At 70.8% G+C, this 922746-nt stretch carries 771 protein-coding genes, 9 tRNA genes, 3 rRNA genes, 5 pseudogenes and 4 riboswitches (2 of these 792 running past the window's edge); of the genes and pseudogenes, 333 read left to right on the plus strand and 455 right to left on the minus strand.

Going from position 1 to position 922746, the window contains the following annotated elements:
• Both ACN20J_RS08115 and ACN20J_RS08120 read right to left on the minus strand, forming a co-directional pair.
• Nucleotides 1–6877 carry the 5' portion of an SDR family NAD(P)-dependent oxidoreductase gene (locus tag ACN20J_RS08115; RefSeq protein ID WP_419665606.1) on the minus strand. Its footprint begins 4163 nt before the window's first position, so the window shows 6877 of its 11040 coding nt (coding positions 1–6877); the start codon lies at nt 6875–6877; its stop codon lies off the left edge, out of view.
• A 127-nt stretch (nt 6878–7004) separates the two neighbouring features.
• Nucleotides 7005–8162 carry a DegT/DnrJ/EryC1/StrS family aminotransferase gene (locus ACN20J_RS08120; protein ID WP_419665607.1) on the minus strand — a complete coding sequence of 386 codons (1158 nt, stop codon included), beginning with the start codon at nt 8160–8162 and terminating at the stop codon, nt 7005–7007.
• Between the two features lie 240 nt (nt 8163–8402).
• Here ACN20J_RS08120 and ACN20J_RS08125 point away from each other — a divergent pair, with 240 nt between their 5' ends.
• The 5 genes from ACN20J_RS08125 to ACN20J_RS08145 all read left to right on the plus strand — a co-directional run bounded on the left by ACN20J_RS08125 (nt 8403) and on the right by ACN20J_RS08145 (nt 16407).
• Entirely contained in the window at nt 8403–9881 is a 1479-nt protein-coding gene (locus ACN20J_RS08125) for an NDP-hexose 2,3-dehydratase family protein (protein ID WP_361999906.1), read from the plus strand.
• 10 nt (nt 9882–9891) lie between these two features.
• Nucleotides 9892–10878, plus strand: a complete 987-nt coding sequence (locus ACN20J_RS08130) for an aldo/keto reductase (protein WP_419668853.1) — start codon at nt 9892–9894, stop codon at nt 10876–10878.
• Entirely contained in the window at nt 10872–11849 is a 978-nt protein-coding gene (rfbB, locus tag ACN20J_RS08135; protein WP_419668854.1) for a dTDP-glucose 4,6-dehydratase, read from the plus strand. Before ACN20J_RS08130 ends, rfbB begins: the two co-directional genes overlap by 7 nt.
• 704 nt (nt 11850–12553) lie before the next feature.
• Nucleotides 12554–15331 carry an AAA family ATPase gene (locus ACN20J_RS08140; RefSeq protein WP_419665608.1) on the plus strand — a complete coding sequence of 926 codons (2778 nt, stop codon included), beginning with the start codon at nt 12554–12556 and terminating at the stop codon, nt 15329–15331.
• A gap of 173 nt (nt 15332–15504) precedes the next feature.
• Entirely contained in the window at nt 15505–16407 is a 903-nt protein-coding gene (locus ACN20J_RS08145; RefSeq protein WP_189845232.1) for a proline iminopeptidase-family hydrolase, read from the plus strand.
• 8 nt (nt 16408–16415) lie between these two features.
• Here ACN20J_RS08145 and ACN20J_RS08150 read toward each other — a convergent pair whose 3' ends face one another.
• A complete protein-coding gene (locus tag ACN20J_RS08150; RefSeq protein WP_055614058.1) occupies nt 16416–16664 on the minus strand; it encodes an acyl carrier protein in 249 nt (82 codons plus the stop codon).
• Between the two features lie 223 nt (nt 16665–16887).
• Here ACN20J_RS08150 and ACN20J_RS08155 point away from each other — a divergent pair, with 223 nt between their 5' ends.
• The 5 genes from ACN20J_RS08155 to ACN20J_RS08175 are packed head-to-tail and all read left to right on the plus strand — an operon-like array spanning nt 16888 to nt 24927.
• Nucleotides 16888–18438: an AMP-binding protein gene (locus tag ACN20J_RS08155; RefSeq protein WP_419665609.1), complete on the plus strand. Its 1551-nt coding sequence runs from the start codon at nt 16888–16890 to the stop codon at nt 18436–18438.
• A complete protein-coding gene (locus ACN20J_RS08160; RefSeq protein WP_419665610.1) occupies nt 18435–19766 on the plus strand; it encodes a type III PLP-dependent enzyme in 1332 nt (443 codons plus the stop codon). The genes ACN20J_RS08155 and ACN20J_RS08160 overlap by 4 nt, the downstream gene beginning before the upstream one ends.
• A complete protein-coding gene (locus ACN20J_RS08165) occupies nt 19760–20320 on the plus strand; it encodes a cobalamin B12-binding domain-containing protein (protein WP_419665611.1) in 561 nt (186 codons plus the stop codon). Before ACN20J_RS08160 ends, ACN20J_RS08165 begins: the two co-directional genes overlap by 7 nt.
• On the plus strand, nt 20317–21687 hold the full coding sequence (locus ACN20J_RS08170) for a methylaspartate mutase (protein ID WP_419665612.1): 1371 nt from the start codon (nt 20317–20319) through the stop codon (nt 21685–21687). Before ACN20J_RS08165 ends, ACN20J_RS08170 begins: the two co-directional genes overlap by 4 nt.
• Nucleotides 21688–21711: 24 nt before the next feature.
• Nucleotides 21712–24927 carry an AfsR/SARP family transcriptional regulator gene (locus ACN20J_RS08175; RefSeq protein WP_419665613.1) on the plus strand — a complete coding sequence of 1072 codons (3216 nt, stop codon included), beginning with the start codon at nt 21712–21714 and terminating at the stop codon, nt 24925–24927.
• Between the two features lie 216 nt (nt 24928–25143).
• On the opposite strand, the gene ACN20J_RS08180 is transcribed toward ACN20J_RS08175, so the two are convergent.
• From ACN20J_RS08180 to ACN20J_RS08190, 3 genes are all read right to left on the minus strand, one after another.
• Nucleotides 25144–26850, minus strand: a complete 1707-nt coding sequence (locus tag ACN20J_RS08180; protein ID WP_419665614.1) for an MFS transporter — start codon at nt 26848–26850, stop codon at nt 25144–25146.
• Between the two features lie 74 nt (nt 26851–26924).
• Nucleotides 26925–27800, minus strand: a complete 876-nt coding sequence (gene rfbA, locus ACN20J_RS08185; protein ID WP_055614064.1) for a glucose-1-phosphate thymidylyltransferase RfbA — start codon at nt 27798–27800, stop codon at nt 26925–26927.
• Nucleotides 27801–27880: 80 nt separating this feature from the next.
• Nucleotides 27881–29182: an activator-dependent family glycosyltransferase gene (locus ACN20J_RS08190; protein ID WP_189845240.1), complete on the minus strand. Its 1302-nt coding sequence runs from the start codon at nt 29180–29182 to the stop codon at nt 27881–27883.
• A gap of 186 nt (nt 29183–29368) precedes the next feature.
• On the opposite strand from ACN20J_RS08190, the gene ACN20J_RS08195 reads away from it, so the two are divergent.
• The 4 genes and pseudogenes from ACN20J_RS08195 to ACN20J_RS08210 form a co-directional block, all read left to right on the plus strand.
• Nucleotides 29369–30346, plus strand: a complete 978-nt coding sequence (locus tag ACN20J_RS08195; RefSeq protein ID WP_189845241.1) for an ACP S-malonyltransferase — start codon at nt 29369–29371, stop codon at nt 30344–30346.
• On the plus strand, nt 30343–31962 hold the full coding sequence (locus ACN20J_RS08200) for an AMP-binding protein (RefSeq protein WP_419665615.1): 1620 nt from the start codon (nt 30343–30345) through the stop codon (nt 31960–31962). Before ACN20J_RS08195 ends, ACN20J_RS08200 begins: the two co-directional genes overlap by 4 nt.
• A gap of 66 nt (nt 31963–32028) precedes the next feature.
• Nucleotides 32029–32787 (plus strand): thioesterase II family protein, encoded by a 759-nt coding sequence (locus tag ACN20J_RS08205; protein WP_419665616.1) that lies wholly within the window; start codon nt 32029–32031, stop codon nt 32785–32787.
• 170 nt (nt 32788–32957) lie between these two features.
• Nucleotides 32958–49331: pseudogene (locus ACN20J_RS08210) on the plus strand (SDR family NAD(P)-dependent oxidoreductase); the annotation flags it as partial.
• Nucleotides 49332–49517: 186 nt separating this feature from the next.
• Here ACN20J_RS08210 and ACN20J_RS08215 read toward each other — a convergent pair.
• Genes ACN20J_RS08215 through pqqA form a run of 6 tightly spaced genes read right to left on the minus strand, consistent with a single transcriptional unit; the run spans nt 49518 to nt 53962 of the window.
• Nucleotides 49518–50666: a PQQ-dependent sugar dehydrogenase gene (locus ACN20J_RS08215; RefSeq protein ID WP_419665617.1), complete on the minus strand. Its 1149-nt coding sequence runs from the start codon at nt 50664–50666 to the stop codon at nt 49518–49520.
• 40 nt (nt 50667–50706) lie between these two features.
• Nucleotides 50707–51837, minus strand: coding sequence for a pyrroloquinoline quinone biosynthesis protein PqqE (gene pqqE, locus ACN20J_RS08220; protein ID WP_419665618.1), 1131 nt, complete (start codon nt 51835–51837; stop codon nt 50707–50709).
• Nucleotides 51834–52202 (minus strand): pyrroloquinoline quinone biosynthesis peptide chaperone PqqD, encoded by a 369-nt coding sequence (pqqD, locus tag ACN20J_RS08225; RefSeq protein WP_419665619.1) that lies wholly within the window; start codon nt 52200–52202, stop codon nt 51834–51836. The genes pqqE and pqqD overlap by 4 nt, the downstream gene beginning before the upstream one ends.
• The gene (gene pqqC / locus ACN20J_RS08230) at nt 52199–52873 is read right to left on the minus strand and encodes a pyrroloquinoline-quinone synthase PqqC (RefSeq protein WP_419668855.1); all 675 of its coding nucleotides are present in this window, start codon (nt 52871–52873) and stop codon (nt 52199–52201) included. The genes pqqD and pqqC overlap by 4 nt, the downstream gene beginning before the upstream one ends.
• Nucleotides 52874–52929: 56 nt before the next feature.
• Nucleotides 52930–53820: a pyrroloquinoline quinone biosynthesis protein PqqB gene (gene pqqB / locus ACN20J_RS08235; protein WP_419665620.1), complete on the minus strand. Its 891-nt coding sequence runs from the start codon at nt 53818–53820 to the stop codon at nt 52930–52932.
• Nucleotides 53821–53830: 10 nt separating this feature from the next.
• Entirely contained in the window at nt 53831–53962 is a 132-nt protein-coding gene (gene pqqA / locus ACN20J_RS08240; RefSeq protein WP_190231757.1) for a pyrroloquinoline quinone precursor peptide PqqA, read from the minus strand.
• 300 nt (nt 53963–54262) lie between these two features.
• On the opposite strand from pqqA, the gene ACN20J_RS08245 reads away from it, so the two are divergent.
• The 3 genes from ACN20J_RS08245 to pgm all read left to right on the plus strand — a co-directional run bounded on the left by ACN20J_RS08245 (nt 54263) and on the right by pgm (nt 58441).
• Nucleotides 54263–55006, plus strand: a complete 744-nt coding sequence (locus tag ACN20J_RS08245; protein ID WP_419665621.1) for a class I SAM-dependent DNA methyltransferase — start codon at nt 54263–54265, stop codon at nt 55004–55006.
• A 229-nt stretch (nt 55007–55235) separates the two neighbouring features.
• Nucleotides 55236–56258: a DNA-directed RNA polymerase subunit alpha gene (locus ACN20J_RS08250; RefSeq protein WP_055614988.1), complete on the plus strand. Its 1023-nt coding sequence runs from the start codon at nt 55236–55238 to the stop codon at nt 56256–56258.
• A 545-nt stretch (nt 56259–56803) separates the two neighbouring features.
• A complete protein-coding gene (gene pgm, locus ACN20J_RS08255) occupies nt 56804–58441 on the plus strand; it encodes a phosphoglucomutase (alpha-D-glucose-1,6-bisphosphate-dependent) (protein WP_419665622.1) in 1638 nt (545 codons plus the stop codon).
• A 293-nt stretch (nt 58442–58734) separates the two neighbouring features.
• On the opposite strand, the gene ACN20J_RS08260 is transcribed toward pgm, so the two are convergent.
• The 3 genes from ACN20J_RS08260 to ACN20J_RS08270 all read right to left on the minus strand — a co-directional run bounded on the left by ACN20J_RS08260 (nt 58735) and on the right by ACN20J_RS08270 (nt 61825).
• Nucleotides 58735–60336: a flavin-containing monooxygenase gene (locus ACN20J_RS08260; protein WP_419665623.1), complete on the minus strand. Its 1602-nt coding sequence runs from the start codon at nt 60334–60336 to the stop codon at nt 58735–58737.
• Nucleotides 60333–60899: a cupin domain-containing protein gene (locus ACN20J_RS08265; RefSeq protein WP_259333980.1), complete on the minus strand. Its 567-nt coding sequence runs from the start codon at nt 60897–60899 to the stop codon at nt 60333–60335. Before ACN20J_RS08265 ends, ACN20J_RS08260 begins: the two co-directional genes overlap by 4 nt.
• A gap of 158 nt (nt 60900–61057) precedes the next feature.
• On the minus strand, nt 61058–61825 hold the full coding sequence (locus tag ACN20J_RS08270; RefSeq protein WP_189843733.1) for an IclR family transcriptional regulator: 768 nt from the start codon (nt 61823–61825) through the stop codon (nt 61058–61060).
• Nucleotides 61826–62015: 190 nt separating this feature from the next.
• Between ACN20J_RS08270 and ACN20J_RS08275 the strand changes: the two genes are divergently transcribed.
• Genes ACN20J_RS08275 through dmpG form a run of 7 tightly spaced genes read left to right on the plus strand, consistent with a single transcriptional unit; the run spans nt 62016 to nt 67915 of the window.
• Nucleotides 62016–62792, plus strand: coding sequence for an SDR family oxidoreductase (locus ACN20J_RS08275; protein ID WP_419668856.1), 777 nt, complete (start codon nt 62016–62018; stop codon nt 62790–62792).
• Nucleotides 62792–63295, plus strand: coding sequence for a cupin domain-containing protein (locus tag ACN20J_RS08280; protein WP_189843734.1), 504 nt, complete (start codon nt 62792–62794; stop codon nt 63293–63295). Before ACN20J_RS08275 ends, ACN20J_RS08280 begins: the two co-directional genes overlap by 1 nt.
• Entirely contained in the window at nt 63292–64170 is an 879-nt protein-coding gene (locus ACN20J_RS08285; protein ID WP_419665624.1) for an alpha/beta fold hydrolase, read from the plus strand. The genes ACN20J_RS08280 and ACN20J_RS08285 overlap by 4 nt, the downstream gene beginning before the upstream one ends.
• Nucleotides 64167–65102, plus strand: a complete 936-nt coding sequence (locus ACN20J_RS08290; RefSeq protein ID WP_361908455.1) for a 2,3-dihydroxyphenylpropionate 1,2-dioxygenase — start codon at nt 64167–64169, stop codon at nt 65100–65102. The genes ACN20J_RS08285 and ACN20J_RS08290 overlap by 4 nt, the downstream gene beginning before the upstream one ends.
• A 1-nt stretch (nt 65103) precedes the next feature.
• On the plus strand, nt 65104–65916 hold the full coding sequence (locus tag ACN20J_RS08295) for a 2-keto-4-pentenoate hydratase (protein WP_419665625.1): 813 nt from the start codon (nt 65104–65106) through the stop codon (nt 65914–65916).
• Complete coding sequence (locus tag ACN20J_RS08300; protein ID WP_419665626.1) at nt 65913–66863, plus strand: acetaldehyde dehydrogenase (acetylating); 951 nt, start codon at nt 65913–65915, stop codon at nt 66861–66863. The genes ACN20J_RS08295 and ACN20J_RS08300 overlap by 4 nt, the downstream gene beginning before the upstream one ends.
• Nucleotides 66860–67915, plus strand: a complete 1056-nt coding sequence (dmpG, locus tag ACN20J_RS08305; RefSeq protein ID WP_419665627.1) for a 4-hydroxy-2-oxovalerate aldolase — start codon at nt 66860–66862, stop codon at nt 67913–67915. Before ACN20J_RS08300 ends, dmpG begins: the two co-directional genes overlap by 4 nt.
• Nucleotides 67916–67993: 78 nt before the next feature.
• On the opposite strand, the gene ACN20J_RS08310 is transcribed toward dmpG, so the two are convergent.
• Nucleotides 67994–68416, minus strand: a complete 423-nt coding sequence (locus tag ACN20J_RS08310; RefSeq protein ID WP_189843740.1) for a secondary thiamine-phosphate synthase enzyme YjbQ — start codon at nt 68414–68416, stop codon at nt 67994–67996.
• 122 nt (nt 68417–68538) lie between these two features.
• Here ACN20J_RS08310 and ACN20J_RS08315 point away from each other — a divergent pair, with 122 nt between their 5' ends.
• The 6 genes from ACN20J_RS08315 to ACN20J_RS08340 all read left to right on the plus strand — a co-directional run bounded on the left by ACN20J_RS08315 (nt 68539) and on the right by ACN20J_RS08340 (nt 74077).
• Complete coding sequence (locus ACN20J_RS08315) at nt 68539–68622, plus strand: putative leader peptide (RefSeq protein WP_353963658.1); 84 nt, start codon at nt 68539–68541, stop codon at nt 68620–68622.
• Between the two features lie 182 nt (nt 68623–68804).
• Nucleotides 68805–69761 carry an ABC transporter permease gene (locus ACN20J_RS08320; protein ID WP_189843741.1) on the plus strand — a complete coding sequence of 319 codons (957 nt, stop codon included), beginning with the start codon at nt 68805–68807 and terminating at the stop codon, nt 69759–69761.
• The gene (locus ACN20J_RS08325; RefSeq protein ID WP_189843742.1) at nt 69734–70510 is read left to right on the plus strand and encodes an ABC transporter ATP-binding protein; all 777 of its coding nucleotides are present in this window, start codon (nt 69734–69736) and stop codon (nt 70508–70510) included. The genes ACN20J_RS08320 and ACN20J_RS08325 overlap by 28 nt, the downstream gene beginning before the upstream one ends.
• Before the next feature lie 66 nt (nt 70511–70576).
• The gene (locus ACN20J_RS08330) at nt 70577–71608 is read left to right on the plus strand and encodes an ABC transporter substrate-binding protein (protein ID WP_189843743.1); all 1032 of its coding nucleotides are present in this window, start codon (nt 70577–70579) and stop codon (nt 71606–71608) included.
• A gap of 4 nt (nt 71609–71612) precedes the next feature.
• On the plus strand, nt 71613–72764 hold the full coding sequence (locus tag ACN20J_RS08335) for an LLM class flavin-dependent oxidoreductase (RefSeq protein WP_419665628.1): 1152 nt from the start codon (nt 71613–71615) through the stop codon (nt 72762–72764).
• Nucleotides 72765–72952: 188 nt separating this feature from the next.
• Entirely contained in the window at nt 72953–74077 is a 1125-nt protein-coding gene (locus ACN20J_RS08340) for an NAD(P)-binding domain-containing protein (RefSeq protein WP_419665629.1), read from the plus strand.
• A 2-nt stretch (nt 74078–74079) separates the two neighbouring features.
• Here the strand turns inward: ACN20J_RS08340 and mltG (ACN20J_RS08345) are convergent, their stop codons facing one another.
• On the minus strand, nt 74080–74925 hold the full coding sequence (mltG, locus tag ACN20J_RS08345; RefSeq protein ID WP_189843745.1) for an endolytic transglycosylase MltG: 846 nt from the start codon (nt 74923–74925) through the stop codon (nt 74080–74082).
• A 43-nt stretch (nt 74926–74968) separates the two neighbouring features.
• Nucleotides 74969–76768 (minus strand): ABC transporter ATP-binding protein, encoded by a 1800-nt coding sequence (locus ACN20J_RS08350; RefSeq protein ID WP_419665630.1) that lies wholly within the window; start codon nt 76766–76768, stop codon nt 74969–74971.
• A gap of 95 nt (nt 76769–76863) precedes the next feature.
• On the opposite strand from ACN20J_RS08350, the gene ACN20J_RS08355 reads away from it, so the two are divergent.
• Nucleotides 76864–77328 carry a MarR family winged helix-turn-helix transcriptional regulator gene (locus tag ACN20J_RS08355; RefSeq protein WP_189843747.1) on the plus strand — a complete coding sequence of 155 codons (465 nt, stop codon included), beginning with the start codon at nt 76864–76866 and terminating at the stop codon, nt 77326–77328.
• A gap of 284 nt (nt 77329–77612) precedes the next feature.
• On the plus strand, nt 77613–79082 hold the full coding sequence (locus tag ACN20J_RS08360) for a Gfo/Idh/MocA family protein (RefSeq protein WP_362295359.1): 1470 nt from the start codon (nt 77613–77615) through the stop codon (nt 79080–79082).
• 116 nt (nt 79083–79198) lie between these two features.
• Here the strand turns inward: ACN20J_RS08360 and ACN20J_RS08365 are convergent, their stop codons facing one another.
• Entirely contained in the window at nt 79199–80623 is a 1425-nt protein-coding gene (locus ACN20J_RS08365; RefSeq protein ID WP_419665631.1) for a cation:dicarboxylate symporter family transporter, read from the minus strand.
• Between the two features lie 142 nt (nt 80624–80765).
• A complete protein-coding gene (locus tag ACN20J_RS08370) occupies nt 80766–82388 on the minus strand; it encodes a peptide-N4-asparagine amidase (RefSeq protein WP_419665632.1) in 1623 nt (540 codons plus the stop codon).
• A gap of 119 nt (nt 82389–82507) precedes the next feature.
• Here ACN20J_RS08370 and ACN20J_RS08375 point away from each other — a divergent pair, with 119 nt between their 5' ends.
• Nucleotides 82508–84004 (plus strand): glycosyltransferase family 39 protein, encoded by a 1497-nt coding sequence (locus ACN20J_RS08375; RefSeq protein WP_419665633.1) that lies wholly within the window; start codon nt 82508–82510, stop codon nt 84002–84004.
• A gap of 85 nt (nt 84005–84089) precedes the next feature.
• On the opposite strand, the gene ACN20J_RS08380 is transcribed toward ACN20J_RS08375, so the two are convergent.
• Nucleotides 84090–84818 (minus strand): hypothetical protein, encoded by a 729-nt coding sequence (locus tag ACN20J_RS08380; RefSeq protein ID WP_361908490.1) that lies wholly within the window; start codon nt 84816–84818, stop codon nt 84090–84092.
• 223 nt (nt 84819–85041) lie between these two features.
• Here ACN20J_RS08380 and ACN20J_RS08385 point away from each other — a divergent pair, with 223 nt between their 5' ends.
• The 4 genes from ACN20J_RS08385 to ACN20J_RS08400 all read left to right on the plus strand — a co-directional run bounded on the left by ACN20J_RS08385 (nt 85042) and on the right by ACN20J_RS08400 (nt 89801).
• Nucleotides 85042–86841: an ABC transporter transmembrane domain-containing protein gene (locus tag ACN20J_RS08385; protein WP_419665634.1), complete on the plus strand. Its 1800-nt coding sequence runs from the start codon at nt 85042–85044 to the stop codon at nt 86839–86841.
• A complete protein-coding gene (locus ACN20J_RS08390; protein ID WP_419665635.1) occupies nt 86838–88628 on the plus strand; it encodes an ABC transporter ATP-binding protein in 1791 nt (596 codons plus the stop codon). Before ACN20J_RS08385 ends, ACN20J_RS08390 begins: the two co-directional genes overlap by 4 nt.
• Before the next feature lie 356 nt (nt 88629–88984).
• Nucleotides 88985–89455, plus strand: coding sequence for a DUF5709 domain-containing protein (locus ACN20J_RS08395; RefSeq protein ID WP_055616649.1), 471 nt, complete (start codon nt 88985–88987; stop codon nt 89453–89455).
• Between the two features lie 64 nt (nt 89456–89519).
• Nucleotides 89520–89801 (plus strand): type B 50S ribosomal protein L31, encoded by a 282-nt coding sequence (locus ACN20J_RS08400; RefSeq protein WP_189843755.1) that lies wholly within the window; start codon nt 89520–89522, stop codon nt 89799–89801.
• Nucleotides 89802–89905: 104 nt separating this feature from the next.
• Here the strand turns inward: ACN20J_RS08400 and ACN20J_RS08405 are convergent, their stop codons facing one another.
• Nucleotides 89906–90700, minus strand: coding sequence for a metal-dependent hydrolase (locus ACN20J_RS08405; protein WP_190231646.1), 795 nt, complete (start codon nt 90698–90700; stop codon nt 89906–89908).
• A 145-nt stretch (nt 90701–90845) separates the two neighbouring features.
• Here ACN20J_RS08405 and ACN20J_RS08410 point away from each other — a divergent pair, with 145 nt between their 5' ends.
• Nucleotides 90846–93359: a DEAD/DEAH box helicase gene (locus tag ACN20J_RS08410; protein WP_189843757.1), complete on the plus strand. Its 2514-nt coding sequence runs from the start codon at nt 90846–90848 to the stop codon at nt 93357–93359.
• Nucleotides 93360–93378: 19 nt separating this feature from the next.
• Complete coding sequence (locus ACN20J_RS08415) at nt 93379–94251, plus strand: acyl-CoA thioesterase (RefSeq protein WP_055611772.1); 873 nt, start codon at nt 93379–93381, stop codon at nt 94249–94251.
• 11 nt (nt 94252–94262) lie between these two features.
• On the opposite strand, the gene ACN20J_RS08420 is transcribed toward ACN20J_RS08415, so the two are convergent.
• Together ACN20J_RS08420 and ACN20J_RS08425 are read right to left on the minus strand one after the other, a co-directional pair.
• A complete protein-coding gene (locus ACN20J_RS08420; protein ID WP_419665636.1) occupies nt 94263–95378 on the minus strand; it encodes a DUF6397 family protein in 1116 nt (371 codons plus the stop codon).
• A 124-nt stretch (nt 95379–95502) separates the two neighbouring features.
• Nucleotides 95503–95916 (minus strand): roadblock/LC7 domain-containing protein, encoded by a 414-nt coding sequence (locus ACN20J_RS08425; RefSeq protein ID WP_189843758.1) that lies wholly within the window; start codon nt 95914–95916, stop codon nt 95503–95505.
• Between the two features lie 96 nt (nt 95917–96012).
• Between ACN20J_RS08425 and ACN20J_RS08430 the strand changes: the two genes are divergently transcribed.
• On the plus strand, nt 96013–96441 hold the full coding sequence (locus ACN20J_RS08430) for a PPOX class F420-dependent oxidoreductase (protein ID WP_055611774.1): 429 nt from the start codon (nt 96013–96015) through the stop codon (nt 96439–96441).
• Nucleotides 96442–96499: 58 nt separating this feature from the next.
• Here ACN20J_RS08430 and ACN20J_RS08435 read toward each other — a convergent pair whose 3' ends face one another.
• The 5 genes from ACN20J_RS08435 to ACN20J_RS08455 form a co-directional block, all read right to left on the minus strand.
• Nucleotides 96500–97105 (minus strand): GTP-binding protein, encoded by a 606-nt coding sequence (locus ACN20J_RS08435; protein WP_189843759.1) that lies wholly within the window; start codon nt 97103–97105, stop codon nt 96500–96502.
• Nucleotides 97106–97300: 195 nt separating this feature from the next.
• Complete coding sequence (locus ACN20J_RS08440; protein ID WP_189843760.1) at nt 97301–97726, minus strand: DUF742 domain-containing protein; 426 nt, start codon at nt 97724–97726, stop codon at nt 97301–97303.
• A 6-nt stretch (nt 97727–97732) separates the two neighbouring features.
• Nucleotides 97733–98170 carry a roadblock/LC7 domain-containing protein gene (locus ACN20J_RS08445; RefSeq protein WP_189843761.1) on the minus strand — a complete coding sequence of 146 codons (438 nt, stop codon included), beginning with the start codon at nt 98168–98170 and terminating at the stop codon, nt 97733–97735.
• Nucleotides 98167–100734, minus strand: coding sequence for a sensor histidine kinase (locus ACN20J_RS08450; RefSeq protein ID WP_190231647.1), 2568 nt, complete (start codon nt 100732–100734; stop codon nt 98167–98169). The genes ACN20J_RS08445 and ACN20J_RS08450 overlap by 4 nt, the downstream gene beginning before the upstream one ends.
• Nucleotides 100735–100796: 62 nt before the next feature.
• Nucleotides 100797–101570 (minus strand): MHYT domain-containing protein, encoded by a 774-nt coding sequence (locus ACN20J_RS08455; RefSeq protein ID WP_189843763.1) that lies wholly within the window; start codon nt 101568–101570, stop codon nt 100797–100799.
• 179 nt (nt 101571–101749) lie between these two features.
• On the opposite strand from ACN20J_RS08455, the gene ACN20J_RS08460 reads away from it, so the two are divergent.
• Nucleotides 101750–102349 (plus strand): class I SAM-dependent methyltransferase, encoded by a 600-nt coding sequence (locus ACN20J_RS08460; protein WP_190231648.1) that lies wholly within the window; start codon nt 101750–101752, stop codon nt 102347–102349.
• 66 nt (nt 102350–102415) lie between these two features.
• On the opposite strand, the gene ACN20J_RS08465 is transcribed toward ACN20J_RS08460, so the two are convergent.
• Nucleotides 102416–103171 (minus strand): alpha/beta fold hydrolase, encoded by a 756-nt coding sequence (locus tag ACN20J_RS08465; protein WP_190231759.1) that lies wholly within the window; start codon nt 103169–103171, stop codon nt 102416–102418.
• A 99-nt stretch (nt 103172–103270) separates the two neighbouring features.
• Here ACN20J_RS08465 and ACN20J_RS08470 point away from each other — a divergent pair, with 99 nt between their 5' ends.
• The 3 genes from ACN20J_RS08470 (at nt 103271) to ACN20J_RS08480 (ending at nt 105291) form a co-directional block, all read left to right on the plus strand.
• On the plus strand, nt 103271–103804 hold the full coding sequence (locus ACN20J_RS08470) for a PadR family transcriptional regulator (protein WP_190231649.1): 534 nt from the start codon (nt 103271–103273) through the stop codon (nt 103802–103804).
• 108 nt (nt 103805–103912) lie between these two features.
• Entirely contained in the window at nt 103913–104230 is a 318-nt protein-coding gene (locus ACN20J_RS08475) for a hypothetical protein (protein WP_190231650.1), read from the plus strand.
• A 194-nt stretch (nt 104231–104424) separates the two neighbouring features.
• Nucleotides 104425–105291, plus strand: coding sequence for a hypothetical protein (locus ACN20J_RS08480; RefSeq protein ID WP_190231651.1), 867 nt, complete (start codon nt 104425–104427; stop codon nt 105289–105291).
• A 237-nt stretch (nt 105292–105528) separates the two neighbouring features.
• Here the strand turns inward: ACN20J_RS08480 and ACN20J_RS08485 are convergent, their stop codons facing one another.
• Together ACN20J_RS08485 and ACN20J_RS08490 are read right to left on the minus strand one after the other, a co-directional pair.
• Complete coding sequence (locus ACN20J_RS08485; protein WP_189843769.1) at nt 105529–105711, minus strand: hypothetical protein; 183 nt, start codon at nt 105709–105711, stop codon at nt 105529–105531.
• 105 nt (nt 105712–105816) lie between these two features.
• Nucleotides 105817–106860, minus strand: a complete 1044-nt coding sequence (locus ACN20J_RS08490) for an acyl-CoA desaturase (protein WP_190231652.1) — start codon at nt 106858–106860, stop codon at nt 105817–105819.
• Nucleotides 106861–107153: 293 nt separating this feature from the next.
• Between ACN20J_RS08490 and ACN20J_RS08495 the strand changes: the two genes are divergently transcribed.
• The 3 genes from ACN20J_RS08495 (at nt 107154) to ACN20J_RS08505 (ending at nt 112813) form a co-directional block, all read left to right on the plus strand.
• Nucleotides 107154–110009 (plus strand): DEAD/DEAH box helicase, encoded by a 2856-nt coding sequence (locus ACN20J_RS08495; RefSeq protein ID WP_419665637.1) that lies wholly within the window; start codon nt 107154–107156, stop codon nt 110007–110009.
• A complete protein-coding gene (locus ACN20J_RS08500; protein WP_419665638.1) occupies nt 110006–111277 on the plus strand; it encodes an SWF or SNF family helicase in 1272 nt (423 codons plus the stop codon). The genes ACN20J_RS08495 and ACN20J_RS08500 overlap by 4 nt, the downstream gene beginning before the upstream one ends.
• Nucleotides 111278–111472: 195 nt before the next feature.
• Entirely contained in the window at nt 111473–112813 is a 1341-nt protein-coding gene (locus ACN20J_RS08505; protein ID WP_361992126.1) for an esterase-like activity of phytase family protein, read from the plus strand.
• 46 nt (nt 112814–112859) lie between these two features.
• Here ACN20J_RS08505 and ACN20J_RS08510 read toward each other — a convergent pair whose 3' ends face one another.
• Together ACN20J_RS08510 and xylA are read right to left on the minus strand one after the other, a co-directional pair.
• Nucleotides 112860–113474 carry a hypothetical protein gene (locus tag ACN20J_RS08510; protein ID WP_419665639.1) on the minus strand — a complete coding sequence of 205 codons (615 nt, stop codon included), beginning with the start codon at nt 113472–113474 and terminating at the stop codon, nt 112860–112862.
• Nucleotides 113475–113917: 443 nt separating this feature from the next.
• Nucleotides 113918–115084 carry a xylose isomerase gene (gene xylA / locus ACN20J_RS08515; RefSeq protein ID WP_055611788.1) on the minus strand — a complete coding sequence of 389 codons (1167 nt, stop codon included), beginning with the start codon at nt 115082–115084 and terminating at the stop codon, nt 113918–113920.
• A gap of 189 nt (nt 115085–115273) precedes the next feature.
• Between xylA and xylB the strand changes: the two genes are divergently transcribed.
• The 10 genes from xylB to ACN20J_RS08565 all read left to right on the plus strand — a co-directional run bounded on the left by xylB (nt 115274) and on the right by ACN20J_RS08565 (nt 129617).
• Nucleotides 115274–116719 (plus strand): xylulokinase, encoded by a 1446-nt coding sequence (xylB, locus tag ACN20J_RS08520; RefSeq protein ID WP_362295401.1) that lies wholly within the window; start codon nt 115274–115276, stop codon nt 116717–116719.
• A gap of 144 nt (nt 116720–116863) precedes the next feature.
• Nucleotides 116864–118075 (plus strand): ROK family transcriptional regulator, encoded by a 1212-nt coding sequence (locus ACN20J_RS08525; RefSeq protein ID WP_360759398.1) that lies wholly within the window; start codon nt 116864–116866, stop codon nt 118073–118075.
• 449 nt (nt 118076–118524) lie between these two features.
• Entirely contained in the window at nt 118525–119538 is a 1014-nt protein-coding gene (locus ACN20J_RS08530; RefSeq protein ID WP_419665640.1) for an acetamidase/formamidase family protein, read from the plus strand.
• 46 nt (nt 119539–119584) lie between these two features.
• On the plus strand, nt 119585–120196 hold the full coding sequence (locus ACN20J_RS08535; RefSeq protein ID WP_269649418.1) for an N-acetylmuramoyl-L-alanine amidase: 612 nt from the start codon (nt 119585–119587) through the stop codon (nt 120194–120196).
• Between the two features lie 151 nt (nt 120197–120347).
• A complete protein-coding gene (locus ACN20J_RS08540; protein ID WP_419665641.1) occupies nt 120348–121661 on the plus strand; it encodes a GAF domain-containing protein in 1314 nt (437 codons plus the stop codon).
• A 348-nt stretch (nt 121662–122009) separates the two neighbouring features.
• The gene (locus ACN20J_RS08545; RefSeq protein WP_364184479.1) at nt 122010–123533 is read left to right on the plus strand and encodes an aldehyde dehydrogenase family protein; all 1524 of its coding nucleotides are present in this window, start codon (nt 122010–122012) and stop codon (nt 123531–123533) included.
• Between the two features lie 433 nt (nt 123534–123966).
• A complete protein-coding gene (locus ACN20J_RS08550) occupies nt 123967–125325 on the plus strand; it encodes a lectin (RefSeq protein ID WP_190231662.1) in 1359 nt (452 codons plus the stop codon).
• A 138-nt stretch (nt 125326–125463) separates the two neighbouring features.
• Entirely contained in the window at nt 125464–127620 is a 2157-nt protein-coding gene (locus ACN20J_RS08555) for an RICIN domain-containing protein (RefSeq protein ID WP_419668857.1), read from the plus strand.
• Nucleotides 127621–127702: 82 nt separating this feature from the next.
• Complete coding sequence (locus ACN20J_RS08560) at nt 127703–128818, plus strand: glycoside hydrolase family 19 protein (RefSeq protein WP_361992138.1); 1116 nt, start codon at nt 127703–127705, stop codon at nt 128816–128818.
• A 31-nt stretch (nt 128819–128849) separates the two neighbouring features.
• Nucleotides 128850–129617 carry an NPP1 family protein gene (locus ACN20J_RS08565; protein WP_419665642.1) on the plus strand — a complete coding sequence of 256 codons (768 nt, stop codon included), beginning with the start codon at nt 128850–128852 and terminating at the stop codon, nt 129615–129617.
• A gap of 129 nt (nt 129618–129746) precedes the next feature.
• Here the strand turns inward: ACN20J_RS08565 and ACN20J_RS08570 are convergent, their stop codons facing one another.
• The gene (locus tag ACN20J_RS08570; RefSeq protein WP_419665643.1) at nt 129747–130523 is read right to left on the minus strand and encodes an inositol monophosphatase family protein; all 777 of its coding nucleotides are present in this window, start codon (nt 130521–130523) and stop codon (nt 129747–129749) included.
• Nucleotides 130524–130582: 59 nt separating this feature from the next.
• Here ACN20J_RS08570 and ACN20J_RS08575 point away from each other — a divergent pair, with 59 nt between their 5' ends.
• The gene (locus ACN20J_RS08575; protein WP_190231667.1) at nt 130583–131482 is read left to right on the plus strand and encodes a LysR family transcriptional regulator; all 900 of its coding nucleotides are present in this window, start codon (nt 130583–130585) and stop codon (nt 131480–131482) included.
• 9 nt (nt 131483–131491) lie between these two features.
• Here the strand turns inward: ACN20J_RS08575 and ACN20J_RS08580 are convergent, their stop codons facing one another.
• The 3 genes from ACN20J_RS08580 to ACN20J_RS08590 all read right to left on the minus strand — a co-directional run bounded on the left by ACN20J_RS08580 (nt 131492) and on the right by ACN20J_RS08590 (nt 133955).
• The gene (locus ACN20J_RS08580) at nt 131492–132100 is read right to left on the minus strand and encodes an NAD(P)-dependent oxidoreductase (RefSeq protein WP_361908561.1); all 609 of its coding nucleotides are present in this window, start codon (nt 132098–132100) and stop codon (nt 131492–131494) included.
• 168 nt (nt 132101–132268) lie between these two features.
• A complete protein-coding gene (locus ACN20J_RS08585; RefSeq protein WP_419665644.1) occupies nt 132269–133171 on the minus strand; it encodes a phosphotransferase family protein in 903 nt (300 codons plus the stop codon).
• Between the two features lie 151 nt (nt 133172–133322).
• A complete protein-coding gene (locus ACN20J_RS08590; protein WP_361888977.1) occupies nt 133323–133955 on the minus strand; it encodes a maleylpyruvate isomerase family mycothiol-dependent enzyme in 633 nt (210 codons plus the stop codon).
• A gap of 302 nt (nt 133956–134257) precedes the next feature.
• On the opposite strand from ACN20J_RS08590, the gene ACN20J_RS08595 reads away from it, so the two are divergent.
• The 5 genes and pseudogenes from ACN20J_RS08595 to ACN20J_RS08615 all read left to right on the plus strand — a co-directional run bounded on the left by ACN20J_RS08595 (nt 134258) and on the right by ACN20J_RS08615 (nt 140038).
• Nucleotides 134258–135841 (plus strand): ABC transporter substrate-binding protein, encoded by a 1584-nt coding sequence (locus tag ACN20J_RS08595; protein WP_419665645.1) that lies wholly within the window; start codon nt 134258–134260, stop codon nt 135839–135841.
• A 3-nt stretch (nt 135842–135844) separates the two neighbouring features.
• A complete protein-coding gene (locus ACN20J_RS08600; protein WP_361888980.1) occupies nt 135845–136771 on the plus strand; it encodes an ABC transporter permease in 927 nt (308 codons plus the stop codon).
• 14 nt (nt 136772–136785) lie between these two features.
• A pseudogene (locus ACN20J_RS08605) lies at nt 136786–137694 on the plus strand (ABC transporter permease); the annotation flags it as partial.
• A gap of 354 nt (nt 137695–138048) precedes the next feature.
• The gene (locus ACN20J_RS08610) at nt 138049–139029 is read left to right on the plus strand and encodes an ABC transporter ATP-binding protein (RefSeq protein ID WP_419668858.1); all 981 of its coding nucleotides are present in this window, start codon (nt 138049–138051) and stop codon (nt 139027–139029) included.
• Entirely contained in the window at nt 139022–140038 is a 1017-nt protein-coding gene (locus tag ACN20J_RS08615; RefSeq protein WP_362295431.1) for an ABC transporter ATP-binding protein, read from the plus strand. Before ACN20J_RS08610 ends, ACN20J_RS08615 begins: the two co-directional genes overlap by 8 nt.
• A 98-nt stretch (nt 140039–140136) precedes the next feature.
• Here ACN20J_RS08615 and ACN20J_RS08620 read toward each other — a convergent pair whose 3' ends face one another.
• The gene (locus tag ACN20J_RS08620; protein ID WP_189843792.1) at nt 140137–140919 is read right to left on the minus strand and encodes a sugar isomerase domain-containing protein; all 783 of its coding nucleotides are present in this window, start codon (nt 140917–140919) and stop codon (nt 140137–140139) included.
• A gap of 305 nt (nt 140920–141224) precedes the next feature.
• Here ACN20J_RS08620 and ACN20J_RS08625 point away from each other — a divergent pair, with 305 nt between their 5' ends.
• The 6 genes from ACN20J_RS08625 to ACN20J_RS08650 all read left to right on the plus strand — a co-directional run bounded on the left by ACN20J_RS08625 (nt 141225) and on the right by ACN20J_RS08650 (nt 150751).
• A complete protein-coding gene (locus ACN20J_RS08625; RefSeq protein WP_361992367.1) occupies nt 141225–142109 on the plus strand; it encodes a MurR/RpiR family transcriptional regulator in 885 nt (294 codons plus the stop codon).
• 150 nt (nt 142110–142259) lie between these two features.
• On the plus strand, nt 142260–146576 hold the full coding sequence (locus ACN20J_RS08630) for an NEW3 domain-containing protein (protein ID WP_419665646.1): 4317 nt from the start codon (nt 142260–142262) through the stop codon (nt 146574–146576).
• Entirely contained in the window at nt 146573–147259 is a 687-nt protein-coding gene (locus tag ACN20J_RS08635) for a peptidyl-prolyl cis-trans isomerase (protein WP_419665647.1), read from the plus strand. The genes ACN20J_RS08630 and ACN20J_RS08635 overlap by 4 nt, the downstream gene beginning before the upstream one ends.
• A 194-nt stretch (nt 147260–147453) precedes the next feature.
• On the plus strand, nt 147454–148824 hold the full coding sequence (locus ACN20J_RS08640) for an extracellular solute-binding protein (protein WP_419665648.1): 1371 nt from the start codon (nt 147454–147456) through the stop codon (nt 148822–148824).
• Complete coding sequence (locus tag ACN20J_RS08645) at nt 148824–149846, plus strand: carbohydrate ABC transporter permease (RefSeq protein WP_189843915.1); 1023 nt, start codon at nt 148824–148826, stop codon at nt 149844–149846. Before ACN20J_RS08640 ends, ACN20J_RS08645 begins: the two co-directional genes overlap by 1 nt.
• Nucleotides 149843–150751, plus strand: coding sequence for a carbohydrate ABC transporter permease (locus ACN20J_RS08650; protein ID WP_419665649.1), 909 nt, complete (start codon nt 149843–149845; stop codon nt 150749–150751). The genes ACN20J_RS08645 and ACN20J_RS08650 overlap by 4 nt, the downstream gene beginning before the upstream one ends.
• 33 nt (nt 150752–150784) lie before the next feature.
• Here the strand turns inward: ACN20J_RS08650 and ACN20J_RS08655 are convergent, their stop codons facing one another.
• Entirely contained in the window at nt 150785–152989 is a 2205-nt protein-coding gene (locus tag ACN20J_RS08655; RefSeq protein WP_419668859.1) for a glycoside hydrolase family 3 N-terminal domain-containing protein, read from the minus strand.
• Nucleotides 152990–153251: 262 nt separating this feature from the next.
• Nucleotides 153252–154637, minus strand: a complete 1386-nt coding sequence (locus ACN20J_RS08660) for a BadF/BadG/BcrA/BcrD ATPase family protein (protein ID WP_419665650.1) — start codon at nt 154635–154637, stop codon at nt 153252–153254.
• An 8-nt stretch (nt 154638–154645) separates the two neighbouring features.
• Here ACN20J_RS08660 and ACN20J_RS08665 point away from each other — a divergent pair.
• A pseudogene (locus tag ACN20J_RS08665) lies at nt 154646–155966 on the plus strand (glycoside hydrolase 5 family protein).
• 45 nt (nt 155967–156011) lie between these two features.
• Here the strand turns inward: ACN20J_RS08665 and ACN20J_RS08670 are convergent.
• Nucleotides 156012–157529: a glycoside hydrolase family 3 N-terminal domain-containing protein gene (locus ACN20J_RS08670; RefSeq protein ID WP_419665651.1), complete on the minus strand. Its 1518-nt coding sequence runs from the start codon at nt 157527–157529 to the stop codon at nt 156012–156014.
• A 240-nt stretch (nt 157530–157769) separates the two neighbouring features.
• Between ACN20J_RS08670 and ACN20J_RS08675 the strand changes: the two genes are divergently transcribed.
• The gene (locus tag ACN20J_RS08675) at nt 157770–158126 is read left to right on the plus strand and encodes a DUF779 domain-containing protein (RefSeq protein WP_372505305.1); all 357 of its coding nucleotides are present in this window, start codon (nt 157770–157772) and stop codon (nt 158124–158126) included.
• 82 nt (nt 158127–158208) lie between these two features.
• Complete coding sequence (locus ACN20J_RS08680; protein ID WP_419665652.1) at nt 158209–159453, plus strand: phosphodiester glycosidase family protein; 1245 nt, start codon at nt 158209–158211, stop codon at nt 159451–159453.
• Between the two features lie 27 nt (nt 159454–159480).
• Here ACN20J_RS08680 and ACN20J_RS08685 read toward each other — a convergent pair whose 3' ends face one another.
• From ACN20J_RS08685 to ACN20J_RS08735, 11 genes are all read right to left on the minus strand, one after another.
• On the minus strand, nt 159481–159675 hold the full coding sequence (locus ACN20J_RS08685; protein WP_055611237.1) for a hypothetical protein: 195 nt from the start codon (nt 159673–159675) through the stop codon (nt 159481–159483).
• A gap of 181 nt (nt 159676–159856) precedes the next feature.
• Nucleotides 159857–160717, minus strand: a complete 861-nt coding sequence (locus ACN20J_RS08690; protein WP_364184524.1) for a phosphatidylinositol-specific phospholipase C/glycerophosphodiester phosphodiesterase family protein — start codon at nt 160715–160717, stop codon at nt 159857–159859.
• A gap of 134 nt (nt 160718–160851) precedes the next feature.
• Nucleotides 160852–161502: an ABC transporter ATP-binding protein gene (locus ACN20J_RS08695; RefSeq protein ID WP_419665653.1), complete on the minus strand. Its 651-nt coding sequence runs from the start codon at nt 161500–161502 to the stop codon at nt 160852–160854.
• 38 nt (nt 161503–161540) lie between these two features.
• On the minus strand, nt 161541–162449 hold the full coding sequence (locus ACN20J_RS08700) for an ABC transporter ATP-binding protein (protein WP_419668860.1): 909 nt from the start codon (nt 162447–162449) through the stop codon (nt 161541–161543).
• Between the two features lie 59 nt (nt 162450–162508).
• A complete protein-coding gene (locus ACN20J_RS08705) occupies nt 162509–163426 on the minus strand; it encodes an ABC transporter permease (RefSeq protein ID WP_361908596.1) in 918 nt (305 codons plus the stop codon).
• Nucleotides 163419–164384 carry an ABC transporter permease gene (locus ACN20J_RS08710; protein WP_189843918.1) on the minus strand — a complete coding sequence of 322 codons (966 nt, stop codon included), beginning with the start codon at nt 164382–164384 and terminating at the stop codon, nt 163419–163421. The genes ACN20J_RS08705 and ACN20J_RS08710 overlap by 8 nt, the downstream gene beginning before the upstream one ends.
• A gap of 20 nt (nt 164385–164404) precedes the next feature.
• Nucleotides 164405–165988: an ABC transporter substrate-binding protein gene (locus ACN20J_RS08715; RefSeq protein WP_419665654.1), complete on the minus strand. Its 1584-nt coding sequence runs from the start codon at nt 165986–165988 to the stop codon at nt 164405–164407.
• A 148-nt stretch (nt 165989–166136) separates the two neighbouring features.
• On the minus strand, nt 166137–167237 hold the full coding sequence (locus tag ACN20J_RS08720) for an acyl-CoA dehydrogenase family protein (RefSeq protein ID WP_419665655.1): 1101 nt from the start codon (nt 167235–167237) through the stop codon (nt 166137–166139).
• Nucleotides 167234–168436, minus strand: coding sequence for an acyl-CoA dehydrogenase family protein (locus ACN20J_RS08725; RefSeq protein WP_190231681.1), 1203 nt, complete (start codon nt 168434–168436; stop codon nt 167234–167236). Before ACN20J_RS08725 ends, ACN20J_RS08720 begins: the two co-directional genes overlap by 4 nt.
• Nucleotides 168433–169410 (minus strand): NADPH:quinone oxidoreductase family protein, encoded by a 978-nt coding sequence (locus tag ACN20J_RS08730; RefSeq protein WP_190231682.1) that lies wholly within the window; start codon nt 169408–169410, stop codon nt 168433–168435. The genes ACN20J_RS08725 and ACN20J_RS08730 overlap by 4 nt, the downstream gene beginning before the upstream one ends.
• A 93-nt stretch (nt 169411–169503) precedes the next feature.
• Nucleotides 169504–170169, minus strand: coding sequence for a helix-turn-helix domain-containing protein (locus ACN20J_RS08735; RefSeq protein ID WP_246575574.1), 666 nt, complete (start codon nt 170167–170169; stop codon nt 169504–169506).
• Nucleotides 170170–170246: 77 nt separating this feature from the next.
• Between ACN20J_RS08735 and ACN20J_RS08740 the strand changes: the two genes are divergently transcribed.
• From ACN20J_RS08740 to ACN20J_RS08760, 5 genes are all read left to right on the plus strand, one after another.
• A complete protein-coding gene (locus tag ACN20J_RS08740; protein ID WP_190231683.1) occupies nt 170247–171182 on the plus strand; it encodes an NAD(P)/FAD-dependent oxidoreductase in 936 nt (311 codons plus the stop codon).
• Between the two features lie 360 nt (nt 171183–171542).
• Nucleotides 171543–173090: an ATP-dependent DNA ligase gene (locus tag ACN20J_RS08745; protein ID WP_190231684.1), complete on the plus strand. Its 1548-nt coding sequence runs from the start codon at nt 171543–171545 to the stop codon at nt 173088–173090.
• On the plus strand, nt 173087–173557 hold the full coding sequence (locus tag ACN20J_RS08750) for an NUDIX domain-containing protein (RefSeq protein ID WP_189843920.1): 471 nt from the start codon (nt 173087–173089) through the stop codon (nt 173555–173557). Before ACN20J_RS08745 ends, ACN20J_RS08750 begins: the two co-directional genes overlap by 4 nt.
• A 214-nt stretch (nt 173558–173771) precedes the next feature.
• On the plus strand, nt 173772–175157 hold the full coding sequence (locus ACN20J_RS08755) for an NADP-dependent succinic semialdehyde dehydrogenase (protein WP_361992194.1): 1386 nt from the start codon (nt 173772–173774) through the stop codon (nt 175155–175157).
• A 25-nt stretch (nt 175158–175182) separates the two neighbouring features.
• The gene (locus tag ACN20J_RS08760) at nt 175183–175422 is read left to right on the plus strand and encodes a DUF6213 family protein (protein ID WP_361992197.1); all 240 of its coding nucleotides are present in this window, start codon (nt 175183–175185) and stop codon (nt 175420–175422) included.
• 89 nt (nt 175423–175511) lie between these two features.
• Here the strand turns inward: ACN20J_RS08760 and ACN20J_RS08765 are convergent, their stop codons facing one another.
• A complete protein-coding gene (locus ACN20J_RS08765; protein WP_361992200.1) occupies nt 175512–176204 on the minus strand; it encodes a transcriptional regulator in 693 nt (230 codons plus the stop codon).
• 178 nt (nt 176205–176382) lie between these two features.
• On the opposite strand from ACN20J_RS08765, the gene ACN20J_RS08770 reads away from it, so the two are divergent.
• Genes ACN20J_RS08770 through ACN20J_RS08780 form a run of 3 tightly spaced genes read left to right on the plus strand, consistent with a single transcriptional unit; the run spans nt 176383 to nt 179193 of the window.
• Nucleotides 176383–177447 (plus strand): type III polyketide synthase, encoded by a 1065-nt coding sequence (locus tag ACN20J_RS08770; protein WP_190231687.1) that lies wholly within the window; start codon nt 176383–176385, stop codon nt 177445–177447.
• Between the two features lie 7 nt (nt 177448–177454).
• A complete protein-coding gene (locus ACN20J_RS08775; protein ID WP_361908622.1) occupies nt 177455–178663 on the plus strand; it encodes a cytochrome P450 in 1209 nt (402 codons plus the stop codon).
• Nucleotides 178660–179193 (plus strand): cupin domain-containing protein, encoded by a 534-nt coding sequence (locus tag ACN20J_RS08780; RefSeq protein ID WP_189843812.1) that lies wholly within the window; start codon nt 178660–178662, stop codon nt 179191–179193. The genes ACN20J_RS08775 and ACN20J_RS08780 overlap by 4 nt, the downstream gene beginning before the upstream one ends.
• A gap of 31 nt (nt 179194–179224) precedes the next feature.
• Here ACN20J_RS08780 and ACN20J_RS08785 read toward each other — a convergent pair whose 3' ends face one another.
• Nucleotides 179225–180454 (minus strand): acyl-CoA dehydrogenase family protein, encoded by a 1230-nt coding sequence (locus ACN20J_RS08785; RefSeq protein ID WP_055617069.1) that lies wholly within the window; start codon nt 180452–180454, stop codon nt 179225–179227.
• Between the two features lie 169 nt (nt 180455–180623).
• Between ACN20J_RS08785 and ACN20J_RS08790 the strand changes: the two genes are divergently transcribed.
• Nucleotides 180624–181268: a TetR family transcriptional regulator gene (locus tag ACN20J_RS08790; protein ID WP_143642952.1), complete on the plus strand. Its 645-nt coding sequence runs from the start codon at nt 180624–180626 to the stop codon at nt 181266–181268.
• A 127-nt stretch (nt 181269–181395) separates the two neighbouring features.
• Here ACN20J_RS08790 and def read toward each other — a convergent pair whose 3' ends face one another.
• The gene (gene def / locus ACN20J_RS08795) at nt 181396–181935 is read right to left on the minus strand and encodes a peptide deformylase (protein WP_190231689.1); all 540 of its coding nucleotides are present in this window, start codon (nt 181933–181935) and stop codon (nt 181396–181398) included.
• Nucleotides 181936–182078: 143 nt separating this feature from the next.
• Here def and ACN20J_RS08800 point away from each other — a divergent pair, with 143 nt between their 5' ends.
• The 7 genes from ACN20J_RS08800 (at nt 182079) to ACN20J_RS08830 (ending at nt 190016) form a co-directional block, all read left to right on the plus strand.
• Complete coding sequence (locus ACN20J_RS08800) at nt 182079–183317, plus strand: MurT ligase domain-containing protein (protein WP_055617072.1); 1239 nt, start codon at nt 182079–182081, stop codon at nt 183315–183317.
• Nucleotides 183318–183336: 19 nt separating this feature from the next.
• Complete coding sequence (locus ACN20J_RS08805; protein ID WP_055617073.1) at nt 183337–184065, plus strand: type 1 glutamine amidotransferase; 729 nt, start codon at nt 183337–183339, stop codon at nt 184063–184065.
• Between the two features lie 165 nt (nt 184066–184230).
• Nucleotides 184231–185256 carry a 6-phosphofructokinase gene (locus ACN20J_RS08810; protein ID WP_055617074.1) on the plus strand — a complete coding sequence of 342 codons (1026 nt, stop codon included), beginning with the start codon at nt 184231–184233 and terminating at the stop codon, nt 185254–185256.
• A 102-nt stretch (nt 185257–185358) separates the two neighbouring features.
• The gene (locus ACN20J_RS08815; RefSeq protein WP_189843814.1) at nt 185359–186309 is read left to right on the plus strand and encodes a cytochrome c oxidase assembly protein; all 951 of its coding nucleotides are present in this window, start codon (nt 185359–185361) and stop codon (nt 186307–186309) included.
• 177 nt (nt 186310–186486) lie between these two features.
• Entirely contained in the window at nt 186487–187860 is a 1374-nt protein-coding gene (locus tag ACN20J_RS08820) for a DUF6777 domain-containing protein (protein WP_419665656.1), read from the plus strand.
• A gap of 31 nt (nt 187861–187891) precedes the next feature.
• A complete protein-coding gene (locus tag ACN20J_RS08825; protein ID WP_419665657.1) occupies nt 187892–189844 on the plus strand; it encodes a protein kinase domain-containing protein in 1953 nt (650 codons plus the stop codon).
• A 13-nt stretch (nt 189845–189857) separates the two neighbouring features.
• On the plus strand, nt 189858–190016 hold the full coding sequence (locus tag ACN20J_RS08830) for a hypothetical protein (RefSeq protein ID WP_107102596.1): 159 nt from the start codon (nt 189858–189860) through the stop codon (nt 190014–190016).
• A gap of 54 nt (nt 190017–190070) precedes the next feature.
• On the opposite strand, the gene ACN20J_RS08835 is transcribed toward ACN20J_RS08830, so the two are convergent.
• From ACN20J_RS08835 to ACN20J_RS08850, 4 genes are all read right to left on the minus strand, one after another.
• Complete coding sequence (locus ACN20J_RS08835; RefSeq protein ID WP_189843817.1) at nt 190071–191285, minus strand: sensor histidine kinase; 1215 nt, start codon at nt 191283–191285, stop codon at nt 190071–190073.
• Entirely contained in the window at nt 191282–193009 is a 1728-nt protein-coding gene (locus ACN20J_RS08840; protein WP_189843818.1) for a cation acetate symporter, read from the minus strand. The genes ACN20J_RS08835 and ACN20J_RS08840 overlap by 4 nt, the downstream gene beginning before the upstream one ends.
• Nucleotides 193010–193103: 94 nt before the next feature.
• Nucleotides 193104–193460, minus strand: a complete 357-nt coding sequence (locus ACN20J_RS08845) for a hypothetical protein (protein ID WP_055617080.1) — start codon at nt 193458–193460, stop codon at nt 193104–193106.
• A gap of 11 nt (nt 193461–193471) precedes the next feature.
• Complete coding sequence (locus ACN20J_RS08850) at nt 193472–194227, minus strand: LytR/AlgR family response regulator transcription factor (protein WP_055617081.1); 756 nt, start codon at nt 194225–194227, stop codon at nt 193472–193474.
• 77 nt (nt 194228–194304) lie between these two features.
• Here ACN20J_RS08850 and ACN20J_RS08855 point away from each other — a divergent pair, with 77 nt between their 5' ends.
• The 3 genes from ACN20J_RS08855 (at nt 194305) to rocD (ending at nt 197057) form a co-directional block, all read left to right on the plus strand.
• The gene (locus ACN20J_RS08855; RefSeq protein WP_055617082.1) at nt 194305–194793 is read left to right on the plus strand and encodes an Lrp/AsnC family transcriptional regulator; all 489 of its coding nucleotides are present in this window, start codon (nt 194305–194307) and stop codon (nt 194791–194793) included.
• A 213-nt stretch (nt 194794–195006) separates the two neighbouring features.
• Nucleotides 195007–195828 carry a dimethylargininase gene (ddaH, locus tag ACN20J_RS08860; protein ID WP_361908636.1) on the plus strand — a complete coding sequence of 274 codons (822 nt, stop codon included), beginning with the start codon at nt 195007–195009 and terminating at the stop codon, nt 195826–195828.
• Nucleotides 195825–197057 (plus strand): ornithine--oxo-acid transaminase, encoded by a 1233-nt coding sequence (gene rocD / locus ACN20J_RS08865; protein WP_246575576.1) that lies wholly within the window; start codon nt 195825–195827, stop codon nt 197055–197057. Before ddaH ends, rocD begins: the two co-directional genes overlap by 4 nt.
• A 151-nt stretch (nt 197058–197208) precedes the next feature.
• Here the strand turns inward: rocD and ACN20J_RS08870 are convergent, their stop codons facing one another.
• From ACN20J_RS08870 to ACN20J_RS08885, 4 genes are read right to left on the minus strand one after another with little or no spacing between them, the layout of a single operon-like run.
• A complete protein-coding gene (locus tag ACN20J_RS08870) occupies nt 197209–198516 on the minus strand; it encodes an NAD(P)/FAD-dependent oxidoreductase (protein WP_259333987.1) in 1308 nt (435 codons plus the stop codon).
• Nucleotides 198513–199307, minus strand: a complete 795-nt coding sequence (locus tag ACN20J_RS08875) for an amino acid ABC transporter ATP-binding protein (protein WP_189843820.1) — start codon at nt 199305–199307, stop codon at nt 198513–198515. Before ACN20J_RS08875 ends, ACN20J_RS08870 begins: the two co-directional genes overlap by 4 nt.
• On the minus strand, nt 199304–200071 hold the full coding sequence (locus tag ACN20J_RS08880; protein ID WP_189843821.1) for an amino acid ABC transporter permease: 768 nt from the start codon (nt 200069–200071) through the stop codon (nt 199304–199306). The genes ACN20J_RS08875 and ACN20J_RS08880 overlap by 4 nt, the downstream gene beginning before the upstream one ends.
• 14 nt (nt 200072–200085) lie before the next feature.
• Nucleotides 200086–200970, minus strand: coding sequence for a substrate-binding periplasmic protein (locus tag ACN20J_RS08885; protein ID WP_259333988.1), 885 nt, complete (start codon nt 200968–200970; stop codon nt 200086–200088).
• Between the two features lie 313 nt (nt 200971–201283).
• On the opposite strand from ACN20J_RS08885, the gene ACN20J_RS08890 reads away from it, so the two are divergent.
• The 3 genes from ACN20J_RS08890 to ACN20J_RS08900 all read left to right on the plus strand — a co-directional run bounded on the left by ACN20J_RS08890 (nt 201284) and on the right by ACN20J_RS08900 (nt 204540).
• On the plus strand, nt 201284–202492 hold the full coding sequence (locus tag ACN20J_RS08890) for a CdaR family transcriptional regulator (protein WP_189843823.1): 1209 nt from the start codon (nt 201284–201286) through the stop codon (nt 202490–202492).
• 155 nt (nt 202493–202647) lie between these two features.
• Nucleotides 202648–203379, plus strand: coding sequence for a lysophospholipid acyltransferase family protein (locus ACN20J_RS08895; RefSeq protein ID WP_189843824.1), 732 nt, complete (start codon nt 202648–202650; stop codon nt 203377–203379).
• Nucleotides 203380–203514: 135 nt separating this feature from the next.
• Nucleotides 203515–204540 carry an NAD-dependent epimerase/dehydratase family protein gene (locus tag ACN20J_RS08900; protein ID WP_246575579.1) on the plus strand — a complete coding sequence of 342 codons (1026 nt, stop codon included), beginning with the start codon at nt 203515–203517 and terminating at the stop codon, nt 204538–204540.
• A 61-nt stretch (nt 204541–204601) separates the two neighbouring features.
• Here the strand turns inward: ACN20J_RS08900 and ACN20J_RS08905 are convergent, their stop codons facing one another.
• The 8 genes from ACN20J_RS08905 to ACN20J_RS08940 all read right to left on the minus strand — a co-directional run bounded on the left by ACN20J_RS08905 (nt 204602) and on the right by ACN20J_RS08940 (nt 212033).
• On the minus strand, nt 204602–206188 hold the full coding sequence (locus tag ACN20J_RS08905; RefSeq protein WP_246575580.1) for an alpha/beta hydrolase: 1587 nt from the start codon (nt 206186–206188) through the stop codon (nt 204602–204604).
• Nucleotides 206189–206333: 145 nt separating this feature from the next.
• Complete coding sequence (locus tag ACN20J_RS08910; RefSeq protein ID WP_419665658.1) at nt 206334–207107, minus strand: urease accessory protein UreD; 774 nt, start codon at nt 207105–207107, stop codon at nt 206334–206336.
• A complete protein-coding gene (gene ureG / locus ACN20J_RS08915; protein WP_189843827.1) occupies nt 207104–207787 on the minus strand; it encodes an urease accessory protein UreG in 684 nt (227 codons plus the stop codon). Before ureG ends, ACN20J_RS08910 begins: the two co-directional genes overlap by 4 nt.
• Nucleotides 207788–208012: 225 nt before the next feature.
• Entirely contained in the window at nt 208013–208687 is a 675-nt protein-coding gene (locus tag ACN20J_RS08920) for an urease accessory protein UreF (protein WP_361992229.1), read from the minus strand.
• An 87-nt stretch (nt 208688–208774) separates the two neighbouring features.
• Nucleotides 208775–210496 (minus strand): urease subunit alpha, encoded by a 1722-nt coding sequence (locus ACN20J_RS08925; RefSeq protein ID WP_419665659.1) that lies wholly within the window; start codon nt 210494–210496, stop codon nt 208775–208777.
• Nucleotides 210489–210800 (minus strand): urease subunit beta, encoded by a 312-nt coding sequence (locus ACN20J_RS08930; RefSeq protein ID WP_143642976.1) that lies wholly within the window; start codon nt 210798–210800, stop codon nt 210489–210491. The genes ACN20J_RS08925 and ACN20J_RS08930 overlap by 8 nt, the downstream gene beginning before the upstream one ends.
• A 16-nt stretch (nt 210801–210816) precedes the next feature.
• Nucleotides 210817–211119: an urease subunit gamma gene (locus ACN20J_RS08935; protein ID WP_055614092.1), complete on the minus strand. Its 303-nt coding sequence runs from the start codon at nt 211117–211119 to the stop codon at nt 210817–210819.
• Nucleotides 211120–211400: 281 nt separating this feature from the next.
• A complete protein-coding gene (locus tag ACN20J_RS08940) occupies nt 211401–212033 on the minus strand; it encodes a TetR/AcrR family transcriptional regulator (RefSeq protein WP_189843831.1) in 633 nt (210 codons plus the stop codon).
• Between the two features lie 147 nt (nt 212034–212180).
• Between ACN20J_RS08940 and ACN20J_RS08945 the strand changes: the two genes are divergently transcribed.
• Complete coding sequence (locus ACN20J_RS08945) at nt 212181–213257, plus strand: ABC transporter permease (RefSeq protein WP_419665660.1); 1077 nt, start codon at nt 212181–212183, stop codon at nt 213255–213257.
• 206 nt (nt 213258–213463) lie between these two features.
• Here the strand turns inward: ACN20J_RS08945 and ACN20J_RS08950 are convergent, their stop codons facing one another.
• Nucleotides 213464–213754, minus strand: coding sequence for a type II toxin-antitoxin system Phd/YefM family antitoxin (locus ACN20J_RS08950; protein WP_189843832.1), 291 nt, complete (start codon nt 213752–213754; stop codon nt 213464–213466).
• Between the two features lie 69 nt (nt 213755–213823).
• Between ACN20J_RS08950 and ACN20J_RS08955 the strand changes: the two genes are divergently transcribed.
• The 4 genes from ACN20J_RS08955 to ACN20J_RS08970 all read left to right on the plus strand — a co-directional run bounded on the left by ACN20J_RS08955 (nt 213824) and on the right by ACN20J_RS08970 (nt 216379).
• Nucleotides 213824–214459 (plus strand): ATP-dependent Clp protease proteolytic subunit, encoded by a 636-nt coding sequence (locus ACN20J_RS08955; RefSeq protein WP_189843833.1) that lies wholly within the window; start codon nt 213824–213826, stop codon nt 214457–214459.
• An 8-nt stretch (nt 214460–214467) separates the two neighbouring features.
• Nucleotides 214468–214776 carry a hypothetical protein gene (locus ACN20J_RS08960; protein ID WP_189843834.1) on the plus strand — a complete coding sequence of 103 codons (309 nt, stop codon included), beginning with the start codon at nt 214468–214470 and terminating at the stop codon, nt 214774–214776.
• Nucleotides 214777–215114: 338 nt separating this feature from the next.
• A riboswitch (cyclic di-AMP (ydaO/yuaA leader) is annotated at nt 215115–215326 on the plus strand.
• Between the two features lie 3 nt (nt 215327–215329).
• On the plus strand, nt 215330–215803 hold the full coding sequence (locus ACN20J_RS08965) for a C40 family peptidase (protein WP_143643028.1): 474 nt from the start codon (nt 215330–215332) through the stop codon (nt 215801–215803).
• Nucleotides 215804–215893: 90 nt separating this feature from the next.
• Entirely contained in the window at nt 215894–216379 is a 486-nt protein-coding gene (locus tag ACN20J_RS08970) for a DUF6328 family protein (RefSeq protein ID WP_189843835.1), read from the plus strand.
• 91 nt (nt 216380–216470) lie between these two features.
• On the opposite strand, the gene ACN20J_RS08975 is transcribed toward ACN20J_RS08970, so the two are convergent.
• Nucleotides 216471–216914: an ATP-binding protein gene (locus ACN20J_RS08975; RefSeq protein ID WP_189843836.1), complete on the minus strand. Its 444-nt coding sequence runs from the start codon at nt 216912–216914 to the stop codon at nt 216471–216473.
• Between the two features lie 263 nt (nt 216915–217177).
• On the opposite strand from ACN20J_RS08975, the gene ACN20J_RS08980 reads away from it, so the two are divergent.
• A complete protein-coding gene (locus tag ACN20J_RS08980; RefSeq protein ID WP_189843837.1) occupies nt 217178–218035 on the plus strand; it encodes a helix-turn-helix domain-containing protein in 858 nt (285 codons plus the stop codon).
• A 9-nt stretch (nt 218036–218044) separates the two neighbouring features.
• A complete protein-coding gene (locus tag ACN20J_RS08985) occupies nt 218045–218269 on the plus strand; it encodes a DUF397 domain-containing protein (protein ID WP_189843838.1) in 225 nt (74 codons plus the stop codon).
• Here ACN20J_RS08985 and ACN20J_RS08990 read toward each other — a convergent pair.
• The gene (locus tag ACN20J_RS08990; RefSeq protein WP_189843839.1) at nt 218250–219386 is read right to left on the minus strand and encodes an 8-amino-7-oxononanoate synthase; all 1137 of its coding nucleotides are present in this window, start codon (nt 219384–219386) and stop codon (nt 218250–218252) included. The two genes, ACN20J_RS08985 and ACN20J_RS08990, sit on opposite strands and share 20 nt — an antisense overlap.
• Nucleotides 219387–219598: 212 nt before the next feature.
• Between ACN20J_RS08990 and bioB the strand changes: the two genes are divergently transcribed.
• Genes bioB through bioD form a run of 3 tightly spaced genes read left to right on the plus strand, consistent with a single transcriptional unit; the run spans nt 219599 to nt 222840 of the window.
• Nucleotides 219599–220840 carry a biotin synthase BioB gene (bioB, locus tag ACN20J_RS08995; RefSeq protein ID WP_189843840.1) on the plus strand — a complete coding sequence of 414 codons (1242 nt, stop codon included), beginning with the start codon at nt 219599–219601 and terminating at the stop codon, nt 220838–220840.
• Nucleotides 220833–222143, plus strand: a complete 1311-nt coding sequence (locus ACN20J_RS09000) for an adenosylmethionine--8-amino-7-oxononanoate transaminase (protein ID WP_189843841.1) — start codon at nt 220833–220835, stop codon at nt 222141–222143. The genes bioB and ACN20J_RS09000 overlap by 8 nt, the downstream gene beginning before the upstream one ends.
• 1 nt (nt 222144) lies before the next feature.
• Nucleotides 222145–222840: a dethiobiotin synthase gene (bioD, locus tag ACN20J_RS09005; RefSeq protein WP_189843842.1), complete on the plus strand. Its 696-nt coding sequence runs from the start codon at nt 222145–222147 to the stop codon at nt 222838–222840.
• A 19-nt stretch (nt 222841–222859) separates the two neighbouring features.
• Here bioD and ACN20J_RS09010 read toward each other — a convergent pair whose 3' ends face one another.
• On the minus strand, nt 222860–225076 hold the full coding sequence (locus ACN20J_RS09010) for a LuxR C-terminal-related transcriptional regulator (protein ID WP_419665661.1): 2217 nt from the start codon (nt 225074–225076) through the stop codon (nt 222860–222862).
• A 223-nt stretch (nt 225077–225299) separates the two neighbouring features.
• On the opposite strand from ACN20J_RS09010, the gene ACN20J_RS09015 reads away from it, so the two are divergent.
• Both ACN20J_RS09015 and ACN20J_RS09020 read left to right on the plus strand, forming a co-directional pair.
• Entirely contained in the window at nt 225300–225986 is a 687-nt protein-coding gene (locus ACN20J_RS09015; protein ID WP_189843844.1) for an esterase/lipase family protein, read from the plus strand.
• Between the two features lie 175 nt (nt 225987–226161).
• Nucleotides 226162–226863: a class I SAM-dependent methyltransferase gene (locus ACN20J_RS09020; RefSeq protein ID WP_361889119.1), complete on the plus strand. Its 702-nt coding sequence runs from the start codon at nt 226162–226164 to the stop codon at nt 226861–226863.
• Nucleotides 226864–226882: 19 nt separating this feature from the next.
• Here ACN20J_RS09020 and ACN20J_RS09025 read toward each other — a convergent pair whose 3' ends face one another.
• On the minus strand, nt 226883–227221 hold the full coding sequence (locus ACN20J_RS09025) for a fic family toxin-antitoxin system, toxin component (protein ID WP_189843925.1): 339 nt from the start codon (nt 227219–227221) through the stop codon (nt 226883–226885).
• A 49-nt stretch (nt 227222–227270) separates the two neighbouring features.
• Entirely contained in the window at nt 227271–227498 is a 228-nt protein-coding gene (locus tag ACN20J_RS09030; RefSeq protein WP_189843846.1) for an antitoxin, read from the minus strand.
• 197 nt (nt 227499–227695) lie between these two features.
• On the opposite strand from ACN20J_RS09030, the gene ACN20J_RS09035 reads away from it, so the two are divergent.
• From ACN20J_RS09035 to mug, 13 genes are all read left to right on the plus strand, one after another.
• The gene (locus tag ACN20J_RS09035; protein WP_361992261.1) at nt 227696–228562 is read left to right on the plus strand and encodes an ABC transporter ATP-binding protein; all 867 of its coding nucleotides are present in this window, start codon (nt 227696–227698) and stop codon (nt 228560–228562) included.
• A gap of 11 nt (nt 228563–228573) precedes the next feature.
• Entirely contained in the window at nt 228574–231141 is a 2568-nt protein-coding gene (locus tag ACN20J_RS09040) for an ABC transporter permease (RefSeq protein WP_419665662.1), read from the plus strand.
• 131 nt (nt 231142–231272) lie between these two features.
• Nucleotides 231273–232151, plus strand: coding sequence for an LLM class F420-dependent oxidoreductase (locus ACN20J_RS09045; protein WP_419665663.1), 879 nt, complete (start codon nt 231273–231275; stop codon nt 232149–232151).
• 187 nt (nt 232152–232338) lie between these two features.
• Nucleotides 232339–233220, plus strand: coding sequence for a DUF4132 domain-containing protein (locus ACN20J_RS09050; RefSeq protein ID WP_419665664.1), 882 nt, complete (start codon nt 232339–232341; stop codon nt 233218–233220).
• Between the two features lie 151 nt (nt 233221–233371).
• Complete coding sequence (locus ACN20J_RS09055; protein ID WP_419665665.1) at nt 233372–238441, plus strand: DNA-binding protein; 5070 nt, start codon at nt 233372–233374, stop codon at nt 238439–238441.
• Nucleotides 238442–238848: 407 nt separating this feature from the next.
• The gene (locus ACN20J_RS09060; RefSeq protein WP_419665666.1) at nt 238849–241002 is read left to right on the plus strand and encodes a hypothetical protein; all 2154 of its coding nucleotides are present in this window, start codon (nt 238849–238851) and stop codon (nt 241000–241002) included.
• 62 nt (nt 241003–241064) lie between these two features.
• Complete coding sequence (locus ACN20J_RS09065; protein ID WP_189843852.1) at nt 241065–241490, plus strand: GNAT family N-acetyltransferase; 426 nt, start codon at nt 241065–241067, stop codon at nt 241488–241490.
• 194 nt (nt 241491–241684) lie between these two features.
• A complete protein-coding gene (locus ACN20J_RS09070; RefSeq protein WP_189843853.1) occupies nt 241685–243043 on the plus strand; it encodes a hemolysin family protein in 1359 nt (452 codons plus the stop codon).
• Entirely contained in the window at nt 243040–244062 is a 1023-nt protein-coding gene (locus ACN20J_RS09075; RefSeq protein ID WP_189843854.1) for a hemolysin family protein, read from the plus strand. The genes ACN20J_RS09070 and ACN20J_RS09075 overlap by 4 nt, the downstream gene beginning before the upstream one ends.
• Nucleotides 244063–244158: 96 nt before the next feature.
• Nucleotides 244159–244941, plus strand: coding sequence for an SGNH/GDSL hydrolase family protein (locus tag ACN20J_RS09080; protein WP_189843855.1), 783 nt, complete (start codon nt 244159–244161; stop codon nt 244939–244941).
• Between the two features lie 160 nt (nt 244942–245101).
• Nucleotides 245102–245443, plus strand: coding sequence for a DUF4326 domain-containing protein (locus tag ACN20J_RS09085; protein ID WP_419665667.1), 342 nt, complete (start codon nt 245102–245104; stop codon nt 245441–245443).
• 178 nt (nt 245444–245621) lie between these two features.
• Nucleotides 245622–247061, plus strand: coding sequence for an adenylosuccinate lyase (purB, locus tag ACN20J_RS09090; RefSeq protein ID WP_190231719.1), 1440 nt, complete (start codon nt 245622–245624; stop codon nt 247059–247061).
• Nucleotides 247058–247603, plus strand: coding sequence for a G/U mismatch-specific DNA glycosylase (mug, locus tag ACN20J_RS09095; RefSeq protein ID WP_361908912.1), 546 nt, complete (start codon nt 247058–247060; stop codon nt 247601–247603). Before purB ends, mug begins: the two co-directional genes overlap by 4 nt.
• Before the next feature lie 4 nt (nt 247604–247607).
• Here the strand turns inward: mug and ACN20J_RS09100 are convergent, their stop codons facing one another.
• The 3 genes from ACN20J_RS09100 to ACN20J_RS09110 form a co-directional block, all read right to left on the minus strand.
• Nucleotides 247608–248054: a hypothetical protein gene (locus ACN20J_RS09100; protein WP_189843858.1), complete on the minus strand. Its 447-nt coding sequence runs from the start codon at nt 248052–248054 to the stop codon at nt 247608–247610.
• Nucleotides 248055–248118: 64 nt separating this feature from the next.
• A complete protein-coding gene (locus ACN20J_RS09105; RefSeq protein WP_419665668.1) occupies nt 248119–248844 on the minus strand; it encodes an ABC transporter permease subunit in 726 nt (241 codons plus the stop codon).
• Between the two features lie 2 nt (nt 248845–248846).
• The gene (locus ACN20J_RS09110) at nt 248847–249779 is read right to left on the minus strand and encodes an ATP-binding cassette domain-containing protein (protein WP_419665669.1); all 933 of its coding nucleotides are present in this window, start codon (nt 249777–249779) and stop codon (nt 248847–248849) included.
• Nucleotides 249780–249887: 108 nt separating this feature from the next.
• Between ACN20J_RS09110 and ACN20J_RS09115 the strand changes: the two genes are divergently transcribed.
• From ACN20J_RS09115 to ACN20J_RS09125, 3 genes are all read left to right on the plus strand, one after another.
• Nucleotides 249888–251042, plus strand: a complete 1155-nt coding sequence (locus ACN20J_RS09115; protein WP_419665670.1) for a sensor histidine kinase — start codon at nt 249888–249890, stop codon at nt 251040–251042.
• A gap of 14 nt (nt 251043–251056) precedes the next feature.
• Complete coding sequence (locus tag ACN20J_RS09120; RefSeq protein WP_190231723.1) at nt 251057–251719, plus strand: response regulator transcription factor; 663 nt, start codon at nt 251057–251059, stop codon at nt 251717–251719.
• Between the two features lie 102 nt (nt 251720–251821).
• A complete protein-coding gene (locus tag ACN20J_RS09125; RefSeq protein WP_189843863.1) occupies nt 251822–252979 on the plus strand; it encodes an ROK family transcriptional regulator in 1158 nt (385 codons plus the stop codon).
• 75 nt (nt 252980–253054) lie between these two features.
• Here the strand turns inward: ACN20J_RS09125 and ACN20J_RS09130 are convergent, their stop codons facing one another.
• A complete protein-coding gene (locus ACN20J_RS09130) occupies nt 253055–253816 on the minus strand; it encodes a GntR family transcriptional regulator (protein ID WP_419665671.1) in 762 nt (253 codons plus the stop codon).
• 243 nt (nt 253817–254059) lie between these two features.
• On the minus strand, nt 254060–254944 hold the full coding sequence (locus tag ACN20J_RS09135) for an RNA polymerase sigma-70 factor (protein ID WP_189843864.1): 885 nt from the start codon (nt 254942–254944) through the stop codon (nt 254060–254062).
• 213 nt (nt 254945–255157) lie between these two features.
• On the opposite strand from ACN20J_RS09135, the gene ACN20J_RS09140 reads away from it, so the two are divergent.
• Nucleotides 255158–255988: an alpha/beta fold hydrolase gene (locus ACN20J_RS09140; RefSeq protein WP_079052777.1), complete on the plus strand. Its 831-nt coding sequence runs from the start codon at nt 255158–255160 to the stop codon at nt 255986–255988.
• 96 nt (nt 255989–256084) lie between these two features.
• Here the strand turns inward: ACN20J_RS09140 and ACN20J_RS09145 are convergent.
• Nucleotides 256085–256930: pseudogene (locus tag ACN20J_RS09145) on the minus strand (EamA family transporter); the annotation flags it as partial.
• On the opposite strand from ACN20J_RS09145, the gene ACN20J_RS09150 reads away from it, so the two are divergent.
• The 5 genes from ACN20J_RS09150 to ACN20J_RS09170 all read left to right on the plus strand — a co-directional run bounded on the left by ACN20J_RS09150 (nt 256921) and on the right by ACN20J_RS09170 (nt 266057).
• On the plus strand, nt 256921–258366 hold the full coding sequence (locus ACN20J_RS09150; protein WP_419665672.1) for a PLP-dependent aminotransferase family protein: 1446 nt from the start codon (nt 256921–256923) through the stop codon (nt 258364–258366). The pseudogene ACN20J_RS09145 and the gene ACN20J_RS09150 overlap by 10 nt on opposite strands.
• Nucleotides 258367–258611: 245 nt before the next feature.
• A complete protein-coding gene (locus tag ACN20J_RS09155) occupies nt 258612–260192 on the plus strand; it encodes an alkaline phosphatase D family protein (protein WP_419665673.1) in 1581 nt (526 codons plus the stop codon).
• Between the two features lie 247 nt (nt 260193–260439).
• Complete coding sequence (locus ACN20J_RS09160) at nt 260440–261843, plus strand: SWIM zinc finger family protein (protein WP_419665674.1); 1404 nt, start codon at nt 260440–260442, stop codon at nt 261841–261843.
• Nucleotides 261840–264500 (plus strand): DUF6493 family protein, encoded by a 2661-nt coding sequence (locus ACN20J_RS09165; RefSeq protein ID WP_361908742.1) that lies wholly within the window; start codon nt 261840–261842, stop codon nt 264498–264500. Before ACN20J_RS09160 ends, ACN20J_RS09165 begins: the two co-directional genes overlap by 4 nt.
• A gap of 108 nt (nt 264501–264608) precedes the next feature.
• Complete coding sequence (locus ACN20J_RS09170; protein WP_259333992.1) at nt 264609–266057, plus strand: GNAT family N-acetyltransferase; 1449 nt, start codon at nt 264609–264611, stop codon at nt 266055–266057.
• 85 nt (nt 266058–266142) lie between these two features.
• Here ACN20J_RS09170 and ACN20J_RS09175 read toward each other — a convergent pair whose 3' ends face one another.
• A complete protein-coding gene (locus ACN20J_RS09175) occupies nt 266143–267411 on the minus strand; it encodes a trans-sulfuration enzyme family protein (RefSeq protein WP_419665675.1) in 1269 nt (422 codons plus the stop codon).
• 60 nt (nt 267412–267471) lie between these two features.
• Between ACN20J_RS09175 and ACN20J_RS09180 the strand changes: the two genes are divergently transcribed.
• The gene (locus tag ACN20J_RS09180; protein ID WP_190231730.1) at nt 267472–267978 is read left to right on the plus strand and encodes an Lrp/AsnC family transcriptional regulator; all 507 of its coding nucleotides are present in this window, start codon (nt 267472–267474) and stop codon (nt 267976–267978) included.
• 62 nt (nt 267979–268040) lie between these two features.
• Nucleotides 268041–269732 (plus strand): DUF885 domain-containing protein, encoded by a 1692-nt coding sequence (locus tag ACN20J_RS09185; RefSeq protein WP_419665676.1) that lies wholly within the window; start codon nt 268041–268043, stop codon nt 269730–269732.
• Nucleotides 269733–269825: 93 nt separating this feature from the next.
• On the opposite strand, the gene ACN20J_RS09190 is transcribed toward ACN20J_RS09185, so the two are convergent.
• From ACN20J_RS09190 to ACN20J_RS09200, 3 genes are all read right to left on the minus strand, one after another.
• Complete coding sequence (locus tag ACN20J_RS09190) at nt 269826–270674, minus strand: SDR family oxidoreductase (protein WP_190231732.1); 849 nt, start codon at nt 270672–270674, stop codon at nt 269826–269828.
• Between the two features lie 396 nt (nt 270675–271070).
• Nucleotides 271071–271586, minus strand: coding sequence for an immunity 21 family protein (locus ACN20J_RS09195; protein WP_419665677.1), 516 nt, complete (start codon nt 271584–271586; stop codon nt 271071–271073).
• 110 nt (nt 271587–271696) lie between these two features.
• Nucleotides 271697–272257, minus strand: a complete 561-nt coding sequence (locus tag ACN20J_RS09200) for a rhodanese-like domain-containing protein (RefSeq protein WP_419665678.1) — start codon at nt 272255–272257, stop codon at nt 271697–271699.
• 193 nt (nt 272258–272450) lie between these two features.
• Here ACN20J_RS09200 and ACN20J_RS09205 point away from each other — a divergent pair, with 193 nt between their 5' ends.
• Complete coding sequence (locus ACN20J_RS09205; RefSeq protein ID WP_143644218.1) at nt 272451–272897, plus strand: Lrp/AsnC family transcriptional regulator; 447 nt, start codon at nt 272451–272453, stop codon at nt 272895–272897.
• A 94-nt stretch (nt 272898–272991) separates the two neighbouring features.
• Here ACN20J_RS09205 and ACN20J_RS09210 read toward each other — a convergent pair whose 3' ends face one another.
• From ACN20J_RS09210 to ACN20J_RS09260, 11 genes are all read right to left on the minus strand, one after another.
• On the minus strand, nt 272992–275979 hold the full coding sequence (locus tag ACN20J_RS09210) for an AAA family ATPase (protein ID WP_419665679.1): 2988 nt from the start codon (nt 275977–275979) through the stop codon (nt 272992–272994).
• A gap of 106 nt (nt 275980–276085) precedes the next feature.
• Nucleotides 276086–277249, minus strand: coding sequence for an exonuclease SbcCD subunit D (locus ACN20J_RS09215; protein WP_190231734.1), 1164 nt, complete (start codon nt 277247–277249; stop codon nt 276086–276088).
• 176 nt (nt 277250–277425) lie between these two features.
• Entirely contained in the window at nt 277426–278391 is a 966-nt protein-coding gene (locus tag ACN20J_RS09220; RefSeq protein WP_419665680.1) for a GNAT family N-acetyltransferase, read from the minus strand.
• 110 nt (nt 278392–278501) lie between these two features.
• Nucleotides 278502–280439 carry an FHA domain-containing protein gene (locus ACN20J_RS09225; RefSeq protein WP_419665681.1) on the minus strand — a complete coding sequence of 646 codons (1938 nt, stop codon included), beginning with the start codon at nt 280437–280439 and terminating at the stop codon, nt 278502–278504.
• Between the two features lie 229 nt (nt 280440–280668).
• Complete coding sequence (locus ACN20J_RS09230; RefSeq protein WP_419665682.1) at nt 280669–282684, minus strand: protein kinase domain-containing protein; 2016 nt, start codon at nt 282682–282684, stop codon at nt 280669–280671.
• A gap of 194 nt (nt 282685–282878) precedes the next feature.
• Nucleotides 282879–283505: a YigZ family protein gene (locus ACN20J_RS09235; protein ID WP_190231737.1), complete on the minus strand. Its 627-nt coding sequence runs from the start codon at nt 283503–283505 to the stop codon at nt 282879–282881.
• A gap of 69 nt (nt 283506–283574) precedes the next feature.
• A complete protein-coding gene (locus ACN20J_RS09240) occupies nt 283575–284120 on the minus strand; it encodes a SixA phosphatase family protein (RefSeq protein WP_419665683.1) in 546 nt (181 codons plus the stop codon).
• Complete coding sequence (locus tag ACN20J_RS09245) at nt 284117–284896, minus strand: hypothetical protein (protein ID WP_419665684.1); 780 nt, start codon at nt 284894–284896, stop codon at nt 284117–284119. Before ACN20J_RS09245 ends, ACN20J_RS09240 begins: the two co-directional genes overlap by 4 nt.
• 108 nt (nt 284897–285004) lie before the next feature.
• Nucleotides 285005–285856, minus strand: coding sequence for an ABC transporter ATP-binding protein (locus ACN20J_RS09250; protein WP_419665685.1), 852 nt, complete (start codon nt 285854–285856; stop codon nt 285005–285007).
• The gene (locus ACN20J_RS09255) at nt 285856–286869 is read right to left on the minus strand and encodes a FecCD family ABC transporter permease (protein ID WP_246575588.1); all 1014 of its coding nucleotides are present in this window, start codon (nt 286867–286869) and stop codon (nt 285856–285858) included. Before ACN20J_RS09255 ends, ACN20J_RS09250 begins: the two co-directional genes overlap by 1 nt.
• A complete protein-coding gene (locus ACN20J_RS09260) occupies nt 286866–287900 on the minus strand; it encodes an ABC transporter substrate-binding protein (protein WP_419665686.1) in 1035 nt (344 codons plus the stop codon). The genes ACN20J_RS09255 and ACN20J_RS09260 overlap by 4 nt, the downstream gene beginning before the upstream one ends.
• Nucleotides 287901–287966: 66 nt before the next feature.
• A riboswitch (cobalamin riboswitch) is annotated at nt 287967–288154 on the minus strand.
• Nucleotides 288155–288386: 232 nt separating this feature from the next.
• On the opposite strand from ACN20J_RS09260, the gene ACN20J_RS09265 reads away from it, so the two are divergent.
• From ACN20J_RS09265 to ACN20J_RS09275, 3 genes are all read left to right on the plus strand, one after another.
• Complete coding sequence (locus tag ACN20J_RS09265; protein WP_419665687.1) at nt 288387–290252, plus strand: TIGR03767 family metallophosphoesterase; 1866 nt, start codon at nt 288387–288389, stop codon at nt 290250–290252.
• 148 nt (nt 290253–290400) lie between these two features.
• Nucleotides 290401–290808, plus strand: a complete 408-nt coding sequence (locus ACN20J_RS09270) for a CoA-binding protein (protein ID WP_189843885.1) — start codon at nt 290401–290403, stop codon at nt 290806–290808.
• Nucleotides 290809–291080: 272 nt separating this feature from the next.
• A complete protein-coding gene (locus ACN20J_RS09275) occupies nt 291081–292217 on the plus strand; it encodes a PQQ-dependent sugar dehydrogenase (protein WP_419665688.1) in 1137 nt (378 codons plus the stop codon).
• Between the two features lie 163 nt (nt 292218–292380).
• Here ACN20J_RS09275 and ACN20J_RS09280 read toward each other — a convergent pair whose 3' ends face one another.
• The 3 genes from ACN20J_RS09280 to ACN20J_RS09290 all read right to left on the minus strand — a co-directional run bounded on the left by ACN20J_RS09280 (nt 292381) and on the right by ACN20J_RS09290 (nt 294815).
• The gene (locus tag ACN20J_RS09280) at nt 292381–293262 is read right to left on the minus strand and encodes an MHYT domain-containing protein (RefSeq protein WP_189843887.1); all 882 of its coding nucleotides are present in this window, start codon (nt 293260–293262) and stop codon (nt 292381–292383) included.
• Nucleotides 293263–293469: 207 nt separating this feature from the next.
• Nucleotides 293470–294279, minus strand: coding sequence for a VOC family protein (locus tag ACN20J_RS09285; RefSeq protein WP_189843888.1), 810 nt, complete (start codon nt 294277–294279; stop codon nt 293470–293472).
• Between the two features lie 176 nt (nt 294280–294455).
• Nucleotides 294456–294815, minus strand: a complete 360-nt coding sequence (locus ACN20J_RS09290) for an ArsR/SmtB family transcription factor (protein WP_190231743.1) — start codon at nt 294813–294815, stop codon at nt 294456–294458.
• A gap of 98 nt (nt 294816–294913) precedes the next feature.
• Here ACN20J_RS09290 and ACN20J_RS09295 point away from each other — a divergent pair, with 98 nt between their 5' ends.
• The gene (locus tag ACN20J_RS09295) at nt 294914–296059 is read left to right on the plus strand and encodes a cation diffusion facilitator family transporter (RefSeq protein ID WP_361908799.1); all 1146 of its coding nucleotides are present in this window, start codon (nt 294914–294916) and stop codon (nt 296057–296059) included.
• Nucleotides 296060–296080: 21 nt separating this feature from the next.
• On the opposite strand, the gene ACN20J_RS09300 is transcribed toward ACN20J_RS09295, so the two are convergent.
• Nucleotides 296081–296638 carry a YbaK/EbsC family protein gene (locus ACN20J_RS09300; RefSeq protein ID WP_419665689.1) on the minus strand — a complete coding sequence of 186 codons (558 nt, stop codon included), beginning with the start codon at nt 296636–296638 and terminating at the stop codon, nt 296081–296083.
• A gap of 43 nt (nt 296639–296681) precedes the next feature.
• A complete protein-coding gene (locus ACN20J_RS09305; protein WP_189843892.1) occupies nt 296682–297254 on the minus strand; it encodes a helix-turn-helix domain-containing protein in 573 nt (190 codons plus the stop codon).
• 140 nt (nt 297255–297394) lie between these two features.
• On the opposite strand from ACN20J_RS09305, the gene ACN20J_RS09310 reads away from it, so the two are divergent.
• Nucleotides 297395–298246 carry an EamA family transporter gene (locus tag ACN20J_RS09310; protein ID WP_419665690.1) on the plus strand — a complete coding sequence of 284 codons (852 nt, stop codon included), beginning with the start codon at nt 297395–297397 and terminating at the stop codon, nt 298244–298246.
• A 59-nt stretch (nt 298247–298305) separates the two neighbouring features.
• Here ACN20J_RS09310 and ACN20J_RS09315 read toward each other — a convergent pair whose 3' ends face one another.
• Complete coding sequence (locus tag ACN20J_RS09315) at nt 298306–299124, minus strand: acyltransferase (protein WP_189843894.1); 819 nt, start codon at nt 299122–299124, stop codon at nt 298306–298308.
• An 86-nt stretch (nt 299125–299210) separates the two neighbouring features.
• On the opposite strand from ACN20J_RS09315, the gene ACN20J_RS09320 reads away from it, so the two are divergent.
• Entirely contained in the window at nt 299211–299741 is a 531-nt protein-coding gene (locus ACN20J_RS09320) for a gamma carbonic anhydrase family protein (RefSeq protein ID WP_189843895.1), read from the plus strand.
• A gap of 103 nt (nt 299742–299844) precedes the next feature.
• On the opposite strand, the gene ACN20J_RS09325 is transcribed toward ACN20J_RS09320, so the two are convergent.
• The 9 genes from ACN20J_RS09325 to iolC form a co-directional block, all read right to left on the minus strand.
• The gene (locus tag ACN20J_RS09325; RefSeq protein ID WP_419665691.1) at nt 299845–300501 is read right to left on the minus strand and encodes a DedA family protein; all 657 of its coding nucleotides are present in this window, start codon (nt 300499–300501) and stop codon (nt 299845–299847) included.
• A 113-nt stretch (nt 300502–300614) separates the two neighbouring features.
• The gene (locus ACN20J_RS09330) at nt 300615–303083 is read right to left on the minus strand and encodes a beta-glucosidase family protein (RefSeq protein ID WP_419665692.1); all 2469 of its coding nucleotides are present in this window, start codon (nt 303081–303083) and stop codon (nt 300615–300617) included.
• 194 nt (nt 303084–303277) lie between these two features.
• Nucleotides 303278–305746, minus strand: coding sequence for a SpoIIE family protein phosphatase (locus ACN20J_RS09335; RefSeq protein ID WP_189843898.1), 2469 nt, complete (start codon nt 305744–305746; stop codon nt 303278–303280).
• Nucleotides 305747–305864: 118 nt separating this feature from the next.
• Nucleotides 305865–306647, minus strand: a complete 783-nt coding sequence (locus tag ACN20J_RS09340) for a GntR family transcriptional regulator (protein WP_190231749.1) — start codon at nt 306645–306647, stop codon at nt 305865–305867.
• Nucleotides 306648–306770: 123 nt separating this feature from the next.
• Nucleotides 306771–308267, minus strand: coding sequence for a CoA-acylating methylmalonate-semialdehyde dehydrogenase (locus ACN20J_RS09345; protein ID WP_189843900.1), 1497 nt, complete (start codon nt 308265–308267; stop codon nt 306771–306773).
• A gap of 31 nt (nt 308268–308298) precedes the next feature.
• A complete protein-coding gene (iolD, locus tag ACN20J_RS09350; RefSeq protein WP_419665693.1) occupies nt 308299–310173 on the minus strand; it encodes a 3D-(3,5/4)-trihydroxycyclohexane-1,2-dione acylhydrolase (decyclizing) in 1875 nt (624 codons plus the stop codon).
• 7 nt (nt 310174–310180) lie between these two features.
• Nucleotides 310181–311071: a 5-deoxy-glucuronate isomerase gene (gene iolB, locus ACN20J_RS09355; RefSeq protein WP_190231751.1), complete on the minus strand. Its 891-nt coding sequence runs from the start codon at nt 311069–311071 to the stop codon at nt 310181–310183.
• Between the two features lie 19 nt (nt 311072–311090).
• A complete protein-coding gene (locus ACN20J_RS09360) occupies nt 311091–311969 on the minus strand; it encodes a Cgl0159 family (beta/alpha)8-fold protein (protein ID WP_055610801.1) in 879 nt (292 codons plus the stop codon).
• Nucleotides 311970–311999: 30 nt separating this feature from the next.
• Nucleotides 312000–312950 carry a 5-dehydro-2-deoxygluconokinase gene (gene iolC / locus ACN20J_RS09365; RefSeq protein ID WP_189843903.1) on the minus strand — a complete coding sequence of 317 codons (951 nt, stop codon included), beginning with the start codon at nt 312948–312950 and terminating at the stop codon, nt 312000–312002.
• Nucleotides 312951–313264: 314 nt separating this feature from the next.
• On the opposite strand from iolC, the gene ACN20J_RS09370 reads away from it, so the two are divergent.
• Genes ACN20J_RS09370 through ACN20J_RS09390 form a run of 5 tightly spaced genes read left to right on the plus strand, consistent with a single transcriptional unit; the run spans nt 313265 to nt 318237 of the window.
• Nucleotides 313265–314281 carry a sugar ABC transporter substrate-binding protein gene (locus ACN20J_RS09370; protein WP_190231752.1) on the plus strand — a complete coding sequence of 339 codons (1017 nt, stop codon included), beginning with the start codon at nt 313265–313267 and terminating at the stop codon, nt 314279–314281.
• A gap of 5 nt (nt 314282–314286) precedes the next feature.
• Entirely contained in the window at nt 314287–315360 is a 1074-nt protein-coding gene (locus ACN20J_RS09375) for an ABC transporter permease (RefSeq protein ID WP_257678024.1), read from the plus strand.
• A 5-nt stretch (nt 315361–315365) separates the two neighbouring features.
• Nucleotides 315366–316298: an ATP-binding cassette domain-containing protein gene (locus tag ACN20J_RS09380; protein ID WP_257678023.1), complete on the plus strand. Its 933-nt coding sequence runs from the start codon at nt 315366–315368 to the stop codon at nt 316296–316298.
• The gene (locus tag ACN20J_RS09385) at nt 316298–317200 is read left to right on the plus strand and encodes a sugar phosphate isomerase/epimerase family protein (protein WP_361999984.1); all 903 of its coding nucleotides are present in this window, start codon (nt 316298–316300) and stop codon (nt 317198–317200) included. The genes ACN20J_RS09380 and ACN20J_RS09385 overlap by 1 nt, the downstream gene beginning before the upstream one ends.
• A gap of 17 nt (nt 317201–317217) precedes the next feature.
• Nucleotides 317218–318237 carry a Gfo/Idh/MocA family protein gene (locus tag ACN20J_RS09390; RefSeq protein ID WP_190232606.1) on the plus strand — a complete coding sequence of 340 codons (1020 nt, stop codon included), beginning with the start codon at nt 317218–317220 and terminating at the stop codon, nt 318235–318237.
• A 107-nt stretch (nt 318238–318344) separates the two neighbouring features.
• Here ACN20J_RS09390 and ACN20J_RS09395 read toward each other — a convergent pair whose 3' ends face one another.
• A complete protein-coding gene (locus tag ACN20J_RS09395) occupies nt 318345–318782 on the minus strand; it encodes a DUF4442 domain-containing protein (RefSeq protein WP_190232611.1) in 438 nt (145 codons plus the stop codon).
• Nucleotides 318783–319026: 244 nt separating this feature from the next.
• Between ACN20J_RS09395 and ACN20J_RS09400 the strand changes: the two genes are divergently transcribed.
• The gene (locus ACN20J_RS09400) at nt 319027–320067 is read left to right on the plus strand and encodes a hypothetical protein (protein WP_361921460.1); all 1041 of its coding nucleotides are present in this window, start codon (nt 319027–319029) and stop codon (nt 320065–320067) included.
• A gap of 125 nt (nt 320068–320192) precedes the next feature.
• Here ACN20J_RS09400 and ACN20J_RS09405 read toward each other — a convergent pair whose 3' ends face one another.
• Genes ACN20J_RS09405 through ACN20J_RS09415 form a run of 3 tightly spaced genes read right to left on the minus strand, consistent with a single transcriptional unit; the run spans nt 320193 to nt 321747 of the window.
• Entirely contained in the window at nt 320193–320603 is a 411-nt protein-coding gene (locus ACN20J_RS09405; RefSeq protein ID WP_419665694.1) for an arsenate reductase ArsC, read from the minus strand.
• Between the two features lie 26 nt (nt 320604–320629).
• The gene (locus ACN20J_RS09410) at nt 320630–321373 is read right to left on the minus strand and encodes an aquaporin (RefSeq protein ID WP_419665695.1); all 744 of its coding nucleotides are present in this window, start codon (nt 321371–321373) and stop codon (nt 320630–320632) included.
• Nucleotides 321370–321747, minus strand: coding sequence for an ArsR/SmtB family transcription factor (locus ACN20J_RS09415; RefSeq protein WP_419665696.1), 378 nt, complete (start codon nt 321745–321747; stop codon nt 321370–321372). Before ACN20J_RS09415 ends, ACN20J_RS09410 begins: the two co-directional genes overlap by 4 nt.
• A 114-nt stretch (nt 321748–321861) precedes the next feature.
• On the opposite strand from ACN20J_RS09415, the gene arsM reads away from it, so the two are divergent.
• Nucleotides 321862–322755 (plus strand): arsenite methyltransferase, encoded by an 894-nt coding sequence (arsM, locus tag ACN20J_RS09420; RefSeq protein ID WP_419668861.1) that lies wholly within the window; start codon nt 321862–321864, stop codon nt 322753–322755.
• A 65-nt stretch (nt 322756–322820) separates the two neighbouring features.
• Here the strand turns inward: arsM and ACN20J_RS09425 are convergent, their stop codons facing one another.
• The 4 genes from ACN20J_RS09425 to ACN20J_RS09440 all read right to left on the minus strand — a co-directional run bounded on the left by ACN20J_RS09425 (nt 322821) and on the right by ACN20J_RS09440 (nt 326769).
• Nucleotides 322821–323666, minus strand: a complete 846-nt coding sequence (locus ACN20J_RS09425; RefSeq protein ID WP_419665697.1) for a spermidine synthase — start codon at nt 323664–323666, stop codon at nt 322821–322823.
• Nucleotides 323667–323780: 114 nt separating this feature from the next.
• Nucleotides 323781–324341 carry a DinB family protein gene (locus tag ACN20J_RS09430; protein ID WP_419665698.1) on the minus strand — a complete coding sequence of 187 codons (561 nt, stop codon included), beginning with the start codon at nt 324339–324341 and terminating at the stop codon, nt 323781–323783.
• Nucleotides 324342–324494: 153 nt separating this feature from the next.
• Nucleotides 324495–325667 (minus strand): elongation factor Tu, encoded by a 1173-nt coding sequence (gene tuf, locus ACN20J_RS09435; RefSeq protein WP_190232601.1) that lies wholly within the window; start codon nt 325665–325667, stop codon nt 324495–324497.
• A gap of 367 nt (nt 325668–326034) precedes the next feature.
• Nucleotides 326035–326769, minus strand: coding sequence for a DNA alkylation repair protein (locus ACN20J_RS09440; RefSeq protein WP_419665699.1), 735 nt, complete (start codon nt 326767–326769; stop codon nt 326035–326037).
• A gap of 49 nt (nt 326770–326818) precedes the next feature.
• On the opposite strand from ACN20J_RS09440, the gene ACN20J_RS09445 reads away from it, so the two are divergent.
• Entirely contained in the window at nt 326819–327604 is a 786-nt protein-coding gene (locus ACN20J_RS09445; RefSeq protein ID WP_189845258.1) for a TVP38/TMEM64 family protein, read from the plus strand.
• 312 nt (nt 327605–327916) lie between these two features.
• On the opposite strand, the gene ACN20J_RS09450 is transcribed toward ACN20J_RS09445, so the two are convergent.
• The gene (locus tag ACN20J_RS09450; protein WP_190232598.1) at nt 327917–329086 is read right to left on the minus strand and encodes a thiolase family protein; all 1170 of its coding nucleotides are present in this window, start codon (nt 329084–329086) and stop codon (nt 327917–327919) included.
• A gap of 105 nt (nt 329087–329191) precedes the next feature.
• On the opposite strand from ACN20J_RS09450, the gene ACN20J_RS09455 reads away from it, so the two are divergent.
• Complete coding sequence (locus ACN20J_RS09455; RefSeq protein ID WP_055617119.1) at nt 329192–329668, plus strand: winged helix-turn-helix transcriptional regulator; 477 nt, start codon at nt 329192–329194, stop codon at nt 329666–329668.
• Between the two features lie 146 nt (nt 329669–329814).
• Here ACN20J_RS09455 and ACN20J_RS09460 read toward each other — a convergent pair whose 3' ends face one another.
• From ACN20J_RS09460 to ACN20J_RS09470, 3 genes are read right to left on the minus strand one after another with little or no spacing between them, the layout of a single operon-like run.
• On the minus strand, nt 329815–330543 hold the full coding sequence (locus tag ACN20J_RS09460) for a cupin domain-containing protein (RefSeq protein ID WP_419665700.1): 729 nt from the start codon (nt 330541–330543) through the stop codon (nt 329815–329817).
• Nucleotides 330540–331475 (minus strand): PmoA family protein, encoded by a 936-nt coding sequence (locus tag ACN20J_RS09465; protein ID WP_190232596.1) that lies wholly within the window; start codon nt 331473–331475, stop codon nt 330540–330542. The genes ACN20J_RS09460 and ACN20J_RS09465 overlap by 4 nt, the downstream gene beginning before the upstream one ends.
• Nucleotides 331472–332725 carry a Gfo/Idh/MocA family protein gene (locus ACN20J_RS09470; protein WP_372505255.1) on the minus strand — a complete coding sequence of 418 codons (1254 nt, stop codon included), beginning with the start codon at nt 332723–332725 and terminating at the stop codon, nt 331472–331474. Before ACN20J_RS09470 ends, ACN20J_RS09465 begins: the two co-directional genes overlap by 4 nt.
• Nucleotides 332726–333020: 295 nt before the next feature.
• Here ACN20J_RS09470 and ACN20J_RS09475 point away from each other — a divergent pair, with 295 nt between their 5' ends.
• A complete protein-coding gene (locus tag ACN20J_RS09475; protein WP_189845263.1) occupies nt 333021–333896 on the plus strand; it encodes an undecaprenyl-diphosphate phosphatase in 876 nt (291 codons plus the stop codon).
• 147 nt (nt 333897–334043) lie between these two features.
• On the opposite strand, the gene ACN20J_RS09480 is transcribed toward ACN20J_RS09475, so the two are convergent.
• Both ACN20J_RS09480 and ACN20J_RS09485 read right to left on the minus strand, forming a co-directional pair.
• A tRNA-Asp gene (locus ACN20J_RS09480) sits at nt 334044–334120 on the minus strand.
• Between the two features lie 122 nt (nt 334121–334242).
• Nucleotides 334243–334803 (minus strand): carboxymuconolactone decarboxylase family protein, encoded by a 561-nt coding sequence (locus tag ACN20J_RS09485; protein ID WP_419665701.1) that lies wholly within the window; start codon nt 334801–334803, stop codon nt 334243–334245.
• Nucleotides 334804–334902: 99 nt separating this feature from the next.
• Between ACN20J_RS09485 and ACN20J_RS09490 the strand changes: the two genes are divergently transcribed.
• Both ACN20J_RS09490 and ACN20J_RS09495 read left to right on the plus strand, forming a co-directional pair.
• A complete protein-coding gene (locus tag ACN20J_RS09490; protein ID WP_419665702.1) occupies nt 334903–335238 on the plus strand; it encodes a winged helix-turn-helix transcriptional regulator in 336 nt (111 codons plus the stop codon).
• Nucleotides 335239–335365: 127 nt separating this feature from the next.
• Entirely contained in the window at nt 335366–335545 is a 180-nt protein-coding gene (locus ACN20J_RS09495) for a hypothetical protein (RefSeq protein ID WP_055617124.1), read from the plus strand.
• Between the two features lie 75 nt (nt 335546–335620).
• On the opposite strand, the gene ACN20J_RS09500 is transcribed toward ACN20J_RS09495, so the two are convergent.
• Complete coding sequence (locus ACN20J_RS09500) at nt 335621–336361, minus strand: SDR family NAD(P)-dependent oxidoreductase (protein ID WP_419668862.1); 741 nt, start codon at nt 336359–336361, stop codon at nt 335621–335623.
• 232 nt (nt 336362–336593) lie between these two features.
• Here ACN20J_RS09500 and ACN20J_RS09505 point away from each other — a divergent pair, with 232 nt between their 5' ends.
• Both ACN20J_RS09505 and lnt read left to right on the plus strand, forming a co-directional pair.
• A complete protein-coding gene (locus tag ACN20J_RS09505) occupies nt 336594–337079 on the plus strand; it encodes a nuclear transport factor 2 family protein (protein ID WP_189845265.1) in 486 nt (161 codons plus the stop codon).
• A gap of 119 nt (nt 337080–337198) precedes the next feature.
• The gene (gene lnt, locus ACN20J_RS09510) at nt 337199–338785 is read left to right on the plus strand and encodes an apolipoprotein N-acyltransferase (protein WP_419665703.1); all 1587 of its coding nucleotides are present in this window, start codon (nt 337199–337201) and stop codon (nt 338783–338785) included.
• Here lnt and ACN20J_RS09515 read toward each other — a convergent pair.
• On the minus strand, nt 338709–339614 hold the full coding sequence (locus tag ACN20J_RS09515; protein ID WP_419665704.1) for a Gfo/Idh/MocA family protein: 906 nt from the start codon (nt 339612–339614) through the stop codon (nt 338709–338711). The genes lnt and ACN20J_RS09515 overlap by 77 nt on opposite strands.
• 188 nt (nt 339615–339802) lie before the next feature.
• On the opposite strand from ACN20J_RS09515, the gene ACN20J_RS09520 reads away from it, so the two are divergent.
• Together ACN20J_RS09520 and ACN20J_RS09525 are read left to right on the plus strand one after the other, a co-directional pair.
• Complete coding sequence (locus tag ACN20J_RS09520; protein ID WP_190232590.1) at nt 339803–340315, plus strand: DinB family protein; 513 nt, start codon at nt 339803–339805, stop codon at nt 340313–340315.
• Nucleotides 340316–340449: 134 nt separating this feature from the next.
• Entirely contained in the window at nt 340450–340917 is a 468-nt protein-coding gene (locus tag ACN20J_RS09525) for a hypothetical protein (protein ID WP_419665705.1), read from the plus strand.
• A 92-nt stretch (nt 340918–341009) separates the two neighbouring features.
• On the opposite strand, the gene ACN20J_RS09530 is transcribed toward ACN20J_RS09525, so the two are convergent.
• The 7 genes from ACN20J_RS09530 to ACN20J_RS09560 all read right to left on the minus strand — a co-directional run bounded on the left by ACN20J_RS09530 (nt 341010) and on the right by ACN20J_RS09560 (nt 347328).
• Nucleotides 341010–341585: a hypothetical protein gene (locus tag ACN20J_RS09530; protein WP_419665706.1), complete on the minus strand. Its 576-nt coding sequence runs from the start codon at nt 341583–341585 to the stop codon at nt 341010–341012.
• A 271-nt stretch (nt 341586–341856) separates the two neighbouring features.
• On the minus strand, nt 341857–342540 hold the full coding sequence (locus tag ACN20J_RS09535; protein ID WP_361889313.1) for a uracil-DNA glycosylase: 684 nt from the start codon (nt 342538–342540) through the stop codon (nt 341857–341859).
• Between the two features lie 140 nt (nt 342541–342680).
• Nucleotides 342681–344261: an ABC transporter substrate-binding protein gene (locus ACN20J_RS09540; RefSeq protein WP_189845272.1), complete on the minus strand. Its 1581-nt coding sequence runs from the start codon at nt 344259–344261 to the stop codon at nt 342681–342683.
• 209 nt (nt 344262–344470) lie between these two features.
• Complete coding sequence (locus ACN20J_RS09545) at nt 344471–345226, minus strand: SDR family oxidoreductase (protein WP_419665707.1); 756 nt, start codon at nt 345224–345226, stop codon at nt 344471–344473.
• Nucleotides 345227–345243: 17 nt separating this feature from the next.
• Entirely contained in the window at nt 345244–346005 is a 762-nt protein-coding gene (gene fabG, locus ACN20J_RS09550) for a 3-oxoacyl-ACP reductase FabG (RefSeq protein WP_055618474.1), read from the minus strand.
• Between the two features lie 157 nt (nt 346006–346162).
• Nucleotides 346163–346564 carry a DUF3037 domain-containing protein gene (locus ACN20J_RS09555; protein WP_190232586.1) on the minus strand — a complete coding sequence of 134 codons (402 nt, stop codon included), beginning with the start codon at nt 346562–346564 and terminating at the stop codon, nt 346163–346165.
• Complete coding sequence (locus tag ACN20J_RS09560; protein ID WP_419665708.1) at nt 346561–347328, minus strand: HipA family kinase; 768 nt, start codon at nt 347326–347328, stop codon at nt 346561–346563. The genes ACN20J_RS09555 and ACN20J_RS09560 overlap by 4 nt, the downstream gene beginning before the upstream one ends.
• 51 nt (nt 347329–347379) lie before the next feature.
• Between ACN20J_RS09560 and ACN20J_RS09565 the strand changes: the two genes are divergently transcribed.
• Nucleotides 347380–349485, plus strand: coding sequence for a prolyl oligopeptidase family serine peptidase (locus tag ACN20J_RS09565; protein ID WP_419665709.1), 2106 nt, complete (start codon nt 347380–347382; stop codon nt 349483–349485).
• A gap of 99 nt (nt 349486–349584) precedes the next feature.
• Nucleotides 349585–350034, plus strand: a complete 450-nt coding sequence (locus ACN20J_RS09570) for a Rieske (2Fe-2S) protein (protein WP_190232583.1) — start codon at nt 349585–349587, stop codon at nt 350032–350034.
• Here the strand turns inward: ACN20J_RS09570 and ACN20J_RS09575 are convergent.
• Nucleotides 350021–350671, minus strand: coding sequence for a cysteine hydrolase (locus ACN20J_RS09575; RefSeq protein ID WP_189845278.1), 651 nt, complete (start codon nt 350669–350671; stop codon nt 350021–350023). The genes ACN20J_RS09570 and ACN20J_RS09575 overlap by 14 nt on opposite strands.
• Nucleotides 350672–350817: 146 nt before the next feature.
• On the opposite strand from ACN20J_RS09575, the gene ACN20J_RS09580 reads away from it, so the two are divergent.
• A complete protein-coding gene (locus ACN20J_RS09580) occupies nt 350818–351285 on the plus strand; it encodes a pyridoxamine 5'-phosphate oxidase family protein (RefSeq protein ID WP_190232582.1) in 468 nt (155 codons plus the stop codon).
• Nucleotides 351286–351413: 128 nt separating this feature from the next.
• Here ACN20J_RS09580 and ACN20J_RS09585 read toward each other — a convergent pair whose 3' ends face one another.
• Nucleotides 351414–352316, minus strand: a complete 903-nt coding sequence (locus tag ACN20J_RS09585) for a LysR family transcriptional regulator (protein ID WP_189845280.1) — start codon at nt 352314–352316, stop codon at nt 351414–351416.
• Nucleotides 352317–352391: 75 nt separating this feature from the next.
• Here ACN20J_RS09585 and ACN20J_RS09590 point away from each other — a divergent pair, with 75 nt between their 5' ends.
• Complete coding sequence (locus ACN20J_RS09590; protein ID WP_189845281.1) at nt 352392–353396, plus strand: DMT family transporter; 1005 nt, start codon at nt 352392–352394, stop codon at nt 353394–353396.
• A gap of 74 nt (nt 353397–353470) precedes the next feature.
• Here ACN20J_RS09590 and ACN20J_RS09595 read toward each other — a convergent pair whose 3' ends face one another.
• Nucleotides 353471–354802: an aminotransferase class I/II-fold pyridoxal phosphate-dependent enzyme gene (locus ACN20J_RS09595; protein ID WP_419665710.1), complete on the minus strand. Its 1332-nt coding sequence runs from the start codon at nt 354800–354802 to the stop codon at nt 353471–353473.
• A 90-nt stretch (nt 354803–354892) separates the two neighbouring features.
• On the opposite strand from ACN20J_RS09595, the gene ACN20J_RS09600 reads away from it, so the two are divergent.
• Entirely contained in the window at nt 354893–355570 is a 678-nt protein-coding gene (locus ACN20J_RS09600; RefSeq protein WP_362304648.1) for a pyridoxamine 5'-phosphate oxidase family protein, read from the plus strand.
• Nucleotides 355570–356214, plus strand: coding sequence for an FMN-binding negative transcriptional regulator (locus ACN20J_RS09605; protein ID WP_419665711.1), 645 nt, complete (start codon nt 355570–355572; stop codon nt 356212–356214). Before ACN20J_RS09600 ends, ACN20J_RS09605 begins: the two co-directional genes overlap by 1 nt.
• 132 nt (nt 356215–356346) lie before the next feature.
• Here the strand turns inward: ACN20J_RS09605 and ACN20J_RS09610 are convergent, their stop codons facing one another.
• The 3 genes from ACN20J_RS09610 to ACN20J_RS09620 form a co-directional block, all read right to left on the minus strand.
• Nucleotides 356347–357309 (minus strand): DMT family transporter, encoded by a 963-nt coding sequence (locus ACN20J_RS09610; RefSeq protein WP_189845285.1) that lies wholly within the window; start codon nt 357307–357309, stop codon nt 356347–356349.
• Between the two features lie 297 nt (nt 357310–357606).
• Nucleotides 357607–358617, minus strand: a complete 1011-nt coding sequence (locus ACN20J_RS09615; protein ID WP_189845286.1) for an EamA family transporter — start codon at nt 358615–358617, stop codon at nt 357607–357609.
• 90 nt (nt 358618–358707) lie between these two features.
• On the minus strand, nt 358708–359241 hold the full coding sequence (locus tag ACN20J_RS09620) for a Clp protease N-terminal domain-containing protein (protein WP_246575737.1): 534 nt from the start codon (nt 359239–359241) through the stop codon (nt 358708–358710).
• 196 nt (nt 359242–359437) lie between these two features.
• Between ACN20J_RS09620 and ACN20J_RS09625 the strand changes: the two genes are divergently transcribed.
• Both ACN20J_RS09625 and ACN20J_RS09630 read left to right on the plus strand, forming a co-directional pair.
• A complete protein-coding gene (locus ACN20J_RS09625) occupies nt 359438–359626 on the plus strand; it encodes a hypothetical protein (protein WP_189845307.1) in 189 nt (62 codons plus the stop codon).
• Between the two features lie 211 nt (nt 359627–359837).
• Nucleotides 359838–360266 carry an SRPBCC family protein gene (locus ACN20J_RS09630; RefSeq protein ID WP_189845288.1) on the plus strand — a complete coding sequence of 143 codons (429 nt, stop codon included), beginning with the start codon at nt 359838–359840 and terminating at the stop codon, nt 360264–360266.
• A gap of 123 nt (nt 360267–360389) precedes the next feature.
• Here ACN20J_RS09630 and ACN20J_RS09635 read toward each other — a convergent pair whose 3' ends face one another.
• Nucleotides 360390–361034, minus strand: a complete 645-nt coding sequence (locus ACN20J_RS09635) for a PadR family transcriptional regulator (RefSeq protein ID WP_189845289.1) — start codon at nt 361032–361034, stop codon at nt 360390–360392.
• A 242-nt stretch (nt 361035–361276) separates the two neighbouring features.
• Between ACN20J_RS09635 and ACN20J_RS09640 the strand changes: the two genes are divergently transcribed.
• Entirely contained in the window at nt 361277–362095 is an 819-nt protein-coding gene (locus ACN20J_RS09640) for a PhzF family phenazine biosynthesis protein (protein WP_419665712.1), read from the plus strand.
• Between the two features lie 80 nt (nt 362096–362175).
• Here the strand turns inward: ACN20J_RS09640 and ACN20J_RS09645 are convergent, their stop codons facing one another.
• Entirely contained in the window at nt 362176–362976 is an 801-nt protein-coding gene (locus ACN20J_RS09645; protein ID WP_190232576.1) for a CPBP family intramembrane glutamic endopeptidase, read from the minus strand.
• 196 nt (nt 362977–363172) lie between these two features.
• On the opposite strand from ACN20J_RS09645, the gene ACN20J_RS09650 reads away from it, so the two are divergent.
• Nucleotides 363173–364942: a substrate-binding and VWA domain-containing protein gene (locus tag ACN20J_RS09650; protein ID WP_419665713.1), complete on the plus strand. Its 1770-nt coding sequence runs from the start codon at nt 363173–363175 to the stop codon at nt 364940–364942.
• Nucleotides 364943–365005: 63 nt separating this feature from the next.
• Here ACN20J_RS09650 and ACN20J_RS09655 read toward each other — a convergent pair whose 3' ends face one another.
• Nucleotides 365006–366526: a glutamate--cysteine ligase gene (locus tag ACN20J_RS09655; RefSeq protein WP_190232574.1), complete on the minus strand. Its 1521-nt coding sequence runs from the start codon at nt 366524–366526 to the stop codon at nt 365006–365008.
• A gap of 567 nt (nt 366527–367093) precedes the next feature.
• Between ACN20J_RS09655 and ACN20J_RS09660 the strand changes: the two genes are divergently transcribed.
• Together ACN20J_RS09660 and ACN20J_RS09665 are read left to right on the plus strand one after the other, a co-directional pair.
• On the plus strand, nt 367094–367690 hold the full coding sequence (locus ACN20J_RS09660) for a hypothetical protein (RefSeq protein WP_419665714.1): 597 nt from the start codon (nt 367094–367096) through the stop codon (nt 367688–367690).
• A gap of 416 nt (nt 367691–368106) precedes the next feature.
• Nucleotides 368107–368310 (plus strand): DUF5999 family protein, encoded by a 204-nt coding sequence (locus ACN20J_RS09665; protein ID WP_055615784.1) that lies wholly within the window; start codon nt 368107–368109, stop codon nt 368308–368310.
• Nucleotides 368311–368413: 103 nt separating this feature from the next.
• On the opposite strand, the gene gcvP is transcribed toward ACN20J_RS09665, so the two are convergent.
• On the minus strand, nt 368414–371299 hold the full coding sequence (gcvP, locus tag ACN20J_RS09670; RefSeq protein ID WP_419665715.1) for an aminomethyl-transferring glycine dehydrogenase: 2886 nt from the start codon (nt 371297–371299) through the stop codon (nt 368414–368416).
• Between the two features lie 186 nt (nt 371300–371485).
• Nucleotides 371486–371581, minus strand: a riboswitch (glycine riboswitch).
• A gap of 104 nt (nt 371582–371685) precedes the next feature.
• Here gcvP and ACN20J_RS09675 point away from each other — a divergent pair.
• Nucleotides 371686–372060 carry a PRC-barrel domain-containing protein gene (locus tag ACN20J_RS09675; RefSeq protein ID WP_189845296.1) on the plus strand — a complete coding sequence of 125 codons (375 nt, stop codon included), beginning with the start codon at nt 371686–371688 and terminating at the stop codon, nt 372058–372060.
• A 393-nt stretch (nt 372061–372453) separates the two neighbouring features.
• Here ACN20J_RS09675 and ACN20J_RS09680 read toward each other — a convergent pair whose 3' ends face one another.
• The 13 genes from ACN20J_RS09680 to ACN20J_RS09740 all read right to left on the minus strand — a co-directional run bounded on the left by ACN20J_RS09680 (nt 372454) and on the right by ACN20J_RS09740 (nt 388036).
• Nucleotides 372454–373860: a DNA polymerase IV gene (locus ACN20J_RS09680; RefSeq protein ID WP_419665716.1), complete on the minus strand. Its 1407-nt coding sequence runs from the start codon at nt 373858–373860 to the stop codon at nt 372454–372456.
• 179 nt (nt 373861–374039) lie between these two features.
• Entirely contained in the window at nt 374040–374672 is a 633-nt protein-coding gene (locus tag ACN20J_RS09685; protein ID WP_079053640.1) for a MerR family transcriptional regulator, read from the minus strand.
• Between the two features lie 214 nt (nt 374673–374886).
• Complete coding sequence (locus tag ACN20J_RS09690; RefSeq protein WP_006123076.1) at nt 374887–375360, minus strand: bifunctional nuclease family protein; 474 nt, start codon at nt 375358–375360, stop codon at nt 374887–374889.
• An 86-nt stretch (nt 375361–375446) separates the two neighbouring features.
• On the minus strand, nt 375447–376181 hold the full coding sequence (locus tag ACN20J_RS09695; RefSeq protein ID WP_269653495.1) for a MerR family transcriptional regulator: 735 nt from the start codon (nt 376179–376181) through the stop codon (nt 375447–375449).
• A 42-nt stretch (nt 376182–376223) separates the two neighbouring features.
• Complete coding sequence (locus tag ACN20J_RS09700) at nt 376224–377156, minus strand: FHA domain-containing protein (protein WP_189845299.1); 933 nt, start codon at nt 377154–377156, stop codon at nt 376224–376226.
• 61 nt (nt 377157–377217) lie between these two features.
• Complete coding sequence (locus ACN20J_RS09705) at nt 377218–378162, minus strand: DUF881 domain-containing protein (protein WP_419665717.1); 945 nt, start codon at nt 378160–378162, stop codon at nt 377218–377220.
• Between the two features lie 5 nt (nt 378163–378167).
• Nucleotides 378168–378500: a small basic family protein gene (locus ACN20J_RS09710; RefSeq protein WP_003988855.1), complete on the minus strand. Its 333-nt coding sequence runs from the start codon at nt 378498–378500 to the stop codon at nt 378168–378170.
• A complete protein-coding gene (locus ACN20J_RS09715; RefSeq protein ID WP_189845301.1) occupies nt 378497–379399 on the minus strand; it encodes a DUF881 domain-containing protein in 903 nt (300 codons plus the stop codon). Before ACN20J_RS09715 ends, ACN20J_RS09710 begins: the two co-directional genes overlap by 4 nt.
• A 90-nt stretch (nt 379400–379489) precedes the next feature.
• Nucleotides 379490–381985: a mannose-1-phosphate guanyltransferase gene (locus ACN20J_RS09720; protein ID WP_055614786.1), complete on the minus strand. Its 2496-nt coding sequence runs from the start codon at nt 381983–381985 to the stop codon at nt 379490–379492.
• A gap of 116 nt (nt 381986–382101) precedes the next feature.
• The gene (locus ACN20J_RS09725; RefSeq protein ID WP_055614787.1) at nt 382102–382710 is read right to left on the minus strand and encodes a CDP-alcohol phosphatidyltransferase family protein; all 609 of its coding nucleotides are present in this window, start codon (nt 382708–382710) and stop codon (nt 382102–382104) included.
• A 153-nt stretch (nt 382711–382863) separates the two neighbouring features.
• Nucleotides 382864–382980, minus strand: a 5S ribosomal RNA gene (gene rrf, locus ACN20J_RS09730).
• A gap of 88 nt (nt 382981–383068) precedes the next feature.
• Nucleotides 383069–386192, minus strand: a 23S ribosomal RNA gene (locus ACN20J_RS09735).
• A gap of 316 nt (nt 386193–386508) precedes the next feature.
• Nucleotides 386509–388036 (minus strand): 16S ribosomal RNA (locus ACN20J_RS09740).
• The 16S, 23S and 5S rRNA genes sit together here, the layout of an rRNA operon.
• 592 nt (nt 388037–388628) lie before the next feature.
• On the opposite strand from ACN20J_RS09740, the gene ACN20J_RS09745 reads away from it, so the two are divergent.
• Both ACN20J_RS09745 and ptsP read left to right on the plus strand, forming a co-directional pair.
• Nucleotides 388629–389078 (plus strand): PTS sugar transporter subunit IIA, encoded by a 450-nt coding sequence (locus ACN20J_RS09745; RefSeq protein WP_189839779.1) that lies wholly within the window; start codon nt 388629–388631, stop codon nt 389076–389078.
• Between the two features lie 77 nt (nt 389079–389155).
• The gene (gene ptsP, locus ACN20J_RS09750) at nt 389156–390826 is read left to right on the plus strand and encodes a phosphoenolpyruvate--protein phosphotransferase (protein ID WP_189839780.1); all 1671 of its coding nucleotides are present in this window, start codon (nt 389156–389158) and stop codon (nt 390824–390826) included.
• A 64-nt stretch (nt 390827–390890) separates the two neighbouring features.
• Here ptsP and ACN20J_RS09755 read toward each other — a convergent pair whose 3' ends face one another.
• Nucleotides 390891–391787 (minus strand): hypothetical protein, encoded by an 897-nt coding sequence (locus ACN20J_RS09755; protein ID WP_419665718.1) that lies wholly within the window; start codon nt 391785–391787, stop codon nt 390891–390893.
• Nucleotides 391788–391903: 116 nt separating this feature from the next.
• A complete protein-coding gene (locus ACN20J_RS09760; protein WP_361909657.1) occupies nt 391904–393871 on the minus strand; it encodes an acetoacetate--CoA ligase in 1968 nt (655 codons plus the stop codon).
• Between the two features lie 213 nt (nt 393872–394084).
• Here ACN20J_RS09760 and ACN20J_RS09765 point away from each other — a divergent pair, with 213 nt between their 5' ends.
• Nucleotides 394085–396451 (plus strand): TIM-barrel domain-containing protein, encoded by a 2367-nt coding sequence (locus ACN20J_RS09765; protein WP_419665719.1) that lies wholly within the window; start codon nt 394085–394087, stop codon nt 396449–396451.
• An 83-nt stretch (nt 396452–396534) separates the two neighbouring features.
• Here ACN20J_RS09765 and ACN20J_RS09770 read toward each other — a convergent pair whose 3' ends face one another.
• Both ACN20J_RS09770 and ACN20J_RS09775 read right to left on the minus strand, forming a co-directional pair.
• Nucleotides 396535–397071: an NUDIX domain-containing protein gene (locus ACN20J_RS09770; protein ID WP_246575188.1), complete on the minus strand. Its 537-nt coding sequence runs from the start codon at nt 397069–397071 to the stop codon at nt 396535–396537.
• A 47-nt stretch (nt 397072–397118) separates the two neighbouring features.
• On the minus strand, nt 397119–397928 hold the full coding sequence (locus tag ACN20J_RS09775; RefSeq protein WP_362299457.1) for a M15 family metallopeptidase: 810 nt from the start codon (nt 397926–397928) through the stop codon (nt 397119–397121).
• Nucleotides 397929–398263: 335 nt separating this feature from the next.
• Between ACN20J_RS09775 and ACN20J_RS09780 the strand changes: the two genes are divergently transcribed.
• From ACN20J_RS09780 to glpK (ACN20J_RS09800), 5 genes are all read left to right on the plus strand, one after another.
• The gene (locus ACN20J_RS09780; RefSeq protein ID WP_189840202.1) at nt 398264–398689 is read left to right on the plus strand and encodes a Zn-ribbon domain-containing OB-fold protein; all 426 of its coding nucleotides are present in this window, start codon (nt 398264–398266) and stop codon (nt 398687–398689) included.
• Complete coding sequence (locus tag ACN20J_RS09785; protein ID WP_362299640.1) at nt 398686–399876, plus strand: lipid-transfer protein; 1191 nt, start codon at nt 398686–398688, stop codon at nt 399874–399876. The genes ACN20J_RS09780 and ACN20J_RS09785 overlap by 4 nt, the downstream gene beginning before the upstream one ends.
• Nucleotides 399877–399992: 116 nt before the next feature.
• Entirely contained in the window at nt 399993–401645 is a 1653-nt protein-coding gene (locus ACN20J_RS09790) for an EAL domain-containing protein (RefSeq protein ID WP_419665720.1), read from the plus strand.
• 740 nt (nt 401646–402385) lie between these two features.
• Entirely contained in the window at nt 402386–403111 is a 726-nt protein-coding gene (locus ACN20J_RS09795) for an MIP/aquaporin family protein (protein WP_189839788.1), read from the plus strand.
• Between the two features lie 35 nt (nt 403112–403146).
• Nucleotides 403147–404658 (plus strand): glycerol kinase GlpK, encoded by a 1512-nt coding sequence (gene glpK, locus ACN20J_RS09800; RefSeq protein ID WP_189839789.1) that lies wholly within the window; start codon nt 403147–403149, stop codon nt 404656–404658.
• A gap of 195 nt (nt 404659–404853) precedes the next feature.
• Here the strand turns inward: glpK (ACN20J_RS09800) and ACN20J_RS09805 are convergent, their stop codons facing one another.
• Together ACN20J_RS09805 and ACN20J_RS09810 are read right to left on the minus strand one after the other, a co-directional pair.
• Nucleotides 404854–405459 (minus strand): GTP-binding protein, encoded by a 606-nt coding sequence (locus tag ACN20J_RS09805; RefSeq protein WP_189839790.1) that lies wholly within the window; start codon nt 405457–405459, stop codon nt 404854–404856.
• Nucleotides 405440–409237, minus strand: coding sequence for a hydantoinase B/oxoprolinase family protein (locus ACN20J_RS09810; protein ID WP_419665721.1), 3798 nt, complete (start codon nt 409235–409237; stop codon nt 405440–405442). Before ACN20J_RS09810 ends, ACN20J_RS09805 begins: the two co-directional genes overlap by 20 nt.
• 239 nt (nt 409238–409476) lie before the next feature.
• Here ACN20J_RS09810 and ACN20J_RS09815 point away from each other — a divergent pair, with 239 nt between their 5' ends.
• The 4 genes from ACN20J_RS09815 (at nt 409477) to ACN20J_RS09830 (ending at nt 413077) form a co-directional block, all read left to right on the plus strand.
• The gene (locus tag ACN20J_RS09815; RefSeq protein ID WP_361891237.1) at nt 409477–410343 is read left to right on the plus strand and encodes an IclR family transcriptional regulator; all 867 of its coding nucleotides are present in this window, start codon (nt 409477–409479) and stop codon (nt 410341–410343) included.
• Nucleotides 410344–410587: 244 nt separating this feature from the next.
• Complete coding sequence (locus tag ACN20J_RS09820; protein ID WP_419665722.1) at nt 410588–411481, plus strand: 3-keto-5-aminohexanoate cleavage protein; 894 nt, start codon at nt 410588–410590, stop codon at nt 411479–411481.
• Between the two features lie 118 nt (nt 411482–411599).
• A complete protein-coding gene (locus ACN20J_RS09825; RefSeq protein ID WP_419665723.1) occupies nt 411600–412601 on the plus strand; it encodes a 3-hydroxyacyl-CoA dehydrogenase NAD-binding domain-containing protein in 1002 nt (333 codons plus the stop codon).
• Nucleotides 412598–413077 (plus strand): thioesterase family protein, encoded by a 480-nt coding sequence (locus tag ACN20J_RS09830; RefSeq protein WP_419665724.1) that lies wholly within the window; start codon nt 412598–412600, stop codon nt 413075–413077. Before ACN20J_RS09825 ends, ACN20J_RS09830 begins: the two co-directional genes overlap by 4 nt.
• Nucleotides 413078–413146: 69 nt before the next feature.
• Here the strand turns inward: ACN20J_RS09830 and ACN20J_RS09835 are convergent, their stop codons facing one another.
• Genes ACN20J_RS09835 through ACN20J_RS09845 form a run of 3 tightly spaced genes read right to left on the minus strand, consistent with a single transcriptional unit; the run spans nt 413147 to nt 416985 of the window.
• Complete coding sequence (locus ACN20J_RS09835; protein WP_055613361.1) at nt 413147–413542, minus strand: DUF742 domain-containing protein; 396 nt, start codon at nt 413540–413542, stop codon at nt 413147–413149.
• 9 nt (nt 413543–413551) lie between these two features.
• Nucleotides 413552–413992 (minus strand): roadblock/LC7 domain-containing protein, encoded by a 441-nt coding sequence (locus ACN20J_RS09840; protein WP_189839795.1) that lies wholly within the window; start codon nt 413990–413992, stop codon nt 413552–413554.
• The gene (locus ACN20J_RS09845) at nt 413989–416985 is read right to left on the minus strand and encodes a nitrate- and nitrite sensing domain-containing protein (RefSeq protein WP_419665725.1); all 2997 of its coding nucleotides are present in this window, start codon (nt 416983–416985) and stop codon (nt 413989–413991) included. Before ACN20J_RS09845 ends, ACN20J_RS09840 begins: the two co-directional genes overlap by 4 nt.
• Nucleotides 416986–417594: 609 nt before the next feature.
• Here ACN20J_RS09845 and ACN20J_RS09850 point away from each other — a divergent pair.
• On the plus strand, nt 417595–418140 hold the full coding sequence (locus tag ACN20J_RS09850; protein ID WP_259333542.1) for a hypothetical protein: 546 nt from the start codon (nt 417595–417597) through the stop codon (nt 418138–418140).
• Nucleotides 418141–418184: 44 nt separating this feature from the next.
• On the opposite strand, the gene ACN20J_RS09855 is transcribed toward ACN20J_RS09850, so the two are convergent.
• Nucleotides 418185–419369, minus strand: a complete 1185-nt coding sequence (locus ACN20J_RS09855; RefSeq protein WP_419665726.1) for an NAD(P)/FAD-dependent oxidoreductase — start codon at nt 419367–419369, stop codon at nt 418185–418187.
• Nucleotides 419366–419713 carry a bifunctional 3-phenylpropionate/cinnamic acid dioxygenase ferredoxin subunit gene (locus ACN20J_RS09860; protein ID WP_361996199.1) on the minus strand — a complete coding sequence of 116 codons (348 nt, stop codon included), beginning with the start codon at nt 419711–419713 and terminating at the stop codon, nt 419366–419368. The genes ACN20J_RS09855 and ACN20J_RS09860 overlap by 4 nt, the downstream gene beginning before the upstream one ends.
• Nucleotides 419714–419928: 215 nt before the next feature.
• On the opposite strand from ACN20J_RS09860, the gene ACN20J_RS09865 reads away from it, so the two are divergent.
• The 9 genes from ACN20J_RS09865 to ACN20J_RS09905 all read left to right on the plus strand — a co-directional run bounded on the left by ACN20J_RS09865 (nt 419929) and on the right by ACN20J_RS09905 (nt 432425).
• Entirely contained in the window at nt 419929–420747 is an 819-nt protein-coding gene (locus ACN20J_RS09865; RefSeq protein WP_079053076.1) for an IclR family transcriptional regulator, read from the plus strand.
• A gap of 237 nt (nt 420748–420984) precedes the next feature.
• Nucleotides 420985–422070, plus strand: a complete 1086-nt coding sequence (locus tag ACN20J_RS09870) for an S-(hydroxymethyl)mycothiol dehydrogenase (protein WP_190229234.1) — start codon at nt 420985–420987, stop codon at nt 422068–422070.
• Nucleotides 422067–422693 carry an MBL fold metallo-hydrolase gene (locus ACN20J_RS09875; RefSeq protein WP_419665727.1) on the plus strand — a complete coding sequence of 209 codons (627 nt, stop codon included), beginning with the start codon at nt 422067–422069 and terminating at the stop codon, nt 422691–422693. Before ACN20J_RS09870 ends, ACN20J_RS09875 begins: the two co-directional genes overlap by 4 nt.
• 96 nt (nt 422694–422789) lie before the next feature.
• Nucleotides 422790–425240, plus strand: a complete 2451-nt coding sequence (locus tag ACN20J_RS09880; RefSeq protein WP_419665728.1) for a GcvT family protein — start codon at nt 422790–422792, stop codon at nt 425238–425240.
• Nucleotides 425241–425262: 22 nt separating this feature from the next.
• The gene (gene solA, locus ACN20J_RS09885) at nt 425263–426417 is read left to right on the plus strand and encodes an N-methyl-L-tryptophan oxidase (protein WP_419665729.1); all 1155 of its coding nucleotides are present in this window, start codon (nt 425263–425265) and stop codon (nt 426415–426417) included.
• 11 nt (nt 426418–426428) lie between these two features.
• Nucleotides 426429–427592, plus strand: a complete 1164-nt coding sequence (locus ACN20J_RS09890; RefSeq protein WP_361996205.1) for an aromatic ring-hydroxylating oxygenase subunit alpha — start codon at nt 426429–426431, stop codon at nt 427590–427592.
• Nucleotides 427585–429051 carry an aldehyde dehydrogenase family protein gene (locus tag ACN20J_RS09895; RefSeq protein ID WP_055611055.1) on the plus strand — a complete coding sequence of 489 codons (1467 nt, stop codon included), beginning with the start codon at nt 427585–427587 and terminating at the stop codon, nt 429049–429051. Before ACN20J_RS09890 ends, ACN20J_RS09895 begins: the two co-directional genes overlap by 8 nt.
• A 190-nt stretch (nt 429052–429241) precedes the next feature.
• Nucleotides 429242–430819: an APC family permease gene (locus tag ACN20J_RS09900; RefSeq protein WP_055611056.1), complete on the plus strand. Its 1578-nt coding sequence runs from the start codon at nt 429242–429244 to the stop codon at nt 430817–430819.
• 52 nt (nt 430820–430871) lie between these two features.
• Nucleotides 430872–432425, plus strand: a complete 1554-nt coding sequence (locus ACN20J_RS09905; protein WP_055611057.1) for a GMC family oxidoreductase — start codon at nt 430872–430874, stop codon at nt 432423–432425.
• Between the two features lie 58 nt (nt 432426–432483).
• Here ACN20J_RS09905 and ACN20J_RS09910 read toward each other — a convergent pair whose 3' ends face one another.
• The 4 genes from ACN20J_RS09910 to ACN20J_RS09925 all read right to left on the minus strand — a co-directional run bounded on the left by ACN20J_RS09910 (nt 432484) and on the right by ACN20J_RS09925 (nt 440773).
• Nucleotides 432484–437256, minus strand: a complete 4773-nt coding sequence (locus ACN20J_RS09910; protein ID WP_419665730.1) for a hypothetical protein — start codon at nt 437254–437256, stop codon at nt 432484–432486.
• 120 nt (nt 437257–437376) lie between these two features.
• Nucleotides 437377–438261: a hypothetical protein gene (locus ACN20J_RS09915; protein ID WP_189839806.1), complete on the minus strand. Its 885-nt coding sequence runs from the start codon at nt 438259–438261 to the stop codon at nt 437377–437379.
• A gap of 178 nt (nt 438262–438439) precedes the next feature.
• Nucleotides 438440–439966, minus strand: coding sequence for a hypothetical protein (locus ACN20J_RS09920; protein ID WP_419665731.1), 1527 nt, complete (start codon nt 439964–439966; stop codon nt 438440–438442).
• 111 nt (nt 439967–440077) lie between these two features.
• A complete protein-coding gene (locus tag ACN20J_RS09925; RefSeq protein ID WP_266742149.1) occupies nt 440078–440773 on the minus strand; it encodes a GntR family transcriptional regulator in 696 nt (231 codons plus the stop codon).
• Nucleotides 440774–441024: 251 nt separating this feature from the next.
• Between ACN20J_RS09925 and ACN20J_RS09930 the strand changes: the two genes are divergently transcribed.
• The 5 genes from ACN20J_RS09930 to ACN20J_RS09950 are packed head-to-tail and all read left to right on the plus strand — an operon-like array spanning nt 441025 to nt 445420.
• Nucleotides 441025–442344, plus strand: coding sequence for an MFS transporter (locus ACN20J_RS09930; RefSeq protein ID WP_419665732.1), 1320 nt, complete (start codon nt 441025–441027; stop codon nt 442342–442344).
• Entirely contained in the window at nt 442341–443162 is an 822-nt protein-coding gene (locus tag ACN20J_RS09935; RefSeq protein ID WP_190229241.1) for a putative hydro-lyase, read from the plus strand. Before ACN20J_RS09930 ends, ACN20J_RS09935 begins: the two co-directional genes overlap by 4 nt.
• 19 nt (nt 443163–443181) lie before the next feature.
• Nucleotides 443182–443940: a LamB/YcsF family protein gene (locus ACN20J_RS09940; RefSeq protein WP_419665733.1), complete on the plus strand. Its 759-nt coding sequence runs from the start codon at nt 443182–443184 to the stop codon at nt 443938–443940.
• Entirely contained in the window at nt 443937–444551 is a 615-nt protein-coding gene (locus ACN20J_RS09945; protein ID WP_189839812.1) for a 5-oxoprolinase subunit B family protein, read from the plus strand. Before ACN20J_RS09940 ends, ACN20J_RS09945 begins: the two co-directional genes overlap by 4 nt.
• Nucleotides 444551–445420, plus strand: coding sequence for a biotin-dependent carboxyltransferase family protein (locus ACN20J_RS09950; RefSeq protein WP_419665734.1), 870 nt, complete (start codon nt 444551–444553; stop codon nt 445418–445420). The genes ACN20J_RS09945 and ACN20J_RS09950 overlap by 1 nt, the downstream gene beginning before the upstream one ends.
• Before the next feature lie 130 nt (nt 445421–445550).
• Here the strand turns inward: ACN20J_RS09950 and ACN20J_RS09955 are convergent, their stop codons facing one another.
• The 5 genes from ACN20J_RS09955 to ACN20J_RS09975 form a co-directional block, all read right to left on the minus strand.
• The gene (locus ACN20J_RS09955) at nt 445551–446408 is read right to left on the minus strand and encodes an SGNH/GDSL hydrolase family protein (RefSeq protein WP_190229244.1); all 858 of its coding nucleotides are present in this window, start codon (nt 446406–446408) and stop codon (nt 445551–445553) included.
• Nucleotides 446405–447598, minus strand: coding sequence for a glycosyltransferase (locus tag ACN20J_RS09960; protein WP_419665735.1), 1194 nt, complete (start codon nt 447596–447598; stop codon nt 446405–446407). The genes ACN20J_RS09955 and ACN20J_RS09960 overlap by 4 nt, the downstream gene beginning before the upstream one ends.
• The gene (locus ACN20J_RS09965; protein ID WP_361891297.1) at nt 447595–448719 is read right to left on the minus strand and encodes a glycosyltransferase family 4 protein; all 1125 of its coding nucleotides are present in this window, start codon (nt 448717–448719) and stop codon (nt 447595–447597) included. Before ACN20J_RS09965 ends, ACN20J_RS09960 begins: the two co-directional genes overlap by 4 nt.
• A gap of 222 nt (nt 448720–448941) precedes the next feature.
• Nucleotides 448942–450360, minus strand: a complete 1419-nt coding sequence (locus ACN20J_RS09970; protein ID WP_419665736.1) for a HEAT repeat domain-containing protein — start codon at nt 450358–450360, stop codon at nt 448942–448944.
• 301 nt (nt 450361–450661) lie between these two features.
• Nucleotides 450662–451054: an ankyrin repeat domain-containing protein gene (locus ACN20J_RS09975; protein WP_189839818.1), complete on the minus strand. Its 393-nt coding sequence runs from the start codon at nt 451052–451054 to the stop codon at nt 450662–450664.
• Nucleotides 451055–451382: 328 nt separating this feature from the next.
• Here ACN20J_RS09975 and ACN20J_RS09980 point away from each other — a divergent pair, with 328 nt between their 5' ends.
• Complete coding sequence (locus ACN20J_RS09980; protein WP_055611072.1) at nt 451383–451577, plus strand: hypothetical protein; 195 nt, start codon at nt 451383–451385, stop codon at nt 451575–451577.
• Nucleotides 451578–451614: 37 nt separating this feature from the next.
• On the plus strand, nt 451615–453237 hold the full coding sequence (locus tag ACN20J_RS09985; RefSeq protein ID WP_419665737.1) for a hypothetical protein: 1623 nt from the start codon (nt 451615–451617) through the stop codon (nt 453235–453237).
• 160 nt (nt 453238–453397) lie between these two features.
• On the opposite strand, the gene ACN20J_RS09990 is transcribed toward ACN20J_RS09985, so the two are convergent.
• A complete protein-coding gene (locus tag ACN20J_RS09990; protein WP_189839820.1) occupies nt 453398–454897 on the minus strand; it encodes a PLP-dependent aminotransferase family protein in 1500 nt (499 codons plus the stop codon).
• Between the two features lie 100 nt (nt 454898–454997).
• On the opposite strand from ACN20J_RS09990, the gene ACN20J_RS09995 reads away from it, so the two are divergent.
• The 4 genes from ACN20J_RS09995 (at nt 454998) to ACN20J_RS10010 (ending at nt 458528) form a co-directional block, all read left to right on the plus strand.
• The gene (locus tag ACN20J_RS09995; RefSeq protein WP_419665738.1) at nt 454998–455723 is read left to right on the plus strand and encodes a YczE/YyaS/YitT family protein; all 726 of its coding nucleotides are present in this window, start codon (nt 454998–455000) and stop codon (nt 455721–455723) included.
• Complete coding sequence (locus ACN20J_RS10000) at nt 455720–456487, plus strand: glycerophosphodiester phosphodiesterase (protein ID WP_419665739.1); 768 nt, start codon at nt 455720–455722, stop codon at nt 456485–456487. The genes ACN20J_RS09995 and ACN20J_RS10000 overlap by 4 nt, the downstream gene beginning before the upstream one ends.
• A gap of 61 nt (nt 456488–456548) precedes the next feature.
• Nucleotides 456549–457898 (plus strand): MFS transporter, encoded by a 1350-nt coding sequence (locus ACN20J_RS10005; protein WP_419665740.1) that lies wholly within the window; start codon nt 456549–456551, stop codon nt 457896–457898.
• 255 nt (nt 457899–458153) lie between these two features.
• Nucleotides 458154–458528, plus strand: a complete 375-nt coding sequence (locus ACN20J_RS10010; RefSeq protein ID WP_003977404.1) for an RNA polymerase-binding protein RbpA — start codon at nt 458154–458156, stop codon at nt 458526–458528.
• A 323-nt stretch (nt 458529–458851) separates the two neighbouring features.
• Here the strand turns inward: ACN20J_RS10010 and fxsA are convergent, their stop codons facing one another.
• The 4 genes from fxsA to ACN20J_RS10030 form a co-directional block, all read right to left on the minus strand.
• The gene (gene fxsA / locus ACN20J_RS10015; RefSeq protein ID WP_190229249.1) at nt 458852–459436 is read right to left on the minus strand and encodes an FxsA family membrane protein; all 585 of its coding nucleotides are present in this window, start codon (nt 459434–459436) and stop codon (nt 458852–458854) included.
• Nucleotides 459437–459579: 143 nt separating this feature from the next.
• On the minus strand, nt 459580–460347 hold the full coding sequence (locus ACN20J_RS10020) for a polyprenol monophosphomannose synthase (RefSeq protein ID WP_189839824.1): 768 nt from the start codon (nt 460345–460347) through the stop codon (nt 459580–459582).
• A gap of 502 nt (nt 460348–460849) precedes the next feature.
• Nucleotides 460850–462475, minus strand: coding sequence for an amidohydrolase (locus ACN20J_RS10025; RefSeq protein WP_419665741.1), 1626 nt, complete (start codon nt 462473–462475; stop codon nt 460850–460852).
• Nucleotides 462476–462550: 75 nt separating this feature from the next.
• Nucleotides 462551–462991 carry an Lrp/AsnC family transcriptional regulator gene (locus ACN20J_RS10030; protein WP_055615743.1) on the minus strand — a complete coding sequence of 147 codons (441 nt, stop codon included), beginning with the start codon at nt 462989–462991 and terminating at the stop codon, nt 462551–462553.
• Between the two features lie 264 nt (nt 462992–463255).
• Between ACN20J_RS10030 and ACN20J_RS10035 the strand changes: the two genes are divergently transcribed.
• Entirely contained in the window at nt 463256–463684 is a 429-nt protein-coding gene (locus ACN20J_RS10035; RefSeq protein WP_189839826.1) for a hypothetical protein, read from the plus strand.
• Between the two features lie 33 nt (nt 463685–463717).
• On the opposite strand, the gene ACN20J_RS10040 is transcribed toward ACN20J_RS10035, so the two are convergent.
• The 3 genes from ACN20J_RS10040 to ACN20J_RS10050 all read right to left on the minus strand — a co-directional run bounded on the left by ACN20J_RS10040 (nt 463718) and on the right by ACN20J_RS10050 (nt 467759).
• Nucleotides 463718–464812, minus strand: a complete 1095-nt coding sequence (locus ACN20J_RS10040; RefSeq protein ID WP_419665742.1) for a phosphotransferase family protein — start codon at nt 464810–464812, stop codon at nt 463718–463720.
• Between the two features lie 30 nt (nt 464813–464842).
• Nucleotides 464843–465967 carry a hypothetical protein gene (locus ACN20J_RS10045; protein WP_419665743.1) on the minus strand — a complete coding sequence of 375 codons (1125 nt, stop codon included), beginning with the start codon at nt 465965–465967 and terminating at the stop codon, nt 464843–464845.
• 559 nt (nt 465968–466526) lie between these two features.
• Nucleotides 466527–467759, minus strand: coding sequence for an acyl-CoA dehydrogenase family protein (locus ACN20J_RS10050; protein WP_419665744.1), 1233 nt, complete (start codon nt 467757–467759; stop codon nt 466527–466529).
• A gap of 322 nt (nt 467760–468081) precedes the next feature.
• Here ACN20J_RS10050 and ACN20J_RS10055 point away from each other — a divergent pair, with 322 nt between their 5' ends.
• Complete coding sequence (locus tag ACN20J_RS10055; protein ID WP_361891332.1) at nt 468082–469329, plus strand: glycoside hydrolase family 18 protein; 1248 nt, start codon at nt 468082–468084, stop codon at nt 469327–469329.
• Nucleotides 469330–469395: 66 nt separating this feature from the next.
• Here ACN20J_RS10055 and ACN20J_RS10060 read toward each other — a convergent pair whose 3' ends face one another.
• From ACN20J_RS10060 to ACN20J_RS10070, 3 genes are all read right to left on the minus strand, one after another.
• Nucleotides 469396–470055, minus strand: coding sequence for a TetR/AcrR family transcriptional regulator (locus ACN20J_RS10060; protein WP_189839831.1), 660 nt, complete (start codon nt 470053–470055; stop codon nt 469396–469398).
• An 87-nt stretch (nt 470056–470142) separates the two neighbouring features.
• Nucleotides 470143–470289 carry an SCO1431 family membrane protein gene (locus ACN20J_RS10065; RefSeq protein WP_189839832.1) on the minus strand — a complete coding sequence of 49 codons (147 nt, stop codon included), beginning with the start codon at nt 470287–470289 and terminating at the stop codon, nt 470143–470145.
• Between the two features lie 217 nt (nt 470290–470506).
• Nucleotides 470507–471889, minus strand: a complete 1383-nt coding sequence (locus ACN20J_RS10070; RefSeq protein ID WP_419665745.1) for a peptidase C39 family protein — start codon at nt 471887–471889, stop codon at nt 470507–470509.
• A 253-nt stretch (nt 471890–472142) separates the two neighbouring features.
• Here ACN20J_RS10070 and ACN20J_RS10075 point away from each other — a divergent pair, with 253 nt between their 5' ends.
• Together ACN20J_RS10075 and ACN20J_RS10080 are read left to right on the plus strand one after the other, a co-directional pair.
• Entirely contained in the window at nt 472143–472769 is a 627-nt protein-coding gene (locus ACN20J_RS10075; protein WP_419668863.1) for a uridine kinase family protein, read from the plus strand.
• Nucleotides 472770–473203: 434 nt separating this feature from the next.
• A complete protein-coding gene (locus tag ACN20J_RS10080; protein ID WP_189839834.1) occupies nt 473204–475072 on the plus strand; it encodes an AAA family ATPase in 1869 nt (622 codons plus the stop codon).
• Between the two features lie 162 nt (nt 475073–475234).
• Here ACN20J_RS10080 and ACN20J_RS10085 read toward each other — a convergent pair whose 3' ends face one another.
• The 10 genes from ACN20J_RS10085 to ACN20J_RS10130 form a co-directional block, all read right to left on the minus strand.
• Complete coding sequence (locus tag ACN20J_RS10085; RefSeq protein ID WP_189839835.1) at nt 475235–476344, minus strand: hemolysin family protein; 1110 nt, start codon at nt 476342–476344, stop codon at nt 475235–475237.
• Nucleotides 476341–477687, minus strand: a complete 1347-nt coding sequence (locus ACN20J_RS10090) for a hemolysin family protein (protein WP_190229257.1) — start codon at nt 477685–477687, stop codon at nt 476341–476343. The genes ACN20J_RS10085 and ACN20J_RS10090 overlap by 4 nt, the downstream gene beginning before the upstream one ends.
• Nucleotides 477688–477887: 200 nt before the next feature.
• The gene (locus ACN20J_RS10095) at nt 477888–478376 is read right to left on the minus strand and encodes a PH domain-containing protein (protein WP_189839837.1); all 489 of its coding nucleotides are present in this window, start codon (nt 478374–478376) and stop codon (nt 477888–477890) included.
• 12 nt (nt 478377–478388) lie between these two features.
• On the minus strand, nt 478389–479255 hold the full coding sequence (gene hisG / locus ACN20J_RS10100; RefSeq protein ID WP_419665746.1) for an ATP phosphoribosyltransferase: 867 nt from the start codon (nt 479253–479255) through the stop codon (nt 478389–478391).
• 101 nt (nt 479256–479356) lie between these two features.
• A complete protein-coding gene (locus ACN20J_RS10105; protein WP_015661856.1) occupies nt 479357–479629 on the minus strand; it encodes a phosphoribosyl-ATP diphosphatase in 273 nt (90 codons plus the stop codon).
• A gap of 34 nt (nt 479630–479663) precedes the next feature.
• Nucleotides 479664–480149, minus strand: coding sequence for a 6,7-dimethyl-8-ribityllumazine synthase (gene ribH / locus ACN20J_RS10110; protein WP_055615729.1), 486 nt, complete (start codon nt 480147–480149; stop codon nt 479664–479666).
• Between the two features lie 25 nt (nt 480150–480174).
• On the minus strand, nt 480175–481473 hold the full coding sequence (locus tag ACN20J_RS10115) for a bifunctional 3,4-dihydroxy-2-butanone-4-phosphate synthase/GTP cyclohydrolase II (RefSeq protein WP_189839839.1): 1299 nt from the start codon (nt 481471–481473) through the stop codon (nt 480175–480177).
• Nucleotides 481470–482114, minus strand: coding sequence for a nicotinamide mononucleotide transporter family protein (locus ACN20J_RS10120; RefSeq protein ID WP_189839840.1), 645 nt, complete (start codon nt 482112–482114; stop codon nt 481470–481472). The genes ACN20J_RS10115 and ACN20J_RS10120 overlap by 4 nt, the downstream gene beginning before the upstream one ends.
• The gene (locus ACN20J_RS10125) at nt 482111–482746 is read right to left on the minus strand and encodes a riboflavin synthase (protein ID WP_361891348.1); all 636 of its coding nucleotides are present in this window, start codon (nt 482744–482746) and stop codon (nt 482111–482113) included. Before ACN20J_RS10125 ends, ACN20J_RS10120 begins: the two co-directional genes overlap by 4 nt.
• Before the next feature lie 152 nt (nt 482747–482898).
• Nucleotides 482899–483029, minus strand: a riboswitch (FMN riboswitch).
• A 354-nt stretch (nt 483030–483383) separates the two neighbouring features.
• On the minus strand, nt 483384–484583 hold the full coding sequence (locus ACN20J_RS10130; protein WP_419665747.1) for an ROK family transcriptional regulator: 1200 nt from the start codon (nt 484581–484583) through the stop codon (nt 483384–483386).
• A 121-nt stretch (nt 484584–484704) separates the two neighbouring features.
• Between ACN20J_RS10130 and ACN20J_RS10135 the strand changes: the two genes are divergently transcribed.
• Both ACN20J_RS10135 and ACN20J_RS10140 read left to right on the plus strand, forming a co-directional pair.
• On the plus strand, nt 484705–485919 hold the full coding sequence (locus tag ACN20J_RS10135; protein WP_419665748.1) for an MFS transporter: 1215 nt from the start codon (nt 484705–484707) through the stop codon (nt 485917–485919).
• Nucleotides 485920–486031: 112 nt separating this feature from the next.
• Complete coding sequence (locus tag ACN20J_RS10140) at nt 486032–487462, plus strand: uracil-xanthine permease family protein (protein ID WP_190229263.1); 1431 nt, start codon at nt 486032–486034, stop codon at nt 487460–487462.
• Here the strand turns inward: ACN20J_RS10140 and ACN20J_RS10145 are convergent.
• Complete coding sequence (locus ACN20J_RS10145) at nt 487444–488565, minus strand: glycoside hydrolase family 6 protein (RefSeq protein ID WP_361996295.1); 1122 nt, start codon at nt 488563–488565, stop codon at nt 487444–487446. The two genes, ACN20J_RS10140 and ACN20J_RS10145, sit on opposite strands and share 19 nt — an antisense overlap.
• 173 nt (nt 488566–488738) lie before the next feature.
• On the opposite strand from ACN20J_RS10145, the gene ACN20J_RS10150 reads away from it, so the two are divergent.
• Nucleotides 488739–489458 (plus strand): DUF5995 family protein, encoded by a 720-nt coding sequence (locus tag ACN20J_RS10150; protein ID WP_419665749.1) that lies wholly within the window; start codon nt 488739–488741, stop codon nt 489456–489458.
• Nucleotides 489459–489542: 84 nt separating this feature from the next.
• On the opposite strand, the gene ACN20J_RS10155 is transcribed toward ACN20J_RS10150, so the two are convergent.
• Both ACN20J_RS10155 and ACN20J_RS10160 read right to left on the minus strand, forming a co-directional pair.
• Entirely contained in the window at nt 489543–491234 is a 1692-nt protein-coding gene (locus ACN20J_RS10155; protein ID WP_419665750.1) for a flavin monoamine oxidase family protein, read from the minus strand.
• An 81-nt stretch (nt 491235–491315) separates the two neighbouring features.
• Complete coding sequence (locus ACN20J_RS10160; protein WP_190229266.1) at nt 491316–492104, minus strand: carbon-nitrogen hydrolase family protein; 789 nt, start codon at nt 492102–492104, stop codon at nt 491316–491318.
• Between the two features lie 345 nt (nt 492105–492449).
• Between ACN20J_RS10160 and ACN20J_RS10165 the strand changes: the two genes are divergently transcribed.
• Nucleotides 492450–493061 (plus strand): Repetin, encoded by a 612-nt coding sequence (locus ACN20J_RS10165; protein WP_190229267.1) that lies wholly within the window; start codon nt 492450–492452, stop codon nt 493059–493061.
• Here the strand turns inward: ACN20J_RS10165 and ACN20J_RS10170 are convergent.
• From ACN20J_RS10170 to ACN20J_RS10195, 6 genes are all read right to left on the minus strand, one after another.
• Complete coding sequence (locus tag ACN20J_RS10170) at nt 493030–494355, minus strand: MFS transporter (RefSeq protein WP_419665751.1); 1326 nt, start codon at nt 494353–494355, stop codon at nt 493030–493032. The genes ACN20J_RS10165 and ACN20J_RS10170 overlap by 32 nt on opposite strands.
• 123 nt (nt 494356–494478) lie before the next feature.
• Complete coding sequence (locus tag ACN20J_RS10175) at nt 494479–496023, minus strand: HAD-IA family hydrolase (protein ID WP_419668864.1); 1545 nt, start codon at nt 496021–496023, stop codon at nt 494479–494481.
• 86 nt (nt 496024–496109) lie between these two features.
• Nucleotides 496110–497180, minus strand: coding sequence for an ABC transporter ATP-binding protein (locus ACN20J_RS10180; RefSeq protein ID WP_190229269.1), 1071 nt, complete (start codon nt 497178–497180; stop codon nt 496110–496112).
• Between the two features lie 3 nt (nt 497181–497183).
• Entirely contained in the window at nt 497184–498011 is an 828-nt protein-coding gene (locus ACN20J_RS10185) for an ABC transporter permease (RefSeq protein ID WP_189839851.1), read from the minus strand.
• Nucleotides 497996–498895 (minus strand): ABC transporter permease, encoded by a 900-nt coding sequence (locus tag ACN20J_RS10190; protein ID WP_190229270.1) that lies wholly within the window; start codon nt 498893–498895, stop codon nt 497996–497998. The genes ACN20J_RS10185 and ACN20J_RS10190 overlap by 16 nt, the downstream gene beginning before the upstream one ends.
• Nucleotides 498892–500037, minus strand: coding sequence for an ABC transporter substrate-binding protein (locus ACN20J_RS10195; protein WP_189839853.1), 1146 nt, complete (start codon nt 500035–500037; stop codon nt 498892–498894). The genes ACN20J_RS10190 and ACN20J_RS10195 overlap by 4 nt, the downstream gene beginning before the upstream one ends.
• A gap of 222 nt (nt 500038–500259) precedes the next feature.
• Here ACN20J_RS10195 and ACN20J_RS10200 point away from each other — a divergent pair, with 222 nt between their 5' ends.
• Nucleotides 500260–501009, plus strand: a complete 750-nt coding sequence (locus ACN20J_RS10200; RefSeq protein WP_190229271.1) for a GntR family transcriptional regulator — start codon at nt 500260–500262, stop codon at nt 501007–501009.
• A 341-nt stretch (nt 501010–501350) separates the two neighbouring features.
• On the opposite strand, the gene ACN20J_RS10205 is transcribed toward ACN20J_RS10200, so the two are convergent.
• The 9 genes from ACN20J_RS10205 to rpe form a co-directional block, all read right to left on the minus strand.
• Entirely contained in the window at nt 501351–501803 is a 453-nt protein-coding gene (locus ACN20J_RS10205; protein WP_055618648.1) for an Lrp/AsnC family transcriptional regulator, read from the minus strand.
• A gap of 10 nt (nt 501804–501813) precedes the next feature.
• Nucleotides 501814–503280: an amino acid permease gene (locus ACN20J_RS10210; RefSeq protein WP_189839855.1), complete on the minus strand. Its 1467-nt coding sequence runs from the start codon at nt 503278–503280 to the stop codon at nt 501814–501816.
• 761 nt (nt 503281–504041) lie between these two features.
• Nucleotides 504042–504437, minus strand: a complete 396-nt coding sequence (locus ACN20J_RS10215) for a hypothetical protein (protein ID WP_361909525.1) — start codon at nt 504435–504437, stop codon at nt 504042–504044.
• A 15-nt stretch (nt 504438–504452) separates the two neighbouring features.
• A complete protein-coding gene (locus tag ACN20J_RS10220) occupies nt 504453–504977 on the minus strand; it encodes a GNAT family N-acetyltransferase (RefSeq protein ID WP_419665752.1) in 525 nt (174 codons plus the stop codon).
• A gap of 114 nt (nt 504978–505091) precedes the next feature.
• Nucleotides 505092–506534, minus strand: coding sequence for a GuaB1 family IMP dehydrogenase-related protein (locus ACN20J_RS10225; RefSeq protein WP_189840209.1), 1443 nt, complete (start codon nt 506532–506534; stop codon nt 505092–505094).
• Between the two features lie 128 nt (nt 506535–506662).
• On the minus strand, nt 506663–506995 hold the full coding sequence (locus ACN20J_RS10230; RefSeq protein WP_189839858.1) for a barstar family protein: 333 nt from the start codon (nt 506993–506995) through the stop codon (nt 506663–506665).
• On the minus strand, nt 506992–507435 hold the full coding sequence (locus tag ACN20J_RS10235; protein ID WP_419665753.1) for a ribonuclease domain-containing protein: 444 nt from the start codon (nt 507433–507435) through the stop codon (nt 506992–506994). Before ACN20J_RS10235 ends, ACN20J_RS10230 begins: the two co-directional genes overlap by 4 nt.
• A gap of 67 nt (nt 507436–507502) precedes the next feature.
• Nucleotides 507503–508546, minus strand: coding sequence for a sugar-binding transcriptional regulator (locus ACN20J_RS10240; RefSeq protein WP_055618140.1), 1044 nt, complete (start codon nt 508544–508546; stop codon nt 507503–507505).
• Nucleotides 508547–508624: 78 nt separating this feature from the next.
• The gene (gene rpe, locus ACN20J_RS10245) at nt 508625–509311 is read right to left on the minus strand and encodes a ribulose-phosphate 3-epimerase (protein ID WP_055618141.1); all 687 of its coding nucleotides are present in this window, start codon (nt 509309–509311) and stop codon (nt 508625–508627) included.
• A gap of 173 nt (nt 509312–509484) precedes the next feature.
• On the opposite strand from rpe, the gene ACN20J_RS10250 reads away from it, so the two are divergent.
• The gene (locus ACN20J_RS10250; protein WP_419665754.1) at nt 509485–511707 is read left to right on the plus strand and encodes an MMPL family transporter; all 2223 of its coding nucleotides are present in this window, start codon (nt 509485–509487) and stop codon (nt 511705–511707) included.
• A gap of 36 nt (nt 511708–511743) precedes the next feature.
• Here the strand turns inward: ACN20J_RS10250 and ACN20J_RS10255 are convergent, their stop codons facing one another.
• Together ACN20J_RS10255 and fmt are read right to left on the minus strand one after the other, a co-directional pair.
• Nucleotides 511744–513174, minus strand: a complete 1431-nt coding sequence (locus ACN20J_RS10255; protein WP_190229276.1) for an RsmB/NOP family class I SAM-dependent RNA methyltransferase — start codon at nt 513172–513174, stop codon at nt 511744–511746.
• Nucleotides 513175–513545: 371 nt separating this feature from the next.
• Entirely contained in the window at nt 513546–514478 is a 933-nt protein-coding gene (fmt, locus tag ACN20J_RS10260) for a methionyl-tRNA formyltransferase (RefSeq protein WP_419665755.1), read from the minus strand.
• Between the two features lie 301 nt (nt 514479–514779).
• Here fmt and ACN20J_RS10265 point away from each other — a divergent pair, with 301 nt between their 5' ends.
• Entirely contained in the window at nt 514780–515328 is a 549-nt protein-coding gene (locus tag ACN20J_RS10265; RefSeq protein ID WP_055618799.1) for a hypothetical protein, read from the plus strand.
• 166 nt (nt 515329–515494) lie between these two features.
• On the opposite strand, the gene ACN20J_RS10270 is transcribed toward ACN20J_RS10265, so the two are convergent.
• Complete coding sequence (locus ACN20J_RS10270) at nt 515495–517672, minus strand: primosomal protein N' (RefSeq protein WP_419665756.1); 2178 nt, start codon at nt 517670–517672, stop codon at nt 515495–515497.
• Nucleotides 517673–517967: 295 nt separating this feature from the next.
• Between ACN20J_RS10270 and ACN20J_RS10275 the strand changes: the two genes are divergently transcribed.
• From ACN20J_RS10275 to ACN20J_RS10290, 4 genes are read left to right on the plus strand one after another with little or no spacing between them, the layout of a single operon-like run.
• Entirely contained in the window at nt 517968–519278 is a 1311-nt protein-coding gene (locus ACN20J_RS10275) for a helix-turn-helix domain-containing protein (RefSeq protein WP_361891410.1), read from the plus strand.
• Between the two features lie 41 nt (nt 519279–519319).
• Complete coding sequence (locus ACN20J_RS10280) at nt 519320–520039, plus strand: toll/interleukin-1 receptor domain-containing protein (RefSeq protein ID WP_361909483.1); 720 nt, start codon at nt 519320–519322, stop codon at nt 520037–520039.
• Nucleotides 520036–521937 carry a hypothetical protein gene (locus ACN20J_RS10285; protein ID WP_361909480.1) on the plus strand — a complete coding sequence of 634 codons (1902 nt, stop codon included), beginning with the start codon at nt 520036–520038 and terminating at the stop codon, nt 521935–521937. Before ACN20J_RS10280 ends, ACN20J_RS10285 begins: the two co-directional genes overlap by 4 nt.
• A complete protein-coding gene (locus tag ACN20J_RS10290) occupies nt 521934–523013 on the plus strand; it encodes a hypothetical protein (RefSeq protein WP_419665757.1) in 1080 nt (359 codons plus the stop codon). Before ACN20J_RS10285 ends, ACN20J_RS10290 begins: the two co-directional genes overlap by 4 nt.
• A gap of 58 nt (nt 523014–523071) precedes the next feature.
• Here the strand turns inward: ACN20J_RS10290 and metK are convergent, their stop codons facing one another.
• The 13 genes from metK to pyrR form a co-directional block, all read right to left on the minus strand.
• Nucleotides 523072–524280 (minus strand): methionine adenosyltransferase, encoded by a 1209-nt coding sequence (gene metK, locus ACN20J_RS10295; protein ID WP_143635364.1) that lies wholly within the window; start codon nt 524278–524280, stop codon nt 523072–523074.
• Nucleotides 524281–524517: 237 nt separating this feature from the next.
• The gene (gene coaBC, locus ACN20J_RS10300) at nt 524518–525720 is read right to left on the minus strand and encodes a bifunctional phosphopantothenoylcysteine decarboxylase/phosphopantothenate--cysteine ligase CoaBC (protein ID WP_189839865.1); all 1203 of its coding nucleotides are present in this window, start codon (nt 525718–525720) and stop codon (nt 524518–524520) included.
• 102 nt (nt 525721–525822) lie between these two features.
• Nucleotides 525823–526095, minus strand: coding sequence for a DNA-directed RNA polymerase subunit omega (rpoZ, locus tag ACN20J_RS10305; RefSeq protein WP_006382157.1), 273 nt, complete (start codon nt 526093–526095; stop codon nt 525823–525825).
• Nucleotides 526096–526133: 38 nt separating this feature from the next.
• A complete protein-coding gene (gene gmk / locus ACN20J_RS10310) occupies nt 526134–526727 on the minus strand; it encodes a guanylate kinase (protein ID WP_189839866.1) in 594 nt (197 codons plus the stop codon).
• 38 nt (nt 526728–526765) lie between these two features.
• Nucleotides 526766–527089, minus strand: coding sequence for an integration host factor (locus tag ACN20J_RS10315; RefSeq protein ID WP_005319887.1), 324 nt, complete (start codon nt 527087–527089; stop codon nt 526766–526768).
• Between the two features lie 256 nt (nt 527090–527345).
• Nucleotides 527346–528194 carry an orotidine-5'-phosphate decarboxylase gene (pyrF, locus tag ACN20J_RS10320; RefSeq protein WP_190229280.1) on the minus strand — a complete coding sequence of 283 codons (849 nt, stop codon included), beginning with the start codon at nt 528192–528194 and terminating at the stop codon, nt 527346–527348.
• Complete coding sequence (locus tag ACN20J_RS10325; protein ID WP_419668865.1) at nt 528191–529300, minus strand: quinone-dependent dihydroorotate dehydrogenase; 1110 nt, start codon at nt 529298–529300, stop codon at nt 528191–528193. Before ACN20J_RS10325 ends, pyrF begins: the two co-directional genes overlap by 4 nt.
• An 80-nt stretch (nt 529301–529380) precedes the next feature.
• Nucleotides 529381–532689, minus strand: coding sequence for a carbamoyl-phosphate synthase large subunit (gene carB / locus ACN20J_RS10330; protein ID WP_189839868.1), 3309 nt, complete (start codon nt 532687–532689; stop codon nt 529381–529383).
• Nucleotides 532682–533866, minus strand: a complete 1185-nt coding sequence (carA, locus tag ACN20J_RS10335) for a glutamine-hydrolyzing carbamoyl-phosphate synthase small subunit (RefSeq protein WP_190229281.1) — start codon at nt 533864–533866, stop codon at nt 532682–532684. The genes carB and carA overlap by 8 nt, the downstream gene beginning before the upstream one ends.
• On the minus strand, nt 533863–534465 hold the full coding sequence (locus tag ACN20J_RS10340; RefSeq protein WP_190229282.1) for a hypothetical protein: 603 nt from the start codon (nt 534463–534465) through the stop codon (nt 533863–533865). Before ACN20J_RS10340 ends, carA begins: the two co-directional genes overlap by 4 nt.
• Nucleotides 534462–535748, minus strand: coding sequence for a dihydroorotase (locus ACN20J_RS10345; RefSeq protein ID WP_419665758.1), 1287 nt, complete (start codon nt 535746–535748; stop codon nt 534462–534464). Before ACN20J_RS10345 ends, ACN20J_RS10340 begins: the two co-directional genes overlap by 4 nt.
• A gap of 5 nt (nt 535749–535753) precedes the next feature.
• Nucleotides 535754–536731 (minus strand): aspartate carbamoyltransferase catalytic subunit, encoded by a 978-nt coding sequence (locus ACN20J_RS10350; RefSeq protein WP_189839871.1) that lies wholly within the window; start codon nt 536729–536731, stop codon nt 535754–535756.
• 136 nt (nt 536732–536867) lie between these two features.
• A complete protein-coding gene (gene pyrR / locus ACN20J_RS10355) occupies nt 536868–537458 on the minus strand; it encodes a bifunctional pyr operon transcriptional regulator/uracil phosphoribosyltransferase PyrR (protein WP_055613846.1) in 591 nt (196 codons plus the stop codon).
• A 243-nt stretch (nt 537459–537701) separates the two neighbouring features.
• Here pyrR and bldD point away from each other — a divergent pair, with 243 nt between their 5' ends.
• A complete protein-coding gene (gene bldD / locus ACN20J_RS10360) occupies nt 537702–538202 on the plus strand; it encodes a transcriptional regulator BldD (protein WP_027751102.1) in 501 nt (166 codons plus the stop codon).
• A gap of 302 nt (nt 538203–538504) precedes the next feature.
• Here bldD and nusB read toward each other — a convergent pair whose 3' ends face one another.
• From nusB to ACN20J_RS10430, 14 genes are all read right to left on the minus strand, one after another.
• On the minus strand, nt 538505–538939 hold the full coding sequence (gene nusB, locus ACN20J_RS10365) for a transcription antitermination factor NusB (protein ID WP_055613845.1): 435 nt from the start codon (nt 538937–538939) through the stop codon (nt 538505–538507).
• Between the two features lie 2 nt (nt 538940–538941).
• Nucleotides 538942–539508 (minus strand): elongation factor P, encoded by a 567-nt coding sequence (efp, locus tag ACN20J_RS10370; protein WP_055613844.1) that lies wholly within the window; start codon nt 539506–539508, stop codon nt 538942–538944.
• Nucleotides 539509–539566: 58 nt separating this feature from the next.
• On the minus strand, nt 539567–540673 hold the full coding sequence (locus tag ACN20J_RS10375; RefSeq protein WP_419665759.1) for an aminopeptidase P family protein: 1107 nt from the start codon (nt 540671–540673) through the stop codon (nt 539567–539569).
• Nucleotides 540674–540841: 168 nt separating this feature from the next.
• Complete coding sequence (locus ACN20J_RS10380; RefSeq protein WP_189839874.1) at nt 540842–541762, minus strand: Pro-rich N-terminal domain-containing protein; 921 nt, start codon at nt 541760–541762, stop codon at nt 540842–540844.
• Between the two features lie 183 nt (nt 541763–541945).
• Entirely contained in the window at nt 541946–543037 is a 1092-nt protein-coding gene (aroB, locus tag ACN20J_RS10385) for a 3-dehydroquinate synthase (protein WP_190229283.1), read from the minus strand.
• Nucleotides 543034–543516, minus strand: coding sequence for a shikimate kinase (locus tag ACN20J_RS10390; protein WP_359856005.1), 483 nt, complete (start codon nt 543514–543516; stop codon nt 543034–543036). Before ACN20J_RS10390 ends, aroB begins: the two co-directional genes overlap by 4 nt.
• 29 nt (nt 543517–543545) lie before the next feature.
• The gene (aroC, locus tag ACN20J_RS10395) at nt 543546–544730 is read right to left on the minus strand and encodes a chorismate synthase (protein ID WP_189839876.1); all 1185 of its coding nucleotides are present in this window, start codon (nt 544728–544730) and stop codon (nt 543546–543548) included.
• Between the two features lie 169 nt (nt 544731–544899).
• A complete protein-coding gene (locus ACN20J_RS10400; RefSeq protein ID WP_419665760.1) occupies nt 544900–545169 on the minus strand; it encodes a hypothetical protein in 270 nt (89 codons plus the stop codon).
• Between the two features lie 69 nt (nt 545170–545238).
• Nucleotides 545239–546090, minus strand: a complete 852-nt coding sequence (locus ACN20J_RS10405) for a shikimate dehydrogenase (RefSeq protein WP_419665761.1) — start codon at nt 546088–546090, stop codon at nt 545239–545241.
• Nucleotides 546068–547927 (minus strand): endolytic transglycosylase MltG, encoded by a 1860-nt coding sequence (mltG, locus tag ACN20J_RS10410; protein ID WP_419665762.1) that lies wholly within the window; start codon nt 547925–547927, stop codon nt 546068–546070. Before mltG (ACN20J_RS10410) ends, ACN20J_RS10405 begins: the two co-directional genes overlap by 23 nt.
• A gap of 121 nt (nt 547928–548048) precedes the next feature.
• Entirely contained in the window at nt 548049–548513 is a 465-nt protein-coding gene (gene ruvX / locus ACN20J_RS10415; RefSeq protein WP_189840213.1) for a Holliday junction resolvase RuvX, read from the minus strand.
• Nucleotides 548514–548530: 17 nt separating this feature from the next.
• Nucleotides 548531–551203 (minus strand): alanine--tRNA ligase, encoded by a 2673-nt coding sequence (alaS, locus tag ACN20J_RS10420; protein WP_190229286.1) that lies wholly within the window; start codon nt 551201–551203, stop codon nt 548531–548533.
• A complete protein-coding gene (locus tag ACN20J_RS10425; RefSeq protein WP_055614426.1) occupies nt 551203–551553 on the minus strand; it encodes a DUF6167 family protein in 351 nt (116 codons plus the stop codon). Before ACN20J_RS10425 ends, alaS begins: the two co-directional genes overlap by 1 nt.
• 7 nt (nt 551554–551560) lie before the next feature.
• Entirely contained in the window at nt 551561–552028 is a 468-nt protein-coding gene (locus tag ACN20J_RS10430; protein ID WP_189839881.1) for a DUF948 domain-containing protein, read from the minus strand.
• Between the two features lie 135 nt (nt 552029–552163).
• Between ACN20J_RS10430 and ACN20J_RS10435 the strand changes: the two genes are divergently transcribed.
• Entirely contained in the window at nt 552164–554341 is a 2178-nt protein-coding gene (locus ACN20J_RS10435) for an ATP-binding protein (protein ID WP_419665763.1), read from the plus strand.
• Between the two features lie 33 nt (nt 554342–554374).
• Here the strand turns inward: ACN20J_RS10435 and rpsD are convergent, their stop codons facing one another.
• From rpsD to ACN20J_RS10460, 5 genes are all read right to left on the minus strand, one after another.
• Nucleotides 554375–554989: a 30S ribosomal protein S4 gene (gene rpsD, locus ACN20J_RS10440; RefSeq protein ID WP_055614429.1), complete on the minus strand. Its 615-nt coding sequence runs from the start codon at nt 554987–554989 to the stop codon at nt 554375–554377.
• A gap of 357 nt (nt 554990–555346) precedes the next feature.
• Nucleotides 555347–556699 (minus strand): replication-associated recombination protein A, encoded by a 1353-nt coding sequence (locus ACN20J_RS10445; protein WP_189839883.1) that lies wholly within the window; start codon nt 556697–556699, stop codon nt 555347–555349.
• 50 nt (nt 556700–556749) lie between these two features.
• Nucleotides 556750–557397 carry a vitamin K epoxide reductase family protein gene (locus tag ACN20J_RS10450; protein WP_190229288.1) on the minus strand — a complete coding sequence of 216 codons (648 nt, stop codon included), beginning with the start codon at nt 557395–557397 and terminating at the stop codon, nt 556750–556752.
• A gap of 409 nt (nt 557398–557806) precedes the next feature.
• The gene (gene hisS / locus ACN20J_RS10455) at nt 557807–559069 is read right to left on the minus strand and encodes a histidine--tRNA ligase (RefSeq protein ID WP_190229289.1); all 1263 of its coding nucleotides are present in this window, start codon (nt 559067–559069) and stop codon (nt 557807–557809) included.
• Nucleotides 559070–559080: 11 nt separating this feature from the next.
• Nucleotides 559081–559797 carry an MBL fold metallo-hydrolase gene (locus tag ACN20J_RS10460; RefSeq protein WP_055614432.1) on the minus strand — a complete coding sequence of 239 codons (717 nt, stop codon included), beginning with the start codon at nt 559795–559797 and terminating at the stop codon, nt 559081–559083.
• A gap of 169 nt (nt 559798–559966) precedes the next feature.
• On the opposite strand from ACN20J_RS10460, the gene ACN20J_RS10465 reads away from it, so the two are divergent.
• Both ACN20J_RS10465 and ACN20J_RS10470 read left to right on the plus strand, forming a co-directional pair.
• Complete coding sequence (locus tag ACN20J_RS10465) at nt 559967–560806, plus strand: peptidylprolyl isomerase (RefSeq protein WP_189839886.1); 840 nt, start codon at nt 559967–559969, stop codon at nt 560804–560806.
• A 135-nt stretch (nt 560807–560941) separates the two neighbouring features.
• Nucleotides 560942–562171 (plus strand): DUF349 domain-containing protein, encoded by a 1230-nt coding sequence (locus tag ACN20J_RS10470; RefSeq protein WP_189839887.1) that lies wholly within the window; start codon nt 560942–560944, stop codon nt 562169–562171.
• Nucleotides 562172–562239: 68 nt separating this feature from the next.
• Here ACN20J_RS10470 and ACN20J_RS10475 read toward each other — a convergent pair whose 3' ends face one another.
• The 16 genes from ACN20J_RS10475 to pgsA all read right to left on the minus strand — a co-directional run bounded on the left by ACN20J_RS10475 (nt 562240) and on the right by pgsA (nt 578487).
• A complete protein-coding gene (locus ACN20J_RS10475; RefSeq protein WP_189839888.1) occupies nt 562240–564765 on the minus strand; it encodes a RelA/SpoT family protein in 2526 nt (841 codons plus the stop codon).
• A 204-nt stretch (nt 564766–564969) separates the two neighbouring features.
• Entirely contained in the window at nt 564970–565509 is a 540-nt protein-coding gene (locus ACN20J_RS10480; protein WP_189839889.1) for an adenine phosphoribosyltransferase, read from the minus strand.
• Nucleotides 565506–566633 (minus strand): protein translocase subunit SecF, encoded by a 1128-nt coding sequence (gene secF, locus ACN20J_RS10485; RefSeq protein WP_189839890.1) that lies wholly within the window; start codon nt 566631–566633, stop codon nt 565506–565508. Before secF ends, ACN20J_RS10480 begins: the two co-directional genes overlap by 4 nt.
• Before the next feature lies 1 nt (nt 566634).
• Nucleotides 566635–568404: a protein translocase subunit SecD gene (gene secD / locus ACN20J_RS10490; protein WP_190229291.1), complete on the minus strand. Its 1770-nt coding sequence runs from the start codon at nt 568402–568404 to the stop codon at nt 566635–566637.
• Between the two features lie 141 nt (nt 568405–568545).
• Nucleotides 568546–569043, minus strand: coding sequence for a preprotein translocase subunit YajC (gene yajC, locus ACN20J_RS10495; protein WP_419665764.1), 498 nt, complete (start codon nt 569041–569043; stop codon nt 568546–568548).
• A gap of 164 nt (nt 569044–569207) precedes the next feature.
• Entirely contained in the window at nt 569208–570278 is a 1071-nt protein-coding gene (gene ruvB / locus ACN20J_RS10500) for a Holliday junction branch migration DNA helicase RuvB (protein ID WP_189839893.1), read from the minus strand.
• A gap of 174 nt (nt 570279–570452) precedes the next feature.
• On the minus strand, nt 570453–571061 hold the full coding sequence (gene ruvA, locus ACN20J_RS10505; RefSeq protein ID WP_361909436.1) for a Holliday junction branch migration protein RuvA: 609 nt from the start codon (nt 571059–571061) through the stop codon (nt 570453–570455).
• A complete protein-coding gene (gene ruvC, locus ACN20J_RS10510; protein WP_419665766.1) occupies nt 571058–571675 on the minus strand; it encodes a crossover junction endodeoxyribonuclease RuvC in 618 nt (205 codons plus the stop codon). The genes ruvA and ruvC overlap by 4 nt, the downstream gene beginning before the upstream one ends.
• A 135-nt stretch (nt 571676–571810) precedes the next feature.
• Nucleotides 571811–572563, minus strand: coding sequence for a YebC/PmpR family DNA-binding transcriptional regulator (locus ACN20J_RS10515; protein ID WP_189839896.1), 753 nt, complete (start codon nt 572561–572563; stop codon nt 571811–571813).
• A 51-nt stretch (nt 572564–572614) separates the two neighbouring features.
• Nucleotides 572615–573220, minus strand: coding sequence for a pyridoxal 5'-phosphate synthase glutaminase subunit PdxT (pdxT, locus tag ACN20J_RS10520; protein ID WP_419665767.1), 606 nt, complete (start codon nt 573218–573220; stop codon nt 572615–572617).
• A 6-nt stretch (nt 573221–573226) separates the two neighbouring features.
• The gene (gene pdxS, locus ACN20J_RS10525; protein ID WP_143635429.1) at nt 573227–574150 is read right to left on the minus strand and encodes a pyridoxal 5'-phosphate synthase lyase subunit PdxS; all 924 of its coding nucleotides are present in this window, start codon (nt 574148–574150) and stop codon (nt 573227–573229) included.
• A gap of 232 nt (nt 574151–574382) precedes the next feature.
• Nucleotides 574383–574928: a hypothetical protein gene (locus tag ACN20J_RS10530; protein WP_055614445.1), complete on the minus strand. Its 546-nt coding sequence runs from the start codon at nt 574926–574928 to the stop codon at nt 574383–574385.
• Between the two features lie 349 nt (nt 574929–575277).
• Nucleotides 575278–575622 (minus strand): hypothetical protein, encoded by a 345-nt coding sequence (locus ACN20J_RS10535; protein ID WP_419665768.1) that lies wholly within the window; start codon nt 575620–575622, stop codon nt 575278–575280.
• Between the two features lie 14 nt (nt 575623–575636).
• A complete protein-coding gene (locus ACN20J_RS10540) occupies nt 575637–576806 on the minus strand; it encodes a glycosyltransferase family 4 protein (protein ID WP_190229294.1) in 1170 nt (389 codons plus the stop codon).
• On the minus strand, nt 576803–577729 hold the full coding sequence (locus ACN20J_RS10545; protein WP_419665769.1) for a phosphatidylinositol mannoside acyltransferase: 927 nt from the start codon (nt 577727–577729) through the stop codon (nt 576803–576805). Before ACN20J_RS10545 ends, ACN20J_RS10540 begins: the two co-directional genes overlap by 4 nt.
• Nucleotides 577726–578487 (minus strand): phosphatidylinositol phosphate synthase, encoded by a 762-nt coding sequence (gene pgsA, locus ACN20J_RS10550; RefSeq protein ID WP_246575213.1) that lies wholly within the window; start codon nt 578485–578487, stop codon nt 577726–577728. Before pgsA ends, ACN20J_RS10545 begins: the two co-directional genes overlap by 4 nt.
• A 217-nt stretch (nt 578488–578704) precedes the next feature.
• Here pgsA and ACN20J_RS10555 point away from each other — a divergent pair, with 217 nt between their 5' ends.
• Together ACN20J_RS10555 and ACN20J_RS10560 are read left to right on the plus strand one after the other, a co-directional pair.
• Nucleotides 578705–580903, plus strand: coding sequence for an elongation factor G-like protein EF-G2 (locus ACN20J_RS10555; protein ID WP_190229296.1), 2199 nt, complete (start codon nt 578705–578707; stop codon nt 580901–580903).
• A gap of 169 nt (nt 580904–581072) precedes the next feature.
• Nucleotides 581073–582740, plus strand: a complete 1668-nt coding sequence (locus ACN20J_RS10560; RefSeq protein WP_419665770.1) for a hypothetical protein — start codon at nt 581073–581075, stop codon at nt 582738–582740.
• Between the two features lie 79 nt (nt 582741–582819).
• Here ACN20J_RS10560 and ACN20J_RS10565 read toward each other — a convergent pair whose 3' ends face one another.
• Nucleotides 582820–583380, minus strand: coding sequence for an HIT family protein (locus ACN20J_RS10565; protein WP_189839903.1), 561 nt, complete (start codon nt 583378–583380; stop codon nt 582820–582822).
• A 67-nt stretch (nt 583381–583447) separates the two neighbouring features.
• Here ACN20J_RS10565 and ACN20J_RS10570 point away from each other — a divergent pair, with 67 nt between their 5' ends.
• Nucleotides 583448–584161 carry a potassium channel family protein gene (locus tag ACN20J_RS10570; RefSeq protein WP_419665771.1) on the plus strand — a complete coding sequence of 238 codons (714 nt, stop codon included), beginning with the start codon at nt 583448–583450 and terminating at the stop codon, nt 584159–584161.
• A gap of 78 nt (nt 584162–584239) precedes the next feature.
• Here ACN20J_RS10570 and thrS read toward each other — a convergent pair whose 3' ends face one another.
• The 3 genes from thrS to ACN20J_RS10585 all read right to left on the minus strand — a co-directional run bounded on the left by thrS (nt 584240) and on the right by ACN20J_RS10585 (nt 588157).
• Complete coding sequence (gene thrS / locus ACN20J_RS10575; RefSeq protein ID WP_419665772.1) at nt 584240–586216, minus strand: threonine--tRNA ligase; 1977 nt, start codon at nt 586214–586216, stop codon at nt 584240–584242.
• Nucleotides 586217–586370: 154 nt separating this feature from the next.
• Nucleotides 586371–587594, minus strand: a complete 1224-nt coding sequence (locus ACN20J_RS10580; RefSeq protein ID WP_189839906.1) for a hypothetical protein — start codon at nt 587592–587594, stop codon at nt 586371–586373.
• Entirely contained in the window at nt 587591–588157 is a 567-nt protein-coding gene (locus tag ACN20J_RS10585) for a DUF4365 domain-containing protein (protein ID WP_143635449.1), read from the minus strand. Before ACN20J_RS10585 ends, ACN20J_RS10580 begins: the two co-directional genes overlap by 4 nt.
• A 168-nt stretch (nt 588158–588325) precedes the next feature.
• Between ACN20J_RS10585 and ACN20J_RS10590 the strand changes: the two genes are divergently transcribed.
• A complete protein-coding gene (locus ACN20J_RS10590; RefSeq protein WP_190229299.1) occupies nt 588326–589051 on the plus strand; it encodes a 3'-5' exonuclease in 726 nt (241 codons plus the stop codon).
• Between the two features lie 64 nt (nt 589052–589115).
• Here ACN20J_RS10590 and ACN20J_RS10595 read toward each other — a convergent pair.
• Nucleotides 589116–589187, minus strand: a tRNA-Val gene (locus ACN20J_RS10595).
• A gap of 49 nt (nt 589188–589236) precedes the next feature.
• Nucleotides 589237–589698 carry an SRPBCC family protein gene (locus ACN20J_RS10600; RefSeq protein WP_190229300.1) on the minus strand — a complete coding sequence of 154 codons (462 nt, stop codon included), beginning with the start codon at nt 589696–589698 and terminating at the stop codon, nt 589237–589239.
• Nucleotides 589699–589795: 97 nt separating this feature from the next.
• Here ACN20J_RS10600 and ACN20J_RS10605 point away from each other — a divergent pair, with 97 nt between their 5' ends.
• Nucleotides 589796–592306, plus strand: a complete 2511-nt coding sequence (locus tag ACN20J_RS10605) for an SCO7613 C-terminal domain-containing membrane protein (protein WP_419665773.1) — start codon at nt 589796–589798, stop codon at nt 592304–592306.
• 84 nt (nt 592307–592390) lie between these two features.
• On the opposite strand, the gene ACN20J_RS10610 is transcribed toward ACN20J_RS10605, so the two are convergent.
• From ACN20J_RS10610 to ACN20J_RS10640, 7 genes are all read right to left on the minus strand, one after another.
• On the minus strand, nt 592391–595138 hold the full coding sequence (locus ACN20J_RS10610) for a Tat pathway signal sequence domain protein (RefSeq protein WP_419665774.1): 2748 nt from the start codon (nt 595136–595138) through the stop codon (nt 592391–592393).
• Between the two features lie 118 nt (nt 595139–595256).
• The gene (locus ACN20J_RS10615; protein WP_419665775.1) at nt 595257–595865 is read right to left on the minus strand and encodes a hypothetical protein; all 609 of its coding nucleotides are present in this window, start codon (nt 595863–595865) and stop codon (nt 595257–595259) included.
• 7 nt (nt 595866–595872) lie between these two features.
• Nucleotides 595873–596781 carry a carbohydrate ABC transporter permease gene (locus tag ACN20J_RS10620; RefSeq protein ID WP_189839912.1) on the minus strand — a complete coding sequence of 303 codons (909 nt, stop codon included), beginning with the start codon at nt 596779–596781 and terminating at the stop codon, nt 595873–595875.
• Complete coding sequence (locus ACN20J_RS10625; RefSeq protein WP_189839913.1) at nt 596778–597749, minus strand: carbohydrate ABC transporter permease; 972 nt, start codon at nt 597747–597749, stop codon at nt 596778–596780. The genes ACN20J_RS10620 and ACN20J_RS10625 overlap by 4 nt, the downstream gene beginning before the upstream one ends.
• A complete protein-coding gene (locus ACN20J_RS10630) occupies nt 597749–599038 on the minus strand; it encodes an ABC transporter substrate-binding protein (RefSeq protein ID WP_189839914.1) in 1290 nt (429 codons plus the stop codon). Before ACN20J_RS10630 ends, ACN20J_RS10625 begins: the two co-directional genes overlap by 1 nt.
• Nucleotides 599039–600596: 1558 nt before the next feature.
• Nucleotides 600597–600668: transfer RNA gene (locus ACN20J_RS10635), tRNA-Val, on the minus strand.
• A gap of 69 nt (nt 600669–600737) precedes the next feature.
• Nucleotides 600738–601172, minus strand: coding sequence for a TIGR02611 family protein (locus tag ACN20J_RS10640; RefSeq protein WP_361909404.1), 435 nt, complete (start codon nt 601170–601172; stop codon nt 600738–600740).
• Between the two features lie 191 nt (nt 601173–601363).
• Here ACN20J_RS10640 and ACN20J_RS10645 point away from each other — a divergent pair, with 191 nt between their 5' ends.
• Together ACN20J_RS10645 and ACN20J_RS10650 are read left to right on the plus strand one after the other, a co-directional pair.
• The gene (locus ACN20J_RS10645; RefSeq protein WP_003959770.1) at nt 601364–601777 is read left to right on the plus strand and encodes an SsgA family sporulation/cell division regulator; all 414 of its coding nucleotides are present in this window, start codon (nt 601364–601366) and stop codon (nt 601775–601777) included.
• A 305-nt stretch (nt 601778–602082) separates the two neighbouring features.
• Complete coding sequence (locus ACN20J_RS10650; protein ID WP_189839915.1) at nt 602083–602640, plus strand: CGNR zinc finger domain-containing protein; 558 nt, start codon at nt 602083–602085, stop codon at nt 602638–602640.
• Nucleotides 602641–602681: 41 nt separating this feature from the next.
• Here ACN20J_RS10650 and ACN20J_RS10655 read toward each other — a convergent pair whose 3' ends face one another.
• Both ACN20J_RS10655 and ACN20J_RS10660 read right to left on the minus strand, forming a co-directional pair.
• Nucleotides 602682–602834, minus strand: a complete 153-nt coding sequence (locus tag ACN20J_RS10655; RefSeq protein ID WP_167459210.1) for a hypothetical protein — start codon at nt 602832–602834, stop codon at nt 602682–602684.
• 210 nt (nt 602835–603044) lie between these two features.
• Complete coding sequence (locus tag ACN20J_RS10660; RefSeq protein ID WP_189839916.1) at nt 603045–603494, minus strand: hypothetical protein; 450 nt, start codon at nt 603492–603494, stop codon at nt 603045–603047.
• Between the two features lie 225 nt (nt 603495–603719).
• Between ACN20J_RS10660 and ACN20J_RS10665 the strand changes: the two genes are divergently transcribed.
• Nucleotides 603720–604247 carry a DsbA family protein gene (locus tag ACN20J_RS10665; protein ID WP_189839917.1) on the plus strand — a complete coding sequence of 176 codons (528 nt, stop codon included), beginning with the start codon at nt 603720–603722 and terminating at the stop codon, nt 604245–604247.
• A 38-nt stretch (nt 604248–604285) separates the two neighbouring features.
• On the opposite strand, the gene ACN20J_RS10670 is transcribed toward ACN20J_RS10665, so the two are convergent.
• From ACN20J_RS10670 to ACN20J_RS10680, 3 genes are read right to left on the minus strand one after another with little or no spacing between them, the layout of a single operon-like run.
• Nucleotides 604286–605110, minus strand: a complete 825-nt coding sequence (locus tag ACN20J_RS10670) for a GNAT family N-acetyltransferase (protein WP_361909398.1) — start codon at nt 605108–605110, stop codon at nt 604286–604288.
• Nucleotides 605111–605168: 58 nt separating this feature from the next.
• Nucleotides 605169–605990, minus strand: coding sequence for an aminotransferase class IV (locus ACN20J_RS10675; protein ID WP_419665776.1), 822 nt, complete (start codon nt 605988–605990; stop codon nt 605169–605171).
• A complete protein-coding gene (locus ACN20J_RS10680; RefSeq protein ID WP_419665777.1) occupies nt 605987–607042 on the minus strand; it encodes a chorismate-binding protein in 1056 nt (351 codons plus the stop codon). Before ACN20J_RS10680 ends, ACN20J_RS10675 begins: the two co-directional genes overlap by 4 nt.
• Nucleotides 607043–607198: 156 nt before the next feature.
• Between ACN20J_RS10680 and ACN20J_RS10685 the strand changes: the two genes are divergently transcribed.
• The 5 genes from ACN20J_RS10685 (at nt 607199) to ACN20J_RS10705 (ending at nt 607690) form a co-directional block, all read left to right on the plus strand.
• Nucleotides 607199–607271, plus strand: a tRNA-Gly gene (locus ACN20J_RS10685).
• A 39-nt stretch (nt 607272–607310) separates the two neighbouring features.
• Nucleotides 607311–607384, plus strand: a tRNA-Cys gene (locus tag ACN20J_RS10690).
• Between the two features lies 1 nt (nt 607385).
• Nucleotides 607386–607457 (plus strand) — tRNA-Val (locus ACN20J_RS10695).
• A gap of 36 nt (nt 607458–607493) precedes the next feature.
• Nucleotides 607494–607565, plus strand: a tRNA-Val gene (locus ACN20J_RS10700).
• A 50-nt stretch (nt 607566–607615) separates the two neighbouring features.
• Nucleotides 607616–607690 (plus strand) — tRNA-Val (locus ACN20J_RS10705).
• A gap of 79 nt (nt 607691–607769) precedes the next feature.
• Here the strand turns inward: ACN20J_RS10705 and ACN20J_RS10710 are convergent.
• The 4 genes from ACN20J_RS10710 to ACN20J_RS10725 all read right to left on the minus strand — a co-directional run bounded on the left by ACN20J_RS10710 (nt 607770) and on the right by ACN20J_RS10725 (nt 610013).
• Nucleotides 607770–608093 (minus strand): zf-TFIIB domain-containing protein, encoded by a 324-nt coding sequence (locus ACN20J_RS10710; RefSeq protein WP_055618073.1) that lies wholly within the window; start codon nt 608091–608093, stop codon nt 607770–607772.
• A 74-nt stretch (nt 608094–608167) separates the two neighbouring features.
• A complete protein-coding gene (locus tag ACN20J_RS10715) occupies nt 608168–609127 on the minus strand; it encodes an aminoglycoside phosphotransferase family protein (protein WP_419665778.1) in 960 nt (319 codons plus the stop codon).
• 177 nt (nt 609128–609304) lie between these two features.
• Nucleotides 609305–609514, minus strand: a complete 210-nt coding sequence (locus ACN20J_RS10720; RefSeq protein ID WP_055618075.1) for a hypothetical protein — start codon at nt 609512–609514, stop codon at nt 609305–609307.
• 232 nt (nt 609515–609746) lie between these two features.
• Nucleotides 609747–610013 carry a hypothetical protein gene (locus ACN20J_RS10725; protein WP_055511046.1) on the minus strand — a complete coding sequence of 89 codons (267 nt, stop codon included), beginning with the start codon at nt 610011–610013 and terminating at the stop codon, nt 609747–609749.
• A 196-nt stretch (nt 610014–610209) separates the two neighbouring features.
• Between ACN20J_RS10725 and ACN20J_RS10730 the strand changes: the two genes are divergently transcribed.
• Entirely contained in the window at nt 610210–611481 is a 1272-nt protein-coding gene (locus ACN20J_RS10730; protein ID WP_419668866.1) for a serine/threonine-protein kinase, read from the plus strand.
• Nucleotides 611482–611587: 106 nt separating this feature from the next.
• Here ACN20J_RS10730 and ACN20J_RS10735 read toward each other — a convergent pair whose 3' ends face one another.
• The 10 genes from ACN20J_RS10735 to ACN20J_RS10780 form a co-directional block, all read right to left on the minus strand.
• Complete coding sequence (locus ACN20J_RS10735) at nt 611588–612406, minus strand: TrmH family RNA methyltransferase (RefSeq protein ID WP_055618248.1); 819 nt, start codon at nt 612404–612406, stop codon at nt 611588–611590.
• Between the two features lie 64 nt (nt 612407–612470).
• Nucleotides 612471–613715 (minus strand): uroporphyrinogen-III C-methyltransferase, encoded by a 1245-nt coding sequence (cobA, locus tag ACN20J_RS10740; RefSeq protein ID WP_190229308.1) that lies wholly within the window; start codon nt 613713–613715, stop codon nt 612471–612473.
• A gap of 245 nt (nt 613716–613960) precedes the next feature.
• Entirely contained in the window at nt 613961–617878 is a 3918-nt protein-coding gene (cobT, locus tag ACN20J_RS10745) for a nicotinate-nucleotide--dimethylbenzimidazole phosphoribosyltransferase (protein WP_419665779.1), read from the minus strand.
• Nucleotides 617879–618217: 339 nt separating this feature from the next.
• Nucleotides 618218–619429, minus strand: coding sequence for a precorrin-6y C5,15-methyltransferase (decarboxylating) subunit CbiE (gene cbiE, locus ACN20J_RS10750; RefSeq protein WP_189839925.1), 1212 nt, complete (start codon nt 619427–619429; stop codon nt 618218–618220).
• A gap of 175 nt (nt 619430–619604) precedes the next feature.
• Nucleotides 619605–620243, minus strand: a complete 639-nt coding sequence (locus ACN20J_RS10755) for a GNAT family N-acetyltransferase (protein WP_189839926.1) — start codon at nt 620241–620243, stop codon at nt 619605–619607.
• Nucleotides 620244–620375: 132 nt separating this feature from the next.
• Nucleotides 620376–621203, minus strand: coding sequence for a MetQ/NlpA family ABC transporter substrate-binding protein (locus tag ACN20J_RS10760; protein ID WP_361909380.1), 828 nt, complete (start codon nt 621201–621203; stop codon nt 620376–620378).
• 31 nt (nt 621204–621234) lie between these two features.
• Nucleotides 621235–622062 (minus strand): MetQ/NlpA family ABC transporter substrate-binding protein, encoded by an 828-nt coding sequence (locus ACN20J_RS10765; protein ID WP_189839928.1) that lies wholly within the window; start codon nt 622060–622062, stop codon nt 621235–621237.
• Nucleotides 622063–622151: 89 nt separating this feature from the next.
• Nucleotides 622152–622877, minus strand: a complete 726-nt coding sequence (locus tag ACN20J_RS10770; protein ID WP_189839929.1) for a methionine ABC transporter permease — start codon at nt 622875–622877, stop codon at nt 622152–622154.
• Complete coding sequence (locus tag ACN20J_RS10775) at nt 622874–623965, minus strand: methionine ABC transporter ATP-binding protein (RefSeq protein ID WP_419665780.1); 1092 nt, start codon at nt 623963–623965, stop codon at nt 622874–622876. Before ACN20J_RS10775 ends, ACN20J_RS10770 begins: the two co-directional genes overlap by 4 nt.
• Nucleotides 623966–624286: 321 nt before the next feature.
• Nucleotides 624287–624934, minus strand: a complete 648-nt coding sequence (locus ACN20J_RS10780; RefSeq protein WP_419665781.1) for an HAD family hydrolase — start codon at nt 624932–624934, stop codon at nt 624287–624289.
• Nucleotides 624935–625003: 69 nt separating this feature from the next.
• On the opposite strand from ACN20J_RS10780, the gene ACN20J_RS10785 reads away from it, so the two are divergent.
• Both ACN20J_RS10785 and ACN20J_RS10790 read left to right on the plus strand, forming a co-directional pair.
• Nucleotides 625004–625363 (plus strand): hypothetical protein, encoded by a 360-nt coding sequence (locus ACN20J_RS10785; RefSeq protein WP_419665782.1) that lies wholly within the window; start codon nt 625004–625006, stop codon nt 625361–625363.
• A 1-nt stretch (nt 625364) separates the two neighbouring features.
• The gene (locus tag ACN20J_RS10790; RefSeq protein ID WP_419665783.1) at nt 625365–625787 is read left to right on the plus strand and encodes a hypothetical protein; all 423 of its coding nucleotides are present in this window, start codon (nt 625365–625367) and stop codon (nt 625785–625787) included.
• A gap of 35 nt (nt 625788–625822) precedes the next feature.
• Here the strand turns inward: ACN20J_RS10790 and ACN20J_RS10795 are convergent, their stop codons facing one another.
• The 3 genes from ACN20J_RS10795 to ACN20J_RS10805 all read right to left on the minus strand — a co-directional run bounded on the left by ACN20J_RS10795 (nt 625823) and on the right by ACN20J_RS10805 (nt 628165).
• The gene (locus tag ACN20J_RS10795; RefSeq protein WP_189839934.1) at nt 625823–626326 is read right to left on the minus strand and encodes a GNAT family N-acetyltransferase; all 504 of its coding nucleotides are present in this window, start codon (nt 626324–626326) and stop codon (nt 625823–625825) included.
• Nucleotides 626327–626371: 45 nt separating this feature from the next.
• Nucleotides 626372–626878 (minus strand): RNA polymerase sigma factor, encoded by a 507-nt coding sequence (locus ACN20J_RS10800; RefSeq protein ID WP_364181898.1) that lies wholly within the window; start codon nt 626876–626878, stop codon nt 626372–626374.
• Nucleotides 626879–626995: 117 nt separating this feature from the next.
• Nucleotides 626996–628165 carry a glycerophosphodiester phosphodiesterase gene (locus ACN20J_RS10805; protein WP_361891552.1) on the minus strand — a complete coding sequence of 390 codons (1170 nt, stop codon included), beginning with the start codon at nt 628163–628165 and terminating at the stop codon, nt 626996–626998.
• A gap of 500 nt (nt 628166–628665) precedes the next feature.
• On the opposite strand from ACN20J_RS10805, the gene ACN20J_RS10810 reads away from it, so the two are divergent.
• Nucleotides 628666–629340 carry a lysophospholipid acyltransferase family protein gene (locus ACN20J_RS10810; protein ID WP_055616518.1) on the plus strand — a complete coding sequence of 225 codons (675 nt, stop codon included), beginning with the start codon at nt 628666–628668 and terminating at the stop codon, nt 629338–629340.
• 204 nt (nt 629341–629544) lie between these two features.
• Here the strand turns inward: ACN20J_RS10810 and ACN20J_RS10815 are convergent, their stop codons facing one another.
• From ACN20J_RS10815 to ACN20J_RS10870, 12 genes are all read right to left on the minus strand, one after another.
• Nucleotides 629545–630774, minus strand: coding sequence for a sensor histidine kinase (locus ACN20J_RS10815; protein WP_246575191.1), 1230 nt, complete (start codon nt 630772–630774; stop codon nt 629545–629547).
• A gap of 30 nt (nt 630775–630804) precedes the next feature.
• Nucleotides 630805–631473, minus strand: a complete 669-nt coding sequence (locus ACN20J_RS10820; RefSeq protein WP_055616520.1) for a response regulator transcription factor — start codon at nt 631471–631473, stop codon at nt 630805–630807.
• 54 nt (nt 631474–631527) lie between these two features.
• A complete protein-coding gene (locus tag ACN20J_RS10825; RefSeq protein WP_419665784.1) occupies nt 631528–632709 on the minus strand; it encodes a S1C family serine protease in 1182 nt (393 codons plus the stop codon).
• A 114-nt stretch (nt 632710–632823) separates the two neighbouring features.
• Nucleotides 632824–633774 carry a VWA domain-containing protein gene (locus ACN20J_RS10830; RefSeq protein ID WP_419665785.1) on the minus strand — a complete coding sequence of 317 codons (951 nt, stop codon included), beginning with the start codon at nt 633772–633774 and terminating at the stop codon, nt 632824–632826.
• A gap of 100 nt (nt 633775–633874) precedes the next feature.
• Nucleotides 633875–634798 carry a DUF58 domain-containing protein gene (locus ACN20J_RS10835; protein WP_419665786.1) on the minus strand — a complete coding sequence of 308 codons (924 nt, stop codon included), beginning with the start codon at nt 634796–634798 and terminating at the stop codon, nt 633875–633877.
• Nucleotides 634795–635865 (minus strand): AAA family ATPase, encoded by a 1071-nt coding sequence (locus tag ACN20J_RS10840; RefSeq protein WP_419665787.1) that lies wholly within the window; start codon nt 635863–635865, stop codon nt 634795–634797. Before ACN20J_RS10840 ends, ACN20J_RS10835 begins: the two co-directional genes overlap by 4 nt.
• Nucleotides 635862–636140 carry a hypothetical protein gene (locus ACN20J_RS10845; RefSeq protein ID WP_361909350.1) on the minus strand — a complete coding sequence of 93 codons (279 nt, stop codon included), beginning with the start codon at nt 636138–636140 and terminating at the stop codon, nt 635862–635864. The genes ACN20J_RS10840 and ACN20J_RS10845 overlap by 4 nt, the downstream gene beginning before the upstream one ends.
• A gap of 236 nt (nt 636141–636376) precedes the next feature.
• Complete coding sequence (locus ACN20J_RS10850; RefSeq protein WP_419665788.1) at nt 636377–637915, minus strand: MFS transporter; 1539 nt, start codon at nt 637913–637915, stop codon at nt 636377–636379.
• Nucleotides 637912–638463: a TetR/AcrR family transcriptional regulator gene (locus ACN20J_RS10855; protein WP_220450725.1), complete on the minus strand. Its 552-nt coding sequence runs from the start codon at nt 638461–638463 to the stop codon at nt 637912–637914. The genes ACN20J_RS10850 and ACN20J_RS10855 overlap by 4 nt, the downstream gene beginning before the upstream one ends.
• A gap of 139 nt (nt 638464–638602) precedes the next feature.
• Nucleotides 638603–639574 (minus strand): aldo/keto reductase, encoded by a 972-nt coding sequence (locus tag ACN20J_RS10860; RefSeq protein WP_419665789.1) that lies wholly within the window; start codon nt 639572–639574, stop codon nt 638603–638605.
• Nucleotides 639575–639769: 195 nt separating this feature from the next.
• Nucleotides 639770–641203, minus strand: coding sequence for an argininosuccinate lyase (gene argH, locus ACN20J_RS10865; RefSeq protein WP_189839944.1), 1434 nt, complete (start codon nt 641201–641203; stop codon nt 639770–639772).
• 110 nt (nt 641204–641313) lie between these two features.
• Nucleotides 641314–642507 carry an argininosuccinate synthase gene (locus ACN20J_RS10870; protein WP_055613865.1) on the minus strand — a complete coding sequence of 398 codons (1194 nt, stop codon included), beginning with the start codon at nt 642505–642507 and terminating at the stop codon, nt 641314–641316.
• A 189-nt stretch (nt 642508–642696) separates the two neighbouring features.
• Between ACN20J_RS10870 and ACN20J_RS10875 the strand changes: the two genes are divergently transcribed.
• The 6 genes from ACN20J_RS10875 (at nt 642697) to ACN20J_RS10900 (ending at nt 648306) form a co-directional block, all read left to right on the plus strand.
• The gene (locus ACN20J_RS10875) at nt 642697–643560 is read left to right on the plus strand and encodes a hypothetical protein (RefSeq protein WP_419665790.1); all 864 of its coding nucleotides are present in this window, start codon (nt 642697–642699) and stop codon (nt 643558–643560) included.
• Nucleotides 643561–643777: 217 nt separating this feature from the next.
• Complete coding sequence (locus tag ACN20J_RS10880) at nt 643778–644365, plus strand: pyridoxamine 5'-phosphate oxidase family protein (protein WP_189839946.1); 588 nt, start codon at nt 643778–643780, stop codon at nt 644363–644365.
• Nucleotides 644366–644367: 2 nt separating this feature from the next.
• Entirely contained in the window at nt 644368–645084 is a 717-nt protein-coding gene (locus ACN20J_RS10885) for a L,D-transpeptidase family protein (RefSeq protein WP_361989505.1), read from the plus strand.
• Between the two features lie 217 nt (nt 645085–645301).
• Nucleotides 645302–646630 carry a ferric reductase-like transmembrane domain-containing protein gene (locus ACN20J_RS10890; protein ID WP_189840219.1) on the plus strand — a complete coding sequence of 443 codons (1329 nt, stop codon included), beginning with the start codon at nt 645302–645304 and terminating at the stop codon, nt 646628–646630.
• A 19-nt stretch (nt 646631–646649) separates the two neighbouring features.
• Nucleotides 646650–647489, plus strand: a complete 840-nt coding sequence (locus tag ACN20J_RS10895) for an FMN-binding protein (protein ID WP_189839948.1) — start codon at nt 646650–646652, stop codon at nt 647487–647489.
• Between the two features lie 79 nt (nt 647490–647568).
• Entirely contained in the window at nt 647569–648306 is a 738-nt protein-coding gene (locus ACN20J_RS10900) for an FAD:protein FMN transferase (RefSeq protein WP_364182216.1), read from the plus strand.
• Nucleotides 648307–648502: 196 nt separating this feature from the next.
• Here ACN20J_RS10900 and ACN20J_RS10905 read toward each other — a convergent pair whose 3' ends face one another.
• Genes ACN20J_RS10905 through argC form a run of 5 tightly spaced genes read right to left on the minus strand, consistent with a single transcriptional unit; the run spans nt 648503 to nt 653382 of the window.
• The gene (locus tag ACN20J_RS10905; protein WP_055613870.1) at nt 648503–649039 is read right to left on the minus strand and encodes an arginine repressor; all 537 of its coding nucleotides are present in this window, start codon (nt 649037–649039) and stop codon (nt 648503–648505) included.
• A 17-nt stretch (nt 649040–649056) separates the two neighbouring features.
• A complete protein-coding gene (locus ACN20J_RS10910; protein ID WP_419665791.1) occupies nt 649057–650259 on the minus strand; it encodes an acetylornithine transaminase in 1203 nt (400 codons plus the stop codon).
• Nucleotides 650256–651209, minus strand: coding sequence for an acetylglutamate kinase (gene argB / locus ACN20J_RS10915; RefSeq protein ID WP_189839950.1), 954 nt, complete (start codon nt 651207–651209; stop codon nt 650256–650258). Before argB ends, ACN20J_RS10910 begins: the two co-directional genes overlap by 4 nt.
• The gene (gene argJ, locus ACN20J_RS10920) at nt 651206–652357 is read right to left on the minus strand and encodes a bifunctional glutamate N-acetyltransferase/amino-acid acetyltransferase ArgJ (RefSeq protein WP_362299098.1); all 1152 of its coding nucleotides are present in this window, start codon (nt 652355–652357) and stop codon (nt 651206–651208) included. The genes argB and argJ overlap by 4 nt, the downstream gene beginning before the upstream one ends.
• On the minus strand, nt 652354–653382 hold the full coding sequence (gene argC, locus ACN20J_RS10925; protein ID WP_419665792.1) for an N-acetyl-gamma-glutamyl-phosphate reductase: 1029 nt from the start codon (nt 653380–653382) through the stop codon (nt 652354–652356). The genes argJ and argC overlap by 4 nt, the downstream gene beginning before the upstream one ends.
• Nucleotides 653383–653510: 128 nt before the next feature.
• Between argC and ACN20J_RS10930 the strand changes: the two genes are divergently transcribed.
• Nucleotides 653511–654263 (plus strand): VOC family protein, encoded by a 753-nt coding sequence (locus ACN20J_RS10930; protein WP_419665794.1) that lies wholly within the window; start codon nt 653511–653513, stop codon nt 654261–654263.
• Nucleotides 654264–654331: 68 nt separating this feature from the next.
• Here the strand turns inward: ACN20J_RS10930 and ACN20J_RS10935 are convergent, their stop codons facing one another.
• A complete protein-coding gene (locus ACN20J_RS10935) occupies nt 654332–654919 on the minus strand; it encodes an ABATE domain-containing protein (RefSeq protein ID WP_361891600.1) in 588 nt (195 codons plus the stop codon).
• Nucleotides 654920–655008: 89 nt separating this feature from the next.
• On the opposite strand from ACN20J_RS10935, the gene ACN20J_RS10940 reads away from it, so the two are divergent.
• Complete coding sequence (locus tag ACN20J_RS10940) at nt 655009–656241, plus strand: cysteine desulfurase (protein ID WP_419665795.1); 1233 nt, start codon at nt 655009–655011, stop codon at nt 656239–656241.
• Between the two features lie 13 nt (nt 656242–656254).
• Here the strand turns inward: ACN20J_RS10940 and ACN20J_RS10945 are convergent, their stop codons facing one another.
• On the minus strand, nt 656255–658747 hold the full coding sequence (locus tag ACN20J_RS10945) for an alpha-L-arabinofuranosidase C-terminal domain-containing protein (protein ID WP_419665796.1): 2493 nt from the start codon (nt 658745–658747) through the stop codon (nt 656255–656257).
• A 156-nt stretch (nt 658748–658903) separates the two neighbouring features.
• Between ACN20J_RS10945 and ACN20J_RS10950 the strand changes: the two genes are divergently transcribed.
• Complete coding sequence (locus tag ACN20J_RS10950) at nt 658904–659374, plus strand: DUF6314 family protein (protein ID WP_190229320.1); 471 nt, start codon at nt 658904–658906, stop codon at nt 659372–659374.
• On the opposite strand, the gene ACN20J_RS10955 is transcribed toward ACN20J_RS10950, so the two are convergent.
• Together ACN20J_RS10955 and ACN20J_RS10960 are read right to left on the minus strand one after the other, a co-directional pair.
• Nucleotides 659371–659955: a histidine phosphatase family protein gene (locus ACN20J_RS10955; protein WP_190229321.1), complete on the minus strand. Its 585-nt coding sequence runs from the start codon at nt 659953–659955 to the stop codon at nt 659371–659373. The genes ACN20J_RS10950 and ACN20J_RS10955 overlap by 4 nt on opposite strands.
• Before the next feature lie 149 nt (nt 659956–660104).
• On the minus strand, nt 660105–661649 hold the full coding sequence (locus ACN20J_RS10960; protein WP_419665797.1) for a PLP-dependent aminotransferase family protein: 1545 nt from the start codon (nt 661647–661649) through the stop codon (nt 660105–660107).
• Here ACN20J_RS10960 and ACN20J_RS10965 point away from each other — a divergent pair.
• Entirely contained in the window at nt 661543–662490 is a 948-nt protein-coding gene (locus ACN20J_RS10965) for a DMT family transporter (protein WP_419665798.1), read from the plus strand. The genes ACN20J_RS10960 and ACN20J_RS10965 overlap by 107 nt on opposite strands.
• A gap of 93 nt (nt 662491–662583) precedes the next feature.
• Nucleotides 662584–662787, plus strand: a complete 204-nt coding sequence (locus ACN20J_RS10970; RefSeq protein WP_361891618.1) for a DUF1918 domain-containing protein — start codon at nt 662584–662586, stop codon at nt 662785–662787.
• Here ACN20J_RS10970 and ACN20J_RS10975 read toward each other — a convergent pair.
• Nucleotides 662784–664079 carry a glycoside hydrolase family 10 protein gene (locus tag ACN20J_RS10975; RefSeq protein ID WP_419665799.1) on the minus strand — a complete coding sequence of 432 codons (1296 nt, stop codon included), beginning with the start codon at nt 664077–664079 and terminating at the stop codon, nt 662784–662786. The two genes, ACN20J_RS10970 and ACN20J_RS10975, sit on opposite strands and share 4 nt — an antisense overlap.
• Before the next feature lie 171 nt (nt 664080–664250).
• Here ACN20J_RS10975 and ACN20J_RS10980 point away from each other — a divergent pair, with 171 nt between their 5' ends.
• Complete coding sequence (locus ACN20J_RS10980; protein ID WP_055613884.1) at nt 664251–665111, plus strand: 3-hydroxybutyryl-CoA dehydrogenase; 861 nt, start codon at nt 664251–664253, stop codon at nt 665109–665111.
• Between the two features lie 240 nt (nt 665112–665351).
• Nucleotides 665352–665609, plus strand: coding sequence for a hypothetical protein (locus tag ACN20J_RS10985; RefSeq protein WP_055613885.1), 258 nt, complete (start codon nt 665352–665354; stop codon nt 665607–665609).
• A 23-nt stretch (nt 665610–665632) separates the two neighbouring features.
• Here the strand turns inward: ACN20J_RS10985 and ACN20J_RS10990 are convergent, their stop codons facing one another.
• The 10 genes and pseudogenes from ACN20J_RS10990 to infC all read right to left on the minus strand — a co-directional run bounded on the left by ACN20J_RS10990 (nt 665633) and on the right by infC (nt 676998).
• A complete protein-coding gene (locus tag ACN20J_RS10990; protein WP_055613886.1) occupies nt 665633–666178 on the minus strand; it encodes an NUDIX hydrolase in 546 nt (181 codons plus the stop codon).
• Nucleotides 666179–666329: 151 nt separating this feature from the next.
• Nucleotides 666330–667670 (minus strand): hypothetical protein, encoded by a 1341-nt coding sequence (locus tag ACN20J_RS10995; protein ID WP_055613930.1) that lies wholly within the window; start codon nt 667668–667670, stop codon nt 666330–666332.
• 310 nt (nt 667671–667980) lie between these two features.
• Entirely contained in the window at nt 667981–669033 is a 1053-nt protein-coding gene (locus ACN20J_RS11000; protein WP_419665800.1) for a PP2C family protein-serine/threonine phosphatase, read from the minus strand.
• Between the two features lie 492 nt (nt 669034–669525).
• Nucleotides 669526–672027: a phenylalanine--tRNA ligase subunit beta gene (gene pheT / locus ACN20J_RS11005; RefSeq protein WP_189839963.1), complete on the minus strand. Its 2502-nt coding sequence runs from the start codon at nt 672025–672027 to the stop codon at nt 669526–669528.
• Nucleotides 672027–673157 carry a phenylalanine--tRNA ligase subunit alpha gene (gene pheS / locus ACN20J_RS11010; RefSeq protein ID WP_190229328.1) on the minus strand — a complete coding sequence of 377 codons (1131 nt, stop codon included), beginning with the start codon at nt 673155–673157 and terminating at the stop codon, nt 672027–672029. The genes pheT and pheS overlap by 1 nt, the downstream gene beginning before the upstream one ends.
• A 146-nt stretch (nt 673158–673303) precedes the next feature.
• Nucleotides 673304–674449 (minus strand): sensor histidine kinase, encoded by a 1146-nt coding sequence (locus ACN20J_RS11015; protein WP_190229329.1) that lies wholly within the window; start codon nt 674447–674449, stop codon nt 673304–673306.
• 79 nt (nt 674450–674528) lie between these two features.
• Nucleotides 674529–675371 carry a TrmH family RNA methyltransferase gene (locus ACN20J_RS11020; RefSeq protein ID WP_189839966.1) on the minus strand — a complete coding sequence of 281 codons (843 nt, stop codon included), beginning with the start codon at nt 675369–675371 and terminating at the stop codon, nt 674529–674531.
• A 114-nt stretch (nt 675372–675485) separates the two neighbouring features.
• Nucleotides 675486–675869: a 50S ribosomal protein L20 gene (rplT, locus tag ACN20J_RS11025; protein WP_007457565.1), complete on the minus strand. Its 384-nt coding sequence runs from the start codon at nt 675867–675869 to the stop codon at nt 675486–675488.
• Between the two features lie 95 nt (nt 675870–675964).
• Nucleotides 675965–676159 carry a 50S ribosomal protein L35 gene (rpmI, locus tag ACN20J_RS11030; protein WP_019065473.1) on the minus strand — a complete coding sequence of 65 codons (195 nt, stop codon included), beginning with the start codon at nt 676157–676159 and terminating at the stop codon, nt 675965–675967.
• Between the two features lie 130 nt (nt 676160–676289).
• A pseudogene (gene infC, locus ACN20J_RS11035) lies at nt 676290–676998 on the minus strand (translation initiation factor IF-3).
• 409 nt (nt 676999–677407) lie between these two features.
• Between infC and ACN20J_RS11040 the strand changes: the two are divergent.
• A complete protein-coding gene (locus ACN20J_RS11040; RefSeq protein WP_361891638.1) occupies nt 677408–677764 on the plus strand; it encodes a DUF1844 domain-containing protein in 357 nt (118 codons plus the stop codon).
• A 56-nt stretch (nt 677765–677820) separates the two neighbouring features.
• Here ACN20J_RS11040 and ACN20J_RS11045 read toward each other — a convergent pair whose 3' ends face one another.
• Nucleotides 677821–678552 carry an SseB family protein gene (locus ACN20J_RS11045; RefSeq protein ID WP_189839967.1) on the minus strand — a complete coding sequence of 244 codons (732 nt, stop codon included), beginning with the start codon at nt 678550–678552 and terminating at the stop codon, nt 677821–677823.
• A gap of 193 nt (nt 678553–678745) precedes the next feature.
• On the opposite strand from ACN20J_RS11045, the gene ACN20J_RS11050 reads away from it, so the two are divergent.
• Nucleotides 678746–679756: a hypothetical protein gene (locus tag ACN20J_RS11050; RefSeq protein ID WP_419665801.1), complete on the plus strand. Its 1011-nt coding sequence runs from the start codon at nt 678746–678748 to the stop codon at nt 679754–679756.
• A 48-nt stretch (nt 679757–679804) separates the two neighbouring features.
• Here the strand turns inward: ACN20J_RS11050 and mycP are convergent, their stop codons facing one another.
• Nucleotides 679805–680983 (minus strand): type VII secretion-associated serine protease mycosin, encoded by a 1179-nt coding sequence (mycP, locus tag ACN20J_RS11055; protein WP_361909301.1) that lies wholly within the window; start codon nt 680981–680983, stop codon nt 679805–679807.
• Complete coding sequence (locus tag ACN20J_RS11060) at nt 680980–682005, minus strand: hypothetical protein (RefSeq protein WP_419665802.1); 1026 nt, start codon at nt 682003–682005, stop codon at nt 680980–680982. Before ACN20J_RS11060 ends, mycP begins: the two co-directional genes overlap by 4 nt.
• On the opposite strand from ACN20J_RS11060, the gene ACN20J_RS11065 reads away from it, so the two are divergent.
• Both ACN20J_RS11065 and ACN20J_RS11070 read left to right on the plus strand, forming a co-directional pair.
• A complete protein-coding gene (locus ACN20J_RS11065; protein WP_419665803.1) occupies nt 682004–682807 on the plus strand; it encodes a hypothetical protein in 804 nt (267 codons plus the stop codon). The genes ACN20J_RS11060 and ACN20J_RS11065 overlap by 2 nt on opposite strands.
• Before the next feature lie 1139 nt (nt 682808–683946).
• Nucleotides 683947–685149 (plus strand): amino acid deaminase/aldolase, encoded by a 1203-nt coding sequence (locus ACN20J_RS11070; RefSeq protein ID WP_189839970.1) that lies wholly within the window; start codon nt 683947–683949, stop codon nt 685147–685149.
• Between the two features lie 40 nt (nt 685150–685189).
• On the opposite strand, the gene ACN20J_RS11075 is transcribed toward ACN20J_RS11070, so the two are convergent.
• The 4 genes from ACN20J_RS11075 to ACN20J_RS11090 all read right to left on the minus strand — a co-directional run bounded on the left by ACN20J_RS11075 (nt 685190) and on the right by ACN20J_RS11090 (nt 689766).
• Nucleotides 685190–686155: a DUF2510 domain-containing protein gene (locus tag ACN20J_RS11075; protein ID WP_189840224.1), complete on the minus strand. Its 966-nt coding sequence runs from the start codon at nt 686153–686155 to the stop codon at nt 685190–685192.
• A gap of 61 nt (nt 686156–686216) precedes the next feature.
• The gene (locus ACN20J_RS11080; RefSeq protein WP_419665804.1) at nt 686217–687008 is read right to left on the minus strand and encodes a 3-oxoacyl-ACP reductase; all 792 of its coding nucleotides are present in this window, start codon (nt 687006–687008) and stop codon (nt 686217–686219) included.
• Entirely contained in the window at nt 687005–688393 is a 1389-nt protein-coding gene (locus ACN20J_RS11085; protein WP_361909289.1) for an aldehyde dehydrogenase family protein, read from the minus strand. The genes ACN20J_RS11080 and ACN20J_RS11085 overlap by 4 nt, the downstream gene beginning before the upstream one ends.
• Nucleotides 688394–688401: 8 nt before the next feature.
• Nucleotides 688402–689766 (minus strand): glutamine synthetase family protein, encoded by a 1365-nt coding sequence (locus ACN20J_RS11090; protein WP_189839973.1) that lies wholly within the window; start codon nt 689764–689766, stop codon nt 688402–688404.
• Nucleotides 689767–689843: 77 nt separating this feature from the next.
• On the opposite strand from ACN20J_RS11090, the gene ACN20J_RS11095 reads away from it, so the two are divergent.
• Together ACN20J_RS11095 and ACN20J_RS11100 are read left to right on the plus strand one after the other, a co-directional pair.
• A complete protein-coding gene (locus ACN20J_RS11095; RefSeq protein WP_189839974.1) occupies nt 689844–690578 on the plus strand; it encodes a FadR/GntR family transcriptional regulator in 735 nt (244 codons plus the stop codon).
• 111 nt (nt 690579–690689) lie between these two features.
• Nucleotides 690690–691370 carry a gamma-glutamyl-gamma-aminobutyrate hydrolase family protein gene (locus ACN20J_RS11100; protein WP_419665805.1) on the plus strand — a complete coding sequence of 227 codons (681 nt, stop codon included), beginning with the start codon at nt 690690–690692 and terminating at the stop codon, nt 691368–691370.
• Here the strand turns inward: ACN20J_RS11100 and ACN20J_RS11105 are convergent.
• Nucleotides 691339–692325, minus strand: a complete 987-nt coding sequence (locus tag ACN20J_RS11105; RefSeq protein ID WP_419665806.1) for a phosphotransferase family protein — start codon at nt 692323–692325, stop codon at nt 691339–691341. The genes ACN20J_RS11100 and ACN20J_RS11105 overlap by 32 nt on opposite strands.
• 174 nt (nt 692326–692499) lie before the next feature.
• Complete coding sequence (locus ACN20J_RS11110; RefSeq protein WP_055613903.1) at nt 692500–693450, minus strand: LysR family transcriptional regulator; 951 nt, start codon at nt 693448–693450, stop codon at nt 692500–692502.
• A gap of 211 nt (nt 693451–693661) precedes the next feature.
• Here ACN20J_RS11110 and ACN20J_RS11115 point away from each other — a divergent pair, with 211 nt between their 5' ends.
• Nucleotides 693662–694723: a TDT family transporter gene (locus ACN20J_RS11115; RefSeq protein ID WP_419668867.1), complete on the plus strand. Its 1062-nt coding sequence runs from the start codon at nt 693662–693664 to the stop codon at nt 694721–694723.
• Here ACN20J_RS11115 and ACN20J_RS11120 read toward each other — a convergent pair.
• From ACN20J_RS11120 to ACN20J_RS11135, 4 genes are all read right to left on the minus strand, one after another.
• Nucleotides 694650–695369, minus strand: coding sequence for a helical backbone metal receptor (locus ACN20J_RS11120; protein ID WP_419665807.1), 720 nt, complete (start codon nt 695367–695369; stop codon nt 694650–694652). The two genes, ACN20J_RS11115 and ACN20J_RS11120, sit on opposite strands and share 74 nt — an antisense overlap.
• Nucleotides 695370–695442: 73 nt before the next feature.
• Nucleotides 695443–696009, minus strand: a complete 567-nt coding sequence (locus ACN20J_RS11125; RefSeq protein WP_055613934.1) for a helix-turn-helix domain-containing protein — start codon at nt 696007–696009, stop codon at nt 695443–695445.
• Between the two features lie 371 nt (nt 696010–696380).
• Nucleotides 696381–698996, minus strand: coding sequence for an ABC transporter permease/substrate binding protein (locus ACN20J_RS11130; RefSeq protein ID WP_362299056.1), 2616 nt, complete (start codon nt 698994–698996; stop codon nt 696381–696383).
• Nucleotides 698989–700077 (minus strand): quaternary amine ABC transporter ATP-binding protein, encoded by a 1089-nt coding sequence (locus ACN20J_RS11135; protein WP_189839980.1) that lies wholly within the window; start codon nt 700075–700077, stop codon nt 698989–698991. The genes ACN20J_RS11130 and ACN20J_RS11135 overlap by 8 nt, the downstream gene beginning before the upstream one ends.
• 278 nt (nt 700078–700355) lie before the next feature.
• Here ACN20J_RS11135 and ACN20J_RS11140 point away from each other — a divergent pair, with 278 nt between their 5' ends.
• Both ACN20J_RS11140 and ACN20J_RS11145 read left to right on the plus strand, forming a co-directional pair.
• Nucleotides 700356–701303, plus strand: coding sequence for a 5'-3' exonuclease (locus ACN20J_RS11140; RefSeq protein ID WP_361909683.1), 948 nt, complete (start codon nt 700356–700358; stop codon nt 701301–701303).
• 109 nt (nt 701304–701412) lie between these two features.
• Nucleotides 701413–702255 carry a siderophore-interacting protein gene (locus ACN20J_RS11145; protein ID WP_189839982.1) on the plus strand — a complete coding sequence of 281 codons (843 nt, stop codon included), beginning with the start codon at nt 701413–701415 and terminating at the stop codon, nt 702253–702255.
• 128 nt (nt 702256–702383) lie between these two features.
• On the opposite strand, the gene ACN20J_RS11150 is transcribed toward ACN20J_RS11145, so the two are convergent.
• The 3 genes from ACN20J_RS11150 to ACN20J_RS11160 all read right to left on the minus strand — a co-directional run bounded on the left by ACN20J_RS11150 (nt 702384) and on the right by ACN20J_RS11160 (nt 705041).
• Nucleotides 702384–703163 (minus strand): ABC transporter permease, encoded by a 780-nt coding sequence (locus tag ACN20J_RS11150; protein WP_419665808.1) that lies wholly within the window; start codon nt 703161–703163, stop codon nt 702384–702386.
• On the minus strand, nt 703160–704191 hold the full coding sequence (locus tag ACN20J_RS11155) for an ATP-binding cassette domain-containing protein (RefSeq protein WP_189839984.1): 1032 nt from the start codon (nt 704189–704191) through the stop codon (nt 703160–703162). Before ACN20J_RS11155 ends, ACN20J_RS11150 begins: the two co-directional genes overlap by 4 nt.
• Before the next feature lie 199 nt (nt 704192–704390).
• Complete coding sequence (locus tag ACN20J_RS11160; protein WP_419668868.1) at nt 704391–705041, minus strand: PadR family transcriptional regulator; 651 nt, start codon at nt 705039–705041, stop codon at nt 704391–704393.
• A 264-nt stretch (nt 705042–705305) separates the two neighbouring features.
• Here ACN20J_RS11160 and ACN20J_RS11165 point away from each other — a divergent pair, with 264 nt between their 5' ends.
• Nucleotides 705306–706868 carry an amino acid permease gene (locus tag ACN20J_RS11165; protein ID WP_190229344.1) on the plus strand — a complete coding sequence of 521 codons (1563 nt, stop codon included), beginning with the start codon at nt 705306–705308 and terminating at the stop codon, nt 706866–706868.
• Nucleotides 706869–706947: 79 nt separating this feature from the next.
• On the opposite strand, the gene ACN20J_RS11170 is transcribed toward ACN20J_RS11165, so the two are convergent.
• Both ACN20J_RS11170 and ACN20J_RS11175 read right to left on the minus strand, forming a co-directional pair.
• Nucleotides 706948–708291, minus strand: coding sequence for a cytochrome P450 (locus tag ACN20J_RS11170; protein ID WP_419665809.1), 1344 nt, complete (start codon nt 708289–708291; stop codon nt 706948–706950).
• 129 nt (nt 708292–708420) lie between these two features.
• Nucleotides 708421–709470 carry a terpene synthase family protein gene (locus tag ACN20J_RS11175; RefSeq protein ID WP_189839987.1) on the minus strand — a complete coding sequence of 350 codons (1050 nt, stop codon included), beginning with the start codon at nt 709468–709470 and terminating at the stop codon, nt 708421–708423.
• A gap of 540 nt (nt 709471–710010) precedes the next feature.
• On the opposite strand from ACN20J_RS11175, the gene ACN20J_RS11180 reads away from it, so the two are divergent.
• On the plus strand, nt 710011–710955 hold the full coding sequence (locus ACN20J_RS11180) for an RluA family pseudouridine synthase (RefSeq protein ID WP_190229346.1): 945 nt from the start codon (nt 710011–710013) through the stop codon (nt 710953–710955).
• An 18-nt stretch (nt 710956–710973) separates the two neighbouring features.
• Here the strand turns inward: ACN20J_RS11180 and ACN20J_RS11185 are convergent, their stop codons facing one another.
• From ACN20J_RS11185 to ACN20J_RS11210, 6 genes are all read right to left on the minus strand, one after another.
• A complete protein-coding gene (locus ACN20J_RS11185; protein WP_269653250.1) occupies nt 710974–712449 on the minus strand; it encodes a cytochrome P450 in 1476 nt (491 codons plus the stop codon).
• Between the two features lie 144 nt (nt 712450–712593).
• On the minus strand, nt 712594–713214 hold the full coding sequence (locus tag ACN20J_RS11190; protein ID WP_055613917.1) for a GTP-binding protein: 621 nt from the start codon (nt 713212–713214) through the stop codon (nt 712594–712596).
• Entirely contained in the window at nt 713195–713605 is a 411-nt protein-coding gene (locus ACN20J_RS11195) for a DUF742 domain-containing protein (protein WP_055613918.1), read from the minus strand. The genes ACN20J_RS11190 and ACN20J_RS11195 overlap by 20 nt, the downstream gene beginning before the upstream one ends.
• Nucleotides 713602–714009, minus strand: a complete 408-nt coding sequence (locus ACN20J_RS11200) for a roadblock/LC7 domain-containing protein (RefSeq protein WP_189839990.1) — start codon at nt 714007–714009, stop codon at nt 713602–713604. Before ACN20J_RS11200 ends, ACN20J_RS11195 begins: the two co-directional genes overlap by 4 nt.
• Nucleotides 714006–715643 carry an ATP-binding protein gene (locus ACN20J_RS11205; RefSeq protein WP_190229348.1) on the minus strand — a complete coding sequence of 546 codons (1638 nt, stop codon included), beginning with the start codon at nt 715641–715643 and terminating at the stop codon, nt 714006–714008. Before ACN20J_RS11205 ends, ACN20J_RS11200 begins: the two co-directional genes overlap by 4 nt.
• A 316-nt stretch (nt 715644–715959) precedes the next feature.
• The gene (locus ACN20J_RS11210; protein ID WP_190229349.1) at nt 715960–716583 is read right to left on the minus strand and encodes a TetR/AcrR family transcriptional regulator; all 624 of its coding nucleotides are present in this window, start codon (nt 716581–716583) and stop codon (nt 715960–715962) included.
• A 179-nt stretch (nt 716584–716762) separates the two neighbouring features.
• On the opposite strand from ACN20J_RS11210, the gene ACN20J_RS11215 reads away from it, so the two are divergent.
• The 6 genes from ACN20J_RS11215 (at nt 716763) to ACN20J_RS11240 (ending at nt 726937) form a co-directional block, all read left to right on the plus strand.
• Complete coding sequence (locus tag ACN20J_RS11215) at nt 716763–717587, plus strand: urea amidolyase associated protein UAAP1 (RefSeq protein ID WP_189839993.1); 825 nt, start codon at nt 716763–716765, stop codon at nt 717585–717587.
• Complete coding sequence (locus ACN20J_RS11220) at nt 717584–718198, plus strand: urea amidolyase associated protein UAAP2 (protein WP_189839994.1); 615 nt, start codon at nt 717584–717586, stop codon at nt 718196–718198. Before ACN20J_RS11215 ends, ACN20J_RS11220 begins: the two co-directional genes overlap by 4 nt.
• Nucleotides 718195–721809, plus strand: coding sequence for an urea carboxylase (gene uca, locus ACN20J_RS11225; protein WP_419665810.1), 3615 nt, complete (start codon nt 718195–718197; stop codon nt 721807–721809). Before ACN20J_RS11220 ends, uca begins: the two co-directional genes overlap by 4 nt.
• A 200-nt stretch (nt 721810–722009) precedes the next feature.
• Nucleotides 722010–723689, plus strand: a complete 1680-nt coding sequence (atzF, locus tag ACN20J_RS11230; protein ID WP_419665811.1) for an allophanate hydrolase — start codon at nt 722010–722012, stop codon at nt 723687–723689.
• Between the two features lie 234 nt (nt 723690–723923).
• Nucleotides 723924–726206 carry an MMPL family transporter gene (locus ACN20J_RS11235; protein WP_419665812.1) on the plus strand — a complete coding sequence of 761 codons (2283 nt, stop codon included), beginning with the start codon at nt 723924–723926 and terminating at the stop codon, nt 726204–726206.
• A gap of 122 nt (nt 726207–726328) precedes the next feature.
• Nucleotides 726329–726937: a response regulator transcription factor gene (locus ACN20J_RS11240; protein WP_246575195.1), complete on the plus strand. Its 609-nt coding sequence runs from the start codon at nt 726329–726331 to the stop codon at nt 726935–726937.
• Between the two features lie 217 nt (nt 726938–727154).
• Here the strand turns inward: ACN20J_RS11240 and ACN20J_RS11245 are convergent, their stop codons facing one another.
• On the minus strand, nt 727155–728318 hold the full coding sequence (locus ACN20J_RS11245) for a sensor histidine kinase (protein WP_259333548.1): 1164 nt from the start codon (nt 728316–728318) through the stop codon (nt 727155–727157).
• Between the two features lie 237 nt (nt 728319–728555).
• On the opposite strand from ACN20J_RS11245, the gene ACN20J_RS11250 reads away from it, so the two are divergent.
• A complete protein-coding gene (locus ACN20J_RS11250) occupies nt 728556–729437 on the plus strand; it encodes an AfsR/SARP family transcriptional regulator (RefSeq protein ID WP_189840227.1) in 882 nt (293 codons plus the stop codon).
• On the plus strand, nt 729434–730246 hold the full coding sequence (locus ACN20J_RS11255; RefSeq protein WP_419665813.1) for a thioesterase II family protein: 813 nt from the start codon (nt 729434–729436) through the stop codon (nt 730244–730246). The genes ACN20J_RS11250 and ACN20J_RS11255 overlap by 4 nt, the downstream gene beginning before the upstream one ends.
• On the opposite strand, the gene ACN20J_RS11260 is transcribed toward ACN20J_RS11255, so the two are convergent.
• Nucleotides 730228–730911: an MFS transporter gene (locus ACN20J_RS11260; RefSeq protein ID WP_419665814.1), complete on the minus strand. Its 684-nt coding sequence runs from the start codon at nt 730909–730911 to the stop codon at nt 730228–730230. The two genes, ACN20J_RS11255 and ACN20J_RS11260, sit on opposite strands and share 19 nt — an antisense overlap.
• Nucleotides 730898–732136, minus strand: coding sequence for an FAD-dependent oxidoreductase (locus ACN20J_RS11265; RefSeq protein WP_189840000.1), 1239 nt, complete (start codon nt 732134–732136; stop codon nt 730898–730900). Before ACN20J_RS11265 ends, ACN20J_RS11260 begins: the two co-directional genes overlap by 14 nt.
• Before the next feature lie 203 nt (nt 732137–732339).
• Here ACN20J_RS11265 and ACN20J_RS11270 point away from each other — a divergent pair, with 203 nt between their 5' ends.
• The 7 genes from ACN20J_RS11270 to ACN20J_RS11300 all read left to right on the plus strand — a co-directional run bounded on the left by ACN20J_RS11270 (nt 732340) and on the right by ACN20J_RS11300 (nt 743372).
• The gene (locus ACN20J_RS11270; RefSeq protein WP_419665815.1) at nt 732340–734241 is read left to right on the plus strand and encodes a fatty acyl-AMP ligase; all 1902 of its coding nucleotides are present in this window, start codon (nt 732340–732342) and stop codon (nt 734239–734241) included.
• Complete coding sequence (locus ACN20J_RS11275; protein WP_419665816.1) at nt 734238–735983, plus strand: acyl-CoA dehydrogenase family protein; 1746 nt, start codon at nt 734238–734240, stop codon at nt 735981–735983. The genes ACN20J_RS11270 and ACN20J_RS11275 overlap by 4 nt, the downstream gene beginning before the upstream one ends.
• Nucleotides 735984–737666 carry an acyl-CoA dehydrogenase family protein gene (locus tag ACN20J_RS11280; RefSeq protein WP_419665817.1) on the plus strand — a complete coding sequence of 561 codons (1683 nt, stop codon included), beginning with the start codon at nt 735984–735986 and terminating at the stop codon, nt 737664–737666.
• A 114-nt stretch (nt 737667–737780) separates the two neighbouring features.
• Nucleotides 737781–738047, plus strand: a complete 267-nt coding sequence (locus ACN20J_RS11285; protein ID WP_419665818.1) for an acyl carrier protein — start codon at nt 737781–737783, stop codon at nt 738045–738047.
• 5 nt (nt 738048–738052) lie between these two features.
• Nucleotides 738053–741187, plus strand: coding sequence for a type I polyketide synthase (locus tag ACN20J_RS11290; RefSeq protein ID WP_419665819.1), 3135 nt, complete (start codon nt 738053–738055; stop codon nt 741185–741187).
• Complete coding sequence (locus ACN20J_RS11295; protein WP_419665820.1) at nt 741184–742218, plus strand: 3-oxoacyl-ACP synthase III family protein; 1035 nt, start codon at nt 741184–741186, stop codon at nt 742216–742218. The genes ACN20J_RS11290 and ACN20J_RS11295 overlap by 4 nt, the downstream gene beginning before the upstream one ends.
• 23 nt (nt 742219–742241) lie before the next feature.
• Nucleotides 742242–743372, plus strand: coding sequence for an alpha/beta fold hydrolase (locus tag ACN20J_RS11300; RefSeq protein WP_419665821.1), 1131 nt, complete (start codon nt 742242–742244; stop codon nt 743370–743372).
• On the opposite strand, the gene ACN20J_RS11305 is transcribed toward ACN20J_RS11300, so the two are convergent.
• The 13 genes from ACN20J_RS11305 to ACN20J_RS11365 all read right to left on the minus strand — a co-directional run bounded on the left by ACN20J_RS11305 (nt 743281) and on the right by ACN20J_RS11365 (nt 757305).
• Complete coding sequence (locus ACN20J_RS11305) at nt 743281–744153, minus strand: AfsR/SARP family transcriptional regulator (protein ID WP_419665822.1); 873 nt, start codon at nt 744151–744153, stop codon at nt 743281–743283. The genes ACN20J_RS11300 and ACN20J_RS11305 overlap by 92 nt on opposite strands.
• A 639-nt stretch (nt 744154–744792) precedes the next feature.
• Nucleotides 744793–747654 carry a DEAD/DEAH box helicase gene (locus ACN20J_RS11310; protein ID WP_419665823.1) on the minus strand — a complete coding sequence of 954 codons (2862 nt, stop codon included), beginning with the start codon at nt 747652–747654 and terminating at the stop codon, nt 744793–744795.
• A gap of 70 nt (nt 747655–747724) precedes the next feature.
• Nucleotides 747725–748615 carry a diacylglycerol kinase gene (locus ACN20J_RS11315; protein ID WP_419665824.1) on the minus strand — a complete coding sequence of 297 codons (891 nt, stop codon included), beginning with the start codon at nt 748613–748615 and terminating at the stop codon, nt 747725–747727.
• Nucleotides 748616–748660: 45 nt separating this feature from the next.
• Nucleotides 748661–749617 (minus strand): twin-arginine translocase subunit TatC, encoded by a 957-nt coding sequence (gene tatC, locus ACN20J_RS11320; RefSeq protein ID WP_189840011.1) that lies wholly within the window; start codon nt 749615–749617, stop codon nt 748661–748663.
• A gap of 47 nt (nt 749618–749664) precedes the next feature.
• Nucleotides 749665–749952 (minus strand): Sec-independent protein translocase subunit TatA, encoded by a 288-nt coding sequence (tatA, locus tag ACN20J_RS11325; protein WP_055615501.1) that lies wholly within the window; start codon nt 749950–749952, stop codon nt 749665–749667.
• Between the two features lie 237 nt (nt 749953–750189).
• The gene (locus tag ACN20J_RS11330) at nt 750190–750384 is read right to left on the minus strand and encodes a hypothetical protein (RefSeq protein ID WP_055615502.1); all 195 of its coding nucleotides are present in this window, start codon (nt 750382–750384) and stop codon (nt 750190–750192) included.
• Between the two features lie 9 nt (nt 750385–750393).
• A complete protein-coding gene (locus tag ACN20J_RS11335; protein ID WP_189840012.1) occupies nt 750394–750681 on the minus strand; it encodes a hypothetical protein in 288 nt (95 codons plus the stop codon).
• Nucleotides 750682–750692: 11 nt separating this feature from the next.
• Complete coding sequence (locus tag ACN20J_RS11340) at nt 750693–751826, minus strand: helix-turn-helix transcriptional regulator (RefSeq protein WP_419665825.1); 1134 nt, start codon at nt 751824–751826, stop codon at nt 750693–750695.
• 16 nt (nt 751827–751842) lie between these two features.
• The gene (locus ACN20J_RS11345) at nt 751843–752796 is read right to left on the minus strand and encodes a helix-turn-helix transcriptional regulator (protein WP_419665826.1); all 954 of its coding nucleotides are present in this window, start codon (nt 752794–752796) and stop codon (nt 751843–751845) included.
• 276 nt (nt 752797–753072) lie between these two features.
• Complete coding sequence (locus ACN20J_RS11350; RefSeq protein ID WP_189840015.1) at nt 753073–753447, minus strand: FKBP-type peptidyl-prolyl cis-trans isomerase; 375 nt, start codon at nt 753445–753447, stop codon at nt 753073–753075.
• An 88-nt stretch (nt 753448–753535) separates the two neighbouring features.
• A complete protein-coding gene (locus tag ACN20J_RS11355; protein WP_189840016.1) occupies nt 753536–754543 on the minus strand; it encodes an FKBP-type peptidyl-prolyl cis-trans isomerase in 1008 nt (335 codons plus the stop codon).
• 131 nt (nt 754544–754674) lie between these two features.
• Nucleotides 754675–756036 (minus strand): Pup--protein ligase, encoded by a 1362-nt coding sequence (gene pafA, locus ACN20J_RS11360; RefSeq protein WP_143635636.1) that lies wholly within the window; start codon nt 756034–756036, stop codon nt 754675–754677.
• A gap of 9 nt (nt 756037–756045) precedes the next feature.
• The gene (locus ACN20J_RS11365) at nt 756046–757305 is read right to left on the minus strand and encodes an MFS transporter (protein WP_189840017.1); all 1260 of its coding nucleotides are present in this window, start codon (nt 757303–757305) and stop codon (nt 756046–756048) included.
• Nucleotides 757306–757443: 138 nt separating this feature from the next.
• Here ACN20J_RS11365 and ACN20J_RS11370 point away from each other — a divergent pair, with 138 nt between their 5' ends.
• Nucleotides 757444–758460, plus strand: a complete 1017-nt coding sequence (locus tag ACN20J_RS11370; RefSeq protein ID WP_189840018.1) for a LacI family DNA-binding transcriptional regulator — start codon at nt 757444–757446, stop codon at nt 758458–758460.
• A gap of 198 nt (nt 758461–758658) precedes the next feature.
• Here the strand turns inward: ACN20J_RS11370 and prcA are convergent, their stop codons facing one another.
• From prcA to arc, 5 genes are all read right to left on the minus strand, one after another.
• Nucleotides 758659–759405: a proteasome subunit alpha gene (gene prcA / locus ACN20J_RS11375; RefSeq protein ID WP_143635642.1), complete on the minus strand. Its 747-nt coding sequence runs from the start codon at nt 759403–759405 to the stop codon at nt 758659–758661.
• A gap of 57 nt (nt 759406–759462) precedes the next feature.
• Nucleotides 759463–760308: a proteasome subunit beta gene (gene prcB, locus ACN20J_RS11380; RefSeq protein WP_189840019.1), complete on the minus strand. Its 846-nt coding sequence runs from the start codon at nt 760306–760308 to the stop codon at nt 759463–759465.
• A 148-nt stretch (nt 760309–760456) separates the two neighbouring features.
• Nucleotides 760457–760672, minus strand: a complete 216-nt coding sequence (locus ACN20J_RS11385; RefSeq protein ID WP_030932625.1) for a ubiquitin-like protein Pup — start codon at nt 760670–760672, stop codon at nt 760457–760459.
• Nucleotides 760673–760837: 165 nt separating this feature from the next.
• Nucleotides 760838–762349: a depupylase/deamidase Dop gene (gene dop, locus ACN20J_RS11390; protein WP_361892120.1), complete on the minus strand. Its 1512-nt coding sequence runs from the start codon at nt 762347–762349 to the stop codon at nt 760838–760840.
• 234 nt (nt 762350–762583) lie between these two features.
• Nucleotides 762584–764350, minus strand: coding sequence for a proteasome ATPase (gene arc, locus ACN20J_RS11395; RefSeq protein WP_055618381.1), 1767 nt, complete (start codon nt 764348–764350; stop codon nt 762584–762586).
• Nucleotides 764351–764609: 259 nt separating this feature from the next.
• Between arc and ACN20J_RS11400 the strand changes: the two genes are divergently transcribed.
• Nucleotides 764610–764909 carry a ferredoxin gene (locus ACN20J_RS11400; RefSeq protein WP_055618382.1) on the plus strand — a complete coding sequence of 100 codons (300 nt, stop codon included), beginning with the start codon at nt 764610–764612 and terminating at the stop codon, nt 764907–764909.
• A gap of 54 nt (nt 764910–764963) precedes the next feature.
• On the opposite strand, the gene ACN20J_RS11405 is transcribed toward ACN20J_RS11400, so the two are convergent.
• From ACN20J_RS11405 to ACN20J_RS11415, 3 genes are all read right to left on the minus strand, one after another.
• Nucleotides 764964–765539, minus strand: coding sequence for a hypothetical protein (locus ACN20J_RS11405; RefSeq protein ID WP_055618383.1), 576 nt, complete (start codon nt 765537–765539; stop codon nt 764964–764966).
• A gap of 214 nt (nt 765540–765753) precedes the next feature.
• A complete protein-coding gene (locus ACN20J_RS11410) occupies nt 765754–766656 on the minus strand; it encodes a tRNA (adenine-N1)-methyltransferase (RefSeq protein ID WP_189840020.1) in 903 nt (300 codons plus the stop codon).
• A gap of 61 nt (nt 766657–766717) precedes the next feature.
• Nucleotides 766718–768421, minus strand: coding sequence for a site-2 protease family protein (locus ACN20J_RS11415; RefSeq protein WP_419665827.1), 1704 nt, complete (start codon nt 768419–768421; stop codon nt 766718–766720).
• Between the two features lie 145 nt (nt 768422–768566).
• On the opposite strand from ACN20J_RS11415, the gene ACN20J_RS11420 reads away from it, so the two are divergent.
• A complete protein-coding gene (locus tag ACN20J_RS11420; RefSeq protein WP_419665828.1) occupies nt 768567–769589 on the plus strand; it encodes a PD-(D/E)XK nuclease family protein in 1023 nt (340 codons plus the stop codon).
• Between the two features lie 14 nt (nt 769590–769603).
• Entirely contained in the window at nt 769604–770275 is a 672-nt protein-coding gene (locus ACN20J_RS11425) for a response regulator (RefSeq protein WP_055613352.1), read from the plus strand.
• 113 nt (nt 770276–770388) lie between these two features.
• On the opposite strand, the gene ACN20J_RS11430 is transcribed toward ACN20J_RS11425, so the two are convergent.
• From ACN20J_RS11430 to metH, 4 genes are all read right to left on the minus strand, one after another.
• Complete coding sequence (locus ACN20J_RS11430; protein WP_189840021.1) at nt 770389–771972, minus strand: ABC transporter substrate-binding protein; 1584 nt, start codon at nt 771970–771972, stop codon at nt 770389–770391.
• A 96-nt stretch (nt 771973–772068) separates the two neighbouring features.
• Nucleotides 772069–773673 (minus strand): ABC transporter substrate-binding protein, encoded by a 1605-nt coding sequence (locus ACN20J_RS11435; RefSeq protein ID WP_189840022.1) that lies wholly within the window; start codon nt 773671–773673, stop codon nt 772069–772071.
• Between the two features lie 430 nt (nt 773674–774103).
• Complete coding sequence (locus tag ACN20J_RS11440) at nt 774104–774805, minus strand: HAD family hydrolase (RefSeq protein WP_189840023.1); 702 nt, start codon at nt 774803–774805, stop codon at nt 774104–774106.
• 264 nt (nt 774806–775069) lie between these two features.
• Complete coding sequence (metH, locus tag ACN20J_RS11445) at nt 775070–778597, minus strand: methionine synthase (protein WP_419665829.1); 3528 nt, start codon at nt 778595–778597, stop codon at nt 775070–775072.
• A 330-nt stretch (nt 778598–778927) separates the two neighbouring features.
• Between metH and ACN20J_RS11450 the strand changes: the two genes are divergently transcribed.
• From ACN20J_RS11450 to ACN20J_RS11465, 4 genes are all read left to right on the plus strand, one after another.
• Nucleotides 778928–779692 (plus strand): IclR family transcriptional regulator, encoded by a 765-nt coding sequence (locus ACN20J_RS11450; RefSeq protein WP_189840025.1) that lies wholly within the window; start codon nt 778928–778930, stop codon nt 779690–779692.
• Nucleotides 779693–780090: 398 nt separating this feature from the next.
• On the plus strand, nt 780091–780879 hold the full coding sequence (locus ACN20J_RS11455; RefSeq protein ID WP_189840026.1) for an MIP/aquaporin family protein: 789 nt from the start codon (nt 780091–780093) through the stop codon (nt 780877–780879).
• 115 nt (nt 780880–780994) lie between these two features.
• A complete protein-coding gene (gene glpK / locus ACN20J_RS11460) occupies nt 780995–782563 on the plus strand; it encodes a glycerol kinase GlpK (RefSeq protein ID WP_190229368.1) in 1569 nt (522 codons plus the stop codon).
• A gap of 6 nt (nt 782564–782569) precedes the next feature.
• Nucleotides 782570–784195 carry a glycerol-3-phosphate dehydrogenase/oxidase gene (locus ACN20J_RS11465; protein ID WP_190229369.1) on the plus strand — a complete coding sequence of 542 codons (1626 nt, stop codon included), beginning with the start codon at nt 782570–782572 and terminating at the stop codon, nt 784193–784195.
• Nucleotides 784196–784274: 79 nt separating this feature from the next.
• On the opposite strand, the gene mtnK is transcribed toward ACN20J_RS11465, so the two are convergent.
• The 4 genes from mtnK to ACN20J_RS11485 are packed head-to-tail and all read right to left on the minus strand — an operon-like array spanning nt 784275 to nt 789177.
• Complete coding sequence (mtnK, locus tag ACN20J_RS11470; RefSeq protein ID WP_419665830.1) at nt 784275–785438, minus strand: S-methyl-5-thioribose kinase; 1164 nt, start codon at nt 785436–785438, stop codon at nt 784275–784277.
• An 11-nt stretch (nt 785439–785449) separates the two neighbouring features.
• Complete coding sequence (locus ACN20J_RS11475; RefSeq protein WP_361892091.1) at nt 785450–786496, minus strand: ABC transporter permease; 1047 nt, start codon at nt 786494–786496, stop codon at nt 785450–785452.
• Nucleotides 786497–786533: 37 nt separating this feature from the next.
• Nucleotides 786534–788093, minus strand: a complete 1560-nt coding sequence (locus ACN20J_RS11480; protein ID WP_419665831.1) for a sugar ABC transporter ATP-binding protein — start codon at nt 788091–788093, stop codon at nt 786534–786536.
• On the minus strand, nt 788080–789177 hold the full coding sequence (locus ACN20J_RS11485) for a substrate-binding domain-containing protein (RefSeq protein WP_189840032.1): 1098 nt from the start codon (nt 789175–789177) through the stop codon (nt 788080–788082). Before ACN20J_RS11485 ends, ACN20J_RS11480 begins: the two co-directional genes overlap by 14 nt.
• A 561-nt stretch (nt 789178–789738) precedes the next feature.
• On the opposite strand from ACN20J_RS11485, the gene ACN20J_RS11490 reads away from it, so the two are divergent.
• Genes ACN20J_RS11490 through mtnB form a run of 3 tightly spaced genes read left to right on the plus strand, consistent with a single transcriptional unit; the run spans nt 789739 to nt 791665 of the window.
• Complete coding sequence (locus ACN20J_RS11490; RefSeq protein WP_055613339.1) at nt 789739–790338, plus strand: 1,2-dihydroxy-3-keto-5-methylthiopentene dioxygenase; 600 nt, start codon at nt 789739–789741, stop codon at nt 790336–790338.
• A complete protein-coding gene (gene mtnC / locus ACN20J_RS11495; protein WP_419665832.1) occupies nt 790335–791060 on the plus strand; it encodes an acireductone synthase in 726 nt (241 codons plus the stop codon). Before ACN20J_RS11490 ends, mtnC begins: the two co-directional genes overlap by 4 nt.
• The gene (mtnB, locus tag ACN20J_RS11500) at nt 791057–791665 is read left to right on the plus strand and encodes a methylthioribulose 1-phosphate dehydratase (protein WP_362298963.1); all 609 of its coding nucleotides are present in this window, start codon (nt 791057–791059) and stop codon (nt 791663–791665) included. Before mtnC ends, mtnB begins: the two co-directional genes overlap by 4 nt.
• Before the next feature lie 134 nt (nt 791666–791799).
• On the opposite strand, the gene mtnA is transcribed toward mtnB, so the two are convergent.
• The gene (mtnA, locus tag ACN20J_RS11505; RefSeq protein ID WP_419665833.1) at nt 791800–792831 is read right to left on the minus strand and encodes an S-methyl-5-thioribose-1-phosphate isomerase; all 1032 of its coding nucleotides are present in this window, start codon (nt 792829–792831) and stop codon (nt 791800–791802) included.
• A gap of 345 nt (nt 792832–793176) precedes the next feature.
• Between mtnA and ACN20J_RS11510 the strand changes: the two genes are divergently transcribed.
• From ACN20J_RS11510 to ACN20J_RS11545, 8 genes are all read left to right on the plus strand, one after another.
• Complete coding sequence (locus ACN20J_RS11510) at nt 793177–794232, plus strand: BMP family ABC transporter substrate-binding protein (protein ID WP_190229375.1); 1056 nt, start codon at nt 793177–793179, stop codon at nt 794230–794232.
• Nucleotides 794213–795916, plus strand: coding sequence for an ABC transporter ATP-binding protein (locus ACN20J_RS11515; protein WP_419665834.1), 1704 nt, complete (start codon nt 794213–794215; stop codon nt 795914–795916). The genes ACN20J_RS11510 and ACN20J_RS11515 overlap by 20 nt, the downstream gene beginning before the upstream one ends.
• Nucleotide 795917: 1 nt before the next feature.
• On the plus strand, nt 795918–796988 hold the full coding sequence (locus ACN20J_RS11520; protein ID WP_419665835.1) for an ABC transporter permease: 1071 nt from the start codon (nt 795918–795920) through the stop codon (nt 796986–796988).
• Complete coding sequence (locus tag ACN20J_RS11525; protein ID WP_189840040.1) at nt 796988–797857, plus strand: ABC transporter permease; 870 nt, start codon at nt 796988–796990, stop codon at nt 797855–797857. The genes ACN20J_RS11520 and ACN20J_RS11525 overlap by 1 nt, the downstream gene beginning before the upstream one ends.
• Nucleotides 797854–798606, plus strand: a complete 753-nt coding sequence (locus ACN20J_RS11530) for a nucleoside phosphorylase (RefSeq protein ID WP_190229378.1) — start codon at nt 797854–797856, stop codon at nt 798604–798606. The genes ACN20J_RS11525 and ACN20J_RS11530 overlap by 4 nt, the downstream gene beginning before the upstream one ends.
• Entirely contained in the window at nt 798603–799937 is a 1335-nt protein-coding gene (locus ACN20J_RS11535; protein ID WP_419665836.1) for an amidohydrolase, read from the plus strand. The genes ACN20J_RS11530 and ACN20J_RS11535 overlap by 4 nt, the downstream gene beginning before the upstream one ends.
• Nucleotides 799938–800034: 97 nt before the next feature.
• Nucleotides 800035–800706, plus strand: coding sequence for a FadR/GntR family transcriptional regulator (locus ACN20J_RS11540; RefSeq protein ID WP_055613331.1), 672 nt, complete (start codon nt 800035–800037; stop codon nt 800704–800706).
• A gap of 288 nt (nt 800707–800994) precedes the next feature.
• Complete coding sequence (locus tag ACN20J_RS11545; protein WP_419665837.1) at nt 800995–802203, plus strand: PAC2 family protein; 1209 nt, start codon at nt 800995–800997, stop codon at nt 802201–802203.
• A gap of 129 nt (nt 802204–802332) precedes the next feature.
• On the opposite strand, the gene ACN20J_RS11550 is transcribed toward ACN20J_RS11545, so the two are convergent.
• Nucleotides 802333–803322, minus strand: coding sequence for an SMP-30/gluconolactonase/LRE family protein (locus tag ACN20J_RS11550; protein ID WP_419665838.1), 990 nt, complete (start codon nt 803320–803322; stop codon nt 802333–802335).
• A gap of 319 nt (nt 803323–803641) precedes the next feature.
• Between ACN20J_RS11550 and ACN20J_RS11555 the strand changes: the two genes are divergently transcribed.
• Complete coding sequence (locus ACN20J_RS11555) at nt 803642–805408, plus strand: S8 family peptidase (protein WP_361989709.1); 1767 nt, start codon at nt 803642–803644, stop codon at nt 805406–805408.
• Here ACN20J_RS11555 and ACN20J_RS11560 read toward each other — a convergent pair.
• Complete coding sequence (locus ACN20J_RS11560; RefSeq protein ID WP_362298936.1) at nt 805398–805841, minus strand: hypothetical protein; 444 nt, start codon at nt 805839–805841, stop codon at nt 805398–805400. The two genes, ACN20J_RS11555 and ACN20J_RS11560, sit on opposite strands and share 11 nt — an antisense overlap.
• Before the next feature lie 21 nt (nt 805842–805862).
• Between ACN20J_RS11560 and ACN20J_RS11565 the strand changes: the two genes are divergently transcribed.
• Complete coding sequence (locus ACN20J_RS11565; RefSeq protein ID WP_419665839.1) at nt 805863–806117, plus strand: hypothetical protein; 255 nt, start codon at nt 805863–805865, stop codon at nt 806115–806117.
• A gap of 112 nt (nt 806118–806229) precedes the next feature.
• Here ACN20J_RS11565 and mshC read toward each other — a convergent pair whose 3' ends face one another.
• The 4 genes from mshC to ACN20J_RS11585 all read right to left on the minus strand — a co-directional run bounded on the left by mshC (nt 806230) and on the right by ACN20J_RS11585 (nt 809719).
• Complete coding sequence (mshC, locus tag ACN20J_RS11570; RefSeq protein WP_361892046.1) at nt 806230–807459, minus strand: cysteine--1-D-myo-inosityl 2-amino-2-deoxy-alpha-D-glucopyranoside ligase; 1230 nt, start codon at nt 807457–807459, stop codon at nt 806230–806232.
• A 100-nt stretch (nt 807460–807559) separates the two neighbouring features.
• A complete protein-coding gene (locus ACN20J_RS11575) occupies nt 807560–808375 on the minus strand; it encodes an SCO1664 family protein (protein ID WP_190229384.1) in 816 nt (271 codons plus the stop codon).
• Entirely contained in the window at nt 808339–808929 is a 591-nt protein-coding gene (locus ACN20J_RS11580; protein WP_055613325.1) for a DUF3090 domain-containing protein, read from the minus strand. Before ACN20J_RS11580 ends, ACN20J_RS11575 begins: the two co-directional genes overlap by 37 nt.
• 103 nt (nt 808930–809032) lie before the next feature.
• Nucleotides 809033–809719, minus strand: a complete 687-nt coding sequence (locus ACN20J_RS11585) for a histidine phosphatase family protein (RefSeq protein ID WP_189840048.1) — start codon at nt 809717–809719, stop codon at nt 809033–809035.
• A 62-nt stretch (nt 809720–809781) separates the two neighbouring features.
• On the opposite strand from ACN20J_RS11585, the gene corA reads away from it, so the two are divergent.
• Entirely contained in the window at nt 809782–810780 is a 999-nt protein-coding gene (corA, locus tag ACN20J_RS11590) for a magnesium/cobalt transporter CorA (protein ID WP_189840049.1), read from the plus strand.
• A gap of 64 nt (nt 810781–810844) precedes the next feature.
• On the opposite strand, the gene ACN20J_RS11595 is transcribed toward corA, so the two are convergent.
• Together ACN20J_RS11595 and ACN20J_RS11600 are read right to left on the minus strand one after the other, a co-directional pair.
• Nucleotides 810845–811633: a ferritin-like domain-containing protein gene (locus ACN20J_RS11595; RefSeq protein WP_189840050.1), complete on the minus strand. Its 789-nt coding sequence runs from the start codon at nt 811631–811633 to the stop codon at nt 810845–810847.
• 245 nt (nt 811634–811878) lie between these two features.
• A complete protein-coding gene (locus tag ACN20J_RS11600; RefSeq protein ID WP_055613322.1) occupies nt 811879–812934 on the minus strand; it encodes an LLM class F420-dependent oxidoreductase in 1056 nt (351 codons plus the stop codon).
• 150 nt (nt 812935–813084) lie between these two features.
• On the opposite strand from ACN20J_RS11600, the gene ACN20J_RS11605 reads away from it, so the two are divergent.
• Together ACN20J_RS11605 and ACN20J_RS11610 are read left to right on the plus strand one after the other, a co-directional pair.
• A complete protein-coding gene (locus ACN20J_RS11605; protein ID WP_055613321.1) occupies nt 813085–814068 on the plus strand; it encodes an aldo/keto reductase in 984 nt (327 codons plus the stop codon).
• Nucleotides 814065–816581: a helix-hairpin-helix domain-containing protein gene (locus ACN20J_RS11610; protein WP_419665840.1), complete on the plus strand. Its 2517-nt coding sequence runs from the start codon at nt 814065–814067 to the stop codon at nt 816579–816581. Before ACN20J_RS11605 ends, ACN20J_RS11610 begins: the two co-directional genes overlap by 4 nt.
• Before the next feature lie 135 nt (nt 816582–816716).
• Here the strand turns inward: ACN20J_RS11610 and ACN20J_RS11615 are convergent, their stop codons facing one another.
• Entirely contained in the window at nt 816717–817421 is a 705-nt protein-coding gene (locus ACN20J_RS11615) for a hypothetical protein (RefSeq protein ID WP_055613319.1), read from the minus strand.
• A 47-nt stretch (nt 817422–817468) separates the two neighbouring features.
• Here ACN20J_RS11615 and ACN20J_RS11620 point away from each other — a divergent pair, with 47 nt between their 5' ends.
• Entirely contained in the window at nt 817469–817657 is a 189-nt protein-coding gene (locus tag ACN20J_RS11620; protein WP_033323315.1) for a DUF5703 family protein, read from the plus strand.
• A gap of 153 nt (nt 817658–817810) precedes the next feature.
• Here the strand turns inward: ACN20J_RS11620 and ACN20J_RS11625 are convergent, their stop codons facing one another.
• The 3 genes from ACN20J_RS11625 to ACN20J_RS11635 form a co-directional block, all read right to left on the minus strand.
• The gene (locus tag ACN20J_RS11625; RefSeq protein ID WP_419665841.1) at nt 817811–818632 is read right to left on the minus strand and encodes a chaplin; all 822 of its coding nucleotides are present in this window, start codon (nt 818630–818632) and stop codon (nt 817811–817813) included.
• 208 nt (nt 818633–818840) lie between these two features.
• Entirely contained in the window at nt 818841–819074 is a 234-nt protein-coding gene (gene chpH / locus ACN20J_RS11630) for a chaplin ChpH (protein ID WP_055613317.1), read from the minus strand.
• 181 nt (nt 819075–819255) lie between these two features.
• On the minus strand, nt 819256–820581 hold the full coding sequence (locus ACN20J_RS11635; RefSeq protein WP_189840052.1) for a M20/M25/M40 family metallo-hydrolase: 1326 nt from the start codon (nt 820579–820581) through the stop codon (nt 819256–819258).
• A 199-nt stretch (nt 820582–820780) separates the two neighbouring features.
• On the opposite strand from ACN20J_RS11635, the gene ACN20J_RS11640 reads away from it, so the two are divergent.
• From ACN20J_RS11640 to ACN20J_RS11665, 6 genes are all read left to right on the plus strand, one after another.
• Nucleotides 820781–820865 (plus strand) — tRNA-Leu (locus ACN20J_RS11640).
• A 307-nt stretch (nt 820866–821172) separates the two neighbouring features.
• A complete protein-coding gene (locus ACN20J_RS11645) occupies nt 821173–825048 on the plus strand; it encodes a Pls/PosA family non-ribosomal peptide synthetase (protein WP_419665842.1) in 3876 nt (1291 codons plus the stop codon).
• Nucleotides 825036–826499, plus strand: coding sequence for a M1 family metallopeptidase (locus ACN20J_RS11650; protein ID WP_419665843.1), 1464 nt, complete (start codon nt 825036–825038; stop codon nt 826497–826499). The genes ACN20J_RS11645 and ACN20J_RS11650 overlap by 13 nt, the downstream gene beginning before the upstream one ends.
• A gap of 110 nt (nt 826500–826609) precedes the next feature.
• A complete protein-coding gene (locus ACN20J_RS11655) occupies nt 826610–826933 on the plus strand; it encodes a trypco2 family protein (protein WP_189840055.1) in 324 nt (107 codons plus the stop codon).
• Between the two features lie 13 nt (nt 826934–826946).
• The gene (locus ACN20J_RS11660; protein WP_419665844.1) at nt 826947–830600 is read left to right on the plus strand and encodes an NACHT domain-containing protein; all 3654 of its coding nucleotides are present in this window, start codon (nt 826947–826949) and stop codon (nt 830598–830600) included.
• Nucleotides 830601–830746: 146 nt separating this feature from the next.
• Nucleotides 830747–832153, plus strand: coding sequence for a hypothetical protein (locus ACN20J_RS11665; protein ID WP_419665845.1), 1407 nt, complete (start codon nt 830747–830749; stop codon nt 832151–832153).
• Nucleotides 832154–832208: 55 nt separating this feature from the next.
• On the opposite strand, the gene ACN20J_RS11670 is transcribed toward ACN20J_RS11665, so the two are convergent.
• From ACN20J_RS11670 to ACN20J_RS11765, 20 genes are all read right to left on the minus strand, one after another.
• Nucleotides 832209–833105 (minus strand): peptidoglycan-binding protein, encoded by an 897-nt coding sequence (locus ACN20J_RS11670; RefSeq protein ID WP_189840058.1) that lies wholly within the window; start codon nt 833103–833105, stop codon nt 832209–832211.
• Nucleotides 833105–834694: a DUF6519 domain-containing protein gene (locus ACN20J_RS11675; RefSeq protein ID WP_419665846.1), complete on the minus strand. Its 1590-nt coding sequence runs from the start codon at nt 834692–834694 to the stop codon at nt 833105–833107. Before ACN20J_RS11675 ends, ACN20J_RS11670 begins: the two co-directional genes overlap by 1 nt.
• A 73-nt stretch (nt 834695–834767) precedes the next feature.
• Nucleotides 834768–836909, minus strand: a complete 2142-nt coding sequence (locus ACN20J_RS11680) for a hypothetical protein (protein WP_419668869.1) — start codon at nt 836907–836909, stop codon at nt 834768–834770.
• A gap of 83 nt (nt 836910–836992) precedes the next feature.
• The gene (locus ACN20J_RS11685) at nt 836993–840985 is read right to left on the minus strand and encodes a putative baseplate assembly protein (protein WP_419665847.1); all 3993 of its coding nucleotides are present in this window, start codon (nt 840983–840985) and stop codon (nt 836993–836995) included.
• On the minus strand, nt 840982–844164 hold the full coding sequence (locus ACN20J_RS11690; RefSeq protein WP_419665848.1) for a putative baseplate assembly protein: 3183 nt from the start codon (nt 844162–844164) through the stop codon (nt 840982–840984). The genes ACN20J_RS11685 and ACN20J_RS11690 overlap by 4 nt, the downstream gene beginning before the upstream one ends.
• Nucleotides 844161–844547, minus strand: coding sequence for a GPW/gp25 family protein (locus ACN20J_RS11695; protein ID WP_189840063.1), 387 nt, complete (start codon nt 844545–844547; stop codon nt 844161–844163). Before ACN20J_RS11695 ends, ACN20J_RS11690 begins: the two co-directional genes overlap by 4 nt.
• Nucleotides 844544–844897, minus strand: coding sequence for a hypothetical protein (locus ACN20J_RS11700; protein WP_189840064.1), 354 nt, complete (start codon nt 844895–844897; stop codon nt 844544–844546). The genes ACN20J_RS11695 and ACN20J_RS11700 overlap by 4 nt, the downstream gene beginning before the upstream one ends.
• Before the next feature lie 20 nt (nt 844898–844917).
• Nucleotides 844918–845454 carry a phage baseplate assembly protein V gene (locus tag ACN20J_RS11705; RefSeq protein WP_189840065.1) on the minus strand — a complete coding sequence of 179 codons (537 nt, stop codon included), beginning with the start codon at nt 845452–845454 and terminating at the stop codon, nt 844918–844920.
• Between the two features lie 54 nt (nt 845455–845508).
• Nucleotides 845509–846648: a hypothetical protein gene (locus ACN20J_RS11710; protein WP_189840066.1), complete on the minus strand. Its 1140-nt coding sequence runs from the start codon at nt 846646–846648 to the stop codon at nt 845509–845511.
• The gene (locus tag ACN20J_RS11715; RefSeq protein WP_419665849.1) at nt 846641–847021 is read right to left on the minus strand and encodes a hypothetical protein; all 381 of its coding nucleotides are present in this window, start codon (nt 847019–847021) and stop codon (nt 846641–846643) included. The genes ACN20J_RS11710 and ACN20J_RS11715 overlap by 8 nt, the downstream gene beginning before the upstream one ends.
• Nucleotides 847022–847032: 11 nt before the next feature.
• Nucleotides 847033–847734, minus strand: coding sequence for a hypothetical protein (locus ACN20J_RS11720; protein WP_189840068.1), 702 nt, complete (start codon nt 847732–847734; stop codon nt 847033–847035).
• Nucleotides 847731–848444 carry a hypothetical protein gene (locus tag ACN20J_RS11725; protein ID WP_419665850.1) on the minus strand — a complete coding sequence of 238 codons (714 nt, stop codon included), beginning with the start codon at nt 848442–848444 and terminating at the stop codon, nt 847731–847733. Before ACN20J_RS11725 ends, ACN20J_RS11720 begins: the two co-directional genes overlap by 4 nt.
• Before the next feature lie 42 nt (nt 848445–848486).
• Nucleotides 848487–855272: an eCIS core domain-containing protein gene (locus ACN20J_RS11730; RefSeq protein WP_419665851.1), complete on the minus strand. Its 6786-nt coding sequence runs from the start codon at nt 855270–855272 to the stop codon at nt 848487–848489.
• The gene (locus ACN20J_RS11735) at nt 855269–855577 is read right to left on the minus strand and encodes a hypothetical protein (RefSeq protein WP_190229401.1); all 309 of its coding nucleotides are present in this window, start codon (nt 855575–855577) and stop codon (nt 855269–855271) included. The genes ACN20J_RS11730 and ACN20J_RS11735 overlap by 4 nt, the downstream gene beginning before the upstream one ends.
• The gene (locus tag ACN20J_RS11740) at nt 855568–857604 is read right to left on the minus strand and encodes an ATP-binding protein (protein ID WP_419665852.1); all 2037 of its coding nucleotides are present in this window, start codon (nt 857602–857604) and stop codon (nt 855568–855570) included. Before ACN20J_RS11740 ends, ACN20J_RS11735 begins: the two co-directional genes overlap by 10 nt.
• A gap of 33 nt (nt 857605–857637) precedes the next feature.
• Nucleotides 857638–858675 carry a Pvc16 family protein gene (locus tag ACN20J_RS11745; RefSeq protein ID WP_419665853.1) on the minus strand — a complete coding sequence of 346 codons (1038 nt, stop codon included), beginning with the start codon at nt 858673–858675 and terminating at the stop codon, nt 857638–857640.
• An 82-nt stretch (nt 858676–858757) separates the two neighbouring features.
• Nucleotides 858758–859507, minus strand: a complete 750-nt coding sequence (locus ACN20J_RS11750; protein WP_419665854.1) for a hypothetical protein — start codon at nt 859505–859507, stop codon at nt 858758–858760.
• Between the two features lie 19 nt (nt 859508–859526).
• Nucleotides 859527–860255, minus strand: a complete 729-nt coding sequence (locus ACN20J_RS11755) for a hypothetical protein (RefSeq protein ID WP_419665855.1) — start codon at nt 860253–860255, stop codon at nt 859527–859529.
• 67 nt (nt 860256–860322) lie between these two features.
• Complete coding sequence (locus ACN20J_RS11760) at nt 860323–860847, minus strand: phage tail protein (protein WP_055614510.1); 525 nt, start codon at nt 860845–860847, stop codon at nt 860323–860325.
• Nucleotides 860848–860916: 69 nt separating this feature from the next.
• Entirely contained in the window at nt 860917–862782 is a 1866-nt protein-coding gene (locus ACN20J_RS11765; protein WP_419665856.1) for a phage tail sheath family protein, read from the minus strand.
• 374 nt (nt 862783–863156) lie between these two features.
• On the opposite strand from ACN20J_RS11765, the gene ACN20J_RS11770 reads away from it, so the two are divergent.
• Nucleotides 863157–863579, plus strand: a complete 423-nt coding sequence (locus ACN20J_RS11770) for a YchJ family protein (protein ID WP_361909070.1) — start codon at nt 863157–863159, stop codon at nt 863577–863579.
• A gap of 147 nt (nt 863580–863726) precedes the next feature.
• Here the strand turns inward: ACN20J_RS11770 and ACN20J_RS11775 are convergent, their stop codons facing one another.
• Entirely contained in the window at nt 863727–864434 is a 708-nt protein-coding gene (locus ACN20J_RS11775) for a FadR/GntR family transcriptional regulator (RefSeq protein ID WP_055614507.1), read from the minus strand.
• 184 nt (nt 864435–864618) lie between these two features.
• Between ACN20J_RS11775 and ACN20J_RS11780 the strand changes: the two genes are divergently transcribed.
• The 4 genes from ACN20J_RS11780 (at nt 864619) to ACN20J_RS11795 (ending at nt 868519) form a co-directional block, all read left to right on the plus strand.
• Nucleotides 864619–865128 (plus strand): gluconokinase, encoded by a 510-nt coding sequence (locus ACN20J_RS11780; RefSeq protein WP_189840078.1) that lies wholly within the window; start codon nt 864619–864621, stop codon nt 865126–865128.
• An 85-nt stretch (nt 865129–865213) separates the two neighbouring features.
• Nucleotides 865214–866611 carry a gluconate:H+ symporter gene (locus ACN20J_RS11785; protein ID WP_362309211.1) on the plus strand — a complete coding sequence of 466 codons (1398 nt, stop codon included), beginning with the start codon at nt 865214–865216 and terminating at the stop codon, nt 866609–866611.
• Between the two features lie 25 nt (nt 866612–866636).
• A complete protein-coding gene (locus tag ACN20J_RS11790) occupies nt 866637–867395 on the plus strand; it encodes an SDR family oxidoreductase (protein ID WP_190229408.1) in 759 nt (252 codons plus the stop codon).
• Nucleotides 867396–867481: 86 nt separating this feature from the next.
• Nucleotides 867482–868519 (plus strand): L-idonate 5-dehydrogenase, encoded by a 1038-nt coding sequence (locus ACN20J_RS11795; RefSeq protein WP_419665857.1) that lies wholly within the window; start codon nt 867482–867484, stop codon nt 868517–868519.
• 85 nt (nt 868520–868604) lie between these two features.
• Here the strand turns inward: ACN20J_RS11795 and ACN20J_RS11800 are convergent, their stop codons facing one another.
• From ACN20J_RS11800 to ACN20J_RS11820, 5 genes are all read right to left on the minus strand, one after another.
• A complete protein-coding gene (locus ACN20J_RS11800) occupies nt 868605–869270 on the minus strand; it encodes a cytochrome b/b6 domain-containing protein (RefSeq protein ID WP_189840082.1) in 666 nt (221 codons plus the stop codon).
• Complete coding sequence (locus ACN20J_RS11805; protein WP_189840083.1) at nt 869257–869976, minus strand: molybdopterin-dependent oxidoreductase; 720 nt, start codon at nt 869974–869976, stop codon at nt 869257–869259. The genes ACN20J_RS11800 and ACN20J_RS11805 overlap by 14 nt, the downstream gene beginning before the upstream one ends.
• Nucleotides 869977–870152: 176 nt before the next feature.
• Complete coding sequence (locus ACN20J_RS11810) at nt 870153–871718, minus strand: APC family permease (RefSeq protein WP_419665858.1); 1566 nt, start codon at nt 871716–871718, stop codon at nt 870153–870155.
• Nucleotides 871719–871781: 63 nt separating this feature from the next.
• Nucleotides 871782–872732, minus strand: coding sequence for a hypothetical protein (locus ACN20J_RS11815; RefSeq protein WP_189840085.1), 951 nt, complete (start codon nt 872730–872732; stop codon nt 871782–871784).
• Nucleotides 872733–872932: 200 nt separating this feature from the next.
• Nucleotides 872933–874588: an FAD-binding dehydrogenase gene (locus tag ACN20J_RS11820; RefSeq protein WP_361909064.1), complete on the minus strand. Its 1656-nt coding sequence runs from the start codon at nt 874586–874588 to the stop codon at nt 872933–872935.
• A 151-nt stretch (nt 874589–874739) separates the two neighbouring features.
• Here ACN20J_RS11820 and ACN20J_RS11825 point away from each other — a divergent pair, with 151 nt between their 5' ends.
• The 7 genes from ACN20J_RS11825 to ACN20J_RS11855 all read left to right on the plus strand — a co-directional run bounded on the left by ACN20J_RS11825 (nt 874740) and on the right by ACN20J_RS11855 (nt 879982).
• Nucleotides 874740–875627: a DMT family transporter gene (locus ACN20J_RS11825; protein WP_328846617.1), complete on the plus strand. Its 888-nt coding sequence runs from the start codon at nt 874740–874742 to the stop codon at nt 875625–875627.
• Entirely contained in the window at nt 875624–876139 is a 516-nt protein-coding gene (locus ACN20J_RS11830) for an NUDIX domain-containing protein (RefSeq protein WP_362001302.1), read from the plus strand. The genes ACN20J_RS11825 and ACN20J_RS11830 overlap by 4 nt, the downstream gene beginning before the upstream one ends.
• 278 nt (nt 876140–876417) lie before the next feature.
• Nucleotides 876418–876810, plus strand: coding sequence for a YidH family protein (locus ACN20J_RS11835; RefSeq protein WP_055616239.1), 393 nt, complete (start codon nt 876418–876420; stop codon nt 876808–876810).
• Nucleotides 876810–877139: a DUF202 domain-containing protein gene (locus tag ACN20J_RS11840; RefSeq protein WP_189840090.1), complete on the plus strand. Its 330-nt coding sequence runs from the start codon at nt 876810–876812 to the stop codon at nt 877137–877139. Before ACN20J_RS11835 ends, ACN20J_RS11840 begins: the two co-directional genes overlap by 1 nt.
• Before the next feature lie 137 nt (nt 877140–877276).
• A complete protein-coding gene (locus tag ACN20J_RS11845) occupies nt 877277–877573 on the plus strand; it encodes a hypothetical protein (RefSeq protein WP_189840091.1) in 297 nt (98 codons plus the stop codon).
• A gap of 165 nt (nt 877574–877738) precedes the next feature.
• Nucleotides 877739–878761, plus strand: coding sequence for a phosphotransferase family protein (locus ACN20J_RS11850; protein ID WP_419665859.1), 1023 nt, complete (start codon nt 877739–877741; stop codon nt 878759–878761).
• Between the two features lie 6 nt (nt 878762–878767).
• Nucleotides 878768–879982, plus strand: coding sequence for an acyl-CoA dehydrogenase family protein (locus tag ACN20J_RS11855; RefSeq protein WP_419665860.1), 1215 nt, complete (start codon nt 878768–878770; stop codon nt 879980–879982).
• 270 nt (nt 879983–880252) lie between these two features.
• On the opposite strand, the gene ACN20J_RS11860 is transcribed toward ACN20J_RS11855, so the two are convergent.
• From ACN20J_RS11860 to ACN20J_RS11870, 3 genes are all read right to left on the minus strand, one after another.
• Nucleotides 880253–880846, minus strand: coding sequence for a TetR/AcrR family transcriptional regulator (locus tag ACN20J_RS11860; protein WP_189840098.1), 594 nt, complete (start codon nt 880844–880846; stop codon nt 880253–880255).
• An 82-nt stretch (nt 880847–880928) separates the two neighbouring features.
• Nucleotides 880929–882596: a class I adenylate-forming enzyme family protein gene (locus ACN20J_RS11865; RefSeq protein WP_419665861.1), complete on the minus strand. Its 1668-nt coding sequence runs from the start codon at nt 882594–882596 to the stop codon at nt 880929–880931.
• Entirely contained in the window at nt 882593–883402 is an 810-nt protein-coding gene (locus tag ACN20J_RS11870; RefSeq protein WP_419665862.1) for an SDR family oxidoreductase, read from the minus strand. Before ACN20J_RS11870 ends, ACN20J_RS11865 begins: the two co-directional genes overlap by 4 nt.
• Nucleotides 883403–883568: 166 nt before the next feature.
• On the opposite strand from ACN20J_RS11870, the gene ACN20J_RS11875 reads away from it, so the two are divergent.
• Entirely contained in the window at nt 883569–884840 is a 1272-nt protein-coding gene (locus tag ACN20J_RS11875; protein ID WP_419665863.1) for an exo-beta-N-acetylmuramidase NamZ domain-containing protein, read from the plus strand.
• Nucleotides 884841–884959: 119 nt separating this feature from the next.
• Nucleotides 884960–886327, plus strand: coding sequence for a serine-threonine protein kinase (locus ACN20J_RS11880; protein ID WP_419665864.1), 1368 nt, complete (start codon nt 884960–884962; stop codon nt 886325–886327).
• A 24-nt stretch (nt 886328–886351) separates the two neighbouring features.
• Here ACN20J_RS11880 and ACN20J_RS11885 read toward each other — a convergent pair whose 3' ends face one another.
• Complete coding sequence (locus tag ACN20J_RS11885) at nt 886352–889153, minus strand: penicillin acylase family protein (protein WP_419665865.1); 2802 nt, start codon at nt 889151–889153, stop codon at nt 886352–886354.
• Nucleotides 889154–889479: 326 nt separating this feature from the next.
• On the opposite strand from ACN20J_RS11885, the gene ACN20J_RS11890 reads away from it, so the two are divergent.
• A complete protein-coding gene (locus ACN20J_RS11890) occupies nt 889480–890088 on the plus strand; it encodes a hypothetical protein (protein WP_189840104.1) in 609 nt (202 codons plus the stop codon).
• Nucleotides 890089–890133: 45 nt separating this feature from the next.
• Here ACN20J_RS11890 and ACN20J_RS11895 read toward each other — a convergent pair whose 3' ends face one another.
• Nucleotides 890134–890652 carry a hypothetical protein gene (locus ACN20J_RS11895; RefSeq protein WP_419665866.1) on the minus strand — a complete coding sequence of 173 codons (519 nt, stop codon included), beginning with the start codon at nt 890650–890652 and terminating at the stop codon, nt 890134–890136.
• A gap of 55 nt (nt 890653–890707) precedes the next feature.
• On the opposite strand from ACN20J_RS11895, the gene ACN20J_RS11900 reads away from it, so the two are divergent.
• Together ACN20J_RS11900 and ACN20J_RS11905 are read left to right on the plus strand one after the other, a co-directional pair.
• Nucleotides 890708–891436, plus strand: a complete 729-nt coding sequence (locus tag ACN20J_RS11900) for a 3-keto-5-aminohexanoate cleavage protein (protein WP_419665867.1) — start codon at nt 890708–890710, stop codon at nt 891434–891436.
• Between the two features lie 186 nt (nt 891437–891622).
• Nucleotides 891623–892690, plus strand: a complete 1068-nt coding sequence (locus tag ACN20J_RS11905) for an RNA ligase (ATP) (RefSeq protein ID WP_419665868.1) — start codon at nt 891623–891625, stop codon at nt 892688–892690.
• Between the two features lie 52 nt (nt 892691–892742).
• On the opposite strand, the gene soxR is transcribed toward ACN20J_RS11905, so the two are convergent.
• Nucleotides 892743–893252 carry a redox-sensitive transcriptional activator SoxR gene (soxR, locus tag ACN20J_RS11910; RefSeq protein WP_281402060.1) on the minus strand — a complete coding sequence of 170 codons (510 nt, stop codon included), beginning with the start codon at nt 893250–893252 and terminating at the stop codon, nt 892743–892745.
• Between the two features lie 168 nt (nt 893253–893420).
• On the opposite strand from soxR, the gene ACN20J_RS11915 reads away from it, so the two are divergent.
• Nucleotides 893421–893882, plus strand: coding sequence for a MaoC family dehydratase (locus ACN20J_RS11915; protein WP_190229420.1), 462 nt, complete (start codon nt 893421–893423; stop codon nt 893880–893882).
• Between the two features lie 91 nt (nt 893883–893973).
• Here ACN20J_RS11915 and ACN20J_RS11920 read toward each other — a convergent pair whose 3' ends face one another.
• The 3 genes from ACN20J_RS11920 to ACN20J_RS11930 form a co-directional block, all read right to left on the minus strand.
• The gene (locus ACN20J_RS11920) at nt 893974–894603 is read right to left on the minus strand and encodes a TetR/AcrR family transcriptional regulator (RefSeq protein WP_189840110.1); all 630 of its coding nucleotides are present in this window, start codon (nt 894601–894603) and stop codon (nt 893974–893976) included.
• Nucleotides 894604–894728: 125 nt separating this feature from the next.
• Entirely contained in the window at nt 894729–895016 is a 288-nt protein-coding gene (locus ACN20J_RS11925) for a YiaA/YiaB family inner membrane protein (protein ID WP_055612233.1), read from the minus strand.
• Between the two features lie 60 nt (nt 895017–895076).
• On the minus strand, nt 895077–896228 hold the full coding sequence (locus ACN20J_RS11930; RefSeq protein WP_189840111.1) for an acyl-CoA dehydrogenase family protein: 1152 nt from the start codon (nt 896226–896228) through the stop codon (nt 895077–895079).
• A gap of 103 nt (nt 896229–896331) precedes the next feature.
• Between ACN20J_RS11930 and ACN20J_RS11935 the strand changes: the two genes are divergently transcribed.
• From ACN20J_RS11935 to ACN20J_RS11945, 3 genes are all read left to right on the plus strand, one after another.
• Complete coding sequence (locus ACN20J_RS11935) at nt 896332–896970, plus strand: TetR/AcrR family transcriptional regulator (RefSeq protein WP_190229421.1); 639 nt, start codon at nt 896332–896334, stop codon at nt 896968–896970.
• Between the two features lie 140 nt (nt 896971–897110).
• Entirely contained in the window at nt 897111–897830 is a 720-nt protein-coding gene (locus ACN20J_RS11940) for an ArsR/SmtB family transcription factor (RefSeq protein WP_190229422.1), read from the plus strand.
• 101 nt (nt 897831–897931) lie between these two features.
• A complete protein-coding gene (locus tag ACN20J_RS11945; protein WP_189840233.1) occupies nt 897932–898915 on the plus strand; it encodes a DMT family transporter in 984 nt (327 codons plus the stop codon).
• A gap of 13 nt (nt 898916–898928) precedes the next feature.
• Here ACN20J_RS11945 and ACN20J_RS11950 read toward each other — a convergent pair whose 3' ends face one another.
• From ACN20J_RS11950 to ACN20J_RS11995, 10 genes are all read right to left on the minus strand, one after another.
• Entirely contained in the window at nt 898929–900308 is a 1380-nt protein-coding gene (locus ACN20J_RS11950; protein WP_419665869.1) for an MFS transporter, read from the minus strand.
• Between the two features lie 350 nt (nt 900309–900658).
• Nucleotides 900659–901744, minus strand: coding sequence for a Zn-dependent alcohol dehydrogenase (locus tag ACN20J_RS11955; RefSeq protein WP_419668870.1), 1086 nt, complete (start codon nt 901742–901744; stop codon nt 900659–900661).
• 38 nt (nt 901745–901782) lie between these two features.
• Nucleotides 901783–903171, minus strand: coding sequence for an aldehyde dehydrogenase family protein (locus tag ACN20J_RS11960; RefSeq protein ID WP_190229425.1), 1389 nt, complete (start codon nt 903169–903171; stop codon nt 901783–901785).
• Nucleotides 903172–903334: 163 nt separating this feature from the next.
• Nucleotides 903335–903823: a DUF3574 domain-containing protein gene (locus ACN20J_RS11965; RefSeq protein WP_190229426.1), complete on the minus strand. Its 489-nt coding sequence runs from the start codon at nt 903821–903823 to the stop codon at nt 903335–903337.
• A 20-nt stretch (nt 903824–903843) separates the two neighbouring features.
• Entirely contained in the window at nt 903844–905190 is a 1347-nt protein-coding gene (locus tag ACN20J_RS11970) for an ABC transporter ATP-binding protein (RefSeq protein ID WP_190229427.1), read from the minus strand.
• A 202-nt stretch (nt 905191–905392) separates the two neighbouring features.
• Nucleotides 905393–906628, minus strand: coding sequence for an MFS transporter (locus tag ACN20J_RS11975; protein WP_190229428.1), 1236 nt, complete (start codon nt 906626–906628; stop codon nt 905393–905395).
• Nucleotides 906629–906731: 103 nt separating this feature from the next.
• Complete coding sequence (locus ACN20J_RS11980; protein ID WP_189840120.1) at nt 906732–908183, minus strand: CitMHS family transporter; 1452 nt, start codon at nt 908181–908183, stop codon at nt 906732–906734.
• Between the two features lie 122 nt (nt 908184–908305).
• Nucleotides 908306–910561 carry a molybdopterin oxidoreductase family protein gene (locus ACN20J_RS11985; RefSeq protein ID WP_419665870.1) on the minus strand — a complete coding sequence of 752 codons (2256 nt, stop codon included), beginning with the start codon at nt 910559–910561 and terminating at the stop codon, nt 908306–908308.
• Between the two features lie 182 nt (nt 910562–910743).
• Nucleotides 910744–911364: a TetR/AcrR family transcriptional regulator gene (locus ACN20J_RS11990; RefSeq protein ID WP_055615542.1), complete on the minus strand. Its 621-nt coding sequence runs from the start codon at nt 911362–911364 to the stop codon at nt 910744–910746.
• A gap of 64 nt (nt 911365–911428) precedes the next feature.
• Nucleotides 911429–911998 (minus strand): hypothetical protein, encoded by a 570-nt coding sequence (locus ACN20J_RS11995; RefSeq protein ID WP_419665871.1) that lies wholly within the window; start codon nt 911996–911998, stop codon nt 911429–911431.
• 178 nt (nt 911999–912176) lie between these two features.
• Between ACN20J_RS11995 and hmgA the strand changes: the two genes are divergently transcribed.
• The 3 genes from hmgA to ACN20J_RS12010 all read left to right on the plus strand — a co-directional run bounded on the left by hmgA (nt 912177) and on the right by ACN20J_RS12010 (nt 915598).
• On the plus strand, nt 912177–913544 hold the full coding sequence (gene hmgA, locus ACN20J_RS12000; protein WP_419665872.1) for a homogentisate 1,2-dioxygenase: 1368 nt from the start codon (nt 912177–912179) through the stop codon (nt 913542–913544).
• A gap of 63 nt (nt 913545–913607) precedes the next feature.
• Nucleotides 913608–914357 carry a GntR family transcriptional regulator gene (locus ACN20J_RS12005; protein WP_055615539.1) on the plus strand — a complete coding sequence of 250 codons (750 nt, stop codon included), beginning with the start codon at nt 913608–913610 and terminating at the stop codon, nt 914355–914357.
• 41 nt (nt 914358–914398) lie between these two features.
• Nucleotides 914399–915598, plus strand: a complete 1200-nt coding sequence (locus ACN20J_RS12010) for a type ISP restriction/modification enzyme (protein ID WP_419668871.1) — start codon at nt 914399–914401, stop codon at nt 915596–915598.
• 248 nt (nt 915599–915846) lie between these two features.
• On the opposite strand, the gene ACN20J_RS12015 is transcribed toward ACN20J_RS12010, so the two are convergent.
• Nucleotides 915847–916560, minus strand: coding sequence for a TetR/AcrR family transcriptional regulator (locus ACN20J_RS12015; RefSeq protein ID WP_189840234.1), 714 nt, complete (start codon nt 916558–916560; stop codon nt 915847–915849).
• An 84-nt stretch (nt 916561–916644) separates the two neighbouring features.
• Here ACN20J_RS12015 and ACN20J_RS12020 point away from each other — a divergent pair, with 84 nt between their 5' ends.
• The 3 genes from ACN20J_RS12020 to ACN20J_RS12030 all read left to right on the plus strand — a co-directional run bounded on the left by ACN20J_RS12020 (nt 916645) and on the right by ACN20J_RS12030 (nt 919727).
• Nucleotides 916645–917649, plus strand: coding sequence for an ATP-binding cassette domain-containing protein (locus ACN20J_RS12020; RefSeq protein ID WP_419665873.1), 1005 nt, complete (start codon nt 916645–916647; stop codon nt 917647–917649).
• On the plus strand, nt 917646–918428 hold the full coding sequence (locus tag ACN20J_RS12025; protein WP_189840126.1) for an ABC transporter permease: 783 nt from the start codon (nt 917646–917648) through the stop codon (nt 918426–918428). The genes ACN20J_RS12020 and ACN20J_RS12025 overlap by 4 nt, the downstream gene beginning before the upstream one ends.
• A gap of 90 nt (nt 918429–918518) precedes the next feature.
• Complete coding sequence (locus tag ACN20J_RS12030; RefSeq protein ID WP_419665874.1) at nt 918519–919727, plus strand: CaiB/BaiF CoA transferase family protein; 1209 nt, start codon at nt 918519–918521, stop codon at nt 919725–919727.
• Nucleotides 919728–919780: 53 nt separating this feature from the next.
• On the opposite strand, the gene ACN20J_RS12035 is transcribed toward ACN20J_RS12030, so the two are convergent.
• The 3 genes from ACN20J_RS12035 to ACN20J_RS12045 all read right to left on the minus strand — a co-directional run bounded on the left by ACN20J_RS12035 (nt 919781) and on the right by ACN20J_RS12045 (nt 921505).
• A complete protein-coding gene (locus ACN20J_RS12035; protein ID WP_055616858.1) occupies nt 919781–920050 on the minus strand; it encodes a hypothetical protein in 270 nt (89 codons plus the stop codon).
• A gap of 115 nt (nt 920051–920165) precedes the next feature.
• Complete coding sequence (locus tag ACN20J_RS12040; RefSeq protein ID WP_419665875.1) at nt 920166–920966, minus strand: anti-sigma factor; 801 nt, start codon at nt 920964–920966, stop codon at nt 920166–920168.
• Nucleotides 920963–921505: a sigma-70 family RNA polymerase sigma factor gene (locus ACN20J_RS12045; protein WP_055616860.1), complete on the minus strand. Its 543-nt coding sequence runs from the start codon at nt 921503–921505 to the stop codon at nt 920963–920965. Before ACN20J_RS12045 ends, ACN20J_RS12040 begins: the two co-directional genes overlap by 4 nt.
• A gap of 260 nt (nt 921506–921765) precedes the next feature.
• Here ACN20J_RS12045 and ACN20J_RS12050 point away from each other — a divergent pair, with 260 nt between their 5' ends.
• A protein-coding gene (locus ACN20J_RS12050; protein ID WP_189840129.1) for a DUF4331 domain-containing protein crosses the window boundary here: on the plus strand, nt 921766–922746 show its 5' portion. The gene runs 561 nt beyond the window's last position; 981 of the gene's 1542 nt are visible here — the first part of the coding sequence; it begins with the start codon at nt 921766–921768; its stop codon lies off the right edge, out of view.

Genomic DNA, 922746 nt, shown 5'->3' on the forward strand with positions numbered 1-922746 from the left:
CCCGCCCGGCGGTGACATGAGCAGCCAACTGCGCAGACTGCGCCCGCAACGCCTCCCCCGTACGAGCCGACAACACCCACGGCACAACGGGAAGACGCACTGCAGGCTCCGCCGGGGTGTCCTGCGGTAGCTCCGGGGCCTCCTCCAGGATCAAGTGGGCGTTGGTGCCACTGATCCCGAACGACGAGACGCCCGCCCGGCGCAGCCGACCGTCCCGCTCCCACGGCCGTGGCTGGGTGAGCAGTTGAACCGCGCCTGTCGACCAGTCCACGTGTGGTGAAGGTTCGTCAACATGCAGCGTCCGGGGCAGCACACCGTTGCGCATCGCCATGACCATCTTGATCACACTCGCGACGCCGGAAGCCGCCTGCGTGTGCCCGATGTTCGACTTCAGCGAACCCAGCCACAACGGCCGGTCCCCCGACCGGTCCTGCCCGTACGTGGCCAGCAGCGCCTGCGCCTCGATCGGGTCTCCCAACGCCGTACCCGTACCGTGCGCCTCCACCGCATCCACATCCGCCGCAGAAAGCCCCGCACTCGCCAACGCCTGCCGAATCACCCGCTGCTGAGAAGGACCATTCGGAGCCGTCAGCCCATTGGACGCACCGTCCTGGTTGACCGCCGAACCCCGAATGACCGCCAGGACCTGGTGGCCATTGCGCTGTGCCTCGGACAACCGCTCAAGGACGAGCACTCCCACCCCCTCCGCCCAGCCGGTGCCGTCGGCCGAAGCCGAGAACGCCTTGCAGCGGCCGTCCGGGGCCAGGCCGCGCTGGCGGCTGAACTCCACGAAATTCAGGGGCGTGGACATCACCGTCACTCCGCCGGCCAGTGCGAGGCCGCATTCGCCGTTGCGCAGCGATTGAGCGGCGAGGTGCAGGCTCACCAGTGAGGACGAACACGCGGTGTCCACCGAGATGGCCGGACCCTCCAGGCCGAGCGTGTAGGCAACGCGGCCGGAGACGATGCTGCCCGCACTCGCCTCCGTGGGGTAGTCGTGGTACATCACCCCCGCGAACACCCCGGTGGGCGTGCCCTTCAGAGTGGCGGGCACGATCCGGGCGCGTTCCAGCGCCTCCCACGAGACCTCCAACAACAACCGCTGCTGCGGGTCCAGTTCACGCGCCTCCCGCGGCGAGATCCCGAAGAACTCCGGGTCGAAGCCCCCCGCGCCCTCCAGGAACCCGCCCTCACGCACGTAACTCGTCCCGGGACGTGCGGACTCCGGGTCGTAGAGCCGCCCCAGGTCCCAGCCCCGGTCGACCGGGAACTCGGTGATGGCGTCCACGCCGTCCGCCACCAGCCGCCACAGGTCCTCAACTCCCGTGACCCCGCCCGGATATCGGCAGGCCATGCCGACGATGGCGACGGGTTCGTCGGTTGCCGCGGGCAGCACCGGGACGGTCGGCCGAGTCCGGTCCTCGGCGCCCGGCACGTCGAACAGCGCCTCGGACAGCACTTCGGACATCAGGTGAACGGCGAGCGCCCGTGCGCTCGGCCGGTCGAAGACCACGGTGGCCGGCAGGTTGGCGCCGGTGACGCCGTTGAGTCGGTTGCGGAGTTCCAGCGCGGTCAACGAGTCGAAGCCCAACTCCTGGAAGGCCCGGTCGGGCTCGATCGCCTCGGGGGACGCGTGCCCGACCACCGCTGCCGTATGGGTGCGGACCAGCTCCAGGACCGTCCGCAACGCCTCGGACTCGGAGAGGCCTGCCAGTTGCTCGGCCAGTCCGCTGCCGGAGACAGTCGCGGTGGCGGGCCGCGCACTTGGCCTGGTCCGGGCGATGGGGCGCAACAAGGGCGGAAGTTCGGTGCCGGTGCCCCTGCCAGTCCCCGTGCCTGCGCCGCTTCGGGTCCCGGTACGTGCACGGGAGCGCAGAACGGCCGTGTCGAGGACCAGCGGGGCGAGCAGCGCATGGCCGGTGGTGAGGGCCTTGTCGAACAGGTCAATGCCCTGGTCGGCGCTGAGGGCGGGGAGTCCCAGGGAGCTGAGGCGATTGAGATCGGTCTCGGTCAGCTGGGCGGTCATTCCGACGGGCAGGTCCCAGGCGGCGTAGGCGAGGGAGGTGGCGGCCAGGCCGTTGGCGCGGCGGTGCTGAGCGAGGGCGTCGAGGAAGGTGTTCGCGGCGGCGTAGTCGCCCTGACCGGCCGCGAGGACCAGACCGCCGGAGGAGGAGAACAGTACGAAGGCGGACAGGTCCAAGTGGCGGGTGAGCCTGTGCAGATGCCAGGCCGCATCCACCTTGGGGTGCAGCACCCGTCGCATCGACTCGGGGGTGAGGCCGGAGATCAAGCCTCCTTCGGCGACCCCAGCGGCGTGCACCACCCCGGTCAACGGGTGCCCGCCGGGGATCTGGGCAAGCAGGCGGGCCAGGGCGTCCTGATCGGCGACATCGCAGGCGGCGACGGTGACATCAGCTCCGTACCCGGTCAGTTCCTCGGCCAGCTCGGCAGCGCCGGGGGCCTCGGTGCCCCGACGGCTGGTGAGCAGCAGGTGCCGTACGCCGTGACGGGTCACCAGGTGCCTGGCCACCAGGCTGCCGAGGCCGCCGGTGCCGCCCGTGATCAGCACGGTGCCCGTGGCGTTCCACGGGGACGCCGGTCGACCCGCTTCGACGGATTCGACGGGATCGGAGGATTCGACGGGATCAGCGGACTCGGCGGGCTCAGCGGGCTCGGTCCTGGTGAGCCTGGGCACCAGCAGGGTGCCGCCGCGCACTGCCATCTCTTCCTGGCCGCTGCCCAGGGCCTCCGCCAGCAGGCGGGGCTCGGGGCGGCCTCCGTCTTCCCGCGCGTCGATGTCGAGCAGGGCGAAGCGGCCGGGGTTCTCCTGCGCGCCCGCTCGTACCAGCCCCCACACCGGTACCTGAGCCAGGTTCGCGATGTCCTCGTCCGGGTCGACGCCCACGCCGCAACCGGTGACCACCACCAGCCGGGAGGCGGCCAGATGGTGGTCGGCGAGCCATGCCTGAAGCACCGGAAGCACCTGGTCGACAACCGTGAGAACGCTGGCGGGGACCGCTGTGTGCCCCGCGTCCGGGGAGAAGCGACGGGCGTCCAGCAGCACGTCGCTCGGTACGGTGGCGCCTGCCTCGATCGCCGCGACGAGTGAGGCGAGATCCGGGTGAACGGCGACCTCAGGCCGACCCGCCAGGCTGTCGTCACCGATGACGGCCCAGGAGTCGACGGGCGTCGCGGGACCGGGGGCAGGTGCCCAGTGGACGCGGTGCAGCGCCGCCCGCTCCCCCGTTCCGCCGCCTAGTTGGGCGGAGGTCACTTGCCGGGCGACGATCCCGGCGATCTCAGCCACCGGTCGGCCCTGGCCGTCGGCGACCGACACGGAACTCCCGCCCGGAGCGACACGGACGCGCAGCTCGGCGGCGCCCGAGGCATGCACGGTCACCCCGTTCCAGGCGAACGGGATCGCCGGGCCGTCCTGCTGTTCCTCACTCAGGATGCTTACGTGCAGGGCGGCGTCGAGCAGTGCGGGGTGGAGGCCGTAGGAGGCGGCGTCGCCCACGGCGTCTTCGGGCAGGGCGACCTCGGCGAAGAGTTCGCCGCCACGCTGCCAGGCCGCTCGCACGCCCTGGAAGAGCGGACCGTAGCCGAAGCCCCGCTCGGCGAGGCGTGGGTAGAAGTCCGACACGTCGGTCTGGACGGCACCCTCGGGGGGCCAGGCCCGTAGGTCGGTGATGGCGGTGTCGGCGGCGGGGACGGTCGGGGCGAGGACAGTCGGAGTCAGGACGCCAATGGCGTGCGGCGTCCATTCCTCCTCGGCGGGCGTGTGCTCGGACCGCGAGTGGATCGCTATCCTCCTGCGCCCCGAGGCGTCGGGGCCCTCCACGACGATCTGGAGTGCGACCCCGCCGCGCTCGGTCAGGACGAGCGGTGCCTGGATGGTCAGTTCGTCGATGGCCGGGGTACCGACCTGGTCTCCGGCGTGGATGGCCAGTTCGACGAATGCCGTGCCGGGGAGCAGGACGGTGCCGAGCACCTCGTGGTCGGCCAGCCAGGGGTGGGTGGCGAGAGACAGCCTGCCGGTCAGCAGCAGCCCGTCCGATCCGGGGAGCGTCACCATGGCGCCCAGCAGCGGGTGTTCGGCGGGCCCCTGGCCCACGCCGACGGGGTCACCGGACGGCGTGGACCCGTCGAGCCAGTAGCGCCTGCGTTGGAAGGGGTAGGTGGGCAGGTCGATGAGGTGCGCGGGCCGGCCTTCGAAAAGGGCGGGCCAGGTGACGGGTACGCCTCGGGTGTGCAAGTCGCCCAGGGCCCGCAGGAGATGGGCCGCCTCGGGCCGGTCTCGGCGCAGCCCGGGGACCGCGTCCCCGGCCTGATCGGCGTCTGCGGACAGGGTCGCAAGGGCGGTCAGGGTCGCGTCGGGGCCGATCTCCAGGAACGTACCAACTCCCGCCTCGCGCAACGCCTGCATGCCGTCACCGAACCGGACCGCCTCGCGTACGTGGCGCACCCAGTACTCGGGGGTGCACAGCTCCTTCGGGTCGGCGAAGGTGCCGGTGAGGTTGGACACCAGCGGGATAACCGGCGGGTGGAACGTGACCGACCGGGCTACTTCGGCGAAGGCGTCGAGCATCGGGTCCATCAAAGAGGAATGGAAGGCGTGCGAGACCCGCAACCGCCGCGTGCGCTCGAAGCGAGCCGCAGCCCGCATCACGGCACTCTCCTCGCCGGAGATCACGACAGCGTCGGGGCCGTTGACCGCCGCGATCGCCACCCGCTCCAGACCGAGATCCTGGTCCGCCAGAACGGCAGCCACCTCGCCCTCGGTGGCCCGCACCGCGACCATCGCCCCACCCGCAGGCAACGCACCCATCAACCGACCACGCGCCACCACCAACGCACACGCATCCGCCAACGAGAACACCCCGGCCAGATACGCAGCGGCCAGCTCACCGACCGAATGCCCAGCCACATAGTCCGGCCGCACACCCCACGACTCCAACAACCGCCCCAGCGCCACCTCCAACGCAAACAACGCCGGCTGCGCAAACTCCGTACCATCCAAACGGCCCTGGCCATCAGCCCCTTCAACGGGCCACATGACCTCCCGCAAAGGCAGACCCAGCTCCCCGATCACCTCATCCAGCACACGGGCAAACACCGGGAACGACTCGTACAACTCCCGCCCCATACCCAGCCGTTGACTGCCCTGACCAGAACAGACGAACGCCAGCCGACCACCAACCGGCACCCCACCCAGCCACTCACCCCGGGCCACCGCCTCCAGCCCACCCACCAGCTCAGCCATATCCGCACCGACCACCACCGCACGATGCTCCAACACAGCACGCGTCGCGGCCAGCGAATACCCAACATCCACCAGGTCCAGATCCCGCCCGGCGGTGACATGAGCAGCCAACTGCGCAGCCTGCGCCCGCAACGCCTCCCCCGTACGAGCCGACAACACCCACGGCACCACCGGCAAAGCCGGGCTGCCAGACCCCCCGGCCTCCTCAGAACCCTCCGTACTCTCCGTCTCCGGAGCCTCTTCCAGGATCAAGTGGGCATTGGTCCCACTGATCCCGAACGACGAGACCCCCGCCCGGCGCAGCCGGCCGTCCCGCTCCCACGGCCGTGCCCGGGTGAGCAGTTGAACCGCCCCCGTCGACCAGTCCACATGCGGCGACGGCTCATCCACGTGCAACGTCCGGGGCAGCACACCCCTACGCATCGCCATGACCATCTTGATCACACCGGCCACCCCGGCCGCCGCCTGGGTGTGACCGGTGTTGGACTTCAACGACCCCAGCCACAACGGCCGGCCCCCAGGCCTCTCCTGCCCATACGTGGCCAACAACGCCTGCGCCTCGATCGGATCCCCCAGGGACGTCCCCGTGCCATGCGCCTCGACAACGTCGATGTCGGCCGGGGTCAGGCCCGCGTCCGCGAGTGCCTGGCGGATCACCCGCTGCTGAGAAGGCCCGTTCGGGGCGGTGAAACCACTGCTCGCGCCGTCCTGGTTGACCGCCGAACCCCGGATGACGGCCAAGACCCGATGGCCGTTGCGCCGCGCCTCGGACAACCGCTCAAGGACGAGGACCCCCACTCCCTCCGCCCAGCTCGTACCGTCGGCAGAGGCGGAGAACGCCTTGCACCGGCCGTCCGGGGACAGGGCACGCTGGCGGCTGTACTCGACGAACATCCTGGGCGTGGACATCACCGTGACCCCGCCGGCCAGGGCGAGGGTGCACTCGCCCCGGCGCAGCGCCTGGGCGGCCAGGTGCAGGCTCACCAGCGAGGAGGAGCAGGCGGTGTCCACCGAGACCGCCGGTCCTTCCAGGCCGAAGAGGTAGGAGACCCGCCCGGAGACGATGCTCGCGACGCTGCCGGCGGCGAGGTACGCCTCGAGGTCTTCGGGGATGTCGGCCGCGGCGGAGCCGTAGTCGCAGTACATGACGCCGCCGAACACGCCTGTGCTGCTGCCGCGCAGTGTCGCCGGGTCGAGGCCGGTGTGTTCCAGTGCTTCCCAGCAGGTTTCCAGGAGGAGGCGTTGCTGGGGGTCCATGGCCTGGGCCTCGCGCGGTGAGATGCCGAAGAACTCGGCGTCGAAGTCTGTGACGCTGTCGAGGAATCCGGCCTCACGGACGTAGCTGTGTCCGGTGCTGTCGGGATCGGGGTCGTAGAGTCCCTCGATGTCCCAGCCGCGGTCGGCGGGGAAGGGGCCGATGCCGTCCTCGCCTGCGGCGACCAGTCGCCACAGGTCGTCCGGGGTGGTGATCCCGCCGGGGAGACGGCAGCTCATGCCGACGACGGCGATCGGCTCGTGTTCCCTTTCCTCTGTTTCGCGCAGACGCCGGCGGGCCTCGCGGAGATCCGCGGTGGTCCGCTTGAGGTAATCGAGAAGTTTCTCTTCGTTCGACATCCCTACACCCGCCTGCTCGATACGTCCGGGAATCCGGCGTCGCCCTTCGCCGACGCACGGGATTCACCGGCTCGGCCAGAATTCCCGCATTTCCTGCCGGACCAAGCTCGTTCGCATGGCGGCCATTTCACGTGATGGTTCTCGTCGATTCGACGGCCCATCGGATGATGTCGCAGACCCCGGAGATTTCTTCGGCGCCTATGACCGATCCGGTCGGGAGTGACAGGACCCGCTCGGAAAGCCCCTCGGTGTGCGGCAGCGGCAGCGGCGCGTGGATCCCGGGGTGGCTGCGGTAGGGCTCGTGCCGGTGGCATCCGGGGTGGAAGTAGCGGCGGGAGCGGACGTTGTGGTGCTCCAGGATTTCGTGGACGCGGTCCCGGTGGATGCCCGCAGCCGTCTCGTCGATCTCGATGACGACGTACTGGTGATTGGCGCGCTCCCCCGGTGCCTGCCGGCGGACGCTGACGCCGGGCAGTCCGTCGAGGCCCTGCTCGTACCTGCGGTGGTTGAGGGTGTTGTGCGCGATGAGGGCGTCGATGTTCTCCAGTGAGGTGAGGCCCATCGCCGCGCTGGCCTCGCCCATCTTGGCGTTGGTGCCGTGGGACTGGACGAGGCCGTCCTCTCCGATGCCGAAGTTGCGCATGGCCCGTGCGCGGGCGGCGATCCCGGGGTCGTCGGTGACCAGCGCGCCGCCCTCGAAGCTGTTGATGAACTTGGTGGCGTGGAAGCTGAACACCTCGACGGAGCCGAATCCGCCGAGTGGCCTGCCGTGGTAGGTGCTGCCGAGGCCGTGCGCGGTGTCGAACATCAGAGGCAGGCCGGCGCCGGCGGCGATGTCGGTCAGTTCTTCGACGGCGCAGGGCCGGCCGAAGACGTGCACGCCGAGGATGCCGCCGGTCGCCGGTCCGATCAGTTCCTTGACCAGGGCCGGGGACAGGTTGGCGGTCTCCTCGTCCACGTCGCAGAAGACCGGGGTGACGCCGATCCAGCTGAGCGCGTGCGGGGTGGCGACCCAGGTGAAGGCGGGGACGATGACCTCCGTCCCCGGCTCGATGCCACAGGCCCGCGCGGCCAGTTGGAGGGCGATGGTGCCGTTGCACGTGGCAACGCAGTGAGCGGTGCCGGCCAGGGCCGCCACCGTCTCCTCAAGCTCCATAACCAGCGGGCCGTTGCTGAGCCAGCGCCGGTCCAGGGCGGTATCGATTCTCTCCTGGAGGCGCTTGCGGTCGCCTATATTGGGGCGGCCGACATGCAGCGGCTCCGGGAATCGCGGTAGTTCGGACACGGGTCGAGCGTAAATAGGGGAACGCCGGACGGATAACCCCTAGGTCGAACGAGCCCACCCCTACCGTGCCGAGTTCACAAGGGGTCGCTCCCCTAGCGCGCCCTCCTCGCCCCCTATTCCGGACCCTGAATAGCGGCTGGGACAACCGACCTGCACCATTCCTCTTTCAACGCCGATCGGCAATTACTACGCTGGCCGCGGTCAGCCACAATTTCCCAGAGTGCCACAAAGGGGTCTCCCATGGCCGATCCATTTTCCGCGCCGCCGTCGCTGAAACCGCCCGACCAGCAGACCGCGGGCAGAATCGCCGCGCGGATCGCCGAGTCGACGCTGTCGGACGAGGGAGTGGTCACCAGCACGGAGGAGTTCCGGCAGTGGTTCGCCGAGCGGCGGCGCCGGGACACGGCGCTCGTGAGCAAGGCTCCGCTGTCCGAGCTGTCCGGCTGGCGGACCGAGCCGGACACCGGGAACCTGGTGCACGACACGGGGCGGTTCTTCACGGTGGAGGGCGTGGAGACGCAGGTGGTGTCCGACGGGCTGCCGCAGACCTGGAGCCAGCCGATGATCCACCAGCCGGAGATCGGGATTCTCGGTTTCCTCACCCGGGAGTTCGGCGGTGTCCTGCACTTCCTGATGCAGGCGAAGAACGAGCCGGGCAACCACAACGGTGTGCAGCTGTCGCCGTCCGTGCAGGCCACCCGGAGCAACTACACGCGGGTGCACCGGGGCAACGCGGTCCCGTACGTGGAGCATTTCCAGCAGGCCGAGCAGCACCGGGTACTGGCCGACGTGCTCCAGTCCGAGCAGGGTTCCTGGTTCTACCGCAAGCGCAACCGGAACGTGGTGGTGGAGCTGGAGGAGGACGTCGAGGTCGGGGAGAACTTCTGCTGGCTGACGCTGGGCCAGATCCATCGTCTGCTGGCCACCGACGACGTCATCAACATGGACTCCAGGACGGTGCTGGCCTGTCTGCCCTTCGTCGGTGCCAGCCTCGCGTCGGCCTTTCCGCTGGCCGACGATCTGCGTTCGGCGGTCACGCGGTCGTGCAGTGACGAGCAGGGCAGTCTGCACTCCACGGCGCGGATCCGCAGCTGGCTGACCGAGATGCGCGCCGAGACCGAGGTGCGCGCCCGTCGGGTGCCGCTGCGCAAGGTGGCCGACTGGCAGCGTTCGGAGTTCGACATCGCGCACGAGGACGGCCGGTTCTTCCGGGTCGTCGGGGTCGATGTGCGGGTCGGGAGCCGGGAGGTGAGGCAGTGGTCGCAGCCGATGATCGAGCCGTGCGGTCCCGGGGTGATCGCCTTCCTGGTCACCCAGTTGGACGGGGTGCTGCACGTGCTCGTCAACGCGCGGGTCCAGGGCGGGCTGGTGGACGGGATCGAGCTGGCGCCCACGGTGCAGTGCACACCGTCGAACTATCTGCCGGGGCCGCGTCCGGCGCAGCTGCGGTTCCTGGAGACGGTGCTCGGCGCGGGCCGGGACCGGATCCGGTTCGACAGCCTCCAGTCGGAGGAGGGCGGCCGTTTCTATCACGCGCGCAACCGCTATCTGATCGTGGAGCTGGATGCCGACCACCGTGTCGAGGACGACTCCTTCCGCTGGGTCGCCCTGCATCAGCTCGCCGAGTTCCTGCGGCACAGCCACTACGTCAACATCGAGGCCCGCAGCCTGATCGCCTGTCTGTACAGCTTGATCGGGTCGACCGAGGAGGTGCGGTGAGATGACCGCCATGCCGTACGTCCAGTTGGGCCGGACCGCGCTGCGGGTCTCCCGGCTCAGCCTGGGCACGCTCAACCTGGGAGTGCGCACCACCAAGGACGAGGCGTTCGCCCTGATGGACGACGCCCTGGACCGGGGTATCAACGTCTTCGACACGGCCGACCAGTACGGCTGGCAGGTGCACAAGGGGTTCACCGAGGAGCTGATCGGCGAGTGGCTCGCCCAGGGTGGTGAGCGGCGCGAGCGGGTGGTGCTCGGCACCAAGGTGTTCAACCCGATGACCGACCGGGTCAACGACCAGGGCCTGTCGGCCCGTCACATCATCGCCGCCTGCGAGGACTCGTTGCGGCGGCTGCGTACCGACTGGATCGATCTGTACCAGATGCACCATGTGGACCGGGCGGCCTCCTGGGAGGAGGTCTGGCAGGCCATGGAGGTGCTGGTGCAGCAGGGCAAGATCCGTTACGTCGGCTCGTCCAATTTCGCGGGCTGGCATCTGGCCGCGGCGCAGGAGGCGGCCCGCCGGCGGCACTTCCTGGGTGTGGTGTCCGAGCAGTGCGTCTACAACCTGGTGACGCGCCATGTGGAGTTGGAGGTGATTCCGGCCGCGCGGGCGTACGGGATCGGGGTGCTGGTCTGGTCGCCGCTGCACGGTGGGCTGTTGAGCGGCGCGCTGCGCAAACTGGAGGAGGGCAGCGCGGTCAAGACGGCGCAGGGCCGTGCCATGGTGGCGATGGAGACGTGGCGGGAGGAGATCACCCGCTACGAGAAGCTGTGCGAGCGGCAGGGCCTGGATCCGTCCGAGGTGGCGCTCGCCTGGCTGCTCGGCCGTCCCGGGGTGACCTCGGTGGTGGTCGGACCGCGCACCGCCGGGCAGTTGGACGGGGCGTGCCGGGCGCTGTCGCTCACCCTGGACGAGGAACTGCTGGGCGGTCTTGAGGAGTTGTTCCCGCCGGTCGGCAACGGCGGGCCCGCTCCGGAGGCATGGGCATGGTGAGCCGGGTGCTGGTCACCGGAGGGGCCGGGTTCATCGGCTCGCACTATGTGAGGACGCTGGTGGCCGGTGGCTATCCGGCATGGGCGGGGGCCGCCGTCACGGTGCTCGACAAGCTCACCTACTCGGGGAACATGGACAATCTGGCGCCGGCCGAGGGCGGGTTCAGCTTCGTGCACGGCGACATCTGCGACACCGAGCTCCTCGCCGAGGTGGTGCCGGGTCATGACGTGGTGATCAACTTCGCCGCGGAGACGCATGTGGACCGTTCCATCACCGCGTCGGGCAGGTTCGCGCAGACCAATGTGATGGGCACGCACCGGCTGGCGCTGGCCTGCCTGGACGCGGGCGTCGCGCAGTTCGTCCAGGTGTCCACGGACGAGGTCTACGGCAGCGTGGCGGAGGGCTCGTGGCGGGAGGATGCCCCCGTCTCGCCCAACTCCCCCTACGCGGCGGCCAAGGCGGGCGGCGATCTGCTGGCGCTGGCCTGTGCGCGCACTCATGGCCTTGATGTACGGGTCACCCGTTGCGGCAACAATTACGGCCCGTACCAGTTTCCCGAGAAGGTGATTCCGCTCTTTGTCACCAGTCTTCTGGAGCGGCGCAAAGTGCCGTTGTACGGGGACGGAATGAACACCCGGGACTGGATCCATGTGGACGACCACTGCCGAGGAATCCAACTGGTGGCGGAGCGCGGCGCGCCGGGCGAGGTCCATCACATCTCGGGGGACACGGAATTGACCAATCTCTCGCTCACCGAGCGGCTGTTGCGGGCCCTGGACCTGGGGCCGGAGATGATCGAGTGGGTTGCCGACCGCAAAGGCCACGACCGGCGTTACTCGCTGAACGGCGACAAGTTGCGGTCCCTGGGCTTCCGTCCCACGACGGGTTTCGACGAAGGGCTGGAGGCCACAATCCGCTGGTACATGGACAATCCGGGCTGGTGGAAGCCGCTGTTGGCGCATCCGCGGTAGCCGCCTGGCCGGATCAGGACCACACCGAACACCCCCTGCGGCACGCCTCCACCCTGTCCATCCCGGCCACCTTCTCGTCCCGTACGAAGGCCTGGCGCACCGGAATCTCGTCCGTACCGCACCGGATCGGAAGGTACCGCTTCTGTATCGCTTCAGGAATTGCGTGATCCATCCATTCAGGAATGACGTGCTCCGCGCAGGCAGGGAATGACATGTTCCGCCCCTTCGGGAATGACAATTGCTCATGAAGATCACTCGGCGCCCGAACGTGTTCCGGCCGGTCCGCCGCTAGATCGCGCGGCCGGGCCCGAGAATTAACCGACGAGTAACGTGCGGAGATCCCTGACGCCCTCGGCCCCCGGGGGGCGTGCTCCGGCGCGCGCGCAACTCCCGGCGGTGTCGCCCCACCGGTTTCCGACCTACTCAACTAGGGCTTGGAGTAGAGGGAATTAGGGGCGTAGGGTCTGGTACCGAGGACGCACGGACGGGGCGTGCGGCTGACTGGTGAGGCAACCGTGCGATGTGGTTGTGCCTGGCTCCGCTTGAGTCGTTGCCGACGCCGTAGCCGTCAGTGTCCTTTTGCAATCAGTCACAGAGTTCACTCGCACCACAGCGACGTCTTCACGTCGTGAGGAATTGACTCAGCAGACCGACCAGAATCGAGGCACTCCCGGGATCATCACAGAACGGGGGCAGGGGGACGCATGTTTCTGATCGAGCGTGCACGAGCGCTTTCACATCTACAGGATCTTCTTCAGGCTGCGCAGGACAACAGAGGCAGCATCGCAGTAATCACCGGACCGGTCGCCGTAGGAAAAACCGAACTGGCGCATTCCCTGGTTCAGACAGCGGAAAAAGAATTGGGAGTAGTGGTACTCAACGCCCAGGCACTCACGGCCGAAGGTCCCGATCAGGCGGGAATCTTCGAGCAGCTCGCCCAGGGACTGGAATCGACATACGGAGAGGCGGCCGACCCCGGTCCGCCCGACGTGAACGGATCGCCGGCGGAACGCAGTGACCGCCAGATCGCGGAGGACATCGTCCGCTTCTCCCGCAGCGCGCCGCTGCTGGTCGTGGTGGACGACCTGCATCACGGCGATCCCGAATCGCTGGCCGGTGTCCTCCATCTGGTCCGGCTCGCCCGGACCGCCCGGATCATGGTCGTGCTGGTGCTTCCGGACTGCTCGCGTCTGGACATCCCGCTCTTCCACGCCGAGTTACTGCGCGAGCCGCACTGCACCCGGTTCTCGCTCTCGCCGCTGTCCTCGGCCGGAGTGCTCGAAGTGGTGGCCCGGAGTCTGGACCCCGGCACCGCGGAGCGCACCGCCGAGGACTACCACCGCTTCAGCGGCGGCAATCCCCTGGTGCTGCGCGCGCTCATCGAGGAGTCGCGCGGCACCGAACCCGCAGCGGCGGAGGAGCATGGACGGGCGGACGAGGGCAGGGTGCGGGCCGGGCAGATCTCGGCGCTGGCCGTCCTGACCTCCCTGCACCGCAGCGGCCCGGAGGCGGTGGACGTGGCGCGCGGCATCGCGTTACTCGGCCCGGTGGCATCAGTGGAGATGCTGGCGCTGCTCCTCGGCTCCAGCACCGACCTCGTCGCCTACCGGATCAGGACGCTGCGGGATGCCGGGATCCTGCACGAGATGCGGTTCCGCCACCCGGGAGCCGCCGAAATGGTCCTGGGAGACCCCGAGTTCGGCCAGCTGCAGGCCACCCATTACCGGGTGGCCCTGTTGTTGGAGGCCGAGGGGTTCAGCCCGTCGCGGGTGGCCCGGCATCTCGTGGCTGCCGGGACCACCACCGGGGCGTGGACCACCTCGGTGCTGCGGGAGTCGGCACAGGAGGCGATCGGCCAGAACGACTGGGCCTTCGCCGCCGTGTGCCTGGAGCTGGCCATGCGCGGACCGCTCGACGAGGAGGACAAGGGCCTGGTCATCACCGAGCTGATCAGGGCCCAGTGGCGGCTGAACCCGGCCCGGGTCATCAAGTACCTGCCCCAGTGCTACGAGTTGCAGCGCAAGGGCATGATCCCGGACCGGGATCTCGTCTCCCTGACGGGGATCTTCCTGTGGCACGGCCGTGCCGAGGAGGCGGCGACCATGCTGGCCGACGCGGCCGGCCGGGCCACCGACCCGGCCGAGCGTGCGGAGCTCCACTGCTTCCTGAGCTGGGCGACGATCAGCTATCCGGAGCTGCGTGCGCGGATGGCCGAGGCCGACGGCTCGCTGTTCGACCGTCTCTCCGAGGCGGTCGACCCCGGCTCCCTGCGCCTGCAGGGGGCGTTGCACGCGGCCTTCGGCGCGCAGGGCCGCAGCGATGTCGGCACACTCACCGAGTCCGTGCTCAGTGAGCGGGTCACCCACAGCGAGGCGGTCGCGACCGTGCTCCAGGTGCTGGTCTACGCCGACGAGCTGGAACTGGCGGAGGAGTGGGACCGCCGGGTCATGGCGGACACGGCGGAGCCGGGGCCGAGCAGTTCACGCGGCGTCCACCACGCGATCCGCGCGGAGATCATGCGCCGCAGAGGGGATCTGACCGCGGCCGAATGGCACGCGGAGACGGCCCTGAAGCACATGGCGCCCCGGGCCTGGGGAGTGGCCCTGGGGCTGCCGCTGGCCGTGCTGGTGTCCGCCCACACGGCACGCGGCAATCTCGCCCAGGCGGACGAGTACCTGTCGTGGATCGTGCCCCAGGAGATGTCCCACACGCTCTACGGTGTGGCTCATCTGCACGCCCGGGGCCGCTACCGGCTGGCCGCCGGTCAGCACTGGGCCGCCCAGCAGGACTTCCTGTCCTGCGGGGAGCTGGTGACGCGCTGGAACATGGACGTGGCCTCGTTCGTCCCGTGGCGGCTGGGTGCGGCCGAGGCCGCGCTCGCACAGGGCGACCGGCCGGAGGCCAGGCGTCTGGTCGAGCAGCACCTGCGACAGCCCCACGGCAGCCTCCCGCAGAGCCGCGGCGCGGCCCTGCGGGTGTACGCGGGCGCCGTGGACGGCCATCGCAGGCTGACCGCGCTGACCGAGGCGGCCGAGCTGCTGTCCGAGGGGAGCAACTGGCACCAGCGGTTTCTGGTGCTGACCGACCTGAGCCTGGCCTACCAGGACCTCGGGGACTCCCAGCGGGCCCGCGCGACCGGCGAGCAGGCGTGGCGCAGCGCGATCCGCTGCGGGGCGGAGCGCCTGGCGCGCACGCTGCTGCCCCACTCCAGCACCGCCGCCCGTCCTGAGCCGACCGAGCTGCCCGCCTGGTCGGTGATCGCCTCGGCGCAGCTCAGCGAGGCGGAACTTCGGGTGGCGGAACTGGCCGCGGCCGGGGACACCAACCGGGAGGTCTCCCGGAAGCTGTTCATCACCATCAGCACGGTCGAGCAGCATCTCACCCGGGTCTACCGCAAGTTGCAGCTCTCCGGGCGGGCGGATCTGCAGCGCTACCTGGCCGGGGACAGCACGGTGGGTTCGGTGGCCGGCCACTCCGGCTGACGACCGTCGCGTCCACGGTTCCCTAGGGGGCAGACCGGCCGATTAGGGGTGGAAGCGGGTGGATGGCGTACGTAGCCTGCGTGCGTCACCCACCCGCATCCCACGGGTCGGTGTGCGTCGCCCACCCGCGCCCCGCGGGTCGGTCCGCTTCCGAGGAACTGAGGTGATCCCCCATGGCCGCGACCACCGGCACCCGAGGCAGGGTGCGGTTCGGGGAGTGGCAGACCTGGTACCGGGTGACCGGCGACCTGGGCTCCGGCCGACCGCCGCTCGTCGTCGCGCACGGGGGGCCGGGGAGCACACACGACTACCTGCTGGGGCTGGCCGCTCTCGCCGAGGAGGGCTGGCCGGTCGTCCACTACGACCAGCTGGGCAACGGCGGCTCCTCCCATCTGCCCGACCGCGGCGCGGACTTCTGGACGGTGTCGCTGTTCCTCGACGAACTGGACAATCTCCTGTCGGGTCTGGGCGTCGCGGACGACTACGCGCTGCTCGGCCATTCCTGGGGCGGAATGCTGGCCGCCCGGCACGCGGCGGGCCGGCCGCCGGGGCTGCGCGGGCTGGTCGTCGCGAGTTCCCCGGCGTCCTATCCGCTGTGGCTGCGGGAGATGAAGGTGCTGCGCGACCGGTTGCCGCCCGGGGTCAACGACACCCTGCTGCACCACGAGGCCGCGGACACCACCGAAAGCCACGCATACCTCAAGGCGATGCGCTGCTTCTACGACCGGCATGTGTGCCGACTGAAGCCCTGGCCGCGGGAATTCATGGCGTCGTTCTACGAGATCTACAACGACCCGACCGTCTACTTCACGATGAACGGGCCGACGGAGTTCCACGTCATCGGGACCCTGCGGGACTGGTCGGTCGTGGAATGCTGTCCGGACATCGCCGTTCCCACACTTCTGACCTCGGGCCGGCACGACGAGGCGACACCGGTCACGATGCAGCCGTTCGCGGACCTCATTCCCGACGTCCGCTGGGAGATCTTCGAGGAGTCCAGTCATGTACCGCACATCGAGGAGCCCGAGCGGTTCCGGACGGTATTGTCCGAATTCCTGAACGGGCTCCTCGCCTGATGCGCGGATCAGACCGCAGGCGCGCTCAGATCGCGCAGTACGGCCCAGAGCGTCGCCGGCGTCGCGAACGTCTCCAGGGTCAGCGCGTCGTCGGCCAGCCTGAGACCGTAGGCATTCTCCAGCGCGCTGAGCAATTCCACCGTTCCCAATGAGTCCAGGCCGAGATCGCGCAGTGTCGCGTCCTCGTCCAGGAGCTCTTCGGGACCGAGAAACGGCAGATACCTGCGCACGATTTCCTCGAACCGCTCATCCCACATGGTGACTCCGTAGAATCGCGAAATCCTCAAAATCCAACGGGTACATCACATCGGGAACGCGCAGGTCCGGGCAACCCTTAACGCCCCCAGAGGGAAATTCGGCCGCATAGGGGTGGCTAGGGGTCTTTCGGCAGGCCACCGCCTCCTTAGTGTGCGGCTTCGGAAAGCTCTCGACAGAACTCCCCCGGAAAACGGGGAGGTCGGCGCGAACGGGAGGGAGCACATGAAGGAACTCGCGGTTTCGGACGTCGCCCCGCGGAAGGCGGCGGCCGACGGCGGGCTGGTCCACGAGCTGCTGGAACAGGCCGTGTTGACGGCGGCGGACGCCCCCGCGGTGCGCGACTCCGGCGGGATGTGGACCTACCGGCGGCTGAGCGGGCTGAGCCAGGCGTTCGGAGCCTGGCTCGACGCCCGGGGCGTGGGCCACGGCGACCGGCTCGTGGTCCAGGCGCCCAGCCGCCGGGAACTGGTCGCGATGTTCTACGGCGCCGTCTCCCGCGGTGCCGTCCTCGTCCCGCTCAACCCGGGGATGAAGGCCTTCCACCTGGAGTCCGTGCTGGCCAACGCCGAGCCCGCCCTGGTGATCGGAGCCGGGCCGAACACCGGGCGGCTGCGGGAACTCGCGGCGGTCCCGGTGCATGACCAGGCCGAGTTGTGGCCGGAGGTGGAGGAACTGGCCAACGGCGTCCCGCCGGCACCGACCGCCGAGGTCCACCCGCAGGACATCGCCGTCCTCGTGTACACCTCGGGCAGCACCGCCGCACCCAAGGCCGTGGTCTGCCCGCACGCCCAGATGACCTTCGCCTCGCGGGCCATCGACGAGGTCCTCGCGTACCGGCCGGACGACGTGGTGTTCTGCCGGTTCCCGATCTCGTGGGACTACGGGCTCTACAAGGTGCTGCTGAGTTGCATCGGCCGCAGCGAACTGGTGCTGGCCGACGAGGAGTCCGACCTGTCCCTGCTGCGGCGGATGCGGGAGACGCGCGCCACGGTGGTGCCGATCGTCCCCTCGCTGGCGCAGATGATCGTCTCGCTCGCCCGGCGCGGTCCGGGCGCGCTGCCGCCGGTGCGGATGTTCACCAACACCGGGGCAGCCCTGCCGACTTCGACGATCCGGGCGCTGCGCGAACTGTTCCCCGGTGTCCGAGTGGTCCGCCAGTTCGGCCAGACCGAGTGCAAGCGCGTCTCGATCATGCCTCCCGAGGAGGACGAGGAACGGCCGGGCTCGGTCGGGCTGCCGCTGCCCGGCACGCGGGTGCTGATCCTGGACGCCGACGGGCAGCAGCTGCCGGCCGGGCAGACCGGCGAGATCGTGGCCACCGGCCCGCATGTGATGCCCGGCTACTGGCGGGTGCCCGAGCAGACGGCCCGCGCGTTCCGCAGCGACCCGGTGACCGGCCGGCCACGGCTGCACACCGGCGACTACGGGCGGCTGGACGACGACGGCTACCTGTACTTCGAGGGCCGGCGTGACGACATGTTCAAGCGCAAGGGCATCCGGATGAGCACGGTGGAGATCGAGGCCGCGGCCCTGGACGTACCGGGCGTGCGGGCGGCCGCCGCCCTTCCTCCCGCCGACGGCACCGATCTGGCGATCGTGGTGGAGGGCGAACCCGAGGTCGAACCACACCTGGTCCTGCGGGAGTTGGCCGCCCGTCTGGAGCCCGCGAAGGTGCCTGCGGTGTGCCGGGTGGTCGCCGAGCTTCCACTGACCACCCACGGCAAGAACGCCCGCCGGGAACTGACGGCGCTGCTTGAGGAGACCGGTCCGTGAACCGCTACGCGGAGCTCGCCGAACGCTTCGGAACCCCGCTGTACGTCTACGACCTCGACGAGGTGGAGGCCGCCAGGGCTCAGCTGTTCGATGCCCTGCCGGAGGGCAGCGGCGTGTACTACGCGCTCAAGGCCAACCCGCACCCCGACATCGCCCGTGCGCTGCGCGAGAGAGGCGGCGGCTCGGGCGGAGGCGGGGCTGCCTGCCGGGCGGAGATCTCCTCCGGCGGGGAGCTGGCCGCGGCCCTGGAGGCGGGCTTCGACCCGGCCGACTGCCTCTACACCGGGCCGGGCAAGACCACCGCCGAGCTGGAACACGCCCTGGCCGCCGGAGTGCGGATGTTCTCCACCGACTCGGTCACCGATGTTCAGCGGGTGGGCGCCGCCGCCGCGCGGCACGGCCTGGTCGCCGACTGCCTGCTGCGGGTCAACGGCGCGCTGGCCGGCGCCACCACCGGCATCCGGATGACCGGCCGGCCCTCGCAATTCGGCTTCGACGTCGAGCAGTTGCCCGAGGCAGTGCCCCGACTGCGCCGCACCGAGGGTGTCCGGCTGGCCGGGCTGCACTTCTTCCCGCTCAGCAACGCCGAGGACGAGGCCGGCCTGATCGGCGAGTTCCAGCACACGCTCGTCCAAGCCGCCAAGATCGAGCAGGAGTTGGACCTGCCCCTGGCCGTACTCGACCTGGGCGGCGGGTTCGCCGCGCCCTACGGGGTACCGGGCACCAGGAGCAGCTACCCGAAGCTGCGGTCCGAGCTCCAGTCGGTCCTGGACACCCATCTGCCGGGCTGGCGCGGCGGCACACCGGCCATCGCCTTCGAGTCGGGGCGGTACCTGGTGGCGTGCGCGGGCACCCTGCTGCTGGGCGTCACCAACGTCAAGAAGGGCCGGGACCGCACCTTCGTCGTCCTGGACGGCGGCATCAACGCCTTCGGCGGCATGTCCGGCCTGGGACGGCTGCTGCCCGCCGCCGTGGCGCTCGACGGTGACGGTGCCCCGCCCGTCACGACCGCCAGCCTGGTGGGGCCGCTGTGCACCCCGGGCGATGTGCTGGGCCGGGATGTGGACGTACCCCTGCTGCGGCCGGGCGACGTGGTCGCCGTGCCCAACGCCGGTGCCTACGGCGTCAGCGCGAGCCTCCTGGCGTTTCTGGGCAGACCAGCACCCACCGAAGTGGTGGTGCGTGGCCGCGAGATCGTCTCGGTGTCGCGGCTGGAGTACCGGCGCTCCCCGCTGCCGACGGACCCGACGGACGCGATGGGCCGGATGGACCGGATGGATTCACCCGACTCGCCCGACTCTCCTGAGCCGACGGAGTCGACGTGGTGAACGAACCGGCGAGGCTGCCCGCCCCGCGCGGCACGGTGATCATCAGCAGCGTCGCCTCCGACGCGCACACCTGGAACCTGGTGCTGCTCCAGCTGCTGCTGGAGGAGATGGGCTACCACGTGATCAACCTGGGCCCGTGCGTTCCCGACGCGCTGCTGGTCGAGGAGTGCGTCCTGCGCCGGCCCACCATGGTGGTCATCAGCAGCATCAACGGCCATGGCTACGCCGACGGCCTGCGTCTGGCGCCCCGACTGCGGGCCCGGCCGGAACTGGCCGCCACGCCCATCGTCATCGGCGGCAAGCTCGGCGTGGTCGAGGACGCCACCGAGCGCGACCGGCAGTCCGCGGTCCTGCTGGAGGCCGGTTTCGACGCCGTGTTCGCCGACGCGCACGCCACCGACCTGTGCCGCTACCTCCGCTCCGGGGATCCCGCTGGAGATCCCGCCGGGGAGCCCGTCGGCCAGTCCACAGGGACGTCCGTAGGGCCGTCCGCCGGGCCGTCCGCCGGACAGGCGGTGCCGCGGACGGTGGCCGGGGCACCGGGCCGGCCGTGAACAGCCGGCACCGCGTCCCCGCGCTCCGCGGCGTCGATTTCGGGGAGTTCGTCAGGCGGCGGGCCGCGGCCGGGACGCTGGTCGTTCAGCCCCGGATGGGCTTCGACGACCCGCGGAAGATGCGGGCCGGACTGTCCGCCACCAAGTCGGCCGCCGCGGCGACCGTGGGCACCGTGACCCTGGACAGCTACACCCGGCTGCGGGACGACACCGCGCTCGCCGACGCCCTGGCCAGGGGCCGCCGGCTGAACGGCTACCCGATCGTCGCCCACGATCCCGCGGTCACCGCGGCAATGCTGGCGGGGCTGTACGGCCCCGACTTCCCGGTCCAGGTCCGGCACGGCTCGGCGGTGCCGCAGGACATCTTCGAGGCACTGGTCGCGCTGCGCCTCAACGCCACCGAGGGCGGTCCGGTCTCGTACTGCCTGCCCTACGGGCGCACCCCGCTGACGGAGTCGGTGCGCAACTGGACCCAGTGCGTGCGGCGGTTCGCGGAACTGCGGGAGGAGGGCGCCGAGCCGCATCTGGAGACGTTCGGCGGCTGTCTGATGGGTCAACTGTGCCCGCCCGGCCTGCTGGTGGCGGTCTCCGTACTCGAAGCGCTGTTCTTCCAGCAGCACGGGGTACGCAGCGTCTCGCTCAGCTATGCCCAGCAGACCCACGCCGGGCAGGACCGGGAGGCGGTGGCCGCGCTGCGGCGCCTGTGCGGCGAGCTGCTCCCGGCCGGGAGCTGGCACGTGGTGGTCTACGCCTACATGGGGCTGTACCCGGTCACCGTCCAGGGCGCCTACCGGCTGCTGGGGGCGGCGGCCGAACTGGCGGTGCGTTCCGGGGCGGAACGGCTGATCGTCAAGACGGTCGCGGAGTCGCGGCAGATCCCGCCGATCGAGGAGAACGTGGCGGCACTGGAGTTCGCCGCCGCCACGGCGGCCCGTACCGTCCGCGACGGCCGGTCCGACGCCGAGGACAGCGAGACCTACCAGGAGGCGGCGGCACTGGTCCACGCGGTGCTCGGCCTGGGCCCCGACCTCGGTGGTGCGCTGGTCCGGGCGTTCGAGCGCGGCTATCTGGACGTCCCCTACTGCGTGCACCCCGACAACCGTGGGCGCACCCGCAGTCACCTCGACGGCGAAGGCAGGCTGCGCTGGGCCGACCCGGGAGCACTGCCGCTGGCACGGCACGGCCGGACCGGCGCGGCCCGCCGGGTCACTTCGGCCGAACTCCACGCCGATCTGCACTTTGTGCGCAGGGCCTTCGACGGCGCCGACGAGGAGCGAGTGGCCCTCACGGGCGGTTCGGCCGCCGTACCGGTTCAGGACGGTCTCCCCAACGGCTCCCCGGAGATCGCCCGGGCAGAGGGTTCCTGACGGTGTGTCGGTGATAATCGGAGTATGTGGCTGTGGGTCCTGGGCGAGTTGAGGGTGCTGCGCGACGACCTGAGCCCGGTCGAGATCCGCGGTCCCCGGGCCCGCTCACTTCTCGTCCTGCTGGCGCTGCACGCCGACCGGCCGGTCACGGTCGACACCCTGATCGACGGCCTGTACGGCAGCCGTCCTCCGGGAGACGCGCTCAACGCGCTGCACTCGCAGGTCTCCAGGCTGCGCCGCGAGTTGCGCAAGGCCGACCGCCGCGAGCTGGTCGAGTCCCATGCCGCCGGGTACCGGCTGGCGGCCGACCCGCAGGACATCGACGCGCACCGCTTCGAGCGGTTGAGCGCGCACGGCAGACGCGAGCTGGCCGCGGGTGACCCCGGCCGGGCCGCCGAACTGCTGCGCGAGGCACTGGCCCTGTGGTCCGGGCCGGCCCTCGCCGGACTGGACGGGGCTCCGTTCGCCCGCGCGCAGGCGGTGCGCCTGGACGAACTGCGGCTGGAGGCCCTGGAGGACCGGGCCGAGGCGGATCTCGCTCTGGGCAGACATCGTGAACTGGTCACCGGGTTACGGCAGTTGGTCGCGGACCATCCGCTGCGCGAGCGCCCGTACGGACAGTTGATGCGTGCGCTCCACGGCTGCGGCCGGCGTGCCGAGGCGCTGGCGGTCTTCCAGGAGCTGCGCCGTACGCTGGCCGAGGAGCTGGGCAACGATCCCTCCGACGAACTGTGCGCGGTGCAGCTGGCGGTGCTGCGGGGCGACGCCTCGCTGACCCCGGCGGCCCCGCCGGTCCCGGCCCCGGTCTCTGTTTCGGCCTCGGCCCCGGTCTCCACCGTCGGCATCCGCACCCCGCTGCCCGCGCAGCTGACCAGTTTCGTCGGACGCCGTGACGAACTGGAGCGGGTGGGCCGGCTGCTGGGGCCGCTGGAGCGCGGCGGGGGCGCCCGGCTGGTCACCGTGGTCGGTCCCGGGGGCGCGGGCAAGACCAGGCTGGCGATCGAGGCCGCGGGCCGGGAGGCGGGCGCCACCGCGTTCGTCGACCTGGGCGGCACCCGGGACAGCCCCGGGGTGCCGCAACTGGTGCTGAACGCGCTGGGCATGCGGGAGGGCGTGCTTGCCCCCGGCGGGCGTCAGGGGCAGCCGCCGGACGCCGTCGAGCGGCTCACCACCGCGCTGTCCGGCACGTCGGTGCTGCTGGTGCTGGACAACTGCGAGCACGTGATCGAGGAGGCCGCGGCGCTGGTGCACCGGCTGCTGAGTTCCTGCCCCCGGGTGCGGGTGCTCGCCACCAGCCGGGAGGCGCTGGGCATCACCGGCGAGATGCTGTGTCCGCTGCCGCCGCTCGCCCCGCCGCCGGAGGGGGTCACCGCGCGGCGGGCGACGGAGTATCCGGCGGTCCGTCTGTTCGCCGACCGGACGGCCGCGGTGCGCCCCGGCTTCCGGGTGGACGAGGAGAACGTGTCCGCCGTGGTACGGATCTGCCGCGCCCTGGACGGTCTGCCGCTGGCGATCGAGCTGGCGGCGGCCCGGGTTCGCGCGCTGCCGGTGGACGCCGTCGCGGCCCGCCTCGACGACCGGTTCCGGCTGCTGAGCCAGGGCAGCCGCACGGCCTCGCCGCGCCATCAGACGCTGCGCGCGGTGGTGGGCTGGAGCTGGGACCTGTTGGAGGCGGACGAACAGCGACTGGCCATGCGGCTGACGGTGTTCGCGGGCGCCTTCACCCTGGAGGCGGCGGGCAGCGTGTGCGGGCTGCCGGACGCCGAGGCGGTGGAGCTGCTCGCCGGGCTGGCCGACAAGTCGCTGATCGAGGGCAACGGCGGGCGTTACCGGATGCTCAGCACCGTACGGGCGTTCTGCGCGGAGCGGCTGGCCGAGGCGGGCGAGGAGGAGCGGCTGCTGCGCCGGCACGCGGAGTACTTCGCCGAGCTGGCGCGGACCGCCGAGCCCCACCTGCGCGGAGCGGGACAGCTGACGTGGCTGTCCCGGCTGGCCGAGGAGCACGCCGATCTCCAGGCCGCGCTGCACTGGGCGGTGCGTGGCGATCAGGAGTTGGCGCTGGCCATGATCGCCGCGCTGTCGTCGTACTGGTGGCTGCGCGGGCTGCGCACGGACGGCGCCTCGGCCTCCGTCGAGCTGCTGCGGGAGATCGGTACGGGACCGCCCGCCGGGCTGGAGGAGGAGTACGTCCTGTGCGTGCTGAACGCGGCGGCCGGAGGCGAGGCGGGCGGGGCGCTCCAGGCTCATCTGGCGCGTGCCGAGACGGTGATGGCCGAGCCGTTCTGGCCACCCCGGTATCCCTTTCTGACCGTGCTCTGGGTGATGGGCACGGGGCTGCCGCGACCGCTGGAGGTGTCCGGGCTCCTGGAGCACTCCGATCCCTGGTCGGGAGCGCTGGTCCGGCTGGGCCAGGGGCACATGGCGCTCTTCGGCGGCGAAGTGGCGGAGGCCGAGCGGCAGTTCGAGCGGTCACTGGGCGAGTTCCGGTCCCAGGGGGATCGCTGGGGAACGGTGCTCTGTCTGGCGGAGCTGGCCATGCTGGCGGGCTGGCGGGGCAGCCCGGAGCGCTCGCAGACGCTGTACGACGAGGCGCTGGAGCTGGCGGGGCTGTTGGGCGCGGTGGAGGACATCGCCGACCTGCTGTGCCGCAAGGGCGACGGGCTGGTGGCCGTTGGCGAGTTCGGCCGGGCGCGGGAGGCGTACGAGCGGGCGGCCGGGACCGCGCGGGAGAACGGGGCGCCGCAGCGTCCCGCGGCCGTCGAGTGGGGCCTGGGCGAGATCGCCCGGCTGGGCGGCGATCCGCGGGAGGCCCGGCTGCGGTACGAGGCGGCGCTGGGGGCGTGTGCCACCGGCTGGTTCGCGGTCGAGGAGCTGCGGGCCCGGGTGTTCGTGGCGCTGGGCCGGATCGCCGAGGCCGAGCGGGATCCGGCGCGGGCCGCCGAGTGGCACCGGCGGGCGCTGGACGTGACGATCGGTCACAACCTGGCCGGTGCCGCGGAGGCCGTGGAGGCGCTGGCCGGCGCCACGCTGCTGACCGGGGACGTGGCGCGGTCGGCGGTGCAGCTCGGTCTCGGCGCCGGTCTGCGGGGGATCTCCCGTGCTCACGACCCGGACGTGGCGCGTATCGCCCGGCAGGCGGCCGACCGGCTGGGCCCGGACGCCTACCGGGCCGCCTACGGGCGGGGCCGGACGATGGACCGGTCGGAGGCCCTGGCCTTCCTCGACCACGCCCCTGGGTGACCGCGGGGGCACCTGGAGGGCGCGGGTGGCGGAGAACACGGGTAAGCCGGCGCCGCCCCTTCCCGGTCAGAGGAAAGGAACTAGCGGCACCGGCTTGCCAGTTGGCCCGGTCGGCGGTTCATGGTCCAGCGCGGTCGTGGACCGTGTTTCCAGGCCGGTCGATAGCTCGTCTTCCCGGGCCGGTCGGTGGCTCGTGCTCCCGGCCCGACCGCTGGTTCACTTTCCTGGCGCGGTCATCGCCGGTGACCCGTCCGAGCCGTCCGCGGCATCCGGCTCGGCCTCGGTGGCCGCTCCGCCGGAGCCGTTCGCGACACCCGCGACACCCGCGACGCCCGCGCCGTCCTTGGCGGCCGGACCGCCCGAGCCGTCCGAGCCGGTCGGGTCAGCCGGGTCGCCGTCGGACGTCTCCGCGATCACCTTGGGCACGTTGCGCAGCGCGACCAGGGCGAACACCGCGACACAGGCGATCACCCCGGCGGCGACGAGCGCGGTGGCATGGAAGGCGTCGATGAACGACTGCCGTGCCGATTCCAGGACTTGGTCCGCCACGTCCGGTGGCAGCGAGGCGGAGGTCAGAACCGCGGTACTGATCGACTCCTCGACGGCCGGCACGGCATCCGCCGGCACTCCGGGCGGCAGGTCCAGCCCGCGGGCGTAGGCGGCGTTCAGCACGCTGCCGAGCACGGCGATGCCCAGCGCGCCGCCGACCTCCATGGACGTCTCCGAGATGGCGGCCCCGGATCCGGCCCGTTCCTTGGGCACGGTCGCGAGGACGGTGTCGCCGGTGACCGTGAACGCCATGCCGAAGCCCAGCCCGGCCGGCACCATGGCCAGTACGAACACCGGGTAGTTGAGCGTCAGACCGGCCATCGTGTAGCAGCTGATGCCGACCGCGGCCAGCCCCATCCCCAGGAAGACCACGCGGGCCCGTCCGATGGCGGTGATCAGGGGCGCCGCGAGCACCCCGCCGAGTGTCGCCCCGGCGGCGCCCGGCAGACCGGCCAGACCGGCCTTCAGCGGCGACCAGCCCAGCACCGACTGGAAGTACTGCGCGAAGATCAGCGACTGGGCGACCATCGCGAACATGGCGAACATGTTGGTGCTGATCGCCCCGGAGAAGGCGATCCGGCGGAAGAGCCGCACATCGATCAGCGGATGGCTGAGCCTGGTCTGCCGCTTCACGAAGACCGTCAGGGCGACCACGCCGACGAGCGCCGTCACGCCCACGCCGACCTGGGCCACCCCGTCCTTCGCCGCCTCCTTGATCGCGTACACCACAGCGATGAGACCACCCACCGACAGCACCACGCTCAGCGGGTCCAGCCGGCCCGGTGAGGGGTCGCGCGACTCGGGCAGGATCAGGAAACCGGCCACGCCGATCGCCAGCAGGATCGGCAGGTTGATCAGGAAGACCGAACCCCACCAGAAGGAGTCGAGCAGCAGCCCGCCGACGATGGGGCCGACCACGAACCCGGACGCCGACACACCGCTCCACACGCCGATCGCCGCGGTGCGCTGTTTGGGATCGGTGAAGACGTTGCGGATGATCGACAGCGTGGAGGGCATGATGGCCGCGCCGGCCACGCCGAGCAATGTGCGCGCCACGATGAGCAGTTCGGCGCTGGGCGCGTACGCCGACAGCACCGAGGCGACCGCGAACGCGCCGGTGCCGAGCAGCAGCAGCCGCTTGCGGCCGATACGGTCGCCGATCGAGCCCATGGTGATCAGCAGACCGGCCACGACGAAGCCGTAGATGTCGGCGATCCACAGGATCTGTGTGCCCGAGGGCCCCAGATCGGTGACCAGGGCGGGCACGGCCAGATGGAGCACGGTGAGGTCGACGGTCAGCAGGAGGACCGCCAGGCAGGCGATGGCCAGTGTGGCCGCCTTCTGGAAGCTCCCGACGGCAGGTGAGGATTCCATGGGACTGAGTCTCCCTAGTTGGTCTTACCGCCCACGCACCGGCCGCTTACCGCTCGCGCACCGTCCGTGCGGGGTCAGGACAGTTCTTCGGCGACTGCGCGCACGTACGCGCCGTATTCGGAGGAGGGCTGCCGGCTGCCGAGTTCGTGGCAGGCCGCCGCGTCGATGAAGCCCATCCGCAGCGCCACCTCCTCGACGCAGGCGATCCGGACGCCCTGCCGCTGCTCCAGCACATGTACGTACTGTCCTGCCGCCAGCAGTGAGCCCGGGGTGCCGGCGTCGAGCCAGGCGAAGCCCCGGCCCAGGTCGACCAGCCGGGCCTTGCCGCGCCGCAGGTAGTGCTGGTTGACGTCGGTGATCTCCAGTTCGCCGCGGGCCGAGGGCCGCAGGTTCTTGGCGATGTCGACAACCTCGTTGTCGTAGAAGTAGAGGCCGACGACGGCCCGGTTGGAACGCGGCCTGGCCGGCTTCTCCTCGATCGTGATCAGCCGGCCGTCCGCGTCGGTCTCGCCCACGCCGTACCGGTGCGGGTCGTCCACGGGGTAGCCGAAGAGCACACACCCGTCGATGTCGTCCGGGGAGTTCCGCTGGAGGGTCTCGTAGAAGTTGTGTCCGTGGAAGATGTTGTCGCCCAGTACCAGCGCGACCGGGTCGTCGCCGATGGCGTCGGCGGCCAGCACGAACGCCTCGGCCAGGCCGCCGGGCACCGGCTGCTCCACGTAGTCCAGCCACAGCCCCAGATCGGAGCCGTCGCCCAGCAGCCGCCTGATCTGCGGCAGGTCGGCGGGGGTGGAGATGACCGTGATCTCGCGGATCCCGGCCAGCATCAGCGCCGACAGCGGGTAGTAGATCATCGGCTTGTCGTTGACCGGCAGCAGTTGCTTGGACACCGCGACGGTCACCGGATGCAGCCGGGTCCCGTGACCGCCGGCCAGCAGGATGCCCTTCATGCGTTTCATGGGTCCGGCCGCGCCCGGCCGCGGGGGCGCCACGGGACGCCCCCCGGTGTCAGGTGTGACCGGCATGGTGGTCACTCCGCCACGGGGCGCCGGCCGCCGCGCTCGGCCGCCAGCCGCTCCAGTTCGGGCACGATGTCGTGCGGGGTGGGCAGGGCCAGCAGTTCCGTGCGCAGCCGGTCGGCGTTCTGCCGGAACCCGGGTTCGGCCAGCAGCCGGGTCAGCTTCTCCCGCAGTGTGTCGGCGGTGAACTCCGACGGGTCGATGACCAGTCCCGCGCCCTGCTGCTCCAGCGCCGCCGCGTTGCCCTTCTCGTCCCACAGCCAGCCGGGGACGACGATCTGCGGAACTCCGTGCCGCAGGGCGTTCTGCAGGGTGCCCATGCCACCGTGGTGGATGATCGCCGAGCAGGTCGGCAGCACCTCGTTGAGCGGCACGAAATCGACGATCCGGACGTTGTCCGGCAGCCCCGACCCGGCCAGTGACTCGGCGGCCTCGGCCCCGGCCGTCGCGATCAGCTCGACCTCCAGGTCGGCCGCGGCGGCGAGCAGGTCGGCGATCGGGAAGCCCTCCTTGTAGGCGCCCGGCAGCGACAGCCCCAGAGTGAGGACGACCCGGGGCAGCTTGGGCCGCTCGTGCACCCAGTCGGGCACCACGGCGGGCCCGTTGTACATGACCGGGCGGACGGGCATCCGGTCCAGGCCGGCCGGGACGCGCACCCACGACGGGAGCGGGTCGATGGTGCGCTGGCCGACGACCAGGTCCTCGCCGAAGACCCCGGCGCCCTCCGGGTCCAGGCCGAGCGAGCTCAGCCGCGCGGCCATCCAGCCCGCCATCGCGTCCATCCTGTCCTCCGGCTTCTGCTCCGCGCCACGCTCCAGGAACACCTCGCGCATCCGGGCCCAGTGGTCGGTGCCGAACAGCAGCCGCGCGTGGGCCGCCCCGCAGGCGCGGGCCACCACCGGGCCCACGTAGGTCATGGCGTCCCAGACCACCAGGTCGGGCTGCCACTCGCGGGCGAAGCGCGCCAGGTCCTCCAGCATGGTCTGGCTGCCGACACCTTCGGCGACGTAGGTGTACGCCCCGAACGTGTCCCGGACGTACTCCCAGGTCAGCTTCTCCGGGTCGGTCTCGGTGAGGTCGTAGCCGGTCCCGTAACCGGGCTCGCTGCTCTCCGCGGACTGCTGGGACCGCTGGAGCAGGGCCAGTTCCTCGCCCACCGGGACGGCGGTGAGCCCGGCACGCGTGATCGTCTCGGTGAGGTCGGGCTGACTGGCGACCCGCACCTCGTGCCCCGCGGCGCGCAGCGCCCAGGCGACCGGAACGGAATTGTAGAAGTGCGAGTCGAGGGCCAGGACTGTGAAAAGCACGCGCATGCGAATTCTCCCGTCGGACACGGAATGCCGAGTTGCGACGGTATGAGGGGTGCCCCGGGCGGCCAACCCCTAGGAGGATCCAGCGGCCCTTAACCCGCCCCCGACGTATGCCCGTTGGCGTTAGGGGTTCTCCCGCGCCGCTCCTTCCCTCATATTCGGGCGCAGCGCAACGGAGGGTGAGTGGATATGCAGGGTGATTCCCGTACGGGTGCCCGGTCGGGCTCAGCGGTGGTGTTCCCCGGTATGGGGGCGTCGTCCTTCGCGGACGTGGGCAGGTTCATGGTGGCCAATCCGTTCGCCCGCCGCCGGGCGGCGATCGCCGGGGAGGTCCTGGGCTACTCCCTGATCGACCGGTACCGCGACTCCGAGCACGACTACACCGAGGCGGCGCAGGTGGCGTTCCTGGCCAACTGCCTGGCGCTGGCCGAGTGGGCCGAGGCGGAGCTCGGCATGGCGCCGCAGCTGTGCGCGGGGCCGAGCTTCGGCGGCAAGACCGCCGCCGCGTACGCCGGCTGTCTGCCGTTCTCCGAGGCCGTGCTGATGACCGCCCGGCTCGCGCGCTGCCAGGAGGAGTACTTCGCCTCCGAGCACCGCGACGTGGTGACGCTCTCGTTCGTCCGCACCCCGCGCGCGGGGCTGGACGAGGTGCTGGGCGAGTTGGACGAGCGCAACGAGTGGCACGACATGGCCTGTTACATCGACGACGACTTCCACATGGTGTCGCTGCGCGAAGCGGCTCTGGAATGGTTCAAGGGCCGGATCCGTGCCCTCGGGGGCATGTCGCTGTACACGATGCGCCCGCCGCTGCACTCCGTCGCGTTCGGCGCGCTGCGCCGCAAGGCCGAGGACGAGGTGCTCGGCAGGCTGCCGTTCGCCGATCCCCGCCTGCCGGTGGTCTCGGACCACGACGGCACTCTGCTGCGCACCGGCGACGAGGTCAGGACGCTGCTGCTGGACGGCATCGTCCGGCCGCTCCGCTGGCCCACCGTGGTGGACACGCTCCTCGGCCGGGGGGTGGGCACGGTCCATGTCGCCGGTCCGGACAATCTGTTCGGGCGGGTCAGGCGCACCACCGCCCACTTCGAGGTCGTACGGGTCAATCCGCGGCTGGCGCTTCAGCCGCGGCGGCCGGCCGCGGTCCGGGCGGGAGGAGACGCACGATGACCGGGGCGACTTCCCAGGCCTTGCTCGGTGCCTACGGTGCTGCCCTGCACGCCCGTTTCCTGCGCGGTCTGGCCGTCGCCCCGCGCCGGGCGGCGGTGCGCGGCCCCGGCTGGTCGCTGAGCTACGAGGCGCTCCACGAGCGGGCTCTGACCTGGGCGGGTGCGCTGTTGAGGGCGGCGGGGCACCGGCCGGCCGCGATCGCCGTGCTGGCCGCCAAGGGCCCGCACGCCTATACCGGGGTGCTGGCGGCGCTGTACGCGGGCGCCGCCGTGGTGCCGCTGAGCACCGACTTCCCCGCCGCCCGGACCCGGCACATGCTGGAGGCGGCCGGGGTGTCCGCGGTGATCGCGGACGCCGCGGGCCGCGCCGCGCTCGCCGAGGCGCCCGGTCCCGCCCCGGGCATCCCGGTGCTGGCCCCCGACGAGGTGCCGGCCGGCTCGGTGCCGGTCGACGCGGCGTACGCACTGGACGAGCCGCTGCCTGCCGACGCCGGGGACACGGCCTATGTGCTGTTCACCTCCGGCTCCACCGGGCGCCCCAAAGGGGTGCGGATCTCGCACGGCAGCACGGACCACTACTTCCAAGTCCTCGACGCGCGCTACGACTTCGGCCCGGAGGACGTCTTCTCGCAGACGTTCGACCTGAACTTCGACTGCGCCATGTTCGACCTGTTCTGCGCGTGGGGCGCCGGCGCCACCGTTCAGCAGCTGCCGGCCGCCGCCTTCCGCGACGTACCGGCGTTCGCGGCCGAGGCGGGGCTGACCGTGTGGTTCTCCACCCCGAGCGCCATCTCGCTTGTCCGCCGCACGGCCGGTCTGGACGCCGGAGCCCTGCCCGGCCTGCGCTGGAGCATCTTCGCCGGTGAGGCGCTGAAGTGCGCCGACGCCGCCGACTGGCAGCGCGCCGCGCCCACTTCAACCGTGGAGAACCTGTACGGCCCGACCGAGCTGACGATCACGATATGCGGCTACGAGTGGTCGCCGGAGACCTCTCCGGGCCTGGCCGTGCACGGCATCGTCCCGATCGGCGCCGTACACAAGGGACATGACCATCTGCTGGTCGACGCGGACTGCGAGCCGGTGTCCGGCGAGGGCGAACTCATCATCACCGGCCCGCAGATGACGGCCGGTTATCTGGACCCGGCCGACCACCAGGGCCGGTTCGTCACGCACGACGGGCGCACCTGGTATCGCACCGGCGACCGTGTCCGCGAGGTCGCCGACGGGGTCCTGGCCTATGTGGACCGGCTGGACGCCCAGGTCCAGGTGCAGGGCTGGCGCGTGGAGCCGGCCGAGATCGACCAGGCGCTGTGCGCATGTCCGGGCGTCGAGGAGGCCGTCACCGTGGCCGTGCCCACGGCCGGCGGCGACCTGGAGCTGGTCGCCTTCTACACCGGCCGCCCGACGCCCGCGAGCCGGCTGGCACGGGGACTGCGCGGCGCCCTGCCCGATCGGCTGATTCCCCGCCGCTACACGCACCTGGCCGCGTTCCCCCTCAACGCCAACCGCAAGATCGACCGGGGCGCGCTGCGGGCCAGGGCCGCCGGGCCGCTCGGCCCGACGGAACCGGCCGACGTCCCCGCACGGGTGCCCCGGCCTGCGCCTAGGGGGCAGTAGGGGTGGGGGTGCCCGGCCGGTGCGGTGACCATGACGACGACCACAGGCCCGTCAGGAGGCGAACCCATGCCGGACACGGCACTTGAAGGCAGCACCACCTGGATCCGGCGGTTCCACCCGGCACCCGCTGCCGGGGCCCGGGTGGTGTGCTTTCCGCACGCGGGCGGCTCCGCGAGCTTCTACCGCCCGGTGTCGACGGCGCTGCGTCCCGGCATCGAGGTCCTCACCGTGCAGTACCCGGGGCGTCAGGACCGGCGCGCCGAGAAGCCGTTCACCGACCTGCGGACGCTGGCCGACCGGACCTTCGACGCGCTGGAGCCGTGGCTCGACACCCCGCTGGCGCTCTTCGGGCACAGCATGGGCGCCCTGATCGCGTACGAGATCGCCCTGCGGATGGAACGCGAGTCGCGCCCGCCGACCGTACTGATCGCCTCCGGGCGGCGCGCTCCTTCGCTGGGCGGCAGCGAGAACGTACACCGGCGCGACGACGCCGGGATCGTCGCCGAGATCAAACGGCTCAGCGGCACCGACGCGCGGCTGCTCGACGACCCGGAGATGCTGCGCGCCGTACTGCCCGCGGTACGCGCCGACTACCAGGCCGTGGAGACGTACACGGGCGACCCCGGGGCGGCTCTGTCCTGCCCGGTCGAGGTCTTCGCGGGCGACAACGACTCCCAGGTGACCGCCGAACAGGCACGCGCCTGGCACCGGCACGCGGCCGGGAGTTTCACCGTCCGGTGGTTCTCCGGCGGGCATTTCTATCTCACGGAACAACCGGCCGCGGTCATCGAACGCCTCGGCGAGACCGTCCGGTCGTACAGCTGAATCCGGCACATCGATTTCACCCGGAGGGATTTCCGAGTCCCTCCGGAAGATCCGTCGGTGCCACGAGCCCGCGAAATCCGTGGAAGCCGTGGAAGCCGTGATCCGTGGAATTCCTGGAATGGTGGAGTACGCGAATGAGCGAGACCCCAGAGTCCCAAGACGTCGTCGTCGGCGGGGCGGCGCTGCCCCGGCGGCTCGCGGGTCTGCCCGCCGGGGCGCGCCGGGCGCTGCTCCTCGACCTGGTGTGCGCGCAGACCGCCGCGGTGCTGGAGACGGTCCGCCAGGAGGCGCCGGGGACCGTGCGCGTGGACGCCGGACTGCCGTTCCAGGAGCAGGGATTCGACTCGCTGGCCGCCGTGGATCTGCACGCCCGGCTGGCCGACGCCACCGGGCTGGACCTTCCGGTGACCCTGGTCTTCGACCATCCGACGCCCGGTGCGCTGGCCCGCCGCCTGGAGGACCTGGCGCTCGGCGGTCCCTCGCCGGCCGAGGCCACCGAGCCGGTACGCGGCCCGGTGTCGTCCGACGATCCGATCGCGATCGTCGCCATGAGCTGCCGCTTCCCCGGCGGCGCGGACACCCCGGCCGAGCTGTGGCGGCTGATCGCCGAAGGCCGCCATGTGCTCTCGCCGCTGCCCACCGACCGCGGCTGGGACACCGAGGGGCTCTACGATCCCGATCCGGGCAAGCCGGGCACCAGCTATGTGCGGCACGCCGCCTTCCTGGAGGGGGCCGGGGAGTTCGACGCCGACTTCTTCGGCATCAGCCCGCGCGAGGCGACCGCCATGGACCCCCAGCAGCGGCTGGTCCTGGAGCTGTGCTGGGAGGCCCTGGAGCGGGCCGGTCTCGACCCGCACTCGCTGCGCGGCAGCCGGTCGGGCGTGTTCGTCGGCGCCGAGCCGCAGGAGTACGGGGTCCGCCTGCACGAGGCACCCGACGGGCTCGACGGCTATCTGCTGACCGGCACCGCGCCCAGCGTCGTCTCCGGCCGGGCCGCCTACGCGCTGGGTCTGGAGGGCCCGACGCTCACCGTGGACACGGCATGCTCCGGTTCGCTGGTGGCGATGCACCTGGCCTGCCAGTCGCTGCGGGCCGGCGAGTGCGAACTCGCCCTGGCCGGCGGGGTGGCGATCATCGGCAGCCCCGGAGTGTTCACCGCCTTCAGCCGCCAACGCGGCCTGGCCGCCGACGGCCGCTGCAAACCGTTCGCGGCGGCGGCCGACGGCACGGGCTGGGGCGAGGGCGGCGGCGTGGTACTGCTGGAACGGCTCTCCGACGCGCGGCGCAACGGCCACCAGGTGCTGGCCGTCATCCGGGGTTCCGCGGTCAACCAGGACGGTGCCTCCAACGGCCTGACCGCCCCCAACGGGCCCGCCCAACAGCGCGTGATCCGCCAGGCCCTGGCCACCGCGGGACTCACCGCGGCGGAGGTGGACGCGGTGGAGGCACACGGCACCGGCACCACCCTCGGCGATCCGATCGAGGCCCAGGCGCTGCTCGCCACCTACGGCCAGGGCCGCCCCGACGACCGGCCGTTGTGGCTCGGGTCCGTCAAGTCGAACATCGGCCACACCCAGGCCGCGGCCGGGATCGCCGGGGTCATCAAGATGCTGATGGCCATGCGGCACGGCACGCTGCCCCGGACGCTGCACGTCGACGCGCCGACCCCACATGTGGACTGGTCCGCCGGATCGGTGGAACTGCTCACCGAGGAACGGGCCTGGCAGGCCGACGACCGCCCGCGCCGGGCGGGCATCTCCTCGTTCGGCATCAGCGGGACCAACGCGCACGTCATCATCGAGCAGGCGGAGGACCTCGCGTCGCGACGGGAGCGGCAGGAGCAGCCGTCGACGTCCGCTCTTTCGGCGGTTGGGCGTGCGGCTGTTCCGGCGGTGGGGCCTGCGACTGTTCCTGCTGCGGTTCCTGCTCCCGTTCCTGCTGCGGTTCCGGCGGTGCCGCTGGTCGTCTCGGCCAGGAGCCGGGAGGCGTTGCGCGCGCAGGCCGCGCGTCTGCACGCCCATCTGTCCGGGCACGACACGGATCTGACGGCTGCCGGATACGAACTGGCCACCAGGGCCGCCATGGAACACCGCGCGGTGCTGCTGGCCGACGACCGCGACCACGTGCTGCGCGGCCTGTCCGCACTGTCCGACCTGTCTGATCTATCTGGCCTGGCCGATCCATCCGTCGGCGAGGGCGGCTCCCCCGGGCTGTTCATCGGCGCTCCGGGGGGCGGCCGGACGGCGTTCCTGTTCTCCGGCCAGGGCAGCCAATGGCCCGGCATGGGAAGGGAGTTGTACGCGGCGTTCCCCGTCTTCGCCGAGGCGCTGGACGAGGCCGCGGGGCACCTCGACCTTCAGCTCGACCGACCGCTGCACGAGGTGATGTGGCCCGCCGGAACCGACGACGCCTCGCTGCTGGACCAGACCGGCTACGCCCAGCCCGCGCTGTTCGCCTTCGAGGTCGCGCTCAGCCGGCTGCTCCGGTCATGGGGCGTGACACCGGACTTCGTGGCCGGGCACTCGGTCGGCGAGCTGGCCGCCGCTCACGTGGCGGGCGTACTGACGCTGGAGGACGCGGCCTTCCTCGTGGGTGCGCGGGCCCGGCTGATGCAGGCGTTGCCCGAGGGCGGCACCATGGCCGCGGTACGGGCTCCCGAGGAGCGCGTTCGTGCCCTGATCGGCGACCGGACGGACATCGCCGTGGCCGCTGTCAACGGCCCCGAGTCGGTGGTCGTCTCCGGCACGCGCGACGCGGTGGCCGCGATCACCGCACAGCTCGGCAGGGCGACCGCGCTCCGCGTCTCGCACGCCTTCCACTCCCCGTTGATGGAGCCGATGCTGGCCGAGTTCAGGCAGGCCGCCGAACTCCTCGACTACGCACCTCCGTTGATACCCGTGATCTCCAACCTGACGGGCGCCCCGGCCGACGCCGATCAGCTGTGCTCGCCGGAGTACTGGGTACGTCATGTCCGCGAGGCCGTCCGGTTCGGCGACGGGATGGCGGCGCTGCGGGACGCCGGGGCGGACACGTACGTGGAGGTGGGGCCGGGCGGCACACTGGCCGCGCTGGCCGAGCAGTATCTGACCGGCCCGGCGCTGTGCACGCCCACGCTGCACCGAGACCGATCCGAACCCGCCGAGCTGCTACGGACGCTGGCCCGGCTCCACACGCACGGCAGGACCGTCGACTGGCTGCCCGCTTTCGCCGACCGCCCGGCGGGGCGGGCCGAGTTGCCGACCTATGCCTTCCAGCGGCGGCACTACTGGCTCCAGGTTCCCACTCCCCCGGGCGACGCGGCCGGGTTCGGCCAGACACCCGCCGACCACCCGCTGCTGGGCGCGGCACTGCCGCTGCCCGGCTCCGACGGGCTGGTGCTCACGGGCCGGCTCTCGTCCACCACCCATCCGTGGCTGGCGGACCACGTCGTCCTCGGCACCGTCCTGCTGTCGGGCACCGCCTTCGTCGAACTGGCCGCGTACGCCGGGGAACGGACTCACTGCCCACGCATCGATGAGCTGGCCCTCCAGGCACCACTGGCCGTGCCCGAACGCGGCGGCATCGGCCTCCAGGTCGTGGTGAACGGCCCCGACGAAACGGGCCGCCGAACCGTGGAGATGTACTCCCGCCCGGCGGACGCCCCCGAGGACGTCTCCTGGACGTTGCACGCCACTGGCTTGCTTTCCCCTGACAGGGGCGCCGACAGCGGTCCCGACGCCAGGTCCGAGGACGGGGAGGGGGCTGGGGCTGGGGCTGGGGACGAGGCTGGGGGCGGTTATGCCGCCTGGCCGCCAGCAGACGCCATCCCTCTCGACGTCTCCTCCCTCTACAGCGACCTGGCCGCTCAGGGTTACGCGTATGGCCCGGCGTTCCAGGGCGTGCGGGCGGCGTGGCGGCACCAGGACAGTGTGCTGGCCGAGGTCGCCCTGGACCCGGAGGCGGCGGCCGAGGCCACCTCCTTCGGCCTGCACCCCGCCCTGCTCGACGCCGTGCTGCACAGCGCGGGCTTCCTCGGCGGCGACACCCTGCCCGCCGACGAACAGGCCACCATCCCCTTCGCCTGGTCGGGCGTACGCCTCCATGCACGCGGCGCGGCCACCGTGCGGGCGCGGATCAACGTGCCGGGCGGACAACAGGGCTCCGGCGCCCTGTCGTTGGAGATCACCGACCTGACGGGCGCCCCCGTCGCCTCGGTCGCCTCCCTGGTGTCCCGGCCGATCACCGCCGACCAGGTCCAGGCCGGTGGCCCTGCCGGCTCCGGCGGCCACCCGGTGTACGCCGTCAACTGGCAGTCGCTGGGAGCGTCCGAACCGCCGGCCGCCTCGTCCGCCCCGCCCGGCCGCTGGGCCGTGGTGCGCGACGCGGCCGAACTGCGCGCACTCACCGACGCGGAAGGCGCAACCACAGCGCCGAAGACGATCATCGCCGACTGCACCCCCGCCGAGGACGGCGAGATGCCGCACCGGCTGCGCGTGGCCACCTCGACCACTCTCGCGCTGCTCCAGACCTGGCTCACGGAGGAACGGCCGACCGCCTCCCGCCTGATCCTGTCGACCGCGGGTGCCGTCGCCCTCCCTCCCGGCACCACGGACGTAGACCCGGCGGCGGCTGCCGTGTGGGGCCTGGTTCGCTCCGCCCAGGCCGAACACCCGGGGCGTTTCCTGCTCGTGGACGACGCCCCCGGCGCACACACCCCACCGGAACGTCTGGCCGCCGCGGCTCTGGCAAGCGGCGAACCGGAGATCGCGGTCCGCGACAACGGCACCTGGATCCCGCGCGCCGAGCGTCTGCCGACCCCCGAGGCCGACACCACGTCCTCGTCCCCATCTCCATCTACATCCCTCTGGGACGCCGCGGGCACGGTGTTGATTACGGGTGGTACGGGTGGTCTGGGGGCGTTGGTTGCCCGGCATCTGGTGGCCGTTCACGGGGTGCGGCGTCTGTTGCTGGTGAGTCGTCGGGGTATGGCGGCTGCTGGTGCGGGTGAGTTGGTGGCGGAGCTGTCGGAGCTCGGTGCGGTGGTGCGGGTCGAGGCGTGTGATGTCGCTGACCGTGAGGCGCTGGCCGTGCAGTTGGCCGGTATTGATCCGGATCATCGGCTGACGGGTGTGGTGCACGCGGCCGGGGTTCTGGACGACGCCCTGCTGGCCGATCTGTCCCCGGACCGGCTGGAGACCGTGCTGCGGCCGAAGGCGGACGCGGCCTGGCATCTGCACGAACTGACCCGGGAGATGGGTCTGTCGACGTTCGTACTGTTTTCCTCTTCGGCCGGTCTGCTGGACGCCCCGGGCCAGGCCAACTACGCGGCGGCAAACACTTTCCTGGACGCTCTGGCCCAGCTCCGGCGGAGTCTGGGCCTTCCGGCGCAGTCCCATGTGTGGGGCCTGTGGACGGGCGACGAGGGCATGGGTGCCGGGCTCGGCGCCCTCGGCCTTCGGCGGATCGCGCGCCAGGGCCTGGCACCGCTGTCCCCCAGCGAGAACCTCGCCCTGTTCGACCGCGCGCTGGCCACCACCGACACGGCCGTCGCACTGACGCTGCGGATCGACCGGGCAGCGGTTCGCGCCCGCACCGACGGCGTTCCCCCACTGCTGCGAGGCCTGGTCCGCGCACCCCTGCGGACCGCTGCCACCACGACCGGAGCGCAGGGATCGACCACGGCCGGGCTGCCGTTCGCACGACGACTCGCCGAACTCACCGAACCCGAGCGCGACCGGTTCGTCCTCGACCTGGTCTGTGGTCGCATAGCCGCCGTCCTCGGCCACGACAGCGCCGGATCCATCGACCCGGACCGATCGTTCCAGGACCTCGGGTTCGACTCCCTGGCCGCCGTCGAACTACGCAACCTGCTCTCCACCGCGACCGGCCTGCAACTACCCGCCACCCTGGTCTTCGACCACCCCACCTCCCGCGCACTGGCCGCCCTCATCACGAACACGGCCCTCGGCACCGCGCCCACGCCGACCGCCACCTCGGTACGAGTGTCTGCTGCGGATGAGCCGGTGGCGATCGTGGGGATGGCGTGCCGGTATCCGGGTGGTGTGGGTAGTCCTGAGGAGTTGTGGCGGCTGGTGGCGGAGGGCGTTGACGGGCTCTCGCCGTTCCCGGCCGACCGGGGCTGGGATCTGGGACGGCTCTACGACCCGGGGTTGTCGCGGCCGGGGACGAGTTACGTGCGTGAGGGCGGGTTTCTGGAGGGTGCGGCGGGTTTTGATCCGGAGTTCTTCGGGATCTCGCCACGGGAGGCGCGTGAACTGGATCCGCAGCAGCGGTTGTTGCTGGAGGTTTCGTGGGAGGCGCTGGAACGGGCCCGGATCGTGCCGGAGTCGCTGAAGGGGACGCCGGCCGGGGTGTTTGCGGGGGTGATGTATCACGACTATCCGACGGGGGCGAGTGCGGGCAGTGTCGTGTCGGGGCGTGTCGCCTACACGCTGGGTCTGGAGGGTCCGGCTCTGACCGTGGATACGGCGTGTTCGTCGTCGTTGGTGAGTGTGCATTTGGCGGCTCAGGCGTTGCGCAACGGTGAGTGCACTCTGGCTCTGGCCGGTGGGGTGACGGTGATGTCGACCCCGGAGTCGTTTATCGAGTTCAGCCGTCAGCGGGGTCTTGCGCCTGACGGGCGGTGCAAGTCGTTCTCGGAGGATGCTGATGGCACGGGCTGGTCGGAGGGGGTGGGGGTCCTTGTCCTGGAGCGGCTCTCCGAGGCGCGGCGCAACGGTCACCGGGTGCTGGCGGTCGTTCGGGGTTCGGCGGTCAACCAGGACGGTGCGTCCAATGGGCTGACGGCTCCGAATGGTCCTTCTCAGCAGCGGGTGATCCGGCAGGCACTGGCCAGTGCGGGACTGACGGCGGCGGATGTGGATGCGGTGGAGGCGCACGGCACCGGCACGACCCTCGGTGACCCGATCGAGGCCCAGGCACTGATCGCCACGTATGGGCAGCACCGGTCCGGGGACCAGCCGTTGTGGCTGGGGTCGCTGAAGTCGAACATCGGGCATGCCCAGGCGGCGGCCGGGGTGGCCGGTGTGATCAAGATGGTCATGGCCATGCACCACGACCTACTGCCCCAGACCCTGCACGTCACCGAACCGTCCACACACGTCGACTGGACGGCCGGGGCAGTGGAACTGCTCACCCGGGCCCAGCCCTGGCAACCCAACGGCCACCCCCGCCGAGCGGGCGTCTCCTCGTTCGGCATCAGCGGCACCAACGCCCACCTCATCCTCGAAGAAGCCCCGAACCTCCCAAACGACACTCCGGCCGGACCCGCTCCGGCCCTTCCCGCCGTGCCATGGGTGCTGTCGGCCCGCACCCAGGAAGCGCTGCAGACGCAGGCGGCGCAGTTGGCCGCTCATGTCGCGGGGCGGGATCTGGACCTGGCCGACGTGGCCTACTCGCTGGCCGCCACGCGTGCCGCGCTGGAGCACCGTGCGGTGGTGGTTGGAGCGGATATGGCTGAGCTGGTGGGTGGGCTGGAGGCGGTGGCCCGGGGTGAGTGGCTGGGTGGGGTGCCGGTCGGTGGTCGGCTGGCGTTCATCTGCTCCGGCCAAGGCAGCCAACGCCTTGGTATGGGACGGGAGTTGTATGACGCCTTCCCGGTGTTTGCCAGTGCCTTGGATGAGGTGATCGGGGAACTGGACCTGCCGCTGCGGGAGGTGATGTGGCCCGCGGACGACTCTGCCGGACAAGGGCGTCTGGAGGGTACGGAGTTCGCGCAGCCTGCACTGTTCGCTCTGGAAGTGGCGCTGGGCCGACTGCTGGAGTCGTGGGGTGTTCGGCCCGATTACCTCGCGGGGCACTCCATCGGCGAACTGGCCGCAGCACACCTGGCCGGGGTGTTCTCCCTGCCGGATGCGTGTGCGTTGGTAGCAGCCCGGGCCCGGCTGATGGGTGCGCTGCCTGTCGGGGGTGCGATGGTCGCGGTGCGGGCCACCGAGGACGAGGTCGCGGCGGTTCTTGAGGGTCTGGAACGGGTGGCGATCGCGGCGGTCAACGGCCCCGAGGCGGTGGTCATCTCCGGCGAGGAAACCGCAGTAGTGCAGATCGCGGCCCACTTCGAGCACACCCGGCGCCTACGGGTCTCCCACGCCTTCCACTCGCCGTTGATGGACCCGATGCTGGCTGCCTTCCGCGAGGTCGCTGCTCAGGTCACCTTCCACCCGCCGGTGATTCCGCTGGTCTCCAACCTCACCGGCACCCTCGCCGACCCGAAGGAACTGTGCACACCCGAGTACTGGGTACGGCATGTACGCGAGGCGGTCCAGTTCGGTGATGGGATACGGACGTTGCGCGCCGAAGGCGTAACCACGTTCCTGGAGATCGGCCCCGACGCCACCCTCACCGCCCTGGCCGACCAGGACGGGGACGCCGTTCCCGCTCTGCGCCGGGACCGCCCCGAAGCCGCACATCTCCTGCGGGCCCTGGGCGACTTGCACACCCGAGGCATCCCCGTCACCTGGCCCACCCTCTTCAAAGACCAGCCCACCCACCCCATAGACCTGCCCACCTACCCCTTCCAGCACAAGCACTACTGGATGCACGCCACCCAGGACACGGTGGATGTGCAACAGGCGGGACTGGAGAGTGCCGAACACCCGTTGCTGGGCGCGGTGGTGGAGCTGCCCGGCTCGGGGGATGTCGTCCTGTCGGGCCGCCTGTCGGTCGAGCGACAGCCCTGGCTGGCCGACCACACCGTCATGGGCACCATCCTGTTCCCCGGCACCGGCTTCGTCGAACTGGCCATCCGAGCAGGCGACGAAGTGAACTGCCCGGTGTTGGACGAACTCACACTGCACGCCCCGCTCCCCCTGCCCGAACACGGCGGCGTGGCAGTGCAGGTGATGGCAGCCGCCCCTGATCAAGACGGCCACCGACACCTACGCATACACGCACGACCCGAGAACGCCGCACCCGACGAAGAATGGACCCTGCACGCCGAAGGCATCCTCACCCCCGACACCACCCCCACCAACACACCAACAGACATGGAGATTTGGCCGCCGGAGCGGGCGGTTGTGGTGTCGTTGGAGGGCTTCTACGAGCGGCTGGCCGGGCTGGGGCTTGCGTACGGTCCGGTGTTCCAGGGCGTGTCTGCGCTCTGGCAGCGCGGGGATGAGGTGTTCGCCGAGGTCGAACTCCCTGCCCAGGCCATCGAGCAGGTCACGGGCTTCGGGCTGCATCCGGCACTGTTCGACGCCGCCCTGCACGCCCTGGCGGGCACCGGCGAAGACGACGGTGACGATGGCGGGCAGGAGCCGGGCGTGCATCTGCCGTTCGCGTGGCAGGGCGTGCGGCTGCACGCCTCGGGAGCCACCGCACTGCGCGTCCACCTCCACCCCGCCGGACCAACTTCCACCGCCATCCACCTCGCCGACGTGCACGGAACCCCCGTCGCCACGGTGACCTCCCTCACCACCCGCCCCGCCCCAGCCACGAACCAGACCAGCCACACCGTTCGCCAGGCCCTCTTCCACCTCGACTGGACACCCATCCCAGCCCCAAGCGGCCATGACAGCGCGGCTGCGGGGCTGGAGGCTCTGCGCATCCACCAGGTCTCGGCCCAGGCGGGCGATGGCCCGGCTGCTCTACGGATGGCACTCTCGGACACTCTGCACGCCCTCCAGTCCCCGGGCACCGAACCAGAGGGCGGGTCCGGCTCCACGCCGCTGATCGTCCTCACCCAGCACGCAGTGTCCGTCACCGACACAGACCTGCCCGTGGACCTGGCCGCGGCAGCGGTATGGGGTCTGGTCCGCTCCGCCCAGGCCGAGACACCCGGCCACCATCTCCTCATCGACACCGACAACCACCCCGACTCCCAGACAGCACTGCCCTCTGCTGCCGCCTACGCCCTGGCCACCGGCGAACATCAACTCGCCCTCCGCGCGGGGCAGATCACCATCCCCCGCCTCACCCACACCCCGGCACATACAGCGGAAGATCCCACGCCGTGGAACACCACCGGCACCGTCCTCATCACCGGCGGCACCGGCGGTCTGGGAGCGTTGGTCGCCCGGCATCTGGTGTCCGGGCACGGAGTGCGGCAGCTGCTGCTCGTGAGTCGTCGGGGCATAGCGGCTCCCGGCGCAACCGAGCTGATGGCGGAACTGTCCGAACTCGGCGCCACCGTCCACGTCGAAGCGTGCGACGTCGCAGACCGTCACGCTCTGGCCGCCGTCCTCGCGGGCATCGCCCCAGAACATGCCCTCACTGGTGTGGTGCACACGGCCGGGGTTCTGGACGACGGGATGCTGCCGTCCCTGACCACCGACCGGCTGGACACCGTCCTCCAGCCGAAAGCCGACGCGGCCTGGCACCTGCACGAACTCACCCAGGACATGAACCTGACGGCCTTCATCCTGTTCTCCTCCATCGCCGGGATCTTCAGCGGTGCGGGCCAGGCCAACTACGCCGCAGCGAACGCGTTCTTGGATGCTCTGGCTCGGCACCGGCTGGGCCTGGGACTACCGGCACAGTCGCTCGCTTGGGGGCCCTGGGAGCAGGCGGAGGGGATGGCGGGCCGGCTGACCGGCCAGGACCGTGCCCGACTGGCCCGCTCCGGCATCCAGCCCCTCACCGACGAGGAGGGCTTGGCTCTGTTCGACACGGCTGTGGCTTGCGGGAAAGCCCTCGCAGTCCCGGTCCGCTTGAACCTGACCGCTCTGCATGCGGTGGATGGGGAGGTTCCGGCCGTCCTACAGGGGCTGGTCGGGCGGCAGGGCCGTCGCGCGAGCGTGCAGGCCGGGCAGGGCTCCTCGCTGGCGCGTCGGCTGCATGGCCTGGACGAGGACCAGCAACTGTCGCTCGTGGCAGATCTGGTGGGCGTTCAGGTGGCGGTGGTGCTGGGCTTCGGCCCGGAAACGGTGATCGAACCAGGCCGGGCATTCAACGAGATGGGCTTCGACTCCCTGACCGCGGTCGAATTCCGCAACGCCCTGGCCACCGCCACCGGCCTGCACCTGCCCGCCACCCTCGTCTTCGACTACCCCACCATCACCGCCCTCGCCCACCACCTCCTCACCCACCTCCACACCACCCCAGCCAGCAACAACAACACCGCAACCCCGGTACGGGCAGCCGACACGGACGAGCCGATGGCAATCGTCGGAATGGCATGCCGCTACCCGGGCGGAGTGAACAGCCCCGAGGACTTGTGGCAACTGGTCGCCGAGGGCACCGACGGGCTCTCGCCGTTCCCGGCCGACCGCGGATGGAACCTCGGGCGGCTCTATGACCCCGAGTCCGCACGGCCGGGGACGAGTTACGTGCGTGAGGGCGGATTCCTGGAGGGAGCGGCGGGCTTTGATCCGGAGTTCTTCGGGATCTCCCCACGCGAAGCACGCGAACTGGACCCACAGCAGCGGCTGCTGCTGGAAGTCTCCTGGGAGGCACTGGAACGCGCCCGGATCGTGCCCGCCACCCTCAAGGGCACCCCCACCGGAGTGTTCGCCGGCGTGATGTACCACGACTACCCCACCGGGGCGAGTGCGGGCAGCATCATCTCCGGCCGCATCGCCTACACCCTCGGCCTGCAAGGACCCGCCCTCACCGTCGACACCGCCTGCTCGTCCTCACTGGTGAGTCTGCATCTGGCGGCTCAGGCCCTGCGCAACGGCGACTGCGGCCTCGCCCTGGCCGGCGGCGTCACCGTCATGTCCACCCCGGACACCTTCATCGAATTCAGCCGCCAACGCGGCCTCGCACCCGACGGACGCTGCAAATCCTTCTCCGAGAACGCCGACGGCACCGGCTGGTCCGAAGGCGTCGGCATCCTCGTCCTGGAACGACTCTCCGACGCCCAACGCAACAACCACCAAGTCCTGGCCGTCATCCGGGGCTCAGCAGTCAACCAGGACGGCGCCTCCAACGGCCTCACCGCCCCCAACGGCCCCGCCCAACAACGCGTCATCCACCAAGCCCTCACCAACGCCGGCCTCACCCCAACCGACATCGACGCAGTCGAAGCACACGGCACCGGCACCACGTTGGGTGACCCGATCGAAGCCCAGGCACTCATCGCCACCTACGGACAGGACCGGCCCGAGGAGCGGCCGTTGTGGCTGGGGTCGCTGAAGTCGAACATCGGGCATGCCCAGGCGGCGGCCGGGGTGGCCGGTGTGATCAAGATGGTCATGGCCATGCACCACGACCTCCTGCCCCAAACCCTGCACGTCACCGAACCCTCCACACACGTCGACTGGACGACCGGAGCGGTAGAACTGCTCACCCAGGCCCAGCCCTGGCAGCCCAACGGACACCCCCGCCGAGCCGGTGTCTCCTCGTTCGGTATCAGCGGCACCAACGCCCACCTCATCCTGGAAGAAGCCCCTCAAGCCGAACATCCTGAGCAGAGTGGGCAGACCGCCCCGGCTCTCCCGGTGGTGCCGTGGGTGCTGTCGGCCCGTACCGAACCGGCGCTGCGGGCACAGGCCGCACAACTGGCCGCCCACATCACCGAGCACGGTCTCGCGCCTGCCGATGTCGCCCACTCACTGGCCACCACCCGCGCCGGACTGGAGCACCGGGCGGTAGTGGTCGGTGCGAAGACGACCGAGCTGTTGGACGGGCTCGCCCAGGTCACCAAGGGCGAAGCGGGGGCGAACGTGGTCACGGGCGTGGCCCGCCCGGGCAAGCTCGCGTTCATCTGCTCCGGCCAGGGCAGCCAACGCTCGGGCATGGGAAGGGAGTTGTACGACACCTTCCCGGTGTTCACCCGCGCCCTGGACGAGGTGACCGAAGAACTGGGCCTGCCCCTGCAGGAGATCATGTGGCCTGCGGAACAGACTGAAGGCCACGGCCGCCTGGACCGTACAGAGTTCGCACAACCGGCACTCTTCGCACTGGAAGTGGCGCTGGGCCGACTGCTGGAGTCATGGGGTGTACGGCCCGACTACCTCGCCGGACACTCCATCGGCGAACTGACCGCAGCACACCTGGCCGGCGTATTCTCCCTGCCCGACGCCTGTGCCCTGGTAGCAGCGCGCGCCCGATTGATGGGTGCACTGCCCACAGGCGGCGCGATGATCGCAGTACGGGCCACCGAACACGAAGTTACCGCCGTCCTGGCGGGCCTGGAACAGGTGGCGATCGCGGCGGTCAACGGCCCCGACGCCGTCGTCATCTCCGGCGAGGAAACCGCCGTACTCCAGGCCGCAGCCCACTTCCCGCACACCCGACGCCTACGCGTCTCCCACGCCTTCCACTCCCCACAGATGAACCCGATGCTCGCCGCCTTCCGCAAGGCCGCCGCCCAAGTCACCTTCCACCCACCAGTCATCCCCCTGATCTCCAACCTCACCGGCACCCTCGCCGACCCCAAAGACCTGTGCACACCCGACTACTGGGTACGCCACGTACGCGAAACCGTCCGCTTCAACGACGGCCTGCAAACCCTCCGCACCGAAGGCGTGACCACCTTCCTGGAAATCGGCCCCGACGCCACCCTCACCACCCTGGCCGATCACGACGGAGACGGAATCCCCACCCTGCGCCGGAACCACCCCGAACCCACCCACCTCATCCAAGCCCTTGCCCGCCTCCACACCCGGGGCATCCCCATCACCTGGCCCACCCTCTTCAAAGACCAGCCCACCCACCCCATCGACCTGCCGACCTACCCCTTCCAGCACAAGCACTACTGGATCGACGCCGTGACTCCCCCGGCCAGTGACGTGGCGGATCTCGGTCAGACCTCGGCAGGCCATCCCCTGCTGGGCGCGGCCATTGCCCTTCCCGGTGCCGGTGGGCTGGTCCTCACCGGTCGGCTGACGAGCGACTCTCCCGCCTGGCTGGAGGATCACCGCATCCTGGGGACGACCCTGCTGCCAGGCGCGGCGCTGGTGGACATGGCCCTGCACGCCGGTGGCCGGGTCGGCTGTCCGGTCGTCGAGGAGCTCATTCAGGAGGCGCCGCTGCCCGTACCCGAGCAGGGCACGCTGGCCCTTCAGGTGGTGGTGGGTGCGGTCGACACGACGGGCCGTCACAGCGTGGAGATCTTCTCTCGCGACACGGACGCCCCGGACACCGGCTCCGACGCGATCTGGACCCGGCATGCGACGGGTGTGCTCCGCCCGGCGACGGAGGCCACCGAGCCGCCACCAACTCACGAAGAGGCGTGGCCGCCGCCGGGCGCCTCCGTCGTGCCGATCGACACGCTCTACGAGGACCTGGCCGCCCAGGGGTACGGATACGGGCCGGTCTTCCAGGGCGTGCGTGCGGTATGGCAGCGCGAGGGCGAGGTCTACGGCGAGATCGCGCTGCCCGAGGGCGCCACGGACGTGGCGGCGTACGGGCTGCACCCGGCGCTGATGGACGCGGCGCTGCACTTCACTGACGTACTGCCTGCGGAGGAGGGCGAGGACAGGGACAGCACCCGCATACCGTTCGCCTGGAACGGGTTCACGCTGCATGCCCGAGGGGCGAGTTCGCTGCGCGTCCGGATCTGGACGACAGGTCCAGGCGTGGTGTCGCTGGACATGCGCGACGCTGCGACGGGCGCGCCGGTGGCGTCCGTCGAATCGCTCGCGATGCGGCCGGTGACATCGCGGCAACTGGACACCGGTCTGCGCTTTCTCCACCGGGTGCAGTGGGTGCCGTTGCCGACCGACGCGTCCCGGGCGGCGCCGTCCAAGTTCGCCGAGCTGGACGAAGTGCTCGCTGCGGAGCCGTCGTCCCCAGTGCCCGACGTGGTCACCCTGTGGCTGCGCCCGGATGCGATCGACAGGACCGACGGCAGCCGGATCAACCACTCCGTGCCGCAGCAAGCATTCCACACCACCACCACGGTGCTGGACGCGTTGCGCGGCTGGCTGGCCGACGAGCGCTTCGCGGCGTCCCGGCTGGTCGTGGTGACGCGGAACGCCGTCCATGCCGCCGAAGCCACCGCCGACACCGACGCCACCGCGGACACCGAAATCGACGCCGACTCCGCGCGGCTCGACGAACCGCTCGACCTCGGCCAGGCTCCGGCCTGGGGTGTGCTGCGGGCCGCTCAGGCGGAGAACCCCGGCCGGTTCATGGTGGTCGATGTGGACGGTTCCGCCGAGTCCGTCCGTGCGCTGCCGGCCGCGGTGGCCACGGGTGAGCCGGAGATCGCCCTGCGCCGGGGCCGTGCCCTGGTCCCCCGGCTGGGCCGGGTGAGGGCGGCCGATGACGGGTCGTCGTGGGACGGTTCGGGGACCGTGCTGGTGACCGGGGGCACGGGCATGCTGGGTGCGCTGGTGGCGCGGCATCTGCTGGTCGAGCACGGGGTACGGCATCTGCTGCTGACCAGCCGCCGGGGGCCGGACGCCCCCGACGCCGCCCGGTTGTCCGCGGAACTCACCGCGCTCGGCGCCACCGTGACGCTGGTCGCCTGCGACACCGCCGACCGGGACGCGATCGCCGGGCTGTTGGCCGACATCCCCGCCGAGCATCCGCTGACCGCCGTCGTGCACGCCGCCGGCGTCATGGACAACGGAGTGCTGGCCGACCAGACGCCGGAACGCGTGCGGCGGGTGCTGCGTTCAAAGGTGGACGGCGCGTGGCACCTGCACGAACTGACCCAGGACATGGACCTCTCGGCCTTCGTGCTGTTCTCCTCCGCAGGTGGCATGGTCCTGGCGGCCGGACAGGCCAACTACGCCGCGGCCAATGTCTTTCTCGACGCGCTGGCCCACCATCGCCGGGCCGGGCAGCTGCCCGCCACCTCGATGGCCTGGGGGTTGTGGGCGGGCACGGCGGCGGCCGGAGAGGCCGGCGGCGCGTCGATCGACGCCGGGCGCGTCGGGCGGCTCGGCGTGCTGGAGCTGGCGCCCGAGGAAGGGCTGGTCCTTTTCGACGCGGCCCTGGCCTGTGGGGAGACCCTCACGGTGCCGGTGCGGCTGGATCCGGCGGCGGTCTGGGCCCGCCCGGACGAGTTGCCGGCGCTGCTGCGCGGGCTGGCACCGGACCGTTCCGCGAAGGACGTCCGGCAGACTCCCGCGGCAGCTGCCGCCGTGGCAGCCGATCAGCCGTTGTCCGCGCGGCTGGTGGGGCTCTCCTGGGAGGAGGCCGGGCGGGTGCTGCTTGATCTGGTACGGACACATGTGGCGGAAGTACTGGGATTCGACGGCCCGGAGGCGGTCGTACCCGAGCGCGGCTTCCTCGACATGGGTGTGGACTCGCTGGCCGCGCTCGAACTGCGCAACCGGCTCTCCAGCGCCACCGGGGAGCATCTGTCCGCGACGCTCATCTACGACTACACGACCATCGTCTCCGTCACGGAGTTCCTGCGTACGGAACTGGTCGGGGAGGAATCGGCGGTGGGTGCGGACCGCGTACTCGACGAGGAGCTGACGCGCCTGGAGTCGGCGCTGCTCGCCGCGGAGCCCGGGGCGACGGACGCGGCCCGGATCGAAGACCGGCTGCGCGCTCTGGCCGCCAGGTGGGCCGAGACCCACCGGCGGGCGGGCACTGCGGCTCCGGCCTCAGGGCCGGGTTCCGCCTCGCAGGACGAGGCGCTGGAAGCGGCCACCGCCGACGAGCTGTTCGACATCCTGGACGAGGAGCTGAGGGACCACGGCTGAGGATTCGAGGCCCCGCCCGACCCGGCGCCCCGAGCGGACGGACCAAAACACCGTCGCCGCCCGGGGCCGGGCCACCTCCTACGCCGTACGGGCCATGCGGGCCGGACCGACCGGGCCGACCGGGCCGACCGGAGAAGCCATCACCTCTCCGAACCGAACCGAACCGACCCGAACGGACCCCTGCGGTCAGCCCAAAGTCACCCGCAGGACGCGGTCCGCGCCATCCGGCTCGCCTCCGTTGGCGTCGGCGTTGGTGGTCGCCAGCCACAGCTGTTCGCGGCCGGGCACCTTGACGACCGTACGGAGCCGGCCGTACGTGCCGATGTAGTACGCCGTCGCCGTGCCCACGTTCTCGGTGTCGCCGTCGATGGGGATGCGCCAGAGGCGCTCGCCGCGCAGGGCGGCCATGTAGACGACGTTGTCGGCGATGGCGATGGCGCTGGGCGAGGCCTCGCCGGTGGTCCAGGTCTTCTTCGGGTTGGTCATCCCGGCGGTCGAGCAGGTGCCCTCGCAGGTGGGCCAGCCGTAGTTGGCGCCGGGCTTGATCAGGTTCAGTTCGTCGAACCGGGTGTTGCCGAACTCGGCCTCCCACAGTCGCCCGTTGCGGTCGAAGGCGAGTCCCTGGGGATTGCGGTGGCCGAGGCTGTAGACGTGGTTCCCGAAGGGGTTGCCGGGGGCCGGCTGCCCGGAGGTCGTCATGCGCAGGATCTTGCCGTTGAGGGAGTTCCGGTCCTGGGCGAGGGCGGTGTTCTGGGCGTCGCCGGTCGTGGCGTACAGATAGCCGTCGGGGCCGAAGGCGAGCCGTCCGCCGTTGTGGTAGCGGGCCTTGCTGATGCCCTGGAGGATCACCGTGTAGCCGGTGAGCGAGGTGCCGTTGTACGTCATGCGGGCGATGCGGTTGCCTTCGGCGGCGGTGTGCATGAAGTACACGTAGTGGTTGGTGGCCCAGCCGGGGTCGACGGCCACGCCCATGAGTCCGCCCTCGCCGCCGGTGGTCTGGCTGTTGGGGACGGTCCCGACCTGGGTCTTGGCGCCGTCGGGGGTGACCTTCCAGACCCGGAAGTCGTCGCGCTCGGTGACCAGGGAGTGGGAGCCGTCGGGCAGCCAGCCGACGCCCCAGGGGACGGTCAGCCCGGTGGTGATGGGGGTGACGCCTGTCGGTACGCCGGCGACTGCCGCCGGGGCGGTGGTGCCCGCGGAGTCGGCGGCGTCGGCGGTGTCGGCCTGGGCCGTGCCGAGTCCGGGGACTCCCGTGAGCAACAGCCCGGTCAGGGACAGGGCCGCGCCCGCGGTCAGTGCTCTACGGGGCATGCGCTTGCTGCTGGTCGTTCGCATCGGTCCTCCAAGTGGGGGTTGGAAGGGATCTGGTGGTGCGTCACACCCGGCGAGGGGCCTGTGAGGCGCCTCGCGGGGGATGGGAACGGGGGACGGCCGGCGGGGCTGCCCGCGGTACGGGCGCGTCGACGAGCGTCCGTACCAGACCGTGGTCGGGGGACAGCTTGCACACTGGATCGGTGCGGGAGGCGTCGCCGGTGAGCGCGTACGCCTGGCAGCGGCAGCCGCCGAGGTCGGTTTCCCGCTCGGGGCAGGAGCGGCAGGGTGCGGCCATCCAGTCGGTGCCCCGGTAGCGCTGGAACGCGGGCGAATAGCGCCAACTCCACTCCAGGGAACGGCCTTTGACGTTCGGGGCGTCGAGCCCCGGCAGTGTGGCGGCGGCCGGGCAGGGAAGCACTGTGCCGTCGGGGGCCACGGTCAGCGAGACGGCACCCCAGCCGCCCATACATGGCTTGGCGATCCCGTCTATGTAGTCGGGCACCACCCACACCACGTCCACCCGACCGGCGAGTTGTTCCCGCCGGGCCTCGACGACGGCCCGCGCCCGCTCGATCTGCTCCCGGCCGGGCAGCAGCCGGTCCCGGTTGACCAACGCCCAGCCGTAGAACTGGGTGTTCGCCAGCTCGATCCGCTCGGCGCCCCAGTCCAGGGCCAGATCGAGGAGGGCGCCGATCGCGTCCAGGTTGTCCCGGTGGAGTACGACGTTCAGACCCAACGGCAGTCCCGCCTCCCGGACCAGGGCCGCGGCCCTTCGCTTGGCGGCGAAGGAGCGGGTCCCGGCGATCCGGTCGGAGGCGGCGGATTCGGCGTGCTGCACGGAGAGTTGGACACTGCGCAGCCCGCGGTCGATGAGGGCCGTCAGCCGCTCCCGGGTCAGGCCGACGCCACTGGTGACCAACTGGGTGTAGATGCCCGCCGCGTCGGCCGCCTCGACGATCTCGGGCAGGTCGCGCCTCAACAGCGGTTCACCACCCGAGAGGTGGGTGTGAACGACGCCCAACTCCCCTGCCTGGCGCATGACTTCGGCCCACTCGTCGGTACGGAGTTCCGCGGATCTCCGTACCAGTTCCAGGGGGTTGGAACAGTAGGCGCAGTGCAGCGGGCAACCGTGCGTGAGTTCCGCGAGCAACGCCCAGGGCGGGGCGATGGGCGCGGCGGAGGTCTCGGTCATCGGATCCAGCCCTCCTCGCGCATCCGCCCGAGAAACTCCGGAACCTCCGTGGCGACGGACGCGCCGGGAAAGCGCTCGGCCAACTCCGCGACGATCGCCGCGACTTCGCGTCGGCCGTCGCAGAGCCGCAGGATCGCGCCCGCGCCGCCCCGCAGCACGACCACCCGTTCCGGCATGAGCAACAGGTCGGTGCCGCGCACCCGATCGTGCCGGAGCATCACGGACCGGCTCAGCGCCGGAGTCCAGTGCCCGGCGTCCGCAACGGCACCTTCACTTGCCTCCGCGCCCGCCCTCGCCTCCACGCCCGCGTCCGTGGCCGAGGCGTGGTCGCCGGGGAACGCCTCCTTAAGAGGCAGGGGTTTCACGGCCCCTCCCCCGCCCCGTCCACGGCGTCGAGCAGCGACCACAGCACCTCGCACTTGAAGGCGAGTGCGGCGACGGCCCGTTCCTGTTCCTCGCGGGTGAGCGCCCACCGTTCGACCAGTGCGAGTGCCTCGGCGCTGTCCCGGCTGCCCTGCTCGACGCGGGTGCGGAAGTAGGCGAGCCCTTCGGCCTCGATCCACGGGTAGTGGTGCTCGAAGGCGGCGATGCGGGTGCGCATGATGCCGGGAGCGGACAACTCGGTGAGGGAGGCGGCGACGGCCTCCAGCGGGGACCTGAGCCGGCAGAAGTTGACGTATCCGTCGACGGCCAGCCGCACCCCGGGCAGTACGTCCTGGGCCGACCACAGCCGTTCCCGGTCGAGCCCGGCCGCCTCGCCGAGCCGCAGCCAGCGCTCGATGCCGCCTTCCCCCTCCCGTACGCCGTCGTGGTCGACGATCCTGCGCAGCCACATGCGGCGCAGTGCCGGGTCCTCGAACTTGGCGAGGATCAGGGCGTCCTTGACGGGGATGTGCCGCTGGTAGTGGAAGCGGTTGGCGATCCAGCGGCGCAGCTCGGCCGGGGTCAGGGTGCCCTCGTGCATGCGTACGTTGAAGGCGTGGCGGTCGTGGTAGCGGGTGGCGGCGATGTCGCGCAGCCGCTCTTCGAACTCCAGGCGGCTCCAGGGGTTCTGCCGGTCCTGGGCGGTCGTGTCCCGTACAGGTGTTGTCGTCACAGCTCGATGACCATTCCGTCGGCGGCGACCTCTAGTCCCCGGTCGGCCAGTTGTTTGTGCCGGTCGTCGTCCGGGTCGGTCAGGGGGTTGGTGTTGTTGAGATGCGTGTACAGGCAGCGGGCGCGCAGCCCTGCCAGTCGGTGCGCGGTGCCTGCGGGGCCGTCGATCGGCAGGTGCCCCATGCCGCTCGCGGTCCTGCTGGAGATGCCGGTGCGTACGGGCTCGTCCTCGTCCCAGAAGGTGCCGTCGACGATGACGCAGTCGGCAGCCTCGGCGGCCTCCTGCAACGCCTGGGGCCAGGCGGCGAGGGCGGGGCCGTAGACGAGGGTCTTCCCCGTGGAGGGTTCGCGGAGCACGAGGGCGACCACCCAGTGGGGGTCGTCGTCGCCCGTTCCGGCCGCGTACCGGGGGCGTTTGGCGGCGACGGGCACGGCGGCGGCCTCCAGTTCCGGGCCGAGTGGCAGGGGAGCCGTGCCCAACTCCCGCCAGAGCAGCTCCGTGTACGGTCCGAGCACGGCTCCGAGGCGCGCGCCTGCGAGCAGTGCCTCGCGTACCGGGGCGGTGGCGACCAGTTCCACGCCGTCCGCCTCGCGCAGCCGCGCGACGCCGAGGGTGTGGTCGAGTTCGGCGTCGGTGAGGACGACGCCCGCGACCGGCGTCTGCCGGGCGCCGGGTCCGGGGTGCAGCGCGGGGGTGTCCTCGATCTGGTCCCCGATGTCGGGGGTGGCGTTGACGATGTACCAGCGACCGGCGTCCGCTCGCACGGCGAGGGACGCGTGGCGGCGGCGCCGCTCCGGATGGGCGCGTGCCCCGGCACAGCCGGGACACGCGCAGTTCCACTGGGGCAGTCCGCCGCCCGCCGCGGTGCCGAGCACCTGCAGCAGCACGTCGGCGGGGTTACCGCGTGACCAGTCGGTACGCCGTCACTTCGAGCGCGGTGTCGACGACCTCGTACTCGGGTGACTGCCAGCCCGTCGCACCGGTGACGGTGGATCCCGACCGGTCCGGCGACTCCTGGGTCCTGCGGATCTCCTGGGGCTCCCGGATCTCCTGCATGTCTGTTCCTGCCTTCCTGCGTGGGGTTCAGGATCGAACAGATCATTACTGGTGTATCTGGACAGACTGGACACGGCGTTCATAAGAGTGCTTCGTGTTCAGTCCTCTGCTCAACAAGCATCACCATCTGACGGAACACGGTCAATCACTCGAACGGAACCGAATCACATCCGACTCGAATCACCGTCCGACTCGAATCAGATCCGGCCCGATCCCGCGCCGGACGGAAAATGCTTCGACACCGCCTCACCGGGCCCGGCAGAGTGACCGGTCGTGACGAGCAGTGAGCTGTGGACCCGTGCGACCGCCGACCGCTACGACACCGAGGAGAGCGAGACGTCCTCGGCCGCATTTCTGGAACCGACCCTCGCCTTCCTCGCCGACCTCGCGGGAGACGGCCGTGCGCTGGAATTCGCGATCGGAACGGGTCGGGTGGGTGTCCCGCTCCGGGAACGCGGCGTGCCGGTGGCGGGCATCGAGCTCTCCGAACACATGGCGGCGGTCCTGCGGCCCAAGATCGACGAGGAGACGCTCCCGGTCACCATCGGGGACATGGCCACGACCGTCGTACCCGGCGATTTCACGCTGGTCTACCTCGTCTACAACACGATCACGAACCTGCTCACGCAGGACGAGCAGGTCGAGTGCTTCCGCAACGCCGCACGTCACCTGGCGCCCGGCGGCCGATTCGTCATCGAGCTGGGCGTGCCGCCGCTGCGGTTCCTGCCGCCCGGGCAGGTGGCGGTGCCGTTCGACGTGTCCGAGCGGCATCTCGGCTTCGACACCTTCGACCTCGTCGAGCAGATCCTCGTCTCGCACCACTTCACCCGCGACGGCGACGACGACCGCTACCGCCGCGACGCTTCACGACACCGGTACGCATGGCCGGCGGAGCTCGACCTGATGGCCCGGCTCGCGGGGCTCGAACTGGAACGGCGTGTCGCGGACTGGTCCGGAGAGCCGTTCACCGAGAACTCCGCGAAGCACATCTCGGTGTGGCGCAAACCGTCACGGTAGATTCGAGTCCGCTCCCCGAAGGAGCTGCGCTTCCTGCCGAAACCAGCTGCCGTACGGGCTGTCCCGAGCCGAGTCCCTCTTGACGACAGGAGGAAGTCCGGAGGCCTCCTGGCCGGGTCGGAGACGGCGGTTCGGCCTCCGGTGAGACCGGAACACCCGGATCGCCCGTACCCTTCGAGGTGTCTACGGCGTCACATAGCGGGCGCCAAACTACTGGAGGCAACACCTCGTGCTCATTGCTCAGCGTCCGTCCCTGACCGAAGAGGTCGTCGACGAGTTCCGCTCCAGGTTCGTGATCGAGCCGCTGGAGCCGGGCTTCGGCTACACCCTCGGTAACTCGCTCCGCCGCACGCTCCTCTCGTCGATCCCCGGCGCTGCTGTCACCAGCCTCCGCATCGACGGTGTCCTGCACGAGTTCACCACCGTGCCGGGCGTCAAGGAGGACGTCACCGACCTGATCCTCAACATCAAGCAGCTCGTCGTCTCCTCGGAGCACGACGAGCCGGTCGTGATGTACCTGCGCAAGCAGGGCCCGGGTCTGGTCACCGCCGCCGACATCGCGCCCCCGGCCGGTGTCGAGGTCCACAACCCCGACCTCGTCCTCGCCACGCTCAACGGCAAGGGCAAGCTGGAGATGGAGCTGACCGTCGAGCGCGGTCGCGGCTACGTCTCCGCCGTGCAGAACAAGCAGGTCGGCCAGGAGATCGGGCGCATCCCGATCGACTCGATCTACTCGCCGGTCCTCAAGGTCACGTACAAGGTCGAGGCGACCCGTGTCGAGCAGCGCACCGACTTCGACAAGCTGATCGTCGACGTCGAGACCAAGCAGGCCATGCTTCCGCGTGACGCCATGGCGTCGGCGGGCAAGACCCTGGTCGAGCTGTTCGGTCTGGCCCGCGAGCTCAACATCGACGCCGAGGGCATCGACATGGGCCCGTCCCCGACGGACGCCGCGCTCGCCGCCGACCTGGTGCTGCCGATCGAGGAGCTCGACCTCACCGTCCGCTCCTACAACTGCCTCAAGCGCGAGGGCGTCCACTCCGTGGGCGAGCTCGTCGCCCGCTCCGAGGCCGACCTCCTGGACATCCGCAACTTCGGTGCGAAGTCCATCGACGAGGTCAAGGCGAAGCTCGCCGGGATGGGCCTGGGCCTCAAGGACAGCCCGCCCGGATTCGACCCGACCGCCGCCGCCGACGCCTTCGGCGCCGACGACGACGCGGACGCGGGTTTCGTGGAGACCGAGCAGTACTGAACCCTGCGCCACGACCGGACCACGGGGGATCCGGGAAACAGTGGAGCCGGTGAAGACTGAGACGGTGAACCGGAGGGCGTCCGCCGCGGCGGGCGCCCTCCGGCGGCTCAGTCGGGATGAGCCGGCCGGCACCTCACCCGCCTTGTCCGCGACGCCAACCTCCATGAGCGCCGCATCGGTTGTTCCGAGATGGACGAGTCCGGCCGAGTCGAGGACCGAGGGTCGAAGACCGAGGCGTAACCCTTTGGGGCACCCTCGAATGTAAGACCGACACCCTCCCGCCCCGCAGCATCTTTTACGTGACCCACAACCGTGAGGCGGCTCGCGGCCACATTCCTCCCCGTCCGCGGCGAGGACCGCGCTGCGGTGATCCGCGTCACGCCATGGCCGGACCAACTGTCCCCGGCTTGTCGCGGACCTTCGTCGTCGTACGCGTCGTACGCGTGCCACGTGCCACCACGGCCGCCCGGTGCGCGTCATGGTGGGCCGGGCAGGGGAGAATGGGGGCCGTACCCAATGGTCGACTCTTGCGGAGGAGCGGGCACATGCAGAACGCGCGAGCGGGGCAGGTCGCCGGGCCCGAGGACCTCATCGATGTGGCCCGCCTGGTCACGGCGTACTACGCGCTGCACCCGGACCCGAGCGATCCCGGGCAGCGGGTGGCGTTCGGCACCTCGGGGCACCGCGGCTCGTCCTTCGCGACGGCGTTCAACGAGGACCACATCGCGGCCACCAGCCAGGCCATCTGCGAGTACCGCGCCGCCCAGGGCACCGACGGCCCCCTCTTCCTCGGCGCCGACACCCATGCCCTGTCCGAGCCCGCGCGGATCACGGCACTTGAGGTGTTCGCCGCCAACGACGTGACCGTCCTCATCGACCAGGCCGACGGCTACACGCCCACCCCGGCCGTCTCGCACGCCATCCTCACCCACAACCGCGACCGCACGTCCGGCCTCGCCGACGGCGTGGTGGTCACCCCCTCGCACAACCCGCCCGCCGACGGCGGCTTCAAGTACAACCCGCCGAGCGGCGGCCCCGCCGGTTCGGAGGCGACCTCCTGGATCCAGGACCGCGCCAACGAGATCATCACCGGCGGCATGAAGGACGTACGGCGCATCCCCTACACCCGCGCCCTCGCCGCACCCGGCACCGGCCGGTACGACTTCCTCGGCACCTATGTCGCCGACCTGCCGAACGTGCTGGACCTGGACGCGATCCGGTCCGCCGGAGTGCGCATCGGCGCCGATCCGCTGGGCGGGGCCTCGGTCGCCTACTGGGGCCGGATCGCAGACGAGCACCGTCTCGACCTGACGGTGGTGAACCCGCTCGCCGACCCCACCTGGCGCTTCATGACGCTGGACTGGGACGGCAAGATCCGTATGGACTGCTCCTCGCCGTACGCCATGGCCTCGCTCATCGAGCAGCGCGACCGGTTCGACATCGCCACCGGCAACGACGCCGACGCCGACCGGCACGGCATCGTCACGCCGGACGGTCTGATGAACCCCAACCACTATCTGGCCGTGGCGATCTCGTACCTGTTCTCGCACCGGGAGCAGTGGCCCGCGGGCGCCGGGATCGGCAAGACCCTGGTGTCTTCGAGCATGATCGACCGGGTCGCGGCGGACGTCGGACGGCAGCTGGTCGAAGTCCCCGTCGGATTCAAGTGGTTCGTGGAGGGCCTGTCCGACGGCACGCTCGGCTTCGGTGGCGAGGAGTCGGCGGGCGCCTCCTTCCTGCGCCGCGACGGCTCGGTGTGGACCACCGACAAGGACGGCATCATCCTGGCCCTGCTCGCCTCCGAGATCACGGCGGTCACGGGCGAGACCCCGTCGCAGCACTACGCCAAGCTCACCGACCGCTTCGGAGCCCCCGCCTACGCGCGCGTCGACGCCCCGGCCTCACGCGAGGAGAAGGCGCTGCTCGCCAAGCTGTCCCCGCGCCAAGTCACCGCCGACACCCTCGCGGGCGAGCCGGTCACCACGGTTCTGACCGAGGCCCCCGGCAACGGAGCCGCCCTCGGCGGCATCAAGGTCGCCACCGCCAACGCCTGGTTCGCGGCCCGCCCTTCGGGCACCGAGGACGTCTACAAGATCTACGGTGAGTCCTTCCTCGGCCCGGACCACCTGCGCCAGGTCCAGGAGGAGGCCAGGTCCGTGGTGCTGGCGGCGCTGGGCACGTGACGCCGACCTGACGACCTGACGTCGACGAGGCTGTCGTGACGGCGCTCAGCCCTCGGCGCTGGTCGCGACCGGGGCCGGGGCCGGGGCCGCGTGAGTGGCGGGCGGGCGCCAGGCCCCGGCCGCCCGGGAGGCCCGCCGCCAACAGGCAACCGCCGCCTGGGACTCCGAACCCGGACAACTCCAGCTGTGGACCACCGCCAGGGCTCTGGCGGCCGGGGGCAGACGCGTAGGAACATCTGCCCTCCGCTTGGCGGGCCTGCCGATGGTGCTTGACGCGGCCTGGAGAAAGCCCGTCAGCGCAGGTCGCTGGGCACTTCCTCGTTTCCGTAGAAGCTGTCCACAGGTGTCCGGCCGGTGGACCCCGGCTCAGGTCGCGGCCCGCTCGGTGGCAGTCGCCGTAGCAGCGACGGGGTCATCCGCCGATAGGCCGCGGGATTGACCGCGCCCAGCCAGTGCGAGGCCCGTACCGTGGCGCCGATGTTGAGATCGAGGTCGCCGAGCACCTCGTCGACGTTGTGCATCGAGAACGGGATGATCTTGGTGCCCCGGCAGTGATGCGTGTCCGTGGCCTCGTCCATGAACGCCAGTTGCTCGACGACGGCCCGCCGCATGGCCTCGGGGTCGGGCAGCGCCACCGCCTCCGCGAGGTCGGCGGCGATCCAGAGGGCCGCCATCTCGGCGTTGAGCGGGCTGAAGAACGAGGAGTTGTAGCCGTTGAAGTAGAGCCCGGGAACACCGAGGGGCAGGATCTGCCGGTAGAGCATGAAGTTCCCGCGCTCGTCGAGGAGTTGGCGCCGGGTCTGCTCGGGCAGGAACGGCACGCCCTGGGTGAACCCGGTGGCGCAGAGCACCAGGTCGGCGCGGAGTGTGCTGCCGTCGCTCAGCTCGGCCGCGGGGCCGCCGTGCCCGCCGAGCAGCCGAGTGATGGTCCGGTCGCGGTGGACGGTGATGCTCCCGTCCGCGACGCCCTCGAAGAAGCCCTCGCTCGCCAGCCCGATGGCTCCGCGGACGATGTCCTCCATGTGGCCGGCCGGAACCAGGCCGAGCTTCGCGAGGCCGAACTGCCGTACCGAGACCGAGCCGATGGAGTTGATCATCCGGCGGCGCAGGCCGTTGCCCGGGCCGTGCAGGAACTTCTCGAAACCGCGCAGACGCAGGTAGCGGAAGAGTCCCTCGCCCAGCCGAGTGAGCAGCAGCAGCTTGAAGTTGAGGAAACCGGCGATCTTGCGCGGTACCTTCCACAGCAGCTGACGTGCGATCACATCGGTACCGGCGGCGACGCCGCTGATCGCCGCCGCGACGTCGCAGGCCGACTTGCCGTACCCGACGACGAGTACGTGCTTGTCGCGGGCCTCTTCGACGTCATGGAACTCGGTGGCCGCGCGCAGCCGCCCGCCCGCCGCGGTGAACTCCTCAAGGCCCGGGTAGGCCGGGACCAGGGGTTCGCAGAACACCCCGTTCGCGACGACGAGCCGGTCGAACTCCTCGACCGTGTCGAACTCTTCAGCCCTGTCGAGTTCCGCGACGGACTCCGCTCCCCCGGCGTCGCGGGTCGCCAGTGCCCAGCGGCCGTCGCCGACCGGGCGTGCCGCCGTCACCTCGGTGTTCAGGCGCAGGACGGATTCGAGGCCGAACTCGGCGGCGTACGCGGCGAGATAGGCCTGCACCTGGGCGCCGCTGGGCCATTCCGGATAGCTCTTGGGCATGGGGAAGTCCGAGAGCGAGTACTGCGCCTTCGGGCTCTGCGTCGTCACGCCCGGGTAGCGCCGGGTGCGGCTCCACACACCGCCGACGTCCGGGGACTTGTCGAATACCCGCACCTCGTGGCCCGCCTGGGTCAGCACCTTCGCGGTGGCGAGTCCGGCGAAGCCGGCGCCTACGATCGCGACCCTCATGCCTGGCCGACCTCGGGCGGCAGCTGCAACTCGATGCCGAAGTCGGCCATGATCTTCTTCATCAGCGAGATGTCCTTGGGGCCGGGCGGCATGTCCGCCAGCGCCTGGTAGTAGCGCTCGAGACCGGCGGGCGAGACCACGGAAATCACCCGCGACTCCTGCTCGTACGGGTTGCGGAAGGCGTGCACCACGTCCCGCGGCAGGAACAGGTAGTCGCCGTGTTCCAGGACGAAGTCCTCGCCGCCGAGGTGGACGTCGAGGCGCCCGGCCAGGCAGATGAAGGACTCGTCCTCGCGGGTGTGCAGGTGCGGGGGCGGCCCGTCGGTCTGCGGGGGGATCGTGTACTCGAACAGCGAGTACGCGTCGCGGGTCGACTCGCCGTCGGTCTTCTTCGTGATGCCGAGCCCGATCGCCGCGATCGCCTGTCCCTCGCGCGAGGGCAGCATGTAGCCGCCGCCTAGAGTCATCGTCGTCTCCTTGAGGTCGCCGCACCGGCCGTCCGTCGGTGTGCCGGCGCTCACAGCGTGCGGGCCGCCCGGCCCGACGGCAATCACGAGTCCCACTGTGCGGGACTCCATGTCCGGTCCGCGGTGGTCGATGACAGTCGGCGACGTCTCTGGTCCGCGGTGGTCGATGACAGTCGGCGACGCATCCGGTCCGCGGCGGTCGACGACAGTCGGCGACGTCTCTGGTCCCGGTGGTCAACGACAGGCGGCGACGGTCACCGGCGAGAGCAGTAGGCCCGGGACGCTGCCGCGGCGGCCAGGCGTACGGCGGGGCCGATCGTCTGCGGCCGGATGAGGCTGGAGGGGCCGGTGACGGACAGCGCGGCCACGACCTCGCCGAGCGGGCCGAAGACTGGGGCGGCCACACAGCTGACCCCGATGTTGCCTTCCTCGCGTTCGACCGCCCAGCCGCGCGGCGGGATCGCGGTCAGCTCGCGCACGATGGCCACCGGATCGGTCAGCGTGCGCGGTGTCCTGCGTTCGAGGCCGGCGGCCAGCACCGCGTCGATGGTCTCGGTGTCGCTGTAGGCGAGGATCGCGCGGCCCAGCGCCGAGCAGTGCGCCGGGATGATCCCGCCGACCTGGGAGAGCATCGGCATCGGCCGATGGCCGGTGATCTTCTCGACGACCAGGATCTGCGCGCCGTCGAGCACTCCGAGCTGCACGGTGACCTTGGTCGCGCTGTGCAGGTCCTGGAGGAAGGGCAGTACCGCCTCCCGCAGTTGGAGCCGGATCGGGGCCAGGCTCGCGATCTCGAACAGGCGGTTGCCGATCCGGTAGCGGTCCTTCGGCTTGTCGAGCCAGCCGAGCCGGATCATCCGGTCGGCGGTGCGGTGGGCGGTGGAACGCGGCAGACCGCTGCGGGCGACGAGGGCGGCGAGGGTCAGGTCGCGGTGGTTCGCGTCGAAGGCGCCGAGGATCGCCGCGGCGCGATCGAGGCCGCCCGCGGCCGGAGCGTCGCTGTCCCGCTCAGCGGGACTCAACGTTGGTTCCCGGGTTCATGCGGCCCACGATAGACCCGTCACGGCCGGTGCCCCGGTCCGGGAACCGCAGAGTCTGTGTCATATCCCCAGCCGGGCGCGCGCCGCCTGACACACCGGCTCTCAGCACCCGCGAACCCCGGCGCACTGAACCAGCGGTGCCCGAAAACTGCTCGAAAACCAGGAGGCTGCCATCAACGCTCGCAACGCCCTCGTCGGCGGGGGCAGCGCCGGAATCGGGTACGCCGTCGCCGAACAGCTCCTGCGGTCGGGCCACCGCGTCGTCATCACCGGGCGGCGGGCCGAGCGGTTGGAGTCCGCGGCGCTGCGGCTCGGCGGGGACACCGGCGGCATCGTCCACGCGCTGGTCAACGACGTGTCGGAGCCCAAGTCGGCCACGACGGCCCTCGACGAGGTGGAGAGCCGGTACGGCGCGCTCGACGTCCTCGTGCTCAATGCCGGCGGGCCTCCGCCCGGCCGCGTCCTGGAGGTCGAGGACGAACGCTGGCAGCAGGCCTTCGAGTTGCTGCTGCTCGGCCCGCTGCGCCTGGCGCGGCTCGCCCTGCCGCGCATGGCCGCGCAGGGCTTCGGCCGGGTCGTCTTCGTGACGTCCGCGGCGGTGCGCCAGCCCCAGTCCGATCTCGCGACGTCCGTGGTCCTGCGGTCCGCGCTCACCGCTGCCGCGAAGCTGCTCTCCCGGGAGTTCGCGGCCGAAGGGGTCACGGTCAACTGCGTGGCGCCCGGCGCCACGGCGACCGAGCGCCGCCGCGAGATCCTGGACGCCCGCGCCCGGATCACCGAGGTCGCGTACGAGGACGTCGACGCGGCGGACGCGGCGGGCATCCCGGCCGGCCGGGCCGGGCGCCCCGAGGAGATCGGGGCGGCCGTGACCTTCCTGGCCTCGGCTGCCGCGGGCTACATCAACGGGACCGTGCTCACGGTCGACGGCGGAAGGACGGAAACGATCTGATGGCCCAGTCAGGAGACGGATTCGCGCTGGCCGACTTCCTCGGCGCGCTCTCCGACACCGTACGGCCCGGCGCCGCGCGCCCGGTCGTCGTGCACGCGGCGGAGCTGGAGACGCTGCCGGCCGACCAGGTGCACAACCCCACCACGCTCTCGATCGCCGGGAAGCTGCCGACGGCCACCTTCGAGATCTTCCGGCAGACCATCCCGCCGGGGCTGAGCTCGGACATGCAGCGGCACCACCACGAGACGGTGCACTTCGTCATCAGCGGCGAGGGGTACAGCGAGGTCGAGGACGAGACCGAGTCCTGGTCGGCCGGCGACTTCGTCTACACCCCGCCGTGGACGTGGCACCGCCACTACAACGCCTCGGCCACCGAGCCGGTCGAGTTCCTGACCATCGAGAACTCCCGGCTGCTCGGCCTGCTGGGCGTCGGACGGCGGCAGAGCGCGGGCCTGGTCACCGTCGCCGAGGCCCGAGCCCGCTTCGGAGAGGACTCACGATGAGCGCACTGCCCGAACACATCAGTCTCTGGGGCGAGTTGGCCGACGTCGACCACGAACTCCTCCACATCGACGTGGGCGGCGTACGCACCCGGGTGCTGCGGGCCGGGTCGGGCCCCGACCTGATCCTGCTGCACGGCACGGGCGGGCACCTGGAGGCGTACGCCCGTGACATCGCGGGCCTTGCCGCGGACTTCCGCGTCACGGCGTACGACATGGTCGGCCACGGCTGGTCCGACCTGCCGGACAGGCCGTACACCATCGACGTCCTGTCCGACCATCTGCTCGGGCTGATGGACGCCCTGGGCATCGACTCGGCGCACCTGTCCGGCGAGTCGCTCGGCGGCTGGGTGACCGCCTGGACGGCCGCGCACCACCCGAACCGTGTCGAGCGGCTCGTTCTCAACACCCCCGGCAACATCGCCGACAAGCCGGAGGTGATGGTCCGGATGCGCGAGAGCACGCTGGCCGCCGTCCGGGATCCGAGCGACGAGACCGTACGCCGCCGGGTGGAGTTCCTGTTCCACCACAAGGAAATGGTGACCGACGAGCTGGTGAACCTCCGCCGCGCGGTCTACAGCCGTCCCGGATTCCTCCAGGCGATCACCAACACGCTCGTCCTCCAGGACCCCGAGGTGCGCAGGGATTTCGCCTGGCGCCCGGCCTGGGTCGGCCAGGTCACCGCGCCGACCCTGCTCCTGTGGACCGACCACGATCCCACCGGCGGGCTCGACGAGGCCGAACTGCTGCTGCGCTGGCTGCCCGACGCCCGGCTCCACGTGATCACGGACGCGGGCCACTGGCCGCAGTGGGAGAAGCCGGGCGAATTCCTGCGCGCCCACCGCGACTTCCTTGTCCTCGGCAAGGACCCGGTATGAGCGAGATCATCGGTCTGGTCGGCATCTCGCACTCGCCGTTCGCCACCATGACACCGCCGCGTGGACCCTCGGAACCCGGCGGCCGGTTCCTCGCCGACACCGCCCGGGTGGCCGAGGCGGTGGCCCGGCTGGCTCCCGACGCCGTCGTCGTCATCGGCCCCGACCACTTCCACGCGAACTTCTACGACCAGATGCCGCCGTTCGTCCTCGGCGTCGAACAGGCCGTGGGCTTCGGTGACTTCGACAGCCGCTCCGGGCCACTCCCGGTCGCCGCGCAGCTGGCCTGGTCGGTGCGCGACACGCTCGCGGAGGCCGGATTCGACCTGTCGCTCTCCTACTCCCTCACGGTCGACCACGGAGTGACGCAGGGCTACGAGATGGTCTGCGGCGGCCGTCCGGTCCCCCTCGTACCGCTGATCGTCAACACGGCCGCCCCGCCGCTGCCGAGCATGCCGCGCTGCGTGCAGCTCGGCAGGGCCCTCGGCGAGGCCCTCCGCGGCACCGACTTCCCTGGGCGCGTCCTCGTCGTCGCCAGCGGCGGGCTCTCCCACTGGCTTCCGTCCAACGACCCACGCGACCCCGCGGTGGCCGGTGAGCGACGGGACGCAGTCATCCACGGACGCGCGGATCTCCAGGCCTTCGCCGCGGCGCGCGAACCCCGGGTCCGGGCCATGGGCGGCGATCCGCACGCGCACGTCAACTCCACCTGGGACCGCTGGTTCCTCAAACAACTGGCCACCACGGACCTCACGCCGATCACCGCCCTGGGCGACGAAGGCCTCGAAGGGCAGGCCGGGAGCGGCGGGCACGAGATACGCACCTGGCTCATCGGACAGGCCGCCGTGGACAGGCCGTTCGTGTGGACGAGCTACGAGCCGGTCCCCCAGTGGATCACCGGTATGGGCATCGGCACGACCTTCGAGGTGAACTGACATGCCCGTACCCGCTTCCACGCTCGACACCGGCGCCGCCGAGGCGCTGAACCGGCTCGGCGAGGCCCGTACGACGCGACGCCCCTGCGCCCCCGTACGCGACCTACTGCCCCCGGGCGACCTGGACGCCGCGTACGCCGTCCAGTCCGCCTGGGCCGAGCGGCAGGTGGCGGCCGGGGCCAGGATCGTGGGCCGCAAGGTCGGGCTCACCAACCCGGCCGTGCAGAAGCAACTCGGCGTCGATCAGCCCGACTTCGGTGTCCTGCTGGACACGATGGCGTGCCCGGCCGACATACCCGTCGACATCGCGCGCACCCTGCAACCCAAGATCGAGGGCGAGATCGCCTTCGTACTGGGACACGACCTGACCGCTCCGGTGATCGGCCCCGTCGAGGTGGCCGACGCCACCGCGCACGTCGTCGCCGCTCTGGAGATCGTGGACAGCCGGATCGCCGCCTGGGACATCGGCATCGTGGACACGGTCGCGGACAACGCCTCCTCGGGCCTGTTCGTGCTGGGCGAGCAGCACGTCGGACTCGGTGAACTCGACCTGCCCGCCTGCCTCATGACGCTCCGGCGCGACGACGAGGTGGTCTCGACGGGCTCGGGAGCCGCCTGCCTCGGGGATCCGCTCGTCGCCGTCGCGTGGTTGGCCACGACCGCGCGGGACCACGGCCGGCCGCTGCGGGCCGGGGAGATCGTGCTGTCCGGCGCGCTGGGCCCCATGGTGCCGGTCGCACCGGGCGACGGTTTCCACCTGCGGATCAGCGGCCTCGGCGAGGTCCGTACGAGCTTCACCGGAGACGCCTCATGAACCACGGACCGGCTCTGAAGGCGGCCGTCATCGGCTCGGGGAACATCGGCACCGACCTGATGATCAAGATGCTGCGATCCGGCCGGGGCCTGGAGATCGCGGCGATGGTCGGCATCGACCCCGCCTCGGACGGCCTCGCGCGGGCCCGTGGACTCGGCGTGCCGACGACCGCGAAGGGCGTCGAGGGCCTGATCGCGCTGCCCGGCTTCGACGACATCCGGATCGTGTTCGACGCGACCTCGGCCGGGGCCCACGTGGCCAACGCCCGCGCGCTCGCCCCGTACCGCAAGCAGTTGATAGACCTCACTCCGGCGGCGCTCGGCCCCTTCGTGGTCCCCGCGGTCAACCTCGAGGAACACGTGGACGCGGACGACCTCAACATGGTCACCTGCGGCGGCCAGGCCACCATCCCCGTCGTGGCGGCCGTCGCGCGGACCGCGCCGGTGCGCTACGCCGAGATCGTCGCCTCGATCGCCTCCCGGTCGGCCGGCCCCGGCACCCGCGCCAACATCGACGAGTTCACGCGGACCACCGCGACCGCGATCGAGTCCGTCGGCGGCGCCGAGCGCGGCAAGGCGGTGATCGTACTCAACCCGGCGGAACCCGCCCTGATCATGCGCGACACGGTGTTCTGCCTGGTGGACGCCCCCGATCCACAGGTCCGCGAGCGGATCGCCGAGGCCGTCGAGCGTATGGTCGCGGACGTTTCCGCCTACGTCCCCGGCTACCGCCTCAAGCAGCCGGTGCAGATCACAACCACCATGAACGGCTCCGTGCGCACGCTCGTCGGCGAGCGTCCGGTCACCCACCAGGTCACCGTGCTGCTCGAAGTCGAGGGCGCCGGGGACTATCTGCCGGCCTACGCCGGGAACCTGGACATCATGACCTCGGCGGCCCTGCGCGTCGGCGAACTGATCGCGGCCCGAACCCCGCAGGAGACGCGATGAGCACCCGGCTGTTCCTCCAGGACGTCACCCTTCGCGACGGCATGCACGCCACCCGGCACCGTATCCACCCCGAGCAGGCCGCACGGATCGCCGCCGCGCTCGACGCGGCGGGCGTCGACGCCATCGAGGTCGCCCACGGCGACGGACTCGCCGGCACCAGCCTCAACTACGGGCCGGGCAGCCACACCGACGCGGAGTGGATCGAGGCGGTGGCGCAGAGCCTGACCACGGCCCGGCTGACCACCCTCCTGCTCCCGGGCATCGGCACCGTCGAGGACCTCAAGCAGGCGTACGGGCTCGGCGTGCGCTCGGTGCGGATCGCCACCCACTGCACCGAGGCCGACATCTCCGCTCAGCACATCGACACGGCGCGCGAACTCGGCATGGACGTCTCGGGGTTCCTGATGATGAGCCACATGGCGCTGCCCGCGGAACTGGCGCGCCAGGCCGCCCTGATGGAGTTCTACGGCGCGCACTGCGTGTACGTGACCGACTCCGGCGGCCATCTGACGATGAACGGGGTGCGCGAGCGGGTCCGCGCCTACCGCGACGTGCTCGATCCCGACACCGAGATCGGCATCCACGCCCACGAGAACCTCTCGCTGTCGGTCGCCAACTCGCTGACCGCGGTCGAGGAGGGCGCCACCCGCGTCGACGCCTCGCTGGCGGGACACGGCGCCGGGGCCGGCAACTGCCCCATCGAGGCGTTCGTCGCCGTCGCGGACCTCGAAGGCTGGGCGCACGGCTGCGACCTGCTCGCCCTCCAGGACGCCGCCGACGACGTGGTCCGCCCGCTCCAGGACCGGCCCGTACGCGTCGACCGCGAGACACTCACACTCGGCTGTGCCGGGGTCTACTCCAGCTTTCTGCGCCACGCCGAGACCGCGGCCGACAGGTACGGCGTGGATGTCCGCACCCTGCTCCTCGAAGCCGGCAGTCGAGGTCTGGTCGGCGGCCAGGAGGACATGCTCGTCGACATCGCACTGGGGATGACGACGGCTCCCCGCGACGGGGCCGGGGCGCGAGAACAAGGAAGTGGATCCAGGGTCTGAGTGGGGGCGGGGACCGGCGCGGTGGCTGACGCTCCGCTCCCAACTCTCAACGGGGCTCAGGACAGCCGTCCCCGCTCCTCAGCCGAGGAACGACAGCCGAACCTGCCGTTCGGGGTTGTCCCGATTCGTGTCGACCAGGCACACCGACTGCCACGTCCCCAGCTCCAGACGGCCCCCCAGTACCGGCAGCGTGGCGTGCGGGGGCACGATCGCCGGGAGGACGTGGTCGCGGCCGTGGCCGGGGCTGCCGTGGCGGTGCTGCCAGCGGTCGTCCGCGGGGAGGAGGGCGTGGAGGGCGGCGAGCAGGTCGTCGTCGCTGCCGGCACCCGTTTCGATCAGGGCAACGCCGGCTGTCGCGTGGGGCACGAAGACGTTGAGCAGGCCGTCGCGACCGCCCGCGACCTCGCGGAGGAAGGCCTCGCATTCACGGGTGAGGTCGACGACCCTCTCCCTGGATCCGGAGGCGATGTTCAGTACACGGCTGGTGAAGGCATCGGACATGGACCAATCCTCGCCGATCCCCCGCCCACCAGGACACCTCACTCGCCCGACCCGTGATACCCGAGGTCCACTCCGCGAGACGCCATTGACCGTACGCGGCCAGGCTGACTACTTTCAGCCGCATGTTGCGTTCAGTCATGCTCACCACGCGCGGTCACATCGACCTGCTGCGGGTGGCCTCCGCCGCGTGTCGCCGCGGACACTGACGCCCTTTCACCCGATTCACCTCTCCAGCGCCTCAGCGCAAGCACACCCCCGCCGTCCGCGCGCCCGTCTGATCTGAGCCGGACGCCGGGACGCTGACGCGCGCCCCGCCCCTCGCGCACCCCGTGCACCCCCGCATCTCTCCTGCGGGCGCCCTCCGTCGCTCTCCTGCCGTGGAGCCCTCATGAGCATCAGCCATGCCCCGCCGGACTCTCATGGACCCGACATTCCGGGAATATCAGAGCTCGCTGACCCCAAGTCCAGTGACCCCAAGTCCAGTGACGCCAGGTCCAGTGACCTCAAGTCCAGCGACACCACGTCCACCGACCACACCCTGCCCGAGCTCGAACCCATCGTCCCCGCCTCGACCCGTCGCACCCGAGTCCCCCGCTGGCTGCGCCGCACCTCCGGTCCCGTACTGCTGCTCGCCCTGTGGCAAGTCCTCAGCAGTACGGGTGTGTTGACGGCCGACGTCCTGGCCTCGCCCGGCACCATCGCGCGGGTGGCGAGCGATCTGGTCTCCGACGGGTCGCTGACGAACGCGATGGGTGTCTCGCTCCAGCGCGTCGCGGTGGGGCTCCTGCTCGGCACCGTCGTCGGCACCGGACTCGCCCTGGTCTCGGGCCTGTTCAGGATCGGCGAGGACCTCGTCGACGCGAGCGTCCAGATGCTGCGGACCGTGCCGTTCGTCGGCCTGATCCCGCTGTTCATCATCTGGTTCGGCATCGGCGAGGCCCCGAAGGTCGCGATCATCACGCTGGGCGTGTCCTTCCCGCTCTACCTCAACGTGTACGCGGGCATCCGCGGCGTCGACTCCCAGCTGATCGAGGCCGGCGAGTCCCTGGGCCTGTCCCGCTGGGGGCTCGTACGGCATGTCGTCCTGCCGGGCGCCCTCCCCGGTGCCATGACCGGTCTGCGCTACTCGCTCGGCATCGCCTGGCTGGCGCTCGTCTTCGCCGAGCAGATCAACGCGGACGCCGGTATCGGCTTTCTGATGGTCCAGGCGCGGGACTTCCTGCGTACCGACGTGATCGTGGTCTGCCTGATCGTCTACGCCTTCCTCGGCCTGCTCGCCGACTTCATCGTCCGCTCCCTCGAAAGGCTGCTGCTGCAATGGCGACCGACGTTCACCGGCCGGTGACCACCGAGAAGGTCACGACCGCCCCCGCCGCGCCCGCCCCCTCCTCGGTGGTACGCGTCGAAGGCCTGACCCGCTCCTTCGACGGCCGCGCCGTCATCAACAACCTCCAACTCGACGTCAGGCCGGGCGAGTTCGTGGCCCTCCTCGGTCGCAGCGGCTGCGGCAAGTCCACCCTCCTGCGCATCCTCGCCGGGCTCGACCGCGACATCGAGGGCACGGTCCTCGTGCCGCGCCGCAAGGCCGTCGCCTTCCAGGCACCCCGGCTGATGCCGTGGAAGAAGGTGTGGCGCAACGTCCTGCTCGGACTGCCCGGCAAGCCCGAACGAGCCGTCGCCGAGCAGGCGTTGACCGAGGTCGGCCTCACCGACCGCGCCGACGCCTGGCCCAAGACCCTCTCCGGCGGGGAGGCCCAACGTGCCTCACTGGCCCGCGCGTTGGTGCGCGAACCCGATCTGCTGCTGCTCGACGAGCCGTTCGGCGCGCTCGACGCGCTGACCCGGATCAAGGCGCAGCGGCTCGTCGGCGAGCTGTGGCAACGGCGGGGCTGCGCCGTGCTCCTGGTCACGCACGACGTCGAGGAGGCGGTGCTGCTGGCCGACCGCGTCCTCGTGATGGACGACGGCGTCATCGCGTACGAGACCGAGGTCGAGCTCGACCGTCCGCGGGACATCACCGACCCGCGTTTCGCCGAACTGCGCGCCGGGCTGCTGGAGCGGCTGGGCGTCGACACCGCCGCCGAAGCCGCCTGAACCTCCCCTACAAACAGCTCAGTTACGCCGCCACCCTCACCTGAACACCCACCGAACGGAATCATCATGCGACGACACCTCGTCCCCGCCGCCCTGCTCCTCCCCCTGGCCCTGCTGGCCGCGGCCTGCGGCGGGAACTCGTCGGCCAATACCTCGACGGGCGACGGAACCGACGGGAAGGGATCGCTCACCCTCAACGTCGGTGACCAGAAGGGCGGTTCGGAAGCGGTGCTGCGGGCCGCCGGAGAACTCAAGAACCTCAACTACAAGATCAAGTGGTCGACGTTCACATCCGGCCCGCCACTCCTGGAGGCGGTCAACGCCAAAGCCGTCGACATCGGCGGCGTCGGCAACACCCCGCCGGTCTTCGCCGCCGGGGCCGACTCCAAGATCACCGCCGTCGCGGCCTACCGGGGCAGGTCCAAGGGAGACGTGATCCTCGTTCCCAAGGGCTCGAAGCTGAAGAAGACCGAGGAGCTGAAGGGCAAGTCGGTCGCGGTGGCGCAGGGTTCGTCCGCGCACTACCAGCTGGTCGCCTCGCTCAAGGCGGCCGGGCTGACGCTGGGCGACGTCAAGGTGAAGTACCTCCAGCCCGCCGACGCCCTGGCCGCGTTCACCTCCGGCAAGGTCGACGCGTGGGCGGTCTGGGACCCGTACACCTCCCAGGTGCTGCAGGCCGAGCAGGGCACGGTCCTGACGGACGGCGACGACGTGGTCAACGGGCTCACCTTCCAGGTGGCGGCGCCCGGAGCGCTCAAGGACAAGAAGAAGGCCGCGGCGATCCGCGACTACCTGGACCGGCTGCGGCGGGCGCAGGACTGGGTCTATGAGCACCCCGAGGAGTGGGCCAAGGTCTGGGCGAAGGACACCGGGCTGCCCTACGAGGTGGCGCTGGCCTCGGTGAAGCGGACCAACGCGACCAGGGTCCCGGTGGCCATCGACAAGCCGCTCATCGCCTCCGAGCAGGAGATCGCGGACACGTTCACCGACCTGAAGCTCATCCCCCGCAAGGTCGACTTCGGCGACTTCGTGGACACCCGCTTCAACGGCGACCTGCCGCCGTCCACCACCACTCCCCGCCCCTCGAAGGAGTCGTGACGTCATGACCGTGCATCTGCACTGGTTCCTGCCGACGGGCGGCGACGGCCGCACCCTGGTGGACCGGCACGCATACGCGGCCAACCCCGTCGACCGCACCCGGCCGGTCAGCGGGGTGCGTGCGCCCGACATCGAGTATCTGGCCCAACTCGCCAAGGCCGCGGAGCAGTTGGGCTTCGAGGCGGTGCTCACGCCTACCGGTACGTGGTGCGAGGACGCCTGGCTGACGACCGTGGCGCTGGCCCAGCACACCGAGCGGCTGAAGTTCCTGGTGGCGTTCCGGCCGGGCGTCATCTCGCCGACGCTCGCCGCCCAGATGGCGGCCACGTACCAGCGCATCACCCGGGGCCGGCTGCTCCTGAACGTCGTCACCGGCGGCGACTCCACCGAGCAGCGCCGCTTCGGCGACCGACTCGGCCACGACCAGCGGTACGCGCGCACGGACGAGTTCCTGTCCGTCGTACGCGGGGTGTGGCGCGGGCAGCCGTACGACTTCGACGGGGCGCACTACCAGGTCGAGGGCGGGCTGACCGCGCTGCCGCCGGATCCGCTGCCGGAGATCTTCTTCGGCGGCTCCTCGGCAGCCGCGGGACCGGTCGCCGCGCGGCACGCGGATGTGTATCTGACCTGGGGAGAGCCGCCGGAGCAGGTCAAGGAGAAGATCGACTGGATCCGCTCGCTCGCCGAGCGCGAGGGGCGTACGGTCCGCTTCGGCATCCGGCTGCACACGATCTCGCGGGATTCGTCGGCCGAGGCGTGGCGGACGGCCGGCCGTCTGCTCGACGACCTCGATCCGGAGTCCATCGCCGCCGCGCAGGCGGCGCTCGGCCGCAGCGAGTCCGTCGGCCAGCAGCGCATGCTCGCACTGCACGGCGGCTCCTCCGACCAGTTGGAGATCTCCCCGAATCTGTGGGCGGGCGTGGGTCTCGTGCGCGGTGGCGCCGGTACGGCGCTCGTCGGCAGCCACGCCGAGGTCGCCGACCGGATCGAGGAGTACCACGCACTGGGCGTCGAGCACTTCGTGCTGTCCGGGTATCCGCATCTGGAGGAGGCGTACTGGTTCGGGGAGGGGGTGATTCCCGAGCTTGCCGTGCGGGGGCTGTTGTCGCGTGTTCCCGCCTCTGGGGCGCCGATTCTGGTCGCCAGTGGTCGCTGAGCGCTCCGTCGAGCGTTTAGCCGGGAGTGCCGGTCGCCAGGTGCGGGCCGTTCCTTGTCTGCGGGCCGACCGTGGCTGGTCGCGCAGCTTCCCGCGCCCTTTACGGGGCGTCCGCAGAGGCCGGGAAGATCCGTGCACGCGGCGGGGTTGGTAGAAGCGTGAACAATACCGGAGCGCAGGCGGGGACCGTGCGGGAAGTCGATGTCGTCGTGGTCGGCGCCGGGCAGGCCGGACTGTCCAGCGCCTATCACCTGCGGCGCACCGGCTTCGAGCCGGAGCGGGACTTCGTGGTCCTGGACCACGCTCCGCGGGCGGGCGGGGCGTGGCAGTTCCGGTGGCCGTCCCTCACGTACGGCAAGGTGCACGGAATGCACGCCCTGCCGGGCATGGAGCTGACGGACGCCGATCCGGCGCGGCCGTCCTCCGAGGTCATCGCGGAGTACTTCGACACCTACGAGCGCACCTTCGATCTGCGGGTGCGGCGGCCGGTCGACGTGAAGGCCGTGCGCGAGGGCGAGGGGGGCCGGCTGCTCGTCGAGACCTCCGACGGTACGTGGTCGACGCGCGCGCTGATCAACGCGACGGGCACCTGGGACCGGCCGTTCTGGCCGCGCTACCCGGGGCAGGACACCTTCCGGGGACGGCAGTTGCACACGGCCCAGTACCCGGGTCCCGAGGAGTTCGCCGGGCAGCGGGTCGTCGTGGTGGGCGGGGGCGCGTCCGGTACTCAGCATCTGCTGGAGATCGCGCCGTACGCGGCCGAGACCACCTGGGTGACGCGGCGACCGCCGGTGTTCCGCGAGGGTCCGTTCACCGAGGACGTGGGCCGGGAAGTGGTCGCACTGGTGGAGGAACGGGTCCGTCAGGGGCTGCCGCCGAAGAGTGTCGTGTCGGTGACCGGGCTGCCGCTCAACGACGCGATCCGGCAGGGCATCGAGGACGGCGTCCTGGACCGGCAGCCGATGTTCGACCGGATCACTCCCGACGGCTTGGAGTGGGACGACGGGCGGCGCGTGGCCGCCGACGTCATTCTCTGGGCGACCGGTTTCCGCGCCGCGATCGACCATCTGACGCCGCTGCGGCTGCGCGAGCCCGGCGGCGGCATCCGTGTCGAGGGGACCCGCGCGGTCGCCGATCCGCGGATCCATCTGGTCGGGTACGGGCCGTCGGCCAGCACGATCGGAGCCAACCGCGCCGGGCGCGCGGCGGTGCGGGACATCCGGCGGCTGCTGGCGGTCGCCCCGGACACCACCTCGACCGCCGCCCCGAATGTCACCTCGAACGCCACCTCGGAGGTCGTGCCGGTGGGGTGACGTCAGCCCGACTTCGCGGGCGCGCTCTTGTTGGTGCGGTTGAACTCCGCCACGTTCCTCCGGTGCTCCTCGTAGTCGGCGGTGAAGCGGGTGTCACCGGGCTTGACGGTGACGAAGTAGAGCCAGTCGCCCTGCGGCGGGGCGACCGCGGCGCGCATCGCCTCCTCGCCGGGGTTGGCGATGGGCGAGGGCGGCAGCCCCATCCGTACGTACGTGTTGTACGGGCTGTTGAGCCGCGTGTCGTTCTCGCTGGTGCGGAGGGTGTTGCGGTTCAGCGCGTAGTTGATCGTGGAGTCCATCTGCAGCGGCATGCCCCGGTCGAGCCGGTTGTAGATCACGCGGGCCACCCTGCCCATGTCCTTCTTGGTGGCCGCTTCGGCCTGGACCATGCTCGCCACGGTGACGGTCTGATAGACGTTCATCGCGTTCCGCTCGGCCCCGGCCGTGACCGTCCCACCGCCGAACCGCTTGTTCGCGGTGTCGACCATGTACGTCAGCAGGGACACCGGGGTCGACTTCTTGTCGATGGGATACGTGGCCGGGAACAGATACCCCTCGGGGTTGCCGCTCGCGTCGTTCGGAAGCTTGAGGTTCGCCTTCTCCAGGGACTTCTTCGTGGTGCCCCCGGGCAGGGCGAGGACCTTGTCCACGGCCTCGTAGACCTGGCCGGCGCGCCAGCCCTCCGGGATCACCAGGGCGAGCGGCTCCTTCTTCTCGTCCGTGCTCAGCAGCGGCACCGCCACGGCGGTGGCCGCCACGACGGCGCCGGTCACGATGAGGGCGGTCCGGCCCCGGCTCGTCAGTCGAATCGTTCTCCGTGGCCGACTGGGCGGCGTGTAGATCTGCATGCGGGCACGGTAACCCGCATATCGCCACAATCTCGACATATAGTCATCTTGTTGGCTCCAGTTGGGCGTCTCTGCGGACCAGTGCGGCGTAGCGGCCCTCGCGCTCCAACAGCTCCTCGTGCGTGCCCCGTTCCGCCGGTCGCCCAGCGTCGAGGACCACGATCTGGTCGGCGCCCCGAATGGTGGACAGCCTGTGCGCGATGGTGAGGGTGGTCCGGTTGGCCGACAGGGCGTCGATGGCCTCCTGAACGGCGCGCTCGGTGCGGGTGTCCAGGGCGCTGGTCGCCTCGTCGAGGATCAGGACCGGCGGGTCCCGCAGGATGGTGCGGGCGATGGCCAGGCGCTGCTTCTCGCCGCCGGAGAACCGGTGTCCGCGCTCCCCCACCACCGTGTCGTACCCGTCGGGCAGCGACGCGATGTGGTCGTGGATCTGCGCGGCCTTCGCGGCCTCGTACAGCTGCTCGTCGGTGGCGTCCGGCTTGGCGAACCGCAGGTTCTCGGCGACCGTGGCGTGGAAGAGGTACGTCTCCTGGGAGACGACGCCGATCCCTCGGGCGAGGGTGTCGAAGTCCAGGTCGCGCACGTCCACCCCGTCGAGCGTGACGCGGCCGCCCGTGACGTCGTACAGACGCGGCACCAGATAGCTGAGCGTGGACTTGCCCGCGCCGGTCGCGCCGACGACGGCGAGGCTGCCGCCTGCGGGGACGGTGATGTCGATGCCGTCGAGGATGGGGCCGCTCTTGTCGTCGTAGCGGAACTCCACGCCCTCGAAGCGCACCTCTCCCTTGACCTGGTCGAGGCGGATCGGGTCCTCGGGCTCGGTGATGTCGATGGGCAGGTCGAGGTACTCGAAGATGCGCTGGAACAGGGCGAGCGAGGTCTGGATCTGGACGCCGGTGGAGAGCAGGCTCACGGTCGGCCGGAAGAGGCCCTGCTGGAGCGAGACGAAGGCGACGAGCGTGCCGATGGAGATGGCGGGTCCGCCGAACTGGAGGGCTATGCCCGCGGTCCAGTAGATGACGGCCGGCATGGCGGCCATGACGATCCCAATGACGGCCATCCGCCAGCGGCCCGCCATGTTCGACCGGACCTCCAGGTCGACGAGGCCCTCGGACTCGTCGGCGAAGGAGCGGGTGAGCGAGTCCGAGCGGCCCATCGTGCGGCCGAGCAGGATGCCGCTGACGGAGAGCGACTCGGTGACGGTGGCGGCCATGGCGGCCATCTGCTTCTGGCGCTCGGTGGTGATCTTCTTGCGTTCGTTGCCGACGCGGCGGCTGATCCACACGAACACCGGCAGCAGGAGCAGCGAGACGACGGTCAGCCGCCAGTCCAGGGCGATCATCGCGACGATCGTGGCGATGACGCTGGTGAGGTTCGAGACGAGCGAGGTGGCGGTCGAGGTGACCGTGGCCTGCATGCCGCCGATGTCGTTCGCGATGCGGGACTGGACCTCGCCGGTGCGGGTCCTGGTGAAGAAGGCGAGCGACATGCGCTGCAGCCGGCCGTAGACGGCGGTGCGCAGGTCGTGCATGACGCGCTGGCCGACCGTCGTGGAGATGAGGGTCTGCAGGACTCCGAAGACACCACCGAGGACGGCACTGAGGATCATGCCGAGCGCGAGCAGGCTCAGCAGGCCTGTGCGGCCCTGCGGGATCGCGGTGTCGAGGATCTCTTTCAGCAGGAAGGGCGTGGCGACCGAGACCAGGGACGCGGCGCCCACGAGGAGGCCTACGACGGCCAGCCGGCCGCGGTAGGGACGGAAGAGCTTGAGAATGCGGCGCACCTGCCGGGGTTGTCCTTCCTCGACAGGTGGCGGTGTCCAGTTGATGTCGTCGCGGGGCATGGGCTCCTACGGAGGGTGAGAGAACGATGACTGACGGAGCATAGCTCATTGTTACCTATACTCACAATGAACGAGGTCCTGATATTGTTCCCGTCATGGACACCCCAGACGCCGACGGCCTGCTCGCCGAGCAGCTGCTGCGGTTGACCCGCCGTGTGCACCGCATCCAGAAGCGTCAGCTGGAGAAGCGCGGGCTCGGCATCACTCCGGCGCAGTCCCGGCTCCTGCGCACCCTCGCGCACTACGGCTCGCCGCCGCGCATGGCCGACCTGGCCGAGCGGCTGGAGGTGGTGCCCCGGGCCGTGACGACGCTGGTCGACGGCCTGGAGGCGAGCGGCAAGGTGCGTCGCGTACCGGACCCCACCAACCGCCGGGTGATCCGCATCGAGCTGACGGACGACGGCCGCGGGGCCCTGCGCGAGCTGCGCGCCGCGCGGCGGACCGCGGCGGAGGACATCCTGGCGCCGCTCTCGGACGACCAGCGCAAGGTCCTCGGGGGGCTGCTGGACACGTTGGTGGACGGAATGGGCGCGGTGGAGCCGCCCAGGCGCGACTGCTGAACGGGGTGGTGCCGGCGGGGGCGACCGGGAGGCGCGCCGACAGGAGTGAGGGGCCCGCTCCCGCTGCGGACCGCGGGTCGACGCATGCCCCGCTCCACCACCGGGCCGGGTTGGCGACGGCCCCGCGCCTCCCACTCGCACACGCACACGCACACGCACACGGAAGTCCAAAGACCCAGCCCCGGAAGTCCAACTCCCTGGCCACTTCGGCCCCTTGCGACCCGGTCGGCCCCCTAGGAGGGTGACAGCGCGCCGAACCCGCGCCCACCCACCGAGGAGGTCCGATGCACGACGAGCACGCGACACCGGAACCCGACGAGAACCCCGAGGGCTACTCCCGACGCTCGGTCCTGCGCACGGCCGGAGCCGCCGGAGCGGGTCTGGGGATCGGCGCGCTCGCGGGTGGGGGCACGGCTCACGCGGCCGAGCCCGGGACGGCGGCGGAGGCCGCACCCGGCGCTGCTCCCGGGGCCGCGGCGGAAGCCGAGCCCGCCGTTCCCGCCGCGAAGGGCAGAACCATGATCGGCGTGCCCTTCGAGGGGCGCGGCACGGTACGGGTGGGGATCATCGGGCTCGGCAACCGTGGCAACGGCATGATCGACCTGTTCCTCGCTCTCGACGGAGTCCGCGTCGTCGCGCTGTGCGACCCGGTCAAGGACAAGACCGCGAGCGCCGCGGCCAAGGTGGTGGCCGCGGGACAGCCCGCCCCGGCGACGTACACGAAGGGTGATCACGACTTCGTCGGACTGTGCGAGCGCGGCGACCTCGACTTCGTGTACGTGGCGACGCCCTGGGACTGGCACTTCGAGATGGCGAAGACGGCGATGCTCAGCGGCAAGCACGTCGGCGTGGAGTGTCCGATCGCGATGCGGCTCGACCAGCTCTGGGAACTGGTCGACCTCTCCGAGCGCACCCGCAGACACTGCATGCAGTTGGAGAACTGCTGCTACGGCAGGAACGAGATGCGGGTCCTGCGCATGGCGCACGCCGGGAAGTTCGGCCGGCTGCTGCACGGCGCCGGCGCCTACAACCACGATCTGCGCGGCCTGATGTTCGACCCGGACTACTACGAGGGCCCCTGGCGGCGGCTATGGCACACCCGGCTGCGCGGCGACCTCTACCCGAACCACGGCTTCGGGCCCGTCGCCAACTACATGGACGTCAACCGCGGTGACCGTGTCACGCACGTCTCCAGCTTCGGCACGCCCTCGCTCGGACTCGCCGAGTACCGGGCGGCGAACATGCCGCCGGGCGACCCGAGCTGGAAGGAGACGTACATCGAGAGCGACCGGACCATCAGCCTCGTACAGACCGCGAAGGGACGGGTGATCCGGCTCGAACACGATGTGTCGACGCCACATCCCTACTCGCGGATCAACAGTCTCGGCGGCACGAAGGGTGTCTTCGAGGACTACCCGGAGCGGATTTACATAGAGCCGGACCACACAGATGACGCCTGGGGCGACTTCGGGGCGTATGCCGACTGGGACCACTGGTTGTGGAAGGAGCACGCCAACCCGCCCGGCGGACACGGCGGGATGGACTACATCATGCTGTTCCGGCTGATGCAGTGCATGCGACTCGGGCTCGTCCCGGACTTCGACGTGTACGACGCCGCCACCTGGACCGCGCCGGTGCCGCTGAGCCATGCCTCGATCAAGGCGCACGGGGCACCGCAGGCGATCCCGGACTTCACGCGCGGGCTGTGGAAGAAGGAGCGGCCGGGGGTGGACTCGCAGAAGCCGCAGGGGTGACCGGGCGGGCGTGACCCCCGGTGCGGGTCCTCCTGGAGGCCTTCGAGAGTCTTGCGGGGCCTCCGGGATGGGAGGCGTGGGGCCCGGCGTCGAGCGGATGCGCCGGGCCCCGGCGCTCAACTCACTTCGCCCGCGGGCTCCTTGGTCAACGATGCCTTGGACCCCGCGAGTTCCTCCGCCGTGTCCGCAGGCTCCTCGCTCGCGGCCGCCTTCGGGTCACCGCCGGCGGGCGTCAGGTCCTCCTCCACGAACGCGATCTCGCCGTCGAGCATCTTCTTCGCCCGGTCCATGTCCAGCGCGCCCTCCCAGCGGGAGACGGCGAAGACGGCGACGCAGTTGCCGAGCAGGTTGGTGACGACGCGCATCGAGTCCATGATGCGGTCGACGCCGAGCAGCAGCGCGACGGCCCCTGCGGGGATGGCGCCGAGCGAGGAGGCGGTCGCCGACAGGGCGAGGAAGGCCGAACCGGGGATGCCGGCCATGCCCTTGCTGGTCAGCATGAGCACCAGGATCACGGTGACCTGCTGGCTCAGGCTGAGGTCGACACCCACGGCCTGCGCGATGAACAGGGTGCCGATGGAGAGGTAGATCGAGGCGCCGTCGAGGTTGAAGGAGTACCCCGTCGGCAGCACCAGACCCACCGCGTCGTCACGGGCGCCCGCCTGACGCAGCTTCTGCATCATGCGGGGCATGACCGTCTCGCTGGACGCCGTGCCGAGCGCGAGCAGCAACTCCGCGCGCGTGTAGCGGACGAACTTCCACAGGCTCAGCCCGGTGACCAGCTTCAACGCGACCGCGAGCAGCACGAGGAAGACCATCGCCACGGCGTAGCAGAGAACGATGAGCTTGCCGTACGTCTTCATGACCCCGAGGCCGTACTCGCCCACCAGGTGGACCATCGCGCCGAAGACGGCGAGCGGGGCGAGCTTCATGACGAAGCCGACGATCGCGAAGATGATCTCCTGGGCCTGCTCGATGGCGGGCAGGATCGCGGGCACCTTGGTGTGGCCGAGGTGGAGCAGCGCCGCGCCCGTGAGGCAGGCCAGCACCAGGACCTGCAGCAGCGAGTTCTCGGCGAAGGCGCCGACCGCGCTCTGCGGCAACGCGTTGAGGATGAACTCGGTGGTCGTCGGCAACGCGCCACCGGCGGTCTTGTCGTCGACCGCCGAGGCGTCGAGCTTCGACGGGTCGACGTTCATGCCCGACCCGGGGGCGAAGACGTTGGCGGCGATCAGGCCGATGAGCAGCGCGGCGGTGGAGGCGATCTCGAACCAGATCAGGGCCTTGAGCCCGATCCGGCCGAAGGCCTTCAGGTTGCCGGCCTTGGCGATGCCGACGACGACCACACAGAACACGAGCGGCGAGATCACCGTCTTGATGAGACGCACGAAACCGTCGCCGAGCGGCTGGAAGGTCGTGGCCGTGTCCGGCCACAACCTTCCGACGACGATTCCGAGCACGAGCGCGCAGGCGACCTGCGCGAACAGTGAGGTACGCAAGATGCGTGCGACGCGTCGCGGGGACGGTACAGACGGCGGCACGGGCACTCCTCCAGGGGGACTTCTGGGATGCGGAAAGCGGATTCCGCGGTGATCACTATCGGGGGAGTTTGCTACCGCCGGAGACCTCGATGTGACATGCGTGTAAATCATCGAGGGATGTGGCACGTCCCACACTGGACCTTCAGCAGGCCACGCGGTCCTCGGTGAGCGTCCCCTGCACGGTCACCAGCGTCCGGTCGTGACAACCGCCCGAGCCGTAGAGCCGGTAGCGCTCACTGGTCGTGCCGACCGCGTGCCGCTGGTCGCGCGGCACGTTCGCCGTATACGTGGCGTCACCCGCGTAGCTGTCGTCGAGCCGGGACCACGCCGTGCGCCGGCCGCCTCGCGTCTCCTCGACCGCGGCCCGGTCCCCCAGCGACAGCACCGTACGCAGCCGGTCGCCCGCGCCGAGCGTCGTGGTGCCGTCCATGGTGTAGGTGCGGTGGGTCCGGGTCGACTTGGCGGGCCCGCGTCCGTCCACGGTGACTATCTCGTCGTCGGTCCAGGTCCCCTTCAGCGCGTCGGTGTTCTCGCCGTCCGTCCAGCGGTGCACAGAGGTGTTGGCCAGCCTGCGGTCGATGCTGGTCCTCACGCGACCGTGCGAGGTGTCGACGTACCCGGCCACGGTCAGCCGGTGCCCGGCCGCGGTGTCGAGACGGTGCTCCGAACCCGGTGTGTACGTGGAGGAGTTGTCGAGGTCTCCCGCCCTGTGCGCGGTGAGCTTCCCGGTGACCTGCTTGCTCTTCGCGTCCTGCCAGACGAGGACGTTCACCGGGGTGCTCCAGCCGGCCTGCCCCTCGGGAACGCCCACTACGGAGACGTCGATCCGGTGCGGACGACCGTCGTTGAGGAGCCCGGCGAACGGTGTCAGGTCGTACTCGACGGGCTTGATGTCGAAGGCGCGCGGGCCCGGAATCACATACCAGAGGAAGGGGTTGGACCAGCCTCCGGTCCAGACGGTCGGGAACGGCGCCGCGATGCCCGCGAGCCGGCCGTCGACCTTGATCTGCACCTCGCGGTAGGGGCCGTCGTCGGCCTTGCAGGAGTACGGCGCGGCGTCGGGCACCGTCAGATACCAGTACTCCTCGCAGCCGCCGCCCGACCCTGTGGCGTATACCTCGGCGACGATGCGTTCACTGTTGCGGGGCGTGGTGAGGGCGCCGTCCTGGAGGGTGAGTACGCGGTCGGGGGCCTTCTTCGCGGCGGGCTCGCCCTCGTGGAGAGCCGCGGCCGGCTCGCCCGCGTAGAAGGTGAGCGTGACCTTGACGTCGATGATGCCCGTGTAGGTGTCGTCCACGACGTTCCCGATGAGCATCTCGACGTTCTGGTTCTGCCGGAACGTGTCGCTGTAGCGCGTGACGTCCTTCTCCACCGACCACTCGATACCCTCGGGCGAGGGCTGCGGAGTGGACGTACGGAAGACCTCCACTCCGCCGATGTGCAGATGGCCGAGCCGGTCGAACTGCCGCCCCTTGACCTTCCCTTCGAGGCGCAGGACGACCTTGCTCCAGCGGTCGCCGCAGCCGCGCGGGGGCGCGTATGTGCCCTTGTAGGGCGTGAAGTCCTTGAACTGGGCCTCGGCGACGGTGACGTCGCAGGACTTGGTGTCCGGTCGGGTGACCGGCGGCGCGGCGGTGACCGGGTCGTGCCAGTCGGTGCCGAACTCGGCGGGCGTGTCGGCCGATTGCGCGGGGGCCGCCCCGAGGAGGGTGCTCGCCACGAGGGTCACCCCGGCGAGCATGGACATGATGATCCGTCTTCTCATGGGCGGTGTTCTACGGGGAGTTGGCCCGGGCCGCAATGCGTCCTCGGGTCATGACGGGCCCCCTCGACCGGATCGGTCCCCGTCAGTACGGTGATGCGACCGGTTGGCGGGGGGACGCTATGGATCGGGAACGGGACGACGCGCCGCGCGAGTTACCGAGTTTCGCCCTTGGTCCGGTGGCGGGCCTGGCGGCCGTTCTCGCCACCGTACTGACCGCGCTGTCCGGCCGATACGGGTACCACCGCGACGAGTTGTACTTCCTCGCGGCGGGTGACCATCCGGCCTGGGGGTATGTCGACCAGCCGCCGCTGACGCCGTTCCTCGCGCGGGCTGCCACCGCGCTCTTCGGGGACTCGACCGTCGCATTGCGGGTCCCGGCGACGCTCGCCTTCGTGGCCGCCGTCCTCGTGGTCACCCTCGTGGCACGGGAGTTGGGCGGTGACCGCAGGACACAGGTGGTCGCGGCGGGGCTCGCGGGCGTGTCCGCACAGCCGTTGGCGGTCGGGCACCTGCTCTCGACCGCCGGCTTCGACCTGCTGGCGTGGCTGCTGATCTGCTGGCTGGTACTGCGCCTGCTGCGCACCGGTGACGGGCGCTGGTGGCTCGCGATCGGCCTGTGCGTCGGGGTCGGTCTGCTGAACAAGTACCTCGTGGCGCTGCTGGTCGTCGCACTGCTCGCGGGCGTGCTCGCCGTGGGTCCGCGGCGGGTGCTGCGCAGCCCGTGGCTGCTCGCCGGCGCGGCCGTGGCCCTCGCGGTGGCGGCGCCCAATCTGTGGTGGCAGGCGGATCACGACTGGCCTCAGCTGACGGTCGCGGAGGGGATCGGCACGGACGACGGGACCGAGAACCGGATCCTGTTCGTGCCCGAGCAACTCATCTATCTGTCCCCGCTGTTCGTGCCGGTGTGGGTCGCCGGCTGGCTGCGGCTCTGGCGCGATCCGGCCCTGCGGTGGGCTCGTCCGACAGCGGTCGCGTACCCCCTGTTGTGTGTGCTGGTCGTGGCGCTGGGCGGCAAGGGGTATTACGTCGTTCCGCTGCTGATCGTGCTGCTCGTGGCGGGCTGCGAGCCGGCTCTGGCCTGGACGCGGCGGCACGGCCGTACGTGGCCGGTGGTGGCCGTGCTCGTGACCGTCGCGGTCAACGCGATGGTCACCCTGCCCGTGCTGCCGCCGAGTTCGCTCGCCGTGCCGATGGCGCTCAACAAGGAGCAGGGCGAGCAGGTGGGCTGGCCCGCGCTCGCCGACGCGGCTGCGAAGGGCTGGTCCGCGATTCCCGCGAGCGAGCGGGCGCGTGCCGTGGTCTTCACGCAGAACTACGGCGAGGCGGGCGCCCTGGACCGCTACGGACCCGCGCGCGGGCTGCCTCGGCCCTACTCCGGCCATATGAGCTACGCCGACTGGGGCCCTCCGGCGGACTCGGCCGACGGACCGGTGCTCGTCGTCCGGCAGGAGGACGCGGACGGCATCGAGCGGTACTTCACCGACTGCCGTCGGGTCGCGCGCGTGGACAACGGCCACGGGGTGGAGAACGAGGAGCAGGGCGCGGCCGTGGTGTTGTGCTCGGGGACGACGCGGCCGTGGTCGCGGCTGTGGCCGTCTCTTCGCCACTACTACTGAGGGCGCGCGGATACTTCCCGAGCGCCCTCAGTAGTAAGGGCTCGCAGAGAGCTGCTGAGGGCGCGCGGTGGCCGGTGACGGGCGGTCAGGCGGCCTTGAGGTTCGCCTTGTCGCCCATCACCACGACCGGTTTCTGGTCCGGGTCGAGGGTGCGCAACAGGTACTCCATGCCGGACTTGGGCAGGCTCACGCAGGCCGACGTACCGCTGCCGTGGTCCATGTGCAGCCAGATGCTGCCGCCCTTGGACTGGCCCTGGGGACGGGTCGGGTCGTTCGGTGAGGTGCCCTTGACTCGGTTGTAGTCGATGGCGATGACGTAGTCGAAGTCGTTCCAGTGCGACTTGGCCCAGTAGTGCGGGGCCTGGAAGCCCGCCGACTCGGTGTACGGAAGCTTGGCACCGGGGTCGGTGAGGACGCCGCCCGCGTCGCTGAGCGTGAAGACCCCGACGGGGCTGCGCTTGTCGTTCTCGCGGTGGTTGGTCGTCCAGCCCTTCTTGCCGTTGTGGCCCTTCCAGCTGCGGGTCTTGTCCCAGGTGGAGCCGGACTTGGTGTAGAGGACGATCGTGGAGTCCGCCGAGTTCTCGCCCTCTCCGTAGACGGCGACGACCTGCCGGGAGTCCGAGGGGATCTGCTTCCGCAGCTTGTCCCCGACGTCCGGGATCGTCTTGAGGTCGACGGTGCGCGCCTGCCCGGACCCGGTCCCGCCGTCCGCCTGCCCGTCGCTCTTCTTCCCGCTCCCGCCGTCCGAACCGCCGCACGCCGCCAGGGACATCAGAAGAGCACCGGACACCACGGCCACGGCCGTCGTGCGCATCGCACCGCCTGTTCGCGTCGCACCGCCTATTCGCATCGGTCCATCGTCGCACCACGATCCGGACGATTGCGTCCGGCCCCACGGCTTCCGGTCGATATGCGGGCGGTCCGGGCCGAATCTTTGCCTCGCGGCGGAAAACCGTTTGCCTGCGGACACGCTGTGACGCGAACCTTTCACGGTTTGTTGCCTCCCCCACTCCGTTCAACGAGCCCCCTGGGACGTCATGCAGATTCAAGACCTTCCGTATCCCGACCCGGGTGTGCCCGACGCACGCTCGGGGCCCCGGTTCCTGGTGTGGCTCGGCCGGAATCAGCTCGGCGGACAGGCGAAGGCCCTGGCCTGGGGTCTGCTGCACTTCCTGTCCGTGTCCGGACTGCCCTTCTGTGTGGGCTTCGCCGTCCAGTCGGTCGTGGACCGCTCCGGTGCGCGGCTCGGCATGGCGGGCGGGCTGATCGCGCTGTGCGGGCTCGGCATCGCGCTGGGCGACACCATGCTCCACCGGGCCGCGGTCACCAACTGGATCACCGCTGCCGCGCGCGTCCAGCAGCTCCTGGCGCGCAGGACCGCTTTGCTGGGCTCCGCGCTGACGCGGCGCGTGGCGGCCGGTGAGATCGTCGCGGTCTCGACCGGTGACGTGGAGAAGATCGGCTGGTTCGTGGAGGCCGTGTCGCGGTTCACCGCTGCCGCGGTCACCATCGTGCTCGTCTGTGTCGCCCTGGTCGTCTACCAGCCGGCGCTCGGGGTCGTCGTCGCCGTGGGCGTGCCCGTCCTGGCGCTCGCGGTGCTGCCGCTGCTGCCCCGGGCGACCCGGCGTGCCGACTTCCAGCGCGAGAAGGCGGGACACGCCACCGAGCTCGCCTCGGACACCGTCGCGGGTCTGCGCGTGCTGCGTGGCATCGGCGGCGAGGAGCTGTTCCTCGACCGCTACCGGCGCGCCTCGCAGGAGGTCCGGCACGCGGCCGTGCGCAGCGCCCGTATGTGGGCGCTGATCTCCGCGATCCAGGTACTGCTGCCCGGACTGCTGCTGATCGTCGTCGTCTGGCACGGCGTGAACCTGGCCCGCGAGGGCCGGATCACCGTCGGCCAACTGGTCACCGTGTACAGCGCCGTCATGCTCCTCACCTATCCGCTCCGTCACTTCGAGGAGATCGCGATGGCCTACTCCTTCTCCCGGCCGTCCGCGAAACGCGCCGCCCGGGTGCTGTCGCTGGAGCGCGCGACGGACGGCGAGGGCTCGCGCGAGGCCGTCGTACCGGCCGGTGACCTGTACGACCCTGCGACCGGGCTGCTCGCGCCCAGCGGACGGCTCACCGCGGTGGTGTGCGGTGACCCGGACGCGGCGGGTGTGCTGGCCGAGCGCCTCGGCGGTCACGCGGCGGACTCCTCGGAGCTGCCGTCGGCGCTGGTCGGCGGCGTGCCGCTGGACGAGCTTCCGCTCGACTCCGCGCGCAGCGCCGTCCTCGTCCAGGACAAGGACCCGGTGCTGCTCTCCGGCACCCTGCGGGAACTGCTCGACGTGCCCGCCTCCGGGGACGTCAGCGCCGAGGAGGCACTGGCCGCCGCGCAGTGCGGCGATGTCCTGGACGCGCTCGCCCAGGGGTCGCTGGACGCCGCCGACCCGATGGACGCCCGGATCACCGAACGTGGCCGCTCCCTGTCGGGCGGCCAGCGCCAGCGTCTCGCGCTGGCCCGGTCGCTGATCACGGACCCGGAGGTGCTCGTCCTGGACGAGCCGACGTCCGCTGTCGACTCGCACACCGAGGCACGCATCGCCGACGGCGTCCGCTCCCTGCGCCAGGGCCGCACGACGGTGGTGTTCACCTCGTCGCCGCTGCTCCTGGACCACGCGGACCGGGTCGTACTCGTCCACGAAGGCGAGGTCGCGGCGGTCGGCGTGCACCGCGAGCTGCTGCACAGCGAGCCCCGGTACCGGGCCGTGGTGACCCGTGAGACCGACGAAGAGGCCGCTTCACACGAACTGGGCCGCCTGCGAGAACTGGAAGAAATCGAGGAGACCGCATGATCGGCGTGGCGCCACCGGCCTACGACCCGGCGGCCCCGACGACCGCAGAGACCCTGCCCGTCGGCGCCCCCGCGACCGTACGCGCCTACGTGGCCGAACTGTTCCAACGGCACCGCCGGGCCTTCCTGCTGCTCATCACCGTCAACACGGTCGCCGTCATCGCCTCGATGGTGGGCCCCTACCTGCTGGGCTCGCTCGTCCAGCGCGTCTCCGACGGCACGGCGGCGGCACGCGAGCTGCACATGGAGCGCACCGCCGCGCTGTTCGTCCTCGCCCTCGTCGTCCAGGCCGTGTTCGTACGCCAGGTACGGCTGCGGGGCGCGATGCTCGGCGAGCGGATGCTCGCCGACCTGCGCGAGGACTTCCTCGTACGGTCGGTGGGGCTGCCGCCGGGCGTTCTGGAGCGGGCCGGGACGGGCGATCTGCTGTCCCGGATCACCACGGACATCGACCGGCTGGCCAACGCCATGCGCGAGGCCGTGCCTCAGCTGGCCATCGGTGTGGTGTGGGTGGCGCTGCTGCTCGGCGGGCTCGCCGTGACCGCGCCGCCGCTCGCGCCCGCCGTGCTGGTCGCCGTCCCGATCCTGGTCGTCGGCTGCCGCTGGTACTTCAAGCGCGCTTCGTCCGGCTACCGCTCCGAGGCCGCCGGATACGCCGCCGTGGCCGCCGTGCTCTCGGAGACCGTGGACGCGGGCCGCACCATCGAGGCGCACCGCCTGAGCGAGCGGCGCATCGCACTGTCGGACCGGCGGGTCCAGGAGTGGACCGCCTGGGAGCGGTACACCCTGTGGCTGCGCTCGGTGCTCTTCCCGGTCATCAACCTCACCCACGTCACGGTCCTCGGCTCGGTCCTGATGATCGGCGGGTACTTCGTCCTCCAGGGCTGGATCGGGGTGGGCCAGCTGACGACGGGCGCCCTGATCGCGCAGATGCTCGTCGACCCGGTGGGCCTGATCCTGCGCTGGTACGACGAGCTCCAGGTGGCGCAGGTGTCGCTGGCCCGGCTGGTCGGCGTCCGCGACATCGAGCCGGACGCCGGTGACGCGTCGCTGACCCCCGACGGCCGGGACGTGCACGCCGACCAGGTTCACTTCGGCTACCGCGCGGGCGTCGACGTACTGCGCAAGGTCACCCTGGAGGTCGCACCGGGCACCCGGCTGGCCCTGGTCGGCCCGTCCGGCGCGGGCAAGTCCACCCTGGGCAGGCTGCTCGCCGGGATCTACGCACCCCGGACCGGCCGGATCACGCTTGGCGGCGCGGAACTGTCCCGGATGTCCGCCGAACGGGTCCGCTCCCATGTGGCCCTGGTCAACCAGGAACACCACGTGTTCGTGGGCGCCCTGCGCGACAACCTGCTCCTCGCCCGCACGGAGGCCGACGACGCCGAACTGTGGGCCGCCCTCGGCGCGGTCGACGCCGATGGCTGGGCGCGGGCGCTGGACGACGGTCTGGACACCGAGGTCGGCTCGGGCGGCCTTGCCCTCACCCCGGCGCAGGCGCAGCAGATCGCGCTGGCCCGGCTGGTGCTCGCCGATCCGCACACGCTGGTCCTGGACGAGGCCACCTCGCTCCTCGACCCGCGCGCGGCCCGGCATCTGGAGCGCTCCCTGGCACGCGTCCTGGACGGTCGCACGGTGGTCGCCATCGCCCACCGGCTGCACACCGCCCACGACGCGGACGTCATCGCGGTCGTCGAGAACGGCCGTATCAGCGAGCTGGGCAGCCATGATCAACTGGTCGCCGCGGACGGCGCGTACGCGGCACTGTGGCGGTCCTGGCACGGGTGAGCGGCACTGCCCCCGGCGTGAGCGGGTGCTGCCCCGGGCCGGCCTCTGTGCGGGTCGGCCGGGGCCTGCCGGGGTCAGCTCATGCGGGGGTCGGGGCCGCGCGGCGGCATGCTCCCAGCCCCGGCCCGCGCCCACCGCTGGTGAGTGGGCCGGAGTCCGTCGCCGGGCCCCGTGCCGTTGCGCGGTGTCGAAGAGGGGTGGAAGGGTGGATGTCGGCACCGGCTCGGGGAACGCCCGGGAACCGCCTGGTTCCGTGCGTTCCGTACGCCGTACAGGCGAGGCCTGGGCCGAGCGGCCCGCGCCCCCGCCACCGAACACGGTGACAGCAGGCCGGCCCGCACCACCTGGAGGTACCCGTGGACAGCGCCGACGGTTGGGGAGACGACGTCTACCAGCCCGACGGATCCGAGGTTCAGGACGACGCGGGGCTGCTCGACGCCGAGGACACCCTGGAATCCGACGGCGTGGACGATCCTCTGGACCGGGGCTGGTCACCACCGGAGCGACCCTGGGCGGTGGAGCGCAACGACGTGACCGCCGCCGAGCGGCATCGAGGCGAGACCCTGGACGAGCGCCTCCTGGAAGAGGTCCCGGAGATCGCGGAGCCGGACGGTGACGGCATCGGAGACTGCCCGGACTCGGACGGCGAACCCCTGGACAACGAGGTGGGAGACCTCCGCTCCGGCCGTCTCGTGGCGCCGAACGAAGGAGCGCACGAGGATGGGGAGAGCGGTCTGATCGCCACCGACGTGGGCATCGACGGCGCCGCGGCCTCGGCGGAAGAGGCCGCCATGCACATCGTCGACGAGGACTCCCCGTACGGCTGACGGGGCCGATCGCGTCGACTCCCCCGACCTGTCCGCGCACCCTCTCCCCAGGCAAGGAGCACTCATGCAGCAGGACAAGCAGCCCGACTACCACCCCGTGGTCTTCCGTGACCGCGCCGCCGGGTACGCCTTCCTCACCCGGTCCACCGCGACCAGCGACCGGACGATCGACTGGGACGACGGCGAGACGTACCCCGTCGTGGACGTGGAGATCTCCTCCGAGAGCCACCCCTTCTACACCGGCAAGGCCCGGACCGTGGACACGGAGGGCCGGATCGCCCAGTTCGAGAAGCGGTACGGCAAGGGGAGCCAGGACCAGGCGCCGGGCGGGGGCGACGCGGCCTGATCGTGCCTGGGGGCGAGTGTCGGGCTGTCGGGGATGGCCCTCGCCCAGCCGTCGCCGTCGCCGTCGCCGTCGAGGGACGGTGCTCGCCCAGCGGTCGCGGTCGTTCAGATGAAGTTGAGAGCGGCCGCGCAGCCCACTCCGCCGAGCACCATGAATGCCGGCATCAGGACCTTCAGCTCGACCCAGCTGCCCGCCCGGAACCGCATCGCCTTGGGCGGTCCGATCGGGTACCAGCGCTTGCGACCGACCGGGATCGGCCACAGGATCGGGCAGCCCGACACCGTCAACGCGTCCCCGATGTCGTGCACCAGCGCGCCGAGCAGGATCGGCAGTCCCAGCCACAGGTACTCCTGGCCCGGCGCCGTGAACAGCCAGTCGGCGCCGTTGCCGGGCTTGTCCAGTACTCCCGCGAGGATCCAGGCACTCGTGGCGGCCAGCAGCCACACCAGGATGTCGGCGCTGGAGCCGCGCGTCGCCCGCCAGAGCAGCCCCTCGATCGCGAGCACTATGTGCACGAAGAGGAGTGCCAGGACTCCCCAGCGGCCTCCCGTGATCGCGATGGCCGAGGCCCCGGCGCCGATCATCACCGCCCACAGCCAGGTGTGCGTCAGGGTGCGGTGCCCGCCGGAGCGACGCGGGTCGCCCGCCTTCTTCGTCCCCTTGTAGACGGCGTAGGAAAGCTTGTCGACGATCTCGCACAGCCCTCGCGAGACGGGTCCGAAAGCTCGCGAGATGGTCGCCGCCTTGTGGTCCAGATCCGGGGCGAGTGCCGCGCCCGCGCAGATCAGCGCGCCGACCAGGAGGACCGGCCAGGGCATCGTGTGTCCCGTGGCGGCCGCCGCGGCTCCGACGCCCAGCCAGGCCGCCGCTCCCGACAGTGAGTGTGCTGGTCCCATCATCGCCGTACCCCGCCCCATTCCACTTGTACTGACAGCCAGTTGCCCAGGCGCGCTGACGCTCCGTCGGCGCCACAGCGTAGCGTTCGTGATCTTCCGCCCCACAGCCGATTCCCCCCTGAAGGGCGTTCACAGGCAAGATGGGTGCGTGACCCTTATCGATCAGCTGCCGAAGACCGCAGATCCCGACGCCCTCTACGAAGCCTTCGAGTCGTGGGCCGGGGAACGCGGTCTCACGCTCTACCCCCACCAGGAGGAGGCGCTGATCGAGGTGGTTTCGGGTGCGAACGTGATCGTTTCGACGCCCACCGGTTCCGGCAAGAGCATGATCGCCGCGGGTGCGCACTTCGCGGCGCTCGCCCGGGACGAGGTCACCTTCTACACGGCTCCGATCAAGGCGCTCGTCTCGGAGAAGTTCTTCGAGCTCTGCAAGATGTTCGGCACCGAGAACGTCGGCATGCTGACGGGCGACGCGTCCGTGAACTCCGACGCGCCGGTCATCTGCTGCACCGCCGAGGTCCTGGCGTCCATCGCGCTGCGCGACGGCAAGCGGGCCGATGTCGGCCAGGTCGTGATGGACGAGTTCCACTTCTACGCCGAGGGGGACCGCGGCTGGGCGTGGCAGATCCCGATCCTCGAACTGCCGCAGGCGCAGTTCATCCTGATGTCGGCGACGCTCGGCGACGTCTCGATGTTCGAGGAGGACCTGACCCGGCGCACCGGCCGTCCCACCTCGGTCGTCCGCTCGGCGACCCGGCCCGTACCGCTCTCCTACGAGTACAAGCTGACGCCGCTCACGGAGACGCTCACCGAGCTTCTGGAGACCAAGCAGGCGCCCGTCTACATCGTGCACTTCACGCAGGCCCAGGCTGTGGAGCGGGCGCAGGCGCTGATGAGCATCAACATGTGCACGCGCGAGGAGAAGGACCAGATCGCCGAGCTGATCGGCAACTTCCGCTTCACCACCAAGTTCGGCCGCAATCTCTCCCGTTACGTACGGCACGGCATCGGTGTGCACCACGCCGGCATGCTGCCCAAGTACCGGCGCCTGGTGGAGAAGCTGGCGCAGGCCGGTCTGCTGAAGGTCATCTGCGGCACCGACACCCTCGGTGTCGGCGTCAACGTGCCCATCCGCACCGTGCTGTTCACGGCTCTGACGAAGTACGACGGCACCCGGGTGCGGACGCTGCGCGCGCGGGAGTTCCACCAGATCGCGGGCCGGGCCGGACGGGCGGGCTTCGACACGGCCGGCTTCGTCGTGGCGCAGGCCCCCGAGCATGTCGTGGAGAACGAGAAGGCCCTCGCCAAGGCGGGCGACGACCCGAAGAAGCGTCGCAAGGTGGTGCGCAAGAAGGCACCGGAAGGCTTCGTCGCCTGGACGGAGAACACGTTCGCGAAACTGATCTCGTCCGATCCGGAGCCGCTGACCTCGCGCTTCCGGGTCACGCACACGATGCTTCTGTCGGTGATCGCCCGGCCCGGCAACGCCTTCGCCGCGATGCGGCATCTGCTGGAGGACAATCACGAGCCGCGCAAGCAGCAACTGCGGCACATCCGGCGGGCGATCGCCATCTACCGCTCGCTCCTCGACGGCGGAGTGGTGGAGAAGCTCGACGAGCCGGACGCCGAGGGGCGCATCGTGCGGCTCACCGTCGACCTGCAGCAGGACTTCGCCCTCAACCAGCCGCTGTCGACCTTCGCGCTGGCCTCGTTCGAGCTCCTGGATCCCGAATCGCCTTCGTACGCCCTGGACATGGTGTCCGTCGTGGAGTCCACGCTGGACGATCCGCGGCAGATCCTCGCCGCCCAGCAGAACAAGGCCCGCGGCGAGGCCGTCGCGGCGATGAAGGCGGACGGCGTCGAGTACGAGGACCGCATGGAGCGGCTCCAGGACGTGTCGTACCCCAAGCCGCTGGAAGAGCTGCTCTTCCACGCGTACGACACCTACCGCAAGAGCCATCCGTGGGTGGGCGACCATCCTCTCTCCCCGAAGTCCGTCATCCGTGACATGTACGAACGGGCCATGTCCTTCACGGAGTTCGTGTCCTACTACGAGCTTGCCCGCACCGAGGGCATCGTCCTCCGCTACCTGGCAAGTGCCTACAAGGCCCTGGACCACACCGTCCCGGACGACCTGAAGTCGGACGATCTGGAGGACCTGATCGCCTGGCTCGGCGAGATGGTGCGTCAGGTCGACTCCAGCCTCCTCGACGAGTGGGAGCAGCTCGCCAACCCGGAGGTGATGACGGCCGAGGAGGCCCAGGAGAGGGCCGACCAGGTCAAACCGGTCACCGCCAACGCCCGTGCCTTCCGGGTCCTCGTCCGCAACGCCATGTTCCGCCGCGTCGAGCTCGCCGCCCTCGACCATGTCGGGGAACTCGGCGAGATGGACGGCGAGTCCGGCTGGGACGCGGACGCCTGGGGCGAGGCGATGGACAAGTACTGGGACGAGTACGACGACCTCGGTACGGGCCCCGACGCGCGCGGACCCAAGTTGCTCCTCATCGAGGAGCAGCCGGAGAACGGACTGTGGCGCGTTCGCCAGGCCTTCGCCGACCCGAACGGCGATCATGACTGGGGCATCAGCGCGGAGGTCGACCTCGCGGCCTCGGACGCCGAGGGCCGTGCCATCGTCAAGGTCACCGACGTCGGCCAGCTGTGAGCACAGGAGAACGCGACACATGACGAATCCAGCGGAGCGACTGGTAGATCTGCTCGACCTGGAGCAGATCGAGGTCAACATCTTCCGTGGCCGGAGCCCGGAGGAGTCCCTGCAGCGGGTCTTCGGCGGGCAGGTGGCGGGCCAGGCCCTGGTCGCCGCCGGCCGCACCACGGACGGCGAACGCCCCGTGCACTCGCTGCACGCGTACTTCCTGCGCCCGGGCCGGCCCGGCGTGCCGATCGTGTACCAGGTCGAGCGGGTCCGCGACGGCCGGTCGTTCACCACGCGCCGCGTCACCGCCGTGCAGCAGGGCCGCACGATCTTCAATCTGACCGCCTCCTTTCACAAGCCCGAGGAAGGGAGCTTCGAGCACCAGCTGCCGCCGGCCCGTGAGGTCCCGGATCCTGAGTCGCTCCCGACCGTCACTCAGGAGATCAAGGAGCATCTGGGCGCGCTCCCCGAGACGTTGGAACGCATGGCCAGGCGCCAGCCCTTCGACATCCGCTACGCGGACCGGCTGCGCTGGACCCCCGAGGAGATCGAGCACGCCGAACCGCGAAGCGCCGTGTGGATGCGTGCCGTCGGCCCTCTGGGCGACGACCCGCTGGTCCACACCTGCGCGCTCACCTACGCGAGCGACATGACGCTCCTGGACGCCGTCCGCATCCCGGTGGAACCGCTCTGGGGCCAGCGCGGTTTCGACATGGCGTCCCTGGACCACGCGATGTGGTTCCATCGGCCGTTCCGCGCCGACGAGTGGTTCCTGTACGACCAGGAGTCGCCGATCGCGACGGGTGGCCGAGGGCTGGCCCGGGGCCGGATCTACGACCTGGAGGGACGTCTGCTCGTCTCCGTCGTCCAGGAGGGACTGTTCCGCAAGCTCGAGGGCTGACGCCGAGGGGCTCAGGGGTTTCTGCGGCGCAGCCAGCCGAGGAGGCGTCGAGGGCGTTCCGGTTCGTCGACCGTCTGTCGTACCTCGGCCTGTTGCCGCACTCCTGTCGGCTGCCGTACGTCGGCCGACAGGAACGCTTCGGTCGGCTGCCGCGCGTCAGCGGACAGTCGCCGCTCCTCCATCAACCGCCGCCGCTCCTCGATCAGCTCTGATCGTTCCCGACTCACGACCGGAGTCGCGGGCTTCGGTGTCGGTCGCGGTGCCCGACGGTGTGCGCGCGCCTCCTGCAGCGTGTTGGCCAAGTCGGACCGGAGCCAGCTGATCTCGTCCGGGTCCTCCGCGGTCATGATCCGTGCGGCGACATGGGCGGCGGGCGAGTCGGGCGCGCCGTGCGTGGTCCGTTCCGGATCGAAGCGGTTCATGTAGGCGCGCTCGTACGGATCGGCGACGATCTCCGCGACCTGCGCGGGATCGAGCAGTGAGGCCACCGCCGCGGCCCGGGCCCAGGGATCCTCGGTCTGCCGCAGCAGGAAGCCCACGTGGCGTCCTCGCCAGTTCCGGGCCCTCAGGTCCAGGCCCGCGTCCAGTTGGTCGCGCAGCCCTTCTGGTGTACGCCCGTTCAACAGCGGAGCGTTCTCCTCGGCCTCAGCGAACTGCCGCAGTTCCTCTGCCAGATACAGCCAGACGACAGCCCTGTAGCGGTTCAAATAAAATTTTACGGGCACGACGAATCCCAGGCGTGCGAACCTCGTGAACCGGGCCGCCGTCACATCCATGAGAGCCGCGCCCTCCGACGTACCGACCGCCTCGACGCGTTTCTTCAACCCGTCCGGGAACCCGGCCTCGGACATCACCCGGTCGATCTCCGCGCGGGCCACGCGGCGGCCTCCGCCGCCTTCGTCCGGGACGGTTCGGATGCAACCGAGTCGTACGGCGAGGTCGAACTCGCCTCGTTTGAGGCCCAGCTCTCGTGCCGCGCGGCTCTGTGCGAGTGTCTGCCGGGCCGCCGTGGTGCTGGCCGGATTCACGCCGACGACGGTGGCGGTGGCAGTGGCAGCGGCGTTCACAAGAGCGGCAGCGGTGTTCGCACTGGGCGTTACGGACTGCGTGATGGTGTTGCCGGACATGGTGGTTCTCCCCCGTAGCAGCGGTCTGCGCTTGCGTGCGCTTGCTTCGAGAAAAACCGTAGCCGGTTCACCGCGACTCCCGCCGAGCCTGTGGATAACTCCGGCGGCAGAGCGTTTATGCAGCTCAGAGGTCGATCGAAGAGGTGTGTTCCGGCTGGCGGGCATCGACGTGAAGGTGTTCGCCGACGCGGTTGACGAGCAGCGTCATCTCGTACGCGACCTGGCCGATGTCGGCCTCGGCCGCGCTGAGCACGCACAGACAGCTGCCGGTGCCGGCCGCCGTGACGAAGAGCACGGCGTCGTCGAACTCGATCATCGTCTGGCGCACCCTGCCCGCGCCGAAGTGCCGGCCCGACCCCTTGGCGAGGCTGTGCAGGCCCGAGGAGACGGCGGCGAGATGCTCGGCGTCCTCCCGCCTGAGCCCCGTGCTCGCCCCGGTCACCAGGCCGTCGTTCGACAGCACCAGCGCGTGTCGTACGTGCTCCACACGCTGGGTGAGGTCGTCGAGCAGCCAGCCAAGTCCCTGGTTCTCAGCCATGATCCGTCTCCCCGTGGATATGCGGCTCCCCCTGGCCGGAGGATCTGATCAACCAGCCTTCCCCACCACCGCCGTCCGGGCAAGGAGGATAGGGGCATGGCACACAAGATGACCGATGAGGAATGGCGGGCCTTCGTCTCGAACGGCACCCGCACGGGCAAGCTGTCGACGGTCCGGGCCGACGGGAGCCCGCACGTGGCACCGATCTGGTTTCTGCTCGACGGGGACGACCTGGTCTTCAACACGGCGAAGACCACCGTCAAGGGACGGAATCTGGCCCGGGACGGCCGGGTCGCCGTGTGTGTGGACGACGACCGGCCGCCGTTCGCGTACGTCGTCCTGCAGGGGCGCGCCCGGATCTCGGAGGACCTCGACGAACTCCGGCTGTGGGCGGGGCGGATCGGAGCCCGCTACATGGGCGAGGAGCGGGCCGAGGAGTTCGGCGCCCGCAACGGTGTACCGGGCGAACTCCTCGTACGCGTGAGGATCGAGAAGGTCCTCGCGGAAGGCGGCATCGCGAACTGAGCGGGCCGCGCGGCGGGTGAGCGAGGGGCCCGCGTCGGCCCCACTGCAGCTCTTCGCGTCAACCGACCGAGTCGAGCAGCCGGGCGGTGTGCATCCGTCCGGCGTACTCGACGAGACGTATCAGTACCTCCTTCCCCGAGTCGCGGTCACGGGCGTCGCAGAGCACCACGGGCGTTCCCTTGTCGAGGTCCAGGGCGCGTGACACGTCGTGAGCGCCGTACGTCCGCGAGCCCGTGAAGCAGTTGACGGCCACCACGAAGGGGATGTGCCGGTGCTCGAAGTAGTCCACCGCGGGGAAGCAGTCCTCCAGGCGCCGGGTGTCGGCGAGGACGACGGCGCCGAGAGCACCTTGCGACAGTTCGTCCCACAGGAACCAGAATCGGTCCTGGCCCGGCGTGCCGAACAGGTAGAGCGACAGGCCCGACCTGATGGTGATGCGGCCGAAGTCCATGGCGACGGTGGTCGTGACCTTCTGGTCCACCCCGTCGGTGTCGTCCACCGACTGGCCCGCCTCGCTCAGCAGTTCCTCGGTGCGCAGCGGCCTGATCTCACTGACCGCGCCCACCAGGGTGGTCTTGCCCACGCCGAATCCGCCGGCGACGAGAATCTTCAACGCCAGAGCAGCTGTCTCACCGCTCGTGGCGTCGGAGTGTTCGGAGACCATCGATCACTTCTCTCGGGAGTGCCGACAATGGTCGACATCAGTACATGTGTGCGGATTCAGCAGCATGACAACTGCGGCTCCGCTTCGAGGCTTTTGACAGCAAACTGGCCGTTCTGGCGGTCCCTTGCCCGTTCGGTGTCGGGATGAGCGCGGAACGAGGTGCGGGAGCGTTCGGCAGAGGGTGTGATCCGTCATCTACAGGGCCCTCAGTCCTTCGATGACCTCGCGCAGGATGCGCTCGTCCGGCAGTTGTGCGGGCGGCACCGGGAGGCTGACCTTGACGCAGCCGAGTTCCAGGAGGTCGCCGAGGAGCACGCGCACCACGCCCACGGGCAGGTCGGCGTCCGCGGCCAGTTCGGCGACCGACTGGGTCTCGGTCCGGCAGAGTTCGATGAGGGCCCTGTGCTCCGGGCCGAGGCCGGTGTCGTCACGGACGTCCGGTGCCCCCGTGTCGAGCGAGACGAGCGCGATCAGGTCGAAACGCGCCCCGGTCGGCCCGGACTTGGTGCGTCCGCCCGTCATCGCGTAGGGGCGGACGAGCGGCCCGGCCTCGTTGTCGTACCACTGGCTGCCCGGCTGTTCAGGAGGGCCTGTCCGGTCCTCGGAAAGGTACGCCGGCATCGTCGGTCACCCGGCCGCGGGCGGGTGAGCGGCGGTGCGGGGCGCCGAGTAGAGGTGCTCCCCCACCCGTTTGACCAGGAGCGCCATCTCATAGGCGACCAGGCCGATGTCGGCCGTCACGGCGCTCAGGACGGCCAGGCAGGAGCCTTCTCCGGCAGCCGCCACGAACAGGAAGCCGTCGTCCATCTCCACCATGGTCTGGCGCACGCCACCGGCGCCGAAGTGACGGCCCGCCCCCTTGGCCAGGCTGTGGAAGCCGGAGGCGATCGCGGCGAGATGTTCCGCGTCCTCGCGCCTGAGGTCGTTGGAGGCACCGACCGCGAGCCCGTCGTTGGACAGCACGACGGCATGCCGTACTTCGGCGACGCGCAGCGCCAAGTCGTCCAGCAGCCAGTCGAGTTCGCCGGACCGCTGGGCGGTCCCCATGCCCGGTTCCTGGATCATGCGGGGTCTCCTTCACTGCTGTCGCTGCCCGCTACGGGGTCGGGGGTGACGCCGAGACCGGGTGCACGGCCGCCGCCGCGGGTCCATCCCGCGCGATAGGCCGCCATGCGGTCCCGTACCGCCTCGGGGGTGCGCTCGTCGTCCTTGCGAGGCGCGGCTTCCGCGGGCTCGTCGGGTCGTCCTTCGCGCAGTTGCGGGGCGAGGCTGGCTTGTCGTACGCGCCGTGGGAGTTCGTCGGATTCCACGGTGTCGTCCTCGGGTCGGTGCAGGCGCAGGGTGGTGACGCCGGGCGGCTTCTGGCTTTCGCGCTTGCCTTCGGAGGAGGCGTCCGCCTCCATCGGTATGGGCGGCACCAGGGCGGGCCGCTCGTTCGGTGTCTCCACGGAAAGCGCCTCCACGGAACGCCGCTCTACGGAGTCGCGTTTCGGGGCGGGACCGGGCACGCGCGCGTACGTGCGTTCCGCGGCCTTGTCCTGGTCCGCCCGGCGGCCAGCGGAACGTTCCTCCGCGGCGGCCTGCAGCAGCGCCGTGGGCAGCAGGACGACCGCGGTGGTGCCTCCGTAGGGCGAGGTCCGCAGGTGGACCTTGATGCCGTGGCGGGCCGCGAGCCTGCTGACCACGAAGAGGCCGAGCCGGTCGCTGTCGAAGAGGTCGAGGGCCTCGGACTGCTCGATGCGGCGGTTGGCCTCGGCGAGTGTCTCCTTGCCCATGCCGAGGCCCCGGTCCTCGACCTCCACGGCGTAGCCGTTGCCGACCGGCTCTCCGGTGACGCGCACCCGGGTGTGGGGCGGTGAGAACTGGGCGGCGTTCTCGACGATCTCGGCCAGCAGGTGGGTGAGGTCCGCCACCGCGGCTCCGACGACCGAGGTCTCCGGGAGCTGTCGTACCTCCACGCGCGCGTAGTCCTCGACTTCGGAGACGGCGGCACGGACCACGTTCGTCAGGGAGACCGGCAGGCGCCAGGCACGGCCGGGAGCGGCTCCGGAGAGGATGATCAGGCTCTCCGCGTGGCGTCGCATGCGGGTGGTGAGGTGGTCGAGCCGGAAGAGGTCACTCAGCTCGTTCGGGTCGTCGGAACGGCGCTCCATGGTGTCCAGCAGGCTCAGCTGTCGATGGACGAGAACCTGGCTGCGACGGGCGAGGTTGACGAAGACTCCGGAGATGCCGCTGGCCAGTTCGGCGCGCTCGACCGCGGCGTGCAGGGCGGCACGGTGCACGGTGGTCAGGGCTTCCGCGACCTGTCCCGCCTCGTCCTCCGCGGGTGGTCCCGGCGGGGCCTCTGCACGGACGTCGATCTCCTCCCCCGCGCGCAGTTTCCGCATGGCGTGCGGAAGTTTGCGCCGGGCGATCTCCAGGGCGGTGTTGCGCAGGCTCACCAGCTCGACGACGAGGCCGCGTCCGATGCGTACGGAGATGACGAGCGACGCGGCCACGGCGACGAGTCCCAGCAGAACAGCGGCACCGGCCGGGGCGAGCAGACCGCGCCGGAGCGGGTCGGCCCGGTCCGCGACATCACTGCCGGCGTCCGCCTCGATCGTTCGCATGTCGTCCTGCACGCGCGCGTGCGCCGTGTTCCAGGTCTCCTCGGGCGCGGCGCCGAGCGCCCTGCCGCCCGGACCGGCCGCGAGCACATCGTTCTCGACGGCGTGTACGCCGGCGTACGCGCTGCCCTCCACGAGGCCCTGCCAGGCAACTCGTTCGGAACCGCGCAGGTCGGCGACGGCCGACTCGGTGAGCAGCCTGCGGGTGTCGACCGCGCCGGTGAACATCCGGAGCCGCTGCCCGTCGAGGGTTCCGGCGAGCCGGGCGCTCACGAGTACCGCGTCCTCCTGCGCGAGGGCCTCGCCCGCCCGGGAGAATTCGAGCAGCACGCGCGCGTCGGAGCCGATCTCCGCGTCCTGGATGCCGGTGAGCGCGCCGCCCACCGAGAAGGCCGTCGTGATGGTCCTGGTGTACCGCTCGTGCGTCTCGTGCCAGCCGGCCCTCCGGTCGAGCACGGCGGTCCGCAGAGAGCGGAGCTGTTCGGCTCCGGTGACGAAGGTTTCGAGGCGTTCAGCCACTCCGGAGGGCAGTTCCTCGCTGTCGGCGACGGTGCTGTCGTCCCCGAGCCGGAGTTTCGCCACGGCCCGGTCGGTGCGTGCCGTCAGCTTCTTGAGGTCGCTCGCCCGGTCGGCGGCGGGTTTGGTCGCGTAGCCGACGGCCACCGTGCGTTCTTCCTGGAGTGCGGCGACGGCCGCGGCGACCGGCGCACGCACCTGGGAGTCCACGCGCTGCAACTGCCGCAGCCTGGAGACGTCCTGGGCGGTCGTGACGGTGGCGTACGCCCAGAGGGCGAGCAGGGAGACGACGGGCACCATCAGCAGGCAGACGATCTTCGCCCGCACGGTCCGGGGACGCAGGCTCCAGCCTCCCGCGCGCGTGGGTGCGTCACTGGGCGCCATGTCGGCAGATTCCTCCGGGCCTGAGCCTTCGTCGGCCGGCGGTCCGGCGTGCGCGCGGCGGCCCCGCACCGGGGTCGGCGCTGTCTGGGAGCCGTCTGTCGGGGTCCTACGGGGTGTACGCATGGCCTCCTCGCTCGGAGTGGTTCGGGGGACGCGCCCGCCGGGTCGCCGGCCGGGGCCCTCCGCTAGCGGGCGGCGCTCTCGACGGGCCGCTGGGCCGAGGCGGAGGCCTCGCGCTCCCCCGCCGTCGGGGAGAGCGCGACGAACGCCGATGTCAGGAAGAGATAGGACCCGAGGCCGACGGCGAGGGGGAAGATGAACTGCATCGCCGTGGCCCCGGGCAGGAGGTCGCCGGAGGGCGAGACCCGCACGCCGACCGCGATCATCCCGGTGTAGTGCATGCTGCTCACCGCCCCGCCCATGACGAGGGAGGCGACGGCGACTGCGATCGGCGACTTGATGTTCAGCGCCGCCCACAGGGCCGCGGTCGCCGCGACCACGGCGATCAGGACCGAGATGCCGACGAGTACCGGGTCGTAGGTGACGCCGCCGTGCAACCGCAGTGCGGCCATGCCCAGGTAGTGCATGCTCGCCACGCCGAGCCCGGTGGTGAGCCCGCCGAGCACCAGTGCGCGTCCGCGGTCGCGGCCGTATCCGACGGCGAACACGCCCGCGCCGACGACGACCATGGCGACGAGCAGGCTGAGGATGGTCAGTGGCACGTCGTAGCGGATGTCGGTGCCGCTGACGCTGAAGCCGAGCATCGCTACGAAGTGCATCGTCCAGATGCCCGTGCCGATGGCGGAGGCCGCGGTGAGCAGCCAGTTGCGGCGCGACCGCCCCGAGGCACCGAGCGCGCGGACCGTGCAGCGCAGTCCGAGAGCCGCGCCTATACAGGCCATCACGTACGACAGCACGGGGGTCAGCCAGCCGAAGGCGGCGTGGTCCAGGTGTCCCATGGCTCCGGGACGCTAGTCCCGCCCGGAGCGCACGAAGGGGGCGCGTTTCGAAAGGTGGTGGAATCTGGCGCAGCAGTACACCGGAACGATCGCGTCACGCTCGAACATGCGCACCGAGCCGTGGTCCGTGTCTGCGTTCGATCGCGTCACTCACCCGTCGGTGCGAGATCATGCGGTGCATGAGCGACGACCACACGCATGTCCAGGAGTTCTTCGGGGCCCGCGCGGCCGACTGGGACGCCCGGTTCCCCGACGACGGTCCGCTGTACGCGGCGGCCGTCACCGAGTTCGGGTTGCGGAAGGGTGACCGGGTGCTCGACGCGGGCTGCGGTACGGGTCGTGCCCTGCCGCCCCTCAGGGACGCCGTGGGGCCCTCCGGAGTGGTCCTCGGAGCGGACCTCACCCCGGCCATGCTGACGGCCGCGGTGCGGGCGGGCCGTGACCGGGTCGGACAGTTGCTGCTCGCCGACGTGGCGGGGCTGCCGCTGCGCTCGGAGTCGCTCGACGCCGTGTTCGCGGCCGGTCTCGTCGCCCACCTTCCGAACCCCTCGGAGAATCTGCGGGAGTTGGCGCGGGTCGTAAGGCCCGCCGGAACACTGGCGCTCTTCCACCCGATCGGCCGGGCGGCCCTCGCGGCGCGCCAGGGCCGGCGGATCACACCGGACGATCTACGGGCGGAGGCCAACCTCCGCCCGCTCCTGTCCGGCTCCGGCTGGCGTCTGACCTCCTACGTGGACGAGGACTCCCGGTTCCTCGCGCTGGCCGTACGCCTCCCCTGAGGCCGCGTATCGGGGCGTTCCTGAGACCTGGGGCGCGTCCGTCGGTCTCAGGCCGTTCCAGCGGCCTCAGGTCGTTCCAGCGATCTCGGCGGCGAAGGCGGCCGGGTCGTCGAACATGATGTTGTGCCCCGCGCCGGGAACCGTCACCACCCGCACTCCGGCGTCCTCCAGGCCTTCCCTGCCCTTGAGTTCGCCGCTGAGGGCGCCCTGGAGATAGACCCGGTCGATCGCCAGCCCTTCGAGTATGCGGCGCATCGTGGGGTTCGATCCGCGGAAGAGTCCGGTCGCGGTGCGGTGGAGGGCACGCGGGTCGGCTAGCCGCATGGTCGCCGCCCACTGCGGGCCGATCTTCTCCAGCACGCGCGCGTGGCCGCCGTTGACGTAGTCGTCCTCTTCGTAGGAGGCGATTCCGCTGCTGCCCGCGGCGACGGGAGGGCGGGGATCGAGGTTGGCCTCGGTGAGGACCAGTCGTGAGACGAGGTCGGGTCGCCGATGGGCGAGCACGATGGCGACGGAGCCGCCCATGCTGTGCGCGATCAGTTCCGCACCGGTGGCGCCCGCCTCGTCCAGCGCCGCCGCCAGCGCGTCCGCGTGGTCGTCCAGGGTGTAGCCGAAGTGCTCCGGCCGGTCGCTGATGCCGTGTCCGGGCAGGTCGACGAACAGGGAGCGCCGACCGGCCAGTTCGGGCCGCGCCGCGATGTGCGCGTGGTAAACGGTCGATGCGGCCCCCAGGCCGTGCACGTACACCCGCGCGGGATCGTCACCCGCCGTCTCCGTCCAGCGGACGCAGTTCCCCTTGCCGTCGAACTCGGCCTGCTTCATCGCCACTCCCCTGTTCCGTCGCATGCTCCTCCAGGAGAATACATCGGATCCGATGTATTGCGAGTTCGATGTACCACGAGAGTGAGGCATAATACGGGCATGCTGGAACTCGCCATCCTCGGTTTCCTGTACGACACCCCGCTGCACGGCTATGAGCTGCGCAAGCGCATCACCGCGCTCGCGGGCCATGTGCGGCCCGTGGCCGAGAGCACTCTGTATCCGGCGATCAAGAGACTGGAGACGGCCGGCCTGCTGGCTCGCGCGACGGAGCCGGGCACGGTGGCCGCCCCGCGTCACGTCCTGACACTCACCGAGGACGGCGGACGCGACCTGCGCCGCAGGCTGACGGAGCCCGTGCAGCGTGACATCACCGACGAGAACCGCTGGTTCACGGTGCTCGCCTTCCTCCGGCATCTCGACGACGCCCCGGCCCAGGCGGCCGTTCTACGGCGACGGCTCGCCTTCCTCGAGGAACCGGCGAGCTTCTTCTACGAAGGTGACCGACCGCTGCGGGCCGAGGAGTTGGACGACCCGTTCCGGCGCGGGATCCTCACCATCGCGCGCGCCACGAGCCGGGCCGAACTGGCATGGCTGCGGTCCATGATCGACTCGCTTGACCCGGGTGGACGGTGACCACCCCACAGCCCGGCCCCTCTTCTGAAGTCGAAGCTTCAACTCTACTTTGAGTAGCAGTACATGAGCGATCGGCTACGGCAACCGCACAGGGGGAAGGTGGCCCGCATGTCCGGCATATTGGCCAGACTCTGGAAGTTCGCTTCACGCCCGCGACCGATCGCGTCCCCGGAGCATCCGCCTCCGGCGAAGCGCCGTCCGGAGAAGCGCACCCACAACCTGTTCGAGGCCGCCGCGGCGTACGTGTCGGCGTGCGCCGAGGACGACCAGGACGGGATCGACGAGGCCGCGACCTGGGTGTCGCCGGAGGCGCTGTCGTTCGGGGTCAACGAGCTGGCCTGCCGGGCCGTGATCGCGATCGCGCGGGAGCGCGACGAGTCGCCCGCGACCGTGGCCCGGACGCTCCTCGGCCTGCCTGCCGTCTGAAGCCGGCCACCACCAGGTCGAGACCTCGGCGGACCCGAGCGGGGACAGGCGCGGGACGGGCGGGGCGGCGACCGGTGGTCGTTTCGCCCCCGTCCAGGGGGACAACCGCAGCTCCGTACGCATTCGGGACCCGTGACAAGCGCCGCAGGGGCGCATTAGGGTGCGCCGACGGACGTAGCGATGGGGAGGCAGGGATGGCCGGGACGGACGATGAGGCCGTCGCCGCCGGGGACGACGACGCACTGTATGTGCTGACGGCGGTGCTGTTGACGCCTGCGCAGTTCCCCAGCGTGCTGGGCGACGACTACCCGGAGGCATGCGCGGCTCTCGCGCTCACGCCGCTCGCCGACGGGTACGGCCTGGTGCTCGGCCAGGACGGGGACGGGTCGCGGTGGACGGTTGTCATCGACGACGTCTCGCTGGTGGCTGTCGCGATCGCGTCCTGGGACTGCGGCATGGAGTACGACCTGTCGCCGGACGAGCGCTCGATGGTCGCGGCGCTGCCCGGGTGGCCGCTCGCGGTGGCCGTGGCAGCGCCCGGTGTGCCCGCCCCGCACGATCCGCCGCCCGACATCGCGGACCAGGCGCCGCTGTCCCCGCCGGACACGTCCGCCTGGGGCGCGGCTCAGCGACGTCTGGGCGCCGACGAGATCGCCCTCCAGTGGGCAGCATGGCGTGAGCAGATCGACGACGAGGAGTTCGCCGGTCAGAACGGCGAGGCGCCGGCGGAGCAGGACGCACAGGGCGACGACTCCGGCAAGGGCGAAGAGGCCGACGACAGCGGGAGCGCACCTCTCAGCGGCGTCCAGCGCGTCCTCGCGGAGGCTCGCTCGTACGTGGACTCGCCACCTCCCCCCGGCCGAGTGCGGTCGTCCTTCGCCTCGGGTGACGCGCGGATGCTCCGGGCCGACGGGCCGGGCTGGTCGATGGTGGCCAGGACCGACGACATCGCCTTCGTGCTCCTCGACGAGAAGCCCGGAGAGGTTCTGCCGGTCGGCCGGGGGCCCGAACTGCCCGGGCTGCTGGAGGCGCTGGACAAGATCGCCGTACGTCCCAGCTGAGCCCGCTGGTCGGCCCGAGGCGGCAGGTGGCCGCTCCTGTGGTGCGTCCTGCCGGTCGCCGTCCGACACACTCAGGACGTGGGTACGGACGCACTCACGACGTGGGTACGGACGCAGTCACGACGCATGGACAGCGGGGCGCGCAGCCGCCCCCGGGCCGTACCGTCGGCAGGCCCGTGGGCGGCGGCATGGTCGACTCCTGCGCTCTGGAAGGGAATCGACCGGATCGGCCCCGCCTCAGCGGCCCAGCTCCTTGCGGGACACACGGCGCAACCTGCGCCGCTGCGAGGGGTCCAGCGTCAGATACGCTGCCGTCGGAACTCCCAGGACGATCAGGAGGGCAGCCCACCAGGGCAGCCAGATGAGCAGGAGAAGCCCGACCGCCACACCCCCTGCGGCGATCTTCGCGTTCTTCGACATGTGCGTAGCCTCCTTCGCGGCCACTGCCGCTCTCTGTCTTGAGAACGGGTCCGTGTTCCCAGCAGTTCCAGGCCGCGACCCTGATACAACCCTGAGTCGCGTCCCCTACTCGACCCTGAGCGGTTCCCCGACCTCGTACATGTGGCGCAGGGCCTGCCGATAGGAGTCCACGAGTCCCGTCTCCGCGTAAGGGATACCCAACTCTCGGCAGTGTGCGCGCACCAGGGGCCGGACGAGCTTCAGATGAGGGCGGGGCATGCTCGGGAACAGGTGGTGCTCGATCTGGTAGTTGAGGCCGCCCAGGAACCAGTCCGTCGCGGCACCTCCTCGGATGTTGCGCGACGTGAGCACCTGGCGACGCAGATGCCCCCATCCCTCGCCATCGGGGTCGGGCATCTCCATGCCCTTGTGGTTGGGCGCGAAGGCCAGGCCCAGGTGCAGCCCGAAGAGCGCCTGATGGAGCGCGGCGAAGGCGAGGGCCGTACCGAGGGGCATCGAGCCGAGCAGCAGTGTCACGTACCCAGCGACGTGCGCCACGAGCAGGAAGCCCTCGACGACGCGTTCCCGCGGAGGCTGTCGACGCAGGTCCTGGAAGCCGTGGATCTTCAGGGCGATGCCTTCGAGGAGGGTGAGCGGGAAGAAGAGCCAGGCCTGGTTGCGGGTGAGCCAGCGCCGGAAGCCGCTGCGGTCCACGGCCTGTCCGCTGGTGAAGACCAGGACGTCGGCCACGACGTCGGGATCCTTGTGGATGTGATTCGGGTTGGCGTGGTGGCGGTTGTGCTTGTCGTTCCACCAGCCGTAACTCATCCCGAGGAGCAGATTGCTGTGGACGAGCCCGATGAGACGGTTCGCCGAGCGGTTGCCCGCGATCTGGGAGTGCCCCGCGTCGTGGCCTATGAAGGCCGTGCGGGCGGACATCACGGCGAGCAGCGGGGCCAGGAGCAGCACCCACCAGGAGTGGCCGATCAGGACGACGCCCGCGACGATTCCGGCCAGGACCAGCGCGTTGCCGGCGATGGCCAGCGCGTACCAGCCCCGCCTGCGGTCGAGGAGACCCTGGCCCTTGACGGTGCGCAGGAGCGGTGTGAACTCGCTTCCGGCGGAGACCCTGGGAGGGCGTTCCACGACGGCTGAGACGTTTTCGGGCATGGCGGGACTCCGGTTCTGGAGGCTGGAGGAGCAGGCTGGAATGAGCGGGCTGCTGCGGACCGGCCGCAGGGAACGCCGACCTCAAGAAACGTACGGATCGGCGACCCTGGGCGACCATGGCGCCACCACCCGTGTCCGGGCGGGGGACAACCTCGGCCGCCCGGTGGACCTGGCAACACCCTCCGGAGAGAGTGGCCCGCGTCACACCGATCGATGGCCACCGAGAGTCACTCGTGCTGTATCCTCGGCGACCCTGACCCCAGGTAGTCAAATTTGAGGAACGCGTCATAGCTGTGCAGAGGATTCCTGCCGCAACTCCCTCCGAGATCTCAGAACTGGCCCGCTGCTGTGCCGTGTTCATGCCTGCCGATCCGGCCCGTACCGGCACCGTCGCCTTCTGGATGCCCGACGGTGAAGACCCTCCCGCGGTCGACTCCGGTGCTGTCGAGGAACTGACGGTCGCCCTGCCCGGCGAGGACGGTGTCGAGCTGGTGACCGTGCCGGCCGTCGTGCTCCCGGTGCGAGCGGCTCTGCCGGTGCTCACGCGCGCGCGTGCCGTCGCGCACGCCCACAGGGCGACCGCCTTCTGGGGTGCCGCGGCCGTGCTCGCGCTCCAACTCGCCGCACGGGGGCTGCTGCTGCCCGGTCTGAGCGCCGGCGACCACGACGCGTGGCGTGCCGGGCCCCTGGGGGCGGCTGACCTGGGAAGAATCCGCGAACTGGCCGCCGCCATGCCGCCGCACGCACACGCGGTGCCCGTCGACGAGGCGGAGCCGCTGCGGCTCCCCGATCCCGAGTGGCTGCTGCGTGCCTTCCTCGACGCGGTCGCCGACACACTGCCCCGCTCCCCCGCCGCGACACTCGCGGCGGGCGGCCCCGCCTTCGCCGCTCCCGAGCCGCAGCATGTGCCCCAGCAACGCGCGTGGGCCGCCGACGTGGCCGCGGGGCACGACGCCGGCGTACGGATCTCGCTGCGCGTCGAGGTGCCGGGCCTCGCGTCGGCCGTGTCGGACGAGACCCGGCTGCCGTTCCGTGCGGTGCCGCAGTTGCACAGCGTCAGCGATCCGGCCCTGCTGGCGGACGCGGCCGAGGTCTGGGGCGGCACGAACCCGGCCTTCGGTCCGCGCGCGCGGATGGACGCCCTGCTCGCGTTGCGTCGCGCCGCACGGGCCTGGGCCCCACTCACTCCGCTGCTGTCGGCGACCGTGCCCGACTCGATCGAACTCGCCGACGAGGAGGTCACTGAGCTCCTCGGCGAGGGCGCCCGATCGCTCGCGGCCGCCGGTGTGGAAGTGCACTGGCCCAAGGAGCTGGCCCACAAACTGACGGCCCGCGCGGTCATCGGTCCACCGGACGACGAGCGGGACCCCGACGGCCTGTCGTCGGACACGCCGTCGTTCCTGTCGGCCGACGCGCTACTGGCCTTCGACTGGCGGTTCGCCCTGGGCGACCAGCAACTGACGCGTCAGGAGCTGGACCGACTCGCCGAGGCGAACCGCCCCATGGTGCGGCTGCGTGACCAGTGGGTGCTCGTCGACCCCCAGGAGGTTCATCGAGCCCGCACCCAGCAGGATCACAAGCTGACGCCCATCGACGCGCTGAGCGCCGTCCTGACGGGCTCCACGGAGGTCGACGGCCAGAGGATCGACGTACGGCCCACGGGGTGGCTGACGACGCTGCGGGACCGCCTGTCGGACCCGGAGGGGCAGGAGCCCGTCGGGCAGCCCGCCGCGCTGGACGCGACCCTGCGCGACTACCAGCTGCGCGGGCTCAACTGGCTGGCCCGTATGACCTCGTTGGGTCTTGGCGGCTGTCTCGCGGACGACATGGGCCTGGGCAAGACGATCACGCTGATCGCGCTCCATCTGCACCGGCAGACCGACGAGTCCGCCGCAGGACCCACGCTCGTGGTCTGTCCGACGTCCCTGATGGGCAACTGGCAGCGCGAGATCGAGCGGTTCGCCCCGGGCACCCTTGTGCGCCGTTTCCACGGCGCGCGGCGGAGCCTCGAAGGGGTGGCCGACGGCGAGTTCGTACTCACCACGTACGGCACGATGCGGCTCGACGCGCCACGGCTGGCCGAGGCGTCCTGGGGCATGGTCGTCGCCGACGAGGCACAGCACGTGAAGAACCCGTACTCGGACACGGCCAAGCAGCTACGGACGATCGGGGCCCACGCGCGCGTGGCGCTCACCGGCACTCCGGTGGAGAACAACCTCTCCGAGTTGTGGGCGATTCTCGACTGGACGACACCGGGCCTGCTGGGCAGGCTCGGCACGTTCCGCAACCGGTACGCCAAGGCGGTCGAGGGCGGGCAGGATCCGGGGGCGGCGGACCGGCTCGCCCAGCTCGTGCGGCCGTTCCTGCTGCGCCGCCGAAAGTCCGACCCGGGCATCGCACCCGAGCTGCCGCCGAAGACCGAGACCGACCGTGCCGTGTCGCTCACCAAGGAGCAGGCGGGTCTGTACGAGGCGGTGGTCCGCGAGACCCTCGCCGAGATCTCGGGCGCCGACAACATGGCACGGCGCGGACTGATCGTGAAGCTGCTGACCGGGCTGAAGCAGATCTGCAACCACCCGGCGCAGTTCCTCAAGGAGGACAGGCCCAAGATCCCCGGGCGCTCCGGAAAGCTGGAACTGCTGGACGAGTTGCTCGACACGATCCTCTCCGAGGGAGCATGCGTTCTGGTCTTCACTCAGTACGTGCAGATGGCGCGCCTCATCGAACGGCACCTGAGTGCACGCGGCGTCGCCTCGCAGTTCCTGCACGGGGGGACTCCGGTGCCCGAGCGCGAGGCCATGGTGGAGCGCTTCCAGGACGGCGAAGTGCCCGTCTTCCTGTTGTCGTTGAAGGCGGCGGGCACGGGTCTGAACCTGACACGGGCGGAGCATGTCGTGCACTACGACCGCTGGTGGAACCCGGCCGTCGAGGCCCAGGCCACCGACCGGGCGTACCGCATCGGACAGACCCGGCCGGTGCAGGTGCACCGGCTGATCGCCGAGGGGACGATCGAGGACCGCATCGCGGACATGCTGGTGCGCAAGCGGGAGTTGGCGGACTCGGTGCTCGGGTCCGGCGAGTCGGCCCTCACCGAGCTGACCGACAGCGAACTGGCCGACCTGGTGGAACTGCGAGGAGGCACCCGATGAGTGACCCTTACGACAACACCCCGGAGCGCACCTTCGCCGCTCTGCCGCCCGCCCACGGGAGGGGCTTCGCGCTGACCTGGTGGGGGCAGGCCTGGCTGAAGGCCCTGGAGGACGCTGCGCTGGACAACCAGCAGGTGAAGACGGGCCGCAGGCTGGCCCGGGCGGGAGCCGTGGGAGCCGTGTCGGTCCGTCCGGGGCGCATCACAGCGGTGGTCCAGGACCCCGACCGCACCTCGCACCGCGCCGACGTCCTGTTGCAGGAGCTGTCGGAGGAACAGTGGGACCGCTTCCTGGGCATGGCCGTCGAGCGGGCCGGGCACATCGCGGCGCTGCTGGACCGCGAGATGCCGACGCATCTCGTCGAGGACGCGGCGGCCGCCGGTGTCGAACTCCTGCCGGGTCTGGGCGATCTGGAGGCGGAGTGCGACTGCGACGCGTGGGACCACTGCGGTCACACGGCGGCGCTGTGCTACCAGGTGGCGCGGCTGCTGGATCAGGACCCGTTCGTGCTGCTTCTCATGCGCGGTCGCGGTGAGCGCGAGCTGCTGGACGAGTTGCAGGTGCGCAGCGTCCCCCGGGCCGGGACCGAGGCGCCCGGGCAGGAGCGGGCGTACGAGGGCGTGGACGCCGCCGAGGCGTACGCGGACGGGGAGATCCTGCCCCCGCTGCCCGACGCGCCTCCCGTGCCCGCTGAGCCGGGGCTGCCGCCCTCGCTGGACACGGAGACCGATCCGGCGCCCGGGGTCGATCCGGCCGCGCTGGAGTTCCTGGCGACGCAGGCCGCCCGCGAGGCGCACCGACTGCTCACCGAGGCGCTCAGGGCGGGCCACGAACAACGCTCCATAGCGGCCGAGTTGACGCTCACGCAGGACGCGGTGCGGCTGGCCTCGGGGATTCCCGACACTTCGGTGGCCGGTCGGCTCGCGGAGGGGTCGGGCCGGGACCGCGAGGGGCTGGCCCTGGCCGTCCGCGCCTGGGAACACGGGGGCACGGCCGCGCTCGACGTGCTGGAGGCCGACCGGCCGGTGCAGGCGGAGACCCTCGCACGCGCGCGTGCCGCCCTGGAGTCGGCCTGGGAGGAGGACCAGCGGCCTGCCCTGCGTGCGTCCCGCAATCGCTGGACCGTGGCCGACGGTCGGACACAGTTGCGTCTGGGGGCGGACGGCCGTTGGTGGCCCTACCGCAAGGAACGGGGACGCTGGGCGCCCGCGGGTCCCGCGTCCCAGGATCCGGCGACCGCGCTCGCTCTGGCGGAGGGGCAGGAGTGACGCCTGTCTGACGGGCACGCAGGGCGCGCAGGAACATGCAGGGCACGCAAGGCACTTGGAGCGAGCAGAGCACCGGGACCGGCACCGCCCACCGGATGAGTGGTGGACGCCCGGTGTTCACTCTCCGGCCGTGCGGCGTTCGGGGAGGGGGCGAACTCTGGCCGCTGTCACCGAATTCGTGCCTCAGGAGGCCCCATGTCCCCGTACGCCGCAGGCCGGCGCAGCGTCCACCGTTCCGTAGCCGCGGGCGTGCCGCTCGCCCTGGTGGCCGCTCTCGCGGTGGCGGGTACCGCGGTCGGGGCGCCCTCCAAGGAGGCGCGTGTCACGGGTTCCGCGACGCTCGGCGACATTCCGCTCGGCACGTTCAGCAACGCGCTGCTGCCCGGCACTGTGGGCGACGACCGGGGCGTGGATCTCGGCGGCATCGGAAGCGACATCTATCCCGCGGGCCGCAAGGGCGAGTTCTGGACGGTCACCGACCGCGGCCCCAACGGCCAGATCAAGGTGGCCGGCGAGAAGCGCCGCACCTTCGCCGTGCCCGGCTTCGATCCGGCGATCGTAAAGATCCGGGTGTCCGGAAGCACCGTGAAGGTGCTGGACGCGATCCCGATCACCACCTCCTCGGGGAAGCCCGTCACGGGCCTGTCCAACCAGAAGGGGCGCGACGAGGCGCCGTACTCGTACGACGCGAAGACACCGCTCTCGTACAACCCGAACGGGCTGGACACCGAGGGGATCGTGCGGGCCGAGGACCGCAGTTTCTGGCTCGTGGACGAGTACGCGCCCTCGCTGATCCACGTCTCCGCGCGCGGGAAGATACTCACCCGGTACGTGCCCAAGGGGCTGGGCCTGACCGGTGCGGACTACCGGGTGGTCGAGGCGCTGCCCGCCGTCCTGCTGCACCGGAAGATCAACCGTGGCTTCGAAGGGCTGGCCCAACTTCCGGGCGGGGATCTGGTGATGGCCGTGCAGAGCCCGCTGTCCCTGCCGGACACGGATGCGGGCGAGGCGTCGCTGACGACACGCCTGCTGCGCTTCTCGACGAAGAAGCGGGCGGTCACCGCCGAGTACGCGTACCGGTTCGACCCGGTGAACGTGGTCGACCCGAGCGAGGACGACACCTCCGAGCTGAAGATCTCCTCCGTGGTGGCCGTCGGCCGCGACCGGCTGCTCGTCGAGGAACGCACCGACAAGGCCGCCCGGTTGCAGGTCGTGAAGCTGACCCGCGGTGCGGACATCCTCGGGGACAAGTGGGACGACGACACGACGTCGCCCTCCCTGGAGCAGCTCGACGACCCCGCGGCCTCCGGCGTTCCGGTGCTGCGCAAGCGTCTGGTCGTCGACCTCGGCGCGGTGAAGGGGGTGCCCGGGAAGATCGAGGGCGTCGCGCGCGTGGATCACGACACTCTCGCGCTCATCAACGACAACGACTTCGGGATGACGGACGGGCCGGAGGCTTTCGACGCCCAGGGACGGCTGGTGGACAGCGGCATCGAGACCACCGTGACATACGTACGGCTGCCGCGCGGGATCTGAATTCCCGCGCCCGCTCGGCGTTTTCACCCCTCCACGCGTGCGTGCCTCACGTCAGCGGTTTGGTGAGCTTGCGTTTTCCGGCACCGACGTCCGCGGCCAGGCTGCAGGCGACCTTGTCTATGCCGAGCTTGAACCCCGTGGGGTCGGGATACTGCACCAGAGTGCCCCGCACGGTGCCTGCGGGCTGCTTGGCCGCCTTGGTGTCCAGGGGTTTCGCGCAGAGTGCCGATGCCGCCTTCTTGAGGGCGGCATCGGTCGTGTAGGTGCCCTCCAGTTCGGCCACCTTCACGACCTCGGCGTCGTGTGCCGCGCGGCACGAACGCTTCGCGGCCTGGCCGGGTTTGGTGTCGTCGATGTTGAAGCAGTCACCGGTTTGCAGCATGTAGTACGGCACGTCGTCGCCCGCGAGGGACGGGAGCAGCGAGTCCAGGTCGGTCGGGACGCCGCTGGGCAGACCGGACGGCACCTCGGTGGGCAGGGAGGGCAGTTCGCTGGGCAGCTCCGAAGGGATGCTCAGCGAAGGCGTCGGCAGTCCCCCTGTGGTGGAGTCGCTCTCCGACGGCGACTTCTTGTCGGACGAACCGTCACCGCTGGTGGCCACCATGGCTACCGCGGAGCCGGCGCCGAGGGTCACGATCACGGCCAGCACGATGAACAGCACCCGGCGGCGCCGTCCAGGACCGCCCGGTCGCCCGGGAGGCGGCGACGGTGGTGGCGGTGGTGGCTGCCAGCCTCCTCCGCCGCCTTGCCACGGCGGACCGTTGCCTCCAGGAGGAGGGCCGTAGCCCGCCGGAGGAGGTCCGAAGCCTTCGGGCAGCGGGCCGAATCCACCGCCGCCCGGAGGAGGCGTGTTGTCCGGCGGCCGAGGAGGCTGGGGCGGTAAGGGCGGCGTGGCCATACCGTCAAGAGTCGCCTCGAACCGGTCACGATGCGACCCCTGCGCGGAACTTGATACGGACTCATCGCGTGGATCGCATGATTCCGGAGGATTCCGCGCAGGAGTTGCCGGGCCGTGCACCGACTGGTTACGACCGGTCGAAATCGGCCGTAATCAGTCGGGACCGAACGAAATCCGAACGGAAGCCGAACAGAAGCCGTACGGAATCAGCCGCGGACGCCCAGCAGGTGGTCCATGGCCAGCTGGTCCAGGTGCTCGAACGCCATCCCGCGCGCGGCGGCCGTCTCGGCGTCGAAGTCCTCGAAGGCCGCACGGTCCGCGAGCAGCGCCTGGAGACCGTCCGAGGCGGTGGGCTGCGCCAGTTCGTCCAGACGCGAGGCACGCAGGGCCTCCTGGACCTCGGGGTCGGCCCGGAAGGCGGCCGTCCGGTCGCGCAGGATCAGGTAGTTGCGCATGCAGCCGGCGGCCGACGCCCACACGCCGTCGTAGTCCTCGGTCCTCGGCGGCTTGAAGTCGAAGTGCCTCGGACCGGCGTAACCGGCCGTCTCCAGGAGGTCGACGAGCCAGAACGCGGACCGCAGATCGCCCGCTCCGAAGCGCAGGTCCTGGTCGTACTTGATGCCGGACTGGCCGTTGAGGTCGATGTGGAAGAGCTTGCCCGCCCACAGGGCCTGGGCGATGCCGTGCGGGAAGTTCAGCCCGGCCATCTGCTCGTGGCCCACCTCCGGGTTGACGCCGTACATCTCGGGCCGCTCCAGGCGCTCGATGAACGCCAGGGCGTGACCGACCGTCGGCAGGAGGATGTCGCCACGGGGCTCGTTCGGCTTCGGCTCGATCGCGAAGCGCAGGTCGTAGCCCTGGGAGGTCACGTACTCGCCGAGGAGGTCGAAGGCCTCCTTCATACGGTCGAGCGCCACCCGTACGTCCTTGGCAGCGCCGGACTCGGCCCCCTCACGGCCGCCCCAGGCAACGTAGATCTGCGCGCCCAGCTCCACGGCCAGGTCGATGTTGCGGATCGTCTTGCGCAGCGCGTACCGGCGTACGTCCCGGTCGTTGGCGGTGAAGGCACCGTCCTTGAAGACGGGGTGCGTGAAGAGGTTCGTGGTGGCCATCGGCACGGTCATACCGGTCGTGTCGAGAGCCTGCCGGAAGCGCTTGATGTGCGACTCGCGCTCGGTGTCCGAGGACCCGAAGGGGATCAGGTCGTCGTCGTGGAACGTCACTCCGTAGGCGCCGAGCTCCGCCAGGCGCTGCACCGACTCGACCGGGTCCAGGGCGGCCCGGGTGGCGTCACCGAACGGGTCCCTTCCCTGCCAGCCGACGGTCCACAAGCCGAAGGTGAACCTGTCCTCGGGGGTGGGCTGGTAGTTCATGCCGCGGCTCCTTGCTTGCTCCGACTATTTCGTCATGGCACTTAACAAATTAGTATGCGGAGGCATCTCTGGGAAGAGACAAGATGTCCTCGAACGGGGACGAGGAGTGGAATGCGCGCCGCGTGGGCCCGGATCCACTCCGAAAACACCAGGTCAGATCCCGCGGAGCCGCGGAAGAGGGAGAGCCCGATGTCAGCAGCCGAGGGTCCGCTCGTCGTCGGCGTGGACACGTCCACGCAGTCCACCAAGGCCCTGGTCGTGGACGCGGCCACCGGCGAGGTCGTGGCGAGCGGCCAGGCGCCGCACACCGTCTCCTCCGGAGCGGGTCGCGAGAGCGATCCGCGGCAGTGGTGGGACGCGCTGTGCGAGGCGCTGCACCAGTGCGGGGACGCGGCACGCGAGGCCGCGGCGGTGTCCGTGGGCGGCCAGCAGCACGGGCTCGTCACGCTCGACGCCCAGGGCGACCCGGTGCGTCCGGCCCTGCTGTGGAACGACGTGCGCTCGGCTCCGCAGGCCCGTCGTCTCGTGGAGGAGCTGGGCGGCCCGAAGGCCTGGGCCGAGCGCACCGGCAGTGTGCCGGGCCCGTCCTTCACGGTCACCAAGTGGGCGTGGCTCGCCGAGCACGAGCCCGACTCCGTCCGGGCGACCGCGGCCGTACGACTCCCTCACGACTACCTCACCGAGCGCCTCACGGGGCTGGGCACGACCGACCGCGGTGATGCCTCCGGTACGGGCTGGTGGGCGTCCGGTACGGAGGCGTACGACGAGGAGGTCCTCCGCCATGTGGGGCTCGACCCGGCCCTGCTGCCGCGGGTGGTCCGGCCCGGTGAGGTCGCTGGAACCGTGCGCGACAGCGGCGACCTGCCCTTCTCCAAGGGCACGCTGGTCGCGCCCGGCACCGGTGACAACGCCGCCGCGGCGCTCGGACTGGGGCTGCGTCCGGGTACTGCGGTGCTCAGCCTCGGCACGTCCGGCACCGTGTACGCGGTCTCCACGCGCCGCCCCGCCGACCCGACCGGAACCGTGGCGGGCTTCGCCGACGCGCGCGGCGACTGGCTGCCGCTGGCCTGCACCCTCAACTGCACGCTCGCCGTGGACCGCGTAGCCGCTCTGCTGGGCATCGACCGTGAAGCCGTCGAGCCCGGCACGAGCGTGACGCTGCTCCCCTACCTGGACGGCGAGCGCACTCCCGACCTGCCGCACGCCTCGGGGCTGCTGCACGGGCTGCGACACGACACGACGCGCGGACAGCTGCTCCAGGCCGCATACGACGGGGCGGTCCACTCGCTGCTCGGCGCGCTCGACCTGGTGCTCGACGAGGACGCGGACCGTTCGGCTCCGCTGCTGCTCATCGGCGGAGGCGCGCGGGGCACGGCCTGGCAGGAGACCGTACGACGGCTGTCCGGGCGGCCGGTCCAGGTGCCCGAAGCCAAGGAGCTGGTGGCGCTCGGTGCCGCCGCACAGGCCGCGGGCGTGCTGACCGGCGAGGATCCGGCGGCGGTGGCCCGGCGCTGGGACACGGCCCGCGGGCCGGTGCTGGACGCCGTGGAGCGCGACGAGGCGGCGCTGGCGCGGATCGCCGGGGTACTCTCCGACGCGGCCCCGCTACTGGAGCGGGAGGCTGAGCAGCGCTGATGCCCACGCCCGAGGAGGCGGGGCCGATCAGCACCGGCGGCCCCCTTCCCGGCGGCGTCGCACACACGGACAGATCGGCACGCACGGCCAGCACAGCCCTGAGGCGACCGGCCGGACGAGGACTGGACGAGGACTGACGGAGGCATGACCGCACCGCTGCACGAGGCCCATCCCAGCAGTCCCGGCCGTCGGCTGCCCGATACCCAACAGGGCATGCGGCGCCGCAACCTCTCCCGGGTGTTGCACACCGTGAACGCCGAGGGACCGCTGTCCCGTGCCGCCGTCGCGTCACGCATCGGACTCACTCGCGCGGCTGTCTCCACGCTCGTGGACGAGCTGATCCGCTCGGGGCTCCTTGAGGAGCTGGGTCCCGAGCGGCCCGGGCGGGTGGGGCGGCCCGGCTCGGCGCTCGCCCTCAGCGGGCGCGGTCCGGCGGGCATCGGTGCGGAGGTGGGCGTCGACCATCTCGCCGTGTGCGCGGTCGATCTGCGCGGTGAAGTACGAGCCCGGGCGGTGCGGCACGGCACCAACCGCGGCCGGTCGCCCGAACCGGTGCTGCGGGAACTGACCCGGCTCATACGGCAGGTCGTCGCCGAAGCGGCCAAGGAAGGCCTGCGGCCCGCGGGACTCGCCGTCGCCGTGCCCGGCCTGGTGGCGCGCGACGCCCGGACCGTGGTGCGCGCCCCCAACCTCGACTGGCACGACACGGACCTCGGCGCTCTGCTGCCGGACGAGGTCCCGCTGACCGTCGACAACGAGGCGAACTTCGGCGGGCTTGCCGAACTCTGGCTCAACGAGACCGCGCCGCGCGACTTCGTGCACGTCTCCGCCGAGATCGGCATCGGCGGGGCGGTGGTCGTGGACGGGCGGCTGCTGCGTGGAACGCATGGCTTCGCGGGCGAGTTGGGACATGTCCCGGTGCGTCCCGAGGGGCCTGCGTGTGCGTGCGGCGGGCGCGGCTGTCTGGAGCAGTACGCCGGCGAGGAGGCCGTCCTGCGCGCGGCCGGCCTGGAACCGGGCGAGGACCGCGTCGGCCTGCTGGCCGAACGTGCGGCACAGGGCGACAAGAACGTGCGCCGGGCCCTGCGTGACGCCGGGACCGCGCTGGGCATCGCGCTGACCGGCGCCGTCAATCTGCTCGACCCCGAAGCCGTCGTCCTGGGCGGGGCGCTGTCCGGGCTCGCGCCCTGGCTGCTGCCGTCGCTGGAGCGGGAGTTGGCCCGCAGGACTGCCGGTCCCGCCTGCGCGGTGTCCGTCTCCCGGCTCGGTCCCGAGGGCCCGCTGCTGGGTGCCGCGCACTCGGTCGTGCGGGCCGTGATGGACGATCCGGCGGCGGTGGGGGGCGGCGGGGCGTAGGGCGCTGCCGAAGACGTCCTGGATCTCCTTGGCTTCTTGGGACCCCTGGGCCCCCTGGACCCCTGGCCCCCTGGACGCCCCGGGCTCGGGCTCGGGCTCGGGAGGATGATCTCGGCCTGGTCTTCAGGCCCGTCACAGCGCTCTCTTCGCTGCGCTCTCCTCGTTGCGTCCCGGCGCCTCAATCACCCTTGTGGGTGGCGAAGTTATCCACAGTCACAGCGTTGTCCACGGGCCTGAGAGCGTTCTTCCTCCCCAACCGACGAGAGCCGTACCGTGATTCACGCGAGACGCCACCGTCGGACGAACCGGACGGAGGCGTGTCCGGGCTGGCGGCGCCGGTGTCGTACGTGGATTCGGTGGTCGCTGCCTGGATGATGGCCGCAGTGGTGGTGCTCGTGGTGCCGCTGCGACGTCGTCCGCCACCCTTCGGCAGAACGGAGCTGTGCACCATGAGCGACCCTCGAATCCTGACCGTACGCCCCGAACCCGGCGAGTACGCCTGGACGTTCGGCGGTGCGCCGCCGGTGGCGCGCATCGCGCCGGGCACGGTCCTCGACCTCTATACGGAGGACTGCTTCGCCGGGCGGGTGCGGTCGGAGAAGGACCTGGTGTCCGAGGTGTGCGAGTTCCCGTTCCTCAATCCGCAGACGGGGCCGTTCCATGTGGAGGGCGCGGAGCCGGGTGACACGGTCGCCGTGCACTTCGTGTCGATCGAGCCGGCGCGGGACTGGGCCGCGTCGACGACGGTGCCGCTGTTCGGGGCGCTCACGTCCACGCACACCACGGCCACGCTGCAGCCTCCCCTGCCGGAGACCGTGTGGATCTGGCAGCTCGACCGGGCGCGCCGCACCGCGCTGTTCAGCGCTCGCGACAGCGATATCCGGATCGAGCTGCCCATGGACCCGATGCACGGCACCGTCGGTGTGGCGCCCGCCAACCTGGAGGTGCGCTCGGCTCTCGTCCCGGACGCGCACGGCGGGAACATGGACACACCGGAGATGCGGGCCGGTGTCACCTGCTATCTCGGGGTGAACGTCGAAGGGGCTCTGCTGAGCCTCGGTGACGGGCACGCGCGGCAGGGTGAGGGCGAGACCTGTGGAGTCGCCGTCGAGTGTGCGATGAACACCGTGGTGATCGTCGAGTTGCTCAAGGGGGTCGCCACCCCGTGGCCCCGCATCGAGTCCGACACCCACATCATCTCGACCGGTTCGGCGCGCCCGTTGGAGGACGCGTTCCGGATATCGCAGCTCGACCTGGTGCAGTGGCTGGTGCGGGACTACGGGTTCAGCCAGCTGGATGCCTACCAGTTCGCGACCCAGACCGTCGAGTCACCGCTGGCCAATGTCTGCGACACCAACTACACGTGCGTCGCCAAGCTCCGCAAGGAATGGCTGCCCGAGCGGGAGACCTACCGGGGACTGCACGCCCAGCTACGCGAAACGGCCGCCGCGCTGGGACGTTGAATCGCCCTACCGCCACCGCCAACCCTCCACACCGAGAGGCTCTCCCATGGACCGAGCCAAGTTCCTGCCCACGTCACTTCCAAGCCGCCGGCGCCTGCTGCAGAGTGCGGCCCTCGCCACGCTCTCCACGGCGTTACTGCCCACCACCCGGGCGGGCGCGAAGCCTCAGGGGATCGACTACCCGCCGTCCGAGTGGTCGCCTGCGAGCACGTCCAACTACACGGTCGCCAACCGCCCGACGAGCCATCCGGTCGACTTCGTGATCATCCACGTGACGCAGGCGACCTACTCGGACACCTTGGCCATCTTCCAGAACCCGAAGAAGAAGGTGTCAGCGCACTACGTCGTCCGGTCGGCCGACGGTCACGTCGCACAGATGGTGCGCGAGCGAGACATCGCCTGGCACGCGGGCAACTGGGACTACAACACCCGCAGCATCGGCATCGAGCACGAGGGCTGGGTGGACAAGCCCGCGTACTTCACCAATGCAATGTACGAGGAGTCGGCGAAGCTCACCGCGGCGATCTGCACCAAGTACCGGATCCCCAAGGACCGTTCGCACATCCTCGCTCACTACGAGGTGCCGGGCAGCGACCACACCGATCCCGGCCCGCACTGGGACTGGACGCGCTACATCAGACTGGTCAACTTCGCCTGACCAGCGGTCCGTCGGAAGAAACTCGAAGGAAAGCCGAAACAGAGCCGAAGGGGGGTCGAAAAAGGGGAGCATCGGTAGCCACCACGGCTTGTGGTGGGGGCGGGACTCGGTGTGGCCGCGGTACTTGTCCGCATCCGCCACCGGAGTGACGATGTCCCCAGCCGCACAGCCTTCCGGGGAGGCCGATTTGACCGATCCATGGGTGGCCCTGGAACCGGGTGCCGACCCCGTCGAACGGGTGCGCGTTCTGCGCCGCGCCCACGAGACGTTCACGGAGGCGGGCACGGTCCCGCGGCCGGTACGGTCCGTGGTGGCCGATTCGTGGCGGCGTTCAGCACGGGCGGGGGTGGGGCCGGACGGCTCCGCGTGTGTGGAGCTCACCGACGGGGACCTCGGGTCGTATCGGGCGGAGCACCCACTGGCGCGGGTCATGCCACTGTTCCGTGAACTCATGGGGACATTCGCTGCGGACGGCGAACATCTCCTCGCGGTGTGCGACGCGCAGGGCAGGCTCCTGTGGGTCGAGGGCCATCCCCGGACACGGCAGAAGGCCGACGGGATGAACTTCGTGCCGGGTGCGCGGTGGGCGGAGTCGGCGGTGGGCACGAACGCTCCGGGTACGGCGGTCGCGCTGGACCGGCCGGTGCAGGTGTTCGCGGCGGAGCACTTCATCCGGCGCGTCCAGCCGTGGACGTGCGCGGCGGCTCCGGTGCACGATCCGCGTACCGGACGGCTGCTCGGAGCGGTGGACATCACCGGCGGGGACGGGCTGGCGCATCCGCACAGTCTGGGTTTCGTGCAGGCCGTGGCCCGTGCCGCGGAGTCCCAGCTGGCGCTGCTCACCCCCGCCCCGACCACGACCGACGTGCTCGAACTGACCGCTCTGGGCCGGGACGAGGCGCTGCTCGTCGCGGGCGGCAGCAAGGTGCGCCTGAGCCGCAGGCACAGCGAGATCCTGGTGCTGCTGTCCCGGCACCCCGAGGGGCTGACCGGCGACGAGTTGCTGTGCGCGCTGTACGAGGACGAGTCGGTGACGCCGGTGACGTTGCGCGCGGAGCTGGCCCGCCTGCGCCGCCTCCTCGGGGCGGGTGTGCTCGGTTCGCGGCCGTATCGGCTCACGGTTCCGGTCGAGTCCGACGTCGAGGTGGTGGAGCGCAAGCTCGGCGTCGGTGCGGTCACGGCGGCGGTGGCGGCGTATATCGGGCCCTTGCTGCCCGGTTCACAGGCTCCGGCGGTGGTGCGGCTGCGCCGTCGGCTCGCCGACGGACTGCGCGCGGCGCTCGTCTCCGGCCGCGACCCGGATCTGCTGGCGGACTGGGCGCACGCGCCGTGGGGCGAGGACGACCTCGACGCGTGGCGGGCGCTGGCGGCGATACGTCCGACGCCTCCGGTACGGGCACGCTTGGAGGAGTTGGAGGCCGAGCAGTCCGCGAACCGTGGTCGGACTCCGCGCGCTCCGCGCTGAGTCCGACCACGCCGACGGCCACGAGGCGCGCTCACGCCGACGGCAACAACGGGGCGCTCTCCGGCCTGGCCCCAACCTCATATCCACACGCCCACGCCCCACACCGACGCCCGCACCGCACCACGGACGCCGGACCCCGGGCCGGACCCCGCACCCCGCACCCCGCACCCCGCACCCCGCAAGCCTTGGCCCACGAGCCTCAATCCACAAACCGCAACACAACCCACGACGACCCACAACCCCGACGCCAGGCCGGCGGCGGCGCAACGTACCTGCAACCTCTCCGCACCTACCCTCGCGCCGAGAGCCGTCCAACGGCGGGCGGTCCTTCCACGGGAGGCAGAGCACATGACCCGTTACGCGGCGCCCGGCACCGAGGGCGCGATCGTCTCCTACCAGGCGCGGTACGACCACTTCATCGGCGGCGAGTACATGCCGCCGGCCCGCGGGCAGTACTTCGAGAACCCGAGTCCGGTGAACGGGCAGCCGTTCACGGAGATCGCGCGGGGCACGGCGGAGGACGTGGACCGCGCGCTCGACGCGGCGCACGCGGCCGCGCCCGCCTGGGGCCGTACGTCGGTGACCGCGCGCGCCGACATACTCCTCAAGGTCGCCGACCGGATGGAGGCGAACCTGGAGAAGCTCGCGGTCGCGGAGAGCTGGGAGAACGGCAAGCCGATCCGCGAGACGCTGGCCGCCGACATCCCTCTCGCCATCGACCACTTCCGCTACTTCGCGGGGGCGATCCGCGCCCAGGAGGGCTCGCTCGGCGAGGTCGACGACGACACCGTGGCGTACCACTTCCACGAGCCGCTGGGGGTCGTGGCGCAGATCATCCCGTGGAACTTCCCGATCCTGATGGCGGTGTGGAAGCTGGCCCCGGCACTCGCCGCGGGCAACGCGGTCGTCATCAAGCCCGCCGAGCAGACCCCGGCATCGATCCACTACTGGATGAGCCTGGTCTCGGATCTGCTGCCGCCGGGCGTGGTGAACATCGTCAACGGGTTCGGGGTCGAGGCGGGCAAGCCTCTGGCGTCCAGCGCGCGCGTGGCGAAGGTCGCCTTCACGGGCGAGACCACGACGGGGCGGCTGATCATGCAGTACGCCTCCGAGAACATCAAGCCGGTCACGCTCGAACTCGGCGGGAAGTCGCCGAACATCTTCTTCGACGACGTATGGGCGCGGGACGACGACTTCCGGGACAAGGCGCTCGAAGGCTTCACGATGTTCGCGCTGAACCAGGGCGAGGTGTGCACCTGCCCGTCCCGCGCGCTCGTCCAGCAGGGCCACTACAGCGAGTTCCTCGACGCGGCGGTCGCCCGTACCGAGCAGATCAAGCCCGGCCATCCGCTCGACACCGACACGATGATCGGCGCCCAGGCCTCCAACGACCAGCTGGAGAAGATCCTTTCCTACCTGGACATCGGCCAGCAGGAGGGCGCCAAGGTCCTGACGGGCGGTCACCGCATCGAGTACGACGGTGAGTTGGCGGGCGGCTACTACGTCCAGCCGACGATCTTCCAGGGCGACAACCGGATGCGGATCTTCCAGGAGGAGATCTTCGGGCCGGTCGTGTCGGTCACGTCGTTCGCGGACTTCGACGACGCCATCAAGATCGCCAACGACACGCTGTACGGGCTCGGGGCCGGCGTGTGGACACGGGACATCAACACGGCGTACCGCGCGGGCCGAGCGATTCAGGCGGGCCGGGTGTGGACCAACTGCTACCACGCGTATCCGGCGCACGCGGCGTTCGGCGGCTACAAGCAGTCCGGTATCGGCCGTGAGAACCACAAGATGATGCTGGAGCACTACCAGCAGACGAAGAACCTCCTCGTGTCCTATTCACCGAAGAAGCTGGGCTTCTTCTAGGAGCAGGCAGGAACAGAGAAAAGGGCGCCCGCCCAGGCCAAACGCCTGGCGGGTGCCCTTTGTGGCGCACAGCCGCACAGCGGGTCGGGAACGGCGGCGCAGCCGCGACGGCTGCCAGGAGCGCGAGTAGGCGACAGGTACCACCTGGGGCCGTGCGGCGAGGGTGGCCCGGTGGCTGTTCCGTGCGCACGCAGGGTCACTGGATTGCGGGAGCGCCAACGCGGGGCGAACGGCGGGCGTGCGAACCCCCGCGGGCGGACGAAGCCTGGCCGGAAGCCGTAACTCGCTTCCTTCACAGCTTACTTCATGTCTTGACGAAAGCGGTCCAGACCTTTAGGTTCACGCCTCAGCATCGCACCATGTGACACATCCAGCGTTCACAAGGTGAACGGTGCCCCGGTTGATCATCCCCCCACGAAGGGCCCCTGCGAGCATGCCCAGATCTCTCTCCACAGTTGTCTCCCTCGCCGTTCTCTCCCTCGCGACCGGCCTCCTCACCGCGTCCCCCGCGCAGGCGGCCACCGGCACCATCACCGGCCTCGCCGGTAAGTGCCTGGACGTCGCCGGGGCGAACTCCGCCGACGGCACGGCCGTCCAGCTCTACGACTGCAACGGCACCGCCGCCCAGCAGTGGACGGTCGGCAGCGACGGCACCGTCCGCGCCCTCGGCAAGTGCCTCGACGTCACGGGCGGTTCGACGGCCGACGGCGCCACGGTGCAGCTCTGGAGCTGTACCGGCTCCGCCAACCAGAAGTGGACCGCCACCGCCGCGAAAGACCTCGTGAACCCGCAGGCGAACAAGTGCCTGGACGTCACCGGCAACAACTCCGCCAACGGCACCCGCATACAGATCTGGAGCTGCGGAGGCGGCGCCAACCAGAAGTGGAACGCGCCCGCCCCCGGTGACGGCACCACCCCGTCCACGCCGATGGCCGTGGCCCCGTACCTCTACAACGGCTGGGGCAGCCCGCCGAACCCCACCACGGTCACCAACGCCACCGGCGTCAAGTACTTCACCCTCGCCTTCGTGCTCAGCAACGGCTACTGCAACCCCCAGTGGGACGGCGGCCGGGCGCTGACCGGCGGCGTCGACCAGCAGACGATCAACACCGTGCGGGCGAACGGCGGCGACGTCGTCCCGTCCTTCGGCGGCTGGAGCGGCAACAAGCTGGAGAGCTCCTGCTCCACCGCGAGCGAACTCGCCGCCGCGTACCAGAGGGTCATCAGCGCGTACGGGCTCAAGGCCATCGACATCGACCTCGAAGCCGACGCCTACAACAGCCCGACCGTGCAGCAGCGCACCGTGGACGCCCTGAAGACCGTGAAAGCCAACAACGCAGGTCTGAAGGTCTACGTCACCATCGGCACCGGCCAGAGCGGGCCCGACACCAGCCTGATCAACCGGGCCGCCGCCTCCGGTCTGACCGTGGACGCCTGGACGATCATGCCGTTCAACTTCGGCGGCGTGGGCCAGAACATGGGCAACCTCAGTACGCAGGCCGCCGAAGGCCTCAAGAACGCGCTGAGGAACGCCTACGGCTACAGCGACGACCAGGCCTACCGCCTCATGGGCATCTCGTCGATGAACGGCATCACCGACCAGAACGAGACCATCACGGTGAACGACTTCCGGACGATGCTCGCCTACGCCCAGCAACACCACCTGGCCCGGCTGACCTTCTGGTCCGTCAACCGCGACCGTCCGTGCACCGGCGGCCCCGCCGACAGCTGCTCCGGTGTGGGCCAGTCCGCCTGGGACTACACCCGCGTCCTCGCCGCGTACACCGGCTGACCCGGCCGCCGCGTACACCGGCTGATCCAGCCCAACCCCCAACCCCCCACCGTTCGCCGAAGTCTTCGGCAAGGAGAATCCGTGTTCACACACCTCCCGGGCGCGCTCAAGCGCCGCCGCAGATCCACTGCCGCCGCGCTGGTCACCGCGGCCGTCGCTTCCCTGCTCACCTCCGCACCCGCACCCGCGAGTGCGGCGGCGAGCGCCGCCGCCGCGCTGCCCACCGGCTTCGCCACCGTCATGAACGCCGCGAGCGGCAGATGTCTGGACGCCAGGTCCGCCGCCAGCGCCAACGGCACCGTCGTCCAGCAGTACGCGTGCAACAGCTCGACGGCCCAGCAGTGGAGCTTGACCGCGACCAGCGACGGCTACGTCCGTATCAACAACGGCAACAACACCGGCCAGGTCGTTGACGTCGCCGACACGTCCGTGGCCGACAACGCGCCCGTCCATCTGTGGGCCTACGGCGGCGGCACCAATCAGCAGTGGCTGCCGGTCGACGAGGGCGGCGGCGCCTACCACTTCGTGAACCGCAACAGCGGCAAGTGCCTGGACGACCCCGGCGCCTCGACCGCGGACAGCGTGCAGTTCGTGCAGTACACCTGCAACGGCAGTGCCGCCCAGCGCTTCCAGGTGGTCCCCGTGACCCAGTCCGGCACGAATCCGGACCTCGGCCCGAACGTCGCCGTCTTCGACCCGTCGATGTCGTCGTCGACGATCCAGACCAGGCTGAACTCGATCTTCCAGCAGCAGGAGACGAACCAGTTCGGCTCCCAGCGCCACGCCGTCCTGTTCAAGCCGGGCTCCTACAACGCCGACGTCAACGTCGGCTTCTACACCCAGGTCGCGGGTCTGGGTCTGACCCCGGACGCTGTCACGGTCAACGGCGCGGTGCATGCCGAGGCCGACTGGTTCCAGGGCAACGCGACGCAGAACTTCTGGCGCGGCGCCGAGAACCTGTCCGTCAACCCGACCGGCGGCACGGACCGTTGGGCGGTCTCGCAGGCGTCTTCGTACCGCCGGATGCACCTGCGCGGCAACGTCGCCCTCGACGACAACGGCTGGTCCAGCGGCGGTCTGCTCGCCGACACCAAGATCGACGGTCAGGTCAACTCCGGCAGCCAGCAGCAGTGGCTGACCCGCAACTCCCAGCTCGGCAGCTGGACCGGCTCCAACTGGAACATGGTCTTCGTCGGCAGCCAGGGCGTCCCGGCCACCAGCTTCCCCAGCCCGCCGTACACCACGGTCGCGCAGAGCCCGGTCAGCCGGGAGAAGCCGTCCCTGTACATCGACGGCAACGGCGCCTACCAGGTCTTCGTGCCGTCCGTACGGTCCAACTCCACCGGCACCAGCTGGGCGAACGGAACCCCGTCCGGCAGCTCGCTGTCTCTTGACACCTTCTACATCGTGAAGCCGGGTGCGACCGCCGCGGACATCAACGCGGCGCTGGCGGCGGGCAAGAACCTCCTGGTCACCCCGGGTGTCTACCACCTCAACCAGACGCTCCAGGTGAACCGCGCCAACACCGTCGTCCTCGGTCTGGGACTCGCCACGTTCATCCCGGACAACGGTGTCACCGCGATGAAGGTCGCCGACGTCGACGGCGTGAAGGTCGCGGGCGTCCTCTTCGACGCGGGCACCACCAACTCGCCCACGCTGATGGAGGTCGGCCCGACGGGCTCGTCCGCCGCGCACACCGCGAACCCGACGTCCCTGCACGACGTGTACTTCCGCGTCGGCGGCGCCGCCGTCGGCAAGGCGACCACCAGTCTGGTGATCAACAGCGACAACGTCATCGCCGACCACACCTGGATCTGGCGCGCCGACCACGGCAGCGGCGTCGGCTGGAACACCAACACCGCCGACACCGGCCTGATCGTCAACGGCGACAACGTCACCGCGTACGGCCTGTTCGTCGAGCACTACCAGAAGCACCAGACGATCTGGAACGGCAACGGCGGGCGGACGTACTTCTACCAGAACGAGATGCCGTACGACCCACCGAACCAGGCGGCCTGGATGAACGGCTCCACTCAGGGCTACGCCGCCTACAAGGTCGCCGACTCCGTCACCAGCCACCAGGTGTACGGCTTCGGCAGCTACTGCTACTTCAACGTGAACCCGGGCGTCGCAGCCGAGCGGGCCATCGAGACGCCGAACAACTCCAATGTGCGCTTCACCAGCATGGTGACCGTCTCGCTCGGCGGAGTGGGCACCATCCGGCACGTCGTCAACGGCACGGGCGGACCGTCCAACTCCACGACCAACGTGGCCAATCTGACCAGCTACCCCTAAGGCACACCAGCTCCGCCGACGGCCGTCCCCTCGCTCGGGGGACGGCCGTTCCACCCCCTACACCCAAGGAGCGTCCTCAACCATGCGCAGACCCCGTTTCCTCGGCCGCTTCGCGGTCCTCACCGCGCTGTTGGCGGTCCTCACCGCCCTGCTCACCGTGACGCCGGCCCAGGCCGCCAGCGGCTCGATCACCGGGCTCGCCGGCAAGTGCGTCGACGTCGCGGGCGCGAGCAGCGCCAACGGCACCGCCGTACAGCTCTACGACTGCAACGGGTCGGGCGCCCAGATCTGGTCCAACCCGGGTGACGGCACCCTGCGCGCGCTCGGCAAGTGTCTGGACATCGTCGACCGCAGCACCGCGGACGGCGCGGCGGTCCAGCTGTGGGACTGCTCCGGCGGCTCCAACCAGCAGTGGGTGGTCAGCGGCGCGAGGGACATCGTCAACCCGGCCGCGAACAAGTGCCTGGACGTCACCGGCAACAACAGCGCCAACGCCACCCGGCTGCAGATCTGGACCTGCTCGGGCGGCGCGAACCAGAAGTGGAACGCGCCCGCGAGCGGTGGCGGCGGCACCCCGTCCGGATTCGTCGTCACCGAGGGCCAGTTCAACCAGATGTTCCCGGGCCGGAATTCCTTCTACACGTACAGCGGCCTGACCGCCGCGCTGAGCGCCTACCCCGGATTCGCGAACACCGGCAGCGACACGGTGAAGAAGCAGGAGGCCGCCGCCTTCCTCGCCAACGTCAATCACGAGACCGGCGGGCTGGTCCACATCGTCGAGCAGAACACCGCCAACTACCCCCACTACTGCGACTGGGGCCAGCCGTACGGCTGCCCGGCCGGCCAGGCCGCCTACTACGGGCGCGGACCGATCCAGCTCAGCTGGAACTTCAACTACAAGGCCGCCGGCGACGCGCTCGGCATCGACCTCCTGGGCAACCCCTGGCTCGTGCAGAACGACGCCGCCGTGGCCTGGAAGACCGGCCTCTGGTACTGGAACACGCAGAACGGCCCCGGCACCATGACCCCGCACAACGCCATGGTCAACCAGGCCGGCTTCGGCCAGACGATCCGCTCCATCAACGGCTCCCTGGAGTGCGACGGCAAGAACCCGGCGCAGGTGCAGAGCCGCGTGGACGCCTACAACCGCTTCACCTCGATCCTCGGCGTCTCGCCGGGCAGCAACCTCTACTGCTGACGCCGGCCGCTCAGCTCAACCAGGAGTCCCCATGCGCAAGTTGAGATCCCTCACCAACGCCCTTCTCGGCACGCTCGGCGCGATGACGCTCGTCGTCGCGATCCCGGCGACCGCCCACGCCAACGTCCTGACCCTGCTGCCGCAGAACGCGAGCGGCCTGGAGCAGACCTACTCCCCCGCCTACGACTACGACGGTGACGGCTGCTACGCCACCGCCGCCATCGGCGCCGACGGCATCATCAACCCCGGCCTGAAGCTCGGCGGCGACGTCAACGGCAAGTGCCACGACCCCGCCCAGCTGAACAACGCCAACACCTACTCGCGCGAGAAGTGCAACAACGGCTGGTGCGCGGTGATGTACGCCAGCTACTTCGAGAAGGACCAGGTGACCCTCGGCCCGGCGGCCATCGGGCACACCCACGACTGGGAACACGTCATCGTGTGGATCAACAACAACGAGGTCAAGTACGTCTCGGCGTCCCAGCACAGCGGCTACCAGACGCTCGCACGGTCGGAGATCCGCTTCGACGGCACCCACCCGAAGATCGTGTATCACAAGGACGGAATCGGGAGCCACTGCTTCCGCTTCGCCAACGGCAACGACGAGCCGGCGGAGAACGCCACGGGCAACTGGTTCTACCCGCGGCTCGTCGGCTGGGACGGTTACCCGGCCGGTTACCGCGACAAGCTCAGCAGCGCCGACTTCGGCTCGGCCACCTTCAAGATCGACGACGGCGACTTCCAGTGGGCTCTCGACTACACGAGCCCGGCCGGAATCCCCTTCGACCCGTACGCCTGACACTCCGTCTCGGGGCGTCGTCCCTCCGAGGTCGGCAACGGTCCGCCGAAAGGCCCCCGCAGGCTCTTGCCTGCGGGGGCTCTCCTTTCGCGGGCGGGGTGGTCGGCTCCGGCCATCTCACCGCTTCCTTCAGGCGGTGAGGACTTCCAGTGCGGCGGCGTGCACACCCGGTGCGGCGGCGAGGAAGCTCCCGCCGGCCAGTTCCCACGGTTTGCCGTCGATGTCGGTCACGACGCCTCCGGCCTCCTGGACCAGCAGCACACCTGCCGCGTGGGACCGGACGTTGTCGAACTGCCAGTGCAGGTCCATCCGGCCCGCGGCGACCTGGGCGAGCTGGTGGGTCACCGGTACGGAGACCCGCACATAAAGGGCGGCGTTCGTCATCACGGTGAAGGCGGAGCCCATCCGCTCCGCGAGTTCGGGGTCGTGACCCGGCTGGGCCTGGCCGGTGCCGGCCAGTGCGCCGTCCAACGACGTCTTGACCGAAACCCGCAGCCGTGCGCCGTTGAGGAACGCCCCGCCGCCCTCGGTCGCGGTGAACATCTCGTCCAGGACCGGGAAGTAGACCACCGCCAGCACCGGGCGGCCGTCACGGACGAGGCTCACGCCGATGTTCCAGTCGGGCATGCCGTGCACGGCGTTGACGTTGCCGCCGACCGGGTCGATGAGCCACCACTCGCCCGAGGCCAGCGGTCCCGATCCGTGTTCGTCGTTGAGCCAGCCCGCGCTCGGCAGGGCCTCGGTCAACGCCGGTCGCAGCGTGTCGACGACGGCCGCGTCATTGGCCTGGAGGTCCGCGAGCAGTTCGGGGAGCCCGGGCGGACGGGACTCGGTGGAATAGCGCGTCATCATCCGGGCACCGGCGTGGCGGACGGCGGCGACGGCGGCAAGCAGTTCCTGGTTCATGGATGCCCCTGGAGTTGAGTTGATCGAAGTGAATCTATGACTTGTTAAGATTTACTTTCATGCAACTGGACTTGAATCTGCTGACCGTGCTGGACGCCCTGCTCGAAGAGGGCAGCGTGATGGGCGCAGCCGAGCGGCTGCACCTGTCCTCGCCCGCGGTCAGCCGCACCCTCGGCCGGCTTCGCGCCGTCACCGGGGACGACATCCTGGTGCGCACCGGCCACTCGATGGCCCCCACTCCGTACGCGGTGTCGGTGCGGGAGGACGTGCACCGACTGGTCAGGCAGGCCCACGAAGTGCTCTCGCCGGTCCGCGAGTTGGACCTGGCCGAGCTGAATCGCACCTTCACGATCCAGTGTCACGACGCGGTGGCCGCGTCACTGGTACCGGTACTGATCGGGAGGGTTCAACAGCGGGCTTCCGGGGTGCAGTTGCGGGTGCTGGCGGAGAACTCCGTCGACACCGACGACCTGCGGCACGGCCGCGTCGATCTGGAACTCGGTGGCGGCAGGCCCGGTCTGCCCGAGTTCCGGTCCGAGCCGCTCGGCGACGACCGGCTCGTCGTGGCGATGCGTGCGGACCACCCTTGTGCCGCCGGACTCGACCTGGCCTCCTACGCGGCGCAGCCGCATGTGGTGATCTCCCGGCGAGGCCGCCTCACCGCGTCGATCGACGACGTGCTGGCCGCCGAAGGTCTGCGGCGCCGGGTGGTCGCCGCGGTGGCGACGGTGTCCACCGCCCTGCAGATCGCCGCCCGCGGCGACGCGCTGGTCACCTGCACGGCGATCCTCGGCCGCCCCCTCATCGAGGCGTTCGGGCTCGTCGCCCGGCCGCTGCCGATCGAGTACCCGGCGGCGACGATCAACTGCAACTGGCACCAGCGTTACGACTCCGACCCCGCCCACGCCTGGCTCCGCGAGCAGGTCCGGGCGTCGGCCGAGGAGATCACCGCCTGCTGACCGCTGCGCCTACTCCGCCAATGGCAGGGCCACCGCACCGGGAAAACCAGGTGCCTCGGCTTCGTCGAGCATCGCCGCGGCGACGGTTTCCCGGCTGACCTTCGCACCGAGGTCGAAGGGAGGCGCCGCTTCCAGGCCGACCGTGCGCCGACGGGGGCTTTCCGGCCCGTCGGCGAGCATCCCGGCGTGGAAGACGGTGCCCCCGGCGGCGAGAACGGTGTTGTCGGCTTCGACCTTGTCCGCGAGCCGGTCGCCCAGCACCTTGGCGAGTACGCCCGCACCCTCCCCCGCCGCTTCGGCCGACTTGCCCGTGCCGTAGGCACCGAGCCAGATGACGCGCCGCGGTCCGGCGGCGACGACGGCCCGGGCGCCGGTCAGGAGAACCCCGGCCCGGTCCGTGCCGAGCGCGGAAAGGACCACGGAATCCCCGTCCACGACCGCGGCGATACCGGCCGCGTCGTTCACGTCGCCCGCCACCTTGCGCAGGTTCGGGGAGTCGGGCAGGGCGATCTTCTCGGGATCACGCGCGATGGCGGTCACGGTGTGACCACGTCGCAGCGCCTGTCGGGTGAGGGCAATTCCGGTCTGGCCGGAGGCCGCGAGGACAGTGAGGTTCATGCCGGGAACGTTAGGGAAGCCTCCACTTAACATCAAGTGCATACATCTGACTTGATGAGTTACCCAGACGCAATTGATCCGGCGGAGGGCAGAGCGCGCCGACCGGGAGCCAGTCCGTACTCGGGATGACCCGATCGCCGCCGCGCCGGCGCCCCGGACCGGCTTGGCTCAGCCCGGCGCGTCCATCAGGGCGGTGACGTAGGCATCCAGCCGCTTCTCCACGACTTGCGTCGTCAGTTCCGTCCTCCCTGCCTCCCGCCACGGCTGCGACACCAACTGCACTTCTTCTGAGAACGCCAGCCCGTCTCGCACCCGCCAGTACAGCCGCTCGCTCGCAGCCGCGGCCGGCACCCCGCCGGCCTCCTCGTACGCCTCAGCGAACCGCAGACCCCACGCCGGGCCCCAGGAGGTTGCCACCCAGTCGACGACGCCGGTGATCCGAGCGCCTTCCGGCCATGCGGGCGGCACGTCGGACAGCACATTGCCGGGGTGGAAGTCCCGGTGCAGGAACCGCCCTTCATATGGCGGCACGGACCCTCGGATCACGTCGATCGGCGCGGCCCATGCCGCCACGTCCGCGCCCTTCGGAGTCACGACGGTGTCTGCGGTCGCCAACGTCACGTACTCCCGGGGCCGCTCGGCGGGTCGCAACGCGTGGATCGCCACGAGTTGACGGGCCAGCAGAGGGACGCGCGTCTCCAGTCCCTCGTCGTCGAGGACGGTCCGGCCCGCCAGATGGGTCATGAGGAGCGACGGATACTCGCACTGCGCGGCGGTCGGATCGACCGCGACCAGTCCAGGAGTCGGCACGCCGGTCCCCGTGAGCAGGGTCAGCGCGCCGGCCTCCCCGTTCAGCCAGTCCTGGGCCTGCTCCACGTCGACGAAGGTCCGCAGCACCAGGTCGCGGGTGCCTCCGTCCCGCGTGCCGATGGTCAGCCGCCGTGTTTCGGCGGTGATGCCACCGTGCAGCGCCTCGGTTCCGATGATCCGTTCACCCGCCCCCAGGTGCCGGCCGACCCAAGCCAGGGTCAACGGTCGGACAGCCGCCGCCCCATCGTGGTCGGGCACCATGCCACCCCACCATCCGGACGGCGGCGCACGCAAAGGCCTTTCGTCGGAGTCGGCCGAGTCCACCCGCGACCGGACCCGGACACCATGGACGCACCCGGACGCCATGGACACACCCCCGCCCCGCCGCAAGCCTCCCCCGCCGCTACAACCGCTACAGCACTCTCCCGAGCCGTTCCGCGCCCGGCCCCGAGACGGCCGGCAGTCCCGCAGCTCGGCCCGTCGCCAGGAGGAGCAGGTCGCATACCGGGCCCCGGGCCTCGTCCTGGCCATCGCCCCTCGACCAGTTCGCGTCGGTGGCCACCAGCCGTACGCCCCGCAGACGCTTGCGGGCGCCGTAGAACGGGCTGGCCAGGACGTGCTCCAGGGCCGCGATCGTCTGCTCCTGAGGAGTGGGGCGCACGCGGCCCAGCGGTCGTGCGATGTCCTGGCCGTGGACCAGGACATCGACCAGCGGATCCAACGGCGCGGACAGGGGCGCGCGCCGGGTCGAGGCCGCCGTGTCGCGGAACTGCGCGATGAGTTCCGCGGGACCGAAGTCGGCCGCCCGCCGCCGCGCCGCGTCGAACTCCATCCGCTCCCAGTCGCCCCGCGCCCGGACCATCCCCTTGACCATTCCGAGCAGTGTGGTGCGCGTCGACAGGGTCAGGTGAGCCACCACGTCGTGGACGGTCCAGCCGGTGCAGAGCGATGGCGCTTCCCAGTCGGAGCCTTCCAGATCGTCGAGAAAGTCGGCGAGGCCGAGTCGTTCGGCCTTCGTCCAGGAAAGAACCCGTTCACGGTCCATGGCCGGCTCTCCTCACAGGGGATGCGGGTGATGTCGCCGGTATGACCGGATACCTCGGCCGAACTGATCGACCCTGCCATGTGACCTGGCGCACACATCCCCGACCTCACCCTCGCCCCCACCACCACACGCCCGTTCACACATGAAGACGCTAACAGTGCGCCACCCCATGGATGTTAAGGGCTTGCTGCACACCTCTTGACGCCTTCGACGCCACGGACTCAATAATGAGCGTCCACATATCTAAACCGCGTTTTTCCATGTGGACAAAGTTCGTGGTCGTAGAACAGCCCGGAGGAACAGTGACTGACCCAGGCTCAGTACGCACTCGTTCGACCACCCGCATCCGCCGGGGGCGAACGGCGGGCGCGCTCGCGTCCGTTGGCGTACTGCTCGCCGTCTCGGGATGCTCGGTGGCCGGCGGCGACCCCATCGGCGAGGGCCCCGGCACCCTGCGCGTCGTACTGCCCGAGGAGCCTCCGACGCTTGAGCCCTGCGATGCCTCGCTCACCGCGACGGGCCGGGTGACGCGCGCCAACATCACGGAGGCGCTCACCGAGCGCGACCCGTCCACCGGACGACTGGAACAGGCGCTGGCCACACAGTGGACGCGTAACTCACCCACTTCGTGGACCTTCACCCTGCGCGAGGGGGTCAAGTTCCATGACGACTCTCCGTTCACGGCCGAAGCCGCCGCGTTCTCCATCAAGCGCGCCACGGACTCGGACATCGACTGCAACGTCGACGGATACATCTTCACCGACAGCAAGATCACCGCAAAGGCGGTCGACGACACCACACTTGAGGTCACCACGGCCGAGCCGGACCCGATCCTCCCGCTGCGTCTATCCTTCGTCGAGATCGTGCCGACGAGCACGGATCCCGATTCCAGGGTGCGCGAACCGATAGGCACCGGCCCGTACCGGATCGACGAGTGGAGCCAGGGCCGCTTCCTCCGCCTGAAGCGCTTCTCCGGCTACTGGGGCGAGACCCCCGACTACGCGGCGGCCAAGTACGTCTGGCGCGCGGAGGGCAGCGTACGTGCGGCCATGGTCACCAACAACGAGGCGGATGTGGCGATCGGGCTCGCGCCCGAGGACGGAGCGGGCGACCGGGCGGTCGAGTTCACCACCAACGAGGTCTCGTACCTGCGGATGGACGCCACCAGGGCGCCCCTCGACGATGTCCGGATCCGACGGGCCATCAACTACGCCATCGACAGGGAAGGCCTGGTCACCGCGGTCTTCTCGGGGCGGCCGAGCGGCCAGCTCGTGTCGAAGGGTGTCACCGGATACAACCCACGCGTCAAGCCTTGGCCGTACGACCCGAAGCGCGCCAAGCGGCTGGTGGCCGAGGCCCGCGCCGACGGAGTGCCGACCGACACCACCATCACGATCATCGGCCGCACCGGTATCTACCCGAAGGCCGCCGAGGCGATGGAGGTCGTGCAGGACGGCCTGCTCAAGGCGGGCCTGAAGGTCAAGATCAAGATGCTGGACGTCAACGCCTGGCTGGAGTACCTGCTGCGGCCTTTCCCCAAGGGAATCGGCCCCACGCTCCTCCAGGCACAGCACGGCAACCAGGCGGGAGACGCCGCGTTCACGATGGGACAGATCTACGGCAGCAAAGGCGCCCAGAGCAGTTACGGCACCCCAGAACTGGACGCGCTGACGAAGCAGGCGCAGCTCTCGTCGGGCGGCAAGCGACAGAAGGCCTTCGCTGACGCGTTCGCCCATCAGCACGACGAGGTCGTACGGGACGCCGTGATGGCCAACATGACCGGCATCCTCGCCCTCTCCTCGCACGTCCGCTATCGGCCGGACTCGGCGACCAATGACGAGATGCGGCTCTCCGACATGCGCCGCGCGGACCGAGGAGGGAACTGACCGATGTTCACGATGCTGCGTCGCCGCGCGGTCTCCAGTGTCATTCCTCTGCTGGTCGTGGTCCTGGGAGTGTTCTTCCTGGCCCGGCTCACCGGAGACCCCGCCAATCTGTATCTTCCGCTCAGCGCGACCCCGGAGATGAGGGCCGAGTTCTCCGCCCGCAATGGCTTCGACCAGCCGCTGATCAACCAGTTCGGCGACTACCTGGTCCAGGTCGCCCATCTCGACTTCGGCGAGTCGCTGCGCACCGCCCAGTCGGCGAGCGGGTCGGTCCTGCGGGCCTTCCCCGCCACCCTCCAGCTGGCCGGATGGACGATGCTGCTCGCCATCGTGGGTGCCGTCGTGATCGGCAGCCTGGCGGCCTACCGGCCCAACTCGGCGACCGACCGGGTCGCGAGCTTCCTGTCCTCGACGGCGGCGAGCGTCCCCGACTTCTGGTTCGCCATCATGGGCGTGCTGGTCTTCGCGGTGACGCTGGGCTGGCTGCCCACTTCCGGCACGAGCGGCGCCGCGGCCTGGGTCCTGCCCGTGGCCACACTGCTCATCCGCCCGTTCGGTGTGCTGGTCCAGGTGGTGCGCGGCGCCATGGTCTCCGCGCTCTCCGCCCCGTACGTGAAAGTGGCGCGCAGCAAGGGTGCCAATGAAGTGCGGGTCGTCTTCGGGCACGCCCTGCGCAACGCGGCCGCACCCGCGCTCACCGTCGCGGGCGACCTCGCCGTCGGACTGGTCAACGGCGCCGTCGTCGTCGAGACCATCTTCGGCTGGCCCGGCATCGGCAAGCTCATGATCGACTCGGTTCTGCAACGCGACTTCGCGGTACTGCAGGCCGCCGTGCTGCTGACCGCCCTGGTGATCTTCGCGCTCAACATCCTCGTGGACATCTGCCACGCGGTCCTCGACCCGCGTGTCCGGCAGCGGGCGGCGGCGTGAGTCAAGGAAGTGACATGCTCCAGAAGAACAACGACCAGAGCGACGGTGCCGAGAACGGCGACGTCCCGAAGGACGCGGACGACGGCAGCGGCACGAGTCCCGGAACCGACCAGGTGGTGACGGCTCGGCGGAGGTGGCTCGCCCTGCTCCTCCAGGACCGGTTCGCCTGTGCGGCGGTCCTGATCCTGATCGGCGTCGCGCTGTGCGCCGTACTGGGTCCGCTGCTCATCGGGGACCTGGCGACACGTCAGAACCTGCGCGATCCCGGGCGGTCGCCCTTCAGTCTCGACCACGGCTGGGCCTTCTTCCTCGGCAGCGACTCCCTGGGCCGACCGGTCGCCGCGCGGCTGATAGCCGCGGCCGGGACCACCCTGTCCGTGGCCGTGCCCGCCGTCCTGTGTTCGCTCGTCGTCGGCTCGGTCTGGGGCATGTGGGCGGGCTACCACGGCGGTTGGCGCGAGAACGTGTCCCTGCGGATCGCCGACGTGATCCTCAGCTTCCCGTCGCTGCTGCTGGCCGTGGTCGTGCTGTACGTGTTCTCGCCGAGCGCCTCCGGGATCGTGCTGGTTCTCGCCGTCGCCCGGATCCCCGTGTACCTGCGCACCGCGCGGGCCGAGTCCGCGGAACTGCGCAGTCGCCTGTTCATGGACGCGGCCCGCACCTTCGGCACCAGCAACTGGGCGAGCATCCGGCGCCATGTCGCTCCCACGGTGCTGCCCACCCTGCTCACCGTCGCCGCGCTCGACTTCTGCTTCGTGATGCTGACCGAGTCGTCGCTGAGCTTCCTCGGCATCGGCATCCAGCCGCCGGACGTGAGCTGGGGCCTGATGGTGGCCCAGGGCCGTCAGGAGTTGCAGAGTTCGTGGTGGATCGCGGTCTTCCCCGGGCTCGCCATCGTCGTCACCACCGTGTCGGCGACCGTCCTCGCCGCCTGGGCCCGCCTGGCGACCGACCCGGGCCAACGGTGGCGGCACGGCCTGCGCCGCGGGGGCCGCGGTGGGCTCCGCCGGCCGACCGGGGGGAAGGGGGCCCGTCAGAGTTCGGCCGCCGAGACGGCCGCGGTCGTGGCGGGGGCGGAGCACGGCCCAGCCCCGTCGGGGCCGGAGATCGAGCACGCCCGGGCCGTACCCGAAGCCGCACCTCATCCCCCAGCCCTACCCGAGGCAGAAGCCGAGCCCGCCCCGGCAACGCCGGAATCCGCTCCCGCTCCCGCTCCCGCTCCCGCTCCCGCTCCCGCTCCCGCTCCCGGCGACCGTGCCTCAACCCGAGCCGGCACCCTGACCGTTGACACTCTGACCGTCGACGGCCTGTCGGTCGACATCCGTACCGCCACAGGGCCCGTCCCCGTCGTACGCGGCGTGAGTTTCGCCGTGCGTTCGGGCGAGACGCTGGCTCTGCTGGGCGAGTCCGGGTGCGGCAAGAGCATGACGGCGCACGCGGTCGCCGGGCTACTCGATCCGGCTGCCGAAGTCGTGGGCGGGCAGGCCCTGTTGGAGGGCGAGGACCTGCTCGCGCTCGGCGCACGGGCCAGGCGTCGACTCGCCGGACCTGGCCTCGCCATCGTGTTCCAGGACGCGCTCAGCGCGCTCAACCCCGTCCAGACGGTGGGGGCGCAGCTCGCGGAGCCGTTCCGTATCCACGAGCGGATGTCCCGGCGCGCGGCACGGGCGAAAGCGGTCGAGCTGATGGAACGCGTCGGTATCCCGGAGGCGCGCTCGCGTGCGGGCGCCTACCCGCACCAGTTCTCCGGAGGGATGCGCCAGCGGCTGCTGATCGCGATGGCTGTCGCGCTGCGGCCGAAGGTCCTGCTCGCCGACGAGCCCACCACGGCTCTCGACGTCACCGTGCAGGCCCAGGTCATGGACCTTCTGCTCGAACTGCGGAGCGAGCAGCGGATGGCCCTGGTGCTCATCACCCACGACCTCGGCCTGGTCGCCGAGCACGCGGACCGGGTCGCCGTCATGTACGCGGGTACGGTCGTGGAGACCGGCCCGGTCGCCGAGGTGTTCGGCAAGCCCAACCACCCTTACACGCGGGGCCTGTTGGAGTCGGTACCGGCCGAGCAGCACAAGGGCTCCCGGCTGAACTCCATCCCCGGCAGCCCGCCCGATCCCCGCTCCGTGCCCTCCGGCTGCGCCTTCCGTATGCGGTGTCCCATGGCCCGCGACCTGTGCGCCACACATCGTCCGGTGCTGGAGACGACCGGGGCCGACCGCGCCGCCGCCTGCCACTTCGGGAAGGAACTGGCCGATGCCTGAGCCCGGGACGACACTGCTTGAGGCCACCGGCCTGACGAAGAGCTTCACGGTTCCGCGTACCGCGAAGGGCAGCACCAGGCTGCGCGCGCTCGAAGGGGTCGATCTGCGTCTGGAGCGCGGGGAGACGCTCGGCCTGGTCGGCGAGTCCGGTTGCGGCAAGACCACGCTGGCCCGGGTGCTGCTGATGCTGGAGCGGCCCGACGTGGGCACCGTACGGTTCGACGGAGTGGACCCGTTCTCGTTGTCGGGGTCGAAGTTGCTCGCCTGGCGCCGCAAGGTGCAGATGGTCTTCCAGGACCCGTTCGGCTCGCTCAACCCCCGGCTGTGCGCGGCCGATCTGATCAGCGAGCCGTGGCTCACCCACCGCGATCTCGTGCCCGCCTCGAAGCGCGCGGCACGTGTGGCTGAGCTGCTGGAGATGGTCGGGCTGCGCGCGTCCGACGCACGTCGCCACCCGCAGGAGTTCTCCGGAGGACAACGCCAGCGGATCGGGATCGCCCGCGCCCTGGCGCTGGAGCCCGACGTCATCGTCTGCGACGAGCCCGTCTCCGCACTCGACCTGTCGGTGCAGGCGCAGGTACTCAACCTGCTGGGTGATCTGCGGGACGAGCTGGGGCTGTCGTACGTGTTCATCTCGCACGACCTCTCCGTGGTACGGCATGTCGCCGACCGGGTCGCGGTGATGTACCTCGGCAGGATCGTGGAGACGGGGCCGGCGGAGAAACTGTTCGAGCAGCCGCGGCACCCCTATACCGCAGCGCTCCTGTCGGCTGCCCCCTCCCTGGCAACCGGGGGCGGGACGAAAAGGGAGCGCATCCTGCTCACCGGCGAGATCCCCTCACCGGCCGACCCGCCGTCCGGCTGCCGTTTCAGAACCCGCTGCTGGCGTGCGGAGGACATCTGCGCCGAGACCTCCCCCGCACCGACGCCCGAGGCTGCCCACCACAGGGCGGCCTGCCACTTCCCCCTGGAGGAGGTGACCGCGACCAAGGCAGGCGCGCCCCTCTAGGAGCGCGGGACCGTATCGATATGCGGCTCCGCCGCGTGGGCGCGACCAGCCACGACGCACCCGAGGTGAATCACCACCGCCCAGCGGAGCGCAACCGATCAGCTCGCCGTCCGCCGGATCCGCCCCGCATACCGCGTCTCAAGGTCAAGGTTCCCCTCGAACCCCCCGGGCACGTTGGCCGAGACGTACACAGGCGGTCGCACCCCTGCCGCGAGCAGCAGTGAGGCCGCTTCGGCGACGGCCATCTGGACGAGCATCACGCCGGTCAGCGTGGACAGGGCGCAGACGGAGCCGCCGCCGGGGAGAGGGAGGAGGGCGTCCCCCCGTGGCGCGGCGTTGTCCAGGACGACGTCGGCGATGTCGGCGAGCTTCCGGCCACTGGGGTGGGAGGCGGGGACGGCCCGGGTGTGGCTCAGCGAGGTGATGGCCAGGACGCGGTGACCGCGCTCCTTGGCCCGCAGAGCCATCTCCACGATCACGCTGTTGACGCCCGAGTTGGAGATGATCACGAACAGGTCCTCGGGCCGCGGTTCGGCGAGATCGTAGATCCGCTCGGCGACGCCGGGCTTGCGCTCCAGGAGCGGGTCGTCGAGGACGCTCGGGGCGTCGCCGCCGTACAGGACGAGGTCGGCGATGCTCAGGCGGTTGGTGGGCACGAGCCCCCCGGCGCGTCCGGCGAGTTCCAGGACGAGAGCCTGGGAGTGCCCGGTGCCGAACGCCTGGATCACGCCGTCGGTCCGCACGCAGTGAGCGATCAGCTCGGCGGCGCGCCGCACTTCGCCCTCGGCGCCCTCGGCGGACTGGGCGGACGCGGCGATGCGGTTCAGGGCGTCCAGGCCTTCACGCGCAAACCCGCTGGCGTTCACAGAGTCGACGGTCACGCGGCACTCCCCACCGGTGGATGAAACCACCATCCCTTACGAGCTTACTTGAATGAATAAACCATAGGCCACGAGAGGCGGGCAACGCCCCCTCCACCGGCGCCGTCACCGCACCCCGGGCCCGACCCGGGCCAGAGCCGCATTCGGTCCTGAGATTCAATCTGCGAGATGGTGGGTGGCTGATACATTCTCAGCTGCACAGCAGCAGCCACCACTGAGCTGCACAGCAGGCATCACCGAGCTGCACAGCAAGCACGACCGAGGAGATCGGGTACCCCATGGAACGGACCGGCGCCGGCAACGGAATGCCCCCGACGGACGTCACCTCGCTGATCCGCACCGAGCTGCCCCGGCTGGCCGGCTCGCTCCGGAAGGTGGGCGAGCTGATCCTGGCGGATCCCGCGGCGGTCACCCACTCCTCCGCCGCCGAGCTGGGCCGCCGTACGGGCACGTCACAGGCCACGGTGACCCGCTTCTGCCGTGCCATCGGCCTCGACTCGTACCAGCACCTGCTGATCGAGTTGGCCCAGGAGCGCGGTCGCGGCGAGGTGTCCGACTGGGGCAGTGCGGAGATCGGCCCCGAGATCTCCCCGGACGACGGTCTCGAACGCGTCGTAGCCGTCGTCGGCAGCGCCGACCTGCGCGCGGTCCAGCAGACGATCGACCGGATGGACCTGGACGCGCTGGAGCGCGCGGCCCAGGCCGTCGCCCGTGCCCGCCGCATCGACGTCTACGGCGTCGGCGGCAGCGGCGCCGTCGCCCAGGAGACCGAGACCCGCCTCTTCCGCATCGGCTGCTCGGTGCGGGGCTGGAACGAGGTGCACGGGGCGGCCACCTCCGCCGCGCTGCTCACTCCGGCGGACGTCGCCATCGGCATCTCGCACTCCGGGGCGACCCGCGAGACCATCGAGCCCTTCGAGCTCGCCAAGGAGCGCGGCGCCACCACCGTGGCGCTCACCTCCGACCCGCGCTCACCGCTCGCCCGGGCCGCCGACATCCGGCTGATCTCCGCCACCTCGGAGACCAGCTTCCGCACCGGGAGCATCGGCGGGCGGCACTCCGTACTCGTCCTCATCGACTGCCTGTACGTCCGGGTCGCCCAGCTCTCCTACCAGCGCGCGAGCGCCTCACTGGCGCTGACCGACCACATCACCCCGCAGCACACGGTGAAGAACCGCCGGACCCGCTGACTCCGGCCGCCGATGACTGGCGACGACCGGCGATGCCCGGTGATGACCGAGGATGTATGGATGAACCACCGAGAAAACATGAAGATGGTTGTTTGAACCATCCCCTCGGTGCCACGATGGTGCTCCGCCGAGCATCCTCGTAGGAGCCCCATGCGCGTCACTTCTGTCGAGTCGACCGAGCTCTTCGTCGGAACCACCGAGCAGCCGCGCCAGATCGTGGCCGTCGAGCTGAGCCACACCCCCGGCCGGTCCGTCCGTCTCACCGTCGAGGGATCCGGTGTCGCCGGGGAGGCCCTCGTCACGGTGGCCGACGACGGCACCGCGCGCGCCGAGATACCCGTGCGCACCGGCCTCGCCCCGGGCGAGCGCCGCGACATCTCGGTGACCGCGACCGACGTGATCGCCACCGACCAGGCCCAAGTGGCCGTGCACCCCGCCGAGTTCACGGCGGCGGAGCCGGGCTGGACGATGTTCATGGTCAGCCACTTCCACTACGACCCCGTCTGGTGGAACACCCAGGGCGCGTACACCGAGACCTGGGACGTGGCCGACGACCCGGCGTCGACGGGGTTGCCCGCGCGCACCTTCGACTCCCGCGGCCAGTCCGGCATGAGTCTCGTACGGGCCCACTGCGATCTGGCGCGCCGCGATCCGGCGTACACCTTCGTGCTCGCGGAGGTCGACTACCTCAAGCCGTACTGGGACGCCTTCCCGGAGGAGCGCGCCTTCCTGCGGGAGCTGCTGCGGACCGGCCGGGTCGAGATCATGGGCGGCACCTACAACGAGCCCAACACCAACCTCACCGGCGCCGAGGCCACCATCCGCAACGCCGTCTACGGGGACGGCTTCCAGCGGGCCGTCATGGGCGCGTCGCCGGAGACGGCCTGGCAGTTGGACGCCTTCGGCCACGACCCGCAGTTCCCGGGGCTGATGGCCGACGCGGGACTGTCCTCCAGCTCGTGGGCGCGCGGCCCCTTCCACCAGTGGGGTCCCACGCTGTCTGTGTTCGGCGAGGAGCCCCGGGATCCGAACCGGATGCAGTTCCCCGCCGAGTTCTCCTGGATCGCCCCCTCGGGACGCGGGCTGCTGACGGCGTACATGGTCAACCACTACGGCGCGGGCTGGGCCATCGACAACGCGCCGACGCTGCCCGAGGCCCAGGCCGCCGCGCTCAAGCTCTTCAAGGGGCTCAAGCAGGTCGCGCTCACCCGCAATGTGCTGCTCCCGGTCGGCGGGGACTACGCGCCGCCGTGCCGCTGGGTCATGGACATCCACCGCGACTGGAACGCCCGTTATGTCTGGCCGCGCTTCGTCAGCGCCGTGCCGCGCGACTTCTTCGCCGCCGTACGGGCCGAGTTGGACGCCGAGGGGCGCACGGCGTCACCGCAGACCCGGGACATGAACCCCGTCTACACCGGCAAGGACGTCTCCTACATCGACACGAAACAGGCCCAGCGGTACGGGGAGACGCTGCTCGCGGACGCCGAGGCCTGGGCGACGCTCGCCTCGCTCGTCACCGGGCACCCCTATCCGGACGCGGCCCTCGACAAGGCCTGGCGGCAGCTGATCTACGGCGCCCATCACGACGCCATCACCGGTTCGGAGTCCGACCAGGTCTACATCGACCTGCTCACCGGGTGGCGGGAGTTGGCGGACCTCGCCGAGACCGTGCACGCCGACGCGACCGACGCCCTCGCCCGGCACGTGGCCCCGCTGCCGGGCGGCGGCCCCGACCTGGTGGTGTTCAACTCCGCGACCTGGCAACGGCAGGACGTACTGACCGTCGACGACCCCGGACTCGTACCGCTCGACGACACGGGTCTCCCGTTGCCCGCCGTGCGGGAGAACGGCGAGCTGCGCGTGATCGTGCCGGAGGTCCCCGGCATGGGGATCAAGGCGCTCCCGCTCGCTCGGGGCACCGTCCCCGAGTGGGTGCCGGGCGAAGGCACCACGATCCGCAACGAGTTCTACGAGCTGACCGTGGACCCGGGACGCGGCGGCGGGGTGAGCCGGCTGCGCGCGCTCGTCGAGGGCGGACGGGACCTGCTGCGCGCCGGTGACATCGGCAACGAGCTGGTCGTACAGGAGGAGTACCCGCGGCACCCCCGCTTCGGCGAGGGCCCCTGGCATCTCACTCCGACCGGCACCACGGCCGCCCGCAGCCGCGATGTGACCGCCACCGTCCGGGTCGAGCACTCCCCCGCCGGTTCCCGCATCACCGTCACCGCCGACCTCGGCCTCTTCCGCTACACACAGCGGCTGTGCCTGTGGAAGGGAGTCGCGCGTCTGGACGTGTCCACCACCATCGACGGGTACGACGGCGCCGACCGGCTGATCCGGGTCCGCTGGCCCTCCGACGTGCGGGGCGGACTGCCGGTGCACGAGGTGGCCGACGCCGTGATCGGGCGCGGGTTCGGCTTCGTGGAGGTCGACAGCGAGCGGTTCCCGTGGACGCTGGACAACCCCGCCAACACCTGGTTCGGCCTCGGCTCCACGGCCCGCGCCGAGATCCGCGACGACACGGGCGCGCTGCTCGGCCACCGTTCGATCGGCGTGGCCGAACTCGTCTACGCCTCCTGGGACGAGGCCGGTGAACTCGGCACCCCGCTCGCGGCGGCCCTGGTCCGCGCCGGCGTCACCGCGACCTCGACGATCGCCGACGGACCGCGCTACGGCGACCTGGAGATCGACTCCAACCTGCCCGACATCCGCATCGCCGTCGGCGGCCCCGAACGCAACGCGGTCGTCGCCGAAGCGCTCGGCTGGGACCCGGCCGCCGGACGCGAGCTGCGCCGCCAACTCACCGAGCGGGGCGTGGCGGCCGTCTGGGTCGCGCCACGCGCGAGCCTGCGCGAGGAGTGGGTCCCCGGAGCCGACCTCCGCGACCTCGAACGGCTGCCGCTGCTCGTCGTGGCGGGCGCCCGCCCGCAGGACGACGCCAAGGCGGTCGACGCGCTGGTGGCCGACCTGGACGACGCGGTCCTGCGGGCCACGGCGGCGGGCGGCGGCGAGGCCCTGCCGCCGGGCGACGCCTGGGACGGCCGCAGCTTCGCCGTCCTCAACCGCGGCACACCCGGCTGCGTGGTCACCTCGTCCGGGGACCTCTACATGTCGCTGATGCGCTCGTGCACGGGCTGGCCTTCGGGCATCTGGATCGACCCGCCCCGCCGAACCGCCCCCGACGGCTCGGCCTTCCAACTCCAGCGCTGGTCCCACACCTTCGAGTACGCCGTGGTGGGCGGCGAGGGCGACTGGCGGAAGCTGGGTCTGCCGCGCACGGGCCACGCGTACAACCACCCGCTCACGGCACGGCTGCGCGACGGAGCCGGATCGGACGCGACGGACGCATCGGAGGTGTCGGACCCATCGCCGCAGGCCCCCGTCCTGCCGAGGAAAGCGACCCTGCTGGCACTGGAACCGGAGGGCGAGGTCCTGCTCGACGCGCTCAAACCGGTCGGCTCTCCGCTGGCCCGCGCCAGCGTGGCCCCGGCGGACCCGGGCCGCGGAGTCGTCGTACGGATGCACGAGGTGTCCGGCCGCCCGGTCCAGGCCCGGGTGCGCGGCCCGCTGCCGTGGACGGCCGGAGCGCGCGCCGACGTTCTGGAGAACCCGGGGGCACCGCTGGCCCCTGACCAGGAAGGGGTTCTCGACATCGGCCTGACCGGGTTCGAGGTCGCGACGGTCCTGGCGACTCCCGAGGACGGACGGACACCGCACGGCCCCGGAGTCGCCGCGCACGAGCCCGCGCAACCCGTCCACACCCGGTACTGGCTGCACAACTCAGGCCCCGCCCCGCGCGGCAACATGCCCGTCGCGGTGTACGTCTCGCCGACCGCGCTCACCGTCTCCGGGCACCCCGTGACCGCGACGGTCCGAGTCAGTTCGGAGCTCACCGACGCCCCGGTCTCGGGCACGGTCGCCCTGCGCGTACCGCCCGGCTGGTCCGCCGAACCCGCCGAACTGCCGTACGCGCTGGGCCCCGGCGGATTCACCCTCGCCGAGGTCACCGTCACCCCCGCCCCGGACGCCGCACCCGGCCGCCACTGGCTCGCCGCCCTGCTTTCGTACGGCGGTCAGACGTACGAGGACGTCGTGGCGCTCGACGTGCCGGGCACCGTCCCGGAGGGCGAGCCGGACGGTCGCAAGGGTCCAACTCTCGTGTCCAGACTCGGAGTTGAGCGGATCCGGGTGCGCGCGGGCGAGCTCGGCCGAGTTCCGGTGACCGTCCGCAACACCACCCGCGGTCCGGTCGACGGCACCCTGTGGGCGGTGTCGTCGTGGGGCACCTGGTCGGGGGTGAGTCCGGGGTGCCAGGGCTTCACCGTGCCCGCCGGGGAGCGGCTGGAGTGCGCGATCGAGGTGGACGGCGGTGCGGTGCCCCCGGGTTCGTACTGGCTGATGGCGAAGATCGCCTGGCACGGCAGCGTCGCCTACACCGAGGCCGTACCGCTGGAGGTGCTGCCATGAGCGATCACGTACATGCGCGTTCGCATCCACCCGGCGGGCCCGCACACGTCCACCTGCCCGACGGCGTGGCCGCGCTCGTGGACGGCGACGCCCTCGCCGCGGCGCACGTGGACGCGCTGCTGAGGGTCGTACCGCCGCGCGATCCCGTGACCCGCCCCGACGCGTCGGCGCGTGCCGAACGGCAGCGGCGGCGCTGGGCGACCCAGGTGGTCGTCGTGGACGAACTGGCCCGCCGGGCCTGCGCCGAGCGCGGACTGAGGCCTCCCGATGAGGTCCGGCCGGCGCAAGTGCTCGCCGTGGCCGAGGAGGACGTCGCGGATCTCGGCAGCATCGTCGCCGCGGTGCTCGCCCACTCCCCGGCCGCGCGCGTCCTGCTCGCCGCGCTGGAGAGCGAACAGGACGTGCCGGAGTCGGCGGTACGGGACTACTACGACCGCAACCCGGACCGCTTCCTCACCCCGGACGCCCTGCGACGCGGGGTCGACCCCTTCGGCGGGACCGACACCTCGGACCACCTGCCGTACGAGGGCGTACACGAGGGTGTCGCCCACGAGTTGCGCCGGTCCGCCGGCCGGCGTGCCTTCTTCGCCTGGCTCGACCGGGCGCGCGCCGGGGTGGTGTACGCGGCCGGGCACGAGCATCCCGGCGATCCGTCGCACCCGGACCACGAGCACCGGCACTGACCGCACGACGGCCGCACGACGGCCGTCCACGGGCCGCGCGCCGACGGCGTACCGACCGCGCAGCGACCGCGTCCGGAACCTAAAAGCAACACAGGACCCATTGACCTCCGATGAATTCTGGTCCACCTTTTCATCAATCGGAGTCGAAGTTGGTGAATTGAACCAGCAGCAGACTGGGTCTCAGGAGGGCAGCAATGCGCGCAAGAAGACTGACCGGATCCCTGGCCTGGCTCGTCGTGGTGACGTTGACGGCCGCAGGCTGCGGCCTCTCCGGCGGCTCCGACGACGGTGGCGCCACCGCGGGCGGTTGCAAGGTCGACGAGGGAAACGTCGGGTCGGGCAAGCTCACCGGTGACGTCGAGGGGAAGATCACTTTCCAGACGACCAACCTGAAGAAGGACTTCGGGGGCTTCTTCAACGGGGTGATCAAGGACTTCGAGAAGGCCAACCCCGGCACCTCGGTCAAGTGGATCGACGATCCCGGCGACAGCACGTTCACTCAGCGCACCGTCGCCGACGCCCAGGGCTGCACGATGCCGGACGTGATCAACATCGACGCCCCCACCGCGACCGCCCTCACCAAGGCCGGCTACCTACTGAACGTGGGCGTCAAGGACCCGGACGCCGCGAAGCCCTTCGTCCCGGCGTTCTGGAAGTCCAGCACCTACAAGGACGCCTCGGGGAAGGCGGCGCACACCGTGCTGCCCTGGTACACCGGCGGCGTCCTCCTCACGTACAACACCGACATGCTCAAGAAGGCCGGGATCGACCCGGCGAAGCCGCCGAAGACGATGTTCGGGCTGTTCGCCGACTACGAGAAGATCGCCAAGTCGGCCAAGGGCAAGTACTTCGCGACGATGGCCAACCCGATCTGGCGGATCCCGGCCGACTGGGACCAGATGGACATCAGGACGCTGTCCGCCGACGGCAAGTCGGCCGTCTTCGCCGACGATCCGAGGACCACCCAGTGGGTGGCCTGGATGGCGAAGCTGTACAAGGAAGGCGCCATGCCGAAGGACTCGCTGTCCTCCAGCAACGACCCCTCCACGCCGTACAGCCAGGGCCAGGTCGCCTACGGTTCGACGAACCCGAGCTTCGTGCGCTTCGTGAAGCAGAACAGCCCGTCGGTGTACGCCAAGACCGGCGTCGGCCAGCAGCCCTTCGACGCGCTCGGCCACACCACGGCCGCCCCTCAGTACATCTCGGTCGCCGCGACCAGCAAGCACGCCCCCACGGCGCTCGCGTTCGCCAAGTTCCTCACCAACGCCGAGAACCAGACGGCTTGGTGCAAGGATCCGAACGTTGTGATCTTCCCGACGACCACGACCTCGCTGGACGACCCGTTCTTCCAGAACGCGACCGGCAGCGACCCCTTCTCCCAGGCCCGCAAGCTCGTCGCCGAGCAGCTCAAGACCACCACCGCCTACCAGACCAACGTCTCCCCGGCCGTGCAGAAGGCCATCGTGTCCCAGGTGCAGCTGGCCATGCAGGGCAAGAAGAGCCCCGAGCAGGCGGTGAAGGACGCCCAGGAGAAGGCGAACGAGCTGCTGAAGCAGGCAGGCTGATCGTGGCGACGCAGACCGCGAAGCCGGTGTCCGCGCCCGGTACGGAGCACACAGCCTCCGCGCCGGGCGCGGCCCCGTCCCGCATACGCCGACTCGGCCGGGCGGTGCTGCCCGGCCCCGCTCCCGGAGCCAACGGCGCGGCGCTGTACCGCCGTTGGTGGCTGCCATGGCTGTGGACCGCCCCCGCGATCGTCTGCGCGGTGGTCTTCGGCGTGTTCCCGTTCCTCAACACGCTCCTGCTGTCGTTCACCGACGCCAAGCCGCTCGGCGGCGCCGCGGGCTTCGTCGGGCTCGACAACTACACCCGGATGCTGGACGACTCGGACTTCTGGCTGGCGACCCGCAACAGCATCCTGTACGCGCTGATCGTGGTGCCTTTGATGGTGCTGCTGCCGCTGCTGCTGGCCGTCCTGGTGGAGAAGAACCTGCCCGGCATCGGCTTCTTCCGCTCCGCCTTCTACACCCCCGTCCTCGCCTCCAGCGTCGTCGTGGGGCTGAGCTGGCAGTGGCTGCTGGCCGACGACGGGCTGATCAACACCTGGCTGGAGAAGGCCCATCTGATCAGGGACGCCATCCCGTTCCTGTCCGACTCGTGGCTGATCCTGTTCTCCGCGATGGGCCTGACCCTGTGGAAGGGGCTCGGCTGGTACATGATCTTCTACCTGGCCGCGCTGGGGAACGTGCCCAAGGAACTGCACGAGGCGGCGTCCATGGACGGCGCCGGTGCGGTCCGCCGCTTCTGGCACATCACCGTGCCGGGTGTCCGTCAGGCCATGATGCTGGTCGGCACCCTCACCGGCATCGGCTCATTGCGCGTGTTCACCGAGCTCTACATGCTCGGCGGCCCCACCGGCGGCCCCGGTGGCGCGGACCGCACGCTGCCCTTCTACATCAAGGACGTCGGCCTCGACCCGATCACCGGCAACGCCGGTTACGGCTCGGCGGTCAGTGTGGCGCTGTTCCTGCTGACGCTGGGGCTGACCCTGCTGGCGCAGCGGCTCACGAGGGAGGACGAGTCATGACGACCGCGACAGCGACGGCAACCTCGACCGGGACCGAGACACCACGGCGCAGGAGATTGCTCCCACGCTGGCGGGACTACGGCCGCCCCCGCGAACTGGTCGTCCGCTACCTGCTGTTGCTCTTCGTGCTCGGCATCACCGTCGGGCCGTTGGTCTGGCAGCTCCTGGCCTCTCTGAAGAGCACCGGCGAGGACGTCTTCGGCGCGAACGCCTCACTGTTCCCGCACGAGCCGACCCTGCGGGCCTACCGGGCGGTCTTCGACCAGGTGCCGGTGGCCACGTACATCAGGAACAGCATGTTCGTGGTCGTCCTGTCGGTCGGCAGCCAGCTGCTGTTCTCCACCACGGCCGGCTACATGCTCTCCAAGCCCAACTGGAAGGGCCGCAAGGCGGTTTGGGTCGTACTGATCGCCTCGATGATGTTCCCCTTCGAGTCGATCATGGTGTCGCTGTTCCTGAGCATCCGCGATCTGGGCCTGGTCGACAACCTGGTGGGCGTGTGGCTGCCCGGGTTCGTCGGTGCCATCAACGTGCTGCTGATGCGTGCCGCGTTCATGGCGGTGCCACGCGAGATCGAGGACTCGGCGATGCTCGACGGCGCGGGCGAGTGGCAGCGCTTCCGGTATCTGTACCTGCCGTCCGCGTGGGGCGCGATCCTGGTGGTCACCATCAACACCTTCATCAGCGCCTGGGACGACTTCCTCTGGCCGTTGATCGTGCTGCGCTCGGAGGAACACATGACGCTGACGCTCGGTCTCTCGCGCCTGCAGAGCTCGTCGTTCGGCTACGACCAGCGGGTGGTGATGGCCGGTTCGGTGATCTCCGTCATCCCGGTACTGGTGCTGTTCGTGATCACCCAGCGGTGGTTCTACAAGGGGGTTTCGTCGGGGGCCGTGAAGCTCTGACGGGACGTCGGCCGTCGCTGTGGACCGTCGCCGTCAACCGTCGATCCGCAGCACGGCCGGTACGGCGTCCAGCGCGGCCCGTGCCGATTCCGCGACCCGGATCTCCATGGTGCCGGGCAGCACGCCCGTCTCCAAGTCGGCGCCGACCTGCGCGAGTTGGTCGGCGTCGAGGGGGATGGCGACTGTGCGGGTCTCTCCCGGAGTGAGTTCGACGTTCCTGAAGGCACGCAGTTCGAGCGTGCGCGGCCACACGGGTGTGACCAGGCGTCGGATGTAGAGCTGGACGACGGTGCGCCCGGCCCGTTCCCCCGTGTTGGTGACGTCGACCGTGACGGTGTGCCCGGACAGCAGCGACGGCCCGTAGGCGAAGCTCGTGTACGACAGTCCGTGCCCGAAGGAGTAGAGGGGCTCGGCGCTCTCGTCGACGTAGGCCCCGTACTCGGTGTCCTTGTGGTTGTAGTACACGGGGAGTTGGGCGGCCGAGCGCGGGACCGAGACGGGCAGGCGTCCGAGCGGCTCGGCGTGCCCGAGGAGCACCTCGGCGATCGCGTCGCCGCCCCACGGGCCCGGGTACCAGACGGTGAGCAGGGCTGCCGCGCGTTCCGCCGCCTCCAGGACGGCATGCGGGCGACCCTGCACCAGGACCACGACCGTCGGGGTACCGGTCGCCACGACGGCGTCCAGCAGGGCGTGTTGGGCCCTGCCGAGCCGCAGTCCCGCGAGGTCGACTCCCTCTCCGCTGGTCATCTCGGACACAGCGCCGAGGGCCGCGCCGTTGGCGGCGAAGTCGGTCTCGGGAGTACGGGCGCTGCTGCCGCCCAGCGCGAGCACGGCCAGGTCGGAGACGCCGGCCTGGGCGATGGCCTCGGGGATCCCCGACAGGTCGTCGCCGGTGAGGGCGCAGCCGCGGGCGTGGCGGATGTCCACTCCGGGCGGGGCGAGTCGCCGCAGTCCGTCGAGGAGACTGACGCCGGTGTCGGGGCGCTGCGGGGCCGTGTAGTCGCCGAGTTGGTGGGCGGTGGTGGCGGCGTGCGGGCCGAGGACCGCGATGCGGGACACCGTCGGGCGGACGGGCAGGACACCTCCGTCGTCGTGGAGGAGGGTGACCGCGCCTCGGGCCAGGGCGGTGCTCAGTTCCCGGCCTCGGTCCGGGGACGGAGCGGTCAACCGGTCTTCGGCACAAGGCCGTTCGAAGAGCCCGAGACGGAACTTGAGGCGCAGCACCCGGGCGACGGCTGCGTCGAGCACGTCCTCCGTGACGAGTCCGCGCTCGACGGCCTCTTCCAGGTGCGTGAATCCGTGGTCCCAGAGGCTCAGGTCGACACCCGCGTCGAGCGCGAGGGCGCCCGCCGAGACCGTGTCGCCGGTGATCCGGGCCAGCCGGTCGACGGCGAGCCCGTCGGCCATGACCAGCCCGTCGAAGGCCCAGCGCTCACGCAACAGCCCGGTGAGCAGGGCCCTGTTGCCCGCGCAGGGAAGCCCGTCGACCTCGTTGTACGCGGCCATGACGGCAGCGGCTCCCGCCCGGACTCCGGCCCGTGCGGCGGGGAGATGGATCTCGTGGAGTTCACGGGGGCCGAGCTCGGACTCCGCGGAGTTGCGGCCGCCCACGGTGGCGCCCTGTCCGGCGAAGTGCTTGAGCACCACGGCGGCCTTGTCCCCGGCGAACTGCCCATCCCCGCAACCGGATTGCCCCTGCATGCCACGCACGAGCGCCTCGGTGAGGCGGGCGGCCAGATACGGGTCCTCGCCGAAGCACTCCTCAGTACGGCCCCATCGGGGGTCGCGCGCGAGGTCCAGGGCCGAGACGAGGGCGACATGGCCGCCACGGGCCCGCAGTTCGGCCGCGGCATGGGCGGCGGCCTGCTCGTACAGCTCAGGGTCCCAGGTGGCTCCGACGGCGAGATTGACCGGCAGGACCGTGCCGTCCAGGGCCATGAGGCCGTGCGGGACCTCCTCGACGAGGAGCGCCGGGATGCCGAGGCGGCTGCTTTCCATGACGTGGCGCTGCACCAGGTCGGCGAGCGTGGCGCCGTCGGCCGCACCCGCGCCGGTGGAGTGGTCGACGCCCGACCAGGCGTCGGCGCGCAGGAGTCCGTACAGGGCACCGAGGCCTGCGAAGCGCTCGGTCTCGGCGTACAGCGCCTCGGTGAGTTCGAAGCCGTCCGGTGTACGGCGGTAGGCGTCCCAGCCGTACATCCGCTGGTTGAGCTGGCCGGCCTTCTCCCGCAGGGTCATCCGGCCGAGCAGGTCGGCGACCCGGTCGTCGACGGCGGCGTCCGGGTCCAGATAGAGGGGGCTCTGCGTGTCGTGGCCCCGGGAAACCTCGGGTGTCCGCTCGGGCCGGGCGGCCGAGTGTTCCGGAGTCGGCATGCGGCCGGTTCCTTCCGTGCGGTTCTCGCGTGGGGCTACGGGGACGTACGGGGCAGGTGGCCCGGGTTGAGGTCACTCGGGTTCAGGCGGCCCGGGTTCAGGTGGTTCGGGTTCCGAGAGGCCGAGGTCAGGTGGTCCGGGACGTGGGTGGCGGGCCGCCGTGTCCGAGCCGGGCCAGGGCCACGGCGCCGCGGCAGCCGTCCGCGACCCAGTCCAGCGTCAGGCCGAACGCCTTGAGGCGCTCGCTAAGAAGGGCTGTCAGGGGTCCTTCGGGGCCGAGCAGCCCGCCGGTGGCGACGATCCGCTCGCCCTGGTGGGGTGCCAGCGCGCGGACCGGTTCCAGCAGGTGGTCCGCCGCCTCGTCGAGGATCGCCCGCGCGACGGCGTCCTCGTGCCGGGCCGCCTCGGCGACCAGCGGGGCGAGCCGGGCGAGGTGGATCGGAGGCTCGGCCATGACTGCGGGCAGCAGATGCATGCGGTAGGCCGCGCGCAGGTCGGGCGACCACTCCGGCTCCGCGGGGAGGCGCCCGCGGGCGGGCCCGGATGCGCCGGAGGCGCTGACGGAGGCGGAGGCAGAGGCAGAGGCATCAGCGCTCACCGGGCCGACCGCGGGGTTCGGACCGTCGCCCCCACTACGCGGGCTCTCCACACCATCGCGGCTGCCCACACCATTCGGGCCACCCGCATCACTCGGACTTCCCCCACCATCCCGGCCTCCGGAACCACTCGGGCTCCCCACACCATCCCGGCCTCCGACACCGCCCAGGCCACCCTCACTACCCAGGTCACCCAGGTTCACCGGGCCTCCATACGGCCGCTCCTCGGCGTACGGCAGCGCCCCACTCGGCACCCCCAACGCCCGCCCGACCGCATCGGCCAGCGTCGTCGGGCCGCCCCGTCCGTCCGCCATGCGCAGCGCCGCCCGTACCGCGCTGCGGCCGATCCAGAAGCCGCCGCCGTCGTCCCCGAGCAGCCAGCCGTCACCGCCGACGGTCACCGCGCAACGGCGGTCCCTGATGCGCATCGCGACCGCGCCGGTGCCCGCCACCAGGGCAAGGCCGTCGGCGGGGGCGCCGGGTGCGGAGGCGAAGGCCGCCTCGATGTCGCTGCTGACGCCGACCGAATCCGCCGCGATGCCCAGGCGTCGCAGCGCTGCGGTGAGCGCGGCCAGGGCGTTGAGGCGGCCGGGCTCGTCCGGGGAGGTCTCCGCCGCGCCCGCGAAGCCGCCGGCCACGGCGCCGACCCGGGCACGGTCCGCCTCCGGAACCGCCCGCGCGACGGCCTCGGCCAGGTGGTCGGTGAGCAGCGGCACCGGGACGGTCAGGGCGTTGCCGGGTCCGGCGACGCCCTGACCGAGCACGCGGCCGTCCACGGCGGACGCCAGAACAGCGCGGGTTCGGGTACCGCCGGCGTCCAGGCCCACCACGAGATCCCGGTCCCGCACGAGATCCCGCGCCTGATCCCGCACCCGCTTCCGCACCAGATCCGAATCCTGGTTCAAATCATTGTTCATTGGCGACCATGGTGGTTGATACATTCGCCCAGAACAAGCCCCGGCCGCGCGTCGGCACAGGTTTCCGAGGAGGACCCCATCAGCACTCCCCCCGTATCCGGCACGCCCGCGCCCCGCTTCGGTGTGAACTACACGCCCCGCCGCGGCTGGTTCCACTCCTGGCACGACTTCGATCCCGCCCACGCCCGTGAGGACCTGGCCCAGATAGCCGGGCTCGGCCTGGACCACATCCGCGTCTTCCACCTCTGGCCGCTCCTGCAGCCCAACCGCACGCTGATCCGCGGCGCGGCCGTCGACCAGCTGGTGCAGCTCGTGGATCTGGCGGCCGAGGCCGGTCTCGACGTCCTCGTGGACGGAGTGCAGGGCCATCTGTCGAGCTTCGACTTCTATCCGGAGTGGACCCGCAGCTGGCACCACCGCAACGTGTTCACGGACCCCGAGGCCATCGAGGCCCAGGCGGAGCTGCTGCGCGTCCTCGGGCGCGCGCTCGCCGACCGGCCCAACCTCATCGGCCTCCAGCTCGGCAACGAGCTCAACAACCTGGTCGAGCACAACCCGGTGACCATCGCGGAGGTCGACCACTACCTCGACACACTCCTCGCCGCCGCCAGGGACGGTCTGGCCGCCGCCCCGCCGGGCCGTCTCGTCACGCACTCCGCGTACGACGCGGCCTGGTACGGCGACGACCACCCGTTCACACCGGAGGCCTCGGCCCGCAAGGGCGACCTGACCACCGTCCACCCTTGGGTGTTCTCGGGCGACTGCGCACGCCGTTACGGCCCCCTCTCGCCGCAGGTCCTGCACCTCGCCGAGTACGGCGTGGAACTCGCCAAGGCCTACGCCGAGGACGTGACGCGGCCGGTCTGGGCGCAGGAGACCGGTGCGCCCGAGCCGCACATCCCGGCGGCCGACGCACCCGAGTTCGCGCGCGCCACCGTGCTGAACGCCTCCGAGTGCTCGGGGCTGTGGGGCGTGACCTGGTGGTGCTCCCACGACGTGGACCGCTCCCTGGCCGACTACCCGGAGCTGGAGTACACCCTGGGCCTCTTCGACTCCTCCGGTCGCCCCAAGCCGATCGCCACCGCAATCGCCGACGCCGTCGCCGAGGTACGGGCCAAGCCCCGCCCCGCACAGCCGCGCGACCTGGCCCTGGTCCTGGACTGCACGCCCGCCACCAGGTCGGTGTCCGGTCCGGGCGGCGCGTACTTCGAGGCGTGGATGTGGCTGCGCAGCCAGGGCGTCCGCCCGACCGTGGTCCTGGCCTCACGCGCGGACGATGCCGACCACCTCGCGGCCCGCGGCATCACGGATCTCGTACGGAATCCGTGACCGAGCCGGGCACCGAGGCCGACGGCGGAGCCTGCCGACGAGCGGCTACTCGCCCGCCGGAGCCACCGCCGCAGCCTCCACCAGCGCCTCCGCCAGCGCCCGCAGGTTGGCCCGGCCCCGTCCGTACGAGCACAGGTCGTCCCCGTCCTCGGGGAGCCCGGTGGAGACCCGTACGGCGTCCGGTCGCCGGGCCAGCAGGGAGTCGCGGAGGCGGGCCTGCCAGGGGTGCAGCCCGGCGTCGTTCGTGGCGACGATCAGCGGGGAGCCCTCGGCCCATCGCAGGATTCCGGTGACGAGGGCCGCCGGGTCGGCCGGCTCCCCGGTGACCGCGGTTCCCGAGGCTGTGGGGTCGACGGCGCGCAGCTCGGTCAGCAGGTCCTCGCCGCCCCAGTTGAGCGCGGGATGCGGCGGCGGGAACAGGTCGACGACATGGGCGCCGGACACCGGGGGCCTGGCGGGCCCGCTGCGTACAGCCCGGCGGGCGGCCTCCGCTCCGGCGCCGGAGTCCCATGCGGCGACCGTGCCCGGGGCGGCCGGTGTCGCGTACCGCTCGGCGAGGCGGCGGACCCGCCCGGCGGCCTCCCAGACGCGCTCGTCGGGCAGCGCTCCGGTACGCAGCGCGCCCAGGACCGCGTCTCGGCAGGCCAGCGTGGTCTCCAGGTCCGGTACGGCGACGATGACCTGGTCGGCTCCCGCGGCGAGGGCGATCCGGGCCCCGGCGGCCTCTCCGTAACGGTCGGCGATCGCCTTCATCTCCAGCGCGTCGCTGACCAGCACCCCGTCGAAGCCGATCTCGTCGCGGAGCAGATCGCGCAGGATGCGGCGGCTCAGCGTGGCCGGGCGGTTCGGGTCGAGCGCCGGGAACACGACATGGGCGCTCATCAGCATCGGAACGCCCGCGGCGACGGCCGCGCGGAACGCTTCGAGGTCGGGGAGCAGTTCGTCGTACGGCCGCGGGTCGACGGCGGTGTCGTGGTGGCTGTCGGTCTCGGTGCCGCCGTGGCCGGGGAAGTGCTTGGCGCAGGAGGCGACACCGCGGGCCTCGGTGGCGGTGATCCACGCCCGCAGGTGGCGGCCGACGAGCTCGGGGTCGGCGCCGAAGGAGCGGGTGCGCACGATCGGGTTGTCCGGGTGGTGCTGGAGGTCGGCGACCGGCGCGTACGAGGCGGTGATGCCGAGGGCGGCGAGGTGTCCGGCGAGCGCGTCGGCGCAGCGGGCGGTCAGATCCGTGTCGTCGACGACGCCGAGCGCGAAGTTGCCGGGGACGTCGGGTGCGCCCGCGCCCACCAGGTGGCCGATGCCGCCGCCCTCGTTGTCGATGCCGACGATCAGGTCGGGGCGTATGGCACGCAGCTCGTCGGTGAGCCGGCGCACCTGCTCGGCGTCGCGCACGTTGCGGGTGAACAGGATGACCCCGCCGAGCCCCCGGTCGACGAGCCGTTTCAGGGTGGCGGGGACGCTCGCGGTCCCGTCGAACCCGGCGACGAGGCAGCGGTGGGCGGCCTCGTCCAGGTCGACGGGCAGACCCGGACCGTCGAACGCGGCGGGCAGGGGATGGATCACGTCGACTGTCCTCCGGTCGGATGACGGATCGGATGATGCGAACCACCAAAACATAACCCCAAGGTGAATCAATCAACCAGCCCCCTTGACGCAACGCATGCGCCGCACCACGGAGGGCAGCGGCCCGGAACGATCTCCTTACGCGGGCCTGACGCCGGTCCGTGGGGCTCGGTAGGGTCCGCGGCAGCGGTCAGGACCTGGTCCGGTACGCCTCGAAGCGATGAGGAGTGATGCACGGTGATCCCATCCGCCCCGCGCGTGGAGCTGACGCCCGCCGCCGCCGAGCTGCTGCGCCGACTGCGGGCCACCCACGGTCCGCTGATGTTCCATCAGTCCGGCGGCTGCTGCGACGGCAGCGCGCCCATGTGCTACCCGGAGGGCGAGTTCCGGACGGGCGACTCCGATGTACTCCTCGCCTCGCTGGCCGTCGAGGGCGTGGACGAGCCGGTGACGTTCTGGATGTCGCGGAGCCAGTACGAGGTGTGGAGTCACACCCGGCTGATCGTCGACGTGGTGGAGGGGAGGGGCAGCGGTTTCTCGCTGGAGGCACCCGAAGGGGTGCGTTTCCTGACCCGTTCGCGTCTCGTCGGCACGTAGTCGTCGTCAGGCCACCTGCTCTGTGGTGAACTCCCTTGTGTCCTGGGCCATTTGAGGAGACAGCGGAGAGAGCAGGGGCAGCGTGAGACGACGCACCGGACGACTCAGAACCGCACTGACGGTTGTAACGGCATGGAGCGCACTGGCCGGTGCCGCCCTCGCGGGGGCGGCACCGGCCAGTGGCGCGCCGGACGGCGGCCCACCGGGTTTCCACCGGCTCGCACCCGGCGTGCGCTACACCGAGTTCGACATTCCGGCCGCCAAGGGTGTGGCGCACGCACATGTCCTCAGCGTCGATCTCCGCAATCCCCGGGTGAGTGTCGACCTGCTCCACCCCGGCGCGGTGGCGGCGCGGGCCCCCGTGTCACGGCTGGCCGACGCCCAGGGCGCGGTGGCGGGCGTCAACGGCGACTTCTTCAACATCACCGAGACCCAGCATCCGGGGGTGGAGGCGACCGGTGCGTCCGTCGGTCCCGCGATCGCGGGCGGGCGCACGCTCAAGGCGGCGGTTCCGGACGGCCAGCGCTTCGGCCCCGCCCTGCCGCCCGGCACGAGCACCCGGGACGTACTCGGCGTCGGCACGGACCATCGGGCCCGCCTCGACAGCCTCGCCCTCGACGGTTCGGTCACCACCCCCGAGGCACGGCTGCCGCTCGGCGGACTCAACCAGTACGCGCTGCCGGTCGGCTCCGTCGGCGCGTTCACCTCGGACTGGGGCAGCCCCTCCCGCGTGCGGGCCACCTGCGGGACGGACACCGACCGGGCCGCGCCCTGCAGTACGGACACCCATGAGGTGACCGTGCAGGACGGCCTGGTCGTGTCATCGGCCGACACACCCGGCAACGGACCCATCGCTTCCGGCACCACTGTCCTGGTCGGCCGGGAGGCGGGCGCCCAGCAGCTGCGGAAGCTGTCCCTCGGCGAGCGGGTCACGGTGCGGCACCGGCTGGTGGCGGCCTCGTCGAGGATCCCGTACCGGTTCGTGATCGGCGGCTATCCGGTCCTGAGGGGCGGTCAACCGCTCGCGGGTCTGGACACCACGACCGCGGCGGTACGGACCGCCGCGGGCATCTCGGACGGCGGCAGCCGGCTCCTGCTGCTCGCGCTGGACGGGGCACCCGAGTTCCGCACGGGACTCACCATCGCGGAAGTCGCCGACACCATGCGGGAGTTGGGTTCCGTGGACGCCTTCAGCCTCGACGGCGGCGGCTCGACCACGCTGGCCGCCCGGGAGCCGGGCTCGACGACGGCGACCGTGCGCAACCATCCCAGTGGCGGGGCGGAGAGGCCGGTGCCCAACGGGATCGGCGTGTTCTCGCGGTCGTGATCCGCGCGCCCCACCCCCGCGGCGGGCTCACGGCCTGAGGCTGCTGACGACGTCGGCGGTCGCCGTGAGCCCGTTGTGGATGGTCGGCGCCATGCTCGTGCTCGCGAGATAGAAGCCGAGCAGCACACAGACCACGGCGTGCGAGAGCTTCAGCGCGCCGTTGCGGAGGAAGACCACCGCAAGGATCAAGAGCAACAGGACCACAGAGATGGAAATGGCCATCGTCAACCTCCTCCGCCACGTCCACACCGCGGCTTTCGGCCGCAAGTGTGGCGTAGCGGGGGGTTCGTCCGGGCTGCTGACGTGTCCGCCGAACGTGTGTTGACTGCGTGTGAAAGCGCTGGGCTGGGCCCGTCGGTCGGCGATCGCTGGGCTACGCCCGCTCGTGGACCTGCTTGTGGACCTACTTGTGGGCGTCCAGGAACGCTTCGAGGCCCGCGAGGTCGTCGGTGTTGAAGTAGTCGGCGTCGGCGGCGAGGAGTTCACTCCAGACCGCGTCACGGGCGGGGCCCGCCAGATCCGGGGTGGCCCAGAAGCGGACCTTCTGCCTTCGCGAGTGCGCCGCCGCGATGATGCCGCGCAGCTTCTGACGCTCCACCTCCGGGAACGTGCCGACGCCCTGCCAGGTGAAGTTGAGCGTCCAGTTGTCGCTGATCAGCGGGATGAACGAGGCGGGGGCCGGGGTAGGGGCCAGCAGGTCGAGGAGGCGGCCGTCGTAGAAGGCCCGCCGTACGGTCTGGGCCTCCATCGGGACGCGGGCCGCGCGGTCGCCGGAGATCACGGCGGTCACCGCGCCGGGGAAGACCCGCCCGTGGGCGTACGTCGTGAACAGGTGCCGGTAGCGCCGCAGTTGGCGGTCGAGCTCCAGGTACGTGGACGCGCCCTCGGTCTTGATGTCGATGAGCAGTTGGAGCGGCTTGCGCTGCCCCCGGTACACCGAGCCGCGGTTGGCCTTCACGCGGGCGGCGAGGGGGGCGAGGTAGAGGGATTCCAGCGTCCGGGTCGGGTCGAGTTCGACCGGGTCGTGGGCGACCAGCAGTTGCTTCCCCACGAGGAAGATGTCCGACTCGACGCTCCCGAAGCGGTGGTCGAGCGCGTCGAGGAGGGGACGGGTGTGGAGGTAGTCGTTGTGCGCGTGGGCGCGCCACAGCGGGCGCGGCCGGTGCCCGCCCTCGGTCGCCTGCGCGTACGCGGGCACGGCGACGCTGCCCGCCACCGCGGCGGCGAGGGTGGTGAGGGCTCTGCGACGGGTGGTGAGGGCCATGTCTGCCTCCCTGAGAGTGCCGTATGGGCCTCAGCGAGTATCGGCCCTCGCAGGCGTCAAGGAGCAGGGCCGTGCGGGGAGTTGGCCGGACTGCCGCTGTGCGTTCACTTCGACCGACCACCTCCGGCGGACGTTCACACCGAGGTCAACTCGGCCCACCCGACCGTCCGGTCGCACCACCGCTCCAGCAGCACCCGGTCGTGCCCGACGGCCAGCAGTCCGGCCCCGCTCTCCCGCCGGTAGGTCTCCACGACGCCGACCAGCGCGGCCGTGGTCGAGGCGTCGAGCATCGCCGTCATCTCGTCGCAGACGAGCCAGCGAGGCCGCAGGGCGAGCGCCCGCGCGAGACAGGCCCGCTGCAGCTGGCCGTCGCTGACCTCGTGCGGCCTGCGGGCCAGCAGGTCCGCTCCGAGCCCCACTGTTTCGGCCAACTCCCGTACGCCGTCCACCGTTTGCCCGGTGTCCCGGAGCGGCTCGGCGATCAGGTCCGCGAGCCGCAGCCGTGGGTCCGCCGACAGGCGTGGCTGCTGGAAGACGACCCCGAAGGCGGTGCGCTGGGCACGCGGCGCACGATGACGCCAGCCGCGGGCCGGCTCGCCGTCGATGACGACCTCGCCGGAGTCGGGCCGGTGCAGCAGCGCGGCGACCCGGGCCAGCGTGGACTTGCCGCAGCCGCTGGGCCCCTGGAGCCCCACGGCCTCCCCGGCACTCACGGTCAGCGAGACCTCGCGGACGACGGGGGCACGCCGGTCGTACCCGGCCGTGACGGACCGCAGCTCAAGCACGCGCCGCCACCTCCCGACAACGCATGCGCGTTTCCTGGTCACACACGTGCCACCTCCGCCTCATCCAGGTGACCCACGTGGTGGCAGGCCACGCCCGCCACGAACTCCGGCAGCACCCGGCACGCCTCGCTCGCCCGTCCGCACCTCGCCGCGAAGGCGCACCCCTCCGGGAGTGCGCCAAGTTCCGGCGGCATGCCTGGGATCGGGGTGAACTCCCGCTCGGGGAGGGCGTTCAGCAGACCGCGGGCGTACGGATGCCTCGGCCCGGGCGCGCCGAAGAACGCGGACGCGTCGGCGATCTCCACCACCCGCCCCGCGTACATCACGGCGACCCGGTCGGCGATCCGCTCGGCCGCCGCCAGGTCGTGGGTGATCAGCATCAGGGCGCGATGGTCCCCGGTGTGACGGCGGAGTTCGTCGACGGTACGTTCGACGAGGTCGCGGTCCAGCCCGGTGGTCGGCTCGTCGGCGAGCAGCAGGGGCGCGTCCCCGACGAGGGCGAGAGCGGTGGCGGCCCGTTGGGCGAGGCCGCCGGACAACTCGTGTGGGTAGCAGTCGAGATGGTCGAGGGGGAAGGCGGCCCGCTCCGCGGCGGCTATCGCGCCTTCCCTGGACGCCCCCGTCAACTCCCTTACAGCCTCGGCGAGTTGGGATCGTACGGTCCGCACCGGCGTGAGGTGCGCCGCGGGACTCTGCGGTACGAGTCCGACGCGCCGCCCGCGGACCTCTCGGGCGAGCACACGCTCGTCGGCGGCCAGCAGATCGAGCCCTTCGCCGCCGAGCAGCGCCGAACCCGCCACCGAGGCGTTGCCCGGCAGCAGGCCCAGCAGTGCGGAGGCGAGCACCGACTTGCCGCAGCCGCTCTCGCCGACGAGGGCCAGGCACTCCCCCGCCGCGAGGTCGAAGGAGACGTCCGTGACGGCCCGTACGTACGCCCGGTCGCGCATCCGGAAACGCACGGAGAGCCCCCGTACCGACAGGACGTTCGCGCCATCGGCTTCCGGTGTCACAGCATCAGCTCCGATCGGCTTCGCGGGTTGAGCCGTTCGCGCCAGGCGCCCGCGAGCCCCGCGATGGCCAGGGTGGCGGCGACGGCGCACAGCCCCGGGAAGAGGGTGGGCCACCAGTCCCCCGCGAGCAGCGAGCCGCGTGCGCTCTGCACCAGCGTGCCGAGGCTGGCCTGATGGGTGGGCAGCCCCAACCCGAGGAAGGACAGGGCGGATTCGTGCCAGACGGCGTGCGGCACCATCAACACGGCGGCGAGTCCGGCCTGGGGCAGTACACCGGGCAACAGGTGCCGTACCGCCACCCGGTAGCGCGAGGCGCCGCCCGAGATCGCGGCGTCGACGTACGGCCGGGAGCGCAGCGAGAGGATCTCCGCGCGGACGATCCGGGCCGTCGACAGCCAGTGGGTGAGCGCCACCGAGACGACGACCGGCCACACCCCGGGCCGGAACATGGCGACGATGAAGATGCCGAGGAGCAGGTGCGGCACGGACGCGAACACGTCCACCAGCCGCATCACCAGCCGGTCGACCCATCCCCCGAACGCGCCCGCGACCGCACCGACGGCCGTACCGACCACGGTGGACACCACGGCCGCCACCACGCCGACCAGCAGCGAGACCCGCAGCCCGTAGACACAGCGCAGCAGCAGGTCCCGGCCCACGTCGTCGGTCCCGAACGGGTGGGCCAGGGACGGCGGTTGGAGCTTGGCAGCCAGGTCCACGGCCTGCTGGTCGAGCTGGACGAGGGGCGGCACGAGCAGCACGGCCAGCACCATCACGGCCACGACGGCCGCCGATCCGCGCACCCGCCACACGCGCGTGGAACGCCGTACGACCGCACGCGTACGCCACACCTCAACCGTCGCACCGGCCTCGGACACCCCCACAGCGCCGGTCGTCCTGGTCGTCTCAGCCATCGAAGCCCACCCTCGGGTCCGCGAGCCCGTACAGCAGGTCCGCGAGGAGGTTTCCCACCAGCACGGCGATCGTGGCGAGCACGGTCAGCGCGGCCAGCAGCGGGAAGTCGACGGCGGTGGCGGCCTCGACGGTCGCCGCGGCGATGCCCGGCCAGCTGAAGACGGTCTCCACCAGCAGTGCGCCGGTGATGAGTTCGGGCACGCGCGAGCCGATGAGTGTGAGCACCGGCAGCATTCCGGAGCGCAGGGCGTGCCCCAACAGGACGGTGCGCTCGGCGAGTCCACGTGCGCGGGCGCCCCGGACGGGGTCCTCCTGGAGTGCGTCGCCGACCCCCTGTCTGACGTACAGCACGAACCAGGGCAGCTGCGAGAGGGCCAACACGCCTGCGGGCAGCACGAGATGGCGTACGACCTGGTCGGCCGTGACGACCGTGCTGCCGGTGTCCGTGAGGCCGCCCGCGGGCAGCACACCCAGTTTCAGGGCGAAGAACCACATCACGAGCAGGCCCAGCCAGAACGGCGGCGCGGCCTCCAGGGTGTACGCGAGCGAGGTGACGGCCCTGTCGGTCCAGCCGCCCGGTCGACGCGCGGCTAGGACGCCGAGCAGGCCGCCCAGGAGGACCGCGACGAGAAAGGCGGCGGAGGCCAGCAGTACGGACCAGCCGACGCGTTCGGCGATCACGTCGGCGACCGGCTGCCGCAGGGCGCTGGAGTCACCTAGGTCGCCCTGCACGGCGGACGTCAGCCAGTTCCACCACCGGGTGACGAGCGGCTCGTCGGCGCCGAGGTTGGCGCGCAATTGGTCGAGGGTGTCCTGCGAGGCGCTGAGTCCGGCAGTGCCCGCGTACGCCTTCACGGGGTCGAACGGCGAGGCCGCGGCGATCGCGAAGACCCCGAACGTGACGATCCCGAGGACGGGGACGGCGAACAGGGCCCGCCGTCCCGCCAGCCGTGCCATGGGACCCCACGGCGGACGGCTCACGGCCGCCAGTCCTCGACGTTCCACCAGGGGCCGGCCGCAAGACCGTGGTCGTGCGGTTCGACCTGCGTGGACAGGTCGCCGAAGCGGTCGTCGACCACATAGAGGTGGTCGATGTGGGTCAGGAAGGTGTAGCCGGGGTTCTTCACCAGCTCGCGCTGCACGGTGTCGTAGGCGGCCTTGCGCTGGGCCCGGTCGCCGCTCTCGCGGCCGGCCTTCAGGGCGCGGTCGACGGTGGCGTTGTCGTACCAGCCCATATTGTTGAAGCCGTCGCCCGCGAGGTCCGACCTGAGGAGCGGGTACTGGTCGAAGTCGGGGTCGGCAGGTGAGCCGCCGCCCGCGAGCACCGCGTCCTTGGGCATGCGCGGCTCGATGACCTCCCAAGTACCTGCCTGGACCTTGACCTCGACGCCGATCTTCTTGGCGTCGGAGGCGTACGCGAGGGCGTGGTCCTGGCGGAGCTTGTCGCCGGAGACGTACCAGAGCGGGAAGCTCGCGCGGACGCCGTCCTTCACGCGGATCCCGTCCTCGCCCGGCTTCCAGCCGGCCGCGTCGAGGACCTTCCGCGCCTTCCTCGGGTCGTACGTCCGCTCGGTGCCCTCGGTGAACCACTCGCTGTCCGTCGGGACGGGTCCGTACGCCACCTTGCCTGCGCCTTCGAGGATTCCGTCGACCATGGCCTGCCGGTCGACCGCGACGTCGAGGGCGCGACGCACGGCGGTGTTCCCGGTGACCTTGTTGCCGGTCGGCAGGGTGACCGTGCGGTAGTCGAAGCTCTTGGCCGCGTACGTCTTCTGGCCCGAGCCCCGGAAAGCCTTGGCGAGGTTCGGCGGGAGGATCGCGCCGTCGAGGTCGCCGGAGCGCAGCCGGGTGGCGCGTACGTCGTCGTCCTTGATGATCGCCATGGTGAAGCGCTCGATCTTCGGAGTGCCGCCCCAGTAACCGGAGTTGGCCTCCAGCACGAGCTGCTCGCCCTTGGACCACTTGGTCAGCTTGTAGGGGCCGGTACCGACGGGCTTGGTCCCGAACGAGCCCGTGTTGACGTCCTGGCCGCTGGCTATGTGCTCGGGCGCGATGGGCAGGACCGTGCGCTCCGCGAAGGGCGCGTAGGGGTACTTGAGCCGGAAGACGACCGTGTCGTCGCCCTTCGCCTCGACGCTCTCGATCGCGTCGAGCTCGCCCTTGGAGGCATTGTTGGTCTTCTCGTCGAGGATCGTCTCGTAGGTGAAGACGACGTCCTTCGCGGTGAACGGCTCGCCGTCGCTGAACTTCACGCCCTCGCGCAGCGCGTAGGTGTACGTGCGCCCGTCGTCGCTCACCTCGGGCAGCGCGGCGGCGAGCGCGGGCTTGAGTTTCAGGTCGGCGTCGTGGGTGAGCAGCCCGTCGAAGATCTTGGAGTTGCCGTCCTTGCCGAAGCCAAGGAGCGGGCTGAGGGTCTCCGGTTCGTAGGCGATACCGACGACGGCCGAGGTCGCCGCATCCCCGCTCGCCCCCTCACCGGGCGCCGAACACGCGGAGGCGACGGTCGCCAGAGCGGCGGCCGTCGCCAGGGTGCCCATGCCTCGTATCGATCGGGCCCTCATACCGCCCCCACCCCTAATGAACATCAACAGTTATTGCGAACAGTTCGCAATTATGCATGATGAGGGACGTGGGTAAAGCGAAGGCCCGCTCCTGTCCGGGGGGTCGGAGCGGGCCTTCGTGCCACAGGCGGGCGTGAATAACGCGAGATCAGGGGGCCTGGAGGTCCACCAGACCGGCCAGTGCCTCGCGGTGGGCGCCCGCGGTGCCGTACGCGATCGAGTCGGCCTTGGCGCGCTTCAGGTAGAGGTGGGCCGGGTGCTCCCACGTCATGCCGATCCCGCCGTGCAGCTGGACCGCCTCCTCGGCCGCGTGCACCGCGACGGGCGCGGCGTAGGCCTGGGCGACGGCGACCGCCACATCGGCGTCCGGGCTCCCGGTGGCCAGCGCGTCGGCCGCGTTGCGGGCCGCGGCACGCGTGCCCACGACCTCCTGCCACAGATGGGCGAGCCGGTGCTTGAGCGCCTGGAAGCCGCCGACCGGACGGTTGAACTGCTTGCGCTCCTTGAGATAGCGGACCGTCTCCGTCAAGCACCAGTCGGCGAGGCCGAGTTGCTCGGAGACGAGCAGCCCGGCTCCGGCGCGCAGGGCACGCCGTACCGCCGGCACGGCGTCCGGGGTGAGGAGGCGCGCCGGGGCCCCGTCGAGGGTGACGGTGGCGACCGGCCGGGTCAGGTCGAGGGAGACCTGCGGGGTGACCGTGACGCCGTCGGCACCGGCGTCCACGGCGTACAGACCTCCGTCCTCCGCCGGCACGAGCAGCACGTCCGCGGCGACGGCGTCGGCGATGCCGGTCAACTCCCCATGCAGGACGCCGCCTTCGTGCCGTACGGACTTGTAGGGCGCCCCGGGCCCGGCGGACAGCGCCACCGCGAGTGCGCCGATCGTGCGGCCGGACGCGAGGGCGGTGAGCAGTTCGGCGGCCTCGTCGGACCCGCATGCCAGCAGCGCCTCGGTCGCGACGACGGCACTCGTCAGATACGGGACGGGGGCGACCGCGCGGCCCAACTCCTCCACGACCACGGCGACTTCGCGATGCGTGGCACCCTGGCCGCCCTGCGCCTCGGGGACGAGGAGGCCCGCGAGACCCATGCCGTCCGAGAGGGCCTTCCACAACTCTGGGTCGTGCGGCCGGTCCGACTCCGTGCGGGCGATGACGCCCGGTGCGTCGCAGTGGTCCGTGAGGAGGTCGCGGACGGCGGCGCGCAGCGCCTCTTCCTCTTCCGAGTACAGCAGATCGGGGGCGCTCATCGGGCGAGGTCCTTCCAGGCGACGTCCTTGTCGGTGCGCGGCTCGGAGGGCAGGCCCAGCACGCGTTCGGCGACGATGTTCAGCAGGACCTCGCTGGTCCCGCCCTCGATGCTGTTGCCCTTGGAGCGGAGGTAGCGGTAGCCGGCGTCACGGCCGGTGAAGTCGACGAGTTCGGGGCGGCGCATCGTCCAGTCCTCGTACAACAGGCCCTCCTCACCGAGGAGTTCGACCTCCAGGCCGCTGATCTCCTGGTTGAGGCGGGCGAACGCGAGCTTCATGCCGGAGCCCTCGGGGCCCGGCTGGCCCGCGACGAGCTGCTGGCGCAGGCGCTCGCCGGTGAGCCGCGCGACCTCGGCCTCCACCCACAGCGTGAGCAGCCGCTGGTGCAGGTCGTGGGTGCGCAGGTCGGGGCGCTCGCGCCAGGTCTTGGAGACCGGGCCGATCATGCCGCCCTCGCGCGGGATGCGCATACCGCCGATGGAGACGCGCTCGTTCATGAGCGTGGTCTGCGCGACCCGCCAGCCGTCGCCGACCTCACCGAGGCGGTGCGCGTCGGGGATGCGGACGTCGGTGAGGAACACCTCGTTGAACTCGGCCTCACCGGTGATCTGGCGCAGCGGGCGCACTTCGACACCGGGGTCGGTCATGTCGCAGATGAAGTACGTGATGCCGCGGTGCTTGGGCGCGTCCGGGTCGGTACGGGCGATGAGGATGGCCCAGCGGGCGAGGTGGGCGCTGGACGTCCACACCTTCTGCCCGTTGACCACCCAGTCGTCGCCATCGCGGACGGCTCGCGTGCCCAGCGCCGCCAGGTCGGAGCCCGCGCCCGGCTCGCTGAACAGCTGGCACCAGACCTCCTCGCCGACCCAAAGGGGCCTGAGGAAGCGGCTCTTCTGCTCCTCGGTGCCGAAGCCGAGGATCGTCGGCGCGGCCATGCCGAGGCCGATGCCGATGCGCCGCGGGTCGTTGTCGGGCGCGCCCGCGGCCTCCAACTCGGCGTCCACGACGGCCTGGAGGGAACGCGGCGCACCGAGTCCGCCGAGACCCACGGGGTAGTGCACCCAGGCGAGACCCGCGTCGAACCGCGCCTTGAGGAAGTCGAGGCGGTCGGTGGTGGCCGGTGGGTGTGCGGCCAGCAACTCCTGTGTGCGGCGGCGCAGTTCGGCCGCGTCGGGTGTCGTGCTCGCGGCGGCGGTCATCCGGCTGCTCCGTCCTCAAGCGCGGGCACCACGGCGACACGGCCGGTGGTGACGCCGTCGGCGACCCGCTGCACCGCGGCGGCGGCCCCGCTCAGCGGTACGCGCTCGCTGACGAGCGGCTTGATCCCGCCCCGGGCGGCCAGCTCGGTCAGTTCCTCGTGGCAGCGCAGGACCAGCTTCGGGTCCTTGGTGTTGTAGAGGCCCCAGTGCAGGCCCAGGATCGAGTAGTTCTTCACCAGCGCATGGTTGAGGCCCGGGCTCGGGATGCTGCCGCTCGCGAAGCCCACGACCACGATGCGGCCTTCGAAGGCCACGACCTTGGTGGACTGCGTGTAGGCGTCGCCACCGACCGGGTCGTAGATCACGTCGGCGCCCCGGCCTCCGGTGGCCTCCTTCACGGCGGCGACGACGTCCTCGGCACGCCGGTCCACGACGACGTCACAGCCCAGCTCACGGGCGACGGCCGCCTTGTCGGCACCGCCCACGACGCCGATGACCTTGGCGCCCGCGGCCTTCCCGAGCTGCACGGCCGCGCTGCCGACCCCTCCGGCGGCAGCGTGGACGAGCAGCGTCTCCCCTGCCTCCAGACGAGCCCGCCGGTGCAGTCCGAACCAGCCCGTCTGGTAGCCGATGTGCAGCGCGGCGGCCTCCGCGTCGTCCAGCGCCTCGGGGGCCGGCAGCATGGCCGCGGCGTCCGCGACGGCGTACTCGGCGAAGCCGCCGTACGGGAGCGCCGGGTTGGCGATGACGCGCCGCCCGTCCTCGGTCTCGCCGCAGATCTCCACGCCCGGCGTGAACGGCAGGGGCGGCCTGACCTGGTACTGCCCGCGGCACATCAGGGCGTCCGGGAAGTTGATGTTCGCGGCGCGCACCTTGAGCAGGACCTGGCCGTCACCGGGCGTGGGCCGCTCCACGTCCTCAAGCCGCATCACCTCGCTCGGCTCGCCGATCTCGTGCACTTGCCATGCCTGCATGCGGTGCCTCCACGGGACTGCTTCGTCTGACCGGGGTCGATTGCATACTAAGCGGTCGCTTGCCGCCCTGGGAACACTCCACGTAGGCCGTTGTCAGTCGTCTTCGCCACGCTTCTTCGGGCGCGCCCGGACATGCATCCGCTCCCCCTGCCGCCCGAAGAGGCTGAGGAACTCCACCGGCCCCTCCCCCGTCGACCCGAACCAGTGCGGCACACGCGTGTCGAACTCGGCGGCCTCCCCCGGGCCGAGTACGACGTCGTGCTCGCCGAGCACCAGGCGCAGCCGTCCGGACAGCACGTACAGCCACTCATAACCCTCGTGCGTCCGCGGGTCCGGCTCCTGCTTCCGCCGCGGTTCGAGCACCTTGTATGCCTGAAGACCGCCGGGCTGGCGGGTGAGCGGCCAGTGCGTACGGCCGTGCATGACGATGGGCTTCGCCGCGCGGATGCGGGGGTCGCCCACCTCCGGAGCCCCGACGAGTTCGTCGAGGGGCACCTGGTGGGCGCGGGCGATGGGCAGCAGAAGCTCCAGGCTGGGTTTGCGCAGCCCGGACTCCAGACGGGACAGCGTGCTCACGGAGATTCCGGTGGCGGAGGACAGACCCGCGAGGGTGGCGCCCCGCTCCTTGCGGATGCGGCGCAGCCGCGGTCCGACCTCCGCGAGGACCCCGTCGGTGTCGGTATCGGTGTCTGCACCGGTGCCGGTACCGGTGTCCGTGCCGGTCCCCTCGTGCTTCTTGTGCTCGTCGCGCTCGCTCATCTCCTCATTGCAGTTTCGGCAAAGATGTTTGTCAATACGGCAGGAGGTGGGCGACCTTCTCAGTGGAGGTGGTCACCATGACCGAGAGGTACGAAGTGGTCGTCGTCGGAGGCGGCGCGGCCGGACTGTCCGCCGCGCTCGTCCTGGGACGCGCACGGCGGAGTGTGCTCGTGATCGACATGGGCGAGCCGCGCAACGCACCCGCCGCCCACATGCAGGGCTATCTGTCGCGGGACGGCATGTCGCCGATGGAGTTCCTCGCCGTGGGACGCGAGGAGATCGCGCGCTACGGCGTCGAACTCGTCCGGGACCGGGCGGTGGACGTGGCCAAGGACGCGGCCGGGGAGTTCGACGTGACGCTCGAAGGCGGGCGCGCGGTGCACGGGCGCAGGCTGGTCGTCGCCACCGGCCTCGCGGACGAGCTGCCGAAGGTTCCGGGGGTCGCCGAGCGCTTCGGGCGGGACGTGCTGCACTGCCCCTACTGCCACGGCTGGGAGGTACGGGACCAGGCCTTCGGCGTGCTCGCCACGACCCCGATGGGCGTCCACCAGGCGCTGATGGTCTCCCAGTGGTCGAAGGACGTGACCCTCTTCCTGCACACGGTCGCCGAGGACGAACTCGCGGACGAGGATCTGCGCAGGCTCGCCGCAGCGGGTGTCGACGTGGTGCCCGGTGAGGTCGCCGGACTGGTCGTCGACGACGACCGGCTCACCGGGATCCGGCTCGCGGACGGCACGACTCACGAGCGCTCGGTCCTGTTCGTGGCGCCCCGGGCCGTCCCGCGGACCGGCCTCCTGGAGCGGCTGGGCGCCGAGCTGCAGGAGACCCCGTTCGGCACGTACGCCGTCGTCGACGCGACGGGTCTGACCAGCGTGCCCGGCGTCTGGGCTGCGGGCAACGCCATCGGATTCGGCGAGCAGGTCGTGAACGCGGCGAGCGGCGGCTACCGGGCAGGAGCCACGATCAACGGCGAACTGCTCTTCACGGACCTCGACGCGGCCGTGGGGGCGTAGACCGGGGCAGATCCGCGGACGCGGGCCGGCCGAGCGCCGCGAGTGCCGTCCGACGGCGTGGCCGGCCGAAGGCGTGGGCCGGGCGCAGACGCGAGGCAGACGCAGACGAGGGCTGGGCGGGCGCGGGCTGGGCGGAGGCCGAGGAACCCGCCGGTGCCGGCCCGCGGGCCGAAGAAGCAGCCGATGCTGGGCGCGGACCCAAGAAGCAGCCGGGCCAGCGCGGGCCAACGACCCTGCCGTGCCGGTGTGGGCCAATGACCCTGCCGGTCCGGCCCGGGCCGAAGACCCATCCATGCCGGTGCGGGCCGAAGACCTCGCCGTGCAGGCGCGGATCGGGCGCCTCCGTTGCACCATGGCTGCATGCTGCTGCACCGGCTCGCCCGTGTGTCCCAGGAGGTCGCCGCCACCTCGGCGCGGTCCCGGAAGACGGCTCTGCTCGCGGAGCTGTTCCGGGACGCCGAGGCGGACGACGTGCCGATCGTCATCCCGTATCTGGCGGGCCGCCTTCCACAGGGGCGGCTCGGCATCGGCTGGAAGATCCTCGGCACACCGGTCCCACCCGCCGCGGAACCCACCCTGACCGTGCGGGAGGTGGACGCCCGCCTCACGGCCCTCGGCAAAGTCTCCGGCACCGGCTCCCAGGCGGAACGGGCGAGACTGGTCGGGGAGTTGATGGGTGCGTGCACCGAGCCCGAGCAGCGGTTCCTGCTCGGGCTGATCGGCGGTGAGGTCCGTCAGGGCGCCCTGGACGCCGTCGCCATGGAGGGCCTCGCCCAGGCGACGGGCGCGCCCTCCGCCGACGTACGCCGGGCGGTGATGCTGGCGGGTTCGCTGCAGACCGTGGCCGAGCGGCTGCTCGCCGACGGACCGGAGGCCCTGGCCGCGTTCCGGCTCACCGTCGGCCGCCCCGTCCAGCCGATGCTCGCGCACAGCGCCTCGTCGGTCACCGAGGCGATCGACAAGCTCGGCGCGTGCGCGGTGGAGGAGAAGCTGGACGGCATCCGCGTCCAGGTCCACCGCGACGGCGACGACGTACGCCTCTACACCCGCACGCTGGACGACATCACGGACCGACTGCCCGAACTCACTTCCGCTGCACGGGAGTTGAAGGGAGAGCACTTCATCCTCGACGGTGAGGTCATCGCGTTCGACGAGGGCGGGCGGCCTCAGTCGTTCCAGGACATCGCCGGCCGCGTGGGTTCCCGCGTGGACGTCGCCACGGCCGCCGAGGCCGTCCCCGTCTCCCCCGTCTTCTTCGACGCGCTCTCCGTGGACGGCCGCGACCTGCTCGACCTGCCGTTCGCGGAGCGCCACACCGAGCTGGCCCGTCTGGTCCCCGAGCCGATGCGCGTACGCCGGACCCTCGTGGCCGACCCGGAGGACGAGCGGGCGCGGGCGGCTGCCGAGCAATTCCTCGCAGACACGCTGAAGCGGGGCCACGAGGGCGTCGTGCTCAAGGGCCTCGACGCCCCCTACAGCGCGGGCCGCCGCGGTGCCTCCTGGCTGAAGGTCAAACCCGTACACACCCTGGACCTGGTCGTGCTGGCCGCCGAGTGGGGACACGGGCGGCGCACCGGCAAGCTCTCCAACCTGCATCTGGGCGCCCGCAATCCGGACGGCTCCTTCGCCATGCTGGGCAAGACGTTCAAGGGTCTGACGGACGTGATGCTGGCCTGGCAGACCGAGCGGCTCCAGGAACTCGCCGTCGAGGACAACGGCTGGGTCGTGACCGTCCGTCCCGAACTCGTCGTCGAGATCGCGTACGACGGTCTGCAGCGCTCCACGCGCTACCCGGCAGGCGTGACCCTCCGCTTCGCCCGGGTCGTGCGCTACCGCGAGGACAAGACCCCGGCACAGGCCGACACCGTGGAAACCCTGCTCGCCGCCCACCCGGAGGTCACCCCGTGACCGCCCCCGCGAAACGCAGCGCGGGCCTGCTCCTGTTCCGCCGCACCGACCACGGCGTCGAGGTGCTCCTGGGACACATGGGCGGCCCCTTCTTCGCCCGTCGCGACGCCGGCGCCTGGACCGTACCGAAGGGCGAGTACGAGCCCGACGAAACGGCCTGGGACGCGGCACGCCGAGAGTTCCAGGAGGAACTGGGGCTCCCGCCTCCCGACGGCGACCCCATCCCCCTCGGCGAGGTCACCCAGACGAACCGCAAGGTCGTCACGGTCTGGGCCATCGAGGCGGACCTGGACGTGACGACGATGGTCCCCGGCACCTTCACGATGGAATGGCCGCCGCGCTCGGGCCGCATCCAGGAGTTCCCGGAACTGGACAGAGCGGAATGGCTGACCCTGGACCGGGCGCGGGCCCTGCTGGTCAAGGCCCAGACGACGTTCCTGGACCGCCTCGCAGAGCAGACGGCCTGAGGGGAGGCGCCCCTTCTATTAGGGCCGCGGGGAACTGCCTTTCAGGGGCGCGGGGAACTGCGCGACCAGCCACGGCGGACCGCACCTCGGATACCGCCCCCGGGACGCCACACATGCCGGGCCCCCGCACGGGTACGCGGCCCCCGTCCGCGTTGCGCCCCGTCCCGCGGAGCGAGATTGTCGAAGTCACAGCCCGTACCAGGAGGTCAAAGCCATGCCCATCGCAACGGTGAATCCGGCGAACGGCGAAACGCTCAAGACCTATGACGCCCTGAGCGCCGAGGAGATCGAACACCGCCTCGCAACCGCGGAGGCGGCGTTCCACACCCACCGCACGACCTCATTCGCCGAGCGCGCACAGCTGCTGCACCGAGCCGCCGACCTCCTGGAAGGCGACGCGCAGGACATCGCCCGCGTGATGACGACGGAGATGGGCAAGCCGGTCAAACAGGCTCGCGCCGAGGCCGCCAAGTGCGCGAAGGCGATGCACTGGTACGCCGACCACGCCGAGAAGCTCCTCGCCGACGAGGAGGGCGACACGGCCGACGCGCAGGACTCCGGCGCCTCCCGCGTCCTCGTGCGCTACCGCCCGCTGGGCCCGGTCCTGGCGGTCATGCCGTGGAACTTCCCGCTCTGGCAGGTGATCCGCTTCGCCGCGCCCGCGCTGATGGCGGGCAACGTCGGTCTGCTCAAGCACGCCTCGAACGTCCCGCAGACCGCCCTCTACCTGGAGGACCTGTTCCGCCGGGCGGGCTACCCGGAGGGCTGTTTCCAGACACTGCTCATCGGCTCGGGCGCGGTCGAGGACATCCTGCGCGACCCGCGGGTCAAGGCGGCCACCCTGACCGGCAGCGAACCGGCGGGCCGCGCGGTCGCCTCCGTCGCCGGGGACGAGGTCAAGAAGACGGTCCTGGAGCTCGGCGGAAGCGACCCCTACGTGGTGATGCCGTCGGCGGACGTCGAACGGGCGGCGCAGGTCGCGGTGACGGCACGCGTGCAGAACAACGGACAGTCGTGCATCGCCGCCAAGCGGTTCATCGTGCACACGGACGTCTTCGACGCCTTCGCCGAGCGCTTCACCGCGGGCATGAAGGCCCTGACGGTGGGCGACCCCCTGGACGAGAACACGGACGTCGGCCCTCTCTCCACCGAACAGGGCCGCGGCGACCTGGAGGAGCTCGTCGACGACGCCGTCGAGAGCGGCGCGACCGTCCTGTGCGGCGGCGAGCGCCCCGAGGGGTCCGGCTGGTACTACCCGCCGACCGTCCTCGCCGACATCACCCCCGAGATGCGCATCCACCTGGAGGAGGCCTTCGGACCGGTGGCGACCCTCTACCGCGCCGCCGATCTCGACGAGGCCGTGGCGATCGCCAACGACACGCCGTTCGGGCTGAGTTCCAACGTCTGGACCCGCGACGAGGCCGAGATCGACCGTTTCGTACGCGATCTGGAGGCGGGCGGCGTGTACGTCAACGGGATGACGGCGTCCCACCCCGCGTTCCCGTTCGGCGGGGTGAAGAGGTCCGGCTACGGGCGTGAGCTGTCCGGACACGGAATCCGAGAGTTCTGCAACATCACCACCGTATGGCACGGAGCGTGAGCGTTCCGGAGCTACGATCCCCACTGTGAACCGCGAAGTGACCCTGCCTCTGATCGTCGACGACCGCGGTACCTTGCAGGTTTCCGCGGCCGACGTGAGCAAGCTCCTGCGAACGATGGGTGGTCGGTGGCTGCATCTGGTGGAGGCGGGGCAGGACGGCCTCGACGAGGACACCGTCGCCGCGCTCACGATCGAGCTCGCGAAGCTCGCCGACCGTATTGACGTGGCGTGCATCGCGCACAGCAGTGGGAGTGCGCCCGGCTAGGAGTCCGCAGGCCGTCTGATTGCTGCGGGTTCGTCGTGGCTGGTCGCGCCCACGCGGCGGAGCCGCACATCGATGCGGCCCCGCGCCCCTTACGGGGCGATCCGCTGGTCCAGTTCCCACAGTGCGTGCCAGAACTTCGTCTCGTAGGTCTGTAGCAGGCGGCCGTAATGGTGGACTTCGCTCTCGTTCAGCCCTCCGGCGTCGAGGCCTCCCTGCACAGCTGCCAGGGCCCTCTGCTCCAGCCCGGGTGCGGGCTCGGCGAAGAAGTCGAAGAAGCCGCAGGGGGCGTCGTCGAAGCCGTAGTGGCGGCGCAGGGAGTCGGCGATCGTGGCGCAATAGCCGCCCCAGGCCGCGAAGTTGGCGCTGAGGGCGAGGACCACCTCGGCCGGTGAGCCGTTGAGGGCCAGCCAGGCGACGTACGCGGGATAGGCCTGGCAGTCGGCGAGGGGCTCGTACGCCGCCTCCCGTGCCATGTCCACGCCGCAGGCCGCCGCGTAGGCACCGAGCCGGTCCTGGGCCAGCGCCTCGCCCTCCGCGAGCATGCCGAAGAAGGCCGCGCACTCGGGACCTGCGGTCGTCCCCGCCGCGGCCGACCGTTCGGCCAGGTGGAGGAACGCGCGGCGGTCCGCCGCGATGACATGGCGCTGTTCGAGGGCCAGTGCCGCGAGCGTGTCGCGGCGGGCCGCGCCCCGGGCGATCAGCGGGAGGAGCCGGTTGGCGTGGGGGTCGGGGGCGAGCTTTCCGGTGGTGCTCTCCAGCAGTTCCCTGGCCGTCCGCGTCATCGCGTACTCCTTCGGTTCGGCTGACTCGCTGACCCTGCGACCAGGGTGCCACGCCGGCCCCGGGTCCCCGATCTGGAGTAATCCGGCGCGATATCCAAGCCCCGGCGGGTGATCGTGGTGGGACCACCCTTCCGCCGAGGAGAGGGAGTTCCCGGCGGGCGAGAGAAGGCGCAGGCACATGGCGACTTTGTGCAGACCCGCGGTCTCCGTTCCGGAATACGTGATCACGATGGAGCAGACGCTGGAGCTGGCGCGCTCCCGTCACCCCGATCACCCCCAGCTGCCACTCGCGCTCCGGCTGATCGAGAACACCGGCGTACGCACCCGGCACATCGTGCGGCCCATCGAGGAAACCCTGAAGCACCCGGGCTTCGAGGAACGCAACAAGGCCTACGAGGCCGAGGCGAAGGCCCGTGTCCCGGCGGTCGTGCAGCGGGCACTCGACGACGCGGGGGTCCTGGCCGCCGACATCGACGTGATCATCTACGTCTCGTGCACGGGCTTCATGATGCCCTCGCTGACGGCCTGGCTGATCAACTCGATGGAGTTCTCCAGCGACACGCGCCAGCTGCCGATAGCGCAGCTCGGTTGTGCCGCCGGGGGCGCGGCGATCAACCGGGCGCACGACTTCTGCACGGCCTATCCCGAGGCCAACGCCCTCATCGTGGCCTGCGAGTTCTGCTCGCTGTGCTACCAGCCGACCGACCTGGGAGTCGGCTCGCTGCTGTGCAACGGCCTCTTCGGCGACGGCATAGCCGCGGCCGTCGTCCGCGGAAGCGGCGGCGAGGGCATCCGCCTGGAGCGCAACGGCTCGTACCTGATCCCCAAGACCGAGGACTGGATCATGTACGACGTCCGGGCCACCGGCTTCCACTTCCTGCTGGACAAGCGGGTGCCGACCACGATGGAACCGCTCGCCCCCGCTCTGCAGGACCTGGCGGGCCTGCACGGCTGGGACGCCTCCGACCTGGACTTCTACATCATCCACGCCGGCGGTCCGCGGATCCTCGACGACCTCAGCACGTTCCTCCAAGTGGCACCGGAGGCCTTCCGGTTCAGCCGGGCGACGCTCACCGAGTACGGGAACATCGCCAGCGCCGTCGTCCTGGACGCGCTGCGCCGGCTGTTCGAGGAGGGCGGCTCCCACCACCAGGCACGCGGACTGCTCGCCGGGTTCGGGCCGGGGATCACGGCCGAGATGGCACTGGGCCGCTGGCACCGTTCAGACGAAGAAACGGCATGACATGACCATGAGCGAAGAGACGACGGCGGCTCCCCCGGTACGGCACTGGCCGGCCCTGGACCTGACGGGGGTCGACTTCGACCCCGTCCTGTCCGAGCTGATGCGCGAGGGCCCCATCAACCGGATCCAGCTGCCCAACGGCGAGGGCTGGGCCTGGCTGGTCACGCGCTACGAGGACGTACGGCTGGTCACGAACGACCCGCGGTTCAGCCGCGCGGAGGTGATCGGCCGCGAAGTCACCCGGCTCGCACCGCACTTCATCCCGCAGCCGAGCGCGATGAACTTCGTCGACAAGCCCGACCACGGCCGTCTGCGAAGGGCGGTGAACACCGCGTTCACCACGCGCGGCATCGAGCGGCTGCGCGCCGGCGCCCAGCAGACGCTGGAGGGGATGGTGGACGAGATGCTGCGGGACGGACCGCCCGCCGACCTCATCGACCGTGTCCTGGCGCCGTTCCCGATCACCGTCATCTGCGAGCTCATGGGCGTCCCGGCCTCCGACCGGCACACGCTCCACACGTGGACGCAGGCGATCCTCTCCTCCTCCCAGGGAGCGAAGGTCAGCGAGCAGGCCAAGCGGGACATGGACGCGTACTTCGGAAAGCTGATCGCCGAGCGGCGCGGCGCGACCGGCGAGGACGTGACCTCGCTGCTGGGCGCGGCGGTGGGCCGGGGCGACATCACCGAGGAGGAGGCGATGGCGCTCGCGGGCCCGATCCAGATCGGCGGCGAGGCCGTCACCAACAACACGGGCCAGATGCTCTACGTCCTCCTCACCCGGCCCGCCCTCTTCGACCGGCTGCGCGACGAGCCGGAGCTGCGCCCGCAGGCGATCGACGAACTGCACCGGTACATCCCGCACCGCAACGCCGTCGGCCTGTCCCGCATCGCCACGGAGGACGTGGTGCTCAGGGGCGTACGGATCAGCAAGGGCGACCCGATCTACGTGTCGTACCTGGCCGCCAACCGCGACCCGGAGGTCTTCCCGGACCCCGACCGGATCGACTTCGAGCGCGGCTCCAACCCGCACCTGGCGTTCGGGAACGGCCCGCACTACTGCGTGGGCGGCATGCTGGCCCGCATGGAGCAGGAGCTGATCGTGAACACGCTCCTGGACCGGATCCCGACGCTGCGTCTGTCCGTCTCGGAGGACGAGGTGCCGTGGCGGCGCGGCGCGCTGATCCGCGGGCCCGAGGCCCTGCCCGTCACCTGGTGACCGCGCTCACGCCGCCGCCCGAAGGCCTGCTGGTCCCGCCCGGTCACGGTCGTACGGTCCGTACCCCGGCCCAGCACGTGACCTTCAAGGTCACCGGCACGCACTCCCGGACGGCGTCCAGCTTCGAGGTCGTCGTCCCGCCGGGCTTCGACGTGGGCGCGCACGTCCACTCGCGCAGCGAGGAGCTGTTCTACGTGCTCGAAGGTGAGCTGGACGTGCTCGCCTTCGAGCCCCTCGTCCGCACACCCGACAACTGGCAGCGCTGGCAGTCCGGTTCGGGCAACCAGGTCGTACGGGCGACACCGGGCACGGTGATCGTCGTACCGCCCGGTTGCCCGCACGCGTTCGCCAATCCCACGGGGAATCCGGCCAAAATGTTCTTCCAGGCGTCCCCGCCACCGGATCACGAGCGCTATTTCGACGAGCTGCTGAAGATCTTGGACGCGGGCGGCCCGCCGGACCACGAGGCGATCGAGGAGCTGCGTTCGAGGTACGACATCGAGCAACTCACGCCTTTGAAGCACCGGTGACCTGGGCGTGCCTTCCTCTTACCGAATCGTCTTACCGAATCGGCATCCCGGAGAGAGTCCGGGCGATCACCAAGCGCTGGATCTCACTCGTACCCTCGAAGATCGTGTAGATGGCCGCATCGCGGTGCATCCGCTCGACCGGGTACTCCCGGGTGTATCCGTTGCCGCCGAGGATCTGGATCGCCTGCCCGGTGACCTTCTTCGCCGTCTCGCTGGCGAAGAGCTTCGACATGGAGCCCTCGGCGGAGGTGAACTGCTTCCCGTTGACGGCCATCCAGGAGGCGCGCCACACGAGCAGCCGCGCCGCGTCGATGGACGTACGCATGTCGGCCAGCTGGAAGGCCACACCCTGGTTGTCGATGATCGGGCGGCCGAACTGCGAACGCGTCTTGGCGTAGTCGAGGGCGACCTCGTAGGCGGCCCGGGCGGTGCCGACCGCCATGGCACCAACGGCCGGGCGGGACGCCTCGAACGTGGCCATCGCGGCGTTCTTCAGCCGCTCGCCGCCGCCGGCCCTGGCCCGCTCACGAGCTCGGGCGAGGCGCTCGTCGAGCTTCTCCTTGCCACCGAGCAGGCACGAGCCGGGGACGCGTACGTCCTCCAGGACGACCTCGGCGGTGTGCGAGGCGCGGATGCCGTGCTTCTTGAACTTCTGGCCCTGCGAGAGGCCGGGCGTGTTCGGCGGGATGATGAAGGACGCGTGGCCCTTGGAGCCGAGCTCGGAGTCGATCACCGCGACCACGACATGGACGTTGGCGATGCCGCCGTTGGTCGCCCAGGTCTTCGTGCCGTTGAGCACCCACTCGTCCTTGGCCTCGTCGTACACGGCACGCGTACGCATCGAGGCGACGTCGGAACCGGCATCGGGCTCGGAGGAGCAGAAGGCGGCGACCTTGACATCGTTGGCATCACCGTACATCTGGGGGATCCAGGTGCCGATCTGCTCCTCGGTGCCGTTGGCGAGGACGCCGACGGCGGCGAGGCCGGTGCCGACTATGGAGAGGGCTATGCCCGCGTCGCCCCAGAACAGCTCCTCCATGGCCATGGGTATGCCGAGGCCGGTGGGGTCGAAGTACTGCTGGGCGTAGAAGTCCAGGGAGTAGATGCCGACCTTCGCGGCCTCCTGGATGACCGGCCAGGGAGTCTCTTCGCGCTCGTCCCATTCGGCGGCCGCGGGGCGGATGACGTCAGCGGCGAACCCGTGGATCCAGTCCCGGACCTCCCTCTGTTCGTCGTTGAGCTCCATGGTGAACTCGGCCATGTCCCCTCCAGCGCTGCATTCATGTGTTACTTGCGGTAACCGTAGCCTGTTACCGGCGGGTAGGAAAAGTCAACTCCCCGTTCCCGCTCGGCAGCCCGTTCGAGGCAGAATCCTGTGTGGGTGTTACGTTGCGCAGGCGTCACCGAATAAGCACGGGTGGGGAGAGCACATGGACACCACACAGCGGACCGATCAACAAAGGTCCGCCGACCGCCGACGGCGCGAGCTGTTGGAGGCCGCCGACCGGGTGGTGCTCCGGGACGGCCCGAGTGCGTCGATGAACGCCATCGCGGCGGAGGCGGGCATCACCAAGCCGATTCTGTACCGCCACTTCGGCGACAAGAGTGGACTGTACGCGGCCCTCGCCAAGCGGCACACGGACGCCCTCCTCGGAGCCCTGCGCGCGGCCCTGGACGCACCGGCCGAGCGCCGGGAACGTGTGGAGGCCACGCTCGACACGTACCTCGCGGCGATCGAGGCACGCCCGCAGGTGTACCGCTTCCTGATGCATCCGTCGGAGGGCGGCCCGCAGAGCGACCAGGGCTTCGACGCCGGGCAGCATTCCGCTCCCCTGCTGCGCCGCATGGGCGAGGAGCTCGCCGAGGTCATCGAGGAGCGCGTCGACCTCGGCCCGGACAGCCAGCAGCTGGCCCGCGTCTGGGGTCACGGCATCGTCGGCATGATGCACGCGGCGGGCGACTGGTGGCTCGGTGAACGCCCTTGCGCCCGTGCGGAGTTGGTCCGCGCGCTGGCCGACCTGTTGTGGGGTCGCCTGGCGGCGGCGGGCGACAAGCTGGGTGGCCCGGCCTTTTAGCGTTCCGCCGGATGTGCGGTTCGTTTGCTGCGGGGCGGTGGGGGCTGGTCGCGCAGTTCCCCGCGCCCCTAAAAGCAAAAGATTGCGCCGTTCCCCGCGCCCCTGAAGGGGCGCAGGGAGCCACCCCTCACCGACCCCAAGAGGCCCTACCCGCCTGCCACATCACCTTCCGGCGGCGCCACCCGCGGACCCGATCCACGTACAGCCCGCCGTCGAGGTGATCGCACTCGTGCTGAAGGCATCGGGCGAACCATCCTGTGCCGTGGATCCGCACGGGTTCACCGTCCATGGTGAACCCCTCCACCACGGCGTGGTCGTACCGCTCGGTGCCCGCCTCCAGCCCGGGCAGCGACAGGCACCCCTCGGGCCCCCGCAGCACCAGCCCGTCCGCCTCGACGAGCCGTGGATTCACCACGTGGCCCACATGCCGCCGCTCGTCGTCGTCGGGGCAGTCGTATACGAAGACCCGCAACGATTCTCCGACCTGGTTCGCGGCAAGACCGACGCCCTGCGCCGCATACATCGTCGAGAACATGTTCTCGACCAGCCGCGCCAGTTGAGGCCCGAACTCCGTGACTTCTTCACACCGTGTGTGCAACACGGGGTCGCCGAGCAAAGACAGAGGAAGAACGCGCCCTCGGGCGCCCGGGATCGAGCCGTGTCGCATGGCGGCAAGGGTACGGTCCTCAATGTCGCGCAGGTGCCGCGGTGGTGCCGCGATTCGGGCCGGTGAGTGGATCTCGATAGGCTGAGGGCCACACGTTGCCGGGAGCAGGGCGCGGCGCCGTACGCAAGGAGGATCGGGAACTGATGGCAGGCAACTCGGACCCGCTGTCGCCGCGGGCCAAGCTGGCCGTGACGGCGGGCAAGGCGGTCGCAGCGGCGTCACGCGCCGCGGGCCGTGGCAGCGGATCGGTGATCGGCGGCCGGGTGGCACTCAAACTCGACCCCGACCTCCTGGCCAGTCTGGCCCAGCACCTGGACGTCATCCTGGTGTCGGCCACCAACGGCAAGACCACCACGACGCGGCTGATCGCGGAGGCGCTGCGCGCGGCGGGCCCCGTCGTCTCGAACGCGCTGGGGGCGAACATGCCCGCCGGCATCACGTCCGCGCTGGCCGGCGGCTCGGAATCGCGGTACGCGGTCATCGAGGTGGACGAGAAGTACCTCTCCGGTGTGGCGCGGGACACGGATCCCAAGTGCATCGCCCTGCTCAACCTCTCCCGCGACCAGCTCGACCGCGCGGCCGAGACCCGCATGATGGCCGAGCACTGGCGTGAGGGCCTTGCGGGCTCGAAGGCCGTCGTCGTGGCCAACGCGGACGACCCGCTGGTCGTGTGGGCCGCGTCCTCCTCGCCGAACGTGGTGTGGGTGGCCGCCGGCCAGATGTGGAAGGACGACGCCTGGTCCTGCCCGTCCTGCGGCGGTGTGATGCAGCGCCCCGGCGACGACTGGTTCTGCGGCGACTGCGGTTTCCGCCGTCCCACGCCGAGTTGGGCGCTCTCCGGCGACCACGTCCTGGACCCGCACGGTTCGGCCTGGCCGATCCACCTCCAGCTGCCGGGCCGCGCCAACAAGGCGAACGCCGCGTCGTCGGCGGCCGTCGCCGCCGTCTTCGGCGTGCCTCCGCAGGTCGCCCTGGAACGCATGTACCAGGTGCAGGCGGTGGCCGGCCGCTATGACGTCGTCCAGTTCATGCAGCGCGACCTGCGCCTGCTGCTCGCCAAGAACCCGGCGGGCTGGCTGGAGACGTTCTCGCTGATCGACCCGCCGCCGACCCCGGTGATCCTTTCGGTGAACGCGCGCGGCGCCGACGGCACCGACACCTCCTGGCTGTGGGACGTCGACTACACGCAGCTGACCGGCCACCCGATCTTCGTGCTCGGCGACCGGAAGCTGGACCTGGCCGTCCGTCTCGAGGTGGCGGGCCAGCAGTTCCAGGTCTGCGAGAACCTCGACCAGGCCGTGCAGATGGCACCGCCCGGCCGCATCGAGGTCGTCGCGAACTACACCGCTTTCCAGGACCTGCGGCGTCGTGTCGGCAACTGAACCCCGGAGGACCAAGAGAATGAGTGACAACAGCCTGCGGCTGGTGTGGATCTACCCGGACCTGCTGAGCACGTACGGCGACCAGGGCAACGCCCTCGTCGTCGAGCGCCGGGCCCGGCAGCGCGGTCTGGACGTGGCCCGTCTCGACGTACGCAGTGACCAGCCGATCCCCACCTCCGGTGACATCTATCTCATCGGCGGCGGCGAGGACCGGCCGCAGCGGCTCGCGGCCGAGCGGCTGCGCCGCGACGGCGGTCTGCACCGCGCGGTCGGCAACGGCGCGATCGTCTTCTCGGTCTGCGCCGGCTACCAGATCCTCGGCCACGAGTTCATCAACGACCTCGGTCAGCGCGAGCCGGGTCTCGGTCTGCTCGACGTGCACTCCACGCGCGGCGAGGGCGAGCGGTGTGTCGGTGACGTGCTGGGCGACATCGACGCGCGGCTGGGTCTGCCTCCGCTCACCGGCTTCGAGAACCACCAGGGCATCACGCACCTCGGCCCCACGGCCCGCCCGTTCGCGAACGTGCGGCTCGGCAAGGGCAACGGCACGGGCGACGGCACGGAGGGCGCGTACAACGACACGGTCTTCGGCACGTACATGCACGGGCCCGTGCTCGCCCGCAACCCGCTGATCGCGGACCTGCTGCTGAAGCTGGCCCTCGACGTCAACGCGCTGCCGCCGATCGACGACCGCTGGTACGAGGCGCTGCGCTCGGAGCGCATCGCGGCTGCTCAGCAGCCCGCCTGACCTCACGGTCAGGGCCCGTCTGGCGGGGCGTCCGCTCACCTGTGCGGGGACGTCCAGCAGGCGGACGCACGATGCGGACCCGCCCCCTGCCGCCGGTAGGGTGGCGGCGTCCCGCCGGACAGCGTGGTCCGGTTCCCGGCCCACGTTGAGAAGGTATTTCGGGCTATGCGTATTGGTGTCCTCACGTCCGGCGGCGACTGCCCCGGCCTGAACGCCGTCATCCGGTCCGTCGTACACCGTGCCGTCGTCGACCACGGCGACGAGGTCATCGGCTTCCGCGACGGCTGGAAAGGCCTCCTGGAGTGCGACTACCTCAAGCTCGACCTCGACGCGGTGAGCGGCATTCTGGCTCGCGGCGGCACCATCCTCGGCTCCTCCCGCGTCCAGCCTGCGCATCTGCGTGACGGTGTGGAGCGGGCCAAGGGGCATGTCGAGGAGCTCGGGCTCGACGCGATCATCCCGATCGGCGGCGAGGGCACGCTCAAGGCGGCCCGACTCCTGTCGGACGGCGGCCTGCCGATCGTCGGTGTGCCGAAGACCATCGACAACGACATCGCGGTCACGGACGTCACCTTCGGCTTCGACACGGCCGTCGGTGTCGCGACCGAGGCCCTGGACCGGCTGAAGACCACCGCCGAGTCCCACCAGCGCGTCCTGATCGTCGAGGTCATGGGCCGCCACACCGGGTGGATCGCCCTGCACTCGGGCATGGCCGCGGGCGCGCACGCCATCGTCGTGCCCGAACGGCCCTTCGACATCGAGGAGTTGGCCGCGAAGGTCGGCGAGCGGTTCTCGGCCGGGAAGAGGTTCGCGATCGTCGTCGCGGCGGAGGGCGCGAAGCCCCGCGAGGGCACGATGACCTACGACGAGGGCCGCAAGGACGTCTACGGGCACGAGCGCTTCGCGGGCATCGCCCGGCAGCTCTCCATCGAGCTGGAGGAACGCCTCGGCAAGGAGGCCCGTCCGGTGATCCTCGGGCATGTCCAGCGCGGGGGGACGCCCACCGCTTACGACCGGGTGCTCGCGACCCGCTTCGGGTGGCATGCGGTGGAGGCCGTTCACCGGGGCGAGTTCGGAAAGATGACGGCTCTCCGCGGGACCGACATCGTGATGGTGTCTCTGGGTGAGGCCGTGGAGACGCTGAAGACGGTTCCGGACGAGCGGTACGCCGAGGCGGAGTGCGTTCTCTGACCACTGCCGAAAGAACCTGCCCCCGGCCGCAAGGCTCGCCGGGGGCAGTTCTAGTCTGGGTGCGGACAGACAGCGCAACTTGTACGAAACAGGAGCCGGCGGATGGATCACAGCGGGCACGGCACGATGATGGATCTGCCGCCGTTCACGCTGGGGCGGGGGCTCGCGTGGTCGCCGGACCCGTTCTTCCTCGTGGCCTGCCTCCTGGGGCTCGCGCTGTACGGGTGGGGTGTGGTGCGGCTGGTCCGGCGCGGTGACGCCTGGCCGGTCGGGCGGACGGTGTCGTTCGTCATCGGTGTCCTGAGCGTCATGCTCGTGCTGTGCACCGGCCTCAACGACTACGGCATGGTCATGTTCAGCGTGCACATGGTGCAGCACATGGTGATCAGCATGCTGTCGCCGATCCTCATCCTGCTCGGCGCGCCCATCACGCTCGCCCTGCGCGCACTGCCGACGGCCGGGCGCGACCGCAAGGGGCCGCGCGAGCTGCTCCTGATGTTCCTGCACAGCCGGTTCATGCGGATCGTCACGCATCCGGCGTTCACGATCCCGCTGTTCATCGCGAGCCTGTACGCCCTGTACTTCACGCCGATCTTCGACTTCCTGATGGACTCCAAGACCGGCCACATCGCGATGATGTGCCACTTCCTCGCCGTCGGCCTGGTGTTCTTCTGGCCGATCATGGGCGTCGATCCCGGTCCGCACCGGCCCGGCTATCTGATGCGGATGCTGGAGCTGTTCGCGGGCATGCCGTTCCACGCGTTCTTCGGCATCGCCCTGATGATGGCGTCCGAGCCGATGGTCCAGACGTACAAGAACCCACCCTCCTCGCTAGGCATCGACGCGCTCGCCGACCAGACCGCGGCCGGCGGTATCGCCTGGGCGTTCAGCGAGATCCCGTCCGTGCTGGTGCTCCTCGCGCTGCTCTTCCAGTGGCACCGCTCCGAGGAGCGGCAGGCACGGCGCTCGGACCGGGCCGCCGACCGTGACGGCGACAAGGAACTCGAGGCCTACAACGCCTATCTGGCCTCACTCAACGCACGCGGTCACTGAGCCCCTTTTCCCCTTTCGGTCACTCCGTACACACTGGGAATTCCCCTTGACTGAAAGGCTTTTCCATTCAGTAGCATGATGCGTGACGCCCTGCTTCCGCTCTGCAGGGTTACGGGGGATCCGCTGGGGGGAGCGGTCATGACAATTCACGCATGCTTGCTGAGGACCGGAAAAACCGTGGTCCGAAGGCTTGCGGTGCTACTCGCCGCTGCGGTGATCCTCAGCGGCTGCACGGAACAACGCCTGTTCGCGGTGAAGGCCGTCGCTGCCGGAGTACCGTCACTCGCACCTTTTTTCGAAGAGGACGGCTCGCTCGGCACCGACGAGACGAAGCTCCGGCCGGAGCAGGCGCACAGTGGCCTGCAGCAGGGCAACACCCCTGGTCTGTACGGGGGTACGCAGAAACCCAAGGTCTGTGACGTCGATCGTCTCAAGGATTTCCTCACCGATCCCAGGAACCGTCAAAAGGCCCGGGAATGGGCCCGCATCGTGGGCATTACGCCTGATCGGATCGAGGGGTACATCGACGACCTCACACCCGTTCTGCTGCGTCACGACACTCTCGTGAAGAACCACGACTACAAAAAGGGCAAGGCTGTCGCCTTCGACGCATTGCTGGAGGCCGGGATCGCGGTATTGGTGAACGACCAGGGACTTCCCGCCGTGAAGTGCTCGTGCGGAAATCCGTTGCAGTCCTTCGACAAGGATCCCGAGAAGATCTCGGTCAAGTTCGAAGACGGCAACAAAAAGTGGGAGGGCTACGAGAAGTCCGACGTGGTGACCGTCAAGCCCTCGCCGCAGCCGCTGGAGCAGATCGCACTGATCGACGTGGACGACCCGGACCAGGGCATCAACCGCCCCGTCGGCAGCTCGGGCGAGAACGACGAGCCGTTCGACGCGACGAAGCAGCACGCGGTGCCGCGCGTCACCGGAATGACCTTCGACCAGGCCAGCCAGCGGCTGTCCGAGCTCGGGCTGGCGGCGATGTCCTCCGACGGGCTCCCTTCGGGCGACGCGGCGGTGACGGGCTCCGATCCGGGGCCGGGCACCGAGTTGCGGTTCGGGGAGGCGGTGACCCTGAGCGTCGCGGACGACGGGGAGGAGCCGGGTACGCCTCCGAAGTCGGACCCGTCCAAGGAGCCGAGCACGGACGACCCGGCATCGGACGACCCGACCACCGTAGGACCGACCACGGACGATCCGACGACGGACGACCCGTCGACGAGCGACCCCACCACGGAGGACCCGGACACGGGCGATCCGGACACGGGCGATCCGTCGTCCAGCGAGCCCACCACCGATCGGCCCACGACTGGCGAACCCACCACGAGCGAACCCACGACGGCCGTCCCGACCACCCCCACCACGTCGAGCACGCCGCCCACAGTCGAGCCGACCTCCGCGGAGCCCACGTCCGCGGAGCCGACCTCCGCCGATCCGACGTCCGTCGAGCCCACGCGGAGCGAGCCGGTGACCAGTGAACCCGCGTCGAGCGAACCCGGCTCGTCCGGTGCGCTGCCCTCGGGCGAGTCCGCTGCCGGCCCGGCGTAAGCCCACCCAGCCGAACCCCGGGAGTGACCGGATGGCATCAGGATCACCGCAGTCGGGAGTCGGCCGGGTCATCGCCGGCCGGTACCTTCTGCTGAACCAGCTGGGCAGCGGCGGCATGGGACATGTCTGGCTCGCCCACGACCAGCGGCTGGCCTGCGAGGTCGCGCTCAAGGAGATCGTGTTCCGCAGCCCGGGCGAGGACGGCGACCGCTCGGCCAGGGTCGCCCGGGCCCGCGCCGAGGCCCGGCACGCCGCGGGGCTGCGCGGCCACCCGCACGTGGTGACCGTGCACGACGTCCTGGAGCACGAGGGGCTGCCCTGGATCGTCATGGAGTACGTGCCGGGCGCGCTCGACCTGCACGCCCTGGTCACCCAGCGGGGGCCGCTGGCCCCGGCCGAGTGCGCCCGCGTCGGACTCGCCGTGCTCGACGCGCTGACCGCCGGGCACGAGCGGGGCGTCATGCACCGGGACGTGAAGCCCGCCAACATCCTGCTGGCCCCGGACCGGGCCGGGTCGCCGTACGCCCGGGTGCTGCTCACCGACTACGGCATCTCCGTGCAGCCCGACGGCGGCGAGACGCGGTACACGCAGACCTCCGTGCTGGTGGGCACCGCCGGGTATCTGGCGCCCGAGCGGGCCCAGGGCGGGCCGCCCACCGCCGCGGCCGACCTGTTCTCGCTGGGCTGCACGCTCTACTACGCCGTCGAGGGCTACGGCCCCTTCGACCGCGACTCGGGACTCGCGGCGCTGACCGCCGTCGTACTGGAGGAGCCGCGTCCGACGCTGCGCGCGGGCGCGCTGGAGTCGCTCCTGGCGGCGATGCTCACCAAGAACCCCGTCCAGCGGATCACCGCGGAGGAGGCCGAGGGCGCGCTGTCCGCGATCCTGACACCGCAGTCGCATCCGCGGACCCAGTTCGACCCCGGCTCGGAGCCGCCCTGGGCGGGTGGGCCCACCCATACGGCCGCACCCCGTGCCCCCGAGCCACCCGGGCCCTCCCAGAGCCACGCGAACGGCTCACAGTGGTACGCGCCGTCCGCCGCCCAGGAGTCCTCGGCGGCGCCGGGCCAGGCGAACCCCGCCATCTGGCCGCCGCCGGGGCAGGGGCCCTCCCCTTGGCCGACCGGGCAGGGGTACGGGCCTCCCCCGGCCACCACCAGCCGGCGCCGCCCGCGCCACCGCGCCCTGAAGGCCGTACTGGCGACCGCGCTGGGGCTGGCCCTGGCGGGCGGCGGGACCTGGTACGCGATGGCTTACCTGCCGGAGAAGGGCGCGGGGAAGCCGTACGGCGAGGCCGTCGGTCTCACCACGCCGCTCCAGGACGGCGACTGCGTCGACGCCGAATGGCCCGGCACGCCCTTCTCGGGTGAGCCCGCCCTCAAGGTCGTGGACTGCGACGCCACGAACACCGAGGGGCAGGTCCTGGCGGTGTTCGAGACCGGCTCCGCCGAGGAGGCTCGCACCGGAGCAGCCGCCCAGTGCGAGCAGCGCACCGGGGAGACCCGTAAGAAGCTGGCGGACATCCGCGCCTTCGCCGCTGTCCCGACCGCCGACGGCTTCGATGCCGCCGACCGTCGCGTCGCCTGTCTGCTGCTGGACGCACGCGGCTTTCCCGTGTACGGCCCGCTCGGGGACAACCGCAAGCCGGGCAGCCTCTTCAAGGACACCGCGACCATGCAGAGGCGGGACTGCCTCGACCAGGTTTCCGGCAACCGCGCCAAGCTGGTCTCCTGCGACGGCCCCCATGAGCAGGAGGTGCTCGACTTCTTCCGCATGCCTCCGGGTACCAGCCTCGACGACGCACACGACAAAGCGCCCGAAACCTGCCAGAAGGAGATCCCGCCACAGGACTACGGCTACGACCCCAGCGTCTACGAGGCCGCCGCCTGGGTGGGTAACAGCGGGTGGAACTCGGGGACGCGTTTCGTAGTGTGCACTGCAATTCGCCAAGACCGGGGCACCATGGAGAAAGACGAACCATGAGGAGGGTGTTGCGATGCCCGGTTCTACTAAGACCATGGGAGTGCTCACCGTAGGCGGACTGGTGGTGGTCACGGCCTACACGGTGGCGCTCGGGAGCAGCGGCTGGCTGTGGTTCGGCTGGGTGGTGCTCGGTCTGATCACGCTGGCCATGGTGGTGTCGCGCCCCACCTGACGCATTCCGCAATCAGTCCCCCGGGCAGCTTCGGCGGTTCTTCGCCCGGGGGGCTCATTCGCGGGGCAGGCGCCCCGCCGAGTGCACGCCCGGCTGGTATTTCGGCAGCCGGGCGGTGATTTTCATGCCCGCGCCGAGTGCGGTCTCGATGACGAGGCCGTAGTCGTCGCCGTACACCTGCCGCAGCCGGTCGTCGACGTTCGACAGGCCGATGCCGCCCGAGGGGCTGACCTCGCCGGACAGGATGCGGCGCAGCCGGTCGGGGTCCATGCCGGGGCCGTCGTCCTCGATGACGACGAGTGCCTCGGCGCCCGCGTCCTGCGCGGTGATGCTGATGCGGCTCTTGTCGACCTTCCCGCCACCGCCTTCGAGGCCGTGCTTCACGGCGTTCTCGACGAGCGGCTGGAGGCAGAGGAAGGGCAGGGTCACCGGGAGCACCTCGGGGGCGATCTGCAGGGTGACCGAGAGCCGGTCGCCGAAGCGGGCCCTGACCAGCGCCAAGTAGTGGTCGATGGCGTGCAGTTCGTCGGCGAGCGTGGTGAAGTCGCCGTGCCTGCGGAACGAGTAGCGGGTGAAGTCGGCGAATTCCAGGAGGAGTTCACGGGCCCGCTCGGGGTCGGTGCGGACGAACGAGGCGATCACCGCGAGCGAGTTGAAGATGAAGTGCGGGGATATCTGGGCCCGCAGCGCCTTGATCTCGGCCTCGATCAGGCGCGTACGGGACTGGTCGAGGTCGGCGAGTTCCAGCTGGACCGAGACCCAGCGGGCGACCTCGCCGGTGGCCCGGACGAGCACGGCCGACTCGCGGGGCGCGCAGGCGACGAGCGCCCCGTGCACCCGGTCGTCGACGGTGAGCGGGGCGACGACGGCCCAGCGCAGCGGGCAGTACGGCTCGTCGCAGTCCAGGCGGAAGGCCTCGCCGCGGCCGGTCTCCAGCGGGCCGCCGAGCCGCTCCATGATCTGGTCCCGGTGGTGTTCGCCGACGCCCTCCCAGGCGAGGACCGTGTCCTGGTCGGTGAGGCAGAGCGCGTCGGTGCCGAGCAGGGTGCGCAGTCGTCGCGCCGATTTTCGGGCCGTCTCCCCGGTGAGCCCGGCCCGCAGCGGCGGGGCGGCGAGCGACGCGGTGTGCAGGGTCTCGAAGGTGGCGTGCTCGACGGGGGTGCCGAGGCCGCCGAGGGTCGACGGGCGGGAGGTGCGCCGGCCGAGCCAGAACCCGGCCGCCAGCAGCGGGAGTACGGCCACGCAGAGCCCGGCCAGGAAACCGCTCATGCCTTGACCTCCGCGCGTACCTGGCCGCCGGCCAGTTCCTCCGGCAGATGGAAGCGGGCGAGGATGGCGGCCGTTCCGACCGGCACCCGCCCGGGTGTCGCGAGGGAGACCAGCACCATGGTGAGGAAGCCCAGGGGCACCGACCAGAGTGCGGGCCAGGCGAGGAGCGCGTGCAGTGAGCCCGTGCCCGGGAAGCCCGCCATGGTGGCGGCGACCGCGAGCAGTGCCGAGCCGCCGCCGACGATCATCCCGGCCGCGGCGCCCGGCGGGGTGAGCCGGTGCCACCAGATGCCGAGGACGAGCAGCGGGCAGAAGGACGACGCGGAGACCGCGAAGGCGAGCCCCACCGCGTCCGCGACCGGCAGTCCGCCGACGATCGAGCTGGCCGCGAGCGGCACGATCATGGCGAGGACCGTGCCGAGCCGGAAGTGCCGTACGCCGCGCGAGGGCAGCACGTCCTGGGTGAGCACGCCCGCCACCGCCATGGTCAGCCCCGACGCCGTGGACAGGAACGCGGCGAAGGCCCCGCCCGCCACGAGCGCGCCCAGCAGGTCCCCGCCGAGTCCGCCGATCACCCGGTCGGGCAGCAGAAGTACGGCGGCGTCCGCGTCCCCGGTGAGGGTCAGCTCGGGCGCGTACAGGCGGCCCAGCGCTCCGTAGACGGGCGGCAGCAGGTAGAAGGCGCCGATCAGGCCGAGGACGGCGACGGTGGTGCGGCGGGCGGCGACGCCGTGCGGGCTGGTGTAGAAGCGGACGACGACGTGCGGCAGTCCCATGGTCCCGAGGAAGGTGGCGAGGATCAGTCCGTACGTGGCGTACAGCGGGCGTTCCTCGCGGCCGGCGGCGAGGGACGTCGACATGCCGCCGTTGCTGCCGCGGTCCGCGACGGGGACCGGGTCGCCCTTGGTGAAGGTGAGCCGGGTGCCCTGTTCGATGCGGTGGACGCCGGCCGGGAGCCGGACCCGTTCGTCCTCGTATCGCTCGCCGTCGACCGTGCCCGTCGCGGTGACGCTCAGCGGTTGGCCGAGCTTGAGGTCGAGTCCGGCGTCGATGCGGACGACGCGGTGCTCGCGGAACGTGGCCGGTTCGTCGAAGGGGCGGTCCGGGGCTCCGTCGCCCTGCCAGGCGAGGACGAGAAAGAGCGCGGGGACCAGCAGGGCGGTGAGCTTGAGCCAGTACTGGAAGGCCTGCACGAACGTGATGCTGCGCATGCCGCCCGCGGCGACCGTCGCGACCACCACGACGGCGACGATGATCCCGCCGAGCGGCTTGGGGGCGCCGGTCAGGACGTTCAACGTCAGCCCCGCGCCCTGGAGTTGGGGCAGGAGGTAGAGCCAGCCGACGCCTACGACGAAGGCTCCGGCCAGCCGCCTTACGGACTGCGAGGCGAGCCGGGCCTCGGCGAAGTCCGGGAGCGTGTAGGCGCCGGAGCGGCGGAGCGGGGCCGCGACGAAGAGCAGCAGGACGAGATAGCCGGCGGTGTAGCCGACCGGGTACCAGAGCATGTCGGGGCCCTGGACGAGGACGAGGCCCGCGATGCCGAGGAAGGAGGCGGCGGAGAGGTACTCGCCGCTGATCGCCGCCGCGTTCAGCCGGGGTCCGACCGTGCGCGAGGCCACGTAGAAGTCGGAGGTGGTGCGGGATATGCGCAGGCCGAAGGCGCCGACGAAGACGGTCGCGACGACCACGAGCGCGACCGCGGGGACGGCGTAGTTCTCGTTCACGGCTTGCTCTCGATCACAGGCTGTTCTCGCTCACGGGCTGTTCTCGCTCACGCGGTGCTCTCGTCCATTGGGCTCAGCGGGTCTCGTTCACGGGTCAGCGGTCCTCGACGAGGCGGACGAAGTCCTTCTCGTTGCGGTCGGCGCGGCGCACGTACCAGCGGGCGAGGAGCACCAGCGGCGGATAGACGCAGAAGCCGAGCACGATCCACTCCAGGCTCGAACTGTCTCCCATCGACGCGAACACCAGCGGCAGCGGGCCCACGAGGAGGACGAGCACGGCGAACACGGTGAGTGCGGCGCGCAGTTGGGAGCGCATCAGCGAGCGGACGTACGTGTGCCCGAGCGTGGTCTGCTCGTCGATCTCGGTGCGCGGCCGGGAGCGGCTCAGCGGGCGTGTACGGCGCGGCGGGCCGGTGACGACGACACGGCGGTCGGTGGGGTCCTGGGGCATCTCGGGCCTCCTCAGCTCGCGGTCCGGCGCATCAGCAGGTCGCGCAGCTCGCGGGCGTGACGGCGGCTGACCTGCAGTTCGACCGAGTCGACCAGGACGCTGACGGTACCCGCGTCCAGGCGGAGTTCGCTGATGTGGCCGAGGGCGACGAGATGGCGGCGGTGGATGCGGACGAAGCCGCGCGAGCGCCAGCGTTCCTCGAGGGTGGAGAGCGGGATGCGGACGAGGTGGCTGCCCTGGGCGGTGTGCAGCCGCGCGTAGTCCCCGTGGGCCTCGGCGTGGGTGATGTCCTCCACGGCGACGAAGCGGGTGACTCCCCCGAGCTCGACGGATATGTGGTCCGGGTCGGGTTCGTGCACGGGTATCAGCGGGGCCGCGTCCATCTGCTCGACGGCCCGGCGGACGGCCTCGGCCAGCCGCTCCCGGCGTACGGGCTTCAGGACGTAGTCCACGGCCTTGAGATCGAAGGCCTGCACGGCGAAGCCCTCGTGGGCGGTGACGAACACGACGAGCGGCGGTTTGGCGAACCCGGCGAGCAGCCGTGCCATGTCGAGACCGTCGAGGCCCGGCATGTGGATGTCGAGGAAGACGACGTCGATGCCCTCGTCGCCGTCGGGGCCGCTCTCCAGGGCGCGGTTGATCCGGCGCAGGGCGGCCGTGGCATCGCTCGCGCCCTCGACGCTGCTCACCCGTGGATCGGCGTCCAGCAGATAGAGCAGCTCTTCGAGGGAGGGCGGTTCGTCGTCGACGGCGAGGGCGCGCAGCATGAACCCGGAGTGTAGGAGTAATTCGCACGCCTGCACATGCGGCGGGCCAGGTCGTCGTCGCTGGATACAGTGCCCGCATGACACCCACGTCCGCCCCCTTCGACGATCTCGACCGCAAGATCGTCACGGCTCTGATGGCGAACGCCCGCACGAGCTTCGCCGAGATCGGCGCGGCGGTCGGTCTTTCCGCCACCGCGGTCAAGCGCCGGGTCGACCGGATGCGCGAGACCGGCGTGATCACCGGGTTCTCGGCGACGGTGGAGCCGGCCGCGCTGGGCTGGCGTACGGAGGCGTACGTGGAGGTGTACTGCGAGGGCGCCGCCCCGCCCCGGCGGCTCGCGGAGGTGATGCGCAACCATCCCGAGATCACCGCCGCCATGACGGTGACCGGCGGCGCGGACGCACTCCTGCACGTGCGGGCCAGGGACGTGGAGCACTTCGAGGAGGTGCTGGAGCGGATCCGGGTGGAGCCGTTCATCCGCAAGACGATCAGCTACATGGTGCTGTCGCATCTGCTGCCGGAGAGCCCGGAGGCGGGGGCGAGCCAGCCGGCTCCGGAGGCGTGAGCCGGCCCGACCCGGAAACGTGAGCCTTCTGCGGCCCGGACAGCGGGAGTGAGCCCCCTCCGGACCACCCACGCAGCAATCGTGCGTGGACCGGTCCGAACACGCAGCATCCCTGCGGTGACGCGCAATCCCCGATTCTTGTCGAGACCGGCCTCCGCTTCCTACCGTTGAGGTATCCCACCCAACACCGCAGGAAAGCGGAGGAACCCCTCTGTGCCCATGAGTCGTGTGCCGCGATCGAGGCGCTTTCTGGTCTGTGAACCCAGACACTTCGCCGTGCAGTACGCCATCAATCCCTGGATGCATGAGGACACACAGGTCGACGTGGATCTGGCCCGAGGACAGTGGGCGGAGCTGGTCCGCGCCTACCGCGCCCACGGCCACACCGTCGACAGCGTGGAACCGGTCGCCGGTCTGCCGGACATGGTCTTCGCCGCGAACTCGGCGCTGGTCGTGGCCGGCCGGGTCTTCGGCTCGCTCTTCCACGCGCCGCAGCGCCGCCCTGAGTCGACCGCGTACGAGACGTGGTTCAAGAACGCGGGCTTCGACGTCTACCGCCCCGAGACGGTGTGCGAGGGCGAGGGCGACCTGGTCTTCGCCGGCCGCTATCTGCTGGCCGGCACCGGATTCCGTACGGAACGGGCCGCCCACCACGAGGTGCAGGAGTTCTTCGGTGTCCCGACGGTCAGCCTCACGCTGGTGGACCCGCGCTTCTACCACCTGGACACGGCGCTGTTCGTGCTCGACGACGGACCCGAGGCGAACATCGCGTACTACCCGGAGGCCTTCTCCGCGGGCAGCCGTGAGGTGCTCCGGCTGCTGTTCCCGGACGCGGTGATCGCCACGCACGAGGACGCGATGGCGTTCGGGCTGAACTCCGTCTCGGACGGCCGCCACGTCTTCATCGCGCCGCGCGCCGAGGCGCTCGCGGGTGAGCTCGCCCGCCACGGCTATGTTCCCGTCCCCGTCGACCTGTCGGAGTTCCAGAAGGCAGGCGGGGGAATCAAGTGCTGCACCCAGGAGATCCGCTCATGACCGTCGCTCCCAGCCGCTCCCTGCGTTCGTCCGCCGAGCTGATCAGCGCCGAGGAGCCCGTCCTCGCGCACAACTACCACCCGCTGCCCGTGGTCGTCGCGCGCGCCGAGGGCGCCTGGGTCGAGGACGTCGAGGGCCGCCGCTACCTCGACATGCTGGCCGGCTACTCGGCCCTCAACTTCGGGCACCGCCACCCGGCGCTGATCGAGGCGGCACACCGGCAGCTCGACCAGCTGACGCTCACCTCACGCGCGTTCCACAACGACCGGCTGGCCCAATTCGCCGAGTCCCTGGCCGAGTTGACGGGCCTGGACATGGTGCTGCCGATGAACACGGGCGCCGAGGCCGTGGAAAGCGCCATCAAGGTGGCCCGCAAGTGGGCGTACGAGGTGAAGGGCGTCCCCGCCGACCGGGCGACCATCGTGGTGGCCGCCGACAACTTCCACGGCCGTACGACGACCATCGTCAGCTTCTCCACCGACGAGACGGCCCGCGCGGGCTTCGGCCCCTTCACGCCGGGCTTCCGCGTGGTCCCGTACAACGATCTCGCCGCGCTCGAAGCGGCGATCGACGAGACGACCGCGGCCGTCCTGATCGAGCCGATCCAGGGCGAGGCGGGGGTCGTCATCCCCGACGACGGCTATCTGCGCGGCATCCGCGAACTGACCCGGCGCACCGGATGCCTGTTCATCGCGGACGAGATCCAGTCCGGCCTCGGCCGTACGGGACGCACGCTCGCCGTCGAGCACGAGGACGTCGTCCCGGACATGCTCCTGCTCGGCAAGGCGCTCGGCGGCGGCATCGTGCCGGTATCGGCGGTGGTCGCGCGGCGCGATGTGCTCCAGGTACTGCGGCCGGGCGAGCACGGCTCGACGTTCGGCGGCAACCCGCTGTCCGCGGCGGTCGGCTCGGCCGTCGTGGAACTGCTGGAGACGGGCGAATACCAGCGCAGGGCCGCGGAGTTGGGGATCGTGCTGAGGGGCGGCCTGGACGCCCTCGTCGGCAAGGGCGTCCAGGGCTTCCGGGCCCGCGGCCTGTGGGCGGGCGTCGACATCGACCCCGCCATCGGCACCGGCCGCGACATCAGCGAACGCCTCATGCGCGAAGGGGTCCTGGTGAAGGACACCCATGGCTCGACCATCCGGCTCGCTCCCCCGCTGACGATCACGGGGGAGGAACTCCGGACGGCCCTGGGTTCCCTGGAAAAGGTACTGACGGAAGGGGCCTGACGGCTCGGGCGCCCCACCAGGGATTTTTTGGGGGGCGCCCATCACTCACCAGGCGGGGGCGCCCGCCTTCTCTTTTAGGGGCGCGGGGAACTGCGCGACCAGCCCCTACCGGCCCGCAGCCAACACCCCACCCCGTCCGAGGCACGCCGGCTCAGGACAGAAGCCGATCGAACCGGAACGGCGCAAGGGCTTCGGGCTTCCGCCCCGTACGGATGTACTCGGCGAGCCGGTGCCCCGTCACCGGCCCGAGCGTGACCCCGAGCATCCCGTGTCCGGTGGCCGCGAACGCGTTCTCGGACCCCGGCACACGGTCGATCACCGGAAGCCCGTCGGGCAGGAAGGGCCGCCCCCCGACCCAGGGATCCCGGATCAGGCTGACGAGGTCGTCCGGATCGTCGAACCAGCGCCCCAGATAGTGCCGACTGGCAAGCGCGACAGCCACGATGCGCCGCCAGTCGAGGCGGTTGTTGTTCCCGCTCAACTCCATCGTCCCGCCGATCCGCGTGGTGCCCCCGATGGGCGACGCGACGGCCTTGCGCTCGCCGAAGTACAGCGTGTGCCGGGGCGCCGGATCCAGGTCCACCGAGAAGCTGTAGCCCTTGCCCGCCTGGAGGGGCAGCGGACTCCCCAGGGCACGCAGCAGACCCGGTGATCGCATTCCGGCGGCAACCACGACGGCCGAGCAGGGAATCTCACCCTGGGCGGTGCGGAGCGCGGTGACCCGCCCGCCCGAGGACCGGAACCCGGTCGCCTCCGCGTTCTCGTGGACCTTCACGCCCAGGGCCGCCAACGCCTCCCCGAGCGCACGCGCGAACGCCTCGGGATCGACCACGCCCTCCCCCTCGACGAGATAGGCCGCCCGCACCCGGGACGACAGCGCGTCGTCCAGCAGCCGCGCCCCGGGACCCGTGGTCACGTCGTCGGGCATCGGATAGCGGCCGTCCGCCATCTCCCGCTGGACCGCGAGATGGTGCCGGGCCTCGGTCGCCGACAGGAAGGCGTGCACCATGCCGGGCCGGGTCAGCGTCGTGTCGACCCCCGCCTCGCGCAGGCCGTCGAAGAGGTCGAACGTGTCCTGGTTGAGCTCGGCGATCGCCGTGTAGCCGCGCCGGAAGGCGGCCGGTGTACTGCTGCGCCAGAACCGCCACAGCCACCGTACGAACGCCGGGTCCGGCAACGGCCGCAGATAGAGCGGCGAATCGGGCCGGCCCAACGAACGCAACGCGTAGCGCACAACCCCCGGGGCGGGCACCGGCGTCGAATGGCTGAGACAGACCCAGCCGGCGTTGCCCCGGGACACCCCGGAGCCGAGACCGCGCCGCTCGACGACCTCCACGGGGACACCGGCCACGGCCAGGTAGTACGCCGTGCACAGTCCGACGACGCCTCCTCCGACGACCACGACGGGGTGGTCGCCGACCGGACCCGTCGTACCGGCCGCGGTGGACGCAGCGGTCATGACGCGGTTCCGTACGAGGCGAGGAACTCCCGGGTACGGGCCTGGGCGGGGCTGTCGAGGACGTCCTCGGGCGTGCCCTCCTCCACGATCCGGCCGCCGTCGACGAAGACGACGTGGTCGGCCACCTCGCGGGCAAAGGGGAGTTCGTGGGTGACCAGCAGCATGGTCATCCCGTCCGCGGCGAGTTCGCGCATCACGCTCAGGACCTCCCGGGTGGCCTCCGGGTCCAGGGAGGACGTGGGTTCGTCGAAGAGGAGCACCTCGGGCTTGAGCGCGAGGGCGCGGGCGATTGCCACACGCTGCTGCTCGCCGCCGGAGAGCTGGTCGGGGTGGGCGAGGGCGCGGTGGGCGACCTTGACCCGGCGCAGCAGGGCGACGGCCCGTTCCAGCGCCTCCTGTTCGGGGATGCCCGCCTTGCGCTGGGCGAGGACGACGTTCTCGACGGCCGTGAGGTGCGGGAACAGGTGGAACCGCTGGAAGACCATGCCGACGGTGCGGCGCAGCCGGGCCAGGTCGCGGCAGACCGTACGACCGCCCTGGTGCACGACCTCTCCGGCGACCTCGACCGTGCCCTTGTCGGGCCGTTCGAGGAGGTTGACGCAGCGCATCAGCGTCGTCTTGCCGCCGCCGCTCTGGCCGATGACGCTCACGATGCGGCCCCGGCCGACCTCCAGGTGGACGTCGTCGAGCACGAGGCGGCCGTCGAAGGACTTGCTCAGCCCGTCGATCCGTACGACCGCTTCGGGGGTCACAGGTGCGGGGGTCTTGGTGGTGATGACGGGCTCGGTCATGCCGTCACCTCCTTCCGGTCGGCATCCACGACTAGGTCGCTCGCGAGCAGCGCGCGGGCCGCCCGCATCCGGCGCCGGCGCCATGGGGACAACGGGACGCCCGCCCGTACCTTCCGCTCCAGCAGCAGGAGGAGCTGGGAGAGCGGGTAGCAGAGGGCGAAGTAGATGGCCGAGATGACCAGGTAGACCTCCAGTGCCCGGAAGGTGGCCGAGGTGATGAGCCGTCCCTCGGACATCAGCTCGGCGGCGGAGACGGTGACGAGCAGCGAGGTGGACTTCAGCAGGTCGACCAGCATGGTGTTGGTGCCGGGCAGCGCCTGCCGCAGGGCCTGTGGCAGGACGATGTGGCTGAAGATGCCGGTCCTGCCGAGGCCGAGCGCCTCGCCCGCCTCCGTCTGCCCGGCGTGAACACCGCTGATCGCGGAGCGGAAGATCTCGGACAGGTAGGCGGCGTAGAAGACGACGAGGCTCAGACAGCCGGCCGTGAAGACGTCCAGCCGGAGCCCGGCGGAGGCCAGGCCGAAGTAGGTCAGGAAGATGATGGCCAGTAGCGGGACGTTCTTGAAGACCTCGGTGTAGACGGCGGCGACGGCCCGCGCGGGCCACGCCTTGCTCAGCCGCAGCAGTGCCACCGCGAGGCCGAGGGCGACCGCGCCGACGAAGCTCACCGCCGTGTAGGAGACCGTGCGCCAGAGTGCGTCGAGGAGGTCGGGCCGGTATTCGGACCACGGGACCTGGAAGAGGCCGGAGGCGATGTCGTTCATGGATGTTCCTCCCCTCACTGCGCGATGGACGGGGGCGTCCAGTCCTGGGGCCGGTCCACTCCCCGGCGCGCGGTGGCGACGTCGGCGGAGGGCTTGAGGAACTGCTCGGGGTCGCCGCCGTACTTCTTGACGAGCTTCTCCAGCTCGCCGTTCTCGTACATGGCGTCGATCTGCGCGGAGATGGCCTTCTCCAGCTTGGTGGCCTTCTTGGGCAGGTAGAAGCCGGTCTGGTACGGCTGGAAGTACTCGTACGCCGGCTTCGCCTTGACCTGTGCGGCAGTTGGCGGCGTCATGTACTGGGTGTCGATCTTCAGCTCCGGGCGTTCCTTCTGTGCCGCGATGATGATCAGCGGGTCGAGGAAGCCGACGTCCACGCGGCCCGCGCCGAGGTCGTCGAACACGCCGTTGGCGTCGGGGTAGGCGTGCAGCTCGGCACCGGGCACGGCCTGGATGGACTTGACCCAGACGTACCCCTCGACCGTCCCGAGCTGCAGGCCCTTCAGGTCGTCGACCGTCTTGTACGTCTTGCCGGACCGTACGGCCATCGCCGGGGGCGAGTAGTAGGGCGGGTCGGTGAACAGGCCCTGTTTCTGCCGGTCGGCGGACCAGGCAACGCCGCCGATGGTGATGTCCACGCGGCGGGACTGCACCCCGGCGAGCATGCCCGCGAAGTCCGTCACCTGGGGCTTGACCTCAAGGCCGAGCTTCTTCGCCGCGTAGGCGAGGATGTCGCCGTCCAGGCCGACGATCCTGCCGCCCTGGACGCTGGTGTAGGGCGCGTACGGCTGGACGGCGACCTTGATCACGCCTGGCGTGATCGTGCCCAGCGCGGCGGTCTTCGCGGAGACGTTCTTCGGTTCGTCGTCGCCGTCCGAACCACAGCCGGCGACCGCCGGCATCAGGAGGATCGCTGACAAAACAGCGACAAGTGAGCGCACACGGATCATCGGCTTGGGCCTTCCGTAACGGCACGGGTATCGGCAGTGAAGGGGCCCGCCGTTCACCGCGCTGTGCCCCCGGCGGGGATGTGATGGGCTCATACGCTAGGGACCGGCCGGTCGTGCGTCACCGTTCACTTCGTACGAACTTGGGGCCGAAATCGCGCGGCCTGCTGTACGGTGCGTCCACTTCGACACCTCGGATCCACCGCCGGTCCGTCGTCGTCCGTCCCCGATCCATCCCCGGTCCGTCCCCTCGACGGGAGGAACGCCCGTGCTGAGTCCGTCGCTCGCTCAGGAGATCGCCGGGGACACCTCCGCGGTAATCGGCTTCAACGTGCTGATCACCGACGCGGACGGGATGGTCATCGGCAGCGGTGACACCCACCGGGTCGGCACGTTCCACGAGGCGTCCGTCGAGGTGATCCGTACACAGGAACCGGCCACTCACAACGCGACGCAGGCCCATCTGCTCCAGGGCGTCCGCCCGGGTGTCACGCTGCCGCTGGTCACCGACGGGCAGGCCGTGGGGACGGTCGGTATCACCGGTACGCCTGCCCAGGTCCGCCGATTCGGCCTGCTGGTGAAACGGCAGACGGAGATCCTGCTCCGGGAGTCGGTGATGCTCCGCTCCCGGTTGCTCGCCGAACGGGCGGCCGAGAAGCTCCTCGCCGACCTCGCCTCGTACGACCCGCAGGTGGTGGAGGGCGACTTCCTCGTCTTCCGGGCCGCCGAGCTGGGCTTCGACCTGCGGCTGCGGCGGGTCGCGGTGGCGTTCGAGGTGACCGTGCCGGACACGGGCGGCCGTCGGCACGGCACGCCGACGCGGGACATGGCACTGGTCCGCTCTGAGCTGCTCCGCACGGTCCGCGAGGTGTTCGCCGACCCGCAGGACATCATCGCCACGACGGCTCCCGGCTGGATCGGCGTACTGCACCGGCTCCAGCCCGACCAGCCCGAGGGCGCCCTGTCCGTCGACTGCCGACGCGTCACCGACCTGATCGCCGCGCAGGGCGGCCTCACGGCGCGCGCGGGAATCGGCGAACCGGCGGCCTCCGTCGGCGCCCTGCACGACTCGTACCAGGACGCGTGCGACGCGCTGCGACTCGGCGCCCGGCTGGCGGGCCGTGCGCCCGTCCATCTGATCACCGATCTGCGGGTCCACCAGGTGCTGGCGGCGGTCGGCCAGCCCGCGCGCAACCGCCTGCTCGCCCTGACCGCCACGGATCTGCGCGCCCAGCCGGACTGGCCGGTGCTCCGCGACACGATCACCGCGTGGTGCGAGAACGGCTTCAACCTCGTACGGGCGTCCGCGGCCCTGCACGTCCACCGCAACACCGTGGTCTACCGCATGAACAAGATCGAGCAGATCACCGGCCGGCCCCTGCGGGAGCACCGGACCACCATGGCGCTGTATCTCGCCTGCCTGGCCGACCAGTTGGGCAGCGGCGACGCGTCAGGATCTGGCCAGGTACTGCCCTGACGGGTGGTCCGGAAGAGGGCAGCGGGGCACCATGAGTGCGTTCGGGGACGGTTACGGAGATCCGCCTCTGCACATACACTGGCGTCCCGCAGCACACCTGTTGACCAGCCAGAACGCGGCGGTTGAGCCGATCCTGTGAAGTGAGGAGCGACCCCTTGTTCTATTACGTTCTCAAGTACGTGATTCTGGGACCGCTGTTGCGGCTGGTCTTCCGCCCTCGGATCGAGGGTCTGGAGCACGTACCGGCGACGGGTGCGGCCATCGTCGCGGGCAATCACCTGTCGTTCTCGGACCACTTCCTGATGCCCGCGATCCTCAAGCGGCGCATCACGTTCCTCGCCAAGGCCGAGTACTTCACGGGCCCGGGCGTCAAAGGCCGGCTGACAGCGGCCTTCTTCCGCAGCGCGGGTCAGATCCCGGTGGACCGCTCCGGCAAGGACGCGGGCCAGGCGGCCATCCGCGAGGGCCTCGGCGTACTGAGCAAGGACGAGCTGCTCGGCATCTACCCGGAGGGCACCCGCTCGCACGACGGCCGCCTCTACAAGGGCAAGGTCGGCGTCGCGGTGATGGCGCTCAAGGCCGGGGTCCCGGTCATCCCGTGCGCGATGATCGGCACCTTCGAGGCCCAGCCCCCGGGCCGGAAGATCCCCAAGATCCACCCCGTGTCGATCCGCTTCGGCGAGCCCCTCGAATTCTCCCGCTACTCCGGCATGGAGAACGAGAAGGCGATCCTGCGCGCCATCACCGACGAGATCATGTACGCCATCCTCACCCTCTCCGAGCAGGAGTACGTCGACCGGTACGCGGCCGTCGTCAAGGCGGAGGAGGCCGCCGAGAAGGCGGCGGCGCAGGCGAAGCGCAAGTTCCCGCGTATGCCGCTGAGGTGACTCCCGCCGGACCGATGCCCTCCGGACCGATACCTGCCGGGCCGATGTTCGCCGGGCCGATGTCCGTCGGGCCGGGACGATCTGCCCAGAGCTAATGCACTGGGATCCCGGCCGCCGGAGCCCTACGGTCGCCGCATGGGACGAGCTGTGGTGATCGGAGCGACGGGACAGATCGGGCGGGTGGCCGTGGGGGCTCTCGCCGAGGACGGCTGGGAGGTGACGGCCGTCTCGCGGGGCGGCGGACAGGACGAGTCCTGGCCCGACGGGGTACGGACGGCGCGGGCGGACCGCGCGGACGACTCCGCCCTGGCCGCCGCGGTCGGCGACGGCTGCGACGTACTGGTGGACATGGTGGCCTACGGGCCGGAGCACGCACGGCAGTTGACGAATCTGGCCGGTCGCGTCGGATCGGCCGTGGTGATCTCCAGTGTGTCGGTGTACGAGGACGACAAGGGCCGCAATTTCGATACGCAGGAGCAGCCCGACGGGTTCCCGGAATATCCGGTGCCCCTGCCGGAGGACCAGCGGACCATCGCACCCGCCGAAACCTCCTACAGCACCCGCAAGGCCGGTCTGGAGCGTGAACTCCTCGCCGCTGCCGACGAGTTGCCGACCACGCTGTTGCGAGCGGGCGCGATCCACGGGCCGCACTGCCGTACCCCGCGCGAGCTGTACTTCGTCAAGCGCAACCTGGACGGCCGGCGTCGGCGCGTACTCGCGTACGGCGGGGAGAGCCGGTTCCATCCGGCCAGCGTCCACAACATCGCGGAGCTGGTCCGCCTGGCCGCGCGGAGGCCCGGCGCCCGGGTGCTGAACGCCGTGGATCCCGACGCGCCCACGGTGGCGGAGATCGGCATCGCCATCGACGCGGTGATGGGCGTCGAGACCGAGAGCGTCCTAGTCGACGGACCCGCGCCCGCCGGGGCCGTGGGCGACACCCCGTGGTCCGTTCCGCACCCGGTGGTCTGCGACATGGCCGCCGCCGAACGGGAGTTGGGGTACCGGGCGGTGGCGCGGTACGCGGAGACGCTGCCGGACACCGTCGCCTGGATCGAGCGGCAACTGGCGGGGCGGGACTGGCGGGAGGCGTACCCGAAGATGTTCCAGAACTACGGCGACCTCTTCGACTACGCGGCGGAGGACGCCTGGCTGCGGGCATGAACGAGGATGAGGGGCGGCCGGGATTCCCGGCCGCCCCTCATCTTTCCTCGTACCGCTACTGCTACGGCTTGGGCGTGGCGTGCGGGGTGCACGTCACGTCGGCCGAGTCGACCTTGCCGGTGAGCAGGTAGGTGTCCACCCGGTCGTTGATGCAGGGGTTGGCCAGACCGGTCACACCGTGCGAGCCCGCGTCCTTCTCGGTGATCAGGCGGGAGCCCTTGAACCGCTTGTGCAGCTCGACGCCACCCTCGTACGGAGTCGCGGCGTCACGCGTGGCCTGCACGATCAGGACGGGCGGCAGACCCTTGCCGGACTTCACGTTGACCGGGGTCTGCTGCTTGGCGGGCCAGGTCGCGCACGGCAGGTTCAGCCAGGCGTTGGCCCACGTCATGAACGGGTAGTTCTTGTGCAGCTTGGTGTTGTCGCGGTCCCACTTCTTCCAGCTGGTGGGCCACTTGGCGTCGGTGCACTCGACGGCCGTGTAGACGGCGTTGCCGTTCTCCGAGGCGATGTTGCCCGCGGTGTCCGACGGGTCGGGGGCCGCGGCGTCGACGAGTGCCTGGGTGTCACCGGCGACGTACTTGCTGAAGACGGTCGCGACCGGCACCCACGACGAGTCGTAGTACGGGGCGCTCTGGAAGAAGCCGATGAGCTCGGCCGGGCCGACGACCCCACCGATGGGGTTCTTCTTGGCGGTGGCACGCAGCTTCAGCCACTGCTCCTGGACCTTGGCCCGGGTGTCGCCGAGGTGGAAGGCCGCGTCGTTCTTGGCGACCCAGTCCTGCCAGTCCTTCCAGCGCATCTCGAAGGCGACGTCCTGGTCGAGGTTGGCCTCGTACCAGATCTTCTCGCGCGACGGGTTGACGACGCTGTCCGCGATCATGCGGCGGACGTGGGTCGGGTACATCGTGCCGTAGACGGCGGCGATGTACGTGCCGTACGAGACGCCCAGGAAGTTGAGCTTCTTCTCGCCGAGCGCGGCCCGGATGACATCCAGGTCGCGGACGGTGTTGGGGGTCGTCATCTGCGGCAGCATGTCGCCGCTGCGCTCGGCGCAGCCGTCCGCGTACTCGGCGGCGAGCTTGCGCTGGGCGCGCTTGTCGGCCTCGGAGTCCGGCACCGGGTCCATCTTCGGCGCCTTCACGAACTCCTGCGGATCGATGCAGGAGATGGGCGCCGAGTGGCCGACGCCACGCGGGTCGAAGCCCACGAAGTCGTATGCCTTCGACGCCTTCACCCACAGCGGGTTCTTGTTGGTGACCCGGGTCGGGAAGCGCAGTCCGGAGCCGCCGGGGCCGCCCGGGTTGTAGACGAGGGCACCCTGGCGCTCCGCCTTGGTACCCGTGTTGCCGATGCGGTCCACGGCGAGCTTGATCTTCTTGCCGTTGGGCTTCGCGTAGTCGAGCGGGACGGTGACCCAGCCGCACTGGATGGGCTTCGCGATCCCCCAGTCGGCCGGACAGTCCGTCCAGTCGATGCCTGCCTTGGCCGCGCGAGCGGCGGCGATCGCGGCGCCGCGCGTCTGGCTGTCCTGGCCGTGGCGGCTTTCCGCGCTGGCCGTCGGGGCCGCGACGGCGCCGGCTATCAGCGTCGCTGTGACGAGCGCTCCGGCCGAGCCGAACGCCGTCGCCCTTCTCAAACCCCTCAAGTGAGTCCTCCCCCTACTGTCTACTGTCGTTGTGGTCAGTAGGGGGATCCTTCCGGCTGTGAGGTCCCTGAGAACAGGGGTGAAGTGGCTTCTTTGCCAATCCGATAACCGGAACATCACTGCCCGTTGAGCGGTGCGGTTTGTTTCAGGCGAGTACGCCGAGTGCCTCGTCGAGGATGCGCCGCAGACGCAGCGCGTCGGGCGCGAGCGCGGTCACAAGCGCCCCGGGACCGGCGAGCGGAGTGAGCACGGCGTACTCCCCCAGCAACCGCGCCTCGACCGGTTTCCGCACGAACTCCGGTCGTACGACGATGAGTTGCCCGAGCGCCCGATGCCCGGCGAGCACGGCGGGACCGTCCCATCCACCCGGCGCCCCGGGCCCGCAGGAGAGCTCCTGGTCGAACAGCGGACGCCCGTCGAGCCGCACGGTGAGCCGACTGGCAAGCCGCCCGGGCTCCTCGTTGGCCCGCCCGAGCACCTGCTCCTCGCGCAGCACCAGCCGCGCACCGGCCGCAAGGTCCACACACGTACTCACGCACAGCTCGCTGCCGTTCGCGGAGATCAACTGCTCGGGCAGCCAGCGCAGTTCACCACCGTCGGCCACGGTGAGCCGTACGTCGTAGCGCGCCTCGCCCTTGGCCTGCCCCGGCAGCGCGATGGTGGCGGCGGCCGACCCGACATGCAGCCGCGCACCGTCACCGACCTCCGCCTCGACGGTGAAGTGGTCACCGCCCAGCGGCCCGCTCATCGCACCGACCAGCATGACCCGCGCCTCGGAACCACTGGCCCGCGTGCGGCGCAGGGCGAGCGGCCCCTGCCCCTCCAGCGTGGGCAGGGCAGTACCGCCCCGCCCGTCGGCCCGCGCCCCGATCCGCGCGAGGGCACGCACCCCGGCCACGCCTGCGTCTCCGGCGGTCATGCCGTCCACGCGGCGAGCTGCACCCGCACCCAGGCGGCGACGTCCTTCACCCCGTCCTCGCCCCGCAACGACTGGAACACGACCGGCAGTTCGGCCCGCTGCGCCTTTGCGTCGGCGGCCATCCGCCCGAGGTCGGAACCGACGTACGGAGCGAGGTCGGTCTTGTTGACGACGAGCAGGTCGGCGGTAGTAACCCCGGGCCCACCCTTACGAGGAATATCGTCCCCACCGGCCACATCAATCACAAAGATCTGAGCATCAACAAGCCCTTTGCTGAAGGTGGCGGTGAGGTTGTCACCCCCCGACTCGACAAGAACGAGATCCAGGGGCCCGACCTCGTCCTCCAGATCCTCGACGGCTTCGAGATTCGCGGAGATGTCGTCCCGAATCGCCGTGTGCGGGCAGGCCCCGGTCTCCACGGCAGTGATCCGCTCGGGCGGCAACACAGCCTCCCGCAACAGGAACTCGGCATCCTCACGCGTATAGATGTCATTGGTGACAACCGCCAACGCCAGCTCATCCCGCAGAACCCGACAGAGCGCCGCCACGGTGGCGGTCTTCCCGGACCCGACGGGCCCCCCGAGCCCGATCCGCAGCGCCCGCCGCCGCCCGTCGGGCCGGTGGGCGTCGGCGCTTGCGGCCGGGGGGCCGTCATGGGTGTGAAGGTGATCGAGGTGCATGGTGGCGGCTCCATTTCTGCTGCTGGGGGAACTCTCTGTTTCTGCTATTGGGGAACTCTCTGAGCCCGGGCCGGCACATTCAGCCCGTCCGGCGTTTGAGGACGAGGCCGTTCAGGCCGATAGCGGGGGCCTGGGGGCGCAGCCCCCAGAAAGGGACGATGGGGGTCCCCCCGCTCGAGCGAAGCCGAGAGTGGGGGAGGGTAGGGGCGGCGGGGGCGAAAAAACCTACGAGGCAAACAACCGCACGGCCCAAGCAGCATGCACCTCCGCACTGATCTCCAACACCGGCGCGGATCCCGCAGGCAACACCCCGACCCCACACTCCAACGCACCCCGCGCCGCCACACTCGCCTGCCCCGCCACCAGATCAAGCTCGGGAGCCAACCGAGCCAACACCCCGGTCGCATCGAACGGATCAAGACTCAGCAACCGCACGGTCGCACTCGCCGGCCCACTGACACTCTCGTACACAGCGCAGTACGCGGCATCCTCCGCCCCGAGCCCCGCGGCCCGGGCGGCCAGCCCGAGAACGACCGGCTGATGGGCGCCCTTGGGGAACTCCCGCGCCAGCGCGTCGAGTTCGGCGGACGGCCACGTCGCCCGAGCGGCCCGCATCAACTGCCGCCCGAGCTTCCGGGCGGCGACCCGCAGGGCGAGGGACGGCGTACGCGCATCCGCGGCACCGTCCAGTTCCACCGGATCGAGCCCGAGGGCGGCGGCAGCGGCGAGCGAGGCCGACACCAGCCCCGCCGTGTGCAACCGCCCCCGGCAGAACTCCTCCAGACTCCCGGCACCGGTGATCCGCCCGGCCTTGACCGCCGCCTCGGCCCCACCGGAGTGGGCATGCCCCCCGGCGGGAAACCGGCCGTCGGCCAGCACAAGCAACGCAGCACGTGACATGACGAGCCTCAGAACGCAGAGTCGAAGTTGACGTCGAAGTCGAAGTCAGAATCGAAGACGAAGCCAGAAGGCCAAAAGGCCGGAAGGTCAGAACAAGAAATACCGCTGAGCCATGGGCAGTTCGGCAGCCGGCGTGGCCTCCACCAGCTCCCCGTCGATCGTGACGGCGAAGCTGTCGGGATCGACCTGCACCCGTGGCCGCGCGTCGTTCTCCCGCATGTCCGCCTTGGTCACCCCCCGCGTCGACTCGATCGACACGAACCGCTTGCCGAGCCCGAGCCGCTCCGGCAGCCCGTCCTCGATCGCGATCGGTGCGACGAAGTTGAAGGAGTTGGAGGCGGGCGCCCGCCCGATCGCCCCGAACATCGGCCGGGGCAGAATCGGCTGCGGCGTGGGAATGGACGCGTTGGCGTCGCCCATCTGCGCGTACGCGATCTGCCCGCCCTTGACGACGAGATGCGGCTTGACGCCGAAGAACGCGGGCTCCCACAGCACGAGGTCGGCGAGCTTCCCGGTCTCGACGGAGCCGACCTCGCGGGCGAGCCCCTGGGCGAGGGCCGGGTTGATCGTGTACTTGGCGACATATCGACGTACACGACGGTTGTCCGCGCGTCCGTCCCCGGGCAGCGCACCCCGCCGCCGCTTCATGACGTGGGCCGTCTGCCAGGTCCGCATGATGACCTCGCCCACGCGCCCCATGGCCTGCGCGTCGGAGGAGATGATCGAGATCGCGCCGAGGTCGTGGAGGATGTCCTCGGCCCCGATGGTGGTGGGCCGGATCCGGGACTCGGCGAAGGCGAGGTCCTCGGGCACGGCGGCGTTGAGGTGGTGGCAGACCATCAGCATGTCGAGGTGTTCCTCGGCGGTGTTGACGGTGTAGGGCCGGGTCGGGTTGGTCGAGCTGGGCAGCACGTGCCCCTCGGAGACCACGGTCATGATGTCCGGCGCGTGCCCGCCGCCGGCACCCTCCGTGTGGTACGCGTGGATGGTGCGCCCCGCGATCGCGGCGAGCGTGTCGGCCACGAACCCGGCCTCGTTGAGGGTGTCCGTGTGGATGGCGATCTGCGCACCCGTCTGGTCCGCCACCGTGAGCGCCGCGTCGATGACGGCGGGCGTGGAGCCCCAGTCCTCGTGCAGCTTGAGGCCGAGCGCCCCGCCGCGCAGCTGGGAGAGCATCGCCTCCTGCGAGACGGTGTTGCCCTTGCCGAGGAGCCCGAAGTTGAGCGGGTACTCCTCCATCGCCTCCAGCATCCGGGCCAGGTGCCAGGGGCCGGGCGTGACGGTGGTCGCCTTGGAGCCCTCGGCCGGACCGGTGCCGCCGCCGATGAGCGTCGTGACCCCGGAGGCCAGTGCCTCGTCGGCGATCTGCGGACAGATCAGGTGCACATGGGCGTCGATCGCCCCGGCGGTCAGGATCCGCCCGTTGCCCGCGATGATCTCGGTCTCCGGGCCGATCACCAGGTCCGGGTGCACCCCGTCCATGGTGTCCGGGTTGCCCGCCTTGCCGATGCCGGTGATCCGGCCGTCGCGGATGCCGACGTCGGCCTTGATGATCCCCCAGTGGTCGATGATCACCGCACCCGTGATGACGGTGTCCGGGGTGCCGTCTGCGCGCGTAGCACGCGACTGGCCCATCGATTCGCGGATGACCTTGCCACCGCCGAACACGGCCTCGTCACCGGCGCGTCCGGGACCGCCGGAGCGGTCCTCCTCGATCTCGATCAGCAGGTCGGTGTCGGCGAGCCGGATGCGGTCACCGGTGGTGGGGCCGAACAGGTCGGCGTACGCGGCACGGGAGATCTCAGGCATCGAGGGCACCTCCGGTCTCGCCGCGCAGGCCGGGCACGACACGGGCGCCGGTCAGCGGGACGAGTTCGACGTCGACGGGGATCCCGGGCTCGAAGCGCACGGCGGTGCCGGCGGCGACGTTGAGGCGCTTGCCGCGCGCTGCGGCGCGGTCGAAGTCCAGTCCGGGGTTGGCCTCGGCGAAGTGGTAGTGGGAGCCGACCTGGACGGGCCGGTCGGCGGCGTTGAGGACGGTGAGCCGGGTGACCTCAAGGCCTTCGTTGAAGGCGACGGGTCCGTCGGCGAACAGGATCTCTCCGGGAATCATGGCTGCCGCTCCCCCGTCAGACGATCGGGTCGTGGACGGTGACGAGCTTGGTGCCGTCCGGGAAGGTGGCCTCCACCTGGACGTCGTGGATCATCTCGGGGATGCCCTCCATGACGTCCTCACGGGTGAGGATCTTCCGCCCGGAGGCCATGAGTTCGGCGACGGTACGGCCGTCCCGGGCCCCTTCGAGGATGTGCGAGGTGATCAAGGCGACGGCCTCGGGGTGGTTGAGCTTCAGCCCCCGGGCCCGGCGCTTCTCGGCCACATCGGCGGCCACATGGATGAGCAGCCTCTCCTGCTCGTGCGGCGTCAGTTGCACGGCGTCCACCTCACAGTCCTCGCTCCGGACCGTGCGGGGTCCGGCTGCCGCAGCCACCACGAAGGATTCGGATGCAGTACGCGACTGCGGTACGCGGCCGGAATGCGCGACTCTGCGCGTCCCGGGCTGCGAAAACCCCTGGTGACATGGTGGTGCAGGCTAGTTGCGCGGGATTTCAGGGACGTTAACCGCCGCGCGGGGATTCGCACGGGGATCACGGAGAACGAGCCGACCGGCCGACAGGAACGTCGGCCTGCGCCGCGGGCTCGGACCGGTCGCCGTCAGCGCGGCGACTCCATACTCATCAACCCCCGCAGACCGTCCTGGATCACCTCGACGGGCGCCGAGCCGAAGAGCGCCTGCTGGGCGGCGAACCCCTGAGCGGTGGCGATCATGGTCCTGGCGACATGGTCGGCGGGGATGTCCGCGCGCATCACCCCGGCCTCCTGATAGCCCTCGACGACCTTCACCCAGGCCGCGCGCACGGTGACGAAGCCCGTACGCAGCACCTGTGACAGCTCGCTGTCACGGAGCGTCTCCGTCCAGACCTGGATCATCAGCCGGGGGAACGACGCCTCCCCGTCCCATGTCAGCCCGTGCTTCACCTCACCCCCGAGGCCGAGCACCTGGGTCATGACACGACCCACGAGGACGTCGGGCGGTGGGGGCGGAGTCTGCCGGGCGGCCTCCTCGAAGGCCTCGCGAATACCTCCGAGAACCTCGGTGACGATGGCCGCGATCAGCTCGTCCTTGCCGCTGAAGTAGCGGTAGACCGCGCCCGCCGAGAGGTCCACCTCCTTCAGTACGTCCTGCATCGACGCGGCATGGAACCCGTTGCGGGCGAAGCAGCGGGCCGCGCCGTCGAGGATCTGGCGGCGGCGGGCGTCGAGGTGTGCCTGGGATACACGAGCCATGACCGAAACATAAAACGAACATTCCTTCTTGACAAGTCGCGGCACTCGCAGGACAGTGACGGAGCAAGCAAAACGAACGATCCTTCTTTTTAGCGGGAACCGCTCACTCGGCCGCTCCCCCACACCCACACACCAAGGGAAGAGATCATGTCCGCCACATCCGCTACGCACACCGGGACCGCGTCACCACGCTCACCGCAGTCGTCACAGCCGTCACAGTCGCCGCAGCAGCCGACCTCGTCGTCGCACGGCCGCCATGTCGTCGCCGTCGTCGTACTGGTGCCCGTGCTGGTGGCCCTGGCCCTGTGGGCGTTCGCCTGGCCCGCGGCCCGAACCGCGCCGCGCGATCTGCCGCTCGGCGTGGCGGGCCCCGCGACAGCGGTCACCCAGGTCCAGAAGCAGCTCGAAGAACACGAGGGCGCCTTCGAGATCCACCGCTACGCCGACGAGGCCGCCGCCCGGGACGCCATCGAGGACCGGACCGTATACGGCGCGGTCGTCGTCACCGAGCAGGGGCCGAAGCTGCTGACCGCCTCGGCCGCGAGCCCGTTCGTGGCCCAGCTGCTCCAGCAGTCGGTCACCCAGCAGGCAGGCGGCGCACAGGTGCGTACCGTCGACGTCGTACCGGCAGCGAAGGACGACCCTCGCGGCTCGGCCCTGACGTCGAGCGTGCTGCCGCTGACGCTGGCGGGCATCGCCGCGGGAGCCGTCGTGACCCTGCTCGGGCTGCGCGGGCGGCGCGCGATCGCCGCCCTGGTCGGCGCGTCGGCGCTCGTCGGCCTGGTGGCGGCCACTCTCGCCGGCAGCTGGCTCGGCGCCCTGACGGGGAACTGGTGGGCCCAGGCGGGCGCCCTGGGCCTGGCCACACTGGCGGTCGGCGCCGCCGTCGCGGGCCTCGCGGCCCTGCTGGGCCCTGCTGGCATCGGACTGGGCGGGCTCCTCGTGATGCTGCTCGGCAACCCGTTCTCCGGCGCCGCCACGGCACCCGAGATGCTGCCGGACCCGGTCGGGACGATCGGCCAGTGGCTGCCGCCGGGCGCCGGCGTCTCCCTGCTCCGCTCGATCTCGTTCTTCGACGGAGCCGCCGCATCCGGCCCGGCCCTCACCCTGGCCTGGTGGGCCGCTCTGGGACTCGGCGCGATCCTCCTCGGCAGCGCACTCAAGGGCCGCAAGGAAGCCAAGGGACCGACCCTCACCGAACACGAGCCCGCCCCGGCGAACTGACCCCACAAAGCCGACCGTGCACCCCTGAAGTAGCGGACAGGGGTGCACGGTCTTACGCATTCAAGGGGTACGAGACGTCGCGCGCCGACCTGCTCAACCCTGCGAACCCCGCCCACCCCGTCTTACTCAGGGGCGCGGGGAACTGCGCAATCCCCCCACCCATCCGCACCCGGCAGAGATCCGCAACCACCCACCCCCAACCCGGCCTAGGGCGCCCCGGGCCCTCGATGCTCCGCAGCAATCCCGAACCGCTGCCGTTCGCGCGGAGCGGAACCCACCTCCCGAACACTCGACACCGCACTGATCACCGGCGACTCCACCCCCGCCTCGATCGCCGCGTCGAGTTTCTCGAGTCGCTCCAGGTCAGCCGCGGACACGAGAGCGACGAGCGGCTTCCCGTGCCGCGTCACGACGACGCGCTCCCCGCCGTACACCACCCGGTTGATCAGGTCGGCGAGCTCAGCCCTGGCTTGCGTCACCGGAATCTCGTAGGCCATGCTCCCCATCATAACGTCATGTACGTCCTGTACATTTTTTACAGGACCTCTCCCGGAGGAGCGTGTGTCATGACCCGACCGTCCGCCCGCTATGTCCTGCCCGAGTTCACCGAACGCACCAGTTCGGGAAGCCGGACCATGGACCCGTACTCGAAGCTGCTGGAGGAGCGGATCGTGTTCCTCGGGACGCCGATCGACGACGTATCGGCGAACGACGTGATGGCGCAGTTCATGCACCTCGAGTACCAGGCGCCCGACAGGGACATCTCGCTCTACATCAATTCACCCGGCGGCTCGTTCAGCGCGATGACGGCCGTCTACGACACGATGCAGTTCGTCAGCTGCGAGGTGGAGACCATCTGCCTGGGGCAGGCGGCGTCGGCCGCGGCGGTGCTGCTCGCGGCCGGCACACCGGGCAAGCGGTACGCGCTGCCGGGCGCCCGCGTGCTGATCCACCAGCCGTCGTTCTCCGAGCCCGTCCAGGGACAGGCGTCCGACCTGGCCATTCAGGCCGACGAGTTGATGCGTACCCGTGGGCAGTTGGAGGAGATGCTCGCCCTGCACACGAGCCAGAGCCGAGAGCGGATCGGTGCCGACATCGAGCGGGACAAGATCCTGGACGCGCGGGCGGCGCTGGAGTACGGACTGATCGACCGGATCGTCGCAAGCCGGAAGTCCACCCAGAGCGCACCCGGCGCGAGGTGAGCGGCCCGATGCTCCCACCCGAGTTGCCGCCGCTGCCGGCCCTGACCCGCGCCGAGGCCGAGCTGATCGACCGTTACCTTGAAGTGGTGGACCTGCTCGGCCGGATCAACCCGGCCCATTCCGGGGACACCTACCGGGGGCTGCGCGCCGCCCAGGCCCTGGTCGGCAAGGCTGCCGCGCTGCGTGACGCGCTGGCCCTGATGCATCAGCGCGGGGAGCACGAGGTGCACGCGCCGACCCTGGCGCGGGCGCTGCGCGTCCTCGACGGTGAGCGCCGAGCGGGCCGGATCGCGCTACCGCCGCGCTCCGACAGCTGACGTACCGCCACGGACCCGGCGTCACGCAGGCATCTGACGAGACGTCCGGGTCAGGGTTCAAACGGCCCGAAAGGCGTACCACCGAACAGCGTAGCCAGAGCTGCTTTTACAGGCCCGTGGGAACTGCGCAACACGCGTAGTCTCCGTACGGAATTAGACGTTCCGGTGCTGGTACGAGGGTCGTCGACCCCCTGGACGCCCTCCCGTTGGAATGGCTGTCCACCCGAACGGGTGAGTGGTGAGTAAGCCCACAAATCGCCGATTCCGCTCGGCTTTTGGGACATCCGTGCGTCAAGATCCCTTCCGACGACAAGCCCCCGCCACAAGCGGCGGGGCGATCCGGGCGGACGCCGAGTCCTGCCGCCGCACGGATGACCGGTCGACAGAAGTGGATCGGCAGGAGTGGAGGACCCAAGCACGACGGGTCGCCGGAACGGTCACGCCATGACCGGGCCGAGCAGCCCTTGGGGTGAAGCCGCGTCAGCGGCCGGGCAACTTCGCCAGCCCGAATCCGACAGGTCATCCTTCACAGGCGGCTGACGAAGGGTTGCGCATGACTGCGCTCAATCGTGTCCCGTCGCTGTTCAGCAGGGCCGGTACCGCATCGGCTCTCACCATCGCCGCTGTAGGCGGTGGCATAGTGGCCCCCGGATTCACCTCCGGCGCGGAAGCGGCCACACCCGCGACGAAGGCACTCCAGGTAGCGGCCTCCAAGAAGGGCTCCCCGTACAAGTACGGAGCCGTGGGGCCCAAGCGCTTCGACTGCTCCGGCCTCACGCTCTACTCGTTCAAGAAGGCGGGCAAGTCCCTGCCGCGTACGGCCGCCGCGCAGTACAACAAGACGAACCATGTCTCCGCTTCGAACCGCAAGCAGGGGGACCTGGTCTTCTTCCACTCGGGCCGGAACGTCTACCACGTCGGCATCTACGCCGGGAAGGGACGGATCTGGCACTCCCCGAAGACCGGGGAAGTGGTGAAGCTCCAGAAGATCTGGACGAAGAGCGTCTGGTACGGCCGGGTCAGGTGACCCGCCCGGGAGGGGGCCGCGGTGATCGCCGCGGCCCTCTCTCGTGGCCCGGAGCGTGATTTTCGCGGCTGAGTGGTTACTCCTTCACCCATGGGCGAACCGCATCACCACGAGGAACGCGACGAGACCCGGCTCGAGCGCGCCGACCGCAACTTCAACGAACTGCTCCAGGAACTGCGGGTCACGCAGACCGGGGTGCAGATCCTCTTCGCCTTCCTGCTCACCCTCGCGTTCACCGCGCGCTTCCCCTCCCTGGACTCGTTCCAGCGGGCCACGTACGTCGTCACGCTGCTGCTGTCCGTACTGGCCGCCGCCCTCTTCACCGCCCCGGCCGCGCTGCATCGCCGGCTTTTCCAGCAGGGCGCCAAGCCGCAGGTCGTGAACGCCTCCTCGCATCTGGCCCAGATCGGGCTCGGCGTGCTCGCGCTCGCCCTCTCCGGTTCGGTCATGCTCGTCGTGGACGTGGCGACGGGCCGGGCGGGCGGCATCGCGGCCGGCGCGACCACCCTGGTCGTCTGCGCGGGGCTCTGGGCGCTCCTCCCCCACCTGATGCAGGGTTCCGCCGACAAGGACTAGCGGGCCCCTTCACGCCGCCAACGGTGCCGGGACGAGCCCGACGCCGAGCAGGACGAGCGCGGCAGCGACCTCGATGGCCCGGGCACGGCGCTCAGTCCGCTCTCACAGGCTGCACCGGCGCCGTCCAGGGCAGCATGATCGAGACCGTCTTGCCGCCCTCTCTGGTGGGCCGGACCGTCAGCTTGCCGCCGCACTCGACCGTCAGCCAGCGGACGATCACCATGCCGCGGCCGTTGTCCTGCTGGACGGCGGCGGGCAAACGTTTCGGGAAGCGCGGGTGACTGTCGGTCACGCCGATACGCAGTTGTTCGTCGCGGTCGAGTTCGATGTCCACCGTGAAGGTGGGCGACTGCCCGAACGTGTGCTGTACGGCGTTGGTGGCGAGCTCCGAGACGATGAGCCGGACCGTGTCGGCCGCCTCCGTGTCGGATGGAAGTCCCCATTCGGCCAGCACGTTCATGACATAGGTGCGGGCGGCGTAGACCGAGGCGGGATCGCTCGGCAGAGTGACGGATGCTTCCTGGTGGTCTGCCATGGCGAGGTCGTCCCTTTCCCACGGGACCGGAGTCCGACACGAAGCGGATGACTTCGAGTACGGTCCCGGACTGGTGCTTGCGCCAGAGTGCCACTACCTCGGCGTTCACGGTGCCGATCCACCGAGATATGCATATATCTGTCGCTCGAAGCGGTGAACTCTGCGACGGCCGACCGTATTTGGGCGGGGGGCCGGTTTGTCCTCTACGGTCGGCGTGACGCCGGACGATATAGCGCCGGCGCGACGGTCGGAAGGAGACGGCCATGCAGTACGGTCCCGCTGTGCGCCGCCGGAAACTCGGCGCCGAACTGCGTACCCTGCGTGCCCGTGCGGGCCTCAAGAGCGGCGAGGCGGCCCGGCTCGTGGGCTGGCACCAGTCGAAGGTGAGCCGGATCGAGACCGGCCGCAGCGGGGTGAAGCCGACGGACGTGGAGCTGCTCCTCGACGCCTACGAGGTCCGGGACGCGGAGCTGCGCGAGTTGCTCGTGGTGCTGGCGGGCTCCGACGACAACGGCCGCCACCACTGGTGGCACGCCTACCGGGGTCTTCTGCCGTCCACCTACAGCGACTTCATCAGCCTGGAGTCGCAGGCCAGCGTGATGCGCACGCTGGAGAACTCCGTCGTGCCGGGGCTTCTGCAGACACCGGAGTACGCGCGTGAAGTGACCCTGGCGGCCGTGGACGGGGCGCCGGACGACAAGGTCGACGCGCTGGTGGAGGTGCGTCTCGCCCGCCAGCACGTGCTGCGTTCGAATCCACCGCTCCAACTGAGTGCGGTTCTCGACGAGGCGGCCCTACGACGGACGGTCGGCGGACCGGCGGTCATGGCACGGCAGTTGGAGCACCTCGCAGAGGCCGCGCAACTCCCTCACGTGCGGATTCAGGTGCTGCCGTTCGGAGTTGGAGCTCATGTCGGCGTCACCGGGCCCTTTGTTATTTTTTCGTTTCCGAGCAGATCTGATCTGGATGTGGTTGTTCTAGACCACTTGACGAGTAGCCTCTATCTCGAACGGAAAGAAGACCTTCAGGCCTACAGCGAGGCCTTCGACTCCCTTCAGGTCCACGCCCTTTCGCCCGAGGAAACGTTGGATTTCATCGCCGGTGTAGCTCACGGCGCATAAGGAGGCACCATGCCCGCCCTGCCTCGGCCCCTACCTTCGAGCACCCGTCTGCACGGTGTGCGGTGGCAGCGCAGCAGCCGCAGCACGGGAATGAACAACTGCGTCGAGACGGCCCGTCCGGCCTCCGGACCGTGGGCCGGACTGCTCGCGGTGCGCGACTCGAAGAACACGTCGGGACCCGCCCTGCTCTTCGCCCCCGCCGCCTGGGAGGGTTTTATCGCCGCGCTTCGATGATCAGGCGTACGGCACGGTCGAGTTGCCCGTCGGTGAGGTCCGCGCGGGCGGTGAGCCGCAGCCGTGAGATGCCGTCGGGCACCGACGGGGGACGGAAGCAGCCGACGGCGAGACCGGCCTCGCGGCAGTCCGCGGCCCAGCGCACGGCCCGCTCCGGGGAGGGTGCCCGCACGGAGACGACGGCGGCGTCCGGTCGTACGGCTTCGAGGCCCTCGGCCGTCAGCCGTTCGTGCAGGGTGGTCGCCACGGCACGCGCGCGCGTGGCCCGTTCCGGTTCCCTGCGCAGCAGCCGCAGGGCCGCGAGGGCCGCACCCGCCGCCGCGGGGGCCAGACCGGTGTCGAAGATGAAGGTACGGGCCGCGTTGACCAGATGGTCGATGACGTGGGCCGGTCCGAGGACGGCGCCGCCCTGGCTGCCGAGCGACTTCGACAGCGTGACGGTGGTGACCACGTCCGGCGCGCCCGCGAGACCCACCGCGTGCGGAGCGCCGCGACCGCCTTCGCCGAGTACGCCGAGACCGTGCGCGTCGTCCACGAGCAGGGCGGCGCCGTACTCCCGGCAGGCGGCGGCGAGTCCGCTGAGCGGGGCCGCGTCGCCGTCGACCGAGAAGACCGTGTCGGAGACGACGACGGCCACTCCGGCGTGCGTGCCCAGCGCCTTGCGCACGGCGTCGGGGTCGGCGTGCGCGACGACCTGGGTGGTGCCGCGCGCGAGACGGCAGCCGTCGATCAGCGAGGCGTGGTTGCCCGCGTCGGAGACGACGAGGGAGCCGTGCGGGGCCAGCGCGGTGACGGCGGCGAGGTTGGCCGCGTACCCCGACGAGAAGACCAGCGCGGACTCGAACCCGCAGAATTCGGCCAGCTCGCGTTCGAGTTCCGCGTGCAGCTCCGTCGAGCCGCTGACGAGCCGGGAGCCGGTCGCTCCGGCGCCCCAGGTCCGCGCGGCGCTCGCGGCCGCCTCGGTGACCTCGGGATGCCTCGCCAGGCCCAGATAGTCGTTGCCCGCGAGATCGAGGAGCGGGGAGTCGGCGGGGCGGGGGCGCAGGGTGCGGACGAGTCCGGCCCGGTGGCGCGCCCGCGCCTGCTCGTCGATCCACTCGAAAGGCGATCCCGACATATGTCCTCCGGGCCATGAGGTGAGGGTGTTCCATGGGGCGCCAACACATGACATTTCGCCTGGGCCGTCCCCACCTGCCTTTTGTAGGCAACGCACAGACCCTAGCCGGACCACCAGCCGCCCATGATGTGGCAATACCCACACGTCGAACGGCCTCTGTTGTCCGGTCCCTCCTTGGCCCGGCGCGGTCGGATAGGCCAGGATCGGACCTCATGGACCTGCTGAACACGCTGGTGGACAAGGGGCTTCGGCGAGAGCTGCCGACCCGCGAAGAGGCGCTGGCCGTACTGGCGACCTCCGACGACGAACTCCTCGATGTGGTGACCGCGGCCGGCAAGGTGCGCCGGCAGTGGTTCGGCCGACGGGTGAAACTCAACTACCTGGTCAACCTGAAGTCAGGCCTGTGCCCGGAGGACTGCTCGTACTGCTCGCAGCGGCTCGGCTCGAAGGCCGGGATCCTGAAGTACACGTGGCTGAAACCCGACCAGGCCTCCGAGGCCGCGGCGGCCGGGCTCGCGGGCGGCGCGAAGCGGGTCTGCCTGGTGGCGAGCGGACGCGGTCCCACCGACCGTGACGTCGACCGGGTCTCGGACACCATCAAGGCGATCAAGGACCAGAACGAGGGCGTCGAGGTGTGCGCCTGCCTCGGGCTCCTCTCCGACGGCCAGGCCGAGCGGCTGCGCGAGGCGGGCGCGGACGCCTACAACCACAACCTCAACACGTCCGAGTCGACGTACGGGGACATCACGACCACCCACACGTACGCCGACCGCGTCGACACGGTCCAGAAGGCGCACGCCGCGGGCCTGTCCGCCTGCTCGGGGCTGATCGCGGGCATGGGCGAGAGCGACGAGGACCTCGTCGACGTCGTCTACTCGCTGCGCGCGCTCGACCCGGACTCGGTGCCGGTCAACTTCCTGATCCCGGTCGAGGGCACACCGCTCGCCAAGGAGTGGAACCTCACCCCGCAGCGCTGCCTGCGGATCCTCGCGATGGTCCGGTTCGTCTGCCCGGACGTCGAGGTGCGGATCGCGGGCGGTCGCGAGGTCCATCTGCGCACGATGCAGCCCCTCGCCCTGCACCTGGCCAACTCGATCTTCCTCGGTGACTATCTGACCACCGAGGGCCAGGCCGGCAAGGCCGACCTGGAGATGATCGCGGACGCCGGGTTCGAGGTGGAGGGCGCGGGCCAAGTGACCCTTCCGGAGCACCGGGTCACCGCCGGCACGGGCGGCGGCTGCGATTCCCACGCCGAGGCCGGATGCGGCTCGCACGCGGACGCCGGATGCGGCTCCCACGAGGGCGGCGGCTGCGGCCCCTGCGGCTCGGCCGCCGACGAGCAGGCCCCCGCGGCGGCACGGGTCCCCGAGACGGCCCGCGCCTCCGACGCGCGTACGGACCTGGTCGCGGTACGCCGCCGGGGTGCCGGAACGGACCTCGCGCCCAATGCCTGACCCGCACGTGTCCGGCCTCTCCGGATCCGGCCTCTCCGTGCCCGAGCTGCTGGAGCTCGACCGGCGGCACGTCTGGCACCCGTACGGGCCGATGCCGGGCCGGCAGGAACCGCTGGTCGTGGAGTCGGCGAGCGGGGTGCGGTTGCGCCTGGCCGGTACGGGCACCGAGCTGATCGACGGCATGTCGTCCTGGTGGTCGGCGATCCACGGCTACAACCACCCCGCGCTCAACGAGGCGGCCCGCGACCAGCTCGGCCGGATGAGCCACGTGATGTTCGGCGGGCTCACGCACGAGCCCGCCGTACGGCTGGCGAAGCGTCTTGTCGACATGTCGCCCGAAGGGCTCGAGCACGTCTTCCTGGCCGACTCCGGCTCGGTGTCGGTCGAGGTCGCGGTCAAGATGTGCCTCCAGCACTGGCGTTCTCTCGGCCGCCCGGGCAAACAGCGCCTGCTGACCTGGCGCGGCGGGTACCACGGCGACACCTGGCAGCCCATGTCCGTGTGCGACCCCGAGGGCGGGATGCACGAGCTGTGGCAGGGCGTGCTCCAGCGCCAGGTGTTCGCGGACCCGCCGCCGGTCGCGTACGAGGAGTCGTACGCGGAGCATCTGCGCGAGCTGATCGAGCGGCACGCGGACGAGCTGGCCGCGGTGATCGTGGAGCCGGTGGTGCAGGGCGCGGGCGGGATGCGGTTCCACTCCCCCGCGTATCTGCGGGTGCTGCGCGAGGCGTGCGACGCGCACGACGTGCTGCTCGTGTTCGACGAGATCGCGACGGGCTTCGGCCGTACGGGCGCCCTGTTCGCGGCCGAGCACGCGGCGGTGACGCCGGATGTGATGTGCGTCGGCAAGGCGTTGACCGGCGGCTATCTGACGATGGCGGCCACGCTCTGCACCGCGCGGGTCGCCGACGGGATCTCGCGGGGCGAGGTGCCGGTGCTCGCCCACGGCCCGACCTTCATGGGCAACCCGCTCGCCGCCGCCGTGGCCTGCGCCTCGATCGACCTGCTCCTCGGCCAGGACTGGCAGACCGAGGTCAAGCGCATCGAGACCGGGCTGCGGGAAGGGCTGGCTCCGGCGGCGGAACTGCCCGGGGTCCGGGACGTACGCGTGCTCGGTGCCATCGGGGTCGTGCAGCTCGACCACGAGATCGACATGGCGGCGGCGACCCGGGCCGCGGTCCGCGAGGGCGTATGGCTGCGCCCGTTCCGCGACCTCGTCTACACGATGCCGCCGTACGTCACCGGGGACGCGGATCTGGCACGGATCACGGCCGCGGTGTGCGCGGCCGCTCAGGAGGGCTGACATGTCTTCGGTACTGGTGATCACGGGGACGGGCACGGAGGTCGGCAAGACCGTGACGACCGCGGCCGTCGCCGCGGCGGCTCTCGCGGCCGGTCGGTCCGTGGCCGTGCTCAAGCCCGCGCAGACCGGTGTGCTGCCGGGTGAGCGCGGGGACGCCGACGAGGTGGCCCGGCTCGCGGGCGCGGTGACGTCCGTCGAACTCGCCCGCTATCCCGAGCCGTTGGCTCCCGCCACGGCGGCCCGGCGATCCGGTCTCCCGCCGGTGCGCCCGGCTGAAGTAGCCGAGGCGGCAGGCAAGTTGGCCGCCGAGCACGACCTCGTCCTGGTAGAGGGGGCGGGCGGCCTCCTCGTACGGTTCGACGACGAGGGCGGCACGCTCGCGGACGTGGCGCGTCTGCTGGAAGCACCCGTCCTGGTGGTCGCCTCCGCGGGACTCGGCACGCTCAACACAACAGAGCTGACGGCCCGTGAACTACGGGCCCGACGACTCGACCTGCTCGGTGTCGTACTCGGCAGCTGGCCGAACGAGCCGGATCTCGCCTCGCGTTGCAACCTCGCGGATCTGCCGGTGGTCGCAGAGACGCCACTGCTGGGTGCGGTTCCCGAGGGTTCGGGCCGCCTCCCCGTCGCCGAGTTCCGTACCACGGCGGGCAGTTGGCTCGCACCACGGCTGGGTGGAACGTGGACCGCCCCGTAAGGGGAGCGTTCCGTGAATCTCACTCCTCCGACGCCAACAGCCTCACCAACTCGATCCGCGACCGAATACCGAGCCGGTTGAACACCCCCCGCAGATGGTGATCGATCGTGCGCGGGCTGAGCACCAGTCGGGACGCGATCTCCCGATTGGTCGCTCCGTCGGCGGCCATCCGGGCCACCGTCAGCTGCTGAGCGGTGAGCAGAGCGGCCAAGTCGCGTGCCCCGCCCGGCGGTTGGGCGGGTTCACCCAAGGCACGGAGTTCTCCCCGGGCCTGCGCGGCACACTGCGGCGCACCGAAGTGCAGGAACGCTTCGAGCGCGCTGTGCAGCCGGTCACGCGCCTCCGTACGGTTGCGCTGCCGTCGTAGCGCGCCGCCGAACAGCAGCTCCGTACGGGCGCGTTCGAAGTCGCGGGTACCGCCGGCATGCAGATCGAGGGCGGTCCGATAGTGCTCGACGGCCTCGGGCCCGGTGGCCAGCAGGGCCCGGCAACGGGCGCTGAGGGCAAGGTCGTCGGGGCTGCGGACGGCGCTCGCCCAGCGGTCGTAGTCGGCGTGGGCGGCCCGTGCGACGCGGGTGTCGCCGGTGCGGACGGCGGCTTCCACGTAGTGCGGGGTGGCGAGATGGCGTACGGCCCGGTGTCCGTGCCCCGGGCCGAATCCGGCGAGGGCGCGCAGCCTGGACGCGGACGCCGCGTAGCGGCCGGAGCTGAGGTCGAGGAAGGCGAGCGCCCACAGGGCGAGGGCTGCGGCGAGGCCGAGACCGCGCGCCAGGGCGTAGGTACGGGCCGCCTCGGCGCGGGCCCGGCAGACGTCCTCGTCGCCGGTGACGGCGGCGAACATGGCGAGGGCGGCCTGGAGATGGCAGGCCCCGTTGTCCTGCCCGGTGGCGTACGCCTGACGCAGGGCGTCCAGGGTGGCGGCGCCCGCGGCCCGTGGGCGGCCCGTCCAGAACTCGGCGTACGCCCGGAACTCCATGGCCTGCGGGACGGTCATGGACTCGCCCCTGGCGCGGGCGGAGGCGGCGGCGCGTACGGCCGCGGAGGCGGCGAGGGTGTGGTCGCCGAGCATCAGAGCGGCGATCGAGGAGTGGATCAGCGAGGTGGGGTCGCCGCCGGGTCCGCAGCGCCCGGCGGCTGCCTTCAGGAGGTCGCGGGCGTCCTCGTACCGGCCTTCGAACGCGGCGGCCAGTCCCCCGAGCGTGCCGGGTGACACGATCCCGTAGCGGTCGGCGACGGCCGCGGCCTCCAGACATCGGCGCAGGTCACCGGTGTAGACGGCGGCTTCGGTGGCACGTGCCACCAGGTGCGCGGCAACGTCGGGAGCGGCCGGCACGGCGGGGCGTACGACTCGAATGCCGCCCGCGCCCTCGATCAGCGCGCCGCCGACCGTGCTGTCGCCGTCGGCGCCTCTGCCGGGCTCCCCGCCGAGTGCCCGCTCCCCCGACTCCGCGCCGCGTACCGCCTCCGCGAGCAGCGCGTCGAACGACTCCGTGGCGTTCCCCGCGCGTAGAGCGAGCAGTCCGCTCAGCCCGTCGACGTCGCCGTGGGTGGCGAGGCGGCGGGCCCGGTCGGCGTCGCCGGAGCGCCAGGCGTCCGCGGCGGCCCGGGCCAGCAGGCGTGGGCGTTCCCGTGGGTCGGGGGTCAGTACGGCGGCCCGTTCGAGGAGGGCGCAGGCCAGCGCGTGTTCGCCCGCGGACCGGGCCTCGTGCGCCGATGCGCGCAGCTCCCCCGCGAGCCGTCGGCTGGGCCCGAGTGTGGCGGCGGCGCGATGCCAGGACCGGCGGGGTGCCTCGCCCTCGCCGCGCAGAACGCGGGCGAGCAGCCGATGGGTCTCGCGGCGGTCCAGGGCCGAGGCGGTCTCGTAGGCGGCGATCCGGGTCCAGGGGTCCCGGAACACGACTCCGGCGGACGTCGGATGGGCGAATCCGGCCGCCTCGGCCTCGTCGAGAGGCCCGGTGTCCAGCCGGGCCGCGGTCACCGCTCGCTGGAAGGCATGGGTGGCGAGCGGGTATTGGTCGGCGGCGGCGATCAGCAGGAGCCGCCGGGTGTCCGGCGGGAGGGTCCTGATCTCGCGCCGCTGGGACCGCAGCAGGCCGGGGGCCACGGCGACGGGCTCGGCCGGAAGCGGTTCCAGACCGGCCAGTTGGTGCTCGCCGAGGACGGCGGCGAGTTCCGAGGCCGCGCGCGGATCGCCGTGCACGGCACGCAGCACCCGGACCCGGACGCCTTCGGACATCGGGGTTCGCGGGTGCGTTCGCGGCGCGCCGCCCGGTTGTTCCGGGGCGTTCATCAGGGGCGGTGGCGAATGCTGCGGGAGAGGCGGGGGGTTCACCGAGGTCACCACACCTCTCACGTTACTGGCGAGTTAAGTGGTGCGTAAAGACCGGCGATTTCACCGATGCGGCGCGCGTAGACCCCACCTGACACTCCTGACGAACCCACCCGCATCAGGAGGCACCATGACCCGCCGCACACGCACTGCCGGCACGGTCTTCGCAGCGGTCCTCGCGTCGCTGCTTCTGTCCCTGTCCCTGCCCGCTTCCCCGGCGAACGCCGCCGCCCGCAATCCCGTCGTCTTCGTACACGGTCTGAGCAGTTCGTCGAGCAGTTGGGACGACTGGACCGCCGATTTCAAGGCCGACGGCTATACCAGCTCCGAGCTGTTCGCCTGGTCCTACGACTGGGGCAAGTCGAACGTCACGACCGCCCAGCAGCTGTCCACCAAGATCCAGAGCGTGCTCTCCCAGACCGGCGCGTCCAAGGTCGACCTGGTCGTGCACTCGATGGGCGCCCTGAACTCCCGCTACTACCTCAAGAACCTCGGCGGGACCTCGTACGTCGACGACTTCGTCTCCACGGCCGGGACGAACCACGGGACCACGACCGCCGGCTGGTGCAGCTGGATCTACACGTCCTGCGCGGAGATGTACACCGGCAGTTCGTTCCTCACCTCGCTCAACTCGGGCGACGAGACACCGGGCAGCGTCTCCTACGCGAGCTACTGGTCGAACTGCGACGAGGCCCTGACCCCCGACACCACCGCGATCCTCAGCGGTGCCACGAACGTCGAGGTCGGGTGCGTCTCGCACACCGACATGAACAACGACCACGGTGTCTACGAGCAGGTGCGCGACTTCATCGCCTGACCCGCCCCTCACGGTCTCGCCCTGTGGTCCCCGCACGGCCGGGGCCACGGGGCGAGACCGTGCCCGTCGAACAGGACGGCACCGTGCCCGTCAAAGCAGCACGACCCGCGAACGGGTGAGCGAGCCCGTCCCGGGGGACAATCGCGGTAGGCCCCGACCTTCAGGGGAGGTCCCCATGCGACCGCGTGGCTCCAGCACCGCCAGGACGGGTCAGCCGGCCCCGGCCCAGGTTCACCACCCGCTGTTCGCCCGCTTCTACGCCAAGTGCAGCGTGGCGGCGGAGCCGGCCATCGGCGTCCACCGCGAGGAGCTGCTCGCCGGGCTCTCCGGCCGGGTCATCGAGATCGGCGCGGGCAACGGACTGAACTTCGCCCACTATCCGAGCACGGTCTCGGAGGTCGTCGCCATCGAACCGGAGCGCCGCCTGCGGCACTTGGCGGTGACCGCGGCCCTGCGCTCCGACGTGCCGGTCGACGTGGTCCCGGGCGTCGCGGAGGCGCTCCCGGTCAAGAGCGAGGCCTTCGACGCGGCCGTGGTGTCCCTGGTGCTGTGCAGCGTACGAGACCTGCCGCGGGCCCTCACCGAGATCCGCCGCGTCCTGCGCCCGGGCGGTGAGCTGCGGTTCTTCGAGCACGGGAAGGGCGGCGGCCGCGCGATGAACGCCGGTCAGCGCGCCCTGGACCGCACGGTGTGGCCGCTGCTCTTCGGCGGCTGTCATGTGAGCCGTGACCCCGTCGGCGCGATCAGGGACGCGGGGTACGAACTGGGCCCGTACCGGCAGCTGTTGGTGCCCGCGAAGGGGCCGCGGATGCCGAGTTCGTACTGCGTGCTGGGGACCGCGCGCCGGCCCGGGGCCGAGGGCGCGCCCGATTCCTGAGGCCCAGAATCCGGGGGGCTCACAGACTCCACTGGCGCAGTTCGCGTGCGATGTCGTCCACCGTGGCCTCGCCGGTCTTGACGAGGCGGGCCAGTTCACGGACCTGCTCGGGCGAGGTGACGACCTTCAGGCCGCTGGCGACGAGGTAGGCGTACGCGACGGCCATGGCGAACATCGCGTTGGAGCGTTCGAGGGCCGGGACGTGCAGCAGGAGCTGGAGCAGTGCGGCGGCACGGGTGTGCGGGGTGTCGTAGACGGGGACGCCGAAGATCTCGGCCTCGTGGCGGCCGACGGCGGCGACGAGGGCGCCGAAGTCGGTGACCTGGGGGTCGCCCGGCGTCTTGTGTTCCGCGACCATGAGGAGCCAGGCGAGGTCGACTCTGATGTTCAGGGGTTCGTTCAAGGGCTCAGCGACGGCCTTCTCGCTCCGCGCCGAACTCCTCGACGAAGACGGACTCGTACTGCTTCATGAAGTCGGCGGCGGCCTCGACGAAGGTGTGGCCGGCTTCCCCGGTGTCCTGTCTGACCAGTTCCTCGATGTAGCGGTTGACGCTCATCCCGCGGGCCAGGGCGCGTTCGCGCGCGGCGCGGGCGGTGTCCTCGTCCACGCGCACGTTCAGCTGGGTCTTAGCCATACCTCGAAGCTAGCGCCGATGTGCTAGCAGTGGCAAGAGGACCCCGAAACCCCCCTCCCCTAAGGGTGCCCCTTACATGGATCTCAGGGTCACCGACCTGCGGCGGAGAACGACCGGCACTTCGGGGGGATACCAAGTGTGCCGCGCATCACACTAGGCTCGCCCGCGGACACCGGAGTCCCACCTAGGAGGCGGCCTTGTCCACAGCAGCTGCGGAGCACGCCCTCGGGCGCACGGACGCCGAGGGGATCGCGGCCCGCGCCCGTGGCCTCACGAAGGCGTACGGATCGGGTGAGACGACCGTGCTCGCCCTCGACTCGGTCGACGTGGACATCGCGCGAGGCCGCTTCACCGCGGTCATGGGCCCCTCGGGCTCCGGGAAGTCCACGCTGATGCACTGCCTGGCGGGTCTTGACACCGTTTCGGCCGGACAGGTGTGGCTGGGAGACACCGAGATCACGGGATTGAAGGATCGCGAGCTGACCCAGCTGCGCCGCGACCGGATCGGCTTCATGTTCCAGTCGTTCAACCTGATCCCGACCCTCAACGCGGCCGAGAACATCACGCTGCCCATGGACATCGCGGGCAAGAAGGCCGACGAGAAGTGGCTGAACCAGGTCATCGACCAGCTCGGCCTGCGCGACCGGCTCAAGCACCGGCCCGCGCAGTTGTCCGGCGGGCAGCAGCAGCGCGTCGCCTGCGCCCGCGCCCTCGCCTCGCGCCCCGAGCTGATCTTCGCGGACGAGCCGACGGGCAACCTCGACTCGCGGGCCGGCCTCGAAGTGCTCGGCTTCCTGCGGGACGCGGTCGACGAGCTGGGCCAGACCGTCGTCATGGTCACGCACGATCCGGGCGCCGCGGCCCACGCCGACCTGGTGCTCTTCCTCGGGGACGGACGGATCGTGGACGAGATGGCGCGGCCCACGGCGGAGGCGGTGCTGGAACGCATGAAGAGGTTCGACACGATTCGCGGGACGGTCGAGGGCGACGGCGCCACCGGCCAGGGCATCGTTCCCGACCAGGGCATCACTCCCGACGAGGGCATCGCCCTCGACAAGGACTGAGGCAGGCTGTCGTGCTGAAGGCGACACTCCGGAGTTTCCTCGCGCACAAGGGCCGGCTGCTGCTCTCGGCGCTGGCCGTCGTCCTGTCCGTGGCGTTCGTCGCGGGCAGCCTGATCTTCTCGGACACGGTCACCCGCACCTTCGACCGGCTGTTCGCGTCCACGTCGGCCGACGTGACCGTGACGCCGAAGGAGGATCTCGAATCGCAGATCCCCTCCGGGGCCATCGCGACCGTGCCCACGAGCCTCGTGGCCCGCATCGACAAGGTCGACGGGGTCGCCCTCGCGCGTCCGGACGTGGCCGTCGAGAACATCACCGTCGTCGACAGCGAGAACGAGTCGGTGGGCCCGACCACGGGCGCGCCCACCATCGCGGGCGACTGGTACGTCACCGAGCGCAGCCCTGTGGAGCTGACCTCGGGGCACGCCCCGCGCGGGCCCGCCGAGGCGCTCCTCGACGCGGACACCGCCGACAAGAAGCACGTCGGCATCGGTGACACGCTGACCGTCATCGCACAGCCCGGCTCGTTCAAGGTGAAGGTCGTCGGCATCGCGACCTTCAAGACCACCAATCCGGGTGCCGCACTGGTCTTCCTCGACCCTGCGGTCGCGCGGACCAAACTGCTGGGCCGGGCGGACGTCGCCACCAGCATCCAGGTGGACGCGGCGAAAGGCGTGAGCGACGCACAGCTCAAGCAGCGCATCGCCGCCGAAATCGGCTCGGGCACCTACGAGTTGGAGACCGCCGACGAGCAGGCCGAGACCGCCGCCTCCCAACTGGGCGGCTTCCTCGACGTGATCAAGTACGTGATGCTTGGCTTCGCCGGGATCGCGGTACTGGTCGGGGTCTTCCTGATCGTCAACACCTTCTCCATGCTGATCGCCCAACGCACCCGTGAACTGGGCCTGTTGCGCGCACTCGGCGCCGACCGGCGGCAGGTGCGCCGGTCCGTGCTCCTGGAGGCGACGCTCCTCGGCCTGGTCGGCTCGACGCTCGGCCTGGCCGCGGGCATCGGGCTCGCGATCGGGCTGATCGAGCTCATGGGCCTGTTCGGCATGAACCTGAAGACCGCCGAGATGGTCATCGGCTGGGCGACACCCGTCGCTGCGTACGTCGTCGGGGTCGGCGTCACCTTCGTCGCGGCGTATCTGCCGGCCCGCCGCGCGGCCGGTGTGTCGCCGATGGCCGCGCTGGCGGACGCCGAAATCGCCGGTGTGGGACGGCCGTTGCGGGTACGGGCCGTGGTGGGGCTGATCGTCGGCGCGCTGGGCGCCGCCGCGCTCGTGGGGTGCGTGACGTCCACGGAGACCGGGTCCGCCGCCTCCCTGCTGGGCCTCGGCGTCGTCCTCACCCTCCTCGCGACGGTCATCGCCGGGCCGTTGCTCGTCCGGCCGGTGATCCGTGTCCTCGGCGGCTTCTTCCCCGCCGTGTTCGGCTCGGTCGGCCGGATGAGCCAGCGCAACGCGCTGCGCAACCCGCGCCGCACCGGCGCCACCGCCGCCGCGCTGATGGTGGGCCTCGCGCTGGTCGGCGGCATGTCCGTGGCGAGCGCGTCCATGTCCAAGTCCTTCGACGACCAGATCGACAAGACGCTGGGCGCCGACTTCGTGGTGCAGAACGCCAACTTCCTGCCGTTCCCGCAGGAGATCACCGAGAAGGTGCAGGACACGGAGGGCGCGGGACTCGTCGTACGGCAGCGGTTCACACCGGTCGCCGTGCGGCTGCCGGACGGCAAGCGCGTCGAGACGACCGCGGCGGGCTACGAGTCGCAGCTCGACGAGGTCGCCCGCATCACGTACGCCGAGGGCGACACGGCCGACGCGCTCGCGGACGGCAACATCGCCATGGACGCGGGCTTCGCCAAGGACCACGACGTACGCCTCGGCAGCACGATCCCCGTCGAGTTCCCCGCCGGGCAGAAGGCCGAGCTGAAGGTGGGGGCGCTGACCGACCAGGACGCCGCCGAGGGCTTCGGCACACAGGGCGGGCTCTTCTTCGGCTTCGGCACGATCGAGAAGTACGTGCCCGGCGGGCAGGACTCCGCGCTGTACGTGAACGCGGCCTCCGGCACCTCCGCCGACATCCTGCGCGCGAACCTCGACAAGACGCTCGACCCGTATCCGCAGGTGCAGGTGCGTGACCTGGCCGACTACAAGAAGCTGATCCACGATCAGATCGCCGTGCTGCTCTACCTGGTGTACGCGCTGCTCGGCCTCGCGATCGTCATCGCGGTGCTCGGAGTGGTCAACACCCTTGCCCTGTCGGTCGTCGAGCGCACCCGGGAGATCGGGCTGCTGCGCGCGATCGGGCTCGCCCGGCGTCAGTTGCGGCGGATGATCCGGCTGGAGTCGGTGGTGATCGCCGTGTTCGGCGCGGTCCTCGGGCTCGCGCTCGGGCTCGTGTGGGGCGTGTGCGTGCAGCAGGTCCTCGCCCTGCAGGGGATGAAGGCGCTCGCGATCCCGTGGACGACTCTCGTCGCGGTCGTCGTGGGATCGGCCGTCGTGGGCATCGTGGCGGCGCTCTTGCCGGCGTTGCGCGCGTCGCGCATGAACGTACTGGCGGCCATCGCGCACGAGTGATCGACGCGTGGAGCACGCTCCCCGTGCAGGGCGTGCTCCACGTGCACGGGGAGCTCCACGTACCGGCGAGCTCCCCGTACGCGAGGCAACGTACTCGGCATACTCAAGTCCCGTACCGGTGAGGAGAGTTCATGGCCCGCCCGTTCCGTTTCGGCGTCAATCTGATGAGTGCCGCACCAGCCGACGAGTGGCGCACGAAGTGCCGTCGGGCCGAGGAACTCGGCTACGACGTGATCCTGGCCCCGGACCATCTCGGCATGCCCGCTCCCTTCCCGGCGCTGGTCGCCGCCGCCGAGGCGACCGAGCGGCCACGCCTGGGCACGTTCGTGCTCAACGCCGGGTTCTGGAACCCGGCACTGCTGGCCCGCGAGGTGGCCACGACGGACGCGCTGACGGACGGCCGCCTGGAACTCGGGCTCGGCACCGGCTACGTACAGGCGGAGCACGAGACGGCGGGTCTCCCCTGGGGTTCGCCGGGTGAGCGCGTGGACCATCTCCGGCGTACCGTCGAGGAGTTGGAGCGGCTGCTCGAATCCGAGGGCCATCAGCCACAGCCCGTACAACAACGCGTGCCGTTGCTGATCGGCGCCAACGGCGACCGGATGCTGCGGCTGACCGCCGAGCACGCGGACATCGCGGCGTTCACCGGCGCGCGCACCCGGGACGGCGGTTCGCTGGAGCCGCTCGCGGCGCAGGAGCTCGACGAACGAGTCGCCCTGTACCGGAAGCTGGCCGCCGGGCGCGCGGAGCCGGCCGAGCTGAACCTGCTGGTCCAGATCGTCATCGTCACCGACGACCCCGGTGCCGCGATCCAGCCGTGGCTGCCCCGCATCCCCCATCTGACCGAGCAGCAGGTGCTTGAGCTGCCGATCGTTCTCGTGGGGACCCTGGACGACATCGTCGAGCGGGTGCGGGCCCAGCGGGACCGGTTCGGGTTCTCGTATCTGACGGTTCTGGAGCCGAACATGGAGGTGTTCGCCCCCGTGATCGCGCGGCTGCGCGAGGCCTAGGCCGAGCGGATCCGGTAGGAACTGGCAGCAACTGGCGGACAGGACACGGCAGTTCAGGATGCTCGATCGCCGGAAACTGTCAGTGGGTGCCTCTAATCTTTCGCGGAAGTCACAGTGGGGTGGGCCGATTCGGACCGCCGGCCGCGCTGTGCCGGTTTCCGAACGGTGAAAGAGGCAGAGAAAACCTATGGGTTGGCTGACAGTGGGCGACACCTATGAGATCGCTCTGGTGGAAGGCCGGGTAGTGGCCCGGTCCTCGTCGAAGACGCCCCCGGCAGGGACGTCCCCGGCAGGGCAACTGAGAACGCTGCCGGGAGAGTTACGGGACCGCCCCGAAGTGATCGAGCTGCAGCGGTTCGCCGAGTGGCTGGACCGGCACGCGGCCCAGTGCGCGGCGCAGGTCGACAATTGGATGGTGTCCTCGCTGCCGGTGCCGGCCGGCCTGCTGGCCCGGGTCTGGCCCGACGAGGCGTGGCGGTCGGCACTGCGTGACCTGGTCGTGGTCGGCGAGGGCCCCGACGAGGTCGGTTTCCTGCGGGACGCCGACGCATCGGGTGAGCTCCGGGTGGTGAACCTGGACGGCGAGACCGTCCGCCTCTCCCCCCGTACGGTGACGATGCCCCACCCGGTCCTGCTCCCGGATCTCGACGAACTCCGCGTGTTCGCGGCCGAGTTGGGCGTGGTGCAGGGCGTGGAACAGATTCACCGCGCCACCTGGCACAAGCCGGGTGACGTCGACGGCGGTGCCGAGACGGTCACCGAGTTCTCCGGGGCCGAGTACAGCTCGTGGTTCCACCTCTCCGCCCGTGCCGCTTCGCTCGGCTACAAGGTGTCCGACGGCCATGTCACCGGCCGGATCCGGGACGCCGGGCGGGTCTTCACCGCGTCGGTCGAGATCGGCAACCCGTACTACGAGGAAGAGGGCCACACCGGCGATCTGAGCTGGCGCCATGGACGGGACCCGCGGCTGCGGCTGTCGGAGGTGGGCCCCGTGGCGTGGTCCGAGGGCATGCGCATGGCCGCGGCCCTGCACGCCGGCCGCACCGTGTCCGCGGACCGCACCGCGTGAGCGACACGGTGGCACGAACGACGGCACGGACGGCGACACACCTCGGGAGCACGGCCGTGGCCGGCGCACCTCACACGACACAGACCGACGGGCGCACACGGATGAGCAAGGTCCCGCGGACCGGCCGCACGGCCACGAAAGGCACGAAATCATGAGCGACACGGTGGCCGACGACTCGATGACCCGCGGCGATACGACGGCGATGGCGGAGGCTGAAGCCGAGGAACTGCTGCGAGCCGGCGCGGTACTGCCCCCCGGGACAACCGGGGGCGGCGACCGGGCCGTGCCCATGTTCACGCAGGCCTACCGGCATCCGGGCCTGGACGACCGGATCGTCGTACGGCTGGTCGCCGCCGAGCAGGGAGAGGGCCTGGGACAGGGCCTGGGCACCGGCTTCCTCGGCCTCGAACCCGAGGGCGAGCCGACCGAGGTCGGTCTCGGACAGCCCCGGGCACTGGGCTTCCCCGAATGGGTACTGGTTCATCACCCCTCGGACGGCCACCTGGCCATGTCCCTGGTCGAGGAGATGAACAAGGTGGCGCGGACGGCGAAATCCAGGCCGAAGAAGGCGCGGGCCACCTACGAGTCGATCGGCGAACGGCTCGCGGGTTCCGTACCGCACTTCCTGCCGACCTTCTACGAGCAGGCGGGCCGGGTGTTCCTGGCCGCCGACGAGAGCGCGTACGCGTCCCAGATGTTCGTCAACGCGCGCAAGGCCGAGACGGCGCACGCGCTGCCGTTCGACGAGGAGCGCATGGACGCGGTCTTCCTCGAGTTCGCCCTCGCCGAGGCAGTGCCGACGAAGATGCTCTCCAGCTACGCCAAGGGGCTGTCGTCCCGGGTTCCGGCGGCGACGGCGTTCCGGCACGTTCGCGGACTCTTCGTGCGTCTGGCCGCGCACGGGCTGCCTCCGTCGAGTCCGGGCGCGGGTGATCTGCGCAGACTCGCGAAGGCGGTCGCGGGCAGGAACGCGCTCGTGGAGGAGGTCTCCTATCTGCGCGAGATGCTGACACTGCCCGGCACCGTCAAGGCACCGCCCGGCTGGTGGAAGGCCCACCGGCCGGCCCTGCTGGAGCTGACCCGGCAGGAACCCGCCTTCCGCGGCACCCTGCTGGAGCTGATGCCCTCGACGTGGGAGCGGGAGGAACTCCCCCAGTGGCTCGACCTGTTGGAGAAGTCCGGCGCCACCGCCGGGCTCTGCGACGCCACCCTGCCCGCCGAGGTGCGTCCCGCCGACGGTACGGCCGGATGGACCCGCAGATTCCTGGAGCTGTGGCGGGCCGACTACCACCTCGCTCCGGCAGAGCTCTATCCACTCGTCGACCGTATCGCCGGCACGCTGCGTGCCGAACTGGAGTCCTCCGGCGGCCTGTTGACGCCCCCCGTCGGCGATGTGAACCTCCTCGACCAACTGCTGTCCCTGGGCATACCGGTGGCGGATCCCGAGGAGCGTCACCGCCTCAACCTGGTGTCGTGGGCGGCCTGTGAACACCGGCGCGATCTCGTCGCCCTGGAAGCCGATCACCGCTTCCGCCGGGCGTTCCGGCGCGGCTGCCCCGAGGACGGGCGGGCGGACCACCCGCAGACCGTCGTCACCTTGGCCGGGTCCCCCGGTGGACGGCCGATGCTCGCCGAATGGGTGGGCGAGGTCAGCCGGAGGTACATCACCGCGGAGCTGCCCGCGTTCGAAAGCTACCGCGGCGTTCTCCAGACACTGAGCCGGCTGCCGGGAGAAGTGCTCGCGATTGCCGAGACGGCGGTTCGAGAGGCGCTGAGCACCGGCATGGCCCCGGCGCTCTCCCGCGCCCTGCGGTCCGGGCTCCTCGACGAACTGGGCTGGCCCGCCTGGGAAGAGGCGCTCGAAGGACACGAATCGGGGAATCTGCAGCGGGAGGTCCTCGTCACCGACGCCTGGCCGCACCTGATCGTCCTGGCCGGCCTGCACCTCCGGGTGATCGGTTCGGAAGGCACGGCACTCGCGCACGAGCTGTCGGTCCCCGACCAGGCGGCGCGCTACCGCAGGTATGTCGACTATCACTATGTGGACGGCGAGTTGTTCGTCTGGTGGCGTTCGGTCGATACGAACGGCAGCCAGGGTTACTGGCACCACAACCCCTCCCAGTGGGTGACGGTCGACGGGTCCGGCTACTCCCGCACCAGCACGGTGGACGGGCGCGACGGGATGGGCGGGAACATGGCCCCCGTCTCGCTCCCGCTTCCCGGCGGCGGCCGGACCACCGGTCACGGGGTGCTGCGCCGCGGGGACACGGTCGTTCCAGGAGCGCGGCAGATGATCGGCGACGGCACGTCGTACTGGGTGTGGTCCATGGTGGGCACCGACTACAAGAACAAGACCTGGCACGCGTACGACCCGGTGAGCGACACCCAGGGCGAACCGGGACAGCCGGACTGGTTCGGCGAGGGTCTGCGTGCCGCGCCGGAGGGAAGCACCTTCGAGGCGGGCTGGCTGCTGCCCGCCCCCTCCGTCGCGCCGGGTCCGATGTGCGCCCCGGTGGACGGGGTGCTCGGCTGGCGGGTGGTGACACTGCCCGACGGCTCGCGGCGGGGCGAGGACCTGGCCGGGCGCTCGGTCGTCGTACCGCCCGGCAGGGGCCGCAGCCGCAGCCCGCGCTGGGTGCTGGAGTTCCCGGGCGCCGACCGGCCGCTGGCCGTGGTCCAGGAGTACGACGGCATCAGGCTGCTCGACGGGAACGGCACGGTGATGGCCGAGATCCCGCGGGACCACACCGCCGGAACCTTCACCGCGGGAACCCCCCTCCTGCCGCCCCTGCGCTACTGGCACCTGCTCCGGCCCCGCGACCCGCAGGGCTCGGCGGCGCTCCGCCGGCTCGACGACAACACCGTGGCGGCGCTTCTGGCGGCGGCCGTGAAGGAGCTGCCCGAGGACACGGAGGGCCAGGACGCTCCGGGGCGGGAGCAGGCCGACGCGGACGCGCTGCCCGGGATCATCCGCAGCCTGCTGCCACAGGTCGGCCACGAGGCGCTGCTCGCAGGCATCTCCGAGGTGGTGCGGTTCGCCGCCGAGCAGCAGTGCGTCCTCGACGCGGCGCGCACCCGGCTCGACATCGCGGTCACGGGCCGCGTCCCGGAGGAGCAACGGCCCGAACTCGGCGACGGCGTGCTCACCGCGGCGCTGCAGGGACTCGGCCTCAACGGCCGCAAGTACCTGGTGCAGGGCAGGGCGTACTACTACCACGATCCCTCCGGCAACATCGTCCGACTGCTGCGGCTGCTCGGGAAGGCACGGCGGGGCCTCAACGAACCGGCCCCGGCGGGCAGTCCGCACCCCGCCCTGCCCGAACAGGGTGCCTTGGGCAACATGGACTGGCTGACCCTGCCCACGCTGCCGTCCCTGTTGGCTCTGCGGTCCGGCTCGACGGCCACCACCGAGGATCACAGGAAGGTGCTGGAGACGTTCCTCGCCGAACTGGACGCCCAGGAACTCGCGGTGCTGGACCCCGATCACTGGCGCCTTGTCCGGCTGCGTCTGGAGCAGAGTCTGTTCCGGGGGCCCGGCTCCCTGAGCAGCAATGTGGCGACGGTGCTGCAGTTGGACGGCGGCGCGTTCCTCGTCTTTCCCAACGAATGGAGCCGAAGCGACGCCGAAGGCCAGGTGTTCAGGGCGGTCTTCCACGATCCGGCCGGCCGGTTCGAGGCACCCGCTCCGTACACGCTGTTGTCGGCCGAGCCCTTCGCCCCGGAGCCGGCACGTGCGCCCGGCTGGTTCACGGCCTTCCTGTCCGAGCTCGCCGCACGCGGTCCGGCGCCCTGGTACCCGGCCGCCGCCGAGGAGTTCGCCCGGCTCACGGGAGTCACCCCGACCATGGCCCGGCTGATGGTCGCCGGAGTACCGATGACCGACGACGCGCGCAGGCCCGTGCCCGCCGAGACGCTGAAGGCCATCGGAGTGAAGTCGGCGGACGTTGCCGTGGCCCGAGAGGCCGTGGGGTGCAAGGACGCCGGCATCTGGCAGGCCGTCATGGCGGCACTGCTGCCCGCCGAGCCGTCCGGACTGTGGACGGACGGCCCGGACGTGGTCGCGGCGGCCGAGGTCTGGAACCGGGAGGTGGGCCGGCGGACGCTCCTCTCCGAAGAGGTGCTCCATGACGCGGTCCGCACCGTGCGGACCACGTCGTGGTGGGCGCCGTCCGACGCGCTGCGCGGGTTCGTCGACGGGGCGGCCGAACCGCGGTTGAACCACGACCTGACCTGGACGACCAGAGGCCACCACCTGGGCAGCGTCGAGAACACGCCCGGTTTCGGCACAGGCGTCCTGAACGGTTCGGTGGCCCTGGCCGCATGGCTCGCCCACCGGCTCCCGTCCGGCGATCCGATCCGCGCTGTCCTCCCCGGGGTACTGACCTCGGTACGCGCCCGGCTGGCCCACCCGGACCTGCTGATCGGCCTCGGCAGACAGGTCGATCTGGAGGCCTTCCGCCGGGGTCCCGGGAGCCCCGCGGAGACCGGTGACGGCTTCGTGCGCTACGGCGCGGTCGTGCTGAGCACCACGGTCCCCGACCCCTACGCCGCCGTCCGCCCCGCGCTGCTGGACGCCGCCGGGAACGATCCCCACCTGGCGGCGGTGGTCCCCGGTGAACGGCCGACCGCCGAGGACGTCGCTCTCCGGCTGGTCCACGACCGGCGGTTCGCGGAGCTGCTCGCCGATCCCGGGGAACCGGTGGCGGGCGAACGCGACGCGGACGGTCTGTGGTGGCCGCAGGATCCCACCCGGTCCGTGCCCGACCTCGTCGGTGAGGTGGCCAAGCGGTACGGCATCGGTGAGGACGCCGCTGTCATCTATCTGATGCTGCTCGCCATGCCGGATCCCACCGACCAGCACACCGCCCGCTGGACCGGCTGGGCGAAACAGCGGGGCGGAACGGCCCGGCTCCGCGCCGCCCGCGCCGAGCTCGCCGCCACCGACCTCGTCCTCGAAGGCAGCCGCACCCGAGCGGGACGCTCACTGTTCCTGCCCGGCGGCTGGACCCAGCTCGCGAAGCCGTACGTTCCGCTGGAGCGGTGGAAGGTGCCGATGTACGACCTGCTCCACGGCGAGGAGGCCGTCCTGGGCGTCGTCGTGCCCACCGGGCCGGTCGCCGATCTCTACCGGGCGGCCTGGCGGCGGGTGCTGGAGGGGGACGAGCCCCGGCTGGAGGAACTCGAGGTACCTCGGCCGCAGCCGCGGAGGGGGCGCCGCTGATCTTTGGTACGGGGGCGGGGCGGGGGGCCGGATGAGGGCTCCGGGGGCGAGGTGGGGGCGGTCGTGGCGGCACGTACGGCCGTCTCCGCCGGGCGGGAGCGGCTCGGGTCGGGAGCGGCTCCGACCGGGAGCGGCTCCGGTCGGGTCTCCCGCCGGGTCTCCGCTCGGGTCTCTGGCCCGGTCCCCAACGGGGTCTCCGCTCGGACTCCGGCGGGGTCTCCGGCCGCGTACGGCTCCGGTTGTTTCGTCCGTCGGGCCGTGCACCCGTATGCCGTACGCCGTTCGGTGGCACGGCCGCTCACGACGGCGGTCCGAGCCGTATCCGCCGTCCCGCGCCCCGTCCTTCGGTCCCCTCTCCCCTTCTCCTCCGCCTGTCCGGCTGGGGAGCGCCCTCGTGGAGCATCCCGATGACCCGTTCCGGCACGACCACCCCACTCCGACTCCCACCGGTCGCACCTGAGGTGTTCACCTCCGCGGTGGAGAGTCTCACCACCCGGCTCCGCGGCAGACTGGACGCGGCCGTCGAGGCGCTGACGGCCACACCGGTCACCGCCGAGGGCGGGACGTTCGGCGTCCGCTGCGGCGAGGATGCCCTGGTGACCCTGGCGCCGGACTCCTCCGGCGTGGTCACCGACACCGAACAGGCCCGTTGCACCTGCCTGTTGGCACCGCGCTGTCTGCATCGGGCGGCGGTGCTGGGCGCCTGCCCGGTCGCCGTCACGGAACCCGCCCGGCCCGTGGTCATCGCCCCGTCCGTACTCTCCGGGCCCGGCGCAGCCGTTCAGCCCACTGGTGCTGGTCCGTCGGCCGAACCGGACCGTTCCGCCGAGCCGGACCGTTCCTCCCAACCGGACCGTATCGCCGAACCCGACCAACCCGCCGACGGGGTCCGCCCCGCCCAGCAGGTCAGCCCCGCCGAGCGGGACCGCCCCACCGAGCCGAACCGGCCCGCGGCCCCCGGCGCAGAGCCCACCCGTCCCCCGGCCGATGCCCCCACGGGCCCCTCAACCGCCCAGATCCGCGCGGCCGTCGGCGTCTGGACGGCTGCGGCAGCCGTGCTCTCCGCCGGAACGGCCGGTACGGGAGCGGTACTTCAGGCCGAGTTGCTGCGCGCCGCCCACACCGCACGCCTCACGGGCCTCCACCGCGCGGAGGCCGCGGCCCTGGGCGTGGTGCGCTGTCTGCGCACGACGCGCGACCCGTACAGCCCGGGCAGACTCACCGAGTTGGTGGCCGCCCTGCGTGAACTCCTCCTCGTCGCCCACCTGTTGAAGGCCGGAGACCCCGAGCCCGCGCTGATCGGCGCCCTCCGCCGCAACCACCGCCCCGACAGGTCCCTGCGGCTCTACGGAGTCTGCCGCGAACCGGTCATCGGCCCCGACGACCTCGGCGGGGTGGTCACGCACCTCCTCGACGACGACGGCCGCTGGTACACGCTCCGCGACGTCCAGCCCGGCGGCCCGGCGCGGGCCGGACGCGCCGGTACCGCCCTGGTCGCCATCCGGAGCTTCCTGAGCGACCACTTCCGGGTGTCCCGCGGCGGCCTGATCATCTCGGGAGCGACCGTCTCCCCGGAGGGCCGCCTGCTTGCGGAGAGAGGCGTCCGTGCCACCTTCGCCGCCGGACGCCCCTGGACCGAGTCCGCGCCGGCGACGGTGTTCGCCCGCCCACTCGCCGAGTCCGCCGCCGTGCGGTTCCCGGCGTCGCTCGTGGGTGACCCCGGAGGGGCCGGTGATCACGAAGTGACCGGTGGCCCCGAGAGCGCCGGGTACGCCCGGCCCCTGATCGGCTGTGACGTGGAGATCGCCGCGACCGACGGCGAGGATCTGCTGGTCCGTGAACTGCCCTGCGGAGGCGATGCGTTCGCGGACGGCCGCCCCAACCCCGGTGCACCGTTCCGGCTGACCCCGGCCCACAGCCACCCCGCCCTCGCCCACACCGCCAACTTCCGGCAGCTGGGCGCACGTCCCGGGCTGCGGATCCGGGTCCTCGGCCGCCTCGACCCCGACCGGGTCACAACCCTCCGCGCGCTCGCCGTCGGCCCCGTACCCGGCACGGAGGCGACCCTGCGTCTCCCGGACGACTGGCAGGGTCGCGCCGATCTCGGCTACGACCTGCTCCTCAGCGACCACTTCCCGCCGGACATTCCCGCTCCTTCGCCGCCCACCGCCTCCTATGCGGCCGGCGACTCTCCGCTCTGGCGCGTCCGGCGTCTGGTCGAACTGGCCGTCACGGGAGGACGCCGGATCGCCGCCGAGTCCATGCGCGGGAACGATCACGACGGCCACGCGGCCGTGCTGCGCCGAAGCGGGCTGGTCACCGGCGCGGACCTGATCACCGCACTCGGCGCGGTGGCCGGGCGTCGCTCCCTCGACGTCTTCGGGCGCCACAGCGGAGCCGACCCGGACCAGTACGCGACCCAGTGGCTCGCCACGGCCGTCTATCTGGCCGCCGCCGAAGCGAACCTGAGGCACGGAACATGGCCCGGGCACGAGCACACCGAACCGACAGCACCACCGGCACCGGCGCAGACACCGCCACCGGCGATTCATGATCCATGAGCTCGATCACTCGGTTCGGAAACCGTTCGCCAGACCCGTCGGCGCTCTGCTTGGCTCGCCCCATGAGTGATCTCCACATCCGCTGTGCCACCCTCGCCGACATCGACACCGTGTTGCGTTTCTGGCGTGAAGCCGCGGAAGGAACCAGCATCAGTGACGACCACGCCGGAGTGGCGGCCCTCGTCACACGAGACCCCGAAGCCCTGCTCCTCGCGGAGCGCGACGGCGCCCTGGCGGGAACGGTCATAGCCGGGTTCGACGGATGGCGATGCTCCGCGTACCGACTGGCCGTACACCCGGACCACCGTCGGCAAGGCATCGCCAGCGCTCTGCTGGAGGCGGCCGAACAGCGATTCGCGGCCCTCGGCGGGCGCCGCGTCGACGCCATGGTCCTGGAGGCCAACGAACAGGCACACCACGCCTGGGCCGCCACTGGCTACCATCGCGAGGACCACTGGCGACGCTGGGTCAAGCCGCTGGCCGACTGACCGAAGCGCGGGGCGTGCGTGATCCTCCGTCCGCGGGGGACCCGGTCGTTTCCCCTCCGCAAAGTCGTCTCCTAGGAAAGGTGTGAGCCTCCGCCCATGGGCGAGCCTCCCGGTACCCGAGGGCACGGCGTCCCGCTGTGCCGTCATCGCGCGATTCCCCCGCCCGTGGCCGATCATGGGACGGAGGTGACCCGATGACCGAAGTGCTCCTCCTCGCCGTGGCGGTGCTGCTCTCACTCGCCTGCGGCGCCTTCGTCGCGGCGGAGTTCTCACTGACCACGGTCGAGCGCAGCGAACTGGAGCGCGCCGTCGAGCGCGGCGAGGTCGGCGCGGCGGGCGCCCTCAAGGCCGTACGGAACCTCACCTTCCAGCTCTCCGGCGCCCAGCTCGGCATCACGGTCACGAACCTGGTCGTCGGCATGCTGGCCGAGCCGTCCGTCGCCAAGCTCATCGCGGGTCCGCTGGAGGCCGCCGGTGTCCCGGAGTCCGCTTCCTCGTCCGTGGCCCTGATCATCGGTACGGCCCTGTCGACGGTCTTCCTGATGGTGGTCGGCGAGCTGGTGCCCAAGAACTGGGCGATCTCCTCACCGCTCGCCGTGGCCAAGCGGGTGGCGACTCCGCAGCGCTGGTTCAGTTCGCTGTTCCGGCCGTTCATCAGTCACCTCAACAACACGGCCAACCGTGTCGTACGCCGCTTCGGTGTCGAGCCCGCCGAGGAACTGGCCTCCGCGCGCGGCCCGCAGGAACTGGTCGCGCTGGCCCGGCACTCCGCGAAGCAGGGTGCCCTGGAGCCGGACACCGCCGAGTTGTTCGTGCGCACGCTGAACCTCGCCGATCTCACCGCGGAGAACGTGATGACACCGCGCGTCCAGGTCATCGCCCTCGACGTCCAGGCGACCTGCGAGGACGTGGCGAACGCGACCCGCGCGACCGGCCTGTCCCGTTTCCCCGTCTACCGCGGCAACCTCGACTCGGTCGTCGGTGTCGCGCACATCAAGGACTGTGTCGCCGTGCCCGCCGACCAACGGGCTCGTACGCGCGTGTCGACGCTGATGCGTGAGCCCCTGCTCGTACCGGAGTCACTGACCGTCGACCGGCTCCTGGACCGGCTTTCCGGCAAGCGCACGATGGCCGTCGTCATCGACGAGTACGGCGGCACCGCCGGGGTCGCCACCCTGGAGGACATCGTCGAGGAGGTCGTCGGTGAGGTGCGGGACGAGCACGATCCCCACGAGACGCCCGATCTGGCCCCGGCCGGCACGGACGACGAGGACCGCACGCTGTACTCGGCCGACGGCTCCGTACGCATCGACCGGCTGGCCCGGGTCGGTCTGCGCGCGCCGGAGGGACCGTACGAGACCCTCGCGGGCCTGATCGCGGCCGAGCTGGGGCGCATTCCCGCCAAGGGGGACACGGTCGAGGTCGCCGGGTGGCGGCTGGACGTGGTGGACGCGTCGGGGCGGCGGGCCGCGCGGGTGCTGATGCACGCGCCGCACGCCGCGGGCGTCCCGTCCGAACGGCCCGGGAAATCTCGTGAAGGGGGCGAGCGATGACCGCCGTACAACTGCTCATCGGGCTGGCGACCCTGGTCGTGAACGCCTTCTTCGTGGGGGCCGAGTTCGCGCTGATCTCCGTACGCCGCAGTCAGATCGAGCAGACCATGGAGGGCAGCGCGGAGGGCGACCGGCGGGCGCGCAGCGTGCTGTGGGGTCTGGAGCACGTGTCCGCGCTGATGGCTGCGGCACAGCTCGGCATCACGCTGTGCACGCTGGTCCTGGGTGTGGTCGCGGAGCCCGCGATCGCGCATCTGCTGGAGCCGGTGTTCCACGCGGTGGGGCTGTCGAAGGGCACCGGACACGCGATCTCGTTCGTGATCGCGCTCTCCCTGGCCACGTATCTGCACATGCTCCTCGGTGAGATGGTGCCGAAGAACATCGCGCTCGCCGAGCCTGTGCGGACTGCGCTGCTGCTCGGTCCGCCGCTGGTCGGGCTGTCGCGGGCGCTGCGGCCGGTGATCTTCACGATCAACGCGTTCGCGAACGGGCTGCTGAAGCTGATGCGGGTCGAGGTGCGGGACGAGGTCTCCGCGACGTTCTCGGACACGGAACTGGCCCGGCTGGTCAAGGACTCCAGCGAGGCAGGGCTGATCGACGACCGCGCGCAGGAGAGGCTGCACGACGCCCTGGAACTGGGACGCCGACCGGTGCGGGACGTCGTACTCCCGCTGGAAAGCGTCGTCTACGCGCGCGTGGGTGTCACGGCCGAGCAGCTGGAGGCGCTGTCCGCCGAGTCCGGCTTCTCCCGCTTCCCCGTCGTGGACGACGGGCGTCGCATCGTCGGCTACCTCCACGTCAAGGACGCGCTCGACGCGATGCCGCGCGACCTGCCGTTCCGGGTCCAGGACATGCGGCCCATCGCCCGCGTCCGGGAGAGCACACCGCTGGACGACGTACTGACGGCCATGCGACGCAGCCGTACGCATCTGGCCGCGGTGCTGGGTACGGACGGGCGGCTGGCGGGGCTGGTGACGATGGAGGACGTGCTGAGGGAGTTGTTCGGGCAGCCGGTGTGACGGGGGCGGGCGTGATGAGAGGAGCGGGCGATGTGAGGGGGCGTGCGCCGGGCGGCAGACCGGTGGGTATGTGCACGGGTTATCATCTCTTCCGCCATGCAGACGAATGCCACCTACACCAGTCTTGTCGCGATCGGCGACTCCTTCACCGAGGGCATGTCGGACCGCCTCCCCGACGGCTCGTACCGCGGCTGGGCCGACCTCCTCGCGGCCCGGATGGCCGCTCGGACCCCCGGGTTCCGGTACGCCAACCTGGCGGTACGCGGAAAGCTCATCGGACAGATCGTCGCCGAGCAGGTCGATGTCGCCGCGGCGATGCAGCCCGACGTGATCACGCTCGTGGGCGGGCTCAACGACACGCTGCGGCCCAAGTGCGACATGGGGCAGGTCCGCGGGCTCCTGGAGGAGGCCGTCGAGCGCCTCGCCCCCGCCTGCAAGCAGCTCGTCCTGATGCGCAGCCCCGGCCGCCAAGGCCCGGTACTGGCACGGTTCCGCCCGCGCATGGAGGAGCTCTTCGCCTGCGTCGACGACCTCGCGTCCCGGCACGGCGCGCTCGTGGTCGACCTCTACGGGGCGCCGTCCCTGGGCGATCCCCGGATGTGGGACGTGGACCGGCTGCACCTGACGGGTGAGGGACACCGCCGGGTAGCCGAGGCGGTGTGGCAGACGCTCGGGTACGACGCGGAGGACGCCGACTGGCGCACGCCCATGCCGCCGTCCCCGCCGCCCGGCTGGGGCGCCCGCCGCACCGCCGACGCACGCTTCGCCCGGCAGTACCTACTGCCGTGGATCGGCCGCCGCCTCACCGGCCGCTCATCGGGCGACGGCCTCCCGGCCAAGCGACCGGACCTGCTGCCGTACGAGACTCCGGAGGCGTAAGCCCTGGCAGGGGCCGGGGCACTGTGTCGAGCCGGCCAGTGGTGGCGGGCCTGCCGGTGGCGCGTGCGGCCCGCGCGGCGCATGATCGGGCTCGCCGACCACCGCGAGCCGCGCCGGCACCGCCGGCCGCCCCAGCCCCGCCGAGGGAACGGAGTCCGCCGTGACCGCCACCGTCATCAACCTCAAGGGCCGCATCCACGACTTCGGCCCCCGCCTGGAGGACGCCCCGGCGGACCTCGTGTACGTCGGCCGCCGCTGGACCATGGGGCACTGGGACCTTCCCCAGCACGCGCTCTACAACCCGTTCGCCTACGACACCGCCACCAAGAAGCGCGACGGAACCCGCGCCGAGGTGATGGCCAAGTACCGGGCGTACCTCCTCGCACGCCCCGAGCTGCTCGCCCTCGTGCCGGAGCTGCGCGGCAGGACGCTGGCCTGCTGGTGTGCGCCGGAGCTGTGCCACGGCGACATCCTGGCGGAGCTGGCCGACGCGGGATCGTAGACCGCCCGGGGACCGTAGACCGCCGGGTCGGAATCCGTGGATCACCGCTGGAGGACCACCAAGAGGAATCCGTGGACGACCACCGACGCCCTCCCGGCCGCCCGCCCGCGCTCTCGTAGCTTCCGACAAACAGGCCCGTGGCGCTGGCCTGCAGGAACCGCCAGTAGAATCTGGACACGTGACTGCGCCCGCAAAGCCCCGTATCCCGAACGTCCTCGCCGGCCGCTATGCCTCGGCCGAGCTCGCCACCCTGTGGTCCCCAGAGCAGAAGGTGAAGCTGGAGCGTCAGCTCTGGCTCGCCGTGCTGCGGGCCCAGAAGGACCTCGGGATCGAGGTGCCGGAGGCCGCGCTCGCCGACTACGAGCGGGTCCTCGACCAGGTCGACCTGGCCTCGATCGCCGAGCGCGAGAAGGTCACGCGGCACGACGTGAAGGCGCGGATCGAGGAGTTCAACGACCTCGCCGGACACGAGCACGTCCACAAGGGCATGACGTCCCGGGACCTCACCGAGAACGTCGAGCAGCTGCAGATCCGGCTCTCCCTGGAGCTGATGCGGGACCGCTCGGTGGCCGTCCTGGCCCGCCTGGGCAAGCTCGCGGGCGAGTACGGCGAGCTGGTCATGGCCGGTCGCTCGCACAACGTGGCGGCGCAGGCGACGACCCTCGGCAAGCGTTTCGCGACCGCCGCCGACGAGCTGCTCGTCGCGTACGGCCGGGTCGAGGAGCTGCTCGCCCGCTACCCGCTGCGCGGCATCAAGGGCCCGGTGGGCACGGCGCAGGACATGCTCGACCTGCTCGGCGGGGACGCGGCCAAGCTCGCGGACCTGGAGCAGCGGATCGCCCGGCACCTGGGCTTCTCGCAGGCGTTCACGTCCGTCGGGCAGGTCTACCCGCGCTCGCTCGACTACGAGGTCGTGACGGCGCTGGTGCAGCTGGCCGCGGCGCCTTCGTCCACCGCGAAGACAATCCGGCTGATGGCCGGGCACGAGCTGGTCACCGAGGGCTTCAAGCCCGGCCAGGTCGGCTCCTCCGCGATGCCGCACAAGATGAACACCCGCTCCTGCGAGCGCGTCAACGGCCTGATGGTGATCCTGCGCGGCTACGCCTCGATGACGGGCGAGCTGGCGGGCGACCAGTGGAACGAGGGCGATGTGTCCTGCTCGGTGGTGCGCCGGGTCGCGCTGCCGGACGCGTTCTTCGCGCTCGACGGTCTGCTGGAGACGTTCCTGACCGTGCTCGACGAGTTCGGCGCGTTCCCGGCCGTCGTCGCGCGTGAGCTGGACCGCTACCTGCCGTTCCTCGCGACGACCAAGGTGCTGATGGGCGCGGTGCGCGCGGGCGTCGGCCGTGAGGTCGCGCACGAGGCCATCAAGGAGAACGCCGTCGCCTCTGCCCTCGCCATGCGCGAGCAGGGCGCCGAGCGCAACGAGCTGCTCGACAAGCTCGCCGCGGACGAGCGCATCCCGCTGGACCGGGCCGGGCTCGACGCTCTGATGGCCGACAAGCTGTCCTTCACGGGTGCCGCCGCCGACCAGGTAACCGCCGTCGTCGCCCGGATCGAGGAGATCGTGAAGCAGCACCCGGAGGCCGCGGGCTACACGCCGGGGGCGATCCTCTGACGCGGTTCACCCCCGCCGAACTGGAGGCCGCCCGCGACCGGCTCGTGCCGGATGTCGTCGCGGACGGTCTCCAGGTGCTGTTCTGCGGCATCAACCCCGGCCTCATGACGGCTGCGACGGGCCACCACTTCGCGCGCCCGGGCAACCGCTTCTGGCCGGTGCTGCACCTGTCCGGCTTCACGCCCCGGCTGCTGAAGCCGTCGGAGCAGGGCGAGTTGCTCTCGTACGGGCTCGGCATCACCAATGTCGTGGCACGGGCGTCGGCCCGGGCGGACGAGCTCAGCGCGGACGAGTACCGGGAGGGCGGGCGGCTGCTCGCCGCCAGGGTGGAGCGGCTGCGGCCGCGGTGGCTCGCCGTGGTGGGTGTGACCGCCTACCGGGCGGCCTTCGACGACCGCAAGGCCAGGATCGGGCCGCAGGAGCGGACGTTCGGCTCGACTCGTGTGTGGGTGCTGCCCAACCCCAGTGGTCTGAACGCCCATTGGACGGCGGCGACGATGGCGGAGGAGTTCGGCCGGTTGCGGGAGGCCGCGCAGGCGTGACGGGTCACGGCGGGGCCAACTCCGTGACCAGCGCGAAGAGTTGGACCTCCAGTCCCTCCTTCGGCTCCGAGACCCCCACGGCGACCCAGCGTCCGGTGCCGTCGGCCTCCCACAGGTCCACGTATCTCACATAGGCGCTGAGGTAGGCCCACGGCTTCGGTATCTGCTCGTCCGGGTCCTCGGCGCGCAGGAAGACACCGTCCAGGCTCGTGGGGTACGCCTCCCCCCAACGCTCGTTCAGTCGCTGTGCGACGCCCTCTCTGTAGGCGATGAACTGGTCCGCGATCTCCGTCCGCTCCCCCTGGTCGCCCGTCCCGAGGCCGTGCGTCGTCTCCAGCACCACCAGGTGGTAGCCGGGTCCCCCCGCGCCGATGTCCGACCAGCCGTGCGCCGCGGGGAAGTCGCGGACGCACAGCTCGTCGATCGTGGCGAGGTGTCGCTCAGTGGTCATGAAGTCCAGTAAAGCGGTCACCACTGACACTTGGCGGCCCGTCAGGTGACAACGGGGGCCGGGTTCAGGCGTCCCGTCGCCGAACGCTCCAGGCTCCGGCCAGGAGTGCGGCCCCCGCCCACACCGCCGTCACCGCGAGCCCGGTCCACGGCCCGAGCGCGCCGCCCCACGTCTCGTGCAGTGCCACCTGCCCCGCCTTGTCGGGCAGGAAGTCGGCGGCGCTCCCCGACACGTCGCCGACCACGAAGGAGACGATCAGGAGGAAGGGGATGAGGATGCTCAGTGTGGCGACGCCGCTGCGGAGCAGCGTGGCCAGCCCGGCCGCGAAGAGGGCCATCAGCGCCAGGTAGATCCCGCAGCCCACGACACCCCGCAGCCCCTCGCCCCAGCTGATCGCGCTTGCCCGGTCACCGAGGACCGCCTTGCCCACGGCCAGGCTCACGCATCCGGTGAGGAGACCGACGGCAAGGACGGGCACGCCGATGGCCGTGGCCTTCGCCGCGAACCACCGTCCGCGGTGGGGTACGGAGGACAGCGAGACCCGCAGGGCACCTCCCTGGAACTCGGACGAGACGGCCTGCGCGCCGAACGTGATCGCGGCGATCTGCCCGAAGCTGACGCCGAAGAACGCCGAGAACAAGGGGTCGAAGTCCGCGTCCGCGGCGTTGTCGAGGCCGGCGAGTGCGGAGAACGCGGCGGTGACGAGGACGAGGGCGCCCAGTCCCGCGACGAGCGACCGCAGGGTGCGGATCTTGAGCCACTCCGAGTGGAGTACGGGTGCGAACGGCACGGTCAGGCCTCCTGAGGCTGAGTCGGGGACTGGGCGGCGAACTCTGCCTCCGTGGCCGTGAGATCCAGGTAGGCCTGCTCCAGCGTGCCCTCCTGCGCCGCGAGTTCGAGGATGGGAAGGCCCGCTCCGGAGGTGAGGCGGCCGATGTCGTCCACGCGCGCGTGTCTCACGATCCACCGTTCCCCCTCCTCTTCCACGGCGTCGTACCCGTGCCGGGCGAGCAGGTCCCGGAGCGCCGCGCCGTCCGTGGTGCGGACGCGTACGCGGGGCTCCACGCGCGCGTGGATGAACTCCTGCATCGGTGTGTCGGCGAGGAGGCGGCCACGCCCCAGGACGACGAGGTGGTCGGCGAACGACGCGGTCTCGTTCATCAGGTGGCTGGAGACGAGCACGGTGCGGCCCTCGCCGGCGAGCCGGCGCATCAACTCCCGGATCCAGATGATGCCTTCGGGGTCGAGCCCGTTCGACGGCTCGTCGAGGAGGACCACCGGCGGGTCGCCGAGCAGCGCGGCGGCGATGCCCAGGCGCTGCCGCATGCCCAGGGAGTACGTCCTGACGCGGCGGCGGGCGACCGAGGCGAGCCCCGCCTCCTCCAGTACCTCGTCCACCCGGCGTTCGGGAAGGCGGTTGCTCGCGGCGAGCACGCGCAGATGGTCCCGTGCGGTGCGCGATCCGTGCGCGGCCTGCGCGTCGAGCAGGGCGCCGACGTGCCGCAGCGGCTCGTCGAGCGTCGCGTACGCGCGGCCGCCCAGGGTCGCCGTGCCGGACGTGGGCCGGTCCAGGCCGAGCACGAGGCGCATGGTGGTGGACTTCCCGGCGCCGTTGGGACCGAGGAATCCGGTGACGCGGCCCGGCACGACGCTGAAGGTCAGCCGGTCCACGGCCCGCGTGGTGCCGTACTCCTTGGTGAGGTCTTGGACGTCGATGCTGGTCATGCCCCAAGGCTGGCTGCCGGGACGGGCCTTGGGCCTCCCCCGCCCGGGGAGAGCGTCTCCCTCGCTCGGGGGAGGCTCGTTGTCAGTGGTGGCTGGCACGATGACGGAATGGCCCGCCTGCTGCGCCCACTGACCCGCGGGACGACGTACACCCGCCTGCTGCACCTGTGGACGCCCGTGCTGCTCGTCAGCGTGTGGATGTACATCTTCCCGTCCCAGCCGTGGGGTGCCGCGCTTCCGCTGATTCCGCTCGGTCTGATCCCTGCCGTGCGTCTGGGAGAAGGGGTCCAGGCACAGCTGCTGTTGACGCCGGGCGAGAAGGACTCGGGGATCTCCGTGCAGCCGTCGGCGACCTGGCGGGACCGCTGGCGCACGGTGCTGTGGCTCGAAGCACGGATGGCGCTGGGAACGGTGGCCGGGTTCGCCACCGTCTGGGGTCCGATGTGCACGTACGACCTGACCGCGGCCGCGCTGGGGCACACGGTTTCGGACAACCCGCTCCTGCCCATCTCGCAGCCTCACTGGGCGTACGGTCTCCTGGCGCCGCTCCCCCTCGTCGTGATGTACGCCTTGGTGGTCGGTGTCGGCGAGCTGATCACGGCTGTCGCACGCCGCCTCCTCGGGCCGTCGCCGGCCGAGCGGGTCGCCGCCCTGGAGGAGCGCACCGAGCGGCTCCTGGAACGCACCCGTATCGCCCGCGAGTTGCACGACTCGATCGGGCACGCGCTGACGGTGGCCGTGGTGCAGGCGGGTGCCGCGCGGGCCGCGGACGACCCCGGCTTCACCGACCGGGCCCTGGTCGCGATCGAGGACACGGGCCGGGCCGCGCTGGAGGACCTGGAGCGGGTGCTCGGCGTGCTGCGGGAGTCGGTGCGTCCCGTGAGCAGCCGGCCGACGCTGGTGGAGGCCGACCGCCTCCTGGAGTCGGCGCGCGCCTCGGGGGCGAAGGTGGACGCCGAGGTGACGGGCCCTGTGGAGACGGTGCCCGGCCCGGTCTCGCGCGAGGGCTACCGCATCCTCCAGGAGTCGCTCACCAATGTGCTGCGACACGCGGGTTCCGTGCCAGTCCGGGTCCGTATCGCCGTCGACGACGGGGCGCTCTCCCTGGAGGTGCGCAATCCGCTGACGGTGGACATAACGGGGCCCGGCCGGGGCAGCGGATTGCGGGGCATACGGGAGCGGGCCGCGCTGCTGGGCGGCAGCGCGCGGACCGGTCCGGACGAGGGTGACTGGCAGGTGCACGCCGAGTTGCCGTTGCGCTGACCTACGCTGGCCGGGTGCCGGTCACCGTTCTGCTTGTCGACGACGAACCCCTCGTACGCGCGGGTCTGCGCGCCGTTCTGGAGGCGCAGCCCGACATCGAGGTCGTCGGGGAGGCGGCCGACGGGGCGGCGGTGATCCCGCTCGTCCGGAAGTTGCGGCCCGATGTCGTCGCGATGGACGTCCGTATGCCGCTCCTGGACGGCATCGAGGCCACGCGCGCGGTGCTGCGGACTGTCGACGACCCGCCGAAGATCCTCGTGGTGACGACCTTCGAGAACGACGAGTACGTGTACGAGGCGCTGCGCGCGGGTGCGGACGGTTTCCTGCTGAAGCGGGCGCGGCCGGCCGAGATCGTGAACGCGGTGCGGCTGGTCGCCGAGGGCGAGTCGCTGCTGTTCCCGGCTTCGGTACGGCAGTTGGCCGCCGACTACGGGGGCGACGGCGGGAATCCCGCGGCCCGGGCCGCGCTGGACCGGGCGGCCCTGACCGAGCGCGAGGCGGAGGTTCTCCGGCTGATGACCCGGGGTCTGTCGAACGCGGAGATCGCCACGCGGTTGATCGTGGGTACCGAGACGGTGAAGTCCCACGTCAGCGCCGTACTGGCGAAGCTGGGGGCGCGGGACCGCACACAGGCGGTGATCGCGGCGTACGAATCGGGGTTCGTGGCGCCCGGCTGAACCGGGCCCCGGGCGTGGAGAGGGTCCCCGGCACTCGCCGGGGGCCGCCGCGCCGAGTACGATCCGCCCAACCAACATGCGCACTAGCTGGGAGGACGGACGTTGGGGCGGTTGACCGGCGGGGATCCCTCTCTGCTTCGGAGGATCAACTCCGCGGTGGTGCTGCACGCGCTGCGCGCCACGGAGTTCGCGACGCTCACGGAGATCACCCGGGTGACCGGGCTGTCCCGGCCCACGGTCGAGGGTGTCGTCGAGGGGCTGATAGAGGGCGGGCTGGTCGTCGAGACGGCGGCCGAGGAGGGCGCTGCCCGGCGCCAGGGCCGTCCCGCGCGCCGGTTCCGCTTCCGGGCGGAGGCGGGCCATCTGCTGGGCCTGGAGATCGGCCCGCACCGCGTTGCCGCGCTCCTCTCTGACCTGGACGGCCGGATCCTCGGCTCGCTCGCCAAGGACGTGTGCGAGACCGCTTCGGCGGACGAACGGCTCGAACGGCTGCGTACGGCCGTCGCGGAGCTGCTGCGCCGTGCCGGGGTGGCGCGGGGGTCACTGCGTGCCGTCGGCGTGGCCACGCCCGGGATAGTCGAGGCCGACGGAACCGTACGCCTCGGTACGGCGCTGCCGGAGTGGACGGGGCTTCCGCTGGGCGAGCGGCTGCGCCGTTCCTTCAAGTGCCCGGTGCTGGTCGAGAACGACGCCAACGCGGCGGCCGTCGCCGAGCATTGGAAGGGCGCGGCCACCGAGTCCGACGACATGGTGTTCGTGCTGGCCGGACTGAGCCCGGGCGCCGGATCCCTCATCGGCGGGCGGCTGCACCGCGGCTTCGGGGGCGCGGCCGGGGAGATCGGCGCGCTCCATCTGCTGGGCCGCGAGGTCACTCCGGAGACGCTGCTGTCCACGACGGACGAGCCGCTGCATCCCCTCGACGAGCAGGCCGTCGCGGAGGTGTTCACCCACGCGCGTGAGGGCGACGAACGGGCCCTGGCGGCCGTCGACCGCTTCATCCAGCGGCTGGTCCACGACGTGGCCGCGCTCGTCCTGGCGCTCGATCCCGAGCTCGTGGTGATCGGCGGCTGGGCGGCGGGCATCGACGGCGTGCTGGAGCCGCTGCGCAAGGAGCTGGCCCGCTACTGTCTGCGTCCGCCCCGCGTGACGCTGTCGCTCCTGGGCGAGGCCGCGGTGGCGACGGGCGCGCTGCGGCTGGCGCTCGACCATGTGGAGGAGCAGCTCTTCGCGGTGGAGGGCACCGTGACGGCACGCCGTTGAACGACTCCGGGACGCGGAAAACAGAACGCGTCGCGACCCGGAGGCCCGGGGCGCGACGCGTACGCAGAGGGACCGTCAGGAGGCGCGGCGCTCCGGGTCGTGGTGGATCTCCACGCCGCCGGAGTCCCCGAACGTCAGCCGGCAGGTGTCGGCGCGGTAGGTGGCGACGGAGACCGCCGCCGTGCCTCCCTCGGCGACGAAGCGGGTCGTGACGACGAGGACGGGCGCGCCGGGGAGCCGGTCGAGTTCCTTGGCGTCGTCCGCGCGGGCCGAGCCCAGCTCCACGGAGCGGTCCTGGCTCTCCAGGCCGAGGCGCTGGAGCTCGCGGAGCACGGCACGCGCGCGTGCGGCTCCCGAGGGCGCGTCGATGCCGGAGAGGTCGGGCACCGACGAGGCCGGGATGTAGAGCAGTTCGGCGGCGACGGGCTGACCGTGCGTCACCCGGGAGCGGCGCACGATGTGCACCGCCTCACCGGGCTCGGTCTCCAGGGCCGTGGCCACCGCCGAGGGCGGGACCGCCAGCGTGCAGTCCGCGAGCTGCCAGGCGTCGCCGACCGCGCCCGGCCACGTGTGCTGCTCGGATCCGACGGCCACGCCCATGCGCGGCGGTGCCACGGTCGTGCCGACTCCGCGGCGGCGCTGGAGCCGGCCTTCCAGTTCGAGCTGCTCCAGGGCCTGGCGGAGCGTGGCCCTCGCGACGCCGAACCGGGCTGCGAGATCACGCTCGTTGGGCAGGATCTCGCCCACCGAGAACTCGGAGTCCAGTGCTTCGCTGAGCACGGTCTTGAGATGCCAGTACTTGGGCTCCGGCACCGTATCCAACTGCGTGGTCCCCACCGTGTCCTCCGCAATCGCCGTGTCCCGGCGGCTTTTAACGCCCTTGTTTATTAAAGGTTCCTGCACTATCCCTGCGACCATATGGCGGCCCCAACCCTTGGTCAAGACCAATCCTCGATCCGTTACAGCTCGCACAGGTGTGTTTGCACAGAGCGTTCATACGGCGTTCGCGATGCGCCGTATTCGTGACACAAAGGCAAAGCCCCCGTCTGATGGACGGGGGCTCGGGCCGGGCGGAGCGTGTCAGTCGACGGCGAGCGACAGCAGCTTCTCAGGGTTGCGGATGATGTAGACGCACTGGATCCGGCCGTTCACGACGTCCAGTTGGAGGACGCTGTCGGGCTTGTCGCCGGACAGCACCACGAGTGCCGGTCCGCCGTTGACCTCCAGGAAGCGGAACGATGCGTCCGCAACGCCCTTCCTCGAGATTCCGGCGATGAAGCGGCCCACCTTGTCGGCCGACTCCAGGACCCGCAGCGGCGCCTGGGCCAGGCCGCCACTGTCTCCCACCAGGCGTACGTCGGGCGCCAGCAGGGACATCAACCCGTCGATATCGCCCTCCGTCGCGGCGGCGAGAAACCGTTCCGTGAGATCGCGCTGCTCGGCGGGGTCCACCTCGTAGCGCGGCCGCTTCTCCTCGACGTGCCGACGGGCCCGCCCGGCGAGCTGCCGCACGGCGGACTCGCTGCGGTCGAGCGTGACCGCGATGTCCGCGTACGGATAGCCGAAGGCCTCGCGGAGCACGAACACCGCGCGTTCCAGGGGCGACAGGGACTCCAGGACGACGAGAACGGCCAGGGAGACGGAGTCGGCGAGCACCGCCTGCTCCGCCGTGTCGGGGACGGTGGCCCCGAAGTCGGTGACGTACGGCTCGGGCAACCAGGGCCCTACGTAGGCCTCTTTGCGGGACTGGGCGAGCCGCAGCCGGTCGATGGCGAGCCGTGTCGTGACGCGCACCAGGTATCCGCGCGGTTCGCGTACGTCGGAGCGGTCGGCGCCGGACCAGCGCAGCCATGCCTCCTGGACCACGTCCTCGGCGTCGGCCACCCGGCCGAGCATGCGGTAGGCGACGCCCGTCAGGACGGGCCGGTGTTCTTCGAAGACCTCGGTCAAGGTGTCGGTAGCCACCGCACCATCCCAACCCGACGTGTCGGGTCGTGTCCAGGCGAATAACGGGTGGTCCCGCACACTGTGGCCTGCATACGAGACCCGTCGGGGGTGCGCGGAAGGCGTCGAGGGCCGTACGCCCGGGAGGTTGGCGGCATCCAGGGGCTACCCGCGGGTAGCAATTGCTGACAAGCTGTCTAGGAGTCAGCCGGTCATCAGACGAGGAGCAGCTCCATGTCCGCCACGGTCTCCTTCAGCGTCCCCTCTCCGCATGGCCCGCGGACCGTGACCCTCGCGTACGCGCGCGTGGGCAGCGGCGAACCGCTCCTGCTGCTGCACGGGATAGGCCACCACCGGCAGGCCTGGGACCCGGTCGTCGACATCCTGGCGGCCGAGCGCGACGTGATCGCGGTGGACCTGCCCGGCTTCGGCGAGTCGCCCGCGCTCCCGGACGGACTGGCCCACGACCTGCCGACGATGAACGCCGCGCTCAGCGGGCTGTGCGAGGCGCTGGACCTCGACCGGCCGCATGTGGCGGGCAACTCCCTGGGCGGGCTGCTCGCCCTGGAGCTGGGCCGCGAGAAGCTCGTACGGTCCGTCACCGCGCTGTCACCCGCAGGGTTCTGGTCCCCCGTCGAGCGGCGGTACGCGTTCGGTCTGCTGCAGGCGATGCGGGCCGCCGCGCGGAGCATGCCGCTGCCGATGGTCGAGCGCCTGTCCCGGTCGGCGGCCGGCCGCACCGTGCTGACCAGCAGCATCTACGCGCGCCCGGGCCGCCGTTCACCCGAGGCGGTCGTCGCCGAGACCCTCGCGCTGGCCAATGCCCAGGGATTCGCCGAGACGCTCAGGGCCGGTGGCTCGGTGCAGTTCTCCGACGACGTCCCCGGACTTCCCGTCACCGTCGCGTGGGGCACCCGGGACCGGATTCTGGTGCGCCGCCAGGGGATCCGGGCCAAGCAGATCATTCCGCGGGCCCGGCTGGTGCGGCTGCCCGGCTGCGGGCACGTCCCGATGAACGACGATCCGGCGCTGGTCGCCCGGGTCGTCCTGGACGGCAGCCGCTGACCTGCCTCGCGTCCACCGGCTCAACGCACCTGATCCCAGGGCGACTCCGGCACCGACCAGGGCGCTGCCGACGGCCTGGGGCGGCCCGTAGGAGCCCGTTCCGACGATTGGGGCCGTGCAGGCCGCCGCGACGGGGATGAGCCCGGAGAAGAGCGTGGCGCGCTCCGCGCCGATGCGCTGCATGCCCATGTACCAGCAGACGAAGCCGATGACCGTGACGATCGCCGCCTGCCACAGCAGGGCGGCGGTCTCGGTGGTGTCGGGTGTCCGCAGCCAGGCGCGGCCGTCGACGACCACCCCGGCCACCGCCGACTCCACGGCCGCGACTGCGCACACGGTGGCGGACAGCAGCCGCGGCCCGAGCGGTCGCAGCACGGGCACGGCGAGCACCGCGAAGCCGACCTCTCCGACGAGCGCGCACAAGGAGAAGGCGATTCCGGCTCCGTCGGCGCGCCCCCACCCCTGCACGGCGAAGGCACCGCAGGCCACGAGCAACGCCCCGTACAGGACGATCCGTTGGGGCCGACGGCCCTCCAGTAGAGGTACGAGAACGGCCACGACGACCGGGGCGCAGCCTACGAAGACACCCGGTACCGCGGGTTCCGCGGAGCGTTCGGCCGCGATCACGGCGAGGTTGAACCCGACCATGCCCACGGCCGCGAGCAGCGCGAGCCGTGTCCACTGGGCTGGCGTCAGGGCGCGCAGGGGTGCCGCGCCGCCCCGTCCGACCAGCGGCAGGAGCAGCAGACAGGCGAGGCCGTAGCGGAGGAACTGGCCGCCCGCGTACGGGTAGTGGCCCAGGACGCTGTTGGCGGTGAAGGAGCCTCCGACGAGGACGCAGGCGAGGGCGGCGAGCAGGGCCCCGCGGGTGGTGGTGGCGTTCATGCCCGTGACGCTATGAAGGGCGGCGGCCCGGTTTAAGGTCCACTTCCATGACGTCATCGGGGACCAATCCGGATACGCCCGGAGCGGCGGAGTGGGCCGCCGCGTGGGAGCTGCTCCTGCCGGCCGCTTCGGCACCGGCACGCGCGCGTGGCCGTTCGCTGCAGGCCGCGCTGCGCGAGGCGGTCCGTTCGGGGCGGCTGGCGTCCGGCACGCGGCTGCCGTCCAGCCGTGAACTCGCCGCCGATCTCGGGGTGTCCCGGGGCCTGGTCACCGAGGCGTACGAGCAGTTGACCGCGGAGGGCTATCTGCGCAGCGACCGGGGTGCCGGGACGTGGGTCGGTGGGGCTGTCCGGGCCGCCCTGCCCCGCGCGCGGGACCTCGCGCCCCGCTCCCCCGGCGCCCGGGCCGACTTCCTGCCCGGCACCCCCGACCTGTCGCTGTTCCCGCGCGCCGCCTGGTCGGCCGCGCAGCGCGGTGTGCTCGCCGAACTGCCGCACCACACACTGGGATACCCGGACCCGCGCGGGCTGCCCCAGTTGCGTACGGCTCTCGCGGAGCTGCTGGCCCGTCGCCGGGGCGTGGTCGCGGATCCGGAGCGGGTGATGGTCGTCTCCGGTGTCGCACAGGCGATGACACTGCTCGGATTCGCGCTCCACGCGCGCGGGGTGCGCACCGTCGGCGTGGAGGATCCCGCGAGCCCGGAGCACGGCACCCTGTACGCGTCGGCGGGCATCGGCACCGTACCGCTGCCCCTGGACGACGAAGGACTGGCCATCGGGCCCCTCCGGGCGTCAGGAGTGCGGGCGGTGGTGACGACGCCGGCGCACCAGTTCCCGTCGGGGATCGCGTACTCCGCGCGGCGCCGTGCCGAACTCCTCGACTGGGCACGCGACATGGACGGGCTGCTCGTGGAGGACGACTACGACGGGGACTTCCGGTACGACAGGGCTCCCGTTGGCGCCCTTCAGGGACTCGACCCGGAGCACGTCGCGTACACGGGGTCGGTCAGCAAGTCCCTGGCACCCGGGCTGCGGCTCGGCTGGCTGCTGGTACCGGCGGCGCTGGCCGAGGAGGTCGTCGAACGCAAGCGCACGATGGACCTCGGCAACCCTGTCGTCGACCAGGCCCTGCTCGCCCGCTTCGTGGAGCGCGGCGACTACGACCGCCAACTCCGCCGCTGCCAGCGCGCGTACAAGGAGCGCCGCGACACGCTCGTCGCGGCCCTGGAGGACCACTTCCCCGGCGCGGAGATCTCCGGCATCGCCGCCGGCCTCCACGTCATCGCCACCCTGCCCGACCGCTACGGACCGCAGGACCACTTCCTGAACTCCATGACCACGGCCGACATCGCCGTCCGCCCCCTCACGGACTACACACGCGCACCGACGAAGGACGACGTCGTACGCCTGGTACTCGGATACGCCCACGTCTCTCCGACACGCATCCAAGAGGGCGTGCGCCTGATGGCGACGGCGGTGAGACCGGCCCCGTAAGGGGCGCGGGGAACTGCGCACTCAGCCCACGGCATGCGGCACATACCCACAAACCTCACCCCCGAAGGGGCACGGGGAACTGCGCAACCAGCCCCCACGCACCTCACCCCGCCCTCCCACCCGCACCCCCCGGCCCAACCCAGCGGAGCGGATCGTGTTTGTTCACTTGTGGTTTGTGTGCGCGCTGCGGCACACCAGTAAGTCTGGCCCTGCACACTGGTCGAACCCGTCCCAGGAGGCGTCCCATGTCACACCGCCCGCCGAACCCGTTCCCCGGCCGCCGCAGCGTCCTGCGCGGCTCGCTCGCCGCGTCGGCGGCGCTCGCCCTGCCCTCTTCCGTGGGCACGGCCCCCGCGTTCGCCCTGTCGGGTCGGCCGAAGGCGCAGTGGGGTGTGCAGGCCGGAGACGTGACCACGAACTCCGGCCTCGTCTGGGTGCGCTCCGACCGTCCCGCGCGCATGATCGTGGAGACCTCCGCGACCGAGTCGTTCCACAGGGCGAAACGGTGGCACGGCCCGCTCCTGGGCGCCGACACCGACTTCACGGGTACGGTCCCGCTGCGCGGTCTGCCTGCGGGCGAGCAGATCCACTACCGGGTGACGCTGGCCGACCCGGACGACTACCGCCGCACCGGTGAGCCCGTTCCCGGCACCTTCCGGACCGCCCCCGCCAAGCGGCGCCAGGGCGTCCGGTTCCTCTGGTCGGGCGACATCGTGGGCCAGGGCTGGGGCATCAACCCGGACATCGGCGGCCTCTACGCGTACGAGGAGATGCGCCGCCTGAACCCGGACTTCTTCCTGTGCAGCGGCGACACGATCTACGCGGACGGCCCCCTGTCGGCGTCGGTGACGCTCCCGGACGGCCGTGTCTGGCGGAACGTCACCACCGAGGAGAAGTCCAAGGTCGCGGAGACCCTCGCCGAGTACCGGGGCAACTTCCGCTACTCGCTGCTCGACGAGAACGTACGCCGGTTCAATGCGCAGGTTCCGACGATCACCCAGTGGGACGACCACGAGGTCGTCAACAACTGGTACCCGGGCGAGATCCTCACCGACGCCCGCTACACGGTGAAGGATGTCGACACGCTGGCCTCCCGTGCCCGCAAGGCGTTCAGCGAGTACTTCCCGATCTCCACGCTCCCGTCCACGGGCGAGGACGGCCGGGTGCACCGCGTCGTGCGCCACGGTCCGCTGCTGGACGTGTTCGTGCTCGACATGCGTACGTTCCGCAACGCCAACTCCCCGGACCGCCAGCCCGACGACACCAACGGCATCCTGGGCGCGGAGCAGCTGGTCTGGCTGAAGCGGGAGCTGGCACGGTCGCGCGCCGTATGGAAGGTGATCGCCTCGGACATGCCGCTCGGTCTGGTCGTGCCGGACGGCGCGACGGACATCGAGGCCGTGGCGCAGGGCGATCCGGGCGCGCCGCTCGGCCGCGAGCTCCAGATCGCGGAGCTGCTGCGGTTCGTGAAGCACCGCAAGATCACAGGCACGGTGTGGCTGACGGCGGACGTGCACTACACCTCGGCGCAGCATTACGACCCGTCGCGCGCGGCCTTCAAGGACTTCGCGCCGTTCTGGGAGTTCGTCTCCGGTCCGCTCGCCGCGGGCGGTTTCCAGGCGAACGCGCTGGACGGCACGTTCGGTCCTGACCGGGTCTTCGTCAAGGCACCCGACAGGGCGAACGTCTCGCCGATGGAGTCCCCGCAGTACTTCGGCGAGGTCGACATCGACGGTGACAGCGGCGAACTGACGGTCCGTCTGCGGGCGACGGGTGGTTCGGTGCTGTTCACGAAGGTGCTGCAGCCGGGGCGTGTGGGGCAGTAGTTCGCGAGCCCGTGTACGAACGGGTCGGCGGGTCCGCTCACGAGCGGGAGCCGGCGAGTTCGCGTCCGGGCGCATCCGCGGATTCGCGTCTGCAGATTCGCGTCTGCGCTGGGGCGCAGGTCCCGTAGCCTCGAACCTCGTGCCGCGTACCGGAGTCATCCCCCGGTGCGCGGCACGGCTGTTGGCTCATTTCTTGGGTTTTCGCAGGTCAGAGCCGATTGTCAGTGGTCGCCTCTACGGTTTTCACATGACGCGATCCTCACAGGCCGTGACCTACACCCAACCCTCCGCGCTGGAGTCCGCACCGGGCGGACGGCGCCTGGGACTTGAGACCTCCCGGGGTGCGACGCCCCGTGGTGTCGAGGACCATCCGCGGTTCTTCGCGGGCTTCCTGACCTCACCTCAGGTCGCCTCGGCGGGTCTGCTCGCGGTGGCCGACGTGGCGGGTGCGCGGTACTACCAGCGGCAGCTGCTCGCTTCGCTGGACCCGGTGGTCACGGGCAACGGCGACCGGCTCCGCTTCGAGTCCTTCTCCGGGTGCGGTGGGGTGTACGCGCGGCTGGACGTGCTGGACACGGGCCTGGACGGCGGCGAGGTGGGCCACGGCACGACGAACGTCGACGTCAACAACCCGCTGCGGGAAGCCCTGTCGAGGATCGGCTCGGACGATCCGCTGCATCTGCGCGTCGGCCCGGACGAGATGGCCGTGACCACCCTTGACGGGCCGGTCGTGGAGAAGAAGGTGCCGCTGCCGGACCGGTGGCTGCGGGGGTTCGCCGAGGCCCAGGTGATAGCGGCCGGCTTCGACCTGCGGGCCGAACTGCCCGCGGCGGAGGCTGTGCGGTTCCTGCGGTCGCTGCCCCGTTCCACGGCGCGTGGCGCCTCCGGAAGCGCGGGGTGGGTCGTGCCGGCCGGACGGGGTCTGCGGCCCACGACCAGGCCCGTGCCCGGAGCCGTGTGCCTGCCGGGCCCGGAGCGCCTGATCGCCCTCCAAAGGGTGCTCCGCCATGCGACGGCGCTGCGGGTGTACGGTCCTTCGCTCGCCGGGGCCACCGCGGCGGCCAGTGCCTGGGAGGTCGTGCTGCCCGGGATGCGGCTCACGCTGACGCTGTCGCCGGAGGCTTCGCGGGGATTCTCCGGTGAGGGCGGCGTCCTGGACGCGCTGGCCACCGACGAGGCCGCAGAGGACGCCGAGCTGATCTCGGTGCTCCTCGCCTGGGAGCCCCGGATCGACGTCGGGGACCTGTCCGCCGCCTCGGGCCTGCCGGCGGAGCGCGTACGGGCCGCCCTGGTCCGGCTGGGCACCTCGGGGCGGGTGGGGTACGACACGGCGGAAGCGGCCTACTTCCACCGCGAACTGCCCTACGACGCCGGGCGCGTGGAGCGGCACAACCCGCGTCTGCGGGCCGCCCTGGCGCTCGTGGCGGAGGGCGCGGTGGTCCTGGACGGCGCGCTCGGCACGGTGACCGCGCTGGACGGGCACGCGCACCGGGTGCGCGACGACGCGGGAGTGCTGAGCTGCAGTTGCGTGTGGTGGGCCAAGTACCGGGGAGGGCGCGGGCCGTGCAAGCACGCACTGGCCGTGCGGATGGCGCGCCGGGGAGCGGTGGCCGGACAGACTGAGGTTCTGATCGACGGGGGTGCGCGATGAGCGGTGCGGTGTCGGCGAGTGAGGCGTTGCTGGGGGCTGTGCGGGCGGGGCGGATGGGCGAGGCCGCGGGGCTGCTGGACGGGATGACGGATGCCGAACGACGGGCCTGTCTGCCCGCGTTGAAGGACCTCCGCAAGGAGTTGCGGGACGCGCCCTGGGACGCCGCGTCCCGGAAGGCGTATCCCGCGCTGCACGCGGCGGGGGCCGCCTGTCACACCGGAGCGGCCGGGACGGCGACCTGGCTCACCGCCGCGGACCTGCGGTGGTCCCAGGCGTCACCCGGAGTGCTGCTCCATGTGCTGGGCGACCGGGAGCGCGACTGGCTGGGCGACGTGGCGCACCGGCTCGCGAAGCGCCCGCCGCTCGCCCAGGTGCCGTACGAGCTGATGTCGGGCCTGGTACGGCTCTCCGGCTGCCCGGTGCCGACGAGCGAGACGTACGTGGTGGGCTGGATCGAGCAGGTCGGCAGCCTGTGGCAGCGCGGTGACACCATCCTCCAGCGGCTTCGCCAGGACCCGTACACGGCGGAGTTGGTCGCCGCCGTCTTCGAGATCCCGGACATCGGGAGCCGTCTGGACTGGCTGTTCGGTGACGGCCCGGACAGCTGGTTCAGCGCGCTCGCGCAGCTCACCCGCGAAGGCGCCCTCGACCGGAAGGCCACGGTCGACGCCTGTGTGGCCCGTCTGCTGCGCGGCGGTGTGCCGTCCGACTGCCGGGTGTTCCTGCGGCTGCTGACGGCACTGGAGCTGACCCGGGACGAAGAGCGGGAGCGGGCCGCCGACTGGCTGGCGCTCGCCTCCGACGCCGCGTCCACGGTGGCCTCGCACGCCCAGTCGGTGCTCGGCTCCCTCGCGCTGGACGGCGAGTTGACACCCCGGCAGCTCGCGGAGATGTCCGGCGGTGTGCTCTTCCGCACGGAGAAGAAGCTGGTCCGGGCTCAGCTCGTACTCCTCGGGAAGGCGCTCCGGCGCGACCCGTCGAGCGTGGCCGAACTGCTCCCCGCGGTGGCCCAGGCCTTCGGACATGAGGACACGGACGTGCAGGAACGCGCGCTGAAGCTGGTCGAGCGCCACCTCACCACGGCGTCCCCGGAGGTGCGGGGCGAAGTGGCCGACTCTGCCGAGGAGTTGTGCCCGGGCCTGCGCGTGCGCGCCACGGAAGCGCTGGGCCTGGACAGGGCCGAAGCGGTGCCGGAGCCCTATGCGGAGCTGCTCCCGCCCGCGCCCGAGCCGGTTCGGGTCCCGCCCGCGCCGGACTCGGCGGTCGAACTGGCGGAGGAGGTCGGCGCCCTGCTGGCGTCCGGGGGTGACGTGGCGACGTTCGAGCGCACCCTGGACGGCCTGGTGCGGCACGCGTACCGGGACCGGGAGGCACTGGCCGAAGCCCTGAAGCCCGTGGTCGCAAGACGGTGGTGGGACGACGCCGGCCCGCATTACACCTTGGTGGACGGGTACTTCCGCGACAACCCGCGCGGTCTGGAGGTCGTGCTCGCGACCCTGGCCGGCCAGGTGAGCACGGCCACGCTGCGCAAGGCCGTCGAGCACGGGCCGATCGCGGACCCCTGTGCGCACAGCGCGCCGGCCGCCGCCTTCAACGCCCGTCTGTGGGAGGCGGCCCACCGCCTGCGCACCGACCCGCTGCCGTTCCTGCTGGCCGCGCCCACCTGGGGATCCGGACTTCTGGAGCCGGACGAGTTGGTGGCCCGCCTCGACGAGTACCGCCGGCTGGGCGCCCGGGCGGGGGCCGCCGACTTCGCACAGGCGCTGCTCCGGGTGCGGCGCGACGACAGCGCGGCGGCCGGAGCAGCCGCCGAACAGGCAGCGGCACTCGGCACGGCGGAAGGCAACCGGCTGGCGCTGTGGCTCACCACCGACGGCCCGTCCATGCCCAGGAGCAGCCGACGGACCTCGGGGGTCCGCATCCTGCTCGACCTCGGCGAACTCGACGGGATGCCGGGAGAGTTCCCCCCGGCGTTCCGACGGCTCGGCCGGCCCGTGAGTGTCTTCGAGGCGCGCACGTACTGCGCCCACTCCTGGGACCGGACCGAGCGACACCACTGGCTGGCGGTGGTGCCCGGGCGGACGGAGCTGGTGACCGCGCGACTGCTGCGCGAACTCTCCTCGGTCGCGGTCGAGGACACCCGCGGCGATGCCTCCGTACTGCCGCTGATCGCCGAGGCGCCGGGCGAGGCGGGCGAGGCCGTGCGTCTCGGTGTGGCGTACGGGCTGGGCGCGCGTCACCCGGAGGACCGGCTCAGCGCGGTGGACGCGCTGCTGGTGCTGGCCGCGCGGGGGCAGTTGGACGCCGAGGGACTCGGCGCGGATCTGGGGCAGCTGATGCGCCGCGGGGCGGTGAAGCCGCTGAGGCTCGCCGAGTCCGTGCGGACCGCGGCGACGACCGGGGCGTACGCCACCGTCTGGGAGATACTCCGCGCCGCGCTGCCCGTGCTGCTCGCGGATCTCGCGACGGACGGCGCCGCCGCGTCCGCCCGCGGGTTCGGGGAGTTGCTGGCCGTCGCCGCCGAGTGCGCCGAACGGACGGGAGCGCGCGGCTACATGGCGCATCTCGCACAGGCTGCGGACCGGCGCGGTTCGTCCCGGCTCGTCACCCAGGCCCGCCGGCTGCACGCCACGCTGGATCACGGGGTGGCCGCCTGAGTCGTAAAAAATGCAACAAAGAGTACAGAAGCACACTTAACCGATCAGTCACAAAGCGTTCGTGATCACGCAACACCCATCCTTCACAGTGACTGTATGACTCAAGACATGTCTCAAGTGAAGCGTGCGAAAAACGGTCGGCCGGTCCACCACTGGCGCCGGGATCTCGTCGAACTGGCCGCGCTGTTCACGGCGGTGGCCGTGGCCGACGCCGTGGCGAACCTCATCGGGCACGGCCCCGACGGCCCCACACTCCTCCTGATCTCGGCGGTCGTGCTGGTCGCCACGGCGGGATTCCACACATGGTGGTCACACCGCCACGGCCATGCTCCTCCGACAGGCGATACCGGCTCCCGGCCGACCGCCACCGTGCGGAGGGCCGGGGCGTCCGAAGCGGACGCGACCGCACCCGAGCCCGTCGCCGTCACCGGCGCCGGGGAGACCGTGCTGTGGCGGATGCGGACCACAGTTCGCGACGAGCCGGGATCACTGGCGTCCCTGTGCGCGGCACTGGCGGGACAGCGGGTCGACATCCTCAGCCTGCAGACGCACCCGCTGGCCGAGGGCACCGTGGACGAGTTCCTGCTGCGTGTTCCCGCGGAGGTCTCGGCCGCCGACGTCACCCGGGCGGTGTCGCACGCGGGCGGCGCCGGCACCTGGATCGAGCGGGCCGACGCCCACGACCTGGTGGACGCGCCCACCCGGGTACTGGGTCTGGCCACGCGCACGGCCCTGGACGCGGCCGAACTACCATTGGCCTTGCGGCAGTTGCTGGGGCGTTGCACGATCCGGTCGCTGCCCGCCGGGTCGGTGCGCGGTGATCGCGCGGACGAAGCGGCGCCCGTCGAAGGGGCACTTGAGGACACTGTGATGCGGCTGCGTGCCCCGGAAGGCGGAGTGATCACTGTGGAGCGGCCGTACCTGCCGTTCACGCCCACCGAGTTCGCGCGGGCCCGGGCACTGGTCGAGCTGGACGCCCGGCTGGGTCCGCGCGTCCCGCGCAGCCAGGACGTCCTGACGCTGCCGCGGGGCAACGACATCACCGTGCGCCGCGCCGACGCCGGTGACGTGGACGCCGCGAAGGCCATGCACGAGCGGTGCTCGCCGCGCACGCTGAGCATGCGCTATCACGGTCCGGTCGGCGACGCCGACAAGTACCTCAACCACCTGCTCAGCCCCCGTTTCGGGCGCACCCTCGCCGTGCAGACCGCGTCGGGGCGGATCGTCGGGCTCGGGCATCTCCTGTGGGACGGCGACGAGACGGAGATCGCGCTGCTCGTCGAGGACGACTGGCAGCGGCGCGGGATCGGCAGCGAGCTGCTCGGCCGGCTGGTGGCGATGGCCGTCGAGGCGGGCTGCGAGAGTGTGTACGCCGTCACGCAGTCGTCCAACACCGGCATGGTCGCCGCGATGCGCGGCCTCGACCTCCCCCTCGACTACCAGATCGAGGAAGGCACGCTCGTCATCACGGCCCGCCTCGACACGGCACCGGCGACTTCGCGACTGTCGTACGACGAGGCGCAGCAGCACCAGCCGGAGCACTCGGTGCGGGACTGAGGAAGAGACGAGCGATCGCTTCGACCCGCGACGGCGGCAGGCCCGGTGAATCTCGCCGGGCCTGCCGCCGTTTCCACCGGAACCCTCACCCGCGGCCCAACGCCCCGTCCAGATCCCGCCAAAGGTCCTCCACGTCCTCAAGGCCCACCGACAGCCGCAGCAGCCGGTCGCTCACGCCGCTGTGGCGGCGGTCCTCCGCGTCCACGATGCGGTGGCTGATCGAGGCCGGATGCTGGATCAGCGTGTCGACGCTGCCGAGGCTCACCGCCGGGGTGACGAGGTCGACGGCGGCTATCACCTCGTGCGGATCGCCGTGGATCTCGAAGGCGATCATGGCGCCGCCGAGCCGCGGATAGTGGACCCGGGCGACACGCGGGTCGGCGGCGAGGCGCCGGGCCAGTTCGGCGGCGTTCGCGGAGGCTGCCCGCACACGTATGGGCAGGGTCGACAGCCCGCGCAGCAGCAGATAGCCGGCGAGCGGATGCAGCACACCTCCCGTGGCGAACCGGACCTGCCGAAGCCGCCCGGCGAACTCCTCGTCGCAGGCCACCACCCCCGCCATCACGTCACCGTGCCCGCCCAGGTACTTGGTGGCGCTGTGCAGCACGAGCCGCGCGCCCTGCTCGGCGGGGCGTTGCAGCACCGGTGTGGCGAAGGTGTTGTCGGCGAGCAGCGGAACGCTTCCGCAGGCGTGGGCGATCGCCCGCAGATCGAGTTCGGCGAGCGTCGGGTTGGCGGGCGACTCGACCAGTACGAGACCGGTGTCCGGCCGCAGGGCGTCCGCGATGCCCGCCGGGTCGACCCACGTCACCTCGGACCCGAGCAGCCCGGCCGTCAGCAGGTGGTCGCTGCATCCGTACAGGGGGCGTACGGCCACGACATGGCGCAGGCCCATGGCGTTCCGTACGAGCAGCACGGCACTCAGCGCGGCCATGCCGCTCGCGAACGCGACGGCGCTCTCGGTGCCCTCCAGCCGGGCGAGGGCGGTCTCGAACCGGGCGACGGTCGGATTGCCGAGGCGGCCGTAGACCGGCGGGCCCTGCGGCTCGGCCCCGTCCGTGGCGAAGGCGTCGATGCGGGCCGCCTCGCCCCGGCTGTCGTACGACGGATAGGTCGTGGACAGGTCGATCGGTACGGCGTGCAGCCCCTGCCGGGCCAGATCGTCCCGCCCGGCGTGCACGGCCTCGGTGGCCAGCGCGCGCAAGCCTCCGGTGGCCCGGCCCGGCCCGGCTTCAGGGGCCGAGCCCCACACGCCGCTCCTTCTCTGCCCGGCCGCCGCCTCCCCGGCCGTCGCCCGGCCCGCTCCCTCTACGTCGTCACACGTGTCGCGTACATCAACGCTGCCGAAGTCCATGGACAGCAGCCTGAACACCCAACGGGTGATGGGAGCAGAAGTCCGTGTTACGTTCGGGCCATGGCCGAATCTGTCGTACTGGACCCGGTGGATCTTCATCTTCTGCGGCTGCTGCAGAACGACGCCCGGACCACCTACCGCGACCTCGCCGCACAGGTGGGGGTCGCGGCCTCGACCTGTCTGGACCGCGTGACCCGTCTGCGCCGCGCCGGCATCATCCTGGGCCATCAGCTGCGGCTCGATCCGGCCAAGCTGGGGCGTGGCCTGGAGGCGCTGCTGTCCGTGCAGGTCAGGCCGCACCGGCGGGAGTTGGTCGGCCCGTTCGTGGAGCGGATCAGGGCGCTGCCCGAGTCCCGAACCGTGTTCCACCTCACCGGGCCCGATGACTATCTCGTCCATGTGGCCGTCGCGGACATGGCGGATCTGCAGCGGCTGGTCCTCGACGGCTTCACCGCACACCGCGAGGTGGCCCGCGTCGAGACCCGGCTGATCTTCCAGCAGTGGGACTGCGGGCCGCTGCTGCCGCCCGAGCCTCCAGCGATCACGCCCTCGGCGAAAACGGGCTGACGCGGCACCGGGCCCGGTAAACCGGGCTGACGCATCGCCCGTCCCCGTATGAGGATGGCCGCATGTCACAGACGAAGAACCCGCTGCCCCGCGAGGTCGCCGACACCTACGTCGACGAGCTCATCGCCCTCGACCCGGTCACCGGAACGTATCTCGGCGTGAAGGAGAGTTCGGGCTCGTTGCCCGACACCTCGCCCGCCGGCCAGGAGGCGCTCGCGGCACTCGCCCGCGCCACACTGGCGCGGCTCGACGAGGCGGAGCGGCAGCTCGGCGCGGACAGTGACATCGAGCGCCGCTGCGCACGCCTGCTCCGCGAGCGGCTCACCGCCGAACTCGGCGTGCACGACGCCGAGGAGAGCCTGCGGGCCGTCGGCAACATGCACACCTCCGTGCACGCGGTGCGCGAGGTGTTCACCGTGACGCCCACGGACACGGACGAGGACTGGACCGCCATCGCCCAGCGGCTGCGCGCCGTGCCGACGGCCCTCGACGGCTACCGCGAGTCCCTCTCGCTCGGCCTGGAGCGCAAGCTGTACGCGGGCCCGCGCCCCACCGCGACGTTCATCGAGCAGCTCACGGAATGGTCGGACACCGACGGTTCGGGCCGCGGCTGGTTCGAGGACTTCGCCTCGGCCGGCCCCGGGACCCTGCGGGCCGAACTCGACGAGGCCGCAGGCGCGGCCACCGCCGCCGTCGTCGCCCTGCGCGACTGGATGCGTGACGTGTACGCGCCCGCGATCGAGGGCGCGCCGAACACCGTGGGCCGCGAGCGGTACGCGCGCTGGTCGCGGTACTTCAACGGCACGGATCTCGATCTGGACGAGGCGTACGCGTACGGCTGGGCCGAGTACCACCGGCTCCACGCCGAGATGAAGAAGGAGGCCGAGAAGGTCCTGCCCGGCGCCGAGACCCCGTGGGTCGCGCTCGCGCACCTGGACGAGCACGGCAGGCACATCGAGGGCGTCGACGAGGTCCGCGAGTGGCTGCAGAGCCTGATGGACCAGGCCATCGAGGAGTTGGACGGCACGCACTTCGAACTCGCCGAGCGGGTACGGAAGGTGGAGTCCCGCATCGCCCCGCCGGGCAGCGCCGCGGCCCCCTACTACACGGCACCGTCGGAGGACTTCTCACGCCCCGGCCGTACGTGGCTGCCGACGATGGGACAGACGCGCTTCCCGGTGTACGACCTTGTGTCGACCTGGTACCACGAGGGCGTCCCCGGCCATCACCTCCAGCTCGCGCAGTGGGCGCATGTCGCCGAGAACCTCTCCCGCTACCAGGCGACCATCGGCGGCGTCAGCGCCAACTGCGAGGGCTGGGCGCTCTACGCGGAGCGCCTGATGGACGAACTCGGCTACCTCAAGGACGCCGAGGAACGGCTCGGCTATCTGGACGCCCAGATGATGCGCGCGGCCCGCGTCATCGTCGACATCGGCATGCACCTGGAGCTGGAGATCCCGGCGGACTCGCCCTTCCACCCGGGCGAGCGCTGGACTCCCGAGCTGGCGCAGGAGTTCTTCGGCGCGCACAGCAGCCGCCCGGCGGACTTCGTGGAGAGCGAGCTGACCCGCTACCTCTCCATCCCCGGCCAGGCCATCGGCTACAAGCTCGGCGAGCGCGCCTGGCTGCTGGGCCGTGAGAACGCGCGGAAGCGCCACGGCGACGCGTTCGACGCGAAGGCCTGGCACATGGCCGCCCTGTCCCAGGGTTCACTGGGCCTGGACGACCTGGTGGACGAGCTGTCCCTGCTCTGACGGGAACGGCGACCGGGCTCGGCGCAACGCAGTCGAGTGCGCTGAGCCCGGTCGACGAACCACACATCGGCGGACCCCATCTCGGGGCACCCCTCAGCGCCGGAACCCGCTCTCCGAGTCGATCACCTGCCCGGTGACCCACTCGGCCTCGTCCGTCGAGAGCCAGGCGATGAGCCGCGCGGGGTCGTCCGGCATTCCCCAGCGCCCGGCAGGGAACATCGCGGCCACGGCCGCATAGTCGTCGCCCGTCATGTAGTCCGTGTCGACGGGACCGGGGTTCACGGTGTTCACGGTCACCGCGTGCTCGGCGAGCGTGGTCGCCAGGGAGCGGGTGACCGAGGCGAGGGCGCCCTTCTGCAGGGCGTACGCGATCTCGTCCGGCATGCCGCCCGCGATGTCCTGCCCCGACGTCATCATCACCACACGCCCACCCGCCGTACGCGGCGGCAGAGCGGCGCGCAACCGGGCGTAGGCCTGGACGAGGAGGATCACGGAACGGGTGTCGACGGCCCAGTGCGCGTCGAGCATCGCCGCGTCGATCGTGTCGAGCGGGCCGTCCGAGCCGCTCAGCGCGTGGTTGGCGACGAGGATGTCGATCCGTCCGCCGAGCGCGTCGGCGGCCGTGGCGATCAGTTCGGCAGGGGCCGCCGGGTCGGAGAGGTCGCCCGGCCCGTCGACGACCCGCGCCTCGGGATCGGCCAGCGCCTCGCGGATTCCGGCGACCACCTCCTCGGGGCGGTCCGCGCCCCAGGGCATGGCGGCGTCGTGCGGTACATGGTGGTGCGCGTACACACTCGCTCCGTAGGCGGCCAGCCGTCGGGCCACGGCGTAACCGATCCCTCCGCGTCGACTGGCGCCGGTGACCAGGGCGGTACGGCCACGCAGCGGGAGGGGGTCGCGGCGCAGCGCTTCGGGTGTGGGAGAAGGGAGTTGGGGTGGCATGGCGGACCATGATGGGCGGCGGCGATGCCGCGCCGCATGTCATTTTCCGCGGGGGGCAGCGCGATTCGGCTCGCGCCTTCCGCGACGGGCGGCGCGACTCGGCCCGTAAGCCGGAAGATTCGGCTCACGCGGGCTGGACGAATTCGGCTCACACAGGTTGGGCGATTCGGCTCGCTCAAGCGGCTGCGAGCGGACCGCCAGGCACGGCAGCCGGGACATCACGCCCGGCCCTCACCCACCCCTCGACCGGGGCGGGTCCGCCGGCCCGCCCCCAATCGCTGGACGAGGCCATCCATCACTCGGCGCAGCCATCCAGCAGTGGCCGAAGCCATGCGTCATTCGCTAGAGGCCGCGCATCACTGCCCGAGACCACGCGTCATGGCCCAGGGCCACGCCCTACTGCCCGAGCGGCCTGAGTTGCACAAGCCCGATCCACGTCTCCGGCCCCGGCTCGGCATGCGCCGCCCGTACCGCGTACCGCCCCGGGGCGAGCTCGATCCGCAGGTGCCCCGTCTTCGTCGACTCCTCCCCCGGCCATGCCGCGTCGAACAGCACGACGGGCCCGGGGATCTCCCAGTGCACTTCCCGCTCCCACGCCGCGCCCGCGAGGGCGGCCGGAACCCCGGCCAGCAGCTCGCGCTCGGACTCCCCGGCACACCACCGTACGAAGGTGCCGTGCTCCGGCAGATACGCCGTCGCGGCGGGATCGTCGCCCAGGACGAGGGCGGTGGTGTTGCCGACCGGCAGCAGTCCGACGGAGCCATCCACCTCGCACGCCCTGTCGTAGTCGGAGGCGAGCTCGTCGCCGTCGGCCCCCGTCCAGAACGGCAGCACCACTTCCGGTATCGCTATGAGCGGTCCACCGCCCGACTCCACCCACTCGACCGACCTGGGACCCACGTAACTCGCCATGCCCAGAAGTTACATGGCGCGGCGACCCAGAATTGACGATTCCTTTGCACTCCGGGCGAGGTGATACACGACTGAGTCCGTACGACGCCCCGACGCCGACGGTACGGCGGTCAGCAGCCGCAGTCCTCCGCGCCGACCGGGGCGGTCAACGGGTCGGCGGCGCGCCGCTCGTGGCCCTCCCAGGTCTCGAACTCGAAGCCCTCACGCGCCCAGTACTCGAAACCGCCGAGCATCTCCTTGACCTGGAAGCCGAGTTCGGCGAGGGCGAGGGCCGCACGGGTCGCGCCGTTGCAGCCCGGACCCCAGCAGTACGTGACCACCGGCACGGCCTTGTCGAGGAGTTGCTCCGCCTGCCCGGGGATGAGCGCGGTGGGCAGGTGGACCGCGCCGGGCACGTGTCCCTGGTCCCAGGACTCCGTGGAACGGGAGTCGAGGACGACGAAGCCGGGGTCGCCGTCCGCCGCCAGCGCGGCGGCGACGTCGGACACGTCGGCGTGGAAGGCGAGGCTCGCACCGAAATAGGCGGCGGCCACGGCGGGCGACGCCGGGGCGACTCGCAGAACGGGGTTCACGGCAATGGTGCCGTCGGTGCGGATGCCGTCGGTCCCGGTGCCGTCGGTGCGAGTGCCGTCTGTGCGGGCGCCGCCCGTGGTGGTGCTGGTCGCGGTCATGGTCCGGCCTTCCCTCCCGGTCCCGCCGACGCCGTCGCCGTCGCCGTCGCACGACGTTCGGTCCGGTGCCTTGTCTGCACCGTCTGCGCGGGACTCCATGACCAGAAATCTACGGCCGCCGATCCACTTCCTGAAGGAGCGATCCACGGCCCTGCACTTGATCCGCCAGGGATTTCCCTGCTATCCCTCGACCATGACCGCGTATTCCCCGGACGCCACCGACTGGCGCATTCTCGAAGTCCTCCAGCGCGAGGGCCGGGCCAGTTTCGCCGAGCTGGCACGTGCCGTCTCGATGTCCGCGAGCGCGGTCACCGAACGCGTGCGCCGCTTGGAGGAGGCAGGCGTCATCCAGGGCTACGCGGCGGTCGTGGACCCGGAGAGCCTGGGCCTGCCGATCCTGGCCTTCGTGCGGCTGCGCTATCCGAACGGCAACTACAAGCCGTTCCACGACCTGGTCGCCGCGACGCCCGAGATCCTGGAGGCGCACCACGTCACGGGCGACGACTGCTTCGTGATCAAGGTCGCGACGCGCTCGATGAGCCACCTGGAAGAGGTCTCGGGCAAGATCGGCACACTCGGCTCGGTGACGACGAGCGTCGTGTACTCGTCACCCCTGCCACGACGCCCCGTCGGCCGCTGAAAGCGACAACGACCACGCAACCCAGCCAGCGGCCACCGGAACCCGATGCCCCAGCCCCAGCCCATTCCCCAACCCCCGCCACGCGAACGGGCGGTCAGCCACCCCCCTGCCGGACAACCGACCCCGACCGCCCCTTCACCACCTCCAGTTGGGCATGGATCCGGCGTCGCAGATCGGCGACATGGCTGACGATGCCGACGCTGCGGTCCCGCTCGCGCAGTGAGTCGAGGACGTCGAGGACCTCGTCGAGCGTCTGGTCGTCGAGGCTGCCGAAGCCCTCGTCGATGAAGAGCGTGTCGAGGCGTACGCCCCCGGCCTCGTCGGTGACCACGTCGGCGAGGCCCAGCGCGAGGGCGAGGGACGCGAAGAACGTCTCGCCGCCGGAGAGGGTCGCCGTGTCCCGCTCGCGGCCGGTCCACGCGTCGACGACGTGCAGGCCGAGGCCGCTGCGGCCCCGCCCGGCCCGGTCGTCGGAGTGGACGAGGGTGTAGCGCCCCGAGGACATGCGCTGAAGGCGCGTGGTCGCGGCCGCGGCGACCTGCTCCAGCCGGGCGGCGAGGACGTAGGACTCCAGGCGCATCTTGCGTTCGTTGTCCGCGGAGGTGCCGGCCGCGAGCGTGGCGAGGCGGGCCACACGGTCGTACTCCTCGCGCAGCGGGCCCAGCCGGCGCACGGCACCGCCCGCCCGGTGGGTCAGCCGGTCCAGTTCCGTGCAGCGGCGGCCAGCCGCGTCACGGGCCGAGCCCGCCTCGCGCACCCGTCGGCCGGCGGCGGACGCGGCCTGCTCGGCGGCCTGGAGGTCGGCGGGCGGCTGCCCGGCGGCGGCCGTCGTCTCGGCCTCGGCGAGCACCGCGCGGACCGCCGCCTCTTCCTGCTGCCAGGCGTCGAGCCGGTGCTGGAGGTCGCGATGGGCGGCGTCGTCGAGGAGGGCGTCCGCGGCGGCGGACGGTGTGTCGAACCCGGCGCGGAAGGCCGCGTCGGCGAGTCGCGCGTCGGCGTCCTTCAGCCGCTGGGCGGTGTCCGCCGCGACCCGTGCGGCGTCCGCGGCCTCGGTGAGCAGCGCGACCTGCCGCTCCAGCTGCGCGGCCCGCGCGGCGACGCTGCCCGCGGAACCCCGGGCCTGGGTCAACTCCCCCTCCAGGGAGGATCGTTCGCGATCGAGCGCGTCCCGCAGTGAGGCACGGGACGCGACCCGGCGAGCGGCCTCCTGCTGAGCGACGAGCCGCCGTTCGCGCTCACGCTCGGCCTGCACCAGGGCTTCACGGGCCGCGTGCAGTCCGGAAGCCGCGCCGTGCGCCTCGGCGTGCCGCCGCTCCAACTCCTCGGCGAGTTCGGCGAGTTGCCCGGTGGGCAGGTCCCCCGCCTCGGCCGTCGCGGCGGCCAGCGCCTCGCGGACGACCCCGAGCCGCCGCTCCTCCTCGGTGCGCTGCTCATCGGCGCGCTGGTACGCGGCGAGCGCGGTCTCCTCGGCCTGCTGGCCGACGTGTCCGTCGACCTTCCGGGCGGGCGCCGGGTGCTCGGTGGCACCGCAGACGGCGCACGCCTCGCCGTCCACCAGCCCCGCCGCGAGTTCCGCGGCGATGCCCTTCAGGCGCTGTTCCTTGAGGTCCAGCCAGTGGGCGCGCGCGTCCGTCGCACGCTCCCTTGCGGCGAGCACGCGCGCGTGGGCCTCGTCCGTGTCCCCGGCGAGCTGGTCGCGCATCCGGGCGGCCGTGAGCCGCGCCTGCGCGGGCTCGCGCTGGACGGTGAGCTGCTCGGCACGGGTGGCGGCCTCCTGGGCGTCCTCGATACGCGTCCGCAGGTCCGCCCGGGTCGCGTCCCACTCGGCGAGCCAGGTCCCGGCATCGTGCAGCACGTCCTCGTCGGCGCGCTCCTGCCGGTCCAACACGTCGCGTTCGTCGGCGAGTTCGGCGATCCGATGCTCGGCGCGGCGGGCCGACTCCAGCCCGCCCAGCTCCTCGGCGGCCTTCCGCGCGGCAGCCGCGAGGCCCGTCGCCCCCGCGTCGGCGAAGGTCTCCGACAGCAGGGCACGCGCGCGAGCCTCGGTCCCGGCCGCCCGCCGGTGCTCGGCCTCCGTCGCGTCTCGCAGCCCGAGCGCGGGCGCCACCGCCTCGGCCTTGCGGGCCCGCTCCATGCGCGCCTGGGCCTCCCGGTGGGCCCCGGACCGCTCCTCCAGCCGGGCGGCCCGCTCCCGCGCCTCGGCGAACCGGCGCTGGAGCCGCGCCACTTCGCGTACGTCCTCCAGTACGTGATGCGCGGCGGCCTGGGCCGACTCGGCAGCCGCCTGCGCGCAGTGGGCGACCGTGAACCTCTCGCGGGCCGTGCTCCTGGCGATCGCCGCCCATTCCAGTACGGACTCGGCGAGGCCGGGGTCGCCCGGCGACAGGTCGGGCAGCGGCAGCTCCACGATGTCACCGGCCGCCTGCTGCATACGGTGGCCGTCGGCCAGCAACTCCGCGTCCCCCGCGCGGACTTGGGTCTCCGCGGCGCGGCGCAGCTCGGCCAGTCGCTGTTCGACGGCGGCGAAGCGGCGGGTGTCGAAGAGCCGGCCGAGGAGCTTGCCGCGGGCCTCTGCGTCGGCCCGCAGGAAACGCGCGAAGTCGCCCTGGGGCAGCAGCACGACCTGGCAGAACTGCTCGCGGCTCATGCCGAGCAGCTGGGTGATCTCCTCGCCGATCTCCTGGTGGGAGCGGCTGAGGTCCTTCCAGGAGCCGGCCGGCGCGTCGTACTCGCGCAGCCAGCTCTGTGCCTTCTCGGTCGTCGTGCCCGCGCCGCGCTTCTTGGGGCGCTCCCAGGGCGGCTGTCGGGTGAGTTCCAACCGGCGGCCGGCCACGGTGAGTTCGAGGGTCACCTCGGTGCGGGTGGTGGCCAGTGCGTGGTCGCTGCGCAGGGAACCGCCCTGGCGGGCGCCCGGCACGGATCCGTACAGCGCGAAGCAGACGGCGTCGAGGACGGACGTCTTGCCCGCGCCCGTCGGCCCGTGCAGCAGGAAGAGCCCGGCGGCCGACAGGTCGTCGAAGTCGACCTCCTGGGAGCCGCCGAACGGCCCGAAGGCGGTGATGTGCAGCCGGTGCAGCCTCATCGGGCCCCCGCCCCCTCGATGTGCGGGCCGTACGTCTTCACCTGGCGCCGCGTGGGTCCCGCCGCACTCATGGGTCCCGCCCCACCCGTCGGCTCGTACAGCGCCTTCACCGGGCGACCTCACGGACCGTGTCGTCGGCGCGTACGGCGTCGAACACGTCCTGGAGCACGGCCTGTTCGCGTGCGTCGGGTCCGGCGCCGCGCACATGGGCCACGAAGTCCTCCGCGATCTCCTGGTCGCTGCGCCCCGCGAGCCGACGTGCGTACGAGACGTCCGGGTCGTCCGGTGCCCGCTCGGGCTCGAAGACGAGGCTGAGCGTGTGCGGGAAGCGCTCGCTGAGCCGCGCCATGGGGTCGGCCGGGCGCACCGGGTCGGTGAGGGTCGCCTCGACCCACGCCTCCTCGTGCGGGGCCAGGTCCGGATCCACGAGCAGGTCCTCCAGATGCCCCCGGATACGGGCGAGGGCGCGCGGCACCGGGCAGTCCAGGCGCTCGGCCGCGACCGAGCCGTCGGCTCCCAGGTCGACCAGCCACATGGTCTTGCGGTGGTCCGTCTCCGAGAAGGAGTACGGCAACGGCGATCCCGAGTAGCGCACGCGCTCGGTGATGGTCTGGCTGCCGTGCAGATGCCCGAGCGCGGCGTAGTCGACGCCGTCGAAGACCCCGGCCGGTACGGCGGAGACCCCGCCGACCGTAATGTCCCGCTCGCTGTCGCTGGCCTCGCCGCCGGTGACGAAGGCATGGGCGAGAACCACGGAACGGGTGCCGGGCGCGCGCGTGGCCAGGTCGGCGCGGACCCGGTCCATGGCGGCGGCGAGCACGGCCTCGTGCCCCGCCTTCTCCACGCCGAACTCGTCCTTCACCAGCGCCGGTTCCAGATATGGCAGTCCGTAGAAGGCCACCTCGCCGAAGCCGTCCTCCAGCACCACCGGTGTGCCGCACGCCGATGCGTCGGTGCGCAGATGGATGCCCGCGCGGTCGATGAGTCCGGCGCCGACACCGAGGCGGCGTGCCGAGTCGTGGTTCCCGGAGATCATCACCGTGGGCACGCCGAGGTCCGCCAGCCGGTGCAGGGCCTCGTCGAAGAGTTCGACCGCGGCCAGCGGGGGCACCGCACGGTCGTACACGTCCCCCGAGACGACCACCGCGTCCACCTCGCGCTCACGCACGGTCGTGACGAGGTGGCCGATGAACTCGGCCTGGGCACCGAGCATGTTCACCCGGTGGAACGCCCGGCCCAGATGCCAGTCGGAAGTGTGCAGAATTCTCAAGAAGCCGCTCCGACCCGCATATTTCCCCCTATGTCGCCCCTGGACTCAGCACCGGACCAGCACGGTCCCCGCTCTCAGCAGCAACCACGCTAACGCCTGTCAGTACCTGATCCATCACAGACCTCGATCTGCCACCGGCATCCGGTGCCCCGGACGGCCGTGGAACCGCCCCACCGCTACAGCGGCCGTACGTACCCGATCCACGTGTGCCGGGTGCGGAATCCCCACCGCTCGTACAGGCCCAGGGCGCCGGTGGCGTTGGCGCTGTCCACATTGAGGCCCGCCCTGCGGCAGCCCTGCTCCTGAACGGCCCGCAGGCAGGTGGTGAGCAGCGCGGTGGCCACGCCGGTGCCGCGCCAGGCCGGCCGGGTGCCGAGCCTGTCGATCCAGCATTCGCGGATGCCGGACATCGCCGTCTCGGAGTCGTACTCGTGGCTCATGAGGTAGCCGGCGACCTCGTTCCCGTCCAGTGCCAGGAACGACGCGTCGGGCCGGAACGACCGGGCGCCGGTGCTCTGGTGACGCCATCGGTCCGGGGTGGTCGGGATGTGGCCCCAGTGGTCGAGAAACGCTTCGTTGTGCGCCAGCCGGGTCGCGTCGTCGTACGCCGCGGTGAAGGGGACGACGCGCAGCCCGCCCGCCGGGGTCGTCGCCGGGACCGGGTCGCCGTCCAGCGGCCGGCGCATGTCGAAGAACCAGCGCCGCTCCTCGAACCCGGCCTGCCGGTACAGGTCGCGCTGGGCGGTGTTCGGTGCGTGGAGTTGGATGTGCGCCTCGCTAGGCAGGTCCGGGAACCGCTCACGATGCTGCTGCGTCGCCCGGGTCACCAGCCAGTTCACCAGGTCGGTGCCCATGCCCCGGCCGCGCGCGTCGGGTCGCACTGCCCCCTCGACGTACACCCGGTGCAGGTCGGTCGCGTGGGGCAGGGCCGTCGCCTTCGCGTAGCCGATGAGCTCGCCACCGGACCACACCCCCACGGAATCGCGGGTCAGTTCCAGGTGTGGGTCATCCAGTTCCTCGGTGAGGTCGTCGGCATCGTAGTGCTCGTCGGTGCCGTCGGCCGCCTCCACCGCGGCGAACAGGTCGGCCAGGGCCGGGGCGTCGTCCAGGACAAGTGGCCGCCAGGCCGGCGTCGCGTTCATGGACGGCACGATAGGCGTCACGGGGGGCCGCGCACATCTGAGTTTCGGGGCGTGCCGTACGAACCGAAGAAGGGGGCCCGGCTCTTCCGGGCCCGCCTTCTTCGGCCGCGTCACGCCGGGTCGAGCGCCCCCGACTGTCGCGGTCCCGCCGCCTGGCCGACGGTGCGCGGATCGATCGGGCGGCCGACGTACACCGGGGCGTCCGACTGGTAGAAGATGTCGATGTCGGCCTCCTCGCCGCCGACGATCAGCGTGTCCCAGGCGCCGCTCTCCCGCAAGGACCGCAGGGTCGACGGGGCGAGGGTGGACAGGTGGCTGTGCAGTTCCTCGTCGCTGGGCATTCCCGGGAGACGGGGGGCGAGGCGGTCGCGGATCGCGCGCATCCGGTCCAGCAGGAGCTCCAGGTCGGACCCCTCGGCGTCGGGCCCGGCGACGCTCCGGTCCCCTTCCATGCTGTCGGCGATGATGTCCTTGATGGCGCGGGTCACGCCTCGTTCGTCGGTGGTGACCATGGCGTTCCAGGCCCGGCTCTTGTGCCGGTACTGGAGCATGGACATCGCGGCCTCGTGCCGGATGAAGTCGGCGTCGCGCAGCGGACGGCCCTGCCAGACCCGGCTCAGGGAGCGGGCGAGGGAAACAGCCGACGCCAGGCCGCTGTTGAGGCCGCGCCCGGGCCAGAAGTGGATGGCGTTGGCCGCGTCGCCCAGCAGGAAGCCGTACGTTCCGGTGCTCTTGGCGGTGGGGCGGCTGAGCTGGGCCGTGAACCGGGGGCGCTGCACCATGTCCAGCCGGAACGAGGTGATGGCGCTGAGATCGTCCGGGTCGACGCCGAACATCTTCAGGCCCTCCTGGATCCGCTTCCACAGCGGCGAACTGCGCAGCAGGGCGGGCAGGAACAGGGTCCCGTGCGTCGGGCAGACGAACTCGTTGTCCTCGTGGCGGCTCATCAGACAGGGCCGGGCCGCCACGCACTCCTCGAAGACCTGCCGGACGGGGTCGATGCCGATCACGGCGCCGGCCTCCTCGCGGGTCAGCCTCATGTTGAGGAACCCCTCGCCACGCAGCGAGTTGAGCAGGAACCGGTTCTGCGCCACGGTCAGCAGGACGCTCATGGGGTCCGAGAGCCGGGACTTGACCCGCAGTCCCAGCACCAGGTCCTGGAGGTGCTCCCCGTCGAGGGAGTAGATCGAGGAGTCGGCCGCGCCGAAACGGTCCGCGAAGTGCTCGCGGGTGCGCGACCCGCCACCCTCGGCGATCACCAGGACGTGTTCCTGGGAGAGCCGCTGCTGCTGCTCCGACGGGTCGAATCGCTTCGGCACCAGGCGGATCGCGGACTTGGTGTTGGCCAGTGCCAGCAGCTGGTCCTCGATGTAGGCGATCCGGATGTTGCGAGGCGGGCGGCCCTCCACGGAGTCCGGTCCCAGGGGCCACATCTCGGAGAACCCGCCCGCGTCGAACAGCGCCGACTGCATCTCCTCGGTGAGCGCGAGGTACTGGCGGCTCTGGGCGGTGACGACCTGCATGCGCCGGTTGTTGCCGTGGGTCTCGTCCTTCCAGACCACGGTGGAGCCGTTCCTGATCCACCGGCCGTCGTAGACGGTGATGGACACCTTCCCCGGCAGGGCGTCCTCGAGGAGCAGGGCGAAGGCGAGGCCGACCGGGCCTCCTCCGGTCACCGTGACCCGCAGCTCGCCCGGGTTCGCGGAGGCATTGGCACGGGGCAGGTCGAGCTGGGAGAGGTCCATGACCGTCTCCACGGCCTCCTGCGTCTCGAACAGGAAGGTCTCGTCGCCGATGCGTATGGAGTCGCCGGGCACGAGCACGTGACGGGTGACGGCCCGGTCGTTGACAAACGTGCCGTTCTTGCTGCGGTCGTAGAGGACGAACTCGCCGTCCTCCGTGACGATCTCGGTGTGCAGACGGGAGGCGCTGACGCTGACGATGACCACGTCGTTGTCGCTCTTGCGTCCGAATCGCAGCGGAGCGCTACCCAGAACCGCGCTCTGACCGGCGAAGGGACCCGTGCGTCCCACGATGACCGACGACACAGAAACTCCTTGCGAACGTCTGGGGTGCGGACAGAGGAACCACACCCTGCGGTTGATCCGCTACGGGTGGGAGTCGTATGTCACTCCCACAGAACTCCGGTCCAGCGGGGCTCACTTGACCGATGATGCCCGAATCGACCCGACAACGGCCCAACTCGTACTGGTTGAAGTATGGACTATGCAGGCGAGGCAACTCGCCTGCGCGGAGCCGAAGTTGACGCCCGGTCGGCTAGCCGCCGTTCGTCGATGCGCACGTCACCGAGAACGGCACCGAGTTGGACACCGCCTCGAACGGTGAGCGGATCTCCACGGCCATCTCGCTGCGGAGGGTTCCGGACTTCGCGTACGTCGACAGCCGCACCGTCTCCTTGTGGGTGCGGGGGCCGCCGTTCGGGAACGACAGCGTCCGCCACTGCCGGTCGATCACGGACCCGTTCGTCGAGACCCACCGGTACGAGAACTGGAAGGGCAGCTCGGACACCGTGAAGGTCGCGGTGAACCAGGGAGCCTGCGAATCCGCCGGGGGACAGTCCCCGGCGTACGTGGTCGCGCCCCCGGTCGCGGTGACCGAGACGGGCTGCTCGTCGGTGTCGTCCGACCCGCTGCTAGCCGTCCCGGAGGAAGGGGTCTGTGCCTGGCCCGTAGGCGAGCCGGTGCCCTCGTTGCTCTCACCGTCGCCGCCGAGCCCGTAGATCAGGCCGCCCACGAGCAGCGCGAGCACGACCGCTCCCGCCGCCGTCGCGTACCCGATGCGACGTCTCCGGCGCGTGGCGCCGGGATCTGACGCCGTGGCGTCCAAGGGCTCGGTCGCCCCCGGCGAGGCGGGCGTCGCGGATACGACCGTGGGTACGGGCCCTGACACCGGGCCTGCCGATTCGGTGGGCGACTCGGCCGTACCCGCAGCCGGGGCGGACGGTTCGGCGGTGGCCGCCCCGGCCTCGGATTCGGGTACGGCAACGGGAGGCGAGGGCTGCGCCTGGGCGTAGGGGGCGCGGGGGTCTGCCGGGGCCGGGGGTACGGCGGCCGGGGCCGTGGAGGTGTCGGCCGGGGGTATCGCGGCCGTGGCCGTCGGCCCTGCTTCGGGTGCGGCGGGGGCGGTGTTCGCCGACGCCCCGGAAGCCGCGGGTTCCGTTGCTGCGGGAACGTCGACTGTCGCCGTCACATCCCTGGGGTCCGTGGCGGCTGTGGCGGCCGTAGGGTCCGTGGCGGCCGTGGCGTTTCCCGGGACGGGCGAGGACCCCGAGACGACCGGCACCCCAGCCGTGGCCGTAGCAGCGGTCGTAGCAGTGGCCGTGGTCGTATGTGCCGTCTCCCCGAGCTGGGACTCGGCCGTGGGCAGCTCATCGGTGTCCGCCGCGGGCAGCGGGGCGGACGGCGTGGCCGTGTCGGCGCCCGAGGTGCCGTCGGCACCGGCCAGGCGCAGCTCCCGCTCGGCCTCTACGGCCGACATCCGCTCGTCGGGGTCCTTGCGCATCAGGCCCTCGATGGCGGACACGAGGGGTCCGGCCCGATGAGGCGGGGGCAACTCGTCATCGACGATGGCACGCAGGGTGCTCAGCGGGCTGGTGCGACGGAAGGGCGAACGGCCCTGGACGGCCGTGTAGAGCAACGCGCCGAGAGACCACAGGTCCGACGCGGGGCCGGGGTTGCGGCCCAGGGCCCGCTCCGGCGCCAGGTACTCGGGGGAGCCGACGAGCTCACCGGTCATCGTCAGCGCGGTGTCCCCCTCCACGGTGGCGATGCCGAAGTCGGTGAGGATCACCCTGCCGTCGTCCGCGAGCAGGACGTTCGCGGGCTTCACATCGCGGTGCAGCACGCCGGCGCCGTGCGCCGCACGCAGCGCGGCCAGCACCTCGGTGCCTATACGCGCGGCCTCCCGCGGCGTGAGCGCGCCCTCGGCGCCGATCGCGTCGGCCAGCGACCGGCCGCGGACGAGCTCCATGACGATCCAGGGTCGGTCGTCGTCGGTGGCGACGTCGTGGACGGTCACCACACCGCGAGCGCTGATGCGTGCCGCCGCCCAGGCCTCCCGCTCCAGGCGGGTGTACATCCGCTCGATCTGCGCCGCGGCCAGTCCGACGGGAGCGCGTACTTCCTTGACGGCGACCTCGCGGTGCAGCACCTCGTCGCGGGCACGCCACACGGTGCCCATACCGCCCTCGCCGAGAACGGACAGCAAGCGGTAGCGACCGGCGACCAGCCGTTCGGCCCCCGCGTCCGGCGACGCCGAGTTCTGTTGTGGCATGAGGGCCGCTGCTCCTTATTGTGTTGAAACGCCTGATGTTCGTGAAGTGCCTGCGGACTTGGCCGAACGCCCGCCCGAACTACCGCTCGCTGCAGGGAAGTTGTGACGCCGCGGTGGTCGTGCCGTCGGCTCATTTTAGAGGCCCCCGGCAGGTTCGAAAGCCCCGGTCCGGCCGGGCGGCCATGCGCTGGGCCCTATGCGTCCCCGTACGCCTCTCCGCCCAGTTCGAAGCCGGCTGTTCCGGCCGTGACGTCGGCCAACCACCCCCGGAAAGCCTCCACATCGGCGTCCGGCAGCCCGATCTCGATGGTGACGGCCTCTCCGTAGCGCACGTCGCGCACCTCACGGCCGGTCGACCGCAGGTCGTTCTCCACCTTGCCCGCCCGCTGGTGGTCGACCGTCACCGTCACCAGACGAAAGCGTTTACGTGTGATCGTGCCGAGGGTGTCCAGGGCCTCGCCGACCGCGCCGCCGTAGGCCCGGATGAGCCCGCCCGCGCCGAGTTTGACGCCTCCGTAGTAGCGGGTGACGACCGCGACGACGTACCGCATGTCGCGCCGGAGCAGCATCTGGAGCATCGGGACGCCCGCCGTACCGCCCGGTTCCCCGTCGTCGCTCGCCTTCTGGACGGAGGCGTCGGCGCCGATGACGTACGCGAAGCAGTTGTGCGTCGCGTCGGCGTGCTCCTTGCGGACGGCGGCGAGGAAGGCCTGGGCCTCCTGCTCGGTGGCCGCCGGCGCCAGGGCGCAGAGGAAGCGTGAGCGGTTGACCTCGGTCTCGTGCACGCCTGCGCGGGCCACCGTGCGGTACTCGTCCTGCATCGGGCCAGCGTATGCGCTGCACTCGGGCGGGGATCGCCTCCCCTACCGCCCCGACCCGGGCTCCTGCCCCTACTCCGGCTTCCGTCCGCGCGGCACGATCATGTCGGTGAGCAGTGCCGTGCCGGGGCCGAGGGAGCCCCAGTCGTCGCCGTGCCGGACGAGGACCGCGATCGCCGACGTGGGGAACTTCGTCCGTACGTCGTCCAGCGCGTCGTCGAGGCTGTCGCCGGCCAGGGTGAGCACCAGCTCCTCCAGACCGGGGTTGTGCCCGACCAGCAGCAACGTCTTGATGTGCGCGGACACTTCGCGCACCGCTTCGAGCAGCTCGGGAACGTCGGCCCCGTACAGCCGCGGATCGTGGCGTACGGGAGGCGGCGTGCCCCACTGCGCGGCGGTCAGCTCCCAGGTCTGCCGGGCGCGTGCGGCGGTGGAACAGAGCGCCAGGTCGGGCAGGCAGTCGATGTCGGCCAGCACGCGTCCGGCGGCCGGGGCGTCACGGCGCCCGCGCGGGGCGAGCGGCCGGTCGTGGTCGGGAACGCCGTCCGGCCAGGCCGACTTGGCGTGCCGCAGGACGACCAGACGGCGCAGCGGGCCCGCTCCGGCGCGCGCGATCACGAGGGGGTCTCGCGGCCGATGTCACGGGTGAGTTCGAGCCCGAGGAGCCGGTCCGCGTAGGCGTACGTCTCGAAGCGGGCGCCGTCCGGGACGGTCCCCGACGTCTCCACCTTGCGCAGCACGGCGAGTACGGCGGGCACGTCCAGGTCGTCCTCCCAGGCGGCGCGCAGCTGTTGGCGTACAGGGTCGGGGATGGGGCCGGACGGCCGGGTCGCCCAGGTGGCGACGGCTCCGCGCCAGCGCCGCAGGGTGTCCTCGGCGTCCGTGAGGGCCGCCTCGTCGAGCCGGAGGGGCTCGCGGCGGGGGATCGCGAGCAGGGCGAAGCGGAGGGCCGAGGCCCGCTCGTCGTCGTCCGCCACTCCGCTGTCGGCGTCGGCCGGGGCGACCTCGACCCGCAGGCCGTTCGCCGTCTCGTCGCGCCCGGCCCCGTCGCGCCCGGCCGCACCACCGTCCGCCGACCCGGCCTCCGGAGCGCACACACGCAGTACCTGGGCCTCTCCGAGACCCGATCCGCTGTCCCGCTCGTCCTCGAACGGCCGGATGCCGAGCGCCGTGGCCCGGGCCCGGAGTTCCGCACGCCCCTCGGTTCCGGTCAGTACGGTCCAGACGGGCGTCCCGCTGATCTCCAGGGCGCGTACGAGGACGTCGGCGACCAGGAGCACGCGCAGGCCGGTGGTGTCGGGGCGCGGCACATGCGCCTCGACGCGGGTCAGGCCCCTGCGGGCGGGGGTGGCGTCGGTGGGCTCGCCGGTTCGGGCGTCGGTGATACGCAGCACGGGGTGAGCGTAGGCGGGTGCGGGGTCCGGCGCAGGGAGGCTGACGTCATTTCCGGACACGTGTTCGCGAATCACCGGTGCGGCAAGGACGATTCGCCGATGCTCCGGTCAATCCACGGTGCCCAGGAAGCGCACGTGCGGCCGGTCGTCGGGGCCCTCCCGGGTGACGGCGGCCCGGACCCCGTACACCTCGGCGATGAGCCCTTCCGTGAGGATGTCGCCCGGACTGCCGCAGGCCACGACGTGCCCCTCGCGCAGGACGACCAGCTGGTCGCAGTACATCGCCGCGAGGTTGAGGTCGTGCAGGGCGACGACGCTGGTGACCGGCAGCGAGGTGACGAGGGTCAGCAGGTCGAGCTGGTGCTGGATGTCCAGGTGGTTGGTCGGTTCGTCGAGGAGCAGTTCGCGGGGTTCCTGGGCGAGCGCGCGGGCGATCTGCACGCGCTGACGCTCACCGCCGGAGAGGGTGTGCCAGGACTGGCGGGCGAGTCCGGTCAGGCCGGTGCGGTCCAGCGCGTCGCGTACGGCCCGTTCGTCCGCCTCGGACGCTGGGGTCCAGGCGCGCCGATGGGGTGTGCGGCCGAGCCGTACGACGTCCAGCACGCTCAACTCGACCTGAGTGTCTGCCTGTTGCTCGACCACGGCGACCCGACGGGCGATGTCGCGGCGGCCCAGTTCGGCGAGAGGGCTGCCGTCGAGGGTCACGACACCAGAAGCCGGGGCGAGGACACCGGCGAGCAGGCGCAGAAGGGTGGACTTGCCGGAGCCGTTCGGGCCGAGCAGTCCGACGGTGGTGCCGGGGGCCGGGGTGATGCTGACGCCGTCGAGAATGACGCGACCGTCGGCGGTGCGCGAGACGCGGTGCGCGCGGAGGCCCTCTCCGGGTGCCGCCTGCGCGCGCTCGGTTCCCGGTGCCGCCCGCTTGTACTCGGCGGTGTGCTTGATGTCCTCCGCCGTCATCACGCCCTCCGCGTCCGGTACAGCACCAGCACGAACACCGGTACGCCGATCAGCGAGGTCACCACGCCCACGGGCACCTCCTGGGGGTCGAGGACGGTACGGGCCAGTGTGTCCACCCACACCAGGAACACCGCTCCGGCGAGGGCCGTGACGGGGAGCAGCCGGGCGTGCCCGGACCCCACCAACGCCCTTGCCGCATGCGGGAGTACGAGACCGACGAAGCCGATCGCGCCCGCCGAGCTGACGAGCGCGGCGGTCAGCAGCGCCGTGGCGCACAGCAGCACCAGTCGCGTACGGGCCACGGAGACCCCGAGCGTCGCGGCGGCGTCCTGGCCGAAGGCGAACGCGTCGAGCGTCCGCGCGTACCCGAGGCACACCAGCAGCGTGACCGCGAGCACCGCGAAGCACACCCAGACGTCGGTCCAGCCGACCCCGCTCAGTGAACCGAGCAGCCAGAAAAGCACCCCGCGGGTGGTCTCGGCGTCGGCGGAGGTCATCACCACGAAGGAGGTGAGCGCGGAGAAGAGCTGCATCGCGGCGACCCCGCTCAGCACCACCCGGTCCGTCGCCCCGCCCAGTGTGTGACTGAGCAGCAGGACGAGCCCGAACGACAGCACAGCGCCGAGGAACGCGCCCGCGGAGACCGAGAGGAGGCCCCCGCCGACGCCGAGGACGACCACGATCACCGCGCCGGTCGAGGCGCCGGAGGACACCCCGAGGACGAACGGGTCGGCGAGCGGGTTGCGCAGCAGGGACTGCATCACCGCACCGCACACGGCGAGTCCGGCCCCGCACACGGCCGCCAGGAGCGTACGCGGCAGGCGCAGCTCCCAGACGATCCCCTCCCGGATCGGGGTCAACTCCGAGCTGCCCCAGCCGAGATGGGACGCGACCACGGACCAGACGTCACCGACCCGGATGTCCGCAGGACCGATGGTGATGGCGACGGCGACGGACAGGAGGAGCAGGGCGACACCCGCGGTGATGAGCAGTCCCAGGCGCGGCCGTGTCACCCGGCGAGCCCGAACTCCCGCAGGGCGGAGGCGACTTGCTCGACGCCCTCGACCGTGCGGATGGTCGGGTTCATCGCCTGCCCGCTGAGCAGGACGTACCGCTTCTTCTTCACGGCGGTCATGTTCTTGGTGACCGGGTCGGACTCCAGGAACTCGATCTTCTTCCTCGCGGACTCGGCGGTCTGCGACTTGCGCGTGAGGTCGCCGATGACGAGCACGTCGGGGTCGCGGTCGGCGACGGTCTCCCAGTTGATCTGGGGCCACTCCTCGTGCGTGTCGTCGAAGACGTTCTTCGCGCCGAGGGTCCGGGTGATGACGCCGGGCGCGCCGCAACAGCCCGCCATGTAGGGCGAGTCGGAGTTGGCGAACCAGTAGAGGAGGGTGATGTCGGAGGCGTCGATCCCCGAAGTGGCCTTCTTCGTACGCTGCTTGAGGTCGGCGACGAGTCGCTCGCCCCGCTGCTCGACGCCGAACACCTCGGCCAGGTCGCGTACTTCGCCGTAGATGGCGTCCATGCCGAGTGCCTTCGTCCGCGCGCCGTCGCCGCCCGAGGCGTTGTCCTTGCCGACGCAGTCGGAGGGCGAGACGTAGGCGGGCACGCCGAGCTTCTCGAACTGCTCCCGGGTGGCCACGCCGCCCTTGCCGAGCGTCGAGACGAACGAGGCGGCGACGAAGTCCGGGTCGGCGTCCAGGACCCGTTCGAAGGAGGGGTTGTTGTCGGCGATCCGCTTCACCTTCGCGTTCGCCTTCTCCAGGCCCTTCATCACCGGGTCGGTCCAGGTCGCGGTGCCGGCCATGCGGTCGGCGAGGCCTAGCGAGAGCATGATCTCGGTGGTGCCCTGGTTGAGGGAGACGGCCCGCTTCGGCGGGGACTCGACGCGTACGGTCTGTCCACAGTTGTCGAGGGTGACGGCGGCCCCGGAGTTCCCGGAGTCCGTGTCCGACGACGTGTCTCCCGAACCGCAGCCGGTCAGCAGGAGAACCCCGGACAGGGCGAGGGCAGCGGGACGGGCAAGACGTGCGACGGGCACGGGAGTTCCTCAGTCGTCGAGGGCTCGAACGCGGAGCCCGGTCGTACGGTGCTCCCCCGTCGGCGCGTGACCGCGGAGGCCGCCAGCAGGTCTTCGGACTCGGGGTCACCCGGACGAGGCGCCTTCCCGGACCGTCATGTCGGTCCAGTGGCCGATGCCCCGCCCGTCACCCTCACCGCTGCGCGTCAGCTCCGGATTCCCACCGGATTCCCTGACCCACGTACATGGGTTCGACTGGCCTCGGCAAGCTATCACGGCGGGTGTCGCGGACCTGCGGGCGGACCTGCGGAGAGGCCGGGGACGGACCGGCGTACGGCCCTGCCGACGGACGCGGCGAACGGACCGGCAGGACGGGCCCCATCGGCCGCTCCACCTGTTCCGGCCGTGTTCACGGCTACGCCACACCCCTGCCCACGCCGCTGCCCCCACGGCCTGAATGAGTGGTTCCGCTCAGTCAATCTCCAGGAGGCACCGGAGGGCCGCCCCATGACCGGGACCGAAATGGCGGGGACCGCATCCGCAATCAACCGTCGTCGCTTTCTGCTCGCGTCCGGCGCCGTCGCGGTGGGAGCGGCCGGAGGAGCAGCCGCCGTCTTCCCGCGGCAGCACCCGACCCCGACCGTGCAGCCCGCCGCGGAGAGCGCCGCCCCTCAGCCGCCCCTCGCCACCCGACGACCGGCACGCCAGGCGCCGCGACGCGCGGCCCCGTACGCGGCGACCACCCTGGACACGACGGCCCGCCTCGCCGGCCACGCGCACCCCGACACCTACCGACGGCTCGTATCGGGCCCCGGCTGGCCCATGGTCGTACGCGGGGATCTCGCGCCCGCCGCCACCGGCCGCCAGGACCGGCGCACCCCGCTCGCCTGCTTCGTGCAGTTCACCGACCTGCACCTCACGGACGTGCAGAACCCGCTGCGCACCGAGTTCCTGCGGTCGCGCAGGCCCGCCGCGTGGCGGGCCCAGGAGGCGCTGACGGTGGCGGGGGCGGTGGCGCTCGTGGAGCAGGTGAACGCGCTCGGCCAGGGACCGCACACCGACCTCGCGCCCTCGTTCGTGATGACGACGGGCGACAACATCGACAACAACTCCGCGATCGAACTGGACTGGTTCCTCACACTGATGAGCGGCGGCAGGATCACCCCCAACAGCGGGGATCCGTCGGCGTACGAAGGCGTCCAGAACTCCGGTCTGCCCCTCTACTGGCACCCGGACGACGGGGCCCTGCGCGACCTGGACAAGCGACGCGGGCTGCCCCGCATACCCGGCTTCCTCGACGCGGCGATACGGCCCGTGACCAGCCCGGGGCTCGACATCCCCTGGTACTCCACGGTCGGCAACCACGACGACATCCCCGGCGGCTGTCTGTCACCCGCGCTGGGCGACTTCGCCGTGGGCTCCCGCAAGCTGCTGTCGGTCCCGGCCACAGACGCGGCGGCCTACGCGAAGGCGCTGAACTCCGGCGACGACCCCAAGAGCGAGGTGCTCTCGGCGATCCTCAAGCGGCACGCCACCTCGGCGCGGACGGTGACGGCCGACGAACGGCGCCGGCTGTTCACCCCGCACGAGTACCTGGCCGCGCACCTCGACCCCGCCCACGCCGGAGCGGGCCCGGTCGGCCACGGCTACACGGAGAACAACCTGGACGGCGACCGGATGTACTACACGTTCCGGATCGCCGAGAACGTCATCGGCATCAGCCTCGACACGACGTACCGAAGCGGCCACTACGAGGGCTCGCTGGGCACCGATCAGCTCCGCTGGCTGGAGCGGACGCTGGCCGCGCACAGCTCCCGGTCCTACGACGCCGACGGCCGCCCCGTACGCAACGCCGGGGCCGACGACGCCCACGTCCTGGTCTTCAGCCACCACCACAGTCCGAGCATGACCCGCCGCCCCGACGCCGCCCGCACGGAGGAGCCGCGGCACGACGGTGCGGAGGTCCTCGCCCTGCTCCACCGGTTCCCGAACGTGGTGGCCTGGATCAACGGCCACAGCCATGTCAACCGGATCACGCCCCACGCCCACGCCACGCCCGCCCGGTCCTTCTGGGAGGTCAACACCGCCTCCCACCTGGACTATCCGCACCACGCCCGCGTGATCGAACTGGCCGACAACGGGGACGGCACGGTCTCCCTGTTCACCACCCTCGTCGAGTCCGCCGCCCCGCACCGCACCGACCCGGACTTCACCGACCTGTCGGCGGTGGGCCTGGCCTCCCTGTACCGGGAGCTGTCGTACAACGCCCCCGACCTGGCCACGGGCATGAAGGCCGGCGTCCACGAGGTCTGGGCGGGCGGTCCCGGCGACCGCAACGTGGAACTGCTGGTGGCCGCCTCCGCCTCACGCTGAGGCCATCACCCCGGGGCCATCCCGCTGAGGGCGCGGCCCCGGCGCGAGCCCGGTCGCGGACGGGGGGGAATCACCGCGCCGCGCTCACTGTTGTCGCGCGCAGCAGCTCTCGTACGCATCCGGCGTACACATCCCAAGGAGGCCGACCGTGTACGGCGACCCGGCAACGATCCGCAAGATCCTCAGCGAGTCCGGCGACACCTGGGCGATCGTCGGCCTGTCGTCGAACGAGCGGCGTGCCGCGTACGGCGTGGCGGGCGTCCTCCAGCGCTACGGCAAGCGCATAGTCCCGGTCCACCCGAAGGCCGAGACGGTCCACGGCGAGAAGGGGTACGCCTCGCTGGAGGACATCCCCTTCGACGTCGATGTCGTCGACGTGTTCGTCAACAGCGACCTCGCCGGTTCCGTCGCCGACGAGGCGGTCGCCATCGGTGCCAAGGCGGTCTGGTTCCAGCTGGGCGTCATCGACGAGGCCGCCTACGACCGCACCCGCGCGGCCGGCCTCGACATGGTCATGGACCGCTGCCCTGCGATCGAGATCCCGCGCCTGGGCTGACGCGACACGTCGGTGGATGCCTGTGAGTTCGGTGGATGCCGGTGAGTGCGGGATGTGACCCACAGCAGAGCGGGATGTGAACCCATAGCGGAACAGGGGCAGTTGGGCAGGTTATTGGTCTAGGCCAAACCGCCCTGCCCCAGTATCCTCATGCGTGGCCAGCGGCACACAATCCCCCCACCCAGGTTGCGTGCTGGCTCGGGCGACACCCACACAACCCTGCCCCAGGCAGCCGGGTGACTTCCCCATTCCCCGCCTTCTGGAGGGTCACGGTGAAAGTTCGCACCCGAAGCACGGCGTTCATCGGCACCATCTGCCTCGTCGCATCCCTCGCCCTGACCACGGCGTCCGCCGACGAGCCCGCCGCCCCACGCCAGGCGGCGAAGGTCGCGCTCAAGGAAGTGGCCAGAGCCCAGAACCCGATCGCCGGTGCCGCCGGGCCCGGTGGCACGGTCTGGATCGCCGAACGCGCGGGCACGGTACGGGTCCTGGACGACAAGGGGCTCGGCGAGCCCGTCCTCGACATTTCCGACGAGACCACCACCGACGGGGAACGCGGCCTGCTGGGCATCGCGTTCGACAAGAAGTTCGCGCACTTCTACATCTCGTACACGAACCTCGAGGGCACCAGCACCGTCGACGAGTTCGCCGTGCGGCACGGCAAGATCCGGCCGAACACCCGGCGCACCGTCATCACCCAGCCGCAGCCCTACTCGAACCACAACGGCGGTGACATCAGGTTCGGCCCCGACGGCTACCTCTACATCGCGCTCGGCGACGGCGGCTCGGGCGGCGACCCGCACGGCAACGGACAGAACCTCGACACGCTGCTCGGCAAGATGCTGCGGATCGACCCGCAGGGCGGCAAGCCGTACGCGATCCCGCGGGACAACCCCTTCGTCGACGACCCGAACGCGAAGGACGAGATCTGGGCGTACGGGCTGCGCAACCCGTGGCGGTTCTCCTTCGACGCGCGCACCGGCGACCTGCTGATCGCCGACGTCGGCCAGAACGACTGGGAGGAGATCGACTGGGCCCCGGCGAAGAGCAGGGGCGGCGAGAACTACGGTTGGTCCCAGATGGAGGGCACCCATCCCTTCCGGGGCGGCACGGAACCCGCGAACCACGTACCGCCGGTCCACGAGTACGACCGCACCGGGCTGGGCTGCGCGGTGACCGGCGGATACGTCTACCGCGGCAGGGCGATCCCGGATCTCAAGGGGCAGTACGTGTTCAGCGACTACTGCGACGGCACCCTGCGCACCCTGCGGATGAAGAACGGGAAGGTGACCGGCGAGAGCGACCTCGGCGTCAACGGCGGGGAGGTCATCTCGTTCGTGCAGGGCGGCGACGGCGAACTGTACGTGCTCGGCATCGGTGGCAGCGTCTCCCGCATCGACCCGGCGTGACCACTACTCGCTCACTCGCTGAAGCGGACCGACGAATCCGCTGAAGTCGACCGGCTACCCCGCTGAAGCCGACCGACGACCCCGCTGAAGCGGTCCGGCGGGGAAGAACGGCCCGCTGCCCGGCGATCGAGATCCCGCGCCGGGCCGCGGAGCCGGCGCTCGCTCACCAGTTGCGCGGCGCCGGTGCCCCCTGCCCGTACGCGCGTCGACTCGCGTCGGACGGTGCCTCGAAGAGGGAGCCGGACTCCTCGGCCCAGCTCACCTGTGACGCGGGCGCACGTCGGCCGGTGACAGGGCGCCGCCAGTCGCCGTCCCCGAGGACCAGCATCGGGTCGAACATCACCACCACTCCCGCGAGCAGCAGGAAGAGGGCCGGGCCGAGGAGCATGGGGAGCAGGAGCGAGTAGGCGGAGCCGCCGACGCCGGGCGAGCCGGTCGCGTCGTGGAGGTGCACGCTGACGGCCGCCATGCCCGTGTAGTGCATGCCGGAGACGGCGACACCCATGACGAGGCTGGCCGCCAGGCTGGTCATGAAGCCGCGGATCGCGACCGCGGCCCAGAGAGCGGCGGTGGCGGCGACGATGGCGATCACGATGGAGAGGGCCACGGTGGGGACGTCGTACTGCAGGCTGCCGTTCACACGGATGGCGGCCATGCCTATGTAGTGCATGGCGGCGACCCCGATGCCCGTGAAGGTGCCCGCCATCAGGAGGGTCGCCGTGTTGGCACCGCGGTAGCCGACGGCGAAGACGCCCAGGCCGACGACGACAATCGCCACGGCGAGGCTGAGAATCGTCAGGCCGACGTCATAGCGAATTTGGCTTTCCTCGACCTGGAATCCGATCATGGCGATGAAATGCATCGTCCATATTCCGCTTCCGATCGATGCCGCTCCGAGAGCCAGCCAGCCCGGCTTCCACGACTGTTCGTTGCGCAGAGACCGGGTGATGCAGCGCAGCCCCAGGGCCGCTCCCAGGCATGCCATGACGTAGGCCGCCAGCGGCGTGACCATCCCATAGCTGAATCCGTCGACAGTTCCTTGCATATGCCAACATCCCCCCGAAAAACAAGTGTTGCGGGGGACAGATGTACGCGCCGTGACAGGCGGGGGCAAGCGTTTTCGATCGATTCGCAGTGAACTGCATGCCATGTTCATTAATTCCGGACATCGATGGGCTTTTTTCAGCCGGAGGCATGCATTCTGGTGGCGCGATCCCATCGTTCGGGCGGTGCGACTCCGCCAGGCACGGCCCTACTGTTCCTTCCGCGACGCGACCGTGAACTGCGCGCCGTCGGGGTCCCGCAGCACCGCCTCCTGCGAGGACGCGCCCTCCTGGACCGTGCCCCCGTGGGCCAGCGCCGCGCGCACGCACGCGTCGACGTCGTCGACCGCGAAGTGCACCTGCCAGTGCGGCCGGACCGTGGGATCGGGCGCCGCCTCCACCGCACCGGAGTGGATACGGGCCACCACGTCACCGTCACTGCGCAGCACGACCTCGTCGCCGTCGTAGTGGACCTCGATGCGGCCGGGCTCCGAGGTCGCCCACTCCAGCACCTCCCCGTAGAACATCGCGGCGTCGAAGGCGTTCCGCGTGTGCAGTCGCAGGAAGGCCGGGGCAGCCCGGCGCCAGGTCTCCCAGCCGGCGACGAGCCGGCCTTCCCAGATGCCGAAGACGGCGCCGTCGCGGTCGGCCAGCACCGCGGCGCGGCCCGGCGGGAAGCCGATGGGCCCGACCGCCGTCGTACCGCCGCGCTCCTGGGCGCGGGCGACGGCCTCGTCCGCGCTGTCCACGGCGAAGTACGGGGTCCAGGCGACGGCCATCTGCCACATGGAGGCCACGGCGGCGATGCCCGCGACGGGCACCCCGTCCGCGTACGCGATCCGGAACCGGTCCATCAGACTGGCCTCCCGGAAGCGCCAGCCGAGCACCGCCCGGTAGAAGTCCTCCGCGGCCTGCTGGTCGCGCGCCGTCAGGCTGACCCAGCACGGGGCGCCGACCACCGCGTGGCTGGAGATGACGTCGCTTCGGGGTGTTGCGTCGCGTGTTGCGTCGCGGTTCATGGCAGTACCGTCCTGGATCGGGCCGACCGGCGTACGCGGACGTCCGGCAGCGTCGGAAGCACCTCGGGGCCGTGGTTCCGTCACCTCCAGCATCACCCGCATCGGCGTCCCGCGCCCGGAGGCGGTTTCCGGCTCACGCCCCGAGTACCCGAGGGCCCCGCCCGAAACAGGCCGCCTCAGTCGTGCGTCGGCCGGTCGCTGAGCCGGTGATCGGCCAGGTTGAGGGCCTCGTCCACGACCCGGCGCAGGTGGCCGTCGCGCAGGGAGTAGATCACCCGGCGGCCCTCCTTGCGTGTGTTGACGAGCCCTGCGAGCCGCAGCCGCGCCAGATGCTGGCTGACGGCCGGACGGGCCGCTCCGCAGCGCTCCGTGAGCGTCGTCACGTCGGCCTCGTCCTCGGCCAGGGCGTGCAGCAGGACGAGCCGGGTGCGGTCCCCCAGAAGGGCGAGAACCTCCGCGGCGAGGGCGAACTGTTCCTCGCCGGGTGTTCGCGGATGCTCATCGTTCGCAGGTGATAGGTGCAAGCGTGCGCTCATACGCACATAATGGCTCCGTGGGCCTCGCCGAGTCCACCGAGCACACCGGAGAACCGAGCACGCCGGAAACCGGAACTGAAACCGGAAAGGGGACCCATGTGAGCGCCGGGCACCACGGGCACAGCCACCAGGACGAGCACGGGCACGAGCACCACCACCACGGGCATGGGCACGGGCAGGACCGCAGCGCCCCCGGCCACGGGCAGGGCGCAGGGCACCCGCCCCACGCCCGCCAAGGCCTCCGCCGCGACCTCCGTCACCGTCTCACCCACCGCGTCGCCCACCTCCTCAAGCCCCACTCCCACGCGAGCACCGACAAGGTCGACCCGGCCCTCGAATCCTCGGCCCGAGGCATCCGCACCCTCTGGATCTCGCTGGCCGTCCTCGGCGTGACCGCGGTGGCGCAGGCGGCGGTCGTCGCGGTCTCCGGTTCGGTCGCGCTGCTCGGCGACACCGTGCACAACGCGGCGGACGCGCTCACCGCCGTACCGCTCGGCATCGCCTTCGTGCTGGGCAGGAGGGCGGCGACGCGCCGGTTCACGTACGGCTACGGCCGGGCGGAGGACCTGGCGGGACTCGCGATCGTGCTGACGATCGCCGCGTCCGCGGTCTTCGCGGGCTGGACCGCCATCGACCGGCTGTTCGCGCCGCGCCCGGTCGAGCACATCCCGATCGTCGCCGCGGCGGCCGTCATCGGCTTCGCGGGCAACGAGTGGGTGGCCCGCTATCGCATCCGCGTCGGCCGCGAGATCGGCTCGGCCGCGCTCGTCGCGGACGGACTGCACGCGCGCACCGACGGATTCACCTCGCTCGCCGTGCTCCTCGGCGCGGGCGGCGCCGCGCTCGGCTGGCAACTCGCCGACCCGGTGGTCGGGTTGGCCATCACGGTCGCCCTGCTGCTGGTGCTGCGCGACGCCGCACGCGAGGTCTTCCGCCGGGTCATGGACGCGATCGACCCGGAGCTCGTCGACACGGCCGAGCGGGCGCTGCGCGAGGTGCCGGGCGTGCAGGCGGTGGGTGAGCTGCGGCTGCGCTGGATCGGCCACCGGCTGCGGGCCGAGGTGGCGGTGGTCGTCGACGGCGAGGCGAGCGTCCGGCAGGCCCACGGCATCGCGGTCGAGGCCGAGCACGCCCTGCTGCACGCGGTCCCGGGGCTCACCGCGGCCCTGGTCCACGCGGATCCGTCACCCGCGCCGGGCGAGACGGACCCCCACCTCGCCCTGGCCCACCACACGGCCGCCTGACGGAGACGGAAACGGAAAGGGTCAGGCGACCCCAAGTCCCTCCAGCACCACGGCGTTCGGCAGCTCCGCGAACACCTTGCCCGGAACGAGCAGCTTCCCCCGCCGGCGACCGCTGCCGACCAGCACGTACGGGAGGTCGACCACCGCCGGGTCCACCAGCACCGGCCAGTCGGCGGGGAGCCCGATCGGCGTGATGCCGCCATACTCCATGCCTGTCTCGCCGGTCGCCATGTCCATCGACGCGAACGAGGCCTTGCGCGCGCCGAGTTGGCGGCGCACGGCGCCGTTCACGTCGACGCGGGTGGTGGAGAGTACGACGCACGCGGCGAGCGTGCTCTCCCCGCCTCGCTTGCCCGCGACGACCACGCAGTTGGCCGACCGGTCGAGGAGGTCCTGGCCGTAGTGCTCGACGAAGGTGGCCGTATCGGCCCACTCCGGCTCGGTGTCGACGTACACGATCTGGTCGGCGGGGACGCTGCCGCGCCACTGGCGTACGGCGTCGGCGACCGGGCGGGTCAGTGTGTCGAGGCAGTCGGGAGCGGGGGTGGCGTCGTCGAACTGTCCGATGGGTGCGCGCATGACGGCACGCTAACAGCCGTGCGTACGGCGCCGGACGAGGGTCTCAGTGCACGCCCGGGACGGACACGGCCATGACCATCTCCAGCGGTTCTTCGCCTGAATTGGCGTACGTGTGAGGGGTGTTGGCCTCGAAGGAGACGCTCGCGCCCGCGGGGACCCGGTACTCCTCACCGTCGACGGTGAGCGTCAGCTCGCCCTTCGTGACGTGGAGGAGCTCGACCGTGCCCGTGGGGTGCGGGTCGGAGGGGCTGCCCTCGCCCGGCATCAGCAGCCAGTCCCACATCTCCAGCGGGCCGGGGGCCTCGGTGCCCGCGAGGAGCCGGTTGTAGCTGCCCGCGTCGGTGTGCCAGAGCCGCACGGCCTGGTCGGCCGGGACGATCCGGACCTTCGGGCCCTGCTCGTAGTCGAGCAGCGTGGTGATGCTGATGCCGAGCGCGTCACCGATCTTGACGACCGTGCCCAGGCTGGGGTTGGTACGGGCCTGCTCGATCTGGATGAGCATGCCGCGGCTGACCCCGGCGCGGGCGGCGAGCGTGTCCAGGGTGAAGCCGCGCTCGGTGCGCCAGCGCTTGACACTGCGCGCCAGGGACTGGGTCAGGAGGTCGAGGTCCGACACTTTCCGTCCAATTGTTCTCGTGGTCCTCATGAGGCTCGGCCCCCATGAGGCTCGTTCAATATTCTGGATGACAGAGTTCAATGAACTGAACTACGGTGTGGTGCACCGAATCGTTCATCGAACTGTACTGCGAGGCATCCATGACAGCGCTGTTCGCCCTGGCCACAAGCCTCCTGTGGGGGCTGGCCGACTTCGGCGGAGGGCTGCTGGCACGACGTACGCCCGCGCTGACGGTCGTGGTCGTCTCGCAGTCGATCGCCGCCGTCGTGCTCGGCGCGATCGTCCTCGTCACCGGCGCCTGGAGCGAGGCGAGTCCGCAGCTGTGGTTCGCGGTGGCGGCGGGACTAGTCGGACCCGTCGGGATGCTGGCCTTCTACAAGGCGCTCGCCCTCGGCCCGATGGGCGTCGTCTCGCCGCTCGCCTCGCTCAGCATCGCCGTCCCCGTGGCGGTGGGCCTCGTACTCGGCGAGCGCCCCGGCCTGGTCCAGTTCGCGGGTATCGCGGTCGCCGTGGTCGGGGTCGTGCTCGCGGGCGGGCCGCATTTCAGGGGCGCCCCCGTGCAGCGGCAGGCCGTACTGCTCACGCTGGTCGCCGCGTTCGGGTTCGGTGCGGTGATGGCCCTGATCGCCGAGGCGTCGTCCACGCTCACCGGCCTCTTCCTCGCCCTGTTCGTGCAGCGCGTCACGAACGTGGTCACGGGAGGCACGGCCCTGTACGTCGCCGTCCGGCGCGGCAGCGTGGCACGCCTGAACATCGCGTGGGGGTCCCTCCCGGCCCTGGCGTTCGTCGGACTCGCGGACGTGGCCGCCAACGGCACGTACTCACTGGCCGCCCAGCGCGGCCCGGTCACCGTGGCCGCCGTCCTCGCCTCGCTCTGCCCGGTGGTGACGGCCCTCGCCGCGCGCGGCTTCCTCAGCGAGCGGCTGCGCGTGATCCAGGCGGCGGGGGCGGGCCTGGCGCTGGTGGGCACGGTGCTGCTCGCGACGGGCTGAGCGACCACCGGGCCCCAGCCGCGAAGGGGCCCGGAGCACCCCCGTTCGGGCCCGGCCGGTCAGGACTCGGCTCGTACGTCCTCGTGGGCGGCCTCGACGGCCCGCAGACCGGCGATGCTCTCCGCGTCCAGCTCCGCCAGCGCGAGCAGCTGCTCCGGCGTGACCCCGTCGGGGATCGGCACCGGCGCGGGCGTGCGCAGCGGCGGCTGCCAGCCGTCGGCGGGGGTCCAGCGGCGTACGACCCTGGCCGGCGCCCCGGCCACCACCGCATGGTCGGGGACGACACCGCGTACGACCGCGCCGGCCGCCACCACGACGTTCCGCCCGATCCGCGCGCCGGGCAGGATCACCGCGCCCGTGCCGATCCAGCAGCCCGGGCCGATCTCCACCGGCTCCATCCGCGGCCACTGCTTGCCGATGGGCTCGTGGGGGTCGTCGTACGAGTGGTTGGTGGACGTCACGTACACGTACGGCCCGAAGTAGCAGTCGCTGCCGATCGTGACCGTCGTGTCGGCGATGACGTGGCTGCCGCGGCCGAGGACGACGCCGTCCCCGATACGGAGGATGGGGTCCGGGCCGAGGTCGAGGTCGGGCATCAGCCCGGCGGTCAGAGTGACCTGTTCGGCGATGATGCAGTGGGCGCCGAGATGGATCCACGGCTCACCGAAGACGGTGCCCTGCGGGAAGGCCAGCCTGGTACCTGTTCCCATCGCCCCGAAGTGCAGCCGCCCGGGTCGCTCGGCGGTCACCGCGCCCGTCCGTTGCACCCAGGACCAGCCCGCGTGGACGGCGCGCTGGACGAGTCGGCGCCGCCGGGATGAGAACGTGTTCTTGCGCTTGGGCACCCGCTCACCGTACTCAGCGTGACGTCCGGCCATGAGCTCGGGCGCCTGTGATCTTCGCCCCACCGTGGCGTGGCCGCATCCCTTACGGTGCCGGTACCAACGAGAACGAGGAGACGGCGATGACGCACGAGGCGCTGATCGCGGGCATGGGCGGCAAGGATCCGAAGGTGGATCAGGAGGCGTTCGTCGCCCCGATGTCCGTGGTGCTCGGCGAGGTGACGCTGCACCCCGGCGCGAGCGTCTGGTACGGGGCGGTGCTGCGGGCCGAGTGCGGGCCCATCGTCATCGGCGCGGACAGCAACGTGCAGGACAACTGCACGCTGCATGTCGACCCCGGGTTCCCCGTCACCGTCGGGGAGCGGGTGTCCATCGGGCACAACGCCGTGGTGCACGGTGCCACTGTCGAGGACGACTGTCTGGTCGGGATGGGGGCGACGATCCTCAACGGGGCGGTGATCGGGGCGGGTTCACTGGTCGCCGCGCAGGCGCTGGTACCGCAGGGGATGCGGGTGCCGCCGGGGTCGTTGGTCGCCGGTGTGCCCGCCAAGGTGAAGCGCGAGCTCACGCCCGAGGAGCGGGAGGGGATTTCACTGAACGGGACGTTGTATGTGGAACTCGCGAAGGGGCACCGGGAAGCACACGGGGGCTGAGGTTCGTCGCGGGCTGCGGGCCGGCCGTGGCTGGTCGCGCAGTTCCCCGCGCCCCTGGAACGGGGCTGCGCCCCGTCATCGGGTGCAGCCCCTCGGTCGTCGCCTAGTCGGTCGCCGGTACCGGCTCGGCCGCCGTCCGCTCGGCCTCGCGCTCCGCCGAGACCTTCTTCGCCTTGCGCTTGAGGACCAGCATCGAGGTGAGGCCGATGAGGAGGGCCAGGACCAGGCCGAGCCAGGAGAAGCGCTTGAGCCAGGACTCGGCGACCACGCCGACGTAGTAGATGACCGCGGTGGTGCCGCCGGCCCAGAGGATGCCGCCCAGGACGTTGGCGGTGAGGAACTTCCAGTACGGCATGCGCAGCACACCCGCGAGCGGGCCCGCGAAGATCCGCAGCAGGGCGACGAAGCGGCCGAAGAACACGGCCCACATGCCCCACTTCTCGAAGGACTTCTCGGCGGTGGCGATATGGCCCTCGCTGAAGTGCCTGGGGAACTTCGCGCCGAGCCAGGCCAGCAGTGGGCGTCCGCCCTTGCGGCCGATGGCGTAGCCGATGGAGTCACCGACGATCGCGCCGGCGACGGCGCAGGCGCCGAGGATCACGGGGTTGATGTCACCGTGCTGGGAGGCGAGCAGCGCCGCGGAGACGAGGATGATCTCGCCCGGCAGTGGAATGCCCAGGCTCTCCAGGCCGATGACCAGGCCCACCAGCAGATAGATGCTGACCGCGGGCACTGTCTCTAGCCACTCCTGGACGTGCAACGCCGGTTCCTCCCGATTCACCGCGGGCCGGGCCGGGCCCGGCGTGCGCTCGGCCGCGAGCGCACGCCGGGCAGCCTACCCGGTCACTTGGACGGCACGGAGTCCCGTCGGCCTCACACCTGCGCCCTCCCGCTGAGCCGCAGTTCACCCGCGGAGGCCCCCACCCACACGGTCCGCCGCCCGGTGCCGAGGACCCAGCCGTGCCGTTTGGCGTCCCACGAGGAGAGGGTGCGCTCGTCGACGCGCACGGTGACCTTGCGCGACTCCCCCGCCTTCAGCGCGAGCCGCTGATAGCCGCCCAACACCCTTTCGGCCTGGTCGACTTGGAGGTCCGGCGAGGCGCCCACATAGACCTGCGGGATGTCGACCCCGTCCCGCCGTCCCGTGTTCCGCACGGTGAACACCACCTCAAGACCGTCCCCGGTCCGCTCCACGCCCAGGCCCTCGTACACGAAGGAGGTGTACGAGAGTCCGTGCCCGAACGGGAACAGTGGCCGCACGTCCTCCGCGTCGTACCAGCGGTGGCCGACGTGGACGCCCTCCGAGTACTCCTCGACGCCGTTCACACCCGGGTAGCGGCGCGTGTCGCCCGCGACCGGGTGGTGCGCGTCGTCCACCGGGAAGGTCTGGGTGAGCCGTCCGCCGGGGTCGCAGTCGCCGAACAGGACGGCTGCGGTGGCTGCCGCGCCCTCCTGGCCCGGGTAGTACATCTGCAGCACGGCGGCGGTGCGTTCCAGCCACGGCATCGACGTCGAGGAGGAGGTGTTGAGGACGACGGTCGTGCGGGGGTTCACCGCCGTCACCGCCTCGATCAGCCGCCCCTGGTGGCCGGGGAGCGCGAGGGTCGTACGGTCCTGGTTCTCGGTGGCGTCCTCGTACGCGAAGAGCACGACGCTCTCGGCGGCCCGGGCCGCCTCCACGGCCTCGGCGACGTCCTGGGCGCGGGTCGCACCGGTGGCGTGGCGCAGCCGGAACGTCTGCCCCTGGGCGCCGCCCTTCGCGGTGATCTCGACCCGGTGCTCCCCGGCGGCGAGATCGAGCGTCCTGCGGCGCACCGCGAGCCCGTCAGGCGCGGCCGACACCAGACCACCCGTGAAGTGCTCCGCGAGTCCGGTCGCCACCGGGAAGAGGTCGACTCCGTCGAGGAGCACCTTGGGCCGCGTTCCGGAGTAGTGGATGACGAAGGTCCACTCGTCGGCGTCCTCGACGGTGAGCGTCCCCTTGTACGTCCAGGTCTTCCCGGCGGCGACGCGCTGGCCCTCCGGATCGATGCCCTCCGCGAGCGCGTCCTCGGGCAGGGGCTTGCCGAAGAGGTCCTCGCCGAGCGCGTAGGACACCTGGGCGCCTCGTCCCGCGCGGGACGTGATGGCGTCGAGCGGGCGCTCGGCGTGGTCGGGGATCACGTGGGCGCTGCCGCCGCCACTGACGAAGGGCAGCGAGCCGGTGGGGCCGACGACGGCGATGCTGCGGGCGGCCTCGCCGGTCAGGGGCAGTGTGCCGTTCCTGTTGTGCAGGAGGGTCGCGCCGGCCTTGGCGACCTCCAGGGCGACCGCCGCGCCCGCCGAGGGGTTGCGTGCCGGGCGGGGCGGGGCGCTGCCGTCGAGCATCCCGAAGTCGTCCATGGTGGTGAGGATGCGGCGTACGGCCCGGTCGACGTACTCCTCGGAGACGCTCCCGTTCTGGACGGCAGTCTTGAGCGCCGCCCCGAAGTACTTGCCGTTCGGCATCTCCATGTCGAGGCCCGCGGTGAGCGAGGCGACCGTGCTGTGGGCCGCGTGCCAGTCGGTCATCACCCAGCCCTCGAAGCCCCAGCGGTCGCGGAGGATGCCGGTGAGGAGCTCCTTGCTCTCGCAGGCGTAGGTGCCGTTGACCTTGTTGTAGGCGCCCATGACCGCGCGGGCGCCGGCGCCGACGGCGGCCTCGAAGGCGCGCAGCTCGACCTCGTTGAGGGTCTGCTCGTCGACCCGTACGTCGATGGAGTCGCGGTCCTTCTCCTGGTTGTTCATCGCGTAGTGCTTGACGGTCGCGATGAGGCCCTCGCTCTGGATGCCCTTGATCTCCTCGGCCACGAGGTCGGCGGAGAGCAGCGGGTCCTCGCTGAACGTCTCGAAGTTGCGGCCCGCGTACGGGGTGCGGATGAGGTTGACCATCGGGGAGAGCAGCACGTCCTGGCCGAGGGCACGGCCCTCGCGGCCGATGACCTGGCCGTAGCGGCGGGCGAGCCCGGGGTCGAAGGCTGCGGCGAGCAGGACGGGCGCGGGCAGGGCGGTGGCGTGCTGCTTGACGCGGACTCCGGCGGGGCCGTCGGCGAGGCGCAGCGGCGGGATACCGAGCCGTTCCACGCCGGGCACGTATCCGGCCTGGCCGAGGGCCTTGGGGTCGGTGGCACCGTGCAGCATGGAGAGCTTCTCGTCCAGGGTGAGCTTGGTGAGCAGTCCCTCGACGCGGGGGCCCGCGGCCGGTTGTCGGCGGGCGGTGGCCGCGTGTGCGAGGGACGGGGGTCCCGCGGTCGCGGCCAGGGCGACGGCGGTCGCGCCGCTCAGCAGGCGCAGGACGGACCGCCGGGACACGGTGTCGGACATGAGGCGTCACTCCTCGTTGGGTACGGGCACGAGGAGGTGAACCGCGGGGGCGCGCGGGCGGCCGGTCCGGGGTAGACCTCCGGACGCACTATGCGACAAAAGTGACTTAATACCACGTTAGGCACAACGGGCACGGCGGAAATGTGTCGCGCCGCCGCGACGCGACGCCATGCCTCACCGCGCTGCCGGCCCGCTCAGATCTCTGGACCTGTGAGTGACTGCTCGGTCCAGATGATCTTGCCGTCCTGGGTGTAGCGGGTGCCCCAGCGCTGGGTGAACTGGGAGACCAGGAACAGTCCTCGGCCGCCCTCGTCGGTCGTCTTCGGGTGCCGCAGGTGCGGCGCGGTGGGGCTGGCGTCCCAGACCTCGCAGACCAGCGTCCGCGACATGATCAGCCGTAGCCTTATCGGCCCGGAGGCGTGCCGGATGGCGTTGGTGACGAGTTCGCTGACGACGAGTTCGGTGGTGAAGGTCAGCTCGTCCAGGCCCCACTCGCACAGCTGCCGTGACGTCCGCTTGCGTACGTCGGCGACGGCCGCCGGGTCGCTGGGCAGCTCCCAGGACACCGTCCGTTCCGCGTCGAGGCGGCGGGCCCGGGCCATCAGCAGGACCACGTCGTCCGGCGGACGGGCCGGGACCAGGGCCTCCACGACGGCCTGGCAGCGGTCGTCGAGGCTGGGGGCCCGCCGTTCGAGCACTCTGCGCAGCCGTTCCCGGTCGGCGGCGGCGTCCCGCTGCGGCGCGGGCCCCTCGGCGGCGAGCAGGCCGTCGGTGCACAGGGCGAGCACGCTGCCTTCCGCGAGCGGCAGTTCGACCGATTCGAAGGGCGGGCCGCTCACACCGAGCGCGGGTCCCGGCGGCAGCTCGGGGAAGTCGACCGTGCCGTCCGGGGCGACGATCGCGGGCAGCCCGTGGCCCGCGGCGGCCATGGAGCACCGGCCGCCGACCGGGTCGTACACCGCGTACAGACAGCTGGCGCCCTTGGCCCGTACGCCGTCGGCGCGCGGGGCGGCCTCGGGGTCGTCCTCGTATCCGGCCCGGTCGACCAGGTCGTCGAGGTGGGCGAGCACCTCCTCGGGCGGCAGGTCCAGGTCGGCGAGGGTCTGTACGGCGGCTCTCAGCCGGCCCATGGCCGCGGCGGCCTCGATGCCGTGGCCGACGACGTCGCCGACCACCAGGGCGACGCGCGCGCCCGACAGCGGGATGACGTCGAACCAGTCGCCGCCGAGTCCCGTCAGTTCGTCGGCGGGCCGGTAGCAGGCGGCGACCTCCATCGCGTCCTGCTCGGGGAGCCGGTGCGGCAGCAGATGGCGCTGCAGTACGAGGGCCGCGTCGCGCTCCCGGGTGTAGCGGCGGGCGTTGTCGAGGCACAGGGCCGCGCGGCCGACGACCTCCTCGGCCAGGCCCAGGTCGTCCTGGTCGAAGGGGTCCTGCCGGTGGCGCCGGAAGAACGTGGTGATCCCGAGCATGGTGCCGCGGGCCCGCACCGGCACGATCATCGCGGTGTGCAGTCCGAGGTCGAGGAAGGTGGCGGCCCGGTCGCCGGCGATGCCCGTGGCCCATTCCGGGGCCAGCGGGTCGAGCCGCTCCTCGATCCAGGAGGTGCCGCCGGTCAGCGCGCGGATCGGGGGTGCTCCGGGCAGGTAGGCGGCCACGTCGCCGATCCCGACCACGGCCTCGGGGACGCCCTCGTTCACGGACTGGTGTCCGGCCCGCCGCAGCGGCATCGCGTCCGGGCCGCTCAGCGGCCCGGAGACGGGCTCGCCTCCTTCGAGGACGGTCTCCAGCAGGTCCACGGTGACGAAGTCGGCGAGTCCCGGCACCGCCACGTCGGCCAGCTCCTGGGCGGTGCGCATGACGTCGAGGGTGCGGCCGAGGCGCTTGCCGGCCTGGTCCAGGAGGGTGAGGCGTTGACGGGCCCGGTAGCGCTCGGTGACGTCCACCACCGTGTAGTACACGCCGATCGGGTTGCCGTGGTCGTCGTCGAGCCGCGTGAACGACATCGCGTGGGCGGTGTCCCGGTGCGGCGCCGAGCGGACCGTACCGACGTGTTCGTAGCCGACGACGGCCTCGCCGGTCTCCAGGACCTGGCGCATCACGGCCTCCAGGGCCTGGGCGTTCAGGCCCGGCTGGATGTCCGCGAGCCGTTTGCCGATCCGCTGGTGTGCTGGTCCGCCGCCGAACTGCTCCAGGGCGGCGTTCGACCACACGTACCGCAGATCCGCGTCGACGATCGCTATGCCGATGGGTGAGTGCGAGGCCAGCCGTTCCAGCACCGTGCGGCTCATGTCCCAGCCCGCGGCGCCGGTCGAGTCGGCGGCGAGCACCACCCAGCGCGGCGGGCCGGCCGCGCCCTCCACGGCCGGGATGACCCGCACCGTGGTGACGACGGGGTGCCCGTCGCGGTGGCGCACCGCCAGGAGTCCGGTCCAGCCGCCGTTCCGGCCGCAGCGGCGGGTCAGGTCGGGCAGGCGCTCGGCGTCCTCGGGCATCAGCAGCTCGGCCGCGGTCCGGCCGACGACCTCGGCCCCGCGATAGCCGAACAGCCGCTCGGCGTCGCCGGTCCAGCCTGCCACCGCCATGCGCGCGTCCAGCAGCACCACCGCGGCGTCCGCCATGTCGAACCGCCGCCGCGCCACGCCGCTCTCCTCGCTGGTCGCCACTCTGACCCCCTCCGTCCCGGGGAGTGGTCCCTTCCCGTACGCCTCGCTCCGTGCACCCGTGCGATACGGGCCCAACGTACCGCCGCGACCGCCTTCCGACCCCGGCAGCCGCACCCGATCAGGGGCGTACGAGCAGCTGGAAGTCGAACGTGTAGCGCGCGGCGCGGTAGACGTGGGTCCCGTACTCTACGGCCCGCCCGGTGTCGTCGTAGGCCGTGCGGCACATGGTGAGCAGCGCGGCTCCCTCCGGCTCGTCGAGCAGAGTGCCCTCGTCGGCGGTGGCGCAGCGGGCGCCCACGGTCTGGTGGGCGCTGTGCAGGGTGATTCCGGCGGCCCGCATCATCCGGTAGAGGCCGGTCTCCTCGAGCCGTTCGGTGTCGAGTTCGAGGAGCGTGGCGGGCAGGTAGTTGCACAGGTGGGCGACGGGTTCGCCGTAGGTGGAGCGCAGCCTTTCGAGCACGATGACGTCCCGGCCCTCGGGGATGCCGAGGGCCGCGGCGACCTCCGGAGAGGCCGACTCGATCTCGTTGCGCAGCACCCGGGTCGCGGGGCTCTGCCCGGCGGCCGCCAGGTCGTCGTACAGGCTGCTCAGTTCGAGCGAACGCCGGACCTGGCTGTGCACCACCTGGGTGCCGATGCCCCGGCGGCGCACCAGCAGGCCCTTGTCCACCAGGGACTGGATGGCCTGGCGGACGGTCGGCCGGGACAGGCCGAGCCGGGCGGCGATGTCCACCTCGTTGCCCAGCAGGTTGCCCGGGGCGAGCGCCCCGTGCTCGATCGCGGACTCCAGTTGCTGGGCGAGCTGGTAGTAGAGCGGGATCGGGCTGCCCCGGTCCAGGGCGACCTCCAGGCTGTCGAACGCGGCGACGTTCGCCTGACGTACGGTCTCGGTCTCTGCCACGGAGCCCTCTCCCTTCACATGTCCGTCGGTGCGTGGCGTCCGGTCAGGTCGTGCCGGGTGTCACGTACCGCTTCGGTGAGGCCGTACCCGGTCGGGCACGGCCTCCTTCGGGTGTGGCTTCCGTCAAGAGTTGCTGGGGAAGCCGAGGTTGATGCCGCCGCCGTCGGCCGGGTCGGGCCAGCGGGTGGTGATGACCTTGCCCTGGGTGTAGAAGGCGATGCCGTCGTTGCCGTAGATGTGGTGGTCCCCGAAGAGGGAGTCCTTCCAACCGCCGAACGAGTGGTAGCCGACGGGCACGGGGATCGGCACGTTGACGCCGACCATGCCGGCCTGGACCTCCAGCTGGAAGCGGCGGGCGGCGCCGCCGTCCCGGGTGAAGATCGCGGTGCCGTTGCCCCAGCGCGAGCTGTTGATCAGCGCGATGGCCTCGTCGTACGTCTCGGCGCGGACCACGCACAGCACCGGGCCGAAGATCTCGTCCTTGTACGCGTCCGCGGTGACCGGCACCTTGTCGAGGAGCGAGACGCCGATGAAGAAGCCGTCCTCGTGGCCCGGGACGGTGAAGCCGGTGCCGTCCACGACGACCTCGGCGCCCTGGGCGGCGGCGCCCGTCACGTACGAGGCGACCTTGTCGCGGTGCTCGCGGGTGATGAGCGGGCCCATCTCGCTGGCCGCGTCACTGCCGGGTCCGATCTTCAGGCCCTTGGCCCGCTCGGCGATCTTGTCGACCAGCTCGTCGCCGGTGTCACCGACGGCGACGACGACGGACACGGCCATGCAGCGCTCGCCGGCCGAGCCGTAGGCGGCGTTGATGGCCTGGTCGGCGGCGAAGTCCAGGTCGGCGTCGGGCAGTACGAGCATGTGGTTCTTGGCGCCGCCGAGGGCCTGTACGCGCTTGCCGTGCTCGATGCCCTTGAGCTGGATGTACTTGGCGATGGGCGTGGAGCCGACGAAGGAGACGGCCGTGATGTCCGGGTGCTCCAGGAGGCGGTCCACGGCGACCTTGTCGCCCTGCACGACGTTGAGGACGCCGTCCGGGAGGCCCGCCTCGGAAGCGAGTTCGGCCAACCGGTAGGAGGCGGAGGGGTCCTTCTCGCTCGGCTTGAGGACGAAGGTGTTGCCGCAGGCGATGGCCAGCGGGAACATCCACATCGGCACCATGGCAGGGAAGTTGAACGGCGTAATGCCCGCGACGACACCGAGCGGCTGGCGGATCGCGGCCACGTCGACGCGCGTGGAGACCTGCGTGGAGAGCTCGCCCTTGACCAACTGCGGTACGGAACAGGCGAGTTCGACGATCTCCATGCCCCGGGCGACCTCGCCGAGCGCGTCCGAGTGCACCTTGCCGTGCTCGGCGGTGATCAGCTCGGCGATCTCGTCGCGGTGCGCGTCGAGCAGCTCGCGGTACTTGAAGAGGACGCTCGTGCGCTTGGCCAGCGAGGCGGTCCCCCAGCTCTCGAAGGCGGCCTTCGCGGAGGCGACGGCGGCGTCCACCTCGTCCACGGAGGCGAAGGGCACCTGCTTCTCCTGGGCGCCCGTGGCGGGGTTGTAGACGGGGCCGAAGCGGCCGGAGGTGCCCTCGACGGGCTTCCCCCCGATCCAGTGGTTCATGTTCTGCATGGTGTGGATCCTTTTCGTGAGCGGAGGGAGGTCAGAGGTGGCGGCGGCGGTCGACGACGCGCTCGTCGTACCGCTCGCGGGCGCGGGAGGCGGCGTCGCGGGAGGCGACCTCGGCGACCGGTACGTCCCACCAGGCCTCGGCGGCCGGGGCGGTGGGCGTCGGGTCGGTCTCGACGTACACGCACGTCGGCCGGTCCGAGGCACGGGCCGTGGCCAGGGCGTCGCGCAGTTCGCGGACGGTCTTGGCGCGCAGGACGTCCATGCCGAGGCTGGCGGCGTTGGCCGCCAGGTCCACGGGCAGCGGGGCGCCGGTGAAGGTGCCGTCGGCGGCCCGGTACCGGTAGGCGGTGCCGAAGCGTTCGCCACCGGTCTCCTCGGAGAGGCCTCCGATGGACGCGTACCCGTGGTTCTGGATCAGCACCAGGTTGACGGGCAGGCCCTCCTGGACGGCGGTGACGATCTCGGTGGGCATCATCAGGTACGTGCCGTCGCCGACCAGGGACCAGACGGGGGTGCCGGGAGCGGCCTGCTGGACGCCGATGCCCGCCGGGATCTCGTACCCCATGCAGGAGTAGCCGTACTCCAGGTGGTACTGGCGCGGGCTGCGCGCACGCCACAGCTTGTGCAGGTCGCCGGGGAGCGAGCCGGCCGCGTTGATGACGACGTCGTCGTCGCCGACCACGGAGTCCAGGGCGCCGAGGACCTGCGTCTGGGTGGGGACGGCATGCTCGTCGTCCGCCCGGTACACGGCGTCCACGACCTCCTCCCAACGCTCCTTGCCCGCGCGGTACTCGGCCTCGTACGCCGCGTCCACGCGGTGGCCGGACAGCGCCTCGGTGAGGGCCTCCAGACCGGAGCGGGCGTCGGCGACCAGGGTCCGCGCGCTCAGCTTGTGCGCGTCGAAGGCGGCCACGTTGAGGTTCACGAACCGCACGCCCGGCTCCTGGAAGAGCGTGGCGGAGGCGGTGGTGAAGTCCGTGTACCGGGTGCCGACGCCGATGACCAGGTCGGCGGTGCGGGCCAGTTCGTCGGCGACGGCGGTGCCGGTGTGACCGACGCCGCCGAGGTCCGCCGGGTGGTCGTGGCGCAGGGAGCCCTTGCCGGCCTGGGTGGACGCGACCGGGATGCCGGTGGCCTCCACGAACGCCTTCAGGGCCGGCTCGGCCTCGCTGTGGTGGATGCCGCCGCCCGCGACGATCAGGGGGCGCCGGGCGCCGCGTACGGCTTCCACGGCTGCCGCGAGCTCGGCCGGTTCGGGGGCCGGGCGGCGTACGTGCCAGATCCGGTCGGCGAAGAACTCCTCGGGCCAGTCGTACGCCTCGGCCTGGACGTCCTGCGGCAGGGCGAGGGTGACGGCGCCGGTCTCGACGGGGTCGGCGAGCACGCGCATCGCGTTCAGGGCGGAGGGGATCAGCGCCTCGGGGCGGGTGATCCGGTCGAAGTAGCGGGAGACCGGGCGCAGGGTGTCGTTGACGGACAGGTCCGCCTCGACGGGGTGCTCCAGCTGCTGGAGCAGCGGGTCTGCGGCGCGGGTCGCGAAGTAGTCGCCGGGCAGGAGCAGCACCGGGAGGCGGTTGACCGTGGCCAGGGCCGCGCCGGTGACCAGGTTGGTCGCGCCGGGGCCGATGGAGGTGGTGACCGCCTGCGCGGAGAGCCGGTTCAGCTGGCGGGCGTACCCGACCGCGGCGTGCACCATGGCCTGTTCGTTTCGGCCCTGGTGGAACGGCATGGTCTCCTCGCCGGCCTCCAGGAGCGCCTGGCCGATCCCGGCGACGTTGCCATGGCCGAAGATCCCCCAGGTACCGGCGATCAGCCGGTGCCGTACGCCGTCGCGTTCGGTGTACTGCACGGCCAGGAAACGCACCAGAGCCTGGGCGACGGTCAGGCGGAGGGTGGAGCGGCTCATCGGTTCCTCACTGGGACGGGGTGGGTCGGGTCAGCCGGGGGTCGACGGGCTGGCTCGGCCAGGTGTCGCGGATCCAGGCGTGGTCGGGGTGGTCGCAGATCAGCCAGGCCCGGTCGGCGCCGGGGCCCGCCATGACGTTGAGGTAGTACATGTCGTGACCGGGCGCGGCGATCGAGGGGCCGTGCCAGCCGTCCGGGATGAGGACGACGTCGCCGCCGCGCACCTCGGCGAGCACATCGGTGCCGCTGCCGTGGCCGGACGGGGAGACCCGCTGGTAGCCGAGGCCGGGCGTGCCCTCGTGGTCGGCGATCTCGAAGTAGTAGATCTCCTCCAGCTCCGACTCCTCGCCGGGCCGGTTCTCGTCGTGCTTGTGCGGCGGGTACGAGGACCAGTTGCCGCCCGGGGTGATCACTTCGACCGCGATGAGCTTGTCGCACTCGAAGACCCCGGCCGCGCCGAAGTTGCGGACCATGCGGGAGCAGTTGCCGGTGCCGCGCAGCTCGACCGGGACGGACTCGGCGGGCTCGTAGCGGGCCGGCAGGCGCCGGGAGCAGCGGGCCCCGGTGAGCGCGAAGCGCCCGCCGTCGGCCGAGGTGAGCGTCGCGGTCGCGTCCCGCGGAACGTACACGAAGTCGCTGGCCCCGCTGAACACGCTCGCCCGGCCGCGCAGCTCGAACTCGTCGCGGCCGAAGTCGTCCACGACCGTGACGCCGCAGCCGCCGCTGAGCGAGGTCACGATCCACTCGCTGTCCCCGGCGGTGAACAAGTGCGTGCCGCCGGGCGCGAGTTCGAGGACGCGGAGGCTGGAGTAGTCCCAGCCGGCGCTCTCCGGGGTGACGTCCACGGCGTACGGGCCGCTCGCGGCCTTGCCCGCGGGCAGGTGGTGTGCGCTGGTCATGAAAAGTGGATCCTTCCGGTCAGAGCAGGCCGACCGCGGTGTCCACCGCGGTCTCCACACTGCCCTCGGCGGGATAGAGCAGGGACCGGCCGACGACCAGGCCCTGGACGGTGGGCAGTCGCAGGGCCTTGCGCCATCTCTCGTACGCGCCCTCCTGGTCCCTGCCGACCTCGCCGCCGAGCAGGACGGCGGGCAGGGTCGAGGTCTCCAGTACGGCGGCCATGTCGTCCGGGTCGCTGGTGACGGGCAGTTTCAGCCAGGTGTAGGCGGAGGTGCCGCCGAGCCCGGAGGCGATGGCGATGGAGCGGGTGACGGCCTCGGCGGTGAGGTCGTTGCGGACCGTTCCCTCGACACGGCGGGAGATGAACGGCTCGACGAACACGGGCAGCCGGTGCGCGGCCATGTCGTCGATCGCGCGGGCGGTCGACTCCAGGGTGGTCAGCGAGCCGGGGTCGTCGTAGTCGATGCGCAGCAGCAGCTTGCCCGCGTCGAAGTTCAGCCGGGCCATGTCCTCGGCGCGGTGTCCGGTGAACCGGTCGTCCATCTCGAAGACGGCACCGGCCAGGCCGCCGCGGTTCATGGAGCCCATGACGACCTTGTTCTCCAGTGCGCCGAGCAGGAGCAGGTCGTCCAGGATGTCGGCGGTGGCGAGCACCCCGTCCACGCCCGGCCGCGACAGCGCTATGCACAGCCGCTCCAGCAGGTCGGCGCGGTTGGCCATCGCCAGCCTGCGGTCGCCGACTCCGAGCGCGCCGCGTGCCGGGTGGTCGGCCGCCACGATCATGAGGCGGCCGCTGTCGCCGACGAGGGGGCGCCGGGTCCGGCGGGCGGCTGCTTCGGCCACCGCCTCCGGGTGCCGGGCGCGCACCCTGACGAGGTCGGGGATGGTGATGCTCAAGGGTTTGGCTCCGTTCAAGGGGTGGCGCTGTCAGGCGCGTGAGGCGACGAGATCCTCGACCTCGGCGGCGGTGGGCATCGCTGAGGAGCAGGCGAGGCGGGAGGCGACCAGGGCGCCGGCCGCGTTGGCGTACCGCATCGTCTTCTCCAGCTCCCAGCCGGCCAGCAGCCCGTGGCAGAGCGAGCCGCCGAACGCGTCGCCCGCACCAAGGCCGTTGACCACCTCGACGGGTACGGGCGGCACTTCGGCGGTGGTGCCGTCGCGGTGGACGGCGAGGACGCCCTTGGGGCCCTGCTTGACGACGGCCAGTTCCACGCCCGCTTCGAGGAGGGCCTCGGCGCAGGCGCGCGGCTCGCGGACACCGGTGGCGACCTCGCACTCGTCCAGGTTCCCGACGGCGACGGTGACATGCCGCAGGGCTTCGGCGTAGTACGGGCGTGCCTCGGCCGGGTTCTTCCAGAACATGGGGCGCCAGTCGAGGTCGAAGACGGTGGTGCCGGCCTTGTCGCGTGCCTTGAGGGCCGCGAGCGTGGCGGAGCGGCTGGGCTCCTCGCTCAGACCGGTGCCGGTGATCCAGAAGATCTTCGCGTCCCGGACGGCGAAGAAGTCCAGCTCGTCGGTGCGGATCTCCAGGTCGGGCGCCTTGGGCTTCCGGTAGAAGTACAGCGGGAAGTCGTCGGGCGGGAAGATCTCACAGAACGTGACCGGCGTCGGGTACTCCTCGACCGGGGTGACCCAGCGATCGTCGACCCCGAACTCCTTGAGAGCCTGGTGCAGATAGGCTCCGAAGGGATCATCGCCGGTTCGGGTGACGATCGCCGTGGAACGGCCGAGACGGGCCGCGGCGACCGCCACGTTGGCCGCCGAGCCACCGAGGAATTTACCGAAGGTTTCGACACGCGCGAGCGGCACTCCGGTCTGCAGAGGGTAGAGATCGACCCCGATGCGACCCATGGTGATCAGGTCGAAGGACTCGGTCATACGCGTCGCTCCTCGTGTGGCTGCGGGCTTCCGGGGGTGCGGGATGCAGGGGACCGGTGTGTCCTAGGTGTAAGACCGAGGCCGAGCCATGTCAAGACTTTGTACTTACATTCTCACGTGATCCTGAAATGATGTCTTAACAAAGTATTGACAGCGGGGTCTGTCAGGGACTTACATCCCCTCCCAACAGCACAGCCGAGTTTGTCGGTACGTGGCCCTGCGGTCTCCTTCCGTACGGGCCGAAGGACCGGGCACCCTGCCCGGACCGCTGCCCCTGCTCCCTTTCCCCTGTCGCACAGTGAGGTGCCGGAAAGATGGACCGCACGTTTCGCACCCGTTCCCGCAGATTCGCCCTCGTCGCCGCGGCCGCCGCGGCGGCCCTGATAGTCACCGGCTGTTCCAGCGACTCCGGTGGCAAGAAGGCCGAGGAGGACACGGGCAACGCGTCTGCCGGCAAGGCCGACACCCCCCGCATGAAGGTCGCGATGATCACCCACGCGGCCCCCGGCGACACCTTCTGGGACCTCATCCGCAAGGGCGCGGAGGCCGCCGCCGCCAAGGACAACGTCGAGCTGGTGTACTCCAGCAACCCGGACTCGGCCAAGCAGGCCAACCTGGTCCAGAACGCGATCGACCAGAAGGTCGACGGCATCGCGGTCACCCTGGCCAAGCCCGACGCCATGAAGTCCGCGGTCGCCAAGGCCAAGGCGGCCGGCATCCCGGTCGTCGGCTTCAACGGAGGCGTCGACGACTGGAAGGACCAGGGCCTCCTGGAGTACTTCGGCCAGGACGAGTCCGTCGCCGGTGAGGCCTTCGGCGAGAAGCTCAACGAACTCGGCGCCAAGAACAACATCTGTGTCATCCAGGAGCAGGGCCACGTCGCCCTGGAGGCCCGCTGCGCGGGCGTCAAGAAGACGTTCAAGGGCAAGACCACGAACCTGTACGTGAACGGCACGAACATGCCGTCCGTGAAGTCGACGATCACCGCGAAGCTGAAGCAGGACTCGTCGATCGACTACGTGGTCACCCTCGGTGCCCCGTTCGCACTGACCGCCGTGCAGTCCGTGGACGACGCGGGCAGCAAGGCCAAGGTCGCGACCTTCGACCTCAACAAGGAGATGGTCAGCGCCATCGAGGACGGCGACATCCAGTTCGCCGTGGACCAGCAGCCGTACCTGCAGGGCTACCTCTCGGTCGACTCCCTGTGGCTCTACAAGACCAACGGCAACTTCAGCGGCGGTGGCCAGGAGCCGGTGCTGACCGGTCCCGCGTTCGTCGACAAGTCCAACGTCGAGGCCATCGCGAAGTTCGCCGCGAAGGGCACTCGGTGATTTCCATGTCCCAGGCAACGGCACCGGCGACGAGCTCCTCGTCGCCGGCTCCGCCGGCCGCCCCCAAGGACGGCCGGACCTCGGAACGCTCCCTGACCCGCAGGCTGGCGGCCCGCCCCGAGATCGGCGCACTGATCGCGGCGATCGCCGTGTACGTGTTCTTCTTCGCGGTCGCCTCCCCCTTCCGCGAGGCCGGCTCGCTGGCCAACGTGCTCTACGAGTCCTCCGTGATGGGCATCATGGCCCTCCCGGTGGCCCTGTTGATGATCGGCGGCGAGTTCGACCTCTCCGCCGGTGTCGCGGTCACCACGTCCGCGCTCACCGCCAGCATGTGGAGCTTCCAGCTCTCCATGAACGTGTGGACCGGCGTCATCGTCGCCCTCGTCGTCTCCCTGGCGATCGGCGCGTTCAACGGCTACATGCTCGTACGCACCGGTCTGCCGTCGTTCCTGATCACGCTGGGGTCGTTCCTGATCCTCCAAGGCGCCAACCTCGCGATCACGAAGATCTTCACGGGCAACGTCGCGACGGACTCGATCAGCGACATGGACGGTTTCGACCAGGCCAAGAAGGTCTTCGCCTCCGAGATCAGCATCGGCGGCGTCGATGTGAAGATCACCGTCTTCTACTGGCTGGTCTTCGCCGCGGCCGCCACCTGGCTGCTGCTGCGTACCAAGTTCGGCAACTGGATCTTCGCGACCGGCGGCAGCAAGGAATCGGCCCGTGCGGTGGGTGTGCCGGTCACCTTCACCAAGATCGCCCTGTTCATGGGCGTGGGGGCGGGTGCCTGGTTCGTCGGGATGCACATCCTGTTCTCGTTCAACACCGTCCAGTCCGGCGAGGGTGTGGGCAACGAGTTCCTGTACATCATCGCCGCGGTCATCGGAGGCTGCCTGCTCACCGGCGGCTACGGCTCGGCGATCGGCCCGGTCATCGGCGCCTTCATCTTCGGCATGGTCTCCCAGGGCATCGTCTACGCCAACTGGAACCCCGACTGGTTCAAGGCCTTCCTCGGCGTCATGCTCCTGCTCGCCGCCCTCGTCAATCTGTGGGTCCGCCGCCAGGCCACCCGGAGGTAAAGCCCATGACCACCAACCACACCTCCCCCAACGGCGCAGCGGTCAAGGACAAGCCCACGGACGCCAAGCCGATCGTCGAGCTGAAGGGCGCGGGCAAGGCCTACGGCAACGTTCGCGCCCTGCACACCGTGGACCTGTCGGTGTATCCCAGCCAGGTGACCTGCGTGCTGGGCGACAACGGCGCCGGCAAGTCGACGCTGATCAAAATCATCTCGGGGCTGCACCAGCACACCGAGGGCGAGTTCCTCATCGACGGCCAGCCTGTGCACCTCAGCACCCCACGCGAAGCCCTGGACAAGGGCATCGCGACGGTCTACCAGGATCTGGCCACCGTGCCGCTGATGCCGGTGTGGCGGAACTTCTTCCTCGGCTCCGAGATGACCAAGGGCCCCTGGCCGATCCGCCGCCTGGACATCGCCAAGATGAAGCAGACTGCGGACCAGGAACTGCGCAACATGGGCATCATCCTGGACGACCTCGACCAGCCCATCGGCACCCTCTCCGGCGGCCAGCGCCAGTCGGTCGCCATCGCCCGCGCCGTCTACTTCGGCGCCCGCGTCCTCATCCTGGACGAGCCCACCGCAGCCCTGGGCGTCAAGCAGTCCGGTGTGGTGCTGAAGTACATCGCGGCGGCCCGGGACCGGGGGCTGGGGGTCATCTTCATCACCCACAACCCGCACCACGCCTACATGGTCGGCGACCACTTCAGCGTCCTGCGCCTGGGCACCATGGAACTCTCCGCCGCCCGCGCCGACGTCACCCTCGAAGAACTCACCAACCACATGGCAGGCGGCGCCGAACTCGCCGCGCTGAAGCACGAGTTGGCCCAGGTCCGCGGCGTCGACGTCGAAGAACTCCCCGAAGCCGAAGACCTCAAGGCACCCAAACCCACGCCCACGCCCACCACCGCCTCCTCCTCGGAAGGAAAGGCCTCCTGATGGCCAACGCGCTCGATCGCATCCGCGTCGGCTCCGCGCCGGACTCGTGGGGCGTCTGGTTCCCCGACGACCCCCAGCAGGTGCCCTGGGAACGCTTCCTGGACGAGGTCTCCGAGGCCGGTTACTCCTGGATCGAGCTCGGCCCGTACGGCTATCTGCCGACCGACCCGGCCAAGCTCACCGACGAGGTGAACAGGCGCGACCTCAAGGTGTCGGCCGGCACGGTGTTCACCGCGCTGCACCGCGGCCCGGACGTCTGGGACGCCACCTGGGAGCACGTCAGCCAGGTCGCCGAGCTGACCCGGGCGATGGGCGCGAAGCACCTGGTGGTCATCCCGTCCTTCTGGCGGGACGACAAGACCGCCGAGTTGATCGAGCCGGCGGAGCTGACGGTCCGTCAATGGTCGTACCTCACCAAGGGCATGGAGCGCCTCGGCCACGAGGTGAAGGAGCGCTTCGGCCTCGACATCGTGGTGCACCCGCACGCGGACACGCACATCGACACCGAGGAGCACGTCGAGCGCTTCCTCGACTCGACGGACTCCGGCCTGGTCAGCCTCTGCCTGGACACCGGGCACTACGCCTACTGCGGCGGCGACAACGTCAAGCTGATCGAGACGTACGGCGAGCGCATCGGCTATCTGCACCTCAAGCAGGTCGACCCGGCGATCCTCGCGGACGTCGTCAAGAACGAGGTCCCGTTCGGCCCCGCCGTCCAGCGCGGCGTGATGTGCGAGCCCCCTACCGGTGTGCCCGCGCTGGAGCCGGTGCTGGACGCCGCGCAGCGCCTCGGTGTCGACCTGTTCGCCATCGTCGAGCAGGACATGTACCCCTGCCCGCCGGACAAGCCACTGCCCATCGCGGTGCGCACCCGCCAGTTCCTGCGCTCCTGCGGCGCCTGAGAAGGGATCAACCGACCATGGCTCAGCGCGGAACGCTCGGCGTGGCCGTCATCGGCACCGGGAAGATGGGCGCCGATCATGTACGGCGTCTCGCCGAAGTGACCAACGGGGCACGCGTCGCCGCGGTCGTGGACGTCGACGCGGAACGGGTCAAGCGGATCGCGGACGGTATCGAGGGCTGCACGGCCCACACCGACGCCGCCGCCGCGATGGCCTCGGACGGCGTCGACGCCGTACTGATCGCCTCGCCCGGCCCCGCCCACGAGGCGGCGCTTCTCACCGCCTTCGAGCACGACCTGCCGGTCCTGTGCGAGAAGCCGCTCACCCCGGGCTCGGCCTCGGCGCTGCGGGTCCTGGAGGCCGAGCAGAAGGTCGGGCACCGGCTGGTGCAGGTGGGCTTCATGCGCCGGTACGACACCGAGTACGCGAAGCTCAAGGCGCTGCTGAACACCGGGCAGTTGGGCCGACCGCTGATGCTGCACAACCGGCACCGCAATGTCGCGACCCCGCCCGGCTTCACCAGTGAGATGCTCATCAACGACTCGGTCGTGCACGAGATGGACATCACACGCTGGCTGCTCGACCAGGAGATCACCGCGGTCACGGTGCTGAAGCCGACACCCTCGGGCAACGCCCCGGAGGGCCTTCAGGATCCGCAGTTCGTCGTGTTCGAGACCGCCGGCGGCGCGATCGTCGACGTCGAGATCAACGTCAACTGCGGCTTCGGGTACCAGGTGCAGGCCGAGGTGGTCTGCGAACGCGGCACGGCCCGCATCGGTGACGGGCACGCCCTGGTCACCAACCAGGCGGGCCGCTGGGGCGGCACCATCGCCCAGGACTTCGTGGAGCGCTTCGAGGACGCGTACGACCGCCAGGTGCAGGCCTGGGTCGACGCCACCCGCCGCGGCGAGGTCACCGGGCCCAGCGCCTGGGACGGCTACGCCACGGCCGCGGTCTGCGAGGCGGGCGTCCGCGCCCAGACCGAGGGCGGCCGGATCGAGGTCGAACTCGTCGAGCGGCCGGCCTTCTACAGCTGACCGGCCGAACCAGAAACATCCCGGAGGGTGGCCCCGCACGACGGGTCCACCCTCCCGGCGGTCCCGCGCGCCCGCCCCCTCAACAGTCGACGGCGACGGACTGCTCCTCAGCCGTTGGGCCGCAGGGTCCAGATGACGGTCATCTCGCCGGTCACGGCACCGTCCTCGCGCTGGATGGCTACGGCCACGGGGAACTCCGGCCGCTCCCCGGCGTCGAGTTCGGCGACGACGTCCTCGATGGAGCGCCCCAGCGTGGCGGTGGCCGTGACCGGTCCCCTGGCGAGCTTCTTGAACGCGATCTCGGCGGTCACGGGCAGCGGCACGGCCCGCGCGAGCTGGTCCCCGAACGCGGCCAGCACGACCGCGCCGCTCGCCGACTCCCCCAGCGTGAACATCGCTCCGGCATGCGGCCCGCCCACATGGTTGTGGTACTCGCTCTGGTCGGGCAGCGCGAGGACGGCCTTCTCCGGAGTGGTCTCCAGATACTCCAGCTTCAGGGTCCGCACCATCGGAACCGTGGCGGCGAGCATCTCGCCGATCGACATCTGCTCTGTGCTCATGGCGGGCACGTTACCCGCGAGTAGCCAGCCATGACCAGTGGCGAAAAGTGATCGCCAGGAGTGTCGAGGAACTCGCCCAAGGGGCACGGATGTTCGCGTTCGAGAATTTCCGCGGAGCCCAGTCGGTACGGTACGTCGCCATAAGGACCCATCTGGGCCCCGTTCCGGTACGTCCCTGACGAAGGGCAGTGACCCAACCGTGTCCGGGGCGGCACTAGGGTTACTGCCCATGTGGCCAGGAAACCAGCCGCCCGGGGGCGAGCAGAACCCGCAGGACCCGAATCAGAACCCGTACCAGCAGCCGGGGTACCAGCAGCCGAATCCGTATCAGCAACCCGGATTCCAGCAGGCCGGACCTCAGACGCCGAACCCGTACACGCAGCCGGGGCAGCCCGGTTGGAGTGCGCCCGGTGTGCCGCAGCCGCCGGAGACGCCTCAGGGCGGCGGTGACGGGAACAGGACGAAGCTCGTCGCGATCGTGGCGGCCACGGCCGTCGTCATCGCGGCCGGTGTCACGGGCTTCCTGGTCCTGGGCGGCGACAAGGACGACGAGGCCGACGGCGGCAAGGACGGCAAGACGAAGCAGTCACCGTCGGCGAGCGCGTCGAAGGACCCGAGCGCCTCCCCGTCCACCGGCGACGACAACCCGCGCGGTACCGACGGCGAGAAGGCGACCGTCGCGGGCTGGAAGGTCGTCATCAACCCCCGCTTCGGCACGATGTTCGACGTCCCCGCCGACTGGGAGATCGAGAGCACCGACACCAGCGTGGGCTTCGAGTGGGAGGAGAAGGGCAAGACCGACCGCACCACGGTCACCGCCCCCGCCTACCTCAAGTCCAAGTGGTGCACCACGGACAGCGACAAGGACGGCCGCGCCGAGGACACCGCGCTGGCCACCGCCGGAACGCGCGGCGAGAACGGCGCCAAGGACTCGGCCGAGGCTGCCGAGACCCGTGTTCCGTGGTGGATCTTCGGCGGTTACACGCAGCCGGACAAGAAGAGCGTGAAGTTCGACAAGGCGAAGGCGTACACCACGAAGTCGGGCCTCAAGGGCAGCATCGCCACCGCCTACTCGAAGAACACGCCGCAGAACGGCAAGTGCGACAGCGAGGGCAAGGCCATCACCTTCGCCTTCAAGAACGGCGCGGGCGACTTCGTCACCTGGAACCTGTACGGCGCCAAGGGCGTCGGCGACGAGATCCCCGAGGCGACCGTCCAGAAGATCCTGAGCACCGTACGCCTCACCGAGGCCGCGCCGACGGACACGTGACGTCCCTCGCGCGGTAGCGGCAGCCGGAGCGGCCCGCTCGGCCCGAACAGGCCGCTCCGGCCGAGCAGGCAGGCCGGATGAAGGGCCGAGAAGAAGCTCCGCGCGCAGCCGATGTACCGGCGGAGTCAGCCGTCCAGTTCAATCAGCAGCCCACGAATGCGCCGTTCGATCTCGTCGCGGATCGGACGCACCGAGGCGACTCCCTGCCCGGCCGGGTCGTCGAGCTGCCAGTCGAGGTACCGCTTGCCGGGGAAGACCGGGCAGGTGTCACCGCACCCCATGGTGATCACCACGTCCGACGCCTGCACGGCCTCGACGGTCAGCACCTTTGGCGTCTCGGCGGAGATGTCGACGCCGACTTCCTTCATCGCCTCGACGACCGCCGGGTTGACTGTGTCGGCGGGGGCGGACCCGGCCGAGCGGACTTCGACCTTGTCTCCGGCGAGGTGGGTGAGGAACGCGGCAGCCATCTGCGACCGCCCTGCGTTGTGGACACAGACGAACAGCACGGACGGCCGCGGGGCGGGATTGCTCATGGCGGGTGTCTTTCTGGGGAGGGGGCTCAGCGGGCGAAGGGGGCGGCGAGTTCGGTCTCACCGTGAGGAACGACGACGTCGGTCTGGGCGGGAGCCGGTCGGCCGAACACCGCGACCACCAGGCCCAGGCCGACAGTGGCACCGACCAGTTGGGCGGCGATGAACGGGGCGACGGAGGCCGGGGCGATCCCCGCGAACGTGTCGCTGAAGGCACGGCCGATCGTCACCGCCGGGTTGGCGAACGACGTGGAGGACGTGAACCAGTACGCGGCTCCGATGTAGGACGCCACCGCGACCGGCGCGAGGGCGGCGCGACCGGTCCGGGCCAGACCGAAGATCAGCAGAATGAGCCCAGCGGTCGCCACGATCTCGCCCAGCCACAGGTGGCCTGCGGAGCGATCGTGCGCCGACCACTTCACCAACGGTTCGGCGAACATCGCATTGGCCAGCACCGCGCCGCTGATCGCCCCTGCGATCTGAGCAGGGATGTACACGGCCACGTCCCGTGCGGTGAGGCCGTCGCCACTGCCACGCCCGGTGAACCAGGCAGCAAGGGTGACGACCGGGTTGAAGTGGGCGCCGGAAACCGGCCCGAGCAACGTGATCAGCACACCCAGACCGAAGACGGTCGCGAGCGAGTTGGCAAGCAGTTGCACCCCGACGTCCTGCGACAACCCGGTCGCCTGGATGCCGGAGCCGACCACCACCGCGACCAGCGCGGCCGTCCCCACGGCTTCAGCCACGGCACGCCGTCCCAGCGAGGCACTCAAGCGGTCACCCCGGCCGGCTGAGGAGTTGTCAAGAACGCACCCAATCGGTCCAGGACACCGGGCTGCACCCAGTAGTAGACCCAGGTCCCGCGACGCTCGCAGTCGATGAGGCCGGCCTGGCGCAGCAGCTTGAGGTGATGGGAGATCGTCGGCTGAGACAGCTCGAACGCGGGCGTCAGCTCACACACGCACACCTCGCCGCCCTCCCGCGAAGCGATCATCGACAGCAGCCGCAGTCGTACGGGATCCCCCAGGGCCTTGAAAGCCTTCGCCAGCTCGGCGGCCTGCCCCTCGTCCAGGGGTGCGGTCGCCAGCGCCTGGCAGCAGCCGCCGTCCGCGCCCTGACCGAGCACCTCAAGTTCTTGTTTCGACATTCCTCTATGTTGACGTTTTTCGATTCAAGGCGCAAGGTTGCATCGAAGAACGTCAATACAGGCCTCTCGGCTCCCGCCAGGCCCGTCATCCAGGAGTGAGTCATGAGCGAAGTCATGAGCGAGCAGTCCACCGATCTGCGCGAGACGGTCCGCCGGCGGTACGCCGCCGCAGCAGTGCAGGTCACCGAGGGCGGCACCGCCTGTTGCGGACCGCAGCCGGTCGAGATCGACGAGAACTTCGGCTCCACCCTCTACGCCGCCGACGAACGCGATGCCCTCCCCGCCGAGGCCGTCGCCGCCTCCCTGGGCTGCGGCAACCCCACGGCCGTCGCTGACCTCCACGAAGGCGAACGCGTCCTCGACCTCGGCTCCGGCGGCGGCATCGACGTCCTGCTCTCCGCCCGCCGCGTCGGCCCCACGGGCAAGGCCTACGGCCTCGACATGACAGAGGAGATGCTCGCCCTGGCCCTCACCAACGCCAAGAAGGCGGGCGCGACGAACGTCGAGTTCCTCAAGGGCACGATCGAGGCCATCCCGCTCCCCGAGAACACCATCGACGTCGTGATCTCCAACTGCGTGATCAACCTGTCCACCGACAAGGCCTCGGTGTTCGCGGAGACCTACCGCGTCCTGACCCCCGGCGGCCGGATCGGCGTCTCCGACGTCGTCGCCGATGACGTCCTCTCCGCTGCCCAGCGTGCGGAACGCGGCGACTACGTCGGCTGTATCGCGGGAGCCCTCTCCTTCTCCGAGTACCGCGAGGGCCTCGAAGCAGCAGGGTTCACGAACATCGAGATCACCCCCACGCACTCCGTCGCCGACGGCATGCACTCCGCCATCGTCCGTGCCATCAAGCCGGCCCCTGCCGAAGCCCGCGCCGGTGCGACGAAGTCGGCAGACGACTGCTGCGGCGTCAGCGCGTGCTGCACCCCCGCCGAGACTCCCGTAGATCCCACAAGCACCGTCGCCCAGGCCAAGGCCGCCTCAGGCTGCGGCTGCCAGGAGTAGCAGACCCGACGGCCGAGACGCCCGTATCGGATCGGCCGTCGCGCGGCCTCAGCCGTCATCCGTCCTCAGCCGATGCTGAAGGCCCCGTCCGGCGGCTCGGGGGACGGCACCGCGTCCTCGTCCCGTACGGGCCTCGCGTCGCCCATGAAGACCTGGAGCGTGTCTCCGTACTCGACCCGGGCCGGAAAGGCGTCGGCGGCCGTGCGGCGGGTGAGGGCGGGGGTGTCGAGCGGGCGGTGGGAGGCGACGAGCACCGCGTTGCCGAAGCGGCGGCCTCGCAGCACGCCCGGTTCGGCGATCAGCGCCAGTTCGTCGAAGACCGTGGAGAACGTGGCGAGTTGGGAGCGCAGAAAAGCGAAGGGCGTGGCGTCGGCGAGGTTGGCCAGGTAGACGCCGTCGGCGCGCAGGACCCGCTCTGCCTCGCGCGCGTACGCCACCGAGGTCAGGTGCGCGGGCACCCGCGAACCGCCGAAGACGTCGGCGATCAGGACGTCGACGGAGTCGGCGGGGGCGGCTTCGAGCCAGGCGCGGGCGTCGGCGCCATGGACCGTGATGCCCGCGTCGTCGGGGACGGGCAGATGCTCGACGACGAGGGCCAGCAGCCCGCTGTCGGCCTCGACCACGTCCTGCCGGGACCCCGGCCGGGTCGCCGCGAGATACCGGGGCAGGGTGAGCGCGCCGCCGCCGAGGTGCAGCACGTCCAGCGCCCGCCCTGGTTCGGCGAGGGTGTCCAGGACGTGCCCGAGCCGTCGCGCGTACTCGAACTCCAGGTGCGTCGGCGCGTCGAGATCCACGTACGACTGAGGTGCCCCGTCGACCGTCAGGAGCCACGCCCGCTTCCGGTCGACGTCCGGCATCAGCTTGGCGGTCCCGTGATCCACGGCTCGCGTCACGGGTATCGGCTCGTTCACGGGTCCATTGTGCCCGTACGGGCACGGCCGGGCCGGGCCCCGGCAAGATCCCCGCCCCGAAGCCAATCGCCGCGCGCCACTCCCCCTCGTATCACCCGCCCCACGTCACTCGCCTCACACGCCGATCGCCCCGTCGATGCGCTCGCGGAGCAGGTCGGCGTGGCCGTTGTGGCGGGCGTACTCCTCGACCATGTGGATGAGGACCCAGCGCAGCGACACCGGCCCGCGCCAGGGGTCCTCGCCCGCGAGGTCGAGATCGGGCGCGTCGGCGACGAAGCTGTCGGCGAAGGCGACTTCGGCGCGCCAGGCCCGCCAGGCCTCGGCGATCACTGCGGGGTCGGCGGACGCGCCGTCGAAGTCGTCGTCCGGGCACGCCTCCGACGAGAACAGCGCGGGCGCGTCCTGCCGGGCCAGTGCCCGCCGGAACCAGCGGCGCTCCATGTCGGCGAGATGCCGGACGAGACCGAGGAGCGAGAGGGTGGAGGGTTCCACGGACCGCCGGGCCAACTTACCTGTCAGACCTGCGCACTTCATCTCCAGTGTCGCCCGCTGGGCGCCCAGGATGTCGACGAGCAGGGTGCGTTCGTCGGCGGTGGCGGAGGTGCTGAAACGACGGTCGTCGTCCTCGGCGGCGGCGAATATCTCGGCTCTTCGGCGGGGTTGCTGGGTCGTCATGGTCCCCATCCTCGGCCGCGGCCCGGCACGGGCGCACCCGCGTTTCGGTGGCGAGCGCGTGCCCGCGGACACGCCGGTACCCACGGACACGTGAGTGCCCGCCTCCCGTACGTTCCGTACGGGAGGCGGGCACTCACACCGGCCGCGCCGGATTCAGCCGACGACCGCGGTCACCGTTCCGGCGCCGACCGTGCGGCCGCCCTCGCGGATCGCGAAGCCGAGCCCCGGCTCCAGCGGCACCTCGCGCCCCAGCTCGACCGTCATGGTGACGGTGTCGCCGGGCCGCGCGACCGCCCGCTCGCCGAGGTCGACGTCGCCGACGACGTCCGCGGTGCGGATGTAGAACTGCGGCCGGTAGCCGGTGGACACCGGCGTCGTACGACCGCCCTCGCGCGCCGACAGGACGTACACCTGCGCGGAGAAGCGACGACTCGGTACGACGCTGTCGGGTGCCGCGACGATGTGTCCGCGGCGCACCGCGTCACGGGGCACACCGCGCAGCAGCAACGCCACGTTGTCGCCGGCCTGCGCCTCGTCCATGGGCTTGCCGAAGGTCTCCAGGCCGGTGACGACCGTGTCCACGGCGGCGCCGAGCACTTCGACACGGTCGCCCACGCGGACGGTGCCGCGCTCGACGGCTCCCGTGACGACCGTGCCCCGGCCGGTGATGGTGAGCACGTTCTCCACCGGCAACAGGAACGGGGCGTCCAAGTACCGCTCGGGCATGGGCACATACGTGTCCACGGCGTCGAGCAGCGCGCCGATCGCCTCGGTCCACCGGGGGTCGCCCTCCAGCGCCCTGAGTCCGGAGACCCGTACGACCGGTACGGAGTCGCCCCCGTAGCCGTGCGCGGTCAGCAGCTCGCGGACCTCCAGCTCGACGAGGTCAGTGAGCTCCTCGTCGCCCGCGTCGGCCTTGTTGAGCGCGACGACGATGTGGTCGACGCCCACCTGCCGGGCGAGCAGCACGTGTTCGGCGGTCTGCGGCATGATCCCGTCGAGCGCGGAGACGACGAGGATCGCCCCGTCGAGCTGCGCGGCCCCGGTGACCATGTTCTTGACGTAGTCGGCGTGGCCCGGCATGTCGACGTGCGCGTAGTGCCGGGTGTCGGTCTCGTACTCGACGTGCGAGATGTTGATGGTGATGCCGCGCGCGGCCTCCTCCGGCGCGCGGTCGATCCGGTCGAAGGGAACGAACGTGCCGGAGCCGCGCTCGGCGAGGACCTTGGTGATGGCGGCGGTCAGGGTGGTCTTGCCGTGGTCGACATGACCCATGGTGCCGATGTTCAGATGCGGTTTGGTGCGCACGTAAGCCGTCTTGGGCATGGCAGTACCTCGAAGCCTCTTCGGTGTCAGCGGAGCTGAGTGATGGCCCCGGCGTCAGAACGGCCGGGACAGGGACCCCAAGGACTTGCCGACCCTCCCCCTGCGGGGTCCGCCGGACGATCCGGGAAGGGTCAGCTTCGGGCGCCGTCTGCGGCGGCCAAGGTGATCAGGACGGCAGCCTTCGGCGCATCCGCGACTGCGGATGCTGCGAGGTGGAAGGCGTACCGGAACATGAGGAGATCATCGCCGACGCGCAGTGCGGCGTCGAATGGTTTTTCGCTGCCGTGACCTGCGCTGAGTCGGGTGTTTCCACTGGTGTGTGAGGTGCCGATGATCCGGTGCGTCAGGGGGCCGACGATCTCGTGCGTCAGGGGCCGACGTTCTTGAGCGCCTCGCGCACGGACAGCGGTGAGAGCCGGTCCCGCTCGCCGGCGACGAAGTCCCGTACCGCCTGCGGGTCCGTCTTGGCGTACTCGCGCAGACACCAGCCGATCGCCTTGCGGATGAAGAAGTCGGGGTGCCCGGACTGGCGGACGCAGTACGCGAAGAGGCGTTCGGTGTCGGTCGTGTCCTTGTAGCGGAGCTGGTGGAGGAGGGCGGTCCGGGCGACCCACAGGTCGTCGTCCTCGATCCACCTGTCCATGTCGGCCTTCAGCTTGGGGTCGGCCGCCACGAGGCCTCCGACGACATGGGCGGCGAGTGCGTCGACGGTGTCCCACCAAGGGACCGTGGAGACGAGATGGCGTGCCACGGGCAGGAAGCCGGACGAGAGACGCCTCACATGCCGGCGCAGATAGTCGACGGCGAAGTACTGGTACTCGCGCTCCGGCAGCCGCCAGCAGCCCAGCGCCACCGCCGTGCAGTCGGCCTCGTCCGGGCGTGGCGTTCCGTCGAGGACGGTGCGGGAGAGCACGCGGCGATCGGGCGTGGTCAGGCCCAGGAAAGGCGCGATGTCCTTCATGTACGCGCGCATCTCCCCGGCCCGCCGCGGATCGGCCGCCGCGGCGTAGATGGCGGTGAGCCGCTCCAGCACGGTGTCCGCGAGGGCGCTGCGCGGCAGCTCCAAGTGGCCATCTGACGTTCCGGAAGCTGTGACGCCCATGAGACGAACCATACGGCGATCACACACATTGGTCAGTTAGTGTCACCGGATGCTCGATGCCACCACCCGCTCTGGGGGCACCGCCACGGCCGCTCCCCCGGTCCCCGCAACGGAACTCGTCCCCACCGAGTTCACGACCGAGTTCACCACCGCGCCAAGAGGTCTGACCGTCCGCTGCACGAGAGCGCTGCTCTCTCCGTGGGCCCGGCTCTCGCTGCTGGTGTCGCTGCTGGTGTCGGCGGGCGCGACGGTGCTGCTGTTCGAGCCCCAGAAGCTGCTGGCCGACGGCTGGCCGCCCCAGCTGAACGGCGCGGCGGCGTCCGTGGTCTTCGCGGTGGCGTACGGGCTGTGCACGGTCGCGTTCGTACCCCGGCCGCTCCTCAATCTGGCGGCAGGCGCCCTGTTCGGCTCACAGCTCGGGCTCGGGGCCTCGCTCGCGGGTACGGTGCTCGGGGCAGGGATCGCCTTCGGGCTCGGCCGGATCCTCGGGCAGGACGCGCTGCGCCCGCTGCTCCGGGGCCGCTGGCTGAAGGCGGCGGACGGCCAGCTCAGCCGCCACGGATTCCGCTCGATGATGGCGGCGCGGCTCTTCCCGGGCGTGCCGTTCTGGGCCGCGAACTACTGCGCGTCCGTCTCCCGCATGGGCTGGTTCCCCTTCCTCCTCGCGACGGGCCTCGGCTCCATCCCCAACACGGCCGCGTACGTCGTCGCCGGCGCCCAGGCCTCGACCCCGACGTCCCCCGCCTTCCTGATCGCCATGGCCTTCATCGCCCTCCCCGCCCTCGCGGGAGCGATCATCGCCTGGCGCAAACGCCACCACTTCCGGGACCGCTGAGTCGGGCTCCCTCGGGGGCTGCCCCGGGGACCTCCAGCCGCGCCGCGAGGCCGCCGGTCGGCCGGGCCACTGTCCGGCTGGCTGGTTGGCTGGTTGGCTGGTTGGCTGGTTGGCTGGGATCGGTGACACGCGAGGCGCCACACACCACCATCAGGTCGGCAGCGCCATCACAGGGCGGGCAGCGCGGCCGTGTCCGCGCGGCCGTCGCCGGTCACCGATCCTGGGCGGTGCCGGCCGCGCCGCTCACTCCCGGCCCACGGTCCCACAAAGGCCCGCGTGCCTCACCGCATCCGCATCCGCCTCCACATCCGCCTACAACCCCTCCAGCACCATCGCGTTCGCCAGGCCGCCCGCCTCGCACATCGTCTGGAGGGCGTAGCGGGCGCCGCGTGCCCGCATCGCGTGGACCAGCGTGGTCGTGAGGCGTGTGCCGCTCGCGCCGAGCGGGTGGCCGATGGCTATCGCGCCGCCGTGGACGTTGACCTTGGAGAGGTCGGCGCCCGTCTCCTGCCGCCAGGCGAGGACGACGCTGGAGAAGGCCTCGTTGACCTCGAAGAGGTCGATGTCGTCGAGGGTGAGCGACGCCTTGCGGAGCACCTTCTCCGTGGCGGGGACGACACCGGTGAGCATCAGTAGCGGGTCGGACCCGGTGACGGCGAAGCTGTGCAGCCGCGCAAGGGGCCGCAGGCCGAGCCGGGCAGCGGTCTCGCTGGACGTGATGAGCACGGCGGACGCGCCGTCGTTGACGGGGCTGGCATTGCCCGCCGTGACGTTCCAGTCGATCTGCGGGAAGCGCTCAGCGAAGGCCGGGTCGTAGTAGGCGGGCTTCAGACCGGCCAGGACCTCCGTGCTGCTGCCGGGCCGGACGCACTCGTCCCGCGTCACACCGTCGAGAGGCGCGACCTCGTCGGCGAACAGCCCGCTCTCCCACGCCTCGGCGGCCTTCCGGTGCGACTCCACCGCGAAGGCGTCCATCTCCTCGCGCGAGAGCGACCACTTGGCCGCGATCAGCTCGGCACTGATCCCCTGCGGAATCAGCCCTTCGGGGTACCGCTCGGCGACTCCGGGCCCGAAGGGGTCCTTGCCCGTCGGCACGTTCGACCACATCGGAACGCGGCTCATGGACTCCACGCCACAGGCCACGACCAGGTCGTACGCCCCCGAGATGACGCCCTGCGCCGCGAAGTGCACCGCCTGCTGGGAGGAGCCGCACTGGCGGTCCACCGTCGTCGCGGGCACCGACTCGGGGAAGCCCGCCGAGAGGACCGCGTACCGCGTGGTGTTCATGGCCTGCTCGCCGACCTGGTCGACCGTCCCGCCGATCACGTCGTCGATCAGCGCGGGATCGACTCCGGAGCGCTCGACGAGCGTACGGAGGGTGTGGGCGAGGAGTTCCACGGGATGGACGTGGGCGAGCGAGCCGTTCGGCCTGCCCTTGCCGATCGGAGTGCGTACGGCCTCGACGATGACTGCGTCACGCATGGTCCGGCCCCTCGAAGTCATAGGGTTTGCTTTCCAAACCCACTAGTGACTCCACGGTAACCCAGTGGGTTGGAAGAACCAACCCACCCCCATAGACTGGATCGCATGAAGGACGCCCGCCCCTGCTCGATCGCCGACACCCTCGCGCTCGTCGGCGAGAAGTACTCCCTGCTCGTCCTGCGCGAGGTGACCCTGGGCGCCACGCGGTTCGACCAGCTGGTCCGCAACATCGGCGCCCCGCGCGACGTGCTGACGAGCCGCCTGAAGCGGCTGGTGGACGCCGGCGTGCTGGAGAAGGTCGCGTACAGCGAGAAGCCGCCGCGCTTCGAGTACCGGCCCACGCGGGCCGGTCTGGAGCTGGAGCCCGTGCTCCTCACCCTCATGGCGTGGGGCGACCGCCATCTCAACGACGGCGATCGCCCCATGGTGCTCGAACACGTCGGCGGCCCCGGACACACGGGCGGCCACGAACTGGTCCCGGTCGTCACCTGCGCCGAGTGCGGCGAGGCGGTCCGACACGACGACCTGACGGCCCACCCGCAGACCCCGGGGTGGACGGCGACGGGGCCCGCGGCGGCGTAGCCCGAACACCGCCGCGCACGTTCCCAGCCGAACCGGGAAGCACGCCACCGGAAGCACGCCACCGGCGGAGCTGGAACCACGTCCGCGCCGGAACCAGAAGCACGTCCCTGGCCGAGCCGGAAGCACGCACCGGCCCGGCACCGGCGCTAAGCCCCCCGGTACACGTCCAACCGCCCGCACATCCCGAACTTCCCGTACGCGGACGGCTGTTCGGCCCGCACGACGGCGTCGGCGAGGTGGGACGCGTCCCCCCGCTCCAGCCGGTCGAGCTGTTCCCCCGTCGCCGCGGCAGCAGCCTCGGCACCCCGCCGCCACCGCTCACGCCACTCGGCGAGCCGGGGGCGTACGAGCTCGGCGGCGGCCCGCTGGAAGGCGGCGAGCGGCTCGGGCCCGTCCGCCTCGCGCAGCGTCCGGTAGCCCTCCAGGGCGAGGTCGCGCCGGGCGCGGGCGAACCGCTCCTTCTCCTCCTCGGGCGCGTCCGCCGGAATGACGGTCGCGGCGGCGTACGTCTCCGGGTCGGTCAGGTACTTCGGCGGCAGGGTGAGCACCGCGTCCCCGGCTTCCGGAAGCCCGCTGTTCTGCATGAGGACGGTGATGCGCAGTTCGTCCTCGTTGACCAGCCGGTGGATCGTGCCGGGTGTGAACCAGGCGACCGTGCCGGGCGCGAGCGGCGTGACCTCGTACCCGGACGTGGTCAGGGTCTGTACCGAGCCCCGGCCGCCGGTGACTACGTACGCCTCCGAACAGGTCAGGTGCAGATGAGAGGTTCCGCCGCACACCCCGTCGTCGGCGGGCCAGTCGTAGACCGACAGATGCGAGACGGCGACACCTCCGGGGAGCCCGGCGAATCCGGTCGAGTCGGGGCCCGCGCTCACCACGGGTGCACCGCCAGGTACTTGGCGATCTCCTCGCGCTCCCAGGCACCGTCGGCAACGACGACGCGGTAACGGCGGGTGAGGGTCTCGCCGGGTGCGAGCTCCAGCTCGTCGAAGAAGGCGAAGGAGGGGGCGACGGCCGCGAACGGCTCGTTGCGGACGAACCAGTGGGCCGGATGGGCACCGCCCTCGCCCGTGTGGTCGTTCTCGGGGGCGTGCGCGAAGACGAGCGTCGCGTACCCGTCGACGACGTCGTGCTCCGCGGAGTACGCGAGCCAGGGCGCCTGCTCACCCATCAGGTCGGGACCCTCGCCGTCGGGCCCGATGATCCGGCCGTCCCGGAAGCCGCGGGGGCCGCGCCAGAACAGGCCCGTGTACCCGGCCATCTCCCGCCCGGCCGTCGTGGGGCTGCCGAACCGCAGGGGCTCGTCACGGCGGTTGGTGACCGAGGTCGAGAAGGTCAGCGCCCAGGAGCCGGACACCGGGTCCACGTCGTGCACCTCGACGCGGCGCTCCTCCTCCGCCCAGAGCGAGCCGTCGTACGGATGCCAGGTGAGTTGCTCGGCGATGACCACACGGTCACCCTCGGCGCGCACCTCGTCGAACTTGACGTGTGTCATCGACCCGACACGCTCAGGGAGTTCGAGATACCCCTCTCCGTGAACGTATGTGTTGCCGCCCCACAGGTTCGCCCCCGACAGATGCGAGGCGGTCATCTGCAGACCCTTGTGCCAGCGGTGGTCGTTGGGCCGGTAGTCCGTGACAACGTTGCCCGCGAGCGTCCTGAGCGGATGCAGATACGGCTTCGGGGCCTCCCAGGCCGCCTCGGGGCCGTACACGTAGCTCAACAGGTCGACACCGGTGGTCCGTTCGGTGATCGTGATGCGGTCGCCGTGGGCGTGGACGATGCGCAGGCCGTCCTGTGCGGTCATGCCGATGCCTCCTCGTGCGTCGTGGGTGCCCAGCCGGGCGCGCCGCCGTGCAGGGCGGTGTAGTAGGGGTCGCCGGGCCCGATCTCACCGGCGCGGACGGTGACGTCCGTGAACGCCGACTTGTAGAGCGCGGTGATCAGCTCCAGGCTGGTGCGCCCGTCGGCACCGCTGCTGCGCGGCCGCTCGCCCGCGCGCATGCTCGCGACCAGGTCACGCAGCTGGGCCAGGTGCGAACTCGGCACGTCGGCGCCGAAGTCCTGCCAGGCCGCCACGTCCTCGATGGGAGCGTCCGGTGCCGGAGTGATGCGCCAGTTCTCGTTGCTGTGCCCGTAGAGATGGGTGAGTTCGACCGTCGCGTGCTCGCAGTCGATGCGGATCCGGCTGACCTCGTCCGGGCTGAGCACGCTGTTGACCACGGTCGCGAGCGCGCCGCTCTCGAAGCGGACGAGCGCGGTCGAGACGTCCTCCGTCTGCACGTCGTGCACCAGGCGCCCGGCCATGGCCCGCACCTCGCTCCACGGCCCGAGCAGATCGAGCAGCAGGTCCATCTGGTGGATGCCGTGTCCCATGGCGGGTCCGCCGCCCTCGGTCTCCCACTTTCCGCGCCAGGGCACGGCGTAGTAGGCGGCGTTGCGGTACCAGGTGGTCTGGCAGTGCGCCACGAGGGGCCGCCCCATGGCCCCGTCGGCGATCAGACGCCGTACGTGCCGGGCTCCCGAGCCGAACCGGTGCTGGAAGACGATGGAGGCGTACGGACCACCCTCGGCCCCTTCCTCCGCCTCCACGGCGTCGAAGTCGGCGAGGGTCGGCACGGGCGGCTTCTCGCACCACACCCAGGCGCCGGCGCGCAGGGCGGCGACGGTCTGGTCGCGGTGCAGGGTCGGCGGGGTGCAGATGGAGACGAGATCAGGGCGCTGTTCCGCCAGCATCCGGTCGAGATCGGTGTAGCCATGCGGAACACCGCCGTCCGCGCAGAAGCGCTTGACCGCGTCGGCGTCGATGTCGACCGCGGCGACGATCTCCACCTCACCCTCGGCGGCGAGCGCGGCGAGTGCGGGCAGATGGCTGCCGGAGGCGATGGCTCCGGTGCCGATGACGGCGGCCTTGATCCGGCGGCCGTCGAGGGGGACGGGCGGCCTGCTCTCGCGCTCGGTGCTCTCGTACTGGTTGCTCGGGTGCTCGATGTCCTCGTGCTCGGTCGTCTTGCTGGTGGTGGCGTCGCGTGAGGTACGCATGGACGTGATCAGCACTCCATCGGACGTGACGGCGGTTCTGGCGGACGCCTGCCCTCCTCGGTGGCCACGAGACGGCCATCGAAGGCAGCAAGCGCTTTCACTCCTCGCGGAAACGTAAGCGGCGGCATCGCGGCGGGTCAACACCCTGGTCACCGTGGCGGGGTCCGTGAGGGGGAGGCCCTGTCGTCACACGCTCCCCGAGGGGCGCTACGCTGCCCCGGGCGCGCCTGATCACCGCAGACGACAACACGGCACGTCCGTCCGGCCTTTCACTCCGCTCCCGCCATCAGCACTTGGATCACGTAACTTCATGTCTTGGTTTGAATCCCTCATCCTCGGACTCGTCCAGGGGCTGACCGAGTTCCTTCCCGTCTCCTCCAGCGCGCACCTGCGGCTGACCGCGGCCTTCGCGGGCTGGGAGGACCCGGGAGCGGCCTTCACCGCGATCACCCAGATCGGTACGGAGACGGCGGTACTGATCTATTTCCGCAAGGACATCGCCCGGATCATCTCGGCGTGGTTCCGCTCGCTGACGAACAAGGCGATGCGGAGTGATCACGACGCGCAGATGGGCTGGCTCGTGATCATCGGGTCGATTCCGATCGGCGTGCTGGGCGTCACCCTCAAGGACCAGATCGAGGGACCGTTCCGCGATCTGCGCATCACCGCGACGACGTTGATCGTGATGGGCATCATCCTCGGTGTCGCCGACCGGCTCGCGGCGCGCGACGAGGCGGGCGGGAAGCACCGGGCGGCGAAGGAGCGCAAGTCGCTCCAGGACCTGAGCGTGAAGGACGGCCTGATCTACGGCGTCTGCCAGGCGATGGCCCTCGTCCCGGGCGTCTCCCGCTCCGGCGCCACCATCAGCGGCGGCCTCCTCATGGGCTACACGCGCGAGGCCGCGGCCCGCTACTCGTTCCTGCTCGCCATCCCGGCGGTCCTCGCTTCCGGCGCCTTCGAGCTGAAGGACGCGAGCGAGGGCGGCCATGTCTCGTGGGGCCCCACGGTCTTCGCGACGATCATCGCTTTCCTGGTGGGTTACGCCGTAATCGCCTGGTTCATGAAGTTCATCACGACCAAGAGCTTCATGCCGTTCGTCTACTACCGCATCCTGCTCGGCATCCTGATCATCGTGCTGGTCAGCATGGGCGCGCTGAGCCCGCACGCGGCCGAGTCGGCGGGCTGACGGCGGCCGCACTCGCAGCACCCCTGACATGACCGAGCCGCCCGCCTGATTTCCCCCGTGGCGGGCGGCTCGTGCTCGGTGTCCAGAGGTCTGACTCGGCGGCGGCGACGTAAGTGTCCTCGGCCGCTGGACGACACCGGCTCGCGCCGGCGACGGGATTCGAACCCGCGTCTCTCTCTTGACAGGAGAAGTAGCCGCAGCCTTCGCACCTGGACGTGAATCACCGTAGCGGGGCGGGCTGTTGAGGGCACGCGATTATCGGCGGGGTGCCGCGGCTGCCCGCGGAGCTCTACAGCTGTCCGCAGGGCCCTACGGCTGTCCACGGGATTCGCGGCCCCGGTCCGGCTCACCCCTCCGGGAACGCCCGCGCCCACGGCTCCTGTTCGATCTCCAGCCCGTTGGCCACGTACGCGATGGTGCGGTACCAGCCCGCCAGGACCAGGAACTCCAGGGCTTCGAGTTCGTCGAGATGGGCCCGGAGCGCGGTCCAGGCATCGTCCGACAGGCGGGCCGTGTCGTGGAGTTCGTCCACGGCCCGGAGCAGGGCGCCCTGACGTGGCGTCCAGGCCGGATCGGCCGGGGTCCCGGTCACGGTCAGGGGAATCCGCTCCTCCCCCAGACCCGAGACCTCGGCGTACGCGGCCATGTGGACGCCCCACTCGTACGCGCAGCCACAGCGGGCGGCGACCCTGGCGATGACCAACTCGCGGTCGGCGTCGGAGAGGAGGCCGTGGACGAGCAGGCCCGCGCCGAGGGTCCGCATACGGGAGGCGAGGTCGGGGTGGCGTTGCAGGACCTTGAAGAGCATCAGGGGTTCCTGGGTGACGCCGGGTGGCATCCAGCGGCGCAACTCGCGTTCGGATTCGGGGCCATAGGGCGGCGTGACGCCGTCGATGCGTTGCTTCATGTCTTGCGACTCTTGCGCTTCTGAAATCGAAGCGCAAGGGTGAGAATGCAAAGGAAGGCATCGGTAGTTGTCAGGCAACCGACGAGGAGGGAAGGCATCTTGGGCACCGCACCCCGTCCCGGCCGGCCCATGCGCGGGTCGGCCACCGGCCGTCCCGTCATGGCCGCGCTGGACCTGCTGGGCCGCCGCTGGATGCTGCGCGTGATCTGGGAACTCCACCGGAGCGGTGCGCCGATCGGCTTCCGCGACCTCCAGCGCCGCTGCGACGCCATGTCGTCCAGCGTCCTGTCCGCCCGCCTGACCGACCTCCGCGAGGCGGGCATCGCGGCGCCCACGGACGAGACGACCTGGCGCCTCACACCCCTCGGCGAGGAGCTCGTGACGGCGATGGGGCCCCTGCTCGACTGGTCCCGCACCTGGGCCGACCAGCGGTGAAGCGGAACGGCGGCAGGCTCTTTTCCCAACCCGTAGAGCCTCAAACGTTTTTGGCGTGACCAACCACATACTGCATGGGTAGCCGTTTGGTAGCGCACTGTCAGTCCTTGGCCCTACGCTTGTGCGCATGTCCCCCAATTCCGTGAGCCCTGGTTCCGCGCGGTCTGCCGCCGTGCTGAATGAGCAGATCCGCGCGTTATGGATACGCGCCGGCGGTTCCCTGTCGGCCCAGGAGAGGGCCGAGTACGAACTGCTGGTCGTGCAGTGGGCAGCGGCGATACGTCATGAGGTCATCGAGGCGGCCTGAGACCGCGGGGTGAGGCCCGCGGAGTGACGACTTCCTGAGCGTGCGGGACCGCCTCGCCGGCCGGATCCCCTCGCCTCACCGGCCCCCTGCCACCCGCAGCACCGCCCCAGTGGCGTACGACGACTCCGGTGACAGCAACCACGCCACGGCAGCCGCGACCTCCGCCGGATCCCCCGGCCGCCCGAGCGGAATCGACGGAGCGAGGCGGGCCGGGCGGTCCGGATCACCCATCGCCGCATGCATCTCCGTGTCGATGAGGCCCGGGGCGACGGCGTTGACGCGGATGCCGTCGGGGCCGAGTTCCTTCGACAGACCCACCGTCAGCGCGTCGACCGCCGCCTTGGTGGCCGCGTAGTGGACGTACTCCCCTGGACTGCCGAGCGTGGCCGCCGCCGATGACACGTTCACGATGGCACCGGCGCCCCTGGGTGCCATGTCGCGCGCGGCCCGGCGCGAACACAGCAGCGTGCCCAGGAGGTTGACCTCCACGACCCGGCGCAGCTCGGCGGTGTCCGTGTCGGCGAGCCGGCCGAGCGGGCCGGTCACGCCCGCGTTGTTCACCAGGCCCGTCACCGCCCCGAGCCGCTCGGCCGCCGTGTCGAAGAGCCGCTCGACGTCCGCCTCGTCGGCGGTGTCCGCGCGTACCGTCACGCACCGCGCCCCGGCCTCGCGCACGCCGGCCGCGGTCCGCTCGGCGGCCTCGTCGTCGCGCGCGTACCCGACCACCAGGTCGTGACCGTCCACCGCCAGCCGCAGGCAGGTCGCGGCACCGATCCCCCGGCTGCCACCCGTGACGACCGTGACGGGACGAGACAGACGAGACATGAGCGCTCCTTCGTGACCAGTTATCAGTGATCCGCGGTCCGCAGTCCGCAGTCCGCAGTCCGCAGTCCGCAGTCCATGATCCGTGGTCCGCGGTCCCGCCCGTGCCGGAACAGGTCGGCTGATCGTCTCCCGGGACCGGATCCGTACGTCCATACGGCGCACGACCGGTGAATATCACTGCACGCCCCTTGGCTCGGACCTCCCCGTGGCCAACACTGAGCCGATGACGCAGCGCGTGGAACTGGCTACGGTAATGGACCGGCTCGCGGTCGACGGACTGGTCACCGAGTACGCGGTGGCGGTCGACGACGGGGACTGGGAGGCGTACCGCGGACTGTTCGCGCCGGACGGGCGGGCGGACTACCGGTCGGCGGGCGGTATCGAGGGGGACGCGGGGCAGATCGCCGGATGGCTCGCGCAGACCATGGAGCTGTTCCCGATGCGGCAGCATCTGATCGTCAACCGGCGGGTGCGGTTCGGGGCGCTGGAGCAGGACACGGGCGACACGGCCCGGATCCAGGCGGACTACGTCAATCCGATGCGGTTCGCGGGACAGGACGGCGGATCGACCGAGCCCGACTTCGTGTGCGGCGGCCGGTACGACTTCGGGCTGGTGCGGACGTACAACGGCTGGCGGCTGCGTGAGGTGGTCGTCCACGAGAAGTGGCGCCGGGTCACGCAGACGCAGCAGGAACCCGCCGCCCATTGAACCCTCGGTCGGCCTGTTCGCGTCTGCCCACCTGAGTGGATCGCCCCCTTACGTAGATCGTCCCCGTGCGCGCACACTGGAGTCACGCACCGTGCTTCGGGGGTCGAGGGAGGCGCTGCATGAAGCTGTCCGCCGCTGACTGGCGCCGACGCCTCGGCTCCCCCTGGTGGCGCGGCGCCGCGGCCGTGCTCGCGGGTGCGCTGCCGATGCTGAGCTTCCCGGCGCCGTCCCTGTGGTGGTTCGCGTATGTGGCGCTGGTGCCGTGGATCCTGCTCGTCCGCTCGGCTCCGACGGCCCGGCGGGCGGCGTACGACGGCTGGCTCGGCGGGCTCGGTTTCATGCTGGCCGTGCACCACTGGCTGCTGCCGAGCCTGCATGTCTTCACCGTCGTGATAGCGGCGCTGCTCGGCGCGCTCTGGGCACCGTGGGGCTGGCTTACCCGCAGGTTCCTGGCCGGTGTGCCCTCGGCGGGCCAGGTCGTCGCCGCCCTGTTCGTGCTGCCCTCAGCCTGGCAGATGGTCGAACTCGTGCGCTCCTGGGAGGGGTTGGGCGGTCCCTGGGGGCTGCTCGGTTCGAGTCAGTGGGACGTGGAGCCCGCGCTGCGGCTGGCCTCGGTGGGCGGGGTGTGGCTGCTGAGCTTCCTGCTCGTCGCCGTGAACGTCGCGGTCGCCGTCCTCGTCGCCGTACGGCAGTCCCGCGTCCCCGCGGTCGCCGGGCTGGTGGCGACGGCCGCGGCCGCCTCGGCGGCCTGGGCGTGGTCGCCACGGCCGGACGTCGACGGCCGGGTCCGGATCGCCGTCGTGCAGCCCGGGGTGATCGACGGCGTCGGCGGCGCGGAGAAGCGGTTCGCGCGCGAGGAGGCGCTCACCCGGCAGCTGGCCGGGCAGGACGTGGACCTCGTGGTGTGGGGCGAGAGCAGTGTCGGCTTCGACCTCGCCGACCGGCCCGACCTCGCGAACCGGCTCGCCGCGCTCTCCCGCCAGGTGGACGCGGACATCCTGGTCAACGTGGACGCGCGCCGCTCCGACCGGCCCGGCATATACAAGAGTTCGGTGCTCGTGGGTCCCGAGGGTCCGACCGGCGACCGCTACGACAAGATGCGGCTCGTGCCCTTCGGCGAGTACGTACCGGCCCGTTCTCTCCTCGGCTGGGCCACGTCCGTGGGCAAGGCGGCGGGCGAGGACCGGATGCGCGGTACCGGGCAGGTGGTGATGAACGTCGGGGACGGTCTGAGGATCGGCCCGATGGTCTGCTTCGAGTCGGCGTTCCCCGACATGAGCCGTCATCTCGCGCGGGACGGCGCCGATTTGCTGCTCGCCCAGTCGGCGACCTCGTCGTTCCAGCAGAGCTGGGCGCCCGAGCAGCACGCGTCACTTGCGGCGCTGCGGGCCGCCGAGACGGGCCGGCCGATGGTGCACGCGACGCTCACCGGTGTCTCCGCGGTCTACGGCCCGAGCGGCGAGCGCGTCGGCTCCTGGCTCGGCACCGACGCCAGCGCGTCCGCGGTGTACGACGTACCGCTGGCACACGGTGTCACCCCGTACGCGCGGTTCGGCGAGTGGCCGGTGTACGCGGCGCTGCTGATCCTGGCCGCCCTGGGCACCACGGAGGGTGCCCGTTCGCTGCGGGTCAGGCGGGCCGGTCCGTCACCGCGCGTACCACCCGCTCGCACAGCTCATGAGTCGCCAGCGCGTCCCGGGCGCTGAGCACCTTTCCGGCGCGTACGGCGTCGAGGAACGCGAGCACGACCTGCTCGATCCCGCGCTGCCGGGCCACCGGCACCCAGTCGCCGCGTCGGCGTATCGTCGGCTGGCCCTTGTGGTCGATGACCTCGGCGAGGTTGACGACCTGGCGCTTGGTGTCCTGCCCGGAGACTTCGAGGATCTCCTCGTTCGAGCCGCTCAGCCGGTTCATCACGCCGAGTGCCGTGAATCCGTCCCCGGCGAGCTGGAGGACGACGTGGTGCAGCAGTCCGTTCTCGACCCGGGCCCGCACGGTCATGTCGTCGACCGGCCCCGGCGCCAGGAACCGCAGGGTGTCCACGACGTGGATGAAGTCGTCGAGGATCATCGTGCGGGGCTGTTCCGGCAGGCCGATGCGGTTCTTCTGCATCAGGATCAGCTCGCGCGGGTGGTCGGCGCACTGCGCGTACCCGGGTGCGTAGCGTCGGTTGAAGCCGACGGCCAGGCTGGTGTTCCGCTCCTCCGCGAGCTTCACCAGGCGTTCGGAGTCGGCGAGTTCGTACGCGATCGGCTTGTCGACATAGGTGGCCACGCCCGCTTCGAGGAGGCGGGTCACGATCTCGGGGTGCGCGTGGGTGGGCGCGTGCACGAATGCCGCGTCGAGGTCCTGCGCGAGCAGCTCGGAGAGGTCGGTGTGCCGCTGCCCGGCCGGCAGGTGGAGGCTGTCCGCGACCCTGGCGAGAGTGGCGGGCGTCCGCGTGTGCACATGCAGTTCGAGCCCCGGCCGGGTGGCGAGCACCGGCAGATAGGCCTTCTGCGCGATGTCTCCGAGTCCGATGCAGCCGACCTTCACAGGGGTCTCCTCAGGGGAACCGACATGTCCAGGGCGTGCTCACCCGTGTCTCCTCGGAAGCATACGGCGCCTGCGGCGGCCGGAGCTGTGGAGGTCCTGGACGGCATGCTGCGGAGCTGATCGCTCACGCCGTCGGCACGGCCTAGAAAGGGTTAGGCCGTCGGTCGGCGCTCCGCGATGATGCGGGCATGACGATTGAGCGCAGTGAACCCGCGATCGACGCCGACGAACGAACCATGCTGGAGGGCTGGCTCGACTACCACCGCCAGACCCTCGCGTGGAAGTGCCAGGACCTGGACGACGCCCAGCTCAGGACCGCCTCGGTGCCGCCGTCCGAGCTCTCCCTGATGGGGCTCGTCCGGCACATGGCGGAGGTGGAGCGGAGCTGGTTCCGCAGAGTGCTGGCCGGCGACGATGCCGGCCCGATCTACTACAGCGACGAGGACCGCGACGGCGAGTTCCACCTCACCGAGAAGGACACCTGGGAGGAGGCGTACGGCACCTGGCAGCGGGAGATCGAGGCCGCCCGGCAGAACGCGGCGCGCTTCGCACTCGACGACCTGTCCGACGGCAGGAGCAGGTTCACCGACAAGCCCTTCAACCTGCGGTGGATCTACACCCACATGATCGAGGAGTACGCGCGCCACAACGGTCACGCCGACCTGGTCCGCGAGCGGATCGACGGGGTCACGGGCGACTGAGGTACGCGCGGGGCGACGGGTCCGTTGGGCATCGGGCCCGGCCACCGGGGCTCGGGCGCAAGTCGTTCACCCATGCGGGGCATCCTCCGCTTGTCAGCTCCCCAAATGGGGGCGGACACAGCAGAGTTGCGCGGGTGCATCGAACCGCGACCACCGCAACGCTCCTGGTCACCGTGGCCGTCTCGGCCGTCTCCGGCTGTGTGACCGTCCAGCGACCGCTCGCTCCCGGCGCCCCGTCCGCGCCCCCTCCGGCCTCGGAGCCCCACCCGGACGGCAGGGCCGAGCCCCAGATCGTGCAGGCGCCGGCCCGGGAGGCCCTGGAGATGATCGGCCCGTCCCGGCGCCCGCCTGCACCCGCGTCCACGTCCCGCCGTACGGCCCCTTCGGCACCCGCCGCGGCCCCGGCGGTCCCTCCCCGTCGTGCCGCCGCCGATCCGCCGCGACGCCCGGAGCCCCAGCGGCCGGAGCGGCCCGCGGTTCCCCGTCAGCCCAGGGCGACGGCTCCGGTGGCCGCGGATGTGTGCGGCTTGGGCAGGCAGTACGGCGGCTGGAACCCGGACAGCCCGCAGGCGACCATCTGCAAGGACGTGTACGGCCGTTGACCGACCGGGGCGCCGATCCGCAGAGGTGGCGGCGGGCGGTCTAGAGGCTCGGACGAGGGCGTCGTGCAGGCCCTGAAGACCCGCGACCGCTTCTACGGCCGCTGCCTCGGCGGCCCCAGCGTCTCGCCACCCGGTCCTCTCCCCTGCCCCGGCGCCGGTTCGGGCGCTCCGCCCGACGGCCCCTCCTCGTCGAGCCTCAGCTCCAGGCGGCCGATGCCGGCCCGGACACCGTCCCCGTACGCGTCGTCGCCGAGGACGTCCACAGTGTCGCGGGCCCGGCGCAGATGGCTGCGGGCGGCCTCGGAGCGGCCGAGGTTCGCATAGTCGACGGCGAGGCTCAGATGCAGGGAGGGGTAGAAGGCCCGCACCGCGATCGACTGCTGTTGCTCCACGAGCCGCGTGTCCGTGAGTGCGTCGGTGAGTGCGTCAGCCGCCGACAAGGCCCGCAGGTCCCAGGCGAGTTCGTCCGTGGGGTCGTCCTGGGCGTCGGCCATGTAGTGCGCGAGGGTGCAGCGGTGTAGCGCGTCGCCGTCCTCGCCGATCTCGGTCCACAGGTCCAGGAAGCGGCCTCGGGCCTCCTCGCGGTCACCGCCGTGGAGGAGCATGGCGACCTGCCCGATCCTGGTCATCATCGCGTCCGCCGCCGCCTGTTCCTGTTGCTCCGCCACCGGATCGTCCTCCACGCTCGTCCGCCGGCCGCAGCGCCCGCGCCGGTCGTTCCGTCACCTCTCCCGACGCTAACGGCAGAGGCTGACAATCGAGCTCAGGCAGCCCCGGGGGCCCCGCGCGCCACTGGGCCAGGCCGGTGACGGACGGCCCACCGACCGGCCGGACCGGTCCCCCGCAACAGCAGAACCCGGCCCGGCATGCAGCCGAACCGGGTCCTCGTGCCGCACGCCGTGGTGACGGGGGTGGCAGGGATGACGGGGTGACGCGATGTCAGCCCAGGTCGGGGATCCGCCAGTCGATCGCGTCGTGACCCTGCTTGGCGACCGCCTCGTTGATCTGCGTGAACGGCTGCGAGCCGAAGAACTTCTTCGCGGACAGCGGCGAGGGGTGCGCGCCCTTCACCACGATGTGCCGCTCCTCGTCGATGAGCGGGAGCTTCTTCTGCGCGTAGTTGCCCCACAGGACGAAGACCGCAGGGTCGGGCCGGTCGGCCACGGCCCGGATCACCGCGTCCGTGAACTTCTCCCAGCCCTTCCCCTTGTGCGAGTTGGCCTCGCCGGAGCGGACCGTCAGCACCGCGTTGAGCAGCAGGACGCCCTGCTGGGCCCACGGCATCAGATAGCCGTTGTCGGGGATCGGTGTGCCGAGCTCCGCCTGCATCTCCTTGTAGATGTTGCGCAGCGAGGGCGGGGTCTTCACGCCCGGACGGACCGAGAAGCACAGGCCGTGGCCCTGGCCCTCGCCGTGGTACGGGTCCTGGCCGAGGACGAGCACCTTCACGCTCTCGTACGGCGTCGCCTCCAGCGCGGCGAAGACCTCCTCGCGCGGCGGGTAGACGGGACCCTTCTCGCGCTCCTCCTCGACGAACTCGGTGAGCTCCTTGAAGTAGGGCTTCTGGAGCTCTTCGCCCAGGACGCCGCGCCAGGACTCGGGCAGCATGGCGGTGTCGGTCACGTCAACTTCCTCCGGTGTGCGCTCACTTCACGGCCGCGGAACACACGGCCGTGGGTGACCGCGCGAGGCGCGGCCACCGTCAGAGCACAGAACCTACAGGCGCCCACTGACAATCGGGCCCGAGTGCCCAAGTGCCCGCGCTACCAGCTGGTCTTCCAGTACAGCTCCCACATCGCCATCATCGTCGCCGGGTCGATGGCGTTCTCGGCGCCGCCGATCTCCTCGTTCGCGGCGACGTGCTGCTTGCCCTGCCACAGCGGCAGCAGGCGGGCGTCGTCCAGGAGGATCTGCTGGGCCTTCTCGAACTCCGGGGCCACCGCCCCGCGGTCGCTCTCCCGGCGCGAGTCGGGTATCAGCTTGCCGGTGATCTCAGGGGTGTCGTACGGCGTGCCGAGCGCGTTCTGCTCGCCCACGAAGGGGGCGATGAAGTTGTCGGCGTCCGGGAAGTCGGGGAACCAGCCGCGCCCGAAGACCGGGTACTCGCCCTTCTGGTAGCCCCCGACGTACGTCTTCCAGGGGCGGCTCTTGAGCGTGACCTTGAACAGTTCGTCGGCCTCCAGCTGCCGCTTCAGCTCCTCGAAGGCCGGCTTGGTCTGGGAGCCGTAGCGGTCGGTGGTGTACCAGAGGGTGAGCGGGACGGGCTCGGTGATGCCGTCGTCCGCCAGGATCTGCCTGGCCTTGGTGGCGCTGGGGTTCCCGAAGTCGTCGAAGAAGCCCGTGGTGTGGCCCACCAGGCCCTTGGGGATCATCGAGTACAGCGGCTCGACGGTGTCCTTGTAGATGTTGTGGGCGAGCGCGGGCCGGTCGACGATCTGGGCGATCGCCTTGCGGACCGAGATCTTCTTGGCCCACGGGTCCTTGGGGTTGAACACCAGGTAGCTGATCTCGGTGGTGGGGTTCTCGACGAGCTGGAGACCCTCGTCCCCGCTGTTGTCCTGGATGTCCACGATGTCGGAGGCGCGCAGACCGCGGTAGACGACGTCGATCTGCTTGTCCCTGAGGGCGTCGGCCATCGCGGCCGAGTCCCGGAAGTAGCGGATGGTGACGGCGTTGTTCTTCCGGTCCGCGATCCCCTTGTAGTTGCCGTTCTTGACGAGCTCGGCCTGCTTGCCCTCTTCGTAGGACTCCAGGTTGTACGGCCCCGAGCCGGTGACCTTGCCGTCCTTGCGGAGCTCGGTCGCGGGGTACTCCTCGGGGTCCACGATCGACATGGCGGGCGTGGAGAGCACGAAGGGGAACGTCGCGTCGGGCTGGTTGAGATGGAAGACGACCTCCTGGTCGCCCTTCGCCTCGACCCGGGAGAGGCTGTTCAGCAGACCGGCGGGGCCGCCGTTGACGTTGATCTTCTTGATCCGGTCGATGGAGTACTTGACGGCCTTCGCGTCCAGCTTGTGCCCGTTGGAGAACTTCAGTCCCGTACGCAGCTTGCAGCTGTACACGGTGCTGGAACCGTTGGTGAACTGGCAGCTCTCAGCGGCGTCGGGTTCGGGCTCGGACGCGCCGGCGGGGAAGTTCAGAAGAGCCTGGTGAACGTTGCGGAACAACTCCCACGAGTTGTCCCAGGAGGCCGCCGGATCCAGTGTGCTGGGCTCACTCGTCGTCCCCACGAGGATCGACTTCCCCTCGTCGGAAGAGTCCGAGGAGAATACGCCGCATCCGGCGACCAGGGATATGGACGTGATCGCCCCCATCTGACGCAGGTATCTGTCCCGCTTGAACACGCGCACGCTCCTCGATCGGCCATACCACAAGGGTGGGCGCACGATACCGCAGCGCCCGGCCGCATGGGCCTTCACACTGGCAGGGCCCTTGATCAGCAAGTATCGCGGAGTGTGTCGGAACGGTCTCTTTCCTGGTGGGCCCCTGGACAGGCGGACGCCCGGGCGTTTTTCGGCCAAGCCGCCCGGGCGTCCGCGATCGAGTTCCGTTGTCAGACTCCGGCGTTGAGGAACTTCCCGCCGTCGACCACCAGCGTCTGCCCGGTGATCCAGTCCGACTGTTCCGAGGTCAGGAAGGCGGCGGTGCCGCCGATGTCCGACGGCACGCCGAGCCGGCCGAGGGGGTAGCCCGCAGCCGCCTCCTCCTCGCGGCCCTCGTACAGGGCCTTGGCGAACTGCGTCTTGACGACGGCGGGCGCGATGGAGTTGACCCGCACCTTGGGCGCGAACTCGTGCGCCAGCTGAAGCGTCAGGTTGATCATCGCGGCCTTGCTGATGCCGTACGCGCCGATGAACGGCGAGGCCTGGACGCCCGCGAGCGAGGAGATGTTGACGATCGCGCCGCCGTTCTCGCTCTGCCACGCCTTCCACGTCCGCTGGGCGAAGCCGAGCGCGGAGACGACGTTGGTCTCGAACACCTTGCGTGCCACGTTGAGGTCGAGGTCGGCGATCGGCCCGAACACCGGGTTCGTACCGGCGTTGTTGATCAGGAAGTCGACGCGGCCGAACGCCTCCATGGTGCGCTCGACGGCGATGGCCTGGTGGGCCTCGTCGTGGGCCTTGCCCGCGACGCCGATCACACGGTCGGCGCCGAGCTGCTCGACGGCCTCCTTGAGCGCGTCCTCGTTGCGGCCGGTGATGCACACCCGGTCGCCGCGGGCGAGCAGCGCCTCGGCGACTCCGTAGCCGATGCCGCGGCTGGCGCCCGTGATGAGGGCGACCTTGCCGGAGAGTTCCACAGTGGTCATGTTCCTGTCCCCCGGCCCTAGTTGAGCGGTCCGCCGGCCACGTACAGCACCTGGCCGGAGACGAAGCCGGCCGCGTCACCCGTGAAGAAGGCGATCGCGTTGGCGATGTCGTCCGGGTTGCCGACGCGCTGGACCGGGATCTGGGTGGCGGCAGCGGCCTGGAACTCCTCGAAGCCCATGCCGACCCGCTCGGCGGTGGCGGCGGTCATGTCGGTGACGATGAAGCCGGGCGCGACGGCGTTCGCGGTGACACCGAACTTGCCGAGCTCGAACGCGAGGGTCTTGGTGAAGCCCTGCAGACCGGCCTTGGCCGCGGAGTAGTTGACCTGGCCGCGGTTGCCGAGCGCGGAGGAGGAGGAGAGGTTGACGACACGGCCGAACTTGGCGTCCACCATGTACTTCTGGACGGCCCGCGTCATCAGGAAGGAGCCGCGCAGGTGCACGTTCAGGACCGTGTCCCAGTCCGACACGCTCATCTTGAACAGCAGGTTGTCACGGAGCACGCCCGCGTTGTTCACCAGGATCGTCGGCGCCCCGAGCTCCTCGGCGACGCGCGCCACGGCGGCCTCGACCTGCGCCTCGTCGGAGACGTCGGCGCCCACCGCGATCGCCCTGCCGCCGGCGGCGGTGATCTTCTCCACGGTGTCCTTGCACGCGGCCTCGTCGAGGTCGATCACCGCGACGGCGCGGCCCTCGGCGGCCAGTCGTACGGCGGTCGCGGCGCCGATGCCGCGCGCGGCACCGGTGACTACGGCGACGCGCTGCTCTGAGGTGGACATTGCTGGTTCTCCTCGCCCTTGGGAAGCCCTTGAAAGACCAAACCTGCGGCTCTCACGGTACGCCCCTCTGGTGAGCGACCGCTTAGTACCTTCAGCAGACGAGACGCTAGAAGCCTTGGCACCCAGTGTCAACGGCCTGCTGGGCCGGTGTGAGCCATTACCTGACCAGCAGGTCGAGCAGCCGCAGCGCCTCGGCGGCGGGATCCGCCGTGAGCCCGGTGTGCACAGGCCCCGGCTGGACGACCGTGGAGCGGGGCGCGATCAGCCAGCGGAAGCGCCGCCCGGCGTCGTCGCGCGCGGCCTGACCCGCCGCCGCTCCCCCGGCGCAGACGCTCTCGACGGCCCGCAGAGCGGCGCGCACCCCGGGCGCGTCCGCCTCCGGATCGAGGGCCCGCAGCTTGGTCTCGTCGAGATGGGTGTGGGCGGCGACGAAGGACTTCGCGCGGCAGTACACGAGCACGCCCGCGTTGAAGTACTCCCCCCGCTCGACCCTCGGCACGACCCGCAGCAGCGCGTACTCGTAGACATCGCGGCCGTCACGGCCGTCGCGCTCGCTCACTTGGTGCCCTCCTGGCTCGTCCGGACGCGCTCGTGAACGGTGGCGGCGCGGGCGAGGAGCGGCTCGGCGTAGGCGCGCCTGAGCGCGTCCGTCGACTCGAACCCCGGCTCGTCCCGCAGCCACTCCTCCGGGATCGCCGCGGTCACCTCGGCGAGCAGTTCCTCGGTGACACGGGGCGCCAACTCCGCGGCGGCGGAGGCGATGTCGGGGCGGAACGGCGCGAGTGCGTGGTCGGAGGCGTCGTACGGCTTGGCCGCGGAGGCCGTCGCGCCGGGCCAGTTGTGGTGCCAGATCATGGTGGCGCCGTGGTCGATGAGCCAAAGGTCGCCGTTCCGGACCAGCATGTTAGGGTTCCGCCACGATCGGTCGACATTGTTGACCAGCGCGTCGAACCAGACGATTCTCCCGGCTTCTTCCGGGCTCACCTGGTGCGCGAGGGCGTCGAAGCCGATCGCCCGGGAGAGGAAATCCATCCCGAGATTCAGCCCCCCGCTCGACTTGAGCAACTCCTGCACTTCCTGGTCCGGTTCACCGAGCCCGATGACCGGATCGAGCCCGATCGTGACCAGGCCGGGTACGCGCAGGCCCAGGCGACGGGCGAGTTCACCACACACGACCTCCGCGACGAGGGTCTTCCGCCCCTGTCCGGCGCCGGTGAACTTCATGACGTACGTCCCGAGATCGTCGGCCTCGACGAGCCCCGGCAGCGAGCCGCCCTCACGCAACGGCGTGACATAGCGGGTCGCGCTGACTTCCTTGAGCATCGCCCCAGGTTACTGGGGCGTTCCCCGTCCACTCGCACGAAGGGATCACCTGTGACCGCCGAAGACCTGCCCCTGCAGCACGCCCGTACGAAACGCTTCTCCCTCGGTGTGCCGCGCGGCTTCACCGTCTCGCCGGACGGCGACCGCGTCGTCTTCCTGCGCACCACGAGCGGCCGGTCCACGACGAGCCTGCTCTGGCTGTACGAGAACGGCGAGGAGCGGCTGCTCGCCGACCCGCGCGCGCTCGGCGACGACGGCGAGGTCCCGGAGGCCGAGCGGATCCGCCGCGAGCGGGCGCGCGAGACGAGCGCGGGGATCGTCTCGTACGCCGCCGACGAGGCCGTCCGCCTGGTCGTGTTCGCCCTCTCGGGCGCCCTGTGGGCCGTACGCACGGACGAGGGCGTCCCGCGCCGGATCCCCACCGCGGGCCCGGTCGTCGCCCCGCGCCCGAGCCCCGACGGCTCCCGCATCGCGTACGTGAGTGACGGCGCCCTGCGCGTAGTACGCATCGACGGCACGGCCGACCGCGCGCTGGCCAGGCCGGAGGGCCCGGAGATCACGTACGGGCTCTCCGATCACGTCTCGGCCGAGTCGCTGCACCGCACGCGGTCGTTCTGGTGGTCGCCGGAAGGGGATGCGCTGCTGGTGGTGCGGGTCGACAACTCCCCGGTCCAGCAGTGGTTCATCAGCGATCCGGCGGACCCGACGCGTCCCCCGCGCGCGATCCGGTACCCGGCCGCGGGCACCGCCAACGCCGAGCTGTCGCTGCACGTGGTGGGCCTCGACGGCGAGCGCGTCGAGGCGCGGCTCCCCAAGGAGGCCTCCGAGGCGCATCCGGCGGGCGAGTGGACCGACCCGGCCTTCGAGTACGTAGTACACGCGGCCTGGGACGAATCCGGTCCCTCCGCCGTCGTCCAGACCAGGGACCAGCGCTCGGCGTATCTGCTCCGGATCGGTGCCTCCACGGGCCTGACCACGACGCTCCATCACCTCCGGGACGCCGCCTGGCTGGAGTTCATACCCGGAACCCCGGCCACCACCGCCACCGCCGGTCTCGTCCTCACCACACAAGAGGGCACGCGCGGACTGCTGTTGACCGGGACGGGCGTGCGCACACCGGAGGGCATGTACGTCCACGAACTGCTCGGTGTGGTGGGCGACCGGCTCTACTTCACGGCGTCCGAGGAGCCGACGGAGACGCACGTCTGGTCGTACGACCCGGAGAAGGGCTTCGAGCGGCTGACCGACGAGCCGGGCGTGCACCGCGCCACCATCGGGGGCGACACCGCCGTCCTGGACAGCACCACCCTCGACGGGCAGACGGTGACGGTGCATCGGGACGGCGGACCGGCCGGGCGGATCCGGGTGCTGGCCGAGCGTCCCGTGACCGAGCCGCGCCCCCGGTTCCTGATCCTGGGCGAGCGGGAGTTGCGGGCGGCGCTGTACCTGCCGACGTCGTACGAACCGGGGGCGGGCCGGCTGCCCGTGATCGTGCACTCGTACTCGGGGCCCGGCGCGCAGAAGGTCGTGCAGGCCGCCGCCTGGCACCACGCCGTGAACCAGTGGTTCGCCGACGAGGGCTTCGCGGTGCTGTGCGTCGACGGACGGGGCACTCCGGGTCGCGACCGGGCCTGGGAGACCGCCATCCACGGGGACCAGCTGATGCCCGTGATCGAGGACCAGGCGGACGCCGTACGCGCGGCAGGGGAGCTCTTCCCCGAACTGGACACGGGACGCGTGGCCATCCGGGGCTGGTCCTTCGGCGGCTATCTCGCGGCGGGGGCCGCGCTGCACCGGCCCGACGTGTTCCACGCGGCGGTCGCGGGCGCGGCCCCGACCGATCTGCGGCTGTACGACACGCACTGGAAGGAGCGGTTCATGGGCCACCCGGACGTCCAGCCGGAGAACTACGAGCGCTGCTCCCTGGTGGCCCACGCGCACAAGCTCACGCGCCCCTTGATGCTCGTACATGGGATGGCCGACGACAATGTGGCGCCCGCACACATGCTGCGGTTCTCGGCGGCGCTGCTCGCCGCGGGACGGCCGCACACCGTGCTTCCGCTGCCGGGAGCCACGCACTCGGTGACACAGGAGGGCGTGATAGACACCCTGCTCAGGCTGGATCTCGATTTCATCAAGAAGTCGCTCAATTCCTGAACCGCCTGAACTGCGCGGGTGACGAACCCGTACCCCCTGTTGGATCAACACACAACTTCACAAACGCGCATCTGCACATCTGTGGAAGGGACCGCCACTATGTCCAGCGAATCGCTCAAGCCTGCGCCGATGCTCTGTCGTCGCACTCTCCTGGCAGCGCTAGGCGGGGCGGGTATCGCCGCCACGCTGACCGCCTGCGGGGGCTCCGACGACAGTTCGTCCGGCTCCTCCGACGCTTCCGAGTCGTCGGGCTCCGGCGGAGGCGCGGCGCTGGCCAAGACCACCGACATTCCGGAGGGCGGCGGCAAGATATTCGCCGACCAGGGTGTGGTCGTCACACAGCCGACGGCCGGTGAGTTCAAGGCCTACTCGACGGTGTGCCCGCACCAGAAACAGCAGATCAACAGCGTCGCCGACGGCACCATCACCTGCCCCGCCCACGGCAGCCAGTTCAACGCCACGGACGGCAGCGTCAAGAAGGGGCCGGCGACCAGTGGCCTCACCGCCGCCAAGATCACCGTCAGCGGGGACTCGATCACGCTCGGCTGACCCGGCGGGGTCGCTTGAGACAGGCCAGTACCTCGTCCGTGGTGGCGATGGTGGCCACCAGGGCGAGCGTGTTGCGGATCATCGCGGGGGTGTAGTCGGAAGGCACCCCCGCGATGGCGTCGCTGGGGACGACGACGGTGTAACCGCGGTTCACCGCGTCGAACACCGCGTTGGGCACGGCCACGTTGGCGGAGACACCGGTCACGATCAGCGTGTGGCAGCCGAGGTTGCGCAGCAGCGCGTCGACATCGGTACCGGCGAGGGGCGACAGTCCGTGCAGACGGCGTACGACGAGATCCTCCTCGGCGACCTCGATGGGCGGCGCGACACGCACCGCGGTGGTCCCCGACAACTGCCGCACCGGCAGACGTTCGGCCGCGCGGAACAGCCGGGCGTTGTGGTTGGCCCCCCGTCCGTCGGGGCGGCGCTCGGCGACCGCGTGCATGACCTGTACGCCGCTCTCGTGGGCCGCCGCGACGAGACGGGCGACCTGGGCGAGCGCGCCCGAGGCACGGACCTCCTTCGCCAGTTCGGGCAGCGCGCTGTCCGGGCCGACGACACCCTGCTGGCACTCGACGGTCAACAGGACCGTGGTCGCGGGGTCGAGGAGTTCGCTGAGCTGCTCATACGACGGCATGGGCTTCCCCCTGTCACGGGCGGTCCCCGGACCCTGCGCGGCCCGGTCGACCTGGTCTGCGGTGGCGGGCGAGCGTAGCCACCATTGCGTACGGAAGGAAGACGGCCCATGCTTTTCTGACGCCACGTCAGAAATGAGGGAACCGTATGGCTGTCACTCAGCGCCGGGGCCGAAGGATCATGATGACACCCGACGAGCTGGACGAGTTCCTGACCACCCAGCGCACCTGCCGGGTGGCGACCGTGTCGGCCGACGGCGCCCCGCACGTCAGCACGCTCTGGTTCGTCTGGGACGGCAAGTCCCTCTGGCTGTACTCGATCACCCGCAGCAAGCGCTGGGCCGACCTGCGCCGCGACCCACGCGTCGCCGTGGTCGTCGACACCGGCGAGGAGTACGGCGACCTGCGGGGCGTCGAACTCTCAGGCACCGTCGAGTTCATCGGCGAGGCCCCACGCACGGGCGAGCCCCACCCCGAACTCGACTCCGTGGAGCGCCTGTTCGCCCGCAAGAACTTCGGCCTCGACGAAATGCCCCACGACGGCAGACACGCCTGGATGCGCCTGGCACCGGAGGCATCGGCGTCATGGGACTTCCGCAAACTGGCTGCACTGTGAGGAGGGCGGCATACGCCCCTTAAGGGGCGCGTGGTGCCGCTTCGCGAGGGTAAGGGGGGCGCCCCTTTTTTTGGGGGGCGCGAGGAACCGCGCACCCAGCCACAACCAACCCGCACTCAAAAACCGACCTAAGAAACCCGCACCCCCGCGGAGCGCAACGCATCCACAGCGGCCCGGATCGCGGGCCGCCGATCCGCATCGGCCCGCCACACCGCATACACATGCCGCGTAACACGCGGCCGAACCGGCACGGTCCGCACCCCGGCCGGAACAGGATCCCGCCCGAGGCGAGGCGCCACGCACACCCCGAGCCCCGCCGCGACCATCGCAAGCTGCGTGTGATGCTCCTCCGCCCGATGCGCGATGACCGGCTCGATCCCCTTGCCGCGCAACGTGAAGAGCAGCCACTCGTGGCAGAACTCCCCCTCGTCCCAGGCGATCCACTCGTCGTCGACGAAGTCCTCCAGGTCCACCTCCGAACGATCGGCGAGGCGATGCCCGACAGGCAGCGCCAGATCGGTGGGGTCGTCGAGAAGCGAGGCCTTGACCAGACCGTCCGGCAGCGGCAACGGCTTGTTGTACCAGTCGAGAACGACCGCCAGATCGAGGTCGCCGCGTGTCACCCAGGCGACCCCGATCTCCGGCTCCAGCTCACGCGAGCGAACCCGCAGCCCGGGATGCTCGGCACGCAGCGAGGCAAGGGCCGTGGGGAACAGCCCGCGCGCCGCCGTGGGGAACGCGGCGAGCCTCAACTCCCCCATCACCTGCCCGCGCTGCGCCTCCAGGTCGGACTGGGCGAGCTCGACCTGGGACAGGATGCGCGCGGCATGGTCGGCGAGCAGCCGCCCCGCGTCGGTGAGCCGCACCCCCCGCCCGTTCTTGGCAAGCAGCTGCTGCCCGACTTCCCGCTCCAGCTTGGACATCTGCTGGGACACGGCAGAGGTCGTCACATGCAGCCCCTCGGCCGCACCGCTGACCGAGCCGTGCCGGGCCAGGGCGTCGAGGGTACGCAGGCGCTCCAGGTTCAACATGTAAGCAATACTACGAGGTACCGCGAGAAAAATCTCGCTTGTGCTACGAGATCACGATCCGTCATCGTGGTCGTCATGAGCGCCGCGACCGAGCCCCAGACCTCTCCCGTCCCCTTGTCCACCGCACCTCCGGGCTCGCTCCACACCGCCCCGCCCCTTCGCCCTCGCCGGGCCCTCGACTGGCGCCTCCGCTTCGCCGGTCTGTCCCTGATCTGGGGTTTCAGCTTCCTCCTCATCAAGGTCGGCACGAACGGCTACGCCCCCTTCCAAGTGACGTTCGGCCGCCTGCTGTTCGGGACGCTCGTCCTCGCAGTCGCCATCGCCTGGAAGCGGGACCGGCTGCCGCGCGGAGCGCGCACCTGGGGGCACCTGGCGGTCTCGGCCCTGCTCGTCAACGCCCTGCCGTTCTCGCTGTTCGCGTACTCCGAGCTGACGATTCCGTCCACGCTGGCGGGTATCTGCAACGCGACCTCGCCCCTGTGGGGCATGGCCCTGTCGCTGGTCGCCCTCTCCGAGGACCGGCCCACCCGCCGCCGGGTCGCGGGCCTCGGCATCGGCTTCCTCGGCGTGCTGACGGTGCTCGGCGTCTGGCAGGGCTTCCACGGCCTGGACGCCGCGGGCACGGCGATGGCCCTGCTGGCGTCGCTCAGTTACCCGATCGGCTGGATCTACATCCGCCGTACGCTGGCCGGCTCCAGCCACTCCAACCTGTCACTGACCGGCGCCCAGTTGCTGCTGGCGACGGCCCAACTGGCAGTCGTCACCCCGCTGTTCACGACACTGCCGACCCACTTCCCGCTCATTCCGCTGCTCGCGATCATCGCGCTGGGCACGCTCGGTACGGGCCTCGCCCTGCTCATCCAGTACGGTCTGGTCGCCGAGGTCGGTCCGACGACGGCCCAGATGGTCACGTACTTCATCCCGGTCATCGCCACCGCCGCGGGCGTCGCGATCCTCGGCGAGTCGCTGGCCTGGTCGACACCGGTGGGCGCGGTCATCGTGCTGGCGGGCGCGGCACTCACCCAGTCCAGGCCCGCCAGACCCGCCAGACCTGCCAAGCCCACCAGGCCCAAGCTCTGAGCCCACCACGCGACCGCGTCACCAGATCGCCAGGTCTCCGGCTCACTGACTGACCGGCTCACCGCGTCCCCGCCTCAGACGTACCGGCGCTCAGGTGCCGGCCCGACCGCGGCGGCGACCGCGTCCGCCAACGTCCCGACCTCGTCCGGCACGAGGGTCGAGACGGTGATCCGCAGCCCCGGTGGCGCGTTCATCCGGAAGCGGGCCCCCGGAGCGACGGCCCAGCCCGCGTGCAGCAGCCGCGCGACGGCCCCGGTCTCGTCCGGCACGGGCACCCACACGTTCATCCCGCTGCGGCCGTACGCCTCGACGCCCCGCTCCGCGAGCGCGCCGATCAACGCGTCCCGCCGCCGTCCGTAGGCCGCCGCCACGACCCGCTCGTCCACCGCGCCGTCGGCCCACAGTCCGGCAACGGCCCGTTGCAGCAGCCGGCTCACCCATCCCGGCCCCAACCGCTGCCGCCCCTGGACACGGTCCATGGTGACGGGGTCGCCGGTGAGCACGGCGAGCCGCAGATCGGGCCCGTACGCCTTGGCGACCGAGCGCAGGAACGCCCAGTGCCGGGTCACGCCGGCCAGCGGATTCAGGGGCAGGTCGACGATGCGATGCCCGTGGTCGTCCTCGACGAGCAGGGTCTCCGGGTGGTCGGCCAGCACGGAACGCAGGGCACGCGCGCGCGTGGCGCTCACCGCGGCGCCGGTCGGGTTCTGCGCACGGTCGGTGACGATCAGGGCCCGCGCCCCGCCCTCCAGCGCGGCACGTACGTCGTCGGGCAGCGGCCCCTCCTCGTCGACGCCGACCGGAACCGCCCGCAGCCCGAGCGCCGGGATCAGATCCAGCACACTGCGCCAGCCGGGATCCTCGTGGGCGACGGCGTCACCGGGCCTGAGGTGCACGGCCAGCACCCGTTCGATGGCGTCGAGCGACCCCGAGGTGACCACGACCGGCCCGTCCGGCACGCCGTCCGCGTCCAGGTCCGCACGCGCGAGGCGCGCCAACTCCGGCTCCACGGCGGCCTCTCCGTAGAGCACCGGCTCCCGGTCCGCGTGGGCCCCGGCCGCCGCGAACACCCCGGCGAGCGCGGGCAGCAGGGCCGGATCCGGATTGCCGTCGGTCAGATTCCGTACACCCGGCGGCACGTCCAGGCGGGAGATCTCCCGGGCGGTCGTCACCGGCTTGGACCGTACGCGACTGCCGCGCCGGCCCGCCGTCTCGATCACCCCGCGCTCACGCAGAGTGCGATAGGCCGCCGCGACGGTATTGGGATTCACCCCGAGCCGACCCGCCAACTCCCGCATCGGCGGCAGCAGTTGACCGGGCTCCAGCTCCCCCGAACCCACCGCACGCTCGACGCTGGCCGCAATCTCAGCTGCGCGTCTACCCTCGATCCGATACTCTTCTAGCACAAAGCAGAGTATGCACTAGTGCAATAAGCCGCGCAAGGCGAGCACGGCGTACGAGCAAGAACACACGACGACGCAGACCTGGAGAGCACCATGACGGAGACGGCCGCCCCGCACCCCGCCACCTACACCCCGACCGACCGCACCGTCCCCACGCGCTCCAAGGAGCGCGCCGCGTACGACCACGAGATGGTGCACTCGATCCTCGACGAGGGGTACGTCTGCCATCTGGGCTTCGTCCGTGACGGGGCGCCGGTCGTGCTGCCCACGCTGTACGGGCGGGTCGGCGAGCACCTCTATCTGCACGGCTCGACGGGTTCGCGCCCGCTGCGGATGGCGGGACAGGCCGACCCCGGTCTGCCGGTGTGCGTCACCGTCACGCACGTCGACGGGCTGGTGCTGGCCCGCTCGGCCTTCCACCACTCGATCAACTACCGCTCCGTGGTGGTGCACGGCGTCGCCCACCAGGTGACGGACCCCGCCGAGAAGCGGGAGGCCCTGGACGCGCTGGTGGACCACGTGGTGCCCGGCCGCTCCTACGACTCCCGGCCCGCCAACGCCAAGGAGCTGGCCGCCACCGCCGTGCTCCGCCTGGACCTCGCCGAGGTCTCGGCCAAGCTGCGCACCGGCGGCCCGAACGACGAGCCCGAGGACCTCGGCCTGCCGCACTGGACCGGAGTCCTCCCCCTCCGCAAGGGTTACAACGCACCGATCCCCGCCGCCGACCTCGCCCCCGGGATCGAGGTCCCCGACTACCTGGCGGTCCTCTGATGCTCGTACATCCCTGGGACGCGCCCCAGGACGACGCCGAGTGGCAACAGTGGCTGGCCGTCCACGACTTCGGCCAGCTCTCCGTGAACGGCCTGCCCGGCGAGCCGCCGCACGTCCAGCCGATGCACTTCGTCCACGAGGCCGAGCCCGGGCCGTACGGACTGGTCCTGGCCCACCTGGCCCGCCCGAACCCGCTGTGGCCGGCGCTCGACGCGAACCCGGTCGTGACCCTGAGCGTGGTCGACGACTACGTGTACGTGCCCGGCCCCTGGCAGGCTCCGCCCGACTCCCCGCCCGAGCACGGCACGCCGACGAGCTTCTACGCGGCGGTCCAACTCCGGTGCACCGCCAACGTGGTGGACGACCCGGCGGAGAAGGCCGAGCTCCTCAACCGCCAGCTCGGCCACTTCCAGCCCGAGGGCGGTTCCGCCCGTGCGACGGTCGGCGAGGCCCCGTACGGCCGTCTCCTCGCCGGGATCCGCGGCCTGCGGCTCGAAGTGACGGACGTACGGGCGAAGTTCAAGTACGCGAATCACCGGCCGGAGGAAATCCAGAACCGTGTTGTGGCCGAACTGACCACAAGAGGCGGTCCGCGTGACACGGCGGCGCGGGAACACCTGCTGCGGCGACGCGGCAGCAGGTGACGCCGAGTTGGCACGGACTCCCTCACAGGTGACCGGCCGTGTGGACCCTACGGGGCGGGGCCCACACGGCCGGTACCGACGTTCTCCGGTGCCCGCGGATCCTCTGCCCGCGCAGTTTCTGCCCGCGGATCCTCAGAGCAGCGCCGGTTCCTCCTCGGGAGCCCGCCGCGCGGCCCTCGTGCCCCGCGCCTCCGCGAGCGCGAGTCCCGCCACCGACCCGAGCATCAACAGCGTGCCCACGACCGTGGCCGCGGTCAGCCGCTCGCCGAGCAGGGCGACGGCCAGGACCGCCGCGCTCACCGGTTCGAGCAGCATGATCACGGAGACGGTGGCCGAGCGGACGACGGCCGCGCCCGCGAAGTACAGGGCGTAGGCGAGGGCCGTCGGGACCGCGGCGATGAACGCCAACAGTGCGATGACGCGGGCGGGTTCGGCGGTGTGCGGCACCAGCCCCTCGACGAGCCCGAACGGCAGCAGACACAGGGTCGTGACGGCGAACGCCCCCACCGTGGTGGACGACACGTCGGTATCGCCGTCGCGCCCCCACCAGCGGGTCAGCAGCGTCATCACCGAGTACCCGACGGCGGACACGACCGCGAGCGCGACGCCGGCCGGCCGGACCGACGCGTCACCGCCGCCCAGCACGAGCACCGCGAGCCCGGCGAGCGCCCCGGCGACGGCGGCGTATCCGGCGCGCCCGAGCCGTTCTCCCATGGTCAGCCGCGCTCCCAGCGCGATGAGTACGGGACCGGCGCCGAGGGTGACGACGGTGGCCACGGCGAGTCCGGTGGCCTCGACGGCGGCGAAGTACGCGGTCTGGAAGACCGCGAGCCCCACGCCCGTGGCTCCGGTCCGCAGCAGCCTCGTACGAAGGTCGGGGCGTGCGGCGGGGCGTGGCCGGCGCCGGAGCGACCGGACGGCGAGCAGCAGGGCGAGGCCGCCCGCGCAGCGCCAGAAGGACAGGGCGACGGGGCCCATGTCGCTGGCGCGGTAGACGAGTGAGGCGACCGCGCCCGCGGTGCCCCAGGCGGCGCCGGCGACGGTCAGATAGAGGAGGCCTCGCCCGATGGGCAGGCCGGAGACAGCATGCGACACGTGTTCTCTCCGCAGATCCGCAGAAGTTCGGGAAAGGACCACGTCACGCGCCGCACGAGCGGCACACCGGCCGGACAGGGCGTACAAGCCTCGTCAGGCGGGTGAGTCGCCGCGACCAGGTCGACCGCAACCACGTCGGTCGCGATCAGGCCGGTCGTCCCGGCGCGGATGGTCCTCGGACTTCATCCGCGGGCAGCACCGTTCCGCCCGACCAGTGGCCGGGCGGTGATTCCGGAGGGCCCGCCTCAGGCAGCCGGAGGCGGAAGAACGAGTGCGCTCGAATGCATGATCGCGAGCCTAGACGGCCGTGCCTCGCGCCGACAACTCCCTTTCGGCGTCGCCCGTGCCGCCCGCCACCGGTGTCTGCGAGGCCTTGGCGGGCGTGGACGACTGGGCGATGAAGGCGCCGCACAGGACGACCGCGCCGCCGATGATCTGCGGCGCCGACAGGTGCTCGCCGAGCAGGATCCAGGCGAGCACGGTCGCGATGACCGCCTCGAGACAGGCCACGACGCCTGCCACCTGCGGCGAGAGCCTGCGTACGGACTTGACGCCGGTCACGTAGGCGACGACGGTCGCGATCAGCACGATCCAGCCCAGCAGCAGGGAGGCCGCGACCGCCGTGCCGTCCATGTCCGCGGTGCCCCCGAGCACCGACCAGTCCATGCCCCACGGCCGCGCCACAACCGTCAGGACGAGCGCGCCGACCAGCAGTCCGTACGCGATGACGCCGAGCGGATCCGGGGCCTCCTCGCCCGCGTCGCTGCCCTGGTCGGACAGGACGAAGTAACCGACCTGGCAGCAGGCGGCGCCGAGCGCGAGCAGCAGCCCGAGGACGTCGAAGCTCAGCCCCGACCACACCTCGACCACGCAGGCGAGACCACCGACGGCGAGGACGACCCCTAGGGCCGCGGCACGGGTCACCGGCCGCCGCTGCACGAACCGCACCCAGCCGAGGACCAGCGCGGGCGCGAGGTACTCGACGAGCAGCGCGACCCCGACGGGTATGCGCGAGATCGAGGCGAAGTAGAAGGCCTGGACACCGGCCACGGCGAGCAGTCCGAAGCCTGCGAGCAGCGCCGGCCGGCTGCGCACCAGCCCCCGGTGGCGCACGGTCAGCGGAAGCATCACCAGCGCGGCTCCGGCGACCCGCAGCCACACCACGTCCAGCGGGTCGAGCCCCGCCTCGATCAACGGCTTGGCCGCGACACCGGATCCCCCGAAGGCGACCGCCGACGCGAGCGCGAGGCCGAGCCCGAAGCCCCTCCCGCGGTTGCCCTGACTGCTCTCAGACGTATGCACCGGCACATGATGACAGGCGACGACATGAGCGTCACCCCCAATGACACCTGTCTCACCGAGTGGACCGGCGACGCCCCCGCACGCCCCGGTCCCGGCTCAGGCCTCGATGCCCCGGCCCGCCGCGGCGTCGATCCGCGCGAGCAGCACCGGCACGTCGACCCCCGCGCGCCCCAGCACCTCCACCGCCCGCGACTCGGGTTCGGCGACGATCGCCGCGAGCAGGTCGACCGCACCCGCGCGTTCGTCGCCCCGGCGCAGGGCCCGCTCACCGGCGACCTCCAGGGCGCCCGCGGCCACCGGCGACCATCCGTCCTCGGTCACCACGGGTATGGCACCGGAGTCCTCGACGGAGCTCTGCCAGCGGAGCCCGTAGCCGATGCTGCGCTGTACGAGGTAGCCGAGCAGCCGGGCGACCTGCGGGCCGCTCTCGAAGGCCTCGCGCACCTCGGGATCGGACTCCAGGAGTGTGTGCAGGAGATGGGCCGTGTCGATCTGCCGGTCCCCGTCCCGCAGCGCCCGTCTGCGCGCACCGATGACCACCGCTGCCAGCTCCGCGCTGAGCCGGGCCTCGATGTCCACGCGGACCGGGTCGTGCCCGGCGGCCTGCTGGTGGGAAGTACGGGATTGCACATCCCTTACCCCATCAGTCCCTTCGGATCGAGTCATCCTCGCGGGGAAGCATTCTCGCGTCCGACACAGGGTGGGCATGGCTGTCCGGCTCCTCCTCCTTACGGATGACATCACGCCGTTTCCCCCGATGGGCGCGCGCCGCCTTGCCCTGCGCCCCTCGCGCAACCGCATCGCACCGGCGCTCGTCCAACGCATCATGGAGAGCAGGTGCTGGCTGGTGGTCCTGCCGGCCATCGACGGCAGGCAGTACGCGTACCGGGTCTACGCCCCCGAAGACGCGCTGCTCGCCGACCTGTTCTGGGACGCCTGGCACTGCCACGACGAAGGGCCGTATCCGCGCGCGTGGGACCTGTTCGACGCGGCGGTGATACGGCGGGTGGACTGAGCGCCCGCCACGAGCGCCCGGCCCCTGCCGCCTCCGGGCCTCCCGTCTTCGCACCCCTCCCCCTCTCCGAACTCCTCCCCTCGCCGCGCTTCTCCCGCCTCCACACTTCCTGGCGGTTCATCAGTATTGAATGTTGAGGGACCTGCGGCTACGTTCCGCGACACCGTAGCCAGCTGCGCCCGGCGCAGCACCCGAGACGAGGGGTGGTCGCATGGCCGAAGTCAGCGCGGAAGCACGGATAGAGGCGCCCGCCGAGAAGGTCTGGGCACAGCTCACGGACTTCTCCTCGTACGGCGAGTGGAACTCCACCCACACCAACTTCCCGAAGGGCGGTCCCGAGACGCTCGAAGTCGGCGGCACCTTCGAGGAGAACATGAAGATGATGGGTTTCCCCGCCGAGGTCAACTGGACCATCGAGGAGGTGGAGGCCGCCCGCACGCTCGCGATCCGCGGCAAGGGCCCGATGGCCGTGGTCGTCGCCACGCGCTACACGCTGACCCCCGACGGCGAGGGCACGACCGTCCGTATCGACGGCGAGTTCACGGGCGCCGCCGTCTCACTGATGGCGGGCAAGCTGAAGGACTCGGCGACGGCAGCCCTGAACGAGTCCCTGCGCAAGCTGGGCGGGCTGGTGGCCTAGAGCCGCACCGGAGTCGCCCTGAGCCGGCCCGGAACGGGCCGTCACACATTCGGCGTCACCCACTCCACGTCACACGCTAAAGGGGGGTACCTCGAAGTCGAAGTACCCCCCATTGGCGGACCATCAGTCCTCGTCGGCGAGGATCAGATACAGCTTCTTGCGCGCGTCGTTGATGACGGTCAGCGCCTTCTCGCGCTGCTCCTTGCTGCCGGTCTTCCAGACCTGCCCGAACGCCTCCATCAGACCGAAGCCGGCCTGCCGGATGTCGCTCAACGCCTCCCAGTCGACCCCACGCCCGGCGTCCTCCCAGGGCGCGTCGGGCCCCTCGTCGGCCGCGGTACGGCCGGCGTCGGTGAGCGAGAACAGCTTCTTGCCACCCTCGGTCGCACTGCTGATCAGCCCCTCGTCCTCCAGAAGCTGAAGGGTGGGGTACACCGAACCGGGGCTGGGCTTCCACGCCCCGCCACTGCGCTCGGCGATCTCCTGGATCATCTCGTAGCCGTGCATCGGCCGGTCCTTGAGCAGGGCCAGGATCGACGCGCGTACGTCGCCCCGCCGTGCCCTGCCGCGCGGTCCGCCCCGGCCTCCGCGCCCGCCCCAGGGGCCCGGGCCGAAGCCGGGACCACCAAAGCCGGGTCCGAAGGGACCGAAGGCGGAACGCCGGCCCTCGAAGCCACCCCGACCGGGGTGTCCGGGTCCGCCGCGTCCGCGGCCACGTCCTTCACCGGGGCCGAACCCCGGTCCGTATTCCTCTCCATGGGAACGCATCGCAATCACTCCATTCGATCGTTGATCTGTCGCGATGCGTCAACGATATATCGGAAGGGTTCGGTCGGCAAGGCCCTCCGCCGAAGAGTCGATGAAAGGGGGCGATGAAAGGGGGCGTCACCGCCACGCCCGCGCGTCCACGAGCCCCATGGCCCCATGGATCCCCCCACGCCCCACCACCGGTCCACCCGCCCCGGATTGGCCTTGGCTCCGGCCTCTGATCAGCGCCTAGCGTCTGCCCCATGCGGATTCGAATCGTCGACGCCTTCACCGACCGCCCCTTCGCCGGCAACCCGGCCGGGGTCCTCCTCCTCGACGCCTCCACGTCCTTCCCGGACGACGCCTGGCTCCAGAACGTGGCCCTGGAGGTCAACCACGCCGAGACCGCGTTCGCCCACCCCCTCCCGGCGGGCGGCGAGGCCGACTGGGCGCTGCGCTGGTTCACGCCCGCCGCCGAGGTGGCGATGTGCGGCCACGCGACACTCGCCACGGCACACGTGCTGGCCACGACGGGCGCCGCACAGGGACCCGTACGGTTCGCGACCAGGAGTGGCGTGCTCATCGCCACGCCGCACGACGACGGTTCGATCACCCTGGACTTCCCGACGGCCCCGCTCACTTCGGTCGAGGTCCCGCAGGGCGTCGCCGAGGCACTGGGGGCCGAGCCGCTCAGCGCCCATGACACGGGCCCGAACGTCGGCGACCTGCTGATCGAACTCGCCGACGAGAAGACGGTCCTGGGTCTCTCCCCCGACCTCGCGTCCCTCGCCCGCTACTCAGAACGCGGCATCATCGCCACGGCCCGCGCCGCGGAGCCCGCCGAGGGCTACGACTTCGTCTCCCGCTGCTTCTTCCCGAACATCGGCATCGACGAGGACCCGGTCACCGGCAGCGCCCACACCGCCCTCGCACCCTTCTGGTCCGAGCGCCTAGGACGCACCGACCTCACCGGCCGCCAGGCCTCGTCCCGCTCCGGCCTCGTACGGACCGAACTCCGCGGCGACCGCACGCTGCTCACCGGCCGCGCGGTCACCGTCATCGAGGGCGAACTGCTCGCCTGAGCAGCGTGAAGGGGGCGTACGAGATCTCGTACGCCCCCTTCGCGCTGTTCACGCGCCCCGCTGCTCACGCTTCCCGCTGTTCAGGCGGTGGGCAGCCAGTCGACCTTCCCCGCCAGCAGCGCGTACCCGACGAACGCCCCGATGTCGAGCAGTGAGTGGGCGACCACCAGCGGCCCGACGCGGCCCCAGCGGCGGTACAGGTAGACGAAGACCACGCCCATCACCATGTTGCCGATGAACCCGCCGATGCCCTGGTAGAGGTGGTACGAGCCGCGCAGCACCGAGCTGGCCGCCATGGCGCCGACCGGTGACCAGCCCAACTGGTCGAGGCGGCGCAGCAGATACCCGACGACGATGACCTCCTCCAGGACCGAGTTCTGGATCGCGGAGAGGATCAGTACCGGGTACTTCCACCACACCTCGGGCAGCGCCTCGGGCACCACGGTGAGGTTGAAACCGAGTCCGCGGGCCGCCAGATAGAAGGCGATGCCCGAGCTGCCGATCACCGCGGCGATCGCGGCACCCCGGGCGAGGTCGGGCCACGGACGGGTGCGGTCGAAGCCGAGCGTGCGCAGCCCCTTCCCCTCACGCAGCAGGAAGTGCGCGACGAGGGCGACCGGCACCAGCGCGGAAGCGATCCCGAACAGCTGCCACGCCAGATCGAGCCAAGGACGGCCGGGCGCTGCCGAGGCGTTGAGCGTGGCCGCCTGGTCCTTGAGACCTCCCGGCTTGGTGACCGAACCGACAAAGCTGATCAGCGCGGAGACGCCGCTGGCCCCGAGCGAAACGCCCAGTACGAGCAGCGTCTCGTCGCGGAGAATCCGCCGCGTCGGCCGGTCCTCGGGAAATGAATCAGCCACCGACCCTGCCTCCACGTGCACTCCTGCCTCCAGTTGAGCAATCCCGCCTCATCCCCATCTTCGCCCCGCTAGGGTCTCGAAAGAAGTTGCGAAGATCGTGCGCGACAAGCCGTCCGGGGAACGGACGTCCTGCGGGCGCTCCTCCCCCGATGCCGTAGCATTCGGCCATTTCACGGCTTCAACGACTCCGGCTCGACCAGGGAAGGGCACGACCGCCATGGGACGTCACAGCTTGCCCGACGGGTTCCGGACGGGCGCCACCGGCCCCCGGCGGCGCGCGCGGCGCCGCAACGTGGCGCTCGCGACGGCCCTCGTGTTCGTCCTCGCCGCCGGCACGGCGGCCGCGGTCGAGGGCGGCGTGCTCTCCTTCGGCTCGTCCTGCTGGGACAGTGCCGTACGCCTGAGGGTCGTCGCCGCTCCCGGCATCGCGCCCGCGCTCAAGGACGCGGCCGGCTACGCCCGCGACAACGACGTGACGTCCGACGGCAGTTGCCTCGACGTGCAGGTGACCGCACGGGAGGCGTACCAGGTCACGGACGACCTGCGGTCGAAGAAGAAGGGCGCCACCGACTTCGAGGCATGGGTACCGGACTCGGGTGTGTGGGTGAACCGGATCCTGACGGACGGCAAGTCGATTCCGGTGACGCCCGCGGGCAACGTCGCCTCGTCACCCGTCGGCGTCGCCATGATCCCGACGGCCGCGAAGTCGCTCGGGTGGCCCCTCAAGACGTACAGCTGGACCGAGCTGGCAGACGCGACGACGAAGAGCGAGCAGCTGAAGCTCGGGGCCGGCGACCCGTCGCGCAGTGCCACAGGGCTGCTCGCCCTGAGCCGGCTGACGAAGGCGGTGGGCAAGGCCAAGGACGGCGACATCCTGGCGGCGGCCACCGCGAAGGCCCTCTCGCTGCGCGCCTCCGACAGCGACAGCCAGGCCCTGGACACGCTGCCGCGGGACCTCTCCGGCACCGAGCAGGGCAACCCGAAGCGCAACCAGGCGCTGATCCTCTCCGAGCAGGCGACGTTCGCGTACAACACGACCGCGGACAGCGGCGACGATCTCGACCTCTTCTACCCGAAGGACGGCTCGCCCCTGCTCGACTTCCCGTTCGCGCTGGTCGACGAACCGGCGCTGACCACGGACGAGAGCCGGGCCGCACTGCGGTTCATGACCCTCCTCGGCGAGCCGGACGGACGCCGGATCCTGGAGAAGCACGGCTTCCGTACGGATGACGACGACATCCCGGACAAGCTGGTGACCCGCGCCGGCGGTCGCGCCCCGCAGCCGTACAAGGAGCTGCCGGAGGAACCGGTCACGGACAAGGAGATCGAGGAGGCCCTCGGCATGTGGACGATCACCGTGCGGAGCACCCGGCTCACCACGGTCGTCGACATCTCCACGTCCATGTCGAAGCCGGTGCCGGGCACCAGCGAGTCCCGTATGGAGGTGACCAAGGCGGCGCTGTCGCAGGCTCTGGCCACCTTCACCCCGGAGGATGAGGTGGGGCTCTGGACGTTCTCCAGGAAGGTCGACGGCGACCGCGACTACCGCGTGCTCGTCCCGACCGAGCGGCTGGGCGGCCGGGCGGCCGGCAGCACCCAGCGGGACCTCCTGTCGGCGGCCTTCGACAGCCTCAAGCCGGTCAAGGACGGCGCCACGGGCCTGTACGACACCACGCTGGCGGCGTACAAGGAGGCCACGGCCTCCTACACGAAGGGCAAGTTCAACGCGCTGGTGCTGCTGACCGACGGCGTGAACGAGGACCCGGGGAGCGTCTCGCGCTCCGCCCTCGTCACCCAGCTCCGGAAGCTGACCGATGCGGACCGCCCGGTACCGCTGATCGCGATCGCCGTGGGCCCTGAGGCCGACAAGAAGGAACTCGACGAGATCGCCGAGGCGACCGGGGGCTCGGCCCACCTGGTCACGGACCCGTCCCAGATCCACTCGGTGATCCTGAAGGCCGTCGTACGGGCCGGCGACCAGCGCTGATCACCTGCTCACCGCCCCACCGCACATCCACCCACCGCACCACCACACGTCACCCCGCCGACCTCACCCGAGCGCAACGGCGGGCGCCGGTAACCCGATCGGCCAGGTGTGCACGGGCTCGCCGAGGTGCATCAGCTCGGCGTACCGCTTCGTCGTGGCGGCCAGCGCGACATCCCGCCCCATGCCGCCCTCCAGCGCCTTGTGGAACGTACGGGACTGCCAGGAGGCCCCGTTGACGCCCCGCTTGCAGCGCTCCTCGATGACGCCGAGGTAGAGGTCCCGGTCGGCCGGCTCGACGCCCCACGCGTCCAGGCCCGCCGCCGCGAGCGGCAGCAGCTCGTCCAGTACCAGCTGTGTCGCGGGCATCCGTGTGGTCCCGCCGTACCTGCCGCGTCGCGGCCACTCCAGCCGCGCGTCGATGCCGTGCCGGCAGGCCTGGTCGAAGTTGGTGGCCGCGGCCTCGAAGGGCAGCCGTGTCCACACCGGCCGTGCCTCGCTCGCGAGGGCCCGTACGAGCCCGTAGTAGAAGGCCACGTTGGCGATCACGTCGGTGACCGTGGGGCCCGCGGGCAGTACGCGGTTCTCCACGCGCAGATGCGGGACGCCGTCGTCGATGCCGTACACCGGGCGGTTCCAGCGGTAGATGGTGCCGTTGTGCAGCACGAGTTCGGCGAGCCGGGGCGTACCGCCCTCGTCGAGGACGCTCTTGGGATCCTCGTCGTCGCAGATGGGCAGCAGGGGAGGGAAGTAGCGCAGGTTCTCCTCGAACAGGTCGTACGCCGACGAGATCCACCGTTCCCCGAACCAGGTCCGCGGACGGACCCCCTGTGCCTGGAGCTCGGGCGGACGGGTGTCGGTGGACTGCAGGAACAGCGGGGGCCGCGACTCGCGCCACAGCTCGCGGCCGAACAGGAAGGGCGAGTTGGCGCCCACCGCGACCTGAGCGGCGGCCACCGCCTGCGCCGCGTTCCACACGTCGGCGAAGCGTCCGGGCGTGACCTGGAGGTGCAACTGCACGGAGGTGCAGGCGGCTTCGGGCGCGATGGACGCCGAGGTGCAGGTGAGCCGTTCCACACCCTCGATGTCGAGCCTGAACTCCTCGCCGCGCGCGGCCACGATCTGGTCGTTCAGCAGCGTGTAGCGGTCCACGTCGGAAAGGTTCGCGGAGACCAGGTCGTCACGGGCGAGGGTCGGCAGAATGCCGATCATCACGATTCCGGCATCGACCTCGTTCGCCTTCCGATGGGCATATGCGAGTGACGTGCGCAACTCCTCGGCGAGCCGGTCGAATACACGGCCGTCGAGCCGATGGGGAGCAATGTTTACTTCCAGATTGAACATGGCGAGTTCTGTTTGGAAATCCCGGCTCGCGATGCGCTCAAGTACTTGCGCATTCATCATTCTCGGCATGCCGTCAGGACCGGCGAGATTCAGCTCGATCTCCAGGCCCATCAGATTCTTGGGGCGGTCGAACCGCTTCTCCGCCAGCAGCCGCGCCAGCCCCGCCAGACACTGCTGGAGCTTTTCGCGGTAGCGCTGCCGATCGGACAGACCGATCTGCCCCGCCACGACCTTCTCCCCCATCGAAGTGTCCCTCCTCGACTGGGCAGCCCGACGAACCGGCCGCTGATGTCCCGGGTCACGTGGGATGATGCCCAGGCAACGTGATCGATAACTCCCTGGAACAGACCCCCGGGCGCTACTCCGAACGCGGATACCCACAGGCACATTCACCAGGCATGCGTCAGTGCGCGCTTTCGGCGATCGACCCAGTCGTGAAAAACGCCGACAGGAACCGGCCGTCCACCCCGGTGGCATATTCCGAGGTCATCGACGGGTACCCCTGGAGAACCAGGACCAAACGCTCGTCACGCCGACCGAATTGTCTCTTGCCCTTAATGCGCGGAACGGCTAGACGAAACACCGTCAGAACACGTGTCGTATAAACTCCGCGAACGAGGCAGAGAGTTGGCGTTCGCCATGGTAGGTCCTGCCGTCAAAGTGCCGCCCGCCACGCGGCCGACCCTTCGGGCGAACGACGTCACTTTGACGACCGGATCTTGGGCCCTCGCTCCTCTGACCCGAGAGCTGACAGCGCCGTCCGCCCCCGCCCTCGCGCCACCATGCCTGTCGAATGAGAGGCGACCCACCATGCCGCTGCATGTGCCCCCGGCTCCCGCGCCCGCGTTGCGCACCGTCCTCACCGCCCTCGGTTCCCCCACCGCGGTCCGTGAAGCACGTACCCCGTCCCTGCGCAACGCCCAGGGACCCGCCACACCCGATCTGCCGCTGCCCGTCCACGTACTCGACCGGATCACCCCGGCGGGCACCTCGGCCACCCGCCTCGCCGGGTGGCGCTTCCTGATCCGCTGCAGCGAACGCGCCGTGGCAGCCGCGGAGACGAGGCTGACCCCCGACGGCTGGGCCTTCTCGCACTTCTTCGAGGGCCCGTACGTCACCGCCACCGAGCGCGCCCTGCGCCAGGCCGAGACGATGACCGGGTCGTACCAGGCCCGTCTGCTGTCCGTACCCGAGCTCTACATGCTCACACTCTGGCTGCACGGCGACTGCGCGGCCGACGGCGCCGAGGGCCATCCCGCGGCCACCGACCTCCTGGTGCCGCTGGCTCCCGCCCCACCCGGCATCGCCGCGCACCGACCGCACCGCGTGGCCGAGCTGCTGCCCGTTCTGACCCATCGGCTCACACCGACGCCGACGCCCGCCCCGCTGCTCGGCTCACCCGCCTGAGCGCACCCCTGCTTCCGTGCCCCGCGGCCACACCCCGGCCGCGGGGCACGCCGCTGTGCGGGACGGTGTCGCCCTGAGGACGATGGGGCTTTGGGGACGGTGTGGCTCTGGGGACGGTGTCGCTCGCTGTGACGCCACATCGACTCACCGCACCCCCGGCCCGTCCGGACTAGCCCCATCCGACCATTGCGAACCACCCGAAGAGGCAGCCCAGTTGGAATGAACCGTCCGCACGGGTGATGCGTCATCAACCTGTGAGGAGCGCTGACGCCAAATCCCTGCGGATTGACGCCCGTAGGGCAACACTGGGTTCCGGACCATCTGACAAACGGGGGGCGGCAATGAGCATCAGTTCGAGCCGCGGAACAGACACGACACCGATCACCGACCTCACACCAAAGCGAAAGATCCCATCAATGTGCCAGCACCAGCCACCGTGCCCGACAGCCGACTCCGCCGACCGGGAGGCCGCGCTTCTCGTGGCGCACCACCCGGAGCAGGGATGGAGCCTGCTGTGCAACGGCGTTCTCCTCTTCGAGGACACCGGTGAGCTCCTGCCGGACGGCCGGATCATCGCTCCACATCGCCCTGTGGCACTGGACGTGATGACCGCCGCCTGAGCGGGGCGGTGCACCAAGGGCGGCGGGGCAAGCCGTCCGGACACATGAGGGGCCGGCCCGGGAAGCAATCCCGGAACCGGCCCCGACGCATGTCTGGCAGTGATTACTCTTCGTAGGCGTCCAGCGGCGGGCAGGAGCAGACCAGGTTCCGGTCGCCGTAGGCCTGGTCGATCCGGCGCACCGGCGGCCAGTACTTGTCCGCGGCCGAGACACCGGCCGGGAACACCGCCTCCTCGCGGCTGTACGCATGCTCCCAGGCGTCGCCGAGCGCGGCGGCCGTGTGCGGGGCGTTCCGCAGCGGGTTGTCGTCCGCCGCCCACTCGCCCAAGCCGACCTTCTCGATCTCCGCACGGATGGCGATCATCGCGTCGCAGAACCGGTCGATCTCTGTCAGGTCCTCGCTCTCCGTCGGCTCGATCATCAGCGTGCCGGCCACCGGGAACGACATCGTCGGCGCGTGGAACCCGTAGTCGATCAGCCGCTTGGCGACGTCGTCGACGCTCACACCGGTCGCCTTGGTCAGCGGACGCAGATCGATGATGCACTCGTGCGCCACGAGCCCGCCGGGACCGGTGTAGAGCACCGGGTAGTGCGGCTCGAGACGCTTGGCGATGTAGTTGGCACTGAGCACGGCGACCTGCGTGGCCCGCTTGAGCCCCTCACCGCCCATGAGACGGACGTACGCCCAGGAGATGGGCAGGATGCCCGCCGAGCCCCAGGGAGCGGCCGAGATCGGGCCCACGCCCGTCTCCGGGCCCGCGGCGGGCTGCAGCGGATGGTTCGGCAGATACGGCGCGAGATGGGCGCGTACCCCGACCGGACCGACACCCGGACCGCCGCCGCCGTGCGGGATGCAGAACGTCTTGTGCAGGTTGAGGTGCGAGACGTCGCCGCCGAAGTGCCCCGGCTTGGCAAGCCCCACCAGCGCGTTGAGGTTGGCGCCGTCGACGTACACCTGGCCGCCCGCCTCGTGCACCTGGGCGCAGATGTCGGCGACGTGCTCCTCGAACACCCCGTGCGTCGAGGGGTACGTGATCATCAGCACCGACAGCTCGTCGCGGTGCTGCTCGATCTTGGCCCGCAGGTCCTCGACGTCGATCTCGCCGTCGTCCGCGGTCTTCACGACGACGACCTTCATCCCGGCCATCACCGCACTCGCGGCGTTCGTCCCGTGCGCGGACGACGGGATGAGGCAGACCGTGCGCTGCTCGTCGCCATTGGCCCGGTGATAGCCGCGTACGGCCAGCAGACCGGCGAGCTCGCCCTGCGAACCGGCGTTGGGCTGCAGCGACACCTTGTCGTAGCCCGTGACCTCGGCGAGCCGCTCCTCCAGCTCACGGATGAGCGTGAGGTAGCCCTGCGCCTGCTCGGCGGGCGCGAAGGGGTGCAGCTGCCCGAACTCGGGCCAGGTCACCGGCTCCATCTCGGTCGTCGCGTTGAGCTTCATCGTGCAGGAGCCCAGCGGGATCATGCCCCGGTCGAGCGCGTAGTCACGGTCGGCCAGCTTGCGCAGGTAGCGCAGCATCGCGGTCTCGGACCGGTACTGGTGGAAGACCGGGTGCGTGAGGTACTCGTCGGTGCGCAGCTGCGCGGCCGGCAGCGTGTCCTCCGTCGCCTCGTCCAGCACGGCCACGTCGCCGTCGACACCGAACGCGGCCCAGACGGCGCCCAGTTGGGCCCGCGTGGTGGTCTCGTCGCAGGCGAGGGACAGGTGGTCGGCGTCGACGAGCCGGAGGTTGACCCCGCCCCGGCGCGCCGCCGCGAGCGTCTCGGCCGCCTTGCCCGGCACCCGCACGGTCAGCGTGTCGAAGTACGCCTCGTGGACGACCTCGACCCCGCCGGCCTTCAGACCCGCGGCGAGGATCGTGGCGTACCGGTGGGTGCGCCGCGCGATGGACTTGAGGCCCTGGGGCCCGTGGTAGACGGCGTACATCCCGGCCATCACGGCGAGCAGCACCTGAGCCGTACAGATGTTGCTGGTCGCCTTCTCGCGGCGGATGTGCTGCTCGCGCGTCTGCAGGGCGAGCCGGTACGCCTTGTTGCCGTCCGCGTCGACCGAGACACCGACAAGCCGGCCGGGCAGACTGCGCGCGAACTTCTCGCGCACGGCCATGTAACCGGCGTGCGGCCCGCCGAAGCCCATCGGCACACCGAAGCGCTGCGTCGTACCGACCGCGATGTCGGCGCCGAGCTCACCGGGCGAGGTGAGCAGCGTCAGGGCGAGGAGATCCGCGGCGACGGTGACGACCGCGCCCAGCTCGTGCGCCCGCTCGACGACGGGCTTGAGGTCCCGTACGGCACCGGAGGCGCCGGGGTACTGGAGGAGCACGCCGTTGATCTCGCGCTCGGCGAGCTCGGCCGGAATGCCGTCGCTCAGGTCGGCGACGACGACCTCGACACCGGTCGGCTCGGCGCGGGTCTCGATCACGGCGATGGTCTGCGGCATGGTGTCCGCGTCGACCAGGAACAGGCCCTTCTTGTTCTTGCCCATCCGCCGCGACAGCGCCATGGCCTCGGCCGCCGCGGTGCCCTCGTCGAGCAGCGAGGCCCCGGAGGTCGGCAGTCCGGTCAGCTCGGCGACCACGGTCTGAAAGTTGAGCAGCGCCTCTAGGCGCCCCTGCGAGATCTCGGGCTGATACGGCGTGTACGCCGTGTACCAGGCCGGACTCTCCATGACGTTCCGCAGAATGACGGGCGGCGTGAACGTCCCGTAGTACCCGAGCCCGATCATGGAATCCAGCACCTGGTTGCGGTCCGCGAGGGAGCGCAGCTCGGCCAGTACCTCGGCCTCGGTGCGGGCGCCCGGCAGTTCGAGCGAGTCGGCGTTCTTGATCACATCCGGGACCGCGGTGGCCGTCAGCTCGTCGAGCGAGCCGTACCCCACGTGCGCGAGCATCTTTGCCCGGGCTTCGGTGTCGGGCCCGATGTGGCGCTGCTCGAAGGGGATTCCCTGTTCGAGCTCTGAGAGCGGAATACGATGGGCGGTCATTGCGGAGGCCTCCTGGTCTGACGACCTTCGAGGGCACCACTGCATGGGTGCCCGGACGGCCTCCCCCTCTGTCATCTCAACCTGAGAGCTTCACCGGCCCGCCCGTGAAGGCGCACCGGCTTTCACCGTCGGTGAGAGCGGAACCCGTCCAAAAAACTCGAACACCGCTCTGCTTTCCAGAGTGACCTCGTCCATGCGGTACGTGGGCCTGAGAGATTCCGGGGAGGATTTGCTCCTTCGGCGCCTCCGATGAAGCCTGGAGGACTCTCCCGCACGGGGTCAGCAGCCGTTGCCCAGCGTACCAGCGGGGTTCCCTCGAGTGGCCGCCCTCCTCAAAGTGCTCTTTCGTAGTGCTTACGGATGAGTTGCGAGCAGCTGGAGGGCCCGTGCAGACCGACATCGATCCGCGCAACCTGATAGGCCGCAAGGCGTTCGACCGCAACGGCACCAAAATCGGCACGGTCGACGAGGTCTACCTCGACGACGCGACCGGCGTACCGGAGTGGGCGGCCATACGCACCGGCCTGTTCAGCAGAGACGCCTTCGTCCCTCTGGAGCCCAGCGAGCTGGCCGACGGGGCCCTCCGAGTCCCCTTCGAACGCGCACTGATCAAGGACGCCCCCGACTTCGGCGTGGGCCGCCACCTCTCCCCCGAACAAGAACTCCAGCTCTACCACCACTACGGCCTGGACGTAGCCCCTCCACCCCCCTTCCCGGACCACGACTTCGGCCACCTGGCAGGCAAGGACGACTCCCAGTAGGGGCCCGCCCGTCACCAATGGGGCGAGGGGCGGGGCTGTGGCCTTAACCCGTCTCCAAAGACCCGAGGGCGGCTGCGGCTTTAACCCGTCTCCAAAGGCGCGAGGGCGGCTACGGCTTGGACCCGTCTCCAAAGACCCGAGGGCGGCTGCGGCTTTGACCGGTCTCCAACGGGCGAGGGGCGAGGCTGGCCTTTTTAGGGGCGCGGAGCGACGCTGGCCTTCTTTAGGGGCGCGGGGCGACGCTGGCCCATTTTTAGGGGCGCGGGGAACTGCGCGACCAGCAACGGCGGACCCGCACCCACAAACACACCCCAGCCCCCTCCGCTTTCAGGGGCGCGGGGAACGGCGCACCCAGCCACAACCAACCCGCACCCACAAACAAGCTCACCAAGGTCACCCCTCCCCGCCCGCCGCAGGCGACCCCGCAGGCGCCCCCACATCACCAGGCCGCCGCTCCACCAACGGCAACGGCTCAGCAACCTCCAACAAAGGATCATCGCTCCGAAACGTCCGCACCCGCCCCGGCAAGGACCCCGGCGTCTCGAACCGCACAGTCACCCGCCCCAGCCCACTCCCCTGCACCCACCCGTGCCCGAACTCGGCATGCCGCACATCGTGCCCCGCATGCCACCGCCGCTCCGCAGGGGGCACCGGCTCCTCGACCGCCTCCTCGGTCTCTTCATGCTCCACATGCTCAAGCTCCTCGGCGGAGGCGGCAGCGGCAGCCGTCCGAGCCTGCGCGAAGAGATCCTCCTGCGTGTAGTCGGCGAGCCCCGAGACCCCCACCCCCAGAAGCCGCACGCCGCCCGTGGTGTCCACGGACTCCAGCAACCGCGCCGCGGCCTCCCGCACCACCGCGGGGTCGTCCGTGGGCCCCCTGAGCGTCTCGGACCGGGTCAGCGTCGAGAAGTCGTACCGCCGGACCTTCAGCACGATGGTCCGCCCCGACAGATGCGCACCCCGCAACCGCCCCACACACCGGTCGGCCAGCCGCTGCACCTCCATCCGCACCCGCACCCGGTCATGGATGTCCACGTCGTACGTGTCCTCGACGGACACCGACTTGGTGTCCCGCTCGGCCACCACGGGCCGCACGTCATGCGCGAGCGCCATGGCGTACAGCGCGACCCCGTGGGCCTTCCCCAGAAGCCGTACGAGCTCGTCCTCGCCCGCCTCGGCGATCTCCCCGACCGTGGTGATCCCGGCCCGCCGCAGATGGTCCCCCGTGGCGGGCCCCACGCCCGGCAGCGTGCGCACGGACATGGGGGCGAGCAGTTCCCGCTCGGTGCCCGGCTCTATCAGCACGAGCCCGTCGGGCTTGGCCTGCTCGGAGGCGATCTTCGCGACCATTTTGGAGGCGGCGAGCCCCACGGACCCGGTCAGCCCGGTGACGGTCCGGATGTCTCCACGCAGCTTCACCCCGGTCAGCCGCGCAGACTCCGCGTCCCAGGCCGTCTGGCCGGCCTCCAGGTCCACGAACGCCTCGTCCAGGCTCAGCGGCTCCACCAGGGGCGACAGATCCCGCAGCAGAGCCATCACCTGCTCGCTGACCTCCCGGTACAACCCGAAGCGGGGTACGAGATACGCGGCGTTCGGCGCCAGCCGGCGGGCCTGCGCCATGGGCATCGCCGAATGCACCCCGAAGACCCGTGCCTCGTACGAGCAGGTCGCCACCACGCCCCGCGGCCCGAGCCCGCCCACGATGACCGCCTTCCCGCGCAGGCTCGGCTTGGCCGCCTGCTCCGCCGAGGCGTAGAAGGCATCCATGTCGAGATGCAGGATCGTGGGCGCGGTTCTCACATCTCCGATGCTGCCCTACGCCACTGACAATGCCCCGGCACGACCTGTGGACCGCCACGAAACCGGACCGCCCGCACGCCGAGCGACGGGCGCAAGGCGGCGGGCAGCAGGTACCAGGCGGCAGGATCTGACGGCCCGGACAGGGCCCGAGCCGGAAAACTCAGCCGGCGCCCGCCGGCTCAGACCGCACGATTACGCCGCCGCGCCAGCTCGTCCGCCGGATTGGGCCGGACAAGTGTCTCCCCCGTGTCGACACGCTCCCCGTGCAGCTGTGAGAGGGCGCTCTCGACGTCCCGCCAGACCACGCCCACCGCGATCCCGAAGATGCCCTGTCCGCCCTGGAGGAGCGCGTGGACCTCGTCGGGCGAGGAGCACTCGTAGACCGTCGCGCCGTCGCTCATCAGCGTCATCCGCTCCAGGTCCCGGAACCCGCGCTCACGCAGGTGCTGGACGGTGGTGCGGATGTTCTGCAGCGAGACCCCGGTGTCGAGGAACCGCTTGACGATCTTCAGGACGACGACGTCCCGGAAGCTGTAGAGCCGCTGCGTCCCCGACCCGTAGGCGGCCCGCACGCTCGGCTCGACGAGCCCGGTTCTGGCCCAGTAGTCCAGCTGCCGGTAGGTGATGCCCGCGGCCGCGCAGGCCGTGGGCCCCCGATAACCGACCTCCTCGGACGCCACCTCGCCGTCCTCGGGCACCGCTGTCGGCCGCTGTACGTGATCGGCCGCGCTGCTGTGAAGCGGGTACGGGCTGCTCTCCCCCAGACCGGGTCCGGGGGCACCCCCAGCCGTACCGTCGCCGCTGCTTCTCACGCCGACCTCCGTCCTTGACCTGCCTTCTCGACGGTAGGCAGCCACCGGGGGTGCGTCAACGACCGCCACACTCGGCACGCCGAGTGATAATCACCCTAGGAGTGGTTTCCCGTGTCCCACCGCGGGGAAAGGCTAGCCGAATGATCTCGGGACGACCGCCGCACGGCCTGTCGTCCGGCGGTCCCGGAGGGTCACCGGAGCGCCTAGGCGAAGGTCACTGGCTGTTGGTCCCGAAGTCCTCGGGCGAGATCTGGTCGAGGAACTCGCGGAACTTCTCCACCTCGTCCTCCTGCTCGTCCGGGATCGCGATACCGGCGTCGTCCAGCACCCCGTCGCTGCCGTAGATCGGCGTCCCGGTGCGCAGCGCGAGCGCTATGGCGTCGGACGGCCGGGCACTGACCTCGACCCCGCTGGCGAACACCAGCTCCGCATAGAAGACGCCCTCCCGCAGGTCCGTGATGCGCACCTCGGTGAGCTCCTGGCCGACGGCCTCCAGCACGTCCTTGAACAGGTCGTGGGTCAGCGGTCGCGCGGGGGCCATGCCCTGCTGTGCGAAGGCGATCGCCGTCGCCTCCCCCGGCCCGATCCAGATGGGGAGGTAACGGTCGCCTCCCACTTCACGCAGGAGCACGATCGGTTGGTTGGAGGGCATTTCGACCCGGACACCTACGACGTCGAGCTCGTTCACACAGCAACCCTAGGCCGTGCCCGGCATCTTTGGGTAGTCGGGCACGGATTGGGCGCCCGATCCCGCGCTCCACGCGACCCACCGGGTCAGGGCAGCCGCACCCCGAGCGCGGACTGCACCAGCGCGGCGTGCAGCTTCACCGCGAGCCCCGCCAGCTCCTTGGTCTGCGCCTCCGCGTGCGCCCTGGTCTGCGGATTGCGGTGACGCCGCAGCGGGGCCACGACCTGGTCGACAAGGCCGGCCTCACGGTCGGCGGCGGCCTTCACGGCACGCAGATGGCGCGGCTCGATCCCGAACCGCCCCAGTTCCACGACGAGACCCGCCACCGTCACCGCCTCGGCGTCGTAGACCCCCTCCGGCAGCGGTGTGATGAGCCCGTACGACTCCCACTCCTCGAGCTCCTGCTCGCCGATCTCCACGGCGGCCAGCAGCTCGGCACGCCCGATCCGGGCCACTGTGGGCCCCTCGGACTCGCAGAGCACCTCACCGTCGCGCTGGCGGCCCACGGACGGCAGCGGCACCGCCTCACCGCGCTCCACGGCGTCCAGGTGCTCGCGGATCACCTTCAGGGGCAGATAGTGGTCCCGCTGCATCCTCAGGACGTGCCCGAGGCGCTCGACGTCGCCCGGGCTGAACTTCCGGTACCCCGACGGTGTCCGCTGCGGCTCGATGAGCCCCTCCGACTCCAGGAAACGGATCTTGGAGATGGTGACTTCGGGGAACTCGTCGCGCAGCACATTGAGCACCGTGCCGATGCTCATCAGTCCGTTGTCCATGGCGGCGGTGCCGTGGCCGACACCGCCGCTCGGTGTTCGAAGCATGGACCTTCCTGAGGGTCCCCCCGGACCAGGTCCGGGGGCGGGTCAGATACCCCGCTGGCTCGCGTAGAAGACCAGCCGGTACTTACCGATCTGCACCTCGTCGCCGTTCGCCAGCGGGACCGAGTCGATCCGCTCCCGGTTGACGTACGTGCCGTTGAGGCTGCCTACGTCCGCCACCGTGAACGAGCCGTCGGAAACGCGACGGAACTCCACATGGCGGCGCGACACGGTCACGTCGTCCAGGAAGATGTCGCTCTGCGGATGACGGCCGGCGGTGGTCAGCTCGCCGTCCAGCAGGAAGCGGCTGCCCGAGTTCGGCCCGCGGCGCACCACCAGGAGCGCCGAGCCGAGCGGCAGCGCGTCCACGGCGGCCTGCGCCTCGGGCGAGAGCATCGGCATCTGCGTCTGGCCGGTGACCTCGGCGTCGTAGGCCTCGAGGCCCGAGATGGAGATCGTCGAGGTGGTCTCCGACGGACGCTCGGGGGTCGCCCCGGCCCGCAGCGGAGCGCCGCAGTTCGAGCAGAAGCGACTCGCCTCCGCGTTGCGGTTACCGCACCTCGTACACACCAGGGCCGACATCGACGGATCCTCCTGCCGCGGCTGCCCCGTGGGGGCGTTGGACGCATACGGGTCGGAGCCGAAACCTATGCGTCCCGACTGGGCAGGGTCAACAGACGGCGCGCCCTGACCACCGGAAATGTCACCACCAGGACCACCGACCTGATCGCGGAACAGCGGGCGGTCCCCCTGGTCCTCGCCCTCCGCGGGGCGTGCGCGATGGCGGGCAGTCGCGTTGTCGCTGCCCTCTCGCGCGCTCTTGCCGAACAACTTCGAAAACAACTTCACGGGCGATTCCCCTTGACCGAAACAGACCCGCCCGTGGGGCAGGACGAACCCTGATTGCACACACCGGCCGAGCCGGACACCCTCACAACGTCCGTATCCACCAGACAGTTTCCACCACGCACCACCCATTCGGTGCGTCGACCCCCCGCAACCTCATGCCCTCGGGGGGCGGCCCCCAAGCACCCCCTGTTCACTGGGAGGACGACCGAGCGTAGTCAGGCCGCTTCGCCGGTCGCAAGGCGTCCACGATGATCTTGTCCGATCGTTCCACCGTGACAGTGGCCTGCTCCTTCTCCAAAGTCTGCACCACTCCGCCCGGGATGTTGAGCGCCGGTTCGAGGTCCTGAGGCTTGCCGATGACCTTGAAACGATAGGGGGCGCTGATCTTGTTCCCGTCTACGGCGACTCCGCCGCTCACATCCGTCAGATAGGTGCCCGCGACGACCCTTACTCCGTTGACCTGGATCGCCTCCGCTCCGGCGGCACGCAGCTCCTGGATCGCGTCGAGCAGCATGTCGGCCTCGACCGTCCCCTTCTGGTCCTCGATGGTCAGCGTGATGCCGGGGCCCTGCGCCGCCACGGTGCCCGCCAGAATGGCGAGTTGCTTCTCCTTCTCGACCGTCTGCTTGCGGGCCTCCTCGGCCTGGTCCGAACTGTTCTCCAGCTCGGTGCGCTGATCCTCCAGCCCCTGCTTCTCCTCTTCCAGACGCTGCGTACGGTCGTCCAGTTCATCGAGGATGCGTACGAGATCCTCCTGACGCGCGCCGCGGAGGGCGCCGTCGCTGTCGCTGTTGGACGCCACCTGGACGGCGAGGCCGAAGCCGAGGCCGAACAGCAGGAGGGCGACGATGAACTGCGCACGCGACACGCGCGGCGGCCAAAGGCCCTTCACCAGCCGCTGCCGACCGGTCAGAACCGGCTTGCGCGGTTCCGCCCCGGCGTCCGGCGACTCCGCGTTCCCCTCGGCCTTCGCCTCCTGCGCCCGCACCTCTTCGGGAAGTTCCTTGCGCAGGCGATTCTCTGAGGCCTCCGGGGCGTCCGGGCCCTTGGGGGTCTCAGGGGACTGTGCGGCCTCAGGGGACTGTGAAGTCTCTGAGTTCTCTCGGTTCTCTGGGGTCTCGTCCTGGCTGCTCATCCGCCTCACGCCCGGAAGACGTGACGGCGGATCGCCGCGGCGTTGGAGAAGATCCGGATGCCGAGGACGACCACGACACCCGTGGACAGCTGGGCGCCCACACCCAACTTGTCTCCGAGGAAGACGATCAGCGCGGCCACGACGACGTTGGACAGGAACGACACCACGAAGACCTTGTCGTCGAAGATGCCGTCGAGCATCGCCCGCAGACCTCCGAACACGGCGTCGAGCGCCGCGACGACGGCGATCGGAAGATAGGGCTCGACCACCGCCGGAACCTCGGGCCGGACCAACAATCCAGCCACGACTCCCACGACGAGGCCCAGTACGGCGATCACGATGTGCCTTTCTCTGTTCTCGGTTGCGCTGTTCGTACGATCACACTCGGTGCGGCGGGCAGCCGGACGTCGTCCTCGACGGAAATCCCTGTCCGGATATGGAAGTTCTTCCGGAGGGCGTCCAGATACTGTCCGTCGCCGCTGTTCTGGAACGCAGTGCTCAGCCGCTCGCCGTCCCCCACCGCCAACACCGTGTAGGGCGGCACCAGGGGCTTGTTGTCGACCAGTATCGCGTCGCCGGCGGCCCGGATCGCAGACAGTGCCGTCAGCCGCTGTCCGTTGATCGAGATGGCCTCGGCGCCCGACTCCCACAGCCCGTTGACCACGCGCTGCATGTCGCGGTCGCGTACCCGCCCGGTGTCGGAGAAGCCCGACGTCTCGCGTGCGTCTCCGTCGCCGCCCTGGTCGGCTTCCTTGGCGTCGTCCACGACGAGCTTCACCCCGGGGCCGTGCACTTCGACCGCGCCGGCCAGGATGCCCACCAACTCGCCCTGGTCCCCGCCGTGTTTCTTCAGCGCCTCGCGCTGACGCGCGCTCACGTCGTCGCGGAGTTTGTCGATGCTGCCCTCGAGCTTGTCGGCCGCCGACGTCTCGCGGTCGATGCGGTCGATGAGTTCCTCGCGCTCCTTGGCGACGACCGGGGCCGCTATCCGCGCCTGCGCGGCCCCCACGGTCACCACGAGGGCCGCGAGCACCAGACCGGCCGCGAGTCCGAGCTTCGCCCGCAGTGTCTTCGGCAGGGCGCCGGTCCCGTCGGCCTTCTTGCGGGCAGCCGCCTCCGCGTACCCGTCGTCGAGACTGTGGTCCATGACGTTGGTGAGCAGCGACATGGATGCGTCCAGGCGCGGGGGGCGCGTAGGAGTGCTCCGAACGGGGGGCTGCTGCGGCATGCCGCACATCGTCGCACGTCGCGGGCAGTACCTCCGAATGGCCCCACCGTCGTGCCGGACGTGCCCCTTTGAGGCACGTCCGGCACGCGCGCGTGCCGCTCAGCGACCGGCGCTGTCCACCACCGACGACCACTCGTCGAGCAGGGCCTGCGCGGACGCGTCGTCGGGCCCTTCGGCCCACAGATGCGTGACAGCCTCCGCCCGGTCGGGAAGCACCATCACCCAGCGCCCGTCGGTCTCCACCACGCGTACGCCGTCGGTCGTGTCCACGAACCGGTCACCGGCCGCTTCGACCACGCGCCGCATCACAAGCCCCTTGACGGCCCAGGGAGTCGCGAGATCACGCTTGAGGACGTGCGCCCGCGGAATCCGCGCGTCGATCTGGCTGAGAGTGAGCTGCGTCCGCGCCACAAGACCGATGAGCCGCACGAAGGCCGCCGTGCCGTCGAAGACGCTGCTGAACTCCGGCACGATGAACCCACCGCGCCCGTCGCCTCCGAAGATCGTCGACTCCTCACGCCCCACACGCGTCAGATCGTCCGGCGACGTCGTCGTCCAGTCGACCTGGGTCCCGTGGTATGCCGCCACCTGCTCGGCGATCCTCGTGGTGGTCACGGGCAGCGCGACCCGCCCGCTCCGTCGTTCGGCGGCGACCAGGTCGAGCATGACGAGCAGCGCCCGGTCGTCCTCGATGATCCGGCCCTTTTCGTCGACGAGCGACAGCCGCTCGCCCACCGGGTCGAACCGCACGCCGAACGCGGCGCGCGCCGACGCCACGATCTCGCCGAGTCGCACCATCCCCGACCTGCGGGCGTCCGCGGTCTCGGTGGGCCGCGACTCGTCGAGACCGGGATTGATGGTCAGCGAGTCGACCCCGAGCTTGCCCAGAAGGCTGGGCAGCACCAGTCCGGCACTGCCGTTCGACGCGTCCACGACCACCTTGAGCCCGGACTCGGCGACCCCGGTGGTGTCCACATTCCGCAGCAGAGAACCGGTGTACGAGTCGAAGACGCTGGCCGGGAAGTGCAGGTCCCCGATCTCACCCGGGAACGCACGCCGGTACTCCTGCCGCGCGAACACCCGGTCCAGCTTCCGCTGGCTCCCCTGCGACAGGTCCGCCCCACGCCCGTCGAAGAACATGATGTCGACGGAGTCGGGAACCCCGGGTGTCGTCCGGATCATGATCCCGCCGGCACTGCCTCGCGCGGTCTGCTGCCGCGCCACCGGCAGCGGTACGTTCTCCAGGTCCCGTACGTCGATGGCACTGGTCTGCAGGGCCGAGATGACCGCCCGCTTGAGCGCACGAGCGCCTCGCGAGTGGTCACGGGCGGTCGTGACGGTCGAGCCCTTCTTCAGCGTTGTCGCATAGGCACCCGCCAGGCGTACGGCGAGTTCGGGCGTGATCTCCACGTTCAGGATCCCGGAGACCCCGCGGGCTCCGAAGAGGTGGGCCTGCCCCCGGGACTCCCAGATGACCGACGTATTGACGAAGGCGCCGGCCTCGATGGTCTTGAACGGATAGACCCGCACATTGCCCTGGACAATCGATTCTTCACCGACCAGGCACTCGTCCCCGATGACGGCGCCGTCCTCGATTCGGGCGGCCCGCATGATGTCGGTGTTCTTGCCGATGACACAGCCGCGCAGATTGCTGTGCTGGCCGATGTACACGTTGTCGTGCAGCACGGCCTTGTGCAGAAACGCCCCTGCCTTCACGACGACATTGGAGCCCACCACGGTGTGCTCGCGAATCTCGACGTCGGCCTCGACCTTGGCGTAGTCCCCGATGTAGAGCGGTCCTCGCAGCACGGCGTCGGGGTGTACTTCGGCGCCTTCCGCGACCCATACCCCGGGCGAGATCTCGAAGCCGTCGAGTTCGACGTCGACCTTGCCCTCCAGGACATCGGCCTGCGCCTTCACATAGCTCTCGTGCGTGCCGACGTCCTCCCAGTACCCCTCGGCGATATAGCCGTAGATCGGCTTGCCCTCCTTCATCAGCTGAGGGAAGACATCGCCGGACCAGTCGACGGAGACATCGGCCTCGACGTAGTCGAATACCTCTGGCTCCATGACGTAGATACCGGTGTTCACGGTGTCCGAGAAGACCTGGCCCCAGGTGGGCTTCTCGAGAAAGCGCTCGACCTTGCCTTCCTCGTCCACGATGGTGATACCGAATTCCAGCGGATTCGGGACTCTGGTCAGACAGACGGTGACCAGCCCGCCCTTTTCCTTGTGGAAATTGATCAGATCAGTGAGATCGAAGTCGGTCAGAGCATCACCGGAGATCACGAGGAAGGTGTCGTCCTTCAGCGCTTCCTCGGCGTTCTTGACACTGCCGGCAGTACCGAGTGGCTTCTCCTCATTGGCATAGGTGAGCTCCATACCGAGCTCTTCACCGTCACCGAAGTAGTTCTTGACGAGAGAGGCCAGGAACTGGACAGTAACGACGGTCTCGTTGAGCCCATGCCGCTTGAGCAGCCGCAGCACATGCTCCATGATCGGGCGATTGGCCACGGGCAGGAGCGGCTTGGGCATGCTTGAGGTCATGGGGCGAAGGCGTGTGCCTTCACCTCCGGCCATCACGACGGCCTTCATGTCGGAAGCGTCCTCCTTGAAGAGACGACGGTCTAGCCGACTTCACCCGTCAGATTGTCCCGCACATTCTGCTTGCGGGCCATCAGAGGCCACTAACGGCCGCCTATTCGGCGAGCTCAGTCGGCCGTGGTGTCCGCGCGGACAAGGCGGCGGACCTGAACCACGTAGAGGATCCCTGCCCACCAGTAGAGCGTTGTACCCCATCCTGCGAACGCCCATCCGAAAATAGCAGCGAGTGACGCAAGCCATCCACTTCCGTCACTGAGCAGCAGCAACGGGAAGGCATACATCAGGTTGAACGTAGCAGCCTTCCCAAGGAAGTTCACCTGCGGGGGCGGATAGCCGTGCCGCCTGAGGATGCCCACCATCACCAGGAGAAGCAGCTCACGCGCCAGCAGGACACTTGTCAGCCACAGCGGCAGAATCTCGCGCCAGGTGAGCCCGACCAAAGTCGACAGAATGTAGAGCCGGTCGGCCGCGGGGTCCAGCAGCCGGCCGAGGCTGCTGATCTGGTTCCAGCGACGGGCCAGCTTGCCGTCCAAATAGTCGCTGATGCCGCTGAGCATGAGCACCAGTAGTGCCCAGCCGTCACTCTGGGGACCGCCGAACTCAGGCCTGAGAATCAGCCACAGGAACAGCGGCACGCCTGCGAGACGCGCCATGCTGAGGATGTTGGGGATGGTGAGGACCCGGTCTGTCTGGACGCGGGTCTCCTGGACCTCCACCCGGGGGCCTCCTGTGGGAACGTGCCAACGATGCCCCCTGACCTTACCCTCAGGCATCTGCCCGCAGCGCGGAGGGGGTTCGGCCGGCGTCCCGGAAAACAAAAAAGCTCCGGTTCTTGGACTGAAAGTCCAAGAACCGGAGCTCTAAAAGGAGTTCGGCGGTGTCCTACTCTCCCACAGGGTCCCCCCTGCAGTACCATCGGCGCTGTGAGGCTTAGCTTCCGGGTTCGGAATGTAACCGGGCGTTTCCCTCACGCTATGACCACCGAAACACTATGAAACAGACAAACCGGAGCCGTGACCATGGCTACAACGGTTGTTCGTGGTTTCAGAACCAACACAGTGGACGCGAGCAACTGAGGACAAGCCCTCGGCCTATTAGTACCAGTCAGCTTCACCCCTTACGAGGCTTCCACATCCGGCCTATCAACCCAGTCGTCTACTGGGAGCCTTAACCAATCTAGTTGGTGGGAATACTCATCTCGAAGCAGGCTTCCCGCTTAGATGCTTTCAGCGGTTATCCCTCCCGAACGTAGCCAACCAGCCATGCCCTTGGCAGGACAACTGGCACACCAGAGGTTCGTCCGTCCCGGTCCTCTCGTACTAGGGACAGCCCTTCTCAATATTCCTACGCGCACAGCGGATAGGGACCGAACTGTCTCACGACGTTCTAAACCCAGCTCGCGTACCGCTTTAATGGGCGAACAGCCCAACCCTTGGGACCGACTCCAGCCCCAGGATGCGACGAGCCGACATCGAGGTGCCAAACCATCCCGTCGATATGGACTCTTGGGGAAGATCAGCCTGTTATCCCCGGGGTACCTTTTATCCGTTGAGCGACGGCGCTTCCACAAGCCACCGCCGGATCACTAGTCCCGACTTTCGTCCCTGCTCGACCCGTCGGTCTCACAGTCAAGCTCCCTTGTGCACTTACACTCAACACCTGATTGCCAACCAGGCTGAGGGAACCTTTGGGCGCCTCCGTTACTCTTTAGGAGGCAACCGCCCCAGTTAAACTACCCATCAGACACTGTCCCTGATCCGGATCACGGACCCAGGTTAGACATCCAGCACGACCAGACTGGTATTTCAACGACGACTCCACAGACACTGGCGTGCCCGCTTCAAAGTCTCCCAGCTATCCTACACAAGCCGAACCGAACACCAATATCAAACTGTAGTAAAGGTCCCGGGGTCTTTCCGTCCTGCTGCGCGAAACGAGCATCTTTACTCGTAGTGCAATTTCACCGGGCCTATGGTTGAGACAGTCGAGAAGTCGTTACGCCATTCGTGCAGGTCGGAACTTACCCGACAAGGAATTTCGCTACCTTAGGATGGTTATAGTTACCACCGCCGTTTACTGGCGCTTAAGTTCTCAGCTTCGCACACCCGAAAGTGCACTAACCGGTCCCCTTAACGTTCCAGCACCGGGCAGGCGTCAGTCCGTATACATCGCCTTACGGCTTCGCACGGACCTGTGTTTTTAGTAAACAGTCGCTTCTCGCTGGTCTCTGCGGCCACCCCCAGCTCAGAGAGTAAATCTCATCACCAGTGATGGCCCCCCTTCTCCCGAAGTTACGGGGGCATTTTGCCGAGTTCCTTAACCATAGTTCACCCGAACGCCTCGGTATTCTCTACCTGACCACCTGAGTCGGTTTAGGGTACGGGCCGCCATGAAACTCGCTAGAGGCTTTTCTCGACAGCATAGGATCATCCACTTCACCACAATCGGCTCGGCATCAGGTCTCAGCCTCAATGTGCGACGGATTTACCTATCACACGGCCTACACCCTTACCCCGGGACAACCACCGCCCGGGCTGGACTACCTTCCTGCGTCACCCCATCACTCACCTACTACAGGTCTGGTCCGTCGGCTCCACCACTCCCCTTTGCCCGAAGGCTCCAGGGCGGCTTCACGGACTTAGCATCGCCTGGTTCAATGTTTGACGCTTCACAGCGGGTACCGGAATATCAACCGGTTATCCATCGACTACGCCTGTCGGCCTCGCCTTAGGTCCCGACTTACCCTGGGCAGATCAGCTTGACCCAGGAACCCTTAGTCAATCGGCGCACACGTTTCTCACGTGTGTATCGCTACTCATGCCTGCATTCTCACTCGTGAACCGTCCACCACTAGCTTCCGCTGCGGCTTCACCCGGCACACGACGCTCCCCTACCCATCCCAGCGGGCGTTGGCCCTCAATGCTGAAATGACACGACTTCGGCGGTACGCTTGAGCCCCGCTACATTGTCGGCGCGGAATCACTAGACCAGTGAGCTATTACGCACTCTTTCAAGGGTGGCTGCTTCTAAGCCAACCTCCTGGTTGTCTCTGCGACTCCACATCCTTTCCCACTTAGCGTACGCTTAGGGGCCTTAGTCGATGCTCTGGGCTGTTTCCCTCTCGACCATGGAGCTTATCCCCCACAGTCTCACTGCCGTGCTCTCACTTACCGGCATTCGGAGTTTGGCTAAGGTCAGTAACCCGGTAGGGCCCATCGCCTATCCAGTGCTCTACCTCCGGCAAGAAACACACGACGCTGCACCTAAATGCATTTCGGGGAGAACCAGCTATCACGGAGTTTGATTGGCCTTTCACCCCTAACCACAGGTCATCCCCCAGGTTTTCAACCCTGGTGGGTTCGGTCCTCCACGACCTCTTACAGCCGCTTCAACCTGCCCATGGCTAGATCACTCCGCTTCGGGTCTTGAGCGCGCTACTAAACCGCCCTATTCGGACTCGCTTTCGCTACGGCTTCCCCACACGGGTTAACCTCGCAACACACCGCAAACTCGCAGGCTCATTCTTCAAAAGGCACGCAGTCACGACCCACCAAGTAAACTTGATGAGCGACGCTCCCACGGCTTGTAGGCACACGGTTTCAGGTACTATTTCACTCCGCTCCCGCGGTACTTTTCACCATTCCCTCACGGTACTATCCGCTATCGGTCACCAGGGAATATTTAGGCTTAGCGGGTGGTCCCGCCAGATTCACACGGGATTTCTCGGGCCCCGTGCTACTTGGGTGTCTCTCAAACGAGCCGTTGATGTTTCGACTACGGGGGTCTTACCCTCTACGCCGGACCTTTCGCATGTCCTTCGCCTACACCAACGGTTTCTGACTCGTCTCACAGCCGGCAGACTGTGAAAGAGAGATCCCACAACCCCGTACACGCAACCCCTGCCGGGTCTCACACGTATACGGTTTGGCCTCATCCGGTTTCGCTCGCCACTACTCCCGGAATCACGGTTGTTTTCTCTTCCTGCGGGTACTGAGATGTTTCACTTCCCCGCGTTCCCTCCACACACCCTATGTGTTCAGATGTGGGTGACAGCCCATGACGACTGCCGGGTTTCCCCATTCGGAAACCCCCGGATCAAAGCCTGGTTGACGGCTCCCCGGGGACTATCGTGGCCTCCCACGTCCTTCATCGGTTCCTGGTACCAAGGCATCCACCGTGCGCCCTTAAAAACTTGGCCACAGATGCTCGCGTCCACTGTGCAGTTCTCAAACAACGACCAACCACCCGTCACAACCCGCCGAAGCAGATTTTTACCGGGGCCGGCACTGAAGATCCAGACACAAGGTCCGTACCCTCAGACACCCAACAGCGTGCCCGACACCCTCGCCACTCATGATCAGCTTTCCACGCCCCAAAGGGACAGTACTTGCAGCCCGAGATGACTGAGAGTGCCGAATAATCAACGTTCCACCCATGAGCAACCACCGTCGAACGTGTGCCGACGTAATGGCCCTGGACCACCAAGCGGACTTGGCGGCCTAGATGCTCCTTAGAAAGGAGGTGATCCAGCCGCACCTTCCGGTACGGCTACCTTGTTACGACTTCGTCCCAATCGCCAGTCCCACCTTCGACAGCTCCCTCCCCACAAGGGGGTTGGGCCACCGGCTTCGGGTGTTACCGACTTTCGTGACGTGACGGGCGGTGTGTACAAGGCCCGGGAACGTATTCACCGCAGCAATGCTGATCTGCGATTACTAGCAACTCCGACTTCATGGGGTCGAGTTGCAGACCCCAATCCGAACTGAGACAGGCTTTTTGAGATTCGCTCCGCCTTGCGACATCGCAGCTCATTGTACCTGCCATTGTAGCACGTGTGCAGCCCAAGACATAAGGGGCATGATGACTTGACGTCGTCCCCACCTTCCTCCGAGTTGACCCCGGCAGTCTCCTGTGAGTCCCCATCACCCCGAAGGGCATGCTGGCAACACAGAACAAGGGTTGCGCTCGTTGCGGGACTTAACCCAACATCTCACGACACGAGCTGACGACAGCCATGCACCACCTGTCACCCGACCACAAGGGGGGCACCATCTCTGATGCTTTCCGGGCGATGTCAAGCCTTGGTAAGGTTCTTCGCGTTGCGTCGAATTAAGCCACATGCTCCGCTGCTTGTGCGGGCCCCCGTCAATTCCTTTGAGTTTTAGCCTTGCGGCCGTACTCCCCAGGCGGGGAACTTAATGCGTTAGCTGCGGCACCGACGACGTGGAATGTCGCCAACACCTAGTTCCCACCGTTTACGGCGTGGACTACCAGGGTATCTAATCCTGTTCGCTCCCCACGCTTTCGCTCCTCAGCGTCAGTAATGGCCCAGAGATCCGCCTTCGCCACCGGTGTTCCTCCTGATATCTGCGCATTTCACCGCTACACCAGGAATTCCGATCTCCCCTACCACACTCTAGTCTGCCCGTATCGAATGCAGACCCGGGGTTAAGCCCCGGGCTTTCACATCCGACGTGACAGACCGCCTACGAGCTCTTTACGCCCAATAATTCCGGACAACGCTTGCGCCCTACGTATTACCGCGGCTGCTGGCACGTAGTTAGCCGGCGCTTCTTCTGCAGGTACCGTCACTTTCGCTTCTTCCCTGCTGAAAGAGGTTTACAACCCGAAGGCCGTCATCCCTCACGCGGCGTCGCTGCATCAGGCTTTCGCCCATTGTGCAATATTCCCCACTGCTGCCTCCCGTAGGAGTCTGGGCCGTGTCTCAGTCCCAGTGTGGCCGGTCGCCCTCTCAGGCCGGCTACCCGTCGTCGCCTTGGTGAGCTTCTACCTCACCAACAAGCTGATAGGCCGCGGGCTCATCCTTCACCGCCGGAGCTTTCAACCCCCACCCATGCGGGCAGGAGTGTTATCCGGTATTAGACCCCATTTCCAGGGCTTGTCCCAGAGTGAAGGGCAGATTGCCCACGTGTTACTCACCCGTTCGCCACTAATCCACCCCGAAGGGCTTCATCGTTCGACTTGCATGTGTTAAGCACGCCGCCAGCGTTCGTCCTGAGCCAGGATCAAACTCTCCGTGAATGTATTCCCGTAATCGGGATGACACCACGAGAGCGGAACAACCAGGCGGAATAAGCCCGATTGTTCACAGCGTCCTCGCTGTGCGCCTACCGGAACAATGCCCGGCAGGACTTTTTCAAAGGAACCTCGTCCCAGCCATGACGGCCGGAGACGGGGTATCAACATATCTGGCGTTGATTTTTGGCACGCTGTTGAGTTCTCAAGGAACGGACGCTTCCTTCGTACTCACCCGAGAGAATCTCTCGCGGCTTTCCTCCGGGCGCTTCCCTTCGGTGTTCCAAACTCTATCAGTGATTTTCCGTCTCTCTGACCACGGTCCTGCGGACATGCAGAACCAGACCCCGAGATAGGATCCGACAAGTTGGATGCTGCCAGGCAAGCACGCTTGGTCGCGTCACTCGGCCTCAAGCAGGTGTACGACTCTACATGCGGCCGCGGAGCGCGTGCAAATCGTTTGTGCTGTGCTCTACGTTCGCCAACCGGGTCCTCTCGTGCGGAACCGGCACTTCATATGACTTACGCTGCTGAGCAGTGCGCCGTCCAGGACAGGCAGCGACGGCCCATCTGAATCTCCGCCCCTGGGAGGCTTCCCATGACCACCGTGACGTCCCCTCTTGCAGGACGCACCATCGGACTCACAGCTGTACCTGATCCGGTCTTCTCCGGAGCCATGGTGGGCCCCGGCACCGCGATCGACCCCGTCCGGGAGGCCTCTGCGGCCGTCGCCCCCATCGACGGCGTTGTCGTCTCTCTCCACCCGCACGCCTTCGTCGTGGTCGACGAAGAGGGGCACGGAGTACTGACGCACCTCGGTATCGACACCGTTCAGCTCAACGGCGAGGGCTTCGAGTTGCTCGTCAACAAGGGCGACACCGTGCAGCGCGGCCAGTCCGTGGTGCGCTGGGACCCTGCTGCCGTCGAGGCCGCCGGCAAGTCCCCCATCTGCCCCATCGTGGCACTCGAAGCCACGGCCGAGTCCCTCTCCGATGTCAGCGTCGACGGAGACGTGAAGGCCGGCGACGTTCTCTTCAGCTGGCACTGACTTCCCTGCCGTCATGAACAGCAGGCACGACAACCATCGCGGCGGCGGGACCCGCCGCTCTATCGGAGACGGGTGACATGGAGACAACGCTGCGAGGCGTCGGCGTGAGCCACGGTGTGGCGATCGGCGAGGTTCGGCACATGGGAACGGCGGTGCTGGAGCCGCCTGCCAAGCAGATACCGACGGAAGACGCGGAGCGCGAACAGGGGCGCGCCCGCAAGGCCGTCGAAGCCGTTGCGGCCGACCTGATGGCGCGCGGCAATCTGGCGGGCGGCGAAGCCCAGGCTGTTCTCGAGGCCCAGGCCATGATGGCCCAGGACCCGGAGCTCATGGCCGATGTCGAGCGGCGTATCGCGGTCGGCAGCACGGCGGAGCGCGGGGTGTACGACGCGTTCGCCTCGTACCGCGCGCTGCTGGCGAATGCCGGTGAGTACCTCGCCGGACGTGTGGCGGACCTCGACGACGTGCGGAACCGTATCGTCGCCCGGCTCCTCGGTGTGCCGATGCCGGGTGTGCCGGACAGCGACGAGCCGTACGTCCTCATCGCTCGTGACCTGGCGCCCGCCGACACCGCTCTGTTGGACCCGACGCTGGTCCTCGGTTTCGTCACCGAGGAGGGTGGGCCGACGAGTCACAGCGCGATCCTGGCTCGGGCGCTCGGTGTTCCCGCCGTGGTGGCGCTGCCGGGTGCAGGTGAGCTGGCTGAAGGCACCTTGGTCGCCGTGGACGGCAGTACCGGTGAGATCTTCGTGAATCCGAGTGCGGAGAAGAAGGCCGAGATGGAGGCCGCGGCCGCTGCACGCAGGGCCGCGCTGGCCGCCACCACCGGGCCCGGTGCCACCTCGGACGGGCACAAGGTGCCGCTGCTGGCCAATATCGGTGGTCCCGCGGACGTTCCTGCGGCGGTCGAGGCCGGTGCCGAGGGCGTGGGTCTGTTCCGTACCGAGTTCCTCTTCCTCGACGACAGCAAGAACGCGCCGTCCGAGGAGAAGCAGGTCGAGGCGTATCGCAAGGTGCTGGAGGCCTTCCCCGAGGGGCGGGTCGTGGTGCGGGTGCTCGACGCTGGCGCCGACAAGCCGCTCGACTTCCTGACGCCGGCCGACGAGCCGAACCCGGCGCTGGGCGTGCGCGGGCTCCGCTCGCTGCTCGACCACCCCGATGTGCTGCGGACGCAGCTGACGGCGCTCGCGAAGGCTTCCGAGGGACTGCCCGTCTACCTCGACGTGATGGCGCCGATGGTCGCGGACCGTGCCGACGCCAAGGCGTTCGCCGACGCCTGCCGTGAGGCGGGGCTGCAGGCGAAGTTCGGTGCCATGGTCGAGATTCCGTCGGCCGCTCTGCGGGCGCGCTCGATCCTTCAGGAGGTCGAGTTCCTGTCGCTGGGGACCAACGACCTCGCGCAGTACACCTTCGCCGCCGACCGCCAGGTGGGTGCCGTGTCCCGGCTGCAGGATCCGTGGCAGCCCGCGCTGCTCGACCTGGTCGCGCTGTCCGCCGAGGCGGCCAAGGCCGAGGGCAAGAGCTGTGGTGTCTGCGGCGAGGCCGCTTCGGACCCGCTGCTCGCGTGTGTGCTGACCGGTCTGGGTGTCACCTCTCTCTCCATGGGTGCCGCGTCGATTCCTTATGTTCGCGCGACGCTGGCCAAGTACACGCTGGCGCAGTGTGAGCGTGCAGCGGCAGCAGCGCGTGCCTGCGACAGCGCCGAGGAAGCGCGCACCGCGGCCCAGGCGGTGCTGTCCGGCGAGTAGTCGTCGGTGCCGTGCACCGTGGTCGAGGGGCGCTCCGCCTGAGGGTGGGGCGCCCCTCGCGTGTTCAGTGCACGTGCCGTGTCGTGGGCCCCTCCTCCCCCAGGTCCGGTGGTGCGCAGTAGTCGACGCCCGACTCCGGGGAGACGAGGTCGCCGGATTCGACGTCGGTGCAGTAGGCGTCGAAGACCTCGCCGGCGGTGAGCGGTTCCAGGCCTTCGCCGCGCAGGCGCCAGCCGTAGACACGGTCGGTCGAATCGGGGGTGCCGGCGCGCATCACCAGGCCGCCGGGGCTCTGGGTGGCGATGCCCAGTGCGAGGACGGTGGTGAATTCGAGGGCCTCGGCCTCGTCCAGGTGAGGTGTTCCGTGCTGGTCGTCGTCGGCCCGGAGGACCGCCACGAGTGTTTCGGGCTCCGTGGAGACGCTGCACACGAGGTGGCGCTCGCCCGGGCCCGAGGCGTCGAGGATCCTGACGAGCAGGTCGGAAGCACGTACGAAGGCGACTCGGCCGATGTCTTCACCGCAGGACGCGCAGGTGCCGATGCGGGACAGCAGCGTCGTCGCGTACTCCCAAGTGGCCTGGCGGACGGCTTCGTCGATGAGGTTCGGGACGAGGTGGTCGAGGGGCTGGCCCTCGTACGGGACAGTCGCGCCTGTCGCGGCCAGTTCCGCGGTGAAGCGGGTGCGGCTGGACGGTGTGTCGGGTTCCAGGCCGTGTTCGGCGCAGAATTCCGCGTACTCCTCGGGATCGAAGAGTGCCACCGTGGTGTGGCCGCCCTGGGAGGAGAGGGTGCGGAGCAGGGCTTCCACCTGCTGGAGATAGCTCGCGTGGCTGTCGAAGGTGAAGGTGCGGTAGCGCCGCCGCATCGCGGTGAAGTCCTGCTCGTCGGTCAACAGGCCGATGGTTCCGGCGATTTCGCGGCGCAGGACGCGTCGCATGGTCTGGTGCTGGGTGTGTGCCATTTTTCCCCCTGCGTGCAGTCGATCAATGCTCACTCACAGTAATCGGCGGCACTGACAACGCCTCCTCGGACGTGGGGGGGGAGCACGTCCGAGGCGACGCTGGAACGCGGGGTCGGTCAGGCGCGCTTGCGGGCCAGTTCCTCGTAGAAGCCGAGTAGGTCGAGGTTGTCGATGGAGCCGGGATTGACCGCCTTCTCCAATGGCGTGCCCTGGAGGAGGCGTTTGACCGGGACCTCGATGCGCTTGCCGGTGAGGGTGTGCGGGACTCCGGGTACCTCGATGACCTCGTCGGGGATGTGGCGAGGTGAGAGTTGCTCGCGGATCGTCTGCTTGATGCGGCTCAGGAGGGCGTCGTCGAGTACGGCTCCCGGAGCGAGGTGGACGAAGAGGGGCATCCAGTAGCCGCCATCGGGCTGTTCGATGCCGATGACGAGGGACTCGCGGATCTCCGGCAGCCGCTCGACGGCTTCGTAGATGTCGGCCGAACCCATGCGGACGCCCTGGCGGTTGAGGGTGGAGTCCGAGCGGCCGTGGATGACGACGGAGCCGCGTGAGGTGACGGTGATCCAGTCGCCGTGGCGCCACACTCCGGGGTACGTGTCGAAGTAACTGTCGTGGTAGCGGCTGCCGTCGGGGTCGTTCCAGAAGCGGATGGGCATCGACGGCATGGGGTTGGTGACGACGAGTTCGCCGACCTCGTCGATGAGGGGTTCGCCGCTCGGGTCCCAGGACTGCAGGTCGGTGCCCAGGCCCGGTGCCTGAAGTTCGCCCACGTAGACCGGGAGCGTGGGGACGGCTCCCGCAAAGCAGGAACACACGTCGGTGCCGCCGCTGACGGAGGCGATCCACAGGTCGTCGCGCACCTCGTCGTGCAGCCAGCGGAATCCGTCGGGCGGCAGGGGCGAGCCGGTGGTGGCCACGCACTGGACGCGGGACAGGTCGAAGTCGCGGGACGGATGGACGCCCGCCTTCCGGCAGGCCATGACGTAGGCCGCCGAGGTACCGAAGAGCGTGGCGCCGGTGCGTTCGGCGATGCGCCACTGGGCGGCTGTGTCCGGGTAGCCCGGGCTGCCGTCGTACAGGACGATCGTGGTGCCCGTCAGGAGGCCGGAGACGAGGAAGTTCCACATCATCCAGCCGGTGGACGTGTACCAGAAGAAGCGGTCCTCGGGTCCCAGGTCGCAGTGGAGGCCGAGCTGCTTGAGGTGCTCGACGAGGATGCCGCCCTGGGACTGGACGATGGCCTTGGGGAGCCCTGTCGTGCCGGAGGAGTAGAGCACCCAGAGGGGATGGTCGAAAGGGACCTCTTCGTAGACGGGTGTTACGTCCGCCGATGTGAGGGCCGACCATTCCAGGGCGCCCTCGGGGGGTTCGGTGCCGAGCAGCGGGATGTGGACGACGGCGCGCAGGGTGGGCAGTTCGCGGCGCAGTTCGGCGACGGTGTCGCGGCGGTCGTGCTCCTTGCCGCCGTAGCGGTAGCCGTCGACGGTGAACAGCACGACGGGTTCGACCTGCTGGAAGCGGTCGAGGACGCTGCGGGCGCCGAAGTCGGGGGCGCAGGACGTCCAGACGCCGCCGACGGCCGCGGTGGCGAGGAGGGCGACCACGGCCTGGGGCACGTTCGGGAGGTAGCCGCTGACGCGGTCCCCGGGGCGTACGCCGAGGGCCCGGAGTTCGGCGGCCAGGGAGCCGACCTGGCGGCGCAGTTCGGACCAGCTGACCGGGGTCGGTTCGTGGGTCTCGTCGACATGGAGGAGGGCCGGTTCGTCCGCTCGGGTGTCGGCCGCTCGCAGGGCGTGCTCGGCGTAGTTGAGGGTGGCTCCGGGGAACCACTGTGCGCCCGGCATCGAGCGGTCGCCCAGCACGCGCGCGTAGGGGGTCGAGAACCGTACGTCGAACCACTCGGTGACGGCTTTCCAGAACGTGTCCAGTTCGTCCACGGACCAGCGGTGCAGAGCGGCGTACCCACCCTCGGCGGGGGCTCCGTGGTGCTCGGCCGCCCAGGTCTGGAATCGGGTGATCTGTGCCTGGGCGATGCGACCCGGGTCGGGTTGCCAGAGCGGCGAGGGGTTCGCTGAGGTCATGGGGCGGCTCCCGGACTGTGCGCGTCGTGTGCGTGTACCGCGCACGGGCTGGGGTGTGCGCGTCACGCGGCTCCCACGGACGATGCCATGTGATCGACTTCCGCACCAGGGCGAGCCCCACATAGTCCAGCTCGTGAAGATGTGGTCCTGCCACGGGTGAACGGAAGTTGAACGACTCACTCAACGGCCGTTTCGGGTGGCAGGCTGAGCAGCATGGACGGTCGTGACCTGGTGCGTTCGATGAAGGCGGTCGGTTCGGTGGGGTCGGCCCAGGGGCTGCGTACCGTGCGGGCCGCGTGGCGGAGGAGGCGTGCCGACGCCTCGGGGCTGCCGCCGCGGGGCGCCGAGCGTGCGCGGGTTCCCGGGCCGGTGCTGAGTGTCGAGCCGGGTCCGGGTGGCGGGGTCGTCCGGTTCACCCGGTCGGAGCTGCGGATCACCGTCACGACCGGCGGAGCCGTCTTCTGGGGCTGGGACGGGGCGGGCCCAGAGCCGTCGTACGCGCTCGCGGGCCCCGCGCCCGAACCGGACCCCCGGGTCCTGCTGGAGCCGGACAAGGACGGCGCGTGGCGGGTCGTGGCGGAGCGGATGACGGTCGTGGTCTCGCGGCACGGGGCCGTGGAGGTGCGTACGCCGGGCGGGGTGACCCTGCGGCGGGATCTGCCGCCGCGGTGGTGGGAGCCGGTCGGTGGTGGGGAGGCGCGCTGGATGCAGCGGTCCGAAGTGGCCGCGGACGCGCGGTTCTTCGGGCTGGGCGGGCGCGCGTCGGGGCCCCGGCTGCGCGACGGAACGTATCGGCTGTGGAACACCGATCCGGGGCACGCCTTCGGGCCCGGCGACGATCCGCTGTACATCACCATGCCGGTGCAGATGGTGGTGGCCGACGCGGCGACCCACCTGGTGTTCCACGACAGCACGTGGGACGGCGGTGTGACGCTGCGCGAGGGTGAGGAGGGTGCCGGGTCCGGGCACGACCGGGCCGGGACGAGCGAACTCCGGATGGACGGCGGGCCCCTGCGCTGCTGGGTGATGGTGGGCAACCCCGCGCGCGTGCTGCACGCCTGGGCGTCTCTGACGGGAGCCGCCGCACTGCCGCCGGCCTGGGCCCTGGGGCACCATCACGCGCGGTGGGGCTTCGGGAGCGAGGAGGAGGTGCGGCGGATCGTGGGCGGCTATCACGAGCGCGGGCTGCCGCTGGAGGCCGTGCACCTCGACATCGACCACTTCGACGCGCATCAGGTGTTCACGGTCGACCGGGACCGTTTCCCGAAGCTGCCGGTGCTCGCCGAGGACCTGCGCCGGGACGGGATCCGGCTGGTGTCGATCGTGGATCCGGCGGTGAAGGCCGAGCCCGGCAACACCGTGTACGACAGCGGGACCGCCGAGGAGGCCTTCGTGCGGGACGCCGCCGGACAGCCGGTGCGGGGTGAGGTCTGGCCGGGTGAAGTGGTCTATCCGGACTTCACGCGCGCGCGTACGCGCCGGTGGTGGGGCGGTCTCTACGAAGAGCGGCTCTCCCAGGGGTTCGCCGGTTTCTGGCACGACATGAACGAGCCGGTGTCGTTCGCCGCCTTCGGGGAGTCGACGCTGCCCCGTTCGGCGCGGCACGACCTGGAGGGTCGCGGCGGTGACCATCGTGAGGCGCACAACGTGTACTCGCTCGGCATGGCGCGGGCCGGCTACGAGGGCCTGCGCGAACTGATGCCCCAGGAGCGGCCGTTCCTGTTCTCCCGCTCCGGGTGGGCCGGTATGCAGCGCTACGGAGGGACCTGGTCCGGGGACGTGGCCACGGGGTGGCCCGGTCTGCGGGCGTCCCTGTCGCTGGTGATGGGACTCGGGCTGTGCGGCGTGCCGTATTCGGGTCCCGATGTGGGCGGCTTCGACGGGAGCCCATCCCCCGAGCTGTATCTGCGGTGGTTCCAGCTGGGTGCGTATCTGCCCCTGTTCCGTACGCACGCGAGTCTGCGGGCGGGGCGCAGGGAGCCGTGGGAGTTCGGTGACGACGTTCTCGGGCACGCGCGCGTGGCACTCGTCGAACGACGGCGGCTGCTGCCGTACTTCATGACGCTGGCGCATCTGGCACGCCGTACGGGTGCGCCCTATGTGCGGCCGGTGTGGTGGGGCGCGCCGGAGGACAGGGCGCTGCGGGACTGCGAGGACGCGTTCCTGCTCGGTGACTGTCTTCTGGTGGCGCCGGTGCTCGACCCGGGCGCCGATAGGCGTGCGGTGCAGCTGCCGCGGGGGCGCTGGTACGACACGGTGACCGAGGAGGCGTACGAAGGGCCCGCGCAGGTGCTGATCGATGCCCCCTTGTCGCGGATTCCGGTTCTGGCCCGTGCGGGGGCCGTGCTGCCGGTGCGGGGCGAGGACGGCGGGCTGGAGCTGGAGGTGTGGGCGCCCGCCCGCGGACGGACCGGGGGCGGGCTGGTGGTGGCGGACTCGGGCGACGGCTGGGACGAGCCGGAGATCGAGCGCTATGTGACGCGCCGGAAGGGGAAGCGGGTGATCGTCGAGCGGTACGGGGAGGACGGCCGCAGCGAGCCTTCGCTGCCCGTTCGGGTGCGGGGGCTCGGAGCGTTGTGACGCGCCCCTGAAGGGGGCCTACAGCCCCCGGCGGGGCCACTCCCGAGTCGGGCGTGGCCCCGCCGGGGGCATGTGAAGAGCTCTCAGACGTACCGGCCCTCGAACCACGACTTCGCCGCCCGGGTGTGCAGCGGGAAGGCGAGTTCGGTCGCCCTGCGCAGCAGTTGCCAGCCCTCGGTCTCGTCGGTCGCGACGGACGGCGGCAGGTCGGACACCGGTCGCTCCGGGAGGGCTCCGAAGAGCAGCAGGTGGCCGTCGGGGGAGCTCAGCGCGTCGACGAGCCGTACGTCGCGGCCGGCCGCGGCGATGCCCGTCTCCTCCTTGAGTTCACGGACGACGGCCTGCCGCCAGTCCTCTCGTTGGTCGATGAACCCTCCGGGCAGGGCGATGCCCCCGCGCGCGGGAGCGATGGTCCGGGTGATGACAACCAGGGCCGCACCCTTGGTGTCGTACACGGGTTGCAGGGCCACCGCGACCGGAATCGGGTTGCGGTAGGCCACGGTGCGGCAGGAGGAGCAGGTGCGGGGCCAGCCGGAAACGCCCTCTCCGTAGGGCGTGCCGCAGCTCGAACAGTGGGAGTCCGGCGCGGAGTTGGCGGACGGGATCTGGGTTGGAGACACGCCCGGGACTGTATCCGATCATCACAAGGACGGCTGCGCGGGCCGCCTCAGTGAGACTGGATGAGGGATTTCGTCGACACCGGGAAGTCGAAGTAGGTGTCGGGGTAGAGCTCGGGCTTGTAGGTGAAGTGCCACCACTCCTCGGCCAGGTTCACGAAACCGAGGCCTTCGAGGGTGTCCTTCAGGAGCAGCCTGTTGGCGCGCTGCTGTCCCTGGATGCGCGGGTCGAGGGTGTGCGACAGGGTGTCGAAGCAGTCGTAACCGGTGCCCATGTCCACGGAGTTGTCCGGGAAACGCTCGCCCTGGGGTGCGAAGCAGGGCACGAGGGGCTCTCCGGGGATGTACGGGCGGGTCGGCAGTGCCGGGAGCTTCACGATGGTGAGGTCCATGGTCGAGCCGCGGCTGTGGCCGGACTTCTCCGCGATGTAACCGTCCTCGAACAGACGGGTCTTGTCGACGTTCGGGTAGAACTCGGCCTTCATGGCCTGGTCTTCGAGGTCCTTGGCCCAGCGGACGAAGTGGTCCACGGACCGCTGGGGCCGGTAGCAGTCGTACACCTTCAGGGTGTAGCCCTGCCTGAGCAGTCGCTGCTGGGCCTGGTGGAGGGCCTCGGCGGCGGGCCTGGTGAGGATGCAGAGGGGCTGCCGGTAGCCGTCGATGCGCTCGCCCACGAAGTTGTGCGGGGTGAAGTAGCGGATCTCCTGGATGATCGTGGGGTCCACGGATCTCAGGGCCACGAAGTCGGCGGGAGCCTTCGGTTCGGTGGTGGCCCGGGCCGTCGCGGAGGCCGCGGTGACGGCCAGCAGGGCGGCGAGGACGGTGACGAGGCTGCGTACCGCCATGGAGAGTCGTGTCATGTTCCCTGCATCTATCAGGTGCAGGTTCCCCGGGGGAAGAGATCGGATACAGTCCGCGCCCGATCGAGTGAGCGGATGCGGCCGGGGCGGAAGGCGACCCGCGTGGCTCAGAGATGAGGGACGGCCGGAACCACCCCCGTGGGCCCCGGCCGTCCCTACCGATACTCCGACGCTCTGGAGGCCTGATCGGTTCTCCTGTGACGACCCGTCTTGTACTTCGTGACGCACTCCGACGCCCTGCCCAATCGACCGCGCCCGTGGCACACTTCTGACGTTCCGTCAGATCCAGTGGGATCCAGTGTCGTGGAGGGATCTTGTCGCGCACCCGTACACCCGTGGTCACCGGCTGGTTCACCGGCGAGGGAGAGGAGTTCCGGCTTCTCGGCACGCGCTGTTCGGCCTGCGCGTCGGTGTTCTTCCCCCGTGAGGACGCCTTCTGCCGCAATCCGGGTTGCCCCGGCGGCGATCTGGAGGAAATCCCACTGTCCCGTCGCGGTCGCGTGTGGTCGTACACGGACAGCCGGTACCGGCCGCCGTCACCGTATGTGTCCGACCCGGAACTCGAATGGCGGCCCTACGCGTTGATCGCTGTGGAACTGGAATCCGAACGGCTCGTGGTGCTCGGACAGACCGTTCCCGGGGTCACCGTCGCCGACCTGACGGTGGGTATGGAGGTGGAGGTCGTCCCGGGCGTGCTGAACGAGGACGCGGAGACGACCTGGACTACGTGGCACTGGCGGCCGACGGGGGTGACGGCATGACGGGTGAAGTGGCGGTGCTCGGCGCGGGCATGCACCCCTGGGGCAAGTGGGGGCGCGGCTTCGTGGAGTACGGGACGGTGGCCGCGCGCGCGGCGCTCGCCGACGCGGGGGTCGACTGGCGGGACGTCGGCTCGATCGTCGGCGCGGACACGGTCCGTGGCGGATACCCGGGGTATGTGGCGGGGGCGACGTTCGCCAAGGCACTGGGCTGGCAGGGCGCCCGGGTCGCGAGCGTGTACGCGGCGTGCGCGTCGGGGGCACAGGCCGTCAACACCGCGCGGGCGCAAATCCTTTCGGGCCTCGCGGACGTGGTCCTGGTGGTCGGCGCGGACGCCGCGCCGAAGGGGTTCTTCCGGCCTGCGGGCGGGGACCGGGCCGACGATCCGGACTGGCTGCGGTTCCGGGTCCTGGGGGCGACGAATCCGACGTACTTCGGGCTGTACGCGCGGCGGCGGATGGCCGTCCACGGGGACACGCTGGAGGACTTCGCGCAGGTCAAGGTGAAGAACGCGGCTCTGGGGGCGCTGAATCCCAACGCCCGCTACCGCAAACGGGTCACCGCCGAGGAGGTCGCTGCCTCGGCCGTCGTGGCCGATCCGCTGCGGCTGCTCGACATCTGCGCGACCTCGGACGGGGCGGCGGCACTCGTGCTGTCCAGCATGGAATTCGCACGCCGTCACGGGGCGGCGGACCCGGTGCGGATCCGCGCGGTGTCCACGGTGACGCCGCGCTATCCCAACACCGTGCTCGACCTTCCCGACATCGCGACGGACTCCGCGGTCGCGGCGGAGCCGGCGGCCGACACTTTCCGCGCGTCGATCGCGCGGGCCGCGTACGAGGAGGCGGGCATCGGCCCCGAGGACCTCTCGCTGGCGGAGGTCTACGACCTGTCCACGGCCCTGGAGTTGCAGTGGTACGAGGACCTGGGGCTGTGCGGCGAGGGCGAGGGGGCCAAGCTGCTGCGGGAGGGTGCGACGGCGCCGGGAGGACGAATACCGGTGAACGCCAGCGGCGGACTCGCCTCCTTCGGAGAGGCCGTTCCGGCGCAGGCCATCGCCCAGGTCTGCGAGCTCACCTGGCAGTTGCGGGGAGCGGCGGGTGACCGGCAGGTCGCGGGTGCGCGCGTGGGGATCACCGCGAACCAGGGGCTGTTCGGGCACGGGTCGTCCGTGATCGCCGTCAGATGAGGAGGCCCGACGTGCTCGGCAGGGGTCGTTCGCACGCTGTGTGATCGGCCAGGAATCGTGCGTGAACAGCTCGTGAACTGCGCTTGGGCGTACGCGGGTGGCGTCATTATGCTTCCGTGCCCTCCTGGACGGATACTGTCCGCTTCGCCTTCCAGCCGGTCGTCAATCTGACGACCGGAGGGGTCACGGCGCTGGAGATACTCGCCCGTCCGGAGTCCGGTGACATCCTCGCGCAGGCGCGCCGGGACCCCGAACTCGACGGCCGGCTGGCCGCGTTGGCGATGCGGGCGGCGGCCCGTCAGGAGACGTTGCTGCCGCTGCACGTCAACGTGTTCGCCGGGACCCTCGCCGATCTCGGAGGGCTCGCCGCGCTCCGCGACGAGGTGCGGCAGGCCGGGCGCATGCCGTGGGAGGTGACGGTCGACATCGGCCCACCCTTCACCCACGTACCGCACCAGGCGCTCGTCGAAGCGGTGACGGTGCTGCGGGACGAGGGCTTCCGGATCTGCGCGGACGGCATCGGCGACGGTGACGTACCCCTGCGCGTGCTCGCGGATCTCGCGCCCGACCTGGTGAAGTTGGACGCGTCCCTGCTGTCGAGGCCGGCGGTGGTGCGGGCGATGCGCACGCTGTGCGAGCAGCTGGGGGCGCTGCTGTCCGTCGAGGGCGTGGAGACCGAGTCCCAGTGCGCGGCGGCTGTGTCCGCGGGCGCGCAGCTGGCACAGGGCGAGTTGTTCGCGCCTCCGGCTCGGCGGCCCGCGGCGGATGTGTACGTTCCGGCCCTCTCCCCCGTTGCCGCGGCGACGCCGCCCTACGGGCCGCCCGTACGACAGTTCGTACGGCCTGCCGCGCTGCTGCCCGCCGGGGCGTCCGCGGGGCAGGTGCGGGCGCTGCTGACCGGGTCGCCGGACGTCTCCGGGGTGGTACTCGTGGACGCCGCCGGGGTGCCGGTGCGGTCGGTGCACCGGTCGCGGTTCCTGCTGTCGCTGTCGGGGCGCTACGGGCACGCGCTGTACGCCGACCGGCCCGCCGCGAGGCTGGGCGATCCGCCGCGCACGGTCGGGGTCGACGCGACCGCGTGGGAGGTTCTCGACGTGGTGGCGGACGGGGCTCCGGACCGTACGTCGGACGATGTCGCGGTCGTCGACCGGCTCGGGCGGTGCGTGGGCGTCGTGCGGCTGGCGGATCTCGTACGGGCGCTGGCGGAGAGCCGTGTCGAGGAGGCCGCCGCGCTCAATCCGCTGACGCGGCTGCCCGGTTCGGACGCGATCACCGGTGAGGTGGACCGGTGGATCGCCGACGGGCGGGTGTTCACGCTCAGTTGGCTGGACGTCGACGGCTTCAAGCGGGTCAACGACGGTGCGGGGTTCGCGGCGGGCGACGAGCTGATCCGGGCGGTGGGGCGGGCGTTGCAGGCAGCCGCGTCCGGGGCCACGCGCGTGGGGCACATCGGCGGTGACGACTTCCTGGTCCTGGCGGATCCGGAGTCCCTCGATCCACTGGCCACGTCGGTCCTCGACACACCCTGGTCGGCGGGCGGGCTCGCCGTCACGCTGTCCCTCGCCACCGTGCTGTGCGCCCCTGGCAGCGTCACCGACCACCGCGAGGCCGCCGCGTGTCTGGCGCCCCTCAAGCAGGCCGCGAAGTCCCTCCGGGGGGCCAGTTGGGTGCTGGGCCGCGCGGGTCTGCCGGGCCACGAGATCCGGCGGGGGTCGGGGGCGGCACCGGCGCATGCGGAGAGTTGGGCGGGCGGGCCCGGGCGGGGGTGAGTCGCTCCCGGCTGTGGTCGGCCGGGCGGCGGCGCGGGGTGCCGTGGCGGTGGTGCAGGGTGCCGCGGTGGTGCGTCGGCCGGGGCTCAAGAGTGCCCGCGTCAGGGCGACCGGCTCGCTCGTCGGCGGGCGGAGACGGCCGAGGCTCAGAGGCTGGCCGTGCCCGAGATCAGGGGGTGGCCGCGTCGGGGCGAGCGGCTCACTCACGGGCTGCCGGAGGCTGCCGGAGCAGCGCCGAACCGCCAAGCCACCGGACCGTCGGCCCGCCACACCCGAGCCGGCGCCTCCGCCCCCGGCCGACCCGTTGCGGCACCGGCCGACCCATTGCGGCCCCCGCCGACCCGTTGCGGCCCCTGCCGGACCTGCCGACTCCGGAAGGCCTCACGCCGCACGGACTCCATCGCCGTGCGCACGCCCTGGAACCCGGCCGTCCTCATCGAGCCGTCTGCGCGGGTGCGAACCGTTGTCGCCCGCGACCTTGACGCTCTCACAGCACCGGTGAACACTTCCGGTGTCAGTCGGCATCGCCGCATTCCGGCGTATTCAGGCACTGCGCCGCGCAGGCCCTGGCCTGCGCCAACGGGTCATGCCCCCGCGGGCGATCCGACTACGACGGCACGCTCGTCACGGACGCCGGGCGGGGCGCGGGATCTCCCTGCTCTCGGCAGAAGTAGCCATGGGAACGCACCCTGCACGGTGGACCGGGGCGGATCGCCCCGGGCTTGGGCCTAGGAGCCGCCATGAGCAACGGAGACATATTCGTCGGTGAGGTCATCGGCACAGCGATACTGATCCTCTTCGGCGCCGGAGTGGTCGCCGCGGTCGTACTCAACTACTCCAAGGCGAAGGACGCCGGCTGGGTCGTCATCGCGTTCGGCTGGGGCTTCGGCGTACTGGCCGGTGCCTACACCGCCGCCCCGCTGTCCGGCGGGCACCTCAACCCGGCGGTGACCGTCGGCATAGCCATCGACACCGGGGACTGGGACCAGGTCCACATCTATATCGCCGGACAGATGGTCGGCGCCTTCCTGGGCGCGGTGCTGTGCTGGCTGGTCTACTACGCCCAGTTCCAGGCCAACTCCGACGAGGAGATAGCGCAGCCCACGCTCGGGATCTTCTCCACCGGCCCCGCGATCCGCAATCCCGTGGCGAACCTCATCACCGAGATCATCGCGACCATCGGTCTGGTGCTGCCGATCCTGGCGTTCGGCCTGACCAAGGGGCTGGGCGAGTCCGGCACCGCGATCCTGATCGTGTCGTTCCTGGTGGTCGGCATCGGTCTGTCGCTCGGTGGTCCGACGGGGTACGCCATCAACCCGGCCCGTGACCTGGGCCCGCGCATCGCCCACGCCATCCTGCCGATCCCCAACAAGGGGACCTCGGACTGGAGCTACTCGTGGATCCCGGTGGTCGGGCCGCTGATCGGCGGAGTGCTTGCCGGGCTCATCTTCAAAGCAGCCTTCTGAGGCAGCCGTCCGAAGAATCCGACGAAGGGGACGTCATGACGGACAAGTTCGTCGCCGCAATCGACCAGGGCACCACGTCCAGCCGCTGCATCGTCTTCAACCAGGACGGCGCCATCGTCGCCGTCGACCAGCGCGAACACCGCCAGATCTTCCCCAAGCCGGGCTGGGTGGAGCACGACGCCACCGAGATCTGGTCGAAGGTGCAGGCCGTGGTCGCGGGCGCGCTCGCGAAGGCGGGGCTCCGCGCCGACCAGCTCAGCGCGCTGGGGATCACCAACCAGCGCGAGACGACCGTCCTGTGGGACCGCGCCACGGGCAAGCCCGTGCACAACGCGATCGTCTGGCAGGACACCCGTACCTCCGCGCTCTGCAACGAACTCGGCGGTACGGACGGGCAGGACCGTTTCCGGGAGCAGACCGGACTGCCGCTGGCCAGCTACTTCTCCGGGCCCAAGGCGACCTGGCTGCTCGACAACGTGCCGGGACTCCGGGCCCGCGCCGAACGCGGCGAGATCGCCTTCGGCACGATCGACTCCTGGCTGATCTGGAACCTCACCGGCGGCACCGACGGCGGAAAGCACGTCACCGACGTGACCAACGCGGGCCGCACCATGCTGATGAACCTCGAAACACTCCAGTGGGACCAGTCCATCCTCTCCGCGATGAACGTCCCCGAGGCCGTCCTCCCGGAGATCAAGTCCTCGTCCGAGGTGTACGGGACCGCCGTCGGCCAACTCGCGGGCGTCCCGGTGGCGTCGGCGCTGGGCGACCAGCAGGCCGCGGTGTTCGGCCAGGCCTGCTACGACGTGGGCACGGCCAAGAACACGTACGGGACGGGCAGCTTCCTGCTGCTCAACACCGGGAACCGGCCCGTGCCCTCGAAGAACGGGCTGCTGACCACGATGGGGTACAAGATCGGCACGGAGGCGCCGGTCTACTGCCTCGAAGGGTCCATCGCGATCACCGGCGCGCTGGTGCAGTGGTTCCGCGACCAGCTCGGCATCATCCGTAGCGCCGACGAGATCGAGACCCTCGCCGCGAGCGTCGACGACAACGGCGGCGCGTACATCGTGCCCGCGTTCTCGGGCCTGTTCGCGCCCTACTGGCGCTCCGACGCGCGCGGTGTCGTCACCGGGCTGACCAGGTACGTCACGAAGGGGCACCTCGCGCGGGCCGTCCTGGAGGCGACGAGCTGGCAGACACGTGAGGTCGTGGACGCGATGTTCCAGGACTCCGGGGTGCAGATCACCACCCTGAAGGTGGACGGCGGCATGACCAAGAACAATCTGCTGATGCAGCACCAGGCGGATGTGCTCGGGGTGCCGGTGATCCGCCCGAAGGTCTCCGAGACGACCTGCCTGGGCGCCGCGTACGCGGCGGGTCTGGCGACCGGGGTGTGGAACGACCTCGACGAGCTGAAGACGCACTGGCAGAAGGACGTCGAGTGGACGCCGAACATGGAGGCGTCCGTCCGTGACCGCGAGTACCACAACTGGCGCAAGGCGGTGGAGAAGAGCTTCGGCTGGCACGAGGACGGCGAGGGCTGACCCGGCCGTTTTTCGAGGTCCACGCGCGCGTGGACGTCGATGCCCACGCGCGCGTGCGGCTCATCGGCGGTGCCTGAGGACTGCGGCCCGTACCCCTGTCGGCGGGGGTACGGGTCGTACTCGTGCTCGTGCCGGTATCGGCTGCTCGTACCGCTACCGGCCGCCCGGGCCGGTCGGGTGTCGCCGGCCGGTGTCTCAGGTGGTGACGGTCTGGCGGTGCGCCGTGGCGTACGCCATCGCGTGCTGGACGACCGCGATGAGGACCTCCTTGACCGACTCCCGGCCGCGCGCGTCACACAGGACGACGGGGACTCCGGGGTCCAGGTCGAGGGCCTGCCGGACGTCGTCGATGGGGTAACGGGCCGCGCCCTCGAAGCAGTTGACGCCCACCACGAAGGGTATGGACCGGCGCTCGAAGTAGTCGACGGCGGCGAAGCAGTCCTCCAGGCGGCGGGTGTCGGCGAGGACGACGGCACCCAGGGCACCGGTGGCGAGCTCGTCCCACAGGAACCAGAAGCGGTTCTGGCCGGGCGTCCCGAAGAGGTACAGCACCAGGTCCTCGCGGAGCGTGATGCGGCCGAAGTCCATGGCGACCGTGGTGGTGTGCTTGCCCTCCACACCGCTGGTGTCGTCGACGGGACGGCCCGCCTCGGTCAGCAGCTCCTCGGTGCGCAGCGGCTTGATCTCGCTGACTGCGCCGACCATGGTCGTCTTGCCCACGCCGAAGCCGCCCGCCACGAGGATCTTGAGCGTGACGGGCTCGACGGGGGCCTTGCCGCGCTCAGTGCGCCCGAAGATCATCGTTCTCTTCTCCTGCTTCAGTGGTGTCGCGTGCTTCGGTGGAGCTTGCTTGGCTGGTGGAGCCTGGTTCAGCGGTGGAGCCTGCTTCGGTGGTGCCGGGCGGTGGCGGCCCGTACCCGCCGCCGCCGGGTGTTTCGATGACCAGCACGTCGCCGGGGCCGACCTCGGCCGCGTCGCTCCCGGCGAGTTCGGTGACCGTGCCGTCCGCGCGCTCCACGCGGTTGGCGCCCAGCGTCCCGGGTTCGCCGCCCGCCATACCGTAGGGCGGGACCCTGCGGTGCTGGGAGAGCGTGGAGACGGTCATCGGCTCGTGGAACCGGATGCGACGTACGGCACCGTCACCGCCCCGCCACCGTCCGGCCCCGCCGCTGCCGCTTCGTACGGCGAACTCGTCGAGCTGGACCGGCAGTCGCCACTCCAGGACCTCGGGGTCCGTGAGTCGCGAGTTGGTCATGTGGGTCTGTACGACGGGCGCGCCGGGGAAGCCGTCGCCCGCACCGGACCCGGAGGCCACGGTCTCGTAGTACTGGTAACGCTCGTTGCCGAAGGTGACGTTGTTCATGGTGCCGGAGCCCTCGGCCTGCACCCGGAGAGCACCGTACAGCGCGCCGGTGATCGCCTGCGACGTCTCCACATTTCCCGCCACTACGGCGGCCGGTGGTTCCGGGGCGAGCATCGAGCCGGGCGGTACGACGATGTCGAGGGGCCGCAGGCAGCCGTCGTTGAGCGGGATGTCGTCGGCGACCAGGGTGCGGAAGACGTACAGGACGGCCGCGTTGACCACCGCGAAGGGCGCGTTGAAGTTGGTGGCGAGCTGCGGGGACGTGCCCGTGAAGTCGACCTTCGCGGAGCGTTTTTCGCGGTCTACGGAGACGTGGACCCGGATCACGGCACCGGAGTCGGTCTCGTAGGCGAACTCGCCGTCCTCAAGGGTGTCGATGACGCGGCGGACCGCCTCTTCGGCGTTGTCCTGGACGTGCTTCATGTACGCCTGGACGACGTCGAGCCCGAAGTGCCCGATCATGCGGGCGACTTCGTCGACGCCCTTCTGGTTGGCGGCGATCTGGGCACGCAGGTCGGCGAGGTTGGTCGTCGGGTTGCGCGAGGGGTAGGGCGCCTCGGTGAGGAGGCTTCGGGTCTCGGCCTCCCTGAGACGGCCGCCTTCCACGAGCAGCCAGTTGTCGAAGAGGATGCCCTCCTCCTCGATGGTGCGGCTGTTCGCGGGCATGGAGCCCGGCGCGATGCCGCCGATCTCGGCGTGATGACCGCGCGAGGCGACGTAGAAGAGGATGCGCCCGCCGTCCGCACCGCCCTCTGGACCCTCGCTTTCCGAATCGTGGCGGCCCTCCGCGCCGTCACCCTCCGTGTCGAAGACCGGGGTGATCACCGTGACGTCGGGGAGGTGGGTGCCGCCGTGGTACGGGTCGTTGACCGCGTACGTGTCCCCGGGGCGCATGCTGTCGCCGCGGCGGCGGATTACCTCTTTGACGCTGGTGCCCATCGAGCCCAAGTGCACTGGGATATGGGGGGCGTTGGCGACCAGGTTGCCGTCAGGGTCGAAGAGCGCGCAGGAGAAGTCCAGGCGCTCCTTGATGTTGACGGACTGGGCGGTGGACTCCAGGCGGGCGCCCATCTGTTCGGCGATGGCCATGAAGAGATTGTTGAAGACCTCGAGGAGAACGGGGTCGACTTCCGTGCCGAGATCGGAACTCTCCGTGACCGACACGCGTTCCATGACCAGATGCCCGTCGTCGGTCATGGCCGCCTGCCAGCCGTCGTCGACGACGGTCGTCGAACTGGCCTCGGTGATGATCGCGGGGCCGGTGACGGTGTCGCCCGGGGGCAGTTCCTCGCGGCGGCGCAGGGGTACGTCGCGCCAGGTGCCGCCGGTGTGGAGGCTGACCGTCTCCGGGGTACCGGGCGGGGAGTGCGGGGTGACGAGGGCGGAGAGATCGGGGGGTTCGGTGAGACCGGTGGCTTCCACGGAGAGGGCTTCGACGACGACCGGACGGTCGAGGGTGAAGGAGTAGGTGGCGCGATGGCGGTCTTCGAAGGTACGGGTCATGGCGTCGGGCTCGGTCAGCTCGACGGTGAGTGCCGTGTCCGTGCCGTCATAGCGCAGCTGGGCCCGGCGGGTGACCCGGATGCGGTCCTCGGGGACGTCCTCGGCGAGGAGTTCGGCGCGGGCCGCGCCCTCCAGGCCGTCGGCGGTCTTGAGGATGCCGGGCATCGCGGAGGCCTCCAGGGGCGCCTCGACGGACTGTTCGCGCATGGCCGTGGTGTCGGCGAGCCCGATGCCGAGCGCGGAGAGCACTCCGGCCATGGGCGGCACGAGGACCGTGCGGATGCCGAGCGAGTCGGCGACCATGCACGCGTGCTGGCCGCCCGCGCCGCCGAAGGTGGTCAGCGCGTAGCGGGTGACGTCGTGGCCCTTCTGGACCGAGATGCGCTTCACGGCGTTGGCGATGTTGGCCACGGCGATCTGCAGATAGCCCTCGGCGACCTGCTCGGGCGTGCGGTCGTCGCCGGTCCACTCGCGGATCTCGTCGGCGAGGGCGGCGAAGCGGTCACGGACGAGGGCGTCGTCGAGCGACTGGTCGCCGTCGGGGCCGAACACCCTGGGGAAATGGGCCGGTTGGATCCGGCCGAGTGCCACGTTGGCGTCGGTGACGGTGAGCGGGCCGCCACCGCGATAGCAGGCGGGGCCCGGGTCCGCTCCCGCCGAGTCCGGCCCTACGCGGTAGCGGGAGCCGTCGAAGTGGAGGACGGATCCGCCGCCCGCGGCGACGGTGTGGATGTCGAGCATGGGCGCGCGGAGCCGGACGCCGGCGATCTGGGTGGTGAAGACGCGTTCGTACTCGCCCGCGAAGTGCGAGACGTCCGTGGACGTGCCGCCCATGTCGAAGCCGATGACGCGGTCGAAGCCGGCCAGCTGGGACATCCGCGCCATGCCGACGATGCCGCCGGCCGGCCCGGAGAGGATGGCGTCCTTGCCGCGGAACTGTCCGGCTTCGGCGAGGCCGCCGTTGGACTGCATGAACATCAGTCGTACGCCGTGGAGTTCGTCGGCGACGTGCTGAACGTAGCGGCGCAGGACTGGCGACAGATAGGCGTCGACGACGGCCGTGTCACCGCGCGGGACGAGTTTCATCAGGGGGCTGACCTCGCTGGAGAGCGAGATCTGCGGGAAGCCGGTGCGGGCCGCCAGCTCGCCGACGGCCTGTTCGTGGGCGGGGTGGAGGTGGCTGTGCATGCAGACGACGGCGACGGCGCGGATTCCGGCGGCGTACGCCTCCTGGAGAGGCCCGGCGAGGGCGTCCAGGTCGGGGGCGCGCAGGACGGTGCCGTCGGCGGCGATGCGTTCGTCGACCTCGATGACGCGTTCGTGGAGCAGTTCGGGGAGTTCGATCTCGCGGGCGAAGATCCGCGGGCGGTTCTGATAGGCGATGCGCAGCGCGTCGCGGAAGCCGCGGGTGACGACTAGGAGGGTGCGTTCGCCCTTGCGTTCCAGGAGGGCGTTGGTGGCGACGGTGGTGCCCATACGAACGGATTCGACCGGTAGGCCGTTCTGGTGACCGGGGTCCTGCTGGGCCGCCCGTCCGGTTGAGGCGTCACCGGCTTCGGTGAGGAGTTCTCGGATGCCTGCCACGGCGGCGTCGGCGTACCGGGACGGGTTGTCCGAGAGGAGTTTGCGGGTGAGCAGTCGTCCGTCGGGGCGCTGGGCGACGACATCGGTGAAGGTGCCACCGCGGTCGACCCAGAACTGCCAGCCCTTCACGTCCGTCTCCCCGATGTCGCGCTGCTCCGAACCCTGAGCCAGAGGTGCCTTTCGACGATCGGTCAGATCATATCGGGGTCCGGCACCTCGGCGTTCGATCCGGAGTCGGGGGCACTTCTCGGCGCAAGCGCCATGGCCGACCTCGCGCCCGGTCACTAGGTCGTTCACATAGTGCGACAGCTGCACGGATAATGAGAAGCAGGACCGAACTCAAGCCGGTCTCGTCAGGAGCCAAGGAAATGCGTACGCCCAAGCCCCCTCGCGCAGACGACAGCGCCACAGACACGAGCACCAGCACCAGCACCGCCGGCGGCACCGACAGCACCACCCCACGTGCCACCGAGCCTGGCGGATCGTCCGGCAAGGTCCAGTCCCTGGAGCGGGCCATCACTCTGCTGGAGGCGACGGCGGACAGCGCGCCGGACGGCGAAACGGCGACGAATCTCGCGAGCCGCTGCGGGCTCAACCGGGCCACGGCCTGGCGGCTGCTGTCCACCCTGGAGCAGTACGGGATGGTCGAGCGCGATCCGCTGACCAGCCGTTACACCGTGGGTTTCGCGGTCGCCCGGATGGCCTCGGCCGCCGGGTTCGACGGGCTGATCCGGCGCTCCCACGGCATCCTGCGCCAGGTCAGCGAGCAGACGGGCGAGACAGCCAACCTCGCGGTGGTGCAGCAGCTCGGGCTGACGTACATCGACGAGGTGACTCCCCCGGTGGTCCTCAGCGCCAAGTGGCTCGGGCGGCAGGCGCCGCTGCACGCCACCTCGACCGGGAAGGCGCTGCTGGCCTGGCTGCCGGCGGAGGAGGTGGACGTGCTGCTGGCCGAGACGCTGACCGCGTACACCGACACGACAGTCGTCGACCGGGGGCGGCTGCGCGCGGAGCTGGCCGAGACGCGGGAGCGCGGATACAGCGTGTGCGCGGGCGAGATGGAGCGGAATCTGTACGGGGTGTCCGCGCCCGTTCTCGGCGCCCGCGACCGCCCGTTCGCCGTGCTCAGCATCTGGGGCCCGCAGGACCGGGTGCCCGAGTCCCGCTTCCCGGCGCTGGGTGTGTTGGCGTGCGGTGCGGCCGAGGAGGTGGCGCGGGCGGCGCGGGCGTTGTGACACCTCGGGGCGGGCTGCCGGCTCCGGGGGTGGGCAGGCACCGCTAGTGGGCCGGAGCCGCGGGTGGGCCGGTACCGGCCGCGGAACCCCTACCGGCGGTGGCGCGGCGCCCGTGCCGGTGCCGTAGTTGGGCGCCCTTGACGGACGGCAGCCACAGACGGCATGTTCGTTATGTGCGACGCACGAACGCGATGCGAGCAACCACTCCACCTGAAACCCACCCCCGCACAGCGGAGGCCCCCGTATGACCATGAACCAGGACGTCATCATCACGTGCGCCCTCACCGGCGCCGGCGACACCGTGCGGAAGAGCCCGCACGTCCCCGTGACCCCCGAGCAGATCGCCCGCTCCGCCGTGGAGGCCGCGGATGCCGGAGCGGCCGCCGTCCACATCCACGTGCGCGATCCGGAGACGGGGGCGCCCTCGCGTGACCCGCGGCTGTATCGGGAGGTCGTCGAGCGCATCAGGGAGACCGGCACGGACCTCGTCGTCAACCTGACAGCGGGCATGGGCGGCGATCTGGTCATTGACCCGGAGGAGCCGCTGAGGCACCTGCCCGGCACCGACCTCGTGGGCGGACTCGACCGGCTGCCGCACGTCGAGGACCTGCTGCCCGACATCTGCACCCTGGACTGCGGCTCCCTCAACTTCGGCGACGGCTCGAACCTCTATGTGTCCACCCCGGACATGCTCCGTACGGGAGCGAGGCGCATCCAGGAGCTGGGCGTACGGCCCGAGTTGGAGATCTTCGACACCGGGCACCTCTGGTTCGCCAAGCAGTTGCGGACCGAGGGGCTGCTGGACGATCCGACCGTCTTCCAGCTGTGCATGGGCATCCCGTGGGGCGCGCCCGCCGATCCGGGCGTACTGCAGTCGATGGTGAACATGCTGCCGGAGGGCGCCCAGTGGGCCAGCTTCGCCCTCGGGCGGATGCAGATGCCGTGGGTCGCCCAGTCGGTGCTGCTCGGCGGGCATGTACGGGTCGGCCTGGAGGACAACCTCTACCTGGGCAAGGGCGTCAAGGCGACCAACGCACAGCTGGTCGAGCGCGCGGTGACGATCGTCGAGGCGATGGGGGCCCGCGTCGCCACGCCGGACGAGGCCCGGCTGAGGCTCGGCCTCAAGCCACGTGGCTGACCTGCCGAGTGCCGAGCGCGCCGACCTCTCGCCCCACCGAGACCAAGCGCCCCGCGAACCACCGGCCACAGCCGCCGTCCCCACACGCCACCCACGTCAAGACCCCAAGGAGCCCTTGGTGCCCCACACTTCAGACTCCCCCGACACCGCACGGACCTCCGTGACCCGGCCCGCCCCCCAGGACGTACGCACGGTGGCCTGCGTCGGTGCCGGGGTCATCGGCGGTGGCTGGGTCGCCCACTTCCTGGCCCGCGGGTATGACGTCAGGGCGTGGGATCCGGCGCCCGGCGCCGAGGCGCGGCTGCGCCGTCTCGTGGACGCCGCGTGGCCCGCGCTGGAGCGGCTGGGCCTCGCCCCGGGCGCCTCCCCGGCCCGTCTGACGGTCACCGACACGCTCGAAGAGGCGGTGGCGGAGGCCCAGTTCGTGCAGGAGAGTGCCCCGGAGAAGCTGGAGCTCAAGCGCGAGCTGCTGGCGAAACTGGACGCGGCGACGCCCGCCGAGATCGTCATCGCCTCGTCCACGTCCGGCTATCCGATGACGGACATGCAGACGGAGGCCGTCACCCCGGGCCGGCTGGTCGTCGGCCACCCCTTCAATCCGCCGTACCTCATCCCGCTCGTCGAGGTCGTCGGCGGCGAGCGCACGGACGCGGCGGCGGTCGAGTGGGCCTCCCGCTTCTACGAGGTGGCGGGCAAGTCCGTGATCACCATGGACCGCGAGGTCCCCGGCTTCATCGCCAACCGCCTCCAGGAGGCGCTCTGGCGGGAGGCCCTGCACATGGTCGCCAACGGCGAGGCGACGGTACGTGAGATAGACCGGTCCATCACCGAGGGCCCCGGTCTGCGCTGGGCGTTCATGGGCCCGATGCTCACCTTCGCGCTGGCCGGCGGGGAGGGCGGCATGGCACACATGCTGGACCACTTCGGCCCGTCCCTGAAGTCCCCATGGACTCGGCTGGACGCCCCGGAACTGGACCGCGCGCTCTACGACGCCGTCGTCGCGGGCTGCGAGGACGCCTCCGACGGACGGACCATCGCGGACCTCGTCGCGGAGCGCGACCAGGGGGTCATAGACGTGCTGCGCGCAACCGGCCGACTGCCCGGGACCGGCGCGCGATGACGTCCCTGCCCCTCTTCCGCGAGACCGTGCGCCCCGAATGGATCGACTACAACGGGCACTTGAGCGAGGCGTTCTACGTCCTCGTCTTCGGCCACGCGACCGACGCGATGATGGACGCGACGGGGATGGACGCCATGTACCGCGCGGACAGCGGCTGTTCGCTCTACACCGTCGAGTCGCACATCCGCTATCTGCGGGACGTACCCGAGGGGGCACACCTGGGCGTCCGCACCCGGATCCTCGGGGCGAGCGGCAAGAAGGCGCACTTCACGCATGAGATGTACGTCCTGGACGCGGCGAATTCCACACCTGACGCGGACGCCGCCGTGGTCGCCACGTCGGAACTGCTCGCCCTCCACGTGGACCAGAAGGCCGGACGGGCCACCCCGTTCCCGGAGGGCGTCCTCGACCGGCTCGCCTCGCTGGTGGAGTCTGCGCCCGCGTGGGCCGGGCGTTCCATCGCCCGGGTCGCCTGAGGTCGTCCGACGCGAAGGCCCCGCGCCGTCTGACGCGGAGGCCCGGATCGGCCGGGCCTCCGGGTCGCGTCACAGGGCCCGGAGGCCGCTGATCACATCGCGGAGAATGCTTTCGTCCGGCAGCTCGGCCGGTGGCACCGGACGCGTCACATGGACCAGCTCGTCGTCCACGAGGTCGCCGATGAGGACGCGTACGACCCCGACGGGCAGGTCGAGTTCGGCGGCGAGTTCAGCGACCGACTGGGGGGCGTCACGGCAGAGCCCGACGATGTCCACGTGCTCCGGAGACAGCGAGTGGTCCGCCTCCGGGTCGTCGGCGTGCAGCTCGGTCACGACCACCGCGATCAGGTCGAGGCGGTGCTGGGCCGCGCTGGTGGTGCGGCCGCGTGTCATGGCATACGGACGGACCACGGGTCCGGCCTCGTCGTCGAACCAGTGGGACATCCCCTGACTGTCTCCGCTCATGCCATCCCACTACCCGCCCGAGGGCAATTCGGTGCGCGGAGCGGCGGCCAGATGTGCGCCGACCCTCTTTACCAGCAGTGTCATCTCGTACGCGACCTGCCCGACATCGGAGTCGGAGTCGGAGAGGACCGCGAGGCAGCTGCCGTCGCCCGCGGCCGTGACGAACAGGAAGGCCTCGTCCAGTTCGACGATGGTCTGGCGGACGCTGCCCGCCTCGAAGTGTCGTCCGACGCCCTTGGCGAGGCTGTGGAACCCGGAGGCGACGGCGGCCAGATGTTCGCTGTCCTCCCTCGTCAGGTCGGTGGAGACCCCCGTGGGGAGGCCGTCCCCGGAGAGCACGAGTGCTTTGCGGATGCTGGCGACACGCGCCACCAAGTCGTCGAGGAGCCAGTTGAGTTCCCCCGTCGACGTGCTGGTCGTGGTGTGGCCGGCGGCCTTCGGTGCGGTCATCGACCGTCTCCCTTAGTCGTTCCTGGTGCTGTGCCGTCCTGGGCCTCGTCGCCCTCGGCGTTCTCCTCACGGCCGCGCCGCCAGCCGCGCTGGAGCGAGGCCATACGGTTGCGTACTTCGTCGGCGTCGCGCTCAGTGGGCTCCGCCCCGCGGACCGCGTCGTGCGCGGCCCGGCGGTCGGGGCCGTCCTTGAGCTGAGGGGCCAGATTGGCCTGTCGTACGCGGCGGGGCAGCGCGCCGGTGCCGCCCCCGGCAGCCGCGCCGGGGCGCGTTCCGCCGCCGGCCGGAGTACCGGGGTGGGTGCCGCCGGACTCGGTGCCGCGACGCGAGGCGCGCTGGGGAAGGGCCGGGGCGTCTGCGTCCCGGCGGCCTTCGGCGGCCTCAGGTCCGCGCGTGAGCGCCTCTCCGGGGCCCGCCGGGTCGCTGGGGCCGCCGCCGCGTCCGAGGGCCTGACGGCGCTCCACAGCGCCGCCGTCCGCCGAGTCGGTGGCTCCGGGCCAGTCGTCCGAAGGACCGCGGCGGGAGCCGAGGGAGTCCCCGGGCTCGCGGCGGGACGGTCCTCGCCTGACACTCCGCGACCGCTTCGGCAGGTCCTCCAGCACACCGGGGCGCTCGGACGAATCCCGGGCCGCCTGGGGCAGTTCCGTCACGTCGTCGGCGTCCGCGTGGTCCGTCGCCTCGTCACGCCGCGTCTTGGTCTGGGTCACGGGGCGCCCGTGCGAACTGACGAGCTTGGGGGTCCGGCGGCGCGGGAGCTGTACCGGCACACCGGACGGCTCCTCGGTGTCACCGTCGGCGTGCGACGGCTCGCGCGGATCCTGCCGTACCTGCTGCTGGTCCCCAGGCACCCCGGCGATGGAGCGGCGCGGGCGGAAGATGCCACCGCGCTCGCCGTCCTGGTCGTCGAGGGGGTCCGTGAAGTCGCCGAGGGCGTCCAGGTCGACGGGCGCCTCCAGTTCGACGGGTCCGTCCAGCATCGAGGCGGTCCGGCCGGGCAGCGTGACCGGCACCTGGGACAGGGCGGCCGTACGGCCCTCGTCGCCGTCCTGCTTCGAGGGAAGCGCCCGGTCGAGCCGGAAGCCCATGCCGTTCGTGTCGGGCACGTCGTCCGAGAGGAGCGCGTCCGGGACGAAGACCACGGCGGTGGTGCCGCCGTACGGGGACGGCTGCAGCGAGACGCGGACGTTCTGCCGCTGGGCGAGCCGGCTGACCACGAAGAGACCGAGCCGGTCGGTGTCCGAGAGCTCGAACTCGGGGGTCTCGGCGAGCCGCAGGTTGGCGTCGAGGAGTGCCTCCGCGGCCATGCCGAGGCCGCGGTCGTGGATCTCCAGGGTGAAGCCGTTGGCCACCCGCTCGCCGACCACCTGGACCGCCGTGTGCGGCGGCGAGAACACCGTGGCGTTCTCCAGGAGTTCGGCCACGAGGTGGGTGACGTCGGCGACCGCGGACCCGGTGACGGCCATCCGCGGCAGCCTCCGTACCTCGATGCGCTCGTAGTCCTCGACCTCGGCGACGGCGGCGCGTACGACGTCCATCAGCTGGACGGGTTTGCGCCACTGCCGGGACGGGGCCGCGCCGGAGAGGATCACCAGGCCCTCGGCGTGCCGGCGCATACGGGTCGTCAGGTGGTCGAGGCGGAACAGGTCGGCGAGTTCGTCGGTGTCGTCAGTCCTGCGCTCCATGGTGTCGAGCAGGGTCAGCTGCTTGTGCAGCAGGACCTGGCTGCGGCGGGCGAGGTTCACGAAGACCTCGGAGACGCCGCTGCGCAGCTCGGACTGTTTGACGGCGGCCTCGACGGCGGCCCGCTGGAGGATGTTGAGGGCCTGGCTGACCTCGCCGATCTCGTTCTTCTCGTACTCCAGACGCGGGACCTCGGTCTCCACGTCGACCTGTTCGCCCGCGGAGAGGCGGCGCATCACGCTGGGCAGCCGTACGCCGGCGGTCTCGTGGGCCTCCTGGCGGAGCCGGCGCAGGTCGCGGACGAGGCTGCGGCCGATGCGTACGGACATGAAGAGCGAGACCAGCAGCGCGCCCAGGCCCAGCACGCCGGCGATGCCCGCCTTGACGATGACGCCGATCGCGACGGGGCGCACGCGGTCCTGGAAGCGGTCGCTCGCCTGGGTGTTGAGCTTGTCGAGCCCGTCGAGGACATCGCCCGCGACACCGTCCCAGCTCTTCGCGGTGACTCCGCGGGGCTCGCCGGGCGAGGAGGCGATGACGGACTGCTCGGCCACGCGCAGCGGCGCGGTGGAGGCGTTCTTCCAGTAGCGGTCGAAGCGTGCGCGCTCGGCGGTGGGCAGCAGCGGCAGGCCGACCTCGTACATGAGCGTGCGCTGGGCGACGAGGTCGGAGACGTCGCGGGCCTCCTCGCGGGTCACCCGGCCGACGACGAGGGCGGAGCCGAGGAGGGCGTCCTCACGGGCGAGCAGCTCACGGGCGCGCGACATGTTGACGAGGGCGCGGGCCTGCTTGTCCACGTCCACGTTGTCGAGGACCTGGAGGTTGGTGAGGAGGGTGTAACAGGGCTCTACGAGGCGGTTGTAGAGGTCGAGGGCCTGGAGGCGGGTGACGGTGCCGTCCTCGACGCTCTGGCGCAGCGGACCGACGCCGTCGAAGGCGTCCAGGATCGCGGTGAGGCGCTCGGTGGTCTCCGCGCCCATCTCGTCCCGCAGATCGTCGTCCTTGGCGTTCCTGCGGATCTTCGACACGACCTCGTCGGTGGCGGTCCGGGTGCGCCGCAGATCGGCGCGTGCCTCGGAGGCCCGGGGGTCGGCGAGATAGACGAGCGTCTGGCGTCGCTCGTCCTGCAGGACGCTGATGACGTCCTCGGTCGGATAGCCGATCTCCTGGACGATGAACGTCGTGTCGAACAGCTGGTTGACCTCGCGCCCCGTGAGTACGGTGGCGAAGCCCCAGATCCCGGTCAGGGAAACCAGCGGCACGAGCAACAGCGCCACGATCTTCCGGCGGATGGACTTCCCGCGAAAGCGCATGGCCTCCCCCAGCTCGGCCCCCGGCGACCGGGGGCACACATGTGCGTCAACAAACGGCGTGAGCCTACTACCGACACAGTGGTATCTCGAAGGCCTGTCCGGACCGACTCGTTCCGGGACGGTAACAGGACATCAGGAGTTGTCCGTTCATTGCGGGAGATTGCCTCCCCGATTCCGACACGGGACACCGGACGCCATCCGGTCCGCATAGCGGGCCAGTTGGCCGGAATTTTACGGTCGACGGGAATCTTCGGGTTACGTCGATCGTCTGTCTGTACGGAAGTTGGAGGCGGAATCGGCAGCAGGTGCCGCATGCCGCGCCCAGGCAGCGTAAAACAGCGCAAGCCGGGCAACTGATGGGGAGCCGGGGTTCTCGTGACTCCGGAGCAGGCGGTTGTCGGGCGGTTGGGGAGTGACGAGTTGATGGGCACGGCGGAGCGGCACGGGACAGCCGGGACGGGCGTCGCGGAAGCCACGAAGACACGGCGGGGTCCACAGGCACCGGATCACGACATTCCGGCGGGCATCCCGATGAGGGCGGCCGAGAGGGAGTCCCCGACAGGGGCCGGATCGGAAACCAGGGCGAAGGCCGCACGAGGGGCCCGGTTCGTGGCGGGAGCGGATGCGGAGACCGGGACGGAAACCGTCGCGGATACGGAGGCGAACGCGGAAGCGGAGTCGAAGGCCGAGACGGAGACCGGGGCGGCAGCCGTCACGAACGCCGGGGCGGAAGCCGCCATGGAGGCCGAAGAGCAGGGCTATTACCGGCAGTTGTGGGTCGAGGAGCCCGCGACCAGGCGCCGGCTGCCCGATCCCGTACGGGCGTCCGCGGTGCGGGCCGTCATCATCATCGCCGTCACGCTGATCCAGGCGATGGTCGCCTTCCTCTGCACGCTGGCTGGTTCCTGGCTCGCGTTCCCCATGGTGCTGAGCAGCGTGGCGAGCACGGTGGTGGCCACCTGGGGCGCCCTGGACGTCTGGGTGACGCGCCAGGTGTGGAACCAGCGCAACGGCGTGGTGTCGGTGCCCAGCAGCACGGCTCGTGCCCTGCGGCGCGAGCGGCGCAGGGCACGGCGCCAGGAGCGGGCGTCGGAGCGGACCAAGGAGCGGATACGCCGACAGGGCGGCGGCGCGGGCCAGTTGTCGCACTCCTAGCGGCGGCGCGCCCCACCACCAGGACACGGCGACGGCCCTCCCCGTTAGGAGACGGCCGCCTCCGCCACCGTCACCCCGCGCCCGAGTTCGCGCCGAGCGCGCATGAACGGTCGTGGTCGGTCCACGGAGAGCACCGCGGTCGTGCGGCCGTCCCGCTCGTACAGGGCGAGGAAGCCTCCCTCGTCGGGCCCGTCGTCGGTGACGCCGCCCTCCGCGATGCGGACGGTGTCGGTTTCGAGCCGCCGCCCGGCGAACTGGATCCGTGCTCCGTACTGGTCGGACCAGAAGTAGGGCAGCGGGCGCACGGTCTCCGCAGCGTGTCCCGCGAGGAGGTTGCGCACGGCGACCCGGGGCTGCTCGGTGGCACTGGTCCAGTGTTCGGCTCGGGCTCCGCCGACGCGGGCGACGTCACCGACGGCGACCACCTGGGGCAGAGCCGTCACGCAGCCGTCGTCGCACAGCACCCCGTCGTGCAGTGCGAGGGTCGAGCCCGCCAGCCAGTCGGTGTTGGGGGTGGCTCCGATGCCGACGATCACGATGTCGGCGGGGAGCAGCCGGCCGTCGGCGAGTTCCACGCCGGTCACCGCGACCGCGCCGCGCAGCCCGGCGACGCCGGTGCCTGTGACCAGGTCGACGCCGCCGCGCCGGTGCAGTCCGGCGCACACCGCGGCCATCTCCGGGCCGAGTTGGGGCACCAGCGGCAGGGGTGCGGCCTCGACGACGGTGACGTCGTGGCCGAGTCCCGCGCAGGAGGAGGCCGTCTCGGCGCCGATGAAGCCACCGCCGATGACGACGACACGCCGGGTGCCCGCGGCGAGTTCGGTACGCAGCGCACGCGCGTCGTCGAGGGTGCGCAGGGTGTGGACTCCGGCGAGTTCGCAGCCGGGGAGCCTGCGGGCCGAGGCTCCGGTGGCGATGACCACGCCGTCGGTGGAGACGGTGCGGCCGTCGCCCAGGAGGACGGTCCGGCCGCGAGCGTCCAGGCCGCGGGCGCGGACGCCGAGCAGCCACTCGGCGTCGAGCTCGGTGGTCTCCTCGTCGTCGGAGAGGGCGAGTTGGTCCTCGCCGGACCGGCCGGTGAGGAAGTCCTTGGACAACGGGGGGCGGTCGTAGGGGCGGTGCGGTTCGTCCCCGACGACCACCAGTCGCCCGTCGAACCCCTGGGCACGCAGTTCCCGGGCGGCGTACAGCCCGGACAGCGAGGCCCCGACGACGGTCACTGTCCTCATGCCGCCGTGCCCTCCCCTTCGGCCGCCACTTCGGCCAGCACTTCGGCCGCGACGTGGACATGGACCATGCCGTCGTCGACGGTGACGCGGTGGGTACGGACCGCCCGGCGTGCGGGAAGGCACGTCGGCAGGCCGGTGCGGAGATCGAATGACGCGGCGTGGAGCGGGCATTCGACCAGACAACCCTCCAGCCAGCCCTCGGAGAGGGACGCATCCTGGTGGGTGCATGTGTCATCGATGGCGTACAGCTCGCCGTCGGCGTTGAACACGGCGATGGGCGGTGTGGTGTCGATACGGACGGATTCGCCCGCGGGGAGGTCATCAAGGCGGCAGACGGGAATCACGGGCCCCCCTCTCGGTCCAGGACCCATGGTCCGGGACCTCTCAGGTCCGGTCTGGTCCGAGACCTTCCCGGTCACGGACTCTTCGGTAACATGATGTTTCGTATGGCGCACGAGGGAGCGCTATGCGCAACAGAATCCGCGCGGGATGCCCGTCAAGTCAAGGGCTTCCGGCAGATGCGGCTCAATCCGGGCCGCCAGGTGGTGAGAGTTGAGTTATGACCCGCACGCAGAAGCAGGCTGACCGCACAGAGGAGACACCCGGGAAGCAGAGCAGGGGCGCGGGGAGCGCCGTCCAGTCCGTGGACCGCGCCGTGAGCGTGCTGGAGATCCTCGCCAGACTCGGCGAGGCAGGCGTCACCGAGATCGCCGACGAGCTGGAGGTGCACAAGTCCACCGCCTTCCGGCTCCTCGGAGTGCTGGAGAACAGGGGACTGGTCGCCCAGGCCAAGGATCGCGGGAAGTATTACCTGGGCGCCGGCGTACTACGCCTGGCGGGGGCGGCGGCAGTGCGCCTGGACATCTCGCAGGAGGGCGTGCCCGTGTGCCGAGAACTCGCGGACGAGGTGGGCGAGACCGTCAACATCGCGGTGCTCGACGACAACGCGGCGGTCAACATCATGCAGGCCCGCGGCGCCGCGTCCGTGACCGCGCAGAACTGGCTGGGCAGACGCACCCCGCTGCACGCCACATCCAGCGGAAAGGTGCTGCTGGGACATCTGCCGCCGACCCTGAGGGAAGGACTGCTGGCCAGACCGCTCCCACGTTTCACCGAGCGCACGATCACCGGCACGGCCGCGCTGCGCGGCGAGCTGGAGGCCGTGGTGGAGCAGGGGTACGCGTTCGCCCTGGAGGAGCTGGAGCTGGGGCTGGCCGCGACGGCCGCCCCGGTGCGCGCCCACGACGGGAAGGTGATCGGCGCTATCAGCGTCTCGGGTCCGGTGTACCGGCTGGATTCGGACCACCTGCCCGATCTCGCCAAGCGCACGGTGGCTGCCGCCGCCGACCTGTCGCGCCGGATGGGATACGGCTTCTGACGGAAGCGGGACGGGACGCCGACCGGAGCCGGAGACCGGTCGCCCGACGAACACGGCACGAAGCGCGGGGCCAGGAACACCTGGCCCCGCGTTTCTGTGTGTCGGACAGATTTCGTGCCGCCCGTTCCTTTTGCCAAGGATTAACCCGCACCTCTTGACGGCCCCTTGGCGGCGTTCTCACTATGTTCCTCATCGCGCAACCCATAGTGCATTGCGCAACAGCAGAGGAGCTTGGTCGTGCCACACGAGGTCCGTGCCGTAGTCGCTGTGAAGAAGGGCGCACCCGTCGAGGTGCAGACGATCGTCGTTCCCGACCCGGGTCCGGGCGAGGTGCTCGTCTCCGTGCAGGCCTGCGGGGTCTGCCACACGGATCTGCACTATCGGGAGGGCGCGATCAACGACGACTTCCCGTTCCTGCTCGGCCATGAGGCGGCCGGCACGATCGAGGCGATCGGCGAGGGCGTGACCGACCTCAAGACCGGCGACTACGTGGTCCTGGCCTGGCGCGCCCCCTGTGGTTCCTGTCGCTCCTGTCGTCGCGGCCGTCCCTGGTACTGCTTCGACTCTCGCAACGCCACCCAGCCGATGACCCTCCTGGACGGCACCCCGCTCAGCAACGCCCTCGGCATCGGCGCCTTCGCCGAGAAGACCCTGGTCGCGGCCGGACAGGCGGTGAAGATCGACCCGGCGGCCCGGCCCGAGGCCGCGGGCCTCATCGGCTGCGGGGTGATGGCCGGCTACGGAGCGGCCGTGAACACCGGCAACGTCGGCCGCGGTGACACGGTCGCCGTCATCGGCTGCGGCGGAGTCGGCAACGCGGCCATCGCGGGCGCCTGCCTCAACGGCGCCATGAAGGTCATCGCCGTCGACATCGACGACAAGAAGCTCGACCAGGCGGAGAGGTTCGGCGCCACCCACACGGTCAACTCCCGCGGCACCGACCCGATCGAGGCCGTACGCGCACTCACCGACGGCTTCGGCGTGGACATCGCCATCGACGCGGTGGGCCGCCCGGAGACCTTCAAACAGGCCTTCTACATGCGCGACCACGCCGGTCTGCTGGTCCAGGTCGGTGTCCCCTCCCCCGACATGAAGATCGAACTCCCGCTGATCGACATCTTCTCCCGGGGCGGCGCGATCAAGTCCTCCTGGTACGGCGACTGCCTGCCCAGCCGCGACTTCCCGTTCCTCATCGACCAGTACCTGTACGGACTGCTGGACCTCAACGCCTTCGTCACCGAGACCATCGCGCTCGACCAGGTCGAGGAGGCCTTCGCCAAGATGCACCGCGGCGAGGTGCTGCGCTCGGTGGTGGTCCTGTGAGCAGCCAGGGGACCGTACGGATCGAGCGCGTGGTCACCTCCGGCACGTTCAGCCTCGACGGCGAGACCTTCGACGTCGACAACAACGTCTGGCTGGTCGGCGACGACGCTGAGGTACTGATCGTCGACGCCGCCCATGACGCCCGTACGATCCACCGGGCCGTAGCGGGCCGCCAGGTGGTCGCCGTGGTGTGCACCCACGCGCACGACGACCACGTCGACGCGGCGGCAGAACTGGCCGAGCTGACCGGCGCGCCCGTCCTCCTGCACCCCGGCGACCAGGAGCTGTGGGCCGCCACGCACCCCGACCGCAAGCCGGACGGCGAGCTCTCCGACGGGCAGCGGATCGGAGTCGCCGGGATCGAACTCCAGGTGATCCACAACCCCGGGCACACCTGGGGCAGCTGCTCCCTCTATGCCACGTTCCTCGACGCGGTCTTCACCGGGGACACCCTCTTCCACGGCGGTCCCGGCGCCACCGGCCGCTCCTACTCCGACCGGCCGACCATCGAGGCCTCCATCCGCAACCGGCTGCTCACGCTGCCAGGCGACACGGACGTCCACACCGGACACGGCGAGGACACCACGATCGCCGCCGAACGCCCCAACGTCCCCGCTCCATAAGCACGTCCACCTCCCGCTCCATAAGCGCGTCCGCCTCCCCGCTCCCCGAGCGCGTTCACCCCCGCCACGACAACCCCCACCAGGACAAGGAGGGGCATGTCCAGCACGCCCGAAACGAATCCCCGCGTGGTCATCGTGGGCGCCGGCATCGTCGGCTGTTCCCTCGCCGACGAGCTCACCGCCCGCGGCTGGACCGACGTCACCGTCCTCGAACAGGGACCGCTGCCCGCTCCCGGCGGCTCCACCTCGCACGCGCCGGGTCTGGTCTTCCAGACGAACCCGTCGAAGACCCTCACCGAGTTCGCCCGGTACACGGTCGAGAAGTTCAACTCCCTCGAGGTGGACGGAGTCTCCTGCTTCAACCCGGTCGGCGGCCTGGAGCTGGCGACGACTCCCGAGCGGCTCGCGGAGCTGCACCGCAGGGCCGGATACGCCGCTTCGTGGGGCATCCGCGGCGAGATCGTGAGCGCGTCCCGGTGCAAGGAGCTCTGGCCCCTCATCGACGAGTCGGTCGTCCTCGGCGGCTTCCACACCCCCGACGACGGCCTGGCCCGCGCGCTGCTCGCGTCCCGCGCCCAGCTGGCCCGGGCCGAAAGCCGCGGCGCGCGCTTCCTGGACCGGCACACGGTCACCGGGATCGAGCAGGAGGCCGGCAAGGTCACCGCGGTCGTCACCGACCGGGGCACCTTCCCCGCCGACCACGTGGTCTCGGCGGCCGGTTTCTGGGGCCCGGTCATCGGCCGCATGGCCGGTGTCGACGTACCCCTGCAACCGCTCGCCCACCAGTACGCGAGGACCAGGCCCCTCCCCGAACTGGCAGGGGCCACCGAAGAGGCCTCGAAGCCCATCCTCCGTTTCCAGGACCGCGACCTCTACTTCCGCGAGCACACCGACCGCATCGGCATCGGCAGCTACGCGCACAAGCCGCTCCCCGTCGACCCGTTCGCGGTCCTCGACTACGACGAGGCACGCGCGAACGACATGGAGATGCCGTCCTCGTTCCCCTTCACCGAGGAGGACTGGGCGCCGAGCTGGGACGACTGCCGTCAACTGATGCCCGCACTGCGCGAGGCGGAGATCGAGGAGGGCTTCAACGGCGTCTTCTCCTTCACGCCCGACGGCATGCCCGTCCTCGGCGAGTCCCGGGCGCTGCGCGGCTTCTGGCTGGCGGAGGCCGTGTGGGTCACCCACTCGGCCGGAGTCGCCAAGGCGGTGGCCGAGTGGATGGTCGACGGCCGCCCCGAGACCGACGCCCACGAGTGCGACCTCACCCGTTTCGAGGACGCCCAGCGCTCCCCCTCGTACGTCAAGGACCGGGGTTCGCAGCAGTTCGTCGAGGTGTACGACGTGCTGCACCCGCTCCAGCCGATGGAGCAGCCGCGTCCGCTGCGGGTCAGCCCCTTCTACGCACGCCAGCAGGAGCTGGGCGCCTACTTCCTGGAGGGCGGCGGCTGGGAGCGCCCGCACTGGTACGAGGCGAACGCCCCGCTCGTCGACGCCCTCGGCCCGCTCCCCGAGCGGGACGCCTGGTCGGCGCGCTACTGGTCGCCGATCGCGGCGGCCGAGGCGAGGGCGACCCGCGAGAAGGTCGCCCTCTACGACATGACCCCCCTGCGCCGCCTCGAGGTCACCGGCCCCGGAGCCCTCGACTTCCTGCACGGTATGACCACCAACAACCTCCGCAAGAAGCCCGGCGCGGTGACGTACACCCTGCTCCTGGACGAGACGGGCGGCGTACGTTCCGACCTCACCGTCGCGCGGCTCGACCCCGACCGCTTCCAGGTGGGCGCCAACTCCCCGGCGGATCTTGACTGGTTGACCAGGCACGCCCCCGAGGGAGTACAGGTCCGGGACATCACCTCCGGCACCTGCTGCATCGGCGTCTGGGGGCCGCTGGCCCGCGACCTCGTCCAGCCGCTGACCCGCGACGACTTCTCGCACGAGGGCTTCGGCTACTTCCGCGCGAAGGAGACGTATCTCGGCCATGTCCCGGTCACCGCCATGCGCCTGAGCTATGTCGGCGAGCTGGGCTGGGAGCTCTACACCTCCGCCGACCTGGGGCTCCGCCTCTGGGACACGCTCTGGGAGGCGGGCCAAGAGCACGGTGTGATCGCGGCCGGGCGTTCCGCCTTCAACAGCCTGCGGCTGGAGAAGGGCTACCGCGCGTGGGGTGTCGACATGACCGACGAGCACGATCCGTACGAGGCGGGGGTCGGCTTCGCCGTCCGCCTGGACAAGGGGGACTTCACGGGGATGGGGGCGCTTCAGGCCCGGGGCGAACCGGCTCGTCGGCTCACTCCGCTGCTCCTCGACGACCCGGCGTCCGTCGTCCTCGGCAAGGAGCCCGTGTACGTCGACGGCTCCCCCGCGGGTTACGTCACCAGCGCGTCGTACGGATACACGCTGGGCCGCTGTGTCGCGTACGCGTGGCTGCCGGTGCTCCCCACCGGGGCGAGTGTGCACGTGGAGTACTTCGGCGAGAAGGTGCCCGCGACCGTGGCCGACGAGCCGCTCTTCGATCCGAAGATGACCCGCATCCGACGTTGATCGCAAGCTCTGGAGGTCCCCTGTGTCCCCTACCTACGACGTGATCGTCATCGGTCTCGGCGGAATGGGCAGTGCCGCCGCCCACCATCTGTCCTCGCGCGGTGTGCGGGTGCTCGGGCTGGAGAAGTTCGGGCCGGTGCACAACCGCGGTTCCAGTCACGGTGGTTCGCGGATCACCCGGCAGTCCTACTTCGAGGACCCGGCGTACGTACCGCTGCTGCTGCGCGCCTACGAGCTGTACGAGGACGTGGAGCGGGCCACCGGCCGGGACATCGCGACGCTGTGCGGCGGTGTGATGGTCGGGCCTCCCGACTCGCTGACCGTCTCGGGTTCGCTGCGCTCGGCCAAGCAGTGGGACCTGCCCCACGAGATGCTGGACGCGACCGAGATCCGCCGCCGCTTCCCGACGCTCAACCCGAAGGACGACGAGGTCGCGCTCTACGAGAAGAAGGCCGGCCTGGTCCGCCCCGAGAACATGGTCGCGGCCCATCTCCAGCTCGCCACCCGGCAGGGCGCCGACCTGCACTTCGACGAGCCGATGACCCGCTGGGAGCCGTACCGGGACGGGGTTCGCGTCCACACGGCCGAGAACACGTACACCGCGAGCCAGTTGGTGATCTGCCCGGGTGCCTGGGCGCCCCAGCTGCTCACCGACCTCGGGGTGCCGTTCAGTATCGAGCGGCAGGTCATGTACTGGTTCCAGCCGACGGGCGGGGTCCGGCCGTTCCTGCCCGAGAACCATCCGATCTACATCTGGGAGGACGCGGACAACGTCCAGGTCTACGGCTTCCCGTCCATCGACGGGCCGGAGCTGGGCGCCAAGGTCGCCTTCTTCCGCAAGGGCGTCGAGTGCACCCCGGAGAACATCGACCGAACGGTCCACGAGGACGAGATCCAGGCGATGGCGGACCACATGTCCCGCTGTATCCCGGACCTGCCCGGCACCTTCCTCAAGGCCGCCACCTGCATGTACTCCAACACCCCCGACGAGCACTTCGTCCTCGCCCGGCATCCCGCGCACCCGGAGTCCGTGACCGTGGCCTGCGGGTTCTCCGGGCACGGCTTCAAGTTCGTGCCGGTCGTCGGCGAGATCCTCGCCGATCTGGCGCTCACGGGCACCACCGCTCACCCGATCGGCCTGTTCGACCCCCACCGCCTCGCCGCCGCGCCCGCCTGAGGAGCACGCACGTGACGACGACCCCCGTCTCCCCCGCCCCCGCCTCCGCCCCCGGTCAGCTGCCGCCCAGCCTGATCGCCACCCTTCCGGGGCACTACTACACCGACCCGGAGATCTTCCGGCAGGAGCAGGAACGGCTCTTCGAGTCGATGTGGTTCTGTGCGATCCGCAGCGCCGACCTGGCCAAACCGGGCGCGTTCCGTACGGTCCAGGTCGGCCGTGAGAGCGTCCTGATCACCCGCTCCCGCACCGGTGAGCTGCGCGCCTTCCTGAACGTCTGCCGCCACCGCGGGGCCCGCCTCTGTCTGGAGGAGGCCGGCGAGGTCCGGCGCAACCTCCAGTGCCCGTACCACGCGTGGACGTACGACCTCGACGGCAAGCTGATCGCGGCGCCGAACCTGGTGAAGATGCCGGACGTCGACCGGACGGAGTACGGCCTGGTCAAGGTCGCGCTGCGGGAGTGGCTCGGCTACGCCTGGGTCTGTCTGGCCGACGAGCCGCCGTCCTTCGAGGAGACGGTGATGGGCGCGGCCGTGGAGCGGCTCGGGAACGTGGCGGCCATCGAGCACTACGGCACGGAGAACCTCGCCCTCGGAAAACGCATCACCTATGACGTGAAGGCGAACTGGAAACTGATCGTCGAGAACTTCATGGAGTGCTACCACTGCGCGACGATCCACCCCGAGCTCACCGACGTCCTCCCGGAGTTCGCCGACGGCTACGCGGCCCAGTACTACGTGGGGCACGGCGCCGAGTTCGGCGAGGAGGTCAAGGGATTCACCGTCGACGGCAGCGAGGGCTTCGGGAAACTTCCCGCAGTCGCGGAGGATCAGGACCGTCGTTACTATGCGATAACGGTCAAACCAACCGTGTTCATCAATCTCGTCCCCGACCATGTCATCCTGCACCGCATGTTCCCCCTCGCCGAGGACCGGACGATCGTGGAGTGCGACTGGCTCTACGCACCCGAGGTCGTCGAGTCGGGCGCCGATGTCTCGAAGTCCGTGGAACTCTTCCACCGGGTCAACGCCCAGGACTTCGAGGCCTGCGAGCGTACGCAGCCCGCGATGGCGTCCCGCGCCTACCGGAGGGGCGGGGTGCTGGTGCCCACCGAGCACCACATCGGGATTTTCCACGAGTGGCTCATTGGCATGCTGGGAGGCATGGATGGCTGATCTCTATATCGGCGGCACGTGGACGAGCGCGCGGGAGAAGGGCACCCGCGAGATCCGCTGTCCGGCCGACGGTTCACTCGTCGCCGTCGTGGACGAGGCGGGCCCCCAGGACACGGCCGACGCGATCGCGGCCGCGCGCCGCGCCTTCGACGACGGCCCCTGGCCCCGGACGCCCCCGAACGAGCGCGGTGACCTGCTGCTGCGGGTCGCCGACCTGCTCGCCCGCGACAAGGACGTACTCGCCCGCGCGGAGTCCCTCGACACCGGCAAACGCCTGGTGGAGAGCGAGTACGACATCGACGACATCGAGAACTGCTTCCGCTACTTCGGCCGGCTCGTCGCGAGCGAGTCCGGCCGGGTCGTGGAGACGGGCACGGAGGGCGTCGACAGCCGGGTCGTATACGAACCGGTCGGTGTCTGCGCGCTGATCACCCCCTGGAACTATCCGCTGCTCCAGACGGCGTGGAAGGTCGCCCCGGCGCTCGCCGCGGGCAACACCTTCATCCTCAAGCCGAGCGAGCTGACCCCGCACACCGCGATCCATCTGATGCGCCTCCTGGAGGAGGCCGGGGTGCCCGCCGGTGTGGCGAACCTGGTCCTCGGCGCAGGTCCCGAGGCCGGCGCTCCGCTGGGCGACCATCCGGACGTGGACCTGGTGTCCTTCACCGGCGGTCTGCAGACCGGCCGCAGACTCATGGCCGCGGCGGCCGGGACGGTGAAGAAGGTCGCCCTCGAACTGGGCGGCAAGAACCCGAACATCGTCTTCGCCGACGCCGACTTCGAGACGGCCGTCGACATGGCGTTGACGGCCGTCTTCCTGCATTCCGGGCAGGTCTGCTCGGCCGGGGCGCGGCTCCTGGTCGAGGACTCGCTGCACGACCGGTTCGTCGACGAGGTCGTCCGCAGGGCCCGGCAGATCAGGCTGGGCGGACCGTTCGACGAGCAGGCGCAGACCGGTCCGCTGATCTCGGCGGCCCACCGGGAGAAGGTCGAGGCATACGTCGCCAAGGGCCTGGAGGAGGGCGCGGTCCTGCGCTGCGGCGGGGAGCGCCCGGCCGATCCTCCGCACCCGGACGGCTTCTACTACCCCCCGACCGTGCTCGACGAGTGCTCCGGCCCGATGTCGGTCGTCCAGGAGGAGTCCTTCGGGCCCGTACTGACCGTGGAGCGGTTCACGGACGAGGCGGAGGCGGTGCGGCTGGCCAACGACACGATCTACGGTCTGGCCGGCGGGATCTTCACCTCCGACGAGGCGAAGGCCCAGCGGGTCGCGTCCGCGCTGCGGATCGGCACCATCTGGATCAACGACTACCACCCGTACGTCCCACAGGCCGAGTGGGGCGGTTACAAGCAGTCCGGGTTCGGGCGGGAGCTCGGTCCTGCCGGTCTCGCCGAGTACCGCGAGACCAAACACATCTGGCGCACGACCAATCCCAGTCCACAGGGCTGGTTCTCCTGATCCATGTCCCCGGGGCCGGTTCTGCGGATCCACAGCAAGAAACCGGCACTCCTCATGGTCAGAACCGGTCGCAGGCATCGTAAGATCCAGCCTTCTTCACCCCGAGATCCAGCACCCGCGCACCAACGACCCCGCACGAGCCGCACTCCCCTCCCGCCCGGGAGAACTCCCCCTTCCCAGGAGGCGCCTCATGACCACCACCGCTCAACCACCTGAGAAACAAAGTAACGACGACTCCGAGCTCAACGAGTTCGGCTACAAGCCCGAACTGAAGCGCACGCTCGGCAACTTCCACACCTTCGCCGCCGGCATCAGCTACATCTCCATCCTCACCGGCACCTTCCAGCTCTTCTACTTCGGTTACGGCAGCGGCGGGCCCGCCTACTGGTGGTCCTGGCCCATGGTCTTCGTCGGCCAGTTCATGGTCGCGCTCTGCTTCGCCGAACTCGCCGCCCGCTATCCGGTGGCCGGCTCCGTCTACAACTGGTCCAAGAAGGTGGGCAACCCGCACATAGGCTGGCTGGCGGGCTGGACGATGCTGATCGCCTCGATCGTGTCGATCGCGGCCGTGGCCCTTGCGTATCAGTTGACGCTTCCTCAGATCTCTTCCACGTTCCAGTTCGTGGGCGACGGCACCGGCAAGTACGACGTCGCCACCAACGCGGTGCTGCTGGCCTCCGTACTCATCATCTTCACCACCCTGGTGAACGCCCTCGGCGTGAAGCTGATGGCCCGGATCAACACGGCCGGCGTCTTCATCGAGCTGATCGCCACCGTCGTGCTGATCGTGCTGTTCGCCGTGCACATCACCCGCGGACCGGGCGTCGTGCTGGAGACCAACGGCACGGGCGCGGGCCAGCCCGGCGGCTACTTCGGCGCGTTCCTGATCGCGTCCCTGGCGTCCGCGTACGTGATGTACGGCTTCGACACGGCCGCCTCGCTCGGCGAGGAGTCCCTCGACCCGTCGCGCAACGCGCCGCGCGCGATCCTCCGCGCCATCGTCGCCTCGTTCGTCCTCGGCGGGCTCATCCTGCTGCTCGCGCTGATGAGCGTGTCCAGCCTGAAGGGCGACAAGCTGTCCACGGACGGCCTGCAGTACGTCGTCCTCAACGTGCTCGGCGAGGACGCGGGCAAGGCCATGCTGTGGTGCGTGTTCATCGCGGTCACCGTGTGCGCCCTGGCCGTTCACACGGCGGCGATCCGGTTGGCCTTCGCGATGTCCCGCGACAACAACTTGCCCGCCTCGGCCAAGCTGGCCAAGGTCCATCCGCGCTTCCAGACCCCGATCCTGCCCGCGGTGATCATCGGCATCCTGGCGCTGGCGATCCTGGTGGTCAACATCCGCCAGCCGCAGATCTTCACGGTGGTCACGAGTATCGGCATCATCCTGATCTACCTCGCGTATCTGCTGGTCACCGGGCCCATGCTGGTGGCCAGGCTGCGCGGCAAGTGGCAGCCCGCGGGCGACGGCAAGTTCTCGCTCGGCCGCTGGGGACTGCCCGTCAACATCGTCGCCGTGGTGTGGGGCGCGGCCATGATGATCAACCTGATCTGGCCGCGCGCCGCGGTCTACAACGCGGCTGCCCCATACCACTGGTATCTGCGCTGGGGTGCCGTCCTGTTCGTCGGCATCGTGATGGGCGGCGGTTTCGCCTACTACTGGTTCGTGCAGCGGCACCGCACCGGAGTGCTCGCCGAGCACCAGTACAAGTCCCCCGACACACCTCTCCCGCCCTCGTCTCCCGCGGCCACCCCGACGGCCGACTGAGCGCCCGATCCGAAGGCAGAACGTCGCAAGGACTCAAGGAGGTCAACTCCCCATGAAAGAAGACGAGTTCGACTACGTCGTGGTCGGCGGAGGAACCGCGGGCAATGTGGTCGCGGCCCGCCTGTCCGAAGATCCGTCCGTCACGGTGTGCGTCCTGGAGGCGGGGCCCAGCGACGTCGGCGACGACGACGTCATGAAGCTGGAACGCTGGATGGGACTCCTTGAGTCCGGCTACGACTGGGACTACCCGGTCGAGCCGCAGGCCAGCGGCAACAGCTTCATGCGGCACGCCCGCGCCCGGGTGCTCGGCGGCTGCTCCTCGCACAACTCCTGTATCGCCTTCTGGGCACCGGCCGAGGACCTGGACGGCTGGGCGGCGGCGGGCTGTACGGGCTGGAGCGCGGCCGAGCTCTTCCCGCTCTACCAGCGGCTGGAGAACAACGACGCTCCCGGCGAGCACCACGGCCGCTCCGGCCCGGTGAAGCTGCGCCAACTGAAGAGCGACGACCCTTGTGGCACCGCCCTGTTGGAGGCCTGCGCCCAGGCGGGCATCCCGACCACCCCCTTCAACACCGGCAAGACGGTCGTGCGCGGGGCCAACTGGTTCCAGATCAACTCCGACGAGAACAACATCCGCCAGTCCTCGTCGGTCGCCTATCTGCACCCGATCCTCGGCAAGCGTCCGAACCTGGACGTACGGACCGGGGTGCGGGCCAAGAAGCTCGTGCTCGACGGGCGGCGCTGCGTGGGCGCCGAGTACCTGGACCCGGACCTGATCCACACCCGGACGGTACGGGCCAGGCGCGAGGTGATCGTGTCCTGCGGCTCGATCGACAGCGCGAAGCTGCTGATGCTGTCGGGCATCGGGCCCGCCGAGCATCTGCGCGAGGTGGGTGTCGACGTGGTGGTGGACTCGGCCGGCGTGGGCGAGAACCTTCAGGACCACCCCGAGGGCGTCATCATGTGGGACGCCAAGCAGCCCATGACGACCACCTCCAGCCAGTGGTGGGAGGCGGGCATCTTCTACGACACCGAACCGGGCCTGGACCGGCCGGACCTGATGTTCCACTACGGCTCGGTCCCGTTCGACATGAACACCGCGCGCTGGGGCTATCCGACCTCCGAGAACGCGTTCTGTCTCACGCCGAACGTGACGAGCGCGAAGTCGCGCGGCACGGTACGGCTGCGGACGCGCGACTTCCGGGACAAGCCCAAGGTCGATCCGCGGTACTTCACGCACGAGCACGACGCGCGCGTGATGACGTTCGGGCTGAAGCTGGCCCGTCGTATCGCGGAACAGCCCGCGCTGAGCGGGTGGGCCGGGGCCGAGCTTGCCCCCGGGCCGGATGTCCGCACGGACGACGAGCTGCTCGACTACATCCACAAGACGCACAACACCGTCTATCACCCGTCCTGCACGGTGAAGATGGGCGCGGACGACGACGCCTCGGCGCCGCTCGACGCGCGTTTGCGGGTCAAGGGGATCGAGGGGCTGCGGGTCGCGGACGGGTCCGTGATGCCGGATCTCGTCGCGGTCAATCCGTGCATCACGACGATGATGATCGGCGAGAAGTGCGCTGATCTTCTGAAGGAGGACGCCCTGTAGGGGGTTTTGCGGGGAGCTGCGGGTCCGTTGTGGCTGGTCGCGCAGTTCCCCGCGCCCCTTACGGGGCGCTGGTTGCCGGCCTCTTATACATGCGGGTCGCCGTGATCTCGGTGTGAACGGCTTCCCCGGCGGGAGCCTCCCGCGGCAGGCCCGGCCGGAGGTGTTCCTCCACGCTGATGTACTTCAGCCCGGCGCGCAGGTCCGCGTCGTTGCGGAGGCGGATGACCAGGGGGAACTCCGCGAGCGCGGTCGTGTCGAACAGGCCCGTGGTGTAGAGGAGTTGGACACCGAGGGCGTCCGACACGGCCCGCTGGAGCTCCAGCAGATACGTGGCGTTGGCGCGGCCGATGGGGTTGTCGAGGAAGAGCGTGCCGGCGTGACGGTGCTTGTCGCTGCGGCCCCGGTCGTTCGAGCGCAGGGCCGCCATCGTGCAGTACAGCGCGATCGCGGCGGTGAGCAGCTGGCCGCCGGAGAACACGTCGCCCATCTGTCCGACGGGTACGCGCTCGGCGCGCAGTACGGCGTCGGGCTTGAGGATCTCGACGGCGACGCCCTTGGGTTGAAGGGCCGCGCTGACCCCTCTGAGCAGCAGGGACATTCCGTCGCGGCGCATGTCGGAGTTCTTCTTGACGGCGGCGCGGGTCGCCTCGTCGACGACCTCGCCGAGCCGCTCGGCGAGCGTGGCCTGGTCGGGCTCCTCGAAGCGGATGCGCAGGAACTCCTGCCCGGACCACTCCCCGAGGCCCTCGGGCAGACGGGACAGCCGCTGGGCCGACCTGAGCGTGGCGAGCGCGGACTCCACGAGCCCGCGCAACCGGTCGACGATCGAGTCTCGGTTGCGCTCCAGCTGCTCCAACTCGTCGGTGAGGACCCGGAGTCGGGGCGCGAAGGCGTCCGCCCACTTCTGTGCGTGCTCGGGCAGGGAGGACGCCGGCAGCTCGCGGATCTGCTGGCGGGCGGGCGTGCGCACCTGCTCGTAGCGCGTCGAGTTGGCGTGCCGGACGAGTACGTCGCTCGCTTCGCGCACCGAGGTCTCGGCGGCGGAGAGGTCGGCCGCGCAGCCGCGCAGGGAGCGGCGGGACTCGGCGGCGGAGTGCCGGGCCTCTTCGAGGGTGCCCGGGTAGGGATCGGGCTCCTCGTGCTCCTCGTCCGCGTGCTCCCTGAGGAGGTCGCGGAGCAGGGCGGCGGTCTCGTCGAAACCGCCCGCCGCGTCCTCGGCGGCGCGGTGGGCGTCGAGCAGTTCGGCGTGGGCCGCGCGCGCCTGGCTCAACGCCTCGGTGCGGGAGGCGAGTTCACCGGTGGCGGTGCGCAGCAGGCTCTGTGCGTGCTCGGCGTCGCGCGGGACCAGGTCCTCGGGCAGTTCGGTGTGCGCCTCGCCGTCCTCGGGCGCGTGCCGCTCGGCCTCGCCCCGCAGCCGTCCGAGCTGCTCGCTCGCGGTCGACATACGCGTTTCCAGAAGCTGGACCAGTTCCTCGGCGCGGGCCGAGGCTGCCTGCCGGGAGGGCCCGTCGGAGCCGTCGGTGGACTCCAGGAGCTGGGCGGCGCGCGTACGCACCTTGTTGCTCAGCCGCTCCAGCTCCGCGAGCGCCGCGCTCTCGTCGCTCTCCGCGCGGGACTGCTCGGCCCGCAGGTCGGCGCCGACGCCGACCTGTTCGTAGAGCTGGGAGGCGGCGCGGTAGGCCTCGCGGAGGGCGGGCAGCGACGACTTGGCGGCGGCCGGGTCGGCCTCCGGTACGTCGTCGGGGGCGCCCGCGATCTCCGCGCGCTCGCCGCGCAGGGCGCGGGCCGTGCGGCGGGCGTCGTCGGCGGCGCGCTGGGCGCCGCGCCGGTCCTCGTCGGCGGCGCGGGCGCGCTCAAGGCAGGACTGGGCACGGGCCTCCGACTCGGCGGCGTCGTCGGCGAGTTCGCGCAGCTTGACCTGCCAGCCGGCGCGCTCGCGCAGCCGGAAGGCGAGTCCGGCGAGCGCGTCGGCGGCGCGCCGGGCGCGCTGCGCGGCCTCCTGCCGCTCGTCCCGTACGAGGGCCGCCTCGGCCGCCGATTCGTCGGCCTCGGCCCTGACCGTACGCGCCTCGGACAGCTCGGCCTCGGACTCCTCGGCGAACGCGCGCGCGTCGTGGGCCGCCGTGGCGAGCTCGGCGAGCCGACCCGCCGGACAGCCCGTCCGCCAGGAGGCGAGCCGTGCGGCCAGCTCCCGGTCCTTGGCGAGCCGGGCCGCCAACTCCCGGATCTCCTCGTCCCGTTCGGCCGCGCGCGTACGCAGCGTCTGCCGCTCCTCGTCGGCGGCGTGCTCGTCGTGCATGGCCGGGTTCGGCGGTACGAGGAAGACGCCTCCATCGCCCGCGTCGGGGGCCGGGGTCGGGGCGAGCAGCGCGGCGGCCGTGCCGACGGCCACGGCGGAGCGCGGGAGCAGCGCGGCGTCGACGAGCGCATCGCGGGCCCTCGCGTGGGTGTCCGGGTCCGTGATGATCACGCCGTCGACCAGCTCGGGCCGCGCGGCCAGCACGCGTGCGTGGTCGACGGGGTCGACGGCCTGCGCGAGATAGCGCCAGCCGGGGAGCGCGGGGATGCCGTGCTCGCCCAGGTACTCCACGGTGGCCAGCACGTCGGGGCCGGGCGGAAGGAGCCCGCCGTCACCGAGCGCGCCGAGGATCCGGGAGTCGTCGGCCGCGGCGGTCCGCAGCTCGAAGAGCTGCCGCTCGGCGGAGGCCACCCCGTCGTCCAGGAGCTCCCGGAGCTCGTCGGCGTAGTGGTCCAACTCCTCGGCGGAGAGGGGTGTTTCGTCGGAGTCGGCCTCGATGTCCGGGCCGCCCCGCCCTCGACGGGTGCCCGCTGCGTCGGAGCCGGGGCCCGTCCCGGAAGCACGGCCTGCCGTGTTTCCGTGATCGGCCCCGCCTGCTCGCGCGGCGCCCTCGGCTGAAGCCGTGCCCGCGCCCTGGCGCGGCTGCGGCAACCCGCCGCGACCGGAGCCCCCCGAACCGCCGGAGGCACCCGGCAGGCTCAGCAGTTCGGCCAGTCGCTCCTCCCCCGCGAGCGCCCGGGCGGTCCCCCGCTCGGCGTCGTAGGCGCGCTCGGCGGCCGTCGCCGCGTCGGCCGCGCGGGCCGCCGTCAGCTCGGCACGGGACTCGGCGGACGCCGCCTCGCGGGAGTGCTCCGTGGTACGGCGGGACGCCTCGCGCGCGGTGTCCCACGCTGCGACGGCGGTCTTCTCGGCATCACTGGCGGCGAGCGCGGCACGGGCCGGGTCGGCGTCGGGGGCAGTGTCGTCGAGCCACCCGGCGCGCACCGCCTCGGCGGTCTCCTGCTCGACCTCGCTGAGGCGCTGACGCAGATGGCCGATCTCACTGCGGGCGCGCTGGGCCTCGGTGGCGGCGGACGTCGAGTCCCGGTAGGCGACCTCGCCGACCTCCTGGAGCGCGGCGGACCGCTCCTCCTCCTCGTTGGCGACCGTCTCGGCCCCCTCGGCCGCGGCGTGCAGGGCCCGTACGAGATCGGCGGCGGCCTTGGCGCGCGCGGCGAGCGCGGGCGCGGCGTCCCGCTCGGCCTCACGGATGGCGACGGCCACGCGCGCGGAGCGGTCGGCGGAGGCGCGGTGCCGCAGCACCAGCTCGGCGGCCTGCCACGCGGAGTGCAGCGTGCGCGCGTCGGCAAGCTCCCGCTTCTGCGCTGCCGCGCCCTTCTCGGCCCCGGCGAGGGCCAACGAGGCGTGCCGGTAGGCAAGTTGGGCCGAGATCAGCGCGCTGCGCTCCCGGGAACTGTCGGCCTCGGTGACCCGGTGGGCGGCGGCCGTGACCTGCTGCGCGAGGTCGCCGGTGCGACCCCGCTCCTGCCCGGCGCGCGCGGAGAGCCGCCGCGCCAGTGTCCTCGTACGCCGCTCGGCGCCCGCGTGGATGTCCCGGGCGCGCGCACGCGTCGCGGTCGCCTCGACGATCCGCCCGAGCAGGTCCACGGACCCGGCGGTGAACTCGCGCTCGGCGATCAGCTCGGCCCGCCGCCCCAGCTTGTTGCCGAACCCGCCGACCAGGTCCGCGAGCCCGTCGGTGTCCCGGGTGTCGGTGACCGCCCTCAGCAGCAGATCGGTGAAGTCGGAGTCCTTCTTGACGGCGAAGAGACCGGCCGCCTCGCCCTCGTCGGCGTTCATCTCGCGCTGGTAGCGGAAGAGTTCGGGGTCGAGGCCCAGGTCGCCGAGGTGTTCGATCCAGCGGTCGTGGATCTCCTCCCAGTGCACTTCGAGGTGCGGGTACGCCTTGCCCGCCTCGGTGAGCGCGTCCCGGAAGCCCTTCATCGTGCGCCGGCGCCCCTGCGCGCCCGAGGCGCCCTCGACGGACGGCCGCACGGAAGTGGCCTCGGCGACCGGCAGATTGTCCAGGCTCAGCCCGGGCCCGGGCCGGAACGAGTACCAGGCCTCCGCGAACTTCCGCGGATCGTTGGATACCTGGCGCCCCCGCCACTCACTGACCTTGCCGACCACGACACACTCGCCGGTGAGCGTGTGCTGCCACTCCAGCGCCACATGCCCGCAGTCGTCCGCGAGCAGGAACTTCCGCAGCACGCCGGAACTGGCGCCGCCCAGCGTGTTCCGGTGGCCGGGCAGCATCACGGAGAAGATCAGCTTGAGCAGTACGGACTTGCCGCCGCCGTTCTCCAGAAAGAGCACACCGGCGGGCGCGGGGCGGCGCGGCGGCCCGACGGGCTCCTCCTCGAAGAACTCCGCCTGCGTGGGCGCGGGGTCGGGCACGGGCTCGCCGACACCCCGCAGGTCCAGCACGGTGTCGGCGTAGCGCGCACCGGCAGGCCCGATGGAGTAGAGGCGGACCCGGGACAACTCGTACATGGCGGCGGACTCTCGTAGTCGTAAAGGGAGTAGTCGTAAAGGGAGTTGAGGGCGGTCGGTCAGAGGGGCGGGGCGGTGAACCGGGGCCGACGGGTCCCGATCAGTGAGCCGACCGCCGGTTCAGGAGTGGAACGGCAGTCCGGCATCGGCGGCCAGCTCCAGGTCCTCGGTGTCCTCGGCGGGCAGCAGGCTGGCGGTGCCGTCGGTGACCGGCACGATGCCGAGCTCAAGCAGCTCGGCCATCGCGGCACTGCCCGCCATGTCCCGTACCTGGAGCTGGTAGCGGGCGGTCGTCCGGTACGTCCCCCCGCCGTCGTCCCCGGTGCGCTGCAGGAACCCCGAGTCGGTGAGGAACGCGACGGCCTTGCCGATGATGCCGGTGGTCGAACCGGCGAGTCTTCGGGCGTCCTTGGTGGCCCCGGTGGAGCTGCGCCGCGCCCAGATCCGCCAGGCGGCCTCAAGGCCCGGTGCGTCGGTCGCCGGGTCGGTGTTCTCGCCCTGCTCGTCGGCTCGCTCCTCCAGCCGCCGGCAGGCCTGCCGCACGAAGGCGTCGACGCCGTTGACGGACACCCGCCCGATGTACCCGTCGTCGGCGAGGTCCTCCGGGCGCGGGAACGCCATGGCGGCGACGGCGAGATGCGCGAGCCCGTGCAGGAACCGGTCCCCCGAGTCGGCCGACGTCCGCCGCGCGTAGTCGCCCATCCGCACGGCGAACACCGAGTCCTCGGCCGCGGTCACCGCCATCCCCGCCCGCGGGGACACCTCCAACACCACAAGCCCGAGCCCGGTCGCCACGGCATCGGCCAGCCGCGCGAAGGCCGGATCCTCCCGATACCTCCGCAACAACTCGGCGTACTCCTGATCCCGCGCGGGCTGCAACTTGGGCTGCAGCCCAAAGGCCACGAGCCGCGCGGCATCGGCGGCGTCGGCGGGAGTGACGGCGGCGGTCGGCACCGGCACGGCGGCCGGTGCGTCCGGCTCCCCCCACTCAACGTGCTCGGTCACGGCTGGCACTCCTTGCTCTCAAAAACGGGGCTGCTCTGAAGAACGAGGCCACCATCAGGCGCCCCTTCAGGGGCGCGGGGCTGTGACATGTGCGGCTCCGCCGCGTGGGCGCGCCCAGCCACGACCAACCCGCAGCTCACAGACACCCCGCGGTTACCCGGCTCTCCCAGCGAAGCGTTCACGCCGCATCCTTCCGATCCGCGGCCATCCCCACCGCATCCAGCAGAGCCATCCCCACGATCAGATCGGCCCCACCGAACTCCGGATCGTCCAGCTCGGTCCCGTCGTCCACGGCGAACAACAGCTTCTCCTCACCCTGCCGATACGCCGTACCGACCGGCGGACTGGCCGCGTGCACGGCCAGCAGGGCGAGCAGATAAGGCAGCTCGGGGTCCCGGCGCCGCGCGTCGGCCAGCAGCCCGGACAGCCGGCGCGGCGCGTCGGCGGGCAGGTCGAGCAGCTCCATGGCGGCGGCGAGCTGCTCCTCGCTGAACCGGCTGTCGTCCGGTGTGGCGATCAGATCCGGCTCGGGCATCTCGGCACCGAGGTGCTCCCGCTCTATGGGCGGCGTCAGCAGAAGATCGACAAGATCCCCGACCCGGACGGACGCGTGCGTCCGAAGCCCCGTCCCGCGGGCGAAGAACGCGTCGGTCACCCGCAGCGCCTGCTCCACCGGCAACGGCAGTACGGGCGCGACGAGATGCCCGTACAGATCTATCCCGGACGTCGTCATGGGCGTCGCGAAGGCCTGGCGGTCCTGCTCGGCGCGGAACAGCGGCCCGGCCTCCAGGAGACGGGACTGCAGCTGCGTGTGCCGCCGGATGCAGTCCTTGACGATGTCGACGAGTTCGGCGGCCCGGCGCTTCTGCTCGGCGTCCTCCGACTCGTCCCGCGCCTTGCGGATGTTCGTGAGGATCGCGTTCTCGTGCCGATAGCGGTCGGCGACATGGTCGAGCGCCTCGGCGATCATGTCCGGCACGGCCTGCAGCCAGTCCACCGCCCGTACGTTGCGCCGGGTCGCGTCCAGGGCCCTGCGGAGCGTCTCGGAGTACTGCACGGTCCGGTAGCGGGCCTGCTCGGCGGCGAGCTGCGCGTCCGCGAGCCGGCCGCGGCTGATCAGCACCTCGAGCTTGACCTCGGCGGCGATCTGCGCACTGGTGACGTCGGTGTCGAGGGCGCCCACGAGGACGTTGACCGCTTCATCGGTCGTACGGAGATACACGCTCCCTCCGTAGCCGGGCACCTCCTCGATCAGCTTGAAGTCGTAGTCCCGGCGCACATACGAACCGTCGGGCGCGAACGTGCCGTATACGGCCCGGAAGCCGCGGTCGACGCTGCCGACGTTGATCAGGTTCTCCAGGACCCAGCGGGCGACCCGCTCGTGCTCGGCGACGGGCCGGCGCGGGGCCTGGGCGGCGATGCGCGGGATGAGCCTGGCCACTATCTGGTCGTGGTCGGCGCCCGTGTCGAAGTCCATGTTCAGTGTGACGAGGTCGATGGCGGCGAGGGCCACCTCCGCCATCCCGTACACCGAGTACTCACCCGCGAGGTTCGCCTTGCGTACGTCGAGGTCGTGCAGCGGCGCGGTGCAGGCGAGCGCGCGCAGCCGCCGCGCCAGTCCCTCGTCGGCGGCCGGGCCCGGTGCGGGGCGCGGCCCCGCGCTGAGCTGGGGCGGAACGCTGTCCGTCGATGCAGGCGAAGTCACGGTGCACAGACTAGGTCCTGGGTCTGACAACAACCCAAACGACGCGAAGCGCTCCGCCGCAGGCGCCGGGTGACCACGGGTGCTTGTGGCACATATCAGAGCTCCGCGCCCCTAAGGGGCGTCCTCCGCCACTCGGCGGCCGTAGACCTCAACGACCCTTTTGCGCGAATCATCCAGGTATACGCCGAGCAGGCTCTCGGCCTGCTCTCGGTCGCCGTCCTGGAGGGCCTGCAGTATCTGGCCGTTGCGGGCGAGGTACGGCTCGTGGAGGCGTCGCGGGTCGTCCACGAGGTGGAAGGCGAGGCGGAGTTCGGCGAAGACGCTGCGCATCAGCTCGTCGGTGCGGGCGCTGCCGGCGAGCGCCACCAGCTCCCGGTGGAAGTGGATGTTGGCCGTACCCAGGCCTTTCCAGTCGCCTTCGCGGGACGCCCGTCGCCCGTCCGCGACGGCCTTGGCGAGGCCGTCCACCGCGTAGGGCGGTTCGCCGAGTCCGCGTACGACGGCGCATTCGACCAGGCTGCGGGTGCGGTAGATGTCCTCGACGTCCTCGACGGTCAGGACCCGCACGAAGACACCCCGGTTGAGCTGGTGGACCAGCAGCCGTTCGTGCGTGAGCAGCCGGAACGCCTCGCGCAGCGTGTTGCGCGAGACGCCGAGCGCGTTGCCGATGCTGTCCTCCGACAGCCGCGTGCCGGGCGGGAAGAACCCTTCGGCGATCCGGCTTCTGAGGATGTCCGAGACCCGCTCGGCGGTGCTGGTGCGACCCAGCAGCGCGCGGTCGTCCGCCAGTCCGTTCAGTTCGGCCACGCCCGAATTCAATCGCAGATACAAGAACGAAACAACATGGGTATTGAGGGATCGTTCAACGATCCTCTACCTTGCTAGTCAGGCACCGGCCGCTCGTACCGGAGCCGACGGCCTCCGCACGCCACAGTTCGGCACCGCAACCGCTTCCGCACGCCGCAACCCGCAACCCGCAACCCGCAATCCGCTCCACCACTGCTCCCGTACGGCTCAGTCCCTCAAGCACCCTCCCGTCCCTCATCTGCGAGGTGCCCATGAGCACGACCCCTCCACCGCAGGCCCTGAACACCGAGACGCGCCCCGGAGCGGGTGAACCCACCGCCGACGAGGGCGCGTTCGCCTGGCTGCGGGCCCTGGGTCCGCGAGGCCGCCGCGCCTTCGGCGGCGCGTTCGGCGGCTATGCGCTGGACTCGTACGACTACTTCACGCTGCCGCTGAGCATGGTGGCCCTGTCCGCGTACTTCGGCCTCAACAGCGGCCAGACCGGGCTGTTCACGACCGTCACGCTGGTCGTGTCCGCGATCGGCGGCGCGGCCGCCGGCGTGATCGCGGACCGGATCGGGCGCGTCAAGGCGCTGATGATCACCGTCATCACGTACGCGGTCTTCACCGTGGCCTGCGGTTTCGCGCCCAACTACGAGACCCTGCTGGTCTTCCGCGCTCTCCAGGGGCTCGGTTTCGGCGGTGAGTGGGCGGTCGGCGCGATCCTGGTCGCCGAGTACGCGAGCCCCAAGCACCGGGGGCGCACGCTCGGCGCGATCCAGAGTTCCTGGGCCGTGGGCTGGGGACTCGCCGTGCTGGTCTACACGCTGGTCTTCCAGTACTTGGACGACGACCTCGCCTGGCGCGTGATGTTCTGGACCGGGGCGCTGCCGGCCCTGCTCGTCGTCTGGGTGCGCCGCAATGTGAAGGACGCCCCGGAGGCGGCCCAGCGCCGCGAGGAGAGCCCCGAGAAGGGCTCGTTCGCCACGATCTTCAAGCCGGGCACGCCCGCCGCGCCCGGACTGCTGAAGACGACGATCTTCGCGGTCCTGCTCTCCACGGGCGTCCAGGGCGGCTACTACACGCTGGCCACCTGGGTCCCGACCTACCTCAAGACGGACCGCGGGCTGTCCGTCGTCGGCACCGGCGGCTACCTCACGTTCCTGATCTCCGGGGCCTTCATCGGCTATCTGACCGGCGGTTATCTCACCGACAGGCTGGGCCGCAAGCGCAACATCCTGCTCTTCGCGATCCTCTCGGCGGTCTGCATCCTGGCCTACGCGAACATCCCGAGCGGCGCCAACACCCTTGTCCTGGTGCTCGGTTTCCCGCTCGGCTTCTGTATGTCGGCGATATTCAGCGGCTTCGGCTCGTTCCTCAGCGAGCTGTACCCGACCGCGGTGCGCGGCACGGGACAGGGCTTCACGTACAACACCGGCCGTGCCGTGGGCGCGGTCTTCCCGACGGTCGTCGGCTTCCTCGCCGACAGCTGGGGTGTCGGGGGCGCGCTGGTCTTCGGCGCGATCGGATACGGTCTCGCGGCGCTGGCCCTGATCGGTCTGCCCGAGACCCGTGGGAAGGAGCTCCTGTGAACCGTACGCAACACCGCCCCCTGAACCTTCTCGCGGACCACGCGCACGCGTGGAGCCCGGCGGAGGCACGTTCCCGGTTCCGTTCGGGGGTGTCGGGGTCCACCGCGGGCTGCTCGGCGGGCCACACCCAGGCGAACCTGATCTCGGTGCCGGCCGACTGGGCGTACGACATGATGCTGTTCTGCCAGCGCAACCCGAAGCCCTGCCCGGTGCTCGACGTCACCGACGCCGGTTCCTGGACGACCGTCCTGGCCTCCGACGCCGATCTGCGGACCGATCTGCCGGGCTACCGGGTGTGGGAGCACGGCGAGTTGATCGAGGAGCCGACGGACGTGCTGGCCCACTGGCGCGACGACCTGGTGTCGTTCCTCATCGGGTGCAGCTTCACCTTCGAGTCGGCGCTGTCCGACGCGGGGGTGCCGATGCGCCACATCGAGCAGGGGCGCAACGTCTCCATGTACGTGACCAGCCGCCAGTGCCGTCCCGCGGGGCGGCTGCACGGCCCCATGGTGGTGTCGATGCGGCCGGTGCCGCCCGAGCACCTGGCCACGGCGATCCGGGAGACCAGCCTGCTGCCCGCGGTGCACGGCAGCCCGGTGTACTGCGGCGATCCGGGCGGTCTCGGCATCGAGGACCTCGCCCGCCCCGACTTCGGCGATCCGGTGGACGCCGGGCCGGACGACATCCCGGTGTTCTGGGCCTGCGGTGTGACGCCGCAGGCCGCCGTGATGGCCTCGCGCCCGCCGTTCGCGATCACTCACGCGCCGGGCCAGATGTTCATCACCGACGCCCGCGACGAGCAGTACCGCGTCGCCTGACCCGGAGGAACCGCACTCCATGAGCACGATCGATCTGAACGCCGACCTCGGCGAGGGCTTCGGCCGCTGGCACCTGACCGACGACGAACAGCTGCTGTCCGTCGTCACCAGCGCCAACGTGGCCTGCGGCTTCCACGCCGGGGACGCGGCCACCATGCGCCGGGTGTGCGACCTGGCGGCCGAGCGCGGTGTACGGATCGGCGCCCAGGTCTCCTACCGGGACCTGGCGGGCTTCGGGCGACGCGCGATGGACGTGCCGCCCTACGAGCTGGCGTCCGAAGTGGCCTACCAGATAGGCGCCCTGGAGGTCTTCACGCGCGCGGCGGGCGCGCGCGTGGCGTACGTCAAACCGCACGGCGCGCTCTACAACCGTGTCGTGCACGACGAGGAGCAGGCCGGCGCGGTCGTGGCGGGCGTGATGCTCGCGGACGCCACGCTCCCGGTGCTCGGCCTGCCCGGCTCGCGTCTCCTGGACGTGGCCGGGAAGGCCGGACTCCCGGTCGTCACCGAGGCGTTCGCGGACCGCGCCTACACCGACGAGGGCACGCTCGTGCCGCGCGGCCGGGACGGTGCCGTGATCACCGATCCGAACGCCGTCGTGGAACGCTCGGTGGCCCTCGCCCGTTCTGGTGTCGTGACGTCCCACTCCGGGCGTGACATCCCGGTTCGGGCCCGCTCCTTGTGCCTGCACGGCGACACACCGGGCGCGGTGGACCTGGCCCGCCTGGTCCGTGCACGGCTCGAGGATTCGGGCATCCGTGTGGAGGCGTTCGTATGAGGGCACTGCCGGTCGGCGACCGTGCGCTGCTCGTCGAGGTGTCCACGGACGAGGAGGCACAGGCCCTGCACGCCGAGCTGCTCCGCCGCCGCGCTGAAGGCTCGCTCTCCGTCCGCGAGATCGTCCCCGCGGCCCGTACGGTCCTTCTGGACGGCCTCGACGACCCGGCCGGGCTGGCCGCCCGGCTCACCACGTCGAAACTGCCGCCCTCGCCCCCGCGCGCGCAGGAGGTGGTCGAGATAGCCGTCCGCTACGACGGCCCGGATCTCGCGGCCGTCGCCGACCACTGGGACGTGTCCCCGCAGGAGGTCGCGCGGATCCACGCGGCGGCCGAATTCCGGGTCGCCTTCTGCGGGTTCGCCCCGGGCTTCGGCTATCTGACCGGGCTCCCGGCCCGCTACGGCGTGCCCCGGCACGCGACACCCCGTACGACGGTCCCGGCCGGTTCCGTGGGCCTCGCGGGCCCGTACACGGGCGTGTACCCGCGCTCGTCGCCGGGCGGCTGGCAGCTGATCGGGACGACGGACGCGGTCCTGTGGGACCACGCGCGCGTGCCCGCCGCCCTGTTGTCGCCCGGCACACCGGTCCGCTTCGTCCCGGTGGAGTCCTGATGACGGACCGCGCACTCGCCGTCGTACGGGCCGGGGCGCTGACCACCGTGCAGGACCAGGGCCGCCCGGGCCACGCGCACCTGGGCGTACCGCGCTCCGGCGCCCTCGACGCGCCAGCCGCCGCCCTGGTCAACCGGCTCGTCGGCAATCCGCCCGAGGCAGCCCTCCTGGAGACAACGCTCAACGGCTGCGACGTACGGCCGCGTTCGACCGTCACCGTTGCCGTGGCAGGCGCCCCGTGCCCGGTCACCGTGGACGGACGCCCGGCCGCCTGGGGAGCGCCGGTGCGCGTGCCCGCCGGGGCACTGCTCTCCGTGGGAACCGCGGTCTCCGGAGTACGCAGTTACGTGGGCGTGTCGGGCGGAGTGACCGTCGAAACGGTGCTCGGCAGCCGGTCGACGGACCTGCTGTCCGGCCTGGGCCCGCCGCCCCTCACGGACGGAATGGTCCTCCCCCTGGGGACGCCGATGGCCCCCCACGCGCGCGTGGACGTCGTCCCGCAGCCGCAACCTCCCGCAGAGCTCGTCCTGCGGGTGACGCTCGGCCCACGCGACGACTGGTTCACGACCGCGGCGATCCGTACCCTCACCACGCACCCCTACCGGGTCTCCTCGGCGAGCAACCGCATCGGCCTCCGCACGGAGGGTCCGGCCCTGGAGCGGGCCCGACCCGGTGAACTCCCCAGCGAGGGAATGGTCCTCGGCGCCATCCAGGTCCCCCCGGACGGCCTCCCCGTGGTCTTCCTCGCCGACCACCCGACCACCGGCGGCTACCCGGTGATCGCGGTCGTCCGCCCCGACGACCTCCCCTCCACGGCCCAGGCGGTCCCGGGCACGCCGGTGCGGTTCGTGGTGGTGGGCCGCCGCTGACGAGGGCGCAGGCCAGTTGTTGGGGGCGCCCCTTCAGGGGCGCGGGGCTGTGACATTGTGCGGCTCCGCCGCGTGGGCGCGCCAAGCCACAACGGACCCGCACCCAATAGTCCGGCCCACCCGCGGAGCGCTACGCGACGTCCGGCTGCTCCCCGCTCACGGACAACGCGGCCAACGCCGCCGCCACCGCATGGGACGCACTGAGATCGAGCCGCGCGCTCGTCCCCCGCGCCCGATGACGGACCTCGGACGCGGCCAGACTGATGAGTTGGGGCAACAGATCCGTGCAGCGCCGAGCCACCCACCCGGTCCCGGCGGTGGCCAGCCACCACAGGCTGGCCGACCGCGTGGGCTCGGGGAACTCGGGCTCGGCGGAAGGCGCGACCCCCGTGGCGGTGCCCGCCTCGGCGAGCAGCGCGTGGAAGTGGAGCGCGAGCTGCCGATGCCCCCGCTCCCCCGGGTGCAGCCGGTCCGAGCTCCACATGGCCCGGTCGGTGACCCAGTCGCCCTCCGCGGCATGCAGGTGCACCGCTCCGTACCGCTCGGACAGCGCGTGCACGACCGCGTTCACGGCCCGCTGACGCCGTGCCAGCGGGCGGGCCAGCGCCCCGGGCAGCCCCAGCATCGCACCGGGGTCGGGCAGACAGGCGGTGAGCAGGATCGCGCCCTGCCCGGTGAACGCCGCGTACACCTCGTCGAGCCGTTCGGCCACGGCGTGGATGTCGAAGGTGCACCGCAGGGTGTCGTTGACGCCGATGACGACCGAGGCGACGTCCGGCCGCTCGGCCAGCGCGGCCGGGGTCTGGCGTTCCAGGACGTCACGCGTCTGGGCGCCGCTGACCGCGAGGTTGACGAACTCCACGGGCGCGTCGGCCGGTGCGAGCCCGGCGGCGAGCAGCGCGGCCCAGCCGCGCCACTCCTCGCCCACGGGATCACCCACCCCTTCGGTGAGGGAGTCACCGAGCGCCACGAACCGCAGGGGTCTCATGCGACGCCCTCCCGAGCCCGTTCCCCTGTGGGGGCCGCGGCGGGTGCCTCGGGCCGCCCCACGCGGACCTCGGCGTCATGGGCGGTGAGGAACGCCTCGACGGCGGCCGGCCACCCGAAACAGGCGGCACGCGCGCGTGCCGCCTCCCGCCGCTCGCTCTCCGGGCGGTCCAGGAGCATCCGTATCTCGTCCGCGAAGGCCTCTCCGTTGTCCGCGGCGGTGGCTCCGGCGGAGCCGACGACCTCCGAGAGCGCGGAGGAGGCACTGGCGACGACAGGCGTGCCGCAGGCCATCGCCTCCAGGGCGGCGAGTCCGAAGGTCTCGGCGGGTCCGGGGGCGAGGCACACGTCCGCGGACGCCTGGAGAGAGCTCAGGAGCGCGCGGTCGCCGACGTGTCCCAGGAAGGTGACCGGCAGCCGCCGTTCGCGCGCCCGCTGTTCGAGGCGGGCCCGCAGCGGCCCGTCACCTGCCACCACGAGTACCGCGCGCCGCCCGCGGCGCAGCATCGCCTCCAGGGCTTCGAGCGCCGTGCCGGGGCGCTTCTCGACGGACAGCCGGGAGCACATCACGAGCAGGACCTGGTCCTCGCGCGCGTGCCGGGCCCGCAGCCCCGGGTCCCGCAGCGCGGGGTGCCTGCCCTCCAGGTCGACGCCCAGCGGGGCGCGTACGACATTGCGGGCGCCGATGCGGACGAACTCGCGCTCCGCGAACTCGGTGGTGCACACGATCCGTGAGTAGTGGTGGGCGGTACGGATGTTGAGGGCGTCGGAGGTCCGTCGGGCCATGCCCTCGGAGAGGCCCCAGGTACGCAGTACGCCGTCGGCGGTCTCGTGGGAGACCATCACGGCGGGCACCCGGGCGCGCCGCGCCCAGACGCCGGTCCAGCGCAGCGTCGTACGGTCGGACACCTCCAGGCGGTCGGGCGCCAGCGCCTCCAGGAGGCCGGCGACACGCCGCTTGTCGGTGAGGACGCGGTAGCCGCCGGTGCCGGGCAGCAGCGGGCCCGGCAGCGTGATGACCCTCCCCTGTTCGGTCCGGCGGTCCGAGGCGCGCTCGCCGGGCACGATCAGTACGGGCTCGTGCCCGGCCGCCAGGTATCCGGCGCCCAGTTCGCGCAGCGCGGTCCGCAGGCCGCCCGAGGAGGGGGCGACGAAGTTGGCGAGCCGGACGATCCGCAGGGGCCCGCTCATGCCGCGACCACCGCCCGTCCTGCGAGTACGTCGGTGTAGTGCCCGATGAGCTGGTCGCCGACGGCCGCCCAGGTGCGGCCCTCGACGGTCCGCCGCGCCTCGGCACCGTACGCGGCCCGCAGCTCGGGATCGGCGGCGAGCGACCACACCGCGTCGCGCACGGCGGCCTCGTCGCGCGGCGGGACGAGCAGTCCCGTCCGCCCGTGCGCCACCAGGTCGAGCGGTCCGCCCGCGGCGGGGGCGACGACCGGGACGCCGCTCGCCATCGCCTCCTGGACGGTCTGGCAGAAGGTCTCGAACGGTCCGGTGTGCACGAAGACGTCCAACGAGGCGAAGATCCGGGCGAGTTCGTCGCCGGTGCGACGGCCCAGGAAGACGGCGCCGGGCAGGGCCTGCGTCAGGCTCGGCTGACTCGGTCCGTCGCCGACGACGACCACCCGTACGCCCTTCAGGCCGCAGGCTCCGGCGAGGAGTTCGACCTGCTTCTCGGGGGCGAGACGGCCCACGTATCCGACGATCAGCTCGCCGTTCGGGGCGAGTTCACGGCGGAGTGTGTCGTCCCGGTGTTCCGGCCGGAAACGGACGGTGTCCACGCCGCGCTGCCACAGCCGTACCCGGGGCACACCATGTGCCTCCAGGTCGTGCAGGGCCGGGGTGGACGGGGCGAGGGTGATGTCGGCGGCGGCGTGGACGGAGCGGATACGGCGCCAGGCGGCGGCCTCGCCCGCGTGCACATAGGTGCGGGCGTAGCCGGCGAGGTCGGTCTGGTAGACGGCCACGGCGGGGATGCCGAGCCGGGCGGCGGCCGTCATGCCACGGACGCCGAGGACGAAGGGGCTGGCCAGGTGGACGATGTCGGCGCGGTGTTCGGTGATCGCGGCGGCGACGCGTCGGCTGGGGAGGGCGACGCGGACCTGGGGGTAGCCGGGGAGCGGTAGGGAGGGGACTCGGACGACGGGGCACGGCGCGTGGGCGTCGGGCCCGTTCCCGGCCGCGGTGGCCGGGGCGACGACGATGGGGGCGTGACCGCGCTCGACGAGGTGTCGGGCGGTCTGGAGCGCGCAGTGGGCCACGCCGTTCACATCGGGGGGAAAGGATTCGGTCACGATGACGACACGCATACCCGTGTTGTCGTCGGGCCGGACGTGGACGCGTCAACGTGGATCTTTCCGGATGAGGAACGTCCCGTGAGCGTTGCGCTCCGCATGCCCCCGCATCACGGACCGGTCACGCTCCGGCGTCCGGGCCCGTACCAACGGGATACGGGCCGACGACGGAACACTCACACGCCGGTCTCGCGCCGGTCTCACACGCCGGTTCTCGCGCTGTCCCGCTCGGGTGCCTCACACGGCGGACGCGTCCGGTCCGATGCGGCTGCGTACCGCGGTCTGTACCTCGGCCTCCTCGGCCGGATCGGCGGCGAGCCGCCGGAGCTGGTCGACCACACGGGCGTCACCGGTCTCGGCGTGCCGCGCGGCCACCTCACGGGTGGACTCCTCGCAGTCCCAGAGGCACTCGACGGCGAATCCGGCGGGGAACGAGGGATCGGTGGCGGCCAGCGCACGGGCCGCGCGCCCGCGCAGATGGGACGAGGCGGTCTCCCGGTAGACATGCCGCAGCACAGGGGCCGCGTTGGCGATGCCCAGCCGTCCGGCGCCGTCGACGAGGGTCCACAGGGTGGAGGCGTCGGGCCCGTCGCCCCGGACGGCCTCGCGCAGGGCGCCGAGGACGAGCTCGCGGTCCGATGCGCCGCCCCGGCAGGCGAGGACGCGCCCGGCGGCCTCTCCGAGGGCGTCGGGCCGGTGGACCCAGCCGCGCGCCCGCTCCACGGCGGCGATGGACCGCATCCGTTCGAAGGCGTCCACGGCGGCGTCCACCACGAGCCGTGAGGCGGAGGCCTGGGCGGCCTCGATGAGATCCAGTACGTCGGAGTCCTGGCTGTCGGCGAGATAGCGCAGGGCCGTGCAGCGCGCGCCGTCGTCCCCGGTGCGGGCGGCCTCGATGATCTCGGGGCGGTCCTCGGGTCCGGCGACGGCCGTGAGGCATCGCGCGGCCGGCACATGGAGGGCCGCTCCGCGTTCGATGCCTTGCTGGGCCCACTCGAAGACGGCCCGCACGCTCCACCCCGGGCGGGGCCCGGACGGTCGCATCTGGCGTTGCCATCGGTCGAAGGAGCCCGCTTCCTGGGCGGCACGCACACGCGTGCCGATGGATTCGCGGGGATCGTCGGCCCACAGGCGCCAGGGCCGGGGTTCGAAGGAGTCCCGTACGACGACCGCCAGTTCGGCCTCGCCCTCGGGATCGGCGGGGAACCGGGCGAGGACGGGGGCCGCGAGGGCGCGCAGTCCGGCGTCGTCGTCGCGCAGCGCCAGTTCGTCGAGGGCCCAGGCCCAGTTGGCGCCGCAGGCGGCGTACCGCCGGAGCAGTTCGAGCGCGTCCCGCCTGCCGTACGAGGCGAGGTGGCCGAGGACGGCCAGCGCGAGGCCCGTGCGTGACTCCTCGGTGTCGAGGACGTCGTCCGCGTCGAAGAGGTGCGCCTCGATCTCGTCGAGCTCGCCGCTCAGGTCGAGGAAGAGACGGGCGTAGTAGAGGGAGCGGTTCTCCACCTGCCAGTCGTGGCGGGGGTCGCGCAGCACACAGTGGTTCAGTGCCGCGAGCGCTTCGGCCCGCGGGGCGGTGAGCGCGTGCAGCGTGCCGTCGCCGCGGCCCCTCTGGAGCAGGCCGAGCAGCGTACCGCTGGGCGCTATGACCGGATCGAACATGGGAAACAGCCTCACATCAAGCGTCGACGCAACCGGGGATCCTGCTTTACCTGGCCGCGTGACAACACGTCGGGGCGCCCGCCGTTTCCTGCTTGCTGTAGACCATCTTCCTCTGCCTCTCGTCGGTGGCCCGTGCGGGCCGCATCACGGTCCGCGCGGTGCGGCAACACCTGCCCAGCCATCGCGTACGTGAATCACGACGTCATGATGACCCAGCGGTTCTCGCTGCCGCGACCGCATTTCCGGCGGCCCCGTTCCGCCTCCCCCAAAATTGCTGTTTCGCCTGGTCAAGGCGTTTTGTTCAGTGCACGCCGAACAGTTCGAGCAATTCGGCCTTGGCGAACATTCGAGCCGTGTCGACGGCGGAGGGCGTGCCCGCGGAGGGGTCCGCGCCCGCGTCGAGGAGGACCCGGATCACGGCGTCCTCGCCCTTGAACACGGCTCCGGCGAGCGGAGTCTGACCTCGGTCGTTGATGCGGTCGGCCTCCGCGCCGCGCTCCAGGAGGGCGCTGACGGCGTCGGCGTGACCGTGGTAGGCGGCGAGCATCACGAGCGAGTCGCCGCGGTCGTTGGTGAGATTGGCCGGAACGCCCGCGTCCACATACGCCACCAGCGCCTCGGTCTGCCCCTGCCGGGCCAGATCGAAGATCTTGGTCGCCAGCTCCACGACCTCGGGGTCGGGGGCTTCACTCATCGGCGGGACCGCCTCTCACTGCGACAACACATGCGACAACACATGCGACAAGGAACGGGACTGCGGGAACGTGCGGCCGTCAGCGGTGCGGCCGTACGAGTGAATCGCCAGCGTACTGGCTTCGCGGGCACATGACCGGGACCGGCCGAGGCAAAGATCACCACGAATCCGGCAAACCGTCGAGCGGCCGCCCTGGAGGCCCTGTCAGGCAGGGCCATCAGGGTGAAATAAACGGAATTTCACTCTGTTGCACCTTTTATCGTATGGATACATCCTGTGAGCCTGGAAGTACTCATGGTGACTGTCCCCATCGACCAGGAGAACTCTCATGATCCTGTCCATCTCAGGTGTGGTGCTGCTCGGCATCATCGTCTTCCTCTTCTTCCGCAAGGACGGACTCAAGGCCTCGCACGCGCTGGTCTGCGCCCTCTTCGGTTTCTACCTCGCGGGCACGGCCATCGCTCCGAGCATCACGGCAGGCGGCGCGAGCCTGGCCGGGCTGCTCGGCGGGATCAAGTTCTGACGCCCATCCCGTTCGCACGCACCTCCAGGAGACAGCAGTGGCCCGGCGCCCTCTTCCCCGCATTCTGAGTACCGGCAGCGCGCAGATCGCCCGCAGCCGGGACCTGGCCCGGACGGCCGCCGACAGCGCCACCGACGTCCTTCACCCACTGATCACGGTCACCCGTGGACTGCGCCGGCTGGCAGCCGCCGGACGGCGCAAGTGGGCGGACACCCCAAAGGACCGGCGCGGTCCACTGCTGTTCCTGGTGGCTTCGGTCGTCCTGGTCGTGGCCCTCGTCCCGTACGGGCCGCTGCTCGCCATCGTCACCCTGATGGGTGCATCGGCTTGGCACGGCCGGGACCGCACCCCGTCCGGACCGATCGGACCCGACGAGGCGCAGGCCAAGCGCCTCGAATCGCTCTACGAAGCACTCGTCCCCTACTTCTCGGTCCCCGAGGACCCGGCCCCGCTCTACGCCCACGGCGGCGAGTGGGACAAGGCCTTCGCCTCGTACGAGTTCGACGACACCGGCCGTGTCTCGCATCTCTCGCTCCACTACCCCGCGTACTTCACCGACGGGGAGGCGGACGCGCGTGCCCGTATCGAGCAGCTGCTGCACACCAAGTCGGGCCGCGGGCGCGAGTACCACTTCGCGTGGGACGAGGAGGGCAACCAGCTCACGGTCACGGTGCTGCCGCCGCTTCCCACCGATGTCGCCGCCCAGCGCTTCGTCACGGCTCCGGGCGAGACCGTCCTCGGCTTCACCGACCCGGCCGGGGTCCAGCGCACGCTTCCGCTCACCTTCGGCGAGGAGCGGCGGGACGCCCCACCGGTCGTCTGGCGCACCGGCGCGCGCTCGACCGAGCCGCATCTCCTCGCGGTCGGCGGACCGGGCAGCGGCACGACCACTCTTCTGCGCTCCATGGCGCTGCAGGCCCTCCAGCACGGCGACGTACTGATCGTCGAGGGCGGCGGCAGCGGCGAGTTCGCGTGTCTGACCGGCCGTGACGGCGTCCTGGGCATCGAGTGCGGCCTGGCGGGCGCGCTGGCGAGCCTGGAGTGGGCGGCGCACGAGACGGAGCGCCGGCTCATCGCCGCGAACCGCGCCCGGCAGGCGGGCCACACCCCGCCGGAGGACACCAGGCGTCCGCTCTGGCTCCTCCTCGACCGTCCGACGGTCCTCGGCCATCTCGCGGCGGCCGACGGCCGCCAGGATCCGCAGTCCCTCCTCCAGGTGCCGCTGCGCCACGGCCGCGCGGCCGGTGTGACGGTGGTGGTGGCCGAGCAGTTCGACGCCCTGGACTCACTCAGCGAGGCGGTACGAGGGCACACGCGCGCGCGTGTCGTGCTCGGCCCCGCGTCCACGGGCCAGCTCGAAGCGGTGCTCGGGTCTCCCCCGCCCACGACTCCGACGCCCGACGTGCCGCCCGGCCGCGGCTACGCCCGGCTGGGGTCCGGCCCGGTCCACCGCCTCCAGGTCCCGGCGACCCCGGACCCGTACGACGAGGCGACGAGCGAGGCCCACCGTCGGGCGGTGGTCGGTCTGCTGCCGGCGCGCACGACTCCGGCGGACGCCGAGCCGACGGGCCCGGCACCGGCGGACCTCGCGGACGCGGCGCCGGAAAGCCCCGTGCGCTTCACGGCACCGGGTGCGTTGGGCGTCCCGGCGGAGGGCTGAGCGGGCGGAGGGAGGGAGGGCGTCGCGCACGAGGATGCGCGGCGCCCTCCCTCTGTCCAATCCCCTCGCCACCGGCCGGGTGGCAATGGCCCGGAGTGCGGCGGCCTTCGCCGGAGCGCAGGGCTCGGGAGGCGTCTTCACCCAAACCGGACCGGAAGCGTCACGCCACGAACGTGCGTGGCGACTCCGTTCCGCCGTTCGCCCCCGACTCCACCAGCCGGGCAGCCGCGGCCAGACGCGTCGCCGCCTCGTCGGCCACCGCGCCGCCGACGGTGAACGGCAGCCGCACATAGCCCTCGAAGGCCCCGTCGACCCCGAAGCGGGGCCCGGACGGGACGCGCACACCCACCCGCTCGCCGACCTCGGCCAGCCGTGACCCGGACAGACCGCCCGTACGCACCCACAGGGTGAGCCCGCCGCGCGGCACGTCGTACTCCCAGCCGGGCAGTTCCCGGCGCAGGGCCGTCACGAGCGCGTCGCGGTTCTCGCGGGCCTGGGTGCGCCGGATGTCCACGGCCTGCTCCCAGCCACCGGTGCTGAGCAGCCAGTTCACGGCGAGCTGCTCCAGGACGGGGGTGCCGAGGTCGGCGTACGCACGGGCCGCGACCAGGCTGCGGATCACGTCGGGAGCGGCCCGGACCCAGCCGATCCGCATGCCCGCCCAGAACGCCTTGCTGGCGGAGCCGACGGTGATGACCGTGGACCCGGCCGGGTCGAACCCGCAGACCGGGCGCGGCATTTCGAGGCCCTCGTCCAGATGGAGCTCGCTCATGGTCTCGTCCACGATGAGCACCGTGCCTGCGGAGCGGGCCGCGTCGACGAGCTTCCGCCGCTGGTCCTCGTCGGCGAGCGCGCCGGTCGGGTTGTGGAAGTCCGCGACGACATAGGCGAGCCGGGGCGCGGCGTCGCGCAGCACCTGCCGCCAGCGGTCCATGTCCCAGCCCGCGAGCCCCTCGGCCATGGCGACGGGCACGAGCCGGGCCCCGGCCTCGCGCATCAGCTGGAGGATGTTGGCGTACGAGGGCGACTCGACGGCGATGCGCTCTCCGCGCCCCGCGAAGAGGTGGCAGATGGCGTCGATGGCACCCATGGCCCCGGTGGTCACCATGATCTGCTCGGGCATGGTCGGAATGCCGCGCGCGGTGTACCGCTCGGCCAGCATCTCGCGCAGCGCGGGCAGCCCCGCCGGATAGTCGCCGTGCGTGTGGGCGTACGGCGGGAGTTCCTCAAGGGCGCCCTGGACGGCACGGGTGAGCCACGGCTCGGGGGCGGGCAGGGCCGCGCAGCCCAGGTCGATCATGGAGCCGAGGGCCTCGGGCGGCAGCGGTTCCAGGCCGCGCGCGGGCAGCGGGTTCCCTGCCGGTACGGCCGTCCAGCTGCCCGCGCCCCTGCGGGACTCCAGGAACCCTTCGGCGCGCAGCGCCTCGTAGGCGGCTGCCACAGTGGTGCGGCTCACGGAGAGGGAGAGGGCCAGTTCGCGCTCGGCGGGCAGCCGCGCGGCGACCGGGACGCGCCCTTCGAGGACGAGCAGACGCACGCCGTCGGCGAGGGCGCGATAGGCGGGCGGGCGACGGGTGCCGGGGCCCGCCGGGCGCTCCTGCTGGGAGTTGAGCAGCCGCGCAAGCTGAGCGGCACCCACCGCCGAGGTCCACTGCGCCATGATTTCCAGTCCACCTTCCCCGAATTGGCCATGGAAGAGGTTTCTTCTCAAGCCACAGAGTGTCACGAGTCAGGCCACTGTCACCACCAGGGGGCACATCTTGTCCACTCCGCCGCCGGACCGGCCGTCAGGTCCGCCGTCAAGCCCGGCATCGAGCGCGCCGCCGAGCCCGCCGTCGGGGCGGCGCCTCACGCGCCGACTGCTCCAGCTGTACGTGGGCCTGGCCCTGTACGGAGCGAGTTCGGCCCTGCTCGTGGAGGCGGGTCTTGGCCTGGAGCCGTGGGGCGTCCTGCACCAGGGCCTCGCCGAGCTCACCGGGCTGACGATCGGCGTCGTGTCGATCATCGTGGGCGCCGTGGTGCTGCTCCTGTGGATCCCGATGCGCCAGCGCCCGGGCCTCGGCACGGTCTCCAACGTCTTCGTGGTCGGCATCGCCATGGACGGCACGCTCGCCCTGGTCCCGGACGCGCACGCCCTCGGAATCCGGATCCCCCTGCTGGTGGTGGGCATCCTCGTGAACGGCGTGGCGACCGGCCTCTACATAGCGGCCCGTTTCGGCCCGGGCCCGCGCGACGGCCTGATGACGGGGCTCCACGAGCGGACCGGCCGCTCGATCCGTCTGATGCGTACGGCGATCGAGGTGGCGGTGGTGGCGACGGGCTTCGTGCTCGGCGGCACGGTCGGCGTGGGCACGGTGTTGTACGCATTGGCCATCGGCCCGCTGGCCCAGCTCTTCCTGCGCGTGTTCGCCGTCCCCTCGGCATCATCGGGCGGCAGCACGGTCGTTGCCGCCGGGCAACCGGAGCAGGCGATACTGCGCGGGTGAGCACCCGTATACGCCACCCCTACCTCGACCATCCCGGCCCGATCGCCTTCGCCCACCGGGGCGGGGCCGCGGACGGTCTGGAGAACACCGCGGCCCAGTTCCAGCGCGCTGTCGAGGCCGGCTACCGATACATCGAGACCGATGTACACGCCACGGCGGACGGAAAACTCGTCGCCTTCCACGACTCGACGCTGGACCGGGTGACCGACGGGGCGGGCCGGATAGCGGACCTCCCCTGGGAAGACGTGAGCCACGCGCGCGTGGCGGGTTCGGAACCGGTCCCCCTCTTCGAGGACCTGCTGGAGACCTTCCCCGACGTCCGCTGGAACGTCGACATCAAGGCGGAGCCCGCCCTACACCCCCTGCTCGACCTGATCCGCCGCACCGGCTCCTGGGACCGCGTCTGCGTCGGCTCCTTCTCCGAGGCGCGGGTCGCCCGCGCGCAGCGCCTGGCCGGTCCGCGCCTGGCCACCTCGTACGGCACCCGGGGCGTCCTCGGACTGCGTCTGCGGTCGTGGGGGATCCCGGCCCCGCTGCGCCGCTCGGCGGTCTGCGCCCAGGTGCCCGAGTCCCAGTCGGGCATCCCCGTGGTCGATCACCGGTTCGTGCGCGCGGCCCACGCGCGCGGGCTGCAGGTCCACGTCTGGACGGTCAACGAAGCCGCACGGATGCACCGGCTCCTGGACCTGGGCGTCGATGGCATCATGACCGATCACATCGAGACGCTGCGCGGGTTCCTGGAGGACCGCGGCACCTGGGTCTGACGGCCCGGCGCCCCGCGCGGCGTCCGCGTACGGGGACTGCGACGGGGAAGTGAGGGCACGGGTGGGCACCGACACCGTGCGGGAACAAGCGGCCGACGAGGCCGCGGAACGGCGGCGCGAACAACGCGGCTGGTACGTCTACGACTGGGCCTGCTCCGTCTACTCGACGAGCGTGCTCACCGTCTTCCTCGGCCCCTATCTGACATCGGTCGCCAAGGCGGCGGCGGACGCGGACGGGTTCGTGCACCCCCTGGGGATCCCCCTGCGCGCCGGCTCCTTCTTCGCGTACTGCGTGTCGGCGTCCGTCATCCTGTCGATCTTCGTGATGCCGCTGGCGGGTGCGGCGGCCGACCGTACGGGCCGCAAGAAGCCGCTCCTCGCGGTCGCCGCCTACCTGGGTGCAGCGGCCACCGCGGGCATGTTCTTCCTGGACGGCGACCGCTATCTGCTCGGCGGCCTCCTGCTGATTGTGGCCAACGCCTCACTGGCCGTCTCGATGGTGCTCTACAACTCCTACCTCCCCCAGATCGCCCCGCCCGAGGAGCGAGACGCCGTCTCGTCGCGAGGCTGGGCCTTCGGCTACGCGGCGGGCTCCCTGGTCCTGGTCGCGAACCTGATCCTCTACACGGCCCACGACACCTTCGGCGTATCGGAGACGACGGCGGTCCGCATCTGTCTGGCCTCGGCGGGCATCTGGTGGGGCGCCTTCACGCTCGTACCGCTCAAACGGCTGCGCGACCGCCGCACGACGTCCTCCTCGGGTACGTCCACACACGGATGGCGGCAGCTGGCGGCCACCGTGCGGGACCTGCGTCGCCAGCCGCTGACACTCGCCTTTCTACTCGCCTATCTGGTCTACAACGACGGCATCCAGACGGTCATCTCGCAGGCATCCGTGTACGGATCCGAGGAACTGGGCCTCGACCAGTCGACGCTGATCGTCGCCGTGCTGCTGGTCCAGCTGCTCGCGGTGGCCGGGGCGCTCGGGATGGGGCGACTCGCCCGGACGTACGGCGCCAAACGGACCATCCTCGGTTCACTGGTCGCCTGGACCGTGACGCTGGGCGCGGGTTACTTCCTGCCCGCCGGCGCGCCCGTCTGGTTCTTCGTCCTCGCCGCCGGCATCGGGCTCGTCCTGGGCGGCAGCCAGGCGCTGTCCCGGTCCCTGTTCTCGCATCTGGTGCCGCCCGGCAAGGAGGCCGAGTACTTCTCGGCGTACGAGATGAGCGACCGCGGGATGAGCTGGCTCGGCCCGCTTCTGTTCGGTCTGACCTACCAGCTAACGGGAAGTTATCGGGACGCGATCATCTCGCTCGTGGCCTTCTTCGTGGTGGGATTTCTGCTGCTCGCGAGGGTTCCGGTAGCCCAGGCGGTACGCGACGCGGGCAACCCCGTTCCGGACAGGATTTAGCGCCGGAGGCCAAAGGCCGGTAGTGTACGCGTTTGGCCTGCCAGGCGTACCGTTACTGCGCGTCAAAGATACCGAAACGCTGGGTGACATCTGCCCTCAGATGTGACAAACCGGGCGCAGGTGGGTACAACAAGGGGCGGCTACGACGGCGACGCATGACCCGGAACGGGAATCTTTACCGCCGACCGGACGTTGACCGGATGACGACGACAGCGACACCTGTCCTGTGGGCGACAAGCCCGGGAGGCACGATTCATGAGTGAGCGAGCTCTTCGCGGCACGCGCCTCGTGGTGACCAGCTACGAGACGGACCGCGGCATCGACCTGGCCCCGCGCCAGGCCGTGGAGTACGCATGCGAGAAGGGCCATCGATTCGAGATGCCCTTCTCGGTGGAGGCGGAGATCCCGCCGGAGTGGGAGTGCAAGGTCTGCGGGGCCCAGGCACTCCTGGTGGACGGCGACGGCCCTGAGGAAAAGAAGGCCAAGCCCGCGCGCACGCATTGGGACATGCTGATGGAGCGGCGCACGCGAGAGGAACTCGAAGAGGTCCTCGAAGAGCGCTTGGCTGTACTTCGCTCCGGAGCCATGAACATCGCGGTCCACCCTCGGGACAGCCGCAAGTCCGCGTAACCCCTCCGGGGGTTGGGCGGCATACAACGCACGCACCCAACCGCGGGTGCCGTACCTTCGGGTACGGTGCCTGCGGTTTTGTGCGTTTGGGTGGCTTTTGGGTGCGGGTTCTGGGCGGCTTTGGGTGCGGGTTGGTTTTTTGGTGCGGGCTCGCTATGGCTGATTGCGCAGTTCCCCGCGCCCCTAAAAGACTGCGCAGTTCCCCGCGCCCCTGAGGTATCTCAGCCCCTCCGGCGTTTGAGGAGCGGGGGTTCGGGGGCGGAGCCCCTGAAAAGGGACGGGAATGGGTAGGGGCGGCGGGGGCGAGGAAAAAACCCTCGGCGTCAGCCGTTCAGCGGGGGCCTCGGGCCCGAGTCTTCCTGACGGCGGTCCCGGGACGCGTCGTCGCGGATGACCTCGCCCGGAACGACCTTCCCGTCGGGCCGATGGATACGCGCCTGCTGAAAGGCACCCCCGAGCGTCCCAGCACCGGCCTCCCGCATCTTCCGCTCGAACGTCCGCTCCGCATACCGACTAAGCCCCTTCTGAACCGGCGGAACCAGCAGAAGCAGCCCGAGCGCATCGGAGATCAGCCCCGGCAGCATCAGCAGCAGCCCGCCCAGCATCATCAGACCGTTGCCCTCGGAATTCGTACCGCCCTGCGGCAACGCCCCGCTCTGCTGTTGCTGCAGCGTCTCGCTCAGGGCGCGGAAGGCGCGGCGGCCGGCCCGCTTGATGACCACGGAGCCGAGGACGAATCCGGCGACCAGCAGCAGGAAGACGGTGAAGCCGCTCGTGGCACCCGCCACCACGATCAGCAGCCAGATCTCCAGCACCAGCCATGCGGCGATGCCGAGCGGCAGGTACCGGAGCGGGCCGGAGCGCCGGGGCCGTGCGGGGTGGGGCGGAGTCGAAGCGCCAGTCGTCATGCGTCCAGTGTGCCTGGGCACAGCTCAGTACGGGATAAACGCGAGGTCAGCACGACCTGTGAAACCAAGCCGGCTGTCCGGACAGCCGGACCACACAACGAACCGGAATCCCACAACAAACCGGGCCTCAGGACTACAGGACCTCAGCCCTTCCGCCGCCCACGAATCCGATCCGCCCGCTCCCCGACCCCCCACGTGGTCACCCTCCACAGGGCCTCCACCAGGATGTCGCGGCTCATCTTGGAGTCGCCCAGCTCGCGCTCGACGAAGGTAATGGGCACCTCGACCACGTGATAGCCGGCCTTGACGGCCCGGCGCGCCAGGTCGACCTGGAAGCAGTAGCCCTGCGAGGAGACCTCGCCGAGGCCGAGGCCCTCCAGGGTCTCGCGGCGGAAGGCACGGTAGCCACCGGTGACGTCGCGGATCGGCACGTCGAGCATGACGCGCGAGTACAGGCTGCCGCCGCGCGAGATGAACTCACGGGACTTGGGCCAGTTGACGACACGCCCGCCCGGCACCCAGCGGGACCCGAGCACGAGGTCGGCCCCCTTGAGCGCGGTGAGCAGCCGGGGCAGTTCCTCTGGCTGGTGCGAGCCGTCGGCGTCCATCTCGACCAGGACGCCGTAGCCGTGCTCCAGACCCCAGCGGAAGCCCGCGAGGTAGGCGGCGCCGAGGCCTTCCTTGCCCTTGCGGTGCAGCACGTGGACCTGGTCGTCCTCGACGGTCAGTTCGTCGGCGAGTTTGCCGGTGCCGTCGGGGCTGTTGTCGTCGGCGATCAGAACGTGTGCCGCGGGCACGGAGGCCCGCACGCGGCCGACGATCGCCTTGATGTTCTCCGCCTCGTTGAAGGTCGGGATGATCACCAAGGTCGTGCCGAGCGGACCGAACTGTCGCCCACCGCCGTCGTTCACAGCTTCCCCTTAAGACTTCCGTGCGAGGGGCTCCACCATAGCGAGCGTCGCTCTTCAGGCAGGTGAGGCATCGAGGTGAAAGTTCCCGGAGGGGGACAGGACTGCGGATCGGGGCCCGGCGCCCTTCGGGCCGACCTGGGACCCGCTGGCTGCGGGTCGACCGAAAGCCGTTGTCTACTGAGCGTCCGGGCCCCACCCGGGTCACACCATCCGAGCCGGAACGTTCCCTCGCCCCGTGGCGCGGGCGCTGGGCCTGGCTCCCAGTGGTGGTGTACCGGTGCGGCACACCACCCCTGACCCAACTGCGCTGCGGCGACTGCGCGGAAGTTCACCGGTCGGACGTCCGGTGGTGGACCCGGCCGAACCTACCGGCCACCTGCTGCTCGCTGTCAACAGCCGTGTGACCTGGGGGTTTTCCGTCAAACCCCTGGTCAGCGCGGAGGATACGCAGGTCGCGCGACGGCGCGCCGGGCCATGATCGACGCCGCGCCACCCCGGGACATCACTCGTCCGGCCGTACGAATACCGTCCGTCCGCCCACGACCGTTCGCAGACAGACGGGCAGTCGCGCGCCGGGCGTGAGGTCGGGCAGTCCGGGCGTGCCGGAGCGCGGGTCGGTCGACCAGCGGGCGACCCGGTCGTCGGGGGCCTGGACGATGAGCTCGTCGGTGCGCCACACGGCGTAGTCGGCGGGCGCGCCGGGTACCAGGAGCCCCGCGTCGTCGCGTCCGACCGCCCGCCAGCCGCCCCGCGTATGCGCCGTGAACGCGGCGCGCACGGACACCCGGTGCTCCGGGGTGCGGTGGAAGGCCGCGGCGCGGACGGTGCCCCACGGGTCGAGCGGTGTGACGGGGCTGTCGGAGCCGAAGGCCAGCGGCACCCCGGCCCGCAGCAGGGCCGCGAACGGGTTGAGCGTCCGGGCGCGCTCGGCGCCGAGGCGCTCGACGTACATGCCGTCCTCGCCGCCCCACAGCGCGTCGAAGGCCGGCTGGACGGAGGCGGTGAGGCCGAGTTCGGCGAAGGCGGCGATCGTCTCCGGGCTGAGCATCTCGGCGTGTTCGACGCGGTGCCGGGCGGCGCGTACGCGGGCCAGGCCGACCTTCTCGGCGGCGGCGCGGACTCCGTCGACCACGGAGGTCACGGCGGCGTCCCCGATGGCGTGGAAGCCCGCCTGGAGGCCCGCCTCGGTGCATGCCACCACATGGGCGGCGACGGCGACGGTGTCCAGGTAGGCGGTGCCGGTGTGTTCGGCGTCGGTGTACGGCTGGTGGAGGCAGGCCGTGTGCGAGCCGAGGGCGCCGTCCACGAAGAGGTCGCCCGCGGCGCCGACCGCGCCCAGCGCCCGGGCCTTCGCCACGCCCTCCTCCCCGTGTTCGGCCCAGTAGCCGACGACCCGGGGCCCGGCCTCCTCCGCGGCGAGCCGCAGCAGCCTGGTGAAGTCGTCCTCGGAGGAGATCTCCGGGCCCGCGCACTCGTGGACGGAGCCGATGCCCAGCGAGGCCGCGTGCTTCAGCGCGGCGCGCTGGGCCTCGGTGCGCTGCTCCGGCGTCACGGCTGCGAACGCGGCGGCGCGTACGGCGTGATGGGCGTCGCGGGTCAGCGGTTCGCCGTCCTCGAAGCCGGCCGCCCCGCGTACGCCCGGCGCCATGTCCAGCAGTGCCGTGGTGACGACGGCCGAGTGGACGTCGATCCGGCTGAGGTAGAGCGGGCGTCCGCCGGTGACCTCGTCCAGCTCGTCCCGCCGTGGATGACGCCGCTCGGGCCAGCGGGACGCGTCCCAGCCGTGACCGAGAAGTACCCGGTCGGCAGGGCGGGCGGCTGCGAACTCCCTTACGAGGGCCATCGCCTCGGTGAGGGTGCGGGCGGCGGAGAGGTCGAGGCCGGTGAGGGCGAACCCGGTGGCCGTGGTGTGCACGTGCGCGTCGGTGAACGCCGGGGTGACGAGCGCCCCTTCGAGGTCCACCACCTCTTCGACACCGTCCGCGAACGCGTCGGCCGCGCCCTCGGAGCCGACCCAGGCGACCTGCCCGCGTTCCACGACCATCGCGGTGGCGAACGGGTCGGCGGGGCTGTGGACCTCCCCGCCGCGCAGCAACATCGTTCGGGGGGTGGCGGTGCTCTCACTCATGGGGAACAGTCTCGCCCCTCGGCGCCCGCGCCCCGCGCACGGGGGCCCACACTCGGGGTCTCACGCGCGCGGGCGTCAGATCTTCGGCGGCCGGGCCTCGTACGGCGTGGAGAGAACCACCGTCGTACGTGTCGAAACGCCCGCCAGCGTGCGCACGCGCGCGAGGAGCTCCTCCAGCTCGTGCGGCGTCGAGACGCGGACCTTGAGGATGTAGTTCTCGTCGCCGGCGACGCTGTGGCAGGCCTCCAGCTCCGGGACGTCGGCCAGTCGTTCGGCGATGTCGTCGGGGGCGCTGGGGTCGAACGGTTTCACCGAGATGAAGGCCGTGATCGGCAGCCCTACGGCCTCCGGGTCGACTACCGCGGCATAGCCGCGGATGACTCCGCGCTGCTCAAGCCGGCGCACCCGCTGGTGCACGGCCGACGTGGACAGGCCCGTGGCCTTGCCCAGGTCGGTGTAGCTCATCCGCCCGTCTTCGACGAGCAGCTGCACGATGTGGCGGTCCAGCTCCTCCATGGCGGAGAACCTACATGCCCTTGATCCCCTCGGGTACTCTGCGGCGCAGGTCATACCCGGTTTGTGATGTGGCCTGAAGAAGCGGACGAGACATCCGGGGGACAAAACCACCGGGTCGGGCACCTGCACGCGGCATGTGACGAACGCCACATCGCGGCGGTAGGTTCCGTGATGTTCTCGTGATTACCGCAGAGACGGGGCGGGAAGTGCTTGCTGTGGTCGAGGTCGCAGTGCCTTGTCGGCCCACCCGAGGGGGAGTAGCCCATGCAGAGTCTGAAGCGCCCTGGTCGCACCGCGCCCAAGCGGCAGCAGCCCGTCGTAGAGCCCGAGCCGGAGGGCGTCGAACCTGACGCCGAGGAGTTCGACGCGTACGACACCTTCGAGATGTACCGGGTGATCTGCCCGGACTGCGCGCAGCCCATCGCGCTCCTCGCGGACGAGGAGATCCTTCCGGAGCACGCGCTGTGCGCGTCGCCGTGGAACCCGTTCGGGCTCACGGTCTGCGCCGGTACGGGCCGCACGGCGGCCGAGGCCCGGCCCGCCGACGAGACGATGGAGGCTCAGGAGCAGGACACCGCCCTGCTGTTGACGCTCCCTCAGGGTCTCGACTGGCGTACGCAGCCCTTCTCGCACGTCGGCGGCCCCGGCTCGCGTCCCATGCGGGTGCCGGTGATGCGCGACCAGGCCGCCTGAGCATCACACGGCCGGTTTCCGTCTGAGCGGTCCTCAGTTCCAGTAACTGCCCTGCACCATGGCTCGCAGGCTGTCGTGGTGCAGGATCAGTGTGTCCGGATCAGCCGGGACGGCGGTCTCACCGAAGTGCACCTGCCGGTAGGCGACGCGCAGCATGACGATCGCGTGCCGCAGGGCCGCGTACAGGATGTGGAAGTCCATGTCCCGCGGTGTGTGGCCGGTGAGTTGGGCGTAGCGCGGCTCCACACGGTCCCGGCGCAGGAAGCCGGGCAGTCCGGGCTGGCCGAAGCTCACGGTGAGGTCCTGGAAGAAGCGGTGCAGGTAGATCATCCAGCCGAGGTCGACCTCGCGCGGGGCCAGTGCCGCCATCTCCCAGTCCAGGACGGCAGCGGGTTCGAAGCCGTCGTAGATGACGTTTCCGATGCGTGCGTCACCCCAGCTGAGGACCGTCTCGCCCTCGTCGCGCGGCCAGAGCGCGTCGAGCCGGTCGAAGGCGTCCTCGATCAGGGGTGACCGCGGCAGCCCGTCAATCACCCATTCGTAGTAGGCGCGTTGGGCCTCGACGTGACGTCGTAGCGGGCTGCCGTCCCCCGGCGAGGCGAGGAAGTCCGCTTCGCGCACCGGGACTTGGTCGTGCATCCGGGCGAGGAGTCCGACAGAGGCGTGCTCAAGTCGCTCCCGTTCGGCTTCACTTGCCGTGTGCAGCCAGTTGCCCTCGTACGTGTAGGGCATGACGTCCGGCGGTACGCGGCCCTCCACGCGCTCCATGACGAAGAAGGGCGCCCCGAGGGGCCCCGGGTCCTCCTCCAGCCACTGCACCCGCGGTACGGGCACGTCCGTGCGGTCCGCCACCAGTCGCATGGTGCGGTACTGGCGCGGCAGGTCGTAGACCGGGAAGACGGTGTACGCCGCCGGGTCCGCGGCGAGCCTCAACGCGCAGGCGCGCAGCGGGGGTTCGGGGTGCTCGATGTCGAAGAGCAGGGTCTCGCTGGACAGTCCGTTGGAGGCGGGGACGCGGACGCCGACCGCCTTGGCGCCGGGCAGCCGTCCGGCGAGCCAGGCGGTCAGCCGCTGCGCGAGTTCCTCCGGGTCACGTGTGGTCGTACGCGGACGGGGTGCCGTTGCCATCGTTCCGCTCCCTTCCTCGCGTCAACTTCCCTATGGCGCGACCGAGTCGAAGCCGGTGAACCCGCTCGGGTCGTGCCGTCCGAACGAGCCGTGCTCGAAGATCCCGTGCCCCACCTGACCGTCGAGCGTGAAGCGGGCGGAGTGGTCGGTCACGCCGTACGCGGCGAGCCCGAGCGCGGCCGGGTCCGAGAGGTCGTACGTACGCCGGTCGGTCCAGCCGCGGCCCCGCCAGGTGCCGTGCTGCCAGTCCTCGGCGGGCGGATAGCCGGCTCCGACGGCGAGCGGGGAGGAGGTGAGGATCTCGACGCCGAGCTCCGACGGTTTGCGGAAGTCGCCGAGGTGGACGGTCGCGCGCTCCGGGTGCCGGGTTCCGCTCCGGTAGGTGATCTCGGCCTGGGGCCAGCCGAGTTGGCGGTCGCGTTCCCCGTTCCGTACGAGCGTCGCGTCGTTCAGGGTCCGGTAGCCGTCGGCGTCCTCCTGGGTGATGACCATCAGGAAGCGGTCCCCGAAGCGGACGGGACACCAGAGCCAGTGGAAGCCCTCGGTGCGGTGCTCCTCGGCGAGCCGGCCGCCCTCCTCGCCGGGCAGGGGGCGCGTGCCCCAACTGCGGTCGCGGGTGCCGGTCCAGTCGTCGCCCGACAGCCGTATCTCCTCCCCCGCGACCCGGATCCAGCCCTCGCACCGCCCCGCCTGTACGAAGCGCCGGCCCTCCAACGTGAGCCGGGCGCCCCGGCGTTGGACGTGATGCGGCTCCCACAGCGCGGGAAAGTCCGCCGACCAGTTGATCTCGTACGACAGTCCGTCCGGGTCGTCGGGGTCGGCCGCGCAGCTCAGGACGAAGTCCTTCAGGGGGCCCTCGACCTGGATCCGCAGCGGGCCGACCGCCATCGTCATCCGGGTGTCGTCGTCCAGCGCGTCCGAGGCGCGTACGGCGTGCAGGGTGTCGCCGGTACGCAGGGTCGCGTACGCGTCGATCACCCCGACGTTCGGGTACACCCCCAGCCCCAGGATGAGCAGTGCTCGCCCCTGGTGGTCGAAGACCTGGAAGATGCACCGGTCGTAGGCGTTCCGGTCCCCCGTCGCCACGTGCTTCATCGAGAGGGGGACCTGGTGCACGGGGTACTCGTCGAGGGCTACGGGGCGGTCGTCGGGCATCGGCTGCCTCCCGGGGCGTACGGCGCGTGACGTCGCCCGGAGGGGTGCGGCCCCCGGCGGCGGAGTTGACGGTACGTCAGAAGACGGCAGGGGGCCAGAGTCCGGTGCCGGAGTCCGGTGCGCCCCTCGTGCGGACCTGCGGCGCCCGCAGCAAGGGGCACCGCGAACTCACTGGCGAATCCCCGCGCCGGTGACCTGTCCGCCCGTGGACCCGTTGGCCTCGGTATGACCCCCACATACGCAGAGGCGGAGCGCCGCCGCCGGATCCCCTTCCCCCCGCCGGCAGAATCGGTTCCCCAGGGGTCCCTCGGAGCCCTGGGACCGCAGGAGACCCAGTGGACGCAGGGAACTCAGTGGACTCAAGGGATTCACTGGACCCAGGGAACTCAGGGATCACAGAGCCCACAGGGATCCCACGCGCAACATCAGCCCCTGGATCCCCCCATCTACCGCGCCCTGCTCCGCACCTGGGCCGACCGGGGCCGGACCCTGCCGGGCCGCCACGACCCGGAGTGGGTCCGGCTCGCGGCGCCCTCGGCGATGTACGGGTACGGGAGGTTCAGCGCGACTCGGGACCCGCGAGGTGACGGGCGATGACCATCCGCTGGATCTGATTGGTGCCCTCGACGATCTGCAGCACCTTGGCCTCGCGCATGAAGCGCTCGGCGGGGAAGTCCGCGGTGTAGCCGTACCCGCCGAGCACCTGGACGGCGTCCGTGGTGACCTTCATCGCGGTGTCGGTGCAGTGCAGCTTCGCCATGGCCGCCTGCTTGGCGAACGGCCGTCCCGCGTCGCGCAGCCGGGCCGCGGCGAGGTAGAGCGCCCGGCCGGCCTCGATCTGGGTCGCCATGTCCGCGAGCATGAAGCGCAGGCCCTGGAAGTCCGCGATCGGGCGGCCGAACTGCTGCCGCCCGGTTGCGTACGCCACGGCCTCGTCGAGCGCGGCCTGCGCGACCCCGATCGCGCAGGCCGCGATGCCGAGCCGCCCCGAGTCGAGCGCGGACAGGGCGATCGCGAAGCCCTGGCCCTCGTCGCCGATGCGCCGGCCGTCCGGGATCCGCACCCCGTCGAAGTGGACCTGGGCGGTGGGTGAGCCCTTCATGCCCATCTTCTTCTCGGGCGCCGCGGCGCTCAGCCCCTCGGCGTCGCCGGGTACCAGGAACGCCGTGATGCCCCGCGCCCCCTCGCCGCCGGTGCGCGCGAGCACGGTGTAGAAGTCGGCGACTCCGCCGTGTGTGATCCAGGCCTTGGTTCCCGTGATCACCCAGTCTCCGCCGCTCTCGGCTTCTCCCCCAGCCTCCGGCCGGGAGGTGCCCCCAGAGCGGGAGGTGCCCCCGTCCCGCACGGCTTTCGTGCGCAGCGACGCGGCGTCCGAGCCGGAGGAGGGCTCCGAGAGGCAGTAGGCGCCCAGCAAGCCGCCGCCGAGCATGTCCGGGAGATGCTCGGCCTGCTGTTCCTTGGTGCCGTAGTTGGCGAGGGCGTGGCAGGCGAGCGTGTGCACGCTGACGCCGAGGCCGACGGTAAGGCGGGCGGCGGCCAGCTCTTCGAGGACCTGGAGGTAGACCTCGTACGGCTGGTCTCCGCCGCCGTATTCGGAGTCGTACGGGAGGCCGAGCAGTCCCGACTCGGAGAGCAGCGTGAGGACTTCGCGCGGGAAGTGCCCGGCGTCCTCCTCCTCGGCCGCCTTCGGGGCGATCTCGCGCTGCGCGATGTCGCGGACGAGCGAGATCAGATCCCGGGCCTCGTCCGTGGGCAGTTGACGGTCCACCGGCTGCGGGGCGCGGTCGGGCATGGCGACGCTCTCCTCCCTGTCGGGCACTTCGGCGAACGCACACCTGGGTGGGGCTGCCCCGCCTGGTCTTACTGGGCACTGTCGATGCTCGGCGCCTCCGGGTCACGGAAGCGGCTGATCAGCGGCTGTGCGCTGTGAGTATGCCCGATCGGCGGCATGGAGTCACCAGTTAACGACCGCTTACTCAAGAGTAAAGGATTCCCGGGCCGAATGGTCCGAACCATTGACCGCACTGGTCTAGTCCTCCTACTGTTTCGCTCCAACGCTTCACCGCGTTCATGCCAATTGGCGCGCGTTCCCCTCTCCCCCACGAGGAGACACGATGTTCAGCTCGCTCCGCCCCCGCGTCCGGTTCCGGGCGCTCGTATCCGCCGCATGTTGTGCCGTTCTGGGCGCGGGTCTGCTCGCCGGCGCGGGTACGGCCACCGCCGCCGGCCCCGCCGAGCAGGCAGCCGCACCGAAGGCGGCCGGATCCAAGGTCGTCGGCTACTTCACCGAATGGGGCACCTACGACCGGAAGTACCTGGTCAAGAATGTCGAGACGTCCGGCTCGGCGGCCAAACTGACACACATCAACTACGCCTTCGGCAACGTCACCGGCGGCAAGTGCGCGATGGGCGACAACTACGCGGCGACCGAGCGGACGCACACCGCGGCCGAGTCGGTCGACGGCGTCGCGGACACCTGGGACCAGCCGCTGCGCGGCAACTTCAATCAGCTGCGCGAGCTGAAGAAGAAGCACCCGAACCTCAAGGTCCTGTGGTCCTTCGGCGGCTGGACCTGGTCGGCGGGCTTCACCGAGGCCGCCAAGAACCCGGCCGCCTTCGCCCAGTCCTGCTACGACCTGGTCGAGAACTCGAAGTGGGCGGATGTCTTCGACGGGATCGACATCGACTGGGAGTACCCGAACGCGTGCGGCGCCACCTGTGACACCAGCGGGCGGGCCGCGTACAAGAACCTGATGTCGGCGGTGCGCGCCAAGTTCGGCGGCTCCGCGCTGGTCACCTCGGCGATCCCGGCCGACGCCACGGCCGGCGGCAAGCTCGACGCGGCGGACTACGCGGGCGCCGCCCAGTACGTCAACTGGTACAACCCGATGACGTACGACTTCTTCGGTGCCTGGGACGCGACCGGTCCCACGGCTCCGCACTCGGCGCTGAACTCCTACTCGGGGATCCCGAAGGCGGAGTTCCACACCTCGGCGACCATCGCCAAGCTCAAGGGCATGGGCGTCCCGGCCTCGAAGCTGCTGCTCGGCATCGGCTTCTACGGCCGCGGCTGGACCGGTGTCACCCAGGCGACGCCCGGCGGCACCGCCACCGGCCCGGCGGCGGGCACGTACGAGCAGGGCATCGACGACTACAAGGTGCTCAAGACGAAGTGCCCGGCGACCGGCACGGTCGGCGGCACCGCGTACGGCAAGTGCGGGAACAACTGGTGGAGTTACGACACCCCGTCGACCATCGCCGGGAAGATGAACTACAAGAACGCGCAGGGCCTGGGCGGCACGTTCTTCTGGGAGCTGAGCGGTGACACGTCGAACGGCGAGCTGATCAAGGCGATCAACTAGCCTCGGCGGCAGGGCGTTTCAGTGGAGGGCGGGGGCCGGTCGGCGGGCTCCCGCCCTCCACTCGTGTCAGGTGTCCCGGCGCGCGGCCGCCGGGGCCGGGTAGGAGGCGTCGAGTTCCTCGATGGCGCGCATCGTGCCGCCGAGCATCTTCACCAGCAGCTCGCGCATCAGGTCGCGCGGGAGGCTGTAGTGGTGGATCCAGTCGAGGGTGGCCCCCTCGACGCTGCACAGCCAGCCGAGCAGCGCCGTCCGCGGCAGCGGGCCGATCTCCCGTCGCCCGTACGCCCCTTCGGCGATCGTCTCGACGATGGCCTCCCGCACGCCCTCCCGGATGGCGTGCACCTCGGCGTCGAAACCGACGCCCCCGCTGATGATGGTGCGGTACGCGGCGTGGTTGTTCTCGGCGTAGCGCAGATAGCCGTCGATGGTGCGGTGGACCCGCTCCGCCGGGGGCAGTTCGAGGCCGCCGGCCGCCCGGGAGACCAGCTCGGCCACCGAGTCGTGGACGATCGCCAGGTAGTAGCCGCGCTTGGACTTGAAGTAGTAGTAGATCAACCCCTTGGCCACCTGCGCCTGTTTCGCGATGTCGTCCATCGACAGTGCGTCGTAGGACGTGTCGGCGAACAACTTCCGCCCGATGGCGATGAGTTCGGCGCGGCGCGCTAAGGAACGGTCGGTGCCGCGCGCTCCGGGGCGGTCGGCACCACTCTGCTGACGGTTACTCAATTCCGGACCTGGTCTCCAACTGCGAGCGGGATCCCCGCAGTATTGCAGAGCGACGCGACCAGCCTGTTCGACTCTCTTCGACCGCGATCAGACGAGGCCGAGCTGTGTCACCAACATCGCCAGCACGACCACGAACGTCCAGCCCACGACGTGTTCAAGGATCTTCGGGCCGTCGTCCTTGGGGCCTCCGGTACGGGCACGGACACGTCCGGCGGTGGCTGAGGTCGTGGTCATGGCAGCTCGCTCACGTCGGTCTTGCGGGTGGACTCCCCCCACCGTTCTGTCCACCTTGCCACCGGATCGGGCTTTTGCGGGGGAGAGCTTCGTCACGCGCGAGGGGCTGGTGTGGCACCCGCCACACCAGCCCCGTCACAGCAATCCGGTCATAGCAATCCGGTCACAGCGATCTCGTCACGGCTGCCGCGTCGCTCAGCCGTCACGCAGCCGCCGCTCAGCGAATGCCCACCGCCGCCAGCGCCGTCCGCTGAGCGGCCGTGGGACGGGCCGGGAAGTAGAGGTAGCAGACCCCGCCGGTACCGGAGACGACCGCCCCGGAGGCGTTGTACCGCTTGGTGCGGAGCCAGATGTTCTCCCACTCGCGCCGCTTGTAGACGCGCCGGACCGCGTTGTTGTCCGGCGAGGCCGGGTCGTTGGCGATCACGTCGCCGTCGGCGGTGAACCCTATGACCGTCATCAGATGGCCCGCGGTGCCGTACCCCGCTCCCGTCAGTTCGGTCTTGAGGAACGACTGGGACGTTATGGCCGGGATTCCGGCGGCGATCAGCGTCTCCAGGTCGGCGAGCGAGCCGAGCCGGGTCACCACGCCCTGGAGGTCCTTGTACGTGGCGGCGTACGCGGCGTTGAAGGGCCAGTTCCCGCAGCCGTTGTACTGGTGGTCGAAGGTGAACCGGGCGGCGTGGCACACCTGCGGGTCCGTGTACTCGGGCTTGACCCAGGCCAGCTGCGCCGCCGTGGGCTTCCGCCCCCAGTACTCGATGATCATCTGGGAGGAGGTGGGGCTGCACCAGGCCTCGCCGCCGTTGTCGTACTCGGGGTACTGGCCAGCGTGGATCTCCTGCGAGTAGCGCGGCACCGTCAGCTCCCGCGCGAGAGCGGGTGTCGAGGCCGGGACGGTGAAGCGGTCCGGGACGTCGGAGCCCATCGCGCCGAGCCGCCACACGGTCGGCGTGGCCGTGATCCCGGGCTTGCGGTACAGGGTCAACCGCAGCCGGTACGACACCAGCCGCAGCCCGGAGGCCGCGTCGTCGATGGAGAAGGTGTCCGTCCAGACACTGCTCTTGCCGTCGCTCTGGTCGTCCACCGACGTCCGCCGGATGTCCTGGTCCCCGGCCGCCCAGCGGCCCATCACGTACCAGGGCGTGGCCGTGCCGTCGGAGTACGTGCCCGACAGCTCGACCTGGAGCCAGGTGCCCGCCGGGGTCCGCGCGTTCCAGGAGGGGATGACCTCGGTCGAGGGGACGGCGAGGCGGTGGACGGGCGAGGTCCAGCGCGCGTACTCCCAGGTGGCGGTCGTGCCGGTGTGCGGGTCCTTGTAGTCGGTCCGGCCCGCGGGCGTCCCGATCGCCAGCCCCGGCCGCACCCCCGGCACGGCGCGGGTCCCTGCCGCGGTACCACCGCGCCAGTCGGTGTACGAGGTCCAGGCATGGTTGTCCACGAGGCGCGACGGGGCTTTCGACGGGGCGGCTGTCCGGGTTCTCGCGGGGCCGGCCGTCGAGCCGGCGGCTGCCGCCGCCGGACTCGCGGCGCCCGCGGTGGCCGCGGCGACCGCCACGGCCAGGAGGCTTCTGCGGGACGGCTGTTCAGCTCTGGTCATGGGCGGGTGACCCCCAGGTGTCCGGAACGGGCAGGTCCAATGCGTGGGTGTGGGGGCAACTATGGTTCGCGATCACGGCTTCTGCCAGCACTTCACGGGTCGCGGCGCCGACAAATATTGGTCGATACCACTGGCATGGTCGCGACAGGGCGACGGCACCTTCTCCCCCGGTCGCCCGAGGGTGGCCTCGCTAGAGTGAACGACACGGCTCCGCACCACACCGGACCGCACCCACCGCACCCAGGGACCCCACATTCACCTCGACGCCCTCGCCTCCCGGCTGCACCGGCTGCCGCCCTCCTGCGGCCCCGTCCGGCTCATCGGCGTAGACGGGCACGCGGGCTCGGGCAAAACCACGTTCGCGGGGCGGCTGGCCGAGGCGCTGGGCGGGGCTCCCGTGCTCCACCTGGACGACATCGCCACGCACGAGGAGCTTTTCGCCTGGACCGGGCGGCTGCTCCGGGAGGTCGTCGAGCCGCTGTCGCACGGCACGACGGCGCACTATCGGCCGTACGACTGGGACACCCGCGGCTTCGGACCGGACCGCGCCCTGCCGCCGGCCCCCGTGGTCCTCGTCGAGGGAGTGGGCGCCGGCCGTCGCGCGCTCAGGCCGTGGCTGGCGCGGCTGCTGTGGATGGAGCTGGCCGACGAGGACGCATGGGCGCGCGGGCGGCAGAGGGACGGGTCGGAGCAGAACGAGTTCTGGGAGGGGTGGGTCCGCGCCGAGCGCCGGCACTTCACCAAGGACCCGTCAAAACCGTTCGCCGATCTTCTGGTGCTGCAGTGTTCAGAGGGGTACGAGGTGCTCCAGGGACCTGCTGGGACGTCAGCGAAGAGCCTCTCGGTCACGGACCGTGACGGCCCAGCGTCTGTGTGCTGAACTTGTGAAGACCCACATCTGAGAAGTTGCCTGAGTGCCCCAACTCGGCTTGACCCGGGGGCCGTACAGGACTTACTTTCTGAATGTGCGGCCTTTTGGGGCCGCCCCGCAGACGCGAAGCCCCCGGTTGTTCCCCCGTGATCGGGGGCTTCGTTCTGCCCACAGCCGTTTTTCGGACGCTCCGAGGCGTGATTCGTTCACCCTGAGTCACCAAACGGAGTGCGCCCCATCTGCTCCCACCTCGGAGAACCTGTCGTGCGGCACCCTTCGGCCCGGTACTGCCCCGCAGGTACGATGCCTCTCGGTGCGACATTCGGACGGCTGCTCTCCGCACCGAACGCAACTCCCGTCCGCGGCACAGCGGTTCGACGAAGACTGCCGACGGGCACCGGCCCGCCCGGCGATCAACGGGGGCACGGTTTGTGGGGGACGTGATGGACTTCGGCACGCAGGGCCCCGAGGCCCCGGCCGACCTCGCCTGGCTGCGAGGTGTGGACGCCTACACGATGGGGGCCTATCCGCAGGCGGAGGAGGAATTCCGCGCCGCGGTCCGGATGGATCCGGGCATGGCCGACGGCTGGCTCGGGCTGCACGCGCTGCGCATCGACACGACTACGGCGCTGCTGCGCATGTTCCGGCACCGGGACCGCTTCGGGGAACAGCGCTCCCGCCACCGGCGGACGCTCAACTCCTGGTACTGGCTGGGCTGGTGGGTACAGCCGGTCCTGGAGTCGCCGCGCGATCTGCTGCTCGCGCACGCCTCGCACTGGCTCGACGGGCGTCATGTCCCGGAGCTGGACCGGGCGCTCGCGAGCCTGCCGCCCGTGGACGCGGATCCGCAGGTGCGGTTCCTGCACGCCTGCCGGGCGTATCTGGTCAAGGACTGGGAGCAGTTGGTCCGGCACACGGATCCGCTGATCGACGATCCGATGCTGGGCATCGAGGCGGGTCTCTTCGGCGGCATGGCACGGGTACGCCTGGAGATGTTCGGGCAGGCCGAGCCGCTGCTGTCGTCGGCGCTGATGCGCTGTCGCAGCGAGCAGCCGCAGCGCAAGGAGCTGCGGTACTGGCTGGCGCGGGCGCACGAGGGAACGGGCCGCTCCGCCGCGGCACTGCCCCTGTACCGGGCGGTCCACCGGGTCGACCCGGCCTTCATGGACACCTCCGCGCGGCTCGCGGCGATCTCCGAGGGCGACGGGTACGACGACACGGCCGACCTCGCGGCGATCACGCTCACCGGTGTCGGCCAGGACATTCTGGACGGCCCGGACGGTGTCGACCCGCTGTTCGGCGGCGAGGGCCGTGATCTCAAGCTCTCGGAGCCCGAACTGCCGCCGCCGGGCGCGCTGCCCTCGGAGGCGGACCGGGTCCGCGAGAAGGCCATCGTGCCGGTACGTCCGCCGCATCTGCCGACCGGGCCCACCGATCCGGCACTGCTCGAAGAGGCGCTCCTGGAGCTGGAGCACATGGTCGGCCTCGAACCGGTCAAGCGCCAAGTCAAGGCGCTGTCCGCGCAGTTGAACATGGCGCGGCTGCGGGCCGGGCAGGGCCTGCCGGTCCAGCCGCCGAAACGGCACTTCGTCTTCTCGGGCCCCTCCGGCACCGGCAAGACGACCGTGGCCCGGATCCTCGGCCGGGTCTTCTACGCGCTCGGCCTGCTCGGCGGCGACCACCTCGTCGAGGCCCAACGCGCCGACCTGGTGGGTGAGTACCTCGGCCAGACCGCCGTGAAGGCCAACGAACTGATCGACTCCGCGATCGGCGGCGTCCTCTTCGTCGACGAGGCCTACTCGCTCTCCAACTCCGGCTACGGCAAGGGCGACGCGTACGGCGACGAGGCGTTGCAGGTCCTGCTGAAGCGGGCCGAGGACAACCGCGACCACCTCGTCGTGATCCTCGCCGGCTACCCCGAGGGCATGGACCGTCTGCTGGCCGCCAACCCTGGGCTCTCGTCCCGCTTCACGACCCGCGTCGACTTCCCCTCGTACCGTCCGCTCGAACTCACCTCGATCGGCGAGGTGCTGGCCGCGGAGAACGGCGACGTGTGGGACGAGGAGGCGCTCGACGAGCTGCGCTCCATCAGCGGGCACGTCGTCGACCAGGGCTGGATCGACGAGCTCGGCAATGGGCGGTTTCTGCGCACGCTGTACGAGAAGAGCTGCGCGTATCGCGATTTGCGGCTGTCGGTCTATCCGGGCCACCTCACCCGGGACGACCTGTCCACGCTTCGGCTGGCCGATCTCATGCAGGCGTACGGAGAGGTGTTGTCGGGGCGGGGACCGCAGGATCCCTCGCCGTTGTGAGCTGCGCCCACGGGCTCGGTGCTTGAGCCCGGCCCCTGAGCTCGGTCCTTGATGACGGGGCGCGGGTGCGGCAGCTTCGTGGCTTGTCGCGCCCAGCGGCGGAGCCGCAGATGTCACAGCCCCCGCGCCCCCCTCAAAAACAGGAGGGGCGCGGGGGCTGCGTCAGCTCGCCAGGGCCTGTTCCGCTGTCTCCGGACCCGGTGCCGGGTCCGCCGTCTCCTTGCGCGGCTCACCGACCCGTGCCGTCGGAGTCTCCCGGTGTGCCGGGTCCCGGACCTCGCCGACCAGGAGTTCCAGTACGTCCTCCAGGGCGACCAGGCCGAGTACCTTGCCCGACGCGTCGGCGACCTGGGCGAGGTGCGTCGCGGCGCGGCGCATCACGGTCAGGGCGTCGTCCAGCGGGAGTTCGGCCCCGAGGGTCGTCATGGGGCGCCAGATCTGCTGCGGCACGGCCCGTTCGGACTCCTCCAGGTCGAGTACGTCCTTCACGTGCAGATAGCCCATGAAGGCGCCGTTCTCGGCGGCCACCGGGAAGCGGGAGTACCCGGTGCGGGCGGTGAGAGCGACGACCTGGCCCGGGGTGACCGAGGGGCCGACGGTCACCAGGGACTCGCTGTCCAGGAGCACATCGGTGACCGGGCGGGAGCCCAGCTCCAGGGCGTCTTCGAGGCGCTCCTGCTCCTCGGGGTCGAGCAGGCCCGCCTGTCCCGCGTCCTCGACGAGCCGGTTGAGCTGCTCACTTGTGAAGACCGCCTCGACCTCGTCCTTGGGCTCGACGTGGAAGAGCCGCAGGATGACGCGGGCGCAGGCGCCGAGGCCCAGTGTCACCGGCTTGCAGAGCCGGGCGAAGGCGACCAGGCCGGGGCTGAGCCACAGCGCGGTCTTCTCGGGGGCTGCCATCGCCAGGTTCTTCGGCAGCATCTCGCCGACGACGAGGTGCAGGAAGACGACCGCGGCGAGGGCTATGACGTACCCGAGCGGGTGGATCATGCCCTCGGGCAGGTGGACGGCGTGGAACACCGGCTCCAGGAGGTGCGCGACGGTGGGCTCGGCGACCGCGCCGAGCGTCAGCGAGCAGACCGTGATGCCGAACTGCGCGGCGGCCATCATCTGCGGCAGGTTCTCCAGGCCGTACATGACCTGGCGGGCCCGTGCGGTGCCGAGCGGTTCGATCTGGCTGCGGCGGACGGAGACCAGCGCGAACTCGGCGCCGACGAAGAAGCCGTTGGCGAGCACGAGCAGGGCGGCGAACAGGAGTTGGAGCACGCTCATCGGACGGCCTCCACCACGGAGGCGGCGGCCGAGGCGGCACCGACGGTCCTGACCAGCCGGACCCGCTCGGCCCGGTAGTGCCCGACCTGGCGCACGGAGAGGCGCCATCCAGGCAGTTCCGCCTTGTCACCGGGTGCGGGGATCCGGCCGAGCAGATCGGCGACCAGGCCGGCGACCGTCTCGTACGGGCCCTCGGGGACGTCCAGGCCTATGCGCTGGAGGATGTCGACACGGCAGCTGCCGTCGGCGTCCCAGGCGGGCCGGCCGTCCTCGGCCGGTGCGGCGGCGAGTTCGGGGACGTCATGGTCGTCGTGCTCGTCGCGGACCTCTCCGACGAGTTCCTCGACGATGTCCTCCAGGGTGACCACGCCGGCCGTGCCGCCGTACTCGTCGACGACGACCGCGATGGGCTGTTCGTTGCGCAGCCGCTCCAGGAGGGGCTGCACGGGCAGCGTCTCCGGGACGAGCAGCGGGGCCTGGGCGATCCTGGTGACGGGTGTGCGCAGGCGGTCCTGCGAGGGCACCGCGAGGGCGTCCTTGAGGTGCACCATGCCGACGATCTCGTCGATCCGCTCCCGGTAGACGGGGAAGCGGGACAGGCCCGTGGCGCGGGTGAGGTTCACGACGTCCTCGGCGGTCGCGGAGGACTGGAGGGCGCTGACCTTCACGCGCGGGGTCATGACGTGCTGCGCGGTGAGGTCGGCCAGCGAGAGCGTACGGACGAACAGGTCGGCGGTGTCCTGTTCCAGGGCGCCTGCCTGGGCCGAGTGCCGGGCCAGGGAGACCAGCTCGCCGGGGGTGCGGGCGGAGGCCAGCTCGGCGGTGGGCTCGACGCCCAGGGTGCGGACGAGCCGGTTGGCCACGGAGTTCAGCCCCGAGATCACCGGCCGGAACACGGTCGAGAAGGCGTGCTGCGGGCCCGCGACGAACCGCGCGACCTGCATGGGCCTGGAGACCGCCCAGTTCTTGGGCACGAGCTCGCCGATCACCATCTGCACGGCCGAGGCCAGCAGCATGCCGACGACCACGGCGACACCGGACACGGCTCCCTCGGGGATGCCGACCGCGGTGATGGGGCCGTTCAGCAGCTCGGCGAGCGCCGGTTCGGCGAGCATGCCGACGACCAGCGAGGTGATGGTGATGCCGAGCTGGGTGCCGGAGAGCTGGAAGGACAGCTCCTTGAGCGAGTTGACGACCGTACGGGCCCGTCGGTCGCCCTCGGCGGCGGCCTTCTCGGCGTCGGGGCGCTCCACCGTGACGAGGCCGAATTCGGCCGCCACGAAGAAGCCGTTGGCGAGGATCAACAGGAACGCCGCTCCGAGGAGCAGCAGGGGGATGGTCATGCCGCCGCCTCGATATGTCGGGAGGGGGCGGCGCAGGTACTACAGGACGATCCGTCCATCGCTGGAGGGAGTCACTCCTCGAAATAGCAGGGGGCCTCTGGATCCCGGGTGGGAAGGCAGAGGCGGAGGCGCAACGAAAACGCCTCCGCCAACAGATTAATCAAGACATGGGCCCGTTCGGCAGGGTGGAAGGCCGAGAGTCAGGCGTGATGTTCGTCGTGCTCGTCTTCCTGATGTCCGTCGGGCTCGTGGACGGAGTGGGTTTCGACGAGGGCCCGCAGCGCACGGGCGTCGCGGATCGCGCGCTGCTTGGCGATGCCCGGCTGGATGCCGAGCGCGGCCAGGCTGGTGCCGTCGCTGAGGTTCAGGAACACCCACGGGTCGCCCGGGCGCAGGTTGACCTGCAGGATCTCCGCCCAGGCCAGCTTCCGGCGGCCGGCGATGTTCACGACGGTCACGCCGGATTCGTCGGCGACGACTTTCGGCCGGGAGAGCAGCACGAGCACCCCGAAGAGCAGGGCCCCGGTGAAGACGAAGCTGGTGCGCTCCCCCGGGCTGAGCTTCTCCAGCAGCATCGCGACTGTGGTGATGACCACGAAGATCGTGGCGCCGGCGGTGAGCAGGACGGCTCGGGTGCGTCCCGGGCGGAAGGTGACCGGGAGAGCGGGCAGCTCTGGTGTGTCGGGCATGGCGGGCGGTCCTCAGAGGCGGCAGGCGTGGATGGCCGTGGTCAGGATGGCCCGCGCGCCGATGTCGTACAGGTCGTCCATGATCCGCTGGGCTTCCTTGGACGGGACCATGGCGCGCACGGCGACCCAGCCCTCGTTGTGCAGCGGCGAGACGGTCGGCGACTCCAGGCCGGGGGTGAGGGCGACGGCCTTCTCCAGCTGCTCGACGCGGCAGTCGTAGTCCATCATCACGTAGGTCCGCGCGACGAGGACGCCCTGGAGGCGGCGCAGGAACTGCTGGACCTTGGGCTCTGTCTCCTCGGTGGCCCCGGTGGCCTCCGCGCCGGTGCGGCGGATGACGACGGCCTCGGACTTCATGATCGGATCGCCGAAGACCTCCAACCCCGCGTTGCGCAGCGAGGTGCCGGTCTCGACGACGTCCGCGATGACCTCGGCGACACCGAGCTCGATGGCCGTCTCGACGGCGCCGTCGAGGTGGACGACGGACGCGTCGATGCCCTTGTCGTCGAGGTACTTGGCGACGATGCCCTCGTACGAGGTGGCGACGGTCTTGCCGGCGAGGTCTGCGAGGCCTGCCGCCGTGCCGGGCTTGCCGGCGAAGCGGAAGGTGGAGCGGGCGAAGCCGAGCGGGAGGATGGGCTCCGCGTTGGCGCCGGAGTCGATCAGCAGGTCGCGGCCGGTGATGCCGATGTCGAGCTTGCCGGAGGAGACGTAGATCGCGATGTCGCGGGGGCGGAGGTAGAAGAACTCGACCTCGTTCTCCGGGTCGACGATCCGGAGCTCCTTGGCCTCCCTGCGCTGCTGGTAGCCGGCCTCATGCAGCATCTCCCCCGCGGGGCCTGACAGGGAACCCTTGTTGGGGACGGCGATGCGCAGCATGAGGTCGGCTTCCTTTGTTCGTCCGTACGGCTGTCGGCTCGTACGGTGCGGGAGTGGGCGTGCTTCTCGGAGGTACGGCTCGGAGTTCGCGGAGTCGCGGCTCAGAGATGGGCGTACACGTCGTCGAGGGAGATGCCGCGGGCGACCATCATCACCTGGACGTGGTAGAGCAGCTGCGAGATCTCCTCGGCGGCCGCGTCCTTGCCCTCGTACTCGGCGGCCATCCAGACCTCGGCGGCCTCTTCGACGACCTTCTTGCCGATGGCATGGACCCCCTTGCCGACCAGCTCTGCGGTGCGGGAAGTGGCGGGGTCGCCGGTGGCGGCCTTGTGCTGGAGCTCGGTGAAGAGCTCCTCGAAAGTCTTCTTGGACATGGTGCTGCCCACCCTACGCGCAACCGCCGTTCGCTCAGCGCCAGGGTTCGGATACTGAGCGGAGGGTGGCCGCCGTCGCCACGGCGGCCGTCACCGCCTCGTGCCCCTTGTCCTCGTTCGAGCCCTCGATGCCCGCGCGGTCCAGGGCCTGTTCCTCGGTGTCGCAGGTCAGCACGCCGAAGCCGATGGGCACTCCGGTGTCGATCGAGACCTGGGTGAGGCCCTGGGTGACGCCCTGGCACACGTACTCGAAGTGGGGGGTGCCGCCGCGGATGACGACGCCGAGCGCGACGATCGCGTCGTACCCGCGGCCCGCGAGGACCTTCGCGACGACCGGCAGCTCGAAGCTGCCGGGGACCCTCAGGAGGGTCGGCTCGTCGATTCCCAGCTCGTGCAGGGCGCGCAGTGCGCCGTCGACGAGACCGTCCATCACCTTCTCGTGCCACTGCGCCGCGATGACGGCGACCCTGAGGTCGCTGCAGTTGCGTACGGACAGTTCGGGTGCACCCTTGCCGCTCACGTGTGTGTCTCCTCGTACTTTTCCGTTACTGGTTGCCGCAGGCGGACACGGTGGTCGTGTCCAGCCAGGGCAGGTCGTGCCCCATCCGGTCCCGCTTGGTGCGCAGATACCGGAGGTTGTGCTCGCCCGCCTGTACGGGCATCGGCTCGCGGTGGATGACCTTGAGGCCGTGGCGGACGAGCGCGTCGGTCTTCTCGGGGTTGTTGGTCATCAGGCGCAGGCTGCGCACGCCGAGGTCCTCAAGGATCTGCGCGCCGGCCGCGTAGTCCCGGGCGTCGGCGGGCAGGCCGAGCTCCAGGTTGGCGTCGAGGGTGTCGTGCCCCTGTTCCTGGAGTTCGTACGCGCGCAGCTTGGACAGGAGCCCGATGCCGCGCCCTTCGTGGCCGCGGAGGTAGACGACGATGCCGCGGCCCTCGGTCTGGATGCGCTCCAGGGAGGCTTCGAGCTGGGGCCCGCAGTCGCAGCGCAGCGAGTGGAAGATGTCGCCGGTGAGGCATTCGGAGTGGACGCGGACGAGGACGTCCTCGCCGTCGCCGATCTCGCCGTGGACGAGGGCGACGTGCTCGACGCCGTCCACGATGGAGCGGTAGCCGAAGGCCGTGAACTCACCGAAGGCGGTGGGCAGTTGGGTCTCGGCCTCGCGGCGGACCGTGGGCTCGGAGCTCTGACGGTAGGCGATCAGGTCCTCGATGGAGATGATCGTCAGGCCGTGCTTGCGGGCGAACGGGATCAGCTCGGGCAGCCGCAGCATCCGGCCGTCCTCGCCCGCGATCTCGACGATGGCGCCGGCCGGGCGCAGACCCGCGAGCCGGGCGAGGTCGACGGCGGCCTCGGTGTGGCCGTTGCGGGTCAGGACGCCGCCGGGCTTGGCGCGCAGCGGGAAGATGTGGCCCGGGCGCACGAGGTCGCTCGCCTGGGCCTCGCCGCCGGCCAGCAGCTGGAGCGTGGTGGCGCGGTCTGCGGCGGAGATGCCGGTGGTCACGCCGTACGCGGGGCCCGCGTCGACGGAGACCGTGAAGGCCGTGCGCATCGACTCGGTGTTGTTCTCGACCATCTGCGGGAGCTGGAGGCGGTCGAGCTCGTCGCCCTCCATGGGTGCGCAGATCAGACCGCGGCACTCGCTCATCATGAAGGCGATGATCTCGGGGGTCGCCTTCTCGGCGGCGATGACGAGGTCGCCCTCGTTCTCCCGGTTCTCGTCGTCGACGACCACGACCGGGCGGCCCGCCGCGATGTCGGCGATGGCCTGCTCGACGGGGTCGAGCGCGAAGTCGGAGGCGTCCTGATCGTGGCCCGTGCTGTACCAAACCGGCGCGGTTGTCATGCCGGGGCTCCTTCCAGGAAGGGCTGCCCGGCCTTGCGGGAGCGCAGCCACCAGTCGCGCATGCCCCACAGGACGAGCGCGCCGTAGATGATGTAGACGAAGCCGGAGAAGGCGAAGCCGTTGGCGAAGTTCAGCGGCACGCCCACCAGGTCGACGAGCAGCCAGGCGAACCAGAACTCGACCATGCCGCGCGCCTGGGCGTACATCGCGACGACCGTGCCGACGAAGATGTACGCGTCCGGCCAGGGGTCCCAGGACAGCGTCGGGTACGCGGTGAACAGGCTGCCGACCGCGAGGGTGCCGACGGCCGCGGCGCCGAGGAGGTACCCGCGCTCGCGCCAGGTGGCGAAGCGGACGGCGATGGAGCCGTCCTGGGCGCCGCCCTTGCCGCGGTTCCACTGCCACCAGCCCCACAGGGCGACGGCCATGACCACCATTTGCTTGCCGGCGCTGCCGGAGAGGTGGGCGGTGGCGAACGCGGCGAGGAGGATGGCCCCGGACAGGAACTGGACGGGCCAGGTCCAGATGGACCGCCGCCAGCCGAGGGCGAGACCGATCAGCCCGATCACGTTGCCGATCATGTCGGCCCACTTGATGTGCTGGCCGAAGAGCGTGAACGCCTCGGAGTTGAGCCAGTTCACGGCGTCGCTCCCTGGGTGCCGGGCAGCCCGGCCGGCTGCTCTCCCCGCGAGCCGAGCAGCCGCTCGACGTACTTGGCGATCACGTCGACCTCGAGGTTGACCGGGTCGCCGGGCTGCTTGAGGCCGAGCGTGGTCAGGTCGAGGGTGGTCGGGATGAGGCTGACGGTGAAGAAGTCGGGGCCCGCCTCGACGACGGTCAGGCTGATGCCGTCGACGGTGATGGAGCCCTTCTCGACGACATAGCGCGTGAGGTCCGCGGGGAGGGAGATCTTCACGATCTCCCAGTTCTCGGACGGCTTGCGCTCGACGACCTCGCCCGTGCCGTCCACATGGCCCTGCACGATGTGCCCGCCGAGGCGGTCGCCGACGGCCATGGGGCGTTCGAGGTTGACGCGGGAGCCGACGGCGAGGACGCCGAGGCTGGAGCGGTCCAGGGTCTCCGCCATCACGTCGGCGGTGAACTCGTCGCCCTCGTGCTCGACGACCGTCAGACAGACACCGTTGACGGCGATGGAGTCGCCGTGGCGGGCGCCTTCGGTGACTACGGGGCCACGGAGCCGGAAACGGGAGGCGTCGCCGAGGTTCTCGACGGCGGTGATCTCACCCAGCTCTTCGACGATTCCGGTGAACACTTCCCGGGTCCTCCTGCCATTTCGGGCACGGACTCCGGGGCCTGTCGATGACGACAGATATGAGCGAGCGAGGACACCGGGGGCGACGCCGCGTAGGACGCGTCCCGTGGGACACGTCGAAACAGACGGCGGCGCGCACGAATGCCCGCCCGCCGCGCACTGCCTCCCATCCGGACTTTAACCGTCGGTCCAGGAATTTCACCTGGTCAACCGGCCGCTGGAAGCGACCGGGTCGCGGACTGTAACCGCCGGTTCGGACTTTCACCGACCCCGGAGTGCGCTGCTTCTGGTACAGACTCAGTGTGCCACGCCTGATCGACGCCCATGCGGGCGAATGTTGTGGGCTGCCTCACAGGGTGTGCCGATGGACTTCACGGGACACTCGTGGCGGACCAGCTACCTTTCAGACACAGCAGCTTAGTATTGGTCCATACCTATTGACGCTTTGGTCTAGTCCTCTTTAGGGTCTGCGTTCACCGACGCCTCTACGGGCTCCGCGTTCGCCGGCCCGCCCCCAGAACGACCCGGCGGCGGTGACGGAGGCCCTTGCCCCGCCGCCGGGTCTCCGCTTCCCGGACATCGACCGTTCCGCCCGCCACCTCTCGGGAACCGGGCGCCGCCCCTCCGGAGGCGGGCGTCACCTCTCCGGAGGCGCGAACAGCTCGTCCTGGGCTCCGTCCCGCGCCATCAGCAGCGCCCCGCGGAGCACGGCGCCGCCGCCCAGGGTGCCGGCCCGCACCTCGGTGGGCAGCGGTGACATTCGGCCGACCCGGTCCTGGACGCGGGCGGCCAGCACCTCGCCGCCCGCCCCGCCGATCTCGCCCGCGAGCACCAGGCAGCCCGGGTCGAGCACGGCGACGACGGACGCGGCACCGAGGGCGACGCGTTCGGCGAGCGTGTCGAGGAAGCCCGAGGCCAAGGGGTCACCGGCGTCGGCCTCGACCCGCGCCACGGCCTCCCGCACCAGCGCCGCCGCATACGGTTCGTGCGGTGCGGCGGGCGCCACGATCCCGTAGCGCCCCGCCAGTTCGGTGATCGCGGCGGCGCCCGCGAGGGAGTGGAAGCCGCCCTCGCAGTCCGTCGCGGACGGCATGCCGCTCGTGCCCGGCACCGGCAGGAAGCCGATCTCACCCGTACCGCCGGAGGCACCCCGGCGCAGGGCGCCGTCCAGGACGACGGCAGCGCCGATGCCGTGGCCGAGCCAGAGCAGGACGAAGGTGTCGCGATCCCGTGCGGCCCCGTCGCGCTGTTCGGCCAGCGCGGCGAGGTTGGTCTCGTTCTCGACGAGGACGCGGGCAGGCAGTCGCTCCTGCAACGCCGCGGCGAGGCGGCGGTGCCATTCGGGCAGGCCCGAGGAGTCGCGCAGCTCGCCGGTGGCGGGGTCGATCAGCCCTGGGGCTCCGACGCCGATGGTGTGCAGCCGCTCGACGCCCGCCTCCTTGGCCGTACGTTCGACCAGCGTGACCGCCTGCTCGACGGCGGGCCCGGTGTCCGTGCCGTCGCCGATCGGCACCGACGCCTCGGCCAGCACCGAGCCCAGCAGGTCCGAGACGAGGACGGCGACGCCCTCGGTGCGTACGTCCAGTGCGGCCAGGTGGGCGCGGTCGGCGACGATCCCGTACAGCCGGGCGTTCGGGCCGCGTCGCTGTTCGCCCGACTCCCCCACGACGCCTACGAGTCCGGCCGCGGCGAGGCGTTCCACCAGGTCGGCGACGGAGGGCCGGGACAGGCCGGTGAGCTGTTTCAACTGCCCTGCCGTCAAAGGGCCTTCCTGCTGGAGGAGGCGCAGGGCGAGCCGGTCGTTGATGGCCCGGGCGGTGCTCGGTGATGCGGGCATGCCGGGATCCTTCCAGATCGGGGGCGCCGGGGCGGCAGAGCCCAATACCGCCTATCTATCAGGCAGGGTTCCTGATAGTTTACGGCGGCACAGTGGGGAGAGGACAGGGAGGGGCCGGAAAATGGGTGAAGTGGTCTACCACCAGCGCGAGGTGAAGCGCTCCCGGTACGCCGTGGCGGTGGTGTTCGCCGTCCACGGTGCCGTCACCGGTTCGTTCGCGACCCGCGTGCCGTGGATCCAGGACCACGCCTCCGTGAGCGCGGGCCAACTCGGCCTGGCGCTCGCGTTCCCGGCGATCGGCGCGTCCGTCGCGATGCCGCTCGCGGGCAGCGTCAGCCACCGCTTCGGCGCCCGCGCGGCCCTGCGCGGCCTGATAGCCCTGTGGACGCTCGCGCTCACCCTCCCGGCACTCGCGCCGAACCTTGTCACCCTGTGCATGGCTCTCTTCGTCTACGGCGCGACGGCGGGCATGGCCGATGTGGCGATGAACGCCCTGGGTGTCGAGATCGAGAGCCTTCTCGACAAGTCGATCATGTCCGGGCTGCACGGGATGTGGAGCGCGGGCGCCCTGGTCGGCTCGGCGGCCGGCACCGTCGCGGCCCATCTGGGCTCGGACGCGCGTCTGCACCACGCGCTCGCCGCCGTGGCGCTCACGCTGATCGGCGTGGCCGCCTGCCAGTGGGTGCTGGACCTGCGTCCCACCGAGGACGAGGAACCGCCCCCGCGCTTCGCGCTGCCTCCTAAGTCGGCGCTGCTCATCGGCGCGATCGGCTTCTGCGCGGTGTTCGCGGAGGGGGCGAGCCTGGACTGGTCGGCGGTGTATCTGCGGGACGTCCTGGACAGCTCGGCCGGGGTCGCGGCCGCGTCCACGACGGGCTTCACGCTCACCATGGCGATCGCGCGGTTCGCCGGCGACGCTGTGGTGGACCGCTTCGGCCCGGTCCGTACGGTACGGGTCAGCGGCGCCCTCGCGACCCTCGGCGCGCTGCTCGTCGTGGTGGCCCGGAACGCCCCGATGGCCATGGCCGGCTTCGCCCTGCTGGGCCTCGGCATCGCCGTCGTCGTCCCGCTCTGCTTCGCGGCGGCCGGTCGCAGCGGCCCCAACCCGTCCCAGGCCATCGCGGGCGTCGCCACCATCACGTACACCTCCGGTCTGATCGCGCCGTCCGCGATCGGGGCCGTGGCGGACGCGACGAGCCTGGTGACGTCCTTCGTCCTCGTGACGGTGCTGACCCTCGGCCTCGCCTCGTTCGCGAACGTACTGCGTGCCAGCGGTCGCACCGCCGGCGGGAAGGTCAGCCCGGCGGACGCGCCGGTTCCGGATCGCCGACCCTGAACCGGCCGCGCCTCCCGCTCCGCCCTACCATGGCGCTGATCTTCACTTACGGATCTTGACGTCGGCCCATCGACGTCAAGATCTCGACGTACAGAGAAAGCGAAGCCCCACCATGGACCTCGGCGTGCGCTGGAAGCTGCACGGTGACGGGCGCACGCCCGCGCCGGGGGCGGTCGTCCGCCCCGACGAACGGCTCTCGTGGCCGCGTACGGCCGGGCTCGGCGCCCAGCACGTGGTGGCGATGTTCGGGGCGTCCTTCGTCGCGCCGGTCCTGATGGGCCTGGACCCGAACCTCGCGATCATGATGTCGGGCGTCGCGACGGTGATCTTCCTGCTCGCGACCCGCGGCCGGGTGCCCAGCTATCTGGGCTGCTCGCTGTCCTTCGTGGGCGTCGCCGCGGTCATCCGCGCGCAGGGCGGCAGCAGCGCCACCGTGACCGGTGCCGTCTTCGTGGTCGGGGTCGCGCTGTTCCTCGTGGGTCTCGCGGTGCAGCGGTTCGGGGCGCGGATCATCCACGCCGCGATGCCGCCGATCGTCACGGGCGCGGTCGTCATGCTGATCGGCTTCAACCTGGCGCCGGTCACCGCCTCCACGTACTGGCCGCAGGACCAGTGGACGGCGCTGCTCGTCATGGTGTTCACCGCTCTGGCCGTGGTGTGCCTGCGCGGTTTCTGGTCACGGATCGCGATCTTCCTCGGGCTGGTCTTCGGGTACGGGATCTCCTGGGTCTTCGACCGCGTCTTCGGGCGGATCCACTCGGTCGACGCGAGCGGCAAGCTCACCGACCACTGGCGGCTCGACCTCTCCGCCGTGGGCCGGGCCGACTGGATCGGGCTGCCGAACTTCCACGGCCCGTCCTTCGAGTGGTCGGCGATCCTCGTGGCGCTGCCCGTCGTCATCGCGCTCGTCGCCGAGAACGCGGGCCATGTGAAAGCGGTCGGCGAGATGACCGGCGACCCGCTCGACGACAAGCTGGGCACCGCGATCTCCGCGGACGGCGTCGGCTCGATGCTCTCCACCGCCGTGGGCGGCCCGCCCAACACCACGTACTCCGAGAACATCGGCGTGATGGCCGCGACCCGGGTCTACTCCACGGCCGCCTACTGGACCGCCGCCGGCTTCGCGCTGCTCTTCGGCCTCTGCCCGAAGTTCGGCGCGATCGTGGCCGCCATCCCGGGCGGTGTGCTCGGCGGGATCACGGTCATCCTGTACGGCATGATCGGCCTGCTCGGCGCGCAGATCTGGCTCAACGCCGGGGTGGACCTGCGCAATCCGCTGAACCTGGTGCCGGCCGCGGCGGGCATCATCATCGGCGTCGGCAACGTCACGCTGGAGTTCACCGACACGTTCTCGCTGAGCGGCATCGCGCTCGGCACGCTCGTCGTCATCATCGGCTACCACGCGCTGCGCGCGATGGCCCCGGCACACCTCAAGTCGCAGGAGCCGCTGCTCGACGAGGGAACGTCCTCGTACGACGACTCATCGGCCGCGGGGGCGGACCAGAGGTCGGACCCGGGGCCGGATCAGCGCGCCAAGTCGTAGGCGTAGTCCGGGGTGAACGTCCCGGGCGCGCCCTTGCAGCCGTCGGACTCGCCGGGCAGCTTCACCCACAGGTAGGCGTCGATCCGTGCCTCTCCGGTGCTCATGGTCGGCGCCTGGCCGAGCTTGCGGCCCGCGGGGTCGCACCACTCGCCGTCGGCCGGGGCGCCGTTGCCGTTGCGGCTGGTGTCGATGACGGCGCCCAGGCTCGCGGGGCCGCCGAGGGCGTCGAGGGTCCGGCGGACGTACGAGATCTCGTCGCCGGTCCGGTTGAAGTTGGAGACGTTGCTGAAGATGCCGTCCGAGGAGGCGGCGGACGCGGCACCGGCCCGGCGCAGCAGCCCGGCCTGCTTCTCCGGGGTGTTCCAGTCGGAGTGGCCCGCGTCGAAGTAGACCCGCGCCTTCGGGTTCGCCGCCTTGAGGACGCGTCCCGCGCGGGCCAGCGAGGCGAACCGGGCGGCCCGGTCGCCCTCGGACAGACAGTCGGACTGGGCGATCGCATCCGGCTCCAGGACCACGATGACCTCCTCGGAACCGAGGCCCGCCGCGAACTTGTCGATCCACCCGTCGTACGCCCCGAGGTCCGGCGCACCGCCCTGCGAGGCCCCGCCGCAGTCGCGGTTCGATATCGCGTACGGGACGACGACCGGGACCCTGCCCTTCGCCGAGCCGGCCGAAGTGACGGCCCTGACGCGGGCGGTGATGTTCGACGGTGTGTAGTCCGCGAACCACACGGCGGCCGGCCGGTCGGCTATCCGGGACTCGATGAGCGGGCGGCGCGGGTCGTTGCGGTGGTCACGGACCCAGTCGAGGACCTGCGACTCGGGGTGGCGGTACAGCTGCACGGACACGGGCTCCGTCCTCGGCTTCGTCGACGCGCTCTTCGAGGGCTTCGGGCTCGGCTTCGCCTTGGACGGGGAGGGCGACGGGGACGGTGAGGCGGACGTCTTCGAGGGCGACGGCGTCGGCACGCCGGGCAGCGGCTGCAGGAGCGGTGAGCTGGTGACGTCGGGCCGCGCCTCGTCGCTGCCGCGGCCGTCGTCGAGCGCGGACATCATCCCCGTCACGGTGCCGACCACGACGACCGCGGACGCCACGGCGACCATGGCGCCCCGCCGGGCGGCGCGCCTGCGCTCGGCCCTGCGTGCGGCCAGGCGATGGGCACGTTGCCCTGACACGTGGTGCTCCCCCCTCCGTCGGGTCCCGCGTGTTCCCCCGTTCTGGGGAAGCGCTCGGCCCGGCGGCCCTCAGCACAGCCTAGGCCTGGGACCCTGCCCCCATGGTGCCGTTGGAACGCTTCGGAGAAGACACGGTTCGCGTGCACAGCGTCGACGCGGTGGTGCACCGGATGCGTGCGCTCGGTGCGGCCTGGCCCGAGCGGGACGGTGTCGCGGTCTTCAACCGTGTCTACCTCGCCGTCACCGAGGAGGTCGACCGGCGCCTGGAGACAGGGCACTTCACCGATGCGCGCGCCGCGATCACGCTGGACGTGCGGTTCGCGGAGCGCTATCTGGACGCCGTCGAGGCGGTGGCGGACGAGCGCCGCCCGCCCGCCTGCTGGCGGCCCCTGTTCCAGCTCCGGCGCCATCCCGGAGTACGTCCGCTGCAGTTCGCCCTCGCGGGCATCAATGCGCACATCGGGCACGATCTGGCGCTCGCGGTCGTGGACACCTGTCGTACTCTCGGCTGCGAACCGGCCGAGCTGGAGGACGAGTTCGATCGTGTGGGTGACGTCCTCGTCTCGCTGGAGGAGCGGATCCGCGAAGATCTGATGCCGGGCCCCGATCTCCTCCAGATCGCCGATCCGCTGACCCATCTGCTCGGCGCGTGGAGCCTGGACCGGGCGCGGGACGCGGCGTGGTCCGCCGCCCGGGCGGTGTGGGCGCTGCGGGAACTCCCCGACCTGGCCGAGGAGTTCGTGGAGCGGCTCGACACGGGGGTTGGCCTGGTCGGCCGTTGTCTGCTCACGCCGTTGGGCGCTCCGCTGGGAGCGTGGTGATCGATCTGCGGGCCGGTCGGGGCTGGTCGCGCCCCGCGGCGGAGCCGCATATCGATACGGCCCCGCGCCCTTGGAGGGCCCTGCTCAGTCCTCGGGGAGTTCCACCGGGGCGATCTCGTCGTAGACGTCGCCCGGGCCCGGGTTGGCCGGGTCCGTGCCGCCGCCGAAGTGGTGCATGACGCCCCATACGGCGTTGAGGGCGGTCTGTACGGCGCCCTCGGCCCAGCCGGCCGTCCAGGAGATGTCGTCGCCCGCGAGGAAGATGCCCCGCTTGTCCTCGGGCAGCCGGTCCTGCATGAAGTGGGTGAACAGGCGCCGCTGGTAGCGGTAGTGGCCGGGCAGGTTGGCCTTGAACGCGCCCATGAAGTAGGGCTCGTTCTCCCAGGAAACCGTCACCGGGTTGCCGATGATGTGCTTCCTGATGTCGACCTTCGGGTAGATCTCGCCGAGCGACTTCAGCATGACCTCCATCCGCTCGTTCGCGGACAGCGGCAGCCACTTCAAGCTGTCGTCGCACCAGGTGTAGGAGAGGCAGATGACGGCAGGCTTGTCGGGGCCGTCGTCGAGGAGGTAGGTGCCGCGCGTCATCCGGTCGGTGAGCGTCATCGACATGACGTCCCGGCCCGTTTCCTCGTCCTTGTCGAGCCAGAACGGGCGGTCGACCGGCACAAAGAGCTTGCTCGACTCCATGTAGTGGGTGCGCTCGATCGCCGTCCAGTGGTCGATCGGGAAGAGCGCGTCGTCGCAGGCGACCTTGGACAGCAGCATCCAGGACTGGGCGGTGAAGATCGCCGCCCGGTACGTACGGATGTCGCCGGAGGCGTCGGTGACCGTGATCCCGTTGCCGGCCGTGCGGTTGAGGCGGGTCACCGCGGGCCGCGGGGCCCCGTCGTGCAGGGTGGCCAGCGACGTCCCGTACACCCAGTGCACGATCTTCTGCGGCTCGCGCTCCCACAGGCGCAGCGGGAGCTGCTGGCTGCCGCCGACGATGCCGCGGTGGTGGTCGTCGGCCTCGGTGTAGACGACGCGCAGGATCTCCAGGATGGAGTTCGGGAAGTCGGTGTCCCAGCCGCCGGTGCCGAAGCCGACCTGGCCGAAGATCTCGCGGTGCCGGAAGGACTTGAAGGACTCCGACTCGCAGAGGAAGCCGTAGAAGGTCTGGTTGTCGAGCTTCTCGACGAGCTTCGCCCAGATCTCGCGGATGCGCGGTACGTCGCGCTCGCGCATGGCCTGGTTCATGTCGGAGAAGTCGGCTCCGTCCTCGAGGCAGGCGTTCCACGCGTTCATCACGTCGCGGTAGACCTGCGGCAGGTCGTCGACGCTGGTCGCGTAGTGCGACTCGCCCTTGAGGTCGACCACGGTCGAAGGGGTCGCCTCGGCAAGGGGGTTGGGGAACGGCTCGGTCCGCAGCCCCACCAGGTCGATGTAGTGCTGGAGCGCCGTGGAGGACGGCGGGAAGCGCATCGCGCCCATCTCGGCGGTGAGGGAGGGGTCGCAGCCGTCGAAGCCGACCGTCCGGAGCCGGCCGCCGATCTTGTCGGCCTCGTACACAACGGGCTTGAGGCCCATCTTCATCAGCTCGTACGCGGCCACGATGCCGGACAGACCGCCGCCGATGACGGCCACCTCGGCGCCGAGCTCGGTCGCAGGTATCTGGCCCAGACCCGCGGGGTGCGCGAGGAAGTCGTCGTACGCGTACGGGAAGTCCGGGCCGAACATCGTGATCGGCGGCTGCGCGTCGGTGTGCGGGACGGCGGGGGGCACCGTGGACGTCATGGGGTACGGACTCCTTGCGGGGAAAGCTGGTTGGTGAGGCCGCCCGGTGGATCTGGGGCGGGCCCGGTGGATCTGGGGAGATCAGACGAGGGATCCGTAGAGGCCGGGGCGGCGGTCCTTCAGATACGGGTTGGCCTCGCGCGAGGCGGCGAGGAGAGCGGGGTCCACGTCACCGAGGACGAGTTCCTCCCCGCGGCCGGCGCGGGCCCGGGCGCCCCCGTCGGGCCCGGCCAGCGTGGAGAGCCCGACGAACTCGAACTCCCCTTCCGCACCGACCCTGTTGACGTACGCGACGTACATCTGGTTCTCGAAGGCGCGCACCGGTACGACGGACTCGGCGACGAACTGGAACGGGTGCATCTGGGCCGTGGGCACCACGAGGAAGTCGGTGCCGGCGAGGGCGTGCGCGCGGACGTTCTCCGGGAACTCCACGTCGTAGCAGATCATCAGGCCGACGCGGAGGCCGTCGAGCTCGGCCTGGACCACCGGCTCGTCGCCCGGGGTGAACCACTCCTGCTCGAAGCAGCCGAAGAGGTGGGTCTTGCGGTAGTTGGCGAGGCGCGTGCCGTCGGCGGAGATCAGCTGGGCGGAGTTGAAGACCAGGTCGCCCGCGCGCTCCGGGTAGCCGTAGGCGATGGCCACGCCGTGCCGGGAGGCGATCTCGGCGATCTCGTCCGCGGAGTCGCCGTCGGCGGGCTCGGCGAGCCGGTGCACGTCGGCGCCGATCGCGTAGCCGGTCAGGAACATCTCCGGGGCGGCGAGGAGCCCGGCGCCCGCGGCGGCGGCACGGCCCGCGGCCTCGTCGAGGACCTTGAGGTTCTCGACGACCGAGCCGGGACGGCCGGAGCTCTGGAGGAGGGCGGTGCGCATGCGTGTTCCTCACCGGACGGAAGGGTGGTTGTGGGGGCCATGTAGACGGTACGGGCGGCGGGCTCGGGCGGACAAGGAGGAGCCGTTGCGCGCCGGTGAACGAATCGTTGCGTCCGTCGGCGGTGCGGCGGCGATTCGTTGCGCGCCCCGGACCTGCGCCACGGGCATGAGGGCCCGTCCTCCCAGAGGCGCAGGTCAGGGGTGTGCTCCCCCGCCGGACGGCGGAGGCGCGGTGCAGCCTGCGGCGCGATGTGGCACGGCGTCGGCGCCGGGACAGTGAGTGCTGTCAAGCACCCGCCGTCGAACCACCGAACAAACCACCGATCGAACCACGAAAGGGCCGACATGAACCGCCGTACGAAGACCGCCGTGCTCGGGCTCGGTGCCGCTCTCCTCGTGACCGCCGGAGCCACTGGGGCCACGGGGGCCGCCGGGGCCGTCACGTCCGCCTCCGCCGGCGCCACTGACTCCACCACCTCAGCGCCGTCCGTCGCCTCCGCGGCCGGTGAGCGGCAGCGCGAGGCCGCCGCGCTCACCGGCCGGGCGAAGCTGTACCGGTCCGCCGGGGACGACATCACGTTCTCCTTCGACGCGCATCTGGCGGCGAAGGACACGGACGATCCGCTGAAGGCCACCGGCACCTTCGAGTGGAGCCACTACGCCGGCGGCGACGGCGCCTGGGCGAAGGCCGAGGTGGACTGTCTCGTCACCGGCGGCAAGGTGGCCGTCGTCTCCGGGGTCGTCACCGATTCGGACCTGCCGGGCGCCAAGGGCAAGCGGGTCGGCATCACCGTCCATGACACCGGACGGCAGGACCGGCTCGGGTACAGCTGGGCCTCCACCGGAAACCCCGTCGAGACGAAGGACCTGCCCAAGTGTGTCGGCTCCGCGCCCTTCGAGAAGGTCAAGAAGGGCACGGGCGACTTCACGGTCGTGCCCTGGAACCCGAAGTTCTAGCGGCGCGGGCGGCCTTCTTCCCCGATGCCCTCTTCCCGGCGGCCCGCTTTCCGACGGCCCGCTTTCCGACGGCAGCCAGCAGCGCGGCCGTCACCAGGTAGGGCATCGCGAACAGGGCGAACGCGGCGCCGTGCGTGGTCGCCGACCCGATCACCCCGTAGGCGCCGTACACGGCGATGATGGTCAGGTCGGTGCCCACCCCGGCCACCGAGGTCAGGGTGGCCCGGCCGGTTCCGCCGATCCGGTCCTGGAGTCGGGCGTCGGCCAGCACGCTCGCCAGCTGGAAACCGCAGAAGGAGAGCGCCACCAGACCGATGCCGGCCGGGGTCCGCACCCACGCCCCCGCGGCCAGTGCCACCGCGGAGACCGCGAGCAGCCCGGCGAACCCGCCCGTGCCCAGCCGTCGGCCGACACCGGCGAGCAGGCCACCGACCGTCGCCCCCGCCCAGATAAGCAACAGCCAGTTCGGGACGGCGCTCTCCGCGACGCCCGTGTCGCGGACGAGCAGCGGGGTGTACTCGTCGAGGGCGCCCCACACGGCGGTGACGGCCGGGACGAGCAGCAGGGCGCCGCGGACGGACCGGTCGCCACGTGCCTCGGCGAGCCCGGCCCGCAGCGTCCGGGTCCAGCCGCCGCCAGGCGCGTCTTCAGGGCCCTCGCCCAGTCCCTCACCAGGTCCGTCGGCCGGTTCCCGGTGCTCCGGGAACCGTGTCGCGGTGGCCGCGGTCAGGAGGCAGGCCAGCACACTGGCGAGCCCGACCGCCGGGTAGCCGCCGAACGCGTACACCGGCCCGGCCAGCGGAATCGCCGCCATCACGGCCACGAGCCCGGCCGCGCGGGCCCGGCCCATGACGGCCGCGTACCGGTCGGTCGCGCCGAGGCGGTCCAGCTCCTCGTAGACCAGCGCCTCCAGCGCGCCGGAGCCGAGCGCCCCCTTGGCGCCCCAGAGGACGAAGCCGATGGCGAAGGCCCAGTACGACGGGGCGAGTACCCACAGGGTGAATCCGGCGGCCGTGAGCAGCGGTCCGAACCACAGAAGCAGGCGCCGCGAGACGGCGTCGGCCCAGGCGCCGGACGGGATCTCCAGCAGGACGCCGGTCAGCGACCACAGGCAGAACAGCGAGGAGATCTGCCAGACGGTGAGCCCCGTGTCGCTGAACAGCAGGGCGTACACCGGGTAGAGCAGGACGAAGTCGTCGAGGAACGCGTAGCCGTACAGCGTGGCCGACAGCCGCCGGACGGCGGGGCCGGAGCCAGGGCCGGTGCCGGGCACACGCGCAGGTGAGAGAGTCATGAGGCCTTCCCGCAGGGACCGCAGGGACAGTTCGGACGCCGGAGATACGGCGTCCGAGGCGGTCCTCGGGCCCCTCGGGAGGCACGGCTGGTGGATCAATGTCGCCAGGTCATGACGTAAATGCTAGTCCGAACGGACCACCCGGCCCAGCGAGAATGTCGTGATCACCGCCGCGTGGTCCGACGGCCAGTCGTTGTCCTCGACGTCGGGCCAGGTGCGGGGAGCGCCGGTGACGAGGGTCCGGGAGTCGAGCACCTTGAGCCCGGCGCCCGCGTACAGGACGTAGTCGATCCGGTCCTGCGGCTCGGGGCGCCCGCTGCCGTCCTCGTGCTCGGTATGGATCGGCGACCAGGTGTGGCCGGGGCTCCGGACGGGGTCCGGGTGCGCCTCCCGGTAGGAATCGCGCAGACCGGCCTCCTCCGCGGCCCTGGTCACGGGCCACTCGGAGTCGTCGCGGTCCAGGTGGGAGGGCGCGTTGAAGTCACCGACCAGGAGGACCGGAGTGGTGTCGCGGGCCGCCAGGTCCGGGGCCATCGCGGCCAGGATCTCCCGCATCTGCCCCAGCCGTACCGACTCGTGGGCCGCCAGCTCGGGCCCGGCGAGCCCGTCGAAGGATGCCTCGTACGGGCCGTACGGCGTGTAGTCGAGGTGGGCGCTCCACAGCACGACGTCCTGGTCCGGGCCGAGCGTGACGCGTACGCCGGTCCCCCCGTAGAAGCCGGGGTCCGCGGCACCCAGCCGGCCGGTGATCGGAAACCGGCTGATGACCCCGAGGTTCTCGCCCGCCTGGTGGTACTCCCAGCCCAGCGCGTCGGCGAGTTCCCGGGCGGCGGTGCCGTACGTCTCCTGGAGGCCGACCACGTCGACGCCGGACTCCAGAATGATCTTGAGCTGCTTCTCGCGGTAGTGACGGACCTTGGTGCCGCCGAACCAGAGGTTCCAGCTCATCACACGAAGTTCACGCGGGTCGGACGAGTCACGCAGGTCGGACGACTCAGGCAGGTCAGAAGGGTCGGTCAGGTCAGACGGGTCAGAGGGCTCGGGCACCTCACGGGTGGTGATCATGTCGCGCAGTCCGGCCGGGGTCACGTCCTCCAGGCTCTCCCGGACCGTGCGGCCCGGCGCGGCGGCGATCGGGGCGAGCGACGGCACCGCGAGCACCGCGCAGCCCGCCGCCTCCGCCGAGGAGACACCGGTCCGGGTGTCCTCGACGGCCACGCAGGAGGCGGGCTCGACGCCGAGGGCGCGGCAGGCGGCGAGATACGGGTCGGGGGCGGGCTTGGTGCGCGGGGTGTCGTCGGCGGTGACGGTGACCGCGAAGCGGCCGGCGCCCAGACCCTCGACGACGAGGTCCGCGATGACGCGCGGCGAGGCGGTCACCAGAGCGGTGGGCACGCCGTCCTCGGCCAGTGCGTCGAGGAGCCGGAGCGCGCCAGGCCTGGCCACGACACCGGAGCGCACCCGGTCGGCGAACTCCCGGTGCAGATCGGCGGCGACCTCGGTGAACGGGGCGCCCGTGGCCCGGCTCAGCATCTCGGCGGTGTGCTCGACGGGCCGTCCGAGCACGTCCTCCTCGTCGGCCTCCGTGAGCGACCGGCCGAGCCCCGCCGCGACGTGCTCGACCGCCTCCCACCACAGCCGCTCGGTGTCCACGAGGGTCCCGTCCATGTCGAACAGGACGGCCTGGAGCGGCTGTTGGGGAAGGTGGGGGGTGGGCAGAGCAGGATTGGTGTGGGGGGTCACGCGGCTCTCTCTCACAGGCGGTCGGCGACCAGGACGGGACGTTCGGGCAGGCTCACGGTCACGGCGGTGCCCGCGCCCAGCGCGGCGGCCTCGTGGGTCGGCAGGTCGGCCTTCACCTCGGTTCCGTCGGCGAGCCGGACGGTGACGCGGGTGGCCGCGCCCAGGAAGGCGGAGGAGACGACCCGGGCGTCCGAGGCGTCCTCGGCCGTCACCCGTACCGCCTCGGGCCGTACGAGCACGTCGACCTCCGGCGAGGCGGGCGCCTCACCGTCTACCGGCAGCCGCTGTCCGAGCACTTCGACCGTTCCGTCGGTCACCCGCCCCGGTATGCGGCTCATCGTGCCGACGAACTCGGCGACGAACGCCGTCGCGGGCCGCCCGTACAACTCGGCCGGAGCCGCGCACTGTTCGAGCCGTCCGGCCCGCATCACGGCGACCCGGTCGGCCATCGACAGGGCCTCCTCCTGATCATGTGTCACGAACAGGGTGGTGATGCCGAGTTCCTGCTGGAGTCGGCGGATCTCCTCGCGCAGCGTGAGCCGCACCTTGGCGTCGAGCGCCGACAGCGGTTCGTCGAGGAGCAGGACGCGAGGCTGAAGCGCGAGCGCGCGGGCGAGCGCGACGCGCTGCTGCTGGCCTCCGGAGAGCTGGTGCGGGAAGCTCGCGCCCTTGTCTCCGAGGCCGACGAGTTCGAGCAACTCGGCGGCGCGCGCCTGCCGTTCGGTCGTACGCACCTTGCGCATCCGCAGCCCGAAGGCGACGTTGTCGAGCGCGCTGAGGTGCGGGAAGAGGCTGTACGACTGGAAGACCATCCCGGCGTCGCGGCGGTGGGCCGGGACGCGTGTGACGTCCTCGCCGTCGACCAACACCTCACCGGAGTCGGGGTGTTCGAACCCGGCGAGCATCCGCAGGGCGGTGGTCTTGCCGCAGCCGGACGGGCCGAGCAGGGCGAGGAGTTCGCCGGGCCGTGCGGTCAGGTCGAGCCCGTCGAGGGCGACGGTCTTGCCGAACTCCCGGCGCAGGCCCCGGAATTCGACGGTCGCGGCCGTCGTGGCCGCCTTCTCAAGCGTGGTTGCGGTCATGGTTCATCCCCGGGGAGCGGTACGGGAGCGTCCGCCGAACCCGGCGAGCGCGAGAAGGAGTGCCCACGTGACGAGCAGGCTGAGCACGGACACGGCGACGGACAACTGGGCCTGCGAACCACTGACGTTGACGATCCACACGGCGAACGGCTGGAAGCCGAGCAGCTGGGCGACGGTGAACTCGCCGAGCACCAGGGCCAGCGTGAGGAACGACGCGTTGAGCAGCGCCCCGCGCAGGTTCGGCAGCACGGCCCGTACGAGCGCCTGCGGCCAGCCCGCGCCACAGCTGCGGGCCGCCTCGACGAGGGTGCGTACGTCCATCGCGCGCAGCCCGGCGTCCAGGGCCCGGTACACGAACGGCAGCGCCATCACGACGTACGCGAGAACGAGGACGAACGGGAAGTCGGGGTTCTGGATCGACACGAACGTCTGGAACAGCGGGGTGCGGGAGAGGTGTTCGGGCCCCCACTTCAGGACCGTGCCGATCCCGGCGACGAACGCGATGGGCGGGACGACGAGCGGCAGCGAGCAGACGATCTCGACGACGGGCCGCAGCTTCGGCGCGCCGAGCCGCAGGGCGACCATCGCGGGCACCATCAGCAGCAGCACGATCGCGATGGTGGCGGCGGCCAGTTCCAGCGAGAGCAGCAGGCTGGAGACGAACCCGTCGGTGCCGAAGATCTGTGTGTACGCATCGAAGGTGACGCCCTCCCCCGGCACGTCGACGGTGAAGACGACGGACGCGGCCAGCGGCACCAGGAAGTAGAGCGCGGCGCCGGCGAGGACGACCCCGCGCCAGGGACGTACGGACTGGTTCAGTTGTCGAGCCATCGCGCGCTCCGTCGTTGCAGGGGCAGGTACACGGCCATCACCAGGCCCGCGACGAGGACCATGTCGAGGCTGAGGGCGAGCGCCACGTTCTCCTGGCCGACCAGGACGTTGCCGGAGATGGCGTCGGCGATCTGGAGGGTGACCAGCGGAACCGAACTGCCCACCATGGCCGCGGCGGTGGCGTACGCGGCGAAGGCGCTGCCGAAGAGCAGCACGAATCCGCCGAGGAGTGAGGGCGCGAGGACGGGCAGGGCGACGTGCCGCCAGTACTGGACGGCGGTGGCGCCGTTGTTCCGCGCGGCCTCGCGCCACTGGACGCGCAGTCCGTCGAGGGCGGGGGTGATGGTGAGGACCATCAGCGGGATCAGGAAGTAGAGATAGACGATCACCAGGCCCGAGAAGCTGTAGAGGTTCCAGCCCTTGTCGGCGAGGCCCAGATAGCGGGTCAGGACACCGGAGTTGCCGAGCGTGGCGACGAACGCGAAGGCCAGCGGGACGCCGCCGAAGTTGGCGAGCACGCCGGACGCGGTGAGCACGGCCTCGCGCAGCGCGCGGAAGCGGGAGGTCACCACGGCCTGGGCGAGCAGCAGGCCGAACACCGTCGAGACGACCGCCGAGACGGCGGACAGCTTGACGCTGCCGAGCAGGGCGGTGAGGTACGCGCCCTTCAGCGAGGCGGTCAGGTTCGCCGTGGTGTACGAAGTCGCCCCGGTGGCGGGGTCCTTGACGGTGAACGCGCCGTTCAGCATGGCGAGCGCGGGGATCCCGAAGGCGAGCGTCACGAAGGCGAGCAGCGGGACGACGGCGAGCCAGCCGGGCGCGTGGCGCCGCCGCTTCGGGGAAGCGACGGGCGCCACGTCCACACGGGTGAGGGTCGCGGTCATCCGGCGACGGCCTTGCCCCAGCCCTGGCCGAGCACGGTCTTGGCCTTGCTCTGCTGGGCCTCGGTCGGGAAGGCGGGAGTCCCGGAGACCTCGGGGAGCTTGGCGGCGGCGGTCTTGTCGAGCGTGCCGGCCTTCTCCATGGCGGTCATCAGGGCCGGGCGGGCGTACCCCTTGAGCCAGAGGTTCTGGCCCTCGGCGCTGTAGAGGTACTCCTGCCACAGGCGGGCTGCCGCCGGATGCGGGGCGTCCTTGTTGATGGCCTGCGAGTAGTACTGGGAGAACTTGCCGTCGGACGGGACCGCGACCTTCCAGTCGAGACCCTTCTTCTTGAACTCGTCGGCGTATCCGGCGTTGAGGTAGTCCCAGTCGATGCTGATCGGCGTCTCGCCCTTCTCGACCGTGGCGGGAGTCGACTCGACGGGCGTGTAGTTGCCGTTCTTCTTCAGCTTGGCGAAGAAGTCGAGGCCGGGCTGGATGTCGTCGAAGGAGCCGCCGCTCGCGAGGGAGGCCGCCCAGACGCCGCCGAAGGCCGAACCGGACTTGGTGGGGTTGCCGTTGAGCGCGACCTGCCCCTTGTACTGCGGCTTCAGCAGGTCCGCGAAGGTGGTCGGGCAGGTCTTGACTCGCTTGGCGTCGCAGCCGATGGAGATGTAGCCGCCGTAGTCGTTGAACCAGCGGCCCTTCGCGTCCTTCTGCCCCTCGGGGATGTCGGCGAAGCCCGCGACCTTGTAGGGCGCGAGGAGTCCCTGCTGGGCGGCGCTGAGCGCGAACGAACTGCCCAGGTCGAGGACGTCGGGCGCCCGGTCCTGCCCCTTCCGCGACGTCACGGCGTTGATCTCGTCCTGGCTGGCGCCGTCGGGGTTCTCGACCTCGACCTTGATGCCGTACTTCTTCTGGAAGCCGTCGATCAGGGCGCCGTAGTTGGCCCAGTCGCGGGGCAGCGCGATCGCCTGCAGCGTGCCCTCCTTCTTGGCCGCTTTCACGAGGGCGTCCATGCCGCCGAAGGCCTCCGCGGAGGTCGCGGTGGCGGCGCTCCTGCCGTCGGTGGTGGTGGACGCGTCGTCGGGGGCCGCGCCGCAGGCACTCAGGGCGAGTGCGGCGGCGCCGACGAAGACGGCTGTTCTGGGCAGGGACACGGTCACGTTCTTCTCCAGGGGGCGCGCAGGGATCACACGAGACGCAGAGCTGGTCGGCAGAACTTGTCTGAACAAGTTGGCCCAAGTAGGCCCGGCGTTGATGACCTGTTCGTAAACATTGTCGAAACCGTGACCCTTGATTTCCCTGCCACTCGCCGGGCGCACGTGTCACCGGCGATCCTCGTCTAGGCTGATCAAGGGGTACACATCTGCGCACAGAGGGGGAGCATGGCGACGCGACACGAGGAGATCGCCGAGGAACTCAGGCGGGCGATCGACCGCGAGGAGTACACGGTGGGCAGTCGACTGCCCGCCGAGACCGACCTCGCGTCCCGCTACGGCGTCTCCCGCGGTACCGTCCGCCAGGCCGTCGCCGCCCTGACCGCCGAGGGTCTCATCGGTTCCCGGCAGGGCGCGCGCCGCGTGGTCCTCGCGAGCCGCCGCAGCCAGTCCTTCGAGGAGCTGCGCTCCTTCGCCCAGTGGGCCCGCGCGATGGGCCGCGAGGCGACGGGCCATGTGGTGTCGTCGCAGTACCGCCCGGCCACCCCCGAGGACTCCGTCCGCCTCCAACTGCCCACGGACACCCCGGTGTTGCACGTCCTGCGCGTACGCGGCCTGGACGGCGACCCGGTCCTCCTGGAGCGCACGGTCTACGCGGCCTGGATCTCCCCCGCCGTAGAGGCCGTCGAACCGGACTGCCCCTCGGTCACCCAACGCCTGTACGAGGACACGGGCCTCGTCTTCGCCTACGGCGAGCACGTCATCGACGCGGTCGCGGCCGGCGCCCAGGACGCCGAACTCCTCGACGTCCGCCGCACCAGCCCCCTCCTACGCGTCCGCCGCGTCACGACGACCCGCGAGGGCCGCCCGGTCGAATGGTCCGACGACCGCTACCGCCCGGACGCCATCACCTTCAGCGTCCACAACTCCATAGCCAACAACGCCCTGGCCCGCCAATCAGGCCAGTCGGACTTCTGACCCCGGCCCTTCCAGGGACGCGAGGAACCGCGCGCCCAGCCCCCACCCACCCACCCACACGCGACTACGGACCTGGGGGTCGCCCCTTCAGGGGCACAGGGAACGGCGCAGTCCTTGGTCTTTGGGGCACGGGGAACGGCGCAGTCCTTTAGGGGCGCGGGGAACGGCGCAGTCTTTGTTCTTTGGGGGCGCAGGGAACGGCGCAGTCCTTTAGGGGCGCGGGGAACGGCGCAGTCTTTGTCATTGGGGGCGCGGGGAACTGCGCAGTCCTTTAGGGGCGCGGGGAACTGCGCAACCAGCCACAACGAGCCCGCAGCCGCCACACCACCCCGCACAAACACCTACGTGGGCGACCCCGAAGAAAACCTCCGCAACAAAGGCGAAAGCACCAACACGGACTTGGTCCGCTCCACGAACGGCTCCCCCGCGATCCGCTCCAGCACCCGCTCGAAATGCCGCATGTCAGAAGCGAAAACCTGCACCATCGCATCCGCCTCCCCCGTGACGGTGGACGCGGCCACAACCTCCTGATACCGCTCGAGCCCCCGCTGAATCGTCTCCGGCGAGGTGTTCCGCCGGCAGTAGATCTCGACGAACCCCTCGGTCTCCCACCCAAGCGCGGCGGGGTCGACCCGAACGGTGAACCCGGTGATCGCCCCGGTCGCCCGCAACCGGTCCACCCGCCGTTTCACCGCGGGCGCGGACAGCCCCACCTCCTGCCCGATGTCGGCATAGGAGCGGCGGGCGTCCTCGGCGAGGGCGTGCACGATGCGTTCGTCGAGATCGTTCAGCACTGCGGGTGGATCACTTCTCTGGAGTGGCGAGACGGGAGCGGCGATAGCCGTAACTGAAGTAGAACACGAGCCCGACGGCCATCCAGACCCCGAAGACGACCCAGGTCACGGTGTCGAGGCTGCCCATCATCCACACGCAGAAGGCGAAGCCCAGCGCGGGCATCACCGGCGACAGCGGCACCCGGAACGTACGGGGCATCTCGGGCCGCGTACGCCGCAGCACCACGACGGCCACATTGACCAGCGCGAAGGCGAAGAGCGTGCCGATGCTGGTCGCGTCGGCGAGCTGCCCGAGCGGAATCGCCGCGGCGAGGACACCGCAGAACAGGGACACGATGACCGTGTTGACGCGGGGCGTACCGGTCTTCGGGTGGACGCGCGAGAAGACCTTGGGTACGAGCCCGTCGCGGGACATGGCGAAGAGGATGCGGGTCTGCCCGTAGAGCACGGTCAGTACGACACTGGCGATGGCGATGACCGCGCCGGCCGCGAGCAGCGTGCCCCAGAAGGCGTCCCCGGTGACGTCCTTCATGATCCCGGCGAGCGCTGCCTCCGAGTCGGTGAAGCCCTGCCAGGGCTTCGCGCCGACGGCGACGGCCGCGACGAGCACGTACAGCGCGGTCACGATGATCAGGGAGAGCATGATGGCGCGGGGCAGGTCGCGCTGGGCGTTCTTGGCTTCCTCGCCCGCCGTGGAGGCTGCATCGAACCCGATGTATGAGAAGAAGAGGGTCGCTCCGGCGGCACTGACGCCCGCCATGCCGAGCGGCATGAAGTTCTCGTAGTTGCCGGACCGGAAGCCCTGGATGCCGATCGCGCAGAACAGCAGCAGCGCGGCGATCTTCACGACGACCATGACGGTGTTGGCGCGCGCGGACTCGCGGGCGCCGCCGAGCAGGAACGCCATGGCGAGCAGTACGACGATGAGCGCGGGCAGGTTGAAGACGCCCCCGTCACCGGGCGGCGCCGAGAGCGCGTCCGGGATGGTGACGCCGATCGTGCCGTCGAGCAGCTCGTTCAGATACTCCCCCCAGCCGACGGCGACGGCCGCGACGGAGACGCCGTACTCCAGGACCAGACACCAGCCGCAGATCCAGGCGATGAGCTCGCCCATGGTTGCGTACGCATACGAGTACGAGGATCCGGCGACCGGGATGGTGCCCGCCAGCTCGGCGTACGAGAGGGCGGAGAAGAGCGCGGTGAGGCCGGCGATCACGAAGGAGACGGTGACGGCCGGGCCCGCCTTGGGGACGGCCTCCCCGAGCACCACGAAGATGCCGGTGCCGAGCGTGGCGCCGATGCTGATCATCGTCAGCTGCCAGAGGCCGAGGGAGCGCCGCAGGCTGCCGCCCTCGCCCTGGCCACCCTCCGCGACCAGGCTCTCCACGGGCTTGCGGCGCATCAGACGCGCGCCGGCGCCCGGGGGCTCGGGGGTGGGGTGACTGCGGGACTGCGGGGGTGCGCCGTGGTCGAGCACGCGGCTGGCTCCTTCATCGCTGCCGGTCAGGGCGGCGCGGCCCCACGGCAGTCCGAAGGAAGGGGACCACCGTGCACGGGGTCCCCGCCACACTACGTTCAGCGGATGACTCTACGAGGACAGCCTTTCCAGCCGTAATGCAGCAACCTTGCGCGCCTCCGCAAGATCGTTGCGTTGATCCCGGACAGGCGCGTGTTCGTTGCGCGGGGCCTTTCGACCGTTGCGCTACCTCGCCGCCCAGCCGCTCGCGCCCCCACCGTCCGTCCGCCGCCGAGGCCCTTCGCCCGACCGCCACACGGGCCCGGGAGGCCCCTCGCACAGATCCGGCATGCTCTTCGCGCCAGCCCGCCGCCGGGCCCCAAGGCAGGCCCAAGCCACCCACGCCGGACGCCCCTCAGCCCGCCGCCGGAATCCTTCGCTCGACCGCCACACAGGCCCGGTCGCCCGCCCGCACCGGCCCACCGCCAGGCCCCAGGGCGGGCCCACGCCGGACGCTGCCGGAACCGTTCGCTCGACCTCCACGCAGGCCCCGTAGGCCGCTCGCACCGGCCCGCCGCCGAGCCCCAGCGCCGGCCCGAGCGACCCACGCCGGACGCCCCTCCAGCCCACCGCCGGAACCCTTCGCCCGACCGCCACACAGGCCCGGGAGGCGGCTCGCGCCGGGGCCCTCTGCTGGAGCACAGGGCAGCCCCGAAGCCGCCCACACAGGACGCCCCTCCGCCCGCCCCTATCGCAGGACAGACCCCCCGCCCCGCACCCCCTCAGCCCCCATCCGGCTCCCCCGCAATGGCCCGCGCCTCCGCCACGTCGTCCTCGTCGAAACCGATCCGGCCGGGCTGTCCGTGAACCGCCGCCTGCTCGTCGATCCACCGGTTGTGGGCCTCCCAGGCGGCCTGCTTGCTGGTGCCCAGGGCGGCCCCGATCTGCGACCAGGACGCCCCGGCCCGGCGCGCCGCGCGGACGCTCAACTGCCGCCCGTACGCGGCCTTGCGGGCCACCACCTCGCTCAGCGCGAGCAGTTCGAGCAGCTCGCCCCGGTCGAGGGCCTCCTGGTCACTCCCCGCCCCGGCCAGCGACTCCCGCACACGCAGCTCGTCGAGACGAGCCACGGCGGTCAGCAGCGTGTACTGGGGCTCGATGCTCTGCGGTGTCGTCATGGCGCCAGCGTCTCGTCAGGCAGGCTTGACGTCAAGAGGGCCTGACGGCAACTCCTTGACCAGGAAGACGCAGGGGTCGGCGCACACCTGGCGCACACCGTCCAGGTCGAGATACGCCCAGCGGTCGACGTACGAGACGGTGGGCCGGTAGCCGAGCCGCTCGTAGAGCCGTGCGGCGAGCGGGTTGTCGTCGCCCACTCCGAGCCCCATGAGCCCGGTGCCGCGGGCGACCGCCCGCTCCTCGGCGGCACGCACGAGTGCCGTTCCGATGCCCCGCGAGCGGAGCGAGGCGGGCCAGACGAACAACCCGTTGAGCTCGGGACAGCCCGGCCGGGCCGCCCTCACCTCGGGAGCCTCGCAACCGGTCCAGCGGACCTCCGCGTGACCGACGGGCAGGCCGTCGAGCCAGGGGATCAGATAGCTGCTGTCCCCCGCCTCCTGCCGCGCGAACCGCGCCCCATGGCTCCCGTCCACGCTGTGCGAGGGCATGAACCGCTCCAGAAGCGCGATGTCCTCGGCCCTGCAGATGTCGATCCTCATCCGCCCGACCCTAGCGACACCGGGGAACGGCACGGCCCCCGTTTTCCCGGAACGCGGGACAACAGGGGCCGTACGGAAGGGAGTTCCGGAAGCGAGTTACGGAAGGGAGTTGCGTCAGCTCCAGCTGGCGTGCAGCGGCTTGCCCTCCGCGTACCCCGCCGCGCTCTGGATGCCGACGACGGCCCGCTCGGCGAACTCCTCCAGGGAGTTGGCACCGGCGTAGGTGCAGGAGGAGCGGACGCCCGCGATGATCGAGTCGATCAGGTCCTCGACGCCCGGCCGGGACGGGTCGAGGAACATCCGCGACGTCGAGATGCCCTCCTCGAACAGGGCCTTGCGGGCGCGGTCGTACGCCGACTCCTCCGACGTACGGTTGCGCACCGCACGTGCGGACGCCATGCCGAACGACTCCTTGTAGAGGCGGCCGTTGGCGTCCTGCTGGAGGTCGCCCGGCGACTCGTACGTACCGGCGAACCAGGAACCGATCATGACGTTCGACGCGCCCGCTGCCAGCGCCATGGCGACGTCGCGCGGGTGCCGGACACCGCCGTCGGCCCAGACGTGCTTGCCGTACTTCTTCGCCTCGGCGGCGCATTCGAGCACGGCCGAGAACTGCGGGCGGCCCACACCGGTCATCATGCGCGTGGTGCACATCGCGCCGGGTCCGACACCGACCTTGATGATGTCCGCGCCGGCCTCGATGAGGTCGCGTACGCCCTCGGCGGCGACGATGTTGCCCGCGACGATCGGCACCTGGGGGTCGAGCCCGCGGACCGCCTTCACCGCGGCGATCATCGACTCCTGGTGGCCGTGCGCGGTGTCCACGACGAGCGTGTCGACGCCGGCCGCGAGGAGCTGCTTGGCCTTGCCCGCGACATCGCCGTTGATGCCGACGGCGGCGGCGATGCGCAGCTTGCCGTCCGCGTCGGTGGCCGGTGTGTAGAGCGTGGCGCGCAGGGCGCCCTTGCGGGTGAGGATGCCGGCGAGGCGGCCGTCCTTGTCCACGGCGGGCGCGTACCGGCGGTTCGCGTGGTCGAGCCTGTTGAACGCCTCGCCCGGCTCGATGTCCGCGTCGAGCAGCAGCAGGTCCCGGGACATGACCTCGGACAGCTGAGTGAAGCGGTCGACCCCGTTCAGGTCGGCGTCGGTGACCACGCCGACCGGCCTGCCCTCGCCGTCCACCACGACACCGGCGTTGTGCGCACGCTTCGGCAGCAGGGACAGCGCGTCGGCGACCGTCTGGTGCGGGGCCAGCACGATCGGGGTGTCCAGGACGAGATGACGGCTCTTGACCCAGGAGACGACCTCGGTGACGACCTCGATCGGGATGTCCTGCGGAATGACGACGAGCCCGCCGCGGCGGGCCAGCGTCTCGGCCATCCGGCGGCCCGCGATGGCCGTCATGTTGGCGACCACCAGCGGAATCGTGGTGCCGCTGCCGTCCGGCGAAGCCAGGTCGACGCCCTGCCGCGAACCGACCGCGGAGCGGCTCGGCACCATGAAGACGTCGTCGTACGTCAGGTCGTACGCGGGCTGGATGTCGTTGAGGAAACGCACGTGCTGCACATCCCAGTCGTTCAGAGGTGGCCCCCGAACAGGACAGCACGAGGGAAGAGCACGTACCTCATTGTCCCACGCCGGTGGGTGAACACGCCCCGGGCCGATCGTCCAGGCTGGTCAGGGGGCTACTGGTGGGATCCTCCAAGGACCAGTGCCACGGTGAGCTCCGGGGCGCCGTCCGCCGCCTGGGCGAACACGTCCCGCGCGGTCTGCCACTCCTCGGGCCGCGCCTTCGCGTACGGCTGCCAGCCGGTGACGACGACGAGCAGCCCCTTCTCCACGGCGGGCGCGGGCCAGACGGAGGAGTCGCCGAGGCTGTCGGCCAGCGCGTCCCAGTTGCGCCCGAACCAGTCCGGCAGCTCCAGGGCGCGTACGCAGCGCTCCATGAGGCCCGCCTTGTCCGCGACACCGTCGAGGTCCAGCGCGACCACATGGCGGCCCGCCACGTCGTGCGTCATCTCAGCACCGCCCTGAACGAGTTGTAATGATCATCGGTGTAGTAGACCTCGCCACCCCGCCCCGTGACAATGCGCCGGGCTCCGCGGTCCCGCTCGCCGGGCGTCCGCACCGTGTACTCGTGGTAGTAACCGCGCTCGTGGCGCGGCAGTTCACGCTCGAAGTTCCCGAAGACCGAGCCGTCCTTGGCGTACGGGAAGGGGCCGCCCCCGTCGATGAGGTCGAGTGTCCGACGGGCCTCGGCGGGCAGCCGCGCCTCCTCGACCGTCTCCATGCCGTCGGCCCAGGAGGACGCCGAGGTGCTCGTGGCCGACCCGGTGCCGGTACCGGTACCCGTCGTGGTGTCCGCCGACGAACAGCCGGTCAGCAGCACCGCGGCAAGACACGCGACGAGACGGAGAAACAGCCCCGGAAACAGGCGGGGGACGGACCGGAGCAGCATGTCGCCGATGCTGCCACAGCCGTCCCCACGCGGCGCGTTGCCGAGCCGCCGTCGGAGCGTTGCGGGCTCAGGGCCCGTCAGGGTCCGCCCGGTTCAGGGCGGGGCGCGGAGTCGAACCCGCCGTCATCAGATAGTCCGCCGCCGCCGTGTCCGTCACCAGGCTGGTGACGAGGCCGGAGCGCAGTACCGCGTCGATGGCGGCGGCCTTGCGCTGGCCGCCGGCGATCGCGACGACCTCGGGGATCCGCCGCAGCCGGTCGGCCTCGACGGTGATGCACCGCTCGCCCAGGTCCCGGCCGACGCGGCGGCCCTCGGAGTCGAAGAGGTGCGCGGACATCTCGGCGGCCACACCGAGGGTGGCGTAGTGGGCGCGCTCCTCCTCGGTGAGCATGTCGTGCACCGTCGAGATGCCCGCCTCCCAGGAGCCGATCGACACACAGGCGACGGTGACCTTGTCGAAGTACTCGAAGGCGCGGGCGATCCCCGTCTGGCTGCGCAGCGCCGCCGCGGTGGCCACGTCCGGCAGCAGCATCGGCGCGTAGATGGGATGGGCGTCCCCGCCGGAGACCTGGGCGGCCCGGCGGACGGCCTCGACCGAGCCGCGCTCGGCCGTCCCGGCGTCGTAGACACCCGTCAACTGCACCACCGTGCACGGCGGGAGCCGGTCGAGCGCCGCTGCCATGTGGATGGTGGAGCGGCCCCAGGCGAGGCCGAGCACATCGCCCTCGGCGACGAGTTCACCGAGCAGGTCGGCGGCGACCTCACCGAGGTTCTCCGGGTCGGGCGACTCCTCGGCCTCGGCCGGGGACTCGACGACGACGGCATGCCGCAGGCCGTAGCGGGCGCGCAGCGCGTCCGAGCGCTCCGCGTCCAGCTCGGCGGGGACGCGGATCTCGATCCTCACGAGATCCCGTTCGAGAGCGGTTTCCAGGACCCGGGCCACCTTGAAGCGGCTCACGCCGAACTCCTCGGCGATCTGGATCTTGGACTTGCCCTCGAGGTAGAAACGGCGGGCCATGGCCGCCGCCTGCACCAGCTCAGCGGGTCCCATCCGCATGGCCGACCGGCCCGCCGACATACCCGACACGGCGATCTCCTCACTGCTGTTCACACTCTGGATTCGCCGTTCATCCTTGCAGATCCGGCGTACTTGATCAGCCCTGAGGGGCGGCGTTCACGTTCCCTTGGCTCAGTGGCCGCATGCCCATGCTGCCTGGGCCGTCGCCTCCTCCGCCTGCGTGCGCAATGCACGTACCGCCTGGGCGGGGTCGGCCGCCCCGTACACCGCCGAACCGGCGACGAATACGTCCGCGCCCGCCTCGGCGCAGCGCTCGATCGTGGAGGCCGAGACCCCGCCGTCGACCTGCAGCCACAGCTCCAGGCCGTGCTTGTTGATCAACTCGCGGGTGCGGCGGATCTTGGGCAGCATGATGTCGAGAAAGGCCTGGCCTCCGAAGCCCGGCTCGACGGTCATGATCAGCAACATGTCGAGTTCGGGGAGCAGATCCTCGTACGGCTCGATGGGAGTCGCGGGCCGCAGGGCCATGGAGGCCCGGGCGCCCTTGGCCCGGATCTCGCGGGCGAGCCGCACGGGTGCGGCGGCCGCCTCGACATGGAAGGTGACGGAACCGGCACCCGCTTCTACGTACTGCGGCGCCCACCGATCGGCGTCCTCGATCATCAGATGGCAGTCCAGCGGCGTGTCCGTAGCACGCGCCAGAGACTCTACGACCGGCACACCTAGCGTGAGGTTCGGGACGAAATGGTTGTCCATCACGTCGACATGGAGCCAGTCAGCCCCTTCCACCGCCTTTGCCTCCTCGGCAAGGCGGGCGAAGTCGGCGGACAGGATGCTGGGGTTGATCTGCGCGGCCATGCGTTAAGCCTGCCATGCCCGGCGCCGGTTGTTCTCCCCGGTCGTCGAGGTCCCGGAGGTCCGCGACCCGAACCGGTCGGTATATACCAATCCTGCCGAGGGACTGCACCGCCCTTGCGGCCCGTGCCATCCTTGTCGGCCCACCAGCTCCACACGCGGCTACGGGGGTCGCCATGACGGACGCACAGGGGAAGCAGGGACGCGGGATCGGCTGGCTGGTCTGCGGCCGGCGCAGCAAATGGATCGTGGTGGGACTGTGGCTGGTGCTGCTGTTCCTCACGGCGCCCTTCGCCTCGAAACTCACCGACGCGCAGGACAACGACGCGGCGTCCTGGCTGCCCGGATCCGCCGAGTCCACCCAAGTCCTGGAGATCTCCGAGGACTTCAGGCCGGAACAGATCCCAGCGGTGGTCGTGTACGCCCGTGAGGGCGGCCTGACGGCCGAGGAGCGGGCGCAGATCGACGAGGACGCACGCCAGATCAAGGAACTGCGTGCGCACGGCATCCTCGGCGCCGAGACCCGGGGCCCGATCTACGACCGGGAGACCGATCCGCGTGCGGCCCAGATCCTCGTCCCCATCAGGATGGACGAGAAGGGCTGGGAGGAGATCTCGCCCGCCGTCGACTCGATCCGCGACGTGACCGGCAAGGGCGGCGACGGGCTCGCCGTCCATGTGACGGGCCCGGGCGGTACGTCGGCGGACTTCTCCGAGGCCTTCGAGGGCATCGACTCCACACTGCTGTTCTCGGCGATGGCCGTCGTCATCGTGATGCTGCTGCTGACCTATCGCAGTCCGACCCTGCTGATCGTCCCGCTGCTCGGCGTGGTCGCGGCGCTGTTCACCGCGCAGGCGGTGATCTACTTCCTCGCCGAGCACGCGGGCCTGACCGTCAACGGCCAGAGCGCGGGCATTCTCACCGTCCTCGTCTTCGGCGCGGGGACCGACTATGCCCTGCTCCTGGTGGCCCGCTACCGGGAGGAACTGCGCCGCCACGAGGACCGCCACGAGGCGATGGCGCTCGCCCTGCACCGGGCGGGCCCGGCGGTGCTCGCGTCCGGCGCGACCGTCGTACTGAGCATGCTGGTGCTGCTCGCCGCCGAGATGAACTCGACGCGCGGCCTCGGCCCGGTCGCCGCCATCGGCGTCGCCGTGGCACTGGCCGCGATGATGACCCTCTTCCCGGCCCTGCTGGTGATCTTCGGCCGCTGGATCTTCTGGCCGGTGATCCCGCACTTCGGCTCCTCCGACCCGACCGAGAGCGGTGTCTGGGCCCGCATGGGCCGCCGGATCTCCCTCCGCCCGCGCATGATCTGGGCCGTCACCGCCGCTGCGCTCGCGCTGCTCTCGCTGGGCCTGATCCAGCTCCGCGCGGAGGGCATCAGCAACGCCGACGCCTTCACCGGCAAACCCGACTCGATCGTCGGCCAGGAGGTGTCCGCGCGCTACTTCCCCGCGGGCAGCGGCGATCCGCTCGTCATCGTCAGCAACCGCGCCCAGGCCGAGGACGTCGGCCAGGCGGTCGCGGCCACCCGCGGTGTCGTACCGGAATCCCTCGGCCTGCCACCGGGCACGAAACCCGAGTTCGAGGGCAAGGTCCTCTTCGAGGCCACCATGACCGCCCCCGCGGACAGCGAGGCCGCGAAACAGACGGTGGAACGGGTACGGGACGCCGTGCACGAGGTCCCCGACGCCGACGCCCAGGTGGGCGGCGGCACGGCCTCACTGCTCGACATGGACAAGGCGACGACCCACGACAACATCCTGATCATCCCGTTGGTGCTCATCGTGGTTCTGCTGATCCTGTGCGCCGTGCTCCGCGCCCTGGTCGCCCCGCTGCTGCTGATCGGCACGGTGGTGCTGTCCTTCGCCGCCGCGCTGGGGATCAGTGCGCTCGCGTTCCGGTACATCTTCGACTACGCGGGCGAGTCGACGGACTTCCCCTTGTTCGTCTTCGTGTTCCTGGTCGCCCTGGGCATCGACTACAACATCTTCCTGACCACCCGCATCCGCGAGGAGGCAGGCCGCCAGGGCACCCGCAAGGGCGTGGTGACGGGCCTGGCGACCACCGGCGCGGTCATCACCTCGGCGGGCCTGGTCCTCGCCGGAACCTTCGCCGCCCTCGGCACGCTCCCCATGGTCGCCTTCGCCGAGATCGGCTTCGCGGTCGCCCTGGGCGTACTGCTCGACACGTTCATCGTGCGCTCGATCCTCGTGCCGTCCCTGTTCCTGGACGTCGGCCCGAAGGTGTGGTGGCCACACCGGCTGGCCCACGAGGACGGGGGCGCGGCGGGTCCGCCGACGACCACCGGATCCGGACCGCCGGAACCGGAACCGGCACCGGCACCGGCACCGGCACCGGCACCGAATGGAGGCCCGTCGGCCCCGTCGGCGTAGGCCGGCCTGGCCCGTAGGTGGGGAGGTCGACCGACCTCAGGCGGTCCGGCGGATGAGCGCCAGATACATGGCGTCCGTCCCGTGCAGATGCGGCCACAGCTGTACGTCGGGACCGTCGCCCAGGGCCGGTACGTCCGGGAAGAGCGGCCGGGCGTCGAGGAGTTCGGCCGAGCCGCCGTGCTGCTTGAGCACGTCGTCGACCACGGCCCGGGTCTCGGCGAGGTGCGGCGAGCAGGTGGCGTACCCGACGACACCGCCGACCCGCACCGAGTCGAGCGCGGTACGCAGCAGTCCACGCTGCAACGGCGCGAACCCGTCCAGATCATCCGGCCGCCGTCGCCAGCGCGCCTCGGGGCGACGACGCAGCGCGCCAAGCCCCGTGCAGGGCACGTCCATAAGTACGCGGTCGAACGTCCCCGGGCGCCACGGCGGCCGTGTCCCGTCGGCGGCGATGACCTGGTAGGGCCCCGGGTTCCCGGCGAGCGCCTTGGCGACCAGGCCGGCCCGGTGCGGCTGCTTCTCGGAGGCGAGCAGCAGGGCCCCGCGCTCGGCGGCCAGTCCCGCGAGCATGGCCGCCTTGCCACCGGGTCCGGCACAGCCGTCGAGCCATGCCTTGTCCGGTCCGTCGAGGGGCGCGTTGGCGAGGGCGAGCGCCACGAGCTGGCTGCCCTCGTCCTGCACGCCCGCACGCCCTTCGCGTACGGCGTCGATGGCGCCCGGCTCACCGCCCTCGGACAGCCGCACGGCGTACGGCGACCAGCGCCCCGGCAGTGCGTTCTCGTCCCCGAGCGCCCCGAGGAGTTCACCGGCGGTCGACCGCCCAGGCCGGGCAACGAGGGTCACCTCGGGCCGCTCGTTGTCGGCTTCGAGCAGATCCTCGATCCCGGCCCGCCCGCCTCCCAGCGAGTCCCACAACGCCGAGACGACCCATCGCGGATGTGAATGCACGACGGCGAGATGATCCTCGGGATCGTCGTCGTAAGGCGGCGCGACCAGCTCCAGCCAGCCGTCGAGATCGTGCTGCGAGATCTTCCGCAGCACGGCGTTGACGAACTTCGCCCGCCCGTCACCGAGCACGACCCTCGCCAGCTCGACCGACGCGGACACGGCGGCATGCGTCGGGATCCGCGTCCCGAGCAGCTGATGCGCACCGAGGCTCAGCACGTCCAGCACCGGCGGATCGACCTCGCGCAGCGGCCGGTCGACACACGCCGAGATGACGGCGTCGTACGTCCCCTGCCGACGCAGCGTCCCGTACACGAGCTCGGTGGCCAGGGCCGCGTCCCGCCCGTCGAAGTCCCCCTTCTCCCGCGCCTTCCGCAGCAACGGCGGCAACACGAGATTCGCGTACGCGTCCCTCTCGTCCACCGCCCGCAACGCATCGAAGGCAAGCATCCGCACGGGGTCCTTCTTGGGACGACGGTACGGCTTGCCCTGCTGCCGGGGCCGACGGGACTGCTCGTTCACGTAAAAGGTGCTCCGGATCGTGGAAGAGGTACGGGTCCAGCGTACGTCGCGACGACACCCGCGCTCCTCCTCAGAGCACGGGAAACGACTTAGGGGCGCGGGGAACTGCGCAGTCTTTTGGGGCACGGAGATCAGCGCACCCCTTAGGGGCACGGGGATCAGCGCACCCTTCAGGGGCGCGGGGAACTGCGCAATCTTTTAGGGCACGGAGATCAGCGCACCCTTTAGGGGCACGGGGATCAGCGCACCCTTCAGGGGCGCGGGGAACTGCGCAATCTTTTAGGGGCGCGGGGAACTGCGCGTCCAGCCCCGACCGGCCCGCACCCGACAACCCACCCCAACCCTGACACCCCACCGCCGAAGGCAGACGCTCAGCCCCCAACCACCTCGTCCCCCCCGATCCGAACCCCCCGCGCCCAATCCGCCGCCCGCATCGGCTTCTTCCCCTGAGCCTGCACCCACAGCAACTCAACGGCACACGACCCGGTCCCCACGTACACATTGTTCTTGCCGACCCCCAACGCCCCCGGCGCAAGATCCGTCCGGTCAGGAGCAAGCGCAACCTGGATCAACTTGAGCCGCTCCCCCCGGAACACGGTCCACGCCCCCGGCGCGGGCGTGCACCCGCGTACGACCCGGTCGACGCGAAGCGCGGGCGCGGCCCAGTCCACGTGCGCGTCCTCGACGCTGATCTTCGGCGCCAGCGTGACACCGTCCGCCGGCTGCGGCACGGCCTTCAGCGTGCCGTCCTCGATCCCGTCCATGGTCGCGGCCAGCAGCCCCGCTCCCGCGAAGGCGAGCCTCGTCAGCAGATCCCCGCTGGTGTCGGTGGGCCGCACCTCCTCGGTGACGGTCCCGTAGACGGGCCCGGAGTCGAGCCCCTCCTCGATGAGGAACGTGGAGGCCCCGGTGATCTCGTCGCCCGCCATGACCGCGTGCTGCACGGGCGCGGCCCCACGCCAGGCGGGCAGCAGGGAGAAGTGCAGATTGACCCAGCCCTGGGCGGGGATGTCGAGCGCGACCCGGGGCAGCAACGCCCCGTAGGCGACCACGGGGCAGCAGTCCGGCGCGATCTCCCGCAGCCGTGCGAGAAACGCCTCGTCCCGCGGCTTCACCGGCTTGAGCACCTCGATGCCGGCCTCCTCCGCCCGCTCGGCGACGGGGCTCGCGACAAGCCTCCGCCCCCGCCCCGCCGGCGCGTCGGGCCGGGTGACGACGGCGGCCACCTCATGCCGCCCGGAGGCGATCAGGGCGTCCAGAGCGGGAACGGCGACCTCGGGGGTACCGGCGAAGACGAGCTTCATGGGTGGCAGTCGGCCTCTCGGGCGAATTCATGACGGGCAGCACACCAGTCTATGGGGCGCCGCGGACCGTGCGAGCGGTGCGGGCAGTTCGGGCGGTACGCACTCGTCGCGAGGCGGAAGGTGGGGCCGAACACGAAGGCCGAGGCGAGCGCACACCCAGCCGCCGGGGGCGTACGCATATGCCCCCACGCCCCATAAGCGTGACCACTCACCCTCAAACGCGTTGGTCAAGAAAGAGTTGACCAAAACGGGCCGCACTCGCGGCCCGGTCCTTTTCAACGCCGGTTCGAGAGGCTTGTTCATGGCCGACCACGCAACCCACGACGCCCAGGCTCGGGCCAGCCTGCACTTGCTGGTGCGGGACATCGAGCGGGTCCGCCGGCAGGTGGACGCACTGCGCACGCTGACTGCCCAGCTGGGCAACGTCTACCGCCCGCGCCGCTCCGGCCCGTCCACGGGCTTCGTCGTCTACGGGCGGGCGCCCGCCCCGACCGTCCGCCTCGCGCAGGAGCTGCGGGACAGCGTCGAGACCCTGGTCACGGCCGCCGTGGACTTCGACCGCTCACTGGGCTTCTCGTGGGACGCGGTGGGCTCGGCGCTGGGCGTCACCAAACAGGCGGTGCACCGCCGTTACGGCGCCCGCCGGGCCGCGGCCCAGGCCGCCGCGGAGGCCGAGCGCGCCACGGAACCGTCGGGCTCCTCCCGGACGGTCGCCGTCAACACGGGCCTCCCCACGGTCCCCGCGGCCCGTTCGATGCCGATGCCGATGCCCACGCAGCCGACGGCGGGCAGCTCCACGCTCCGCGAGGAGATCAGGCCGACCGCCTTCCCGGGCCCGCGCAACGGCTGACCCCACACTCCCCTGTCTGCCCCCGACCAGCCTCGGGGGCAGACCTGTTTACCCGAACGAACAGCGACCGCAGACGCCCAGGCCAGTCACCGAGACCCCAGGCGTACTCAACGCGACGCCGCACGCAGCACCCGCACCCGCACCCGCACCCGCACCCGCAGAACGGTCACCCAATATCCGGCGGATCAACCCGAATCCGCACCACGTCACTCCCCCCGCCGCCACCGCTACCCCCACTGCCCCCGCTCCCCCCACGCGCCATCCGAGCCGCCTGAGCGTTCTTCAACGCGGAGGCCAGCGCGGCCCCCTTCCCCGGCGGCACCCTGATCAGCGCCCGCTCCCACGGCTCGCCCACCGGTGGCGCCCCCGTCCGCCGTGGCCGCCCGGGATCCGCCGGAGCCACCGGCACAGGCCCCAACACCTCGGCCTCACGCGGCAGTTCGACCGCGGCCAGGAATCCGGCGAGCGCCTCCGCCGTCCCGGACACGGCAGCCATCCGCGACACGGGCGGGAAACCGAGCTCGGCCCGCTCGGCCAGCTCACGGACGGCGTGCCCCACCGGATCCCACCGCACCAAGGCCTGCACCGGCCGCAGCGTCGGCTCGGCGACGACCACCACGGTCCCGCCGTCCCGCTGGCCCCGCACCAGCGCCGCCGCGCCGATCCACCGCCGCAACGCCTCCTCGCCGGCCCGCAGATCGGGCCGCCCCAGCATGGCCCAGCCGTCGAGCAGCAGCGCAGCCGCGTACCCGCCCTCGGCCACGGGCTCCGCACCCGGCGTGCTGACGACCAGCGCGGGCACCCCCGGCACCGTGTCCAGGACCTGCTCGCGCCCCGACGTCCGTACAGGAACCGCCGGAAAGGCCCGCCCGAGCTCCTCGGCGGTCCGCCGCGCCCCCACGACCTGCGCCCGCAACCGGAACCCACCGCACTCGGGACAGCGCCACTCCGGCTCGTCCCGACCGCACCACCCGCACCGCAGCCCGCCGGTGTCCTGCCCCTCCAACGGCCCGGCACAGTGGCGACACCGAGCAGCCGCCCGGCACTGCGCACAGGCCATCCGCGGCACATAGCCACGCCGTGGCACCTGCACCAGCACCGGCCCCTGCTTCAGCCCCTCCCGTACGACCCGCCAGGCGAGGGTGGGCAGCCGTGCGGCCCGCGCCGCCTCGTCGCGCGCGAGATCCCCGTCCCCCACGGTCCGTACGAGCGGAGCCGCCCCCCGCACCTGCTCCCTCTCGGCGACGATGGGAGCCGCCCAGCCGCTCTCCACGAGCTGTGCGGCCTCGACGGTACAGCTCCAACTTCCCAGCAGGAACGCGCACTTGTCGTGCGCGGCCCGCAGCAACAGCACCTCCCGCGCATGCGGCTGGGGGGCGTGCAGTTCGCTGTGGCTGCCGTCCCCGTCGTCCCACATGGCGACAAGCCCCAGGTCCTGCACGGGCGCGAACATGGCGGCCCGGGTGCCCACAACGGCCCGTACGGACCCTCGCCGCACCGCAAGCCACTGCCGGTACCGCTTCTCTGGTCCGGCCTCGGCGGTGAGCACGGCGTGCCGCCCCTCGCCCAGCACGGAGGTCAGCGCGGCGTCGACCCGGCTGACGGCCCGCCCGTCCGGCACGACGACGAGCGCGCCACGGCCCGAGGCCAGCGTCGCCCCCACGGCCCGGGCCAACTCCTCGGCCCAGCCGGGCCCCGGCAGCGCGTTCCACACGGCCCGGGGCGTCCCACCCCCCGCGAGCGACTCGATGAACGCGGCCCCCCGCGAGTACCGGGCCCAGGACCCCACCCCCGGCGCCTCAGGAACCGGCAACGGCTGGGGAGACGGCTTCTGTTCGGCTCTGGCGTTGCGCGGGGGCACGGCCAGCTGGAGCACATCGGCCAGACTTCCCGCGTACCGATCTGCGACGGCCCGGGCGAGCCCCAGCAACTCCTCACTCAACACGGGCTCGGGCGAGACGACTTGAGCGAGCGCGGCCAGCGGCCCGGAGTAGTCGGACTCGGCCAGCCGCTCGATCAGGTACCCGTCGATCAGCCCCCCGCCCTCGCGTCGCCCCTCCCGCACACGATGCCGCCCGGCCCCGAACCGCACCCGCACCCGCACCCCGGGCTGCGCGTCGGCGTCGAGCTCCTCGGGCACGGCATAGTCGAAGTACCGGTCGAGATGCAGCACACCCTTGTCGACGAGCACCCGCGCCACGGGCAGCTCCTTGGCGACCGCGGCCCCTCGCCAGGTCCGCGGCTTGGCCCGCGGCGCCTTCCGCACGGCATCCCGAATCAGCGCAAGCTGCTCGGGCGGGGCACCCTCGGCCCCACCTTCACCACGCCCATCCGTGCTGCTCACAGCAACATTCCTACCAGACCCCACTGACACCGCCGCGCGCCCTAGTTCCTCTCCGACACCGGCTCGCACCTTGCCCGAGATCACCCCCGTGCGAACCCACAAGTCCGCCCCACCAGCCATTTCCAACCTCGATCTGGACTCCACGGCGAGCCGACGTTGGAGCCAACCTCCGGCCCGGTATCAGAACTGGAAACGGGAAACTCCGTCCCTCACCTTGCTCGTGTCACCGTGCGCGGCAGACGCTGATGCGCGACGACGGGCCAGTCAGGGGCGACCTCGGCATGAGGGGACTCACATGCTGGAGCAGCCGCACGTGTTCGGGCCCGAGCTGCGTCGATGTCGGCTGGCCGCTGGGCTGACCCTGACACAGCTCGCGTCGTCGGTGCACTACAGCAAGAGCCAGATCAGCAAGATCGAGACGGGTCACAAGCGGGCCAGCTCCGAGTTCGCACGGCTGTGCGACAACGCGCTCGACACGGGCGGGACCCTGTCCGCGCTCGTACCCGCCTCCGGCCCCAGTGCTCGTTCTTCGTCCCTCGACCAGGCAGGAGCCATGCGACCGACAGCCGAACCGGAAGAGCCGCCCGTCTTATCCCCGTGGCCGCCGCCCTCCCGCCGACAGATGATGACCGCAGGCGCCGCGGGGCTCGCCGTGGGCACGATGGGCCAACCGCCCTCACCCCCAGAAGTCATGTCCTCGGACGAGACTCTGTTGAGCGCCCATCGCGGTCTGCTCGACCAGTACCGCCGCATCGCGCAGTTGTCACCGCCGGACCCCCTCATCCCTGCCCTCGCGGAACACACGAAGGCCCTCCACACGCTTGCCGCCCAGACCGGCTCTCGCACCGGCGCCGGTCTGCTCTCCCTTTCCGCCCGCTTCGCAGAGTTCACCGGCTGGATGGCCCAGGAAGCGGGCGACGATGCGGCGGCCCTGCGCTGGACCGACCATGCCGTGGCCCTGGCCGACGCATCCGGCGACCACGACCTTGCCTCGTACGCCCTCGTACGCCGCGCCCTGATCACCTATTACCGAGGCGAGTCCGCCGACACCATCGCCCTGGCCGACGGCGCGTTGAGCCATCGGCTTCCACCCCGTATCCGAGGCCTGGCAGCCCAACGCAGAGCTCAGGGCCACGCGCTGGCAGGCGACTATGACGCCTGCATGCGCGACCTGGACCTGGCGCGCGAGCTCATCGTCCGCGCCACCGCGGACGCCGTCCCGACGGCACTCGTCCCAGTGCTCGGCCCGACGCACCTCACCGACCCGGTCTCCATGGTCACCGGCTGGTGCCTCCTGGATCTGGGAAGGCCTCGCGAGGCCGCCGACCTCCTCGACCGCGAATGCGCCCGTCTACCGGCCCACGCCCTCCGCACCCAGGCCCGCTACGGCACCCGCCGAGCCCTCTCTCACGCCGTCGCGGGCGAACTGGACCATGCCTGCACACTCACGGCCGCACTCCTCACCACGACGGCCTCCGTGACGTCAGCAACGATCACCACGGACCTCCGCCGCCTCTCGCGCACGCTTTCCCGCCACCCGCACCACCCCGCCCACCAGACCCTCGCCCCACAACTCGCGGCCGCGCTCGCTCCCCGTGCCCACTGACCGACATGTCATCACTCCCAGCCCAGAAGGGTCACTTCGTCATGCCTGATGTCTTCATCAACTACCGGACCAGTGACAGTGAGCAAGCTGCCGCAACCATTGAGGGCGCCCTGTCCACGCGCTTCGGCACGGACCGGATCTACCGCGCCAGCAAGTCGATACCGCCAGGCGCCCTCTTCGACGAGAACCTCGTCCACAACGTGCGCCGCAGCGGCGTGCTCCTCGCGCTCATCGGTCCGGCGTGGCTGGATCATCCGGCCCTGGGCCTCGAGGGCGACTGGGTACGCAAGGAAATCCAGGAGGCGTTCCTGTGCGAAATACGGGTCGTGCCTGTTCTGATCGGCCGGAGGACCGAACGTCCAGCCAAGGATCAACTCCCCAAGTCGTTGGCCCGGCTCGCGGACTGCCAAACACTTCGGTACGACAACCAGAACAACGAGTACGACCTCAAGCAGATCGGCGACACACTGGCCACGCTTGTGCCGGAACTCGCCGTGGTCGACAACCAGGCACCGGCCGAGCCCAGCTCCGGCGCCGTGCACAACACCGCCCACGACGTCCACGGTACGTCCGTCCAGTCGGGGACCGTGAACGGTGACATCAACAACGTCAGGGGCGCGCATGGCACGGTGCACATCGGCCCCAGCAGTCGGACCGTGCGCCAGACCGGCGCCGGCGCCAACTACGTCGAAGGCAACAACGAGAACGGCATTCACCAGAACTTCGGGGCCATACCTCAGGATGCGGACGACGAGCAGTGAGCGACAGTTTCAGGGACCTGTACCTGACCGTCGTCGGAGCAACCCAGCAATCCCTCTTGAAGCCCTCTGCCGCTGTTCCCCGACGCGTCGCCGAGGATCAGCTCATACGGCTGCAGAGGCAGTTCGCCCGACCGGACGGCATCAACGCCGCATACGACGTACTGGCGGCGGAGCACACCGTCCTCCTGCACGGCGAACCGGGCAGCGGCAGGAGCTCGGCGGCCCGGGTTCTGCTGCGTGAACTCCCGCCAAGTAGAGGGATGTACCACGAACTCGCCCCCGACCAGCCCAAAGTAGGTACTGCGTGGCTCTCCGCCGATCTCATCGGTGAGGAGGACCGCATGCTCCTGGACCTGTCCGCGACGAATGCCGCCACGTGGAACGCCGTCCACGAGGAGCTTTCAGCTTTCCGACATGAGCTGTTACGGAAGGGCGCCTTTCTCGTAGTCGTGCTGCCGCACCGGTTCGAGGACCGGCCGTTCACCGACCTCGTCCACAGGACGATCGGCCGCCCCAACGCTTGGGAGGCCGTTGTCCGCCATCTGCGTCTCAATGGTCTGGAAGACGCGATCTGGCAAGACCATCGGGACGTGCTGCATGACCATCTCGACACACTTCCGCCGATGCGCGAGGTGGCCCGTCTGACCGACCTGATCCTGACGGCTCGTTCCTTCGACCATGAAGAGGGCACGTTCGCGGACTGGTGCGAGGCCGCCATCGCGGCACTGACCGACCGGGACCAACAAGTGGCGGACCTGCTCCCGACGCTGGAGGAGGGCGGGCAACGTGCATTGCTCCTCACGGCGGCCATGCTGGACGGCGCCCGGGGCGAGGCCGTACACCGCGCGACGACGGTCCTCCTGGAGAAGGTGGGGTCGGAGCAGGATGCTCGCCCCCTCCTTGAGCGCAGCGGTCTCTCACACCGCCTGTCGAACGTTCACGCCACGATGGGCACCGACGCCTGTGTGCGTTTCCGCGAACTCGGCTTCGCCCAGGCCGCCCGCCACCACTTCTGGATCAATCTCCCTGACGTACGAGCTCCCATGGGCGAGTGGCTCGGCAAGGTCCTGAAGCTCCGTGAACTGACGGAGACGGACCGCGAACGGCTGGTGGTCCGCTTCACGGAGATGTGTCTGAGCTCGGGCGACACCGAGAGCCTCGCCTCGTTCGTCATTGACTGGACCCGGGACGGCGCCTCCCGCACGGCGGAGGTGCAGGCTGCCGCTCATCTGCTCGGAAAGGCCATCGAGAGCGAGGAGTTCGGCAGCCGTTTCCGCAGATTGACACGCGAATGGAGTGCCAACCGTCCCACAAGAAACCTCCGCGAGGTGCTGGTGGAGGTCTGCGAGAAAGTGATGTCGATCCACCACCCCAATGCCGCGCTCGTACGGCTTCACCATCTCGCCCGGAACGAACCGCAGCCCGGCATGGCCCGCGAGGCCCTGTTGCGCTTTGTGAGCCAGGACAGCAGACTCCAGCGTCGCCTGCTCTGGCGGCTGGCTACCGCCCAGTCCTCTCACCATCGAGCGGACGCCGATCTGTTCCTCGCCTTCTCGGACCTTCCGGACGACTTCCTCCTCGTGTCGGCCACCCGGGAATGGCTCACGGCCTGCTGGCGGATGGCCTTCGACCTGCACACTCCCGAGCGCTGGGCTCCCTGCGCCCGGCACTGGCTGGCAACGGCCGGCGCGGTCGGCGACGGCGACCTCTCCAGCGCGGCATTGGACATCCTCGTCGATGCCTCCGCGTCCCGCTATCCGGTGCTCAGTCGCATCTACGCCGACGCACGGCGAACCGTCTCACCCGCGCTGTCCGCCCATCTGCTGCGGACCATCAACAGGGCGCAGACCGCGCACTTCTCTCGACTGTCGCCCCATCTGGAGGTATCCCCCTCATGAGTTCCGGCCAGAAGACGGTTTCGCTCTTCCTCAGCCTGATTTGCGCACTGCTCATCCTCATCCTCGGGCTGTATCTGGGCTGGCCCGTGTGGGCGTGGGGCAGTGCCATCGTCGTTCTGCTCGCCGCGTGGTCGACGATCTCCGTCGTCACGGCCCGTGCGCGGCGGCGAGATCCGTTCCCACCCGGCACCCTGCCTGAGCTGCCCGCGCCGCCCGTCGTCGAACGACGTGAGCTGCATGTGACCCGTGTCCCGCTGCCCAGCAAGCTGCCCGACTATGACTTCCTCTTCTCCGCGCGGGTGCGTTGGTGTCCCGTGGACCCCATGTCGGGCGACCAGCTGATCAATCCGGGGGCGTTGGCTGTGGAGGCCGTCCTCGCCCGCGCCCGCGCCGTCACGACGGTCCTCGCCCCCTTCAGGAGTTCCTTGGTCCAGCACGAGCTCAACGGGGCGTTGGGCGTGATGGCGCCGGACCGTGACAGCCACGTCCAGGCGATGGCCCTCGACGTGGTCCTCGCCCTCTCCGACGAGGACCAATCGCGACTCGACCGGCTGGCGGCCATACGCAAGGACGAAGCCGTATGGGAACACCAACGCAGGTACGAGCAGAACAAGCGCGAGTATCTCGGGGACGACGTCCTGACGAGCACGGGCAGCGCGGTCGTGTGGTGGCTGGCGAAGAACGACGACCACCTGGAGAAGACCGTGCAGGACATCGGCCTCCTGGCCAGGCTCTCATCGGCGGCGAACAACACCGAGGTCGACGAGCCGTTCCGGTATCTGGTTCCGGAGGCCTTCCCACCGGAGCCTGTCGAACATCCGCTTCCGGAGCCGGAGATGCCGGTCTTCGAGAACCGCGCGCCAGACGCAGCGGACGTGTTCGCCGACTTCTTCCGGCGGGTCGGGTTCCGTCCGGGGGAGGACGAAGGAGCCCTGGTCGCCGATCAGGTCGCGATGGCGATCGCGTCCCGGGATGCAGTGGCCGCGGAGGAGATACGCCGCCGTTTCGGGCAGGCAGCGCCGCCGTACACCAATGGCGCCAACCCCGCCTCCGTGGGAGACGACAGGGACGTCTGACGCAGCGGGCCCGGCGCTCCTCAGGAACGCCGGGCCCCGCCAGAACAAGGGGGAAGGTCTACAGCCCCGCAGCCTTCCGCAGCGCGTCCACCCGGTCCGTCTTCTCCCAGGTGAACTCGGGCAGCTCACGGCCGAAGTGGCCGTACGCGGCGGTCTGGGCGTAGATCGGGCGGAGCAGGTCCAGGTCGCGGATGATCGCGGCCGGGCGGAGGTCGAAGACCTCGGTGATGGCCGTCTCGATCTTCTCGGCGTCGATCTTGGCGGTGCCGAAGGTCTCGACGAAGAGGCCGACGGGCTCGGCCTTGCCGATGGCGTAGGCGACCTGGACCTCGCAGCGGGTGGCGAGACCCGCGGCGACGACGTTCTTGGCGACCCAGCGCATGGCGTACGCGGCGGAGCGGTCGACCTTGGACGGGTCCTTGCCCGAGAAGGCGCCGCCACCGTGGCGGGCCATGCCGCCGTAGGTGTCGATGATGATCTTGCGGCCGGTGAGGCCGGCGTCGCCCATCGGGCCGCCGATCTCGAAGCGGCCGGTCGGGTTGACCAGCAGGCGGTAGCCCTCGGTCTCCAGCTTGATGCCGTCGTCGAGGAGGGCCTTCAGCTCCGGCTCGACCACGAACTCGCGGATGTCGGGGGCCAGGAGGGAGTCCAGGTCGATGTCCGAGGCGTGCTGCGAGGAGACGACGACCGTGTCCAGACGGACCGCCTTGTCGCCGTCGTACTCGATGGTGACCTGGGTCTTGCCGTCCGGGCGCAGGTACGGGATCGTCCCGTTCTTGCGAACCTCGGAGAGGCGGCGCGACAGGCGGTGCGCGAGGTGGATCGGGAGCGGCATCAGCGCCGGCGTCTCGTCCGTCGCGTAGCCGAACATCAGGCCCTGGTCGCCCGCACCCTGCTTGTCGAGCTCGTCCTCGTCACCCTCGACACGCTTCTCGTACGCCGTGTCGACGCCCTGCGCGATGTCGGGCGACTGCGAGCCGATGGACACCGAAACGCCACAGGACGCGCCGTCGAAGCCCTTCTTCGAGGAGTCGTAGCCGATCTCGAGGATCTTGTCGCGCACCAGCTGCGCGATCGGCGCGTACGCCTTGGTGGTGACCTCTCCGGCCACGTGCACCAGGCCGGTGGTGATCAGCGTCTCCACGGCGACCCGGGAATGCGGGTCCTCGCGAAGAAGCGCGTCGAGAATGGTGTCACTGATCTGGTCAGCGATCTTGTCGGGGTGACCCTCGGTCACAGACTCCGAGGTGAACAGGCGACGGGACACAACGCTCCCTGAGGTTGCAGCGGCTGCTGGCTGATCATTGGCGGACGGCCGGGAGCTGCGCCCGGCGTCGTCCGAGAACAGTTTATCGGTCGCGCTCTGCCGCCGGGCTACTGTCTCGCCTCTCGGAAGCGCTGTGACCTGCGGCACGGGCATTCTGCGACACGACGAACCTTCTGCGCCAGGCTCCCACACCCCGATCCGGCGGTTCCAGCGGGTCTGTTGAAGCGAATGAGACATTCACCCGAAGCGACGCGCCACGAGATCCCACACGGTCTCGGCCAGGGCTTCCTTGGGCCCGTACGGCACCGCCGTCTCGCTTCCGTCGGCGCCGAGCACCACCGCCTCGTTCTCCTCGGAGCCGAAGGTCTTGCGTTCGCCGACCTCGTTCACCACGAGAAGGTCGCAGCCCTTTCGCTCAAGCTTCGTCCGGCCGTTGGCCAGTACGTCGTCCGTCTCGGCGGCGAATCCGACGATCACCTGGCCCGGGCGGGCGCGGTCCGCCGAGATCTCCGCGAGGATGTCCGGATTACGGACGAGAACGATCGGCTCCGGTTCCTGGCCGTCCTTCTTCTTGATCTTTCCGGCCGCGTATGCGGCGGGCCTGAAGTCGGCGACCGCCGCAGCCATCACCACGGCGTCCGCGTCCGGCGCGGCCTTGAGCACGGCCTCGCGCAGCTGCACGGCGGTCCCGACCTGTACGACGTCGACACCGGCCGGGTCCGGCATGCCGGTGTTCGCGGCGATCAGCGTGACCCGGGCACCCCGGGCGGCTGCGGTGCGCGCGAGGGCGTACCCCTGCTTCCCGGAGGAGCGGTTGCCGAGGAAGCGGACCGGGTCGAGCGGCTCGCGTGTGCCGCCGGCGCTGACGACGACGTGCCGGCCGGTGAGGTCGGGCTCGGTGACGCCGCGCGCGAGCACCCGGCGACAGACCTCGAAGATCTCCGACGGCTCGGGCAGCCGTCCCTTGCCCGTGTCCACACCGGTCAGGCGTCCCACGGCAGGCTCGATGACGACGGCGCCGCGGCGGCGCAGCGTCGCCACGTTCTCCTGGGTGGCCGGGTGCTCCCACATCTCGGTGTGCATGGCGGGGGCGAAGACGACGGGGCACCGGGCGGTAAGCAAGGTGTTCGTCAGCAGGTCGTCGGCCAGGCCGTGAGCGGCCTTCGCGAGCATGTCCGCGGTGGCGGGGGCGACGACGACCAGGTCGGCCCCCTGCCCGATGCGCACGTGCGGGACCTCGTGGACGTCCGACCAGACCTCGGTGGACACGGGGTGGCCGGAGAGCGCGGACCAGGTCGCGGCGCCGACGAAGTGCAGCGCGGACTCGGTCGGTACGACCCGTACGTCGTGTCCCGACTCGGTCAGTCGGCGCAGCAGCTCGCACGCCTTGTAGGCGGCGATGCCACCGCTGACCCCCAGTACGACCTTCGGCTTGTCCACGTCTCTCCCCGGACCTCGGAAAACGTACGTCCCCATCACACACCACAGGCCCGGCAGTCGCGCTGCCGGGCCTGTGGAAAAACGAACTGCAAGCCGAAAATATTACTGCGCCGGGCCTTCGACGGCCTCCGACGTCAGGAGACCCGCGTTGATCTCGCGCAGGGCGATCGAGAGCGGCTTCTCGTGGACGTGGGTGTCGACGAGCGGACCGACGTACTCAAGAAGGCCCTCACCGAGCTGCGAGTAGTACGCGTTGATCTGACGGGCCCGCTTGGCCGCGTAGATCACCAGGCTGTACTTGGAGTCGGTGGCTTCGAGGAGCTCGTCGATCGGAGGGTTGATGATGCCCTCGGGCGTGGAGATGGAAGAGGACACGCTCTGCCTTCCGAAAGGTGGGATGGGATCGAAAACGATCACACAACTTCCATCAAGGCTAGCAGCTCGCGCGCCACGTCCTCGACGGAGGTGTTGACCAGGGTGACGTCGAACTCCGGCTCGGCGGCCAGTTCGATCTTGGCGGCCTCCAGCCGGCGCTCGATGACCTCGGGCGGCTCGGTGCCCCGCCCGGTGAGTCTGCGCACGAGCTCCTCCCAGGAGGGAGGAGCCAGGAACACCAGAAGAGCGTCCGACATGGACTCGCGGACCTGCCGGGCTCCCTGGAGATCGATCTCCAGGAGGACCGGCTCGCCCGACTCCAGCCGTTCGAGCACGGCCTTGCGCGGTGTCCCGTAGCGGTTGCCCGCGAACTCCGCCCATTCGAGCAGTTCGCCGTTGGCGATCAGCTTGTCCATCTCCTCGTCGCTGACGAAGAAATAGTGGACACCGTGCCTCTCCCCGGGGCGCGGCTTGCGGGTCGTCGCCGACACCGAGAGCCAGACCTCGGGGTGTTCCTTGCGCATATGGGCGACGACCGTGCTCTTGCCGACCCCGGAGGGGCCGGAGAGCACGGTCAGCCGCGGACGTACGTCCGGGGGTACGGGGGTCGTCCCCCGGGGTGTTGCAGCCATGCGGCGATTATCCAGGTTCTCAGGGGTGCCCGAGAACGTCAGGCAGCACCGCCGCCGAACTCGCGCTCAAGAGACGCGATCTGATTGGAGCCGAGACCGCGCACACGGCGGCTCTCGGAGATGCCAAGTCGCTCCATGATCTGCTTGGCGCGGACCTTGCCCACGCCCGGCAGGGACTCCAGGAGGGCGGAGACCTTCATCTTGCCGATGACGTCGTTCTCCTGGCCCTGCTTGATGACCTCGTGAAGGGAGGCGCCGGAGTGCTTGAGTCGATTCTTGACCTCGGCCCGCTCCCGGCGAGCCGCGGCGGCCTTTTCGAGCGCGGCTGCGCGCTGTTCAGGGGTAAGGGGCGGAAGAGCCACGCCTACGTCACCTCGGATGTCGAACTGTCGGATACGGACCGGTGAGGAACCTAGTCGCCCCACACCTGGGGAGCAACGAGCAACGCTCTTGCCCGTTCACTCTGCGTCGGAGACTAGCGGGCAAGTCCGCCGGAGTCAGCGAGAACAGCGGAAAAGTCCTGGTCAGCCTCCATCGAGTCCGACATTCCGGACAAAATGCCCCGGATTTGAGGATGTATTCAGACTCGGGACGCCTGAAGGACGCCCACGAAAACCGCTAGGCAGACGCCACGGCGGCCCTGATCTGCTCGGCGAAGAGGTCCGATGACGCGCGTAGCGAGCCGATTTCGGGTCCGTGACGCAGAACACCCCGGCTCACGTTCGGGACCACCTGGTGCACCGCCGCGCCGAACACGCCCGGCAGATCCGCCGGCGTGGCCCCCTGGGCGCCGATTCCGGGCGCGAGGAGCGGGCCGTTGATGTCGAGGTCGTACGAGGACAGATCGCCGAGCGTGGCGCCGACGACCGCCCCGAAGGAGCCCATCGGGGTCTCCCCCGCGTTCTCCTCGGCGAGATGGGCCAGCATCGTCGCGCCCACGTTGCGCAGGGCCGTGTCCTCGGGGCGTACCGCGTGCTGCACCTCGCCGCCCTCCGGGTTGGAGGTCAGCGCGAGCACGAACAGTCCCGATCCGTTCTCCCGCGCGAGGTCGACCGCCGGCTTCAGCGATCCGTAGCCGAGGTACGGCGACACGGTGAGCGCGTCGGAGAAGAGCGGCGAGCCCTTCTCCAGGAAGGCGGAGGCGTACGCCGCCATGGTCGAGCCGATGTCTCCGCGCTTGGCGTCCATGACGACCAGCGCACCGGCCGCCCGCGCCTCCTCGACCGACTTCTCCAGTACGGCGATACCGCGCGACCCGAAGCGCTCGAAGAACGCGCTCTGGGGCTTGAGCACGGCGACCCGGTCGGCCAGCGCCTCGACGACGGTGCGGCTGAAGCGCTCGAGACCGGCGATGTCGTCGTTCAGACCCCAGTCGGCCAGCAGGGAGGCGTGCGGGTCGATCCCGACGCACAGGGGCCCACGCTCGTCCATGGCGCGGCGCAGCCGCGATCCGAATGGCTCGGTCATACCGTCGTCTTCCTTACGTCGGCGCCGACCGCGTCGGCGAGGGTGGCGTGCGGGCTGGTGCGCAGGCGGGCGGCGAGGCCCTTGTGGATGGCGCGGCCCCAGAAGGGGCCCTCGTAGACGAAAGCGCTGTAGCCCTGGACGAGCGTGGCGCCGGCGAGGATCCGCTGCCAGGCGTCCTCGGCGTTCTCGATCCCGCCGACGCCCACGAGGGTGATCCGGTCCCCCACGCGCGCGTAGAGGCGGCGCAGCACCTCCAGGGAGCGTGCCTTGAGCGGGGCGCCCGAGAGTCCGCCGGTCTCTCCGACCAGGGTGGGTTCGGACTTCAAACCGAGTCCCTCGCGCGCGATGGTGGTGTTCGTGGCGATGATCCCGTCCAGGCCGAGTTCGACGGCGAGGTCGGCGACGGCGTCGACGTCCTCGTCGGCCAGGTCGGGCGCGATCTTCACCAGCAGCGGAACGCGGCGCGTGGTGACCGTCCGGTCGGCGGCCTCGCGGACGGCGGTCAGCAGTGGCCGCAGCGACTCGGTGGCCTGGAGATTGCGCAGCCCGGGCGTGTTCGGCGAGCTGACGTTGACGACGAGGTAGTCGGCGTACGCGGCCAGCCGTTCGGTGGACTTCACGTAGTCGGCGGCGGCCTCAGCCTCCGGAACGACCTTGGTCTTGCCGATGTTGACGCCCACGACGGTCCTGAAGACGGGCGTACGAGCCGCCAGACGGCCCGCCACGGCCTCGGAACCCTCGTTGTTGAACCCCATGCGGTTGATCAGCGCGCGGTCCGGCACAAGGCGGAACAGGCGCTTCTTGGGATTGCCGGGCTGCGCCTCCCCCGTGACCGTGCCGATCTCGACGTGGTCGAAGCCGAGCATCGACATCCCGTCGATGGCGACCGCGTTCTTGTCGAAGCCCGCCGCGAGCCCGAACGGCCCGTGCATCCGCAGCCCGAACGCCTCGGTCCGCAGCTCCTTGTGGCGGGGCGCGAGCACGGCGGCGACGAAGGTCCGCAGGACGGGGACACGGACGGCGAGCCGGATCCAGCGGAAGGCGAGGTGATGAGCCTGCTCCGGGTCCATCCGTTTGAAGAGCAGGTTGAAGAAGAGCTTGTACATGATCAGTGTCCTCACGAAGAGCCTCATGAAGAAGGCTCATGAAGAGGGGGACACCGTTTCCGGTGTCCCCCTCAGGGCTGCTAGTCGCGGGCCGCGGTCAGGTGTTGGGCGTGTTCCTGGAGCGAACGCACGCCCACGTCACCGTGGTTGAGCGCGTCGATGCCCTGGACGGCCGCGGCGAGCGCCTGGACCGTCGTCAGGCAGGGCACGGAACGGGCCACGGCGGCCGTACGGATGTCGTAGCCGTCGAGGCGGCCACCGGTGCCGTACGGCGTGTTGACGATGAGGTCGACCTCGCCCTCGTGGATGAGCTGGACGATCGTCTTCTCGCCGTTCGGGCCCTCGCCCTCGGACTGCTTGCGGACGACCGTGGCGTTGATGCCGTTGCGCTTGAGCACCTCGGCCGTGCCGGACGTGGCGAGCAACTCGAAGCCGTGGGCGACCAGTTCACGCGCCGGGAAGATCATCGAGCGCTTGTCCCGGTTGGCGACCGAGATGAAGGCGCGGCCCTTGGTCGGCAGCGGACCGTACGCACCCGCCTGGGACTTGGCGTACGCCGTGCCGAACACCGAGTCGATGCCCATGACCTCGCCGGTGGAGCGCATCTCCGGGCCGAGGATCGTGTCGACGCCGCGGCCGTGGATGTCGCGGAACCGCGACCACGGCATGACGGCCTCCTTGACGGAGATCGGTGCGTCCAGCGGCAGTTCGCCGCCGTCGCCGACGGCCGGCAGCAGCCCCTCGGCGCGCAGCTCGGCAACGGTCGCGCCCAGCGAGATCCGGGCGGCGGCCTTCGCCAGCGGCACCGCGGTCGCCTTCGAGGTGAAGGGAACGGTGCGCGAGGCACGCGGGTTGGCTTCGAGGACGTACAGGATGTCGCCCGCCATCGCGAACTGGATGTTGATCAGTCCGCGGACCCCGACACCCTTCGCGATGGCCTCCGTCGAGGCCCGCAGGCGCTTGATGTCGAAGCCGCCGAGCGTGATCGGGGGCAGCGCGCACGCCGAGTCGCCGGAGTGGATGCCGGCCTCCTCGATGTGCTCCATGACACCGCCGAGGTACAGCTCGTGGCCGTCGTACAGCGCGTCCACGTCGATCTCGATCGCGTCGTCCAGGAAGCGGTCGACCAGGACCGGCCGGGACGGGCTGATCTCGGTCGACTCCTCGATGTACGAGGCCAGCCGCGTCTCGTCGTACACGATCTCCATGCCGCGCCCGCCGAGGACGTACGACGGCCGGACGAGGACGGGGTAGCCGATCTCGTCGGCGATGGCCTTGGCACCGGCGAACGTCGTGGCGGTGCCGTGCTTCGGCGCGGGGAGACCGGCCTCGGCGAGCACCTGGCCGAAGGCGCCGCGGTCCTCGGCGGCGTGGATGGCCTCGGGCGGAGTGCCTACGACCGGCACGCCGTTGTCCTTGAGCGCCTGCGAGAGGCCCAGCGGGGTCTGTCCGCCGAGCTGGACGATGACGCCCGCGATCGGTCCGGCGAGCGTCTCCGCGTGGACGATCTCCAGCACGTCCTCGAGCGTCAGCGGCTCGAAGTACAGACGGTCGGAGGTGTCGTAGTCCGTGGAGACGGTCTCGGGGTTGCAGTTGACCATCACGGTCTCGTAGCCCGCGTCGCTCAGCGCGAAGGAGGCGTGGACGCAGGAGTAGTCGAACTCGATGCCCTGGCCGATGCGGTTCGGACCGGAGCCGAGGATGATCACGGCGGGCTTCTCGCGCGGAGCCACCTCCGACTCCTCGTCGTACGAGGAGTAGAAGTACGGCGTCTTGGCCGCGAACTCGGCGGCGCAGGTGTCGACCGTCTTGTAGACCGGGCGTACGCCCAGCGCGTGCCGCACCTCGCGCACCACGTCCTCGCGCAGGCCGCGGATCTCGCCGATCTGGACGTCGGAGAAGCCGTGGCGCTTGGCCTCGGCGAGCAGCTCCGGGTCCAGCTTGTCGGCGGCGGCCAGCTCGTCCGCGATCTCCTTGATCAGGAACAGCTGGTCGACGAACCACGGGTCGATCTTCGTGTACTCGAAGACCTCCTCGGGCGTGGCGCCCGCGCGGATGGCCTGCATGACGGAGTTGATGCGCCCGTCGGTCGGCCGGATGGCCTCCGCCAGCAGCTCACCCTTGTCGCCGGGCTCGCCGACGAACGTGAACTGCGAGCCCTTCTTCTCCAGCGACCGCAGCGCCTTCTGCAGCGCCTCGGTGAAGTTGCGCCCGATCGCCATGGCCTCGCCGACCGACTTCATGGTCGTGGTCAGCGTGGAGTCGGCGGACGGGAACTTCTCGAAGGCGAACCGCGGGGCCTTGACGACCACGTAGTCGAGCGTGGGCTCGAAGGACGCCGGGGTCTTCTCCGTGATGTCGTTCGGGATCTCGTCGAGGGTGTAGCCGACGGCCAGCTTGGCGGCGATCTTGGCGATCGGGAAGCCGGTCGCCTTCGACGCGAGGGCCGAGGAGCGCGACACCCGCGGGTTCATCTCGATGACGATGATGCGGCCGTCGTCCGGGTTCACCGCGAACTGGATGTTGCAGCCGCCGGTGTCGACGCCGACCTCACGGATGATCGCGATGCCGATGTCACGCAGGCGCTGGTACTCGCGGTCGGTCAGCGTCATCGCGGGCGCCACGGTGATCGAGTCGCCGGTGTGCACGCCCATCGGGTCGAAGTTCTCGATGGAGCAGACGACCACGACGTTGTCGTTCTTGTCGCGCATCAGCTCCAGTTCGTACTCCTTCCAGCCGAGGATGGACTCCTCCAGGAGCACCTCGGTGGTCGGCGAGAGCGTGAGGCCCTGCCCCGCGATCCGGCGCAGCTCCTCCTCGTCGTGCGCGAAGCCGGAGCCGGCGCCGCCCATGGTGAAGGAGGGCCGGACGACGACGGGGTAGCCGCCGAGCGTCTCGACGCCCTGGATCACGTCGTCCATGGAGTGGCAGATGACCGAGCGGGCGGACTCGCCGTGCCCGATCTTCTCCCGGACGGCCTCGACGACGTCCTTGAAGAGGTCGCGGTCCTCGCCCTTGTTGATCGCCTCGACGTTGGCGCCGATCAGCTCGACACCGTACTTCTCCAGCACACCCTGCTCGTGCATGGAGATCGCGGTGTTGAGGGCGGTCTGGCCGCCGAGCGTCGGCAGCAGGGTGTCCGGCCGCTCCTTCGCGATGATCTTCTCGACGAACTCCGGGGTGATCGGCTCGACGTACGTGGCGTCGGCGATCTCCGGGTCGGTCATGATCGTCGCCGGGTTGGAGTTGACGAGGATGACCCGCAGGCCCTCGGCCTTGAGGACGCGGCAGGCCTGGGTGCCGGAGTAGTCGAACTCGGCGGCCTGGCCGATGACGATCGGGCCGGAGCCGATGACCAGGACGGACTGGATATCGGTGCGCTTAGGCACGCTGGCCCTCCATGAGCTGGACGAAGCGGTCGAACAGGTAGGCCGCGTCGTGCGGGCCCGCCGCTGCCTCGGGGTGGTACTGGACGCTGAACGCCGGCTGGTCGAGGAGCTGCAGCCCCTCGACGACCTGGTCGTTCAGGCAGACGTGCGAGACCTCGGCACGCCCGTAGGGGGTCTCGGAGACCTTGTCGAGCGGCGCGTCGACGGCGAAGCCGTGGTTGTGCGCGGTGACCTCGACCTTGCCGGTCGTACGGTCCTGCACGGGCTGGTTGATGCCCCGGTGGCCGTACTTCAGCTTGTACGTGCCGAAGCCGAGGGCGCGGCCGAGGATCTGGTTGCCGAAGCAGATGCCGAAGAGGGGCGTCTTCCGCTCCAGGACGGCACGCATCACGGAGACCGGGTGCTCGGCCTTCTCCGGGTCGCCGGGACCGTTGGAGAAGAACACGCCGTCCGGCTCGACCGCGTAGATGTCCTCGGCCGTCGCGGTGGCGGGCAGCACGTGCACCTCGATGCCGCGCTCGGCCATGCGGTGCGGGGTCATGCCCTTGATACCGAGGTCCACGGCGGCGACGGTGTACTTCGCGGCACCGATCGGGACGGCTTCGCCGTCGGGGCCGATGGCGGGGACGACGTACGTCTCCTTGGTGGCCACTTCCTCGTAGAGGCTGGCGCCCTTCATCTCGGGGGCCTGGCGCACCTCGGCGAGCATGGTGCCCTCGTCGGGCAGCGCGTTGCCGGAGAAGATGCCGACGCGCATGGCGCCGCGCTCGCGCAGATGGCGGGTGAGCGCGCGGGTGTCGATCCCGCTGATGCCCACGACGCCCTGCTGGACGAGCTCCTCGTCGAGCGAGCGCCGGGAGCGCCAGTTGGAGGGCACGCGCGCGGGGTCCCGTACGACGTAACCGGCGACCCAGATGCGCTTGGACTCGGGGTCGTCGTCGTTCACGCCGGTGTTGCCGACGTGCGGGGCGGTCATCACGACGACCTGGCGGTGGTACGACGGGTCGGTGAGGGTCTCCTGGTAGCCGGTCATGCCGGTGGAGAACACCGCTTCGCCGAAGGTCACCCCCACGGCCCCGTAGGCGCGGCCACGGAAGGTGCGGCCGTCCTCCAGGACGAGTACGGCGGGAGCCGCCTTTCGCCTCCGCGAGGCGGTTCCCTGGATGGAGGTCGTCATCGTGCGCCTTCCGTCTTGTCGCTCTTGTCGCTCGTGTTGATCATGCTGTTCAGGGTGTCGACCCACTCGTTGTGCTCGGCCGCGTGGTCGGACCGGAAGCCCGAGTCGATCAGCCGGTCGCCGTGCTCCCAGGTGATGACGAGGAGCCCGCCCTCGGTGAGGACCTTGCCCGCGATGCCCTTGTCGAGCCGGGCCTCACGCAGTTGCGCCAGAGGTACGAAGAAGTCGGCCGCTCCGGGGCGTACGACATCCAGGCCCACGTCCGTCAGCGTGACCTCGGCCCGGCTGCGGGTGCCCAGGCCGTGCGCCACGATGCGGTCGAGCCACTGCCCGGCTGTGGTGGAGCCGTGGTAGCGGCCGCTCATCGTCAGTTTCGCCTCGCCGGGCTCTTCCGGCGCGGTGTGCAGCTCGGGAAGGTCGCCCTGGAGCGCGCCGCGCCACTTCCAGCCCTCGCGCATCAGCCAGTAGACGAGCGCGATGAACAGGACGAGGCCGACGAGCCAGCCGATCCGGGCGGCCCAGTCGGTCACTTCCGCGGACTTCTGTTCCGCGGCGATGTCAGCCGCGATCTGCGCTGCAATGGGGGTGAGTGATGTCACGCGAGCTTCCCGTCGACGAGCGTGGCCCTGCCCCGGAGCCACGTGTGCGTGACACGGCCCGGCAGCTCACGACCCTCGTACGGAGTGTTGCGGCTGCGCGACGCGAAGCCCGCGGGGTCCACGGCTCCACGGTATGCCGTGTCGACGAGGGTGAGGTTGGCGGGCTCGCCTGCCGAGACGGGACGGCCGTGACCCTGCACCCGGCCGATGCCGGCGGGCTTGAAGGACATGCGGTCGGCGACCCCGGCCCAGTCGAGCAGCCCGGTCTCGACCATCGTCTGCTGGACGACGGACAGCGCGGTCTCCAGGCCCACCATGCCCATGGCGGCCGCGGCCCACTCGCAGTCCTTGTCCTCGTGCGGGTGCGGGGCGTGGTCGGTGGCGACGATGTCGATCGTGCCGTCGGCGAGCGCCTCGCGCAGGGCCATGACGTCGCGCTCGGTGCGCAGCGGCGGGTTGACCTTGTAGACGGGGTTGTACGAACGCACCAGCTCGTCGGTGAGGAGGAGGTGGTGCGGCGTGACCTCGGCGGTGACGTCGATGCCGCGGGACTTGGCCCACCGGACGATCTCGACGGACCCGGCGGTCGAGAGGTGGCAGATGTGCACGCGCGATCCGACGTGCTCGGCGAGCAGGACGTCCCGGGCGATGATCGACTCCTCGGCGACCGCGGGCCAGCCGCCGAGTCCCAGCTCGGCGGAGACGACGCCCTCGTTCATCTGGGCGCCCTCGGTGAGCCGGGGCTCCTGCGCGTGCTGGGCGACAACTCCGCCGAAGGCCTTCACGTATTCGAGCGCGCGCCGCATGATCACGGCGTCGTCGACGCACTTGCCGTCGTCCGAGAAGACGGTGACGCCCGCGGCCGACTCGTGCATCGCGCCGAGCTCGGCGAGCTTCTTGCCCTCCAGGCCGACGGTGACGGCACCGATGGGCTGCACGTCGCAGTAGCCGTGCTCCTGGCCCAGCCGGTAGACCTGCTCGACGACACCGGCGGTGTCGGCGACCGGGAAGGTGTTGGCCATGGCGAACACGGCTGTGTAACCGCCGCTGGCCGCAGCGCGCGTACCGGTCAGGACCGTCTCGGAGTCCTCACGGCCCGGCTCGCGCAGATGGGTGTGCAGGTCCACGAGCCCCGGCAGGAGCACCTTGCCGTCGGCCTCGACGACCTCGGCACCCTCGGCCGACAGGCCGCTGCCCACGGCCGCGATCTCGGAACCGTCGATCAGGACGTCCTGCGGCTCGCCGCCGAGCACCTTCGCACCACGGATAAGGATCTTGCTCATGTGACTTACTTCTCCTCGGTACGGGTGTGGGTGACGGCGGGCTCGTTGCCGCCCAGAAGCAGGTAGAGCACGGCCATCCGGATCGAGACGCCGTTGGCGACCTGCTCGATGGCGGTGCAGCGCTCGGAGTCGGCGACCTCGGCGGTGATCTCCATCCCGCGGACCATCGGCCCGGGGTGCATCACGATGGCGTGCTCGGGCATCTTCGCCATCCGGTCCCCGTCGAGCCCGTAGCGCCGCGAGTACTCGCGCTCGGTCGGGAAGAACGCCGCGTTCATCCGCTCGCGCTGCACGCGCAGCAGCATCACGGCGTCGGACTTGGAGAGCGTGCTGTCGAGGTCGTACGAGACCTCGCAGGGCCAGGACCCGACGCCGACGGGCACCAGGGTCGGCGGGGCGACGAGGGTGACCTCGGCGCCGAGGGTGTGCAGCAGGTCGACGTTCGAGCGGGCGACGCGGCTGTGCAGGATGTCGCCGACGAGCGTGATGCGCTTGCCCGCCAGGTCCTGGCCGAGGCCCGCGTCCCGGCCGACGAGCCGGCGGCGCATGGTGAAGGCGTCGAGCAGGGCCTGCGTGGGGTGCTGGTGGGTGCCGTCACCGGCGTTGATGACGGCGGCGTCGATCCAGCCGGAGGTCGCGAGCCGGTACGGGGCTCCGGAGGCGCCGTGCCGGATGACGACGGCGTCGACGCCCATGGCTTCGAGGGTCTGCGCGGTGTCCTTCAGGGACTCGCCCTTGGAGACGCTGGATCCCTTGGCGGTGAAGTTGATGACGTCCGCGGAGAGGCGCTTCTCCGCGGCCTCGAACGAGATCCTCGTCCGGGTGGAGTCCTCGAAGAAGAGGTTGACGACGGTACGGCCGCGCAGGGTCGGCAGTTTCTTGATCGGCCGGTCGGCGACCCGGGCCATCTCCTCGGCGGTGTCGAGGATCAGGACGGCGTCGTCGCGGGTGAGGTCGGCGGCCGAGATGAGATGACGCTGCATCTGTCAGGCTCCGTAAGGCAGTTCAGGTCGGGAAGCGGAGACCCGGGAGGTGTCCCCTCGGAAGGGCACAGCCGGGCGGACGCGGGCGCGCGGAAGCGCACTCGGGGTCGTACGAGCGGACGCGGGCTGTGTGCCGCTACTGCTCGCCGGGCCGGGCGGTCCGCTTCGCACCGAGCAGCACGGTGTCGCGACCGTCCTCCTCGGCGAGCTGGACCTTGACCGTCTCCCGCAACGACGTGGGGAGGTTCTTGCCGACGTAGTCGGCGCGGATCGGGAGTTCGCGGTGGCCTCTGTCGACGAGGACCGCGAGCTGCACCGCACGGGGGCGCCCGATGTCGTTCAGGGCGTCGAGGGCGGCGCGGATGGTGCGGCCCGAGAAGAGCACGTCGTCGACGAGGACGACCAGGCGGCCGTCGATGCCGTCACCGGGGATGTCCGTACGGGCCAGTGCGCGCGGCGGATGCATGCGCAGGTCGTCGCGGTACATGGTGATGTCGAGGGAGCCGACCGGGATCTTGCGGTCGGTGATCTCTTCGAGCTTGGCGGCCAGCCGCTGGGCGAGGAAGACGCCCCTGGTCGGAATGCCGAGAAGCACCACGTCGTCGGCGCCCTTGGCGCGTTCGACGATCTCGTGGGCGATGCGGGTCAGCACCCGCGCGATGTCGGGGGCTTCCAGAACGGGCCGGGCATCGGCCTCGTACTGCTGCTTGTCCTGCTCTGAGTCCATACGAAACGGACCTCCTTCTCCGCCTCACGGGACGGATCATTAAAGGACGTCGGAATTGCGCCAACCACGGTACCAGCCCGGCAACGCCCCTGATCACCCCCTTGGCACCAGCCGTACCGGGCTCCCACGGAAGGGTCGGTCCGGACCATTCGGCTTGACGAGGCAGAGTCACGCTGCGTAACCTCACAGTGAGTCACCAGCCGCGCGGCCGAGCCGCACGTCGACACAGTGCCGGGGAGCTATATGTCCAGCGAATACGCCAAACAGCTCGGGGCCAAGCTCCGCGCCATCCGCACCCAGCAGGGCCTTTCCCTCCACGGCGTCGAGGAGAAGTCCCAGGGCCGCTGGAAGGCGGTCGTGGTCGGTTCCTATGAGCGCGGCGACCGCGCCGTGACCGTGCAGCGTCTCGCCGAGCTGGCGGACTTCTACGGAGTGCCGGTGCAGGAACTGCTGCCGGGCACCACTCCGGGCGGCGCCGCCGAGCCGCCGCCGAAGCTGGTCCTCGACCTTGAGCGGCTGGCCCATGTGCCGGCCGAGAAGGCGGGTCCCCTGCAGCGCTACGCGGCGACGATCCAGTCCCAGCGCGGCGACTACAACGGCAAGGTGCTGTCGATCCGCCAGGACGACCTGCGCACGCTCGCCGTCATCTACGACCAGTCCCCCTCGGTCCTCACCGAGCAGCTGATCAGCTGGGGCGTCCTGGACGCCGACGCGCGTCGCGCGGTCTCCCACGAGGACGCCTGACCCATACCGGGACTGAGAAGAAACGTGCCGCCGGGGTGGCCGGAACCAGACGGTTCCGGCCACCCCGGCGGCTTTCTGCGGGCCGCGGGGACGCCAGAGGTACGGGAACGCCGGAGGGGCCCCAGCATCGCGCTGGGGCCCCTCCGGCGTTGTTACGTCCTGAGCGTCGTCGGGCGGGCCGACCGCCTACGACCGTGCCCCGTCAGGGGCGCGGAGCTGTGCCATCGTGCGGCTCCGCCGCGTCGGCGCGACCGGCTCCCGCCGGCTCGCACATCACATCGAACCGAGCGGAGCGCCGACGCTCAGGCGTCGTCGCGCCGAAGCGACGACTTGAGCTCCTTGAACCGGCCGAGCAGACCGTTCACGAAGGCCGGCGACTCGTCCGTGGAGAACTCCTTGGCGAGCTGCACGGCCTCGTCGAGCACCACGGCATCCGGGGTCTCGTCGACCCAGATCAGCTCGTAGGCGCCCAGACGCAGGATGTTGCGGTCGACGACCGGCATCCTGTCGAGCGTCCAGCTCACCGCGTACTGCGAGATCAGCTCGTCGATGCGCTTCGCGTACTTCGCGTAGCCCTCGACGAGCTGCATGGTGTACTCGCTCACCGGCGGCTGCCGGGTGTCGGTCCGGGAGTGCCGGATCCAGTCACCCAGGACCGTCTGGACGTCCACGCCTCGCTGATCCCCCTCGAAGAGGATCTGGAAGGCGCGCTTGCGGGCCGTATTGCGGGCAGCCACGGTTAGCTGTTCACCCGGCCGAGGTAGTCGCTCGAACGGGTGTCGACCTTGATCTTCTCACCGGTGGTGATGAAGAGCGGGACCTGGATCTGGTAACCGGTCTCCAGGGTGGCGGGCTTGGTGCCGCCGGTGGAGCGGTCGCCCTGGACGCCGGGCTCGGTCTCCTGGATGACCAGCTCGACGGCGGCCGGCAGCTCGACGAAGAGCACCTCGCCCTCGTGCTGGGCGACGGTGGCGGTGAAGCCCTCGATCAGGAAGTTGGCGGCATCGCCGACGGCCTTGCGGTCGACCATGAGCTGGTCGTAGGTCTCCATGTCCATGAAGACGAAGTACTCGCCGTCCATGTACGAGAACTGCATGTCACGCTTGTCGACAGTGGCCGTCTCGACCTTGACGCCGGCGTTGAACGTCTTGTCGACGACCTTGCCGGAAAGCACGTTCTTCAGCTTGGTGCGCACGAAGGCCGGGCCCTTGCCGGGCTTGACGTGCTGGAACTCGACGACGGACCAGAGCTGGCCGCCTTCGAGCTTGAGCACCAGGCCGTTCTTGAGGTCGTTCGTGGAAGCCACGGTTGCGGAATCTCCTGGACTGACGTGGACGACCCCGGAACACGCGCACAGCGGGAAGCTAGAGCGCGAGCAGCTCCTTGGTCGTAATGGTGAGTAGCTCGGGTCCGCCGTCCGCCTCGGGGCGCACGACGAGCGTGTCATCGATCCGGACACCGCCCCGGCCCGGGATGTGGACCCCCGGTTCGACGGTGACCGGCACGCAAGCGTCCAGTTTACCCATGGCCGCGGGGGCCAGCTGCGGGTCCTCGTCGATTTCGAGCCCCACGCCGTGTCCGGTCAGCGGAGGAAGGCCGTCCGCATACCCCGCTGAGTCCAGGACCTGGCGGGCCGCACGGTCCACGTCACGGTAGGCGGCGCCGGGTACGAGGGCCTCGCGGCCGGCCCGCTGGGATGCGAAGACGAGGTCGTACAGCTCGATCTGCCAGTCGGCGGGCGAGGTCCCGATGACGAAGGTGCGGCCGATCTCGCAGCGGTAGCCGCGGTAGGTCGCGCCGAGGCAGACGGAGAGGAAATCTCCTTCTTCGACCCGGCGGTCGGTGGGCCGGTGGCCGCGGTGCCCGGAGTTCGGGCCCGTGCCGACCGAGGTCGTGAAGGCCGGGCCGTCGGCGCCGTGGTCGACCAGGCGGCGTTCGAGTTCCAGGGCGAGATGGCGTTCGGTGCGGCCGACGAGGATGGACTCCAGGAGCTCGCTCAGCGCCTGGTCGGCGATCTCCGCGCCGATCCGCAGGCAGGAGATCTCCTCCTCGTCCTTGATGACACGCAGCTGCTCGACGGCCGCTCCGAGGTCGCCGAGGCGCAGCCGGGGCGCCACCGAGCCGATCGCCCGGTGCCGGGTCACGGTCAGGTGGTGCTCCTCGACGGCGAGGGAGTCTGCGCCCTGGGCCGCGGCGAGGTCCGCGGCGGCGACGGCGGGGTCGCCTCCGGGGCTCGGCAGCGTGTGCACCCGGAGGGCCTCGTCCGGCCTGCCCTCGTCGAGCGGGCCTTCGGGGGGACCGCCGTACACGAGCAGGTCCTCGGTCTTGCCCAGCAGGAGAACGGCGCCGTGGGGGGCCACGCCCGCGAGGTAGCGGACGTTGGCGGGGCGGGAGATCAGCGCGGTTGCGCTGCCGCTTGCCGTGCAGCGTTCTCTCAGCCGGTCGCGGCGGGCCGCGTACGCCTCTGACATGCCACGAGCGTATGAGCTCTGCGGGGTTGGCGCCGGTTGGGGAGGCCGAGTGGGGGTGCCGACCGGGGGTGACGGGTGTGTGCCGGGTGCGGGTGGGTGGGGGCTGGGTGCGCGGTTCCTCGCGCCCCTGAAAGGCGAGCCTGCGCTCAGCCCCTCCTCAACGGGCCCCTACCACTGCGGGGGGCTCGCGATCGACCGTGCCAGTACGTCGTCCAGGACTCGGGCCGTCTGGGGGACGTCCAGTTGGGAGTTGTCGATGATCGGGAGGCCCGAGCCGTACCAGCCCGCCATGCGGCCGTGGATGCGGGCGACCTCCTCGTCGGTGAGGCGGCGGTTTCCGGAGCGCTCGGCGTTGCGCTCCAGGACTATCTCCAGGCCCGGCAGGAGGACGACCGGCAGCAGGCCGGGACCGACGTGCCGCTTCCAGCCGCCGAGGCCGACGACGGGACGGTCGGGGAAGACCGCGTCGTCGAGGATGCAGGAGATGTTGTTGGCCAGGAAGTTGCGGGCCGCGAAGCCGCAGGTGCGGCGGGCGAGACGATACTGCGCCTCCGAGTGGTCGTTCCACCCCGACTGCGGGTCCGCGAAGCCCGAGCGCACCCATTCGCGTACGTCGTCCAGGCTGATGTGCGCGGTGGGCACCCTGCGGTGGTCGGCCCAGTACTTGGCGACGCTGGTCTTGCCGGCGCCGGCGGGTCCGATGAGCAGGACGGCGAGGGTGGTGGACGTCGGATCGGGCGTGCCCGCGGTGGGCGGCGCGCTCGGCATCGGGACGGGGCCGCCCGGCGGCAGCTGTACGTGGCCCGTGGTGTCCGGCGTCGGCGGCGCGGGAGCGTGGTGCGGGACCGCGTGATGCGGGGCGGGCGCGTGGCCCGGCGGATGGGGCGCGGGGGGCCCGGTGGGTGCTCCGGCGTAGCCGGGCGGCGGGCCCACGGGCGCGGGCCCCTGGGGCGCGCCGGCAGGCGCGGAACCCGGGTGCGCGCCCGGGTGGTGCGGTCCCGGGTGTTGTGCGGCCGGCGACCAGCCGACGGCCGGTCCGTGCCCCGGCTGGTGGGGCGGCGGCAGCGGAGACCCCACTGCGTGCTGCATCCGGTGCCACTCCGTCTCGTGTCTTTGGCTCATTCGCCGCAGGCAATTGGCGCTGGGAGCGGGGCACCCGCCCCACTCCCTACCGAACGGTACCGTCCCCGGCCGCCGTTTGGTGAACGCCGGGGGACGGTCCGAAGTGCCCCTCCGCACAAGGCAAATCAGACCAAGTGTCGCCGCAGGGGGCTATTCGCCCACTTCGCCGTAGGCGGCGAGGAGCACCGCCGGGTCGGGGCCCTCCAGGACGGTGGGCTTGCCCAGGCCGTCGAGGACGATGAAGCGGAGGAGGTTGCCGCGGGACTTCTTGTCGACCTTCATGGTCTCCAGGAGCTTGGGCCACTGGTCGTAGCGGTAGCTCAGCGGCAGCCCGACCGACTCCAGGATCGTGCGGTGCCGGTCCGCCGTCGCGTCGTCGAGGCGGCCCGCCAGCCGGCCCAGCTCGGCCGCGAAGTGCATGCCCACCGCGACCGCCGCGCCGTGCCGCCACTCGTAGCGCTCGTTCTTCTCGATGGCGTGGGCGAGGGTGTGCCCGTAGTTGAGGATCTCGCGCAGCCCGGACTCCTTCAGGTCGGACGAGACGACCTCGGCCTTGACCTTGATGGAGCGCTCGATGAGCTCGGCGGTGTGCGGGCCCTCGGGGGTGCGGGCGCCCTGCGGGTCGGCCTCGATGAGTTCGAGGATCGTCGGGTCGGCGATGAAGCCGGCCTTGATGATCTCGGCGAGCCCGGACACGAAGTCGTGGACCGGCAGCGAGTCGAGGGCGGCCAGGTCGCACAGCACACCGGCGGGCGGGTGGAAGGCGCCGACGAGGTTCTTGCCCTCGGCGGTGTTGATGCCGGTCTTGCCGCCGACCGCCGCGTCCACCATGGCCAGCACGGTGGTCGGGATGGCGATCCAGCGCACGCCGCGCAGCCAGGTCGCCGCGACGAATCCGGCGAGGTCGGTGGTCGCCCCGCCGCCCACGCCGACGATCACGTCGGTGCGGGTGAAGCCGGACTGTCCGAGCGCCTTCCAGCAGTACGCGGCGACCTCGGCGGTCTTGGCCTCCTCCGCGTTGGGCACCTGGATGGCGACGGCGTCGAAGCCCTGCCCGGCCAGGTCGGCCCGCAGCGCCTCGCCGGTCTCGGCGAGCGCCTCGGGGTGGATCACCGCGACCCGCTTGGCCCGCTCCCCGACCAACGTGCCCAGCTCACCGAGCAGTTGGCGGCCGACCAGCACCTCGTACGGCTCGCTGCCCGCCGTGCCGCCGACGTGGATCCGCGTCACTGCCTCGCTCATGCTTCCTTCAACTCCAGTGCGTCGAGGACCGCTTGGGCGACCTCTTCGGGGGTGCGGCCGTCGGTGGCCACCACGGCGGTCGCGACCTCGGTGTAGAGGTGGCGGCGGGCGTCCATCAGCTCGCGCCACTGCCGGCGCGGGTTGACGGCGAGCAGCGGCCGTGCGGTGTTCAGACCCGTGCGCTTGACGGCTTCCTCGACGTCCATCGAGAGGTACACGACGGGCTGTCCGGCCAGCAGCGCCCGGGTGTCCGCGTCGAGGATCGCGCCGCCGCCGAGTGCCAGCACGCCGTCGTACCCGGCCAGGGCCCGGTGCACCGCCTGCTTCTCGATCGCGCGGAAGGCAGGCTCCCCGTCATCGACGAAGATGTCCGCGATGGTGCGGCCCTGCTCGGCCACGATGTCGCCGTCGGTGTCCCGGTAGGCGCAGCCGAGCCGCTCCGCGACCAGCTCGCCGACCGTGGACTTGCCGACGCCCATGGGGCCGACCAGGATCACGCGCGGAGCGCTCACCGCACGACCAGGTTCTGGAGGTACGACTCGACGTTGCGCCGCGTCTCGGGCACGGAGTCGCCGCCGAACTTCTCGGCCACCGCGTCCGCGAGGACCAGCGCCACCATGGCCTCGGCGACGATGCCCGCGGCCGGGACCGCGCACACGTCCGAGCGCTGGTGGTGCGCCTTGGTCGCCTCGCCGGTCGCCACGTCGATGGTGGCCAGCGCGCGCGGCACCGTCGCGATGGGCTTCATCGCGGCCCGTACGCGCAGGAGTTCGCCGGTCGTCAGACCGCCCTCGGTGCCGCCGGAGCGCCCCGAGGTCCGCTTGATGCCCTCGTCGGTGCGCACGATCTCGTCGTGCGCCTTGGAGCCCGGCACCCGCGCCAGGTCGAAGCCGTCGCCGACCTCGACGCCCTTGATGGCCTGGATGCCCATGAGCGCGGCCGCGAGCCGGGCGTCGAGCCGACGGTCCCAGTGCACGTGCGAGCCGAGGCCCACCGGCACGTCGTACGCGAGGACCTCGACCACGCCACCGAGCGTGTCGCCGTCCTTGTGGGCCTGGTCGATCTCCGCGACCATCGCCTTCGAGGCGTCCGCGTCGAGGCAGCGCACGGGATCGGCGTCGAGCCGCTCCACGTCGGCGGGGGTCGGGTAGACGCCGTACGGCGCCTTCGCGGCGGCCAGCTCGACTACGTGCGAGACGACCTCGATGCCCGCCGTCTCCTTCAGGTACGAACGCGCCACCGCGCCCAGCGCCACGCGGGCCGCCGTCTCACGCGCGGAGGCACGCTCCAGGATCGGCCGGGCCTCGTCGAAGCCGTACTTCTGCATACCGGCGAGGTCGGCGTGACCGGGGCGGGGCCGGGTCAGCGGAGCGTTGCGGGCCAGGTCGGCGAGGATCTGCGGGTCGACGGGGTCGGCCGCCATGACCTGCTCCCACTTGGGCCACTCGGTGTTGCCCACCATGATCGCGACCGGGGAGCCCAGCGTGAGACCGTGCCGTACGCCGCCCAGGAAGGTGATCTCGTCGCGCTCGAACTTCATGCGCGCGCCGCGTCCATACCCGAGGCGTCGCCTGGCCAGGTGGTCCGCCACCATCTCCGTGGTGATCGGCACGCCGGCGGGAAGTCCCTCCAGCGTCGCGACTAGTGCGGGACCGTGGGACTCCCCCGCGGTCAGCCAGCGCAACCTGCTCAACGGTGCTCCTCATGCTCGCGCCCTGGTACTGCGTACTGCCTTTGCGTACGCGCGTCCTCGCGTACGGCGACGGCGCGACCGGGTGCGCGGCCCTGGCCCGCCACCCACGATCCTCCCACGTCCGCGCCGTCCGCCCCGCCGCAGGTCCATCAGGCGGACGGCGACGTGGTCAGGTCGTGGCGTCGTCCTGGCGGGTCCGGGGTGCGTAGGCACCGAGGTAGTCGGCACCGCGGCCCTGCCCGTACTGCGCCGCCGCGTGGACGGGCTGCCCCGCGCGCAGCGCCCGTCGGTAGGCGAGCTTGCGCTTCAGCTTGTAGGCCCAGGTCGCGAGAACGGCGACCGCCAAGAGCCCGAGCCCGGTCATCTGCGCCCAGTCCGGCAGGAAGCCGAGCACGGCCTCGAATATCTCCGACTTCCACGACGCCAGCGTCACATGCATGGATCAGCCCCCCGGCTCCCCCGAGTTCCGCCCCCTGCGGAACCGAAGGCCGAATCGTACAGACCGGTCCTACCTGCTCGCGAGCGCCTTCTCGCCCGCTGTCCGCATGGCGTCCAGCGGGGCCGGCACCCGTCCGGTCATCTGCTCGACCTGGAGCACCGCCTGGTGCACCAGCAGGTCGAGGCCGCTGACGACGGCTCCTCCGTACGCCGACCAGCGCGCGGCCAGCGCGGTGGGCCACGGGTCGTACAGCACATCGAAGAGCGTGGCGGGCCGTTCGGGGACCACGGAGGAGAGGACATCGGTGGTACCGGCCGGGGTGGTGGCGATGACGAGCGGCGCGCGCAGGGCATGCTCCGCGTCCGCCCAATCCTCCGTACGCACCTCTACGTCGAGCCGCTCGCCCCACTGCCGCATCTCGGCGGCGCGGGCCTTGCTGCGGACGTATGCGACGACCTCGCCCGTGCAGATCCGTGCGAGGGCGGCCAGCGCGGAGGAGGCGGTGGCGCCCGCGCCGAGGATCGCGGCGGAGTCCACCTGCTCGATGCCCCGCTCGCGCAGGGCGGCGACCATCCCGGGGACGTCGGTGTTGTCACCGAGGCGCCGCCCGTCCTCGGTGAACACCACGGTGTTCACGGCCTCGACGGCGGACGCGGTCTCGCTGATCTCGTCGAGCAGTGGAATGACCGCCCGCTTCAGCGGCATCGTCAGCGACAGCCCGGCCCATTCGGGACCGAGTTTCCCGACGAAGCCCGGCAGAGCCGCCTCGTCGACCTCGAAACGGTCGTACGACCAGTCGTCGAGGCCGAGTTCCTCGTACGCGGCACGGTGCAGCACCGGGGAAAGGGAATGGGCGATCGGGGAACCGAGTACGGCGGCTCGATTTCTCCGGTCTCCGTCAGTCCTTGTTGCGCCGCGCATTGAATTCCTTAACCAGTTTCTCGTGCTCGCTCAAGGTCTTCGTGAAGTCCGTCTTCTTGCCGTCGATGGAGATGAAGAACATCCACGCACCGCCGTCCGGATTCACCGACGCCTTCAGCGCGTCCCCGCCAGGATTTCCGATCGGCCCGGGCGGAAGACCCTTGTAGAAGTACGTGTTGTACGGGTCGTCGTAGTTGCGGATCTCGCTCGTCGCAATGTCGATCTTGCTCTGACCCTTGAGGTAGTTGTAGGTCGAGTCGAATTCGAGCTTCTGGTTGGTGACGTCGTTCGTCGACTTCAGACGGTTGTAGACGACGGCGGCCATCTTCTTGAAGTCGTCGTGCGTGATTCCTTCGGCCTGGACGAGGCTCGCAACCGTGATGACCTGCAACGGGTCGTTCAGGTTGAGTTCCTTGGCCTTCTCCTCCAGGTCGTACTTGGCGTACTCCTGCTTGGCCTGCGACACCATTTCCTTCAGGACCGCCTCGGGCTTCATTCCCTTGGCGGCGGGATAGGTCGCCGGGTAGAGGAATCCTTCCAGCGGGTCCTTGATGTCGCTGTCGTTGTTCGCCCAGTCCGGAAGTCCGAGGCTCTTGTACTTCTTCTCGGCGACATCCGCGGTGGTGCCCTTGGAAAGCCCCAGCTGTTTGTCGATGGCCGCGTAGACCGTGACGTTCCGCTGGCCCTCCCTGACGACCAGGCTGTTCTGGCTCTTGGGGTCGAGCATCAGCGCGACAGCGCTTTCGGCGGACATCTCCTTCTTGAGCAGATAGGAGCCCGGCTGAATCTTGTCGCCGTCCGGATTCTTCCCCTGGGCCGACACGAAGGCGTCCACACTCTTGACGACGCCCGCCGCCTTGAGCTTCTGGCCGATCACCGATCCGAAGGCGCCCTTGGGAATCACGACGGTCACCTGGTCGCTCGTACCGTCGCCCGCGAAGTCCGGGGCCGAGCCGAAACGATCCTGGTAGAACTGGTAGCCGAAATAGCCGACGCCGCCGACCACTCCGGTGAGGACGAGCGTCACGACCAGGCAGGCACTGCCGCTCCGGCTCTTCTTCTCGCCTTTGCCCTTGTTCCCCTTGCCACCTTTGCCGGCCTTGCCGCGCCGACTGCCTTTGTCGTCGTCCTCGAAGTCGTCGTCATCGTCATCGTTGCCGCCCGCGAAGAACGCGTGCTCGCCCTGGTCAGGACCCGGGTCCCAGTCGGTCTGCGGCGGTTCCGGCTCGACTCCGCGGCGGCTCGGCGGCTCCGGCGGCGGATACGCGTCGGGAGTCCCGTAGTAGTCGGGCTGCTGACCGCCGTACGCGGCAGCCTGGCCGCCGTAGGGATCGTTCGGATCGACGCCGTACGGGACCTGCGGCTGCTGCTGGTTCTGCTGGTGCTGTTGCGGGTGCTGCTGGCCCGTGTTGTCCCAGCCACCGTTGTACTGCTGGCCGTTGCCGTACTGCTGACCGTTGTTGAACTGCTGGCCGTCGCCGTACTGCTGACCGCCGTTGTACTGCTGACCGCCCTGGTCGTGGTACCCCTGCCCGCCCTGGCCGTTGTTGTACTGCTGCGGAGCCTGACCGCCGTACTGCTGGTCCTGGACGTACTGCTGCTGGTGACCCTGGGAGTAGTACTGCTGCTGGCCCTGGTCGTAGCCGGCCTGCTGAGCCGCTCCCCAGTCGCCGTACTGCTGCTGCGGCTGCTGCGGCTCCTGCGGGTGGTGCTGCGGCTGGCCGCCGTAGGGGGACTGGGCCGTGTTGGCCTCCTGTCCTCCCCATCCGCCGTCCCCGTACAACGGGTCCTCCGGATGCCACGGTTCGGAGCCTGGGCCCCGGCCATACTCAGTCATCGATCCCCTAGAGCCGCGAGGCGGCGGTCGCGGTGGCTGTGGCTCGGCTCCCGTCCGCCTCTCTCCTGTGCGGAGGTTATTCGAACACCACCGCATCGCGCGGAACGTTACCGTACCGCGATCAGATGACCACTTCGACGCCCTCGCCCGGAGATGTACCCGACGCCCGTTCGGACTCCAGTGCCTGCTGGAGGATGATCACGGCCGCTGCCTGGTCGATGACCGATCTGCCCTTCTTGGACTTCACGCCCGAGGCGCGCAGTCCCTGACTGGCCGTCACTGTGGTCATCCTCTCGTCCAGGAGGCGCACCGGCACGGGTGCGATCCCCCGGGCGAGGTCCTGCGCGAAGGCACGGACCTTGACCGCAGCCGGGCCCTCGCCCCCCTTGAGGGAGCGAGGGAGTCCGACGACGACCTCGATCGGTTCGTACTCCTCGACGAGCTGCTTCAGGCGCCGGTGGGCGGCGGGGACATCGCGTCCCGGCACGGTCTCCACCGGAGTGGCGAGGATCCCGTCGGGGTCGCACGAGGCGACCCCGATCCGGGCGTCCCCGACGTCGATGGCGAGACGGCGTCCGCGGCGCATGACCCGCTCGCCCTCGCTCACTTGGCCGACTCGGCCACGAGGCGTTCGACGGCGTCGACGGCGTCACCGATGGCGGCCGGGTTCTGGCCGCCGCCCTGGGCGACGTCCGGCTTGCCGCCACCGCCGCCACCGAGGGTCTTGGCGGCCGTACGCACCAGGTCACCGGCCTTGAGGCCGCGCTCACGGGCGGCCTCGTTGGTGGCGATGACCGTCAGCGGCTTGCCGTTGACCGTCGTGAACAGGGCCACCACGGCGGCCCGTCCGCCCTGGATACGGCCGCGGACGTCGAGGACCAGCTTGCGCAGGTCGTCGGCGGTCGTGCCGTCCGGCACCTGGCCGGTGACCAGGGCGATGCCGCGTACGTCCTTGGCGGAGCCGGCGAGACCGGCGGCGGCCTGCAGCACCTTCTCGGCGCGGAACTTCTCGATCTCCTTCTCGGCGTCCTTCAGCTTGCCGAGCATGGCGGAGACCTTCTCCGGGAGCTCCTCGGGACGTCCCTTGATCAGCTCCTGGAGCTGGGCGACGACCGTGTGCTCACGGGCGAGGAAGTTGTAGGCGTCGACACCCACCAGGGCCTCGATACGCCGTACGCCGGAACCGATCGACGACTCGCCGAGCAGCTTCACCAGGCCCAGCTGGGCGGTGTTGTGCACGTGCGTGCCGCCGCACAGCTCCTTGGAGAAGTCGCCGATGGTGACGACCCGGACGCGCTCGCCGTACTTCTCGCCGAACTCGGCGATGGCGCCCTGCTTCTTGGCCTCGTCGATGCTCAGGATCTCGGCGTGCACGTCCAGGTCGCGGGCGAGCACCTCGTTGATCTTCTGCTCGACGTCCGTCATCACGGCCGTGGGTACGGCGGCCGGGGAGCCGAAGTCGAAGCGGAAACGGCCCGGCTGGTTCTCGGAACCGGCCTGGGCGGCCGTCGGGCCGAGGGCGTCGCGCAGGGCCTGGTGCGTAAGGTGCGTGGCCGAGTGGGCGCGGGCGATGGCCGTGCGACGGCGTACGTCGATGACGGCCTGGGCCTTGGCGCCGACGGTCACCTCGCCGACCTGGACGACGCCCTTGTGGACGTACACCCCCGGGACCGGCTTCTGGCAGTCGCGGATCTCGACGACGGCACCGGTGTCGATCTTGATGCGGCCGGTGTCGCCGATCTGGCCGCCGCCCTCGGCGTAGAACGGGGTGCGGTCGAGGACGATCTCGACCTCGTCGCCCTCGGTGGCGGCCGGCGAGGAGACGCCGTCGACGAGGATGCCGACGACCGTGGACTCGCCCTCGGTGTCCGAGTAGCCGATGAAGTCGGTCTCGCCGGCGGCGTCCGCGATCTCGCGGTAGGCGCCCATGTCGGCGTGGCCGGTCTTCTTGGACTTGGCGTCGGCCTTGGCGCGCTCCCGCTGCTCCTTCATCAGGCGCCGGAAGCCGTCCTCGTCCACGGAGAGGCCCTGTTCGGCGGCCATCTCCAGGGTGAGGTCGATCGGGAAGCCCCAGGTGTCGTGGAGCAGGAAGGCCTTGTCGCCGGCGAGGACCTGGCCGCCGGCGGCCTTGGTCTCCGTGACGGCGGTGTCGAGGATGTTCGTGCCGGCCTTCAGCGTCTTGACGAAGGCGTTCTCCTCGGCGACGGCGACCTTCTCGATGCGCTCGCGGTCGGTGACCAGCTCGGGGTACTGCTGGCCCATCATCTCGATGACGGTGTCGACGAGGTCCTTGACCACCGGACCCGTGGCGCCGAGCAGACGCATGTTGCGGATGGCGCGGCGCATGATGCGGCGCAGCACGTAGCCGCGGCCCTCGTTGCCCGGGGTGACACCGTCGCCGATGAGCATCACGGACGTGCGCATGTGGTCGGTGACCACGCGCAGGGAGACGTCGGAGTCCTTGCCGCTGCCGTACTCGACGCCGGTCAGCTCGGTGGCCTTCTTGATGACGGCCATGGAGGTGTCGATCTCGTACAGGTTCTGCACGCCCTGCAGAATCATGGCGAGGCGTTCCAGGCCGAGGCCCGTGTCGATGTTCTTGCTCGGCAGGTCGCCGAGGATCTCGAAGTCCTCCTTCGAGGTGCCCTCGCCGCGCTCGTACTGCATGAAGACGAGGTTCCAGATCTCCACGTACCGCTCGTCGTTGACGGCGGGGCCGCCCTCGACGCCGAACTCGGGGCCGCGGTCGTAGTTGATCTCGGAACACGGGCCGCAGGGGCCCGGGACGCCCATGGACCAGTAGTTGTCCTTCTTGCCGAGGCGCTGGATGCGCTCCTTGGGGACGCCGACGACCTCGTGCCAGATGCGCTCGGCCTCGTCGTCCTCCAGGTACACGGTGATCCAGAGCTTCTCCGGCTCCAGGCCGTAACCGCCCTTGTCCTGGGGGCTGGTGAGCAGCTCCCAGGCGTACTTGATGGCGCCTTCCTTGAAGTAGTCGCCGAAGGAGAAGTTGCCGCACATCTGGAAGAACGTGCCGTGCCGGGTGGTCTTGCCGACCTCTTCGATGTCCGGCGTACGGACGCACTTCTGGACGCTGGTGGCGCGGGCGTAGGGCGGCTTGACCTCACCCAGGAAGTAGGGCTTGAAGGGCACCATGCCGGCCGGGACCAGGAGCAGAGTCGGGTCGTCCGCGATGAGCGACGCCGAAGGGACGACGGTGTGACCGCGCTCCTCGAAGAAGCTCAACCAGCGGCGACGAATCTCGGCCGACTCCATCAGTGGTCCTCATTCCGGTTGTACGAGTACGTCGACCTCTCGACATACGTCGGGTTCTTGCTGTACTTCGGGTCGTTGCTGTTCTCGATGGCGGCGACGCGCCGAGGGGAGGGCAGTTCGGGATCCGCGTTCAGCCCGAGCACCTCGCCGAGTTCGGCCTCCCGCTGGACCATTCCGTCGCGGACGTCGAGTGCGAAGTCCTTGATGCGGTGGCCCGCTTCGAGCGCCTTGTTGGCTGCCTGGGCCGCGAGGCTCTCGGGCGTCAGCTGCCGGAGCTTGCGGTTGACCTTGGTGGTGGCCCACACGCCGGCTGCTGCGCCCGCGGTGAACCAGAACGTACGGCGGAACATCGCTGCGTCAGTCCTTCTTCCGCTTTCCCCGTCGCGCCGACGGGACGGTGCGGCCCACGATCACGGTACGTCGCGCGGGCTTGGCGGGCGCGTCCTCGCGACGGCCGCCGATGGCCCGGCGTACGCCGTAGCCGAACGCCGCGACCTTCACGAGGGGGCCGCCGAAGGTGGAGGCGACGGTCGTGGAGAGCGCCGACGCGTTCGACGTGACCTCCTGGACGTCCGACGCGATGGCGTCCACCCGGTCGATCTGGGTCTGTGCGGAGCGCACGGCCGAGGAGGCGTCTGCCAGGAGCGGGACGGCCTGGTCGGTCACGTCCGCGACGAGCTTGGTGGTCGCCCTGAGCGTCTGGGCCAGCCTCGCGAGTGCCACCGCGAGGAAGGAGACCAGGATCGCCCAGAAGACGGCCACCAGGATCCCGGCCACCTCTCCACCGGACACTGCGCACCCGCTCCCTGGATCGTTCCTCAACATCGAAAACATCGAAAAGTCGTCCCCCGAGCCTATCGCGCCGGGGCTGGGGCTCCGTACCGGATTACCGCCCGCCGGGGCCGGAGTTGCCCGAAGCGATTGTACGGAGTGCTTACGGATGAGTACGCTCCGTTCCCCATGCGACGTTCTCAGCGTTCCGGTGCGGGGGCCGGCGGTCACAGGGCCGGGAATCTGCCCCTGGAGCTCAACGCGTTCGTGGGCCGCGCGGCCGAACTCACGCAGCTGGGTGCGGCCCTCGGGGCGGCACGCCTGGTCACCGTGACGGGTCTCGGCGGGGTTGGCAAGTCACGGCTCGCGGCGCGTGCGGCGGCCAGAACCCGGCCGCGCGACGGGGTGTGGCGCGTGGAGCTGGCCGCCGTGCGGGAGGCGGAGCTCGTCGAGTACGCGGTCGTCGAGGCCCTCGGTCTGACGGATCACACGTCCCGGCCGCCGCGTCAGGTGCTGCTCGACCATCTCTCGAAGCGTCAACTCCTGCTCGTAATGGACGGGTTCGAGCATCTGGTGGACGCGTGTGCCTCGCTGGTCGGTGAGTTGCTGCGGCGGGCGCCGGGGCTGCGGGTGCTCGCCGTCGGGCGCAGGCCGCTGGCCGTGGAGGGCGAGCGGCTGTTCCCGGTGGCGCCGCTGACCGAGCGGGAGGCCGCCGAGCTGTTCGCGGACCGTGCGGCGGCGAGCACTCCGGGGTTCACCCTCCATGACGGCAACCGCGCGGACGTGCACGAACTGTGCCGGCGGCTGGACGGCCTCCCGCTCGCGGTCGAGCTGGCGGCGGGACGGCTGCGGACCCTCTCTCCCGCCCAATTGCTGATGCGGCTCGACGACCGTTTCCGGCTGCTGACGGGCGGCGGGCGCGACGCGCTCCCCCGCCATCAGACGCTGCGGACGGCGATCGGCTGGAGCCATGAACTGTGCACGCCGGAGGAGCGGCTGCTGTGGTCGCGGCTCTCGGTGTTCGCCGGGCAGTTCGACCTGGAGGCCGTGGAGTACGTGTGCGGGGGCGACGGCCTGCATCCCGACAACATCCTCGACGTGCTGGGCGAGTTGCTCGCGCAGTCGGTGGTCACCCGCGAGGAGACCCGGGCGGGTGTGCGCTACCGCATGCTGGACACGGTCCGGGCGTACGGCACCGACTGGCTGGCGGCGACGGGCGACACGGCTCGGCTGCGGCGGCGCCACCGCGACTGGTACATGGGGCTCGCCACCTGGTGCGAGCTGGACTGGTTCTCGCCCCGGCAGCGCGAGGTGGCCGCGCGGGTGGAGGCGGAGCTGCCGAATCTGCGCTGTGCCATGGAGCAGTGTCTGTCCGAGCCGGGCGGCGGCCATCTCGGCCAGTACCTCGCGGGCACGCTCTGGTTCTACTGGGTCGGCTGCGGCCGGCTGTCGGAGGGGCGGCACTGGCTGGAGCGGACCGTTCTCCTCGACACCGAGCACGAGCGGTCGCGGCTGAAGGCGCTGTGGGTGCTCGGCTATGTGGCGATCCTCCAGGGCGACACGGCGTCGGCGCTCGCCGCGCTCGCCGAGTGCCGGGAGAAGGCGGAGGACAGCGGCAACCCCCTCGCGCTGGCCTACGCCGAGCACCGCACCGGCTGTCTGGCCCTGGTCACCGACGACATGGCCCGCGCGGAGACGCTGCTGCGTTCGGCGCTCGACCGCTATCAGGAGATCGGCGAGCTCAACAGCAATGTCCTGATGGGCCAGGTCGAGCTGGCGATGACGCTGGCCTTCCAGGGTGATCTGCCGGGCGCGGTCCAACTGTGCGAGGACGTGCGCCGGGTCTGTACGGACCACGGCGAGCGCTGGACCCTCGCGTACGCGCTGTACGTCCTGGCGTACGCGGCCTGGGCCGAGGGCGATCTGTCCGGGGCCCGGCGGCTGCTGGTCGAGTGTCTGGACATCAACCACGTCTTCAACGACCTGCTCGGCACGGTCCTGGCGATGGAGCTGCTCGCGCTGATCACGGCGGCGGAGGGCGACGCCTCCGAGGCCGCGGTCCTCCAGGGCTCCGCGTCCCGGATGTGGCCGTCGGTGGGCCTGCCGCTCTTCGGCTCCGCCTACTACAACGCCCCGCACGAACAGTGCGAGGCGACGGCCCGCGAACGGCTGGGCGACGAGCGGTACGAAGAGTGCGTACGGGCCGGTGCGCGGCTCGGCCGACAGGCGGCGGTGGGGCGGGCGCTCGGGCACACCCGGCCGCGGCTGCTCGGTGCGCTGCCGCCGCCGCGCGGGCTGCCACAACCCCCGGACATGCGAAAGCCCGCCGCCTCGCCCACCCGGAAGGGCGGAGAGACGACGGGCTGACGCACAGGTGGTGCTACATCCGGCTGAGGGTGATCAGCGGGCGTAGTACTCGACGACGAGCTGCTCGTCGCAGATCACCGGGATCTCCTTGCGGTTCGGCTCGCGGTCCAGGCGGAACGCCAGGGCGCCGAGGTTCACCTGGAGGTAGCGCGGGGTCTCACCGTCGGGGGCGAAGCCACCGGCACGGGCGACCTCGAACAGCGTCTTGCTGCGGCTGCGCTCGCGGACCATCACGACGTCGTCGGGCTTGACGCGGAACGACGGCTTGTCGACCTTGCCACCGTTGACCTCGATGTGGCCGTGAACGACCATCTGGCGGGCCTGGTAGATCGTGCGGGCGATGCCCGAACGCAGAACCAGGGCGTCGAGACGACGCTCCAGCTCGATGACCAGGGCCTCACCGGTCTTGCCCTGCGTCTTGGCGGCACGCTCGTAGGCGCGGACGAGCTGACGCTCGGACACGTCGTACTGCGCACGCAGACGCTGCTTCTCGAGCAGACGGACCTTGTAGTCCGAGTTCTGCTTACGGCCACGGCCGTGCTCGCCCGGCGGGTAGGGGCGGGCCTCGAAGTACTTGACAGCCTTCGGGGTCAGCGCGATGCCGAGGGCACGCGACTTCTTGACCTTGGGGCGGGACTGGTTCGGCATGAACCAAACACCTCATGTTTTCTGATGCGAATACGGCTTCACCAGGGTTAGGGGAGGTCGCAATCCGCAGCCAGGGAAACCCCGCGTGGTCCGGTCGGTCGGACCTGCGGGGCAGCCGCTCCCTGTGCTGGGCACATACGTGCAGCACGCGAGTGGCCCACCGACCGTTTCCCGGAGATCCGAGAGGGTGGTGGGCTGCCCGCGACACCTTCGACGGTGCGCGACGCTCCTGGAATCCCCGCCTTGCGGTGAGGGCTCCGGCTGGATGTCCCGTTCTGGTGATGTCGGCTGCCTCGTCAGAGGAGACCGGACACGGGACGCAGCGCTTCGAGGAGTCTACAGGGTGGTCAGGACCGGTCAGGACCGCCCTCGACCGAGGTGCTTCCTGGTCCACTCCACCGCGTCCGCGTAGCGCGCCTCGGCGCCGTGGCGGGTCGGGGTGTAGTACTCGCGGTCCTTGAGCTCCTCCGGCGCGTACTGCTGGGCGGCGATTCCCTCGGGCAGGTCGTGCGGGTACACGTACCCCTGCGCGTGACCGAGCTTGGCCGCGCCCTTGTAGTGCCCGTCACGCAGGTGCATCGGTACGGGGCCCGCGTGGCCCTTGCGTACGTCCTCCATGGCGGCGCCGATCGCCGTCGTCGCCGCGTTCGACTTCGGGGCCAGGGCCAGGGCGATGGTGGCGTGGCTGAGGGTGAGCGCGGCCTCGGGGAAGCCGATCATGGCGACGGCCTGGGCGGCGGCGACCGCTGTCGGCAGCGCGGTCGGATCGGCCAGGCCGATGTCCTCGCTGGCGGAGATCATCAGGCGGCGGGCGATGAAGCGGGGGTCCTCGCCGGCCTCGATCATCCGGGCGAGGTAGTGCAGCGCTGCGTCCACGTCCGAGCCGCGGATGGACTTGATCAGCGCGCTCGCCACGTCGTAGTGCTGGTCGCCGTCGCGGTCGTACTTCACGGCGGCCCGGTCGACCGTCTCCTCCAGGGTCTGGAGGGTGATCTCCGGCTCGCCCTTGTCGAGCGCGGACCCGGCCGCGGCCTCCAGCGCGGTCAGCGCGCGGCGGGCGTCACCGCCGGCGATCCGCAGCAGGTGCTCCTCGGTGTCCTCGGGGAGGGTGACGGCGTCCTTGAGGCCGCGCTCGTCGGCCAGGGCCCGGCGGAGCAGTCCGCGCAGGTCGTCGTCCGTGAGCGGTTCGAGGGTCAGCAGCAGTGAGCGGGACAGCAGCGGGGAGATCACCGAGAAGTACGGGTTCTCGGTGGTCGCGGCGATCAGCGTCACCCAGCGGTTCTCGACGGCCGGGAGCAGGGAGTCCTGCTGGGCCTTGCTGAAGCGGTGGATCTCGTCGAGGAAGAGCAGGGTCTCCTTGCCGAAGCCTCCGGTGGCCCGGCGGGCGCCCTCGATGACCGCGCGGACCTCCTTGACGCCGGCGGTGATCGCGGAGAGCTCCACGAAGCGCTTGTCGGTGGCCTTGGAGACCACGTACGCCAGGGTCGTCTTGCCGGTGCCGGGCGGCCCCCAGAGGATGACCGAGGACTGGCCTGCCGGGCCGCCTCCGTCGCCGACCAGTCTGCGCAGGGGTGAGCCCGGCTTCAGCAGATGCTGCTGGCCCACCACCTCGTCGAGGGTGCGCGGGCGCATCCGTACGGCCAGGGGACTGCTGGACGGGTCCTTCTCCTGGCGTTCTTCGGCTGCGGCGGTGAACAGGTCGGGCTCCACGTCCAAAACCCTATGTCACGCCACTGACAACACCGCCGGCCCGGTGGAATTCAGCTGGTCCAGAAGTCCCACCAGCGCGTCAGGACCAGCATGCCGATGATCCCGATGTGCATGACCGGCAGCACCCAGGCGAACTCGCCGAGGAAGCCCTTGACCCAGCCCGGCGCCGGCAGGAAGCCGTTGCGGACGTTGTGCGAGGTCACGGCCCAGAACATGATGATCGTCGCGACCCAGGCGAGGGAGCACCACAGGCACAGCGAGTTGATGTTGTACAGCGACTGGTACTGCAGCCATGTGCAGAAGCCGACGCCGAACAGCGTGCCCGCGTTGAAGGTCAGCCAGTACCAGCGCGGGAACGTGGCGCGGCCGAGCAGGCTCATGCCGACGCAGATCACGATGCCGTAGGCAACGAGGCCCATCATCGGGTTGGGGAACCCGAAGGCGGAGGCCTGGTCGCTCTTCATGATGTTGCCGCACGAGACGACCGGGTTCAGGCTGCAGCCCGGGGTGAAGTTCGGGTCCTCCAGCAGCTTGAACTTGTCGATGGTGATGACCCAGGAGGCCAGCAGTCCGGCCGCGCCCGTGATCACCAGCAGAACGGCGAGGAAGCGACCGCCGCCCACGGACCGTGGGGCCTCGGCACCTTCCTGGTCGTCGGAGTCGGTGCTGATGCCTTCCCTGACTGTCGTCTTGCTCATCACGCCGTTTCCGTAGCTTGAGGGGGCCTTCCGGGCACGGTCATTGTGCCGCACACGCACGCGTGTCCACCGTTCGCTGGACATAAGGAAGTACGCACGGCGGTCCCGGAACGTTCGCCTCGGCGGGACGCTCGACGGCACGCCAGCACAGGTGCAGCGGCTCCGCGGAGGCGCACCCGCGCCCCTCGCACGTCGACATCATCTGCGAGGACGAATCGGCACGCGCCGAGTTGACGGCGTCCCCGGGGGCTCCGCCCCCGAACCCCCGCTCCTCCAGGCACACCTCAGCCCGTCCGGCGTTTGAGGACGAGGCCGTTCAGGCCGATAGCGGGGGTCTGGGGGCGGCAGCCCCCAGGGGACGGGAACGGGTAGGGGCGGCGGGGGCGAGAAAAAGCAGGCCCAAGCCGACTCAGCTGAGCCGCGACTCCAGTTCCGCCACGATCTCGTTCACGCCGACCGCCACCTGCTCGCCGGACTCCATGTCCTTGAGCTGGACGACACCCTCGGCGAGATCCCGCTCACCGGCGACGACGGTGTACCGCGCCCCACTCCGGTTCGCGTTCTTCATGGCGCCCTTGAGCCCCTTGCCCCCGTAGGAGAAGTCGGCCGCGACCCCGTTCCGGCGCAACTCGGTCACCACCCGGAAGAGCACCCGACGAGCCTCGTCCCCGAGCGGCACCGCGAACACACTGGTGGTCGCGGGAAGTTCGAGGGACACGCCCTCGGCCTCCAGCGCGAGGACCGTACGGTCGACGCCGAGCGCCCAGCCGACGGACGGCAGCGCGGGACCACCGATCATCTCCGACAGGCCGTCATAGCGACCGCCGCCACCGACCGCGGACTGCGAACCGAGACCGTCGTGCACGAACTCGAAGGTGGTGCGGGTGTAGTAGTCCAGCCCCCGCACCAGCTTCGCGTCGTCCTCGAAGGAGACCCCGGCGGCCGTGATCAGCTCGCGGACCTCCTCGTGGTACGCCTTGCACGCGTCGCACAGGTAGTCGCGCAGGAGCGGGGCACCCACCAACTGCTTCTGGACGTCATCCCGCTTGTCGTCCAGAACCCGCAACGGGTTGATCTCGGCCCGGCGGAGGGTCTCCTCGTCCAGGTTCAGCCCCCGCAGGAAGTCCTGGAGCGCGGCCCGGTAGACGGGACGGCATTCCTGGTCGCCGAGGGAGTTGAGGAGGATCCGGAAGTTCCGCAGCCCGAGCGAGCGGTACGCCTGGTCGGCCAGGATGATCAACTCGGCGTCCAACGCCGGGTCCTCGGCCCCGATCGCCTCGGCGCCGACCTGCGAGAAGTGGCGGTAACGGCCCTTCTGGGGGCGCTCGTAGCGGTAGTACGAGCCCGAATACCAGAGCTTGACGGGGAGGTTGCCCACCTTGTGCAGGTTGGCTTCGAGGGCGGCGCGCAGCACGGAGGCGGTGCCCTCGGGGCGCAGCGCCAGCTGGTCGCCGCCCTTGGTCTCGAAGGCGTACATCTCCTTCGTCACGATGTCGGTGGACTCACCGACCCCGCGCGCGAACAGTTCGACGTTCTCGAACCCGGGCGTCTCGATGTATCCGTAACCGGAGTTCCGCAGCGGCGCGGCGATCGCCTCGCGCACCGCGAGGAACGTCGCGCTGTCCGGCGGAATCAGGTCGTACGTGCCCTTGGGGGCCTTGAAGGTGCTCACGGGAAGTCTCGTCACATTCCTCGTCGAGGAGCGGAGGTCGGGTCCGCTCCCGGGCCGGGCGCCGCCACCTGCCGCAAGTACGGGTTGGTGGCGCGCTCCTGGCCGATGGTCGTCTGGGGGCCGTGGCCGGACAGCACCACGGTCGAGTCGTCGAGCGGCAGGCACACACGGGCCAGCGAGTCGAGGATCTCGGTGTGGGAGCCGCCGGGCAGGTCGGTGCGTCCGATGGAGCCGGCGAAGAGCAGATCCCCGGAGAAGAACACGGAAGGGATCTCCGTGTTCTCGGGCATCCGGAACGTCACCGACCCCTTCGTATGGCCGGGCGCGTGCGCGACGGAGAAGTCGAGGCCGGCCAGCTTCAGCGCGGCGCCGTCCGTCAGCTCCTTCACGTCGTCCGGCTCCCCGATGGTGAGTTCGCCCATCAGCGGCATCCCGATGGAGCGGCCGAGCGCCCGCTCGGGGTCGCTCATCATGTACCGGTCCTCGGGGTGGATCCACGCGGGCACGTCGTGCGCGCCGCACACCGGGACGACCGAGGCGACATGGTCGATGTGGCCGTGCGTGAGGACGACGGCGACGGGCTTGAGCCGATGCTTGGCGAGCGCTTCCTCGACTCCCTGGGCGGCCTGATGGCCCGGGTCGATGATCACGCACTCCTCGCCTGCGGCGGGGGCGACCAGATAACAGTTGGTGCCCCAGGCCCCGGCGGGGAACCCGGCAATGAGCACGTTCGTCCTTCGGTATGTCGTACGGGGAATGGCCTGGCTGTGGATCAGAGCCTACCGGCGCTGCCGGAACCACAGCGAACCCATATACGGTACGGGTCACACGCAGGCGGTCGGCTCAACAGACGCACGCGTCCCACCTGACGTACGAGACGCATGAGGAGATAACCCGGTGGTCACCCAGGAACAGCGGCGGCGTCAGCTCGCCCGGGAGAAGTTCTTGCGGCAACAGCAGCGGCGCACGTCCGCTCGGCGCAAGGCCCACGCTCGCAACGCGGTGATCGCGTCGGTCCTCGGCGTGGTCGTCGTGGGCAGCGTGGTGTCGTACGCGACCGGGGTCTTCAAGAGCGACGACAACAAGTCGGACGCGGCGGCCGAGGCCAGCCCGAGCCCCTCCGCGCCCAGCAAGGCACCCGACCCCTGCGAGAAGGCTGCCGCGGGCAAGGTGAAGTCGCTGAGCTACAAGAAGGAGCCGGCGGTCACCATCGACAAGTCGGCGGACTACACGATGAAGCTGCAGACGACCTGCGGCACGATAGACATCGACATGCCGGCCTCGAAGGCCCCGCGCACCGTGAACTCGTTCAACTTCCTGGTGGGCAAGGGCTATCTGGACCACACCAAGTGCCACCGTCTGACGACGAACGGCATTTTCGTGCTCCAGTGCGGCGACCCGCAGGGCACCGGCATGGGAGGCCCCGGCTACACGATTCCGGACGAGAACCTCAAGGACAAGCGCCTCAAGGGCGACACGTACCCGGCGGGCACGGTGGCGATGGCCAACCAGTACAACGCCCAGACGAAGGAAGGCCGCAACTCCGGCGGCAGCCAGTTCTTCCTCGTGTACCAGGACAGTCCGTTGCCGGCCAACTACACACCGTTCGGGACTATTTCCGAATCGGGCATGAAGGTCATGGAGAAAATCGCCAAGGCCGGCGAGAGCACTGGCCAGGGCGACGGCGCACCCAATGCGACCGTCGTGATCGACAAGGCGACCGTGACGAAATCCTGACCTCCAGCAGCGAAATTTCGGTCGCGCGGGATGCGGACAGCCGCCCCGCCGGTCGCCTATGTTGGCCGTGACGAAACTGTGGACGATGCCCGGGGGTAAAGCAGCCCCACGCAGGCATCATGTGGAGGAGGCGCTGTGAGCAGCGACCCGTGGGGCCGCGTCGACGAGACGGGGACCGTGTACGTGCGTACGGCCGACGGCGAGCAGGTCGTCGGTTCCTGGCAGGCCGGTTCTCCCGACGAGGCACTGGCCTACTTCGAGCGCAAGTACGAGGGCCTGGTCGTGGAGATCGGCCTCCTCGAGCGACGAGTGAAGACCACCGACCTGTCCGCGAAGGACGCCCAGATCGCCATCGACCACATTCGCGAGCAGGTGGACGCCCACCACGCGGTCGGGGATCTGGACGCGCTGAAGGTGCGGCTGGACAAGCTCGTCGAGACGGTCGAGGCACGCCGCGAGGAGCGCAAGGCGCAGCGGGCGAAGCAGTCCGACGAGGCCCGGCACTCCAAGGAGGCGCTGGTCGTCGAGGCGGAGGAGCTGGCCCAGTCCGACCAGTGGCGGGCCGCCGGTGAGCGGCTGCGGGCGCTCGTGGACACGTGGAAGGGTCTACCGCGGCTCGACCGGAAGTCCGACGACGAGCTGTGGCACCGCTTCTCGCACGCGCGCTCGGCGTTCTCCAAGCGCCGCAAGGCGCACTTCGCGTCGCTGGACGCGCAGCGCGAGGAGGCCCGCAAGACCAAGGAGAAGCTGGTCGCGGAGGCCGAGTCGCTGTCCGCCTCGACGGACTGGGGTCCGACGGCCGCCCGCTACCGCGAGCTGATGGCTGACTGGAAGGCCGCGGGCCGTGCCCAGCGCGAGCACGAGGACGATCTGTGGAACCGCTTCCGCGGTGCCCAGGACGTGTTCTTCGCGGCGCGCAGCTCGGTCTTCGCCGAGCGGGACGCGGAGCAGACGGAGAACCTGAAGCTCAAGGAGGAGCTGGCCGAGGAGGCCGAGAAGCTCCTCCCGGTGCAGGACCTGAAGGCGGCGCGGGCCGCCTTCCGCTCGATCAACGAGCGGTGGGAGGCCATCGGCCATGTGCCGCGTGACGCCCGCCCGAAGGTCGAGGGCCGGATGCACACGGTGGAGCGGGCTCTCCAGGAATCCGAGGAGGCCGAGTGGCGCCGGACGAACCCGGAGGCACGCGCGCGTGCCGAGGGTCTGACCGGTCAGCTCCAGGCGGCCGTGGACAAGCTGCAGGGCCAGATCGAGTCGGCGCGGTCCTCCGGCAACAACGCGCGGGCCGACAAGCTCCAGAAGGAGCTCGACGGCCGCCAGGCGCTCCTTGAGCAGGCGCTGAAGGGTCTGCAGGAGTTCGGCGGCTGAGTTTTTGCGCTTCTACGTAGAGGGGCTTCCGTACGTGACGTACGGAAGCCCCTCTACGTAGTGCCCGATTACGGCCTGCGCGCCGATGTCACCCGGTACACGTCGTACACGCCCTCGACTCCCCTGACCGCCTTCAGGACGTGGCCCAGGTGCTTCGGGTCGCCCATCTCGAAGGTGAAGCGGGAGGTGGCCACCCGGTCGCGGGACGTCTGGACGGCCGCCGACAGGATGTTGACGTGCTGGTCGGACAGGACCCTGGTGACGTCCGACAGGAGCCTTGAGCGGTCCAGCGCCTCGACCTGGATGGCGACCAGGAAGACCGAGGACTGGGTGGGCGCCCACTCGACCTCGAGGATGCGCTCGGGCTCACGGGACAGCGAGTCGACGTTGACGCAGTCGGTGCGGTGGACCGACACACCGCTGCCCCGCGTGACGAAGCCCATGATCGGGTCGCCGGGAACGGGCGTACAACAGCGGGCGAGCTTGACCCACACGTCGTCGACGCCCTTGACCACGACACCCGGGTCGGCGTTCGACCGGCGCTTGCGGCCTCGCCCGCGCGCGGGCGGGACGCTCTCGTCGATCTCCTCGGTGGCCGCTTCCTCGCCGCCGAGCGCCTGGACGAGCTTCTGCACGACGTTCTGCGCAGCCACATGGCCCTCGCCGATCGCCGCGTACAGGGACGAGATGTCGGGGTAGCGCATCTCGTGCGCGAGCGTGACCAGCGAGTCGCCGGTGAGGATGCGCTGGATCGGCAGGTTCTGCTTGCGCATGGCGCGCGCGATGGCGTCCTTGCCCTGCTCGATCGCCTCGTCGCGGCGCTCCTTGGAGAACCAGGCCCGGATCTTGTTGCGGGCGCGCGGGGACTTCACGAAGCCCAGCCAGTCGCGGGACGGGCCCGCGCCGGCCGCCTTGGAGGTGAAGACCTCGACCAGGTCGCCGTTGTCCAGGGTGGATTCCAGCGGTACGAGGCGTCCGTTGACCCTCGCTCCTATGGTCCGGTGGCCGACCTCCGTGTGGACCGCGTACGCGAAGTCCACCGGTGTCGCCCCGGCCGGAAGCGCTATGACGTCGCCCTTCGGCGTGAAGACGAAGACCTCGTTGCGGGACAGGTCGAAGCGCAGGGACTCCAGGAACTCGCTGGGGTCCTCGGTCTCCTTCTGCCAGTCGAGCAACTGGCGCAGCCACGCCATGTCGTTGACGGCGTCCTTGTCCTTGCCGAGGCCCTTGGGCGCGTCCGTGCGCACCTTGGAGGCGCCGGCGGAGGGCTCCTGCTTGTACTTCCAGTGCGCGGCGATGCCGTACTCGGCGCGGCGGTGCATGTCGAACGTACGGATCTGGAGTTCGACCGGCTTGCCGTTCGGACCGATCACCGTCGTGTGCAGCGACTGGTACATGTTGAACTTGGGCATCGCGATGTAGTCCTTGAACCGCCCCGGAACCGGGTTCCAGCGGGCGTGGACGGTGCCCAGTGCCGCGTAGCAGTCGCGGACCGTGTCGACGAGGACGCGGATGCCCACCAGGTCGTAGATCTCCGCGAAGTCACGGCCGCGGACGATCATCTTCTGGTAGACGCTGTAGTAGTGCTTCGGGCGGCCGGTGACGGTCGCCTTGATGCGGGCCGCGCGCAGGTCGGACTGGACCTCGTCGGTCACTATGGCGAGGTACTCGTCGCGCTTGGGGGCGCGCTCGGCGACCAGGCGCACGATCTCGTCGTACATCTTGGGGTAGAGGATCGCGAAGGCGAGGTCCTCCAGCTCCCACTTGATGGTGTTCATGCCCAGGCGGTGCGCCAGCGGAGCGTAGATCTCCAGCGTCTCGCGGGCCTTCTTCTCCTGCTTCTCGCGCTTGAGGTAGCGCATGGTGCGCATGTTGTGCAGGCGGTCGGCGAGCTTGATGACCAGGACGCGCGGGTCCTTGGCCATGGCGACGACCATCTTGCGGACGGTCTCGGCCTGGGCGGCCTCGCCGAACTTGACCTTGTCGAGCTTGGTGACGCCGTCGACGAGCAGGGCGACCTGGTCGCCGAAGTCCCGCTTGAGGGTGTCCAGGCCGTACTCGGTGTCCTCGACGGTGTCGTGCAGCAGGCCCGCCATCAGCGTGGCCGGGTCCATGCCCAGCTCGGCGAGGATCGTCGTCACGGCGAGCGGGTGCGTGATGTACGGGTCGCCGCTCTTGCGCTTCTGGCCGCGGTGCCAGCGCTCGGCGACCTGGTAGGCCTTCTCGACCTGCCGCAGGGTGGCGGTCTCGATCTTCGGGTCGTTGCTGCGCACTATCCGCAGCAGGGGCTCCAGGACCGGGTTGTACGGGTTGGACCGCTGGACGCCGAGACGGGCGAGGCGGGCGCGCACGCGGTTGGAGGAGCCGCCGCCGGAGCGTGCGGGCTGGCCGGCCGTGGGACGGGCCGCGGACGCGGGGGCCTGGCGCTCGGGGGCGGCCGGCTCGGGGCGTGGCTGCTCAGCCGCCTTGGCTCCGGCCGTGGGCTCGGCGGAGCCGTTCTTCGCGGGCGCGCTCGCGGGTGGTGCGGGCGTGCCTGCGGGCGCCGCGGACTTCTCGGGCTTGGCGGCGGTGAGTGGCTGGGCCTCGTCTGGCAAGAGGACTCCTCGTGCGCGATCCGGGTCCCCGGTCAGGTTCCGGAGACCCCATGGTAGCGATCCTGGGCTCCGGACTCGCCTTCGGCCGGTGAGACCGCCTTCTACGGGAGAAACACGAGAGGCGGGCACCGGATTCCTCCGGGCCCGCCTCCGCGGTGTCCTACAGGCGCCCAGGACGTGTCGTACAGGCGCCTCAGGGGTTGCTCAGACCTTGAGCAGCGCCTCCAGCGGGGCGCCGTCCAGGGCCGGCTCCAGCCGGGCACGGCCGCCCAGGAAACCGAGCTCCATGAGGACGGCGACGCCGGCGACCCGGGCACCGGCCCGGCGGATCAGCTGGAGCGAGGCCTCGGCGGTGCCGCCGGTGGCGAGGACGTCGTCGACGACCATCACGCGGTCGTCCGCGCTCAGGTCCTCGGCGTGCACCTCGATCTCGGCGGAGCCGTACTCCAGGTCGTACGTCTGGCCGAGCGTCGCTCCGGGGAGCTTGCCCGCCTTGCGTACGGGGATGAAGCCGAGCCCTGCGCGGACCGCGACGGGCGCGCCCAGGATGAAGCCGCGGGCCTCCAGGCCGACGATCTTCGTGGCGCCGCTGCGGACGCTGATCTCGGCCAGCGCGTCGGTCAGCGCCGTGAACGCCGCCGGGTCGGCCAGGAGCGGGGTGATGTCCTTGAACACCACTCCCGGCTCCGGATAGTCCTGGACGTCACGGATACGGCTGAGCAGCAGCTCTTCAATACCGGTCATCGGCGCTTCCCCGACGGCCGGCCGCGCCCCCTGCCACGGGACGACGGCTGGGCACGCTGGGCGCGCGGTCCGACGACCGCGGGCGTCGCGTCCTCCGGCTCGTCCTCGTCGTAGCGCTCGTCGACGACCGGGGCCTCCAGGGACTCGCCCTTCGCGGCGGCCGCGGCCCGCTTGGCGAGCACGCGCTTGCGGAGGGCCTTCATCTGCGGCTCGCGCTCCTTGAGGTCGGCGACGAGCGGCGTGGCGATGAAGATCGAGGAGTACGCACCGGCCGCGAGGCCGACGAACAGCGACAGCGAGATGTCGTTGAGCATGCCCGCGCCGAGCACACCGCCACCGATGAACAGCAGGCCGCCGACCGGGAGCAGCGCGACGACCGTGGTGTTGATGGAACGCACCAGGGTGCCGTTGATCGAGCGGTCCGCGATCTCGCTGTAGGTCCAGCGGGTCTGCTTGGTGATGTCCTTCGTCTGCTCCTTGAGACTGTCGAAGACGACGACGGTGTCGTAGAGCGAGTAACCGAGGATGGTCAGCAGACCGATCACCGTGCCCGGGGTGACCTCGAAGCCGACCAGGGCGTAGACGCCGACGGTGATGGTGATGTCGTGGATGAGCGCCACAAGGGCGGCCACGGCCATTCGCCACTCGAAGGCGATCGCCAGATAGATCACCACCAGGACCAGGAAGATCGCCAGGCCCTGCCAGGCCTTGTTGGCGACCTGATCACCCCAGCTGGGGCCGACCAGGTCGGCGTTGATCTTCTCCGCGTCGACCTTCAGGTCCTTGGAGAGCTCCTGCTTGATCTGGTCGGACTTGCCGGTGTCGATGCCGGCGATCTGGATGCGCAGTCCGCCGTTGCCGAGCTTCTGGACGATCGCGTCGTGGCCGGAGGCCTCTTCCGCGTACGTCTCGGCCTGGCTCACCGAGATGCTGGTCTTCTCGGTGGTGAAGACGGCGCCGCCCTGGAACTCGATGCCCATGTTCAGGCCGCGCACCGCCAGGCCGACGATGGCCGTGATGGTGATCAGGATGGAGATGCCGTACCAGAGCTTGCGCTTGCCGACGAAGTCGTAGCCGATCTCGCCGCGGTGGAGCCGGGCGCCGAGGGTGCCGAGTTTCGACATCTCAGGCCTCCTTCGTGTCGACGGGAGCGGACACGCGACGGGTGCGGCGCAGCGGCGGCTGGACGCCCAGTCGCTTCGGGTCGAGGCCGGACCAGCTGTGACCCTCCGCGAAGAACTTCTTGCGGGCGAGGATCGTCATCAGCGGCTTGGTGAAGAAGAAGACGACGACCACGTCGAGCAGGGTGGTCAGGCCGAGCGTGAACGCGAAGCCCTGGACCTTGCCGACCGTGACGACGAAGAGCACGGCCGCGGCGAGGAACGACACGAAGTCGGAGACCAGGATGGTGCGCCGGGCGCGCGGCCAGCCGCGCTCGACCGCTGGCCGCAGCGTACGGCCCTCGCGGATCTCGTCACGGATGCGTTCGAAGAACACGATGAACGAGTCCGCCGTGATGCCGATGGCCACGATGGCGCCGCAGACCGCCGGCAGGTTCAGGGCGAAGCCGATGGCCGGGCCGAGCAGCGACATGATCACGTAGGTCATGACCGCGGAGACCAGCAGTGACGCGATGGCGATGAGCGACAGACCCCGGTAGTAGGCCACCAGGTAGATGATGACCAGCGCCAGACCGATGGCGCCGGCGATCAGACCGGCCTCCAGCTGCTCGCCGCCGAGCGCGGCGGTGACGGTGGTGACGCTCGCCTCCGTGAAGGTGAGCGGCAGCGCGCCGTACGACAGCATGTTGGCCAGGTCCTCGGCCTCCTGCTGCTTGAAGCTGCCGGAGATCTCCGCGCTGCCGCCGGTCAGCGCCTGGCTGACGAACGGGTCGGAGACGACCTCACCGTCGAGGACGATGGCGAACTGGTTCTGCGGGGACTGGTTCTGCGCCAGCTTGCCCGTGATGCTCGCGAACTTCTTGGCACCCTTGGACGTGAAGTCCATGGTGACCTTCCAGCCCGCGGCACCCTGGGTGTCGAACAGGGCCGACGCCTTGTCGACGTCGGTGCCCTCGACCTCGGCCGGGCCGAGGATGTACTTCTGCCACTGGCCCTGGGAGTTCTGACCACAGGCGACGGTCGGGTCGGCGGCCTTGACGCCGTCACCGGCCTTCGCGCGAGCCGTCTTCTTGGTGCAGTCCAGCGCGGTGTACTCCGCCTGGAGCTTGGCGGTCGCCGGGTCGACGCTCGCGGACGGCGAGGCCGACGGGCTGGACGCGGCGGAACCGCTGCCCGACGGGGTGGGGTCGGCCTTCAGCGCGTCGGTGACCGCGCGGCCCTGCGTGCTGGAGGAGGCCGAGGGGGACGTGGAGGGCGACGAGGACGAGGTGGCCTTGTCGGTGGCCTTGTCCTTGTCGGTGTCCTTGTCCGAACCCGTGGAGGCGCTGCTGGAGGCGCTCGGCGAGGGGCTGGCGGCCGGGTCCCCACCGGAGACCTCGGTGGTCAGGACGGGACGGAAGTAGAGCTTGGCGGTGGTGCCGACCTGTTCCCGGGCCTGCTCGGAGTTGGTGCCCTTGGGGATGTTGACGATGATGTTGCTGTCGCCCTGGGTCTGCACCTCCGCCTCGGTGACGCCCAGACCGTTGACACGGCGGTTCATGATGTCGACCGCGGTGTTCATGTTGGTCGGGTTGATCGCGTTCTTCTGGCCCGGCTCGTTCTTCGCCTGGAGCGTGATGCTCGTACCGCCGGCGAGGTCGATGCCGAGGCGCGGCGTCGTGTGTCCGGAGGCGAACATGCCGCCGGTGAGCGCCACGATGGCGATCAGGATCAGGGCCAAGGTGCGCCCCGGCCTGCCCTGGGTGCCCTGTCGGCCCTTCTTAGGTGCTGCCACCTTCTCGTTCTCCCTCTTCGTCCGCCCGGTGACTGACGTCCCTGCGCGGACGGGCATGAATGGTGTCGAGATTCCGTGCGAAGCCACACGTCCCGGGGACCGCGGCGCGCGAGCGGCGCACTCCGCGGTCCCCGGTCATGACTACTTCGCGTCGGACTCGCCGTCGGACTTCTTCAGGTCAGCCTGATCGGCCTTCTTCGGCTCCGCGTCGGCGGACTCGTCGGCGGGCGTGTCCGCCACGTCCTTCTTGCCGAGGTCGATGGGCTTGTCGTCGGAAGCGTCGGCGGGCTCGTCGGTCTCGGTGAGGGAGGAGGCGTCGTCCGGGACGACCGCTTCGTCATCCTTCAGGTCGTGCTCGATGCCGTGCACGAGGCGGTTGTACTCGTCGTCGCTGAGGACCGCGCCGATCGCGTTCTTCGCGAAGAGCAGGTCTACGCCCGGGCCTGCGTCAAGGAGGACCGTGTCCTCGTTGACCTCCTTCACCGTTGCGTACATGCCACCGATCGTGCGGACGCCGGAGCCGGGCTGCATGTCGTTGCGCATCTGCGCAGCCGCATTCTGCTTCTTCTTGGCCGACCGGGTCATCAGGAACATGGCCCCGATGAGCACGATGAACGGGAGGAGGGTCACGAGACTCACGGGACGGAACTTCCTTCATTCGACCGCGATGGTGAGCGGCCTGATGGATGGGGGTATGTACGCCGCCGGCAAAGGCGGCATCGGCGGAGTCTAAGCGAGTCCGCCGTCAAGGAACAACGCTCAGCATGGCACCGGGGTTCCTGACCCCGCGAGCCCCCTCGCCGTCACGCCCCGAACAGGTCCTGTTGTCCGTTTCCACCGGTTGACGGCCGGGGCGGGGTGAGGCCGAAATGAGCCCACGCCGCCGGTGTCGCCACCCGCCCGCGGGGCGTACGGGCCAGTAGCCCCTCCCGGACGAGGAAGGGCTCGGCGACCTCCTCGACGGTCTCGCGCTCCTCCCCCACGGCGACGGCGAGGGTGGACAGGCCGACCGGGCCGCCGCCGAAGAGCTTGATCAGCGCTTCGAGGACGCCGCGGTCCAGGCGGTCGAGGCCTCGGCTGTCCACTTCGTAGACGGCGAGGGCGGCGCCGGCGATCTCGCGGGTGACGAAGCCGTCGGCCTTGACCTGGGCGTAGTCGCGGACGCGGCGCAGGAGCCGGTTGGCGATACGGGGTGTGCCGCGTGAGCGGCCCGCGATCTCGGCGGCGCCCGCGGGGTCGATCTGGACGTCCAGCAGGTTCGCCGAGCGGTGGATGACGCGCTCCAGCTCGGCGGGCTCGTAGAACTCCATGTGGGCGGTGAAGCCGAAGCGGTCCCGCAGCGGGGGCGGCAGGAGGCCCGCGCGCGTGGTGGCGCCGACCAGCGTGAAGGGCGGCAGTTCGAGCGGGATGGCGGTGGCGCCCGGGCCCTTGCCGACGATCACGTCGACGCGGAAGTCCTCCATCGCCATGTAGAGCATCTCCTCGGCGGGCCGCGACATGCGGTGGATCTCGTCGAGGAAGAGGACCTCGCCCTCCTGGAGGGAGGAGAGGATCGCGGCGAGGTCGCCCGCGTGCTGGATGGCGGGGCCGCTGGTGATGCGGATGGGGGCTTCCATCTCGGCGGCGATGATCATCGAGAGGGTGGTCTTGCCGAGGCCGGGGGCGCCGGAGAGCAGGACGTGGTCGGCGGTGGCGCCACGCGCGCGTGCGGCCCGCAGGACGAGGTCGAGCTGCTCGCGGACCTTCTCCTGGCCGATGAACTCGTCGAGGTCCTTGGGGCGCAGGGCGGCCTCGACGGCCTGCTCCTCATGGTCGGCGGACGCACCGACGAGCCGCTCGGCGGTGTCGTCGTCGGCAGTGTCGTCCCAGTTCATTCGGTGTGCCTCGCGGGGTTGGGGGTCCGGGTCGTACGGATGTGGAGCAGGCGGTGCCGCACCCCATGGGGGCTCGGGGCTGTATCGATCGCGGCTCTGCCGCGCGGGCGCGACCGGCCACGACCGACCCGCGGGTTCATGACCCCACCTCCACTACAGCAGAGCGCCGCGCGCTCAACGCGCTTTGTTGAGGGTCTGGAGGGCCGCCCTCAGCAACTGGCCCACCTGGGGCGTCCCGGCCGCCTCCGCCTGCGGCGCCACCGCGGACACCGCCTCGTCGGCCTCGCGGGTCGCGTACCCGAGGCCGATCAGTGCGGCGTGCAGTTGCTCGCGCCAGCCGGCCGTGACGGGTGTGCCGATGGCGTGGCCGCCGGTGCCGAGGGGCTCGCCGAGGCGGTCCTTGAGCTCCAGGAGGAGCTTCTGGGCGCCCTTCTTGCCGATGCCCGGTACGGCGGTCAGGGACTTCTCGTCACCAGTGGACACCGCGCGGCGCAGTGCGTCGGGGCTGTGCACCGCGAGCATGGCCTGGGCCAGGCGCGGGCCGACCCCGCTCGCGGTCTGCAGCAGCTCGAAGGTCCCTCGCTCGTCGTCGTCGGCGAAGCCGTACAGCGTCAGCGAGTCCTCCCGTACGACGAGGGAGGTGGCGAGCTTGGCCTGCCGGCCCATGCGGAGTCCGGAGAGCGTGTTCGGCGTGCACTGGACCGCGATGCCGATGCCGCCCACCTCGACCACCGCGGAGTCGGGCGCGAGGGCGGCGACGGGGCCGCTGACGAAGGCGATCATGCGGTACGGCCTTTCGGTGCTTGGGTCGGTGCTTGGTTAGGCGTTCGGTTCGGTGCTTGTTGCGACGCGAGTTTCGACGCGTGCAGGGCGGCGGCCTGCTGGAGCCGGTTCTGCGCGACGGCCTGTTGCAGGCGGTTCTGGGCGGGCGCGCGCCAGATGTGGCAGATCGCGAGGGCAAGGGCGTCCGCCGCGTCGGCGGGCTTCGGCGGCGCGTCGAGCCGGAGCAGCCGGGTGACCATGGCACCGACCTGCGCCTTGTCCGCACGGCCGTTGCCGGTGACGGCGGCCTTGACCTCGCTCGGCGTGTGCAGGGCCACGGGAATCCCGCGCCGGGCCGCACACAGCATGGCGACCGCGCTGGCCTGGGCCGTGCCCATCACCGTACGGACGTTGTGCTGGCTGAACACCCGCTCCACCGCGACGAATTCGGGCCGGTACTCGTCGAGCCACTGCTCGATGCCCTGCTCGATGGCGACGAGGCGCTGCCCCAACTCCGCGTCGGCGGGCGTGCGTACGACACCGACGCCGTGCATGGTCAGGGGCCGGCCGGCGACGCCTTCGACCACTCCGACACCGCACCGGGTCAGTCCGGGGTCAACGCCCAGTACCCGCACCCGCCCCCTCCTTCGATCTCCTGTTTGTGCAGGCTATCGGGTGCCACCGACATCGCTTGCCAGCGACGCCCGACAAAGCGACGGGCCGACGGGGGTGTCCCGTCGGCCCGTTGAACCCTGCGGCTCGTGGCGGCGCTACGCGTCCACCTTCTCCATGACCTCGTCGCTCACATCGAAGTTGGCGAAGACGTTCTGCACGTCGTCGCTGTCCTCGAGGGCGTCGATGAGCTTGAAGATCTTCTTGGCGCCCTCCTCGTCCAACTCGACCTGCATGGTCGGGACGAAGTTGGCGTCGGCGGAGTCGTAGTCGATCCCGGCTTCCTGGAGGGCGGTGCGCACCGCGACCAGGTCGGTGGCCTCGGAGATGACCTCGAAGGACTCGCCCAGGTCATTGACCTCCTCGGCACCCGCGTCGAGCACGGCACCCAGGACGTCGTCCTCGCCGAGCTCGCCCTTGGGGACGATGACGACACCCTTGCGGTTGAAGAGGTACGAGACGGAGCCCGGGTCGGCCATGTTGCCGCCGTTGCGGGTCATGGCGACGCGGACGTCCGAGGCGGCGCGGTTGCGGTTGTCGGTGAGGCACTCGATGAGCACCGCGACACCGTTCGGACCGTAACCCTCGTACATGATCGTCTCGTAGTCGGCGCCACCGGCTTCGAGACCGGCGCCGCGCTTGACCGCGGAGTCGATGTTCTTGTTCGGGACCGAGCTCTTCTTGGCCTTCTGGATGGCGTCGAAGAGCGTCGGGTTACCGGCGGGGTCGGCACCGCCGGTACGGGCCGCGACCTCGATGTTCTTGATCATCTTCGCGAAGAGCTTGCCGCGCTTGGCGTCGATCACGGCCTTCTTGTGCTTCGTCGTAGCCCATTTAGAGTGGCCGGACATCTGCCTGTCTCCTTCGCGTAACCCAACTCTTTACGAACCCCAGGAATCCTACTAGGACCCCGGAGCCAGGTTCGCGCGCACCATCTCGACGAACAGGCCGTGCACGCGGTGGTCGCCGGTCAGTTCCGGGTGGAACGACGTGGCGAGCGCGTTGCCCTGGCGTACGGCGACGATGTGGCCGTCGTGCTCGGCCAGCACCTCCGCCTCCGCGCCCACGGACTCGACCCAGGGGGCACGGATGAAGACGCCCTCTACAGGATCGCCCTCCACGCCCTTCACGTCGACCGTCGCCTCGAAGGATTCGTTCTGCCGTCCGAAGGCGTTGCGGCGCACGATCATGTCGATGCCGCCGATGGTCTCCTGGCCCGAGCGCGGGTCGAGGATCTTGTCGGCGAGCATGATCATGCCCGCGCAGGTGCCGTAGACCGGCATACCGGCCCGCACGCGCGCGCGGAGGGGTTCCATCAGGCCGAAGAGGACGGCCAGTTTGGAGATGGTGGTGGACTCGCCGCCGGGGATGACGAGTCCGTCGACCTCGGCGAGTTCCTCGGGGCGCCGCACCGCCCTGCCCACGGCGTCCGCCGCGGCCAGGGCGACCAGGTGCTCCCGTACGTCGCCCTGGAGAGCCAGGACACCTACGACAGGTACCTCGGTCATGGGTGGTTACCAGCCGCGGTTCGCGTAGCGCTCGGCCTCGGGGAGGGTGTCGCAGTTGATGCCGACCATGGCCTCGCCGAGGTTGCGGGACGCCTCCGCGATGATCTTCGGGTCGTCGTAGAAGGTGGTGGCCTTCACGATGGCGGCGGCGCGCTTGGCCGGGTCGCCGGACTTGAAGATGCCGGAGCCGACGAAGACGCCCTCGGCGCCGAGCTGGCGCATGAGCGCGGCGTCGGCCGGGGTGGCCACACCGCCGGCGGAGAACAGGACGACCGGGAGCTTGCCGAGCTCGGCGACCTCCTTGACGATCTCGTACGGGGCGCGCAGCTCCTTGGCGGCGGCGTACAGCTCGTTGTTGTCGTAGCCGCGCAGCCGGGCGATCTCGTTCTTGATCTGGCGCAGGTGGCGGACGGCCTCGACGACGTTGCCGGTGCCGGCCTCGCCCTTGGAGCGGATCATCGCGGCGCCCTCGGCTATGCGGCGCAGGGCCTCGCCCAGGTTGGTCGCGCCACAGACGAAGGGGGTCGTGAAGGCCCACTTGTCGGAGTGGTTGACCTCGTCGGCGGGGGTGAGGACCTCGGACTCGTCGATGTAGTCGACGCCGAGGGACTGCAGGACCTGGGCCTCCACGAAGTGGCCGATGCGCGACTTGGCCATCACCGGGATGGAGACGGCCTCGATGATGCCCTCGATCATGTCGGGGTCGGACATGCGCGCCACGCCGCCGTCCTTGCGGATGTCGGCGGGCACGCGCTCCAGGGCCATGACGGCCACGGCGCCCGCGTCCTCGGCGATCTTCGCCTGCTCCGGCGTGACGACGTCCATGATCACGCCGCCCTTGAGCTGCTCGGCCATGCCGCGCTTCACGCGCGCGGTGCCGGTGGCAGGGGTGTCGGTGGGCTGGGCGGGAGTGGAGAGCGTGCTGGACAAGGGTTGACCTCACTCGGTGAAAGAGGGCTTCTGCAGACACCGAGGAAACGCTTGAGGACCAGGCCACTGCAAGGGCCAATGGGGAGGCGGTGGCTCATTTTCCGGGCCTGCGGGCGCGTTTCCCGTGGTCAGGCCGGGCGGTCGGGGCTGTGACCAGGGGCGTCGGGTGCTGTGCCCGACGGCGTCGGATCCCGACGCCCGGAGCCCTTTTCGGGGTCCACGCGCGCGTGGACTACGTTCCCGGGCGGTCCGCGAGGGCGACCGGCGCCTCGTCGTCCATCTCGAACGCCAGTGGGAAGGGCGCGTGGCCGGCCAGCCGGAACCAGCGCACCTTGCGGTGGCGGCGCAGGGCGCGGGCCGCCCGTACGGCGTCGTTGTGGAAGCGCCGGGCCATCGGCACCCGGCGGACCGCCTGGGCGAGTTCGCGCGCCGCGTCCTCGCCACCGGGGACCGCCTGCACCGCCTCGACCTGCTGGACCTCTCCGAAGACGGCCCGCAGCGCCTGGCTGAGGTCACTCTCGGCGACCTCCCTGTTGTCCTCCTCGGCCTGGCGGGCCGCGTGCGCCGCTTCGTAGAGCACCATCGAGGCGGCCGGGTCGAGCACTCCGGAGGTGGCCAGTTCCTGTGCCACCGACGCCCTCCGGAGCAACTGCGCGTCGAGCGCGGCCCGCGCCGCGTCGATCCGCGAGTGCAACCGGTCGAGCCGGCCCGCGGTCCAGCTCAGGTAGAGGCCGATCGCCACGAGGGCGACCACGATCCAGATCAGTGTGGAGGTCACGGGCGCACAGGCTACCGGTGAGTCCCGGGCCGCCCGCGCCGGCGTCGGCCCACATGACGATCAGGGGCCGAGCCGCGAGGAGGGGCCGCGGGCCGCTACCCCCGGAGGGCCGCCGCACCGGCTCAAGCCATCCCGGTGATCCGCCGTCAGATCCGGACGCTGCTGCGGCGATCGCGCGGCGGCCAGGACGCGGTCGCTGTACGTCGGCTTCGTCCACGGGGACCAGCCACCGCGCCGCGGCAGTGCTCTCACTGGAGTGCCGGGGCGAGGCAGCGACCTCCCCCAACAACGCGGAAGGCCGGCCAGGCCCTCCGTCGCCGCCGCCTTACGCGGGGCGCCTCCGCGAGCGTCAGTACTCCAGTTGTCCGGGTGCCCCGGCCGCCGGACCGACCTCATAGGCGGCGCCGACGCTCGCGACCGTGAACCGCATGGAGCAGATGTCTTCCGGTACGGCCTCGACCCGGCACCCGAGCCGGCGCTCGATGATCTGCGCGACCGCGAACAGCCGGATGCGCTCCTCCGGAGTGTGCGCCGGAAAGACCGCCCACCCCTGGCGGGCCAGCTGCGCGCCGATCTCGGCGGCGAAGACCGAGCGGCTGCGGAGCTCCTCCTCGGCCGTCAGAGGGGTCCTGGCGCCCTCCTGGGGCACCTCCCGGACATCACGTACGTCCCCCGAGCCATCTGCGTCCCACACGGCGCGCGTCCCCCTCAGTCCCGTACCAGGCCGAGTCGGGCCAGTAGCCCGCCCGGCTCGTCGGGCTCGTCGGCGGCGACCGCGGCGGCGCCGTCGGTGACCGTCTCGTAGACGGACAGGATGTCCGCGCCGACCGTCGACCAGTCGAAGCGCCGCACGTGCGCGCTCCCCCGCGCGCGCAGTTCCGCGCGGCGCTCCGGGTCGCCGAGCAGCCGCAGCGCCGAGGCGGCCAGCGCGTCGGCGTCCTCGTTGGCGAACAGTTCGCCCGCCGCGCCCTGGTCGAGGACCTGGGCGAACGCGTCGAGGTCGGAGGCGAGCACGGGCGCGCCCGCCGACATGGCCTCGACCAGGATGATCCCGAAGCTCTCGCCGCCGGTGTTGGGCGCGACGTACAGGTCGACGCTGCGCAGGAACCGCGCCTTGTCGTCGTCGCTCACCATGCCGAGGAACTCGACGCGCGACCGCAGCTCCGCGGGGAGCTTCTCGACGGCCTCCTCCTCGTCACCGCGCCCGGCGACCAGGAGCCGCGTCCCCGGCCGCTCGGCGAGGATCTTCGGCAGTGCCTTCATGAGGACCGGCAGACCCTTGCGGGGCTCGTCGATACGCCCTATGAAGCCGATCGTGTCGCCCTGCCACTCGGCCTTGGGCTCCGCCTTGGCGAAGAAGTCCACGTCGACGCCGTTCGGGATGACGACGGCGTCACCGCCCAGGTGCTCGACAAGGGTGCGACGCGCGTACTCGCTCACCGCGATGCGCGCGCTGATCTTCTCCAGGGCGGGCTGCAGGATCGGGTACGCGGCGATCATCGCCCGGGACCGCGGGTTCGACGTGTGGAAGGTGGCGACGATCGGCCCCTGCGCGGCCCAGCAGGAGAGCAGGCCGAGGGACGGCGAGGCCGGCTCGTGGATGTGGATCACGTCGAACGTGCCGTCGTGCAGCCAGCGCCGCACCCGCGCGGCCGACAGGAACCCGAAGTTGAGGCGCGCGACAGAACCGTTGTACGGCACCGGGACGGCCCGGCCCGCCGAGACGACGTACGGCGGAAGGGGGGTGTCGTCGTCGGCCGGAGCGAGGACGGACACGTCGTGTCCGAGGCCGATGAGGTGGTCCGCCAGATCGCGGATGTGGAACTGGACTCCCCCGGGCACGTCCCAGGAGTACGGACAGACGATGCCGATTCTCACGGCTGTTCCCCCTCGGCCGGCCCGGAGCGGGGCTCCAGGTCGGCGAGCCACAAGCGCTGCAGCATGTGCCAGTCCTCCGGATGGTCGGCGATACCCGTGGCGAAGGCGTCGGCCAGCGCCTGCGTCATGACAGACGTCTTCTCGGCCCGGCTACCTGACTCGGGGACGTCGACGGGCGGATGGACCCGGCCCCGCATCACGGGCGAGTCGTCGTACCAGAGTGTCACCGGCAGCAGCAGCGCACCGGTCTGCTGGGCGAGCAGCGCCGGGCCCGCGGGCATCCGGGTGGCGTCCCCGAAGAACTTGACCTCGACCCCGGAGGCGGACAGATCGCGCTCGGCGACCAGGCAGACGAGGCCGCCGTCGCGCAGCCGCCGGGCGAGCGTGCCGAACGCGGTGCCGCCGCTGTGCGGCAGGACCTCCATGCCGAGGCTCTCGCGGTAGGCGACGAACCGGTCGTACAGCTTCGCCGGCTCCAGCCGCTCGGCGACCGTCGTGAACGGCGTCTCCAGCTTGGTGGTGACCCAGGCGCCGGCGAGGTCCCAGTTGGCCAGGTGCGGCAGCGCGAGGATGACGCCCTTGCCGGAGGCCAGCCCGTCGGTGAGGTAGTGGACGTCCTTGACGTCGAAGCCGTCCTTGATGCGGTCCCGACTCCATGCGGGCAGCCGGAACGACTCCATCCAGTAGCGCAGGTACGAGCGCATGCCGGCCCTGGAGAGCTCGGTGAGCCGCTCCGGGCTCGCGTCGGGCAGCACGCGCGCGTAGTTGGATTCGAGGCGTCGTACGCCCTTGCCGCGCCGCTTCCAGGCGATGTCGGCGATGGTCCGGCCCAGGCGTACGGCGACGGGCTCGGGGAGCTTCTTGACGGCTCCCCAGCCCGCTGCGTACGCCGCGTACGTCAGCTGGTCCTTCAGACCGCTCACGGTGTCGCCTCGCTGCTCTGCGAGGCGTTGCCCGGGGAGGCGGTGGCGGAGGGGGAGGCCTCGGCCGCGGCATCCGCCTCGGCGGACTCCCGGCGGACCGTGACGACGCGCTGGATCAGCGTGACGACACTGCCGACGGCGACGATCCACAGCGCGATGGGCAGCAGGATCTCGATACCGGGCACGCCGAACGTCTTGTGGAAGCCCGCCAGACCGGCCGCGACCAGCGAGATCACCAGGCGCTCGGCGCGCTCGACGAGGCCGTTGACGGCGACGGGCAGTCCGATCGACTCGCCGCGGGCCTTGGTGTACGACACCACCTGACCGCTGGCCAGGCAGAAGATCGAGACGGCGCACAGGACGTTGTCGTCGCCGCCGCCCGCGTACCAGAGCGCGAATCCGCCGAAGATCGCGCTGTCGGCGACCCGGTCGAGCGTCGAGTCGAGGAAGGCTCCCCAGCGGCTGGAGCGGCCCAGCTGGCGGGCCATGTTGCCGTCGACGAGGTCCGAGAACACGAACAGCGTGATGACGATCGTGCCCCAGAAGAGTTCTCCCCTGGGGAAGAAGACCAGTGCGCCCGCCATCACTCCGGCCGTGCCCAGGAGGGTGACCGTGTCGGGGCTTACCCCCCGGCGGATGAGAAACGCGGCGAACGGTGTGAGGACACGCGTGAAGAATGCACGCGCGTACTTGTTCAGCATGGCCTTCCCGAGGGTCGGTGTGGCCGCGCGGCCCCTGCTGGCCACCGGCTGGCCCATCGTAGCCACGCGTGCGCTTGTGCGACGGTCGGGCACCCGCGCCCCGGGTCACGTCCTGATGACATCCGTGGGACGGCGCGATCGCGTCCGTTGTATGGACGCACTGTGACACGAGTGCAAAGCTCGAAGACACCGCGGGCGTCATCGGAGCCGCCACCGCACGCGGCACCGCGCGTCCGCGCCCACAGTGACCTCACCGTGTACGGGAGGCAAGGCCATGGGCGACAAGGCGAATGCACACCCCGGAGCCGCCGGCAGGGCTACGGCGGCCGACCACCCCGCGTCCGTACGGAATGTGGTGCTGGTCGGCCACTCCGGATCGGGCAAGACGACTCTGGTGGAAGCTCTCGCGCTGACGGCGGGAGCGGTGAACAGGGCGGGCCGTGTGGAGGACGGCGGCACCGTCTCCGACTACGACGAGATCGAGCACCGGCAGCAGCGCTCGGTACAGCTCTCCCTGGTACCCGTCGACTGGGACGGATACAAGATCAATATTCTCGACACACCCGGATACGCCGATTTCGTCGGCGAGTTGAGGGCCGGTCTGCGAGCGGCGGACGCGGCCCTTTTCGTCGTCTCGGCCTCGGACGGGGTGGACGGCTCGACGCGCATGGTGTGGGAGGAGTGCGCGGCGGTCGGGATGCCGCGGGCCATCGTGATCACGCACCTGGAGTCGGCCAGGTCGGACTTCGACGAGATGACGCGGACCTGCGCGGAGGCCTTCGGGGCCGACGACCCCGACGCCGTACTGCCGCTGTACCTGCCGCTGCACGGCCCGCAGGGTCCCGACGGGCACGCGCCCGTGACGGGGCTGATCGGGCTGCTGTCGCAGCGGCTGTTCGACTACTCCTCCGGGGAGCGCAAGGAGTCCGAGCCGGGCCCCGAGCAGCTGCCGCTCATCGAGGAGGCCCGCAACCGGCTGATCGAGGGGATCATCGCCGAGAGCGAGGACGAGACCCTCATGGACCGCTATCTCGGCGGCGAGGAACTCGACTTCAGCACACTCGTGCAGGACCTGGAACGGGCCGTCGCGCGCGGGATCTTCTTCCCGGTGCTGGCCGCCGCGCCCGCCGCCGAGGGCGCCAAGCAGGGGCTCGGCACGGTGGAGCTCCTTGAGCTGATCACCGGCGGCTTCCCGACCCCGCTGGAGCGCGAGGCCCCGACGGTCACCACTCCGGACGGCAAGGCCCGCCAGGTGAAGGCATGCGATCCGGACGGGCCGCTGGTCGCCGAGGTCGTGAAGACCGCGTCCGACCCGTACGTCGGCCGGGTGTCGATGGTCCGCGTGTTCTCCGGGACGCTGCGCCCCGACGAGACGGTGCACGTCTCCGGACACGGGCTCGCCGACCGCGGCCACGAGGACCACGACGTCGACGAGCGCATCGGCGCCCTGTCCGCCCCGTTCGGCAAGCAGCAGCGCGCCCTCACGCACGCCATCGCGGGCGACCTCGCCTGTGTGGCCAAGCTGAACCGCGCCGAGACCGGCGACACGCTCTCCTCCAAGGACGACCCGCTGCTCATGGAGCCGTGGGAGATGCCGGACCCGCTGCTGCCCCTCGCCATCCAGGCGCACAGCAAGGCGGACGAGGACAAGCTGTCGCAGGGCCTGGGCCGGCTGGTCGCCGAGGACCCGACGATGCGGCTCGAACAGAACCAGGACACCCACCAGGTGGTCCTGTGGTGTCTGGGCGAGGCTCACGCGGACGTCGCCCTGGAACGGTTGCGCAGCCGCTACGGCGTCCAGGTCGATGTCGTACCGCACAAGGTCTCCCTGCGGGAGACGTTCGCCGACAGGTCGGCCGGGCGCGGCCGTCATGTGAAGCAGTCGGGCGGGCACGGGCAGTACGCGATCTGTGCGATCGAGGTGGAGCCGCTGCCCGGGGGCTCCGGCATCGAGTTCGTCGACAAGGTCGTCGGCGGGGCCGTGCCGCGGCAGTTCATCCCGTCCGTCGAGAAGGGCGTGCGAGCGCAGGCCGCCAGGGGCGTGGCCGCGGGCTACGCACTGATCGACATCCGGATCACGCTGCTCGACGGCAAGGCGCACTCGGTGGACTCCTCGGACGCCGCGTTCCAGACCGCAGGAGCGCTCGCCCTGCGGGAGGCCGCGGTCGACGCCCGGATCCATCTCCTGGAACCGGTCGCCGAGGTGACGGTCCTGGTCGGCGACGAGTACGTGGGCGCCGTGATGAGCGACCTGTCCGGTCGGCGCGGCCGAGTCGTCGGCACCGAGCAGGCCGGCGGCAACCGCACGCTCGTACGGGCCGAGGTCCCCGAGATCGAGATCGGGCGGTACGGCGTCGACCTGCGCTCCCTCTCGCACGGCACCGCGCGTTTCAACCGCACATACGCCCGACACGAGCCGATGCCTGCGCAGTTGGCGGAGAAAATCCGCGAACAGGCGCAGGGAAACCCCTAGTTGAAGCACATCTCGAATACCCCTCCGGGTCGGCGGGCAGCTTGTGCTGTCCGCCGACGGATGTCGGTCCCGGCGGATACTCTGAGAACCTGATCAAGACGATGACCTGATCAACAGGTGTGCGGAGCACGGAAGTCGGGAAAAGCCGCAGCAGCGGAGCACGGCGGCGATGGGGGCGGCAGTGGCGGACGAGGGATTCGATTTCAGGCCCGGGGCGCAGGTCCCGCTCTCGGGTGCCGCAGGCCAGACGGCGGCGACATTCGCCCTGGCCTCGGCGGCGTACCGGGACAACGAGGTCGGGGAGATCCTCAAAGCCAACAACGAATGGCACAAGTCGAAGGTCAAGGAGGGCAAGCTCAAGCTCTTCGTGCCCAATCTGGGCGAGGCGTTCTCGCGGGCCGTGCACGACCGGATGCTGGGCAGCGGGCGGAACGCGCTGATCCAGTCGTTCGGCACCGAACCCCAGGTCGTCGTCGAGCACTGTCTGGCGGCGAACCGCATCCGCAGGGAGCGCGACAACTGGCTGACGGCGGTGACGGTGCTGTGCGGGCTGATCTTCCTGCCCGGGCTCATTGCCTGGCTGCTGGTCTTCCAGATCCGCACGATGATCGCCAAGCGTGAGGACAAGCGCGCCTCCGCCCTGGCCACCACCCTCCTCATCGCCTTCGGCGCGCTCGCCGTGATCTTCCTGCTCCGGCTGCCGTTCGGCGGTTTCTGGGCCTGGTACGCACGCGCGGCGATCGTCATGCCGGTCGTCGGCTGGTTCTGGGCCCAGCAGATCTGCGAGCGCACGGCCAAGGACCTGCGTGCCCGCTGGGAGGGCCTCCTGTCGGGCGGCGGTGTGGGCGCCAAGATCCCCGAGGCGGTACCGGGCAGCCCCGGCGAGACGGCGGCGGAGTCGCTGCGCCAGAACCTGGCCAAGCTGAGCGCCGAGCAGCAGTCCAACTCCGTCTTCTACGCGGGCCCCAAGGGCATACTCGGCATGGGCACACGCTGGGGCAGCTGGCAGCTCGCCGAGGATCTGGTGCCGCTCGACGAGAGCAAGGAGATCCACCCCTTCCGCAGCTGGGACGTCATCCGGTCGATCCACGACCAACTGCGCATGCTGGAGCGCGGCCCGCTGAACACCGGCGGCTTCCCGCGCCCCTCGATAAAGCACTGGGTGGTCACCCCGATCGGGGAGAACGCGGGTTCGGTGTCCCGGCCCGGCGGTACGGACGTGGACGCGTACCAGGTGAAGAACCACGCCATCCAGGACATCTGCAACAAGCAGCAGTTCGGCAGCGGCGACCGGCACTACCTCGGCATCCAGTGGACGCTCTGGGACGGCCAGTTGGTCATCACCATGCTGATCACGGTGACCGTGCTGCACGAGACCCTGCGCATCGAGGTCACCGGCCACGCGCTCGGGCCCGTGCACTCGCTGTTCACGACCAAGCCCTCGGCGAAGACGAAGCCGATCGCCAAGCCCTTCAAGCCCTGGGAGACCCGCGCGAAGAAGCTGCCGCTCGTCGAGACGGACGAGGTGGTGCGCCTCGCGGTGCGCGCCCCGATCACCTGGTACCCGCCGCTGCTCAACTGGCTCGGCGGCAGCCTGGCACTCCCGGAGCCGTTCGGCCTGCGGCACGCCTGGGCCGATCAGCCCTGGCGGCACCGCTTCATGGCCGACGACGCGCTGCGGGCGGCCACGCCCGTCCTTCGCGTGGTGCACGCGGCGTCCATCAAGGTCCTCAAGGAGAACGGCGTCGACACGGAGAAGTTCGGCAACCGCTCGTCGTTCCTGAGCACGGCGATCCAGGACGCGTCCCCCCGCAAGGCGGACGTCTACGACGCGTAAGCGCCCCTTCAGGGGCGCGAGGAACTGCGCGACCAGCCACAACGGACCAGCGGAATACGACCGGACCGTCGCGGAGGCATCAGGCCGAAGGCCAAGCCTCCGCGAGCATCTTCCGTGTGTCCGCCAGCAGTTGGGGCAGCACCCGTGTGTGCCCCACCACCGGCATGAAGTTGGTGTCGCCGCCCCAGCGGGGCACGATGTGCTGATGCAGGTGCGCTGCGATGCCGGCGCCCGCGACCGAGCCCTGGTTCATCCCGATGTTGAACCCGTGCGCACCGGAGGCGGCCCGCAGCGCGGTCATCGCCTGCTTCGTCAGCTCGCCGAGCTCGGCGGTCTCCGCCACGGTCAGGTCGGTGTAGTCCGCGACATGCCGGTAGGGCACGACCATCAGGTGCCCGCCGTTGTACGGATACAGGTTGAGCACCGCGTAGACCTGCTCGCCACGCTTGATGACGAGCCCGTCCTCGTCGGACTTGGCCGGGATCGAGCAGAAGGGACAGCCGTCGTCGGCCCCGGGACCGGTGGGCTTGTTCTCGCCCTGGATGTACGCCATCCGGTGGGGCGTCCACAGGCGCTGGAACGCGTCCTGTGTGCCGACTCCGATCTGCTGCTCCGGCTCACTCGTCATGTGGTGCAGCATATGGCTTCGCCCGTTCGCGGCGTGTCGCCGGGTACCGCGTGAAAGGGCCCCCGGCCAAGCTGAGCCGATGGACGACGACAGCCGCACGACCCGCTGGGAACACCGCGTGGAGGTCCCGCTCGCCGTGGCCTCGATGCTGTTCCTCACCTCGTACGCGATCCATGTCCTCGCCCACGGTCTGCCCGAGGCGTGGCGGGACCTGTGTCTCGCGGTGACCCTGGGGAGCTGGGCGATGTTCGCCGTGGACTATGCCGTGCGCTGGCGGCTGAGCGGCCAGGGCCACCGCTTCGTACGGACGCACTGGCTGGACACGGTCGTCCTGGTCCTGCCCCTGCTGCGTCCCGTGCGCGTGGTCAAGGTGTACGAGGCCGTCCAGCGCCGGCAGGGACGGCCTCGGCTCTCCCTGCACGCGCGCGTGATCACGTACGCGGGCCTTTCGGTGGCCCTGCTCGGCTTCGCGGGCGCGCTCGCCGTGTACCAGCAGGAGCACGCGGCGCCGGGCGCGACGATCCGTACCTTCGGGGACTCGGTGTGGTGGACCTGCTCCACGCTCGCGACGGTGGGATACGGCGACGTGACTCCCGTGACGGCCGCCGGACGTGTGATCGCGGTGGGCCTGATGGCGTGCGGGCTCGCGCTGCTCGGCGCGGTGACGGGGTCGTTCTCGGCGTGGCTGCTGCAGGTCTTCTCCAGCGAGGACGAGCGCCGGGCAGCGGCCCCCGTGCCGGACGAACGCCCCGCCGCGCCCCCTGTGAACCGCAAGAAGCCCCCGGAGAGCTGAGCTCTCCGGGGGCCTCCGGGCGTCTTCAGGACCGTACGGCCGGACGCTCGCGCACCGGCATCGGGCCTGCGTCCGCGATCAGACCTGGACCCGCTCCTCGACCACCTTCGCGATCTTCGCGATGGCCTCATCGAGCGGGATGCCGTTCTCCTGGGAGCCGTCGCGGTAGCGGAAGGAGACGGAGCCGCCCGCCATGTCCTCGTCGCCCGCGATGACCATGAAGGGCACCTTCTGCTTCTGGGCGTTGCGGATCTTCTTCTGCATCCGGTCGGAGGACGAGTCGACCTCGACCCGCAGGCCCCGCTTCTTCGCCTCGGCGGCGAAGTTCTGCAGGTAGTCCACGTGCGCGTCGCCAATCGGGATGCCGACCGCCTGGACGGGCGCAAGCCACGCCGGGAACGCGCCCGCGTAGTGCTCGAGGAGGACCGCGAAGAAGCGCTCGATCGACCCGAAGAGCGCTCGGTGGATCATCACCGGTCGCTGCTTGGTGCCGTCGGGGCCCGTGTACTCCAGGTCGAAGCGCTCCGGCAGGTTGAAGTCGAGCTGCACGGTCGACATCTGCCAGGTGCGGCCGATCGCGTCCTTGGTCTGGACGGAGATCTTCGGGCCGTAGAACGCGGCGCCGCCCGGGTCCGGGACCAGCGGGAGTCCCTGCTTCTCGGCCACCTGCCGCAGCGTCTCGGTGGCCTCCTCCCAGATCTCGTCGGAGCCGACGAACTTCTCCGGGTCCTTGGTGGACAGCTCCAGGTAGAAGTCGGTCAGGCCGTAGTCCCGCAGCAGGCCGAGGACGAAGGTGAGCGTCTTGTCGAGCTCCTCCGCCATCTGCTCCTTGGTGCAGTAGATGTGCGCGTCGTCCTGCGTGAAGCCCCGGGCACGGGTCAGACCGTGCACGACGCCCGACTTCTCGTACCGGTACACGGTCCCGAACTCGAAGAGGCGCAGCGGCAGTTCACGGTACGAACGGCCGCGCGCGTCGAAGATCAGGTTGTGCATCGGGCAGTTCATGGGCTTGAGGTAGTAGTCCACGCCCTCGTCGAGCTGCATGGGCGGGTACATGCCGTCGGCGTACCAGTCCAGGTGCCCGGACGTCTCGAAGAGCTTCCCCTTCGTGGCGTGCGGGGTGTAGACGAACTCGTAGCCCTCTTCCTCGTGGCGGCGCCGCGAGTAGTCCTCCATGACCCGGCGGACGACGCCGCCCTTGGGGTGGAAGACGGCGAGACCGGAGCCGATCTGCTCCGGGATGGAGAACAGGTCGAGCTCGCTGCCGAGCTTGCGGTGGTCGCGCTTCTCGGCCTCGGCGAGGAACTCCAGGTGCGCCTTCAGCTCGTCCTTCGACGGCCACGCGGTGCCGTAGATGCGCTGGAGCATCGGGTTCTTCTCGCTGCCCCGCCAGTACGCGGCGGCGTTGCGCATCAGCTTGAACGCCGGGATGTTGCGGGTGGTCGGCAGGTGGGGACCGCGGCAGAGGTCCTTCCAGCACAGGTCACCGGTCTTGGCGTCGAGGTTGTCGTAGATCGTCAGCTCGCCGCCGCCGACCTCGACGTCCGCGCCGTCGTCGGTCGAGGCGGAGCCCTTGATCCCGATCAATTCGAGCTTGTACGGCTCCGAAGCGAGCTCCTCGCGAGCCGCCTCGTCGGTGACCACACGACGGGAGAACCGCTGCCCGCGCTTCTGGATCTCCTGCATCTTCTTCTCGATGGCCTTGAGATCCTCGGGCGTGAAGGGCTTCTCCACGTCGAAGTCGTAGTAGAAACCGTCCTTGACCGGCGGGCCGATGCCCAGCTTGGCCTCGGGGAACAGCTCCTGCACGGCCTGCGCCATGACGTGCGCGGTGGAGTGGCGCAGGATGTTGAGACCGTCCTCGGAGGAGATCTCCACGCTCTCGACGGTCTCGCCGTCCTTCACCTCGTACGCGAGGTCCTTGAGCTCGCCCGCCACGCGGGCCGCGACGATGGTGCGCTCACCGGCGAAGAGCTCGGCCGCCGTAGTGCCCGTCGTCACCACGCGCTCTTCCCGCTCGGAATCGCGTTGGATGATCACACGGACGTCTGACACCGGACTCTCCTGCCTGAAGGGAAACGCGCGCGGTCGTCTGGTGCACGCGTAATACAAGGGCGATCGTACCGAGCCCGGGGCACCCCTCGCGAAACGGTTCCCTCTGCCCACCCCTCCAGCCGTCCCGCGCGCGGCACGCCTCCGCGAAGAACCGTCAGTCCCCGCTGCACGCCTCCTCGAAGAAGTCGAGGTTCTCCTGCAGCGACTTCATCAGCCGGTCCCGCTCCGCCTCGTCGACCTGCACGGGTGCCACGCCGGACGCCCCGGTCAGCCGCCGGAACCCGCCCCGGCTCTCCAGCCGCCCGTGCACCCGCACCGGCAGGCCGACGAGATGGGCGTGCCCCGCTATCCGGTACGCCTCCTCGTCGAGCGTCATCCGGACGTGCGGGACCTCGGCCCCGGCGATGACCCGCAGTCGTACGCTCCCGTCGCCGCGCGGCCCCGACCTGCGCATCCGCACCACGGCTCCGGTGATGCGCACGGGCACGGAGGGTTCCTCGCGCAGATAGCGGGCGCCGGCCTCGCGGAGTGCGGGCAGGTCGCCGGGCGAGAACTCGACGGGTTCGGCGGGCGTCGCGCACCCTTCGGGCACCCCGGCGGCGGGCGCCCACTCGACGGCGATCCGGGCGCCCTCGGTGCCGCGCACCAGGGACGCCAGCGCCTCGGTGAGCTCATGGCTCACACCCGCCTCGACGGCTCCGTCGAAGGCGTCCATGCCGCCGGTCGCGCGCTTGTAGTCGATGGCCTCGCGGGCCGCGTACAACGCCTGGTGGAGGCGGACGGCGAGCGGGCGGCCGGTGGCGACCGGCACGAAGGCGGTGAGCTGCCGGCCGCCGGGGGCGGCTCCGACGAGCACGTTCTCCAGGGACGTGGCGGCGGGCCTGCGGTGGCGGGCGCCGTAGTAGCCCGCACGCGCGCGTGCCGCCAGGGCGCCCGCGAGGAGCATCTGCCGTGCCGCCGAACGCAATTGCTCCTCGACGGTCCACGGCGAGACGCCGACGGGACCCGTCGGTACATCGCGCCACCAGCGGATCTCGTCGCTGGGCACGGCGAGGCCGACCAGGACGTCACGGGCGGAGGGCGAGGCGCTGCGGGACAGCGCGACGAGGGCTTCGGCGAGAAGGTCCTCGCTGTCGGGGAAGGCCCGGCTCTCCGGTACCAGCAGGCTGGTGCCGGAGCCGCCGGGCCCTGGTGGGGTCCAGCGGCCGTACCGTCCGGGGGCTCCCCCGCGGCGCTGCCAGCCGTGCCGGTGCAGGAGCGCACCGAGGACGGCCGGGTCGACCTGGTCGGGCCGCGGTGCCTGGTCCCACAGGCCCGGTGTCTCGACGGGGTGGGGCCTGACGGGGCGTAGGGGCTCATCTGTTGGGCGGTGCGTCACGGTCTGCCTCCCGTTCCGACCCGCGTCATGATCTCGCAGAGCGCTCGGTCGTCGAAGACGCGAGAGGTCGGAATCCGCACGGTGGTCCTGCGCCGGCCGGTGATCCGGTGTCCGGCGAGGTTGATCCAGTAGCAGCAGTGCCGCAGATCGAGTCGGTCGTGGCCGGCACGCAGCCAGTCGTCCTGTGATCTGGGCACCAGCATCACGACCAGTATTTTGTGCACCGAGACCGGGGTGCGGGCCAGCTTCTCCAGGTGGGCGTTGTCGAGCGTGAAGGAGAAGGCGGGGCCCGGCGGGTTCGGCGGGATCTGGTACGTGCACTTGAGCTGCACCTTGATGGTGACTTCGTCGTCGACCGTGTGCCCGGGGGCGCTGTGGCTGACGTGCCAGTCGATGCCGTTGTCCGGAAAGGGCTGGGACAGGGAACAGCCCGCGGCCGCCGCGACCGCGTGCAGATAACCGACCTGCAGTGTCTCCATGCACGCCGTGGTGGCCAGTGAGCCTCGATGCGGTGCCGTCCTCTGGGGCAGCAGCCCGCCCTGCTCGGGCTGCGCGAGCGCCATGTCCAACAGCCTTCCGAATCAGGTGAATCCCCGCTGCGGGCCGCTGAACTGCAAAGACCCGTACCTCTGTTGTCTCCTTCCGGCGTACGGCGCAAACAGCCCGGGTATCACAAAAAGGGCAGGGGACGGCGCGTCAACTGCCGAAGGTGAACGAGGAGTTGTGTGCGTATGACGTGCTGGTACGAGGGCCCCTTGACCGCGTTCGACACCGAGACGACGGGTGTGGACGTGGAGACCGACCGGATCGTGTCGGCCGCCGTCGTCGTCCAGGACGCTCCCGGAAGCCGCCCGCGCGTGCGCCGCTGGCTGGTCAATCCGGGAGTGCAGGTGCCCGAAGGGGCCACGGCGATACATGGGCTGACGGATGAGCATCTCCGGCTCAACGGCCGCTGGCCGTCGCCGGTGATGGACGAGATAGTCAGGGAACTGGCCGAACAGAGCGCGGCGGGCCGCCCGCTCGTGGTGATGAACGCGCCCTTCGATCTGACGCTCCTGGACCGGGAGTTGCGCAGGCACCGGGCGTCCTCCCTGGACCACTGGTTCGAGACCGTGCCGATGCGCGTCCTCGACCCGCGGGTCCTCGACAAACACCTGGACCGCTACCGCAAGGGCCGCCGCACGCTCACGGACCTCTGCGAGCACTACGGCGTGGAGCTGACGGGAGCGCATGACGCGGCGGCCGACGCACTGGCCTCACTGGAGGTCGTACGGGCGGTCGGGCGCCGTTTCGCGACACGCCTGGAGCGGCTCTCGGCGGCCGAACTGCACACCCTGCAGGCCGTCTGGCACGCGGCCCAGGCGCGCGGCCTCCAGGCGTGGTTCGCGCGCAGCGGCACGGAGGAGGCGGTCGATCCGGCGTGGCCGCTGCGCCCCGAACTGTCGGCGGCGGCCTGAGCCGTATCCCGTCGGCAGCGACACAAAAAAGCCGGTCCGTCTGTGACGGACCGGCCTTTCCCGGTGGGCGATACTGGGTTCGAACCAGTGACCTCTTCGGTGTGAACGAAGCGCTCTCCCACTGAGCTAATCGCCCGGGAACGCACTGAACAATACAGGTCTCCTCGCGTTTCCTTCAAACCGCTTCACGGTTCCCGCGAAGCGGTGCCCCGGAGGTACGTGACCAGGCCCTTCCGCCCGGCCCGCATCATCAGCGCGTGGTTGGCGCGGAACGCGGGCCGTCCGGGCACTGCGAGCCGCCTCAGCAGCGGCTTGGTCACCTGGACCTCCTGGTCGTAGCGGGCGCGGGTGCCGGTCGCGTCGGTGGCGAGGGTCCACCGCGCCCAGCCGTCCACGTCGCCGGTCATCGCGATCTCCAGGACCCCGGCCGCCGGGTCGCGGCGCACCTCGCGCCCGGTGAACACGAGGTCGTACGGCAGCGTCGAGCGGATGCGGACGACACCACTGATCGTGTCGAGGGGTGTCACCTCGCGCACCTGCGGCCACCAGCGTGGATAGCGTTCGGCGTCGGCCAGCGCCTCGTAGACCTCGCCGAGCGGGGCGGCGAGCCGCCACAGGCTGCGGAAGCGGTAGTGCGTCCAGTCCATGCGCCGAGTCTGCCGGTCCGCGCCCCGGCAGGGGAGAACTCCGCACGTCCGCAACTCGAGGCGTCCTCATCTGAGTACGTCCTGAGTACGTGCGCTCATGCCATACGGCGTGACCCGGACCACACTCCGAAGCATGACGAACATTCCGCCACCGGCCGAGGAGTTGCGGATCCTCGACCACGAGCTGCGGCAACTGGACGCGCGCCGGGCCCAACTGCTGGCCCGCCGCTCCTGGCTGCTCGGTGTGCTCCGGTCGGCCAAGTCACCGGCCCCGGCCTGGGGCCCGGCCCCGGCATCGGCGCAGACCCCGGCCGACTGGCCGGCACCCGCGCCCCGCCCCCGACAGCCGGAGACCACGGCCCCCGGTGTGCAGAACGTGCTGCTCGTGCTCGGCGGTATCCTGCTGACCGTCGCGGCCATCGCGTTCACGCTGGTCAGCTGGGGGCACTTGGGCATCGCGGGCCGGGCGGCGGTCCTCGGCGCGGTCACCTTCGCCGCGCTCGCCGCACCCGTACCGCTGCTGAAGCGCGGACTCCGCTCGACGGCCGAGTCGGTGGCGGGCCTCGGCCTGGTGCTGACGGTGCTCGACGCCTACGCCCTGCACGAGGTCGCCCTCCCGGAGGTGGACGGCGCCGGGTACGCAGCCGCCGCGACCGCGGTCCTGGCCGTGCTGTGGGCGGCGTACGGACGCGCGCTCGGCGCCCTGCGTCTGCCGCTCCCGGCGGCGATGGCGACGGCTCAACTCCCGCTGCTGCTCTGGGTGGTGGCGGTCGACGCGGGCCACCACACGATCACGGCGGCGCTGCTGGTGACGGCCGCGCTCGACACGATCGTGGCCCTCACGGTGTCCGTCCGGTCCGTACGTGTCGTCGCCACCGTCGGCGCGTACGGGACGGGCGCCTGGGGCCTTCTGGCGGCCGGCTGGCTCTCGTGGGAGGCCACCGGTCCGAGCGCCGCCGCCCGTGCGGCGGCGCTCCTCGCCCTCGCCGCGGCGATCGCGCTGGGGGCCGCGTGGCGCGCCCCCGCCGCGCAGGCCTCCCCCGGTCTCTCATTGACCGGCGGCCTGATCACGGTCGCCGCGGCGGGCGGCGTGCTCCGCTCGGTGCTGCCCGACGCGTGGACGGTTCCGGGCTATCTGCTGTGCGGCATCGCGTTGTTGGCCGTACGCGGCACCTGGCTGCCGGAGTCCGTACGCCGTGGCCTGCGATGGTCCTCCGCGGGTGTGCAGGCCCTCGCCGTGGCATGGGCCCTGCCCCTCGTCACCGTGGTCCTCACGGGTCCGGTCGGCTGGGCGGAACGCGCCTGGTCCGGTGCCCCTTCGAACGCCCGGGACGCGGTGACGGTCTCGACGCCCTGGCCGTCGAACACGGAGACGGCTCCGCTGGTGCTGGCCGCGGTCGCGGCGGTCCTGGCCCTGACGTTCCGGGGCGGGCCGCACCGGTCCGTCGCCCTGAGCGGTGCGCTCGGCCTGGCCTGGGCCGCGGTCCTCGTCCTGCCCGCCACCCTCGAACTCCCTTACCAGGCAGGCCTGCTGGCGCTGGGCGTCACCACTGCCGCCACCTTGACGGCGGCGGCGTACAGCCATCACGCACACCCGACCGACGACGGGCCCGCACTCCCAACAGGGCCTCCGGCTCGCCCCCGCCCCTCCCCCATCACCCTGACCGCCCTCGGCCTGGCGCTCATCACGTCCCTCCACCTCGTCGCGCTGTCTCTCGCCGCCGAAGCGGCCACGCTCGCCGTCCTCGGGAGCCTGACCGCCCTGTTCGCGGCGGTAGCCGTCTGGCAGAAGCACGGGATCCGGGCGGTCTCGGCCGCCGCGTCCCTGACGTACGCCACCGCGCTGGCCTGCGCCACGGGCGCGTCGCTGGACTGGCAGCCGCACCACATCGCGCTGCTCGTGCTGGTGGTACCGGCCACGGCCGCGTTCCTCGCGGCCCGGCTCAAGGACGCGACGCCGACGTTGTCCGTCGAGATCACGGGAGCCGTCGCCGCACTGGTGGCGATCAGCCTCGCGGCCATGGAACCGCCCGTGCTCGCCCTCGTGCTGTCCCTGTGCGGCGTGATCGCCGCGGGCACGGCGATCCGGCCGGACCGCAGGCAGCTCGGCTACCTGGCGGCAGCCCTGTTCGTGCTGGCCACCTGGGTCCGGCTGGCGTCCTGGGACGTCGGCTCGCCCGAGGCGTACACCCTGCCGGTGACCGTGCCGGCGCTGGTCGTCGGGTTCGTCCGCAGGAGGCGGGACCCGGGGACCTCGTCCTGGACGGCGTATGGGCCGGGCCTGTCGGTGACCCTGCTGCCGAGCCTTCTGGCGGCATGGGGCGACCTCGACTGGCTGCGCCCGCTCCTGCTCGGCTCAGCAGCACTCCTGGTCACCCTCGTCGGCGCCCGGCAACGCCTCCAGGCCCTGCTCGTTCTCGGCGGCGGCACCCTCGCCCTGGTCGCCCTCCACGAACTGGCCCCGTACATCGCCCAGGCGATGGGCGCGGTACCGCGCTGGGTACCCCCGGCCCTGGCCGGCCTCCTGCTCCTCGCCCTGGGCGCGACATACGAACAGCGCCTACGAGACGCCCGCCGAGTCCGGGATGTGCTGGGCAGGATGCACTGACACAGGCGCGCCCCTTGAGGGGTGCGGGGAACTGCGCGCCCAGCCCCAACGGACCCGCAGCAATCCCCGCACCCCAGCGGAGCGTCACGGCATCTTGTCGCCCACCAACGCCAGATTCTGGATCGCCGCCAGCCCGTACAGCGCCGTCGTGTTGGTCGAGACCCACGACGCCTCACTGCCTGGGACCAGGCCGGTCGGCCCGTCGACCTTCTTCGTGGACCAGTCCGTCGACTCCTTGTAGTCCCACGCGTCGGCGCTGTTGTAGAACTGCCGCCAGGCCCGCGCGGCCAGCGCGTCGTCGCCCAACTGGACGGCGGCGTACGCGTCTTGGCGCGCGTGTCCCTGGAAGAGCAGCAGGGAGCCGAAGTCGGAGCCGTAGCGGGCCCTCTGCTCGGCCTTCGTGGCGTTGAAGTAGCGGCAGTAGTCGAGCCACGCCTCCTTGAACTTCGGCATGTCGATCTGGTCGAGCAGTTCGGCGTTCAGCTCGACCAGGCCGAACATCGCCGAGAGGTGCGAGACGCCGACCACGGCCTTGTCCGCGACGGCGAACTTCCCGGTGTCCAGGTCGTACAGGGCGCTGCCCTGGACGAACCCGTTGGGCTGGGCGGCGATGGTCTCCATCGTCGACAGGACCCGCGCCTTGGCCTTCTCCCACTTGGGGCCGCGCCGCTCCCACTCGGTGAGCCAGGCCGAGACCAGACCGCTCCAGTCCGTGCCGAAGCCGATCGAGAGCGCGTTGCGGTCGGGCTCGTACGGCTCGGTGCGGATCTTGCGGATGGGGTCGAGGACGAGGAACGTCTCGTCGGAGTCGACGTTGGCGTGCATGAGGTCGCCGACGCGTTCGTCCGCCGTGAGGAAGTAGTAGTAGCGGCGGTAGGTGGTGTTGGCGATGCGCTGCTGCTTGGCGCTGTCGGCGTAGTGCTGGACACCGTGGCGGGTGCCGAGGCCCGCCCACTTGCCGAGGTGGTAGACGTCGACCTCGCCGGTGTGCCGGGTCATGGCCTCGGCGAAGCGGAAGATGTCGGCGCGGCCGGAGCGCATGTACGCGAACCAGAGCCACAGGTCGGGCGAGAGCTCGGAGTTGTCCCAGGCGTAGCCGCCGACGTCGTAGCACCACTGGTGCCGGCTCGGGTCGTAGCTGTGCATGATGTCGCCGTAGTCCCAGAAGCCGTACCAACGGCGCATCTCCACCTGGTCCTTGTAATAGGTGAAGAGGAAGTCGAGGTGGTCCTCGATCTTGGCCTTGGCCGCGGTGGAACGGTCCGGCTCGGAGAACAGCTTCCCGAACACGCCCGCCTTGATGAGGTGTTGGGGCGGGGCGACGAGCTGCGCGGGAGTGCGGACGGCGTCCACCTGCTCGGCCATCGCCTCGGCGCTGGGCGTCGACTCGTGGGCCCAGAAGAGGAGTTCGCTGGTGCGGGCGATGCCGTAGGGAGTGCCGAACTCGGGCTCGTAGTCCTCGTAGGTGATGTTGAGGCCTTCGAGCTGTTCGGGGTACGTGTCCTGGCCCATGCCGTCGTGGTAGAAGCGCAGGTCCATGGGCTGCGCCTCGGGCGACCAGAGCCACATGGTGACCTCGGCCTCGTCGGTCTGCGCGTCGCGGATGTCGAGCTGGGCCGGGAACTTCTCCCAGAAGTCCCGCAACCCGAAGGCGAGTCCACCGCTCGCACCGCCGACGTACCCGAAGCCGCTCGCCCGCCGGCCGCCGCCCGCGCCGATCCAGCCGTGCCCCTTCTTGGTGCGCTTGCGGACCGAGAAGCCGTCCGCGGAGAGCTGGGAGAGGGTGTAGTCGCCCCACTCGGGGATGTACTGGAGGCGGGTGGTCACCCGCTGGTCCCAGGTCGACGGGTCGGGCAGCTTCTTGCCCTCGAACTGGGCCGTCCGCACGGCCGTACCCGGGTCCCGGCGCAGGCCGGTGATGCCCTTGACGGCCTCCCGCAGCAGACCGGTGCCCTCGCCGCCGATACGGATGTGCCGGTCGTACGCGGCGTCCCGCATCGGCACCTTGAACCGCACGCCGATGCCGCGGATGAAGTCGCCGCTGGCCTTGCCGGGCTCCTGGGTGCCGTCGAAGGTGATCGTGTGCACCATGCGGAACGACTCGGCGCCCGCGTAGAAGTAGAGGCGGACCGAGAAGGGCAGCCAACTCCGGCTGCCCTTGCGGTGCTTGCCGTCGATACGGACGACGGCACGGACGGGCCCGTCCTGCTCGACCTCCACGTCCGCGATGACGCTCTCGAACCGCTCGTACTTCTCCGCGCCCTGGTCGCCGTCCTCGATCTCGGGCTGCCGCAGCAGCACGAGACGGCCGTCCTTGGCGATCTCCGTCGAGCCGCGCAGCACGGACTTCACCAGCGTGGAGCCGCTCTTGCCGATCTTCGCGGTGATGACACCGGTCGACACGTCGATGGAGCCGCCGCGCTTGTCGACGGTCACCTTCTTGGCGGGCGCGGCGGGCGCCCCCGCGGCGAGCGTGAGTTTGCCGCTCCCCGCCCCCGGCCCGACCGCGTGGGCCGTCCACTTCAGCGAGCCGTCCGGCCAGTAGCCGATCGGCCACGACTGGACGGGCACGTCCTTCCCGTCGCCGTCGGTCAGCGCGAACGTCTGCTCCTTCTCGTACGCGCCCTTCGGCCAGGGCACGCCCACGGTCGAGCCGGGGGCGGCGCCGAGGCCACCGTCCTCCAGCCAGTCCAGGGTCACCGGGTCCGCGTCGGCGGCCTCGGCTCTCGGCGCGGCCTGCGCGTCCTGGGCTCCCAGGGCCCAGCTGAACTGGGCGGCGGCTCCGGCGACGGCAGCCGCCTTGAGGAGGGACCTGCGAGGGATGGGAGACATGAGATCCAGCCTTTCCTTTCCGTGCGGGGAAGTAAGGGAAGTCAGGGGCATGACAGGGAGAGGCGCGGCGCCGGGCGCCGACCTGGTGTGCGCGTGATGGGTGTTGTTGGACGATCGCTCAGCGGTGCCGGCCGCGCTCCTCCACGGCGACGGCCGCCGCCGCGACGGCCCCGAGCACGGGGACCGCCAGCGGCAGGACGAACCAGGCGGAGCAGGCCACCACGGCCACTCCGCCGACCAGCAGGAACGACCCGGCGGGGTCCAGGACGGTACGGCGGCCGGCGGCCCCGAGCAGCTCCCGCCAGGACGCGCCGGGTTCCCAGACCGCCGCCGCGCGCAGCCCGGCGACGACCAGCCCGATCAGGGCGAACAGACCGACGGCCCCCACGACCGGGCCACCGGGAATCCCGGCACGCACGGCCTGGACGTCCACCCACACCGCGAGGGCCGCGGCCCACCCGGCGAGTCCCGCGATCCACCCGCCGCGCAACGCCGACCGGTAGTCCGCGACGAACTCCCGCCAGCCGCCGCCCAGATGGGCCGTACGCCGTCGAAGATGCCGGGACCCGGCGGCGAACGCGGCGGGATAGGTGACCACGGGCAGCGAGGCCACCGCGATCCACACCCCGGTGAGCAGACACTCGGCGAACAGCGCGAACCGCTCGGCGAAGGCCGATTCACCCCTGGCAGCGGCAGCCGTACGAGCTTTCGTGCGCGTCTGGGTCATGACCGGCTCAGCCCTTCAGCCCGGAGGTCGCCATGCCGTCGATCAGGTACCGCTGGAAGGCGAGGAAGAAGGCCAGCACGGGCAGCAGCGCCACCAGCGACATGGCGATCATGCCGCCGTAGTTGGCGACGCCCTCCTGGTCGCGGAACATCATCATGCCCAGCGAGACGGTGTACTTGCCGGGCTCGTTGAGGTAGATCAGCGGGCCCATGAAGTCGTTCCAGGCGTTGATGAAGGTGAAGATCGCGCTGGTGATGAGCGCCGGACGGCAGAGCGGCAGCACGATCGACCAGTAGATCCGCAGATGCCCGCAGCCGTCGAGCCGCGCCGCCTCGTCCAGCTCCTTCGGCAGGTTCCGCATGAACTGCACCATGAGGAAGACGAAGAACGCCTCGGTGGCCAGGTACTTGCCGATCAGCAGCGGTACATAGGTGTTGATGAGCTCCATCTTCTGGAACATCACGTACTGCGGGATGAGCAGCACGTGGTACGGCAGCAGCAGCGTGCCGATCATCAGCGAGAACATCAGGTTGCGCCCGGCGAACCGGATGCGGGCGAAGGCGTACGCCGTCAGCGAGCAGGAGATCAGGATGCCGACGACGGAGCCGAGCGCGTAGAAGAGGGAGTTCTCGAAGAACGTGGCGATCGAGATGTCCGCGATGCCGTCGGCGAGCCCCTTGAAGTTCTGGAGAATGGGGCTGGTCGGGAAGAGCTGCAGGCTGCCGATGATCTCCCGGCTGGGCTTGAACGAGGCGCCGAGGACCCAGACGACGGGGTAAAGGACGACCGCGAGGACCAGCAGGGCACCCAGGTGCCAGGCGAGCGACCCGGTCCGCTTTCGTCCGAGGTCCAGCGACTTGCGCGGGGTGGCCGGGGCCGTGGCCGGAGTCGTGGTGGGGGTCGTGGTGGTGCTCATCGGGAGGCCTCCTCGTAGTGCACCCACCGCTTCTGGGACCAGAAGAGGACCGCCGTCACCAGCGCCACGGCGAGCAGCAGCATCCAGGCCATCGCGGAGGCGAAGCCCATCTGGGCCTCCTTGAAGCCCTTCTGGTACAGGTAGCAGGTGTAGACGAGCGTGGAGTCGGCCGGTCCGCAGCTGGTGTTGGAGACGACGTACGCCGAACCGAAGATCTGGAACGAGTGGATGGTCTCCAGCAGCACGTTGAAGAACAGCACCGGCGAGATCATCGGCAGGGTGATGCTCCAGAACCGCTTGAACGGCCCGGCGCCGTCCACCTCGGCCGCCTCGTACAGCTCCTTGGGCACCTGCTTGAGCCCGGCGAGGAAGATCACCATGGGCGCCCCGAACTGCCAGACGGTGAGCGCCACCAGGCTGTAGAGCACCCAGTCCGGGTCCCCGACCCAGCCGCCGACGTCCCACCCGAAGAACGACTGCGTACGGTCCACGACGGCGTCGTCGGAGAAGAGCGCGCGCCACACGAAGCCGACGGACACGCTCGCGCCGATCAGCGACGGGGCATAGAACGCGGCGCGGTAGAAGGCCTGCCCGCGCCGGCTCTGGGCGAGCAGCAGGGCGACCCCGAGCGCGAGCAGCAGCTTCAGCGGCGTACCGATGACGACGTACTTCGCCGTCACCTCCACCGACTTCTGCCACCGGGGATCGTCGAACATCCTGGTGAAGTTGTCGAAGCCGATCCACTTCGGGGAGTCGAAGAGGTTGTAGTCGGTGAACGCGAAATAGAGCGAGGCGGCCATCGGCCCCGCGGTCAGCAGCAGAAAGCCCGCGATCCACGGGGACATGAAGAGGTAGCCGGCCAGATTCTCCCGGCGGCCCCGCCGCCTGACGGCGGCGGGGGGACCGGGACGCTTCTCCGCGGCATCCGGCGGAGAGTCCTTGACGAGCGTCGTCACTGCGGTTCCCATCAGGCGGCGAGCGCGGACTCGGCCTCGGAGAAGAACTGCTTCACCGCGTCGGAGACCTTGGTCTTGCCCTGGGACATGTCACCCGCGATGCGCAGGAAGGCCGCTTCGACGGTGTCGGCGCCCGCCGGGTGCGGGGTGATGGTCCCGAGGACTCCGGCCGCGGCGACGTCCTCCTCGTACTGGGCGATCGCCTTGTTGGGGGCGTCGGTGGGCTTGTACGCGTCGAACTGCTCGGTGCTGGCGAGGATGCCTCGGTCGTAGCCCATGATCTTGCCGACCTCGGGGTCGTGCACCATGAAGTTGATGAACTGTGCGACTTCCTTGGGGTGCTTGGTCCGGGCGGAGCCGCTCAGCATGAGCGAGGAGAGGTACTGGCCGGTCTCCTTGCCGTCGGTCGTCGGGATCGGCGCGAGCCCGTACGTGCTGTCGCCCTCCGTGGTGTAGCGCACCGTGAAGTTGTCCCAGGTGAACTCGGACGCGCCGTCGCCCGAGGCCAGCGCCGACTTGGGCTTGAGCTGCTCGATCTTCTTCGGGTCGGTGAGGATCCCGGCCTTGACGCGGTTGTAGGCGTCCGTCCACCACTCCGTCAGGTCGGCCTCCTCGAAACCGAGTCCGTCCTCGGTGAAGAACGCCTTGCCGTTCTGCCGGAGGTAGAGGTCGTAGAGGTACATGATCCCGAAGTAGCCGGTGTCGCCGGACACCTTCTGCTTGTCGCGGATCTTCTCGAGGGCGTCGAAGTACTCGTCCCAGGTCCAGCCCTGCTCGGGCTTGATGCCCGCCTTTTCGAAGACCTTCTCGTCAATGACCAACGACATGGTGTTGGAGCCGACGGGTATGCCGAGCAGCTTTCCGTCCACCTCGCCGACCTTCTCGACTCCGGCGCGGAAGTTCTTGAGGCTCAGATTTCCCGCGTCCACTTGGGACTTGAGATCGAGGAGAACACTTCTCTTGTCGTACTTCCGCAGGAATGCGACGGCGTTCTGGAATACGTCCGGCGGATTTCCGCCCGCGGCCTGGGTCTGGAACTTCTCCCAAAAGGCCACGTAATCCTGGAAGTCCGTCTTCACCTTGATCTTCGGGTACTTCTTCTCGAAGAGCGCGATGGTCTGGTTGATGCGCTTCGCCCGCTCCTCCGCGCCCCACCAGGCGAAGCGGATCTCGACGGTTCCGTCCCCCGATCCGCCGCTGTCTCCCCCGCAGGCCGTCGTCGTGGCCAGCCCCAGCGTGGCCAGCGACGCGCCGGCCGCCTTGAGGACCGTCCGCCTCTCAACACTCCCGTTGTCTCCCACAGTCGGGCCTCCCCGCGATGTAGCGTCCGCCGCCATGAATCGTTTCAAGTAAGCGCTTGCTGGCACAAGGTACGGAGGGTCTTAGCGGGCGTCAATGATTCGGACAGGAATCGGTGTGAACGGGGTCGCTGGCGCGACGGCCTGAACTGGGGGGATGTGGCGGGGTGTTGGGCGGGGGTGCTTGGTGAGTGTGCAGGTGGGGTGGGGTTGGTCGGGTGGTCGAACGGGGGTTGGTGGGGTGGATTCGGGAGGGGGTGGGGGGAAGGTTGGGGGTGGGGTGGAGTGGGGCGTTGGTGAGGGGCGGTGGTTGTCGGGGGGTGAGTGCCGAGGGCGGGGGTGGAGGTGGGTGAGGAGCTGTTGGGGGTGCTGATAGCGGGGCGTTCGGGGGCTCGTGGGGGCCTGCGGCGGGGATGCCGATAGCGGGGGGTGGCGGGGGTGGGAGTGGCTGTTGTTTGCGCGTGTCGGGGGCTTGAGCAGGCATGTTGTTCAGGTGGGGCGGCTTGTGCAGGCTTTCGGGTGCGGGTTCGTTGGGGCTGGGTGCGCGGTTCCTCGCGCCCCTGATGGGGCTTGAGGTTGGGCGGGGTGCCGGGGGGGTGGCCGTGCGGGGGGGGTGGGGTGCCAGGAGGGGTCGGCGTGCGCGGGGTAGGGGTGGTGGGGCGGCTTGAGCTTGGGTGCCGGGCGGGGTGGGACTTCGTGGCGGCTGGGCCGTGGGGAGCGTGGTCTGGCGCCTGCTGCTCCTCTGGGGCCCTGGACAGGCATCCGCTTCAGGGGGCCTGGCCGGGCGTCCGGTCCGCGGATACATGACCGGGCGTCTCCAGAGCGGCCCAGACGAGGGCTCACCGCATGAAACCGCAGGCTGGCGCCCTCACGGGGGGGGCCGGGGCCGGCGCCCACTCCGGGAGGCCGGAGCCCAATGTCCGCTCCTCAGAATCACAGGCGAGCGTTCTTTTCGGAGGCCCAAGCCCGGCGTCCACTCCGCGGGATCACGGCCAGGCGTCCACTCCAGGAGCCCGGACCCAGCGCCACTCCGCGAAGCTACAGCTGGGCACCCCCTTGAAACCCGAGTTCAGCGCCGCTCCGCGAAGCCATGGCCGGGCACTCTCACCAGGACGCCGAAGGTCAGCGTGCAGGCCGCGACATCTCAGCCGGGCGCCACCACCGAGGGTCCCGGGCCAGCGCTACTCCGCGACACCTCAGGCGGGTTCCGTCATTGAGAAGCATGCGCCAGCGCCATTCCGTGGAATCGCAGCCGGGCGCCGCCACCGAGGAGCCTGGGCCGGCGCCACCCCACGGGGCCGTAGTCGGGCGCCCTCTCCGAGAGGCCCCCGCCCGTGCCCGATACGGAGATCCCCCGACACACATCCGCCGCGGGGAATCCACGTAGGCGTCCACCCCGGCCCCTCCGGCCAGCCACATACCGAAATGCCCGCTCCTACCAGCCACGCACCCGGGGTCGGGGTGCAGCTGGCCGCCCCTCGGCGTGCTGCGAACCCGGGGCGAAACGGCGATTGGCGGCCGGGGCCACAGAAGACGTGGACTCGGCCGCCAATCGGCACGGTGGGCGATACTGGGATCGAACCAGTGACCTCTTCGGTGTGAACGAAGCGCTCTCCCGCTGAGCTAATCGCCCGGGCGCACGGAGAAGATTACCCCATGTCAGGGGGTGCCTCCGACCGCCTCAGAAGGATGCGGAGGGCTGTTACTCCTTGATCTTCCACGGCATCTCGAAGCCGAACTTCCAGACGTAGATCCCGACCAGCACCGCGATGATCACCAGCCCGATGGACGTCAGGATGATGTTGCGGCGCCGCACCCTGGGGTCGAGCGCCTTCTGTGTCGCCTCGGTGACCTTGCGCTTCGTCCAGCGGAGCACCAGCTGGGCCCAGACGAACTCGGTCGCCCAGATCGCCATGCCGCCGAAGATCACCAGCCACCCCGGTCCGGGCAACGGCAGCATGATCACCCCGGCCACGACGACCGCGAGGCCCACGATGAACACGCCCACCTGCCAGCTCAGGTGCAGCGCCCGTCGCGCCTTGATGAATTCCGGCGCACGGGATCCGAGCGCCGGCTCGCTCTTCGTTCCGTCGGCCGCCGCGACGGCCTCCCCCGTTTCGTCACTCCCCGTATTCATACGGCCAAACCCTACCCGACGGAAACCGGTCACCGGAATGGTGGTACTCCGCGAACGAGCACTCGGCCGGATGAGGTACCTAAAGACACGCAAAACACTCAGAGGGGTTTACAACGGCACCGTAGGTGGCATGTCGATTTCGCCGACGTGCGAATCCCCGAGCGCACACTGAGCGAAAGGCCCTGGCGCTTATGAACACCACGGTCAGCTGCGAGCTGCACCTGCGCCTCGTTGTGTCGAGCGAGTCCTCACTGCCTGTTCCCGCAGGACTGCGGTATGACACGGCCGATCCCTACGCCGTGCACGCCACCTTCCACACCGGAGCCGAAGAGACCGTCGAGTGGGTGTTCGCCCGCGACCTTCTGGCCGAGGGCCTGCACCGGCCCACCGGCACCGGCGACGTCCGCGTCTGGCCGTCGCGCAGCCACGGTCAGGGCGTCGTGTGCATCGCCCTGAGCTCTCCCGAGGGAGAGGCCCTGCTCGAGGCCCCTGCGAGGGCCCTGGAGTCGTTCCTGAAGCGAACAGACGCCGCCGTGCCCCCTGGCACGGAACACCGGCACTTCGATCTCGACACGGAGCTCTCGCACATCCTGGCCGAAAGCTAGGACGAGACTCCGCACCAAGCCGCCCGGCGCCGTCCACTCGGGGAGACGGCTCGGGCTCAGACAACCGCATATGGCGCATGCACAGGCGCCGCCACCATGGATGTTCATGGTGGCGGCGCCTGTGCATGCGCCCACTCATGCATCCAGCTCATGCGCCCAAGGTGGTTCCGCACGGCACGGATGCCACCCGGCTCGCGGCCAGGGGCAGTCCGCCGGGATCCAGCCCGTCCCCCCGGGCCGGTAAGCGGCTAGCATCGGCCAGCATCGGCGGGCGGCTGCCCGACCCCCAGGCCAGGGAGCGAAATGTGCTGATCACCCACGACACCCGGTGCGCCCTCGACGCCGTGGTAGATCTGGTGAACACCGCACCGGAGGACGACACGGCGGACGGGCTCGCGAACCTCCCAGCACTGCACGATTTCGTACGAAACCACAACATCAGCGATGTCGGCACCCTGTCCGAGCTCGATCTCTCGGCGGTGCGCAAGATCCGCGGGCGTTTCGCCGGGATCTTCGCGGCCTCGGATCCCCGGGCCGCCGCCACGCTCATCAACGAGCTGGTCGCCGCCGCGGGCACCACTCCGCGGCTCACGGATCACGACGGCTACGACTGGCACGTGCACTACTTCGCGCCGGGCGCGTCGGTCGCCGACCATCTCGCCGCCGACGGTGGCATGGCCCTGGCGTTCTTCGTGGTGGCCGGCGAGCAGGAGCGGCTGCGCCGCTGTGAGGCACCGGACTGCAGGCGCGCCTTCGTCGACCTCTCCCGCAACCGCTCCCGCCGCTACTGCGACAGCCGCACCTGCGGAAACCGTCTCCATGTGGCCGCCTACCGGGCGCGTCGCAAGGAGGCGGCGGGCTGACGGAGTCCTCGGCGGGTGGCGCCAGGGACTCCGCGTACGGCTCAGAGCAGCAGCAGATCGTGCAGCGAAGCCATGAGCAGCAGACAGCCGATCACCGCAAGGAAGATCATCAGCGGTGGCTGAGAAAGCGCGAAGAGACAACCCCGCCGCTCCTCGGAAGGAGCCGCGGTGTCGCTCTGTGTTGTGTCCAGCATCTCGCCGCGATGATGGCGCAGCGGACTGGCCCTACGCGATCAACACGCCCGGATTATGGGGGAGTTAGCCGAAATCCGTGACACAGCGGTCCACGATCTGGGATAGGTGCCTGCGCCACGCGAGCACCGCCGGCACCGCCCGCATCACTGTGTCGTTTCAGAGCGCCAGATGCCGTGCTGATTCACATGCCGTGCTTCATATGGCGTGCTTCATATGCCGTGCTTCTTCAGGATGGCCTCGATGTCGCTGAAGTCCTCACCCTGCTCGGCCTTGCGGGGCTTCGCGGCGGGGCGGGCCGCCTGGCGGGTGGCCGGTGCCGCGCCCAGCGAGGGCGCCGAGGCCGCGGGGGCCACCGCCTCGCGCTGAGCGGCCCGGGCGGCCTTGCGCTCCTTGCGGGTCCCGCCGGTGCGCCGCTCCACCGCGCGCGAGGTCATGAACAGCAGCCAGGCCCCACCGAGCACTCCGAAGCCCGCCCAGGCCATCGGGCTGAAGGCGGTCTCCGCCGCCCATTCGACGGCCCCGGTCATCACCAGACCGAGAGGAACCAGCGAGTACGCGGTGAGGCGGACCGCCATGAGGAAACGCTTGCGGTACGCGGTGACCGCGGCGATGCCCAGGCCGGCCGCGGCGACAGCGGAACAGACGGTCTCGGCAATCATCCGGTCCTCCAGACATGGCTGGGGCGAGCAGGTCAGATTCGTCCCTTCCATCCTGCACCGCCCGCTGCCCGGTATGCCATGGTCCGGGCAGACCTCAGGGACATCTCCGGGTCGGGTCCTCCTCAGGGCCCGGTCCCCGTACGCGATCAGCAGTGGTTCGGGGTCGGCTCAGGGTCGGAAGGTCCCGGTTGGGCCGCGGGAGCCCCGGCTGGGAGACTGGGACCCATGAGCGACTCCTCCCCCGCACGCCCCACCGCCCCCGTCCTGGACGTCTGGTGCGAACTGCAGTGCCCGGACTGCCGTAGCGCCCTCGACGACCTGCGCGCGCTGCGCGAACGCTACGGCGACCGGCTGGAGCTGCGCCTGCGGCACTTCCCCCTGGAGAAGCACAAGCACGCCTTCGCCGCCGCCCAGGCCGCCGAGGAGGCCGCCGAACAGGGGCAGGCCTGGCCGTACGTCGAGGCGGTGCTCGGGCGCGTACAGGAGCTGGACCGTAAGGGAGAACCCTTCCTGGTCGAGGTGGCCGGGGAACTCGGTCTGGACGCCGAGGAGTTCGACACCGCGCTCATCGACGGCCGGCACATCCTGATCGTCGACGCCGACCAGGCCGAGGGCAAGGCCATCGGTGTGACCGGCACCCCGACGTACGTCATCGACGGCGAGCGGCTCGACGGCGGCAAGAGCCAGGAGGGGCTGCGCGAGCGCGTCGAGGAGATCGTGGACCGGCTGCTGGCCGAGCAGAAGCAGGCCTGACCGCCGCGCCCGCGCCCCCCCTACAGGCACACGTACGGCTACAGCAGGTTCTTGTAGAAGTGGTAGGTCGTCGTCTCGTAGCCGAGTGACTCGTAGAGCCGCTCGGCCGGGGCGTTCCCGTCGAAGACGTTCAGGCGGATGCCGGGGCGTCCGGCTGCGACCGTCTGCGTCTCCGCCAGGAGCATCAGGGAACGGCCGTGGCCCCGGCCCCGATGGCGCTCGTCGGCCTCGACCTCGTAGACGAACGACCAGCCGTCGCGCGTGCCCAGCCACAGCACGCCGACCGGCGTCCCCTCGTGTTCCAGGACGCTGAAGTCCATGCCCGCGCTGCTCATCCCGTCCGGCAGCGAAGTGGCGTGGTCCCGCTCGGACTTGGCGCGGGCCTCGGCCTCGGGCACTCCGCGGGTGATCCAGTCCTTGGTGTACTCCTCCTTCGCCCGCTCCTCCCAGGGCCCGAACTCGGCCTCCGTCATGGGGCGTCCCAGGCTGCCGACGGGCAGTTCGGGTGGTGTGTCGCCGAGCCGCTTCTCCATGTGGCGGTTGCGCAGCACGTAACCGAGGGCCGTGGTCAGCCGTAGGGCGGCGGTGGCCGTGGCGGGCACGGACGCCTCGATCCGTGTACAGCCCCAGCCGCGCGCCACCTCCTCCGCGGCGAGCGCGGCCACGGTGCCGCGGCCACGTCCGCGGTCCGGTTCGTCGATGCCGAGGTCTTGGATCCGGGCGACGGACGGCCCGGCGAGGGAGTTCGCGGCGAGGTGTATCCCGCCGACGGGGCGGCTGTTCACGCACACCGTGTAGTGCCGTGACAACGCCCCGTCGGCGTCGCGCTGAAGCGGCTCGGTCGGCCGCAGGGTCGTGGTCATCAGGGGTGTTGTACCCGTCCGCGAGGCCTACGTCATCCGGTTAAGGGCGCCGACCCTGTCAGGGATCGAGGTCGTCGCCCGACCGCTCGTCGAAGATCCGCATCGCCTTGGCGGTCACCGGGCCCGGCGCGCCCGGCAGTTCACGGCCGTCGGCCCGGTGCACGCCCTGCACATCGCGCAGCGACGAGGTCAGGAAGATCTCGTCGGCCCGCTCCAGGACGTCCAGCGGCAGGTCGGTCTCCCTGGCGCCCGTCCACTCGACGGTGAGGGCCCGGGTGATGCCGGCGAGGCAGCCGGAGGCCACCGGCGGAGTGTGGATCTCGCCGTCCAGGACGACGAAGACGTTCGAGCCCGTTCCCTCGCAGAGCTGCCCGGCCGTGTTCGCGAACAGCGCCTCGGACGCGCCCTGTTCGCGCGCGCGGGCGAGGGCGACGACGTTCTCGGCGTACGAGGTCGTCTTGAGACCCGTCAGCGTGCCGCGCTCGTTGCGGGTCCAGGGCACGGTGATCACGGCGGTGGAGTCCGGGCGCCGGGCGGCCTCGCCGAGGGCGACGACCAGGGTCGGTCCGTGCTCCCCGCGGTCGGAGCCGAGCGGGCCGTGGCCCCCGGTGTACGTGATCCGCAGTCGGCCGAGCGGCATCGGGTTGGCTTCCAGGACGGCCGCGCAGGCCCGGCGCACCTCGTCGTGGTCGGGCTCGGGCAGCCCGAGGCCGAGCGCCGAGCGCGACAGCCGGTCGAGGTGGCGGGTGAGCGCGAACGGACGGCCGTCCACCGTCTTCGCGGTCTCGAAGACGCCGTCGCCCACGGTCAGCCCGTGGTCGAAGACGGAGACACGGGCCGACTCGCTGTCCTGCAGCCGGCCGTCGAGCCAGAGCTTCACCTGTGGGTCCCTTCACTTGCGTCGTACGCCCCTGGGTACACCCCCGACGCTACAGCGAGCAGTCGCGAGGCTTTCAGTTCGGTCTCCTCCCACTCCCGGTCAGGGTCCGAACCCCAGGTGATGCCCGCGCCGGAACCGAAGCGCAGCACGCCCTCCGCCCGGTCGATCCAGAAGGTGCGGATGCCGACGGCCAGCTCCCCGGTGCCGCGGTCCGCGTCGACCCAGCCGATGCCGCCGCAGTACGGGCCCCGCGGCGCCGTCTCCAGGGCCTCGATGATCCGCAGGGCGCTGGACTTCGGCGCACCAGTCACCGAGCCGGGCGGGAAGGCCGCGGCCAGCAGTTCGGGCCAGCCGGCGCCCTCGCGCAGTTCGCCGCGGACGGTGGAGACGAGGTGGACGAGCCCCGGGTGCTTCTCGACGACGCACAGGTCGGGCACGGTCACGCTGCCCGTGGCGCACACCCTGCCCAGGTCGTTGCGGACCAGATCCACGATCATCACGTTCTCGGCGCGGTCCTTCTCCAGCAGGTCCGCCTCGGTCCGGCCGGTGCCCTTGATCGGGCCCGACTCGACCACCGCTCCGCTGACCCGGAGGAACAGCTCGGGTGACGCGGTGGCTATCTCCACGTCGTGACCGGGCAGGCGAATCGTTCCGGCATACGGTGCCGGGTTGCCGCGCGCGAGCAGAGCGGTCAGCGCGTCCACGTCGGCGTCGGGCGCGACGGGCGCGGACAGGACCCGGCAGAGGTTCGCCTGGTACACGTCGCCGGCCGCGATGTGCTCCCGGATGCGCCGGACACCGGCCGTGTACGCGGTGCGGTCGAGCGACGACGTCCAGTCACCGACCGCCGGGCCGTGCCACTCCCCCGGCACCGGCGCGGGGACGGGTTCCCGTCGTACGTCCGCGAAACGGGCACAGACCAGCCGCCCCTCGAAGTCGGCGCTGACGGCCCAGAAGCCACTGGAGTCCAGGGCGGCCGGGTCGCCGGTGACGTCGAGGAGACCGGTCGCGACGATGTTGCCGAAACGGGCGAGAGCTGGGAGGTCGTGCACGGCTGTGAGTCTATGGCGGGTGACCCGCGGGTGCCCTGGCCGTGTCCTGGAGCGGGCGTAGCGCAGCACGCTGCACAAACGCGTTTTTGTGCTGGCCCCGGAATCCGCTAGAGTTCAACACGTCGCCGGGACGCTCACGCGAACCGGAAACGACAAGCGGACGTAGCTCAGTTGGTAGAGCGCAACCTTGCCAAGGTTGAGGTCGCCAGTTCGAACCTGGTCGTCCGCTCGCAGGAAGTGGGGGATCTTCCCGAACCCCCGCACTCCTGGTGGAGTGGCCGAGAGGCGAGGCAACGGCCTGCAAAGCCGTCTACACGGGTTCAAATCCCGTCTCCACCTCCAAGGACGATTAGCTCAGCGGGAGAGCGCTTCCCTGACACGGAAGAGGTCACTGGTTCAATCCCAGTATCGTCCACTGGATCTTCCGGTACGTTCGGCGAGATCCGATCCCGCGCGATTAGCTCAGCGGGAGAGCGCTTCCCTGACACGGAAGAGGTCACTGGTTCAATCCCAGTATCGCGCACGCACTACGCACCACCAGCAGGACCCACGCAGTGCAAGCAGGTCCCACCTGCGCGATTAGCTCAGCGGGAGAGCGCTTCCCTGACACGGAAGAGGTCACTGGTTCAATCCCAGTATCGCGCACCAGCCGAAGCCCCCGGCCGTCTCGTACGGTCGGGGGCTTCGTCGTTCCTCCAGGTCGCCCCCACGGTCGGGAGCGGTCCGGTCAGGAGGAGAAGAGCATGTGGCCGAAGCTCTTGTGACGCTTGTTGTGGCCGTAGTGACCGCCGTGGCCACCGTGACCGCCGTGCGGAGCGCCCCAGGCGGGTGCGGGGGCTGCGGGGTACGCCTGCGGAGCGCCCGCGGACGGGTACGCCTGCGGGACACCGGGGGGCGGCGGCGCGGGCTGCGAGTACTGGCCCTCCAGGCGGGACAGCGACTCCAGCTCGCCGTAGTCGAGAAATATCCCGCGGCAGCCGCTGCACTGCTCGATCTGGACGCCATTGCGGTTGTACGTGTGCATCGGCGCGTGACACTTCGGACACTGCATGCTCGGCTCAACTCCTCGCCGGTCGGTACTGCTTCCGCCAGGACAGACTCCGCCCGGCTTCGGTCGGTTGCACCCTACGTCGCGTATTCTCCCGCCAACTCCGGCGGGTGTATGGCCATTCGGTCACAAGCATCGATGACGGACGATTCCACCTCGTCCAACGGCCGCTCCGCCGCGATCGACTTGGCGATCGCCAGGGCCGCGGTCTGCACGGTCAGGGCGCGGGCCGGGACGTCGAGGGCCGGCCAGGGGTCGCTGTCCGCGGGGACGGCCGGACCGCCGGCCTTCTGGTACGCGGTGAGGAAGCGGGCCCACTCGTCGGGCGGCAGCAGTCCGCAGGCGAACCAGGCCGCCGGGCGGGCCAGATCCCACGCGGGCTCGCCCAGGCCCAGGTCGTCGATGTCGATGAGCAGCCAGTCGCCGTCCCGGCCCTCGGCGAGGGTCCGCACCAGCTGGCCCAGGTGGAGGTCTCCGTGGCACAGCGTGCGCGCGTGCGGCATCGGGGCCTCGTCCCTCGCCCAGGCGGGCAGGACGGCCCAGGCCCGCAGGACCGGATCGGCCGCCGGGTGCGGGCCTGCCGCGTGGAGGCGGGCGACGGCACGGGCCGCTTTGGCCGGGCCGCGCATGGGCGGGATGCCGGGCGGGAGTACGGACCGCGGCGTCCGGTGGAGCCGCGCGAGGAGGGTGGCGGCCGCCTCCCAGGGGGCGGCGTCGGGGTCGTCCCGGTCCACGGGGCTGCCGTACGGCCAGAAGGTCACCGGCCGTCCGTGCGACTCGACCGCGCTCGGCCTCAGCGGGGGCAGGAGGATGCCGTCGAGCCGGGGATGCGCCGCGACCGCCATCCGTGCCGCGAGCTCACCGGGGTCGGTGTCGGCGGCGTGCGCCTTCGCCACGGTGCCGGCGTGCCGGACGACGGTGCCGTCCGGCCGGTCGGCCAGCACGGAGGTCTCCGTACCGCAGACACAGGCCTCCGCCGCCGGATGGGCGACGGCCCGCACCTTCGCCCTGAGCGCGGACAGCACGTCTGCGGTCACTCGGGTCCCCCTCAGGTCGTACGGCGTCGGCTCCCCGTGAGCGTACGCAGGCAAAGCAATGCGGGCGCAGCTCCCCAGCTGCGCCCGCATTTTTGCCGTCCGCCGCACCCCCGTCCCCACGGGGTTTCATGGCCGGATGTCCCCGCCCGGACCGCTCTTCCGGGCCTGGGGCGCCGCTCAGCGCCCCAGCATCACGCCCACGGACGACGCCTGTGTGACCACTGCTTCCCAGCCGCCGAAGACGACTACGAGCAGGGTGGCCAGAGGAAGGACCATGGCCGTCGCCACCAGGGGGTGGCGTCGGCCGGACCGGCTGGAACCGAACGCGGCGCTGTACGCCTTGCGTCCCTGCGTGCGGATCATGGTCCGCGATGCTGTGTCCGCCATGGTCCCTCTCCTGACCGTTCTGTTGAGATCTCTTGGACGAGACCTGTCGAAAAGCTTCTGTTGTCTGGCAGCGGCGGGTGTCTGACCTCGGGGGACGAGTGCTGCACCCGCCGCTTGACAACAAATCTAGGCGTGGGAGGCGTGCGGGTCGTCATGCCCTCGTACCTATTACCGGGCCTCCCGGAGGATGACCGGTGACCTGCGGACTACTCCCCTGGGTGGAGAAGAGGTCCTAGGTCTCAGGGGTTTCCCGGAGGGGACGCCCGGTCTGTTCCGAGCTGTCCTCCCTCGGGACCGGCTGCTCGACGAGGGCGAGCACCCTGGTGGCCATGAAGCGGGCCGTACGGACGACTGATCCGCTGCGGGTGACTTCGCTCACTTCGACCACCCCCCTGCGGACCGCTGTCTCCACCCGGCGGCCCGCCCGGCTCGCCACCACCTCGTACGTACGCGTCGTGTCCCCGGCGTCGACCACTATCTCCACGCGATCACCCTTCACGGGTCCAATCCCCCTTCTGCGACGGTTGGTTGGGGATCCGCGCAGCTCAACGCCGCCCGGCTCCCCCGTCCCCTGACCACCTTTCAAGTTTCCCACCCGGCACTGACAATCGATCGGGCCGTGAGGGCGCGGCCTCTGCGCGCACCCGGCCGCGGAAACGTAAGCTGTGGCTCGTCAAACGGACCGGGCAGCGGGGATGGACATGGCGATGATGCGCCTGAGGCGCGAGGACCCGCGTGTCGTCGGCTCGTTCAGGCTTCACCGACGGCTCGGCGCGGGCGGGATGGGCGTTGTCTATCTGGGCTCCGACCGGCGTGGCCAGCGGGTCGCGCTGAAGGTGATCCGGCCGGACCTGGCGGAGGATCAGGAGTTCCGGTCACGGTTCGCGCGCGAGGTGTCGGCGGCGCGGCGGATCCGGGGCGGCTGCACCGCGCGGCTGGTCGCCGCGGACCTGGAAGCGGACCGGCCCTGGTTCGCGACGCAGTACGTGCCGGGACCCTCGCTGCACGACAAGGTCAACGACGAGGGCCCGCTCTGCGCGGCCGAGGTCGCGGCCGTCGGCGCAGCCCTCTCCGAGGGGCTCGTCGCCGTGCACGAGGCCGGTGTCGTCCACCGCGACCTGAAGCCGTCGAACATCCTGCTGTCCCCGAAGGGGCCACGCATCATCGACTTCGGCATCGCCTGGGCGACCGGCGCGAGCACGCTGACGCACGTCGGTACGGCGGTGGGGTCGCCCGGGTTCCTGGCGCCCGAGCAGGTACGGGGTGCGGCGGTCACGCCGGCCACGGACGTGTTCGCCCTCGGGGCCACGCTGGCCTACGCCGCGACCCAGGACTCGCCCTTCGGGCACGGCAGTTCCGAAGTGATGCTCTACAGAGTGGTGCACGAGGAGGCGCAGCTGCACGGGGTGCCGGACGCGCTGGCCCCTCTCGTACGGGCCTGTCTGGCGAAGGATCCCGAGGAGCGGCCCAGCACGCTGCAGTTGTCGCTGCGGCTGAAGGAGATCGCGGCCCGGGAGGCGCAGGGGATGGGCGACGCCCGTCCGCCGGCGCCCCGCACCGCCGAGGCCGACCGGCCGACCGGGCGGCTCACCGAGAGCTACCCGGAGCAGCGCACCCAGCGGCGTACGCAGGGCACGTCCTCGCCTCGCGGGAACGGCAGCCCTTCACGGTCAGGGGCGCGTCCGGCGCCCCCGCGGTCCGGTACGGGGAGTCGGCCCGGCTCGTCCCGCAGTGGGGCGGGGCGGTCAGGGCCGCGGACCACCGGGACCGGGCGGCGGCCTGCCAATCCGCGACTGCTGCGGCAGCGGCTGTTCGTGTTCGTGGTGGTCACGTTGCTCGTGGCGTTGGGGATCGCGGCGGCTCAGGGGTGCCAGGGGCCCGCCCAGGGGCTTGGGCATGAGGGCTCTGGCGGGGATGTGCGGCAGCAGCAGGTGTACGAGCAGGGCGGGGTTCGTTCGGGCGGGTGAGCGTTGGTGGCCGGCTGCGGGTGCGTCGTGGCTGGTCGCGCCCACGCGGCGGAGCCGCACAAGGTCACAGCTCCGCGCCCCTGAACGCCCCTTACGGGGACGCCCGCTAGTTCTGCGGTCTGCCCGTTGCCACCGCGTAGAACGCCACCGCTGCCGCCGCTCCCACGTTCAGGGAGTCGACGCCGTGGGCCATGGGGATGCGGACCCACTCGTCGGCGGCCACCAGGGCCTGGGTGGACAGGCCGTCGCCCTCCGCGCCGAGCATCAGGGCCACCCGGTCCATCTTGTGCGGGGCCGCCTCGTCCAGGGACTTTGCCTTCTCGTCCGGGGTGAGGGCGAGGAGGGTGAAGCCCGCCTCGCGGACCGTTTCCAGGCCCTTGGGCCAGGTGTCCAGACGGGCGTACGGGACGGAGAAGACGGCGCCCATGGAGACCTTCACCGAGCGGCGGTAGAGCGGGTCCGCGCAGTCGGGGGACAGCAGGACCGCATCCATGCCGAGGGCGGCGGCACTGCGGAAGATCGCGCCGATGTTGGTGTGGTCGTTGACCGACTCCATGACGACGACCCGGCGGGCCGTCTGGAGCAGGTCGTCCGGGGTCGGCAGCGGCTTGCGCTGCATGGAGGCGAGGGCGCCTCGGTGCACGTGGTAGCCGGTGACCTGCTCGGCGAGGTCCGGGCTGACCGCGTACACCGGGGCCGGCAGCTCGTCGATGACGTCGCGCATGACGTCGACCCACTTGGCGGAGAGCAGCATCGAGCGCATCTCGTAACCGGCGTCCTTGGCCCGTCTGATGACCTTCTCGCCCTCGGCGATGAACAGGCCCTCGGCGGGTTCTCGCTTGCGGCGCAGCTCCACGTCGGTCAGTCCCGTGTAGTCGCGCAGACGGGGGTCGGCTGGGTCCTCAACGGTGATGAGATCGGCCACAGGGTGATACTGCCTTGTCCTGGGTGTGGTGCCAACGGCTTGGAACGGGTTGTGTTACCCGGGGTTACTCGGACGCCCGCGGCAGGCTGTCCGGGCGCACGGTCACGACCTCGCCGATGACGATGACCGCCGGGGGCTTCACGTTCTCGGCGAGTACGGTCTCGGCGACCGTGGCGAGCGTCGCGTCGACCCTGCGCTGTGCGGCGGTCGTGCCCTCCTGGACGACGGCCACCGGGGTGTCCGCCGACTTGCCGTTGTCCATCAACGTACGGGCGATGGCGCCGATCTTGTCCACGCCCATCAGGATGACCAGGGTGCCGCGGAGCTTGGCGAGGGCCGCCCAGTCGACCAGGGAGCGTTCGTCGTCGGGGGCGATGTGGCCGCTGACGACCGTGAAGTCGTGGGCGACCCCGCGGTGCGTGACCGGAATGCCCGCAGCACCCGGGACGGAGATCGAGCTGGAGATGCCGGGGACGACCGTGCAGGCGATGCCCGCCTCGGCCAGCGCCTGGACCTCCTCCATGCCCCGGCCGTAGACATAGGGGTCGCCGCCCTTCAGACGGACGACCGCCTTGCCCTGCTTGGCGTGCTCGATCAGCGCGTTGTTGATGGCCTCCTGGGCCATGAAACGGCCGTACGGGATCTTCGCCGCGTCGATCACCTCGACGTGCGGCGGGAGTTCGGCGAGGAGGTCGCGGGGGCCGAGACGGTCGGCGATGACCACGTCCGCCTCGGCGAGGAGGCGTCGGCCGCGGACCGTGATCAGGTCCGGGTCGCCGGGGCCACCGCCGACCAGGGCGACGCCGGGGGTGCGGGTGCGGTGGTGGGGTGCGACGAGGGTGCCGTCGCGCAGGCCCTCCACGACCGCGTCCCTGATGGCCGCCGTGTGGCGGGGGTCGCGGCCCTTCGCGTTCGTCGTGAGGACGGCCACCGTGACGCCCTCGCTGTGGCCGGTCGCCGGGGTCCAGGCCGTCGCCGCGTCCGCGTCGTCCGAGCGGACGCACCACACGCGGTGGGCCTCCGCCTCGGCGGAGGCGGCTGCGTTCGCCTCGGTGTCGCTGGTGGCGATCAGGGCGTACCAGGCATCCGCGAGGTCGCCCGGCTCGTACGCGCGCCTTGTCCAGGTCAGCTCGCCCGCGTCCGCCATCGCCTCGACGGAGGGGGTGGCGGCCGGGGACACGAGGTGGATGTCCGCGCCTGCCGCGATGAGGGCCGGGAGGCGGCGTTGGGCCACTTGGCCCGCGCCGAGGACCACTACGCGGCGGCCGGTGAGGCGGAGGCCTACGGGGTAGGCGGGGTTTTCGGCCATGGAGGTGCGGCTCCTCATGCGGGTGGTGCGGGTGGGGCGCGCTGCAGCCTTGGAGTCTGCCCTGACGTGCGGATTTTAAAGTGCGGAGTGGTGGGTGGTCGGGGTGGGTGGGGGTTCTTTCCCCAAGCCCGCCCCTTCCCGAAACCGGGGGCTCCGCCCCCGGACCCCCTGAGCGTGCGGGTGGGTTCCCGGTTGTGCCCACCCGTTCCGCCCTGCGGAACGCCTGCCCACAACCGGGAGCGGGGCTACTTTTCGGTTACCCCCGCCGAGTCGAACGTCGCCACCTCGTGCATCGCACGCGCCGCGCTCTGGACCACCGGGAGGGCCAGGAGGGCGCCTGTGCCCTCGCCGAGGCGGAGGTCGAGGTCGACCAGGGGGCGTAGGCCGAGCTTGTTGAGGGCGGCGACGTGGCCCGGCTCGGCGCTGCGGTGGCCGGCGATGCAGGCCGCGAGGACCTCGGGGGCGATGGCGCGGGCCACCAGGGCGGCGGCGCCGGCGCTGACGCCGTCCAGGATCACCGGGGTGCGCAGGGAGGCGCCGCCGAGGAGGAGGCCCACCATCGCGGCGTGTTCCAGGCCGCCGATGGCCGCGAGGACGCCGATCGGGTCGGCCGGGTCCGGCTGGTGGAGCTCCAGGGCACGGCGTACGACCTCGGTCTTGCGGGCCAGGGTCTCGTCGTTGATGCCGGTGCCGCGGCCGGTGACGTCGGCGGGGTCGGCGCCGGTGAAGACGGAGATCAGGGCGGCCGACGCGGTGGTGTTGGCGATGCCCATCTCGCCCGTGATCAGGGCCTTGTTGCCGGCCGCCACGAGGTCGCGGGCCGTCTCGACGCCCACCTCGATGGCCGCCTTGACCTCCTCGCGGGTCAGCGCGGGGCCGGTCGTCATGTCGGCCGTGCCCGCGCGGACCTTGCGCGGCAGGAGGCCCGGGGTCGCGGGCAGGTCGGAGGCCACGCCCACGTCCACGACGCAGACCTCGGCGCCGACCTGGTTGGCGAAGGCGTTGCAGACCGCCCCGCCGCCGAGGATGTTGGCCACCATCTGGCCGGTGACCTCCTGCGGCCACGGGGTGACGCCCTGGGCGTGCACGCCGTGGTCGCCCGCGAAGATCGCGACGGCCGCGGGCTCCGGGATCGGCGGCGGGCACATCCGGGAGAGGCCCGAGAGCTGGGCGGAGATGATCTCCAGCATGCCCAGGGCCCCGGCCGGCTTGGTCATGCGCTTCTGGCGCTCCCACGCCTCGCCGAGCGCCTTGGCGTCCAGCGGGCGGATGTTGGAGACGGTCTCGGCGAGCAGGTCGTGCGGCTCCTCCCCGGGCAGCGCCCGGCGGCCGTACGTCTCCTCGTGGACGACCCAGGAGAGCGGGCGGCGCTTGGACCAGCCCGCCTGCAGCAGCTCGGGCTCCTCCGGGAACTCGTCGACGTATCCGACACAGAGGTAGGCGACGACGTCCAGGTGCTCGGGCAGGCCCAGTTCGCGGACCATCTCCCGCTCGTCGAAGAAGCTGACCCAGCCCACGCCCAGGCCCTCGGCCCGGGCGGCGAGCCACAGGTTCTCGACCGCGAGCGCGGAGGAGTACGGGGCCATCTGCGGCTGCGTGTGACGGCCGAGCGTGTGACGGCCGCCCCGGGTCGAGTCGGCGGTGACGACGATGTTCACCGGGGTGTCGAGGATGGCCTCGATCTTCAGTTCCTTGAACTGCTTCGCGCGGCCCTTGGGCAGCGACTTGGCGTACGCCTCGCGCTGGCGCTGGGCCAGTTCGTGCATCGTGCGGCGGGTCTCCGCCGAGCGGATGACGACGAAGTCCCACGGCTGGGAGTGGCCGACGGACGGTGCCGTGTGGGCCGCTTCCAGGACTCGGAGCAGCACGTCGTGCGGGATCGGGTCGCTGCGGAAGCCGTTGCGGATGTCCCGGCGCTCGCGCATGACACGCAGTACGGCCTCGCGCTCGGCGTCGTCGTAGCCGGGCGCGGCCGGGCCGGCGGGCTCTCTCGTCTCTGCCACGGCGGCCGTGCTCTCTTCCTGGTCGGCGGCCCTGGTGTCCAGGTCCTCCGCGTGCTGTGCGGCTACGGGCTCCGCGTCGTGGCCCTGGTCCGGCTCCTGGCCCTGGTCCTCGACTGGGGCTACCGGTACGGGAGTTGCCTCGGCCTCGGGGGCCTGATCGGGCTCCCTGGGGGTGGGCAGGGCGACGACCGGTTCCGGTACCGGTTCCTCCGCGGGCGCGGCTTCGGGCGCGGGCTGCTCAGTGGTCGTGAGCTGGTCGGTGGCCACCGCCGCCGTCTCCTCCGCGGGCTGCTCGGCGAGCTCCTCCGGGAAGGGCGGCACGGTCATGGCGTGCGGCGGGGTCGGGGCGAGGTGCGGGGTGGTCGGGATGGTGCCCTCGACCGGCACGAACTGGCCGACGCTCTGTTCCTCGTGGGCCGCCTCCACGGGGACGGCCGTAGGGGCGGCAGTGGGGAGAGCCGCTTCGTCGTGGGGCTCGTGGCTCTGAAGCGGGACGTCGTGGCTCGGGTCGCCGTAGGTCGGGTCGCCGTGGACCGCGACCGGTTCGGGTGCCGCGACCTGGTCCGGTACCGCCACCGGTTCCGGCGCCTCGGGCTGTACGGCGGCGATGTCGACCGGGGCCGCCTGTGAGTGGTCGACGTCCGCGACGCTCACGACGGGCGCTTCCGCGGGCTCCGCGAACTGCGGGGGCTGGACGGCCTCCTGAGCCTGGGCGGGCTCGTCCACAACGGGCGCCGGTTCCATCAACTGCGGTTGCTGCTCAGGGATCCCGGCCTGCGGACCGGCTTCGGCGAACTGGGCCGCCGGGTCCTCGAACTGCTGCTCCGCCTCGTACGTGGGCTGCGGGTGCGGGGCCTGCTCCTCGTACGCGGGCTGCACCTCGTCGACCGCCTGCGGAGGCTCGTACGCCTCGGGTGTGTGCAAGCCGGAGTCGTCCGACTGCTGCGAGGCGTACGCGGCGACGGGCGCGACCGGGAACGGCGTGGGCTGCGGGAACTGGGCGAGGTCGGGGGCGTGCGCGAACTCGGGGGCGGTCTGGGCGGCCTCGTGGGTCTGGGGTGTCTCCGGGGCCTGCGGGAAGAGCGAACCGTCCGCGAGCAGCGGGGCCTGCGCGTAGTCCTGGACCTGGACCACTTCCGGGGCCTGGGCGACGGCCTGGGCGACAGCCTCCGGTACCTGGACCGCTTCGGGAGCCTGCATTGCTTCGGGAACCTGTACGGCTTCCGGGTGCTGAGGAACGTACGCGGGGTCCGGAGCCGGTACGGCCTCCGGGGCCTGCTCGGCCTCCGCAGCGTCGGCGACGGCTTGGACGGGAGCGGGCCCCGTCTCGGGCATCTCGGCAGCGCTCGGCGGGTCCGGATGTACCTGCTGCACCTGCGGTGCCTGCTCCGCCTGGACCGGTTGGACCGGCTCGGAGGCGGGCGCCTCGGCGGGAGGCTGAGCGGCAGGAGCGGCGTCGCCACCCCCGAGCGGCGCACCCCCGGCATCGGAGGCGGGCGCGGCGTCCGAGGCGTGCGCGGCCTCCGCGACCGGCGTGAGCCCGTCGTCCGGCGTGCCACCGGCGTGCGCTCCCCCGCCCTCGGGGAAGACCGTTTCTGCAGCCATGCCCTCGGCGGCGACCTGTGCCACCGGCGGCGCGACCTGTACCTGGGCCTGCGCTCCCCAGGGAGCCGCGCCCTGCGGCGCCATCTCGTCCCGCGGCACGTCGAGGTACTCGGGACCGACCGTGGGCGGACCGGCCTGGCGTACGGGAACGGCGTGGACCGGTGCTCCCGCCGGGCCGCGGTCGGCGAGGGAGCGGACCGGGCTGCCGGCGCCGTCCGGGGTGGGCGGGCCGAGGTGCAGCGGGCGGCGGGCGACGGGCGGCTGCGGAGCGGGCGAGGACATCCGGACGGCGCTGAGGTCGACCGAGCCGCTGTCGCGGCCCGCCGTCTCGTGCGGTCCCGGCTCGTGGACGGTCTCGACGACCGGCGCCGGAACCGGCGGGGCCACTTCGTTGCCCCACGCGCCCTGGGCGCCCGGCAGCAGCAACAGGTCTTCGTCTTCGGCGGTGCTGTCGGAGAGGTAGGTGTACGCGCCGGGGGCGGGGACGCCCGGCTGCTCCACCATGCCTTGGTTCTCCGGCAGCCCCTCGCCCGGGACCTGGCCGGTGTCGGTCATGCGTACCCCTCGCCCATCGGTTAGTGCTCCAACGACCTGCTCGTCCGGAGCGGCGCACCGACCGCCCGCAATGAAGTAACGAGCATGCGTGCCGGGCGGCACGAACGACCGGTCGACAAAGCCATTAACAGGCATTGTCGCGGTCGGCCCGCCACCGCGACAGGGTGATCCGCCACGGCCCGCTGTGGACTGCGCCACGTTGCGCGTCCTCCGGTTTTCCGCCGTACCACACGCATCCCAAAACAGGTGCGTTTTCCGGACATTGACCGGCGAAATACCGGACAAGCCGAGCGCAGTGCAACGATCGGCCAGCCTACCGCGCGCGGTACGACAACCGGATCACAGGGCGCGGTCGGGCAGGAGTCCGGTGAGCAGGAACGCGACGCTCCGCTCCTTCTCCGTCCAGGCCCGGGTGTCCAGCTCGACGGACTGCAGAAGGGCGCACTCGACCTGGTAGCCGTGCTCCGTCAGGTCCCTGCCGACGAGTTCGGCGGCGTCGCGTGTCGCGGCGTGCGTGACGATCCGCTGCGGGCGCCGGTCGGCGACGGCGGAGACCACGGCTGCGCCGCCGCCCCCGACACGTACGACGTCCGGTTCGGGCAGGTTCTCCAGGATGTGGGGCGCGGTGCCGTGGGTGATCTGGAGCTGGACGCCGAAGTGGCGGGCGGTGGCCATGGTGCGGGCGCAGGCGTTCGGGTCGCGGTCGACGGCGATGACGGCGGCGCCGCAGCGCGCGGCCTCCGTGGCGAAGGCGCCGCTGCCGGAGCCGATGTCCCAGACGAGGTCGCCGACGCGCGGTCCCAGGCGGGCGAGTTGGGCGGCGCGCAGCACTTCGGTCTCGCCCTCGCCGAGGTCGCCGCCGTACATCTCGTCGGGCAGGGCCCAGCCGCGCGGTCCGGTTCCCGGGTCGCGTCCGGCGATCCAGCTGCCGCCCTCGGAGGCGGTGACGGGCCCGCCCATGACGATGACGATGTTCGGGTCGCGCCAGGTGTGGTCGGCGACCTTGTCCGAGGTCAGGATCGTGACGCGTTCGCGCGCGGTGCCCAGTTCCTCGCAGATGACGAAGGTGCGGTGGACCCCTTCGAGGAGGAGGCCCAGCTCGGCGGGGCCGGCTCCGGGCGAGGTGAAGACGGCGACCTTGGTGTGGGCGCGGCACACATTCACCGCGCGTCGCAGCGTCCGCCGGTGTGCGACGACCACCTGTGCGTCGTCCCAGGGCATACCGGCACGGGCGAAGGCGGCGGCGACGGACGACACCGCCGGGACGACTTCGACCTCCAGGCCGAACTCGGGGGCGCGCAGGGTGCGTACGACTCCGAAGAAGCCCGGGTCGCCGTCGGCGAGGACGACGGCCGTGCCGCGGTGGGCGGCGATGCGGCGGGCGGCGAGGGAGACGCTGCCGAGCCGGATGCGCTCGGCGCCCGCGGGGACCTCGGGGAGGACCAGATGATGGCCCGCGCCCGCCACCAGCGTGGCGGCACCGAGAGCCGAGCGCGCCGCGTCGGTCAGCGGCGAGCCGTCCCAGCCGATCACCGTGACCCGGTCGGCCATCGTCGTCAGTCTCCTGGAGTCTTCGCAGGTCTCGGATGGGCATGCGGCCGCCAGGCAGGCATGCGGAGCCCCGTGAGCGTACCCCGGGACCTCCGGGAGTGGGGGCGCGGGTCCGCGGCCGTCCTCCGCACGGTGGCCGTCCGGCCACGGCGTCGGTTCCGGCGCGACCGCGAGGTCAGTTCCAGTCGGAGTACGAGGTGAAGCCACCGGTGTCGGCGAGCTGCTCGGCGATGCCCTCGATGTCCTCGGGAAGCAGGCCCCACACGATGAAGTCGGTGCGCAGGGCGACCCAGCTCCCGTCCTCGGTACGGGTGCGCGCTATACAGGCGTTGCGCAGGACTCCCTCGCTGATGCAGCCGATCTTCTGCGCGACCTGCTGCGAGGCGGTGTTGTCCGCGGCGGTGCGCAGCTCCAGGCGCTCGAACTTCTGGTCGCCGAAGAGCCATTGGGCGGTGGCGAGCGCCGCCTCGGACGCGTATCCCTCGCCGCGCGCCCAGGGGGCGACGATGTAGGACAGCTCCGTGGAGCGGACATGCCAATTCGTTTTACCCAACTGGACGATGCCGACCAGGCGTTGGGTGAGGAACTCGGTGACGGCGAGGTCGAGTCCGCGGCCGGAGGTGCGCTCGCCCGGCGCGTACCGGTTGATCCAGGAGCGCGCGGCGTCCTCGGTGAAGGGGTGCGGAACGGAGGTCCAGGCCACGACCTGCTCGTCGTTCATCATCTCCGTGAGGGCCGGAATGTCCTCGTCCTCAAGAGGGCGCAGCACCAACCGCTCCGTGCTGAGGGAGATGTCGGGGAAGGTGTTAGTCATGCGCCGCTCCGTAACCATCAGGGACCGTCGGGCCTGCTGAACTGCCCAGCATGCAGCATGAAAGCACCGAACTGCACCACGGGGCCGAGCCGTTGTCGACGAATCGACCCCGTGAGTGCGAGCGGAACGGCGTCAGCCGGAGGTGACCGGCAGGACCGACCCCTGGTACTTGTCCTTGATGAACTTCGTCACCTCTGGAGAGGTCAGGAGTTTCGCGAGCTTCTCGACCCGGGGGTCGTCCTCGTTGCCCTTCTTGACGGCGAGGAGGTTCGCGTACGGGTTGTTCTTCGCGGACTCCAGCAGGATGGCGTCCTCGGCGGGGCTGAGGCCGGCGTCCTGGGCGTAGTTGTTGTTGATGACCGCGGCGGCCACGTCGTCCAGGGAACGCGGCAGTTGAGCCGGTTCCAGCTCCTTGAACTTGAGGTTCTTCGGGTTCTTGACGATGTCCGCCGGGGACGCGGTCGTGCCGGCGTCGTCCTTGAGCGTGATGACGCCCTGGGAGGCCAGGAGCTGGAGGGCGCGGCCCTCGTTGGTGATGTCGTTCGGCACCGCGACGGTGACTCCGTCGGCCAGTTCCGTGACGTCCTGGACCTTCTTCGAGTACACGCCCATGGGCGGCAGGTACGCGTCCACGACCGGGACCAGCTCGGTGCCCTTGGACTTGTTGAAGTCGTCCAGGTAGGGCTTGTTCTGGTACAGGTTCGCGTCGAGCGAGCCCTCCTGGAGCGCGGTGTTCGGCAGGACGTAGTCCGTGAACTCCTTGATCTCCAGGTCGAGTCCGTTCTTCGCGGCGAGGTCCTTCTTGATGTACGAGAGGACCTCGCCGGCCGGGACCGCGGTGGCGCCGACGACGAGGGCGCCGTCGGAGCCGCCGCCCGAGCCGGACTCGGAGCCGCAGGCGGTGAGCCCGAGCCCCAGGGCGAGTGCGGCCGCGGCGGCGGGAATTACGGGCTTACGCATCTGTGGTGGTCCTCGATCCTTGGAAGGGGGCTCAGAACGACGCGACGACGGAGCCGGCGTACTTGTCCGCGATGAACTTCTTGACCTCGGGGGAGGTCAGGAGCTTGGCGAGCTTCTTGACGCGCGGGTCGTCCTCGTTGCCCTTCTTGACAGCGAGGAAGTTGCCGTACGGGTTGTCCTTGGCGGACTCCAGGACGAGGGCGTCCTCGGAGGGCTTGAGGTCGGACTCGATGGCGTAGTTGCCGTTGATCACCGCGGCGTCGACGTCGTCCAGGGAGCGCGGGGTCTGGGCCGCCTCCAGCTCCTTGAACTTGAGGTTCTTCGGGTTCTTCGCGATGTCCTTGGGGGTCGCGTCGTTGCCCGCGCCGTCCTTGAGCGTGATGATCCCGTTGGCGTCGAGGAGCTTGAGCGCCCGCGCCTCGTTGACCGTGTCGTTCGGGACGGCGACCGTCGCACCGCTCTTCAGCTCGTCGGCCTTCTTGATCTTGCTGGAGTAGAGGCCGAGCGGCTCCAGGTGGACCGTGACGACGGGCACGATGTCGGTGCCGTTCTTCTTGTTGAAGTCGTCGAGGTACGGCTGGTTCTGGAAGTAGTTGGCACCGACGGAGCCGTCCTGGGTCGCCGTGTTCGGCAGGACGTAGTCGGTGAACTCCTTGACCTGCAGGTCGAGGCCCGCGTCCTTCGCCAGATTGTCCTTCACGTAGGTGAGGATCTCGGCGTGCGGGACCGGGCTCGCGGCGACGACCAGCGGGCCGCTCGTGTCGGCGGCACCGGAGTCCTCCGAACCGCAGGCGGTGAGACCCAGGGTGAGGGCTCCGGCGGCGAGGACGGCGGTGGTGATCTTGGCAGTGTTACGCACGAAAAGTGCCTTTCCTGAGGGTGTAGCGGCCCCGCGGAGGGTGTGCGGGGAGAACTGAGGGGGGTGAAGTGGAGGGGGAGCTGTCGGCGTCAGACGGTCTTGCTGGTCGCGGTGGCGGCCTTCAGGAGCCTGAGCCTCGGGGCGGCGCCCGACTGGCCGCCCCGGCGGTGCAGCCCGCGGGCGGCGAAGTCCCCGGCGAACTGGATGAGGGAGATGACCACGGCGAGGATGCCGACGGTGATCCACATCAGTTCGGTCTCGAAGCGCTGGTAGCCGTAGCGGATGGCGATGTCACCGAGGCCGCCCGCGCCGACCGTGCCCGCCATCGCCGAGTAGCCGATGAGCGCGACGATCGTCGTGGTGGTGCTGGAGATCAGCGACGGCAGCGACTCGGGGACGAGCACCTTGCGGACGACGGTCCAGGTGTTGCCGCCCATCGACTGCACGGCCTCGACGAGCCCGCCGTCCACTTCGCGGACCGCCGTCTCGACGAGGCGCGCGAAGAAGGGGATCGCGCCGATCGCGAGCGGCACGATGGCGGCCTCACGGCCGATGGTCGTGCCGGTGATCGAGCGGGTGAAGCCCATCAGCGCGACCATCAGGATGATGAACGGCATCGAGCGGGCGATGTTCACGATCTGCCCGATGACCTTGTTCAGCACGGTGTTCTGCAGCAGGCCGCCCCGGTCCGTGAGGACCAGCAGGATGCCCAGCGGCAGACCACCGACGACGGCGATGACCGTCGACCAGCCGACCATGTAGAGGGTGTCCCAACAGGCCTGCTCCAGCAGCGGCTGCATCTCCGACCAGGTCACTTGGCACCTTCCTTCACCAGCACGGGCGCCTGGCCCTGGACATCGATCTGCAGACCCTGCTCGCGCAGGAAGCCGATCGGCACGACGTTCTCCTCGTAGCGGCCGGGCAGTTCGATGCGCATCCGGCCGACCTGCTTGCCCCCGACGGTGTCCATCGCGGCGCCCAGGATCGAGATGTCGATGTTGTACGTGCGGGAGAGCTGCGAGATGACCGGCTGGGTCGCGGCGTCGCCGTGGAAAGTGACGTCGATGACCGTGCGGTCGTCGGCGGAGGCGTCGCCGCTCACCGGGAAGAGCGCGGCGGCCAGTTCGGAGCCGGGGGTGGCGAGCAGTTCGCTGACGGTGCCGGACTCGACGATCTTCCCGTTCTCCATGAGGGCGGCCGAGTCGCAGATGCTCTTGACGACGTCCATCTCGTGCGTGATGAGCAGGACGGTCAGGCCCAGCTGCCGGTTCAGGTCGCGCAGCAGCTGGAGGATGGAGCGGGTGGTCTCGGGGTCCAGCGCGCTGGTGGCCTCGTCGGAGAGGAGCACCTTCGGGTCGCCGGCCAGGGCGCGGGCGATGCCGACGCGCTGCTTCTGGCCGCCGGAGAGCTGGGCCGGGTAGGACTTGGCCTTGTCGGACAGGCCGACCAGGTCCAGCAGTTCCAGCGCCTTGCGGGAACGTTCCTTCCCTGACACGCCAAGGATTTCCAGCGGCAGCTCGACGTTGTCCTGGACCGTCCGCGAGGACAGCAGGTTGAAGTGCTGGAAGACCATGCCGATGTGGCTGCGCGCCTTCCGCAGCTCCCGGCCCGCACGCGGGCCGCGCCCGGCAAGGGCCGTGAGGTCCTGCCCGGCGACGGTCACGGTGCCGGCAGTGGGGCGCTCCAGGAGGTTGACGCAGCGGATGAGGGAGGACTTGCCGGCGCCGGACTGTCCGATGACGCCGTACACCTCGCCTTCGCGGACGTGCAGATCGACGCCGTCCAGGGCGGTGACCTCACGGCCGCGCGAGCGGTAGACCTTCTTCAGGCCTGTTGTCGTGATCACTGGGGTTTCCGTCACTGTCGAGTGCAGGGCGTGGGTGTGCGCCGGGCACGGTTGCATTCGGTCGGAACGCGGCACGGTCGTTCACGCGGTGGCGTCGAAAGCCGGGCTTCGGCAGAACTGCGTGCGCGGGGCAGACTCAGGCGCGTACGAAAGCGTCGTACGGGCAGACCTGAGCGGTCTCGCTTCGGGGCGCGAGGCTCTGGGTGGTGCGGGGGCCCTCTAGAAGGCGCACATTCGACACATACAGCGAGCACCGGGCGTCATGGTCGCCTCGGTCGCAAGGATGCGGCTGCTCGTCGTGGTCATGAGAAAAGTAAAGCAGACGTATGCGCGGAACCGGGAACCGCTGTCCGCATCGCGGACAGCGGTGGACACCCCTCAGCCGCCGACGGAGATCTCCACTCCCCCGTCCGTGACCAGCGCCGACACGGCCGAGAGGTCCGTGACGACGACGTCCGCGTGCAGCTCGGCGGCCTGGTGTGTTGTGGTCAATGCCACGGTGGTCATCCCGGCGGAGCGGCCGGCCTGCAGACCCGCGGGCGCGTCCTCGAAGACGACACAGCGGGCCGGGTCCACGCCGAGCCGGCGGGCGGCGAGCAGGAACGGCTCGGGGTCGGGCTTGCCGCGCGTGATGTCGTCGGCGGCGATCAGGGTCTTGGGCCGGATTCCGGCCTCGTCGAGGCGGGCCTCGGCCAGCCGACGGGTGGCGGAGGTGACGACGGCCCAGCGGTCGGCGGGCACGGAGTCGAGGAGCGCCCGGGTCCCCGGCAGCAGGTGGACACCGCCCTCTACGTCCTCGACCTCCAGCTGCTCGATCCGTACGACGGCCTCGGGGACCCGGTCGGCGGGCAGCAGGTCGGCTGCTATCTCGGCGGCGGGGCGGCCGTGCAGCTCGACCCGGGCGAACTCCTCGGCGGTGATCCCGTACTCCTCGGCCCACCTGGTCCAGCACCGGTACACCGACTCAAGGGATGAGACGAGCGTTCCGTCGTTGTCGAACAGCAGGGCATCGGCTTGGATCTTCATGCCCTCGACCCTACGGGGCACCCCGGGGGCGATCGCATCAGGTCTTTTGGCCCGTAATAGGGTCGCGGCATGCTTGATGCCCTGACGGTCGCGACCGCTGTCGCCGCGCTCGCGCTCGCCGCCTGGTGCGGCTGGGCCGCCTACCGCGACCGGCCGACCAAGGACTGGCACTTCATCGGTATGGCCGTGGTGACGGTGCTCACCCTGGTCCAGCTGGTGGTGGGCATCGTCCAGCTGGCCCGCGGTGAGAAGCCGGAGCAGGGCACGACGATCTTCGTGGCGTATCTGATCGGTTCCTTCGCGTGCATCCCGGCGGCGGGCTTCATGTCGCTGGCGGAGCGCACCCGCTGGGGTTCGATCACGGTCGCGGCCGGCGGTGTGGTCCTCGCCGTGCTTCAGGTGCGGCTCTACGACATCTGGGGAGGCTGAGATGGCGGCGACCGACAAGCAGCCCGGACGGACACGGCTCATCGGCGGTCCGGGCATCCTGCTGGTCTGGCTGTACGGCGTGATGGTCGTCGGCGCCGTGTCGCGCTCCGCCGTGCAGATCGCGACGGAGTTCGACAAGGCGCCGCTCGCCTATTCGCTGTCCGCGATGGCCGGTCTGGTCTACGGCTTCATCACGTACTCGCTCGTCCGCGGCGGCGAGACGGCCCGCAAGGCGGCGCTGGTGTGCTGCGCCGCCGAACTCGCGGGCGTCCTGATCGTAGGCACCTGGACCCTGGCGGAACCCTCCGCCTTCCCCGACGCCACGGTCTGGTCGGACTACGGCATGGGGTACCTGTTCATCCCGGTCCTGCTGCCGGTGACGGCACTGTTCTGGCTCCGCCGAAGCAGGGCCGTCACTACGTAGGCATGCGGCAGGTTCGGCGCACCCTCTTCACAGCGTTACGCGCTGGCGACAAAGGCGCTGGCCGACGACCCCTTCGCCAGGGTCACCAGGCTCAGCCGCTCATCCACCCGCTCGGTGGAGACGAGCTGATACCCGTGCTTCCGGTACAACCGCAGGTTGTGCTCGCTGCGGTGCCCGGTGAAGAGCTGGAAGCTCTTCGCACCCGCGTCCGCGGCGACCCGCGACTCGATCGCGTCGAGCAGCCGCCCGCCCAGCCCGTGCCGCCGCATCCGCGGATGGACGATCAACTTGTTGATGCGGGCCGTGCCATCCGCATCCACAGCCGCACGCACCGAGGCCACCACCTCGTCGCCCAGCCGGGCCACCAGGACCGTGCCGCCCGCGAGCTCCGCCTTGAGGGAGTCGAGGGGCTGGGTGAGGGGCTCGATGCTGTAGTCGCCGTACAGCTCGGCCTCGCTCTGGTAGCAGAGGAACTGCAGTTTGAGGATCTGTTCGGCGTCCTGTTCGGTCGCCGCCGAGATGGTCACGCTCATGCCCATGTGTGCATGCCTCCCGCTCACCTGTTCCGCCGTTGTCCCTCACTCCTATCCCCGTGCTTCGTGCGCCGCAACCTCCGACGTAAGCATTCGGCGCAGACAACCCAGGCATCTGGAACGTTCCGGACCCAGACTGCCCTGTGAGATACCCAACTCCCCCGCGATCTCCCGGTATGTGAGGTCCTTCGGGGACAGCAGCGCGGCCATGAGACGCGGACAGCGGCCCGGCAGCCTGCGTACGGCGGAGTGCAGGGCCCGGCGCCGGGCGGCGGTGAGCGCGAGCTGTTCCGGGCCGGGCCGGCTGTCGTCGGCGGGCTCGGACGCGTACGGCAGCTCGACGCTCGCGGTGTGCCGGGTGCGGCTGGCCTCCGAGCGGACGGCGCCGCGCAGCCAGGCGGCCGGGTCGGCGGGCGGGCCGTCCGTGCCGAGGCGCTCCAGGAGGCGCACCCAGACGGCCTGTTCCAGGTCACCGGGCTCCGCGCCCGAGGCATATGCCTCCGCGGAGGCCTCGGCGGCGAGCAGTGGACGCAGCGTGTCGAGCATGTCGTGGGTCATATGCGGCACGACGCGGCCGCCCCGGCACGAGGTTGCCGGGGCGGCCGTCTGTCACCCCAACCGGGGCCGGGGGCTCAGCTGTTGACGAGCGCGGGGTGGCGGTTCGTCGGTGAGGGCTCAGCGCTTCAGGAAGTCCTCACGGGCGAGGACGCCGGTGTCGGGGTTGTCGGTGAAGACCCCGTCGATGCCGGTCGCGAAGTACGTCCTGAAGGCGCCGAAGGCGTCCCCGTAGCCGTCCGCGTCGGTGCCCTTGCGGAAGTTCGCGGGCAGGAAGGGGTTCTCGTTGCGCATCGTGTACGGGTGCAGGATCAGGCCCTCGGCGTGCGCGTCCCGGACCAGGGTGGTCGGGGTGGTGAGGTTGCCGCTCGCGTCCTTGAGGATGATCAGGTCGAGGGTCGGGCCGATGCCCTGCGCGTAGGAGGAGATCTCCTTCAGGCCCGCGGGCTTGACCAGGTCGGCGACCGTACGCGGGTCACCCGTCTCGACGAAGTCCCAGGGGCGGGTGTTGGCGGCGGACAGCAGCACGACCAGGGGGTTGCCGATCAGCTTGTTGAGGCGCTGGATGCTCGTCGGTTCGAAGGACTGGACGATGACGGGCGAGTTCTTCTTGTCCAGGCCGTGCCTGCGCAGCACCTTGGCTACCCGCTCCTCCAGGCCGAGGCCCAGCTTGCGGAAGTAGGTGGGGTGCTTGAGCTCGGGGTAGATCCAGACCTGCTTGCCGCGCTTGCGGCTCTGCTCCTCGCGCCAGCGCAGCACCTCCTCGAAGGTGGGGATCTCCCAGCGGCCGTCGTAGAGCGTGTTGTGCGGGCGGTTGGCCGGGATGCGCTCCTTGGCGCGCAGCGTCTTCAGCTCCGCGAGCGTGAAGTCCTCGGTGAACCAGCCGGTGGTGGACACCCCGTCGAGGAGCTTGGTGGTCTTGCGGCTCGCGAACTCGGGGTGCGCGGAGACGTCCGTCGTACCGCCGATCTCCGGCTCGTGACGGCAGACGAGGTGGCCGTCCTTGGTGGGCACCAGGTCGCCCGCCTCGATGACGTGCGCGCCCATGTCGAGGGCCAGCTGGTACGAGCCGAGCGTGTGCTCCGGCCGGTAACCGCTGGCCCCGCGGTGCCCGATGATCGTCGGCTTCGGCAGGCTCTTGTAGCCGGCGCCGCCGTGCTTCTCGTCGGCTCTCGCCGTGGCCGGTACCCCGAGGACCGCTCCGCCGGCGCCGAGGACCGCGGCCCCGAGCAGCGCGCGCCGTCCCGGGCCGGTCCCGTTCAGTCCCTCGTTCGACTCCTGCGTCCCCATGTGCGCTCCTCCGCATACTGCGCTGCACCAGTCAAAGCGGGACGATCGTAGGTGCGCGGGGGTGACGGAGGGGAGACCTTGGACGGAACACGCGGGTGACGCTGGATGTCGTATGGGGTGCGTGAGTTGGCCGGGAGTCGACCAAGGGCCGGCTGGGGGCCTCCCGGGCCGACTCGCCCTCGGCTGACTTGTCGTCAAACGCCGGACCGGCCGGGTGGGTGGAGGTGGCCGGGCTGGGTACCCGCACCTTGTAGGGCGCGGCGAGCCGCACCCGTGAGCCACACCCACCCCGCACCCGGCCTCCCAAAAGGCCTAACGGGTGAGGACTTCGTCACACCGTGTCGTACGGATGACAGCCGTGCGACAGGGCGCCACCGCAGGTAAACAAGGGTCAACAGTGCGTATCCACTCGGTGAACCCGATGTGCAAGACCCGGGGGGCCGCGAGTATCGTCCTCACCTGCACAGACTTATACCGATCCCTTGACACCGGAGGGCACGTTGTCCCGCTTCGCGCTCATCAAGGCAGTGCTCGGACCGATCATGCGCCTGATGTTCCGCCCACGGGTGGAGGGTGCGGAGCGCATCCCGGGCACGGGCCCGGTCATCCTGGCCGGCAACCACCTCACGTTCATCGACTCGATGATCATGCCGCTCTTCTGCGACCGGCAGGTCTTCTTCATCGGCAAGGACGAGTACGTCACCGGGAAGGGCATCAAGGGCCGGCTCATGGCCTGGTTCTTCACCGGCTGCGGCATGATCCCCGTCGACCGTGACGGCGGCCGTGGCGGTGTCGCGGCGCTGATGACCGGCCGACGCGTGCTGGAGGAGGGCAAGGTCTTCAGCATCTACCCCGAGGGCACCCGCTCCCCCGACGGCCGGCTCTACCGGGGCCGCACCGGCATCGCCCGCCTGGCGATGATGACCGGCGCGCCCGTCGTGCCGTTCGCCATCATCGGCACGGACAAGATCCAGCCCGGCGGTGCGGGGTTCCCGCGGCCCGGCCGCGTCACTGTGCGGTTCGGTGAGGCGATGGAGTTCTCTCGGTACGAGGGGATGGACCGCGACCGCTATGTGCTGCGGGCCGTGACCGACTCGGTGATGGCCGAGGTCATGCGGTTGTCGGGGCAGGAGTACGTGGACATGTACGCCACGAAGGCCAAGGAAGCGGCTTAGCTCCGCTGGTTTTTGGGGTTCCTGGGTGGGGTCCTGGGTGGTGGGGTGCGGGTTTCCTTGTGGCTTGGTGCGCAGTTCCCCGCGCCCCTAAAAGGGCGCTGGCCCCGACGCAAGCCTGTAGGTCGCGGCCCTGAAGGGTGCGCGCCCCTGGTCCTGACCGGGCGCTGGACTCTCGGCCTATAAGGACCGCTGGGCGGCGATGGCTCAATGAGGTTGCTCGTCCGGTGGGGTCGCGTTGGTGTGGTCCGCGGCTGGTGAGGGGAACCAGAGGACGAAGGTCGAGCCCTCGCCGAGTGTTGAGAAGAGGCGGATCTGGCCGCCGTGGGACTCGACTATCTGGCGGACGATCGCGAGGCCCAGGCCCGCGTGGCGGTCGTGGCCGCCGCCGTTGCCCTTCGCTCGCCAGAAGCGGTCGAAGACCCTGGTCTGGTCGTCGTCGAGGATGCCGGGCCCCTCGTCCTGGACCGACGCCCAGAGCCAGCCGTCCGCCCGGCCCGCGGCGACCGTGATTTCGGTGCCCGGCGGCGAGAGTCGTACCGCGTTGGAGAGCAGGTTGCCGACAGCTCTCCGCAGCGCGTCGTGGTCGCCGATGACCGTCAGGCCTGTGGTGAGACGCCGGTGCAGTACGAGCCCGCGCTCGGCGGCGAGCGGCGCGAACTCCTCGCAGGCCTCACCCGCCACCGCGGCCAGATCGACGTCCGCGTCGGCGAGGGCGGGTGCCGTCCGGCGGGCGGTGGCCAGCAGGTCCTCGACCAGGCGGGTCATACGGGTCGTCGCGCGGTCCACGCTACGGACGGCCGCCCTGCGCTCGGCCTCCTCGGACTCCTCCGCCGTCAGCACCGCGTCCAGGTTGGCGCGGATGATCGCGAGCGGGCTGCGCAGTTCGTGGGAGGCGTCGTCGATGAGCTGGCGCTGGGCGCGGAAGGCCTCGTCGAGGCGGTCGAGCATGGAGTCGACGGTGTCGGCGAGGTCGCGGAGCTCGTCCTTGGGTCCGTCGAGGCGGATGCGCTGCGAGAGGTCGGTGGCCTGGATCTCGGCGGCCGTACGGGAGATGGAGCGTACGGGGCGCAGGGCGCGGCCGGAGAGTATCCAGCCGATGGCGAGGCTGGTGACGGCGAGTCCGCCGAGTACGGCGAAGGAGAAGCGGCGGAGGTTGGCGAGGGTCTCGTAGTTGACGGCGGCCTCGACCTCCTGGACCTTCACCACCGGGATCTCGCCGACGTACTCGTCGTTCACGTACTTCGACGCCGAGAACTGCTTGCTGACGGGGTGCGCCTCGCCGCTGCGCTCGACGGCGACATAGGTCGCGCCGAGGACGAGTGCGGTGAGGACGAAGAGCAGACCGGAGTAGAGGACGGTGAGGCGGAAGCGGATGGTGTGGGTGAACGCCGGGAGGCGGAGCCTCGCCCTGACGATCCGCAGCGCGCCGATCATCGTGTCCTGCCGATCATCGTGTCCTGCCGATCATCGTGTCTCCTTGAGGCGGTACCCCTGCCTGATCACCGTCTCGATGAGTGGTTCCTCTTCTCCGGTGATCTTCCGCCGCAGCGAACCGACCGTGACCCGCACGGTGTTGGTGAACGGGTCGGCGTATTCGTCCCAGACGTGTTCGAGGAGTTCCTCGGCCGGTACGACGCGTCCCGGGCGGGTCATCAGGTAGTGCAGGACGCCGAACTCCTTGGGCGTGAGCTGGAGCGGGCGTGCGCCCCGGAAGGCCTCGAACCGGGCGGTGTCCAGGCGGAGTTCGCCGACCTCGACGACCGCGGTTCCGCCGTCCTCGCGGCGGAGCAACGCCCGTATCCGGGCCAGGAGTTCGGGCAGCGCGAACGGCTTCACCAGGTAGTCGTCGGCACCTTCGTCGAGGCCCCGGACCCGGTCGGCGAGACGGTCGCGGGCCGTGAGCATCAGGATGCGGGGACCGCCCGGCGTGGCCCGTACGGCACGGCAGACCGAGAAGCCGTCGCCGTCGGGCAGGTTGAGGTCCAGCAGCACCAGGTCGTAGTCGTTGACGGCCAGCTTCTCCGTGGCCGTGTCGACATCGGGCGCGATGTCCACCGCGTAACCGGCCCGCACCAGCCCGACCTTGAGCGCGACGACGAGGTCTTCCTCGTCCTCGACGACCAGCAGTCTCATCTGCCCCACCCGCCTCGTGCCGCCATCTGTCGATCGAACCGGGCCGCGACCCGTTCATCCATCGATGATCGCCCGCGCGGCGGCCCTCGCGTCCGCCATCGGAATGGCGAACCCGATCCCTATCGAACCGCCCCGCTGCTGGTCCAACGTGGCGATGGCCGTGTTGATGCCGATCACTCGACCGTCCGCGTCGACGAGCGGACCGCCGGAGTTCCCCGGGTTGATCGACGCGTCGGTCTGGAGAGCCCTTCGCCGCTCACCGCCCTCCCCCAGCCGTACGGACCGGTCGAGCGCGCTGACGATGCCCGAGGTGACGGTGCCGCTGAGGCCGAGCGGGGACCCGATGGCGAGGACGGTGTCGCCCACGCCGGGCTTCGCCTGAGCACCGGCGGCCAGGTCGGCGGCGCGCAGCCCGCGGGCGGTCTCCGGTTCCAGGACGGCCACGTCGTTGGCGGGGTCGTCGCCGAGCACGTCCGCACGGAGCCGACGCCCGTCCTGGAGCTCGATCGACACCTCCGAACTCCCCGCCACCACATGCGCGTTGGTGAGGATCCGGCCGCGCTCGTCGAACACGAACCCCGAGCCCTGTCCCTCCGCCGTCTCGATCGACACGACACTCGGCAGCACGCGCGCGGCGACCGCTTCGAGCCCCGTGACGTCCTGCCCGGCCGCCGACGCGGCGGGCTCCTCGTCACCGACGGCCCCGGCCGCGTATCCAGCGGCCCCGCCCGCGAGGACGGCGGCGAGGACTGCGGCCAGGAGGGGGCTGACCTTGCGCGGAGACCGAGGAGGCGGGGCCGGAGGGGGCTGCGGGGTCGGGGTCGCGTACGGGCTCGGGTATGTCGTCTCCGGCGGTGCGGCCGGGGCGAATCCCGAGGGTGGCCGACCCGGCAGAAAGGAGGGCCCGCGCGGCTCGCCGAGGCCCGGGTAGGGGGTGTGGGGCTGCCCGCTCCGGTTCGGGTCGCCGCCGGGCTCCGCCTCGGACCAATGGCCTTCCGCCCTGGGGCCGTTGGGGCCCAGCGGGCCGGGCGGACGGGGTGGCCCGGTGGGGCGTGACGGGCCGAGCGGGCGGGTCGGGCTGGGGTGCGCCGGCGGCCCCGCGCGGCCGGGGAGGCCCGTGCCGCCCGGAAGGCCCGGCCGGCCGGGAAGAACGGGCTGGTCAGGGAGGACCGCGTCGCGCGGCGGTCCCGGGTGACGTGGTGGGCCCGGGTGGCCCTGGAATCGGTCGTACGACACGGTCGTTCCTCCTTGGTCGCGGAACCCTGGACCCGAGGGGCCCGGGCGCGGAACCCGGTGGTGCCGGATGCCGGAAGCCTTGAGCGTGGCGCCGGGAGCCGGAGGGGTTGCGGATCAGGGGAGTCGGGAGAACCAGAGCAGTGAGGTGGCCGCGGTGGCGAGGGCCGTGAGGAGACCGGCCGCGACGAACCACTGCCAGATCTCTCGTTCCTCGGTGCGGTGCCCCACCGAGCTGCCGATGTCCTCGTACACCTCCTGGAGTTCTTCGCCCGTCGCGGCCTCATGGAAGTCGCCGCCGGTGCTGGAGGCGAGGCCCCGCAGGGCGGGACCGTCGACCGGGACGCTCACCGTGTCGCCGGACGGCAGGTCAATGGTCCCGCTTTCCGTGCCGTACGCGATGGTCGAGACCGGGATTTTGTCGTCGGCCGCCTCCCGGGCCGCGGACTCGACGGACCGGCCCGTGGTGTTGGAGCCGTCCGACAGCAGCACGATGTGCGCGGGCGGCGGCTTGGTCTCAGCTTCCCGGTCGAGCATGCGGACGGCGTCACGCGCGGCCACGACGGCCTCGCCGATCGCCGTGCCCTCGCCGGTGGTGAGCCGTTCGATGGCCGAACGCAGGGCGCCGCGGTCGGTGGTCGGCGGGACCGCGACCGTGGCGGAGCCGCTGAACGGTACGAGTCCCGCGTTGAAGCGCTCGGGCAGCCGATCGACGAAGTCGAGCGCGGCACGCTGGGCCGCCTCGAAGCGGGTCGGCTCGACGTCGGTGGCCTCCATGGACGCCGACACGTCGAACGCCACCACGATCGTGGCGCGCTCACGCGGCACCTGCACCTCAGTGGTCGGCCGGGCGAAGCCCACGACGAGCAGTGCGAGCGTGCCGCAGAAGGCAGCCGCCGGAACGTGACGGCGCCAGCCGGGCCGCCGGGGCGCGACCTTGTCCAGCAGTTCCAGGTTGGTGAACCGGACCGCGTACCGGCCGCGCCTGCGCTGCACGAGCAGATAGGCACCGATCAGCAGGGCGAGCGGCACCAGGAGCAGCAGCCAGCCGGGCGAGTGAAGACTCACGGCACCTCCAGCGGACTCATGGCCCCCTCCAGGGGATGCGGGGGTAGGGACGCAGCAGGTACGGGGATCGGAGCGGCGGACACCGGGGCGACGGGCGTGTTCACGCGGCACCGCCTCCCGACCGGCGCCGCTGCTCCTCGACATGGCGTACGACGTCGCGCACCCAGTCGCGGTCCGTACGCAGCCGGAGGTGGGCCGCGCCCGCCCGGCGGATGGACGCCTTGATCAACGCCCGCTGCTCCAGGGCCGCTTCGGCGTACCGCTCACGCAACTTCCGTGAGTGGGTGGGGATTTCACGCCTGGCACCGGTCTCGGGGTCGACGACGTTGAGCAACCCCACGGCGGGCAGCTCCAGTTCACGGGGGTCGACGGTCTCGACGGCGAGGATCTGGTGGCGGTGGGCGATCGTCCGGAGGGGTTGCTCCCAGCCGGTCTCCAGGAAGTCGGAGACGACGGCGACCAGGCCGCTGCCTGGGAGTGTGCGCAGCGAGCGCAGGGCGTCGGCCAGGGAGTGCGGGGCGGCTGCGGACACGCCCGCCGCCACCCGGGGCCGGTCCAGGGCGGCCCGCAGGATCGTGAGGAGGTGGTGGCGCCCGGTGCGGGGCGGGATCCGCTGGATGCCGGCCGGTCCGGTGATCTGCGCGCCGAGCCGGTTCCCGGCCCGTTCGGTGAGGAAGGCGACGGCCGCCGCCGCTCCGACGGCCAGGTCGCGTTTCTCCATCCGTGCCGTGCCGAAGTCCATGCTCGCGGACGCGTCGAGCACGATCCAGGTGGTCAGTTCCCGGTCGGCGAGGGTGAGGCGGACGTGCGGGACGGTGGTGCGCGCGGTGGCGTTCCAGTCCATCCGGCGTACGTCGTCGCCGATGACGTACGGCCGGGTCTCGGACACCTCGGTTCCCGGTCCGGGGACGAGGCCGGGGTGGTCGCCCTGGAGGAGGCCGTCGGGGCGGCGGGTGAAGAGCAACTCCAGGTGTTTCAGGGCCTGTTCGGGGGTGAGTTCGCTGAGGGTCGGGATGCCGCTCATGCCGCTTCGCCCTCCGTTCCCCCCTCGGTGCGGCCCTCTGCGCGTCCTTCTGTTCGCCCGTCTGCTCGTCCCTCGGGGCGCGTGGCGGCCTGGCGCGGGGTGATGCGTGGCTGCTCCACGGCGGCCAGTACCTCGTCGACGATCTCGGCGCCGGTGACGCCGTCGGCGAGTGCGTCGAAGGACAGCACGAGCCGGTGGGCGACGACCTCGTGGGCCAGGTCGTGCACGTCCTCGGGGAGGACGTAACCACGGCCGCGCAGCAGGGCGAGCGCGCGGGCGGCGGCGACCAGGCCCAGTGTGGCGCGCGGGCCGGCGCCGTGCGCCAACCGGCTGCCGGGGCCCGCGAGTTCACGGGTCGAGACGACCAGTCGTACGGCGTATTCGGCGACCGCGTGGTGCACGAACACCTCGTCGGCGGTGCGCTGGAGCGCGATGAGCCGCTCGGGGGTGAGGACGGGGCGCGCCCGGGGCGGGTCGACGCTCATGCGGTAGAGGATCGCGAGTTCCTCGGACTCGCTGGGGACGGCGACCTCGACCTTGAGCAGGAAGCGGTCGCGCTGGGCTTCGGGGAGTTGGTAGACGCCCTCGGACTCGATGGGGTTCTGGGTGGCGAGTACGAGGAACGGCTGGGGGACGGGGATGGTGGTGCCGCCGATGGATACCTGGTGCTCGCCCATCACTTCGAGGAGCGCGGACTGCACCTTGGCGGGGGCTCGGTTGATCTCGTCGGCGAGGACGAAGTTGGCGACGACCGGGCCGGGTTCGACGCTGAACGCCTCCTGGGAAGGGCGGTAGATCCGGGTGCCGGTGATGTCGGACGGGACGAGGTCGGGGGTGAACTGCAGCCGGGCGAAGCGTCCGCCGGCCACCTGCGCGAGGGTCTTCGCGGCGAGGGTCTTGGCGACGCCCGGGACGCCCTGGAGGAGGCAGTGGCCCCGGGCCAGGACCGCGGTGAACATCCGTTCCACCATGCGGTCCTGGCCCACGATCACCCGCTTGACCTCGAAGAGCGCCTCTTCGAGGAGCTTCCCGTCGGTGGCGTCACCGCGTGGGTCGGCGGTGGTCACAGTGCTGCCGCTGGGTTGCTCGGATCCGCGGAGGGGGTGCCGCCGGTGCCGTCCTTGTCGGGGCAGTCCTCGCGGGTCCAGGTGCGGGTTCCGTTGTCGGCCGCGCCCTCCTCGGTCGGGCCATCCTCTGCCGCGTGTTCCTCGACGACGAAGCGGACCGTTTCGCGGGGGGCCTCGTCGCCGTCTGCGGCGAGGGCGACGCCGCCGGCCGCCAGGGCCGCGGTGGCCAGCACGGCGACGACGAGGGTCTTTCGGTTACGGATACGACGGGTCATGGTCGGTGGCTCCTTCGGCCGTGTGGGACGACGTCCGGTACGGAGCCAAGACCATCAGGTGAGGGCGAAAACGGGCTTAAAGGGGGGCGCTGCCTGCGGGTTTGGGGGCGGGGGTGCTTGTTGGCTACGGGTGCGTTGTGGCTTGTCGCGCCCACGCGGCGGAGCCGCAAATCGATACAGCCCCGCGCCCCTTGAGGGGCGCGATCGCCCACAGCCGTACAGAGACACGGGGGTCTCTACGGGTGCTCCGCCCCGTCCCCCAGCTTCTGGCCCCGCAGCAGTACCCATGCCGCCACCGACGCCGCCAGCAGGACCACCGCGCCCAGGCCCGCCGCGAGCGCGATGCCGTCGACGAAAGCTGCGCGGGCGGCGGTGAGCAGGGGCTCGGCGTCGGGCAGGGCCGTTGACGCCTCCACGGCGCCGCCGAGGGACTCGTGAGCCGCGGCGGCCACCTCCGGGGGTGTGCCCGGTGGAGCCGTGAACCCGGCGTAGACGCCGGTGACGATGGAACCGAGCAGGGCGATGCCGAGGGCGGCACCGAGTTCGTACGCCGTCTCGGAGACCGCTGACGCGGCGCCCGCCTGTTCCTTGGGCACGCTGGAGAGGATGACGTCGGCGGTCACGGTGAAGGAGAAGCCCGCGCCCACGCCGACGACCAGCAGGGCCCCGCCGAGCAGCGGATACCCGGTCGACTCGGTGAGCAGGGTCAGCGCGCCCAGGGCGAGCCCGATCGCGGCGAGCCCGCCGGCGGTGACGGCACGCACCGAGTACCGGCGTGCGACCGTACCCGCGACCAGACCGGCCGCCACCGCGCCCAGCGCGGCGGGCAGTTCTGCAAGGCCCGCCTCCAACGGGCCCCTGCCCTGCACGAGTTGGAGGTACTGCGAGAGGAAGAAGACCAGCCCGGACAGGCCGAGGATGGTCAGCAGGTCGGCGAGCACGGCCCCGGAGAAGCCGCGGCTGCGGAACAGCCGCATGTCCAACAGCGGGATGGGCAGCGTGAGTTGACGTCGTACGAAGCCGTAGAGCGCGACCGCGCCGAGCAGTGCGGCGGCGACGGCCGTGACGTTCGGGCCGTGCGAGGCGGCCTCCTTGATCCCGTAGACGATGCCGACCATGCCGATGAGCGACAGCACGACGCTCATCAGGTCCCAGGGGCCGGGCTCGGGGTTGCGGGACTCGGGGAGCAGCTTCACGCCGACGAGGACGAGGACCGCCATCACGGGGAGATTGATCAGGAAGACGGAGCCCCACCAGAAGTGTTCGAGGAGGAATCCGCCGACGACCGGGCCGACCGCCGTGCCGGCCGAGGCGGTGGCGCCCCAGATGCCGAGGGCGAGGCTGCGTTCGCGCGGGTCGTGGAAGAGGTTGCGGATGAGCGCGAGGGTGGCGGGCATCAGGGTCGCGCCCGCGACACCGAGCAGTGCGCGCGCCACGATCATCAACTCGGGTGTGCTCGCATAGGCGTTGAGCACGGATACGAGACCGAACGCGACCGAGCCGATGAGCAGCAGCTTCTTGCGCCCGATGCGGTCGCCGAGGCTGCCCATCGAGACGAGCAGGCCCGCGATGACGAACGAGTAGACGTCTCCGATCCACAACAGCTGCGTACCGGAGGGCTTGAGGTCCTCGCTGATGTAGGGGGTCGCGAGACCGAGGACGGTCGCGTCGACGGCCACCAGCAGCACGGCGAGGACGAGGACGGCGAGCGCGAGCCAGCGGCCCGGACGCTTCTCCGTCTCCTCCGCGAACGCCGGCCGCACCGTGCTGGTCATGATTCCTCTCTCCGTAGTGCGCCGCCGAGCAGCAGCTCGACGATCATGTGGTGGAAGTCGTTGGCGGCCACCCGGCCCTCGGCCACGGCCCACGCCCCGGAGGCGATGAGCCCGTAGAGGGCCTCGGTGAGCCAGGCCGGGGTGAGGTCGATGCGGAACTCGCCGCTCTCCTGGCCGCGCCGGAACACCCCGGCGATCCGCGCGTCGAGCCGGGCCCAGCCCTCGTGCCGCTCCTCGCCCTCGAACAGCTGGTTCTCGGAGTAGAGGAAGGCGAGCAGCCCGGCGGCGCTCTCGATCTCCGCCACCAGACGGCGTACGGCTTCCCGGGCGGTGTCCTCGTCGAGCCGTGCCGCGTCCAGCGCCGCCTCGCACTCGCGGATGCCGAGATCCTCCAGCGCGCGCACGAGGGCGTCGCGCCCGGCGAACTGGCGGTGCAGCGTGGCCCGGCTGATCCCGGCCGCCTTGGCGACCTCGTCCATGGTGGCGGTGGATTTCCGGGTGAGCAGGGCGGCTGCGCTGCGCAGCACGTGGTCACGGTCGATGGCCATGAGACAACCATAAACCATATGAGACATCAATGTCTCACCCGAGGCGCGTGGCGCTCACCACCAGCGGTTCTTCCGGTTCTTCCAGCTCTTTACGGCTCTTTACGGCTCTTTACGGCCTTACGGCTCTACCCGTGACGGCTCAGTGCCAGGGCAGCTGCCCGCGCCGCTCCCAGTACGCCACCGGCTCCTCGGCCAGCGCGTCGAGCCGGGACTGCTGTTCGTCGTCGAGGTCGACCACGGCGGCGTGCAGGTTCGAGGAGAGCTGGACGGCCGTGGCCGCGCCGGAGAGGACGACGCCCGCCCAGGGCTGCCGCAGGACCAGCGCCAGGGCGACGGCGTCGGAGCCGAGGCCGGCCTCTTCGGCGATGGCGCGTACGGCGTCCGGCGCGTGCGGGTCGGCGAGCCGGCCGTTGGCCATGCCCTCCTTGACGATCACCGTGAGCCCGGCGTCGTGCGCCTCGGCGAGTGCGGGGGCCGCGGAGGTCTCCAGGACGTTGTAGGTGGACTGGACGGTACGGAACAGCGGCTCGCCGTCGACCGTCACGGCGAGCGCGGTAAGGATCGCGTCGGCCTGGGCCGGGCCGCTGGTGGAGAAACCGACGGTCAGGCCCTGCGCCGCAGCCTCGGCCAGCCTGGCGTGCAGTTCCTTGTCGGTGAGGGCCGGGCTGTCCGGGGTCACCGAGTGGATCTGGTAGAGGTCGAGCCGGTCACCGAGCAACTCCCCGCTCTCGGCGCGCTGCCTCTCGTACGTGGCGAGGCTGTGGTCCTTGATCTCGTGCGCCTCGGCGTCGGTGCGCCAGTCGGCCGTATACGTGTAGCCCCACTTGCTGCCGACGACGACGTCCCCGATGTCGGACCGCGTGTTCAGCCAGCCGGCGAGGAACTCCTCCGAACGGCCGTACGAGCGGGCGGCGTCGAAGTAGCGCACGCCCTGGGCGTAGGCGGCGTCGAGGAGTTCGTGTGTGCGGGTGCGCAGCGTCTCGACGCTGCGGTCTTCGCCGAGGTCGTGGTCCCGGCCGAGGTTGATGTAGCCGGGGCGACCGACTGCGGCGAGGCCCAGTCCGATGTGGCAGGTGGGGGTTGTTGCTGTGGCCAGTCGGGCGAAGGGCATCGCGGGCTCCGTTCGGTCGGCTCCAGTACGGCTGTCCGACCAACGTAACCCGCGATGACCTTCGGTGAGGGCAGGGCGCCTGAGAGCTCGGCTCGTTCGGCGCCTTGGCGGGTGCGGGTGCGTTGCGGCTTGTCGCGCCCAGCGGCGGAGCCGCGGATGTCACAGCCCCGCGCCCCCTGAAAGGGCGCGCTTCCCCTACCGCTTGTCCTTCGCCGTCGCCCACTCGTGCTGGGCCGCCACGTTCTGCTTCACCTCGGTCAGCTGGATCGCGACCGCGCTCGGGGCCGTGCCTCCACGGCCGTTGCGGGAGGCCAGGGCGCCCGGGACGTTCAGGACGGACCGGACCTCGGGCGTGAGGTGGGCGGAGATCTTCGCGAACTGCTCGTCGGTGAGGCCGTCGAGCTCGATGCCGTCGGCCTCCGCGGCCTTCACGCACTCCCCCGCGACCTCGTGCGCGACACGGAACGGCACGCCCTGCTTGACGAGCCACTCGGCGATGTCCGTGGCGAGCGAGAACCCGGCCGGGGCCAGCTCCTCCATGCGCTCGCGGTGGACGGTGAGGGTCGCCATCATGCCGGTGAAGGCGGGCAGCAGGACCTCTAGCTGGTCGCAGGAGTCGAAGACCGGCTCCTTGTCCTCCTGGAGGTCGCGGTTGTAGGCGAGGGGCAGGGCCTTGAGCGTCGCCATCAGACCGGTGAGGTTGCCGATCAGCCGGCCGCTCTTGCCGCGCGCCAGCTCCGCGATGTCCGGGTTCTTCTTCTGCGGCATGATCGACGAGCCGGTGGAGAAGGCGTCGTGGAGGGTGACGAAGGAGAACTCCTTCGTGTTCCAGATGATGATCTCCTCGGCGATCCGGGAGAGGTTCACCCCGATCATCGCGGTGATGAAGGCGAACTCGGCGACGAAGTCGCGCGAGGCCGTCCCGTCGATGGAGTTGCCGACACTGCCGTGCTCGAAGCCGAGGTCCTTGGCGACCGACTCCGGGTCGAGGCCGAGGGAGGAACCGGCCAGGGCGCCCGAGCCGTACGGCGACACGGCCGTCCGCTCGTCCCACTGCCGCAGGCGTTCGGCGTCCCGGGACAGGGACTGGGCGTGGGCCAGTACGTGGTGGGCGAACAGTACGGGCTGGGCGTGCTGCAGATGCGTACGACCCGGCATCGCGACGTCCGGGTGCGCCTCGGCGAGCCCGATCAGCGCGTCCTGGAGGTCGGCGATCAGCCCGCCGATGATCCGGGCGTGGTCGCGCAGGTACATCCGGAAGAGCGTGGCGACCTGGTCGTTGCGCGAGCGGCCGGCGCGCAGCTTGCCGCCGAGGTCCGGGCCGAGCTGCTCCAGGAGACCGCGCTCCAGGGCGGTGTGGACGTCCTCGTCGGCGATGGTTCCGACGAAGGAGCCGTCCGCGACGACGGTCTCCAACCGGTCGAGCCCCGCGAGCATGCGCTCCAGCTCGTCGTCGGTGAGGAGGTTCGCCTTGTGCAGCACGCGTGCGTGGGCACGCGATCCGGCGATGTCGTACGGCGCCAGCCGCCAGTCGAAGTGGACGGACGCGGACAGCTTGGCCAGGGCCTCGGCGGGCCCGTCGGCGAACCGCCCGCCCCAGAGCCGTACATCACCGCTGTTGCTGCTCACTTGCTGTACTCCTCAAGACAGTTAAGTACGGGACGCGCCCCGTAGGGGCACGAAGAACTGCGCGGCCTGCCCACGACAACCCGCAGGTTACGCACCGGCCCGCGGATCCCCTACGCCAAATCCCTCTTCGCCGCGATCTTCGAAGACAGCGCGAAGATGTCGATGAAACCCTGCGCCTTGGACTGGTCGAACGTATCGCCCGAGTCGTAGGTCGCGAGGTTGAAGTCGTACAGCGACTCCTCGGACTTCCGGCCGGTGACGACGGCACGGCCGCCGTGCAGGGTCATCCGGATGTCGCCGGAGACATGCTGGTTGGCCTCGTTGATGAAGCCGTCCAGGGCGCGCTTGAGCGGGGAGAACCACAGGCCGTCGTAGACGAGCTCGCCCCAGCGCTGCTCGACCTGCCGCTTGTAGCGGGCGAGTTCACGCTCGACGGTGACGTTCTCCAGCTCCTGGTGAGCCGTGATCAGCGCGATCGCGCCGGGAGCCTCGTACACCTCGCGGGACTTGATGCCCACGAGCCGGTCCTCGACCATGTCGATCCGGCCGATGCCCTGGGCGCCCGCACGGGCGTTGAGCTGCTGGATGGCCTGGAGGACACTGACGGGCCTGCCGTCGATGGCGACCGGGACGCCCGCCTTGAAGGTGACGACGACCTCGTCGGGCTCGCGCGGCAGCGCCGGGTTCTGCGTGTACTCGTAGACGTCCTCGATCGGGGCGTTCCAGATGTCCTCCAGGAAGCCCGTCTCCACGGCGCGTCCGAAGACGTTCTGGTCGATGGAGTACGGGGACTTCTTGGTGGTGGCGATCGGGAGGCCCTTCTCCTCGCAGAAGGCGATCGCCTTGTCCCTGGTCATCGCGTAGTCGCGGACCGGGGCGATGCACTTGAGGTCCGGGCCGAGGGCCTGGATGCCGGCCTCGAACCGCACCTGGTCGTTGCCCTTGCCGGTGCAGCCGTGGGCGACGATGCCCGCGCCGTGCTTGTGGGCGGCGGCGACGAGGTGCTTGACGATCGTCGGCCGGGAGAGGGCGGAGACCAGCGGGTAGCGGTCCATGTAGAGGGCGTTGGCCTTGATCGCCGGGAGGCAGTACTCCTCGGCGAACTCGTCCTTCGCGTCCGCGACCTCGGCCTCGACGGCGCCGCACGCGAGGGCGCGCTTGCGGATGACGTCCAGGTCCTCGCCGCCCTGGCCGACGTCGACCGCAACGGCGATGACCTCGGCGCCCGTCTCCTCGGCGATCCAGCCGATGGCGACGGAGGTGTCCAGACCGCCTGAGTAGGCGAGTACGACGCGCTCGGTCACGGGCTTCTCCTCACAATGCATTCACTGACATGCATGAGTATGCAGTGCTCTGCATGGTTCGTCAATCTCGGGGTGTGCCGGAAAGAATTTTCGGCGCCGTTTGAACGCTGGAAACCGCTTTCCCGTACTTCAGCCCGAACGCCGGCGCCGCGTTTGTAAACCCACTCCTGACCCAAGTGAGGCACTCGCATGTCCAGGGCTCTCCCGAAGTACAACAAGCGCCGTGTGGCCATCATCGGCGGCGTGGCCGCGGTGGCGTTGTCCGGAGCGGTCATCGCCGGATCGGCCTTGGCCGGGGAAACGTCCAAGAGCACCAACACCCAGGCCGCCAGAACAAAGGCGTCCCCCGGCACGGTGAACTGCCCCGCGGTCGCGCCGAGCCTCCCCGCGATCCCCGCCTCCGCGAAGGCCGAGGTCGACCGCAACCTGGCTCTGCTCGACACCCAGATCGCCGAGGCCAACAAGCGTCTCGTCGACACCGTGGGCCAGGGCGGCGCGAACTTCGCCCAGAACGCGATCATCGGCCCGCTCAAGGACAAGCGCGTAGCGACCATCAACCGCATCGCCACCGCCATCGGCCGCACCGCCGCCAAGCCCACCGGCCTCGACTCCCTGGCCCCCTGCACGCTGAACGCGGGCGGAGCGGCCGGAGGCGGTGCCGCGGCGTCGCCGAGCGCGTCCCCCACCCAGCAGGCGGGCGGCAACACCGGGAACACGGGCAATACCGGGAACACTGGGAACACCGGCAACACGAACGCGGCCGGCACGGTGAACTGCCCCGCGGTCGCGCCGAGCCTCCCCGCGATCCCCGCCTCCGCCAAGGCCGAGGTCGACCGCAACCTGGCTCTGCTCGACACCCAGATCGCCGAGGCCAACAAGCGCCTCGTCGACACCGTGGGCCAGGGCGGCCCCAACTTCGCCCAGAACGCCATCGTCGGCCCCCTCAAGGACAAGCGCGTAGCGACCATCAACCGCATCGCCACCGCCATCGGCCGCACCGCCGCCAAGCCCCAGGGCCTCGACTCCCTCGCCGCCTGCACGCTCAACAAGTAACCACCGGCAACGAGCAACACCGATTCACCGACGCCCCCCCACGGGCGCCCCGCACGCCGGCCGGGGCGACTCCGGGGCCCGTAGGCCGCAAGGCCCGCGGGCCCCGGGGATCTCCGGACGCCACCCGGAGACCAGGCACCTCTCCCCCACACCCCCCACACGCGGATGGGCGCAATTCCTTAGACAGCCGAAGGAGTTGCGCCCATAATCGTTAGACATGGGAAAGACTTATGAGCGCATAGACGGCCGCCTGCGTACGTTCATCGAGGCGCAGCCCATCTTCTTCACCGCGACCGCGCCCCTGTCGGGCGACGGCACGGTCAACCTCTCGCCCAAGGGCCTCACCGGTTCGTTCGCGGTTCTCGACGAACTCACCGTCGCCTATCTGGACTTCGCGGGCAGCAACGCCGAGACGATCGCCCACCTCCGCGAGAACGGCCGGATCACCCTGATGTGGTGCGCCTTCCAGGGCCCGCCGAACATCGTCCGCGTACACGGCCGTGGCGAGCCGGTCTTCCGCGACGACCCGCGCTTCAAGGAACTCCTCACGCACTTCCCGGGCATCGACCCGACACCGCACGGCCTGCGCGCGGTCATCGTGGTGACGGCCGAACTCGTCCGGGACACCTGCGGCTACGCGGTGCCCAACATGTCGTACGACGAGGACCGCGATCTGCACGCCAAGCGCTTCGCGCGCGAGGACGACGTCTCGCTGAACGCGTACTTCGAGAAGAAGGAGCACGTGGAGACCAGCCTGGATGGCCTACCCGGGCTGCCGCTGCCCCTGCCTCCCAGTAGCGTCTGAGCATGCGCCCAGGAGCCGCCCTTCTCGCGTCCGTGTCCCTCTTCGTACTGGCCCCAAGTGCCCCCGGTACGGCCGCTGACGCCGAGGGTCCGCCGCCGCTGCCCGAGCGGATGGCGGACACGGGCGGCGGCAGCCAGCTCATCACCGCGCAGGCCTCCCGGACCTCCTCGACGACCGGCACGGTCACCTGGTGGAACCGGCGGGACGGTCACTGGGTGAAGGCCGGTTCCGTGCCCGCGCGCTTCGGCGCCAAGGGGCTCGTCGAGGGCGACTCCCGCAAGCAGGGCACCGACACCACCCCCACCGGCCTGTACGACCTGCCGTACGCCTTCGGGATCAAGCCGGCGCCCGAGGGGACGAGGGCGGAGTACCGCCCGGTGAAGCAGGACTCCTGGTGGTGCCAGGACACCGCCTCCCGCTCCTACAACCGCTGGACCGAGCCACGCCCCGCCGACTGCCGTGCCGCCGAGTCCGAGCACCTGATCACGTACCGGACGCAGTACGCGTACGCGCTCGTCGTCGGCTTCAACTACGAGCGGCCGGTGCGGGGGCGCGGCGCGGGGATCTTCCTGCACGTCAACGGGCGTGGCGCGACGGCCGGTTGTGTCTCCGTGTCCCACGACGCGATGCGACGCATCCTGACCTGGGCCGATCCGGCGCGCAGCCCGCACATCGCCATCGGGACGGACGACGGGCCCACCTCGATCGTCCGCTACTGACCGGGGCCTCCGACTTCGGGCGGCCGTCCGCCGAGGAGACCCGCGTCACCTCGGGTTACCGCGAGTCGCACCAGTTCACGGCTTGCTCCGGGGGCCGTTGAACACTCCGCCGTCCCGGGACGTACCACTGGGCCAAGGGGCCACTCCCCTTCCCAGCGTCCCCCACGGAGGAACCGTGAGCACGATCGCCGGCGGCCGCGCGGCGCGGCGCCAGACGATGCGCCGCATTCGCCCACGTCGCTCCCCCGCCATCCCGTTGCTGATCGCCGTGTGGGCGGGCGCGGCGGGTGTGATCTGGCTGTGGTGGAGCAACACCCCGTCCATCGCGGACGACAAGGGCCGGATCCTGAACGCGGGCCGGATCACCGGTCTGCTGGCCGGGTATCTGATGGCTCTCGTGGTGCTGCAGATGGCCCGGGTGCCGGCGCTGGAACGCCGGGTCGGCTCCGACCGGGTAGCCCGCTGGCACGCCATGAGCGGCCGTTACATGCTCTGCCTCACGCTCGCCCACATCGGTCTGACGATGTACGGCTACGCCCTCCAGGCGAACACGGGGGTCGTCGAGCAGACCATCGAGTCGGTCAAGACCCTGCCCGACATGGGCAAGGCGGCCATCGGCACCGGCGTGCTGCTGTTCATCGGCCTGATCTCCGTCGGCGGACTGCGCAAGCGGATCCCGTACGACACCTGGTACCACATCCACCTGCTCACGTACGTCGCCGTGTACCTGTCGTTCTGGCACCAGCTGTCCACCGGCAACGACTTCGCGGTCGAGCCGGCCGCCACGACGGCCTGGTACGCGCTGTACGGGACCGTGACCGCGCTGGTGCTCTGGTACCGGGTGATCACGCCGGTCCGGCTGAACCTGCGGCACCGGATGCGGGTCGAGGAGGTCGTCGAGGAGGCGCCCGGCATCGTCTCCGTGCTGATCAGCGGGAAGCGGCTGCACCGCATCGGTGCCGAGCCCGGGCAGTTCTTCCGCTGGCGGTTCCTGGCACCGGGCATGCGGCTCAGCTCGCACCCGTACTCGCTGTCGGCGGCGCCCAGGCCCGGTCTGCTCAGGATCACGGTCAAGGCGCTCGGCGACCACAGCACCGCGCTGAAGGGGCTGAAGCGGGGCACGCGGGTGTGGGCCGAGGGCCCGTACGGAGCGATGACCGCGTCCCGGCGCAGCCGCGGCAAGGTGCTGCTGATGGCCGGCGGCGTGGGGATCACCCCGATGCGGGCGCTGTTCGAGACGCTGCCCGCCGAGCGCGGCGACCTCACCCTGCTGTACCGGGCCAACAGCACGCAGGACCTGGCGCTGTGGGACGAGCTGTCCGCGATCGCCGACGAGCGCGGGGCCCGCCTGATGTACGCCGTGAACAGCCCCGACGGAGAGCGCCCGGACATCAACCCGGAGACCCTGCGCCGCAAGCTGCCCGACATCGACGAGCACGACGTGTTCCTGTGCGGGCCTCCCGGCTTCGCCGAGGGCGCGTACACCGCACTGCGCGGCGCGGGCGTGCCGGCCCGCCGCATCCACCACGAGTCCTTCGAGCTGTGACGAACGGGAGTCCGCACCGATGAAGAAGAGCCACCCCCTGCGACGAATCGTGCTGGCCGGTGCCGCCACGGTGTCCGGGATCGTGCTGCTGCTGACGCTGAAGCCCTCCTCGGACCCGGCGGCCGCGTCGGCCGAGGGCACGCCACAAGGTCAGCAGTCGGTCGCGCCCCAGGGCTCCGGCGGCGTGCAGGCCGCGGGCGGAGGTGACCAGACCCTCACCGGTGACGTCGTCAAGACCGAGTACGGCAATGTCCAGGTCCGGATCACCGTGAGCGGCGGGAAGATCACTTCGGCCGCCGCCGTGCAGGCCCCCACCGGCGGGCGCAGTACCGAGGTCAGCACCAACGCGGTGCCCAAGCTCAACCAGGCGGCGACCGCGGCGGGCAGTGCCGACATCGACGCGGTCTCGGGTGCCACCTACACGAGCGGCGGGTACAAGAAGTCCCTGCAGTCGGCCCTCGACAAGGCCGGCTCGTCCTCGGCGACCGGCGGCGGCTCGGGCGGTACCACTGGCGGCGGCTCGGCCGACGCGAGCGGGTCCACGGGCGGATCCACTGGTGGGTCCACCGGTGGGGGTGCCGCTCAGGCGAAGACCCTCACGGGCACGGTCGTCGAGACCGACTACGGCCCCGTGCAGGTCCGGATCACCGTCGCCGGCGGGAAGGTCACCAAGGCCGAGGCGGTGCAGTCGCCCAGCGGTGGCCGCAGCAGCCAGATCAGCGGGGACGCGGTGCCCAAGCTCAACCAGGCCGCGGTCGCGGCGGGCAGTGCCGACATCGACGCCGTGTCCGGTGCCACGTACACCAGTGGCGGCTACAAGAAGTCCCTGCAGTCGGCCCTGGACCAGGCCGGTGGCTGAACCGACCGAGCCGGCCGAACTGGCCGATCCCGCCGAACCCGCCGAGGCGCCCCTCGCGGTGCGTCACGCGGAGGAGGTGATGGGCACGGTCTTCTCCTTCGACGTACGGGGTGGTGAACCCGAGGCCGTACAGGCCGCGTTGGCGGAGGCCGTGGCCCAACTCCACGCAGTGGACAAGGTGTTCAGCACCTACCGCGAGGACAGCCAGATCTCCCGGCTGGCTCGCGGCGAACTGACCGTCGACCGGTGCGACCCCGAGGTCGCCGAGGTGCTCGAACTGTGCGCCGAGGCCGAGCGGTTGAGCGACGGCTGGTTCAGTACGAGATACGCGGGTCTCATCGACCCGACCGGCATGGTGAAGGGCTGGGCCGTCGAGCGCGTGGCCCGGCATCTCGTCGCGGCCGGGGCGAGTGGCGTCAGCGTGAACGGCGGCGGTGACGTGCAGATGTACGGCGTGCCGGGGCCGCACCGGCCCTGGCGGGTCGGCGTCTCCGACCCGCTGCGGCCCGGCGGCTTGGCCGCCGTGGTCTCCGCGGCCGGCGTCGACGAACTGGCCGTCGCCACCTCCGGATCCGCCGAACGCGGCACCCACATCGTGGACCCACGCACCGGCCGCTCCGCGGTCACCGACCTGGTAGCCGTAACGGTGGTCGGCCCCCGCATCACCTGGGCCGACGCCTGGGCCACAGCCGCCTTCGCCATGGGCTCCCGCCAGGCCCTCACCTGGCTGGAGTCCCTCCCGGACGTAGAAGCCCTCCTCATCACAGCAGGCGACGAGGTCAGATGCACGGGGGGCTTGGCCAACCGGCTGGGCTGAGCGGGAGCCATCTTTCAGGCGGGCGGGCAGCCGGGGGTTTCAGGCGCGCGGCTGGCTGGGGCTCTTAGGCGCACGGCCGACTGGGGTTTTTAAGCGCACGACCAGCTGGCGTTTTTGGGGCGCGGTCACCTGGGGCTTTTAGGGGCGCGGGGAACTGCGCACCCAGCCACAGCCCACCCGCACCCGCCACGCAACCTCAATGATGGTTCTGAGCCAACCGCAGCAAGTGGTCCGCCAACGCCTGCCCACCCGTGGGGTTCCGGCTGATCAGCAGCAACGTGTCGTCCCCGGCGATCGTCCCGAGGATGTCGTGCAGCTCGGCCTGGTCGATCGCCGAGGCGAGGAACTGCGCAGCCCCCGGAGGAGTCCGCAGAACCACGAGGTTCGCCGAGGCCTCCGCGGAGATCAACAGCTCCGAGGACAGCCTCCGCATCCGCTCCTCCTTCGCCGACTCCCCCAGCGGCGCGCGAGGCGTACGGAAACCCCCCTCGCTGGGCACCGCGTAGATGAGGTCGCCGTCGTTGTTGCGGATCTTCACCGCGTTCAGCTCGTCCAGGTCCCGGGAGAGCGTCGCCTGAGTGACGTTCAGCCCGTCGTCGGCGAGAAGCTTCGCCAACTGGCTCTGGGAGCGCACCGGTTGCCGGTTGAGGATGTCCACGATCCGGCGGTGGCGTGCGGTGCGGGTCTGCGGGACCGCGGGCCCCGCGTGCTCGTGGTCCTGCGCCTGACTCATCGTCGTCGTCCCATTCCTCAGGATGCTCCGTCCACGTCGGCGTCTCGGGCCTGGTCGAGGACGCCGGGCAGGGCCCGCAGGAACACGTCCACCTCGTCGTCGCTCACGTTCAGCGGCGGCATCAGCCGTACGACATCGGGGGCGGGCGCGTTCACCAGGAGACCGGCGTCCTGAGCCGTCTGTTGCACACGGGGCGCGAGCGGCTCGGTGAGCACGATACCCAGGAGGAGGCCCGCTCCCCGGACATGGTCGATCAGCGGGTGGCCGAGCGTCTCGATTCCGTCCCGCAGCTTCTCGCTCGTCCGCTTCACGTTCTCCAGCAGCCCCTCCGCCTCGACCGTGTCGAGGACGGCGAGTCCGGCGGCGCAGGCGACCGGGTTGCCGCCGAAGGTCGTGCCGTGGTGGCCGGGCTTCAGCAGCTGCGCGGCCCGCCCGAAGGCGACGGTCGCGCCGAGCGGAAGCCCGCCGCCGAGCCCCTTGGCGAGCGTGACGATGTCCGGCAAGACACCCTCGTGGGCCTGGTACTCGAACCAGTGCCCCGTCCGGCCGACACCCGTCTGCACCTCGTCGAGGACGAGGAGCGTGCCGGTGGCGGCGGTGATGGCACGGGCCGCCTTGAGATAGCCGGGCGGCGGTACGACCACGCCGTTCTCGCCCTGGACCGGCTCGATGACGACCAGCGCGGTGTCCTCGGTGACGGCGGCGGCGAGCGCCTGCGGATCCCCGTACGGCACATGTGTGACGTCGCCCGGCAGCGGCAGGAACGGTTCCCGCTTCCCCGGCTGGCCGGTCAGCGCGAGCGCGCCCATGGTCCGGCCGTGGAAACCGCCGTCCGTTGCGACCATGTGCCCGCGGCCCGTGAGCCGGCCGATCTTGAAGGCGCCCTCGTTGGCCTCTGCCCCCGAGTTGCAGAAGTAGACCCGGCCGTCCCGCCCGAAGAGCTGGAGCAGCCGTTCGGCGAGCGCGACGGGCGGCTCGGCGACGAAGAGGTTGGAGACATGGCCGAGGGAGGCGATCTGCCGGCTGACGGCCTCGACGATCGCCGGGTGGGCGTGGCCGAGCGCGTTGACCGCGATCCCGCCGACGAAGTCCAGGTACTCCTTGCCGTCGGCGTCCCACAGCTTGGTGCCCGCACCGCGGACGAGGGGCAGCCGCGGGGTGCCGTAGTTGTCCATCAGCGCGCCCTGCCATCGCTGGGTGAGCTGTTCGTTGGCGGTCATACGGCTTCCCCCTCATGCCTGTTCGGCTCTTGCGCCTGCGGCTCTCGCCCGTGCGGCTCCTGCGCGTCCGGCACGACCATCGTGCCGATGCCCTCGTCGGTGAAGATCTCCAGCAGGATCGAGTGCTGGACCCGGCCGTCGATCACCCGGGCGGTGTTCACGCCGTTGCGGACGGCGTGCAGACAGCCCTCCATCTTCGGCACCATGCCGCTGGCCAGTTCGGGCAGCAGCTTCTCCAGCTCCCTCGCGGTGAGCCGGCTGATGACCTCGTCGGAGTTCGGCCAGTCCTCGTAGAGTCCCTCGACGTCCGTGAGGACCATCAGTGTTTCGGCGCCCAGCGCCGCAGCGAGTGCCGCAGCCGCCGTATCAGCATTGACGTTGTAGACATGTCCGTCGTCCTGGCTACGGGCGATCGACGAGACGACCGGGATCCGGCCGTCGGCGAGCAGTGCCTCGATCGCGCCCGTGTCGATCGCGGTGATCTCGCCCACCCGCCCGATGTCGACCAACTCCCCGTCGATCTCGGGCTGGTGCTTGGTGGCTGTGATGGTGTGCGCGTCCTCGCCGGTCAACCCCACGGCCAGCGGCCCGTGTTGGTTGAGCAGCCCGACGAGCTCGCGCTGGACCTGTCCGGCGAGCACCATGCGTACGACGTCCATGGCGTCCTCGGTGGTGACCCTGAGGCCTGCCTTGAACTCGCTGACGATGCCGTGCCGGTCCAGGGCCGCGCTGATCTGCGGGCCCCCGCCGTGCACGACGACGGGCTTGAGCCCGGCCTGGCGCAGGAACACGACGTCCTGTGCGAACGCGGCCTTCAGGTCATCGTCGATCATGGCGTTGCCGCCGAACTTGATGACGACCGTCTTACCGTTGTGCCGTGTCAGCCAGGGCAGCGCCTCGATGAGGATCTGCGCCTTGGGCAGCGCGGTGTGCTTGCGGGTGGTGCTCATGAGGAGTACGCGCTGTTCTCGTGGACGTAGTCGGCGGTGAGGTCGTTGGTCCAGATCGTGGCGGTCTGAGCGCCCGCGGCGAGGTCGGCGACGATGTGGACCTCGCGGTAGCGCATGTCGACCTTGTCGCGGTCCTCGCCGACGCCGCCGTTCTTGCAGACCCACACGCCGTTGATGGCGACGTTCAACTGGTCCGGCTCGAAGGCGGCTTGAGTCGTGCCGATGGCCGACAGTACGCGGCCCCAGTTGGGGTCCTCGCCGTGGATCGCGCACTTGAGGAGGTTGTTGCGGGCGATGGAGCGGCCCACCTCCACGGCGTCGTCCTCGCTCGCCGCGTTGACCACCTCGACCTTGATGTCCTTGCTCGCGCCCTCGGCGTCCCGGATGAGCTGCTGACCGAGGTCGTCACAGACCTTCCGTACGGCCTCGGCGAACTCCGCCTCGTCCGGGGTGACTTGGGAGGCGCCGGAGGCGAGCAGCAGCACGGTGTCGTTGGTCGACATGCAGCCGTCGGAGTCGACCCGGTCGAAGGTCGTACGGGTGGCGGCGCGCAGGGCCCTGTCCAGTACGTCGCCCTCGACGTCGGCGTCCGTGGTGAGGACGACCAGCATCGTGGCGAGGCCGGGGGCGAGCATGCCCGCGCCCTTGGCCATGCCGCCGACGGTCCAGCCGTCGCCGGTGACCACGGAGGTCTTGTGGACGGAGTCGGTGGTCTTGATGGCGATGGCGGCCTTCTCGCCGCCGTGCTCGGAGAGTTGAGCGGCGGCCTGCTCAACTCCCGGCAGGAGCTTGTCCATCGGGAGCAGCAGGCCGATGAGCCCGGTCGACGCGACGGCGACCTCGCCGGCGTTCTGCCCGAGGACCTCGGCCACCTTCTCGGCCGTCGCGTGCGTGTCCTGGAAGCCCTTGGGACCCGTACAGGCGTTGGCACCACCGGAGTTGAGGACCACGGCGGAGACCAGTCCGCCCTTCAGCACCTGCTCGGACCAGAGCACCGGCGCGGCCTTCACGCGGTTGGAGGTGAAGACGCCCGCCGCGGCGAGTTTGGGCCCGTTGTTGACCACGAGGGCGAGGTCCGGGTTGCCGTTCTCCTTGATTCCGGCGGCGATGCCGGAGGCGGTGAACCCCTTGGCAGCGGTGACGCTCACGGTGCGACTCCGATCGTGGAAAGACTAGTCTCCTCGGCGAGCCCGAGGGCGATGTTCATGCTCTGGACGGCACCGCCCGCGGTGCCCTTGGTGAGGTTGTCGATGGCGCTGATCGCGATGATCCGGTGCGCGGCCGCGTCGAACGCGACCTGCACCTGAACGGCGTTGGAACCGTAGACGGACGCGGTCGCGGGCCACTGGCCCTCGGGCAGCAGGTGCACGAACGGTTCGTCGGCGTAGGCCTTCTCGTACGCGGCCCGTACGGACTCGGCGGTGACGCCCTCGCGGGCCTTCGCCGTGCAGGTGGCGAGGATGCCGCGGGGCATCGGCGCGAGGGTCGGAGTGAAGGAGACGGTGACGGGCTCGCCGGCTGCCGCGCCGAGGTTCTGGATCATCTCGGGGGTGTGCCGGTGGACGCCGCCGACGCCGTACGGGGACATGGACCCCATGACCTCGCTGCCCAGCAGATGAGCCTTGGGCGCCTTGCCCGCCCCGGAGGTCCCGGAGGCGGCGACGATCACGGCCTCTGGCTCGGCGAGACCAGCGCCGTATGCCGGGAAGAGCGCCAGCGAGGCGGCCGTCGGGTAGCAACCGGGCACCGCGATGCGCTTGGACCCCTCCAGCGCAGCGCGGGCACCCGGCAGTTCGGGGAGGCCGTAGGGCCAGGTCCCGGCGTGCTCCGAGCCGTAGAACCGCTCCCAGTCGGCCGCGTCCTTCAGCCGGAAGTCGGCCCCCATGTCGACGACCAGTACGTCAGGCCCGAGTTTCTCGGCGACGGCGGCGGACTGGCCGTGGGGCAACGCGAGAAAGACGACATCGTGCCCCGCGAGGACCTCGGGTGTGGTCTCCTGAAGCACGTGGTCGGCGAGCGGCAGCAGATGCGGTTGCAGCGCACCGAGCCGTTGCCCCGCGTTGGAGTTTCCGGTCAGAGCGCCGATCTCGATCTCGGGGTGCGCCAGGAGCAGACGCAGCAGTTCCCCGCCCGCGTACCCACTCGCTCCGGCCACTGCCGCACGTACCGCCATGGAACCCTCCTCTTGGATGGCATGACTATACGTTTCGCTGCACGTTTATGCAATCTCAGGAGCGTGGCGCCGGACAGGGGCCGCCACCTGCGGATGTCGTCGCGGAGTGGATGCATAGGATCGTCGGCATGGCGCTGCGACCTGTTCAGGTGAACATCAAGGCACTCGACGGCTCGGCGGTCGGCCGGTTCTGGGCGGAGGCGCTCGGCTGGAGCGTCTTCAGCCCCGGCGTGACCACCTACGTCGGACCCGACGATGGCCCCGACGGCAAACTCGTCTGGCCGCACCCGGTCGCCGTCTGTATCGACGTCGTTCCCGTACCGGAGCCCAAGACGGCGACGAAAAACCGTACGCATCTCGATCTCGCCACCACCTCCGCGGCCCATCAGACGGAGCTGATCACGCGCCTGAGGGCTCTCGGTGCGACGCCTGTCGACGTGGGTCAGCGAGACGTGCCGTGGACGGTTCTCGCCGACCCCGAGGGCAACGAGTTCTGCGTGCTGGAGCCCCGGGAGATCTACCGGGACACCGGGCCGATCGCCGCGGTGGTCGTCGACTGCGTGGATCCGCGGGCCATGGGCCGGTTCTGGGGCGAGGCGATGGACTGGACGGTGCACGAGGTGACCGACGATCACGCGTCGTTGCGCTCCGCCAAGAGTGGCGGCCCGTATCTCGAGTTTCTCCGCACGCCCGACGTGAAGACCGTGCCGGACCGCATTCATCTCGACCTGCTGCCGTACCCCGGTGACGACAAAGAGGCGGAAGTGGACCGGCTGCGGGCCCTCGGCGCCGCCGACCTCGACCTCGGCCAGGGCGACGTCCCATGGACGTGCCTGACCGACCCGGAGGGCCACGAGTTCTGCGTCCTCGCCCTGCCCTGACGCGGAGCCCTGGCGACACCCCGGCACCCGGCACCCCAGCACGCATAAGCCCCCGCCCCTGCCCCCCGTCACCGCCCCTTCCGCGCCGCGTACGCCCTCGCGGCCCGTACCCGGTTGCCGCACTTCGTCGTGCACCAGCGGCGGGCCCCGTGGGAGCGCAGGAACCAGCGGGCACAGCCCTGGGCGGCGCATTCCGTGAGCTGCTCGGCCTCGGCGCCGGTGAGGAGCTCCGTGGCGTCCTCGGCGAGGAGGGAGAGCGCGGCCGCGGCCGGGTTGCCGGTGTCGGGCTCGTCGGCGCGGTGCGGCCCGTCGGACGTCCAGGCGAGCCGTGGGGTCGAAGGGGCCGCCCCCAGAGCGGAGTTGAGGGTGTCGAGGCTCTCCCCGGGCGGTACGGCGCCGGCGGCTCGCGCCTCGAACAGGGCGCGCGACGCCTCCCGCAGCCCGAGGAGTCTGCCCGCCTGCCGCCCGTTCAGCGCCACCCGGTCCGGCAGCAGCTCGTGCCGTACGAGCCACAGGTGCGCGGCCTCGGTGCCGTCGAGCAGGTCGACCGGGCCGTGACTCAGCGCAAAACGCGTGTTGACCAGGGCGAGCGAGACGAACCGCTCCTCGCCGGGGACCTGTAGGTGGTGCAGGTAGTGAGGGGCCTCGTGATCCACGGCCTCATGTTAACGCTTGCGATTCTCCGTGAGAATGCCTAGCGTTCCTCACGCTGAACGACCCAAGAAACCGTGAGAGGTGAATCGCCGTGGCCCTCGATGTGGACGCGCTCCGCAAGGACTTTCCGATCCTCGGACGGACGGTGGACAGCGGTGCCCGGCTCGTCTACCTCGACTCCGGGGCCACCACGCAGAAACCGCTCCAGGTCCTGGACGCCGAACGGGACTTCTACCTCCGGCACAACGCCGCCGTGCACCGCGGCGCCCACCAGCTGGCCGGCGAGGCGACGGAGGCGTACGAGAGCGCGCGGCGCACGATCGCGGACTTCGTCGGTGCCGACGAGGACGAGGTCGTGTTCACCAAGAACGCCACGGAGGGCATCAACCTCGTCGCGTACGGGCTGGGCAACGCACACCGGCTCGGCCCGGGCGACCGGATCGTGGTCACGGAGATGGAGCACCACGCGAACCTCGTCCCCTGGCAGCAGCTCGCGGAGCGCACCGGCGCGACCCTGGACTGGTTCGGGCTCACGGACGAGGGCCGCCTCGATCTGTCCCGTATCGACGAACTCCTCGACGAGCGGACGAAGGTCGTCGCCCTCACCCATCAGTCGAACGTCCTCGGCACTCTCAATCCGGTACGGCTGATCGCCGACCGCGCGCACGCCGTCGGGGCGCTGGTGGTGGTCGACGGCGCCCAGTCCGTGCCCCATCGCCCCGTGGATGTAAGGGAGTTGGGAGCCGACTTCCTCGCCTTCTCCGGGCACAAGATGCTCGGCCCGAACGGTGTCGGCGTGCTGTGGGGCCGACGCGAACTCCTCGCGGATCTCCCGCCGTTCCTCACCGGCGGCTCGATGATCGAGGTCGTCGAGATGGACCGTGCGACGTTCCTGCCGCCACCCCAGCGGTTCGAGGCGGGCGTCCCGATGGCCCCGCAGGCGGTCGGACTGGCCGCGGCCGTCGACTACTTGAGGGCTCTCGGCATGGACGAGGTCGCCGCACACGAGGACGTCCTCACCGCGCGGGCCCTTCAACTCCTCCAGGAGATCCCGGGCGTGCGCGTCATCGGCCCGCGCGGCATCGAAGAGCGCGGCTCGGCGGTCTCCTTCGCCGTCGACGGCATCCATCCGCATGATGTCGGCCAGGTCCTCGACGACCGCGGCGTCGCGGTCCGCACGGGCCACCACTGCGCCCGCCCCATCGTCCGCCGCTACGGCGTCCCGGCCACCACCCGGGCGACCTTCTACGTCTACAACACCCTTGAGGAAGTGGAGCAGTTGGCGGAGGGAGTACGGGCGGCCCAGGCGTACTTCGGCACCTGAGCCGCCCGCCGGTTCACCCCTTCCTGATCCGCAGGAAGGTGACCGAGTTCGCCGGGAAGGTGTACGTGAACCTGTCGGCCACTCCGGAGAACGTGGACGTGACCGGTGCGACGGGCGCCTCCGTCTCGGTGTTCACGGCGTCGGGCGCGGCGGCCAGTGTGGTCACCGCGGCCTTCGGGCGGACCTTCGCGCCACCGAGGTCGATCGCCGTACGGGCGTCCGCCGCCTGGGCGTTGACCACCTTGACGATCAGGTCACCGGTCCTCTTGTCCTTGGTGACCACCTGCCGGAACGGCTCGGCCGGCTTGTCGTCGGTGAAGCTGCCCCACTCCTTGCCGTCGAGGAGGAGGGTCACCTGCCGGCCGCGCACCTTGATGTCGATGTCGTAGGCGCGGCCCGTCTCGATGGACCCGGCCTTGGAGACGAGCGTCGACTTGCCGCCGTCCACGGCCTGTTCGACGGCGGACTGGGTGTTGTTCCAGCCGCCCAGGTTCCACCAGTAGTAGTTCCCGGTGTCCTTGACGCCGAAGGCGACGAGGAAGCCCTCCTTGCCGGACTTCTTGGTGGCCTTCACATGCACGTCGTAGTCGTGCCAGGCCGGGTCGCCCGCGGAGACCATGGTGTTCTCGGCCGCCACGTCGCTCTGCACGTACTGCCCGTCCTGGACGCTCCAACTGCCGCCGCCCGTGGGGGTCCACTTGGAGGCGTCACCGGAGAAGTCGTCGCTGAGCAGCGCCGAACCGTCCGCGCCGGTCACCTTCACATCGTCGTACGCGGCGGTCGTCGCCCACGTCGACAGGCCGACCGCGCCCGTGATGGGCCCGCTCAGCGAGGGTGTGCCGGTGGCGGTCGAGGGCACGACCCGGTCGCCGACGTTGCGCATGAAGAGCTTCTGGACCTCGTAGTTGGCCGAGTTCCAGGACGCGTGGTTGTTGAACCAGATCAGGTCGGGCCGCCACTGCACGTAGTCCTCGTTGGCGAGCAGCGGGGCGTACGAGGCGAGCTTCACGATGTCCGCGTTGCGTTCGAGGCCGGTCATGAACGCGGCTTCGGAGAGGGCGTTCTTGAAGGTGTTGCCCTGCGAGGCGTACTCGCCGAGGAAGACCTTGGGCCCCTTCCTGTCGTACGAGTCGTAGCGGTCGTTGTTCTGGAGGAACCACTGCGGGCTGTTGTAGTAGTGCTCGTCGACCATGTCGACGTTCGCTTCCCGGTTGAGCTTCCAGGCCGTGTCGAAGGTCGAACCGCTGTCGTCCGGGCCGGAGTTGGAGACGACGGTGATGTCCGGGTACTTCGCCTCGATGGCCGCGCGGAACTTCTTGAAGCGCTCGAAGTACTCGTTCGGCAGGTTCTCCTCGTTGCCGACCGCGAGATGCGTGAGGTGGAAGGGCTTCGGGTGGCCCGCCTTCGCCCGCTTCCTGCCCCACTCGCTGGTCACGGGACCGTTGGCGTACTCGATGAGGTCCAGGGTGTCCTGGATGTGCCGCTGGAGGAGCGCCTCGTCGTCGACGGCCCTGTTCTGGCCGCAGCCGGTGACGAGCGCGGGCACCACGGGCAGCGGCATCGCTCCGATGTCCTCGGAGAACTGGAAGTACTCGTGGTAGCCGAGCCCGTAACTCTGGTTGTAGCCCCAGAAGTTGGCGTTCGTCGGGCGCTGCTCGACGGGTCCGACGGTGTCCTTCCACTGGTACGAGCGCTTGCGCTCCCAGTTGGAGGCCTCGCTGTAGTCCTGCATGGAACCCGTGTTGACGAGGCAGCCGCCCGGGAAGCGGACGAAGGCGGGGTCCAAGGCGGCGATCTTCTGGGCGAGGTCCTTGCGCAGACCGTGGTCCTTGTACGTGTCGCGCGGGATGAGCGAGATCATGTCGAGCGCGACCGGGCTGCCGGTGGCCACGGTGAGCCGGCCGGTGGCGCTGGTGCGGGTCGCGGTGAAGCGTGCCGTGTACTTCGCCCAGCCGCCGCGGGCGGTCACGCGCCTGGCCTCGGCGAGTTCACCGTCGGCGTCCTGGAGGGTGACCGTGAGAGCCGATCTCTCCTCCGCACGAGCCCACACCGAAAAGTCGTAGACCTTGCCCTTCTCGACCGAAATACCGGTGTTGTAGCCGGAATTGGTGACGGACGAGCCGCCGTCCAGGGCGAGGTACGTGCGGTTGCGGGCATTCAGTCGGCCGTCGTCGTCCGCGGTCTTCGCGGTGCCGGTGGTCGACCAGGAGGTGAGCGGCGTGTACGAGCGGTTGTCGGCCGTCGAGTACTCGAAGGACCGGTTCTGCACGAGCTCCGCGTACAGGCCGCCGTCCGCGGCCCGGTTGATGTCCTCGAAGAAGACGCCGTACATCGTGTCGTCGATCTTCGCGCCCGCGGTCCTCGGGTCGACGGTGATCGCGTAGTCGGTGGTGTCCTCGGCGGTGACGTCCTCGGCGGCGTTCACCGGGGCCGGGACGAGGAAGGACGCGGCCAGCAGTGCGGTGGCCGTGAGGGAGAGTCTCCAGCGGGTGCGGGTGCGTGACATGGATCCTCCGCGGCTCTAGAGGGGGTCAGCAAGCGAGGTCAGCAAACAGAGTTCGTTCGAGATATCGGACGCTGATCAATACTTCGAACGGCAAGATAGGTAGAGGGCAGGAGCACGTCAATGGATTGCGCAGGAGAGGCCGGGGAGGCGGAGGGGATGTCCGAATACTGGCCGGTGACCGATGTGTTGGCGTATCTGGCGGGCAGTTGGCACGTGGAGCGTTCCGTGCGGGATCTCGCGAGCGGGGCCCGGGGCTCGTTCAGCGGGGTGACGGTGTTCGAGCCGCTCGACGACGAGAAGGGGCTGCTCCACCACGAGTCCGGCACCTTCGTGTGGCAGGACGTGGCCCGCCCCGCCGAGCGCACCCTGCGGTTCCTGGCGGACGGCGACGGAGCCGGCCGGGCCGACGTACGGTTCGCCGACGGCCGTCCCTTCCACGACCTGGACCTGACCTCCGGGCACCACGTCACCGACCATCCGTGCGCGGCGGACCTCTACCGGGGCGAGTTCACCGTCCAGGACGCGGACCACTGGCGGACGGTGTGGCGGGTGGGCGGCCCCGCCAAGGACCTGCTCCTCACGACGGACTACACGCGGGACTCGGAGCAAGGGCCCGGGCAGGACTAGAGACGTTCGGACTGCGCCTCGAAGCGGAGGTTCCAGCGCCCGGCCCGCCCGGTGAGCGTGGCCGTCGACAAGGGGCGGACGTCGAGGTTCCAGTACGCCGACGGGTGCGCCTTCAGGGAGTAGACGAGCGCGGCCCGTACGACGGCGGGCTCGGCCACCGCGACGATGCGTCCCCCGTCGTCGGCAGGGCGGGTGTCGAGCCAGCTGCCCACCCGCTGGATGAACTCCACCAGCGATTCCCCGCCGTGCGCCGCGGAGTACGGGTCGGCGAGCCAGGCGTCCACGGCCTCGGGTTCGCGGGCCATCGCCTCGCCGAGGGTCAGCCCGCGCCAGCGCCCCATGTCGCAGTCCCGCAGGGCCGGCTGGGCCAGCGGCGCGAGGCCCAGCGCGTCACCGGTGGCCCGGCTGCGCGGAGTCGGCGAGCAGTACCGCAGCTCGGCCACCGCCAGCGGCACCAGCATGTGCGCGACGCGTTGCACCTCGCCCCAGCCGGCCTGGTCCAGCGGCCGGTCGTCGTCGAAACGCTCGGCGAGCAGCGAGGAACTGCGGGCGGCGGCGACCAGCGTGACCCGAACATGCATGCGGCGATCGTGGAGTGCGGGACTCCGCAGGTCAAGAGGTGATCCGCAGCGCTTACGGAATGCTCACGCACGGTGGATCACCGAAGACCCGGCGCCATCGGATCGCCGGGCCTGAGCCGGGTCCGAGGCGGGCTTGAGCCGGGCCCGGCTCAGGCCCGGAGCACCTCGTCACAGGCCGCCCGCAGTCTCCGTACGCCCTCTGCGATCTCCGCCGTCCCTGCCACCGCCGCGAAGCTCAGCCGGAGGTGGGCGGCCGGGGGTTCGGCGCTGAAGTAGGGGCGGCCCGGGGTGACGGCGACGCCCGAGCGGAGCGCGGCGGTGAACAGGGCCTGTTCCTCCGTGCCGTCGGGGAGGCGGAGCCACAGGTGGTAGCCGCCGGACGGGATGTGCGGCAGGGCGAGTTCGGGGAGGTTCAGACGGAGTGCGGCGGTCATCGTGTCGCGGCGGTTCCTCAGCTCGGTCGACACGGCACGCAGATGCCGTGGCCAGGCGGGCGAGCCGACGAGTTCGAGGGCCGCCTCCTGGAGCGGGCGCGGCACGAAGAAGGTGTCGACGACCTGGATCGCCCGCAGCCGTTCCAGTACGGGGCCGCGCGCGGCCAGCGCGCTCACGCGGAAGCTCGGCGAGGTCGCCTTGGTGAGGGAGCAGACGTGCACGACGACCCCGTCGGGGTCCTCCGAGGCCAGCGGACGCGGCAGCGGCCCCGAGTCCTCGTGCACGAGTCGGCGTACGAAGTCGTCCTCGATGACGAACGCGCCCGCGTCGCGTGCGATCCGCAGGACCTCGCCGCGCCGCTCGGGGGCGAGCACCGCGCCGGTCGGGTTCTGGAAGAGCGGCTGGCAGACGAAGACGCGGGCGCCGGTCGCCCTCAGCGCGTCGGCCAGCAGCGCCGGTTTCACACCGTCCCGGTCCACGGGCACCGGCACGGGCCTGAGGCCGGCGGCGCGGGCGATCGCCAGCATGCCGGGGTAGGTGGGCGACTCGACGAGGACCGGGGCGCCGGGCGGGGCGAGCGCCCGCAGTGCGGTGGTCAGCCCGGACTGGCCGCCCGCCGTGATGAGCACCTCGGCGGCGGTGACGGCACCTCCGATGCCCCGCGCGAACCACTCGCGCAGCTCCGGGAGCCCGTCCACGGGCGGACGCCCCCAGGCGCCGGGGCGGCGGCCGGCCCGGGACAGGGCGGCGGCCATCGCCCGCTCCGGCTGGAGCGAGGGGTGCAGATAGCCGCCGTTGAACTCGACGACTCCCGGCGGCGGGGCGGCGAGCGTGGCGACCACCGCTGAGGCGTCGACCGTGCGCGGTACGAGTTCGGCGGCGGAGTCGGCGCTCAGCGCGACCTCCTGCCAGGAGGTGTCCCCCACGGTCGGCCCGGCATCGCGCGGCGCGGCCCGGAACGCGCCGGCTCCGGGCCGGGTGACCACCAGCCCCTCGGCGGCCAGCTGGGCCAGCGCCCGGGACACGGTCACGGGGCTCACCCGGAACCGCTCGACGAGGGCCCGGCTCGACGGCAGCTTTCCACCTGGAGAGTAGCGGTTCAGCTCACTCTTCAGCTGATTCGCCAGATCACCGACACTGCTACGCTCTTGCATGAGAGCACAGGATAGCGCTACTGCGCAGACCGCGATAGCGGTGCCCGTCGCCCCCGGATCCGATCGGCCCGCCACGGGCCGGGGCTCCGCCGCGAGGGCCGGCACTCTCCAGGCCGCCCTCGGCGTCACCGCGTTCTCCCTCACCTTCCCGGCCACCGCCTGGGGTCTCGAGGGGTTCGGCCCCTGGTCACTCGTCGCCGTACGGACCGTCCTGGCGGCCGTCATCGCGGGCGGCTGCCTGCTCGCCCTGCGGGTGCCGTTCCCCGGCCGCCGTCACTGGGTGGGCCTGGCCGTCGTCGCCGCCGGAGTCGTGCTCGGCTTCCCGCTGCTGACGACCCTCGCCCTGCAGACGTCGACCACAGCACACGCCGCGGTCGTCGTCGGGCTGCTCCCCCTCACGACGGCCCTGTTCTCGGCCCTGCGCGTCGGCACCCGCCCCTCGCGCACCTTCTGGGTCGCGGCGTCCGCGGGCGCGGCCGTGGTGATCGCGTTCACCGTGCAGCAGAGCGGCGGCGCGCTGACCAGCGCGGACGCCTATCTCTTCGCGGCGCTGCTGGTCTGCGCGGCGGGATACACGGAGGGCGGCCGGCTGGCCCGCGTGATGCCGGGCTGGCAGGTCATCGGCTGGGCCCTGGTCCTGTGCCTGCCGGTGACGGTGCCCGTCGCCGCGATCGCGCTGTCGTACGAGCCCGTACAGCTGACCGCGCACAGCGTGACCGGGCTGCTGTGGGTCGCGGCGGGCTCCCAGTTCGTCGGCCTGGTCGTCTGGTACCGCGGCATGGCGGCGATCGGCATCCCGAAGGCCAGCCAGTTGCAGTTGGCCCAGCCGCTGCTCACACTGGTGTGGTCGGTACTGCTCCTGGGCGAGCACCTGACACCCGCCGCACCGCTGACGGCCGCGGCCGTACTCGTCTGCATCGCCGTCACCCAACGGGCCCGGGGTTGACCGGCCCGTACGAGCCGGTATCAACCGGCGTCACGCGCCGTAGAATTACGGCCACCAACCGCTACTCCCGTGCGGAACGAGGAGGCCCTACCGATGCAAGCAACCGTAGGCGACCAACTGCTGATGCACGGCCGGATCGTCGGACAGCACGACAAGGTCGCGGAAGTCGTCGAGGTACTCGGGCAGAAGGGCAGCCCCCCTTACCGGGTCCGCTTCGAGGACGGCCACGAGACCCTCATGTCACCCGGCCCCGACTGCGTGGTCCAGCACCACGACGACACCGCCACCAACCACTAGGCCCTGCGCGCGGGCTTCGCCGGCTGCTTGTAGTGGTCGGCGACCACGCGTGCCATGGCCCCGATGCTGTCGGCCGCCACTTCCCTGGCGGAGAAGAAGACGTGCCCGCGTACCTCGGGATGGTTCCGCGCCAGGGTGAGGTGGCGGGACAGCTCGGCCACGTCCTGCCAGGCCGCGGGCTGCGCGGGGTCACCGGCCTTGTAGAGCGCCTCACCGACGTACAGCTTCGTGCTGCTGCCGCGCGCGGTCTCGGCCCACCAGGGGACCAGCTTCGCGTAGTCCGCGGCGGCGAAGCCGATGTTCCAGTAGAGCTGCGGGACGATGTAGTCGATCCAGCCCTGCCGGACCCACTTCCTGGTGTCGGCGTGCAGGTCGTCGTACGTCTGCACGCCGGCCCGGGTGTCCGAGCCCCGTGAGTCGGTCGTGGCGTTGCGCCACACCCCGAACGGGCTGACCCCGAACTTCGTGCCCGGCCGGGCCTTCTTGATCCGGGCGGCCGTCTCCAGCACCAGCCGGTCGATGTTGTCCCGCCGCCAGGCCGCCCGGTCGGCGAAGTCGTCGCCGTGCGCGGCGAACGCGTCGTCGTCGTCGAAGACCTGGCCCGCGACCGGATACGGGTAGAAGTAGTCGTCCCAGTGCACGGCGTCCACGGCGTACTTCTCCACCGCGTCGAGCATCGCGTCCTGGACGAAGGTGCGGACCTCGGGCAGACCCGGGTTGTAGTACAGCTTCCCGCCGTACGGCACGACCCAGTCGGGGTGCTTGCGCGCGGGGTGCGAGGCGACGAGCTTCGTCGGGTCGGTGTGGTTGGCGATGCGGTACGGGTTGAACCAGGCGTGCAGTTCCAGGCCGCGCGCGTGGGCCTCCTTCACCGCGGTGCCGAGCGGGTCCCAGCCGGGGGCCTTGCCCTGGACGCCGGTGAGGCACTGGGCCCAGGGCTCGTACGGCGAGGGCCACAGCGCGTCGGCCGTGGGCCGCACCTGGAAGATCACCGCGTTCAGCCGGCGCGCCACCGCCTGGTCGAGGTGCGCGAGCAGTTCGGTGCGCTGCTGGGCGGCGGTCAGCCCGGGCTTCGAGGGCCAGTCGCGGTTGGCGACGGTCGCCACCCACATGCCGCGCAGCTCGTCCCCCGGAGCACGGCGCTTGCGGGGCCGGGAGTCGTCGCCTCCGGAGCCCCCACCGGACCCGTCGTCCCCGGAGATCCGCGCCGCCGCCGTCAGTCCCGCCGTCACGAGTCCCGACAGCCCGACCGCCGCGGCCGTCGCGAATCCCCGACGTGACATACGCCCCATGCCGCACGCTCCAAACACTCCGGGTCCGCCTGGTCACGGACCGTTTCCACCGCACAGCATGCCCGACCCGGCCGGACGATCGTGTGCAGTTCCGGAGTAACGTGCGTGGCGGTGACAGGCACCGGACGGGAACCTGTCGGGCCAGTGACGAGTGAGAGCGAAAGGGACGATGTGACCGACATCGAACGCGTCGGAGTGGTGGGCTGCGGCCAGATGGGGGCGGGCATCGCCGAGGTGTGCGCCCGCGCCGGCCTGGATGTGAAGGTCGCCGAGACCACCGGTGAGGCGTTGGAGATTGGCCGGACCCGGCTCTACAACTCGCTCTCCAAGGCGGCCGAGCGCGGCAAGATCTCCGAGGAGGAGCGCGATGCCACGCAGGCGCGGCTCTCCTTCACCACCGACCTCGGCGAGTTCTCCGACCGCGATCTGGTGATCGAGGCGGTCGTCGAGAACGAGCAGGTGAAGACCGAGATCTTCCAGGTGCTGGACCAGGTGGTGACCCGGCAGGACGCGATCCTCGCCTCCAACACCTCCTCGATCCCGCTGGTGAAGCTCGCGGTCGCCACGTCGCGTCCCGACCAGGTCATCGGCATCCACTTCTTCAACCCGGCCCCGGTGCAGAAGCTCGTCGAGCTGATCCCGGCGCTGACCACGTCCGAGGGCACCATCAGCCGGGCGCAGTCGCTGGTCGAGAAGATCCTCGGCAAGCACGCGATCCGTGCGCAGGACCGCTCGGGCTTCGTGGTCAACGCGCTGCTGATCCCGTATCTGCTCTCCGCGATCCGGATGTTCGAGTCCGGCATGGCGAGCCGCGAGGACATCGACAACGGCATGGAGCTCGGGTGTGCCCATCCGATGGGCCCGCTCAAGCTGTCCGACCTGATCGGTCTCGACACGGTTTCGTCTGTCGCGTACTCGATGTACGAGGAGTACAAGGAGCCGCTGTACGCCGCTCCGCCGCTGCTTCAGCGGATGGTCGACGCGGGGCGGCTCGGGCGTAAGTCCGGCTCCGGTTTCTACACGTACGCCTGAGCGCTCCCGCGGGTCGTCCGTCGCCCGCGGGTTCGTTTTACGGGGTTTGGCTACTGTCCGTACAACCTCAGGCCGACGCGGGCCCGGCTCCCTTCGGGGGGCCGGGCCCGCGTCATTCACACACCGTGTGCGCGGCGGGCTCGCATATGCCCCTCGCACACTCTCCCCACGTGTCCACCAGGCGAGTTGACTTTCCGTGCGCATGAAGCGGATGTGCCGACTACGGAAAGGAGCGGACCCGTGACCGCCGACCCGGAGCATCCCGTGGTCCAAGGAGAACTCGCAGAGTTACGCCGCAAACTCGATGTGGCTCATGCCCGCGTCGAGGGCGGCCTGGCTCTGCTCAGCCATCGCGCCGAACAGACCGCCAAGGAGGTGAACGACCTGAGCGCACGGATCGTCACCCTGGAACACACCCGCTGGCCGCTGCGTGCGGTAGCGGTCGTCACGGCCGTGGGCGCACTCGCCGTGGCGGTCTATCAGGCTCTGGGCCGCTAGGCCCCAGGACGCGGTGGGGGGGATCAGGGCAGAGCGTCCTGCCCGAGCCTCAGATGGTGCAGGAGGAGCAGTGCGGCTGCCATATTGGCGGCCGGGACCTCGCCGCGGGCGACCATGTCGGGGACGAGCTTGAGGGGAACCCACTCCCGACGGTCCGACTCGAAGTCGTCCACGGGATGCCCGATGTACGCGCCCTCGTCGGCCCAGTAGATGTGGTGCCGTGCGTCGGTGAGCCCGTTGGAAGGCTCGACGCTCATCAGATGGCGCAGGGGTCCCGGTCGCCACCCGGTCTCCTCCTCCAGTTCGCGGGCCGCCGCGACGGCGATGTCCTCGCCGTCCTCGACGACACCCGCGGGAAGCTCCCATCCCCAGCTGTCGGTGATGAAGCGGTGCCGCCACAGCAGCAGCACCTCATTGGCCTCATTCACCACAGTGGCCACGGCGACGGGCCGCAGCCGTATTAAGAAGTGATCGAGGTGCCGACCGTCCGGCAGCTCGACATCTGCGAGATTGACGCTGAACCAGCGGTTTGCGTACACAGTTTGTTCGTTCAGTTTCGTCCACTGCACTTTTCTGCCACCTTCCGCCGAGTAGATGGCAATATGGCAGCAGGAGCGTCCTCACAGCAGGCTCACAGCAGGCCGCTCGCAGCGCGGCGGTAGGCGCAGAGTTGCCCACCGCGGGGAGGCTCGGGGGCTCCCCGCGGTGGGGTTGGAACGTCTAGAGCGGTACGCGCAGTGCTCCGTCGATGAGTTCAGCGGCCTCGGAGGTGCCCGCGCAGCCGTTGGCCACCAGGTGTTCGCGTACCGCCCGCAGTCTGTCGCGCAGCCGCTGGGACTCCATCCCTCGCGCCCGCTCCGCCATTTCGACCGCGGTGACCACCGCCTTGTCGGCGTTGCCCTGGCGCAGTTCGATCTGGCTCAGCATGGCGAGCCGGTGCACCCTGCCCCGGTCGTGCGCCGGGTTGTCCACGGCCGCCGCGGCGTGCTCCCGCGCGGCCGACAGGTCGCCGAGGCTCAGGAGGGCCTCCGCCACCTGTACGTTCACCAGACCGGGTTGGACATAGCCGGTCTCGTCCGGTTCGTAGCCGCGCCGGATGCGCTCAGCGGCCTGCTCGGCACGCCGGATGCAGGACAGCGCGCTGCTGCCGTCGCCGAGGTGTGCGTACGCCTTGGCCTGCATCGCGTAGAGGTCCGACGCGAGCGCCGGAGTGATGTGCCGTCCCGCGGCACGCAGCGCGGCCTCCGCGAAGGCGACCGCCTGCCGGTGCTCGCGCATGAAGAGCGCCTGGTTGACGAGGAGCGCGATGACATAGGCGCCAAGCCCTCTGTCCCCGCTGGCCTTCGCGAGTCTGAGCGCCTGGTGGAAGTACCGCTGGGCCAGTCCGTGCGCGTCGGAGTCGTAGGCGCAGATGCCCGCGATCGCCACCAGGCCGCCGGTGGCCCGGTGCAGCTGGCGGCCGGTGGCGTCGGTGTAGCTGCCCCTGAGGAGCGGCGCGGTCTCGGAGTTGAGGAAACCGACGATGCGGGTACGGGTCGCCACGCCACCGGCCTTGCGGTACATCTGCTCGTAGTGGGCGCGGGCGGCACGCAGCATCTCGATGTCGGACATGCTCACGCGGTGCCGTCCGCCGCGCGAGACGTCCACGTCCTCGGGCGGGTTCTCCCACTCCCACACGGGCATCACGGCGGGCGTGCCCGTGACGGCGGGGGCTCCGAGGATGTGCGGGCGCTGCTGCTCGTCGGAGCGCCACAGCGCGGTGGCGCGCTCCACGAATCCCGAGAGCGTCGTGCCGTGCGGGGTGGCCGGTTCGCCGGGCACGCCGAGGCCGATGTCGTCGAGTGTGACGGGCCGTTGGAGCCGGCCGGCGAGTACCTCGCAGATCAGGTCGGGTACCTGGCCGCGCGGTCGCTGGCCCTTCAACCACCGCGCCACGGCCGTGTGTTCGTAACGGAGTGCGAGGCCACGTGCCCGGCCTGCCTGGTTCACATGGGCCGCGAGTCCCGCGTGCGAGACACCGGCCTCGTCGAGGATCGCGTCGAGCAGAGTGTTGGGCTGCATGAAGGCCATCCGGTGGCTCGGTGCAGACGGTGCTGCTTAACGTAGCGCCTCCGTCTTCACACGGGGTGTGAACGGAGTGCCCGAATCCGGGCAGTACGCGCGCTGTTGCGGAGAGTTGCTACCCGGTTGACTGAATTGCCTCGTAAGAGGCCGGCCGGGCCGCCGGCTCCCCCTCGTACAGTGCGGCGGCCCGATTCGCGCCGTCCGCCCAGCTGCCTGCCCGACACTCCGTGGCGGGGCGGACGGCTCCGCCGGGTCGCTCGGCTGGGTTGCTCTGCTGGGTTGGGCCGGACGACCGAGCACCGGATGACTAAAGGTGGTTGGTCGGCTGCGGGTCCATCGTGACTTGTCGCGCGGTTCCCCGCGCCCCCAAGGGGGCCCGACCCTGCTGACGGTCGTTGCGCAGGACCAGTACGGCCACGTCGTCCGTCGGGAATCCGCCCGCGTGGCGCAGCAGTTGGGTGAAGACCGTGCGGAGTACGGACTGGGGCGAGAGCGGCTGGGAGCGGGAGGCCTCGGCCAGCGCGGCGCCCAGCGGAAAGAACCGGCCGGCGCCGTCGCGGGCGTCCTCGACACCGTCGGTGTGCAGGAACAGTGCCTCGCCCGGCAGGAAGGGCCCGCAGCGGACGACGGGCAGCTCGGCGGGGAGCGGGAAGAGCCCGAGGGGAGGCAGCGGGTCACCGACGGCGAGGTGCTCCACCTGTCCTCGTACACCGACCGGTTCCGCGTGGTGGCGCAGCAGATACGGCCTCGGGTGACCGCAGTTGAGGGCACGCATCTCGCCGTCGGGGCCGATCTCCAGGAGCAGCACGGTGACGAACTCCTCGGCGACCGGGTTGTCGGGGTCGAGCCCGGACGAGGGGTGCTCGGCCCTCGCGCGCTCCCGCAGATGCCGGGCCATGGCGCGCTCCAGCCTCCGCAGTACGCCCGCGAGTTCGGCCTCGTCGTGGACGGCCTCGCGGAAGCTGCCGAGCACGGCGGCGACGGTACCGAGGGCGGCGAGCCCGTGCCCACGGACGTCACCCATCACGATCCGCACACCGTGCTCGGTGCCGATCACCTCGTACAGGTCTCCCCCGACGCTGGCCCCGCGGTCGGCGGAGAACTGCGCCGCCGCGATGTTCAGCCCGTCGACGCGCGGCGGCAGCGGGCGAAGGAGTGCGCCCTGCGCGGCCCCCGCGACCTTGCGGACCTGCCGGAGTTCGCGCAGCAGCCCACGTCTGACGTGCAGCATCAGGCCCGTGCCGACGGCGAAGAAGACGGCGCAGCTGGCGATCCGGGCGCCGAGCCCGTTCTGCTGGGCGAGCGGACAGGCCAGTTTGTACGTGATCGCCGCCGCGCCCCACACGGCGGGCAGCCCCATCTCCAGCACCCGCCGCAGTCGTTGCTGATCCCGGCCGAGCCGGCGGGCCTCACTGCGGCCCGGCCGGCGGGCCCGGGCGCGGCGCAGTCTGTCGGCCTGTGTGCGACCGAGCGTCCGGGATACGGTTTTCCGCCATCGTGTCCGGTGGCTCGCCTCGGGACCGGCCCGACGGAGACCCCCAGCCTTGGTATGGATCATGCCGATGGCCCCCCTAAGGCCCTGTTCAGCGCAGGCACCGGCCTGTTCGGCCGGGTCGATTCTGTCGACCGCCTGCCCCGATCGGCCCGGATCGCCCACACTTGTCACCCATATGAGTGAGGTGACACGAACAGCGCCCCGAAAGGGGCACAGGGCTGTGAAATTTCGCGGCTCCGCCGCGGGAGCGCGACCAGCCACGGGCCCCTGAAAGGGGCGCGGGGAACTGCGCGACAAGCCACGACGCAGCCGCAGCAAGCCATCAACCCGCAGTTCCCCGGCACCACTTGCAAAGAGCTAGCTCCGAAGAACAGCCCCGGCACGCTCACCCGCGAGGGCAACGGCGGCGTCACGCGCCGCGGAGGCCTCGTCCACGGTCAACGTGCGATCGTCCGCGCGGAAGCGCAACGCGTACGCCAGCGACTTCCGCCCCTCGCCGAGCTGCTCGCCCTCGTAGACGTCGAACAGCCGGATGGACTCCAGCAGTTCGCCCGCCCCCTCGCGGAGCGCGGCCTCGACGTCGGCCGCCGGAACGTCCCGGGAGACGACGAGCGCGACATCCTGCGTGGCGACCGGGAAGGTCGACACGTGCGGGCCCTTGGGCAGCCCCGCGCTCGCCTGCTCCAGCACGTCCAGGTTCAGCTCCATCGCGCAGGCGCGCGCGGGCAGCCCCAGGGCCTTGAGGACACGGGGGTGCAGCTCGCCCGCGTACCCGATGACCCGCTCGGCGCCGTCGACGACGACGGCGAGCTCGGCGCAGCGGCCCGGGTGCCACGGCCCGTACTGGCCCTGGCGCACGAGGAGTTCGGTCCCCGACTCGCGGGCGAGGGCGCGTGCGGACTCGACGGCGTCGGCCCAGTCGGCCGGGCGGCCCTTGCCCCACCAGCCGGCCTGCTCGCGGGCGCCCGCGAGGACGACGGCGGCGTGCCGGGGCTGGACGGGGAGCGCGTCGGTGAGCGACGCGATCTCCTCGTCCGTGGGACGGCGGTCGACGGGCAGCCGCACCGCCACGCGCAGCTCGTCCTGCGGGTGGAAGACCAGGCCCGTCTCGAAGAGCGCCAGGTCGTGCGAGCCCCGCCCGTCGTTGCGGCGCAGGGCCTGGAGGAGGCCCGGCAGCAGCGTCGTACGGAGCGCGGGCTCCTCGTCGGAGAGCGGGTTGACCAGCTTGACGACCCTGCGCTTGGGGTCGTCGGCGGCCAGGCCGAGCTGGTCGAAGACGTGCTCGCCGATGAACGGGTAGTTCAGCGCCTCGACATAGCCGGCGCCGGCCAGCGCGCGGCCGACCCTGCGGTGCAGCCGCTGCCGGCCGGTGAGGCCGAGGCCCGCCGGGGGCTTCGGCAGGGTCGAGGGCAGGTTCTCGTAGCCCTCGAGACGGATGACCTCTTCGGCCAGGTCGTTCGGGTCCGTCAGGTCGGGCCGCCAGGACGGGACGGTGACGATCAGCTCGTCCTGCCCGTAGACGTCGCAGCCGACCTGCTGGAGACGGCGTACGACGGTCTCGCGGCCGTAGTCGACGCCCGCGACCTTGTCCGGGTGGTTCGCCGGGATGCTGATGGTGCGCGGCGCCGAGGGCGCGATGACCTCGGTGACGCCCCCGTCGGCGGTGCCGCCCGCGAGGAGGACCAGCAGGTCGACCGTGCGCTGGGCGGCGGCGGACGTGGCCTCCGGGTCGACGCCCCGCTCGAAGCGCTTGGACGCCTCGGAGGCCAGCTTGTGACGGCGGGCCGTGCGCGCGATGGAGATCGGGTCGAAGTGCGCGGCCTCGACGACGACCTCGGTGGTGGTGCCCTCGGTGTCGTCGATCTCGGTGTTGGCACCGCCCATGACACCGGCCAGGCCGATCGGCCCGCGGTCGTCGGTGATCACCAGGTCCTCGGCGTCCAGCGTGCGCTTGGTGCCGTCGAGGGTGGTGAGCTTCTCGCCCGGCTCGGCCCGGCGCACACCGATCGTGCCCTGGACACGGGAGCGGTCGTACGCGTGCAGGGGCTGACCCAGCTCCAGCATCACGTAGTTGGTGATGTCGACGGCCAGCGAGATCGGGCGCATGCCCGCCTTCTGGAGGCGGCGCCGCAGCCAGATCGGGGAGCGCGCCTCCGGCGACAGACCGGTGACGGTGCGCGCGGTGAAGCGGTCGCAGCCCTGCGGGTCGGAGACCTGCACGGGGTAGCCGAACGCGTTCGGGCCCGGTACGTCGAGCAGCGCCGGGTCGCGCAGCGGCAGGCCGTAGGCGGTCGCGGCCTCGCGGGCGACGCCGCGCATCGACAGCGCGTAGCCGCGGTCGGGCGTGACGGCGATGTCGAGGACCTCGTCGACGAGTTCGAGCAGCTCGACGGCGTCCGTGCCGACCTCGTGCTCGGGCGGCAGGACGATGATGCCGCCGCTGCCGTCGTCGCCCATGCCCAGCTCGTCGCCGGAGCAGATCATGCCGTGCGAGGTGTGGCCGTACGTCTTGCGCGCGGCGATCGCGAAGTTGCCGGGCAGCACGGCGCCGGGCAGGACCACGACGACCTTGTCGCCGACGGCGAAGTTGCGGGCGCCGCAGACGATCTCCTGCGGCTCACCGGTGCCGTTGGCGGTGCCGACGTCGACCGTGCAGAAGCGGATGGGCTTCTTGAAGCCCTCCAGCTCCTCGATGGTCAGCACCTGGCCGACGACGAGCGGCCCCTTGAGGTCGGCGCCGAGCTGCTCGACCCGCTCGACCTCCAGACCGGCGGACACGAGCTTGGCCTGCACATCGCGGCCGGTCTCGGTGGCGGGGAGGTCGACGTACTCCCGCAGCCAGGAAAGCGGGACCCGCATCAGATCTCCATCCCGAACGGCCGGGTGAACCGGACGTCACCCTCGACCATGTCTCGCATGTCTTCGACGTTGTGGCGGAACATCAGCATCCGCTCGATGCCGAACCCGAAGGCGAATCCGCTGTACTTCTCGGGGTCCACACCGCAGGCGGTCAGCACGCGCGGGTTGACCATGCCGCAGCCGCCGAGCTCGATCCAGCCCTCGCTGGAACAGGTGCGGCAGGGGCGGTCGGGGTTGCCGACGGACTCGCCCTTGCAGACGTAACAGAGCATGTCCATCTCGGCGGACGGCTCGGTGAAGGGGAAGTAGTTCGGGCGCAGCCGGGTCTTCATGTCCGCGCCGAAGAGCGACTGGACCATGTGGTCCAGGGTGCCCTTGAGGTCGGCCATGGTCAGGCCCTCGTCGACGGCGAGCAGCTCGATCTGGTGGAAGACCGGGGTGTGCGTGGCGTCCAGCTCGTCCGTGCGGTAGACGCGGCCGGGGCACACGACGTAGACGGGCGGCTCCCGGTCGAGGAGCGCACGGGCCTGCACGGGCGAGGTGTGCGTGCGCAGCACGACACCGGACTCACCGTCGCTGTCAGCACCCTTGGGGCCCTGCACGAAGAAGGTGTCCTGCATCTGCCGGGCCGGGTGGTCGGGGCCGAAGTTCAGGGCGTCGAAGTTGAACCACTCCGCCTCGACCTCGGGGCCCTCGGCGATCTCGTATCCCATGGACACGAAGACGTCCGCGACCCGCTCCATCATGGTGGTCAGCGGGTGCCGGGCGCCGGGCGGTACGCGGTCGTGGGGCAGCGTGACGTCCACGGCCTCCTCGACCAGCACGCGTGCGTCGCGCTCGGCCTCCAGTTCGGCCTGGCGGCCGGCGAGCGCCTTGTTCACCGCGCCGCGGGCCATGCCGACGAGCTTGCCGGCGGCGGCCTTGGCGTGCGGGGGCAGGGCGCCGATCTCGCGGTTGGCGAGGGCCAGCGGCGAGGCGCCACCGGTGTGGGCGACCTTGGCCTCCTGGAGCGCGTCGAGGTCACCGGCGGCGGCGAAGGCGGCGAGCGCCTCGTCCCGCATGCGCTCGATCTCTTCCGGTTTCAGTGCCTCGACCTCAACAGGGTCGTACGACTTGTTCGGTGCCGACATCTCTTCCCGTGCTTCCGATTGGTTGGCCAACGGTCCCCGTCGCGACTCGCGGGACGCCCTGTCCCTGAAAAGGGGACGCAAAGGTGCCAAAGGCCGAGTCTAACGGGGGTGAGGTATGCGAATGCGCCCGTGGGGCCGCTTCGGCGTTACTGCAAGTACGCCGGGGTGCCCACGGGCAACGTAAATCGGAACTGTGCGCCGCCCTCGGGGGCGCGGCCGACCGTGATGGTGCCGCCGTGGGCCTCGACGATGCCCTTGACGATGTAGAGCCCGAGGCCGGTGCCGCCGCGCTTGCTGCCCCGCCAGAAGCGGGTGAAGACGCGGTTCATGGACTCCTCCGGGATGCCGGGGCCTTCGTCGCTCACCGTGACCGACGTGCAGGCGTCCTCTCCTTCGCGGAGGGACGGCGCGGGCTCCACGTCGATGGTGACGGTTCCCTCGCCGTGGCGCACCGCATTTTCCAGCAGGTTGCTGAGCACCTGGTCGACCTTGTCGGGGTCGGCCCACAGATCGGGCAGGGGCTGGCCGATGCGCAGCAGGAAGCGGTCGGCCGACTGGCCGGAGGCGACGTACGCCTGGATGTGCCGGCCGACGGCGGCGCCTATGTCGACGGGCTGGCGGCGCAGTTCGAGGCGCCCGGAGTCGATGCGCGAGATGTCGAGGAGCTCGGCGATGAGGCGGGTGACCCGGTTGGCGTCCGCGTCGACCGTCTCCAGCATCAGCTTCTTCTGGTCGTCCGTGAACCGCTCCCACTTGGCGAGCAGCGTCGCCGTGAAGCCCTTCACGGAGGTGAGCGGCGAGCGCAGCTCATGGGCGACCGTGGCGATCAGCTCGGCGTGACTGCGCTCGGTGCGGCGGCGGGCCTCGGTGTCGCGGAGGGAGACGACGACGCGGCGGATCGGGCCGGTGGGCCGCACCCGCACGTACCGTGCCGAGACCAGGACCTCCCGGCCCCCGGGGAGCAGCAGATTGCGCTCGGGCTGTCCGACCCGGATCGCCAGGCCGCCGTACGGATCGGTCAGCTGCCACCAGCGGCGGCCTTCGAGGTCCTCTAACGGCAGGGCCCACTCCAGATGCCGGCCGAGGGCGTCGGCGGCGGACGTGGCGGTGATGCGGGCGGCGGCGGCGTTGAAGCAGATGACCCGGCCGCGCTCGTCGGCGATCACGAGTCCGTCGGGCAGTTCGTCGGGGTCGAGGCCGAGCTCGGTGAGATCACCGTGCCGGGACGCGGGCGCGCTCCGCACGTCATGTGCCCGCAGTGCGCTCTTCGCACCGCTCGTGCCGACACTCATCCCCGTACCCCACCTCTCGTCTGGCGCAGGGCCCCCGAGCCCGTCACCCTACTAGCTGGGAGTGACGGAACGGACCCCCTCAGGAACCAGCACGGCGGGCACGCTGTGCACGAGCCGACGCGTAGAGACATACGGCGGCCGCCGTCGCGAGGTTCAAGCTCTCGGCCTTGCCGTGAATGGGTACGCGCACAACGGCGTCCGCCAGCGCACGCGTCTCCTCCGGGAGCCCCCACGCCTCGTTCCCGAAGACCCAGGCGGTGGGCCCGCTCATGGTGCCTTTGTCCAGTTCGTCGTCGAGGTCGTCCTCGCCCGCTCCGTCGGCGGCGAGGATCCGCACCCCGGCGTCCTTCAGCCCCTGCACCGCGAGCTCCACGGGGACGCCGACCGCGACGGGCAGATGGAACAGCGAACCGACCGACGCCCGTACGGACTTGGGGTTGTAGAGGTCGACGGAGGCGTCGGTGAGGACGACGGCGTCGGCGCCCGCGGCGTCGGCGCAGCGCAGGACGGTGCCGGCGTTTCCGGGGTCCCGGACGTTCGCGAGTACGGCGACCAGCCTGGGCTCCGCCTTGAGGATCTCCTCGAAGGGCGTGTCCAGGAACCGGCAGATCCCGACGAGTCCCTGCGGGGTGACGGTCGTCGAGATGTCCGCGATCACGTCCTCGTCGGCGAGGTGCACCCGGGCTCCGGCGTCCCGGGCCTCCCCCACGATGTCGGCGTACCGCTCGGCGGCGTCCGGCGTCACGAACAGCTCGACCAGCGTCTCGCCACCGTCCCCCCGGTGCCCGGCGGCCTCCCGCACGGCCTGCGGCCCCTCCGCGAGGAACAGCCGCTCCTTCCCCCGGAAGTTCCGCCGCGCAAGCCGCCGGGCGGCGGAAACACGCGCGGAACGAGGAGAGATCAGCTCGGGGCCGACAGGCATGGGTTCACCTTTTGCTTCACAGGGGCATTTCGAGCGCAGCGCAAACACATATGGACCCGCAAGCCATGAGGCGAGCGGGTCCACAAGCTAGTCCGGCCAAGGCCAGCGCCAGCGTCACGCAGCCTTCGGCGCGTTGACGTCCGACGGCAGGGCCTTCTGCGCGACCTCGACGAGCGCGGCGAACGCGTTGGCGTCGTTGACGGCCAGCTCGGCGAGGATCTTGCGGTCCACCTCGATGTTGGCGGCCTTCAGACCCTGGATGAGGCGGTTGTACGTCATGCCGTTCTGGCGGGCAGCGGCGTTGATGCGCTGGATCCACAGCTGACGGAAGTCGCCCTTGCGCTTCTTGCGGTCGTTGTAGTTGTAGACCAGGGAGTGGGTGACCTGCTCCTTGGCCTTGCGGTACAGGCGCGAACGCTGGCCGCGGTAGCCCTTGGCCGCCTCGAGGATTGCCCGGCGCTTCTTGTGGGCGTTTACTGCGCGCTTGACGCGTGCCACTTGTTAACTCCTTGTAGCGGGGCCGTGGTGGTCGTCACACGGCCCGAATTCGATTGGGTCCCGGTCCAGACGTACGGCGCCGAGGCGCCCGAACGTCACTTGCCGAGAAGCTTCTTGATCTTCTTGGCGTCGCCCGGGGCCATCTCGGCGTTGCCGGTGAGGCGGCGCGTCACGCGCGACGACTTGTGCTCGAGCAGGTGGCGCTTGCCGGCGCGCTCACGGAGCACCTTGCCGGAGCCGGTGATCTTGAAGCGCTTGCTGGCACCGCTGTGCGACTTGTTCTTCGGCATAGCGCCGTTCTCTCCTCGTCAGTGGCGCTCCTGTGCCCGGTCGTGAAACCGGGCACAACGGAACGTCATGTGTATCGGTTGACGTCCCCGGACTCGCGTCCGGGAACCCCCTTGGACTCTCGCCCCGGGATCAGGCCTCGGCGGAAGCCTCGGCCGGAGCCTCGGCGGTCTCCGTGTCGGCGTCGGCGACCTCCCCGTCGGGGATGTCGTCACCCGTGTGGTTCTGCGACTTGCCCGGGTTGGCCTTCGCCTCCGCCTTGCGTGCCGCCTGAGCCTCACGGGCCTCGGCCATAGCCTCGGTCTTCTTCTTGTGCGGACCGAGAACCATGATCATGTTTCGGCCGTCCTGCTTCGGGTTGGACTCGACGAACCCGAGGTCCTCGACGTCCGAAGCGAGACGCTGCAGCAGTCGGTAGCCGAGCTCCGGCCTGGACTGCTCGCGACCACGGAACATGATCGTGATCTTGACCTTGTCGCCCTGCTTGAGGAACCGGACGACGTGACCCTTTTTGGTGTCGTAGTCGTGCGGGTCGATCTTCGGCCGGAGCTTCATTTCCTTGATGACCGTGTGCGCCTGGTTCTTGCGCGCCTCACGGGCCTTCATGGCCGACTCGTACTTGAACTTCCCGTAGTCCATGAGCTTGCAGACCGGGGGACGCGCGCTCGCAGCCACCTCGACCAGGTCGAGGTCGTACTCCTGCGCAAGCTCCAGGGCTTTGGCAAGCGGAACAATCCCGACCTGCTCGCCGCTGGGACCGACAAGTCGCACTTCGGGAACGCGAATCCGGTCGTTGATGCGGGGCTCGGTGCTGATGGATCCTCCTCGGATAGCACCACACGGACTGTCTGGCAAACAGCTCGCATACGTCTCTTTGACTGGACCAACCGCCGCGGCATGAAAAATGCCCCGGACAGGACACAGGCGGTGGCTCCAAGAATGACCGGAGCACCGCCGCGGTGACCCACGGGGCGCATATCCAGCGACTCCATCGTCCGTACGGAACGATGGTGGCCGCCTGACCGGGTGACCCGCCGTCCCGGAGGACAGTCGGGTGGGAGATCGGAGCCTCCACTTGCGGGCCGGGCACAGGAGTGACCGGCCGGTCGTTACACAAGGTTAGCAGCTCCCCCCGGGTGGTGCGAATCGGCCTGCATGCACTGTTCTCCGGCTGTTCCGCGGAGGGAGGCGGAGGGGGGAACAGTGCTCCCGCGGACGGGGGCCGACGGGCCGGGGCCTATCGTGTGGGCATGAGTGAGACCCCTCCTGAGAACCCCGACTTCGACGCCATGACCCGCGACATCGCGGAGGTCCCCGCGGTCGAGGTCCTTGTGACGGTCGCCGTCAACCTGATGAGCGCCGCCGCCGTGAAGCTCGGTCTGACCGAGGAGGGCGACAAGTACAAGGACCTCGACGAGGCACGCAAGCTGGTGCACGCGCTGGCCGGGCTGCTCGACGCGAGCGCGACCGAGATCAGCTCCTTCCACGCGGCCCCGCTGCGCGACGGCCTGAAGTCGCTGCAGCTGGCGTTCCGCGAGGCGTCACTCGTCCCGGACGAGCCGGGCCAGGGCCCGGGCGAGAAGTACACGGGCCCGGTCTTCGGCTGACCCGCCCGTCACCACCCTTTTCCGACGTACGCCCAGCTGTCCGTGGCGTACGTCCGTCACTGGCGTACGTACAGGGGCTCGCCCGGTGGCGTCGCCTCGGCCGGCAGGATTGCCAGGTCGAGGCCGCGTACCAGGCGGGCCCTCAGCGTTTCGTCCGCGGCGAGGCGGCGGGCGACGGCCTGGGCGGTCTCGGCCGGGGCCGCGGACGGGTCCAGTACGAGGGCGAGGGTGCCGTCGGCCCGGCCGGGGCCGAGATGGGCGCGGAGCACCAGCGGCTCGTCGGCGACCGCGGCACGTACCGCTTCGACCACCGCCGGATCGGCCAGCGGGTCCGTCGTGGTGCGCCCTTCGGCGAGCGCGAGCAGGGCCGGGCCCGTGAGCTCGTACGGGACGGGGCCCGCCAGGTCCAGGACGACGGTGTCGGCCTTCTCGTGGGCGGCGGCCTGGAGAGCCTGGTGCAGGGGTACGGCGACGGGGCGGGCCTCGGGGTCCCAGCGGGCCAGCGACTCGGTGGACGTGAAGGCGGGCAGGGCCGTCCTGTTGCCGGCCTTGAGGGTGGGGACGGCCATGTCGCTGGTCTTCTCGCGGCGCAGCCCGTTCTCGTCCTCCTCGACCTCACCGAGCACGGCGACGACCGGGACGAGGAGCCGGGCCCCCTTGAGCGCGGCGAGGACGGGGCCGTGCGCCGACCGGTCCTCGGCCCAGGCCGTGAGCGCCTCGCTCAGCCGGGGGTCGGCGGAGCCGTCGTCGTCGGAGAAGCCGGGGTCGGGGATGTTCTTGTTCGCCACGGGCACCGAGCCTATCGGTGGGCGGGGATGATCCCTCCGGTGGGGAACGTCGGCCCGTCCGGTGGGCCGATCGTGCGGTTTGCGACGCTCGGTAACCCGTCGTTCACGGGGTTCACGGGTTTCTCAGGGATCGCTGACACGCTTCTAACATCCGTCTAACCGGGCGCACAGTGCCGGGGCCCACGATCGCGGCATGTTCCCCCACCGGGCTCGTCTGTGCAGTGGCCGTCCGTCCCGACGCAGGTCTCTCCTGTACGCCTCGGTCGCCTCCGTCGTGCTCGTGGGCGCCACGTCCTCGGGAACCCTGTACGTGAAGGCGCAGGCGCACGATGGCGAGGGGCTCGTATCGTCCTCGGTGTCCCGCGGGGCGGAGGCTTCGTCGGGTGCGACCACGGCGATGGAGGCGACGGTGGAATCTTCGGCGGTGCCCACGGCGGCGGCCAGTTCCAGGACCAGGCCCAGTCCCGCGGTGGACCGGGACGCGCTGCTCGCCGAGGCGGTGAAGGCCGTGGCCGTCGAGGACGGGGCGGCGGTGTCGGTGGCGGTGCTGGAGGTGTCGTCCGGTGAGAGCGCGGTGTACGGGGACGGGGCGTTCGACACCGCGAGCATCGTGAAGGTCGACATTCTGGCCTCGTTGCTGTTGCGGGCGCAGGACGCGGAGCGGGGGCTCACCGCTCAGGAGAAGACGTACGCCGCCGCGATGATCCGGAACAGTGACAACGCGTCGGCGACCGCCCTGTGGACGGCGATCGGGCAGGCGCAGGGGTTGCGGGCCGCGAACGAGCGGTTCGGGCTGCGGGACACCGAGGGTGGGGACGGGGCGTTGTGGGGGCTCACGCAGACCACGGCCGCCGATCAACTCACCTTGTTGCGGCAGGTGTTCGGGGAGAAGTCGGAGCTGAGTGAGGGTTCCCGGGCGTATCTGGCCGGGCTCATGGGGGAGATCGCCGTGGGGCAGGACTGGGGGGTGTCTGCGGCCGCGTCCGGCACGGGGGCCTCTGAATTCGCCCTGAAGAACGGGTGGTTGCCGCGGAGTGCGACCGGGTTGTGGGACATCAACAGCATGGGGCGGGTGAGTGTGGGCGGTCGGGAGTATCTGGTGGCTGTCCTGTCCGACGGCAACTCGTCGAAGGAGAAGGGGGTTTCGGTGGTGGAGGCCGTGGCGAAGGCGGCGGTGGCTTGTTTTGGCGCTGAGGGGGACTGACGCTTCCGCGAGGTCCGGTGGGGATGTGCGGGTCCGTGGGGCTTGGCCCTAAAGGGACTTGGTCGGTTTTCTGCTGCCCCGCCAGAGGATGACGGCCACCACCAGGAGGACGCCGCCGGTGCTGCCGGCCAGGGGGCCGACCCAGGCCGAGGTGGGCCTGTCCTCCTTGGCGGTGTCGGGGCCCTTGCCGAAGTACTTGTTGTTGTGGGCCGCCGCTTTCAGGCCCTCGGGCTTCAGGTCGGCGCCTTCCTTGATGGCTGCCGCGGGGTCCACGAAGCCGAAGCCCCGGGAGTCGTCGCGACCGCCGGTGGGGGCATCGCGGGCCGTGTCCTCCAGGAGCTGCTTGATCTGGGCCGGGGACAGGCCCGGGTGGGCCGCCTTGATGAGGGCGACCGCGCCGGAGACGAAGGCGGACGCGGCGCTCGTGCCCCAGCCCTCGTAGTACTTCCGGTCCGGGTCGGCGATGACGACGTCGACGCCGGGCGCGCTGACCGTGGCGTACCAGCGGCGGGTGGAGAACGAGGCGCGGGTTCCGTAGCGGTCGACGGCCGTCGCGGCGATGACGCCCGGGTAGGCCGCCGGGTACGAGATGTGGTCGCCCTTCTCGCCGCCGTTTCCGGCCGAGGCGACGACGACGGCGCCCTTCTTCAGGGCGTACTGGACGGCGGCGTCCTCGGAGGCCTCGGGGTGGGCGGACTTGGAGTCGTCGCCGAGGGAGAGGTTGATGACGTCGGCGTCGTGGTCGGCGGCCCAGCGGATGCCTTCGGCGAGGGCGTTGCCGCGGGTGTTGCGCGCCTTGCCGCGGGCGGAGTCGCCGTCTTCGAGGATCACGCGGACGGGGAGGATCTTCGCCTCGGGGGCGATGCCCATGACTCCGTCGGAGTCGCCCACGCCATGTCCGTGGCCGGCGATGATGCCGGCCATCGCGGTGCCGTGGCGGGCCCAGGGGCGGTCGCCGCGGCCGGCACCGAAGCCGACCATGTCCTTGCCGGTGAGGACGTTGCCCTCGAGGTCCGGGTGTTCGTCGTCGACGCCCGTGTCGAGGACGGCGACGGTGATGCCCTTGCCCTTCGTCGTCTGCCACGCCTCCTGCGTGTGCATCGCGTCCAGGGCCCACTGCTTGGCGCGGATGCCGTCGGCGTGAGCGGCGGTGGCGGGCAGGAGGGCGATGGCGGCGGCCATGAGGCCGACCACGAGTCCCCTCCCGGGCAGGGCCCTGCGGGTCATGACGGCTTCTCCGTGGCCGAGTTGACGGTTTTCCGGAGGCTTCGCTCGATGCGGTCGGCGAGGCCCTGTGCGTCGTGGCCCAGGCCGCCCTGGGCGGCGGGCGTGGTGGCGTCGGCGTTCATCGCGTCCTCGGCGGGCTGCGGTTCGGTGAAGGTACGGCCGTCGGCGAAGCCGGAGACGGCGTAGACGACGACCGGGGCGTCGGTCAGGACCGACACGGTCCAGGACGCGCGCTGGGCGTCGCCGAACCCGGCGGCGAGGGTGCCCTGTGCCGCGTACGGGCGGGGCATGAGGTCGCGCCGCCGGTCGAGGCCCTGGGCGTTGAACCGGGCGCGCAGGGTGCCCATGGCCGCGGAGTCCGCCTTCGTGAACAGTAGGCCGACCGTGGTGACATGGCTGCGGGTGGCGTCCGTGTAGGTCGCGCGCAGGAGGCGCAGACAGCCCGCGGGGGCGAGGGCCTTGCGCAGGAGCGGGTCGAAGGCGTCCTTGCAGCCGCTGTCCGGGGCCACGGCGATACGGGTCCACGCGCGGTCGGCGCCGCCCGGGCCCGCGCCCTGGCCGTCGACGGTGGGCGGGAAGAGTTCGTCCACGGGGATGCTGTGCCAGAGGGCCCCGGCCGCCGTGAACGCGTCCGGTGTTCCGGCCCCGCCCTCGCTGTCACCGCTCAGCCAACTCCCCGTCACCGCACCGCCGATGAGCCCGAGCCCCAGCACGACGCAGGTCACCACGGCCGCGAGACGGGGACGCGGGCGTCCGCCTCCCGTGTGCGGCCGGACGGTGTCGTTGTCGAACGTGTCGGGGGCCGCGAGGGACACGAAGGGGCGGTGGGCCGGGTCCGGGGCTTCGGCGACGTGCGGGGTGGGGTCCGTGAAGGACTCCGCCGAGCTGGACAGGTGAATGTCTGGGCGGCGCGGGGTGCTGGGTGCCGCGGGCGGCTCGGCCGGAACGGGCCGGAGCCTGGTGGTCGTCTCCGACGGGGTCTCCCAGGGCGCACCGGTGCGCCGCGCGGAGGGATGGAACATGCCCGGCCTCGGCGGCACGGGCGGCCTGGCCGGGCGTTCCGGGGCGCTCGGCCCGGAGGGAGCGGCTCGGCGTTCGGCGGCGCCCGGTCCGCTCGGCGGCGCGAGCCGGGGCTCGGCGGCACCCGGCCCGGACGGTGGCACGGCTCGGCGCTCGGCGGCACCCGGTCGGCTCGGCGACGCGCCCCGGGGCTCGGCAGCACCCGGCCCGGACGGCGGCGCGACCCGGCGCTCGGGTGTGCCCGGCCCGGACAGCGGCGCGGCTCGGCGTTCGGCGGCCCCCGGTCCGCTCGGCGACGCGACCCGGGGCTCAGCAGCACCGGGCCCACTCGGCGGCGCAACCCGAGGCTCAGCGGCGCCCGGCCCCGACAGCGGCGCGACTCGGCGTTCAGCGGCACCCGGTCCGCTCGGCGACGCAACGCGGCGCTCGGCAGCACCGGGCCCACTCGGCGGCGCGACCCGAGGCTCGGTGGCGCTCGGCCGGGGCGCCGGGGACTCCGGCCTCGGTGGGGCGAAGGGGCGCAGAGGCAGACCGGGGGCGGGCCGCTGCTCCGGCGGTGTGCCGTTGGCCGTCCTCGGCTCGGTGGCGGGACGCGGCGGGGCGGACCTGCCCTCGCCGTTCGTCATCGAGTTGCGGGGCTCGGCAGCGGGCCGCGACGGACCGTCGGTCGCCCGAGGGTTCGGGCCGGCGGCTCCCGCCCCTCCCGGCGCGTTCGCGGGACGCGGTGGGACCCCGGCCGCGCCCTCGGCGTTCCTCCTCGGAGCCTGCGGATCCCCCGCCGGACGCTGCGGAAAGCCCGTCTGACCCGTACGCCCCGCGGTCGCCCCGGACCCGGTCGCCGGGCGCGGCGGAGCACCGGCCCGCTCGGCACGCCCTGTACCCATCCCGGATTCCGTCGCCGGACGCGGCGGAACGCCCGTCCGCTCGGCACGCCCCGCGCCCGTCCCTGACCCGGTCGCCGGACGCCGTGGCACATCGGCCTGGTCGGTGGGCCTTGGGGCCGCCCCGGGTTCACGCGCCGGACGTGGCGGAACGCCTGTCGGTTCGGCACGCCTCGGAGTCGCCCCGGGGGCGCCGGCCGAACGCGGCGGGCGAGCCGCGTTCTCCGGACTCGTCGGGCCCGTCGAGGTGGTGCGTGGGCCGGTCGCCGGACGCTGCGGGACGGACGGCGTCCCTGTCCGTTCCACGCGTGGCAGGGCACCCGTGTCGGGCGGCGGGGTGTCCGGGAAGCGTGCCGAAGCGGGCGGCGGCGGGGGTGTCTCCGGTTCGTGTCGCCGGTCGCCGGCGGGACGGAGGTTGGGGAAGCGGGACGACGCGGCCGAGGACGTACCTCGGGGTCCGGTCCCGTCCGAAGCGTGCGGCCGGTGCGGTGCGCCCGGGGCGCCGGAGCCCGGGCGCACCGCACCGCCGGGCCTCAGCGGCACGTCCGTGGGGGTGCGCCTCGGCGGCGGATCCATGTCGTCGGCGTCGGTTGCTCCGGGCCACCGTGGAACACCCACGGTTCCGGGCTCGTGCGGCGCACGCCCCGACCTCGCAGGGCTGAAGGCGTCGTGCCAGGGCCGGCGGTCCGGGCTCCCGGGCGCCTCGGCGTCGGCACGGCCCGAGGGCGTACCCGAGTTGCCCGTGTCTCCCGTATCCCCAGACCCCTCGGACTGCTCGGACTGGTCTCGTCCGCCCTGTCCGCTCTCCGCCGAGGGCTGCTCGGGGGGCGTCGAGGGGCGAGGAGGAATGGAGGCGCGGCGCGCTTCCGTGCTCATGCACCCCCCGTTTCCTCGGCCCCGGCGACCGGCCCGCCGAAGGATCCCCTCCGGACCCGTTCCCAGCTTGCGTGCGCGTCACTCTACGGGTTGACGCTGTGCGAGTGGGAACCAGTCGGCAGGCCCGGGGCATCTGCCCGGAACGTCCCCCTACCCTGCGGTAATCAGGTCTGGCAGGCTTCGCCCATGACTGCCCGCGCCGCAGACCGGGCCCGTTACGACCGGGCCACCGCTCACCTAGACGCTCCCGTCGCCATCGTGGACTTGGAGGCCTTCGACGCCAACGCGGAGGATCTCGTCCGGAGGGCGGCAGGCAAGCCCGTACGCGTCGCGAGCAAGTCCGTACGCTGCCGTGCGCTGCTCGAACGCGTGCTGGCCCGGGACGGCTTCGCCGGGATCATGTCGTTCACGCTCGCCGAGTCGCTGTGGCTGGCGCGCTCCGGTTTCGAGGACGTACTGCTCGCGTATCCGTCCGCGGACCGCAAGGCGTACGCGGAGCTCGCCGCCGATCCGAAGCTCGCGGGCGCCGTGACCGTCATGGTCGACGACCCGGCGCAGCTGAAACTGATCGACGACTCCCGGGACGGCGGACGCGAAGAGGTGCGTGTGTGCCTGGAGTTGGACACCGCGCTGAAGATGTTCGGCGGTCGGGTCCGGGTCGGCGCCCGCCGTTCGCCGCTGCACTCCCCAGCCCAGGTCGCAGAGATGGCTCGTACGATCGCCCGTCGGCCCGGTTTCCGGCTTGTCGGGATCATGGCCTACGAGGGGCACATCGCGGGGGTCGGCGACTCCGTGCAGGGGCGGCCGCTGCGGTCGGGTGCGATCCGGCTGATGCAGGCCACGGCCCGTAAGGAATTGGCGCAGCGCCGCGCGGACGTCGTGCGGGCGGTCCGGGCCGTCGTGCCTGACCTGGAGTTCGTCAACGGCGGTGGCACGGGCAGCGTCCAGCACACCGCGGCCGAGGACTCGGTGACCGAGATCGCGGCCGGGTCCGGGCTGTACCAGCCGCGGCTCTTCGACAACTACACGTCGTTCAGCGGGCGTCCGGCCGCGCTCTTCGCGCAGCCCGTCGTGCGCAGGCCGGGGGTGGGCGTGGTGACCGTCCTCGGCGGCGGCTACCCGGCGTCGGGTGCCGCGGGTCCCGACCGGTCGCCCGTGCCGTACCTGCCCGAGGGGCTGCGGTACGACGCCCAGGAGGGGGCCGGCGAGGTGCAGACTCCGCTGCTCGGCTCGCCCGCGGACGATCTGCTGATCGGCGACAAGGTGTGGTTCCGGCACGCGAAGGCCGGTGAGCTGTGCGAGCGGTTCGACGTGCTGCAACTCGTGGAGGGCGACGCGGTGACGGCGACGGTCCCGACCTATCGCGGAGAGGGCCACACGTTCCTCTAGCCGACAGCCGATTCCGGCCTGTCGCGCAGGCCGGAGTCGGTCACTCGGTGGGGCCGATGCTGCTGCCCACCCCGCCGCCCGTGCCCTCGTCGCCAACCGGCCGGATCCCCTTGGTGATCCGGTCCATGTCGGCGAGGGGCGGCCCCTCCTCGCCCGCGTCGAAGGCGTACCGCACCATCACCATCGACTCCGAGCCGACGCTGGACGGGAACGCCATCGACTGGACGTAACCTCCGGGCCCCGCCTCCGTCTTGACGCGCCAGCGCACGAAGTACCCGGTGCGGCCGGCGACCGCCACCGACCCCTGCTCGACCACCTCGTGGGAGGTGATGCCGTGGAAGGGGCGCTGGTTGACCTTGTTGCGGTCATAGGCGCGGTCGGCCGCCTCGGATATGTCGTCCTTGGCGAGGGTCTCGGGGGACTTCTCGTCGTTCGAGGTGACCGTGCGCGAGATGACCGTGCCGTGGCGGCAGAGGCCGTCGTCGCCGGGGCAGTCGTACGTCCCGGACGTGGTCATCATGATGTCGGTCTCGGTGACGCTCTGGGGTCTGGCCCAGCCGTCGAGGAGCGGCAGGGTGATGCCGTTGAGCTCGTCCACGACGACGGAGGGGTCGTCGGCGGACGGTTCGGAACTGGACTCCGAGGGCGAGGGCGAGGGGTCGGCGCTCGTGGGCGCGGACGACGTGGGCGTCGGCGCGGTCTGCGTCTGCGGGTCGCCGTCGTCCCCTCTCAGGACGACGGCGCCCGTGACGATCGCGGCGACCAGCACGACCGCCGCGCCGGTGAGGGCAATCGCCTTCGCGCGTCCGGAGCCGCGGGAGGTGCCGGAGCCGCCGGTCCCGAGCGGAACCGTCGGCGTCGAAGGCGTGAACTGCGGCTGCGTGTACGGCTGTTGGGGCGTCGTCGCCTCGGGTGAGCGCCGGTGTTCGGTCCAGGCGGTCCCGTCCCACCAGCGCTCCACGTGCGGGGCGGAGGGGTCCCGGTACCACCCGGGCGGGGGCGTCATGCTCATCCCGGCACTCTAGGCGCCACCCGCCCACCGGCACACGGCCGCCTCCTCCGGAGGCCTAGAGCGGGGTCACGTATGCGCCAGAGATGCCGCCGTCCACGAGGAAGTCCGTGGCGTTGACGAACGAGGAGTCGTCGCTGGCGAGGAACGCGACCGCCGCGGCGATCTCCTCGGCCCGTGCGAACCGCCCGACCGGGATGTGTACGAGGCGGCGCGCGGCCCGCTCCGGATCCGTGGCGAACAGTTCCTGGAGGAGAGGCGTGTCGACCGGCCCGGGGCACAGCGCGTTCACGCGGATGCCCTCCCGGGCGAACTGCACGCCCAGTTCGCGGGACATGGCGAGAACTCCGCCCTTGGAGGCCGTGTACGAGATCTGCGAGGTCGCGGCGCCCATCCGGGCCACGAAGGACGCGGTGTTGATGATCGATCCCTTGCCCTGCTGCCGCATGTAGGGGATCGCGGCCTTGCAGCACAGGTACACCGACGTGAGGTTGACCTCCTGGACGCGCTTCCAGGCATCCAGGCCCGTCTCCAGGATCGAGTCGTCGTCGGGCGGCGAGATGCCCGCGTTGTTGAAGGCGATGTCGACGGACCCGTACGTGTCGAACGCGGTCCTGAAGAGCGCCTCGACCTGCTCGGGGTCGGTGACGTCGACCTTCACGAAGATGCCGCCGATCTCCTCGGCGGCCGCCTTGCCGCGGGTCTCGTCGACGTCGCCGCAGACGACGTGGGCGCCCTCGGAGGCGAGCCGGCGGGCGGTGGCTAGGCCGATGCCGCTGCCGGCCCCGGTGATGACGGCGGTGCGGCCGACCAGGCGGCGGCAGATGATGTCGTCGGTCGATGCGCTCACTGTGCGGGGCCCTCCGTGCTGATGAAGACGTTCTTGGTTTCGGTGAAGGCGGCGAGGGCGTCCGGGCCGAGTTCGCGGCCGATGCCCGACTGCTTGAAGCCGCCGAAGGGGGTCCAGTAGCGGACGCTGGAGTGGGAGTTGACGGACAGGTTCCCGGCGCGGACGGCGCTCGACACGCGCAGGGCGCGGCCCACGTCCCGGGTCCAGATGGAGCCGGCCAGGCCGTACTCGGTGGCGTTGGCGAGGCGGATCGCGTCGGCCTCGTCCTCGAAGGGGAGGACCACGGCGACCGGCCCGAAGACCTCCTCGACGGCCACGCGCGCGTGGGCCTCGATTCCGGTCAGGACGGTGGGCGGGAACCAGAAGCCGGGGCCTTCGGGGGCGGTGCCCCGGATTCCGGCCGCACTGCCGGTGGCCTCGCTGACGTACGAACGTACGCGCTCCAGCTGGGACTTGGAGATCAGCGGGCCCATGGCGGTCTTGTCGTCGGCCGGGTCGCCGACGACGACGGACTCGATCGCCGGGGCGAGGAGTTCGAGGAAGCGGTCGTAGGCGGACCGCTGGACGAGGATGCGGGTGCGGGCGCAGCAGTCCTGGCCGGAGTTGTCGAGGAAGGACATGGGGGTGGCTGCCGCGGCGGCCTCGATGTCGGCGTCGGCGAAGACGATGTTGGGACTCTTGCCGCCGAGTTCGAGGGTGACGCGCTTGAGAAGCGCCGAGCCCTTCGCCAACACCTGTTTGCCCACGGCCGTTGACCCCGTGAAGACGATCTTCGCGACGCCGGGGTGCTCGACCAGTGCGTTGCCGGTGATCGCGCCCGCTCCCGGGAGCACCTGGAAGAGATGCTCGGGCAGGCCCGCCTCCAGGGCGAGTTCGGCCAGTCGCAGAGCCGTCAGCGGGGTCGTCTCGGCGGGCTTGAGGATGACCGCGTTGCCCGCCGCGAGCGCCGGAGCCGTACCCCATGCCGCGATGGGCATCGGGAAGTTCCAGGGGGCGATGATTCCGACGACGCCCAGCGGTTCGAGGATCGTGATGTCGAGACCGCCCGGCACCGGGATCTGGCGCCCGGTGAGCCGCTCCACTCCCCCGGCTGCGTAGTCGAGCAGATCACGGACATTGCCCGCTTCCCAGCGGGCGTTGCCGACGACGTGCCCGGCCTCGCGGACCTCCAACTGTGCGAGTTCTTCGAGATGTTCATCGACAACGACGGCGAACCGGCGCAACAGCCGGGCGCGCTCACCGGGAGCCAGGGCGGCCCATCGGACCTGCGCCTTTTCCGCCCGTACGACCGCGGCGTCGACGTCCTCGGGGGTGGCGCCCGGGACGGTGGCGATGACCTCCTCCGTCGCCGGGTTGAGAACTACCAGTTCGTGCAGGTGCGACAACTTCGGCCTCACAGACGTTCGAAGGAGCGGCGGAGCTCCCAGTCGGTCACCGCGGCGTCGAAGGCGTCCAGTTCGACGCGCGCCATGTTGCGGTAGTGCGCGACCACCTCGTCACCGAAGGCGGCCTTGGCGATCGCGCTGTTCTCCCAGATCTCGGCGGCCTCGTGCAGCGTGGTGGGCACGTGCTCGTACCCCGAGGTGTACGCGTTCCCGGTGCACGCCTCCGGCAGCTCAAGCTTCTGCTCGATGCCGTACAGCCCGGCCGCGACGAGCCCCGCGACGGCGAGATACGGATTGACGTCACCGCCCGGGAGCCGGTTCTCGAACCGCATCGAGCGGCCGTGCCCGACGACCCGCAGCGCGCACGTCCGGTTGTCGTACCCCCAGGCCACGGCCGTCGGCGCGAACGACCCGGGCTGGAACCGCTTGTACGAGTTGATGTTGGGCGCGTAGAGCAGCGAGAAGTCCCGGAGCGCGGCGAGCTGTCCGGCGAGGAAGTACCGCATGACCTGCGACATCCCGCCCGCGCCGTCGCCCGCCATGGCATTCGTGCCGTCGGCGTCGGCGAGCGAGAGGTGGATGTGACAGGAGTTGCCCTCGCGCTCGTTGTACTTGGCCATGAAGGTGAGCGAGACGCCTTCCTGGGAGGCGATCTCCTTGGCCCCGGTCTTGTAGATGGCGTGCTGGTCGCAGGTGACCACGGCCTCGTCGTACTTGAAGGCGATCTCGTGCTGACCGGGATTGCACTCGCCCTTGGCGGACTCGACGATCAGCCCGGCGGCACCCATCTCGTTGCGGATCCTGCGCAGCAGGGGCTCGATCCGCCCGGTCCCGAGCACCGAGTAGTCGATGTTGTACTGATTGGCGGGCGTGAGCCCCCGGTAGTTCGCGTCCCAGGCCTGCTCGTACGTGTCCTTGAAGACGATGAACTCCAGCTCGGTCCCCACCTGCGCGGTGAACCCGTGCTCGGCGAGCCGCTCCAGCTGGCGCCGGAGGATCTGGCGGGGTGCGGCCACGACCGGCGAGCCGTTGTCCCAGGCGAGGTCGGCGACGAGCATCGCCGTACCCGCGTTCCACGGCACACGACGCAACGTACTCAGATCCGGATGCATGGCGAAGTCGCCGTAGCCACGCTCCCAGGACGACATCTCGTACCCGTCGACGGTGTTCATCTCGGTGTCGACGGCGAGGAGGTAGTTGCAGCCCTCCGTACCGTGGTGCAGGACCTCGTCGAGGAAGAAACGCGCGGCGAACCGCTTGCCCTGGAGCCGCCCCTGCATGTCCGGGAAGGCCAGGACGACCGTGTCGATCTCCCCGCTCGCGACGAGGGTGTGCAGCTCCTCGACACTGAGGGGTGGTGTGCGGTCTGCCACGGGAAATGCCTCCTTCGGTCAGCCGAGAGCCATAAGGTATTGCCGAGAACCATTGCTTGGGAAGGGGGCACGGCCAGATGCCGCAGCCGGATCCACACGAACTGAACGACCGGTTGACGCCGGTCCTGCGCCCGGTGCGCGCGGGCAACGGCTTCGAGGAGGCCCTGGAGCAGATCCTCCAGGTCGTCCGGCTCGGCCTGGTCCCCGGGGGCGAACGGCTGCCCGCCGAACGGGAGTTGGCGGACCGGCTCGGGATCAGCCGGGTGACGCTGCGCGAGGTCCTGAAGGTCCTCCAGGACCAGGGCCTGGTCGAGTCGAGACGCGGCCGCTACGGCGGTACGTTCGTCCTCCCCCGAACCGCCGCCCCCGGCGAGGCGGAGCTGCGCCGCCGGATCGACGAGGTCGACATAGAGGACGTCCTGCGCTTCCGCGAGGTCCTGGAGGTGGGCGCGGCGGGCCTCTGCGCCACCCACGGCCTGTCCCCCGCCCAGTCGGCTCGCCTGCGCGAGGCCCTGGCCCGTACCCAGGACGCCCCCCTGTCGGACTACCGCCGCCTGGACACCCTCCTGCACCTCACCCTCGCCGAGCTGTGCGGTTCACCGACGCTCACCGCCCAGTACGCGGCGGTACGCGCCACCGTGAACGACCTGCTCGACTGCATCCCCCTCCTGGTCCGGAACCTGGAGCACTCACAGCGCCAGCACGAGGCGCTGGTCGAGGCGGTGCTGGACGGGGACGCGGACGGAGCCCGCGAGATGATGCGCGAACACTGCGCGGGCACGGCGGCACTCCTGCGCGGCTTCCTGGCATAGGACCGTGCGTGGGGCGGTCACCCACATGATCCGATCCAGTCACCCCTGTAAAGGTATGGGGTCGGTCTATTAGCCTCCTCCCGAGGGGCACGAGAAACAGGGAGCGTGGGGATGGCAGGCAGACCGCTCATCGGAGTCAGCACATACATGGAGACCGCACGCTGGGGCGTCTGGGAACTGGAGGCGGCACTGCTGCCGGCCGGCTACCCGCGCCTGGTCCAGTCCGCGGGCGGCCTGCCCGCGATGCTGCCGCCGGACGAACCCGCCCGCGCGGCCGAGACCGTGGCCCGGCTGGACGGCCTGGTGATCGCGGGCGGCCCCGATGTGGACCCGTCCCGCTACGGCGCCGCCCGCGACCCGCGCTGCGGCCCCGAGGCCCGCGCCCGCGACACCTGGGAACTCGCCCTGATCGACGCCGCGTTGACCTCCGGCACACCCCTCCTCGGAATCTGCCGCGGAATGCAACTCCTGAACGTCGCCCTCGGCGGAACCCTCGTCCAGCACCTCGACGGTCATGTCGAGGCAGTAGGAGTCTTCGGCCGACACACGGTGAAGCCGGTCCCGGGCTCGCTCTACGCCGAGCTGATCCCCGAGGAGACGTCCGTACCGACCTACCACCACCAGGCGGTGGACCACCTGGGCACAGGCCTCGCCCCCTCCGCCCACGCGGCAGACGGCACGGTCGAGGCGATCGAACTCCCCGACCCCGGTTGGGTGTTGGGCGTCCAGTGGCATCCCGAGATGGGCGAGGACACCCGAGTCATGGGAGGCCTGATCCGGGCCGCTTCCTGAGCCATTCGAGGGCTGCGTCGCCCTGGGCCCGCTGGAACGCGCGGAGTGTGGGCAGGCCGGGCGGCGCGGGCCGCCGCGACTGTCGGACGAAGTATCCCGCCAGCGCGGCCAAGGTGGCCGTCACCCCGGCCGGGTCCGCTCTCCTCCCCAACGGGTGCTCGGTGAACAGCACTTCGGGATCAGGGCCGCCCTGTGCGCGGACGCACGGCAGCATCACCAGGAGGTCGAACCAGGGGGCGGCCAGCTGGGCGTGCGGCCAGTCGACGAAAAGCACACGATGCGGTGCGTTCTCCGGGGTCGTGAGAAGGATGTTGTCGGCGCGGAGGTCGCCGTGGGCGAGGGTGTCGCCCGAGGCGAACTCGGCCCAGGGCGCGGCGAGTTCGGCGAGCGCGGGAAGATTCCGTACGGTCCAGGGGTCGAGGCCCTCGCCCCTGTCTCCGGCCCCGTGCCCCGAAGCCAACATCTTCTGCCAGCCCCGGAAGGCCCCCGCGAGGGACTCTCCGACCGGCGGGACGTCCACGGGGGACGGCGTGAGCGTGCGGCTGAGCTCCCCCACAGCATCGAGAACGCGCGCCAACTCCCCCTCGTCCCAAGGCACATGCGGCTGCCGCCCGTCGATGTCCTCGAAGACGAGCGCCACCCAGTTCCCGTCGTCGTGCATTCCGAGAAGCCTCGGTGCGGGGGTCTCGGCCGGCAGGGCGGCGGCGTTCCTCGCTTCGCGTCGGTGCATGTTCGGGCTGTCCGGGTTCGCCTCGGAACTGACGGCCTTCACGAATCCCCGTCGGCCGTCCGCGGTCCTCACCCGCACGGCCGGTCCCGGCGAGAATCCACCGGTCTGCGTGACCGCTTCCACGACAGGGGCGCCGAGCAGGTCCGCGACGGCTTGCCTCACCGACTCGGGGACCGCTCCCCACGGGATGCGGACGCCTGTCGCCGACGGTGTGCTCATCGTCATGCCCAGCATCGTCCGTCGGCAGCGCGCCCCGCCGCCACCACATTTCCCACCGCGGGTGCCACGGGGGCGCTGCCCGGGTGGGGTGGGGCGCCTCGGGTGGGGTGCCATGTGCGGGTGGGTGTGGGGCCGGTCGCGCCCCCGCGGCGGAGCCGCACATGTCGCAGCCCCGCGCCCCTACGACCGCGTCAGCGTCAACAAGTCCCGCGCCGGTCCCGTAGGCCGATGCCCCACAGGCCAGACAGCCCGCAGATCCCGGCTCAGCCGAACCCCCTCCACCGGAATCTCGACGAGCCGCCGAGCGGACAGTTCCTCTCCGAGCGCCAGCTCGCTGAGCACCGCCGGTCCCGCCCCCGAAGCCGCGGACGCCTTCACCGCCGTCGTGGACGAGAGCTCGATCAGAGGGCGGGCCAGTCCACCGAGGGCCGCGTCCAGGACCTGCCGTGTCCCCGACCCCTCCTCCCGCAGGATCAACGGCGCCCCCGCCAACTCCCCCGCGTCGAGCGCCCGTCGCCTCCGCGCCCACGCGTGCCCGGGGGCGGTCACCACGATCAGCCGGTCGTGGGCGATCACCACGGAGTCCAGCCCGCTCGGCACGGACACGCCCTCCACGAAGCCGAGGTCCGCCTCGCCGGAGAGCACGCGCTCGGCGACCACCGTCGAGTTCCCGGCGATCAGGGAGACCGCGGTGTCCGGCCGCTGTGCGCGCAGCGCGAGCAGCCACCCGGGCAGCAGGTACTCGGCGATCGTCATGCTCGCCGCGACCCGCAGCCGGGAGTCCCGCCGGTCCCGCAAGGCCTGTGCCCCCGCGTCGAAGGCCTCCGCGGCCTCCACCACCCGCCGGGCCCAGTCCGTCACCAGTGCCCCCGCGTCGGTGAGCCGCGATCCGGTGGGCGAGCGGTCGACCAGGGCGACCCCCAGCTGCCGTTCCATGGACCGGATGCGGCTGCTGGCGGCCGGCTGCGTGATCCCGACCTCCCGGGCGGCCCGCCCCAGACTCCCGAGCCGCGCCACGGCGAGCAGCAGCTCCAGCGCGCCCAGATCGGGGACCCGGTGCGACAGCCCGCCCACCGGTATGGACGCCGTCTCGCGAACCCCCTGGTCACTCGTCCCGTCATCCCGACTCATAAGCCCACCTTATGTCCTCATAGACCGGTACTCCCTGGTGGGCCGTCCCCCACCGAGGCACGGTGGATTCATGGCCACAGCCCACCCGCTCACCGCCACCACGGACAACACCAGCCATGCCAACCCCGGCCGCCCCACAAGGGCAAACGCGGAGGCAGAGGCAAAGTCATCCCCCTTCCGCCACCTCGGCCCCAACTGGTACGCCTCGGTGATGGGCACGGCGATCGTGGCCACCGCGGGCGCGGGCCTCCCCTTCGACGTCCCGGGCCTGCGCACGTTCTGCGCGACGATCTGGGCGCTCGCCCTGGCCATGCTCATCGCCCTCCTCGCTGCCCGAGCGGTCCACTGGACGCACCACGGGGACCAGGCCCGCGCCCACCTCCTGGACCCGTCGATGGCCCCCTTCTACGGCTGCCTGTCCATGGCCCTGCTGGCCGTGGGCGGCGGAGCCCTGGTGGTCGGGCGGGACTGGATCGGCACACCGGCGGCAGTCACCCTGGACGTCGTGCTCTTCTCCACGGGCACCCTGATCGGCCTGGCGGCGGCGGTGGCCGTCCCGTACCTGATGGTCGTGCGCCACCGGGTGGACCCGTCCCAGGCCACCCCGGTGTGGCTGCTCCCGCTCGTCGCACCGATGGTCTCCGCGGCGCTCGGCCCCCTGCTCGTACCGCATCTCCCGGCCGGCCAGCCCCGCGAGACCCTGCTGCTCGCCTGCTTCGCGATGTTCGGTCTCAGCCTGCTGGCCACACTCGTGATGCTGCCGATGATCTTCGCGCGCCTCGTCACGGGCGGCCCGCTGCCGCTCGCGCTCACCCCGACCCTGTTCCTGGTCCTGGGCCCGCTGGGCCAGTCCACGACGGCCGTCGACAAGTTCGCCGTAGTAGCCCCGGGCGTGGTGCCCGCCCCGTACGACCGGGGATTCGCGATCCTTCCGGTGCTCTACGGCGTCCCGGTGATGGGCTTCGCGCTGCTGTGGCTGGCGCTGGCCGCCGCCCTGGTGCTGCGGGCCCGCCGCCGGGGCATGGTCTTCGGCATGACCTGGTGGGCGTTCACCTTCCCGGTCGGTACGTGTGTGACGGGCGCCGAGGGGCTCGCCCGGCACACCGGACTCGTCGTCTACGACGGGCTCGCGGTCGCCCTGTACGCCCTGCTCCTCGCGGCCTGGGCGGTGGCCGCCGTCCACACGGCTCGCGGCCTGGTCAGCGGACGGCTGCTCGCAGCGCCTCGCCGAGCACTCGCGGTGCCTGCACCAACGACGGCCCGTACCACGTGAGATGGCGCCCGCCGACGAGCGCGCAGGGCAGTTCCGGGAACGCCTCCGGGCCGTCGTCGCTCGTGAAGCGGTACGGCTCGTCGGGCAGCACGACCAGGTCGAGGCCGGCGGCGCGCAGTTCGTCGACCGGGATGCGCGGATAGCGTTCGGCATGGCTCGCGTACGCGTTGTCGACGCCGAGGCGCGCCAGCACGTCCCCGGCGAAGGTGTCCCGCCCGACCACCATCCAGGGCCGCCGCCAGATCGGTACGGCGGCGCGCAGGCGCCTCTCCGGGCGGGGCGGGTCCAGCCAGGCCTCCTCGGCCTCGTCCAGCCACCTCGGGCGCGTCCGCAGCCCGCAGGCGCGGACCACCCGGTCCAGTTCCCGAAAGGCCCCCGGCACGTCCCGCACCTCAGTGACGAGCACGTCGAGTCCCGCCTCCCGCAGGGCGATGAGGTCGGGCTCGCGGTTCTCCTCCTCGTTGGCGATCACCAGGTCGGGCGCGAGGGCGACGATCCGCTCGACGTCCGGGTTCTTGGTGCCCTTGACGCGTACGACGTCGAGGCCGGCCGGATGGCTGCACCAGTCCGTCGCCCCGACCAGGACGCCCGGCGCGGACTCGGCGACGGCCTCGGTGAGCGACGGGACGAGTGACACCACTCTCATGACCGAACCACTCTCATGACCGAACCACTCTCATGACCGAACCACTCTCATGGCCGAGTACTCCGGATGACGGTCATCGGCGCGGATCGTCCTCCACGGCCTCGATGTGGTCCGCGACCGCGACGATGAGCACGCGCGTCTCAGCGTCGGTCGCCCGCCACCGGTGCCGTACGCCGCCCGTCAGGTGCAGCGTGTCGCCGCGGCCCAGCCGGTACGCGCGGCCCTCCGCCTCGACCTCGACGGCGCCGTCGGCCACGTACATCAACTCGTCGTTGCGGTGCTGGAATTCGCGGCCGGCGTCGTGGTCGCCCGAGAACTCCATGGCGTGCAACTGGTGGTGACCGCGCACCAGGGGGCGCACTCGGGGCTCGTGGGTGAACTCGGAGTCGTCCGCGCGCACCACGTCGACACTGCGCGCCGGGTCGGCGGCGGCGAGGAGCTCGACACACGTGGTGTGCAGGGCGTCCGCGACCCGCTGGAGGGAACGCATGCTGGGCCGCGCCCGCTCGTTCTCGACCTGGCTCAGGAACGGCACCGACAGGCCGCTGCGCTCGGCGACGACGGCGAGGGTGAGCTCCAGTGCCCGGCGCCGCCGCCTGACGGCCGCGCCCACTCGAAGGGTCTCTTTGTTTTCGTCCATCGCTTCGGCTCCCCCCTGTGCGTCGTCGGTGCGCTGCTCGGTGCATGCGGTGCGGTCCGGTGGCGGCACGTTCGTTGTACGTACACGCCAATTTCTCGCGAGTTCCTGATGTCTTGTCTGCACCCTACGGGTGTTCGGCAAACCGTTTCATGCGCCCGTCACATCGCTGTAAACATCGCCGCACCGATCGCGTGCCCGACCGTCACGGTTCGCGCCGGTGGGAGAGCCGGCGCGGCTGCCGGGGCGCGTGGACGGTGCCGGAAAGCCGGCGTGGCCCATGCCCGGGTCGTATGCACGGGTAACGCCGCGAGGGGCGGGCCTCGCCGTATGGCGCTGCCCACCCCTCGCGGAGGCCCCCAATGGGGATGTGCTTACTGCGGAGTCATCCGTTCCACCATGTCCGGGTGCTCCTTCAGCCACGCGGAGACGGCTTCCTCCTCCTGGCCCTGGCCGCGGTCCTTGATCTCGCTCTCCAGGCTGCCGAGCTCGTCCTCGCTCATCTTGAAGTTCTTGATCCACTTCGTGAGCTGCGGGTACTGCTCCGGGAACTTCTTGCTGGAGATCGTCCGGATCGTGTTGCCCTCACCGAACGTCTTCTTCGGGTCCGCGAGCTTCGTCAGCTCGTACTCGCTGTAGGCCCAGTGCGGCGACCAGAGCGTGACGGCGACGGGCTCCTTCTTGGCGTACGCGCGCTTCAGCTCGGCCAGCATCGCCGGCGTGGAGCCGTCGACGATCTCGTACTCCTTGTCCAGGCCGTAGCCGGGCAGGACCTTCGTCTTGGCGAGGTTCATCTCGCCGGTGCCCGGTTCGATGCCGATGATCTTCCCCTTGAAGAGGTCGCCCTTGCCCTTGAGGTCCGCGAGGGACTTGACGTCCTTCACGTACGAGGGCACCGCGATCTCCAGGGAGGTCGGCTCGTACCAGGTGCCGAGGTCGCGCAGGTTGTTCTTGTGCTTGTCCCAGTAGTTCGCCTGCGCGTACGGCAGCCAGGCGTCGAAGTTGAGGTCGATGTCGCCGGTGGCCAGGCCCGTGTAGACCGGGCCGACGTCCATCTGCTTCAGGTTCAGCTTGTAGCCGCGCCGGGCCAGGACGTCCTTCCACAGGTAGGTGACGGCGACGTCCTCGTCCCAGGGGAACCAGGCGACGTCGACCGTGCGCTTCGCCTCGGCCGGGGTGCCCGAGGACGACTTCTCGACCGGGGCCAGCTTGTCGACGACACCGGGGTTGCTCTTCAGCCAGGTGCGCACGGCGTCCTGCTGCTTGCCCTTGCCGGCCTTGTTGATGTCCGCCTCAAGGCTGGTGAGCTGCTTCTCGGTCATCTTGAAGCTCTTGAGCCACTTGGCGACGACCGGGTTGTCCTGGGCGAAGCCCTTGCGGGAGAGCGTGTGCACGCCGTCGCCCTTGCCCCAGGCCACCTTCGGGTCCTTGAGCTTCTTCAGCTTGTACTCGCTGTACGCCCAGTGCGGCGACCAGAGCGTGCCGACGAACGGCTCCTTCTTGGCGTACGCGCGCTTCAGCTCGGCCAGCATGGCGGGCGTGGAGCTGTCGACGACCTTGTACTCCTTGTCGAGCCCGTACTCCTTGAGGACCTTGGTCTTGAGGAGGCCCATCATTCCGGCGCTGGACTCGATGCCGGTGATCTTGCCGCCGAACTCGCCCGCCTTGCCCTTGAGGTCCTCCAGGGAGTCGATGCCCTTCATGTAGGCGGGCACGCTCAGCTCCAGGGACGTCGGGCCGTACCAGGAGCCCAGGTCGTCGAGCTGCTTGCCGTACTTCTTCCAGTACTGCTCGTGGGTGACCGGCAGCCAGGAGTCGGTCTGGAAGTCGATGTCGCCCTGGGCGAGCGAGGTGTAGAGCGGGCCGGCGTCGAACTGCTTGGTCTCGACCTCGAAGCCGCGCTGCTCCAGGATCTCCTTCCAGAGGAAGGTGGAGGCGACGCCCTCGTCCCAGGGGATGTAGCCGATGCTGACCTTCTTGCCCTGGCCGACGTTCCCGCCGTCGGACGCGGTGGTCTCGCTGTCACCGGAGCCGAAGATGCCCATGCCGCCCGCGACGAGCGCGAGCACGACGACGCCGATCACGGCCACGGAGGGCCGGGGGCGGTAGGACCAGATCTTCAGGCCCTGTGCGGCGCGCAGCTTGGCTGCGGTGCGGCGGCCGAGCGGCGAGACCTGGGTGCCCAGGGCGCTGGTCATGCGGTCCAGGTAGATGGCGAGGATGACGATGGCTATGCCCGCCTCGGCGCCGAGGCCGACGTTGAGCTGGCCGATCGCCTCGTTCACGTCGCCGCCGAGGCCGCCGGTGCCGACCATGCCCGCGATGGCGGCCATGGACAGGCCCAGCATGATGACCTGGTTGACGCCGGCCATGACGGTGGGCAGCGCCAGCGGGAGCTGGACGCGCAGCAGGATGTTGCCTGGGGTGGTGCCGAACGCGTCGGCGGCCTCGACCAGTTCCTTGTCGACCTGGCGGATGCCCAGTTCCGTCATACGGACGCCGGGTGCCAGGGCGAAGATCAGGGTGGCCACGATGCCCGCGGGTCCGCCGGTGCCGAAGAACAGGATCGCCGGGATGAGGTAGATCATCGCGGGCATCGTCTGCATGAGGTCGAGCACGGGGCGGACGATGCCGCTGACGCGGTCCGAGCGGGCCGCCCAGATGCCGACGGGCACGGAGATCACCAGCGCGATGATCGTCGCCACGAGGACCAGCGACAGGGTCACCATCGCGTTCTCCCACAGTTCGAGGGAGTCGATGAAGGCGAATCCCACGAAGGCGAGGACACCGGCGGACGTACCGCGCAGCCAGAACGCGATGACCGCGAAGATGCCCGCGAGGAGAAGGGGTTCGGGCGCCTGGAGGACGTCGTTGATGACGTCGTAGGTGCCCTGGAAGACGGTCTTCAGGAAGTCGAAGAGCCACGCCATGTGGTTGAGCAGCCAGTCGACCGTGTCGTTGACCCAGTCGCCGAAGGGGATCCTAGGCACCGGCCTTCACCGCCTTGACGCTCTTGTCGCGCGGTGTGTCGCATGGCACGGGTTCGCTCTGTTCGTCGCCGAGGAAGCCGACGAGCCGCTGCCGGGGCACGACGCCGAGCAGCTTGCCCTTCTTGTCGACGACCGCCACGGGGTGCGTCAGCCGCGCGCTGATGGCGCACAGCTCGCCGAACGAGGAGTCGGGCCTGGCGGTCTCGCAGCCGCAGTCGGCCTCGTCGCCGCGCAGCTCCGTGTCCATGACGGAGGACGCGGTGAGGACCCGGGAGCGGTCGACGTCCTTCGTGAAGGAGGCGACGTAGTCGTTCGCGGGGCGGACGAGGATGTCCTCGGCGGTGCCGATCTGGACGATGCTGCCGTCGCGCATGACGGCGATGCGGTCGCCCAGGCGCATGGCCTCGTTGAGGTCGTGGGTGATGAAGACGATGGTCTTCTTGAGCTTCTTCTGCAGCTCGATCAACTGGTCCTGCATGTCGCGGCGGATCAGCGGGTCGAGCGCGCTGAAGGACTCGTCCATCAGCAGCAGGTCGGCGTCGGTGGCGAGCGCCCGGGCCAGGCCCACGCGCTGCTGCATACCGCCGGACAGCTCGTCGGGCCAGGACGTCTCCCAGCCGGCGAGACCGGCCAGCACCAGGGCCTTGGTGGCACGCTCCTCGCGCTCGGCGCGCGGCACGCCCTGCACCTCGAGGCCGTACGCGGCGTTCTCCAGGACGCTGCGGTGCGGGAAGAGCGCGAAGTGCTGGAAGACCATGCTGACCTTCCTGGAGCGGACCTCGCGCATCTCACGGTCGTTGAGCGCGGTCAGGTCCTGCCCGTCGAAGACCACGCGTCCCGCGGTCGGCTCCAGGAGTCCGTTGAGCATGCGCAGCAAGGTGGACTTGCCGGACCCCGACAGGCCCATGACGACGAAGATCTCGCCCGGTTCGACCGTGAACGACGCGTCGATCACCGCGGCCGTGGTGCCGTCCGCGCGCAGTTCCTCACGGTCGGCTCCCCCGCGCAGTCGCTCGACCGCCTCGCCGGGTCGTCTGCCGAACACTTTGTAGAGCTGTTCCGCCTGCAGCCTGGATGACACAAGTACCTCTCGGGTCGAACGAAGACGGCCCGCCTCCCCCGCCGGCGGGCCGTGGAGCGACGCGGGTTCCGCCCGCTCGTCCGGTGCGCATATGTCAGATGTGGTTGAAAATGCGACCGGGTTCGCTCCGGATCGGCGCCTGCCCCCGCCTTGATGGCGCAAACGCGACCGTGTCCCAGTTCACAAGGCGTTTACATCCGGACGGTGCGGGCACTCGTTTTCGCCCACTCTCCGCGCCGACCAGTGACTACCGGTGACTGTCAGCGGCGTACGGCATGATGCGAGGCGTGACGCAGCAGACGCAGCAGCCCCGGCGAACCATGCTCCTCGACACCGCCTCCCTGTACTTCCGGGCCTATTTCGGGGTCCCGGATTCCGTACGGGCCCCGGACGGCACACCGGTGAACGCCGTGCGGGGCCTGCTGGAGTTCATCGACCGGCTGGTGAAGGACCACCATCCGGACGATCTGGTCGCCTGCATGGACGCGGACTGGCGGCCCCAGTGGCGGGTCGACCTGATCCCCTCCTACAAGGCGCACCGCGTCGCCCAGGAGACCGAGAGCGGCCCGGACGAGGAGGAGGTGCCCGACACCCTCTCGCCCCAGGTGCCGGTCATCGAGGCGGTCCTGGACGCACTGGGCATCGCGCGCGTGGGCGTCGAGGGGTACGAGGCGGACGACGTGATCGGGACGTTCACCGGCCGCGCCACGGGCCCGGTCGACATCGTCACGGGCGACCGCGACCTGTACCAACTGGTCGACGACAAGCGGGAGGTGCGCGTGCTGTACCCGCTCAAGGGTGTCGGCATGCTCCAGATCACGGACGAGGCCTGGCTGCGCGAGAAGTACGGCGTCGACGGCGCGGGGTACGCGACCCTGGCACTGCTGCGCGGCGACCCGAGCGACGGCCTGCCGGGCGTGCCGGGCATCGGCGAGAAGACCGCCGCCAAGCTGCTGGCCGAGTTCGGCGATCTGGCCGGGATCATGGCCGCGGTCGACGACCCCAAGGCCAAGCTCACACCGTCCCAGCGCAAGCGTCTGGACGAGTCCCGGCCGTACGTCGCCGTCGCGCCCAAGGTCGTCCGGGTGGCCGGAGACGTACCCTTGCCGGACGTAACCACCGCTCTGCCCCGCACGCCGCGCGATCCGGCAGCTCTGGAGGAGCTCGCGACACGCTGGGGCCTGGGTGGTTCGCTGGCGCGGCTGCTGACGACACTTCACAGGTGAAGCAGCAATTCGATTCCCACGGAACGGTAATCGGGTTCTCAAGAAGGGGGCGCCAGTGGGCGGTGAGGTGCTAACTTAGGTAAGCCTAAGCGAACTTCGGGAGGCTGTCATGGCAGAGCGTCCGGCACGGAGGGCCCCCAAGCCCCACGCCGCGAGCGTGATCCGCACGGAGCGACTCACGCCGCACATGCAGCGCGTGGTCCTCGGCGGCGACGGCCTCGCCGAATTCACCGCGGGCACGAGCACCGACCACTACGTCAAGCTGCTGTTCGGGGCCGAGGGCGTGACCTATCCGGAGCCCTTCGACATCGCCCGGATCCGCGAGGAGTTCCCGCGCGACCAGTGGCCCGTGACGCGTACGTACACCGTGCGCGCCTGGGACCCCGAACTGCACGAGCTGACACTCGACTTCGTGATCCACGGCGACGAGGGTCTCGCCGGGCCGTGGGCGACACGCGTCCAGGCCGGCGAGATCGTCCGGTTCCTCGGCCCCGGCGGTGCGTACGCCCCCGACGCCGAGGCGGACTGGCATCTGCTGGCCGGTGACGAGAGCGCGCTGCCCGCGATCGCCGCCTCGCTGGAGGCGATGCCCGACGGTGCGCGGGTGCACGCCTTCGTGGAGGTCTCGGGGCCCGAGGAGGAGCAGAAGATCGACTCCGACGTGGAGGTCGTCTGGCTGCACCGCGGTGACCGGCCGATCGGTGAGGCGCTGGTCGAGGCCGTACGGGGCCTTTCGTTCCCCGAGGGCCGGGTGCACGCGTTCGTGCACGGTGAGGCCGCGTTCGTGAAGGAGCTTCGCCGGCTCCTCCGCGTCGAGCACGAGGTCGCCCGCGAGGATCTGTCCATCTCCGGGTACTGGCGGCTGGGGCACAACGAGGACGGGTGGCAGGCCGCGAAGCGGGACTGGAACGCGCAGGTCGAGGCGGAGCAGGAGGCCCCGCCGGTTGCCTAGGTTCCGACCCGGGTTCGTTGTCGTCTGCGGGTTCGCTGTGGTCCCCCAGCCTTCGGCCGGGAGGTGCCCCCAGGTCGCGCCCACGCGGCGGAGCCGCAAAATGTCACGGCCCCGCGCCCTTTACGGGGCTAGACCGAGCGTTGGTACGACCTGAACGTGCGGATCGACAGCCAGACCGCCGTGATCGCCAGGGCCAGGAGTGCCCCGCTCCTGGTCAGTACGACGGACCAGTCGGGGTTGTCCGACATCGCTGAACGGCCTGCCACCATCGCCCAGTTGAGTGGGTTGTAGTCGGCGATGGTGCGCATCCAGCCGGGCATCCGGGACGGGGCCATGAAGGCGGAGGAGAGGAAGGTCAGCGGCAGCAGCAGGAAGGTGTTGATGCCGATGATCGACTCCCGCTGGCGCACCAGCATGCCGAGCGCGTTCGAGAACGCGCCGAAGACCGTGCCGAGCAGTGAGGCCGCGACCACGAGGACGAGCAGGCCCGCGGCCCCGCCGGGATAGTCCGCGCCGCCGAGCTTGCCGAGCAGGATGATCAGCAGGGACTGCACGGCCGTGGTGAGCGCCTGCTGTACGACGTTGGCGTTCATCAGGGCGCCGCGGCCGACCGGCGTGGTCAGGAACCGGTTGAGCGTGCCGCGCTCGATCTCCTCCAACGTGCCCATACCGGCCCACATGTTGGAGCTGAGCGCGCTCATCACGACGATGCCCGGCACGAGGTAGTCGAGATAGCTGGTCGTGCCGAAGCCGCCGAGTTCGACGACCTCCTTGAAGAGGTTGCCGAACAGGAACAGCCAGATCGCCGGCTGGATCAGCATCATCACGACGTACGCGGGCTGGCGCAGTACCGCAGTCAGTTGACGCTGTGTCATGTACCAGGTCTGGGTGAGGGTGTTGGTGCTCATCGGGTGCCTCCCGTGAGGGCGAGGTCGTCGGTTCCCTCGGCCGTGACCGCTGCCGCGGCCTCGGCTTCGGAGTAACGGCGGCCCGCGTAGCGCAGATAGACGTCGTCGAGCGACGGGCGGGCGACGGTGGCCGCGCTGACGGCGACCCCGGCGCGTTCCAGGGCGGCGAGCAGGGCGGGCACGGCCGCGGCCCCGTCCTCGGCGCGGACGCTGATGCGGCGGCCGTCGAGGAGTGCCTCGTACACGCCGGGCAGGGCGGTGAGGGCGCCCGTCAGGAGCGTACGACCGGCTTCGCCGACGGGGTGGCGCAGTTCCACGTGGACGGCGTCGCCGCGGAGTTCGCCCTTGAGGGCGTCCGGGGTGCCCTCGACGACGACCCGGCCTCGGTCGACGATCGCGATGTGCCCGGCGAGACGGTCGGCCTCTTCGAGGTAGTGCGTGGTGAGCAGGATGGTCAGGCCCTCGTCGCCGGCGAGGCGGGCGATCTCGTCCCACATCGCGGTGCGCGCCTCGGGGTCGAGGCCGGTGGTCGGCTCGTCGAGGAAGAGGACCTCGGGCCGGTGGACGAGGCCGAGGGCGACGTCGAGGCGGCGCTGCATGCCTCCGGAGTAGCCCTTGACCTGGCGGCCGGCCGCGTCCGTGAGGTGGAAGCGGGCCAGCAGTTCGTCCACCCGCCGGCGGAGGTCGGCGCCCTTCAATCCGTAGAGCCTGCCCTGGAGTTGGAGGTTCTCGCGGCCGGTGGCCACCGGGTCGGCGCCGGACTTCTGGGCGACCACGCCGATCGCGCGGCGCACCCGGTCCGGGTGGCGCAGGACGTCGTGGCCCGCGACCGTGGCGGTGCCCGAGTCGGGGCGGGCGAGGGTGGTGAGGATCTTGACGGTGGTGGACTTGCCGGCGCCGTTGGGGCCGAGAAGTCCGAAGACGGTGCCCGCCTCGACGGTGAGGTCCATGCCGCTGAGGGCGGTGACATCGCCGGGGTAGGTCTTGATCAGCTGACGCGCCTGCACTGCGGGCGCACGGGTGCTCATGACGACTGCTCTCCTGGGTGAGCGGATGACGACTGATCCGCGTGAAGAGCGCCGGGCTATCCTGGGTGTGCCGCACCTCGATCGCCTGGCCTGCCTCACCGCGGAGTCGGCTCGGGGTTCGAGACCCTGGCGGAGCTGGTGCAACAGCTCTGCCGGGGTCTGTTCTTCTTGTTCCTGCTTCACTCCTCGTCGAAGTGCTTCACTCCTTGTCGAAGTGGCGGGCCTCCAACTCCTCGAACTCGGGCGGTACTTCCCCGGTCTCGTGGAAGCTCCGCCACTCCTTGATCCCGTCGAGCGCGCCGGACCGGAGCTCCCGCAGGAATCCGCGGACCCACTCGGCCTGCGCCTCGACCATGTGCAGTTGGTACTCGCTCTCGACGAGGAAGATCCGCGGCAGCGTCTCGTACAGCTTCGTGAGGCCGCCGCGGGCGCTGGCCGCCTGCACCTCCAGCACCTTGAGCCGCTCGGTCAGCAGCCGCGCCACCTCGTCGGGGTGGATCACCGCCATCAGCGAGAGGGCGGCCTCGAAGATCGGGAACTCACGCGCCGGGACCGAAAGCAGGTCCGACAGCCACTCCGTCGCCTCTTCACGCCCGGCGTCCGTGATGCCGTAGAGCGTGCGCTCGGGGCGGTTGCCCTGCCGCTGCACCTCGGCGACCTCGACGAATCCGTGCTTCTCCAGGTTCTGCACGACCGTGTAGAGCGAGCCGTAGTTGATCTTCAGGCTCGCGTCCTTGCCGCGGCTGCGCAGGGTCTGGGCGATCTCGTACGGATGCATCGGCCGCTCGGTGAGCAGCACCATGACGGCCAGCGCCAGGGGGTTGCCGAGCTTGCGGCGCTTGATCGCCACCGGGATCACCACTCATATCCTCGTACACGAATATCCGTGGCCGAACATATCGCGTCTCGACAACGAGCGTCAATACACACGATGTATCGCGATTCAGGGTCCAGCGCAAGGGCGTGAGGACTTAGGCCCGGCCTCGACATGGCCGCGTCATGCGGGCGAAACAGGCTCTCCCTAATTTCTGTCACCCGACAGGAATTCCGCCGCGGAGTTCCTCCGTCGCCGCCAGGATCCCGCTCCCCTGCGCCGAAGGCAGGTGCCGCCGCCGTGACCACTACCGCCCCCTCCGACGTACGCCCCGATCCGCCGGAGTCGTCCGGCGACCGCTCCCTCGCCGAGTTCGGCTACCGCCAGGAGCTGCACCGCAGCCTGGGCCGGTACGCCTCGTTCGCCGCCGGTTTCTCCTTCATCTCGGTCCTGACGACCGTCTTCCAGTTCTTCGCCTTCGGGTACGCGTTCGGCGGCCCCGTCTTCTTCTGGGCCTGGCCCGCCGTGCTGATCGGCCAGTTGCTGGTCGCCGCGTGCTTCGCCGAGCTGGCCGCGCGCTATCCGATCTCCGGCGCCATCTACCAGTGGTCGTCCCGGCTCTCCAACCTCACCTTCGGCTGGTTCGCCGGCTGGATCATGGTGATCGGGCAGATCGTGGTGGTCGCCGCCGCGGCGCTCGCGCTGCAGGTGGTCATGCCCGCGATCTGGTCCGGCTTCCAGCTGATCGGCGACGACCCGGCACCTACATCGGCGAGCGGCGCGGCCAACGCGGCGGTCCTGGGCGTGCTCCTGCTGGTCCTGACGACCTTCGTGAACGTCATCGACAACCGTGTGATGTCCCTGATCAACCGCATCGGTGTGACCGCCGAGATCATCGGCGCCGCCCTGATCATCGTGCTCCTGTTCACCCACTCCGAGCGCACCCCCGGCATCACCTTCCACACGGGCACGGCCGCCGAGTCGGGCCTGGTCGGGGCGCTGCTCGTGGGGTCGTTCACGGCGGCGTACGTGATGATCGGCTTCGACAGCGCGGGCGAGATGAGCGAGGAGACGCACCATCCCCGGCGCACCGCGCCCCGCACGATCCTCACCGCGCTCGGTGCCGCGGGCCTGCTCGGCGGCCTGATCATCCTCGGCGGTCTGCTCGCCGCGCCCAGCCTCACCGACGGCCGGCTCGGCGTCGAGGGCCTGAGCTACGTCCTCACCAGCAGCCTGGGCGACGGCGTGGGCCGGGCCCTGCTCGTGGACGTGGTCATCGCCATCGCCGTCGCGACCCTCGCGATCCAGACGTCGGCCTGCCGGATGCTGTTCTCCATGGCCCGCGACGGCCAGATGCCCTTCTCCGGGCGCCTCGCCAAGGTCAACCCGCGCACCGGCATGCCGAGCGCCCCCGCCCTGGTCGTCGGTGTCCTCGCCGCGGCCCTGCTGCTCCTCAACTTCGCCTCCCCGGAGGCCTTCCTGGCCATCGGCACCACCTGCATCGTGATGCTCTACCTCGCGTACGCGATGGTCACCGGCCCCCTGCTGTGGCGGCGCCTGCGCGGCGACTTCACGGTCGAGGGCACCGACGAGACGGGCCGCCCGCTCTTCTCCCTCGGCCGCTGGGGCGTCCCCGTCAACGCGCTCGCCCTCCTCTACGGCCTGTTCATGACGGTCAACCTGGCCTGGCCCCGGGCGGAGGTGTACGACCCGGCGGGCGGGCACTGGTACTTCCAGTGGTTCACGGTGCTGTTCTTGCTCGTCACGGTGGGACTGGGCTGCCTGTACCGGTGGCTGGGGGCACATCGAGGGCTCGCCGCGAAGCAAGAGGCACCGCTGGCAGTGCCCGCGGAATCCAGCTGATCGCCGTCGTGTCCGGCCCGGAGTCCGCTTCTCCGGGCCGGCCGATCGAGCCAACCTGACAGAGGCCGGTAATCCGCCGTCAATCAGGCACTGTCTGCATGCATTCCGCTCGGACCTGGACCCCGTGAGGCGTCAGGGTCATACGCGGTTCGATGTGCGGCGGTTGCTGGTCGACACTCGAGAGGCGCCACTGGGCCACGATCGTGGACAGGGCGAGCGTCGCCAAGGTCATCGCGTAGTTGTCACCGATGCACTTGCGCGCACCTCCGCCGAACGGAATGAAAGCGCCGCGCACGTGTTTCTGCTCGGGAAGCCACCGGTCGGGATCGAAATCGCTCGGGCGTGGATTGAACCGTGCATCGTGGTGGATGAGATACGGGCTGTAGATGAGGGTGGTATCGGCGGGGATCAGGGCGTCCGCCAGCCGGGTTTCGGTGGCGGCCGTTCGAGTCAGGATCCATCCGGGAGGGTAGATGCGCAGCGTCTCCGTGATGACCCGGCGGGCCAGGTCGAGCTGGGGAAGGTCGTCCCAGGTGGCGGTTCGGGTGCCGAGGACCTTGGCTGTCTCGGTGCGCAATCGCTCTTGCACATCGGGGTATTGGCACAGGAGATGCACAGCCCAGGTGAGCGCCACCGCGGTGGATTCGATGCCGGCGACGAGCAGGGTCATGATCTGAGCGTGGATCTCGGTGTCGCCGAGCCCGTTTCCCTCGTCGTCCTGCGTCTTGAGGAGCATCGACAGCACATCACCGTGGCTCTCGTCGTCCTGCCGGTACGAGCTGATGGTCTTGCTGACCTCGGCCCATGCCCGGTTGCGAGCCCGCTCGTAGCGCACGTTCGAGGGGAGCGGCAGACGGTTCAGGAAAGGCGGGAAGACGGCCTGCTGGTAGATACCGCGGAAGATACCCGGCAGACATTCCTTGACGGTGTCTATGGCTGGTCCCGCGGACTCAGCCGTGAATAAGGTCCGAGCAATGGTGTCACTCGCGAACGTGTACATCTGCTCGGCCACATCGATGGGCTGACCATCGCCCCAGTCGATGGCCAGCGTGTCGATCTGCTGGGTCATGATGGCGGCGTATTCGCGCAGGCAGGTGCGGGAGAAGGCCGGCTGCAAGGTGCGTCGCTGCCGTCGATGGGCGCTGTGGGGGCACGCGGCAAGGCCGTCCCCGAGTGCGTTCCCGATCCGCTCGATGAGGGGTCCGCCCTTGTCGTACGTGCGGTCGTGCAGGAGTACTTCCTGGACGAGCTCGGGCCGGCAGACCACGACGGCCGTCTGTGGACCCAGCCGTATCTGTACCAGATCACCATAGGAGGGAAGGGTTTTCAGGAAACGCAGCGGGTCACGGATCAGGGGAAACAGATGCCCGACGATCGGCAGTGCCCCCGGGGCCCGGGTTATTCCTTCAAGGTCCTTTGCCATGGCGTGTTGGCCCTTCTTGTCGATCCACGATGTTGGCGAGCCGGCGCCCCGATCCGCTCTTGGTCGCATCCATGGGGCGGGAGTGTCGTGCAGGCTGGCCCCAGGAAGCCGGGGCGTATTCCTTGCCGATCACCCGTAACTGTGCCGGTACGCAAGATCCTGGCTCGGGAGCATCGCCTCGAGGTGGGCATGCTGTTGATCCGACTCGTCCGAGGCGGTGGGCAGTGCATAGCGGGTGGTGTTCCCGTACCAATGCAGGCATCCATTCGTCCACTGCCGCATTCCGGCCGTGACCTTCAGGATCTCGTCCCGGGTGGCGGGCGGCACACCACGGCTCTTCAGGAAGGGCCGGAGCTGCTCCTCGGCGGCCAGGAAGTCGGCAATTCGCCCCCGAACCTTGGCAACGGCCGAGCGGATGGCTTCCTGCAGCGAGATTCCGCTGGAATGCTGCATGACGATGACAACGTTGTGAAAGTCTCCACGTATGTCGTCCAGGCGAACCGAATGCAAGTCGTTCTGCCAGGCGACCACATCGCTCGCAGCGTCGATGATCTCCCTGAACAAAGCCGACTCGTAGACACTTTCAGGCACCTCCGCGCCCTGGCTGAGTTCGACCAGATCGAAGCCGAACTCCATTCCCACCGACAATCGCCTGGTCTGGGTGAAGCTTTCAATCCCGGGGGGAGTTCCGCGGAACCGATTCCGGGATTCTTCCGTGAATCCCTGGAAGAATAAATCCAGGTGCCGGTTCAGTCGTCCGCGAAGCGTCGGTGAGAGCCTTTTTCCGGTACGGATGGACAGATCCGTGAGTGCCTCGGTGAAAGGAGTCCGCTCCCGTGCGGGGGCAGGGTCCTTCCCGGTGTTGATGATGCCCATCAGGCGTCGGTGGACCGGATCCCAGGCGTCGGGATTGTCGTAGACCTTCAATGTGTGCAGGTCGTCCAGGATGAAGGTGACGAAAAGCCATTCCGCGCAGAGGCAGAGATCCTCGAACGAGGCTTCTGGATAGGTCCAGGCAACAAATTTCCCGTAGCCCGCTTCCAGTCGCTCCCGACCGGCCCGTGTCTCTGCCAGTCCGAGACGCTTTCCGAGTGAGCGGACGTACTCCTCGATCCGCTCGGAGTATGGGCTTTCAGCCGGGGGTGTGGGCTCCGCGTACGTCGGGATCATGGCGAGCATTGAGTCCTCCATGTCTATGGCGCCGGAGTTTGCCAAGGCGGGTGAGGCGTGGGACAGGCTGCCCGCTCGCGCAGCGAGAAGCCGAGGAGTCGGTGGCCGATCGATGCTTCACGAGGTCCTGGGAGGACATCTCCGTCTGCGCTGTTGGCGTGCCCACTCACGGGCGTGCTCCAAGAGGGCCGGGGCAGCGGCGGCCGCGGCGGGAGGGGCCAGGACGGGTGGCGGCACGGGCTCCCCTTCCACGATGGCGCGAGCAGGACGTGCCGCCCACGGCGGTACAGCATCTATCACATCGCAGTTGCGTCCAGACCGGAAGTGGCCGTCTTTGATCCGGACGTGAACATGTTGCACTCACATCTGGATGGTCGCCCGATCAGGATGCGCACGCCCCCTTCTGTTGACTCCGACTGTCAGGACGCCGCCAGGGACGTCGGTGGAGGGCGAGTTGAGCCCGAGACCGGAACAGTTGGACGCGCGCGCAGGGTCAAATCGCCCCGCACGCGCGCGGGCGCTCGGCGCTCCCTCGTACGCTTGATCGTGATGAGACGCAGAAGCCCGGTCCCTCCCTCTCCCCTGCCGCAGCGTGACGGGGTCGATCCAGTGCGGGTGAAGCTGCCGCAGGGGGCGGCGTGGGCGACCGTGCGTGATCATCTGGTGGAGCGGCTCGCGGCCGAGGCGGGGGTGATCGACGGGATGCTGGACGCGGGGCTGATCGTGGACGCCGCCGGGCGTGCCGTGCCGCGCGACATGGCGTACGTGCCGGGCATGTTCGTGTGGTTCCACCGGGAGCTGCCGTACGAGGTGCCGGTGCCGTTCGCGCTGGACGTCGTGTACCGCGACGAGCACGTGGTCGTCGCCGACAAGCCGCATTTCCTGGCCACGACACCGCGCGGCAGTCATGTCGCGGAGACCGCGCTCGCGCGGCTGCGCCGGGAGCTGGGCCTGCCCACACTGGGCGCCGCCCACCGCCTGGACCGGCTGACCGCCGGTCTGGTGCTGTTCACCGTGCGCCCTGCGGAGCGCGGCGCATACCAGTCGCTGTTCCGCGACCGGCTCGTCACCAAGGAGTACGAGGCCGTCGCGCCGTACGATCCGGCGCTCGCTCTGCCGCGCACCGTGCGCAGCCGGATCGTGAAGGAGCGTGGGGTCATGGCGGCGCGCGAGGTCGAGGGTGAGCCCAATGCCGTCAGCGCCGTGGAGCTGCTGGAACAGCGGGACGACGCTCTGGCCCGCTATCGGCTGAGGCCCCGCACCGGGCAGACGCACCAACTGCGCGTGCACATGAGCGCGTTGGGGGTGCCGATCCTCGGCGATCCCCTCTATCCGGTGGTGACCGCCCCCGTGGCGGACGGTGACTTCCGGCGACCGCTCCAACTGCTGGCGCGGGTACTGGAGTTCACCGATCCGGTCACGGGGTGCGAGCACCGGTTCGTCAGCCCGCGCGTGCTGCGGGCCTGGTCGTCGTACGACGAGTGGGCCGGGTAGCCCCCGTGCCCGGTCGGCTCACATGCCGCGCCACCAGCGCTGGAGGCGCCGGAACACGCCCGGTCGGGGGGCCGGTTCGGGCGTTGGCGCCGGCGTCTGGGCAGTGGTCGGAGCCGCGGGCTCCGGAGCCGCCGTCTGCGGCTGGGGCCTGCTGACCTGCCAGTCGCTGGGATTCTGTGACGGCACGGCGTACGCGGGGCGCGCCATGACGTCCTGCTGGGGCTTGGGCGCGAACCTCACCGGCAGTTCCACCAGGTGCCGGTTCGAGATGGACGCTCGCCAGCGCAGCTCGTGCTCCTCGCAGTCGAGTTGGACGTCCGGGAGGCGGGTCAGCAGCGCGTCGACACCGACGTCGGCGATGGCTCGTCCGATGTCCTGGCCGGGGCACTCGTGGGGACCGCCGCTGAAGGCGAGGTGCGAGCGGTTGCCCTGCATGTTGGCCTTGAGGTCGGGACGGACGCGCGGGTCGACATTGCCCGGCTCCATACCGAGGATGAGGCCGTCGCCCTTGCGGATGCGCCGGCCGCCCAGCTCGGTCTCCTGCTTGGCGACGTACGGGAGGATGGTGCTGAACGGCGGCTCGTCCCACAGGGACTGCTCGACCGCCTGGGGCACCGTCATCTGGCCGCCGTTGAGCTGGGCGCGGAACCCCGGGTCGGTGAGCACGACCCGCAGCACGTTGGCGAGGAGGTTGGCGGTCGCCTCGTACGCGACGATCAGGACGACGCGCAGGTGCTGGGCGACCTCCTCGTCGTTGAGCTGCGCCGGGTCGTTGATCAGCCGGCTGGTGAAGTCGCCCTTGGGTTCGGCCCGGCGGCGGACGGTGAGCCGCATCAGCACGTCCATGATGTACGCGTTGCTGGCGATGGCGGTCTCGGTGCCCTTGAGCATGTCGCGAGCGGCGTGCACGATCCGGTCGTTGTACTCGTCGGGCATGCCGAAGATCTCGCACATCACCGCCATCGGCAGGTGCTCGGCGAACTGTCCGACCAGGTCGGCCCTGCCCTCCTCGCAGAACTTGTTGACGAGGTGCTGGGTCGCGCGGTTGATGTGACGGCGGATGCCCCGGTGGTCGATGGTCGACATGGCGCTGGTGACCGCTCCGCGCAGCCGCAGGTGTTCGTCGCCCTCGGCGTGGCAGCAGATGGGCTGCCAGGCGATGATCGGCATGAGCGGGTGATCCGGCTTGACCGTGCCGTCCTGCAAGGCGGTCCACAACCGGGTGTCACGGCTGTACTGCGAGGGGGTGCGCACCATGTGCATGTTCTCGCCGTGGCCGAGCACCACCCAGATCGGCACGTCCTCGTGGAGCAACGCGGGGGCCACCGCGCCGTGTTCGGCGCGGAGTTTCTCGTACACGGCTCCCAGGTCCTCCGCCTCGGGGCCGTACAGCCGGCGCAGGCCACCGGGGCCCTTGCCGTGGGCGGGGCAACCGGGGGGCGGACCGAGCGAGGGGTCGTCCGTACCGGTCAGAGAGTGGGATTCAGGCGTCACGATGATCGCTCCGAGCTGAAGTGGATCCGGTGTCTGGGGAGTTGGTGAAAACCGGGAGGGGACTCCGTGCGGGACGACACGGCTCCCGGCCCTGGGGACTCGTACGGCGTGCGGTTCAGGCGACCGGTGGAACCGGTACCGGGCTCATGTCGACGCCCCCGTCATCGTCAGGGAGTGCAGGAAACGCATGAGGGTCATCAGGACGTCCCGGCTGGAGGCCCGGCGTCGCACGTCACAGCGGATGATCGGGATCTCCTCGGCCAGGTCGAGCGCCTGGCGCAGTTCCTCGACGGCGTACCGGGGTGCGTCCGGGAAGTCGTTGACCGCGACGACGAAGGGCACGCCGCGCTCCTCCAGGCGTCCCATGACGTCGAAGCTGACCTCCAGCCGACGGGTGTCGATCAGGACGACCGCGCCGAGCGCGCCCTCGAACAGTCCGTTCCACAGGAACCAGAAGCGCTCCTGGCCGGGGGTGCCGAACAGGTACAGCACCAGCTCGTCCGTGACGCTGATGCGGCCGAAGTCCATGGCCACGGTGGTGGCCGTCTTGGACTTGGAGCCGAAGTTGTCGTCGACTCCGATGCCGGCCTGCGTCATGGTCTCCTCGGTCGTCAGCGGCTTGATCTCGCTGACGGAGCCCACCATGGTCGTCTTGCCGACGCCGAAACCGCCCACGATCACGATCTTCACGGCGGCCTGCGCGGTGCCCGGCAGGTGGTCCTCGGTCCGTGGCCCCGTGATGGTGTCAGAGTTTTTGAAGTCCATGCATCACCGCTTCGAGGAGGGAACGGTCGGCCCGCGCCTGCCTGACGACCGGTGCGCGCGCCTGTACGAGTTCGGCCGTCAGCAGCTCGGTGAGCAGGACGGTCACCACGCTGATCGGCAGGTTGAGATAGGCCGAGATCTCGGCCACGGACAGCGGGGCCTGACAGATCCGGAGCAGCGCCGACTGCTCCGGCGCGGCGGAGTGCGGCGGATCGGCGCGCGCCACGATTAACGTGACGAGGTCGATGGGAGCCCGCTCGCAGTCCTCGCCGGTGAGGATGTACAGCCGCTCGGGTGGGCGGTCCCCCGCACCGGCCTGGGGCCCTTCCACGGCCGGCGGGGGAGGTTGCTCCTGCTTGGGTTTGCGCCGTCGGCGTTGCGGAGGCGTCATACGGTCTGCCCGTTCCGCCGCGGCGGACTGGTGAGATGGGAGCCGATCCGGTCGACGAGGTCGCGCATGCGGTTGCTCATCAGCCCGGGCTCCGCGGTCTCGTTGGCGAGCACCGCGAGATAGGCGTTGGACCCGGCGGCCATCAGGTAGAAGTAGCCGCCGTTGATCTCGATGATGACCATCCGCATCTGGCCGTCGCTCTGCGGGATCTCGCCGGCGACGGCCCCGGCCAGGCTCTGCAGTCCCGCGCAGGCCGCGGCGACGCGGTCGGCGGTGTCCGGGTCGCCGCCGTAGCGGGCGATCCGCAGGCCGTCGGCGGAGAGCACGACGATCTGCTGGATGCCGGGTACGCCGTCGGCCAGGTCCTTGAGCATCCAGTCGAAGTTGGCTCGCTGCTGGATCACTTGAGATCCCCCTCGTCGTCGGCGTCGGTGCGGGCCGGCTCGTTGTTCACGGTGGAAGCGGTGGACGCCGTCGGGTCGTCCGGGTTCCGGGTGAAGGCGTTCGGGTCCGGGTCGCGCTTGAGGCCGGCCATGAACGCCTCGACCCACATGCCGGGCGGGGGCAGCTCCTTCGCCGGTTCGGGCTCGGGCTGCCACACGGGCGCGGCGGCCATGGCGGCCTCGGCCGCGGCCTCCGCGGCGGCGGCCTCCGCCATGCGCTGGCTGAGCGGGATCGTCACCCGGCTGCGGCGCTGCGGCAGGCCGTTCGGCGTCCACTCGGTGACGACGGGGACGTCGTCCTCCATGCCCGGGTCCATCTCCTCCGCGGAGCTCGGGACCCGCGGTCCGGTGGTGGGGCGACGCCGTTTGGGCTTGCGGTTGGGGCCTTCGACACCACCGGTGTCCATGGTGGGCACGGCGGCCGCGCCGATGCCGTGGGCGAGCCCGGGAGCGGGCTCGATGCTGAGCATGTCGCGGGGTACGACGATCACCGCGCGGACCCCGCCGTACGCGGACTGCCGGAGCGCGATGTGCATCTTGTACATCGTCGACAGACGGCCGACAACGGCGAGGCCGAGACGCGGGCTGTCGCCGAGTTCCTGAAGGTCGACGCTCGCCTGGGCCTTGGCGAGCATGTCCTCGACCTTGGCGCGGGACTCCTCGCTGAGGCTGACGCCGCCGTCCTCGATCTCGATGGCGATGCCGGTCTGCACCTCGACGGCGGTGACGTGCACCTTGGTGTGCGGCGGCGAGTAGCGCGTCGCGTTGTCGAGGAGTTCGGCGCAGGCGTGGATGACCGGTTCGACGGAGACGCCGTTGACGTTGGCCTTGGCGATCGAGTGCAGCTCGATGCGTCGGTAGTCCAGGATGCGGGACATCGCGCCGCGCAGCACGCTGTACAGCGGCACGGGCTTGGGCCACACACGTCCTGGGCGGCTGCCGCCGAGGACGGCGATGGAGTCGGCGAGGCGGCCGATCAGCGCGGTGCCGTGGTCGATGCGCAGGAGGTCGTCGAAGACCTCGGGGTTGCGCCCGTGGTCCTCCTCCATCTCCCGGAGTTCCTTGTTCTGCTGGTGGACGATCGCCTGGACACGCCGGGCGATGTTGACGAAGGACCGCTGCGAGGAGTCGCGCAGCGCTTCCTCGCGGTCGACGATGTCGAGCACCATGTGCACCAAGTCGCGCTGCGACTTGGGGAGTTCGCCCCACTCGGCGTCACCGTCGATTTCGTTGCGAATCACCTCGTCGGGGGATTCTCCGCCGCGCAGGCGGTACAGCGCGGCGGGCAGGATCTCCGTGCCCAGCCTGGTGAACTCCTGGTCGTGGGCAGCGATCCGCTGCTCCAGGCAGGCGGTCCTCCGAGCGTGCTCGGCACGCAGGTCACGGACCATACGGCCGCGGCGCACCGCGACGGCCGCGACCGCGATCACCAGGAGCGTCGCGCCTGCTCCGCACAAGCCGACGGCGATCCGGGCCGACCCCGTCACCAGGGCGACACCGGTCCCGGTCACCGCGGCCATCAGTATCGCCGGCAGCAGCAGCACGCGCGCGTAGGGAAGTTCACGGCCACCGGGAGGCGATTGAACACTCACCATGTATGCCCTCTGAGACAAATCGGCTGAAGGTCGGGGAACTTGCTGGGGTTTATCTGCGAATCAAACTGGATCTTCGGTATCTTTTGGAACAAGCGCACGAATACATCCCAACTCGGTGCGCTGCGGGCGAGCTTAGTCCGACCGGATCATCGCCGTGTCATATTCAGCAAGCACCTGAAATCACCTTCGCGACAGGAGTACGCTCTGCCCCATTTACACGCAGCGACATCATTCGCACACGGTGCGTGACGGCGTACGGGCATACGAAAACCCCTCATCAGAAGGGGTGAGGCAGCGCCCGGAGGCGGCTTCCGGCTCAGATTCCGGCGATGCGCAGGGCCGCGTCCGCGGTGGCTTCGGCGAAGGCCGAGACGGGCCGCTCGGGATCGGAGCGGTGCACGAGGATCACCCCTTCGATGAGACCGAAGAGCAGATCGGTGCGGAGGTCCAGCTCACTCTTGGCGAGCGCGCCGCCCGCCTCGGTCGCGGCGAGCAACTGCCGGTAGGCGTCCTTGAGTTCGGCCCGTACGGCGTGGAAGCCGGCGAAGCGCTCCGAGTGGACCTCGGGCAGCAGATAGAGCCCGCCGAGGTTGTGCGAGCCGCCGCAGAGCAGCTCGACGTCCGTGCGGCACAGATCCCAGAGCCGGTCCGCGGCGGGAGCGTCGACCTCGGCGAGGAGCTGCCGGGCGAAGGCCAGCGAGGGCGTGACGGTGGACTCCAGGAGCGCGGCGAGGAGCTCCTCCTTGCCGGACACGTAGTGGTACATGGACGCCTGGCGCATGCCCGCCCGCTCGGCGACGGCCCGGGTGGTGGTGGCCGCGTACCCCCGCGTCGTGAACAGCTCCGCGGCGGCGGCGAGCAGCTCGTCGCGCGGCGAGAGGCCGCTGTCCGGCCGCTGCTCGGCGCGCGGCCTGCCCACTCGTCGTCCACTGGAACCCATGCGTTCGATCCTCGCACACCGCCCCATCAGGCGATCTCGGTGAGGGATCGGTAACGGGGCCGCAACCCGCGGGCAACGGCGGCGACCCGCCCGGCTCCTAATTTCTGTCGGGCGACAGAAATACGAGCACCCGCTCGACCGCACCCATGACCGACCACTGCCGAGCCGGAGGTCCCGCGATGGCGACAGCGACCACTTACGGAGCCCGCGCGCACGCCCGCGCCCAGGAGGGCACCCGCGCCGAGGCCATGCCCGTCGTCCCGGCGAGTGCCTGGCCCGCGCCGCCGTGCGAGGCGGGCCACCTCGTGTGGGCGGAGACGGTGGCGGGCGGCAACTACACGCACAAGGTGCTGGCCCGCGGCACGGAGCTGCGGCTGACCGACCTCAAGGGCGACGCCTGCGCCCATCTGCTCCTCTTCGCCGCCGACCGGCCGTGGGAGCGCCTGAACGTGGCCGACACGGTGAAGGTGCAGTGGAACGCCTACCTCGGCGAGGGCCAGTTGCTCCTCTCCGACCAGGGCCGCGTCCTCGCCTCGGTGATCGCCGACACCTCCGGGCGGCACGACGCGCTGTGCGGCACCTCGGGTCTCGTACGGAACACGGAGCGGTACGGGGACGGGACGCCGCAGTCCCCTTCGCCCGCAGGGCGTGAGCTGTTCAAGCTGGCGGCGGCCAAGAACGGGCTGGCGCCGCGCGATCTGCCGCCGTCGCTGTCCTTCTTCCAGGGCGTGGAGGTACGCGAGGACGGCTCCCTGGACTTCACCGGTTCGGCCGGTCCCGGGACGAGCGTGACGCTGCGCACCGAGCAGGACGTCACGGTGCTGCTGGCCAACGTGCCCCACCCGGCCGACCCCCGCGAGGCCTACACGAGCACGCCGCTGGAGGTACTGGCCTGGCGCGCCGAGGCCACCCGGTCGGGCGATCCGCTGTGGGACGCCACGCCCGAGGGCCACCGCGCCTTCCTCAACACCGCCGAGTTCCTTGCCGCGAGGGGGATCGCATGAGCGAGCAGGTTGTCGAGAAGACCACCGTCGCGGCCCGGGCCGCCTGGTCGGCCGTCGTCCGCGCGGGCGCCACGCTCACCATCACGGACCTGCACGGCAACCAGGCCGTCGACTTCCTCGTGTACGACGCCGGGGACACGGCCGTGCGCTACAGCGCGCCCGACACGATCCAGGCGCAGGGGAACATCTTCCTGACCACGGGCAGTGTGCTCATGTCGAACGAGCACACGCCGCTGATGACGGTCGTCGCGGACGACGTCGGCCGGCACGACACGGTCGGCGGCGCCTGCTCCAAGGAGTCCAACACGCTGCGGTACGGGCACCACACCTGGTCCCAGCACGCCTGCGTGGACAACTTCCTTGCGGAAGGCGCCCGTTACGGCCTCGGCAAGCGCGACCTGGTCTCCAACATCAACTGGTACATGAACGTGCCGGTCGAGAAGGACGGCACCCTCGGCATCGTCGACGGCATCTCGGCGCCGGGCCTCTCTTTGACCCTGCGCGCCGAGCGCGACGTGCTCGTGCTGGTCTCCAACTGCCCCCAGATCAACAACCCTTGCAACGGCTTCGAGCCGACCGCGGTGGAGATGACGATCGGGGCTCCCGAATGAGCGGCCAGGGGACGAGCGGCGACGGAGGGGCCGTCTTCGACACGCTCCTCGTCGCCAACCGGGGCGAGATCGCGGTCCGGATCATCCGTACGGCACGGGAGTTGGGCCTGCGCACGGTCGCGGTGTACTCCGACGCCGACCGCTCGGCGCCCCATGTGCGGCTCGCCGACGAGGCCGTACGGCTGGGGCCCGCGCCCGCCAAGGAGTCGTATCTCGACGCGGATCTCGTCCTGCGGGCGGCGAAGGACACCGGGGCCGGGGCGATCCACCCGGGCTACGGCTTCCTGTCCGAGGACGCGGCGTTCGCGCGGCGCTGCCAGGACGCGGGCATCGTGTTCGTGGGGCCGACGCCGGAGCAGCTGGAGCTGTTCGGGGCGAAGCACACGGCCCGGGCGGCGGCCGAGGCGGCCGGGGTGCCGCTGGCGCCGGGGACGGGCCTGCTCGCGGACGTCGACGAGGCGCTGCGCCGGGCCGAGACCATCGGCTACCCGGTGATGCTCAAGGCGACCGGCGGCGGAGGCGGCATCGGCATGTCCGCGTGCCGCTCGGCGGAGGACCTCCGTGACGCCTGGGAGCGGGTGCAGCGCGTCGCCGCGGCCTCCTTCTCCTCGGCCGGGGTCTTCCTGGAACGGCTCGTCGAGCACGCCCGCCATGTCGAGGTGCAGGTGTTCGGCGACGGCGAGGGCCGCGTCGTCACCTTCGGCGACCGCGACTGCTCGCTCCAGCGCCGCAACCAGAAGGTCGTGGAGGAGGCTCCGGCGCCCGGACTGCCTTCTCACGTACGGGATCAACTGGCCTCTTCCGCACGGGACTTGTGCGCGAGTGTGGGCTACCGCTCGGCCGGCACGGTCGAGTTCGTCTATGACGCGGCGCGCGAGGAGGCGTACTTCCTGGAGGTCAACACCCGCCTCCAGGTGGAGCATCCGGTCACCGAGGAGATCTACGGGGTCGACCTCGTCGCGTGGATGCTGCGGCTGGCCGGCGGCGACTCCGATGTCGTACGCGATCCCGGGGCGCCTCGCGGTCACGCCGTCGAGGCGCGGGTGTACGCCGAGGACCCCTCGCGCGAACACCGTCCCAGCGCGGGCCTGTTGACGCGGGTCGAGTTCCCGCGGGGCGTGCGCGTGGACGGCTGGATCGAGACGGGGACGGACGTCACGACGGCGTACGACCCGATGCTCGCGAAGGTCGTCGCGTACGGCTCCGACCGGGCGCACGCGCTGGAGCGGCTGGACGAGGCGCTGGACAGGACGCGGGTGGACGGCATCGAGACGAACCTCGGCCTGGTGCGGGCCGCGCTGTCGGACCCGGCCTTCCGGGAGGCCTCGCATTCCACGGCCACCCTCGCCACGGTGAGCGATCCGACACCGCGGATCGAGGTCGTCTCCGGCGGAACGCTGACGACGGTCCAGGACTGGCCGGGTCGGACCGGCTACTGGCAGGTGGGCGTGCCGCCGTGCGGGCCGATGGACGACCTGTCCTTCCGGCTCGGCAACCGGGCGCTCGGCAACGACGAGGGCGCTCCCGGGCTCGAATGCACTTTGCAGGGACCGGCGTTGAGGTTCACGCATCCGACGACCGTGTGCGTCACGGGTGCTCCGGCGCAGGTGACGGTCGACGGGACGGCGGTCCCCCAGTGGGAGCCGGTGACGGTGCCCGCGGGCGGTCTGCTGGAGGTCGGCGCACCCTCGGAGCACGGGCTGCGGACGTACGTACTCCTCGCGGGCGGCGGCCTGGACGTGCCGGCCTTCCTGGGCAGCGCCTCGACGTTCACGCTGGGCCGCTTCGGCGGACACGGCGGGCGGGCGTTGCGGACGGGGGATGTGCTGCACGGGGGTTCTGTTCGGGTTGGCGCTGTTCCGGCTGGTGGTTCTCCTGGTGGTCCTGTTCCGGTCGGTGAGCGGCCGGTGTTCGGTTCCGAGTGGCAGGTCGGTGCGCTCGAAGGGCCGCATGCCGCACCGGAGTTCTTCACCGAGGAGGACATCCGCGACTTCTACGCGGCCGAGTGGAAGGTGCACTTCAACTCGGCGCGTACGGGCGTGCGGCTGGTCGGGCCCAAGCCCCGCTGGGCGCGCACCGACGGCGGCGAGGCGGGCCTGCACCCCTCCAACATCCATGACACGCCCTACTCGGTCGGCGCGGTCGACTACACGGGTGACATGCCGGTGCTGCTCGGCCCGGACGGGCCCTCGCTGGGCGGGTTCGTCTGCCCGGCGACCATCGCGAAGGGGCAGCGCTGGAAGCTGGGACAGCTGCGGCCGGGTGACACCGTCCGCTTCGTCCCGGTGACCGTTCCCGAGGCCGCACGGCTGCGGAGTACCCCGGCCGCCGCGCCGGTCGCGGACCGTGCGGAGATCGCCGACGGCGGAGTACTGGCCCGGGACGCCGACGTGACGTACCGGCGCAGCGGTGACGACAACCTGCTCGTCGAGTTCGGGCCCATGCAGCTCGACCTGGCGCTGCGGATGCGGGTGCACGCGCTGATGGAGGCGGCGTCGGCGGCGGGGCTGCCCGGGATCACGGACATCACGCCCGGCATCCGTTCGCTCCAGATCCAGACGGACCCTGACGAGCTCCCGCAGCCCGAACTCCTGCGCCTGGTAAGGGAGATCGTCACCTCACTCCCGCCCGCCGACCAGCTCGTCGTGCCGTCCCGCACCGTGCACCTCCCGCTCTCCTGGGACGATCCGGCGACGCGCGAGGCCATCGCCCGCTATATGGCGGGCGTGCGTGACGACGCGCCCTGGTGCCCGTGGAACATCGAATTCATCCGCCGCGTCAACGGTCTCGACTCGGTCGAGGACGTGTACCGGACGGTCTTCGACGCCGAGTACCTGGTCCTGGGCCTCGGAGACGTCTATCTCGGGGCGCCGGTGGCGACGCCGCTCGACCCCCGGCACCGACTCGTCACCACGAAGTACAACCCGGCGCGCACCTGGACGGCCGAGAACTCGGTGGGCATCGGCGGGGCGTACCTGTGCATCTACGGGATGGAGGGGCCCGGCGGTTACCAGTTCGTCGGCCGTACGACGCAGGTGTGGTCCGGGTGGCAGCAGCGGGGCGCGTTCGAGCCGGGCTCGCCCTGGCTGCTGCGCTTCTTCGACCGGATCAAGTGGTACCCGGTGGACGCGGACGAACTGCTGGACCTGCGCTCCGACATCACCTCGGGCCGCTTCGTCCCGAGGATCGAGGAGGGCACGTTCTCCCTCGCCTCGTACGAAGCCTTCCTCGCCGAGAACGCCGACGCGATCGAGGAGTTCCGCGTCCGGCAGGGCACGGCCTTCTCCGCGGAGCGCGACGCCTGGGAGGCGGCGGGCGAGTTCACCCGTGCGGAGGCGGTGTCGGCTCCGGTGGCCGCCCCCGTGCAGGTGACAGTGCCCCCGGGCGCCCGCCTGGTCGAAGCCGAATTCGCCGCCTCGGTATGGCAGCTCAACGTCAAGCCGGGCGACACGGTCACCCAGGGCCAGCCCCTGCTGGCCCTGGAGGCCATGAAGATGGAGTCCCGAGTCCCCTCCCCCATGAACGGAGTGGTCCTGAACCTCCTGGCCAAACCGGGCGACCAGGTGGAAGCGGGCACGGCATTGGCGGTGGTGGGGCCACCGCCGCCCTGAGCCGACACCTCTTCCGTTGCAGCCCGGCCTGCCCACATACGCCGGGCCGCGCCGTCTGCGGGCAGGCAACCCACCCGCCAGTCTGTGGACAGGCGCCCCGCCCGCCACAGTCTGTGGGCAGGCGTTCCGCAGGGCGGAACGGGTGGGCACAGACGACCACCGACCGGCAGCCGACAACGACACCCCCGCAAGGAGCACAGATGTCGCCCCAGACCGAGCCCCACGCAGTGGCCCGCGTGCGCGCGGCCTACGCCCGTATCGAGGCCACCGCCCGCCCCGAGGTCTGGATCGACCTGCGCCCCCAGGCAGAGGTCGAGGAGGAGGCCCGAGCCATCGACACCCGCCTCGCCGCAGGCGAACCCCTCCCCCTCGCAGGCAAGCTCTTCGCGGCGAAGGGCAACATCGACGTGGCAGGTCTCCCCACCACCGCCGCCTGCCCGGCGTACGCCTACCACCCGGAGGCGGACGCCCCGGTGGTAGCCCGCCTCCGCGCGGCAGGCGCGATCCCCCTGGGCACCACCAACCTGGACCAGTTCGCCACGGGCCTGGTCGGCACCCGCTCCCCCCACGGCCCCGTCCGCAACGCCATCGCCCCCGAAAGAATCAGCGGCGGCTCCAGCTCGGGCAGCGCGGTAGCGGTGGCCCTCGGCATCGTGGACCTCGCCCTGGGCACGGACACCGCGGGCAGCGGCCGCATCCCCGCGGCGTTCAACGGCATCGTCGGCCTCAAGCCGACCCGAGGCCTCGTCCCCACGGACGGCGTGGTCCCGGCCTGCGCCACCCTCGACTGCGTGACGGTCTTCGCCCGCACCCTCCAGGAGGCGGAACAGGCCCTCGCACACATGACCTCCCCGCCCGCCCGCGACCTCCCCGCACTCCCCCAGCGCACCCCGGGCCCATGGCGGATCGCCGTCCCGCCCCGCGAACAGCTCGGCGAGCTGGACGAGGGCTGGGCGGAGGCGTACGAGGAAGCCGCAGCCCAACTCCGCGCGGCGGGCGCCGAGTTGCGCCCCCTCGACCTCGCCCCCTTCACCGAGGCCGCCGCGATGCTCTACGAGGGCGCCTTCGTGGCCGAGCGCTACACCGCCGTGGGGAGCTTTGTCGACAAGTTGCTCTCCGAGGGCGGCGCGGGCCTCGACCCGACGGTCGCCGGCATCATCACCCGCGCCCGTGACATCCCGGCCCACCAGCTCTTCGCCGACCAGGACCGGCTGGCGGCCCTGCGCACCCGCGCGCTGGTGGAACTCGGCGACGCGGACGCCCTGCTCCTCCCGACGGCCCCGGGCCACCCCACGCTCGCCGAGGTCGCCGCCGACCCGCTCGGCTCCAACGCCCGGCTCGGCCGCTTCACCAACTCCACGAACCTCTTCGATCTGGCGGCCGTGGCAGTCCCGGCGGGCGTGGTTGGGGGCCTCCCGTTCGGCGTGATGCTGATCGGCCCGGCCTTCACCGACGAACGCCTCGCCCGGATCGCCCGCACCCTGGAGGCGCCCACGACCCGGATCGCCGTGGTCGGCGCCCACCTGTCGGGCCAGCCGCTCAACGGCCAACTCCTCTCCCTGGGCGCCCGGTTGGAACGTACGACCAGGACCGCGCCCGTCTACCGGCTGCACGCCCTGTCGACCGAACCGCCCAAGCCGGGCCTCGTCCACGTGGGTGAGGGCGGCGCCGCGATCGAGGCCGAGGTGTGGCGGCTGCCCGCCGAGGGACTCGGCCGCCTACTCGCCGCGCTGCCCCGGCCGATGGCCCTGGGCCGGGTCGAACTGGCCGACGGCGACGAGGCACCCGGCTTCCTGTGCGAGCCGGGCGCGCTGGATGGCGCGCGGGACATCACGGAGTACGGAGGATGGCGCGCGTATCTGAACTCACGCGAGGAGTGACACGCCTCCCGGACATGACCGGACGCCGATCCGATCCTCCCGGACGTGACCGGACACCGATCCGCCCCTCCCGGCCTCTGCCGTCGACCCGGCCCACCCGAACGACACGACCGCGCTTGTCCTCGACCCGGCCAGCGCGAGCCGCACGATCCCTGCCCCCGACCCAGCCGACCCTTTAGCCCCTCACCGGACGATCGTCTTTCGCGAGAGCGACCGTCCAGGAGGGCAGGGCCGATGACACCGCAGACATCGCCGACTTCACAGACATCGCCGAGTTCGCCGACCTCTTCGTCACCACAGTCCGCAGCCGGGCCGCGGGGCCGGGTCGCCCGCGCGGTGACCACCCGGCCGCGTCTGCTGCTCCTCCTGATACTGCTGCTCACCGCGGGCGCGGTCGTGGTCGGCGGAGGGGTCGCCGAGCGCATGAGCAGCGGCGGCTCGCAGATCCCGGGCTCCGAATCCTCGTACGCGACAGCCGAGTTGGAGCGCCGCTGGCCCGCCTCGCAGCCCAATCTCCTGCTGCTCGTGTCGCCCCGTGACGGAACGCGGGACGTCGACGACCCGGCCGTCGCCTCCGCGGCACGCGACCTGGCCAGCCAACTCGCGGACGAGAAAGCCGTGTTGGGCGTGGTCTCGTACTGGCAGACCGAGGACACCGCGCTGCGCGCCCGGGACGGCGGCGAGGCGCTGATCACCGCCCGCATCAAGGGGGACGAGGACGCCGTCGACGACGCGCTGGAGGCCCTGGAGCCGCGCTACCGGGGCGCGCACGGCGCGGTCGATGTCCGGCTCGGCGGCCCGGCGGCGGTGCGGCACGCCTCCCAGGAGGTGATCGCCGACGACCTCGTACGGGCCGAAGTCATCGCGCTGCCGGTCACGTTGGTGCTGCTCGTCGTGGTGTTCGGCAGCGCGGTCGCGGCAGCGCTGCCCCTGCTGGTGGGGATCGTGTCGGTGCTCGGCACGAACGCCGTACTGCGGGTGATCACCGAGTTCACGGACGTCTCGGTGTACGCGCAGAACCTGACCACGGCCCTCGGTCTCGGACTGGCCATCGACTACGCGCTGTTCCTCGTACGGCGTCATCGCGAGGAGCTCGCGGCCGGCCGCGATCCAAGGGACGCGGTGGCCGTGACACTGCGGACCGCCGGACGCACGGTGCTGTACTCGGCGCTGACCGTCGCGGTCTGCCTCGCCTCGATGCTGGTCTTCGAGCAGTACTTCCTGCGCTCGCTCGCGTACGCCGGTATCGCGGTCGTCCTCATCTCCGCCGCGGCCTCGCTCGTCGCGCTGCCCGCGGCGCTCGTGCTGCTCGGTCACCGGGTCAACGCCCTGCGGCTGCCGGTCGGCAGGCGCGGCGGGAATCCGGGAGCGGGCTGGGCGCGGCTCGCCCGGCTGGTGATGCGACGCGCCCCGCTGTTCGCGGTCGGCACGGTCGCTGTGCTGCTCGCGCTCGGACTGCCGTTCAAGGACGTGCGGTTCGGCACGGCCGACGACCGGCAACTTCCGTCGAGCACCGAAGCCCGGGTCGTACAGGAGGAGTTGAGGAACGAGTTCCCCGGCAGCCCGGGCAGCGCACTGGCCGTACTCGTCGAGGGAAAGCCGGCCGCCAAGGCGCTCGCGGAGTACAGCGGCAAGGTGTCACACCTGGCTCATGTCGTCCAAGTGGCAAGCCCCGCAGGGCGGTTCGTGGACGGGAAGCGCGTGGACGACGCGCCCCCGGCCGTCGGATACGTGTCCGTGCTGCACTCGGCGGAAAGCGCTTCACCGCAGAGTGTGAGTCTCGTAAAGAAGATCCGCTCGGTTCCGGCCTCCTTCGAGACCTCGGTGACCGGACCGGCCGCCGTGCTCGCCGACACCCAGCACGGTACGGCCGAACGGCTGCCGTGGGCGCTCGCCGTCATCGCCGTCACCACACTGATCCTGGTCTTCCTGCTCACCGGAAGCGTGCTGCTGCCGCTGCTCACCGTCGTCGTCAACGGGCTCAGTCTGACCGCGATGTTCGGAGCCGTGGTCTGGGTCTTCCAGGACGGCCACCTGTCCGGCGCGCTCGGCTTCACGCCCACCGGCGACATCGAGACGGCGCTGCCCGTGCTGATGTTCTGCGTGGCGTTCGGACTGTCCATGGACTACGGGGTCTTCCTGGTCTCACGCATCAAGGAGGAGTACGAGATCGGCGGCGACCACCGTGACGCGGTGGTCCTCGGCATCCGGCGCACCGGCGGGCTCATCACGGCGGCGGCGCTGATCCTGGCCGTGGTGATGGTGGCGATCGGCACCTCGCGCGTGACCAACATCAAGATGCTGGGCCTGGGTGTGGGGCTGGCCGTGCTGATGGACGCGATGGTCGTACGGGCCCTGCTGGTGCCCGCCGTGCTCCGGCTCACCGGGCGGGCCACCTGGTGGGCCCCGGCACCCCTGCGGCGGCTGCAGCGGCGGGTGGGGCTCGAAGAGGAGGCGCGTACGACGTATCCGGACATCCCCACGCGCACCGAGCGCCCCGTGAGTGGCCGGACCTGACCCCGGTACGCCCCTACAACGGACCCCTGCACACAAGTCCTGCACAACTCGGCTATATGACCCAACTAGACTTCCTCGCAAGGGGGTTGCGGAGTCGCGCCCGTAGGAGAGCTGGGGGCGGGTTGATACGGATTCTGCTGGCCGAGGACGTCTCGATGGTGCGCGGTGCGTTGGTGGCACTGCTCAATCTCGAACCCGACCTGGAGGTCGTGGCAGAGGTGGACCGGGGCGACGCGATCCTCTCGGCGGCACTTGCCGTACGGCCGGATGTGGCTGTCATCGACTACGACCTTCCGCACACGGACGGGATCACCGCGGCGGGGCAGTTGCACGAGCGGCTGCCCGGTTGCCGCACGGTGATCATCACCAGCCTCGGCAAGCCGGGGACGCTGCGGCGGGCGCTGGCTCAGCAGGTGGCCGGGTTCGTCCTCAAGGACTCCCCGGCCTCCTACCTCGCCGAGGTCGTCCGTAAGGCGGCGGCCGGTGAGCGTGTCATCGACCAGCAGCTCGCGCTCTCCGCCTTCTCTGACGGCGAGTCTCCCCTCACGGGGCGCGAGACGGAGATCCTCCGGCTCGCGTCGCAGGGTGCGGACGCCACCGAGATCGCCGAGGCGCTTCATCTCTCCGTGGGCACGGTGCGGAATTATTTGACCTCGGTCGTGACCAAGCTCAATGCGCGTAATCGGGTCGATGCGGTGCGGATTGCTGCGGAGTCGGGGTGGTTGATGTGAGGGTTCGGGTGTGCGGGTCGGTGGAGGGTGCGGGTCGGTCGGGGGTGCTCGCGCAGTTCCCCGCGCCCCTGGGTGCGTGGGGGTTGAGGTTGGGGATCGGGTGACGGTTCGTTTGGGCTGAGTGCGCGATTCCTCGCGCCCCTAGGTGGGCGGGGGCGCAGCCCTGTTCTTTTAGGGGCGCGGGGAACTGCGCGGGCAACACCGACCGACCCGCAGGTCATACATCACCGCACGGCGCCTCGGCCACCACCCGGTACCAGCCTCTCTCATCCGTACCGGCGGTCAACCGACCCCCGACGGCCTCCATTCGCTCCGCCAGATTGTCCAGCCCACCCCGCGCCCCGCCACCGCACCCGCGGAGCGCCACCGCATCGGCCCGCACCCCGTCGTTGGACAGGGTGAGCCGCACGAACTCCCCCTCGACCTCCCGGATCTCGATCCGGCACTCCGTGGCCTTGCTGTGGCGGATGAGGTTGGTGACCCCTTCGCGCAGAACGGTCGCGAGGACGGTCCCGACCGGCCCGTCGCAGCCGCAGCGCACGTCGAGGCCGGCCCGGATCCCCGCCGCGGCTAGCAAGGAGCGCGCGGACTCGGCCTCGACGGCCAGGGACAGTTCCCGGTAGCCGCGCGCGACGGCGCGTACGTCGGCGAGGGCCTCGCGGGCGACGCCGAGTATCCCGTCGAGCTCCTCGCGGGTCCGGTCGGGCTGCACGAGCACCAGCCGCCGGGCGAGATCACCCTTGAGGGTGATGGCGGAGAGGCTGTAGCCGAGCAGGTCGTGCAGATCGCGCGCGTACCGCCGGCGCTCCTGCTCGACGGCCCGCCAGGCGAGTGTCTCGCGCTCGTCGTGGGCGGTGGTCACGAGTTCCACGAACCGGGCCGCGCCCAGAAGGACGAGAGCCGTGCCCCCGGTGACGGCCCCCGCGTACAGCCCGTCCGCCCAGTCGGCGCCCTCCGCGCGCCCGGCGGCGCAGATCGCGGCGACCGCGAGCGCGGCGAGCCAACGGCCGCCGGGACCCCGGAAGTTGACCAGGAGCGCGCCGGCGAAGTACCCCGCCGTGCCGGGCCAGACGGCCACGGGTGTCAGGGCCGGCAGAAAGCCCAGTAGCCCCTGTGCCGCGATCGTCAGGGCACGCCTGCGCTCCCTCACCCGGCCCGTCACCAGATGCAGGACGTACGTCCCCAGCAGGGCTCCCACGGCTGCTGCCGCCGCGCCCCGCCCGGGGTGTGTCGTGGCGATCGCGGCCGCGCCCAGCGGAACGAATCCCGCCGTGATCGCGAACGCGGTCCTGAACGCATGCCGAGTGACCGGCACACCGGCGGTCCTGCCGTCGAACTCCCCCACCCATGTGCTGGTCAGCTGCTCAGCCGCACCGGACATCGACTCCCCCTCAGAAGTCCCCCAGAGCGCCCTCTGTGCTGATGCGGGGATGCTAAGGGCAAGCACCTGGTCACGGACAGTGGGCCTCGAAGGGGGCGCATTCGCCGGGGCGTGCCCAGAAGTACCGCCTATGAGCGATTCATGCAGTTTTCGTGGGCACGTCACTGGCGACCGCGGCGCGCCGACTGCCAAGGTCTGGAAGGCAGTTGAACGCCGCACTCTCTGGGGGGACGAGTGATCGAGATCGCCGTGCTCGGACCACTGAACGCACGGGTGGGGCCGGCGTCAGTGGTACCGAGCGCACCGAAGCCACGGCAGGTCCTGGCTCTGCTGGCCCTCAACCGCGGGAACCCGGTGGGGGTTTCGGCCCTGGTCGACGAGTTGTGGGGAGACCGCCCGCCACGCTCGGCCGAGGCCACGCTGCACACCTACGTGAAGCAGCTGCGCAGAATGATCGGCTCGGCGCTCGGTCCCGATCACGTGCTCGGTCCGAAGGACGTGCTGCGGCGGGTGCCCGTCGGCTACCGCCTGGACGCCCCGCCGGACGCCATGGACGTCTCCCGTTTCGAACGGCTCGCCTCGGCCGGACGTGCCGCACTGGAGGCGGGCGCCGACGCCGAGGGTTCGGAGCTCCTGGTGGCGGCGCTGCGGCTGTGGCGGGGGCCCGCACTGGCCGACGTGTCGCCAGGACCCGTACTGCGTGCGGAGGTTCTGCGTCTGGAGGAGCTTCGGCTGACCGCCCTGGAGGAGCGCTTCGGCGCGGAGCTCCGGCTGGGCCGCCACCGTGCGCTCCTCGGTGAACTCACCGCCCTGGCCTCCCGCTACCCCCTGCACGAGAGCCTCCACGCGCAGTTGATGCTCGCCCTGCACCGCAGCGGCCGTTCCTGGCAGTCGCTTGAGCTGTTCCGGGGTCTGCGCCGCGTCCTGTCGGACGAGCTGGGGCTCGAACCATCCGTACGCGTACGGCAGTTGCACGAGGCGATCCTGCGGGGCGACACGTCCCTGGACGCCATCCGCGACCACTCTGATGGGGGGTGGAGCGGCGCCGCGCAGGGGCACCCCGACCGGGCATCGGGGTGGCGCGGCGCCGCGACGGGGGCCCACGTGGTGACGCCATGACGACGACCGAGTACCTGGCGCGGGCACCCCGACCGCACGCGCCGGTACGGCTGTTGTGCTTCCCCTTCGCGGGCGGCGGGGCCTCGGCGTACGCCCGCTGGCAGCACGAACTCGACGCGCGGGGCGCCTCGGTCGACGTCCTGCCGGTACGGCTCCCCGGCCGCGAGGGCCGGTCCGGCGAGCCCCGCTTCACCGAACTCGCGCCACTTGTCGTGGAGTTGGACGAGGAGCTCGACGAGGTGCTGGCCTCGCCCCATCTCATGTACGGGCACAGCATGGGCGCCCTCGTCGCGTACGCCTTGATGCGGCGGCGTCAGGAGCGGGGCGCGCCTCTTCCGCGAGCGGCCCTGCTCGCCGCGTACCGGGCCCCGCATCTGCCGCCGCCGCGCCTTGACTCCGACACCGACACCGGTGCCGGTACCGACGGCTCATGTGCCGCCTCCGACTCCGGCCTGGCCCGCGCGCTCGTCGCACTCGGCGGGCTGCCCGAGGCCCTGCTCGGGCATCCGGAGTGGCTGCGGGCGCTGCTGCCCGTGGTGCGGGACGACCTGGCGCTGTGCGCGAGCGCGGGCCCGGCCGGCGGGCCCGTCCGCGTGCCCCTCCACCTGTTCGCCGGGGCGGACGACTCCCTCGTACGGACCTCCGAGGTGACCGCCTGGCGCCGATACGCGGCGCGCGGCTGCGAGGTACGGGTCCTGCCGGGCGGCCACTTCTTCCTGCGGACGCACGAGGAGTGGCTGCTGGACGAGGTGGCACCCCTGGTCCGCCGCTACGGGGGCCGACGGACGGTTCACGCGGCGGCGTCCTGAGCACCGTCTCCCTGGCCGACGCCCAGCCCTCCACCACCGTCACCCGTACGCGCGCCAACTTCCCCTTTCCGCCGCCGAGTCGACCGCAGCAGCCGTACCAGCGGGACGCCCGCGGTCGCCGTCAGCGGCACGTTCGCCCACAGCGCCCACCGCCACTCGGCGCCGACGACCGCACCCACCACGAGGCCCGTACCGAGGCCGGCGACGACCACGGCGCTCCACGCGAGGAGGAGCCGATCCGAGCGCTGCCCGTCGAGATCGAGAGCGAGGACGAGGGCGAACGCGGTGGCCGTGAGCGCCGCCGCGCCCGCCCCCTGCACCGCCCGGAAGGCGAGGAACGCCGTCGCGCCGGACACCAGCGTCAAGGCCACCGACGACTGGACGAAGAGCCACAGCCCGAGGATCAGCATCGGTAGCGGCCGGATGCGCCGGATCAGCAGGCGCAGCGGCAGGACCAGGAGGCCCAGCGCGAGGGCGTACACGAGAACCGCCCACGGCAGCCAGCTCGCGCGCAGCCCGTTCGCCTCGCGCAGTGCCGGACCCATGGTGGTCACCACGGAGGCCCCGACGGCGACGAGGAACTGGCTCAGCGCGCAGGCGGCGTACAGAACCCGGCCCTCGCCCCCGAACCCACCCCCGGCCGCCGGTCGCTCAGCGCGCGGCATCCTGCACCTTCGCGACCCGCTCCCCCGGTTCCTGGAGCTGGAAGTACGCCCCGGCCAGCACGCGGCGAGTGAGCAACTCGCTGCGGTTCAGGGATCGATAGAGGGTGCGCCGCCAGGCTCCGCCGACGCGGCCGTGCAGCGTGAAGAGGCGTTCCTGGCGGAGCTGGAGGGCCCGGGAGCGGGCCACGGACGCCTCGCGGGCGCGCTGGAACGCGTCGGTCGCGGCGTTCAGCGCCACCGGCCCGCTGTCCAGGGCGTCCGCCACCAGCGGCGCCAGCGTGACCGCGTCGATGATGGCGTGGTTGACGCCCTGCCCGAGGATCGGCGTCAGCGTGTGGGCGGCGTCTCCGACGAGGACGATGCCGGGCGCGGACCAGCGCGGCACGACCGTCGTGAAGATGTCGAGCATGGACGTGTCCGACCAGGACCGCACCTGCTCGCGCACAGCGCCGGACAGCTCGGGGGCGAGCGCGTCGAGCCGTTCGTACAGGCGTGGCAGCCCCTGCGCCCGCATCTCCTTGAGGCCGCCCTTGGGAATGTTGAAGCCGACCCGGACGCTGTCGGGCCGGGTCGGGATGAACAGCCCGTGCTGGTCTCCCCGGATGCGGACGCGATACGTACGGTCGTCCCAATCTCCGTACGGGAACGGCAACTTGAGCCAGATGACGTCCCGCTCCAGCGGCACCGTGCGGTACGCGAGACCGGACATCTCGCGCACCTTGCTGAACCGTCCGTCCGCCGCGACGGTCAGTGTCGCCCGGATCTCCCGCTCGCCCTCGGCGGTCCGCACCCGTACGCCCGTGACCGTGCCGTCGTCGTCACGCAGCAGTCCAATGGCGGTCGCGCCCTGGAGGAGGGTGAAGCCGGGGTGGGCCGCGCCGGTCTCGGCGAGCGCGGACAGCAGTGCGGGCTGCGGGAGTTCGACCGGGAAGGGATGCGGATAGCGGAAGCGCTCGAAGTCGGCGGCGAACACCGTGTGTCCGGAGTCCTGGATCCGCATGTGGTGCATCTGCACGTACTCGCCGTCGAGCCGGTCGAGCAGGCCGAGGCGGTCGAGCAGCCACACGGAGTCGGGCGAGACGGACTCACCGCGGAAGGACCGGTTGAAGTGCCGGCTCGCCTCCACGACGACCACGGGCACGGAACGCCGGGCGAGTTCCACGGCGAGCGTCAGCCCGGCGGGCCCACCGCCCACCACGCACACCTGCGTCGGTACGTCGTCCATCGGCTGCCTCCTGGGAGTCCGTGAGGGTCGGTGTGCCGGAGCCGTTCTGCGAGTGTCATTTCGGCGAACGCCGTTTTCGGCGGACGCCCCTTCGGCCAACTCACCTCGTCGAACCCCACCCTCCGCAACGGTTCTTGTAGCCCCCTTGCGCGAACACCCCTGCCACAAGGCCGCGTTAAGGCCGCTCTCGCACGCTCCCTGGCATGACCACCGCATCCATCACCCCGCGGACTCCCGCGCAGGGCACGCCCCGGACGTTCACCGACGTCGTGCGGGAGCGCACGGACGCCCTCGCCGAACGCGACGCGTTCGTCTTCCTCCCGGACGACGGGCAGGGGTCGGTCCCCGAGCACCTGACGTACGCCGGTCTCGACCGGCGGGCCCGCGGCATCGCCTCGTGGCTGCGCGAGCACGGGGCCGTCGGGCGGCCGGTGCTGCTGCTCCACCCGCCGGGCACGGCGTTCGTCGCCGCCTTCGTGGGCTGTCTGTACGCGGGGGCGGTGGCGGTGCCCGCACCGCTGCCAACCGACCAGGGGCAGCAACTCGCCCGGGTGGCAGGCATTTTGAGGGACTCGGGCGCGTCCGCGGTGCTCTCCACGGGTGCGTACGTGCCGTTGCTGGAGGCCTGGCTGGCGTCGGTGGCCCTGCCGCGGGTGCGCTGCCTCGCCACCGACCGGGAGGACATCGGTGACCCCTCCTCGTGGCGGGCGCCGGACACCTCCCCCGACGACCTGGCCTTCCTCCAGTACACGTCCGGCTCCACCAGCGAGCCCAAGGGCGTCATGGTCACCCACGCCAACCTGCTCGCCAACGAGGCGGCGATCGGCCGCTGGGCGGGCACCCACGAGGGCATGGTGGTCGGCGGCTGGCTGCCGCACTACCACGACCTGGGTCTCATCGGGCATCTCCTCCACTCCCTCTACGTGGGCGGTCTGTCGGTGCAGATGTCACCGCTGTCGTTCCTCAAACGGCCGCGCCGCTGGCTCGAGATGATCGGCGACTACCGCGTAGAGGGTTCCGGCGCACCGGACTTCGCGTACGACCTGTGTCTACGGCGGGTCACGGACCAGCAGTTGGCGCGGCTCGACCTGTCGAGCTGGCGGTGCGCGCCCAACGGCGCCGAACCGGTACGCGCCGACACCCTGCGCGCCTTCGTCGAGCGTTTCTCCCCCGCCGGACTGCGCCGCGAGGTCTTCGCACCCTGCTACGGCCTCGCCGAGACCACGCTCCTGGTCACGGGCGCGGACCCGGCCACCGAACCGACGATCCGCACGGTCGACGCCGCCGCCCTGGAACAGGGCGTCCTGGCCGTCGGCGAGGGGCGCACACTCGCGGGCAGCGGGAGCGCCCGCGACTGTGAGGTGCGGATCGTCGCCCCCGGCACGGGCGCCCCGCTCGCGGACGGCCTGGTCGGGGAGATCTGGGTGCGCGGGCCGAGCGTGACAGCGGGCTACTTCGGCAACGAAGCGGCCACGGCCGACTGCTTCGGGGCAGACGGCTGGCTGCGTACGGGCGACCTGGGCGCCCTCGACGCGGGCGAACTCTTCGTCACCGGACGCCTCAAGGAGGTCATCGTCCTCGCCGGCCGGAACCTCTACCCGCACGACATCGAGCGGGCCGCCCAGTCGGCGGACCCGTCACTCACACGGGGAGCCGGGGCGGCCTTCTCAGTACGCTCCGGTCGCGCCGACGGGGCTGCCGGAGCCGCCCGAGCCGCCACCGAAGCCGTCGCGTCCGTCGGCTCCGAGCGCGAGCATCTCGTCCTCGTCCAGGAGGTGCGGCTCGCCGCGGTGCGCGGCGGGGACCTGCGGGCGGTGGCGACGGCCGCGCAGAGCGCGATCGGGCGGGAGTTCGCCGTGCCCGCGGGGAACGTGGTCCTGGTCAAACCCGGCACCGTACGCCGCACCACCAGCGGCAAGGTCCGCCGCACCACCATGCGCGACCTGTTCCTCGACGGCTCGCTGACCCCGCTGTACGAGGTCCTGGAACCGGCCGTACGGGACCTCGTGGGCGACGCGCCGGACACGGCGGCCTTCGACACATCGGACACGGCGACCCCTTCCAATGGCGCGCCGCACGCGACGGACCCGGGGGTGTCCCCGTGAACCGCGAGCACTCCCCGTACCGCCTCGCCGAGGAGCTGGAGCACGCGCTCGGGGACCCGGCGGACGCCCGCACCCCGTTCTCGTACACGGCCTGCCTGGACCTGGACGCCCGCGAGGAGTTCCCGGCGGGGATCTGCCGGTTCCTGGACGACTGGGGCCTGCCCGACTACTACGTCCCGGTGCGCCACGGGGGACGGCTGCGGGACTACGAGCACGCGCTGCATCTCGTCCGTACGGTGGCGCGCCGCGATCTGACGGTCGCGGTCGCGCACGGGAAGACGTATCTGGGCGGAGTGTGCGTATGGGTCGCGGGCGGCGAGGAACAGGCTGCGCGGCTCGGGAGCGACATCCGTGCGGGGGTCCCCGTATCGCTGGCGCTCACCGAACGGGCGCACGGGAGCGACCTGTTGGCGGGGGAGGTCGAAGCCGTCACGGACGCCGAGGGGTTCACCCTCCGCGGAGAGAAATGGCTCATCAACAACGCGACCCGCGGCTCGGTCCTCTGCGTCCTCGCCCGTACCACCACCGAGGGCGGACCGCGGGGCTTCAGCGTGCTGCTCGTCGACAAGAGGACGCTGACGCCCGGGAGTTGGCGTCCGCTGCCGAAGGTGCCGACGCACGGCATCCGGGGCGCGGACATCTCCGGAATCGTCCTCGACGGGGCGTACGTGGACCGGCAGGCGCTGATCGGTCCGGAGGGCGGCGGAATCGAGACCGTCCTCAAGTCCCTCCAGCTAACCCGCACGATGTGCGCGTCGCTGTCCCTCGGCGCCGCCGACCACGGGCTGCGGATCGCCCTGGACTTCGCCCGCGAACGACGCCTGTACGGCCGACAGCTGGCCGAACTCCCGCAGGCCCGCGCCCTGTTGGCGGCAGCGGTAGCGGACGTCCTGACCCACGAATCCCTGACCCTGGTCGCCTCCCGCATGGTGCACACCACGACCGGCGAGCTCTCCGTCGTCGCGGCCGTGACGAAGTACCTCCTGCCGACCGGCACGGAGGACGTGCTGACCGCCCTCGGAGAGCTGCTCGGCGCCCGAGCCTTCCTGGTGTCGGGCCCCGGCACGGGCCCGTACGGCATGTTCCAGAAGGTCGAACGGGACCACCGCATCGTGGGCCTCTTCGACGGAAACACCCTCGTCAATCTCAACTCGCTGATCCTGCAGTTCCGTTCGCTCGTACGTCACTGGCGGCGCCGGACGCCACCCGCGGACGGCGTGCGCACGGCGTGCGATCTCGCGGCGCCGCTCCCCGAGTTCGACCCGGCGGAGCTGGAGTTGGCCGCCCGGCGGGGCGCGGCCCCATTGGCCGCGCTCCCGGCATGGACGGCGGCCCTGCGTGAACGGGCCGCCGAGGAACCGGTGTTGAAGGACGCGGCCGAGCTGGCCGAGCGCCTGCTGACCGTGACCGACCGCGTGCACGAGGAGATGGCCACCTACGCGGATGTGGTGACCGACGTCCCCGAGGAGGCCTTCGCCGTGGCGCGCCGGTACTGCCTGTGCTTCGCCGCGGCGGCGTGCCTGGGGCTGTGGGTGGAGTCGGGTTCCGCGGTGCCGGGCGGGGAGGGCGTCTGGCGGGACGCGCTGTGGCTGCGGGCCTCGCTGGAGCGGCTGCTCGCACGGCAGGGCGAACAGTCGTCGTCCGACGCACAGGAGGAACTGCTGGAGGAGGCGTTCGCACTGCACGGGCACGGACGGCTGGTCTCACTGCTGCGTCTCCAACTGCGGCGGGAGGTGGCGTAGATGCCGTACACGACTCTCACCGCCGCCGACCGGGCAGCCGAACTCGCCCGGTCCTTCGGGGACTTCTGGGACCCGTCGAACCCACTCGGTTCCGCTGCCCTCCTCACCGCGGACGAGCAGGGCGTGCTGAGCGCTGACGGGGAGGCGCTGCTCGACCGGTTCGGGCTGGCCGCCGAGTACGTACCGGCGGAGCTCGGCGGACGGCTCACCCACCTGGACGGACTGGTCCGGGTGATGCGCGAGGTGTTCCGGCGGGACGTCGGACTCGGCCTGGGGCACGGCATCACGTCGTTCATGGCCGCCGTCAACGTCTGGACGGCAGGCTCGCCGGAGCAGCAACGGCACCTGGCCGACATTCTGTTGGACGGCGGCCGGGCCTCGGTCGCGTACCACGAGCTGGCCCACGGCAACGACTTCCTGCGCAACGAGTTCGCGGCCCGCCCGGCGGCCGGCGGTTATCTGCTGGAGGGCGTGAAGCAGGTCATCAACAATGCCGACCGGGCCCGTGCGTGGGTGCTGTTCGCGCGAACCGGCGACGGCCCGGGCAGCCGCAGCCACTCGGTGCTGCTCGCCGGCCCGGACGACGTGCCCGCCGACCGTGTGCAGCGGCTCGCCCGTTACCGCACCTCCGGCGTCCGCGGCTGCCGCCTCACCGGACTCGCCTTCCACGGCTGCCCGTTGCCCGCCTCCGCGCTCGTCGGCGCCGAGGGCAGGGGCGGCGAAGTGGCACTCCGCTCCTTCCAGGTGACGCGCAGCGCGCTGCCGGGCATGGCTATCGGCACGGTGGACACCTGCCTGCGCTCGGTACTCCGCTTCGCCCTGGACCGCCGCCTGTACGGCCGCCGAGTGTTCGAACTCCCGCATGCGGCCGGTGTGTTGACCGCCGCTTTCGCGGACCTCCTCCTGTGCGACAGCCTGTCGCTGGCCGCCGCCCGTACGGTCCAACTGCGCCCCGAGCAGGCGAGCGTGAGCGCCGCCGCCGTCAAATACCTCGTGCCCCGCCTGCTGAGCCGCACGGTACGGGACCTCTCGGTGGTGCTCGGAGCCCGCTTCTACCTGCGCGAGGGCGAGCACGCGGTGTTCGGCAAGCACCTACGGGACCTCCCGGTGCTGAGCCTCGGACACGCCGGTCCCACGGCATGTCTGGCCACCCTGATCCCCCAACTACGAAGGCTGGCGACGGCACCTCAACTGGAGCCCCTGGCGGCCCTGTTCACCCCGACCAACGCCACGGCTCCACCACCGGGCATCCCCTTCGGCCGCCTCACTCTCTCCGCGACGGCCGACCCACTGACCGCGGCCCTGACACCGGAGGGTGCCCCGGCCTCCGTACGCCCCCTCCTGACCGACCTGGCCGCCGACCTGTCGGCCGTACGCGACAGAGCTCGCGCCCTGCCCCCGGCCGACCGCACGCCACTCGCCTCCCCGGAGGCATTCGCCCTGGCCGCGCGATACGCGGAACTACTCGGCGCGGCAGCCGCCACAGGCGTGGCACGTTCCGCGCGGTCCGGCTTCCTGTCCGAATCCCCCTGGCTGGGCGCGGCCCTGCACCGCACGGCATGCCGACTGGGCCTGCGGGCGGGCCCGGTGCCGGACAGGTGGGCGAGACCACTGCGGCACGAACTCCTCACCCGCTACGAGGAGTTGTGCACCTTCGACCTGTACGACAGCGCCGCCCTCTAGGGCGCGGGGCTGTATCGATACGCGGCTCCGCCGTGTGGGCGCGACCAGCCACAACGAACCCGCAGCCGAAGCACACCACCGAACCCCCCGCCAAAAAGAAAAGGACCACCGGTCATGTCCGTACCGACGGCGCACACCGAGCAGACGCTGACCACCTGGATCACCACCCGCGTGGCCGAGTACCTCCGACGGCCCTCCACCGAGATCGACCCGACGACCCCGCTCGCCGAATACGGCCTCGACTCGGTGGCCGCACTGAGCCTGTGCGGCGATGTCGAGGACCACTACGAGGTGACCATCGACCCGACGGCGGCCTGGGACTACCCGACCGTACGGGCGCTGGCCGGGCACCTGCTGACCGAGTTGGAGGGCCAGGGGTGAACGCGGTGGCCGTAACCGGCATCGACTGCCGGTTCCCGGGCGCCCAAGACCCCGGCGCCCTCTGGGAGTTGCTGATGCGCTCGGGCGACGGGACAGGCCCCGTACCGTCACCGCGCTGGGACCCGTCGCTCACGGGCGGCCCGACCGAGGGCGGCTTTCTCACGGACGCGGACGCCTTCGACCACGAGTTCTTCAGGATCCCGCCCCGCGACGCCGCCGCAATGGACCCGCAGCAACGGCTGATGCTCCAGTGCGCGTGGCGGGCCGTCGAGGACTCGGGAGTGGCGCCCGGGCGGCTCGCCGGATCGCCGACCGGGGTGTTCGTCGGGGTCATGGGCAGCGAGTGGGCACAGCTCACGCTCACCGACCTGCCGGGCATCACCCCGCAGATCGGCTCGGGCAACGGCTACTGCATGATCGCGAACCGGATCTCGTACCACCTGGACCTGCGCGGCCCCTGCATGGCCGTCGACACGGCGTGCTCGTCCTCGCTGGTGGCGGTGCATCTCGCGGTGAACGCGCTGCTGACCGAGGAGTGCGACCGGGCGATCGCGGGCGGGGTGAACCTCGCGCTGACTCCGGCGCTCGGCCTCTTCTACGAGAAGGCGGGCCTCGCCGCGCCGGACGGGCACTGCAAGCCGTTCAGCACGGGCGCGGACGGGATCGGGCGCGGCGAGGGCGTCGGCGCGGTGGTGCTGCGCCGCCTCGCGGACGCGCTCGCCGACGGCGATCCGGTGTACGCGGTGATCCGGGGCACCGCCGTGAACCAGGACGGCCGCAGCAACGGCATCACCGCGCCCTCCCGCTGGTCCCAGCAGGAGGTCATGGCGGCGGCCTGCCGCCGGGCGGGCGCCGACCCGCACGAGGTGTCCTTTCTGGAGGCCCACGGCACCGGTACGGCCCTGGGCGACATGATCGAGACGAGGGCGCTGGGCCACCTGCACGCCGACCGGCCCCGCCCTCGCCCGCTCTCCCTCGGCTCGGTGAAGGGCAACCTCGGCCACACGGAGGGCGCCGCCGGCATCGCGGGCCTCATCAAGACGTGCCTGTCCCTCCACCACCGCACGGTTCCGGTGAGCCGGTACGCAGCCCGCGAGAATCCTCAACTACGGCTCGCGGAGCAGGGGTTGCGCCTCCTGAAGGCCCCCCTACGGTTGCCCACCGGAGAGCCGGTCCTCGCGGGTCTGAGCAGCTTCGGAATGGGCGGTACGAACGCACACGCGGTACTGGAGTCGCCGCCGAGCCGGGCCGGGGCCGGAACGCGGCGGGCAGCCACCCTGCCGAACCGCTCCGACGTCAGCCTGCCTGAGCCGTCGGGCAGCGGCCTCGGCGCCGAGGTGTTCGTCCTCACCGCACCCACCGAGCGTGCCCTCCACCGCAATCTGCTGACGCAGGCCGACACCATCGGCCGGCGGCGCACCCCGATCGGGCCGCTCTGCCGGGCGTCGCAGCGGGTGAAGACGGGGCACGGGCGGCGCGGGGCGGTGGTGGCCGGGGACAGCGCGGAGTTGGCGGTACGACTTCGGGAGGCGGCCGGGGCCCTGGGGCTGGTAGGCCTGAACGGCTCGGCCCGTCGGACTGAACCGGGAGACATGGCTGGCCGGGCCGACTCAGCCGACCCGACAGATCCGACAGATCCGACCAGGTCAACGAGCCCCGCCAGCCCCACGTCCATCCTCAGCAGCTCCACCAACGAACCACCCCTAACCGCCTGGCTGTTCACCGGCCAAGGCGCCCAGTACCCAGGCATGGGAGCCCGCCTCTACCGCGAGTCCGCCCTGTTCCGACGGCACCTCGACGGCGTCGACGCCGCGCTGCTCCCGCACACCGGCCGCTCCATCCGAGACCTGCTCCTCACCGGCGACCCGGCGGTGCACAGGACCGGTTGGGCCCAGCCCGCCCTGTTCGCGATCGGCCACGCACTTGGCGCCACCCTCACGGAAGTCGGCGTACGCCCCGCCCTGCTGCTCGGCCACAGTGTGGGCGAGTTCGCGGCAGCCGTGCACGCCGGTGCGCTGCCCCTCGACGACGCGGCACGACTGGTCGCCGTACGGGGTTCCCTGATGGAGCAACTCCCCGACGGCGGCGGCATGCTGGCGGTGCACACCTCCGCGGACCGGCTGCGCGACCTGGTCGAGCGCGAACCGCTGGTCGGTTTCGCTGCCCTCAACGGCCCCCGCTCGACGGTGATTTCGGGCGACCTGTCCGCGCTGGACCGCATCGCGGAGTCACGCGAGTTGGACGGCGTACGGCTCCGCCGCCTCAAGGTCTCGCACGCCTTCCACTCCCCGCTGATGCGCCCGGCACTCGAAGCGTTTCGCCGGGTGGCCGAGCAAGTCGCGGGAGGGGCAGCGAGGTTGCCGTTCTACTCGACACTCCGCGGCAAGCGCCTGGAGTCCGAGCAGCTGGACGCCTCGTACTGGACCGAACACATCGAGGCCCCGGTGCTGTTCGCCGACGCCGCGGCCCAGCTCCTGGACGAACGGCCGACACACCTCCTGGAACTCGGCCCCCGCCCAGTCCTCACCGCCCTCGCCCGCCGTCTCGACGACCGTTCCGCCGACCCGGTCGCCCTGCACCCACTCCCTGATCCCGAGTCGGACGGCCGTGCCCTCGCCGAAACCGTGGCCGCGCTCTACCGGGCAGGCATCGACATCGACTGGACAGCGGCGGCCCACCCCGTCCGGGACAACACCCCGGCACGCTTGGCCCCGTACACCTTCGCCACTGACAACCGCTTCTGGCACACAGGAGGGCCGACGCGTACGGCGGCACCGGGCGCCCCCGTCGCCGTACGGGAGGAGCCGCAGGCACCGCAGCCGGACTCGCCGTCCACAGAAGCCGCGACAGCGGCAGCGACAGCGCCCACGGCCTCACCCACGCCCACGCCCCAGGACCCCGTAGCCACCGCGGTCTACGAAACCGTCGCCGCCCTCGGCGGCTACGACCCCACCGCCCTCTCCCCCGGTTCCCGCTTCCACGACGACCTCGGCCTCGACTCCGTCGCCCTGGTCGAACTCAAGGAGCGCCTGACCGAGCACCTGCCCGCAGTGGGTGCGCTCCCGGTCCAGGACCTGCTTCCCCGGCTCACCTCCCTCGGCGAACTCATCGGCTACCTGCGGCAGGAGACGTCCGCATGACCACTCCCGGCCCCTCCCCTTCCGTCCACGTGATGTCCGCCGGATCGGCGCTGCCCGGCGAGCCCGTCGACAACACCGCGCTCGCCGCCGCCCTGGGGGTCAACGAGGAGTGGATCGACGTCTTCATCGGCACCCGCACCCGGCACTTCGCCCGCAATCTGACGAGCGGCGACATCCGCTGGACCCTGGCGGACCTGTGCGCGGACGCGGCGGTGAACGCGCTGGAGAACTCCGGGACGGACCCGGCGGAGGTGGAGTTCCTGGTCCTGGGCACCGCGACGCCGGACCATCTGATGCCGGCCACGGTCAACCAGGTGGCCGACCAGCTCGGCCTCGACCAACTGCCCACCTACCAGCTGCAGTCGGGCTGCGCGGGAGCGGTCCAGGCGCTGTCCGTCGCCCAATACCTCATAGGCAGCGGTGAGTTCACTACCGGTCTGGCGATCGGCGGCGACGTCTGCACCAAGCATCTGGACCTGCGCCGCGACCTCTCCGAGGCGGCTCCTGGGGACCTCGTGAACTGCGTGCTGTTCGGCGACGGCGCGGGGGCCGCCGTCCTCAGCTCGCGTCCGGGCGACAGGGCCGTGGCGCTTCGCCGGGTCCTCAACCGTTGTACGGGACTGGGGCGCGAGCCGGGCCAGATCATCGACTGGTTCGGCCTCGCCGACCGCGACGAACCGCGTCAGGCGCTCATCGAGGACTACAAGGCCATCGAGGAGTCCGTACCGACGATGGCCGTCGAAATCCTCTGGGAGCTGCTCGACAGCCTGGGCTGGGCGGCCGAGGACCTCGACTTCCTGCTGCCCCCGCAGCTGTCCGGACGCATGACCCGCCTGATCACCGAGCAACTGGGCGTGCCCGAGGCCCGCGAGATCTCCTGCGTGGCCGACACCGGAAACAACGGCAACGCACTCCCGTTCCTCCAACTGGAACGCCTGCTGAGGGAAATGACGAGCGGTCAGAAGGCCCTGGCCGTGGCCGTCGAGTCGAGCAAGTGGATCAAAGCCGGCTTCGCGCTGGAACACCTCTGAACCCCACGCCGGAAGGACATCGCATGCCCGACCGCCACCCCACCGACCACGTCACTCCCGTCCACCACGTCGACCACCTCGACCGGCCGCTCGACGAGCCGCTCGAAGGGCAGGGTGCCTTCCGGGCCCCGCTCGACCACCTGGGTGAGCTGAAGGAGTTCGCCCGCCTCCACGCCCGCAACCAGGGCATAGGCGTCCGCGGCACGGCCCGTATCCTCGCCCGCATCGGCACCGACGCCCCCGACGCGGCCGACTCCTGGACCCGCGTCTGGCGGCTGCGCGGCGATGAACTGGCCGACCGTGGGCGCCTGTTGGCGGCCTGCCGCCACTACACCTTGGCCCGCTTCCCCTACCCGTACGACGACCCCCGACGCCACGCACAGCAGACGGCCGTCGCCACCTTCGACACCTGGCGGCGGGCCCACGGAGGCATCGAGCGCCTCGAACTCCCGCACCCGGACGGCACTTTGCACGCATGGGCGGCGGGCCTGGACACGCACCGCCGGTCCCACCGCCCCCTTCTCCTCATGATGGGCGGCATCGTCAGCGTCAAGGAGCAGTGGGCGCCCCTGCTGCCCCGGCTCACCAAACTCGGCTACGCGGCCGTGGTCGCCGAACTCCCGGGCGTGGGCGAGAACACCCAGCGCTACACGGCCGACTCCTGGCGGCTGATCCCCTGGCTCCTGGACCAACTGTCGCCCAGGGCCCACACCGAAGCCGCCACGCTTCTCTTCCTCAGTTTCGGCGGGCACATGGCGCTGCGGGCCGCCGCCGAGGACCCCCGCGTCCGCCGGATCCTCACGGTCGGCCCCCCGGTCGCCGGCTTCTTCACCGACACGACGTGGTGGGAGCGGGTCCCACGCATCACCAAGGACACCCTGCGCCGACTGACCGGCACCCGGGACGAGACGGAACTCCGTTCACGGCTCCAGGAGTTCGCCCTCACCGAGGCCCAGCTGCGCTCGATCGGCGCGGCGGTCCGTTGCGTGACGAGCGCCCGGGACGAGATCATCCCGCCCCGCGACGCAGACCTCCTGCGCACCGCCGTGCCCGACGTACGCGTCAAGGTGATCGACGATGTGCACGGCTCACCCGGACATCCGGGAGCGGTCCGCCGCTGGCTCGCCTGGAACCTGCGCGCGGCCGGCCGATAGGGGCGGCGACGACAGCCGCGGCAGTGGCGGCGCCGGAGCCCGGCTCGGACGCGTGCGAGCTGAGCACACGCGCGTGCAGCCGTACCAGGGCCGGCCCCGGTGTGACGCCCAACTCCTCGTGCAGCGACCGGTGTACGGCACGGTAGGCGCGCAGCGCGTCCGTGGTCCGGCCCGCCCGGCGCAACGCCTCCATCAACTGGCAGTGCAGCTGCTCGCGCAGCGGATGGGCGCGGGCCAGCTCCATCAGCTCGCCCGTCACCTCGTGGTGGCGGCCGAGCCGCAGGTCCGCCTCGATCCGCAACTCCAGGGCTTCGAACCGCAGTTCGTCGAGGCGTACGGCCGCCGCCGTCAGCACCTCACCCTGCGGGACGCCGGACAGCGCGGGCCCGCTCCACAGCGCGAGGGCTTCCGTCAACTCCCCTGAGGCAGCCGCGAAGTCGCAGGCCCCGAAGGCGGCTCGGCCGCGCGAGAGCAGCCCCTCGAACAGCCGCAGATCCAGTTCGCCGGGCTCGACCCGGAGCAGATATCCGGGCGGCCGGGTCTCCAACGGGCCCCGGCCCTGGCCCCCTTGGGTGAGGGCTTTGCGCAGATGGGACACGTACACCTGCAAAGTCGTCGCGGCGGTGCGGGGCGGCCCGTCCGGCCACAGTTCGTCGAAGAGGGCACCAGCGGGCACGACGGCTCCGGCACGCACCAGCAGGGTCGCGAGCACCGCCCTCTGTTTGGGCGCGGACGGTGTGCGGGGTTCGAGGCAGACAGGACCCAGTACTCGGAAGCGCATGGCAACTCCTCAGCCGTTCCTGACCAAAGCCTCCACCGACGCCAGGTAGCGCCCCGGGAGATCCACTGGAGCCCTGCGGGAGAAGCACGGGAGGACCTGTGCCGGACCGCTCCTCCAGGTCCCGAGCCGGGCCGCTCAGGCAGACCCGAGCGGAGCCGCTCCGGGAGGTCCCGATGGGCACCCGCTCGCACTCGCCCGCACCCACCCCGGCAGACCCCGAAGCCGCCGCGCTGCCCGGCGGACCCCGATTCCATCCGAGCCACCGGCCCGCCGCCCCCGGACACTGCTCCGCCCAACAGGAACGGCCCGGCCGCCAAGCCCGGCACACCTACAGAGGCATCTACCGAGGCCCTTCGCGACGCCCTGCCCCATCCCCGCCGCGGTTACCGCCCCGAACGCCCCGAAGCCCCACGCAGACCCCGACAAGCTCCGCCGTCACCCCGCCGAGGCCACCGCCATCAACCCGCCAGGCCCGAGGGGGCCAGCCAACCCCCGCCGACACCCTCCCGGAAACCGAAGCCACCCCTGACCGCCATCGGCACCAGCGGCACCACGCCGGCCGAAGCCACAGCCGAGGCCCGCCCCACCAGCAGGCCACCCGCGGGCCCAACAACTGCCCCACCAGCAGCCCCCACCACGTCACCCCACCGACGAGTAAGCCACCACTCCCCGCAGCAACTGATCAACCGCCTTGCGCGCGTTCTTCGCCACCGTCGAACTCGCCCCGGACGAAACCGGTGCCGCCGCCGAGATCTGTCCCAGCACGTCGATGACCTGCTTGCACCAGCGGACGAAGTCGCCAGCCGGCATCTCCGCCTCGCGCAGCACCTCGTCGAGGCCCTTGCCGGACGCCCACTCGTAGGCCGCCCAGGCGAAGCCCAGGTCGGGCTCGCGCTGGCCGACGCCCTCGGTCTGGGTGATGCGGAAGTCCTCCTCCAGGGCGTCGAGCCGGCCCCAGATGCGGACCATCTCGCCGAGCGCGGCCTTCGCCTTGCCCGACGGCAGCTTCGGCGCCATCGCGTCGTCGCCGACCCTGGACTCGTACACCAACGCCGATACGCACGCGGCCAGTTCGGCCGGTCCGAGGCCCTCCCAGACCCCTTCGCGCAGGCATTCGCTGGAGAGCAGGTCCATCTCGCCGTACAGCCGGGCGAGCCGCTTCCCGTGCTCGGTGACCTCGTCGGCGCGCAGATAGTCCAGCTCGGTCAGGAGCGCGACGATGCGGTCGAAGGTGCGGGCGATGGTGTTCGTCCGGCCCTCGATGCGGCTCTCCAGCTGGGCGGTGTCACGCCGCAGCCGGTGATAGCGCTCGGCCCACCGGGCGTGGTCCTCGCGGTCGGTGCATCCGTGGCAGGGATGGGCCCGGATCGCCGTACGCAGCTGGGCGATCTCGCGGTCGTCGGCGGCCTCGGCGCGGCGCTTGCGGTGCCGCTCGGGCACGATGTGTCCGGCCTTGGTGCGCAGCGCCGAGGCGAGGTCGCGGCGCGACTGCGGCGAGCGCGCGTTGAACGACTTCGGGATGCGCATCCGCTCCAGCGCCTCGACGGGCACCGGGAAGTCGGTCGTGTTGAGCCGCTTGACCTGCCGCTCGGCGGTGAGGACGAGGGGGCGCGGCCCGTCGTGGTGCTCGAAGCCCCGGTGTCCGTTGGACCTCCCGGCGGGCAGCCCCGGGTCGAGGACGAGGGCGAGGCCCGCGAACTTGCCGGTCGGGACGTGGATGACGTCACCGGGCTTGAGCTTCTCCAGGGAGACGGCCGCCTCGGCGCGCCGCTGCGACGCGCCCTGCTTGGCCAGCTCGGTCTCGCGGTCCTTGAGGTCGCGGCGCAGTCGCGCGTACTCGTCGAAGTCCCCGAGGTGGCAGGTCATGGACTCCTTGTAGCCCTCGAGCCCCTCTTCGTTGCGCTGCACCTGGCGGGAGATCCCGACGACCGACTTGTCGGCCTGGAACTGCGCGAAGGACGTCTCGAGGAGCTCGCGCGAGCGGTGCCGCCCGAACTGCTCGACGAGGTTGACCGCCATGTTGTACGACGGCTTGAAGCTGGAGCGCAGAGGGTAGGTGCGCGTGCCGGCGAGTCCCGCGAGGTGGTCGGGGTTGATGCCGCGCTGCCACAGCACTACTGCGTGGCCCTCGACATCGATGCCTCGGCGGCCGGCCCGGCCGGTGAGCTGGGTGTACTCGCCGGGGGTGATGTCGGCGTGCTGCTCGCCGTTCCACTTGACGAGCTTCTCCAACACCACCGAGCGGGCGGGCATGTTGATGCCGAGCGCGAGGGTCTCGGTGGCGAACACGGCCTTCACCAGGCCGCGTACGAAGAGTTCCTCGACGACCTCCTTGAACGTCGGCAGCATGCCCGCGTGGTGGGCCGCGATGCCGCGCTCGAGGCCTTCCAGCCACTCGTAGTAGCCGAGGACGTGGAGGTCCTCGTTCGGGATGGAGGCCGTGCGCTCCTCGACGAGGGCGCGGACTCTCTCCCGGGCGTCCTCGTCGTTCAGCCGCAGCCCCGCGTACATGCACTGCTGGACGGCGGCCTCGCAGGCGGCGCGGCTGAAGATGAACGTGATGGCGGGCAGCAGACCTTCGGAGTCGAGCCGCTCGATGACCTCGGGCCGCCCCGGCGTCCACACCCTGGACCGCTGCCGCCGCTCGCGCTCGCGGTCGGCGTCGCGCATGGCGCGGCCCCGCTTGCGGTCCTGGTACGACGGACGGCTGGCCTCCATGCGCGCCAGGCGCGTGAGGTCGGGGTTGACGGCCTTCTTGTGGCCCTCGCCCTCCTCGAAGAGGTCGTACATCCGGCGCCCGGCGAGCACGTGCTGGAAGAGCGGCACAGGGCGGTGCTCGGAGACGATCACCTCGGTGTCGCCGCGGACGGTGTCGAGCCAGTCGCCGAACTCCTCCGCGTTCGACACCGTCGCCGACAGTGACACCAGGGTCACCGATTCGGGGAGGTGGATGATCACTTCCTCCCAGACGGCGCCGCGGAAGCGGTCCGAGAGGTAGTGCACCTCGTCCATGACGACGTAACCGAGGCCGAGGAGGGTCTGCGAGCCCGCGTACAGCATGTTCCGGAGGACCTCGGTGGTCATCACGACCACCGGTGCCTCGGAGTTGACGCTGTTGTCGCCGGTGAGCAGGCCGACCTTGTCCGCGCCGTAACGACGGCTCAGGTCGGCGTACTTCTGGTTCGACAGTGCCTTGATGGGCGTGGTGTAGAAGCATTTCTTGCCCTGCTGGAGGGCGAGATGGACGGCGAACTCGCCGACGATCGTCTTGCCCGAGCCGGTGGGCGCGGCCACGAGAACACCCTTGCCAGCTTCGAGGGCCTGACAGGCCTCGATCTGGAAGAGGTCGAGGCCGAAGTCGTACATCTCGCGGAAGTCCGCGAGCGCGGTGGCCTGCTCGACAGCACGCTTACGGGCTGCCGCGTACCGCTCGGCCGGTGAGAGATCCTCTGTCATCGTGCATTCGAGACTACCGGCCACCACTGACAACAGGACGATCATTATCCGATCGGAGCCTGTGGATCCGGCGTCCGACCTGCTCGGGAAGTCCCCCGGGGCGGCCTTCCACTGTTCAGGGCCCCGCGACCCGCACCGCGCCGCGCACGCATTCCGCGGTCAGCGGCAGCGGTCCGAGCGGCTCACCGTCGGCGTATCCGGTGATCCCTTCGGCAGCCAGTTCGATCTTCGCCGCGCGATGCACGGTGATCTTGGGGTGGCCGAGATGCGTGCCCTTGTAGACCTGCGGAAAGACCCGGAGCAGCGACCTGCGGCTGCAGTCCCCGACCACGGTGACGTCGAAGAGCCCGTCCGTGAGATCCGCGCCCGCGCAGATCTTCATCCCGCCCCCGTACGAGGACCCGTTGCCGACGGCCACCAGCGTCGCCTCGATCTCGCGGACCTCGCCGTCGTCGAGGGTGATCCGGAACGGGAAGGGCTTGAAGGCGGCGAGTTCGGCGAGCATCGCGAGGTCGTACTTGAAGCGGCCGGTGGGCCATCTCATGCGGTTGCCGCGGTCGTTGACCCGCGAGTCGAAGCCGGAGGCGAGGACGGTGCCGAACCAGGTGCCGCCGACGCGCCCCAGGTCGATGTCGCGCAGCCGTGCCCCCTTGAGTGCCTCGGCGACCACCCGTCCCGCGGCGGCGGGGTCGCGCACCGGCAGTCCGAGGGCCCTCGCGAAGTCGTTCCCGGTGCCGACGGCGACCAGGCCCAGCGGGGTACGGGTCCCGGCGACGGCCTGGAGCGCGAGGCTGGCCATGCCGTCGCCGCCGACGGCCACCAGGGCGCCCGTGCCGGCCTCGACGGCGGCACGCGCACGCGTGAGGGCGTCCTCGGCGTTCTCCCCGAGGACCGTACGTACGGAGAAGCCTGCCGCTCGCAACGCGGAAGCGGCCGGCTGCGCCGCTCGGGCGCCCCGGCCGCGTCCCGCGGTGGGGTTGACGAAGAGGGTGATCTCGCTGGTCACGGCCACGGACCCTACAACGTCGTCCGGCAGGGCCGTGCGGCGGCGTCAGGTCACGTCGTCGTAGCCGTTGATCCGGTCGTGCTCGGAGTCCGCCTGCGCCGGAAGCGCGCGGTTCGCCGACACGGACTCGATCTCGCCGATGTCCTCGGGCGTGAGGTCGAGCTCGGAGGCTTCGTCGTCGTCCGGTCCCTCGGCCTCGCGACGGGCCCTGCGGCGGTCGTTCAGCAGCGAGAAGCCGGTGGCCGCGAAGTACAGGATCCAGATCGGCCCGGCGAGCGCCATCATCGTCAGCGGGTCGGTGCTGGGCGTGGCGACCGCGGCGAACACGGTGATGCCCATGATCATGCCGCGCCACCAGCCGGCCATGCGCTTGCCGGAGATGATCCCGGTCATGTTGAGCATCACCAGGAGCAGCGGCAGCTCGAAGGAGAGACCGAAGACGATCACCATGCGCGTGACGAGGTCGAGCAGGTCGTCCAGGGGCAACAGGTTGTCCACGCCGAACGGTGTGAACTCGATCAGCACCTTCGCGGTGGTGGGCAGCACCTTGTACGCGAAGAATCCACCGCCGAGGAAGAGCGGGACACCCGTCGCGACGAACGCGTAGGCGTACTTCTTCTCGCTCTTGTGCAGGCCGGGCGCGACGAACGCCCAGAGCTGGTAGAGCCAGACCGGCGAGGCGAAGACGACGCCGGCCATGAGCGAGACCTTCAGCGCCAGCGTGAAGGGGGTGAGCAGACCGTTGATGGTGATCTGCGCGCAGGTGGTGTCGTCGGGCGCCTTCGCCAACTGCTCGAACGACTTCGCACAACCGACCGAGTCGAGGATCGGTTCGGTGAAGAAGTTGATGATGTCGTTGTAGAAGAAGGCGGCGACGACCGTGACGACGACGATGGCCAGCATCGCCTTCGCGAGCCGGTTGCGGAGCTCACGAAGGTGCTCCGCGAGGGGCATCCGCCCCTCCGGATCCTTCTCCTCGGTCTTGCGGGCAGACTTGAGCAACCCACGTTCCCATCTCGTGCAGGGGGCCGGCGGTCACCGGCCCTGCGTCAGCGCTTGGTCGTGTCCGTCGGCTCGGTGACCGGGCGCGAGCTGGTCACGTCACCGGGTGCGGCCTGGATGGTGCGCTGGACCTGGGACTGGTCGTCCTGCGGCGGGGCTGCCGGGGCGGCGCTGTCGTCCTTGCCCTCGGTCTTCATCGCCTTGGCCTCGCTCTTGAGGATGCGGGCGGACTTGCCCAGCGAGCGGGCCATGTCCGGAAGCTTCTTCGCGCCGAACAGCAGGATGATGACGACGAGGATGAGAATGATCTCGGGAGCGCCGAGCCTTCCGAACATAAGCTTTTACCTTCTCACCGAGGCGGCGTGGTTGGGTTGCTGCCCGACCGGTCGGACGTCTGTCCGACAGTCGTGCTGGCAGCGATCGTAACGCTCAGGGGTAAACGCGGGGCAATCCCTGTGCGTACTCCCAGTTTGCGGTCGGCGCCTCGCTCTCCGGGCCGCGACCAGCAGCGTACCTGCCGATCCTGCGAACCAGACAGGTCGGAGTGACTCAAAGCGCACGGACAGGAAGGCTCAGAGGGCGTCCGCGGCGCGGGCCGCACCGGCGGACGCGTGCTCCAGGTCCTCGGCCGCGCGGCTGATCCTGCGTGCGGACTCGGTGACCTGCCTGCCCAGGCGCTCCGCCTCCAGAAAGACACGGACGGCTAGCACTCCGAGCACGGAGATTCCCAGGAAACCCACAGCGATCGCGAACATCGGCCAGAACATGGCTCGACCCTAAGCCCCGTGAACCGTCGCGTGGAGCCGCAGGGCCCGGACCCCTCCGCCGGTGAGGAGTTCGACGATGCGCTCCCCGGCCGGCTTACGTACCGCCGCGCCGCACTCCGGGCAGGTGAAGGAGTAGAAAGTGGTCCGATGTGTGGCGCCGATGACCAGGCGCAGAGCGTTCGCGGAGAGTTCGAAGCCGGCCCGGCAGTCGGGGCACGCGGCCTTGAACACCACGGGATCCACCCTTGTCATCCCCGAGAACGCGGACGCAACGGACATTTCACTGATACCAGACATCGCCGAACCACTCAAAGCCCTTGCTCCTGCCTGCCGTACAGCCCGTCATGAACTCCGTGCGGCCCGTCGTCCGGGCGCTGCGCTCCCCCGCCGCCGTCGAGCGGAGCACCTAGGGCACCGTCGCGAGTCGTACCGGGAACGCCCTGCGGCCGGTCCCCCGGGTCGCCGGCGCCCTGCGGTCCGTCGTACGCCGCGAGGGCCTCACGGGCCGCCTGCCGGGCGCTGTCCGCGACCTCCACCGGCGACACGATCCGGCCTTCCCGGCCGAGCCGCAGCGCGAGCCGGCGCAGCGACGCCGGGTCGGGGGCGCGCAGGGTGATGCGCAGGCCACCGTCGGGGAGCTCCTCGGCGCTGTCGTGCGGGTAGTACTCGGCGACCCAGCGTCCGCCGGGGCCGACCTCCACGACCACCTCGGGATCCTCGGCGGCCGGCTGCACCAGCCCCTCGGAGAGGTCCCGCAGCTCGACCTCGGGCGGCGCGGACGCCTCGTCGAGGATCTTGATCTCGGCGACCCGGTCGAGCCGGAAGGTGCGCCGCGCCTCGGAGCGCCGGCACCACGCCTCCACGTACGTGTGCCCGACGCTGACCAGGCGGATCGGGTCGATCTCCCGCTCGGTGAGCTCGTCCCGCGAGGGCGAGTAGTAGCGGATCCACAGCCTGCGGCGCTCGGAGATCGCCCGGTCGACGTCGGCGAAGACGCCGCCCTCGGACTCGAAGGTGACCGACAGCCGGGCGCTGGCCCCAGCGGCCTCGCCCGAGGCGGCCTCCACCTTCGCGGTGGCCCGCAGCAGCGCCTGACGGTCGCCCTCGCGCAGTCCTGGCAGGGTCGACACGGCCCGGGCGGCCACCAGCAGCGCGGTCGCCTCGTCGGCGGCGATCCGCAGCGGCTCGGCGACATCGTCGGGGTTGTGCCACCAGATCCGGTCGCCGTCGGTATCGATGTCGAGCAGATCGCCCCCGCGGAAGCTGGTCCCGCACAGCGGCAGCACGTCGAGGTCGGAGATCAGCTCGTCCTCGGTGATCCCGAAGGCCCGCGCGACGTCCTCGACCCGAGCACCGGGCCGCTCCCGCAGATACGTCACCAGCGAGAGCATCCGCCGGGTCTGGTCGAGCGCGTTCGTGGGCTTGGCCGGTTTTCCTGCCACTTTCTTACGTTCCCCCTCAGCCCTTGGCCACGGCGCGCAGCCGGTCGACGACGTCGGCCCGCAGCTCGGCGGGTTCCAGGACGACAACGTCGGGCCCGAACTCGACGAGCCAGGCATCAAGACCGTGCCCGTACGGAATCTCCAACTCGTCCCACCCGTCACCGAGTTCCCGTACGGAGGCGGCCTTCGCCCGCAGCGGGTAGCCCGAGCCCGACCGCAGCCGGATCAGCGCGGAGCGGTCGGCGATGTCTCCCGCCCAGCCCGCGACGGTCTCACGCACGGTGACGACGTCGGGCACCTGGGCCGTGTACTTTCCGCCGCGCGTACGGACCTTGCCGGTGATCCGGGACAGCCGGAAGACCCGCTCGGCGCCCCGGTCTCGGTCCCAGCCGGCCAGGTACCAGTGGCCGCGCCAGCACTCGAGGGCCCACGGCTCGACGAGCCGGGGCTCGGGGCGGGCGGCGGTGGCCTTGCGGTAGTCGAAGGCGACGGGCCGCCGGTCGCGGCAGGCGAGCATCAGCGGCTCAAAGGCGGCCTCGTGCACGGGGATACGGGGTTCGAGGGCGCCATGGGCCTCGTACGGATCGACGTTCTCGGGAAGGCCCGCGGCGCGCAGCTTCTGCAGGGCGCCGCTCGCCGCGCCCGCGAGGCGGGCCTGCTGCCAGACCTTGGCGGCGAGGCCGAGGGCCGCGGCCTCTTCGGCGTCGAGGGTGATGGGAGGCAGCCGGTTGCTGTCGCGGCGGGCCAGATAGCCGACTTCGCCGTCGAGGTTCTCCACCGTCTCGATGACCAGGCCGAGTTCGCGCAGATCGTCCTTGTCGCGCTCGAACATCCGGTTGAAGGAGTCGTCCGAGCTCGCCTCCAGATAGGCCTCGATGGACTCGCGGAGCTCGCGCTTGCTGAGCGGCCGCCGGGTCCCGAGCAGACACAGCGCCAGGTTCATCAGCCGCTCTGCCTTGGCAATGGCCATCGATGCCCTTCCCTATGATGCTTCCGACCGATGACCGTACCGCCCCGGGGTGTCGTGGCAAAAGCCGAGGGCCCATGCCCGGACTGGCATGGGCCCCAAGTGATCGGGTCCGGTCGGACCTCGGTCACACGGCGTACGAAGATCGGACCATGATCAGACCTTCGTGATCACCGGGCCGGGTTCCGGCCGTCGTGGTGATCGGATCGTGCTCGGGTCGTGCTCGGGCTCTCGTAGTGACCGGCCGCGGGTCTCCCCCGGCCGGTCCTCCGTGAGGGCTCAGACGGCGATCAGGTCGCAGACGAAGATCAGCGCCTCGCCGGGCGCGATACGGCCGCCACCGGCGCCCCGCTCGCCGTAGGCGAGGTGCGAGGGGATGGTCAGCTGACGGCGTCCGCCGACCTTCATGCCCTGTACGCCCTGGTCCCAGCCCGCGATGACCTGGCCGACGCCCAGCTGGAACTGGAGCGGCGTACCGCGGTTCCAGGACGCGTCGAACTCCTCGCCGGAGGAGAAGGCCACGCCGACGTAGTGGACGGAGACGGTGTCGCCCGCCTTGGCCACCTCGCCGTCGCCCTCCCAGATGTCCTTGATCTCGAGGTCCGCCGGGGGCTCGCCGCCCGGGAAGTCGATCTCGGGCTTGTCGATGCTCACGTTTCTGGCTCCTGCTTGGTTTGCGGCACGTGTTTGCGACGCCTCTGTGTGACAAGGCAACGCGGACAGTCTTGCATTCCCGAAGGGGCTACATCTTCGCGAGGATGTCGACGGAGAAGACGAGCACCGAGTCCTTCTTGATGCTGCTGCCCTGCGGCGGGCTGTCCCCGTAGCCCAGCGCCGGCGGAATGACGATGAGGACCCGGCTGCCGACCTTCTTGCCGGTCAGACCCTGCGCCCAGCCCTTCACGACCTGTGCGAGCGGGAACGACGTGAGCTGCCCGCGGCTGTACGAGGAGTCGAACTCCTTGCCGTCCGCCCACAGCACGCCCTTGTACTGCACGAGGAGGCTGTCGCTCTCGGCGACCTCGTCCCCGTCACCCTCCAGGATGTAGTTGGCGACGAGCTTCTTCGGCGCGGCCTTCTTCGGCACCTCGATGGAGGGGGCCTTGCCGTCGGTGTTGGTGCCGACCTTCGGCAGGTCGATGTTGTCCTGCGCGACGGCCTTCCCCTTGGCGGAGCTCTTGCCGTTGAACGCCTGCTGGATGTCGACCACGAAGACCAGCGTGTCGGTGCCCTTGATGCCCGCCTGCGCGTTGCCCGACGTGCCGTAGCCCCAGGTCGGGGGTACGGCCATCTCCACGCGGCTGCCGACCTTCTTGCCCGTGAGGGCGTAGCGCCAGCCGTCGATGATCTGGCCCTGGGCGAGCTGGATGACCAGAGGGCTCTTACGGTCGAAGGAGTTGTCGAAGACCTTCGCCGAGGACCAGATCTGGCCCAGGTAGTGAGCCTGGACGAAGTCGTTCTCCGCGACCGTCCGGCCGGTGCCCACGATGACGGTCTCGACCGCGAGGTCCTTCGAGGGGTCACCGCTTCCCTTGGCGACGGTGGGCTTCTCACCGAACTTCTCACCGGCGGTGATGCCCGGCAGCGGCCCGTCGACGATCTTCGGCGGTGGGGGCGCCGAGGCCGAGGGCGAAGCCGATGGGGACGGGCTGTCGCTGGACTTGGCCTTGTCCGACTTGTCGTCGTCACCGCATCCGGCGAGAGTGACCAGTCCAGCGGGAACGGCGAGAAGAAGTGAGCGTCGGCGCACGGTGGGGGCCTCGTATCGGTCGATCTTGGTTGATGGCGTGCGCGCAACTCTACGACGTGAGAAGGGCGCCGTACGGAAAACGTACGGCGCCCCGCGTTGCGTTCCGGAAACACTCCCGGACGCGTCCTGACTCACATTCCGGCGATGAGCTTCTCCACCCGGTCGTCGACGGAACGGAAGGGGTCCTTGCACAACACGGTGCGCTGTGCCTGGTCGTTGAGCTTCAGGTGGACCCAGTCGACGGTGAAATCACGACGCTGTTCCTGGGCGCGCCGGATGAAGTCGCCGCGCAGCCGGGCCCGAGTGGTCTGCGGCGGTACGGACTTGCCCTCGAAGATCTTCAAGTCGTTGCAGATCCGGGCGGCTTGGCCCCGCTTCTCCAGCAGGTAGTAGAGACCCCGGCGACGGTGGATGTCGTGGTAGGCGAGGTCTATCTGAGCGACACGCGGATGCGACATCGTCATGTTGTGCTTGGCGCGGTACCGCTCGATGAGCTTGTACTTCATCACCCAGTCGATTTCGGTACCGATCCGGTCGAGGTCCTCGGACTCGATCGAGTCGAGCGTGCGGCCCCACAGCTCCAGGACCTGGTCGACGACGCCGGTACGGATACCGCGGCGCTCGACGAAGTCCACGGCCTTCTCGTAGTACTCGCGCTGTACCTCAAGGGCCGAGGCCTCGCGGCCGCTGGCCAGGCGCACCTTGCGGCGGCCCGTGATGTCGTGACTGACCTCGCGGATGGCCCGGATCGGGTTCTCCAGGGTCAGGTCGCGCATCACCGTGCCCGCCTCGATCATGCGCAGCACGAGGTCGGTGGCGCCGACCTTGAGGAGCATGGTCGTCTCGGACATGTTCGAGTCGCCGACGATGACGTGCAGGCGGCGGTAGCGCTCGGCGTCCGCGTGCGGTTCGTCGCGGGTGTTGATGATCGGCCGGGAGCGGGTCGTCGCCGAGGAGACGCCCTCCCAGATGTGCTCGGCCCGCTGGCTGACGCAGTACACGGCTCCGCGCGGGGTCTGCAGCACCTTGCCGGCACCGCAGAGGAGCTGCCTCGTGACGAGGAACGGGATGAGGATGTCCGCGAGCCGGGAGAACTCCCCGTGACGGGCCACCAGATAGTTCTCGTGGCAGCCGTAGGAGTTGCCCGCCGAGTCGGTGTTGTTCTTGAAGAGGTAGACGTCGCCCGCGATTCCTTCCTCGTGCAGGCGTCGTTCGGCGTCTACCAGGAGTCCTTCCAGAATGCGCTCGCCGGCCTTGTCGTGGGTGACCAGTTCCGTCACGTTGTCACATTCGGGTGTCGCGTATTCCGGATGTGATCCCACGTCGAGATAGAGGCGGGCGCCGTTTCGCAGAAAGACATTGCTGCTGCGGCCCCATGACACGACACGGCGGAAGAGGTACCGCGCCACCTCGTCGGGAGACAGGCGTCGCTGTCCCCTGAACGTACACGTGACGCCGTACTCGTTCTCCAGCCCGAAAATGCGGCGGTCCATGACTGAACATTACGCCTGATGGCCTGTGCTGAAACGGGGTTCGGGGGCACCGTTTCGATCATTTTCCGAACCGCCTTCAACCACCGTGCCCCCGCCCGTAGCTGCGAGGACCCGCCCCGTGGCCAGCAGAACGAGCAGCGCGGCGCCTCCGGCGACAGCCGATACGGCGAAGCCCCGGACGGCTCCGCCCCATTCGATGACCGGTCCCGCGAGGCCCGTCCCGACGGACGCTCCCACGGTGAACGTCGTCACAAGCCAGGAGAACGCCTCGGTGACCGTGCCCCTCGGCGCGTGCCGGTCGACGAGGATGAACGCGCAGGCGATACAGGGTGCGAGGAAGACTCCGGCGAGGGCCATCAGCGCCGTCATGGCGACCACACCCGGCATGAGCATCAGCGGCAGATAACAGACCGCCAGAAGGGCGACGAGCACGCGCAGCCGCCGCTCCGGCGCGCCACCCCACTGCCGCGCCCCGTAGACCGTGCCGCCGATGAGAGCGCCGAGCCCGATGGCGGACATCAGCCAGCCGTAGGTCGCGTCGCCGCCGTGGTCGTCCGCGTACGACACGCTCGCGACCGTGATGGAACCGAGCGCCATTCCGACAAAAAGGAACGCGCCGAGCAGGGCGATGAGCCCGGACGAGCGCAGCGCGCCGAGCCAGTGCGCCTCGCGGGGCGCCGAACGCCAGGCGCGCGAGGGCCGCGAGACGACCACGGAGAGCGCGCCCAGCACCCCGATGACGTTGAGGATGATCAGCGCGGCCTGCGCGGACCACAGGGCCACGCAGAGCGTCACGAGCAACGGCCCGACGGTGAACATGACTTCCTGCGCCACCGCGTCCATCGCGTACGCCGTGTGCACCTGGTCCTCCTTGCGGAGGACGGAGGGCCACAGCGCCCGCAGACCGCCCTCCAGGGGCGGCGTGAACAGTCCGGCGAGGGCTATGAGGGCGTACGCGAGCGGAAGCACCTCGGTGCCGGTGAGGGCGAACACGGTGGTGGCGAGGGCGGAGACGAGCGCGGCGGGCAGTTGGATCCGCGGCTGCCCGTAGAGGTCCACCAGACGGCCGAGCAGCGGCTGGCCCACCGCGTTGGCCACTCCGTAGACCGCGGCGAGTGCTCCGGCGAGGCTGTAGCTGCCGCCCTCGGCGCGGATGAACAGCACGATGGCGATCGCGGAGGTCGCGTTCGGCAGCCGGCCCACCAGGGTGCCGACGAGCAGCCGCATGGCGTGTTTCGCCCGGAGGATCTCCAGATAACCGGTGGCCATGCCCCGCCCCTTTCGGCTCCAGAATGCCCGAGTTCTCCCGTCCGCGCCGCCGGAGACCTCGTAAGTGTTACGTATAACTTCGCTCGTCATACGTACCATGTGCGCTGTCCGCGAGTCCAGCAGAAAGACAGGTCACCGGTGGCAGCAGGCAGCCCCCGCCCCACGAGCCGTGACGTCGCCCAGGCCGCGGGAGTGTCCCAGGCGGCCGTCTCCCTGGTGCTCGGCGACAAATGGCGCGGCCGGGTCTCCGAGCCGACGGCGGAGCGCGTACGGGAGGCCGCGCGGGAGCTCGGCTACCGGCCGAACCTGGCGGCCCGCAATCTGCGTCTGGGCAGCACGCGTACGGTCCTGCTGGTGGTCCCCGCCCTGACGACCGAGTTCTTCGCCGGCGTCTACACGGGCGCGGCCCGGGTGGCCGCCGAGCACGGCTTCGGGGTGGTGCTCTACCCCTCCCCCGAGGGCATCGGTCCGGCCCGGGACCCCTTCGCATCCGCACAGGCCGCCCTGGACGGGGTGATCGCCTCCTCGATGGCCGCCGACGCCCTCACGGTGATCCGCGGCGACCAGCTGCCCCTGGTGATGCTCGACAGCGATCCGGCGGGCAGCACGGGCGCGGCAACGGTCAACCTCGACATCCGCGACGGCGTACGGCAGGTCGCGGAGCACCTGCTGGGCCTCGGGCATCGGCGTTTCCTGCACCTGGCCGCGGACATCCCGTCCTGGACCTTCGAGATTCGCGCCCGTGAACTCGCCGAGCGCCTGGCAGCGGTCCCGGGCACGGAGCTCCGCACGGCCCCCGCCCCGATCTCCATCGACGGCGCCCTGTCCGCTGCCGAGACCGCCCTGGCCGCCCCCGGACCCCGCCCCACCGCCGTGGTCTGCGACGACGACAAGCTGGCCGCCGGCGCCTACAAGGCCGCCCGCCGCCTGGGCCTGCGCATCCCCGACGACCTCTCCGTCACCGGCCTGGACGACCTGGCCCTCGCCACGGCCCTGGACCCGGAACTCACCACGGTCCGCCTCGACGCCGACCTCTTCGGCGAACGCGGCATGGAAGCCCTCCTGGCCGTCCTGAACGCCCGAGAGCCCACCGCCGAGGACATCCCGGTACACCTGGTGATCCGAGCCTCCACAGCCCCACCAGGCGCCCCATAAGGGGCGCGGGGAACTGCGCGCTCGGCCCAGAGCCACCCGCACGCAGAAGGCGGACGGACGCATTCCCAGGGGCGCGGGGAACTGCGCACTGAGCCCAGACCAACCCGCACGCAGAAAACTGACCCGTACCCCGGAAACCCGTGTGCCCCCGGCCTGTGAAAGGCCGGGGGCACACAAGAGACAACTAGGTCGAGGAGGTCACTCCTCGTCCTCCGGGTCCTCGGCCTCCGCCGCGGTGGAAGCCCCACCCTCCTCCAGCAACCGACCGAGCTGCCGACCGGTGATCCGCTTGAACTTGCGCTGCTGCGGCCGCGTACGGTCCAGCACCGCGACCTCCAGCCGCTCCGCGGGAATCTCCCGCTCGGTGCCGTTCGTGTCGCGCGACAGTGCCTGAACGGCCAGCTTGAGCGCCTCGGCGAGCGACATCCCCTCCTGGTGCTGCTGGTCCAGGTAGGTGCTGATCTGCTCGGCGTTGCCGCCGACCGCGACCGAGCCGTGCTCGTCCACGATCGATCCGTCGTGCGGAAGGCGGTAGATCTGGTCGCCCTCGGGGGTCTCCCCCACCTCGGCGACGACCAGCTCCACCTCGTACGGCTTCTCCGCCGCGGAGGAGAAGATCGTGCCGAGCGTCTGGGCGTAGACATTGGCGAGACCGCGGGCGGTCACGTCGTCACGGTCGTAGGTGTAGCCCCGGAGGTCGGCGTAACGGACGCCGCCGATCCGGAGGTTCTCGTATTCGTTGTATTTGCCTGCGGCAGCGAAACCGATCCGGTCATAGATCTCGCTGAACTTGTGCAACGCACGGGACGGGTTCTCGCCGACGAACACGATGCCGTCGGCGAACTGCAGCACGACGAGGCTGCGACCACGGGCGATGCCCTTGCGGGCGTATTCCGCCCGGTCGGCCATGGCCTGCTGGGGTGATACATAGAACGGCGTCGACACCGGCTATCCGTCCCTTTCTGTGGAAGTCACTCGATCACCTTGACAAGAGGTCCGCTGTCAGAGCAGCGCGGCCCGTGGGCCGTCGGGCTGCTCAAGGCGCCGCTCCAGGATCGAGCGGGCGATCTCGGAGGACTCGTCGTCGGTGAGGCGGCGGAATCCGTCTGCGGTGATCACGGTGACGATCGGGTAGATCCGGCGGGCGACATCGGGACCACCGGTCGCCGAGTCGTCGTCGGCCGCGTCGTACAGCGCCTGTACGACGAGCGTCGTGGCCTGGTCCTCGGTCAGGTCCTTGCTGTAGAGCTTCTTCATGGCGCCGCGGGCGAAGATCGAGCCGGAGCCCGTGGCCGCGAAGCCGTGTTCCTCGGAGCGGCCGCCCGTCACGTCGTACGAGAAGATGCGGCCCCTCTCGCGGTCCACGTCGTACCCCGCGAAGAGCGGGACCACGGCCAGGCCCTGCATGGCCATGCCGAGGTTGGACCGGATCATCGTGGACAGGCGGTTCGCCTTGCCCTCCAGGGAGAGCGTGGCGCCCTCCACCTTCTCGAAGTGCTCCAGCTCCAGCTGGAACAGCTTCACCATCTCCACGGCCAGACCGGCCGTACCGGCGATGCCCACCGCCGAGTACTCGTCGGCCGGGAAGACCTTCTCGATGTCGCGCTGGGCGATCATGTTGCCCATGGTGGCCCGACGGTCACCCGCGAGCACGACACCGCCGGGGAACGTGGCGGCCACGATCGTGGTCCCGTGCGGTGCCTCGATGACGCCCTTCATGGGCGGCAGCTGCCGGTTGCCCGGGAGAATGGCCGGCTGGTGTTCGGACAGGAAGTCCATGAACGAGGACGAGCCGGGCGTCAGGAAGGCAGCCGGCAGACGCCCGGTGCTACGAGGGTTGGCTTCCACGCGATGTCCTTCCACGTAGGCGGCGGCCCGCCGGGGACGGCCGAGCCGATCATCAAATCTGTGCACGGACCATACCCGTACCTACGCCAGTCATCCGTCCCGGCGCCGACCCGATGGAACGGGCCGACTCCGGGGCGGACAACCGGGGTTACTCTCCGCCCTTCTGGACGAAGGAACGCACGAAGTCCTCTGCGTTCTCCTCGAGGACGTCGTCGATCTCGTCCAGTACGGAGTCGACATCGTCCGACAGCTTCTCCTGGCGCTCCTTGAGGTCTTCGGATGCCTGCGCCTCGGGCGCCTCCTCGACCTCTTCGGTGTTGCGCGTCGCCTTCTGCTGTCCGCCGCCGGTGTCCTTGGTCGCCATAACCCTCACCCCGCTCGGTTCGACGTTCTTGATCAGACCCTACAAGCAGGGTCCGACATCGGCCCCGCAGTTGCTACAACGTCCGGGGGCCACCTCGATGATTCCCGGACGCCGCCTCTTTCCACCTCGCCCTGCCGCATCGGCCCGAGGGCCTCGGCGGCCCGATCAGCCGCCCGAAAGGACCCTGACCAGGTCTTCCGCCGTACGACAGCGGTCGAGGAGCTCCTTGACGTGATTACGCGTTCCGCGAAGCGGCTCGAGGGTTGGGACCCGCTGGAGCGAGTCCCGGCCCGGCAGATCGAAGATCACCGAGTCCCAGGAGGCCGCCGCGACGTCGTCCGCGTACTGCTCCAGACAGCGCCCGCGGAAGTACGCACGGGTGTCCTCCGGCGGCTTCGTCCGGGCCCGCTCCACGTCCGTCTCGTCCAGCAGGCGCTTCATCCTGCCGCGGGCCACGAGACGGTTGTAGAGGCCCTTCTCCGAGCGCACGTCGGCGTACTGGAGGTCGACCAGGTGGAGCCGTGCGGCGTCCCATTCGAGGCTGTCACGGCGCCGGTAGCCCTCCATGAGCTCCCGCTTGGCCACCCAGTCCAGCTCGCCCGCCAGACTCATGGGATCGCTCTCCAGGCGCCCCAGGACGTCCTCCCAACGAGTGAGTACGTCCTTGGTCTGCTCGTCCGCGTCCGCGCCGAACCGCTCCTCGACGTACTTGCGCGCCAGTTCGAAGTACTCCATCTGTAGCTGGACCGCGGTGAGCGTCCGGCCGCTACGGAGAGTGATCAGGCGCTTGAGGGTCGGGTCGTGGGAGACCTGGTGCAGCGTGCGCACCGGCTGGTCCACGGCGAGGTCCACGGCGATGAAGCCGTCCTCGATCATCGACAGGACGAGGGCGGTCGTGCCGAGCTTGAGATAGGTCGAGATCTCCGAGAGGTTCGCGTCGCCGATGATCACGTGCAGGCGGCGGTACTTCTCGGCGTCCGCGTGCGGCTCGTCACGCGTGTTGATGATCGGGCGCTTCAGAGTGGTCTCGAGGCCCACCTCGACCTCGAAGTAGTCGGCGCGCTGGCTGAGCTGGAAGCCGTGCTCGTGCCCGTCCTGGCCGATACCGACGCGGCCCGCTCCGGTGACGACCTGACGTGAGACGAAGAACGGCGTGAGGTGGCGCACGATGTCCGAGAAGGGGGTCTCCCGCTTCATCAGATAGTTCTCGTGCGTGCCGTACGAGGCGCCCTTGTTGTCGGTGTTGTTCTTGTAGAGGTGGATCGGCTGGGCGCCGGGCAGCTGGGCCGCGCGCTCCGCGGCCTCCGCCATGATGCGCTCGCCGGCCTTGTCCCACAGGACGGCGTCCATCGGGTTGGTCACCTCCGGAGAGCTGTACTCCGGGTGTGCGTGGTCCACGTACAGCCGCGCCCCGTTGGTGAGGATGACATTGGCGAGGCCGATGTCCTCGTCGGTGAGCTGACTGGAGTCGGCGGCCTCGCGGGCGAGGTCGAAGCCCCGCGCGTCCCGCAGCGGGTTCTCCTCCTCGAAGTCCCAGCGGGCCCGCCGGGCCCGGTGCATCGCCGCCGCGTAGGCGTTGACGATCTGGGACGAGGTGAGCATGGCATTGGCGTTGGGGTGGCCGGGGACGGAGATCCCGTACTCCGTCTCGATGCCCATTACTCGCCGTACGGTCATGCGGCCCTCCTTGCCCGGCTGCGTCCTCGGTCGGGGACGCAGCTCAAGTACCGCTGGCGCTCCGGTGCGTGTGCGGTGCCCGTCCCCGCACTGCGCGACTCGGCGGTACCGAAGAGCCTAGAGCGCCTTTGCGCTGGTGGGGAGATCATTTGCGTCATTGCTCAGCTCCAGCTGTGCCCTGGAAAACAGTCGGCTGCGGGTACCCAGTGAGGGCACCCGCAGCCACCCTGTCTTTTACAGGTACTGACCGGTGTTCGCCACCGTGTCGATGGAGCGTCCGGTGTCCGCGCCCTGCTTTCCGGTGATGAGTGTCCGGATGTAAACGATCCGTTCGCCCTTCTTTCCGGAGATTCGGGCCCAGTCGTCCGGGTTCGTGGTGTTCGGCAGGTCCTCGTTCTCCTTGAACTCGTCCACGCAGGCCTGGAGCAGGTGGGAGACCCGCAGACCCTTCTGGTTGTGCTCGAGGAAGTCCTTGATCGCCATCTTCTTGGCGCGGCCGACGATGTTCTCGATCATGGCGCCGGAGTTGAAGTCCTTGAAGTACAGGACTTCCTTGTCGCCGTTGGCGTACGTGACCTCGAGGAAGCGGTTCTCCTCGGACTCGGTGTACATGTGCTCGACGGCGGTCTGGATCATGCTCTGGACCGTGGTGGTCTTGCTGCCGCCGTGCTCGCCGACGTCGTCGGAGTGCAGCGGGAGGCGCTCGGTGAGGTACTTGGCGAAGATGTCCTTGGCCGCCTCGGCGTCCGGACGCTCGATCTTGATCTTCACGTCGAGACGGCCGGGACGCAGGATCGCGGGGTCGATCATGTCCTCACGGTTCGAGGCGCCGATCACCACCACGTTCTGCAGGCCCTCCACGCCGTCGATCTCGGCGAGCAGCTGCGGGACGATGGTGTTCTCCACGTCCGAGCTGACGCCCGATCCACGGGTACGGAAGAGGGACTCCATCTCGTCGAAGAAGACGATGACGGGGGTGCCCTCGCTGGCCTTCTCACGAGCACGCTGGAAGACGAGGCGGATCTGCCGCTCGGTCTCACCGACGTACTTGTTGAGGAGCTCGGGACCCTTGATGTTGAGGAAGAAGCTCTTGCCCGTGGCCTGTCCGGTCACCTCGGCGACCTTCTTGGCCAGCGAGTTGGCGACGGCCTTGGCGATGAGCGTCTTGCCGCATCCGGGGGGCCCGTACAGCAGTACGCCCTTGGGCGGCCGCAGTTCGTGCTCCTTGAACAGATCGGGGTAGAGGTACGGGAGCTCGACCGCGTCGCGGATCATCTCGATCTGGCCGCCCAGACCGCCGATCTGCTCGTAGCCGATGTCCGGGACCTCTTCGAGGACCAGTTCCTCGACCTCGCTCTTGGGAACGACCTCGTAGACATAGCCGGAGCGGGGTTCGAGAAGCAGGGCGTCGCCGGGGCGGATGGTGACATCCATCAGCGGCTCGGCGAGCCGCACCACCCTTTCCTCGTCGGTGTGCCCCACCACGAGGGCGCGCTCACCGTCCTCCAGGATCTCCTTGAGGGTGACGATGTCGCCGACGCTCTCGTACTCCATGGCCTCGACCACGTTGAGAGCTTCGTTGAGCATCACTTCCTGGCCACGCCTGAGCTCTTCGAGCTCGACACTGGGGCTGACGTTCACCCGGAGCTTGCGGCCCCCGGTGAAGATGTCCGCCGTGCCGTCCTCGTTCGCGACGAGGAAGACACCGAAGCCGGCCGGCGGCTGCGCGAGCCGGTCGACCTCCTCCTTGAGTGCCACGATCTGGTCGCGGGCCTCTCGGAGGGTGTTGGCGAGCCGCTCGTTCTGCGCGGACACGCCGGCCAGATTGGTCTGCAGCTCGACGATCCGCTCTTCGAGAATCCTCGTGTGTCGCGGAGAGTCGGCGAGCTTGCGTCGCAGGACGGCGATCTCCTGCTCAAGGTAGGCAATCTGCCCGGACGGGTCGTCGGACCCTCGTCCCGGGCGGATGCCGCGGTTCATGTCGTCGTCGTGGGCTGCCACGGTCCTCACCTCCTCCAAGGGGAGCTGGACGCTTCCAGACCCTACCTGGGTGGGTGTCGATTGAAACCCCTAGATCACAAAGACGGTCGAGGTGTGTCCGATCTTCACCCTTGCGCTCTCCCTCACGCCAGTGGAATACCCACACAACATGGTTGGGAAGCCGACGGAGGTAGGGTCGAAGTGTTCAACACCCGCCAGAGCTGGCCCGATTCCCAAGTCTTCGGATTGCTCGGCGCAGGAAACGTCAGGAGAAAAGACCGTGCAGCAGGAGGCCGGAGTCGACGGCGAGGGGCTTGAGGTCTGGATCGACCAGGACCTCTGTACCGGCGACGGAATCTGCGCCCAGTACGCCCCAGAGGTCTTCGAGCTGGACATCGACGGCCTGGCCTACGTGAAGAGCTCCCAGGACGAACTCCTGCAGGCCCCGGGCGCCACAACGCCCGTGCCCCTGACGCTTCTGCGTGATGTCGCCGACTCCGCGAAGGAGTGCCCGGGCGACTGTATCCACGTACGTCGGGTTTCGGACAGGGTCGAGGTCTACGGCCCCGACGCGGAGTGACCGGAAGGCCACTCCGCGTAACAGATTGTCTGATTTCTCACGCCGGCCCCGCCCTCACACGCTGTGGGCCCCGGACGGTGTCGAGCGTACGAACGCGCCGTTCTTCCACTGCCACTTGGCGCGCTCGGTCACGTCCGGACAGCAACTCGGTACGTCGCGCGACGAGTAGCCGAGGAGGGTCGCGGTGATCGTGGCGTCACGGACGGCGAATTCCTCGACACTCAGCCGCTCCTTCGGGTCGACCAGCGTGGCGACGACGCGTGCCTTCGGGTCGTCCGCGGACCGCGTGACGACGTAGACACCGCTGGGCGGAGTGCCGGAGCCGGCCTCGCAGCGGACCACGGCGACCGTCTCGGGGCGGCCGTCGCCGTCGAGGTCGCCGGAGGCCTGTTTCTGGACAGCGGCCTCGGTGGGGCCGCACTCGATCGGGAATTCGACGCCGGCCGGGTCGGGCGGCGCCACGGCTGCCGGGGCCGTCTTCGACTCGGGGCCGTGCTGGGCGGCGGTGGCCCGGTCGGGCTGCAGGAAGCCGGAGGCCGCGACGACTCCGGCGAGGGCGGTCGCCGTGGCCAGCCAGTGGATCGGACGGGTGTGCGTGTGTGCCAGTTCCGGAACGGCGGATTGCTGCACTAGGAAGTGTCTCCTGTGAGGGCTGTGCCGGTGGGGGTGGCCAGCATGGTGCCACACGTCACACCGTGAGGGAACGGCGGGGTCCGGTGTTACTGGCGGGGTGTCAAGGGAAAAGCGTCGTGGCCGAGTTCCCGAGGTGCTCCCGGGAACTCGGCCACGACGCTTGAGCGTTGTACGCGGCACCGGGCCGCCACGGCGGCCGGGCCTTCGTCGGTCAGCGGCCGGAGCCGCCGTCGGCGTTCGGGCCGGAGTAGTCCTCGCCGTACGCGCCCTTGGCGGGACGGCGGCGGCGCATGGGCGGCTCGACGCCGTCCGCGAGGCGGCGGGCGGTGAGCAGGAAGCCGGTGTGCCCGATCATCCGGTGGTCGGGGCGGACGGCCAGGCCCTCGATGTGCCAGTTGCGGACCATCGACTCCCAGGCGCTCGGCTCGTTGAAGCAGCCGATCTCGCGGATGGACTCGACGGTCCGGGCGAGCTGGGTGGTGGTCGCCACGTAGCAGCAGACGATGCCGCCGGGGACGAGCGCCTTGGAGACAGCCTCCAGGCACTCCCACGGGGCCAGCATGTCGAGGATGACGCGGTCGACCTCGGTGTCGCTGAGGTTGTCCTGGAGGTCGCCGACGGTGAGCTGCCAGGCGGGGTGCGGGCCGCCGAAGTAGCGCTCCACGTTCTGCTGGGCGATCTCGGCGAAGTCCTCGCGGCGCTCGTAGGAGTGCAGCATGCCCTGGTCGCCGATGGCGCGCAGCAGGAAACTGCTGAGCGAGCCGGAGCCCACGCCCGCTTCCACGACGCGTGCGCCGGGGAAGATGTCGGCGAAGGCAAGGATCTGCCCCGCGTCCTTGGGGTAGACCACGGCGGCGCCGCGGGGCATGGACAGGACGTAGTCGGGGAGCAGGGGGCGCAGGGCCAGATAGGCCACGTTCCCCGTGGTGCGGACAACGCTGCCCTCGGGAGAGCCGATCAGCTCGTCGTGCGGGAAGGAACCCTTGTGGGTGTGGAAGTTCTTCCCCGCTTCGAGCGTGAACGTGTAGTGGCGGCCCTTGGGGTCGGTCAGCTGAACCTGGTCCCCGACCTTGAAGGGCCCACGTCGGCGGGCGGCACCGGTCGGTTCGGACATGTGAACAGCCTACCGGTCCCGCCGGAGGCCGCCGACCACCAGGAGGGCCTCGCCGCCGCCTTCAGGAGGGCCTGGCCATCGCCTTCACGAACGCCTTCTCCACGTCCGCCGCCGAGAGGACTCCGTAGATCTCGCCGGAATCCTCCACCACCAGGTACTCGGTCGCGGGGGCCGCGCGCAGGGCGTCGAGGAGGTCCTCGCCGGCCAGTTCGGCGGAGACCCGCATGCCGTCCGTCAGGTCCTGGGCGAGGCCGCTGACGGCCACCCAGGGACGGCGGTGTTCCGGTACGCCGACGATGGCGGCCTCGCGGACCAGGGAGAGGGGTTCGCCGTCGGGGTCGACCACGACCAGGGCGCGGGCGCCGGCGTCGTTGGCCCGGCGCAGCGCCTCCGAGAGCGGGGTGTTGGTCTCCACGGGCACCGCGCGCCGGGTGAGGGCCCGGGCCCTCAGCTCGGGCAGGTGTTCGCGCAGACGGGCCATGCGCAGGCTGTTCCCGGCGCCGGTCCAGATGATCGCGGCCAGGATCGCGGCGAGCAGGGCGTCCATGACGGTGTCCATGCCGCCGATGTCCGCTGCGTCGGTCCCGAGCGCCCCGGACTGGGTGAGCAGGGGCAGTCCGATGAGTACGGAGATCGCGAGGGCGCGGCCGACCCAGGCGGCGGCGATCGTGCCGCTCATCGGCTTGCCGGTGATCTTCCAGACGACGGCCCTGAGCATCCGGCCGCCGTCGAGGGGCAGGCCGGGGAGCAGGTTGAACGCGGCGACGATCAGGTTCGAGATCATCAGGCCGGCCAGCAGGACGCCCGGGACGGTGCCCGGCTCGACGGCCTGCAGGGCGAGGTAGAACAGGCCGCCGAGGATCAGCGAGAGCAGGGGGCCGACGAAGGCGAGGACGAACTCGCGGCCGGGGGTCTCGGACTCCTTCTCGATCTCCGAGACACCGCCGAAGAACTGCAGCTGGATGCGGCGCACCGGCAGTCCGAAGCGCAGGGCGGCGACCGTGTGGGCCAGTTCGTGGACGAGTACGGAGGCGTAGAAGGCGACCGCGAAGAAGAGCGAGACGAGGTAGCGGGTCATGCCGAGTTCGGGCAGGACGCGGTCGAGCTGGCCGCCGAAGACCCAGGTGATGAGCGCGGCGACGAGGAACCAGCTCGGCGCCACGTACACGGGGACGCCGAAGGGGCGTCCCATGAGCAGGCCGCCGCCCGGTTCCTTGCCGCGCCGGGAGGACGAGCCCTTCTTCCGCCCGGACTTGGGCTTGGTGGGCGGGGTGTGTGCCTCGGTGCGGTGGACGTCGTGGGGGTGCGCGGGCGCGTGGTCGTCGGAGCGGGGGGCCGGGGCGGGCGGGTTGGCAGGCGGTGTGGCGGGCGCCTTCCGCAGGTCGGCCGGCGGCCCGTCCGCCCGCTCTTCTCCGGCTTCCCGAGCTTCTCGGGCTTCTCCGACTCCAGCGGCTCCAGCGGGTCGAGCGGCCTGGTCGTCCGCCGGGACCTCAGGGTCGTCCGGGGCCTCAGGGGTTCCCGGGCTCTGGTCCGGGTGTCCCGCCGCCGCTGCCGCGTCTGCCTCGGGTTCGGGTTTCGCCTGGGCGTCGGTGCCGTGCGGCTCCTCCTCGGAGTGCGGCCGGGCCGTCGCGGCGGCCGGATCGCCGGGGCGCGGCCGACCCGTACGGCGCTCGTCCGCCTCGTCCGTGCCGGATCGCGGCTGCCCGCTCCCGCCGCTCTCGTCCACGATGTCCCCTCGTTCGACGCGTCTCCCGCTCGCGATCATGCACGGCGAGAGGTCCTGTGGTCGATGGTATGCGGCCGTCGTGTCGCGTTCGGCCCCGGCACCCCCTCTGTTTCCCACTGCTTGGCGTGCGCGCGCAGGTCACCGTGTGTCGCACTGTCAGTGGCGGGCCGTAAGGTCTGTCGTCATGGAAACCAGTGCCGACGGCGGGACTCAGACGGGCCCGCGACCCGAGCCGACGGGCAGCCCGGCCGTGCCCGCGGACGGGCCCGCGGACGGGCCGGTGCAAGCCCCGTCCTCCCCCGCGGCCGACCCGGTCGTGGCCGCGGAGCCCGCTCGTGTCACCGTCGCCGTGCCACCGGCCTCGTTGTCGCCCTCGCGGGCCGGGGACTTCATGCAGTGCCCGTTGCTGTACCGCTTCCGGGTGATCGACAAGCTGCCCGAGAAGCCGAGCGAGGCGGCCACGCGGGGCACGCTGGTGCACGCGGTGCTGGAGCGGCTCTTCGACGCACCGGCCATCGAGCGGACCGCGCCGCGCGCGAAGTCGCTGATCCCGGGTCAGTGGGACCGGCTGCGCGAGGCGAAGCCGGAGCTCGCCGAGCTGTTCGCGGACGCCGACGAGAAGGCGGCGGGCGAGCGGCTGGCCCGCTGGCTGACCGAGGCGGAGCAGTTGGTGGAGCGCTGGTTCACGCTGGAGGACCCGACCCGTCTCGAACCGGCCGAGCGCGAGCTGTTCGTGGAGGCCCAGCTGGACTCGGGCCTGAAGCTGCGCGGCATCATCGACCGCGTCGACGTGACCCCGTCCGGCGACGTGCGGATCGTCGACTACAAGACGGGCAAGGCCCCGCGCCCCCAGTACGCGGAGGGCGCCCTGTTCCAGATGAAGTTCTACGCCCTCGTGGTCTGGCGGCTGAAGCAGGTCGTCCCGCGCCGCCTCCAGCTCGTCTATCTGGGCAGCGGTGACGTCCTGACGTACGACCCGGTCCCCGCCGACCTGGAGCGCGTCGAGCGGAAGCTGCACTCGCTGTGGGAGGCGATCCGGCTGGCCACGGAGACCGGTGACTGGCGGCCTCGCCCCACCAAGCTCTGCGGCTGGTGCGACCACCAGTCCGTGTGTCCGGAGTTCGGCGGCACTCCCCCGCCGTATCCGCTGCCTGTGAGGGCGCCCGAGTCCGGCGGTGCCGAGCAGGGCAGAATGGGGCCGGACTAACGAAGGAGACTTACGTGGCCATCCGCGTCCTATTGGTCGACGACCAGCCGCTGCTGCGCACCGGCTTCCGGATGATCCTGGAGGCCGAGCAGGACATCGCGGTCGTCGGCGAGGCCGGTGACGGTCTCCAGGCACTGGATCAGGTACGGGCCCTGCAGCCCGATGTGGTTCTGATGGACATCCGTATGCCGCGGATGGACGGGGTGGAGGCGACCCGTCAGATCACCGGCCCCGGCCGGGACGGTCCGGCGAAGGTGCTGGTCCTGACGACCTTCGACCTCGACGAGTACGTGGTGGAGGCCCTGCGCGCCGGCGCCAGCGGCTTCCTCCTGAAGGACGCCCCCGCCAACGAACTGGTGCAGGCGATCAGGGTGGTGGCCTCCGGTGAGGCCATGCTCGCGCCCAGCATCACCCGTCGGCTCCTCGACAAGTACGCGAGCCATCTGCCCTCGGGCGACGAGCCGGTGCCGGACACCCTGCACACGCTCACCGAGCGCGAGGTCGAGGTGCTGAAGCTGGTGGCCCGCGGTCTGTCGAACGCGGAGATCGCCGCCGACCTGTTCGTCAGCGAGACGACGGTCAAGACGCACGTGGGCCACGTCCTCACCAAGCTGGGGCTGCGCGACCGCGTACAGGCCGCCGTGTACGCGTACGAGAGCGGTCTGGTGCGCCCCGGCGCGCAGTGAGCGCCCCCGCCGCTGACCGCTGACCGCTGGCAACAGAACGGCCGCCTCCCTCGAACAACTCGAATGAGGGGGGCGGCCGTTCTGCGTGTGCGCGGGGTGGTGCGCGGACGGGCTCAGTCCTTGCTGATCTCCCAGAAGCGGAACACCGTCGACGCGTCGAGGCAGTTCTCCAGGCCGTACACGCTGTCGCCGACGACCGCGTACTGCTTGGCCTGCCAGATCGGGATGATCGGGACCTGGTCGGCGACGATGTCCTGGAGCTCGCCGTACTGCGGCTCCGTCGAGGCGCGGTCGCTCTCGGCGGCGGTCTCGGGGATGAGCTGCCCGGTGACCGTGCGGTTCGTGTAGTTGTTGCCCAGCACGTTGCCCTCGCCGAAGAACGGGGCCGTGAAGTTGTCCGGGTCCGGGTAGTCCGGCACCCAGCCCTTCACGTACACGCCGTACTTGCCCGCCTCGATGTCCTTCTCGTACGTGTCGTACGCGACGGACTTCACGGTCGCGTCGAACAGGCCGCTCGCGTTGAGCTGCTTGGCGATCGCCCTGAACTCCTGGTCGGTGGAGGGACCGTAGCGGGTCGGCGTCGACCAGAGGGTCAGCTTCACCTTGTCGGTGATGCCGTCCTCCAGCAGCGCGGCCTCGGCCTTGGCGCGCGAGGGGCGGGCGCCGTAGGTGTCGAAGAAGGCCGTGTTGTGGCCCGTGATACCGGCCGGGATGATCGAGTACAGCGGGGTCGCCGTGTTCTCGTAGACCTCTTTGATGAGGGCGTCGCGGTCGAGCAGATGGGCGATGGCCTTGCGGACGCCCGCCTTGCCCGCCACCGGGTCCTTCATGTTGAAGACCATGTGCTGCACCTCGGCGCTGGAGCCCTCGACGACGTCGATCTCCTGGCTGCCGGTGGTGTCCGCCTCGATCTCGGCGACGTCCTCGGCGGCGAGGCCCCGGTAGGCGACGTCGACCTGGCCGTCGAGGATGGCCTTCTTCAGGCCGGCCTGGTCGCCGTGGAACAGCTTGAGGGTCACGCCGTCGTTCTGCGTCTCGGCGGTGCCCTTGTAGTTCTCGTTGACCGTGAAGACGGCCTCGTCCTTGCTGAACGACTCCAGCTTGTACGGGCCCGAGCCGACGGCCTTGCCGTCCTCGCGCAGCCCGTCCGCCGAGTACTCCCGGCGGTTGACGATCGAACCGGCGCCGGAGGCGATCTTGCTCGGGAAGGTGGCGTCGGAGTCCTTGAGCCGGAAGACGACCGTCTTGGCGTTCGGCGCCTCCACCTTGTCCAGCATGGGGAACATGATCGCGGGCCCGGCGTCGTCGTCGATCTTCATCATGCGGTCGAAGGAGAACTTGACGTCCTGCGAGGTGAGGTCGTCACCGTTGCTGAACTTCAGCCCGTCGCGCAGGGTGCACCGGTAGACCTTGGCCTGCGTGTCCGTGAACCCGCACTCCCTGGCGGCCTCCGGCTCCGGCTCGGTGCCGCCCTTGGGGAAGCTGAGCAGGGACTGGAAGACGTTGTTGAAGAGGAGCCAGGAGCCGGGGTCGTAGCCGGAGGCGGGATCCGTGGCCAGGACGTCGTCCGTCATTCCCATGACGACGTCCGAGCCACTGCCCCCGGAGCCCCCCGACTCCGAGCCGCATCCCGTCAGCAGGCCGGCGGACAGTCCCGCCACGACGGGCAGGACCGGCCACTTGGTGCGCATGTTCACGAGCGTGTGCCTTGTCGTTGATCTCTCTTGGGTCCGGTCGGGCGCCGTCGCTTCCGGCTCAGCCGCCCGGTCCGGTCGGGCGCCGTCGCCTCGGCCTCAGCCGCCGACCCCGCGGCCGAGCTCCCACAGCTGAAGCGTCGCCGAGGAGTTGAGCGCGTACTCGGCGCCGGTGATGTCGTCCCGGGCGGCGATGTACTGCTTGCCCTGCCACAGCGGCAGAACCGGGACGTCGTCGGCGACGATGCTCTGGATCTCCTCGATGCTCTTCGAGGCGGTGAGCCGGTCGGCCTCGCGGCGGGACTCGGGGATCAGCTTGCTGCGGATCTCCGGGTTCGCGTACGGCGAGCCGATGGTGTTGTCCTTGTCGAGGAACGGCGCGAGGTAGTTGTCGGCGTCGGGGAAGTCCGGGAACCAGCCCATGCCGTAGACCTCGTAGTCGCCCTTCTGCTCGTTCGGGCGGAACGTCGACCAGTTCTCGCCCTTGATGCTCACCTTGAACAGGCCGCTGTCGTTCAGCTGCTTCTGCAGCAGCTCGAACTCGTCCTTGGTGGCCGGTCCGTAGTGGTCGTCCGTGTAGTGCAGCGTCAGCTTCACCGGCGTGCTGATGCTCTCCGCGGCCAGCAGGTCCTTGGCCTTGGGGATGCTCGGGTCGCCGTACTTGTTGAAGAACGAGTTGGCGTGACCGGTGACGGTGGCCGGGACCATGGAGTACAGCGGGTCGGCGCCGGAACCGTACACCTGCGAGGTGAGCTCGCCGCGGTTGATGACCTGCGCCATCGCCTGGCGGACCGCCTTCGTCTTCACCGACGGGTCGTTGGTGTTGAAGCCGAGGTAGCGGATCTCCAGACCGGGCTGCTCGATCAGGTCGACGTCGGTGTCCTTGGCGTTCTGGAGCTTCTTGATCTGCGCGGGCGACATGGTGCGGGTCATCATGTCGATGTCGCCCTTGTCGAGCGCGGTGCCCATGGCGTCGGCACTCTCGAAGGAGCGCAGCTCGACCTTGTCGTTCTTCAGCTCCGAATTCCCCTTGTAGTTGGGGTTCTTGGTGAAGACGGCCTTGACGACGACGTCGTCCTTGACCTCGGCCTTGAGCGTGTACGCACCGGAGCCGCTGACGTCGAAGCCGTCCCGCAGCTTGTTCTTCTCGTAGTCGTCGGGGTTGACGATGCCCGCGACCGGCGTGGAGAGCTTGAACGGGAAGGTGGCGTCCGCGCTGTTGAGGTGGAAGATCACCTCTCGGTCGCCCTTGGTCTCCACGGTGTCGACGGTGGACAGCAGGGCGAATACACCGCTGTCCGCCTTGATCTGCATCGCACGGTCGATGGAGAACTTCACGTCCTCGGCGGTGATCGCGTCACCGTTGGAGAACTTGAGGTCCTTGCGCAGGGTGCAGGCGTACCGCTCGTTGCCCGAGTCGGTGAAGCCGCACTCCTCGGCCGCCTCCGGAGCCGGGTCACCGCCACCGTTGGGCATGACCATCAGCGTCTGGACGGTCTGGCGGAGGATGTTCCAGGTGCCCACGTCGTACGCGGAGGCCGGGTCGAGCGGCGCCGGGTCCTCCTTCGAGGCGGTGAACCGGTCGGTAGTGCCGACGACGATGGCGTCGCCGCCGTTGTCCCCGCTGTCGGAACCGCCGCACGCGGCGAGGACCGGGGCGAGCAGACCGATCACGGCCGGCAGCACCAAAGTCTTACGGTTCATGCTCGAAGTTCTCCAGAGCTGTCGTCCCGCTAACCCGGCAGGCCGGGTTGCGGCGGTGGGGTCACGGGGGTTACGGCGATGTCTCGATGAGATTAGTCCGCACCAGCAGGACCGTTCGCAGGTACCGGAGTTGAGCTCCCATCACGCTGCGAAACCGGGTGTGGACGCACCGAAAACCCGACAGCGGAAGGATTGGTGCAGCGTTCCATGAATCGGGACACAAGGACGCGTCGAACCGCACCGAAAGGGCTTCCAACACACAGCCGGGGCGGCTTGTCGACGGCCTGTGGCGTGTCGAACGTCACATCCTCAACTATGTGAGGAAGCACTCGAATTCGGCCACCCGGGACACGTGGAAGAGGATCGAATTACTCCGGTGCCGTGACCACGTAGTTTTTCCGGCATTCAATCATTCACCCTGGGTGAAGGATTAGCGCTTTTCCGTCATCAGACCTCGTAGAAAAGACAGGTCGACCTGTTCGAGGGACGGAACGACGGTGCGCCGGAACGCCGGAGCGATGGGTGCCACGGACGGTACGGCGACGACGTGGCAGCCCGCCGCCTCGGCCGCGGCGACGCCCGTCGCGGTGTCCTCGATGACCGCGCATCTGGCCGGATCCGCGCCCAGGCCGGCCGCCGCCAGCAGATACGGGTCGGGGAACGGCTTGGTCCGCTCGACCTCGTCGCCCGCGATCGTCAGGGCGAAGTTCTGAGGGCCGAGCGAGGTCACGACGCGGTCGATGATGCGCCGGTGCGAGGCGGAGACCAGGGCCGTGGGGATCCTGTGCGCGGACAGCTCGGCGAGGAGCCTCGCGGCGCCCGGCATCAGCGGCAGCGCGCGGCCGATCCGGTCCTCGAACCCGTCGTTCAGCAGCACCGTGAGCTCGGCGAGGGTGACGTCCGCGCCGGTGGCCTCGATGAGAAAGCCCGCGCTGCGGGTCATGGGGCCGCCGACCACCACGTGGCGCCAGGAGTCGTCGAGGGTGTGGCCGAGGCGGGCGAACACCTCCACCTCGGCGTCCCACCAGAAGCCCTCGGTGTCCACCAGGGTGCCGTCCATGTCCAGGAGTACGGCCTGCAGGGCGGAGCCCTCGGCCGTTTGGGTACCTAGTGCGGGGACCGTACTGGTCATAGGCGCACCTCCGTGTAGGGACGAGAAGGCCGGTTCCCTCCCGGGGAACCGGCCTGCACTGGACCGACCAGTGTACGTCGCCGTCGGAGGAAGTGCCTCCTGGCGTGGGTGTGTGCGGTGTCCCCTGCGGGGGCTGGGGGTCTTTTCTAGGTGCGGGCCCGCCGTCGTTGCCCGCGCAGTTCCCCGCGCCCCTAGTGGGGCGCCCCCTGCTGAAAGGCGCCCCCCTTGATGGCGGCGCCCGACCCTAGGTGTGGGGAACCCGCCTTACCTCGCGTTGAAGTACTTCGCCTCCGGGTGGTGGATCACGATCGCGTCCGTGGACTGTTCCGGGTGGAGCTGGAACTCCTCGGAGAGGTGGACGCCGATCCGCTCGGGCTGCAGGAGCTCGGCGATCTTGGCGCGGTCCTCCAGGTCCGGGCAGGCGCCGTAGCCGAGGGAGAAGCGGGCGCCGCGGTACTTCAGGGCGAACATGTCCTCGACGTCGGACGGGTCCTCCCCGGCGAAGCCGAGTTCGGAACGCACGCGCGCGTGCCAGTACTCGGCGAGGGCCTCGGCCAACTGCACGGACAGGCCGTGCAGTTCGAGGTAGTCGCGGTAGGCGTTCGCCTCGAAGAGCTTGGCCGTCTCCTCGCCGATCCGGGAGCCGACGGTGACGACCTGGAGCCCGACGACGTCCGTCTCACCGGACTCCTCCGGCCGGAAGAAGTCGGCGAGGCACAGCCGACGGCCGCGGCGCTGGCGCGGGAAGGTGAAGCGGGTGCGTTCGTTGCCCTGCTCGTCGAGGAGGATCAGGTCGTCGTCCTTGGAGACGCACGGGAAGTAGCCGTAGACGACGGCCGCCTCCAGCAGGTTCCCGGTCTGCAGCTGGTCCAGGAGGCCGCGCAGCCGCGGCCGGCCCTCGGTCTCCACCAGCTCCTCGTACGTCGGCCCGTCGCCCGTACGCGCCTGCTTGAGGCCCCACTGGCCCTTGAACAGCGCGCCCTCGTCGAGCCAGGAGGCGTACTCCTTGAGCTGGATGCCCTTGATGACGCGGGTGCCCCAGAACGGCGGCTCGGGGACCGGGTTGTCGACGGACACGTCGGAGCGGACCGAGCCCTCCTCGGGGCGCTCCTCGACGACCGTCTGGGCGGTGGCCCTGACCCGGCGCTGCTTCAGCTCGGGCAGGCTCGCGCCGGGCACCCCGCGCTTGACCGCGATCAGCGCGTCCATCAGGCGCAGGCCCTCGAACGCGTCGCGGGCGTAGCGGACTTCACCCTCGTAGATCTCGTGCAGGTCCTGCTCGACGTACGCCCTGGTGAGGGCCGCGCCGCCGAGGATCACGGGGTAGTCGGCGGCCAGCTTGCGCTGGTTGAGCTCCTCCAGGTTCTCCTTCATGATCACCGTGGACTTGACCAGCAGGCCGGACATGCCGATGACGTCGGCGCGGTGCTCCTCTGCGGCCTCCAGGATCGCGGAGACGGGCTGCTTGATGCCGAGGTTGACGACGGTGTAGCCGTTGTTGGACAGGATGATGTCGACGAGGTTCTTGCCGATGTCGTGCACGTCGCCGCGGACGGTGGCCAGCACGATGGTGCCCTTGCCCTCGTCGTCGGTCTTCTCCATGTGCGGCTCCAGGTGGGCCACGGCGGTCTTCATGACCTCGGCCGACTGGAGCACGAACGGCAGCTGCATCTGGCCGGAACCGAACAGTTCGCCGACGACCTTCATGCCGTCGAGCAGCGTCTCGTTGACGATGTCGAGGGCCGGGCGGGTCTGGAGTGCCTCGTCGAGGTCGGCCTCAAGACCGTTCTTCTCGCCGTCGATGATGCGCCGCTTGAGCCGCTCGTCCAGGGGCAGCGCGGCCAGTTCCTCGGCCCGGCCGGCCTTCAGGGACTTGGTGGTGGCGCCCTCGAACAGTGCCATCAGCTTCTGCAGCGGGTCGTAGCCCTCCGCGCGCCGGTCGTAGATCAGGTCGAGGGCCGTGTTGACCTGCTCGTCGTCGAAGCGGGCGATCGGCAGGATCTTCGAGGCGTGCACGATCGCCGAGTCGAGGCCCGCCTTCACACACTCGTCGAGGAAGACCGAGTTGAGCAGGACACGTGCGGCCGGGTTGAGGCCGAAGGAGATGTTGGACAGGCCGAGGGTGGTCTGCACGTCCGGGTGACGCCGCTTCAGCTCGCGGATGGCCCCGATCGTGGCGATGCCGTCGCCCCGGGACTCCTCCTGGCCCGTGCAGATCGTGAAGGTCAGGGTGTCGATGAGGATGTCCGACTCGTGGATGCCCCAGTTCTCCGTCAGGTCCTCGATCAGCCGCTCGGCGATGGCGACCTTGTGCTCGACGGTGCGGGCCTGGCCCTCCTCGTCGATGGTCAGCGCGATCAGCGCGGCGCCGTGCTCCTGGGCGAGCTTGGTGACCTTCGCGAAGCGCGACTCGGGGCCGTCGCCGTCCTCGTAGTTGACGGAGTTGATGACCGCGCGGCCGCCGAGCTTCTCCAGACCGGCGCGGATGACGGGGACCTCGGTGGAGTCGAGGACGATCGGCAGGGTGGAGGCGGTGGCGAAGCGGCCGGCCAGCTCCTCCATGTCGGCGACGCCGTCGCGGCCCACGTAGTCGACGCACAGGTCGAGCATGTGCGCCCCCTCGCGGATCTGGTCGCGGGCCATCTCCACACAGTCGTCCCAGCGGCCGTCCAGCATGGCCTCGCGGAACTTCTTGGAGCCGTTGGCGTTCGTCCGCTCGCCGATCGCCATGTACGCGGTGTCCTGGCGGAACGGCACGGTCTGGTAGAGCGAGGCGGCGCCGGGCTCGGGGCGCGGGTCGCGCACGGCCGGCGTCAGGTCCCGTACGCGCTCGACGACCTGGCGCAGGTGCTCCGGGGTCGTACCGCAGCAGCCGCCGATCAGGGAAAGGCCGTACTCGCGTACGAAGGTCTCCTGGGCGTCGGCCAGCTCGGGGGCCGTCAGCGGGTAGTGGGCGCCGTTCTTGCCGAGGACCGGGAGGCCCGCGTTCGGCATGCAGGACAGCGGGATGCGGGAGTGGCGGGCCAGATAGCGCAGGTGCTCGCTCATCTCGGCGGGCCCGGTGGCGCAGTTCAGGCCGATCATGTCGATGCCGAGCGGCTCCAGCGCGGTGAGCGCGGCGCCGATCTCCGAGCCGAGCAGCATGGTGCCGGTGGTCTCGACGGTCACCGAGACGATCAGCGGCAGGTCGACGCCGAGGGTGTCCAGGGCCTTGCGGGCGCCGATGACCGACGCCTTGGTCTGCAGCAGGTCCTGGGTGGTCTCCACGAGCAGCGCGTCGGCGCCGCCGGCGATCATGCCCTCCGCGTTCCGCTGGTAGGCGTCGCGCAGAAGGGTGTACGGGGCGTGGCCGAGGGTCGGCAGCTTGGTGCCGGGGCCCATGGAGCCGAGCACCCAGCGCTGCTGACCGGTCGAGGCGGTGAACTCGTCGGCGACCTCGCGGGCGATGCGGGCACCCGACTCGGAGAGCTCGAAGACGCGCTCCGCGATGTCGTACTCGGCGAGGGCCGCGTGGTTGGCGCCGAAGGTGTTGGTCTCGACGCAGTCGACGCCCACGGCGAAGTACGCCTCGTGGACGGAGCGCACGATGTCCGGGCGCGTGAGGTTCAGGATCTCGTTGCAGCCTTCGAGATTCTCGAAGTCCTCCATCGTCGGATCCTGTGCCTGCAGCATCGTGCCCATCGCACCGTCGGCCACCACCACGCGGGTGGCGAGTGCCTCGCGGAGGGCATCGGTTCGGGTCCTGCTGTAGGCGGAGGAGGACGAGAGGGACGGGTTAGGCGACGAGGCCATGGAAGATGCTCCCTGAAGTGCGACGGCTGTCGGCTTTGCGCTTCTCATGGAAGGCGCACGCCGCAAGGGTAGCCCGCGACGGCGCGCCGGGTCAGGGGAGTCCACGGGGCGGACGGGCGACACACACGCGATCTGCGGTGGGGATCACGTGGCTCGTGGTGGGGATGCGGCCGTTCGGCGCCGGGGGTGTTGCGGCCGCAACACATCACTGCAACTCATCCCGCCCACCCATTAGCGGGACATCGACGACGACCGGTAGTGTTCGACATTGCCGAACGGTGGCAGCGAAGCGCCGACCGACGGTGCGAGGGGACGGAGGGCAGGACGGCGATGGCACGGAACATCCAGTCGCTCGAACGGGCGGCCGCGATGCTGCGGCTGCTCGCGGGCGGCGAGCGACGGCTCGGACTGTCGGACATCGCCTCGTCGCTCGGCCTGGCCAAGGGTACGGCCCACGGCATTCTGCGCACGCTGCAGCAGGAGGGCTTCGTCGAGCAGGACGCGGCGTCCGGGCGCTACCAGCTGGGCGCCGAACTGCTGCGCCTGGGCACCACGTATCTCGACGTGCACGAGCTGCGGGCGCGCGCCCTGGTGTGGACGGACGACCTGGCCCGGTCGAGCGGCGAGAGCGTCTATCTGGGGGTCCTGCACCAGCAGGGCGTACTGATCGTGCACCACGTGTTCCGGCCCGACGACAGCCGGCAGGTGCTGGAGGTCGGGGCCATGCAGCCGCTGCACTCCACGGCGCTGGGCAAGGTCCTGTCGGCCTACGACCCGGTGGCGCACAGCGAGGTCCTGGAGGCCGAGCGCAAGGCGTTCACGGCCCGCACGATAAGCGCGGCGGACGCGTTCGAGACCGTCCTCGACCTCACCCGCGCGCGCGGGTACGCGGCCGATGTCGAGGAGACCTGGACGGGCGTGGCCTCGGTGGCCGCGCCCATCCACAACCAGCGGCGGATGCCGGTCGGCGCGGTGGGCGTCACGGGGGCGGTGGAGCGCGTCTGCAAGGACGGCGAGCTGCGCCCCGAGCTGATCGCGGCGGTCCGCGACTGCGCCCGCGCGGTGTCCCGCGATCTGGGCGCCGGGCGGTTCTGAGGTTCACAGGGACGCGGTTCTGAGGTTCGCGGGGACGCGGTTCCGAGGTTCGCGGGGACTTGGCACGGAAACAAGGCCGGTACGTCGACGACGTACCGGCCTTTTGACATGCCCTCGCGACCACACAACGTGCCAGCTCGCACGCGGTGCGCGGCCGTTCCAAGATCGATGTTTCACAGCAATGAATAACGATCGCGTTTTCGACAACGGAAGCCTTGACGGGGTGGTAACGGGAGAGCGAGACTCGCGTCCATCGGTCGGCATTGTCGAACACCTACCGGCAATACGCGTTAGAGTGTGACAACGCCAAGGGCCGGCAACGACCTCACCTGAGGTCGCGAACCACCGGAGGGACCCGGGGTTCGGCTTCCCCTGGACGAAGGACAAAGGAGTCGCGGGTGTCCAGCTCCGACATCTTCATCGGCGAGACCATCGGTACCGCCATACTCATCCTGCTCGGCGGCGGTGTCTGTGCCGCCGTCACGCTGAAGGCCTCCAAGGCACGCAACGCCGGGTGGCTCGCCATCACCTTCGGGTGGGGTTTCGCGGTACTGACCGCCGTGTACACCTCGGCGCCTCTCTCCGGTGCCCATCTGAACCCGGCCGTGACCCTCGCGATCGCCATCAAGGACGACGCCTGGAGCAATGTCCTGACCTACTGGTCGGGCCAGCTCCTCGGCGCCATGATCGGCGCGGCGCTGGTGTGGGTCGCCTACTACGGGCAGTTCCACGCGCACCTCACCGACCGCGAGATCGTGGGCGGTCCCGGCGCGCAGGACACCAAGTCCGTGGAGGCCCGGGAGGCCAAGGCCGGCCCGGTGCTCGGCATCTTCTCCACCGGCCCGGAGGTCCGGGTCGCGTGGCAGAACCTCGCCACGGAGATCATCGGCACGGTCGTGCTGGTGCTCGCGGTGCTCACGCAGGGTCTCAACGACAGCGGCAAGGGTCTCGGCACCCTGGGCGCGCTGATCACCGCCCTCGTGGTCGTCAGCATCGGCCTCTCCCTCGGTGGTCCGACGGGGTATGCCATCAACCCGGCCCGTGACCTCGGTCCGCGCATCGTGCACGCCCTGCTTCCCCTGCCCAACAAGGGCGGGTCCGACTGGAGCTATGCCTGGATCCCGGTCGTCGGTCCGCTGATCGGCGGAGCGATCGCCGCAGGCCTCTACAACGTCGCTTTTGCTTAGAGCCGTACGTCCGCTCGGAGTCGACGTCCGTCCGGTACGGGACGGACGTCGACTCGGAGCCGAGAGCAATACGCCGTAAGCCAGCCCCTTATCCACGGACTTTCAGGAGCACACCGTGACCGACGCGCACACCGCCGCCACGCATTCCCACGGCACCGGCCCGTTCATCGCCGCCATCGACCAGGGCACCACCTCCAGCCGCTGCATCGTCTTCGACCGCGACGGACGCATCGTCTCCGTCGACCAGAAGGAGCACGAGCAGATCTTCCCGAAGCCGGGCTGGGTGGAGCACAACGCCACCGAGATCTGGACGAACGTCGAGGAGGTCGTCGCCTCGGCCATCGCGAAGGCCGGCATCACCCGCGACGACATCAAGGCCATCGGCATCACCAACCAGCGCGAGACGACGCTGCTGTGGGACAAGAACACCGGTGAGCCCGTCCACAACGCGCTCGTCTGGCAGGACACCCGCACCGACGCGCTCTGCAAGGAGCTCGGCCGCAACGTCGGCCAGGACCGCTTCCGCCGCGAGACCGGCCTGCCGCTGGCCTCGTACTTCGCCGGTCCGAAGGCCCGCTGGCTGCTCGACAACGTCGAGGGTCTGCGTGAGCGCGCCGAGGCCGGCGACATCCTCTTCGGCACCATGGACAGCTGGGTCATCTGGAACCTGACGGGCGGTGTGAACGGCGGCCGGCACGTCACCGACGTCACCAACGCCTCCCGCACCATGCTGATGAACCTGCACACCATGCAGTGGGACCCGAAGATCGCCGAGTCGATCGGTGTTCCGCTGGCGATGCTGCCCGAGATCCGCTCCTCCGCCGAGGTCTACGGCGAGATCACCGGCGGCAAGCTGGGCGACCTGCTCGGCGGCATCCCGGTCGCCTCCGCGCTCGGCGACCAGCAGGCGGCCCTCTTCGGCCAGACCTGTTTCTCCGAGGGCGAGGCCAAGTCCACGTACGGCACCGGCACGTTCATGCTGATGAACACCGGTGACAAGCTCATCAACTCCTACAGCGGGCTGCTGACCACCGTCGGCTACCAGATCGGCGAGCAGAAGCCGGTCTACGCCCTTGAGGGTTCGATCGCCGTCACCGGCTCGCTCGTCCAGTGGATGCGCGACCAGATGGGCCTGATCAAGTCCGCCGCGGAGATCGAGACGCTCGCGCTGTCGGTCGAGGACAACGGCGGCGCGTACTTCGTGCCGGCCTTCTCCGGTCTGTTCGCCCCGTACTGGCGCCCCGACGCCCGCGGTGTGATCGCCGGTCTGACCCGGTACGTCACCAAGGCGCACATCGCGCGCGCCGTCCTGGAGGCCACGGCCTGGCAGACCCGTGAGATCAGCGACGCCATGACGAAGGACTCCGGCGTCGAGCTCACGGCCCTCAAGGTCGACGGCGGCATGACCTCCAACAACCTGCTGATGCAGACCCTGGCCGACGTCCTGGACGCCCCCGTGGTGCGCCCGATGGTCGCCGAGACCACCTGCCTCGGCGCCGCCTACGCCGCCGGTCTCGCCGTCGGCTTCTGGACCAACACCGAGGACCTGCGCGCCAACTGGCGCAGGGCCGCCGAGTGGACCCCGAACATGGCCGCGGAGACCCGCGACCGTGAGTACAAGAGCTGGCTCAAGGCCGTCGAGCGGACCATGGGCTGGCTCGAAGACGACGCTGACGAGGAGTAATTCGCAATGACCACCCTGCAGAGTGTCCCGGCTCTTGGGACGCGCCCGGCCAACGGCTCCGCCGCCTACGGTTTCAAGGCAGTGAGCCGTGCCGAGACCCGGGAGCAGTTGTCCAAGGCGACATATGACCTCCTGGTGATCGGTGGCGGGATTCTGGGCATCTCCACCGCCTGGCATGCCGCACAGTCGGGCCTGCGGGTGGCCCTGGTCGACGCCGGCGACTTCGCCGGCGCGACCTCCTCCGCCTCCTCCAAGCTGCTCCACGGCGGTCTGCGCTATCTGCAGACCGGCGCGGTGAAGCTGGTGGCGGAGAACCACTTCGAGCGCCGTGCGGTCTCCCGTCAGGTGGCCCCCCACCTGGCGAATCCGCTCACGTTCTACCTCCCCGTGTACAAGGGCGGGCCGCACGGCGCGGCGAAGCTGGGCGCGGGTGTCTTCGCGTACTCGGCGCTGTCGGCCTTCGGTGACGGCGTGGGGCATCTGCTCTCGCCGTCGAAGGCCGCGCAGGACGTGCCCGAGCTGCGTACGGACAACCTCAAGGCCGTGGCCGTGTACGGCGACGACCAGATGAACGACTCCCGGATGGCGCTGATGACGGTCCGCGGGGCCGTCGAGTCCGGTGCCACCGTGCTCAACCACGCCGCGGTCACGGGCCTGCGCTTCACCCGGGGCCGGGTGACCGGCGCGGAGCTGAAGGACACGCTCTCCGGCGAGGAGTTCGGCGTGTCGGCCCGTCTCGTGCTGAACGCGACCGGGCCGTGGGTCGACCACCTGCGGAAGATGGAGGACGAGCACGCGGCGCCGTCCATCCGCCTGTCGAAGGGCGCGCACCTGGTCCTCAAGCGCACCTCCCCCTGGAAGGCCGCGCTGGCCACCCCGATCGACAAGTACCGCATCACCTTCGCCCTCCCCTGGGAGGACATGCTGCTGCTCGGCACGACCGACGAGGCGTACGAGGGCGACCCGGCGGACGTGGCGGTCAACGAGAAGGACATATCCCAGATCCTCGACGAGGCCGCGTTCTCCATCCGCGACCAGCAGTTGTCCCGTGACCTGATCACGTACTCCTTCGCGGGTCTGCGGGTGCTGCCGGGTGGTCCCGGCGACACGTCGAAGGCCAAGCGGGAGACGGTCGTCACCGAGGGCCGGGGCGGCATGCTGTCCGTCGCGGGCGGCAAGTGGACGACCTTCCGGCACATCGGCCGGACCGTCATGAAGAAGCTGGAGTCGCTGCCGGGCCGTCCGCTCGGCGAGGACTTCGAGCCGATCTCCGAGCTGCCGAAGAAGCTGCCGCTGCCGGGTGTCGCCAACCCGCGCGCGGTCGCGCACCGGCTCCTGGTCGACGGCCCGGCACCCGGCCCCCGCATGGGCGCCGACACCGCCAGGCACCTCTCCACGCACTACGGCTCGCTGGCCTTCGACATCGCGCGGCTGGCCAACGACAACCCGGAGCTGGCCCAGCGCGTCCACCCGGACGCCCCCGAGATCTGGGCGCAGGTCGTGTACGCGCGTGACAACGAGTGGGCCGAGACGGCGGACGACGTGCTGCGCCGCCGTACGACGCTGACGATCCGCGGCCTCGCGACGGACGAGGTACGGGGCAAGGTGCAGGACCTGCTCGACGAGAAGTAGCCGCACCGCCGCACCACGTCCGAAGGGCGGCTCCCACGGGGGGAGCCGCCCTTCGGCATGTCCGTCCCGGCCCGGCCGGTCAGCGGGCCAGCGCCTCGATGTCCTCCGTACGGGTCAACTCGGCCCTCCGCACGATGAGTTCGCGCCCGAGCAGCAGCGCACGGCGTGAGGCCGGCACCGGGTCGGGCAGGGTCGTCAGGTCGGTGAGGTGCGCGAAGCCGATGACGCGGCGGACGATCTCGGTGCCGGCGAAGCCCGCCGAGTCGCTCCGGACCCGGGCCAGGAAGCGGTCGAGATACGCGTCGTCGAAGAAGGTGTCGACGCGGTCCTGCCAGAGGCGGCGGAACTCCGTCTCGAACCCCTCCCAGGTGAGCCGGAGTTGGGCCGCGTGGTCGGTGACCGTACCGAGGGCCCGCGCCCGTGCCTGGGCGACGAGGACGTTCGCCCAGTACAGGCCGAGGTCGTAGCCGATCGGGCCGACGAAGGAGAACTCGGGGTCGAAGACCCGTACGACGGGGGCGCCTTCGCGTTCGCCGACCATGATGCTGCCGGTGTGCAGGTCGCCGTGGAGCAGTGCCTGGGCGGAGGTCATGAAGGTGTGGCGGAGGTCGGCGACCTCGGTGCGCAGGCGGGTGTCGGCGCGGAACTCGGCGGCCAGGTCGTCGAGTCCGGGGTGCCAGTGGTTGTGCTCGTGCTCGACGTACGGCTCGGAGAGGACGACATCCTCGGTAATTTTGCACAGCTCGGGACTGACCGAGGCCGCGATCAGGGCCTTGCGTTCGGCCGACGGCATGCCGAAGTCGCTGGTGGCGAAGGTGAGTTGGGCGACGAACTCACCGATGCGCCGCGAGGTGTCCGGGCCGTAGGAGCCGCCCTCGTTGAGGACCGTGCGCAGCACCTGGAGGTCGGACATGTCCTCCATGACGAGGGCGTAGTTGTCGGCGTCGTAGCCGTGGACGGCCGGGATCTTGTCCGGGGCGACCTTGGCGACCTGCTCGTAGGCGCGGGCCTCGGCGTCGGCGCGCTCGGGGCTCATCGGCCAGGAGGGGCCCGCGACCCGGACCCAGGGCAGGGCCTGCTTGACGGCGAGGCCGCGGGTGCCGTCCCCGTTCGAGGCGAGGAACACGCGGTTCATGTTGCCGTCGGAGACCTCGCGGACGCGGATGTCGCCGGTGTCGTCCCAGTGGCCGCGCTCGCGCAGGTACGCGGGCACGTCCTCGGTCTCCAGAATGCGGTAGCCCATCGTGAACTCCCTTATGCGGTGCGGCGCTTGGACAGGGTGAAGCTGAAGACCAGGGCGAGGATGAGGACCGCGCCCTCGACGACGTCCTGTGTGTAGTAGGGCAGGCCCTTGATGGTCAGACCGGTGGTGATGATGCCGATCAGGACGGCGCCCAGGGCCGTGCCCCACACGTTCGGACGGCCGCGGCCGAGGACGGAGGTGCCGACCAGGGCCACCGCCACCGCTTCCAGCAGCTGGGATGTACCGGCCGAGACGTCGCCCTGGCCGATGCGGGACGCCAGGATCAGCCCGCCGATCGACGCGAGGACGCCGGACAGCACGTATGCCAGGGCCCGGTAGGCGCCGACGCGGATGCCGGCCAGCCGGGAGGCCTCGGGGTTGGCGCCGATCGCGTAGAGGACGCGGCCCCAGCGGGTGCGGGCGAGGAACACCCAGGCGACGACCGTGAGCGCGCCGAAGATCAGCACCGAGACGGGGATGCCGAGGACCGTGCCGCGGTCGATGCGCAGGAAGCCCTCGGTGAACTTGCCGGGCGCGGTGGTGCCGTCGGACTGGGTCATGCCCGGGGTGATGGACTGGCCGTCGACCAGGATGAGTTTGGTGCCCTGGATGACGAACATGGTGCCGAGCGTGGCCAGCATGTCGGGGATCTTCAGGACGACGATCAGCAGGGCGTTGAGGAGACCCGCGAGGGCGCCCGCCGCGATGACGGCGAGGATCGCGACCATGCCGACCTGGTTGTACGAGACCATCGTCTTCGCGGCGACGGTCACGCCGAGCCCGGCCACCGCGCCGACGGACATGTCCATTCCGCCGACGGCCATGGTGAGGGTGACGCCGAGGCCGAGGATCGCGGCGACCGAGACGTACCGGAGGGTGTCGAGGAGTGTCGCCGAGTCGCGGAAGGACGGCTCGCTCAGCGCGAAGTACGTGAAGAGCGTGACGGTGACGAAGATGAAGCCGTACTTGATGACGGCGCTCTGGACGCGCAGGCCGGTGGAGGTCGCGGGTGGGACCGCCGCCTTGGTCGGCACCTCGGTGCTCTGGGTGGTGGTCATGGCGTGCTTCCTGGTGTGGCGTGCTGAGTGGCCGGCATCAGACGGACGCCGAGATGGACTGGATCACGCGGTCGCGCTCCGCGTCGTCGCCGTACGCGTCGAGGCGGATCTCGCCCGCGGTGAGGACGAGGACCCGGTCGGCGATCTCCAGGACCTCGTCCACGTCGGCGGACAGGACGAGGACCGCGGCTCCTTCGGCGGCCAGGGCGCGGGCCCGGCGGCCGATGTCGCGACGGGCGCCGATGTCCACGCCCCGGAACGGCTCGTCCAGGATGAGGACTCGGGGGCGTTCGGCGAGCCAGCGGCCGACGACGACCTTCTGCTGGTTGCCGCCGGACAGTTCCTCGACGGTGCTGTGCTCGTCGCGGGCGACGACGCCGAGCCGCTCGATGGTGGCGCGGCCGAGGGCGTCCTCCTTGGAGCGGTTCACCAGCCCGGCCGCGGACAAGGGGGCGAGGGACTTGAGGAACGGCAGGGAGATGTTCTGGGCCAGCGACCAGCCGGGGACGAGGGCGTCCGCGTGCCGGTCCTCGGGCACCAGGTGGACGCCGCTGCGGATGGCGTCGGCCGGGCGGCGCGGCGCGTAGGGCCTGCCGTCCAGTTCTAGGGCGCCCGCCGGGAACGGCTCGGCGCCGAAGAGGCCGCGGGCCAGTTCGGTCTTGCCCGCGCCCAACAGGCCCACGACGCCGGTGACTTCGCCCTCCCGGATGTCGAGGTCCTGCGGAGGGTGGCCGTCGAACAGCGGCACCCCGCGCAGGGAGAGCGCGATCTCGCCCTGGTCCCCGGCCCGTTGGGGCCGTGCGGCCGTCGCCTCCTGGGCCTGGGCGAGCATCGCGCGCAGGGCGCTGTCCCAGTCGAAGGGCCGGGTCTGGTCCTCGGTGAGAAGGCCGTCCCGCAGGACGACCAGCCGGTCGGCGAGCGCGTCGATCTCGCCGAGCCGGTGGGAGACGTACAGGACGGCGATGCCGTCGTCCCGCATCCGCTCGACGAGCGTGAATAGGCGCTTGGCCTCGGCGGCGGAGAGCGCCGAGGTCGGCTCGTCGAGTACCAGCAGCCGGGGGCGGGTCGCCAGGGCGCGGGCCAGGATCAGCAACTGCCGGTCGGAGATGCCGAGTTCGGTGACATCGCGCCTGAGCACGGTGTCGCTCCAGCCGAGGTCGAGCGCCGACTGGATCTCGCGGGCCCTGGCGAGGAGGCGGCGCCCGTTCAGGAAGGGGTTGCCGCGTGCCTGGGCCAGCTCCTCGAACACGAGGTTCTCGGCGACGGTGAGCCCGGGCACGATGCCCTCGCCGATGCGCTGGTGGACCGTCTGGATGCCCAACTGGCGGGCGGCGAGGGGCGACTGGAGAGCGGCGGGTGAGCCGTTCACCCGGACCTCACCGCCGTGGTCCGTGTGCACCCCGGACAGGATCTTGATCAGCGTGGACTTGCCGGCGCCGTTCGCACCGAGCAGCGCGACGACACTGCCCGCGGCGATGTCCAGGGAGACGGAGGCGAGCACCGTCTTCCCGCCGAAGGCCATGCTGACGTCCCGCAGACCCACCGCGGGAACCGGCTCGGCCGGCCTCACCGCGAGAACCGGCTCAGTGGGCGACATTCGGGATCCAGTCCGCGGTGCTGACCTTGGAGAGGTTGAGGGCGGGCAGCGCCTTCCGCAGCTGGTCCATGTTCTCGATGCCCTTGCTCTTCAGGAAGTCCTGGGTGATGGCGACGGCCGGGAACTCCACGGAGGACTTGTTCAGCTGACCGGCGAGCTCCAGGGCGGTCGTACGGACGACGGCGGCACCGACCGCGGACGGGTCCGTGCCCGCCGTGGCGACCCACGGGCTGCCCTTGGCGGTCATGTTCTGGATGTCGGCGTTGGAGACGTCCGCGCCGAAGACCTTCACCTTGTCCTGGAGCTTCTTGTTCTGGACGGCGAGGACGGTGCCCTTGGCGAGTTCGTCGTACGGGGCGAAGACGCCGGCCACGTCCGAGTGCTGGGTGAGCGCGGCGCTGACCAGGGGCACGTTGTCGGTGGCCGTGGAGTCGGTCACCTTGCCGACCTTGAACTCCTGCTTCCAGCCGTTGGCGTCGGCCGTCTTCTTCCAGACGCTGTCGCGCTTGTCGAGGGCGGCGTACCCGGCGACGTTGACGTAGCCGACCTTCGCGTCGTTGCCGAGCTCGTCGCCCATCACGTCGAGGACGGCCTGGGCCATGCTGGCGTCGTCCTGCTTGGTGCTGATCACCGACTTGTTCGTCGTCTCGACGTCGTAGACGACGACCTTGATTCCCTTCTTCACGGCCTTGTCGATCTCCGGCTGGATCGTGGCGGGGAAGCCGTGGTCGACGATGATCGCCTTCGCCCCGGAGTTGATGGCCGAGGACAGGTCGGTGGCCTGCTTGGCGTTGTCCGCCTGGGCGTCGTACACGGTCAGGTCGATGCCGAGGGCCTTCGCCTGTGCCTTGGCGCCGTTGCCCCACTGCTCGAAGTAGTCGCCGGCGCCGCTCTGCCGGACCAGGGCGACCTTCACCTTGCCCTTGCTGAAGGGCGCGGGCTTCGTGCCGGTGGCCGCGGCGGCGGGGGCGGCCTTGTCGCCCGCGGCCTCGGAGGCGTCCGAGGACTGCGAGCAGCCCGCGAGGAGGAGCGCGGAGGCGGAGGCCAGCGAGAGCGCGGCCAGGGGCAGACGGGCACGGGACATGAGGGGCTCCAGGGGTGGCGCAGGAAGGGAGGGGTGAGGGTGAGGAGGGCGTGCGGAGCCCGGAGCGCCGGGGGCATGAATCAGGCCATCGCCGCGCGGACGTACGCCTCACCGGTTCCGTGGAACTCGCGGTGGGCGGGGGCGCGGAGGGCACTCCGGTTCAGGTCAGCGACAGCGGGCTGTGGTCGACCGGAGCAAGTCCACGTACAGCCGCCGCACGAGCAGCAGCGTCTTCATACGCAGATCATGGGAACGTTTCCGGCCAGCCGTCAAAGCAGGGGAAGCGGTTTCTCAGGGGCTGAGACAACGACTTCGTCACACTCGGCCGATCACCGGCGTGGAGTTACCATCGGCGAACGACCCGGGACAACGAGGCTTCCGATGACGACACCATGCGCGACAGCGGCACGACGCTGTACCGGCGCGGCGTGTCGCGGCTGACCACAGGTTCTCCCGCCTCCCCCGCCCCGGGGGCGCCGCCTCTGCCGCCCGGCCCGACACCCGGTCCCGATGCCCGTCTCGGTATCCGGACTCCCCCCTTCACTCACTGGAGTTGCTCCCATGACCCTGCTGACGACGTGGCCGGAGTCCGGTCCCGAGACCACCGTGCGTCGCACCTCCGACCCCGCCGAGATCGCCGCCGCGCTGGCGCCGCTCGGGGTGCGCTACGAGCAGTGGCCCGTCCGCGAGGACGTCCCCGCGGACGCCGACAGCGACACCGTCTTCGCCGCGTACGGGCCGGAGATCGACCGGCTGAACGCCGAGGAGGGCTTCACGACCGTCGACGTCCTCGGGCTGCACCCGAGCGACGACCCGGAGTACCCGGTGAAGGCGAAGGCTGCGCGGGAGAAGTTCCTCCAGGAGCACACCCACGACGACGATGACGAGGTCCGGTTCTTCGTCTCGGGCTCCGGGATCTTCTATCTGCACGTGAACGGCGAGGTGCACGCCGTGTTCTGCGAGAAGGGCGACCTGCTGGGCGTGCCGCGCGGAACGACGCACTGGTTCGACATGGGGACGACGCCGGGCTTCACCGCCATCCGGTTCTTCCACGAGGAGGACGGCTGGATCGGCTCCTTCACCGGCTCCACCATCGCCGGGCGCTTCCCCGACTACGACACCATCGCGGCGGGGTACGAGCGGGACCGGGCCGCGGCGTGAGCCTGCGGTTCGACGTGGACGCCGTGGTGCTCGACATCGAGGGCACCACGAGCGCCACGGGGTTCGTCGTCGACGTGCTGTACCCGTACTCCCGCTCCCGTTTCGGAGCGCTGCTCTCGGAGCGGAGCGCCGATCCGGACGTCGTGCGGGCGGTCTCCCAGGTACGGGACCTGCTCGGCGAGCCCGACGCCGACGCCGTACGCGTGGAGAAGGCGCTGCACGAGTGGCTCGACGGGGACGTGAAGGCCACCCCGCTGAAGACCCTTCAGGGCCTCATCTGGTCCGAGGGGTTCGCCCGCGGCGACCTGGTCTCCCACTTCTACGACGACGTGGTGCCGGTGCTGCGCCGCTGGCACGGCGACGGCGTACGGCTGCACGTGTACTCGTCCGGGTCCGTGGCCGCGCAGCGCGCGTGGTTCGCGAGCAGCCCGGACGGGGACCTGCTGCCGCTCGTCTCGGGCCTGTACGACACCGAGAACGCGGGGCCCAAGCAGGAGCCGGACTCCTACCGCCGTATCGCCGGGTCGACCGGTACGGAGGCCGGCCGTCTCCTCTTCCTCTCCGACCGGCCCGGCGAACTGGACGCGGCCCGTGCGGCCGGCTGGCACGCGGTCGGGATCCGGCGGCCCGGGGAGCCGTACTACGAGCAGGGCGTCGGCGACCACGCGCAGGCGGGGACGTTCGACGAGATCACCATCAGCACTTCCGGGAGCGCCACGTGACCACCGACATCAGCACACTCGACCTGGAGGAGGCGGGGGCCGTCCTCGCCGCCGAGTCCGCCCGCTTCGCCTCCTTCGGCTGGATGCGGGGCACCTCCGGCAACCTGTCCGTGGTGGTCTCCCGCGATCCCCTGCGGCTCGCGGTCACCGCCAGCGGCCACGACAAGGGCGAACTGACACCCTCGGACGTCGTACTGGTCGACGGCCAGGGCGCCGCGGTGAACGGCGGCAAGCCGTCCGCCGAGGCCGAACTGCACGCCCGCGTGGCCGCGTTGACCGGCGCCGGGGCCGTGGTGCACGTCCACACGGTGGCGTCCGTGGCGATGGGCCGACGTGTGCCGGGCGGCATCCCCTTCAAGGACCTGGAGATGCTCAAGGGCATCGGCCAGCCCGCCCACGACGTCGAGGTCACCCTCCCCGTCATCGCCAACAGCCAGGACATGAAGGTCCTCGGCGACCGCCTGGAGGCGGCCCGCGACCCACGCATGCCCGCGGTGGTCGTGGCGGGCCACGGCCTCTACGTCTGGGGCGACACACCCCGCCGGGCCCGCCACCACACGGAGATCGTGGAGTGGCTGCTGGAACTGGAACTGACGGGCAACTGAGCCCAGTTGGCGCACGAGAGGAGGGTCGAGGCACTGGCCCCGACCCTCCATTCTTACGTTCCCTGCAGCGCCCCTGTAAGGGGCGCGGGGAACTGCGCCGCCAGCCCCTACAGACCCGCACCCAACAAACCGGCCTACTTCAACCGATCCCCCGGCAACTCCCCCTCGGACACCTCCAACACCCCCCGCTCGGTCACGAGCCCCGTGACCAACCGCCCAGGTGTGACATCAAATGCGGGATTGTGCCCACGAGACCCGGCAGGGGCAGTCCGAACCCCGCCCCACTCCAACACCTCACTCTCACCCCGCAGTTCGATGTGAATGTCGGCCCCGGTGGCCGTGGAAAGGTCAACCGTCGTCGTGGGCGCGGCCACCAGAAACGGCACACCGACGTCGGCGCACGCCAGTGCGACCCCCACGGTGCCCACCTTGTTCGCCGTGTCCCCGTTGGCCGCGATCCGGTCGGCGCCGACGATCGCCGCGTCCACCTCGCCCCGCAGGATCGTGCCCGCGGCGGCCCCGTCCGCCTGGACGAAGTGCGGGATGCCCTCCTGCACCAACTCCCAGGCGGTCAGCCGTGATCCCTGCAGCAGAGGCCGCGTCTCATCGGCGTACACGACCTCAAGGCGCCCCCGGGCGTGCAGTTCGCGTATGACGCCGAGCGCGGTGCCCCACCCCGCCGTGGCCAACGCCCCGGTGTTGCAGTGGGTCAGCACCCGCAGCGGCCGGTCCACGCCGACCCGCTTCAGCAGCCAGTCCGCCCCGAACGCCCCCATGCCCCGGTTGGCCTCGACATCCTCCCGCTGCACCTCCGCCGCCTCGGCGAGCACCGCGTCGAGCCCGTCGTCGAACCGCGTCAGCACCCGGTCGACGCACACCATGAGGTTGACCGCGGTGGGCCGCGCCGCACGGATCCGCGCGACGGCCGCGAGCACCTCCTCCCGCGACCACCCCTCGCGCCGCCCCTGGAGCATCGCGAGGGCGACCCCGTACGCACCCGCGGCACCGATCGCGGGCGCCCCGCGCACCACGAGCCGCTGGATCGCGTCCACCAGGTCGTCCACATCGCGGATCTGACGGGTCTCGGTCCGGTGCGGGAGCACGGTCTGGTCGATGAGCGCGAGGCTGTTTCCGGTCCAGTCGACAGCGCGCAGTTCCTGGGGCATAGCGGGACACTCCTGATGTTCCGAAGATGCGCGACACCGTACATGACCTCGGAGAACCACAGTTCGAGACAGTCGAGCGGGTGTCCGGAAACCGGTGTTACAGTCCAGCACCCGCAGCCGGAAGGCCTACGCGAAGGAGGACGTGTGCTGCTGACGATGCGCCGCTTCCTCGACTACGGCCGGTGCGCCAGCGACTGCTGTCGGCGCTGACAGCCACGACGCCGGACCCCCACCGGGCGTCCACCGTGTTCTCCCCTCGCTCCACCCTCCGCTCGCAGCCTCACCTCTGAGCGTTTCCCGCTTGAGCGCGCGCCGCCGCACGCACCTTCCCGGAAGGGCAGTCCCATGCCTCGTAGACCCCGTTCGCTCCGACTCGCCGCCGTCGCGGCCGGCACGGCGCTCCTCGCCACGGCGGCCACCGGCTGCAACGCCGCCGCGAAGAACGACGATTCCGCCGCCGCCAAGAGCGGCGGCAAGAGCTTCACCCTGGTGACGCCGGACCCGGTCGGGCAGAACGAGTTCCTCAAGCTGGCGGTCGACGGAGTGAAGGCCGCGGCCAAGGCTCACGACGGGACGCAGAAGGTCTACCAGTCCTCCGACACCGCCTCGCAGCAGCAGAACGTGCAGGCCGCGGTCGACACCTCGCCGGACGTCATCGTGCTGGTCGGCTTCGAGTTCGCCGACGTGGTCGCGCAGCAGGCCGAGGCGCACCCCGAGCAGCAGTTCCTGGTGATCGACGCGTGCACGACGAAGACGTTCAAGAACGTCAGCTGCGCCGTGTTCCGTGAGCACGAGGGCGTCTACCTGGCAGGCGCCGAGGCCGGACTGCTCAGCAAGAGCGGCAAGGTCGGCGCCGTCGACGTCCTCGACACCCCGCAGTTCCGGCGCTACAGCGACCCGTTCGCGGCCGGCGCCAAGGAGGTCGCCGCGAAGACGTCCGCGAGCACCCGCTTCGTCGGCGGCCAGTCGCCGTTCGACGACTCGGCGCGCGCCAAGGAGCAGGCCAACTCGCTGCTCGCCAAGGGCGCCGACCAGATCATGGCGGCGGCAGCGGCCGGCAACTACGGCGTCTTCGAGGCGGCCAAGGCGAAGGGCGCGTACGCGTACGGCGTGGACGTCAACCAGTGCACGGCCGCGCCCGGCACGGTCGTCGACAACGTGATCAAGAAGACGGACGTCGCCGTGCGGGAGGGCGTCGAGCAGGTCCTCGCCGGCAAGGGCGGCAAGACGGTCTCGTACGGCCTCAAGGAGGGCGGCATCAGCCTGACGGGCCTGGAGGACGGCGTGGAGTCCTCCAAGTGCGTGATCGCCGAGCACGAGGACGTACTGAAGAAGGTCGAGGCGCTGCGCGACCGGATCGTGTCCGGAGAGCTGACGGTCGATGACCCGGCGACCAAGTGACGGACCGGCCGCGGGCGTCGACACCTCCGGTGACGCGCCCGCGGCCGACTCACCCGCGGTTGACGCACTTCCAGTCGACGCGCCCGCGGTCGTCGAGCTGCGCGGTATCACCAAGCGTTTCCCCGGCACCCTCGCCAACGACTCGGTCGACCTGACCGTCCGGCGCGGTGAGATCCACGCCCTGATGGGCGAGAACGGCGCGGGCAAGTCCACGCTGATGTCCGTCCTGTACGGGATGGAGCGGCCGGACGCGGGGTCCATACGGATCGAGGGGCGCGAGGTGTCCTTCGGGAGCCCGGGCACCGCGATGGCCGCCGGACTCGGCATGGTCCACCAGAGCTTCAAGCTGTTCGACTCGCTGACGGTCGCTGAGAACGTCGTCTACCGGGCCGAGCCACGCCGCTTCGGACTGCTGGACCGGGCGGCGGCGCGGCGCCGGGTGCGTGAACTCGCCGAGGAGCACGGCCTCGCCGTCGATCCGGACGCCCGGGTCGGCGACCTGCCGGTCGGGCTGCGGCAGCGGGTGGAGATCCTGAAGCTGCTGCACCGCGGCGCCCGTACCCTCATCCTCGACGAGCCGACGGCCGTGCTCACGCCCGCCGAGGCCGACGCCCTGTTCGCGGTCCTCCGGTCGCTGACCGCGCAGGGCCGCACGGTGATCCTTGTCACGCACAAACTGCGTGAGGTGCTCGAAGGCAGCGACAACGTCACGGTCCTGCGGGACGGGCGGGTCGTCGCGCGGCTGCGCACGGCCGACACGACCGCCGCCGAGATCGCGACCGCGATGACCGGCCGCGCGGTCGACCTGGACCGGGTCCACCCGGAGGGCAGTCCCGGCGAGGTGGTTCTGGACGTCGAGGGGCTGAGCACGTCAGGTGTTCGGGAGCTCCGACTGACCGTCCGTGCCGGGGAGATCGTCGGCATCGCGGGGGTCGCGGGCAACGGACAGAGCGAACTCGTCGAGGCGCTCGCCGGACTGCGGCCGGTCACCGCCGGGCGGGTCGGGCTGCGGGGCGAGGACATCACACACGCCTCGGCGACCGAGCGGCGCGCGAAGGGCCTCGCGTACGTACCCGAGGACCGCCACGCGGTCGGCACCGCGCCCGCCGCGACCGTCGCGGACAACCTCGCGATGGGCCACCACCGCACCACGCTCTCCTCACCGCGCGGGCTGCTCCCGCCCTCGGCGGTACGCGCCCACGCGCGCGCCCTCGTCGAACGCTTCGGCATCAAGGCGTCCACGCCCGACGTACCGGCCTCCGCGCTGTCCGGCGGCAACCTCCAGAAGCTTCTGATCGGCCGCGAACTCGCCCACGGGGCACCGCTGTTGCTGGTGGAACAGCCCACCCGCGGCGTGGACATCGGCGCGATACAGGCCATCCACGACGAGCTCGTCGCCTACCGCGACGCGGGCCACGCCGTCCTCCTCGTCTCCGCCGAACTCAGCGAGATCCGCGGCCTCGCCGACCGGGTCCTGGTGATGTACGAGGGCCGGGTGACGGCGTCGTACGCCAAGTCGGACGCGGACGAGGCGACGCTCGGCCTGGCGATGGCGGGCGGCACCGCCGAGCCCGTGGCCGCGACCGCAACCGCAACCGCAACCGCAACCGCCGCAGCAACCGCCGTCGCGACACCGGCCCCGACAGCCGCCGCGCCCAACACCCCCGCGCCGGACGGAGACTGACATGGCCCGCCCATCGACGGACCGCATCACGGGGGCGCTCCGCTCCCCCGTCACCTTCTCCGTGGTCGCCGGGCTCGTCATCGGCGCGCTGTTCCTGGTGGGCACGGGAGCCGATCCGTTCGCCGCGTACGGGGCCGTCGTCACCGGCTCGCTCGGGGCCGACGGGATCGGCGCGACGCTCAGTACCGTGACCAGCGTGCTGGGGATGGCGCTCGCGCTGGCGATTCCGCTGCGCGCCGGGCTCATCAACCTCGGCGGGGACGGACAGATGGTGCTCGGCGGGATCGCCGCCGCCGTCACCGGGCTGTACTCGCCGCTGCCCGCGCCGCTCACCGTCGTGCTCGCGCTCCTCGCCGGGATCACGGCAGGCGCCGCGTACGCCGCGCTGGCCGCGCTCTGTGAGAACCGGTTCGGTGTGCCGCTGCTGGTGAGCAGCCTGCTGCTCAGCTACCCGGCGACCTCGTTCGCCTCCTATCTGGTGCGGTATCCGCTCAAGGAGCCCGGATCCAGCCTGCCCCAGACGCGGCGGCTCCCGGAGGGCGTGGCGCTGCCCACCTTCGGCACGTCGACCGTGACCTTCGGGCTGGTTCTCGTCGTGCTCGCGGCGGCCGCGTACTGGTTCGCCGACCGGCGCACGGCCATCGGGTACGAGATCCGTATGACCGGCCTCAATCCCCGCTTCGCCGCGTACGCGGGCGTGGAACGCAAGGGGCTCACGCTCCGGTTGATGGCCACTTCCGGCGCGATCGCGGGGCTGGTCGGCGCGATCGGCGTGCTGAGCTTCCCGTACCGCTTCCTCGACGGTTCGCTGACCGCGCCCGGCTACACCTGGACGGGTCTGACCGCGGCGCTGCTCGCGGCGGCGGCACCGCTGGGCACGGTGCTGGCGTCGTTCTTCTTCGCCGTGCTGCAGGTCGGCGGGCTCTCCATGGAGCGCACCACGGAGGTGCCGCGCGAGCTGACGCAGGTGTTGCAGGCCATCGTCATCGTGTTCCTGGCGGCGCGGCCGAGCTTCTCGCGCAGGCGCCGGAAGACGGTCCAAGAGCCCATCGCGCAGGGGGAGTTCGCCTGATGTTCTTCGACTCCGATCTCCTCATGTCGGCGCTGCGCGCGCTGACCCCGATCCTGCTCGCCGCGCTCGGCGGCGCCGTGTGCGAGCGTGCGGGCGTCTTCAACATCGGCCTGGAAGGCATGATGCTGATGGGCTGCTTCACGGCCGTGGCCACCAGCTGGTTCACCGGCAGCCCCTGGCTCGGCGTCCTGGCGGCGGCGCTCGCCGCCGCCGCGTACTCGTTGATCCTGGCCGTGGGCACGGTCACGCTGCGCGGCGACGCGGTGGTCCTCGGCGTCGCGATGAACCTCCTCGCGGTGGGCCTGACCAGTTTCCTGCTGCGTACGATCTTCGGTGTGCAGGGCACTTTTGACGATCCGTCACTCACCGGGCTCCCGTTGGTCGGTGGCTTCTCGCCGCTCGCCTATCTGGCGTGGGCCTCGGTCGCCGTGGCTGCCCTGATGCTGTCGCGGCATGTGTGGGGGCTGCGGCTGCGCGGGGTCGGCGAGGCACCGGAGGCCGCGGCCACGCTGGGGGTGAGCCCGGCCCGGTACAAGTACGCGGCCGTGCTCGTGTCCGGTGTGCTGTGCGGGCTCGCCGGGGCCCAACTGGCCCTGGGTAACGTCACGTTGTTCTCCGAGAACATGACGGCGGGCCGCGGCTGGATCGCCGTCGTCGCGGTCATGCTCGGGCGCGCCCTGCCCTTCGGGGTCCTGCTCGCCGCCCTGCTCTTCGGTGTCGCCGAGGCCGCGGGCTTCCGACTGCAGGGCCTCGGCCTGCCCCAGCAGGCGACCGACGCCGCGCCGTACGTGGTCACGCTCGGCGCCCTCTTCCTCAGCACGGCGCAGCGCCGCCGCCGCACCGGCCGTACGACTGGAGTCGCTTCATGACGCAGGATCTGCTGCCCATCACCCGGATACCCCGCACCGGGCTGCCACCGCACGCCGTCGTGGTCGGCGACCCGGCGCGTGCCGCGGCCGTCGCCGCGCTGCTCGACGGGGCCGAGGAGGTGTCGTACCACCGTGAATACCGGGTGTTCAGCGGGAGTTGGAAGGGGCTGCCGGTCGTCGTCGCCTCGCACGGTGTCGGCGGGCCCGGTGCGATCCTGCTCTTCCAGGAGCTGGCCGACGCCGGGGTGCGCACGATCCTGCGGTTCGGCACGGCGGGCGCGATGCGGCCCGGCATCCGTGACGGCGATCTGGTGATAGCGGAGGCGGCCGTACGCGACGACGGGGTGACCCAGCAGCTGCTGCCGCCCGAGTATCCGGCGGTGGCCGCGCCCGAGGCGGTGCTGGCGCTCCAGCGGGCGGCGCGCGAGCAGGGCGCACCGCACCACCGGGGCTTCGTATGGACGCGGGCCGCCTTCCAGCCGGGGCTGATACCCCTGCCCTCGTACGGCGGGGCGAGGCTCGCCGCCATCGAGATGGAGCTGTCGGCGCTGCTCGTCACGGCCTCGCTGCGCGGGCTGACCGCGGGCGGTGTCCTCGTGATCGACGGCGCGAACGCCGACGAACTCGTCGACGAGGGCGCGACCGGCGGCTACAACCCGCACCGCGAGGTCGTCGCCGCGGGCGTCGAGCGCGGCAGTGTGGTCTCCCTCGAAGCCCTGCGCCTGCTCGCGGAAGGGGAAGCGCTGTGAGCATTCCCGCCCAACGGACCGCCCCCGCCGACCTGTTGGTCCACGGCGGCGACATCCTCACCGTCGACGCGGCCGGCACGGTCGTACCCGACGGAGCCGTGGCGATCCGCGACGGCGAGATCCTCGCGGTCGGACCGGCCGCGGACCTGCGGGCCCGCTACACGGCCGCCGACGACCTCGACGCGACCGGCTGTCTGGTGCTCCCCGGCCTGGTCAACGCGCACACCCACCTGGCGATGACGCTGCTGCGCGGCCGGGCCGACGACGTGACGCTGCAGGGCTTCCTGGAGCGGGTGATCCGCTGGGAGAGCGAGCTGCTGTCGGCGGAGAACGTCGCGGCGGCGATCCGGGTCGCGATCGCCGAGAGCGTACGGGCCGGGGTGACCTCGGCGCTCGACATGTACTGGTTCCACGAGGCGGCCGAGCGGGTCGCGCACGAGGCGGGCTGGCGACTGCACACGGGGCCGACCTTCATGGACGTACCGACCCCGCCCGACGGCATGGCGTACGGGAACCGGCTGGAGTGGGCGCGCCGGGACCTGGCCGGCCGCGCCCGGCGCCCCGGCACGCGTCCCGTGCTCTTCGCGCACTCCGCCTACACCCTCTCCCCCGCCCAGCTCACCGAAATCGCCGCGCTGGCAAGGGAGTTCGGCGCGCTGCTGCACATCCACGCCGCGGAGAACGCCGCCGAGGTCGCGACCGTCGAGGAGCGCTACGGCAAGCGCCCGGTGGAGCTGCTCGACTCGCTCGGGCTGCTCGGCCCCGATCTGCTGCTGGCCCACGCCGTGGACCTGACCGGCCCCGAGATCGCGGCGCTCGCCCGGACCGGCACCTCGGTCGCCCACTGCCCGGTGTCCAATCTCAAGCTGGGCTGCGGCATCGCCCCGGTGCCGCAACTGCTGGACGCGGGCGTGACCGTCGGTCTCGGCACGGACGGCGCGGTCAGCTCCAACACGCTGGACGTCCTGCGGGCGCTCGGCACGGCCGCCCTGGTGCACAAGGCGGCCGGCGACCCGACCGCGGTCGGCGCCGAGCAGGCCGTACGCATGGCCACCGTCGAGGGCGCCCGCGCGCTGGGCCTCGACGCCCACCTGGGTTCGCTGGAGGCGGGCAAGCGGGCCGACCTGATCGTCCTGGACCTGGGCGGTCCGCATCTGGCTCCCCGCCACGATCCGTGGTCGACACTGGCGTACTCGGCGCGGGCCTCGGACGTACGGGACACGGTCGTCGACGGGCGGATCCTGATGCGCGGCCGTACGCTCACGACGCTCGACGAGGCCTCCGCGCTTGCGGACCTGGCGGCCCTCGTGTCAACGTCCGACCTTGTGTGATCGTGATCGTCACCGACGGGCTCTCCGGGGCGACGGAAGCCGCATAATAAGACATCGGATGTCTGAGCGACATATCTGATCGACAGGGAGGCCCGCCATGGCAGTCACCGATGAGGCGATCGAGAAGATCAAGGGCATGATCGTCTCCGGCGCACTGCGCCCCGGCGACCGGCTCCCCAAGGAGAGCGAGCTCGCCGCCGATCTCGGCCTGTCCCGGAACTCCCTGCGGGAGGCGGTGCGGGCGCTCTCCCTGATCCGCATCCTGGACGTGCGGCAGGGCGACGGCACGTACGTCACGAGCCTGGATCCGCAGCTCCTCCTCGAAGCGCTGAGCTTCGTCGTGGACTTCCACCGCGACGACACGGTCCTGGAGTTCCTCGCGGTACGCCGCATCCTGGAGCCGGCCGCGACGGCGATGGCGGCGCTGCGGATCAGCGAGCAGCAACTGGACGCGCTCGGCGCCCAGTTGAACGCGCTCGGCGCCGCGCCCTCGGTGGAGGAACTCGTCGCCTGCGACCTGGAGTTCCACCGGGGCATCGTCCAGTCCTCCGGCAACTCGGTGCTCTGCTCCCTCCTCGACGGCCTGTCCGGTCCCACGACCCGCGCCCGTATCTGGCGCGGCCTGACCCAGGAGGACGCGGTCAGCCGCACCCTCCACGAGCACCGCGCGATCCTCAGCGCGCTCCGCGACCGCGACGCGGAGGCCGCCCGCTCCTGGGCGACCGTGCACATCGCAAGCGTGGAACAGTGGCTGCGCTCGACACTGTGACCGGCCGGCCGGCGACGGCGCCCGGCTCCTCCGCTCCGGCCCGCCGGACCGGGGGACGGTTCGGACATCCGACCTCTGTCGATCGTCCGACGTAGGGCACCACCTCGAAACAACGTCCGGACCCCCGGTGGAAGTTGGCCGGGGACACCTCGGACGACTGCGGGGTGTTCAGGAGTGACGAATGGGGCAGTGATGCGGTCACTCCCCCATACAAGGGGGCTGCGGGCGCTCCCCGCACAAGCCGTAAGGTTGGGGCGTACGCGAGGGCACGTCGGAAGGAGGCGCTGGGTGATCGAGCTCGAGGGGGTTCCCGAGCTGGTCGACCCGGTCATGGTGGCCGCGTTCGAGGGCTGGAACGACGCCGGCGACGCCGCCTCCACCGCGGTCGCGCATCTGGACAGGGAGTGGAAGGGCGAGGTGTTCGCGGCGCTCGACGCCGAGGACTACTACGACTTCCAGGTGAACCGCCCGACCGTGTGGCTGGACGGCGGAGTCCGCAAGATCACCTGGCCGACGACAAGGTTGTCGGTGGTCCGGGTCGGCGGCGAGAAGCCGCGGGACCTGGTGCTGGTGAGGGGCATCGAGCCATCGATGCGCTGGCGCTCGTTCTGCAACGAGCTGCTGGGCTTCGCCCATGAGCTGGGCGTCGAGCTGGTCGTCATCCTGGGCGCCCTGCTGGGCGACACCCCGCACACCCGTCCGGTCCCGGTCAGCGGAGTCACCTCCGATCCGGATCTGGCCCGCACGATGGACCTGGAGGAGACCAAGTACGAGGGCCCCACGGGCATCGTCGGCATCCTCCAGGAGGCGTGCACGCACGCGGGCGTACCGGCGGTGTCGCTGTGGGCGGCCGTGCCGCACTACGTCTCGCAGCCGCCGAACCCGAAGGCGACGCTGGCCCTCCTCAACCGCCTTGAGGACCTCATCGACATGCGGATCCCGCTGGGCGAACTGCCCGAGGACGCGCGGGCCTGGCAGCTGGGCGTGGACCAGCTGGCCGCCGAGGACAGCGAGGTCGCGGAGTACGTACAGACGCTGGAGGAGGCCCGGGACACCGCCGAGCTGCCGGAGGCGTCGGGCGAGGCGATCGCCCGCGAGTTCGAGCGGTATCTGCGCAGACGGGACGGGGGCGGTCCGGGCTCGCCGCCCGGCGGCCACGCCACGGAGAGCGGCGATCCCGCCACGTACCTCAAGGACGGCCCGGGTGGCCGCGCCCGGCCGCCGAGGCCACTGCGGCCGGAGGCGGAGACCACGGACGGGGCGGCCGAGGACGACACGTCCGGCTCCTCGGACTCCTCGGACTCTCCTGAGAGCGATGTGTCGGGGGCGTCCGGTGCGAAGGGGACATCCGACGCAAAGGGGACGTCCGGCTCCTCGGAGGCTTCGGACGCCGGATCGTCGGGCTCCGAATCCTCCGGCTCCTCGGGTTCCGGCTCTGGCTCCGGATCTGGTTCCGGCTCCTCGGACTCCGGTTCGTCGGATTCCTCGGAGGACTGACCGAGCGAGACCTCCGGAACGAGACTGCCGGAGCAAGACTGCCGGAACGAGATTGCCGGAACGAGACCGCCCTGGCGATTTCGACCGGGCGAAGGGGCGGCGCGCGTCGGGCGCGCCGCCCCTCGCGCGTCAGACCTGACGCACCGCCACCGCGTCGTACTCCGTGTTGGGCGTCGGCTCGACGTCGAAGCGTGCGTTCGGCAGGTAGAGACGGTCGCCCCACGCCGCGGCCGTCGTCGGGATCCGGAAGCGCGGGTCGGTGATCCGGGTGATCACCGTGCCCTTGGTGCCGACGGAGTTCAGCCGGAACACGTCGATCGCGTTCTGCTGCTGCTGGACGACGTAGAGAGTCCGGCCCAGGAGCAACAGCCCGTCACCGTTGGGGATCTTGGCTCCGCCGAGGTCGACCGCGGCGGCAACTCCGGTGCGCGGGTCGACCCGCATCAGCGTGCCGCCGTCGGCGAAGGCGTTGACCACCAGGAGCGCGCTGCCGTCCGGTGTGCGCTCGATCCCGTTGGCGGTGAAGTCCGTGCCCTGCTGCCAGTCGCCGCCGAGCGGCACGGTCCTGACGGGCCCGGGCCTGCCGTGCCGGTCGAGCGCCAGCCGGTAGAGCTGGGGTGCGAAGGAGTCGGTGAACCAGGCCGCGCCCGGCGTGAGGATCACGTCGTTCACGAACGTCCCGCCGACCGCGTACGACTTCTCGATCTCTCCCGTACGGACGTCGACGGTACGCAGATCGCCGCCGGACCCGCCGCTGACGAACAGGCGGCCGTGCCGGTCGATCTTCAGTCCCACGCTGGGGTGTCCGGCGCCGGGGCCCTTGCTGATGACGGAGCCTCGCCCGGTGGCGAGGCTCGCGCGGTAGATGTCGCCGTTGGCCAGCGACCCGAAGTACGCGAACGGGGCGGAGCCGATGGCTATGCCCTCCGGCTGGAAGCCGTTGGGCAGCGGGAACCGGTCCGGCCAGTTCTTCTGCGATCCCTTCTGCGGACCTTTCTGCGGTCCCTTCTCCGGCGATTCGGCCGCGTGTGCCGTGCCGCCCAGGAGTGCCGCTCCTCCCAGGGCGGCGGCCGTGGTGAGGAGTCTTCGACGTGCGAAGGAACGGTCTGCGAGTGCCACTGTGCGTCCTTCCACGAGAGGGCCGGCGCGGGGCCGGCCCGACGGTCAACAGACGCTGTCACCCCATCACATGACAACCGTCTCCGCTGTCTTTGGCCGGATTGTGGCGTGACATCTGTTTCAGGACGGATTGCGCACGTTACCCAATTCAACTTGTTCTCAAACGCAGTTGGCGAACTCAGGGGTGGACGAGTCGGTCCGGGAGGAGCAAGGTGTGCCCCGGAGGACACGCCCCGAGGAAACGAGCAGAGGTCACAACCCTCGACGACTCCAGCACCTGTACCTGCACACCTGCACGGACCGAAGGGAGCGGCACGCGATGACCGACCAGGCACAGCCCGCGCAGGGCCCGGGAGCGTCCGGGCCAGGGCCGGACGGAGCGGGATTCACCTACCGAGGAGCCGAGCAGGAACTGATCGTCGTCGCACGGCCCGAGGCCCGGCTGCGCGCCGAGGCCGAAGGGGTCCGTTCGGCGGCCGGCGCCGACGTGTCGGCGCTGAACATGTTCCTCAGCGACGAACAGCTCGCCCTGCAACCGCTGTTCGGCAGCGAGGAGCGGCTGCAGTCGGCGGCCCAGCCCTCGGCCCCGGGCGCCGAGACAGTGCCCGACCTCGGACTCTTCTACCGGGTGCGGGGCGTCGAGAGCCGCGCCCAGGAGCTGCGTTCGCGGATCGCGGCACTGCCCGAGATCGCCACGGCGTACGTGAAACCGGGTGCCGTACCGGCCTCGGTGGGGTCCGCGGGGTCCATGGGATCCGTGGGAAACAGCACCGACGAGAGCCGGCGGCGCAAGGAAGGCGCCCCCGTCACACCGGACTTCACCAGCCGGCAGGGCTATCTGCGCCCCGCGCCCGAGGGCGTGGACGCGCACTGGGCCTGGCAGCGGCCCGGCGGTTCCGGCCAGGGCGTCACCGTGATCGACGTGGAAGGCGCTTGGCAGCTCGGCCACGAGGACCTGGCCGCCAAGCTCGCGGGTGTCGTGGTCGGCACCCCGATCCAGGACCTGGCCTGGCGCAACCACGGCACCGCCGTCATCGGTGTGATCGGCGGCGACCGCAACGAGTACGGGATCACCGGCATCGTGCCGGACACGGTGACCGCCGCCGCGTCGTTCCACGGCATCGGCTCGGCAGCCGCGATCCACGCGGCGGCCGACCGGCTGAACTCCGGGGACATCATCCTGGTCGAGCTGCACAGCCCCGGACCGCGGTTCGACTTCGCGGTGCGCGACGACCAGCGCGGCTACATCCCGCTGGAATGGTGGCCGGACGACTTCGCGGCCATCCGGTACGCGACCGCCAAGGGTGTCCTGGTGGTGGAGGCCGCGGGCAACGGCGGGGAGTCCCTGGACGACGCGGTGTACGAGCGCCGGCCCGACGAGTTCCCGGAGTGGTGGCGCAACCCGTTCAACCCGTCCAACCAGTCCTCCGGCGCGATCGTGGTCGGCGCGGGCGCTCCGCCGCCCGGCACCCACGGCCGCGACCACGGCCCGGACCGCTCGCGTCTGGCGTTCTCCAACTACGGGGCACGGGTGGACGCACAGGGCTGGGGCCGTGAGGTCACCACGACCGGCGGCTTCTGGGACAAGCCCGGTGATCTGCAGGGCGGCGCCGAGGAGATCGCCTGGTTCACCGACTCGTTCTCCGGGACCTCCTCCGCCTCCCCGTTGGTGGTGGGCGCCCTGGCCGCGCTGCAGGGCATGCTCAGGGCGGTCGGCCAGGAACCGATGGACCCGGAGCGGGCGCGCAGGCTGCTGCGGGCCACGGGATCCCCGCAGCAGGACGCTCCGGGCCGGCCCGCGTCACAGCGGATCGGCAACCGGCCCGACATCAAGGCGGCGGTCGCCCATCTGCTGCCGGAGGCGGTCGGCTCGGGCCAGGCCGAGCGGTACTGGGACGAGTTGCTGCCGTATCCCCGTGAACTCCCGCCCAGGCTCCGGCTGTTCGTTGCCGGTGACTGGCGGAGCCTGAACAACCCGTCCGCCGAGATCCGCCAGGCGGTGCACTCCGCCTTCGCGGGCGGACGGCCCGACGTACGCGTCTGGTTCTCGGACGACGAGATCGTCGGCCTGGTCGTCACGGGCTGACACGACCGGGCCGTTCCACACAGGACCGACCATCGCTCAACGACCAACCATCGCTCGACAATTGAGGGAAGGTGGCACCCGCATGAGCACCACCCCGCAGATGAGCCAACAGGGCCAGCAGCAGGGCCAGAACCAGGGCCAGCAAGGTCAGCAGCAGGGCCCGAGCACGGCGCCCCCGCAGCAGGGGCAGGGCCAACAGCAGGGCTACGGCCAGCAGATGCCGTTCGGGCAGCAGCAACAGCAGCCCTTCGGACAGCAGATGCAGCAGCCGTTCGGCCCGCAGGGCATGGGTCAGCAGCAGATCCCCCAGCACCCTCAGCACCAGCTTCCGCAGCACCTGCAGCAGCAGCTCCAGCAGCTCGGCCAGCAGCAGCCGTTCCAGCAGCTGCTTCACCAGCTCGGCGGGCAGCAGCAACAGCAGGGGCAGGAGCAAGGCCAGGGGCAGGGCCAGCCGTTGATCGTGCGCAGCGCGGTCGAGGCCGCGGCGCTGACGAGCGGTGTGGCCGAGCACTTCTGGGACGTCGTCACGCCGCTGCCGGGCCAGCCGTCGATCCTCTACCTGTACATCAACCAGGGCTGGCGTCCGCTGGTCAACCCGAACCAGGTGACGCACGACGAGGTCCAGGATGCCTTCGCCTTCGGCCAGCAGGTCATCGGGATCTACGACTCCACGAGCAACACGATCCAGGCCGTCATCGTGAACAAGTAGGCCGCTGTCGTGGGCAAGTAGCACCGAGCAGCACGACGAACGATCCACCGCACAGAGGGCGCCGGACGGGCAACAACCCGTCCGGCGCCCGGCGTTGCTGGGCCCGGTGTTGCTAGAGGGCCACGCCCAACAGGGCGTCCACGGCGCGGGACACGACGCCGGGGGCGCCCTCGTCCGTGCCGCCGCTCTCGGCCTGGAGCACGGCCCAGCGGTCGACGGCCGCGAGCGCGGCGGGCGCGTCCAGGTCGTTCGCGAGGGCCTCGCGGATCTCCTCGACGAGTGCCTCGGCGGACGGGCCGTCGGGCCGAGACACGGCGGCCCGCCAGCGGTCGAGGCGCGCGAGGGCGTCCTGGAGCACCTGGTCGGTCCACTCCCAGTCGGCCCGGTAGTGGTGCGAGAGCAGGGCGAGCCGGATGGCCGCCGGGTCGACGCCGTCACGCCGGAGCGTGGACACGAAGACGAGATTGCCCTTGGACTTGGACATCTTCTCGCCGTCGAGCGCGACCATGCCGGCGTGCACGTACGCCTTGGCCATCGGGAACTCGCCGGTGAGCGCCTGCGCGTGGGAGGCGCCCATCTCGTGGTGCGGGAAGGCGAGGTCGGAGCCGCCGCCCTGCACGTCGAAGCCCATGCCCAGGTGGTCGAGGGCGATCGCGACGCACTCGATGTGCCAGCCGGGCCTGCCCTGCCCGAGCGAGGCGCCGTCCCAGCTCGGCTCGCCCTCGCGGGCGGCCATCCACAGCATCGGGTCGAGGGGGTTCTTCTTGCCCGGACGGTCCGGGTCGCCGCCGCGCTCGGCGGACAGCAGCCGCATCGCCGCCGCGTCCAGGTTGGACACCTGGCCGAAGTGCGGGTCGGACTCGACGGAGAAGTAGACGTCCCCTTCGAGTTCGTACGCCGCACCCGCGTCCCGCAGTCGCTCGACCAGCGGGACGATCCCGGGTATGGCCTCGACGGCGCCGATGTAGTGCTTCGGGGGCAGCATCCGCAGGGCGGTCATGTCCTCGCGGAAGAGGGTCGTCTCCTTCTCGGCGAGGGAGACCCAGTCGACGTTGTCCCGCGCGGCGCGCTCCAGCAGCGGATCGTCGACGTCCGTCACGTTCTGGACGTAGTGAACCTGCCGCTTGGTGTCGAGCCACACGCGCTGTACGAGGTCGAACGCGTTGTAGGTCGCCGCGTGACCCAGATGGGTCGCGTCGTACGGGGTGATGCCGCAGACGTAGATACGGGCGACGGGACCGGGGTCGAGGGTCACGGGACCACCGGTCGCGGTGTCGTGGATCCGGAGGTCGCGGCCCTTGCCGGGCAGGGCAGGGACGTCGGAAGCGGGCCAGGCATGCATGTCATGAGCCTAACCGGACGGATGTTCCGTATACGAACCGGACCAGGCCATATGGCCGGGAAGGCCTTCTTGCGTGCGGTTCCTGGATGTGCAGCCCCGACTAGACGGGCGGCCACGGGATCGCGGGCCAGTCCCCCGAGGGCTCCGGATGCCGCCCGGAGGCGAGCAGAGAGGCCACACGCGCGCGCGTGGCGTCCAGTTCGGCCGCGGTGATCAGCTCGCCCAGGCGCACGCCCAGCGTCCCGTCCAGGGCACCCCTGAGCCGCTCCAGGACCTCCACGGCCTCGGCGGTGAGCTTCTCCCCCGCCCAGCCCCACAGGAGCGTCCGCAGCTTGTTCTCGGCGTTGAAGGTGACCCCGTGGTCGATCCCGAACAGCCGGCCCTCGGGCGCGGGCAGCAGATGCCCGCCCTTGCGGTCGCCGTTGTTGATCACCACGTCGAGGACGGCCAGCCTGCGCAGCCGCTCGTCGTCGGCGTGCACGAGCAGCGCGGTGCGCCCCTCGCCGACCTCGGCGAATCCGACCGCCTTCCAGCCCTCGCCGGGCTCCTCGCCGTCGACCAGCGCGAGCAGCTCCGAGCCCTCGGACACCGCGTCGATCCACAGCTGGCACATGCCCTCGCCGTACGGGCCGTCGCGCAGGACCGTGGTCGGGACGAGCCCCCAGCCGGTCGCCTCGGACACCTCGTGGGCGGCGACCTCGCGCCGCGCGAGGTTGCCGTCGGGGAAGTCCCACAGCGGGCGCTCGCCGGCGACCGGCTTGTAGACGCAGGAAGCCGTCTGTCCCTCGTACGTCACATCGCACAGCAGCACCGCGTTGGAGGCCTCACGGATGCGTCCGCGCACGGTCAGCTCGCCCTCGGCGAGCAGCTCGGCCGTGGTCACGCTTCGCGGCGGTATCCGTTCTGGCGCGGACATACGTGTCCTTCCGGGTCTAGCGGGAGACTGCACAGCGGGCAGGGCGGCCGACCGGCGTTGACGACGTCGAGGGCGCGCTTGGCGAAGGCACGGGCCTGGGCGCCGGTGAGGCGGACCCGCAGCATCGGCGGACCGTTCTCCTCGTCCTGCAGGAGCCTTTCCTCGGCCTCGGCGAGGTCCTCCTCGGAATCGGCGTCCAGCTCCACGAGCGCCTGGGCCTCGACGATCATGCGCTGCTCGTCACCGTCCCAGGCCAGCGCCATGGTGCCGACCCGGAACTCCTCCTCGACGGGAGCTTCGAGCGGGGCGGTGTCGGAGACCTCCGTCGGGGCCATCGCCGGGACGGGAGCGCTGCCCCCGGTACGGCGTACGACCTCGTCGAGGAGCTCGTCCATCCGTTCGGCGAGCGCCGCGACCTGCGTCTTCTCCAGGGCCACGCTGGTCACCCGGGGTCCTGAGGAGGCCTGCAGGAAGAAGGTACGGCGCCCTGGCAGCCCGACCGTGCCGGCTACGAAACGGTCCGGCGGGTCGTAGAGGAACACCTGACGGGACACGTCCTGTCTCCATTGGATCGATCGACTGCTTCTGCCGTCGACTGCGTCTGCTGCTGACAACTGCTGCGCTTCTTCGACCGCTTCACCCTACTGCGGCCGACGATCACGGTGCGCCCGCACCGCCCCCGACCGTGGCGTCCCCGGCCGGGGGTTCCTCGCGCGGCGCGAGCGACGTGAAATCGCCGGTGTCGCCGAGACGAACGAGAAACGGCCGCAGTCGTGTGTAACGGATCGCGGTGATGGAACACGGTTCTACGGAGATCCGTTGGAAGAGGTCGAGATGAAGACCGAGGGCGTCCGCCACAAGAGACTTGATGATGTCGCCGTGCGAGCACATGAGATATACCGCGTCACCGCCGTGATCGCGCTCGACGCGCGCGTTCCATTCCCGTACCGCCTCGGCGGCCCGGGTCTGCATCGCGCGCATCGACTCGCCGCCCGGGAACGCGGCGGCGGAGGGGTGCGCCTGCACGACCTCCATCAGCGGCTCGCCCGACAGCTCGGCGAGCTTGCGCCCGGACCAGTCGCCGTAGTGGGCCTCCCCGATCCGGTCGTCGGAGTGGGCCCGCAGTTCGGGGCGCGCGTCCAGGAGCGGCCGAATCGTTTCCTGGCAGCGTTGCAGGGGGCTGCTGACGACCTCGGCGATCGGCAGTTCCGCGAGGCGCCCGGGCAGCGCGGCGGCCTGCGCGGCCCCTCGCTCGTCGAGAGCCACGCCGGGCGTCCACCCGGCGAGCAGTCCCGCGGTGTTGGCGGTGGAACGTCCGTGCCGGACGAGGATCAAGGTGGGCATGCGGCCCAGCCTAGGCTGCGGCCCGAGTGCGCCGGGTCGCTGGCGGCGGGAGAATACGCTCCGTGATCGTCGACTCTGCCATCTATCGCGACGGGCACCGTACGGAGGGCCCGGAGGATCTCTCGGACGCCCTGGACGCCGCGCGTGCCTCGGGGAACGCGTTCGTGTGGATCGGGCTGTACGAGCCGACCGAGCGGGAGTTCGAACTCGTCACCGAGGAGTTCGGGCTGCATCCGCTGGCGGTCGAGGACGCCCTGAAGGCGCACCAGCGGCCCAAGCTGGAGGTGTACGACGACTCCCTGTTCGTGGTGCTCAAGCCGGTGACGTACGAGCCGGACAGCGACGCCGTCTCCTCCGGGGAGCTCATGATCTTCCTGGGCGACTCCTTCGTGGTGACCGTGCGGCACGGTGAGGGCTCGCCGCTCAAGGCCGTACGACACCGTCTGGAGCAGAACCCGGACATGATGCGCCTCGGCCCGACGGCGGTGCTCTACTCGATCGCCGACGACACCGTAGACCACTATCTGGAGGTGGCGACCGAGCTGCAGACCGACCTGGAGGAGGTCGAGGCGGAGGTGTTCTCGCCGAACGACGGCGGCTCCCGGCACACCGCGTCCCGGATCTACACCTTCAAGCGGCAGGTCCTGGAGTTCCGCAGGGCCACCGGACCGCTGTCCGTGCCGCTGTCCCGCCTCGCGGGCTCGGGCGTCTCCGGCCCGGGTGTGCCGTTCGTCCACGACAAGGCGCAGCCCTTCTTCCGTGACGTCAGCGACCACCTGGCCCGGGTGAACGACTCCGTGGAGGGCCTGGACCGGCTGGTCTCGGACGTCCTGTCGGCACATCTCGCGCAGATGAGCGTCCGGCAGAACGACGACATGCGGAAGATCTCCGCGTGGGCGGCCATGGCCGCGGTCCCCACGATGATCGCGGGGATCTACGGCATGAACTTCGACCACATGCCGGAGCTGCACTGGGTGTGGGCCTATCCGGCGGTGATCCTGCTGATGGCGGTGCTGGAGGTGCTGCTGTTCCGGCTGTTCAAGCGGCGCGGCTGGCTGTAGCCGCGCTCGTCGGGCTCCACGCGCGCGTGCCGCGTACGAGGCAGCACGCGCGCGTGGAGCACGCTCACGCGAACTCGGGTGCCGCCGAGGCCGGGCCGCCCAGGGCGTCGCGCCGCTCCGGCACGGCGAGCGAGACCATGCGCCGCCAGCCGAGGACCCGCTCGTACAGGTACATGGCGTGGATGCCCGCAGCGAGCGCCGACGCCTTGGGCTTCGGCCAGCCGAGGATGCGCCCCATGTGGCCCATCACGGCGAGGCTGACGTCCCGGTAGATGCGGATCTCGGCGAGCGCGCACTCGCGCAGGGTCCGCTGGATGGTCCGGCCGTGGCCCGCGGCGGCGTAGCGGAGCAGTTCCTCGTGGCAGTACGCAAGGTGGTTGTCCTCGTCGTTGGAGATCATCCGCACGGCCTTGCCGATCTCCGGGTGGTCACCGAAGTCCTTGCGCAGCATCACCATCTGGTCGGCCGCACGCTGCTCGGTGACCCTGCTGTGGGAGAGGTAGGTGACGATGTCCTGCACGGTGAGCGGCTCGTCGCGCTTGAGCTTGTCGTGCGCGAGGCCGATGCCGTTCTTCTCCAGGAGCATCGTGTAGTCGGTCTCGGGCGGGATCTCGACGGGTGTGACGCCCCGCTTCTTCATCAGCGCGTTGAAGATCCGCCCGTGCTTGTCCTCGTCGGCGCCGTGCCGGGTGATCTTGGGTGCGAGGGCGCGCTCGCTCTCCGGGACGAGGGCCGCGATCCGCGCGTTCTCCCAGCCTCCCTGGGTCTCCCCGCTGGCGGCGATGGAACAGAACAGCCGGAACGACTCGTCGTTGTCGACGATCTCCTGGAAAAGACTCTTGGCCGAAAGCATGTGTGCCACCTCCATGCGGGCTCCCACCTCCGTGCGGGACTCCGCAAAGAACGAGTCAAATGGGCAGCCAGGGGCGCGGCAACACCTGTGTCGGACAATTCCGCCGAACGGTGGACGCGGGGGGTATGAGAGGCGCGTAACCGAGCGGGCCGTGGCGCGTTGTTCTCCGTGACGGCCGTGGCGGGGAAGACCCCCCGAGCCCCCACCACGGCCGCAGAACCTCTCCCGTCCCGCTGTGGACGGTGTTATGCGAGTCCGGCCCGCTCCAGGGCGTCGGTACCGGCCCGGAGCGAGGCGATCCGGTCGTCCAGCGTGAAGCCCGCGGGGGCCAGCGTGAGCGTGGTGACCCCGGCGGCCGCGTAGGCCTTCATCCGGTCCGCGATGCGGTCCACGGAGCCGAGCAGCGTGGTCTGGTCGATGAGCTGCTGCGGAATGGCGGCAGCCGCGCCCTCCTTGTCGCCGGCCAGGTACTTGTCCTGGATCTCGGCGGCCTCCTTCTCGTAGCCCATGCGCTGCGCGAGCTGGTTGTAGAAGTTCTGCTTGCGGCTGCCCATGCCGCCCACGTAGAGCGCGGTGTACGGGCGGAACATGTCGGCCAGGGCCGGTACGTCCTTGTCCTCGCCGAGCGCCAGCGGCAGCGTCGGGCAGACGTCGAAGCCGTCCATCGTCAGCCCGGCCTTCTCGCGGCCCGCGCGCAGGTGCTTGATCGCGGTGTCCTCCAGGTGGTCGGCGGACGGGAAGATCAGCAGGGCGCCGTCGGCGATCTCGCCGGTCTGCTCCAGGTTCTTCGGGCCGATCGCGGCGATGTAGAGCGGGATGTGCTCGCGCTCCGGGTGCACGGTCAGCTTGAGCGGCTTGCCGGGGCCGCCCGGCAGCGGGAGGGTCCAGTGCGTGCCCTCGTACGACAGGCGCTCGCGGGTCATGGCCTTGCGGATGATCTCGACGTACTCGCGGGTGCGGGCCAGCGGCTTGTCGAACTTGACGCCGTACCAGCCCTCGGAGACCTGCGGTCCGGAGACGCCGAGGCCCAGGCGGAAGCGGCCGCCGGAGAGCGAGTCGAGGGTGGCGGCGGTCATCGCGGTCATCGCGGGCTGGCGGGCCGGGATCTGGAAGATGGCCGAGCCGACGTCGATGCGCTCGGTCTGGGCGGCGACCCAGGTGAGCACGGTGGCCGCGTCCGATCCGTACGCCTCGGCGGCCCAGCAGACCGCGTAGCCCAGCCGGTCGGCCTCCTTGGCCACGGCGAGGTTGTCCGCGTCCATTCCGGCACCCCAGTAGCCGAGGTTGATCCCGAGCTGCATGGCCGATTCCCCTTACTGATCAGTAACGTCCCTTGTGCGGCACCCTAGCGCGCCGGTGGGCCCAGTGGCAGGGACCGGGTTGGGGATCACGTGATCCTGGTTGTCCACAGGGCCCCACACACCGACTTCTGGCCAGTAATCTCAGCCCACATGGAGCAGAGGCATCTCGGCCGTACCGGCCTTCGCGTGTCCCGCATCGGACTCGGCACCCTCACCTGGGGCAGGGACACCGACGAGCACGACGCCGCGGACCTGTTGAAGGGGTTCTGGGAAGCGGGCGGGACGCTCGTCGACACGGCCGATGTGTACGGGGACGGGGAGGCCGAGTACCTCCTCGGGCAGCTCATGGAGGGGCTGGTGCCCCGCCGGGATCTGGTGATCTCGACGAAGGCGGGGAGCGTGCCCGATCCGGACCGGCGCTTCGACGGCTCGCGGGGGCATCTGCTGTCCGCGCTCGACGCCTCGCTGGCACGGCTCGGCACGGACTACGTGGACCTGTGGCAGATCCACGCCTTCGACCCCGAGGCGCCGCTGGAGGAGACCCTGCAGGCTCTCGACATCGCTGTCAGCAGCGGTCGCGCGCGCTATGCCGGGGTCTCCAACTTCTGCGGCTGGCAGCTCGCCAAGGCGGCCACCTGGCAGCTCGCGGCGCCCGGGATCCGCACACGGCTGGCCAGTACGCAGATGGAGTACTCGCTGCTGCAGCGCGGTGTCGAGCGCGAGGTGCTGCCCGCGGCGCTGGACCTGGGCATCGGTCTGCTGCCGTCCTCTCCCCTGGGCCGGGGTGTGCTGACGGGCAAGTACCGGCACGCGACGCCCGCGGACTCGCGGGGCGCGTCGGAACAGCTGGCGCCGTTCGTCGCGCCGTACCTGGACGACGCGGCGAGCAGCATCGTGGACGCGGTGGCGACGGCCGCGGACGGCCTCGCCGTGACGCCGCTCCAGGTGGCCCTCGCATGGGTCCGCGACCGGCCCGGCGTGGCCGCCCCGATCATAGGCGCGCGCAACGCGCTGCAGCTCACGGCCGCGTTGTCAGTGGAGACCCTTAGTCTTCCTGACGAGATCTGCCGAGCGCTCGACGATGTGTCAGCGCCGGTGCACCACTATCCCGATCACGACTGGAGCACGCTGTGACCACGGATCCCGCTGCCGCGGAGGAAACCGAGCCGGTGACCGGCCCGGAGCCCGGGGGGCCCGGGGCCGGACCGGGGGCCGATGACGACGGAGGTTCCGCGGACGGAAGCCGCGCGCCTGCCGGCCCCGACGACGAAGCCGCCGCAGGCGCGACGGACGCGACGGACACGGCCACGGACAGCGGTGAAGGCGGGGCGTCGGAGTCGGAGCCGGAATCTGAGTCGGAAGGTCCCGCCGCGGACGGCACTTCCGGTGACGGCACCGCCGCCGCCGACACCACGGCCCAGCTGTCCGAGGCCGAGGCCGAGTTGGCCGCGCAGCGGGAGTTCCGGGAGCGGATCGAGCGGCGGAAGGCGGAGAAGGAGGGGCCGGTCCAGGCCGGGGCGCGCCTGAGCGGCAAGGCGGCCGATCTGCTCGCTGCCGTACGGGCGGTGGAGAGCGGGGGGAAGCCCCCGGCGAGCGTCTTCGCCGAGCCTGAGCCCGCACCGCGCAGGTCCGCGCCGGAGCCGGAGCGGCGGCCCCAGGCCATGCCCTCCGCCACACCCGCGCCGGTGGCCTCCGAGGCCGTCGACACCGTTCGGGCCGTGCTGGTCGAGGGCGGCGCTCCGGAGGCGTTGGCGGCGCAGGTCGCCGCCGTCCTCGGCGAGGGGGCGGACACGCAACTGCGCGAGGACCCCTGGCAGTTGCTGCGCGTGGCCGGGGTCAGGCCCGAGCAGGCCGACGGGTTCGCCCGGGCGCTGCTCGGCGCGGAGTGCGGTCCCGACGACGAGCGGCGGGGCCGGGCGGTCACGGTATGGCTCCTGGAGCAGGCGGCCCTCGCCGGGCACACGGCCCTGGAGGCCCAGGCGCTCCACGCGGCGCTCGCCCAGCGATCGGTGCCGGATCCCGATGCCGCCGTGCAGAGCGCCCTCGCCGAGGGCGACGCCCTGGTCTTCCAGGACGCGCTGGACGAGCCGGGCGCGCCGCCGGCTCCCGCGCCCTCCGAAGAAGAGGCCGAGGGCGAAGAGGGCGAGGCGGCGCGTCCGGTCCGCGTCCTCATCGGTCTGGAGCGGTACGCGCTCGCCGAGGAGAGCCTCGCCGACGGTCTCGCCCGGGTGGTCAACTCCCTGCCCAAGGAGGACGGTTCGGCCACTGACTGGGAGTCGGCCGCGACCGGCTCCGCCGCCGAGCTGATCCGCGCGGTCGCGGGTCACGGCCTCGTCCTGCACACCGGCGGCGAGGCGTCCCGCGCGGAACCGGCGGCCCTGGCCGCGACCGCCCGGTCCCTCGGCCTGCGGGTGTGCGCAACCACCCACACCCCGGACGGCCGCCGCCGCTTCGCCGCGCTGCTGGCCTCCGCCGAGGGAGCGGGGCGAGGCGCGGCCTCGGCTTCAGACCCGTCGTCGGCACCCGGCTTCGGCGCGGAGGACGAGACGGGCGCACCGAACGGACCGCGCCGCGGAACCGACGACGGCCCGGGCAGCCCTGCCCGGACGCACGACGGCGGCGCGGCCGGCACACACGGCGGTGCGTCCGGGCGTCCCGGTGGCGGGCAGCCCGGCGATGTCGGGACCCATGAGACCGTGACCACCGTCGCCGGACTGCTCGCCGGTGCCGAGGGCCCGGGGCGGGACACGGACGGCATGCTGCGGACCGACCTCCTCATCGTGCTCGACGCGCCGCAGCTCGACGTGGAGAGCGCGGCGATGCTCGCGGAGTCGCTGCCCGACGGGGCCCGGCTCGTGCTGAGCGGAGACCCCGGGGTGCTGTGGTCGGCGGGCCCCGGACGGGTCTTCGCTGACCTGCTCGCCGCGCGCGCCTGCCCGCAGGTCGCCTCACGGACCCCCGACCCCGGCCCGATCGGCGAGCTGGTCTCGGGCATCGGCATCGGCGAGCTGAACCAGGTGGCGGCCCCCGGCAAGGAGGTCGTGATCGTCCCGGTGCGCGACGCGGGAGAGGCGGTCCACCGGACCGTGCAGCTGATCGCGGACTCGGTGCCGCGGGCCATCGGGATCCCGGCCGAGCAGACCCAGGTGATCACCCCGGGCCACGGCGGCGCGGTGGGCACGCGCGCGCTCAACACCGCGCTGAAGGAGCGGCTCAACCCCGGCCCGGGCCGCTTCGGCGGCTTCGACCCGGGTGACCGGATCGCGTACTCCCCCGCGCCGGGCCGTACGGTCCCGGGCCAGGTGGTGAAGGCCGACGCCGACGGGCTGCACCTGGAGTGCGTGGGCGCCCCCGTCGTCGTACCGAAGGAGCGGGTGGAGCAGACCGTGCGGCACGGCTGGGCGCTCACCGCGCACCAGGCGGTCGGCGCCCGCTGGCCCGCCGCGGTCGTGGTCCTGCCCGGGGACGCCGCCCAGGCGCTCACCCGGCCCTGGATCTACACCGCCTTCGGCCGCGCCGAGCAGCACCTCTCGGTGGTCCACGGCGTGGATCAGGCTCTGCCGCGCGCGGTGGCCGAGGTCGCCGCGAAGCCGCGTACGACCCGGCTGCCGGCCCTGCTCAGGGCCCAGGTCCCGGCGGCCGGCTGACGCCCGTCCCGGGGCCCGGCGCGCGACCGCCGGGCCCCGGACACACCGGTGGCGGTCACCGGGCTCCCCGCCCGACGACCGCCACCGTATGAACCAGTACGGACCGGTACGAACCAGTGCGAACCGGCGGGAGCCTCAGCGCTCGGCGTCGAGCGGCTCCAGGTCCTCGTCCTCGTCGAGCTCCGGCTCCACGGCGTCCTCGATGTCGTCGTCGAGGTCCGCCCCGGCCTCCTCGTCGAAGACGGCGCTGACGTCGAAGCGGCACAGCACCTGATGCGGATCGGCGTGGTCGAACGGCGCCTCCAGCCACTCGCCGGCCTCGGCGGGTTCGTCCGCGGCGGTGACCCACAGCGTGGAGTCGCCCTCCTCCAGACCGAACTCCTTGTGCCGGGAGGCGATCTCGTCGGGCTCGAACTCCCCGAAGAGGACGCCCAGGGCGCCGTGCACAGTCCCGGACGCGGCGTCGAAGCCCGCGGCCGCGGCCCCGGACTCCTCCACGGCCTCCACCCGCTGCGCCTGCGCCAGCAGCCGCTGCGGCTCCACCACCGTGTAGTCCCGGCGGATCAGCACGCTCAGCGCGTTGGGCTCCTCCGGCCCGGTGTACGGCAGCGCGTCCTCGGTGCCGGGGATCTCGAAGGGAGTGACCTCGTCATAGCGGTCGTAGAGGAGCTCGTCGTACTCCTCGGCGGCCGCGGCCAGCTCGTTGAACGCCTCGTAGACGGCCGGGTCGTCCTCACCCGTCCTGCGCTCGACCGCCGCCAGGTGACGGTCGAGCGCGGCCTTGACCGCCTCGGCGGCGGCGCGTACCTCGGCAGCGGTGGGCTGCGCAGCATCAGACATAGTGCAGACGCTATCCGTACACGGCCTCCACACGCACAATAGATGCGATGCCGGAATACGAATTTGTCGACGTGTACGTGCCGCGCGGGGTCTCCCGCAAGGAAACGACACGCCTGCTGACGGACCATGCCGAGTACGGACACTGGGAGTTGGACCGCCTCAGCCTCCACCCGGACGGCAGCCGCAGAGTGCGGTTGCGCCGGCGGATCATCCGCCAGGTGCGTGCCACGTGGTGACGAGGGACGGCTGAAACGGAGCGGGCCCCGCGCGTGCGGGGCCCGCTCCGTCGACCCCGCGGGGGCGTGTTCACCTGCCCCTGGGGGCTTTTGTAGTGCCATGACACCGTTTGTCCGGTGCCGTGGCACCGTTTGCCGTGTCATGGCGTCGTCTCACGCGGAGGCGCGCGCCTTGCGGTAGAGCACGGCGCCCACCAGCAGCGCGCCCGCGCCCACCGGCAGCGCGAGACCGAGCGGCAGCTCACTGCCGGTCTGCGCCAGCTGCTCGGAGCCCTTGGGCTGCGAGACGGCCTGGGCGTTGGGGTCGTTCGGGTTCGCGGAGCCCAGGTCCACGCCACCGGACCGGCCCGGTCCACCGTGGCCGTCGGGTCCACCGGGCCGACCCGGGTCGCCCGGGCCCCCGGGCTGTCCCGGCTTACCGGGCTCCCCTGGCTTGCCCGGCTGACCCGGGTCCCCGGGGTCACCCGGCTGACCGGGCTTTCCCGGAGGGTTGGGCTCGCCGTACCCGGGAGGCGTCGAGCCGTGCCCGCGGCCGGTGTTCGAGCAGTCGTTGCCCGTGGCCGCGTTGCCGACACCCCCGACGGAGACGCTGTTGCCGCAGACGTTGACCGGCACGTCCACCGGAACCTGGACGTGGTTGCCCGAGCCCACGCCGGGTGAGTTGCTCGTGTGCCCCCCGGCGTGCGATCCGGCGTGCGATCCGCCGCCGGAGTGGTGGTGACCGGAGCCGCCGCCCTTGTTGGAGCACTTGTTCCCCACCGCCGGGTTGAGCACCCCGACCACGTTCACGGTGTTGCCGCAGACGTTCACCGGCGCGTGCACCGGCGCCTGCACCGAGTTGCCCGAGAGCACGCCCGGGGAGTCCGAGGCGCTGCCGTGCGCCCCCGAGTCGGCCTGCGCGTAACCGCCGGTGGCGGCGAGGACGCCGGTCGCCGCCGCCACCGTCATCAGGCCTTTGCGGGTGACCTGTCGCATAGCTTTTCCCTGCCTTGTGATCCTTGTAAGCCGTGCGGCTTCAGGAACGCGCACGCGCCGGGATGCGCGGGCGCGGAATTGCGGAATGCTGGACACGGAATGTCGGCGGCCCCGGAGCGCATGGCGTGCGCTCCGGGGCCGCGGACTCAGACCCTCATGGGTTTTCAGGCCTTCATGGGGTGCAGGCCCTCATGAGGTGGGCACAACGTCAGACGTTGGTGCAGGTGTTGCCGAAGGCAGGGTTCAGCAGCCCGATCACGGAGACCGTGTTGCCGCAGACGTTCACCGGCACGTGGATGGGCGCCTGGATGACGTTGCCCGAGAGCACACCGGGAGAGTGCACGGCAGCACCCTGAGCACCGGAGTCGGCAGCCGCGATACCCGCACCGGCGAGAACGATGCCACCAGTGGCAGCAGCAGCGGCGACGATCTTCTTGATCATTATTCCTCCTTGTTGGCAATGCGATCCCAGCCGCGGATCGCATCACCTGTAACGAGGAGGGAGTAATAGGGCTACGAGCTTATGAGCCCATTCACTCTTCTCAGTCGACTCCGTACGCGCTGGCGATTATTGGAGTGTCGTTTCAGCGGGTTAATTCAGGACGCTTCACGGCAGCGGCGGTTCAGGACGCCTCGATGAAGCGGTCGAGCACCCGCACCCCGAACTTGAGGGCGTCGACCGGGACCCGCTCGTCGACACCGTGGAACATCCCGGCGAAGTCCAGCTCCGGCGGCAGCTTCAGCGGGGCGAAGCCGAAGCAGCGGATGCCGAGGTCGTCGAAGGACTTGGCGTCGGTGCCCGCGGAGAGCATGTACGGGACGGCCCGGGCGATCGGGTCCTCGGCGGACAGCGCGGTCTGCATGGCGTCCACGATGGCGCCGTCGAAGGTCGTCTCCAGCGCCTTGTCGGCGTGCACGTCCTCGCGCTTCACGTTCGGGCCGAGAATCCGGTCCAGGTCGGCGAGGAACTCCTCCTCGTAGCCCGGCAGATAGCGGGCGTCGACGTGCGCGGTCGCCTGGCCCGGGATCACGTTCACCTTGTAACCGGCGCCCAGCTGGGTCGGGTTGGCGGTGTTCTGGAGCGAGGCGCCGATGAGCTTGGCGATACCGCCGAGCTTGGCGAGCGTCGCGTCCATGTTCTCCGGGTCGAGCTCGGTGCCCAGCGCGTCGCCCAGTTCGTCGAGGAAGTGCCGCAGTGTCTTCGTCACACGCACCGGGAACTTGTGCCGGCCGAGCCGTCCGACGGCCTCCGACAGCTCGGTGATCGCGTTGTCCTTGTGGATCATCGAACCGTGTCCGGCGGTGCCGTCCACGGTCAGCTTCATCCAGTGCATACCCTTCTGGGCGGTCTCGACGAGATACAGCCGCAGGTTCTCGTTGACCGTGAAGGAGAACCCGCCGACCTCGCCGATCGCCTCGGTCACGCCCTCGAAGAGGTCCGGGTGCTTGGTGACGAGGTGCTTGGCGCCGAACTTGCCGCCCGCCTCCTCGTCCGCCAGGAAGGCCAGCACGAGGTCCCGGGGCGGCTTGCGACCGCTGCGCATCCGGTCGCGTACGACCGCGAGGGTCATCGCGTCCATGTCCTTCATGTCGACCGCGCCGCGGCCCCACACACAGCCGTCGGCGATCTCGCCGGAGAACGGGTGGTGCGTCCAGTCCGCCGCGTTGGCCGGTACGACGTCGGTGTGGCCGTGGATGAGCAGCCCGGGCCGCGAGCGGTCCTCCCCCTCGATCCTCACCACCGTGGAGGCGCGGCCCTGGTGCGACTCGAAGATCTGCGGTTCGAGTCCCACCTCGGCGAGCTTCTCCGCGACGTACTCGGCGGCCTTGCGCTCACCCGGGCCCGAGTGGTCGCCGTAGTTGCTGGTGTCGATCTGGATCAGCTCGCGGCAGAGGTCGACGACCTCGTCCTCACCCGTGACGTTCCTGGTCGTGTCCGGCTCACTCACGCTGCTTCCTCCCACGCTGCCTGCCGGCGGTGTTCCCGTCGGCGGTCTCCCCATCCTCCCTCTCCGACCCTGCCCACCCCAAGGGCGGACCAGGCCCGTCACACGTCGTTCACGCCCGCCCACCCGTGATCGGGGGCCCTCGAAAGCCTGGTAATGTTTCCTCCGTCGCCGCAGGGGAAACCCGCGCGACAGACACCTTGTCCGGGTGGCGGAATGGCAGACGCGCTAGCTTGAGGTGCTAGTGCCCTTTATCGGGCGTGGGGGTTCAAGTCCCCCCTCGGACACACGAGATGAGTGAGGGCCGCGACCAACTGGTCGCGGCCCTCACTCGTTGTCTACGCCCCCTGGCTCGACGGTGTTACGGCCATGTGTGGGGCAGATCTCGTCAGGATGACATACCCCCACGTCAGAGCGTTGGGGTAAGCGCTCTCCAGCCCCTCCTGGGGCCTCCTCACATGGCTGAGCCGCAGGTCCGGGGCTAGCGTCGTACTAAAATTACACGCTTGTTTGGAGCTGACCGGAATATCCCCAGGCATACCTGCGGGCCCGACGGCTCCCCCGGACGTCCCGGGAACGACACGTGAGGACCCGATGGCAGCCCTCGAGCAAGGACCCGCACTAGCGCTGTTCGACGAAGAGGTGCGCGCGGAGTTCGGCGACCCGGCCCGCTTCACCGCCGCTTCCGCCGCCTCGCCCCGCACCCTCGTCGACATCCTCGACGCGTCCGTACGGGCCTACCCCGACGAGCCCGCGCTGGACGACGGTCACCGCTGCCTGAGCTACCGCGCCCTGGCCATAGAGGTCGAGGCCCTGAGGAGGCGGCTGAGCGCCGCCGGGGTGGGCCTCGGGGACCGCGTGGGTGTCCGGGTCCCGTCCGGGACCAACGAGCTGTACGTGGCGATCCTGGCCGTCCTCGCGGCGGGCGCCGCCTATGTGCCGGTGGACGCCGAGGACCCGGACGAGCGGGCCGAGCTGGTCTTCGGCGAGGCCGGGGTGCGGGCCGTCGTCGGCGCCGGGCACGAGCTGACCGTCGAGGGGCGCAGCGAGACGCCTGCCGCGCGGCCCGGGGTCGAGCACGACGCCTGGATCATCTTCACCTCCGGTTCGACCGGGAAGCCCAAGGGCGTGGCCGTCAGCCACCGCAGCGCCGCCGCCTTCGTGGACGCCGAGGCCGAGCTGTTCCTGACCGACGACCCGATCGGTCCGGGTGACAGGGTCATGGCGGGCCTCTCCGTCGCCTTCGACGCGTCCTGCGAGGAGATGTGGCTGGCCTGGCGTTATGGGGCCTGTCTGGTGCCCGTGCCGCGCTCCCAGGTGCGCAGCGGCGCCGATCTGGGGTCCTGGCTGGTCGAGCAGGAGATCACCGTCGTCTCCACCGTGCCCACGCTGGCCTCCCTGTGGGAGCCGGAGGCTCTCAACGAGGTCCGGCTGCTGATCTTCGGCGGTGAGGCCTGCCCGCCCGAGCTGGTGCAGCGGCTGGTCACCGAGGGCCGAGAGGTCTGGAACACGTACGGGCCGACCGAGGCCACCGTCGTCGCCTGCGCGTCCCTGATGACCGGCGAGGAGCCGATCCGTATCGGGCTGCCGCTCAACGGCTGGGAGCTGGCCGTCGTCGACGAGTCCGGCGAGCCGGTGCCCATGGGCGGCAGCGGTCAGCTCGTCATCGGCGGGGTGGGCCTGGCCCGCTATCTCGACCCCGAGAAGGACGCCGAGAAGTACGCCCCGCTGGAATCGCTCGGCTGGGAGCGCGCCTACCGCAGCGGTGACCTGGTCAAGGCCGAACCGGAGGGGCTGATCTTCCTGGGCCGGGCCGACGAGCAGATCAAGCTCGGCGGCCGTCGCATCGAACTGGGCGAGGTGGACACCGCACTCCAGGGACTGCCCGGGGTCGCGGGTGCCGCTGCCGCCGTCCGTACCGCCCGCAGCGGCAACCAGCTGCTCGTCGGCTATGTGGTCACCCAGGACGGCTGGGACCACGCGACGGCCGTCGAGAAGCTGCGCGCCGAGCTGCCCGCCGCCCTGGTCCCGCTGCTCGCGCCGGTCGCCGACCTGCCGACCCGCACCTCGGGCAAGGTCGACCGGAACGCCCTCCCGTGGCCCCTGGAGGGCCTGGAGACCGGCGGACCCACCGAGCAGCTGTACGGCACCGAGGCCTGGCTCGCCGAGCAGTGGAGCGAAGTGCTCGGCATCCCGGTCGGTTCGGCGCGGGACGACTTCTTCGCGATCGGCGGCAGCAGTCTCGCCGCCGCCCAGCTCACCACCCGGCTGCGCACCCGCTACCCGAGCGCGGCCGTGGTCGACATCTACCAGCAGCCCGTGCTGCGCAAGCTGGCCCGGCATCTGGAGAAGTCCTCGCAGGGCGACAGCGCCGCCCGCGTGATCGCGCCGGTGCCCCTGCGCGCCAAGGTCGTCCAACTGCTGGCGCTCGTCCCGCTGTTCACCCTGCTCGGCCTGCGTTGGACCGTGGCGCTGGCCGCGCTGGGCAACGTACTGCACTGGTTCGGTCCGTATCCGTGGGTGCCGACCGCCTCGTGGTGGGTCGTCGCGGCGGGGGCCGGACTGCTCTTCAGCCCACCGGGACGGCTCGCGATCGCGGCCGGCGGTGCGCGGCTGCTGCTGCGCGGTCTGAAGCCCGGGCGGTATCCGCGGGGCGGGAGCGTGCATCTGCGGCTGTGGACGGCCGAGCGGCTGGCCGAGTTCAGCGGGGCGACCTCGCTGACGGGGTCGTGGCTGGAGCGGTACGCGCGTGCGCTCGGCGCCAAGGTCGGCTCCGACGTGGATCTGCACTCGCTGCCGCCGGTGACCGGCATGCTCAAGCTCGGCCGGGGCGCCGCCGTGGAGTCCGAGGTGGACCTCTCGGGGCACTGGCTGGACGGCGACCGGCTGGAGATCGGCCCGGTCAAGGTCGGTGCGCACGCCGTGGTCGGCACCCGCAGCATCCTCTTCCCGGGCGCCCGGGTGGGCAAGCGGTCCGAGGTGGCCCCCGGTTCGGCCGTGGCCGGACACATCCCCACCAGTCAGCGGTGGGCCGGAGCGCCCGCCACCAAGCTCGGCAAGGCCAAGCGGGACTGGCCCAAGGAGCGCCCGCAGCGGGGCACGTACTGGCGCGTGATGTACGGCGCGACCGGCTTCGCGCTCTCCGCGTTGCCGCTGGTCGCGGGCCTGGCCGCGGTGCTCGTGGCGAGCGTCTTCGTCTCGCCGGACGCCGGGCTCGGCGAGGCGCTGCGGGGTGCCGCGGTCGCGCTGGTGCCGGCGACGCTGGCCTTCGGTCTCACGTACGCACTGATCCTGCTGGTCAACGTGCGGCTGCTCAGTCTCGGGCTGCGGCCCGGTACGCATCCGACGCACAGCAGGATCGGCTGGCAGGCCTGGACGGTCACGCAGCTGATGGACCGCTCCCGCGACACGCTGTTCCCGCTGTACGCCGGGCTGGCCACGCCCGTCTGGCTGCGGCTCCTCGGCATGCGGATCGGGCGGGGCGCGGAGGTGTCGACGGTGCTCGCGCTGCCGAGCCTGACGACGGTCGGCGAGGGCGCGTTCCTGGCCGACGACACACTGACCGCGCCGTACGAGCTCGGGGGCGGCTGGATGCGGATCGGGCGGGCGGAGATCGGGCGCCGCGCCTTCCTCGGGAACTCCGGGATGACCGCGCCGGGCCGTTCCGTGCCGGACGGCGGCCTGGTCGGGGTGCTGTCCGCGACGCCGAAGAAGGCCAAGAAGGGCAGCTCCTACCTGGGGCTGCCGCCGGTCAAGCTGCCCCGCTCGACGCAGGGCGGCGACCAGAGCCGTACGTACGACCCTCCGGCGCGGCTGCTGTGGGCGCGCGGGCTTGTCGAGCTGTGCCGGATCGTGCCCGTCTTCTGCTCGGCCGCGCTGGCCGTGCTGACGATCGCCGCGCTGAGCGCGCTCGGGGTATGGGCGTGGGCGCTCGCCGGGATCGTGCTGCTGGGCGCCGGGGCCGCCGCGGGGCTGCTGTCCGTGATCGCCAAGTGGCTGCTCGTGGGCCGGCACCGGACCGGTGAGCACCCGCTGTGGAGCGGTTTCGTGTGGCGCAACGAGCTGGCCGACACCTTCGTCGAGGTCGTCGCCGTGCCGTGGTTGGCCGGGTCCGTGCCGGGTACTCCCGTCATGAACCTGTGGCTCCGCGGCCTGGGCGCCCATATCGGCAAGGGTGTCTGGGTGGAGAGCTACTGGCTGCCCGAGACGGACCTGGTGACGCTTCAGGACGCGGCGACGGTGAACCGTGGCTGTGTGCTGCAGACCCACCTCTTCCACGACCGGATCTTGCGGACGGATACTGTGGTCCTCCGTGAGGGCGCCACCCTGGGCCCGGGCGGAATCGTTCTGCCCGGCAGCACCGTCGGGGCGCGCAGCACACTGGGACCCGCGTCCCTCGTCATGGCGGCGGAATCCGTTCCCGACGACACCCGTTGGCTGGGCAACCCGATCGAGGCATGGCGTCCCTAGGCGCGGCCCGTACGGCGCCCGGGGAGGGGAGTCCGGCACGCCGTACGAGCACAGCGCAGGGAGCAGACACTTCAGTGGTTCAGCAGACAGTGGGAGCGGATCCGTACTTCCCGGCGAACGGTGATCCCCGTTACCGGGTGCATCGGTACGAACTCGCCCTGGACTACCGTCCGGGACCCAACCGGCTGTCCGGCACCGCCCGCCTGAACGCCATAGCGGGGCGCTCGCCGGTCGCCGAGTTCCAGCTGAACCTGGCCGACTTCCGGATCGGCCGGGTCCGGGTCGACGGGCGGGCGACGCACTACACGCACCGCGGCGGCAGGCTGCGGATCCGCCCGCCGAAGCCGGTCCGGGCCGGTGCCGCGTTCACCGTGGAGGTGCACTGGTCGGGGAACCCCAAGCCGGTGCGCAGCCCGTGGGGCGGGCTCGGCTGGGAGGAGCTGGAGGACGGGGCGCTGGTGGCCAGCCAGCCGGTCGGGGCGCCGTCCTGGTACCCGTGCAACGACCGGCCCGCGGACAAGGCCTCGTACCAGATCTCGATCACCACGCCGTCGGCGTACTCGGTGGTGGCGGGCGGCCGGCTGCTGACCCGTACGACGAAGGCGTCCACCACGACATGGGTGTACGAGCAGTCGGCGCCCACGTCCAGCTATCTGGTCGGGCTGTCCGTCGGGAAGTACCAGACCGTGCTGCTCGGCGATCCGGGTCTCGGCGGTGTCCCGCAGGCCGGGCACATTCCGCCGCACCTGCTCACCGAGTTCTCCCGGGACTTCGCGCGGCAGCCTTCGATGATGCAGCTCTTCGAGGAGCTCTTCGGCCCGTACCCGTTCGGTGAGTACGCGGTGGTCGTCACCGAGGAGGAGCTGGACGTCCCGGTGGAGGCGCAGGGGCTCTCCCTGTTCGGCGCCAACCACGTGGACGGGGCCCGGAGTTCGGAGCGGCTGGTCGCGCACGAGCTGGCCCACCAGTGGTTCGGCAACAGTGTGAGCATCGCCGACTGGCGGCACATCTGGCTGAACGAGGGGTTCGCGAAGTACGCGGAGTGGCTGTGGTCGGAGAGGTCCGGCGGGCGCAACGCCCAAGCCCTCGCCAGCCTCGCGCACCGCAAGCTGTCCGCGCTGCCGCAGGACCTCAGACTGTCCGACCCGGGCCGCAAGCTGATGTTCGACGACCGGCTCTACGAGCGTGGCGGGCTGCTGCTGCACGCGGTGCGGTGTGCGCTGGGGGACGACGCGTTCTTCCGGATGCTGCGCGGGTGGGCGTCGGTGCACCGGGGTGGCACGGTCACCACGGCGGCCTTCACGACGCATGTGGCCCGGTTCGCGACCGAGCCGTTGGACGACCTGTTCCGGTCGTGGCTGCATGAGACGGCGCTGCCGCCGTTGCCGTCCCCCTCGGCGGCGATTCCGGCTCGGCCGCCGTATCCGCCCTCGAACGCCGACTCCGCGTAGCGCCCGCCCGGCGGGCTCCGGTTCGCCGCCCTGGCAAGGGGCGTCGGGAGACGCGGGTGTCATCATGGACGGTGTTCACGGTGCCGCAGCGAAGTCACGGGGGTCGTCCGATGGGCAGTGAGAGCGGGGCTGTTGCCGGTGGTCTTGCCGAGACGATCGAGGCGTTGCGTGCCGAGTTGACGGCCGCGATGGCGCGCGGCAGCGGTGAGCCGCTGCAGTTCGAACTCGGGCAGGTGGACGTCGAGTTGGCGCTCGCCATCACGCGCGAGGGTTCGGGCAGCGGCGGACTGAGCTTCGGAGTGGTGTCGTTCGGGGCGGCGGGAAGGGCCGCGTCGGAGACGACGCACCGGCTTTCCCTCACGCTCAACCCGGTGGCGGCGGGCGGGGAAGGCCCCGTGCGCGTGACCGCCGACGTCGACGGCGAGCCGCGCTGAGGAGGACCTGGACGTGCCGTTGACCGCTCAGCGTGTCGCGGAGGTGTTCAACCCCCGGGCCGGCGTGGTGGGTTCGGGCTGGTTCGTCACGCCGCAGCTCGTACTCACGGTGTGGCACGCGGCCGAGGGCACGGCACCTGTCGGCGAGGCCGCTCCCGGTGCCCCACCGCCTCGCCGCTCCCTGTCCCCGGCGGCGCTGGACGCGCTGGCCGACGGCCGCGAGCCGTGCCGGGTACGGGCGTTGGCGGACGCCTCGGCGGGGCGGCCGTTCCGGGACGCGGTGACGGTGTGGTGGCGGCCAGAGTGCGATGTGGCGCTGTTGCTGGTCACCGAGGACGCCGACCAGGCGACACCGTCGGCCGGGTGGGCGACGACGTACTGGGCCGATCTCGTCTCCGCCGACCCGGTCGAGGTCACCGCCGTCGGCTTCCCCGACCACGATGTGGTGGACAGGGTCCGCGAGTCCCGGCAGTTCGGCGGGGTGGTGCACCCGTTGTCGGGGGTGCGGTCCGGGCACTGGGTCATCACGACCGGCGCGCTCGCGCGGCCGACACCCGGCAGCGGCTGGGCGGGGATGTCGGGGGCCGCGCTGTTCGCCGGGGACCGGCTAGTGGGACTCGTCACCGCCGACGCCGGTGGCGGTTCCGGACCCGTCGCCGAGCTGCGGGCCGTGCCCGCGCGGACGTTCGCGGACGATCCGCTGCTGGCGGAGTGGATCCGGTGGGCCGGTGGAGCCGGCGCGTGGGCGTACGGGCGGATCGAGCGGCCGGAGCGGGATCCGGGGCGGGCCGACTCCGGTGACGGCGCTCGGCCCCAGGGCACGGACGGTCCACGGAGCACCCCGCCGAAGGTGCCGGGCAGCACGCGATGGCCCTGGGGCCGGCGCCACCGTCCGCTGCTGCCGCCCGAGTTGCTCGCCGCCGCTCCCGCGCCCGACGAGGTACGGGACCGGGGCGGTCTCACCTACCGGGCCGCCGAGCCCGGCGAACTCTCCCGCGTCTACACCCAGCAGCGGCTCGACACCACCGCCGACCGGGACGCCCAGGCCCCGGCCGGGCCTCTCCGGGTCACCGGGCAGCCGGTGTCCGTCGAGCGGCTCCTCACCGATCCGACGGTCCGCCACATCGTCGTCACCGGGGAGGCGGGGGTCGGCAAGTCCAGCCTGCTGGAGTACGTGGAGGCCACGGCCTGGCGGTGGTGGCGGGGCGCGACGCGGGCCGACGGACCGGACGGGGCGCCGTTCGGGCCGCTGCTCCCGCTGCGGATCGCCGCGCGCGAGCTCGTGGGGCACGACTCGATCGCGTCGGCCGCGGGGCCGGGGGCGCGGGCGTTGCTGGACGCGGGGCCGCCGGTGCCGGGCGCGCGGGTGCTGGTCATGGTGGACGCACTCGACGAGGTGACCGGGCCCGAGGACTGGCGGCAGGTCATGGAGGTCCTGCTCGCCGCGGCCCGGGAGAGCGCGAGCGGGCCCGGCATGGAACGCCGTCTGCTGCTGTCCGCGCGCAGCCTGCACGACAGCGCCTGGCGCGGCCTGGCCGGCGCCGGAGCCACGGAGTTCCGGCTGCAGCCGTTCACCGTCGAGCAGCTGCGCCGATTCGTGATGGCCCATCAGACGGGCGGACCCGAACGGCTGTTGGACCCCGAGGTCCACGAGCGGGCAGCGGCGCGGGCGGCGGAGTTCCTGGCGTACGTACGGGGCAACGGCATGCTCGACCTGGTGCGGCTGCCCCTGCTCGCGCATCTCGCGGTCGGCCAGTACTTCGACCCGGGCGGCGAACCGCGCGTGCAGAGCCGCAGGGTCGACCTGTACGCCCGCGCCGTGGCGGAGTTCCTCGGCCGCTTCCCGCAGCGGCAGAGCCCGTACGAACCCCATCTTCGGGACCGGATCGAGGAGTTGCTGGGCAGGCTGCGCGAGCGGCACGCGCGGGAGGCCTCGCGGCACGCCGCCGTCACCGTCGCGCTGCGCGGCTTCCTCGGCGACCTCGCCGACACGTATCTGCGGCACGGCACACCGATCGTCGGCGCCGCCACGGGACTGCTGGCCGATCCGGCCGACCCCGTCGAACCCGCCGACGGCGACCCGTACCGGCGTCGGGCGGTGACCGCGCTGCTCGAAGCAACCGGGGTGATCGTCGACGTCCATACGGCTCATCCCCGTTTCCTGCACCGCACGTTCGCCGAGTACCTGGCCTCGGAGCACCTCCGGGACCGCTACGGCACCGATCCCGCCACCTGGGGCGACGCCCTCGCCGACGCCGACACCCGGGTCGCCGCGCTGTTCGCCTTCGACCGTCATCCGCCCGACGTGCGGCGCGCGATCACGAGCGAGCTGGCCGCCGATCCCGAACGCGTCGAGCAGGCGGCGTCGCTGCTGGCGGAGGGCATGTGCGACGAGGACACCCGCGGCCGGATCCTCGAACTGCTGTGGCGCCGCACCGACGAGCAGGAGCCCGATACGGCCCCGGTCGTCCGGAACTGGCGCGGGACCCACTCCTCGCTCGCGCATCTGCCGCAGCAGCAGCGCCGGCTGTACGACATGGCGACTGATCCCCGCTCCGTGCCCGTGGACCGGATCAACGCCGCCGGGGCCCTGGCCGGTCACGACCCGCGCGGCACGGACCTGCTGCGGACCTTCGCGCACGACGGCTCGTACCCCCTGGACCTGCGGATCGCCTCGGCGTGGTACCTGGCCCACATCGACCGGGAGGCGGGCACGGAACTGCTCGCCCGGTTCGCGGACGACGCGCCGTCCCGCCACTGCGCCGTGGCCGCCGCCCGGCTGGCCGACCACGACACCGCCGCGGGTACGTCCCGGCTGCGCGCCCTGGTCGCGGACCCGCGCTGTCCCGACGTGGCCAAGGTCGACGCGGCCATCGCGCTGTGCGCCCACGACCCGACGGCCGGGACCGACTGGCTGCGGCGGTTCGCCGCCGACGGGCGGTTCTTCGCGGACAGCCGGGTGTACGCGGCCGACGCGCTCGCCTCGTCGGCCGAGGAGGGCGACCGGACCCGGACCGAGGCGACGCTGCTCCTGGAGCGCATCGCCCGCGACGAACGGGTCGACGCCGGCTACCGCGTCGAGGCGGCGCACCGCCTCGCCCGCTACCTGCCCGACGCGGGCACGCTCCTCCTGCGCGACTTCGCCGACGGCGCCCTGCACGGCCGCTACGGCTGCGACGCCGCGGTGCTTCTCGCGCAGCACGACCACGCGGAGGGGACTCGCGCACTGGACACCATCGCCCGCGCCGCCGGCCAGGAGCCCCCGCACCGGCTGCGCGCGGCACTTGAGCTCGCCCACTACGAACCGGCCGACGGGGAGGCCCGGTTGGCCGCGCTCGCCCGGGAGCCGGGCTGGGACGACGGTCCGCGCATCCGGGCCGCCGCGCTGCTCGCCGGCCGCAACCGGGAGGCGGGGCTGCCTCTTCTGCGGTCGTACGCCGTCGAGTCGGCCGGCGAGGTCCGCGTGGTCGCCGCACACGCCCTGGCGGACGTGGACCGTGAGGAGGGGCTGCGGCTGCTGCGGGAGCTGGCCGAGTCACCGGAGGCTGGCCGCTCCGTACAGGTCCGTGCGGCCAACGCCCTGGGCGACTTCGACCCGCGGCTGAAGGACGCGACGCTGCGCAGGCTCGGGGTGGACATCAAGCCGGGCGGCTGGTTCTCCACCTGACAACCTGTCGGTCCTCCACCTGACAACGTGCTGGTTCTCCACGTTCCCCACGTGACAACACGCTGGCTCTCGCCGTGACACCTGCGACAAAATGGGTCTGGACGGTGATCAGGGGTGGAAGCTCACCAACGGGGAGGCGGCACACGGTGATCCCGCGCATCGACGGTGGTCCGGATCCGATCGGAATGGCGCGCAAGATGGCGCGCAAGGGCGACTGGCGCACCCTGTGGTGGCTGATCCTCTCCCTGCCACTGCCCCAGGCCGTGGGCGCGGCGGCCCATCTGAAACGCCGCAAGTGGGACCCGCCGTCCGACGCCGACGCCCGTCTGGCGGACGTGCTCACCGGGCTCCCGCACAGGGAGGCGACCAGGCTCGGGGCGGAGTTGTTCGACCGTACGACCCACAGGCTGTCCGACACGCTGGGCTTCGCCAGTCCGGTGGGCTTCTCCGTGCGGCATCCGGTCGTGGCGCTCGATCTCAAGGGCCGCGACGCGCACACCTCGCGCGTCGTCACCGTCGACCGGACGGGGGTGCGGTCGACGCTGTACGAGGGGCCCGCGCAGCACTGGTCGCTGTGCGCCATCGACAGCGAAACGGTCGTGGCCCGGCGGGAGTTCGACAGCGGGGGCTACCGCGGGGACACGGAGGTCGTCGAGTACACGCCCGGCCGGGAGGCCGTACTGGCCCAGGGCAGTGGCCTGTTGGACGCGGTGGTGGAGGCGACGGCGACGGGTTTCGTGATGGGCACGAAGCTGAACGGCGTCGCCTTCGCCCTCGCGGACGGCGAGCAGGAACAGCTCAATCTGCGGGAGTTCGGCCTCCGGCGTGCCGACCTGTTCGCCGTCGACGCCACCGGCACCCGGATCGCCTTCGCCGACGACACCCGGATCCTCGTCACCGACAGCAGACTGCAGCCGATGCACGACATTGTCGTGGAGTCCCTGCGGCACGGCTCGATCAACGCGATCACCTTCACCGAGGACTCCATCGTCACGGCCGGCTACGACAAGGGCCTGTACCGCTGGCAGGTCATCGGCGGCCGTCTCCGGGGACTGCACGACGGCTGGCACTCGTCACCGCGTACGTTCTTCCGGCTCAACCCGGTGGCTCCGTGGAACCTCCTGGTGGCGGAGGGCGGCAACGTCAACTACCACTACGACATCGCCACCCTCGAACGCTCCCCGGCCCCGCCCTTCCTGGTGCAGGCGGGGCCCGACAGCAAGGACGACGATCTGGCGCTCCCGCGCGCCGTCGGGAAGTTCGCGTCGTCGCCGTACGGACGGCTGGCGGTGTACGAGGGCATGCTCGCGCTTTCCACGAGGAACTCGACGACGGACTTCTACTCGACGATCGTCCAGGACCTGGAGCACCCGCTCAACCTGCTGATGAAGCCGCTCTCCACCCTCACCGCCGCCGACGCCGACCGGGTCCGACCGCACCTGGACGCGCCGTCCGGCACGCCGAGCCCGTACGCCCTCACCGCCACCGATCGGGCTGTACTGGCGGCGGCGGTCGAGGCGTGCGCGTGGGCGCCGAAGGTGACCGGCGGCTGATCCCCGGCCGGGTCCGCGGCTCGTTCGCGGCCCCGGCGCGGCGGCGGGCCGCCGGTCAGTCGCCCGACCTGGGCACCTTCAGCGCGTCCCACGTGACCTTGCCCGGGATGCCGTCCGCGTCCTTGCCCTTGAAGCCCCGCTTCTGCTGCCAGGCCGCGTACGACTTGCGGTCGGCCTCGGTCCAGTCGGGGCTGGGGCCGCTCTCGTAGCGACCGCATCCCTCGGCGACGAGGCGGCGGCCCATGGCCGTGATGACGGCGGACTTCTGGCCGATGTGGAAGAAGCCACCGCCCGGGAAGGGCTCGTACGAGGGCTTGGGCGCGGGCTTCGGGTCGGGGGCGGGCTTGCCGCTGTCGCCCTTGCCGCGCAGCCGTTCGGCTATGCGCTTGCGCATGCCGTCCATCGTGAAGCCGCGCGGGTCCTGCTTGCCGGGCTGCCACTCCTTGTGGCCGATGACGGAGCGCTCGGTCCAGCCGTGGGCGCGGCAGATCGCGGCGGAGACCTTCTCGATGGCCTCCTTCTGGGCCTCGGGCCAGGGGTCCTTGCCGTTGCCGAGGTTGATGCACTCGAAGCCGTAGAAGTGGCGGTTACCGTCGGTGTCGGCCTCGTTGTCGGCGGGCAGCTTCGACTCGTTGATCACCGCGCGCAGGACGTCGCCGTCGCCGAGGCCCGCGTGGTTGGCGCGGCCGTTGCCGACGAGGTGGACCTGGCCCTTCTTGTCGATGACTCCGTGGCACAGGGGTCCGGGCAGGCCCGAGTAGCCGTCGTAGCAGATGTCGACGGAGGCGGCGGTGCCGGACGTGACGGTGTGGTGGATCATCACGCCGTTCATCGGACCCCAGGGGCCCTTCGAATTGCGGTTGTGGCGGCGCCAGTTGCGCACCTCGTGGACCGTGAGGCCCTCGGCGCGCAGGATCTCCACCAGCTTGGACGCGGTCAGGGGCTTCGCCATTACTTGTCTCCTTCCACGGCCGCCTCCGCCTCGGCGGTGGTCTGCGACCGCCCGCCGGAGGGGTCGGCCTCGGCCGCCTGTTCCTCCTGTCGCGCCCGGGTCTCCGCCGCGAGCGTCGCCTCGTCCGCCGCCGGAATACTGCTGGCGAGCGGGCCGAAGGCGAGCCTCAGATCCAGCGCCTCCCCCTCGCCCTTCACCAGGGCGAGCGGCGCGAAGTGGCGGGCGATACCGGCCGGGCCCTGGAGCAGCGGGCGGCGCGCCTGGTCCACCGGCCACTCCACGCTGCCCGTGGCCGTACGGGCGGGGACGATCCAGTGGTCGCCGGTGCGGTACGTGCCGCCCTTGGCGAAGTAGACCTCGACACCGTCCTCCAGAGGCAGCCACTCCCCCTCGGTCACCGGAACTGCCCCGCCGCGCAAGGTGGTTGACCGGCCCTTGCGCCTCGGGCCCTCGTGGTGGTCCCAGCGGCGCAGGAACGGGTGCAGGTGCGGCAGGCGTCCGACGCCCGGCTCCGGCTCGGCGGACAGGCGTACGCGGCGGCCGGGCAGGTCCAGTTCCTCGACCCTGAGCAGCGGAAGGGGTTCGAGGCGGGAGGCGTACGCGGTGTCGGTGAACTCCACCCGGTCGCCGACGTCCAGGTCCAGCTTGTCGTCGTGGCCGAGGGACGCCAACTGCACCCAGGTGCCGTCGAGTTCGTCGACCGGGAAGACCACGGAGCCGTTCTCGCGGGACCACTTGAAGGTGGCGCCCTCCTTCGGCCCGCCTCCCTTGGCCCCCTCGCCCGGCGCGCCGCCCTCGTGGACCTCCACGCGGTACAGCTGGTTCTCGGGGCCGCGGTAGCGGGAGTCCGGCTTGACCAGGCAGGGGTCCTCGTCGGCGTGGTCGGGCCGTTCGGCGCGGGCGGCGAGGCGGGCCGAGGGTGCGGCCTGCTTCTGCGCCCAGCGTGCGAAGGCCGCGCGGACGACCTCCTTGGACGGCTCGGGCTCCTCGGTCTCCAACTCGTCGAGGGCCAGCGGCAGGACCTGCCAGACGACCTTGGCGCGGGCGGCGGTGTCCGGCATGGCCGCGCCGAGAGCGACCTCGCGCAGGGCCGGGTCCTCGGCCGCGGTGACCGAGCGCTCCCACACCTGGAGGTAGACGACGAAGGGGGCCTGGGCGGGCGAGGGCAGCCGGTCGCCGGGCTTCTCCGGGTCGCGGTATCCGTCGGGCTGGTCCCAGTAGGTCCAGTACGCGTGCGGCTGCGCGGAGTCCTGCGCCTTCTCCTCCTCGTCGTCCTCGTCCGGTACGGGGACACCGGGGGCCGGGCGGTTCGCGTCACACAGGATGCCGTCGACGTAGTAGCGACCGCCGTGGATGTGCAGGGTGTCGATGTCGTGCTTGCCGCCGACGTACTCGATACGGAACCCGGCGGCGTCGCGCGGGCCGCCGTGCTGCCCGATCAGGTCGGCGGTGAGCGCGCGGGCCTGGTGGAGCTGGATCGCGGTCTGTTCGTTGGCGTCGGCGTCGAGCTGGACGCGGCCCTGCTGGGCGATGACCGCGGAGTAGTGCCGCTCCGGGCGGAACGTGGAGCGGGAGAGGTCTGCGTGCATGAAGGGGATCCCCCTGGTTCAGGAATTGCGTGCGGGTTCTGGGCTCGTCGAGTGCGCGGGGTCGAATGCGGGGTCAGGTCACGAAGAAGATCCCGGCGTCCGTCCCGGCGGGCGTGTACTCCGCGAGCCGTGCCCGCAGGCTGTCCTCGCGCTGCGGCCGGTACAGGTCGTGGAAGGCGCCGAGTTCGGCCCCGTCCTCCGCGCCGCGCCGGATCTCCTCGGCACAGCCGTCCGCCAACAGGCCGTACCAGGGCGTCCCGTAGCGCTGGGAGGTGAACAACGGCCGTACGCGGGAGGCCTGTTCGGGGCCCACCAGGTCCGGCTGGCAGCGGTGACGCCGTGGCGTACGGGACCCGGTGGGCACGTACGAGAAGCGGATGCAGCCGATGCCGCGCCGGGCGACGTGGAGGCGTCCGGTGAAGATCGAGTTCTCGGCGATGCGGACCGCGTGGGTGTGGATCTCGCCGATGACGGTCGTCCGGTGCAGGTGCAGGACGGCGTGGGCGTGCCGGCAATCGGGGGCCGAGAGGGCCTCGCGGTCGTCGGCGGTTGCGTCCAGGACGCTGTCGCGGAGGTGGATGTCGAGAGGTTCCTCGGAGACCTCGTCGCCGATGACCTCGATCGTGCCGAGGATGCTGTGCTCGACCTGGAGGCACGCGGTGGTGCGTTCCAGGACGATGCTCGGCTCCTCGGGCGAGTGCGGATCGCACTCCGGCTCCAGCGACCAGCCGGGCACGAGTGTCGAGTGGCGTACGACGACCGCGCCCATCTGGCCGGTGACGTTGATGCCGCGGCCCGCGACGAGCAGCCCGTCGAGCACGAACCGCGGTCGCTCGCCGGGGGCGCAATCCTCGGACACGGCACGGATGTTGAGGGCGTCGGGGCGGTTGCTGTACCAGTCGAGGAGACGGATCACCGGCCGGGTGCCCTCGGCCGCGCGCAGTTCCAGGCGGTCGCCCGGGTCGAGGTCGAAGTCCAACTGCTCCTGGTAGGCGCCGCTGTGCGTGATCTCGATGATGCCCTCGGGACCGCAGCGGCCGGCCCGGCGGTCGTTCTGCCAGGCGCGGTAGGCGTCCATGATCTGCCGGTACGTCTCGCCGGGGCCGACCCGGAACACGGTGGCGTCCGGACGTGGTTCGCGGTCGCGTACGTACTCGCCGCCGCCCATGTCGGCGCCGAACCCGTAGTGGTAGTCGACCCAGACGCCCTTGCGGGGCGCGGTGCGGGCGCCGAAGGCGATCCGGCCGAGTTGAGGGTCGACCGCGATCTGGCCGCGCTTGGGCCGGTAGCGCCAGTCGGACAGGTCGGCGACCACGATGTCGGAGGGCGGCACGGGCCGGTCCTCGCCGTCACGCCGGATCACGAAGCTCTTGCCGGGGCCGTAGTAGTCGGCGAGGCGGTCGTGAAGCTGGCGGCGGCGGATGAAGGCCGGCACGTTGTCGATGGCCGCGATGTGGGTGGGCGACGGCTCCGGGACCGGCTTGGTGACCAGCGGGGTGTCGTTGCCGAGGATCGAGAAGGTGTAGAGGTTGCGGGCCCGGTCGATGCAGTACGCCGGTGAGGACGTCAGCGAGTACGCCTTCAGCCGCCAGACGAAGAGTCCGACGCCGGCCGGGCTCCAACCCCCTTGCCGGTGGCGGGAGTCGGCCCTGCGGACGTCGACCGAGCGGGCCACCGCGCCGAAGGGGCCGCCCGCCAGGTCGAGTGCGGAGTTGTCCCTGAGGTCGGCCGTGCGGCCACGTGTGCCGCGCTCGGCGCCACCGGTGCCGTACAGCTTCACGGGCTGGTGGTGGGAGACGTGGCGGGAGAGTTCGACGGCGCGGGCGGGCCAGTCGGCCACCCGCTCGGAGAGTTCTTCGAGGAGGTGGAGGGTGCCCTTGCGGCGGCGGTTGGCGACGGTCGCGGCGACATCGCGGCGCGGGGCGACGGCCTCGGTGAGCGCGGCCGAACTCCCGCCCCGCAGACCGGTGGTGAGGACACGCTCGTAGCCGGGCAGGGTGCGGTAGCCGACGAGGTCACCGAGGTACGGCAGCACCCAGGGGGCCGCCGTCTCGACGAAGAGGTCCTCGTAGCCCTGCTCGACTCCATTGCGTACGAGGTCGAGTTGCTCGGCCATGACGGCGAGCAGGGCGCGCAGCGGTTCGCCCTCCTGGGCGTCGCGCAGCCGGTGCCACTGGGGCAGCAGCTCGGCGAGTCCGTCCGGTTCCCTGGCCATCACACGGCCTCCGTCTCGAACTGGACGTCCGCGGACATCGAGGACGTTGCCGCCGTCGTGGCCGGTCGCGGCGATCGCGGGCATCACTTGACCTCCGTCAGAATCAGGGTGTCCGCGGCCTTCGGCGACAGCAGTGCGAGCTGGGCCGGGCGGATGCCGCGGAAGACGTACACCGAACGGCCCTTCGCCAGGCGGCGGGTGTCGGTGATGTCGGGGTTCAGGCGCAGGAGTTCGGCGAGCGGGACGCCGTGGCGGGCGCAGATCGCCGACAGCGTCTCGCCGCCCTTCGCGCGCACGGTGTGGACCTTCTCGTCGTACGTGGCTCCGCGCGCCGGGACCGAGGCCTTCGGCAGGCCCGGGTTCGCGAGGAGCCCGGTGAGCTCCTCGGCGGTGGCTGAGGCGGGGACGCCGGTGAAGACGTCGACGTCCATGTAGTCGACGCCGGGCACCTGGTGGGCCGTGGCCAGGATGTCGGAGAGGCGGGCGGGCTGCCCCAACTCCCTTCCCTCGTAGCCGAGTCGGCGCAACAGGGCTTGGCGCAGACGGGGTTCGACGATCTGCCAGGTGTGGTCGGGCGTCACCTTCACCTTCGCGGCGACGAGGAGCGCGACGAGTTCGCGTACGTCGACGCGGACCGGGAGGTTCGGGTCGCCGTACTCGGTGAGCGCGCCGCGCAGGGCGCGCAGCAGGTCCGAGTCCTCGGCGATGGGCACGTCGTCCGTACCCGCGACCGTCACGTGCAGCACGCGCCGCCGTCCGTCGAAGAGTTCGCGTGCGGCGGCCCGGCCGATGCCGGCCCGGGAGCGGGCGAAGTCCTCGTAGTCGGTCTCGGAGACGAGGCGGTCGAGGGCCGAGACGGCCAGCGGGACCGTGCGCCTGGTCAGCCCGGGGCCGTCGGCGTCGGCGCCGCCCGTGGCGGAGCGCGGGTTGGTGACCGCGGTGACACCGAGGGGGCGGGTGAGTGCCTGGGTGATGCGGCCGGCCGCCACGTTGGCGGCCCTGCCCGTGCCGAAGCGGTAGCGGGCGTGGATGTTCTCGTGGCCGCTGGGCAGCCGGGCGCCGTGGACGCCGTCGCCGAAGGTCACGGTGGTGCGGCCGTCGGCGGTGGTCCCGGTGATGTAGACCCGCTCGCGCGGACCGCGCCCGGCGAGGCTGTCGACCTCGTGCCAGAGCACTCCGTCGACCCTCAACTCCAGGACGGGGGTGGCACCGAGGGGGTTGTCGTCGGCGAGCCAGGTCAGCGGGGACTGCCAGAGCGCGAACGTCTGGTTCGTGCGGTCGGAGTCGCCGCTGCCGATCGGCTCGTCCCGGCCCTCGCCGTGGGTCGCCTCGACCACGTTGCCGAGGATCCGCACACTCTCGCGCCGGTAGCGGTACGCAAGGTCCGCGGTGAGCGTCAGCCTCGTGTGGACGTGGTCGCCCGGAAGCTGGGGATCGACGGCCGGGTCGGCGGCGGCAATGGTGACGACCTCCGTGGCCTGCACGGCTGCCACGCCCGGGATGTCGCTGCGCTCGCCCGCGACGATCAGCGTGCGGCCCGGCCTCAACCCGTCGTACAGCTCGGCGAGTTCGATCTCGTTGCCGTGCACGTCCTCGCCCAGCGGCTCGTCGGCCAGGCGCAGCGGTTCGCCGTCCGCGTGCACGGTGGTGTCGCGAATGTGCGAGAGCAGGACGTCGAACTCGTCCAACCAAGGGTCGGCCAGGACGAGTTCGGTGCCGCGTCCGGTGATTCCGTAGTTGGTGTACGCGGCCGTCCGCGCGGCCACGACCTTCGTGGTGACGAACGCGAGCTTCTTGTCGCCCGGGACGCCGCCGTCAACTCCCTTGCTCGGCCGCTGGATCGCGACCCAGCTGCCGACCGTGATGCCGTCGTGCACCCGGTCCAGCTGCAGGACGCGGCGGTTGGTGGGCTCCGGCTTCGAGGCGATGACCACCTCCACGTTCGGCGCGGCGCTGCCCACGGTGTACGTGAGGCTCACCTCGTACTCGCCGTGCGTGAACCGCTCCGGGACGCCCGGCCGGAGGGCGACCTGCTCGGATGTGCCGTTGTGCACGCCCACGTGGACCAGGCCGTCGGCGTCCGGGCGGGACACGAAGAGCGTCCGGTTGGGCAGGCCCTCGCGGAGGACCGCGGTGACGCCGGGTTCCTGGGAGTCGGTGGGGCGCCGGTTGAGCCAGCTCAGTTCGCGGTCCTGGCCGGCGCGGGTGGACAGGTCCACCTCGCCCGCGCCGAGGCGGAAGGTGACCGGCACCGCGACCGGCAGGTTCTCCGCGCGCTGGTCCGAGCTGCTGCCCTCGACGTACTGGAACTCCGCCCGCACCGGGACCTTGCCCGCCGTGTCGAACACGACGCGCATGCTGACCAGGGCGGCACCGGTGAGGGGCCAGTCGGCGGTGCGGATGACCCGGCCCCGGTCGTCCTGGACCGGCTTGAGCGGGGCCATGGCTCCGAAGGGGGCCGTGGTCACGCGCATCGCCAGGAGTTCCCGCAGGAGCCCCGGGGTGCCGGGGGCGGCGGCCGTCCGCCAGGCCGGGTAGAGGCCGGTCAGGCCGGGGTTCAGGGCGGAGAGCAGCCGGGCCGTGTCCGCACCGGGACGGCGGGGCTGTTCGGCGCCGGTGGTCGGCGCCGGGGCCTTGCCTCGGAGGGCGGGGAGGACGGAGCCGAGGGCTTGGAGGGCGGCTTCGCGGGGGCCCAGGGGGGTTGGGGTGGCGGGGGCCGTCGGGCTCGGGGCGCCGAGAGTTGTCGGGCTCGGGGCAGCGGCTGATGCCGGGTCCTGGCCGATGGCTGCCGCAGGGCCCTGGTCGCCCGAGGCCGCCGTCGAGGCCTGCTCGCCCGAAGCCGTCGCCGCGCCCTGCTCGTCGCCCGTCGGCGGCACCGGCTGCGACGGCGCCAACTCCAGCGCCCGCTCAGCCAGTTCGGCTAGCACCGCCTCCAACTGCTCGTACCACGCCGCGACATCCTCGTACGGCGTCGCAAGAACCTGGGCCTCACCCAGGCGCGCCACGGGCTCGGCGAGGCGGGACGCGAGGCTCTCGGGGGTCTTGATCCCGTCCAGGTCGGTGCGCAGTGGGGCGAGGACCTGGTCGTCGAAGTCCTCGATCAGGCGGCTGACCGGGCGTGGGTTGGGGACCTCCGGAGTGGGCGGTTCGTCGCCGGGGTCGCCCGGCGCCTCGGGCTCTGAGGTCCACCGCCGTACCTCGTCGACGAGTTCCCGGAGAGTGGGCGGGGCCGACTGGGCCAGGCCGATCGCGGTGATCTCGTCGTCCCGGTCGATCCGCACCTTCGCGACGGGCAGCAACTGCGGTTCAGTGCCCGCCTGTTCGTTGAAGACGAAGAGCAACTGGTCGCCGGTCTGGAGGGAGTTGGCCGTTCCCTCGACGAAGAGCTCCGAGCGTCGCTCCAGGTCCGCCGGGGTGACGAGGGACGGGCGGCGGCGCCGGACCTTCAGCTCGTTCCAGTCCCAGCGGGCCGTCAGGTCGCGGCTCGTCTCGAAGGTCTGCGACTCCTCGTCGGCCGACGCGGGCACGCTGTGGCTCTGCGCCCCGCGCGGGATCACCACGGGCAGGGTCTCGGCGCGCGGGTCGCGTTCGAGGCTGTACGCGAGATGCGTGGAGGCGGCGACGCCGGGCCGCGGCCGGTGTCCGACCAGTCGGCCGAGCAGCGCGAGCGAGCGGTGCTCGTTGGCCGTCCGCAGATAGGCCTCGTCGGCGATCCGCTCGGAGTGGAAGGTGAGCAGGTCACCGAGGACGGCGGTGGCGTCGAGCAGGCCGATCGCCGGGTCGTCGGGGGTGCGGACCGTGAGCCCCTTCAGGGCCGGGTACGCGGGCGAGGCCAGCCGGTCGAGCTGGGCTGCCAGGAAGGATCCGTACTCGCCGACGCGGTAGTCGAGGGCCGTGCGGCCGGGCGGGTTGTGGAGCGGGGCGGGGGCGAGGCGCTCGTCGTGGCCGCCGCACGCGCCGCCGCAATCGCATGTACCGCCGCCGGGCAAGCCTTCGCCGCATGCGCCGCCACCGGACGCGCCGCCACCGGACGCGCCGTGGCCGCACGCGCCGCCGCAGGTGCAGTCGTCGCTCATCGGGCACCTCCGAGGGATATCGCAAGGCGGCCGTTCTCCGGCCGGTCGGGGTCGTTGTCGCAGGTGGCGACCTCCAGCGGGCCGAGCCGCAGCACGCCGTCCTCCCTTTCTCCTCGGTCCTCGTGGAACAGCCTTCGAAGCCTCGTGACGTGGACGCTCTCGACGCCGGGCACCGCCGCCGCGGCGGCGACCAGCCGGCTGAGCCGGACCGGTTCGCCGAAGGTCAGCGCGTCCGGGTGGAAGAAGCCGAGCCGCCCGCCCGGGAGGCGCCCGCTGCCGAGTACGCGGTACAGCTCGGCCAGGATCTGCCCGTGCTGGTGGCCGGGCTTCGCGCACACCTTCAGCTCGATGTCGAGCGGCACGAGCCGGGCGGGGCTGACGACGAGGTCGTGGCCGATGCGCCGGTACGCCTCCAGGGCCTGGGCCACCTCGGCGAGCAGCCCGTCCGAGGGGGCGCCGGTGCCGTACGGGTCCACGGCGATGTGGGCCTCCTGGACGCTGCCGGTCCAGCGGATCGCGGCGGCGGCGCGCTGCACCCCGGGCAGGGCGGAGGCGAGGGCCGCGTAGTCCTCGGCGGTGACGGCGCGCAGACGGGTGCGGCGCAGGTCGAGGGTGGCCAACTGGCGTACCTGCTCGACCGGTTCGGGCTCGGTGCCACCGACGGCGGGCAGTGGGTTGCGTACGCCGGCCACGGGCGGTTCCTCACGGTCGCCGCCGTCACTGTCATTGCACAGGACGAGGTGGTTGATGGCCTCCGCGCCGACGTTTCCGGCGGTGCCGCCGCCGAGCCGGTAGCGGAGTTCGAGGCGGGCGCCGGGGGTCGGACGGGGGCCGTGGCGGCCGTCGCCGAAGCGCAGGGCGAGGCGGCCGTCGTCCTCCAGTTCACCGACGAAGTGCCGGTCGCGGGGCGTGCTGTCGAGCAGGTCGCGGCGGGGCTCCCACACCACGTCACGGTCACGGTCACGGTCGCCGCCGCCGTCGCTGTCGCTGTCGTGGAGGCGTACGGCCGGGAGTGCCTGGCGTGGGTCATGGCGGAGCGCCGCCGAGGCGGGGCCACGCAGCACCAGCTCGTCCGGGTGCAGTCCGGCCGCGTACGCCGGTCCCCAACTGTGCGCGATCTCCCAGGCGATGTGACCGTCGAGGACCGTGCCCGCGCGGGCCCGTGCCGTGAGCACTTCGACGCGGCGCAGCTTGGCGTCGAGCAACTGGTCGCTGCGGAAGAGGAGTTCACGCAGGGCGCGGACGGGATGGAGGTGGAGTTCGAGGTGTTCCAGGGTCTTCAAGCCGTAGATCACGGTGAGTTCGGCGATCTCCTGCTCGCCGAGCCCGTCCCGGTCACGGGCGCTGCGCCACAGCTCGACGAGCCGCTGCCTGACCCGTCCGGGGATGGCGGCGATCCGCTCGGCCTGGCCGCCGGCGACGGTCCGCGGGTCCGGGAACGGCACGGTCTGCGCCACGGGCGAGCGGCCGAGGACCGGCCGGAAGCGGGGCGCGACACCGGGGTACACGGACTGGGCGAGCAGGGTCCTGAGGGCCGCGACCTGCGCGTACGCCGTGCCGGGCACCACCCGTTCCTGCCGCTGCCCGGCGAGTTCCAGGCCCAGACCGGCGCGTACGGTCGCGTTCTCACCGACGACGTCGAACAGCTCGCGGACGTCGTCCGGGGCGAGCGGGTCGCCGCATTCGGCCTTGTCCGTAAGGGAGTTGATGAGCCGGGCGGGTGCGTTGCCCTCGTCGCGGTCCCGGCAGCCGAAGGCGGGAGGGTCGCAGGAACCGACGACGGCGGGTACGGGCGGCACGGTCACCGTCTCCGGGAGGCCGTCGCCGCACCAGTTCAGGGAGCGGCCGTGGTCGACGAGGACGACGTTTCCGCGTGCGAGCGTCACGTCCTCGACGGGCTCGCAGTCACGTCCGCCGCGCGTGGCGAGGCAGAACGGGAAGCGCAGCGCGTCCCCAGCGGCCCAGGTGACCTCCAGGACCGGCTGGTCCTCGATGCGGTCGACGCCCGGGGTGACGGAGGTCAGGCGCACGACCTGCCGGTGGGCGGGGTCGGCGTCGCCCGGGGTGCCGGTGCGCGGTCCCTTCACTTCCTCCAGTACGAGCAAGTCACCTGGCTTCAGATCGAGTTGGCGCTCCTCGCACGTCTCGGCGTCGCGCCACTCGTCGCGCAGGGTCGCGGCGGTCGTGCCCTTCGGAAGGGAGGACACCTCGCCGCCCCAGGTCCACAGCCGGATCGCGTTGTGGGCGGCCCGCAGCTCCAACGGGTCGGCGGACACGACCGGTTCGAAGACCTCCACCGATCCGCGCTCGTCGAGTTCGGCGAGGTCACCGTCGTCGATGACCGTGCCGGGCTCCGGGCGGTCGTGCGGGTCGAGGGTGCGTACGTCGACGGAGGCGAAGCGGTACGTGCCCGGCGGCAGCGTGTGCTCGCCGGCGGTCTCGACGGCCACGTATGCACGGGAGTTGGCGCCGTCGTGCATCGCGTAGTCGATGAGCCGGACATGGCGGCGTACGGAGACCCGGCGGCGCGCGGTGTCGAGGTACGCCTCCGTGGCGACCGCGTCCTGCTGGTAGCTGATCTGGTCGCCGGTGTACGCGAGCAGTTCGACGAGTGTCGTGCCCAGGTCGGCGGGGTTCCGCTCGATCCAGTCGGGCGTGGTGAGCGCGAGCCGGTCGAGGAGCAGCTTGCGGATGGTCTCGTAGTCGCGCGCGGTGTAGTCGACGACGGGCGCCTCGGGGAACTCCCGTGTCCCGTTGGGCTCTTCGGCACAGTCGAAGGGCGTCGGGCAGTCGGGCCGGAAGGCGAAGGTCGCGCTGTGGTAGCGCTGGTCGAAGCCTCGGTACGGCTCGGTCCCGGGGCGTCCGTACGGGTCGGTCTCCACGAGGGAGAGCCGGTAGCGGGAGGTGTCGCCGGCCTTGTCGAGGGTGACGTAGAGCTGGTCGTCGAGTTCGGGGTCGTCCTCGCGCTCGACGCTCAGGTCGAGAGCCTCGATGCCGGTGATACGTCGGCCGCCGTCGATGCGTACGTTCTCGGCGCACAGGCCGTGCGGGGCCTTGCCGAGGAAGGTGACGGTGAGGGTGAGGCCGTCGTCGCCGACCTCGACCGCGTCAACTCCGTTGAGCTGGGCTGCTCTTACCTTCGCCCGCCGGGAGGTGGTGGTCGTACCCGTGCTCGTCATGCCGAGGGCCTCCCTTCGAAGACGTCGTCGCGGCGCGTTCCGGTGGAGCGCACGGCGTACGAGAGATGGACGCGGACGGCGTTGTCCTCGCTGACCACGTCGAGGTCCTCCACGTCGATGAGGTCGCCGAGCCAGCGCTGCAGGGAGGCCTGCACGGTGAGTTCGAGGGTGCTGGTGAGTTCGGGGCTGTTGGGCGCGAACACCAGGTCGAGGAGCCCGCAGCCGAAGTCGGGGCGCATGACGCGCTCGCCGGGGCTGGTGAACAGCACCTGCTCGATCAGGTCGCGGACGTGCTCGTCGTGGCGGGCGTGCGCGGTGCGGCCACGGCGGTCGGCCCGGAACGGGAACGCGATGTCGCTGCGGGGGCGGGTGCGTGGGCTCATCGGACGGCCACCCTTCGGCGCTCGGCCTGGACGACCGGCGGTCCCTGCGGCACGAACGCCGCGGTGAAGCACTCGGCCGCGGAGGTGTCGAGCAGCACGGACGCGCCGCCGACCGTGACGCCGGAGCCGTCGGCCGTCCAGCGGACGGAGACGCACGGGACGGGCATCCCGTCGACGGTGTGCGGGCAGCCGGTGACGACGTACCCGTGCTCGGCCGTGGCGACGGGCATGCCGTCCATGAGCACGGCGGAGGTTGATGTGGTGGCGGTGGTGGCGCGACCGCCGTGCGGGCAGCTGATCACGGCACCGGTGCCGAGCAGACCGCCGGATGACCCTGTTGCGCTGGACACTTGATTCGTCCCCCGTCTTCCTATCGCTTCGAGAGCACGGTCAACTGGCCCTCGTTGATCGTCACTTGGTCGCCGCGCAGCAGGACCTCGGCGCCCGCGCCGGTCGCGATGACCACGGCTTCCTCGGTGATGCGGATGTAGGCGCCGCCCTTGGCCTGGAGCAGGATTCCCTGGTCCGCGCCCGGTGGATCGCTCATCACGATCTTGTGCGCCCCGGGTGTCTGCACCACGACGGGCTTGGCCTGCGAAGCCGGCTGGACCAGGCGACGCGCGTCCGGCGGCAGTTCGCTCTGGTCGCCGTACCAACACCCCGTCCACACGGGGAAGCTGGGGTCACCCTGCTCGAACTCGACCCACACGCCCGCTCCCGGCGGCGGCACCACGAACTGCCCCGCCTCCGGACCGGTGAACGGCAGACAGGGCAGCGCCCAGGTCGACGGCTCGTCGCCCAGGACGTCCGGGACCTCGACGGTGATCCGCCCGATGTGCAGCGGGTCGTTGTTGTCGATCACCCGGCCGCGGAACTTGCCGAGGTAGCGATTGCCGGTTGCCGCCATGCTGAACTGCTCCTGATCTGTGGGGTGTTGCGGGGCGGTGCATGCTGTGGTGGGTCAGGGCCTGACGTAGGCGCTGCGGGCTTCGAGGCCCTCCCGGGAGAGGGTGAAGTTCTGTTGGTACGAGCCCGGTCGCAGGGTGTGTGTGACGGACTTGACGTAGTAGTCGCCGTCGTACGCGCGTCCGGCGCCGCGCACGCCGACCAGTTGGCGTGGCTGCAGGAGGTATCCGTGCCGGTTGACGTCGAGTGAGCCGGAGCCCGAGACGACGTCGGCGGACACGGCGGCCCTGGCGAGGAGTTCGGCCTCGGCCTGCTCGCGCTGCTGCTTGGCCGTGCCGGCCAGCGTCCTGCGCTTGAGCGCCGGGGTGGGCCGCTTGCCGAGGGGCGGACGCAGCGGGCTGATCGGCGGCTGCGGGAGGAGCGTGGAATGCCGGGTGCCGGGGTCCTGCCAGCGGGCCTGCGGTTCCTCCCTCGCCGTCCCGTCGTACGCGAACGTCAGCTGGTCGACGGTGGAGTTGTTGTCCATGTTGACGTTGAGGGCGTGCTGGCGGATGCCGAGCCTGACCTCGGGGCCCCAACGGGCGGACGACTGGCCCGGGTTGGGGCCAGGCTCCAGATAGAACGTGTAGCCGTTGGCGCGGGCCAGCTCGTTGACGTACTGGAGGTCGGTGCCCGTCTGATAGTGGACGCGCAGGTCCTGGTGCGGGGGCTGGGACACCTTCTCCGTGTAGACGTCCGGCCGGATGCCGTAGTCGGAGTACCGGCGCAGGATGGCCAGGACTCGCTCGGACGGCGGCAGGTTGGGGTAGCGGTCGGTCCGCTCCTCCAGGTCCATGAGCAGGCTCAGGTCCTCGCCGGTGACGGTGAGCGTGGAGTGGCCCGGCTGGTTGCTGGCGCCGACCTCCTGCCGCACGATCAGCCCGTCGAGGAGCACCTCGGGCGTGCCTTTCACACTCACGGAGACGATGACGCGGGTCTTCGGGTCGAAGAACCCCTCCGGGAGCAGGGTGCGGTTGATCAGCCCGTTCTTGGTGAGGTCGAAGGCGAGCTGGAAGCCGCTGCGTTCGCCCGCGGTGGCGGTGATCTGGGCGGAGAGCAGGGCTTCCGTGACCTCCGCGGGGACGGGCCGGGTGAGTTTCGGTCCCATCTGGAGGGTGATGTGTACGGGGCCCCGGCCCACGGGGAGTTCAGACACGCCGGTCTCCCCGGTCCGCCCGCGGGAAGCCGCCGGCGAGGGGGACCTCGATGACGTTGCCCGCCTCGTCGGTCAACTCCCGTGGATCCAGTACGGGGTTGGCGTCGGCGATCTGCCACCACTGGGCGGGGTCGCCGAAGTAGCGCTGGCCGAGGAGGTCGGGGCGTTCGCCGCTGCTGACGGTATGGCTCTGGCCGTCGTCCTCGGTCTCGGCCAGCGGTGGCAGCAACCGGCGCTTGGTGTACCGGACTTCGGTCCCGTCCGCCTGTCGGTGGATGCCGATCTCGGCGTCGTGGTAGCGGCTGGTGCGGGGGTAGGGGTGGGCGCCCGGGATCGCGTCCAGGGCGTTCTCGTACGGCTCGATGTCGGCCATGGCTTCCGCCCTCAGCCCCTTCCGCTCAGTGTTGCCGTGCCGCCGATGTCCCCGCCGGTGAGGCCGAGTCCGCCGAGGCTGCCCCGGCGGGCGGCCGTCGCGAGGCGTTCCTTCTGGGCGAGGTGGGCCATGTAGAGGTCGGCGCCTCGGTGTCCGGCGGGGAGGTCGCTGACGGTGAGCACCTTCAGCCCGATGCCGAGCGAGGCCCGGATCGGGTTGAGGTTCACGTCGAACGCCGACTCGTTGATGGACAGCTCGGTGAGCCGTACGGGCATCACCCGCTTGCTCCCCCACGTGAACAGCGTCAACGGCATCTCGATCGGGCTGATCTCGATGGTCCCCTTCTGCGAGAGCCGCGAGGCGTCCCGGATCTGCTGGGTCGTGGGCTGCACCAGCATTTCGAGGGTGGCGAGTTGGGGGTGAATGCCGTCGGGTGCGGCGACCTCGAACTGATCGGTGGCATCGATCTCGGCGGTGAACTTCCACGTCTCCTGAGCGGGACCCTTGAGCCGCAGAGCCTCATTCCGGTCTCCGGTCCCGCTGCCGCCTCCACCGGAATCACCGCTCCCGCCCGCGGATTGGGGACTGAGACTGCGTTCGAGGGTGTCCGGGTTGAACTGAAGCACGATGATCCGCTGGGGCGTTCCTCGGTCGGGGTCGACCACGACTATTCCGGAGCGGATGGGCTTGGGGATGTCGGCGTAGCGGGTCATTGGCGGGCCTCCAGGCGTTCACGCAAATCCGTGTAGTCGTGCTGCGGGAAGATCTCGGGAAATACCTCCAGCATGCCCTGGAGGTATGCGACGGTTTCCCGGAAGTCGCCACGGCGCAGCGAGATGTCCGTGTACAGGTATTGCCAGCCGTAGGTGCCCTTGGTGAGGAGCAGAGCGTCCAGGTACTGGCAGTAGGTGATGTCCATCTTGATGAATCCAGGCGGATACGGGTCGCCACCGATGTCCGCCACGGCGCTGTACCAGATCTCAAGGGGCGTGCCACCGGGCCGCAATCGGATATATGCCAGTTTCCCGGACCCTGACCGTGGCGTGTGATCGAAGAAGCGAAGTTCCGAGAGGAACCGGAGTTGGGAATCCGTGGCGTCAGGAATCGTGGGGGCAGGACCCTCCGGCTGGTTCAGTACGTCACGGAGGTGGAGCAGATTGAAATCGCCCTGAATTCTGGGAAGTTTCTTCCGGGAAGTCCTCCACTGTGCCCCGAGGTCCGTGAACCGCAGAGCACAGTCCAAGAGGTTCTGATCGAGTTCTACGTCAGCCCAGGCATCGTTGTACCGGCCCAGCGGGAGAAGCTCTTCAGGGGCGGGACCCAGGTGATCAGCGTTCCCACAGTCAGCTTGGAGGAACGGACTCGACCGGATCTCTTCCAGAGATTCCGCGTGCCGCTGCTCGTTGGGGGTGAGATTGTGCATGACGGTCAGCTTTCGTCGGGCGATCGGAGAGATTTTGCTCCGTCAGAAGTTGAAGTAGCCGTGGGTTGCGCGCAGCTTCAGCCTCCTCATCGTCGTGTCGAAATTGTTGAGCGGCTTCCCTGCCTTCGACTTGTATGCGGACAGTTTCCTCTTCATGTCAGCGAAGTCCTTGAATGTGCGCTCGTGCATGACCGCCGTCACATACATGCGCCCGGCCCTGTCTAGAGCCTTTCCGATCTCCGCCCTGGTGGCCGTGTTGATGTTGACAGGGGCCGTGAGCGGTCCGACGAAGCTCGGCGCGGGCGGAGGAGCGAAATTCTTGACCGCTCGCATCGAGGCAGGCAGCTTCATCCAGTCCGAATTGCTCTGTCCAGTACCGTTCCCCCTCCTCTTGTACATTCCCCAATCGACCGTCAGCTGCTCCGGGAATCCTTCGGGATAGGTATTTCCGTGCGGGTACGCGATGCTGCTGGGACCCTTGTAGCGCTTCAGTTCCGCCGTGTACCACCCCGGCATGGGAGGAGTGGCGGTAGCGGTCTGCCCGAATGCCTGCGCGGCGTACTTTTCGATCACGTGGTAGAAGGGGGCGTTGTCGGAGTTCCTGGCCGGAACGAAGTTGGATGTGGCTGCCGCTCCACCGATCTCGCGCGGTATGAGGTGCATGCGGTCCCACTGAGGCGTGCCCGGAGTCATCTTGTGCCGCGCCAGGTAGTACCAGCCCTCGGTGTATTGATTGCCTGGCTCACGTCCGCGTTGTGCATACTCGGGGTTGATGTACTTCGCGTTGGTTGTCACCGCCGGCCGTACTCCGTTCTGGGGCCAGGGTTCGATGACGGGACGCGGCAGTTGATGCTTCCTCAAGTAGTCGAGCAGTCCCTGCGAGAAACCACCGGTGACGGGAAGGCTCGGGTTCAACCGCGCGCGGACGGTGAACTCTTCGCCGCCCTCCTTTTCCAGGCTGGTCAGCCGGAACCATGTCTGCAGAGAGGAGAGCAGCGACCTGTGCGAACCCTTACGGAGTCCGGGTTCCAGCCGTTCCTCAATGATCGGGCGTATCCTCGCCACGATCTTGGCCAAGCGCTCCGATTTGGAGTCGGTCGACTCCTCGTCCTTCTTGCGGTCGTCCCGCTGGTCCTGCCTGTCCTGCTTATCCGGCTTGCTCTTTGGGACACCATCCTTCTCGTGTCTCGGCCTCCCGGGGACGTCCTTGTCGGGCTTGGGCCTTCCGGGACCGTCCTTGTCGCCGCCCTTGCCATGAGAGGGCTTCTTGTCCGCTGGCCTGCCCGGCCCGTCCTTGTCGGACTTGGGCTTCCGGGAGCCGCCCTTCCTGGGCTTCCCTGAGCCGGAGCCGTCCCTGTCGCCGTCCTTACCGTCCTTGCCCGCAGGCCCGTTCGGGTCCTGGTCCTTGGGCTTGTCCGGGGTCTTGTCGTCGGACTTGGGCGGCGTGGAGCCCTGGTCCTCCTTGGGCCTGCCCGGGGTGTCGTCCTTCGGGCGGGGCCGCGTGTCCGGTTCGGGCTTCGGGCGGGGGGTCGGTTGGGGCTTGGGCTTTGGGGACGGGGTCGGGCGGGTGTCCGGCCTGTCGTCTTCCTTGTCCTTCAGGCGGCCGTTCTTGTCGTTGCCCGTGGGCTTCTTGGTGTCGGCCGGGGTCTTGGAAGTGCCTGGGCCGGGCTTGGTGCCGTCCTTGGCGGGGCCGCCGGGTGACGTGGGCTTCGCCGGAGTGGTGGTTCCCGGCTTCTTCGCGGTCGGCGTTCCACCGGGGCGCGGCCCGGCGGTCGTCGGGCCGTTCGTCGTCGGGCCGTTCGTCGTCGGGCGGCTCGTTGTCGCACTCGGGCCGCCCGTCGTCGGGCGTGTGGTCGGTGTGCCGGAGGTGGGGCCGGGCGCGGTTTCCGGCTGCGGGCGGGTCTTCTTGTCGCCGCCCCGGTCGTCCGAGCCCTGGCCCGCCGGGCCCCGGCCCCCGCCCGGCTTCTCCTTGCCCAGGTTCAGGGCGACGCTCTTGAGGCGGCGGCCGACCTTGGCGACGTACTTGCCGATGCCGTTCAGGAGGAACTCGTAGGCGAGTTCGAGGAGGGCGACGATGCCGGCCGCGACCGCCTTCGCGAAGAGGATGCCCGCGCCGCCCTGGCGGACCGCCTTCAGCCAGGTGATGACCGCACCGATCGCCCGCAGGATCTCGCTGAGGGCGCCGATGGCCGTGCGGATGGCGTCGATCACCGCCATCACCCAGCCCGCGCCCGGAATCAGCTTCGCGATGACCTTCGTTATGACGATCTCGCCGATGATGAAGGGGAGTTGGGGGACGATCGCGTCCCACGTCTCCTTGACGATCCGCTCCAGGGTGAAGCCACCCTTGATGAGCTTGTCGATCATCGCCTTCGGGATGCCGAGGATCTCCTCGATCTTCGACTGGAACCACTGCTTGACGGCCGCCTGGACCTCACGGAAGAGGTGGTTCTTCGCCCCGTCCACTGCGGAGTTCTTGGCGCCGCTCAGCCAACCGCCCGGATCGGAGAGGAAATCGACGGCGATCATCATGAACTCACCGAGCGCGCCCAGGATCTTGGAGGCGTACTCCAGGACCGTCTTGACCGCTGCGATGACCGCCTTGATCACGTCCAGCAGCATCTTCTTCAAGATGCTCAGAATGCTGCCCAGCAGCTTTCCGATGGCGTGCAGCAGATCCGTGATGATCTGCTTCAGCATTTTCGCCAGTCGGTTCACCATGGCGATCGCGGCCGAGATCAGCCCACTGATGAACTTCCGGATACGGTTGGCCAGTTCGATGATCCCCCGGACCAGCGCCTTGGCGAATTCGATGAGGTCGTCGATGAGGTTCTTGATGGCGTCGACGATGAACTTGCGCGCCTCGTTGATCCAGCGCTCGACCGTCTCCTTGAAGTTCTTGATGAAACCTACGACCGCGTCGCGCGCCGCCTTGATGACGCGGACGATCGCGTTCTTGATCTCAAGGACTTTTTCCTTGATCCAGTCGAAGGCCTTGCTGATCCAGTTGCCCGAATCATTGACGCTGTCGTCGCGCTTCTTCTCGGCGTCCTGTTCGGCCTTGGTGTTCTCGTCCTGGATCTTCTTGTCGCCGTCCTTCTTCTCCTTGTCGACGTCGTCGTCGGTCTTCTTCTCCTTGTCCTGGACGTCCTTACGGACCTTGTCGTGCCGCTCGCTCTTCTTCGTACCGAGGTTCTTGAGCTCCTCGTCCTGCTCCTTGCGCCAGTCGGCACGCTGCGCGGTGACATCACTGAGGGCCTTCTCGCGCTCGCCCGCCTGGCTCTCGGTGTTCGCCGCGACCTCGGCGTCGACCTTCTGCTTGTGCTTCGCCTGCGAGTCACGGAAGTCCCGGTCCTTGGTCTGCCGCCCCTCGGACATGCCCTTCTGGCCGTCGCTGAACGCGGCCTTGAACTGCGGCCCCCGGTCGTGCTCCGCCACCTCGGAGGCGGCCTCCGCGGGTACGGCTCCCGTGGACGCGCCGCCCTCCGGCACACCGCCCTTGCCGCCCTCGGGACCGGGCACCTTCGCCTTCAGCTGCTCCTTGGGGACGTCGGGGTAAACCTGGTTCTCCCCCATCGGGCGGGCCGCGTCGTCACGGCCCGTCGTGACGGTCTCCTGGCCCTTGGTGTCGACCGCGGCACCCTGTTCGCCCGCTGTCTGATCCGCCTCGCCCTGCAGTTCGACACCCGGCGCGTTGCCCGCCTGGGCCTGCTTGAGCGCCTCGTCCTTCGTCGGCAGCCCGGCGAACTTGGCCGCCAACTCCTGCGCGTCCACCTCGAAGCCCAGCTTGTCCGCGAGCCAGCCGATGCCGAAGCCCAGGGCCATCTTGAAGGTGTCCCAGCCGCCCGGCTCCTCCGCCTTCTCGGCCTCGATCTGGCCCTCGGGCTCCTTGGCACCCGTGACCTCGGCCTTCTCCTCCGCCGGTGCCTCGGACTTCTGCGCCGCGTCCTGGGAGTACTGGGCGGGCGCGTCGGCCTTCGGCTTGCCCTGGAGCGTCTGGGGCGCACCGGCGGGGCGCTGCATCGACGGCGGCGCCGCGGCAAGCGCCTTGTGCTCGTCGCCGACGGTACGGTCCACCGAGCCGCCGACGCCTCCCATGGCCTCAAGTGCCTTGTGGGGCTTGAGGCTTGAGGCGGTGGACAGGCCCGCCTCCGGGGACACCTGGGAGAGGTTCGGGGCCGGGCCCGAGTCCTTCTTTCCCTTGCCCTTAGAGGCGGGCACTGCCGCGCTGCCGCCACCACGACCGCCGCCTCCGCCGGAACCTCCACCGCCACCGCCACCGCGCGAACCCTTCGCGGCAGAGGCGGACTTGGTCGCCTTCGGCGCCGCATCAGCCTTGTGGGCGGGCGCAGCAACCGGAACGGCCTCCTCCTGCGCCGACGGCTCGGCGGCCTGGACCGGTTCCGGAGCGGCGGGCGCGGACTCCTGCACCGCCGGGGCCTGCGGAGTCGCCGTATTACCCGTACTGCTCGCGCTTCCCCCGGACGAGCCTCCGGAGACATGGCTGTCCCGTGCGGACGAGGCACTCGAGGCGTCCGACGCCGGCTCGCTCTTGCCCGCCGCACCCCCGGAAGCCGACGAAGCCGACGAGGCCCCCTGAGCCTGCCCGCCCGCCGACCCAGCCGCAGTCACAGTCGCCTGACCGGACCCCGACGTCCTCTGCTCCTGTCGGCCCGAGGCCTCGGACCCGCCCGACTGGGCGCCGCCCGCCTGCGGAGATGCCTTCTCCTGGGCGCCGGCCGACTTGTCGCCCGCGGCCGGAGTGCCCTTCTCCTCCTTGGCGGCCGTCTCCTGCGCCTCGCCGCCGTCCTCGGACCGGCCCGGCGCCTCCTGCACCGCGGTCTGCGCGGATACGGGCCCGGCCTTGGGGTCGGCGCCGCTCTTCGGGTCCTTCGACACCGAGCCCGGTACGGGAGGCGGGGCGGCGGCTTGTTCCAGCGCGAAGCCGCCGAGCTGCCCGTCTCCGCCGGTGGCACCCTCGCCTTCGGACACGGCCTCCATGTCGGCGGCCCCGGCGACGTCGCCCTCCACGGACTCGGACTCGGATTCCGCCTCCGCATCCTCCGCGTCCTCGGCATCCCGCTCCGCCTGCACCTTGTCGGCCTTCGTGACCGGAGGCGCGGCGGACGACGGCACGGCAGCCCCCGCGGCGGAGGCCGGATCCGCCTCGTCCGCGGTCGGTACGCCGGATACGTCGGGATCCCGCTCCGGGATGAAGTCCTCGGGCTGGAGCTTGATGTCCCAGGCGCTCTTCTCCCCGCCGCCGACCTCGACCTCGGACTCACTGCCGGAGCCGAACGGGTCCTCGTCGGCAGTCTCCTCGGGGCCTTCCAGGTCCTGGTTGCGCACACCGTCGAGCCTGCTGACCGGGCCGGACTGCTGGCCGCCCTTGCCCGCCGTCGTGGGGGAACCCGTCGGCTTCGGCTGCCCGGCCTTGTCCTGCGGCTTCACCTTCTGGCTCGCCACGAGCGCGTCGACCGCGCCCGGCCGGTTCTTGGCCGCGGACTCCTCCTTGCCGGCCGCGGGAGCCTCCTGCCCGTCCGAGGCCTCCTTCTCCCCCTGGGCACCCTTGTCCTTGCCGGCCCCGCCCCCTCCGGCTTCCTTCTTCTCACCCTTGCCCTGCTCGGACTTCGCCGCCTCACCCTGCACGGCGCCCGCGGTCGTCCTCCCGCCGGTCCCGGCCTGCTGCGCGCTCTCGGCCGTACCGCCGCCCGAAGGCCGCCCAGCGCCCTCGCTCCCCTTGCCCGCCTCAGCCCCGCTACCGGCCCGGGTGTCAGTACCCGTACCGGCACCCGGGCTCGGCTCCCGACCACCACCCGGCGCGGAACTCTCCTTCCCCGGCGCCGAGTTCTCCGGCGTCGAACCGGCGGCCCCTCCCCCACCGGCCTGTTCCTTCTCCGGCCCCGGAGCCGCCCCGGGCTTCCGCTCCTCCTCCCGGTCCTCCTCGACCGAACGCTGCTCGCTCTCCCGCTCGACCCGCAACTCCCCGGCCGCGTCCGGCTCGATGGCCGGAGCGTCGTACGAGTCCGTCTCCTCCGGAAGATCCCCGTCGGCCTCGATCTCCTCGACCAGGTCGAGCACCCGGTCGTGCTCCGAGCCGAGCAGCCGGTCCTCCAGGCGGTCGAGGACTCCGTCCAGCAACTCCTCGGGCAGCCGAGCGAGTTGGCGGCGCGTGCGCTGCGAGCGGTCCTCCGGGTCGCCGCGCAGCGAGCGCACGACCGAGTTCGTCAGCCGGTCGACGAGGGTGGCGGGGTCGATCTGCTCCAGCCGGTTCCGGTCGGCGTCGACGGTGGCGTACCGCAGCCAGCCGGGCGTGGCCTGCCCCTCCTCCACCTCCGGCGCGGACTCCTGAGCCGCGGCCGGGCGTACGAGGTCCTGGGCGGCCGACTCCGCCTCACGCTCGATGGCCTGCTGGGGCAGGCTCACCGCGCCCGGGTCGCGGCCGGCGCGCAGCGCGCCGAGGCCGTCCGGGTTCTGCACGGTGTGCAACAGCTCGTGAGCGAGCAGGCGTTGACCGTCGGCGGTGCCGGGCCGGTAGGCGCCCTCGCGGAAGAAGATGTCCTGGCCGACCGCGACCGCGTCCGCGCCCAGCAACTCGGTCAGCTGGCCGGCGTCCCGCCCGGTGTGCAGCCGTACGCGGCTGAGGTCGTGGCCGAGCTGCTCCTCCAACTCCCTTCGTACGCCGACATCGAGAGGCTGTCCGGCTCCGCTGACGATGTCCTTCGGCTCAGGCGTACGGGACTTGGCCGCACGCTCCTTGCGCTTGCGGCGGCGCTCCTCGGCAGCCTGCTCCGAACGGCCGTCCTGTGTCTGCGAGTTGTTGCTCACGGCGTGACCTCCCCACGGCCGGAGAGTCCCGCGTGCACCGCGCGCGCCAGTTCCTGGCCGAGCCGTCGCGCGGACAGCCCGGCGGGCAGCGGCGGCAGCCCGGACAGCGTGTCCACGCTCACCGCGCCGTCCGCCGCCAGGGGTACGCCACGCTCGCGTACCAGCCGGGCGAGTTCGTGCTCGAACGCGGCCGACACCCGGTCGGGGTCCACACGGAAGCCATCGAGGACGAGCTCACCGACGTTCACCCGGATCGCGCCCGGTTCCCCGCCCGCACCTCTGCCCGCGTCCCTGCTCACACCCATCCGCGGACCTCCCCGGGCGTCAGGGAGCGCTCCAGCTTGAGGTACTCGGTGCGGGCGGCCGCGAGCATGTGCCGCATCTGCAGCCGGTCGCCCTCCTCGGCGGCGAGGAACGCGCCGGACAGGGCGATGTTGCGGATCGAGCCTCCGGCGACGGTGAGTTGGGCCAGCAGTTCGGGCTCGATGCCCTTCGTCGGGGTCCGCGAGGGCAGGACCCGGCGCCAGATCTCGGCACGCTCGTGCTCGGCCGGGAACGGGAAGTCGACGACGAAACGGATCCGGCGCATGAACGCCGTGTCCAAGGCCTTCTTCATGTTGGTGGTGAGGATGGCGAGCCCCCGGTAGGCCTCCATCCTCATCAGCAGATAGCTGACTTCGAGGTTGGCGTACCGGTCGTGGCTGTCCTTGACCTCGCTGCGCTTGCCGAAGAGGGCGTCGGCCTCGTCGAAGAGGAGGAGCGCGCCACCGGCTTCGGCGGCGTCGAACACCTTCCGCAGGTTCTTCTCGGTCTCGCCGATGTACTTGCTGACCACCTGGGACAGGTCGACGATGAAGAGGTCGAGGCCGAGCTCCTTGGCCATGACCTCGGCGGCGAGCGTCTTGCCCGTCCCCGACCCGCCCGCGAACAGGGCCGTCACGCCCAGCCCTCGGCGCAGGGTGGACGCAAATCCCCACTCCTGGTGAACAGTTGCCCGCTGCCGCACATGCGCGACGATCTCGCGCAGCACACTCGTCTGCCGCTCGTGCAGCACGAGGTCGTCCCAGCCCGCCTCGGGCTCGATACGGCGGCCCTGGTCGTCCATGCCGACCCGGGCCTCGTTCATTCCGGCACGCCAGGCGAGTCGACCGGCATCCAGCTCGTCCTCGCCGGGCAGATCACGGCGTACGGCGGCGGCAGCGGCGCGTACGACATGGGGCGGCAGCTGGAACTGCGCGACCAGCGACCGCAGTTCACCTTCCGGGATCTCGGCGACGCCCTCGAACGCACCGATCCACAGACCGAGTTGCTCCTCGTCGTCCAGACGCGGCACGGCCACGCGTTCGCCGTGCGGCCGGTCCGTCTGGCGCGGGTCGGCACTGGACACGACGACGGGGACGGCCGCTCCGGCGAGGAACGCGTCGGTTGCCGCGTGCTGGTCGCGGTCGAGTTCGCCTGCCTCCACGAGCAGGGCGGCGGGCAGCAGGATCGCCTCGCGCTGCCACAGCCGGGCCAGCCGGTCGCGCTCGGCAGGCTCCGTGGGGATGTCCTCGGCGCTCATCGCGTACAGCCCGAGCCCCGAGCGGGCGGCGCCCGCGGCTGCGATGTCGGCCCGGCTGCGCAGATCGCCGCCGACCACCTCGACGAGCAGCGGCGCGTCCGGCCGCGCACCGGTCGTCCAGCCCGTGGCGACCCGGCTCGCGGCCAGATCGTACGACGGCGGCAGTTCGTCCGGCACCGGCGTGCGGCGCAACTGGCCGTGCAGGCGGGCATCCAGGTAGGGCGAGCCGAGCAGAAAGTGCAGGATGCGCTCGTCGAGCCGCAGCCGGGACAACGTCAGCCGCGAGTCGTCCTCCAACTCCACGATCCGCCAGCGCCGCAGGGGCGCGACCGGGGTCAGCGCACTCCAGTGCGGCTCGGCGAGAGCGGCCAGGGCGAGCGAGAACGTGGGGTACGCGCGCTCCGGGTCCCCACTCGCCGCGGCACACCGGGCGGCGGTCGTGGCGTCCAACTCGTAGGCGGCGGTGAGGAGTACGAGGTCCCGCTCGAAGGCGCTGAGCCCGAAGCAGGAGACGAGGGCGTCGAGGGGGCCCGTCGCCGGGCCCGCCGGATTCGGTACGGGGCGGCCGGCGGCGCCGTGGCTTCCGCCGGTCCCGCCGCTCCCGTCGGCACCGCCCTCGGACTCGGATGCCGTGCCCGGCTCGGCCGCGCGCGCCGCGTGGGCGTCGACGCGGGCCAGGACGCGCTGGATCTCCGCGGTCAGCGTCGGGCTGCCGTCCGTCGCATCGCCCGCGGCCGTCGCGTTCGCCGCGCCCGTTCCGTGCGTCCCCATGTCCTCACCTGCCCCCGTCGTTCCCACGCCGCCTCAGTTCTCCGTACGATCGGGGCCGTCGCCGGCCGTCGAGGCATCGGAGTCATCCGCGGAGGACCCGGGTGACGCGGAGGTCGCGGCTCCCGTGCTCTTGGCCGCACCACGCGCCGACCTGCCGGACTGAACGGAACTGCCAGACTTGCCCGACTGGGCGGCCTTGTTGGGCTGACTCTCCTTGCGAGCGCGAGCCGGTGCCTTGGCGGCGGCCTTCACCGGCGCCTTCGCGGCAGCCTTCGTCGGCGTCTTGGCCGCGACCTTCGCGAGAGGCTTGGCCTCGGGCTCGGCTTCAGGCTTGGCGGGCGTCTCGGCGCCGGCCTTCGCCCCCGCCCCACCGGACGTCTCTCCGGAAGCCCCACTTTCCGCCGCCCCGGACCCATCCGCGGCCCCATTCACGGACGCGCCCGGCGGAACCGGCGCCCCCGGCGCCCCGAACGGCAGCACCCGCACCGCGCTCCGCTCCACCGGCTGCGCCGCCACAGGCGCATCGCGCCCCTCGATGAAGACGAGAGCCGCCTGATACACCACGGACAGCGTGTACGGGGTCTGGTGGAGCATCCCCCACAGCTTGGAGGTCTCGTCGATGTCCATCACCGTCGGCGAGAACCGCACCCGCTGCGCCGCCTCGGCCAGGTCGCTGCCCGCCAAGTAGGGCTTCTCCCCGGCCAGTTCGATGATGTCCTTCGGCAGGACGGGTATCTCGTGCAACGTGCGCACCACGGAGCCGATCAGCCGCTGACCGACCAGTTCCGACTCCTCGCCGTAGGCGCTGATCAGGAAGTGCAGGTCCAGTGCCGCGGCGGCCCGCTTGAGCAGCGTGCCGTCGGGCGCGCGGGTCGGCAGGTCGTTGTTCCGCTGCGAGGTGTTGGGCGTGACCTGGTACAGGAACACGGTGATGGTGGGCTCGGCCGGCGGATCGGCCGACGGCTTGCGCGGTTCGACCTTGACGGCCATGTCGATCTCGGGCTGGAGATTGGCCTCGATCAGCAGGGCGAGGGCCTGGGTGACATGGGCGATGGCAAGTGCGTTGCTCATGACGTCAGTTCCTCAGTCCCAAATTCCTCGGTCCCATCGGGTCCACCCTCGGTACTCCGGCGGTCGTCTCGTCGTACGTTCCTCACTCGCGCCCCCTCGCCAGGTAGTCCGCCAGGCTCAGCGCCGCCCCCGGCCGCGTCGCGGCAGCGGCACTCCGGCTTCCGCCACCCGCCGCCGCGGGACCGGCCGCCGTCACTTCGAGCCGCCCGATCTGCACCTGCACCACCTGCTCGCCCCCGCGGCCCGAGCGTCGGCCCCCGGCCTGCCGTACGGCGTCCCGGGCCGCCGCCGTGTCCGCCGCGCTGGGTCGCAGCGCGGCGGACACGGCGGCAGGGGAAGCGGTGGCCGCACCCGAGGGGAGGGGCACGGACACCGCGCTTGGGGAGGACCGCTCCGGCTCGCCCCGCCCGGCGGAGCGCCGCGCGGTGTCGGGCACGGGCCGCGGCCCCGGCGCCACCGGCACGGCGGGCCTGAGCAGCGGGGCCTCGGGAAGGTCCCGCGCCACGGGCCGGGGCGCGGGTTCGTCCGACGGCACCCGCTCGGGCCGTACGACGGTCCGCTCGCGCTCCGTACGGAACTGGACCTCGCGGACCGCCGGGCGCGTCAAGTCGCCGTCGGACGTGGGTGATTGGGTCGAGGTCGGCCACAGCGGCTCCGCCGACTCCGGCTCCTGCGCGCCGGCCCGTACCGCCTCGACCCGTTCGAAGGGTCCGGCGAGCCGCGGGCGTACGCGCGCCACGCCGGGGCGCGACACGGCGGCCGGGGCGTGCCGGGCGAGCAGCCGGTCGAAGAAGTCGGGCGCCCGGGACTCCCCCACGTCCCCCTCGTTCACGGGGTGCCCTCCCACGGAGTCAGACATCCGCACACAGCTCCAGGTAGTAGCGGCGCCGCAGCGGGCTGAGCGCCAGGATCTCCGGCTCGCTCCAGCCGTACGCGGTGGCGAGCAGATGGACGTCGAGGAGCACGTCCCGTGCCCAGGCGTCCAGTTCGGTCCACAGGTAGGAGGCGATGTCGAGCTCGGCGCGGGTGGCCGCTCCGCACTCGGGGCAGTTGACGTTGAGCGTGACGTCGGCGCCCGGGTCGGCCTGCTGGGCCGCCTCGGCGAGCCGCCGCTGCACCGTCTCGGGCAGCGCGTCGGCGGGGACGTCCACCCCGTCGCGCACCGCCGAGACGACGCAGCGGGCGAGCAGCGCCCGCCGTGGATCCGGGTGCCGGGCGGCCGCCGTCAGGTCGGCGACACCCGGCACCCGGAACTCGATCTCCCAGCCGTCCTCGGCGACTTGCACCGAGGGCTCGGCGGGAGCGCCTGCCGACCGGGCCAACTCCCCGGCGTCCAGGTCGAATTCCATGTCCTCGCCGCAGGCCGAGCAGCCGAGGCGCACCTGCATCCGCTCGCCGAACAGGGCCCGGCGCAGCGCGAAAAGGTCCGCCTCCCGCTCGCCCACCGGCAACGCGGACAGCGTCTCGCCGCCGGTGCCGGGGCGTGCGGCGCGGTGCAGCAGCAGGGCGCGTCCGGACGGGGCCTGGGCAAGCCCGGTCTCCCAGGTGGTGAGTAGTTCAGCCGCCCGAGTGTTCGTCATGCCCGCCCCCCGTTCCGTACCCGCCCCGCCGCCCCCGCGGCCCATCTGTCAGTCAACTTGCCGCCGTTCAGGCGGGGTTGAGGAAGGAGGGCTCCTCCGGCTCGGGCACCTCGTAGTCCCGCTCCCAGCCCTCGCACTCCAGCTTCAGCGACTGGATGGCCACCGCGTTGGCGTTGGCGTCCAGCTCGCCGAGGACCTGGTACTCGCTCGGCCAGGTCCGGTAGAGCTTGTGCGAGACGGCGACCTGACCGGCCTCGTTGAGGACCTGGATGACGATGTCCTTGCGGAAGTCGGCGAGGGACACCTCGGAGCCGAGACCGGCCCCGACCTGCCAGACCTTGTTGGCCCAGCGGTCGAACTCGGGGTCGTGCGTGACCCCGCGCTCCAGGGTGATCCCCTCGAACTCCGAGCGCCCCGGCGACTTGCGCGGGGAGCTGGGGTCGCCGCCGTGCCGGTGCTTGACGACCTCGGTGGTCCGCTTCAGCGGACTGATCTTGCTGATGCCCGCGACCGTACGACCGTCCCACAGCACAAGGAACTTGAAGTTCTTGTACGGGTCGAAGCGCTGGGCGTTGACAGTGAACTCAGCCATCGGTTTCCTTCACGTTCTCCGTCGTCGAACTCAGAACTCGATCTCAGAACTCGAACTCGGAGTTCGAACTCAGAGCTCGAACTGCCCGGACGTCTGCTGGATCCTGACGATCACGAACTCGGCGGGCCTGACCGGCGCGATGCCGACCAGGACGTTCACGACGCCGTTCGCGATGTCCTCGTCCGTCGTGGTGTCGTGGTCGCACTTGACGAAGTACGCCTCGCGCGGCGTGCCGCCCTTGAAGGCACCCTGACGGAACAGCGTGTGCAGGTACGAGGAGGCGCCGAGGCGGATCTGCTGCCACAGGTTCTCGTCGTTGGGCTCGAACACGACCCACTGCAGGCCGCGTTGGAGGCTCTCCTCCACATGCAGCGCGAGCCGCCGCACGGGCACGTACTTCCACTCGCTGTCGAGCGCGTCGGAACCCTCAAGGGTGCGCGCGCCCCACACGAGCGGGCCCACCATCGGCATGGTGCGCAGGCAGTTGACGCCGAGCGGGTTGAGCAGTCCGGTCTCGCGGTCGGTGAGGTTGACCGTGAGGGAGTGCACGCCCGCGAGCCGCGCCTCGGTGCCGGCCGGGGCCTTCCATACCCCGCGCTCGGAGTCCGTGCGCGCGTAGACCCCGGCGACGGCGCCGGACGGCGGGAAGGAGCGCAGCCGCCCGGTGAGCGGGTCGGTGAGCTGGAGGTGCGGGAAGTACAGGCCCGCGTGGTTGCCGCGTACGGCGTCGAAGGCCGCGAGTCCGGCGCGGGCGGTGTCCACACTGACCCAGGTGCCGGGCGCGTCGACAAGGAGGAAGATCCGCCGCTCCTGGCAGAGCCGCTGGGCCGCCGATACGACCGTGATGGCGTCCTCGGTGGACTCGTACGCCGCGAGTTCGGGCAGGACGAGCAGGTTGACGTCCGCGACACCGCGCAGGGCCTGGATGCCGGTCTTGTCGGCCTCGCTGCCGATGAGGTCACGCGGTCCGGGCGCCTCGCCGTCCTCGCCGCCCTCCAGCGGGAAGACGGGCGGGTTGACGGAGGCCTCAAGGCCCAGGTCGTTGGCGCACTCGCCGACGAAGCGGACGACGTCCTCGGGGTCGGTGGAGCCCGCGACGACCAGGAGGCGCTTGCCGAAGGCGGTGACCTCGGCGCCCGCGAAGGCGTGCTTGCCGGGCGCGTCGGGCAGGGCCCGCAGCTTGCGTTCGAGCAGCAGCGCCAACTCGGCCACGTTGGACGGGACTTCGCCGTCGCAGTCCGGGTCGTACAGCGTGAACTCGCGCTCGACCTCACCGATCTTGACCGTCAAGTCGACGGCGAGGTCGGGCAGTTCATGGCCGAACGGCTTGGAGACGGTGCCGGACGGATCGGGGCGGCCCTCGCCCACGGCCTCGACGCGGATGAGCCGCGACCCCGCGTTGATCACGGTCGGCGCGTGCCGGCCGTGCGAGGCGTCCATGGAGAGACCGGTGAAGCTCTCGCGGGCCTCGCCCTTGGCGTCGTACACCCGCAGGTTGAACGTCTCGTCCGGGCAGGGCGTGTCGTAGTCGACGGCGACGCGCAGGCCGTTGCCCCATACGCCCGGTTCCTTGGCGTGCACTTCGAGGACCGCGGACTCGCTGTGGCCCTCGGTGGACTCCAGGGTGACGCAGGCGGCCTTGCCGCTGCCCGCCTTGGCGACGCGGACGATCACGGCGACCGTGCCACCGTTGCCGAAGAACTGGTGCACGGCGTAGCCGACGGCGCTCTGCGAGCTCAGGCCGCCGAAGCGGCGCTCGAACTCGGTGAAGCTCGTGACGCGCACCGGCTCGTTCAGCGGGCCGCGCCGGGTATGCCCCACGAAGGCGGTCACCGAGGTGGTGACGGTCGAGATGGTCCGGGCGCTGCTGGGAAGCTCTTCGACGTAGACGCCGGGATACGTCGGCCTGGCAGTGTTCACCGCGCTCATCGGCATTCCCCCTCCTAATCCGTTCTCGGGCACCGGGTGAAAGGCACCAAGAGGCGGCAGAGGGAGACGTCTCGTTCACGGCGCACGCGGAGGTCTCCGGACACGCGTGAGCGCACCGGACCGCGGCACCGCATCAGCTTTCCCCCGTCAGTGCCCCGGTCGGACGGCCGTCCGGGGTCAAGCAGCACGCTTGTGACTCCTGATGCTCAAGTGCTCAATCCACCGTGCTGTGTGGGCAGTTGCGTATGCAAGGCAGGTTCACGCCACGCCTGGAGGAGGTTCGATGAAGAGGACGGCGCACAGCTCGCACACGATGTACTCGTGTCGTGGCAGCTGATTCACGGATTCCCCACAGGCCGTGGTGCAGCAGAATGGAGCGCATGTCCCGACGCACCCCGCAATCCCGCAACCAGCGCCGATCCGCCCCCGCGCACAACCCCTCCTGCCCTTGCGGTCTTGCGGAGACGTACGAAAAGTGCTGTGGCCGATTTCATCGGGGTCAGGGCACGGCCCCCACCGCCGAGGCACTGATGCGCTCGCGCTACTGCGCATTCGTGAAGCGCGACGAGGCGTACCTGCTGCGCACCTGGCATCCGCGCACCCGCCCGGCCCGCGTCGAGTTCGATCCGGCCATGCGCTGGACCGGCCTGGAGATCCTCACCACGAGCGAGGGCACGGCCTTCCACACGACGGGAACGGTGACCTTCCGGGCGTCGTACGCAGGGGGCTCACTCCACGAGCGCAGCCGCTTCGAGCGGGTGGACGGGGCGTGGGTGTACGTGGACGGGGACATCAGCGAATAGCGCCCCGATAGGGGTGCGGGGCTGTACACACTTGCGGCTCCGCCGCGTGGGCGCGACCAGCCACAGCCCCGATAGGGGCGCGGGGAACTGCGCACCTAGCCCCGACGCACCCCGCAGCCGAACAACTCCCGGCCGAAGCCGAGAAGTTCAGGCCTCCGGGCTCAGAACGTCCAGCTCCTGAAGCGCACCCACCACGATCTCCCGCGTCAACTCCTCCGCACGGACCGCGTCACCCCCGCGAATCGCCTCCGCGACCTGAACGTGAAGCGTGACGGCCGCCGGGTCGGGGTCCTCGAACATGACCTGATGGTGGGTACGGCCGGCGAGAACCTCGGCGACCACGTCACCGAGCCGCGCGAACATCTCGTTGCCGGACGCGTTCAGCACGATCCGGTGGAAGGCCACGTCATGGACGAGGTACCCCTCCAGCTTGTGGCCGCGCGAGTTGGCCACCATGCCGAGGGCGCACTCGGTGAGCTCGGCGCACTGCTCGGCTGTGGCGTGCTTGGCGGCGAGCCCCGCGGCGACCGGCTCGACGGCACAGCGCAGCACGGTCAGCGAGCGCAGCTGGCGCGGCCGGTCGGCGCCCGCCAGTCGCCACCGGATGACCTGGGGATCGTAGACATTCCACTCGTTCGCGGGACGTACGGTGACGCCAACCCGGCGACGGGACTCGACGAGGTGCATCGACTCCAGGACCCGGACCGCCTCGCGCATCACGGAACGTGACACCTCGAAGCGCTGCGCCAGCTCGTCGGTGCGCAGCACGCTGCCCGGCGGGTACTCACCCGCGGTGATGGCGGGACCGAGGCTCTCCAGTACACGGCCGTGCAGCCCCCGGCCCGGTGTGCTCATGGGGTTCACCCTACGAGGCCGAAGGCGGGAACAAAAAGTCAGACTTATACGTCACAGACTCTTGAATTCATCTGACCTATGGGTTTCAGTGTCGTGACGGATGCGGCACCTGACGTACATCCGGCATCGAGATGTCGACACCGGGAAGCCGAATCCGGGTGTCGAAGAAGACAGCGAGGCAGTGATGAACACCCCCCACGTCGTCGTGGTCATGGGAGTGGCAGGCACGGGCAAGACCACCATCGGTCCCCTGCTCGCCCAGCGGCTCGGCGTTCCCTATGCCGAGGGCGACGACTTCCACCCCGAGGCCAACATCGCCAAGATGACGGCCGGGACACCGCTGACCGACGAGGACCGCTGGCCCTGGCTCGACGCCATCGGCGCCTGGGCGCACGGGCGGGCCGGCCTCGGCGGCGTGGTCAGCAGTTCCGCACTGAAGCGCAGCTACCGGGACCGGCTCAGGTCGGCCGCTCCCGGAGTCGTCTTCGTCCACCTCACGGGCGAGCGGCAGCTCATCGAGGACCGGATGTCGCACCGCCAGGGCCACTTCATGCCGACGGCGCTCCTGGACTCCCAGTTCGCCACCCTCCAGCCGCTCCAGGCGGACGAGACAGGTGTCGCCGTGGATGTCTCCGGCAGCCCCGAGGAGATCACCGACCGGGCCGTGACCGCGCTGAGCGGCCTCGACGGGTAACTCCCGCGGCCCGACGAGCAACACCCACGAACCCCCCGCCAAACCCCACCCCAACAGTCCTCCCCTCCCCCCAAGGAAAACCACCGTGACCAGACTCAGCGTCGAGATGCTGGCAGCGGACCCCGTCGAGCCGATCACCTCGGCGGGCCACGCTCAGCTGGGCATCGCCGTACTGGCGGGCATCGCCGTCATCGTCCTGCTCATCACCAAGTTCAGGCTCCACGCCTTCCTCGCCCTGACCATCGGGTCGCTGGCGCTCGGCGCCTTCGCCGGGGCGCCCCTCGACAAGGCGATCACCAGCTTCTCGGCCGGTCTCGGTTCGACCGTGGCCGGTGTGGGCGTCCTGATCGCGCTCGGCGCGATCCTCGGCAAGCTGCTCGCGGACTCCGGCGGCGCCGACCAGATCGTCGACACGATCCTCGCCAAGGCGGGCGGACGCTCGATGCCGTGGGCGATGGTCCTGATCGCCTCGGTGATCGGACTGCCGCTGTTCTTCGAGGTCGGCATCGTGCTGTTGATCCCGGTCGTCCTGATGGTCGCCAAGCGCGGCAACTACTCGCTGATGCGCATCGGCATCCCGGCGCTCGCGGGTCTGTCCGTGATGCACGGGCTGATCCCGCCGCACCCCGGCCCGCTGGTCGCGATCGACGCGGTCAAGGCGAACCTCGGTGTCACCCTCGCCCTCGGCATCCTGGTCGCCATCCCGACCGTGATCATCGCGGGCCCGGTGTTCTCCAAGTACGCGGCCCGCTGGGTGGACGTCCCGGCGCCGGAGAAGATGATCCCGCAGCGCGCCTCCGAGGACCTGGAGAAGCGCCCCGGCTTCGGCGTCACCATCGCCACCGTGATGCTGCCGGTCGTGCTGATGCTGGCCAAGGCACTCGTGGACATCGTCATCGACGACCCCGAGAACATGGTGCAGCGCGTCTTCGACGTGATCGGCTCGCCGCTGATCGCCCTGCTCGCGGCCGTGCTCGTCGCCATCTTCACCCTCGGCCGGGCGGCCGGGTTCACCAAGGACCGGATCTCCTCGACCGTCGAGAAGTCCCTCGGCCCGATCGCGGGCATCCTGCTGATCGTCGGCGCGGGCGGCGGCTTCAAGCAGACGCTGATCGACTCCGGCGTGGGCCAGATGATCCTGGACATATCCAAGGACTGGTCGATACCCGCGCTGCTGCTCGCCTGGCTGATCGCGGTCGCGATCCGGCTGGCGACCGGTTCCGCGACCGTCGCCACCATCTCGGCGGCCGGTCTCGTGGCCCCGCTCGCGGCCGACATGTCGACCGCGCACGCCTCGCTGCTGGTGCTGGCCATCGGCGCCGGTTCACTGTTCTTCTCCCATGTGAACGACGCCGGGTTCTGGCTGGTCAAGGAGTACTTCGGCCTCAGCGTCGGCCAGACCATCAAGACCTGGTCGGTCATGGAGACCATCATCTCGGTGGTCGCCGGCGGCCTGGTCCTCCTGCTGTCCCTAGTGATCTAGCTCGCAACCCGGGAGTAGTACGGCGATGACTCACCCTCTCTTCGACATCAGCGGCAGTACGGCCCTGGTCACCGGGTCCAGCCGGGGCATCGGCCTCGCGCTGGCCCGGGGCCTCGCCGAGGCGGGCTGCACGGTGGTCCTGAACGGCCGCGACACCGACCGGCTCACCAAGGCCGCCGCGGAGCTGCCCGGCGAGATCCACACGGCCGCTTTCGACGTGACCGACGGCCCGTCGGTGGCCGCCGGGATAGCGGACGTCGAGGAGCGGGTGGGCCCGCTGGACATCCTCGTCAACAACGCCGGGATGCAACTGCGGGCCCCGCTCCTGGAGTTCGCCGACGCCGACTGGCACCGCATCCTCGACACCAACCTCACCAGCGCCTTCCTCGTGGGCCGCGAGGCTGCCCGCGGCATGACCGCGCGCGGCCACGGCAAGATCGTCAACATCTGCTCGCTGCAGAGCGAGGTGGTACGGCCCGGGATCGCGCCGTACGCCGCCACCAAGGGCGCGCTGAAGATGCTGACCAAGGGCATGTGCGCCGACTGGGGACCGCAGGGCGTCCAGGTGAACGGCCTGGGCCCCGGCTACATCGAGACCGAACTGACCCAACCCCTCGTCGACGACCCGGAGTTCAGCGCCTGGGTCCGCCGCCGGACCCCGGCCGGCCGCTGGGGCCGTACGGAGGATCTGGTCGGCGGAGTCCTGTTCCTCGCCTCCCCGGCGGCGAACTTCGTCAGCGGACAGATCCTGTACGTCGACGGCGGCATGACCAGCGTTCTCTGAGTTCTCCGAACACGACCTCTCCGAACACGACCTCTCCCAACGTGAGCTCTCCGAAAGTCTGAAGTTCCCCGAAAGGGTGTGTGCTGATGCTCGGTTGTGTGATCCACGGCCAGGACGACCTGCGCGTGGACGAACTCCCGGTCCCCTCCCCCGGCCCCGGCGAGGCCCTCGTCGCCGTGCGCTACGGCGGAGTGTGCGGATCCGACCTCCACTACTGGCGGCACGGCGGGGTCGGCGACTTCCGCCTCCGCGAGCCGATGGTCCTCGGCCACGAGGTGGTCGGGGCGGTACTCGGCTACGGCGACGGCACGTCAGGCCCCGCCCCCGGTACGCCCGTTGCCGTGCACCCGGCCACGCCGTGCGGGGTGTGCCCCGAGTGCTCCGACGGCCGCCGGAACGTGTGCCGCGACACCCGCTACCTCGGCAGCGCGGCCCGTACGCCCCACGTCCAGGGCGGTTTCGCGGCCCAGGTCGTCGTCCCCGCCGAGCAGTTGCGTACGATCCCCGCCGGACTCCCCCTGCGCCGGGCAGCGTTGGCAGAGCCGCTCTCCGTGGCACTCCACGCGGTACGACGGGCCGGTGACGTGACCGGCAAGCACGTACTCGTCACCGGTGCCGGACCCATCGGCTGCCTGGTCGTCGCGGCGGCGAAGGCGGCGGGTGCCGCACGGGTCACGGTCACGGACCTGCTCCCGCGCGCCCTGGAGTACGCGGTGGCGGCAGGCGCGGACGATGCCCTGCGCGCGGACGACCCGTCCGCTCCCGCCTGGCCCTCCGAGGTGGACACGGCCATCGAGGCCTCGGGCGTCGCCGCGGGGCTCGACACCTGCCTCCGCCTCGTACGCCGCGGCGGGGTCGTGGTCCAGCTCGGCATGCTGCCTCCGGGCCAGTCCCCCTTCGCGGGCAACCTGGTCGTCAGCCGCGAGATCGAACTCCGAGGAGCCTTCCGCTTCGACGCGGAGTTCGACGACGCCCTCACGCTCCTCGCCCGAGAACCCCGCTTCGACAACCTGGTCAGCGCGGTGGTCCCCCTCGGCGAGGCGGAATCGGCCTTCACCTTGGCGGCAGACCGAGCGGAGTCCTGCAAGGTACTCCTGGACTTCGGAGAGACGGCGCCCGTCTAGAGGGGCGCGAGGAACTGCGCGACCAAGCCCCATCGGACCCGCACCTGCCGAACGACGATCACCAGGCCGCCCAACCGCCGGAGGCCTACGGTCGCCAGAGCGGGTGCTCCTCCTCCGCCCACTCCTTGCTGACCGACCCCGTCCGGAGCCCCCGCCGGGCCTCCGGACGGGCCATGGCCATCCCGATGTGACCCGCGAGAACAATGCCGATGGTCAGAGCAAGCCAGTCATGCACGAACGTCGCACTCGTGCGCCACACGAGCGGCGCGAGATGCGTGAACCACATCAACAACCCGGTCCCGACCATGACCAGAACGGCCCCGGCGATCCACGCCGCGTACACCTTCTGCCCGGCGTTGAACTTCCCGGCGGGCCGGGACTCGGGCCGGGCATCACGCCGAAGCGCCGCCCGCAGCCACACGCCATCGTGCGCCCCGAACCGGTTGAGCAACCGCAGATCCTTCCGGAAGGCCCGCGATACGAGCCCGGCCAGGACCGGCACCGGCAACAACAGCCCCGACCACTCGTGCACCCGTACGACCAGCTCGCGCCGCCCGACGAGTTCGGCGAGCTGCGGCAGGTAGAGACAGGCCGCGGTCCCCACGCACACGCCCATCAACACCGCCGTCACCCGGTGCACCCACCGCTCGGCGGGCGCGAACCGCGGCACCCGCACCGAACCGGCAAACCGCTCCCCGGAGTTCGCCGCCCGGTCGGGCACCCCCGGGGCGTCGGTCTCAGGTCGCGTCATCGTCCCGTCCGTTCGATCGGCCGACCCACGCGTCCACGTCGTACCCCCGGTCCTCCCAGTAGCCGGGACGGACGTCCGAGGTGAGGGTGATGCCGGAGAGCCACTTCGCGGACTTGTAGAAGTACATGGGAGCGACATAGAGCCGGACCGGACCACCGTGGGAGTGGTTGAGGTCCTTGTCCTGCATTCGTAGAGCCACGAGGACGTCGGCGCGGCGGGCCTGGGCCAGGGTCAGGCTCTCCGAGTACGCACCGTCGAAGCAGGTGAACCGCACGGCCCCGGCCGAGGACCGCACCCCCGCGGCATCCAGCAGCTGGGACAGTCGTACGCCTTCGAAGGGCGTGTCGGGCACTCTCCACCCGGTGACGCACTGGACGTCACGCACCATCCGGGTCTGCGGCAGGGCACGCAGATCGGCCAGCGTGTACGTGGCCGGGTGGTCGACCAGGCCGTCGATCTTGAGGCGGTAGTTGTCCTCGTTCTTGTGCGGGACGGACGAGGTGACCGAGTAGTAGCGGAAGCCGCCGCCGTTGGGGAGCAGGCCGGTCAGCCCGGTCGGGTCCTTGTCCGCGGCGCCGCCGAGGAAGGATTCCAGGCCTCTCTGGAGCGTGGGAGCGGTGGCCACGCCGAGTGCGCCGAGCCCGAGCATCCCGAGCATGAGCCGCCGCCCGACCGGAGTGCCGCTCTCCTCCGGGTCCGAAGCCATCGGTTGTTCCGTGTTCACCTTTTGATTCGAACACCCTTGGTCCCCGGAAGCCAGGGGCCAAGGATGTCCGTCAGAGTTCCGTAATCACTTCTTACGGCTTTCTCAGAAGCGCGGCACCCATGAGCCGAGCGCCGTGAGCGAGTGCCCAACGGGCAGGATGCCGGTGACCGACCCGCTCACGCGTCGTCCGCGGCCGCCTTCTCCAGCTGGAACGCCTCGTTGCCGAGCCCGATCCTGGCGTGCGCCTCGGGCTTGCGGGCCCGAAGGTAGAGGCCCTGAAGGATGCCCGCCACGGCGGCGAGCACGATGATGCCGGGCAGCACCCAGCTCAGCGAGGAGCCGGGGCCCGCGCCCACGAGGACGTCGAAGTCCTTGACGGTGTAGACGGCGATGACGAGCAGCGAGACACCGGCGATCACGGAGGCCACAAGGCGCCAGGCCTGGGCTCCCGCGGCGCCCCGGCGGGCGAAGAACACGACGACGGAGAGCGAGGCCGCGGCCATCAGCAGGATGACGCCGAGGGCGCCGACGTTGCCCATCCAGGTGAAGAGCTGCAGCACGGGCGCGGTCGGGTCGCCGGTCGGCTTGTCGTCGGAGACGGCGAACGCCCCGACGACCACCACGGCGATCACGGTCTGCAGCAGCGATCCGGTGCCGGGCGCGCCGCTCGCGCCCGTGGTCCGGCCGAAGACGGAGGGCAGCAGGCCCTCGCGGCCCATGGCGAAGGCGTACCGCGCGACGACGTTGTGGAAGCTGAGCATCGCCGCGAACATGCCGGTCACGAAGAGCACATGGAGCACATCGGTGAACGTCCCGCCGAGCCGTTCGTCGGTGAGGAAGAACAGCAGTCCGGCGCTCTGCTTCTGGGAGGTGCCCACGATCGCGGAGGGCCCCGCGGCGACGGTCAGCGCCCAGGAGCTGATCGCGAAGAAGACGGCGACGAAGCCGATGGCGAGGAACATCACGCGCGGGACCAGGATGTGCGGGCGGCTGGTCTCCTCCGCGTACACGGGGGCCTGCTCGAAGCCGAGGAACGCGGCGATGCAGAAGCACAGAGCGGTGCCGAGCCCGGCCCCGGTGAGCGTGTCGGGGTTGAAGGCGTGCAGCGACAGGCCCTCCTTGGCGGGGTCGGCGACGGCCGCGATGTCGAAGATGACGACGAGGGCGACCTCGATGACCAGGAGAACGCCGAGTACCCGCGCGTTCACGTCGATCTTCAGCCAGCCGAGCGCCCCGACGACGAGGGCGGCCACCAACGCCGGTATCCACCACGCGACTTCGACTTCGAGATAGGTGGCGAAGAGGCCGGACACCTCGAAGCCGAAGATGCCGTAGATGCCGATCTGCAGCGCGTTGTACGCGACGAGCGCGACCGCGGCGGCACCCGATCCGGCGGTGCCGCCGAGCCCTCGGGAGATGTACGCGTAGAAGGCGCCCGCGTTGTGGACGTGGCGGCTCATCTCGGCGTACCCGACGCTGAAGAGGACGAGCACGATGCCCAGAAGGACGAAGAGCAGCGGCTGGCCGACGATGCCCATCACCGCGAATGTGGTGGGCATGACACCCGCGACCACCATGAGCGGGGCGGTCGCCGCGAGAACGGAGAGCAGCAGGCCCCCCGTACCGAGCCGGTCGGAACGCAGGGCGCGGTCCTGACCCTTGAAGGTGCTGATGCCGCTGTCCGCGGCGGCCTGTCTGCTCGTGCTCGACGCACTTGAGGTTTGCGAACTGCCCGTCGTCATGGCGGGGTTGTCCTTTCGGATGCTTCGGACGCTTGGGTGGCTACGGTCTTCAGGAGCGTTTGTTCACACCGTGCCGAGCACGCTGTCGCGTGCGGCGCGGAAGGCTTTGTGCGGGTCGCGGTCGGGGTACGACCACGGCACGGGGGTGGCGTACGGCCCGATGCGATGGAAGAGGGCGGCTGCCTCGGCGCCCCGGCCCTCGCAGAACTTGGCGTGGGCAAGGAAGTTGAGGTCGATCTGGCTGCGCGGATGGTCGTCGCGCTCCCACTCCAGCCACCAGTCGAAGGCCGCCTTCATCACCTGGCGGGCCCGGCGCCCCACCCAGTGCCCGGAGGCCACGGGATCGGCGGGCTCGATGCCGGCGGCGGCGAGGACGCGATAGCGCTCGGCGTGCGCGATGACGGGAAGGACTGCCAACGGCGAGTCGGCGGGCGCCTGTTCGGCGGACCAGGTCGCGAAGTCGTAGACCTCGTGCAGCGGGTCCTGCCCGGCGTCAGGTCTTCGCTCGGCGAGCCGGGCCACCATCAGATGGTGGGCGTGGTGGTGGTCGGCGTACCGGTGCCGCACCTCGTCGAAGAGCTGGACCACCTCCTGCTCGCCGCCGAGCACACGCTCCAGCATCAGCAGCCCGAGCCAGGGCGTGGGGTCGGCGGGCAGCAGCCCGGCCGCGACACGACAGGCCTCGCGCGCCCGGGCGGGCTTGTCCTTGCCGTTCAGGGCGCGCTGCACGGTGGCGAGGGCGAGCAGCACGGAGGCATCGCCCGACTCGGGCTCGGCGACCAGCCAGTCACGGGCCCAGGCCTGGGTGCTGGACTCCTGCGCGAGGGTGGTGACGCGATGACCTCGGCGGTCCCAGTCGTCACCGGTCGCGACGAGCAGAGCGCGTACTGCTGTCCACCGGCCCTGGGCCAACGCGGCGCGGGCGGCGACGAGTTCGGCGTCGTCGAGCGCGGCGTCGAAGGCCTGGGCCGCACGCTTGCGACCGCGTCCCAGGGGTGGTGGGGGTGGAGACACCGCGGAACTTCCTCACACGACGCGGTAATTCGGTGGGCATTTTGTGCAACCGGTTGACATTTACCGGAGGTTAGATTCTGTCAGGGGCCAATTACGGACAGCCAACCCCCAGCCAATGGTTCTCGTCAAGCCCGGGCAGTGCTTTACACGCGTCAACGACCTGTCGGCGGCCCCCAGTTGAGGCCGCCGTCACCCCACCGTCAGCCGACGTCCTTCGCCGCGGCACGCCCCGCCGCACGCCCCGAAAAGAGACATCCGCCGAGGAACGTCCCTTCCAGGGACCGGTATCCGTGCACTCCGCCGCCGCCGAACCCGGCCGCCTCCCCCGCCGCGTACACCCCGGACAGCGGGTCACCGCCCTCGGTGAGGACCTGGGACGAGAGGTCGGTCTCCAGACCACCGAGCGTCTTGCGGGTCAGGATGTTGAGCCGTACGGCGATGAGCGGCCCGGCCTTGGGGTCGAGGATGCGGTGCGGGGTGGCCGTCCGGATCAGCTTGTCGCCGAGATAGGCGCGGGCCCCGCGAATGGCCGTGACCTGGAGATCCTTGGTGAACGGGTTGGCGATCTCCCGGTCCCGCGCGGTGATCTCGCGCCGCAGCTCACCCTCGTCGATGAGCGACTCCTTGGTGAGCGCGTTCATGCCCCGCACCAGCGCACCGAGATCCTTCTCCACCACGAAATCGACGCCCTTGTCCATGAACGCCTGCACCGGCGCCGGCACATCGGCCCGTGCCCGCTGGAACACGCCCTTGACGGACTTGCCCGTCAGATCGGGGTTCTGCTCGGATCCCGAGAGCGCGAACTCCTTGCCGATGATCTTCTGGTCGAGCACGAACCACGTGTAGTCGTACCCGGTCTTCATGATGTGTTCGAGCGTGCCGAGGGTGTCGAAGCCGGGGAAGAGCGGGACCGGCAGCCGCTTGCCCCGCGCGTCCAGCCACAGCGACGACGGCCCGGGCAGGATGCGGATGCCGTGCTTCTCCCAGATGGGGTTCCAGTTCTGGATGCCCTCGGTGTAGTGCCACATGCGGTCGCGGTTGATGAGACGCGCGCCCGCGCCCTCCGCGATGCCGAGCATCTCGCCGTCCACATGCGCGGGCACCCCGGAGATCATCCGCTCGGGCGGAGTACCGAGCCGCTCGGGCCAGTTGGCCCGCACGAGATCATGGTTGCCGCCGATGCCACCGGACGTGACGATCACGGCCTGAGCCCTGAATTCAAAAGCGCCGGAGACAGCGCGCCCACTGGCCTGGCCCCGCAGGATGTCCGACGGCTCCAGGACCTCCCCACTCACGGTGTCGACGGTACCCGCGCTCCGCGACAGCCCGGTGACCCGATGCCGGAACTTGAGCTGGACGAGCCCACGGGCAACCCCGGCCCGCACCCGCCGCTCGAAAGGCGCGACAAGACCGGGCCCGGTCCCCCAGGTGATATGGAACCGAGGCACGGAGTTCCCATGCCCATTGGCGTCGTATCCGCCCCGCTCGGCCCACCCCACCACCGGAAACCATCGAACGCCCTGCTTGTGCAGCCAGGACCGCTTCTCACCGGCCGCGAAGTCGACGTACGCCTCGGCCCACTTCCGGGGCCAGTGGTCCTCCTGGCGGTCGAAGCCCGCGGTGCCCATCCAGTCCTGGAGGGCCAGCGCGTGACTGTCCTTGATCCGCATCCGGCGCTGCTCGGGAGAGTCCACGAAGAAGAGCCCGCCGAACGACCAGTGCGCCTGGCCGCCGATCGACTGCTCCGGCTCCTGGTCGAGAAGGATCACCTTGCGCCCCGCGTCGACGAGCTCCGCGGTCGCCGCGAGCCCGGCGAGGCCCGCCCCGATCACGATCACATCTGCGTCGTACGCCATGAGCAGTGCCTCCTCGGCCTTGTTACTGGTCGGTCAGATCCTTGGGCAACGGAGTGACCCAGTCAACTGCCGGGTTCCACGGACTCGGGCTACAGTCGGTCGATACCCGCACCCCGCCCCGCCACCGTCCGAAATCCCCGAGGTACGCAGCGTGTCGGTTCTGGTTCTCCTCCTCTCCGTCGGCGCGGCCTGCTGTCTCGGATTCGGCTTCGTCCTCCAGCAGAACGCCGCCTCGCACGCTCCACTGGGCGACTTCCTCTCCCCCCGCCTGCTCCTCGACCTGGTGCGGGTGCCTCGCTGGCTGGGCGGCATCGGGCTGATGGTCGTGGGCATGGTGCTGGGCGCGATCGCCCTCTCGAACGGCGAGATCTCCCTGGTAGAACCCCTGCTCGCGACGAACCTGGTATTTGCACTCGTACTTTCTCGCCGCCAGACCCGGCAGCCGCTCGGCCGACAGGGCTGGGCCGGACTCCTCCTGCTGGCAGGCGGCGTGACGGCGTTCATCGTGGCCGGCCAGCCCCAGGGCGGCGACGCCCGCACGGACCCGTTCCGCCAGTGGCTGATCATCGGCGTAGTACTCGGCCTCGCCCTACTCCTCACCACCTACGCCAAGCGATCGTTGCTGAGCGCAGGCCCGGTACTGCTCGGTGCAGCAGCCGGACTCCTCTACGGAGTCCAGGACGCCCTCACCCGCGTGAGCGGCCAGCGCTTCTCCGACGGCGGCTGGATCGCGCTCGCCACGGGATGGCAGGTCTACGGGGTCGTGGCGCTCGGCATCACAGGCCTCGTACTGGTCCAGAGCGCGTTCGAGACGGCACCCCTGCGCATGTCACTGCCCGCACTCACCGCCGCACAGCCGCTCGCCGGTATCGCCTGTGGCGTGGGCTTCCTCGGGGACCGGCTCCGTACCGACGCCGGCGCTCTGACCTGGGAGGCCCTGGGCCTCGCCGGGATCGTGGTCGGCGTGGTGCTGCTGGGCATGCACCCCGCGATGCCGAGCGGCGCGGCACCCAAGGAACGGGTCCGGGTCCAGGTATGAGTTCGGCCGACGAGATCCTGGACATCGTCGACGAACACGACGAGGTGGTGGGACAGGCCAGACGCGGAGACGCATACGCACAGGGAATGCGACACCGCTGCACCTTCATCCAGGTCAGAGACACACAAGGCCGCCTCTTCATCCACCGGCGCACACCGACCAAGCTGGTGTTCCCCTCCCTGTACGACGTGTTCGTGGGCGGAGTCGTGGGCGCGGGCGAGACGTACGACGAAGCGGCACTCCGGGAGGCCGAGGAGGAACTAGGCGTCTCCGGGCTCCCCCACCCCACCTTCCTCTTCAAGTTCCTGTACGACGACGGGGCCGGGAAGTCCTGGTGGTCGGCGGTGTACGAGGTGCTCTGCGAACTGCCGGTCCACCCCCAGGTCGAAGAGGTCGCCTGGCACGGCTTCCTCCCGGAGACGGAGGTGCGGCGGCGCTTGACGGAGTGGGAGTGGGTCCCGGACGGCCTGGCGGCGTATTCGCGGCTGCGGGCTTTGCGGGAACGGGATTGAGTTTCGTCTGCGGGCCGTGGTGCGGGTCGCGCAGTTCCCCGCGCCCCTGGGTGGGAGAGGGCTGAGGTTGGCTGTTTCCGTCTGGCCGCAGCCGCCGACGCGACCGGGGCGGGGCCGTGCCGGTATGTCAACGTTCGCGACGTACAGCTCCCGCTGGAAACGGTCACCAATGAAACTCAGGGCCGTATGCCCAGCAGTCGCGAACGTGACATACCGGCACGGCCCCGCCCCACCCACCGACAACAGGCGACACCCCAGCCATGGGTAAGGTCCTACAGGTGATCGAATTCAGGCGGAACATCCAGTTGTGGTTCGCACCTGAGCGGATCAAGGAAGACGGCCGCACACCGGACTACCGCTTCTCCCTCGCGAACGAGCGGACGTTCCTGGCCTGGCTGCGAACCTCGCTCGCACTGATCGGCGGCGGCTTCGCCGTGGACCAGTTCCTTCCGGACCTGCGGTGGGCCTGGCGGGCCGGCCTGGCGCTCGGACTCCTGGGCGCCGGAGTGCTGTGCGCACTGCGAGCCGTGAACCACTGGGTGCGGTGCGAACAGGCGATGCGCAGGGGCGAGGACCTGCCGGTGTCACGATTTCCGGCACTGCTGAGCATCGGCGTGGCCATCGTCGCCGTCGCCATGGTCGTGGTCGTGCTGTTCGGATGGGAGGGGTGATGGAGCCCCACCAAAACACAGGGGACGACCGCGACCCCGGCCTGCAGCCGGAGCGCACGCGGCTGGCATGGCGGCGTACGACCCTGGCGGGAACGGTCGCGACCGTACTGGCCGTGAAGGCAGCACTGCACAACGGACCGAGCGCGACAGGCATCGCAACGGCCGCGCTCTGCTGCGCGCTCTGGCTGGGATTCCTCACCGTGGCACACCGAAGGATCCGCGTACTGGCCGAGGGCGGCGAGCCCAAGACGCTCAACCCAAGGCACGCCGGCACCGCCACTCTCTTCACGGTCGCCCTGGCGGCATGCGCGGTGGCCCTCGTCCTCTGACGCTCTGACGCGCCCCGCCCGCTCGCCCCTCCGAGGCATCCGAACAACACGCGCCCACGTTTGTGGGGATATGCGGCTTTCATGTGGCTAGCCTGACCGGCGTCACACTCCGCACACCCCCTCCGAAGGTGAGCACCATGACCACCCTCCACCAGGAACACACCACCCACGAGCACGCCCACGGCCCGGACTGCGGGCACACCGAGGTGCCGCACGGCGACCACGTCGACTACGCGCACGACGGGCACCTGCACCGGCAGCACTCGGGGCACTGGGACGAGTGCGAGCCGGGCGGACACGTCGCCCACGAGGGGCACAGCCACAAGCACGGCGCGGACTGCGGACACGCCGCCGTGACGCACGGCGACCACGTGGACTACGTTCATGACGGTCATCGCCACGCCCAGCACGACGGGCACTGGGACGACCACTAGGCGACCACCGGGCACGAAAAAGGAACCCCCCGAGTCGCCACCGACGACTCGGGGGGTTCTTCGCGACCGAGACGCCAATCACGTTTTGCCCCCGCACTGGACTGCATACCGACCGGTCGGCATCATGTGGGGAAGCCCAGTTTTCCGGCGTCCGGAGGAAACACGATGAGTTCAGACCACCCACCAGGTCTCGATCTCGACCGCCTGCGCGGCCTGCTCGACAGCGAGCGGCCCGGCCTGGTCGACGGCCCGTTGACCGGCCGGCTGATCGAGGGCGGACGGTCGAACCTCACGTACGCGGTGACGGACGGCACCTCGAAGTGGGTCGTACGCAGGCCCCCGCTGGGCCATGTCCTGGCGACGGCGCACGACATGAAGCGCGAGCACCGGGTGATCAGCGCACTGCACCCGACGGCCGTACCCGTACCGCGCACCCGCCTGCTGTGCGAGGACGTGGAGGTGCTCGGAGCACCGTTCTACGTAATGGACTTCGTGGAGGGCACGCCCTACCGGACCGCCGAACAACTGGCCCCGCTCGGCCCGGAGCGCACACGCGGCGCGGTACTCGGCCTGGTGGACACGCTGGTCGAGCTGCACGCGGTGGACCCGGCCGAGGCGGGCCTGGCCGACTTCGGCCGCCCCGAGGGCTTCCTGGACCGGCAACTGAGGCGCTGGGGCAAGCAGTTGGACGCCTCCCGCAACCGCGACCTGCCAGGGATCGACGAGCTGCACGCAGCGCTGGGCCGCGAGCTGCCGCACTCCCCCACGCCCACCGTCGTACACGGCGACTACCGCCTCGACAACGTGCTGATCGGCGAGGACGACGAGATCAAGGCGATCCTCGACTGGGAGATGTCCACGCTGGGCGATCCGCTCACGGACCTGGGGCTGCTGGTGATGTACAGCATCCCGCTGGGCATGCCCGATTCACCGGTCTCCACGACGGCCACGGCCGCCGGGCACCCGGAGCCGGCCGAGCTGATCGAGCGGTACGCCGCGCGCTCGGGGCGCGACGTGTCCGCCGTCGCCTGGTACACGGCGTTCGCGTGGTTCAAGCTCGCCGTGATCCTGGAGGGCATCCACTACCGCTACACACTCGGCCAGACCGTCGGCGCCGGCTTCGACCGCATCGGCGACCTGGTCCCCGTCTTCATCGAGCACGGCCTGACCACTCTTCAGGAAGGCTGACCGGCCATGGACTTCGCATTCGACGCACGCACCGAGGAGCTGCGCGCCAAGCTTCTCGCCTTCATGGACGAGTACGTCTATCCGGCGGAGGCGGTCGCTCACGAGCAGCGCGAGCAGTTGGCCTCGCCGTGGGACACCCCGGCCGTGGTGGAGGAGTTGAAGGCGGAGGCCCGCCGCCAGGGCCTGTGGAACCTCTTCCTCCCGGACTCCGAGTACGGGGCCGGGCTGACGAACCTCCAGTACGCACCGCTCGCCGAAATCACCGGCCGTTCCCCGCAGTTGGCGCCGACCGCACTGAACTGCGCGGCACCGGACACCGGCAACATGGAGGTGCTCGCGCAGTTCGGCGACGAGCAGCAGAAGAAGCAGTGGCTGGAGCCGCTGCTCGCCGGTGAGATCCGTTCGGCGTTCGCGATGACGGAGCCGGAGGTGGCCTCGTCCGACGCCACGAACATCACGACACTGATCGAGCGGGACGGCGACGAGTACGTCGTGTCCGGCCGCAAGTGGTACATCTCCGGGGCGATGAACCCGGACTGCAAGATCTTCATCGTGATGGGCAAGACGGATCCTGACGGGTCGGACATCCGCCGCCAGCAGTCGATGGTGCTGGTGCCGCGGGACACCCCGGGCGTCGAGATCAGGCGTGCCATGCAGGTCTACGGCTACGAGGACCACTCCCACGGCGGTCACGCCGAGGTCGTGTTCCACGGGGCACGCGTTCCGGCCTCGAACCTCATCGGTGAGGAGGGCGGCGGCTTCGCCATCGCGCAGGCGCGGCTGGGTCCGGGCCGGATCCACCACTGCATGCGGCTGATCGGGATGGCCGAGCGGGCGATCGAGCTGATGTGCTGGCGGGCGGTGTCCCGTACGGCGTTCGGCAAGTCGCTGGCCCAGCAGGGGGTCGTCCACAACTGGATCGCGGACGCGCGGGTGGCGGTCGAGCAGTTGCGGCTGCTCGTTCTCAAGACGGCCTGGATGATGGACACGGTCGGCAACAAGGGTGCTCACACCGAGATCCAGGCCATCAAGATCGCTACGCCTCGTACGGTGGTCGACATCATCGACAAGGCGGTCCAGCTGCACGGCGCGGGTGGCGTCAGCCAGGACTTCCCCCTCGCCGAACTCTGGGCCGGCGCGCGCACCTTGAAACTGGCCGACGGGCCGGACGAGGTCCACCAGAGGTCGCTGGCGCGCCGGGAACTGAAGCGGTACGCCTGACCCTCCAGCAGCGAGGACAAAGCCATTTCTCGCCCCCGCCGCCCCTACCCGTCCCGTCCTCTGGGGGCTGCCGCCCCCAGACCCCCGCTGATCGGCCTGAACGGCCTCGTCCTCAAACGCCGGACGGGCTGAAATGTCGGCCCTGGCCGACAAAATCCAGCCCCTCCGGCGTTTGAGGAGCGGGGGTTCGGGGGCGGAGCCCCTGAGTAAGTGACGGGAATGGGTAGGGGCGGCGGGGGCGAAAAAAGGGGCCGCCAATCCACCCCCGCCCTACGGCCTCAACGCCCGCAGCAGCAAGTCCGCCAAGTGGTCGGCGACCTCCGTCGGGGTCATCGAACCCTCCGGGCTGTACCACGTGGACAGGTGGTGGACGGAGCCGAAGTGGTAGTCCACGACCAGGTCGGCAGGGGTGGCGGTGGAGAAGACGCCCGCCTCCTGCCCCTCCTCGATCAGCGCGCGGAAGCGCTCGTGGTACCGCCGCCGCTCGGCCCGTACCTGCTTGTTCTTCTCGGGACTGAGGTGGTGCATGGAGCGAAAGAAGATCGCCGCGTCGTCAAGGTTGTCGATGGTCGTGACGACGACATCGGCGGCAGCGCCCCGCAACCGCTCCTCGACAGGCGCGTCCGCATCGGCGAAGGCGTCGAGCCGCTCCTGCTGAACCCGCAGCACACGCGCGTACACCTCGTGGAGCAGGTCGTCCTTGGAGCCGAAGTAGTGGTACAGCGCCCCCTTGGTGACACCGGCCGCCTCGACGATCTCCTGGACCGAGGTGCGGTCGTAGCCGCGCTCGGCGAAGAGCCGGGTGGCGGCTGCCAACAGCCGCCGCGGGACGGGCGTGCCGTCCCCGTCCGTCGTCCTGGGCACTGCCGCCACCTGCCTTCCAGTGTTCTATGTGGAGTTCTGTACGCGTGGTCCGCCGGCCGCCCACCGGACACCCGACGGCGGTCTAATGACCGTCCCGTGACCGGGAACGCAGCTCCCGACGGAGGATCTTCCCACTTGCCGTCTTCGGCAAGTCGGGCAGGATCTCGACCTGACGCGGGTATTTGTAGGCGGCCAGTCTCTCCTTGCAGTATGCGGCGAGTGCGGCGGGGTCCTCTTCGGCGCCCGGCCGGAGGCTGATGTACGCCTTGACGGTCTCGCCGCGGTAGCCGTCGGGCACCCCGACGACGGCCGCCTCGCGGACCGCGGGGTGGGTGTAGAGGACGTCCTCGACCTCGCGCGGCCACACCTTGAAGCCGGACGCGTTGATCATGTCCTTCTTGCGGTCGACCACGTAGAGCCAGCCGTCCGCGTCCATGAAGCCGATGTCGCCGGTGCGCAGTTCACCGTCGGGGAAGGTCTCGGCGGTGGCCTCGGGCCGGCGCCAGTAGCCGGGCACGACCTGCGGACCGCGTACGAGGATCTCGCCCTGCTCGCCGAAGGGGACCTCCGCGCCCTGGTCGTCGACGATCCGGACGACCGTGTCGGGGCCGGGCAGACCGACGGCCAGCGTCCCGGAGACGGGGTCGACGGGGGCCTCGCGGCCGGGCGGCACGGAGGCGCAGGGAGCGGTGCACTCGGTGAGTCCGTATCCATTGCGGATGTACGGCCCGAAGCCCGCCCGGAACTTCTCGACGAGCGCGGGCGGCACGGGCGCGCCGCCGGAGGAGATGTTCACGAAGGAGGAGAAGTGGTCCGGCGTGACGGACGGATGCGCGGCCAGGGCCATGAAGGCGGTCGAGGGGCCGACCGTGTAGTGGGGCCGGTGCTCGGCGAACGCGTCGAGGACGACCCCCGACTCGAAGCGGTACGCGAGGACGAGCGTGCCCGCGCTGTTGAGGCACGCGGCGAACTGGCAGACCATCCCGGTGATGTGGAACAGCGGCGCCATCGCGAAGTACACGGGCGCCTCGGGCAGCGCGAGGCCGGTCCGCTGCCGCTCGGCGTTGTACATGATGTTGCCGTGGGTGTTGGTGGCTCCCTTGGGGGCGCCGCTGGTGCCCGAGGTGTAGCTGATCAGCGCCACGTCCGAGGGGCCGAGGTCACGGCCGTCGGGGGCCTTGTGTCCGGCCCTCGCGACGGTCAGCAGGTCGTCGGCGTCCGGCGCCTGCGGCAGCCGCTCGAAGTTCAGCACGCGCGCGTCGCCCCGGGTCTGCAGATCCAGTTCGCAGCCGGTGAGTACGACGCGTACGGGCGAGTCGGCGGCCGTCTCGCGCAGGTACGACTCCCAGGCCCGGTCGGAGCAGATCAGCGCGGCGACCTCGCCGTCCCGCAGGACGTGGGTGACCTCGCCCGACTTGTACATGGGGTTGACGGGCAGGACGGTCGCGCCTGCCTTCCAGGCGCCGAGGACGGCGAGGACGAAGAGCGGGGAGTTCTGCAGCAGGACGGCGACGCGGTCGCCGCGCTCCAGGCCGCGGGCGGCGAGGTGTCCGGCGACGGAGTCGCTCAGCTCGTCGACCTCGCGGTAGGTGAGCCGTCCGTCGAAGTAGGCGAGGAAGGTGGTGTCGGGGGCCTCGGCGACGGCCCGGCGCAGGGCGTGCACGGGCGAGTCGACCGGGCTTACGGGCCCGCGCTGGGCGTCGTTCAGGAGCGCGATCCACGGCTGGGCCGCGTACAGGGAGGTGGTCACCGGCCGTCCGCCTCCCACTTCTGCTGGATGTGGTTCATGTTCGTCAGCCAGCGGTCGGGGTCGGTGGCCCGCGCCCGGTAGTAGTCGGCGACCTCGGGGTGCGGAAGGATCAGGAAGCGGTCCTCCTCGATCCCGGCGAAGAGGGCGTCGGCGACGTCCTCGGGCTCGATGGCGGTCGGCGCGAGGACGAGATCCCCGGCGCTGCCGGTGCTCGCGAGCATGTCGGTGCGGACACCCTGCGGACAGATCGCGTGGACCTTCAGACCGCGGTGGCGGTACGTGAGGGAGAGCCACTCGGCGAAGGCGTACGCACCGTGCTTGGTGACGCTGTACGGGGCCGCGCCGACCATCGTGAGCAGTCCCGCCGCGGAGACCGTGGAGACGAAACGGCCGCTGCCGCGCTCCAGCCAGCCGGGGATCAGCTGGTTGGCCGCACGGACGTGGGCCATCACGTTCACGTCCCAGGCGAGCTCCCAGACCTGTTCGGGAGCCGCCTCCGAGCCGCCGGAGCCGAGCCCGGCGTTGGCGCAGTAGACGTCGACCGTGCCCCCGAGGGCGTCCCGCGCCTCGGCCACGATCGCTGAGGCGTCGCCCGGAACGGCGATCGCCCCTATCTCCTCGGCAACGGCCTTCGCCTTCGCGGCATCCAGATCATTGACGACGACCCGGGCCCCTTCGGCGGCGAACCGCCGCGCCAACGCGGCTCCGATGCCCCCTCCAGCTCCGGTGACAACCACTCCGGCACCCTGCACGGCTTCCACCTTCGGTCTCCTTCGACACGACGAGATGAGGCTCTGCTCGACCATCAGACTAACCGGTCGGTATGGACCCCGTAAGGGGCGCGGGGCTGCGTCAATGTGCGGCTCCGCCGCGCGGGCGCGACAAGCCACAATGCACCCGCAGCTTACGAACGACCGGCGGAGCCCTTAGCGTGCTCCTGCCAGCCTTCCGCGTCAGCAACGGAGGTCACACATGCGCCGCCTCTCCAGACGGAGTCTCCTCGCCGCCACCACCGCCGCGGCGGCGTTCTCGGCGAATCCGCCCGCCACAGCCGCAGCGACAGCCGCCCAGGAACCACAGGAGCAAAGGGGCGCCCGCCGCCTGCGCACCGGCTTCGAACGCCTCGCCGCGGACGGCTACACCCTCCTCGACGGCGAACGCGTGGGAATCGTCACCAACCCGACCGGCATCACCCGCGACGTCCGCCACATCGTCGACGTGATGCACGCGGACGACCGGGTGAACCTGGTGGCCGTCTTCGGCCCCGAGCACGGCTTCCGGGGCACCGCCCAGGCCGGCGGCTCCGAGGGCCGCTACGACGACCCGGCGACCGGCCTCCCGGTCTACGACACGTATCTGAAGAGCGGGCAGCCGCTGGCCGACATCTTCACGGCCTCCGGCGTGGACACCGTCGTCTTCGACATCCAGGACGCGGGCGCCCGCTTCTACACGTACATCTGGACGCTGTACGACTGCATGGAGGCGGCCCGGCTCGCCGGGAAGCGGTTCGTGGTGCTCGACCGGCCGAACCCGGTGACCGGCCGGAGCGCCCAGGGCCCCGTGCTGCACAAGGAGTTCGCGACCTTCGTGGGCCGGGAGCCGATCTCCCAGGCGCACGGAATGACGGTGGCGGAGCTGGCGCGGCTCTTCAACAAGGAGTTCCTCGCGGCGCCGGTGCCGCTGGACACCGTGCTGATGTCGGGCTGGAAGCGGTCGGACTTCTACGACGCCTCCGGGCTCCCCTGGGTGCCGCCGAGCCCCAACATGCCGACGCCGGACACCGCGCTCGTGTACTCGGGGACGTGTCTCTTCGAGGGGACGAACCTGTCGGAGGGGCGCGGCACGACCCGCCCGTTCGAGCTGCTCGGCGCGGAGGGCATCGACCGGCGGTGGGCCGCGGAGGCAGAGCAACTGGGGCTGCCCGGTGTGCACTTCAGGGAGGCGTACTTCGCGCCCACCTTCTCGAAGTTCCAGGGCAGGACCGTCGGGGGCGTACAGCTCCATGTCCACGACCGGGCCGCGTACGACCCCGTACGCACCGGGATCGCGCTGCTGGTGACCGCCAAGAAGGTGTGGAGCGGCTTCGCCTGGCGCCCCGACAACTGGATCGACAAGCTGACGGGGTCCACGCAGGTCCGCACGATGATCGACGCGGGCGCGGATGCCGACGAGGTCGTGGCGGCCTGGCAGGGCGAGCTGGCGGCGTTCCGCCGGATGCGCGGGAAGTACCTCCTCTATCGCTGAGATATCGCTGAGACATGAGTTCGGGCCGGTCGGACCGCACCTGACGTATGGCCAACTCCCCTCCGTGGCGGGACGATGCCCGCATATGCGCGGGTTACGGGGGCCGAAGGAGGCTCGTCATGGCGGAGCCGGAAGTGGGTGTGACTCCCTACTGGGAGCTGACGTTCGACGCGGACGGGGATGTGAACGCGCGGCAGCGCGACCGGCTGCTGAAGGAGGCGCCGGAGCGGGGCGTCAAGGATCTGATCGTGTTCGCGCACGGCTGGAACAACGACCGGTCGGGGGCGACACGGCTCTACAGCCGGTTCTTCGAACCGTTCCCCGGGCTCGCGCCGAACGCGCGGCTCGGGTTCGTGGGCGTGGTGTGGCCGTCGATGCGGTTCTCCGATGAGCCGATCCCCGACTTCGAGCGGACGGTGACGGCGGCGACCGTGGGGCCGGCTCTGGACAAGGGCACCCGCGGCGGCCTGCTGGAGGTCTTCCCCGGCCGGGCCACCCTGGTCGACCAGATCGGCCGGATGCTCGACCAACAGCCGGACGAGGAAGCCGCGTTGGAGGAGTTCGGGCGGCTCGTACGGCTGCTCGTCGAGCTGCACCCGGAGGCGCCGGGGACGGCGTTCGCCGCGGACACCGCGGCGGCAGCCGGTCCGCAGTGCGACCCGGAGATGTTCCTCGGGGACGCGGCGGAGATGTGCCGGGAGTTCGCACGGGCGCTGGCGGAGGAACGGGCCGGCGCCGACGGCGAACTCGCGGTCGGAGTCGGTGCCGGGGCTGGCACTGGTACCGAGGGAGTCCAGGCGTCCTTCGGGCTTCCCCGGGTCTGGGACGGCGCGCATGAACTGCTGCGGCAGGCAACGTACTTCGCCATGAAGCGGCGCGCGGGCACGGTCGGTGAGCGCGGGCTCGGTCCGCTGGTCGGACGGCTCTCGCAGGTGGCGCCCGGACTGCGGGTGCATCTCGTGGGGCACAGCTTCGGCGGGCGCCTGGTGTCGTTCGCGCTGCGCGGGCTACCCAAGGGCGTTCGCAACGTGAAGTCCGTGACCCTGCTCCAAGCGGCCTTCTCCCACTACGCGTTCGCGGCGCGGCTGCCGCACGACGCGCGGGGCAAGGGCGTCCTGCACGGCCAACAGGACCGTGTCGACGGCCCGTTGGTCTGCTGCTACTCGCGCTTCGACTCGGCGCTCGGGACGGTCTACCCGATGGCCTCCCGGATGGCGGGCGACAGCAGCTCCGCCGCCGATCTCCGGCTTCCCCGTCTTCTGGGCAGCAAGTGGGGGGCGTTGGGGTTCGACGGGGTGCAGGCGGTGGCGGGCACGAAGGGGTTCGAGCTCGCCGACGCGCTGCGGGCGAAGCTGCCCGTGTCGGGGTGCGTGAACATCGACGCGTCCGCGGTGGTGAAGCGCGGCGGAGCCCCGTCGGGGGCCCACAGCGACATCTGCCACCGGGAGTTGGCGCAGGTGGTACTGGCGGCGGGCCGTATCCGGTGACCCGCCGCCAGCCGGTGCCTGTCGTCACCGGTGTGAGGCGAACTCCACGACCTGCTGGTAGGTCGGCCGGTTCTGCCAGCTGATCTTGCCGTGCTTGATGCCGCCCAGCGTGCGCTGGTTGACCGAGTCGGCACACCACTGGTCGCCGGCCGAGCAGAGGTCGTCGCCCGGGTAGACCTGGGCGGCGGTCTTTGCGGCGGCCTCCTTGAGGCTGTTGATCAGGATGGTCCGGCAGGCAGTGAGGCTGCCGCCGCCGCAGTACGGCTTGGCGAGTCCGCCCTCCACGGTCTCACCGAGCACCGCCCGGATGTCCTTGTGGACGTAGCTCCACCAGCCGTACTGGAAGGAGCTTCCGGCGTGCGAGCCGGTGGGCCCGTGTCCGGCCGACGGGGGCTCGTCCACGGGGAGGTTGTTGGTCATGGCGGTGTAGAGGTCGGTGCCGAGGCCGGGTTCGAACTCGGCCTTCACCAGCAGCGGCCACCAGGCGTCCAGGATGCGGATCGCCTCGGCGTTGGCGTACGCCTTGGAACCGGCCGAGGTCTCCTTGCGTTTGGCGCCGGCCGTCACCCAGTCGGACAGTTTCGTCACGGCCGCCGCTGCCGCCGTGTCGGTGACCGGCGAACTGTTCACCACCTTGAGCAACTTGGGCAGTACGTCCTCGGCGCGCAGGTCGGCCAGCGCCGCGTCGGCCATCGCCTTGGTGAGCGACGCCCTGGTGACCCCGCCCGCGGTGACCAGCTTCTTCACCCGGTCCTCCAGGAGGTTGCCGCGGTGGACGGAGCCGTTGCCCCAGGGAGCCGTGGTGTAGTCCTTGGCCTGTTTGTTGTTCCAGGAGATGTAGTAGTCCTGGTCGATGGAGTTGGGGTGGGCGGACGCCGGGGTGTAGTCGGCGGTGTTGGTCGTCGGCGTCCAGTTCTTCCACTCGTACGCGGGCTGCGCCCAGACCGGGAACTCGGCGTCGACACCGTTGGCGCGGACCGGGTTGTCGCCGCTGTTGTAGTACGCGGTGTGCTGCGAGTCGGCGTAGAACCAGTTGAAGGTGTAGTTGATGTGCTGCACCGCCGACTGGAAGGTCTGCGGGCTCTTCACGTAGTCGGGGTCGTTGAGCATCTGGAAGCCGATGATCGAGTCGGCCTCGTGCATGTAGGAGGAGCGCAGGGTGGTGTACGCGACCCGTTTGCCGTCGACCGTGGCGCGGTGCGTCACCGGGCCGTACTTGGTGCGCCAGACCTGCATGCGGTACGAGCCGGCCGCGGTGCCGTCGGCGGTGGTGGGCTTCCAGGCGTTGGTCTGCTCGATCTTGTCCATGGCCGTGCAGGTGCCGCGGTAGAGGTAGTGGGTGTCGTCCTGGCACAGCTCGACCGCGTAGGTGTCGATGATGTCCTGGCCGGAGGTCGTGGCGCTCCACGCGTAGTCCTGGCCGCGGCCGAGTTCGACGTACATGCTCAGGCCCGCGAAGGAGGCGCCGCGGGCGCTGAGGCCGGGGCCCTGGATCTCCTGGAGCATCAGCAGCTGTGGCGCGAAATAGCCGGTCTGTGGTCCGAAGACGGCGATCGGGTTGCCGCTCGCCGTGCTCTTGCCGCTCACCACGAGGGCGTTGGACATGCCGCGCTTCGCCGAGCTGAGGGCGCTCGCTGTCGCCGCGGCGGACGTCCCGGTGGCCGTGGTGGTGGCCGCGCTGCCGGTGCGGTCGTAGACCAGGGGTTCCTCGGCGACCGAGCCCGCGGCGGGCAGGGCCTCGCCCTGGGGGTCGGCCGGCTTGGTGGCGTACGGGAAGCTCTCGCCGTTGTGGACGGTGAGCACGGCCTCGGGGTCGTTGCGCTCGCGGAAGGACTCCCAGACCTTGGTGCCCTCCTCCACGCCGTACTTGGACTGGGCGGCGAGGAGCGAGATGGCGTTGTTGACCTCGCCGCCGCCCCCGGAGCCGAAGAGCGCGCCGATGACCGAGGCGAGCGCGACCAGGTCGGTCTCCTTGAAGTGCTCGATGGTCCCGGCGTTGGTGACGGAGTCCTTGTGGCCGGTCAGGACGTACTCGCCGGGGAAGTAGCGACCGCTGTCGGAGGCGTCGATGTAGGCGTTGATGCCGGCGATGTAGGCCCGGACGTCGGCGAGGGCCTGCTGGCCGCGGGCGCCGTTCGTGGCGACGGCGTTGTCGATCTGGGCCTGGAGATCGGCCTCGGTGTAGGGGGCGTGGCGCCAGAACTCCTGCTCAAGGCCCTGGTTGGAGGGGGCGCCGCCGGCGAAGGGGGTCAGCTTGCCGCGTCCGACGTGCCGGAAGACGTCCATCAGCCACAGCCGGTCCTGGGCTGCCGCGTACCCGGCGCCGAACTCCGTGCCGTAACGCGTGGTCCCTGTGATGTGCGGCACACCGGTCTTCTTGTCGCGGACGATGGTGACGTCGGTGCGTCCGGCGGGCTTCAGGGTCGACTCGACCTGGTCGGCGGGGACCCCGAACGAGGCGTCCCTGAAGAAGTCGTTGATCTTGGCGTCGGTGAGTCCGGAGTAGCCCGACGCGAGGTTGCCGTAGGGCGCGAGCTGGTCGTCCGCGTGTGCGGGCTGGGTGCCGAAGGCCTGGTTCAGGATGATCTCGGCGAGGGTCGCGTTGCCGTTCTGACCCGCCGGGAGGATGTCCGAACACCGGCCGCCGCAGTAGTCATTGGCGGCTGCCGCGGCCGGCGCCGAGGCGGGCTGCGCGGCGGCCGTCTGGGAAAGCGGAGACAAAAGACCGGCAACGAGTGCGCATATGGATGCGCCCTTGAGGAACTTGGTGAATCTGCGGGGAGTTCTCTGTCTGTCGAGGATGGTGCGTGGGGTACGCCGGGGCATGGCTGGCTCCTCGCGACGGGGGTGAGCCGGACGTTACCGCCGGTATCCCCGCGTTTGAAGATGAACATGCGTCACTTTTGGCGCCGGAGAGGTCGACGGATCCCCCGACGCACCGTCGGCCGCAGCGGCCGACGGCGAGAAGCAGACGGTGGACGGCCGAGAACCGTCTGGCGGGCAGTCCGGAATCGCCCGATTGGGGGCTTTCCGGAAGCCGCCGAAAAACAGATGGAGCCGAATCGCGTGTCGATACGTCTATTCGGCGACGTCCTTTCGACGACGCCGAAGTGACCGAAGTACAGGTGCAGGTGTGACGGAGGTGCAGGGCGATGGCGGGCTTTCGGAGTCTGGCGAGACAGGTGCGCGACCCGAGGAGCGATCTGGCACTGCGGCGCTATTCACTGCGCAAGTGCCTTGAGAGGTTCGCTCCTTACGGTCACCGGGCGACCTGGGACCATCTGTGCTCCCGGGCCGGGTTCGGCCCCGAGGACCGGTCCCCCGATCCAGCGCGGCTCGTGGCCGCACTGGACGAACTGGAGGAGGCGCGCTCCGTATGGCTCGCCTACGAGGTCGAGTTCGCACAGCGCCGCAAGAAGGAGAAGCACGACGGTCTGCGCAGCCCCGGCAGCGTGGACGACTGGCACCGGCTCACCTGGGGCGGCTTCGGGGTCGCCTGGTGCGACGACCCTCGGGTCCACCCCCATGAGCCGATGGCCGAGGTGCTGCGCCGGCTGATCGCCGCCCTGGAGCGCGAGCCGGGCACCGTCTGCCCGGTCTGCTCGGGCGAGCGCCTCACCTGGAAGTACGACCTGGCCCACGAACCGTCCACGGGTCCGGTCTGCACGGCCTGCGGGATAGTGGTCCCGCGGCCGGTTCTCACGCCCGAGGCCCTGGCAGAAGCCAGAAGAGGGCGTCTATTGGTGTCGGTGGCGAGCTAGGCGTGCCGGGGGTGCGTCGGCGGAACCGCACCCCCGGGCGAATGGTTACGGAGTCTTGACGTCGGTGTGGATGGCGAGCTTGAACTCGGCGAGCATCAGCGGTGTGGAGACCCTCACGTCCCCCGCGCCGCGCACGGAGATCTTCAGCCCGAGCGGCGTCCCCGGGTGGACGAACATCTGCCACATGTAGGTGCGGTACTGGCCGCCGCGGGTGGGTGACATGTCGGTCGTGGCCGTCGAGTTGTAGCCGGTCGAGAGGTTCAGCGGGTCCCGGACGTAGCGCGCCCGGTATTCGAGTCCGGCGGAGTCCGCCTCCCAGAAGACCATCGCGGACAGTACGCCCCAGCCGTCGTGGCTGGGCCAGATCAGGGCCGAGCGGGCGTCGGGGAACGTCGACGCGCTGTCGCCGCCCTGCGCCGGGTCGTGCATGTTCCAGGGGTCGTACTGCTCCTCCCCCGTGACGTACGGGAAGCGCACGAGGTGGTACCCGTCGCCGTCGTACGTGATGGTCTGCGCCCCCGTGTGCGCGGCTTCCCACTTGAGCGAGCAGATGGCCAGGCTCATCGCCTGTTCCTCCTTCGATCTCCGGTTGTCAGTGGCGCCTGGCACCATCGGGGGCATGGTGCAGGTGTGTGTGAACGGGGGACGCGGGTCCGGTGACGGCGCTCTCGTGCCGTTGTCGCCGGGGGCGATGGCCGACTCCGCGGCGGAGGCCGTCGCGGTCGGGGCGTCGGACATCCATGTACATCCCAAGTCCCCCTGTGGAGAAGACACGCTGTCGCCGAAAGCGGTTGCAGCGACGCTGGAGCACATACGTTCCCGGGTCACCGTCCCCGTCGGCGTGACCACCGGCGCCTGGGCCGAGCCCGACCCCGCCGCCCGGGTCGCCCGCGTCCACGAGTGGACCGTCCTGCCCGACCACGCCTCGGTCAACTGGCACGAGCCGGGCGCCGAGCAGGTCGCCGCGGCCCTCCTGGAGCGGGGCGTGGCCGTGGAGGCGGGCATCTGGTCCGACACGGACGGAGCCGCCCGCTTCGCGGCGTCCCCGCTCGGCCCGCGGGTCCTGCGCGTCCTGGCGGAGGTGACGGACCAGGATCCGGAAACGGCGGAGGACTCGGCCCGGGAGCTACTGGCCGCACTCACCTTCACTCACGGCCGCCCCGTCCTGCTGCACGGCGAGGAGGGCGGCACCTGGCCGGTCCTCCGGCTCGCCGGTCGCCTCGGGCTCGCGATGCGGATCGGCCTGGAGGACACGCTGTTCCTGCCGGACGGCCGACGGGCGGCGTCCAACGCGGAGTTGGTGGCGGAGGGGCTGGTCCAGTACGGGAGAGCGCGGCGTTCGTCGTAAGGGGGCGCGGGCGCCTGTCAGGGGCGCGGGGAACTGTGCGACCGCTCCCCACCGGGGCCGCAGGTCACCACCCGGCTCCGGCTCCGGCCGCGCACATACCAGCCCCAAAATCCTTCGCTCCACCCCTTTCCCGTACGGACAGTTGGAGGCGATGAAACCGGTCTGAGGAACCCGAGGAGCCCCGCCATGTCGACGCTGCGCGTCACCGCCGAAGTGCTGACCGTCCACGAGCATCCGAACGCCGACGCGCTCGAACTGGCCCAGGTGGGCCTGTACCGAGCAGTCGTCGCCAAGGGCGTGTACCGCACCGGTGAGACCGCCGTCTACATCCCCGAGCAGTCCGTACTGCCCGAGGACCTGATCGAGGAGCTGGGCCTGACCGGACGCCTCGCGGGAAGCAGGTCGGACCGCGTGAAGGCGGTACGGCTGCGCGGCGAGCTGTCGCAGGGCATCGTCTGCCGGCCGAAGGCGCTGGCCGGCGTCGACCTGGCACGGGCCGCCGCGGACGGCACGGACTTCGCGGAGCGGCTCGGCATCACCAAGTGGGTGCCGCCGATACCGCCCACGATGGACGGCGAGGTCGAGCAGGCTCCCGATCTGCTGCCCTGGGTCGACATCGAGAACATCCAGCGCTACCCGGACATCTTCACCCCGGGCGAGGACGTGGTCCTGACCGAGAAGCTGCACGGCTCGGCCTGCCTGGTCACGTACTTCGCCGAGGACGGCCGCGTCCAGGTCTCCTCGAAGGGCTTCGGCGCCAAGTACCTGGCCCTCACTGAGGACCCGCGCAACCTGTACTGGCGCGCGGTCCACGGCCACGGCGTCGCGGCAGCCGCGGCCCGGCTCGCCGAACGGCTCGGGGCGCGCCGGGTCGGCGTCTTCGGCGAGGTGTACGGAGCGGGCGTTCAGGACCTCACGTACGGCGCCGACGGCCGCCGCGAGACGCTCGGGTACGCGGTGTTCGACGTGTCCGCGGAGATCGACGGCGAGGTCCGCTGGCTGGACGCGACGGAGCTGCTCACGGGCGAACTGCCGCTCGTGCCACGGCTCTACGAGGGTCCGTACGACATCGGCCGCGTCCTGGAGTTCGCCTCCGGGCGCGAGACGGTGTCCGGGCAGGGGCTGCATCTGCGCGAGGGTGTCGTGATCAGGCCCGTCACCGAGCGGTACAGCCCGGTGACGGGCGGCCGGGCCGTCGCGAAGGCGGTCAGCCCGGCGTATCTGACACGCAAGGGCGGCACGGAGTACGAGTGAGGAGGGGCCCGGGGCTTCAAGAGCCCCGGGTCTCAGGAGCCCAGTGGCCGCTTCAGCCGCAGGCCCTGGGCTCCTCGTCCGGCTGCTCGCGCTGCTTCCTGGTGCCCGGGCGTTCCACCATCAGGCGGGAGCCGCTCTGCCGTTCGCCGAAGACGTCGTCGGGGTTGGACAGGACACAGGTCTCCAGCGAGAGACAGCCACAGCCGATGCAGTCCGTGAGGTGATCGCGCAGGCGGCCCAACTGCTTGATGCGCTCGTCGAGTTCGGACCGCCAGGCCTCCGAGAGGCGGGCCCAGTCCTCGCGCGTGGGAGTGCGCTCCTCGGGCAGCTCGGCGAGCGCGTCGCGGATCGTGGCCAGCGGGATCCCGACGCGCTGCGCGGCCCGTACGAAGGCGACCCGGCGCAGTGCGTCGCGGTGGTAGCGGCGCTGATTGCCTGTCGTGCGGCGGCTGCTGATGAGGCCCTTGGACTCGTAGAAGTGCAGGGCCGAGACGGCGGCGCCGCTACGGGCCGACAGCTGGCCGACCGTGAGTTCATGGATCTTCTCGGGAATCTGGGGCACCCCTCGAAGCCTACCCATGCCGTCGGCCTGCCTCGCCCGCCGTCCTCGTCGCGCGTGACTCGTCATTCGTCACTCGTCATTCGTCACGCTTCCGGTCCGTTGACAGGAAACCCTCGCCCTACCATGCTAAGCAGTTGCTTAGACATTGCTACGCGGGAGGCCAGGGACATGGCAGAGCCGAGGATCTTCACGTCCGCCGACGAACTGAAGGCGGCGGTGGGCGAGCAGTTGGGGTACAGCGCCTGGCTGGAGGTCGACCAGAAGCGGATCGATCTGTTCGCCGACGCGACAGGGGACCACCAGTGGATTCACGTGGACCCCGAGAAGGCCGCGGCGGGTCCCTTCGGGACGACCATCGCCCACGGGTATCTGACGTTGTCGCTGCTGCCGCTGTTCGGGCCTCAGCTGATCACGGTCGAGGGCGTCAGGATGGGCGTCAACTACGGGACGAACAAGGTGCGTTTTCCCGCTCCGGTGCCGGTGGGGTCGCGGCTGCGCGCGACGGCGAAGATCACGGGCGTTGACGAGGTGCCCGGTGGCGTGCAGGTGTCCGTCGGTTTCACCGTGGAGCGCGAGGGGGGCGACAAGCCGGTCTGCGTGGCCGAGTCCGTGTCCCGGTACTACTTCTGAACTGCTTCTGACCCGGTCGCGTGTGGGCTGCGGGCCGGTTGCGGCCGGCCGTGCCCCGCGGCGCAGCCGCTGATGTCACGGCCCCGCGCCCCTATCGGGGCTCCGCCCCGACCATCCTCAGGACCAGGTCCGCGTAGAGGGTGCCCACCTCGTCCGGCGTCCTCGTGCCGTTGACGTTGAACCAGCGGGCCACGTCGATGCACAGGGAGAGGACCGCGAGGGTGGTTCCCGGGACGTCCGGGACGTCGAAGTCGCCCGCCGCCACGCCGTCCTGGATGATGCCGCGGACCTCGGCGTCGACCTGGCGGCGCAGGGCGATGATCTCGGCCCGGGCGTCCGGGCCGAGCGAGTCCAGTTCGTACTGCACGACCCGTGCGGTGGTGCGCCCGCCGGCGTGCCAGCGGACGAAGGAGCTCACGGCGTCCGCCAGCCGCTCGGCGGCACTGCCCTCGCCCTGGGCCGCCGTCCGCAGGATCTCCAGGGCTTTCTCGTGCCCGATCCTGCTGATCCGGTGGAGCAGTTCTTCCTTGGTCTTGTAGTGGATGTAGAGCGCGGCCGGGCTCATCCCCGCCCGGCCGGCGATGTCACGGGTCGTCGTCGCGTGGTACCCGCGCTCGGCGAAGGCCTCCACGGCGGCGACGAGCAGCCGCCGGGCCGCGTCCGGGGTGACCTCGGCCCACGGCGGCATCTCCGCACCGGCCGTCTCCTCCGCCGTACTCATCGCTGGTTCGCCCCTTCCACTGGCAGAACGAACACCATACCTCCGATGCTGAGCGGGCGCTTAGAGTGCCCGATCAGAGGCGTGGAAAACCCGCGCAGAGCTTCACCGCCCGACGGCTTCCGGCGTCACAGCTTCTCGAAGGGGTCATGTGCGGCGAGGAGCTTCTCCAGGCGGGCCTGGTCGACCCGGCTGACGATCTGCCCGGCCTCCTGACGGTCGCGGATCACCTTGGCGAGGGTGAAGGCGGAGGTGACGAGGTAGAGGACGGCGATCCCCAGGAAGGCGCGCACCCAGGTGTCGGCCTCCAGCTTGAAGATGCCGATGGTGGTGGCGACGACGGCGACGCCGAACGATAGGACCGCCTGGCCGTAGAAGGCGGCGGTGTTCTGCTGCTTGACCGGTGTCTCACTCATGCGCACCAGAGTCGGCCCGCGCGGCCGGAATCACATCCGCTCGCGTACTCAGACGCGTACTCAGAAGGCCGAAATCCCCGTCAGCGCACGGCCGATGACCAGTTTCTGGATCTGGCTGGTGCCTTCGTAGAGGGTCATCACGCGGGCGTCGCGCAGCAGCTTGCCGACCGGGTACTCGTCGATGTAGCCGTAGCCGCCGAAGACCTGGAGGGCGTTGTTCGCGGCGCGCACGGCGGCCTCCGAGGCGAAGAGCTTGGCCTTGGAGGACTCGGTGGCGAACGGCTCGCCCCGGTCGACGAGATCAGCGACGCGCCAGGTGAGCAGCCTGGCCGCGTCGACGTCCACGGCGATGTCGCTGAGCAGTTCCTGGACGAGCTGGTGGTGGGCGATGGTCTTGCCGAACTGCTCGCGCTCGGTCGCGTACGTCACGGCGGCGTCCAGCGCGGCCTGGGCGATGCCGACACAGCCGGCCGCGACGGACATCCGCCCCTTGGCCAGCGCGGACATGGCGATGGAGAAGCCCTTGCCCTCGGGTCCGAGCATCGTCGAGGCCGGCACGCGGACGTCCTCGAGGACCAGCTCGGCGGTGGCCTGGCCGCGCAGTCCGAGCTTGCCGTGGACGGTGCGGCGGGTCAGGCCGGGGGTGTCGGTGGGCACGAGGAAGGCGGAGACGCCCTTGTGGCCCGGGGCGTCGGTCGAGCGGGCGAAGAGCAGCACGACGTCGGCCCAGGTGCCGTTGGTGATGAACATCTTGCTGCCGCTGATCACGTAGTCGTCGCCGTCGCGCACCGCACTGGTCGACAGGTTGCCCGCGTCGGATCCCGTGCCCGGTTCGGTGAGGCCGAAGCAGCCGACGTACGCACCCGAGGTGAGCCCCGGCAGCCACTGCCGCTTCTGCTCCTCGCTCCCCCAGGACGCGATGGTCTTGGCGACGAGGCCGAGGGAGACCGAGACGATGCCGCGGACCGAGGAGTCGCCCCGGCCCAGCTCCTCCGTCACCAGGCAGTACGCGAGGTGGTCGCCGCCGGATCCGCCGTACTCCTCGTCGACCGTGAGCCCCAGGAAGCCGACGTCGCCGAGCTTCTTCACGATCGAGCGGTCGACCTCCTCGGCCCGGTCCCAGGCGACGACGTGCGGGGCGATCTCCCGCTCGACGAAGTCCCTGGCGAGCCGTCGGACGGCGGTCTGCTCCTCGCTGAGCCCCAGGTTCATGGCGAGTCCTCCCGGTCGAAGGCCACGTGACGGCCGCGACTTGACTGCCGCAGCATTAAATTAGCACTGCTAGTTTACGGTTCGCAGCCCTACTATGTGCGCCATGGCCAGACCGCGCAAGCCCCTCCTCAGCACCGACCGGATCGTCGGGGCGGCCCGGACGCTGGTGGACGCCGAGGGCCTGGCCGCCGTCTCGACGCGCCGGCTCGCCGCCGAACTGGGCGTGAGCGGTCCGTCCCTCTACAACCACTTCCGGACGAAGGACCAGATCCTGGAGGCGGTCGCGGACTCCGTGAGCGCACAGGTCGACCTGTCGATGTTCGAGGACGGGCGCGACTGGCGCACCGCACTGCACGACTGGGCCGTCTCCTACCGGGCCGCCCTCCGCGACCACCCGAACATCGTCCCGGTCCTGGCCCGCGGCCCCGGCCGCCGCCCGGCCGGACTGCGGCTCGCCGACGCCGTCTTCGGTGCGATGGTCGAGGCGGGATGGCCTCCGGCGCAGGCCACGTCCATCGGCGCGCTGATGCGGTACTTCGTGATGGGCTCCGCGCTGGGATCGTTCGCCGGGGGCTTCGTGGACGACGAGACCGCGTACGACCCCGCCGACTATCCGCATCTCGGGCAGGCCCACCTCCTCGCCGAACAGCAGGAGAAGATCGACGAACGGGCCTTCGAGACGGGACTCAGGGCGTTGCTGGACGGGCTGGCGCTGCAGTTCGAGGGGTTGCGCGGGGACTAGGCGTTCCGCCGCCTGCCGTTCTTCGGCCCTCGGGCCGTACGTGGCTGGTCGCGCCCCCGCGGATCGATACAGCCCCGCGCCCCTTACAGGGCGCTCATCCTTCGGTGCCCGCCGAACTGTGTGTCGCGCATGCTGGGTGCATGACCTCCTCACGGACAGGGGCCGCCGGGGCTGCCGGGCTCGCCGCGCTCGCCTCCCTGGTCGCCGACGAGACGCGGGCCGGGTTCCTGCTGGCGCTGCTCGACGGGCGGGCGTGGACCGCCGGGGAACTGGCCCGGCATGCGGGGGTCGCCGCGTCGACGGCCAGCGAGCACCTGGGCAAGCTCGTCGCGGGCGGACTGCTCGCCGAGGAACGGCAGGGGCGGCACCGGTACGTACGGCTGGCCGACGCGCGGGTCGCCCAGCTCGTCGAGGACCTCGCCGCCCAGGTCTCGCCGACGGCCGCCGTACGACCCCGCACCCTGCGCGAGGCCGGCGCGGGCAGCGCGATGGCCCGGGGCCGCACCTGCTACGACCACCTGGCCGGCCGCCTCGGCATCGCCGTCACCGACGCGCTGACCGGGCTCGGACTGCTCCGGCAGGACACGGGGTTCGCCCTCACCGACGAAGGGGTGCGCTGGTTCGACGGCCTCGGAGTCCCCCTCGTACGCACCGGACGCCGCCCGCTCGCCCGGGCCTGCCTGGACTGGACGGAACGCCGTCCCCATCTCGCCGGCATCGCGGGAGCGGCCCTGTGCCGGCACGCCCTGGACACGGGCTGGTGCGTACGCATCGGCTCGGAGCGGGCCGTGAAGGTCACGGCTGAGGGCGAACGGGCGTTGTCGGAACTGCTGGGAATCCAGCCGGAGACGCTCCACTGACCCGCGCCCGCGCGGAGGTACGCCCGGTCCGGAAGCGGAGGTACGCCCGGTCCGAAAACCGCGAGCCCTTTCCGGTCTCCCCACCTAGCCTCTGGAACGTGATGAAGTCTCTCCACTCCCCCCGCCGTACGGAACTGCTCGCGGCCGGAGCCGCGACGATCACCGTGCTGCTGTGGGCCTCCGCGTTCGTGTCCATCCGAAGTGCGGGCGAGGCGTACGCGCCCGGTGCGCTGGCGCTCGGCCGGCTGCTCGCCGGGGTGCTGGTCCTCGGCGTGATCTGTCTGATACGCCGGGAGGGGCTGCCGCCGCGCGCCGCCTGGCCGGGCATCGTGGTGTCCGGGCTGCTCTGGTTCGGGCTCTACATGGTGGTGCTCAACTGGGGTGAACAGAAGGTCGACGCGGGCACCGCCGCCCTCGTGGTGAACGTCGGCCCGCTGATCATGGCGCTGCTGGCGGGGTGGCTGCTCAAGGAGGGGCTGCCGCCGAGGCTGCTCGCCGGGATGGCCGTGTCGTTCGCGGGAGCGGCGGTCGTCGGCCTGTCGATGTCCGGCGAGGGCAGCGCCTCCGTGCTCGGCGTGCTGCTCTGTCTGCTCGCCGCGGTGGCGTACGCGGGCGGTGTGGTCGCCCAGAAGCCGGCCCTGCGGCACGGTTCCGCGCTCCAGGTGACGACGTTCGGCTGCGCGATCGGGGCGGTCGCCTGTCTGCCGTTCGCCGGGCAACTGGTCTCGGACGCCGCCGACGCCCCGCTGTCCGCGACTCTCAACATGGTGTACCTGGGCGTCTTCCCGACCGCCCTCGCGTTCACCACCTGGGCGTTCGCGCTGGCCCGTACGACGGCCGGAAAGATGGGGGCCACGACGTACGCGGTGCCCGCGCTGGTGGTGCTGATGTCCTGGGTGGCGCTCGACGAGGTGCCGGGCTGGATCACGCTCGTCGGCGGGCTGGTGTGTCTGGCGGGGGTGGCGGTGTCACGGTCGCGGCCGCGAACGGCCGCCGCGGCGGCGGAAGTTGGGCCTGCGGCTGCCGCCGGGCCCGTCGCCGCGGCCCCGGAGACGAATCCGGAGCCGCAGCGCGAGCAGGCCTAGGCGGCCCGGCCTCTCAGCGTGAACGCGCCCTGTCCGCAAGGACCTTGATCGATCCGAGCGCGATCACGGCGAGCCCGATGATGTACGCGGACACCGACATCGACGTGCCCGTCGTCTCCAGCAGGAGCACCATCACGAAGGGCGCGAGTCCGCCGCCCAGGACGGCTGCGATCTGGTAGCCGAGCGAGGCGCCCGTGTACCGCATCTCGGGGGTGAACAGCTCGGCGAACAGGGCGGCCTGCGGCCCGTACATGATGCTGAGGAAACAGCTGGCGACGAACGTGCCGACCGCCAGCCACAGCAGCGAGCCCGTGTCGATCAGCAGGAACATCGGTACGGCCCACAGGGCGATGCCGGCCGCGCCGAGACCGTAGATCCGGATGCGGCCGATGCGGTCGGAGAGCGCGGCGGACGCGGGGATCAGGACGAGCTGGGTGAGGCTCACGCAGAGGGAGACCGTGAGGACTGCGCCGCGGTTCATGTCGAGTTCGCGGGTCGTGTAGTCGAGGACGCCGGTGATCAGGATGTAGAAGGTCGCGGTGTTCACGGCGAACGAACCGCCCGCGAGGAAGACCGTGCCGAGGTGGCCGCGGAGGATGGTGCGCAGTGGGGAGTTCCGCGCGCCGTCGCCGCCCTTTCCCTTGCCTGCTCCCTGTTCTGTCGCCTGTCCCTTCTCTTCCCTCTCCTTCTCGGCCAGGGCCCGTTCGGCCGCCCGGAACTCCGGGGTCTCCTCGACGTGCTTGTGGATGTACCAGGCGAGTACGAGGACCAGCAGGCCGACCAGGAACGGGAGCCGCCATCCCCACGCCGCGAACGCCGACTCGCTGGTGAACGCACCTGCGAGGAGGAAGACCGAGTTGGCGGTCACCACGCCGATGGGGACGCCGAGTTGGACGAAGCTGCCGTAGATGCCCCGCTTGCCTTCCGGGGCGTACTCGGTGGCCAGGAGCATCGCGCCGCCCCACTGGGCGCCGACCGCGATGCCCTGCATGACGCGGAGCGTGACGAGCAGGACCGGGGCGGCGATGCCGATCGTCTCGTACGTGGGGAGGAGGCCGATGCCCGTCGTGGCCACGCCCATCAGGGTCAGGGCCAGGACCAGCATGGGCTTGCGGCCCCGTTTGTCGCCGAGGTGGCCTGCGATCACTCCGCCGAAGGGGCGGGCGAAGAAGCCGACCGCGAAGGTGGCGAACGAGGCGAGGACTCCTGCGGAGGAGCTGCCTGCGGGGAAGTACAGGTCTCCGAGGACGAGGGCTGCCGCTATGCCGAAGACGAAGTAGTCGTACCACTCGACTGCTGAGGCGAGGGCGGCGGCCGTTGCCCCTTTGCGGCGGTTTCTGGCGTCTTGGGCTGGGGTGGATGTGCTGGGGAGAGCGGAAGGAGCGGTGTCCATGCGGTGCACACTCCGGTGGGTGCGGGGACGTTCGCGGCAACGTACTGACCGGACGGTATGTGGGTCAACGGGTGTGCCAGGATCGGTTTTTCTTCGCCCCCGCCGCCCCTACCCATTCCCGTCCCTTTTCAGGGGCTCCGCCCCCGAACCCCCGCTCCTCAAACGCCGGAGGGGCTGAAGAATTCGCGGCCGGGGCTGAACTTCTATAGCCCAGTCCAGGCACATCTCAGCCCGTCCGGCGTTTGAGGACGAGGCCGTTCAGGCCGATAGCGGGGGTCTGGGGGCGCAGCCCCCAGGGACGGGACGGGTAGGGGCGGCGGGGGCGAAGAAAGGTCTGCGGCGGGGGCGGCCTAGAACACCACCACCGCCCGGCCCCCCTTCCCCGCCAGCATGTTCTCGAAGGCCGACGGGATGCCGTCCAGGGCGATCCGTTCGGTTACGAGGGAGCCCAGGTCCAGGCGCCCCGCGCGGACGTGGTCGGCAAGGAGCGGCAGGTCTCGGGCCGGATCCGAGTTGCCGTAGACGCAACCGGAGAGCGTACGACCCCAGTGGAAGAGTTCGAGGGCGTTGAAGGTGACCTGCTGGTCCTTCCCACCGATGCCGACGACCGTCGTACGCCCGCCCCGGCGAGTGGATTCCCAGGCCGCACGGATCGTGACGGCCCGGCCCACGCACTCCACCGCCACATCAACCCCCTGCTTGCCGGTGAGCCCCCGGATCTCCCGCGCGGTGGTGTCGGACGCGACGACATACTCCGTCGCCCCGGCCGCCCGCGCCAGGGACTCCTTCTCCGGCGACACATCCACCGCCACGATCGTCGACGCACCCGCGATCCGCGCGGCCTGGATCGCCGCGAGACCGACCCCGCCCACCCCGAACACGGCCACGGTCTCCCCGGTCCGTACTCGCGCCGAGTAGTGGACGGCCCCGTACCCGGTGAGCACGGCGCAGCCGAGCAGCGCCGCGTCCGTGAGCGGAATCCCGTCCGGCGCGGGGAGCACACACGCACCCGCCACCACCGTCTCCTCGGCGAACGCGGCGACGTTCAGCCCGGGATACAGCTCGGCCCCGTCGGAGGAGCGCCGCGCGTACACCTCCCCCGCGCCCACCAGCGCGTTGGCGCACAGCCACACCTCGCCCAGCGAGCAGGCGTGGCAACTTCCGCAGGAGGGAGCCCAGTTGAGGACCACCCCGTCCCCGGGCGCGACGTGCGTGACCCCGGGTCCGACGGAGACGACGGTACCCGCCCCCTCGTGGCCGAGCACGGCGGGCACCGGCACCCGCATGGTGCCGTCGGACAGGGAGAGGTCGGAGTGGCAGACCCCGGCCGCGGCCAGCCGGACCCTGACCTGCCCGGGCCCCGGCACCTCCGGCAACTCGATCTCGGTGATCTCCAGCGGAGCCCCGACGGCGGGCAGAACAGCGGCGCGAACCATGTGCGTCGCAGCAGTCATGTCGTACACCCCTCCTGGGACTAGAACTGCAGGGACTTGGTCTGGAGGTACTCCGACAGACCGTGCGAGCCCAGCTCCCGGCCGACCCCCGACTGCTTGTAACCGCCGAAGGGGGCAAGGGGGTTGAAGCGCCCGCCGTTGATGTCCACCTGCCCGGTGTCGAGTTGCCGTGCGAAGGCCACGGCCTCCGTCACCTCGCCGGCCCACACGGCCCCCGCCAGCCCGTACACCGTGCCGTTGGCGATCCGCAGCGCGTCGGCCTCGTCCTCGTACCGGAGGATCGAGAGGACCGGGCCGAAGATCTCCTCCTGGGCGATGGTCATCTCGGGAGTCACGTCCGCGAAGACGGTCGGGCTGACGAAGTAGCCCTGGTCGCGCGGCGCTTCAGGGCCGCCGGCCACCAGCCTCGCCCCCTCCGCGACGCCCTTCTCGATGTAACTCCGCACGCGCTGCTGCTGCTTGGCGTTGACGACGGGCCCCATGCGCTCGCCGTACTTCGCCGCCGCCTCCACCGCCAGCGCAACCGCCTCGTCGTACTGCGAGTCGTGGACCAGCATGCGGGTCCAGGCGCTGCACGTCTGGCCGGAGTTGGACATCACGTTGGCCACGCCGACGTTGACCGCCTTGGCGAGGTCGGCGCTCGGCAGGATGACGTTGGCGGACTTGCCGCCGAGTTCCAGGGCGACGCGCTTGACGGCCGCGCCCGCGGTCGCGCCGATCTGCCTGCCGACGGCCGTCGAGCCGGTGAAGGAGACCAGGTCCACGCCCTCGTGTCCGGCGAGGGCCTGGCCCGCGACCGGGCCGAGGCCGGTGACGAGGTTGAAGACCCCGGCCGGAAGGCCCGCTTCGTGGACCGCCTCCGCGAAGAGCTGGGCGGTCAGCGGGGTGTCCTCGGCGGGCTTCAGCACGACCGTGCAGCCTGCCGCGAGGGCCGGGGCGACCTTGGCGACGATCTGGTGCAGCGGGTAGTTCCAGGGGGTGATCGCGCCGACCACACCGACCGGCTCCAGATGGACGGTCGAGTTCCCGACCTTCTCCTCGAAGGCGTACGAGGCGGCCAGCTCGGCGTACGAACCGGCGACCGCGATGGGCGCTCCGACGTGCACGGCCTGCGAGAGCTTCAGCGGGGAGCCGAGTTCGGCGGTCACCGTCTCGGCGATCTCCTCCTTGCGGGCGACGAGGACGTCCCGGAGTGCGGCGATCCGCGCGGCCCGCTCGGCGGCCGGCGTGGCGGCCCAGGCCGGCAGGGCCCCGCGCGCGGCTCGTACGGCGGCGTCCACGTCGTCGGCGGTGCCGGCCGGGACGTGGGCGATGACCTGCTCGTCGGCCGGGTTCACGACGGCGATCGTGTCCGTCCCGGCGGCCGGGCGCCACTCGCCGTCGATGTACATGCCGTCGTGTGCCTTCATGCGTTCCTCCCGGGAGGGGCGTCGTCTGCGCCGCCCAACCTAGCCGTCGTCCGAGACCCCAAACTAGCGGTGTTAGTTTTTGGGCACCAGGGGCCCCGGGACGATCACAAGGCCCACAGGGGATCACCCCGGAGGCCCCACGGGAGTACGGGCCCGCCGGACCTCAGAAGTCCGCGCGCGTCGGTTCGTCGAGGCGGGCCACGGCCTCCTGGCCGAACTCCTTCTCGTACGTGTCGCGGATCCGCTCGATCCCGGGGTCGGCCGCCTTCGCCCGCCCCACGGGGTACAGCAGGATCAGCTCGTACGACCGCTCGCGTTCGATGACGCCGTTCCTGTCGCGCCACTGCCCGCGGCCGTCCTGCACGGTGAGGCCGTCCGGGAAGGCGGGGGTGACCTGCCGGTCGACGAAGTCCATGAACTGTCCGTCGGTGACGGCCGGGCCTCCGTCGGGGCGTTCCGTGCCGAAGAAGAGGCGGGTCTCGACGTATGCCGCGCCCCTGGCCGCCGGAGCCGTCAGAGCCGCCGGGGCCGTTGCGGTCGTCGGCCGGGTCCCGGTGTCGGTGAGGGTGGCGTACGCGGCCGGGGCGCCGGCGAAGAGGAGGGCGGAGGCCGTCGCGACGGCGAGGCGGGTACGCGTGGTGTCCATGATCATGAACGCATACCTAGCGGGCCTCAGTCCTCCAGGTCGGGCAGGCGCGCCGGGGCCGGGGAGATCCGTACGCCTTCGTGGTCGAAGACGAACAGATGGGCGAGGTCCACGAGGAGAGGGACCTGCATGCCGTGGTGGAGGTCGTGGTCGGGTGTCGTACGGACGATGAGGTCTCCCGGCAACCGGCCTTCCGGGGGCGGCAGTTCGGCCTGCTCGGGTCCGGTGCCCCCTGGGTCCGCCAGGACCACGACGGGTCCGGCCCGCAGCGCGCCCGCCCGGTCCCGGAGGCGGCCGAGGACACCGCCCACGGGACGGCGGCGGCGCGGCGGCCGGGGCATGGGGCGCGGCGCCTCCAGGTCGGGTACGACGGCGGGCTGCGAGCCGGTGTTGAAGTGGACGAGGACCTCGTGGCCCTGGAACTCCACGTGCTCGACGAGTCCGCTGATCGCCACCTCGCCGGGCCTGGCCTCCGACGGTTTGGCGATGCGTATGGCCTCGGAGCGCAGGCCCACGATGACTTCGTGGCCCTGGTGCACCCGGAGCAACCGGTGGTCCAGGGACAGGGGTTCGGGCAGGACGAGGGCCTGGCGGCCGAGGCCGATCGACATGGCGCCGTCGAGCGGGGCGAGGACGACGCCCCGCAGGAGGCTGATGCGCGGGGTGCCGATGAAGGCGGCGACGAAGACGTTCTCGGGCAGCGCGTAGACCGTGCGCGGGGTGCCGACCTGCTGGAGGACACCGCCGCGCAGGACGGCGACCCGGTCACCCAGGGACATCGCCTCCGCCTGGTCGTGGGTGACGTACACGGTGGTGACGCCCAACCCCCGGGTGAGGCGGGCGATTTCGGCGCGCAGACGGTTGCGGAGCTTGGCGTCCAGGTTGGCCAGCGGCTCGTCCATCAGGAACGCGGAGGGGTGCCGTGCGATCGCCCGGCCCATCGCGACGCGCTGGCGTTCGCCGCCGGAGAGCTCGTTGGGGAAGCGGTCGAGGAGGTCCTCGATGCCGAGCATCCGGGCCGTGGCGTCGACGCGCGAGCGCGGGTCCTGGCCGGGCGTCTCGATGCGCAGCGGGAAGCCGATGTTGTCGCGGCCGTTCATGGTCGGGTAGAGCGCGAAGTTCTGGAAGATCATCGCCATGTCCCGGTCGGCGGGCTCCAGATGGTTGGCGTACGCGCCGTCGAGCCGCACCTGCCCCTCGGTGGGGTCCGTGAGGCCGGCGATCATCCTCAGCACGGTCGACTTGCCGCAGCCGGACGGCCCGAGCAGCACCAGGAACTCGCCGGGCGCGACGTCGAGCGACAACCTGTCCACCACAGAGACACCGCGTGTGTAGGACTTGCTGACCTGTCGAAGGGAGATGGCGCGTGACATGGGACGTGACCCCCGGGGGCTCACAGGGCGCTGTTGCTCCGCGAACGGAGGTCTCGCGGGTCGTACGAGACCTATGAGTCACGGAAGCTAACGGACCGCACACATCCCGGGGAAGACTTGCGGCGGAATCGGGCGGGCCTTGTGGAGAGACCTCCCCGTGAAACCCGCCGGTTCGGCCAACTCCGGTGCGAAAGAGGTCTGTTCAGTGTCTCTCGGGCTCCGGTGCGGATGGCGTACGTCCCCTACGTTCCGTCGGCTCCGACCCCGTCGCGCCCGTACGCCCCTGTCGCAGTCCGAGCCCCGAGGCGATCAGCAGCAGCGCTCCGAGCATCACGAACGGCGCGGCCACACCGGCTACTCCGGCGACCAGGCCAGCGGCGGCGGGCGCGGCGACCTGGCCGAGCCGGTTGCCGGTCAGGCGCAGGGCGAGGGCGGTGGAGCGGGCGTCGTCGGGGGCGGCCTGGACGACCGTGGTCATGGACAGGGGCTGGCCGACGCCCAGGCAGAAGCCGAGCAGGGCGAGGATCACGGCGAGGCCCCAGACCGGTACGGGCAGCGCGATCCCGGCGCACAGTAGGGCACCCAGCAGGCAGGTCGTGGTGAGCAGCGCGGCCCGGCCGAGGAGCCGCAGCATGGGTGTCATGACCAGGCGGCAGGCGATGGTCGCCGCCGCGCGCAGGCTGAGCAGCAGGCCGATCACGGAGGGCGCGATGCCTCGGTGTTCGCCGACCACCGGCAGATACGCGGTGAGGATGTCCGTCGCGGACAGCACCGCGAGGCTGATGAAGATGCCGGCGGGGACGCCCCGGGTGCGCAGTATGCGGTGCACGGGGACGCGATCGCCGCGTCCGGTACGGGACTTGGGCCGGTCGCGGTGCTCTATGCGCCACAGCGAGACGAACGAGACCGCGGCGACGGCTCCCGCGACCAGCAGGGCGAGGGCGCTGGTGCCCGCCATGTCGGGGCCGCCGATCAGGGCACCCGCGGCGATCGGTCCGACGAGCTGGCCGAGCGAGGCGCCGATGGTGAAGTGGCCGAAGTTGCGGTCCTGGTCCTGCGGTGCGGACTGGCGGGCCACGATCGACTGGGCGCCGATCACGAAGGAGAGGTGTCCGAGCCCCATCACCCCGCTCCAGGCCGCCATCGCGGCAAGGGAGTCGGCCGTACCGCTGAGGGCGCAGCCTCCGGCTATGAGGACGACGCCGACCGGGAGCAGCGGGGCGCACCGGCCGTGGTCGGTCCTGCGGCCGAGCGGTACGGCGGCGAACAGCGGCAGCAGTGCGTAGACGCCGGCGATGACGCCGATCGCGCGCTCGTCGGCGCCCAGCGCGAGGGCCCGGTAGGAGACGGCGGGCCGTGCCATCGACACCGCCCCCTGCGCGAAGCTGAAGGCGATGACGAGGCGGAGCAGCCAGCCGCGGTTCCCACCGGGCCTCACAGTGACACCCTCCGTTGGACGGATGGACGGACGGATCTGATGGATCAGGTGGATCGGACGAACGGGGTGGGTCCGGCCGGGGCCGGACCCCGGGAGCCGAGGCTCAGATGATGCCGAACAGGATTCCGGCGCCGAGGACGACGAGGGAAGTGAGGGCGGCCCACTTGACGACGAACTTGGTGTGGTCGCCGAACTCGACCTTGGCCATGCCGACCAGGACGTACACGGCCGGGACGAGCGGGCTCGACATGTGCAGCGGCTGGCCGACGAGCGAGGCGCGGGCGATCTCCAGCGGGGAGACCCCGTGGGCCGCGCCCGCCTCGGCGAGGACCGGCAGGACACCGAAGTAGAAGCCGTCGTTCGACATGAAGTAGGTGAGCGGGAGGCTGAGGACGCCGGTGACGAGGGCCATGTGCGGGCCCATGCCGTCCGGAATGCCGTCGACGAGCCATTTCGCCATGGAGTCGACCATGCCGGTGCCCTGGAGGACGCCGGTGAAGACGGCGGCGGCGAAGACCATGCCGGAGACGTTGAGGACGTTGTCGGCGTGGGCGGCCAGGCGGGCCTTCTGGTCGGGGATGTGCGGGAAGTTGACCGTGAGGGCGAGCGCGGCGGCGAGCACGAACAGGACCGGGATCGGCAGCAGTTCCATGATCATGGCGGCCAGGAGCGTCGCCGTGAGCAGTGCGTTGAACCAGTACAGCTTGGGGCGCAGCGTCGGACGGTTCGGGTCGAGGCCCTGGAGGCGGACGTCGTCCTCCTCCTCGTCGTCGCCGTCGGAGGCGTCGGTGCCGGAGCCCGCGCCGCCGGTGGTCTTGGTCATACGCACCTTGCCGTCACCCGGACCGCCGGCGGCGGCACCGGCGCCGACCAGCACCGTCTCGGTCTCGGGCTCCTCGACCAGCTGCTTCTCGTCCGTCAGTACGTCGGTCAGGCTGAGCACGCCGAGGCGCTTGCGCTCGCGGAGGCCGAGGACGTACGAGAGGGCGATCACGGCGACCAGGCCGACGGCGAGCGCCGGGATCATCGGGACGAAGATGTCGCCGGCGTCGAGCTTGAGCGCGGTGGCGGCGCGGGCGGTCGGGCCGCCCCAGGGCAGCGTGTTCATGACGCCGTTGGCGGTGGCGGCGACGCCGGTCATCACGACGAGGCTCATCTTGAGGCGCTTGTACAGCGGGTACATCGCCGAGACCGTGATCATGAAGGTCGTCGAGCCGTCGCCGTCGAGGGAGACGATCGCCGCGAGCAGGGCCGTGCCGACGACGATGCGCAGCGGGTCGGCCTTGCAGAACTTGAGGATGCCTCGGACGATCGGGTCGAAGAGGCCGACGTCGATCATGACGCCGAAGTACACGATGGCGAACATGAGCATCGCGGCGGTGGGCGCGAGGGTGCCCACCCCTTCGATGACGTAGTCGCCGAGATGCGCACCCTTTCCGACGAACACGCAGAAGAGTGCCGGGATCAGTACGAGCGCCGCGATCGGCGACATCTTCTTCATCATGATCAGGACCAGGAAGGTCGCGATCATGGTGAAGCCGAGGATGGTCAGCATGAGTGGATACCTAACGTTCGCCCTTGAACTTCCACCAGGGACAGCGGTTCGAGTGACGTTAGGGCGGCCACACAAGGCTTAACAAGATGTTGACACGCGAGCAATAAGCGCAAAACTCCAGGTCAGGGCGTTGTGCCTGTTGGCGCGATATCGATGGGTACGCCATTGAGTACGGCGGTGCCGGACAGCGGGTCGAGCAGGCTGCCGTCGAGGAGCTGGTTGACGTTGACTCCGGGGTTCTCGGCGGCGTGGGTCGTGCGGGTGCCGGGACGGTCGTGTCCCCAGCCGTGCGGCAGGCTCACGACCCCGCGTCGTACGGCGTCGGTGATCTCGGCGGGAGCGACGACCTCTCCCCCGGCGCCCTTCACCCGCACCGGCGCTCCATTGGTGACACCGAGCCGGTCGGCGTCGTCGGGGTGGATGTGCAGGGTGCAGCGGTTGGTGCCGCCGGTGAGGGCGGGGATGTTGTGCATCCAGCTGTTGTTGGAGCGGAGGTGACGGCGGCCGACGAGGACGAGTCCTTCGGGGCGCCGGCGCAGTGCGTCGCGCAGGCGCGGGAGATCGTCGGCGAGCGGCTGCGGAAGCAGCTCCACGAGTCCGCTGCGGGTCTTGAGGGGCTGCGGGAGGCGCGGCTGGAGCGGTCCGAGGTCGATGCCGTGGGGCTGGTCGAGCAGCTTCTCCAGGGTCAGCCCTTCGGGTCGTACGCCGAATCCGTCGCCGTACGGGCCCAGGCGCAGCATCATGTCGAGGCGTCGCTCGGGGCCGGTCTCGCCGGTGAGCTGTGCGGCGAGTTCGCGCGGGTCGCGGCCGTGCGCCGGGGAGTGGGGTTCCTTGACGGCCTTGCCGAGGGTCTGGCCGATGACCAGGTCGTCGACGGCGGAGGGCTCGGCGCCGTGCATGCCGGTCGCGGCGAGGACGAGCCGGGCGAGGATCTCCGTCTCGGCCATGCGGCCCGGTTCCAGGGGGACGGCGGCGCGGGTGTAGCGGACCTGGTTGCGGACGGCGAGGGTGTTGAAGGCGAAGTCGTGGTGCGGGCTCTGCGAGGGCGGGGGCGGCGGCAGCACGACATGGGCGTGCCGTGAGGTCTCGTTGAGGTAGGGGTCGACGCTGACCATGAAGTCGAGCGAGCCGAGGGCCTTGTCGAGGCGGTCGCCGTCGGGCGCGGACAGGACGGGGTTGGCGGCGATGACGACGAGGGCGCGGATGGGCTCGCCCTCGGCGGTCGCGGTGTCGATCTCCTCGGCGAGCGCGGCCATCGGCAGTTCGCCCTTGGCCTCGGGGTGACGGCTCACTCGGCTGTGCCAGCGGCCGAGCGCGAAGCCGTGGCCGGGTCCGGCGGGGCGGGGTGTCCGGTCGGTGGCGGCCTGCGGGAAGAGGGCGCCTCCGGGCCGGTCGAGGTTGCCGGTGAGGATGTTCAGGATGTCGACCAGCCAGCTGGCCAGGGTGCCGTGCGGGACGGTGCAGCTGCCGATGCGGCCGTATACGGCGGCGGTGGGCGCGGCGGCCAGTTCCCGGGCGAGCGCGCGGATGGTGTCGGCGTCGACGTCACAGGCCTCGGCGGCGGCTTCCGGGGTGAAGTCCCTTACGGCTTCGCGGAGTTCGTCGGTCCCCTGCACCAGTTCGGCGAGTTCCCCGAGGTCGGTGAGCTCCTCCTCGAAGAGGACGTACGCCATGGCCGCGAGCAGCATCGCGTCGGTGCCGGGGCGGATGGCCACGTGCCGGTCGGCGAGCTTGGCGGTGCGGGTGCGGCGCGGGTCGATGACGGTCAGGGTGCCGCCGCGCGCCTTGATGGCCTTGAGCTTGCCCGGGAAGTCGGGGGCGGTGCACAGGCTGCCGTTGGATTCGAGGGGGTTGGCGCCGATCAGCAGCAGGTGGTCGGTGCGGTCGAGGTCGGGCACCGGGATCGCGTTGGCGTCGCCGTAGAGCAGGCCGCTGGAGACGTGCTTGGGCATCTGGTCGAGCGTGGACGCGGTGAAGAGGCTGTGGGTGCCGAGGCCGGCGAGCAGCACGGTCGGATAGAGGGCACCGGCCATGGTGTGCACGTTCGGGTTGCCGAGGACGGCTCCGACGGCGTGCAGCCCGTAGCGCTCGACGACCGGCCGCAGTCCGGCCGCGACGGCGTCGAAGGCCTCCGCCCAGGTGGCCTCGCGCAGTTCGCCGTCCTTGCGCACCAACGGCGTCCGCAGCCGGTCGGGGTCGCCGTCGGCCGCCCCGAACGAGGCGCCCTTCGGGCAGATGAACCCCTGGCTGAACACGTCGTCGCGGTCCCCGCGCGCGCTCGTCACCCGGGTTCCCTCGATGGTGAGCGTGAGCCCGCAGGTCGCCTCGCAGAGGGGACAGATACGCAGAGCTGTTCGGGAGTCGGCGGTGGTGGACACGGATCCTCCCGGAGGGGGTGGCGACGACGATGGCGCTGACTCGGCCGAGCATACCGACCGGTATGGACGGTGGGGAGGGGGCGCGGGGGTCACGTCGGAAATTCGCGCGCCGTTCGAGCATCCGCGCCGGACGAGGTCGGGCCGGGTGTGGCCGGGCAACGCTGTCGTGCCCGGCCTCTCCGTCAGTCGAGCGACCGTGCCAGATACGCCCGCAGCAGTTCCCGGGTCTCCTCTATGACCCGTTCGTCGCCGGAGGGGTCGAGGCGGAAGGCGAGCTGGACGAGGGTGTCGGCGGCCTCGACGGCGATGAGGAAGGTGCGGCGCAGGTCCTCGTCGGGTTCGCGGTCCAGGACGGAGGAGAGCATGTCGGTGAGGCGGTCGGCGACGCGGGTGTTGGGTTCGGCGTCTCGGGTGCCGACGGGTATCTGGTTGCCGAAGTCCACGAGGGAGAAGCCGGGCGCGGTGCGTTTCATCGCCAGGTACTCGTCGAGGACCGCGTCCATGGCCGCGCGCCAGCCGCCCGTGCCGGCGGTCTCCTGGAGGCGGAGGGTGACGCGCTCGGTGAAGACGTCGAGGTTGCGCTGGGCGAGCGCGTCGGCCATGGCGCGCTTGTTGCCGAAGAAGCGGTAGACGGACCCTATGGGCACGCCGGCGCGCAGGGCGACCGCGCGGGTGCTGAGGGCGTCGTAGCCGACCTCGTCGAGGAGATCGGCGCAGGCGTCGAGTATTCGGGTGAGTCTTTCGGCGCTACGGCGTTGAACGGGCGCGCGGCGCAGCGAGGTCGCAGGGGGCACGGGCTTCATGATGCCTTTCCGCCGGGGTCCGGTGAACCTTGCCCTTCGGTACGAATGTCGGTGCTGATGCCACTCATTTGTGCGCGCCCTGGCCGCTCGTCGCCGGCGCCGACGCGGACTCCGTGTCCGTCGGCCCGGGATCGGACACGGTGATGTCCGCCGTGCTGCCGACGGGCTCGCCGTCCACGGCCCACACCGTGTCGTCGTCGGCGTGCAGGCGCACGCTCACCTGGTGGGTGCCGCGCGGGACGAGGCCGCCGGCGATGTGGTGGTCCGGGCCGCGGAGGAAGGACAGGGGGCGGCCGTCGAGGCGGAGGAGGGCGTGCCCGCGGCCGGGTTCGGCCGTCTTCCGCGTACCGGCCGGCGAGAAGCGGAAGTCGTGGACGGTCAGGCGTACGTCCCAGCCGTCGCTGTCGGCGTCGGGCTGTATCTCGATCGCGACCTTCGGCGCGTCCTTCTTGTCGATCTCACGGTAGTGGCGTCCTTCCTCGTCCGTGTCCTCCAGCACCTTGCCCACCGGTGACGGCTTCACTCCGTCGTTCTCGCGCGCTTCGTCGGACCCGCAGCCCGTCGCTCCGACGAGCAGAGCGCCGAACAGGACACAGGCCGCGAGCGCGGTGAGGAATACGCGCGTCCACGACATGCCGGGGAGATTAGAGCACCGCTCTGACAGTCGGATCCCCCTGAAGTCTGGTTCTCGGTACTCCAGTGGTCTTGGCGCGATCCCGCGGTCGCCTCCGTGGGCACGGGCATCTCCCTCTTGCGCACGGATTTCGCGAATCCTACGGTGATACATAGGAATCAGGAACGAGGGAGCGACCATGAGCGGGGACGGGCGGATCACCGCCGAGGCACGGCGGAAGACCGTCGAGGCGCTGACGTATCTCACCGGGTTCGGCAACGAGCACAGTTCGGAGGCGGTGCCGGGCGCCCTGCCGCACGGCCGCAACTCTCCGCAGCGGGCCCCGCTCGGGCTCTACGCGGAGCAGCTGAGCGGTACGGCGTTCACCGAGCCGAGGGCGCACAACCGCCGGTCGTGGCTGTACCGGATCCACCCGTCGGCCGCACACCCGGCCTTCACCCGCACCGACAACGGCGCCGTCCGCACGGCGCCCTTCACGGAGACGGTGCCCGACCCGAACCGGCTGCGCTGGAACCCGCTGCCCGAGCCCGCCCCGGGCACCGATTTCCTGGCGGGCCTGTGGACGCTCGGCGGCAACGGCGACGCGACACAGCGCACCGGCATGGCCGTGCACCTCTATCACGCCAACTCCTCGATGGAGCGGGTGTTCAGCGACGCCGACGGCGAGCTGCTGATCGTGCCGGAGCGCGGCGGGCTGCTGCTGCGCACCGAGTTCGGGCTGCTGCATGTGGAGCCGGGACATGTGGCGCTGATCCCTCGTGGGGTGCGCTTCCGTGTGGAACTGCTGGACTCCTCGACCGACGACGACCCGGGCCCGGCGGCCCGGGGCTATGTGTGCGAGAACTACGGGGCGCCCTTCCAGCTCCCCGACCTCGGCCCGATCGGCGCCAACGGTCTCGCGAACGCCCGCGACTTCCGGGCGCCCGTCGCCGCGTACGAGGACGTCAAGGGGCCGGTGGAGGTGGTGAACAAGTTCTGCGGCAACCTCTGGTCGGCGACCTACGACCACTCGCCGCTGGATGTCGTCGCCTGGCACGGCAACCATGTGCCGTACGCCTATGACCTGCGCGCGTTCAATGTGATCGGCACCATCAGCTACGACCACCCGGACCCGTCGATCTTCACGGTGCTGACCTCGCCGTCGGACACTCCGGGCCTTGCCGGCGTCGACTTCGTCGTCTTCGCGCCGCGCTGGCTGGTGGGCGAGGACACGTTCCGGCCGCCGTACTTCCACCGGAACGTGATGAGCGAGTACATGGGGCTCATCGAGGGCGCCTACGACGCGAAGGCGGAGGGCTTCGTCCCGGGAGGCGGCTCGCTGCACAACATGATGTCGGCGCACGGTCCCGACCGGGAGACCTTCGACCGGGCGAGCGCCGCCGAGCTTCGGCCGCAGAAGATCGACGACGGTCTGGCCTTCATGTTCGAGACGCGCTGGCCGGTCACGGCCACCGCGCAGGCCGCCGGGGCGGAGCATCTGCAGCGCGCGTACGACGACGTGTGGCGGGGCCTCCAGCGGCACTTCCGGCCGGAGCGGCGCCCATGACCGGCCGGGACCGATCGTGACCGCCCGTTGCACCCGGCGCCCGCGAACGGTACGGATACCCTCGTGACCTCCTTCGCCCCGGACTCGATCGTCCTGAACCGCAAGCTGCCGCTCTGGTATCAGGTGTCGCAGTCCCTGCGCGCCTCGATACTCGGGCGGTCCGCGCAGGATCCGCTGCGCCTGCCCACCGAGGAACAGCTGGCGGAGCACTACGGGGTGAGCGTGCTGACCATGCGGCAGGCGCTCAAGGAGCTGGAGGACGAGGGGCTGATCACCCGCCATCGCAGGCGCGGCACGTTCATCGAACCGAGCGCCGCGCGGGGCGCCCCGGTCCGGCTGCTCGGCTCGGTGGACGCGATCGTGGCCCAGCAGTCGGGCATGACGACCCGGCTCCTTGACCACGGCACCGAACCCGTGTCGGCGGAACTCTCCGAGCACTTCCCTGACCTGACGGAGGTCGCGACCTACCACCGGCTGCGCAGCGACGAGAAGACCGGGGAGCCGACCAACCACGCGCGCAACTACGTACGGCCCGAACTGGCGGCCCTGATCGACCCCGAGGACCTGGTCCGCTGGCCCATGACCAAGGTGCTGCGGGATGTCGCGGGGGCGAGGATCAGCCAGATCACCGACACCGTGGAGGCGCGGCTCGCGGACCCGGAGACCGCGCGGCTGCTCCAGGTCCCGCTGCTGAGCCCGATCTTGCACTACACGGGCGTCGTGCACGGCGAGGACGGCCGGGCGCTGGACGTGGCCCGCATCCAGTACCGCGGCGACCGCTTCTCCTTCACCGTCACCCTCGACGCCCACTGACCATGCGGGACAAAGTCGCCTTCGACGGTCCACGTCGTACGATGCCGAGCGTGCCGCACGACGACGCTCCGCTGCTCGCGGACCTCATGCCGTGGTCCGTCGCACCGCCCCGGCTGGGCCGCGGGTGGCCGACGGCGCCCGACCCGGCGTCCCTGAAAGCGCGGTGGGACGCCCTCGTGAAGGCCGAAGGGCCCGACCGCGAGGCGTTGTTCGGCGTCACACGCGCGCGGACGCTCCACTCGGCGGTGGGCCAACTGCCGGGCCAGTCCTCGGGAACGGGCCGGCTGGCCCGCGCGTCGGGCCCCTGCGTGGAGCCGGTACGGGTCATGCACGGGCCGTTCGACGAACAGTGGCTGATCCCCGACCACCGGCTGATCGACGCGGCACGGCCGGAGTTGTGGCGTGTGACGGACGAACGGCAGGTGTTCGCGGTCGAGCAGGCCCCCGCACCCGACGGGCCGCCCCTCCTGGTCACGTCGACGCTCCCGGTGGTCCTCCCCCAGTCGAAGACCGTGCCCACCGCCCGGCCGGGCCGGATCCACCCCTTGTACCGGCGCCCCGAGGGCCGCGAACCCAACCTGGCACCGGGCCTGTTGGACCTCCTGGCCAAGCGCCTGGGCCACGCCCCCACTCCCCTGGACGTCCTCGCCTGGACGCTGGCGGTCGCCCGCCCGGGCCCACAGGGCTGCACGGTTCCCCTCACATCGGACCCCGAACTCTGGGCTCGCGGCACCGAGTTGGGCCACCGCATGCTGTGGCTGATGCGCCGCGACGGCGAACGCCCCAAACTCCCCGGCGGGCGCCGCCCCTACGTACGGGCCCCGCTCCCCTCCCGCCCGCTCGAACTCCGCTACGACCGCGACGAGGAGACCCTCCACCTCGACGAGGGCCGCATCTCCCCCGTCCCGCCCGCCGCCTGGGACTTCGAGGTCGGCGGCGTCCGAGTCCTGGACCAGTGGTTCACCACCCGAACCACCCAGCCGCCCCCGGGCACCCTGGAAGCCATCCGCCCCACGACCTGGCCCCAGCCCTGGACCTCCGACCTCCTGGAGATCATCACGGTCCTGTCCCTACTGGCGGAACTAAGGCCTCAGCAGGCCGAGTTGACGATGAACACCCCGATCACGGCGGACGACCTGCGCAAGGCGGAAGTACTCCCACCGCCGGACACGTCCCGCAAACCGGCCTCAGTACTGGACCACCACGAGGAGGGCCCAGAGGGCCAGGTCGCCCTGATCTGAGGGACCGGCCGAGCCCCAAAGGGGCGCGGGGAACGGCGCAATCTTTTGGCTCTCAGGGACGCGGGGACTGGCGCAGCCTCTTGCGGCGCAGGGAGCGGCGCCACCTTCTAGGGGCGCAGGGGGCGGCGCATCTTTTAGGGGCGCGGGGAACGGCGCAGTCTTTTAAGGGGCGCGGGGAACTGCGCGACCAGCCCCGACCCACCCGCACCTTCAACACCACCATCCCCATCCCCACCCCTCCACCACGCTCAGCGAGACGGGTCAAACCCGTCGAGCACCCGCTCCAACGCCCGCTGAAACACCGCCCCCAGATCAATCGGCCCCGCATCCTCCATGAACGCCGCCGCCATCCGCGGATAGGCCCCGGTGGCAACCTGCCCACCCAAATACGCCCCCCGCACCGCGTGCTCCTGCTCCTCCGACCACGGCAACGCCCGCACCCGTTCAACCGTCGCCAGCTCATTCCCCACGTACGTCGTCACGACCCCGTTGACCATCGCGATCAGCTCGAACTTCGTGCCGTACGTCCCCTCGAAGGAGTCCAGGCACGTAAGGCAGTGCTCCAGGTACCGCAGGGCGTTGGGGCTGAACCCGTACACCGGCGACATCAGAGCCGGCAGCCACGGATGCCGGAGCATGAGCGCCCGGGTCCCATGGGCGACCCGGAGCATGTCGGCGCGCCAGTCCCCCGCCGGCTCCCACAACTCGTGCTCACCGCTGACGGCGTCGACCATCAGCTCGTACAGGTCCTCCTTGCGAGGCACGTAGTTGTAGAGCGACATCGTGCCGCAGCCCAGCTCGGCCGCGACATGCCGCATCGAGACCCCGTCCAGCCCCTGCGCGTCCGCGATCCGCACCGCGGCGTCCGCGATGTCGGCCCGGGTGAACGCGGGCCGCGGCCCGCGTCCCGTGCGCTCGGGTCGGGCCCAGATCACTTCGGGTACGTCGGCGCGTCCTGCCATCGGTGTCGTCAGTCCTGCCATCGGTGGATCCTGTCGCCCCCATCGTAGTTACGTACAGCGTACGTAGTGGGGTATGGTCGCACCATGACGACTACGTACGCTGTACTTAGTGAAGGTCTGGAGAAGAGTTTCAAGGAAGTCCGGGCGCTGCGCGGCCTGGACCTGGCCGTGGCGGAGGGCACGGTCTGCGGTCTGCTCGGGCCGAACGGCGCGGGCAAGACGACGGCGGTGCGGCTGCTCACCACGCTGCTGCGGCCGGACGCGGGGTCCGCGCGTGTCGCGGGGCACGACCTCGTCCGGGAGCCGGACGCCGTGCGCCGCGCGATCGGCGTCACCGGGCAGTACGCGTCGGTCGACGGCGACCTCACCGGGCGGGAGAACCTGCGGCTGTTCGCGAGGCTGCGCCGTCTCCCGAAGGCGGCGGCCCGCGCCGACGAGCTCCTCGACCGCTTCGAGCTCGCCGACGCGGCGGACCGTCCCACGTCCACCTACTCCGGCGGCATGCGGCGCCGACTCGACCTGGCCGCGAGCCTGATCACCCGGCCCGCGGTGCTGTTCCTCGACGAGCCGACGACGGGCCTCGACCCGCACAGCCGCAACCAGATCTGGGAGACGGTGCGCGCGCTGAAGGCGGAGGGCACGACGGTCCTGCTCACGACGCAGTATCTGGAGGAGGCCGACCAACTCGCCGACGACATCGCCCTCGTGGACCGCGGCAGGGTCGCGCACTCGGGCACGCCCGCCGAACTCAAGGCGCTCATCGGCTCGTACGCGGAAGCGGTCGTCGCCGACGCGGACGCCATGGCCGCAGCGGCGGCCGTCCTCGACCAACTGACGGGCTCACGGCCCGACTTCGACCGGGAGCGGCACGCCGTCGGCGCGGTCACCACCGACCCGACGCTCACCCTTCCCCGTCTCGTACGCGAACTCGACGCCGCCGGGGTGCCGTTGCTCGACGTGAACCTGCGCCCGCCGACGCTCGACGACGTCTTCCTCCGCCTGACCGACGGCTCGACCGGAGCCGGGACCGACAACCGGGCCGACAAGCAGTCCGGTCACCGCACCGACAGCAAGGAGCTTGTGACATGAGCGCGTTGGCCTATGACGGCACCGCGATGCTGGGCCGTCAGCTGCGGCGGATCCGGCACAACATGGGGCTGCTGATCCTCACCCAGACCATGCCGATCACGATGCTGCTGTTCTTCGGCTATGTCTTCGGCAGCGCGCTCGCGATGCCCGGCGAGGAGTACCGGGCCTTCCTGGTGCCGGGCCTGCTGGTCGCGACGGCGGCCAACGGGATCATGACCGGGATGTTCCAGGCCGCCCAGGACTCGCACCGGGGCGTGATGGACCGCTTCCGCACGCTGCCGATCAGCCGGGCCGCCGTACCGCTCGGTCAGGCCGCCGGGGACCTGGTCGTCACGGCCGTGGGCACGGTGCCGGTGCTACTGGTGGGGCTCGCGGTGGGCTGGCGGATGGAGGGCTCCGCGCTGGAAGCGGTCGGCGCCGTGGGTCTGCTGCTGCTCTTCCGGTTCGCGACCACGTGGATCGGGATCCTGCTGGGCCTGGCCTCGCGGAGCGAGGAGGCGGCCGGGCAGCTGGGCGGCGCGACGTTCATCCTGCCCCTGCTGTCGAACGCGTACATCCCGACGGACAATCTGCCGGGCTGGCTGCGCACGATCGCCGAGTGGAACCCGATCAGCGCGGTGACCACGGCCCTGCGCGACCTGTTCGGGAACGCTCCGGTGCCGACGGACGGGGCCTGGCCGGTGACGCACCCCGTCGCGGGGTCACTGGCCTGGTGCGCGGTCCTCATCGCGGTGTTCATGCCGCTCGCCGTCCGCCGGTACACGAACGGCGGGCGCTGACCGCTCGCCCCGGGGCCGCGCCCGTCCGACGGCCCGGCCCCCGGCTCCCCGCCTCCCGGCCCCGCATGACAAAGCCCTCGCGCGCGGGACATGATCCCTCGCATGGAGCCGCTTCCCCTGCCCCTTGAGGGCATCACCGTCGTCGCCGTCGAGCAGGCCGTCGCGGCACCTTTCGCCACCCGGCAGCTCGCCGATCTCGGGGCCCGGGTGATCAAGGTCGAGCGGATCGACGGCGGTGACTTCGCGCGCGGCTACGACACCGCGGCCGCCGGTCTCGCCTCCCACTTCGTGTGGTGCAACCGCGGCAAGGAGTCCATCGCCCTCGATCTGAAGGACCCGCGCGGCCTGGACGTCGTACGCCGTCTCGTCGCGGACGCCGACGTCTTCGTGCAGAACCTCGCGCAGGGCGCCGCCGCGCGGCTCGGCCTGGACGCGGCGACGCTGTGCACGGCCGACCCGCGGCTGATCGCCGTGGACATCTCGGGTTACGGGGCCTTCGGTCCGTACGCCGGCAAGCGCGCGTACGACATGCTCGTGCAGTGCGAGGCGGGGCTGGTGTCCGTGACGGGGACGGCCGATCGGCCGGTGAAGGCGGGGATCCCGGCGGCCGACATCGCGGCGGCGATGTACGCGTTCTCGGGGGTGCTGGCGGCGCTGGTGCGGCGTGGCACGACGGGGCGCGGCGGGCCGGTGGAGGTGTCGATGCTGGAGGCGCTGGCCGAGTGGATGGGGCATCCGCTGCACCATGCGATGCACGGCGGAACTCCCCCGGCGCGCACCGGTCTCGCGCACGCCGTCATCGCCCCGTACGACGCCTATCCGACGGCGGACGGCGGGCGGGTGCTGCTGTCGGTGCAGAACGACCGGGAGTGGCGGCGGCTGGCCGAACAGGTGCTGCTGCGGCCGGAGTTGGCGCACGACCCGGCGTACGCGACGAACGCGGCGCGGGTCGAACACCGGGAGCACACCGACGAGTTGGTCGGCAAGGCACTGGCGGCGCTGGTCACCGACGAGGCGGTCGCGCGGCTCGAGGCGGCCGGGATCGCGTGTGCGCGACTGCGGGACGTACGGGAGGTGGCGGAGCATCCTCAGCTGGCGGCGCGGGGCCGGTGGCGGGAAGTGGGTTCGCCGGTCGGGCCGCTGAGGGCGTTGTTGCCGCCGATCACGCTGCCGGGCGGGGACTCGGCGCGGATGGGGCCCGTACCCGCGCTCGGGGAACACACCGGGGCGGTGCTGCGTGCCGTGGGGATGACGGACGATGAGATCGCAGCACTGCGCCGGGACGGTGTGACCGCCTGAGCGCGGGTCGGGGTCCTGCTCGGGTTCGGCCGCCTGTCAGCGGCCGAGGCCGCTCAGCGGCCGCCGAACAGGGAACGGCGCAGTCGGCGCAGCGGTGCGAAGAGTGAGACCCGCCTCACTCGCGCGCCCCTGGCGGTGCGGTTGTGCGCGGTGTCACGTGCGGTGAGCTCGCGCATCAGGTCCGTCGCCTCTGCCGCCTCGCGCTGAGGGATGGCGGGGCCACCCATCACCGAGAGATGGCGGTCGAGGCGCGAGCTGGTCGCGCTGCTGCCACACGTGATCGCAGGGACTCGCGCCCTGCCACGCACTGTTATCTGTTCCATGTCACTCCCCACCCATACGAGGGCACCCAGCCCGGGCAGGTTAACCCTATCGCTCCCTCTCCACACCCGTGTATCCCGGGCGCGGGATTCACCTTTCCGGTAAGGGTGTTGACGGTTACTCTCCGAATCCAACTGATTCCAGGGCGAGTTGGACAACCGGTGCCGTAGTTGGCTGCACTGAGCCGCCCGACGGCTCGACGGTGACAGCGAGTGATGTCGCGTTCGTATTCAGCCCGGTGGCAATCAAGGGCGTGTCGCCGTCCAGGAGCCCCAGGGAGCGCGGTTTCTCCTCCGGTCGCATGAGCCACAGTTGGTGAACCCTTCCGTCGGAAGGTGTACCCAGTCCGGCCGCGGTCACTACAGCGGTGCGCTGCGAGGCGGACGCGACGACGCTCATGCCCTGTCCGTTCGCGTCGCGTCCGGCGCTCGCGCGGGCGTCCGGTGCGGCGAGAACGTGTGCGATCTCACGTGCCTGGGCGCGCTCCTGGGCGAGCTGGTCCTGGGTGCGGGCCGCCTGCATGCCGAAGAGCGCGGCGACGACGAGGGCGGCGGCGGCCGTGGTGGACGCGAGCGGGATGAGGAACGGTGAGAAGCCCGAGCGACGGGCACGCGACGGCGTCCGTTCCTCGTACCGGTCCGTGATCGCCCGAGCCGGTGGCTGGGCGAAGGCCGGCGGTTCCTGAGGGGTCGTGCGTACGGCCATGAGGACCCGGTCGCGCATCGCGGCCGGTGCCGGGGCCGCCGTGGACCAGGCGAGGCGGACCGCGTCCTCGCGCAGCGCGCGCACCTCGGCGGCGCAGCTGTCGCAGCGCCTCAGGTGTTTCTCGAAACGCTTGTGCTCATGGGGTTCCAGGGCGTCCAGGGCGTAGGGGGCGGCCAGGGAGTGCAGATCACTCCGCCGGAAGAGGCTGGTCATGCGACACCTCCCAGGCAGTCGCGCAACCGCGTGAGTCCGTCGCGCATGCGCGTCTTGACCGTGCCGAGCGGCAGGGAGAGCCGCTCGGCCACTTCACGGTACGTGTAGCCGTCGTAGTAGGCGAGGGTGACGGACTGTCGTTGCAGTGCGGTGAGCCGGTCCAGGCAGCGGCGCACCCATTCTCGTTCGAGGCCGGCCTCGACCTCCTCGGCGACCTGGTCGAAGGCGGGGCCGTTCGAGCGCCGGGCCATGCGCAGTTCGCGCTCCCCGGCGGCGCGGGCACTGCGGACCCGGTCGACCGCCCGGCGGTGGGCGAGGGTGAGGACCCAGGACAGCGCGCTGCCGCGGCCCGGGTCGTAGCGTCCGGCGGACCTCCAGAGTTCGAGGAGCACCTCCTGGGCCACCTCCTCGGACTGGGCCGGATCCCGCACCACGCGGCGTACCAGCCCGAAGACCGGCCCGGACACAAGACCGTACAAATCCTCGAAGGCCTTCTGGTCTCCTCCGGCCACGAGCACCAGAAGTTCGTCCGCCTCCACTCGTTTCCCCCTCTCCGGCCATTGAACGGCCCGTCTCATCCTCACGTATTCGGCGCCGGAACGCCTTCGGATGGGGTTACGGATCAACTGCTTGAAAACGCGGGTGAATCCCGAACCAATCCTTCCGAGCCCCGGCTCCGAATGGCGTGCATCAGGCAACACCAACCGACGCGGAACGAGAGCAGGAGCAGACCAGTCGACGGGTCGCTTCTCGCGGACATCACCGCCGGGACACAGCTTTTGGGACAAGGACGGACGGCATGACACCTTTCACCAGCGGGTTCGTGGGACGCAGGAGCCTCGCGACCCTTGTCTGCGGTGCGTTGGCCACCGGCGGGCTCGCGGCCGTCGGCGTGACCGCGCTCGGACCGGGGACGGCGAGCGCGTCCAGCCACCGGGAGGCTCCGCTCATCTCGGGGCAGCCGCAGTTCGACAACACGGACGTGTACGCGTTCGTCAGCCCCGACCATCCGGACACCACGACGCTCGTCGCGAACTGGATCCCGTTCGAGGAACCGGCGGGCGGGCCGAACTTCTTCACCTTCGCCGAGGACGCCCAGTACGACCTGCACATCGACAACAACGGTGACGCGCAGGGCGAGTTCGTCTTCCGCTACACGTTCAAGACGCACGTCAAGAACGACAAGACGTTCCTGTACAACACGGGCCCGGTCGAGAGCCTCGACGACCCGGACCTCAACATCACGCAGACCTACGACATCGATCTGCTGCAGCTCAAGGACCAGTACGTCGTCAAGAAGACGAAGTACGCGGACGACGTGCCGGTCGCCCCGTCCAACGTCGGCCAGGCGTCCATGCCGGACTACGCCAAGCTCCGCGAGCAGGCGGTGCACGAACTCCCGGGCGGGGCGAAGACGTTCGCCGGTCAGGCGGACGACCCGTTCTTCCTGGACCTGCGCGTCTTCGACCTGCTGTACGGCGGGAACCTGTCCGAGGTCGGCAATGACACGCTGAAGGAGTACAACGTCAACTCCGTTGCCCTTCAGGTGCCGACCGACATGATCCAGGAGTCGGCCGACCAGCCGATCATCGGTATCTGGTCGACGACGCAGCGCAAGAGCGCGAGCGGCAAGTACCGGCAGGTCTCGCGCCTCGGTATGCCGCTGGTGAACGAGGTCGTCAACCCGATCAAGGACAAGGACAAGTTCAACGCGTCCTCGCCGTGGAACGACGGCGACTTCCTGGAGAACGTCACCAACCCCGAACTGCCCAAGCTCATC

Source organism: Streptomyces sp. 2-1 (assembly GCF_048564895.1).
In the GTDB taxonomy this organism is placed as follows: domain Bacteria; phylum Actinomycetota; class Actinomycetes; order Streptomycetales; family Streptomycetaceae; genus Streptomyces; species Streptomyces phaeochromogenes.

Excerpts from the sequence above, each read along its gene's own strand:
- ACN20J_RS08125 (WP_361999906.1), top strand. The coding sequence starts at position 8,403 with ATGGCCGATCCATTTTCCGCGCCGCCGTCGCTGAAACCGCCCGACCAG.
- ACN20J_RS08130 (WP_419668853.1), top strand. The coding sequence starts at position 9,892 with ATGCCGTACGTCCAGTTGGGCCGGACCGCGCTGCGGGTCTCCCGGCTC.
- rfbB (WP_419668854.1), top strand. The coding sequence starts at position 10,872 with ATGGTGAGCCGGGTGCTGGTCACCGGAGGGGCCGGGTTCATCGGCTCG.
- ACN20J_RS08140 (WP_419665608.1), top strand. The coding sequence starts at position 12,554 with ATGTTTCTGATCGAGCGTGCACGAGCGCTTTCACATCTACAGGATCTT.
- ACN20J_RS08145 (WP_189845232.1), top strand. The coding sequence starts at position 15,505 with ATGGCCGCGACCACCGGCACCCGAGGCAGGGTGCGGTTCGGGGAGTGG.
- ACN20J_RS08150 (WP_055614058.1), bottom strand. The coding sequence starts at position 16,664 with ATGTGGGATGAGCGGTTCGAGGAAATCGTGCGCAGGTATCTGCCGTTT.
- ACN20J_RS08155 (WP_419665609.1), top strand. The coding sequence starts at position 16,888 with ATGAAGGAACTCGCGGTTTCGGACGTCGCCCCGCGGAAGGCGGCGGCC.
- ACN20J_RS08175 (WP_419665613.1), top strand. The coding sequence starts at position 21,712 with ATGTGGCTGTGGGTCCTGGGCGAGTTGAGGGTGCTGCGCGACGACCTG.
- ACN20J_RS08180 (WP_419665614.1), bottom strand. The coding sequence starts at position 26,850 with ATGGAATCCTCACCTGCCGTCGGGAGCTTCCAGAAGGCGGCCACACTG.
- rfbA (WP_055614064.1), bottom strand. The coding sequence starts at position 27,800 with ATGAAGGGCATCCTGCTGGCCGGCGGTCACGGGACCCGGCTGCATCCG.
- ACN20J_RS08190 (WP_189845240.1), bottom strand. The coding sequence starts at position 29,182 with ATGCGCGTGCTTTTCACAGTCCTGGCCCTCGACTCGCACTTCTACAAT.
- ACN20J_RS08195 (WP_189845241.1), top strand. The coding sequence starts at position 29,369 with ATGCAGGGTGATTCCCGTACGGGTGCCCGGTCGGGCTCAGCGGTGGTG.
- ACN20J_RS08200 (WP_419665615.1), top strand. The coding sequence starts at position 30,343 with ATGACCGGGGCGACTTCCCAGGCCTTGCTCGGTGCCTACGGTGCTGCC.
- ACN20J_RS08205 (WP_419665616.1), top strand. The coding sequence starts at position 32,029 with ATGCCGGACACGGCACTTGAAGGCAGCACCACCTGGATCCGGCGGTTC.
- ACN20J_RS08215 (WP_419665617.1), bottom strand. The coding sequence starts at position 50,666 with ATGCGAACGACCAGCAGCAAGCGCATGCCCCGTAGAGCACTGACCGCG.
- pqqE (WP_419665618.1), bottom strand. The coding sequence starts at position 51,837 with ATGACCGAGACCTCCGCCGCGCCCATCGCCCCGCCCTGGGCGTTGCTC.
- pgm (WP_419665622.1), top strand. The coding sequence starts at position 56,804 with ATGCAGAACGCGCGAGCGGGGCAGGTCGCCGGGCCCGAGGACCTCATC.
- ACN20J_RS08260 (WP_419665623.1), bottom strand. The coding sequence starts at position 60,336 with ATGAGGGTCGCGATCGTAGGCGCCGGCTTCGCCGGACTCGCCACCGCG.
- ACN20J_RS08280 (WP_189843734.1), top strand. The coding sequence starts at position 62,792 with ATGGCCCAGTCAGGAGACGGATTCGCGCTGGCCGACTTCCTCGGCGCG.
- ACN20J_RS08285 (WP_419665624.1), top strand. The coding sequence starts at position 63,292 with ATGAGCGCACTGCCCGAACACATCAGTCTCTGGGGCGAGTTGGCCGAC.
- ACN20J_RS08290 (WP_361908455.1), top strand. The coding sequence starts at position 64,167 with ATGAGCGAGATCATCGGTCTGGTCGGCATCTCGCACTCGCCGTTCGCC.
- ACN20J_RS08295 (WP_419665625.1), top strand. The coding sequence starts at position 65,104 with ATGCCCGTACCCGCTTCCACGCTCGACACCGGCGCCGCCGAGGCGCTG.
- ACN20J_RS08300 (WP_419665626.1), top strand. The coding sequence starts at position 65,913 with ATGAACCACGGACCGGCTCTGAAGGCGGCCGTCATCGGCTCGGGGAAC.
- dmpG (WP_419665627.1), top strand. The coding sequence starts at position 66,860 with ATGAGCACCCGGCTGTTCCTCCAGGACGTCACCCTTCGCGACGGCATG.
- ACN20J_RS08310 (WP_189843740.1), bottom strand. The coding sequence starts at position 68,416 with ATGTCCGATGCCTTCACCAGCCGTGTACTGAACATCGCCTCCGGATCC.
- ACN20J_RS08315 (WP_353963658.1), top strand. The coding sequence starts at position 68,539 with ATGTTGCGTTCAGTCATGCTCACCACGCGCGGTCACATCGACCTGCTG.
- ACN20J_RS08320 (WP_189843741.1), top strand. The coding sequence starts at position 68,805 with ATGAGCATCAGCCATGCCCCGCCGGACTCTCATGGACCCGACATTCCG.
- ACN20J_RS08325 (WP_189843742.1), top strand. The coding sequence starts at position 69,734 with ATGGCGACCGACGTTCACCGGCCGGTGACCACCGAGAAGGTCACGACC.
- ACN20J_RS08330 (WP_189843743.1), top strand. The coding sequence starts at position 70,577 with ATGCGACGACACCTCGTCCCCGCCGCCCTGCTCCTCCCCCTGGCCCTG.
- ACN20J_RS08335 (WP_419665628.1), top strand. The coding sequence starts at position 71,613 with ATGACCGTGCATCTGCACTGGTTCCTGCCGACGGGCGGCGACGGCCGC.
- mltG (WP_189843745.1), bottom strand. The coding sequence starts at position 74,925 with ATGCAGATCTACACGCCGCCCAGTCGGCCACGGAGAACGATTCGACTG.
- ACN20J_RS08350 (WP_419665630.1), bottom strand. The coding sequence starts at position 76,768 with ATGCCCCGCGACGACATCAACTGGACACCGCCACCTGTCGAGGAAGGA.
- ACN20J_RS08355 (WP_189843747.1), top strand. The coding sequence starts at position 76,864 with ATGGACACCCCAGACGCCGACGGCCTGCTCGCCGAGCAGCTGCTGCGG.
- ACN20J_RS08360 (WP_362295359.1), top strand. The coding sequence starts at position 77,613 with ATGCACGACGAGCACGCGACACCGGAACCCGACGAGAACCCCGAGGGC.
- ACN20J_RS08370 (WP_419665632.1), bottom strand. The coding sequence starts at position 82,388 with ATGAGAAGACGGATCATCATGTCCATGCTCGCCGGGGTGACCCTCGTG.
- ACN20J_RS08375 (WP_419665633.1), top strand. The coding sequence starts at position 82,508 with ATGGATCGGGAACGGGACGACGCGCCGCGCGAGTTACCGAGTTTCGCC.
- ACN20J_RS08380 (WP_361908490.1), bottom strand. The coding sequence starts at position 84,818 with ATGCGCACGACGGCCGTGGCCGTGGTGTCCGGTGCTCTTCTGATGTCC.
- ACN20J_RS08385 (WP_419665634.1), top strand. The coding sequence starts at position 85,042 with ATGCAGATTCAAGACCTTCCGTATCCCGACCCGGGTGTGCCCGACGCA.
- ACN20J_RS08390 (WP_419665635.1), top strand. The coding sequence starts at position 86,838 with ATGATCGGCGTGGCGCCACCGGCCTACGACCCGGCGGCCCCGACGACC.
- ACN20J_RS08400 (WP_189843755.1), top strand. The coding sequence starts at position 89,520 with ATGCAGCAGGACAAGCAGCCCGACTACCACCCCGTGGTCTTCCGTGAC.
- ACN20J_RS08405 (WP_190231646.1), bottom strand. The coding sequence starts at position 90,700 with ATGATGGGACCAGCACACTCACTGTCGGGAGCGGCGGCCTGGCTGGGC.
- ACN20J_RS08415 (WP_055611772.1), top strand. The coding sequence starts at position 93,379 with ATGACGAATCCAGCGGAGCGACTGGTAGATCTGCTCGACCTGGAGCAG.
- ACN20J_RS08420 (WP_419665636.1), bottom strand. The coding sequence starts at position 95,378 with ATGTCCGGCAACACCATCACGCAGTCCGTAACGCCCAGTGCGAACACC.
- ACN20J_RS08425 (WP_189843758.1), bottom strand. The coding sequence starts at position 95,916 with ATGGCTGAGAACCAGGGACTTGGCTGGCTGCTCGACGACCTCACCCAG.
- ACN20J_RS08430 (WP_055611774.1), top strand. The coding sequence starts at position 96,013 with ATGGCACACAAGATGACCGATGAGGAATGGCGGGCCTTCGTCTCGAAC.
- ACN20J_RS08435 (WP_189843759.1), bottom strand. The coding sequence starts at position 97,105 with ATGGTCTCCGAACACTCCGACGCCACGAGCGGTGAGACAGCTGCTCTG.
- ACN20J_RS08440 (WP_189843760.1), bottom strand. The coding sequence starts at position 97,726 with ATGCCGGCGTACCTTTCCGAGGACCGGACAGGCCCTCCTGAACAGCCG.
- ACN20J_RS08445 (WP_189843761.1), bottom strand. The coding sequence starts at position 98,170 with ATGATCCAGGAACCGGGCATGGGGACCGCCCAGCGGTCCGGCGAACTC.
- ACN20J_RS08450 (WP_190231647.1), bottom strand. The coding sequence starts at position 100,734 with ATGCGTACACCCCGTAGGACCCCGACAGACGGCTCCCAGACAGCGCCG.
- ACN20J_RS08455 (WP_189843763.1), bottom strand. The coding sequence starts at position 101,570 with ATGGGACACCTGGACCACGCCGCCTTCGGCTGGCTGACCCCCGTGCTG.
- ACN20J_RS08460 (WP_190231648.1), top strand. The coding sequence starts at position 101,750 with ATGAGCGACGACCACACGCATGTCCAGGAGTTCTTCGGGGCCCGCGCG.
- ACN20J_RS08465 (WP_190231759.1), bottom strand. The coding sequence starts at position 103,171 with ATGAAGCAGGCCGAGTTCGACGGCAAGGGGAACTGCGTCCGCTGGACG.
- ACN20J_RS08470 (WP_190231649.1), top strand. The coding sequence starts at position 103,271 with ATGCTGGAACTCGCCATCCTCGGTTTCCTGTACGACACCCCGCTGCAC.
- ACN20J_RS08475 (WP_190231650.1), top strand. The coding sequence starts at position 103,913 with ATGTCCGGCATATTGGCCAGACTCTGGAAGTTCGCTTCACGCCCGCGA.
- ACN20J_RS08480 (WP_190231651.1), top strand. The coding sequence starts at position 104,425 with ATGGCCGGGACGGACGATGAGGCCGTCGCCGCCGGGGACGACGACGCA.
- ACN20J_RS08485 (WP_189843769.1), bottom strand. The coding sequence starts at position 105,711 with ATGTCGAAGAACGCGAAGATCGCCGCAGGGGGTGTGGCGGTCGGGCTT.
- ACN20J_RS08490 (WP_190231652.1), bottom strand. The coding sequence starts at position 106,860 with ATGCCCGAAAACGTCTCAGCCGTCGTGGAACGCCCTCCCAGGGTCTCC.
- ACN20J_RS08500 (WP_419665638.1), top strand. The coding sequence starts at position 110,006 with ATGAGTGACCCTTACGACAACACCCCGGAGCGCACCTTCGCCGCTCTG.
- ACN20J_RS08505 (WP_361992126.1), top strand. The coding sequence starts at position 111,473 with ATGTCCCCGTACGCCGCAGGCCGGCGCAGCGTCCACCGTTCCGTAGCC.
- xylA (WP_055611788.1), bottom strand. The coding sequence starts at position 115,084 with ATGAACTACCAGCCCACCCCCGAGGACAGGTTCACCTTCGGCTTGTGG.
- xylB (WP_362295401.1), top strand. The coding sequence starts at position 115,274 with ATGTCAGCAGCCGAGGGTCCGCTCGTCGTCGGCGTGGACACGTCCACG.
- ACN20J_RS08525 (WP_360759398.1), top strand. The coding sequence starts at position 116,864 with ATGACCGCACCGCTGCACGAGGCCCATCCCAGCAGTCCCGGCCGTCGG.
- ACN20J_RS08530 (WP_419665640.1), top strand. The coding sequence starts at position 118,525 with ATGAGCGACCCTCGAATCCTGACCGTACGCCCCGAACCCGGCGAGTAC.
- ACN20J_RS08535 (WP_269649418.1), top strand. The coding sequence starts at position 119,585 with ATGGACCGAGCCAAGTTCCTGCCCACGTCACTTCCAAGCCGCCGGCGC.
- ACN20J_RS08540 (WP_419665641.1), top strand. The coding sequence starts at position 120,348 with ATGTCCCCAGCCGCACAGCCTTCCGGGGAGGCCGATTTGACCGATCCA.
- ACN20J_RS08545 (WP_364184479.1), top strand. The coding sequence starts at position 122,010 with ATGACCCGTTACGCGGCGCCCGGCACCGAGGGCGCGATCGTCTCCTAC.
- ACN20J_RS08550 (WP_190231662.1), top strand. The coding sequence starts at position 123,967 with ATGCCCAGATCTCTCTCCACAGTTGTCTCCCTCGCCGTTCTCTCCCTC.
- ACN20J_RS08560 (WP_361992138.1), top strand. The coding sequence starts at position 127,703 with ATGCGCAGACCCCGTTTCCTCGGCCGCTTCGCGGTCCTCACCGCGCTG.
- ACN20J_RS08565 (WP_419665642.1), top strand. The coding sequence starts at position 128,850 with ATGCGCAAGTTGAGATCCCTCACCAACGCCCTTCTCGGCACGCTCGGC.
- ACN20J_RS08570 (WP_419665643.1), bottom strand. The coding sequence starts at position 130,523 with ATGAACCAGGAACTGCTTGCCGCCGTCGCCGCCGTCCGCCACGCCGGT.
- ACN20J_RS08575 (WP_190231667.1), top strand. The coding sequence starts at position 130,583 with ATGCAACTGGACTTGAATCTGCTGACCGTGCTGGACGCCCTGCTCGAA.
- ACN20J_RS08580 (WP_361908561.1), bottom strand. The coding sequence starts at position 132,100 with ATGAACCTCACTGTCCTCGCGGCCTCCGGCCAGACCGGAATTGCCCTC.
- ACN20J_RS08585 (WP_419665644.1), bottom strand. The coding sequence starts at position 133,171 with ATGGTGCCCGACCACGATGGGGCGGCGGCTGTCCGACCGTTGACCCTG.
- ACN20J_RS08590 (WP_361888977.1), bottom strand. The coding sequence starts at position 133,955 with ATGGACCGTGAACGGGTTCTTTCCTGGACGAAGGCCGAACGACTCGGC.
- ACN20J_RS08600 (WP_361888980.1), top strand. The coding sequence starts at position 135,845 with ATGTTCACGATGCTGCGTCGCCGCGCGGTCTCCAGTGTCATTCCTCTG.
- ACN20J_RS08615 (WP_362295431.1), top strand. The coding sequence starts at position 139,022 with ATGCCTGAGCCCGGGACGACACTGCTTGAGGCCACCGGCCTGACGAAG.
- ACN20J_RS08625 (WP_361992367.1), top strand. The coding sequence starts at position 141,225 with ATGCCCCCGACGGACGTCACCTCGCTGATCCGCACCGAGCTGCCCCGG.
- ACN20J_RS08630 (WP_419665646.1), top strand. The coding sequence starts at position 142,260 with ATGCGCGTCACTTCTGTCGAGTCGACCGAGCTCTTCGTCGGAACCACC.
- ACN20J_RS08635 (WP_419665647.1), top strand. The coding sequence starts at position 146,573 with ATGAGCGATCACGTACATGCGCGTTCGCATCCACCCGGCGGGCCCGCA.
- ACN20J_RS08640 (WP_419665648.1), top strand. The coding sequence starts at position 147,454 with ATGCGCGCAAGAAGACTGACCGGATCCCTGGCCTGGCTCGTCGTGGTG.
- ACN20J_RS08650 (WP_419665649.1), top strand. The coding sequence starts at position 149,843 with ATGACGACCGCGACAGCGACGGCAACCTCGACCGGGACCGAGACACCA.
- ACN20J_RS08655 (WP_419668859.1), bottom strand. The coding sequence starts at position 152,989 with ATGACCCTGCGGGAGAAGGCCGGCCAGCTCAACCAGCGGATGTACGGC.
- ACN20J_RS08660 (WP_419665650.1), bottom strand. The coding sequence starts at position 154,637 with ATGAACAATGATTTGAACCAGGATTCGGATCTGGTGCGGAAGCGGGTG.
- ACN20J_RS08685 (WP_055611237.1), bottom strand. The coding sequence starts at position 159,675 with ATGGCCATTTCCATCTCTGTGGTCCTGTTGCTCTTGATCCTTGCGGTG.
- ACN20J_RS08690 (WP_364184524.1), bottom strand. The coding sequence starts at position 160,717 with ATGGCCCTCACCACCCGTCGCAGAGCCCTCACCACCCTCGCCGCCGCG.
- ACN20J_RS08700 (WP_419668860.1), bottom strand. The coding sequence starts at position 162,449 with ATGCGCGACCGGGCGTACGTACGGGCCGTCACGGACGTCTCCTTCGAC.
- ACN20J_RS08705 (WP_361908596.1), bottom strand. The coding sequence starts at position 163,426 with ATGGCTGAGACGACCAGGACGACCGGCGCTGTGGGGGTGTCCGAGGCC.
- ACN20J_RS08710 (WP_189843918.1), bottom strand. The coding sequence starts at position 164,384 with ATGGCACGGCTGGCGGGACGGCGGGCCCTGTTCGCCGTCCCCGTCCTC.
- ACN20J_RS08715 (WP_419665654.1), bottom strand. The coding sequence starts at position 165,988 with ATGAGGGCCCGATCGATACGAGGCATGGGCACCCTGGCGACGGCCGCC.
- ACN20J_RS08720 (WP_419665655.1), bottom strand. The coding sequence starts at position 167,237 with ATGAGCGCCCCCGATCTGCTGTACTCGGAAGAGGAAGAGGCGCTGCGC.
- ACN20J_RS08725 (WP_190231681.1), bottom strand. The coding sequence starts at position 168,436 with ATGACCGCCGCCGCGAGCACGACACCCGACGCGGCCGAACTGCGCCGC.
- ACN20J_RS08730 (WP_190231682.1), bottom strand. The coding sequence starts at position 169,410 with ATGCAGGCATGGCAAGTGCACGAGATCGGCGAGCCGAGCGAGGTGATG.
- ACN20J_RS08735 (WP_246575574.1), bottom strand. The coding sequence starts at position 170,169 with ATGAGCGAGCGCGACGAGCACAAGAAGCACGAGGGGACCGGCACGGAC.
- ACN20J_RS08740 (WP_190231683.1), top strand. The coding sequence starts at position 170,247 with ATGACCGAGAGGTACGAAGTGGTCGTCGTCGGAGGCGGCGCGGCCGGA.
- ACN20J_RS08745 (WP_190231684.1), top strand. The coding sequence starts at position 171,543 with ATGCTGCTGCACCGGCTCGCCCGTGTGTCCCAGGAGGTCGCCGCCACC.
- ACN20J_RS08755 (WP_361992194.1), top strand. The coding sequence starts at position 173,772 with ATGCCCATCGCAACGGTGAATCCGGCGAACGGCGAAACGCTCAAGACC.
- ACN20J_RS08765 (WP_361992200.1), bottom strand. The coding sequence starts at position 176,204 with ATGACGCGGACGGCCAGGGAACTGCTGGAGAGCACCACCGGAAAGCTC.
- ACN20J_RS08770 (WP_190231687.1), top strand. The coding sequence starts at position 176,383 with ATGGCGACTTTGTGCAGACCCGCGGTCTCCGTTCCGGAATACGTGATC.
- ACN20J_RS08775 (WP_361908622.1), top strand. The coding sequence starts at position 177,455 with ATGAGCGAAGAGACGACGGCGGCTCCCCCGGTACGGCACTGGCCGGCC.
- ACN20J_RS08785 (WP_055617069.1), bottom strand. The coding sequence starts at position 180,454 with ATGGCCGAGTTCACCATGGAGCTCAACGACGAACAGAGGGAGGTCCGG.
- ACN20J_RS08790 (WP_143642952.1), top strand. The coding sequence starts at position 180,624 with ATGGACACCACACAGCGGACCGATCAACAAAGGTCCGCCGACCGCCGA.
- def (WP_190231689.1), bottom strand. The coding sequence starts at position 181,935 with ATGCGACACGGCTCGATCCCGGGCGCCCGAGGGCGCGTTCTTCCTCTG.
- ACN20J_RS08800 (WP_055617072.1), top strand. The coding sequence starts at position 182,079 with ATGGCAGGCAACTCGGACCCGCTGTCGCCGCGGGCCAAGCTGGCCGTG.
- ACN20J_RS08805 (WP_055617073.1), top strand. The coding sequence starts at position 183,337 with ATGAGTGACAACAGCCTGCGGCTGGTGTGGATCTACCCGGACCTGCTG.
- ACN20J_RS08810 (WP_055617074.1), top strand. The coding sequence starts at position 184,231 with ATGCGTATTGGTGTCCTCACGTCCGGCGGCGACTGCCCCGGCCTGAAC.
- ACN20J_RS08815 (WP_189843814.1), top strand. The coding sequence starts at position 185,359 with ATGGATCACAGCGGGCACGGCACGATGATGGATCTGCCGCCGTTCACG.
- ACN20J_RS08825 (WP_419665657.1), top strand. The coding sequence starts at position 187,892 with ATGGCATCAGGATCACCGCAGTCGGGAGTCGGCCGGGTCATCGCCGGC.
- ACN20J_RS08830 (WP_107102596.1), top strand. The coding sequence starts at position 189,858 with ATGCCCGGTTCTACTAAGACCATGGGAGTGCTCACCGTAGGCGGACTG.
- ACN20J_RS08835 (WP_189843817.1), bottom strand. The coding sequence starts at position 191,285 with ATGAGCGGTTTCCTGGCCGGGCTCTGCGTGGCCGTACTCCCGCTGCTG.
- ACN20J_RS08845 (WP_055617080.1), bottom strand. The coding sequence starts at position 193,460 with ATGCCCCAGGACCCCACCGACCGCCGTGTCGTCGTCACCGGCCCGCCG.
- ACN20J_RS08850 (WP_055617081.1), bottom strand. The coding sequence starts at position 194,227 with ATGCTGCGCGCCCTCGCCGTCGACGACGAACCGCCCTCCCTCGAAGAG.
- ACN20J_RS08855 (WP_055617082.1), top strand. The coding sequence starts at position 194,305 with ATGACACCCACGTCCGCCCCCTTCGACGATCTCGACCGCAAGATCGTC.
- rocD (WP_246575576.1), top strand. The coding sequence starts at position 195,825 with ATGACCGTCGCTCCCAGCCGCTCCCTGCGTTCGTCCGCCGAGCTGATC.
- ACN20J_RS08870 (WP_259333987.1), bottom strand. The coding sequence starts at position 198,516 with ATGACCGCTGCGTCCACCGCGGCCGGTACGACGGGTCCGGTCGGCGAC.
- ACN20J_RS08875 (WP_189843820.1), bottom strand. The coding sequence starts at position 199,307 with ATGACCGAGCCCGTCATCACCACCAAGACCCCCGCACCTGTGACCCCC.
- ACN20J_RS08880 (WP_189843821.1), bottom strand. The coding sequence starts at position 200,071 with ATGAACGACATCGCCTCCGGCCTCTTCCAGGTCCCGTGGTCCGAATAC.
- ACN20J_RS08885 (WP_259333988.1), bottom strand. The coding sequence starts at position 200,970 with ATGCCGGCGGTCGCCGGCTGTGGTTCGGACGGCGACGACGAACCGAAG.
- ACN20J_RS08900 (WP_246575579.1), top strand. The coding sequence starts at position 203,515 with ATGGGACGAGCTGTGGTGATCGGAGCGACGGGACAGATCGGGCGGGTG.
- ACN20J_RS08910 (WP_419665658.1), bottom strand. The coding sequence starts at position 207,107 with ATGACCGCCGGAGACGCAGGCGTGGCCGGGGTGCGTGCCCTCGCGCGG.
- ureG (WP_189843827.1), bottom strand. The coding sequence starts at position 207,787 with ATGCACCTCGATCACCTTCACACCCATGACGGCCCCCCGGCCGCAAGC.
- ACN20J_RS08920 (WP_361992229.1), bottom strand. The coding sequence starts at position 208,687 with ATGTCACGTGCTGCGTTGCTTGTGCTGGCCGACGGCCGGTTTCCCGCC.
- ACN20J_RS08925 (WP_419665659.1), bottom strand. The coding sequence starts at position 210,496 with ATGCCTGAGATCTCCCGTGCCGCGTACGCCGACCTGTTCGGCCCCACC.
- ACN20J_RS08930 (WP_143642976.1), bottom strand. The coding sequence starts at position 210,800 with ATGATTCCCGGAGAGATCCTGTTCGCCGACGGACCCGTCGCCTTCAAC.
- ACN20J_RS08940 (WP_189843831.1), bottom strand. The coding sequence starts at position 212,033 with ATGGCTCGTGTATCCCAGGCACACCTCGACGCCCGCCGCCGCCAGATC.
- ACN20J_RS08945 (WP_419665660.1), top strand. The coding sequence starts at position 212,181 with ATGTCCGCCACATCCGCTACGCACACCGGGACCGCGTCACCACGCTCA.
- ACN20J_RS08950 (WP_189843832.1), bottom strand. The coding sequence starts at position 213,754 with ATGGCCTACGAGATTCCGGTGACGCAAGCCAGGGCTGAGCTCGCCGAC.
- ACN20J_RS08955 (WP_189843833.1), top strand. The coding sequence starts at position 213,824 with ATGACCCGACCGTCCGCCCGCTATGTCCTGCCCGAGTTCACCGAACGC.
- ACN20J_RS08960 (WP_189843834.1), top strand. The coding sequence starts at position 214,468 with ATGCTCCCACCCGAGTTGCCGCCGCTGCCGGCCCTGACCCGCGCCGAG.
- ACN20J_RS08965 (WP_143643028.1), top strand. The coding sequence starts at position 215,330 with ATGACTGCGCTCAATCGTGTCCCGTCGCTGTTCAGCAGGGCCGGTACC.
- ACN20J_RS08970 (WP_189843835.1), top strand. The coding sequence starts at position 215,894 with ATGGGCGAACCGCATCACCACGAGGAACGCGACGAGACCCGGCTCGAG.
- ACN20J_RS08975 (WP_189843836.1), bottom strand. The coding sequence starts at position 216,914 with ATGGCAGACCACCAGGAAGCATCCGTCACTCTGCCGAGCGATCCCGCC.
- ACN20J_RS08980 (WP_189843837.1), top strand. The coding sequence starts at position 217,178 with ATGCAGTACGGTCCCGCTGTGCGCCGCCGGAAACTCGGCGCCGAACTG.
- ACN20J_RS08985 (WP_189843838.1), top strand. The coding sequence starts at position 218,045 with ATGCCCGCCCTGCCTCGGCCCCTACCTTCGAGCACCCGTCTGCACGGT.
- ACN20J_RS08990 (WP_189843839.1), bottom strand. The coding sequence starts at position 219,386 with ATGTCGGGATCGCCTTTCGAGTGGATCGACGAGCAGGCGCGGGCGCGC.
- bioB (WP_189843840.1), top strand. The coding sequence starts at position 219,599 with ATGGACCTGCTGAACACGCTGGTGGACAAGGGGCTTCGGCGAGAGCTG.
- ACN20J_RS09000 (WP_189843841.1), top strand. The coding sequence starts at position 220,833 with ATGCCTGACCCGCACGTGTCCGGCCTCTCCGGATCCGGCCTCTCCGTG.
- bioD (WP_189843842.1), top strand. The coding sequence starts at position 222,145 with ATGTCTTCGGTACTGGTGATCACGGGGACGGGCACGGAGGTCGGCAAG.
- ACN20J_RS09010 (WP_419665661.1), bottom strand. The coding sequence starts at position 225,076 with ATGTCCGAAGGCGTCCGGGTCCGGGTGCTGCGTGCCGTGCACGGCGAT.
- ACN20J_RS09015 (WP_189843844.1), top strand. The coding sequence starts at position 225,300 with ATGACCCGCCGCACACGCACTGCCGGCACGGTCTTCGCAGCGGTCCTC.
- ACN20J_RS09020 (WP_361889119.1), top strand. The coding sequence starts at position 226,162 with ATGCGACCGCGTGGCTCCAGCACCGCCAGGACGGGTCAGCCGGCCCCG.
- ACN20J_RS09025 (WP_189843925.1), bottom strand. The coding sequence starts at position 227,221 with ATGGTCGCGGAACACAAGACGCCGGGCGACCCCCAGGTCACCGACTTC.
- ACN20J_RS09030 (WP_189843846.1), bottom strand. The coding sequence starts at position 227,498 with ATGGCTAAGACCCAGCTGAACGTGCGCGTGGACGAGGACACCGCCCGC.
- ACN20J_RS09045 (WP_419665663.1), top strand. The coding sequence starts at position 231,273 with ATGGCCCGCCCGTTCCGTTTCGGCGTCAATCTGATGAGTGCCGCACCA.
- ACN20J_RS09050 (WP_419665664.1), top strand. The coding sequence starts at position 232,339 with ATGGGTTGGCTGACAGTGGGCGACACCTATGAGATCGCTCTGGTGGAA.
- ACN20J_RS09055 (WP_419665665.1), top strand. The coding sequence starts at position 233,372 with ATGAGCGACACGGTGGCCGACGACTCGATGACCCGCGGCGATACGACG.
- ACN20J_RS09060 (WP_419665666.1), top strand. The coding sequence starts at position 238,849 with ATGACCCGTTCCGGCACGACCACCCCACTCCGACTCCCACCGGTCGCA.
- ACN20J_RS09065 (WP_189843852.1), top strand. The coding sequence starts at position 241,065 with ATGAGTGATCTCCACATCCGCTGTGCCACCCTCGCCGACATCGACACC.
- ACN20J_RS09070 (WP_189843853.1), top strand. The coding sequence starts at position 241,685 with ATGACCGAAGTGCTCCTCCTCGCCGTGGCGGTGCTGCTCTCACTCGCC.
- ACN20J_RS09075 (WP_189843854.1), top strand. The coding sequence starts at position 243,040 with ATGACCGCCGTACAACTGCTCATCGGGCTGGCGACCCTGGTCGTGAAC.
- ACN20J_RS09080 (WP_189843855.1), top strand. The coding sequence starts at position 244,159 with ATGCAGACGAATGCCACCTACACCAGTCTTGTCGCGATCGGCGACTCC.
- ACN20J_RS09100 (WP_189843858.1), bottom strand. The coding sequence starts at position 248,054 with ATGACCACTGAGCGACACCTCGCCACGATCGACGAGCTGTGCGTCCGC.
- ACN20J_RS09110 (WP_419665669.1), bottom strand. The coding sequence starts at position 249,779 with ATGACCAGCATCGACGTCCAAGACCTCACCAAGGAGTACGGCACCACG.
- ACN20J_RS09115 (WP_419665670.1), top strand. The coding sequence starts at position 249,888 with ATGGCCCGCCTGCTGCGCCCACTGACCCGCGGGACGACGTACACCCGC.
- ACN20J_RS09140 (WP_079052777.1), top strand. The coding sequence starts at position 255,158 with ATGTCCGCCACGGTCTCCTTCAGCGTCCCCTCTCCGCATGGCCCGCGG.
- ACN20J_RS09150 (WP_419665672.1), top strand. The coding sequence starts at position 256,921 with ATGACGTCATCGGGGACCAATCCGGATACGCCCGGAGCGGCGGAGTGG.
- ACN20J_RS09155 (WP_419665673.1), top strand. The coding sequence starts at position 258,612 with ATGTCACACCGCCCGCCGAACCCGTTCCCCGGCCGCCGCAGCGTCCTG.
- ACN20J_RS09160 (WP_419665674.1), top strand. The coding sequence starts at position 260,440 with ATGACGCGATCCTCACAGGCCGTGACCTACACCCAACCCTCCGCGCTG.
- ACN20J_RS09165 (WP_361908742.1), top strand. The coding sequence starts at position 261,840 with ATGAGCGGTGCGGTGTCGGCGAGTGAGGCGTTGCTGGGGGCTGTGCGG.
- ACN20J_RS09170 (WP_259333992.1), top strand. The coding sequence starts at position 264,609 with ATGTCTCAAGTGAAGCGTGCGAAAAACGGTCGGCCGGTCCACCACTGG.
- ACN20J_RS09175 (WP_419665675.1), bottom strand. The coding sequence starts at position 267,411 with ATGGACTTCGGCAGCGTTGATGTACGCGACACGTGTGACGACGTAGAG.
- ACN20J_RS09180 (WP_190231730.1), top strand. The coding sequence starts at position 267,472 with ATGGCCGAATCTGTCGTACTGGACCCGGTGGATCTTCATCTTCTGCGG.
- ACN20J_RS09185 (WP_419665676.1), top strand. The coding sequence starts at position 268,041 with ATGTCACAGACGAAGAACCCGCTGCCCCGCGAGGTCGCCGACACCTAC.
- ACN20J_RS09190 (WP_190231732.1), bottom strand. The coding sequence starts at position 270,674 with ATGCCACCCCAACTCCCTTCTCCCACACCCGAAGCGCTGCGCCGCGAC.
- ACN20J_RS09195 (WP_419665677.1), bottom strand. The coding sequence starts at position 271,586 with ATGGCGAGTTACGTGGGTCCCAGGTCGGTCGAGTGGGTGGAGTCGGGC.
- ACN20J_RS09200 (WP_419665678.1), bottom strand. The coding sequence starts at position 272,257 with ATGACCGCGACCAGCACCACCACGGGCGGCGCCCGCACAGACGGCACT.
- ACN20J_RS09205 (WP_143644218.1), top strand. The coding sequence starts at position 272,451 with ATGACCGCGTATTCCCCGGACGCCACCGACTGGCGCATTCTCGAAGTC.
- ACN20J_RS09210 (WP_419665679.1), bottom strand. The coding sequence starts at position 275,979 with ATGAGGCTGCACCGGCTGCACATCACCGCCTTCGGGCCGTTCGGCGGC.
- ACN20J_RS09220 (WP_419665680.1), bottom strand. The coding sequence starts at position 278,391 with ATGAACGCGACGCCGGCCTGGCGGCCACTTGTCCTGGACGACGCCCCG.
- ACN20J_RS09230 (WP_419665682.1), bottom strand. The coding sequence starts at position 282,684 with ATGCCACAACAGAACTCGGCGTCGCCGGACGCGGGGGCCGAACGGCTG.
- ACN20J_RS09235 (WP_190231737.1), bottom strand. The coding sequence starts at position 283,505 with ATGCAGGACGAGTACCGCACGGTGGCCCGCGCAGGCGTGCACGAGACC.
- ACN20J_RS09250 (WP_419665685.1), bottom strand. The coding sequence starts at position 285,856 with ATGACGGCGGAGGACATCAAGCACACCGCCGAGTACAAGCGGGCGGCA.
- ACN20J_RS09265 (WP_419665687.1), top strand. The coding sequence starts at position 288,387 with ATGACCGGGACCGAAATGGCGGGGACCGCATCCGCAATCAACCGTCGT.
- ACN20J_RS09280 (WP_189843887.1), bottom strand. The coding sequence starts at position 293,262 with ATGCAAGGAACTGTCGACGGATTCAGCTATGGGATGGTCACGCCGCTG.
- ACN20J_RS09285 (WP_189843888.1), bottom strand. The coding sequence starts at position 294,279 with ATGAACCGCGACGCAACACGCGACGCAACACCCCGAAGCGACGTCATC.
- ACN20J_RS09290 (WP_190231743.1), bottom strand. The coding sequence starts at position 294,815 with ATGAGCGCACGCTTGCACCTATCACCTGCGAACGATGAGCATCCGCGA.
- ACN20J_RS09300 (WP_419665689.1), bottom strand. The coding sequence starts at position 296,638 with ATGCGCGCACCCATCGGACAGTTCGACGACGCCACCCCCGCTCCCGAC.
- ACN20J_RS09310 (WP_419665690.1), top strand. The coding sequence starts at position 297,395 with ATGACAGCGCTGTTCGCCCTGGCCACAAGCCTCCTGTGGGGGCTGGCC.
- ACN20J_RS09315 (WP_189843894.1), bottom strand. The coding sequence starts at position 299,124 with ATGGCCGGACGTCACGCTGAGTACGGTGAGCGGGTGCCCAAGCGCAAG.
- ACN20J_RS09320 (WP_189843895.1), top strand. The coding sequence starts at position 299,211 with ATGACGCACGAGGCGCTGATCGCGGGCATGGGCGGCAAGGATCCGAAG.
- ACN20J_RS09330 (WP_419665692.1), bottom strand. The coding sequence starts at position 303,083 with ATGTCCGACACCGTGTCCCGGCGGTCCGTCCTGCGCCTGCTGAGCGGC.
- ACN20J_RS09345 (WP_189843900.1), bottom strand. The coding sequence starts at position 308,267 with ATGCAGAACATGAACCACTGGATCGGGGGGAAGCCCGTCGAGGGCACC.
- iolD (WP_419665693.1), bottom strand. The coding sequence starts at position 310,173 with ATGAGCCGCTCCACCCTCCGCCTGACCGTCGCCCAGGCTCTGGTGCGT.
- iolB (WP_190231751.1), bottom strand. The coding sequence starts at position 311,071 with ATGACCAGCGCACACCACCTGCCCGCGGGCAAGGCCGCGAGCGGCCCG.
- iolC (WP_189843903.1), bottom strand. The coding sequence starts at position 312,950 with ATGACCGAGTCCTTCGACCTGATCACCATGGGTCGCATCGGGGTCGAT.
- ACN20J_RS09370 (WP_190231752.1), top strand. The coding sequence starts at position 313,265 with ATGGACCGCACGTTTCGCACCCGTTCCCGCAGATTCGCCCTCGTCGCC.
- ACN20J_RS09375 (WP_257678024.1), top strand. The coding sequence starts at position 314,287 with ATGTCCCAGGCAACGGCACCGGCGACGAGCTCCTCGTCGCCGGCTCCG.
- ACN20J_RS09380 (WP_257678023.1), top strand. The coding sequence starts at position 315,366 with ATGACCACCAACCACACCTCCCCCAACGGCGCAGCGGTCAAGGACAAG.
- ACN20J_RS09385 (WP_361999984.1), top strand. The coding sequence starts at position 316,298 with ATGGCCAACGCGCTCGATCGCATCCGCGTCGGCTCCGCGCCGGACTCG.
- ACN20J_RS09390 (WP_190232606.1), top strand. The coding sequence starts at position 317,218 with ATGGCTCAGCGCGGAACGCTCGGCGTGGCCGTCATCGGCACCGGGAAG.
- ACN20J_RS09395 (WP_190232611.1), bottom strand. The coding sequence starts at position 318,782 with ATGTCGATCGGCGAGATGCTCGCCGCCACGGTTCCGATGGTGCGGACC.
- ACN20J_RS09400 (WP_361921460.1), top strand. The coding sequence starts at position 319,027 with ATGTGGCCAGGAAACCAGCCGCCCGGGGGCGAGCAGAACCCGCAGGAC.
- ACN20J_RS09405 (WP_419665694.1), bottom strand. The coding sequence starts at position 320,603 with ATGAGCAATCCCGCCCCGCGGCCGTCCGTGCTGTTCGTCTGTGTCCAC.
- ACN20J_RS09415 (WP_419665696.1), bottom strand. The coding sequence starts at position 321,747 with ATGTCGAAACAAGAACTTGAGGTGCTCGGTCAGGGCGCGGACGGCGGC.
- arsM (WP_419668861.1), top strand. The coding sequence starts at position 321,862 with ATGAGCGAGCAGTCCACCGATCTGCGCGAGACGGTCCGCCGGCGGTAC.
- ACN20J_RS09430 (WP_419665698.1), bottom strand. The coding sequence starts at position 324,341 with ATGACGACCCAGCAACCCCGCCGAAGAGCCGAGATATTCGCCGCCGCC.
- tuf (WP_190232601.1), bottom strand. The coding sequence starts at position 325,667 with ATGCCCAAGACGGCTTACGTGCGCACCAAACCGCATCTGAACATCGGC.
- ACN20J_RS09440 (WP_419665699.1), bottom strand. The coding sequence starts at position 326,769 with ATGGGCGTCACAGCTTCCGGAACGTCAGATGGCCACTTGGAGCTGCCG.
- ACN20J_RS09445 (WP_189845258.1), top strand. The coding sequence starts at position 326,819 with ATGCTCGATGCCACCACCCGCTCTGGGGGCACCGCCACGGCCGCTCCC.
- ACN20J_RS09450 (WP_190232598.1), bottom strand. The coding sequence starts at position 329,086 with ATGCGTGACGCAGTCATCGTCGAGGCCGTACGCACTCCGATCGGCAAG.
- ACN20J_RS09455 (WP_055617119.1), top strand. The coding sequence starts at position 329,192 with ATGAAGGACGCCCGCCCCTGCTCGATCGCCGACACCCTCGCGCTCGTC.
- ACN20J_RS09465 (WP_190232596.1), bottom strand. The coding sequence starts at position 331,475 with ATGACCGCACAGGACGGCCTGCGCATCGTCCACGCCCACGGCGACCGC.
- ACN20J_RS09475 (WP_189845263.1), top strand. The coding sequence starts at position 333,021 with ATGTCTTGGTTTGAATCCCTCATCCTCGGACTCGTCCAGGGGCTGACC.
- ACN20J_RS09485 (WP_419665701.1), bottom strand. The coding sequence starts at position 334,803 with ATGAAGCAACGCATCGACGGCGTCACGCCGCCCTATGGCCCCGAATCC.
- ACN20J_RS09495 (WP_055617124.1), top strand. The coding sequence starts at position 335,366 with ATGTCCCCCAATTCCGTGAGCCCTGGTTCCGCGCGGTCTGCCGCCGTG.
- ACN20J_RS09505 (WP_189845265.1), top strand. The coding sequence starts at position 336,594 with ATGACGCAGCGCGTGGAACTGGCTACGGTAATGGACCGGCTCGCGGTC.
- lnt (WP_419665703.1), top strand. The coding sequence starts at position 337,199 with ATGAAGCTGTCCGCCGCTGACTGGCGCCGACGCCTCGGCTCCCCCTGG.
- ACN20J_RS09520 (WP_190232590.1), top strand. The coding sequence starts at position 339,803 with ATGACGATTGAGCGCAGTGAACCCGCGATCGACGCCGACGAACGAACC.
- ACN20J_RS09545 (WP_419665707.1), bottom strand. The coding sequence starts at position 345,226 with ATGACCACTGTGGAACTCTCCGGCAAGGTCGCCCTCATCACGGGCGCC.
- fabG (WP_055618474.1), bottom strand. The coding sequence starts at position 346,005 with ATGTCCACCTCAGAGCAGCGCGTCGCCGTAGTCACCGGTGCCGCGCGC.
- ACN20J_RS09560 (WP_419665708.1), bottom strand. The coding sequence starts at position 347,328 with ATGCTCAAGGAAGTCAGCGCGACCCGCTATGTCACGCCGTTGCGTGAG.
- ACN20J_RS09570 (WP_190232583.1), top strand. The coding sequence starts at position 349,585 with ATGTCCAGCGAATCGCTCAAGCCTGCGCCGATGCTCTGTCGTCGCACT.
- ACN20J_RS09575 (WP_189845278.1), bottom strand. The coding sequence starts at position 350,671 with ATGCCGTCGTATGAGCAGCTCAGCGAACTCCTCGACCCCGCGACCACG.
- ACN20J_RS09580 (WP_190232582.1), top strand. The coding sequence starts at position 350,818 with ATGGCTGTCACTCAGCGCCGGGGCCGAAGGATCATGATGACACCCGAC.
- ACN20J_RS09585 (WP_189845280.1), bottom strand. The coding sequence starts at position 352,316 with ATGTTGAACCTGGAGCGCCTGCGTACCCTCGACGCCCTGGCCCGGCAC.
- ACN20J_RS09590 (WP_189845281.1), top strand. The coding sequence starts at position 352,392 with ATGAGCGCCGCGACCGAGCCCCAGACCTCTCCCGTCCCCTTGTCCACC.
- ACN20J_RS09600 (WP_362304648.1), top strand. The coding sequence starts at position 354,893 with ATGACGGAGACGGCCGCCCCGCACCCCGCCACCTACACCCCGACCGAC.
- ACN20J_RS09605 (WP_419665711.1), top strand. The coding sequence starts at position 355,570 with ATGCTCGTACATCCCTGGGACGCGCCCCAGGACGACGCCGAGTGGCAA.
- ACN20J_RS09625 (WP_189845307.1), top strand. The coding sequence starts at position 359,438 with ATGGAGAGCAGGTGCTGGCTGGTGGTCCTGCCGGCCATCGACGGCAGG.
- ACN20J_RS09630 (WP_189845288.1), top strand. The coding sequence starts at position 359,838 with ATGGCCGAAGTCAGCGCGGAAGCACGGATAGAGGCGCCCGCCGAGAAG.
- ACN20J_RS09635 (WP_189845289.1), bottom strand. The coding sequence starts at position 361,034 with ATGCGTTCCCATGGAGAGGAATACGGACCGGGGTTCGGCCCCGGTGAA.
- ACN20J_RS09640 (WP_419665712.1), top strand. The coding sequence starts at position 361,277 with ATGCGGATTCGAATCGTCGACGCCTTCACCGACCGCCCCTTCGCCGGC.
- ACN20J_RS09650 (WP_419665713.1), top strand. The coding sequence starts at position 363,173 with ATGGGACGTCACAGCTTGCCCGACGGGTTCCGGACGGGCGCCACCGGC.
- ACN20J_RS09655 (WP_190232574.1), bottom strand. The coding sequence starts at position 366,526 with ATGGGGGAGAAGGTCGTGGCGGGGCAGATCGGTCTGTCCGATCGGCAG.
- ACN20J_RS09660 (WP_419665714.1), top strand. The coding sequence starts at position 367,094 with ATGCCGCTGCATGTGCCCCCGGCTCCCGCGCCCGCGTTGCGCACCGTC.
- ACN20J_RS09665 (WP_055615784.1), top strand. The coding sequence starts at position 368,107 with ATGTGCCAGCACCAGCCACCGTGCCCGACAGCCGACTCCGCCGACCGG.
- gcvP (WP_419665715.1), bottom strand. The coding sequence starts at position 371,299 with ATGACCGCCCATCGTATTCCGCTCTCAGAGCTCGAACAGGGAATCCCC.
- ACN20J_RS09695 (WP_269653495.1), bottom strand. The coding sequence starts at position 376,181 with ATGCTTCGAACACCGAGCGGCGGTGTCGGCCACGGCACCGCCGCCATG.
- ACN20J_RS09700 (WP_189845299.1), bottom strand. The coding sequence starts at position 377,156 with ATGGGTGGTGCGTGGTGGAAACTGTCTGGTGGATACGGACGTTGTGAG.
- ACN20J_RS09705 (WP_419665717.1), bottom strand. The coding sequence starts at position 378,162 with ATGAGCAGCCAGGACGAGACCCCAGAGAACCGAGAGAACTCAGAGACT.
- ACN20J_RS09715 (WP_189845301.1), bottom strand. The coding sequence starts at position 379,399 with ATGTGCGGCATGCCGCAGCAGCCCCCCGTTCGGAGCACTCCTACGCGC.
- ACN20J_RS09720 (WP_055614786.1), bottom strand. The coding sequence starts at position 381,985 with ATGAAGGCCGTCGTGATGGCCGGAGGTGAAGGCACACGCCTTCGCCCC.
- ACN20J_RS09745 (WP_189839779.1), top strand. The coding sequence starts at position 388,629 with ATGACCACCGTGACGTCCCCTCTTGCAGGACGCACCATCGGACTCACA.
- ptsP (WP_189839780.1), top strand. The coding sequence starts at position 389,156 with ATGGAGACAACGCTGCGAGGCGTCGGCGTGAGCCACGGTGTGGCGATC.
- ACN20J_RS09755 (WP_419665718.1), bottom strand. The coding sequence starts at position 391,787 with ATGGCACACACCCAGCACCAGACCATGCGACGCGTCCTGCGCCGCGAA.
- ACN20J_RS09760 (WP_361909657.1), bottom strand. The coding sequence starts at position 393,871 with ATGACCTCAGCGAACCCCTCGCCGCTCTGGCAACCCGACCCGGGTCGC.
- ACN20J_RS09765 (WP_419665719.1), top strand. The coding sequence starts at position 394,085 with ATGGACGGTCGTGACCTGGTGCGTTCGATGAAGGCGGTCGGTTCGGTG.
- ACN20J_RS09775 (WP_362299457.1), bottom strand. The coding sequence starts at position 397,928 with ATGACACGACTCTCCATGGCGGTACGCAGCCTCGTCACCGTCCTCGCC.
- ACN20J_RS09785 (WP_362299640.1), top strand. The coding sequence starts at position 398,686 with ATGACGGGTGAAGTGGCGGTGCTCGGCGCGGGCATGCACCCCTGGGGC.
- ACN20J_RS09795 (WP_189839788.1), top strand. The coding sequence starts at position 402,386 with ATGAGCAACGGAGACATATTCGTCGGTGAGGTCATCGGCACAGCGATA.
- glpK (WP_189839789.1), top strand. The coding sequence starts at position 403,147 with ATGACGGACAAGTTCGTCGCCGCAATCGACCAGGGCACCACGTCCAGC.
- ACN20J_RS09805 (WP_189839790.1), bottom strand. The coding sequence starts at position 405,459 with ATGATCTTCGGGCGCACTGAGCGCGGCAAGGCCCCCGTCGAGCCCGTC.
- ACN20J_RS09815 (WP_361891237.1), top strand. The coding sequence starts at position 409,477 with ATGCGTACGCCCAAGCCCCCTCGCGCAGACGACAGCGCCACAGACACG.
- ACN20J_RS09820 (WP_419665722.1), top strand. The coding sequence starts at position 410,588 with ATGACCATGAACCAGGACGTCATCATCACGTGCGCCCTCACCGGCGCC.
- ACN20J_RS09830 (WP_419665724.1), top strand. The coding sequence starts at position 412,598 with ATGACGTCCCTGCCCCTCTTCCGCGAGACCGTGCGCCCCGAATGGATC.
- ACN20J_RS09835 (WP_055613361.1), bottom strand. The coding sequence starts at position 413,542 with ATGAGCGGAGACAGTCAGGGGATGTCCCACTGGTTCGACGACGAGGCC.
- ACN20J_RS09840 (WP_189839795.1), bottom strand. The coding sequence starts at position 413,992 with ATGACCGCACCGAAGGCCGCCGGCCACACCACGACCAGCACGTCGACG.
- ACN20J_RS09845 (WP_419665725.1), bottom strand. The coding sequence starts at position 416,985 with ATGCGCTTTCGCGGGAAGTCCATCCGCCGGAAGATCGTGGCGCTGTTG.
- ACN20J_RS09855 (WP_419665726.1), bottom strand. The coding sequence starts at position 419,369 with ATGAGGACAGTGACCGTCGTCGGGGCCTCGCTGTCCGGGCTGTACGCC.
- ACN20J_RS09865 (WP_079053076.1), top strand. The coding sequence starts at position 419,929 with ATGACCCGCACGCAGAAGCAGGCTGACCGCACAGAGGAGACACCCGGG.
- ACN20J_RS09880 (WP_419665728.1), top strand. The coding sequence starts at position 422,790 with ATGTCCAGCACGCCCGAAACGAATCCCCGCGTGGTCATCGTGGGCGCC.
- ACN20J_RS09895 (WP_055611055.1), top strand. The coding sequence starts at position 427,585 with ATGGCTGATCTCTATATCGGCGGCACGTGGACGAGCGCGCGGGAGAAG.
- ACN20J_RS09900 (WP_055611056.1), top strand. The coding sequence starts at position 429,242 with ATGACCACCACCGCTCAACCACCTGAGAAACAAAGTAACGACGACTCC.
- ACN20J_RS09905 (WP_055611057.1), top strand. The coding sequence starts at position 430,872 with ATGAAAGAAGACGAGTTCGACTACGTCGTGGTCGGCGGAGGAACCGCG.
- ACN20J_RS09910 (WP_419665730.1), bottom strand. The coding sequence starts at position 437,256 with ATGTACGAGTTGTCCCGGGTCCGCCTCTACTCCATCGGGCCTGCCGGT.
- ACN20J_RS09930 (WP_419665732.1), top strand. The coding sequence starts at position 441,025 with ATGAGCACGACCCCTCCACCGCAGGCCCTGAACACCGAGACGCGCCCC.
- ACN20J_RS09940 (WP_419665733.1), top strand. The coding sequence starts at position 443,182 with ATGAGCACGATCGATCTGAACGCCGACCTCGGCGAGGGCTTCGGCCGC.
- ACN20J_RS09945 (WP_189839812.1), top strand. The coding sequence starts at position 443,937 with ATGAGGGCACTGCCGGTCGGCGACCGTGCGCTGCTCGTCGAGGTGTCC.
- ACN20J_RS09950 (WP_419665734.1), top strand. The coding sequence starts at position 444,551 with ATGACGGACCGCGCACTCGCCGTCGTACGGGCCGGGGCGCTGACCACC.
- ACN20J_RS09955 (WP_190229244.1), bottom strand. The coding sequence starts at position 446,408 with ATGAGACCCCTGCGGTTCGTGGCGCTCGGTGACTCCCTCACCGAAGGG.
- ACN20J_RS09960 (WP_419665735.1), bottom strand. The coding sequence starts at position 447,598 with ATGAGCGGGCCCCTGCGGATCGTCCGGCTCGCCAACTTCGTCGCCCCC.
- ACN20J_RS09965 (WP_361891297.1), bottom strand. The coding sequence starts at position 448,719 with ATGCGTGTCGTCATCGTGACCGAATCCTTTCCCCCCGATGTGAACGGC.
- ACN20J_RS09970 (WP_419665736.1), bottom strand. The coding sequence starts at position 450,360 with ATGTTCGATCCGGTCATAGCGCCCAGCGGTACGCTGCTCGGCCTGCTC.
- ACN20J_RS09975 (WP_189839818.1), bottom strand. The coding sequence starts at position 451,054 with ATGAGTGAAGCCCCCGACCCCGAGGTCGTGGAGCTGGCGACCAAGATC.
- ACN20J_RS09980 (WP_055611072.1), top strand. The coding sequence starts at position 451,383 with ATGATCCTGTCCATCTCAGGTGTGGTGCTGCTCGGCATCATCGTCTTC.
- ACN20J_RS09990 (WP_189839820.1), bottom strand. The coding sequence starts at position 454,897 with ATGGCGCAGTGGACCTCGGCGGTGGGTGCCGCTCAGCTTGCGCGGCTG.
- ACN20J_RS10010 (WP_003977404.1), top strand. The coding sequence starts at position 458,154 with ATGAGTGAGCGAGCTCTTCGCGGCACGCGCCTCGTGGTGACCAGCTAC.
- fxsA (WP_190229249.1), bottom strand. The coding sequence starts at position 459,436 with ATGACGACTGGCGCTTCGACTCCGCCCCACCCCGCACGGCCCCGGCGC.
- ACN20J_RS10025 (WP_419665741.1), bottom strand. The coding sequence starts at position 462,475 with ATGAGTGAGAGCACCGCCACCCCCCGAACGATGTTGCTGCGCGGCGGG.
- ACN20J_RS10030 (WP_055615743.1), bottom strand. The coding sequence starts at position 462,991 with ATGGAGGAGCTGGACCGCCACATCGTGCAGCTGCTCGTCGAAGACGGG.
- ACN20J_RS10035 (WP_189839826.1), top strand. The coding sequence starts at position 463,256 with ATGCAGAGTCTGAAGCGCCCTGGTCGCACCGCGCCCAAGCGGCAGCAG.
- ACN20J_RS10040 (WP_419665742.1), bottom strand. The coding sequence starts at position 464,812 with ATGGCAACGGCACCCCGTCCGCGTACGACCACACGTGACCCGGAGGAA.
- ACN20J_RS10045 (WP_419665743.1), bottom strand. The coding sequence starts at position 465,967 with ATGCCCGACGACCGCCCCGTAGCCCTCGACGAGTACCCCGTGCACCAG.
- ACN20J_RS10050 (WP_419665744.1), bottom strand. The coding sequence starts at position 467,759 with ATGCCCGACCGCGCCCCGCAGCCGGTGGACCGTCAACTGCCCACGGAC.
- ACN20J_RS10055 (WP_361891332.1), top strand. The coding sequence starts at position 468,082 with ATGTTCAGCTCGCTCCGCCCCCGCGTCCGGTTCCGGGCGCTCGTATCC.
- ACN20J_RS10065 (WP_189839832.1), bottom strand. The coding sequence starts at position 470,289 with ATGACCACGACCTCAGCCACCGCCGGACGTGTCCGTGCCCGTACCGGA.
- ACN20J_RS10070 (WP_419665745.1), bottom strand. The coding sequence starts at position 471,889 with ATGACCAGAGCTGAACAGCCGTCCCGCAGAAGCCTCCTGGCCGTGGCG.
- ACN20J_RS10080 (WP_189839834.1), top strand. The coding sequence starts at position 473,204 with ATGGACTTCGGCACGCAGGGCCCCGAGGCCCCGGCCGACCTCGCCTGG.
- ACN20J_RS10085 (WP_189839835.1), bottom strand. The coding sequence starts at position 476,344 with ATGAGCGTGCTCCAACTCCTGTTCGCCGCCCTGCTCGTGCTCGCCAAC.
- ACN20J_RS10090 (WP_190229257.1), bottom strand. The coding sequence starts at position 477,687 with ATGACCATCCCCCTGCTGCTCCTCGGAGCGGCGTTCCTGTTGATCCTC.
- ACN20J_RS10095 (WP_189839837.1), bottom strand. The coding sequence starts at position 478,376 with ATGCCCGACACACCAGAGCTGCCCGCTCTCCCGGTCACCTTCCGCCCG.
- hisG (WP_419665746.1), bottom strand. The coding sequence starts at position 479,255 with ATGCTGCGCATCGCCGTCCCCAACAAGGGTTCCCTGTCAGGCCCCGCG.
- ACN20J_RS10105 (WP_015661856.1), bottom strand. The coding sequence starts at position 479,629 with ATGTCCAAGAAGACTTTCGAGGAGCTCTTCACCGAGCTCCAGCACAAG.
- ACN20J_RS10115 (WP_189839839.1), bottom strand. The coding sequence starts at position 481,473 with ATGACAACCGCGCCGGTTTGGTACAGCACGGGCCACGATCAGGACGCC.
- ACN20J_RS10130 (WP_419665747.1), bottom strand. The coding sequence starts at position 484,583 with ATGCCCGCATCACCGAGCACCGCCCGGGCCATCAACGACCGGCTCGCC.
- ACN20J_RS10135 (WP_419665748.1), top strand. The coding sequence starts at position 484,705 with ATGGGTGAAGTGGTCTACCACCAGCGCGAGGTGAAGCGCTCCCGGTAC.
- ACN20J_RS10140 (WP_190229263.1), top strand. The coding sequence starts at position 486,032 with ATGGACCTCGGCGTGCGCTGGAAGCTGCACGGTGACGGGCGCACGCCC.
- ACN20J_RS10145 (WP_361996295.1), bottom strand. The coding sequence starts at position 488,565 with ATGGTCGCCGTGGCGTCCGCGGTCGTCGTGGTCGGCACCGTGACGGGG.
- ACN20J_RS10150 (WP_419665749.1), top strand. The coding sequence starts at position 488,739 with ATGGTGCCGTTGGAACGCTTCGGAGAAGACACGGTTCGCGTGCACAGC.
- ACN20J_RS10155 (WP_419665750.1), bottom strand. The coding sequence starts at position 491,234 with ATGACGTCCACGGTGCCCCCCGCCGTCCCGCACACCGACGCGCAGCCG.
- ACN20J_RS10160 (WP_190229266.1), bottom strand. The coding sequence starts at position 492,104 with ATGCGCACCGCCCTCCTCCAGAGCTCCGGCCGTCCCGGCTCGGTCGTC.
- ACN20J_RS10165 (WP_190229267.1), top strand. The coding sequence starts at position 492,450 with ATGAACCGCCGTACGAAGACCGCCGTGCTCGGGCTCGGTGCCGCTCTC.
- ACN20J_RS10170 (WP_419665751.1), bottom strand. The coding sequence starts at position 494,355 with ATGACTCTCTCACCTGCGCGTGTGCCCGGCACCGGCCCTGGCTCCGGC.
- ACN20J_RS10175 (WP_419668864.1), bottom strand. The coding sequence starts at position 496,023 with ATGGACGGGACCCTCGTGGACACCGAGCGGCTGTGGTGGGAGGCGGTC.
- ACN20J_RS10180 (WP_190229269.1), bottom strand. The coding sequence starts at position 497,180 with ATGACCGCAACCACGCTTGAGAAGGCGGCCACGACGGCCGCGACCGTC.
- ACN20J_RS10185 (WP_189839851.1), bottom strand. The coding sequence starts at position 498,011 with ATGGCTCGACAACTGAACCAGTCCGTACGTCCCTGGCGCGGGGTCGTC.
- ACN20J_RS10190 (WP_190229270.1), bottom strand. The coding sequence starts at position 498,895 with ATGACCGCGACCCTCACCCGTGTGGACGTGGCGCCCGTCGCTTCCCCG.
- ACN20J_RS10200 (WP_190229271.1), top strand. The coding sequence starts at position 500,260 with ATGGCGACGCGACACGAGGAGATCGCCGAGGAACTCAGGCGGGCGATC.
- ACN20J_RS10215 (WP_361909525.1), bottom strand. The coding sequence starts at position 504,437 with ATGACGACACCGCAGAGCATCGAGCCCCAGTACACGCTGCTGACCGCC.
- ACN20J_RS10220 (WP_419665752.1), bottom strand. The coding sequence starts at position 504,977 with ATGAGGATCGACATCTGCAGGGCCGAGGACATCGCGCTTCTGGAGCGG.
- ACN20J_RS10230 (WP_189839858.1), bottom strand. The coding sequence starts at position 506,995 with ATGACGCACGACGTGGCGGGCCGCCATGTGGTCGCGCTGGACCTCGAC.
- ACN20J_RS10235 (WP_419665753.1), bottom strand. The coding sequence starts at position 507,435 with ATGCTGCTCCGGTCCGTCCCCCGCCTGTTTCCGGGGCTGTTTCTCCGT.
- rpe (WP_055618141.1), bottom strand. The coding sequence starts at position 509,311 with ATGGCCGCGCAGATCAACCCCAGCATCCTGTCCGCCGACTTCGCCCGC.
- ACN20J_RS10250 (WP_419665754.1), top strand. The coding sequence starts at position 509,485 with ATGACGGACGCACAGGGGAAGCAGGGACGCGGGATCGGCTGGCTGGTC.
- fmt (WP_419665755.1), bottom strand. The coding sequence starts at position 514,478 with ATGAAGCTCGTCTTCGCCGGTACCCCCGAGGTCGCCGTTCCCGCTCTG.
- ACN20J_RS10265 (WP_055618799.1), top strand. The coding sequence starts at position 514,780 with ATGGCCGACCACGCAACCCACGACGCCCAGGCTCGGGCCAGCCTGCAC.
- ACN20J_RS10275 (WP_361891410.1), top strand. The coding sequence starts at position 517,968 with ATGCTGGAGCAGCCGCACGTGTTCGGGCCCGAGCTGCGTCGATGTCGG.
- ACN20J_RS10280 (WP_361909483.1), top strand. The coding sequence starts at position 519,320 with ATGCCTGATGTCTTCATCAACTACCGGACCAGTGACAGTGAGCAAGCT.
- ACN20J_RS10290 (WP_419665757.1), top strand. The coding sequence starts at position 521,934 with ATGAGTTCCGGCCAGAAGACGGTTTCGCTCTTCCTCAGCCTGATTTGC.
- gmk (WP_189839866.1), bottom strand. The coding sequence starts at position 526,727 with ATGGCTGCAACACCCCGGGGGACGACCCCCGTACCCCCGGACGTACGT.
- pyrF (WP_190229280.1), bottom strand. The coding sequence starts at position 528,194 with ATGACCGAGCCATTCGGATCGCGGCTGCGCCGCGCCATGGACGAGCGT.
- ACN20J_RS10325 (WP_419668865.1), bottom strand. The coding sequence starts at position 529,300 with ATGTACAAGCTCTTCTTCAACCTGCTCTTCAAACGGATGGACCCGGAG.
- carA (WP_190229281.1), bottom strand. The coding sequence starts at position 533,866 with ATGACGACCTCCATCCAGGGAACCGCCTCGCGGAGGCGAAAGGCGGCT.
- ACN20J_RS10345 (WP_419665758.1), bottom strand. The coding sequence starts at position 535,748 with ATGAGCAAGATCCTTATCCGTGGTGCGAAGGTGCTCGGCGGCGAGCCG.
- ACN20J_RS10350 (WP_189839871.1), bottom strand. The coding sequence starts at position 536,731 with ATGCAGCGTCATCTCATCTCGGCCGCCGACCTCACCCGCGACGACGCC.
- pyrR (WP_055613846.1), bottom strand. The coding sequence starts at position 537,458 with ATGGACTCAGAGCAGGACAAGCAGCAGTACGAGGCCGATGCCCGGCCC.
- bldD (WP_027751102.1), top strand. The coding sequence starts at position 537,702 with ATGTCCAGCGAATACGCCAAACAGCTCGGGGCCAAGCTCCGCGCCATC.
- ACN20J_RS10375 (WP_419665759.1), bottom strand. The coding sequence starts at position 540,673 with ATGTCAGAGGCGTACGCGGCCCGCCGCGACCGGCTGAGAGAACGCTGC.
- ACN20J_RS10380 (WP_189839874.1), bottom strand. The coding sequence starts at position 541,762 with ATGCAGCACGCAGTGGGGTCTCCGCTGCCGCCGCCCCACCAGCCGGGG.
- aroB (WP_190229283.1), bottom strand. The coding sequence starts at position 543,037 with ATGAGCGAGGCAGTGACGCGGATCCACGTCGGCGGCACGGCGGGCAGC.
- ACN20J_RS10390 (WP_359856005.1), bottom strand. The coding sequence starts at position 543,516 with ATGGGCGTCGGCAAGTCCACGGTCGGCGAGCTGGTCGCGGAGCGGCTC.
- ACN20J_RS10400 (WP_419665760.1), bottom strand. The coding sequence starts at position 545,169 with ATGCATGTGACGCTGGCGTCGTGGAAGTCGGAGATATTCGAGGCCGTG.
- ACN20J_RS10405 (WP_419665761.1), bottom strand. The coding sequence starts at position 546,090 with ATGCGCGGCGCAACAAGGACTGACGGAGACCGGAGAAATCGAGCCGCC.
- mltG (WP_419665762.1), bottom strand. The coding sequence starts at position 547,927 with ATGACTGAGTATGGCCGGGGCCCAGGCTCCGAACCGTGGCATCCGGAG.
- ruvX (WP_189840213.1), bottom strand. The coding sequence starts at position 548,513 with ATGCGCCGCGGACGCCGTCTCGCCATCGACGTCGGGGACGCCCGGATC.
- alaS (WP_190229286.1), bottom strand. The coding sequence starts at position 551,203 with ATGGAGTCGGCCGAGATTCGTCGCCGCTGGTTGAGCTTCTTCGAGGAG.
- ACN20J_RS10425 (WP_055614426.1), bottom strand. The coding sequence starts at position 551,553 with ATGTTCCGCCGTACGTTCTGGTTCACCGCGGGCGCAGCAGCCGGCGTG.
- ACN20J_RS10430 (WP_189839881.1), bottom strand. The coding sequence starts at position 552,028 with ATGTTGAGGAACGATCCAGGGAGCGGGTGCGCAGTGTCCGGTGGAGAG.
- ACN20J_RS10435 (WP_419665763.1), top strand. The coding sequence starts at position 552,164 with ATGCGACGTTCTCAGCGTTCCGGTGCGGGGGCCGGCGGTCACAGGGCC.
- rpsD (WP_055614429.1), bottom strand. The coding sequence starts at position 554,989 with ATGCCGAACCAGTCCCGCCCCAAGGTCAAGAAGTCGCGTGCCCTCGGC.
- ACN20J_RS10450 (WP_190229288.1), bottom strand. The coding sequence starts at position 557,397 with ATGAGCAAGACGACAGTCAGGGAAGGCATCAGCACCGACTCCGACGAC.
- ACN20J_RS10480 (WP_189839889.1), bottom strand. The coding sequence starts at position 565,509 with ATGACCGGTATTGAAGAGCTGCTGCTCAGCCGTATCCGTGACGTCCAG.
- secF (WP_189839890.1), bottom strand. The coding sequence starts at position 566,633 with ATGTCGAAACTCGGCACCCTCGGCGCCCGGCTCCACCGCGGCGAGATC.
- ruvB (WP_189839893.1), bottom strand. The coding sequence starts at position 570,278 with ATGAACTGGGACGACACTGCCGACGACGACACCGCCGAGCGGCTCGTC.
- ruvA (WP_361909436.1), bottom strand. The coding sequence starts at position 571,061 with ATGATCGCCTTCGTCAGCGGCCCCGTCGCCGCCCTCGCGCCCGACTCC.
- ACN20J_RS10515 (WP_189839896.1), bottom strand. The coding sequence starts at position 572,563 with ATGTCCGGCCACTCTAAATGGGCTACGACGAAGCACAAGAAGGCCGTG.
- pdxT (WP_419665767.1), bottom strand. The coding sequence starts at position 573,220 with ATGACCGAGGTACCTGTCGTAGGTGTCCTGGCTCTCCAGGGCGACGTA.
- pgsA (WP_246575213.1), bottom strand. The coding sequence starts at position 578,487 with ATGGGCCAGCCGGTGGCCAGCAGGGGCCGCGCGGCCACACCGACCCTC.
- ACN20J_RS10555 (WP_190229296.1), top strand. The coding sequence starts at position 578,705 with ATGGGCGACAAGGCGAATGCACACCCCGGAGCCGCCGGCAGGGCTACG.
- ACN20J_RS10560 (WP_419665770.1), top strand. The coding sequence starts at position 581,073 with ATGGGGGCGGCAGTGGCGGACGAGGGATTCGATTTCAGGCCCGGGGCG.
- ACN20J_RS10565 (WP_189839903.1), bottom strand. The coding sequence starts at position 583,380 with ATGCTGCACCACATGACGAGTGAGCCGGAGCAGCAGATCGGAGTCGGC.
- ACN20J_RS10570 (WP_419665771.1), top strand. The coding sequence starts at position 583,448 with ATGGACGACGACAGCCGCACGACCCGCTGGGAACACCGCGTGGAGGTC.
- ACN20J_RS10585 (WP_143635449.1), bottom strand. The coding sequence starts at position 588,157 with ATGGCGCTCGCGCAGCCCGAGCAGGGCGGGCTGCTGCCCCAGAGGACG.
- ACN20J_RS10590 (WP_190229299.1), top strand. The coding sequence starts at position 588,326 with ATGACGTGCTGGTACGAGGGCCCCTTGACCGCGTTCGACACCGAGACG.
- ACN20J_RS10600 (WP_190229300.1), bottom strand. The coding sequence starts at position 589,698 with ATGGACTGGACGCACTACCGCTTCCGCAGCCTGTGGCGGCTCGCCGCC.
- ACN20J_RS10605 (WP_419665773.1), top strand. The coding sequence starts at position 589,796 with ATGCCATACGGCGTGACCCGGACCACACTCCGAAGCATGACGAACATT.
- ACN20J_RS10610 (WP_419665774.1), bottom strand. The coding sequence starts at position 595,138 with ATGTCTCCCATCCCTCGCAGGTCCCTCCTCAAGGCGGCTGCCGTCGCC.
- ACN20J_RS10615 (WP_419665775.1), bottom strand. The coding sequence starts at position 595,865 with ATGACCCAGACGCGCACGAAAGCTCGTACGGCTGCCGCTGCCAGGGGT.
- ACN20J_RS10620 (WP_189839912.1), bottom strand. The coding sequence starts at position 596,781 with ATGAGCACCACCACGACCCCCACCACGACTCCGGCCACGGCCCCGGCC.
- ACN20J_RS10625 (WP_189839913.1), bottom strand. The coding sequence starts at position 597,749 with ATGGGAACCGCAGTGACGACGCTCGTCAAGGACTCTCCGCCGGATGCC.
- ACN20J_RS10640 (WP_361909404.1), bottom strand. The coding sequence starts at position 601,172 with ATGAATACGGGGAGTGACGAAACGGGGGAGGCCGTCGCGGCGGCCGAC.
- ACN20J_RS10645 (WP_003959770.1), top strand. The coding sequence starts at position 601,364 with ATGAACACCACGGTCAGCTGCGAGCTGCACCTGCGCCTCGTTGTGTCG.
- ACN20J_RS10655 (WP_167459210.1), bottom strand. The coding sequence starts at position 602,834 with ATGCTGGACACAACACAGAGCGACACCGCGGCTCCTTCCGAGGAGCGG.
- ACN20J_RS10660 (WP_189839916.1), bottom strand. The coding sequence starts at position 603,494 with ATGATTGCCGAGACCGTCTGTTCCGCTGTCGCCGCGGCCGGCCTGGGC.
- ACN20J_RS10665 (WP_189839917.1), top strand. The coding sequence starts at position 603,720 with ATGAGCGACTCCTCCCCCGCACGCCCCACCGCCCCCGTCCTGGACGTC.
- ACN20J_RS10670 (WP_361909398.1), bottom strand. The coding sequence starts at position 605,110 with ATGACCACGACCCTGCGGCCGACCGAGCCGCTTCAGCGCGACGCCGAC.
- ACN20J_RS10710 (WP_055618073.1), bottom strand. The coding sequence starts at position 608,093 with ATGCAGTGTCCGAAGTGTCACGCGCCGATGCACACGTACAACCGCAAT.
- ACN20J_RS10720 (WP_055618075.1), bottom strand. The coding sequence starts at position 609,514 with ATGGCGGACACAGCATCGCGGACCATGATCCGCACGCAGGGACGCAAG.
- ACN20J_RS10730 (WP_419668866.1), top strand. The coding sequence starts at position 610,210 with ATGGACATGGCGATGATGCGCCTGAGGCGCGAGGACCCGCGTGTCGTC.
- cobA (WP_190229308.1), bottom strand. The coding sequence starts at position 613,715 with ATGGCCGAAAACCCCGCCTACCCCGTAGGCCTCCGCCTCACCGGCCGC.
- cobT (WP_419665779.1), bottom strand. The coding sequence starts at position 617,878 with ATGACCGACACCGGCCAGGTCCCGGGCGAGGGGCTGCCGGAGAACCAA.
- cbiE (WP_189839925.1), bottom strand. The coding sequence starts at position 619,429 with ATGGCCGACCGGGTCACGGTGATCGGCTGGGACGGCTCGCCGCTGACC.
- ACN20J_RS10755 (WP_189839926.1), bottom strand. The coding sequence starts at position 620,243 with ATGACTAACACCTTCCCCGACATCTCCCTCAGCACGGAGCGGTTGGTG.
- ACN20J_RS10760 (WP_361909380.1), bottom strand. The coding sequence starts at position 621,203 with ATGCGTAAGCCCGTAATTCCCGCCGCCGCGGCCGCACTCGCCCTGGGG.
- ACN20J_RS10775 (WP_419665780.1), bottom strand. The coding sequence starts at position 623,965 with ATGCAACCGTGCCCGGCGCACACCCACGCCCTGCACTCGACAGTGACG.
- ACN20J_RS10780 (WP_419665781.1), bottom strand. The coding sequence starts at position 624,934 with ATGAAGATCCAAGCCGATGCCCTGCTGTTCGACAACGACGGAACGCTC.
- ACN20J_RS10785 (WP_419665782.1), top strand. The coding sequence starts at position 625,004 with ATGCTTGATGCCCTGACGGTCGCGACCGCTGTCGCCGCGCTCGCGCTC.
- ACN20J_RS10790 (WP_419665783.1), top strand. The coding sequence starts at position 625,365 with ATGGCGGCGACCGACAAGCAGCCCGGACGGACACGGCTCATCGGCGGT.
- ACN20J_RS10795 (WP_189839934.1), bottom strand. The coding sequence starts at position 626,326 with ATGGGCATGAGCGTGACCATCTCGGCGGCGACCGAACAGGACGCCGAA.
- ACN20J_RS10800 (WP_364181898.1), bottom strand. The coding sequence starts at position 626,878 with ATGACCCACGACATGCTCGACACGCTGCGTCCACTGCTCGCCGCCGAG.
- ACN20J_RS10805 (WP_361891552.1), bottom strand. The coding sequence starts at position 628,165 with ATGGGGACGCAGGAGTCGAACGAGGGACTGAACGGGACCGGCCCGGGA.
- ACN20J_RS10815 (WP_246575191.1), bottom strand. The coding sequence starts at position 630,774 with ATGATCGGCGCGCTGCGGATCGTCAGGGCGAGGCTCCGCCTCCCGGCG.
- ACN20J_RS10820 (WP_055616520.1), bottom strand. The coding sequence starts at position 631,473 with ATGAGACTGCTGGTCGTCGAGGACGAGGAAGACCTCGTCGTCGCGCTC.
- ACN20J_RS10835 (WP_419665786.1), bottom strand. The coding sequence starts at position 634,798 with ATGAGCGGCATCCCGACCCTCAGCGAACTCACCCCCGAACAGGCCCTG.
- ACN20J_RS10845 (WP_361909350.1), bottom strand. The coding sequence starts at position 636,140 with ATGACCCGTCGTATCCGTAACCGAAAGACCCTCGTCGTCGCCGTGCTG.
- ACN20J_RS10850 (WP_419665788.1), bottom strand. The coding sequence starts at position 637,915 with ATGACCAGCACGGTGCGGCCGGCGTTCGCGGAGGAGACGGAGAAGCGT.
- ACN20J_RS10855 (WP_220450725.1), bottom strand. The coding sequence starts at position 638,463 with ATGGCCATCGACCGTGACCACGTGCTGCGCAGCGCAGCCGCCCTGCTC.
- ACN20J_RS10860 (WP_419665789.1), bottom strand. The coding sequence starts at position 639,574 with ATGCCCTTCGCCCGACTGGCCACAGCAACAACCCCCACCTGCCACATC.
- ACN20J_RS10875 (WP_419665790.1), top strand. The coding sequence starts at position 642,697 with ATGTCCAGGGCTCTCCCGAAGTACAACAAGCGCCGTGTGGCCATCATC.
- ACN20J_RS10880 (WP_189839946.1), top strand. The coding sequence starts at position 643,778 with ATGGGAAAGACTTATGAGCGCATAGACGGCCGCCTGCGTACGTTCATC.
- ACN20J_RS10885 (WP_361989505.1), top strand. The coding sequence starts at position 644,368 with ATGCGCCCAGGAGCCGCCCTTCTCGCGTCCGTGTCCCTCTTCGTACTG.
- ACN20J_RS10890 (WP_189840219.1), top strand. The coding sequence starts at position 645,302 with ATGCGCCGCATTCGCCCACGTCGCTCCCCCGCCATCCCGTTGCTGATC.
- ACN20J_RS10895 (WP_189839948.1), top strand. The coding sequence starts at position 646,650 with ATGAAGAAGAGCCACCCCCTGCGACGAATCGTGCTGGCCGGTGCCGCC.
- ACN20J_RS10900 (WP_364182216.1), top strand. The coding sequence starts at position 647,569 with ATGGGCACGGTCTTCTCCTTCGACGTACGGGGTGGTGAACCCGAGGCC.
- ACN20J_RS10905 (WP_055613870.1), bottom strand. The coding sequence starts at position 649,039 with ATGAGTCAGGCGCAGGACCACGAGCACGCGGGGCCCGCGGTCCCGCAG.
- ACN20J_RS10910 (WP_419665791.1), bottom strand. The coding sequence starts at position 650,259 with ATGACCGCCAACGAACAGCTCACCCAGCGATGGCAGGGCGCGCTGATG.
- argB (WP_189839950.1), bottom strand. The coding sequence starts at position 651,209 with ATGAGCACCACCCGCAAGCACACCGCGCTGCCCAAGGCGCAGATCCTC.
- argC (WP_419665792.1), bottom strand. The coding sequence starts at position 653,382 with ATGGCGGTACGTGCGGCAGTGGCCGGAGCGAGTGGGTACGCGGGCGGG.
- ACN20J_RS10930 (WP_419665794.1), top strand. The coding sequence starts at position 653,511 with ATGGCGCTGCGACCTGTTCAGGTGAACATCAAGGCACTCGACGGCTCG.
- ACN20J_RS10945 (WP_419665796.1), bottom strand. The coding sequence starts at position 658,747 with ATGTCACGCACCCGCACCCGCTGGAGACTCTCCCTCACGGCCACCGCA.
- ACN20J_RS10950 (WP_190229320.1), top strand. The coding sequence starts at position 658,904 with ATGTCCGAATACTGGCCGGTGACCGATGTGTTGGCGTATCTGGCGGGC.
- ACN20J_RS10955 (WP_190229321.1), bottom strand. The coding sequence starts at position 659,955 with ATGCATGTTCGGGTCACGCTGGTCGCCGCCGCCCGCAGTTCCTCGCTG.
- ACN20J_RS10965 (WP_419665798.1), top strand. The coding sequence starts at position 661,543 with ATGAGAGCACAGGATAGCGCTACTGCGCAGACCGCGATAGCGGTGCCC.
- ACN20J_RS10970 (WP_361891618.1), top strand. The coding sequence starts at position 662,584 with ATGCAAGCAACCGTAGGCGACCAACTGCTGATGCACGGCCGGATCGTC.
- ACN20J_RS10975 (WP_419665799.1), bottom strand. The coding sequence starts at position 664,079 with ATGGGGCGTATGTCACGTCGGGGATTCGCGACGGCCGCGGCGGTCGGG.
- ACN20J_RS10995 (WP_055613930.1), bottom strand. The coding sequence starts at position 667,670 with ATGCAGCCCAACACTCTGCTCGACGCGATCCTCGACGAGGCCGGTGTC.
- ACN20J_RS11000 (WP_419665800.1), bottom strand. The coding sequence starts at position 669,033 with ATGGGGCTGCCCGCCGTGTGGGGCGCGGCGGCGATCACGTACAAACTG.
- pheT (WP_189839963.1), bottom strand. The coding sequence starts at position 672,027 with ATGCGGGTCCCGCTTTCCTGGCTGCGGGAGTACGTCGACCTCCCCGCC.
- pheS (WP_190229328.1), bottom strand. The coding sequence starts at position 673,157 with ATGTCGGCACCGAACAAGTCGTACGACCCTGTTGAGGTCGAGGCACTG.
- ACN20J_RS11015 (WP_190229329.1), bottom strand. The coding sequence starts at position 674,449 with ATGAGTGTCGGCACGAGCGGTGCGAAGAGCGCACTGCGGGCACATGAC.
- ACN20J_RS11020 (WP_189839966.1), bottom strand. The coding sequence starts at position 675,371 with ATGCCTGTCGGCCCCGAGCTGATCTCTCCTCGTTCCGCGCGTGTTTCC.
- rpmI (WP_019065473.1), bottom strand. The coding sequence starts at position 676,159 with ATGCCGAAGAACAAGTCGCACAGCGGTGCCAGCAAGCGCTTCAAGATC.
- ACN20J_RS11040 (WP_361891638.1), top strand. The coding sequence starts at position 677,408 with ATGAGTGAGACCCCTCCTGAGAACCCCGACTTCGACGCCATGACCCGC.
- ACN20J_RS11050 (WP_419665801.1), top strand. The coding sequence starts at position 678,746 with ATGTTCCCCCACCGGGCTCGTCTGTGCAGTGGCCGTCCGTCCCGACGC.
- mycP (WP_361909301.1), bottom strand. The coding sequence starts at position 680,983 with ATGACCCGCAGGGCCCTGCCCGGGAGGGGACTCGTGGTCGGCCTCATG.
- ACN20J_RS11065 (WP_419665803.1), top strand. The coding sequence starts at position 682,004 with ATGCCCGGCCTCGGCGGCACGGGCGGCCTGGCCGGGCGTTCCGGGGCG.
- ACN20J_RS11060 (WP_419665802.1), bottom strand. The coding sequence starts at position 682,005 with ATGTTCCATCCCTCCGCGCGGCGCACCGGTGCGCCCTGGGAGACCCCG.
- ACN20J_RS11070 (WP_189839970.1), top strand. The coding sequence starts at position 683,947 with ATGACTGCCCGCGCCGCAGACCGGGCCCGTTACGACCGGGCCACCGCT.
- ACN20J_RS11075 (WP_189840224.1), bottom strand. The coding sequence starts at position 686,155 with ATGACGCCCCCGCCCGGGTGGTACCGGGACCCCTCCGCCCCGCACGTG.
- ACN20J_RS11095 (WP_189839974.1), top strand. The coding sequence starts at position 689,844 with ATGCCGCAGCCGGATCCACACGAACTGAACGACCGGTTGACGCCGGTC.
- ACN20J_RS11100 (WP_419665805.1), top strand. The coding sequence starts at position 690,690 with ATGGCAGGCAGACCGCTCATCGGAGTCAGCACATACATGGAGACCGCA.
- ACN20J_RS11105 (WP_419665806.1), bottom strand. The coding sequence starts at position 692,325 with ATGACGATGAGCACACCGTCGGCGACAGGCGTCCGCATCCCGTGGGGA.
- ACN20J_RS11110 (WP_055613903.1), bottom strand. The coding sequence starts at position 693,450 with ATGAGTCGGGATGACGGGACGAGTGACCAGGGGGTTCGCGAGACGGCG.
- ACN20J_RS11115 (WP_419668867.1), top strand. The coding sequence starts at position 693,662 with ATGGGCACGGCGATCGTGGCCACCGCGGGCGCGGGCCTCCCCTTCGAC.
- ACN20J_RS11120 (WP_419665807.1), bottom strand. The coding sequence starts at position 695,369 with ATGAGAGTGGTGTCACTCGTCCCGTCGCTCACCGAGGCCGTCGCCGAG.
- ACN20J_RS11125 (WP_055613934.1), bottom strand. The coding sequence starts at position 696,009 with ATGGACGAAAACAAAGAGACCCTTCGAGTGGGCGCGGCCGTCAGGCGG.
- ACN20J_RS11140 (WP_361909683.1), top strand. The coding sequence starts at position 700,356 with ATGCGAGGCGTGACGCAGCAGACGCAGCAGCCCCGGCGAACCATGCTC.
- ACN20J_RS11145 (WP_189839982.1), top strand. The coding sequence starts at position 701,413 with ATGGCAGAGCGTCCGGCACGGAGGGCCCCCAAGCCCCACGCCGCGAGC.
- ACN20J_RS11150 (WP_419665808.1), bottom strand. The coding sequence starts at position 703,163 with ATGAGCACCAACACCCTCACCCAGACCTGGTACATGACACAGCGTCAA.
- ACN20J_RS11155 (WP_189839984.1), bottom strand. The coding sequence starts at position 704,191 with ATGAGCACCCGTGCGCCCGCAGTGCAGGCGCGTCAGCTGATCAAGACC.
- ACN20J_RS11170 (WP_419665809.1), bottom strand. The coding sequence starts at position 708,291 with ATGGCAAAGGACCTTGAAGGAATAACCCGGGCCCCGGGGGCACTGCCG.
- ACN20J_RS11175 (WP_189839987.1), bottom strand. The coding sequence starts at position 709,470 with ATGCTCGCCATGATCCCGACGTACGCGGAGCCCACACCCCCGGCTGAA.
- ACN20J_RS11180 (WP_190229346.1), top strand. The coding sequence starts at position 710,011 with ATGAGACGCAGAAGCCCGGTCCCTCCCTCTCCCCTGCCGCAGCGTGAC.
- ACN20J_RS11190 (WP_055613917.1), bottom strand. The coding sequence starts at position 713,214 with ATGGACTTCAAAAACTCTGACACCATCACGGGGCCACGGACCGAGGAC.
- ACN20J_RS11195 (WP_055613918.1), bottom strand. The coding sequence starts at position 713,605 with ATGACGCCTCCGCAACGCCGACGGCGCAAACCCAAGCAGGAGCAACCT.
- ACN20J_RS11205 (WP_190229348.1), bottom strand. The coding sequence starts at position 715,643 with ATGGTGAGTGTTCAATCGCCTCCCGGTGGCCGTGAACTTCCCTACGCG.
- ACN20J_RS11210 (WP_190229349.1), bottom strand. The coding sequence starts at position 716,583 with ATGGGTTCCAGTGGACGACGAGTGGGCAGGCCGCGCGCCGAGCAGCGG.
- ACN20J_RS11215 (WP_189839993.1), top strand. The coding sequence starts at position 716,763 with ATGGCGACAGCGACCACTTACGGAGCCCGCGCGCACGCCCGCGCCCAG.
- ACN20J_RS11220 (WP_189839994.1), top strand. The coding sequence starts at position 717,584 with ATGAGCGAGCAGGTTGTCGAGAAGACCACCGTCGCGGCCCGGGCCGCC.
- uca (WP_419665810.1), top strand. The coding sequence starts at position 718,195 with ATGAGCGGCCAGGGGACGAGCGGCGACGGAGGGGCCGTCTTCGACACG.
- atzF (WP_419665811.1), top strand. The coding sequence starts at position 722,010 with ATGTCGCCCCAGACCGAGCCCCACGCAGTGGCCCGCGTGCGCGCGGCC.
- ACN20J_RS11235 (WP_419665812.1), top strand. The coding sequence starts at position 723,924 with ATGACACCGCAGACATCGCCGACTTCACAGACATCGCCGAGTTCGCCG.
- ACN20J_RS11245 (WP_259333548.1), bottom strand. The coding sequence starts at position 728,318 with ATGTCCGGTGCGGCTGAGCAGCTGACCAGCACATGGGTGGGGGAGTTC.
- ACN20J_RS11255 (WP_419665813.1), top strand. The coding sequence starts at position 729,434 with ATGACGACGACCGAGTACCTGGCGCGGGCACCCCGACCGCACGCGCCG.
- ACN20J_RS11260 (WP_419665814.1), bottom strand. The coding sequence starts at position 730,911 with ATGCCGCGCGCTGAGCGACCGGCGGCCGGGGGTGGGTTCGGGGGCGAG.
- ACN20J_RS11265 (WP_189840000.1), bottom strand. The coding sequence starts at position 732,136 with ATGGACGACGTACCGACGCAGGTGTGCGTGGTGGGCGGTGGGCCCGCC.
- ACN20J_RS11270 (WP_419665815.1), top strand. The coding sequence starts at position 732,340 with ATGACCACCGCATCCATCACCCCGCGGACTCCCGCGCAGGGCACGCCC.
- ACN20J_RS11280 (WP_419665817.1), top strand. The coding sequence starts at position 735,984 with ATGCCGTACACGACTCTCACCGCCGCCGACCGGGCAGCCGAACTCGCC.
- ACN20J_RS11285 (WP_419665818.1), top strand. The coding sequence starts at position 737,781 with ATGTCCGTACCGACGGCGCACACCGAGCAGACGCTGACCACCTGGATC.
- ACN20J_RS11295 (WP_419665820.1), top strand. The coding sequence starts at position 741,184 with ATGACCACTCCCGGCCCCTCCCCTTCCGTCCACGTGATGTCCGCCGGA.
- ACN20J_RS11300 (WP_419665821.1), top strand. The coding sequence starts at position 742,242 with ATGCCCGACCGCCACCCCACCGACCACGTCACTCCCGTCCACCACGTC.
- ACN20J_RS11305 (WP_419665822.1), bottom strand. The coding sequence starts at position 744,153 with ATGCGCTTCCGAGTACTGGGTCCTGTCTGCCTCGAACCCCGCACACCG.
- ACN20J_RS11310 (WP_419665823.1), bottom strand. The coding sequence starts at position 747,654 with ATGATCGTCCTGTTGTCAGTGGTGGCCGGTAGTCTCGAATGCACGATG.
- tatA (WP_055615501.1), bottom strand. The coding sequence starts at position 749,952 with ATGTTCGGAAGGCTCGGCGCTCCCGAGATCATTCTCATCCTCGTCGTC.
- ACN20J_RS11330 (WP_055615502.1), bottom strand. The coding sequence starts at position 750,384 with ATGTTCTGGCCGATGTTCGCGATCGCTGTGGGTTTCCTGGGAATCTCC.
- ACN20J_RS11335 (WP_189840012.1), bottom strand. The coding sequence starts at position 750,681 with ATGTCTGGTATCAGTGAAATGTCCGTTGCGTCCGCGTTCTCGGGGATG.
- ACN20J_RS11345 (WP_419665826.1), bottom strand. The coding sequence starts at position 752,796 with ATGGCCATTGCCAAGGCAGAGCGGCTGATGAACCTGGCGCTGTGTCTG.
- pafA (WP_143635636.1), bottom strand. The coding sequence starts at position 756,036 with ATGGACCGCCGCATTTTCGGGCTGGAGAACGAGTACGGCGTCACGTGT.
- ACN20J_RS11365 (WP_189840017.1), bottom strand. The coding sequence starts at position 757,305 with ATGGCCACCGGTTATCTGGAGATCCTCCGGGCGAAACACGCCATGCGG.
- ACN20J_RS11385 (WP_030932625.1), bottom strand. The coding sequence starts at position 760,672 with ATGGCGACCAAGGACACCGGCGGCGGACAGCAGAAGGCGACGCGCAAC.
- dop (WP_361892120.1), bottom strand. The coding sequence starts at position 762,349 with ATGACCGTACGGCGAGTAATGGGCATCGAGACGGAGTACGGGATCTCC.
- ACN20J_RS11410 (WP_189840020.1), bottom strand. The coding sequence starts at position 766,656 with ATGTCCGAACCGACCGGTGCCGCCCGCCGACGTGGGCCCTTCAAGGTC.
- ACN20J_RS11415 (WP_419665827.1), bottom strand. The coding sequence starts at position 768,421 with ATGATCGCGAGCGGGAGACGCGTCGAACGAGGGGACATCGTGGACGAG.
- ACN20J_RS11420 (WP_419665828.1), top strand. The coding sequence starts at position 768,567 with ATGGAAACCAGTGCCGACGGCGGGACTCAGACGGGCCCGCGACCCGAG.
- ACN20J_RS11435 (WP_189840022.1), bottom strand. The coding sequence starts at position 773,673 with ATGAACCGTAAGACTTTGGTGCTGCCGGCCGTGATCGGTCTGCTCGCC.
- ACN20J_RS11440 (WP_189840023.1), bottom strand. The coding sequence starts at position 774,805 with ATGACCAGTACGGTCCCCGCACTAGGTACCCAAACGGCCGAGGGCTCC.
- metH (WP_419665829.1), bottom strand. The coding sequence starts at position 778,597 with ATGGCCTCGTCGCCTAACCCGTCCCTCTCGTCCTCCTCCGCCTACAGC.
- ACN20J_RS11450 (WP_189840025.1), top strand. The coding sequence starts at position 778,928 with ATGGCACGGAACATCCAGTCGCTCGAACGGGCGGCCGCGATGCTGCGG.
- ACN20J_RS11465 (WP_190229369.1), top strand. The coding sequence starts at position 782,570 with ATGACCACCCTGCAGAGTGTCCCGGCTCTTGGGACGCGCCCGGCCAAC.
- mtnK (WP_419665830.1), bottom strand. The coding sequence starts at position 785,438 with ATGGGCTACCGCATTCTGGAGACCGAGGACGTGCCCGCGTACCTGCGC.
- ACN20J_RS11475 (WP_361892091.1), bottom strand. The coding sequence starts at position 786,496 with ATGACCACCACCCAGAGCACCGAGGTGCCGACCAAGGCGGCGGTCCCA.
- ACN20J_RS11480 (WP_419665831.1), bottom strand. The coding sequence starts at position 788,093 with ATGTCGCCCACTGAGCCGGTTCTCGCGGTGAGGCCGGCCGAGCCGGTT.
- ACN20J_RS11485 (WP_189840032.1), bottom strand. The coding sequence starts at position 789,177 with ATGTCCCGTGCCCGTCTGCCCCTGGCCGCGCTCTCGCTGGCCTCCGCC.
- ACN20J_RS11490 (WP_055613339.1), top strand. The coding sequence starts at position 789,739 with ATGACCCTGCTGACGACGTGGCCGGAGTCCGGTCCCGAGACCACCGTG.
- mtnA (WP_419665833.1), bottom strand. The coding sequence starts at position 792,831 with ATGCCCCAGGAACTGCGCGCTGTCGACTGGACCGGAAACAGCCTCGCG.
- ACN20J_RS11510 (WP_190229375.1), top strand. The coding sequence starts at position 793,177 with ATGCCTCGTAGACCCCGTTCGCTCCGACTCGCCGCCGTCGCGGCCGGC.
- ACN20J_RS11515 (WP_419665834.1), top strand. The coding sequence starts at position 794,213 with ATGACCCGGCGACCAAGTGACGGACCGGCCGCGGGCGTCGACACCTCC.
- ACN20J_RS11520 (WP_419665835.1), top strand. The coding sequence starts at position 795,918 with ATGGCCCGCCCATCGACGGACCGCATCACGGGGGCGCTCCGCTCCCCC.
- ACN20J_RS11525 (WP_189840040.1), top strand. The coding sequence starts at position 796,988 with ATGTTCTTCGACTCCGATCTCCTCATGTCGGCGCTGCGCGCGCTGACC.
- ACN20J_RS11530 (WP_190229378.1), top strand. The coding sequence starts at position 797,854 with ATGACGCAGGATCTGCTGCCCATCACCCGGATACCCCGCACCGGGCTG.
- ACN20J_RS11540 (WP_055613331.1), top strand. The coding sequence starts at position 800,035 with ATGGCAGTCACCGATGAGGCGATCGAGAAGATCAAGGGCATGATCGTC.
- ACN20J_RS11555 (WP_361989709.1), top strand. The coding sequence starts at position 803,642 with ATGACCGACCAGGCACAGCCCGCGCAGGGCCCGGGAGCGTCCGGGCCA.
- mshC (WP_361892046.1), bottom strand. The coding sequence starts at position 807,459 with ATGCATGCCTGGCCCGCTTCCGACGTCCCTGCCCTGCCCGGCAAGGGC.
- ACN20J_RS11575 (WP_190229384.1), bottom strand. The coding sequence starts at position 808,375 with ATGTCCGCGCCAGAACGGATACCGCCGCGAAGCGTGACCACGGCCGAG.
- ACN20J_RS11585 (WP_189840048.1), bottom strand. The coding sequence starts at position 809,719 with ATGCCCACCTTGATCCTCGTCCGGCACGGACGTTCCACCGCCAACACC.
- ACN20J_RS11595 (WP_189840050.1), bottom strand. The coding sequence starts at position 811,633 with ATGCTTTCGGCCAAGAGTCTTTTCCAGGAGATCGTCGACAACGACGAG.
- ACN20J_RS11600 (WP_055613322.1), bottom strand. The coding sequence starts at position 812,934 with ATGCAGCTCGGGATCAACCTCGGCTACTGGGGTGCCGGAATGGACGCG.
- ACN20J_RS11605 (WP_055613321.1), top strand. The coding sequence starts at position 813,085 with ATGGAGCAGAGGCATCTCGGCCGTACCGGCCTTCGCGTGTCCCGCATC.
- ACN20J_RS11615 (WP_055613319.1), bottom strand. The coding sequence starts at position 817,421 with ATGTCTGATGCTGCGCAGCCCACCGCTGCCGAGGTACGCGCCGCCGCC.
- ACN20J_RS11620 (WP_033323315.1), top strand. The coding sequence starts at position 817,469 with ATGCCGGAATACGAATTTGTCGACGTGTACGTGCCGCGCGGGGTCTCC.
- ACN20J_RS11625 (WP_419665841.1), bottom strand. The coding sequence starts at position 818,632 with ATGCGACAGGTCACCCGCAAAGGCCTGATGACGGTGGCGGCGGCGACC.
- chpH (WP_055613317.1), bottom strand. The coding sequence starts at position 819,074 with ATGATCAAGAAGATCGTCGCCGCTGCTGCTGCCACTGGTGGCATCGTT.
- ACN20J_RS11645 (WP_419665842.1), top strand. The coding sequence starts at position 821,173 with ATGGCAGCCCTCGAGCAAGGACCCGCACTAGCGCTGTTCGACGAAGAG.
- ACN20J_RS11650 (WP_419665843.1), top strand. The coding sequence starts at position 825,036 with ATGGCGTCCCTAGGCGCGGCCCGTACGGCGCCCGGGGAGGGGAGTCCG.
- ACN20J_RS11655 (WP_189840055.1), top strand. The coding sequence starts at position 826,610 with ATGGGCAGTGAGAGCGGGGCTGTTGCCGGTGGTCTTGCCGAGACGATC.
- ACN20J_RS11670 (WP_189840058.1), bottom strand. The coding sequence starts at position 833,105 with ATGGCGAAGCCCCTGACCGCGTCCAAGCTGGTGGAGATCCTGCGCGCC.
- ACN20J_RS11675 (WP_419665846.1), bottom strand. The coding sequence starts at position 834,694 with ATGCACGCAGACCTCTCCCGCTCCACGTTCCGCCCGGAGCGGCACTAC.
- ACN20J_RS11680 (WP_419668869.1), bottom strand. The coding sequence starts at position 836,909 with ATGGCCAGGGAACCGGACGGACTCGCCGAGCTGCTGCCCCAGTGGCAC.
- ACN20J_RS11685 (WP_419665847.1), bottom strand. The coding sequence starts at position 840,985 with ATGAGCGACGACTGCACCTGCGGCGGCGCGTGCGGCCACGGCGCGTCC.
- ACN20J_RS11690 (WP_419665848.1), bottom strand. The coding sequence starts at position 844,164 with ATGACGAGCACGGGTACGACCACCACCTCCCGGCGGGCGAAGGTAAGA.
- ACN20J_RS11695 (WP_189840063.1), bottom strand. The coding sequence starts at position 844,547 with ATGAGCCCACGCACCCGCCCCCGCAGCGACATCGCGTTCCCGTTCCGG.
- ACN20J_RS11705 (WP_189840065.1), bottom strand. The coding sequence starts at position 845,454 with ATGGCGGCAACCGGCAATCGCTACCTCGGCAAGTTCCGCGGCCGGGTG.
- ACN20J_RS11715 (WP_419665849.1), bottom strand. The coding sequence starts at position 847,021 with ATGGCCGACATCGAGCCGTACGAGAACGCCCTGGACGCGATCCCGGGC.
- ACN20J_RS11720 (WP_189840068.1), bottom strand. The coding sequence starts at position 847,734 with ATGACCCGCTACGCCGACATCCCCAAGCCCATCCGCTCCGGAATAGTC.
- ACN20J_RS11725 (WP_419665850.1), bottom strand. The coding sequence starts at position 848,444 with ATGCACAATCTCACCCCCAACGAGCAGCGGCACGCGGAATCTCTGGAA.
- ACN20J_RS11735 (WP_190229401.1), bottom strand. The coding sequence starts at position 855,577 with ATGGGTGTGAGCAGGGACGCGGGCAGAGGTGCGGGCGGGGAACCGGGC.
- ACN20J_RS11740 (WP_419665852.1), bottom strand. The coding sequence starts at position 857,604 with ATGGGGACGCACGGAACGGGCGCGGCGAACGCGACGGCCGCGGGCGAT.
- ACN20J_RS11745 (WP_419665853.1), bottom strand. The coding sequence starts at position 858,675 with ATGAGCAACGCACTTGCCATCGCCCATGTCACCCAGGCCCTCGCCCTG.
- ACN20J_RS11755 (WP_419665855.1), bottom strand. The coding sequence starts at position 860,255 with ATGACGAACACTCGGGCGGCTGAACTACTCACCACCTGGGAGACCGGG.
- ACN20J_RS11760 (WP_055614510.1), bottom strand. The coding sequence starts at position 860,847 with ATGGCTGAGTTCACTGTCAACGCCCAGCGCTTCGACCCGTACAAGAAC.
- ACN20J_RS11765 (WP_419665856.1), bottom strand. The coding sequence starts at position 862,782 with ATGCCGATGAGCGCGGTGAACACTGCCAGGCCGACGTATCCCGGCGTC.
- ACN20J_RS11770 (WP_361909070.1), top strand. The coding sequence starts at position 863,157 with ATGTCCCGACGCACCCCGCAATCCCGCAACCAGCGCCGATCCGCCCCC.
- ACN20J_RS11775 (WP_055614507.1), bottom strand. The coding sequence starts at position 864,434 with ATGAGCACACCGGGCCGGGGGCTGCACGGCCGTGTACTGGAGAGCCTC.
- ACN20J_RS11780 (WP_189840078.1), top strand. The coding sequence starts at position 864,619 with ATGAACACCCCCCACGTCGTCGTGGTCATGGGAGTGGCAGGCACGGGC.
- ACN20J_RS11790 (WP_190229408.1), top strand. The coding sequence starts at position 866,637 with ATGACTCACCCTCTCTTCGACATCAGCGGCAGTACGGCCCTGGTCACC.
- ACN20J_RS11795 (WP_419665857.1), top strand. The coding sequence starts at position 867,482 with ATGCTCGGTTGTGTGATCCACGGCCAGGACGACCTGCGCGTGGACGAA.
- ACN20J_RS11800 (WP_189840082.1), bottom strand. The coding sequence starts at position 869,270 with ATGACGCGACCTGAGACCGACGCCCCGGGGGTGCCCGACCGGGCGGCG.
- ACN20J_RS11805 (WP_189840083.1), bottom strand. The coding sequence starts at position 869,976 with ATGGCTTCGGACCCGGAGGAGAGCGGCACTCCGGTCGGGCGGCGGCTC.
- ACN20J_RS11810 (WP_419665858.1), bottom strand. The coding sequence starts at position 871,718 with ATGACGACGGGCAGTTCGCAAACCTCAAGTGCGTCGAGCACGAGCAGA.
- ACN20J_RS11820 (WP_361909064.1), bottom strand. The coding sequence starts at position 874,588 with ATGGCGTACGACGCAGATGTGATCGTGATCGGGGCGGGCCTCGCCGGG.
- ACN20J_RS11830 (WP_362001302.1), top strand. The coding sequence starts at position 875,624 with ATGAGTTCGGCCGACGAGATCCTGGACATCGTCGACGAACACGACGAG.
- ACN20J_RS11840 (WP_189840090.1), top strand. The coding sequence starts at position 876,810 with ATGGAGCCCCACCAAAACACAGGGGACGACCGCGACCCCGGCCTGCAG.
- ACN20J_RS11845 (WP_189840091.1), top strand. The coding sequence starts at position 877,277 with ATGACCACCCTCCACCAGGAACACACCACCCACGAGCACGCCCACGGC.
- ACN20J_RS11850 (WP_419665859.1), top strand. The coding sequence starts at position 877,739 with ATGAGTTCAGACCACCCACCAGGTCTCGATCTCGACCGCCTGCGCGGC.
- ACN20J_RS11855 (WP_419665860.1), top strand. The coding sequence starts at position 878,768 with ATGGACTTCGCATTCGACGCACGCACCGAGGAGCTGCGCGCCAAGCTT.
- ACN20J_RS11870 (WP_419665862.1), bottom strand. The coding sequence starts at position 883,402 with ATGGTCGAGCAGAGCCTCATCTCGTCGTGTCGAAGGAGACCGAAGGTG.
- ACN20J_RS11875 (WP_419665863.1), top strand. The coding sequence starts at position 883,569 with ATGCGCCGCCTCTCCAGACGGAGTCTCCTCGCCGCCACCACCGCCGCG.
- ACN20J_RS11880 (WP_419665864.1), top strand. The coding sequence starts at position 884,960 with ATGGCGGAGCCGGAAGTGGGTGTGACTCCCTACTGGGAGCTGACGTTC.
- ACN20J_RS11885 (WP_419665865.1), bottom strand. The coding sequence starts at position 889,153 with ATGCCCCGGCGTACCCCACGCACCATCCTCGACAGACAGAGAACTCCC.
- ACN20J_RS11890 (WP_189840104.1), top strand. The coding sequence starts at position 889,480 with ATGGCGGGCTTTCGGAGTCTGGCGAGACAGGTGCGCGACCCGAGGAGC.
- ACN20J_RS11895 (WP_419665866.1), bottom strand. The coding sequence starts at position 890,652 with ATGAGCCTGGCCATCTGCTCGCTCAAGTGGGAAGCCGCGCACACGGGG.
- ACN20J_RS11900 (WP_419665867.1), top strand. The coding sequence starts at position 890,708 with ATGGTGCAGGTGTGTGTGAACGGGGGACGCGGGTCCGGTGACGGCGCT.
- ACN20J_RS11905 (WP_419665868.1), top strand. The coding sequence starts at position 891,623 with ATGTCGACGCTGCGCGTCACCGCCGAAGTGCTGACCGTCCACGAGCAT.
- ACN20J_RS11915 (WP_190229420.1), top strand. The coding sequence starts at position 893,421 with ATGGCAGAGCCGAGGATCTTCACGTCCGCCGACGAACTGAAGGCGGCG.
- ACN20J_RS11920 (WP_189840110.1), bottom strand. The coding sequence starts at position 894,603 with ATGAGTACGGCGGAGGAGACGGCCGGTGCGGAGATGCCGCCGTGGGCC.
- ACN20J_RS11925 (WP_055612233.1), bottom strand. The coding sequence starts at position 895,016 with ATGAGTGAGACACCGGTCAAGCAGCAGAACACCGCCGCCTTCTACGGC.
- ACN20J_RS11930 (WP_189840111.1), bottom strand. The coding sequence starts at position 896,228 with ATGAACCTGGGGCTCAGCGAGGAGCAGACCGCCGTCCGACGGCTCGCC.
- ACN20J_RS11935 (WP_190229421.1), top strand. The coding sequence starts at position 896,332 with ATGGCCAGACCGCGCAAGCCCCTCCTCAGCACCGACCGGATCGTCGGG.
- ACN20J_RS11940 (WP_190229422.1), top strand. The coding sequence starts at position 897,111 with ATGACCTCCTCACGGACAGGGGCCGCCGGGGCTGCCGGGCTCGCCGCG.
- ACN20J_RS11945 (WP_189840233.1), top strand. The coding sequence starts at position 897,932 with ATGAAGTCTCTCCACTCCCCCCGCCGTACGGAACTGCTCGCGGCCGGA.
- ACN20J_RS11950 (WP_419665869.1), bottom strand. The coding sequence starts at position 900,308 with ATGGACACCGCTCCTTCCGCTCTCCCCAGCACATCCACCCCAGCCCAA.
- ACN20J_RS11955 (WP_419668870.1), bottom strand. The coding sequence starts at position 901,744 with ATGGTTCGCGCCGCTGTTCTGCCCGCCGTCGGGGCTCCGCTGGAGATC.
- ACN20J_RS11960 (WP_190229425.1), bottom strand. The coding sequence starts at position 903,171 with ATGAAGGCACACGACGGCATGTACATCGACGGCGAGTGGCGCCCGGCC.
- ACN20J_RS11965 (WP_190229426.1), bottom strand. The coding sequence starts at position 903,823 with ATGATCATGGACACCACGCGTACCCGCCTCGCCGTCGCGACGGCCTCC.
- ACN20J_RS11970 (WP_190229427.1), bottom strand. The coding sequence starts at position 905,190 with ATGTCACGCGCCATCTCCCTTCGACAGGTCAGCAAGTCCTACACACGC.
- ACN20J_RS11980 (WP_189840120.1), bottom strand. The coding sequence starts at position 908,183 with ATGCTGACCATCCTCGGCTTCACCATGATCGCGACCTTCCTGGTCCTG.
- ACN20J_RS11990 (WP_055615542.1), bottom strand. The coding sequence starts at position 911,364 with ATGAAGCCCGTGCCCCCTGCGACCTCGCTGCGCCGCGCGCCCGTTCAA.
- ACN20J_RS11995 (WP_419665871.1), bottom strand. The coding sequence starts at position 911,998 with ATGTCGTGGACGCGCGTATTCCTCACCGCGCTCGCGGCCTGTGTCCTG.
- hmgA (WP_419665872.1), top strand. The coding sequence starts at position 912,177 with ATGAGCGGGGACGGGCGGATCACCGCCGAGGCACGGCGGAAGACCGTC.
- ACN20J_RS12010 (WP_419668871.1), top strand. The coding sequence starts at position 914,399 with ATGCCGAGCGTGCCGCACGACGACGCTCCGCTGCTCGCGGACCTCATG.
- ACN20J_RS12015 (WP_189840234.1), bottom strand. The coding sequence starts at position 916,560 with ATGGCAGGACGCGCCGACGTACCCGAAGTGATCTGGGCCCGACCCGAG.
- ACN20J_RS12020 (WP_419665873.1), top strand. The coding sequence starts at position 916,645 with ATGACGACTACGTACGCTGTACTTAGTGAAGGTCTGGAGAAGAGTTTC.
- ACN20J_RS12025 (WP_189840126.1), top strand. The coding sequence starts at position 917,646 with ATGAGCGCGTTGGCCTATGACGGCACCGCGATGCTGGGCCGTCAGCTG.
- ACN20J_RS12030 (WP_419665874.1), top strand. The coding sequence starts at position 918,519 with ATGATCCCTCGCATGGAGCCGCTTCCCCTGCCCCTTGAGGGCATCACC.
- ACN20J_RS12035 (WP_055616858.1), bottom strand. The coding sequence starts at position 920,050 with ATGGAACAGATAACAGTGCGTGGCAGGGCGCGAGTCCCTGCGATCACG.
- ACN20J_RS12040 (WP_419665875.1), bottom strand. The coding sequence starts at position 920,966 with ATGACCAGCCTCTTCCGGCGGAGTGATCTGCACTCCCTGGCCGCCCCC.